Genomic DNA, 922746 nt, shown 5'->3' on the forward strand with positions numbered 1-922746 from the left:
CCCGACCCGCGCCGCAATATCGTGCGGGCGCTGCAGTTCGACCGTGCCGGCGCCCTGTGGATCGGCACGGAAAGCGGCGCACTGCGCTGGGACGCCGGCACGCCGTGGTCCGCCCGCCGGGTGCTGGCGACGCCGAACAGCCGCGTCAACAGTTTTTATATCGACCGGCAGAACACCTTGTGGGCGACGACGCTGTCGGCCGGCCTGCTCCGGTGGGACGCGCGCGCGGAACGCTTCAGCCAGTTCTCGCACAACCAGAGCGACCCGTTCTCGCTGCCCGGCGACAACCTGCGTGCCCTCGCCCAGGACCGCGGCGGCATGCTGTGGGTGGCGTCCTTCACCGACGGGATCAGCCTCGTCAACCTGAACAGCGCCGGCTTCACGCGCTACGTGCCGCACAGCGCCGACCTGACGGGCACGCCAGGCACAAATGCCGTGCTCAGCATCGCACCTGCGCCGGACGGCAAGCTCTGGCTCGGTGGCAATGCCGGCATCAGCCTGTTCGATCCGTCCGACAACAGCGTCGTGCGCCGCTATGTGTCCGACCCGGGGCAGCCGGGCAGCCTGAGCCAGAACATCGTCTACTGCCTGTACCAGGATCCGGACGGACCGCTGTGGGCCGGCACGTCCAACGGCCTGAACCGGCTGGACCGCCCCGACGGCAAGTTCACGACCGTCCACTTCGGCGACACGGCCAGCGACTACATCAATGCCATCCACCCGGGCCGCGATGGCGTGCTGTGGCTGGCTACCGGCAACAGCCTGATCCGCTACCTGCCCGCCAGGGGCACGTGGAAAATCTACCGCAACGATCCGGCCGACCCGGATACCCGCAGCGTCAACGGCACGTCGTCCGTGCTGGAAGACCGTGCCGGCCGCGTGTGGATGGGCTCGGAATGGAACGGTGGCGGCCTCGACATGCTGGACCCGGCCACGGGCAGGTTCCGCCACTTCGTCCAGCAGCCGGGCGCGGACAGCCTGGCCGACGACAACGTCACCAGCCTGCACGAGGATGCGCTGGGCCGCATCTGGGTCGGCACCGCCAAGGGCCTGCAGCAGGTCGTCGAGCACGGCGAGCGGATCGGCTTCCGCTCTTACCTGGATGCGACGCAAGGGGCCAAGGTCCTGTCGATCCGTAACGACCTGGACGACAAACTGTGGGTCAGCACGATCGCGGGCCTGTACCGGATCGACCCCGCCACGGGCAAGTCGCTGCAGTACACGGCGGCGGACGGCATGACGGACGGCTTCACGATCAATTCGTCGGCCGCGGGAACCGACGGCCTGCTGTACTTCGGCGGCGTGCACGGCATGACGGCAATCGCACCGCGCGACGTGCGCAGCCCGTCCGTGGCGCCGCAGGTGGCGATCACGGACATCAAGGTCTACAACCATTCGCTCGCCGCGCCGATACCCCATCCCGGCGTGACGCTTGATGGCGCCGTGACTTCACCGCGCGCGCTGACCCTGGCGCCGCCGGCGGCGGGCTTCTCGATCGAATTCGCCGCGCTGCACTACACGGAGCCGGGCCTGAACCGCTATGCCTACCGGCTCGAAGGCTTCGACGACGGCTGGGTCGAAACGGATGCCACCCGCCGCGCCGCGACGTACACCAACCTGGATCCGGGCCGCTATGTCTTCCGCGTCAAGGCGTCCAATCACCGCGGCGTATGGAATGAGGAACCGACGACGCTGGTCGTCACCATCACCCCGCCGTTCTGGGAGACGTGGTGGTTCCGCGCGACCGCCGGCCTGCTGGCCTGCGCGCTGCTGTGGGCCCTGTACTACTGGCGCGTGCGCCGTTTGACGCAGCTGCAGCTGGCGCTGGAGCGCGTGGTGGCGCAGCGCACGGCCGAGCTGGAACAGTCGAACCTGAAGCTGGCCGCGCTGTCGATGACGGACGGCCTGACGGGCATCACCAACCGGCGCGGGTTCGACACCCAGCTGGAAACGGAGTGGCGCCGCGCCGCCCGCACGGGCCAGCCCGTGGCACTGCTGATGCTGGACGTGGATTACTTCAAGAAGTACAACGACCGTTACGGCCACGTGGCCGGCGATGCCTGCCTGCGCACCGTGGCCACACTGCTGACGCGCCACGCACGCCGTACAACGGACCTGGCGGCCCGCTATGGCGGCGAGGAATTCGTGCTGCTGTCGGGGGCGACGGAGCGCGAGCACGCTCTGGAGACGGCGCAGGCCATCTGCACGGAACTGGCGGACCTCGCCGTCGAGCACGACGAGTCGCCGTTCGGCCACGTCACCATCAGCATCGGCGTGGCCGTGCTGGTGCCGCAGGAAGGCAGCGATGCGGACGACCTGGTACGCCGCGCCGACCGGGCCCTGTACCGCGCCAAGATCCGTGGCCGCAACCAGGCCATGCTCGCCCAGGATGAGTAACGTGGGCAGTACCATCGCTACGCCGGCAGCCGATCCGCAACCCGTGCCGCCGGCCCCGCCGGACCCTGAAGACTGCTGCCGCAGCGGCTGCGCCGTCTGCGTATTCGATCTGTATAACGAAGCGCTGGAGCGCTACGAGGCCGCGCTGGCGGCGTGGCTGGCGCGGCATCCGGAGTAAAGCCGCGCTGGCGCGATGTGGGATTCTGCGCCACCTGAATACTCCGAGGAGTTCCAGGCGGTGGCGCAGTGGGCCCTGTCAGGCCAGCGCTTCCTTCGCCGCCTCTTCCGGCGTCAGGTCGGCGCAGTACTGGTCGGTGAACCAGTCGATCTGCTCTTCGATATGATCCTGCGCTTCCCGCACGGTGGCGCCACCGGCGACCAGAAAGCCTTCCACTTCGGTACACCACTGGATGAACGCCAGCGACTCTTCATCCAGCTCTTCTTTCTTGGCCATACGATTTCCCTTCCTGTTGCAAAGCAGCCGATTTTACCGTAGCCGGGACGGGGACCTGTCCCGGCCCTTCAGCCGTCCGCTTCAAAACGTCTCCCACTGATCCGCCTGCGGGTCCGCCCGCGCCGCCGAATTGCCCAGCGAAGGCCGCGGCGCAGGCTTCGGTCCCGGGTGCACGACCCTTGGCGCCGATGTAGCCACCACGGCACCGGCGTGCCGGTTCGGGGGCGCCGGCTGGGCAGCTGCCATCATGCTCGCATCCACCCGGAACACGCTGACAATCTGCGCCAGCTGCGCGGCCTGCTGCTGCATCGCTTCGGCGGCCGCCGCCGACTGCTCTACCAGCGCGGCGTTCTGCTGCGTGGTCTGGTCCATCTGCACGACTGCACGGTTGACCTGCTCGATGCCGGCACTTTGCTCGCTGCTGGCCACCGTGATCTCGCTCATGATGTCCGTCACGCGGGTGATGCCGGCCACGATCTCCTGCATCGTGCTGCCGGCCTCGTTGACGAGACGCGAGCCTGTTTCCACCTTGTCGACAGAATCGTTGATCAGCCCCTTGATATCCTTGGCTGCCGCCGCCGAGCGCTGCGCCAGGTTGCGCACCTCGCTGGCGACAACGGCAAAGCCCCGCCCCTGCTCGCCCGCGCGCGCGGCCTCGACAGCGGCGTTCAGCGCCAGGATGTTGGTCTGGAACGCGATACCGTCAATGACGGAAATGATGTCGACGATCTTGCGGGACGCGTCGTTGATCGACGCCATCGTGCCCACCACTTCGCCCACGACGGCGCCGCCGCGCACCGCGATGCCGGACGCCGACTGCGCCATCTGGTTGGCCTGGCGCGCGTTGTCCGCGTTCTGGCGCACGGTGGACGTCAGCTCTTCCATCGACGATGCTGTCTCTTCGAGTGCACTGGCCTGCTGCTCGGTGCGGGCCGACAGATCCTGGTTGCCGGCCGCGATCTGGCGGGAGGCCGTGGCGATCGTCTCGGTGCCGGCGCGCACCTGGGCGACGAGCGACTGCAACTTGCCCGTCATGTCGCGCAGCGCCTCCATCAACTCGCCTGTTTCATCGCGCGAGCGCACGCCGATATCGCGCGTCAGGTCGCCCGACGCGACGGCCCGCGCCGCCTCCAACGCCTCACTCAGCGGGCGCGCGATCATGCGCGCCACCCACAACGCCAGCGTACTGCCCACGATCAGTGCCAGCAGCAGCAAGCCGATCGACAATGCCCGGGCTTCCCGATATTGCGCTTCCGCCGCCGCGCTGGCGCGCTCGCCGCCTTCCACGTTCATCTTGACGAGCTTTTCCAGCGCCGCGTTGGCGTCGCCCAGCACCCTGGCCGACGCGCCCGCCGCCGCGGCGCGTGCCTCCGCCTTCAGGTTCTGGCGCGACAGCCCGACCACCTTGTCGTGCTCCACCAGGAACAGCTGCCAGTTGCGGCTGAAGTCGTCGTAGATGGCCCGCTCTTCCGGGCTGGAGATCAGCTTCTCGTACGCCGCCGCAGTGATGCGCTGGCCCTCCAGCGTTTTCGCCATGCGTTCCTCGTACGTGGCCAGCGACTTCGGCACGTCCGTCAGCATGTGGGCCAGCTGCCAGCGGCGCAGTTCGCCCACGTCCGTGCGCAGCTGCATCACGGCGCGCACGCTGGGCATCCAGTTGGTGGCAAGGTTCGTGGACGCATCGTTAAGCCTGGACATCGAGCCGATGCTGGCGATGCCCATGATCAGCATCAGCAACTGCACGGCGCCGAAGGTGGCGATCAGCTTCGGCGCGATCCGCAGGTTGTGGAACCATTTCATGGCGTCTCCTTGATGACGCGGATGGCATCCGGACCCGGGACATGTGCCCCGCTGCCGGTCCGTCCGCTGCGTCGATGATCGATGGCCGGGCGCACATGCGGCGCTGCGTGTTCACAGCATGCCATCGAAGACAAAATAGCGGAGCCACCGTGCGATTGGTTCCTGTCGGTAAGCGGCAAGTGCCCGGAGAGGTCGCCTGGCGTGGCTCCACAGGCACACAAATTACGCACGGAATACATTCTATTTTAGAAATTTTAGTGTCAATTCTTGCAATTTCTTACGGCTGGGTTTACCATTTGATCCAGGCTAAACAATCGCCATCACATCATTCTGCCCGCGATCCCGGCGCAAACCTCAACGAGAAAAATACAATGACTTTTGCTGCAATCTTCAAAACCGCACTGCTGAGCGCGGCCCTGCTGGGCGCCGGTTCGGCCAACGCCACCTTCAAGACCGGCAGCATCGGCGGCGCGAGCGTGGATGACGTTACGCTGGCCGGCGACAATGCCGACAAGCTGGTGTATTCGAGCCTGAATCCGATGAGCAAGGGCTCGCTTGCCTTCAGCCTGGCGTTCTGGAACACCGGTTCGCTGTTCTGGAACAAGCTGGAGACTGTGGACGGCAAATATGTTACCGACTACAGCTCGCGCTTCGATTTCACGTTCGGCAAGGACAAGACCGGCAAGTCCGGCACCTGGTCCATCACCAACGTCAGCACGAAGTACGATGCGACGCTGGACCTGACGCTGGCCATCCACGCTTCCAACGCCAGCACCGCATTCCTGTTCGATGAAACGACGATCGGTGCCGGCGAGACGCTGAACGGCACCTGGGACATCGAATGGCTGAACAAGGGCGGCCAGGTGCCCGGCTTCTCGAACGCCGTACTGTTCGGCCGCGACCTGTGCCTGACGACAGCCATCCCGGCCGTGCCGGAACCGGCAACGCTGCCGATGCTGGCCGGCGGCCTGGCACTGGTTGCCCTGGCAGCCCGCCGCAAGTCGAAAAAATAAAAACCAAGGCAAGTAACAAGAACGAAGAATAAAGCAGCATTACCCTTCGAGCCCGCAGCGCAAGCTGCGGGCTTTTTCTTTGGTGCGCCGCCTTGTCGCGCTTTTGTTGGCGGCTATGTGAACAAGCGCACTGCCGGGTCCGGTACTTGGACGCTATGGTGAGGCTTCATATCCGGGAGCCGCCGGAGTGGGTTCGTGCATCGGGCCTTCCGGTCTCCTTTGAACACGACAAAAAAGGACATCGCCATGCAAGCTCCCGAGCGTCACCCGCTGACGATCACCGTCAACGGCCGCGAGCACACACTGGAACTGGAAGCCTGGGTCACCCTGCTCGACCTGCTGCGCGAGCGGCTGGGGCTGACCGGCACGAAGAAGGGCTGCGACCAAGGCCAGTGTGGTGCCTGCACCGTGCTGGTGGACGGCCGCCGCATCAATTCCTGCCTGACCCTGGCCGTGATGCAGGTCGGCCGCAGCGTCACCACCATCGAAGGCCTGGCCGACGGCGATAAGCTGCACCCGCTGCAGCAGGCGTTCGTCGAGCACGACGCCTTCCAGTGCGGCTACTGCACGCCGGGCCAGATCTGTTCGGCCGTGGGCCTGATCAACGAAGGCCAGGCCAAATGTTCGGCCGAGGTGCGCGAGCTGATGAGCGGGAACGTCTGCCGCTGCGGCGCCTATCCGCAGATCCTGCGCGCTGTCAGCCAGGTCGCGGGCATCGCGCCGGACAGCGAGAACGCGGAACACGCCGTGGTGACCGGGACGGTGCCGGCATGAACCCGTTCGCCTATTCCCGCCCCGCGGACATCGACGCCGCGCTGACGCAGATTGCCGCCAACGGCACCGGCGACGCAGCGCTGGCTTCCTCCGCCGGCCCCGCGCCTGGCCCTGATCTTGCGCCCGCCGTGAATCCCGCCACGCCGCTGGCGGCCAACCAGTACGAAGTGCGCTTCGTTGCAGGCGGCACCAACCTGCTCGACCTGATGAAGGAAGGCGTGATGGTGGCGCCGAAGCTCCTCGACATCAACCGCCTGCCGTACGACGCCATCGAGGAGACGCCGGATGGCGGCTTGCTGCTGGGCGCCCTGGCCCGCAACGCGGATACGGCGTACCACCCGCTGGTCAAGGAACGCTATCCGCTGCTGGCCGATGCGATCCTGGCCGGCGCGTCGCCGCAGCTGCGCAATATGGCCAGCAACGGCGGCAACCTGCTGCAGCGTACCCGCTGCTACTACTTCTACGACGTGGCCACGCCCTGCAACAAGCGCACGCCGGGCGCCGGCTGCTCCGCCATCGGCGGCGTCACGCGCCAGCATGCGATCCTCGGCACGTCCGAGCACTGCATCGCCACGCATCCTTCCGACATGTGCGTGGCGCTGGCCGCGCTGGAAGCAGTCGTGCACGTGCAGTCCGCGCGCGGCAAACGGCAGATTCCGTTTGCCGAGTTCCACCGCCTGCCGGGCGACCGTCCCGACATCGACACCACGCTGGCAGCCGATGAACTGATCACGCACATCGCGCTGCCGCCGGCACCGCAGTTCGCCGGTCACTCCGCCTACCTGAAGCTGCGCGAGCGGCTGTCGTATGCGTTCGCGCTGGCCTCCGTGGCGGCGGCGCTCGACATCGCCGACGACGGCACCATCCGCGCGGCCCGCATCGCCATCGGCGGTGTCGCCCACAAGCCGTGGCGCATCCCGCAGGTCGAAGAGATGCTGGAAGGGCAGCGCCCGTCCGACGAGGTATTCGGCCGCGTGGCCGAAGCGCTGCTGGCCGGCGCGGTGGGGCGCGGCTCCAACGACTTCAAGATTCCGCTGGCACGCAACGCGATCGTGCGCGCGTTGCACGTGGCCGCGCGCGGCACGGTAACGAACTGGAACGTCAGCATCGAAACGAACGAAGGAGATCTCCAATGACGGACCTGATCGAGGCATTGAAGGCACCGACGGCCGACCCGGGCACGGGCCAGGTGCGCACGGGTACGCCCGTATCGCGCGTGGACGGCCGCGCCAAGGTGACGGGACAGGCGAAATACGCGGCCGAAGTTCCCGCGCCGGATCTGGCGTACGGCGTCGTCGTCAGCTCGCCTGTCGCCAAGGGCCGCATCACGGCCATCCATACGGCCGATGCGCTCGCGGTGCCCGGCGTGGTGGAAGTGCTGACGCACCAGAACCGCCCCAAAGTACGCAGCTTCGACATCGCCTACAAGGACATGACGGCACCCGCGGGCGCGCCGTTCCGTCCCCTGTACGACGACAAGGTGTTCTACAGCGGCCAGCCGGTCGCGCTGGTGGTGGCCGAGACCTTCGAGGCGGCGCGCTACGCCGCCGCGCTGGTGCGCATCGACATCGAACAGGAGCCGCACGACACCAAGCTCTCCGCCAACGTCGACAAGGCGTACAAGCCGAAACCGCTGAAGGCCGGCTTCGAACCGCCGCCCGACGAAAAGGGCAATGCGGACAAGGCGTTCGCCGAGGCGCCCGTCAAGATCGACGCGGAGTTCTACAGCGGCGTGGAGCACCACAACCCGATGGAGCTGTTTGCCTCCACGGTCATCCGCGACGCGGACGGCCACCTGACGATCTACGACAAGACGCAAAGCTCGCAGAACAGCCGCTGGTACGTGTCGCACGTGTTCGGGCTGTCGAAGAGCAAGGTCACCGTGCGCAACCCGTACGTGGGCGGCGCGTTCGGCTCCGGCCTGCGCCCGCAGTACCAGCTGACGCTCGCCGTGATGGCGGCGCTTCACCTGAAGCGCTCGGTGCGCGTGCAGCTGACGCGCCAGCAGATGTTCAGCTTCGGGCATCGTCCCGAAACGCTGCAGCGCGTGAAGCTGGCGGCGGAGCGCGACGGCACGCTGCGCTCGATCTATCACCAGGCCATTGCCGAGACGTCGCCGATCGAGGATTACGTGGAGGTCGTCGTCAACTGGTCCGGCATGCTGTACGCATGCGACAACATCAAGTTCGACTACAAGCTGGTCAAACTGGACCAGTACACGCCGATCGACATGCGCGCGCCCGGCGCCGCGCACGGCGTGCATGCGCTGGAAGTGGCGATGGACGAGCTGTCGTACGCGCTGAACATGGACCCGCTGCAGCTGCGCCTGAAGAACTACGCGGAGCGCTCGCCCGTCGAGGACAAGCCCTACTCCAGCAAGGAGCTGCGCGCCTGCTACGAGCTGGGCGCGAAGCAGTTCGGCTGGGACAAGCGCCAGCTGGCACCGCGTTCGATGAAGGAAGGCACTGAGCTGGTCGGCTGGGGCATGGCGACGGGTGTCTGGGACGCGATGCAGATGTTCGCCCGCGCCAGCGCCGTCCTGCACGCGGATGGCAGGCTGGTGGTCTCGAGCGCCGCGACCGACATCGGCACGGGCACGTACACGGTCATGGCGATGATCGCCGCCGAGGCAATGGGCATGCCGCTGGAGGACGTCACGTTCCAGCTGGGCGACTCGACGCTGCCTGTGGCGCCGATCGAAGGCGGCTCGTCGCACGTGACGACGGTGGGGTCGGCTGTCGCCGGCGTCTGCGAAAAGCTGCAGAAGACGATCCTGAAGCACGCGCAGAAGCTGAAGGACTCGCCGTTCGCCAGCGCAAAGATGAAGGACGTGGAATTTGCCGGCGGCACGCTGCGCCTGAAGAAGCAGCCGGAGACAAGCCTGCCGCTGACGGCGATCCTGAACGACAGCGGCATGGTGCGGCTGGAGGAAAAGTACCTGATGCTGCCGAATATGCTCAAGCAGCGCAAGTTTCGCCGCCTGGTGCATTCGGCCGTCTTCGTGGAAGTGCGCGTGGATGAGGAGCTGGGCGTGGTACGCGTGACGCGTGTCGTGAACGCCGTCGCCGCGGGCCGCATCATGAACCTGAAAACAGCGACCAGCCAGGTCGTCGGCGGCATCGTCTGGGGCATCAGCCAGGCGCTGCACGAAGAGAGCTACACGGACCACCGGTTCGGCCGCTTCATGAACCACAATCTGTCGGAATACCACGTGCCCGTCAACGCGGACATCCATGCCATCGACGTCATCTTCGCGCAGGAGGACGACCGCATCGTCAGCCGGCTGGGTGCGAAGGGTGTGGGGGAAATCGGAATTGTCGGCGTGGCGGCGGCGATCAGCAACGCCATCTACCACGCAACGGGAAGGCGGCTGCGCAGCACGCCGATGACGCCGGACAAGGTGCTGGCGGGGTTCGACAGCGGGAAGCCTTGACGCTTTAGTGGCTTCAGGCGCCTGACGCTGTCAGGCGCCTGTTTCCGACCTTTATCTCGTCCGTATCAGATGTAGTAAATCAGCGCCGCAACACCAACGATCAAGGCGACCTTGGTGATCTTGTACACCGTCTTGTTCCATGCCTTGAAGCGGCGGCGGTATTTGCCGGCATAGAAGGAAACCCGGAACAGTTTGCTGACCAGGCCCACCTGGTCGCCCGTCTCGTTCGGCGAAGCGGCCGCCGTCATCATCGTCTTGCCAAGGAACCGGTTGATGGCCTGCGCCCAGCGGAAACGCATCGGCCGCTCGACGTCGCAGAACAGGATGATGCGGTCGCTCTCGCTGCCGTTGATCGCCCAGTGGATATACGTCTCGTCGAACATTACGCCCTGGCCGTCGCGCCAGCTGTGCTTGACGCCATCGACGTCGATAAAGCAGCGGTCGTCGTTCGGCGTGGCCAGGCCCAGGTGATAACGCAGCGAGCCGGCAAACGGATCGCGGTGGGGATTGAGTTTGCCGCCCGGCGGCAGCTCGGCGAACATCGCCGCCTTCACGGACGGGATGCCCTGCAACAGCGCATGCGTCTGCGGGCACAGCTGCGCCGCCGACGGGTGGCTGGCGTTATACCATTTCAGATAAAAGCGCTTCCAGCCGGCCTTGAAGAAGGAATTGAAGCCGGCATCGTCATTCTGCTCGGACGCCTTGATCTTCTGCAGGCGCAGCAGGTTCTCGGCCTCGGCGCGGATCACCTGCCAGTTCTGCTGCAGCGGCGCCAGTTCCGGAAAATCGCTGACAGGCAGGTAAGGCGTCGACGGCACGCGCGAAAACGCGTGCATGAAGATGTTAATTGGCGACATGAACGACGAGTGGTCGAACAGCTGGCGCCCGAACGGCAGCCGCACCCGCCCGCGGAAGTGAATGTGCAGGATGGAGAGGAAGTAAAAACCGATAATGGCCCATTTCATGGCGCGGAACCTCAGATGCTCGAAACCGGCCATTTTAGCGCAGGTTGCGGCAATTCCGCCGGCGGTGCCCCCACTGCCAACCGCCCTGGTCGGGAATAGCAAAACAGGTGCACCTGTGAGCATGCTTTAGTGGCAATATTGCAGTTGGCGCCTTGCCAATGCAGTGTTCACAGGACCGCCCATGAACTGTGTCGTCTGTCACCACACCGTCAGCCACGGATTGACCGGCTGGCATAGCCAGTGCCCCCACTGCCGCTACGAAGCGGCCACGCTGCGGGTATCGATCAACGTGCCGCAGGCGCATGCCTCGATCGACGAAGAAGCCAGGGAAGCGTCGCTCAAAGCACTGCGGCAAGCCAATTTCGCGGAAATCGTCGATCACGCCCGCACCTACGCGCCGCCCGGCGGCCGTCGCCTGCTGGACGTCGGCAGCGCCCACGGCTGGTTCCTCGAAGCCGCCGCCCCCGCATTCGACGCCATCGGCATCGAACCGGACGCCGAAGTGGGCAGCAAGGCCGCACAACGCGGCTTCCAGGTGCGCCAAGGCTATTTCCCGGACGCGCTGCGCTCGGACGAGACATTCGACGTGATCGTTTTCAACGACGTCATTGAACACATCCCCGACATCGGCAGCGCCCTGCGCGCCTGCCACGACCGCCTGAACCCGGGCGGCATCCTGATCCTGAACCTGCCCAACAGCCGCGGATTTTTCTATCGCCTGTCCAAGTTGCTGGTGCGCCTGCGCATTGCCGGCCCGTTTGAAAGGATGTGGCAAAAAAGCCTGCCCTCGCCGCATCTGCATTATTTCGACAACCAGAACCTTACGCGGCTCCTGGCTGGCCTCGGCTTCTCGCTGGTCTTCCAACGCGAACTACCGGCGCTGCGTGCGCAGGGTTTGAAGGAGCGGCTGGGTTATGTGGGCAATCCGAATCCGCTGGTCTTGTGGGGGCAGTATGTTGTGATTCGCTGTCTGATTCCGGTTCTGCGATTGTTTCCTAGCGATATTATTGTTGGGATTTATCGGCGCGAAGGGTGAGGCCGACTTGCACTGCCGCCGGTGGCTGGCTCACATTCGTTGTCATTGGTCGATCCGTCGGTGTGGTCGATCCGACGTATCGGTCACGGACAAGCCAAATATGATAGATATCTTAGATGCTGCGCTTCTTAGTTCCTGTCCCTCCCATGTGGCGTCACCGTGGCGGCTCGCATGCAATGGAACTGAGCAAGTCAGTCATGTCTTCGAATTCTTGAGCAATAAATCCAGTACGAAACCGTACGGGTCTCCACCGTTCATCCGGGCCTTGCTGATCAGTGCCGAAAGCTGCGGCGTTACTTCCACCGAAGTGCCGGTCTGGGCCAGAGAGAGTAACGTTTCTGCTGCAGCCATCACGACGTCGCGGTTCCGACTCGCCATCAACGACGTGAGAATTTCAAGGGCAGCCGAGTTGACTGTCCCATCAAGCATCTCGGCGCAGCGAATTTGCCAGGCCGTGCCTTTAGTTGCGCATACACCGCGAAGTTTGGCCCAATCCGTATCACTGAACCCGTCCATCAACTCCTCGGCATGCATGAACCCGAAGTCAGACCAACAGTCGCCTTCGCCCCAGTCGACGTCCAGATAGCTTACGTACCGATCGAGTTTGTCGCCATTCTCTGAATCGCCACGAGTTTTCTAGACACTCGCGAGCCGCTGGTGGACTTCCACCAGTTCGGTAGACAAATCCCAACCTCACATTGAGGCGCGTTCAAAGGCCTCAGGGCTGACATGCCCCAGATGGCTGTGGCGCCTGGTTCGATTGTAAAAGACTTCGATGTAGTCGAAGATGTCGGCACGGGCCAAATCTCGGGTTTTATAGATGCGTTTGCGAATCCGTTCCTTCTTCAAGCTGCTGAAGAACGATTCAGCTACCGCATTGTCCCAACAATTTCCTCGCCGGCTCATGCTTGGTTCCAGATTGTTGGCTTTGCAAAAGCGCCGCCAATCATCGCTGCCATACTGACTGCCTTGGTCTGAATGGACCATCACGGTTTGCTTCGGCTTGCGCCGCCAAACCGCCATCAGCAAAGCATCGATCGCCAGCTCGCGTGACAAGGTTGGCTTCATCGACCAGCCAACAACCTTGCGTGCAAAAAGATCGACCACCACTGCGAGATAAAGCCAGCCCTGCCATGTCCGGATATAGGTAATGTCGGTCACCCAAGCCTGATCCGGCGCGTCAACGGTAAATTCGCGGTTCAGCCGGTTCGGAGCGATGATCGAAGGCCTTCCAGCAATCCGCCTAGGAGCCTTGTACCCACGAACAGCCTTGATTTTGTTGGCCTGCATGAGCCGCGCCACTCGGTTGCGGCCGCAGGTCTCTCCGGCTTCGCGCAGATCGCCAAAAACGCGATTTGCTCCGTAGACTCCGCCGCTAGCCGAATAGGAATCTCGGATCACTTCAAGCAACCGTGCGTCTTCTCTGGCACGCTCCGACTCGGGCTGATGGAGCCACTGCTAAAAACCGGCCCTGGCTACTTTCAGAACGCGGCACATCAGCACGAGCGAGAACTCGTGCCGGTGTTCGTTCATGAACCGGTACTTTACTCGGGCTCCTTGGCAAAGTACCGTGCGGCTTTTTTTAACAGGTCTCGCTCCTCTTCCAGGCGCCGCATCTGGGAACGCAGCCGCAAGATCTCGCTTTTTGCTTCTACCAGCTCTGCACTTTGCTTCTCGTCCTTGCTCGGCATCGCTGACTTGACCCACTTGTACAGGCTATGGGCTGACACGCCCAACCGGGCGGCAACCTCCGGTACCGGGTAGCCCCGCTCGACCACCTGCCTCACGGCCTCTTCCTTAAATTGTGGCGTATAACGCTGTGTGCTCATTCATTTCTCCTATGCTCAAATCATAGGTCAGAAATGTCTACCAGAGTGGTGGAAGTCCACACCCTATTAAGCCGTTTATCCGTTTGATTTTCGCGCTACCCATATAGCCAATAGCTTTCCGCATACCAGCACCGTTCCTTGCTGCCGTCCGGCAGCCGGTCCGTCTGGCTCTCCAACCAGACGATATCGCCGGTAGGCGTGCGACCTGGTCGGCGCTTAACGCGATGTCGGGACGCAGTCCGAATTCGCGCGTAGTCCTAGTCGCTTAGCCAGTCTTCAGACCCGCGAGGATAGTCAAAGTCGAAATCACCCCATCTAGCCACGTGCTCATCCACAATGTCTTTGTCTAACGGAACTTCGCAGTAGACGCCAGATCCGCGTCTGATCTCAACTTGAAGTGCATCTATGACAATCTTGGGGTCCTCGGACGACGATATCCGCCCGCTCGCCTTACACCGATAAAACAATGAAGACATCCCACCAGCGAGGGAAGGTACAATCATCCTGATCGCGTATATTATATTACCGTTAACAATCGCTAGTCTAACGGGATGCTCATAATCTTCGGGGTAATGATCAGCAAGTATGGCCAATCCCGTTGGCAGGTCTACGATCCAACCGGAAACCTCGGTGGAATCACCGACCTTAAGACAGTCCAACTGCAGCAATTCTTTAACGTCCACGTTACTCTCCAATTACAATCGCGTTTAACCCTCGCGCCATGTGCGCATCCATAAACTCACCAAGCACCCCCGCGGCCCTTTGGACGGATCCCGAGTCATATAGTATGTTACACCATCGACCACTTTCTTCCCGTCCACGATAATAAAATGATTTCCCATGTTTAGGATAACGTTGTTCCCAGCATCAAGCGCCCTATTCAACTCGCCCGGGAAGAAAATCGCTTCGGGTTTGTTTTTTATGCCATACTTGGATATCACTTCCGAAAGTTCAATGTAATTAACTCCAGTTGTACGGACCCCATTTTCGAATGCCGCAGCCACCTCTGCAATATCGACTGTCCTACCAGTTTTATCTGTGACCACCATCGCAGCACAGGTCGGTCCACATAACGGCCCACGGCCTTGGTTCAGACTTGCTCCAGGGGGGTCGTAGGGAATTATTCGTGGACTTTCGAGGCCTCCTGCCGCGCCGTCGGCCAAGACGTCGTTTGGAGCACTGCCAGTATCGGCAGAAAGTCCGTCTGATGGCTCTGGATTATATGCTTCCGTACCGTTACCTGGCTCGTGCACTGCACCATCTTTTGGCGTAGCAGGAACTTCGCTCAGCGTAGGGTTCTCTACACTTTTTACTGTGGCGAGCGTGTCGGTTGGCTTCAAGCCACCACTCTCTGGAGTGACGTCAATGCTTTTTGGTACGCCCGGGTTATCCTTAGGTACAGTCGCGGGTGTGTAAGTAACTGGCTCTAGCTTCGGTACCGACGGAGCTGTTGCAATTTTGCTACCCACGCCGGGGATGAGCTTACCTTCAACGGCCGCCTTGCCTAGCGTCGCCAATGCGCCTTTAGTTACCTTTACACCCACTTTGGCAAGCGTGACAGCAGCCTTTGCGACGTCGCCAACTCCCGATACAAGTCCCCCAACCTGCCAGATCAGCTCAGCGACGTTCTTCCCTAATGCCTCAGCATTTGTCTCGCCGCCAACCCGCAACGCCGTTTCCACTGCGTTCAGCTTGGTCGTAAGTTCGTTCAAAAAATCGTCCGCAACTTGGCCGCGTACCTCTTCGCTTGTAACGATCGCTTTCAAGCCCTTGACGCGAGCAACAGGATCCTTGAAGAAGTCCACCATCCCCTGCAGATCCGACATTCCCGCCTCGGCCAGACCTTTGACAAAACCGCTTTTTGTCAGCGCAGTCTGGTTCATACTTACGACGCCCCACTTTCCTAATACCTTCAAATACTCAAGTGTGCCCTTTGCAGCAGTGAGTTCCTTGTTCATCTGCACAACCTGCTGCGTCGCCAACCAATTGTTATCCGTCGCAGCAACCGAAGCGGAAGTCGCCGCGCTTGCGTCAAGGTTTGTGGCTGTCGCAAGACCGGCAACCAGGCTCGCGATCAGGTTCCGTTTTGCCTCAGCATCCGCTTTCGACTCGTCCGGCGTCGGATCCGCAAACAACTGCGTTAGCAGGCTGGAGGCCGCCGCGCCGGCTGCACCACTGGTGCATTGCTGACTACTGGCGGCAGCGCCTGCACATGCCAACATCGCGTGCACGGCGGCGTGCAACGGCGTACCTTCTGTGAGTTCGCCTTTTTCGACCAGGCTGCCGAGATAGGCTGCGCCTTGTTGCTGGGCGTAGTTGACCAGTAAAGTCTGGCCAAACTGTGCTGCGGAACCAGTAACATTTCCTGATGCGGCTGCAATCAGGGCAGTCGTCACCTGGCGGTACGTTCCCTTTGGCCCCCAATCGCCAGCCAGCTCCGCTGCTTCGTTTCTCAAGCCCTCTGCTTGGTTGGCGCGCTCCTCTCTCTGCGCATCCGTCAAGCCTGGTGCCTGAGCTTCAGCTTCCAGTTGCTTCGCTTTCGCCAGCTTCTCGTCCGCTTCCTGTGCATACTCTTGCAGCAGTGCGTTAGCCTGCTGGCCAAACGCATTCGTGACAGCAAAGGCCGCTTCGATCGCCGCCTTGTCGAATATGGGCTTCAGTGCGCCGCTCGAATCCTTCTCGCTCGACACATCCCTGTTCAACCCGGCGAGCGCCTCTTCGCCAGTTTTACCAGTCAGCTCCTGCTGCTTCTGTTCGTCGGTAATGGTGATGTCAGCGCCGCTGATGCCACTAAGGGTGGTACTGGATGCGCTGTCCGATGCGGCCATCGCGATTGGCGTGTTCATGCCCGTTCCGCCAGTTTGCATCGGCTTCCAGATGCCTCCCGCCACACCGGTTGTATCAGGCTCGCTTCCTTTGCCGCCTTTGTCGCCTTTCGTGCCGTAGCCGCCGCTCAGGCCGACGCTCTGACCTTTGTAGTCGGCGTGGTTTTCGATATCGCTGACCGTCAGCGATCCCGTCGACAGCGTGTTCTTGTGCTGTTCGATCGCCTCCTGCGTGCTGGTGACCACGGCCCCCTTCAGGTCCGTGTTGCCCTTGACCGTGATCTGGAAGCCATCCGAGCCGGCGCGGATGCCGCTCTGTTCCTGGACGCTGGCGTAGTCGCTGTGCAGGCTCGAGTTGCTGAAGCTGCCGTTGACGCTTACGCCGACGCCCGCCGTGCCACCAACGCTGACGCTCTGGTTCTTGCTGTCGAACTTCGCCGTGTCCTGAAGGCTTTCGATATTCAGGTCACCGCCAACGTTCATCACCACTTTCTGGCCCGTCGCGACCGCGCCCTTGATATTGGTATCGGCGCCGCTGACGATCTCGAGCTGCTTGCCGGCGTTGACATGCGAATTGAGCTGCGTCGTTCCTTCGCCATCTTCCTTGCCACGTCCCAGGCTGGCGTTGGCGGTAAAGCCGATCGACATGCCGTTGGTACCGATGGATGCGCCGATACCTGCCGCCGCGCTCATGCTCTTGGTATCGCTGTGCTGGGCCTCACGGTCCTGTGCAGCGACAAGATTGACCTCGTTGTCTGCCTGGAGCTTGACGTTCCCCTGCGCATTGATCTCGGAGCCGACAACGTTGATGTTGCTGTCTTTGCCTCCCCCCGTCGCGCGGATCGTGATGTCGTTACCGGCGGTAAGAACGCTGCCGGTGTTGACGACATTACTGGTGGTCTGGGTGTACTGGTTCTCCGAATGGCCTGCGGTCAGACTGATGCTGACGTTCAGGCCATTTTTAGCGATATCGCTGGCCGCGTTCCTTGCCGCCAGCGCGGTGGTGGCAGCCGCAAGCGCCTGCACCCGGCCGTCCTTGGACTGAGAGCCCGCGCTGGCCATGCTCTGTGCTGTCTGGATCGCATTGATCACCGAACCGCCCAGCGAAAGCGTCAGCCCGTCCTGCACCGTCTTCTGCTCGAACTTCCCTTTCGAGTCATCCAGGCCAGGGTCGATGGTGACGCTGCGGCCGTCCAGTGTCATATCCACGCCGGCAGCGAGATCGCTGCCGCTGACTTTAATTGCTTCACCCGCCGTGATATTCAGGTTGCCAGCCAACGAACCCACTACGCTGCGCGACTGCCCGCTTTGCGTAGTCGCATCGCGCGTCTGATCCGTGGTGGTCGTTCGTGTACCGTAGCTGAAGCCGAAGCCGCCCCCGCTGAGGAAACCGCTCTCCTTGACTTCCTTATGGTGCTGCTCCGTCAGCGTGCTGGTGCCGGCGACAATATTGACAGCCTCGCCTGCATAAAGCGCTACGTCGCCATCCCCGGCTACCGCGCTTCCAATGACATTGATATCCTTGTCGGCAAGAATATCGACGTTCGCACCCGAAATGCTGCTACCGATGGATTGACTGCTGGCCACGTAGTCGGCTTCGGTTGTAGTCTTGCTCTTGAACGTACTGCTCGAACTCCGTTTGGAAGCCGTGTCGGAAACATCGTTCTCCTGTACCGCAGCGATATTGACACTGTTCGTCGCGATGAGTTTCAAGGTTCCGCCCGAGCCGATCGCGCTGCCGGTGATGTTCAGGTCCGCCTTCCCGCCCTCGCCTGCATTGATCTTCAGATCCCCAGCCGACGCCACACCTGCCCCCACCACCGTTTGGTTCTGATGCACCTGCCGGTCGTACTGCTTGCTCTTCGGGTCGTTGAACAGCGACGTCTTGACTTCGTCGGTGACGGCCGCGATGTTGATCGCTCCGCTTGCCTCCAGCAGGCCCGTCCCGGTGCCGCTGGTACCGATGGATACCTGCGTACCCGTCAAGTTCAGGTTACCGAACGCCTGCACCGTCAGGTTGCCGCCCGTGGACAGCTGGCTCACTTGGTGGTTGATCGCGCTGTCGTTCTGCGTGAAACCGCTGATCTGCGACTGGTACGTGCTGCCCGTCTGCACCGTATTGAAGGTAACGTCGCGGCCGGTCATGATGCTGGCCGAACCGGCCGTGATCTTGCCGGCCAGGTCGGAAAGGTCGCGTCCTGCGAAGATGTCCAGCTTGCCCGTCGCCGTGATCGAGGCGACGTTCGACAGCGACGTATAGCTGCCGCTGTTGGGACCGAAGTCGTACGTCTGCTTGACGACCAGCGTCTCGTTGCGGATGTCACCGCCGGCGTCCAGCTGCACGTCGCCACCGGCGATCGTGCCGCCCTGGTTGACGATGTTCCGTTCGGCCACCAGCATCGTCCGACCATTGCCGCCGTCGATGACGCCGCCGAAGTTGGCGATGCCTTCCGTGGTCTTGATGCTGACGTTCTCGCCGGTCACGAGCGCCCCACCCGGACGCAATGCCTTGCCGTCCACGTGGGCCACGTACACCTTCGGTACCAGTACCGTTTCCGTGCTGCCGTCGGGCAGCTGGACCGTCTGGCTTTCCATCCAAACGATGTCGCTGGTCAGGCGCGCGACCTGGTCGGCGCTCAGTGCGATGCCGGGACGCAGGCCGAATTCGCGCGCGGCGCTGACGGCGTTCGTCAGCAGTTCCTTGTAGACCGTGTCGTCGCTGGCGCCGTTGGCCGGCTGGCGGCCCGTCAGTTCGGACAGCTGTTCGCGCACCAGGCGCTGTTCATAGAAGCCGTCGCCCAGGCGCTTCTGTGTCACGGCGGGGTCCATTGCCAGCTGGTTCAGCAGATAGTCGCTGCTGGTCCACTGGCCCTGGTTGGCGAACTGCGGGCGCGCTTCGTACAGGTAGCTGCCGCCGGCATCGGGATTGCGGATGAACAGGCCGCCCGGCGACACCTTCATGACGTTGCCAATGGCCGCGCCGCGCACGGCGGACGCGTTCTGGCCGGCCGCGTTGCCGGCGGCCGTGCGGACGTCGCCCAATGCCGTGCGGTTGTCCGTGCTGTTCACGGCGCCCAGCAGTGCGCCTCCATTGACTTCGCCACTGCCGCCCATCGCGCCGTTCGCGGCGGCGCCGTTGACGGCGCCGCTCGACGCGGCTTGCGCGGCGGTGCCAAGCTTGCTGGCACCGCCGCTGCCGGAAATCGAGCCGCTGGCCTCAGCCCCGTTGCGCGCTGTCAGGTCGGCGGCAGCGGCGATGGCGCCGAATGCGCCGGAAACGTTGGCGTTGCTGCGCGTGCCGCTGCCGGATGCACTGCCTGGCACGCCGCCGTTCGCACCGCTGCCCGCCGACGCATGGGCGCTACGACGCGGCCGCGCTGCGGTATCGATCAACGTGCCGCAGGCGCATGCCACGATCGACGAAGAAGCCAGAGAAGCCTCGCGTAAGCACTGCGACAATCCAATTTAGCGAAAATCGTCGAGCACACCGCACCTACGCGCCGCCCGGCGGTCGTCGCCGCGTTCGACGCCATCGGCATCGAGCCGGATGCCGAAGTGGGCAGCAAGGCCGCACAACGCGGCTTCCAGGTCCGCCAGGGCTATTTCCCGGACGCTCTGCGCCCGGACGAGACATTCGACGTGATTGTTTTCAACGACGTCATTGAACACATTCCCGACATCGGCAGCGCCTTGCGCGCCTGCCACGAGCACCTGAACCCGGGCGGCATCCTGATCCTGAACCTGCCCAACAGCCGGGGATTTTTTCTACCGGCTGTCCAAGCTGCTGGTCCGGCTGCGCATCGCCGGGCCATTCGAAAGGATGTGGCAGAAAAGCCTGCCCTCGCCGCATCTGCATTACTTCGACAACGAGAACCTTACCCGGCTCCTGGCCGGCGTCGGCTTCTCGCTGGTCTTGCAGCGCGAACTGCCCGCGCTGCGCGCGCAGGGCTGAAGGAGCGGCTGGGGTATGTGGGGAATCCGAATCCGTTGGTCTTGTGGGGGCAGTATGTTGTGATTCGTAGTTTGATTCCGGTTTTGCGGTTGTTTCCTAGCGATATTATTGTTGGGATTTATCGGCGCGAGGAGTGATGCAAGCCGCGCTCCATGCTGGAGACAGGCCGATTAGCGGACGAGTTCCTGACGACAAGCCCAGGGCCAATTATCGCACTTCGATCTCAATGGGTCGTGGCAACAAAGCCGAAAGCCAAGAGTAAGCCTGCTGCCAAACTTGCGACGCCGCGAATCCAGGCCATACGACAGAATCAATGCCATCGAACCGTTAGCAATACGGGTGAAATCACAGCCACCCCAGCCAGAAATGACTACCATGTGGCGGCAATAGCTGTACGCGTGCGCTTTGGAGCCGTATCCTGACGACGCCAAGCATTCTCGCTTCCAAGCGCGTTCATCTCTTGGAAGTCGAAGCTGTTTCTTACTGCATATCCGCTACCCAGCTCACCTTAGTGTTTGTGCCGAAGCAGCCTTCCCAAATGCAAAAAATCCTCGCGTTCGCCCTCTGCTCACCGAGAGCTGGCAGGATCTTCCATATCCCGACCGCGATCGAACGAGTCCGACCATGCCATCAGCTCTCCCAAGAGGAAGACTGATTGGTAACGCGCGAGGATCGATATCGCCGAATTATCCGCTTGTCTCGCCGTCGTCATGCAAGATCGGGTAGCAGAAGTAGTCGCACGTTAATCTGAGCATTTTCATCCGTATCCACCAGGTACAGCGTCTGACATATGCACCTCGGCAAGCTAGCAGATCTCGCGCAATACCGCTTTTGCGCTGGACGGGGAAAATACGGCAAAGCGGCGGGTTCCATCTTTTTCCAGTCAAGAATGCAATAGATCAAAATTTCAAGATAGAGCACAAGTTCATCATTCGCAATGCCCGGCACGTCTTGATGCACAAGGGCTATTTCTGTCTCTTGGCGCCATTGAAAGTCGCGCAGGCAGTCAGATACTGCATTCCAGTTGCCGCCAAAATACCATGGAAACGCCAGGGCCCGATCCAGTTCGGCGAAAAGGTCGTCTACCGAGGAGACGCCGCTTTTTACAAAACCCACAAATTCACCCGGGCCATTGACTCTCGGCATTACGTCATAATACGTGAATTCTTCTATATCCACCCACGCCCCCACAAACATGTTCATGCAAGTTCGTGCAAAGTCAAAGGTATCATGCCTTATGCCTTGCTACGAACTCGTCAATTTTCTTTTTTTTGGCAACTCCATAACCAAAATCCCAACAATCGAGCCTGGTCGTTCAACTCAAGAAGAACACCCCCGGCGCCGACTAACTTGGAAACCTCAACTGTCTCCCGCAACCTTGCGCGACCGCCGGCTTACGCTAGCGTGGTCCAGCGCGCGCCGGCCAGACGCAGTGCCTTGCCGTCCATGTGGCCACGTACCCTCTGTACTTGCACCGTTGCGTACTACAGTCTGGCAGCTGGACCGTCTGGCACCGCCGTTACCATATTTTTCTGACGCGCGACTGCTTCACGCATGCAATCCACGATGCAGTTCCGATCACGCCGTATTACCCATAATTCGCTTAATCACTTTCGCTGTCAGACGCGCCTGCCTCCTCCATTACGACCCCTATTGGGTAAGCTGTTCGAACTGTCGCGACACCAAAACACTGATAAATATTCTCCTTTTCTCGCCATCATCCTGATTTTTTCCTCCACCGCCATAGGTGATATGGTCGAGTGAACGCTTCGTACCGCGGATCATAATGTAATCCACAAAGGCCCGCATCAAATTATATCCCGGCCCGGGATAGAAATATAAGACGCACCGACTTCGCCATATTATTTACACTTAACCTTAAGATCCAAATCTTTCCGTATAGTAGACATCATATATTTTATCACACAACAATATCATATCGGACCCAGCGCGCCGCTCGAGCTCGGGATGAGTTCTATGCAACTCGAACGCGGCCCCTTTAAGGCTTCCAATCTTCTCACCCTCCACCACTACTTCGCTGGCGCAGAGAATAAATCTATTATGTTGCTGTCGGAGAAGAACCCAGCCAGCATTCGATTCTAGCAATACTAGTGCTTTTTCCACCAACTCGCATAGTCGGTCAGCATCGTCAGGATGTATATGAAAGGCCACATACAACAACGATTTGCCGTCCTCGGAAGTTGGCACCGAACTGTACCAGCCTCTTCTGACGATGTGGTTCAGTAGATCTAAAAATATTGCCAACGGAAGTTCTTCATTACTATAGGCCCTGGGTGTCATTCTAAAACCCCCCTTTTTGAAGTTGTGGTATCTTTGGATTTTCAATGTCGGGAACGTACACTCGCCAAGATATACCGTCCGGATTTTTCGATCTCAACATATCGATATAATTCGCCTGGGTGATCGGGGATTTGGATACTAGGGGGTCGTAAAAATACCGGCCGTCCGTGTACACTGAGTGATAAGCAAACTGGTCCATACCAGCCTCGGTTTGTACGTTAATTGAATTTCCCATCTGCCACACATATTTCTCAGGCCAGTTAGCATTCTTACTACCAAATATGACGATCTTCCCCTCGCCATCTGCCGCCAGGCTTAAGTCTAGAGCACACTGAGTACAGTAGTGGGAATCAGGATCGAGCTCTGTATATTTAACCAATAGCTGTTCTTTGGCCCCGGCGTTGGCAGGGGGATAGGCTTAGTGCTTTCGCCTGCCAGAGCTTCACCGCCTTTTGGACTCGTTGCTAAGTGATCGGCGGCATTTTCCTGGACATTGCTTTTAGGCGGAATCACGTCAGGACGATCCGTTGTGGTAAGAGCCTCACCCGGCCTAACCTTTGGCGGTCTCAGCACCCCAACCAGCCCCCCTTCGAGTGCTGTCGGCAGCGCACTTATAAGGAGATTCTTGCCCTCCCTAAGAAGTCGTTCTTTCTCTCTGGCATTGTACACAGCCAACTCTTCAGCTGTCGGCTTATCCGGACGCAAATTATCGCCAAGAACTGTCCAAGCATAATCTCTATAGTTCTTATCGTTTCGGAATTCTGAGTAGATCGTTGGGTTTTGGAATTCCCCACCTTTCGCGACGAACATGCCTTTGGTCCCATCGGGGGTCTCGAATGTGCCGCCCTTTGAATTCACCAAAATGAACTGCTTGGCAAGGTTATATGCCCATCGTGCCTCTGAGGTTGCTGGGCCCAAGCCGTTTGCGTAAGAATCTTGGTACACCTTATCAACACTTCCTTCGCCCGCTCGGGTTAGCCAGGCCAATGCTTCAAGCTCGGTGACTGACCGGCCAAGCTCGTCGCTAAGCTTCTTAGCGAATGTCTTTCCATTCTCTGTTATCCATTTTAGTTCAGCCGGATGCAGTTGACGATTAAACCTGTCTTCATTGAATGCGGTAGACGCTCCTGCACCATTGCCTGCTACACCGCCGACGACTGCAGCGGCCCCGGCAGCAAGCACCTTCGAAATTTCTGATGCCGTTTCTCCGCTAACCCCAGCCCCTAACAGGCCGGCTCGCAGTTCGCCTTGTATCTCGTCCAAGATCGGTGCCATGGCGGCTGCGGACCCAGCACCTAATGCCCCATCAATTCCTCCGCCAAGGGCACCGATTGCCATGTGCCCCGCCACTCGATAGATGCCACCTTCCTTCCACTTGTCGGCTTCAGCATCATTCCCTTCTTTACGAAGTGTCTTTTCGCGAGCAGAAGCCAAGTCACCGAACTGCTGGGCTAACACGGGCAATGCCTTACTCGTAATCGCGGCGCCAGCCTGCACTTCCTTCAACAGCTCGTCGCCATTCCAGTCCTTGGCGAGCGCGCCGGATGTATCCTTATCGGATGTGACGGTGCGATCTAGCTCCGTCAGCGCTGGCGTGACACCGCTGGTCAGCGTGATCGCACCACCGCTGATGCCGGCCTTAGTCAGGCTATCTTGACTGCCATCGGTACTGGCGAAGCCCGCATTGTTGCCGATCCCAGTTTTGCTGGATGCCGCACCCTTGTCCGCGACGCTCTTCGCCTTGCTCTGGTCGCCCAATTTTGTTCCGATCGATCCTGACATCGTGATACCACTGGCCTTGAAGGAATCGTTATTTACCAGGTCACTAAACGTCAGGCTACCGGTATTGAGGCTGTTCTTGCCTGTATCGACCGCCTGCTGGGTGCTGCTGATCGTCCCGCCTTTGAGGTCCGTATTCCCTCCGACAGTCAACTGGAAGCCACCATTACCGGCTTTAATGCCACTCTGCTCAACAACGCTGAGGTAATCGCCCTCGGCCTTTGCCTTGCTGAAGTTCCCCCCTACAGTGCTGACCCCGTAGCAGAACGGCGGAATGCACAGACTCAGGTTCATCCCCGCACTGGTCTGCTTGCTGTCGAATGTACTTTTATCCTGCAGACTCTCGATAGCGAGATCGCCGCCTACGTTCGCTTGCACTTTGTCTGCTGAGATGACTGCGCCCTTCAGCGTCGTATCGCCGCCACTCACCACTTTCAGTTCGCCGCCTGCATTCACGTGGGTGTTGGTATAGGTGACATCTTCGCCATCTGCCTTGCCGCGGGCTTTGCTGACACCGACGTCCAAGGTAAAGCCACTCTGCTGGCCACCAAATGCAAAGCCGATGCCAATGCTCGATCCGCTCGACTTGTTGCTGCTGTGCTGGCTGGCCGTATTTCGGCCCGCTAGCAGAGCAACATCGTTGTCAGCCTTCAAAGTTATATCGCCGCCGCCGTTAATCTCGCTGCCAATAGCAGTCAGATTGCTGTTCGCACCAGCACCGGTAGCGGTGATGCTGACGTTGCCTCCAGCTGAAACGCTCGATCCTACCGAGGTCTCGAATTTTTGTTCGGTCTTGTTTTCACTCTTGTTGCTGCCAAGGCTGACACTGACCTTAATGCCGGCAGTACTGCCACTCATGATCGATTGCGCACTGTTCACTGCTTCGACGGCACCGGAAGCCGCGGCAATCGCCGCCAGGGCCTTCATGCGGCCATCTCCAGTATCTTTCGCCGAATCCACCGTGCTTTTAAGGCCCTGCAGGGCACTCACCAACGGAATGTTCACCGACCCGCCAATCGCTGTCTTGCTGAACGTGCTGTGATCCGTACTGGTACCGCTGTCCAGCGCAGCATTGATCGCCACGTCTTGTGCGGTAATGGCGATATTCCCTTTAGGAGCCAATACCTCGCTCGCTGTCTGCGTGTACTTCTCCCCCGCGCTCAACGTCACATTGCCACCCAGGCTGGCGATCTGGCTGCCGACCTGCGTGACGGAGCTGTGCGTGCCGTCCTGTGTGGTCTTGACGCTGCCGACCGCCGGCTGGAAGGTCGTGCCGATCATGCCCGACTTCTTGCTGCTGCTCGATGACGTGTCGTCGCTCGTGTTCTGCGCGCTGACGATGGACAGGTCACGCGTCGCGGCAATGCTGATGTTCTCATCCGCGACCACCGTGCTGCCCTGGATCAGCGTGTCCCGTCCACTGGTGGCCGTGACCGAGCCGCCACTGAGCATGCTGCCCACCTGCGTGACCGTGTCGCCGTCGCTGGCCTGCTTCTGCTGGCTCTTGCTGTAGCCCATGCCGCCGGCGCCGAACGAGAAGCCGCTCTTCTTTTCTTCGTGCGTGTGCTTCTCGCTGCCTTCCGACGCGACTGTCGTTACCAGCAGGTCGCGGCCCGCGTTCAGCGTCAGCGCCTCCTCCGCCGTCAAACCGCTGCCGGCGATGGCGATGTCGTTCGCTGCCTTGACCGTGACATTCTTGCCACTGACATCGCTGCCCACGACAAGGCCAGCGGCGCTGTAGTCGGTGCTCGTAGAACTGCTCTTCTTGAAGGTGCTGCTCGATTCGCGGTGGCTCGCCGTGTCGGAGACGTGGTCCTCGATCGCGCTCTTGATATTGACGTCGTTCGTCGACGACAGCGTGACCGCACCGCCGCCGGCGATCGTGCTGGCGGTCAGGTTCAGGTCCGCCTTGCCGCCCAGGCCCGCGCTCAGCGTCAGGTTCCCAGCCGACGCCACACCTGCCCCCACCACCGTCTGGTTCTGATGCACCTGCCGGTCGTACTGCTTGCTCTTCGGGTCATTGAACAGCGACGTCTTCACTTCGTCGGTGACGGCCGCGATGTTGATCGCCCCTTTGGCCTCCAGCAGGCCCGTGCCGGTGCCGCTGGTACCGATGGATACCTGCGTACCCGTCAGGTTCAGGTTGCCGAACGCCTGCACCGTCAGGTTGCCGCCCGTGGACAGCTGGCTCACCTGGTGGTTGATCGCACTGTCGTTCTGCGTGAAACCGCTGATCTGCGACTGGTACGTGCTGCCCGTCTGCACCGTACTGAAGGCGACGTCGCGGCCGGTCATGATGCTGGCCGAACCGGCCGTGATCTTGCCGGCCAGGTCGGAAAGGTCTCGTCCTGCGAAGATGTCCAGCTTGCCCGTCGCCGTGATCGAGGCGACGTTCGACAGCGACGTGTAGCTGCCGCTGTTGGGACCGAAGTCGTACGTCTGCTTGACCACCAGCGTCTCGTTGCGGATGTCACCGCCGGCGTCCAGCTGCACGTCGCCACCGGCGATCGTGCCGCCCTGGTTGACGATGTTCCGTTCGGCTACCAGCATCGTCCGACCATTGCCGCCGTCGATGACGCCGCCGAAGTTGGCGATGCCTTCCGTGGTCTTGATGCTGACGTTCTCGCCGGTCACGAGCGCGCCACCCGGACGCAATGCCTTGCCATCCACATGGGCCACGTACACCTTCGGTACCAGCACCGTTTCCGTGCTGCCGTCGGGCAGCTGGACCGTCTGGCTTTCCATCCAGACGATGTCGCTGGTCAGGCGCGCGACCTGGTCGGCGCTCAGTGCGATGCCGGGACGCAGGCCGAATTCGCGCGCGGCGCTGACGGCGTTCGTCAGCAGTTCCTTGTAGACCGTGTCGTCGCTGGCGCCGTTGGCCGGCTGGCGGCCCGTCAGTTCGGACAGCTGTTCGCGCACCAGGCGCTGTTCATAAAAGCCGTCGCCCAGGCGCTTCTGTGTCACGGCGGGGTCCATTGCCAGCTGGTTCAGCAGATAGTCGCTGCTGGTCCACTGGCCCTGGTTGGCGAACTGCGGGCGCGCTTCGTACAGGTAGCTGCCGCCGGCATCGGGATTGCGGATGAACAGGCCGCCCGGCGACACTTGCATGACGTTGCCGATGGCCGCGCCGCGCACGGCGGACGCGTTCTGGCCGGCCGCGTTGCCGGCGGCCGTGCGGACGTCGCCCAATGCGGTGCGGTTGTCGGTGCTGCCCACGATGCCCAGCAGCGCGCCTCCATTGACTTCGCCGCTGCCGTTCACCGCGCCGTTGGCGGCAGCGCCGTTGACCGTGCCGCTCGATGCGGCTTGTGCGGCGGTACCGAGCTTGCTGGCGGAGCCGCTGCCCGAGGTCGAACCGCCGACCACCGTAACGTTGCGCAAGCCGCTGGCCTCGGCCTCGTGGCGCGCGGTCAGGTCGGCCGCCGCCGCGATGGCACCGAATGCGCCGGAAAGATTGGCGTTGCTGCGCGTACCGCTGCCGGATGCACTGCCTGCCACGCCGCCGTTCGCACCGCTGCCCGCCGACGCATGGGCGCCGGCCGATGCGGCACCGGACGCGCCGCTGCCGATCACGTTGACGGACTCGCGGACGTTGCCCACCGTGCCCGCGGTCACGTCGATATTGCTGAAGCTGCGGGCAGAGATCGAGACGCCCTGGCCGCCCTGGATGGTGCCGGCGGCGGTGCCGATTTTTTCGTTGATGCTTGGCTGCTGATAGTTCACCACCGTGCCGTCGCCGGTACGCCAGGTACCGTCGAAGGTATGGGCGCGGTACAGCGTCGCGCCCGTGTTCGTGATAACTGCGCCACCATCGATTGTCAATGCGCCCCGCGCCATGATATCGCCGTAACGATTGTCGATGACGTTACTGACCGTGACGTGCATATTGCCGCCTGAGACGATCTGCGAGACAGGCCCGGACCCTGGCGCGATCTGATCTTCCACCGCAGTGTGGTGGGCCGTGCGGGACACTTCGAGCTTGCCCTCCTGTGGCGCCACCGCCCACACCTTGTCGCGCAGGATCGTGGTGCGGGGATCCGTGTAGTCGGGCTGCGTGATCAGGCGGATGCAGTTACTGCTGCAGTTGCCGTACTGGTTCGAGAAGCTGATCGAATCCTTCCAGGTGTGCACCGTACTGGCATAAACGATCGCGTTACTGGACGCACCTCCCTGGTCGGGATTGGCGACCTGGCCACGGTCGGTGTAGTAAATGACGCGTGTCCCTTCCGAAGCCGTAATCCTCTGCTGTGTGCCATAGCCCTGCGCGTAAGCGGAAGGCGCGACAAGGAATACCGAGTCGTTCGCGTGCGTACGGATGACGGCGCGGTAAATCGAGTAGCCGTCAGGCGTGACATACTGCTCCTCTTCCAGAATGTCAGCCGGATTCACAAAGTAGACTTCGTGCGGCTGGTAGTTACTGGAATTCGCGTCGAAGTTTTTTGGATTCTTACCTTGGTGGTACCAGCTCGGCAAGTGCATCTCGACCGTCTCATCCACCGTCTGCACCTTCGTCAGCTGCACATTCTCCCGAACGTTGGTCAGCGTGGTCGCCCGCAACGTCAGATCCCGCCCGGCCTCGATGGTCGACGAGTTGTTGTTCACCACAGCGGTGCTGCCGCCACCGGCGCCGCCGATGGTCAGCTCGCCGCTGCTGTACAAGGTCGCCTGCCCCGTGTTGTTCAACGTGCCCGCCACGCCCAGGTTCATTGACTTCGTCGCGCCGATCAGCGCCGCTGCACCCGTGTTGTCCAGGTTTTGCGTGGCCAGCGTGACGTCGCCGCCGACGATGCCGCTGGTGTTCCTGACGTTGGCGGCAGTGATATCGAGCTTCGTGACGCCGTTGATCTCGCCCGCATTGGTCAGGTCGCCCGCCGCCTTCAGCACGACACCCTGCCCTTCGATCGACGCGCCGGCCTGGTTGACGATCTGCTGGCCGGACAACGTGAGCGTGCCGGCCGCCTCGAAGGTGGACGTGTTGGTGATATTGCCGGTTACCGCCAGCGACAGGTCGCGGTTCGAATGGAACTGCTGCGCGCCCGCGCTTTGCACGTAGTCGCCGTCCATCGTCAGCGCCAGGTCGCGCCCGCCGAACAGTTCACCCATGCCGCCCACGGTATGCGTGGTCACCACCAGGTCGCGGTCCGTTGCGATGCGGCCGCCCTGGTTGTTCAGCTGCTGGCTGTTCAGCGCGAGGTCGGCCCCGGAGCCCGCGGCGGTGCCCAGCTGGCCGCCATTGTTGTTGACCTGCTGCGCCGTGATGATGGCGTTACCGGCGGCGACAATCTGTCCACTGTTGGTGAACGTGGCGGCGCTCTGGTCGAACGTCAGCGTACCGCCGCTGCTGATCTTGCCGCCGTTGGTCAGCTGCTGCGTGATCGCCAGGTCGAGATTGCGGTTTGCGGCAATCGTGCCGCCCGCGCCGTTCTGCAACGTCTGCGCCGAGAGCAGCAGGTTGCCCATCGTTGCGATCGAGCCAGTGCTGGCGATGCCGGCCTTGCTGACCAGTTTCGTGTCGCCCGTGCCGGCGTTGTTGATGCGGCCATTGCCATTGTCGATGGACGCCGCGTCCACCGTCAGCGTGGCGGCCGCGCCCAGCGTTTCGATGACGCCGCCGCCGTTCGTGAGCGTGCCCGTCGCATCGAGCTGCAAGCCGGATCCCGCCTGCAGCGTGCCGCCGCTGTTGTCGGCGGCACCATTGAGCGTGAGTTCCGCCTTGCCGTCCGCGACGATCGTGCCGCCCCGGTTGCTCATGCCCGGCGCGGTGACGTCGATGCCGGCGCCCGAGCCGCGAACGGTACTGATCTTGCCGCCGTCGTTATTGAACGACGCCGCGCGGAACGTGGCGTTGCCGCCTGCGGCGATCTGGCCGCTGTTACTGAACGAAGCGCCGGCCTGGTTGAAGATCAGCGTGCCCGCGCTGCTGACGGTGCCGCTGTTGACCAGTTGCTGGCGCACGTCCAGCAGCATGCTGCCACCCGCCTGGAGCTGGCCCTGGTTGCGCAAGGTCTGCGCATGCAGGTCCAGCGCGCCGTTGCCGGCGATCGTTCCGCCGTTGACGATGCTGGTGTAGCTGGTGACGTTAGTCAGCCCGGTGCCGCCGTTGACGATCCTGCCGCTGCTGTCGATCGACTGCGCGGTGACGGTCAGCGTGCCGGACGCCGATTCGATCGTGCCGCTGCCGTTGGCCAGCGCGCCGCCGGCGGACACCGTCACGTCACGCCCGCCGTGCAGGGTGCCGCCGTTGTTGCCGATGGTGCCCGCCACGTCCACGGCCAGCCTGCCGTCCGCCGCGACGGTGCCGCCGGCGTTGGCCAGGCTGTTGGCATCCAGCGTGATGGCCGCGCCGGAACTGGACACGGTGTAGAGCTGGCCGCTGTTCGTGATGGAAGCCGCAGTGATGTCCACGGCGCTGCCCGCGCCGATCCGGCCGCTGTTGGCAAACGTGGCACCGGCCTGGTTGAAGCGCAGCGTACCGCCGCTCGTGATGGTGCCGCCGCTGTTGTCCAGCTGCTGGCTGACCAGCAAGTCCAGCGCACCGCCCGCGGCGATTGCGCCGCCGGTGCCGTTACGCAGCGTCAGCGCCGTGATGTCCATGGCGCCGTTGCCGGCGATCGTGCCGCTGTTGACGATGGCGCTGGCGCTGTCGATGGTCGTCAGGCCGGTACCCGCGTTGACGATGCGGCCCGTCGTGTTGCCGATCGACTGCGCCTGCACGGCCAGCGTGCTGGCAGCGCCGACGGCTTCCAGCGCGCCGTTCGTATTGGTCAGCGCACCGCCGGCGGTGACCGTCAGGTCGCCCGGCGTCTGCACCTGGCCGCCGCTGTTGTCGAAGGCGCCCTGCGAGCTCAAAGTGGCGTCGCCGGCCGCGCCGATGGCGCCGCCACGGTTGGAGAGTGTCGATTCGCTGGCGATGGCGATGTCCGCGCCCGACTGCGTGGCGATCTGGCCGCCGTCGTTGTCGACGGTGGCGCCGTGCAGCAGGATGGTACCGCCGGCTACGATCTTGCCGCTGTTGGCAATCGTGGCCGCCGCCTGGTCCATGGTCAGTGCCGCGCCGGCGCTGATCGTGCCCGCGTTGGCCAGTTGCTGCGCGATGCGCAGGTCCATCGTATTACCGGCCGCCAGCGTACCGCCGGCCAGATTGCGCACCGTCGCCGCGTCCAGTGCGACGGCGCCGTTGCCGGCCAGCGTGCCGCTGTTCGTCACGGATGCCACGGCCGTTATCTGCGTGTCGCCCTTGCCGGCGTTGACGAGGCGTCCTGCCGTGTTGTCGATGTCGTGTGCCTGCACCGTCAACGTGCCCGCCGCGTCGGTGACCTCGATGGTGCCGCGGCTGTTATCGAGTGCTCCCGCCGCGGTGATCGTGGCCGCGCCGTCGGCGACGATGGCGCCGCCGACGTTGACGATGCCCGCGCTGTTCAACGCGATCGCGCCGCCCCGGTCCTTGACCGTCACCAGCTGGCCGCCGCTGTTGTCGAACATGCCCGTGTCCAGCGCGGCATTGCCGCCGCTGACGATCTGTCCGCTGTTGCGCACGGAAGCTGTCGCCGCCGCCACCGTCAGCGCGTCGTGGCTGCTGATGGTGCCGGCGTTGTTGATCGATTGCCTGGCCGTGACGTTCATCGCCGCGCCCGCCGCCATCGTGCCGCCGGACGCGTTGACGATGTCCGTGGCCGACATGTCGAGCTGGCCGTTACCCGCGATCAGGCCGCGGCTGGACAGTGTACCGGCCACGTTCAGCGTTGTCTGACCCGTACCCACGTTGACGATGCGCCCCGCGCCGTTATCGAGCGCGCCGGCCTGCAGCGCCAGCGTGCCGGCGGGATCGAGCGCTTCGATGACGCCGGCGTCGTTCGACACCTGTCCCGCCGCCGTCAGCGCCAGCGAACCGGTCGCCTGCAGCGTGCCTTTCGTGTTGTCGACCTTGTCGCCGCTGTCCAGGCGCACGGCGGCGTCGGACAGGATCGTGCCTGCGCGGTTGCTGACGGCGGTGGCATCGATGCCGATGCCGGCACCCGAGCCCTTCGCGGTCGCCATGCGGCCATCGTCGTTATTGAAGTCCGCGCTGTGCACGGTCAGCTCGCCGCCCGCGACAACCAGGCCGCTGTTGCGCACGGAAGCCCCGGCCGCGGCGACGTCCAGCGCCGCGCCGCTGTCTATCGTGCCGCGGTTGTCCATCGCGGTACCGATCGTGGCCGTCATGGCTCCCGCGGACGCGATCGTGCCGGCCGCTTCGTTGACCAGCGTGGCCGCATTGATTCCCAGCGTGCCGTTGCCGGCGATGAGGCCACTGTTCGACAAGGTGCCGACGGCACCGACCGTGGCGGCGCCCTGCCCCACATTGACGATACGCCCCGAACCGTTGGCGAGGTCGCCCGCCTGCACCGCCAGCGTCGCCTGCGCGCCGGCCGCTTCGATGGAGCCGGCGTCGTTCGTCAGCAGGCCGCCGGCCGCTACGGTCACGCCGGTTACCCCCTGCGCGATACCGCGGCTGTTATCCAGCAGGCCGTCCACCGCGATTGCCAGCTCCCGCTCGGCCACGATGCTGCCGTTCCGGTTGGTCAGGCTGGCGCCGCGTACCGTCACACTGGCACCGCTGTCCTTCGCGACGGCGATCTGTCCGCCGTCGTTGTCGATCGCGCCAGCGATGAGTGTCGCATCGGCGCCCGCGACGATGGTGCCGCGATTGGTCAGCGCCGTCGCGGCTTCGTCCATCGTCATTGCGGCCTTGCTGCTGATGGCCCCCGCGTTTTCCAGGCTGCCATGCACCTGCAGCGCCAGCGTATCGCCCGCCGCGATCGTGCCTGCCGCCGTGTTGACGGCCGTTTGCGCCTCCAGCGCCAGCGCGCCGTTACCGGCGATCAGGCCACTGTTCATCAGGTGCGCGGTGGCGCGAACGGCCGTGTCGCCGCCGCCTGCGTTGACAATGCGGCCGGCGTCGTTCAGCACGGCGCCGCCCTGCACCTGCAGCGTGCTGGCCGGGGTCGTCGTTTCGATATTGCCTTGCGTGTTGTCCACCATGCCGCCGGCATGCATCGTCAGCGTGCCCTGCGCCTGGATCAGCCCCAGCCTGTTGGTCAGGCTGTCGGCGACGATGAACGCGGCATTGCGGTCGGCCATGATGGCGCCGCCCTGGTTGCTGAGGTTCTGTGCGCTCAGCAGCATGTCCGCATGCGAGCCCTGCGCCGTGGCGATGCGGCCGGCGTCGTTGTCGATCAGCTTTGCCGTCATCGTCAGCGGTCCGCCGGAAACGATGACGCCGCGGTTGTGCAGCGACAGGTTGGCTTGATCGCCGTGCAGGCCCGTCGCCGCGCTGATCGTGCCGGTGTTGTTCAGCGTTTGGCTGACGGCCAGGCCCAGCGCGCTTGCCGTGCTGACGGTGCCGCTGTTGTCCATCGTGCGCGCCGCCACGTCCAGCGTACCGTTGCCCGCGATGACGCCCGTGTTGACGATATGGCCGGTCGCGCCCACCTGGGCCGCGCCCGTGCCGGCGTTGACGATGCGTCCGGCCGTGTTGTCGATGGAGCCCGCGTGCACGGCCAGCGTCCCGGTCGGGGCGATTGATTCGATCACGCCGTCGCGGTTGGTCAGTGCGCCGCCGGCGTCCATTTTCAGCGCGGTGGCCGTCTGGATCACGCCCTTGGTGTTGTCGATGTCGCCCGTGACGGTCACGTCCGCGGCACCGCTGGCCATGATGTGGCCCGCCTGGTTGCTCAGCGCATTGGCATCGAGCGTCAGCGCGCCGCCGTTCAGCGTGTCGATGGCGCCACCGTCGTTGACGACGCGGTCCAGATTCAGGCTGGCGTTGCCGCCCGCATCGATGGTGCCGGTGTTGACCAGCGTGGCGCCGGCTTCGTTGGAAGCCAGCGTGCCGGCGCTGCTGATGGCGCCGGCGTTGTCGAGCTGCTTGTGCACGCCCAGGTTCATGTGGTCGGCCGCGACGATCTCGGCGCCTTCCGCGTTGGCCAGCGTGGCCGCGTTTACCGTCAGGCTGCCGTTGGAGGCGATCACGCCGCGGTTGTCGATATGGTTGACCGCGGCCACGGTCGATTCGCCCACGGCCGTGCTGACGATCCTGCCCGCGTTGTTGCCGATGTCCTGGGCCTGCACCGCCAGGCGCGCGCCGGCCTCGATGCTGCCGGCCGTGTTGTCGAGCATTCCGCCCGTGCGCAGCGTCAGCATGCCGTCGGCCGAGATGCTGCCGCCGACGTTGCGCGTATCGCCCCGGACGTTGAAGTCGCCCGTGCCATCGGCGCGGATGGTGCCGCCGGAGTTATCCAGCCGGCCCGTCGTCATCGTCAGCCCGGCCAGCGTGTCGGTGGCCGTGGCGATGGTGCCGTCGTTGACGACGGCCGCGTTGGCGATCGTCATCTCGCCCTGCGAGACGATGCTGCCGTGGTTATTCAGCAGTGCCTTGTCCTGCTGCGTCGTGAACCTGGCACCGCTGGCGATGGCGCCATCGTTGTCCAGCTGCGTACGGACGTTCATCGTCATGTCGCCGGCGGACGTAATGCGGCCCGTTCCGGCGTTCGACAGCAACGACGCGGTAACGTCCACGCTGCCGTTACCGCCAATCAGACCGCTGTTGGTGACGGTACCCGCCGTGATGCTGGCAGCGCCCTTGCCAGCGTTGGCGATGCGGCCCGCGCTGTTGTCGATACGCGCCGCCTCCACCGTGAGCGTATCGGCGCCCGCCAGCGTCTCGATCGTGCCGACGCGGTTGTTCAACGCTCCTGCCGCCTGCAACGCCAGCCGCTGCGCGCCCTGGATCGTGCCGCCCGTGTTGTCGACGCTGCCGGAAGACGCGATGGATGCGTCGGCCGCACTCGCGATCTTGCCGCCCGCGTTGGCGAGCGTGCCGGCGGACCAGGTCAGCTGACCACCCGCCGAGACGCTGCCCTTGGTGTTGTCGAAATCGCCCGTCTGCATGCGCGCCGCGCCGCCGACGGTCCAGATGCCGGAGGCGGCGCTGGCAGCACCGCTCTTCAGCGTCAGGTCGCCCGTCACGTTGACGGTGCTGGCGTCCCCCGCGATGGTGCCGGCACGCAGGTCGAGCGCTGCCGCCACGTCCAGCGTTCCCTTGGCCTGCCGCAGCTCGCCGCCCACGTCGAGCGACGCGGCGGCGGCGCCGGTCTGGCGCAACGTGCCGCCATCGTTATCGAGTCCGTCCGTTACGTCGATGGTGAAACGGCCGGCCTGCAGCAGGCCGGTGCGGTTGGCGAACGCGCCGGTCGAGGCATCGAGCGTGCCGCCGACGAGCAGCTTGCCGGCGTCGTTGCCGAAGGTGTCGGTACGGGCCGTGAAATCGCGCCGTACCGTCAACGTGCCCTGGCCGTTGTCGAAGCTCGTTCCATTGACCGCCAGCGCTTCCAGATACGCCTTGCCGCCTCGGTTGTCCAGCGCGCCCGTGCTGACGGACACGCCGCCGCCGGCCACGATGGTGCCGGCACTGTTGTCGACCAGCTGCGCCTTCAGGATGCCGGGCTGTTGTACCGGCGGTGCCGGCACGGCCGGCGTGGCGACAGGCGCGGTTGGTGCCGGTGCCGGCGCTGGCGCCGCCGTATCGACAACGACGGCGGTATCGGTGGCCGCGACTGGCGCGACCGTGCCGCCGCCTGGCGTCACCGTGACTTCGCTGACGGTCGGCGCGACGGCCTCGCGTCCCAGTGTGCCGCCGCCATTGACGACGCGGCCCGCATCGACCGCCAGCACCGTGCTGCCGGATTGTTCGATGGTGCCCTGCGCGTTGCGCAGCGTGCCGCCGCTGGTCAGCTCGATGCGGCCGGCGGCGATGGTGCCGCCGCCGTTGTCGGCATCGCCGCGCACGGTCAGAACGGCATTGTTACCGGCCATGAGCTGCCCGCTGTTCGTCAGGCTGCCCGCCGTCAGCGCGACATCGCCCGTCGCCTGCAGCTTGCCGCTGTTGGCGACAGCGTCGGCGCCGACCTGCACACGCTGCGCGGCCAGGCTGCCGCTGTTTTCCAGACGTCCGCTGGCGGTGACGACGAGGTCCCCGGCCGGGGCGCCGATCTCGCCCGCATTGCGCACGCCGACGCCCGCTTCGGTGCCAACGAGGTAGATCTGATTGGCGTACATGCCGCCCAGGCGCGCCACGTCGATGGCGTATTGCGGCGCATCGGCGGCGCCCTGGCGTGCCTGCGTGACCTGTGCGCTGCCGCTGTCAAGCACGTCGTTGACGCCGGCAATCACGTCCAGGCGCTGTGCCCACAGGCCCGCGTTGACCTGCACGGAACGTGCTATCAGCGCCGTGTAGTCGGTCTTGCTGGCATCCAGACCGCCGCCGTCGATGGCGATCGCCCCGCGCGCCACCGTGTAGCCTTTCAGCTGGCCATCCTGGAGCACGGGCGTGCCCGTCGTCAGCGTGGCGCGGCTGACGTTGATGAAGCCGCCGCCGTCCACCGAAATACCGGCCGGGTTGGCGACGATCGTCTCGGCGCGCTGGCCGGCCACCTCGATATAGCCCTGCAGCCGGCTCGGATTGGCCGAATTGACTTCGTTCAGGATCACGCGCGCGGTGCCGTCGGTCATCCACGGGTTGGCCTGGACCCATCCGCCCAGCTGCGACTGCACGTCCGTGCGCGAGTTGTTGAGGATGACGCCCGTTTTCGGCACGTCGAACTGCGAGTAGACGTTGCGCGACACGCCGGCCGCGCTGGGCGTCTGCACGTTGACTTGCAGGACACCGTTGGCGGCGTTCAGCACCGTCGGGCGCTGGTGGCCCGGCGCGCGGCCATCGGCGACGACCTGGCCGAACGCGGTGCCCGTCAAGGCAAGGCTGCCGAACGCGGCCCCCAGCAACAGCAACAGCCGGCGCAGCGCCGGCATCGTCAATGCGGCCGGTGCGCAGGTGGCCAGCGCGCCGCTCTGTCCCTGTCCCTTGCCCTGACTGCGCGCCGTCTCCTGCACGGCCATGCACATGCCACGGGTCTTGTTGAAAACGATGCGGTAGCGAAGCTTGTTCATGTCAGTACTCGAAGTTCAGGTTGAAGCCGCTGGCCACGCCGGCGGTGCGGAAGGCCGCGGGTTTGCGGACAGGTTTGCCGGCGAAGACTTCCGCCTGGAAGCGTCCCAGCTGGCCGCGCCAGCCCAGCGCCATGCCCGTCAGACTGGTGCCCAGCAGGCGTGGCGCACTGGCGCCGGAGACGGTGCCGTGATCCAGCGCCACGTACAGTTGCTGGTTCGTGCCGGGCACGGTCCAGGTCACATCATTGCGCAGCAAGGTGCCCCGTTCGGCCGACAGGCTGGCTTCGCCGTCGAAGCCGCGCACGGTGTAGCGCCCGCCGATGGCGAAGCGGTCCTGCGGGATCAGCGCAGTGCCGTTCCACTGGCCGCGCCACGCGCCCTGGTACGTCAGGCCGGCCGGCAGGGGGACGGTGACGTTCAGGTCGACGTTGACGATGCGCGGGCGCGACGTGCCTTCGCCGTAGGGTTCCTCGGGTGCCGGCAACGTGCCGAAGGCGGACGTGCCCAGCTTGTAAGCGATGCTGCCATCGACAGTGCTCTTGCCGATGAATTCCTTGTGCGCCAGCGCCAGTGCGAAGCCGCCCATGCGGCGCCGCTGCACTTCCACTTCCGTGTCGTCGATGAAGTTCCGGCTGCGACGCTGGTAGGCGCGCAGCGACACCGTGGTCTTGCGCACCGCATCGCGATAGACGATGCGCGCCAGCTTGAGCTCCGTGTTCGTGCTGGTGCCGCGGTAGATGTAGTCCTGGTTGGCCCCTGCCACCGTCTGGTGGTAGCCGTAGTCGTTCAGCTGGAAGGTGGCCAGCCAATAGCCGTAAGGAATCGAGTAATGCAGCGCATGGCCCTTCGTGCCGTAGTCGCCGCCGGGGCTGTCGCCGGGCAGGTTGCGGTTCAGCGTCACATAGAATAGATCGTGGTGGCCCGTCGGATTGTCGACGGACACCGTCGCGCCGCCCTGGTACGTGCCGGTGGAGCGGCTGCCGCTGTCGTCCAGCGAGAGGGCGAAGCGCCATGCGCGGCCGCCCTGCCAGTCGATCGCCAGGTCGCTTTCGCCCGGTTGTTCGCCAGGGACGATCTTGATATCGGCTTCGGTGCGCGGCACGCGCTTGAAGTTTTCCAGGCCCTGCTCGATGGCGCGCAGGTCCAGCAGGTCGCCCGGCCGCAGCGGCAGCGCGTTGGCATAGCCGCCCGTGGGCTGGCCCGCCGTGAAGCGGACCGCGCGCACGCGCCCCGGCACGAGCGTCAGACGCAGCACTCCCGTCAGCAGATCCTGCGATGGCGCGAGCACGCGGGCAGTAACATAGCCGCGGGCGATCAGCGCGTTCTGGATCGCGCTCACCATTGTGTTGATGCCCGTGCTGCCCAGGCAGCGGTTCAGCGCCGGCTGCGCGGCGCCCAGCGCCCACTGGAAGCGCGCGGCTTCGTCGCCGCCCAGCGCCACGGTGCGGATGACGAAGCACGGCGATTCATTGGCAGGATACCCATCGGCCGGTGCGGCCACGGGCGCCTGCAGGCGCACGTCGGACCCGGCCTCATCCTGCTTGCGCTGGATCTCCTCGCGCTGCTGCTGGCGGCGCAACTGCTCGGCTGCCAGATCGGGGGCCGCAGGCGTCACTTGGGCCAGTGCGGACGGGACAACGACGCAGCTCACGAGGGTCAGGTGAGCGCGTTGCGAAAACGAAAACATTGCATACCTTACGGAAACACTTCAGCTGTGTAGTATAGCGAAGTGATTTCCATACGGAAACGACCGCAGTGACGTTTTACCCTTTAATTTTTAAAAAGTCGCGTTGCTGTATTTTATAGCCCACATATTCGTGATAATTGGTGAGAATTTCGCCGCAAGATATTCTCGGCGCTTATATCGATTATTTCAGATTCGTGACAAGAAACTGCTCCACACGCTTCCAGAAATCGATGCGGTTATTTTCATGCCTTAACCCGTGGCCCTCGTTGGCGTACACCACCCAATCCACCTTCCGGTTGTGTTCGCTGAGTGCGCGGCGCAGCCGTTCGGCGTGGGCGATAGGCACGCGGCGGTCCTCGCTGCCGTGCGCAATCATCAGCGGCTGCGTCAGCCGGCTTGCCAGCGCCACGGGCGAGTTCTGCCGCAGCACCTCCGCATCCTTGTCGGGGTCGCCGATCAGTGTGCGCATATCGTAGCGGGTATTGTTTTCGGAGACGTCGGCCTGTGCCGACGTGAACATCAGGTCGATATCGCTGACGCCAAACGAATCGATCCCGGCACGGAACAGTTCGGGGTTGCGAATCAGGCCCATCAGCGTCGCGTAACCGCCGTAGCTGCCACCCATGATGGCAATGCGTTTCGGATCGGCCAGCCCCTGCCGGATCGCCCACTGTGCGGTATCGGCCAGGTCGTCCTGCATCGCGCGGCCCCACTGCTGCCAGCCGGCACGGAAATGGGCGAAGCCAAAGCCGAGGCTGCCACGGAATTCCGGTTGCAGCACGACATAGCCGCGCGACGCCAGGAATTGCGCCTGGGCATCCCACTCCCACGAGCCGCCGCGTACCCATGGGCCCCCATGCACCAGCATTACCGCCGGCAGCGGCCCTTTGGTTTTACCGGGCGGCATGGTGACGTAGGTCGGAATCTTCAGGCCGTCGCGCGCGTCGATGCGGTGAAAATCGCGGATGCCCATATCCCTGTGCTGGATGTCGGGATGGGTGCTGCCCAGGCTGACGACGGCATTCGTGGCCGGCGTATAGATCAGATACTGCATGGGCTGCCGGTCCGACGACGATCTGACCAGCAGCGCCGGCGTGTTCCGGCAATCCATGCCGCAGGTGACCTGGTTGCTCATTCCCGGCACGAGCGCATCGATCTTGCCTTGCGCCTCCTTCATGGCGGGATCGAACCAGACGGTGGATCGGGCATCGGACTGGAAATGCACGCCCAGCAGCTTGCGCGCAGCGTGGTCCATCTCGGGATAGCCGCCAAAGTCGAAACCGTCCAGCACGATCAGCGGCTCTTTCGAGCGCTCGTGTCTGGCGATATCGAAGGTGTACAGCGCGGTTGTGCCCTTGTATGAAGCGGTGACGTAAAGCGTATTGCGGCTGTCGAAGAAGGCGGGGTGGAAGCGGGTCTCCTTGTAGCAGTCCGTATTGCTGATTTCCGCCCAGTCCTTGCCGTTCTTCTCCCGGTACGACAGGATGCAGCGGCCCTTGTCGCTGGAGAAGGCAATGCGGGGCGCATCGTCCGCATCGAGCAGCCACGCGCGCACTTTGCCGGGCTGCGTGCCCTGGAACAGGTCCGACAGGATGCGGGTACGGGTGTTCAGCCGGTACAGCCGTGACGATTCGGGCTGCATGTCGAGGCTATTCCATATATATTTTTCGACGATGATGTCGTCCGATCCGTCGTGCGTGGGGCCGTGGTAGGCATAGGCGGCTGTCAGCACGCGCGTCTTCAGGTGCGAGCCGGTTGTCTCCTGCCGGTGACGCCAGTTGCCGGAAATAAGGTGCTGCAGGTTGCTGCCGTCGCGGTCGGCCGCGAACTCGTCGAGATTGCCTTCGAATTCGACACGCATGTCCTTGACGGTAAACGTCAGGCGATCCTCGTTTACCCAGTGTATCCCCGTGATGGGCGCATCCTCGCCCTGCGATTGCGCGGTGACCGTCGCGTCGTCGAGGTTGCGCGTGCTGCGCACGACGATGCGCTGCTTGCGCTGCGCGTCGGTATGCAGATAGGCGACGTAATTTCCCTTGGGCGACAGCGTTGCCATGGCAACGGTCGGCTCGCCAAAAAACGCCTCGACGGGCGGTGCGGCGGCAGCGCCGACGAGAGGGGACAGGCAGATCGTCGCTGCCAGGACGGGTTTCAGGAGGAACGAGCGCATTATCGGCACCGGGAAAGTTGGACCGATGATTTTCAATCCGACAATATCGCAGTGTCAAGTTTATTGGACTGCACGTTGTAATAACGCTGATTCTCTTCAATTACCACGTAAATCCAGACCCGGTGCAGCCGATATAAAAACCGGCAGCTGCGCCGTATAATGCAGATCCATTATAAATGCGCCACTGATATTAATGACAGCCCAGTGGCCGATGGCAGCCCGGCCGGCATTGCACCGGCCGGGCTGCAGTGCCACTTACGCCACCTGCGGCAGCTTGTCGATCATTTTATCGAGCGTGATCGGATAATCGCGTATGCGCACGCCCGTGGCGTTATAAATGGCGTTGGCCACTGCCGCCGCCACGCCGCAGATACCGAGTTCACCCACGCCCTTGGCCTTCATCGGCGACGACATCGGGTCCGTCTCGTCCAGGAAGACCACTTCCTGGTGCGGAATGTCCGCATGCACGGGCACCTCGTAGCTGGCCAGGTCGTGGTTGACGAAGAAGCCGAGGCGCTTGTCGACCACCAGATCCTCCATCAACGCCGCGCCCACACCCATCGTCATCGCGCCGATCACCTGGCTGCGCGCCGATTTCGGGTTCAGGATGCGGCCGGCCGCGCAGACGGCCAGCATGCGCCGCACCCGCACTTCACCCGTGTACGCGTCCACCGCCACCTCGACGAAGTGCGAGCCGAACGTCGACTGCTGGTACTTCTTGTCCAGGTCACCGAATTCGATCATGTCCTCCGCCACCAGCTCCGCGCCCTGTGCCGCCTGGCGCAGCGGGATGGACTTGCCGCCTGCGTTGACCATGCCATCTGCGAACTGCGCCTGTGCGCCATCCACGCCCAGCTTCTGGCAGACGATGTCGCGCAGCTTCACGCACGCGGCGTACACGCCGGACGTGGCGCTGTTGCCGCCCCACTGGCCGCCCGAGCCGGCCGATTCCGGGTAGGCCGAGTCGCCCAGCTTGACCACCACTTTCTCCAGCGGCAGGCCCATCATCTCGGCCGCCGTCTGCGCGATGATCGTGTAGCTGCCGGTGCCGATATCGGTCATGTCGGTTTCGACGGTGACGACGCCGTCAGGCCCCAGCCGCACCCGGGCGGCGGACTTCGTCACGATATTGTTGCGGAACGCCGATGCCACGCCCATGCCGATCAGCCAGCGGCCCTCGCGCACCTGCGCCGGCTGCGGGTTGCGCTTGTTCCAGCCAAAGCGTTCCATCCCCTGGCGCATGCATTCGACATAGCGGCGCTGCGAGAACTTGCGCTCGCGCTTCTCCGGGTCTACCGTCGTGTCGTTGATGATGCGGAACATGACGGGGTCCATCCTGAGCTTTTCCGCCATCTCGTCGATGGCGATCTCCAGCGCCATCATCCCCGGTGCTTCGCCGGGCGCGCGCATTGCGTTCCCTTCCGGCAGATCGAGCACCGCCAGGCGCAGGGTCGTCAGGCGGTTCGCGCCCGCGTACAACAGGCGGGTCTGGTTGACGGCCGTTTCCGGTTTGCCTTCCGGCAGATCGCCCGACCAGCTCTCGTGCGCAATGGCCGTGATGCGCCCTTCGCGCGTGGCGCCGATGCGCAGACGCTGGATCGTGGCCGGGCGGTGCGTGGTGTTGTTGATCATCAGGGCGCGCTGCAGCGCCACCTTGACGGGCCGGCCCGTCGCCTTCGCGCCCAGCGCGGCCAGCACTGCCTCGGCGCGGATCCACAGCTTGCCGCCGAAGCCGCCGCCGATGTAGGGCGAGATCAGGCGCACGTTTTCCTTCGGGATATTCAACGTCTTCGCCATGTCGCTCACGCTCCAGGCGATCATCTGGTTGGACGTCCAGATCGTGACCTTGTCGCCTTCCCAGCGGGCGATGGACGCATGCGGCTCCATCATCGCGTGGGTCTGGTCCGGCGTGGTGTAGGTAGCATCGAGCTTGACGGGAGCCCTGTCAAACGCCGTGGTGAACGCGCCGACCTTCGTTTGCGGCGGATCCTCTTCCTTCTTCGGGATCTTTGCCGTGTCCTTGACGGCGGCCAGGTCGTAGGCGCCCTTCTCGCGCACGTACTTCACCTGCACCAGCTGGGCGGCGGAGCGGGCCTGTTCGAACGTCTCGGCCACGACCAGCGCGATGGCCTGGTGATAGTGCTCGATCTTCGGACCGGCCAGCAGGGCGGCCGTATTGAATTTGCCTTTGCCGAGCTTGCCGGCATTGTCCGCGGTGATGACGGCAATGACGCCGGGGGCCCGCTTCGCGGCGGCGAAGTCGATGGATTCGATGCGACCCTTGGCAATGGCGGAACCGACGACATAGCCGTACGCCGCATTGGGCGCCGCCTCGTTCTGCTCGTAGGCATAGCGCGCGGTGCCGGTGGTTTTCAGGGGGCCGTCGATACGGTCGACGGGCTTGCCGATGACCTTCAGCTGGTCGATCGGGTTGGTGGTGGCAGGCGTTGCAAATTTCATCGCTTATCCTTTCTTCGCATCCGCCAGCACGCCGTCGAGCGTACGCTGGACCAGGGGGATCTTGAACGCGTTTTCTTCCGTCGTCCTGGCGCCGGCCAGCAGCTGCCCGACAACAGCCTTGCCGCCGCGCGGCAGCTGCGACTCTGCTGCCTCGACGCGCCAGGGCTTGTGCGCCACGCCGCCAAGGGCGATGCGCCCCTTGCCGTCCGGCTGGACGATGGCCGCCACCGAAATCAGTGCGAATGCATACGAGGCACGGTCGCGCACCTTGCGGTAGAAATGCTTGCCGCCGACGGGCTTCGGCAAGGTGACGGCCGTGATCAGTTCGCCCGGCGCCAGTACGTGCTCGATATGCGGCGTGTTGCCGGGCAGGCGGTGGAAGTCGGCGATGGGGATCACGCGCGTGCCGCCATCGGGCTTGACGGTTTCGATGCTGGCATCGAGCACACGCATGGCCACGGCCATGTCGCTCGGATGGGTGGCGATGCAGGCATCGCTGGCGCCGACAATCGCGTGGCCGCGCGTGTAGCCGCCGATGGCGGAGCAGCCGCTGCCCGGGGCGCGCTTGTTACAGGCCATGTTCGTGTCGTAGAAATACGGGCAGCGGGTACGCTGCAGCAGATTGCCGGCCGTCGTGGCCTTGTTGCGCAACTGCTGCGAGGCGCCGGCCAGCAGCGCGCGCGACAGCACGCCGTAGTCGCGCCGCACCCGGGCGTCGGCCGCCAGGTCGGTGTTGCGCACCAGGGCACCGATGCGCAGGCCGCCCTCGCTTGTGGCCTCGATCCTGTCGAGACCGAGGCCGTTGACGTCCACCAGGTGCGGCGGCGTTTCGATCTCCAGCTTCATCAGGTCCAGCAGGTTGGTGCCGCCGGCAATGAAGCGCGAGCCCTCCGCCCGCATCACGGCGGCCGCCGCTTCGGCGGGCGTGCGCGCCCGTTCGTAGGTGAAGACTTTCATGCTTTGCCTCCCGCGACTTCCGTGATGGCGTCGAGAATATTCGAGTAGGCGCCGCAGCGGCAGATATTGCCGCTCATGCGTTCGCGGATCTCCGCCGCGCTCAGCAGCGGCGCCTGCGTCAGGTCGCCCGTGACATGGCTGGGGATGCCCTTGCGGATTTCGTCCAGCACGGAGACGGCCGAACAGATCTGGCCAGGCGTACAGTAGCCGCACTGGTAACCGTCATGCTTGACGAAGGCGGCCTGCATCGGATGCAGTTTATCGGGTGTGCCGAGGCCTTCGATCGTCGTCACCTGCGCGCCGTTGTGCATGACCGCGAGGCTCAGGCACGAGTTAATGCGGCGGCCATCGACGATGACGGTGCAGGCGCCGCACTGGCCCTGGTCGCAGCCCTTCTTGGTGCCGGTCAGGTGCAGGTTCTCGCGCAGCGCGTCGAGCAGCGTGGTGCGCGTGTCGACATCGAGCTCGCGCGACTGGCCGTTCACCGTTAGCGCTACCTTCGACATGACGGGCGGCGTCGGCGAGTCCACTCGGCCGGCGGCCGGCTGGGCCTGTGCGCCCGCGACGGTCGGCACGGCGGCGGCGGTGGCCGTAAGCGCGCCTGCGATCAGCAGGTCGCGCCGGGTAAGTTTGAGGTCATCCATGTATCGCATCCTATGGCTGGGTGGGGGTGGCTGGAAGCGGCGCTTGTTCAGCGCGGGACGGCAGACCTTGGGTGAGCCTGGCCGATAGTTATCTTAAATGCAAATCCGGATTCGATTAGCACGGTTGAACGGCATAGTCTTATGTCTGGGAGTCATGAATCGGCAGTGAACCGCCATAAGCCAATGCAGTGCAATCGACGCGGGGATGGGGTACGCTGCGGGCTGACCCGTCCTTCGTCCGCCATGAAACATCTATTTAATACCGTTGGCTGCATCGCCGTCGTGCTGGCCCTGTTCGGCGTCTTCCTGCCGCTGTTGCCGACAACGCCGTTCCTGCTGCTGGCCTCGGCCTGCTTCGTGCGCGGCTCGCCGCGCCTGCACAACTGGCTGCGCACGAACCGGCTGTTCGGCGGCTACCTGCGCGACTATGAGGACGGCCGCGGCATCCCGCTGCGGGCGAAAGTCGTTGTGCTGCTGCTGATGTGGGGGTCGCTGGGATGGTCCATGACGCGGGTGCCGGGGGTGGCGCTGGTCGCGATGCTGGCGGCGATCGGGGTTGGCGTGACAATCTACCTGGTGCGGTTCGTGCCGACGATGCGCAGGTAACGAAAAGCCGCCGCGCCAATGCGATAATGCCGGCCGTTCGTCAACTCATTCATGACCCGCACCGTGTTCAGGCTATCCCGATCCGCTGCGACGACGGCAAGCGCTTTTCCGTGTATTGCGGCGAGCAATGCGAAGATGGTTCGACCTCAGCGCCGAAACCGACAGGGAAGAATTAAAGCCGGCCTACCTGGGCAAGCGCGTCGTGGTCGCGGTCCGCCCCGAACGCAATGGCGAGCGCCTGCCCGGTGCCGACGCGGCGGACGTGATGATATCCGTGAAATCGATCAGGTTCGTGAAGCAGGTGACGTCGTTACTTGAATTGCCCGCCATCCTCGTCGCCCGGCAGCAACTCGGGGCTGCCATCGACACTGTCGTCCACCTGGCGGCCGCCGGGCACTGCGGCGGCAGCGTCGATCACCGCAGGTGTGCGAGCCGCCGACGCGTACAGTACCGGGGCGGAGAAGATCAGCGCGAGCAAGGTGGCGGCAAAGGCAAGGATCGGGGACATGGCGTGACCTGTTGGATGGCGTAGCTGTCATATGGGGTGCCACGTCGGCTTTGCAATGGCCGGCGCCGTGCACTTCGCCGCGGGGAATTGGCGTATATTTCTCCTCACGAGAAACAGCCAGCAAGGGAGTCGTCATGAAACCGCGTATTCGCCGCGCCGCCCTGGCGGCCGCACTGCTGCTCCCGGCCATCGGTGCCTTCGCCGGTGCGAAGGTCACTTATGTCCAGCCCGAAAAAATGACGGATGTGCCCCGCTTTCCGTCCGACCGCGAGTCGATGGAAATCACGTTCCGCGAGCACCTCGAGAAACTGTCGGAACGCCTGCCGGCGGGCCAGCAGCTGGTCGTGGAATTCCTCGATATCGACCTGGCAGGCGACGTCTTCCCGCGTGTGCCGGTGCAGGATATCCGCGTCCTGAAAGGCCGCGCCGACTGGCCGCGCATGCACCTGCGCTATCGTATCGAACAGGACGGCGCGGTGCTGCGCAGCGGCGAACGCGAACTGGCCGACCCGAATTATCTGATGCATTCGAGCCGCCACAACGGCGAGCTTTACCAGCACGAGAAGATCATGCTGGACGACTGGTTCCGCAAAGAGGTTCTGGCGGAACGTCGATAACCGGGAACGTTACGCCGGCCTGCCTCATCGTTCCGCACAGCGGAACCATTTCCCCTTCAAACGACGTGCTTTTGCAACGCCCGCCCCGCTATCGCCTCAGTTAGTCAATTGTCGTTGACGCCACCGCGCGTCCTTCCCTACAGTTTCATTATTCGCACAAGAGTTTCGCACAGAGAAACCGCGACGAGTGGCGTCCGCCACGCCGACAATAAAACTGGAGACCGCACCATGAAAAAAATCATCGCAAGCCTGCCCGTACTGTATGCCTGCATCGCCACGGCCGCCGCGCAGTCGGGTGTCACCTTGTACGGCATCGTCGATGCCGGCGTCACGCACGTCGACAGCGCCGGCCCGGTGGGCGGGCGCAGCACGATCGAGGCCGGGCAAATGCAGGTGTCACGCTTCGGCATCAAGGGCGTCGAGGACCTGGGCAACGGACTGAAAGCCCGCTTCGGCCTGGAGGGGACGCTGTTCAACGACACCGGCGTGGCCGGCGTGGCGACAGGAACGCCGTCGGCCAACAGCCTGTTCGACCGCGAAGCGACCGTCGGCCTGGCCGGTCCGTTCGGTTCGATCGACATGGGCCGCCAGAACATCCTGGGCGTGCAATCGGTCGGCCTGGCGGACCCGATGGGACTGGCGTTCGCAGCCACCAGCCCGAACGTGCTGTTCGCGGCGATGAATCACGCCGGCGTCTACGGCCCATACGGTGCCAACAACGGCGGCACCGCGCTGCGGCAAAACAACTCGGTGCGCTACGTCTCGCCATTGTTCCGCGGCGCCGGCTTCGCCCTGATGCACGGCTTCGGCGAGCAGGCCGGCGACGCGGAAAAGAGCACTTACCAGGGCGCGTCGGCATTCTTCAACCGGGGATCGTTCGGCATCGCCGGCGCCTATGCGCGCATGAAGAACGCGGCCAATACGGACGTGCTGACGTCGCACGCCTACGGCATCAAGTACACGGCGGGAACGGTCGCGCTGAAGTCCACGTGGGCGCAGAACACGCTGGCCAGCACGGGCCGCAAGATCCGTGTGTTCGGCGTCGGCGTCGACGTGCCCGTCAGCCCGGCGCTGTCGCTGAACGGCGCCTTCTACGACACGCGGCGCTCCGGCGACCTGCGCGACCGGTCGCGCCAGTACGTCTTCATCGCCCGCCACGCCCTCAGCAAGCGCAGCACCGCCTACCTGTCGCTGGCCCGCGCGACGACGGACACCGTCGTCACCGCCACGCAGATCAACCTGGCGCAGGGCTTTGTCGCCATCGGCAGCGATGCCGCCAACCGCGTCACGGTCGGCCTGATGCACCTGTATTGAATGGCGCCGGCCCGGGTCACCGCGCAGCGGTGGCCTGGGCTTCCTGCAACGTGCGCCACAGGATCTTGCCCGTGGCCGATTTCGGCAGCGCCGCGCAGAACTCGACGATGCGCGGGCTCTTGTAGGTGGCCATATTGGCGTGCGCCCAGTCGACGATTTCCTGTTCGCTGACGGTGCCGGCGTAGCCCTCCTTCAGCGCGACGACGGCCTTGACGGTCTCGCCGCGGCGCTCGTCGCGGCTGGCAACCACGCATACTTCGCGGATCGCCGGGTGCCGGTACATCAGCGCTTCCACCTCGGCCGGCCAGACCTTGTAACCGCACGCGTTGATCATCCGCTTCAGCCGGTCGACCATGAAGAAATAACCGTCGTCGTCCACCCTGCCCAGGTCGCCCGTGCGCAGGAAGCGCTGGCCGTCGATCTGCACGAACGCCTCGGCGCTGGCGTCCGGATTGTTCCAGTAGCCCTGCATGACCTGCGGGCCGTGCACGACGATCTCGCCTACCTCGCCCGGCGCCAGTTCGGCCAGCGTCACGGGATCGACGACGCGGGCGTCGACGTCGAAGATGGGGATGCCCAGGCACTGCTTCTTGGGCCGCTCGCCCGGATTGATGTGCGTGGGCGCGATGGTCTCGGACATGCCGTAGCCTTCGACATAGTCGATGCCCAGCAGGTCGTGCATCTTCTGCGCGATCGCATCGGGCATCGCGGCCCCGCCCCCGCTCATGCGCCGCACGCTGGACAGGTCGTACTCGCCTAGTCGGGGACTGGACAGCAGGTCCACCACCATCGTTGAAATCAGCTGCAGCGCATTGACGCGGTGGCGGCGGATGCAATCGGCCGCCGTATCGCGGTCCCAGCGCGCCAGCAGCACCATCGTGCCACCGATGAAGACCAGGCCGTTCATGCCGCCTTGCATGCCCGTGACGTGGAACAGCGGCAGCACCGACAGCCCCACCGTGTCCTGCTGCGTACCGAACCACTGCATGCCCGCAACCGCCGTCACCATGACGCTGCGATGCGTGTGCATGCAGCCTTTCGGGTAGCCGGTGGTGCCCGACGTGTAGGGCATGACGCACAGGTCGTCCGGCCCCGCAACGAGGGGCGGCGGTTCGCCGCCGGCTGCCAGCATGTCACGCCACATGACGACGCCGGCGCCCGCGATGTCCCGGCGCGGCGCGGCGACGAATTCCGGCACCGCCAGGTCGGTCGGCTGGCGCAGGTAATCCGAATAGGCGGCCACCAGCACGTGGCGCAGACCCAGTGGCTGCACCTGCGCGTACAGGTCCTGCGGCACGAAAACCGTCTGCGCGCCCGTGTCTTGCGCATAGTGGCGTAGTTCCTCCGTCAGGTTCATCGGGTTGACGGGAACGACGACGGCATTCGCACGCAGGATGGCGTAGTAGGCCAGCACGAACTGCGGGCTGTTCTGCATGTACAGCAGCACGCGGTCGCCCCGCGCCACGCCGCATTGCCCGCACAGGAAGCCGGCGATGCGCTCGACCTCCCGCCAGCATTCGGCATAGCTGATCGGCGTGTCGTAGAAGACGATGCAGGGTTTGTCGGGATAGCGCCGGGCCGACACCTCCAGGTTGTAGCACAGGTTCGTCTCGGGCACGGTGAGGTGGCGTGGCAGGCCCTTGGGCCAGTGGTCGAAATGGCGCTGGTTCATTTATCTCCTGCCTTTATTTCGCTGTACGAAACTGCGTTTTGGTTTGATTCAGTGTAGCAGCGGCTAAATGTGATGTAAACTGGGCTGGACATCGACGTCGGGAAGCAGCACTTCGGGAGGCTTATGGCGGCAGGCGAAGAAAACAGAACGGTGCCCGCGCGCTTCGAGCGCCTGAAACGGGGCGGCCCGTACATCGCCGGGCTGGGGGAGCTGTATGTGCTGCACGAGGGCGGCCGGATCGTCATCGCCATGCACGTGGCGCAGCGCCACACGAACATGCGCGGCATCGCGCACGGCGGCATGCTGGCAAGCCTGGCCGATACGGCGCTCGGCATCGGCCTGACCCTGGCGTGCGAGGCGCGCCATTCGTTCGTCACCGTCAGCCTCACTACCGATTTTCTCGATGCGGCGCGTCCCGGCGACTGGGTCGAGGCGCACGTGCGCATCGACCGGATCGGCGGGCGCGTGGCGTTCGCGGCCTGCGACCTGCGCACGGGCGAGAAGGCGCTGCTGCGCGCCAGCGGCGTGTTTGCCGTGATGGCGCCGTTGACGCCGGAGCAGCTGGCCGCGGGCTACTGAGGCGTCAGGACTCCAGGCGCCGCGCGATCCCGATCAGGCGCGGGCGCACCTCGTCGAGCAGGAATTCCTTCGACACGCTGGAGGACGGCCCGCCACAGTTCATCGACATCAGCTGGCTGCCGCCGATGGGCATGAAGCCCACAGCGATGCCGTTGACGTCCTTCTGCCAGTCGCCGAACGACGTGGCACAGCCATACCGTTCGCAGTCGGCGACACCGCGGGCCAGACCCTGGCGCATCGCCGTGTGCGCCGTCTCGTCCAGTTCCAGCGAACGGCCGAAGATGTCGTTGCGTTCCTGTTCGCCCGCACGCGCCAGGTAAGCCCGGCCGATGGCCGACACGGCCAGCGGCAGCCGCGAGCCCACCTGCAGCGCCAGCGCCAGCGCCGCCGTGCTGCGGCACACCTCCACGTAGATCATCGACAGGCGGTCGCGCATCGCGATCGAGACGGTGGTGCCGGAAAACTCGGCCAGCTCCTGCATCATTGGCCGCGCCAGCTGGCGGATATCGAGCCGCGCCAGCATGGCGCTGCCCAGGCCCAGGGTTGCCGTACCGAGCAGATAGCGGCCGCCTGCCTCCTGGGTCAGGTAGCCCAGCTTCGTGAGCGTGTAGGTAAAGCGCGTCACCGTCGATTTCGGCAGGCCGCAGCGCTCGGCGATCTGCTGGTTCGTCAGGCCCTTGTCGGCCGAGCGGAAGCACGACAGCACTTCCAGGCCGCGTGCCAGCGCGGTGATGTAGTAACGGTCTTCGGGACCGCGCGCGCCGTCGGCATCTGGTTCACCGGCAAGGCTCTCGTCTGCTGCATTCATGGGGACTCCTGGGGTATTCGGTAGCGCGTCTTTGCAGTGCCGGCCGGCCGTGGCACACTGGATGCGGGCGTTGTCGCCACGCCGCCCCGCGGTCCGGTTCCCGAACAAATCGTTGCCGGTCCTGCAAAAGTATCGTATTCTTTTTTCATTCCATTTTACACCCAGCCGTTTCGCAGGACAAAACGCATTTCCGAGTATTCCTTACACCGGGGAGTCAGCAGCATGCCGGAAGCACCATATCGAACGACTGTATCGAGGGACCGACCGCACGGCGCACCTGGCGCTGCCTGCCATCCGTGCCGAACGAGCGGGACACGCGACGTCGCCAGCGACGTATCCCCGGTCCGCAACGCCCAGGGAGTCATCATGCCCGACTAAGCCCGCCTCTTGCCAGCATCCAGACACGTACGACCCACTACAATAACGGAGACAGTTTTGGAGCTTTTTCTGCAGCAGGTCCTCAATGGACTGACGCTGGGAGGCGTATACAGCCTCGTGGCGCTCGGCCTCACGCTGGTGTACGGCATCCTGCACGTGCCCAACTTCGCACATGGCGCGTTCTACATGGCGGGCGCGTACTCGGCCTTCTTCCTCATCAACAAGCTGGGCCTGAATTACTGGTGGGGCATGCTGGGTGCCGCCGTCACCGTGGCGCTGATCTCCGTGCTGTCCGAACGCCTGGTGTTTCATCCGCTGCGCAAGGCGCCCTACCTGCATCACATGATCGCCTCGATCGGTATCCTGCTGTTCCTGGAGGCGGGCGCGCAGGCGCTGTGGGGCGCGGACTTCCACCGCATGGAGACGCCGTACACGCAGCTGCTGACATTGGGCTCGCTGACATTGCCGGCCCAGCGCCTCCTCATCATCGGCGCGGCATTCACGCTGGTCGTGCTGCTGCAGCTGTTCCTGACCAGGACCATCACCGGCGCCACCATCGTTGCGATGGCGCAGAACCGCGAAGGCGCCGCGCTGGTGGGCATCGACGCCACCCGTGTCGCGATGCTCACTTTCGCCATCGCCGGCGCACTGGCCGGCATGGCCGCCGTGCTGTACGCGCCCATCAATCTGGTCTACACGTCGATGGGCCATCTCGTCATCACCAAGGCCTTCGTCATCATCGTGCTGGGCGGGATGGGCAGCGTGCCCGGCGCCATCGCCGGTGGGCTGATCATCGGCTTTGCCGAGGCGTTCGGCGCGTTCTACATTTCGACCGACTACAAGGACATCATTGCCTTCGCGCTGCTGGTGCTGATCCTGTCGGTGCGGCCGCAAGGCCTGTTCGCGCGGGGAGCCCACTGATGAAGCGACTTACCTCCACCGTCGGCTGGACGTTCCTGCTGCTGCTGGCCCTGGCCTTTCCCTTCATGGCGGGCAACGACTACCACCTGACCGTGATGTCGACGGCCTATATCTACGCCATCGCCACCGTGGGCCTGAACCTGATCACGGGCTACACGGGCCAGTTCAACCTGGCACACAGCGGCTTCATGGCCGTCGGCGCCTACACGGTCGGCATCCTGACCGTGGACTATGGCATGTCGTTCTGGCTTGCCTTCGCGTTGTCCGGCTTCGTCGCCGCCGCCATCGGCGTCTTCGTCGGCCTCGTGTCGCTGCGTCTGAAAACGCACTTCTTCTCGATCTTCACGCTGTGCGTGGGCTACATCATGTTCCTGCTGATCGAGAAATGGGAAAGCCTGACGCACGGCACCGTCGGTATTGTCGGCATTCCCGCGCCCGAGCCCATCGGGCCGCTGGATTTCTCCGAGCCGCGCGCGCAGTATTACCTGGTCCTGTGCTTTCTCGTGGCCAGCCTTTGGATCATGCACCGGATCGTCCGCTCCCTGCTGGGCCGCACCTTCATGGCGATCAGGAACAGCGACGAGCTGGCGCAGGCGCTGGGCATCCACCTGATGCGCAACAAGCTGCTGTCGTTCGTGCTCTCCGTATTCTTCGCCGGCCTGGCGGGCGGCCTGTACGCGGGCTACGTGCGCTTCCTTGGTCCCGGCATCGCCGGCGTCGAGCACACGTTCGACATGACGATGTACATGCTGGTGGGCGGCATCGGCACCCTGCTCGGCCCCCTGCTGGGCGCGATCGGCGTGCCGTGGCTGACGCAGTACCTGCAGGTGCTGCAGGAGTACCGCTTCGTCGTCTTCGGCCCCGTGCTGGTGCTGCTGGTGATCTTCCTGCCGTACGGGATCGTCGGCACCTGGATGAACCGCCAGCGCAGGAAGGCCGCTGCCGCACGGACGCCCGCGCCTCCGGCAATCGCTCCCTCGAAGGAGGTGCACCATGCTTGAGATTACGTCCCTCACGAAGCGCTTCGGCGGCCTGACCGCCGTCAACGACGTCAGCGCCAGCTTCGCGCGCGGCACGATCAACGCGATCATCGGTCCGAACGGCGCCGGCAAGACCACGTTCTTCAACCTGGTCAGTGGTGCGATCCGGCCCACGTCCGGCCGCGTCCTGTTCGATGGCCGGGACGTGACGGGCATACGGGCCGACCAGGCGGCGCGGCTGGGCATGGCGCGCACGTTCCAGACGACCGCGCTGTTCGACACGGCCACGGTGCTGGACAACCTGATCGTCGGCCACCGGCTGCGCACCCGCTCGACACTGGTGGACGTGATCCTTGGCACGAAGCGGCTGCGCGACGAGGAGCGCATCTGCCGCGAGAAGGCGCGCGCCGCGCTGGACTTCGTCGGCCTGGCGCACATCGAATCGCGCCTCGCCGGCGACATCTCGCAGGAAGAGCGCAAGCGGGTGGCGTTCGCGCTGGCGTTGTCCACCGATCCCGCCTTGCTGCTGCTGGACGAGCCGGCCGGCGGTGTCAATCCCGAGGAAACCGATGGCCTGGCGCGACTGATCCGCAAGATGGCGAAAAGCGGCCTGACGGTGTGCCTGATCGAACACAAGATGGACATGATCATGAACCTGGCCGACCGCATCCTGGTGCTGAACTATGGCGAAAAGATCGCCGAAGGCACGCCGGCCGAGATCCGCGCCAACCCGGCCGTCATCGAAGCCTACCTGGGGAGCGAACATGCTTAGACTCGATGGCGTATCGCTGTCCTACGGCAGCTTCCGCGCGCTGCACAACGTCAGCATCCATGCGGACGAAGGGGAACTGGTCGTGCTGCTGGGATCGAACGGCGCCGGCAAGAGCTCGATCTTCCTCACCATGAGCGGCTTGCAGCGGGCGGCATCCGGCAGCATCCGTTTCGGCGGGCACGAACTGGTGGGGCGCAAGCCGTCGCAGATCGTGGCGGACGGCCTGGTGCACTGCCCCGAGGGCCGCAAGCTGTTCCCCGGCATGTCGGTGCTGAAGAACCTGACCCTGGGTGCTTACGTGCACCGGCGCGACAGCGGCGGCGTGGCGCGCAGCCTGGACGAGGTGTTCGGCCTGTTCCCGATCCTGCACGAAAAGAAGGACGCGCCGGCCGGCTCGCTCAGCGGCGGCCAGCAGCAGATGGTCGCCATCGGCCGCGCGCTGATGGGACGCCCGAAGGCCCTGCTGCTGGACGAGCCGTCGCTCGGCCTCGCGCCGCTCGTCGTCCGCCAGATGTTCGACATCATCGCCCGCATCAACCGGGCCGGCACCACCGTGCTGCTGGCCGAGCAGAATGCGTACGCGGCACTGAACATCGCCAGCCGCGCCTATGTGATCGAGCAGGGCCGCATCGTCATGGAGGGCGGCCGCGAAGAGCTGCTCAATAACGCGCAGGTGCGCAAGGCGTACATTGGCGCCTGACTGCGCGGCGCGGAACCATTACAACAAGGAGGAGACACCCATGAAACCACAGATCCGCATCACCGTGCTTGCCGCCGCACTGGCCCTGGCCGGCGTCGCCCACGCCCAGGAAGTCCTCAAGATCGGCTTTTCCGGTCCCCTGAGCGGCGGCGCTGCGCTATACGGCAAGAACGTCCTCAGTGGCATGCAGATGGCCGCCGCCGAAATCAACGCGAAACCGCTGGAGATCGGCGGCAAGCGCTACAAGCTGGAGATCGTCGCCCTCGACGACAAGTACAACCCCAGCGAGACGGGCATCAATGTGCAGCGCCTCGTGCAGCAGCACAAGACGGCCGCCGTGCTGGTGCCGCACTCCGGCGGCATCTTTGCCGTGCAGGCGTTCAATGAAAAGTCGAAGGTGCTGCTGCTGGCCTATACCAGTCTGCCGCAGGCGACGGAACGGGGCAACACGCTGACGGTACGCATCCCGCCGGACTTCACCGGCTACATCGCCCCGTTTACGAAAGCGATGATGACGCTGCACGGCAAGAACGTCGCGCTGGCCGCGGCCGACCATGACTACGCCAAGGCGTGGGCCGCCGCCTTCAAGCCGGCATGGGAGGCGGCCGGCGGCAAGGTCGTCGCCGAGAACCCCATGTCGTACAACAAGGCCACCGATTTCTACAGCGGCGTCAGTCGCGTGCTCCAGTCGAAGCCGGACGTGCTGTTCATCGGCGGCGCCTCCGAGCCGACGGCGCTGGTGGCGAAGCAGGCGCGCGAACTGGGCTTCAAGGGCGGCTTCATCATCATCGACCAGGCCAAGATCGACGAGATGGCAAAGGTCGTGGGCGGCCTGGGAGCGTTGGAAGGCTCGGTCGGCGTGATGCCGGTAACCGGCGACGACCGCCCCGAGCCGGCCGCTTTCACGGCGCGCTACCGCAAGCTCAACCCGGGCAAGGACCCCAGCAGCGAAATCAGCCTGAATTACTCGGCCGTCCACGCGACGGTCGCGGCAATGAAGCTGGCGGGTACCGTCACCGACGCCGTCGCGATCCGGGCGAAGATGGACCAGGCCTTCAGGACGCTGCCGCCGGCTCTCAACCCGAACGACATCGAAGGCCTGGACAGCAAGGGCGGCACGGTGGCCAACACGATCATCGGCGTTGTCGAGAAAGGCAAGATCAAGGGGCAGTTCCTGCGCGCGCTGAACGCCGGGAAGTAAAACGGGGCCTCGGGGACAGTTGCCTGTCTCCGAGGTCAACGCATCGGCCTTATCCCAGCGCGATATACCGCTGCAAATGGTGATCGCCATCCCCCAGCTGATGGTCGATCATGACGAGCCGCTTGGCATAGTGGGACAACGGCAGTTCCCACGTCATGCCGATCCCGCCATGCAGCTGGATGCATTCCTCCGCCACCAGCGTTCCCACCCGCCCGATCGTCATCTTGGCGGCAGACAGCGCCCGCTCGCGTGGCACCCGGTCGCCCTCCAGCGCGGCGGCGGCATTGATGACGCTCGAGCGGGCCTGTTCGATTTCCAGCAGCAGATCGACCATCCGGTGCTGCAGCGCCTGGAAGCTGCCGATCGGCACGTCGAACTGGCGGCGCGTGCGCAGGTACTCCAGCGTGGCCGCCCTGGCCTCCTCCATCGCGCCCAGCGCCTCGGCGCACAGGGCCAGCACGCCCCGTCCGACGGCCCGTTCCAGCGTATCGTACCCATGTCCCGCTTCGCCCAGCACGGCCTGCGCGTCCAGCCGCACGCCGTCGAACGTCACGTACGCGACGCGGCCGCCGTCCATCGTCGGCGTGCCCTGCACGGTCACCCCGGCGGCATCCGCCGGTACGATAAACAGCGAGATGCCGTGTTCGTCGTCCACGGCCCCGGCGGTACGGGCCGACACGATGAACAGCTGGGCATGGTCGCCATGCGCCACCACGGACTTTGCGCCTTCGAGTACCCAGCTGCCACCGTCGGTACGCGCCGTCGTCCTTACCCGGGCCAGCTCGTAATGCGAGTCCGGCTCGTCGTGCGCCAGCGTGACGATGGTGCCGCCTTCGACAATCGACCGCAATATCTCCTTCTGCGCATTGCTGCCGGCCAGCGCGATCGCCTCGCCGGCCAGCACCGCGCTGGCAAGGAAGGGTTCCAGCACCAGGCCGCGCCCCAGCGACTCGAACACGACGGCGATATCGTGACCGCCGCCGCCAAATCCGCCATCATCCTCGCGCAGCAGCGCGCCGATCGCCCCCAGTTCGGCGAACCTGCGCCACATCGTGGACGAATAGCCCTGCGCTGACGCCGCGATACGGTTGCGCGTCTCGAAACCGTATTCGGCGGCAATGAAGCGATCCAGGCTGTCGGCCAGCATGCGCCGTTCTTCCGTGTGCTCGAAGTTCATGTGGGTCTCCTTACAGGCCGAGGATCGCCTTGGCGACGATGTTTTTCTGGATCTCGTTGGAGCCGCCGAAGATCGACAGCTTGCGATTGTTGAAATACTGCGCCGCCGCGGCATGCGCGAAGTCCGGTCCCACACAAGCCATCTCCTCGTCGCCGTCGAGCGCCGCGGCCACGAACGGGCGGGCATGGATGCCCATCGCGCGGCGCGTCAGCGCCAGGATCTCCTGGCGGATCTGCGTGCCGCGGATCTTCAGCATCGAGCTTTCCGGTCCCGGCGCACCGCCGCCCGCGACGGCCGCGATGACGCGCAGGTTGGTCGTCTTCATGTTCTCCAGGTCGATCTCGACGCGCGCCAGCCGCGCCGCAAACAGCGAATCCTCGGCCAGCGGCCGGCCGTTGCGGGTACGCTGCGCCGCGACGCGCTTGAGGCGTTCCAGCGCGGCCACCGACAGGCCGACACCGGCGATATTGGTGCGCTCGTACGTGAGCAGATATTTGGCGCAATCCCAGCCGCGGTTCTCTTCGCCGACGAGGTTCGCGGCAGGCACGCGCACGTCCGTGAAGAACACCTCGTTGACTTCATAGCCGCCATCGAGCGTGATGATGGGCCGCACCTCGACACCGGGCGACGTCATGTCGACCAGCAGGAAGCTGATCCCCTGCTGCTTCTTCGCTTCCCGGTCCGTGCGCACCAGGCAGAAGATCATGTTGGCGTACTGGCCCAGCGTGGTCCATGTCTTCTGCCCGTTGACGATGTAGTGTTCGCCGTCCCCGTCTACCCCGCGCACGGCGGTGGTGCGCACGGCCGCCAGGTCGGAGCCCGCACCCGGTTCGGAATAGCCCTGGCACCACCAGTCGGAGCCGTCCAGGATGCGCGGCAGCCAGTAGCGCCGCTGCGCGTCGGTGCCGTAACGGATCAGCACGGGGCCCAGCATGTTGACGCCGAACGGCACGATGCGGGGCGCATTCGCCAGCGCGCACTCGTTCTCGAAGATGAAATTCTGGACCGCTGTCCATCCGGTGCCGCCGAACGCCACCGGCCAGTGGCCGGCCAGCCAGCCGCGCGCGTGCAGGATCGCGTGCCACTGCTCCATGTCGGCCTTGGCCAGGTGCCTGCCCTGCGCGACCTTGTGGGCCAGGCGGGCCGGCAGGCGCTCGGCCAGAAAACTGCGTACTTCGTCGCGGAAGTCCTGTTCCGCCGGGTTGAAGTTCAGGTCCATCGGGGCTCCAGTTTCGCTGTGCGGTTTATCGTTTCGCGTATTGATTCCAGCAGCACGATACCGCGATTTGCGTTGTCATGTAAACCACCCGCTACAATGAAGCGTCACCGCTACCGGAGCCGCTCTTGAACTGGGACTATCCACAACCGCACATTTACCGCGTCACGCCGCAGGGCGACGATATCGACGGCCTGGATCACACGAACAACGCCGTCTATGTACGCTGGTGCGAGCAGGCCGGCTGGTCGCATTCGGAAGCGCTGGGGCTCGACCTTGCCGCCTATCGCCGCCTGGACCGGGCCATGGCGATCGGCCGTGCCGAATACGACTACGTGCTGCCCACCGGGCTGGGCGAGGAACTGCTGCTGGGGACGTGGCTGTGCGGCACGGATGGCCGGCTGACGATGGAGCGGCGCTTCCAGCTGGTCCGCGCGCGCGATGGGGCGACCGTCATGCGCGGGCGCTGGCATCTCGTCTGCATCGAGATCGGCAGCGGCAAGCCGCGGCGCATGCCGCCGGAGTTTTGCGATGCCTACCTGCCGGTCGTCGTGAGCGCCGCCAATGATTCATGAGTTAAGCTCATAAGCCCATGCAACCCTGTAGGTTAGCAACCGCCAAGCGGGCGCATACAGGCGTCAGGATCTTTCTCGCAGCCTGAATGCGCCGCGTGGGCCTCTATTGATGAACGTGACTCATAAGCCCATGCAATTTCGCGCCCGTTTTACGCGCTCATTTGCCGCTACCATGCTGTCCTTGCAAAACTTCCGCTTCAACTCCAAAGGATATCCATGACCGTTAAAGCCTATGGCGCCCACGCCGCCGACAAGCCGCTCGAATCGCTCGACATCACCCGCCGCGCACCCGGACCGCACGACGTCCAGATCGACATCGCCTTTTGCGGCGTATGCCACTCCGACCTGCACACCGTGCGCGCCGAATGGGCCGGTACGCTGTTCCCGTGCGTGCCGGGCCACGAGATCGTCGGCCGCGTCGCTTCCGTCGGCGCCCACGTCACGGATTTCAAGGCTGGCGACCTGGTTGGCGTCGGCTGCATGGTCGACAGCTGCCAGCACTGCGCCGATTGCGACGACGGCCTGGAAAACTACTGCGACGGCATGGTCGGCACGTACAACGGCGCCACCGCCGACGCACCCGGGCACACGCTGGGCGGCTACTCGGAACAGATCGTCGTCCACGAACGCTTCGTGCTGCGCGTGAGCCATTCCGCCGACCAGCTGGCTGCCGTCGCGCCGCTGCTGTGCGCCGGCATCACGACCTGGTCGCCGCTGCGGCACTGGAACGCGGGCCCCGGCAAGCGTGTCGGCATCGTCGGCATCGGCGGTCTTGGCCACATGGGCATCAAGCTGGCCCGCGCCATGGGGGCGCACGTGGTGGCGTTCACGACGTCCGAATCGAAGCGCGCCGACGCGCTGGCGCTGGGCGCGCATGAAGTGATCGTCTCGCGTGACGCCGAGGCGATGGCGTCGCAGACGAAAAGCCTGGACCTGATCGTCAACACGGTGGCCGCGCCGCACGACCTGGACGCGTTCCTCAACCTGCTCAAGCGCGACGCCACGATGGTGCTGGTCGGCGCGCCCGCCACGCCGCACCCTTCGCCGCAGGTGTTCAACCTGATCACCAAGCGCCGCGCGATTGCCGGCTCGATGATCGGCGGCATTCCGGAAACCCAGGAGATGCTGGACTTCTGCGCCGAGCACAATATCGTGGCGGACATCGAGATGATCCGCGCCGACGAGATCAACGCGGCCTACGAGCGCATGTTGAAGGGCGACGTCAAGTACCGCTTCGTCATCGACAACGCCACGCTGGCAGCCTGACTCGTGCTGGTCTGCCGGTGCGTTCGCATCGGTGACCAGTCTTGCCATTTCGTCGCTGCGGGCAGCCTGGATCGGAAGGTGCTGCTGGCGGCATTGACGCTGCCGATGATCGTCTCCGGTACCATCCACCCGTCGGCTGGTGGACGTGGGTAGCGCGCACCTTGCCGCATGATGCGGAAGCGGGCGGCGGCCTGCTGGTCGCCATCACCCAGCTGGCGACCGCTTCCGGCGCGACAGTGGGTGGTTTGGCGTTCGATGGGTTGGGCTACCAGTCAACCTTTGGCGCAGCCGCCTTCACCACGCTGCCGGCGGCAGGCCACGCGAAATGAGCCGCGGCGGTAGAATCGTCGTTTCACCAGACGATTCACAGCCGATGGCACGCGAAAACATCAACGACATCCTTGTCTTCCTGGCGGTGGCGCGCGAACGCAGCTTCACGCGCGCCGCCGCCAAGCTGGGCATGACGCAGTCGGCACTGAGCCACATCATCCGCGGGCTGGAAGCGCGGCTGGGCGTGCGCCTGCTGACGCGCACGACGCGAAGCGTGTCGCCCACCGAGGCCGGCGAGCGCCTGCTGCAGAACGTGGCGCCGCGGATGGAGGAGATCGAAGCGGAAATCGCCGCCGTCAGCGATCTGGGCGACAAGCCCGCCGGCACCATCCGCATCACCGCCACCGATCACGTGATCGACAATTTCCTGTGGCCGCGGCTCGCGCCCGTGCTGCCGCAATACCCCGACATCCATCTGGAAATGAGCGCGGACTACCGCATGGTCGACATCGTGGCGGAACGCTACGATATCGGCGTACGCTGGGGCGACCAGGTCGACAAGGACATGATCGCCGTGCGCCTGACCCCGGACATGCGCACGATGATCGTCGGCTCGCCCGCCTACTTCGCGCACCGGCCCATCCCTGCCTCGGCACAGGACCTGATGAAGCACAGCTGCATCGGCCTGCGGCTGGCAACGGCCGGCAGCGTCTACGCGTGGGAGCTGCGGCATGCGGGACGCGACCTGGAACTGCGTCCGCGTGGCCAGTTCACGTTCAGCGGCACCTACCAGATGCTCAATGCGGCCCTCAGCGGTTGCGGCCTGGCCTATCTGACGGAAGACCTGGCCGCGCCGCACGTGCAGGCCGGCCGGCTGGTCAGCGTGATGGAAGACTGGTGCCCGCACTTCCCCGGTCTCCACGCGTACTACCCGAGCCGGCGGCACTCGTCGCGTGCCCTGGGCATCGTGATCGACGCCATCCGCCACAAGGCCTGAGCCGTCAGCGCCTGGCGATAAAGAAGCGCAGCATTTCCCGGCTGGCGTCGGGTCCGTCGGCATCGGTATAGGACCCGCGCCCGCTGCCACCGGACCACGCGTGACCGGCGCCATGGACGGTCCACTGTTCGGCAAGCACTTCGCCCGTTATCCTTCGATGGACGGTGCGCGTGTAGGCATGCCGGGCCGCCGCCGCCGGCGCCGAATGGACGACTTGCGCCACGCCGGTCGCCGGTGTCGGGCCGCCGGCGATGGATTGGCGGACAACGCAGTCGCTGTTGTTCAGGTGGACCGTCTTGTCCCTGTCGCCGTGGAAAACAATGATGGGAAGGCCGTTCGCCGCCAGCGATTGCGGCGGCGCCACGCAAACGCCGTTGCGCATGGCCAGCATCGCATCGTGGCCGCTGGTCGCACTGCCGTGCGCCAGGCCGGAATGGCAGCCTACGGCCGTGAACAGGTCGGGATAAGTGCGCCCCATGATGACGGCCATCGCACCACCGGCCGACAGGCCGGCAACGCCGACATGCGCGCGGTCGACCGCGTAGTTGTCGATGATTTGCTGCGTGACCCCGGCGATCAGCGCGGGCTCCCCATGACCGCGCTCGTGATGGGCCTTGTCGAACCACTGCCAGCAGCCATGCCAGTTGGCGCCGCGCGACTGTTCCGGATAGACGATCAGGCAGCCGAACTGCTCGGCCAGTTCGTTCATGGCGGTGCCGCGCGCGAAATCGTCGGCATTCTGGCGGCAGCCGTGCAGCATGACCACGAGCGGCATGGGCGTGCCGTCGTAGCTCGCAGGTACGTACAGCTTGTAGCGCAGGTTGCCGGCGCCGTTGCGATAGAGGCCGGTAGAGAACCGCCCGGTTGCGCGACGATTTGTGCGCGCTACCCGGACGGGTTGCGATGGCTGGGCTCCGCTGCCAAAGGCAAGGGCCGTCCATGCATCGATTAATGTTGTGAGCAGCATTGTTGATACCTGATTCGTCATCGGCGTCTCCGATGTTTCCATCCATTATCGCATATTGCTGCGCTGCACCATTAATTAAATAACGATCAATCGCCTTGCACTGGGGAATTTGGGCTACTTCCGGGATCGCGGGCTGCCGCAGTGGAATGCTGCGCTGCAGCGGTTCGCCGGGGCCGGGAGAGAGTTGCCATGGCCATCGCAAGGGCCGGGGTCGGACTCGCCGGGTCTGCCCCCGCGGTCCGGCAACGTCTCGCCCATTACGGTCGATAACGGTAATGGCCGGTGATGGGAAAGTCGAACAGCACGTCTTCGAGCTGCGTGCCCGCGCCGATATTGTGGATCACCAGTGGTGTACCGCCTGGCGATACCTGGTCGGCCACGATGCCGATGTGCGGCAGCCCTTGCGGCAAACGCCAGGTGACGATATCGCCGGCCCGGTAATCCGCGGCCTTCGTCGACGGCTTGACCGTCTCCCCATGTCGACCGAAGAACACCGCCAGGTTGGGCACGCGGCGGTGGTCGATATTCCGGTCGGGTCCCTTCATCCCCCAGTTGGCGGGATACGCTTTCCAGGCGGCGCGCATATCCTCGTGCACCCGCTCCTGCAAATCGACACCCAGTGCGCGGTAGGCGCGGACGACGACATCCGTGCACACACCGCGATCGAGCGGAACGTCGCCATCGGGATAGGCGATGCGCTGGTAGCTGCCGTCATAGCGGAGCGTCACGCCAATTTGCGTGCGGGCTGCCGCGACCAGCTGTTCGGCGGGGGCGGCAAACAGCTGGGGAGCGGCCAGGCTGGCGAGCAACAGGAACAAGCGAGGGGCCATCGTGAAACCGTTTGTCAAAACGGCAATGATACCCCAGCGTGGCGTCACCCGGCAAAGGCCGTCGATTCGGCACATCCCGACCGCAACTGCGCGATCGCCTGCTCCCAGCCCTGCACGCGGCCAAGAGCTTCCTCGCGTCCTGTCGCCGGCTCGAAGACGCGGTCCACGCGCCACTGCGCGGCCAGGTCGTCGGTGCCGCGGTAGACGCCCGCGGCGAGTCCCGCCAGGCTGGCAGCACCCAGCGCCGTCGTCTCGGTGACGACGGGGCGCACGACCGGAATGCCCAGCAAATCGGCCTGGAACTGCAGCAGCAACGAGTTGGCGCAGGCGCCGCCGTCCACGCGCAGTTCCGTGATCGGTGCTGCGGCGTCGCGCTGCATCGCCTGCAGCAATGCGGCGCTCTGGAACGCGATCGATTCCAGTGCTGCGCGGGCGATGTGCGCAACCGTGGTGCCACGCGACAGGCCGAACATCGCCCCCTTGGCGGACGGCACCCAGTACGGCGCGCCCAGCCCCGTGAACGACGGCACGAAGACGACGCCGCCGGCATCGGGCACCGACGCGGCCAGCGCTTCGATCTCGTTGGCCTGCTTGATGGCCTTCAGGCCGTCGCGCAGCCATTGCACGACGGCGCCGCCAATGAACACGCTGCCTTCCAGTGCGTACTGGTGCACGCCGTTCGCCTCGCACGCGGCGGTGCTGATCAGGCCATTGTTCGACGCGGCGCACTCGCTGCCCGTGTTGAGCAGCATGAAGCATCCGGTACCGTAGGTGTTCTTGGCCATGCCGGGCTGGAAGCACGCCTGGCCGAACAGGGCCGCCTGCTGGTCGCCGGCCATGCCGCCGATGCAGACTTCGCCGCCCAGCCACTGCGCGTCCGTCATGCCGAACAGGTGGCTCGACGGATGCACGTCGGGCAGCAGTGCGGCGGGAATATCGAGCCACGCCAGCAGCTCGGCATCCCAGCACCGTTCGTGGATATTCCACAGCATGGTGCGGGCCGCGTTGCTGACGTCGGTGACGTGGACACGTCCGCCCGTCAGGTTCCATGCCAGCCAGGCATCGACGGTGCCGAACGCCAGCTCGCCGCGCACGGCGCGGGCGCGGGCGCCGTCCACGTTATCGAGGATCCATTTCAGCTTGGTCGCCGAAAAATACGGGTCCAGCACGAGGCCCGTCTTGGCGCGGATCTTGTCCGCCAGGCCATCGGTGCGCAGCTTCTGGCACAGCGCCTCCGTCCTTCGGTCCTGCCAGACGATGGCGTTGAAGATGGGGCGCCCCGTTGCGCGCTCCCACACAACAGTGGTCTCGCGCTGGTTGGTGATGCCGAGCGCGGCGATGTCACCTGCTTTCAGGCCGGCCTTGGCCAGCACTTCGCGCGCCGTGGCGAGCTGGCTTTGCCACAGCTCGTCGGGGTTGTGCTCGACCCAGCCGGGTTGCGGGAAGATTTGCGTGAATTCCTGTTGGGCCGTTGCTACCACCGCGCCGTCGCGAAAGACGATGCTGCGCGAGCTCGAGGTGCCCTGGTCCAGAGCCAGTAGATAGGCCATGTCTGATCCTGCCTTCAAAATGAAACGGAACGCGCGGCGCATCCGGGAACGAATACGCCGCGCGGGGTGGAACAACGATCAGCGTACCTTGCCGGCCTGCCAGGCCTTCAGCAGCTGGTCGTAAGGGATCGTCTCGCCCTTCGGCTTCTCGTTGGCGACCTTCGCCCATGGTGCGGCGTTGTTGGTCAACATCGTGGCCGGGTCCTTCTTGTCGTTCAGCTTCGGCGCGCACTTGGCCATGCCGGCGCGTTGCAGGCGGCCGAGGATCTTGTCCATCTCGTCGGCCAGGTTGTCCATTGCGCCCTGCGGCGTCTTCTCGCCGGAGATGGCAGTCGACACGTTCTTCCACCACAGCTGCGCCAGCTTCGGATAATCCGGCACGTTGTTGCCGGTCGGCGTCCATGCCACGCGCGCCGGGCTGCGGTAGAACTCGACCAGGCCGCCCAGCTTCGGCGCCATGTCCGTCATCGCCTTCGAGCGGATGTCGGAATCGCGGATAAAGGTCAGGCCGACGATCGATTTTTTCAGCGACACGGTTTTCGACGTGACGAACTGGCCGTACAGCCACGCGCCGGCCAGGCGGTCAGGCGGAGTGCTCTTTAGGTAGGTCCACGAGCCCACATCCTGGTAGCCGTTCTGCATGCCATCCTTCCAGTACGGGCCGTGCGGGCCGGGCGCCATGCGCCACTTCGGCGTACCATCCGCATTGACAACCGGCAGGCCGGCCTTCGTCATGCTGGCCGTGAAGCCCGTGTACCAGAAGATCTGCTGGGCGATATGGCCTTGCGACGGCACGGGACCGGACTCCGAGAACGTCATGCCCAGTGCCTGGGGCGGCGCGTACTTCTTCATCCAGTCCAGGTATTTGGTCAGCGCATACACGGCGGCCGGCGAGTTGGTCGCACCGCCGCGCGCGACGGACGCGCCCACCGGCGTGCACTTGTCGGCCGCGACGCGGATGCCCCACTCATCGACCGGCAGGCCGTTCGGCAGGCCCCGGTCGGCGGCGCCGGCCATCGACAGCCACGCATCGGTGAAGCGCCAGCCCAGCGACGGATCCTTCTTGCCGTAGTCCATGTGGCCGAACACCTTGCGGCCGTCGAGTTCCTTGACGTCGTTGGTGAAGAAGCTGGCGATGTCCTCGTAGGCCGACCAGTTCTGCGGCACGCCCAGGTCGTAGCCATACTTGGCCTTGAACTTGGCCTGCAGGTCCTTGCGCGCGAACCAGTCGGCGCGGAACCAGTACAGGTTGGCGAACTGCTGGTCGGGCAGCTGATACAGCTTGCCGTCCGGCGCCGTGGTGAAGCTGGTGCCGATGAAGTCCTTCAGGTCCAGGCCTGGATTGGTGTACTCCTTGCCGGGGCCGGCCATGTAGTCGGACAGCACGACGGTCTGGCCATAGCGGTAGTGCGTGCCGATCAGGTCCGAGTCGTTGACCCAGCCGTCGTAGATCGATTTGCCGGACTGCATGGACGTCTGCAGTTTCTCGACCAGGTCGCCCTCCTGGATCACGTCGTGCACGACCTTGATGCCGGTGATCTCCTCGAACGCCTTGGCCAGCACCTTCGATTCATACACGTGCGTGTCCAGCGATTCGGACACCACGTGGATTTCCTTGATGCCTTTGGCTTTGAGCTTGTTGGCCGCGCCGATGAACCATTTCATCTCTTCCAGCTGCTGCGCGCGGCTCAGGGTACTGGGCTTGAATTCGCTGTCGATCCATTTTTCGGCCGACTTGCTGTCGGCCAGGGCGTTGCCGCTCATGGCCATCACGGCGACGGCAATGGCGCCCAGCTTGAAAACCGCTTGCTTAGTTTGAATCATGTCTTCTCCACGTTTTTGTCGTCGTCTTTTCGGAAAAACCCGGTACTACTTTTCGCTTACGCTTTCGCCATGATGATCGCCATTGCGGCAAACCCCAGCGCCGTGCCGATCCACTGGCTCAGGTCCGTGAAGCCGACCCAGGCCAGGTTGATGTAGGCAGCCGTCAGCAACCCGATGAACAGGCGGTCGCCGCGTGTCGTGCGCATCGGCAGGAAGCCCTTGCGTTCGACAGTCGGCCAGCGCAGTTCCAGCACCGTCATCCCCACCAGCATCAGTGCAATGCAGCCGAAGAAGACGGCTACCGGCATCGTCCACGCCATCCATGCAAATGACCACTCCATCGTTACACCCTCCCCATCGCGAAACCTTTGGCAATATGATTGCGCACGAACCAGATCACCAGCATGCCCGGCACCAGCGTCAGCACCCCGGCGGCGGCCAGCACGCCCCAGTCCATGCCGGCGGCCGACACGGTGCGGGTCATGATGGCGCTGATCGGCTTGGCGTCCACGGAGGTCAGCGTGCGCGCCAGCAGCAGCTCCACCCAGCTGAACATGAAGCAGAAGAAGGCGGTGACGCCCACGCCGGCCTTGATCAGCGGCAGGAAGATCTGCAGGAAGAAGCGCGGGAACGAGTAGCCGTCGATATACGCCGTTTCATCGATCTCGCGCGAGATGCCCGACATGAAGCCTTCCAGGATCCACACGGCCAGCGGCACGTTGAACAGCATGTGCGCCAGCGCCACGGCGATGTGCGTGTCCATCAGTCCCACCGTCGAATACAGCTGGAAGAACGGCAGCAGGAACACGGCTGGCGGCGTCATGCGGTTCGTCAGCAGCCAGAAGAACATGTGCTTGTCGCCCAGGAAGCGGTAGCGCGAGAAGCCGTAGGCCGCCGGCAGCGCGACCAGCAGCGAGAGCGTGGTGTTCATCGCCACGTAGATCATCGAGTTGATGTAGCCGCCGTACCAGGACGGATCCGTGAAGATCGTCTTGTAGTTGTCCCATGTGAGGTTCTGCGGCCACAGCGTGAAGACGGACAGCGTTTCCTCGTTGGTCTTGAGCGACGTATTGAGCATCCAGTACAGCGGCACCAGCGTGAACGCGACGTACAGGATCATCATCACGCCACGCGGGATGCGGTTGTTCTTCACAAAAGCTTGGCTCATCGGGGTGCTCCGCTGGATGGGGGAGCCGACCGCCACGTCTTGCAGGTCTCTAGGCATGGTCGCTCTCCGCGCTGTTGTTGCTGTTGCCGGCCTTTTGCATCCAGTTGTACAGCACGAAGCTGAACAGCAGGATGATCAGGAAGTAGATCAGCGAGAACGCCGCCGCCGGGCCCAGGTCGAACTGGCCGACCGCCTTCTGCGTCAGGTACTGGCTGAGGAACGTGGTCGAGTTACCGGGCCCGCCGCCCGTCAGCACGAACGGCTCCGTGTAGATCATGAAGCTGTCCATGAAGCGCAGCAGCACGGCGATCATCAGCACGCCGCGCATCTTGGGCAGCTGGATATGGCGGAACACGGCCCAACGGCTGGCGCCGTCGATCTGCGCTGCCTGGTAGTAGGCATCCGGGATCGAGCGCAGGCCGGCAAAGGCCAGCAGTGCCACCAGCGGCGTCCAGTGCCAGACGTCCATCAGCAGCACGGTCAGCCACGCATCCAGCGTGTGCGACGTGTAGTTGTAGTCGATGCCCAGCATCTGCAGGCCATGGCCACCCAGGCCGATGTCGGCGCGGCCGAAGATCTGCCAGATGGTGCCGACGACGTTCCACGGAATCAAGAGCGGCATCGACAGCAGCACCAGCGACAGCGACGACTTCCAGCCTTTCGACGGCATTGCCAGGGCCAGCGCGATCCCGAGCGGAATCTGCACCAGCAGCACGCACAGCGAGTAGATCAACTGGCGCGCCAGCGCGGCGTGCAGTTCCGGGTCGCGCATGATTTCACGGAACCATTCGAGGCCGACAAACACGCTTTGACCGGGGCCGAGAATATCCTGCACCGAGTAGTTCACCACCGTCATCAACGGCAGGATCGCGGAGAACGCGACGCAGACGAACACCGGCAGGATGAAGAACCAGGCCTTGTTGTTATAGGGCTTGTTCACTGCGCGATCCTTTCGTCGTTGCAGAAGAAGATGGTTTCGGGACGCGCCAGGCGCAGCCAGTGGCGGCCCGCCTGCACGGGAACCGACGTATCGAGCTTGCCTTTCAGCGGATGGCCGGCGATCGTTCCCGTCACCAGCTGGCACGTGCCCAGGTGCTGCACGTGGCGGATCTCCGCCTCCAGCGCGCCCTCGGCGCCGCTTGGCGCCAGTTCGATGAATTCGGGCCGGATACCCATCGACAGCGTGCCCTGCGCGCGCTTCAGTTGCGCCACGCGCGCCGGATCGAGCGCGAGCCTGTCGCTGCCGATGAAGATGCCGTTCGTGTCCGCCGCGTCCAGCTTGACGGGGTAGAAATTCATGCCGGGGCTGCCGATGAAGTAGCCGACAAAGGTGTGGTCGGGCCGCTCGAAGAGCGCATCGGGCGCCCCCTTCTGGACGATCTTCCCGTCCGTCATGACGACCACTTCGTCGGCAAATGTCAGCGCCTCGACCTGGTCGTGCGTCACGTAGATCAGTGTCAGCTTCAGTTGCTGGTGGATCTGCTTGAGCTGGCGGCGCAGCTGCCATTTCAGGTGCGGGTCGATGACCGTCAGCGGCTCGTCGAACAGGATCGCCGAGACGTCCTTGCGCACCAGGCCGCGGCCCAGCGAGATCTTTTGTTTCGCATCGGCCGACATGCCGCTGGCGCGCACCTTCAGCGCATCCTTCATGCCGAGGATCTCCGCCACCTCGTGCACCCGCTTGTGCACCTCCGCTTCCGGCACCTTGCGGTTACGCAGCGGGAAGGCCAGGTTGTCGTACACCGTCATCGTGTCGTACAGCACGGGGAACTGGAACACCTGCGCGATGTTGCGGCCGCGCGTAGGCGTGTCCGTCACGTCCTTGCCGTCGAAGAGCACCTGGCCGTGCGACGGCACCAGCAGGCCCGAGATGATGTTCAACAGCGTCGACTTGCCGCAGCCGGAGGGGCCCAGCAGCGCATAGGCGCCACCGTCTTCCCACACCATGTTCATCGGCTGCAGCGCGAAGTCGGATGGCTGCTGCGGGTTCTTGCCATAGGCATGACCCAGGTTACGGAATTCAATGCGTGCCATGGCTCGCCTCCCCCGGTGCGCGCAGCAAGGCGCCGTCCGCATCGAAAATGAACAGTTCCTGCGGATCGACCCAGGCCTGCACCTTCGCGTCGATCGCCACCGAATGCACGCCCGGCACCTGCGCCACCAGGCCGGCACCGCCCACGCGCAGGTGGACATAGGTTTCCGAGCCGCTCAATTCGGACAGGTCGACCGTGCAGTCCAGGCTATTCACCTGGGCCGTGCCCGGTTTGAGTGCCACGTGGTGGCAACGGATGCCGACCTTGCACGGCTGGCCCTTGGCCAGCGCCAGCGCAGGGCCGCCGATGCGCAGCACGGGACCGTCGTCGAGACGCACGGTGTGGCCGTCTTCCATGCGGCCGGGCAGCACGTTCATCGGCGGGTCGTTGAAGATGGCGGCCGAGCGGATCGAGATGGGTTTGCTGTAGGTGTCGAGCGTGGGGCCGGTCTGCAGGATGCGGCCCGCGTCCATCACGACGGTCTGGCCGCCCAGCAGCAGCGCTTCCTGCGGCTCGGTCGTGGCGTAGACAACGGTGGTGGCGCCATCGGCAAACAGCGAGGCCAGTTCGGCGCGCAGTTCTTCGCGCAGCTTGTAATCGAGATTGACGAGCGGTTCGTCCAGCAGCACCAGCGGCGCCTTTTTGACGAGCGCCCGTGCCAGCGCGCAGCGCTGCTGCTGGCCGCCGGACAATGCGCCCGGCAGGCGTTGCAGCAGATGGCTGATGTGCAGCTTCTCGGCCATCTCCGTCACGCGCTGCTTCACTTCCGCGTCGGGCCGGCGCTGCAGGCGCAGCGGCGCGGCGATATTGTCGAACACCGACATGGCCGGATAATTGACGAACTGCTGGTACACCATGGCGAGATTACGGTCGCGGACGCTCACGCCCGTGACGTCCTTGCCATCGACCAGCACACGGCCTTCGGTCGGGCGATCGAGCCCGGCGATGACACGCATCAGCGTGGTCTTGCCCGCCTGCGTGGGCCCGAGCAGGACGTTGATCGTCCCCGGGACCAGTTCCAGGTCGAGGGCGTACAGATGCGTCTCTGCCCCGACCCGCAAGCTAATATCCTTCAGCTGCAGTTTCACTGCTGTCTCCTGTTCTTGTTGCCGCTTTTTTCTTTATTTTACTGCTCAGTTGCAAGCTCAGTTGCCTGCGGATTGCCGCATGGCGTAATCCGGACTGCCGTGCTCCGGTGCCGATTGCTGCGTCATCCATTGCTGCAGCCGTTCCATGTCCGCCGGCTTGCTGTGCAGGCCGCACTTGGTGCGACGCCACAGCACGTCTTCCGCACTGCGCGCCCATTCTACCTGCATGAGGTATTGCACTTCCCGGCTATAGACACCCGGCGACAGCTCGGTGCCCAGATCGGCCAGGCTGATGGCGTCGCCCAGCATCTTTTCGGCACGGCTGCCGTAATTGCGCGCGTAGCGGTGCGCCAGCTTCGGCGGCAGCCACGGATGGCGGCCCTGGAAGCGGCGCAGGAATCCGTCAAAGTCGTAGCGCTCGATCAGCATGCCCGGGAACTGCAGGTCGCCGCCGGGCAACGGCGCTTTGGCCGTCCAGTCGGGCGCATCGCTGCCGAGGCGGCGCAGCAGCATGCCGACACCCTCCTCGGCCAGCTTGCGGTACGTGGTGATCTTGCCGCCCCAGATATTGAGGAAGGGCGGCGCATCGTCCGGGCATTCGAGCAGGTAGTCGCGCGTGATCGCCGACGCCTGGCTGGAATTGTCGTCCAGCAGAGGGCGTACGCCGGAATAGGTGCCGACCACATCCTGCGGCGAAATCTGCCGGCTGAAATAGCGGTTGGCCATCTCGCACAGGTACACCGTCTCTTCCGGGCTGATCGTCACGCGCCCCGGCTCGCCCTTGTATTCGAGGTCCGTCGTGCCGATCAGCGTGAATTCGTCCTGGTAGGGAATGGCGAAGATGATGCGCTTGTCGGGGTTCTGGAAGATGTAGGCGTAGTCATGCTCGAACAGCCGCGGCACGATAATGTGGCTGCCCTTGATCAGCCGCAGGCCATAGCTGCGCCCCGCGCTCAGCGCGGCCGCCGCGAACTGGCCCGTCCACGGACCGGCCGCATTGACGATGGCACGCGTCCGCACCTCGATGCGGCCCCGCTCGGCGCTGTCCAGGGTGGCATGCCAGCCGTCGCCGTCGCGCCGCACCGACGTGCACGGCGTGCGCGTCAGGATGGTGGCGCCGCGCTCGCTGGCGTCCAGTGCGTTGAGCACGACGAGACGGGCGTCGTCGACCCAGCCGTCCGAATAGACAAAGCCTTTATTGAAGCTGCCCTTCAACGGCGCCCCGGCCGGATGGCCGCGCAACGCGATGCCTTCAGACCCGGGCAGGAACTCGCGCCGCGCCAGATGGTCATACAGGAACAGGCCCGCTCGGATCATCCACGACGGCCGCTGCGCCGCATCGTGCGGCATGACGAAGCGCAGCGGCCACATGATGTGCGGCGCCGTGCGCAACAGCACCTCGCGCTCCTGCAGCGCCTTGCGCACCAGCTTGAATTCGTAATATTCCAGGTAGCGCAGGCCGCCGTGAATCAGCTTCGTGCTGGCCGACGACGTGTGCTGCGCCAAGTCGTGCTGCTCGCACAGAACGACGCGCAAGCCGCGGCCCACGGCATCGCGCGCAATGCCGACACCATTGATGCCGCCACCGACGATCAGCAGGTCGCAGTCGATGCGCGCTTCCGAAGCTTGCGCCATCACTGCACCGACCTGCACGCGTCGCCCGGTGTGCCGCTGGCGCGGGCCGGACGCGTGCAACTTGTGGAACTTGTGGCGCGAATATGGTCGTTTTTGTTCATATCCTGTCTCTTATCGTTTTATTTTTGCTGGCGCTTGGCGTTGGCTTTGCTAGAGCGGCTGCCGGGTTGCCTTGGCTACCTGGCTACCTGGCTACCTGGCTGCCTTGGCCGCCTTGGTTGCCTCTTGCGTCAGCTGCCGCGGTCGCCTCTCCACTGATACAAGCGGTCTCGCTGCTCGCTGCCTCGACTGCCCGGCTGCGCTGCAACCGGCGGCCTCCGGTCCGCTCGGGACTGGCTCGTTTCCCGGGATCTCCGACCCTGAGAAAGGTGCCTGTTCCCGACTTGGAGCGACCGACAGCTGCTGGCAGCTGCGCATCCCAGCTGCATTTCCCAACTTTGCGCCTCACTCGCTCGCATGCAACGCTGTATCAGAAGTTGCACCAGCGAGAGTTCATTGTACATATTTCCACATTGCGAACAACAAAATTTTTGCGTTTTGGTTCGTTTATGTTCGCTTAAGCTGGGAACTATGTTCACTTTTCCCAACATGTACCCCTTCGGTGGACTTGCGGGCCGCCTGCATTGTCGAGCACACCACGAGGTGAACTATAATGAACACGTCCGGCAGCCAGCGCGGTGCCACAGTGCCCTTCACGCTTCAGCTCACCATTCGCCGATGACACCACGCCACCGCAGACTGCTCGACCACATCCGCCAGCACGGCGACACCTCCGTAGAAGACCTGGCCCGCATCCTGGGCGTGACGACCCAGACGATCCGCCGCGACATCCGCGAACTGGAAGACGCGCGCCTGCTGGCGCGCTACCACGGCGGCGTCAGCATTCCTTCCACGGTGGAAAACATCGATTACGATCAGCGACGCGTAATGGACAGCGATGCCAAGCGCCGCATCGGCCAGCTGGCCGCGGCGCAGGTGGAAAACGGCCGCTCGCTGATCATCAATATCGGCACGACAACGGAAGAAGTGTCGAAAGCGCTGTTGCACCACCGCGGCATCCGCGTGGTAACCAACAACCTGAACGTGGCCTCGATCCTGTCCGGCTGCGACGACGCGGAAGTCATCGTTGCCGGCGGCCTGGTCCGCAAGCGCGACCGCGGCATCGTCGGCGAAGCCACCATCGACTTCATGAGGCAGTTCAAGGTCGACATCGGCATCATCGGCGTCTCCGGCATCGAAGCCGACGGCACGCTGCTCGACTACGACTACCGCGAAGTGCGCGTGACGCAGGCGATCATGGAGCAGTCACGCCAGGTCTGGCTGGTGGCCGATCACACCAAGTTCGGGCGGCATGCGCTTGTCCGGCTTGGCAGCATTGCGCAGGTGGATAAATTCTTTACGGATCTGCCGGTGCCGGCGGAGGCTGCGGAGGCTTTTGAGAAGGCTGGGGTGGAGGTGATCGTGGCTGGGGCGGAATAGAAAAGCGAATTTACAGAACACACTGCCGGGCCGCCCGACAGCGCTTACCTAATTGAAGACATTAGCGCCGGACCCGGACAGCATCAAAGAACCAGCCCTTCCAGAATATCGTCAGTTTGTTATGGCTTTTGATGAACGCGACAGTGCAGCCAAGGTCAACAACCTTCACCGGATTCGGTAGGTGCAGATTTTCCGAACTCGCGTGGGCCTGCTCGCGAAGATACAAAGTCGGCTCAACCAGCATGACGTCCAGTGTGGGAGCACCACAGTCGCGACGACCGAACGCCACCCGATCTTTGGTGATGGTAAAGATGCGCCCCACCAGGGCTCCCGCCTCACGGTCATCGAGCGCAGTTATCTCCGCAGAATCCAGTGGGACGGTAAAGCGCCACCGCCCTAATACGCTTTCGGCTTCGCTGGCCGCGTATGCAGGCGGTGCCACCCACAACGCTGGCACCGCTGCATTAATGATGGCGGCTACGATCAAAATTGCGCGTTTTAACGCGCCGCAAACTGGGGAATATCGCATGGCAGCTCCGACTCAGCTTACCGATGGGCTCTCACAGCGTCGAAGAAATAGCCGCCCCACGTCACGACCATGCGATTCCTGTTTTTCACAAAAACAGTCGCACAGCTTATATCGAAAACAGTGACCGGATTCGGAAGTTTAAGTTTGGAGTTATCGATTCCAGCCTCGCTGGCAAGATAAATATTCGGCTCAACATCTAAAGCCTCCAACTCGGTTGGCTGACACTTTTCTTTTCCGAATATGGCGCCATCCGGGCGTATCCTGATCGATTGACCGAGAAGCGCTCTTGCGGCTTTATCGTCCAGCGCTGTGATAGCGACTGAATCCAGCACCTTTACCAACCGCCATTCACCCACCAGGAAATTGGCTTCCACAGCCTGGCAAGTCGAGAAGAAGGACGCCAGTATTACTATGGCTGCGAAGATAGCCGTGGAATGGCGCTTATACGTATATTTAATTAGGGCCATGAACTTCCTCCTGTTTGCTCGACGCTGCAGCATTTGTTTTGACCGCGTGGAATGGTGCACTTTCCTCTGCACGCCGTGCAACGAGCCCGGAAGCCAGCTTTTTCTTTCCTTTGAGCCTGACATAGACAGAATCAGACATGATCTGGGCAGCGCGAGGAAAATTCTTGCCATTGAGTGCATCATAAACTGGCTGGTTTGCCACGTTGGTTGTGTTGTACGTGAAGCTTACCAGCCCGTCAAATTGATCTTGAGTCAGCGCGACACGAACCTTCAGCTTTATGCGCCGCTCGGCCTCGGCTATACGCTTCCCGTACTCAATATCCACCGATGCAGCATCGACCATTCGCGCCAACTCGTCCTCGCTGCAAATTCCTTTGTGGGCATAAAACCCGATGCCCCAAGTACAATTGCCCTTTCGCTTTCCCATGTCGTTGTAATATCTGAGCATAACCTTTTCGGTGGCGCGCATTCTGGCGCGAGCCATGCTGCTCATGGTCATGCCCGCGTTTGGCGAAGTTACCGAAGTCCGCTTTAACGATGCCATCATTCCCTCCCAGAAAGAATAACAAGCTATCACAACAGCAGCGCTAACGAATGACATTCCTCAAGAACTTGGCAGCTCGATCAGGCATTCTCACGGCACTCGGGAAAGCTAAAGGCTTGCTCGAACAGCCAAGAGCAGCCTCATCGAAACAGAGGATAAATTCAATTTGGAGAGAGCGTTTGCCCGTCCCTGGATTTCTCGACGGAACTCGAACCGGGCTGCATCTAGCCGAGTATTACCACGCGAGTGCCGAGAAACTGGGCTTGCCCAATCTGGTCTCAGTGCTGCACCTCGATTGCACGTCAGTATTCGTCAGAAGTAAGAACCGCTTGGTTCTTGCATGGAAAGGATGGTTCTTTGACGCTACGCGCATCAGGCGCTAGCAATGAACACAGCAGAAGCGTCAAGACCTGAGTCAGCGCGAGCTGGACGCGCCCATTTCGTGGGCAAAAAAACGCACTGACGATAGGAATGGTAGGCCTCCCCGGAGTCGAACCGGGCACCAACGGATTATGAGTCCGCTGGAAATCGCGTTGATTGCGATTGCAAGGCATTGACGATATCGGCTATAATCTATAAAAATCAAGTGCTTACATCGCATTTTCTAAACTTGTTGTTGACCGCCATTGATCTTCATTCTTCAAAACCCCTTACAACCACCGTTACATCCTCGCAATGGCAAAAATCAATCTCACCGCAAGCCGGCTAGCTGAGTTCAGGTGCCCGGAGGGCAAGTCCCAGGCATTCCTTTGGGACTCGACAGCGCCGGGCTTAGGCATACGTGCCACACCGCGGGGTGCCTCGGCATATATATTTCAGAGTGAATATCAGGGCCGTACGCTACGCATGACGATCGGCGGCATCACCGCTCGGAGCATTGCAGAGGCACGGGTCAAGGCCCGCGAACTTCAGGCCATGGTTGATGACGGCCGGGATCCGCGACTAGTGAAAGCCGAGATCATCGCCGCAGATACCGCGAAGCGTGAGCGAAATCGTGTAGAGGCAGTCACCGTCGCGGTGGCGTGGGCTGAGTACATCCACGCGCGGCGAGAAATGTGGGGCGATCGCCACTACCGCGACCATATCGCGAAATCAAAGGCAGGCGGAACAGCTTCTGCCCGTGGAACGCGGGGGCGTGGCGTGACGATTGAGGGACCTCTCTATGTATTCATGGCTATGCGTCTTTCGTCACTTGACGCAGCAACCATTGAAGCATGGGCTCAGCGAGAAGGGAAGGTACGGCCAACTGCCGCCAGATTAGCATGGTGACTGCTCAAAGTGTTCCTAGGATGGTGCGCCGAACATCCCCAGTATGCGGAGCTCGTATCAACTGCTAACCCGGCGAAGACCAAAAAGAGCAGAGAGGCACTCGGTAAGGCCCAAGTCAAATCCGATGTACTTCATCGGGAACAGTTAGCTGCTTGGTTTTGCGCTGTGCGGAACTTGAAGAATCCGGTTGTGGCTGCCAGCCTGCAAACCATCTTGTTGACGGGTGCTCGTCCCGGGGAGGTACTTTCGATTAAATGGGAAGACATCAATCTTCGGTGGAGAGGCCTTACCATTAAAGACAAGGTCGAAGGGAATAGAACTATCCCGCTGACGCCTTATCTTTCGCAAATTATACAAGCGCTTCCGAAGAAATCAGAATGGGTTTTTTCGGGCGCTGGTGGCCGCCCGATCTCAAGCCCTAACCATGCCCTCTCGGCCGTAGGCCAAATCGTCGGCATCGATGGGCTCACTCTCCATGGACTTAGACGCTCGTTCCGCTCCTTGACTGAATGGCTTGAGGTGCCTGCAGGTGTTGTTGCTCAAATCATGGGGCATAAGCCGAGCGCAACTGCTGAAAAACATTACACTATTCGGCCGCTCGACCTGTTAAGGGTTCATCACGAGAAAATTGAAGAGTGGATTCTTGAACAGGCAGCTCTGTCTTTTCAACCGGTGCCAGCCCTGAAATTACTCGCGTGACAGAGTGACGCCCCAGTCATTTCGGGATGTCAGTCCGTGCCTATTTAATCAGGGCGCGTTTAAAAACCGGCCAAATTTTCTAAAAATGGCCCGTTTTTCCGGCTATCGTGGTCGCGGTATGTAATCCGGCTAAAACATGATTGTTTCCTGGCTGGGATCGACGGCGTGACCCCGTGGGGTAGATTGCACAAGACGTGATGCCGTTGGATCCAAAAGTCGAAGGGTGTTAGCCGCCAATCGCACTGTGCGATTGCTTCGCATGTTTGTGCCCCAGCAATGGATCGGTTTGCCTGACGAGGAATCGAGAATACGTTCTACGACAGCGAGACCCTTAGTGCTTTGTAGTATCGACTCTCGGTCGCGAGTCGGCGCCAGACGCGACAACGCTGCGAGAGTGTCGCCCTTGCTCGAATCGAAGGAACTGACGCGCCAGATCATCGATGCGATCAACTAACACCTCGCCGAAAAATGCCTGACGATGCGTGAGCGGACTATCGCCGATGCGACATTGATTGCCGCATCGCCATAGACGAAGAACAAGGCTCCAGGCGCGATCCCGAGATGCACCAGTTCCGAGGAGGCGATGACCGGCAACTCGCCATGAACGCTCACATCGGCGTTGACGCAGCTTCTGTTACCACCCAGTCATCGGGACGGCTAGCACGTGACCGACACAACGCGGGCACACGCGCTGTTGCATGGCGACGAGAAGGTTGCACTGGGCGACGCCGGCCACCATGATGGAGGAAACGGAACTGTTGCTTTACTGACAGCAGCTCTGCAGGATAGCTGATTGACACGTCACTCCCACGACTATATGCGAACAGTCGGTCTTTTGGGATCGGAGCTATTGGGTCGTTGCCCTCAGTGGCGCCCATGCATCATGCCCATCCCAGGCCCTACGGGCGACCTGGACAGCTTCATTTCCGTCGACTAGCATTGGCACATGTGCGGCCGCGCTCGACGAAGCGGCCCCTTTCCACGGTTGACCTTGGTAAAATGCAAGCTTGGCTATGTCTGGTGTGCGAGTGTTTGTAAATATATGAAATATATAGAATTATTTGCGGGTTGTGGAGGTCTATCCCTCGGTCTCAGAGCTGCCGGCGGTCAAATGTTGTTAGCCAACGAACTGTCACCCATGGCGGCTGAAACGTTCGCGTACAATTTGTTAGGCGAGGACCTTAGCGAGAGTGTCCAGCCAAGGCTAGACACGTCCTACAGCCAAAAAACTAAGTGGCTAAGCAGCAGGTTCGCAGCGGATGACCTTAGTTCGCGCTTGCGTGAAAACCCCTACCTTTATCCTGCGGTTGGGGACGGGCATAGCGACCTGCACGAAGCCGGGTTGGACCTTGAAGGCTCATTAGTTGTCGGGAATGTACGTCAGCTTAACGCCTGGCTCAAGACCTCTCACAATAGAATGGCGCTTGAACGGCTTCGCGACGGATTCGGAAAGGGAAATATCGATCTGGTGTCTGGCGGCCCGCCCTGCCAGAGCTTCAGTATGGCTGGGATGCGTGAGTATTCGAATTCACGCAACGTATTGCCTTGGGAATTTGCGAAATTCGTACAGCTTACACGACCGAAGTTTGCCCTGCTCGAGAACGTTACTGGCATTCTGAGACCCTTTCAAGTGGCTGGAAAGCAGGTTTTTGCATGGGTGGAGGTTGCTAAGGCATTCGCGCAAATCGGCATGGATGGCGACGAGGCGGGAGTCGCGCAAGGCGGATACGTACCAGTTTGCTTGCATGTCAATGCAAAGAACGCTGGCGTGGCGCAGAACCGTACAAGATTCATCATGCTCGCGTTCCGCCGGGACGTCTATGATTGCCTAGTTCGCCAAATGGGCGAAAGGGACCGCAATCTGTTGCATTCGTCGGAAAACTTCTTCGCAAAGGTGAGGCAGGAACAGGACGTAACCAGGGAGGACCTCCCCTTGCATGACGCGGCAAAGGTTCCAACAGCATTTGACGGAACTTTCCTGGAGAGCCTAGCGAAATACCGTTCCGCTCCTTCGGTCAAAGAGGCGATCGACGACCTTCACTCTCAAGAGCTAAGCCCATCCCCCTATGTCCTACGAATTAACGATCTCCTTGGAAGAGTGGTGCAAGAACATCCTGGGACGTGCCTGGCGCGCGATCAGGTGGCTAATCACGACAAGCGAGTGCACCGTTTCGATGTCCAGGCACGCTTCCGGATCTACCAAGTGCTTAGCAAGCTGGGCAAGTTCTCGCCCCACGCCGTCGCCGTTATTAAAATGCTTCGAGGAGAGCTGGACAGCCTGGAAGACGATACTTGGGAAAAAATCGCGAGTGAGCGCTTCTACCTGACTGCCGGGGCGCCGTTTTACAAGTGCCAGTCCAAGGACGTGTTCGAGGCATTCGTGATAGCGCTTCGAACTGGCAAGCGATCGCAGCGAGCCCTCGTCGGCGACGATCCAGCGCCAGCGGCGCTATCTATACCTGACGACACGTGCCATTTCCTAGAGTCGCTGGACGGCCTTCGCACGCTAACAGTTCGGGAGATGGCAAGGATACAGTCGTTTCCCGACAACTTCGTCTTCCGGTCGAAAACAACGACGGGGGGGCACAAACGTAAGTACGAGGTGCCGCAATACACTCAGGTAGGCAATGCCGTGCCCCCACTCCTCGGCCATGCGCTCGGCGAGATTATCCAAGCGCTCCTGCGGCAGTACAGTCAGGGATATGAAGGTGCCCGGGCAACCGTGTTGAAGAAAGCTGCGTAGCCGATTAGTCGCGTCCCAACGAGACGGAGAAAAAGGATCTGCCGCTGAGAGACAACACAGCCGTGCGGTGGCGGACATAGGCACCCCCTCATTAACGCGGGAACCCTCCCGATGAGGCAGGAGCCCTAGCAGTACCCAGAGGGTGCGCAAACGAGACAAACAGTTGATAGCGTCCAACCTGCTTAGCAGGAATCCTCCCGGGTAACTCGCCCCCGATCCATGGTCTCTATCAACTATTATTGCATCATGGACAGGACGTTCTAGCTGTTTCTCCAATCAGAAGTAGCTTACAATGCTTGAGATCAATGCCGATGTCTGTATTTGTGCACTCGCCTGTATTTAAGACCAGTGGCGAGATCGCTTCCCTGCAAAGGCAACGTAAAAGTCTACAATAGCTTGGAAAGCAAATCTAACTTTGCAACCTCTAGCCCACCGTTTACCTCCGCTTATAGCGCAACATGTATCAGTCGCGTGCGATAGCCTTGCGCGGCATGCACCCCCAGCTAGCGCGGAGCTGTTCTCGACTCCGACGCTTCATCCAGTGTGGGACGCGAGAGGGCAATCTAGACCTTGCTGGCTGTCAACACAGGAAGGCTAGTCAGCATGAACCGATATCGTTTCGTTGATCTCTTCGCGGGCTGCGGTGGGCTATCGCTCGGGCTTTCACTGGCGGGACTCAAAGGACTATTCGCTGTCGAGCGAGACGCGATGGCGTTCAAGACTTTTGCTGAAAACTTCCTTAGAGAAAAAGATGGTCCGGTGCCACCCTTCGCGTGGCCCACATGGCTTGCGAAGCGCGCTTGGCCTATTGACGAGCTTCTTGAAACCCATCATGCCCACATATCCAAGCTTGCAGGACAAGTCGATGTGCTTGCAGGCGGCCCACCGTGCCAGGGCTTCAGCATGGCCGGGCGTCGCCTGGAGTCCGACCCGCGTAACCAGTTATTCGAAAAGTACATCGAGTTCGTCCACGCAGTTAAGCCCAAAGCACTTATTCTGGAGAACGTGCCTGGCATGCGCATTGCGCACTCCCCCGACGAACGGGCGTGCGATAGCGGGGGCCAGGCGGTACAGTCGTACTACGACAAGCTGAAGCTCGGGCTCGAGGCAGCGGGATACGAAGTGCTCGGGCAGATATTGGATGCATCACAATATGGCGTCCCGCAGAAGCGTTCACGACTGATCGTGCTTGGGCTAGAAAAGAAGCTAGCCAGGCGCCTGCCCGGCGGCATCAAGCGCGTATTCTCCTTGCTAGAGGAGGGGCGCTTGGCACATCTAGCGGAGATGGGCCTTCCAGCCCACAGGGCAATTTCTGCTAGCGATGCAATATCAGATTTGCGCTCCGACGGCGCCATTCGCCAACCGTGCATCGATCCGGAATCGCGGGGTCCGTTTGAGGAAATTAGATATGCTGGGCCGAAGACTGCCTACCAGCGCTTGATGCACCTCGATTGCACTGACAACGCCATGAACAGCATGCGGCTGGCGCGCCATGGCACCGAAATCCGTGAGCGATTTGCAATGATCCTGGCTGAGTGTAGGCGCGGTGTCCGCATGGACAGTGCAAGCCTCGCACGCCATGGGCTGAAAAAGCAACGAATTCATCCGATGGCTCCCAACGAACCGGCGCCGACGATAACGACGTTACCGGACGACGTACTCCACTATGCGGAACCTAGGATCCTCACTGTGCGGGAATGCGCCCGGTTGCAAGGTTTTCCCGACTGGTTCCGGTTCCGCGGAAAGTTCACGACCGGGGGCCACCTAAGAACCAAGGAATGTCCGCGTTACACGCAGGTAGGCAATGCAGTACCTCCGCCTCTCGGAAGAATGATCGGCCTCGCCATCGTGTCGGCTATTCGCGAAGCATCCACTGGGAAGGCACAATCGCCGCCAAGTTTTGCACTAATACAACAGCGTATTTCGATAGCATGACAGGAGCCAGCTGGTGGAACATGAACAGATAGGTAGCACAAGGTTTCCGGGGGAACTGATCGAATGGGCCGGTAACCATTCCGGCGGGGTCAAACGGCTATTCGACGAACTCAGCGGCCGGCCCGGCAGGGAACTTCTCCGGACTCGACTTATAACCAAGCTCGAAACATGGGCGGATGAGATCGCATCAGCGTCTTCCGGGACCCCCCGCATCCTTTTGCTAGTAGGCGGTCCAGGGAATGGAAAGACGGAGGCGGTCGAGCACACAATCAAGTACCTCGACGAGGTTTTAGGAGCCTCGGGCGCCCTCGTGGCGAGGATCGCACTGGATTTCCATCCGCCGGCGGGCCAGCCTGTCCCGCGAAGAGTACGCGTGAACTTGGACCACTTCCTTTCAAGTCGTACACTGGATCTGGACATCGTGCAGGATGCGACTGTCACCGCCAGTGGGGAAGGGAAGACTGCTCCGCAGCTCCTGCTCGATGAACTGTCCAGTATGCTCGATCCCACCTCCACATCACTATACCTTTGCTGTGTGAATAGAGGGGTGCTCGACGACGCCCTTATCCTGGCATTGGAAAGACGCCAGATCCAGGAGCAATTGCTCCTGGAAGACATAACTCGTGCCGTTGGCCTCTCCTCAGACGCGCCTTCGTGCTGGCCACTAGCGGGCCACAATGAGGTCGCCATTTGGCCGATGGACGCGGAATCCTTGCTTGTTGCACCAGCTCCAGGTGTACCATCGCCCGCTGAAGCGTTAGTCCGGCACGCCACTAACTCGGCAGATTGGCCAGCTCTGGGCGAATGCCCGGCTGGAACGTCCTGCCCGTTCTGCCAAAGCCAGACCTTGCTTGATCGGCATGAGGAGCGCACGGCCCTACTGCAAATTTTACGTTGGCATGAGCTTGGAAGCGGCAAGCGATGGAGTTTCCGGGATTTGTTCTCCCTGATGTCCTACCTTCTGGCAGGACAGTACCATGCATCCTCGAATCAACTGGCGACGCCGTGCGAGTGGGCCGCGGGATTGCGACGTCTTGACGAGGCTGGGCGCCTAGCGAAGCGACCGCATCGCGAACAACTGACTGCACTATTCTACCTTGCTACTTCGGGTTACCAGCATGCGTTATTCCACCAGTGGGATCACCTTGCTGCTGCCTCGCTGGGCCAAGACCTCAAGGATCTGGCCATCGGAGAGCTCGACCAAGGTGTCGGCAATACCTTGCGAGGTATGCAGTACTTTCTACAAGACCGAAGGAAACCTTACTTACCAGCCACGATCACGGCATCCCTAGCGGGCCTCTCCGCGTCCATGGACCCGGCGCTCGCGAGTCCCGATTTCGAGGTGCATGTTAGCGGTCGGAGCAAAGCATTCCTATGGGACATTGATTCGAGATTCAGCCGGTCACTAGCAGACGGGATCGAATTCATGCGCCGGCGGCAGGCACTGTCTTCTAACGAGCTCGAGCTCCTGAGTCGCCTTGCTACTGCCGACAAGTTCCTTTCCCTTCCAGAGGCGCGACGCAAAAGGCCGGGCACCGCAGGACGTGTCCAGAGGACGCTGCGCGATTTCGCCTGCCGTCTAGTCAGGCGCAGTATCTGCACTCGTTCAGCGGTTGTCGCGGACGCGGCAACCCTGCGCAACTTCCAGCTCGTCGTCGAGGAGGATCACGGAAAACGTATTTACGAGGTTGGCCAGCAAGTGAAGAAGCTATTGAACAATAGCCATGGATTTGAAGTCTCGCTAACCACCACGTTCGGGCAACCGCTACCACCGCGGCAAAGGCAAGCGATACTTGTGGTGCAACCGCAACCAGTTAGCCCGATTCCATCGCCCAGCGCTGGACGTCCACCAGCACCCATCCGCTTCTTGCGTGTCGGCCAGGGCCGTTCGGCCCAGCCCATCGCCCTGACCTACGACCTCTTCAAGGCAGTGGAGGAACTAGAACGCGGGTTGTCGATGGCGTCGCTACCGCGGACCGTAGTAGCGATGCTCGATGCAACCCGCGCCAAGCTGGCCGGCCCTATTGTCCGCGACAGGAATGCCTTGGAAGACGCCCGGATTACTCTTGGTGGCGACGGTGCCTATATTGGCCAGTCGTGGGATGGCTTCGTCGTATTGGAAAGGAACAGCAACGATGAGTCTTGATGACTTCCTACGAGCGCCATGGCAAAACTCCCATGAGTTGTACAAGGACTCTGCCCTAGCGATGAGCCCGGCGCCGGAATATGCTAGCTCAGAGGTACTCCTTGCTTCGCTATACCGCACCATCGGGTTCGCAAGCGCTACCGAAGGTAGCATCCCCCAGGCCGGGCGAGACCTCGACAAGAAGATCCAACAACTCAAGGAGAAGCGCTCTCCAGCGGCAGAAGGAGCTACCGCAGATGCAGGCACTTGGCATGGCATGCTTCATGGCATACTCGAAAGCCCAAAGCTAAGGAACCAGTCCACGAAACGTTTCCTCCAAGTTACTCCGCTCGTGCCTGGGACATCGCTCTTCTCTGGCTCCGCGCGCAATGCGGGAAATCCATGGCCGGCAGGAAGTCTGGTGCGACGCATGGTATCGCTGGGTTCCGAAGACGGGCACGCCGCCGATGGGCTGTGGCAAGACCTCTTCTCCGCGCTGGGCGTTGGCGACGATGATGACGTTTTTGCCCGCTGGCTGGAAGGCGAGACTGGCGCATGGGTTCCTGGCAAGCATTGGCAGCTCAACCCTATCCCGGCTGGAGAGGCAAGACTGGATGCTGATGATCTTAGAAGTGTCCAGTTCCTGCCTTCTCGGCAGCTTACAAAGGACCTACGAGCGATCATCTTAGCCAAGGATGCAATGACTCGCCGCCAATGGACGAGCCTGCTGGAAGCGGTCCTGCGGCTGGCCAGTGTTTCCCACGTAACGTGGCTATGCGACGTTCAGGCCCGGATTTGGCAGTCCCTCTCTGATGCGCTTGACTCAAAAGGGCCGATGGGGCCCGCTGAGGCACGTAGGGCTATATTTCCTGGCAGTCCCCAATACATGGCCTACGGTTCGAAGGCGCAACCGAGCCTCAAAGATGGTTTCTCGGGCTATCTTGGAGCACGGTTGGGTATCAACACGGTCCTGTGGTCTCTAGAGAAGGCAGGCGCGCCCTACGTAGGAGACATATCGTCCAGCCAGGGCGTTGCAGGGCTATGCCAGCACGTCAGGTACAACCACGATCAGTTGTCTGCACTCGGAACCAAGCGAGCCTTTTTAGACGTTCGGGAGCGCGAGGCTCGCGCGATGAACTGCAAAAAGGGAATCGGAGCAAACCTTGTCGAATTTGCACGACACGTACTAGGCCAGCGGGATACCGCCGAACCCCTCTTGCGGGGTTACGATCAAGGTTACGTACTCAAGAAAAAGAGTGCCGGCAACTCCGCCCCCTGGATAGTTTCCCTCGGCCCAGTTGCGGTACTAGCTCTGGTACATTGCGCATTAGCCGGGTTATCTGGACCGCGCTCAATCCATCGCCTAGGACAGCACCTCGCTTCGTATGGCATCGCGATTGACCGCCACGACATCGGAGGGAACGACCTCGGCCACCAGCTCCGTATGCTAGGACTTGTGCTTGACAGCCCAGATGCCGAAAGCGGCATGCTACTGCTCCCCCCATTCAAATCGAATATCAAATGAATAGACTCGTCCATGCACTCGCCAATATCGTCCGGACCAAGGTACTGGATGCTACGCAAGGCCGAACCGGCGGAAAGCTGGAGTCTCGCTTTATTTTCCACGGCCCTCCCCTGGAGCTGCTCGAGGGTGTTTTCCAGGAGCTTGCAAAGGATGGGGGAATTCATGTCGAGCGTGCAGACCACTCCGCGCCAACACTAATTCCGGTACTCCTCCAGCTACCTGCAGACAAAATGGCAGGACCAAACCCTGGGATAGGATTTTCGGGCAAGTGCGACGAGGGTCACTTGCTCGACATTCGGAACGATCCAGTCAATCCAAGCTTCTTAGCCCTGGTGCCGCCAGGGCAACACAACAACAGGTCGGTTACCTCAACCACGGACGAATTCGGGATCAGCCCCGCCTCCAACAGGGTGTACGCAGACTTCGAAGCCTGGTGGGACGACGGATTCATGCAAGATCTCTTGGACAAGGGCTTGCAGGCGGCCGGACTCGGCGACGAGCTGAGTAATGCAAGGCTATTCGCTCGTCGCGCCGCTGAAGCAGTCGACGAGATGGATGCACACAAGGGTACGCGCATGGCTGCATGGCGCCTTGTATCTCGCATCTTCTCAATCCCTGACGCGTCGGATGACCTAACGCCCAGCAGCGCACTCGCCTTAGCATGTGGTGTACCTCCGTTGAGTGGAGGCGGAATATCTAAAATTCAACTCGACATCCTAGGTAGCGTTGCCGAGGAGCTGGCCGACGGCTTCCGCACTGGGATCGAGCGGATTGCTAGTGCGGCGCCGGAGCCGGACAAAGATGCGCTCTGCGGCTTTCTCGCGCACATCCAGGCAACCTGTGATGTGCCAACGGCGTTCGAGCGGGCTACGCAGGCGTTCTACCTCCCATCTGGCGCCAGCGTGCTTGAGGCTGCACCCTCATGGTGGTCGTACCTCGACACCGATCGCTGGGCCGGACTACTGTCCGAAGGAGCCGGGGATGAAGATGCGGAGGGCGAACTTTCCATCGTGTGCAAGAACGGCATTATCCCGGCGAGCCGCGGAATACCCGCGATCGTGCATGGCGAGGTCGAGCTCTCGATTGCAATTAGCGACCTTGCTAGGACAGGACAGGTACAGGCGACGCTGCTTGGCGGTTCGTATGGAAAGCTCGGCAAGTCGGTCACGATCGATGGCGCGATGCAGGCACAAGAGGCCGATGACCCACCGAAGGGCATACACAAGTCGCCCATCACATACAAGGTACAGTCCGGCTCGCGTAGGCCCGCTACCGTGAAGGTAATTTCCTTGGCCGCGTGGACACCTGGGATCGTCGTTACCTCGAGAATGGCTACCAAGCTGTCGCCTCCGAGGAAGCCCCGCAAGGCCAGTGCTGGAAGCGATTGGGAGTCCACGTTGTCGCTGCCTGGCTCAGGCAGGTACGAGCTCCTTCTGCTGGCGTCGGAGGGTATCGAGATCGTAGAAGCTGCTTGCATCGGCGACGATGCCACAGAGGTGCTCGATGAGGCACGCACTTCCCTTCCTGTGCATACCATTCGCGACGGAGAGTATCAGGTCGAGATCGAAGCCGAGGGAAAATACCAACTCGACGTGACGTTCCGGCGGCTAGGAGTCAAATGCATCGAAACCTGCATGGTATTGATCACTTGCGAGGAAACGCGCGAGGAAGGTTGCCGTAGCGAGTTCGAACGGCTCATCAGGCAAAACCGCCAGCACCTCGATAGGCTCGATGGCAAGTCCATTGTCCAGCTCGACCGCAACGCTCGCGTATCCAGCCTGCAGTCGTGGCTGCTTGATGAACGACATATCGAAAAGTCGTTCATACCGATCGTCCTCTCCGATGACTACGCAGGCGTATGGGCACCTCCCGACTGGACAGGGGAAAATGGCCCTATCTTGTCCAACGCTCGCTTCCTACACGACCCTAGGCCCAGCGCATCTCGCTTCTGCCCACCACGAGGTTTTGTCGAGGCAAGGAAAGCAATCGCTGCAAGGATTAGGTCAAGCACTGAAGACGAGCTAGGGCTCGTGGAATCGTCACCGCTCGGTAAATGGCTTGCCGTCGACTTGGATTTCCGCGCAATCGTAGAGACATACCTCGACGCCTATGCTAGCTGGCTCGAGTCTGACCGCGATGTCGCATGCTGGGTGGATTCCATCGCCGTATGCGGGCGAGAAGCCGGCGGCAGAACGCTAGCCCGGATACCCGATGCCATCATTTTATCGCCACTACATCCGTTACGTTTTGCCTGGCACTGCCTCGCCCAGCAAGTCCTCCAAGACGCAGTGGACGGGAGTGGCGATACGCCCTGTCCGGCTGCGAGCATCCTGGATCCGGACTGTATTCCCGATATCCTGACCATGTCGTTACAGTCGCCGGGAGCATCACAAGGGATCGACCGTGCAGATTTTCTTTCGGTAGAGTGCAACTCGGATTACTGGTCTGTGCTGTGGAATGGTGCCCGCCTTGCCGCTATCCCGTCCAGGTCGCAACAGGCACCTTTCGATGGGATGTTCGGCCTGAAGGTAGGCGGGATATCAAGCGGCTTCAGCCCTGCTCAGGTCGGCCGTGCACTCGAGGACGTAAGCGACCTCCTTGCTGCCAAGTCAGTATTAAGTTTAGTTATCACGGGCGGAGGGGGCACGACCGACGCTTGTAACGAGGGATTGGCCACTTGGTGCACGCGGCGCTTCGGAAGTGACGACAAGACCGCGCCTCGGCAAGCAGTGGGGCCGAGAATGATCGACGTGTATGACACCCGGCCACCCGCGCTGCGTCCCGACCAGGCTACGATCGCAAACCTTTCTGAGGATACCGAAAACCACGTACGTTGGTTCGAGAAGCGTCCTCCAGGAACGAGACCAGACCTTGGCATCATTGCCCAGCTTGACTCAACACAGCCAGAAGCGGTCGAGGTAGGGATGCGTTCGCCACTCGGGCTGGGGGGTCTTATCCGCCACCGTATTAGGCGCCAACTCAATGGCTTCTTCCTTAGCGAATCAAGACAAGGACTTTCAATGCCTCCGTCCGGGAGCACTTTCGCCGACAAGGTCGCAAACTGCATCCTCGTGCTAGAGAATGGAAGAGATGTGTCGGTTGGCTTGCAATTTGCCCCGAATGTGCATGCGGTCTCCAGCATGGTCGAGGAGCATAACGCCGGCTTCGTCGCTGTATCGTCATCCGCCATTGACCCCGCTTGCTTCCTCGGTGGCTGGATACCAGGTACTTACTTATGGGACTTCGACCTGCCGTCGTATTCGCAGCGTGCAGGGGACACTAGTGGCTACTATCTGCTATCGCAGGTAAAGGAAGCCGACCGTGACGCGTTGGCGCGTGTACTTAAACCAGTCCTGGGCAATTCTCCGCTCGACGATACGGGACTCGGGGAAGTCCTACTCGAGGTCGCAAGACGAGGCATCCCTACCGTGCGTGGGCTTTCCGGAGACGACACTGGCGCCACCGGCGATCTGGGACTCTTCCTAGCTGCCCGGTTACTGCAGGACCAATTCCGTACGACCGGCAACTTGGATAGCCTGCTGCCTATCCTCTCGGGCACTGGTGATGATGCGTGTATTGCACTCGTTATACCTGTCGACCCTTTCAGGGGTTATCTTTCGGATCTCACTCGATCCCTAGGCAACGGGAGGAAGGACATATCGTTGTCGCGGCCGGACTTGCTCGTCGTCGGCATGCAGGTCAATGGGTGCGGTGTTCGGATTCGTCTTACCCCTATCGAAGTCAAATGCCGGCAAAGTAGCGTCCTTTCCGTGGCCGACTCCAAGGACGCCCTGGGACAAGCGAAGGTGCTGTCCTCCCTCCTGCATTCGATGCAGGTGAAAGCTTCCACCTCTGCGGTCTGGAAGCTTGCACTTCAGCACTTGTTGTTATCAATGGTTGGGTTCGGCATGCGAGTCTACAGCCAGCACCAACTCATTGCACAACAACAGCGACTCTGGGCGAGCTACCACGAGCGCATTGCCGCATCGTTACTGGAGGCGGAGCAGTCGTCTATTGAAATCGACGACAAGGGACGGCTTATCGTAGTCGATAATTCACCGGAAAGCGCTGCACGCGACAACGATGGAGATGGATTTGCCGAGACCATCGTGATCTCGACCTCAGGCGCCAGGGAAATGATTGCTGGCGACGCGCAGGAATTCTATGCCAAGGTACGTGCCAAAATCGGACATTGGGCGCTGCTCCCGAAAACGCCTGTGGATGCCGCGATCGCAGGTTCCACGGGCTCAGCCTTATCTGGGCGCACTCCCGTTCCCGAACACCCGTCTATCGCCCAGCCGGCTGCGCCGATTAGCCCCACCGACAGTTCCAGCGTCACCGACATTGCAATCATCACCGCTGTGGACGAGCCCTCCGAACCCGCGCCGGAGGCAGGGCGATCAATCAGCTCGCAATGCAGCGGCATCCTCCTATCGGTAGGGCACACTGTCGATGGCTTTGAATCAAGGCAGCTATCGTTGAACATCTCTGATACCAGGCTCAACCAGCTAAACATTGGCGTCGTCGGCGATCTCGGTACTGGCAAGACCCAGTTGGTCAAGTCTCTTATCTACCAAATCGCCAAGGCCCGTAAAGAAAACCGTGGCATCAAGCCGCGCTTTCTCATCTTCGACTACAAGCGGGATTACAGCAGCCCCGAATTCGTCGAGGCTACCGGCGCCAAGGTCGTCAAGCCTCGCCACCTCCCACTTAACCTGTTCGACACGGCCTTGATTGGCGAATCTCCCGCGCCGTGGCTCGACCGGTTCCGGTTTTTTGCCGATGTCCTCGACAAAGTCTACACCGGAATCGGGCCTGTCCAGCGGGATAAGTTAAAAGGGGCGGTGCGCAGTGCGTACGATTCGAGCACGCAAGGTAGCCAGCCGACAATCTACGATATTCATTCCAGGTACCGGGATCTGCTCGGAACTAAGTCGGACTCGCCAATGGCGATTATCGACGACCTCGTAGACATGGAGATATTCGAACGCGATCCCACGAAAACCAAGCCGTTCGACGAGTTCATGGATGGGGTCGTTGTGGTTTCGCTAGACGCAATGGGGCAGGATGATCGAAGCAAGAACTTGCTTGTGGCTATTATGCTGAATATGTTTTACGAGAACATGCTCCGGACGCCAAAGCGGGCGTTCGAGGGCACGGATCCCCAGCTCCGCGTCGTCGACTCCTACCTTCTGGTGGACGAAGCAGATAACATCATGAGGTATGAGTTTGACGTGCTGCGTAAGTTGTTGCTGCAGGGGCGTGAGTTCGGGACAGGGGTGATTCTGGCGTCGCAGTACCTTAGACATTTCAAGACAAGCACGACAGACTATCGGGAACCCCTGCTGACCTGGTTCATCCATAAAGTGCCGAACGTCGCTGCAGCGGAACTCGGCGCGTTAGGTTTCACTTCAGATCTAGGCGACCTGTCCGACAGGGTAAAAACCCTGCAAAATCACCACTGCCTTTATAAGTCTTTCGACATTGCGGGGGAAGTGATCAGGGGGGCGCCATTCTACGAAATAGTGAAGGGCAGCTAGATGTCATATTGGGTTATGCGAACGAAGCGTGGTTGATTCTCTTACTCCGGCACAGCGATCCGAACGGATGTCGCGTATCCGTGGCCATGACAGCAAACCCGAGCTTGCCCTGCGGCGTTCACTCCACCGGCTCGGATTGCGCTACAAGCTACATGTCAAGGATCTGCCTGGCAAGCCCGATCTGGTTTTTCCACGCTACAAGGTAGTTGTATTCGTCCACGGCTGCTTTTGGCATCGGCATCAGGGCTGTAAGATCGCAACGACCCCGAAGAGCAATACTCAGTTTTGGGTTGAGAAGTTCGGGAAGAACGTCGCGCGAGATTCACGCGTTACGGCCACCCTCGTAGAACTGGGTTGGCGTGTTTTTGTCGCATGGGAGTGCGATTTAGCGCCTAGCAAGCTCGAATCTACCAGCAACCGGCTAGCGGCGGCCATCCGCGAAACGGTCGGTCAACCAGAACAAGGTGTTGACGTAGATTCGGAGCATAAATTGCGCCCAATTCTGGAACACTAGAAGTCTCGACGGCTTCGTTGCAACTTGAGTGCTGGCTTGCCTGCCGCCCCGTCGCCAAAGCTTCTGGCGGGCATCACGTAGCCGAAAGACGCCTACGATGACGCGCGCATATCGTCTGATTTGCGAGAACGCTTCTCGAGTAAATCGCGCAGCCATCGTTCGAAGTCGTTCAGCATTCGGTTTCGCATTGCCTTGGCCTGCCGCCGTTCGTCGGGCGGGCTTGCCTCTAATTTCGGCCTCGATGGCAGAGCTCGGCGATCCGCCGTAGCGTCTTGGTATACAAGGCAGACGGTTGGGCAGGGGAACCAAACGGTCGGCGACGTCACATTGTCGCATAGCCAGTCGTCACGCACATAAGTCTACAGGCGTGCAAGACTAATCTTCCCGTCGTCGGGCGCCAGTATTGGAATCGGCGGGTCGTCGGCTTGCAGTTCCGGTCCTGCCAGCACATGACGACGATCGCATCGGCTAGTGGGCGAAGCAACCCGCTAGCCGCGCCAACCCAGCTCGCCAGCGGGCGCGATCGAGCTCGACGCCGCGCGGGCTTAAATTATGAAAGGGGGCACAGCGGCGGGTGATTGGCGACCTTGGCTGTCAACATGTGCGCCAGCAGACCTGCCCACGAGACTGGGCCTAGTCATCCAGCTTTTTGCCGGGACCTAGCGTCCCGTGGGTAGATGTCTCGTGGGCACGAATGTCAGCACGGATTTCGTTGCATAGCTTCATGAACTCGGCTAACAGCACTTCGTCATTGAGCAGCTCGCGGATCGACTCAAGTAGCTCGGCGTCGGTATAATCTGTAGGCATATGTACCTCGGATAGAGCGTTGCTGGTGTGACGTAAAGTCTACACCAGCCGATGCCCGCGTACTACCCTTGGAAGATGCACGTAGCCGGCAAGCGTCATCTCAGTACCGTCCAGACACCGATACCAACCCACTTCACGATAGTTCCCACTAAATTTTGGTGGGGCTACCGTGAAGAGTATCGGGGGTCAGTTCAGGCATGGAAAACAGCGGCCCACACTATACGTCGGCATTCAAGCGCAAGAGGTTGGAAGGCCTGCGATTAGAGCGTGTCCGTCTCCCAAGTGGCATTGGGATCACGGCCTGATGCCAACATGGTCTTCGAGTGACGGCTACAACTGCGGGCCGCGCTGCTCAACGAAAGAAGCTGTAATGTTGCCGGTCGCGCTCGCTCCGATCGATGCCGTGCGGCAGCCCACTGCACAAGGCACAGGCCGGATAAAGATCCGTTTAGGTGACACGGTGGTACGCATTGAACGCGCGTCAAATGCGTGCGGGCTCGGCGCCGTTGCGGAACTTGCAACGGTGAGCGGACTAGCGTCGCTACGCGCGTCCGGCTGACTGCTGGCGCACTCGACATGGGGCCCGGTTTCAACGGCCTAGCGGCGAAGGTGGAATCGGAATCATCAACTGAGGTGCTGGACCAGCGATGGCTTGTGCCGGCTGTTCCAGGCTTGAAGTGGGGGCGCTTCATTGGCCACAAGCGACCAATGAGACCGTGTTGCTGAGTCAGGCGCGGCTTTCGATGCTGCTTGAAGGGTTTGACTGGCGCCGACAGGAGCGTACCGGGAAACCCGAGGCGGGCTTGTAAGCACAGCACTCGCGTAAACTCGGCGCACGCGCACAGCTGACCACCCCCGATGAGACTGACGCGCTTAAAGCGTTGCTGTTGGCGCGCGACGAGCTGGTGGCCGCTAAAGGCGTAACTCAATACGCGCGCCGCCGAGATCGAGCATCTGAAGTTGCGGATCGCTAAGCTGCGACATACCGTCCAGACGCAAGTTCGATAACCTGATCGAAGCATTGGATTGCAGCTGGAAGACGTGCAGCCAATGAAGCGCAAGCGGCTCGCGAAATGCCTGCGTTTGGCCGGCCGCCACGCGGCAAGCCGTGCGCAAGCCGTTGCCTGAACTCCTGCCGCGCGATGAAAAGTACACCTGCCGCGGTCTGACGCTTGCCTGGCCTGTGGCGGTGGTGCAAAAGTTGGGGGAGAATCTGGCCGCGCAGCTGGAGTACGTGCCAGCGAGCTAACGCGTGCATATATGCATCCAAAGCGGGCCTGCACCTGCTCGACGCGATCGTCCAGGCGCTGGCGCCCAGCCGTCCGATCGGCAAGCGAAATCCGGCCATTGCTTACCTCCGGCCACCATCAGGACGATCACCGACGCTACTAATCCTTCAACAGCAGGTAGGGCTTCACTCCTAATGCCCTGGCAATTTTCTCGACGTTATCGAGCGACACGTTTCGAGCCCGACGTTCGACATGGGCGATGAACGTCCTGTGCAAGCCTGCCTCGAACGCCAACATCTCTTGCGACCAACCTTTCTCACCACGCAGGCGGACCATATTGCCAGCCAGCACGGCACGTACTGAAGGCTCATGGAAGGGTGTGTTCGCTAGAGATTGCATCTACACAGTGTCACAAGCTGGAGCTTTTAAGTCAGCCGTGTTTACGTCACAATCTCATCTTATTGCAACCGTCATGTACATTTGTCCTGAGAAAGAATTTCCCGTGAAAAACGTTATACAACTTACCATTTTTCTAACCTGTCTCGGCTGGGTTCCCACACTTAGTGCGGCATCGACGAAAACGGAGGCTGTCAAGGCCGTGCCAGATGAAACTGCGCTTGCCGCGACAAGGGCGCTCCGGAAGCTTGAGTCGAAGATCGAGGTTGGGGTGACGCGGACCAAATATGCCGAAGAGTTAGCTGACGTCGATTTCGCGATAACTGAATTTGAGGAAAGTGACTTCGGTAAAAAAGTTCCGAAGGCAGTGCTGGCATACAAGCTGGCGCTAGACAATCACCGCCAAGCAGCACGTGCATGGCAACTTTACATTGCGGCAGGTCCGAGATATCAGTTCATTGGGGATGGGCTTTCCAAGCTTTTGACGAAATACTGTCCTCTTCAAGAGGAAACGTTGCTGACCCTGCCGGAAAGAGCTTTAGACCCGTGTCTTGCTGACATCTGGAAACGCGCCGAAGAATTATCCGCAGAAGGCCGCTCGCTGATTGCTGAAAGCAGGCAGAAAGGAGTGAAAAGCGGTGGACGATAGCACGATCGGCAGCTATGGACGCCCCGCATATAGGTGAAGCCTCGACCGGCTTGGAGTTCAGCCCGATCTGGCTGAGCTAAACCAGTAAGCCGAAAATTCCGAAGTAATTCCTTTACGAGATTATCAGTCCTAGAGGTACATATGACAAACGCGCAGAGCGTGACAATTACTGTCGCAGATGTGGCTGCCGCACTCGGAACCACAGAAAAATCAATGCTGCGTTCCTTGGCGCTAGTGGGTTGGAATATCCTGATGAACGATGCCTCGCGCTTAGCCCATCAAGAACATTTTGGGAAAATTAAGCAGGGCCCGGCCGGGACCGCAACTAGACATGAGGGACCGAACTGGAGGCACGTTGTTCAGGCTGCCCAGCAATTGGTTCCGGACTCGATGCGGTCCGCGCCTAAACCATTGGGGACACGGCATCAGGGTTTCCTATACGTGCTTTACGATAGCAGTGCAGGTCTGTGCAAGATTGGCCGAACAAAAACAACAAAAGGACAGCGCCAGCGGGTGCAGATGTCCGCACACGGCGGGATACTCGCCAATATTGTAAATGCGGAAGTCAGCAACTGTATAGAGGCTGAATCTCAATGCCATGATTATTTTAGCGAACGACGCAAGAATGGGGAATGGTTTGAGGTATCACCTGAGGAAGTAGTCCGCTATATCCAGGATTTTTTAAATCCGATGAGTATCGATTTTGAGAGCATAGAACTTCTGGAAAGGCTTGGCATACTCCAAGCAATAGCTCCAAAAGCTTCGTTATCAGCATCCTCCCTCTTAGCGTGATTGCAGGGGTGAAGGCGTACGATAGTGCGCCTTCACTTGCGGAACGTATTTCGCCTATCAAGACGGGGACGTCAAGCAGACTCTGACATTTTCAGTACCTCGACAAGTTTCAGTACAGAGAGGGTCCAGACCTTGATGACTTTTATCTCTGCAGCTCGCATTCCGTGCCGGCGCCAGCGTTGCGCTGCCTTTGCTTTGCCTTCGGTAGTCTTCGGGCCAGTGGAACGCAGCCACGGCTTTGTGCGTTGTATCAATTCGCGTCGTGCTTGCCTCTGGTCGGGCGTCAACGTTGGGGACTTACGCATCCTCACTCCTCATCTGCTTGAGCGCTCCGAGCGTCGTCAGGAGTGATTTCTGCGTGTTAATCGCCGAACGTAACGCCACCGCCGTGACATCATTTCGCTTCGCCGCCGCCGCCGATTGGAGCAGCCGGTAGAACAAGGCCTCCAACACGACGGCCTGCCGCCCGAGCGATTCTCGAATGGCATCATCGCCTCTCGTCAGCAATTCGTTGTTGCGTTGCGTAAGCTCTTGAAGCGCAGCGGTTGCTGGCATTATCTCGTCATCGAGAATAGCTGCCAGAGCCGCAGCGGTGGCGTGTTCGACCCCGAGTGCTGCAGTTTTAATAGTTGATTCGTTCATAGTGGGTACCTTTACCACCCCCGTCCCCTCCCCCGCTGCCACCAGCGGTCTGGTAATTGCGGGGAGTGCGGGGAGTAGATGAAGAAAAATGTAGAGATAAATCAGATCCGTATTGCCCTTAGGGCCGCTTGAGATCGGGATAGCTTCTGCCAGTACCCGCATCCCCAGCAGCGGCAACACACCACGCCTTGACGCCGTTTCGATCAGTGCCAGCTAGCCGGAAGCACATGCCGTTGACCACACGGTCTCGTCGGTGCTGAAGGACTCTACCGATACCGATGGCAGTCGGCCCACCCTGCCCAAGCTGCCGCATTAGAGCCCCCAATGCCTCGCGCACCATTCCTGCAGGATCGTCGGTATCGGCACGTTCACCAGCGCCCCAAAGGTTCAATACGTCCTTCGCCCGGAATGACACTCCAGCGAATACATCGAATAGACCAGTCATGAGCATCAGGTGGGCGCTGGTTTCTGGATCATCTTCACTCGCCTCCTGCAAAATAGACCAAGCAGGGTCGCCGATCTTCCCCAGGCCGGCCTGTTCAGTAAGCCCGGTGGCGCCCAGCCACAAGATGCATTGCCGCACTAGTCGGGTCCACTCTGCGAAACCGCAGTCACCAACGCCGGCTGCGCTGGCATTAGCGTCCCAGTAGGCGCGAATAAGGGACAATACAGCGGCCGCAATCTCAATTCGCATAGCGAGCGCTTTATCGACTGGATCGAAGTTGAAGTCGCGTGTCTGGGGAGTTTCGACACCGGTATCGATCCGAACACGGATAAAGCGTCGACCCAAGTCTCGGTCAAGCGACGCATTGTTGCCTGTAGCGCAGACCATAAGGCGTGCGTCACCGCGGTACCACTGATTGCCGCCGAGGATGCGTTCGCTGAGGGCCCCGTCGCTGAGCAAACTAGCGATAACAGGGCTTTTCCAGGTTCCGACGACGTTATCGACGAGCCAAAACGTTTCGCCAGAGATTAGCATCGCCACCAGCTTCTTTACTGTCTCTGCCTCCGCACCTGCACCATCCACATAGGGCATCACGCCGCTCTTCTTGCCCGCGTAAGCACCGCAAGGGCAGCCGCACATTTTGTTTTGCCGCTGCCCTGAACTGGGGCATCAAAGAAGAATGCCGGCGCCGTGCTCAAGGCCGGCCTGCACACTGCCGTGAATATAGCCGCCAACATGGCTGCGCGATCGTTGTCGGTGGCAAAGCGGAAACCTGACCACGGTTTCCACAATGTCTTCAGCGCGTCGACCAGCTCCGCTTGACTCGGCGCTGCCGGAATTAATGGCAGCATTTCAGCGTCGAACTGCGCGAAGATACCCGTCTCGACGTTGTACCCGACGGTGGTGACAAGGGTGCCTGCGGGCGTGGCGAACGGAAGATATGCAACCGCTTTTAAGACCTTAAGCTTCATCACCCCTCCGCCATCGCGATGACCATCTCGACTACGTCATTCGGCACATCTACTGGCAGGTCTAGGCCCTTGTCATTTTTCACGTACAGGGCAGCTCGCGTACCAATCAGGTGGGCCAGGTTATGCTTGCGGAGCGGCCGCATGCGACCATCCTCCATCACGACAAGGCTCTCGCCGCGAATGAAGACATCCGGCTCCTCCGCCAAGGCCTTCAAGATCTCGTCAGCAAGCTCCGCCTTCCTTCCACGCTGCATATAAAGGCGGTGAGGCTGTCGACGTAGCCGATACGTGGTGCCTCCGCGCGCGAAACTATGCAAGGTAGGGGACGCCCCATAGAGGAAGAGCTTCCCCGTGACCTTGCCATTTGCGTAGTCGGGCTCTAGAGGATCAAGCGTCAGCGCCCCATGGAAGCGCTCCCTGTTATCCAGGATCGTACCAATCTTTACCGCCTCCCCGCCCGCCATCCGGACATCGAAGTCTCCCAGCAGCACCCCGCCCAAGGCTGCAGACAGTGATCGATCCACACGTTCCGATGCCTCTGCGATCGTCATCCCTGTGCTGCTGAGGCTTGAGATTGCAGTGTCGCGCCGCGATTCCTTCCATCGCTCGCGCGCTTCTTGAGCAGCGCCTGCCGCCTTGGCGTAGGCGGCAGATACCAAGGCCACGTACCGCGTTTCCTCGTCTGGCGTAAGGTTTTCAATTGCGGAAGTAGTATCCAGCCACGATCCGGCAGCGAGAACAATCGGCGTGCCACGTCGCTGCACCAGAGGAGGCTTGCACTCTGCGCCGCCGGCAAAGTCAAGCCGAGCTGGCTGGAACATGGCCGAGTCGATGTCGGCACGCTCTAGGCGTTGGCCGGACGAGGAAATTGCAATGTACCCATATCCGTTGAGCCACAAGCGTTTCATCAGGACTTCCCCGACGCGTTCCGTGTCGCCAGTGTCCGCGACCATTAGATACAAGCGCTGCCCGCGCAAGCCATAAACCTTTTCGTCATCGTTGAAAATATGGGAGCTACCCGAGCACCACCAGAGGACGCCTGCATTTGCAACGGCCGGGGCGATTGTCGTCAACATTTTCCACAACTCAGCCTGCGTGAGCGGCAATGTATCTGAGCGGGCGTCATAGTCGAGTACGATCACACCACGAGTTCCGTTCGGGAAGCCGAAGTCTTTCGCTGTACGCGTCAACGCCTCAGGGTGCCGAACCGCCCTAGCCTTCGCGACGATCTTCCCTTTGATGGAACCCGACAGTGGGATGCTGGATGAGATCGCTTGCGCCGTCGACACGGATCCGATCAGGACTGCAAATTGATCGATGGTGTTGAAGCTCAGCACTTCGAAAGAGGCTTCGCTCAGCTCTCCAGCCGTCTGCTTCTCCAAGCCAGACGGCCCGAGGCGATAGACCTTGCCGAGTGTACGGGGGACCGTCGCGGTGAATAAGGTAAATTTTCCAGTCATCAGAAGCTCCAATTACCGCGCAGCAGATCAAGGAGGGCCTCCTCCTTGGCCACAAAGTCATCGAAAACTTGTTGGGTGCACTGCAGCCGGAACGAGGCCAGTTGCTCTGCTGTGAGCGTTGAACCCGGAGCCAGATAGTGGTGTTCTCGGTAAATATCCACGAAGTCTTGGTCTGACATCCCACTGGCGATTTCAGCCAACATCATTGCAAGCTCATCGCGAGCGAACTCAAGCACGTCGTCAATCGACGCGGCAATCAGGATGTGTTCGGTCATCATTTCGCCTCCAAGAGGCGTTTGATATCGGCGACCACCCATGCGAGGCGTCGGTTGACGCGCACTGGACGTAGCGGCCCGCAGTCCAGGCAAGCCCACTTACGCAGTGTCTGCGCCTGCCTGCCAAGGTGGAATGCGGCAGTTGCAGTATCAACTGCATGGCGCGTTTCGGTAAGCAAAGAAGGGAAAGATTGCCGGCTATCAATCGCCGGCGGTGGAGTCGTGCAATCGGTCATTTGAGTTTACGAAGGTCGAGTGGGTTCATGCTCTTCCAAGGAAGGGCGCCAACAGGACCGTTTCTGCTCGACGGATCGCAGGTTGTTTTACCGTCAATAACGGAGGGCCACCACACCCGCAGCGTTAGCGGCAATTGCCGCCGACCGCCCTAGCCTCGACTGCTACCCCTGTGGCAACAGTCCGCACGACTACAACGGTACGAGAATTTATCTCTGGCAATTATTGTAGACTGAAATCAATACTGATGTAAACCTGCCCAGTGTGCGTGCCCATACTATGTTGCGTGCAGCTGTGTGGAAATGGTCTTACAAACACCTTACATCATGTGGAGCGCCTAAGCATGAGCCGCCGACGATGAAGCTAAGTGTATGATTTTATTGGTAGGCCTCCCCGGAGTCGAACCGGGCACCAACGGATTATGAGTCCGCTGCTCTAACCAGGCATGAGCTAGAGGCCCTGAGGTAGTGCGGATAACGTGCAGAGTAATGCGGAAGAACCACTGCACGAGTTCGTTGCCAGACTGCTACAACGAACTCGGCAGCTTAGAGCCTGGGGCGGCTCCAGTCAAGTCCCACCGGCGCTTGACTGGACCAAGGCGGATCAGTTCCCTTCCAGGAAGCTTTTCAGCTTGTCCGAACGGGACGGGTGGCGCAGCTTGCGCAGTGCCTTCGCTTCGATCTGGCGGATGCGTTCGCGGGTGACGTCGAATTGCTTGCCGACTTCCTCCAGAGTGTGGTCCGTGGACATTTCGATGCCGAAGCGCATGCGCAGCACTTTGGCTTCGCGTGGCGTCAGCGAGTCGAGAACGTCCTTCACGACGCCGCGCATCGAGGCGTGCAGCGCGGCATCCGACGGAGCCAGCGTGTTGTTGTCCTCGATGAAGTCGCCCAGATGGGAGTCGTCGTCGTCGCCGATCGGCGTTTCCATCGAGATCGGCTCCTTGGCGATCTTCATGATCTTGCGGATCTTATCTTCCGGCATCTCCATCTTGATCGCCAGGGTTGCCGGATCGGGTTCGGCACCCGTTTCCTGCAGGATCTGGCGGCTGATCCGGTTCATCTTGTTGATCGTCTCGATCATGTGGACCGGAATGCGGATCGTGCGGGCCTGGTCGGCGATCGAGCGCGTGATTGCCTGGCGAATCCACCAGGTTGCGTACGTCGAGAACTTGTAGCCGCGGCGGTACTCGAACTTGTCCACGGCCTTCATCAGGCCGATATTGCCTTCCTGGATCAGGTCGAGGAACTGCAGGCCGCGGTTCGTGTATTTCTTGGCGATCGAAATCACCAGACGCAAGTTCGCTTCCGTCATTTCGCGCTTGGCCTTGCGCGCCTTCATTTCACCGGCCGCCATCTGGCGGTTGATGTTGCGCAGGTCCGGCAGCGGCAGCACGACCCTTGCCTGCAGGTCGATCAGGCGCTGCTGCAGTTCCTTGATCGTCGGAATATTGCGGCCCAGGATGGCGCTGTAGGCGTGGTTCGCGGCCACTTCGCCGTCGACCCATTCCAGGTTCGTTTCGTTGCCCGGGAAGACCTTGATGAAGTGGGCGCGCGGCATGCCGCACTTGTTGACGGCCACGTCGAGAATCTGTTTCTCGATATGACGTACTTCATCGACTTGGCCGCGCAGCGTGTCGCACAGCTTCTCGACGACTTTCGCCGTGAAGCGGATACCCAGCAGCTCGTTCGAAATCGCGTCCTGCGCCTTGATGTACGACTTCGAATTGTAGCCTTCGCGCTCGAACGCCTTGCGCATCTTGTCGAACTGGTTCGCAATCTCGTCGAACTTCGCCAGGGCGTTGTTCTTCAGCGCTTCCAGCTGCTCGGCCGAGTAGCCGGCGGCCGCGCCCGACGGGCTTGCTTCTTCCTCTTCCGCTTCTTCCTCTTCTTCCTCTTCCTCGTCGTCTTCGTCGTCCTCGGTGGCGGGCGGCGCGGCAGCGGCGGGCTGGTCTTCGTTGTCGTCGACGAGGCCGTCGACGATTTCATCGATCTTGATCTCGTCGTTACGGATGCGGTCGGACGTGGCGATGATTTCGGCAATCGTCACCGGGCAGGCCGAGATGGCCTGGATCATGTCCTTCAGGCCGTCTTCGATGCGTTTGGCGATCTCGATTTCGCCTTCGCGCGTCAGCAGCTCGACCGAGCCCATCTCGCGCATGTACATGCGCACGGGGTCCGTCGTGCGGCCGAAGTCGGAGTCGACCGTGGACAGCGCCGCCTCGGCGGCAGCCTCGGCCTCGTCGTCGCTGGTGACAGTGGCGACGTTATCCGACAGCAGCAGCGTTTCGGCATCCGGGGCGTGCTCGTACACCGCGATGCCCATGTCGTTGAACGTGCCGATGATGCCTTCGATGGCCTCAGGATCGACGATGTTGTCGGGCAGATGGTCGTTAATCTCGGCATACGTGAGGAAGCCGCGCTCCTTGCCGAACTTGATCAGCGTTTTCAGCTTCTGGCGGCGGCGTTCGAGCTCTTCCTCGGTCGCTTCCGTGTCCGAAGAGAATGCATCCTTCAGCAGCGCCTTTTCCTTGGCCTTGCGGTCCTTGGCCTTGGCCTTGTCGACGGCTTTCAGCTCGGCGCGCTCGACCGCGTTGAGCGCGGCGACCTCGTCGTTCTCTGGCTGGAATTCCTTCGGCTTGCGACCACGCCGGCCCGGTACCTTGACGGACGGAAGCACATAGCCGGACGTGTCGATCGCGGCAAGCGTCGCGGCATCGGTGGTCTGGCTCACCGCCGGCGGTGCGGCGGCCGCGCGCGTATCCACGGCCTCCGCGCTTGTCTCGGCCTTGTCGGCCGTCTTGGCTGCTCGGGCGGTCACTTTGCTGGGCTTTGCAGCCGCTTGGGTTTCAGGTTTCTTTGCTGGCACAGGCGCTTTCGATGTCACAACGACTTGCTTACGGGATCTCGCATATCCGGCGCATGCGCGACGGTTTGTCGAGATACCCTTACGGTTAGGACGATGCCGATATCCCGCGAACGCCACCAGCTACCACCTGCTGCACTTTCAGCTTCACTTCCGGCCTGCCGCCAGGTGTCTCCATCGACGGCATTTCCCGGCCGGACCTGATACCGCTTGCAACGGCTTTTCGGGGTCCTCCACGGGTCCTTCCACGGTCTTTCCATGCTACGACACTGCTACAACGGACACTGCTACAACCACTGCTGCAATCTCTCCCACATTCACGATGCCATCGAATCAAACATGACATAGCGACCATTCGTGGCGGAAATTCTACTGTATGAAGGCGCGTGGGGGCTAGAGCGGACAAAGAGGACACGGCACGGAAGCCGCCCGGTACTCCGGAGCGTGATGCGGGCCGCCTGTCGCTGGTGTTGCGATCACGCCGCCGATGCAAGAAAACTCGCGCCGTCTCATCGATGTCCGGCCCACCCGCCGGCACAGTTTCATCCTGCCGTTCGAGAGCCTAACCTACTGAAAACAAACACAAATTCTGAATTGAAAACCTTGCCAATGTAATCAAATACTTAGCGTTTTATTATAGCACGCCACTTTTCGAATACCAGATTGGCCCGGGTGTCGCTAAGGCGTCAGCGGAAACTCTTATCCGCTTCCTGTTCGCGCAGCAGCTGGTCTTCCAGCGCCTTTAATTCGCGATATCCCGTCGTCAGCACGTCGGTCGGTTCTTTCGCCGTGATGGCGGTATTTATCGCTTCCATCACGATATTAATTTCGTCCCTGACCTGCTGCAGTTTCAGTTCGCGCACCGTGGCAGCAAGGAACAACCGTTCCGTTTCGATCTCCGGCTCTGGCGTGGCGGCGATTTCGCCGATGATCGCATCATAACCATCGCCCTGCTCTTTCAGCTGCTGCGCCAGCGCGGCAAATGTGCCGTTCGGTCCCAGCGATTGCGCCAGCTGCACCAGGTGCAGCAGGTGGTCATATTGCTCCTGGCCGAAATGGCGGCAGGCTTCCAGCGCGTCCGCGTCCATCTGCAAGGCCAGCGACGGGTGCGTCACCAGCATGCGGATCATTTTCCGCTCGAGCCCCACCGGCTCCTGCCGCTTGCTGCGGGCCGGCGCCTTGCGGCTGACGGCCACTGGCTTGCTCAGCTCGAACAGCGCTTCGATCTCGCCGGGCGTGCTCTGCGTCATCGACGCCAGGCCTCGCACGATCTGCAGCCGCAATCCGGACGGCGCCATGGCCTGCAGCATCGGCTTCGCGTCGTACTGGGCGCGGGCGCGGCCTTCCGGCTCGTCCAGGTCGTGCTCGCCTGCCGCCTCGCGCAGCAGGAATTGCGACAGCGGCATCGCCTCGCTCACCTGCTGTTCGAACCCATCGGCGCCGAACTCGCGGATGTAGCTGTCCGGGTCGTGCTCGGACGGCAGGAACAGGAACTTGATGGTCTTGTCGTCGGACACGTGCGGCAGGCACGCTTCCAGCGCCCGCCGCGCCGCCCGGCGGCCTGCCTTGTCGCCATCGAAACTGAAGATGACGGTGTCGGTTTGACGCAACAGTTTCTGCACGTGAATCGTGGTGCACGCCGTGCCCAAGGTGGCCACCGCATGCGGAAAGCCCATCTGCGCCAGCGCCACCACGTCCATATACCCTTCCGTCACCAGCACATAACCCGCATCGCGGATCGCCTGGCGTGCCTCGAACAGGCCATACAGCTCGGAACCCTTTGAAAATAAAGGCGTCTCCGGGGAATTCAAGTATTTTGGTTCGCCCTGTTCCATGATTCGCCCGCCAAAGGCGATGACCTGCCCTTTGGTGTTGCGGATGGGGAACATCACGCGCTCGCGGAAGCGGTCGTAACGCTTGATGTGGCGGCCTTCCTCGTCGACCTTGTCGATGACGAGGCCGGCTTCGACCAGCGCGACGGCGCTGTAGTCGGGAAAGACGCTGCGCAGGTTGTCCCAGCCGTCCGGCGCGTAACCGAGCGCGAAACGGGCCGCCACTTCGCCCGTCAGGCCGCGGCCCTTCAGGTAGGCAATCGCGTTCGGTGCCGAGCGCAGCTGGGTCTTGTAATACTCCATCGCCAGGTTCATCGCTTCGGACAACGCCATGCTCTGCGCCTGCATCTGCGCACGCTGGGCCGGCGGAATCTTGTCGTCCTGCTCGGGCACGACCATGCCGACACCCTGTGCCAGGTCCTTGACGGCGTCGACGAAGCCCATGCCCGAGTATTCCATCAGGAACCCGATCGACGTGCCGTGCGCGCTGCAGCCGAAGCAGTGGTAGAACTGCTTCGTCGGACTGACGGTAAAGCTGGGCGACTTCTCGTTGTGGAACGGGCACAGGCCCTGGAAGTTGGCGCCCGTCTTTTTCAGCTGCACGTAGCGGCCCACGACGTCGACGATGTCGACGCGGTTGAGCAGGTCGGAGATGAACGATTCTGGGATCACAGGATGGTTGCGTTGTTTCGGATCAGACTAAACTGCCGCGCCCGCTCGCTATTGAGGCAACGCAAGACGCGGCGATGCGGGAGGAACCTGCCTAAAAACCGTGGCGTACCGGCGGCATTATGCCGGGGCCAGCGCCTTCTTGACGAGACCGGAGACGACCGTCATGTCGGCCCGGCCTGCCAGCTTCGGCTTCAGGATAGCCATGACCTTGCCCATGTCCTGTGGACCGGCAGCGCCGGACTCGGCGACGGCGGCTTGCACTTCGGCCTGGATTTCGTCGTCCGACAGGCCGGCCGGCATGTAAGCGGCCAGCACGGCCAGCTCGGCCTTCTCGATATCGGCCAGGTCGGCACGGCCACCGGCCTCGAACTGGCTGATCGAATCCTTGCGCTGCTTGATCATCTTTTCGACGATGGCCACGGTCTGGTCGTCGTTGACTTCGATCTGCTCGTCCACTTCCTTGCGCTTGATCTCGGCCAGCAGCAGGCGGATCGTGTTCAGCTTGCCGGCTTCCTTGGCGCGCATGGCGGCTTTCATGTCATCGGTGATCTGGGCTTTCAGACTCATGGCTACCTCTAAAAAGTAAGGGACAAAACGAAAAACCCGCTGCGGCCGAACCGGAGCGGGTGAGCGCTGACGCAGCCAGGCCGGGAGGCGATGTGCGCCGTCGGCAGGCCCGTTGCGAGAGCTGGAATTAGTACAGCTTCTTCGGCAGTTGCTGGCTGCGGATGCGCTTGTAGTGACGCTTCACGGCAGCTGCCAGCTTGCGCTTGCGCTCTGCGGTTGGCTTTTCGTAGAACTCGCGCGCACGCAGTTCGGTCAGCAGACCGGTTTTTTCGATGGTGCGCTTGAAGCGGCGCATGGCGACTTCGAACGGCTCGTTTTCTTTAAGGCGAATAGTGGTCATGTAAAAATTCAAACCGTTAGAGGGTTTTTAGGAAGACAGCGATATTAGCAGCATTTGTCCAGATATACAATAGGCGCGATTGCTAAACCGGCCCGGCAGGCGGGTCCTGGGCTTACCCCGGGAAACCTCATCTGAAACTCGGGCTTTGTCTTGCCCCGCTAACATCAGGAACCGCTGCGACATGATGAAACTCTCGCAACGGGACCGGAATGATATCAGATTGCCAGCCCGGCCGCCATCCCCGATGCCCAGGCCCACTGGAAGTTGTAGCCTCCCAGCCACCCCGTCACGTCGACCGTCTCGCCGATGAAGTACAGGCCGGGCACCTTGTTGGCCATCATCGTCTGCTGCGACAGCTCCTTCGTGTCGACGCCGCCGCGCGTCACCTCGGCCTTGCGGTAGCCTTCCGAGCCGTTCGGCGTGATGGTCCAGCCGTTCAGCGCCTGGCCCAGCTTGCGCAGCTGGGCATCCGGCATGTCGGCCAGGCGGGCGTCGAGCGCGAAGCCGTGCGCCGTCAGCAGGCCCTCGGCCAGACGCGCCGGCAGCCACTGCGCCAGCGCGTTGCCCAGCTGCTTCTTGATCGTGCCCTTGCCTTCGATCAGCGTCTGAGCGACGTCCATCTCCGGCAGCAGGTTGATGATAATCGGCTCGCCCGGCTGCCAGAAACTGGAAATCTGCAGGATGGCGGGGCCGGACAGGCCGCGGTGCGTGAACAGCAGGTCCTCGCGGAAGCGGGCGCCCGTGGCCTTGCGGCCTTTCAGGGAGCCTGTCGTCACGTCCACTTCCAGCGAGATGCCGGCCAGCGGCACGAACGGCTGCCACTGGGTTTCGTCGAACGTCAGCGGCACGAGTGCCGGACGGGGTTCGACAATTGCCAGGTCGAATTGCTTTGCGATGCGATAACCGAAGTCGGTCGCGCCGATCTTCGGGATCGACAGGCCACCCGTGGCGATGACGACGTTGGCCGCTTCGATGTCGCCGCTGTCCGTTTGCAGCAGGAAGCCGGCGTCGGTCTTCTGGAACGTCTCGACCTTGGCGGGCATGCGCCAGTGGACGTCGCCGGCGGCGCATTCGGCCTTCAGCATCTCGATGATCTGCTCGGCGGAATCGTCGCAGAACAGCTGGCCGCGGTGCTTCTCGTGATACGCGATGCGGTATTTCCTGACGAGGGCAAGGAAGTCCTGCGGCGTGTAGCGCGACAGCGCACTCTTGGCGAAGTGCGGATTTTCGGACAGAAAATTGGCCGGCCCGGCATTGATATTGGTGAAATTGCAGCGCCCGCCGCCGGAGATGCGGATCTTTTCGGCCAGTTTCGACGCGTGATCGATCAGCACGACCCGCTTGCCGCGCTGCCCGGCCGCGGCCGCGCACATCATCCCGGCCGCGCCCGCACCGATCACTGCCACATCAAACTGTTTCGCCATCATCCGCCCCGGTCAAACCGGCCATTTTACGCGACCCTGCCGCGCATGGCTGCAGTCTATTTTTTTCCTGGCCCGACCATGCGCGCCGGATTCCCCGGTTACGGTATGCTCAATTGTTTTCGTAACAACAACTTACTGGAGTTATCCATGCACACCCGTACCCGTCTTGCCATCGCCATTGCCGCCGTGGGCTTTTCTGCGCTGGCCCATGCACAGATCACCGTGCCGATCCACTCCGTTGCCAGCAGCGACGGCAACCGCAACCTGGGCAGCGTGACGATCACGGAAACGCCGGGCGGCCTGCAGTTCGCGCCGGCCCTGCAGGGCCTGCCACCGGGCCAGCGCGGCTTCCACGTCCACATGAACGGCAGCTGCGCCGAAGGCCCCGTCAACGGCAAGCCGGCCCCGGCCGGCGCGGCGGGCGGCCACCTTGATCCGCACGGCACCAATGCGCACAAGGGACCGAACAACGGCGGCCATCTGGGCGACCTGCCGAGCCTGGAAGTGGACAGCAGCGGCGCGGCGCTGAAACCCGTCGTGGCGCCCCAGCTGAAGTCGCTGGCCGACGTACGCGGCCGGGCATTGATGATTCATGCCGGCGGCGACAATTACGCGGATTCGCCGGCACCGCTGGGTGGCGGCGCCGGGCGGATTGCCTGCGGGGTTATCGGCGAGGGCGTGAAGTAAGGCTACCGACGAGCCCGTTGACAACATCGGGGTCAGGCACCGATGTTGTCACGAGCTCGTCATTTGCGAGACTGCGCATGGCCGGGCCCGTGCCCACCACGGTGCCTGACACCGTGTTTGACAGTTTTTGTGCCTGACCCCGATGTTGTCACGGGCTGGGCAGTCGTCAGGCTGGATGTCGCTGGCGGATCGCGCGGGAGGTGGCGACGATGTGCTGGACCTGTTGGGCGATCGGGTCCGGTACCGGCACCGCACCGTCCAGTACTGACCTGATCCATGCCGCCGTGGCGGCGGCGCTCTTGTCTTCGGGGAGCTCGGGCAGGTGTTCTGCGATCATCTGCCGCTCGACCAGCACCGTGCGCTGGCCTGCGTGGAACCAGTCGATCTTCTGTGCCTTGGTGGCGTTGGCCACCGTCTCCCCTTCCGTGCCGCGCATCAGGAACGCGTCGCCGCGCTCGTGCGGAGCAGCCGTGGTGAAATACTCTCCCAGCGTTTCCAGGTACTCCGGGTGGGTGTACGACACCAGCCGCAGCGCAGCGCCGGCAAACGGCTGCATGATTTTCACCAGCGTGTGCGTGGAATTGCGCACGCCCAGCACGCGGCGCAGCGACAGCATATAGGCCAGCTTTGGGGCCAGCGTGTCGATGGTGATGAAGCTGACCTGGCCGGCGGCCAGTGCCGCCTCGGCCGCTTCGGTCGACGCGGCGGCATGCACGTCCAGCTCGGCAAACACCTCGGCCGTCGCCACGCGTCCCACGTCATGCGGCACGCCGTGCACGAGGACGGGCACGCCTGCGCGCGCCAGCAGCAGCGCCAGCAGCGCCGTCAGATTCGCCATCTTGCGGGCGCCGTTATAACTGGGGATCAGCACGGGGGCAAATTCGCCAGCCGGAGCCCGCAGCGGCGTGAACGACGCTTCGGCCGCTTCCAGGAAACCGGCCAGCTCGTCGACGGATTCACCCTTGATGCGCATGGCCAGCAGGATGGCGCCCAGTTCGAGGTCGGACACGCGGCCATCGAGCATGGCCTGGTACAGCGCGCGGGCGTCAATGCGGCTCATGCCGCGGGCGCCCTTCTGTCCGCGGCCGATTTCCTTGATGAACGGCGCGGCATGGAATGGAGTGGTTTCGATCGTCATGTCAAACAGCTTACATTATTTCGGCTACACTATTCGATCCCCTGAAGAAAACACACGCTAGAAGCAGACACAACCATGATTGCACCCGATCTCGAAAATATTAACGTCACCTCGTTCGCGCCGATGCCCACGCCGGCGGAACTGCACACGAAACTGCCGCTGACGGACGCCGCGTCCGCCACCGTCACGAAGGGCCGCGAGGATCTGCGCGCGATCCTGGACCGCAAGGACAAGCGCCTGTTTGTCGTTGTCGGCCCTTGCTCGATCCACGATCCTGTCGCCGGCCTCGACTATGCGCGCCGCCTGAAAGCGCTGCAGGAAGAGGTCAAGGACACGATGCTGCTGGTGATGCGCGTGTATTTCGAGAAGCCGCGCACGACAACGGGCTGGAAGGGCTATATCAACGACCCGTTCATGGACGACTCGTTCCGCGTGGACATCGGCATGGAAAAGGCGCGCCAGTTCCTGCTGGACGTCTGCGAGCTGGGCCTGCCGACGGCGACCGAGGCACTCGACCCGATCTCGCCGCAATACCTGGGCGACCTGATCGCGTGGACCGCCATCGGCGCCCGCACGACGGAATCGCAAACACACCGCGAGATGTCATCGGGCCTGTCGACGCCGGTCGGCTTCAAGAACGGCACGGACGGCGACATCAGCATCGCCATCAATGCCATCCTGTCGGCCGCCAACCCGCATGCCTTCCTTGGCATCAACGGCGAAGGCAACGTCGCCGTCGTGCGCACGCGCGGCAATGCCTATGGCCACGTGGTGCTGCGCGGCGGCGACGGCCGTCCCAACTACGATTCCGTGTCCGTGACGATCGCCGAGCAGGCGCTGGCGAAAGCCAGGCTGCCGGCCAATATCGTCGTGGATTGCTCGCATGCCAACAGCTACAAGAAGCCGGAACTGCAACCGCTGGTGATGACGGACGTGATCAACCAGCTCGTACACGGCAACAAGTCGCTGGTCGGCGTGATGATCGAGTCGAACATCGAAGCGGGTAACCAGAAGATCCCGGCCGACCTGTCGGAACTGAAATACGGCTGCTCCGTGACGGACGGCTGCATCGACTGGGACACGACGGCGCAGATGCTGCGCGCCGCGGACGCCGAGCTGCGCCGCCGTTCCTGAGGAAGTTGCCAAAAAACGGGGACAGTCCCCGTTTTGAGAAACTTTCCGCAAAACCGGAGCCTGTCACCGGTTTTTCAGGCAGCACCGCGGCGGCACCGGCCGGGACGCGCCGACGGCTTTCCTTTACAATGGCGGATTGCCCATTTACTTTGCAGCATCCCCATGATCGTTCTCGGCGTCGAATCCTCCTGTGACGAAACCGGCCTGGCCCTGTATGACACAGAGCGCGGCCTGCTCTCCCACGCCCTGTATTCGCAGGTGGCGATGCATGAGGAATACGGTGGTGTGGTGCCGGAACTGGCGTCGCGCGACCACATCCGCCGCGCCATTCCGCTGCTGGAGCAAACGCTGCAAGGCGCCGCCATCGCGCCGCAGGCCATCGATGCGATCGCCTATACGCAGGGGCCCGGCCTGGCCGGCGCTCTGCTGGTGGGCTCGTCGATCGCCTGCAGCCTGGGCCTGGCGCTGGACAAGCCGGTGCTGGGCGTGCACCACTTGGAAGGCCACCTGCTGTCGCCGCTGCTGGCATCCGATCCGCCGGAGTTCCCCTTTGTCGCCCTGCTGGTCTCCGGCGGCCACACGCAACTGATGCGGGTGGACGGCGTGGGCCAGTATGAACTGCTGGGCGAGACGGTGGACGACGCTGCCGGCGAGGCGTTCGACAAGTCGGCCAAGCTGCTGGGCCTGGGTTATCCGGGCGGCCCGGCCATTTCCCGGCTGGCCGAATTCGGCGATCCGCTGGCCTACAAGCTGCCGCGTCCGATGCTGCATTCGAAAGACCTGAATTTCAGTTTTTCCGGCCTGAAGACGGCCGTGCTGACGGTCGTGAAGAAAAGCGCCGTCAATGTGTGCGAACAGGACAAGGCCAATATCGCGCGCGGTTTTGTCGACGCCATTGTCGACGTATTGACGGCCAAATGCATCGCCGCGCTGAAGCAGACGGGCCTGAAACGCCTCGTCATCGCCGGCGGCGTGGGCGCGAACAGCCAGCTGCGCGCCGCACTGAATGCGGCGGCAGTCAAAAAGCGCTTCCGCGTGTATTACCCGGAACTGGAGTTTTGTACCGACAACGGTGCGATGATCGCGTTTGCCGGTGCCATGCGCCTGTCCATCAATCCCGCGGCGGCGCAACGCGATTATGCCTTCAATGTGCGGCCACGCTGGCCGCTGGACGAACTGAAAGTCGTCTGACCGCCCAACGGGCGATTTTAGTTGCCGTGCCTTAGCTACCCAGCAGCACCGCGGCCAGGCCGACCAGCGCCAGCAGGCCGCCGGCCGCCACCGCGCCGGTGCGCCCATGTTTTTTCTTCAAGTCCACGCCCCGTGCGGCCATGCGCTCGCTGCGCAGCGGTTTGGCCGGCGCACGTGGGTCGGTTTTCGTTTGGTTGTGAACGGACTCGTTCATGCTGGTCTCCTCGATTTGTCTATACAGAAGAATGTACCAGCAATATGCATGCCATTACCACTCGATTGGAAACTAAATTGCCGCCGAGCTAGATTAGCACGGCGCGGCGGCATTGCAGGGCCCGACGTGAGGGCGCCGAACGTCCGCACATGGCCCCGCCGTGAGATCTCCGCAGCGGACGATGCGACGGGCGCGGCCGTCAGCGAACGCCGCCATTATGGGCGCCCATGCACCGGAAGCGAGCAGGACTGCCGCCCGGCAGGACAGCCAACCCGTCTCACGCAGTCCCTGTCACACCGCTTTGCTCGCGCTGTCGTCGGTTTCCCGCAGCGGCGACGCACGCCGCCAGACGGTGCAGCGGTCCATCAGCCCGGCTCGGGCGGAAGCGCCTTGCCACACTGCTTGCAGTAGCGCGCCGTGGCTTCATGGCCACGCGTCATGCAGCGTGTGCACGAGCGCCCGGCCAGCAGCCGCACGCCACGCTGGTGCGAGATCTCGGAACTGATGATGCCCGTCGGGACGGCCAGGATGCCCCAGCCCAGCAGCATCATGAACGATGCGATGCTGCGGCCGACGTCCGTCTTCGGCACCAAGTCGCCGAAGCCTACCGTCGTCACTGTCGAAATGGCCCAGTACACAGCCGTGGGAATGCTGGTAAAGCCGTGTTGCGGCCCTTCGACGACGTACATGACGGTCCCCAGCAGGAACACGATCAGGAACACGGTGGAGAGAAACACCAGTATCTTGCGGCGGCTGGCCAGCAGCGCATCGCCCAGCATGCTGTATTCCTGGATGTACAAGGTCAGCTTCAGGATGCGGAAAATGCGCAGCAGCCGCAGGATGCGCACGTCCAGCAGCACGTGCGCGCCCGGCACGAACAGCGACACATAGCTGGGGAGGATGGCCAGCAGGTCGATCACGCCGAAGAAGCTGCGCGCATACCGCAGCGGACGGCGCACGCACAGGAGGCGCGCGATGTATTCGATCGAAAACAGGATCGTGAAGACCCACTCGGCGGCAATCAGCCAGTCCTCGTGCGTCCTGGCGATGGCCTCGATCGATGTCAGCACGGCGGCCAGGACACTGAGCAGGATCGTGGCGATCAGCGCCAGATCGAACGCACGGCCCTTGCGGGTTTCCGACTCGAAGATGACCTCGTAGAGCTCCGCGCGCCAGCCGCCGTCGGGCTTGCCCAGGCGCTGTTGCGGGTCGGTTGTCCGCACGGCATGTGCGGGCTCTGGCGGCGGTTGCATCTGGGCGGACATGCGCGTCATCTTACCCCGGCGCCCAGCAGATCGGCGCGCGGGTACCCCCACTGCGGCACGTCGGCGCAGGCTTCGCGCGCAGCGCCGGACAGGGCCAAGGCCGTGAAATTGCCGCGCGGCGTCGCGGCGTAACGCAGGTCGCTGGCCGCGTCCTCCGTTACCGCCGGCATGCGCGCAAAGCGCAGCCACGCATTAACGTGGCAGTCGCTGCGCGACAGGTTGCGCAGCATGGCCAGGTCGCCCTGCCATGGCGCGGCCAGCACGATGCCGGCCGCCGCGACGGCAGTGGCATCGCTGTCGCGGAACGCCGCCGGGCAGGCGTCGACCGGCAGCCAGCGGGGCGCAAGACTCAGCATTCCGCGCCGCAGACGGTAGCTGCCGGCCCCTTCGTTCGACTCGATGCTGACAAAGGACCAGCACAGCGGCTGCGCCGGATACCCCGTCATGGCCACGTCCAGCACCTTCGACGCGGGATCGATGGCCTGCAGCGTCGTCTCGATGCGCTGCCGCCCCGCCGAAGACGCCCCGCCCTGCACGGCGATGAAGCCGATGGAGATGATGGCGGCCAGCGCCAGCGCGCGGCGGCTGTGGCGCCGCGTCACCCGCAGCGCGGCAACGGCGGCGCCGATCAGCGCCAGCACCAGCAACGAATGCCAGCCCAGATAGCCGCGCCACGTTGCGCCCAGCACGAACAGCGCGAGGCCCGCCAGCGCCAGGAATCTCGCCGGCCGGTTCGGTATCGCCAGCGCCAGCGGCACGCCGAACGCCACCCAAAACACGGGCTCCACGATAAACACTACGTCGCCATAAAACCAGCGCGGATCGAACGGATAGAACGGGTGGATGCCGTACGAATTGAGGAAGTCCATCGACAGGTGCAGCCCGAACCCGAGCACGATGGCGGTACCGAGGCCCGCCCGCGCGGTGCGGCTCTCGCGCAGCAGCCGGCGTGCGTTCGGCCACAGCGTCCACAACAGCGCCAGCAGCAGCAACGCCTGCGGCAGCGCGTACAGCAGCGTATGCGTATGGCCGCGGTGATGCAGCAGGTAGCCGAGCGGCGCCGGCAACAGTTTGGTCAGGAACAGGTCCAGATCGGGAAAATTGCTGGCCGCGGCGCAAGCCGTCAGCAGCAGGCGATGGCGGGTACGCTGGCGCGCTTCGTCAGGTTCGGCCGGCAGCGAACGTTGCAGCAGTTCCCCGACGCCGAGGCCTACGAAGGAATGGGTAATGTTGTCCATGGCGGCATGGTAACCGAAAGACACGCCCACGCCCGCTGACAACATCGGGGTCAGGCACGAAATCTGGCACGGACCCGGCAGTGCGGCCGCGCCGACGCCCGCCCGCGGACGGCAAACGTCGGGCACACTGCCCTATGCCCAGCGCACTCAGTGACTTACTTCCACCCCATGCCAGAACGCCACGCGCCCCTTGATCGCCTTGGCCGCCTCCGACGGCGTCGGGTAGTACCAGGCCGCGTTCCTGTTGACCTTGCCGTCCACTTCCACGTCGTAATAGCTGGCGACGCCCTTCCATGGGCACATGGTCGTGTGGCTGCTGTCCTTCAGGTACTCGCGCTTGATGCGCTCGACCGGGAAGTAGATATTATGCTCGACGATTTCCACTTCGGTATCAAGCGCTTCGGCGATGACGACGCCGTTCCAGACTGCTTTGGGCATGCTGTTCTCCTTGGATTCAATCGATTCGATTACGGCCGTTTGCCTTGGCCGCGTACAGCGCCGCCTCGGCGGCGCGCAGCAGTGTGTCGGCGTCGTCGATGGCCATGTGGTCGATGGCGCCGACGCCGAAGCTGGCGGTGACGGGCACGCGCCGGGCACCGTCCATGTGGACCTGGGCTTCGATGCGGCTGCGCAGCGTTTCGGCCATCTTGCGGGCGCCGATCAGCGGGGTGTTCGGCAGCAGCAGGCACAGTTCCTCGCCGCCGTAGCGCCCCGCCACGTCGATCATCCGCACGTTTTCGCGCACCAGTTTGCCGACGGCGGCCAGCACCCGGTCGCCCGTTGCGTGGCCATGCTCGTCGTTGATGCGGCGGAAGTGGTCGAGGTCGAGCATGACGGCGGCCAGCGGGGCGCGGAAACGCCGGGCCCGCGCCACCTCGAATTTCAGCCGGTGCAGCAGCGAGCGGCGGTTGTGCAGGCCGGTCAGTTCGTCCGTCGTGGCCAGCTGTTCCAGCCGCTGTTCGGACTGACGCAGCGCCCGCTCGGCCGCACGCGCCTCGATCAGCGCCATCGCCTGGTGCGCCAGGCCCGCCAGCAGGTCGCGCTGTTCCGGCGTCAAGGTGCCGGGATGGCTGTCCATCACGCACAGCGTGCCGATGGGGTGGCCGTCCAACGTCCACAGCGGCGCGCCGGCGTAGCGGCGCACCTGCGGCGCGCCCACCGTCAGCGCCAGGCTGGCCATGCGCGCGTCCTGCGTCGTATCCGGGACTTCCGTCAGCGTGTCGCCCAGCACGGCCCAGGCGCAATACGACTGGCTGCGCGGCAGCGAGTCCAAGTCCAGCCCGACGCTTGCGCGAATCCAGGCGCGGTCGCCGTCGACCAGCGTCAGGTGCGCGTATGGCATGCCGCACAGCCGGGCCGCCAGCGCTGTCAGGAACGCGAAGTCGGGGCCGGACGCATGGTCCGGCGCACCGCTGCGGTGCAGAGCGGCGAGCCTGGCCTGCTCGTCCGCCGGCTGGGGAAAGGTGGGGAAAATCTGTTCTGCTGCCGCCATGCGCACTCCGGGTCGATACTTGCGGGCAGTGTAGCCGAAATGACCACGCGTGGTATCCCCGATAAGATGGGCAGATCGCGCTTAATTCTCCGCTTGCTCGGCGACGATCTGGCGCAGCGCCTGCTCGAACAGTTCGGGCGGCTGGCCGCCGGAGATCAGGTGGCGCTGGTTGACGATCACGGCCGGCACCGAGTTGATGCCGTGCTGCTGCCAGAAGCTCTCCAGCGTGCGCACCTCTTCGGCAAAGCGGTCGGACTCCAGCACGTCCTGGGCCGCGATCAGGTCGAGACCGACCTTCTCGGCAGCCCGCAGCAGCGTGTCGTGCGAGCTCGGGTCTTCGCCATTGGTGAAATACGCTTCGAACAGGGCGTGCTTGAGGTCCTTCTGGCGCCCCGTCTCCTCGGCCCAGTGCAGCAGGCGGTGCGCATCGAACGTGTTGTAGATGCGGCTGCGCTTGTCCATGGCGAACGTGAAGCCCACGTCCGCACCGCGCTGGCGGATCATGGCGCGCGACTGCTCCTGCTGTTCCGGCGTGCTGCCGTATTTTTCGGTGATGTGTTCCGTGATGTCCTGCCCTTCGCGCCCCATCCCGGGGTTCAGTTCGAAGGGCTGGAAGTGGAATTCGGGGGCGAGCTCGGGACCGATGCGCTCCAGTGCCGTCTCCAGCGAGCGCAGGCCGATGACGCACCACGGGCAGGAAACGTCGGAAACGAAATCGATGCGGACGGGAGTAACCATGGCGGCCTTTCAATAGTGGCGGCCGCCGGCGGCGGCCATCCTTTCATGATGAGGCCTGCCGCCGGATTTGCAAGCGCGGTTATTTTTTCTTGGCGGCGGCCGGCCTGGACTTGCTGCCGATGCGGCTTTCCTTGCCCGCCAACAGATTGCCGATGTTCTTCGCGTGGCGCCAGATCAGCAGGCCACACATGACGACCACGGCGAAGAACTGCGGCTCCACACCGAACAGTAGACCATAATAGAACGGTGCGAACAGCGACGCGATCAGCGCGGCCAGCGACGAGTAGCGGAACGCATACGCGACCACGGCCCACGTGACGAGCGTCGCGAGGCCTAGCCAGACGTTCAGCGCCAGCAGCACGCCCGCCGCCGTCGCCACGCCCTTGCCGCCGGCGAAGCGGAAGAACACGGGCCACAGGTGGCCAAGGAAGACGGCCAGCGCGACCAGCGCGATAGTGGTGTCGTCCGCGCCCAGCCGGTCGGCGAAGTGGATCGTCAGCCACACGGCCAGCCAGCCCTTGAAGGCGTCGCCGACGAGCGTCCAGATGGCGGCCTTCTTGCTGCCGCTGCGCAGCACATTGGTGGCGCCAGGGTTGCCGGAGCCGTAGGTGCGCGGATCGTCCAGGCCATAGATCTTGCTGACCACGACAGCGAACGAGATCGAGCCGATCAGATAGGCGGCAATCGTCAACAGAACAGTATTCATTTCCCCGAAATCCTATGGTGATTGTTTTTGGCCGCAGCCGGCGCCGACTATACAGTACGGCTATTCAATCGGCCAGCGCGCAGTGGACCGGTTGCGCCCCCAGAACGTCGACCAGCACGCGCGGCGCGATGCCGACCAGGAAGCCGCGCCGCCCGCCATTGATATAAATCGTTTCCAGCGCGAGGATCGACTCCTCCACGTAGACCGGCATCGCTTTTTTCGTGCCGAACGGCGACGTCCCGCCGATCATGTAGCCCGAATGGCGCTGCGCCACCTCCGGCTTGCACGGCTCGACCGACTTGCAGCCGATATTTCGCGCCAGGTTCTTCGTCGAGACCTTGCAATCGCCGTGCATCAGCACAATCAATGGTCGGGAGGCTTCGTCCTGCATCACCAGCGTCTTGACGACGTGGTGCTCGTCGACGCCCAGTGCCTGCGACGAGACGGAGGTGCCGCCATGCTCCTCGTACTCATAAGGATGCTCGGAAAATGCCACCTTCTGCTTGCGCAGCAGTGCAGTCGCCGGCGTTTCTGAAATGTGCTCTTTCTTTGCCATGCCGTGATACGCTAACCAATATGAAAAGGGACCTGCCGTGGCGGGGTCCCTCATGGGAGTTTCTAATTATGCAGCAAGAAATTCGCTTTGCCACCTTCAATGTCTGCAATCTGGCGCCACCGGGCGCGAAATTGTACGACAACCTCGCCCCTCTGAGCCTTGATGAATACGAGGCGAAAGCCCAATGGATCGCTCGCCAGCTCGATGAACTCGATGCGGACGTGATCGGCTTTCAGGAGATTTTTTCGCAGGCGGCATTGCGCGACGTGCTGGCACGCACACGCAAATACCGCGACGCCACCCACGCCGGTTTCGATCCCGATCCGCATGCCACGCGCCTGACGCCGAACGTCGCGCTGGTCTCGCGCCTGCCGCTGGCGGCGCCGGCGACGATGTATGCCAGCTTCCCTTCCGACGTGCCGTGCGACTCCGGCAGCCCGGACTCCGACCGCTTCGCCCGCGCGCCGCTGCATGCGCAGGTCGTGCTGCCGGGCGAGCAGGTTGTCGACGTCATCGTCGTCCACCTGAAGTCGCGCCGGCCCGATTACCGCAATGGCGACAACGGCGAGGACCCGCTGCAGTATGCGATGGCCAGCCTGCGCTCCCTGGTGTGGCGCGGCACGGAGGCAGTAGCGCTGCGCGTGCTGCTCTCAAAAATGATGCGCGGGACGCGCCGGCCGTGCGTGGTCCTGGGCGACTTCAACGACACGGCCGATGCCGTGACGACGACGATCGTGCTGGGCAACGGCGGCACCTACGGTGGTGGCGCCAGTGCCGAGGAGCGGCGCGGCCGGCTGTACGACAGCCACCGCATCCAGCGCAGCCAGGACCCGCTGCGCCACGTGGCCTACACCAGCATCCACGAGGGCCGCTATTCGACCATCGATCACGTCCTCGTATCGGAGGAATTCAACGGCGAGTCGGCGCGCGCCATCGGCGAGGTGGTGGACGTCAGCTATTTCAACGATCACCTGCGGCTGGCGCGCCCGGAGGCGTCCGACCACGGCCAGGTGCTGGTGCGGCTGCGCCTTTACTGAAGCGTCAGTGCAGCACGCCGCCAGGACCGCTGGCAGCGCGCCTGCGGCTGCGTAGTCCCCTCGTTCTGGCCGCAGCCCTGCCCGCGCAGGAAGCCGAGCTGCTCGGCCGTCTCGATGCCTTGCGCGATCGCCATCATCTCCATGCTGCGTGCCATCGATGATGGTGCGGATCGCCGCGGCTGTTCTCGGACACCGCGCCGCCAGGTACAGCTACGCTCTGCGTTTTTCATGCCGTGATGTCGACGTCCATGCAGAAAATCCGGCCCGGCACGCCGTCGTGCGGAACCGCCCCCTCGCGAGAAATTCACCGTATCGGGCACAGCCATTCGGACCAGACCGGCATTGCTATAATGAAAACATGAACGATCCCATCCTTTCATCCTCACGCGATGAATATGCGCGGCGCATGACGCGCGTCCTGAATTACATCGAGCAGCACCTGGATGAACCGCTGGAACTGGCCCAGCTGGCCGACGTGGCGATGCGCTGCGACCTCTGCATTCCGGTGCGCCCGCTCTGACGAGCGCGGAATAATCCCGGCGGTGGGACCTTCATCCGGCGACAGGTACCGGGTCCCACCGCTTGCGCCGTCGCTTTGTCAGCCTCCGCTGCAATTCAGGCGCGCAAAAACGCGCTTTGTCGCATCCCCGTGGCCGCCGTCCTTGTCGAATCGTACAGTGCCACCATCGCGCAGTATATTCGCCGGCAGCGGCCAACCATTCCGATAAAATCATGACCACCGACGCACTGCCCATTTCCTCCCGCCGGCGCTGGCGCAAGCCGGCCATCGCTGTCCTCGTGCTGGCCATTGCCGGCGGCGCATACCTGGCGCTGCGTCCGCACCCTGCCCCCACGCCAACGCCTGCGGCCGCGCAGCCAGCCAAACCGGTCGTCTACGAACTGGCGGCTACCGACGTCGCCGTCGTGACGGCCGGGTCGCTGGCGGTGCAGTTGCCGCTGTCCGGCTCCCTGGTGCCCGTCAGTCAGGCCACCGTCAAGTCCAAGGTGTCCGGCGTGGTGCAGGACGCCAGCCTGCGCGAAGGGATGGCCGTGGCGGCCGGACAGGTGCTGGCCCGGATCGACCAGGCCGACCTGCGCGCGCGCCTGACACAGCAGCAGGCCATGCTGGACGAAGCACAGGCGCGCCTGTCGATGGCGCAGAAGAACGAGAACAACAGCCGCGCGCTGCTGGCGCAGAAGTACATCTCGCAGACGGCCTACGACACCAACGCCAATGCCGTCGACCTGGCACGCGCCAGCGTCAAGGCGGCCTCCGCACAGCTGGAGCTGGCGCGCATCGCGCTGGCCGACAGCGTGATCCGCGCGCCCATCGACGGCATCGTCAGCAAGCGCCACGTGCAGGCCGGCGAGAAAGTCGCGCCCGACATGGCCGTCTACACGATCGTCAGCCTGGCCGAGCTGACGCTGGAAGCGCAGGTGCCGACGTCGGACATCCCGCGCATCAAGGTAGGCCAGGAGGCAGCGTTTCGCGTCGACGGTTTCGCGGGCCGCACGTTTGCCGGCAAGGTCGCCCGCGTCAACCCGACGACAGAGGCAGGGTCGCGCGCAATGCTGGTGTATATCACCGTGTCCAACGGCGACGGCGCCCTGCGCGGCGGCATGTTCGCCAAGGGCAGCATCGTCACGGAACGCACGGCCGCGTTGCCGCAGGTGCCGGTGGCGGCCGTGCACGAAGAAAATGGCCGCGCCATCGTCCACAAGGTCAGCGCCGGCAAGGTTGTGGCGCAGCCTGTCACGCTGGGACTGCGCAACGAAGATGAGGGCATGGCCGCCGTCACGGACGGCCTGGCCCATGGCGAACAGGTCATCGTCTCCAGGCTCGATGGCGTCAAGCCCGGTGCCAGCGTCAAGCTGCCGCAGGCGACCTCCATCACGACCGCGCAGGACAAGAAGCCGGCCGTCAAGCCGCCGCAGGGGTAAGCCATGTGGATCACGAAAATCAGTATCCGCCAGCCCGTCTTCGCGACGATGGTGATGATCGGCCTGATGGTGCTGGGCCTGGCCTCGTACCGCGGCCTGGGCGTGGAAAGCATGCCGAACGTGGAGATTCCGTTCGTCGCCATCGAGGTTCAGTACCCGGGCGCCTCGCCCGAGGCGGTGGAGACGGACATCACCCGCCCTCTGGAGGATATCGTCAACACCGTGCGCGGCGTGCGCACCTTGCGCGCCAACTCGTGGGAAGGCAAAGCCGGCGTCTACCTGGAGTTCGAGCTGTCCACCGACATGGACCGTGCCATGCAGGACGTGCGCGACAAGGTCGGCATCGTTCGTCCGCGCTTCCCCAAGGAGGCCAAGGACCCGTTCATCGTGCGCGAGGAAGGCGATAACGCGCAGCCCATCGTGCGGCTGACGCTGACCTCGCCCACGGTGGACATCCGCACGCTGTCCACCCTGGCCGACCAGGTCATCGTCAAGCGCCTGCAGGGCGTTCCCGGCGTGGGCCAGGTGCGCAGCTATGGCCAGGCCAAGCGCGAAATCCTCATCAGCCTGAAGCCGGCCGAGATGACGGCGCAGGGCGTGGGCGTCAACGAGGTGATGCGGGCGATCCAGGATACCAACACCAACCTCCCCGCCGGCACCATCACGCGCGAGGCGAACGACCGCATGGTGCGCGTGGAAGGCAAACTGAAACATCCGCGCGAATTCAACAAGATCATCGTTGCGCGCCGCGCCAATGGCCCCGTCTACCTGGACCAGGTAGCCGACGTTGTCGACGGCGAAGCCGAAGAGCGTTCGCTGGCACGCATCAACGGCAAGCGCGGCATCTCGCTGGAGATCACGAAGGTGCAGGACTCGAACGTGGTCGAGGTGGGTGAAGGCGTCAAGGCCGTCGTGGCCGATATGCAGAAGTCGCTGCCGGCCGGCGTGAGCCTGTCCATCGCGGACGCCGAATCGGACCGCGTGCAGAACCAGCTGAACAACGTCAAGCGCACCATCGTCGAAGGCGCGGTGCTGACGATGATCATCGTGTTCTTCTTCCTGCACTCGTGGCGCTCGACGATCATCACGGGCCTGACCTTGCCGATCTCGGTGCTGGCCAGCTTCATCGCCATGAAGGCATTCGGTTTTACCCTGAACTTCCTGACCCTGATGGCGCTGTCGCTGTGCATCGGCCTGCTGATCGACGACGCCATCGTCGTACGCGAAAACATCGTGCGCCACCTGGGCTTCGGCAAGGGCCACCGCAAGGCAGCCGAAGACGGCACCAACGAAATCGGCGTGGCCGTGATGGCGACGACGTTTGCCATCGTTGCCGTGTTCGTGCCGGTCGCGTTCATGGACGGCATCATCGGCCGCTTCTTCCTGCAGTTCGGGATTACCGTGACCGTGGCGGTGCTGGTGTCGCTGTTCGTCAGCTTCACGCTGGACCCGATGCTGTCGTCCGTCTGGCACGACCCCGTGCAGGACCGCTTCAAGTACCTGCCGTGGCTGGGCCGCCTGATGGAGAAGATCGAGCATGGCATCGACCGGGTGCACGTCTGGTACGGCAAGGTGCTGGCGCTGGCGCTGGACTGGCGCAAGACCACGCTGGCGCTGACGCTGGCCGTCTTCGTGGGCAGCCTCTTGCTGGTGCCGAAGATCGGCGGCGAGATGTTCCCGGAAACGGACCGCGGCTGGATCGACATGGAGTTCAAGGTGCCGGTGGGCTCCAGCCTGGAATACAACGCCAGCAAGGTGGAACAGGTGGAAGCCGCGCTGCGCGAATTTCCGGAAGTGGACACCGTGTTCAGCAATATCGGCGCGGACGAAGGCCGCCACATCTCCTACGTGAACGTCAAGCTGACGGACGTGCACAAGACACACCGCCGCTCGCAGCAGGCGCTGGAAAAGGCGATCCGCGCCAGGCTGGCGTCGATTCCGGGCATCACGCCGTCGGTCGGCGAGAAGCCCATCTTCATCGCCATCCTCGGCACCGACGAGGCAAAACTGGACAAGGTGGCGCACCAGCTGATGGACAAGATGCGCAACATCCGCGGCGTGGCCGACCTGGAATACAGCCAGGAAGGCGCCAACCCCGCCACGCTCATCCGCATCAACAACGAGCTGGCGAGCGACCTGGGACTGTCCACGCAGCAGATCGGCGCGGCGCTGCGGCCGTTCGTCGCAGGCGAAACGGTCAGCTACTGGCTGGCGCCGGATGGGCAGAATTACGACGTCAACGTGCAGCTGCCGAAGTCGGGCCGACAGCGCGTGGCGGATCTGGCCGACCTGTCGCTTGCATCGGGCAATGCGGGTCCGGACGGACGCCCGCTGATGGTGCCGCTGCGCCAGGTCGTCGAATTCGTGCCGTCGTTCAGCCCGCAGGTGCTGAAGCGCCAGGCGCTGATGCGGCGCGTGGCCGTGATGGCCGGCGTCGAGGGCCGCCCCGGCGGCGACGTCGACGCGGACGTGAAGAAAGCCATGGACTCGATCGAGATGCCGGCCGGCGTGCGCTTCGACGTGGGCGGCAATGCCAAGCAGATGCAGGAGACGATGACGAGTGCGATGGTCGCACTGGGCATTGCGATCGTCTTCATCTACCTCGTGCTGGCGTCGCAGTTCGGCAGCTTCCTGCAGCCGGTTGCCATCATGATGTCGCTGCCGCTGTCGCTGATCGGCGTGCTGCTGGCGCTGCTGGTGACGGGATCGACACTGAACATCTTCTCGGTCATCGGCGTCATCATGCTGATGGGGCTGGTCACGAAAAACGCGATCCTGCTGGTGGATTTCACCAATCACGGCCAGCAGGCCGGCCAGCCGCAGCGCGATGCCATCATGGCGGCCGGACAGGTGCGCCTGCGGCCGATCCTGATGACGACGCTGGCGATGATTTTCGGGATGCTGCCGATGGCGATCGGCATGGGCGAAGGCGGTGAGACGCAGGCGCCGATGGGCCGCGCCGTGATCGGCGGCGTGATCACGTCAACGCTGCTGACGCTGGTCGTGGTGCCGGTTGCTTATACGTACCTGGACAATCTGGGGAAACGGGCGAAGCGCTGGTTCGGTCATGCGCCCGATGATGCGCATGAGCAGCCGGCCAAGCCGGAGCTGGCCAACGCCGCGTAAGGCAATCGAGCTGCAACCCCAAAAGCTGCAACCAAAAAAGCTGAGGCCCAAAAACTGAACCCGGGACAGACCTGTTTTAAGATGGTCTGTCCCGGGTTTCTTATTCCTGACGCTCGGCCGCGGTATCCTCGTCGGCGCTGTCGGCATCCTCACCGGGGTCGTCGGCGTCCTGCCCGGCGCCCCCTTCAGTTCCCGCTTCTCCTTCCGGCCGGGACTTGGCCTCCTGCTTGCGCCGGGCCTTTTCCTCGGCCTTGCGTTTCTTCTCCAACTCGCGTTGTCGCTTCTCGTATGAGAAATTTGTCTTTGCCATGGCAACCTCCTTTCCCGCCATTATGCCCGTAGCGCCAGCATCGCAGAAATTTTATCCACGCGGATGATGTACCGCATGCAATTGCTTCAGCCGTTCGCGGGCCACGTGCGTGTAGATCTGCGTGGTCGAAATGTCCGCGTGGCCGAGCAAAAGCTGGACCACGCGCAGGTCCGCGCCATGGTTGAGCAAGTGCGTGGCAAACGCGTGCCGCAGCGTGTGCGGCGACAGCGGCGCCGTGATGCCGGCACGCGTGGCGTGCTTCTTGACGATCACCCAGAACATTTGCCGCGTCATTGCCGCGCCGCGCGCCGTGACAAACAAGGCGTCATCCTGCTGACCGTTGAGGATGACGCCGCGCGCCTCGCCCAGGTAGCGCTCCAGCCACGTGCGCGCCTGCGTACCGAACGGCACCAGCCGCGTCTTGCTGCCCTTGCCGGTAATGCGCAGCACGCCCTCGTTCAGGCCCAGCTCCGTCAGCTTCAACGCCACCAGTTCGGAAACACGCAGCCCGCTTGCATACATCACTTCCAGCATGGTCCGGTCGCGCACGCCGCGCGGCTCGCGTGCATCGGGCGCAGCCAGCAGCGCTTCGACCTGCGCTTCGGAGAGCGTGTGGACGAAGCGTGTCGGCTGCTTCGCCGAGGACACCTTCAGACACGGGTCCCGGGCGATGCGGTTCTGCCGCAGCGCCTGCTGGTAAAAACGTTTCAGCACGGACAGCCGGCGGTTCGAGGAGCTGGGCTTGGTGTCGTCATGACGGGCGGCGAAGTAGGCGTCGATGTCGGCGCGGCCGACCGCCAGCAGTGACGCACCGGCCTGCGTCACGTCGAGCCAGCGCGCGAAGGCACGCATGTCGCGGCGGTAGGCGTCCAGCGAGTTTTTCGACAGGCCGTCTTCCAGCCACAGGCTGTCGCAGAACGCGTCGATCAGAGCAAGGTTGTCTGCTGCCATGCGTATTCGCGCAGTCCCTCGTGCGCCAGCAGCCAGCGCTTGACGTTCAGCGTAAAGCCGTTACGGTCGTCGCTGCCGGCAAAGCCGCCCAGCCCCTGCGCCCCCGTCACCCGATGGCACGGCACCACGAGCGGAAAATGGTTGGCGCCACACGCCTGCCCCACCGCGCGGGGCATCGAGCCGACGAATTTCGCCACTTCGCCATAGGTCCGCACCTCGCCACGGGGAATCCCGCCAATGGCACTCCAGACCTTGCGCTGGAATTCGCTGCCGACCTGCGCCAGCGGCAGGTCGAAGACGAAGTCCGGATCGTCGCAATAACGCAGCACCTGCGATGCGGCCCGTTCGGCCACCGGGTCCTGGGGCGCCTTGTCGTCGAAGCTTTCCGGCAGATAGACCAGCTCGGTAAGGACGGCGCCGCCGGTGCGGATGCCGAGAGCGCCGAAGGGCGTCCTGACGATGGCGGCAAACAACTCGCTTGCCTGTTGTATTTTAGTCACGCTCACACTCCCTGCTACTGTGGCAAACATGCTACACGATCCATCAGGCAACAGCCAGCGACATGGGCAGGCAGAAAAAAACGCACCCATTGGGTGCGTGGGATCGAAAAAAAACGCACCCTCGGGTGCGTGGGATCGAAAAAAAACGCACCCTCGGGTGCGTTTTAACTCTTACCTGGCACGGTCCCGGCTGTTTGGTCCCGCTGCGGCGTGGCTTGTGGCCGCCTGCAGCAGTGATGCCAACAGCATCTTGTGAACCGCGTGTCTCCTCGCTTTATTGCGCCGTCTCCGGCAGCCTTCTTATTTACCACTCCCCACTGACCAGCATGTCCGTTGCTACCTTGGTGCATATCGTTATTCGCTGCACCAATCAGGAGCGAGGCAATCATAACTGATCCGTCCTGCTTTTTCTCCAGTTTTTTTTTAGCAACGGACTATTTGGTTCACATGTAAATGAGTGTGGTTTTTAGCGCAAAATTTGTGGTAAGCCCTTTACCCCACGCTGCCGTACACGAGGTTTGGCAGCCACAGCGAGATCGCCGGCACGTACGTCACCAGCATCAGGAAGCCCAGCATCGTCAGCAGCCACGGCATCACGGCAACGGTCAGTTCCGAAATGCCCATCTTGGTAATGCCCGACGCCACATACAGGTTCAGCCCCACCGGCGGATGGCACATGCCCACCTCCATGTTGACGACGATCAGGATGCCGAAGTGGATAGGATTGATGCCCAAGGCCACTGCGACCGGGAACAGGATCGGCGCCATGATCAGCACGATCGACGACGGCTCCATGAAGTTACCGGCGATGAGCAGCAGCACGTTTACGACCAGCAGGAACGCGATCGGGCCCAGACCCTGGTCCGTCAGCCATGCCGCCATCTGTTGCGGAATGTTTTCGCTTGTCATCAGGAACGAGAACAGGACGGCGTTTGTGATGATGTACAACAGCATCGCCGACATCGACGCGGAATCGAGCAGCACCTTGCCGACCTGCTTGATCTTCAGGTCCTTGTAGACGAAGACGGCAATGACGAATGCGTACACGGCCGCCATCGCCGCCGCTTCCGTCGGCGTAAACATGCCCGAGTAGATGCCGCCCATGACGATGAGAATCAGCAGCAGGCCCCAGGCGCTCTTGCGGAACGCGGCCAGGCGCTCGCCCCACGTGGCTTTCTTCATGCGCGGATAGTTGTGCTTCTTCGCCAGCACCCACGTCGTCAGCCCCAGCAGGAACGCCAGCATCAGGCCGGGAACGACGCCGGCCATGAACAGCGCGCCAACGGACGTGTTGGTGGTCACCGAATACATCACCATGACGATCGACGGCGGAATCAGGATGCCCAGGGCGCCCGACGTGGTAATGACACCGGCGCCGAATTTGCGGGGATAGCCCTGTTTCACCATCGCCGGCAGGATGATCGAGCCGATGGCGACGACGGTCGCCGGGCTCGAACCCGAAACGGCCGCGAACAGCGCGCACGCCATGACGCCGGCCAGCGCCAGGCCGCCGTGCCAATGGCCCACGCAGGAGGTGGCGAAGTTGATCATGCGCCGCGCCACGCCGCCGTGCGTGAGGAAGTTACCGGCCAGGATGAAGAATGGGATCGCCATGATCTCGAACTTCTCGATCCCCGTGAACAGCTTCAGTGCGACCGATTCGATCGGCACCTGCGTCATCGTGAACAGGAACGTCAGGACCGTCAGGCCCAGCGAAATGGAAATGGGCATACCGGTCAGCATGAGGACCAGCAGCAGGGCAAAAATAATCAGTGCGTTCATGCTTTGGCTCCCTGGAGTTCGTCGTCCAGGCCTTCAACGTGGGAGTGGTCGTGCTTCGGCAGGTCGCCGGTGCGGATGAAATGCACCATCACTTGCAGGAAGCGGAAGGACATCAGGTAGGAACCGAGCGGCACGGCCAGGTAGACTATCCACATCGGCACTTCCAGGTCGGCGGAAGTCTGCTCGGTGTGGCCGATTTCCCACACGAACGACGCGCCCAGCGTGCCGACGATGCCGGTAAAAGTGGCGCCGGCCAGCAGGCCGAAGATGATGAACTTGTTGCGCCATGGCGTCGACAGGCGGTTGATCACGACGTCCACGCCCACGTGGATGCCGGTGCGCACGCCGTAGGCGGCGCCGAACTTGGCCATCCACACGAACATGTAGATGCACACCTCCTGCGCCCAGCTGGTGTTGATCTGAATGAGTTCGTCCTGCAGCCAGCCGAGGGGCAGGCCGGACAGGTAGCGGTGCACGACCGCCACGAAAATGATGAAGGTGGCTGCGCCCATCAGGGTCGCAATGATCCATTCTTCCAGGTGGTCCAGGAATTTCATGGTGTTCTTTCAATAGAAACGGCTCGGGAAGCCGAAACCGGGAGGGATACTGTCTGAGTGAGACTGCGGGGCGGCAGGACGCCGCCCCGGGTACATAGCCGAAGCTATGGTTACGCGAAGTTTATTTCGCGCTTTCCTTGTTGATCGCGTTGATCAGGTCCGCGCCGATACGGCTTTCCATCTGCTTCTGGACTGGCGCCAGGGCTTTCTTCCATTCCGCCTGCTGCTGCGGGGTCAGGGCGATGAACTGGGTCTTGCCCGATTTCTTCATGGCTTCCAGCGCCATGTCGTTATCGCGCTGGGCAATGGCTTTTTCGTACGTCGTCGCTTCGCGCATCGCGCCTTCGAGCGCCGTGCGGATGTCGGACGGCAGGCCATCCCAGAACTTCTTGTTGACGATGACGGCATAGCCCAGATAGCCGTGGTTCGACAAGGTGCCGTACTTCTGCACCTCATGCATCTTTTGCGTGTACATGTTCGATGGCGGATTCTCGGTGCCGTCCACGACGCCCGTCTGCAGCGCCTGGTACACCTCGGAGAACGCCAGCACCTGCGGGTTCGCGCCCATCATGCGCATCTGCGCGTCCAGCACCTTGGAGGACTGGATGCGCATCTTCAGCCCGCGGAAGTCGGTCGGCGAGCGCAGCGGCTTGTTGGCCGACATGATCTTGAAGCCGTTGTCCCAGTAAGCCAGGCCGGTGATGCCCTTGCTTTCCAGTTTCTTCAGCAGGCCCTTGCCGATCGGGCCTTCCGTCACGTTGTACAGCGCGGTCTTGCTCGGGAAGATGTACGGCAGGTCGAAGACCTCGAACTCCTTCACGCCCAGCGGGCCGAACTTGGCCAGCGACGGCGCCAGCATCTGCACCGCGCCCAGCTGCAGCGCTTCCAGTTCTTCCTTGTCCTTGTACAGCTGGCTGTTCGGATAGACTTCGACCTTGACGCGGCCGTTGGTGGCCTTTTCCGCCAGCTGTTTGAAACGTTCCGCAGCCTGGCCTTTCGGCGTATCGAGGGCCACGACGTGGCTGAACTTGATGACGATCGGTGCCTGGGCAAAGGCGTTGGCGGTAAAGCAGGCGGTCGCGGCAAATGCGACCAGGATGGTCTTGAGCTTCATGTGTGTCCCCAAATATGAGTTGGTTTATTATCGGGTGTCGATGGCGGCAGCGGCGCGCTGCACGTCGGCCTCCTTCACCCTCGGACCTCTTGGCCCTTGTTTTGCCGTCCCATTCTGTGCAAGTGCACCGCAAGGGGCAACTGTGGAAAACCACAATATCGCAGTGTAGCAATTTCATTACCCTCAGACAATGACTAATTCCCCATCGCTGGCTGCGCGCTTGCCCTTTCCGCACACGGTCCGATGGCTGATGCCGGTCGTGCTGGTGTTGTTTTTTCTCGCCATCCTGATCTGGCTGCCATGGCAGGCGCGCCAGATGGAACGGGGCGAGCGCCAGGAACAGCTGATCGCGGACACGCTGTGGGTCGAGCAGACCATCCGCTTCCAGATGGGCCGGCACGAGGACAGCACGCGCGCCATCGGCAACGACATCCTGGCGGGCACGCCGCCCGCCCGCATCCACGAGCGCATGCTGCGCCTGCTGAAAACCGGCACGGAACTCAAACGCCTGATGTGGCTCGACCCGGAGGCGCGCATCCTTGCCGCCACCGAGGCCGCCCCGCCCCGGGTGGCTGCGCTGTCGGCCGCGTCGCGCGATGCCGCGGACCGCGCCCGGCGCAGCCGCAATCCCGTCTACGGCCAGCCGGGCGCCGAATCGCTGCAGACGGTCGGCACGCCGGGCGCGTACATGATGGATTACCACCTGCCGCTGTATCGCGGCGACACCTATGTGGGCAGCGTCGTCGCCACTTACCAGCTGTCGGCGCTGCTGGACGAGATGGTGCCGTGGTGGTTCGCCCAGGACAACCAGATCTCGCTGCTCGACCGCGACGACCGCATCCTGGCGCGCCGCGCCGCCGCAGGGCCGGGCCACGGCGTCTACACGCACAAGCGCGCGCTCGACCTGCCCGGCGTGACCGTCACGTTGATGACGGACAGCGTCAAGAGCGAACCGAAGCTGCTGCCCAACCTGCTGGTGGGCTCCGTCATCGCGCTGTCGCTGGCGCTGTTATGGAGCCTGCTGGCGCTGTGGGGACACATTTCGCGCCGGCTGGCCGCCGAGGATGCGCTGCGCCAGCAGATGGCGTTCCGTACCGCGATGGAAAACTCGCTGGTGACGGGCCTGCGCGCGCGCGACCTGGAAGGCCGCATCACCCACGTCAATCCGGCGTTCTGCCAGATGGTGGGCTATACGGAAGAAGAGCTGGTCGGCCGCTCGCCGCCGATGCCGTACTGGGCGCCGGACGTGATGCCGGAATACCAGCACCGCCTGGCCAACGTGCTGGCCGGCACGGTGACGCCGCAATTCGAGACAATCTTCCAGCGCCCCGACGGCACCCGCCTGCCCGTATTGATCTTCGAAGCGCCGCTGGTCGATAACGAAGGCCGCCACACGGGCTGGATGGGATCGATCCTGGACATCACGGACCGCAAGCGCATCGAGGAACTCAACCGGGAACACCAGGAAAAGCTGCAGGCCAGCGCGCGCCTGGCCACGATGGGCGAGATCGCCTCGATGCTGGCACACGAACTGAACCAGCCGCTGGCCGCCATCTCCAGTTACACGACAGGCGCCCTCAATCTGCTGGCGCGGGCCGATGGCGACCGCCAGCCGGTCGACGGCGGCAAGCTCAAACCCGCGCTGGAACAGGTGGGCGCGCAGGCACGCCGCGCCGGGCAGATCGTGCGCAGCGTGTTCGATTTCGTCAAGAAGCGCAAGGCCGAGCGGCGCGACGTGGCGCTGGCCGCCATGCTCGACAGCATCAGCGCGCTGATCGAACTGCAGGCCCGCCAGCACCGGGTAACGCTGAAAACGGTGCTGCCGGCCGACCTGCCGGCCGTGCACGCCGACCCGATGATGGTCGAGCAGGTACTGCTGAACCTGACGCGCAACGGCATCGAAGCGATGGCCAACGTGCCACTGGCGCGCCGCACGCTGACCGTCGAAGCCTGTTACGATGCGCCCGCGCACCAGGTCAGCGTCTGCATCGTCGACAATGGCCATGGCATCCCGCAGGACGTCGCCGAGCGGCTGTTTTCGCCGTTTTTCTCGACCAAGGCGCAAGGCATGGGCATGGGGCTGAACATCTGCCGTACCGCCATCGAGTTCCACGGCGGTACACTGACGCACCGCGACAATCCGGGAGGCGGTACCATATTCACTTTTACGCTGCCCGCCGCGGGCGCGTAGTTTTACCAACGGAGTTACCCGATGCTGCATATCGTCGATGATGAAGAAGTGGTGCGCGATTCGCTGTCGTGGCTGGCCTCGTCGCGCGCCATTCCCGCCACGACCTACGATTGCGGTGCGAAATTCCTGGCCTACGTGGAGGCGGGCCGCTTCGATCCGGCCGGCGACTGCGTGCTGCTGGACGTGCGCATGCCCGACATGAACGGCGTGGCCGTGTTCGACCAGCTGCATGCGCGCGGGCTGACGCAGCGCCTCCCCGTCATCTTCCTGACCGGCCACGGCGACGTGCCGATGGCGGTGGACACGCTCAAACGCGGCGCATTCGACTTCTTTGAAAAACCGTTCAACGACAACGACCTGATGGACCGCGTGCAGGAAGGCCTGGCGAAGTCGATGCACGCCAGCGCCAGCGCCGCCGTGCACGCACGCCTGGCCACGCTGTCCTCGCGCGAACGCGAGGTGCTGGACCTGATCCTGGCGGGGAAGATGAACAAGGTCGTCGCCGACGAACTGGGGATCAGCATGCGCACGGTGGAAGTGCATCGCGCGCACATCTTCGACAAGATGCAGGTCAAGACGGCCGTGGAGCTGGCCGGCCTGCTGAAGTAAGCGCATGGCCCTCTCGTCGAGCTTCGTCATCGACATGACGCTGCGGCGCGAGATCGTGCCGGACCCGGACGCCTACCCGTTCAACCTGCCCGCCGTGCGGCACCTGAAGGTGCTGACGTTCCACCCGGCCGTCACGTTCATCGTCGGCGAAAACGGCAGTGGCAAGTCGACGCTGCTGGAAGCGATTGCCGTGAGCCTCGGTTTCAATGCCGAAGGCGGTACCCGCAACTTTAATTTCGGCACGCGGCCTTCCCACTCCGTGCTGCATGAGTACATCCGCATCGCCAAGGGCTTCCGGCGTCCGCAGGACGGTTTCTTCCTGCGGGCCGAAAGCTTCTTCAATGTCGCCACCGAGATCGAGAACCGCGATGTCGGCGGCTCGTACGGCGGCGTCTCGCTGCACGAGCAGTCGCACGGCGAATCGTTCATGGCCCTGCTGACGCACCGCTTCCGCGCCAGGAGCCTGTATGTGCTGGACGAGCCGGAAGCGGCCCTGTCGCCGCAACGCCAATTGGCTGCGCTGGCACGCATCCACCAGCTGGTGAAGCAAGGCTGCCAGTTCATCATCGCCACGCATTCGCCCATCCTGATGGCCTACCCGGATGCGAAAATCTATACCTGCATGACCGACGGCCTGCGCCGCACCGATTACGAAGACACGGAACATTACCAGGTCACGCGGGCTTTCCTCGCCAATCCGCAGCGGATGCTGGATGTGCTGCTGGCCGAGGAGGATGAGCCTCACCGCAGCGATCCATGACGCTATCCTCCAGCTTTGCCATCGACGTGACGCTGCGGCGCGACAGCGTGCCCGATTTCGACCGCTATCCGTTCCACCTGCCAGTCGTGCGGCACCTGCAGGTGCTGACATTCCACCCGGCCGTCACGTTCATCGTCGGCGAAAACGGCAGTGGCAAATCGACGCTGCTGGAAGCCATCGCGGTGGCCCTCGGCTTCAATGCCGAAGGCGGCAGCCGCAATTTCAATTTCGGCACGCGGGCATCGCACTCCGTGCTGCACGAATACATTCAGGTCGCCAGGGGATTCCGGCGCCCGCGCGACGGCTATTTCCTGCGCGCGGAGAGTTTCTTCAACGTGGCCACCAACATCGAAGCGCTCGACGAAGAGCCGCAAGGCGGCCCACCCGTCATCAGCTACCACGGCGGGCGCTCGCTGCACGAGCAGTCGCACGGAGAATCGTTCATGGCCCTGCTCACGCACCGTTTCGGCCCCAAGGGTCTGTATGTGATGGACGAACCGGAAGCGGCGCTGTCGCCGCAGCGCCAGCTGGCCGTGCTGGCGCGCATCCACCAGCTGGTGAAACAGGGCTCGCAATTCATCATCGCCACGCATTCGCCCATCCTGATGGCCTATCCGGACGCGAAAATCTACTCCTGCACGGCCGACGGCCTGCGCCGCACCGACTACGAGGATACGGAACACTACCAGGTCATGCGCGATTTCCTGGCCAATCCGCAGCGGATGCTCGAGGTGCTGCTGGCCGACGGCAAACAGGACAGCGGCTGAAACCGCCCCCCTGTTTATGAGGCAATCTTTCCAAAACGGGGACAGTCCCAAATGCCGTTAAGTTAAGTTGTTGAAATTGTGGTGGCACGGCCCGCGCGAAAACAGGATAAGTTAACGGCATTCGGGACAGCCCCCGTTTTTTGGAAATAGTCCTGCTGTGGTTTGACCGCTTTGCCGGCGTGGCGAAAATGTGACGGCGCAATTGATTCTTTCTGAAACAATTGCGGAGATCAGGTATATTTCTTCAGGTAAATATTCTGAACGCTTTCTTTCCGACGCCCACTGCCATGTCCCTCCACCAGCTTGTCTATCTCAGCGAGTCCACCAGCAAGATGTCATCGGACGACCTGATTCCCATCCTCAACCAGGCCAAGCCGAACAACGCGGCCATCGACGTCACCGGCAGCCTGTTCTATAACGGCGGCTGGTTCCTGCAAGTGCTGGAGGGCTCCGCCGCCACATTGACGGCGCTGTATGAAAAGATCTCGAAGGATCCACGCCACAAGAACCTGCGCCTGCTCTACAACGAGCCGGCCGAGTTCCGTACGTTTACGCGCTGGAGCATGAACATGACGAACCTGGACGATCGCCAGTCGGACAAATACGAAGAGCTGGTCGAGATCATCGAGGCCGCCAAGGCAGGCCGCCGGATCCGCTCGATGTCGCCGGCGGTCGTGCTGCTGCACATGTTCCGCAACTGACCCAAACCCGGGACTGCCCCCTGTTTTCGGGCAATATTTCCTCGAAACCCGGGTCCGTCCCGGGTTTTTTTATTGCGGCCCATGCAGCGCCAGCGCCCAGCTCACATGCTCGCGCACCAGTTCGGAGGGGTGATCGGCGCGGCTGCGCAGCGCGGCCACGATTGCCGCGTCGCCACGCAAGCCGGCTGCCGCCGCGTTGCCCAGCCCGACAGCCAGGTTGCGCAGCCACCGTTCGTGGCCGATCCGTCGGATCGGGCTGCCTTCCATCCGGCGGTTGAATTCCTCTTCACTCCACGCGAACAGTTCCAGCATGCCGGCGCTCCCCAGGCCATGACGCTCGTCGAAGTCGGGCAAGGTGGCGCGCTGGGCGAACTTGTTCCAGGGGCACGCAGTCTGGCAGTCGTCGCAGCCGTAGACCCGGTTGCCGATCAGGGAACGCAGCTCCGGTGGAATGGCGCCTTTCAGTTCGATCGTCAGGTAGGAGATGCAGCGCCGCGCGTCGAGCCGGCCCGGCGCGACAATCGCCCCGGTCGGGCAGGCGGTGATGCAGGCGCTGCACTGGCCGCAGTGGGCATCGATGGGGGCGTCGACGGGCAGCGGCAGGTCGACCAGGATCTCGCCCATGAAGAACATCGAGCCGGCCGCGCGATTGAGTAGCAAGGTGTGCTTGCCGCGCCAGCCCAGTCCCGATTTTTCCGCCAGCGGCAGTTCCATCACCGGCGCCGAGTCGGTAAATACGCGGTAGCCGAATTCCCCGACGGCCGCGCGCACCTTGTCCGCCAGCTGCTGCAGGCGGGCACGCAGCACCTTGTGATAGTCGCGGCCGCGGGCGTAGACGGAAATCACCGCGGCGTTCGGATCGGCCAGACGCGCCTGTTCGCGCGCGCGCCAGTCGGCGCCGGCCGACTCGGGCAGGTAGTTCATGCGCGCGGTGATCACGCGCACGGTGCCCGGCACCAGTTCGGCGGGGCGGGCCCGTTTCATGCCGTGGCTTGCCATATAGTCCATTTCACCGTGCATGCCGGCGTCCAGCCAGGCCTGCAGGCCCGTCTCGGCGGCGGACAGGTCGACGTCAGCGATACGCACTTCGGCAAAGCCCAACGCTATCCCCCACCCCTTGATGGCGGCGGCCAGGCTTGCGAGTTCTTCTTGGGACGGGGACATCGGACGGTACAATGGCGGCAGGAACAATCCACCATTTTATGCCATGCAGTCCTTCAAAGCCCACCTTCGTGACGAATCCCACACGGCCGCCCTTGGCGTGTCGCTGGCGCGCGCCCTGCTCCCGGGCATGTCGATTCACCTGCAAGGCGATCTCGGTGCCGGCAAAACGGCGCTGACGCGCGCGCTGCTGCACGCAGCCGGCCACCAGGGCCACGTCAAGAGCCCGACCTATACCCTGGCCGAACCGTACCGGGTCACGCTGGACGGCCAGCCGGTCACGATCATCCATTACGACCTGTATCGGATGGGCAGCCCGGAAGAATTTCTCGACGCGGGCTTCCGCGAGGACTTCGACGGCCACAATATCTGCATCGTCGAATGGCCCGAAAAGGCCTTTCCCGTGCTGCCGCCGCCGGACCTGCGCGTCAATCTCACCGTGGCGGGCGAAGGACGTGATGTAGAATTGCAGGGTTCTTCCGCATTAGGTTCGTCATGCCTGCAACGCCTCCACTTCCCAGCGATCCTCTGATACCGCCTGCCCGGCCCGGCAAGTCGCGCCGCACAGTGCTGAAGGCCGGCGGCGCGCTGCTGCTGTCGGTGCTGTCGCCGCTGCCCGCGCGCGCCGCGCAGATCATGGCCGTCCGCGTCTGGCCGGCCGACGACTACACCCGCGTCACGCTGGAAAACGATACCGACCTGAAAACGTCGCACTTCATCGTCAAGGACCCGGAACGCCTGGTCGTGGACATCGAAGGGCTGGAGCTGAACCCGACGCTGAAGACGCTGGTGGCGAAGATCCAGTCGAACGACCCGTACATCAAGCAGGTGCGCGTGGGCCAGAACCGCCCGAACGTGGTACGGCTGGTGTTCGACCTGAAGGCGGAAATCCGGCCGCAGGTGTTTACGCTGGATCCCGTGGGCGAATACAAGCACAGGTTGATCTTCGATCTCTACCCCGTGCAGCAGCTCGATCCCATCGCGGCGATGATCGAAAAGGGCGAATGGTCCAGCGACGGCAAGCCCGTGGGCCAGGCCCCGGCCACGCCGGCCGAAGCACCGGCGCCCACGCTCGGCAATGCGCTGCCGCTGCCGGACAACAAGCTGCCGGCGCCGGGCGTGCCGTCGCAGGCCTTGCCCCGCCCCGACATCGCGGCCGTGCCGCCGAAGACGGACGCGCCGAAGCCGGAGCCAAAGAAACCGCAGGTCGACAAGAACGACAAGCTGGTACGCATGCTGACCGTGGCCCTCGATCCGGGCCACGGCGGCGAGGACCCGGGCGCCATTGGCGCGAAGGGCAGCCGCGAGAAGGACATCGTGCTGGCCATTGCCAAGCGCCTGAAATTCAAGATCGAGGAACACCCGAACATGCGCGTCATGCTGACGCGCGACGGCGACTTCTTCGTTCCGCTGAACAAGCGCGTGGAAAAGGCTCGCAAGGTCGATGCCGACCTGTTCGTGTCGATCCACGCGGATGCCTTCGTGTCGCCCAGCGCGCGCGGCTCCTCCGTGTTCGTGCTGTCGGAAAAAGGCGCCAGCTCGTCGGCCGCGCGCTGGCTGGCCAACAAGGAAAACCAGGCCGACCTGATCGGCGGCGCCAACACGCAGGGCCACGACCCGCAACTGGCCAGCGTGCTGTTCGACCTGTCCACCACCGCCCAGATCAACGACAGCCTGAAGGTCGGCAAGGCCGTGCTGTCGCAGATCGGCGGCATCAACAAACTGCACAACGGCGCTGTCGAACGGGCCGGCTTTGCCGTGCTGAAGGCGCCGGACATCCCGTCGATCCTGATCGAAACGGCCTTCATCTCGAACCCGGACGAGGAAGCGCGCCTGCTGGACAACGCCTACCAGGACCAGATCGCGGACGCCATCGTCAAGGGCATCCGCCAGTATTTCGCCAAGAACCCGCCGCTCGCCAAGAGCCGCCTGACCTGAGGATGACAATATGAAGATGGTGACGTTCGGCCAGTTGCCGGCCGTATGCATAACCGCGCCTGACGGTGCCGAAGCATTGATCGCGCTGTACGGCGCCCACCTGGCATCGTGGAAGACGGCCGACGGGCGCGAACGCCTGTTCATGAGCGCGCAGTCGCCCCGCGACGGCAGCGCGGCCATCCGCGGCGGCGTGCCCGTCATCTTCCCGCAGTTCTCCACGCGCGGCACGGGCCAGCGCCATGGCGTGGCGCGGCTGTCGCACTGGCGCGTGGCGGATAACGGTGACGATTGGGTCGAGCTGGCGCTGAACCAGGACGCCGTGCCACCCGCGCTGGCTGCCGGCTGGCCGCATGCCTTCGCCCTGGCCTTGCGCTTCACGTTGCGCGGCGACGCCATCGTCATGCGCTTCACGGTCGTCAATACCGGCGCCGCGCCGTTCGACTTCGCCGCCGCGCTGCACACGTACTACGCCGTAGAGGATTTCACGCAGACGGTGCTGGAAGGCCTGCCGGACGAATCGCCGCTGCGCTTCGGCCCGAAGCTGGACAACATTTACGCCGCGCCAGCGGCATTGACCCTGTCGCACCCGGGCGCCACGCTGCAGCTGCGGCAGCAGGGTTTTACGGAATGGGTAGTGTGGAATCCGGGGCTTGAAGGCGCCACGGCGTTGACGGACATGGCGGACGACGAATGGCAGCGCTTTGTCTGTATCGAGCCGGCCCTCGTCGACAAGCGGGAACTGGCCGCCGGCGCCACATGGACCGGCGTGCACACGGTTACTGCGACTCTTTGATCATCCTGCCCGAGCTGGCCTGCACCGGCCGGGCGTTCAACGGATAGAGCCGCGAGAACAGCGCCATCTGCTCGGATGACGCCTGCAGCGGCTCCTTCATCACCAGCCACAGCACGCCTTCCGTGCATGGTGGCTCGGACAGCGAACCCATATACGTGTAGTAGTCCCGCCGTTCCGGCAGAAGGTCGTTGGGATCGAACACGATCGACGGCGTGTAGGTGTCCGTCTTTTCGAGCGGCAGGTTGTTCCACACGGTCTGCACGGCCGGCTGCGGACGGCCCCGTTGCAGCATCAGCGCCAGGATGGCCACGTGGCCCTCGACGTCCTTGTGCACCAGGTGGATACCCATCTCGTAGCTCTTGCCGTTGACCCGCTCTTCGGCGGGGCGATGGAAGTGCAGCTGCTGCAGTTCGTAGGTACGGCCCGCAACCGACAGGTAATTGCCGCCGCCGAGGCGCACCTGCACGGTGTGCCCGTTGTCCTGTACGCTGAACGACGACGGGCGGTAGTCGAACGCGATCTGCTCCAGATCGACCTTGATGCCGTCGCGGATGTCGATCGGCGACTGGCGCGCACCGCCATTGCACTTGTTCCAGCTCGCGTTGATCTTGCTCCAGTTGGCCGGGCCGAATTCGCCCTCGTACGTCCAGAACGTGCCGTTGGCCGGCGGCGGTGGCGCGGCGGCGATGACCGCGGCACGCTGCGCCCGTGCCGCCGCTTCCTTCCTCGCCTTTGCGGCGGCGGCGATGCGCGCGGCCTGATTGGCGCGCATCGCGGCCAGGCGCTCGGCGATCTTGGCCGACAGCTCCGCCTCGGCCATTTCTTCCTGCTCGCGCGCGGACAGCTTCTTCGCCGGCGCATCCTTTGTCAGTTTCGACGACGGCAGTTTGGGCGCCTTGGCGTTCGAGGGCGACAGAGGGATCGGCGGCAAGGAAGAGTCCTTGACCGAAGCGGGGGGCTCGTTTGCGCTGGCAGCCCCGAGGGCGAGACTGGCAATGACGGCGATCAGCTTGCGCATGTTAATCCGGAAAGTAAAAAAGCATTACTCCGGTTAACGGATGCCGTAGGGCAAAACTTGAGGGTATCGGTGCTGCGAAAGCGCGGCGGCAAAGGCCGCCGCGCACGGGCCAGGCTCAACGGCCCATGAATTTGCGGCTGAACTTCCACAGGCCACCCAGGGCGACCGGAACGACCGCCACGGCCACGCCGAACAGCACGATGGCCGTCAGGTTGTCGCGGATGATAGGGATATTGCCGAACAGGTAACCGGCCACGCACAGCGAGATGACCCACGCCAGTGCGCCGGTGACGTTATAGAGCTGGAAGCGGCCGAACGTCATGTCCGACACGCCGGCCACGAACGGCGCGAACGTGCGCACGACGGGAACGAAGCGGGCCAGGATGATCGTCTTGCCGCCATGGCGTTCGAAGAACTCGTGGGTGCGGCGCAGCGCGTCCTTGTTGATCCAGCGGTAGTCGTGCGTAAACATCCGCTGTCCGATGGCTTCGCCGATCAGGTAATTGGTGGTGTTGCCCAGGATCGCCGCCGTCACCAGCAGGAAAATCAGCAGCCCCAGGTGCATCTGGCCGGTGGCGCAGAACGCGCCGGCGATGAACAGCAGCGTGTCGCCGGGGAAGAAGAACAGCACGACCAGGCCCGTCTCGGCAAAGATAATGGCAAACAGCACGGCGTACACGTAGACGCCATATTGATTGATCAGAATGCCCAGCGTCTTGTCGACGTGAACCAGCATGTCCAGCAGTTGAACGAAATCCATAGATATCCCAAAAGGTTGCGGCGGAATCATACACCAGGGTTATGCGGGCAACACCCCCTGCGCGGACGATATTTTGCTTACAGATTAGTCGAGGCAATAGCTTTGCCAGTTTAACCATATTCCTGTCTACAATTCTTAGCGTCCACTTAGCAAACCGATAAGGACAACCGACGCGCGCCTTTCCCCTGAGCCCGGTCACGGGCGCCGTGCTGTCCGTCCTGCCGCGCGGTGCGGGTGCCATGGGCTTTTACGACAAGCCGGCGCAGATGGTGCCCATCAAATCGGTGCGCACGGAGTCCGCCAGCTTCAAGGCCGTCGCCGAAGCCCAGCGCAACCGCGGCGGGCCGTGGACCAAGGTGGCGGCCGGAGCACGTGGATTTGTGCAATGCCGATTCCCGTGCGACAGCAGAGCCCGTGACAACATCGGGGTCAGGCACGAAAACTGTCACACACGATGTACGGGGGCGCGGCTGTAGCACATTGGCAATTCGTCGGCCCAGGCGGCTTGCCGGTGCGCCACCACGGTTATAATGGGCGGCTATGAATGCGCCACCCGCCCCCCGCCCGATCCGGGCACTTCCCGATCAGCTCATCTCCCAGATCGCCGCGGGCGAGGTGGTCGAGCGGCCGTCCGCTGTCGTCAAGGAGCTGCTGGAGAACGCGCTGGACGCGGGCGCCACGCAGATCACCGTGCGGCTGGAGGAAGGCGGCGTCAAGCGCATCTGCATCACCGATAACGGCAAGGGCATCCCGCCGGACCAGATGCCGCTGGCGCTGGCACGCCACGCCACGTCGAAAATCGCGTCGCTGGACGACCTGGAAAACGTGGGTACGCTGGGCTTTCGCGGCGAGGCGCTGGCCTCGATCGCCTCCGTGGCCGTCGTCACCCTGACGTCGCGCACCGCCGACGGCGCCCACGCCTGGGAGCTCGAGGGTTCGCACCTGGGCACCGTGCAGCCGTCGTCCGGCGCGCCCGGCACCACCGTCAACGTACAGGACCTGTACTACAACACGCCCGCGCGCCGCAAATTCCTGAAGTCCGAGCAGACGGAATTCGGCCACTGCGCCGAAGTCGTGCGCCGCATCGCGCTGGCGCGGCCGGACGTGGCGTTCACGCTGTCGCACAACGGCCGCACCGTCGATCACTGGATGGCGTCCGACATGGCCAAACGCAGCGCGCAGATTCTCGGCGAGACGTTCGCCGAAGCGCGCTTAGCCATCGACGAAGGCTCCGGCGTGCTGCGCGTGCACGGCTTCGCCGGGCTGCCGACAGCGTCGAAAGCGCGCGCCGATTGCCAGTATTTTTATGTGAACGGCCGCTTCGTGCGCGACAAGCTGCTGGTGCACGCCGTGCGCGCGGCCTACGAGGACGTGCTGCACGGCGACCGCTTCCCGTCGTACGTGCTGGCGCTGGACCTCGACCCGGCGCTGGTGGACGTCAACGTGCACCCGTCGAAAATCGAAGTGCGCTTCCGCGACAGCCGCGCCGTCCACCAGTTCGTGTTCCACGCCGTGCAGCGCGCGCTGGCGCAGACGTCGGCCACGGCGCACGGCAGCGTGCCCTCGCCGCTGCCTGCCGCCGACACGCTGACGACCGGCGGCGGCCCGCTGTGGCGCCCGCAGCAGCAGGCGTCGTTCGGCTCCATCCTGAACCCGACCTACACGCCGACGTTCTCGCCGTCGCCCTACTCCCGCCCCGGCGAAGGCGGCGTGGCGCAAAGTACCGAAAGCTATGGCGCGCTGTTTGCCGACGGCAGCAGGCGCGTGGCGGAAACCGCCGCGCCGTATCTGCCGCAGGCGACGCCGTACGTGGCCTCGTCCGCCGCGCTGGCGCACGAGGAGTTCCCGCTGGGGTTTGCGCTGGCCCAGCTGCACGGCATCTATATCCTGGCGCAGAACAGCAAGGGCCTGGTGCTGGTGGACATGCATGCGGCGCATGAACGCATCCTGTACGAGCAGCTGAAGAATGCGCTGGATGCGCAGATCTCCGGCAGCGACATGCAGGTCCAGACCCTGCTCATCCCCGTCACGTTCTATGCCGATGCGATCGAGGTGGGCACCGTCCAGGAGCATGGCGACACGTTGCGCACCCTGGGCTTCGACATCGCCGTGCTGTCGCCGACCACGCTGGCCGTGCGCGCGGTGCCCGCCCTGCTGAAGAACGCGGACGCCCAGACGCTGGCGCGCGACGTGCTGCGCGACGTACGCGAATACGGCGGCTCGCGCGTGCTGATCGAGCGCCGCAACGAGCTCTTGGGCACCCTTGCCTGCCACACGGCGGTGCGCGCCAACCGCATCCTGACGCAGCCGGAAATGAACGCCCTGCTGCGCCAGATGGAAAGCACGGAGCGCGCGGACCAGTGCAACCATGGCCGCCCCACCTGGGTGCAGGTCGAAATCAGCGCGCTCGACAAACTGTTCCTGCGCGGTCAATAAGCCGCATCCATCCATTGTCATGAATCAGAATACCCAGCGGCCGCAGGCGGTCGCCATCATGGGCCCGACCGCGTCGGGCAAGACCGCCGCCGCGCTGGCCATCGCCGCGCGCGTGCCGGCCGAAATCATCTCCGTCGATTCAGCCCTCGTCTACCGGGGCATGGACATCGGCACGGCCAAGCCGTCGCGCGAGGAACTGGCCAGCGTGCCGCACCACCTGATCGACATCCTCGACCCGCTCGACAGCTACTCGGTGGCGCAGTTCCGCACCGATACGCTGCGCCTCGTCGGCGAGATCGTCGCGCGCGGCAGGCTGCCGCTGCTGGTAGGCGGCACGATGCTGTACTTCAAAGGCCTGGCGGACGGGCTGGACGACCTGCCCGGCGCCGATCCCGCCATCCGCGCCGAACTGGAAGACGAGGCGGCGCTGCTGGGATGGCCCGCCATGCACGCGCGCCTGGCGACGCTGGACCCGGAGACAGCCGCGCGCCTGAAGCCGAACGACGCGCAGCGCATCCAGCGTGCGCTGGAGATCATCCGCCTGTCGGGCCGGCCGATGTCGGCACTGCTGGCGCAGCGCGCGCCGGAAGTGCTGCCGTTCGAACTGACGTCGTTTGCGCTGGAGCCACTTGACCGCGCCGTTCTGCACGAGCGCATCGCGCGCCGCTTCGATCTCATGCTGGAAGGCGATGCGCTGCTGGACGAAGTGGAACACCTGCGCCGGCGCGGCGACCTGCATCCGGGCCTGCCATCGATGCGCTGCGTCGGCTACCGGCAAGCGTGGGAATACCTGGACGGCCGCATCGACTACAAGACGATGCGCGAGACAGGTATCATTGCCACGCGCCAGCTGGCCAAGCGCCAGCTGACGTGGCTGCGTTCGATGCCGGAGCGGATCGTCATCGACTGCCTGGCGCCGGATGCGACGGCGCGCATCCTGGCGGGCTTGCCTTTATAGCACCCGTGTTCGTCACAACGCGGGCTTCTTGACAGAAACGACGCCACAGCCGATAATGCTTGCCGTTGCGGTGATATAGCTCAGCTGGTTAGAGCACAGCACTCATAATGCTGGGGTCGGTGGTTCAAGTCCACCTATCACCACCACCCGAATTGCAGAAGATGGCCTGTCCGGCAACGGTCCAGGCCATTATTCTTTCAGGGCGCAGCCTTGTCGAGTTGACCAGTTTTCGGTGATATAGCTCAGCTGGTTAGAGCACAGCACTCATAATGCTGGGGTCGGTGGTTCAAGTCCACCTATCACCACCAATACGGAAAAGCCGCCGATCCTTACGGGTCGGCGGTTTTTTTCATGGGCGACTATTTTTTCGCCGGGATGTGCCGGTTTATCAACGCATCGATGTCCTGGTCCGACGGGTTCGGCTTGTAGGCCGGATTGTCCACCGGCGCGCGGCGCAGCGGCTGCACCGCCCGCTTCGCGTGCAGGTCGCACAGCTTGCTGCCCAGGTTAACGCCGCCCATCTGCATCATCGATACCTGCGCATCGGACTTGACGGTTTCGCTGACAATGGCGCCGTTGCGCTTGCGGACCTGTCTCAGCGTGCCGTAGTAATTGCGCTCGCAGTCGAGCAGCTCCGTCGACTGTAGCTCATCGTAGGCGTTGCCCTGCGCGTCTCGCTCCGGTGTCTGGTAGACATAGCGGTAGGTGCCGACGATAAAGCTGCCGTCGATGCTGCTGGTGGTGTCCAGCATCGATTCAGGCTGCGCGCGGAACTTGCCCTTCTTGCTGCCGAATGCCGCGCTCAAATAGATGGTCGCGCCCGGCTCCAGCGTTTGCTCGTCCTTCACCCACTGCCCTGTAGCCGGTCCCGCCACCGCCGCCGCTGCCGCGCCGATTGCCAATACCGCCGCCGTCAGGCGCTGCAGATTTGCCCCTGTCCATTTCATCCTTGCCCTTGCCTCGTGAACTGTACAACTGTCGCGCTGCCACGCCATGTTGGCAATTTGCCATGCAGGCCAGCATTAGACCCGTTCGGCAACGGGACAGCAAGCCCGCTCGTGATGCATCCATCGAACGATTTCCGACAGCCGATAACCAGGCCGCGCATCGGCGACATCCCCTACTGTCGCGTGGACCCGCCCGCTTGCGCCATCTCGACCTCGAACATCCGCTCGAACGCCGGCAGCGCGTGCGCGGCGCATTCGACCATCCTGCGGCCGGCCGCAGCCAGCCGCGGGTCCTCGCTGCGACTGAGTTCCCGCCCCACCTTGTGCTGCGCCGGGTAGCTGTGATGCAGGGCCGCGTAGATATCGCTTACCGTCACGGCCGAAGCGTCGGGCCGCCCGCTGCCGGTGGACTTCAGCGCTTCGCCAACGATGCCGTGCAGCGCGCCGATACCGTGCTCCTGCAGCCATTCCATCAGCTGGACGGTGCGATAGGCGGTCGTGTTGTCGCGCGCGGGGCGCTCGGACAGCAGCGCGTACACCTGCGCCCGCGCCAGCCAGTTGCCCTCGGCGGCGGCGCGGTACAGGTTGCGCATCAGCTTGCGGTCGTGCCGGCTCGCGGGCAGGCCGCCCAGCCATGCGTCGACGGCGTCCAGCGAGGGCACGGGCCCCACCTCGGCGGGGTGGCGGCATTCGAATCCGGCCGGATCCTGCGCCGCCGCCATGTCCTGCCGCAGCTTGCTCATCACGCTCTGCGTGCGCTGTGCCAGCTCGTCGCCATCGATGCGTCGGGCCGGACCGAGCCAGCTCATGTCTCCATGCCGCGACGCGTGCGCCATGCGCGCATGCTCGGCGTGGCCATCGCGCGGACCGCTCCACCGCGTTGCGTCGCGCTCCTGATGGGCGGCCGCGTAAATCAGTCCGCCCGCCATCAGCAGCAGCAGGCCCAGTGTGAATTTCCCGTTCATCGATCCTCCCGTTCGCGTCCAGCAACTGTAGGGCCGGCGTCAGGGAAGAGAGTTGCGCAACAGCAATGCCAGACGGCGTTGTTGCGGAAAGGTATCACCAAACGCCAGCTGCGGTGTAGCCTCGGAGCCTGGCAGGCGGCAGTGCTTGCGCCGCGTCAGCAACGCCGGGCGCTCCCCTTCGTACACTCGGAATTTTGCGGAGGAACTATGCCCGACCTGATGGAAATCCTGACGCGGCTGATGGCCAGCCGCCGCGAAGACATTCTGAAAGCCGTGCACGGCAAGCCGGGCGCCGTGTCGGTGGCGGCGCTGCAGAACGACGAGGCGGTTGCCACGCTGGCGCGCTACAGCTACGCGCTGCTGCCCGGGGTGGTGCGGCTGGCGGTCAGGGAAGATGCGTTCCGCCGCTTCGTCATGAACAACCGCGACAAGCTGCTGGCGCAGCTGGTGCAGCCGGCCGCATCCGTCTAAGCGACCCAGCCGCCGACGACGTAGCCGGACGTCATCGCGACGACCAGCAGCGCGCCGATCGGCGTTGGCGGCGCCGGCGATGGGATATCGCAGGCGCGGCAAATCGCGCCGATGCCAAGGCCCAGCAGCGAGCCGATGACGAGTGCGCTCATTGCCCCTCCCGCCCGGGGCCGTGCCATCCAGCGCATGGCCGCCGCAATGCTGCCGGTTGCGCGCGGCGCGGCGGGCGACGAAGCGGTCCACCAGCCAGTAGCCGCTGCTCATCATGAATACCAGCAGCGCGCCCGACAGCACGGGCGGCGATGCCGCCGGGATGTTGAAGCGCCGGCACGCCAGCCCCACCACGAACGACAGCACCAGCCCCGCCAGGATCTTCACGTAGTTCATGGGCGCCTCAGAATGCAAAGCAGCTGCAGCCGAATGCGCCCCAGAAGCCGGCGAAGTCGGAAACAGGCACCGTCGACTTGCGTGCGACGTCATGCGAGTGGGCGTGCACGCCGCAGGCGCCGGCGCATTGGTGCGGCAGCGCCGACTTCGCGGCTTGCGGCGGCACCGCGCGGTAGTGGCCGGGAACCTTCGCCACCGGCGACCACTCGGGCAGCACCGGCAGGTCCGGCGGGCCCAGCTTCGTGAACTCGGCCTGGCCGAAGACAATGCGCCCGCCCACCACCGTCAGCACCGATTCGATGCGCTTGATGGCTTCTTCGTCCACCCGAAAGAAGTCCGCCGACAGCACCGCCAGGTCGGCCAGCATGCCAGCCTGGATGCGGCCCTTCTTGCCCTGCTCATTCGAGAACCATGCGCTGCCGGCCGTCCACAGCGCCAGCGCCGTCTCGCGCGGCAGCTTGTCGCCCGCGTCGTACAGGCGCAGGCCGCCCACCGTGCGGCCGGAAACGAGCCAGTACAGCGCCGTCCAAGGGTTATAGCTGGCCACGCGCGTGGCATCGGTGCCGGCACCGACCGGCACGCCGCTTTCCAGCATGCGGCGGATCGGCGGCGTGTGCTTTGCCGCGTCCGCACCGTAGCGGCCGACGAAGTATTCGCCCTGGAACGCCATGCGGTGCTGAATGGCGATACCGCCGCCCAGCGCCTTGACGCGGTCGATGTTTTTCGGGCTGATGGTTTCGGCGTGGTCGAACAGCCAGTGCAGGCCGTCGAACGGGATGTCGCGGTTGACCTTCTCGAACACATCCAGCATGCGCCCGATCGATTCGTCGTACGTGGCGTGCAGGCGGAACGGCCAGCGCTGGCTGACCAGGTGGCGCACCACCTGTTCCAGCTGCCCTTCCATTTCCGGCGGCAGGTCCGGACGCGGCTCCAGGAAGTCCTCGAAGTCGGCGGCCGAGAACACCAGCATCTCGCCGGCGCCGTTGTGGCGGTACCAGTCGTCGCCCTGGCCGGGCGTGACGATGTCCGTCCAGCGCTGGAAGTCCTGCAGCTCCTGGCCCTTGTTCTGTGTGAACAGGTTGTAGGCGATGCGGATCGTCAGCTGGTCGTCCGCCGCGAGCTGCTCGACGACGTTGTAATCCTCCGGATAGTTCTGGAAGCCGCCGCCGGCGTCGATGGCGCTGGTCAGCCCCAGGCGGTTCAGTTCGCGCATGAAGTGGCGCGTCGAGTTGATCTGGTGCTCCAGCGGCAGTTTCGGTCCTTTCGCCAGCGTGGCGTACAGGATCATGGCGTTCGGCCGCGCGATCAGCATGCCGGTCGGATTACCGCTGGCGTCGCGCACGATCTCGCCACCGGGCGGATTGGGCGTGTCCTTCGTGTAGCCGACGGCGCGCAGCGCGGCGCGATTGAGCAGCGCCCGATCGTACAGGTGCAGCACGAAGACGGGCGTATCGGGCGCCGCCGCGTTCAGGTCCTCGATCGTCGGCATGCGTCGTTCGGCAAACTGGAATTCGTTCCAGCCGCCGACCACGCGCACCCACTGCGGGCTTGGCGTACGCAGCGCTTGCTCCTTCAGCATGCGCAGCGCATCGGCCAGCGACGGCACGCCTTCCCAGCGCAGTTCGAGGTTGTAATTCAGGCCGCCGCGGATCAGGTGCAGGTGCGAGTCGTTCAGTCCGGGGATGACGGTGCGCCCGTTCAGGTCCACCACCTGCGCGTCCGGCGTGCGGTGGCGCATGACGTCGTCGGCATCGCCGACGGCCAGGAATTTGCCGTCTTCGATGGCGACGGCGGAGGCAACGGGATTGGATGTGTCGCCCGTATGGAAACGGCCGTTCAGGAAGATAAGCATGGTGTACGCAGGATGGAAACGATGCAGTCCATCATACGCGGCCGGCCTGCGGCGTCATCCCTTGTCCGGGGCCGTGCCCGCTCTGCTAAAAGGATGAAGCCCGAGGGGGTGGGGACAGGCTCCTGTCTCGGGCCGAGAGGCCAGTGACAGGAGCCTGTCCCCGACGTACGCTATTTCGTCCGTGTCAGCACCAGCGCCACAAGGCTGAGCAGCGCGGCGATCGACAGGTAGTAGCCGACGTACTGCAAGCCGTACTGGTTCGCCAGCATCGTGGCGATGTAGGGCGCCAGCGACGCGCCCAGGATGCCGGCCAGGTTGAACGTCAGCGAGGCACCCGTGTAGCGCACCTCGGCCGGGAACAGCTCGGACAGGATCGTGCCGAGCGGACCGTATGTCATGCCCATCAGCGCGAGACCCAGACACAGGAAGATCGTCACCTGGGTCGTGCTGCCGGAGCCGAACAGCGGCGCCAGGGCCAGGCCGAACAGCGCGATGGCGGCGGAAATGACGATCAGGGTGAGACGGCGCCCGTAGCGGTCGGCCAGCAGCGCGGCGACGGGAATCGTCAGGCCGAAGAACAGCACGGCAAACAGCTGCAGCACGAGGAAGTGCTGGCGCGAGAAGCCCAGCGCCGACACGCCCCAGTTCAGCGCGAACACCGTCATCAGGTAGAACAGCACGAAGGTCGCCATCGCCATCAGCGTGCCGAGGACCAGCATGCGGGTGTGGTCCCGCAGCACGGCCACGACCGGCACCTTGACGCGTTCGCCCTTGTCCAGCACCTTCTGGAAGTCGGGCGTTTCCGTGATCTTCAGGCGCACGTACAGGCCGACCAGCACCAGCACGGCGCTGGCCAGGAACGGAATGCGCCAGCCATAGCTGAAGAACTGCTCGTCCGTCTGCAGCTCGGACAGCAGCAGGAATATTCCGCCGGACAGGAAGAAGCCGATCGGCGCGCCCAGCTGCGGGAACATGCCGTACCACGCGCGTTTGCCGGGCGGTGCGTTTTCAGTGGCCAGCAGCACGGCGCCGCCCCACTCGCCGCCGAGGCCCAGGCCCTGGCCGAAGCGGCACAGCGCCAGCAGCAGCGGCGCCCATGCGCCGATCGACGCGTAGGTCGGCAGCATGCCGATGATGACCGTGGACAGCCCCATCGTCAGTAGCGCGGCCACCAGCGTGGCCTTGCGGCCGACGCGGTCGCCGAAGTGGCCGAAGACGGCCGAGCCGACGGGGCGGGCGAAGAACGCGATGGCAAACGTGGCGAGCGACTGCAGTGTGGCCGCGGCGGCGTCACCGGCAGGGAAGAACAGTTTGGGGAAGACAAGGACGGCGGCCGTCGCGTAGATATAAAAATCGAAAAATTCGATGGTGGTGCCGATCAGACTGGCGAACAACACGGTGCCGGGCTTGTTGCGCGCGGCACCGGAATGAGCTTCTTGCATGCGGACTCCGGGCTAACGTTACGGTGAAAGTGCCATCAGCCGGGTGTGGCGATCTTGGCAAACGCATCGCGGATCTCGCTGGCGTCGGCGGGGCGTACCACGCGCGCCACTTCCTTCCCGTCTTGCAGGAAGATCATGGTTGGCCACAGTTTGACACGGAAGGAGCGGCCCAGCAAGCGCCCGGGCCCGTCCTCGACCTTGAAGTGGCGGATGTCCGGATGCTCGCCGTACGCCTCCGTCAGCAGCGGTTGCGCGGCGCGGCAGTGGCCGCACCAGTTGGTACCGAATTCCAGCAGGGCCGGGCCGGTCAGGGCGTCGATCTCGGCGCGCGTGGGCGCCGCTTCCTGGTAGGTGTGTTCCATATGCGCTCCTTGTCTTCTGTTGCGTGATAGGTGAACATTATCACGCCCGCAGCAGACAAGAGCGCACAGCGAAACCTACGCCGACAGCGTGGTGTTGATCTCCTTGCCGCCCACCTTCACACGGGTCAGCTGCAGGCCCTTCACGTTGTACAGATACCAGGGCTGCTCGCCGTTGGCCGGCGTGCCGAAATCGCAGTCGCTGATCTTCACGTTCGTCACCGGCACCACCGTCGGCATCGGCTGCGGGCCGTTGTAGTCCGATGCGACCGGGCCGAGGATGACGATGGCCTGGTAGCACGACGCCAGCGTGCCCTTCTTCGTCTTCACATTGCCCACCGTGACGTTGGAGATCTGGATATTGTCGACGACGGGTGGGCGCAGCCGCACCGTATCGGCCGTCGGCGTGTAGTCGCAGTCGAACGTGACGACGGCGCCGGCCGCCGTCGCCACCGTTTTCGACGCGATCGGCGAACCCGGCAGCGACGCGTAGAACGAAGGGCTGGTCTGCACGCCGTTCGGAATCTTCACGTTGCGAACATAGAAGTTGCGCAGGTAGCCGCCGCGGTTCATGTTCGTCTTGAGGCGAATGGCCGTGTTCAGCGGATTGGTGGCCCAGTGCGTGTTCTCGAACACGAGGTTCTGCGCATAGACGTTCTGGATGCCGCCCGCCATTTCGCTGCCCAGCGTGACGGCCCCGTGACCGCTGTGCATGATGCAGTCCTGGATGACGATGTTCTGCGACGGACCGTATTGCGTATCGCGGTTCTTGCCCGCCTTGATGGCGATGCAGTCGTCGCCTGCGTCGAACGTGCAGCCTTCGATCAGCACCATGTCGCAGCTTTCCGGGTCGAAGCCGTCGCTGTTCGGGCCATGGCTCTCCGCATGTACGTTGCGGATGGCGATGTTGCGGCAATGGACCGGGTGGTGCTGCCAGAACGGCGTGTGAATCACGTGATACCCGGCCAGCAGCACGTTGGTGCAGCCGATCAGGTGCACCATCGACGGACGCAGGTAGTGACCCAGGCCGAACACGCGCTTTGCCAGCGGCACGCCCGCTTCCGACAGCGCCGGCAGGTACTGCTCGTCGGCGCGCCACTTGTCGCCCTCGCCCTGGATCAGCAGGCGCTCGGCTTCCGTCAGGTGCGGCGCCACGTCCAGCAGCGACTTCGGATTGACCGGATTGGCGATGCGCTGGTTGATCTTGCCGGGCGCGTCGCCCGGCGTATTGGCCTGCGAGACGGGATTGATCGTGCGGTTCTTGCCTTTCCACGTCCACCAGCAGTCGGTGCTGCCAGCGAACGGCACGCCGCCCTGCCCGTTCAATGTGCTGGTCCAGTCCTCGCCGGTCAGCGCGATATTGTCCTGCCCATACGCGTAGATCATCGACGCGAAGTTCAGGCAGTCGTTGCTTTGCCAGCGCGTGATGACCAGCTTGCCGTTGCTGCCGCAATCGAAATCGCCATATTTCGCGTAGTCGCGCGGGTCGTTGCTGAAGTAGACGTGCGCGCCCTTTTTCAGGTGCACGTGCACGTTCGACAGCAGCACGATCGGTCCCGCCACGTACCAGTTCCCCGCCGGGATCACGACGCGGCCGCCGCCTGCCTTGTGGCAAGCCGCGATGGCTGCCGCGATCGCGGCATAGCAATCCTTCGAGCCCGGTGCCTGGGTGTCCACCGTCGCCTGGTCGTCGTGCGACACCCAGGCCTTCACCTTCGCCAGCCGGCACGGCGCGGCGCCGAACCCGGTGATGACGAAGTCCTGGTCGCGAAATTTCAACGGCTTCGACAGCGTGTCGGCGATCTCTTTCGCCCGCGCCCATGGGTCTTCCGCGATGGCGGCGCCCGCGCCGTTCATCGCGCCGGTGGCGGCCAGGCCGCTGGCCGATACCGCCTTCATCATCGTGCGGCGTCCCTGATTGACCGTGGTTCTCATCGTGTATTCCTTATTCGTCTGCATTGTTGAATTCCGCCAGATAGATGTCCTTCGGTGCCGGGGGCCCGTCATAGCCGAGGTCCCGGACCGGATCGATGCCCGCCTTGCGCAGGTTGTTCCAGAAATCGTCAGAGGTAAACTGGGCCGGCCGGTGCGACAGCGTGCCCGCGCGGTTCCATTCCGACCAGGGCCGTTGGCGGTCGATATGCCGGCCGATGGTCGAATTCACGACGATCATCTTGCCCACCGTCTCCAGCACCGTCGGCGTAATCGTGCCTTTTGGCTTGCGGTACACACTCTCGGCGCCCAGCACGCACCGATAGCCCGGGACGTCCACCGGCGCGTACGGCGAGCAGCGCGAGTTGTGGAACCACTGGCGCGCAAGATGAAACTTGCCAGCCAGCGCGTTGGGCGAGCCGTCGCTGGTGAAGCGGACCGTGTCGAACACGAAGCCGTACTTCGTTTTCCAGTTGGTGTTGGGCGCGCCCACGTAGGACATGGTGCGGTCGCCCAGCGAACGGACTTCGCTGCGGTAGAAATAGGCCGTGGTGTCGCCGAAGATGAAGTCGACGTCGCCTTCGATGTACGAGCGGTGGAAGAAGCTGCGCGCCGTGACGCGCGTCTCGGCCGACTTCAGGTACAGCGTGTCCTGGAAGCCGATCAGGCGCACGTTCTCGAACTGCGCCTTGTCAGCGCCCTCCACCGTCAGCGCCACCGCCTGGTGATGCACCTTGTTGATCTGCGCATCGGGCGCGCTGTTGCCGCAGGCGCGTTCGCCGCACTCCTCGCGGGCATTGCCCGTCGCCTTGTTGTACGAGTTCTCGAACGTCAGGTTGCGCGCCTGGAAGCCGTGATTGCGTACCCACACCGTCATCGTGCCGCTGGTCGAGATATTGCCGCTGCGCTCGCGCACCAGCGCATGCATTTCCTGGATCGACGGATCGACACTGGCGAACTGCGCGCCGAACTGTTTGACGTAGTCGCCTGGGGCCACCGCCGCGTCCAGCCCCGCTGTGATGACGGTATCGGCCGCGCTCCTGCCTTCGCCGTACAGCGTGATCGGCCGGGACGACGCCGGGACGTATACCAATTCGCGGTAGGTACCCGGTTTCACCAGGATGTACACGCGCTGCCCGCTTGCGGCGCCGCCATCGCTGACAGCCCGGCTGACGGCGTCCTGCACGCGGTTGAACGTACGCCTGCCATCGGCGCGCGCTGCCGCGTCGACAACGTAGTCGGCCTTGAAGACGGCACCCCGCGCCAGCGGGTCGGCCAGCGGGTCCCATGGATCGACGGTCTCGCTGCCGGCGCGGCCCGTGGTTCGCAGCACGTTGGCGATCGTCACCTGGCGGCCGATCTCGGGCGGCAATTGCGGTCGCACGACGGGCGTCGCGGCGATATCGCCTTGCGAAGACGTCATCGGTGCCTGACACCCGGCCGCGAGAAGCATCAGTGCGAATGCCGGTACAGCGGCGGTCCGGCGCGCCCTCACTGCCCTTCCTCCGGGCGGAATTCCGTCGCGATGGCGGGAATGGCCGCCTTGATTTCTCGCTCGACCATGCGGGCAAAGTAGGCCGCGCCCTTGGCGCCCACGTGGGTATAGTCGAATGCGCTCTTGGCCGCGCCCTGCGGCTCCACCGTCGCGGCCGATCCTGCCGGCGCAGGCAGCGCCGCCGGCTTCGGCGCGACGGCCAGCGTGTCCGCCTCATCCGGCCCCATGGCCTGCACGGCGGCGACGCTGTCCGCATTCAGGTCCAGCAGCGGCACCTTTTTGTCCTGAGCGACGGTGCGGATCACGTTCGCCCACGGCTGCAGGTTGTTTTCCAGCTTGCCGTCCTTGAAGCTGCGTCGCGTCAGGGGCGTCACCAGCACCGGCGTGGCGCCCAGTGCCTTGACCTCGTCCACATAGCGCGCCATGTTGACGGGGAATTCCGTCTTCAGGTCCGTCGAACGGCCAGGCTTGCCCGGCTGGTCGTTGTGGCCGAACTGGATCAACACATAAGTGGCGCGGTAGGCGGCGCTGCCCTTGAGCAGGCCCTGCACCTCGTTCCAGCGGCCTTCGGCGCGGAAGCTGCCGGAGCTGCGGCCTCCCTTGGCCAGGTTGATGCACGTATCGGCGCGGATGACGCGCGCGCAGAATGCGTCGCCATAGCCGCTGGCGGTCGCCATCGTCGAATCGCCGACGAGGATGAAGCGGACCGGCTTCGTGTCTGCGGCCTGCGCGGCCGTCATGCCGGCCAGCGCGAACGCGGCGGCGGCGGCTCGACAGGTTATTGATCGATAGGTCATTGGTGTCTCCAAAAATAAGACGGCGCCCGCTGCGGTCCAATGCAGGCGGGCGCCGTTCATGACAGATGCGTCAACGCTCGATCAGAAATTATAGGTCGCGCGCAGGTTGTACGAGCGGCCGATCGGGCTGGCGGCGCTGGACAGGTAGCTGAATCCGTAGCCGCTGTGGTTCGTCACCGGCGGGTCCGTATCGAACACGTTGGTGATGCCGAAGATCAGCTGCAGGTTCTTGATGCCCTTGTAGCCCACCGTCAGGTTCCACGGCTTGTACGAATTGATGTCGCGCCAGTACTGCTGCGCCACCAGGTTCTGGTCTTCGTACGACGAGTTGTAGTTCTGCGTCGCCTGCGCCGTCCAGTCGCCTTTCGACCAGCCGAACTTCAGCGTGTGCTTCCAGCGGTAAGTGATGATCGGGAAGCTCGACGTGGTGCCGTTCGACGCGTTGCCGAAGCGGCCGATGTTCGACACCCAGGCATCGCCTTCGAACAGCTGGTTGTCGAACTTCGTCAGGTACGTGCCGTCCAGTTCCACCTTGAAGTCGCCATAGGTGCTGCTGCGCGGGAAGCGGTACGTGGCCGAGACGTCGATACCGGCCGCCTTCTGGCCGCCCAGGTTCATCGTCGTGTTGTTGATGAACGCCAGCGTGCCGTCCGGGTTACGCACGAACAGTTCCGCATAACGGGCCGGGTCCTGGAAGTAGACCTGTTCCGGCAGGTTGGCCAGCATGTCCTTCATGCGGATATTCCAGTAGTCGAGCGACAGCGTCATCGACTTCATCGGCTCCATCACGACACCGAGCGTGAAGCCGCGCGATTTCTCCGGCTTCAGGTTGGCGTTGGAACCCACCTGTTTCGGCAGCTGGACGTCGCAGACTTCGGACTCCACGTAGCCCGGCAGCGGCGTGCCGCTGCCGGCGACGGCCGGCGTCGCGCTCGGGCACAGGATCGGATCGTCCCAGCGCGAGCTGGTCTTGCCGGTCGCGCCAGGCAGGCGATAGCCGTAAGCGTCAAACAGGGTCGGCGCGCGGAAGCCGGTGTTGGCCGAGCCGCGGAACATCAGCGTCTTGGTCGGCTCCCAGCGGAAGCTGGCTTTCGGATTGAACGTGTTGCCGAAGTCGCTGAAGTAGTCGTCGCGGCCGGCGAAGTTCAAGGTCAGCTGCTTCGTCAACGGCACGTCCAGCTCGGCGTACAGCGCGTAGACGTTGCGCTGGCCTTCGCCGTGCGACGCGGTGCTGTTCAGGTACTGCACTTCGTTCTGGATCGCCAGCTTGTCGTCACGCGTCGTCGTGTGGTTCACGTCGGCACCGATGGCCAGCGCCATCGAGCCGCCGGCCAGTTCCATCAGCGGACGGCTGACGGTCAGGTCGGCGCCCGTGTACGTACTGCGCGAATCGCGGTTCTTGATGCCGTCGACGGAAATCGTCTTCAGGTAGTCACGGCCGGCCTGATCCTGAAGGCCGAATGGGTTCAACGCGCCGCTTTTCAGCCCGTCCAGCAGTCCCTGGCCGCGCACGAAGCCGCGGTCATAGTAGTTTTCGCGGTCGCTGATGCCGATCACGAGGCCGGTACGATAGTCCCACTCGCCGAACTTGCCCTCGTCGACGAACGCCAGGCGCTGGTTGACCTGCTTGTCCTTCTGCACCGCGATGCCCAGATCGGCCACCGACCACGTGACGATCAGCGGCGCGCCGTTCAGGCCCGACATGGCGGGCACGCCGCCGCTGGCACCCGGGTACCATTTCGACGACGATGGCAGCTGGGCCGTGACGCCGTTGACGGCGACCGACTGGGTCGGATTGCGCGCCGCCAGGATCTCGGACTGGCCGCGGGTGTATTCGACGGTGAACGTGTGGTCTTCGCTGAACTGCTTCGTGGCGCGGCCGTAGAAGCTCAGTTGCGAGTTCTCGTGCAGCGCGGTGCCGTATTCGGTATTGTCGATCAGGCAGGTGCTTTTCGCGCCGACGATCGAGTATGGCGCCTGGCAGCTGTCGGCGTACGGATTGCGCGCCGTCTTGTTGGCGGCCGTCGTGAAGTTGGCGGGCATGGCATAGCCGCCGCTGCCGATGGTGCGGGAACGGCCGATTTGCGCCAGGATCTCGTCCGAGCCCAGGTCCGGACGGTCCTTCGACGCCAGGCGGCTGCGCTGGTGGAAGTCGACCGTGCCGTAGACGTTCCAGCCGTCGCGGGCCAGGCTGCCTTTGCCGAAGGTCAGCGTGGCGCGCTGCTCGTCGCCGCCGCCGCTGCGCTCAGGCTCGACCCATTGGCCTGTGATCGAGCCGCCTTCGACTTCGCGCTTGGTGACGAAGTTGACGACGCCGCCGATGGCGTCGGAGCCGTAGATCGACGAGGCGCCGTCGTTCAGGATCTCCACGCGCGCCAGGGCGCTCATCGGAATCACGTCCAGGTTGGCGTAGCCCGACGAAATGGCTTCGTTGGCCAGGCGGCGGCCGTTCAGCAGCACCAGCGTGCGGTTCACGCCCAGGCCGCGCAGGTTGATGTTGGTGCCCGAGCCGGCATTGGACGGGGCCAGCGACGCCGATTGCGGCAGCGCCATCATGACGTCGGCCAGCGTGGTCAGGCCGCGCTGAGCGAATTCCTCGGCCTTGATGGTGGTGATCGGCAGGGCTTCTTCGTTGGCCAGGCGTTTGATCGACGAGCCGGTCACTTCCACTCGCTGCATCGAGGCGTCCTGCGCGGATGCCCCATTCGTCACGGCCAGCACGGCCAGTGCGATGGAGGTCAGTACCAGCCTTGGCTGACAGAGGGTTTCGCGCTTGTTCATGAGTCTCGTCTCCTTGTGTTTTTCCAAATTGAGTTATGTCGTCGTCCGTGGACGGCCGGCAGTTGGAGCACCTCGCGTACTCCGTGCCGCTGCGACGAAGACCTGACACGGGGCCAAGGTCGCACGCGGTCGATAACCGATTTGTTCGAGAAAGGAGCGCGGCAGCATGCGCGTTGAGCGCCCGTGCCGGCATACTTGACGGGGTAACCCCGGGGTGTACGCAAGGTGTCCCTGCGCATCCTGTCTCCTCGGCGCCCCTGGTTTTTTTGGTGGGGCGCCCGTACTGCTTTTTTTTATTCTGTGCTGCTAGCCGCGCGAGAACGTCCTCGTCACGCGTTCGAGGTGGGCCCGCATCGCCTTGCGGGCTGCCGCCGGATCGCGCGCCGCGATGGCCTCGAAGATGCGGCGGTGGTCCTTCAGCGTTTCCTGGCGCAGCTCCTCCGTCTGGAAATGCTCTTTCAGCTTGTGCCACAGGCGCCCGCGCTGGTCCCACAGGTATTCCAGCGCGCCCGCCATGGCGCCATTGCCTGTGGCGCGGCCGATCGCCAGGTGGAATGCGCGGTCGGCCCCTTCGTTGGTGGTCTTGTTGGCGTGGTGCGCCTCCATGTCCTCCACCGCCTTCAGGATCGCGTCGATCTGGCTGTCCGTCGCCGTGCGCGCGGCCATCGCGGCGATCTCGCCTTCGATCAGGCGCCGCGCCGACAGCACTTCGAACGGCCCCGGTCCCGCTTCAGGCAGGTTCGATGCCGGTTCCGGCACCTCGCTGACGTAGACACCCGACCCGCCCCGCACCTCGATCACGCCGCCCAGCTCCAGCGCGATCAGCGCTTCGCGCAGCGAGGCGCGGCTGACCGCCAGCTTGGTCGCCAGATCGCGCTCGGACGGCAGGCGCGCGCCGGGCCGGATGCCCTCGGCGGCGATCAGCGCCACGATGCGGTCCGCCACAACCCGGTACAGCCGCGGTTCGTGGCTGGCCTGCTCCGGCGCTGTGCTGACCTTCTTGTGCATCCTGGCGTCTCTTTCCGTTGCAGAGTATTGCTCTGCATTATTGTCATCTGGTCAGGCCATTCTAAAGCGGTCAGACCAAAATCGCAATGTGGACTAGCCAAAAATATTCGGCTCTGTCATACTGAAGTCATCAGACAACACACCGTGGCGCCCTTCTGCGTTGCAACTTCGCAACAAGAACATCACGTCGCGGCCCCTCCCAGGATTGAAGATGACAGCGAGCACTCCGCGCCGTATCCACATGCACGACAACGACAATGTGGCGATCGTCGTCAACGATGGCGGTCTGCCCGCGGGCACCGTCTTCGCCGACGGCCTGACCCTGGTCGAGGGCGTCCCGCAAGGCCACAAGGTCGCGTTGACGGACCTGGCGCTGGGCGATCCCGTGATCCGCTACAACGTGACCATCGGCCGCGCCGCGAAGGCGATCCCGAAAGGCAGCTGGGTTTCCGAACAGCTGCTGGAAATGCCCCCGCGCGCGAACTGGACAACCTGCCAATCGCCACGATCAAGCCCGAACCGCTGCCGCCGCTGGAGGGCTACACGTTCCAGGGTTACCGCAACGAGGATGGCTCGGTTGGCACCCGCAACATCCTGGCCATCACGACGACCGTGCAGTGCGTCTCGGGCGTGGTCGACTTCGCCGTCAAGCGCATCAAGGCCGAACTGCTGCCGCGTTATCCGAACGTGGACGACGTGGTGGGCCTCGAGCACACCTACGGCTGCGGCGTGGCGATCGACGCGCCCAACGCGATGGTGCCGATCCGCACGCTGCACAACATCAGCAAGAACCCGAATTTCGGCGGCCAGGCCATGGTTGTCTCGCTGGGCTGCGAAAAGCTGCAGCCCACGCGCCTGTTCCCGAAAGGCTCGATCCCGATTCGCAAGGCCGACAACACGATCGCCGACGAGGCGCCCGTGGTCTGCCTGCAGGACAACCATCACGTGGGCTTCATGTCGATGATCGATTCGATCATGCAGACGGCCGAACAGCAGCTCGAAGTGCTGAACCGCCGCCAGCGCGAGACCTGCTCCGCGGCCGACCTGGTCGTTGGCGTGCAGTGCGGCGGCAGTGACGCGTTCTCCGGCGTGACGGCCAATCCGACCGTGGGTTTTGCGACCGACCTTCTGGTGCGCGCCGGCGCCACCGTGATGTTCTCGGAAGTGACGGAAGTGCGCGACGGGATCGACCAGCTGACGTCGCGCGCCGTCAACGAGGAAGTCGCGCAGGCGATGATCCGCGAAATGGACTGGTACGACCAGTACCTCAAGCGCGGCGGCGTGGACCGCAGCGCCAACACGACGCCAGGCAACAAGAAGGGCGGTCTGTCGAACATCGTCGAGAAGGCGATGGGGTCGATCGTCAAGTCCGGCAGCAGCCCGATCTCCGGCGTGCTGTCCCCTGGCGAGAAGCTGACGACAAAGGGTTTGATCTACGCGGCCACGCCGGCATCGGACTTCATCTGCGGCACCTTGCAGCTGGCCGCCGGCATGAACCTGCACATCTTCACGACGGGCCGCGGCACGCCGTATGGCCTGGCCGAAGTCCCCGTCATCAAGGTCGCGACGCGCGACGACCTGGCGCGCCGCTGGCATGACCTGATGGATGTCAACGCGGGCCGTATCGCCACGGGCGAGGCAACGATCGAAAGCGTGGGCTGGGAGCTGTTCCGGCTGATGCTCGATGTCGCCAGCGGCAAGAAGACGTGGGCCGAGCACTGGAAGCTGCACAATGCGCTGGTGCTGTTCAATCCGGCGCCGGTGACCTGATGTACTCGCGCGGCTGAGCGGACGCCGGGGTGGATATCTGGTCAAATAATGGCTAAATCAAAAGGGACTCCAAACACATGACGACAAAAAAACCATTCAAACGCCTGCTGCTGACGGGCGCCGCCGGCGGCCTGGGCAAGGTTCTGCGCGAACGCATCAAGCCGTGGGCCGACGTGATCCGCCTGTCCGACATCGGCGACATGGGCGAAGCGCGCGAGGGCGAAGAGATTGTCCGGTGCGACCTGGCCGACAAGGCCGCCGTGCTGGCGATGATGGAAGGCGTGGACGCCGTGCTGCACTTCGGCGGCATCTCGACGGAGAACACGTTCGAGAACATCATGACGGCCAATATCCAGGGCACGTACAACATCTACGAAGCGGCGCACCGCCATGGCGTCAAGCGCATCGTGTTCGCCAGCTCGAATCACACCATCGGCTTCTATCCGCAGACGCAGGTCATCGACGCGGACGACCCGCCGCGCCCGGACAGCATGTACGGCCTGTCGAAGGTGTTCGGCGAACAGCTGGCGCGCTACTACTTCGACCGTGCCGGCATCGAAACCGTCTGCCTGCGCATCGGTTCGTCGTTCCCCGCCGTGAACAACCCGCGCATGATGTGCACGTGGCTGTCGTACGACGATCTGGTGGAAGCGCTGCGCGTGTCGCTGCTGACGCCGCGCGTGGGCCACACGATCCTGTTCGGCGCATCGAACAACAAGCGCCAGTGGTGGGACAACCGCAAGGCCGCGCACCTGGGCTTCCAGCCGAAGGACAGCTCCGAGCAGTTCCGCGCCGACGTGCCGGAAACGGGCGAGTATCCGCCCGAAGACGACGCGGCCTCCAACTACCATGGCGGCAAGTTCATCTTCGACGGGCCAATCTACTGATCGCGTGCGCGACACCAACTGATCAAACGCGTATTTCCCCGAGTCAAAACCGGTGACAGGCTCCTGTTTTCACATGGTGAAAACAGGAGCCTGTCACCGGTTTTAAAACAGGAGCCTGTCACCGGTTTTTCTTACCGGTTTTCTGTTTTTACTTCTTGAACTTGGCGCACGGGTCAGGGCGCTTCACCGCCGGCACCACCTTCATCGCATCGAACTGCCCCGGCGCCGCTTTACCCTCGACATAGCCGATCGTCTCGATCGTCAGCCTGGGACCGTAGGTCGTCAGCCAGCGCGGCACGCCGATATCCTTGCGCACGTGGCCATTGCCGGCGATGAGCACCACGTCGCGCGGCTGCTGCTCGCGGATCAGCTTTGCCATCCAGACGTCGCGCGCCATCTGCGCGTTGACCATCCCCGGCAGCATCATCGCTGGCACCATATCGCAGTGGCCCGCCTGGATTTCCCGCTCCTGCGCCTTGCGCCAGTCCGCCGAGACCGGCTCGCCCAGGCGGTATTCGGCAATGGTCTTCGCATCGAAGCTGGAAGCGATACCGTCGCGCACGACCTTCGACGCATCCGCCCGCGACAGGTTGACGGCAACGATCGGCAGCTTATGGTCCAGCGCCAGCTGAATGATGTTGTAATACTGCTGCCAGTCCCAGCCCTTGCGGTCCATGACGCGGATGACGCAGCCGGCGTCCATGCAACCGTTTTGCGCTGCATTCAGCAGGTCCTGGTCCTGGCGGTCGAACTGCTCCATCGCGATGACGGGACGCCATCCCGCCTCGACCCGCTGACGGAGCTCTTCGTAGCGTTGCACGTGGCCGGCGCGGTTGTCGTGCACCTCGCCCAGCAGCAGCACCTGCGGGTTACCCTTGGTAACGCCGGACGCTGCCGGCACCTGGCGGGGGTTCTTCTTATAGATGGCGCAACCGGCCAGCAGCGCGCCGACCAGCAGCAGCGGTAACAGTTTCGACTTCATAAAGCTTCGCCCGATGGAAAACCTCAGTCTACCGCAAGCGCCAACAACCGCCGAGATCGTGACAACATCGGGGTCAGGCACCAATGTTGTCACGGGCTGGACAGTAGCGGCTTGAACGGCCGAGCTTTTGACAACATTCGTGCCTGGCACCGGGGTTGTCAGCGGGGTGGGCCGTTCAACTGTCACCCGAGGGTGTAGTCGAAGTCATAGTAGTGCTTGCCCTGCTCCATACGGATGTTCATCGTGCCGCGCAGGCCCGTCAGTTCGTCCGTGCCGGAGTCCGGCGCCACGATGATGCGCAGCCCGGCGTGGTCGCCGCCCATGACACCCGTGTGCTGCAGCGCGAAGCTGCCGTGGCGGCCGTCCAGCGTGCCCTCGACCTTCTCGATGGCGACATAGACGGCGGACGTCGGTACCGCCCCGTGGTATGACAGGAACTCGCCGCGTCCCGTGGCCGTCAGCGCGCCCTGGTAGCGCTTGTCCAGCGTCATCCGGCCAACGCCGCTGTCGCTGTTGAGCTCCGCGACCGGCTGCGGCACCATCGCCACATCGAATTCTCCTCTGACCGTGCCCATCTGTCCTCCCGAAGTGATCAATCCCCCGCTTCCCTGGCGAGGGCGTGCAGTTTCGTGATGGTACTCCAGTTGCGCGTCGTGACGGCATCGCCCAACAGCTTGCCCATGGCGGCGGCGGCACGGCTGGACAGCACGCCGTCCGGGCACCACAGGTAGCCGGCCCAGCGGCCGACGGCAAACCCTTCCGGCTGCCACGGCTGATGGCACAGCGGCTCGAGGCGGGTGCGGTCGGCCGGGTCGGCGAGAATGGCGACAAGCAGCCGGGAGGGGTCGGTGGCCTGCTCGCGCAGGCAATTGTCCTGAACCACCTCGTCCAGCCGCCCGGCATCGAGCACGGTGACGCGCGAGCCGACGCCCAGCTTCAGCACCAGCGCCTCCTCGATGCGCCGGGCGGACAGCCCCGCATCACGGGCGGGGCTGTCGAACACCACGTTGCCGCTGTTGAGCAGCGTGCGCACACCGGAAAACCCCAGGTCGGCCAGCACCTTGCGCAGGTCCGCCATGGCGATGCGCTTGGCGCGCCCCACATTGACTCCTCTCAGCAGCGCGATCTGCCGCGTTGTGCTCATTGTCTGTCTCCTCGATTTTGCACGCAGTATGCGTCAGCCGGGCCGAGCCCGGCGCCCGGCTCACGGGGCCGGTGCCGGGTCCGCCAATGTGTCGCCCGGCGTCACGCGAGGGATGCGCAGCGCGAACGTGGCGCCCTGCCCTTCCACGCTGCTGACGGCGATCGTGCCGCCAAATTGCTTGACGATCAGGTTGTAGACGATGTTCAGGCCGAGACCCGTGCCGCCCTGACCGCGCCGCGTGGTGACGAAGGGATCGAACACCTTGTCCAGCAGATCGGCCGGGATGCCGCGGCCATTGTCGGCCACTTCCATGCCGACCCAGTCGCCTTCGGGCCGCACGCGGATGGCGATCGTGCCCTCCTGCTCTGGCGCAAAGGCGTGGTCGACGCAGTTCAGCGTCAGGTTCGTGATGACCTGCGCCAGCGCCCCGGGATAGCTGTCGAGCACCACGTTGTCGGGGCAGTCGATCGTCACGTCCAGCCGGGTTTTCTTCAGCCGCGGCTGCAGGCTCGACACGACCTCGCCGATATAGTCGCGCAGCTCGAAGCGGCGGCGCGCCTCGCTGACCTGGTCGACGGCAATCTGCTTGAAGCTGTGGATCAGGTGCGCGGCCCGGTAGGCGTTGTTCATGATCAGCCGCGCGCTTTCGCCCGCCGTGCCAATATATTTCAGGATCTCGGATTTTTTGACGGCACCGGCCGTGATGGCGTCGTGGATTTCCTCCGTCGCCTCCTTCAATACCGAGGCGCTGGTCAGCGCGATGCCAACCGGCGTGTTGATCTCGTGTGCCACGCCGGCCACGAGGGCGCCCAGCGACGCCAGGCGCTCCGCCTGCAGCAGCGACTCCTGGGCCTGGCGCAGGTCGTGCAGCGCCTGCGCCGTCTCCTGCGCGGCGCGCCGGGCCGCGTCCTCGGCTTCGCGCGTGCGCAGGATGATCGTCTTGACGCGACGCTGGATCGCGTTGAATCCGCGGATCACGTCGCCCAGTTCGTCGCGGCGCTTTTCCGGCAGCTCCTCCACCTCGTCGCTGCCGCGCGTGGCCAGTTCGAACAGACCGTCGCGCAAGCCCTTCAGCGGGTCGAATACGATGCGCAGCGACAGCGCCAGCGCCACCACGAGAATCAGATCCAGCAGCAGCGCTTCGCTGACCCGGCGGCGGATCTCGGCCGCCAGACGCGCCTCGATCTGGTCGCGGCTGAAGTTGACGACGACGCGCCCGACGATGACGGGCCGTGCCGACTGGTCCGTCTCGCGATAGGCAAGGTCGGCCACGACGGGGGTACCGGCGACGTCGGCATTGCCGTCCACGTTGGCGACTGTGCCGTCGGCATTGCGCCGTTTGCCGGCAAACAGTCCCACGGAAGTGTCGTAGACGCGGATGGCAACCAATTCGGGCGGCAACATCTCGGCCGCGACGATATTGTCGACCTTGGTCTTGTCCAGGTCCCACAGCGCGGAGGGCAGACTTGTCTGCAGCCGCGTCAGTACGCCGTCACGGAGGCGCTGGTTATTGACCTCCAGCTCCTGCGCCAGCGTGTACTGGGCGTAACTGCCGGAGATCCCCAGCACGACCGTGACGATCACGACGAACAACAAGGTCAGCCGTGCCTGGATTCCTAACATCCGCATCTCCTGAAAAGTGCCTTCAATGTATGCTAATAGATGCACATTGGCAATATATTCAAACGGCACTGTCAAGGTTCGCGGCTTCCATCCTGCGATGATGATGCTACCATCCCCGCAACAGGAGACCATCATGACGATAGTCGCACGAGTCCACGCGCTGGCGCAGGTCTCTTCGGCCAAGGTGTGTCACGATGTGTTGCAGCGGTTCCGCGTGAATTGCCTGTTCCGCACTGCCGGCACAGGCCAGGCGCGCCTGCACCGGCTCGTCCTGGGCTACCGTACCGGGCAGGAGCAGCCGCCATGACCCACGTATTGACATACGACGAGATCGTTCACGGCCTGGACGATCTGCCGGCGTTGCCTGCCGCCGTGCTGGACCTGCTGCGCAGCGTGGACGAGGACGACATCGATCTGGCCGTGCTGGCGCAGAAAGTATCGTATGACCCCGCTCTGACGGCGAAGGCGCTGCGCCTGGCGAACTCTTCGCTCTACGGCCTGCAGGTAAAGATCACCACTGTCCGGCAGGCCATCACGTACCTCGGTTTCCAGGCGACACGCAACCTGATCAAGGCTGTGGCCATCACGCGCTGTTTTGCCGGCCGCAGCTGCGCCGGCTTCAACCACGAAGCGTTCTGGCGCCACGCGATTGCCAGCGCCATCTGCGCCAAGGCGCTGGCACGTCACATGCGGTTTCATCAGGACTACGCGTTCACGGCCGGCCTGTTGCACGATATCGGCAGGCTCGTGCTGGTCAGCTGTTTCCCGCGCCATTACGAAGCGGTGCTGGCATGGCGCGCAAGCCACGACAGCGCGTTGCTGGAGGCGGAGCGGGCGGTGCTGGACATCGACCATGTCGAAGCAGGACTGGCGCTGGCCGAACACTGGCGGTTTTCCGACACGATGCGCCTTGCCATCGGCGGCCACCACACGCCGGAACAGGCCGGTGCCAGCATCCTGGCGACGATCGTGCACGTGGCGGACGCGATTGCCCACGCGCTCGACCTGGCGCAGGTGGACGACGAACTGGTGCCGCCGCTATCGGAGGCTGCGTGGTATCGACTGCGGCTCGATGACGCTGCATGTCATCGGCTGTTCCGGGAGGTGGAACTGCAGTATGAGGAGATCGCGGCGGTACTGCTGCCGTAAAAAACAGGAGGGGTCGCTCCCCTCCCTGCACTCATCAGTGGGCGTAGTTGCCGCCGGTGCCGCCTTCCGCTTTTGGTGCCTGTTGTGCAGGCTGCTGGCCTTGCTGGGCCGCTTTGTCTTCTGGCTTCGGGCGGCCTTGCGCGTCGGACAGACGATATTTGGTGCGACGGTCGCCCATCAGGTCGCGCAGGTCGCGGATGCTCATGCCGGTGACTTCATGCATGCGGATCAGCAGCGAAGCGCCAACCGGCAGGCGGTGGTGGCGGATCTTGCTGATGACAGGTGGCGCGACTTCCAGCAGGCGCGACAGTGCAGCATCGTTTTTCAGTTGCATCTTGCCGAGCAGGATGTCCAGCAGATGGTTCGGGTTGTAGCTTTCTTGGGATGCGAGAGCGTGGTGTGCCATGATTGATCCTCGTCTATGTAGTTGGTTGAATGGTGCTGCTCCGAACTTAAGGAAGACTTGGTATAACCAAATAAGTTCCAGAACGAGTTACGCCAGAACTGCTGGCGCAAGGGCCGGCGACCTCTGGGATGAAAATTGCAAATACAGCAAAATTCTATGCCCAAACAAGCCCGCTCCAGCCAAGCGATGCAAGGCGATGATTAATCGAAATCAATCTTTCGCAAAAAATCTTACAACAATGCTATTTCACCACACGCAATCCGCAAGTGGCGCACGAAAGAACTTACAGGAAATTGTTACAACACTGTCGAGGTCGCGGCACAGTGTTGTCGAGATAGCGATATCATCCGCCGGCATCGAAGAGGCCGGCACGTCGGCCGAGATGAAGCCTGCTAATAGCTGAGCAGCTAGAACGGCACGGTGCGCCGACGGGGAGGGCGAACGATTCGCAACGGCCTCGCCGGCCACGGGGCAGTTGTGCTTGGCGTTTCTCGGCGGGTGGTGATAAAATTTTAACAATTCGCGGACTGGCGCCTTCAGGCAACTTCGATTCCGTACTGCCGAAACGCAGCAGCCTTGCAGAGCTCAGCACTATCGTGCCGACAGAGGCCTGAGCCAGGCCCTGCTCATTGCTTGATGTGCCCAGGCGAATTACCAGGCGAACCATTATCCCTACGGCGGCCCAACCAGCATGTCACGATCCCTTCGCGCCATGGCATTACTCAACGGATGGTCCGCGATCCCGTACCGGCCCGGCCAGGTCGCCGACCGAAAAACGCTTCGCCAAATCAGGCGCGGAACCATTGCGCCAATAACCGTCTGGAAGTCCCCGCACAAATGAAAATCGAAAAGCTCGCGCCTGAACTGGTCTCCACTGAAAAAGAAGAGTTCATCCCGCGGAAAAAGGGCTTCTCCGCGCTGAACTGGCTGCGCTTTCTGCTGGCTGTGTATATTGTCCTGTTTCATACGCTGAAGAACTATGGGTCGCTGAATGGTACCTGGTATGAGGCCGTGCTCGGTCTGGGCAATATGGCGACGAGTGTGTTTTTCGTGCTGTCCGGCTTCCTGCTGACTTACGCCTATGTGGTACAGAAAAACGGCCGCCCGGTGGACCGGCGCAATTTCATGATCGCCCGTTTTTCCAACCTGTATCCGCTGCACATCGCAGGTCTGCTGCTGTCGCTGCTGCCGATTGCTCTTGTTATCGCGTCCAAGGGCGGCGTGTCGGTGCCGATGGAGGTGTCGGGAACGGCAAAGCGGATGCTGGGCCACGGCGAGCTGGTGGCGGGCTTGATCATGAACATCCTGCTGCTCAATGCCTGGAATCCCTTCTACATGTCGTTCAACTACCCGTCGTGGTCGTTGTCGGCGCTGGGATGCTACTACCTGCTGTTCCCGGCGCTTGCGCCCAAGATCTACCGCATGAAGAAAACGCTGCTGGCGCTGGTTGCCCTGGGCATCGTCTTTTCCATTCCCGGCCTGATTGCGGACCTGCTGGGCCTTACGGACGTCGTTACCGACGGCCTGCTGCACCGCAACCCCATCGTGCGCTTTCCGCTATTCCTGGCCGGGATGGTTCTGTGCGTGCATTTCTCGCACAGCAAGGCGCTGGGCGGGCTGCGCCAGATTGCCGTCATGGGCACCGTCGTGCTGGTCACCGTCGTTATCGGCGTCTGGATGCAGCATGAGGAAAACCGCATGCACCTGATCAAGAACGGCATGTACTTCCCTGCCGCGCTGGCAACGATCTGGCTGTGCGTCTGCATGAAGCCGACCCATAATGCGAGCATCCGCCACTGGGGCGAACGCCTCGGCGCGGCGTCCCTGCCGATCTTCCTGCTGCACGGCCCCACGTTCCAGCTGTTTCAGCCCATCGAACAGCTGGTGATGGGCGCCCTTCACAGCCCGGACTGGCGCATCTCGTCCATCATTGCCGCCGGGCGCCATGTGGAACGGTCGATTGGATTCTTCTCCGTCTATCTGGTGGGGTTGATCCTGTTGTGCATTTTTGTCCAGGAACGCCTCGTCGCGCCGCTGCAGGTGAAGATCCGCAACCGCTGGGGCACGCGCAAGCCGGCCCCGCCGGCCGCCAGCGAAACCCGCAACGGCACGAACTGATTACGTCGGCGCCTGGCGCCGATGCAGCCAGGGGCGTCGAAGTACGGTAAACTCCGTGGATGCAGAAAAAAGTATTTATCAAGACCTTCGGTTGCCAGATGAACGAGTACGACTCCGACAAGATGGCCGACCTGCTGGGCGCCACGGATGGGCTGGTGCGCACGGAGTCCCCGGAAGACGCGGATGTCATTCTCCTTAACACCTGTTCCGTGCGCGAAAAGGCACAGGAAAAGGTGTTCTCGGACCTGGGCACGTTCAAGAAACTGAAGCAGGCCAATCCCGATCTGCTGATCGGCGTGGGCGGCTGCGTTGCCTCGCAGGAAGGCGACGCCATCGTCAAGCGTGCGCCGCACGTGGACATGGTGTTCGGCCCGCAGACCTTGCACCGCCTGCCGAAGATGATCGAGCTGCGCCGCCACAGTGGCAAGCCGCAGGTGGACATCACGTTCCCCGAAATCGAAAAGTTCGATCACCTGCCACCGGCCCGGGTAGAAGGGGCATTCGCCTATGTCTCCATCATGGAAGGCTGCAGCAAATATTGCAGCTACTGCGTGGTGCCGTACACGCGCGGCGAGGAAGTGTCGCGCCGTTTCGAGGACGTGCTGACGGAAGTGGCGGGCCTGGCCGCGCAAGGCGTCAAGGAAGTCATGCTGCTGGGACAGAACGTCAACGCGTTCCGCGGCGAAATGGCCGATGGCGGCCTGGCCGACTTCGCGCTGCTGATCGAATACGTGGCCGCCGTGCCCGGCATCGAGCGCATCCGTTTCGTCACCAGCCACCCGAAGGAGTTCACGCAGCGCCTCGTCGACTGCTATGCGCGCATCCCGCAGCTGGCGGACCACCTGTACCTGCCGGCCCAGCACGGATCGGACAAGGTGCTGGGCGCGATGAAGCGCGGCTATACGGCGCTGGAATACAAGTCCATCATCCGCAAGGTCAAGGCGGTGCGGCCCCATATCACGATTGCCTCGGATTTCATTGTCGGCTTCCCCGGCGAAACCGACGACGATTTCGAAGCCATGATGAAGCTGGTGCAGGACGTCGATTTCGACAACAGCTTCAGCTTTATCTTCAGCAAGCGCCCGGGCACGCCGGCCGCCGGCCTGGCGGACGACACGCCGCATGAGGTCAAGCTGGCACGGCTGCAACGGCTGCAGGCGCTGATCGACGCCAACACACGCCGCCACAGCGAGCAGATGGTCGGCCGCACGATGCAGGTGCTGGTCGAAGGCCCGTCCAAAAACGGCGGCCGCGAGCTGACGGGCCGGGCCGGCAATACCCGGACGGTGCTGTTCGACGGTGGCGACGCGCCGGAGCGGTTCCATGGCAAGATGGTCGACATACGTATTACCGAAAGCCTGTCCTATTCCCTGCGCGGCGAACTCGTCGCCACCACCCTGGAATCGCTGAACCATTGAAAACGAAAACGCCAGTTCAACCTCATTACTTCACGCCGGAGCCGATCGACAACACGCGCCTGGCCAATCTGTGCGGTCCGCTTGACGAAAACCTGCGCCAGATCTCGGCAGCGCTCGATGTCACTATCTTCCGGCGTGGCGAGCGGTTCATCGTCAGCGGCACGAACGCCGAGCGCGCCGTCCAGATCCTGGAAAAATTCTATGCGGTGGCCGACAAGGCCGTGCCGGTCGAGGAGGTGCAGCTGGGCCTCGTCGAGCAGCGCACCAGCGCCGCTCCCGCCGACGATGGCGCCAGCGAGGAGGAGCCGCCGTTCAACGATCCGGACATCGCCAGCCCCGTGCTGAAGACGCGCCGCAGCGACCTGCGCGGCCGCACGCCGCACCAGATCCGCTACCTGCGCAATATCCTCGAACACGACATCAGTTTCGGCATCGGCCCCGCCGGTACCGGCAAGACGTATCTTGCCGTTGCCTGCGCCGTCGATGCGCTCGAGCGCGATGCCGTCAAGCGCATCATCCTGACGCGCCCCGCCGTGGAGGCGGGCGAGCGCCTGGGCTTCCTGCCGGGCGACCTGGCGCAGAAGGTCGACCCTTACCTGCGTCCGCTGTACGACGCGCTGTACGACCTGCTGGGCTTTGACCGCACGATGAAGATGTTCGAGAAGCAGGTCATCGAGATCGCACCGCTGGCCTATATGCGCGGGCGCACGCTCAATCATGCCTTTGTCATCCTGGACGAGGCGCAGAACACGACCGTCGAACAGATGAAGATGTTCCTGACGCGCATCGGCTTCGGCAGCAAGGCCGTGGTGACCGGCGACGTCACGCAGGTCGATCTCGCCAAGCACCAGAAGAGCGGCCTGATCGACGCCGTGCAGGTGCTGCGCGACGTGCGCGGCATCGCGTTCTCGCAGTTCTCCAGCGAGGACGTCGTGCGCCACCCGCTGGTGGGGCGCATCGTCGATGCCTACGACGCCGCGCACCATAGCACGGCCGACATCACCCCCTTGCTGAAACCCGTCAAAGCGCCTGCCCGTAATGTCCGAAAAAAATAAGCTGACCCTGTCGGTGCAGTATGCCGACACCCGCCTGCAGGAAAGCATCACCCGCCCGGCCATCCGCAAATGGGTCAAGGCGGCCCTGCTCGCCCCGGCCGAACTGACGATCCGTTTCGTCGACGCGGTCGAGGGCCAGAGCCTGAACCGCGAGTACCGCGGCAAGGATTACGCCACCAACGTGCTGACGTTTGCGTACAACGAAGGCGAGGAAATCGCGGAAGACGATCCTACGCGCGCCGACATCATCCTGTGCACCGACGTGCTGCAGCGCGAGGCAGCCGAGCAGAACAAGTCCGTGGAAGAACATACGGCGCACCTGATCGTGCATGGCGTCCTGCATGCGCAGGGTTACGACCACGAGGACGACGAGGAAGCGGACGAGATGGAGTCGCTGGAGACGGAAATTCTGGCCGAGCTGGGCTACGCCGATCCTTACGCGGCGGAGAAATAACGTTGGAATAAACCGGTGACAGGCTCCATTTAATAAATGGAGCCTGTCACCGGTTTTTTTTACTCCAGCTCGCGCCGCTTGCGCACCACCACCCACCCCGCCACGGCCGTGAATACGGCCACGATCCCGGCGATGATCCAGAAGCCCGCGCCGTCATTGGCCAGCGGCACGCCGCCCACGTTCATGCCTAGAAGGCCCGCAATGATATTGATGGGCAGCGCCAATACCGTGACGATCGTCAGCACGTACAGGCTGCGGTTGTTGGCTTCGTTGACGAGCGCGGCGATCTCTTCCTGCAACAGCTTGATGCGTTCCTGCAGCGACGAAATGTCGTTCAGTGCGACGGCAAACTCCTCGCTCGCCTCGCGCAGCTCCTGCCGGTCCGTATCGCGCACCCAGCCGGGTGGCCGTTGCAGCAGGCGGAACAGCGCTGCCGGTTCCGGCGCGAGGAGACGCTGCAGGCGGACGAGCACGCGGCGCAGCGCGCCCAGGTCGGCGCGCTTGAACTTCAGCTGGCCGGACAGCAGGTTGTCCTCGATGCCATCCACGCGTCCCGTGGCGTCGCGCACGATACGCGTCAGCACATCGGCCTGGTCGCGCAGCAGGTGCGTCAGCAGCGCCAGCGACGAATCCATTTCCTCGCCCTTCAGCACCGCCTGGCGCAGGCGCTCGACCGATTGCAGGGGACTGCGCCGCGCGCTGATGACGACCTGGCGCTCGACGGATAAAAACAGGCTGGAGATATCCGAAGGCTCGAACGAAAAGTCGCGCAGCACGTCGTTGACGACGGCAACGAGCGTGTCGCCGGCCCGCTCGATGCGCGTCGAGCGCGAGCCGGCGTGCAGGCAGTCGTAGAACTCGTCTTCCAGCGCCGCATGCTCGCGCAGCCATTTTTCGCTGACGGTGTTGGCCAGGTTGAAATGCAGCCAGACAAATTCGTCGGGGTGGCCGGCACGCTGACGCAGCCAGGCGGCCGCGTCGCCCGCACCGATGACCAGCGGCTGCGACGCGCGGCCGAACAGGTAACCGCACACCAGCCCGCACTGGTCCGATCCGTATGCCACCGCACTCAAACTGTTCATTGCCTGTTCCGCCTCCCAGGCGGGCAGCATACGGTCCGAATATGACAGCATGATTGCAGGCGGTGCTTTTTTGATAAAAACAGCTCGCCCCTCGCGTTTGGTGTATCCTGTATCCCTTCGAAACAATGGCTCACGCCTACTATGCAAGAGCACTCTAGTAGCGTCAGGAATGACGCTAAACCACATCGATCGCTCCTCGAGCGACTCACCGCCCTGATTTCCCCTGAACCCGAGAACCGCTCGGAGCTTCTCGAAATTCTGCACGAAGCCCATGAACGCAACCTGATCGATGCCGACGCCCTGTCGATGATCGAAGGCGTGTTCCAGGTTTCGGACCTGTCGGCGCGCGACATCATGGTCCCGCGCTCGCAGATGGACGTCATCGACATCTCCAAGCCCATCGACGAATGGATGCCGCTGGTGCTGGAAACGGCCCACTCGCGCTTCCCCGCCATCGAGGGCGAACGCGACAAGGTTGTCGGCATCCTGCTGGCAAAGGACCTGCTGCGCTACTACGCGGAAGAATCGTTCGACGTGCGCGACATGCTGCGCCCGGCGATCTTCATCCCCGAATCGAAGCGCCTGAACGTGCTGCTGCGCGACTTCCGCGCCAACCACAATCACATGGCCATCGTCGTCGATGAATACAGCGGCGTGGCCGGCCTTATCACCATCGAGGACGTGCTGGAGCAGATCGTCGGCGACATCGAGGACGAATACGACTTCGATGAGGAAGAAGACAACATCATCTCGATCAAGGAAGGCCAGCTGGGCCCGCGTTGGCGCGTGAAAGCGCTGACGGAGATCAGCCAGTTCAACGAGGAACTCGACGTCGACCTGTCCGATGAGGACGTCGACACCATCGGCGGCCTCGTGGCCAAGCACCTGGCGCGCATGCCCCACAAGGGCGACGTGTTCGACATCGACAACCTGCGCTTCGAAGTGCTGCGTGCCGATGCCCGCCAGATCCACGTGCTGACGGTCGAGAAGCTGCCACCCGCCGTCGACGAGCAGGACTGATGCGCCTGCGCCGCGCCCGCCCGGGCGAGCCGTCCGCTCCACCGCGTTCCACCCGTAGCCGCATGATCATCGCCGCCCTTGCGGGCGCGGTGAGCGTCTTCTCGTTCGCACCATTCGGCTGGTGGCCGCTGCAACTGTTCACGCTCGCCATCCTGTTCTACCAGGTCATGCGCGCGCCCACCGTCAAGGCGGGCGCACTGGTTGGCTGGGCCTTCGGCTTCGGCTGGTGCCTGGCCGGCGTACATTGGCTGACGATCGCCATCTCGCGCTTTGGCGGCCTGCCGGCCCCGCTGGCGTGGATCGCCATCGCGCTGCTGGCCGTCTACATGGGCGCCCACTGCGGCGCGGCCATGTGGCTGGCCGGCTGGCTGCGCAAGAAATGGGCGCTGCCGCTGCCCGCCGCCAATCTGCTGGTCTTCCCCGCGTTGTGGGCCGTCAGCGAATGGTCGCGCGGCTGGCTGTTCACGGGTTTCCCGTGGGCGTCGGCCGGCTATGCGCACAATGTCTCGCCGCTGGCCGGCTACGCGCCCGTGCTGGGCGTGTTCGGCATCGGCTGGCTCGTCGCCGTCACGGCGGGCGCGTTGCTGCTGCTGATGCACCGCAGCCGCTGGATGGCGCTCGGCCTGCTCTGCGCCATCTGGGCCGCCGGCTTCGGGCTGGGCTTCGTGCGCTGGACGCAGCCGGTCGGCAGCGAGCTGTCGGTCCGTCTCATCCAGGGCAATATCCCGCTGTCGAAGAAATTCGAGCAGGAGCAGTTGCCGCGTACGCTGCAGTACTACCAGGAGGCCGTGCTGGCCGAACCGGCCGACCTGATCGCCATTCCGGAGACGGGCATTCCGCTGTTCCCGCAGCACCTGCCGGCCGGTTACCTGGACCGCTACGGCAGCTTTGCCCGCAAGACCGGCAGCGCGGTGGTGCTGGGCATGCCGATGGCCGACAGCCCGACGCGCTATGCCAACAGCGTCATGGGCCTGGCGCCCACGGGCGGCAAGCCATACCGCTACGACAAGCATCACCTGGTGCCGTTCGGCGAATTCATTCCGCCGGGCTTCCGCTGGTTCACGGACCTGATGTCGATTCCGCTGGGCGACCAGACCCGCGGCATGCTGCAGCAGCCGGCCTTTTCCGTGCGCGACCAGCGCGTGCTGCCGGACATCTGCTATGAGAACAACTTCGGCGAGGAAATCGCCGCGCAGCTGGCCAACGGCTCGCATGCGACGGTGCTGCTGAACGTGTCCGAACTGGCGTGGTACGGCGAATCGGTCGCGATCCCGCAGCACCTGCAGATCTCGCAGATGCGTACCCTGGAGACGGGCCGGCCGATGCTGATGGCGACAAACTCCGGCGCCACCGCCGTCATCGACCACCGCGGCGTCGTGCAGGCCAGCCTGCCCTGGTACCAGCCGGGCGTGCTGTCGGCCAAAGTGCAGGGGATGACGGGGAACACCCCGTACATCCTGGTCCGGAATCGCCTCATCCTGGCGCTGGCTGCACTGGCGATCCTGGCAGCCTGGCTGACTTCGCGCAGGAAGACGACCGGCGCCGCGTAAACGCCCGCCGGCATCGCTCTACTAGACTGTTATAAAAACCGCTAAAATGGGCCGTTTTAGCATTCAGCTACCGATTCGCTCGCTTCGCCCCGTCACCGACCAAATACGATGCTCACATTTCAACAAATTATCCTGACCTTGCAATCCTACTGGGACAAGCAGGGTTGCGCCCTGCTCCAGCCATACGACATGGAAGTCGGCGCGGGCACCTTCCACACCGGTACGTTCCTGCGCGCGATCGGCCCGGAGCCCTGGCGCGCCGCCTACGTGCAGCCGTCGCGCCGTCCGAAGGATGGCCGCTATGGCGAGAACCCGAACCGCCTGCAGCATTACTATCAATATCAGGTCGTGCTGAAACCCGCGCCGGAAAACATCCTCGACCTGTACCTCGGTTCACTGGCCGCCCTGGGCCTGGACCTGAAGCAGAATGACGTGCGCTTCGTCGAAGACGACTGGGAAAGCCCGACCCTGGGCGCCTGGGGCCTCGGCTGGGAAGTCTGGCTGAACGGCATGGAAGTCACGCAGTTCACCTACTTCCAGCAAGTGGGCGGCCTCGATTGCAAGCCCGTGCTGGGCGAGATCACCTACGGCATCGAGCGCCTGGCCATGTACCTGCAGGGCGTCGAGAACGTGTATGACCTCGTATGGACCGAGTGGGAAGAGAACGGCACGAAGAAAACGCTGAAGTACGGCGACGTGTTCCACCAGAACGAAGTGGAGCAGTCGACGTACAACTTCGAGCACGCGAATACGGAACTGCTGTTCGCGCAGTTCTCGAACCATGAAGCGGAAGCGAAGCGCCTCGTTGAACTGCAGCTGACGCTGCCGGCCTATGAGCAGATCATGAAAGCGTCGCACAGCTTCAACATGCTGGACGCGCGCGGTGCCATCTCCGTCACGGAGCGCGCCGCCTACATCGGCCGCGTGCGCACGCTGTCGCGCCTCGTCGCCCAAGCCTACTACGATTCCCGCGAACGCCTTGGCTTCCCGATGCTGGGCAGCGCCACCGCAGAATGAATACCGCCATGACCCAGACTCTCCTGATTGAACTGCTGACCGAAGAACTGCCGCCGAAGGCCCTGTCCAAACTGGGCACCGCCTTTGCCGCCGGCATCGTGGGTGGCCTGAAATCGCGCGATTTCCTCGCCGACGACAGCGTCGCCACCACGTACGCTACCCCACGCCGCCTGGCGGTGTCGATCACCAACGTGCGCGACGTCTCGCCGGACAAGTCGATCCGCGAAAAAGTGCTGCCCGTGACGGTGGCGCTGGACAAGGAAGGCAACCCGACCGCGCCGCTGGCGAAAAAGCTGGCCGCGCTTGGCTTCCCCGACCTGCAGGTGGCCGACCTGGAACGCGCCCAGGACGGCAAGGCGGAAAGCTTCTTCTACACGTACACCGCACCGGGCTCGCCGCTGCAAACGGGCCTGCAAACGGCGCTGGAGGAATCGGTCGCCAAGCTGCCGATCCCTAAGGTGATGAGCTACCAGCGTCCCGACGGCGCCACCGTGCAGTTCGTGCGTCCCGCCCACAGCCTGATCGCGCTGTACGGCGACAAGGTGCTGCCACTGACCTTGCTGGGCCTGACGGCGGCCAACGTCACCGACGGTCACCGCTTCCTGACCGCACCTGGCCAGCGCGCCGTGACGGTGCCGCATGCCGACGCGTATGCCACCACGCTGATCGAACAGGCCAAGGTGATCCCGTCGTTCGACGCGCGCAAGGAGCAGATCCGCACGGCGCTGCTGGAAAAAGCCGGCGCCGACCAGGTCCTGATGCCCGAAGCGCTGCTGGAAGAAGTGACGTCGCTGGTCGAATGGCCCGTTGTCTACGAATGCCGTTTTGAGGAGGAATTCCTGGCCGTGCCGCAGGAATGCCTGATCCTGACGATGCAGACGAACCAGAAATACTTCGCGCTGACGGACACGGACGGCAAGCTGCGCTCGCGCTTCCTGATCGTCTCGAACATCGCCACCGACACGCCGCAGGCCATCATCGGCGGCAACGAGCGCGTGGTGCGCCCGCGCCTGTCGGATGCCAAGTTCTTCTTCGAGCAGGACAAGAAGAAGACGCTGGCATCGCGGATCGACCAGCTGCGCAACGTTGTCTACCATAACAAACTGGGCACGCAGTACGAGCGCACCGATCGCGTGATGGCGCTGGCCGGCAATATCGCCGAACGCATCGGCGCCGATCAGACGCTGGCCGAACGCGCGGCGCTGCTGGCAAAGGCCGACCTGCTGACCGACATGGTGGGTGAGTTCCCGGAACTGCAGGGCATCATGGGCACGTACTACGCGCGCCACGACAAGGAAGAGGAGGAAGTCGCGCTGGCGATTTCCGAGCACTACCAGCCGCGCTTTGCCGGCGATGCGCTGCCCACGACGGCGTCGGGCACCGTCGTCGCGCTGGCCGACAAGCTGGAAACGCTGGTCGGCATCTGGTCGATCGGCCTGCAGCCCACCGGCGACAAGGACCCGTTCGCGCTGCGCCGCCACGCCCTCGGCGTGCTGCGCATGATGATCGAGAAACGCCTTCCCGTGGCGCTCAGTAAACTGCTGGAAGATGCCGTATCGTCGTTCACGGGCCGGCCAGGCTTTGTCGACCCGCGCGCCGACGTCACCACGTTCATGATGGACCGCCTGCGCGGCATCCTGCGCGAAAAGGGCTTTACGCCGAACGAGATCGAAGCGGTCGTGGCGCAGAATCCGGACCGGCTGGACGACATCGTGCAGCGCCTGGAAGCGGTGCAGGCGTTTGCCGCGCTGCCGGAATCGAGCTCGCTGGCCGCGGCCAACAAGCGCATCACCAACATCCTGAAAAAGAACGAGGAAGCGCTGGCGCAAGCCGGCACCGTCAACCCTGCCCTGCTGCAGGACACGGCCGAGAAGAACCTGGCCGCCGCCGTCACGCGCGTGCAGCCGCAGGTCGATGCCGCGTTTGCCGCCGGCGACTTCACCGGCACCCTGAAGACGCTGGCGCAGCTGCGCGACGACGTCGACGCGTTCTTCAACGACGTGATGGTGATGGCCGAAGACATCGGGCTGCGCAATAATCGCCTGGCCCTGTTGTCTTCGTTGCACGGCATGATGAACCGCGTCGCGGACATCTCGAAACTGGCAGCGTAAAGGTCACGACCCGATGCCCCAGCCGCCGCACCCGAAGCTGATCATCCTGGACCGGGATGGCGTGATCAACCACGATTCGCCGGACTTCATCAAGTCGCCCGACGAGTGGATTCCCATCCCCGGTTCGCTGGAAGCGATCGCGCGCCTGAACCAGGCGGGGTATCGCGTGGTGGTTGCGTCGAACCAGTCCGGCATCGCGCGCCAGTTCTTCGACATCACGACCCTGAACGCGATCCATGCCAAGATGCACCGGCTGGCGCTGCAGGTCGGGGCTGAGATCGAAGCCGTGTTCTTCTGCCCGCACGCGGCGGCGGACAACTGTGACTGCCGCAAGCCCAAGCCGGGCATGTTCGCGGAGATCTCGAAGCGCTATCAAGTCAGCCTGAAAGGCGTGCCGACGGTGGGCGATTCGCTGCGCGACCTGCAGGCAGGCTTCATCAGCGGGTGCGTGCCGTTCCTCGTCATGACGGGCAAGGGCGAGAAGACGCACGTCACGGGCGGCCTGCCACCGGGGACGCTGTCGTTCCCCGACCTGGCCGCCACCGTGCAGCACATACTGAAACAATCCGCCGCGCCCACCGCAGCGGTCAACTGATATTCTGGAGAGTCGCGTTGCGTAAAGCCGTACTGTTTTTGCGTTCCCTGTTGTTTGCGGTCGTGATGGCGATTGCCACCGTGATCTGGTGCTTCGTCTGCATGCTGGCCGCGCCGCTGCCATACAACAAACGCTATTACGTCACGTCGCGCTGGAACGTGTTCATCATCTGGTGCGCGAAGGTCATCTGCGGCATCCGTTACGAGTTCAAGGGTTACGAGAATTTCCCCGATTCGCCGGCGATCGTGCTGTCGAAACACCAGTCGGCATGGGAGACGATCTTTCTGCTGGCGAACCTGCCGCGACCCCTCGTGTTCGTGTTCAAGAAGGAGATCCTGTACATCCCCTTCTTCGGCTGGGGCATCGCGCTGTTGCGGATGATCCCCATTGACCGCAAACAGGGCAAGAATGCGTTCAGAATGGTGGTGGCGCATGGCAAACGCCGCCTGAAAGACGGCCAATGGATTATCATGTTCCCTGAAGGGACACGCATCCCCGTCGGCCAGGCCGGCAAGTACAAGAGCGGCGGCACGCGCCTCGCGATCGAGACCAAAGTACCGGTCGTACCGATCGCCGTGAACTCGGGCGAGTGCTGGCCAAAGAATTCGTTTATCAAATATCCGGGCAAGATCACGGTGTCGGTCGGTAAGCCGATTCCGTCGGAAGGGCAGACGCCCGATGGCATGATGGAACAGGTGGAACAGTGGATAGAATCAGAAATGCGCGTCATTTCGCCCCACGCCTACAACGCTGGCTAGACGAACTGGCCACGAACAGGTCGGCGGCGCAGGGTGACGGCGAACAGCCAGGCGCCCCGCGGCTCGACCTGTTTGCAGGTGGCGTCACTCCGGCGGCGCCATCGTCCGCCGCTTCTTCCGTCAGTGCCGCTTCGCCTTCCGCCGTACCCTCTCCCACCGTTCCTTCGTCGTTCCCCGTTCCCGCTCCCGCCACCGTGAATCTGCTGCGCCCACCGGTGCCGCTGCGCCGTCCCGACCCCGTCGTCACGCCGGTTCCCGGCCTGGACAAGCGCCAGACGCTGGTGGGCGAATTCGTCCTCGAGTACACGCTGCGCCGCTCGACCCGCAACTCGATCGGCTTCATGATCGACGACGATGGCCTGCGCATCACGGCCCCCAGGCGCTGCACGATCGCCGACATCGAAAACGCGATCCACGCCAAGCGCAACTGGATCATGACGAAGCTGGACGAGCGCCGCCAGCGCCGCGCCGCGCGGCTGGAAAAGCCGCCAGTGGAATGGAAGGACGGCGCGAAACTGCCCTACCTGGGCGGCGAAATCACGCTGCGGCTGTACGTTGCGCCGCGCAACCGCACCGAGTTCAATCCGGCCACACAGGAACTGTCGATGGGCCTGGTGTCCGGCGCCACCGAGCAGCTGGTCAAGGAGCGCGCCAGGAACTGGTACAAGCAGCAGGCCGAGGGACTGTTCCAGCAACGCCTGGACCTGTATGCTCCGCGCGTGGGGGTGCAGTATTCGGCGTTCTCGCTGTCCTCGGCGGATACGCGTTGGGGCTCCTGTACCGTGCAGCGCGCCATTCGCCTGAACTGGAAGCTGCTGCAATTCTCGCTGCCCCTGATCGATTACGTGGTCGCGCACGAGCTGGCGCACATCCACGAAATGAACCACAGCCCCCGCTTCTGGGCCCATGTCGGGCGCGTCTACCCGCAGTACGAGGAAGCCAAACAATTGCTGCGGCGCCGTTCGCAGGAGTTGACGCCATTGTGGACGTAACCCGGGGAAGCCGAAACAAAAGGAGAATCGTTGCGAGAGAACGGTACAGTGGCATCGCGGGCGTGGACGAAGGTCTGCCCGATACCATCATCGGTGGGGAGCCTTCCGGCACTCATCAAAATGAGCGTTTAGGGTGGTACGTCTGGACACGCGACAATGCTCCCAAGTGCGGTTTCTGCGCCGTTCTCCAAGGCCACTTACCGTGGACATGGAGCCGATGTCGGTGCGGACGCTAGCTCTTCTCGCTAACCCCGGCGATATTCGCCTTGCGAAATGTCAAAGACACCCGCCGGCCGCGCTTGCCCCACTTTTCATTCAAACGTTTTCGGATTTCATGGGTCCACTCGTGGCGAGCCTCCCCCTGCATAACGATAGCGCTGCCTCTTTCCAGCACTACCGATGTCTTATTCTTACTCACGCGGTGGCTGAAGATCATCTCCCATGATTCAAGGAGGCTTATGGTCACAATCGCGCCGCGGAAGCAGGACTCACAATCGACATGCGCGGCAATGCCTTGCTTCCCGATGTACTCGTTAACAATGACTTGATCCGGCATTTCTTCCGTTAATCCAGCTGCGACCAAGCGTGTAGCCAGCGGCATCGCCCAAGCTGGTAATGGCCCAAGGTATCCGCCAGGGCTCAACTTGCGGGCTTTATAATCGTAGCGCCAACCATAATGCTGCACACGGCGGGACAAGTCGTCGAGCCACACCGCGCGATCCACGGCCTCTATCAGCTGGCGCTCCTCGTCGGCGGTAATAAATTCAGGCACGCAGAGAAGCCCGGGCACATTGGAATCCTCATGTTCGGCCAACAATGAGGCCTGTCTGGGTGCCATGATCCGTTGCGACATCGGCGCTAGCGTCTGCGGCTGGGGTGGGTCTGGCAGTTGCTTCGCGATAGAAGCATGCGATATCCAGTGCTTGAAGCCTTCCTCATCGATATCGTGATTCAGCGTCAGTGAATCCGATAAGGCTAGTGTGATCGCCCCCTTGACAACGATGCGGCGGTTGGAAATGCGTACACTGCCTTCGCCAGACCAGCTCAGGGCTCCGTCGGCGATGCGGATAACAGGATGCGCTAACGAGGGTTGTCGGGCCTGCACCAGCGCAAGCGCAGCGTCGCGTACGTGCCGATCCTTCAGGTCGCTGAGATACCAACGGCCACGGCTGTTTTGCCTGCGCTGCGCCAGAAGGGTGCCGCCTGCGCGAATACTCAGGGATGCATCTTCTGCGCTCCATACTGGATCCTCATCATCATACCAAGGCCATACCAGCGCAGGTTGAGACGACGACTGCATCCGCCAGGTCCGAAGCGCCAGCCAATACCTTCCTTCGGGCAATCCGGTAAACCTGGGTTCAAGATCACGATATCCGGTAATCAGGCCTGCCAGTGCTGCCGCAGTCATCCACACGGCTGGCTGCATTCCTGGCAGATCTGTCTTCCACGTTTCAAACCGATCGGCCGTTGGCCGCAGCAGGACTAATTGCAGCGCCATTCCGAGCGGGTCCCGATCGCCGTCGGCGATATCAATAACTTTTTGGTCGCCAAGCAACAATGCAGTGTCTTCCTCCAGTGCGGCAAATAGCTCCCGGCCTCCAAACTCGGCAGCAGCCTTACCGATGATTTCGCCAAGCAAGTCGCGGCGGTTCCACCCCTCCCTGATACGATGCACTGTGAACGTGTCGATCATCGCCCGCCATAGCGCCAGGTCCCTGGAATCGGTCTCTGTCCGGGCCCCGGCTTCTACCCAAGGTGGCTCGTTCCACCATGCGCAAGCAGCATTACTCTCGAGGATCCGTCTGCTTGCGAAAGCTCGACAGAGGGTACTCAACCAGGGTGGCGTGGACGGCACGCTCCATACGGCCATTGCCGCGGCGCCGCGCAGTGCGTTCCATACCGCAGGCGGGCGCAATGCGTTGACACCTGGATGCCGTGCCGACGTTTCGCGAAAAGCCACGTGTTTCACAATAAGCGGCTGGTCGAAATCGGCGAGGTTCGCGAAGCCTTTACTCATCGCGGCAAGCCGGGTCCTTTCCGCTTCTGTTGCAACCGAAAACTCCGCAATGGCGGTCAAAGGAATCGGCGCAGCCCAATACACGCCTTCGTCGCGCAGGCTCGCTTCTGCGAGCATGCCCGAACGCCATTCATCATCGCAGTTGATTGGTACTTCAAAGTCAGGCAGGCGTCTGGAATCAATCCACATTACGACTGGAATCCTGTCGCCACATTCCACCTTGTAAGGCTGGTTGATCCCGAGCCAGAAGCCACTTTCTTCCGTCGCCGGTACCCACCACTCATCCGCTAGCAGCTGAAGCCACCTGCGATGGTCACACACGATTGCCAGCTGAACTGCCTGGTTCTGCGATTGCCTCTCTCCGAATGCCAGCTCATCAACCAAGGGTGGTGCGTTTATGGAGTTTAGCGAGCTCGTCATCGGGTCAGCAGATTTGGAGGAGGCAGCGCGTCGATCTGTGCCTTCGACAGTGGCGTTACACCATTTACGACTGTCAGCATATGCTTGGCTCGGGCACATAGCATGTACATCTGCCGGAACTGTGCCAGCGTTCTACAGGGTAAGGCATCCTGGACACCCTGCAGAAATACGGCATCGAATTCGAGTCCAATGACGGCCTTGTCGGTCAACACCGTGATGCCTGGTTCATATGTGAGTATGGCATCCTCCTGGCCGGGTTCACTGTTGCTAGTGTATGCGTCAACTCGTCCTCCCGGCAATAGCGCCAGAAGATTTGCCCGCAAGACGTCCGTGTCATCTTTTCGTCCGACAATCACACCGATGGAGCCTGCCTGGTTTTGAAATCTGTACGCAATACGCGTCGCCAGCGCATCCCAGTCTGCGACAGCAATCAGTTCAGGAATGTCGCCACTACGCGGGCGTACGGCAATCGCGGGAATCGCATGCTCGGCGCGGTGAAAGTGCTCTGCTACACGAGCTATCTCGGGCGTATTGCGATGATTTCGCGTCAACCTGATCGGCGCTGGCAACCCTGCTGCTCGGATATCGCTCAATGACGCGTGCTCATCATTGGTCGTCTGGTTCTCGTCAGCGAAAACGGTGAGAAAGCCCCCACCGAAGGCAATCGCCCATCGAAAGAAGCCGGCAGGAAGATTTTGCCCCTCATCGACGATCAGGTGATCACAGGGGGCCTTCGCACCATCCTCGGCAAAGTCGGCGCACACGCGATCCCAATCGTACACGTAACGCCTTAGTTCGGGTATATAACCGCGGTCGAGCCGCATATACTCCGTCGAGACATACGCATTCATCGTTACACATCGTATGCCTTCGAGCTGTTGTTTCGCCAGCGCCGCGAGCATCCGATTCTTCGTTACCAGGACGACACGTTTTCCCTCATTGCTGGCCTGCCGCGCTCGCAGTACCGCGAGCGCGGTTTTGCCTGAGCCTGGAGGACCAACCACAAACATGTGCTGGTCAAACGGCTGTTCGAAGGCCGTCATCTGTTCGTCGATCAAATCGTCCAGTTTCGGTAAATTCATCATGACTTGGACTCCAGCGAAATTTCTGCGATTTCGGGCCGATAGAACAGCTCATAGCGTAACGGGGCCGGATTCTTGACACCACCGTACACGATGCCTTCCCCGCCCGCCCTGTGGCGAAACCCTGTCTTGATGAGTGCGTCGGAAAATTCCGGGAACTTCATGTTTCGAACGGGCAGGACACTATTCGTGTACAGCACGACTACCGCTCCAGGCCCAATATCAGTCAGAGTTCGGGCCAGTTGCGCAACGGTATCTACAGCTTTGAATGATTCGCTGGCCAGTAAATACGACGCAATCACAATCGTCAAACGGCCATGCTTGCGCTCATGCTGTATCTGCTCGAGTCCAGCAAGAAACTCACAGCGCGTCTCCTCGTGAAATGCATTCGATTGCTGCGCAGCACAGTACAGCTTTTTCCCGAGCGTAAGCATGGATAGCGCCCGATCGACGCCGTAATAACGGAACGAACAATCCGCACCGAGTGCAGCGGCAAATGCCAGCCCTCCGGTGAATGGTCCGCACCCGAGGTCGAGGATCGTGCAGCGGTCAAGCCTGCTTTTGTCCCCCGATTGCATCGTCGTAAATGCCTCGATCAACTCATCGAGATGACGCGGCTGGTTGTAGCGCGCATAAAGGAGAGCCCTGTCGTCCGAGCTTAGTGTGCCATGACTGGCGGCGAAATCAGCGCGCCCCCCCTCGAGCACATCCGTAAAGATCCGGTCTTTCGGCCAACCGAGGTAAGTCCCGCCGACAGAGCGGTCGTCGCGGTCAATTTCATCGACAATGTACTCGCTGTAGAGGGAGGAAAGCCAGTCCGGCCACATAAGATTTTTCCCGGTAAAAAAACCCATGGTACGTTGGGAATTTTCTTAGTGCCGAAGCCAAACATTGAGCCAGATCAATTCTGCGATAGCGAACGCTACCGTCTAATGTAGTAGGGCCACGCCGGTAGTACGCAGCCTCAATCCGCCAACGGCGGCAGCAGCGCGATGGTACGGGCGGTGGCGCCCCGGTGCAGATTGGCGAAGGCCAGCGCATGGCGGCCCATTGCCGCGCGCGCCGTGTCGTTGGCCAGCAGCTGGCCCGCCTGCATCATCAGGTCGGCCGCATCGGCCACGCGCATGGCGCCGCCGGCGGCGAGCGCGTCTTCCGTCACCTGGGCAAAGTTGAACGTGTGCTGGCCGATCAGGACGGGCTTGCCCAGCGCTGCCGCTTCGATCAGGTTCTGGCCGCCCAGCGGCTGCAGGCTGCCGCCGATGAAGGCGACGTCGCAGGCAGCATAATAGGCGAACATTTCGCCCATCGAGTCACCCAGCACAACGCTGGTGTCCGCATCCACGCCTTCGGCGAGCTGCGAGCGCCTGCGCACCGACAGTGACCGCTCACGGACCATCGACTCGACGGCATCGAAGCGCTGGGGGTGGCGCGGCACGATCAGCAGCAGCGTAGCGGGTGGCAGTGTCGCTCGGGCAGCCTTGAACGCATCAAGGATCAGTTCCTCCTCGCCCTCGCGCGTGCTGGCGCACAGCAGCACGGGCCGCTGCCGGCCAAACCATTCGCGCAGGTGCATGCCAGTGGCGACCATTGCCGGCGGCACCACCACGTCGAACTTGATGGAGCCGGTGACGGCCACGTTGGCCGCGCCGAGCGAACGCACGCGCGCGGCATCGTCTTCCGTCTGCGCGGCCACCAGCGATATCTCGGCGGCCGCGTCGCGCATCACCTTCCCCAGCTTTTGCGCCTTGCGCAGCGAGCGATCCGACAGGCGCGCATTGGCCAGCACCACCGGCACGCGCGCGCGCGCGCAGCCTGCGATCAGGTTCGGCCACACTTCCGTCTCCATCAGGATGCAAAGGCGCGGTTCGAAATGACGGATGAAGCGGCGTACCAATCCCGGCATGTCGTACGGCAGATAGGATTGCACGAGCCGGGCGCCGTGCTTCGCGAACAGGCTCTTGCCGGTGGCACGGCCCGTGGGCGTCATGTGCGTCAGCACGATGCGTCCGCGCGGATACTGTTTCAGCAGTGCGTCGACGAGCGGCTCGGCCGCACGCGTTTCGCCAACCGAGACGGCGTGCACCCAGATCGTCAGCGGCTCGTCGTTGGCGGCGCGCCGGCCGTAAATGCCCAGCCGCTCGTTCCAGTGGCGGCGATAACCCGGCTCCTTGCGGCCGCGCAGCCACAGGCGCAACAGCACCAGCGGCAGCGCCAGCCACCAGACCAGCGTGTAGACGTGGCGGATCATCGCGGCGCGAGCAGGCTCTTGGCCGCGGCGATCACCTCGGCCGCCGCAGGCGGTGCGCCCCGGTCGCCCAGATTGACGATCTTCGGCGACCAGTTGCCTTCCGTCTTCCAGCGCGGCGAATCGCAGTAGATTTCCACCACCGGCCGGCTGAAGGCGGCGGCGATGTGCGTCAGTCCCGTGTCGACGCCGACGGCCAGCGCGGCATGGCGCGCCAGCAGCACGGCATCGGCCATCGACAGTTGCGGCAGCACGCGCGCGTTCGGCAGTGCCGCCGCGAGCGTTTCGGCTTCGGCCTTTTCTTTCGGCGAGCCCCATGGCAGCAGGATGGGCATCAAGGCCAGCGCCTGACCCAGTTCGATCCAGTTGGCGGGGGCCCATTTCTTGGCGTCGCGCGCCGTGCCGTGGAAGTAGACGACGTAGGGTTCGGCCGGCATCCACGCCGGCCTGGCGGCGTCGGGCGCTACGTCGGGCAGGCCGAAGTTAGCCGGCGTATCGACCCGGTAACCCAGCGCGGCGGCAACGACCAGGCGTCCTCGCGCGACGGCATGCGTGCGCGGATCGAGCGGAATGCTTTTGGAATGGAAGATGCGCGAGATGCCTTCGTAGCCGGAACCCTCGCTGCCGTTGGCCAGACCGACCTTCTGGCCGCCGCGCACGACCCGGGCGGCGCCCATGATGACGCCAGTCTTCAGGAGGCCCTGCGTGTCGAACACGTAGTCGTATTCGACTTCGCGCAAGGTGCGGAAGAACTGCCCGATTTCGCCGCGCACCGATTTGTCCGACAGCTTCTTGCGCCAGCGCCGCAAGGCGAACGGAATGATGTTGCGCACCATGGGATTCAGGCGGACGAGGCTCACGTAGCCCTCCTCCACCACCCAGTCGATCTGCGCGTTGGGAAAGTGGCGACGGATGTCCGCCACGATCGGCATGTTATGCAGCACGTCTCCCAGCGAGGAGACGCGCACCAGCAGGATATTCATCCGAACCGCTGCAGGCGAATCAGAACGGCAGTTCAGCGTCCGGCTTGGCGGCCAGGATCACGCTGCGGAACTGGCCCTGGATGCGCTCCAGCGCTGCCGGCGTCTCCGCCTCGAAGCGCATGACGATCACGGGCGTCGTGTTGGACGAACGGGCCAGGCCGAAGCCATCCGCGTATTCCACGCGCAGGCCGTCGATGGTGATGATGCGCTCGTTGCCTGGGAACGTGGCGTCGCTGCGCAGCTTGTCCATCAGCGTGAAGTTCTCGCCTTCGTTCAGGTGCAGGTGCAGTTCCGGCGTGCTGTCGGATTGCGGCAGGGCGTTCAGCAGCGCAGACGGATCCTGCTCTTTCGTCAGGATCTCCAGCATGCGCGCGCCGGCGTAAAGGCCGTCGTCGAAGCCGTACCAGCGGTCCTTGAAGAAGATATGGCCGCTCATCTCGCCGCCCAGCGGTGCGCCCGTTTCCTTCAGCTTGGCCTTGACCAGCGAGTGACCGGTCTTGTACATCAGCGGCTTGCCGCCCGCCTTTTCGATGTACGGCGCCAGGTGGCGCGTGCACTTCACGTCGTACAGGATCTGTTCGCCCGGATTACGCGACAGCACGTCGGCCGCGAACAGCATCATCTGGCGGTCCGGATAAATGATCTGGCCGTCCTTGGTAACGAGCCCTAAGCGGTCGCCGTCGCCGTCGAAGGCCAAGCCGATCTCCGCGTCGGTCTCCGCCAGGCAGCGGATCAGGTCCTGCAGGTTTTCCGGGTGCGCCGGATCGGGGTGGTGGTTGGGGAAATTGCCGTCCACTTCGCAGAACAGTTCGATCACTTCGCAGCCCATGCCGCGATACAGGTCGCCCGCGAACGCGCCGGCCACGCCGTTGCCGCAGTCGACGGCGATCTTGATGGGACGCGAGACTTTCACGTCGCCGATGATGCGTTCCAGGTAGGCCGCACGGATGTCGTGGGTGCGATAGCTGCCCGGCTGGGAGGCAAACTTGCCTTCGTTGTCCAGGATGCTCTGGTACAGGCCCGTGATGGCGTCGCCGTAGATCGCTTCTCCGGCCAGCACCATCTTGAAGCCGTTGTAGTCAGGCGGATTGTGGCTGCCCGTAACCATGATGCCCGATTTCGAATCCAGCACGTTGGTGCCGAAATACACCATCGGCGTGGCCACGACACCCAGGTCGACGACATCGACGCCGGCGGACTGCAGGCCTTCGGCCAGCGCGGCGGCCAGCGCAGGGCCGGACAGCCGGCCGTCACGGCCGATCACGACACTCTTTTCGCCGCGGGCCACAGCGGCCAGGCCGAACGCGTGACCGATTTTGCGGGCAATGCCCGCATCCAGCGTTTTATCGATGATGCCGCGGATATCGTAAGCTTTGAAGATGGATTTGGACAGGGAGACCATAGATGTGAGTGGGTGTGCCTGGGCCACGGTCGCGGCCGGCTTTCAAGATTGGAAACATCGGTATAGTAAGTGCGATACCGATATCAGGCAACCCCTGCCCGTCCATCGTCGGCCAGGCACAAGCAACAATGGGGCCTTTCGGCCCCATTGTTGCTTGTCGCTCGATTTGTCAGATTCGCAGTTCGTCGATGGCCTTGCCGGAATCGACCCATTGCTTGACCCATTTCGGCTGGCGACCGCGGCCGGTCCATTGCTGCGTCGTATCGTCCGGATTACGGTAACGGGCGGCGACGGTGCTGCCTTTGCCACGACCGCCGGTGGCGATCAGATCTTTCAGCGGCAGACCCACGCGCTGGGCGATCGCAAATATCTGCTCGCGTGCCTTTTGCAGGTCCTGGGTTTCGCGCCTTTTCAGTTCACGGCCAATCTGCTCCTGCAGCTGGCGCAATTCGGCAGGCGACATATTCGACAGATCCATCGCATTTTCCTTTATATATATAGTACCCAGTGAAGTACCGGGCATAGTACGGGAACGAGATTCTGACCGAAATATACACCAAGTTCAAATTTTTGCTAGTTTCTTTTGTGCCGGATCATCCAGCGCGGCGCTTTAAATCGCACGATCCGCACATATAACCACACATAACTGATAATGAAGAGGCAGCAAAACAGCATCAGCACCCAGGTATAGCGCCAGAATACTGTTGCGGGAATAACCGCCATCAGCGAGAACATCCACAGATAAGGCGACGTCAGCGAATTACGGCGCATCAGCGCGCGCGCATCCTTACGGCCGACGGCCCACTGGACGACGCGGCGAAAGATCAGGCTGTGCAGATGAATACCATCCGGCATGGCAGGAGATTTACCGCGGATAAACATGCGGCGATAGACCGAAAACAGCGTTTCGAACGCCGGGTAGATCAGCAGCAGCGCAGCATACCAGGTGGACACCTGCGGATTGCGCATCACCAGCAGCAGCGCCAGCTCGCCCAGCATGAAACCGATAAAGTAGGCGCCGCCATCGCCAAGGAAAATCAGTCCGACGGGATAGTTCCAGATCAAAAAACCGGCCGTGGCGCCTGCCACCATCAAGGCGGCGACCAGCACGAACATATCGTTGACCTGCAGCGCCACATAACCCAGCGACAGCAGCATGCAGATCGTGACGACGCTGGCCAGGCCGTTAAAGCCATCGATGATGTTAATCGCGTTGGCAATACCGGCCACCGACAGCACCGTCAACGGCAACGTCAGCCAGATATACGGCAGCGGCCATGCATCGGCAACCCAGTCGATTCGGTCGATACGCGCATCCAGCAGGTAATAGCCGAGCAATGCGGCGATCATTGTAAGAATCAGGCGGCGCGCGGCGCTGACGCGGCCCGTGTAATCCTCGACAATACCGCCGATAAATGCACAGCTGGAGCAGGCAATCAGCGACAGCATCCAGGTCGTCATCGCCGGCACGCGCCAGACGGAAATACAGGCGGACAGGCCTACGGCCAGGAATATCGACAGGCCGCCAATTCGGGCCACCGTGTGGGCATGAACTTTCTGCACGCCGTGAAAATCGGCATCGAGCGCGGGGCCGTGCAGGCGCACTTCTTTGATGACCAGCAGGGTCAGCAAGGCAGACGCGACAAAGCTTACTAGGAAGGAAAACATTTATACATTAATCTTGGTGGGAAGCCTGGCGCTTTTGCCGCGTTGCAGCACTGGCATGCTCGCATGCCAACCAGTGATTGTACCGGATTAATGGGGAGAAACTGGAAAATCACCGGCGCACGGGGCGGACAACGGCCGTCCATGCCCCACCCGCGCCGCTGTGCTTATTGCATGCACTTATTGCATGCACAAACGCAGCGCCTCTTGCCAGTCGGGCACATGGCCAAAGCGCTCCAACAATCGCCGGGAAGACAGCACCGAATACTGCGGCCGTCGCGCCGGCGTTGGGTACTCGGCCGAAGCGATCGGCACAACGCGGCAGTCGATGCCGGCCTGCTCGACGATTGCCTGCGTGAACCCGAACCAGGTGGTCCGCCCCTGGCTGCTCAGGTGATAAATGCCGCCGCACTCCTGCCACCAGCCTGCATCGAAGCCAGCACTGGAGCCATGCGCCCGCGCCTGGGCTAGGATCGTCGCCGTCGTGTCGGCAACTGTGCGACTCCACGTGGGTGCGCCATGCTGGTCTGCCACGACGCGCAGCTCGTCGCGCTCCCTGGCCAGCCGCAGCATCGTCAGCAGGAAGTTCCTGCCACGCATGCCGTACACCCAGCTCGTGCGCAGGATGAGGTGCGCCGCACCGCTGGCGGCAATGGCCCGCTCGCCGGCCAGCTTGCTGGCACCATACACGTTGACGGGACCCGTGGCATCGGTCTCGGCGCGCGCGCCGGGCTCAGTGCCTGGAAAGACATAGTCGGTCGAATAATGCACGAGCACGGCGCCCAGGCGCCTGGCTTCCTCCGCCATCACGCCGGGGGCCTCGGCATTGATGCGAAACGCCAGTGCCGGCTCGCTCTCGGCCTTGTCCACGGCCGTGTAGGCGGCCGGGTTGACGATGAGTTGCGGCCGCACGTCGCGGATCACGGCGCGCACCTGATCGAGGTTCGACAGGTCCATGCGGGCCCTGTCGACGGCCACCACCTCGCCGAGGCCCTGCAGGCTGCGCTCGAGCTCATAGCCGACCTGGCCACCGCATCCCGTCAGCAGGATTTTCATGCGAATACTTCCACCTGCGTCAGGGGCAACGCCTTCTGGTCCTTGGCCGACAGCAGGGGCATGCCGTCCAGCGGCCACTCGATGCCCACTTCCGGATCGTTCCACAACAGCGCGCGCTCGTGCTCGGGCGCGTAATAGTCCGTGGTCTTGTACAGGAACTCGGCAAACTCGCTCGTTACGGCAAAGCCGTGCGCAAGGCCGGGCGGAATCCAGCACTGGCGCTTGTTCTCGGCCGAGAGCTCGACACCGAACCATTGGCCGAACGTGGCGGAGCTCTTGCGCAGGTCCACGACGACATCGTAGACGCTGCCGCTGACGACGCGCACCAGTTTGCCCTGCGCCTGCCGGATCTGGTAATGCATCCCGCGCAGCACATTGCGCGCGGAGCGCGAATGATTGTCCTGCACGAATGCGGCGTGAATGCCGGTCAGGTCGGCAAAGCGCCGGGCATTGAAGCTTTCGAAGAAGAAGCCGCGCTCGTCGCCGTACACGGTCGGCTCGATCACCAGCAAGCCCTCGATGGGCGTTGTCGTCACTTTCATTGCCGTGCCACCTTGTCTTCGAGGATGCGCAGCAGATACTGGCCGTACGCGTTCTTGCGCAGCGGCTCCGCCAGACGGCGCACCTGCGCGGCATCGATATATCCCTTGCGGTACGCAATCTCCTCCGGGCAGGCTACTTTCAGACCCTGGCGCTTTTCCAGCGTGGCGATGAACTGCGATGCGTCAAGCAGCGACTCGTGCGTGCCGGTATCGAGCCACGCCATGCCTCGCCCCATCACTTCCACGCGCAACTGGCCGCGCTCCAGGTAGGTCTGGTTGACGTCCGTGATTTCCAGCTCGCCGCGCGCCGATGGCCTGATGGACGCGGCAATGTCGCACACCTGGCTGTCGTAGAAATACAGGCCCGTTACCGCGTAGTTCGATTTCGGCACGGCGGGCTTTTCCTCGATGCTGACCGCGTTCAGGTCGCTGCCGAATTCGACGACACCGTAACGCTCCGGGTCCTGCACGTGGTAGGCGAACACGGTGGCGCCGGCCGGTTCGCTGGCGGCGTGGCGCAGCATCCGTTCCAGGTCGTTGCCGTAGTAGATATTGTCGCCCAGGATCAGCGCGGACGGCGCGTCGCCGATGAACTCGCGGCCGATGATGAATGCCTGCGCCAGCCCGTCCGGCGACGGCTGCACCGCATACGACAGCTCCACGCCCCACTGGCTGCCATCGCCGAGCAGGTCGCGAAAGCGTTCCGTGTCCTGTGGCGTCGAGATGATCAGGATCTCGCGCATCCCGGCCAGCATCAGCGTCGTCAGCGGATAGTAGATCATCGGCTTGTCGTAGATCGGCAGCAGCTGCTTGGAGACGCAGTTCGTGACCGGATACAGGCGGGTGCCGGAACCGCCCGCCAGGACGATGCCCTTGCGGCGCGGTACGGATGCGGTGTCGTTCATCGGACGTCTCCTCGGTGGACGTAGTTCGTTTCGACCCAGCGGGCATAGGCGCCGGACTGCACGTCCGCCACCCAGTCCGGATGATCCAGGTACCACTGCACTGTCTTGCGGATGCCCGTTTCGAACGTCTCGGCCGGCCGCCAGCCCAGTTCCCGTTCCAGCTTGCGCGCGTCGATCGCGTAGCGGCGGTCGTGGCCAGGACGGTCCTGCACGTAGGCGATCTGGCTGCGGTAGCTGCCGCCGTCGGCCTTCGGTTGCAGGCTGTCCAGGATGTCGCACAGCGTATGCACGACGTCCAGGTTAGTCATCTCGTTCCAGCCGCCCACGTTATAGGTTTCGCCCGGGACGCCGGCGTCCAGGACCCGGCGCGCCGCCGCGCAGTGATCCGCCACGTACAGCCAGTCGCGCACCTGCCGGCCGTCGCCATAGATCGGCAGCGGCTTGCCCGCCTGGGCGTTGGCGAGGATCAGGGGAATCAGCTTCTCCGGGAACTGGTACGGGCCGTAGTTATTGGAGCAGTTCGTCGTCAGCGTCGGCAGGCCGTAGGTGTGATGGTAGGAGCGCACCAGGTGGTCGGACGCCGCCTTCGATGCCGAGTACGGGCTGTTCGGCGCATAGGCCGTGGTTTCCGTGAACGGCGCATCGTCGGGGCCGAGCGTGCCGTACACCTCGTCGGTGGAGACGTGCAGGAAGCGGAAGGCCGCCTTGCCCGCAGCATCGAGCGCGCTCCAGTAGGCACGCGCCGCTTCCAGCAGGGCGAACGTGCCGTTGATATTGGTGGCGATGAATTCGGCCGGACCGTGGATCGACCTGTCCACGTGGCTTTCGGCGGCAAAGTGCACGATGGCGCGCGGCTGGTGCTCGCGCAGCAGGGCCAGCACGTGCTCGCCGTCGCCGATATCGCCGCGCACGAACACGTGGCGCGGATCGTCCTGCAACGCTGCCAGGTTGTTGACGTTGCCGGCGTAGGTCAGCTTGTCGAAATTGACGACGCCCTCGTCGCCTTGCGCCAGCCAGTCCAGCACGAAATTGGCGCCGATAAAACCGGCCCCGCCTGTCACGAAAATCATTTAGTATCCCAGTCTTGTAGTTGCGTTAGTAATAACCCTGATCGATCATCCCGATTGTCTGTAACGCGCTTGCCGCTTAACTGTGCTGTTTCTAGGAACTTGAATGCGGACGACGTCCCCCGGAATCTATGTCATCGGTGACTTACAAGGCTGCCATGCCGAAACGGTAACGCTGGTAGAAGGTATTTTCGCACGCGAACACGACTTGGGGCAGCCTCCGCCATCAATTCTGTTTTGCGGAGACCTGATCAACCGCGGCCCCGATTCGCTCTCGACACTGCGCTACGTACAGGCCCTGAGCCAGGGCAGCGGCGGGCGCATCGACGCGGTGCTGGGCAACCACGACCTGCACCTGCTGGCCGTTGCCAACGGCATCCGCCCCGAATCCGGTTCCGATACGCTCGATACCATCCTGGCCGCGCCGGACCGGGAAGCGTTGCTGCACTGGCTGCGCCACCGGCCCATGGCGCTCTTCGCCGGCGGCAACCTGCTGGTGCACGGCGGCGTGCTGCCGCAATGGACGGCGCAGCAGACCATGGCGCTGGCCGGCGAAGTGGAGGCGGCGCTGCGCAGCGACGGGTGGACGGGATTCCTGGCCGAGATGTACGGCAACCTGCCGGACCGCTGGGACGACGACCTGCGTGGCGCGGCGCGGCTGCGCTGCATCGTCAACGCCCTGACGCGGATGCGCTTCTGCACCGCCGATGGCGTAATGGATTTCAAGCTGAAAGAAAGTGCGACGGTCGATCCCGCCACGGGCCTGATGCCGTGGTTCGCCGTGCCGGGACGGCGCACGGCCGACGTGACCGTCGTCTTCGGCCACTGGTCGGCACTGGGCCTGCGCATCGAGCCGAACCTGGTGGCGCTGGACAGCGGCTGCGTCTGGGGCGGCCAGCTTTCCGCCGTAAGGCTGGACGACAAGTCGCTGCTGCAGGTGCAGTGCCCCGAGTTTCGCAAGGCCGCCGGTAAAGAAAACCGGTGACAGGCGCCCTTTTCTGATACTGGGGACAGGCGTTCGCCAGCGCCCTCCTCAGGCGCTGCGCGTCGCTGGCAGGTCCGGCTCGTCGTCGTCGACCGCCGGATCGACGGGCTCCTCTTCCTCCTCCGGCACCGTCTCGACAATCCCCAGCGCCTGCCGGATCGCCTCCTCCGTCGTCTCGGCCAGCTGGCGCCGGTGCGCGCCTTCCGCCTTGATCGAGCGCAGGATGGTGACGCGGGCACGGATCGGCGGGCCGCTGAGGATCGCCATCATGCTTTGTACGAACGTCATGTCACCCACGAAGTCCACAGCGGGATGCAGCTTGCGGGCGTTGTCCACGTAGCTGATGGCATACGGCTGAACTCTTGATTTCGCATCCACGGCCGCCTCGAACAGGTTGGCATGAAACGGCAGCAAGGTGCCCTGCGGCGCTGTCGTCCCTTCCGGGAAGAACGCCACGCGCTGACCGGATTTCAGCGCCTGCACCAGGCCTTCGAACGCCTTGCGCAGATCGCGCCGGTTGCCGCGGGCAATGAATACGGTGCCGGCCTGCTCGACCAGCCAGCCGGCCAGGGGCCACGCCCGGATCTCCGCCTTGGCGACGAAGCGGCATGGGTAGAGCGCATTGATGACGAAGATATCCAGCCACGAGACGTGGTTGGCCACGACCAGGGCGTGCGCTTTCGGCGCCGCGCTACCGGCCGTGATCTGCACGGTGACGTTGCAGATGGCGAGCAAGTGGCGCGACCAGCGCCGCACGTGGATTTCCCGCGCCGCACCGTCCGCCCACGGGAACACCAGTGCGCAGATCGCCAGCCCCACCAGCAGGTGCAGGATCACGCGGGCGATGCGCAGCGCCAGCAGCATGGTGTCGCCTTACGCCGCGTTGCGTTCGAAGGCCACGTGGCCGGACACGATGGTGGCGCGCACCTGCCCCGCCATTTCGTAGCCGAGGAATGGCGTGTGCTTGCCCTGGCTGGCCAGTGCCGGCGCTTCCACCAGCCAGCGCGCGGCCGGGTCGAACAGCACCACGTCCGCATTGCTGCCCACGGCCAGCGTGCCGGCATCGAGCCCGGCCACCCGTGCGGGCGCCGACGTCACGCGGGCCAGCGCCTTGAACAGCGCATCGCCGGGACCGTGGTGACCGCCCAGGTCCTCGGCCCACTTCAAGGTCAGCGACAGGAGCAGCTCCAGACCCGTGGCACCGGGCGACGCTTCGGCGAACGGCAGCAGCTTTTCGTCGTCGTCGACCGGCGTGTGGTCCGAGCAGATCGCGTCGATGGTGCCATCGGTCAGCGCGGCGCGGATCGCATCGCGGTCGCGCTGGCTGCGCAGCGGCGGCGTCAGGCGCGCGTTCGGGTCGAAGAAGTTGATGTCGGCATCCGTCAGATGAATATGATGCGCGCCGACGTCGCAGGTGACCGCCAGGCCTTCCGCCTTGGCCGCACGCACCAGCTCCAGGCCCGCGGCGGACGAGATGCGGCACAGGTGCACTTTCGCCCCGGTCGCGCGCAGCAGTTCGAAAATCGTGTGCAGCGCAATGGTTTCGGCCATCACCGGCACGCCGGACAGGCCCAGGCGCGAAGCCAGCGGGCCGCTATGCGCCACGCCGCCCTTGCCGATGTGGGCATCCTGCGGGCGCAGCCAGACGGTGTAGCCGAACGTCCTGGCGTACTGCAGCGCGCGCAGCAGCACGGTCGTGTCCTCGACCGGCACTTCGGCGTGCGAGAAGCCGATACAGCCGGCTTCCGTCAGCTCGGCCATCTCCGTCAGCGCCTTGCCCTTCAGGCCCATCGTCAGCGCGCCCAGCGGATGCACGTGCGCCCCATTCAGGCCGCGCGCCCGGTGCTTCAGCATTTCCACCAGGCCCGGCTCGTCCAGCACGGGGTCGGTGTCCGGCGGGCAGACCAGGCTCGTGACGCCGCCCTGCACGGCCGCCTGCATTTCCGATTCCAGCGTGGCCTTGTATTCGTAGCCCGGCTCGCGCAGCCGGGCCGACAGGTCGACCAGGCCCGGGGCCACCACGAGGCCCGTCGCGTCGATGGTGCGCGCGGCCGTGAAGCCCTCGGGCGCCGCGCCGACGGCGGCAACCTTGCCGTCGGCGATGTACAGGTCCTGCACGGCGTCCACGCCGTTGGCCGGGTCGATCACGCGGCCGTTCTTGATATGGATAGTTGTCACTGCGTTCGTCACTTCTTTTGTCCTTGCGCGGTTAGCCCTGCGCAGTTATCCCTGATTACCGGCCAGAATACTCATCACCGCCATGCGGACCGCGATACCGAACGTCACCTGCGACAGGATCACGGCCTGCGGGCCATCGGCCACGGCCGATTCGATCTCCACGCCGCGGTTCATCGGGCCCGGGTGCATGACGATCGCGTCCGGCGCCGCCAGGGCCAGGCGCTCCTGCGTCAGGCCATAGCTCTTGAAGTACTCCTGCGCCGACGGCAGCAGCGCGCCGCTCATGCGTTCGTTCTGCAGGCGCAGCATGATGATGACGTCGACATCCTTCAAACCCTCGTCCATGTTCGTGAACGTGCGCACGCCCAGCTGTTCCAGGCCGCCCGGCAGCAGCGTATGCGGGCCGATTGCGCGGATCTCCGGGACGCCCAGCGTCGTCAGCGCGTGAATGTCGGAACGGGCCACGCGGCTGTGCAGGATGTCGCCCACGATGGCCACGCGCAGGTTGGTGAAGTCCTTCTTGTAGTGCCGGATCGTGTACATGTCCAGCAGGCCCTGCGTCGGGTGGGCATGGCGGCCGTCGCCGGCGTTGACGACGTGGACGTGGTTCTGCCGCGTGTCGTGCAGGTGCTTGGCGATCAGGTATGGGGCGCCCGAAGACGCGTGGCGCACGACGAACATGTCGGCATGCATGGCCGACAGGTTGTCGATCGTGTCCAGCAGCGATTCGCCCTTGCTGGCCGACGATGCCTGGATATTCAGGTTGATCACGTCCGCCGACAGGCGTTTCGATGCGATCTCGAACGTGGTGCGGGTGCGCGTGGAGTTCTCGAAGAACAGGTTGAACACGCTTTTGCCGCGCATCAGCGGCACCTTCTTGACCTCGCGGTCGGACACGCTGACGAACGACGATGCCGTGTCGAGAATCTGGTTGACGATGGCCTTCGGCAGGCCTTCGGTGGTGAGCAGGTGCTGCAGCTCGCCGTGTTTGTTCAGTTGCGGATTAAGCATGATCGCGTTCGATGGTCAGTTTGAATTGTCCCGTTTCGGACTGCTGCAGGCGCAATGCCTCGCCGGGGCCCACGCGGGTGTGGGCCGCGACGAAATCGGCGGCCACCGGCAGCTGGCGCTCGCCGCGGTCGACCAGCGCGGCCAGCAGGATGCGCGCCGGGCGGCCATAGTCGAACAGTTCGTTGATGGCCGCGCGCGTGGTGCGGCCCGTGTACAGCACGTCGTCCACCAGCACGATGGTGGCGCCGGCCACGTCGAAGGCGATGTGGGTCGGCTTCACTTCGGCCGGCAGGCCTTTTTTCGCATAGTCGTCGCGGTAGAACGAAACGTCGAGCACACCTAGGCGCGCCGTCAGGCCCAGGTCGCGCGCCAGGCGCTCGGCAATCCAGGCGCCGCCGGAATGAATGCCGACGATGGCCGGCTCGTGGGCACCGGCGATGCCGGTCCTGACCTGGTCCAGCAGCGCGGCGTACAGCGCCTCGGCGTCCAGGGTTTGGGGATCAAGTTGGGGCATAGGAATCGTTATTGAGGAAAATACTGGTCGAAATACTGTTGCAGGATAATGGCGGCGGCGCGGTCGTCGATGACTTCGCCGCGCCTGGCCTGGATCACGGCGGAGGAATAGCGCTCGTCCACCAGCTCGACGGGAATATTGAAGCGGCCGTGCAGCTGGTTGGCGAAACGGCGGCAGCGCGCCGTCATGTCGTGCTCGGCGCCGTCCGGATGCAGCGGCAGCCCGACGACGAATCGCGTCGGGCCCCATTTGTCGATCAGCGCCGCGATGGCGCCAAAGCGGGTCGCATTGTCCTCGCCCCTGATGACGGCCAGCGCAGACGCCTGGCCGATCATCGTGTTCCCCATCGCTACGCCGATACGTTTGATGCCGAAGTCGAAGCCGAATACCGTTTCTGGAGCAGACACTGGATCAGGCATGGCCCGCTTCGGAAGTGAGCATCAGCGGGTCGATGCCCAGCAGTTTCATGGCGGCGACGTAACGCTCCTCGATCGGCGTCTCGAACAGGATGCCGGGGTCGGCGCCCACCGTCAGCCAGCCGTTGCGGCTGATCTCGTCTTCCAGCTGGCCCGGACTCCAGCCCGCATAGCCGATCGAGACCAGCATGCGCTGCGGACCGGCGCCGCGGGCGACCGCCTCCAGCACGTCGATGGACGTGGTAAAGGCCACTTCGCTCGTGACGGTCAGCGACGACGAATAGCGTGCCCCCGGCGTGTGCAGAACGAAGCCGCGGTCGTCCTGCACGGGGCCGCCGAACATGATGGGCTTTTTCACCATCGCATCGCGTCCGGCCGTGATTTCCAGATCGATACGCTCGAACAGCGTGTCCATCGTCATGTCCGTCGGCTTGTTGATGACGACGCCCAGCACGCCGTTCTCGTTGTGCTCGCAGACGTAGACGACCGTTCCGCCGAATACGGCATCGTGCATCGACGGCATGGCGATCAGAAAATGGTTCGCCAGATTCAGGGCAGGCGTGGTCATGGAATCGGATTGCTGCAAAGGATCGTCGCTTCGCTGTAACAGTCCGGGCACAGGTAGAGGTTTGCTGACTTTGCTTTTCTTCATACGCTGCTCTCTCTGCTGGGGCTGATTCGTAGGCAAATCTGGTCTGTAAAACGGTCGCAAACTGTCGTGCTCAGCTGTCTGCACAGCTTGTCATGCAGAAGTGGCAGAACTGTCGTGTCGGACCGCATTGTAGGGCATGTGAATTTCCATTCCAAACGGAAATTCTGATCCGACATGGCGACAGTTTACTATGAATTGCCGGAACGGCCACCGAATCCGAGTTTTGCGCTGTCCCGCAGTCGTACTGCCGTTGGCGCCCGATCGAGCTGATTGTAGGCAATAATTCTCCTTCCCTCTTTGACCTTGAGCACAGAAAATGCCCGTAAGCAATCCCTCCCCGGCAACGTTGGTCTGGTTACGCCGCGACCTGCGCTCCTTCGACCACGCCGCGCTGCATCGCGCCCTGCAGGAAGGCGGGCCGGTGTATTGCGCCTTCGTCTTCGATACCCCCATCCTGGCCGGACTGCCGCGTGAGGACCGCCGCGTGGCCTTCATCCATGCGACGCTGACGGAGCTGGCAAGCGAACTGGAAAAGTTGGGTGGCCACCTGATCGTCCGCCACGGCGATGCACGCGACGTCATCCCGGCACTGGCGGCGGAACTGGGTGCCGCGACCGTCCACGCGAACGACGACTACGATCCGCAGGCCATCGCGCGCGACCGGGCCATCGCCGCGGCGCTGGAGCAGAGCGGACGCCGGCTCTGCCTCCATAAAGACCACGTGATCCTCCACAAGGAAGAGGTGCTGTCGCAAGCGGGCAAACCGTTGACGGTGTTTACGCCATATAAGAACGCCTGGCTGAAGAAGCTCAATCTCGACCCGTCTCTGCTGGCGCCACTGCATGTCGATCCGTACGCCGCGCGTCTGGCGCCGGGACGCAGCACGCTGCCGACGCTGGCGCAGCTGGGCTTCGACGACGTGGATCTTGCCGCCATCGGCATCGAAGGGGGCATGACGGGCGGCGCGGCTGCGTTCGACGCCTTCGTGCCGAAACTGGCGCCATATGGCGTCGCGCGCGACTTCCCCGCGCAGCGGGGCACGTCGCAGCTGTCGCTGCACCTGCGTTTCGGTACTGTTTCCATTCGCCACGTGGTACGCACGATACGCGACATCGCAGCCGCCGGTCATGGCGGCGACGGCGGCGCCGTCTGGCTGGCCGAACTGATCTGGCGCGAGTTCTACCAGCAGATCCTGTACCACTTCCCCCACGTCGTCCGTTCCGCGTTCAAGCCGGTCTACGACCGCATCCAATGGGAGACCGGCGCCGAAGCCGATGCCATGTTTGCCGCCTGGTGCGAAGCCCGCACCGGCTACCCGCTGGTGGACGCGGCCATGCTGCAGCTGCACCGCACAGGCTTCATGCACAACCGGCTGCGCATGGTAACGGCCAGCTTCCTCGTCAAGGATCTCGGCATCGACTGGCGCCGCGGCGAAGCCTGGTTCGCGCTGAAGCTGAACGACTACGAACTGGCCTCGAACAACGGCGGCTGGCAGTGGGCGGCATCGTCCGGCTGCGACGCCCAGCCGTTCTTCCGCATCTTCAACCCCGTCACGCAGTCGCAGAAATTCGACGCGGAGGGCACGTTCATCAAATCCTTCCTGCCGCAGCTGGGCAAGCTGAACGCAAAAGAGATCCACGCCCCATGGCTGGCGCCAGGCAAGGCGGCCGGCTATCCGCCTCCCATCGTCCAGCACGACGTGGCGCGCCAGCGCACGCTCGAACGTTACGCGGTCGTGAAAGCATAAACCCGGGACAGACGCGGTTTGGGGGAAATATTTCCTTGAATGGGGGACTGTCCCCGTTTTTGGGAAAGATTGCCCGCGCGGTATAGTAGCGATTCCCTGACTCCGGTATAGCTTATGCCCTACCTTCCCCGTCGCCGCACGCTTGCTTACCTGGCCGCTTCCGGCTTGGGGCTGTGGGCGTCCCCTTTGTTCGCGGCATCACCCGCCGAGCGGCTCACCGCCGCGCAGTTGCGGGCCGACCTGGCGTTCGTGCGCCGGAAGCTGGGCGACACCCATCCCGACCTGGCGTTCTCGGCCGACGTGGCCGCCGTCGACGGCGCGTTCGCACGTCTCGACGCCGCCGCGCGAGACGGCCTGACCCGCGACGAAGCGTGGCTCTTCTTCAGCACAATGAACCCGATGTTCGCCGACGCCCACGTCCTGATCGGCTATCCCGACTGGCGCGGCGACGTGCGCAGTCACCTCGCTGCGGGCGGCACGCTGTTCCCCTACGAGGTCGAGCTGAATGAGGGCGATCTGGTCATCTCGGCCCTGGCCGGCGGCGCGGCCACGCCGTTGCAAGGCGCCCGCATCGTCGCCATCGACGGCGAGCCCGCCGCCGCGACCACCGCGGCATTGCTGCAGCGGATGCATGGCGACACGCCGTCCTTCCGCGCCAGCCTGCTGGCCCGGCGCTGGTGGTTTTACTTCTGGAAGCTGCGCGGCGCGCCGGCCAACTACCGGCTGGCACTGGCGCGCGATGGCCGCACGTGGACCGTCAACGCCCCCGGCAGCGCCGCATTGCCATCGCTGCTGCGTACGGAGGCATCGTTCGACGAGCAGTTCCGGCTGGCGTTCCGCGCCGACGGCAGTGCCGTGCTGACGGCGGCCTCGTTCGCCCCCGCCGAACCGGCGCGCGTGCTGGAATTGTTCCGCACCGCGTTTGCCACGCTGCGCGAGCAGGGCACGCGCGAGCTCACCATCGACGTCTCGGCCAACGGCGGTGGCGACGATGCCATCTGGCTGGAGGGCCTGATGCCGTATCTCGCCACGCAGCCCTACCGCACGGGATCGACGTACCGCAAGAAGGTGCTGGAGACGAATGCAGCGAAGGGCGAGCAGGCCGGCCAGGTGGTGCGCGGCGAGATCGCCACGTGGCATCCGCCGCAGCCGGACAACCCGCTGCGCTTCAAGGGCCGCGTGCGGGTGGCCATCGGACCGGCCACGTATTCCTCCGCCGTCCTGTTTGCCAACGTCATGCGCGACTTCGGCTTTGCCACGCTGGTCGGCACTGGCAACGCCGTGCGGCGCGCGCAGTCGGGCGGGGTGCGCGACTTCATCCTGCCGCAGTCGGGGTTGACGATCTCCGTGCCGCGCTTCGTGCTGGATCCGCCGGGCGGGGGCGGCGGCTTGCTGACGGTTTCCTAAGGCAGCCGGACGTCGGGACAGGCCGCGCGGCGGACCGTCCTGAAGGTGCCGGTCCCCGCCGCTTATCCAGCTTCTACGGCAGCAGGCCCGCAATCGCCCCCAGCAGGATCGATTCCTGGAACGGCTTCCCGAAGTAAGCGTTGACACCCAGCTGCGTCGCGTAATTGCGGTGCTTGTCCGCGCTGCGCGACGTGATCATGATGATCGGGATGCCGCGCGTGCGCTCGTCGCTGCGCACGTTACGGGTCAGGTCGAAACCGTCCATGCGCGGCATCTCGATATCGACCAGCATCAGGTCCGGCAGGCGTCGCGCCAGCTGCTCGTTGGTCTCGTAGTGCAGCTGTTCCAGCGCGTCCACGCCATCCTTTGCCAGCAACACCTTATAGCCTTCCCGCTCCAGCAGCCGCTGCGTGACCTTGCGCACTGTCAGCGAATCGTCGACGACCAGGATCGTACGGGCAGCCGCTTCGGCAGCCGGCAGCGTGGCCGGCGCCGCCACGCGCAGCTCGGGATGCTCGTCCAGGTGCTGTTGCAGCAGCAGCGGATTGAGGATCAGCACGATCTCACCGGAACCGAGCACGGTGGCACCGGCGATCCCGGGCAGCCGTGCCAGCTGCTGTCCGATATTCTTGACGACGACCTCGCGGTTGCCCAGGATCTCGTCGACCTGCAAGACCATGCGCTCGGCGCCGGAACGCAGCACCAGCACGGGTGCGGAACGCTGCGCCAGCGGCCGGGCTGCGCCGTCGCCCAGCAGCGTGGCCAGGTATTGCAGCGGCAACATGCGGCCGTGCACTTCCAGCGTGCCGCGCTCCTGGACATTGGCGCGCACCTGCAGCACCTGTTCGACCAGCACGGCCGGCACCGCGTGCGTCCTGCCGCCCGCGACCAGCAGCACGACCTGCGTCACCGCCAGTGTCAGCGGCAGGTGGATCGTGAAGCGGGTGCCCTGTCCACCGGTGCTGGCAGTGTCGACACGGCCGCCCAGCGCCTGCGCTTCCGAGCGCACGACGTCCATGCCGACACCGCGTCCGGCCAGCTCCGTCAGCGTATCTGCCGTCGAAAAGCCGGGCTGGAAGATCAGGTCCGCCACCGCCACGTCATCCACCTTGTCGGCATCGTCGGCAAGCAGTCCCAGGCTGCGGCCCTTGGCGCGGATGCGGTCCAGGTCAAGGCCGCCGCCGTCGTCGGAAAACTCCAGCACGATCTCGTTGCCCTGCTGGCTGACCTGCACCAGCAGCTCGCCGGTTTCCCCCTTGCCGGCCGCCACCCGCGCCGCGCGCGGTTCGATGCCGTGCACGATGGCGTTACGCAGCAGGTGTTCGAACGGCGCCGCCATCCGTTCCAGCACGCTGCGGTCCATCTCGACCGAACCGCCGCGGATGTCCAGGTTGACGCGCTTGTCCATCTCCTTGGCCGTCTGGCGCGCCACGCGGTACAGGCGCTCGGCGATGCTGCCGAAGGGGACCATCCGCACGCGCATCAGGTCGCGCTGCAGATCGCGCGTCATGCGCGCCTGCTGCACCAGGTCGTCGCTGGCGCTGTCCACCGAGCGCGCCAGGCTGTCGTGGAACGAGCCCACGTCGTCGACGCTTTCGGCCATCATCCGCGTCAGTTCCTGCAGCCGCGTAAAACGGTCGAATTCGAGCGGATCGAATTCGCGCTCGCCGGCGATCGACAGGCGCGACGCAATCTGCGACTCGGCCTGCACCTCCACCTCGCGCAACTGGCGGCGCAGCCGGTTCAGGTTTTCATTGAAGTCGGCCAGCGAGGTGCGCAGCACGCCCACCTCGTTCTCCAGCCGGGATCGGGCGATTGCCACCTCGCCCGCCTGGTTGACGAGCCGGTCAAGAATGTCGGCGCGCACGCGAACCAGCGGCGCGGGTGCACTGCCGCCTTCGGCCGCCGGCACCGGCTGCGCTTCCTCCACCGGCGCGGGGTGCTGCAATTGCTCGAACAGCAGCAGCGCATGGTCGTAATGCCCCAGCAGCTGTTCGAACGCGGACGGCGTCGCGCTGCCGCCGGCAGCCATCGACTCGACGTGCGTTTCGATTTCATGCGCGTGCTGGCCCAGCCGCATGGCGCCCGCCATCCGCGCGCTGCCCTTGAGCGTATGCAGTACGCGCTGCAGCGTGTTGGCGTGCGCCAGCTCGGCCGGCGCCGCCTGCCACGCGCGCAGCGCAGCGCCCACCTGCGGCAGCAGATCGGCGCCCTCCTCCAGGAACACGGGCAGCAGGTCGGCATCGAGTTCGTCGTCCACGGGTGTGGCCAGCGCATCGGATCCGGTCGGCAGCGCCAGCACTTCGACATCCGTTTCCGCGGCAGGCGGTTCCTCCGGCTGGACTGGCGCTTGCGCCGCCGCGGGCGGCAGCGGTTCCGACACTGGTTCCATCGCTGGTTCCAGGCCCTCTTCCGGTTCGACGGCGGGCGCTTCCGGCGCTGGTTCCCCAACCGCCTCCGGCTCGGCGCCAGGCGCCGCGAGCGCGCCCGAGAACAGGTTGTCGATATTGTCGGCCGGCGCCGCCGCCTGCGTCAGCGGCGGCTCGGCAAACGCATCGTCGAAGGCGGACGCGAACAGGTCGTCGATGCTTTCGTCCTGCGTGGCCAGTTGCGGGCGCAAGGGCAGCGGCGTGCCGCGTGCCGGCAGCGGCGGGGGATCGGCCAGCAGCGCGCGATACGTGTCCGCGAACAGCGCATCGAGACGTGCCGCCAGTTCGTCCACCGGGGCCGGTGGCGGCGTTGGCTCTGCCGTTGCCTGCGGCGTGGGCTGTGGCGTTGCCTCCTCGGCCAGCATGCTGTCCAGCCGCGCGGCCAGCACCTCGCCCGAGGCCGGCGTGCGAGCCAGGTCCCCGCGCAGCTTGTCCAGCGCAGCGATCAGTTCCGGCTGTTCGGCCGGCATCTCGCCCGCCGCGAAAGCCTTCACCATCTGGCGCATGCGCGCCAGCGTGAAGTCGAACAGGTCGTGCTGGGCCGGATCCGGCTGCACCACCGGCTCCTGCTGCGCCTGCAGTACCACTTCCAGCGCATACGACAGCTCGCGCAGCGCCTTGAAGCCGACCGTGGCCGAAGCTCCCGTCAGCGTGTGTACGGCCTGCAGCGTGTTGGGGTCGAGGCTGCGGCCGGGCGCATCGCGCCACGCGGCAAACTCGGCCTCCAGCCGCGCCGTCAGATCCTGCGCTTCGGCCGTGTAGATCGAGAACAGAGCGCCGGGGACGGCCAGGCGACCGACAAACACCATGTCGTTGGTCGCCCGCTCCGGCTGGCCCGCCGTCGCCGCGTCCTCCGTTGCCGCCTCGTTCATCGCCATGCTATCCGTCATCGGTTCGGACGGCACCGCTTCGTTCGTCGCCGCTTCGTCCGTGACGTATGGCGCCGATGGCGGCGGTTCGAACGCCTGCGGCACCCGCGCCGGCACGAACTGCCCGCCTTCGCGCACGCGCGCGGCCGCGTCAATCACGGCGGACGCGCTGCGCGGCGAAATCCCCTTGGCCACCAGCTCGCCGACCCAGGCATCGAGTTCGGCGGCGACCCATTCCAGCAGGCCAAACAGCGCCTCGGTGACGGGCCGCTCCTCGGCCAGCCACACGTTCATCGTCTTCTCGACCGCGCCCGCGCTGTCGGCGAACTGGTTCAGTCCCACCATCCGGCCGCTGCCTTTCAGGGTGTGGAACGAGCGGCGCAGCATCGCCAGGTTTTCCACAGTGCCCGCATCGAGGCGCGGCTGCGCCAGGGTCATGTCGATAAACGCCAGCACTTCCTGCGCTTCGCCGATGAATATTTCCAGCAGCTCCGCTTCGATGGCCGCGTCGGCCGGGCCGCCGATGCTTGACGGTGGCGCTTCGGGAACCGCCAGCGGGGCCGGAGGCGGCACCTCTTCCTCCAGCACGGGAATCGTCTCCGCGCCGACGATCTTGCGGAACGGGATGGCGCGGAACGTCCCCTGCGCCTCGTCGAACGCGAATCGCTCCCGGGCGCCGTCCGCGTTCTGCGCCAGCATGTCGACAAAGAACCCCAGCGCGCCGATATTGCGGGCGATCGCCTCGAGCGTCGCGGCATCGGCCACGCCGTCGGCGATGCGCGCGACCTCGTTGCGCACGTGGCGCGCCGCGCGCGCCGCTTCTTCCTGATCGGCCACCGCCAGCGCGCCTTCCAGTCCGTGCATCACGCTGTCCAGCGAATGCAGGTCCGCATCGCCCGCGGCGTGCAGGTCGTCCAGCACCTTCTCGACGTGGCGCAGCGCCGTCTTCATTTCCTGCGCCAGCGCGATCGCCGTGTCGTCCTGGCGCAGCCGCTGCGCCAGGCCACTCTGCCATTGCGCCGGTTCGGGCGGCACTTCGCCGGCCACCAGCGCCTGCAGCCGCGCCCCGATCGTGTCCGCATGGGCCACGAAGTCGTCCGGCAGGTGGCGGATCTGTTCCAGCCCGTGGCCGGCGAACAGCAGCGCCGTTGCCATCTCCAGTCCCAGCTCCTCGCTGCGTCCGGATGCGGCAGCCGTGTTGGCGGTCAGCGCCAGTTGCCGGATCAGGGCGCCCAGCGCGGGCACGTTCAGCTTGTCGCTGGCGGCGGAAACGAGTGCCAGCGTCTGGCCGAATTCGGCGTTCAGCGACGCCGGCGCTTCCGGTTGTTCCAGGCGCTGCCAGAGCGCGCGCGCCTGCGTCAGGGCTGCCTTGGCCCGCGCCAGCGCGTCCAGGTCGAGCTGGCCGTAGCGTTTCGTTTCATAGTCGGGCGGGACGAGACCCTCCAGGTGCCAGGCCTCGCGCACCTGTCGCGCCAGCGGCGGCAAGGTGTCCGGTGCGGCGGCAGCAACCAGGAACAGCGCGTCGCGCAGCACCGCTTCCGGGGTCTCGGGCGTGCCCTGCGCCAGGCGGCGCAATTGCAGATTGACGTGGCCGAACAGCTGCTTCGCATACAGCCCGGCGGGCACGTGGCCGGCCGCGACCAGCTCCGCGAACGACTGCAGCGCCAGCCAGAACGCATGCGCCCGCGCGTCCGGCTGCGCGGCCGCCACGTCCGCGAGCACGTCGCGCAGCGGCGCCGCATGGGCGGCTTCGCCCGACTTCAGGTACGGCAGCAGCGCCCGCTCGAAGCGCAGGCGCAGCGCGCCGAAATCGGCCGCCGTGGCGCCTTCCGGCACCGGCATCGCAGCCCAGCGGGCCAGGTCCGGGAAGAACAGGTCGGCCGGATGAATGCGCTGCGCGCCCAGCAGCGCCTGCATGTCGCGGTAGAACGGGAACAGCCGCACGGGCTGGAAGGGGGCACCGCCCAGCAGCTCTTCGAGGTATTCGATGACGGCCTGGTACAGCGCGGCGACAACCTGCACGTGTTCAAGGCTGCATTTGAGCGTGCCCGCCTTGAAGTGCTCCAGCGCCTCCTCGGCCAGCTGCGTCATCAGCACGACGCCGTCGGCATCGACCATCAGCAGTGCGCCATGGGCCTGGTGCAGGTGCGACTTGGCGTGGCGCAGTGCCGTGGCCTGATCTTCCGGTTCCAGCCCGCCCGCTTCGAACAGGGCGGTGCGGGACCGGCCCAGCGCTTCGCGGATCTCGACCATGACCCAGGACAGCGGGCCGGGATCGAACTGGTTGGACATCGAAAAATCGTGTTGGATCATGCTTGCCTCGGGCTTGTTCAAGATACGATGCGGAACCGCGACACGGAGTTTTTCAACTCCTGCGCCAGCACCGACAGCCGGTGTACCGACTGCGCCGTGTGCTGCGTGCCTTCCTTGGTCTGTTCCGTCACCTGCAGAATATGCTGGATGTTGCAGGCCACGTCGGTGGCCGACGTGGCCTGCGTGCCGGTGGCCTGGGCCATGCCCTGGATCAGCTCCGCCAGCCGGTTCGATACGTGCGAGATGTCTGCCAGGGCAGTGCCGGCCGCGTCGGACAGGCGCGCGCCCTCGACCACGCCCTGCGTGGATTTTTCCATGGCGGCGACCGCGTCGTGCGTATCGGCCTGGATGGCGCGCACCAGCGCGCCGATCTGCTTGGCCGCCTCGGCGGACCGTTCGGCCAGCCGCTGCACCTCTTCGGCCACGACGGAAAAGCCGCGCCCCGCCTCGCCGGCCGACGCGGCCTGGATGGCCGCGTTCAATGCCAGCACGTTGGTCTGTTCCGTGATGTCCGTGATCAGTTCCGTGATCTCGCCGATTTCCTGCGACGATTCGCCCAGGCGCTTGATGCGCTTCGATGTTTCCTGGATCTGCTCGCGGATTTCATGCATGCCGGCGATCGCGTCCTGCACGGCGTCGGCCCCCTGCCGCGCGGCGGCGACGGACTGGCGCGCCACGTCCGCCGACTCGCTGGCCGAACGCGACACCTCCGTGATTTCTTCCGCCATGCGCACCACGGTGGCGCTGGCGTCCCGGATCTCGCGGGCCTGCTGCTGCGATGCGTTCAGCAGTTCGCTGGAGATGCCCTGGGCGTGGGTGGACGCCTCCGTCACGTGTTCGGCCGTCACCGTCACACGCCCGACCAGGCCGCGCAATTCCTCGACCGTGTAGTTGACGGAGTCGGCGATCGCGCCCGTGATGTCTTCCGAGACGGTGGCCTGTACCGTCAGGTCGCCGTCCGCCACTTTCTGCAGCTCGTTCATCAGGCGCAGGATCGCCGCCTGGGTCTGCGCATTGGCGGCGCGGGCCTCCTCTTCATGCTGCTGTGCCAGCCGGCGCATCTCCTCCGCTTCCTGGCGACGCCGTTCCGCGCCGCGCGTGCGGCTGTATGAGTCCTGCAGAAGAACGCGGCCGATGGCGGCGCCCGTCAGCAAGCTCGCCAATCCGGCGGCCACCATGAACCAGAACGGCCAGCCCAGCGCTTCCTGCTGGCGGCGGTATGCGTCCAGCAGCGCCGTCAGGTTCCGGCGCAGGTTTTCGTTCTGCGCGAAGATCAGCCGCTCGGCGTTTTTCGCGGCCGCGAACTTGTCCAGCCGCGTCAGGATGGCATCGGTCTGCGCCTGATACGGCTCGAACTGCGCGCGCAGCGCCTGCAGGCGCTCGCGCTGCGCCGGATCGCGCGTGGCCGGCAAGCCGAGGCTCGCACTGCCGTTCAGCAGCCCCTCGAGCGTGATGCGAAAGATCGTCACGTCGCGCCCCAGCTGGAACGCCGTTTCCGACGCCAGGTTCCCGGCCGTCAGGAACTCGCCGGCGCCGCGGCTCATGCGCTGCGTCAGCATCATCAGGCGGCCCAGCGCCGCCATCTCGCGCGCCCCGGCGCCACGCTGCAACCGGGCCGCGGCGATCTCCTCCGTCAGCGCCAGCAGCCGCGGGGACGCCTCGTTCATCAGCTGCAGCGTCTTGTCGACTCCGGCCAGCGCGCCGCGCTGGCGCAGGATCGTATCGGCCGCCTTGCCGGTGGCGGCCCATTGCGCCCGCGCCCGCGAGACGGCCGCGCGCAGCTCGCCGCTGGCGGCGCTCACGTGGCTGCCCTGGTACGTGCCGCCGCCGGCCATCAGCGCCAGATCGTTGGCCAGCTCGCGCCGGCTTTCGTCGAGCTGGCGAAAAGCTTCCGCGTTGCCCTGCACCGCGTTCGGCGCCGCCTTGCCGATACGCTGCGAATGCATCAGCGCGTCGCCGGCCAGCTGCGTGCCGAGCGCGCGGGCCGCGCCGTAACGGACATTGAGCGCGACCAGGGCGGCCGACAGCGCCAGACTGACGGCCAGCGTGCTGACGAGGTAACTGAGCTGACGCGCGGGCGGCAGGTGGCCGATCAGCGGCAGGCGCAAGCCCATGCCCGTGTCGGCCGCGGCGTCGGCCGAGGCACCGCGGCGGCGCAAGGCATCGCGCAGGCGCAGCGGCGCTTCCGAGTCTCGGGACGACATTGCGCCCGCAGGCCGGGCAAACTGGGAGTCGCCGTACGTGCCGAGTTCCGGGTCCGGGCCGCTGCGCTTTTGCTGCCGATCCTGCTGCTGCCGATCCTGCTGCTGCCGGCCCGCCCGCGAGAAAATCCTGAAAGCCATTAAAACCCCTCTCACCCGTGGTGGTTGGCCGGCTACCGGCCCACGTGCAGGAAACGCGGTTCGCGTACGAGCAGGGCCAGGTCGAGGCGCTGCCAGGCTTGGCCGGCGCTGTCGGTAAAGGACTGCGCCTGCCAGCCCGGTGCCGCGCTGTCCATCGGTACCTCCGTCATGTCGGCCAGCTTGCGCAGCCCGAGCACGCGGGCGACCAGCAGCGCGCACGGCAAGCCCAGTGCGGGCGCGAACGTGACGATGCGCGCCTCCGGTCCCGGTGGCGTCGCCGCTTCGTCGCGGTAACGCGCCAGGTCGACAATGCCGGTCAGGTTGCCGCGGATATTGGCCAGGCCCAGATACCAGTCGCACGTCAGCGGAACGGTGGCAATGGCCTGGTGCGACACGATCTCGCCCACCTGCGTCAGGTCGAGCAGGTAGTGGCGTTGGCCGATCAACACCCCCAGTTCGCGCCCGACGGCCACGGCCTCGCCCTGCGCAGCCTGCATGCGTTCCAGCAGTTGCACCTGGTACTGGCGCAGGCGGCTGCGGCGTTCGCCGCCCGCCTCGCCGCCGTCGCTGTCGCTGTCGTCCGCATGGTCCGGCAGGTCCGCGCCGCCGGCCAGCGTCTCGTCCGCGTCGCCCGTCATCTAGACCAGTGCCGCGATCTTGGCCAGCAGCTCGGCCGCGTCCACGGGCTTGACGAGATAGTCCTTGGCGCCCTGGCGCAGGCCCCAGATCTTGTCGGTTTCCTGGTTCTTGCTGGAGCAGATGATGACGGGGACATCCTGCAGCGCCGGATCGCGCGCAATCGAGCGCGTTACCTGGAAGCCGTTCGCGCCGGGCATTACGACATCCATCAGGATCAGCTGGGGTTTCTCGACACGGATGCGCGTCAGCGCTTCCTCGCCGCTTTCCGCCGTCGCCACCTCGTAGCCGTTCTTTTCCAGGATATCGGTCAGGTAATAGCGCTCGGTGGGCGAATCGTCGACGATGAGTATTTTCTTGGCCATGCTTGCCTCGCTGGTCTTATTGGCCCGGGCCGGTGTGCTCGCGCACGGCGGCCAGCAGGCTGTCTTTGCTGAAGGGTTTGGTCAGATAGGCCGACGAGCCGACCATGGCGCCGCGCGCGCGGTCGAACAGGCCGTCCCGGGAGGACAGCATCAGCACCGGAACGGCATGGAATTTCGCACTCTTCTTGATCAGCGCGCAGGTCTGGTAACCGTCCAGCCGGGGCATCAGGATGTCGCAGAAGATCAGGGCCGGATGGTGGTCGTTGATCTTGGCAAGCGCGTCAAAGCCGTCTTCGGCCAGCACGACCTGGTAGCCGGCCTGGCTGAGGAAAATCTCGGCGGACCGGCGGATGGTACTGCTGTCGTCGATCACCATGATTTTCATACCTGTCGCTTGCGGCGTTGTCGTCATATCCGTCCGTCGTGACCCGATGCTCCCCCGTAAATGGCATCTGAGGCGTACGATAGCACAGGGGTGCGCCCCATGGCGGACAGGTTTTTTATACTAGCGGTATGACCAATATTCAGACCGGAAAGATAACACGTGAAAGGCGCTTGCTCTGGCAAAAGCGCGGACAGCGCAGCGGTGGCCGCCGTGCACGGCGGCCATCGGCGTCAGATCGCCACCATCTCGAAGTCGTCCTTGCGGGCGCCGCACTCGGGACACGTCCAGTTCATCGGCACGTCGTCCCAGCGCGTGCCGGGCGCGATGCCCTCGTCCGGCAAGCCTGCTTCTTCGTCGTAGATCCAGCCGCAAATAAGACACATCCAGCTTTTGAATTCCTGTGCCGCGCCACTTTCATTGTTATTGCTGCTCACGTTCTGCCACCCTCAATAAAGTAAAATGCCGAATCGGGTATCTTAATCTACTGGCCGTGCAAAACCAAACTTCTCCTCTCATACTGACCTTCGGTGTGGCCGACCCGATCGGCGCGGTGGGCGTGCATGCCGACCTCGGCGTATTCGCGGCGCTGGGCTGCCAGGGCCTGTCGGTAACGACGGCGCTGCTGATCGGCGACAGCGCCAGGGTCGAAGACCAGCAGCACGTGGAGCCGGACTGGGTTTCCGACCAGGCCAGAGTCGTGCTCGAAGACGCCCAGGTGGCCGCGTTCAAGATCGGTGCCCTGGACCATATGGAACACATCTCGTCGATCGCCGAAGTGGTGTCCGACTATCCCGACGCGCCGCTGATCCTCGATCCGTTCGGTTCGCAGCTGCCCGCGCTGGCCGAGGAGACGGACTTCGAGGAACTGCTGACGGTACTGCGCCAGCTGCTCGTGCCGCAGGCCACCCTGCTGATGCTGTCGCAGGTGGAGCTGGGCCATATCGCCGAAACGTGGCGCGACCTGGCCAACGGCGAAACGATGGCCGACGACGCCCAGCACCTGATCGACCTTGGCTGCGAATACGTGCTCGTGACGGGCACGCCGGCGGGCACCTCGCGTGCCGAATCGGGCCTGCGCGCCAACACGCTGTACGGCGACGGCGGCATCGTCCGGCACGACCGCTGGCAACACCTGGCCGGCCCGTTCATCGGCGCCGGCTGCACGCTGTCGGGGGCGATTGCGGCCTACATGGCGCAGGGGATCGACGCGCCGCGCGCCGTCCAGCTGGCGCAGCAATACACCCACAATACGCTGCTGCACGCGCGCCGCTACGGCATGGGCCGGCTGGTGCCGGCGCACTTTTACGCGCTGCACGCGCCGGCCGGAAATCTGAACCCGGCAACGGCCGCGCACCTGGCGCCACCGGCGCGCAGAAGCAGCAGCACAGATCGCACCAACAGGACCAACAGGACCAAGCAATGACGACTTCAAAGAACGACACGCTGTTCGAACGCGCCCAGAAGACCACGCCCGGCGGCGTCAACTCGCCGGTGCGCGCGTTCCGCTCCGTGGGCGGCACGCCGCGCTTCATCACTCGTGCCGAAGGCCCGTATTTCTGGGACGCCGACGGCAAACGCTATATCGATTACATCGGCTCGTGGGGACCGGCCATCGTCGGCCACGCCCATCCCGAAGTGGTGCAGGCCGTCCAGGATGCCGCCACGCGCGGCCTGTCATTCGGCGCGCCGACGGAAGCCGAAGTGCTGATGGCCGAGGAAATCTGCCGCCTGGTGCCGTCCATCGAGCAGGTACGCCTGGTCTCCTCCGGCACGGAAGCGACCATGAGCGCGTTGCGCCTGGCCCGCGGCGCCACGGGCCGCGACAAGATCGTCAAGTTCGAAGGCTGCTACCACGGCCACGCCGACTCCCTGCTGGTGAAGGCTGGCAGTGGCCTGCTCACGTTCGGCAATCCCACGTCGGCCGGCGTGCCGGAGGACTTCGTCAAGCACACGCTGGTCCTGGACTACAACGACGTGGCGCAGATCGAGGAAGCCTTCGGCAACTTCGGCAGCGAGATCGCCTGCGTCATCGTCGAGCCGGTGGCCGGCAACATGAACCTGATCAAGGCGTCGCCCGAGTTCCTGCAGGCCCTGCGCGAGCTGTGCACGCAGCACGGCGCCCTGCTGATCTTCGATGAAGTGATGTGTGGCTTCCGCGTGGGCCTGGGCGGCGCGCAGGCGCTGTACGGCATCCTGCCGGACCTGACGGCGCTGGGCAAGGTCATCGGCGGCGGGCTGCCCGTGGCGGCCTTCGGCGGCAGCGCGGAACTGATGAATCACATGGCGCCGCTGGGCGCCGTCTACCAGGCCGGCACGCTGTCGGGCAACCCGATCGCCGTTGCCGCCGGCATGACGACGCTCAAACTGATCCAGCAACCGGGCTTCTACGAGAAGCTGACGGCCAGCGCCAAGCGCCTGACCGAAGGCCTGACGGACGTGGCGTTCGAGGAAGGCATCGCCTTCTGCGCGGACTACGAGGGCGGCATGTTCGGCCTGTACTTCAGCGAGCAGCCACCGCGCAACTACGCCGAAATGATGGCCGGCGACCGCGCCCGCTTCAACACCTTCTTCCATGCGATGCTGGACGAAGGCGTGTACTTCGCGCCGGCCGCGTTCGAGGCGGGGTTCGTCTCCGCCGCGCACGACGATGCCGTCATCGACGAAACGGTCGAAGCGGCCCGCCGCGTATTCCGTGCGCTGAAGGCTGCCTGATCCTGCTCCGCAAGCCGGCTCGCTTAGAGCCGGCTTAATCCTGCCGCGCATTCCTCATTTGTAACAGCTTTGACACGTTGCTCACGTGTCGGCGCTGATACACTCCGTTCCCATATGAAACCACCCCCTGCCACTTCGCGCTGACGCGCGCCGTCCCTTCACGTCGGCGCCGTGCGCCCCTGTACCCTGTACGAGCCGACCATGAAACTGCTGCAGAAACTCACCGACAACGACACCGTCAAGGCCCTCGGCCCCGGCCTCATCACCGGCGCCGCCGACGACGACCCTTCCGGCATCGCCACCTATTCGCAGGCGGGCGCGCAGTTTGGCTTCAACATGCTTTGGACGCTCGTGCTGACGTATCCGCTGATGGTGGGCATCCAGCTCGTGTCGGCGCGCATCGGCCTGGTCACGGGTCGCGGGCTGGCCGCCAATATCCGCCGCGCCTATTCGCCGGCGCTGCTGTACTTCATCGTGTTGCTGCTGCTGGTGGCGAACATCGTCAATATCGCCGCGGACGTGGCCGCGATGGGCGAAGCCCTGCGCCTCGTGACGGGCTTCGGCTCGGCCCACCTGTATTCGCTGGCTTGCGGCTTCCTGTGCCTGACTTTGCAGGTGTTCCTGCCGTATCGCGTCTATGTGCGCTACCTGAAATGGCTGACACTGGGATTGCTGGCCTATGTCGGCACCGTGTTCGCCGTGCAGATGCCGTGGCGCGACGTGGCGGTGGCGACGCTGATGCCTCATTTCACCTGGGACCGGGCATCGGTCGGCCTGATCGTCGCCATTTTCGGCACCACCATTTCGCCTTACCTGTTCTTCTGGCAGGCGTCGCAGGAAGTCGAGGAACTGCGCGACAGCCGCACCCAGTCATTGCGCCGTGCGCCGGAAGCGGCCGCGCGGCACCTGCGCCGCATCAAGCTGGATACGTTCATCGGCATGGCGTTTTCCAACCTGGTCGCGTTCTTCATTATCCTGACGGCCGCCGCGACACTGGGCGTGCACGGCATCACGGATATTCAAAGCTCGGCCCAGGCAGCGGAGGCACTGCGCCCGATTGCCGGTGAATTCGCCTTTGTCATTTTCGCGCTGGGGATCATCGGCACGGGCATGCTGGCCATTCCCGTGCTGGCCGGCTCGGCCGCCTATGCCGTCACGGAGAGCTTTCGCTGGACCAATGGGCTGGACCTGAAGGTGCTGGAAGCGCGCGAGTTCTACGGCATCATCTCGCTGGCGACGATCGGCGGCATGGCGCTCAATTTCGCGCCCATCGATCCGATCAAGGCGCTGATCTGGTCCGCACAGATCAATGGCGTCATTGCCGTGCCGATCATGATCGTCATGATGCTGATGGCGCATAACCCGGCCGTGATGGGCCGCTTCACGCTGTCGCGGCGGCATACGTTCTTCGGCTGGCTTGGCGTGGCCGTGATGGCCGTGGCGGTGATGGCGATGTTTGCCACCAATTGAACGTCGGGGCAGGCCGCGCGGCCTGCCCCGGTATTATTTCAGCCAGCCCCGGTGGCGGAAATACAGGAAGGGTGCGATGGCGCTGGTGATCATCAGGCCGAGCGACCACGGATAGCCGTATGTCCAGTTCAGTTCCGGCAACAGCTTGAAGTTCATGCCGTAGACGCTGGCGATCAAGGTCGGCGGCAGGAATGCCACGCTGGCCACCGAGAAGATCTTGATGATCTTGTTCTGGTTGATGTTGATGAAGCCGACGGTGGCGTCCATCAGGAAGTTGATCTTATCGAACAGGAACGATGTGTGGCCGTCCAGCGATTCGATATCGCGCAGGATCTGGCGCGCTTCCTCGAACTGCTCGGAATTCAGGAGGCGCCCCCGCATCAGGAAACTGACCGCGCGGCGCGTGTCCATCATGTTGCGGCGGATGCGGCCGTTCAGGTCTTCCTCGTGGGCGATGGCGGACAGCGCATCGGCCGCGTCCTTGTCGGTGAACTCTTCCTGCAGTACGCGGCCCGACACTTCTTCCAGGTTCTGGTAGATGCCTTCGAGCGCGTCGGCGGAATACTCGGCGTCCGTCGCGTATAAATCCAGCAGGACGTCCATATAATCGGCGATCGAGCCGGGACGCGAGCGTGCGCGCATGCGCACCAGGCGGAACACGGGCAGGTCGTCCGTATGGACGGAAAACAGCATTTTCTTGGCCAGGATAAAGGCGACGGTCACGATGCGGGACGGGCCGTCGTCTTCTTCCAGCAGGAAGTCCGTGCGCAGGTGCAGGTCGCCGTTCTCCGCCTCGTAATAGCGGGCGGAGGCCTCGATGTCCTTGACTTCGTCCTCGCCCGGCAGGATCACGCCGTACATTGTCTTGACCCAGGCGCGCTCGTCGTCGTTCGGGTCCGTCAGGTCGACCCAGACCGGCGCCACTTTTTCAAGGTCTTCGCGCGTCTCGATGGGCACCTGGTTGAGCCGGCCATTTTGTAAAACGAATACGTTGATCATAGGCACACTCTCAGCCGGGTGGATCAGGCGCGCAAGGCGCAAAAATCAAAACAGCGCAAGTGTACCCGCAAGGCTGGCGTCAGACCATACCGCCCGGCTACTTTTTGTTCCTGTGGCTCAGAAAATCGCCCGCGGGGCCACGCAGCCGCCCCGGCGTTTCATGGCAGTTCGGCCGAACCCATGCGTTGCAGGATGATGCCGGTACGCCGCTTCAGATAGCTGGTGTTGCGGTGGGCATCGTAATAGCGGGGGTTGGGCAGCATGACCGCCAGTTTCGCCGCCTGCGCCGCGCCCAGTCTGGCGGCAGGGATGCGGTAGTAATAGCGCGCGGCCGCCTCGGCGCCATAAATGCCGCGGCCGAATTCCACCACGTTCAGGTAGATCTCGAAAATGCGCTGCTTGTCCATCAGCGCTTCCAGCATATATGTGATGATCAGTTCCTGGCCCTTGCGCACATAGCTGCGCGAGCCGGACAGGAACAGGTTTTTCGCCAGCTGCTGCGTGATGGTGGAGCCGCCGTGCGTGATCCTGCCCCGTTTGTCGTTGCGCTCGAACGCCTTTTCCAGCGCGTCCCAGTCGACGCCGTCATGCTCGGAAAAATTGGCATCTTCGGAGGCGATGATGGCCCGCTTCAGGTTTTTCGAGATGCGTTCGTACGGCACCCACTGCTGGCGGATGGTGGCGTTCGGATCCTTCTCGCGCATGGCCGACTGCTGCTGGCGCATGAAGGCCGTCATCGTCGGATTATGGTCGACCCACCACCAGATCTGGACGAAAAAATAGGCCTGCACGGCCAGAAAAATCGCGATCGGTAGAATAAACAGCCATTTGACCCAGGCCCAGCGGCCCGGTCGTTTTGTTGTTGTCATAGTTTTTGACGCATGGATTGCAAAACCGCCGCCGTGTCCGGACGCACGCCGCGCCAGCCCAGGAACGCTTCCGCGGCCTGTTCGACCAGCATGCCCAGGCCGTCACGCGGCACGGCGCCTTCCGCCTCGGCAAAGCGCAGGAACACGGTCGGCTCCTTGCCGTACATCATATCCAAAGCCAACGTTCCCGGGTGGAAAACCGACGGCGGGAACGGCGGCAGCGCCGCCTGCAGGCTGGCCGATGTTGCGTTAATGACGATATCGAAGTCGCCGGCGATGTCGGCAAACCCGCCCGCCGACAGGACGTCCGCGCCGCCCAGCGCGGCAAACTGCTGCACCAGCGCTTCGGCCGTGGCCACCGTGCGGTTGGCGATATGCAGCGCTTGCGGGCGGTGTTCCAGCAGCGGCAGTACCGCGCCGCGGGCGGCCCCGCCTGCCCCGAGCAGCAGCACTCTTTTGCCCGTGATCGCCACGCCGGCGTTGTGCGTGATGTCGGCCACCAGGCCGGCGCCATCCGTGTTGTCGCCCGTAATGCCGTGCTCGTCGAACAGCAGCGTGTTGACGGCACCGGCCGCCTGGGCGCGGATCGTCAGCGCCCCTGCCAGCTTGTGCGCTTCCAGTTTGAAGGGCACGGTGACGTTGGCGCCCTTGCCCCCTCGGCGATAAAGGCGCGGACGGCGTCGGCAAATCCGTCGACGGGCGCCAGGCGCTTGTCATAGACCAGCTGCTGGCCCGTCTGCGCGGCAAACGCGGCGTGGATATCGGGCGACTTGCTGTGGGCGATGGGGTTGCCGAAGACGCAGTAGCGGTCCATGGTACGTTCCTTAGTTGGCGCTGTTGAGGTCTGCCTCGAGCCGCTGTTCGCGGGTGAACTTGAAGCGCGTGATGATGACCCACAGGTCATCCTTGTCGCTCGACAGCATGTTGGGCGGGAATTTGCCGAACGGCGAAGCACGCCGGACGATGTTCATGGCGGCCTCGTCCAGCGCCGGATTGCCGGAACTGGTCTGTACCTTGATGCCGCCTTCCTTCATATATAAGGTGCCGTCCTGGAAGATGGGAATCTGCAGCACCAGCTCGCCATACAGCTTGCGGCCGTTCTTCTGCGGGAAATTCAGCGTGCCGATTTCCTCCACCTTGCGCTGGAACTGCTTGTAATACATCGCATAGCCCACCTGTTGCGTGCTGGGCGTGATATAGGTCCTGCGCGGGCGCTTGTTCTCGTCCTCGATACGCTGCGTGATTTCGGCCGCCATGCGTGCGATGGCCTTGCTGCTCTCGATCAGGTCGGCGCCGCTCGGCACGGGGTCCGGCTTCTTTTCCTCGGCGACGGGCGCGGCCCGATACGGCGTCTTTTTCACCTGCGTCATCAGTGCATCCTGCTTGGCCTGCAGCGCCTCGATGCGCTTCTGCGCGGCCTTGATGCTGTCGCCATCCTCCATCCGGCGCATGTCCGGCAGCGGCGACTTCGAGCGACCCTTGTCCGCATTGCCGCCGCCTTCCAGATTGGCCTGCGCCAGCGCGTCGGCCTTCAGCGGCTTGTTCGCGTGCTTTGCGTTGACGAGGATGACTTCCAGCGTGGGATCGGTCGGCGCGATCTTGAAATCCCTGGGCGCCGCAAAATGCACCGCAAGCATCGCCGCATGCGCCGTCAGCGAGACGGCAAGGGCAATCATCAGAAACCGGTTTTCTTGAAGAGACTTCACAGGCAGCAAGGGCAAGGCAGAATGCGCCATTCTACCCGCCAAAAACCCGGGACAGACCCGGGTTTTCAGGAAATTGTTTCCCAAATCGGAGACAGTCCCCGATTTTGGGAAACATTCCTGGCCGCTGGCCCGCGTTGACAGGCTCGCCATGCGCGAATGATAATGAGAAACATTCTCAATTGACCAAGTCTCGATTCCCTTCAGGAGGAAGCTTCGTGCTGCCAATGCCCTTCCAGCCCCGTCCGCTACTCGCGGCGATCGCTCTTGCCCTGGCCATGCCGGCCCATGCCGAGGAACCGCCGCCCGAGCAGGTGATCGTCACCGCGTCGCGCTCGAACGTCGAGCGCGACAAGGCGCCGCAGACGGTGGTCGTGATCGACAAGGAAACCATCGAACGGCAGCTGACGCTCTCCAGCAATTCCTCCGATGTGCTGAGCAACCTGCTGCCCTCCTACACCCCCAGCCGGGGCAAGATGAACGGCTCCGGCGAAACGCTGCGCGGGCGCACGCCGCTGATCCTCATCGACGGCGTGCCGCAGTCGAATCCCGTGCGCCCGACGGGCCGCGAGGCGCACACGATCGACTACGCGATGGTCGAGCGCATCGAGATCGTGCAGGGTCCGAACGCCGTCAATGGCCTGGGGGCCACGGGGGCACGATCAACATCATCACGCGTCGCCCGGCCAAGGGCTCGTTCAACCAGCATATCGACGTGCAGGCGACCGCGCCGACCACCGACGCCACGTCTGCCACGCTGGGCTACAAGACGACCTACCGTGCGGACGGCCGGCTCGACAAGCTGGACTATCTGTTCTCCGTGTCCTACGAGGACCAGGGCCTGTACGTGGACGGCGCCGGCCGCCCGGTGGGCGTGGACGTGACGCAGGGCGACCTGATGGACTCGCACAGCGACGATATCCTGACCAAGATCGGCTACCGGCCGGACGACCGCCAGAAGCTGCAGTTCTCCGTCAATCACTACCGCATCAAGTCCAAGGCGAACTATGTCGGCGTGGCGGGCAACCGCCAGCTGGCCATCCCGTCCACGTCGGTCGAAGGCACGCCGCCCGGCACGCCGGCGTGGAACGACGTGTGGACCGCCAGCGCCAGCTACAGCCACTACGACCTGGCCGGGATGGAGCTGTCCGCGATGGTGTTCGGCCAGGAGTTCGAGGGCCTGTTCGGCGCGGACAACTCGGCCACGTTCCAGGACGTGCGAATCGCGCCGCGCGGCACGCTGTACGACCAGTCGCGCTCCACCGCGTCGAAGGTCGGCAGCAAGGTGGGGCTGACGAAGGCGGACCTGCTGAACGGCCGCCTGAAACTGACCGCCGGCTTCGACACGCTGTTCGACAAGGGCAAGCAGGACATGTACGGCACCGGCCGAACGTTCGTGCCGGAGTCGAAGTATCGCAACCTGTCGCTGTTTACCCAGGGCGAATTCAAACTGCTGGACACGGTGACCTTGCATGGCGGCGTGCGGCGCGAGAACGCTGAACTCGAAGTGGATAGCTACCGCACCCTGGCCGCCTACAACAATACCTTCGTCGAAGGCGGCAAGATCAAGTTCAACGAAACGCTGGTCAATGCCGGCGTGGTGTTCACGCCGGTGCAGGACGTGACGCTGTACGCCAACTATTCGGAAGGCTTCGGCCTGCCCGATATCGGCCGCGCGCTGCGGGCCATCAATACGCCCGGCCAGAGCATCGCCAATATGCGCACGCTCGAGCCGATCCTGACGGACGGCGTGGAAGTGGGCACGCGCGTACGCAAGGGGCCATGGGAATTGGACGCCAGCTGGTACCGCTCCGACTCCGACTTCGGGGTGCGCATCGTCTCCGTCAACGGCGTCTTCATGATGGCGCGTGAAAAGACCCGGCTGGAAGGGTTCGAGGCCAGCCTGGCGCACCGCTTCAACGCGGCGCACCGCGCCAGCGTGTCGTACGCCCACACCAGGGGACGCTACGACAGCAATGGCGACGGCAGCCTGGATGCGAAGCTAGACGGCCTGAACGTGTCGCCGAACCGTGTGCTGGCATCGTGGAGCGCCAACTGGACTGGCAAGCTGTCGTCGTACCTGCAGGTGCAGCACGCGTTCAGCCAGAGCTTCGACGATCCGGCCAAGGCATTCTCCGGCTATACGCTGGCCGACGCGTCACTGAACTACAAGCTGGCAAAGGGCGAGCTGCGCCTGGGCGTGGCCAACCTGTTCGACAAGTCGACCATCACGTACTACTCGCAAAGCGCGCTGGTGGAACCGGCCCGATATTTTGCGGGACGCGGCCGCACCGTCACGCTGGGTTACGCGCTGGGGTTCTGAGCGACCAAGTCAAAACCGGTGACAGGCTCCAGATAACGTAAAACCGGTGACAGGCTCCGATTACGCAAACAGGAGCCTGTCACCGGTTTTCCAGAAGTTGGCAATCTTCCCTCGAATCAGGGGGCTGTCCCGGGTTTTGCTTCGTCAGCTCCGCCACATAAAACCGGTGACAGGCTCCATTTATTTAACCGGAGCCTGTCACCGGTTTTTTTTTCAGTTCGCTGGCGGCTGATCCGCTTCGTCCGCCAACTCCGCCACTTCCGCTTTCTCGTCGGCCGGCTGGTCCGGGTCGGGCACCAGTTCCGGCACCGTCTCGCCGGCCAGCACTTCTTCGGCTTCCTCGTCGAAGTCGACGTCGGCAGCCGGGGCCTGATCCGTCGCGACCTCCAGCAGGCGCGTTTCGATCGACAGGTCCACTTCGTCCCAGCGCAGCACGTCCAGCTTGACGGCAGCGCCGCGCGCCACCGACGGCATGCCCGGCAGGCGGATGATCAGCGGGATCTCCGTCAGGCGCAGCACTTCGTCCTTCAGCACGACGGCATCGACCTGCTTCGCGTCGTGCTGGCCCAGCCAGCGCAGGCACCAGTAGCGCTCCATGTTCGCCTGGAAGTCGGCGTAAGCCGCGTAGGCGGCGTCGAACGCGGAGACGATGGCGAACAGGTTGGCGTCCTTCTGCTTGAACGGCGCCACCAGCGGCGCCATGACGCCCTTCTCGGCCACGGCCAGGATCTGCCACTGGTTGACGAGGTCCGTGTAACGGCGCAGCGGCGACGTGCTCCACGCGTACTGGTCGACACCGAGACCCTGGTGCGGCGCCGCGTGCGTCACCATGCGCACCTGCATTTTCGCGTTCCAGCCACCCACGCCCTGCCCCTGGCTGCGGTAGATGCCCGGCACGCCATGGTCGTGCATCAGCTTGCCCCACGTGCTGTTGGCAAAGATCATCAGCTCGGCCACGATCTTGTCCAGCGGCGCGCCGCGCTTGCGGCGCGAGATCGTGACGACGTCGTCCTCGACATAGAAGTTGAAGTCGACGCGGTTGTTCTGCTCCGGCTTCAGTCCGAACGCCTCGCGCTTGACCATGCGGCCCGCTTCCAGGTGGCGCGCCCAGCCCCACAGCAGCGTCAGTTCCGCCTTGCGCGGATAGTCGCCCGCTCCGCTCTCCAGCGTTTCCTCGTTGACGACATCATCGAGCTCGTTGTGGCGCAGGTTGTTGGCGATCGGGACGAGTTCGGCGCGCGTCTCGGTCGAGACGACGGACCAGTCGGACGGATCGAGCGTTGCATACAGCGACAGCGCCGGACACGTCTTGCCCTCGGCCAGCGTGAACGCGTTGACGATCGAATCGGGCAGCATCGTGATCTTGTCGCCCGGCATATACACGGTCGACATGCGCGCGCGCGCGATCTTGTCGATGGCGTCGTCGGGCTTGATGCCCAGGCCCGGTGCGGCGATGTGGATGCCGATGCGCACCTTGCCGTCCGGCTGGTGCACCACGGAAAACGCGTCGTCGATTTCCGTCGTCGTCACGTCGTCGATGGAGAACGCCTCGACGTTGGCCACCGGCAGGCCGGCCGGCGCGGCAGGTACCGCCACGTCCGGGAAGCCGTGCCCTTTCGGGAAATTCTCGAACAGGAACTTTGCCATGTGCAGGTCCTTGGCCGAGCCGACGCCGCCGACGGCGAGCATCAGGCGCGCCGGCGTCGTGTGCAGCTCGTTGCAGGCCGCGTCCAGTGCCTTGTATTCGATGGTGTTCTTGTCCGGCTTGAAGAGCAGCTGCTGGACGATGTTGCGCATCGACGCGGGAAGCACATTGGCCTTGAGCTCGTCCACATAGCCCTGCTGGATCACGGCCTGCTGCTTTTTCTTTTCGATGCCGGCCAGCGCGGCCTTCAGCGTCTGTTCCGGCGCCGCCTTGTAGCGGCCGCGCCCTTTCTTGTGAAAATAGATGGGCGCCGAGTGCAGGGTCAGGATCAGGCCCGCCGCCTCGTGCGGCAGCGGCGGGTGGCCGAAGTATTCGGCGCCCAGGTCGGCGAAGCCGAATTCCTCTTCGCCCGCCACTTCCCACAGGAAGTCGAGATCGACATCGGCCGCCACGGCTTTCGCCTGCTCCAGCAGCACTTCCGGCGCGGGCTTTTCGTACTGCAGCAGCACGTCGCGCGACTTCACCTTGCTGCGTTTGCCGCTGGCCAGCTCCACCTGGTAGGCCTCGCCAGCCTGGGAAAGCACGGTTCCGACCTTGAAATCGCCGGATTCTTCAAAAAAGACATTCATGTTCATCTCGTATTCCATGTTCGTGGGACCAGCCGCGTGACGGACGGCAGGAAGACCTCCGTCACCAGCAGCGTGCCCTGGCGGCGCCGGTACAGGCAGCGCCGTGCATACAGCAATTGTTCTTCGGCCGCGGCCGCGCCATGTTCCTTCAGCGCCGACCGCGCACGCAGCGCCAGCGGATGCGTGTCGCGCAGCCGCGCATATTCCAGGGCGCCGCGCCGCACGCGCGGATCGCCGAACAGCGTGGTTCCCAGCGAGCGTTCGCCCAGTGCGGAGAACAGCGGCCAGTCGGTGGCGTCGGCGCTCATCGGTACGACGGTGTGGGCATAGACGACGGGCGTATTATCACACCGCAGCAGCACTTCCCTTTCCCACACCCGCCCCGGGCGATGCAGGCCGATGGCGCGCGTCTCGTCCGCGAGGCAGGTGGCGACGTGCTGGTGCAGCACCTGCACGCGGAAGGTTGCGCTGTGCTGTTTGAGTTTTGCCGTCAGCGAGCCGCCGCCCGTCAGCCAGTGGCGCAGCGCGTGCGGCGCGTTGACGGCCAGGACGTGGCCCATCCAGTTCGCCTGGCGCAGCGAGCGTTCCCTCATGCGGCGCCGTGCACGTGGCCGAACGCCAGCACCTCGTCCACGTACTGCGCAAACTCGCCGATGCCATGGTCGCTGCCGTCGATGACGTGCTGGCGCGCGCCCGCATAGTGCGCCACCATCGTGCGGTAATCCAGCACTTCGTCGCCGGTGGCAGCCAGCAGGAAGTAGCGCTCCGGCCGCGTGATGGTCGGCACGGCAAAGGCGCGCAGCTCGTCGATGTATTCGCGCCGGAATTCAAACGGCTCGTCGCTGTGATACATCGTCGTCACGCCCACGTATTTCTCCAGATCGAGGAGCGGCGTGACGGCGGGATTGAGCAGCACGGCGCGGCAGCCCAGCCGTTCGGCCATCCACGTGGCGTAGTAGCCGCCCAGCGACGAGCCGACGATGCACAGGTCGTCCGCCCGCACACCGGCCACCAGCGCGAATGCCTGCGCCATCGCCAGCCTGGGCGACGCCGGCAATTGCGGCGCGACGTACTCGTCCGCGCGGCCCAGCGCCGCCATGCGCTCGGCCAGCAGCCGCCCCTTCATCGACCGGGGCGACGAGCGGAACCCGTGTAAATAGAGGATCATGGCAGATCAGCGCGCCAGTGCGTCCAGCAGTTTCTGGTGCACGCCCCGAAGCCGCCATTGCTCATGACGACGACGTGGTCCCCGGGCCGTGCCTGTCCCACGATGGCTTTAACCATCAGGTCCAGGTCTTCGTACGCCGAGGCGGTCGCGCCCATCGGCGCCAAGGCCGACGCCAGGCTCCAGCCCAGCGACTTCTCGCTGCCGAAGCCGAACACCAGGTCCGCATCCGTCAGGCTGCCCGGCAGCGCGTCCTTCATGGCGCCCAGCTTCATCGTGTTCGAACGCGGTTCCAGCACGGCCAGGATGCGCGTGTCCGGTCCCAGCTTCTGGCGCAGGCCGCCCACGGTGGTGGCGATCGCGGTCGGGTGGTGGGCGAAATCGTCGTAGACGGTCACTCCCTTGACCACGCCACGCACTTCCATGCGCCGCTTGACGCTTTCGAACTTCGCCAGCGCCTTGGCCGCCTGGGCGATCGGCACGCCCACGTTGCGCGCGGCTGCGATAGCGGCCAGCGCGTTGTTGCGGTTATGCTTGCCCGTCAGCTTCCAGTCGACGGTCCCTTCGAACTGGCCGTTGAACAGTACGTCGAAGCTGCCGTCCGGATGTTCCTTCATCGTCCAGTTGCCGCCGGCGCCGCCGAAGGTCTCCTTCTCGCTCCAGCAGCCGCGCCGGATCACGCGCTGCAGCGACTCCTCGTCGCCATTGACGATGACGCGGCCGATGCCGGGCACGGTGCGCACCAGGTGATGGAATTGCGTTTCGATGGCGGCCAGGTCGGGGAAGATGTCCGCGTGATCGTATTCCAGGTTGTTCAGGATCGCCGTCTTCGCGTGGTAGTGCACGAACTTGCTGCGCTTGTCGAAGAAGGCCGTATCGTATTCGTCCGCCTCGATGACGAAGAATTCGGAATCGGCGCCCGGGCCGGTCAGCCGCGCCGACACGCCGAAGTTCATCGGCACGCCGCCGATCAGGAAGCCTGGCGCATAGCCCGCATCCTCCAGAATCCATGCCAGCATGGCCGACGTCGTCGTCTTGCCATGCGTCCCCGCGACCGCCAGCACCCATTTATGGCGCAGGATATGTTCGCCGATCCACTGCGGCCCCGAGACATAGGGCAGGCTGCGGTTCAGGATTTCCTCCACCAGCGCATTGCCGCGGGCGACCACGTTGCCGATCACGTACAGATCCGGGTTCAGGTTGACCTGGTCCTTGTCGAAGCCCTGGATCAGTTCGATCCCCTGGGCTTCCAGCTGGGTACTCATCGGCGGATAAACGTTGGCGTCGCAGCCCGTCACCTTGTGGCCGGCTTCCTTTGCCAGCACGGCCAGGCCACCCATGAAGGTGCCGCAAATGCCGAGTATATGGATATGCATGATGGTCGCGGTCGATATGAATAAATACAGGAACGGGATTTTACCCGACGCGCGGGCTTTTCCCGGTTCAGCGTATGATCACGGCTATGATGGCAAACCAATACGATGACATTGTGCAGCTGCGGGCCCGCATCGCCACGCTGGCGGCGCGCATGGTCGCGCAGGACGGCGCCGACTACGCCACCGCGAAACGCAAGGCCGCCTTTCAGCTGCTGGGCGAGCAGGCCAATGCAAAACGCGACCTGCTGCCTGACGACGTGCAGATCGACGAAGAGGTCCGGCAGTACCACGCGCTGTTCAACGCGGACACGCAGCCGGCGCGGCTGCGGCACCTGCGCACGGTGGCGCTGGAGGTCATGGAGCTGCTGGCCGACTTCAACCCGTTCCTGACGGGCGCGGTGCTGAACGGCACCGCAGGCGAACACGACGACATCCGCCTGCAGCTCTTTGCCGACAGCGCCAAGGAAGTGCAGATCTACCTGCTCAATAAAAACGTCGATATCGAGATCAGCGAAAGCGACCATTTCAAGGGCGCCCGCCACGATCCCGTCGAGACGGTGAGCTTCCTGTATCGGCAGGAAGGCGTGCACGTGGAACTGTATGAGCATCACGACCTGCGCGGCGCCAAAAAACAGCGCAGCGGCGACCGGCCCGCCCGGGTCGACATCGCCGAACTGCGCGCTCTATTAATATCCGATACCTCTTCTGAACAATGAATAAAAAGCATCTGTTTGCGTACGGCATCGTCGCCGTGCTGTTTGCCGCGTCCGGCTTCCTTGTCGGCGGCAAGCTGAAACCGGCGCCGGAGCCGATGACCTTCAAGCCCGCACCCGGTGGCGGCGGGGCCGCGCCTCTCGCCAGCGAGCCGGCCGGTCCGGTTGCCAACCTGTTTGCGCAAACCATGCCCGACGATCAAGGCACGCAGCAGGCGCTGGCCCAGTGGCGCGGCAAGCCGCTGCTGGTGAACTTCTGGGCCCCCTGGTGCGCCCCATGTGTACAGGAAATGCCGGAGCTGTCGCGCCTGCAGACGGACGGAAAATACAAAGACCTGCAGGTGATCGGCATCGGCATCGATACGCCAGCCAACATCGCCGAATTCAACCGGAAATTCAAGCTCGGCTTCCCGCTGCTGGTGGGCGGCACGAACGGCACAGAACTGTCGCGCACGCTTGGGAACACTCAGGGCGGCCTGCCATTTACCGTGCTGATCGGCGCCGACGGCACAGTCAAAAAAGGCTATCTGGGACGGCTCAATTTCGACAAGCTGGCGCAGGATCTGGGCACATTGTGAGCAGGTTGGCATGTTCTTTTTTCTTGCCAATGGTCGCGCTTGACGGCAAAATGCGGAACTTTCGCGGACTATGGTCAGGAACATGGCAAAACACTTGCTGCTGCTGAACGGCCCCAATCTGAATCTGCTGGGGACGCGCGAGCCACACATCTACGGTGCCACGACACTGGCCGATGTTGAACGGGCCGCACAAGAGCAGGCAAGCACGGCAGGTGCACAGCTGGTTTTCTTCCAGAGCAACCACGAAGGCGCACTGATCGACCGCATTCACGCCGCGCGTGGCGAAGGCGTGGATTACATCGTCATCAATCCGGGCGGCTATACCCATACCAGTGTCGCGCTGCGCGACGCGCTGGCCGGGGTGGCCATCCCGTTCGTGGAAGTCCATATTTCGAATATTTATCAGCGCGAAGCGTTCCGCCACCATTCCTATCTCAGTGCGATCGCAACCGGCACGATCTGCGGCCTCGGCATCGAGGGATACCGCCTTGCCATCGACTTTGCTCTAAAAAGCAGTTAATCTACGCGATCTGCACGCATTTTCACGTTCTGACCCACAAGGTCGCAACGCATACTTTTACAAAACAAGATTAAACGGAGTCTCAGATGGATCTACGCAAGCTCAAGACGTTGATTGACTTGGTTGCCGAATCGGATATTGCAGAACTCGAAGTGACCGAGGGCGAGAGCAAGGTACGCATCGTCAAGTCCTCCGCCATGCCGCAAAACCAGGTCGTCATGATGCCGTCGCACGGAGCTCCGGCCCAGTTCGCACCGGCTGCGCCGAGCGCCGCGCCGGTTGCCGCGCCCGCGGCCGCTCCGGTGGCTGCCGAGCCGACCGGCCATATCGTCAAGTCGCCAATGGTCGGCACGTTCTACCGTTCCTCCGCTCCGGGCAGTGCCCCGTTCATCGAAGTGGGCAGCACGGTCAAGGAAGGCGACACGCTGTGCATCATCGAAGCGATGAAGCTGCTCAATGAAATCGATGCCGACAAGTCCGGCACCGTCACCCAGATTCTGGTCGAGAACGGCCAGCCGGTCGAGTTCGGCCAGCCTCTGTTCGTGATCGGCTGAGACCTGGACGCGGCTGCCAGCAGCCGCACCGGTCAGCACCTCCTCATCTACAAAGAACACCCGGCTCGTCCGGGTGTTCGCAAAGATAGAACTAGCCATGTTTGAAAAAATCCTCATTGCCAACCGCGGTGAAATCGCGCTGCGTATCCAGCGCGCCTGCCGCGAGATGGGCATCAAGACGGTGGTCGTCCACTCCGAAGCGGACAAGGACGCGAAGTACGTCAAGCTGGCCGACGAATCCGTCTGCATCGGCCCCGCGCAGTCGTCGCTGAGCTATCTGAACATGCCGGCGATCATCAGCGCCGCCGAAGTCACCGACGCCGAAGCGATCCACCCGGGCTATGGCTTCCTGTCCGAGAACGCGGACTTCGCCGAACGCGTGGAGAAATCCGGCTTCGTCTTCATCGGCCCGCGCTCCGACTCGATCCGCCTGATGGGCGACAAGGTCTCGGCCAAGCAGGCGATGATCAAGGCCGGCGTGCCTTGCGTGCCCGGTTCCGACGGCGCGCTGCCGGACGATCCGAAAGCCATCGTGCAGATCGCCCGCAAGGTGGGCTACCCCGTCATCATCAAGGCGGCCGGCGGCGGCGGCGGCCGTGGCATGCGTGTCGTGCACACGGAAGCGGCGCTGCTCAATGCCGTCACGATGACGAAGACGGAAGCCGGCTCCGCCTTCGGCAACCCCGAGGTCTACATGGAGAAGTACCTGGAGAACCCACGCCACGTGGAAATCCAGATCCTCGCCGACGAACACCGCAACGCCGTCTGGCTGGGTGAACGCGACTGCTCGATGCAGCGCCGCCACCAGAAGGTCATCGAGGAAGCGCCGGCACCGGGCATCCCGCGCAAGCTGATCGAAAAGATCGGCGACCGCTGCGCCGAAGCGTGCCGCAAGATCGGCTACCGCGGCGCCGGCACGTTCGAGTTCCTGTACGAGAACGGCGAGTTCTACTTCATCGAGATGAATACCCGCGTGCAGGTCGAACACCCGGTCACGGAAATGATCACGGGGATCGACATCGTGCAGGAGCAGATCCGCATCGCCTGCGGCGAGAAGCTGCGCTTCCGCCAGCGCGACGTGATGCTGTCCGGTCACGCGATCGAATGCCGCATCAATGCCGAGGATCCGTTCAAGTTCACGCCCTCCCCTGGACGCATCACGTCGTGGCATACACCGGGCGGTCCGGGCGTGCGCGTGGACTCCCATTCGTATGCGGGTTACTATGTACCGCCGCACTACGACTCGATGATCGGCAAGCTGATTACCTATGGCGCCACGCGCGAACAGGCGATCCGCCGCATGCAGATCGCCCTGTCGGAAATGGTGGTCGAGGGCATCCAGACCAACATTCCGCTGCACCGCGAACTGATGGTCGATGCCCGCTTCATCGAAGGCGGCACCAACATTCACTATCTGGAACAACGACTGGCGGAAATGCCCAAGGCAGGTTCATGAGCTGGACTGAAATCGTCATCGAAGTCGCCCGCGACAACGCGGAGGCTCTGTCCGACGCACTGATCGAGGCGGGCGCGCTGTCCGTCTCCGTCGAGGATGCGGACGAAGGCACCGAGCAGGAAAAACCCCTGTTCGGCGAGCCGGGCATGGAGCCGAAGGAAGCGGCGTGGGAACACAGCCGCGTCGTGGCGCTGACCGATGTCGACGCCGACCAGGCAGCCATCGTGGTCGAGGCGGCAGCCGCCATCGGCCTGGCCGCCGCCCCCGCCTTCACCACCCGCAAGGTGGACGACGAGGACTGGGTGCGCCTGACGCAGTCGCAGTTCGAACCGATCCACATCGGCAGGAACATCTGGGTCGTGCCGAGCTGGCACGAAGCGCCCGATGCGAATGCGCTGATTCTGGAGCTGGACCCGGGTCTCGCCTTCGGCACGGGCAGCCATCCCACCACGAAGCTGTGCATGGAGTGGCTGGAAGCCCATCCGGCACCGCAGCAATCCGTGCTCGATTACGGCTGCGGTTCCGGCATTCTCGCCATGGTGGCCCGCAAGCTGGGCGCCACCAAGGTCGCCGGTGTCGACATCGATCCGCAGGCGATCGAATCGGCGCGCGACAACGCCGCGCGCAACAAGGTCGAGGATATCGAGTTCTTCGTGCCGGAAGACTTCGCGCAGTCGGCCCACGCGGATGCCCGCTTCGACATCGTCGTGGCCAACATCCTGTCGTCGCCGTTGAAGCTGATGGCGCCGATGCTGTCCGGCCGCGTGGCCGACGGCGGCGCGCTGGTGCTGTCCGGCGTGCTGGCCCGCCAGGCCGAGGAAGTGGCGGCGGCGTATGCGCCGTTCATCAAGCTCTCCGTCTGGGCCGAGCACGAAGGCTGGGTCGCCCTGCACGGCCGCCTGGGCAGCGCCACCGCCCTGCCGGCGCGTTAAGGTTCAGCCGACGCGCATGGCGCTCGCCACCCAATGCCCCCACTGTCATACGGTTTTCCGGGTCGCCCACGACCAGCTGAAACTGCGTGGTGGCATCGTGCGCTGCGGCGCCTGCAATGAAATCTTCGACGGCAACGCCGCGCTCGTGGAGCCGGCGCTGCCGCCGCTGCCTTTGCATTCCTCCGGTGGTTCTCCCGGTACGCCGCTGGATCTGGAGCTCGACATCGAGCCGGCGCCGGTAGCTGCGGCCAACTTCGATCCTGTCGAGCCTGCACCCGTTGCGCAGCCCGCGCTGGCAGTGCAGCGGGAGCCGGAGCCGGAGCCGGAGCCGGAGCATCTTGCCACCGATGCGCCGCCGTCCGAACCCGCGGCGCCGAACCCTGTGCCGGATAAAGCGCCCGCCGCGCCGGCGCGGCACGAGGACAGCGATTTCGACCTCCCCTCCGAGCACATCGTGGCCGTCGCGCTGGACGACGTGCACAGCTTCGACGACACGCCACCCGCACCTGAACCATTGGCCCGCGACGAGACTGCCGACATCGCCGACGACAGCGCCGTGCGCGCCGCCGACGACGCGGCAGCGGCGGACCTGCTGACGGGCGCGCCGGAAAGCGCGTCCCTGGCGGCCGGCAGCGGCGCCGTCGCCAGGGCGGACGAGGCCCACGAAGGCGACGAACCGGAATTCATCCGCCAGGCCAACCGCCGCGAGCACCTGGGCCGCAATGCGCGCGTCGTCATGCGCTGGGGCACGCCGCTGCTGGTGCTTCTGCTGCTGCTGCAGATCGGGACGACGTTCCGCAATCCGCTGGCGGCCCGCTATCCGGCACTGGCGCCGGCCCTGTCGGCGCTGTGCGCACCGTTTCTGTGCAAAGTCGAGCTGCCGATGCAGATCGACACGCTGGCGATCGAACAGGGCGAGCTGCAGACGCTGTCCGACAATACCTTCAGCTTTGCCACCGTGCTTCGGAACGGCTCGCGCACGGCGCAGGCGTGGCCGCATATCGAGCTGGTGCTGAACGACGCAGCCGACAAGCCCGTGCTGCGCCGCGTCTTCGCGCCGCGCGACTACCTGGGCAATCCGGCGGACCTGCGCCAGGGATTCCGGCCGCGCAGCGAGCAGCCCGTGAAACTGTATTTTCAACTGAACCGGCTCAAGGCATCGGGCTACCACATCGCCATCTTCTACCCCTGAGACTCATCATGAACCAGACATCCCTGATCTGTGGCTCGCTTGCCATCGACGTCATCATGCAATATGAAGGACGCTTCGGCGACACGCTGCTGGCCGACCAGCTGCACAAGGTCAACGTGTCGTTCCTCGTGCCGACCATGCGCACGGAATTCGGCGGCTGCTCCGGCAATATCGCCTATAACCTGAAGCTGCTGGGCGGCGATCCGCGCATCGTCGGCGTCATGGGCCAGGACTGCGCCGCCTACCTGGAACGCCTGCAGAAGCTGGGCATTTCGACGCAGAACATCCTGATCAAGAAGGACGCCTACAACGCGCAGTGTTTCGTCACGGCCGACTCGGACAATAACCAGATCAACGCGTTCCACCCGGGCGCGATGTCGTTCGCGCACGAGAACAATATCGAGGACGCCGGTCCGGCGCGCCTGGCGATCATCTCGCCGGACGGCCATCTGGGCATGCTCAAGCACGCCGACGACCTGGCGCGCCTGAACATTCCGTTCATCTTCGATCCGGGCCAGCAGATGCCGATGTTCACGCCCGAGCAGCTGATCGCCTTTATCGACAAGGCTACCTACGTCACCTGCAACGACTACGAGATCGAGCTGCTGGTCGACCGCACGGGCCTGTCCCTGGCCGATATCGCGAATCGCCTGGAAGCGCTGATCGTCACGCGCGGAGAGAAGGGTTCGGAGATCTACACGAAAGGTACCAGCATCGACATCCCGGCCGTGCAGGCCGACGCCGTGCTGGACCCGACGGGCTGTGGCGACGCCTACCGCGCCGGCCTGCTGTACGGCCTGACGCACGACCTGGGTTGGGAAACGACGGGCCGCCTGGCCAGCCTGCTGGGCGCGATCAAGATCGCCCACAAGGGTGCCCAGAACCACGTGCTGACGAAGGAAGAAATCGCCGACCGCTTCGAGCAGGCCTTCGGCTACAAGTACTGACAATTGCGGGTCAGGTCCGGCATCCGGACAAACGGCCCGGCCAGCGCCGGATCCGTGTCCCGATGTCGGACCTGACCCCTGTTCTTATCCTGAAAACGCCATCCCCAGCACCAGCTGCGCAATCTGCAGCAGCACCAGCGCCACCAGCAGCGACAGATCCAGATTCCCCACCAGCGGCACGACGCGCCGGATCGGCCGCAGCAGCGGCTCGTTCAGCGCCCGCACGAACGGCGCCAGCGGCGCATGCGGGTTGACCCAGCTGAAGATCGCCTCGACGACCAGCAGGATCATGAAGCCGTACAGGATCCAGCGCAGGAAGCGCAGCAGCGCCACCTTCAGCACCGTCTCCACCGGCACCCCGCCGATCAGCAGCAGCGACGACGCCAGCAGCACGATCAGAAAGGCACCCAGCAGGCTGGCCCAGTCATAACCACCCACGCCGGGCACGATGCGGCGCATGGGTTTCACCAGCCAGTCCGACAGCTGGAACGTAAACTGCGCCACCGACGATGGCGGACGTACGCGCGTCGCCTGCATCCAGAACCGCAGCAGCAGGACGCTGCCCAGCAGGACGGCGACGGTATCGACGATCAGCATCACAATACTAAGAAGCACGGGCATTCTCCAATAAGCTTGAGGCTTGCGTAAAAAAACCGCTGTGCGATTGTCTCACACAGCGGTTTTTACGCACATCAGGCCGTTTGCAAAAGACGGTGGCCAGGCGTGACCTGACGGGCCGCACGGTGCGGCACAGTCAGTGTCCAGCCAGGCAAGCGTCTCAGGCAGGACGGGTGCTGGTCGGGAACGGCCATGCGGCAGCAGGTGCCGGCACGGTCTTCGCGGCTGGCGCGGACGAAGCGGCGGCTGCCGGTGCGGCGGCTGGCTTGGCGGCCGTGCTCTTCTTGGCAGGAGCTGCCTTCTTCGCCGCTGGCGCCGGTGCGGCTGGTGCGGCGTCCGCAGCGTTGCCGGACTTGGCGGCAGGCTTGGCGTCGGTGGACGCTGCCTTCTTGGCGGCCGGTTTCGCGGCCGGTTTGGCGGCAGGCTTGGCGGCAGGCTTTGCAGCCGGCTTCGCGGCCGGCTTGGCAGCGGCCTTAGCGGCTGGCTTTGCAGCCGGCTTGGCAGCGGCTTTAGCAGCTGGCTTGGCGGCAGGCTTGGCAGCGCCTTTAGCGGCTGGCTTGGCAGCGGCTTTAGCAGCTGGCTTGGCGGCAGGCTTGGCAGCGCCTTTAGCGGCTGGCTTGGCAGCAGCTTTAGCGGCAGGCTTAGCGGCTGGCTTGGCGGCAGGCTTGGCGGCAGGCTTCGCAGCCGATTTCGCTGCCGGCTTGGCGGCCTTGGCAGCAGGCTTGGCAGCGGCTTTCTTCGCGGCTGGCTTGACGGCGGCTTTGGCAGCCGGTTTTGCAGCGGCCTTCTTGGCGGCCGGTTTAGCGGCTGGCTTCGCAGCCGCTTTCTTCGCTACCGGCTTGGCGGCGGCCGACTTCTTGGCTGCCGGCTTGGTCGCTGCCTTGGCTGCCGGCTTGGCGGCGGCTTTGGTCGCGGTCTTCTTCGCTGCCGGCTTGGCGGCGGCCTTGGTGGGGGTCTTGGCTGCGGTCTTTTTCGCTACCGGCTTGGCGGCGGTTGCGGACTTCTTCGCTGCCGGCTTGGCAGCTGCCGTCGCTTTCTTGGCCGCCGGCTTTGCAGCTGCCGTGGTCTTCTTCGCAGCAGCCGGCTTTGCAGCTGCCGTGGTCTTCTTCGCAGCAGCCGGCTTGGCGGCGGCCGTGGTCTTCTTCGCAGCACCTGCCGGTTTGGCGGCGGCGGTCTTGGCGGACGACTTGGCGGTCGTGCCCTTCTTGGCAGGAGCAGCAGCCTTGGCGGCTGGCTTTTTCACTTCGGTCTTCTTAGCGGCGGTAGCCATAATAATTCTCCTTCATCCGGGATGAAAATACGCACATGATTGAAACCCGTCCGGCCCCCACCCTCAGGCGGAGGTCCGAGCGAATTATTCATCGGCGCAAACATGTCGATGTTTGCGCTAATGAATTCGGCACCCGGCTGAACTGCTGCAGCTCCTCACGACTGCAGCACTTCAGCCATTCGACTCCACCGCCGCGCATGGCCACATGTCCATGGGTTGGCGGCTTCATCAAAAATTCTTGTTCTACGTGTCTCCCTGGGTGGGCGCGCCTTCAGCTCCAACCACAGTTTGTGGACCAGACATCGCGGCACGTCGCGTGCTCCGTTCAAAGAAAAAACCGCCCGGCCTGACTCAATTCAGGCGAGGCGGCTTACAGATCACGGCGTGCTTGGTGTGCATATCTGTGCGAACTTTTTGTCCTGTTTTTCTTTGCGGTTTGCGTCAACAACACACTCAAAAAAAGAGCGCTTGCATAACTACTCGTTTTCAAGTTCGTAAAGTACACGAAAACCTTATTGATGCGCAACGGGAACGCATGCTTTTCGCAGTCTTTTTTTGCGTCGGTGCGCGAGGTGGCGCACATTGCATCGTCAATGCCGAGCGCCGTCACGCGCCGCGCGTGGCCCCAATGCCGTGTTCGCGCCTCGCCCCGCTTCGCATAGCGCCTTTACCTAAAGGCGCTATGCGAAGCACCAGCGAACCGGTGCATGCCGGGTGCGACCGGTGCGGCGTGGCGCACCGCTGTTTGCGCGATGCAGTGCCGATTAAGCGACAGCGACGCACCAGCGCACGCAAGCGCCAGGCGCCGCGCGTTCAACGTGACGTTCACGCTCGCACTTCAAGCGCCAGGCAACGCCACGAACAGCGGGTGCTGTTCAGCGATGGCGGAGAGTGCGTTGAGCCGCGTGTAGTTCCCGGCATCGACAGTTTTCAGCATGGCCGGGATGAACTGCCACACGACCGCGAGCGTCACCTCCGCCACACCCCAGGTGTCGACGTCGTCGGACAGCGGCGCCGCTGCCAGCTGTGCCTCCAGCGCGGCAAGCGCCGCGGACAGCTGCCCCGTCACGCGCGCGACCCACGGGCCGTGACGCTTGTCCTCCGGCCGCAGCAGGTCCTCGTACACAAGCTGCACGGCCTTTTCGGATGCGGCCAGCGCCAGCCCGGTCAGCACGTACGCATGCGCGCGCGCCGCGCCATCGGCCGGCCAGGGCTGGCGCAGCGCTCCCGGCAACCCGGCGGCATAATCGATGATCAGGGTGGAGTCCATCAGCACCTGGCCGTCGTCCAGCACGAGCGTGGGTGCCTTGACGACGGGATTGATACGGGCGAATTCGTCGAAGGTGCGGAACACGGACAGCGGCGCGTGTTCGAAGCCGATGCCCATCAGCTTCAGGCAGATCGCCGTGCGGCGAACATAAGGCGAGTCGAGCATGCCGATCAGTTTCATGTTGGTCCTTTCAGGTAAATGGATGTTGGACAGCCAGTGTAGCGCGCTACACTGATGAGATCGAAAAGAAAGGAGAGACCATGGACATCGGCATCGCGGCAGCACTCGTGCGCGCGCAACTGCTGCCACGCTGGCCGGACGCGCGCGTGGCCATCATCGGCGGCTCGACCGCACGCGGCGAGACGACGCCCACTTCCGACATCGACCTGCTGCTGCTGTTCGACCACGTCGACCAGGCCTGGCGCGACACGCTCAAGGTGGAGGGCCAGACAGTCGAACTGTTCGGCCACGACGCCGCCACCTTCGACTACTTCTGCCGCGAGATCGATGGGCCAAGCGGGCGCATGCCGCTGGCGGCGATGGTCATGGATGGCGTCAGCATCCTGCCGGAACGCCCTCTGCTGCGCTGGCTGCGCCAGCATGCCGAGGCGCTGCACGCGGCCGGCCCGCCGGCGCTGACGCCAGAGACGCTGGCGCGCCGGCGTTACGCCATCACGACCCTGCTGGAGGACGTGACGGACAGCACGGCGCCGGACGAAACGCTGGCCATCGCCGCCGCCCTGTACCTGGAACTGGCCGACTTCGCGCTGCGCGCCGCCGGTGCCTGGTCGGGCGGTGGACGGCATCTGGCGCGACGGCTGCGTGCCACCTCACCCGCACTGGCAGCGACGCTGACGGACGCGATGGGGACGGTGCTGACGCAACCGGCAGCCGCAAAGCTCGCGTTCGGCCGCGCCGTGCACGAGGTGCTGGCGCCGCATGGCGGGTTGCTGCTGGAGGGATTTAGGCTGGATGCGCCGGCCGCATGGCGCAGCGCCGCGACGACTGCGCCGGCGGTCGCCTGAAAGCGCCCGTTTGCGGTCAACCGTCGGCGGCAATTTGTTAAATCGGCGTAGACTCGGCTGGCGATATGTAAGTCACGATCCTGTTTTTGCAACGAAAGGTATCCTCATATGCCACGTAAGAACCTGAATCGGAAGACGAGCTTCATTCTGCTGCTGGCCGTGACGGCCCTGCTGTCGGCCGTGATGGTGTGGAGGCGGCGACCTGACGGTGGCGCTGCCGGCCGACCGCGATGATGAAATGGGCCGCCTGATGAAGGCCATCAACGGCATCGGCGACGGCCTGACCCGGCTGGTGTCGGATGTCGGCCAGAGTACCCACACCATCCATCATGCGTCGGGCGCACCGCTCGGCAGCGGCGGCAACGTCAGCAACGTCAGCAACTTCAGCGGCATCATCGGCGAGATCACGGTGGCGGGCAAGGAGCAGTCGAGCGGCATCGAGCAGATCAACCGGGCCATCACGGCGATGGACAACACTACCCAGCAGAACGCGGCGCTGGTCGAACAGGCTGCGGCGGCGGCCCAGTCGATGCAGGATCAGGCCGCGATGCTGGAGAGCGGCATCAGCGTGTTCAAGTTGCGCGCGGGGACCGCGGTGACGGCGCAGCGGGGGCTGGTCGTGGTCTGGGCGCAATAGCGCGGCGGCGCGCAAGCGGTTCGCGTCAGGCCGCGTATCCTCTATATATAGTATGCAAGCCGGCCGCATGGCGCGCGGCCGGCGCCTCACTGCCTCACGCGGCCACGGATCTCAAACGCCTGCGTTTCGAGCGCGTCGCGCTTCATCAGCTTCTGGTGGGCCAGATAGACATCCGCAAACGCCGGTTGCGCGGCGACCTTGCCGACGTAATCGAGCAATGCGTCGATATCGCGTGCCTCGCCGCGCAGCACGAAGCTGCGATTGCCCTTGTCGGGCGCAAACTCGAGCAGCTCGATCTCCGTGCTGCCGGTGCGCTCCAGCGCCTGGAAGACGGGATACCAGCGGAACTCGCGTTCCGAGCGCAGCGTTGCCCAGCGCTTCGCCCGCTCCTTCTCTTCGCGCGACGGCGCCGGCGGCGCCGGCTTGTACAGCGCCTGGCGCAAGCGCCCGAGGGTGGCGGCCTCACGCTGCGCAGCCTGGTGGCTGGTCCACGCGTCGACGGCAAGCTGCGTGGCGGCGCCGGCCAGCAGGACGGCCACCAGCCAGGGTAACGCACCATGGCGCCGGCGTGGTGCGAGCAATCGGTTCATCGCCTCCATCAGCGGCTCCATGCGTCAGTGGCAAGGGTGCGGATGCGGGCGGCGGCAAAATGCTGCGCCACCAGCGCGGAATCAACCATGCCGGCTTGCGACTGCCATATCTGTACGGTTGCGGGTGGCGCGCCCGTGCCGCTGCGGCGCAGCAGCCGCCGCAAGGGGACGACGGGATCGCCGCCGGCCGGCTCCACCTCCAGCGCCTCAAATTTACCGCCAACGCTGCGCAGCGCGGTGAGGCGACCCGGCTCGGCAAGCAGCAGCAGGCCGACGGTGCGCCGGATGCCGGTCGGCTGGCGCCAGTACGCGGCGGCGGTGACGGGCGTCACCCGGTTCAGGCGCAGCCCATGCGCGGCCATGCGGCTGGCGGCGTCCCCCAGCCATGCCTTTGGGATGGCGACCGCCAGGCCCGGCCGGCCAAAATGCCGGAAGCCGCAATGTACCGCCCAGCCGTCGTCCACCTCCACGCCGGCACGTTCGAAGCAGGCCTGCGCATACAGCGGCAATTGTTCAGGGCTCAGCAACTGGTCCTGCCACGGTAGCGCGACGCTGCGCGCCAGCGCGTCGGACACCAGCAGCTCGACGCTCGTGCCGGCGCCGCCCGCGCGGGCACATTCCAGCGCCAGCGCATCGACCAGCGGGCCAAGCTGGTCGCCGCCTTCATCCGGCATGGCCGGCAGGAGCAGCTGCCCCCCCGCGCCTGCACCCATGCGGCGCCGGGAAACAGCCCGCCGCGCAGCCGGCTACGCCACAAACGTAACACGGTTCACCTCCTGTAATGTAGTGTGGCCTTCGCGTACCAGGTCCAGCGCGACATCGCGCAGGAAGCGCGTCCCTTGGACCCGTGCCTGCTCCTTCAGGCTGCGGATCGATGCCCGCGCGACGATCATCTCGCGGATCTCATCCGTCAAACGCAATACCTCGGCAATCGCGCGCCGGCCACGGTAGCCCGTGTTGCGGCACTGGGCGCAGCCGCGGCCCGCCTTGAAGGCAAAGTTGTGCGGGTCGTGGATGCCCGATTCGGCCAGCAGTACGGGATCGATGTCCACCGGTTCGCTGCAATGCGGGCAGTTCTGGCGCAGCAGGCGCTGCGCCACGACGCCGGTCAGCGACGACACGAAGTTATACGGGTCGACGCCCATGTGCATGAAGCGGCCGATCACGTCAAAGGTATTGTTGGCGTGCACGGACGTAAACACCATATGGCCCGTCAGTGCCGACTGCACCGCGATCTGCGCCGTTTCCGGATCGCGGATTTCGCCGACCAGGATCTTGTCCGGATCGTGCCGCAGGATCGAGCGCAAGCCGACGGCAAACGTCAGCCCCTTCTTCTCGTTGACGGGAATCTGCAGCACGCCGGGCAACTGGTACTCCACCGGGTCCTCGATCGTGATCACCTTGTCCTCGCCGTGATTGATTTCCGTTAATGCCGCGTACAGCGTCGTCGTCTTGCCGCTGCCGGTCGGACCGGTCACCAGCATCATCCCGTACGGTTCGGCCGCCAGGCGGCGCAGCAGCGTGATCGTGCGCGCATCGTAGCCGAGCGAATCGAGCGTCAGCCGCTGCACGTTGTCCATCAGTGCCTTCTTGTCCAGCACCCGCAGCACGGCGTCTTCGCCATGGATGCTGGGCATGATCGACACACGGATGTCGATATCCCGGCCTTTCGACGCCACCCGGAAGCGGCCGTCCTGCGGAATCCGTTTCTCGCCGATATCGAGTTCCGCTAGGACCTTGATGCGGGCGATCGCCTGCTCCGCCAGCGCGGGGTTGTTGACCATGGCGATCCGGTTCAGCACCCCATCGATGCGGAACTTGATCAGCAGGCCCTGGGGCAGCGATTCCAGGTGGATGTCGCTTGCCTCGAGGCGCAGCGCGTCGAACACGGTGGAATTGATCAGGCGCACGGCGGGACTGGTCTCGCCCTGGATCGAACTGAATGTCAGGTCGCCGCTGGCATCGCGCTCGGCTTCGCTGACGATCTCTTCGCCCACCGCATCCGCCACCGCGCTGAACGCCGCCTCGTGCATTTCCAGCTTCGCCAGCACGGCTTCGGGGTTGGCAAGGTAGAGCTGCGTGATGCGGCGGTCGGCCAGCCAGGCGCCCAGGCCGCTGCGCAGCGGCTGCCCCAGCACGGCCAGCAGGCTGCCGTCGGCGTCCTGGGCTACGACCAGCACGCGGCCCACCATCGCCGTGTAATCGAAACGCTCGAACAGCGGCTCGATTGCCGCCAGCCGGGCAGCGTCCATCACCGGATAGGCCAGCGCCTCGGCCACGTGGCCCAGCGCGGTGTCGGCATTGGTGCCGTGTTGCCGGGCCAGCGTTGCCAGCCAGGCCGCGGGGCCGGCGGCATCGCTGGCCTCGACTATCTGTTGCAGGGTTATATCCATCGTCGTTTCAAACAATATTGGCCAGGTCGAAGATCGGGCTATACAACATCAGCACGATGCCGCCCACCACGAGACCGATGCCCAGCATCAGGACCGGCTCGATCAGGCGGCCGGCAGTGTCGATCCAGATCGTGGTTTCCTGGTCGTAGAAATCCGCGGTGCGGCCCATCATTTCATCCAGGTTGCCGGACGATTCGCCCGCCACCAGCAGGCGCACGGCCACTTCCGTCGTCAAGCCGTTATCGCTCATGGCCACCGACAGCGGTATGCCTTCGCTGACGCTGCGGATGGCCCGATCGAGATCGCCGTGCATTGCCGCAGGCAGCGAAGCACGCGTCATGCGCATGGCCGGCAGCACGCTCAGGCCACTGGTCAGCAGCATGCTCAGGGTGCGGTACAGGCGCCCCAGCTGCAGCACCTGGATACGTTCGCCGATCCATGGCAGCGTGAGGATCCGGCGGTAAAGGGCGCCGCGGATGGCCGGATGCACGACCAGCGTAATGGCCAGGGCCAGCAGGGCGGCCATGCCGCCCCATGCCAGCAGTTCGTTATTGCGCACGAAGGCGCCCCACCACCGCACGAAACCGGCGTCGCCATTGCGCATCGTGCCGGCATCTTCGTACACGGCCGAGAAGCGCGGCAGCACGTACAGCATCAGGAACACGATCACCAGGAAGCCCACACTGAGCAGGATGGCGGGATAGGTGGCCGCCGCGGCCAGCTTGCCGCGAATCTCGTCGACCTGGCGCTGGTATTGCATGTAACGGCTGATCGATGCACGCACCGTGCCGGTCGTCTCGGACGACCGGACCATCGCCACGTACAGCGCCGGGAAGACGGAGGGCAGCGCCGCCATCGCATCCGACAGCTGGTTGCCCTGTTTCAGCTCGCGCAGCAGGACTTCATAAATGGCCCGGTTGCGCGGCCGCCGGTCATTGCGGGCAAGGACGTCGACCGCATCGACGACCGTCTGCCCGGCCTCCAGCAGCGAATGCATCTGCTGGTTGAAGACCGACAGGTTGAACGCCGTGCGCGGCCCACGTCCCGACCACGAGCCGACCGCGCGCAGGCCGATCACGCGGCCGCCGTTACTGGCGACCAGGCGCCGCGCCTCGTCTTCGGTCGCCGCTTCGACCAGCGTCTCCTCTACCGCGAGTGCCGCTGTCAACAGTTTTATCCGGAATTGCATGGGCGCCCCTCAGTTCCAGCTGGCGACATCGGCGTCTTCGCCGATGCCATTCTGCTTGCCGTCGGCACCGAACGACACGATGTCGTACTCCCGGGCGGGATCGGCGGCGGGAAACCTGTAGACATAGGCGTGGTCCCACGGGTCGGCGGGAATGCCCTTCTTCAGATAGGGCCCCTGCCAGTTCGGTTCATTCGGCGGTTGCACGAACAGCGCCACCAGCCCCGCTTCCTGCGCGGGATAGTGGCCGGTATCGATGCGGAACTGGTCCAGCCCTTTTTCGAAGGACTCGATCTGCGCCCTGGCGATCTGCGTCTTCGAGCGGCCGATCTGGCTGAAATACCGGGGTGCCACGAACGCGGCGAGGAGGCCGATGATGACGATGACGACCAGCAGCTCCAGCAGCGTAAAGCCGCGCTGGCGCACGGCCGGGATGGTGGTGTTCATGGCTTGCTTTCCGGGTTGGGACGGTACACGAATTTCCAGTCGCTGTAGTGCTGTGCGTTGTCGAACCCGGCAAGCTCCTTCGGAAATCCGGCGCGTTTCAGCGGCTTGACCTGCGAGCGCGAATACACGCCGATCAGGGCGCCGCTTTCGTCATGCACCAGCCCCCACTCGCCCTGCGGGGTCAGGGGGTCGCGATACAGCTTGCGCAACGGCCGGCTGGGCCGCACCAGGCGCTGGTCATGCAATAAATCCTTCAGTTCGTGCGGATAGCTGGTCGCGGTGCCGGGCCCGCCAACATAGTACCGGCGGATCGCCTCGCGGTAGGCCTGGCCGCGCCACAGCAGTTCCGCCTCGAGATCGCGCCGTTCGGTGTTCAGCGTGTTTTCCAGCGCACGCACCGAAACGATCGACAGCACGCCGATCAGGAACATCACGACTACATAGCTGAACCCTTGCTGGCGCCGCATTACCAGTCCTTCAGCCATGTGCCGTCCCGCCCCTTGCCGGGGGCGCCGCTGCGCACGTCCGCGACCACGCCCATGGCCGGATCGGCCGGTGGCATCGCTATCCAACTGCGCGCGCTCTGGGTGAACGGGTCGACCGGGATCTTGCGCAGATAGCGCTCCGTCACCAGCTCATCGAGCGTGTCCGGATACCGGGTCCGGTCGGCATAAAACTTGTCGATCGCGTCGCGCATGATGTACAGGTCCTCGCGCAGCACGTCTTCCTTGGCGCGGTCCAGATTGCCGAAGTAGCGTGGCGCCGCCACGGCGACCAGCAAGCCGAGGATGGCCATCGTCACCAGCAGTTCGATCAGCGTGAAGCCGCGTTGGCGCATCGTTACCACTCCCGGTACGGCACGCCGTTCATGCCTTTTTGCGCCGATGTCGAGTAGACGTCGAACACGTCGTCCCCCGCCACCGGGGCGTCCGGCGGCGACAGGTAGCTGCGCTTGCCCCAGCTGTCGATGGCCGTGACGGCCAGGTTCGTGACGAACGGATCGCGCGGCACCCGGCGCAGGAAGTACAGGCGGCGGCCGTCACTGGCTGTCGCGTCGGGCACGCCCGCCGTCAGGTCCAGCAGCGAATGGGGATAGCCCGATTCGTCGGACTTGACGACGATCTTGCCTGCATCGGCAGCACGCTTGTAGGCGTCGATCGCCTCGCGGATGTCGCGCAGGGCGGTGCGCAGCTGGTGCTCGCGCTCGCGGCGCATTGTCGTTTCGATCACCGGCACCGCGACGGTCGCGAGAATGCCGAGAATGGCCGCCGCGGCCAGCAGCTCGATCAGGCTGAAGCCGCGCGCCGGCCGCCGCGTCCTTGGCGCCGTCATGGCGTGATCGCGATCCGGTGCCAGGCCGGCAGTGCCGGGCGGGAAATGGCGGTGCTGGCGCCAATCGGCGTGGCGGCGATCAGGCTGACCTGGGCTTCCGGCGCGGCGACGCGGGCGCGCAGCGTGACCGCCAGCACGGCGCCCTCGCCTTTCGCTTCGCCGCCCTCGTTGTTGAAACCGACGGAGGCCCGCCCGCTGGCCGCGTCCACCGACTTGCTGAATGCCCCTTTGCCGCCCTGGTTGAAATAGCCCCCGTCGTCGATCGAGACGATATCGAATTCGGCCGGATTGAAGCCCAGTTGCAGCGACGCCGCGCGCAGCGCTTTCGGGCTGTCCATGTTCAGTTTCAGCGTGACCGTCTCCCCTGCCTTGACGCTGGCCGGGCCGGTCCAGGCGAATTTCGGCGCGTCCGGCCCGGCGGCCGGCGTGACGACAGCGTCCGTGCCGGCCGCCGCCGCGGGGACGGCACCAGCGCCCGGCGCGCCGCTGGCGCCCTTCGCGTCCATCGTGCGCAGTTGCAGCGGCCGGTCGCGCAGCGTGCTTTCGGTACCGGACCAGAATGCCTCCTGGGCGGGATCGCGGCGGGCGATATTGCGGATCAGGCGCGGCGTGATCGACAGCACCACTTCCGTCTTCTGCGTCGAGTCGCTCTGGCTGCCGAACAGGCGGCCCAGGATCGGGAAGTCGCCCAGCAGCGGGATGCGGTTGCCGGACGCCCGGTCTTCGTCGCTGATCAGGCCCGCCAGTACCTGGGTCTCCCCGTCCTTCAGCCGCAGCGCCGTATTCACGTTGCGGGTGCCGATCTGGTATGCCTGCGACCCGTTGTTGGTCTTGACCGACGAAACCAGCGAGCTGACCTCCAGGCCGATCTTCAGGCCGATTTCGTCGCGCACGTGGATGTCCGGCTCGACTTCCAGCTTCAGGCCCACGTCCAGGTACTGGATGTTCTCGGTGACGAAGGTATTGGTGCTGGTGGTCGTCACGACGGGCACCTTGTCACCGATCATGATCTTGGCCTTCTCGCGGTCGCGCACGCGAATGCGCGGGTTGGCCAGCAGGTTGGCGTCCCCCACCGTCTTCTGCAGGTTGATCGTGGCACTGGGCACCGTGATGCCGATCTGCGTGGAGTTCAGGTTGCGCAGGTCGCTCAGCTTCATTGCCGACGTGGACGTGCCGTTGACGGGCACGGAACTGGTGGCGCCGAGCGGCGTCACCGTCAGCTGGCTGTTCCACTGCACGCCGGCGTTGAGCAGACGTGTGCGGTTGATTTCGAGGACTTCCACCTCCAGCATCACTTCCGGCTCTTCCAGGTCCTGCAGGCGGATCAGCTTTTCCGCCAGCGAGATCGTCTCGGGCGTTTCGCGCAGCACCAGCATATTGTATTTGTCGTCGACGTAGATATCCTTCAGCTTCAGGACCGTCTTGAGCATCGTGGCGGCCTGCTTCGCCTCGATGTTGGCCGTGTAGAACGCCCGCACGACGAGGTCCTGGTACTCCTTCAGCTTGGCCGGCGTGTTCGGATAAATCAGCACGCTGCTGGCGTTGAGCACCTTCTTTTCCAGCTGGCTGGTCGACAGGATCACGTCGATGGCGTCGTCCAGCGAGGTCTGTTTCAGGAAGACGGTCGTGCGCTGGTCCGGCTTGACGTCGCGGTCGAAGATGAAATTGATGCCGGTCGTGCGCGCCAGCGCGTCGAAGACGATCTTGACGCTGGCATCGCGGAACTCCAGGTTGATGGGCTTGCGGTATGCGGCGCCCAGGCTTGGCGCGGTGACGCTTTGCTGCGTCTGCGCGGCATCCAGTTCGGCGCGCAGCGTCAGCGCTTCCGGATGCGCCGGCACGCGTTTCAGGGCGCTCGTCAGCAGTTCGGCCGCCCGTGCGACATCCCCGGATTTCATGGCCGCACGTGCGTTGCTTGCCTCCTCGTCGGCGCGCGCCATCGAGGCGACGTTATCGAGTCCGGCGCGGGCACGGGCGTTGTCCGGATCGTATTTCAGGACGGTCTGGTAAGCCTGCTGCACATCGTTGCGCTCACCGCGCGCCAGCGCCGCCGTTGCCGTCTGGAGCAGGCGGTTGGTTGCGTTCTCCCGTGCACGCAGCCAGTCGCGCCGGTATTCGATGCTTTCCGGCTTGAGCTGGCTGGCCTGCGCCAGCTCGCTGACCGCCAGCGGATAATCCTGCTGCTCCAGCGCGGCGATGCCGCTGCGATGGTGCGACTGCGCGGCACATCCCGCCAGTGCGGCAAGCACCGCGATCGTGCCGAGCCGCTTCATTGTTTTCAGTGTCATTACCTGTCCTGCGCCGGTATCGGCAATGTCTGGCGCAGCCCCGACGACAGCGTCTCGAATTCGATCTGCGCCGCGCCGATGTTCAGCACCTTGTATGTTCCTTCGACCGTTTCCCCCTGACGCGCGAGCAGCACCTGGTCGCCGCGGCTGAGATAGATCACCTGATTGCCGTCGTCGACCATCTGGCCGACGAATTGATAAGGCAGCGGCGGCGGCGGTGGTGGCGCCGTATCCGCCACCACCACCGGCTCGACGGCGCGCGCCGCCTGGACCGGAACCGGAGCCGGCGCGGCCTGCCAGCCGCGCGCCATGAATGGATCGTCGTCGCTGGCGACCCAGTCCGGGCCGTGCGGCTGTGCTGCCGCTGCCGCGCCGCTGGTCGCGACGGACGGGACTGAGCCGGCCTTGCGCGCGGTGTCGCGCTCGGCCAGGGCCGGGACGACATCCCCGGACTCCTCGGCCGTCGGATAAAAGATGGCGCCGACCGTCAGCGCCAGGGCGCACAGGATCAAGGCCCAGCGGACCCGCGCGTCAACCATGCGGTTTCCTGAAGAAGCCGGAGAACGTCAGCTCGCACGCCAGCGCCGTCATGGCGGGGTTCTCGCGGCCGCAGCGGACCGCGTCCAGCGCCACATTCGGCATCTCGCTGGCCAGCGCGGCCACGGCCTTGCGCAGCTGCGGATAGCCACTCTTGACGGACAGGCTGATGCGGTAGCGCAGATAAGGCTGTTCGCGCGTATCCTCGAGCGCGTAGTTGACTTCGTCGAGCGGCAACCCGGCCTGCGTGACGACGGAAGTAAACGTGTGCACGACCGCCGCGCTGTCGAAGTCCGGCAGCACAGGAATATCGGCAGCCGCGCCACTGTCGGCGGACATGGGCGCCGGCCGTTGGGTGCGGGCATGGCGCAATGCGGCGATATCGTCGCGCACCTGGTGACGTTCGCTCTCCACGCGCCATGCAACGCCCAGCATGACCGCCAGTCCCAGAGAGGAGGCCAGCACCGCAACTGCAGCCAGGGGCTGGCTGTGCCAACTGCGGAGCAGGTAGAACTGGAAGAATCGTACGGCGCGCAACTTTATGCTTTCAGAAGATGCGCCCGGCTGGTTGCGCTTGGGAGGGGATTATATTGTTAGGAGGTAATTTGGATTCTCACCAATTGTCACGGTGCAGAAAAACAACGTTGCTGCGGGCGCACTGGACGGTTTGCAGTGCTGACTGAACGCGCTGCCCACAGCGTTGTTCGCCCAGCCGCCGCTGGCTTGCCTCACCATCAGGTGTCAAGTGAGAATCTCAATTCCGATGAGGTTGCCATCCTTGGTCAAAGTCCAAAATGAATATCAGGACCATTGTATTTAATGAGATCATGCAATTTCGCCTGTTTCTGCACCGCTCCTGCTGTGCGCTGGCCTGAATGGTTCGGCAGCGTTAGATACGCAACATCTTCATCGTCTTCGCTGATCTTCAACATCATTTTCGCCATCGCAGTATGCTTCCCCTAACTTTGCTCACGGGTAGTCGCCCCAGGCCAGGAAGATCGTAACCCATCAACCACCAGCGCGCGCCCTGCTATTTGCGGCATCGTCGTGAACCATGGATCTCGAACGCCTAACATGCCATCGGCTTCCTAAGCATCAGATGCTGACAGAACAAAGACCTCAACATCTTTAAAACCAGCCGAAGCGAGTACGCCCTCCAGCTTCGCCGCCTCATGACCGTACAACTGAGCAGATATAAGCTCTATCTGACACGACGGATCACGAATCACTGTGAACTTGACGCCTTCCCCTCGCCATACGTCCATGCCGAGATAAATCTCGGTATGACGAGCGTCAAATTCGGTCTCAAGTACAACGATCAACTTGTCAGGCAGTCGCGCCAGTGAGAAAAACGCCCAGCCGGCGTCCGTCAGACACCTCGCTATTGGAGATGGCAACAAGAACGCTGCAACATAACAACAGCACTCACCCATCGATATAATGTTTGCGCGACCTAATTACAAAAATCTCTCAACAGATTCGGTTTTCCGATTCCAACCAAACCGCGTTCCCGATCATCGAACTCCCCCAAGACTTTGAACAGTAGGCTGTCACTTTTGGTTACACTCTCAATGAGAGCCATGTCATGACCGAGCTCGCCGCGCCATCCAGTTTCAACTAATTGTTCCATGGTGGACTGCCCGGAACATGAAAGGATATACGCCGATTTTTCAGCCAATAAAGCTTTCGCAACTGAAGGTAGCGAAAGTTCAGAAATACAGATTGAACCAAAAAATTTCACCCCCTCATTCGATGCAACAACGTATTCGCTCGCCTCACAGGCATGAGAAATTTCAATCCCGCGTGCTTTAAGGGCGCCCCAAAGCTTATGGTATCGGGTGATTCGCGTGTCCGGCTGCCAAGCCGGACTAGCAATTAGCACCCACATCCTATGTCGGGGCAGTTTTCTTTGTACCAGACGATAGATGAACCGCAGTACGGCCAACAATGAATCATACGGTGCCACCCCAGCCTCCAACCAAGTGGCGCCACCTAGCTCGCAGCTCCCGGGGGCACCATATGAACGAACATTTATCACATCGTTAATATCGAGAATGTTTTCTGAAAAACTGAGCTTAATGGTCATAATCGTAATGATTCTTTGCTGGGTCATTAAAATGGGAGCCACGGTTTTGAGGGTCTCCTGGACCATAATTATGCCCCCCGGCGTCATCACGTATGCGTACCGTCCGAGTTCCACCGCCAGGTGCGGGCACCTCAAATTCGTAAATTCGACCAGGTTGTGGATTGCCACGTAAATCCTCATTGGGCAAAGTCCGACTAGGTTGCTGACTTGTAGGTATTCCAGCCTCACGTTTGGCCGCATTAAAAGCACCTGCACGTCCAGCTCCTGCCGGGGTCATGTTAGGCGCGCGCGCACCTTTAGCCAGCGCACCCTCACTAGCTCGGCCTCGTGTTACCAACATCATACCCAGCCCTACATACTCCTGCCAATTTTTCCTGAAACTGGCACCCGCAGCTTCCTTCCCCTTATCGTCCCCACCAATATAATTCACGGTGTCCGTCGCGAGTTTTTTGGCCGTTACATATACACGCTGGATATCATTGATAAGAAAGGCTTCTTTTGCATCTTCCCACACAGTGTGAGAAGCCTTGCCACTTGCAGTAGTATTTGTCGAGTTACTTGCTGCCCCGGGATTTTTAGTCTGTCGTACGTTTGGATCTGCCCCGATTCCAGTCTTGACGCCAACGATATACGCGCCAGGATTAGCTTCAAGGACCTTTTCGACTTCGCGCTTCAGCCTTAAGGCACACAAAGGATCCGCCGAGCCGCTGCAGTGCGACTTGACCACGTCCACATAGTCTTTTCGAGTCGGCTCCTTGGCTGGGTCTGATGCAAATCCCGTCGGATCGGTACGGTTGGTCGGATTGTTCAGTACGTAGCTGTAACGATTGTAACTCTGGCCGTCTACAGGGTTCTCGATCAATACATCGGCCGACAGGAACCTGCCGACCAGCGGATCGTACACGCGCCCGTTCATGTGTACCAGATCGAGCTGGTCCAGCATTTCATGACCCGTATAGCCGCGCTTGTCGACCTGTCCGTCCAGCGAATCCGGCGTGGTGGCGCCGTCGACGCTGCGGCGCTTGCCCCATGCGTCGTAGGCCAACCGCTCCTTCAGCGCGCCGGTGGCATCGGTCAAGCCAACGATACTGCCCAGCCGGTCGCTGTGCGTCCACACCAGCTCGGTCGCCTGGCCTGGCTTGTCGATTTCCAGACCGAGGCCAAGCGGCCAGTATGTCTTGACCGTGGCCTGGGTGCCGGAGATTTCGGCCTCCTGCGCGCCGCCGCAGTTCGAGTATGAGCCTTAGGCGCTGCGCGAGCGCTCGACTAAGCCATATTGGGCCTTAACGACGTTCAAGTTAGTGCATGGAGCCCTTCAGTACCTCAGCGAGAGCGTCTTTGAGCAATGTTTCTTCTTTTTCCGCTTCAAAACCTACAGCCACGTCTTCCTTGATCAACCATGCAACATCAATGACGTTCTGGATAGCCGGGTCAACGCGCATATTTTTCCGGCCAGGTATCAATAAAAGACTTACCGCTTCATTAGGCAACAAATGGCCGCCTGCCATCAACAGAGCGATCAGCCATGTATGCCTCGCCGGATCAAAAAAATAGCCTGTGACGGTCTTTTTCATCAGGGCTATCAAATGGTTGACATCCCAAGTCTCCCAGAATTTCAGCATCAGCGATTCCACCTCATCAGGAAAAGACAGCCCCCTTTCATAAAAGGAAGCCGTCAAGTCCCTGACTCGGTTTTCATCGCCCCGAACGAATTTGGAATAAAATATCTCCCACAGGTAATCTAGCTCACGGCCTTCTAACATATTTGCAACCTTTCAATACCTCGTAGTGCCGCGCGGCACAGGTTCCGGCCCGAAACTCGGGGAATATTTTCATACGGGGCGTTAAACGTCTGAGTTCCCGTCCACTCATCCGGAAATTGGCGCTCCCCGCCGTATTTACCTGTATGATTTTGATGTCCGTGCAGAACTTCGTCGTTCTTGGTCACTTTATGAGTCCTGGATATCATTTCATCATCAAGCTTTTCGATAATTTGCATCGACTCAGCTCCGTCCCTCCCGAGCGACTTGCGGCGCAGGACTTTCGTAGTGATTTTCCCTAGGCCTTTCTGGATTAATTGTTTCGGGTTTCCTACCATACCAGCCATGCCGAGCCAAAAAAGTTGACGGTCGCTGGCTCCAGCGGTTTTACCTAGCTGATTGACGAGATCAAAATCGAGCCACTGCCCCATCACCTGGTCGGCGGTACCATACTTGCGGGTGCTGCTCTCTTTCCATGAACCGGTCTGCATGACAACTGAGTCGCCATTCAACGCAGTTCCGGTGTCGATACGGTCACTGAACGTACGTATCGTACTGTTAGCAGAGCTATTCGACGCCCCGGGATTTTTAGTCTGTCGTACGTTTGGATCTGCCCCAATTCCAGTCTTGACGCCAACGATATACGCGCCAGGATTAGCTTCAAGGACCTTTTCGACTTCGCGCTTCAGCCTTAAGGCACACAAAGGATCCGCCGAGCCGCTGCAGTGCGACTTGACCACGTCCACATAGTCTTTTCGAGTCGGCTCCTTGGCTGGGTCTGATGCAAATCCCGTCGGATCGGTACGGTTGGTCGGATTGTTCAGTACGTAGCTGTAACGATTGTAACTCTGGCCGTCTACAGGGTTCTCGATCAATACATCGGCCGACAGGAACCTGCCGACCAGCGGATCGTACACGCGCCCGTTCATGTGTACCAGATCGAGCTGGTCCAGCATTTCATGACCCGTATAGCCGCGCTTGTCGACCTGTCCGTCCAGCGAATCCGGCGTGGTGGCGCCGTCGACGCTGCGGCGCTTGCCCCATGCGTCGTAGGCCAACCGCTCCTTCAGCGCGCCGGTGGCATCGGTCAAGCCAACGATACTGCCCAGCCGGTCGCTGTGCGTCCACACCAGCTCGGTCGCCTGGCCTGGCTTGTCGATTTCCAGACCGAGGCCAAGCGGCCAGTATGTCTTGACCGTGACCTGGGTGCCGGAGATTTCGGCCTCCTGCGCGCCGCCGTAGTTCAACGACGTGCCGTTATCGGTCCGGTCCATGCGCGCACGCTGGTGTTCCGGTCCATAGACGAAGTTCTGGATGACCGCGCCCTTCGTCAATTGACGTGGCATGTCGAAACTCGTCCACGTTGCGGTGCGCCCTGGCGCGACAGTCTGGTTGCCGTTGGCATCGTAGCCAAAACTGCCGACACCGCCAATGCTGGAGACGGCGTGCGGCTGTGCCGTTCCCGCGGACGGATACACGTACGGCTGTGTGCCGACGTTGGTCTTCGTCAGGATGCTGCCGGCGGCATTGTAGGTAAAGGTCTGTTTTGCCTGTCCGGTCACCTGGCTGGTTTCGATCCTGTTCAGGCCATCGTATGTGAACAGCTCCTGGAACCCCTGGGATTCCCAGTACTGGCTGCGCTGCGCGACATTGGCCAGCGCATCGTACGTGTAGCTTTCCTCCAGTCGCCGGCTGCCGGCCATTGTCTGCAACAGGCCGTTCGATTGAAGGCCCGTGTACGAGTTGAAGGTTTTAGTCTGCTTCAGCCCATTGCCCAGCAATGCCACGGTGGTCCGGCCGGAGGCGTCCTGTGTGTCGACGGTCCAAAGTACCGAACCGGCCCGCTCGATGCGTTCCAGATAGCCCTTGTCGTTGTAGCGCGAGTCATAGGTCTTCTCGGCATCGCTGTTGCGGCGGTATTTCTGCTGAACCGTGCGTCCCCACGCGTCATAGCCAACGGCGCTGACATAACTGTCGGAACCGATCAGCTGGGTGGTCTGCGACGGTCGTCCGTACGCATCATAGGTATGCAGTCGACGATAATCCTTCGCCGCGACAGTGCCGGTGTGCGCCTCGGCCAGCTGTCCGACACCCTTTGGCGCGGTGTCATATACCCAGTGCGACTCCAGGTCCGTTTCATAGCGAGCGACCATACGGTCAACATTATCGAACTCGACCCGGGCTTTTTTCCCCAGCGCCCGATCTTTGGGCGACGTGGTAGCCCATGTGCGGCCCAGCGGGTCGACATCGTAATGAATCCAGCCAAGGTCCGGATCCTTCAGGTCCGTGCGCCGTCCCAGGACGTCATAGGTCACATTGATCACGTTGCCCATCGGGTCCGTCGTCGTCTGCAGGTTGCCGAATGCGTCGTAGCCGAATTTCGTTTCGACGCCTTTGGCGTCAGTTACGGAACGCAGCTGGCCGATGACGTTGTGCTTTTCGGTGCGGGTGAACCTCCGTTCGTTGGTACTGACCGTGGTCAAGCCGTTGTAAGCCGACGTGGCTTCGCGAACATTCCCGCTTTCATCGAGGGAGACAACGCTGGTCCGCCGGTCGAGAATGTCGTAGCCGTAGCGCTGCGCCAGGTACGACGTTTCGCCATCGAATCGCGGCTGAGCCTGTTCGTACAGACGGCCCAACGCATCGTAACGACGATCGACAACGATGGCCTTGCCACTGAAGCCCCAGCTGCGGCTCTGGATGACATGGCCAACGCGGTCGCTGTAGACCACTTGCGGTACAGCGATGCGATCCGCTCCATGGAAGTACTCCGTCACCTGCGCCACCGTGGCGCCGGCTGGACATGAAGCGTCGCACTTTTTCGTATAGGTACGCGTCTCGTTGCCGTCCGCACGCAATTCCCTGACAGGCTTGCCGAATCCATCGACCGCCCAGCTGGTGGTCAGCTGATTCGGCCCCGTCAGGCCGGTCTGCGCTCCGGTAGCCGGATCATATCCCTGTGTTTCAGCATGTCCTGCCGCGTTCGTCACCTTGCTGGCATAGCGGCCGTTGGCGTCATATGCCGTCGACGTTTGCCGGGTCTTGGCCTTTGCGTCATACGGATCGGTCCACGCTTCGGTACGTACGTTGACCAGGCCGAACGCGTTGGCACTGCGGTCGAATGTCGTCGTGACCTTCAACGTTGCATTGTCGGGCTCCCTGACCTCCTGCTTCATCAGACCCGTCGTGGCATCGTAGTCGTTGCTGACCGTCCGGGTAATACTGCCGGTTTCGGGATCGGTCTTTGTCACCCGGCTGAGCGTTGGCTTGCCGATGAGCCAGCTTGCGCCGTCGTTGCGGAACGTCGTGGCGCTCGAGGTGACGTACGCCGGACTGCCTGCAGCGCTGAGGCTCGTTGTCGTGCTGTTGGCCGTCAGGTTGCCCCAGCCATCCCCGTAAGTGTTCTTCGTCACCACAGTGCCGAGGTCAACGCCCAGCGGATCGATACGCCTGACGGTCGTGGTATCGACGTACGGAAGCGTGGAGGTGCTGCCGTTTGCCTGGGCAATTCCCTGAGTTTGCAGCACATGTTTACTTTCCTGCAGCAGCACGCCAGCGTTGGTCCGGATCGTCTGCTCCAGCATCGTGCCGGTATGCGGCCATTGCTGTGCATAGCGCGTCGCCGTCGTCAGGCCTTTCTGCTCGTCAATAGTTTCGATCTTCGCAAAGCCGAGGGCGCCGCGGCCGCTGACGTCGAGACCGGGGTCCTGATAACGGTACGAGACAGTGCGCGTACCCGCGACGCCGTTGTCCGTCAGCATGCGACCGACGACCTTTCCGGGAGAGCGTGCCACGCGAGCAGGATAGGCAAGGGTCGATGTGCCGCTGAGGGTCACGACATTTGCCGCAATGCCGTCAAGATATTGCACGGACGAGGTGGCACCCAGACCATTCGTCACCTGGACGATACGGTCCAGCGCCTCGTTATCCCGCGCCACATCGACAGGAGCAAACAATTCCCAACGTCCATCTTCCTGCCACACCTTGTTGACGAATTTTCCGCTGTGGTAGTACAGCAGTTGAGCGCTGCCGGTGCCAAGCAGGTCGAGGAATAAAACGCGGTCCTGCGCGAGGCTGCCGATTTCCCGCGGGTAGGTAACTCCGGCCCACGGCGTACACACCATATTGTTGTCCGCAGCGGCAGTACCGCCGGTCGTATCATCGCCAAGCAGGCGGCACACTTGCAGGTTGCCGGTTCTCGTCGCCACACCATGCACATCGAAGGTCACGGAACTGGTTAGGATCGACGGTGCTCCGTCGCCGACGAAATTGCCGACAGCCAGCACGGCCTGATAGGCACTGCCGCTGTACTTGCGCCGGACCGCGCAGTCAAGGGCGCGGCCGGTGGAGTTGCAAACCGTGAATTCCGGCGCCTTGAGCTTGCGCAGCGAACTGTCGATGCCCATATAGCCGAACGCCACCCCGTTGTAGCCCGAGGCATTGAAATCGGCGGACAACGTGCCGCCAGTAGCCGGGTAATCGAAGAGGTAAGGCCGGCATTCGAGCGAATCGGTACAGGGCGTTACTTCAGGATAGACGTAGGAACGGAAGTCTCTCGTGGCCTGACTGCCGGCAACGCCCAGGTCCGTCACGACCACCGCTGCCTGGGGATTAAGCCACGTGTATTCATTGGATACAGTGCCGTCCGTATCGACAAAGCGATAGGCGTAGGCCTGTGTCCAGCGTACGTCCGTTGGGCGACCGATTCCGGTCATGTCCACCATTTGGGTAAAACTGGCATAGTCGCGCAACGGCTGCAACATCATTTGCGCACTGTCGGCCACCGGCGGTGTCAGCACGCTCACGGGCGGATTGGTGTCCGTGATGCAGCTGCTGCCCGCGCAGAACGTGGCGGTGCCATCGAGTTTGTAGGCGGAGTAGTGACCCATTTTGCCGTCGCCATTGGCATCGACAACATAAGGCATCTCGCTGCCACGATTTTCTCCGACAGCCGGCCAGTTATTGCACACAAAAGTAATCGTGCCACCCGCTGCCGGCATGCTTCCGGCGGCGCCCAGCGGAGACAGGCAGATTTTTGTTCCGGAGCTCTGAGTTCCTACCAGCAGATCGGGGGCGCCATCGCCGTTGAAATCGCCCACGTCCAGCACTGCGAAATTCACATTCGCCCCACCGACATTGACGTTGTAGTTGTATTGGGCAAAACCGCTGCCTGTATTGTGGAAATAACGATATTGGCTGCGCAGCGTCCCCGGAGGCAGCGGATTGTTCGCGTCACGACTTCTCTGCGCGTACGAATCCAGGTCGTCAGGGACGGGCCCTGCTACACGCTTCTCCAGGACGTCGGTCAGGCCGTCGTTGCCGAAGTCACTGAACGAGAAATACTCCAGATGGTTCGCTGACGGCGGGAATATCGTATTCGCCGCAGCAGCCGGATTGTTCGTCGTCATGATGGGTCCGTTCGCCCACATGCCTTTGCTGACAAAGCCAGGCGTCTTGCCCGGATCCGGCTTGCCCCAATCAAAACGTGTCGCTGGCAGGCACTCGCTGGCCCCGGATTGCGGATTGCGCGCGCACGCGGTTACCCGATTCAGCAAGCTGCGTCCGCTGGTCGGGCTGTATTCGTAGTCGAGGGTGTACGTGCGCACCAGGGTGCCATTGGACAGGCTGCCGGTCAGATCGGTCCCGTGATAGGTCTTGATCGATACAAGGCGTTTGCGGATGTCGGCACGCGTCTCGTCCAGATAGCGCGTCCATGCATCGTTACGGATCGCGTAGGTGAATTCGACAGCCGCATGCGCCGGCTTGCCATTGCCGCCGTAACGTATTGCCGCGACAAGATGCTCGCCCGTGCTGCTGTCGAGCGTATAGCTGAAGTTGATGTAATTGCCGACGCGGTCAGTCACACTGTCCAGTGCCCACGCGCGCGCTCCTGCCTTGGGACCGATGGCAGCACCAAGCACGCCACTATTGGGTGTGCCGATGACGGGGGTCACATAGCCTGACTGGGCACCATACGTCAGGATGCGACCGTCCCGGGTCTCGACCTTGTAGCTTCTTTTGCCGCCGACCTCGACGGCCCTGATCCTGCTGAAGGTCTCGGACTCGGTCCGGAACTCAGCATTGGCCGCCCAGTAATTGGCTTCGGTCTGGGGCAGATTGACCAGTTTCAGGCGTTGGCCGTCGAGGCACAGCCTGTCGGCATTGTCATAACCGATACGGCCGTTCACGCCATCCTGGGCAATGGTCTTGCCACAACGGGTAATGGTCGACAGGCCGCCCAGCGACCAGCCAAGCCCGAGCTGGCTATTTGGTGCGTTACCGGAATAGTTCAGCGACAACTGCGGCTGCAGACCGGCCGTTCCCGGCGGCACCGTCAGCTCCATGCCGTATGTGGCAGCACCGTCGTTGGCCACGGCAAGGCTACCCGGCAGAGATCCCGCATCGGCATTGCCAAGATGAGGTGGTGCGATGGTGACCGGCTTCGGAACGCCGGATGTAGTGCCAGCCTTGACCGTCACGGAGACCGCGGCGGATTGTCCGATTTGTGCGCCGGTACCGTCATAGGCGCGCGCAATGAGCGAATATGTGCCAGCGGCCATTGGGCTCCAGTTACCCACCCAACGGCCGCCACTGTTGACTGCGGAAGCGACTTCGGCATTATTGGCGAGGAATCGCACGCTCTGCACGGTCCCGCTGACCGTAGCCGTCAACGTCTGCGCAATGCCTGTCGTCAGTTCGGCACCAGCAGTCGGTGCATTGATCGTAATCGTGCTGGCCGCGCTCACAAAGAACGGAACCACAGCGCTCTGGATGGCGGTACTGCCCTGGCGCGCCACCGCATAGACCGTGTATGGCGCGGTGCTGACGGCCAGCCCCGTCTTCTGTACCGAGTACTCGCCTGCCGCGCCGTCCGGCTGCGCGGCGATCCACTGGCCGTTGACGTAGAAGCCCACCTCGTCGAACGTGCCGCTGTAGTTCGTCAGCTTCATTTTCAGGAAGGCGGGATTCGGATAGACGTACGTCGCATTCGCCGTTGGCGTTGTGATGCCCACGCGCGTGGTGCCTGGCATCGTGCAGTTGTTGTCCACGCACGGCAGCGAGACGTTCAGCGCCTTGTTGGCCGTTTCGGCCCAGACGTACAGGCGCCGCCCAGCGTATTGCGCGATGTAGGTACTGAGGTTGACGACGAAATGGTGCGCGGTGCCCGGCGTGGCGCATTGCGACTGCACGCTGGCGTTGTCCAGTTCGGTGGCCACATTGGCGACGCCCGTCGTCAGTTCCGTGCCGCCGCTGCCCAGGCTTGGCGCGTCCAGCAGTACCTTGTAATTGAGCGGCGTGGTGCTGCCCGACTGGCATGTCCAGCCGTACAGTTCGGCCGTGCCGGCGGCATTGGTGCGCACGCCGCCGATGGTGCCCAGCAGCGCGCTGTTGGTGACGTTGACGATGACGGGACGCGATTCCGTCTGCAGGCCGGCACTGTCCGTGCTGCGCAGCTTGAAGAAATGGATGCCCGCGGCCAGGTTGACCGGCGCGCTCATCGCCAGCGATGCAGTCGAGCCCGTGACCGTCTTGACCGGTGCGGCGGCATACATGCCGGTAGCGTTGGCCTGGAACAGTTCGAGCTTGCTGACGACACCGCCGCTGCGGCTGCCATTGCCCGTCAGCGTCACCGCGGCCGTGCCCGTACCGCTCACGCGCACGTTGGTCGGCGTGCCGGTCAATGTTGCCGTCGGGCCCGCACCCGCCGTGACCGTCACGCTCAGGTTGTCGGTCTTGGCGCCGAACCAAGTGACGTCCTCGTGCACCATCTGCCACTGGAAGTTATAGGTGCCGGCCGTTTGCGGCGCCGTTACCGTGGCGGTAAAGGTACCGGTCTGGCCCGGTGCCACGCTACCGGTCAGGTAGACTCGCCCGCCCCAGACGCGGTTATCCTGCGGATTCTGCGAGCCGAGCCGGAAGGATGCGCCTTCGCTCCACGTGGTCGTACCCGTATTCACCATCGACACGCTGAACGTCACCGGCTGGCCGGCACGCAACGCGGCCGGCATGGTTTGCGAAACAAAGCCGGCCGCATCGCCGGCGGTGCTTGCGGCGACGGTGACAGTCGATACGGCGCTGGTGCCGACCTGGCCGGCATTGTCGGTCGCGCGCAGCTGCAGCGCGTGCTTGCCCGCAGCCAGTGCCAGCGCCACGTTGATCGATGTGCCGCTGGTGGTATGGATCGGCGTCGCGCCGTCCAGCACTTCGAGTTTCGTGATCGTGGCGCCGGTGCTGACCGTGCCCGTCACCTGCACATTGACGGTACTGCCGGACGAGATCACATAGGCGCTATTGTTGAGCGGCGCCGTCAGCGTTGCCGTTGGCGCCGGACCGGCCACTGTAATCGTCGAGAAGGCGCTTCGGGTCTTGCCGCGGCTGTCCGTGGCGCGCAGCTCGATCGTGTGCGACCCGACGGCCAAAGCCTTGCTCAGGCTGATGCTGGTGCTGGCGACATAGCCCAGCGATGTGCCCCCGTCGAAAAATTCCAGGCGCGCGATCGTGGCGCCGGCGGTGCCGGCGGCGCTGCCCGTCAATGCGACGGTTGCCGTGGTCGTGGTCGTGGTGAACCTGGCGCCGTTGGCCGGGCTGGTCAGGGACACCGTCGGCAATGCTTCGGTGACGGTAATCGGTGCATGCACGAAGTCGCCGAACCATGCTTGATTTTCCTGCAGCATCTGCCATTGCATGTCATACGTGCCCGGGGTCGCAGGTGCCGTGACGGTGAAATTGAACGTGTAGGACGCCCCTGGCGCTACCGCAGTGGCGACGGCAACCCTGCCTGGATGCCAGATGGTGTTGTTTGCAGGATTCTGGGAGCCCAGCGCATAGGGATCCTGGCCGCCCACGGTCCATGTGACGTTGCCGGTATTTTTCATCGTCACTGAAACGGCATAGGCCTGTCCCGCCGACATCGCTGACGGTATGCTTTGCGCCGTTACCGTAGCGCCCCTGGTGGCGGGAGCGGTAGGAGCGGCGGCCACGTTGACCACGAAATATTGCGTGCCCGCCTCACTGCCGCGCTCCGTGCGCGCGATCAGGCGCAGCGTATGGGTACCCGGCGTCAGCGCGACAGTATTTCTGATCGAGCGAACCGTGTTGACGTACCCTTCGATATTGGGATCGTAGACCACCTCATAGTCAACCGCATCCAGGAATGATTCGCCTTCGGCAACCAGTATCTGATTGACCGCATCGAACCGGTCCTGCGCGCTGGCGTTGCCCGAAAAGGTAACCCTGAAGACACCGCTTGCGTCGGCGGTGCCGCTGGTGGCACTGATGGCAGGGTTGAAGAAATTGACCTGCGCGGACGCACCGCCTGCGCCAAGGATCAGCAGCGCCAGCATGAGCCAGCGGATCATCCCGACCAATTGCTGCGCCCGTGCGCGCAAACACCCCATTACAACCGTCGACTGCTGCCTGACCATAATCCACCCTGATTACTCCGGCGTACCGGAAGTTAGCTTTTTAGAAGAGGGGAGTATTCTGAAAGGTATGCAGCAACAACATTCTCGCCAAATGTCACGACGTCAAAATATTTGAATTTTTACAACAGTTCAGATTTGCAAATATCTGCAAACTATGCTGAGGCCAAGTCGCGATAAAAAAAGCCGGCGTTCCTGATGGAAGCCGGCATTTTGCCTTACTCAGCTGCGGCGGATGTCGCGGCAGACAATCAATCCCAGTTCAACGCCCCACCAGTCTGATACTCGGTCACGCGCGTCTCGAAGAAGTTGCGCTCCTTCTTCAGGTCGATCATCTCGCTCATCCATGGGAACGGGTTTTCGTCCTGGTCGAACAGCGGCTCCAGGCCGATCTGCACGGCGCGGCGGTTGGCGATGAAGCGCAGGTAGCCCTTGAACATGGTGGCGTTCAGGCCCAGCACGCCGCGTGGCATCGTGTCTTCCGCGTAGGCGTATTCCAGCTCGACGGCTTTGAGGAACAGCGTCTTGATCTCTTCGCGGAATGCGGCGGTCCACAGCTGCGGGTTTTCCAGCTTGATCGTGTTGATCAGGTCAATGCCGAAATTGCAGTGCATCGATTCGTCGCGCAGGATGTACTGGTACTGCTCGGCGGCGCCCATCATCTTGTTCTGGCGGCCCAGCGCCAGGATCTGCGTGAAGCCGACGTAGAAGAACAGGCCTTCCATCAGGCAGGCGAAGACGATCAGGGACTTCAGCAGTTTCTGGTCGTTTTCGATCGTGCCGGTCGTGAAGGCCGGGTCGGTCAGGGTGTCGATGAACGGGATCAGGAACTGGTCCTTGTCGCGGATCGACTTGACTTCGTTGTAGGCGTTGAAGATTTCCTGCTCATCCAGGCCGAGCGACTCGACGATGTACTGGTAGGCGTGCGTGTGGATCGCTTCCTCGAACGCCTGGCGCAGCAGGTACTGGCGGCATTCCGGCGCCGTGATGTGGCGGTAGGTGCCCAGCACGATGTTGTTCGCGGCCAGCGAGTCGGCCGTCACGAAAAAGCCCAGGTTGCGCTTGACCAGGCGGCGCTCGTCTTCGGACAGGCCGTTCGGGTTCTTCCACAGCTCGATATCGCGCTGCATGTTCACTTCCTGCGGCATCCAGTGGTTGGCGCAGCCGGCCAGGTATTTGTCCCACGCCCACTTGTACTTGAACGGCACCAGCTGGTTGACGTCCGTCTTGCCGTTGATGATGCGCTTGTCGTCCGCGTTGACGCGCAGCGCGACCTGCTCGGCAGTGGATTCCTCGCCGGCGGCGCCGGCTGGCAGTGGTGGTTGGCTTGGCGCGGCGGCCGCTTCATCATCCCAGGAGAGCATTGTTATTCCTTCAGTTCTGTATTTGAATCCTCAATAGCTGTTGCCGGGGTCACCGGTCGTGGCGTTCTTGGAGTTCGATGGTTGGTCATGGCGCCACCCCGGGCGGGATGGCGACTTGTATCAGTTGGCGACTCGACGGGCGCCAATCAAGAGCTGACAGCATGGGCCGGCAGGACGGGCCGGCGGCCCATCCTGTTGCCTCAGCTTATTGGCAACTCATTGGCAGGCTTCGCATTCCTCGAAACCGGCGTCGCCAGGACGCAGGTAGCATGCGGCGCCCTCTTCCACCTGCTGCACCGTGGTCGGCGCTTCGTGGGTCGGCACGGCCGGTGCGCTGCCTGCGGCGGCGACGCCGCCCGTGGCCGGGCCGTGGGCCGAGACGGCGTTCAGCGCGCCCGTCTTCGACGTCGACTTCTCCATGTGCGACGCGGCGATCGTGCGCAGGTAGTACGTCGTCTTCAGGCCGCGCAGCCAGGCCAGCTTGTACGTCTCGTCCAGCTTCTTGCCCGAGGCGCCGGCCATGTAGATGTTCAGCGACTGGGCCTGGTCGATCCACTTCTGGCGACGCGATGCCGCTTCCACCAGCCAGGTTGGCGAGACTTCGAACGCCGTGGCGTAGATGTCGCGCAGGTCCTGCGGCACGCGGTCGATCTTGGTCAGCGAGCCGTCGAAGTATTTCAGGTCGGCGATCATGACTTCGTCCCACAGGTCGCGGGCCTTCAGGTCGCGCACCAGGTACGAGTTGATCTCGGTGAATTCGCCCGACAGGTTCGACTTCACGTACAGGTTCTGGAACGTCGGCTCGATGCAGGCCGAGACGCCGATGATGTTCGAGATCGTCGCGGTCGGGGCGATCGCCACGCAGTTCGAGTTGCGCATGCCGAACTGCTTGATGCGCTCGCGCAGCGGCGTCCAGTCCATCGACGACGACATGTCCTGCTCCAGGTAGCCGCCGCGCTCTTCCGCCAGCAGTTTCACGGAGTCCTGCGGCAGGATGCCGCGGTCCCACAGCGAACCCTTGTACGACTCGTAATGGCCGCGCTCTTCGGCCAGTTCCGTCGATGCGTAGTAGGCGTAGTAGCAGACTGCTTCCATCGACGTGTCGGCGAAGTCCACGGCGGCTTGCGACTGGTACGGCACGCGCATCATGTGCAGGCAGTCCTGGAAGCCCACTCATTTATCCCATTCCCATGCCGACCGGACGGTGGCGCATGTTGGCGTTGCGGGCCTTCTCGACGGCGTAGCGGGTTCGTTCGCCTTGGCGTATCCGCTGATGCGGCCACTGGTTCGATGCCCTATTTGTTTGGTAATATGACAAGCCCTAGGGACACGAGACACCGGAGAAGCGAATGGGTCTACCTCTAATAGTAATGGGGGATCGCACGAGCCATGGCGGCACAGTCATTTCCGCTGACATGACTTTCGACATCAATGGCAAGTGTGTCGCCCGCATCGGGGACATGACGGTCTGCCCGAAATGCAAGGGGGTGTTCCCGATCAAATCAGGCGCGGGCGATGTGATGGACGGCGAAGGCAACGGGTACGCACGTCACATGGACGAAACCGAATGCGGCGCAAAACTGATCTCCAGCCAGGTGACCACGTTTTGGGACAACAAGTCTTCTTCAGGCGCGACATCCGGCGATGGCGAGGTGCCGCTCGCTGATGCGGCATCAATTGCTTCACCCACCTCCTCGGGGGTTTGCCTGGACTGCCTGCTGAAAGCATCGGCGGCCGGCAGTGCGACGGTGATACGGGAATAGCTCATGATCGATGTGGTGGAGCGGCTGGCGCAGTTGCAGCAGGACGTGTCCTCGGCACGCCTGTACGCCCTCGTCGACGGCGTACAGCATCAGGTTCATCGAGGGGTGCGCATCGATGATGGCGCTGGCCGCTATTCGCTGTTTCACGGGACCGCAGATGCACCGCTGGCTCCTGCCGGCCCCTGGTTAATCGATGCCGACATTGCAGGACAGACGTACACCGCGGATCTCGCAGCACTGGAACGCGAGGCCGCCGCGGTAAGCTGGATCTTCGCATCGCAGGATCTGGTCGGGTTGGCGCAACTTCTACAGCTCAATCTCGATATGAAGCTGCCGGACGGGCGCTCGGCGCTTGTCCGCTTTTGGGACCCACGCGTGCTGTACTCCCTGGCCGAGGTGCTGACGTCGGAACAAAGACATGCCTTCTTTGGACACGTGCACGAATGGCACCTGCTTCATAAGGGGCGTCGAGTATGGATCGGGAGGCACCGTGATAACGCTTAGTGAAGAACAATGGTCTTTCCTGAAGAGACGCGACACAGCTAGCTTTGTCGATTCGGTGTGCGAACAGTATATAAGCACGCACAAGACGTTCGCGCCCGGGATGACGCGCGAACAAACTCTCGCCATCATGCAGGCGGCGTACGAGTTTGCCGAACGCGCTGGATTCACCTCGACACCCCATATCGTTCACCTGATGTATTTTGCGGCAGACGCACCAGGCGTTCTGGACGAACCAGCTGTCATCGCACAGCTGCGCAAGCCTGGTTCGACGCCGGAGCAACGTTTTGACGACTTGCTCGCGGTTCTTTCGGTTGAACTTAACCGCCTGGAAGAGGGAAGATAAATGGCGTCACTTGCAGGAACCTTGTTGCGCGCGGCGGCACAAAAAGCGGCTGAACGGGCTGCCGCGGCGGCCGCCGCTGGAGCAGCAGCCGGCGCGGCTGCGGAAGCGGCAAAGGAAGCTCGCAGGCGGCAGGCGGAGGCTGAGAGAGCCAGAAGTACGCCTATCGCACGCACGGAAACGCAGGCAAAAGCCAAGGAAGAGAAGTGCAAGGAATGTCCGCCGGATCGCGGGGTCGTCCAAATGCGTAAAACCAACGGCTGGTCCGAACTGGCCATCGCGTACCAAGCGCGGATCGGCGGCATGCCGATGACGAACGGAGCGATCGCCGAATGGGTTTACAACGGCGTTGCGTTCGATGGATTCGACTCGAGCCAGTGCCTGCTCAAGGAAGCAAAATCACGGTACGACCAGTTTTTCGACATGTGGGGCCGGCCGCACCTGTTTTGGGGCGACGGCGAAGCCGCGCTGATCAATGAGGCCATGCGTCAAGGTGCAGCTGCCGAGCCCCGGCCACCGACGCGCTTGCGTTGGCATTTCATGGAACCACTCAGTTACCGGCACTTTTCTCGTATCATCAGAGCAGCTTATCCCGACGTAGAGGTAGTACTCGAACCATGACTCCATCCATTCCCGCACTCGAACTCCAATTCCGCCGCCAAGCCAGCGAATTGCCGACCATTGAAGTACAGTTGGGCGAACTGTTCCAGTTTTCGCAAGCTGTTGGCCCGTACTCTCCCCTATTGCGTGAATGGTATCTGACTTCCGACAAAGGCATGAAAGAGGCGCTCTTGTATCGAGCGTTCGACGAGCGCGGCCCGACCGACGCCGCGCTTGCGGTCCTTCGTACGAGAACCAAAGGCGTGAAAGACATTCGCTCAGTCTCTGTCTGGAACGGTGCCGAAAACCAAGAGGAAGGTGCTGTTCTTTCTTCCCGCTGCAATGTTTTCGGCCGGCCTGATGCTGTCAAGTTCGGACTAACATTGCGGCCCGAAGTACTGGATTGGAAGACGCCGGTGCAGTGGATACAGGCCGCAGTGTCGATCTGGCCTGCTCAGTTTGCTTCGTTCGGGCCGTTCTGGTATTCAGAAAGAGCTGTGTTCTCTGACAGGCCAGGTGTGGGTTGGATGCTTTATTTGCCGAAAAAGCTCACGGTACAACAGGTGCCAGAGGCTCGGGCCTTGGTTCCAGTGATGAACAAGAATAGCGAACAGATCGGCACAATTATTGTCAGTGTGACGGATGCGCCATTCTCGTTAGACAATGCTGACCATATCAAAGTGGCGAATGACATCGAAATTCGATTGGCTGATCAAGACCTATTATCGCGCTTCGCCGATCTCTAGCGGAAGCCCTTAGCCCCAAAAGGCCGTTAGCTTGTTGCAGGCCGGAACGCCGGTAAGGTTCGATATCGTCTCGGTCGGGCGATCACCACGCAGTTCGAGCTGCGCATGCCGAACTGCTTGATGCGCTCGCGCAGCGGTGCCCATTCCATCGGCGACGACATGTCCTGCTCCAGGTAGCCGCCGCGCTCTTCCGCCAGCAGTTTCACGGAATCCTGCGGCAGGATGCCGCGGTCCCACATAGAACCCTTGTACGACTAGTAATGGCGGTGCTCTGCGGCCAGCTCCGTCGAGGCGCAGTAGGCGTAGTAGCAGACCGCTTCCATCGACGTGCCGGCTCACTCCACGGCGGCTTGCGACTGGTTCGGCACGCGCATCATGTGCAGGCAGTCCTGGAAGCCCATTCATATACCCCTTGTCCATGCCCACCGGGCGGTGGCTCATGCTACTTTCGGTGACTGCTCCATACAGACTCAGTCGTCAAAAACGGACGCCATTCTTCGCAGTACTGATGATTAGTTTTCTGGATCTTTTTTATTCTCCGGCTGCGGAGTTGGTTTCCGCCACGCGGCTGCGGCCCCTTTCCGCTCCGGTATGGGCTCGAGCATATTCCTAGCTTTTAGCCTCAAGAAGACGTTTTTCATAGTATTCTCACTTTTGATACCAGTAACGTCACGCGCAACTGTATTTGTGATCTCATCATGCATTTCCATGTATTTCATAACTAGCTCCTCTGGAGAGCCAAGAGATTCATGTTTGATCACTACAATTACCGATTCTTCAGTTTCTGTAATTATTGGGGGCTTTAGACGCAACGCCTCCATTGCCGCAAACGCAGTATCGAGCCCCTCCCCAACGTCCTTGTTAGGAGGGTTCGGAAATTTGTTAATCAAGCGGACGAGTGCCGGATTCCTTGCACTCTGAGCTTTCAATATGTTCCGGGGTGTAACGTGACCCGGCAATTTCCCTGGACTTTCGACCTCTACACGATTGTCAAAAATGCGGATTTGAACATCCGTCGCGATACTGTAGTCCCGATGCAGCACAGCATTTGCGATCACCTCGTGAAGCACTTCTTCTGGATACTCGACCGATTCGAGCCCTTGTTCGCCAAGCTTCTTCACCCCTTCGATGATCTTCTTCGTCTCTGCCACCGCGTTATATATCAAGTTATATACATCACCCTCGATAGTCAAGGGAATGTCCTTAAGGTACTCCCTCCCGATATCGTCTTTGGTTTGATACCGTGTAACTTTAATACTACTGCGTTTTGCCAGAAATACTGCCGGCTCATCACAGAATAACAAAACTCCCGTTACTCGCACATGATTATCTTTGACAAGGTCTTGATTTTCCAAGTAGGTCAAAGGCTCAGCAGAAGGAATAACATTTATTAAAAAATTGATGATTGAATTACTATTCTCGACCCGCCTGAGCGGCATTTCAATCCATTCATTTTCAAAAGTAATAATTCCCTTATCCAGCTTAAGGCGAGAAAGTTTTTCCTCCGTATCAATTTTTTGCTTTCCCGCATTGACTCGGACAAAAACATCCCCACCAGAAGACTTTACTATGTCCTTAACCTTCTTTACGGTAATGTGGAGTACTAATCCAGGCAAATTCCTGCTTGACAGAAATTCAAATTTTAAATGATTTCCAAATGGATGTGCTTAAAAAAGGACGTGGGCAACAGCGTTCGCCTCTTCGACATCATCAAATCCAACCCAAGTCATACTCTGACTTTGTTTGTCCTCACTAATGCCAACATAAATATCACCCCCGGCGGCGTTAGCAAACGCTGATACTGTTTCAGACAACTTGGCAGGCTTTATTTCCTTCGCCTTAAAATCGTTCCAATAACTCTCTTTTTTCGCGAGGATCGTCGCCGCCTGATCATCGCCAATCTCATAAACAGGATACATACGCCCCTCGAATGACTGTTGTTATCTCAAAGAAATACTTCGCCTTTGGATTTCGGCTGCACATTTTGCTACCTAGCATCAAAAATGCTGCTCCCGACGCACCTATAAACGCCAGCTAGATCTATCAAAAAAGAGCTGAGCGAAGACTCACTCCTCAAATTTGGTTTCGCTAATACCAATTGAAGATCCCTGTGTACTCTTCAGGTCAATCCCAGTTCAACGCCCCACCAGTCTGATACTCGGTCACGCGCGTCTCGAAGAAGTTGCGCTCCTTCTTCAGGTCAATCATCTCGCTCATCCATGGGAACGGGTTTTCGTCCTGGTCGAACAGCGGCTCCAGGCCGATCTGCACGGCGCGGCGGTTGGCGATGAAGCGCAGGTAGCCCTTGAACATGGTGGCGTTCAGGCCCAGCACGCCGCGTGGCATCGTGTCTTCCGCGTAGGCGTATTCCAGCTCGACGGCTTTGAGGAACAGCGTCTTGATCTCTTCGCGGAATGCGGCGGTCCACAGCTGCGGGTTTTCCAGCTTGATCGTGTTGATCAGGTCAATGCCGAAATTGCAGTGCATCGATTCGTCGCGCAGGATGTACTGGTACTGCTCGGCGGCGCCCATCATCTTGTTCTGGCGGCCCAGCGCCAGGATCTGCGTGAAGCCGACGTAGAAGAACAGGCCTTCCATCAGGCAGGCGAAGACGATCAGGGACTTCAGCAGTTTCTGGTCGTTTTCGATCGTGCCGGTCGTGAAGGCCGGGTCGGTCAGGGTGTCGATGAACGGGATCAGGAACTGGTCCTTGTCGCGGATCGACTTGACTTCGTTGTAGGCGTTGAAGATCTCCTGCTCATCCAGGCCGAGCGACTCGACGATGTACTGGTAGGCGTGCGTGTGGATCGCTTCCTCGAACGCCTGGCGCAGCAGGTACTGGCGGCATTCCGGCGCCGTGATGTGGCGGTAGGTGCCCAGCACGATGTTGTTGGCGGCCAGCGAGTCGGCCGTCACGAAGAACCCCAGGTTGCGCTTGACGAGGCGGCGCTCGTCTTCCGTCAGGCCGTTCGGGTTCTTCCACAGCTCGATATCGCGCTGCATGTTCACTTCCTGCGGCATCCAGTGGTTGGCGCAGCCGGCCAGGTATTTGTCCCACGCCCACTTGTACTTGAACGGCACCAGCTGGTTGACGTCCGTCTTGCCGTTGATGATGCGCTTGTCGTCCGCGTTGACGCGCAGCGCGACCTGCTCGGCAGTGGATTCCTCGCCGGCGGCGCCGGCTGGCAGTGGTGGTTGGCTTGGCGCGGCGGCCGCTTCATCATCCCAGGAGAGCATTGTTATTCCTTCAGTTCTGTATTTGAATCCTCAATAGCTGTTGCCGGGGTCACCGGTCGTGGCGTTCTTGGAGTTCGATGGTTGGTCATGGCGCCACCCCGGGCGGGATGGCGACTTGTATCAGTTGGCGACTCGACGGGCGCCAATCAAGAGCTGACAGCATGGGCCGGCAGGACGGGCCGGCGGCCCATCCTGTTGCCTCAGCTTATTGGCAACTCATTGGCAGGCTTCGCATTCCTCGAAACCGGCGTCGCCCGGACGCAGGTAGCATGCGGCGCCCTCTTCCACCTGCTGCACCGTGGTCGGCGCTTCGTGGGTCGGCACGGCCGGTGCGCTGCCTGCGGCGGCGACACCGCCCGTGGCCGGGCCGTGGGCCGAGACGGCGTTCAGCGCGCCCGTCTTCGACGTCGACTTCTCCATGTGCGACGCGGCGATCGTGCGCAGGTAGTACGTCGTCTTCAGGCCGCGCAGCCAGGCCAGCTTGTACGTCTCGTCCAGCTTCTTGCCCGACGCGCCGGCCATGTAGATGTTCAGCGACTGGGCCTGGTCGATCCATTTCTGGCGACGCGATGCAGCTTCCACCAGCCACGTCGGCGAGACTTCGAAGGCCGTCGCGTAGATGTCGCGCAGGTCTTGCGGCACGCGGTCGATCTTGGTCAGCGAGCCGTCGAAGTACTTCAGGTCGGCGATCATGACTTCATCCCACAGGTCGCGTGCCTTCAGGTCGCGCACCAGGTACGAGTTGATCTCGGTGAATTCGCCCGACAGGTTCGACTTCACGTACAGGTTCTGGAACGTCGGCTCGATGCAGGCCGAGACGCCGATGATGTTCGAGATCGTCGCGGTCGGGGCGATCGCCACGCAGTTCGAGTTGCGCATGCCGAACTGCTTGATGCGCTCGCGCAGCGGCGTCCAGTCCATCGACGACGACATGTCCTGCTCCAGGTAGCCGCCGCGCTCTTCCGCCAGCAGTTTCACGGAGTCCTGCGGCAGGATGCCGCGGTCCCACAGGGAACCCTTGTACGACGCGTAATGGCCGCGCTCTTCGGCCAGCTCCGTCGACGCATAGTAAGCGTAGTAGCAGACCGCTTCCATCGACGTATCGGCGAAGTCCACGGCGGCTTGCGACTGGTACGGCACGCGCATCATGTGCAGGCAGTCCTGGAAGCCCATGATCCCCATGCCGACCGGACGGTGGCGCATGTTGGCGTTGCGGGCCTTCTCGACGGCGTAGTAGTTGATGTCGATGACGTTGTCCAGCATGCGCATGGCCGTGCGGATCGTCTTCTGCAGCTTGACGTGATCGAGCTTGCCCTCTTTCATATGGGCCGGCAGGTTGACGGAACCCAGGTTGCAGACGGCGATTTCGTCCGGGCCCGTGTTCAGCGTGATCTCGGTGCACAGGTTCGAGCTGTGCACGACGCCCACGTGCTGCTGCGGCGAGCGGATATTGCAGGGATCCTTGAACGTGATCCATGGGTGGCCCGTCTCGAACAGCATCGACAGCATCTTGCGCCACAGGTCCAGCGCCTCGATCTTCTTGAAGACGCGGATTTCGCCACGGGCGGCTGCCGCTTCGTAGCCTGCGTAGGCTGCCTCGAAGGCCTTGCCCACTTTATCGTGCAGGTCCGGCGTTTCGGACGGCGAGAACAGCGTCCAGGTGCCCTTTTCCATCACGCGCTTCATGAACAGGTCGGGAATCCAGTTGGCCGTGTTCATGTCGTGCGTGCGGCGGCGGTCGTCGCCCGTGTTCTTGCGCAGGTCGAGGAACTCCTCGATGTCCATGTGCCACGTTTCCAGGTAGGCGCAGACGGCGCCCTTGCGCTTGCCGCCCTGGTTCACGGCCACGGCCGTGTCGTTGACCACTTTCAGGAACGGCACGACGCCCTGCGATTTGCCGTTGGTGCCCTTGATGTGGGCGCCCAGCGCGCGCACCGGCGTCCAGTCGTTGCCCAGACCGCCGGCGAACTTGGCCAGCAGCGCGTTTTCCTTGATGGCGTCGTAGATGCCTTCCAGGTCGTCCGACACCGTGGTGAGGTAGCACGACGACAGCTGCGAGCGCAGGGTGCCCGAGTTGAACAGGGTCGGCGTCGACGACATGAAGTCAAAGCTCGACAGCAGGTTGTAGAACTCGATGGCGCGCGCTTCGCGGTTCGCTTCGTTCAGCGCCAGGCCCATCGCCACACGCATGTAGAACGCCTGCGGCATTTCGATGCGCACGTCGCGCACGTGCAGGAAGTAGCGGTCGTACAGGGTCTGCAGGCCGATGTAGCCGAACTGCAGGTCGCGGTCGGCGACGATCGCTTTGGCCAGCTTGGCCAGGTCGAACTCGGCCAGCTTGGTGTCCAGCAGCTCGGCCTGGATGCCCTTGGCGATGTATTGCGGGAAGTAGTCGACATACGCCGCGGCGGCCTGCGCCTGCGGGGTTTCCTTGCCGAAGACTTCCTTGCGGATCGTGTGCAGCAGGATGCGGGCGGTAACCTGCGAGTAGGCCGGGTCCTTTTCCATCAGCGCGCGGGCGGCCAGGATGGCGGACTTGTGCAGCTCTTCGACGGGCACGCCGTCGTACAGGTTCTTGACCGTTTCGGCCAGGATGGCATCGGCATCAACGTGCTTTTCCAGGCCGGAGCAGGCGGCGGCGATCAGGTCGCGCACTTCCTGCATCACGAGCGGACGGCGCTGGCCGTTCTCAAGCACGTGCAGTTCCGGTTCGGCCACGTCAGGCGTGCCGGCGGCGGCCTTCTTGGCGCGGCGCTCTTCCATCTGCTTGGCGCGGTACAGCACGTAGGCGCGGGCCACGTCGTGTTCGCCGGAGCGCATCAGCGCCAGCTCGACCTGATCCTGTACGTCTTCGATGTGGAACGTGCCGCCGGATGGCTGGCGGCGCACCAGGGCATTCACCACGTTGTTCTTCAGCTCTTCGACCAGTTCGCGGATGCGCGCGGACTCGGCGCCATGCCCGCCTTGCACGGCGAGGAAGGCCTTCGTCATCGCGACAGCGATCTTGGTGGGTTCGAAGGCGACGACGGCGCCGTTGCGACGGATGATGCGGTAGTCGCCCAGCGCGCCCGACGTTGCCATGCCACCTGACACGGACGCTGCGGACGCCGGCACTTGCGATGCCGGATTGGTGGTGATGTCTTGGTTAGATTGCATTGTGGCTCCCCGAAAACGACGTGCAGAAAAGGGTTGGACCGCGCGGATGAAATCGCTGCGGTCCCTTGATTTGTAGAAACTTTGATCACTAGATTTAGTGAGTAGTGCAAGTTGTTGCACTAATTGTAGTGAGAGCGCCGGCCTTCTACAAGCGCTACAGCCGCAAAATAATTTGCCAGAACGTCCAAGTTTCGATTGACTTTTTGATGTGCCTCAAACGACGGGCGTTATCGTGTAAGCAAGCGCTAACATCGATTTTAACGGTTGGGTACGGCTGCTGAAACGGCAGGCAGACGCAGACCGGGACGTTGAACTTATGACAAACTTATAGGCCGGACACTACCACGCTGTGCGGCGCGGACCGGCATTATAGACGATGGCAGCCGCGGCCGTGATGGGGCCTGCCCCGCCTGCGCAGGGCATTCGCAGGCCTGCCGGATTCATTCCTTGATATTGAGTTTCTGCATCTGGTAACGCAACTGCCGAAAACTGATCCCCAGCAGCTGGGCGGCCTGGGTGCGGTTGTATTGCGTCTGCGCCAGCGCCCGCACGATGATTTCTCGCTCCACGCGCTCCAGGTATTCCGGCAGGTTGGCCGGCAGCACCGTCAGGTCGGGCAGCGGCGGCAGATCCGCCGGCAGCGGTTCGGCAGCAGGCGCAGGCGGCGAGGCAACCACGGGATCGGCGCGGACGGGGGCCTCGGCCACCTTCGCCCCCTTCAGCGCCAGGTCCTCGACGTGGATCACGCCGTCGTTGGCAAACGCCAGCGCCCGTTCCAGCACGTTTTCCAGTTCGCGCACATTGCCGGGAAAGCTGTAGCCGCGCAGCGCGTCCAGCACGCCCGGCCCCAGCGTGGCCCGGGGCCCGGTACCGGACAGGCGCGCCAGGATCGCTTCCGTCAGCACCGGCAGATCGTCCAGCCGCTCGCGCAGCGGTGGCAGTGCCAGTTCGATCACGTTCAGGCGGTAAAACAGGTCCTGCCGGAACCTGCCCTGCTCCACGCAGCGGGCCAGATCCTGGTGCGTGGCGCTGACGATGCGCACGTCGACGGGCTCCTCGGCCGTGGCGCCGATCTTGCGCACCCGCCGCTCCTGGATGGCGCGCAGCAGTTTGACCTGCATGGCCAGCGGCAGGTCCGCCACTTCGTCCAGCATCAGCGTGCCGCCGTGCGCTGCCTGGAAGAAGCCGTCGCGCTCATCCGCGGCGCCCGTGAAGGCGCCCTTGCGGTAGCCAAAGAACTCGGCCTCCATCAGCGCTTCGGGAATGGCCCCGCAGTTGACGGCAATGAACGGCCTGTCGGCGCGCGAGCCTTGCGCATGGATTTCGCGTGCGGCCAGTTCCTTGCCACTGCCCGATTCGCCCGTGATCGCGATCGGCGCCATCGAGCGGGCCAGCCGGGCAATCTGCGCTCGCAGCGCCTGCATGGCCGCCGACTGTCCCTTCAGGCGGCTGTCCACGGCGTCGCCGCGCGGTACCGGCGTCGGGCCGTTCAGCTGCAGCGCCGACAGCACGAGCTGGCGCAGCTGGTCCAGCTGCACCGGTTTGCTGACATAGTCGAACGCGCCTGCCTTCAGCGCGACCACGGCATTGTCCGCACTGCCGAACGCGGTGACGACGGCGATCGGCGTGTTCCTGCCGCTGGCGGCGATTTCCCGCACCAGCTCCAGCCCGAGCCCGTCGGGCAGGCGCATGTCCGTCAGTACGAGGCCATATTCGGCGCCGCCGCCCAGGCAGGCCCGCGCCGTGCGCAGGTCGGCCGCGCTGTCCACGTCGAGTCCCATCTTCAGCAGCGTGATCTCCAGCAGCTCGCGCAGATCGTCTTCGTCGTCGACCACCAGAACTTTCGGAGCACTCATCGGCGGACCTTTGCTGTCTATATATAGAGGCGATGCGTGGAACGGCTAGGTGCCAGCGCGGGCAAACGTGATGACGAACCGGCCGCTGGACGCAGGGCTGGCGCCGCCCGCCACGTCGAAGCGGTATTCGTAATCGAGCATCGCGTCGTTATTCAAGCATAACTCACGTGCCAGATACAGGCCCAGACCGGTGCCCCTGGAGGACGTCGTATAAAACGGCTCGAAGAGGTGAGCACGCACTTGCGGCGCAATGCCCGCGCCGTCGTCCTGCACGTGCAGCTCGGGCGGCCAGCCGGGCGCCGCGACGACAAACAGGCGGATGCTGGACGGCTTGCGGCTGGCATAGCGCACCGCGTTGCCCAGTAGGTTGAGCAGCACGCCGCGCAGGTGTACCGGGTCGAAGCGGACGGTGATGTCGGCCACGCCGGCGATATCGAGGACGGCACGGTCCAGGCCATGCAGCTCGTCGAATTCGTCCTTCAAATCCGCCACCAGCGCCCCCAGGGCCAGCGGCTCGCCGTGGCTGTGCGCCTTGCGCGACAGTTGCAGGATGTCCTCGACCATGCGGTTTACCCGCGCCACGTTGTCGCCGACGATTCTCAGCAGGCGCACGTGCACGGGCGCCGACAGGTCCTCGGCCAGCAGCGACGTGGCATGGCCGATGGCCGACAGGGGATTTCTCACCTCGTGCGCGATGCTGGCGGTGAGCCGCCCCATCGACGCCAGCTTGAGCTGCTGCGCCTGATTCTCGATGGCCGTGACGTCCTCCAGGAAGATGACGTTGCGCTCCAGGCCGGGCGCGGTCGTCTCCGCGGCGGCAAAGCGCAGTTTCAGGTGGGCGGCCAGGTCGCGCCGGCCGTTCCAGGCGGCCGTCATGTCCTGCAAGGCCGGATCGGTGTACGGCTTGATGGTGACGAACGCCGTGGCGCGGGCCGGATCGGCGCGCCAGTCGTCATAGGCCTGCGCGATCGCGTGCAGCGAGGGCAACGCGCCCAGCCGCAGGCCCAGCGCTCCCGCCACGCCCAGCATCTGCTGCGCGGCGGGATTGCCGGCGTGGATCTCGCCATCGGGACCGACCACCACGACGCCATCGCCCGCATGGGACATGACGAGCCGGTTGACGGCCTGCTGCACGCCGATCTCCAGGCCGCGCTGCACGGCGAGTTCTTCCTGCAGGATCAGGCGTGCCGCCATGCGGTTCACCAGCAGCACGACGGCGAAGAAGGCGGCGCCCAGCATGCCGGCCTGCAGCACGGCCGCGTCGCCCTCGGCATTGAGCAGGCGCCAGACGCTGTCGCCCAGCACGAACAAGGTGACGAGGGCCGCGCAGAACAGCGCCAGCACGAGGGGTGCCAGGATGGCGCAGCCGGCCAGCGGAAACAGGTAGAGGATCGCCAGGCCGCCGCGCACGCCGCCGCCGCCCACATACAGCAGCGAGATGACGGCCAGGTCGCAGGCGACCTGCGACAGCAGCTGGAACAGGAAGCGGCGGCGCCAGCGCGCGGCCACCACGGCAAACAGCACGGACAGCGCCAGGTAGCCGCCGCAGACGCGGGCGTACAGCAGGTCGCCCGAGTTGTGCAGCCCGCGAGTATCGACGCTGAGGTAGACCAGCAGGACGAGGGCGATGACGACGCGGGTGCCGTTCAGGGTCTGCAGCGAACGCCAGAAGGTGTCGCGCGACTGGGCCGAGAGGGCGAGCGGTGCGATGGACACGTGCCGCGCGCCCGCTCGCTATGGCGCGGGCGTGTGCGCCGCGCTGCAGTAATCGCGCCCGCCGGCGGGCACGTTTTCCGATGCCGGGTAATACATGCCGCAGTGGGCGCAGCACAACATCGGCTCGGCCGTCACCGCCGGCGGGCGCGCAGCCTGGCGGCGCGCCTGGGCCGCGATTTCCTCCTGCTGGCGGCGGATATTGGCGCGCAGCTTGGCGCGAACGGCGGCGACGACCAGGAACGCCAGCGCCACCCAGAACAGAATACGTGTCATGCGTAACCTCGATGCAAAACCACTTCCAGCACGAAGCGGGTACCAACATACGCCAGCAGCAGCGTGGCGAAACCGGCCAGGGTGAAACTGAGCGCCGTCTTGCCGCGCCAGCCGCGGAAGTGGCGGCCGGCCAGCAGCGCGGCAAACAGCAGCCATGACAACAGCGTGAAGACGGATTTGTGGTCCCACTTCAGCGCCTGGCCGAACAGCTCCTCGGAGAAGAAAATACCGGACAATACCGTCAGGGTCAGCAGGGTGAAACCGAAGCCGATCAGGCGGAACAGCAGCTTTTCCATTGTCAGCAGGGCGGGCAGCTGGTCCAGCGCGGCCCACAAGAGGCCCGCGCGAGCCGTGCGCGCATGCAGCCGCGACTCTTGCAATGCCATCAGCACGGCGTGGAAGGCGGCGATCGTCAGCGTGCTGTAGGCCAGCGTGGCGATGGCGATGTGCCAGCCGAACAGCGGCGAGCGGCCTTCCAGCGGAATCAACGCGCCGGGGAATATCCCCTGCAGGACGACGGCAATGGCGGCGCACGGCATCACCATGCGGCGCAGGCCGTCGAGCGGGAAGTTACGGTTTTCGATCCAGTAGGCACCCACGGAAATCCACAGAGCCGACGACAGCATGGCGGCAAACCCGAGCCGTAACGACCCGGGCACCATGACGTCGAACCACAGCGCCGCGCCATGCGCCAGCCACGCCACGGGCGTGATGCCGGCAATCAGGCGGGATTTCGCGGCAGGCAGCAAGGCGCACACGAGGTACAGCAATGCGGCTGCGATGAGAAAATTTGTCTGCATCGGCGCAGTTTACTATAGCGCTGCACATGTCGGGGGCCGGCGCCGGGTCACGGCGAAAAAACCGGAGCCTGTCACCGGTTTTTCTGAGAAACCGGTGACAGGCTCGGATTTAGTCGACCGCGGCGAGGCGCAATTCGTCGTTGTGATGGCGCTGCTGCTCCTCCATCACCAGCTGCCCCAGCTCGCGCTTCAAGGCGTTGAATTCGGCCGATGCGGGATCGCGCAGGCGCGGCAGGTCCACCAGCAGGTCGCGCTTGATCGTGCCGGGCCGGTACGTCATGACGACAATGCGGTCGGCCAGGTAGATCGCCTCCTCGATGCTGTGCGTGACGAAAATGATGGTCTTTTTCAGCTCGGACCAGATGCGCAGCAGTTCGTCCTGCAGGTTGCGGCGGGTCAGCGCATCGAGGGCGCCGAACGGCTCGTCCATCAGCATGATGGGCGAATCGAGCGCCAGCACGCGGGCAATCGCCACGCGCTGGCGCATCCCGCCCGACAGGTCCTTCGGATAGCGTGCGCGGAAGTCCGCCAGCGACAGCATCTTCAGGAGCTTGTCGACGGTGGCGCGGATCTGCGCTTTCGGCTGGCCCTTGATCTCCAGCCCGAAGGCGACGTTGTCCTCGACCGTCATCCACGGGAACAGCGCATATTCCTGGAACACCATGCCCCGCTCCGGCCCCGGGCCCGTGACGACCTGGCCGTCCGCCGTGATGGTGCCGGACGACGGCGGCGCGAAGCCGGCCACCGCGTTCAGCAAGGTCGACTTGCCGCAGCCGGAGGGGCCCAGCAGGCAGACGAACTGGCCGCGCGGGATTTCCAGGTTGATGTCCTTGAGCGCGATGACGTCGCGCCCCGGCGTGGAAAAGATCTTGTTGACGTGCTTGACGACGATGTGCGGTGCGCTCATGTCAGTTCTCCAGGCCGCGATGCCAGCGCAGCAGGTGGTTGTTCAGTTTGTTGACGCCGATATCGATGGCCAGGCCGATCACGCCGATGGTCAGCATGCCGGCGATGATCTTGTCGGACCAGAAGTACTCGCGTGCTTCCGTGATGCGGAAGCCCAGGCCATTCTGGACGGCGATCATCTCGGCGACGATGACGACGATGAACGCCGTGCCGATGCCGATCCGCACGCCCGACAGGATATACGGCACGGCAGCCGGCAGGATCACGCGCACGAACATCGTCGTGCCGGAAGCGCCCAGGTTGCGGGCCGCGCGCAGGTAGATGCCGTCCACGTGGCGCACGCCGGCCACGGTATTCATCAGCACGGGAAAGAACGCGCCCAGCGCGATCAGGAAGATCGCCGGCGGATTGCCCAGCCCGAACCACAGGATCGACAGCGGAATGTAGGCGATCGGCGGGATGGGCCGCAGCAGCTGCACCAGAGGGTTGAGCCACGCATAGACGTGACGGCTCGCGCCCATGGCAAGTCCGATGGGCAGGGCGAGCCCGGCGCCGACCACAAAGCCGACAAACACGCGGTACAGGCTCCCCAGCGAATCGTGGATCAGCTCACCGGAAAACGCCCACGCCAGCTTCGACCCGGCGGCCGGGTCGTAGGCCTGCAACGGCAGCAGGTACTCGATCCATTTCGCCACCACCGCCGCTGGCGACGGCAGCACCTGCGGGTTGACCCACTGCAGTTGCGCGGCCGTGTGCCATAACGCAATCACCAGCGCCGGGACCACCAGGCCGACACCGACTTCCCGCCAATCGATCCTTGCCATGCCGGCCCCCTTACTTCACGCCCAGGCTTTTCTTGGCCTGTTCGAGCAGATCGGTCTTGACCCAGTCCTTTGCCACGGGCGGACGGCTCATGCGGCCCACGCCCGTCTTGACCATGATGTCGGTCGTTGTCTGGATATGTTCCGGCGTGATGTCGTAGCTGTACGGCGAATTGCCGATGGCATCCTCGAAGTCGTCCTTCGTGATCTGGCCCTTGAAGATCACCTCGCGCACGTATTTTTCGGCCGTGGCCTTGTTGTCGATGAACGTCTTCGTCGCTTCCACGAAGCAGCGCATGAACTTCTCGGCGACAGGACGGCGCTCTTTATAGAACTTTTCCGTCATGACCATCGTGCGCACCGGCTCGCCGATGGGCGTGTTGTAAGGCTTCATGATCTCAATGCCGAAGCCCTTGTTGATGGCCTGCGAAGACTGGGGTTCGGATTGCATCATGGCGTCGATATTCTTGCCGAGCAGTGCCTGGTTCAGGTCCGCGTAGGCCAGGAGCACGAGGCGCACGTCCTTGCCCGGCTGGTCGGAAGCGGTCAGGCCAGCCTGCTGCAGTTCCGCCAGCAGCAGAACTTCCTGGATGCCGCCGCGCGTGACGCCCACGCGCTTGCCCTTCAGGTCCGCGATCGACTTCAGTTTCAGGTCGCTGCGGCCCACCAGCCGCGCGCCGCCCTTGGCGAAACCAGCCACCGCATAGATCGGCGCCCCGCCGGCGCGGCCGGAAATGGCGGCCTCCGACGCGGTGGTACCCACATCGAGCTCGCCGGCGATGATGGCCTGCATGACGTCCAGGCCCTTGGCAAAGATATGCTCTTCCACCTTGATGCCGCACTTTGGCGCGATCTCCTTGATATAGGAAACGGCGCCGTAGTGGGCAAACTTCAGGTTACCCAGCCTCACCACTTCCTGCGCCTGTGCGTGCATCGGCACGTGCAGCGCCAGCGTGGCCAGTGCGAGCGTTGCCGCCAGCGTCGTCGATTTCAGTCTCATCCGGTCTCTCCTCAGATAACTCGTGATCGCGCCGGCGTTACCGCCTGCCGGCCTCATGTTTGGTGCCCGGGAAATCATACCTCGGATTGCCCGGCAGTTTTACGGCCTCGCAATGCCTGTTGCGGGGCGGCTGCGCGCAGCATGTCGCGCCCCGGCCCCGAACGAGACTAGGGAGCACAATGCATTCCCGACGGAAAGTTGTCAATGAGAAATGGCAAAGAGTGGGCCGCCGCGCGTGGTGGGCGCACGGCATGCCGGGTCAACGCAACCGCTCGCGCAGCCGCGCCAGGCGCTCCGCGGAGGGCGGATGGCTGGCCAGATAAGGCGGCATGGCGCCGTGCTCCTTCTCCAGGCCCTCCAGCGTTGCGAACAGACGCTCCAGGTGTGCCAGCGGAATGCCGTTCCGATGCAGCATGGCCGCCGCGTAATCGTCCGCTTCCTGTTCGGCGTCGCGCGAGTAGCGCATGTCCAGCGCCATCGTCGGCAGGCCGGCCACCAGCGAGCCGGCATCGCCCACGACAACGGTAATGACGGCGGCCACCGCCGAACCCTGGATCAGCCGGCGCGTCATGTGCCTTTCGTGCAGGTGCCCCAGTTCGTGCGCCAGCGTGGCCAGCACGGCCTTGTCGTCCTCCAGCAGGTTCACCAGCTCGTCGGTCAGCACGATGTCGCCGGACGGCAGCGCGAACGCATTCGGGCCGATGCGGCTGCGGCGGAACACGAGCCGGTACGGCGGTGCGCCATCCTCTGGCGGCGCCAGCTGGGCGAACGCCTGCGCCAGTTCCTCCTGGCGGCTGGCGGCCAGCCGGGTGGGACTGAATACCCGGCGGTCCAGCATCTTCAGCACGCCCTCCCCCAGCTGCCGCTCGACGGACGCCGGCAGCATGCGCGCAACAAGCTTCGCCCCTGCCGGCACCACGAACAGATACCCGACCACCAGCACGATCACCAGCATGGCGAACGAGGCCAGCACGGCACGCCAGCTTTGCTGCATCCAGACCACCGTGCTGTCGCGATGGCCCGTGGCATGCAGCAGCGCCTCCATCGCACCCCGTTCGTCGGGCTCGAACACGGCTTCGTCGGCGAACGTCAGTTTGCGCGGCGCATGCGTGCTGCGTTCCGACACGCGAATGTCGTTGAGCGGCGTACACCGCTCGGCCTCCCCTTCCAGGCAGGCATGGCCGTCGCGCACGCGCAGCACGACCCGGTGCGCGCGCGACGTGACGCCGTCGTAGTAACGGCCGGCGACGGCCGTGCCGGCCGCCTCGTCGAGCGTTGCGCCGCCATCCATCACAGCGACAGGTCGAAGCCCGCCAGGTCGGCAGCACCTTCGCCAAAGGCGCCGACGGCGTCGCCCTTGTTGGCGACAACATCATCCAGGCTGCCGTTGACCAGCACAGCGGTCGATTCCAGGCGATAGCGCAGTGCGCGCACGTGGGCAAACGGAATGAACAGGCCCAGCGTGAAGACAATGCCCAGCGTGTTCGTGAGGTACAGGCCGGCCAGGCGCGACCACGTCATCGTCGACTTGAAGCGGTGCGCGCCCAGTTGCGTGTGGTTCCAGATCAGGTTCTGCAGCACCGCCATCAGCGCCCAGCTCACGCACAGCATGAAGGCATAGCCGACAACAACCAGCAGGATGACCGCGCCCGATGCGCCGGAGGCACCGCCCAGGAGGCCGGCGACGCCGCCCATTACGGCACCGGCGACGCCCAGCGCGAAGCCGCCGCCGATCATCAATCCCAGAAACACGGCATACGTCTTGTAGAACTCACCGACCGTCGCGTCGAACGAGAAGTGCGTGCCGCCGTAGCGGCTTTCCGTGTGCTGGTACCGCTTCAGGCGCTGGTGCACGAATGGCGTACCGAAGCCGAGCGTGATGACGGAAAAGACCGGCAGCACAAGGTAGTGCAGATAAGTGCTTCCCAGGCTGCCGCGGAAGCCGAAGCGGATGCCGCGATAGCTGCTGTTATGCAGCGAGAACTGCAGGCTTTTCCAGACCAGCCACGGCATCACGGCGGCGACGACCACCATCATGACGAGGCCGAGCGGCAGCGAATAGCGCAGCGCGACGTTATATCCGCCCAGCAGAACGAGCGCGGCGATGCGGCCCTTCAGGATCGCCATCGGATTGCCGTGGTACTCGAAGGTGCTGCCTGCCAGTTTGGTGTTGGCGTAAAAATACTGGTTCCGCCGCACTTTCGCCCAAGCCGAGTAGATACCAAGAGTTACGATCGACAGCAGCAGGTTGACGATCCAGATGCGGAAGTACTCGCTTCCGGTGGCCGAGAACGCAAGACGCTCCTCGGTAGCGGCCGCAGGTACGGCCTGTTCAAAAACAGCGGACATTTTCTCTCCCCAGACTAGACAAGCGAGCACCTTGCAGTCTCGCAGAATAGTTGTCAATGAGAAATCTCAAATGTTTGCCGAACCTGTGCACGAATGTGACAATTGGTGAGTTTCGCGCAGCGTTTTGGCCCTAAAATGCTCCGTTTTGACCATTCGCAAAACCAACCATGTCCTCCCGTTTCGCAATCCGGTCGTTCCGTCGAACCGCCATCGCCATGGTGCTGCCACTGCTGCTGGTCGCGTGCGGCGGCGGCTCCGAGAACGATCCCCCGGCAACGCCGACAGCGCCAACCGCGCCGGCCGTGACGCTGGACGCCACCGCAAGCGCCGGCCAGCTGTTGGCGGGCGGCGCCACGACACTGACCGCCGCCGTTTCCGACAACAGCGCCGTCTCATGGCAACTGGCGGCCGGCGCGCCGGGCAAGCTGTCGGCCACGACGGGCGCCAGCGTCACCTACACGGCGCCCGCCTCGGGCATCGCCGTGCCCACGGCCGTCAACGTCACGGCCACCGCGGCGGGCGTCGGCAAGACCGTGCAACTCGTCATCAACCCGGCGCCGGGCGGCGCGGGCCTGAGCCTGATCGCCGGCGCGCTGGGCAGCCACACGGTGGTCGACGGCAACGGAGCCACGGCCCGTTTCGATAGCATCAGTGGCATTGAGGCGGCCGCCAACGGCTCCTGGCTGGTGATCGACAACCGCGCGTTGGCGCTTCGGCACGTCAGCGCCGGGGGCAGCACAAGTACAGTGGTCAACCTGGCGGTCAGCACGGACGGCTTCGGCCAGTTCCTGGGTATTGCGCCGGCGACCGACGGCTCCATCCGGGCGGTACAGCGTTTGAGCACCGGCGCCGTGCTGCGCAGGCTCGCCCTGGACGGCACCATAACGACCATCGGCTCCCCGACACCAGAGCTGGAAGGCACGCGCAGACTGGCAAGCAGCGCCGGTAACGACCTGTTCGTACTGGCCTCGTCGGCGGCATACAGCGGCATTTATCGGGTGAGCAGCACCGGCACCGTGACTTTGCTTGCGGGTGGCACTGGCGGTGGCACACTGTCCGACGGCCAGGGCGCGGCGGCGCGCTTCAACAGCCCGACGGACATGGTCCGGCTGCCAAATGGGGACTTCTATGTCATCGACGGGCAATCCGTGCGGCACGTAACGGCCGCCGGCCGCGTCACGACGCTGGCACTGACCGACGTTGACCTGCCCGCCGACGCAACGCTGCGCAGCATCACAGCACGCGCCGACGGCACGCTGGGCCTGCTTGTGCATACGAACTCCCGCTACACCGTCTACGGCATGACAACCGGTGGCGCGTTGACGCCGCTCAGTGGCGGTTTGCGCGTCTTGCCGGCCGAATCGGGCGGCTTGCGAAAGACCGATTTCGTCACCCTGCGCGCAGGGCCGGGCAGTACATTGGTGGTAGCTAATGGCGGCGAACTGCACACGTTGCAAGCCGCGCTACTGGAACCGCTGGCAGGGTTGGAAGACGACAGCTTGCGCGACACGGACGGCCTCGGCACCGAGGCGCGCTTCGTCGACCCGAAGTTCGTCGCATCGGATCAGCGCGGCAAGATCTATGTGGCCGATCACCCGACCGGCTATGGCGACGTTCCCGGCAGCCCCACGGATCACGGCCTGTACCTGCGCCAGATCGACGCGGCCGGCCAGGTCACGACGCTGCTGACGAAGGACGACTTCGGCCGTCCGCGTGGCCTGCTGGCCGACACCGCTGGCAACGTGTACGTGCTGGAACAGGCACGCTGGCTGGGCCGGCTGGACAGGTCCGGTGGCGCAGTGTACAAGATCGCGCCGGGCGGCACGATGACGCTGATCGCCGGCCAGACGGAGGCGAACGATACCCGCCCCATCGACGGCAAGGGTACCCAGGCACGCTTTGCCCGGCCGACGTTTGCCGGCATCGCGGCGGACGGCACGCTGTACGTTTATGACGTCGACAATACGATCCGCAAGGTCGCCCAGGACGGCACCGTCACCACGGTGGCCGCACTGCCGGCCGACGTGGGCGTTGCGCCGGACGGCAAACGATACGATTACGATGGCGAGACAGTCGGACGCATCGAAGCGGACGGCAGCCGCACTGTCGTCGCGGGCCAGAAAGGCAAGGAGGGCACCCTGCTGGGCACCCTGCTGGGCGCGCTGCCAGGCGCGCTCGGCGCAACCGGTGGCCAGGCCTCGCTGCCAGGCCTGCTGACGCCGACCGGCCTGCACACGTTCGCCCTTATTTCCAACAGCGCCATCGTGAAACTGGTCCTGCCCCACTAATGTAAAATGACGGGATTCCGGCACCGGCTACCCGATGCCGCCCTCCCTTCTATTAGTACAGTACCCGACATGCTAGACAATCTGACTCAACGCCTTGCCAAGGTCGTCAAGACCATGCGTGGCGAGGCACGCCTGACCGAGGCCAATACCGCCGAGATGCTGCGCGAAGTGCGCCTGGCACTGCTGGAGGCCGACGTGGCCCTGCCGGCCGTGCGCGAATTCATCGCCAAGGTCAAGGAAAAGGCGCTGGGCGAGGAAGTGATCTCCTCGCTGTCGCCGGGCCAGGCCCTGGTGGGCGTGGTGCAGCGCGAACTGGGCGCCCTGATGGGTGCCGACCTGGGGCCGGAAGCGGCCCAGCTGAGTTTTGCCCAGCAGCCGCCGGCGATCATCCTGATGGCCGGCCTGCAGGGTGTCGGTAAGACCACCACCGTCGGCAAGCTGGCCAAGTACCTGCGCGAAGAGAAGAAGAAAAAGGTGCTGACGGTGTCGGCCGACGTGTATCGTCCCGCCGCCATCGCCCAGCTGCAGTCCGTCACGGGCCAGGCCGGTGCCGACTTCTTCCCGTCGTCGTCCACCGACAAGCCGGTCGACATCGCGCTGGCCGCGCTGGACTGGGCAAAGAAGCACTATCACGACGTGCTCATTATCGACACGGCCGGCCGCCTCGGCATCGACGAGGAGATGATGAAGGAGATCGCGGCCGTCCATGGCGCCGTCAAGCCGATCGAGACGCTGTTCGTGGTCGATGCGATGCTGGGCCAGGATGCGATCAACACGGCCAAGGCGTTCAACGACGCGCTGCCGCTGACGGGCATCGTGCTGACGAAGCTCGATGGCGATTCGCGCGGCGGCGCCGCGCTGTCCGTGCGCCACATCACGGGTAAGCCGATCAAGTTTGCCGGCGTGTCGGAAAAGCTCGATGGCCTGGAAGCGTTCGATCCGTCGCGCATGGCCAACCGTATCCTGGGCATGGGCGACATCCTGGCGCTGGTGGAAGAGGCCCGCAAGGGTGTGGATCAGAAGGCGGCCGCCGATCTGGCGGCCAAGGTCAAGTCGGGCGGCAAGTTCGACATGAACGACTTCAAGGCGCAATTGGGCCAGATGAAAAAGATGGGCGGCATGGCCAGTCTTGTCGACAAGCTGCCGGCGCAGTTCCAGCAGGCCGCGGGCGGCGCCAACATGGACCAGGCGGACAAGCAGGTGCGCCGCATGGTCGGCATCATCGATTCGATGACGCCGGCCGAACGCGCCAAGCCTGAACTGATCAAGGCCACGCGCAAGCGCCGCATCGCGGCCGGCGCCGGCGTGCAGGTGCAGGAAGTCAATCGCATGCTCAATCAGTTCGAGCAGATGCAGACGATGATGAAGAAGCTCTCCGGCGGCGGCATGATGAAGATGATGCGGTCGATGAAGGGCATGATGCCCGGCCTGCGGTAAGCCACGCCAGCGCCTTTCGGGGACAGGCACCCGTTGCGGGCGACGGCTCGCGACAGGTGCCTGTCCCCGACGTTTATCCGGCGCAGTGCGGGCGCAACCAATGGCCGTCGCCACCACGCCGACTTTGCCGCATCGCCTGATCTGACAGGCTTCCCAACCCGGAACCGCCCTCCGTAAACACGTTCCACGGCTTTTTGCGTTTGTTAGTGTTCTCTTACGTGTCGTTTCCCACAAAAAACGCGAAAAACGCTTGCATACTTGTACAATCCCCACCAATATTAGCCGTGCGATTGTATAGCGCAATTTTCCATGTGTTTGTTAAGGAGGCTCGAATATGGCAACAGCCAAGAAATCCCCGGCAGCACCAGCCAAGAAGGCCGCGACCAAAGCGGCTCCGGCAAAGAAGGCGGCCGCTCCAGCGAAAGCTGCAGCCAAGCCGGCAGCGAAAAAGGCAGCACCGGCAGCACGCAAACCCAATGCAGCATTCATGAAAGAGATGACTCCTTCGGCGGAATTGTCTTCGGTAGTAGGCGCCTCCCCGCTGCCGCGCACCGAAGTGACGAAGAAGGTCTGGGACTACATCAAGAAGCACGATCTGCAGGACGCGGCGAACCGTCGCATGATCAATGCGGACGACAAGCTGAAAGCCGTCTTCGGCGGCAAGGCCCAGGTCTCGATGTTCGAGATGACGAAGCTGATCTCCGATCACCTGAAATAAGCGGCGGCGGCATGCAGGCCGTCGACGACAGCCCCGGCGCCTTGCGACCGGGGCATTTTTTTGGGTCAGGCGTTTAGCGAGCGTCCGCGTTCACTTCCAGTTGTTCCACGCCTTCAGCACCGCATTCGGATACTCCGGCCGCCCACGACTGCCGTTATACCGGCCCAGCGCCAGGTACAGATTCCCGCCTTCCATATCGAGGTACATGCGCAGGATCGCGCAGCCGTAGCGCAGGTTCGTCTGCATGTTGAAAAGCTTGCGCCGGTCGCTGTCGCCGATGACGTTGGTCCAGAACGGCATTACCTGCATGTAGCCGCGCGCACCGACCATCGACACCGCGTATTTGCGATAGGCCGATTCGACCTGGATCAATCCCAGCACGAGGCCCGGATCAAGCCCCGCGCGGCGCGCCTCGTACCATGCCGTCTGGAGGAACTCGGTGCGATGCTGGGCGTCCGGCAGCTTGCGCCGCAGCCGCTCCGACATCGTGGCGACCCATTGATCGTAGCGTTGGCGATCGGCCGGATTGGCGAACGCGGGTTTCGGGGGGCGCGCATCGAGGATGGCATTCGACAGCGCCAGCCGGACCGAGTCGGCCAGCGCTTCTTCCTTCTGGTTGCCGGCAAAGCCGAACGGCGCGCACAGCACGCCGGTGGCAAAGGCCAACGTATGCCACCAGCGCAAGGGGCGCGCCCACCACCGGCGCCGTTCACGCCCGGACGCGCTGTGGTGGTGCGCCGCACTCACTGCTGCACTTTGCCCTTGATGAAGGAGACGATATCGGCCAGCGGTACATTGGTCGCCTCGGTGTCGCGACGGCCCTGGTATTCCAGCTGGCCTTCCTTCAGGCCGCGGTCGCCGATCACGACACGGTGCGGCACCCCGATCAGTTCCCAGTCGGCGAACATGGCGCCCGGACGCAGGCCGCGGTCGTCGACGATGACGTCGATGCCCGCTTCCTGCGCCGCCGCGTACAGCTTCTCCGTTTGCTCTTTCACCAGCTCGCTGCGATCCATTCCCATCGGGCACAGCACCAGCTCGAACGGCGCGATCGACGTCGGCCAGATGATGCCCTTGTCGTCGAAGTTCTGTTCGATGGCGGCGCCCAGGATGCGCGTCACGCCGATGCCGTAGCAGCCCATCTGCAGCGGTGCCGGCTTGCCGTTTTCATCCAGGTACGTGGCCTTCATCGATTCCGAGTACGCGGTGCCAAGCTGGAACACGTGCCCCACTTCGATGCCGCGCTCGATCGCCAGCACGCCCTTGCCGTCCGGCGAAGGATCGCCTTCGACGACGTTGCGCAGATCGGCCGTGATCGCCGGTTCGGCCATGTCGCGGCCCCAGTTGGCGCCCGTGTAGTGGAAGCCTTCTTCGTTCGCGCCCGTGACGAAGTCGGACATATTGGCCACCGTGCGGTCGGCAACGACGGTCACGGCGCCCTTGGTGCCGATCGGCCCCAGATAGCCCGGCTTGCAGCCGTAGACTTCCAGGATTTCTTCTTCCGTCGAGAAGCGGTAGGCGCCCGTCAGGCCAGGCACCTTGGCCGCCTTGATCTCGTTGAGCTCATGGTCGCCGCGCAGCAGCAGCATGAAGTACTGCTTCGCGACCTTGCCGTCGGCTTCCGTTTCCGCCGTCAGCGCGATCGTCTTGACGGTCTTCGACAGGTCGATGCCCAGCAGCTTCGCCACGTCCTCGCACTTCGATGCCTTCGGCGTCGACGTCTTCGTCAGTTCAGCCGTCGGTGCCGCGCGCGTGCCGGTCGCCAGCGCTTCGGCCGCTTCCATGTTGGCCGCGTAGTCCGAGTCCGGGCAGTACACCAGCGCGTCCTCGCCGGTGCTGGCGATGACGTGGAATTCATGCGAGCCGGTGCCGCCGATGGCGCCGTTGTCGGCCGCCACCGCGCGGAATTTCAGGCCGAAGCGCGTGAAGATCTTCGTATAGGCGTCGAACATGATCTGGTAGGACGTCTGCATGCCTTCCAGGTCGCGGTCGAACGAGTACGCATCCTTCATCGTGAACTCGCGGCCGCGCATCAGACCGAAACGGGGACGGCGCTCGTCGCGGAACTTGGTCTGGATGTGGTAAAAATTCAACGGCAGCTGGCGGTACGATTTGATCTCGCTGCGCACCACGTCGGTGATCACTTCCTCGGACGTCGGCTGGATGGCGAACTCGCGGCCATGACGGTCCTTGACGCGCATCAGCTCCGGCCCCATCTTGTCCCAGCGCCCGGTTTCCTGCCACAGCTCGGCCGGCTGTACCAGCGGCATCAGCAGCTCGATGGCACCGGCACGGTTCATCTCCTCGCGCACGATGGCTTCGACCTTGCGGATCACTTTCAGGCCCATCGGCATGTAGGTGTAGATCCCCGAGCCGAGACGCTTGATCATGCCTGCCCGCATCATCAGTTTGTGGCTGACGATTTCAGCATCGGAAGGCGCTTCTTTGAGGGTGGAAATAAAAAACCGGGAAGCACGCATAACAGTGAATTCTTTTCAAAAAGAGAGGGTTATAATCAACCTAATTTTAAAGGATTAGCTGGCTGATGCGTCCATACTTTGTACAAATGCGTTCAATTGCGGGCCTTGCCGGCCGCTTTCGTACCCCGAAAGCGCAGCCGGCGGGCAGATAATGGCAACGATCAACCGTAGCGGCCGGGCTCGTACCCGACCGTGCAGTCAGGCCGTACCGAAAGGTCCGGGGGCTGCGGCACGATCGCATGCAGGCACCGGCGCCGCGCAACGGTTTTTCGTGCGTCCCGGATGTCGGCAACAATGTAAGAGGATAGCAAGGCCGCAGAAAGTTTGAGGTGCAATATGCTCGATCGGGAAGGGTTCCGCCCCAACGTCGGCATCATCCTGCTCAACGCCCATAACGAGGTGTGGTGGGGCAAGCGGGTGCGCGAGCACTCATGGCAATTTCCGCAGGGCGGCATCAAGTACGGCGAGACGCCCGAGCAGGCGATGTATCGGGAGCTGGAAGAGGAGATCGGATTACGACCGGAGCACGTCAAGATCGTCGGGCGCACGCGCGACTGGCTGCGTTACGAGGTGCCCGATCACTTCATCAAGCGTGAAATCCGCGGCCATTACCGTGGCCAGAAGCAGATCTGGTTCCTGCTGCGGATGTGTGCGCGCGACAGCGAGGTCAATCTGCGCCTGACGGATCATCCCGAATTCGACGCGTGGCGCTGGCACGAGTACTGGGTACCGCTCGACGTGGTGATCGAATTCAAGCGCGAGGTCTACCAGCGCGCGCTGCAGGAGCTGTCGCGTTTCCTGTCATGGCCGCCGCACGGCGAACGGCGCCATTCGGCCCGTTATCTGCGTCAGCCGCATGGCCGCGGCCAGCAGGGGCAGACGTCGAAGGACGTGCCGGCCCAGGAGGTCGTCGGCTGCGACGGCACGGCGCTCGCCGGCGCCAAGCGCTGACGCAACCAGCCTGATGTCCCGAGGCGCCGGCCTGACGCTGTCAGGCCGGCGCCGTACGTCTTTTCCCCGTTCGTTCTACAATATCGGCCCAGCCGACCGCATTCATCCATGTTCACGCCCTCCTCCCACGACGTCCGCCGCTTCTTCTGCGAAGTGTTCCGCAAGAACGCGGCCAAGGAAATCCTCACGCCGCTCGAAGCGATGGCGCTCGACTGGGTGCTGGAGCATCCCGAATATGCCGACGCGCTGGCCGACGTGGACAGCGCCTTGACGCGCGACTACTCCGTCGAAGGCGGCCAGGCCAATCCGTTCCTGCATCTGTCGATGCACCTGTCGATCTCGGAACAGGTGTCGATCGACTCGCCGCGCGGCATCCGCGCTGCCTACGAGGCACTGGCGCGCAAGCTCGACTCGCCGCACGAGGCGCAGCACGAAATCATGGAATGCCTGGGGGAGATGATCTGGAAGTCGCAGCGCTCCGGCCTGCCGCCGGATGGCGAGGCGTACATCGACGCCATCAAACGCCGCGCCTCATGAAAAAACCCGGGACAGACCCGGGTTTTGAGGCAACAATTTCCAACAACGGGGACAATCCCCGATCCAAGGCAATCATCCCTCAAAACAGGGGTCTGTCCCGGGTTTTCAGCGGCGTACCGTCAGCGTGCCCGGCAGGCTGTGCAGGTAGGCGGCAATATCCTTGATATCCTGGTTCGACAGCGGCTTGACCTGTCCCGTCATGATGGCGTTGTTGCGGCCATTGGCGCCGTCGGCGCGCTTGTAGGCGACCAGCGCGTGCTCCAGGTAGTCGCGGTGCTGCCCCGCCAGTTTAGGGTAGCTGGGATCGATCGGCGTGTTGTAGTCCTTGCCGTGGCATGTGGCGCAGGCATATTTTTCCGCCAGCGCCTTGCCCGTATCGACATTGCCGCCCGCGCTGGCACCCAGCGTGACGGCCGACAGCAGCAGGGCAACGGTGAATTGTTTCATGGTCGCTCCTTATTTCTGCTGTGAGTAGAAGGCGGCGATGTCGGCGATGTCCTGGTCGGACAGGCTGACGGCGATGCCTTTCATGGACGGATGCTTGCGGTCGCCCTTCTGGTATGCCCGCAGCGCCGCCTCGATATACTTCGCATTCTGCCCGCCGATCTTCGGCACCTGGAACACCTCGGGAAGGTGGCTTTATAGCCGGGAATGCCGTGGCAGCCGATACACATTTCGATCTTGTTGCGGGCTGCCGAGGCGTTGCCGACAACGTCGGCCGCCATGGCGGCGTTCGCCGCTCCGGCAAGCACGAGAAGTGCGAAGAGTTTTTTCATGGGTGGCTAGATGAATCAAAAAAGGTAATCGGAGGGGACTCCTGGTTTGACGCGTCTCCGGTCCCCCTTGCTGCGTACACCAATACTTGACTTTCATACTACCAATCATTGATTCTAACCCAGCTATTTCGGGTCGTCCACAAAGTTGCCGGACCGTCCGAAAGCCTGCCACACACGCTTCCCCTTATACTTGGCGTTTTCTGTCACCGGGAAGTCAAGCTTATGCATGCCGACAATAAATCCAGGCGTTTCGAAGGTTCCGACAGCTATGTTGCCACCGCCGACCTGAAGCTGGCCGTCAACGCCGCACTGACGTTGCAGCGTCCCCTGCTCATCAAGGGCGAGCCCGGCACCGGCAAGACGATGCTGGCCGAGGAAGTGGCCGCCGCGCTGGATCGCCCGCTGCTGCAATGGCACATCAAGTCCACCACGAAGGCACAACAGGGCCTGTACGAATACGACGCCGTATCGCGCCTGCGCGACTCCCAGCTGGGCGACGAGCGGGTGCGCGACATCCACAACTACATCGTCAAGGGCGTGCTGTGGCAGGCCTTCACCGCGCCCGAACCGGTCGTGCTGCTGATCGACGAAATCGACAAAGCGGACATCGAATTCCCCAACGACCTGCTGCGTGAGCTGGACCGGATGGAGTTCTACGTGTACGAGACGCGCGAGATGGTCACCGCGCGCCACCGTCCGCTCGTCATCATCACCTCCAACAACGAAAAAGAGCTGCCGGACGCGTTCCTGCGCCGCTGCTTCTTCCACTACATCCAGTTCCCCGACAAGGACACGATGGAAGCCATCGTCAAGGTCCATTACCCGCACCTGAAACAGGAGCTGCTGGCGCAGGCGCTGCAGTCGTTCTATGAAGTGCGCAACGTCTCTGGCCTGAAGAAAAAACCGTCCACGTCCGAGTTCCTCGACTGGCTCAAGCTCCTGATGGCCGAGGATATCGGGCCGGAAGCGCTGCGCAGCCAGGACACCAAGGCGATCGTGCCGCCGCTGCACGGTGCGCTGCTCAAGAACGAGCAGGACGTGCACCTGTTCGAACGCCTCGTCTACATGTCGCGCACCAACCGATGATCAACCTGCTGCGCCACCACGCCGCGCGCCGCCACGGCACCGTGTGCTACACGGTCATGCACAGCATCGTGCGTGGCGAGTGGCCGGAATTGCGCGCGCGGCTCGACGACCTGCTGACCCGGGAGCGATGATGCTGATCGATTTTTTCTTTACGCTCAAAGACGCGAAAATCCCTGTCACCATCAAGGAGTTCCTGACCTTGCTGGAAGCGATGCGGCAGAACGTCATCGACCAGTCGCTGGACGATTTCTACTATCTCGCGCGCCTGACGCTGGTGAAGGACGAGGCCCACTTCGACAAGTTCGACCGCGCCTTTGCCCAATACTTCAAGGGCATCAACGGCGCGTTCGAGACGGGCAGCGCGATCCCGCTCGACTGGCTGGTCAAGCGGATGGAGCGCGAGCTGACGGACGAGCAGAAGGCCGCGCTGGAGAAATTCGGCTACGACAAGCTGATGGACCGCCTGCAGGAACTGCTGAAGGAACAGAAGGAACGCCACGAAGGCGGCAGCAAATGGATCGGCACGGGCGGCACGTCGCCGTTCGGCAATGGCGGCACCAATCCGGAAGGCGTGCGCATCGGCGGCAAGGGCGGCAACCGCACGGCCGTCAAGGTGTGGGACCAGCGCAGCTACAAGGACTACGATTCGGACCGCGAGCTGGGCACGCGCAACATCAAGGTGGCCCTGCGGCGGCTGCGCCGCTTTGCCCGCGAAGGCGCCGCCGAGGAACTGGCGCTGGACCAGACCATCCGCGCCACGGCCAACAACGCCGGCTGGCTCGATATCAAGATGCAGCCGGAGCGGCGCAACAACGTCAAGGTGCTGATGCTGTTCGACGTGGGCGGCACGATGGACGACCATATCGAGCGCACGGAAGAACTGTTCTCGGCGGCGAAGTCGGAATTCAAGAACATGGAGTTCTATTACTTCCACAACTGCGTCTACGACTATCTGTGGAAGAACAACCGCCGCCGCAACGCCGAACGCTTCCCGACCTGGGACGTGCTGCGCAAGTACAAGCCGGATACAAAACTGGTGTTTGTCGGCGATGCCACGATGAGTCCTTACGAGATCCTGCACCCGGGCGGCTCCGTCGAGTACAACAACGAGGAAGCGGGCGCCGAATGGCTGGCGCGCTTCACGCACGCGTTCCCGAAATTCGTCTGGCTCAATCCGGAACCGGAAGGCCTGTGGCAGTACCGCCAGTCGATCGCCGTCATCCGCCAGCTGATGAACAACCGCATGTTTCCGATCACGCTCGCCGGGCTGGAAGGGGCGATGCGCACGCTCTCCAAATAAGCCGCGGCCAGAACGGGTGCCCGGAACCGGAAAACGGGAGCCTGTCACCGGTTTCTTGAAAACCGGTGACAGGCTCCTGTTTTTTTACTGTCGCTATACGCGCACGCCGCCGTTCTTTACGCCCTTGTTACGGCGAAATCGCTATCGTGAAACTGTCTCCACTACCGATAGCGAACCATGCAAACACTTACCGTCATGCCGCCGTCGACGCGGCTCATGCTGATCACCGTCGATACCGACCGCGTCATCGAACTGCGCCGCCTGGTTGCGCGGGCCTGCGGCAACCGCCTGTTGTTCATGCGCATGCAGCCGATCGAGCATGCCACGCGCATGCAGGTCTGGCTGCGCGTGACGGAACCGGGCGTCCAGCGCATCGTCGATGCGGTTACGCGCAGCCTCCCTTCCGCGCAACTGGGCCGCGTGGTGGCGCCATGATCGTCACCGTCGTCAACGAAGGCGTCGGCGTCGCCAAGCCGGCATTGGCCGAACACCTCGCCGCGTTGCGCGGCCTGGCCGGGCGCAAGGTGCTGCTGATGGACGCCGATTCCCATCCGCATCCGAGCCACTGCGGCAAGGCGGCTTTGCCGATCGCGGCGCGTGCCGTGTGCGGCAAGGGCGTGCAGGCCGAACTGGAAAACCTCGGCCAGCGCTTCCAGGACATCGTTGTCGATGCCGACGGCCGCGATTCGCTGGGCAGCCGCGCCGCCCTGATCGCGGCGAAAGTGGTGGTGATCCCTGCCGACGACCTGCATGGCGACCCGGCACGCGCTGTCAGGCTGGCCGAGCGGATCGGCAATGCACTACTGTTCAATCCTGGCCTGCGCATCGTCATCGTGCCTTGCCACGGCTGGAGCGGCGGCAGCTGTCACGGCGCAGCGTGCGTCACCACGTTACTGCAACAGCGCCTGGCGGGCGCCGAGCTGGCCGGACAGCCAGGCTCGTTGTACGCCACCGTCTTCGGCAATTAGCCGCACCCCGCGGCGGCACGTGCCGTGCCGCCGCCTCGCGCATCAGAACACCTTCGACACCGTCAGCACCAGCGCATCCTTGCCCGTGAACTTGCCATTGACAGGCGAGGCGTACGCGCTCGCGCCGGCGTTGGTGGCGATCCACGCCAGCGCCACCGAAGCGACGCCAAAGTCCTTCGTCACACCCACCTTCCAGTCCGTATAGTCGGCCGCGTCGTGCTGCTTCACCTTCTGGCGACCGGCGTGCAGCGTCACGACCACGCCGCCGATCTCGCGGTTGAACGACAGATCGAGATAGCCGCTATGCCGGCTGTCGGTGAAACCGAACAGATTGGTCGCGGCATGGGAATACTTCAGCGTCCATGGCCCGGCGCCCAGCTGGCCATACAGCTCCAGGGTGTTGGCATCCGGGTGCAGGCGGTTGGAGGGGTAGACGTAGCCCAGCAGACCGGCGTCATACGAGATGGCGCTGCCGCCCAGGTTGCCGAGGGTGCCGCGTTTGCCGGCATACAGGTCCCACTCGCTGCCGCCATCGCCGCCGGCATCCCTCGTCCACCTGATCGTCGACAGCCAGGCGCCCGCGTAAAAGCCGGTACCGGCATCGACCCAGTCCGCGCCGCCCTGCAGCGCCGGCTTCAGACGGGTCTGCGAGATGCCGCGGAAACGGTAGTCGGACGTCACGGCCACGTTGTAGGTCAGCGTGGAAGCGGGCGTGGGCGTGCTCTCCTGAGCCTTGGCGCCGGCGGCGAATACGGATGCAAATGCGAAGGCAAAGGGAATGCCTGAAAACAGACGTTTCATGATGTTCTTTCAATGTGCAAGGACGAACGGGGCCTTTGCCGTCACTGGCGTGGCGGCGCAGCTGGCCGGGTGCTGCGAATAAGAGGTTGCTAGCCGGGTGCGAGCAGCAGGCGGTAACCGACTGCCGTTTCGGTCAGCAGGTGTACGGGTTGGGCCGGCTCACGTTCCAGTTTCTGGCGCAGGTGCCCCATGTAAATGCGCAGGTAGTGGCCGCTTTCGGTATGCGACGGTCCCCATACCTCGCGCAGCAGCTGGGGATTGGTGACGACGCGGCCGGCATTGTTGACCAGTACGGCCAGCACGCGGAATTCGGTCGGCGTCAGGTGGACCATCTGGCCCGCCCGCGTGACCATGCGCGCCGGCAGGTCGACGCGAACGTCGCCGAACGACACGACACCGTCGCTGTCCCCGCCTGGGACGCGCTGGCGGCGCAAGGTCGCGCGCACGCGGGCCAGCAGCTCGCCCACGCCGAACGGCTTGGTCAGGTAGTCGTCCGCGCCGGCGTCGAGCGCGCGGATCTTTTCCGCTTCGCCGACGCGGGCGGACAGCACGATGACGGGTACGCTCGACCACTTGCGCAGGTCGGAGATCAGGTCGATGCCGTCGCCGTCCGGCAGGCCCAGATCGAGGATGACGAGATCGGGCCGGCGCGTGCCCGCATCGATCAGGCCGCGCTGCATCGTCGCGGCCTCCTGCACATTCCAGCCTTCCGCTTCGAGCGCCATGCGCACGAAACGGCGGATCTGCGGCTCGTCTTCCACCAGCAGCGCGGTGGGATTCAACTTATCGTTCATGTTCACTCACTGGTTCTTCCGGCAGCGCGGGCGCCGTGCCCAGCGGCAGGGCGATGACGATGGCGGCGCCGCCTTCCGGTGCGCGGCGGGCGCCGATACTGCCGCCGTGTGCCGTGACGAGCGCGCGGCAGATCGCCAGGCCAAGGCCAATGCCGGGCTTGGCCGACTCGCGCTCGCCGCGCGCGAATTTCTCGAAAATGACTTCTTCCTGCCCGGCCGGCAGCCCGGGACCATTGTCGCTGACGATGACCTCCAGCGAGTCGGCATCCACCTGTGCCGAGACGGTGATGGTGCTGCCGGGCGGCGTGTACTTGGCCGCGTTCTCCAGCAGATTGCACAGCACGCGTTCGATCAGTACCGCATCGTAGCGTACCAGCGGCAGATCGGCCGGCAGCCGGGTCGCCACGCGATGCTGCGCCAGCAGGGTGCGGCTGATGCGCAACGCACTGCCAACCACCTCCTCCACTGCCTGCCACTGCAGGTTCAGTTGCACGGCGCCGCTCTCTATCCGGGCCATGTCCAGCAGATTGGCGACCAGGGTTGCCATCCGCACCGTCTCCTGCTGCAGGGCGTGCGCCATCTCCAGCTGGTTCTCCGCCAGCGGCGGCTTCGACAGCGCCAGCGACTCGGCCAGGCCGACGAGCGACGTCAAGGGTGTGCGCAGGTCGTGCGACAGCGCCGCCAGCAGCGAATTGCGCAGCCGCTCCGACTCCATCTGCACCAGCGCGCCCTGGGCCACGTCGATGTAATGCACCCGTTCCAGCGCGATCGCGGCCAGTGCGGCAAACGTGTCGAGCTGGCGGCGCTGCTCGGGAATGAGCAGCCAGCGCCGGTCGCGCGGCGCCAGCACCATGACGCCGCGCGTGCGCATCGGCGCGATCAGCGGCAGGTAGAACAACGGTGACGACGGCAGCGTCCCCGTATTGATGCCGGCCGCTTCCGCATGATCGAACGCCCACTGGGCAATGGCGGCATCGGGCACCGGGGCGGCCGGATCGGCGTCCTCCGGCTCGACCAGGCGGCCGTCCGCATCCGGCAGCAACAGCGTGACGCGGGCGCGGAACGCCTGCGCCAGTGTGCGCCGCGTGATCTCCAGCACCTGCCCGGCCTGCAGCACGCCGGTCAGTTCGCGCGCATATTCGTACAGCTCGCGCGAGCGCGCCTCGCGATTGGATGCCACGCGGGCCTGGAACCGCAGCCCGGCCGTCAGGTGACTGGTGATGAGACCCACCACCAGCATGACGGCGAACGTGATCACATACTGGAAATCGCTGACCGCTAGCGAAAACGTGGGCGGCACGAACAGGAAGTCGAAGGCGGCCACGCCGACAAAGCTGCACAGCACGGCCGGCCCGCGCCCCAGCTGGAACGCCACCAGCAACACGGCCAGCAGGAACAGCATGGCGATATTGGTGATATCGAGCGCCTGCGCCAGCGGCACGCCAGCCGCCGCCACCAGCGCGGCCGCAGCCACGGCCAGCGCGTAACGCGCCCAGTCGCGGGGCGCGGCCTCGCTGGCGGTTGTCTCGGGCCGCGCCGCCACGCCGGCGGCGCCGCCGATTTCGATCAGGTCCACCGCCGGCGCGCGCACGGCGATGCGGCGCAGGTAAGCCCGGCGCCATGGCCAGACCCCGCTTGCGCGCCCCAGCACGATTTTCGAGATATTCTGGCCCAGGGCATAATCGGCGATCGCCGTGCCGATATCGTCGGCCGCCAGCACCGCTGTCGTCGCGCCCAGGTCTTGCGCCAGCTTCAGGGTCTGCAGGATACGTTCGCGCCGTGCGTCCGGCATGCGCCGCAGCGCCGGCGTCTCGACATACACGGCATGCCACTGCGCATTGAGCTGGCCGGCCAGCCGGGCGGCACTGCGCACCACGTGTTCCCCGCCCGGCTGCGGACCGACGCAGGCCAGCAGCGCGACGCCCGTCTTCCACATCGGGCTGATCGATTGCTCCACGCGGTAAGCCTGCACATCGCCCTGCACCCGGTCGGCCGTGCGGCGCAGCGCCAGTTCGCGCAGGGCAATCAGGTTCCCCTTGCGGAAAAAGTTGGCCGCCGCGCGCTCGGCCTGCGGTCCCTGGTACACCTTGCCGCCCTTCAGGCGTGCCAGCAGTTCGTCCGCCGGCAGGTCCACCAGCACCACCTCGTCGGCGTGGTCGAACACCGTGTCGGGCAGGGTTTCGGCCACGCGGATGCCCGTAATGCCGCCCACCACGTCGTTCAGGCTTTCCAGATGCTGCACGTTGACCGTGGTGAAGACGTCGATACCGGCATCGAGCAGTTCCTCGACATCCTGCCAGCGCTTCGGATGGCGTGCGCCCGGTGCGTTCGAGTGGGCCAGCTCGTCGACCAGGATCAGCGCGGGGCGCAGCGCCAGCGCGCCATCGAGGTCGAACTCGGGCAGCGTCTTGCCGCGCCATGCCACCTCTCTCAACGGCAGCACGTCCAGCGTGTCGAGCAGTGCCGCCGTGTCGGCGCGGCCATGCGTTTCGACGATACCGACCAGCGGCCGCACGCCTTCGGCCTGCAGCTTGCGGGCGGCCGCCAGCATCGCGAACGTCTTGCCGACACCGGCCGATGCACCGAAGTAGATGCGCAGGCGGCCGCGCGCGGCCTTCCTTTCCCGCGCCTGGAACTGCGCCAGCAGCGTATCGGGATCGGGACGTTGGGGTTCGTCTGAAAGCATGGTTCGCCAGTGTAGCCGATGCGGCGCTTATTGCTCGTCCAGCGCCAGGTTCAGCGCCAGCACATTGACTTTCGGCTCGCCCAGGAAGCCCAGCGTAGGCCGCTCGGCAAGACGCTCGATGACCGCCTGCACGCTTGCAGCGTCGATGCCGCGCGCGCGCGCCACCCGCGCCACCTGATACCGGGCAGCCGCCAGGCTCATGTCCGGATCGAGGCCGCTGGCCGATGCCGTCACCAGGTCGACCGGCACCGGCATCGTATTCGTCGGATCGGCCGCGCGCAGAGCCGCGACGCGCGCCCTGGCCGCATCGAGCAGCGCGGGATTGAGCGGTCCCTGGTTCGACCCGGACGAGCCGTTCCCGTTGGCCGCCATTGGCGCCGTGGCCGACGGACGGCCCCAGAAATAGCGTGGCGCCGTGAACGACTGGCCAATGAGGCGCGAGCCGACGACCTTGCCGTGGCTTGTGACCAGGCTGCCGTCCGCCTCGGCCGGAAAGGCCAGGCTGGCGATGGCCGTGACGCCGGCCGGGTAGATCGCGCCGCACAGGACGGTCAGCACGCCGAAGACGACGACAGCGGGACGGAGATGGGAAATCATGTTGGATCCTTTCAGGCGAAGCGGAGGGCGACAAGGCACATGTCGATCAGTTTGATGCCGGCAAACGGCAGCAGCAGGCCGCCCAGGCCGTACACCAGCAGGTTGCGGCGCAACAGCGCACTGGCGCCGATGGCCCGGTAGCGCACGCCTTTCAGTGCCAGCGGAATCAGGAACACGATGATCAGCGCATTGAAGATGACGGCCGACATGATGGCCGAATCCGGACTGGCGAGGTGCATCACGTCCAGGCTTTTCAGCTGCGGATACGTGCCCACGAACGCGGCCGGGATGATGGCGAAATACTTGGCGACGTCGTTGGCGATCGAGAACGTCGTCAGCGAGCCGCGCGTCATCAGCATCTGCTTGCCGATTTCGACGATTTCCAGCAGCTTGGTCGGATTCGAATCCAGGTCGACCATATTGCCTGCCTCCTTGGCCGCCTGGGTGCCACTGTTCATCGCCACGGCGACGTCGGCCTGGGCCAGCGCGGGCGCGTCGTTGGTGCCGTCGCCCGTCATCGCCACCAGCCGGCCTTCGCCCTGGTAGCTGCGGATCAGCCTGAGCTTGTCCTCCGGCGTGGCTTCGGCGAGAAAATCGTCCACGCCGGCCTCGGCGGCGATGGCGGAAGCCGTGAGCTTGTTGTCGCCGGTGATCATGACGGTCTTGATGCCCATCCTGCGCAGCTCGGCGAAGCGCTCCTTGATGCCCGTCTTGACGATATCCTTCAGTTCGACGACGCCCATGACCTTGCCTTCGTCGACGACCACCAGCGGAGTGCTGCCGCGCCGGGCGACGTCGTCCACGCTACGGGCCACGTCGGCCGGATAGCGGTAGCCCAGGTCCTCGACATAGCGGCAGATGGTGTCCGCAGCGCCCTTGCGGATGCGGCGCGCGCCGATGTCCGCGCCGCTCATCCGGGTTTGCGCCGTGAATTCGACAAACGCGATGTCCTCGACCGCGGTGCTGCTTTCGTGCAGATCGAAGCGCTGGCGCGCCAGCACGACGATACTGCGCCCTTCCGGCGTCTCGTCCGCCAGCGACGCCAGCCGGGCCGCCTGCGCCAGCTTTTCCTCGCTGACGCCGGGCGCCGGCAGGAACGTCGCAGCCTGGCGGTTACCGTGCGTGATCGTGCCGGTCTTGTCGAGCAGCAGGACGTCGACGTCGCCCGCCGCCTCGACGGCGCGGCCGGACGTGGCAATGACGTTCGCGCCCATCATGCGGCTCATGCCGGCCACGCCGATGGCCGACAGCAGGCCGCCGATCGTCGTCGGGATCAGGCACACCAGCAGCGCGATCAGCACCGCGACCGTCACCGGCTGGCCGCTGCCGGCCGCCTGGACGGAAAACAGCGAAAACGGTAGCAGCGTCACGGTAACGACCAAAAATACGATGGTCAGCGCCACCAGCAGGATCGTCAGCGCGATCTCGTTGGGCGTCTTCTTGCGGCTGGCGCCTTCGACCATGGCGATCATGCGGTCGATGAACGCTTCGCCCGGATTGACGGTGATGCGCACCACCAGCCAGTCCGACAGCACGCGGGTGCCGCCGGTGACGGCCGAGAAGTCGCCGCCGGACTCACGGATCACGGGCGCGGATTCGCCCGTGATCGCGCTTTCATCCACGGAGGCCACCCCTTCGACGACTTCACCGTCGGCGGGCACCACATCGCCCGCTTCGACCAGCACGGTCATGCCCTTGCGCAGGTCCGTCGCCGGCACGGGCAGCCAGGTGGTGCCGTGGCGCGGCGTCGCCAGCTTCTTGGCCGTCACCTGGGTCTTGAGTGCGCGCAGCGATTCGGCCTGCGCCTTGCTGCGCCCTTCCGCCAGCGCTTCCGCGAAGTTCGCGAACAACACGGTAAACCACAGCCAGATCGTGATGGCGGCAACGAAGCCGCTGCCCGTCTGCAGCGCCAGCAGCGTCGTGACGATGCTGCCGACATAGACGACAAACATGACGGGGCTGCGCAGCTGCACGCGCGGGTCCAGCTTGCGCACGGCGCCCAGCAGCGCAGGGCCGATCAGCTGGCCGTCGAAAAGTGTCAGCGAGTTGCGTGACATGGTGATCCTCTTATCTGTCAGTGAAAAGTTGCACGTGCTCGATGACGGGGCCCAGGGCCAGCGCCGGCACGTAGTTCAGGACGCCGACCAGCACCACGACGCCGATCAGCAGCACGACGAACAGCGGTCCATGGGTCGGCATCGTGCCGCCGCTGGCGGGCAGCCGCTGTTTGCGCGCCAGCGAACCGGCAATCGCCAGCACCGGCACGATGACGGCGAAGCGGCCAAACCACATCGCGATCGCCAGCATGACGTTGTAGAACGGCGTGTTGGCGGACAGGCCGGCGAACGCACTGCCGTTGTTGTTGGCCGCCGACGTGAAGGCATACAGCACCTCGGAGAAGCCGTGCGCGCCCGGGTTGGCGATGCCGGCGACGCCGGCCGGCGCCGTCACGGCAATCGCCGTTCCCGTCAGTACCAGCACGGGTGTGGCCAGGATCGCCAGCGACATCATCTTCATTTCGTAGGCCTGGATCTTCTTGCCCAGGTATTCCGGCGTACGGCCGATCATCAGGCCGGCAATGAACACGGCCAGCATCGCAAACACCAGCATGCCGTACAGGCCCGTGCCGACGCCGCCGAAAATGACTTCGCCGAACTGCATCAGCAGCAGCGGCATGGCTCCACCCAGCGGCATCAGCGAATCGTGCATCGCGTTGACGGCGCCGCAGGAGGCCGCGGTCGTGACAGCGGCAAACAGGCTCGATGCGGCGATGCCGAAGCGGGTTTCCTTGCCTTCCATATTGCCGCCGGACTGCAGCGCGCCGGCCGCCTGATCGACGCCAAGCGCGCTCAGCCCGGGGTGGGCCTGCTGCTCGGCGCCGACCAGGAACAAGGTGGCAAGCACGAACACGATCGTCATCGCGGACAGCACGGCCCAGCCCTGCCGGCTGTCGCCGACCATCCGGCCAAACGCGAAGCACAGTGCCGTCGGAATCAGGAAGATCGCGATCATCTGGGCGAAGTTCGACAGCGCCGTCGGGTTCTCGTAAGGGTGGGCGGAATTGGCGTTGAAGAAGCCGCCGCCGTTGGTGCCCAGCAGCTTGATGGCTTCCTGCGAAGCGACGGGCCCCATCGGCAGCGTTTGCGTGCGGGCGGTGCGCTGCTCCATGACCGGCTCGCCGGTGCTGTCCTGCAGCGGGTTGCCGTCGGCGCCCGCCTTGGGTACCGAGTAGGCCACCGGGTCAACCAGCGCCACGTCTTTATAGCCGGCGAAGTTCTGGATCACCCCCTGGCCGACCAGGAAGACGGCAAACAGCAGCGACAGCGGCAGCAGCACATACAGCGTGGAGCGCGTCACGTCCACCCAGAAATTACCGATCGATTTGCCCGAGCGCGCGGCGAACCCGCGGATCAGCGCAAACACGACGGCCATGCCGGTCGCCGCCGAGAAGAAGTTCTGGCCCGCCAGCGCGACCATCTGGGTCAGGTAGCTCATCGTCTGCTCGCCGGCGTAGCCCTGCCAGTTGGTATTGGCGACAAAGCTGACGGCCGTGTTGAAAGACGAATCCGGACTGACGGCGGCCAGTCCCTGCGGATTGAGCGGCAGTACGCCCTGCAGGCGCTGGACTCCGTAGACGAACAGCGTTCCCAGGGTATTGAACAGCACCAGCGCGATGGCATACGAGCGCCAGCCGGTATCCTTGCCCGTGTCCACGCCGGCCACGCGGTACAGCGCCCGTTCGGCGCGGTGCAGCCATGCCAGGCCGCGGATGGGCGCTGCGCCCTCTCCTACCATGGCCACCAACGCGCCCAGCGGCCAGGCCAGCACCAGCAGCGCGAGCAGAAACACGGTCAGCAGCGGCAGCAACGACAGCGATGCCTGGGCGGTCATAAGTCCTCCGCCTTCAGCAATGCAAACAGCAGATACACCAGCAGCGCCGCGGCGACCAGCGCGCCGGCCAGGTAAACGGGCAGATGAGCGCCGCTCATGGCCGGCCCTCCAGCTTGCCGCAGCCGGCGGCGAGGCCAAGCACCAGCGCCGCGAAGGCGCCGATCAAGGCGATATAGGCGATATCCAGCAGGATGTCCATCGGGTTCCTTTCCAGGTCTGTTTCGATCCTGGCAGGTTATCGACGAGCCCCTAAAAACGGGGTAAAGAGTTGAAGCGCTGCTGTAAACAAGGTATAAAAACGAAAAAGACTGGATGTTTGTACAGTATTTGGCGACAATAGCAGGCTTGCCCTGCAGTGCCAGCGTCGCATTTTCGGCAGCGAGGTGGCGCCGGGATTCCTTCCCGGTCCGCAGTTGCGGATAGAATGCGCAGGCATCCGGCCACGAGGCCCCCATTCAAGAATTGCAATATTTATAGTATGGCCACTAAAAAACCTGTTTCCGATTACAGCGAATCATCGATCCGCGTCCTGAAAGGACTGGAGCCCGTCAAGCAGCGCCCGGGCATGTACACCCGCACGGAAAACCCGCTGCACATCATCCAGGAAGTGATCGACAACGCCTCGGACGAGGCGTTGGGCGGCCATTGCAAGAACATCGTCGTCACGCAGAATGCGGACGGCAGCATCACGGTCGAAGACGACGGCCGCGGCATTCCCGTCGGCCTGCACCCGGAAGAAAACGTGCCGACGGTGGAAATCGTCTTCACCCGGCTGCACGCGGGCGGCAAGTTCGACAAGGGCTCGGGCGGCGCGTATGCGTTCTCCGGCGGCCTGCACGGCGTGGGCGTTTCCGTCACCAACGCGCTGTCGAAGCGCCTGGAAATCTCCGTCTGGCGCAAGGACGACAAGGGCAACGGCTTCCACGCCCTCGCCTTCGAGAACGGCGACCTGGTCGAACCCCTGACCTCAACGCCAGCGCCGAAGGACGGCAAGAAGTCCGGCACGCGCGTGACCGCCTGGCCGGCCGCGAAGTATTTCGATTCGCCGCTGATCTCGCAGGTCGAGCTGCAACGCCTGCTGCGTTCCAAGGCGGTGCTGCTGCCGGGCGTCACCGTTACGCTGAAGAATGAAAAAACCGGCGACTCGCAGACATGGCAATACAACGACGGCCTGCGCGGCTACCTGACGGAAGCGCTGGCGCAGACGGGCAATGGCGAAACGGTCGTGCCGCTGTTCGAAGGCGAGCAGTTCGCCGGCCCGGACGCGGAAGGCTTTGCCGAAGGCGAAGGCGCGTCGTGGGTGGTGGCGTGGACGGAGGAAGGCGCGATCATCCGCGAATCCTACGTCAACCTGATCCCCACCCCGAACGGCGGCACGCACGAATCGGGCCTGCGCGAAGGCCTGTTCGGCGCGATGAAGAATTTCGTCGAGCTGCACTCGCTGCTGCCGAAAGGCGTCAAGCTGTTACCCGAGGACGTGTTTGCGCGCGCCTCCTTCGTGCTCTCGGCCAAGGTGCTCGATCCGCAGTTCCAGGGCCAGATCAAGGAGCGCCTGAACTCGCGCGACGCCGTGCGTCTGGTCGCCACGTACTCGAAGCCGGCGCTGGAGCTGTGGCTGAACCAGCACATCGACTGGGGCAAGAAGCTGGCCGAACTCGTCATCAAGCAGGCGCAGTCGCGCCTGCGCTCGGCCCAGAAGGTCGAGAAGAAGAAATCGTCCGGCGTTGCCGTCCTGCCGGGCAAGCTGACGGACTGCGAATCGTCCGACGTATCGCGCACGGAAATCTTCCTCGTCGAGGGCGATTCGGCGGGCGGCTCGGCCAAGATGGGCCGCGACAAGGAATTCCAGGCCATCCTGCCGCTGCGCGGCAAGGTGCTCAATTCGTGGGAGACGGACCGCGACCGCCTGTTCGCCAACAACGAAATCCACGATATCGCCGTGGCCATTGGCGTCGATCCGCACAGCGCGACCGATACCCCGGACCTGTCGGGCCTGCGTTACGGGAAAATCTGCATCCTGTCCGACGCGGACGTGGACGGCTCGCACATCCAGGTGCTGCTGCTGACGCTGTTCTTCCGCCATTTCCCGGCGCTGATCCAGAACGGCAACATCTGCATCGCCCGTCCGCCGCTGTACCGCGTCGATGCGCCGGCGCGCGGCAAGAAGCCGATCCAGAAGCTGTACGCGCTGGACGACGGCGAACTGACCGCCATCGAGGACAAGCTGCGCAAGGACGGCCTGAAGGACGGCAGCTGGTCGATCTCCCGCTTCAAGGGCCTGGGCGAGATGAACGCCGAGCAGCTGTGGGAAACGACGATGAACCCGGACACGCGCCGCCTGCTGCCCGTGGCGCTGGGCGACTTCCAGCACACGGAAGCGGCCGCCCGCTTCAATATGCTGATGGGCAAAGGCGAAGCCGCCGCCCGCCGTGCATGGATCGAAGAACACGGCAACGAAGTCGAAGCGGACATTTAACGGAACACGTACTCACATGACTCAACAAGCAAATCTCTTTGACGAGCCGCAGCCGAATAACAGCAGCGGCGGCAATGGCGGCGACGGCGTCGAAACGCTGACCCTGTCCACGTTTGCCGAACGCGCCTACCTCGATTACGCCATCTCCGTCGTGAAAGGCCGCGCCCTGCCCGACGTGTGCGACGGCCAGAAGCCCGTGCAGCGGCGCATCCTGTACTCGATGAACGAGCTGGGACTGAACGCGGCGGCGAAGCCGCGCAAGTCGGCCACCGTCGTCGGCGACGTGCTGGGTAAATTGCACCCGCACGGCGACCAGTCGGTGTACGACGCGCTGGTGCGCATGGCGCAGGACTTCTCGCTGCGCTACCCGCTGATCGACGGCCAGGGCAACTTCGGCTCGCGCGATGGCGACGGCGCCGCGGCGATGCGTTACACGGAAGCGCGCCTGACGCCGATCGCCCGCCTGCTGCTGGACGAAATCGGCCAGGGCACGGTGGACTTCATTCCGAACTACGACGGCTCGACGGAAGAACCGGCGCTGCTGCCGGCGCGCCTGCCGATGGTGCTGCTCAACGGCGCATCCGGTATCGCTGTCGGTCTCGCCACCGAGATCCCGTCGCACAACCTGCGCGAGGTGGCCGATGCGGCCGTGGCGCTGATCCGCAACCCGAAGCTGACGCATGCGGAGCTGATGGCCATCGTACCCGGCCCCGACTATCCGGGCGGCGGCCAGCTGATCACCCCCGCGGCGCAGGTGGCGGACATGTACGCGTCCGGCCGCGGCAGCATGAAGGTGCGCGCGCGCTGGAAGATCGAGGAACTCGCGCGTGGCCAGTGGCAGGCCGTCGTGTACGAACTGCCGCCAGGCACCTCGTCGCAGAAAGTGCTGGAAGAGATCGAAGAGCTGACCAACCCGAAGGTCAAGCTGGGCAAGAAGGCGCTGTCGCCGGACCAGCTGGCACTGAAGGCCATGGTGCTGGGCGCGCTCGACACGATCCGCGACGAATCGGGCCGCAACGCGCCCGTGCGCCTCGTGTTCGAGCCGAAGTCGAAGAACCAGGACCAGAACGAATTCATGCTGATGCTGCTAGCGCACACGTCGCTGGAAACCTCGGCGCCGATGAACCTCGTCATGATCGGCGGCGATGGCCGGCCGCGCCAGAAGGGCCTGTACGACATCCTGTCCGAGTGGATCACGTTCCGCTTCGCCACGGTCACGCGCCGCACGCAGTTCCGCCTGAGTAAAGTCGATGACCGCATCCATATCCTGGAAGGGCGCGAGACGATCCTGCTTAACATCGACGAGGTCATTCACATCATCCGCAATTCGGATGAGCCGAAGGCCGCACTGATCGCCCGCTTCAACCTGTCGGACCGGCAGGCCGAGGACATCCTGGAAATCCGCCTGCGCCAGCTGGCACGCCTGGAAGCGATCAAGATCCAGCAGGAGCTGGCCGAACTGCGCAAGGAAAAACAGGGTTTGCAGGACCTGCTGGACAACCCGTCGTCGATGAAGCGCCTGATCATCCGTGAAATCGAAGCGGATGCGAAGACGTTCGGCGACGCGCGCCGCACGGTCATCGAGGAAGCGCAGCGCGCCGTGGTCGAACAGAAGATCGTCGACGAACCCGTGACCGTCATCATTTCGCAAAAGGGCTGGGTACGCGCCCGTACCGGCATCGGCCACGACCGCGCCCAGTTCACGTTCAAGGCCGGCGATGCGCTGCACGATGCGATCGAATGCCGCACCGTCGATACGCTGCTGGGGTTCGGCGACAACGGCAAGGTGTATTCCGTGCCGGTGGCCGCGTTACCCAACGCGCGCGGCGACGGCGTGCCGATCACGACGCTCCTTGACCTGTCGGGCGGCGCACGTCTGCTGCACTACTTTGCCGGGCCGGCTGCCACGCAGCTGCTGCTGGCATCCGACGCGGGCTTCGGCTTCATCGCCAAGGCGGGCGACATGGTCAGCCGCCTGAAGGGCGGCAAGTCGTTCATCACTCTGGACGATGGCGCGAAGCCGCTGGCGCCGACAATCGTCGCACCGGATGCCAGCGCGATTGCCGTCATTTCCGAAAAGGCCCGCCTGCTGGTGTTCGGCATGGACGAAATGAAGGTGCTGACCAACGGCGGCCGCGGTGTCACGCTCATCGAACTGGAGCCGAAGGAAAAGCTGGTGGCCGCGCACGCGATCACGCAGAAAGGCGTCACGGTGCAAGGTATCGGCAATGCGCAGAAGGCGAAGGAAGAGCGCATGGGACCTGGCCTGCTGCAGGAGCACTTCGGCAAGCGCGCCCGCAAGGGCAAGGCGATGCCGACGCGGATCAAGCCGACCGGGTTGGTGCCGAACAGCTGATACGGGTGAGTATCTGAGGAGGAGCACTGTGTGGCGCGACGCGCCACACAGTACTTTTTTTATGCCGCGCGCAGCGTCCGCCGTGGCGTCATCCGCGCCAGGTAGCGCTGCGCGGCGGCGCGTCCGGCCTGATAGCGGGCGCGGATGCCGGCTTCCGAAAAATCGTGGTCGCCGCCCTCCGCGGCCGGTCCGCTGGCGATCACGTGCAGGTTTTTCAGCGCACGCCGGCGCATCAGCCATTCGAATGCGGGCGTGCCTTCCACCGGCGTCCCTGCCGTGACCGATTCCAGCTTGTCGAGCATGGCCAGGAAGCCGTCCAGCCCCGCACTGCCGCCGTACTCGGTCCAGAAGCGGTTCTGGTATTGCAGCGCCAAGGCGCGCGTCTGCACTTCGCGCAGGTTGGCCGGCGACGACTGGCCGTCCGTCGGGAACAGGTCGACAACGAAAATCGGCAACGAGTCGATCTCGTCAGGCTCCAGCAGGTTCAGGAGCGCGTCGATGGGCGTGTTGCTGAACAGGCCGCCGTCCCAATAATCGGTGCCGTCAATGCGGGTGGCAGGGAAGCCCGGCGGCAGGCTGCCGCTGGCGACAATGTGCGATGGCGTCAGTTGCGCGCGCACGGACTTGTGATGGCCGCCATCCGGATGCGCGCCTTCCCCGGTGTGGTTCGAGAAGGTCGTCAGGCCGCCCGTGTACAGGCTGGTCGCCGTCACGCCGATGCGGATGTGCTGCGGATCGTTCAGCTGGCCGAAGTCCAGGTGCGATGCCAGGGTCTGCAGCATCGGGCCGGTCGTGCAGTAGCTGTTCCAGTTCCGCATATTCCACACGTCCAAGCGTGACTGCCAGAAGTTCGGATTGCCCAGCAGGGAAAGGTCGCTCTGCTTGTTGGCCGGCAGCCAAGGCAGGGTGGGCAGCGTGATCGCCTCCCATATGCCGTTCAGGCTGGCGGTGATATCGCCCCCTTTCGCACCGGCGATCGACGCCGCATTGATGGCGCCGATCGACACGCCCGTCACCGCGGTCGGATGCCAGCCATCCTCCAGCAATGCCGCCACCGCACCGAATTCAAACGCCCCCAACGCACCGCCGCCTTGCAGAATCAACCCCATCGACTTTTTCATTGCCGCTCCATCACAGTAAAGGAAGCGTTAGATTGCTCGATGGCATTTCCTCGATATTGACTTGTATCAACTGCCAGTTGGCGACGCGCACCTCCCTCTTGCACAGGGCAGATGGGTGTCGCCAAAAACAACAAAAGCCGCCGCCCGCGCATGGCGGGACGGCGGCTTTCAGTCAGCGCGGCAGGTTAGTGCTTGGCTGCTTCTTTCTTCACATCGGCGTTGGCCTTGGCGACAGCTTCGTCGGTCTTGGCGGCGGCCAGTGCTTTTTCCTTGTCGGCTTCAGCCAGCTCTTTCGAGACCTTGGCGTTTGCCTTGGCATTTTCCTTGGCGGCTTTCGCTTCGGCGCCCGCAACTTTCTTGTCGGCCTTGGCTTGCGCTTTCAGCTTGTCTTCCGGATCGGCGTCTGCCACCTTCTCGTTGGCTTTGACGTATTCCTTGTCGGCCTTGTGAGCAGCCTTGGCTTTCTTCTGGTCAGCCTTGTGCTGGGCCTTCGCTACGTCCTCGTTGACGTCCTGAACTTTCTTGGCTTCCTTGTTCTGGGCCTTGGCGATATCTTTTTGTGCGTCAGCCTGTGCCTCGGCGACGTTCTGGTTCACTGGCGCGGTGTTGGTCTGCGCGTGAGCAGCAGTAGCGATAACACCGGCGATCAGGGTTGCGAGCAGTTTATTCATGATTTGGCACCTTTCAATGTGGTTTGCGTTGTTTTCTTCTTGTCACGTGATCAGAATAAACTTTCCAGGCGCCATCAACCGTGCGCTACCGTACATTGAAACATTTTGTTGCCTTTCTTACTTTAATTGCTTCGCGGACGCGAATACAGGTCGATGGTCTGGCCGATCGCTTCAGCGCAGACGGCGCAGAACGCTTCGCTGCGGTCGAACATCAGACACTGCTGCTGCGAACGGTAACAACCCGTCGCTTCATAGTTGGCGCCTTCGAACGCCCCAATGGCCTTGCCATGCGGCGCCTTCGAGAACAGCGCATTGGTCCATGCCAGGTCGTCGCGGAACAGCCGGTTCATTTCGCTCTCGGGGCGGTTGTCCTTGCGCAGCTGCGCGCGTACCTTCTGATACTCGCGCGAGTGCGCCTCGTACTCGGCCTTCGGCCATGGCGTCGGCAACGGCGTACCGGGGGTCACGTGGCGCCGCCATTTGATGTTGGCCGGGTCGCGCAGCGCCGTCACGTTCGGCTCCCACGGCTCCATGCGCTCGCCGCTCGACTGGTATGCCACCGGCGACGTGTAATACTCGTCCGCCAGGCCGGCGAAGTGATGGCCGAATTCATGCACGAACAGGTAATTGGCCCAGTCGTTGTTGGCCGCTGCAGTGCTGAACTGGCCGTAGATGCCGCCGCCGCCGTAGGTATCGTTGTTGACCAGGATCTCGATGAACTCGTAGGGCGCGTGCTGGGCGATGTCGCGCAGCGCGCGGTTATCCGTCGTCAGCACGTAACGCTCGCTGCCGAAGATGTCGTAGCGCGTGTTCAGCGCGGACGCGTGGTGCGTACCTGTCGACGGCCGGCTTACGCCCGACTCCTGCGTCGGCACCGCCAGCGCCCAGACATTGAAGTCCGCCGCACGCTCGCGAAATGGCGAAACGGTGAACAGATAGTCGGCCAGACGTTTGGCCGACTGCTCGAATTTCTTCATCTCGGCGCGCGTGTAGCCATCGCCCAGGATCAGCAGATCGACCTTCTGCGGCGACGGCCCGGCAACGCGGATCGGGATGGGCCGCGCCGGCGCCGGCGGCTGCTTGCGCACGACGTCCAGCGCATCGGTGTCGATATCGGCGCTCCAGACGATGGAAAAGGCGTTGCGCTCGTCGCGTTTCAGGATGCGTACCTTGACGGGGCGGTCCGGCTTCGGAAACCGCACCGACTCGCCGAACGCACGGCTGGCCTTTGCCGCCTCCTCCGTGCTGCGCCATTCGCCGAAGATCGTCGAAAACCCGCGCGAATACAGCAGCTGTCCCGTCTTCGCATCCACCACCTCGACCCGGTTGATGCCGCGGTCCGTGTCGTCGATGGTGCGGTCCATCGCGCCCGGCCACGGCAACGGCTCGATGACGACCCGTTCCAGCGCGTAGGTTTCGGCCAGCGCATTGCCGCTGTGCAGATAATCGACCCGCACGGTGGCCGGCTGCGCGGCGCCGGCGGAAGCGGCAATGGCTGCCAGGAAGGCAGTGGCCAGACTACGGATAAAACGCATGGTGTCTCCTGGATGTCACGCTAGGGCGCGGATGGCGGCTATTGTATGCCGCTGTCCCGCCCACGGTACAGCAGCGGCTTGCCGGGGACGCAGAAGCACGATACCCTTTCATTACGCCCATTCAAACCACGCGCCGTGCCCTACGCCCATCCCAACGACCCCGAACAACTGCGCACCTGGCTGCTGGGTGCGGCCCGCAAGGATGCACAGGCGTTCCAGGCTCTGTACCTGGCCACGTCGCCAAGGCTGTTCGGCTTCGCGCTGCGCATCCTGCCCCGGCATGAGCTGGCCGAAGAAGCGTTGCAGGATGCCTTTGTCGCGATCTGGCATGCCGCCGGCCGTTATGAGGCCAGCGGGGCAGCACCGATGTCGTGGATGACGACGGTCGTGCGCGACAAGGCGTTCGACATCCTGCGCCGGCTCGATGCCAGGCCCGACGTCGACGTCGCGCAGTTCGAAGCCGACATCCTGAACGGCCTGGAGGACAAGGCACTGGACCCGGCGCTGGCAGCGCGCACCAGCGGTGAAGCCCGGACGCTGGCGTTCTGTCTGGCGACGCTGGAAAAGACCCAGCGCCAGGCAATCGCGCTGGCCTACTTTCACGACATATCCCATGCAGAGGTGGCGCGCCAGCTGGCGCTCCCTATCGGCACCACCCGGACCTGGATCCGGCGCGGCCTGGCGACTTTGAAAACGTGCCTGGCGCGGGAGGCGGCGTGAGCATGCGCGCCGCCATACGCAGCAACCCGGAACTGCGCGACCGGCTGGCTGCCGAGTACGTCCTGGGCACGCTGAAAGGCGGGGCGCGGCGGCGCTTCGAAAGCTGGCTGCATGACGATGCGGCCTTGCGCCGGCTCGTCCAGGAATGGCGCGCCCGCCTGGAACCGCTGGCGGAACTGAGCCCGCCGCGGGCGCCGCGGGCCAGCGTATGGCGCGACATCGAAGCACGCCTGCACCTGGCACCGTCGCCGAAGCGCTGGCAGCTGTGGCACCGCGACCCGCTGCAATGGTGGCGCACGCTGGGCCTGACCGGCACGGCGGCCACCGCGGCGCTGGCCATCGTGCTGGCGATGCAGCGGCCGGCGCAGCAGGTCGACACGGTAGCGGCGCTGATGAACGAGCGCGCGCAGGCCGCGCTGCTCGCTACGGCGGATCACCGCAACGGCGTGATCGCCGTAAGGCTGCTGGGCGACACCCTGGTCCCGGACGAGCGCACCTTGCAGCTGTGGGCCATCACGCAGCAGGGTACACCCCGCTCGCTGGGCATCCTGGACGACAGGGGCAGCGCCCAGCTGCCCGTCAATGACCGGGCCCTCGGCAGCGATGTTGCGCTGCTGGCCGTCAGCGTCGAGCCCAAGGGAGGCTCGCCCAATCCCAACGTGCCCACCGGCCCGGTGCTGTACCGCGGCGGCTGGGTGCGGCTGCAGTAACGCACCGCGCCACGTCAGCGGTACTTGTACAGTGGCCGCGGAATATCGATGGGGCGGATATCCAGACGGATGTTCAGCACGGAATACGCTTCGGCGATGCCGGAGATGTAGCCCACGCTTTCCGGCGTCTTCGAGAAGCGGAACTCGAACCCCACCTCCGGTGTCGTGCTGCGCGGATTGCCGCTGGCGACACCGATGGCCTCCTCCTGGTCGCTGTCGATCAGCCGTTCCATCAGCTGGACGACCGCATAGTTGCCAAGGATGTCGTTGCTGTAGACGGGGCCGCGCAGCGCCGTACGGCCCGCTTCGATCCGGCCTCCCGCCTTGTCCGGCGCCGGCGTGAAGCTTTGCGTGATGATGTTGAAGCGGTCGCCCCGGTCCAGGTAGCTGATGCGCACGTTGCTGACATTGAAGTCCGGCCTGGACTTGTCCCATACCGCCTGCGACGTGTCGATCAGGAGGCCACCGCTGTAGCCGATGACCTCGACCTCGCGCTGGGCGTTGATGACCAGCGCGCTGTCTTCGTCGATGCCCAGTCCCAGCTTGTAGTTCTTGGTCAGCATGGCTGGAATCATGCGCGCGAAGCGGCCTCGTACCAGCAGGTGCTGGTCGACGAACACGTCGTCGCCGATGAAGCCGAGACCGGGCGCGATCTCCTGGCCGTCCGTGATCCCGTTGCGCAGCATCGGCAGGATGGCGCGCGGGTTGTGGAACATGGTGCTGCTCATGATGGCGGCGCCGGCGCTGGTCCCGGCCACGACACCGCCGCGCCGGTACAGGTCCCAGACCGCTTCCAGCGCCGCCGTGCGGGTGCCGTCCTCGCGCACCAGCGCCTTGGTGATGCGGCTCTGGTCGCCGCCGGCGAAATACACGCCGCCGGATTTGCGGATCTTTTCCGCCAGCGCCGCGTCGTCGGCCGCCTTGCGGTAGTCGCTGCCGGCCAGGCGTACGGCGACGGGCACGGCAAAGGCGTCCGCGCCGTATTTCTTCAGATAGCCGATGATGATCTCGGCAGCCCGCTCCGGCGTGCCGGACGCGGCCGGAAAGACCGCGATACGGGCGCCCTTGCCGCCGGCGAGGTTGACGATTTTCTGCCAGACGTCCGCGTTATCGCCGCGCAGGCCGCCGCCGATGATGACGAGCGAGCCTTTCGCGGCAGGCAGCGGCTTCTCGGCGGCAGGTGCCTCCGTCGGCGGCTTCAGGATGTCGGGTTCCTGGGCCAAGGCAGGCCCTTGTCCCAACAGCACAATTCCAGCGAGGATGCCAACCTGGATTGTTGCGAGTGCATGCCTGCCCGCATGTACCGGCGACCGCCACGATCTGAACGACACCTTCTCCATGCATCCTCCTAGTCTTGTAACGCGCCGCGGCGTCCGAACGCCCCGGCAGGACCGAAGCGCCCGTTATCTGCGGTCAGGGAACCTGCGACCTTCCGCGAGGGAGGCAAAGTTCGCCATCCGGCGCCCGTTCAACAGTACGAGTGTGGACGACGTGCCGATGCCGCGCAGGTTGGCGCTGTTCCGACACGCTGGTCGCCGTCGACATTGATGCCTTGATCGGTTGTACGCCGGTCGGGCCATTGTCTGTTCCGCCCCTGACGACGCGACAGGTACGACGGCCGCCATGCCAGAAATGACAGTGTTTTCACTTTACGCACGTCCGTCTGAAAACTCAACCAGGGCGCGCGTGCTTATCCCGCAACGCCCCGGCATGGGGCCGAAAAGATGGCAGGCAGCTACGCTGCACCGCTGCCATGCGGTGTTATTCTGCCATGGTGCGGTAGAGATCGGGGAGGTAGCGCTCCATCAGCGCGTCGGCGAACGGCGTCGGTGCGAAGCCGTAGCGCGCGTACAGGTCCGATGCCGTCGTCGTCGTCAGCATGAAGCGGCGCACCGTCTGCAAGCCGGGATGCGCCATCACCGCATCCATCAGGCGCGTGCTGTGGCCCTGGCCGCGATGGGCCGGCAGCACGAAGACATCGAGCAGGTAGGCAAACGTGGAGTAGTCGGTAATGACGCGCGCGAAGGCCACCTGGGCGCCACCGGCATCGTACACGCCGAAGCACAGCGAACCGTCGATCGCGCGCTGCAGCACGCCGCGCGGCATGCCCTGCGCCCACGTCGATTCCTCGCCGAGGAAGCAGTGGATCATGCCGACATCGAGCCGGTCCCTGTCGGTATCGACTTCGAATGGGCCAGTCATCGCGAATACTCCTGTGCCGAGTCCTGCATGATCGCTTTCGTCAACAAAAATACAACAATAGCATCGTGACAGGCCGCAGGCCAGCAAAAGGCCGCCGGGCGGCAAACGTTGTTTATAATCGGTAAATTACTGGAACCTGCCCATCATGACTGAACAACTCTCGAAAAAAGGCGAGGCCTGGTCGGCCCGCTTCTCCGAACCCGTCTCCGATCTCGTCAAGCGTTACACCGCCTCCGTCTTCTTCGACAACCGCATGGCCAAGGCCGACATCGAAGGCTCGCTGGCGCACGCCGAGATGCTGGCGGCGCAGGGCATCATTCCCGCCGCCGACCTGGACGCCATCCGCGCCGGCATGGCGCAGATCGCGCAGGAGATCGAGTCCGGCAAGTTCGAATGGCTGCTGGACCTGGAAGACGTCCACCTGAATATCGAAAAACGCCTGACCGAGCTGGCCGGCGACGCGGGCAAGCGCCTGCACACGGGCCGCTCCCGTAACGACCAGGTGGCCACCGACATCCGCCTGTACGTGCGCTCGGCCATCGACGACATTACCGCCCTCCTCACGCAGCTGCGCAGCGCGCTGGTCGACCTGGCGGAAAAGCATGCGGACACGATCCTGCCGGGCTTCACGCACATGCAGGTGGCGCAGCCGATCACGTTCGGCCACCACATGCTGGCGTACGTCGAGATGTTCGGCCGCGATGCCGAGCGCATGGCCGACTGCCGCAAGCGCGTCAACCGCCTGCCGCTGGGCGCCGCCGCACTGGCCGGCACCACGTTCCCGATCGACCGCGAGCGCGTGGCGCGCACGCTGGGTTTCGATGACGTCTGCCACAACTCGCTGGACGCCGTCTCGGACCGCGACTTCGCCATCGAGTTCACGGCCGCCGCCTCGCTGATCATGACGCACGTGTCGCGCATGTCGGAAGAGCTGGTGATCTGGATGAGCCCACGAGTGGGCTTCATCGACATCGCCGACCGCTTCTGCACGGGCTCGTCCATCATGCCGCAGAAGAAAAACCCGGACGTGCCGGAACTGGCACGGGGCAAGACGGGCCGCGTCTACGGCCACCTGATGGGCCTCCTGACCTTGATGAAGGGCCAGCCGCTGGCGTACAACAAGGACAACCAGGAAGACAAGGAGCCGCTGTTCGACACCGTCGACACGGTTGTCGACACGCTACGCATCTTCGCCGATATGGCCGGCGGCATTACCGTCAAGCCCGAAGCGATGCGCGCCGCCGCGCTGCAGGGTTATGCAACGGCCACCGACCTGGCCGACTACCTGGTCAAGAAGGGACTGCCGTTCCGCGACGCGCACGAAGCGGTAGCGCATGCCGTGCGCACCTGCGTCGATGCCGGTTGCGACCTGGCCGACCTGTCTTTGGTCCAGCTGCAGAAATTCTCGCCGCTGATCGGCGACGACGTGTTTGCCGTCCTCACGCTGGAAGGGTCGGTGGCCGCGCGCGATCACGTCGGCGGCACGGCGCCGAACCAGGTGCGCGCCGCCATTGCCCGGGTCAGGAGCCAGCTCGCCATGTAAGCGCCCTCCCCTTACCGTCACGCCGCATCACACAACACCGCAATACGGACGCCAACGCAGCGTCCGAACACAAGCGAGGAGACAACGATGTTCATGGCAGTTTCGCGGGCAATCGACAAACTGAACGATTCAATCGCGGCGGCAGTGTCCTGGGCACTGCTGCTGGCGGTGCTGATCTGCGCAGGCAATGCGCTGGTCCGCTATTCGCTCAACATGAGTTCCAACGCCTGGCTGGAAATCCAGTGGTACCTGTTTGCCGCTGTATTCATGCTGGCTTCCCCCCACACGTTGCGGCGCGACGAACACGTGCGCATCGACGTCGTTACCGGCCGCTTCACGAAACGCACGCAGGTATGGCTCGACCTGTTCGGCTACCTGTTCTTCCTGATGCCGGTCTGCCTCGTGATCCTGTATTACGGCATCCCGTTCGGCCTGCTGTCGGTGCGAAGCGCCGAGATGTCCAGCAATGCCGGCGGCCTGATCGTCTGGCCCGCCAAGATCCTCGTCCCCATCGGTTTCGCGCTGATGATACTGCAAGGTATATCCGAGATCATCAAGCGCATCGCCTACCTGCGCGGCCGGCTCGACGCCAGCGCCTTCAGCAAGCATGCGACCACGCCCGCGGAAGAAATCGCGGCGATCAAAGCAGCCAACCAGATCAACTGAGCCGGGGACAGCCACCATAATGGAAGCCTTCATCATCGCCAACATGGCGCCCATCATGTTCGGGGCGCTCGTCATCTTCCTGCTGTCCGGCTTTCCCGTCGCCTTCGCACTGGCGGCGAACGGGCTGCTGTTCGGCCTCGTCGGCATCGAACTGGGCCTCCTGAAGCCCGAGCTGCTGCAGGCCCTGCCAAACCGCATCTTCGGCATCATGGCCAACGACACGCTGCTGGCCATTCCGTTCTTTACCTTCATGGGGCTGATCCTGGAGCGCTCGGGCATGGCCGAGGACCTGCTCGACACGATCGGCCAGCTGTTCGGACCGATCCGCGGCGGCGTAGCGTACGCCGTCATTTTTGTCGGCGCGCTGCTGGCGGCGACCACCGGCGTCGTCGCCGCCTCCGTCATTTCGATGGGCCTGATCTCGCTGCCCGTCATGCTGCGCTATGGCTACGACAAGCGCCTCGCGTCGGGCGTCATCGCCGCTTCCGGCACGCTGGCGCAGATCATTCCGCCCTCGCTGGTGCTGATCGTGATGGCCGACCAGCTGGGCCGCTCGGTCGGTGACATGTACAAGGCCGCTTTCGTACCGGGCCTGCTGCTCACCGCCATGTATGCCGGCTACGTGCTGGCCGTGTCGATCTTCAAGCCGCACCATGCGCCGGCGCTGCCGGAACATGCACGCAACCTGAAGGAGCCCAATGGCGACACGGGCGTGCGTTCGCTGCTGGTATTGGTGGTCGCGGCCGTGGCGGCCTCGTACGGCTTCGCTCACTATTACGAGGCAACCCACCCAGCTGCGCATGCCGACGAAGTGGGCATCTTTTCGGCCGCGTTGGGCATCGTCGGCGCTTTCGTTTTCGCCGCCGCCAACCGCTACCTGAAACTGGGCCTGTTGTCGAAAATGGCCGAGAAGGTGGTGTTCGTGCTGATTCCGCCGCTGGCGCTGATCTTCCTCGTGCTGGGGACGATCTTCATCGGCCTGGCCACGCCGACGGAAGGCGGCGGCATGGGCGCCCTCGGCGCCATCCTGCTGGCCATGATGAACCGCCGGCTGAACTGGGGCCTGCTGTCGCAGGCGATGATGTCGACGACGCGGCTGTCGTGCTTCGTCATCTTCATCCTGATCGGCTCCACCGTGTTCGCGCTGGTCTTCCGTGGCGTCAACGGCGACCTGTGGGTCGAACACCTGCTATCAAGCCTGCCAGGTGGCGCGACGGGCTTCCTTATCGTCGTCAACATCCTGTTCTTCGGGCTGGCGTTCTTCCTCGACTTCTTCGAGCTGGCCTTCATCCTCGTGCCGCTGGTGGGGCCGGTAGCGGAAAAGCTGGGGATCGACCTGATCTGGTTCGGCGTGCTGCTGGGCGTGAACATGCAGACGTCGTTCATGCACCCGCCGTTCGGCTTCGCGCTGTTCTACCTGCGCTCCGTAGCGCCGAAGGAAGTGAAAACCGCGGACATCTACTGGGGCGCGATCCCGTTCGTCTGCATCCAGGTGATCATGGTGGCGCTCATCATCGCCTTCCCCAACCTGGTATCGGTCAGCGCGAAAACGGACATGACGGAGCAGATCGAACTGCAGATCGACGCGCCGGCCGATTACGGCTCGCCAGCCGAGGGTGCGCAGGACGAGACGAAAGACGGCGAGGCGCCGCAGCTGAACTTCTCGACCGACGAGGAAGAGAAGAAGAAATAGCCGATGACTAACCCTACACAAGAAAGCGGGCCGCAGGACTGGGTCGCGCTATTGCACGACAAGGCCACCCGGTACGATGCAGTTTTGATGACGATCACGGCACAAGGACAGCAGCAGTATCTGGGCACCGTAGAAAGGGTCTACTCGCGGCGTTTCGAAGGGCCTGAAGCCTACGCGTCCGGCACCCTTCGCTTTGTCGGCGCCCCCGGAACCTGGGGTAACCAAACGCTGGCGGATGGCGAACGTGCCCTGGTTTTCGTCCGCTGGCTGCCACACTCCGGTCGTTATTACCAGGACCATTGGCACGGCCATTTCACGATCGTAGAGGTAAATGGAGTGGCGTGCGCGGTGGCGAACTGGCACTTGCTGCGATCGACGGAGCGGACATGGGGGCCGGAATGGCTGCGCAATGCCGCGTTCCTGCCGGACGAGAACAAGCCCTGGCAAGTTGCCATACCTTTCGCCCTGCTTGAACGCCACCTGATCGAAGAACTTGACCGCCCCGGCGTCCGGTAGCAGCCGGCCGCCGGGGAAGATTTGCCCAGGCCGCCGTCAGGGAATGCGGTCAGTGCGTGACCAGCTTGGACAGCACCGCGAACGCGGCCCCCGTCTGGTCCTTGTCGAGGATCAGTGTCAGCTCGGTGTGTGTGGAGATCAGGTTGATGAGGTTGACCTTGTCCCACGCCAGCTTCTTCAGGATCGCGTGATAGATACCGGGTGTGCGGTGCGATTCGGCCGTCAGCTGCAACGTGACGGCGTTCAGGTTTTCCAGCCGCGCCAGCAGGCGTTCGCCGGAGAACACTTCCTCGACCAGCGGGATCAGCAGGCGGCTGCAGATCACCATGATCTCGTTGACACCGCGCGTCACGGTCAGGAACAGGTCGCTGCGGCGTCCTGCCTGGGCCAGCAGCTGGCGGTGGCATTCGTCGGTGCATTCGGACTGGCGGTACGTCAGTTCGACGAGGTCCGTGCGCGCCGTCAGCTGGCCGGTCTTCTGCGCCAGCACGATATCGCTGGCGCCCTGCTCCGGCAGGCGCTCGGACACGCGTCGCAGCGCCATCACCACGGCAGCCTGGCCGACGGGTTTCCATAAATCGTTCTCCAGCTGCGGCTGCAATTGCCGCGCCAGTTCCGACAGGTTGATCAGACCTCGCCGTAATCCCTCGCTGAGGAACGGCGAATCCATGACGATACGTTCTACTTTGGTAGCTATGGACTGCATGGCAGCTTGCCCGCAAGGGCATCCTTTCTGGGTGGACAGGTAATGCGCCGCTCCGCCGCGGGCAGCGGAGAACTGGCGTCCGAATTGCAAATACACGCCGGACGCAAGCGCCGGACGCGAAAAGGATGCTGCCTATGTAGGTGGCGCGGTGGCGCCCGGTCGATGAAGGGCGAAGTGAATACGAGCGAGAAGGCCTGATACCTTGGTCATGATTGCGTCCCTGAAGTTTGCCTCAGCGCGTGATGGGATCCGAAAACCTGCTGGCACGGCGCGCCGCAAGCGGATGCGGCGGCGGCAACGGGTTTCGCATCCGTTCCCCTTTCCCAGCTGCGCTGTATTTGTAAGCCCGTCGGGCATACGTGGCCGTTCGGTGCCACTGTAGTGTACGGCGCGGGATTCAAATATTGCAACCATCACACAACGTAACTGTTGCATGCGCGCCGAAAATCGAAAATGGAAACGATTACGTTGCGGCGAGCCGACAGCCGACAGCCAACCGCACGCCACAAAACACGTCGAAACGATAGTTGCGCCGTCGCCCCTGTGGTGGATGATGTCCCATTCTTAACAAAATTCGGTAACACGACTCATTTTGTGAGTTTTTTGACACGGCGAAGACGGACGGAATACTGTGCCGCTGACCCGGAGTCCGCCGCGGTCCTGCCCCCCTCCCCATTACCGATTTTTGGAGAAAAGATGAACCTTCGCTTGAGCATCATCGCTGCGGCTATCGCCGCACTCCCCGCTCTGCATGCCGACGCCCAGACCCGTGGTGTTCTGCCCGAGAGCCTGATGGCCGCCCCGGTCGAGCCCATGAACGCCACCGCCAAAGCCAACCTGGAGAACCGCATGGCCGCACGTCGCGCCGCCGCAGGCCTGGACGACGAGCATGGCTACAAGATCACCGTGCAGCACCCGGGTGAAGCCGGCACGCGCATCACGCGCGCCCAGCACACGTTCAAGGGCCTGCGCATCTTCGGCTCCGACTCCGTCATCGTCAGCGATGACAGCGGTGAGATCCTCAGCGAATCCGCGTCGAACCGCCGCCAGGGCCTCTCCAGCTCGCGCGCCGCCGTGGCCGCCGGCCAGGGCATGCCGGACGTGACGGCCGCCGTCACGCCGGAAGAAGTCATCAACAGCGTCGTCAAGCGCGTGGCACCGGTCGGCGTGCACCGCTGGAAGCCGGAAGCGGAACTGCTGATCTACCCTGTCATGAAGACGGTGCGCACGGCCGCTGCCGCCAACAAGGCGGAATTCGCACTGAACGCGCTGGACCTGGAAGACGTGGTCGACCGCTATGAACTGGCCTATCTGGTCAAGACGCGCATGGCCAACGGCAGCAAGCTGGTGTACCGCGACAGCATCGTCAACGCCAAGACGGGCGCCGTGATCGCCGAATGGGATGCGCTGCAGACCGTCATCGGCCAGGGCAAGAGCCAGTACAACGGCACGGTGCCGATCAACACGACGCTGTCGGGCAGCACCTACCAGATGCTGGACACGAGCCGCGGCACGGGCGGCAAATACGGCGGCATGGCCATCACCAACGCCAACCACAGCTCGGCCAACGCGCCGAACCCAGGCAGCATCTATACCAACAGCACGAACACCTGGGGTGACGGCCAGCAGTACATCCCCGGCGGCAGCACCACCAACGCCAACGGCCAGACCGCCGCGGTCAACGCGCTGTGGGGCCTGATGAACACGTACGACACGATGAAGAACGTGGTCGGCTGGCGCAGCCTGGACGGCAACAACACGGCAACCTACATCGCCGTCCACGTCGACAACAACTACGACAACGCCTTCTTCGACCCAAGCTGCAAGTGCATGTACATCGGCGACGGCAGCAGCTTCAAGAACCTGGGTTCGATCGACGTGATCGGCCACGAAATGGGCCACGGCGTCACCGATGCCACGTCCAACCTGGTCTACTCCGGCGAATCGGGTGGCCTGAACGAATCGAACTCGGACATCCAGGGCGAAGCTACCGAAGCCTATGCCCGCGCAGGCGGCACCGGCACGACGATTCCTTCGACCGGCAATGATTGGGTGATGGGCGCGGAAATCAGCAAGACCGGCACGCCGCTGCGCTACATGTACAAGCCAAGCAAGGACGGCTCGAGCCCGAACGCGTGGAGCAGCACGATCAAGAACATCGACGTGCACTACAGCAGCGGTCCGAACAACCGCATGTTCTACTTCCTGGCCAACGGCTCGAGCGCCACGACCACCAGCGACTACTACAGCCAGTACCTGACCCAGAGCCCGAAGAACATGACGGGGATCGGCACGGACAAGGCGTTCCGCATCTGGTTCAAGGCCAACACCACCAAGTTCACGTCGTCGACCAACTACGCCGACGCTCGCAACAAGGTGCTGCAGGCGGCCGAGGAACTTTACGGCGTGGGCTCGAAGGAAGCGACGGCCGTCAAGCGTGCCTATGCGGCGATCAACGTCGGTACCGACGTGCCTGAATCGGGCGGCGGCACGGGTGTCTCGATCGCCACGCAGCCCGCTTCGATCACCGTGGCACCTGGTGCCACCGCGAGCTTCAGTGTAAGCGCGAGCGGCGGCACCTCGCCATACAGCTACAAGTGGTTCAAGAACGGCACGCAGGTCAGCGGCGCCACGGCAGCAACCTACTCGTTCACCGCCCAGTCCACGGACAACGGCGCCGTGATCAAGGCCACCGTGACCGATTCGTCGTCCACGCCCGTCACCGTCACCTCCGGCAATGCAACCTTGACCGTCAGCAGCACCGGCGGCGGCAGCGCGGAGCGCGTCACCAACGGCGGCTTCGAGTCGGGCACCACCGGCTGGTCCGGCACCACTGGCGCGATCGGCTCGTTCTCGGGCCAGACGGCATACGAAGGCACCCGCTTCGCCTACCTGGGCGGCAACGGTGCGACGGCAACCGAAACGCTGACGCAGTCGGTCACCATCCCGTCGACGGCAACGGCGGCGGATCTGTCGTTCGCCCTGCATATCGACACGGCCGAATCGGGCACCACCGTGTACGACAAGCTGGTTGTCACTGCCAAGGGCAGCTCGGGAACGACCACGACGCTGGCAACGTACTCGAACGCCAACGCGGCCGCGGGTTACCAGGTTCGTAATTTCAGCCTGCTGGGCTTCAAGGGCCAGACCGTGACGCTGTCGTTCGCGATGACGGAAGACACATCGGCACAGACGTCGTTCGTGATCGACAAGGTCAGCCTCGTCACCAGGTGATCGACTCGTAGCGCCAGGCGCAGGCAGGTGCCGTTCCCGGCCCTGCCTGCGCTTTGGCCTGTTATGATTTCCGCTTCACATATGGAGCGGAGCAGCAATGAGCACGATCGGAATCGGCGGCAAATCGGTGGACGAAGCATTGGCAGCACTGTCGGACATGACAGCGGGCGCCGTCCCGATCGCGCGCGACGAGCACCTGGCCCGCATCGAGCGCGCGCAAGCCTTCATGCGCCGACAGGGCATTGCCGCGATCTACCTGAACGCCGGCGCCAACCTGCTTTATTTCACCGGCACGAAATGGCATGCCAGCGAACGCATGGTCGGCGCCATCCTGCCGGCCACGGGCGCGCTGGAATATATCGCCCCCGCCTTCGAGCGCGACACACTGATCGACTTCATGCTGGTCGAGGGCCAGGTCAACTGCTGGGAAGAACACGAAAGCCCCTACGCGCTGTTCATCGACGTGCTCGCGCGCATGGGCATTGCGGCCAACGCGGACCTGCCGCCGCGCATCGGCATCTGCGAAAGCGCCGCCTTCTTCATCTACGACGGCATCCGGCCGCTGGCTGCCGGTTACCGGCTGGAGAACGCCCGCGCCGTGACGGCGCACTGCCGCACCCGCAAGTCCGCCGCGGAGATCGCGTTGATGCAACGCGCGATGGACATGACCCTGGCGGTGCACGTGGCAACCGCCAGCATCCTGCGCGAAGGCATCACGACAGTCGAGGTGGAGGAATTCATCGCCCGCGCGCACAGAAAGGTTGGCGCGCCTGGCTCGTACTTCTGCATCGTGCTGTTCGGGGCCGCCACCGCGTTCCCCCACGGCGTCAGCTACGTCCAGACATTGAAAGCCGGCGACACGGTGCTGATCGACACGGGCTGCAAGCTGCACAACTACATCTCCGACATCACGCGCACCTATGTCTACGGCGAGCCGAGTGAACGCCAGCGCTTCGTCTGGAACGCGGAGAAGGCAGCGCAGCAGGCAGCGTTCGAAGCCGCGCAGCTGGGCGTGCCATGCGAGGAAGTGGACGCCGCCGCGCGTCGCTCGCTCGTCTCGAGCGGCTTCGGTCCGGGCTACAAGCTGCCCGGCCTGCCGCACCGCACGGGCCACGGCATCGGCCTGGATATCCACGAATGGCCGTACCTGGTGGGCGGCGACACGACGCCGCTGGACGTGGGCATGTGCTTCTCGAACGAACCGATGATCTGCGTGCCGGGCGAATTCGGCATCCGCCATGAAGACCATTTTTATATGACGGCGAAAGGACCGGCGTGGTTCACCCAGCCGGCGCGGTCAATCGACGATCCGTTCGGGCTGGCGGCGTAAAAAGAGGCCAGACACCCGTCCCGGGCCGCTCGGCCCGGGACGGGTGTCTGGCCCCGGCGTTCGCCTGCCCGATTACTTCGCGGGCTTGCCGATATAGCTCAGTTCCGCGATTTCCTTCAGCGCTTCTTCCTGGCCGACCAGCTCCGGCTTGACGCGGCCGACCATCAGGCCCATCGACACGGACGTACGCACGTACTTGGTCTCGCCTTTGTCCAGCACGAACGACAGGTTGTTCGTCGCTTCGGTGCTCGTTCCCGCTTCATGGCTGCCAGCCGACGTGTCGGCATAGATGTAGCCGCCCGGTTTGGACTCGCCGACGACGGCGCCGTCCAGCTTGATGTCCGGTTGGACGGCGGCGCCAACCATGCTGTTGACGCGGTAGAAGTAGACGCGGCCCTGGTCGGCGGCCAGCTTCGGCGTGTTCGCCTGCTGTTCGTCAAATTTCGGACCGGTGGCAGCGCAACCCGTCAGCGCGCCAGCAGGGCGATGGCGCCCAGTTTCAGAATGCTTTTCATTTGTTATCCCTGGTTTTGTAAGTGGAGTGACAGCGGCGTGCGCAACGGCGAAAAACCGCGTTCGGCCGGCAGGTAGAAGCCCACCAGTTGGTCCCTGTCGAGGACCAGCCATGCCTCATGAATATGCGCGCCCTCGACGGTAAAGACATCACCGACCGGGCGATATACCGTACCCTGAGCAATGGTGCCCGCCAGCGCCCAGCGGCTACCTGCGTTGATGGGCCGCGCGTAGCCGGAATCGAACGTCACGACAGCGCTGCGCGCCAGCACGACAGGTGTCGTGGCCGCGGCGGACGGGCTCAAAGACACCGGCGTGTGACGGACAGCGCCAGTGCAACCGCCAAGGAGCAGCGTCGCGGCAATGAAGAGAGCAGGCATTTTCATGATGCCCGAATGCTACTCTTTTTGAAGCAGTGAAATCTATCGAATTATCACTTTGGAGGCCGGACTCTAGCGTTCGGCGGCGCAACGGGCGGCGAACATCGGCTTCTCGGGCCCGGGACGGGCACCTCGCGAGGTGCCCGTCCCAGCTCCTCAGGTCCGCTTCGACACGAGAGTCAGGATGTCATAGCTGGCCACCAGCTCGTCGTTCTGGTTCGTCACCTGCACGTCCCACGCGACGACGCCCTGGCCGATGCCTTTGTCGTCCTTGCGGTTGCGGTCCACCTTGCGCTTGCACGTCAGGCGGGCGCGGATCGTGTCGCCGATGGCGACGGGGGTGATGAAGCGCAGGTTGTCCAGGCCGTAGTTGGCCAGCACGGGGCCCGGCGCCGGCGAGACGAAGAGGCCGGCAGCGGCCGACAGCACGAAGTAGCCGTGCGCGATGCGCTTGCCGAACTGCGTATCCTTTGCCGCGATCTCGTCGAAATGCATATAGAAATAGTCGCCCGAGACGCCGCCGAAGTTGACGATGTCCGCTTCGCTGACCGTGCGGCGGTGCGTCAGCAGCGAGTCGCCCACCTGCAGGTCCTCGAAGTGCTTGCGGAACGGGTGCACGTCGCTTTCACGCACCGCGCCGCCGCGTACGTACTCGCCCGTGATCGCCGACAGCATCGTCGGCGATCCCTGCACGGCGGCGCGCTGCAGGAAGTGCTTCACGGCGCGGATGCCGCCCAGTTCCTCGCCGCCGCCGGCGCGCCCCGGGCCGCCGTGCTTCAGTTGCGGCAGCGGCGAGCCGTGGCCGGTCGAATCGACGGACGCCTCGCGCTCCAGCACCAGCACGCGGCCGTGGTGGGCCGCGGCCATCGGCACCGCATAGGCGGCCGTGGCCGGGTCCTTCGTCACCAGCGTGGACACAAGGCTGCCCTTGCCGCGGGCCGCCAGCGCCAGCGCTTCGTCGATGCCGTCATACGTCATCAGGGTGCTGACAGGACCGAACGCTTCCACGTCGTGCACGGCATCGTTGTCCATCGCGTTGCGGCACATGACCAATGTCGGCGAGAAGAAGGCACCGTCGTGGACACCGTCGCCGACCAGTCTCAGTTCATCCGGACGGCCGTACAGCAGCTCGTTCCCCGCCAGCAGCCGCTCGACCTGCGCCGCCACGTCGCGCTGCTGGTCTTTTGACGCCAGCGCGCCCATGCGCACGCCGTCGACCGACGGGTCGCCCACGGTGACCTTCGCCAGACGGTCGCGCAGGCGCTCCGCGACGGCGTCGGCCTGCTGCCGCGGCACGATGATACGGCGGATTGCCGTACATTTCTGGCCCGCCTTGCCCGTCATCTCCCGCGCCACTTCCTTGACGAACAGGTCGAACTCCGGATCGCTTGGGGTCACGTCCGGGGCCAGGATCGCGCAGTTCAGCGAGTCCGCCTCCGCCGTGAACGGCACCGAGTTGGCAATCAGGTGACGGTTGCTGCGCAGCTTCGCCGCCGTGTCGGCCGAGCCGGTGAACGTCACGGCATCGAAACCGGTCAGGCGATCCAGCAGGTCGCCCGTGCTGCCGATCACGAGTTGTAATGCTCCCGCCGGCAGCAGGTTCGACTCGTGCACCATGCGCACGAGCGCCTCCGTCAGGTAGCTCGTTGCCGTGGCGGGCTTGCCGATGCACGGCATCGCGGCCAGGAAGCTGGGCGCGAATTTTTCCAGCAGGCCCCAGATGGGGAAGTTGAACGCGTTGATGTGCACCGCGATGCCGCCCTTCGGCACGAGGATGTGGGTGCCGGCGAAGCCGCCCCGCTTGCCCAGCGCGATGGCCGGCCCTTCGTGCAGCACGTTGGATGACGGCAGCTCGCGGCTGCCCATGCTGGCATAGGCGAACAGGGTGCCGATGCCGCCTTCCACGTCCACCCAGCTGTCCGGACGCGTGGCGCCGGTCAGGTGCGAGATGTGGTACAGCTCTTCCTTGCGCTCCATCAGGTACAGCGCCAGCGCCTTCAGCGTTGCCGCGCGCCCCTGGAAGTCCAGCTTCATCAGCCCCGGCACGCCGGTCCTGCGGCCATAGTCGACCGCTTCGGCGAAGTCGATGGCTTCGGCGTGGGTGTGATAGATCAGCTGGTTGTGCAGAGCGCTGTGCAGCGGCGTGTGCGCTTCCTTGCCGTGCCAGCGGCCGGCGATGTAGCTTTGCAGGGTGGTGGTCATTTGGGTCTCCGATTGCTTGTACGTCGGGGACAGGCACCCGCCTCAGGGTCGAAGACCCCGAGGCAGGTGTCCGTCCCCATTATCTTTTTACCTGGTGCAGCGGCAGCGAGCTTTCCCACTGCATGCGCTGGCGGCCCGGCTCGGGCGCCGCCAGCGCCTCGACTTCGCGCATCGTCTCCAGCGAGCGCACCGCCAGTTCATGGTACTGGCCGGTGCCAACGTTCTTCCACGCCAGTTCCGCATCCGTCACCTCGCGCACGATGCGCGCGGGGGTGCCGATCACCATGCTGCGCGGCGGGATCTCCATGCCCGCCTTGACGAAGCACATGGCCGCCACGATGCTCTCGGCACCGACGGCGGCGTTGTCCATCACGACGGCATTCATGCCCACCAGTGCATTGCGGCCGATGCGGCAGCCGTGCAGCACGGCACCGTGGCCGATGTGGCCGTCCACTTCGACGACCGTGTCCGCGCCCGGAAAACCGTGCATCACGCACGTGTCCTGCAGGTTGCAGCCCTCTTCCAGCACCAGCCGGCCGAAGTCGCCGCGCAGCGAGGCCAGCGGGCCGACGTAGCAGCGCGGGCCGACGATCACGTCGCCGATCAGCACCGCGCTCGGGTGTACGTACGCACTCGGATGGACGACGGGCCGGATGCCGTTGATCTCGTAGACCTTGACCATGTCCTCAGACCCGCTCGATCACGAGGGCGATGCCCTGCCCCACGCCGATGCACATCGTGCAGAGCGCATAGCGCCCGCCCGTGCGCTCCAGCTGGTTGACGGCGGCCGTGACGAGCCGTGCGCCGGAGGCACCCAGCGGGTGGCCCAGGGCGATGGCGCCACCGTTCGGATTGACGTGCGGCGCGTCGTCCGGCAGTCCCAGGTCGCGCGTGACGGCCAGGCCCTGCGCGGCAAAGGCTTCATTCAGTTCGATGACGTCCATCTGGTCTATCGTCAGGCCCAGCTGCGCCAGCAGCTTTTTCGACGCGGGCGCGGGAGCGAAGCCCATGATGCGCGGCTCGATGCCCGCCGTGGCCATGCCCAGCACTTTGGCGCGCGGTCTCAGGCCATACTGCTCGACGGCCTTGCTTGACGCCAGCAGCACGGCGCAGGCGCCGTCGTTGACGCCGGACGCGTTCCCGGCCGTGACGGTGCCGTCGGCCTTGACGACGCCCTTCAGCTTTGCCAGCTGTTCGATCGATGTGTCGGGACGGGGATGCTCGTCGGTGTCGAATACCTTCGACTCGCCCTTTTTCGAGTGCAGCGTGACAGGCACGATCTCCGCCTTGAACAGCCCCGCCTCGTGCGCGGCGGCCCAGCGCTGCTGGCTGCGCAGCGCGAACGCATCCTGGTCAGCGCGGTTCACATTGAACTGCTGCGCCACGTTTTCCGCCGTCTCCGGCATGGAATCGATGCCGTACTGCTCCTTCATGCGCGGATTGACGAAGCGCCAGCCGATCGTCGTGTCCTCGATCTTCGCGGTGCGCGAGAACGCCGTATCGGCCTTGCCCATGACGAACGGCGCGCGCGTCATGCTTTCCACGCCGCCGGCAATCATCAGGTGGGCTTCCCCGGCCTTGATGGCACGGGCGGCCGTGCCAATGGTGTCCAGGCTGGAGCCGCACAGGCGGTTGATCGTATTGGCCGGCACGGCAGGCGGCAGTCCCGCCAGCAGCGCGGCCATGCGGCCCACGTTGCGGTTGTCCTCGCCCGCCTGGTTGGCGCAGCCGACCAGCACGTCGTCGACCTGCGACCAGTCGACGCCGGGGTTACGCTCGATCAGCGCAGCAATGGGCAGCGCGGCCAGGTCGTCCGCGCGGACGCCCGCCAGGGCGCCGCCATAGCGGCCGAAAGGGGTACGGATGGCGTCGCAAATATAGGCTTCGTTCATGGTTTGTATTCTCCGTGCTCAGTTTCTCGGTCGCTTGTCCAGCACGCGCCTGGCCTTGCCGGTCTGCGTGCGTTCGATGCTGTCGGCGGCCAGCAGGCGTACCTTCGTGGTGACGCCGACATAGGTCTTGATGTGATGTTCCAGTTCCCGCGCCAGGCTGTCGACGGCGTTGTCCGTCAGCGTGCCCGTGATTTCGGGGCGCAGCTCGCCGACGACATCGAGCTTGTCGAGATGGCCGTCGCGCGTCACGATCAGCTGGTACTGCGGCGCCAGCTGGGGCATTTTCAGGATCAGTTCCTCGATCTGCGTGGGGAATACGTTGACGCCGCGGATGATCAGCATGTCGTCCGAGCGGCCAGTGATCTTGTCCATGCGGCGCATCGCGCGCGACGTGGGCGGCAGCAGGCGGGTCAGATCCTTGGTGCGGTAGCGGATGACGGGCATCGCCTCCTTCGTCAGCGACGTGAAGACCAGCTCACCCTCCGAGCCGTCCGGCAGCACCTCGCCCGTTTCCGGGTCGATGATCTCGGGATAAAAATGGTCTTCCCAGATGACGGGGCCGTCCTTGCTCTCGATGCACTCGCTGGCGACGCCGGGGCCGATCACTTCCGACAGGCCGTAGATGTCGACCGCGTCGATGCCGGCGCGCTGCTCGATCTCGCCGCGCATCGCGCCCGTCCACGGCTCCGCGCCGAAGATGCCGACCTTCAGCGACGACTCGGCCGCGTCCAGCCCCTGGCGCCGGAACTCTTCGATGATGTTGAGCATGTACGACGGCGTGACCATGATGATCGAGGGCCTGAAGTCCTGGATCAATTGCACCTGCTTTTCAGTCTGGCCGCCGGACATCGGCACGACGGTGCAGCCCAGCCGCTCGGCGCCATAGTGCGCCCCCAGACCGCCAGTGAAGAGGCCATAGCCGTACGAGATGTGCACCATGTCGCTGGCGCGGCCGCCGGCGGCGCGGATCGAGCGCGCCACCATGTCGGCCCACATGTCGATATCGTTTTTCGTGTAGCCGACCACTGTCGCCTTGCCGGTGGTGCCGCTCGACGCGTGGATGCGCACCACCTGCTCGCGCGGCACGGCGAACAGGCCGAACGGGTAGTTGTCGCGCAGCGTCTTCTTGTCCGAGAACGGGAATTTGGCAAGGTCGGACAGCGTTTTCAGGTCGTCCGGATGGACGCCCTTTGCATCGAACGCGGCGCGGTAGTGCGCGACGTTGTCGTAGGCGTGCCGCAGCGACTTGCGCAACCGCTGCAGTTGCAGCGCCTGCAGTTCGTCGCGGCTGGCGCGTTCGATCGGTTCCAGATCCGCTGGCGCGGGTTGGCGTTGCACCATGGGTGCCTCCTCCTGGTCTTTACTTCAAGCCTGGACAGGGACCACTTCGCCGCCGATCCGGTGCGACTTGCCCCGGAAAGTGGCGACGATGCGGCCATCCTGATTGATGACGTTGACGTCATAGATGCCGGTCTTGCCGGCGAGCGCCCGCTCGACCGCTTCGGCGGTGAGCAGGTCGTTCTGGCGTCCGGGCGCCAGATAATCGATGGTGCAGCCGGCACCCACGGTCACGAGGTTATGGCTGTTGCAGGCGAACGCGAACGCGCTGTCCGCCAGCGTGAAAATAAAGCCGCCGTGGCAGGTGCCGTGGCCGTTGAGCATATCGGGCCGGATGCGCATCGACATGCGCGCGTAGCCGGGGCGGATCTCGTCCAGCGTCATCCCGAGTCCCTGGCTGGCCGTGTCGCGGGCGAACATCGCGGCACCCGCCGCCTGCGCCAGCGTATCAGGTGTCGTCATCGCGGCATCACGCATGGATGTTCTTTCCTGCCGCCTGGCGGCGGCGCAACAGCGGCGACACGCGGTAACGGTCTTCGCCATAGCTGGCAGCCAGGTTTTCCAGCACCGTGACGACGTGGCCGACGCCGACCGCATCGGCCCACGCCAGCGGTCCGCGCGGATAGTTCACGCCCTTCTGCATGGCGGTATCGGCCGCGGCGGCGCTGCACACGCCCTGGTACACGGCATCGGCCGCCTCGTTGGCCAGCATGGCGACAGTGCGCATGACCACCAGGCCCGGCACGTCGTCCAGCCGCGTGACGGCAAAGCCGGCTGCCTGGAACAGCGCGACGGCGCTGTTGAAGGCGGCCAGGCTGCACTGGTCGGCGGCGGCAACGGCGATGCGCGTGGCCGTAGCGGCGTCGAAGACCAGGTCGAACACCACCGTGTCGTCGTGCCGGTTGGCGCGGGCGCGTTCCGTTGCCGTGCGCCCGTCCGTCAGGTAGATGGCGGCACCATTGCAGTGGAACGCCGGCGCTTCGTGCTGGTGGCCTTCGGCCGAATGGCGTTGGTGGACGTCGATCCCGTGCGCACGGAGGCGCCCCAGCATCGCCGCCGTCTGGCGGCCGTCCGCACCTGCTTCCAGGCTGTGGCCGACGAATTCGGGACGCGCCAGCGCCGATTCCGTGCGCACCGGCTGCGGCGCGGCATTGGCGCCGTACGGATACAGGCCCCGCCCCGATTTGCGGCCCAGGTAGCCGGCATTGACCAGCTCCTGCTGCAGCACCGATGGCGCAAAGCGCGGATCGCCGTAGTAGGCGTCGAACACGGAGCGGGTCACGGAATAATTGACGTCGTGCCCGATCAGGTCCATCAGCTCGAATGGACCCATGCGAAAGCCCCCCGCCTCGCGCAGCACGGCATCGATGGTCGGGGCATCGGCTGCCTGTTCCTGCAGCAGGCGCCAGCCTTCGGCATAGAACGGCCGCGCCACGCGGTTGACGATGAAGCCGGGCGTGGATTTCGCGTGCACGGGGCTCTTGCCCCAGCTGGCCGCCGTGTCGTAGACCGCCTGCGCGACCGCCGCATCGGTAGCCACGCCGGAAATGACTTCGACCAGCTGCATCAAAGGCACCGGGTTAAAGAAGTGCATGCCGACCAGGCGGCCCGGCCGGCGCAGCTTGGCGCCGATGGCCGTGATCGAAATCGACGACGTGTTCGAGGCCAGGATCGCATCCTCCGCGACAATGCCTTCCAATTCCGCGAACAGACCACGTTTCACGTCCAGGTCCTCGACGATGGCTTCCACCACGAGGGCCGCATCGGCCACGTCGGCCAGCGACGACACGCCGTGCAGCCGGGCGCGGGCGGCGTCGGCCTCCGCGTGCGTCATCCTGCCCTTGTCCGCCAGCCTGCTGTAGATGGTGCCGATGCCGGCCAGCGCGATGGTAATGGCGTCCGGACGGGTGTCGTACACCTTGACGGTGTGCCCGGCGGCGGCCGCGACCTGCGCGATGCCGGCGCCCATGGCGCCGCTGCCGATGACGGCGATGACGCTGCCCGGTTCCAGTTTGACGGTCATCATTCCCCTTGAAGTGCGGCGTGCGCTTGGCGATGAAGGCATCGACGCCTTCGCGGTAATCGTGGCTGTTGCCCAGCTCGCGCATCATCTCCGCTTCCAGCTTCAGTTGCTCGGGCAGGCTGTTGGCATAGCTCTGGTGGATGGCGTGCTTGGTGAAGGCGAGGCCTTTCGTTGGCGCGCAGGCGAAGTGCTCGGCCAGCGCCAGCGCTTCCGTCATCAGGGTTTCGTCCGGCAGCGCCTTCCAGATCAGGCCCCACTGCTCGGCGCGGTCCGCCGTCAGCTTCTCGCCCAGCATGGCAAGACCCATCGCGCGGGCGTGGCCGATCAGCCGTGGCAGGTGCCACGTGCCGCCCGTATCCGGGATCAGGCCCAGCTTGCAGAACGCTTCGATGAACGACGCCGACTTCGCGGCCAGCACGATGTCGCACGCCAGCGCGAGGTTCGCCCCGGCGCCGGCCGCCACGCCGTTGACGGCGCAGATGACGGGCATCGGCAATGCCTTGATGGCCAGGACCAGTGGCGCGTAGAATTTTTCGACGGAGTCGCCCAGGTCGACGCCCTTGGCGCCTGGCTCCACGGCGCGGTCGGACAGGTCCTGCCCCGCGCAGAAGCCGCGGCCGGCGCCGGTCAGCACCAGCACGCGCACGGATTTGTCGGCGCGGATACGCTCGAACGCGTCGCGCACTTCCAGGTGCATCGCCTGCGTGAAGCTGTTCAGTTTATCCGGGCGGTTCAGCGTCAGTTGGGCGATGCCGCCTTTGATGGTGAACAGGATGTTATCGTAGGTTTTTTGTTCGTTCACGGTGTCTCCTCCGTTTGATCTTTATTCCGCCTGGTCGAAGTCGATGACGACCTTGTCCGTGGCCGGGAAGCTCTGGCAGCTCAGCACGAAGCCGCGCGCGATCTCGTAGTCTTCCAGCGCATAGTTCACGTCCATATCGACCTTGCCGTCGACAACCTTGCAGCGGCACGTCGAGCATACGCCACCCTTGCATGAGTAACGCATTTCCAGGCCGGCGCGCAGGCCCGCGTCCAGAATGGATTCCTTGTCCTTCTCCATCGTGAACGTGGCGGCGTTGCCGTCCTGGATCACCGTCACTTCCGTCAGGTGCTGGGCCGCCTGGGCGTCGAGCGCGCGCGCCTTGTGCTGGTGCTTCGGAATGGATGCGGCAAACAGCTCGACCTTGATGTTCGATTTCGGCATGCCCGCTTCCTGCAGCGCTTCCGAGACGCCATGCATCATGTCCTCCGGGCCGCAGATGAATGCCGTGTCGTAGTCGGCGATGTCGATCCAGTGCTGCAGGAACTGCTGCGTCTTTTCCTTCGTGATGCGGCCGTTGAACAGGTCGATGTCCTGCTGTTCGCGGCTCATCACGTAGACGATGTTCAGGCGCTCCAGATACGTGTCCTTCAGCTCCATCAGTTCGTTCTTGAAGATGACGGACGACGAGGCACGGTTGCCGTAAAAGAGCGTGAAGCGGCTCTGCGGCTCCGTCAGCAAAGTCGTCTTGACGATCGACAGGATCGGCGTGATACCGCTGCCGGCCGCGAACGCGAGATAGTTTTTCGCTTGCGAGGCGTCCAGCGGCACGTTGAAGTGCCCCATCGGCGGCATCACGTCGACGACGTGACCCGCTTTCAGGTTCTCGTTGGCCCACGTGGAGAACGCACCGCCCTGTGTGCGCTTGATGGCCACGCGCAGGCAGCCGTCCTGCACCGCCGAGCAGATCGAGTACGAGCGGCGCAAGTCTTCGTCACCGACCAGCGCGCGCAGGGTCAGGTGCTGGCCCTGCTGGAAGCGGAAGCTGTCCTGCAGCTCGGGCGGCACGGCAAACGTGACGGCAATGCAGTCGCGGGTTTCGTTATGCACCTTCGCTACGGGCAGCGGATGGAATTTGCTCATGATGTCAGTGGCACTTGAAGTAATCGAACGGCTCGCGGCAATCGCGGCATTTGTACAGGGCCTTGCATGGCGTGGAGCCGAACTGGCTGGTCAGCTCCGTATGCGTCGAGCCGCAGTACGGGCAGGCCACGACAGGCGGCGGCGCGGCGCGGCGGGATACCGCTGCGGCCAGGCCGCCCCGCAGGCCCGAGATGTCGATCACCTGCTGGGCGGGCGGCGCGATGCCATAGCCTTTCAGCCTGGCCTTGCCGGCGTCGCTCATCCAGTCCGTCGTCCATGCCGGCGACAGCTGCGTGACGATGGTGACGTTGCCCACGCCGTGCTCGCGCAATGCGGCGCGCACCGCCTCGTCGATGACCTGCATCGCCGGACAGCCGGAATACGTCGGCGTGATCGTCACGCTGACGGCTTCCCCTTCGATCCGCACGGCGCGCACGATGCCCAGGTCGACGACGGAGATGACGGGGATTTCCGGGTCCGGCACGTCGGCCAGCCAGGTCCAGACCTGCTCTTCCGTCAGCCGGGTGGCGACAGCGGGGGACATGTCACCACTCCGCGCCGGGATAGGCGCGCTGCAGGAACTGCATCTCGGCCAGCAGGTAGCCCAGGTGTTCGCTGTGGCGTCCCTGCTTGCCGCCTTTCTGCATCCAGGCGTCCGCGGGCGGCATCGTCAACGTCGCCTCTGCGAAGATGTCGGCCACGTGATCGAGCCATTGCTGGCGCAGTTCGGCGGCGGGCGGGGCGATGCCGGCGGCGACCATGGCTTCGTCCACGGCGTCGTAGTTGAAGACTTCGCCCGTGTACATCCACAGCTCGTCCGCCGCCGTCTGCGTGTAGCGGTGGCTGGTTTCCGTGCCGTCGCCCAGGCGGACGATCAGGTCGCCGCTGCGGCGCAGGTGGTACGTCACTTCCTTCAGCGATTTTTCCGCGATCCCGGCGATGCGGGTGTCGGCGGACTTCGTCAGCGCACCGATCAGGAAGTAGTGCCACGTATCGAAGTAAAACTGGCGCATCAGGGTGTGCGCGTAATTCCCGTTCGGCTGTTCGACCAGCAGCACATTGCGAAAATCGTGCGCGTCGCGCCGGTAGGCCAGCGCGTCTTCGTCGCGGCCCTGCCCTTCCAGCTCGCCGGCATACGTCAGCCACATGCGGGCTTGCCCCAGCAGGTCGAGCGCGACGTTCGTCAGCGCCATGTCTTCTTCGAGGGCCGGGCCCTTGCCGCACAACTCGGACAGGCGCTGGCTCAAGACAAGGGCGTTGTCGCCCAGGCGCAGCAGGTAATTAACCTTGGTGTCCATGCTCAGTTGTCCGCGTTACAGGTTCTTCACTTCTTCCGGCATCGGGAAGAAGGTGGGGTGGCGATAGACCTTGCTGTTCGCGGGTTCGAACAGCGCGCCCTTGTCGGACGGGCTGGAGGCGACGATGTCCGCCGCGCGGGCGACCCAGATCGAGACGCCTTCGTTGCGGCGCGTGTAGACATCGCGTGCGTTATTGATCGCCATCTCCGCATCCGGCGCGTGCAGGCTGCCCACGTGCTTGTGGGCCAGACCGTGCTGGCTGCGGATGAACACTTCCCACAGTGGCCATTCCTTGCTCATCATCGTCTCCTCAGGCCGCGGCCTTGTTCTGTGCTTTTTTCTCTGCATGGGCGACCAGCGCGTCGCGGAACCATTCGCCATCCTCGTACGCCTTGACGCGGGTGCGCAGGCGCTCGCGGTTGCACGGGCCATTGCCCTTCAGGACCTCGTGGAATTCGGTCCAGTCGATGTCGCCAAATTCGTAGTGTCCCGTTTCGGCATTCCACTTCAGGTCCGGGTCGGGAATCGTCAGGCCCAGGTACTCGGCCTGCGGGACGGTCTGGTCGACCATGCGCTGGCGCAGCTCGTCGTTGGAGAACAGCTTGATGCGCCATTTGGTCGACTGCGCGCTGTTGACCGATTCCGCATCCGACGGGCCGAACATCATCAGGGAAGGCCACCACCAGCGGTTCAGCGCATCCTGCGCCATCGCCTTCTGTTCAAGCGTGCCCTTCGCCAGCGACATCATGATGTCGTAGCCCTGGCGCGCATGGAACGACTCTTCCTTGCAGACGCGGATCATCGCGCGCGAGTACGGGCCGTAGGAGCAGCGGCACAGCGGGATCTGGTTGATGATGGCGGAGCCGTCCACTAACCAGCCGATGGCGCCCATGTCGGCCCACGACAGGGTCGGGTAATTGAAGATGCTGGAGTATTTGGCCTTGCCGGAATGAAGCGCGGCCAGCAGCTCGTCGCGCGAGACGCCCAACGTTTCGGCCGCGCTGTACAGGTACAGGCCGTGGCCCGCTTCGTCCTGGATTTTCGCCAGCAGGATGGACTTGCGCTTCAATGTCGGCGCGCGCGTGACCCAGTTCCCCTCTGGCAGCTGGCCGACGATTTCCGAGTGCGCGTGCTGCGAGATCTGGCGGATCAGCGTCTTGCGGTACGCCTCCGGCATCCAGTCCTTCGCTTCGATCTTGACGCCGGCGTCGATGCGGGCCTGGAAGGCCTGCTCGTCCGCACTCATGTCGTCCAGCGTCCGGATGTTCTTCACCCCGGTTTCCACCATTTGTGCATACATGACGTTGTCTCCTCCACGTTCGACACATCATACGATACGCAATAAGGTTTGACTACGCATTTTTTGTGTCATATTGAATATCCGTATCTTGTTGGCTGAGCTTACAATAGCTGTCATGCGTATTCCCACCACCATCGATGACTGGATCGACCAGTCGCTGACCCTCGACCCGCCCCGCTCCAAGTCCCTGTTGATGACGATCTTCGGCGACGCCGTCGTCCCGCATGGCGGCCTGGCATGGCTGGGCAGCCTGATCGAACTGGCCGCGCCGTTCGGCATCAACGACCGGTTGGTGCGCACGTCGGTCTTCCGGCTGGCGCAGGAGGGCTGGCTGGGCGCCCAGCGCGACGGGCGCCGCAGCAATTACACGATCACGCCGGAGTCCATGCTGCGCTTTACGCGCGCGTTCCGGCGCGTGTATGCCGCGCCCAATGTGCACTGGGATGGCAGCTGGACGTTTTTGCTGGGGACGAACGGGCTGACCGCGACGGAGCGGGCAGCGCTGCGCAAGGAGTTGCTGTGGGAAGGTTATGCGGTCGTCGCGCAGGGGATCGCGGGGCACCCGGCCGGCGACGCGGCCGCGATCGACGATTTACTGGGACGCCTCGCGTTGCGGGGCAAGGTGTATGTGGTGCAGGCGGCGCAACTGCCCGGCGTGCAGGGCAAGCCGCTGGCGGACCTGGTGGCGGAAGGGTGGGACTTGTCGGTCGTGATTGCAGGGTACGAGCACTTTGTCGAGCGCTTCCTGCCGCTGCGCGAGCTGCTGCAAGGCCAGCTGACGGCCGAACAGGCGTTCATCGTCCGCACGCTGGTGCTGCACGCCTACCGGCGCGTGCAACTGCACGATCCGCAGTTGCCCGTCGAGCTGCTGCCCAGGCCATGGCCGGGCGCCGCCGCGTTCGAGCTGGCAAGGGAGCTGTACCGCGCGACTTGCGTCGCCGCCGAAGAGCATATCATTGCCGCACTACGGCGCGAAGATCCGGCCGCACCCGAGGCGCAGGCGGCGTTCTACGACCGCTTCGGCGGCATGCGCTGACAAGCAACCGCCGCGCCGGTGACAACATCGGGGTCAGGCACGAATGTTGTCACGGACTCTGCCGTAGCAGGGCTTACCGCTGAGGTCGTGACAGTTTTTGTGCCTGACCCCGTTGTTGTCACGGGCTGGGCTGGGGGCTTATTTTCGGCCGGCGGTGATGAGGTAGTTCTGCATCGTGGCTTCCGCCACCGATGCCCACTGGTTCTGGTCGTGGCGGAACTTCTTCCACGGCTCGTAGATCTTGCGGAATTTCGCGTTCTTCGCCGCTTCCTCTTCCATGACCAGACTCGACTGCTTGTACGCAGCGTCCATGACGTCCCGGCTGAAGTTGCGCAGCCTGGCGCCGTTCTTCATCAGTCGCGCGAGCGCGCCAGGGTTCCTGGTGTCGTATTCGGCCTGCATGACGACGTGGCACTCGTAGCTGGCCGCTTCGAGCGCCGCCTGATACTGCTTCGGCAGCTTTTCCCATTCCTTGATGTTGACGTAGAAGGACAGCTGCGGCCCCGCTTCCCACCAGCCGGGCGAGTAGTAGAACGGGGCGACGCGGGCCAGGCCCAGCTTTTCGTCGTCGTACGGGCCGACCCATTCGGCCGCGTCGATCGTGCCCTTCTCCAGCGCGGCGTAGACGTCGCCGGCGGGGATCTGCTGCGGCACGACGCCCATGCGCTCCATCACGCGGCCCGCGAAACCGGCCACGCGCATCTTGAGGCCCTTCAGGTCGGCGACGGACTTGATCTCCTTGCGGTACCAGCCACCCATCTGCGTGCCAGTGTTCCCGCCCATGAAGTTGACGATGCCGTAGCCCCGGTAGAACTCGCGCAGCAGCTCGCGCCCGCCGCCCTGGTCGAACCACGCGGTCTGCTGGCGCGACGTCAGCCCGAACGGCACGGCGCAGTCGAACGCGAACGTGGGATCTTTGCCGAAGTAGTAGTAGGCCGGCGTGTGGCCGATTTCAACGGTACCCGCCTGCACGGCATCCATCACCTGCAAGCCCGGCACGATGTCGCCGGCGGCGAACTGGCGGATAACGAACTTGCCGCCGGTGAGCTGGGCGACGCGCTTGACGAAGTTCTCGGCCGAGCCGGAAATCGTGTCGAGCGTTTTCGGAAAGCTGGAGGCGAGGCGCCAGTTGACGGTGGGCTGGACCTGCGCGAAGGCCGGTGCGGCAATGGTGCCGGCGCCTGCGGCGACGGCGGTATTCTTCAGAAAGGAACGACGTTGCATAAGTCTCCTGCTGGTTTTTGGTGGTGCGCCGGATGGGACGCTCGGGACGCCCTGCGGATGAGGCGTCGGTGCAGTCCATTCTAGCGGGATTATCGGAACGGCCACAGCCCCCTGTGCGACCGGCAGGCAAAGCCGGTATCATGGCGCCTTCGCGCCACGGCGCTCCGAAAATCAGTCAGGACACACAATGTCTATCAAGATCAGCAGCCAGTTCGATGCTGGCGCCATCGACGTCGTCAGCGTTACCAGCGCCGGCGATATCGACGTCAATATCCGCAAGGACTCCCACGCCGACATCATCCAGTGGTTCTACTTCCGCGTCCAGGGCGCGCAGGCCACCGAACTGACGATCCGCTTCCTCAACGCCGGCAAGGCCGCCTACGCGGACGGCTGGCAGGACTACCAGGCCGTGGCCAGCTACGACCGCGACACGTGGTTCCGCGTGCCGACGAGCTTCGACGGCGACGTGATGACGATCGAGCACACGCCCGAATACGACAGCGTCTACTACGCCTACTTCGAGCCGTATTCGTGGGAACGCCACCTGTCGCTGCTGGACAGCGCGCAGCTGTCGCCGCTGGCACAGCTGGTCGACCTGGGCAGCACGGTTGAAGGCCGCGACATGAACATGCTGATCGTCGGCGACGAGGATGCACCGAAGAAGGTCTGGGTCATCGCCCGCCAGCACCCCGGCGAAACGATGGCGGAGTGGTTTGTCGAAGGCATGCTGGAAGCGCTGCTGGACCCGGCCGATCCGTTCGCCAGCCAGTGCCTGAAGGAGGCCGTGTTCTATGTCGTGCCGAACATGAACCCGGACGGCTCGGTGCGCGGCAACCTGCGCACGAACGCCGCCGGCGCGAACCTGAACCGCGAGTGGAATACGCCGACGATGGAACGCTCGCCGGAAGTTTTCCTCGTCAAGCAGAAGATGCTGGAGACGGGCTGCGACCTGTTCCTCGACATCCATGGCGACGAGGGCCTGCCGTACGTCTTCGTGGCGGGCAGCGACTCGCTGGAGAACTTCACGCCGGAGCAGAAGGCCGAGCAGGAACGCTTCATCGAGGATTTCAAGATCGCCAGCCCGGACTTCCAGAGCGAATTCGGCTACCCGGACGCGCCATACACGCCGGAAGTGCTGACGATGGGCTCCCCGCACGCGACGCACGCCTTCGGTTGCCTGTCGCTGACCCTGGAGATGCCATTCAAGGACAACGCCAACGATCCCGATCCGGTCAACGGCTGGAACGGCGCGCGCTCGATGAAGCTGGGCGCCGCCATTCTGCAGCCCGTGCTGCGGGCGCTGCGCCGCTGAAGAACTGGGACAGGCACCCGACGGCGGTACCAGTCCCCCGCTACTCGCGCAACAGGTGCTGGAACGCCTGCGGCATCCACGGCCGGGCCGCCAGCAGGAACGTCACGGCGTGGCGTTCGTCGTACGGCAGCCGCGCGTCGTCCTGGTGCTGGCGCGAGAATTCGTCCGCCACCTGGCGCAGCCGCTCCAGCAGCGCCCGGGACGACGCCGGCGACAGCATCACGTTCACGAGCCGCAGCAGCTCGCCCGGCCCGTCGAAATGGGCGTCCAGATAGTCGCCATACGCCTCCTTGCGGAACCAGTTCTGGATCGGGCCATCCGGTATCCAGCCGAAGGTGCGTGTCACCAGCAGCTTGACGCGGTTGTTCGGCTTCAGGACAAGAAAACCGATGCGGTCCAGGCGCAGCAGGCACTGCACCGCTTCCGCCTCGCTGAGGCGGTATGCCGCCACCAGCCGCTCGACCGGCACTTCGTTCAGCGCCGCCACCGCGACCAGCAGCAGCTTCGTGTCGCCGATCAGTTCCTCCTCCTGCGCGTAGGTCAACTGCGTAATCAGCTGCGGCGCGTCTGCCGCGGCATGGGCCAGCTCCGCGAAATCCATCCCCAGCACGACCAGCACCTGCTCAAGCCGCTCCAGGGTAAAACTGCGCTGGGCGAACAGACGCTTGACGCTGGCTTCGGACATGCCGATCTGCTGCGCGAGCGCGGCATACGTGACGCCCCGCCGCTTCAATTGGCGTTTCAGTGCGTCGATTAGGAGCGTTGTGCCGGACATCATACTCATCCATAAAAAGTAGCGGAAAATGATACCACGCAGTTTCCGTGCAGATACTTGGTACGGGGCTATTGCCGTCGCCGGGTGTTGCGGCGATGATGCGTCACCGATAACTCTCCTGGACTCATCATGAAACGCCTCCTGATCGCCACCTGCCTGACCATCGCCTGCGCCGCCGCGCCCATCGCCGGCGCCCGCGACGCTTCCGCGCCATCGCAGGCCGTCAGCGAAGTCACCGGCTCCGTGGTTGGCGGCTCGATCATCGCCGTTGCCGTCGGCGGCAGCCTGGTCGTGGCCAGCGTGGCCGCCGTGGGCGAAGGCATCGAAGTGGTGTTGAAGAACGTGGCCAAGGGCAGCACGGCCACCGTGCGCCTGTCCGGCAAGGCGGCGCAGCAGTTGTCGCTGGCGGTCGGCACCGTCGTGGAGGTCGTCGCCACCGCTACGGGGCACGTGTTGATGGCGTCTGGCAAGGCCATCGCGTTCATTCCCAACGAAACAGGCAAGGCTTTGATCCGCAGCAGCAAATCGTCATGAACCGACACTAGCGTCCTGCAAGTTGATTGCAGGCATCATCAGGATCGGCGATGATCGCGGCTCTTCATTCTGGAGCATCCGCATGAAACGACTGTTTGGCGCCGCCCTCCTGGCGGCATCGCTGGCTTCCTCCCCCGTTCACGCCGAGCCCTCGGGCGCGTCGTATGGGCTCAGCTACCTGTCCGGCTTTGTTGTGCTGGGATCGATCGCGATGGTGGGCGGCGGTGGCAGCGTGATCGTCGAATCCGTCAAGACCGTGGGCGAAGGCATCGAAGTCGTGCTGAAAAATGTGGCCGATGCCAGCACCGCCACCGTGCGGCTGTCCGGCAAGGGTGCCAGCAAGCTGGCGATCGGCGCCAGCACGGCGCTGGACGTTGTCGCCACCTCCACGGGCCACATGCTGGTCGCTTCCGGTAAGGTCCTTGCTTTCATTCCGAATGAGCTGGGCAAGGCGCTGCTGCACCACTCCGAGGTGGGTGCATGAAACGCCTGCTGCTTACCTGCCTGACTGCCTGCCTGACGCTGGCCGCGCCCGCGTGGGCCGGCCGCACCTGCGAAGAGCGGCCCATGGCCGTGGCGGACACCGTCAAGTCGATGGACCTGGCGCAGCGTACCTTCCAGGCGCTCGATGCGACGGGCGCGCAAGTCGTGCTGCTGTCGCGAGTGGGCCAGGACCTGTCGAAATACGGCCTGAAGTTCTCGCACATGGGTATCGTCGTGCGCGACCATCCGGAAGGCCGCTGGACCGTCGTGCATGAGCTGAACGAGTGCGACACGGCGGCATCGCAGCTGTACAACGAAGGCCTGGGCAATTTCTTCCTGGGCGACCTGTTCCGCTACGAGGCCGAGGTGCTGGTGCCAAGCGCGGAAACGCAGGCGCGCCTGGCGCAGCTGGTCCTCACGCGCACCGCGCGCCGGCTGCACGAGCCGAAGTACAACATGCTGTCGTACGCGTTTTCCACGCGATACCAGAATTCGAACCAGTGGGTGCTGGAGACGTATGCCGCCGCCGCCGCGCCCGCGGGCGAAGTGGAAACACGCGCCGAAGCGCAGGCGTGGCTGAAGAAGGCGGGCTTCGCGCCCGTGACGATCCGTGTGCCGTCGATCACGCGCCTGGGTGGGCGCATGTTCCGCGCCAACGTCGCCTTCGACGATCATCCGTTCGACCGCCGCATGGCGGGCAGGATCGATACGGTCACGACGGTTTCGATCGTCAACTTCGTGCGTGCAACGGATACCCAAGCCAGGGTACAGTACGTCGACTGATCCTTGATCCCGATCAATCCGGGCGGGCTCATCGTTGTAAAGATGAGGGATCACAAGACCACCTGGAGACGATGATGCGCACTTACGCCTGCGGCCTGGCCGCCCTTGTCCTGCTGGCGGGCTGCTCAACGCCGTACCGCCCGCCGCAGTTCCTCGAGCCGGGCGCCAGCTTTCCCGGCCTGATCGATTTCGTTGCGGAAGCGGACAAAAAATCCGGCAAGCAGGAGGCCGACGTACTGCTGGTGCACGGCATGTGCACCCATGATGCGACGTGGGCGACGGAGACCGTGAACACCCTGGCCGCGCAACTGGCCGCCAACGTCCTCCCCTCGGCGTCGCGCTCGGGCGGCAGCGGCATCATCACCATCCCCGACATCATCCACACGCCCAGAGGCAAGTTGCTCGTCAAGTCGCTGATCTGGTCGCCGCTGACGACGCCCATCAAGCAGCAGCTGTGTTACGACCAGACGGACAAGTCGCCAATCTGCCTGGGAATGCCGGCGTTTCCTGGCAAGCGCGCCAGCCTCAATGCCAAAGCCAAGGATGGCCTGCTCGACGACTGCCTCCCCGATGCGCTGATCTACCAGGGCGACGCCCGCTTCGAGATTCAGAGGCGCATGCGCGAGGCGATCATGAACGCAACCGAAAACGCGGATCCCAACACGCCGCTGATCGTCATCTCCGAAAGTCTCGGCAGCAAGATCCTGTTCGATACGCTGGCAGGAATGATCGAGGACAAGGACCAGCGCGCCGCGCAGGCGGCGCGGCGGGATCTGGAACGCATGGCTTACCTGATCATGGCGGCCAACCAGATCCCCCTGCTGCAGACGGCCCAGCAGATACCGGCGCCAGGCGACCGGCAGACCATGCAGGCCCCACCGCCGGACAGCTTGCAACTGCTGCTGAAAAAGCGCGAGGACTTCTCGAAGGACCGCCGCGGGCCCGCCATCGATGCACTGACGCTGATCGCCTTTACCGATCCGAACGATCTGTTGTCCTATACGCTGCCACCCGAGCGCTATCCTGGCGCGATCGTGCACAACGTGCTGGTATCGAACGACCGTACGTACTTGGGCTTGTTCGAGAACCCGGTGAAGGCGCACCTCGACTACCTGTCCAATCCGGATGTGGGAAGCCTGATCAGCTGCGGACAGCCACGCAGCGCACTGTGTAAATAGAAACCGCGCAGAAACCGCGGTGGAACGTCGGGACAGGCCGCGGCCTGTCCCTGGCCAACATCAACGGCCCGCGCGCCCCGCCGCGATCAGGTAGTTCTGCATCGTGGCCTCGGCCACGGAAGCCCACTGGTTCTGGTCCTGGCGGAACCGCTTCCATGGCTCGTAGATCTTCTTGAACTTGGCGTTCCTGGCCGCTTCCTCTTCCATCACGGTCGTCGACATCCTGTAGCACGCGTCCATCACGTCCTTCGGATAGTTGCGCAGCTTGACGCCGTTCTTCAGCAGGCGCGCCAGCGCCGTCGGGTTCTTGACGTCGTACTCGGCCTGCATGCCGACGTGGGCTTCGTACGTCGCCACTTCCAGCGCCGCCTGGTATTCCTTCGGCAGTTTCTCCCAGTCCTTCAGGTTGACGTAGAACGAGAACGACGCCGACGCTTCCCACCAGCCCGGCGCATAGTAGAACGGCGCGACCTTGAAGAAGCCCAGCTTCTCGTCGTCGTACGGGCCGACCCACTCTGCCGCGTCGATCGTGCCCTTCTCCAGCGCCGGATAGATATCGCCGCCGGCCAGCTGCTGCGGCACGACGCCCAGGCGCTCCAGCACCCGGCCCGCGAAACCGGCCACGCGCATCTTGGTGCCTTTCAGGTCGGCGACCGACTTGATCTCCTTGCGGAACCAGCCGCCCATCTGCGTGCCCGAGTTCCCGCCCAGGAAATTGAGGATGTTGTAGTCCTTGAAGAACGCGCGCGTCAGTTCGCGCCCGCCGCCCTGGTCGTACCAGGCCGTGTGCTGGCGCGACGTCAGGCCGAACGGCACGGCGCAGTCGAACGAGAACGTGGCATCCTTGCCGAAGTAGTAATAGGACGCGCTGTGGCCGCATTCGACGGTGCCCGCCTGCACGGCATCCATGACCTGCAGGCCGGGGACGATCTCGCCCGCAGCGAAGGAGCGGATCGTGAATTTGCCGCCGGTGAGCTGGGCAATGCGCCGGGTGAAGATGTCGGAGGCACCGAAGATGGTGTCGAGCGACTTGGGGAAGCTGGAGGCGAGGCGCCAGGTGATGGCGGGTTGCGCCTGCGCCAGTGCGGGGGCGGCGATGAGGCCGGCGCCCGCGCCGGCGGCGGCCTTGGCGATAAAGGAACGGCGTTCCATACGGGTTGTCTCCTGTGTTTTTTATTTACGTTCGGAAAACGTTACTACTCAACACAGTGTAGGGAAACGCCACCGGCGTGGCAATCGATTGTTGGGAAAGGTCAGTTCCCCGCAACGACCATTTTTTCCAGCAGGATCGAACCGGTCTGCTTGGTGCCGCGCACCAGCACGTCGTTGCCGATGGCCACGATCTGCGCCAGCATCTCCTTCATGTTGCCGGCGATGGTGATCTCTTCGACCGGGTACTGGATGATGCCGTTCTCGACCCAGTAGCCGGAGGCGCCGCGCGAGTAGTCGCCCGTCACGTAATTGGTGCCTTGCCCCATCAGCTCCGTCACCAGCAGGCCCGTGCCCATTTTTTTCAGCATGCCGGCGAAGTCGTCGGCCGCTTCCGTGCGATTCGACGTCAGCGACAGGTTGTGCGATCCGCCCGCATTGCCCGTCGTCTGCATGCCCAGCTTGCGCGCCGAGTAGGTGGACAGGAAGTAGCCTTGCAGGATGCCGTCCTTGACGACGTCGCGGTACTGCGTGCGCACGCCTTCTTCATCGAACGGGGCCGAACCGATGGCGCCGGGCACGTGCGGGTCTTCCGTCACCTGGATGTGGTCCGGGAACACGGCCTTGCCCAGGCTGTCGAGCAGGAACGTGGACTTGCGGTACAGCGCGCCGCCCGACGTGGCCTGCACGAAAGCGCCCAGCAGGCCGGCGGCCAGCGGCGCTTCGAACAGCACGGGGCACGTGCGCGTGTTCATCTGGCGCGCGTTCAGGCGGGCCAGTGCGCGTTCGGCGGCGTAGCGGCCGACTGCTTCCGGCGTCGCCAGCTTTTTCGGATCGCGCACGGAGCTGTACCAGTCGTCGCGCTGCATCTTCGCGCCCTTGCCGGCGATCGGCGTGGCGGAAATCGTATGGCGCGAATACGGATAGCCGCCCATGAAGCCGCGCGAATTGGCCGCCACGAAGTGCGATTGCTGCACGTGCACGCCGGCGCCTTCGCTGTTGGTGATGCGCGGATCGACGGCAAACGAGGCAGCCTCGGCGCGCTGCGCCAGCACGACAGCTTCTTCCGCCGTGATCTCCCACGGGTAGAACAGCTCCAGGTCGCGCGGGTTCTTTTCCAGCAATTCTTCTTCGGCCAGGCCGGCGCAGTCGTCGTCCGCCGTGAAGCGGGCGATGTTGTAGGCCGCTTCCACAGTGGCGCGCAGCGAGGCCGCCGAAAAGTCGGACGTGGACGCGTTGCCGCGCTTCTTGCCGACAAATACCGTGACGCCCAGCCCCTTGTCCTTGTTCTGCTCGATCGTTTCGATCTTGCTCTTGCGAACCGACACCGACAACCCGCTACCTTCGCTGATCTCGACGGCGGCATCGGTGCCGCCCTGCTCGCGTGCATAGCCCAGAACGTCCTGGGCAAGCTGCTTCAACTGGTCCTGGCTGTGGGTGAAATGGGATTCGCTCATAGGGTGTTTTGGTGGGCTAAGCGTTAAAACAGTTATGATAGCAGCCGTTTACCGTTTTTACAGGCGCGCTTTCGCGGCGCACCTTCCTACCTTTCCCTATCATGCCAAATCCAAACCGTGGCTCCGTCGGCTTCCAGTCTTCCGAGTTCGAAGAGAAATACGACCGCCCATCCAAAACCGAACTGAAACGCCAATCCGACGCATTGCAGGACCTGGGCCATGAACTGGTCGACCAGCCGCGCGACCGTGTCAAGCGGGTGCCGATGCCGGAGGACGTCCGGGATGCGATTCTGGAGTGCCAGAGCATCAAGAACCATGAAGGCCGCCGCCGTGCGCTGCAGTTCGTCGGCAAGAAAATGCGCTCCCTGACGGAAGAGGAAGTGGCCATCATCCAGCGCACCATCGAAGGCTGGAAAGGCGCCTCGAAGGCCGATACGGCCGCGCTGCACGCGCTGGAGCGCCGCCGCGAAAAACTGCTGGTGGACGAGAAGGCGCTGACCACCCTGCTGGGCGAGCACCCGGAACTGGACGCGCAGCACCTGCGCACGCTGATCCGCAATGCCCGCAAGGAGCAGGCCGAGAACAAGCCGCCGAAAGCCTACCGCGAGATCTTCCAGATCCTGAAGGATCTCGACGCCAAGGGCCGCGCCGCGGCGAAGGCCGCCGGTGAAGCAGCCGACGACGACGACGAGGATGGCAGCGATGACGACCGCGACGAATAACACGGATCTCGTCATCGGCCTGGTGTCGATTTCCGACCGTGCCAGCGGCGGCGTCTACCAGGACCAGGGCATTCCGGCACTGGAAGACTGGCTGAACAGCGCCATCACGACGAGCTTTCGCGTCGAGACGCGCCTCATCCCGGATGACCGCGCCACCATCGAAGCGACGCTGATCGAGCTTGTGGACACGGTCGGCTGCCAGCTTGTGCTGACGACGGGCGGCACCGGTCCGGCGCGCCGCGACGTGACGCCCGAAGCGACGCTGGCAGTCGGTACGAAAGAGATGCCGGGCTTCGGCGAACAGATGCGCCAGATCAGCCTGCGCTTCGTGCCGACGGCAATCCTGTCGCGCCAGGTGGCGGTGATCCGCGAGACTGCCGACAGCGCCGCGCTGATCCTGAACCTGCCCGGCCAGCCGAAGTCGATCAAGGAAACGCTGGAAGGATTGAAAGATGCGGATGGCAAGCAGGTCGTGGCCGGCATCTTCGCGGCTATTCCCTACTGCATCGACCTGATCGGCGGCCCGTATATCGAAACCGACGCGGCCGTGTGCCAGGCGTTCCGGCCGAAGTCGGCCATCCGCCCTGCCCCCGCGCCTCTCAAACTGTAAGGAACCCATGAGCGACGTGCTGCAAAACATCGAGGTCTGCACCTCCGACAATCCGCAAATTTCCGTGATCGTGCTGCACGGGCTGGGCGCCGACGGCAACGACTTCGTTCCGGTCGTCAATGAACTGGACCTGGCGGGCCTGCCGGGCATCCGCTTCATCTTCCCCCACGCGAACACCATGCCCGTGTCGATCAACGGCGGCTACGTCATGCGCGCGTGGTACGACATCGTCCATACCGACCTGGGCCGACAGGAAGACGAAAAGGGCCTGCGCGCTTCGCAGCTGCAGGTGGAGGCGCTGATTGCAAGGGAAAAGGCACGCGGCATTCCGGCGCACCGCATCGTGCTGGCCGGCTTCTCGCAGGGTTGCGCGATGACGTTGCAGACGGGGCTGCGCCATCCCGAAAAGCTGGGGGGGCTGCTGTGCCTGTCGGGCTACGTGCCGCTGGCCGACAAGATCGCCGCCGAGCGCACGGAAGTATCGAAGCAGACACCGATCTTCCTCGTGCACGGACGGATGGACCCGGTGATTCCCGTGCAGCGCGCCATCGCGTCGCGCGACCTGCTGGTGCAACTGGGCTACAACGTCGAGTGGCACGAGTACCCGATGCAGCATTCGCTGTGCCAGGAGGAGATCGTCCACATGAGCGCCTGGCTGAAGAAGGTCCTGCAGTAAAGGCTGCGCAGTGTAAGCCGTGCTTCGCGATGTGTTAGGTTCGCAACGCGGCCGCGCATCGGTTGTCACAACTCACAAGAATGCGCCGCGTGCGGCCAAAGCGCGCGGGCGGGCGTGCTATATTGGCGCGATCATGAAAAAGTTTTATGGGAGTTCCTATGGAAGTTCGACTGAATGTAGATGACGATTTCTTGCGTAACATTCAGGACACCATCGGTGGTCCCGTCAAGGCAACGGACGTATTGCGTGACGCGTTGACCCTCCTGAACTGGGCTGTCGCCGAGGCAGCCAACGGCCGCGTGGTCCTCAGCGCCACCAATACGGGCGAGAACCTGCACCGGCTGGTGATGCCGACATTGAGCAAGATCGAAGTGCGGGCCAGGCAGTCCATCGAAGCCTGAGTTTCATCCCGCCGCGGCAGTGCTTTTGGCCGCACGGGCTGTCCCGCATAGGGCAGTCTATTCAGGCAGCGGCGCCGCCGTTGAAGGCGGAGCGCTCTGCTGCGTTGCATTCAGCACCATCGCCAGCAACGTGTAGTAGCCGTTCAATCCCATCAGATCCGTCACGCCATGCTCGCCGAACTGGCGCAGCGCGGCTGCATACGTCGCATCCGCGACACGCTTGTCTCTTTGCAGCTCCACGCAGAAATCGTAGACGGCCTGTTCGTCCGCCGCCAGGCCCGTCGGCGGCTGTCGCCTGGCGATGGCATCGATGACGTTCGGGGCAATGCCCTCCTGCGCCGCGATCGGCGCGTGGATGGCCCACTCCACCTGCTGGTCCCAGTGCCGCGCCGTGACGAGGATCGCCAGCTCCGACAGGCGCGTGCCGATGGCGCTGCGATAGCGCAGGTACTCGCCCATCTGCTGGGCGGCCAGCATCAGCTCTGGACTTCTCAGTAATGGAATAAACGGCCCGTACAGCGCACCGCGCGGGCCGTCGATGACGGCCTGGGCCACGGCTTGTTGCGCGGGCGTCAGCGCGTCGAAGGGAATGGGAGGGAGGCGATCTGGCATGCGGGAAATATTCGCATACAGCAAGGTAAAAATCAAAGTGCATGCACAGGCTGCGGGCTACTGTCTTGATTCACCCCACCCCGAACGCGAGGAGACCATGACACAGCTCATCCACCGAAACCTGCGCATCACGCCGCCTTCGGCCGTCTGCGCCTTCGGCATGTACGTGCGCGACAGCGACGGCAACACCTATCTCGATGCCAGCGGTGGCGCGGCGGTTTCGTCGCTCGGTCACAGCCATCCCGACGTGCTGGCCGCGATGCAGGCCCAGTTGGCGACCACAGCGTATGCCCACTCGGCCTTTTTCACCACCGACGTGGCCGAGGAGCTGGCGACATGCCTGGCGCAGAATGCGCCGGGCGACCTCAATAACGTCTACCTTGTCTCCGGCGGCTCGGAAGCCATCGAGACGTCGCTGAAGCTGGCGCGCCAGTATTTCGTCGAGAACGGCGAGCCGGAACGCCGCGTCTTCATCGCGCGCCGCCAGAGTTATCACGGCAACACGCTGGGCGCCCTGGCGCTGGGCGGCAACGAATGGCGCCGCAAGCCGTTCGCGCCGCTGCTGATGGACGTGGCGCGCGTGTCGCCCTGCTACGACTACCGCGAACGGCCCGCGTCGCAGGACGTGCAGGACTACACCGCCGGCCTGCTTGTCGAACTGGAGCACAGGATTCTCGACCTGGGGCCGCAGAACGTCATCGGCTTCTGCGCCGAGCCCGTCGTGGGCGCCACGCTGGGGGCCGTGGCCGCCACGCCGGGCTACTTCAAGGGCGTGCGCGCGCTGTGCGACAAGTACGGCATCCTGTTCATTGCCGATGAAGTCATGTGCGGCATGGGCCGCACCGGCACCTTGTATGCCATCGAGCAGGAAGGCGTCGTACCGGACATCGTGGCGCTGGGCAAAGGCCTGGCGGCGGGCTACCAGCCGGTGGGCGCCGTGCTGGCGCGCGATCACATCGTCGAACGGCTGCGCGCCGGCAGCGGCGTGTTCCAGCACGGGCACACGTACAACGCCCATCCGGTGGCGGCTGCGGCGGCGCTGGCGGTGCAGAAAGTGATCCGGCGCGACGCATTGCTCAGCGCCGTGACGATGCGCGGCACGGCATTGCGGCGCATGCTGCGCGACGCCTTCGGCAATCACCCGAACGTGGGCGACATCCGCGGGCGCGGACTGTTCGTGGGGCTCGAGCTGGTGCAGGAGCGCGAGACGAAACGTCCGTTCGACCCGGACCTGAAGCTGCACGCGGCCGTCAAGACGGCGGCAATGGCGTGCGGGCTGATGGTATATCCGATGGGTGGCACAGCCGACGGCCGCCGGGGCGACCACATCCTGCTGGCCCCGCCATTCATCGCGACGGAAGCCGACCTGGGGCAGATCGTGGCGCGGCTGTCGGATGCGCTGGCCAGGGCGCTGGAGGCGATCCGGCCGAGGTCCTGAAACAACCGGAGCCTGTCACCGGTTTTCTCGTCTTGAGAAAAACCGGTGACAGGCTCCGATTAGAACCGGTGACAGGCGCCGAAGCAGTCGGGCTGTCAGTACTGCTGGAATCCGATAACTTCCTGCTGCTGTTCACCCAGTCCGGCAATGCCCAGGCGCATAAAGTCGCCTTTCTTGAGGAAGCGCTTGGGCGTGCGGCCCATGCCGACACCTGGCGGTGTGCCCGTGGCGATGATGTCGCCCGGTTCCAGCGTCATGAACTGCGACAGGTAGCTGACCAGCTGCGGCACCTTGAAGATCATCGTGCCCGTGTTCCCGGTCTGCATGCGCTTGCCGTTTACTTCCAGGTACAGATCGAGGTCGCCCACGTCCCATACTTCATCGCGCGTGACGAGCCATGGGCCGACGGGGCCAAACGTGTCGCAGCCTTTGCCCTTGTCCCACTGCGGTCCCCGCTCCAGCTGGTACTCGCGTTCGGAGACGTCGTTGACCACGCAGTAGCCTGCGATGTAGTTCTCCGCTTCGGCCTCGCTGACGTAGCGCGCGCGCGTGCCGATGACGACACCCAGCTCCACTTCCCAGTCCGTCTTCTTCGAACCCTTGGGCAGCATGACATCGTCGTCCGGCCCGGACAGGCTCGTGATCGCCTTCATGAACACGATCGGCTCGGAAGGAATCGGCAGGCCCGATTCGGCCGCGTGGTCGGCGTAATTCAGGCCGATGCCAATGAATTTGCCGACGCCGGCAACGGGCACGCCGAAGCGCGGATTGCCGCGCACCAGCGGCAGCGATTCGGGCGCGATCTTCGCCAGCTTGCGCATGGCCTTGTCCGACAGGTTCGCACCGCCGATATCGCCGATCACACCGGACAGGTCGCGCAGCTTGCCTTCTTCATCGATCAGGCCAGGCTTCTCCTTGCCGACACGGCCATAACGAACCAGTTTCATTCTCTCTCCCACGCGTACTGCAGCTGTCAAAACGCAGATTCTACAGTGTTCCGCGGGCCGACCCTGCGACGGCGCCACGCGAACCACGCAAGGCCAGGCAATTGCAGCAGCACCAGCGCGCCAAACGCGGCGCTGTAGGCAACCGGGGGATAGCGGTTCGCGCTATCGGGCTGCCACAGGCCCACCACCTGGCCGAAGCCGGCCTGCACGAGGAAAGCGCCGGCGAAGATCAACAGGTTCAGGCACGTCGACGCGCGCCCCGTCAGCGCGGGCGGCATGGCCTGCGCGACGATCGTGTACTCGATGCCGGTGATGGTGCCTACCAGCGTGAAGGCCACCGCCAGCTGCGCGATCCCGGGCTGCCAGTTCAGGGCGATGGCGCATTGCACGGCGATGAACAACGCGACGCCGACACCGGCCACGGTGATCGCGTCGTACCCGCGTTTGGCCGCCCATTCCGTGACCATGCCGACGGAGATGGCGCCGAAGATGACGGCCGCCATGCCCAGGTACAGCAGCCAGGCCACGCTCTGCTCCGGGTAGCGGCCGACGTCCGTCAGCCAGCGGCCGATCCACAGGCCCTGGACGCCGAAGAAGACGGTGTGCGGAATCAGCACCAGGCCTGCCGTTTCGCGGAACGCGGGATGGCGGTAGACGTCGACCAGCACGCGCCGGTCGAAGCGTTTGGGCGGCGCGGCCGGCGGCGTAGGCGCCAGCAGCAGGATCAACGCCCCCACCACAACGCAGCCCAGCGCCAGCAGGATGAACATCCAGCGCCAGTCGGCGTACTGCAGGAACAGCCGCACGGGCAGCGTGGCCGATGCCGCGCCCAGCCCGCCGGCGGCAATCAGGTAGCCCTGCACCGACGGCAGCCGCGCGGGCGATATCCACGTCGACACGGCCTTGACGGCCGCCATGAAGCAGCCCGCCAGGCCCAGTCCCATCAGCGTGCGCGCTGCCAGCATCTGGGCGAACGTGCCGCTGCCGGCGAAGGCCAGCGTGCCAAGCGCCGCCACCAGCAGCATCGCGCACTGCACGCGGCGCGGGCCATACCGATCCAGCACCAGGCCGACGGGCAGCTGGGCCAACGCGAACGCGAGGAAGTAGGCGCTGGTCAGGAGCCCCAGTTCGGCCGGCGACAGGCCGGCCGCCGCCATCAGCTGCGGCGCCAGGATGGCATTCACCGTGCGCAGCAGGCATGACAGGTAATGTCCCAGCGCATAAGGAATGAAGACGAGGCACAGCACGGCCGCACCGGGCAGCTGGCCCGGCACGTGCTGGCGCCCCCGCCATACGGCCCGTGCCAGCCCGGATGCGGCGCGCTCCGACACCGGCAACGGGTAAGCGGTCCCGTCCTGCGGTTGTGCGCCGCTCATGGGTCACGCCACGTTGCTGTGGCTCGCGCAACCTTCGCGCGCCGAAGCGATCCGAATCACCTTGCGTTCCACTGGCCCGTGCTCCACGTGCTCCGGCATGCCTCCTTCGGTCTCGAAGAAGAACTTGTCCTTGCCGAACGCAGGCTTCAGGTGATCCAGCCACGTCGCTTCCGGATCGAACTTGGCGAAGAACGGCTTGCGCACCCAGTCGGGATTGCGGGCCTGCAGGAACTGCAGCGCGAATACCTTCTCGCCGGCGATGGTGACGACGCCGTCGATGACGACCTTGCCGGGGAAAGCGCTCATCGACGGACCGCGCACCGTGCGTGCCAGGCCCGAGACCATCTGGTATGCCTGCTGGAAGATCTCGTGCGCACGTGCCAGCGGCAGCTGGAAATACTCGCGCGGACCGGTGTCCCGTTCGACGAACATGTAGTACGGGATCGCGCCCAGTCGCACGCCGGTGCGCCACAACTCGGCCCAGGTGTGCGGGTCCTCGTTGATGTGGCGGATCAGCGGCCCCTGCATGCGCAATGTAGCGCCCGTGCCGACGATACGCTTGACTGCCTTCTGGGCGATCTCCTGGCGCAGCTCAACGGCGTGGTTGTAATGGCCCATGATGGCCATGTTCTTGCCGGCGGCAACGACCTTCTCGAACAGGCGCAGCAGGTCGTCGGCATCGCGGTCGGTGACGAAACGCTGTGGCCAATACGCGACGGACTTGGTGCCGATGCGAATATTCTGGATGTGCTCCAAGTCCGGGCCCAGCAGCGGTTCGATGAATTCGGCCAGCGAGCGCGTGTTCATGATCATCGGGTCGCCGCCGGTGATCAGCACGTCCGTCACTTCCTTGTGGTTTTTCAGATACGACACCAGTTCGCTCGTCTCCTTCGCGTCGAACTTCATGTCGTCCATGCCCACGAACTGCGGCCAGCGGAAGCAGAACGTGCAGTACGCATGGCAGGTCTGGCCGGAGCTGGGGAAGAACAGCACCGTTTCATTGTATTTATGCTGCAGGCCGCGCAGCGGCGCATCGTTCACGCGCGGCACGTTGTGCGTCATCTGGCCCGCGGGGTGAGGGTTCATGCGCATGCGGATCTTATGCACGTAGGCGGCGATCGCCGCATCGTCCTGCTTGACCATGACGAGGTCGCGCAAGGTGCGGTATTCCTCGATCGGCAGCATGTCGCGGTGAGGGAACGTCAGGCGGTAGATCGGATCGTCCGGTACGTTGCTCCAGTCGATCAGGTGCTCCATCACGTACTCGTTGGTGCGGAACGGCATCACATGCGAAACCACCTGCACGGCCTCCTGCTGGTCCGGCGGCAACCATTGCCAGTGGCGCGCCTGGCGAATGCTCTGGCGTGTGAAGGGCTTGAATTTTTGCGGGACTAAATCTGCGGACATTACGTTCTCCTGTCTGGACGGGGGCTGAGACCGACATGCTAGGCATCCTGGCCTGTCGTCGCGTTGCTTCAAGTCAATATCCACACGGAAACCAGCCGCTTTTGCGTTTGCTCAATTGCCTGATGGCACCGCCAGCGTAAATTACTCCTGGGAACGCGATGCCGTCCCTCCCCATATCATTCTCAAGGACTTTTCATGAAACAGATGCTGATCGGCAGCCTCGCCTGCCTGGCGATGGCAAGCGCCTTCGCCGCCACCGAACCCACGGAAAAAGACGCCATCGCCATGGCCGAACGGGGCGCCGCCTTCATCAAGGCCCACAGCAAGGAAGAGCTGATGAAAAAGCTGGCGGCCAAGGACCCGGCGTTCGTCCAGGGCGAGCTGTACGTCGACATGCGCGACCTCAAGACGGGCATCGTGCTGGCCCACCCGATCAACCCGTCCATCGTCGGCAAGGACCTGACGGACGTACCGGACCCCAGCGGCAAGAAATACCGCCGCGAGATCATCGACCTGGCGGCGAAAAGCGGCAAGGGCTGGGTCGACTACATGTACAAGAATCCCGTCAGCGGCAAGATCGAGCCGAAGACGACGTACATCCTGCGCGTCGGCGACGTCGTGCTGGAAGCGGGCATCTATAAAAAGTAAATCCCGGCCGCCCCGGTACGTTTGCCGGCGCGGCATCCGCAGTTCCTTCTTGCAGTTTCTCTCTTGATGTGGCGGGAGTCGTCATGCTGAACAAATTACGAATCGGTCCCAAACTGCTGCTGGCGCCAGGCGTCGTCCTGGTCCTGCTGGTGGCCATTACGGCCTGCGCCTGGTACGGCATGGTGCGCCAGAACGCCTCGATGGAAAATCTCGTGCAGGTGCGCGCGGCGCGCCTGAAAGCGGTGGCGGAAGTGGCCGGCGATGCCCGCTTCGTCCATGCCAATATCTATCAGCTGCTCGCATGGGTCAACGGCAGCTTCGCCAAGGCCCGGCTCGACGCACTGACCAACCAGATCAATGACCGGCACAAGGCCATCGACGGAAATCTGCGCAAGCTGGCGCAGGTGTCGGGACCGGACGAGCGCAAGCTGGCCGATGCGTCGATTGCCATCCTCGCCACCTACCGCAAGGCAGTGCTGGAGACGATCGAGATGGCGCAGATGGACCAGGCCATAGCGGCCAACTCGATGCAGAAAGCCGAAGCGCAGTTCGTGCTGCTGGACGAAGCGCTGACCCGCTTGTCCGGCCTGGAAAAATCGCTGAGCGAAGCGGCCTACGCGGGCGCGGGCGCCGAATTCGGCCAGCTGCGCATGACGATGACGGGCCTGTGCCTGCTCTCGATCGCCCTGTCGCTGCTGGTGTCGATGCGCGTGCGTGCCGTGCTGCTGCGTGACATCCGGGCGATAGCCGACGTCGTGCGCAGCCTGGCCGACGGCCGCCTGACGAGCGGCAGAGCCAATGCGGGCAAGGACGAAATCGCCGAGACGTCGCGCGTGCTGGACCAGAGCATCGTCAACCTGGGCCAGACGCTGCGCACGATCCGCGGCGCCGTGCAGTCGATCGACACAGCGTCGCATGAAATCGCCAGCGGCAATCTGGACCTGTCGAGCCGCACCGAGCGCCAGGCGGGCTCGCTGCAGGAGACGGCCAGTGCGATGGAAAACCTGACGACAGCCGTGCGCCAGAACGCCGAGAATGCCCGCGAGGCCTGCCGGCTGGCGGCAACGGCAACGACGATGGCGGAAAAAGGCGGCCACGCCGTCTCACAGGCGGTAACGACGATGGAATCGATCCGCGCCAGTTCGCGTAAGATCGTGGAGATCATCGGCGTCATCGACAGCATCTCGTTCCAGACCAATATCCTGGCTTTGAACGCGGCCGTGGAAGCGGCGCGCGCGGGCGAGCAGGGGCGAGGCTTTGCCGTCGTCGCCTCCGAAGTACGCACGCTGGCGCAACGGTCCGCCGCCGCGGCAAGGGAGATCAAGGAGCTGATCGCCGCCTCCGTCGCCACCATCGACAACGGCGCCGCCTCCGTCAGCCTGGCCGGCAGCAGCATGGGCGACATTGTCGGCTCCGTGCAGCAGGTCAATCACATCATCGGGCGCATCAGCACTGCCAGCGCGGAACAGGCGCAAGGCATCTCGGAAGTCAACGTGGCCGTCGGCCAGATCGATGACGTGACGCAGCAGAACGCCGCGCTGGTGGAACAGGCAGCAGCCGCGGCGGAGAGCCTGCAGGAGCAGGCGGTCAATCTGTCGCGGGCGGTGGCGGTGTTCGAGTTCGATGCGGTGGAGGCGGCGGCGCCGGTGTGCGTCGCAGCCGACGAGGACGAGGAAGACTACGAATATGCGGACGAAGACGAAGACGACGGCATCGTTGCAGTGGAGCGGCGCAGCGCGGGAAGCGCGATGCGCGGGCTGCTGGCGGCGGAACCGGATCGGGCCGCGCAGCGCCGGCGCGCCTGATCACGCCGGCTTCGTCACCTTGAACGGCTTGCTAAGGTGCGGCGAGCCGCGCAACCCGAATCGCCACGGCACGTCCATCGCTTTCGTGATGCCGATGCGCGGTCCGGCAACGATGTCGACGTCCCCTTCGCGCGCCACCAGCTCGAACGGCGGCGCCGCCAGCGACATGGCGTTGTGCTCGCGCGTGATGGCAAGCGCCTGGCACAGCCGTCCCGGCCCGGAGCCCAGCAGCGTGGCCGCCTCCAGGCCGCGGCGCGCGCGCATGACGTCCAGACCAACGAGCGGTTCGATGGCGCGGATCAGGACCCCGGCCCCATGTCCCGCTTCGCGGCAGACGAAGTTCAGGCACCAGTGAATGCCATAGGAACGGTAGACATAGGTATGCGCGGGCGGGCCGAACATCGACGCGTTGCGCGCGGTTGGTCCGGAAAAGGCGTGCGACGCCGGGTCTTCACGGTCGTACGCTTCCGTTTCGACGATGCGCCCGCCGACGCCATCGACCAGCACGGTAACGCCGATCAGCAGACGGGCTACCTCGTCGGATGGTGCTTCGAAATCAATTCCTGCCAGCAGAGTAGACATGCAAGAATTGTAGCGTGGCATGGCGAGTTGCCGCGCCCGCATGGCGGACATCCTTGCCACGTTGACAAAGAGCGCTGTCGTTTCGCCATCAAAAGGAGGCAGTTGGGCAGAAATAGACACACAATCGGAAGATTTTTCCGTCAGCGCTACTCTTGCCGTAGCGAAACAGGTGATAATGACAGCCGTAGAACCCTCGCCGTTCTTGCCTCGCAGTGATCATCCAATGTTTATGCCCAAAGCCGCCGTCCAAGCCGCCGTCGAAGTCGCCGCCCAGGACTCCTCCGTTGAGGATGCCCTGCTGCGCTCCATCCGCATTCCGCCGCGTCCCAGTCTGCTGGTCGACCTGCAGCGCGAACTGGCGGAAGGCGACCCGTCGCCGCGCCGCATCGCCCGCATCATCGGCAACGACGTCGGCATGTCGGGGGCGCTGCTCAAGCTGGCCAACTCGCCGTTCTTCGGCGCGGCGCGCAAAGCGAAATCGGTCGAACAGGCAATCAATTTCCTGGGCCTGAACCAGTGCGCGGCGCTGATGACCGGGCTGCTGGCACGCCAGGCGATCGACGGCAGCGACGGCGCGCTGAACCAGTTCTGGGATACGTCGGCGCGGCGCGCGCAGGCACTGGTCTTCATTTCGCGCCGGCTGCGCATCGCCCCGCCGGACATCTCGCACACGTTCGGCCTGTTCTGCGACATCGGCGTGCCGCTGCTGCTGGACCGCTTCGACGACTACGCCGAAACGCTGAGCATCGCCGCGCAGGACGCCGGGCGCGGCTTCACCGCCATCGAGGACGCCCGCCACGCCACCAACCACGCGGCCATCGGCTGCCTGCTGGCACGCAACTGGGGCCTCTCGCCCGACGTGTCGTGGGCCATCCTGCATCACCACGATTACCCGGTACTGGACGACGAGTCGACCGACGACGCGATCCGCTCGCTCGTCGCCGCTTCCGTGCTGGCAGAACGGGGCATCCAGCGCTACCGCGGCAACGGCGCTTCGCTCGAGTGGGAAAGAGGCGGCGAGCCCGCCTGCCGCCACCTGGGTCTGGAAGACGACGAAGTGGAAGACCTGCTGGACGAACTGCACGAGACCTTCCACACCGATCACTAAGGGATTGCCGGTCATGCGATCGGTTAGAATCGGCGCCAATCCCACTTCGCGCCGGTTCCGCCATGCCCAAGAATAAACGCCCCGTCCCCCGCAAGTCCGCCACGCCCCCGAGGAAAAAGAAGACGTCCTGGCCGCCGCGCTGTGCGCGCTCGCGCTCGAACTCGCCGAACAGGAAGAAGCCGATACGCTCGGCGAGGAACTTGCCGGCAAGGAGCTGGAGTTCAAACGCCTGGTGCGGCGCTACCTGAACGGCAGCAAGGACGACATCCTGTACGAAGCCATCGACCTGGCCAGCCATGAGGACGTGGGCGCCTGGCAGCTGCTGCGCAATGCCGTCGAGGAAGCCGCCGCCAGCGTGCCGCTGCGCCGCGAAGGCGCGCCGCCGCAGGAGATCGACGCGTTTGCGATTCCCGTCTTCGTGCACAGCCAGGGCGGCCTGGTCGAAGCCGAGGGCTTCCAGGACGACGAAGCCTACGACGCGCTGCTGGCCAGCCTGCGCACGGGCAAGCTGGAAAGCGACAAGGCGAAGATCGTCATCGTCCGCCACGCCTACGATGCCGGCGAGGTCGCGCGCATCACGTACAGCCAGCTGCACACGATGGCCAAGGAAGCGGCGGCCGCGCTGACGGAAAAGAAGATGACGGAAGCGCCCACGCTGCAGCGCAGTATCGCCGGCTGGACCGGCCCCACATTCGGGCCGGACGACGAAGCGGTCGAACTGCGCTTCATCGTCGGCTTTGCATTGAAGCGCGCCGACGATCCGTTCTACGCCGTGCCGGAAGACGAGGAAGCGGCCGATGCGTATTTCGCCGAGCGCCTTGCCCGCTACCGCCAGTGGACGGAAGACGCGGCGGCGCTGGTCGCGCGCTGCCTGGCGCCGCGCGAGCGCGAACTGCAGCTGAACTTCCTGTATCAGGACCTGTTCTTCGGCGCCCGCCAGCAGGGCATGGCCGAGCAGGCGATGCTGGCGCTGATGGCGACGCTGGGCGAGGCGCTTGCCGCGCATGGCGGTGCCGCGTCGGCCATCGTCGCGCCGGCGGACGTGGACGGCGAGATGGTCCTGCGCGTGCAGCTGATGGACGGAGTCAAGGTGCTGGCCAAGGGCGACCGTCCGTTCGAACTGGGCAGCGACCTGGAAATCGAAGTGGACGACGTGCGCGACGCGCTGGCCACGCTGGGCATCACTGACGTGGCGGTGGCCGAGCGGTTCGATCCTTACGGCCGCGCCATCGATCCACGCCCGCTGGCATAACGGTTCGCGGCCACGACGTGCCGGCCGCCCGCCGAACGGCGGCCGGGTTTTCTTTCAATCTCGGCTACACTGGCGGGCCGTGTGTATACCGATTGAAGGAAATCATGCCCCGTCACCTTTCTCTCCTTGCCCTGTCGCTGGCGCTCGCGTTTGGCTCCGTCCATGCCGCCGGCACCGCCGCGCATGCGACCGGCGTCGCCACGTCGGAAGCGGATGGCGCCAAGGAGACCAGGCGCGATCTGCGCGAGCATTACACGAAGTATGAATACCGCATTCCCATGCGCGACGGCACGCGCCTGTTCACCGTGGTCTACGTCCCCAAGGATACAAGCAAGAGTTATCCGTTCCTGATGCAGCGTACGCCGTACAGCGCCGGCGTGGAAGGCGAGGACGACCAGCTCCATTACGGCGTCGACTTCATGCCCGAAAAGATCGGTCCGTCGCGCGAGTTCGAGGACAGCGGCTATATCTTTGTCGAGCAGGACGTGCGCGGACGCTTCATGTCCGAAGGGAAGTGGCAGGAAATGACGCCACATGGGAAGACACAGCGCGTGGCCGGCGAAGGCAACGAGAGCCAGGACATGCACGACACGGTCGAATGGCTGCTCAAGCACGTGCCGAACAATAACGGCAAGGTGGGCATCCACGGCATCAGCTACCCCGGCTTCTACACGTCGGCCAGCATCATCGATTCCCATCCGGCCATCAAGGCCGCTTCGCCGCAGGCGCCGGTGACGGACCTGTACATGGGCGACGATTCCTATCACGGCGGCGCGTTCATGCTGGCGGCGAACTTCGATTTCTATTCCGCGTTCACGGAAGAGCCGAACCCGACGCCGCTGCCGAAGACGTGGTCACACTTCGACTACGGCGTGGCCGACGGCTACGATTACTTCCTGCAGCGCCTGACCTTGTCGAACATCCTGTCCAGCCTGACGGAGAAGCAGCGCGTGCTGCTGCAGCCGACCATCGAGCACACAACCTATGACGAGTTCTGGAAGAGCCGCAATATCGCGCCGCACCTGAAGAACGTCAAGGCGGCGGTGCTGACGGTGGGCGGCTGGTTCGATGCGGAGGATGCGCAAGGCCCGTTCACGACGTACGCCGCCATCAAGCGCAACAATCCCGGCACGTTCAGCGGTCTGGTGGTGGGACCGTGGGTGCACGGCGGCTGGGCGCGCAGCGACGGCAAGGCGCTGGGCCACGTGCAGTTCGACATGAAAACGGGCGAATACTTCCGCAAGCAGATCCAGTTCCCGTTCTTCGAACAGCATCTGAAAGGCATCAAGCCGCAGAAGGCCATCGCCGAAGTCACGGCGTTCGAAACCGGCAGTAACGTATGGCGCCAATACACGGCGTGGCCGCCGCAGCAGGCCAAGGCCCGCGTGCTGTACTTCGGCGCCAACGGCGGCCTCGGCTGGCAGAAGCCGACCACGCAGCCGGCCACCGACACGGGCTACGACGAGTACGTCAGCGATCCGAAAAAGCCGGTGCCGTACATCGGCTATCCGGCGACCGGCGTGCCGAAGGAATACATGGTATCGGACCAGCGCTTCGCGTCGACCCGGCCGGACGTGCTGGTGTATCAGTCCGAGCCGCTGGAAGAAGACGTGACGATCGCCGGCCCGGTGCGACCGAAGCTGTTCGTCTCGACGACGGGCACGGATGCCGACTGGGTGGTCAAGCTGATCGACGTCTATCCGAACGAATACCCGAGCAGCGGCAAGCGCGCGCGCGGCAACGACGTGCCGGCGCCGACGCTGACGATGGCGGGCTACCAGCAGCTGGTGCGCGGCAATCCGCTGCGCGGCAAGTTCCGCAACAGCTTCGAGAAGCCGGAGCCGTTCGTGCCGAACCAGGTGGAAGCGGTCAGCTACCACCTGGGTGACGTCAACCATACGTTCCGGCGCGGCCATCGCATCATGGTGCAGGTGCAGAGCACGTGGTTCCCGCTGGTGGACCTGAACCCGCAGACGTTTACCGATATTCCGAAAGCCGGGCCGGAGGACTTCCAGAAGGCGACGCAACGTGTGTATCACACGCCGGCGACGCCGTCGGGACTGGAAGTGCTGGTCCTGCCGGCGCGTTAAGAGCGGCAGGCGAGCGCGCCTGAACGCATTTTGACAAGCCGCGGCAGCGGGAGGATACTTGGCCGGAAGGAGATGCGCCATGAAGTATCCATCCTTGCCGCGGCTGTTTTGCCAGCTGCTCGTTCTGTTCTCCGTCATCGTGCTGGCCGGCTGCGCCAGCACCCGGGACGTCCCTGCCCCGCCCGCGGCGCTGTTTGCCGACACCCTGTTCCCGCCCTCAACCGTCCAGCTGACGGAAGACCAGATCTTCGCCGTGACGCCTGCCATGCGGGCGTACACCGAGGCGGTCACGCAGGAGCGGCGTGGCAAGGAGATCCGCCGCGCGCTGTTCGATGCGCTGTACCGGCGCGACCAGCTGCAGCTGGAATACGATTCGGCCATTACGCGCACGGCGTCGGAAGCGTTCGCGGCGCGCCAGGGCAATTGCCTGTCGCTCGTCATCATGACGGCCGCGCTGGCCCAGGCGCTGAATATCCCTGTCGTGTTCCAGAGCGTGCCGACGGAGGACAGCTGGAGCCGCAGCGGCGAGATCTACTTCAACAGCGGCCACGTCAACCTCAAGCTGGGCCGCATCATGCGCGAGGCGGCCGGCGGCTACGATCGCGAGAACTACACCGTCATCGACTTCCTGCCGCCGCCCGACGGCCGGCAGAAGGAAGGCTATCCCATCGGCCGCAAGACCGTCGTGGCGATGTTCATGAACAACCGTGCCGCCGAGGCGCTGGCGCGCGACAACTTCACGGATGCTTACTGGTGGGCGCGCAACGCCGTGCTGGCCGATCCGAACCTGCTGTACGCATACAACACGCTGGCCGTCGTGTATCGCCGCCATGGCGACCTGGCACAGGCCGAGCTGACGTTGCGCTATGCCTTGGCCCGCGATCCGAGGAGCGCGATGGCGCTGTCCAACCTGGCGCAGGTGGTCGAACGGCAAGGCCGCATGGACGAGGCGCGCGAACTGAAGGCGAAGCTGGCGCGGCTGCAGCCGGAGCAGCCGTTCCGCTACTTCAACCTGGGCCGCGAGGCGATGCAGGCAGGTGACTACCGCCGCGCCCGCGAGCTGTTCCAGCGCGAACTGCGGCGCGATCCCACGTACCACGAATTCCACTTCTGGCTGGCCGCGGCCGACTACCAGCTGGGCGACCTGGACGGGGCCGCCAGGCACCTGCGCATGGCCCTGAATGCCAGCACGACGCGGCAGGATCACGAGCTGTACGCTGCCAAGCTGGACCGGCTGCGCGCGAGTGGCGCCGAAGCGCGCAGGCCCTGAACACCCGGGACAGCCCCCTGTTTTGCGTAAAGGTGCAACGGTTATGTTGCCCAGCTAACTGTCCGACAACTTTTCATACAAAAATCACAATACACACGGGGACGTGCCGCCGGGTTTGGGAGTAGACTCTAAGCATGAGTACATCCCGAAAAGTGGCGGCAGCCGTCGGCGTGGCGGGCTTCCTTTGGGCCGGCATGGTATCCATGATCGCGGCCAGCCAGCGCAAGCTCCTGTTCAATCCGACGCTGATCCGCGAGGTCCAGAGCCCCCGCAGCGCGGGCCATCGCACGCGTGCCGTGGTGCTGCGTGCCAGCGATGGCACCCGCCTGGCGGGCTGGCTGATGACGCCGCACGGACCCGGTCCGCACCCGGCCGTCGTCTACTTCGGCGGGCGCTCCGAAGAGGTGTCGTGGGTCGTGCGCGATGCGGGCACACTGTTTCCGGGCATGACGGTACTGGCGATGAACTATCGGGGCTATGGCGATTCGCGCGGCGTGCCGGGCGAAGAGCATATGGTCGAGGATGGCTGCATGCTGTTCGACTGGCTGTGCAGCCGTCAGAACGTCGATGCCAGGCGGGTGGCCGTGGTGGGCCGCAGCCTGGGCTCGGGCGTGGCAGTGCAGGTGGCCAAGGAGCGGCCCGCCCACTCCGTCGTGCTGATCACGCCGTACGATTCGATCCTGGCGCTGGCGCAGCGCAAGTTCCGCGTGGTGCCTGTCAGCTTCGTACTGCGGCACCGTTTCGAGTCCGTCAAATACGCGTCACTGCTGCGCGCGCCAACTTACGTGTTGCGGGCGGCCAGCGACGATGTCGTGCCGCACTCCCATACCGACCAGCTGGTGGCGCAGATGACGCGCATCCACCAGGACGAAATCGTTCCCGACTCGGATCACATGAATATCCCATACCTGCCGGCGACGCAGCAGAAGATCGCACGCTTCCTGACGACGCAGTTTGCCGTTACACAGCCGCTGGCGGCAACGGCGCCTTCGGCGGCATAAGGTCGTTAACGACGAAAAGCCGCAACGCGGAAATCCGCGGCGGCTTTTTGCGCTCCCGTGATGAATGCAGCGAACGGGTACTGCGATGGACTCTCGGCTGCGGCCGCGATCAGCGACGGCGGGCCTGGTGAGTGGGCGCTGGGCCTCGGTGTTCGATATGACGGAAAACGATGCGACCCTTGTTCAGGTCGTAGGGCGACAGTTCCAGCGTGACACGATCACCCGCAAGAATACGGATGTGGTTTTTCTTCATTTTGCCCGATGTATATGCTACGAGTTTGTGGCCATTATCGAGGTCGACGCGGAAACGCATCTCGGGCAGGATTTCGGTAACGAGGCCGTTCATTTCAATCAGTTCTTCTTTAGCCATAATTCCTTTCGTGAGTGGCACGGAGCCATTGCCGGACGCCGTCTGGTGCCGGATGCTGCGTCATACCGATATGGGGGTAAATTCGTGAAAAAAAAGCCCGCTTGCTGCGGGCTTCGTTTCAATGTAATGCCAATGCTTGAATCGCTGCTCCAGCCCATGCTATCTGCGTGGTGCGGATGCTTCGGACGCCCATGCTATCTGCATGGTGCCTCCAACGTGTAATTCGACCAATGTCTGGTATGACAACCTTCCGGGCTAAACTCGCATCGCGGCTTTACACACGCCTGCCTTGCGTTACCAGGAGGGGCCGACGGAATCAACTCCATCGACAGAACAAAGTATAGCACAACTGTTTGTGCGGCGCACAAATACCGTACGGCGTGTTGTTATCCCGGGAAATCGATAAACCGCAGCGGTACCGCGTCCGTCAGCCAGACGCCGTTATCGGCGCGGTAGAACACGTGCCCTTGGGCCGTCATCTGCACGGCGCGGATCGACAGCACGACCGGCACACCATAGCGCGTGCCGACGCTGACGGCCGTCGCCCGCGCCTCGGACAGGTGGACGTGCTGGCGCGATTGCGCCTTCAGCCCTTCTTTGCGGATTGCCGTGACGAAGCGGCTGGCCGTGCCATGGTAGAGAATCTCCGGCGGCTGGGCCGGTGCCAGTTCCAGGTCGACGGACTTGAGCGAGTGCCCCTGGCTGGCGCGGATGGAGCAGCCGTCTTCACTGAAGGCAAAGCGCTGCTTCTCGTTGCTGGTCACTACCTCGCGCAGCTCTTCCAGCGTGAAGCGCTTACCGTGCGCGTGTGCTCTCTCCAGCAGCGTGGCGACGTCGGCCCAGCCGTTCTTGTCGAGCGTCAGGCCGATGGTGTCCGGCGCATGTCGCAGGATCAGGGAGAGGAATTTACTGATGCTTACTTTTTTGTCGGTCATCAGGCATTCTAGCGTAGCCGAATTCACAGGAGACCCGATGCCGCTGCCCGCCCTGATCATCATCGACATGCAACAAGGCATGGCCGACCCGGCCGCCGGAGAGCGCAACAATCCGCAGGCCGAGGACAATATTGGCCGCCTGCTGGACGCCTGGCGCAACGCGGAGGCGCCAATTGTCCACGTGCGCCACATCTCGCGCACGCCGGGTTCGCCATTCTGGCCAGGACAACAGGGCGTCGAGTTTCAGCCCCGCTTCCTACCGGCACCGCATGCGCACGTCGTGGAGAAGAACGTGCCCGACAGTTTCATCAATACGGGACTGGAACGGTGGCTGCACGTGCGCGGCATCAACCGGCTGGTCGTCACAGGTGTCAGCACCAACAACTCGGTCGAATCGACCGCGCGCACAGCCGGCAACCTCGGCTTTACGACGCAAGTGGTCGCCGACGCGACATTTGCTTTCGCCCGGGACGACTATGCCGGCAACCCTCGCAGCGCCGACGAGGTGCACTGGATGGCACTGGCCAACCTGGACGGGGAATACGCGCAGGTAGTGGATACCGCAGCGGTGCTGACGCAGATGGACGTCTGAATCCCGATCAGGCAGAGCCTGTCGCCGCGATGGCCTTGGCCGGCGTATAATAAGACACCCACATCAACCATGCGCATGGGATGCCAACATGAATGCACCACTGCCCTCCCCCGCAGAGAAGCCGCGTGCTAAGAAAGCCACCAACATCACGCTGGCGATGGACGTGTATCTCGCAGCCAAGGATTTCGGCATCAATATCTCGCAGGTGTGCGAGCAAACCCTGCGCGAACAGATCCAGGCGCGCAAGGAACAGCAGTGGAATGCGCAACACGCCGATTTCCTGTCCAGCTACAACAGCGTGGTGGAAACGGAAGGCGTGGCGCTGCAGGAATGGCGCGCGTTCTGATGGCGCGCTTCGACATCTACGCCAACCCCGGCCGCAACAAGGCCAGCATTCCGTACCTGGTGGAAGTGCAGAGCAACGTCATCAGCGGGCTGAGGACGCGCATCGTCATCCCACTGCGCAGCCTGAGCGGCTTCTCGGCCGCAACGCTGCCTGCGGATCTGTTTCCCATCATCGAGGTTGACGGCAACGACTGCTTTCTCGACACACCGCAGATGGGGGCTATTCCGCTTGCCGAACTGAAGGTGCGCGCCGGCTCGGCTCTCGAGCATCGGCTGGCGATTCAGACGGCGCTAGATCGGGTGTTCGGGGCGTACTGAAGCGCGACAGTGACGAAACGTCTAATGTGGAGTTAAAACCCTACTTTATAGCTTGAAATCATGCTAACGGCCTAAGTCAGTCCCTCAATACTCCCGTCTAATTAGTCGGAGGATTCGACCGACTGGCAGAGCTGCGGGCCAGCCAACGCGTTTCGGGACCGCGTGCTCTATACCTTGGCGGCCTGACTATCGCAGAACTGCCATCAAACTGACGTACACTACACGGACGCTCCCATGGACTGCTATTAAGCTCAACATTCGACGCGCTTTTCGCAACAATATCGAAGAAAGTAAATTTTTACACGCGAAGCATATATGAGCTTGAACGAATTAATACAGGTTTGCATTGCCCATAACCTCGATGGGTACAACATCGACCTCGGAGTCAAAAGTTTCGCTGTAAACCTGTTAAAGCCGGAGATGCCTGTCATTTCGATTCAGTTGCGTAGTCTGGACGAGCTCTTGCGAATGATGAAGAAGGCTGATAGCACCCATATCTACATTGCTCGCGGCGTTTTCTATTTGAATGCGCTCTACTCGGTGACAAATAGTTTCCCCGCAGCACGCATCTACTACCTGAAAACGCAAGATCTAATGGCCGTTGCGGCTATAGGCAGCTTTTTGGAAGAACATAGTGTGAGGCTGCCGCCAGTGAACGATGCACAGCTCTCCCAATTAATAGATGACCAGTGCTACCCCGAAAGATATGCAAAATGGCACACACAATGGGAGGCGAATAGCAGAACATTCAAAGGCTTGTTAGACGGACGCATCCAAAATACCTCGGTCGAGCAAGGGATTTGGCTATCGTCCAATGGCCGGTGCATGTTCTGTGAGAGCAAGACGGACCGCATGTCTACCGCGACCATTATGGCAGAAAAGGGAGTGCTGGTTGGTTTCCAGCTCTGTGGCGAGCACGAGACTGAGGCAATGAATCATCCGACGCTATTCAACTATATCTGTTCCAAGACTGGCATTCCTGCACCATTCTTTGCTCGAGCAACGGTTGTTCTTCACGGCAAATACGCACTCACCATCACCCGCCATGCCCTGCTCAAGGATCTAGATTGCGAAAATGAGAAGGTTAGCGGAGCGACTATCACCGCTAAGCGTAAGTCCGGCTTTCGCGTTATTGTCCGCCAAGATGCATTACACGACTATGCTTATATTATCCAGGACCCACGGAGAAGACCAGTTTCAAGAATTGATTCTGCCAATCACCATCACGTCGCATATGGCCCGGACCATGTCCATCGCGATTTAAGAAAGGCGAATAAAAACAAGGTTGAGCCGAGTTTTACATACGGATTCGTTGCCGCTGACCTTAAAGCGATAAAAAAGCTAATCGAGAATGCGGAAACACAGTGGCAAAGCAAGCTTGCAGCGCAACCGTTCGGCAAGGCGTAAGACGACCAAAGTTGCTTCTTCAAGTAATCTTAAAGCTGTCCAACGTCAAGAAAAAATGCTGATTGCGAGGTCGTAGGTTATTTGGTCTACGATGCGTGCGTAACCCTTCGCCACTCCTCGATTTTATTATCAAGCGACATCCCCGCATACGCCGGCGAAGTCGACGGCAACACCACCGTCCGATAACCCGCCGCGGCAAACTGGGGAGCAAACTTTCCCGACGTCTGCCCGTTAAACCCCACAGTCTCCAATGCCGGGCACAGCCGATGCAGCCGCTCGAAATCGTTTGCCGCCGGGTTGCGGATCGCCGAATCCAGGCTGCCCTCGCGTTCGCAGGCGCCGAGCACGTCCCATAGCCCGAAGCCGTGCGCCAGCAGGCGCGGCAGCCGGTCGGCGTAAGGGAGGCTGACGAGATCCTCTCCCGTCAGCGCGGACAGGATCGGCCACAGCGCATTGCGCGGGTGGGCGTAGTACTGCTGGGCAGCAAGCGAGGCGGCGCCGGGGAAGCTGCCGAGGATCAGGACGCGGGTGTTGCTGTCGATGACGGGCGCCAGGCCCGTGAGAGGAGCGGTCATACCAGCAATTGTAGCGGCTAAGCTTCGGTGTAGAATCGGCACAAAGTGCACAGACACAGGAGACAACCAATGAGCGACCCGCGCACCATCCATTCGCTGCTCGACCAGTACAGCGACAGCCACCGCAATCCGACAAACGAGTTGATCCACTTTGTCTGCGTGCCGCTGATCATGCTGTCGCTGCTGGGATTCCTGTGGTGGCTGCATCCGCTGGTGGCCATCGCGGCCGTGGCGGCGTGCCTGGCGTACTACTGGAAGCTTTCGCGGCCGTTCTCGGCCGGGATGCTGGTGATGGCGCTTGTCATGCTTGGGATTTTAGCGGCATTGCCGCCGATGACCGTCCTGCCGTTGTGCATTGCGATGTTCGTGCTGGCCTGGATCGGCCAGTTCATCGGCCATATGATCGAGGGCAAGAAGCCGTCCTTCTTCGACGACTTGCGCTTCCTGCTGATCGGCCCGTTGTTCGTGCTGAGCTTCCTGTACCGCCGCTTCAACCTCGCCTACTGATCATCATTGCCCGCGCAGCACGACCCAGCCGACCGGTATGGCTTCTTCCGAATACAGGATTAGCGTGACCATCAGCACGGCGACATAGCCGAGCACGGAAGCGACTTTCATCTGCAGGGGTTTGCTCACGAAGCACCATTGGAAGGGTTGGTCTTTGAATAATACTTTTCTTCACGACAAAGATTAAGCTGGCTGCGTGTGGCTTGACAGCCATCAATGGGGCCGTGCAGCTCAACAACAAGCGATATCCGTGGAGTAATTTTTAGCGGCGCCGTATACTGCTTCGATGCCTTCCTCGCTGCTCTTCCTTATCGCCAGCCTCATCTGGGGTTCAACCTTCTGGGCCATCACGCTGCAACTGGGTGAGGTGCCGCCGAGCGTTTCCGTCGTCTACCGTTTTGCGCTGGCGTCCGCCGCGCTGTTCGCGTGGTGCAAGCTGCGCGGCGACAAGCTGACGCTCTCCTGGCATGCGCAGCGCTGGACGATCCTGCAAGGCTGTGCCACCTTCGGCCTCAGCTATATCTGCACGTATTCGGCCGAGCAATACCTCGTGTCGGCGCTGGTTGCCGTGCTGTTCGCGCTGATGGTGTTCTGGAATCCGCTGATCGGCCGGCTCGTGCTGGGCACGCCGCTGAACTGGCGCACGTGGGCGGCCGGGAGCGTGGCCTTGTCCGGCGTCATCCTGCTGTTCTACCAGTCGATCGGCAATGCCATCCGCGACATCCTGGCCGGCGGCGAGGGCCACTTCCTGCTGGGCCTGATTCTGGCGCTGACCGCCACATTGGCCAGCTCCTTCGGCAACGTGGTCGTGGTCAAGGTGCGCCAACAGGCCCCGAACGTATTGCTGACAATGGCCTGGGGCATGCTGTGGGGCACGCTGCTGGTGGCGCTGTGGGCGCTGGCGACGGGCGAGCGCTTCGTGGCCCCGCCGACGGCGCGCTATTGGGCCGGGCTGATCTATCTGTCGCTGTTCGGCTCCGTCATCGCCTTTGCCTGTTTCTTCACACTGATCGACCGCATCGGTTCCCACAAGGCCGTGTATATCGGCGTCGTCACGCCCGTGATCTCCGTGCTGCTGTCGATCCGGCTGGAACATTTCCGCCCCGGCGTCCTCGAATGGGCTGGCATGGTACTGTGCCTGGGCAGTGTTGCCTGGGTGCTGCGCACGCCGACGCCCGCCCGACCTGTTGTCGCCATCGATCCCGACCTGTTAAAGAAAGCCTCATGAGCCTGCATATCCGCCCCGCCCGTCCGGAAGACGTCTCGTCCATTTTCGCCATGATCCGCGAGTTGGCCGTGTTTGAAAAACTGGAACACATGGTGATCGCCAACGAAGCGATGCTGCAGGACGCGCTGTTCGGCGTGCGGCCGCCATGCGAGGCGATTGTCGGCGAAGAGCACGGCGAGGTGGTGACGTTCGCGCTGTTCTTCCATAACTTCTCCACCTTCCTGTGCAAGAAGGGCCTGTATCTGGAAGACCTGTACGTCAAGCAGAACCGTCGCGGCAAGGGCTACGGCAAGCAGATGCTGGTCGCGCTGGCGGCGCTGGCCGTCGAGCGCGGGTGCGGCCGCTTCGAGTGGTCGGTGCTGGACTGGAACGCCAACGCCATCAGCTTCTACGAGAAGATGGGCGCGGACGTGCTGCCGGACTGGCGCATCTGCCGCGTCACCGGCGACGCGCTGATGCACCTGGCCCGCGGCGCCTAAAAAAATCCCACGCACGCGGCGTGGGAGACAACCCATTGTCAAGTGGGAGGGGAGATGAATCGACGGGTTCAATATAATCGCCCGTCCCCGGCCCTGCCCCTCCCTTTACAAATGCTTACCGCGACGGGAAATTGCTTACAGATGTCGGCTGCGCACTTCAGTGACGTACCTGTTGCACCACAAACCGTCGCTCGGCCAGTTCGAACAATGCCTGCGTCAGCAGCGCGAGCACCGCGGCGGGAATGGCACCCGCCAGCATCATGTTGTTGTCGTTTAGCGCCAGCCCCGTCGTGATGCGTTCGCCGTAGCCGCCCGCACCGATAAAGGCGGCGATGGTGGCCGTACCCACGCTCATCACCGCAGCCGTCTTGACGCCCGCCAGGATCACCGGCAGCGCCAGCGGCAACTCCACGTGCCACAGCCGCTGCCAGCGGTTCAGTCCCAATGCCAGCCCCGCCTGCTGGAGCCCACGCGGCACGCCAGCCAGCCCTGTGCACGTGTTGCGCACGATGGGCAGCAAGGCGTAGACAAACAGCGCGACCAGCGCCGGCACGATGCCGATGCGGCCCAGCAGCGGAATCAGTATCGCCAGCAGCGCCAGCGACGGGATCGTCTGCAGCATGCCCGCCAGGCCCAGCACGCTTTGACGCAGTCGCGTCTGGCAGGCCGCGACAATGCCCAGCGGCACGCCAACGACGCAGGCCAGCAGCACGGACAAGGCGACCAGCAGCACGTGCTGGCCCGTCAGGCGGCCGAGGTCGGATGCGAACAATACATCGGTGAATTTTGGTGCGGCTGAACCTGTGTTCACGCGAGGGGGTAACGCGGACGCGGATGAGCCCGTGTCCATGTCGGGGACTGGGCGTCCCCGTGATGACCCCAAGGTAGACACGGGCTCGGCCGGGTGGGACATCAGCCAGTTTTTGGCGATGCCGGCAAACGGCTGGCCTTGCAGCTCGGCGGCGCCGTTCATCGCGATCATGTCGGTGGCGGAGATGCGGCCTTCCAGCTTTTGCAGCGCGGCCCAGGCCGCGGGGAAGCGTCTGGCGGCGTCCAGGCGGTACAGCAGCACCGCGTCGTAGCGGGGGAAATAATGTTTGTCGTCTTCCAGCACCGTCAGCTTGTAGCGGCCGATCTTCGCATCTGTCGAATAAATGTCGATGACGTCCACCTGGCGCTGCGCCAGCGCTTCGTAGGCAATGCCGTGGTCGAGCCCGCGCGGTTCCTGCAGCAGGCCGTAGCGCTGGCGCAGGCCGGCCCAGCCGTCGGCGCGGCCGATGAATTCATGCGACAGGCCAAAGCGCAGGCCGGGCTGCCTTGCCAGGTCGGACAGCGTGCGCACGCCCGCCGTGTCGCTCCGCACGGCCAGCGCGTAGGTGTTGTTGAAACCCAGCGGGATCGCAACGCCCAGGCCCATCGGCGCCAGCTCGCGCCGGATCTGTTCCAGTGACGCGGGCTTGTCGTGCTTCAGGACTTCCTGGTCGATCGTGCCCACATATTCCGGATAGACGTCGATGCTGCCGTTCTTCAGCGCTTCCAGCACGATGGCCGTGTTGCCCAGGCCCTGCCGGTGCTCCGTGCGCGCGTGCGGCGCCGCCGTCTGCGTCACCACTTCGGCCAGGATGTACGACTCCGTAAAGCGCTTCGAGCCGACGCGCAGCACGTCGTCCGCCAGCGCCGGCAATGCGGCCGACAGCAACGCGGCGCACAGGAGCGACGAGCCAGGCAACCGCACTATGCGGCCCGCCACACGCCACCGTTGACGACCGCAGCGCAGGGATTGAAGCCGATGGCATAGCTGAGGTCCGCCGGCCGGGCGATGCGCCACAGCGCGAAGTCCGCGCGCTTGCCGGTTTCCAGCGTGCCGATCTCGTCCGCCAGTCCCAGCGCGCGCGCGCCGTGGGCCGTGCAGCCGGCCAGCGCCTCCAGCGGCGTCAGGCGCCACAACGTGCACGCCATGTTCATGGCCAGCAGCAGGGACGTCATCGGCGACGTGCCGGGGTTGTTGTCCGTGGCGACCGCCATCGGCACGCCGGCCGCGCGCAACGCGGCAACGGGCGGCGGCGTCGTGTCGCGCAGGAAGTAATAGGCGCCCGGCAGCAGCACGGCCACGGTGCCGCCCTGCGCCATCGCGGCGATGCCTTCCTCGCTCAGGTGTTCCAGGTGGTCGGCCGACAGGCCGTCGAAGCGCGCCACCAGCTGCGCCCCCTGCTGGTCGGACAGTTGCTCGGCATGCAGCTTGACTGGCAGGCCGTGCGCACGCGCCGCGTCGAACACGCGTTCCGTCTGCTCACGGGTAAAGCCGATGCGCTCGCAAAAGGCATCGACGGCATCGACCAGCCCGTCCCCGACGAGAGCGGGGATCATGGCGCACACAGCGTCCACGTAGGCATCCGGCCGCCCCGCGTATTCGGGCGGCAGCGCATGCGCGCCCAGGAATGTCGTGACCACGCGCACGGGCATCGTCTGCCCCACCTTGCGCGCCACGCGCAGCATCTTCGCTTCGGATGCCAGGTCGAGCCCATAGCCGGACTTGATCTCCAGGGTTGTCACGCCTTCGGCCAGCAGGCTGGCGATGCGCGGCATGCTGGCCGCCAGCAGCTCCTCCTCGCCCGCGGCGCGCGTAGCGCGCACGGTGGACATGATGCCGCCGCCGGCGCGGGCGATGTCCTCATAGGTGGCGCCGTTCAGCCGCGCCTCGAATTCGTCGCTGCGGTTGCCGGCATGGACGATGTGGGTATGGCAGTCGACCAGCCCGGGCGTGAGCCAGCAGCCGCCGCCATCGCGCACCTCGCGGGCCTCACCCTGCCCTGCCGCTTCGGCAGCAGGACCGAGCCAGGCGATGCGGCCATCGCGCACGGCAATCGCGCCGTCGCGCAACTCGCCGTAGCCACCGCCCGTCATGCGGGCCAGGTGGACGTTCGTGATCAGCAGGTCCCACTGTGTCATGCGCTAGTCGTCCTCCTCGTTGGGCATGATGTCGACGATGAAGACGGTGGCGCTGGGCGCTTCCAGCGTCCACACTTCCTCGCGGTCGAGTACCACGGCATCATAGCGCACCAGCGCCATGCGCTCGCGGCTGCTGTAGACCGTCAGCGTCTCGCCTTCGGCCAGGAACAGCACCGTCAGCGCGCTGCGCCGCTCCAGGATGGAATAGTCGCGCACCACGCGCCGTTCCAGCTGGTGCGAGCAGCGCTCGCGGCGCGTCATCACATTGAAGTCCGTCGTCGGCACGCCATCGACGGTGGCCGAGACGGGGATCTCGCCGGGAAATGCGACGACCGGCTCGCGTTCGGACAACGCCACCTTGCGCTCGTTGCCCACGTCCAGCACGACGCTGCCGCCATCGACCAGGGTCAATGTGCGGTCGATGCCGGGGAAGACGGAAAACGGGCCGCTCTGCGCGATCGTCGCCAGGCTGATACGCCAGTCGAAATCGTGCAATGTGGCGCCGGGCGGGGAGGCCAGGATCTCCGTGGTGCAGCCCCCGCCGTTCTTCCATGGCGTGGGGTTCAGGCTTGCATACTGAATCAGCGTCGTCATGATCGCAACTCGCGCAGTTCGGCCAGCGTCTGTCGGAAGCGCGCGGCGATGGCCGGTTGCGCCACGTGCTTCTGGCCGCGCACGACCCACCGTCCGCCGGCCAATACGTCTTGTACCAGATTGTCGTTACCGCTGAAGATAAAGCCGTTCAGCACATCCGGCGCCGCCAGCCCGTACAGGTTCGGGTGGCTGTCGTCCAGCACCAGCACGTCCGCGCAATAGCCGACGGCCAGTGCGCCGACCGCACGGCCGGCCGCTTGCGCACCGCCTGCCAGTGCCGCCTGCCACAGGTGGTTGCCCACCCGCCGCTCGTGCGGTGCGACGGCGATATTGCGTGCCTGCCGCACAAGCCGCTGGCCGTATTCCAGCCAGCGCAATTCTTCCACAGGACTCTGCGACACATGACTGTCGCTGCCCACGCCGAACCGGCCGCCCTGCGCCAGGTAGGGCGCCAGCGGGAACAGGCCGTCGCCCAGGTTCGCTTCCGTGGTCGGGCACAGCCCCGCCACGGCACCGCTGGCCGCCAGCATGGCCGTTTCGTCATCGTCCAGGTGCGTAGCGTGGACCAGACACCAGCGCGCGTCAACCGAAAGATGATCAAACAAGTACCGCACCGGGCGGCGCCCGCTATGATCCAGGCACTGCCGCACTTCGCCAACCTGCTCGGCAATATGGATGTGCACCGGCCGCTCCCCCGGCAGCGCCGCCAGCACCGTGCGAATCTGCTCGACCGAGGCTGCCCGCAGCGAATGCGGGGCTACCCCTACCTCGACGGCGGTACTGCGCAACGGTTCCAGCGCCGTCAGGATTTTCAGCACGTCTTCCGCATCCGTGCGGAAACGGGCTTGCTCCGGTTGGAGCGGCGCGTTGCCGAATCCCGCATAACTGTAGAGCACAGGCAGCATCGTGATGCCGATGCCCGCCAGCTGCGCGGCGTCCACGACGCGCCGCGCCGTCTCGGCGATATCCGCGTATAACGCGCCATCGGGCTGACGGTGCACATAATGGAACTCGCAAACGGACGTGTAGCCATGGCGCAGGCATTCGGAAAACAGCTGGGCGGCAATCGCCCCCATCTGCTCCGGCGTGATCTGGCGGGCGAACCGGTACATCAGGTCGCGCCAGGTCCAAAAGCTGTCCGGTCCATCTCCAGCGATCTCCGTCATGCCGGACAGCGCACGCTGAAAACTGTGCGAGTGCAGGTTGACCATGCCCGGCAAGACCAGTTGCGCCACTTCGGCATCGGCCGGCGCGACCGCGTCGGGCGTCACTTCCGTCAGCAGGCCCTGGGCATCCCAGCGCAGCAGCACGTCGTTGCGCCAGCCCTGCGGCAGCAGCGCGCGGCGGCAGAACAGCGCACTCACGCGCGCGCCCAGTCGATCGCCGCCTGCAGCATCGTGCGCAGCACCGGCTGCACCTGCTCCGCCAGGTCGGGCCGGTAGCCGAACGGCGCCATCTCGTCCATATACGTGGACTGGCACATCTCGAGCTGCACGGCGTGGACGCCCGGCCCGGGGCGGCCGTAATGACGGGTGATATGGCCGCCCTTGAAGCGGCCGTTGACCGCAACGGTAAACCTGCCGTCCGCCCGCGCGGCTTCCGTCACGCGCTCCGTCAGTGCCGGATCGCAGCTGGCGCCGTTGGCCGTGCCGAAATTGAGGTCCGGCAGCTTCCCCTCGAAGAAGCGGGGAACGACGGACGCGATCGAATGCGCTTCCCACAGCACCACGCGCCCATGCCGCGCCAGCAGCCGGTCCAGCTCCGCGCGCAGGCAGTCGTGGTAGGGCTGCCAGTACAGCGCCAGGCGGCGCTGTACTTCTGCCTGGTCCGGCGCCCGGCCCTCCAGGTACAGGGGCTCGCGACCGAACGTGTCGACGGGGCACAGGCCCGTCGTGTCCTGGCCCGGATACAGGTTCGTGTTTTCCGGCGGGCGATTCAGGTCGATCACGTAGCGCGACCAGCGCGCCGCCAACGTCGATGCGCCCATCTCGCCCAGGAAACCGTACAGCTGCTCCAAGTGCCAGTCGGTATCGGCCAGCAGCCGTCCGCAGGGCGCCAGCGTGGCGGCGATATCGTCGGGAATATCGGTGCCCACGTGCGGCATCGATACCAGCAGCGGCACCTCCCCTGCGCTGAAACGGTAGTCCATGGGCGTCCTTTCGTTACGGATGCAGTGGCGTAAACAGGTTGCGGCACGTGGCGGACAGCTCGCCTTTCAACACCATCTGCTTGGCCGCCTCGATATCGGGTGCGAAGTATCGGTCGGCGTCGAAGAATGGCACCTTCTGTCGCAGCTGCGCATGCACGTGCTCCAGGTGCGGCGACGTGCGCAGGGGCCGGTGGAAGTCGACGCCCTGCGCCGCGGCCAGCAGCTCGATGCCGATGATTGCCGCCGTATTGTGCGCCATTTCGTCCAGCCGGCGCGCCGCGAACGTGGCCATGCTGACGTGGTCTTCCTGGTTCGCCGACGTGGGAATGGTGTCCACGCTGGCCGGATGCGCCAGCGACTTGTTCTCCGACGCCAGCGCCGCCGCCGTCACATGGGCGATCATGAAGCCGGAATTGACGCCCGGCTCGCGCACGAGGAACGGCGGCAGGCCGGACAAGGTCGCGTCGATCAGCAGCGCGATGCGGCGTTCGGCGATGCTGCCGATCTCCGCGATGGCCAGCGCCAGCGTGTCGGCGGCAAACGCCACCGGCTCGGCATGGAAGTTGCCGCCCGAGACGATGTTGACCTCATCGCCGTCCCGGAACAGCAGCGGGTTGTCGGTGACGGCGTTCGCCTCGATCAGCAGGGTGCGGGTGACGTTGGCGATCAGGTCCATGCAGGCGCCCATCACCTGCGGCTGGCAGCGCAGGCAGTACGGGTCCTGCACCCGCTCGTCGCCAACCAGGTGCGAGGCGCGGATCGCGCTGCCCGTCACCAGCTGACGATAGATGGCCGCCGCGGCGATCTGGCCCGGCTGGCCGCGCACTTCGTGCACGCGCGCGTCGAACGGCGAGTCGCTGCCCTTGGCCGCATCCAGCGACAGCGATCCCGTCACCATGCCCGCCTCCAGCAGCCGCTCGGCCATGAACAGGCCATGCAGCGCCAGCGCCGCCGACGCCTGCGTGCCGTTGATCAGCGCCAGGCCCTCCTTGGCCGCCAGCACGACGGGCGCAATGCCGGCCGACGTCAAAGCGTCGGCCGCCTGCATCAGTTCACCCTTGACGCGCACCTCGCCCACGCCCAGGATCGCCAGCGTCATGTGCGACAGCGGCGCCAGGTCGCCGGAAGCGCCGACGGAACCTTTCACGGGAATGGCCGGCATGATGCCGGCGTTGTACAGCGCGATCAAGGTGTCGATGACGACCGCGCGGATGCCGGAATAGCCGCGCGCCAGGCTGCCGATCTTCATCAGCATCAAGAGGCGCACGACGTGGTCGGGCATCAGGTCGCCCGTGCCGACGGAATGCGACAGGATCAGGTTGCGCTGCAGTTGTTCGAGCTTGTCGTCCGGAATGCGGGTTTTCGCCAGCAGGCCGAAGCCCGTGTTGATGCCGTATGCCGCTTCGCCCTTCTGCACGATGGCCTGCACCGCCTGCGCGGACGCGTCGATGACAGGATAGGCCTCGGCAGCCAGCGCGATCGGGCCGTGCGCCGTCCAGGCGGCGCGCAGCTCGGCCAACGTCAGCTTGCCGGGATTCAGGGTCAGGGTGTGGTTCGGTTGCGTCATCTTCATTACTCGGTTATTTGATCATTGGCAGATTCAGGCCATTGCGCTGGGCGCAGGCGACAGCGGTATCGTAACCCGCGTCGGCGTGACGCATGACACCGGAGCCGCTGTCGTTGACGAGCACGCGCGCCAGCCGTTTTGCGGCCTCCTCGGTGCCGTCGGCAACAATGACGACGCCCGAGTGCTGCGAATAGCCCATGCCCACGCCGCCGCCATGGTGCAGCGACACCCACGTGGCGCCGCCCGCGGTGTTGAGCAGCGCGTTCAGCAGCGGCCAGTCGGAGACGGCATCCGTGCCGTCCATCATGCTTTCCGTTTCGCGGTTCGGGCTGGCGACGGAACCCGTGTCGAGATGGTCTCGGCCGATGACGATCGGCGCTTTCAGTTCGCCATTTTTCACCATGTCGTTGAACGCCAGGCCGGCGATATGGCGCTCTCCCAGGCCCAGCCAGCAAATCCGCGCCGGCAGGCCCTGGAAGGCGATGCGTTCGCGTGCCATGTCCAGCCAGCGGTGCACGTTGGCGTGGTGCGGAAACAGCTCCTTGATCTTCGCATCCGTTTTATAGATGTCTTCCGGGTCGCCGGACAGCGCCACCCAGCGGAACGGTCCGCGCCCTTCGCAGAACTGCGGCCGGATGTAGGCCGGCACGAAGCCGGGGAAGTCGAATGCGTTCCTGACGCCTTCGTCGAACGCCACCTGGCGGATGTTGTTGCCATAGTCGACCACCCTGGCACCGAGCGCCTGGAAGTCCAGCATGGCCTGCACGTGGACCGCGCAGGATTTCGCGGCGGCCGCTTTCAGGACCGCATGGCGCGCCGGGTCGTGCTGCGCCGCCTTCCAGTCGGCGACGCTCCAGCCCTGCGGCAGGTAGCCGTTGATCAGGTCATGGGCGGAGGTCTGGTCGGTCACCAGGTCGGGAATCAGGCCGCCCTCCCTGGCCTTGCGCACCAGTTGCGGCAGGATGTCGGCCGCGTTGCCCAACAGGCCAATGGAGATGGCTTCGCGCTTGTCCTTGTGTTCGCGCACCAGCGCCAGCGCCTCGTCGACGTTTGCCGCCTGCTTGTCCAGGTAGCGCGTGCGCAGGCGGAAGTCGATGCTGCTTTGCTGGCATTCGATCGTCAGCGACACCGCACCGGCCATCGTTGCGGCCAGCGGCTGGGCGCCGCCCATGCCGCCCAGGCCGGCCGTCAGTACCCAGCGGCCCGACAGGTCTCCGCCGAAATGCTGGCGTCCCGCCTCGGCAAAGGTTTCATACGTGCCCTGCACGATGCCCTGCGTGCCGATATAGATCCAGCTGCCGGCCGTCATCTGACCGTACATGAACAGGCCCTTGCGGTCCAGCTCATTGAAGTGCTCCCAGTTGGCCCACTTCGGCACGAGGTTCGAGTTCGCAATGAGCACGCGCGGCGCGTCGGCATGGGTGCGGAACACGCCGACCGGCTTGCCCGACTGGATCAGCAACGTCTCTTCCTCGCCCAGTTCCTTCAGCGATGCCAGGATCTGGTCGAAGCACGCCCAGTTGCGCGCGGCGCGGCCGATGCCGCCATAGACGACGAGGTGCTGCGGATTCTCCGCCACTTCCTTGTCCAGATTATTCTGGATCATCCGGTAGGCCGCTTCCGCGCCCCATGTCTTGCAGACCTTCTCGGAGCCCCGCGGCGCGCGGATGTCGCGGCTGGCATCGAAGCGCGGATCGTCGTTGTGTTCGTGCGGCTGGCTCATGGCGGCGTCTCCTTATTCCCGGTAGTGGATGCGATAAGGATAAGTTGTCTATACAACCGAAGTCAAGAACCATTTGCCCGGATGAAGTCGACAAACGCGCGCAGCGGCGCCGGCACCAGGCGGCGCCCCGGGTAGTACAGGAACGGGCCGGAAAAGCTCTGCCACCACGGTTCCAGCACGGGCACCAGCGCGCCGCTGTCGAAGTGCGGCTGCAGCCAGTCCTTGAACAGGTAGACGATGCCCGTGCCGGCGATGGCCGAGGTGACCGCCAGGTCGGCGGCCCCGCCGAGGCGCACCAGCAGCGGCCCGCGCGGCAGGATGTTGAGCACTTCGCCATCGCGCTCGAATGTCCACTCGATCGGCGTCGTGCCGGCGAAGTGGCCGCCCAGGCACGCGTGCTTTGTCAGTTCGCCAGGGTGCCGCGGCTGGCCGTGGCGCGCGAGATACGCGGGCGACGCGGCGGCGGCAAATTGCTGCACACGGGGTCCGATAGGCACGGCGATCATGTCCTGCTCCAGCCGTTCCTCGTAGCGGATGCCGGCGTCGCAGCCGGCGGCCAGCATGTCGACAAAGGTGTCTTCCGTGATCACGTCCAGCACGATGTCGGGGTATTGCGCCAGGAACGCCGGCACGATGGGGGGCAGCACCAGGCGCGTGGCCACCATCGGCACGTTCAGGCGCAAGGTGCCGGTGGGCCGGTCGCGAAAGCCGTTCACTACGTCCAGCGCGACTTCCATTTCCCGCATGGCCGGGCCGAGACGCTCCAGCAGGCCCCGCCCCGCCTCGGTCGGGACGACGCTGCGGGTGCTGCGATTGAGCAGCCGCACGCCAAGGCGCTGCTCCAGCCGGCGCACTGCCTCGCTCAGTCCCGACGCGGACACGCTGCCGAGGCGCGCGGCATCGCGAAAGCCCCCGGCGCGGGCGACCGCGACAAAAGCCTGCAAATCTCCCAGATCGACGTTCATGCCCGTCCTTTAGCCCGTTCCACTTTGCGTTCGTGCATTCGATTGTGCGTAATTTCGTACAACCCATCCACACTTTACCGGATTGTCGCGCAGCCGGCCGGGACCTATGCTGTGCTCACACATTTACCAGGAGCACAGCATGACACCAGGCACATACCAGCTGGGCGGGCGCACCGTCAAACGCCTCGGCTACGGCGCAATGCAACTGGCGGGACCGGGCGTATTCGGTCCGCCGCGCGATCCGGCAGGCGCGCGCGCCGTGCTGCGCGCCGCCATCGCGGCGGGCGTGAACCATATCGACACGTCGGATTTCTACGGTCCCCACGTGACGAACCAGCTGATCCGCGAAGCGCTGCAGCCCTACCCAAGCGATCTCGCCATCGTCACCAAGATCGGCGCCCTGCGCGGCACGGACGGTACGTGGCTGCCGGCGTTCGGACGGGAGCAGCTGATCCAGGCGGTACACGACAATCTGCGCAACCTGGGGCTGGAAACGCTGGAAGTGGTCAATCTGCGGGCCATGTTCGACGTCCACGTTCCGGCCGAAGGCTCATTGGAGGAACCGCTGTCGGTGCTGGCCGAACTGCGCGAACAGGGCCTCGTGCGTCACATCGGCCTGAGCAACGTAACGCCTACGCAGGTGCGCGACGCGCGCCGCATGGTGCCCATCGTCTGCGTGCAGAACCAGTACAACCTGGTGCACCGCGGCGACGATGCACTGATCGACACGCTGGCGGCCGACGGCATCGCCTACGTGCCGTTTTTCCCGCTGGGCGGCTTCTCGCCGCTGGATTCGGCCACGCTGTCCGGCGTGGCGGAGAAGCTGGGCGCCACGCCGATGCAGGTGGCGATTGCGTGGCTGCTGCAGCGGGCGCCCAACATCCTCGTCATCCCCGGCACGTCGTCCGTCGCGCACCTGCACGAGAACATGGCCGCCGCGGACCTCCAATTGCCACCCGACGCGCTGGCCGCGTTGAACGGCATGGCCCGTTGAGGCGTATTCGTTGAGGCGTATTATTTCTTGTACACCTGCCGGCCGGCGACCCACGTCTCCAGCACGCCGACCTTGCCGATCTCGCCGGCCGGAATCGCAAACAGATCCCGGTCGGTGACGACGAAATCCGCCCACTTGCCCGCCTCCAGCGAGCCGATGACCTTCTCCTGGCGCGCGGCGTAGGCGGCATCGAGCGTGAAGCAGCGGAACGCTTCCTTCAAGGTCATCGCCTGCTCCTTGTGCCAGCCGGCGGCCGGCACGCCGCGCATGTCCTGGCGCGTGACGGCGGCGTGCATGCCCTCGAACGGATTGGGCGACTCGATGGGGAAGTCCGATCCGCAGGCGATGCGGTCGCCCTGCTTCAGGAACGTGCGCCACGCATAGGCGCCTTCGATCCGCTGCGGGCCGACGCGCTGTTCGGCCATGTTCTGGTCGGACGTCGCGTGCGTGGGCTGCATCGACGGGATGATGCCCAGCGTTTTGAAGCGCGGAATGTCGGCCAGTGCCACGACCTGCGCGTGCTCGATGCGGTGGCGCAGATTTTTCGCCGGGTACTTCTTCAGCAGCGTGGCATAGCTGTCGAGGATCTGCCGGTTGCCGCCATCGCCAATGGCGTGCACGTTGACCTGGTAGCCGGCCTTCATCGCCTTTTCCATCTTGCCGCGGATTTCGGCGTCCTTGTAGAACAGCAGGCCGTGCGTGTGCGGCGCATCCGTATACGGCTTGATCAGCGCAGCGCCGCGGCTGCCCAGCGCGCCGTCGGCATACAGTTTGACGGCCGACAGCGCATACACGTCGTCCGCGTAGGTGGGCAGCGGTCCGTGTGCCGCCAGCTTGTCGAAGTCCTCGCCCGTGTCGCCGATCATCGCGTAGACACGCGTCGTCAGCTTGCCCCCGTCCGCATAGGCGCGGTACAGCTTGTCCTCCGCCACGCCGATGCCGGCATCGTGCACGCTGGTCAGGCCGTTTTTACCCAGCACCGCCAGCGCGCCTTCGAGTGCGGCGCGCGCCTCCGCTTCCGTCGACGGCGGCAGCACCTTCGTCACCAGTTCCATCGCGCCGTCGACCAGGATGCCGGTCGCATTACCCTGCGCGTCGCGCTCGATCTTGCCGCCGGCCGGGTCTTTCGTCTCTTTGGTGATGCCGGCCAGCGCCAGCGCGCTGCTGTTGACCCAGACGGCATGGCCGTCGACGCGGCGCATCAGCGCCGGCCGGTCCGGCACGGCCGCATCCAACTCCTGCGCGGTGGGGAAGCGGCCCAGCTTCCAGATCTCCTGGTTCCAGCCATTGCCGACAACCCAGGCGCGCCCCGGATTGGCCTTCGCATACTGCGCCACCGTCCGCACGGCGCCGTCCAGCGACGTGGAGCTGTACAGCTCCGCCGCCGTCGCCACCTGGCCCAGGCCGAAGACGTGGCCGTGGGCGTCGATCAGGCCGGGCAGCACCGTTTTACCCTGCACGTCCACGTGACGAAAACCCGCCGCCTTCGCCGCCACATCGGCGGCGCTGCCGACGGCAACGATGCGGCCCTTGCCATCGAACGCCAGCGACTGGAAGCGTACCAGCTCCCCGGCCGCGTTCAGCGTGTAGCCGTTGGCGTTGTCGATGACGGTCTGGGCGTGGGCACCGAAGGCGATAAAGGCGCCGGCACAGGCGGCGAGAGTGCGACGTGGCATGAGACTCCTTTGAATTCGATAGCAAGATGCGGTGGCTGGAGCGCAGAGTGTAGCGAAAACGCGGCGGCTTGCGCAGGCCATCGTGCGTGACATTGCATGTAAGATATGAATTCTCCAGCGGTGCGAGTTCAGCCCCGCGGTGAGAATGCGTGAGTTTTACAGGCTGGCAGAGGCCACCGGCAGACATTCTGTCCCTGCTATATTGGAGAAAATAGTTGAGTTCATTAGAACAAGTCTGGGCATATCGGGAGAAAACCGTCTATCCGAAGTTGTTTGGCGTGCCGAGCCGGGGATCTTCCCGCTTGACGCGGAGATTTTTGCGCAAGTGTTCAATGTCCAGGACGTGGACCCGCGCTGGTTGCATCTGGGCGTGATGGAATTCGAGCCAACACCGGCAAGGCAATCGTGGTTATACGTGACCTCGGGAGCGTCCAATCCATGGGAGACCGAACCGCGGGATTACCGTCCGGACGAGCCTTCCTGGCTGGGCGTGGAGTTCGTGATCGAAGCACCCGGCAAGGCGGATTGGCCCATCTACGTATTGCGGCGATTGCTGGCGTACCAGCTTCTGGTCACTCACGGTCATTTTGGCGACTTCGAACCGGTCGGTTACGGTTTTCGGGTTCCGGCTGGCGGAAGGATCGACGGCAGCGACGATTCGCAGCTGACCTTCCTTGCCGTTGCAAGGCCGAGCCACTACGAAAGCACCATCCAGCTCGATTCAGGATTTTTCGACTTCCTGCACGTCGTGGGTATCACTGAACAGGAACGCGACTACGCAAAATCGGCCAGTACCGAAGAGTTGATTGCCAGGCTGACGATGCATGGTGCGTATCCAGTCACCGATCCAGAGCGGGCCGGCGTTATCTGATTCCTTGACTGGCATTGGCCGGCGGGGCACATCCCCGATCGACCGGTGCCCCATACACTCGACAGTAATCATGCAAAACCGGAGTACGAACCGATGAATGTCTCGCTCGGGCCGCCAATCAGGGCCAGGCACCTTGCGGCAGTCGTGCTCGCGCTGACCGCGCAACTCGGCACAACCGACGCCAGCGCCATGTCGCGCATGGGCAGTCTCGAGGTCAGGCTGCAAGGGGACACACCCTGCTTCACGATTACCAGAAAAGAGAGATGGTGGAACGGTGTTCCGATGATCCATTCGGTCGGCGTCTCGGCATACGTGCGGGGCGCCCCACCGACGCCCGTCTGGCACCTCAGGCTGTTCCCGAACGCCATCCGTCTGGACAGGGACACCTGCCTGCCCTACGGTCACTCGCCGGCGGGGCCGGATCGACCGAGGCACCCCGCCTGGTACCGTGGCAGATTTATGCGGTGGGAATCGGCGGCCGCACCGACCGGCCGAGTGACGGTACGCAGGGTTATTCCGCCGATTTCTGCCTGGTACCCGGTGAAGGAGGCGCCATGACGGTGGTGAATCTTTCCGGGGAAAGCATCCAGCGAGGGCAGACGCGGTGCCACGCCGGATCGGCACGCTCCGGCGCAGAGTAGGACGGAAATCAACCGCGCAGCGCTATTTCGTCAGTACGACAATACCAGCCTAGGGTTTCGAGGACAGCACGGCAAACATGCCTGCCAGTGTGCGCATACCCGGCAGGCTTAACAGCTTGCCCAGTTTGCCGCGCCCCTGCTGGCGATGCAGCGCAATAGCGGAAACTGGTGTTGCGATGAATGCCGATGGCATCGGCTGCCACCCGTACCGTCATCGAATCGAGCATGCATCGCAGGAACGGCAGCCATTTTTCGCGCAGGCGGATGAAGGCAAGCGGTGTATTGGTGAGTGCGTTGAACGACCGGCGGCACTGCCGGCATCGATAGCGCTGCAGCCCGTAGCAGACGCCATGGCGGTACAACGTTGTCCCGTCGCAGTAAGGGTGCTAATGGGGAGTATCAACCGGTTATTTCGCCGCGACGACAACCGGGCAATAGTATCGGGGCCTATGCTAGAGTTGCGCTCCCGCGTAACCGGCAAACGATCCGATACTCCCGATGGTACGTCCCGATTCATCCCTTCACGGCGAATGGCGCCGCGCGCAGTGGTTGGCCCTTTCCCTGGCATTTGCCGCATTGGCGCTGGCGGTCATGTGGCATCGCTGGGGCGGGACGGTCGAGGACTCGCTGGCCTATTTCAATACCGCGCGCTATCTGCGCGGCGAAGTCCCCTTCGCGGAGCTGCGCGCGCCGTTCCCCTACCGTGTAACGATCCCGGCGTTGGCGGCCTTGTGGCCCGGCGACCTGCGGAGCGGCTTCGCCACGCTGAACTGGCTGGCCACGGCCGGCACGGCCGTCACGCTGTCGTATCTCGTCTTTCGGGCCGGGGGCGAGCGGCGCCGCGTCCTGCTGGCCGGCCTGCTGGCCATCGTCTCCGTGCCGACCTACTGGTACGCACCGTATCTGCTGACCGATCCCGGCGCGATCTTCGGCCGCTCCGTGTTCGCGCTGGGCGTCGTGACGGGCCAGCCCTGGCTGGCGCTGGCCGGCGGGCTGTTCGCCACCACCGTCCGGGAAGAAAACATCCTGCTGCTGGCCTGGCTGCTGGTGTTCGGCCGGGTGGGATGGCTGCGCGGCGGCATCGTGCTCGCGCTCGCGGCCATCTGGCTGATCGTCGTGCGCTGGTATGTGTTCCCCGGCTTGCCGACTTATTTGTGGGTGCCCAATATCGGCACCGTGATCGCCGCGCTGCGCGACCAGCGCTCGCTGCTGTCGCTCGTCAGCGCCGGTGTCATCGTCATTCCGCTGGCCGTGCTGGCATGGCGGCACGTGCCCGAACGGATCCGGCCATTGAAGGGCATCCTGTTGATGATGGCCGTGCCGCCGCTGTACGCGGCGCTGTCCGTACGGATCGAGGGGCGGGCCATCTGGAGCCTGTATCCATTCCTGATTCCGATTGCCGTATTCGCGCCAGGCCTTATTCGGCGTCGTGAAAAATAACCCCCAGCGTATGCCGCCGCCCGCTCCGGACGCGGCTGACGCCATGGCGCAGGTTGACGCGACAGATCCCACGCGTGCCGTTCACGGGGCGGTGAAAGACGGGGAAGATCACGCAGTCGCCCTGCCCCAGCGGCACGACCTCCACTCTTGACTGCATGCGCGGACGCTGCTCCGTCAACACGAATTCGCCGCCGGTGAAGTCGATGCCGGGCCGCGACAGCAGGAACGCGGCCTGCAGCGGGAACACGTGCTCGCCGTATAAATCCTGGTGCAGGCAGTTGTAGTCGCCCGCCTCGTACTGCAGCAGCAGCGGCGTCGGGCGCGCCTGGCCGGCGGCGTGGCAGCGCGCCAGGAACCCGGCGTGCGACGCCGGGAACCGCACCGGCAGGTTCATCGCCTCGTACCAGCGGTTGGCAATTGCCGCCAGCGGCCCATACAGCTGCTCGCGCAGGCGCGCCACGAGCGGCGGCAGCGGATAACAAAAATACTGGTACTCGCCGCGGCCGAAGCCATGCCGGGCCATCACGACGCGGCTGCGGAAGCAATCGGGGTCGGCATACGTCCGCGCCAGCGCCGCGCAGTCGTCCGCCGCCAGCACGCCCGGCACGTGGGCGCAGCCGTCCGCGTTCAACGTTTCTTCGATGGCGTGCCAGTCGAACGTCACTTGCCGCCCTCGCGCTCCAGCAATGCCTGCTTGCGCTGGACGCCCCAGCGGTAGCCGGACAGCGAACCGTCCGTGCGCACCACGCGATGGCAGGGAATCGCCACGGCCAGCGCGTTGGCGGCGCAGGCGCCGGCCACGGCGCGCACGCTCTTCGGCGCGCCCACCATCTGTGCCAGCTCCGTATAACTGACCTTCCGGCCGGCGGGAATGGTGCGCAGCGCCTGCCACACGCGCTGCTGGAACGCCGTGCCGCGCACGTCCAGCGGCAGATCCAGGCCCAGCTCCGGCGCCTCCACCAGGCCGATGACCTTTGCCACCGTTTCTTCGTATGCCGGTTCGGCGCCGATCAGCTCCGCCTTCGGGAAGCGGTCCTGCAGCTCGCGCGCCAGCGCGTCGGGATCGTCCCCCAGCAGGATGGCGCAGATGCCGACGTCGGTGCTGGCTGTCAGGATCGCGCCGAGGGAGCACTGGGCGATGGCGAAGCGGATGGTGGCGCCCTTGCCACCGGCGCGGAACGCCGTCGGCGTCATGCCCAGCGCCCCCTGCGACGTGGCATAAAAGCGGCCGCTGGAGTTGAAGCCGGCGGCGTAGATGGCGTCCGTGACGGTCGCCTCGCGGACCAGGTTCTGCTGCACGCGGCGCTGGCGCTGCGCCGCGGCATACGCCTTCGGCGTGACACCCGTATGCGCCTTGAAGATGCGGTGCAGGTGGAACTGGCTCAAGTTGGCCGCTTCGGCCAGCGTCAGCAGATCGGGCTGCGTGTCGGCCGCCTCGATCACGCGGCAGATGCGCTCGACGAGGGCGGCATGCCGTTCGGCCAGCGGCGGCTGGTCCGGCTTGCAGCGCAGGCAGGGACGAAAGCCGGCCTGCTCCGCCGCGGTGGTGCTGGCGTGAAAACCGATATTTGCGCGCAAAGCAGGCCTAGCGCCGCACGAGGGCCGGCAGTAGACGCCGGTGGTGCGCACGCTATACCAGAACTGGCCGTCCGCAGCACTGTCGCGCCGCTGCACGGCGGTCCAGCGGGCTTCGTCGGTGGCGAAGTCGTTGCTCGTTGTGGTGGTGACGGTCATCGGGTTTCCCTCGCAGATGTTCGATGCATCCATATTATGGCGCCGCCGTGACCCGGACACTCCGCCGCTTGCTTTTGAATTCGTCCGGGCCGATGCTAGAATCGCCCCACCCCGCAGCGGAGACCAGTTTGGACGCACAGCCAGCAATAGAGAACATCGACACCAGTATCCCCGTCTTCCAGCGCATCAAGGACTTCCTGACGGCGCAGATCGCGGCCGGCCACTGGAAGGAAGGCGACGTGATCCCGTCGGAGCAGGCGCTGGTGCGGCAGTTCGGCGTGTCGCGCATGACGGTCAACCGCGCCGTGCGCGAGCTCACGGCCGAAGCCGTGCTGACCCGGCGCCAGGGCTCGGGCACCTTTGTCGCACCGCAAAAATACCAGGCCACGCTGCTGCAGATCCGCAGCATCGCCGACGAAGTGCGGTCCCGTGGCCACGTGCACCGCAGCAGCCTGCAGTTGCTGGAGCAAAGCGCCGCCAGCGAGCTGCTGGCCAAGCAGTTCGAGCTGCCGGCCGGCCTGGCACTGTTCCATTCGATCATCGTCCACTACGAGAACGGCGTGCCGATCCAGGTGGAGGACCGCTGGGTCAATCCGCAATGCGCACCGGCCTACATGGAGCAGGACTTCACCCGCGTCACCCCGAACGAATACCTGGTGGCGGCCGCGCCGCTGCAGGGCGCCAGCTACAGCCTGGAGGCGCTGGCGGCGCCGCGCGACATTGCCGACATGCTGGCGATGGACGCGCGCCAGCCCTGCCTCGTGCTGCGGCGCCAGACCCGCTCGGGCGGCAGGGTCGCATCCATCGTGACGATGTGGCATCCCGGCCACCGCTACCAGTTTGCCGGCAGCGTCAGCACCGGCAAGGAAGCATGACCCTTCACCGGGCTTCGATGCTATAGTTGACCCGACCCCAGTGGCCGGGTTACGGCCGGGTCCCAGCCCCGGTTGGCTGCCGGTTTGAAAGGGAAGCACTTGCAAGGGACGCTCTTGCCATCTCGCGGTCCGTCGTGCCGCTTCATTTCCGCCCGCCTGGCGCGCGCGGCAGGGAGTGCGCTCGCCTGTCTGTTCATGTGGGCCGCAGCCAGCCCGGTCGCATGGGCCCTGGATGCCGTCACCGTCCAGCTCAAATGGCGCCACCAGTTCCAGTTTGCCGGCTACTACGCCGCCCAGGACAAAGGGTATTACCGTGCGGCGGGCCTGGACGTCACGCTGGTGGAGGCACAGCCGGGCGAGGACCCCGTGGCCGCGGTGCTGGACGGCCGTGCCCAGTACGGCACCAGCAACAGCAGCCTGCTGCTCGCGCGGGCTGCCGGCGCGCCCGTCGTCGTGCTGGCATCGATCTTCCAGCACTCGGCGGCTGCGCTGATCGTGCGTCACGGCCCGGACGGCAAGCGCGTGCCGCTGACCCGCGCCCGCGTGATGCTGGCGCCGGGGAACGAAGAACTGCGTGCGTACCTGCTGCGCCAGGGCATCCGGGTGCAGGACATGACGCTGCTGCCGCACAGCTACCGCCTGGCTGACCTTATCGAAGGCCGGGTCGACGCGATGTCCGGCTACGTGACGGAAACCACCTACCAGCTCGAACGTGCCGCGGGCCGCTACGACGTGCTGACGCCCCGCTCGGCCGGCATCGACTTCTACGGCGATATCTTCTACACCACGGAAGCCGAACTGCGCGACCATCCCGAGCGCGCCCGGGCGATGCGTGCCGCCACCCTCGAAGGATGGCGCTATGCGATGGCCCACCCGGAGGAGATCGCGGACCTGATCCGCGCGCGCTACCCGAACCATCATTCGCGCGAACATCTGATGCACGAGGCGCGTCTGACCACGCCGCTGCTGGAACAGCCGCTGATCGAGCTGGGTTACAGCAACCCGGTGCGCTGGCAGGCCATTGCCGATACCTATGCGGCGCTGGGCATGATGCCGGCGCGCTTTCCGCTGCAGGGCTTCCTGTACGAAGCGTCACGGCCAGCCCCGCCATGGCCCTGGCTGGCCGCCGGCACGCTCACGGCGCTGCTGGCGCTTTTCGTCCTGTGGCGCCAGCGGCGCATGGTGCTGCGCCTGCGCGGCGCCGAAACGCGGGCAGGCGATGCCGAACGCATTGCCGGCTTCGCGCTGGCCGGTTCCGGCGAAGGCCTGTGGGACTGGCAGCCTCAGAAAAGCCAGCTGCGCCTGTCGCCACGCTACTGCGAGATCCTCGGCTACGAGCCGGACGAGCTGGCGCCCGCCACGCGCGAGGAATGGCTCGACTACGTCCATCCGGACGACCGCGCCCAGATGCGCCATGACATGGCCGCGATGGAAGCGCCGGAGGCGGGCCAGGCCCACATCACATGGGAATTCCGCATGCGCTGCCGGGACGGCCATTACCGCTGGGTGCTCGTACGCGGCATGGTGCTCGAACGCGACCGACAGGGCCAGCCACTGCGCATCAGCGGCACGATGGGCGATGCGGGCAAGCGCGCCGACGAGGAGCGCGAAAGGGTCGCCGCCATCATGGAAGCCATGCCCGGATCGATGCTGATCGCCGACCGTGGGGGCCGCATCCGCCAGGCCAACGGCGCCGCCGCCACGTGCTTCGGCTACAGCCACGAGGCGATGGCGGGGCTGTCGCTGGAACTGCTGGTGCCCGAGGTGATGCGCAGCACGCCGGGCCAGCCGCGCGAACTGTTCAGCCGCCCCAATCTGCCGGGCCGCGTGCTGACGGCGCGCCGCAACGACGGCAGCCATTTCCCGGCCATGGTGCACCTGGCGCCGATCCAGCTGGACGGCCAGGGGCTGTCGGTGGTTTCCGTGCGCGACATGACGCAGCGCCAGCGCACCGAACAGGCGCTGCATGCCAGCTCCGAACGCTACCGGCTGATCGTGCAGACGGCTGCCGAGGGCATCTGGATGACCGATGCGAACGACTGCACGTCGTTCGTCAACCCGACCATGGCGCGCATGCTGGGCTATGAGCCGGAAGAGATGCTGGGCCGGCCGATGCAGGAGTTCATGGACGAGGAAAGCTGCGCGCTGCTGCGCCGGCAGAACAGCCGGCGCCGGCCCGGCATGGCCGAACAGGGCGACGCGCGCTTCTACCGCAAGGACCATTCGTCGATGTGGGGACTGCTGTCGACGACGCTGATCAACGCCGACAACGGCGTCTACGCCGGCACGCTGGCGATGATCACGGACATTACGGACCGCCGCCTGGCCGAAGTCGCGCTGCGCAATTCCAGCCAGCGCATGGCCTCGGTCTTCAATGCCGTCACCAACGGCCTCGTGGTCCTCAACAGCGAAGGCGTTCTGCTCGAATGCAATGCCGCGGCCACGCGGATGCTGGGCCGCGCCGCCGCCTGCGGCTCGCGCCTGTGGCCGGGCGTGCACGAGGACGGCCGGCCGTTCGTCAACGACGAGCACCCGGTGCAGCGCGCGCTGCGCTCGGGCCAGTCCGTGCGCGACGTCGTGATGGGCGTGGCGGGCGAGGACGGCACGCTGGGCTGGCTTTCCGTCAACGCCGAACCGATGCGCGACGAACTGGGCGCCGCGACGATGGCGGTGGCCAGCCTGACCGACATCACGGACCGCAAGCGCAGCGAGGACGCCGTGCGCGAAGGCGAACAGCGGCTGCAGGAAATCATCAAGATGATGCCGATCGGCCTGTTCCTGAAAGACGCGGACGGCCGCTTGATCCAGATGAATCCCGCCTGCGAGGAGCAGTTCGGCTACACGCTGCAGGATCTGCACGACGGCGATTATTCGCACCTGCACACGCCCGAGGAGATGGCCGCGTTCCGCCAGCGCGACGAGGAGACGTTCGCGCGCGGCGAGCTGACCGACTTCGAGGAGACGATCCACAATCCACGCCTGGGTCAGCAGCGCTACCTGCGCACGTTCAAGAAGCCCGTCTACGACGAGGCGGGCAAGCCGGCCTACCTGATCGGGATGTCGATCGACATTACCGCCAGCAAGCATGCGGAACAGGCGCTGCGCGAACTGAACGAGAACCTGGAAGAGCGCGTGGCGCGGCGTACCGCGCAGCTGGAAGAGGCGCGCAAGATCGCCGAGGAAGCAAGCCTCGCCAAGGGCCAGTTCCTGGCCAACATGAGCCACGAGATCCGCACGCCGATGAATGGCGTCATCGGCATGGCCTACCTGGCGCTGAAGACGGAGCTGGATCCGCGCCAGCGCGACTACCTGGAAAAGATCCGCTTCGCCGGCGAGCACCTCCTGCGCATCATCGACGACATTCTCGACATCTCGAAGATCGAAGCGGGCAAACTGGAAATCGAACAGGTGCCGTTCGCCATGGAGCACGTGATCCGCACCTTGACGACGGTGGTGACGCCGAAAGCGACGGGCAAGGAGCTGGCGCTCGAATTCGACCTGGATCCGGCCCTGCCGCCGGTGCTTCTGGGCGACCCGCTGCGCCTGGGCCAGGTGCTGATCAACTACACCAACAACGCCATCAAGTTCAGCGAACGTGGCAGCATCAGGGTAGGCGTGCGGCGCCTGATGGGGGACGACGCCCGCTGCCTGGTGCGCTTCGAGGTGACCGACGAAGGCATCGGCCTGTCGGACGTAGAGATGGGCAAGCTGTTCCAGTCGTTCCAGCAGGCCGACGCATCAACCACGCGGGCCTACGGCGGCACGGGGCTGGGACTGGCCATCTGCAAGCAGCTGGCGCAACTGATGGGCGGCGAAGTGGGCGTTACCAGCCGCCCCGGCGAGGGCAGCACGTTCTGGTTCACGGCGCTGCTGGGCATCGGCTCGGCGGCCGGCGCGGCAGCGCAGCAGGACGCCAACGCGCCCGTCGTCCCCAGTGCCAGCATGGCCGCACTGAAGGACGCAAGGATTCTGCTGGTGGAAGATAATACGTTCAACCAGCAGATTGCATCGGAGATGCTGGAGGAGGCGGGAGCGGCCGTGTGCGTCGCCAACAACGGCGCCGAGGCGCTCGAGCTGTTGCGCCAGACCGGTTTCGACTGCGTGCTGATGGACGTGCAGATGCCGCTGATGGACGGTCTGGAAGCGACGCGGCGCATTCGCGCCGATCCCCGTCTGGCCGGACTGCACGTGCTGGCGATGACGGCCACCGCCACGAACGAGGACCGCGATCGCTGCCTGGCCGCGGGCATGGACGACTTCATCTCGAAACCGATCCAGCCGGCGCTGATGTACCAGAGCGTGGCGCGGTGGCTGCCGCCGCGCCGGCACGACGACGTGGCGCGCCTGGTGCGCCCACCGCGGCGGGCACCCCGCGCCACGCTTGCCGGCGATCCGGATATCATCGACCTTTCCGTGCTGGCACAGGTGTTGGGCTACCATCCGGACAAGATCCGCAAATTCGCGTTCAAATTCCTGCAGACGAGCGAAGCGGGCTTCTCGGAAATGGAGCAGGCCGCCGCCGCCGGGGAGATCCAGGCCGTGCGCGACCTGGGGCACCGGATGAAGGCCTCCGCGCGCACCGTGGGGGCGATGGGCCTGGGCGACCTGTGCCAGCAGCTGGAGAATCTGCCCGCGAGCGATCCGGCGGGCGAGGCCCGGGCGGCACGCGCGCTGATCGACAGGCTGTGGCCGCTCCTGGCGCAGATTACGGAACACATCATGAACAACACGACTTTTGCCGACGACAACTGATATGGATACCGCCCTCAGGATTCTGCTGCTCGACGACGATACGTTCATGCTGGAACTGCTGACGGAAATGCTCGATGGCCTGGGTTACCGCAACGTGCGCGCCGAGAGCGACGCACGGGCCGCGCTGGTCGCGTTGCCCGAGTTCGCGCCGGACTTGCTGATCTGCGACCTGTCGATGCCGGAAATGGACGGCATCGAATACCTGCGCGCCGCGGCCGAGGCGAAGTTCAAAGGCGGCGTTGTGTTGCTGTCCGGCATGGACAGCGGCATCCTGCGCGCGGCCGAAACGCTGGCAATGGCCGAGGGCCTGACAATCCTTGGCGCGTGCAGCAAACCGGTCCCCCGCACGGCGCTTGCGAAGCTGCTGGAGCAGGCTGCCCGGCAGCGTCAGAGCCTGGTCGAGACAGGCGTCAGGCCGGCGGCACACGGCGACGCAAAATAGGTTATTATTTGATCCATTCCCGCCTGATTCCCACTTGCAACGTGCATTGAATTAGCGTGCGCCGTCTCCATCTGCCCTGTATATCCTGGGGATGACGACGAGGTGCCGCTTCGCCGTACGTTGCCAGGCAACCTTAATCCATCCTCCTGACGAGGCAAAAACATGAGCGACAACATCAAACACATTACCGACGCATCGTTCGAAGCGGACGTGCTGAAGTCCGACCGTCCTGTGCTGGTCGATTTCTGGGCAGAGTGGTGCGGCCCTTGCAAGAGCATCGCCCCGATCCTGGAAGAAGTGGCCAAGGAATATGACGGCAAGCTGACGATCGCCAAGCTGGACGTGGACGCCAACCAGGCCGTGCCGGGCAAGTTCGGCATCCGCGGCATCCCGACCCTGATTCTGTTCAAGAACGGTGTCCCGGCTGCACAAAAAGTCGGCGCGATGGCAAAAGGCCAACTGACCTCTTTCATCGACAGCAATATTTGAGTAATATAGGCGGTGCTGCGCCCGCAGCGCTGCCTGCCTGGCGGGGATCGAGGCTCCAGCCCTTTCCCTTATGACAATTTAGTCCACGCAGTTCCCTCCCCTACCTTACTTTCCCGTCACGGGACACTCAAACACCTATGCATCTATCTGAATTAAAGGCCCTCCACGTTTCGGCGTTGCTGGAAATGGCTATCGGTCTGGATATCGACAATGCTGCGCGCCTGCGCAAGCAGGAACTGATGTTCGCCATCCTGAAGAAGCGCGCCAAGTCCGGCGAGCAGATCTTCGGCGACGGTGCCCTGGAAGTGCTGCCGGACGGCTTCGGCTTCCTGCGCTCGCCCGATGCCAGCTACATGGCCTCCACGGACGACATCTATATCTCTCCTTCCCAGATCCGCCGCTTCAACCTGCACACGGGCGATTCGATCGAAGGCGAAGTGCGTACGCCGAAAGACGGCGAACGTTACTTTGCGCTGGTCAAGGTAGACAAGGTCAACGGCGAATCGCCGGAAGCCTCGAAGCACCGCATCCTGTTTGAGAACCTGACGCCGCTGCACCCGAACGAGCCGCTGCGCCTGGAGCGCGAGATGAACGGCGCGGAAAACATCACCGGCCGTATCGTCGACCTGATCGCCCCGATCGGCAAGGGCCAGCGCGGCCTGCTGGTGGCGTCGCCGAAGTCCGGTAAATCCGTGATGCTGCAGCACATCGCCCACGCCATCACGGCCAACCACCCCGACGTCACGCTGATCGTGCTGCTGATCGACGAACGTCCGGAAGAGGTGACGGAAATGCAGCGCTCGGTGCGCGGCGAAGTCGTCGCCTCGACCTTCGACGAACCGGCCACCCGCCACGTGCAGGTCGCCGAGATGGTCATGGAAAAGGCCAAGCGCCTGGTCGAGATGAAGAAGGACGTCGTGATCCTGCTGGACTCGATCACCCGCCTGGCCCGCGCCTACAATACCGTCATCCCGGCCTCCGGCAAGGTGCTGACGGGTGGTGTGGACGCCAACGCGCTGCAGCGTCCGAAGCGTTTCTTCGGCGCCGCGCGTAACATCGAGGAAGGCGGCTCGCTGACGATCATCGCCACCGCCCTGATCGAAACGGGCTCGCGCATGGACGACGTCATCTACGAAGAATTCAAGGGTACCGGCAACATGGAGGTGCACCTGGAGCGCCGCCTGGCCGAGAAGCGCGTCTACCCGGCCATCAACCTGAACAAGTCGGGCACCCGCCGCGAAGAACTGCTGATCAAGCCGGACCAGCTACAGAAGATCTGGATCCTGCGCAAGCTGCTGTACTCGATGGACGAGATCGAAGCGATGGAGTTCATCCTCGACAAGATGCGCGCCACGAAGACGAACACGGAGTTCTTCGACATGATGCGCAGAGGCGGCTAAAGCCGCAAGGCGCCAGGGAGATCGGCCTTGCAAGGCCGCTCGCTTGCGCAGGCGCGGGCCAGGGCCCGCGAAAAACCGGTGACAGGCTCCTATTTCCAGCGGAAATAGGAGCCTGTCACCGGTTTTTTTCGTTCTCGCCGATGACCGCACCCGGCTTTTGCTATACGAAAGCCATGGAGTTCATCCTCGACAAGATGCGCGCCACGAAGACGAACACGGAGTTCTTCGACACGATGCGCAGAGGCGGGACAAGTCCCCACAAAAAACCGGTGCCAGGCTCCTGATTCCGCTGGAAGCAGGAGCCTGGCACCGGTTTTTTGGAGCCTGGCACCGGTTTTTTTCCTTCTCGCCGATGACCGCACCCGTTTTTTTGCTATAATCCCCGGCTGTTTTTAACCCCGGCAAGTGAGCGGCAATCGGGTCAAGAAGCTGTGCGACCGACGAAGTGCTGTTTGGCTACCAACCATTTGAGAGAAACACATGAAAGCCGATACCCATCCAGAATACCGCGAAGTTGTTTTCCACGACCTGTCGTGCGATTTCAAGTTCGTTACCCGTTCGACGATCCAGACCCGCGAAAAAATCACCCACGAAGGTAAAGAATACCCTCTGGTGAAGATCGAGGTTTCCTCGGAATCGCACCCGTTCTTCACGGGCCAGCACAAGATCGTCGACACCGCCGGTCGCGTCGAGAAGTTCCGCCAGAAGTTCGGCAAAGTCGGTTCGAAGACCGCCGTCGCCGCAGGTTAATTTCCTGTTTGCGAAAAAAAGGCAGCTGCGGCTGCCTTTTTTTATTGTTATCGCCGATACTCCTGTTTCCATCGGTAAGTCCCCCGTGAGTTATGAAGCCTGTCCGTCTCCCCGCCTCCGCCACCCTTGCCCTGCCCCGCTGGGCCCTGTTCGCCCTGGCCCTGCTGTACATCCTGCCGGGCGTAATCGGACGGGAGCCGTGGAAGAACGACGACGCGGCCAGCTTCGGCGTCATGTGGACCATGGCGCACGGCACCTGGCAGGACTGGCTTTGGCCGAACATCGCCGGCATGTCGATGCCCGAGGAAGGTCCGCTGATGTTCTGGCTGGGCGCGCTGTGCATCAAGCTGTTCGGCGGCCTGCTGGGCGACGTGCTGGCGGCACGCATTGCCACCATCGGTATCTTCCTGCTGAGTGCGCTGTCGCTGTGGTACACCACCTTCAATCTGGGCCGCCGCCCCGAAGCCCAGCCGCTCAAGCTGGCGTTCGGCGGCCAGCCCGAGCCCGACGACTTCGGCCGCACGCTGGCCGACGCCGCCCTGCTGATCTATCTCGGCTGCCTGGGCCTGCTGCAGCACAGCCATGAGACGACGGTCGAGCCGCTGCTGACGGCGCTGCTGGCGCTGACGCTGTACCGCTCGGTGCGCTACATGGAGCGCCCCTGCCTGCGCAACGCGTCCCTGATCGGCCTGGCGCTCGGCCTGATGACGCTCACCCGCGGCTGGGTGCCGCCCGCCGCCCTGCTGGTGGCACTGTTCATCTGCACGCGTTTCCTCGCCATCCCCGCCCTGCGCACGCTGTCGCACCTGCTGCTGTCGCTGGGCGTCGCGGCCGCCGTCACGCTGCCGTGGGCCGTGCCCGCCTTCCTGACGCATCCTTACGGCCAGGCCCCGCTGACGGCATGGATGGCCTGGAACGCGTCGCAGATCGGCCTGCCGAACCTGCGCGCCGTGCAGACGTTCCTGCGCGACGGCGTCTGGTTCTTCTGGCCGGCGTGGCCGTTTGCGCTGTGGGCCGCGTATGCATGGCGCCGCCAGAGCAATCTGCTGCACATCGTGGTGCCGACGACCTTCGTGACGATCGCCTCGCTGCTGCTGCTGCTGCATCCGGCACCGGACCATGCGCAGCTGCTGATGCTGATCCCGCCGCTGGCCATCATGGCCGCGTTCGGCCTGCTGACCGTGCAGCGCGGCGCCATCAACGCCATCGACTGGTTCTCCGTCATGGTACTGACCCTGGGCGCGGCCCTGCTGTGGATTTTCTGGTATGCCCAGCTGACCGGCTGGCCGCCGAAGCCGGCCCACAACGTGCTCAAGCTGATTCCCGGCTACGTGCCGGAGGCGAACTGGCTGGCCGCCATTGTCGCGGCAGGCGCCACCCTGGGCTGGTTCCTGCTGGTGCACTGGCGCGTGTCGCGCCGGCCTTCGGTGCTGTGGCGCGCTGTCGTGCTGTCCTCCGGGGGCGTGATCCTGATCTGGATCCTGCTGATGACGCTGTTCCTGCCGCACACCAACTACAGCAAGAGCTACGCCACCGTCGCGCGCCAGGCCGCGGCGGCCCTCCCGGCCGATACCGATTGCGTAATGAGCAATGCCGGTCCGCCGCAGCGCGCATCGTTCGCCTACTTCGGCAAGCTGCCGTTCAGCGGCGTCGGCCAGCGCGACTGCAAGGTGCTGTTGTGGCAGGAGGCCACCCGCTCCCCGGTGCGTGCCAAACTGCCGCCCGGCAAATGGACAGTCCTGTGGGAAGGCCGCCGCGCCAGCGACCGCAGCGAACGCTTCCGCCTGTTGCGCCGCGTCCCCTGACGACGCTGCATGTCCGCAACGCCTGTCAGACCTGACGGGTGCGGTGCCTTGCTGCCTGCAAGCCGATCCGCTATGCTAAGGTAGTTATTGCCTTGGTGAATGATTATGTGGAAAGCGGCAGCGGCCCTCGCTGTACTGGTGGTCTCGGGCGGCGCCCTGGCGGGCGGTGCGATCGGCCCCACTGCGGAAATGCGTCCCGGCCCGTCGTTCGCCCAATGGCCCGCGCTTGTCCTGACGGGCGAGAACACGCCGCCTTCCAGCATGCTGGTCAACGGGTGGCCCACCGGCTACCAGACCGACAAGATGCATGCGCTGCTGCAGCGTGCCGGCGTCCCCTACCGCATCGATATCGTGCCGTGGAAGCGGGCTTATGTCATGGCCCAGCGCGAGCCAAACACGTGCGTCTACTCGACCACCCGCACGCCCGAGCGGGAAAAGCAGTTCAAATGGATCGGTCCCATCAACAGCACGGACTGGATACTTCTTGGCCGCGCGGGCCAGCAGTACCGGCTACGCTCGCTCGACGATGCCCGTTCGCTGCGCATCGGCACCTATAACGGCGACGCCCGCGGCGAATACCTGCGCGGCCGCGGCTTCATAGTCGATGCGACCCAGAACGACATGGCAAACCAGCAAAAGCTGCTGCTCAACCGGATCGACCTGTGGGCCGTGTCCGTCCGTACCGACAGCGCTATGCTGGAACGGCTGACCCTGGGCGGCAAGATCGTCCCCGTGCTGACCTTTAACAAAGTCCAGCTCTATCTCGCCTGCAATCCCTCCGTTCCCGATGCCCTCGTCGAGCGCCTGAACGCCACGTTCGAGACGCTGCGGCGCGACGGCACGCTGAGCCGGATCGACCGCGATTACAACGACCGCGAAGACCGCTCCATGCAGAAGTAACACTTGTAAAACCGAATAGACAACTCGCAATTGCCAGAGTAAAAAGGTGTTGCAGGGCACTCTTTTTTCTTGAGGAAACTAAAGACAAAGGTTGTGGACGGCGGTATAGTCCACATATACGTTACGTTGCCGCTCGGCATTGAGGGACAAGCCCTTATCGGAACACAAGCTGCACCCCAAGCAGCGTCCATGCACAGCGACACGACTTCCCGGCAGTGCCCTGTCAACCGCACGCCGGCATCCGAGGTCTGAGCTGAAGCGCCACGCCAACGCGCCCCGGCCCATCCTGTTGTACCGACATCCGATCTAATTGCTTGTCTATTGAGTCTGCCTAATGTTCAATCTCTATAAACTTCAGCTCGCTCTCAAGAACACCTGGGTGCGTATTGCCCTCGTGGTCCTGGCAGTCGCTGCCATTGCCTTTGCCATCCTCAGCAATGAGGCGGTCCAGGACAGCAGCCCTGTCGTGCGGTCGCAGAATATTTCCGAGATCACGGCCCTGGTGGGCCAGCGCGACAAACTCGACTATCTCCTGATTGCCCGTCCGCTGTCCGACGCGCCCCGCTACATCTACAAATACAAGGATTCCGCCCAGCTGCACGTGGTGAAAGTGCCGAGCACGTCCCACCTGTCGCTGGAACGCGAAGTGCTGCTGCGTAATGGCCTGCCCTACGCCATCGCCAAGGAAGACTATCTGGCCACGCACAAGGCGGTGCTGCAGGACGACGGCGGCACGATGGCAACGATGACGGCATTCGCCCGTCGCCACGCGTTCGACATCTTCCTCGTCACGCTGCTGCTGTTTGTCCTGAAATTCGGCATTCCCGGCATGGGCATGTCCGCCTCCGTCATCACGCCGGACAAGCTGAAGGGCTCGATGGACGACCTGATCGGCATGGAAGACATCAAGCAGGAAGTGCTGCACCTGGAAGACATGATCCGCAACCGCAGCGTGTACAAGCAGCACAATATCGACAAGCCCTTCAACGTCATGCTGACCGGTCCGGCCGGTACGGGCAAGACCAAGCTGGCCGGCTACCTGGCCAAGCGCCTGGGCTACCCGCTGATCTCCGCTTCGGGTTCCGCGCTGGAATCGGGCTACATCGGCGGCGGTTCGAAATCGCTGAACGCGCTGTACCGCAAGGCCTGCGCCCGCGGCAATTGCATCATCTTCCTGGACGAGGCGCAGGCGCTGTTCATGCCGCGCGGCCGCGGCGAGAAGAAATGGGAAGACGACACGGCCAACACGCTGCTGGGCCTGCTGGACGGCGTCAAGAGCGATGAGGGCAAAGGCGTCATCTGGGTGGTCGCGTCGAACTTCGACGACAACAACTCGTCGATGGACGAAGCCATGCTGCGCCGCTTCTCCGTCAAGATCAACTTCCGTCTGCCGAACAAGACGGAACGCCAGGAACTGCTGCGCTCGTTCCTGAGCCGCAAGGAAGAAGGTCTCGTCGACTGGAACGACATGGACCTGAACCAGGTTGCCGAGATCACCAACAACCTCAGCCCGGCGCTGCTGGAAACGGTGGTGGAACGCGCCTCGATGCTGTCGATTCAGGACAAGACCGTCATCAACACGGACCTGATGTTCCGCGCCTTCGAGCGCGCCACGATCGGCCTGACGGACCGCGCCACCACGGCCGAGAAGACCCGCCAGCGCGAACGCATCGCCCTGCACGAACTGGGCCACTTCTTCATGCAGATCGATCCGTACCTGCGCGCCGGCCTGTCGCTGAACGAAGTGAAGGAAAAATCGCATCTGCTCAAGATCAGCACGGAATCCGTGTCGAAGCTGAACGCCCTGGGCTATGTGCTGTCCGCCGGTGACGACATGTCGCTGCGCACGCTGGAAGAGATGGAACGCGACGTCATGCAGCTGTACGGCGGCGTGGCTGCGGAAGAGCTGTTCTACGGTGCCCGCGGCATTTCCGTCGGCAGCCAGAACGACATCCAGAAGGCCACGTCGATGCTGGACATGATGGTCAACCGCCTGTCGATGTACTCGCGCTCGAAGCTGGATTACAGCCAGTTCAAGAACGAAACGAGCGGCGAGCACACACTGGTGCAGGTGGAAGCCAAGGCCGACGAGCTCTACAGCGAGACCTTGAAGTCGATCGGCGACTACCGCGACGTGATGGAATCGCTCAAGGACGTGCTGATGGAACGCTACGTGCTGACCAAGGACGGCGTGTTCGAACTGCTGGAACAGCACCTGGATCCGGCTCCACTGCGCCTGGCGGCATAAGCCGTCCCGGCATCAATGACCAAGGCCCGCATCCGCGGGCCTTTTCTTTTGGCGACATTCAGCGCCATGCCAGCATCGGCTTGCCGACATCGGCCTTTGCCACCCTGGCGGCCGGCAGCCGTTCGAAGTTGCCGATCGTAACCATGTCGCCGTCATTGGCGAAGCTCAGTTCGACGCCGCTGCGCGTGACAAACTTGCCGGGCGCGACGGGCTCCAGCTGGACCGGCGTGCGACGCGTCGATTGCAGCGCCAGCGTGGTCTGTCCCGCACCGTGGTTGCGCACCACCACGTAATAGCGGTTGTTCTGTTCCGTGAACTCGGCCACCTGGCCGTTGCTGAGGCGATAGCTGGATGCATAATCGTTGAACTCGTTCGAACGCAGCTCGTACTTGCCGGCGGCATGGGCAGGTGCGGGCACGGGAATGGTCGGTTGGGTTTCCTGTGCGGCGGCGGGCACGAGGCCGGCAACGACAATGCAGAATACGGCGGCCACGCCGGTAAGCTTGTTGTTCATCATTTTCTCCGTAGGGGTTTGGCAGGGTCGTTGCGGCATCTGGATAATGTGCTGCAACGGTGGACAAGGTAACAAACGGATCGCGTGACGGGGAGCGGGAAGCGACGAAGCGCAGGATTTCGAGGACAGGATGCGGGCGTCCCCGCATGAACGGCATTATGGATGGGGTATGGGCCGCACACCGGCTGGGCTGACGTCCCGACCGCTGGTCAGGCAGGCGCGCGCCGCGTAAACGCCACTGCGCCGATGCTGTCCGCTTTGCACAGCCAGAGGAGAAACCCATGACAGACCGCTTCGACCGCAGCGACAACCAGCATCGTCCCCCGATGGGCCCGACAACGGCCGCGACCTCTCAACCGCTGATCGTGACGCCCACCTTTGTCAGCCGCGTGGACGACACGCCGCGCCGCGCGCGCCCGCAGGACCCGGGCGCGTCGAAAGACCGCGCCGGGCATACCGTGCGCAACCCCGACCTGCATCCGGCGGCGCTGGCCCTGGAAAGCGATCCGAACCTCGCGTTCGAGCACTGGGACGAATACTGGCGCAAGGTGCACGGCCCGAAATTCGCCTGGGATGAACCGGGCAGCTCGTCCGCGCTGGTGCTGCGCTATGACCAGGTGCACCGGCTCGCTTCCGGCCCGTCGTCGCTGTTTGCGCCGCCATATCGCGCCATGATCGACGGGCAGGGGCGGCTTCCTGCCGATCCGGCAGCGCGGGTGCCGCCGCTGCGCCGGCCGCGCTGGGATGGCTTCGCCTACATCGCCTACGCGCAGGAAACCGATATCGAGGCCACGCTGAAGCAGCAGAAGTTCGCCGAACGCATCGTCGCCGACGAGCAGGTGGCCTTTCGCATGGTGACGCGCGAGATCACGCGCGAGTACATCCTGATCCCCAGCGAACGGCATCGGGATCCGGTCAGCCTTGTCAGGATTCACGTGCGTGCGCCCGAATGGTCGCGCGAAGCGTTCCAGCACCGGCTGCTGCACGACCATGCGCAGCTGGTGCTGGCGCAGCCGGCAACGCGCGAACTGGTGCGCCGCTATGCGCAGCTGCACAATATCGGCTCGACGCAATACGATCCAGAAGGCGGCAAGATCGATGCCGTCTCGGTGCTGTCGTTCGCGTCGCTCAACGACGTCGAGGACTATCTTGTCAGCGACGACCATCGCCTGATCGAACAGTCCGAGAACGCGCTGGCCGGGCCGGGCTCCGAGTGGTGGACGGCGGTCAACTACAGCGTCATCAACCGGCTGATGCCGGAACGCGCCACGATCCTTCCCGCGTGCGACGATTGAGTTCAGGCCGTTTGATCCGCTGCGGCCCGGGCGCGCCGCAGCAGCGGTTCGGCAACCAGCACGCCCAGCGCGCTCCAGATCAGGCCGAAGCACAGCAGCGTATTGAGCGACACGGCCTGGCGGTAAAACACCAGCGCGACGAACAGCTGCGTGGTGGGCAGCACGAACTGGAAGAATCCCATCACCGATAGCTGCAGACGCGCCGCCGCCAGGGAAAACAGCCACAACGGCAAGACGGACACGACGCCGCACAGCGCCAGCGCGACGAGTACGCCGTCCGGCAGCGCCGGCGGCAGGTGCATGGACGTCGCCGATGTGGCCAGCGACAAACCCAGCAGCACGCTCAGCACCACCGTCTCGCACAGCAGGCCGCTGAACGCATCCAGCGTGGTGAGCTTCTTCAGGCAGGCATAAGCGCCCCACGTGGCGCCGATCACCAGGTAGACCCAATGGTTCAGCTCACCGCTGCGCTGGACCATGGCCAACACAGCCGCCACGATGACGGCCAATGCACTTTTACGCACCCAGCTCATCCGGTCACCAAGCGCCACCGCCCCCACCGCGATCGCCACGAATGGGGCAATCAGGTAGCCGAGGCCGCTCTCGACAACGTGGCCGTGGATGGACGCCCAGATAAATGTGCCCCAGTTGACGACGACGAGCAGCGCAGCGATGGCATGGATGACCAGGATGCGCACGCCCAGCCGCGTCCGCAATCCGCGAAAGCGCCCCAGCATCGCCATGACGACGGCCAGCGTGCCCAGCGACAGCAGGATCCGATAGCCCAGCAATGTGGTCGGCGCAATCGCTGCCAGCATCTTCCAGAAGAGGGAGGACAAGCCAAGGAACAGGTTGGCGGCAATGCCCGCGAGGATGGCCAGCAAGTGATCGGCACGCTTGGCAGACATCGTTGTCCCGACCCTTTCCGTTGCCACGTCGCCGCTTCGCCGCGCGTGAATGGTTCATCTGCACATGCCCACGATCATCGTAGCATCGTTGCGCCTGCCCAAAACTCACCAAAACTATCGATCCCACGGCGCTGGCACGCAGCGCCGTTTTTGAAAGACGTCCCCGCTGTCGAGCTCGGGGCGACGGCGCTGCGCGCCGCCATCGAGCGCGCCGGCGTCGGCCCCGACAAGATCGACGCAGTCCTGATGGGTAACGTGGTCCAGGCCGGCAACGGCATGAATCCGGCCCGGCAGGCGGCCATCCACGCCGGGCTGCCCGTCGAGGTACCGGCCATGACGCTGAACCGTGTGTGCGGCTCGGGCGCGCAGGCCGTCGCCTCGGCGGCATTTGAAATCCTGGCAGGCGAATCGCAGGTCGTGCTGGCCGGCGGCATGGAAAACATGGACCAGGCACCGTACCTGATACCGCAAGGCCGGCACGGCGTGCGAATGGGCGATGCGCAGATCCGCGACAGCCTGTTGCGCGACGGCCTTGTCGACGCATTCTCGTCGCAGCACTCGGGCTGGCATACGGAAGACCTGGCGACGGCGCTGGACATCAGTCGCCAGGCGCAGGACCGCTGGGCCGCCCGGTCGCAGCACCGCTTCACCGCGGCGCAGGCGGCCGGCGCGTTCCGCGAGGAGATCGTCAGCGTGGACATCCCGGGCAAGCACGGCACCCGTGCTTTCGATACCGACGAAGCGAACCGGCCCGACACGACACCGGACACGCTGGGCCGCCTGAAGCCGGCGTTCCGCCCCGACGGCACCATCACGGCCGGCAATGCGCCGGGCCTGAACAGCGGCGCGGCCGCGCTGATTGTCGCGGACCGCGCCGCCGCCGAGCGCCTTGGCCTGCAACCGCTCGCCCGGCTGGTCGCCTCCGGCGTGGCGGGCGTCGAACCGTGGCAGTTCGGATTGGGTCCGGTACCCGCCGTGCGCAAGGCACTCGAGCGCGCCGGCTGGAAACTGGCCGACGTCGACCGCTACGAAATCAACGAAGCCTTCGCGGCCGTGCCACTGGCGGTGGCGCGGCGGCTATCGCTGCCGGAAGACGTCATCAACATGGAAGGCGGCGCCGTCGCCCACGGCCACCCCATCGGCGCCACCGGCGCGATCCTGACCGTTCGGCTGCTGCACGCAATGCGCCGCGGCCTGGCGCGGCGCGGCGTGGTGACGCTGTGCATCGGCGGGGGCCAGGGGATTGCGCTGGCGATCGAGAAGATCTGACGAAGCCGGCGTGTGCGATACGCGCTTCTTACACCTTCATCGGCAGAATCACCATCTGCAAGCCCTCCAGATGCAGCCGCCGCTGCACGGCCAGCGAAGCCTGGTTGTGCAGCATGCGCACGAGCCAGTTGTCGCTGGAGAAAATCAGCTTGCTGGTGAAGTAGATCGCGTGCGGGAACTCGCGGCTGATTTCCTCGCACAGGCGCGTCACTTCCTCGACGGCATCCGTGCCGAAGCCCAGATATGACGACGCGGCCATGCCGTGGCTGTGGCAGAAGTCGACGAAGTATTCCAGCGTTTCGGACGCTTCCTCGCGCATCTTGTCCATCGCGCCTTCGCCGCCGTAGGCGTGCGAGTCAACGGTGCGCGCGTTCACGAACAGGAAGTTCTTGAAATGGCCCGGAAACATGCGCTGCACCCACAAGAGCGCATGCAGGCCGCCGCCGCGGGACGTACCGACGATGAAGACGGCCGTCTGGTCGTCCGGATTCGGCTCGACGGGCTCGCGGTTCGGGCCGAAGGGCTGCGTGGCAAACACCTCGTCGACGGAGTGAATCGCCTGCTTCGTCTCGCGGTAGTGCTTGCGGATGAAGATGCACAGCGTGGCGATGGCGCCGATGATCAGCGCCGTGGCCCAGCCGCCCTGCGCGAAGCGCTCGACCAGCAGGATGACGAGAATGCCGGCGCAGATGACGAAGCCCAGCGCCGACAGCAGCAGCCGGCGCAGCCAGTGCGTGCCCTTCCTGCGGTTGCGCGCCCAATACAGGCACAGGCCGAACAGCGAAATGGCGAAGGTCAGGAACACCGAAATCGAGTACAGCACGACCAGCAACGTCACGCTGCCGCCCGTCCAGAACAGGATCGCCAGCGCGGCGATGCCCATCACGAGAATGCCGTTCTGCGTGACGAGCCGCGTGGAGAGGTAGCGGAATTTGTGCGGCACCCACGAATCGGCCGCCATGTTCGACAGCACGGACGGCCCGCCCAGGAAGCCCGTGTTGGCCGCGACGAACAGCAGTCCCGCCTCGAACGCCAGCACCACGGCCAGCATGATCTGGTTGGCGACCTCGCCGCCCGGATTGGCGTTCTCGATGATGCTGCGGAACGTGGTCGCATTCAGCGTCTCGCCGTGAATGGGCGACGCATCCCACAGCAGGTACAGAAGAATGATGCCGCCGGCGGTGACGGCCAGCGACAGCGCCATGTACAGCATCGTGATCTTACCGGTGCGCACGCGCGGCTCGGCCAGCAGGTTGACGTTGTTCGACACGGCCTCCAGCCCGGTGTATGTACCGCCGCCCTGCGAATACGCCAGCAGCAGCATCGCTGCCACGCCGCTCCAGCCGATGGAGCCGGCCAGCGTGTGCGTTTCTTCCAGCGTGCCGGGCACGAGATCGGGCAGGTAGGACGCATGCGCGGCGATGCCGTAGACGATCAGCACGAGGTGCGTCAGCACGAAGCCGACAAAGATCGGCAGCAGGATCTGGATCGCCTCCTTCAGGCCGCGCAGGTTCATGACGATCAGCATGGCGATGAAGAACGCCTCCGCCCATAATTTATAAGGCTGGAAGCCGATAGGCAGGAACGACGCCAGCGCATCGACGCCGGACGCAATGGAGATGGCAATCGTCAGCACATAATCGAGGATCAGCGCACAGCCGGAGATGAGCCCGAGGTACGGACCCACCAGCTTCGTCGCGACGCGATAGCCGCCACCGCCGGTGGGGAACAGCTCGATGACCTGGTTGTACGCGAGGGCGATGATGAAGACGGTGATCGCCGTCGCAATGGCCATGTACAGGCCCAGATGGGTATGTCCACCCAGCGCCTTGAAGGTTTCCTCCGGACCGTAAGCGGACGACGACAAGCCGTCCGCCCCCAACCCCACCCACGCCAGGAAGGCCACGAGCGCCATCGAATGGCGCGTCTCGCTGGCCATCGGATCGAGCGCCTTGCCCAGGATGATTTCGCGGATTTTCTTGTTTTTCATGCGTGCTGGCCGCTGCCGGCCCGTTACGTGCCAGCCGAGATGATACGCGATCTGCCAATCGGCTCCGTTGCCAGGCCGATAACGACCGGTGCAGGGTTGCCCCAGCTGATCAAATCAGTGATAATGCACGGCGCGTCGCCGGGATGGCGGAATAGGTAGACGCACGGGACTCAAAATCCCGCGCCGCAAGGCGTACCGGTTCGATTCCGGTTCCCGGCACCACGCACCCTGCATCACCAAAGCTCAAAACCCGCATGTTCTCAAGACATGGCGGGTTTTTTGTTGCTTCGGCCGTGCCGAAGCAAGTTGCTGAAAGCATCGCGGATGCCCTTCGGACCTATTCGGCGATGCGTCGAGTTTGCACCCGTTATGACAACCGATTCCGGTGGGGAGATAGGATGGCCGAACAGTGGCGGCGGCAATGATGTCGGCGAGCAGCTGGATCGGCACATCCCGAGCGCATCGTTAAACCCAAGCTTCAGCCGCCCCCTTTGTGTTCAGATACGACCTCAGGATGATTCGAATCCCGCTCGAGCTGTGGCAAGACGCGGCTGCCTACTTCCCCGTACGTCGACGTGGGCGGTGCCATCCAGGCGTACCATAACGCGGCATCGTAAGCGAAGCGAGTTCGCACACCGTTACCCGGCGGGGGGCAAACCCCGGGAGCCGGTGACCCCAGCTTTCCCGAGGGCTTTACAGGCCAATATCGACAACGCAGCCTGAAAACATAGGCGACGTCCGCGCTAGTCGGTCAACAGGGCCAGTAGCAAAGGAGCTAAGCCAGCTCTCAGCGCGCTGGAGTCGGATGTGTTCTGCTCGGTCCGGCCGGGAACAGCATCGCAATCAAGTAGTCAAGCTATTCCGGCGTGAGTGCATGACTCGGCCTCCACCAAAGTCGATGCGATCGATTCAATCGGCGATGGTGGCTAACCAGGTATTACGGCAGTGTGGAAGCAGTGATCAGACCTTTGCTTCCAGGCCCGGCGTTGCGGAACGCACGAGGAAAGCCTGCGTCAGTTGCGGCAGGTGGTCCAGCAGCCAGGCGGCCATCGCCTTTTCCTGCACGATGATCTGCTCGCAGGCCGCCTTCGTGGTGGCGTCGCCGGCCTGCTCTGCCGCGGCGATCAGCGCCGTGTAGCTGGCGATTTCCAGGTTCTCGAACACATAGCCGGCCATCGCGCCCTTGACCACTTCATCGCTCACCGTCATGCCGCCAACGGCCTGGCCGAATGCCATCAGCTTGCCGCCCAGGTCCTTGATAATCGAGTTGCTGACGCCCCGGCGCGCCATGGCCTCGTCGAGCAGGCCTTGCTGGCCGCGGGTTTCCTCGATGTGCTGGATGATACGGGCCTTCAGTTCGGGATAGTGCTCCAGGCGTTCGGCCTGCGCCGTCAGCATTTTTTCCGCCTGCTGTTCCATCGCGTGCGCATCACGCAGCCAGTCGTTAAGGTTTTCGTTCACATCTGTACTCATGGTTTCCTCCATTGGTGGTTGGTCGGGGGGAAACCGCATGGTAGCCGTACCCGTTTGGCTGATCTGTAAGGGCATGGCGCCGGGCCATGTAGGACCATGGCGCATCGAGTGTCCAGGGCGAACAAGGCTGGTTGAGCCCAACCTGAAGTTGGTCGGAAGTCGGGTAGCGTCAGAATTTGTTGGTAGATTTGTTGGTAGTTTTCGAAGTGATCCGAGACCCCTGCAAGAATGCGGCGCTCAACGCAAAAGATGATTCCGGTTCCCGGCACCTCGTTTGCCAGCGTCACACTGACCAACGTGCGATTTGCAAGTTGTCGTGCCACGGATACAGATGCTGTGCCATATTAGCCTGTTATCGATTTAATACCGAATCATGCTAAACTATATTTCCTTATTTACAACAAAGAATCGGCATGAAACTTTTTGCAATGACTGGGTTGGCGTTGGCTATTTTTTCCGGAACCGCATTTGCCGCAGGCGGGACTGCACAGGCCGCATTAACTGTTTATCGCTACGAACTGATCGACCTCGATCCGAACGACAATATCACGCCATCTGTAAAATTTGAATATTCCGATATATGGGCAGAGGCCACCATATCGGGGCAGAGTGATATTGAATACATAGGCGAGGGGGTCGCATCCGCGTCATTGAGCGTGGCCGATGGGAGCGGCGCGGCCACCTCCTCTGACGATACGCATAGCGCCAGCATGCGTCTCGGCAGCGAGGGGGAGATTCGTGCAATCGGCAAGAGGGATAGCGAGTTCTATCTTAGCGCTAAAACCAGGATGGTCATTTGGGGCCGGGCTACCGTCGAGCTCGATGTAGGCACCCTTGCGCCTGACCAGTACGCCAGAGCGGTTGCGTACGCCCATGTCCATTCATTTGGTTCCAATGCGACCGACGACTATGGCCTCTCCCTTTTCAGCCCTACGGATGGTGGCACTGCAAGCCTGGATCAGACATTCGCCTTGGAGATGGTCAACGAGGGCGACTACGACATGTACGCCTACCTGGAACACGGAGCCTACACTGAAGGCCATATCACCTCTCCGGTTCCCGAGCCCTCCACCTGGCTAATGCTGGGCGCTGGCCTCGCATTGACGGGCGCGATCGCTCGGCGCCGCCGCACCGCTGTAGAAAGCTGAGCAGCTCGCAATGGTCATTGTGCGTGCGCATGGTGTGACGGACAGAACGTCCAGTTACACCAACGTCCCTGACGCTCGCTGGCAGTGCTTGGCGCATGGCCTGCCTTTAACTCGTCCGCAGACAGACGGCTTCCTTGACGAGCCCACCAGCTAGAACACGCCATCCCTGGTGCCGCTTTGCGATAACGCGGCACTTCATCGGCAGCTCTCCCATCTCCGCTATGCGCAGTGTTTCGTCATATCGACGCAGTCTCATGCACAACCTGCGATCCTACGACTCCGCACTGTTAAAGCGTGCCGCATAGTCGCTCCGCCTCCCCCGACGTCGACAAGAAAAAAGCCGCAGGAACGCGGCTTTTACTTTTGAGAGCGCTGCCTCGGCCTATCAGACTGCCGCCTTACGCCGGCGTGCCACGGCCCCTGCCACCGCGAGACCGCCCAGGAGCATCGTCCAAGTCTGCGGTTCGGGCACTACTGCAACGGAAACATGGACCCAAGCGGGGGTGAAGTCGAAAAAATTACCATCTCCCGAGTAGCGTTTGCCATAGGAGCTGATGGCGTACACAGGTGATGCGATTACAAGGTCGAGAGGCTCTGCCCACAACACGTACGGTACATCGCCCGTCGGTTGCCATTCTGCATAAAGGCTGAATTCAGTCTGCATACCGACTTCCCTCAGGGTCATGCCTAACGACAACTCTCTGTTTCCGCCGTCTGCAAACCGTGCTATAGCGTATGCGTCGCCGACTCCGACAGCAGAATCCCGGTAGGTGCCCACGCTGATGTCGAAGTTATAATTGCTTTCGGTGATAAAGTCCAGGCCGGTTTCCGTATCGTAGTGGGTCACCCAGTTCAGTTTTACCGGCGCGCCTGCTGCCTGGCTGCCCCAGGCGTCCGTCAGTACCCCTTCTGACTGGATCGTCAGCGTAGCAGGGGCCGCCAGCGCGGCTGTAGAGGATAAGGCGAGTGCAAAGGCCAATGGCAAGCATTTTATGCGCATCATAATCCCTTCATAAGTTTTGGTTGTTAGTGATTGAGCGGACTATAGCGCATAGATAATAAAAATTCTTCAATTTAATGCAACTTATGCATAACGATGCTCGAGCTGACTTGCCAATGACCGACCTGTTCCCCCGCTTCGCCACCGCTATCCGCACGGCCGACCTCGCCGCCATCGACCGCCACACGCTGATACCCGCCGCGTTCCTGCTCGAGCAGGACGGACCCTATGCCGTCAACTACATCCCGTTCGAAGCCGTGAATCGCACTGCGCGGGTCGTCGTGGTCGGATTGACGCCGGGATTCATCCAATGGCGCAACGGTGTTGCGGAGGCGCAGCGCCAGTTGCTGGCCGGTGCCACGCAGGAGGACGCGCTGCTGGCAGCCAAGCGTTTTGGTGCGTTCAGCGGTCCGCTGCGTCCTAACCTGGTCGCGCTGCTCGATGCCATTGGCCTGCAAGAGTGGCTGGACGTGCCCAGCTGCGCCGTCCTGTTCGATACGCGGCCGGATCTATTGCACAGCACTTCGCTGTTGCGCCATCCCGTCAGCCGGCATGGCGTCAACTACAGCGGCACGCCGGCGCCGGTCTCCCAGCCGTTCCTGCGCCGGCAGATCGGGCAGTACTTCGCGCACGAGGCGGCGGCGCTTGGCCATGCCATCTTCGTTCCCCTCGGGCCGGCGGTGGCCGAGGGACTGCGCTGGCTCGCCGATCAGGGCGCGCTGTCGCAGGAGCAGATTTTTGACGGCTTGCCGCATCCTTCCGGTGCCAATGCCGAACGGATCGCCTATTTCCTGGGCCGCAAGGAGCGCGGGACACTGTCCTCGCGAACCGATCCCGTGCGCCTCGACCTTGCCCGCGAAGAGCTGATCCGCAAGGTCGAACTGCTGCGTAGTCAAGGCTGATGAACACTTTTCTGTATGCTGCTCTCGGATTTACCCTCGCCACCGTGGTTGCATGGGGTGGGTTGCTCGTGTGGGCATTTATATTCCTGGACCGTCACGACAGCTATTGGGATCATGCGCCCGGCGCGGCCGAGACCTTCTTTGTTTGCTGGCTGCTGTCCGGGATCGTCGCTGCGTTCATCGCGGCCTGGATGAGCCGGACCAGGCGCTCGTCTTGACCACGCGGCGCTGCCACAGCTGGTCTTCAGGTCGCTGAACAGCCCAGCCGCTTCAATCAACCGCATCCGCCTCGGGCGGGTAGCCGATACGCAAACCCTCCACATGCGCAAACGACGTCAGCACGTGCGGCCGCGTGTTGCCCCGGTTGATGATGTGTTCCACGGGGATGCCACGCACGGTCAGCGCATCCGCCACCATCGAGCGGTGGCAGCGCCACGGCACGGCTTCCGCACACATCAATGCGCAGCGGCGATCAGTGGCCCGGACGATGACTTCGTCGACGCCGGCAAGGAACTCATCGGACTGCATGTGGTCGGCATACCCCCGAAACGACTTGTTGCGCCAGCCGCTGTTGGGCGAATCCTTGCGCGCGTGGCGCAGGCCGCCCAGGGCACCGATGTATTCGTAACCGATGCCCGCATCGGCCAGCGCAGGCGGCAGCAGGTCCTGCCCGAACTGGGGATTGTGGCGCGACTTCGGTACGGTGCGGATGTCGATCAGCAGCTCGATGCGGTGCTCCGATAACAGACTGAGGAACTCCTCGATCGGCCGGTTCGAGTGGCCAATGGTGAATACGGTGGACATGACGCGTGGACGTGGTTGTCGGTGGCATTTATTCTCGCCTGGCTGTGGAAACGGTGGCGCCGCCTACTACGGTGAGAATGTACGCATTTTCGGACAAGATTTTCTGATAGCGTCTTCATTTCCATCTGGAGGACCTGTGGCCATGATCCCATGTGTGTTCCGTTACGCCCCCATCATCGCACTCGCGTGCGTCCATCCGATCGCTTCGTGTGCGACGAACGCGCCCGTGACCACCGTGACGCGGCTTGGCACGTCCATCATGGACGTCAGCTGCACGGTCGCTGCAGGTGGCAGATGTCACTATCTTTTCGTGACGTCGCTCTGCCAGGAAAAACTACTGCGCGACGGCACCAAGGAGCGGACGTGCCGCTATGACCAGGCGGTACCGCCGTTTCAGCTTCGTTCAGGCGAAAGGAAAACCGTAGGCGGTCTTCCCGCCGATTTCCTCTACACGATGAAGTTCGGTGCCGCGCCCACCATGGACGAGTGCATCCGCGCGCCGATCCCACACTAGTCGGGCGGCGGTGGGTGTTCGCCGCCCCCCTCCTCCCGATGCGCCTTCAGCAGCGTATAGCCCGTCTCCCGATCCGGCAGCACACCCGCATGCACCAGCCGCGCGACAATGCTGCCGTCCGTCCTTCCCAGCTGCACGGCGATCTGGCCGAGTGGCGTGCCCGCTTCGAACTGCCGCAGCAGCGTATCGACGTCGTCGCCCGACCACTTCTTGCCGACATTGGGCAACTCGACGCCGTTGCGCACGAACGGCGTCTTGCGTGGCCTCGCGGCGGACACCGCGGGTGGCGGCAACAAGGCATTGCGGGCGAGGAACAGCGCGCGGATGATTTCCGGTGCCGTGCAGATGTCCCCTTCGCCCAGCACTTCGCCGGTGCGCGGATCGACGCCAAGCGCCAGGTGTTCGATGATCTGCGCGGCCTGCTGTGGTGTCATGGGATCCTCCATCTTGAAACGGTCTGCCGTCCAACATAGCAGCGACTCATGCGCCTGCGACAGCAATCTGCGCAGGCGATGGTCCGGCTCAAGGCCTGTGGAAATCGGTTGAACCATTTCCTGCGGCTGCGAGAGCACGGGCTGGCAACTGCCCGACTTGTACGGGTAAAATGCCGCCACTACGTGAATGGTGCCCTTCCGCCTGTCGGCGGCGGGGTGAAACGGGAAGCCGGTGACGCGGGGGATTGCATCTCCCGCCAGTCCGGCGCAGCCCCCGCTGCTGTAGGCCTGACGACGTTGACCGAACGCCACTGTGCATTGCATGGGAAGGCAGGGTCAGGGAAGGATGACGGCAAGCCAGAAGACCGGCCAGTCACGATTGCCTGTGCAGGACCCGGGGTGCGGTCTTGTCTGTTGGCTGCCGATTTTCTTCCTTTGCCGATAGCGCATTGCGTGACCACGCGCGCCGGAGGAACACGGCCGCCTGTGCCCACATGCTCTTAACGGTTGACTCAATTGCGTACCTACCCGAACCACCTTCGCGGCACCGCCGCCATTGCACTCCTGTGCGCCTCCCATGCCTCGGCCCAGCAGGCCGAGTTTCTTCCCACCGTCACCATCCAGGGCGCTGTCACGCAGGACGGCCTGGGCCTGGCGCGCCAGACCGGCACCGCCAGCCGCCTGAACCTGGGCGCGCAGGACGTTCCCGCCAGCGTGGAGTCGCTCAGCGCCGCCACGATGCAGGCGCGCGGCGACCTGCAGGTCAAGGATGCCATCACCCGCGGCACGGGCCTGACCGATACGAGTTCGCCGGGCAACGGCATCGCCTACTCGGCGCGCGGCTTTGCCGGCAACGACGCCATCGCCATGCTGGAAAACGGCCAGCGGCTGCTGGTGGCTTCCGGCACCGCCACGTATCCGTCCGACCCGTGGGGCTATGACTATATTGAGGTGCTGCGCGGGCCCGGCTCGGTGGTGTACGGCAGCGGCAGCACGGGCGCGGCCATCAACGCGGTGCGCAAGGCGCCGCGGCCCGTCGCGTCGTTCGAGGCCATGGCCGGTATCGGCGGTGGCCGGTCAGTGCGAGCCGGTGTCGGCGGCACTGGCGCCATCGGCGACAAGGGCGCTTTCCGCATCGACGCCTATGCCGACCGGAGCGACGGCTTTGTCGATCGCGGCGAATCCCGTCACGGCAAACTGCTCACCAGCATGACGTATGCGCTGACGTCCGACATCGACCTGGACCTGCAGCTCGATCACGCCGAACAGAAGCCGCGCCGTTACTTCGGCACGCCGCTGGTGAACGGCAGGCTGGCCGGGCACCTGCGCGACGAAAACTACAACGTGGCCGATGCCGACATCGAACTCGTCGACGACAAGGCGGTCGCGCGGCTGTCCTGGCGCCTGTCTCCCGCGCTGACCGTCGGCAACGAACTCGCTTACATGAAGGCGCGCCGCCATTGGCGCGACGTGGAAACCTATGCCTACGATGCGGATGCGGACGTGGTACGGCGCAGCGACTACATCGCCATCGGCCACCGCCAGGAGCAGACCGCCAATCGCCTCGAAGTGCGCTGGAACGCCGGCGGCAACCGGCTGGTGGCCGGCTGGGAGGCGGCCACGGTCAACTTTGAACACAGCAATAATTCGCCGTACGGCGGCAGTTCCACCGTCACGCCGACCGATGTCGATCCCGGCAGGTTCGACAGCCCGGACCCGCTGCGGCCGAACTTCGCCACCGACACGACCACGCACGCGTTCTATATCGAGGATGCATACGATCTGAGCGAACGGCTGCTGCTGTTGGTAGGCGCGCGCCATGACCGCTACAAGGTCGATCGGGTCAGCCTGCAGGGTGCGCCCGGCTTTGCGGCCACGCTGCGATCGAATGCCGTGCGCATCGGCCTGACGTGGAAACTGGCGCCGCAGGCGTCGCTGTACGGGCAAGTCAGCTCGGGCAGCGATCCGCTGACGAGCCTGTTGTCGCTGAACCTGGCCAATGCCCGCTACAAGCTGACGCGGTCGCGCCAGATCGAGGGCGGCTTCAAACAATCGCTGAACAATGGCAAGGCCGAATGGACGGCGGCGCTGTACCGGATCCGCAAGGACGACATCGTCACCCGCGATCCGTCCAACCCGGCGCTGTCGATCCAGGGTGGATCGCAGTCGTCGCGCGGTGCCGAGATCAGCGCCAGCACTGCCCTGGCGCGGGCCTGGCGCCTCGATGCCAATGCGGCCTGGACCGATGCGCAATTCGATACGCTGCTCGAAAGCGGCAACGTGTCGCGCGCCGGCAACCGGCCGGCTGACGTGCCGCGTCTCTCGGCCAACCTCTGGCTCAGCTACAGGAGCGCCGACTGGCGCGCGGGGGTGGGCGCACGCCATGTGGGCGAGCGGTTTATCGACAACGGCAACACGCAGGCGCTGCCAGCCTACACGGTGTTCGACGCCACGCTGGGCTGGCAGGTCAACCGCAACACGCTCTTGCAGCTGAATCTGCGCAACCTCACTGACAAGCTGTACGCCAGCACGTCCTATGGCAGCACGCAGTACCTGCTGGGGGACCGGCGACATGCCGAACTGACCGTGCAGTGGCGTTACTAGAACGGGCTCAGCGCGCGCTGCCGTGCGCGCGCACGACGCCGGCGTTGAACGCAATCACGACGCCGGCCAACGACAATATGCCCAGCGCCACCGCGATATTGGTCTGCGCGGCGATCCAGCCGATCACCGGCGGGCCCAGCAGCAGGCCCGTATAGCCGACCGTGGCCGCCGTCGCCACGCCCACCCCCGGCGCCGTGCCGGGGATGTTGGCGGCCGCGGCGAAAATCAGCGGCACAACGTTGGCCGCGCCCAGCCCGACCAGCGCGAAGCCGACGGCGGACAAGGCGTAGTGCGTGCTTATCACGGCGATCAACAGCCCCAGCAGGATCGAGATGCCGCCGGCGATCATCAACGTCGGCGAGCCGAACTTTACCGTCAGGCGGTCGCCGGCGAAACGGCAGGCGGCCATGGCGATGGAGAAAGCGGAATAGCCCAGCGCCGCCGAGCCTGGCGTGGCACCCGTGCGTTCCGTCATCAAGAGCGCGCTCCAGTCGACCAGCGCGCCTTCGACGGCCATGCACAGCAGCGCCAGCAGGCCGAGGAACAGCGCGGGTCCACGGGGCAGCGCGAAGTGGCTTCCGCCAGTGCCGTGCGGGGGCGTGTTCAGTACGCGGCGTGCCGTCAGCAACACGGCGGCAATCGCCACGACGCTGAACGCCAGCGCGCCGCGGCCGTCGCCAAAGCCGTGCTCGACGATCAGGCCGCCGCCCGCCGCCCCGATCAGTCCTCCCAGGCTGAAGAAGGCGTGGAACGACGACATTGTCGGGGTGCCGCGCGCGATCTCCACTTCGCTGGCGTTGGCGTTCATCGAGACGTCCAGCGCGCCGTTGGCCGCACCGAACGCGAACGCGGCCACGAACAGGCCGGCCACGTGCGACGTGCCAATCAACAAGGTTGTCGTCAGCGCGAACAGGAAGGCCGCCCGCAATGTGGTGCGGCGCGTGCCCCAGTGTGCCGTCAGCCAGCCCGCGATCGGCATGGCCGCCATCGCGCCCGCGGCGATCGTCAACAGCAACATGCCCAGCACGCCGGTGTCGAGCCCTGCCCTTGCCTGCACGACCGGCACGTGCGCTGCCCACAGGCCGATGCCGGCACCGTTCAGCAGGAAGATCGTGGAGATGGCCCAGCGCGCTGGGCCGATGGCAGGTGTGGTCCTCATGGTTTCTCCGCAAAAATCAGCTCGGGGCCGCCGGCCAAGTCACGCAATGCCGCCACCTGGTCGGCAGGAACGTCCGCCTCCAGTACCAGATGGTCCAGTTCGGCGGGGGTGCCCAGGAGGAACGGCGCCGGAGCACCGAAGCGGCCGTTGACGACCACGGCGGCGCGGCGGGCGCTGACGGTCAGCATCGCGCGTTTCAGTATTGCTTCCTCACCGTCGGAGGCGCCCAGGCGCTGGCTGTCGAGACCGCACAGGCCGACGATGCACAAATCCGGCCGCAGCTGCTCGATATCGGCCAGGGTTCGGGCGCCCAGCACGGCGCCGCACTGCGCGGAGTAGGTGCCACCCAGCAGAATGACACGCGTCCGGCGGAACTCGCCCAGCGCCAGCGCGATATGGGGGCTGTTGGTGACGATCGTCGCCGCGCAGCCGTCGTCGAGCTGGCGGGCCAGCGCCAGGTTGGTCGATCCTGCGTCGATCAGTACGGTGTCGCCCGCCCGCAACAGCGCGCGAGCGGCGTGCGCCAGCAATGCCTTGCGCGGCAGATCCGTGCTTTCGCGCTGGTCGAACGCCGCCTCGCCGCCGGCACGCCGGATGGCGCCGCCATGCACGCGACGCAGTTTTCCCGCCAGGTCGAGGTCGCGCAGGTCGCGCCGGATGGTGTCCTCGGACGTCTGGAAGCGCTGCGCCAGCTCGGCTGCCAGCACCTTTCCGTCGCTATCGACCGCCGCGACGATCAGTCGCCGCCGCTCTTCCGCCAATTGCATAAGCTTGCTCCATCTTGTGTGATGGTGCAAGCATACACGAACAAACATGCAAAGAAAACGCAAAGACGGGCATCAACGATCTTTGTAGGGTGCCGCTCGTAGCGTGTCCCGGGGTGGATCGGGTGGCGGACTGAAGTCGATCTCGCAGAGCCAGGACTGCGCGTACTCAACGATTTCGCCGTTGCGGTTGCGGATGCGCTCGAAGCCCGTCAGCGTAAACCTGCCATCGCCGCACCACAGGATGCGCGGCTCCAGCAGCGTTTCGCGTATGACGGGCGAGCCGTGTTCCATCAGCCGGGCCAGCTTGACGGGGCGACGCAGGCCCTGGTCGTCCGTGTCCAGGATACGCAGTTCGCCGAACCGTGGCGCGGCGCGGTCGCCGAGGACACGGCTGGGCAGCGAGATGCCGCCCATGCGCAGTTTGACCATTTTGATTCTCATGATGCCGACCAGAAATAATACTGTATGTTTATACAGTATAGCAGCCCGGAGCGGGCTGGCGCGTTTTCTAGCGGACGCCGATTCGCCCTGGCGGCAGCGTCCCCAGGGTGCACTCGGCGCTATCGCGCGACAGGATCAAACGGCTGCCGCCCCTGTCGGAGGCCTTGCGGGCAATATAGCTGCCGGTTGGCGTGCAGCTTTCGCCGGCAAGCAGGGAGCGTGGGTTTGCGGATCGTCCGCAGCGCAGGCGGACAACGCAATTGCCACCGGCCATGGCAAGGCAGCGGTTGCACATGATGTCTCTTCCATCCCTATGGTCCTGATATCAAGCGTAGCAACGGCATTCGCGGGGGTGTGCCGGCCAAAGGCCATTGACGACAAATTCCCGACAAATGCGTGACACTTGCGAGCTCATCGCTACACGAAGTCATCGTACAACCGGGCCAGCGCTGGGTCCCTGCTGTTATAATCGGCACTTACCCATCCGCACCGAATGCTCCATGTCCGCACTGACCGCTACCGTTACACCGCCGAAAAAGCGCCACCGCAACCTTGCCCAGGGCGTGGTGGAAAGCATCGGCGCCAGCATCCGCGAAGGCGTGCTCAAGCCTGGCGAGAAGCTGCCGACGGAGTCCGTCATCATGGAGTTGCACGGCGTCAGCCGCACCGTCGTGCGCGAGGCCATTTCGCATCTGCAGGCGGCCGGGTTGGTGGAAACCCGGCACGGTATCGGCACCTTTGTGCTTGAGCCGCCGGCCCCGCCATTGCTGATTTCGGCGGATACGATCCGCACCATCGGGGACGTGCTGGCCATCCTCGAGCTGCGCATCAGCCTGGAGACGGAAGCGGCGTGGCTGGCGGCGGCGCGCCGCACCGACGTGCAGGTGCGCGAAATGGGCGAAGCGCTGCAGCGCATCATCCAGGGCGGCTCCGTCGAGGCGGACGTGCAATTCCACCTGCTGATCGCGCAGGCCACGGGCAACCGTTACTTCGTCGATATCCTGACGCATCTGGGCACGACGATCATTCCCCGCGCCCGTGTCAATTCGGCCCAGTTGGCGCATGACGATCCGGCTGTCTACCTGGAGCGCGTCAACCGCGAGCACGAAGACATCTACAACGCCATCCTGCGCCAGGACGCCGAGGGCGCCCGCACCGCGATGCGCACCCACCTCTCCAACAGCCGCGAGCGCCTGCGCAAGGCACAGGAAGAAACGGCGACATCGGCCTGACCGCAGCTGTCAGAAAGACCGGAGCCAAAAAACCGGAGCCTGTCACTAATGCCGTTCAGTTAAGACTGAACGGCATTTCTATTTTGCGGTTGTAAACGCCCCGCATCACTGTTAACCTTCGTCGCCATGTTCGACGACACCCTGCATTTCCTAGCGAATCATCTCGAGTCTCCTGATTGGGCGAGGCTGGGAGAGCATTTGCCGTATGAATGGGTCGAGCAGGCGGTGTTGAGCACGGAGGCGGCCAGTATCCGACATCGGCGTCTACCCGCTGAGCAGGTCGTGTGGCTGATGGTCGCGCTGGCTTTGTATAGGCACAAATCCATCAGCGAAGTGCTCGATGATCTTGGTTTGGCGGTACCGGATTCACAGACGCCATTCGTCAGCAAGAGTGCTGCGGCACAAGCCCGCCAACGCGTCGGACAAGCACCTTTGAAATGGCTATTCGAGCGTTCGGCCAGGCACTGGGTTGCGCAGGACAAGAAGGCCTATCTGTTCAAGGGGTTGCAGTTGTTCGCCATGGACGGAACAACCTTGCGTACGCACGACACGGTGGAAAATCGCGAGCATTTCGGGGCGCAAAGCTACGCGAGCGATACGGTCGCAAGCTATCCTCAGGTGCGAGGTGTCACCGTGACATCGCTCCCTACGCACTTGGTACACAGCGCCGTGTTTGGGCCGTACTCGACCAATGAAATGCTGTATGCAAAGCAGCTGCTTGGCACCATTCCGAATGAATCACTGACGGTTTTCGATCGAGGTTTTCTGTCAGCCGAGATCTTATGTGGCCTGACAGGCAGCGGCGCTGAACGGCACTTCATCATCCCGTCCAAATCGAATACCAAGTGGGAAGCAATCGAGGGCGAAAGCGAAGATATGCTGGTGCGCATGCGCGTCTCGCCCCAAGCCAGGGCCAAGTGCCCAGAGTTGCCCGAGTTCTGGGAAGCGCGGGCAATCACCGTCGTTGACGCCCAAGCACGCAAGCGCATCTTGCTGACGTCGCTACGCGACCGCCGTCGCTACAAGCCAAGTGATATCGCCCTCTGCTACGACAAGCGCTGGGGAATTGAGACGAGTTACCGGGAGCTCAAGCAGACCATGCTCGGCACAGCGCTGACGCTGCGCTCGAAAACCGTGGACGGGGTATATCAGGAAATCTGGGGCACTCTTATTGCTTACAACCTAATCCGGCTCGAAATCGCCAAAGCCGCACTGGCCGTCAAGTGTGAACCGACCGAGGTAAGCTTCATCCGCGCTTTTCACCTAATCCAGTTTGAACTGCACTGGGCAGGGGTCACCAGGTCGTACGGAAAACTGCCTGCATCAATGAAGCACCTACGAGAAAGGTTGGTTAGCCTCCTGAACGACGAACGGCCCGGCCGCAAATGCGACCGGGCCGTCAAGGCAACGCCGAAGCGTTACGCCGTCCGGAAGGTCAAGAAGCTACCTTAACTGAACGGCATTAGGAGCCTGTCACCGGTTTTTGAAAACCGGTGACAGGCTCCGGTTTCTGCCCGCCGACGCCGGGGCTACAAGTCGCGGGGAGGCAGAGTGTCGCATTTTGCCCTTTCCTGACAGAACATTGCAGGAAAACCGGAGCCTGTCACCGGTTTTTTCAAAACGCTTGCCCCGCCTTCGTTTAGGTTGTACGATGTCATACAACGATGGGCAGCAGCCCTCACTATCCACTTGTTAAAAAGCGAGAAGACACATGCAACCTAAAGAACTCCAAACCGTCCTGTCCCACGGCCTGCTGTCGTTCCCGGTCACCGACTTCGACGCCAACGGCGACTTCCGTGCCGATACCTATGCCAAGCGCCTGGAATGGCTGGCACCGTACGGCGCCTCGGCCCTGTTCGCCGCCGGCGGCACGGGTGAGTTCTTCTCGCTGACCCCGAACGAATACTCGGACATCATCAAGACCGCCGTCGACACCTGCCGCGGCAAGGTGCCGATCCTGGCCGGTGCCGGCGGCCCGACCCGCGCCGCCATCGCCTACGCACAGGAAGCGGAAAAGATCGGCGCGCAGGGCATCCTACTGCTGCCGCACTACCTGACCGAAGCAAGCCAGGATGGCCTGATCCGTCACGTCGAGGAAGTTTGCAAATCGGTGGACTTCGGCGTGGTCGTGTACAACCGCGGAGCGTGCCGCCTGACCGCCGACTCGCTGGAGATCCTGGCCGACCGCAACCCGAACCTGATCGGCTTCAAGGACGGCATCGGCGACATCGAACTGATGGTTTCCATCTGGCGCCGCATGGGCGACCGCTTCAGCTACCTGGGCGGCCTGCCAACCGCGGAAGTTTACGCGGCCGCGTACAAAGCTTTGGGTACGCCTGTATACTCGTCGGCGGTATTCAACTTCATGCCGAAGCTGGCCATGGACTTCTACCACGCCGTGGCGAACGACGACCGCGAAACGCAGAACCGCCTGCTGGACGAGTTTTTCCTGCCGTACCTGGCCATCCGCAACCGCAAGGCCGGTTATGCCGTGTCGATCGTCAAGGCGGGCGCGAAGATCGCAGGCTACGACGCAGGCCCGGTCCGCGCACCGCTGACCGACCTGACGGAAGAAGAATACGCGATGCTGGAAAAACTGATGCGTGCCCAGGGCCCGCAATAACAGCGTTACGCAACATGAAGTAAAACGATGCGGGCCGTGGCCCGCATTCCTCATTTCTGCTGGCCGGAATAACCGATGCGCGCCGGGTGCGCGCACTAAAGGAGAGCATATGCAAATCAAAGGTGAAATGATCATTGGCCGCGCGGCCGTGCTGGGCAAGGAAGGTACTGTCAAGGCCATCGACCCGTCGCGCAACGAGCAGATCGAGCCGGCCTTCGGCCTGGCCTCGAGCGCCGAGCTGGAAAAAGCCTGCACGCTGGCCTGGCAGGCGTTCGACCGCTACCGCGAAACGACGCCCGAGCAGCGCGCCAGGTTCCTCGAGACGATCGCCGACCGCATCATGGACCTGGGCCCAAGCCTGGTCGAACGCGCGATGCAGGAATCCGGTCTGCCGCAAGGCCGCCTGGAAGGCGAACGTGGCCGCACCTGCAACCAGCTGCGCCTGTTTGCAAAAGTCGTGCGCGACGGCCGCTACCTGTCCGCCACGCTCGATTCCGCCCTGCCCGACCGCGCGCCGGCGCCACGTCCCGACCTGCGCCTGCGCAAGATCGGCCTGGGTCCGGTCGCCGTGTTCGGCGCATCGAACTTCCCACTGGCCTTCTCCGTTGCCGGCGGCGATACCGCTTCCGCACTGGCAGCCGGCTGCCCGGTCGTCGTGAAAGCCCACTCGGCCCACCTGGGCACGTCCGAACTGGTGGCGAAAGCCGTGCAGCAGGCAGCGATCGACTGCGACATGCCCGAAGGCGTGTTCTCGATGCTGATCGGCGCCGGCCAGACCATCGGCCAGAACCTCGTCAGCCATCCGCACATCAAGGCGGTCGGCTTCACCGGCTCGCGCGCCGGCGGCATCGCGCTGATGAAGACGGCGGCCGCCCGTCCGGAACCGATTCCGGTCTACGCGGAGATGAGCAGCATCAATCCCGTGTTCCTGCTCGAAGGCGCGCTAGCCGGCGAAAAACTGCCGCAGCAGTTTGCCGACTCGCTGACGCTGGGCGCCGGCCAGTTCTGCACCAATCCTGGCCTCCTGATCGCCATCGATTCGCCGGCACTGGACAAGTTCGTGCAGAACGCCGTCACCGCGCTGCAGGCCAAGGGCGCGGCAACGATGCTGACCCCGGGCATCCACCAGGCCTACAACTCGGGCGTGGCCAAGCTGGGCGCCGTCGAAGGCGTCACGCTGCTGGCCCAGGGCCAGACGACCGACAACCCATGCAGCGCCGTCGCCGCGCTGTACAGCACGGACGCCGCCACGTTCCTCGCCAAGCCTGAGCTGGAAGACGAAATCTTCGGCCCGTGCTCGCTGCTGATCCGCTGCCACAGCGAAGCGCAGCTGATCGACGTGGCCGAACACGTGGAAGGCCAGCTGACCGCTGCCGTCCACGCGACGGGCGCGGACATCGGCATCGCGAAAAAGCTGCTGCCGACCCTGGAACGCAAGGCCGGCCGCATCCTGTTCAACGGCTTCGGCACCGGCGTGGAAGTGGCGCATGCGATGGTGCACGGCGGCCCGTTCCCGTCCACGTCGGACAGCCGTTCCACGTCGGTGGGCGCGTCGGCGATCGACCGCTTCCTGCGTCCGGTCTCGTACCAGGACGTGCCGGCAGAACTCCTGCCGGCCGCATTGGCAAGCGACAATCCGCTGGCCATCCCGCGCGTCGTGGACGGCGAACTGGTGCTGAAGTAATGACGGCTGTGTCGATCGAACGTGTCGCGGGCGTGCATTGCGCGACGGGTGAAAGCCCGGCGTGGGATGCCACCGCCCGCGCATGGTACTGGGTCGACATTCCCGCGAAGCGCATCTGGCGGCTCGATGCCGCCGGCCGCACGCGCTCGTGGGAAGCTCCCGAGATGGTTGCCTGCGTCGCTCCGCGCGCACGTGGTGGCCTGATCGGGGGCATGGAGACGGGCATGTTCGACATTGACTTGTTCGACAACGGCAGCGTGGCCGTCACCCTGCTGGGCAAACCGGCGGAGCTGGGCGCGGGCATGCGCTTCAACGACGGCCGTACGGACCGGCAGGGCCGCTTCTGGAGCGGCACAATGTTCATGGACATGAGTGCCGGGAAGGATGTGGGACGGCTGTACCGCTACGATGCCAACGGCCTGTCCGCTGCTGTCGTCGATGGCCTGTTCACGCAGAACGGTCTGTCCTGGTCGCCCGATGGCCGCACGATGTACCTGTCCGATTCGCATCCGAAGAGCCGCCTCGTGTGGGCCTTCGATTACGACGTCGCGACGGGCGTGCCATCGAACCGCCGTGTTTTTGCCGACTTGAACCAGCACGTGGGCCGTCCCGACGGCGCCGTCGTCGATGCGGACGGCTGCTACTGGAGCTGCGCCAACGATGCCGGCTGCGTGCTGCGCTTCACGCCGCAGGGCAAGCTGGATCGCAGGATCGACCTGCCGTTCGCCAAGCCGTCGATGTGCACGTTCGGCGGCGAGGACCTGAAAACGCTGATCGTCACGTCGATCGTGTCGGGCAAGCCGGAAGATGCCGAATGGGGCGGCGCCGTGGTGCTGCTGCGTCCCGGCGTGCAGGGCCTGGCCGACGCGCCCTGCGCCTTTTAGTCATAAGTTCAATAGGGACGGACGGGGTCGCCCGGACCTCATTTTTTCGGGCGATATTGCCTGAAAAATGGGAGCTGTCCCTATTTTTCAGGCAATGACCGGTGCATCAGCGTTTGGTCGAGAACCTGAAACTCGTCACCGACCGGAACACCTCGCCCGGCCGCAATACCGTGGTCGGAAACGCCGGCTGGTTCGGGCTGTCCGGCAAATGCTGCGTCTCGAACGCAAAGCCGTCGTAGCGCTGGTATGCCGTGCCGCTCGTCCCCACCTCTTTGCCGTCAAAGGCATTTGCCGTATAGAACTGTGCCGACGGTTCCGTCGTGGCGATCTCCATCCGCCTGCCACTGGCCGTGTCATCGACGACGGCGACGACCGCCAGCTTGCCGGCGGGTTTTGCAAACACCAAACTGTGGTCGAAGCCGGGCGGATCGCCCAGCAGCGGTGAAGGCGTTTTCAGGCGCGCAGCGGCGCTGGCTGGTTGGCGGAAGTCGAGGGGCGTGCCGCGTACGTCCGCCAGCTCGCCCGTCGGCACGCGGTTGTCGTCCGTGACGGCGTAGCGGTCCGCGGCGATGCGGAAGCGGTGCGTGCCGATGCCGCGGCTGCCGGCGCCGGCCAGGTTGAAGTAGGCGTGGTTGGTTGGATTCAGAACGGTGGGCGCATCCGTGACGGCTTCATATTCGATGCGGAACTCGTCGCTGCCGCGCAGCAGGCGATAGGTCACGCGCAGCGTCAGCTTGCCCGGAAATGCCTGGTCGCCGTCCGGGCTGACCAGCGTGTAGACGGCACCAAGCGACGTGCGGTCCGCGAAATCGCGGCGCTGCCAGACACGGTGCTCGTAGCCGGGCGGGCCGCCGTGGATCGTCAGGCCGCGCGCGTTGGGCTGCAGCGCCACCGTCTTGCCGTCGAGGGTATAACGGGCGCCGCCGATGCGGCCGGCGTAGCGGCCGATGATGGCGCCCCACTTGCGTGTGCTGCGCTGGTAAGCCGGGAGATCCGGCAGGTCGAGGACGACGTTGCGGCGCTGCCCGTTGCGATCGGCCACGGTGGCGGAGATCAGCGTCGCACCGTAGTCGATGAACCCCAGCGTCATGCCGCGGTCGTTGGTCAGCGTGACCTTCTCGACGGCCGCGCCGGCGGTAGTGCTGCCGTAGGGCTGTACCGCGATGCCGGTGCTGCCGGCGTGCCCCGCCGTCACCAGCAGGGTCACAGCGAGCAGGGCCCGCATCACAGGTCGGTGATTTCTTTATAGCGCGGCACCAGCGTCTTCATGACGCCCCACGCCAGCAGGTAGGCCAGCGCGCAGAAGGCGAACATGATCATGTAGCCGGTGCTGAGCTGCCCCATCGCGCCGTAGTAGTCGAACAGCCAGCCGCCCACTTTCGACACCGCCACGCCACCCAGGCCGCCGGCCATGCCGCCGATGCCGATGATCGATGCCACGCTCTTTTGCGGGAACATGTCGGACACCGTCGTGAACAGGTTGGCCGACCAGGCCTGGTGGGCCGATGCGCCGATACCGATCAGCAGCACCGGCACCCAGTAGCTGATGTAGCCGTATGGCTGCGCCAGCAGCACGACCAGCGGGAAGCACGCGATCACCAGCATCGCCTTCATGCGGCCGTCGTAGGGCGTCTCGCCCTTGTCCATGAAGTAGGCGGGGAAGTAGCCGCCGCCGATACTGCCGATCATCGTCAGGCTGTACAGCACCGCCAGCGGGATGATGATGTCGCCCGGGCCCATGCCATAGGTAGAGGCCAGGTATTTGGGGAGCCAGAACAGGAAGAACCACCAGACGCCGTCCGTCATGAATTTACCGAAGGCGAAGGCCCAGGTCTGGCGGTAGCCCAGCAAACGGAACCACGACACCTTGGCGCCGGCCGGTGCCGTCGAGGTGGACGTCGCGGCGACGTCGCTGCGGATGTAGGCCAGTTCCGCTTTCGACAGGCGCTTCTGCTTTTCCGGCGTGTCGAACAGCATGTGCCATGCGATCATCCAGACAAAACCGATGGCGCCGATGACGATGAACGCGGCCTGCCAGCCCCAGTGGATGGCGATCCACGGGACCGTCAGCGGTGCCAGGATGGCGCCGATATTGGCGCCCGAGTTGAAGATGCCGGTCGCGAACGAGCGCTCGCGTTTCGGGAAGTATTCGGCCGTCGCCTTGATGGCAGCCGGGAAGTTGCCTGCCTCGCCGACGGCCAGCACGGCGCGCGACAGCATGAAGCCGATGATCGACGCGGGCGCCGCCACCATGCCCAGCGCGCCCATCGCCGCCCCCACGGCCTGCCCCATCGGCACGGAGTAGGCGTGCATCACGGCGCCGCCGGACCAGACGGCGATTGCCCACAGGTAGGCGCGCTTGGTGCCGATGCGGTCGACGATCGGACCGGCAAACACCATCGACAGCGCATAGACGAACTGGAACGCGGCCGTGATATTGGCGTAATCCGTATTCGACCAGTTGAATTCCTTCGACAGCTGCGGCGCCAGCAGGCTCAGGACCTGCCGGTCCAGGTAGTTGACGGTGGTGGCGAAGAACAGCAGCGCACAGATCGTCCAGCGGTATTTGCCCACGGCAGTGGCACCGCGCTGCCCAGCAGGGTGCTGGCTTACAGGCTCGTTCAGCTTCATAGGATCACTTATGTTGGTTATCGTCGATCTCATCTCTCGGTCTCCGGCGAGATCAGCCGTGGCGTGGCGCCACATGGTTGTATGTCATCGTACAACCTAACAACACGTTAAGCAAGAAGTAAAACCGGGCGCAGACCCTGGACTTGAAACCCCATTCACACATCGTAACGGCCCAGACAGAGCCGGTGCCAGCCTTCATTTCCATGACGCCGCCGGAGTCGCCGGCACAACTCTGTCGCGACTGCACAACGTGTACTGCGCCCGTCCGACGCTCCCCGGATTTCACAGGAATGTCCTAATGAAATAAATTTCTGCTGGGAAAATATGATACGGTGGAGGCCGTCCAAAATTTCCCTCACTCACGTGCTGACAGACCTGTTTACGCCGCCGGCCGACCCGTCGCTGCTTCAGTTCGGGCACTACGACCCGAAGCTGGTCGTGCTGTCGCTGCTGGTGGCCACATTTGCCTCGCTGATGGGTTTGCAGATGGCAGGCCACTCGCGCGCTGCCAACAGTCCCGTATCGCGTACGGGCTCGCTGCTGGCAGGTTCGCTGGCGCTGGGCTCTGGCATCTGGGCCATGCACTTTATTGGCATGCTGGCGTTCGACCTGTGCACGCACACGACCTACGATCCTGCCGCGACGTTGCTGTCGCTGCTGCCAGGTCTGGCCGCCGCCACCGTGGCGCTGACGATCTTGCGCCGCCCGACGCTCTCCAGCGGCACACTGCTGACGGGCGGTGTGCTGGTCGGTGCCGGCATCGGTGCGATGCATTACAGCGGCATGGCCGCCATGCGCACCGGATTGGAATTGCGCTACGACCCGTGGATGTTCGCGCTGTCGATCGTCGTTGCCGTCGTGCTGGCGACGGTGGCGCTGGGGATCCGCTTCGGCCTGCGCGGGCTGCGCGGCACACTCAGTCCGCGCCGGCGGCTGGCCATCAGCGCGCTTGTGATGGGCTGCGCCATCGCCGGCATGCACTACACCGGCATGGCCGCAGCCCGGTTCGTCGGCACGCCGCCACCCGGCGCCATCGCCGGCAATACCGATTTCGTCGCGCTGGCCGTGTCAGCGATGACCGTGCTGTTCACGCTCGTCGTCATGGGCGCCAGCGGGCTGCTGCGCTATCGCGAAATGTACCGCCAATTGCACCGCAGCGAGAGCTGGATGCGCGCACTGCTGACGACGACCGTGGACGGCGTCGTCACCGTCGACCGCCACGGCATCATCCACGAGTTCAACCTGTCGGCCGAGCGCATTTTCGGCTGGTCGCGCGACAATATCGTGGGCCGGCATATCAGCATCCTGATGGCCGACACAGGCAGCTCCGAGCAGAACGGCTTCCTGTACTTCCTGAAAACGGGCGACGACGAGCTGACGCGCGCAGGCAGCGAGGTGCTGGGCCGGCGCAAGGATGGCAGCCAGGTGCCGATCCGCCGCGCCGTGGGCCATGCGCGCCTGACGGGCTCCGACCTGTTCGTGCTGTTCATCACCGACATCAGCGAACGGCGCGCCATCATGGCGGCGCTGCGCGACAGCGAACGGCAGTTTCGCTCCCTGATCGGCAATATCCCCGGCATTTCGTTCCGCTGCCATGCTGACGCGGTCTATTCGATCGAGTTCCTCAGCGACGGGGTCGAGATGGTAACGGGCTATCCCGCCGCCGATTTCGTCGGCCCCGCCCCCGTGCGCACGCTGATCGAACTGATTGCCCCGGGCGACCTGCCCGGTGTGCTGGCCGTCTGCAATGACGCGGTGGCGACGGGCACTCCCTACACCGTCGAATACCGGCTGCGGCATGCGGACGGCGGCTGGCGCTGGGTCTGGGAACACGGCGCCGTCGTCACCGGCGACGACGGCCAGCCGCGCTGGGTGGACGGCGTCATCCTCGACATGACGGAGCGGCGCCAGATGGAAGAGGACCTGCGCCAGGCCAAGGAAAAAGCCGAACAGGCTGCGGCCGCGCGGGCGTCGTTTGTCGCCAACATGAGCCATGAAATCCGCACGCCGATGAACGCCATCCTGGGCTTCACGGACGTGCTGCTCGATGGCGAACTGCAGCCGCGCCAGCGCGCTCACCTGGACACGGTGCGCAATGCCGGCCGCGCGCTGATGCGCCTCCTGAACGAAATCCTCGACACGGCCAAGCTGGAAAAAGGCGCCGTGGAACTGGAACTGAACGACTACAGCCTGCTCGCGCTGATCGACGAGCTGTCGTCCACCTATAACACTAACGCGCACAGCAAGGGACTGACGCTGAACGTCGACTTCTGCCCGCGCCTGTCGCCCTGGCTGCATGGCGACGAGCTGCGCATGCGCCAGGTGCTGACCAACCTGCTCGACAACGCCATCAAGTTCACGGCCGCCGGCAGCGTGACCGTCAGCGTGGCGGCGCAGGACGGCCAATTGCGCATCGCCGTTGCCGACACGGGCATCGGCATCGCGCCGGACCGGCTGGCGGCCATCTTCGAACCGTTCACGCAGGCCGACGCGTCGATGACGCGCCGCTTCGGCGGCACCGGTCTGGGCACGACGATCAGCAGGCAGCTGGTGGAACTGATGAAGGGAAAAATCTGGGCCGAGAGCACGCCGGGCCAGGGCACGACGTTCCACGTGGTGCTGCCATTGTGTCCGGCGCTGGAACCGGAGCGCATGCACCAGCCGCGCCAGCGCCAGCGCATCGCCTTCGAACTGCCGCCGCTGCGCGTGCTGGCCGCGGACGATGTGGCGCAGAACCTGGAGCTGCTGTCCCTCCTGATGACGAAGCGCGGCCATACGCTGACCATGGCCCACGACGGCGCCCACGCCGCCGAGCTGGCGGCACGGCACGATTTCGACGTCATCCTGATGGACGTGCATATGCCGCACCTGGATGGCCTGGCGGCCACCCGCATCATCCGCGCCCAAGCCCAGTGCAACGGCCGGCCGCGCGTGCCTGTCGTGGCGATGACGGCCAGCGTGCTGGAAGCGCACCGCAAGGCCAGCACGGACGTCGGCATGGACGGTTTCGCGTCGAAACCCGTCGACTGGTATGCGTTGTCGCACGAAATCGCCCGCGTACTGGGCCTCGAGACGGCCGGTGCCGTCACGGTGCCGAAACCGGCCGGGCCGCAGGTCCTCGACCGCAAGGGCTCGCTACTGCGCTGGGGCAGCGACAGCGCGCTGCAGCAGGCGTTGTCGCGCTTCCGGCACGAGCATGGCGCTTGCGCCGGCGTGCTGGCGGGGCTGGCCGCCCAGCAGGATTACGCGGCCCTGCAGATGCAGGCGCACCGCGTGCGCGGCGTTGCCGCCAACCTGGGCTTCGAACAGCTTGCAGCGTTGCTGGCCGAGATCGAACAGGCAGCGGCCGACGGCGGCACCGGGTCGGCATCGGCACTGGCCCCGGCTCTGGCACGACTCGGCCCGCAGCTGGGACTGGCGCTGGAAGCCGCCGGGGACTACCCTGAAATACTGGCGCAGGTGCCGGCGGGTGCTCCGGTGGCAGGATTCGATGGCGCGGCGGTCCGCAATGCTGCCGCGGCGCTGCAACGTTCGCTGGCACGCGGGGCGCTGGACGACGACGCGCTGGCGCGGCTGTCGCTGGCGCTGCAGGGTCACGTGACGCCGGCCACGATGGCATCGCTGCACATGGCGCTGGGCGACTTCGACTTCACGCTGGCCGAGACGCGGCTGAACGACATCCTCGGCACGGTCTTCAACCCGAGTACGGAATCCATTTGAGCTTATGAGTGAGCAGATCCCCCCCACCAAACCATGCCGCAACAGCCGCTGATCCTGGCCGTGGACGACGAGGCATCGAACCTGCAACTGCTGCGGCAGATCCTGCAGGACCATTACCGCCTGCTGTTCGCCAAGGACGGCGCTCGCGCGCTGGAGCTGGCGCGGCGCGAAGGCCCGGCGCTGATCCTGCTCGACGTGATGATGCCGGGGATGAGCGGTCACGAAGCCTGCCGGCAGCTGAAGGCCGATTCCGCCACCGCAGGCATCCCCGTGATTTTCGTGAGCGCGCTGTCCGACCCTGAGGACGAGGTGCAAGGCTTCGATGCCGGCGCCGTCGACTACATCACGAAACCCGTCAGCGCGCCCATCGTGCGCGCCCGCGTGCGCACGCACCTGTCACTGGTGCGGATGGAGGAGCTGAAAGAGACGCGCCTGCAGATCGTCCAGCGGCTCGGCCTGGCCGCCGAGTACAAGGACAACGAAACCGGCATGCACGTGATCCGCATGAGCCACTATGCGCGCCTGCTGGGCGTGGCCGCCGGCATGGACGAGGCGCAGGCGGACGACCTGCTGCACGCGGCGCCGATGCACGACGTGGGCAAGATCGGCATCCCCGACCGCATCCTGCAGAAGCCCGCCGCGCTGGACAAGGAAGAGTGGGCGATCATGCAGTCGCACGCGACGATCGGGGGCGACATTATCGGCGAGCACACGCAAGGCATGCTGCAACTGGCCCGCAACATCGCGCTGACGCATCACGAGAAATGGAACGGCAGCGGCTATCCGCTGGGACTGGCCGGCACGGAGATTCCGCTGGAAGGGCGCATCGTCGCCATCGCCGACGTGTTCGACGCGCTGACGTCGGCACGGCCGTACAAGGCAGCGTGGCCCGTCGAGGAAGCGGTCGGTTACCTGAAGCAGCAGCGTGGCCAGCACTTCGACCCGGCGCTGGTCGACCTGTTCCTGCAGCAGTTGCCGGCGATTTGCGCGATCAAGGAGAAGTGGGCGGAGACGTAAAACCGGTGACAGGCTCCATTTCGAAAACCGGAGCCAGGCTCCCTTTTCAACGCCTTTCACCGACGTTCAACCTGTCTAAAACCGGAGCCAGGCACCGTTTTAAAACCGGAGCCAGGCACCGTTTTCGGCGCCTGGCTTCGACGTTCAAGCTGTTCGGTTGCTCCCACCGCACCACGTCGTTGCGCTGCACTCCGGGATTTGCAGACCGTGGCGACAGCGGGAAGCCATGGCCATCGTAGCGTTACTTCATTGCTGAAGTTTTGATTTGACGCAAACTTTGCGCAATCAGCCTTGAACTTCTCAGCCGGTGAGTTTCTGGTACAGCGCTAGATAGTCGCGCGCCATCTTGTCGGCCGTAAATAATTTCCAGTAACGCTCTTCGGCGCGCCGGCCCATGTCGGCCGCCAGTGCGGGGTTTTCCCACAGCTGGACCATGGCCGCGCCAAACGCGTCGGGATCGCTGGGCGGCACCACCAGGCCCGTTTCGCCGTGGCTGTTGATGTACGTGGTGCCCGTGCCGATCTCGCTGGAGATCATCGGCTTGCCGTACATCGCGCCTTCCAGCAGCGAGATGCCGAATGCCTCCGAGCGCAGGTGCGACGGGAACGCCATCGCGTAGCACAGCGTCAGCAGCGCTACCTTGTCATCCTCGTCGACGGCGCCGACGAACTGCACGTGGGTCAGGCCAAGGCGCGCGGCGTGTTCCTTCAGCTCCTGCTCGATGGGACCGGCGCCGACGATAACGACCGGGTAGTCGAGCCGCGCCATGGCGTCCAGCAGGATGTGCAGGCCCTTGTAGTAGCGCAGCACGCCGACGAACAGGAAGAAGCGCTCGCCCGCGCGGGCGCGCCATTTTTCCAGCAGCTCCGGCTTCGGTTGCGGATAGGTCGCCTTGTCGAGGCCAAACGGAATCGTCAGCACCTTGCCGTTGTAGCGCTTGAGCACTTCAGACGAAGCAAAGTAATTCGGCGACGTGGCGACGATCGCATCGACGTCCGACAGGAAGCGGCGCTTGAGAGGCGCATAGAACTTCAGCAGCGCCTTTTGCCGCACGATGTCCGAGTGATACGTGACGACGCTGGGCTTTTTTACCCGCGCCATGAAGTGCGCCAGGTCCATGAACGGCCACGGGAAGTGGTAGTGGATCACATCCGCTTCGCGCGCCAGTTCGGCCAGTTTGCCGATGACGCCCAGCGACACGGAATTGGACGCGATCTCGAACGCCTGGGGCACGCGGTGCACGCGGTGCCCATCGATGTCGAAGCTGTCGGCCGCACCGCCACGGGTCAGCGTCAGCACCTCGTTCGTCACGCCCAGCCGGCTCGTGCCGACACACAGCTGGCGGATCACCTGCTCGACGCCGCCCCACGATTCGGGAAAATAAGTCTTGTAGAAATGGAGGACGCGCATGGCTTTCGATTACTTGAGGAGCGCGCGGTACACGGCCGCCGTCTTGCGGGCCGTTTCGCGCCAGGTCAGTTGCAATGCCCGCACCGTGCCTGCCGCCATACAGCGGCGCCGCAGCGCATCGTCGCGCGCCAGTTCCAGCATGGCGCTGCCGATGGCCGACACCGACAGCGGGTCGACGTCGACCGCGGCGCCCGCCGTCACTTCCGGCACGGACGTGGCGTTCGAAGCGATCACCGGCACGCCGGCGCCGAACGCCTCGACAACCGGGATGCCGAAGCCTTCGTACAGCGACGGGAAGACAAACACGCCGGCGCCGGCATACACGTGGCGCAGCTGGTCGAAGCTGGTCAGGTGGCTCAGCCAGACAACGTTCTCGCCGCGCTGCTGCGCGGCGCGGATCCGGTTGACGACATCGTCGCTGCGCGCGCCGGGCGCGCCGACGATGACGAGCTGGCGTTGTGCTCGGACGTTCGCCGGCAGGCCCAGATACGCTTCCAGCAGGCGGGCAAAATTCTTGCGCGGCTGGATCGTGCCGACGGTGAGGAAGTAGCCTGCCCGCAGGCCGAGGGAGCGCAGCGTCTCGGCCACCCGGGACTCTGGCGCCGGTTCCAGCCAGGCTTCATCCACCCCGTTGGGCACGACGCTGATGCGGCGCTCGTCCACGCCAAAGCACTGGACCAGTTCCGCGATGGCGAATTGGCTGACGGCGATCACGTGGTCGGCCTTGCGCGCCGCGTTCACCTGCGCCCAGTTCTTCAGGCCGCGCAAACGGGGATTGCACCATTCGGGATGGGCGATGGGCAGCGCGTCGTGCAAGGTGGCGACGACGGGGCAGTCCATCCGCACGATGCGGTAATCGGTGGCGTGAAAAACGTCCACGTCCATGTGCTGGCGCGTGCCCGGCAGGAGCAGGTCCGACACCGTCGCCAGCGCCAGGGAGCGCGGCATCGGCCGGCCAACGGACAGGCTCGCCGTGGGACCGAACGAATACGGTATCACCGCGCAGCCGGCCTGCGGCAGCTCGCGCAGCAGCGCGTGGCTGTACACGCCGATGCCATCGAGGCGGCCGCCCGTCAGGCCGGGTTCAGTCGTCGTCGTGGAAAGGCCAATGCGGAGCTGCCGCGGGGCCGACATCACGCCTCGTACATCCAGCGCAGGGTGTCCGCCAGCGGCGGCGGTTCGATGGTGCCGACGACTGCCTGCAGGCGGCGGTTGTCGCCCGTCAGGCGCTCGACTTCGTTGGCGCGCACAAAAGCGGGATTGACATGGACGTCGATGCGGTAGCCCGCGATGTCGGCCATCATGTCCAGCACTTCGCCCAGCGAATACGCCTTGCCGGAGCTGACGTTGAAGATGCGCCGCGCCGCGTCGCCGGCCGGCGCTGCGGCCAGCAGGCGGCGATAGGCGGCGGCAACCAGGCGCACGTCGGAAAAGTCGCGCCAGACGTGCAGGTTGCCCAGCTCGATACGCGCTTCCTTGCGGCGGAAATGCGAGACGATTTTGGGCAGCAGGAAGTTGTCGGCCTGACCCACGCCCGTGTAGTTGAACGGGCGGGCCAGCACGATGGGCAGCTTGTCCATCCACAGCCGCGCCATGTATTCCATCGCCAGCTTGCTGACGGCGTAATCGTTGGCGGGAGCGGCCGGCACGTCCTCGTGGATGACGGGAACATCGGTGTTGCCGTAGATGTTGGCGCTCGACGCGACCAGCACGGCGGACGGCTTTTTCGGCGTCCCCGCCAGCGCTTCCAGCAGGTTGCGCGTGCCGACGACATTGACCCGATAAATCTGCTCGACGTCGGAATGGGCGACAAAGGCGATCGCGGCCAGGTGCACGACGACATCCGGCATCACTTCCCGTACGGCGGCGGCCAGGCCGTCGCGGTCCAGCAGGTCCACGCCGATGACGCCAGGTGCGCTGGCGCTGCCCGGCGTGGCGGTGCCGAAGACTTCATAGCCGGCCAGCGCCAGCTCCTCTGCCACGTAGCGGCCCGTGAACCCGGCGATGCCGGTCACGAGCGCCCGCTTGCCCGCGCCTTCGCGCGCGCCGGACAGTAACGTCAACGGTGGCAGCACGGCGCTCATGTCAGAACGAGAAGCCGGCGGTATTGCGGCGCAGGTCGGCCTCGACCATCATCTGGCACAGCTCTTCCAGCGTCGTCTTCGGCTCCCAGCCCAGTTCCTCGCGGGCCTTGGCAGCGTCGCCGATCAGCAGATCCACTTCGGCCGGACGGTAGAATTTCGGGCTGAGGCGCACCAGCAGCGTGCCGGTTTTCGCGTCATGGCCTGTTTCCTGCTCGCCTGCGCCGCGCCATTCGATGGCGATGTCGACGGCCTTGAAGGCCATCGAGACGAAGTCGCGCACGGTCTCGGTGCGGTTCGTCGCCAGCACATAGGTATCCGGCTGGTCGGCCTGCAGGATGCGCCACATGCCTTCCACGTATTCCTTGGCAAAGCCCCAGTCGCGCTTGGCGTCCAGGTTGCCCAGCTCCAGCACGTCCAGCTTGCCCAGCTTGATCTTGGCGACGGAGTCGGTGATCTTGCGCGTGACGAACTCGCGGCCGCGCAGCGGCGACTCGTGGTTGAACAGGATGCCGGACGAGGCGAAGATGCCGTAGGACTCGCGGTAGTTGACCGTCATCCAGTGCGCATACAGCTTGGCGACGCCGTACGGGCTGCGTGGGTAGAACGGCGTGTCTTCCTTCTGCGGCACGGCCTGCACCTTGCCGAACATTTCGGAGGTGGACGCCTGGTAGAAGCGGATCTTCGGATCGACGATGCGGATCGCCTCCAGCAGATTCACGGCACCCAGGCCCGTGATCTCGCCGGTGGTGATCGGCTGCTCGAACGACACGCCGACAAAGCTCTGCGCGGCCAGGTTGTAGATCTCGCCGAACTGGCCGTTCTGCAGCAGGCGGATCGACGAGGACAGGTCCGTCAGGTCGTGTTCGACCAGTTTCAGGTTGGGGTGATTCTGGATGCCCAGTTCTTCGATACGCCAGAAATTGACGGAGCTGGTGCGGCGGAACGCGCCGGTGACTTCGTAACCTTTCTCCAGCAGCAGTTGCGCGAGGTAGGCGCCATCCTGGCCGGAGATGCCCGTGATCAGGGCGCGTTTTGAGTTTTGCATAGTGTTGGGATTCCGGAACGACTTGACCATGAAGCCCAACATTGTAACAGAGGCATGACAACCGAAAGCCCCCAGGCACGGGGGCGATTACATTAATTACAGCTTGTTACGCGTCGATTTTACGCTGACGGCGGCGGGCCGCGACGAGAACCGCGAGGCCTGCCGGCAGCAGCAGCGCGGTCGACGGTTCGGGGACTGGCGGTGGAGAAATCGTGAAGGTGGTCTGGTTGGTCCAGTTGTACCAGTTGGTCCATGACGTACCCGTGCTGGAGTTTCCGCCTTCCGACCCGAAATGGCTGCCGGACACGATGCTGCCGCTCCATGAGCTGCTGGCTTCGTCGTTTCCAAAGTGGTGGATTGAAAATTCGAGCTGGCCCGTGGTCTTGTAGCTGAAGCTGTCGATCTGGCACTTCAGGAAAGGCGCCCACGTGCGCGCGCAGCCGCCCGGGTTCATATGCGCATGCGGATCTTCCGGGAACGGCTCGAGCAAGACAAAGGATTGCACCTGCAAGTATGTCAGCTCGTCTGCCAGAAGAACGCCGTCGGCATTGGCATCTTCGCCCCTGAAGGATCCCGTCAACTGGTAATTGAACGGGGCGCCCGTCTCGGCATTGATGAATCCTGTATAGCCGAAATTCCACGTCGTCTCCGCCGCATGGACGCAAGCGGTTCCCGCCGCCAGCAAGGCGGCGCACAGCAGTTTTTTGACCATTGTGTTTTTCCTGGTGAAGTGACAAGGATTGCCGGCCTCTCCGGCCGATCAATCTTGCAATAAAGCACCACGAAGGCAATGTATGGCTGACGAATTTTCAAAATAAATCTTAGAAATCAGTGACTTGCAGATAGCAAGCCAGTGCCGTCGTCAATACGCAACGCCACGCGCCATCAGCGCCGCGGCAATCGGAATCAATGCGAAAACATGGATTTCGGCCAGCATTGTACGGCGCACCGCCGTCAGCTCGGCGGCAGGCGGCGTGAAGGCCGGATCGGCCTTGAGCGCCTTCTGCCACGCGACGATGCGCAAGGTTGGCCTGATGGACAGCAGGCCGACGACGGCAAACGCGCCGACCTTTGCCCAGAACGCGTGGTTGTGCAGGTAGAAGTCCGCCCCCCTGGCGCCGAACCAGACGCGGGAAAAGCCGACCACCAGGATGGCGACGGCCAGCGCACCGTAAGCGGCGTCGAACCGCCCGAGCAGCCGCACGGTGTGAGGCGACATGGCGGCGGGCCGCATCAGCGCCAGTCCGGCCGCCAGCACGGCCGCGATGCCGAATACGATCAGGTGGTGGACGATGGCGAGGATGAGGTCGGTCATGGTGGGCACAATGTAGCGCTGTCTGCCGGGCATGTCAAAAAGTACATGTGGCGCACTTTTGACACGCCGGCGCCAGCGCGTTCCCCGGGCAGCAGCCAGAAAACGCACTTGTCCGAAAAACCTGACGCCTACGTCTGCTTTCCGCCTGCGCCGGCGGCGAGCGCCCGGCCTGACTCAGTCGATTGCGCGGCGGGCGCGCGCGTAACGAGCCAGATGCCGGCACAGACCAGCACCAACCCCGCCAGATTCTTCCATTCAAGGATGCTCTCGCCCAGGAACAGCGCCGACAACGCAGCACCGAACACGGGAATCAGGAACGCGAACATGCTGACCGTGCCGACCGGATTGTGCTTCAGCAGCAGACTCCACAGCGTGAAGGCCACGGCCGACAGCAGCGCCAGGTAGACCAGCAGAACCGCCGGCACAGCCGTCATGGCACCTGCCGTGCCGCCAGCCGCATAGCCGCCCGCCAGCAGCGCGGCACCGCCGATGGCGAGCTGCCAGCCCGTCATGACCATCGCGTCCATCCCGCCCGACACCTGCTTGCCGTAGATCGATGCCGCCGACAGCACCAACGCGGCAATGACGATAAAGCCTTCGCCATGCAGGGTGACCGGGATGGCGGCGCCACCGGCGCCAACGTTCACCGCCACCACACCGGCGAACCCGAGCAGGCAACCGGCCGCCTTGCGCGGCGACAGGCGGTCATTGCGATAGATGAAGTGCGCCAGCAGCACGCTGAAGAAGGTCGTGGTGGCGTTCAGGATCGACGCGCGCACGCCTGTCGTGTAAGCCAGTCCGATGTAGAAGAACAGGTACTGGAGTCCGGTCTGCGCGAGGCCCAGCACGGTCAACTGGCGCAGCTGGCGCGCCGTCAGCCGCAAGGCCGGCTTGCGCATGGCGACGGCCAGCACCAGCAGCAAGGCGCCGGCCAGCAGGAAGCGCCATCCGGCGAACACCAGCTTCGAGGGCACGTCGTGCCGGGCGATCCCCAGCAGCTCATAGCCGGTCTTGATGGAAGGGTACGAGCTGCCCCACAGCAGGCAGCACAGCGTTGCCAGGATGAGGACTGTTTGCGGTCGGGCGAAAAAAGGCGGCGTGGCTTGCTGGGTCATCGGTCTGAACGGTTGCATCAAACCCGCGATGATACGAGAGTTGGCGCAGCTGCGTGCTTCGGTCGACATTTCAGGCGGCGCGATGACAGCATCAAAAAAAAGGCCGCCTCGCGGCGGCCTCCCTCTCACGGCACTCAGGTTCAACCCTTGTTCAGCCCTTGCGCTGCGCAACCACGTCGACCACGCACAGCGCCGTCATGTTGACGATGCGGCGCACGGTGGCCGACGGCGTCAGGATGTGCACCGGCGCGGCGCAGCCCAGCAGGATCGGGCCGATGGCGATGCCGTTGCCGGCTGCCGTCTTGACCAGGTTGTAGGCGATGTTGGCGGACTCGATGTTCGGTGCCACCAGCAGGTTCGCATCGCGCTCGAGGCGCGAGTTCGGCATCAGCTTCTTGCGCAGCTTCGAATCGAGTGCGGTATCGCCGTGCATCTCGCCGTCGATCTCCAGGTCCGGCGCGCGTTCCTGCACCAGCTTGAGCGTGGTGCGCATCTTCTGCGCCGATTCGCTGTTGGAGGAACCGAAGTTCGAGTGCGACAGCAGCGCCACCGATGGCGACAGGCCAAAGCGGCGCATCTCCTCGGCCGCCATCAGCGTGATCTCGGCCAGCTGTTCGGCGGTCGGATTCTCGTTGACGTGCGTATCGACCATGACCAGCTGACGCTCCGGCAGGACCAGCACGTTCATCGCCGCATACACGTTGGCGCCGGCGCGCTTGCCCAGCACCTGGTCGATGTAGTGCAGGTGCAGCTGGGTGGTGCCGAAGGTGCCGCAGATCATGCCGTCCGCATCGCCCTTCCTGATCATCATCGCGCCGATCAGGCTGTGGCGGCGGCGCATTTCCAGCTTCGCGTATTCCTCCGTCACGCCCTTGCGGTTGGTGAGTTCGTAGTACGACGTCCAGTAGTCGCGGTAGCGGTCATCGTAGTCCGGGTTGATGACGTCGAAATCGACACCCAGCTTCAGGCGCAGGCCGAACTTCTCGATGCGCTGCTCCAGCACGGCCGGACGGCCGACCAGGATCGGGCGCGCCAGGCGCTCGTCCACGACGACCTGCACGGCGCGCAGCACGCGCTCTTCTTCGCCTTCGGCGTAGACGATGCGCTTCAGTTCGGGGTGCGTGCCCTTGGCAACCGAGAACAGCGGCTTCATGAAGGTGCCGCTGCGGTAGACGAATTCCTGCAGGCTGTCGGCGTACGCTTCGAGGTTCTTGATCGGACGCGTGGCGACGCCCGAATCCTCGGCCGCCTTGGCCACGGCCGGCGCAATCTTGATCAAGAGGCGCGGATCGAACGGCATCGGGATCAGGTATTCCGGGCCGAACGACAGGTTGGTGAAGCCGTAGGTTGTCGCCACGACGTCGGACTGCTCGGCGTGCGCCAGCTCGGCGATCGCGTGTACGACGGCGATTTCCATTTCGCGCGTGATGGTGCTGGCGCCGCAATCGAGCGCGCCGCGGAAGATGTACGGGAAACAGAGCACGTTGTTGACCTGGTTCGGGTAGTCCGAACGGCCCGTGCAGATGACGGCGTCGTCGCGCACGGCCTTGACGTCTTCCGGCAGGATCTCCGGATTCGGGTTGGCCAGTGCCAGGATGATTGGACGCGGGGCCATCTGGCGCACCATGTCCTGCTTCAGCACGCCGCCGGCGGACAGGCCCAGGAAGATGTCGGCGTCGGCGATCACTTCACCCAGGGTACGGGCGGAGGTCTCGCGCGCGAAGCGTTCCTTGTCCGGGTCCATCAGCTCGGTGCGGCCCTTGTAGACGACGCCGGCCAGGTCGGTGACGAAAATATTCTCGATCGGGAAGCCCAGGTCGACGATCAGGTCCAGGCAGGCCAGCGCCGCGGCGCCCGCGCCCGACACGACCAGCTTGCATTCCTTGATGTTCTTGCCGACCAGGGAAATGCCGTTCAGGATGGCGGCACCGACGATGATGGCGGTACCATGCTGGTCGTCGTGGAAGACGGGAATCTTCATCCGCTTGCGCAGTTCGCGCTCGATGTAGAAGCACTCGGGCGCCTTGATGTCTTCCAGGTTGACGCCGCCGAACGTGGGTTCCAGCGCGGCGATGATGTCGATCAGCTTGTCCGGATCCTGCTCGTTGATTTCAATGTCGAAGACGTCGATGCCGGCAAACTTCTTGAACAGGACGCCCTTGCCTTCCATGACCGGCTTGGACGCCAGTGCACCGATATTGCCCAGGCCGAGCACGGCGGTACCGTTGGAAATTACGGCGACGAGGTTGCCGCGGGCCGTGTACTTATAGGCCGCGGCCGGGTCCACGACGATTTCTTCGCAGGGAGCGGCAACACCGGGCGAGTACGCCAATGCCAGGTCGCGCTGGTTGGTCAGTTGCTTGGTCGGGGTGACGCTGATCTTACCCGGCCGTGGGCATTCATGGTATTCCAGCGCCGCGGCACGCAGTTGCTGGCGCAGTTCCTCTTTCTTGTCAGATGACGAATCCATTGCTGTACTGCCTTCCCTAGGTGCTCTGAAAAATCCTTTGATTTTAGCAGACGCCCCGAAGCGGCAAAGTAGGTATTTTCACCAAGCCATTATGTCAATAGGTAAATTGACATTGATTCCTCTAATTCTGCGATAGTTTTGCTATCGCTTACCCGTGGCGCCTCATCCACCGCAGGCGTAATACACTTTCAGCACCGATCTTCAAGGAGGGCGCCGTGGCGAAACGATTTGTCGTGCTGGCGGCCGTGCTGCTGATTCTGGGCGCGGTCGGATATTTTTTCGGGGCGGGACAGGCACTCGCCTGCGGCGTCGCCGCGGTCGCGGTGTACGTCTACGCGATGTACAAGCGTTACAAGGGGGCGGCGCCGCCAGGGCGGTGAGCAGGATGGCGACATGCCCCGCCTGCGGTCATGTCAGGCCGTTGGCGGCCGACATCGTAAAATACCGCATGCTCTCCGAATTCGACCTGATCAAACAATACTTCGTCCGTCCGGCCGGCAGCGGCCAGCCCCGCTCCGTGCTGGGCATCGGCGACGACTGCGCCCTGCTGGCGCCCGCCCCCGGCATGCAGCTGGCCATTTCCTCCGACATGCTGGTCGAGGGCCGGCATTTCTTCGAGGGCGAGGATGCGCGCCGGCTTGGCCATAAAAGCCTTGCCGTCAACCTCTCCGACCTGGCCGCAATGGGTGCGCGGCCGGTGGCGTTCACGCTGGCGCTGGCATTGCCTGCCGCCCAACCCGACTGGCTGCAGGGCTTTTCAAGCGGCCTGTTCGCGCTGGCCGATGCGCACGGCTGTGAACTGATCGGCGGCGATACGACCCGGGGACCGCTCACTATCTGCATCACCGTATTCGGCGAAGTCGCACCGGGCAAATCGCTGCGCCGCGACGCAGCCCGGCCGGGTGACGACATCTGGGTGTCCGGTACGCTGGGCGATGCCCGGCTGGCGCTGGCCGGCTTCAGGCTGGAGCATTCGCTGGGCGCGGAGCTGCAGCACGCGGCGGCGCAGCGGATGCACCTGCCGACGCCGCGCGTGGCGCTGGGCGTGGCGCTGGCCGATGGAGGCCTGGCGCGCGCCGCCATCGATATCTCCGATGGCCTCGGGGGCGACCTGCGTCACATCCTCGACCGTTCGGGCGTGGGGGCGACACTCGATGTCGACGCGCTGCCGCCCGGCCCCGTGCTGGCGCAGCAGGCACAGTCGCTGCGGCGGGCGTTCACGGTGGCCGGCGGCGACGATTACGAGCTCTGTTTTACTGCCGATCCCGCACAGCGCGACGCCATCGCGGCCGCAGCCGCGCGGTGCGGCACGCCGGTGACACGGGTCGGGCGGATCGACGGCGACGCCGGCTTGCGCCTTGTCGATGCCAATGGCATGCCGCTCGATCTCGTACTGGCCGGCTTCGATCACTTCAAATAGCTACCGCAAGAGGCGCAGCGCGTCCAGACACTACGCCAGCGCTGTGTGGTCCTCTCCCGGCTTGCCGGCCTGCCTGCCGCTGCCGTGCATCAGCCAGTAGTGGTGGAACGCCAGCCGGATATTGTCGCGCAGCTGGATGTCGTCCCACGGTTTCGTGTAGAAACGGTAGATGGCGCCACGGTTGATCGAATCGAGCATCGCTTCCAGGCCCGTGTAGCCGGACAGGATGATGCGGATCGTGTCCGGGTACATGTCCTTCACCTTGCTGAGAAACTCCGTGCCGCTCATGATCGGCATGCGCTGGTCGCAGACGATCACCTGCACCGGATACAGCGCCAGCAGGTCGAAGCCTTCCGATGGCGACGCGGCCGTCAGGATGCGGTAGCCGTCGCGCCGGAACAGGCGGTGCAGCGACGACAGCACGTTGACGTCGTCGTCGACGATCAACAGCGTCTGCGGCGGCTCGGCCGACTGGTTCGGATCCGGCGGCAGCGCCTTGCCGGCGAGGACGAGCTGGCCGATATCCTGCGCGGACAGCGGGCGGCTGAAATAGAAGCCCTGCACCTCGTCGCAGCGGTTGCGGCGCAGGTATTCCAGCTGCGGGCGGCTCTCGACGCCTTCGGCCACCACGCGCAGTTTCAGGCTGTGCGCCATGCTGATGATGGCCAGCGCGATGGCCGCGTCGTTCGGATTGGTCGTGATGTTGCGCACGAACGCGATATCGATCTTCAGCTTGTCGATGGGGAAGCGCTGCAGGTAGGCCAGCGACGAATAGCCCGTGCCGAAATCGTCGATCGCCACCTTGATGCCCAGCGCGCGCAGCTTCGTCAGCACTTCGATCGTGCGCTCCGCGTTCGACATCAACGCCGTTTCCGTCAGCTCCAGCTCCAGCAGGTCGGGCGGCACCTTGTGCCGCGCCAGCGCCTCGCTGACGTCCTGTTCCAGGTCGCCTTCGACGAACTGGCGCGACGCCACGTTGACGGCAATGTGCATCGGCCCGATCGGGCTCTCCAGCCATTCGGCGATCTGGCGGCAGGCGGCGTCGATAATCCAGCCGCCCGCACGCACGATCAGGCCCGTTTCCTCCAGCACGCTGACGAATTCGGCCGGGTACACCATGCCGTGCCCCGGACGGTTCCAGCGCAGCAGCGCCTCGGCACCGCTGACGCGGCCCGTGTGCAGGTTGACCTTGGGCTGGTAGTGCAGTTCCAGCTCGTCCTCGTCCAGCGCGCGGCGCAGCGCCATTTCCAGGTCCAGGCGCGCCAGTACCTGTGCGTTCATCCCGGCCGTGAAGAAGCGGTAGGCGTCGCTGCCTGCATCCTTTGCCTGCGTCATGGCCGTGTTGGCGTACTTGACGAGCGTTTCCGGATCGCCCGCATCGTCCGGGTAGACAGCGATGCCGATGGACGCCGTCAGCGTGGCGCGGTGCTCGCCCAGTTCGAACGGCGAACGCAGCGCGTCGCGCACTTCGTTTGCCACCAGCACCGCGTCGTGCTGGTCGCGCGTCATCGTCAGGATCAGGCCGAATTCGTCGCCGCCCAGCCGGCCCACCGTGTCGCGGATGCGCACGCACTGCACCAGGCGGTTGGAGAACTGGCGCAGCAGGATATCGCCCATGGCAGCACCCAGCGAATCGTTGACGTTCTTAAAACGATCCAGGCCGATGAACAGCACGACGATGCGCCACTCCTTGTCGCGCGCCAGCTCGATCGCTTCCATCAGCGTGCGGTAGAACAGCGTACGGTTCGGCAGCCCCGTCAGGCTGTCGTAATGCGCCATGTGCCGCAGACGTTCCTCGGCGACGCGGCGCTCGCTGATGTCGCGTGCCACGCAGATCAGCGTGCGCTGGCGCGTCTCGACGGCGTCTTCGCCGCCGTGCTGCAACTGCCAGTACACCTCGACCGGCACGGTCGCATGGTCCTGGCGCAGCAGCTCGGTTTCCGTCAATGTCGGCGAGCGCAGGTCCGCATGGGCCAGCGCGGCTTCGGCCTGGTATTGCAGAGCCTCACGCGTGCCCAGGCCGATGCGGGCCGGCGGCAACGCCAGCAACTGCTGGCGCGCGTAGCCCAGCATGCGGCAGGCGCCGTCGTTGACGTCCACCAGCTCCATCGTCGCTGAATCGATCAGGAAGATGGCATCCGCCGTGGCGTCCATCGCGCTGCGAAAGCGCTGCAGATCGGCCGTGCGTTCGCGCACCGTCTGCTCGAGCACCGTGTTGTGGCGGCGCGCCTCGCGCTGCATCAGCCGCACTTCGATCTGGTTGCGGATGCGCGTCAGCACCTCGACCGGGTCGAACGGCTTGCTGACGAAGTCGCGCGCGCCCGCATCCAGCGCGGCCTGCTTCTTGTCCGGCTCGGCCGTCACCACCAGCACGGGCAGGTAGCCGTCCGGCTCCAGCGGACGCAGGGCATGCATGACGTCGAAACCGTCCATGCCCGGCATCTGCAGGTCCAGGATGATGATGTCGTAATTGTGCTGCCGATGCCATGGCACCACCACACTCGGATCGAGCGTGGACGTGACGTGGGTATAGCCCGTCGACTGCAGGAGATACTCCAGCAGCTGCACGTTGACGGGCTGGTCATCCACGACGAGTATGCTGGCGTTCAGGATGTCTGCCCGGCTGATCATTTATTCCCCCTTGCTGCCCGCCATCCACGGGTTGCGCACGTTCCGCCAGCCAGGTAATCGTGCTGTTGATGGCTTCGGTAAATTCTTCGATATTGATCGGCTTGATCAGATACCGGAAGAATCCTGCCGCAATTCCCCGTTCCACGTCGCGCGGCATGGCGTTCGCCGTCAGCGCGATGACGGGAATGTGCGCCGTGCGCGGATCGGCCCGCAGCAGCCGCAGCGCTTCCATGCCGCCGATGCCGGGCAGGTTGATGTCCATCAGGATCAGGTCCGGCAGGTGACTGCGCGCCAGCGCCAGTCCCAGCTGGCCGTCCGGTGCCGTCAGCAGGCGCAGCTCGGGGCGGAAGCTGATGATCTCCTGTACCAGCTTCAGGTTGGCGGGGTTGTCCTCGACATACAGCACCGTGATGTTGTCGCGCATGCGGTATGGCAGCTCCGGCAGCGGCGGCAGGCCCTCCGCCGGCGACGGCACCGGCAGCGTGGTGTTCAGGTCGATCCAGAACACGCTGCCCACGCCGGGACTGCTGGACACGCCGATGCTGCCGCCCATCAGTTCCACCAGCCGTTTGGTGACGACCAGGCCGATGCCTGTGCCCTCTTCCGCGCCGGATTCCTGGCCCAGCCGGTTGAAGGGCTGGAACAGCATGCGCACCTGCTCGGCGGTCAGCCCCATGCCCGTATCCTGGACGGACAGTCGCAGCGTGCCCGCCGTGCCGGCCGTGCAGTCGACCACGACGGCGCCGCCGTCGCGGTTGTACTTGATCGCGTTCGACAGCAGGTTCAGCAGCACCTGCTTCAGGCGTGTGCGGTCGGCCGTCACGTTGACGGTTACGCCGGCCGGGAACAGCAGGCGGGTGCCGCGCTGGCCCGCCAGCGGCGCCATCATGGTTTCGCATTCCTGCAAGATGTCGGCCAGCGCCACCGGTTCCATCGACAGCGCCACGGCGCCCGATTCGATCTTGGCCAGATCGAGGATCTCGTTGATCAGCGCCAGCAGGTGGCGGCCCGATTTGAGGATGTGGTTGGCGAATTCCTTTTTCTGCGCCAGCGTGGAGGGCAGTTTGTCCGACGTGAGGATCTGCGCGAAGCCGAGAATGGCGTTGAGCGGCGTGCGCAGTTCGTGGCTCATCGAGGACAGGAACGCCGACTTGGCCTGGTTGGCGCTTTTCGCCTCCTGCATCGCCATCGCCAGTTCGCTGTTGGCCAGCTCCAGCTGGATCGTGCGCTCGTGCACGCGCTGCTCCAGTTCGGCGTTCAGGCGCATCACCTCCTGCTGCGCGAAGGAGCGCTGTTCCGCTTCGCGGGCGATCTCCCGGTTCGAGTTCTCCAGCTCACGCTTGCGGCTCTCGATATCGGACAGCATCTTGTTGAACGATTCGGCCAGCTCGGCCACCTCGTCGTCGCCGAAGCGCTCGGCGCGGCGCGAGACGTCGCCCGTCGCCACCACTTCGCGCGCCACGTGCGCCACATTCAGGATGGGCCGCGTGATCACCTCGTTGAGCCGGCGCCCCACCAGCCACGCGCTCAGCATGGCCAGCAGCGCGGCCAGCACGCCGATCATCATGTAGTCGATGAAGCGGTCCATCATCTCGTAATCGGCGCGCAGATAGACAGTACCGATCAGCTCGCCGTTATCGTAGATGGGCTGGAACAGCAGCATCTTGCCTTCCTGGAACTGGAATCCGGGCTGGCCCGCGCTGGACGGGATGACGGGCTTCTGGTCGGGCGCGGCGTAACGGGCGAACAGCGCGCCGCGGGCGTTGTACAGCGCCCCCGCGTTGACCTTGGGGCGCAGGCGCAGCAGGCTGAGGTTTTCCTGCGCCAGGCGCTGGTCGTCGAAGGTCAGCGCCGGGGCGCACATATGGCCCAGCAGCTCGGCCTGGGTGCGCATATCGTCGCGCAGCGTCTGCTGGTAGACGTGCAGGTCATAGGCGACGACGGTGCCGATCGATACCAGCATGGCCGGCAGCATGACCATGGCGATCACGCCGAGCAGCTTGTGGCGCAGCGATTGCCGGATCATGAGCCGCCTTTCGCCCGCGCCGGGCCGAACGGGACCGTGATCGCGATGACCTGCCGGCGCCAATCCCGGAACCCTTGTGATTGCATCACGTTACCTCGCCCTCGTATGGAAGGCGCAGGCCCGCCCGGCTCCGCCTTTCCGGTTCTATTCTATCGTTCAGTTCCGCAATGGTGCGCGTGATTATGCGGACAAGACTTTTGCAACTGGCAAATATTTCGCCCCGTGCGTGGCCGTGCGCGGGGAGGGCGCGCTAGAATGGGGCCGTCAGCCAGATACAGCCAAATACAGCCAAATACAGCCAGAGGCAGGCAGGATACTGGCACCAGCCAAGGAGCGACACGTGAGCACGGACATCAATGAACTGGCCGCCCAGGTAGGGCGTGCATTGCAGGAAAAAGGATTGCTGCTGGTTACCGCCGAATCGTGCACCGGTGGCGGCGTGGCACAGGCGGTCACGGAAGTCGCCGGCTCGACGGGCTGGTTCGACTGTGGCTTCATCACCTATTCCAACGCCTCCAAGACGGAACTGCTGGAAGTGCCGGCCGCCATGGTGGCGCAGTTCGGCAGCGTCAGCGAAGAGGTGGCCGCGTCGATGGCGCAAGGCGCGCTCGGCAACAGCAACGCCCACGTGGCCGTCTCGACGACCGGCATTGCCGGCCCGACCGGCGCCGTGCCGGGCAAACCGGTCGGCACCGTCTGCTTCGGCTGGGCCAATGGCGACACCGTGCACACCGAGCGCCTCGTCTTCGGCGGCGACCGCCGCGCCGTGCGCGAGCAGACGGTCGTGCACGCGCTGCAGGGCCTGCTCCGCTTCATCGATTAAGGCTTGCGCGTCGTTCCGATCCTTGCGGGCATCGGCCTGACGGCGGCAGCCGGCGCCTGTGCCGCCGCGCCGCCCGTGACGGTGTTCGCGGCCGGCGATATCGCCGACTGCCGCTGGAGCCGGCCCGCCAGTTCCGGCGCCGCCGGCACGGCCGCGCTGATCGCCGAACGCTTGCCGGCAACGCCGGACGCCATCGTGCTGACGCTGGGCGACACCACCTATCCGGTCGGCCTGCCCGCCGAGTACCGCGATTGCTACGAGCCCACCTGGGGCGCGTTCCGCGACCGTACCCGGCCCACGCCGGGCAACCACGAATACTACAACGGCAGCCCGGCCCCCTACTTCGACTATTTCGGTGCCGCGGCGGGCGCGCGCGGGCTGGGTTACTACAGTTTCGAGGCGGGGCCATGGCACGTCGTCTCGCTCAACAGCCATCTGTCTCCCGCGGACCATGCTCGCCAGCTGGCATGGCTGCGCGAGGACCTGGCGCGGCATCCGGCCCGCTGCACGCTCGCCTACTGGCATGTGCCGCTGTATAGTTCGGGCGGACACCCGCCGGCGACCAATCTGCGCATGCAGGACGCCTGGCGGGTCCTGCTGGCCGCGGGCGCGGAACTGGTGCTGTCCGGCCACGATCACGACTACGAACGCTTCGCGCCGATGGATGCCGAGGGGCGGCCGGACGCGCGCGGCATCCGCCAGTTCGTTGTCGGCACGGGCGGCGCTTTCCTGACGCCGTTCCGGCTCGGCGCGCGCGGTGGCGAGGCGCGCCAGGCAACGGACCACGGCGTCCTGAAACTCGTGCTGCGCGACGACGGCTACGACTGGGAATTCCTGGGCGTGCCGCGATCCTGGTCCGAGTATCCCGCGCCGGACGTGAACGACCGGGGCAGCGCAACCTGCCACTGAAGCGAAGTTAGAATGACAGCGCGCACGGTGCGCGCGATCCGGAGAACAATCGATGCAAAACACGGTTCATTTCATCCTGCAGGGTAAAGGCGGCATCGGCAAGACCCTGGTGTCCACGATCCTGGCGCAGTGGCTCAAGTCGAAAGACGACGCCCCTTTGCGCTGCTACGACACCGACCAGGAAAACACCACGTTCTCGCGCTACAAGGCGCTGGACGTGAAGCACATTCCCGTCATGACGGCGGCGCGCACCATCGATCCGAAGCGCTTCGACGCGCTGATGATCGACATCCTGGAAAACGACGGCAATTGCGTCATCGACAACGGCGCCAACACGTTCTCGCCGCTATTGGCCTACCTGCTGGAAAACCACTGCTTCGCGCTGCTGGAGGACTCGGGCCGCAAGGTGTACATCCACACCATCGTTGGCGGCGGCGATACGCTGCACGACACGGCGATGGGCTTCGTTTCCACGGCGAAATCGGCCGACGTGCCACTGGTGCTGTGGGAGAACGAGCACTTCGGACCGCTGCAGTCGGCGTCCGGCAAGGCCTTCATCGAATCGCAGACCTATGCGGAACACTCGGCCCGCGTGAAGGGCCGCGTCGTGCTGGCGCAGCGCAATGCCGACACGTTCGGCGCGGACATCAAGAAGATGAACACGGCGCGCATGACGGTGGACGAAGTGAAGGCCAGCGACAAGTTCAACGTGATGGAAAAGCAGCGCATCAAGGTGGTGTTCCGGGACCTGTTCGAGCAGCTCGACAAGGTCGAGTGGAACGGCGGGTAAGGCCATGGACCAGCACAAGCTGCGCAGCCTCGTGTTCGAGAAGACCGGCGTCAAGGTGGACGTCGACGATCCCATTTTCGCGCTGGTCGCGCTCAATGAGGCGGTGCTGGCCGAAGCGGTGGAACGGCATGTGGAGCGGATCGATGCGGCTTCCGCGGCACTGGTGCGGCAGGCTGGCGCTCCGGCGTTCGAGCCTGGCGCCGCGCCGGCACCGACGCGGGCCCCCCCAAGGTCCGACACGCGCCTGCTCGCCGTTGCCCTCGGCGCCGCGGCGTTTGGCGCGCTGCTGGTACTCATCGGGCAGGCGCTGTTCTTCCGTCCCGCGCCCGTAGCTCCGGTGACCGTGCCGGCGCCCCTGACTTCGGAGCAGATCGCCGCCATCGCCACCGGCGAGAAACTGCAGCGCGCCCTGCCGAAGCTGGATGCGAAAACGCGCACTGCCGTGCTGGCGGAGATGTCGAAGCCGTAATCCATCGCGTCCTTGCATCCCGCCGCGATTGCGACTAACATTTGAATATCTATTCAATTGTTAACTAATGAGCACTCTCGACAACGAAGAATCGGTCGCCCAGCTGGCCGACCTGTTTCACCTGCTGGGCGATCCCACCCGCCTGCGCATCGTGCTGGCCTGCGTGGCCGCGCCGATCGCCGTCAGCGACATCGCCGCGTCGCTGGCGCTGAGCAGTTCGCTGGTCAGCCACCATCTGCGCCTGCTGCGGGCGGCCCGCATCGTCAAGGCCGAGCGCCAGGGCAAGCAGGTCTTTTATTCCACCGCCGATGCGCACATCAGCGACGTGCTGCACGATATGCTGGAACACATCGCCGAACCATCGGCACCGAACGAAGCGGGAGCGGAAGCATGAGCGGACATCACCACCACGGCCACGGTCACGACCATGGCCACAGCCACGGCCATCACCATCACGGCGATCCCGTCAATCACGGGCGCGCGTTTGCGATCGCCATTGCGCTCAATGCCATTTTCGTGGCCGTGGAATTCGGCTACGGCTTCATTGCCAACTCCACGGCACTGATGGCTGACGCCGGCCATAACCTCTCCGACGTGCTGGGCCTGATGCTGGCCTGGGGCGCCGCCATCCTGGCCAAGCGTACGCCGACGCGCCGCTTCACATACGGCCTGCGCAGCAGTTCAATGCTGGCGGCACTGTTCAACGGCATGCTGCTGATGGGCGCGTGCGGCGCGATCCTGTGGGAGGCGGTGCTGCAGCTGATTCATCCCGTGCCCGTGCACGGCGCGACGGTGTCCGTCGTGGCGGGCATCGGCATCGCCATCAACGGCCTGTCCGCGTGGCTGTTCATGGCGGGCAGCAAGGACGACATCAATATCCGCGGCGCCTACCTGCACCTGATGGCCGACGCGGCAATCTCGCTGGGCGTGCTGGTGTCGGGGCTGATCGTGATGTACACGGGCTGGATCCGGCTCGATCCGCTGGTCAGCATCGCCATCGTCGTGATGATCGTGCTGGGGACCTGGTCGCTGCTGAAGGAGTCGACGCGCATGATGATGGCCGCTGTGCCGGACAGCGTGGACTCAGGCAAGGTAGAGCAGTTCCTGCGCGGCCGCGCGGGCGTGACGGACGTGCACGACCTGCATATCTGGTCGATGAGCACGACGGAGACGGCGCTGACGGCTCACCTGGTCATGCCCGACGGCTATCCCGGCGATGCGGCGATGGACGACATCGCGCGCGATCTGCGCCAGGAGTTCGCCATCCATCACAGCACCCTGCAGATGGAGCGCGGCACGACGGAACATGCATGCTGCCTGAAGCAGGCCGATGACGCGCATGATGACCATGACCATGCCCATGACCACCACGGCCATGGCCACGCCCACCATCACTGATCGGCCAGTCCCGCGAACAGCGGCGTGCTGAGATAGCGTTCGCCGAAGGACGGAATCACCGTCACGATCACCTTGCCTTCGTTTTCCGGGCGCCGGGCGACCTGCACGGCGGCCCACAGCGCGGCGCCGGCCGAGATCCCTACCAGCAAACCCTCCTCGCTGGCGGCGCGGCGCGCGGTGGCGAACGCATCGTCGTTCGTCACGCAGACCACTTCATCGTAGACGTGCGTGTTCAGCACGGCCGGGACAAAGCCGGCACCGATACCCTGGATCGGGTGCGGTCCCTTGGTCCCTTTCGACAGCATCGGCGACGCTTCCGGTTCCACGGCGATGCAGCGGAACGACGGTTTGCGTTCGCGCAGGACCTCGCCCACGCCGGTAATGGTGCCGCCCGTGCCGACGCCGGCGACGAGGAGATCGATGGCGCCATCGGTATCGCGCCAGATTTCCTCGGCCGTGGTGCGCCGGTGGACTTCCGGATTGGCGGGATTGTTGAACTGCTGCGGCATCAGACAGCGCGGATCGGACGCCACCATCTCCTCGGCGCGGCGGATGGCACCGAGCATGCCTTCGCTGCCCGGTGTCAGCACCAGTTCGGCGCCGTACGCGCGCAGCAGCATGCGCCGTTCGCGGCTCATCGTGTCGGGCATGACGAGCACGCACTTGTAGCCGCGCGCGGCGCACACCATCGCCAGCGCGATGCCGGTGTTGCCGCTGGTGGGTTCGACAAAGACGGTGTCGGATTTGACGAGGCCGGCGCTTTCCGCGGCGGCGATCATTGCCAGGCCGATGCGATCCTTGACGCTGTGGGCCGGGTTGAAGAATTCCAGCTTGGCCAGGACCTGTGCGCCGCTCCCGGCGGCCAGGCGGTTGATGCGGAGCAGCGGGGTATTGCCGATCAGCTCAGTGACGTCGTTCGCGATGTTCATTCCGGTCTCCGCTTTTGATAGAGGGAGACCAGTGTACGCCGCCGCTTATTTGACGTCGAGCAGTTCGACGTCGAAGATCAGCGCCGAGTTGGCCGGAATGCCGGGCATGCTGCGCGCGCCGTAGGCCAGCTCCGGCGGGATGATCAGCGTGCGCTTGCCGCCCACCTTCATGCCCGTCACGCCCTGCTCCCAGCCCTTGATGACGCGGCCGGCACCCAGCTGGAACTCCAGCGGCTCGCCGCGCGGACGGGACGAGTCGAACTGGCGGCCATGCTGGTTTTTCGCCAGCGGCCGGTACAGCCAGCCCGTATAGTGAACCGAGACATTGCTGCCGACGATCGCTTCGCGGCCCGTGCCGACCTTGACGTCGTTGACGATCAGCTGCTCCGCGGCCGGGCCGGGCGCGGCCGAACCGGGTACGACGGGGGCCGCAGCTGCCGGTGCGGCCGCAGCCGCGTCGGCCGGCGCGGGCGGCGTCTGCGCCAGTGCGGCGGTGCTCAGGCAAACGGAAAGGGCGGCGAACAAGGCGGACAAACGGATCATGATGGTATTCTTTCTGTTCTGGTTTTGAGGCGGCATCATGATAGCAAATCATCCGGCTGAAACAACGGTTGCAGCCCCCCGAAAGCTGTTTTACGCGCTGTGGCCGAACGATGCGGAGCGCGCCGCGCTGGCCGCGCTGCAGGCCGGCGTGCAGGGGCGCCTCACGCCGCGCGCCAAGCTGCACATCACGCTGGCCTTCCTGGGCCAGCAGCCGGCGGACACGGTGCCGACACTACTGGCGATCCTCGAAGAACTCACCTTGCCGCCACTGCGGCTGGAGATCGACTGCTACGGCTACTTCGCGCGGCCGCGCATCGCCTGGGCCGGCATGACGCAGGTACCTCCACCTCTGATGGACCTGCAGGCCGACCTGGTGCGCCGGCTGGAAGCGGCCGGCATCTCCGCCGCCACGCACGGCAGCTTCAAACCCCACGTCACGCTGGCGCGCGAGTCGCGCGAGGCGCCCCCTGCCGCACCGTTTGCACCCATGGTCTGGCAGGTGGACCGGGCCGTCCTGGTGGAGTCGCTGCCGGGTGGGCAATACGTGGTGATCGGGCGCTGAGCGCCGGCGCGACGCTGCTTTGCCGCCGTGCGCTGCACCGCATTCCTTCCCGTGCCAGCATGTCTCAGCGCCGCACGCCGCGCTGCCCTCCTGCGCTCCTGCCCGGCCGACACTTCTTCCGGCGCGTCTTGCGCTGCGTCTTGCGCCGTGCCTTCCCTTGCAGGGGCGGCGCCGTGCGCAGCGTCCAGATGGCGAACACGATGGCCGCCACCACAAAGCAGCCGGCCGTCCAGCAGAACGCCTCCTCCTGCAACGCAGTGAGAATGTGGACATGCGCCCCGCCGTCTCCTTCATGGTGGTGCAGGTCGTGCAGGTCGTCAAGTTGCGCTGCATGAGCGCCGTCGGGCGCCGCCGTCGATACCGCCATGCCGCCTCCCGATAACGTTTCATGGAAAAGGTTGTTAATGATACTGCATTATCATTATAATTAGTGCAGTTTCCCGTTATGGGACCCAGACGACAACCAGGAAGGATCCGTTTCATGCACCGTTCCCTCAGCAACCGCACTCCCCTCGCGCTGGCGCTCGCGCTGGCATTCGGCACCCCGATCGCGTCCGCGCAGGCCGACAAGTCCCGCACTGCGGCCGATCCGGACAGTGTCCCGGCCGTGGTCATCTCCGCCAGCGCGCTCGGTCTTCTCAGCGACGACATGATCACGCCCGCCGCGTCGCTGTCCGGCAATGAGCTGGTGCGCCAGCGAGAATCCACGCTGGGCGAAACGCTCAATCGCCAGCCCGGCATCTCGTCGAGCCAGTTCGGCGCCGGCGCGAGCCGCCCCATCATCCGCGGCATGGACGGCCCGCGGGTACGCATCCTGTCCGATGGCGCCGAAGTGCAGGACGCGTCGACGATCAGCCCCGATCACGCCGTCGCGTTCGAACCGATGCTCGCCGAGCGCATCGAAGTGCTGCGCGGCCCGTCGGCACTGGCCTACGGCGGCGGTGCCGTCGGCGGCGTGGTGAACATCATCGACCGCAAGATCCCTACCAGCGTGCCGGTCAACCCGGTCGAAGGCGCCGTCGAGGTGCGCGGCAACACAGCCGCGCGCGAACGGTCCGCCGCGTTTGAAATGACGGGGGGCAGCGGCAACGTAGCCGTGCACGCCGAAGGCGTCAAGCGCGATGCCAACGCCTACAAGACCGGCAGCGGCTGGGACGAAGGCGGCCGCGTGCCGGGCAGCTTCAAGGATGGGGAGACGGGCAGCGTGGGCCTGTCCTGGGTCGGCGAGCGCGGCTATATTGGCGCGGCCTACACGAAGGAGCGTACCGACTACGGCATTCCCGGCCACGCCCACGAGTTCGCAAGCTGCCACCCGCACGGCTCGCACCTGCACTGCGGCGGCCATGGAGACGAGGACGAGCATGGGCACGAGGGCGAACACGGGCATGAGCACGGGGCCGAGGTCGTCCCGGCCGTCAAGCTGGACAGCGACCGCTGGGACGTGCGCGGTGAATACCGCGACCCGCTGGCCGGATTCAGCAAGCTGCGCGTGCGCGCGGCGTTCACGGATTACCGCCACGACGAACTGGAAGGCGACGAGGTGGCGACGAGCTTTCGCAACAAGGCGCACGACGTGCGCGCCGAACTGGAACACCTGCCCGTGGCGGGATGGCGCGGCGTGATCGGCGTGCAGACGACGCGGCGCGACTTCAGTGCGCAAGGCGAAGAAGCCTACGTACCGCCCACGCTGACGAAGAAACATGCTGTCTTCGTGACCGAGGAATACCGCCTCGCCGACTGGCGCTTCGAGGCGGCGGCACGCCACGAATGGCAGGACATCGACGTCGACGCGAGCGCCGGCAGTGCGGACCACAGCGAACGCGGCACGTCGCTGGCGCTGGGCGCCGTGTGGAAGTTCGCACCGCAGTATTCGCTGGGTGCGTCGTTCTCGCGCAGCCATCGCCTGCCGACCGCCGAGGAACTGTACGCACACGGCGTCCACCTGGCGACAAGCACCTACGAGATCGGCAACGAGAACCTGCGCAAGGAAACGTCGAACAATCTCGACATCACCCTGCGCAAGTTCGCCGGCCCGACGACGTTCTCCGTGAGCGCATACCGCAACCGCATCAACGACTACATCTACGCCAGCACGCTGGACAACCACGAAGGGTTCCAGCTGGTCGAGTATGCGCAGCGCGACGCGACGTTTACGGGTATCGAAGGAGAGGTGCGCCACCAAATCGCGCCGTCCGTGCAGGCCGCGCTGTTCGGCGATTACGTCCGGGCGGAACTGCGCGACGGCACGGGCAACCGCAATCTGCCGCGCATCCCGTCGGGGCGTGTCGGCGTGAAGCTGGACGCCGAATGGCGCGGCTGGCACGGCGTCGTCGAGGCGTACCGGGTGGCAAAGCAGGATGACGTGGCCGAGTTCGAGACTGCGACGGCGGGCTACAACATGCTGAATCTGGGCACGCACTACACGACGCGCGTGCTCGGCCTGCCGGCCATGTTCTACGCACGTCTCAATAACGCCACCAACGAACTGGCGTTCAGCCATACGTCGTTCATCAAGCACGCGGCCCCGCTGCCGGGACGCAACCTGACCGCCGGCCTGCGCCTCAGCTTCTAGGCGCGTGGGCGGGCACCCCGGTTTCGGGGCGCCCGCCGGCGTCAGTGGCGGTGGCCATGCCCGCGGGACTTGGCCGGTGCGGCCACGGCCGCGCCGGCGCATTCGGCACACGTGCCGTACAACGTCAGGTCGTGCCGGACGACCGTAAAGCCGGCCGGCGCCAGGTCGTGCATCGGACCGGGGCAACCTTCGACCTCGAATACCCGGTCGCACTGCGTGCAGTGGAAATGGTGGTGATGGTGATGCGCCAGGCGGGCCGCTTCGTAGCGGGCATTTTCGCCGGGCAGCGTCACGCTCTGGATCTCGCCTTCGTCCAGCAGCAGCTTCAGGTTGCGGTAGACGGTCGCGATGCCGATTTCAGGCACCGAGACCTGTACGCCCGCATGGATTTCCTGCGGGCTGAGGGGACGCGCGGCCGCTTCGAGAACAGTGCGAATGGCGGAGCGCTGGCGTGTGGATCGTTCCATGGCATGACGTGTCGGATAACGGGACATTATCCCATAAGCGGCCGCGCGGCAGCCAGTTCCCGGCCGAATCATCGACGGCCTCTGCATCGCGGGCGACCATCGCCCGTCCATCGCTGCCGGCACATGCCGCGCAGTCAACCATCATCTTCGGAGCTTCTCTTGTCTTCCTTTACCCGTTTCCCCTTGCCGCACGTGTCCGGCAAGGCCATTGCACGAGCCGCCGCCGCCCTGGCCGCCGGCGCGGACGCCATGGCCCACGCCGAAACCGGCGCCCTCGCCCTCGCCCCTGCGCCGGTCGTCGAGATCCGCGCCAGCCGGGACAACGGCGGGCCCGACCGCATGGCCGTCGGCACGGGTGCCGCTGCGCTGCCCGGCACCGTCACCACCATCACGGCGGACGAGATCGCCACGCTGCCCGTGGGCCGCGACATCTCGAACATCTTCATGCGGGTGCCCGGCGTCGTCGCCAACAACATCGACCAGGGCGATACGGGTAACGGCTTTCGCATGCGCGGCTTCGCCACGCAGGGCACGCACGGCGCCGACACGGCCATCTACATCGACGGCGTGCCGCAGAACATACCGTCGAGCCAGGGCGGCGCCGGCCACGGCCCCGCGTTCCTGGAATGGATGACGGCCGACATGATCGACACCGTCGATGTCGTCAAGGGCCCCGTCTCGGCGCTGTACGGCGACCAGAACCGGGCCGGATCCATCACGATTACCACCCGCGAAGGCGGCAGCGCCACCCCGTCCAGTGCCGCCGTCACGCTGTCGAGCTACGGCGGGCGGCGCGCGTCGCTGCTGCTGTCGGGAGAATATGGCGCGGTGCGCTCGCTGCTGGTGGCGGACCGCTTCCGCATGAACGGCTTCCGCCACGGCGCCACCAACGACCGCGCCAACCTGTTCTGGAAGCTGTCGACGACGATCGGCACCGGCGTCTACAGCCTGCGCGCCAGCTACTATCGCTCCGACTACACGGGCGCCGGCTACCTGTCGCTGCCGGCGCTGGAAGCGGGACTCGATCCCCACGCCACGCAATACGGCCTGCCCGGCTTTGGCGACGCCCAGCGCCGCAGCCTGGTGTTCAACCGCCGCGCCATCGGCGCGGCGGGCTGGTTCGCCACGGTCTACGCGGAAGACTTCGAGCGCAGCCGTGCCATCACGACCAGCACGACCCAGCACACGTTCGGCCTGGACGACCGCCGCATGTACGGGGCGCGCGCGGGCAATACCTGGACCTTTGGCGACAGCGCCATCCTGACGGCGGGACTGGAAACGCGCTCGGACCGCGGCGATGCGCTGCGCCAGCAGTACCAGCGGCTGCAGCCGACGCCGAACTACGTCAACAACCAGGACCTGGACCTGCTGGCCCATGGCGTCTTCATGCAGGGCCAGTACCGGGTGGCGCCCACGGTGAAGCTGCATGGCGGGTTGCGCTACGACCGCTTCGATTACGACATCGTCAACCGCAAGCTGCCGGCGGCATCGACAGCCTACCGGGGCAGCGCACTGACACCGAAATATGGCGCCATCTGGAGCGTGCGCCAGGGAGTGGACGTGTTTGCCAACGTCGCGCAGGGGCTGCGCTCGCCAGCGGCCGAACAGATCAGCTCAAGCGGCAGCCTGGGACCGCTCGGCGCTCCGGGCGGACGGATCAATGCCGGTATCGATCCCAGCAAGGTGCGTTCGCACGATGTCGGCATCGACGTCCGCCGCGCCGGCGGCTGGCACCTGGCTGCCGCTGTGTATCGGATCACCAACGATGACGAGATCGTCAACACGGCACCCGACGTCTTTGCGGCGTCCGGCCGGACCAGCCGCCAGGGGTTCGAGCTGGACGCACACTACGCGCCCGGTCGCACGTTCAACGCCTACCTGAGCTACGGCCGCATCCTGCGCGCCCGCCTGGACAATCCCGCACCCGGTACCGGAGCCCTGCTGTCCGTCCCGGCCAATACGTGGAAGGCGGGGATGCAGTACCGCCAGCAGGCTGGGCCGGGCCGTCTGACCGTCAACGGCGACGTGTATCTGACCTCCCGTAATCCGTACTACATGGGCACGCCCCTCGTCCGGCGCGACATGCCCACGTTCGTGCGCTACAGCGTGAAGGGGGCATATGATCTCGGCAAGCTGCAGGGCACGCTGGCCGTAACGCTGCAGCCGCACAAGTTCGCCAGCGACATCGCGTATGGCACGGCCACCGGCCTGGTGGTATCGACCGTGCCGCGCACGCAGGTGGAAGCCGGCCTGCGCTACTTCTTCTGATGACGGAGCCAACCATGACCCCTGTTCAGGTGAAGGATCGGCGGCTGGGCCGGATGACAGGCCTGGCCGATACGCTGGGCATCGCCACGTCGGCGCTGTGCCTCGTGCACTGCCTCGCCATGCCGCTGCTGCTGGCATTGCTGCCCGCCGTGGGGTGGGCGAGCGACGACCGCACGCATGCCCTGCTGGTTGGCGTCGCCCTGCTGGCGGCGCTGCTGTCGATGGGACCGGGATACGCCGCGCACCGGCGCAAGGAGGTCCTGCTGGCCGGCGGCACCGGCCTGGCATGCCTGGCGATTGCCGCGTTCGTCATCGGTCCCCGTTATGGGCACGGCTGGGAGACGGCGGCCAGCGTCGCCGGGGCGGCGCTGCTGGGGTGGGCGCACCTGCGCAACCGGATCTGCTGCCGGCGGCACTCAGCCGGCTGACGCCTCTCCGGCCGTTTCCACGGCGGCGGGCGTCTCTTCCTCCCCTGCCAGCTTGCGCAGGATATGCCCGGCGGCCACCATGCCGAACGTGGCCGTCACCACCATTGCCGAGCCGAAGCCGGCGCAGTTGATGCCGGTCAGGCCGGGCTTGCCGCCGGCTCCGGCCAGCTCGTCGCCGTCGACGGAGCACACTTCACCCGTTTCCGGGAATTTCAGCGGCTCCATCGAGAACACGGCATCCACGCCCAGCTTGTTCTTGCCGTTGGCGGGGTAGTTGAACTGGCTGCGCAGGCGCCGCCGCACTTTCTTCAGCAGCGGCTCCTGCTCCGTTTTTGCCAGGTCGCGCACTTCGATTTTCGTCGGGTCGGTCTGGCCGCCGGCACTGCCGATGACGATCAGCGGGATCTTGTTGATGCGGCAGTAATGCACCAGTGCCGTCTTGGCGCGGGCGCTGTCCATCGCGTCCAGCACGTAGTCGTAGTCGTGGCCGCCGATCATTTCGTCCAGGTTGTCCGGCGTGACGAAATCCTCGATCTCCGTCACCTGGCAATAGGGATTGATCTGGGCGATGCGCTGCGTCAGCGCCGTGATCTTGGCCATGCCGACCGTACCTGTGAGCGCCTGGATCTGGCGGTTGATATTGGACTCGGCCACGTTGTCCAGGTCGATCAGCGTCAGGCGGCCGACGGCGCTGCGCGCCAGCGCTTCGACGGCCCACGAGCCGACGCCGCCAACGCCGATGACGCAGATGTGGGCACCGCGAAAGCGCGCCAGCGCCTTTTCGCCGTAGAGCCGGGCGATGCCGCCAAAGCGACGGTCGACGTCGATGTCGTCATCAAGAGAGGGATTCAGGTCGTTCATGGGGCGTTCCACCGGACAGCATAAAGGGGATTATTCTACAATCGCTGTGTAAATCCCGACGAATGCGCACGACGCGCGCGAAGAAAGAGCCCGATGAGTGAGTCATTATTGGACGCGGTACCCGGCTTCGACCAGCCGATCGCCGTCCTGAAACACTGCCACGACAAGATCCGCAAACAGCTCAGGACGCTGCAGAACCTGCTCACCCACCTGCCCGAGCACGGTGCGGACGCCGCCGCCCAGGGTGCGGCGCAGGCCGTGCTGAAATACTTCAACACGGCCGCGCACCTGCACCATGCCGACGAAGAGCAGGATCTGCTGCCGATGCTGGAGTCGACGGCAACGGGTGCCGACCTCGAACTGATCCGTACGCTGAAGCCGCAGATCCTCCGCCAGCATCAGCAGATGGATAACGATTGGCATACACTTAATTCTCAACTGGACCGTATCGCCGCGGGCACCGCGGCAGAGCTGTCGGCCGACGACGTGGCACGCTTCGTGCAAAGCTACACGGCGCACATGGAAACGGAAGAAGCGCACGTCGCGCCGATGGCCAAGCGGCTGTTCAGCCCGGCGCAGATGGCCGTGTTCGGCGAGGCAATGCAGCGCCGGCGCGGCATTGCCCCCGCATCAGCATCGAGCTCGGCACCCGCCCAGGCACCTGAGCCGGCCGTGACGGCTGCGGCGATTGCGGGCGGCATCGCGCTGGCGGACCTGCGCATGGACTACGGCCGCGCCAGCTTGTCCGAGGACGACACGCTGGACGACGCGGTCGCGCAGTTCACGAAATGGTTCGGCGAGGCGATGAAGGCGCAGGTCAACGAGCCGAACGCGATGACGGTGGCCACCGTCGGCAGCGACGGCCGGCCTTCGGCGCGCATCGTGCTGATCAAGCAGTACGATGAACGCGGCTTCACGTGGTACACGAATTACGACAGCCAGAAGGGCCGCCAGCTGGCGGAAAATCCGCACGCGGCCCTGCTGTTCTTCTGGCCCGAGCTGGAGCGCCAGGTGCGCATCGAGGGCCGTGTCGAGCAGACTTCGGGCGAAGAGAGCGACAAATATTTCTACAGCCGCCCGGTGAAAAGCCAGCTGGCGGCCATTGCTTCGCAGCAGAGCGCGCCGATCGCCAGCCGTGCCGAGATGGAGGCGCGTTACGCAGCCGTCGAGGCGGCCAGCGGCGACCATCCGCAGCGGCCCGAGCACTGGGGCGGCTACCGCCTCGTGCCCGCGCGGATCGAGTTCTGGCAGGGCCGGCGTTCACGCTTCCACGACCGCATCGTCTACACGCGGCAGGCGGACGGCAGCTGGAGCAAGGAGCGCATCCAGCCATGAGGTGACACGGCAGGCGCTGCAGGCGAGTTTTTGAAGTGCCGACCGGAGGCTATCTTGTTCGTACAAAATCGACTCAGCGCCTGGGTGGCAGGCGTTACCGGCCAGATGACGTTGCCGTTGCGGCTGAACTGTGGAACGTCAGGCCATCGACTTTTCCGATGAGGCGCCGCGCGTGACGATCCGCGTGCCGCATGCGTCGGCCGCGCGCTACCTGCTGCGGCCGTCGCTGTCCAACCTGGGCACGGCGTACGTGGAAGGCGACATCGAAGTGCGCGGCAACGCCCGCGACATGATCGGCGTCGTCAACGCGCTGGCGAAAAGCACTCTGAAGCCGGACGGCAAGCTGGCCCGCATCGTGCGCAACATCACGCACGACCGCAAGAACGACGCCGAGGCGATCCGCTACCACTACGACGTCTCGAACGCGTTCCACCAGCAGTTCCTCGACCCGGACATGGTGTATTCGTGCGCCTACTTCGAACGTGGCGACGAAGACCTACATGTACGAGGCAGCGTCCTGACCCTTTCGCTCAGCCCTTCAGCCGTGCCGTGTGCATCTTGCGAAATTTCGTTACCTTCGGTTCCACCACAAACGCGCAGTAGCCCTGCAGCGGGTGCTGGGCAAAGTAATTCTGGTGATACTCCTCGGCCTTGAAATATGGCTGGGCCGCGGAAATCTCCGTGACGATGGGCGCGTCCCACACGTGCGCCATCTCCGCCATCACCTGGCGCGCCATGGCTTCCTGCTCGGGCGACTGGTAGTAAATGACGGAGCGGTACTGCGTGCCCACGTCGTTGCCCTGGCGGTTCAGGGTAGTCGGATCGTGGATCGTGAAGAAGATCTCCAGGATGTCGCGGTAAGTGATGACGTCCGGATCGAACTCCAGCCGCACCACTTCCGCATGGCCCGTCGTGCCCGAGCAGACCTGTTCATAGGTCGGGTTCGGCTGCGGGCCGCCCGTGTAGCCCGACTCCACCTTGTTGACGCCCTTCACTTCCAGGTACACGGCCTCCGTGCACCAGAAACATCCACCGCCCAGCACTGCAATTTCCGTTGCCATACCATCTCTCCATATTGATGTTGTTACTTTAACGCATAAGGAGAATGGGTGCAGGGAGCATGCCGGCGTTACGGACGCAGTTCGTCCAGCACGTCCGTGATGGCCCGAACCACCGCTTCCGGCCGGTCCTGCTGGATGATGTGGCCGGCGCCGGGCACGACGCGCTGACTGCCGCGACTGGACAGCGCGGCAACTTCCTTGTGCATCGCCATGTTTTCGCGTTCCGTCGCCTTGTTGAGTTCACTTTGCGGCTTGCCCGGCACGGCGAACGGGCTGACACCACGTGTCAACACCACCAGGGGCAGGTCGCCATACGAGCGCCGCGCGGCGCCCAGTTCAGCACGGCTGACGTCGAAATGCGCTTGCTCGGATGCGGCCGCGTGCCAATAGCCGGGAGAGGTCTCGACAGCCAGGCGCGCGGCGGCCAGTTCCCGTCCATAGACGGGCTGAATGCCGCCGGTGCATTGCAAGAACGCCTCGCTGCCGGGCACGAAGCCTTTCTCGGCGGCGGCAACGCATTGCGGCCAGATCGCCGCCTGGGCGGCCGTGAGCTGGGACCATCGGCCCTGCGATGCCCTGTCGAGCCGCGCCATCTCATCCTCGTGCTCGGGCTCGACAAGCACGAGGCCTCGCACCTGTTCCGGATAGCGATAGGTGTAAAGCTGCACGTTTCCGCCACCATACGAGGTGCCCACCAACACGTAAGGTGGCGCAATGCCGGCCGTTTGCAGCAATTTGTGCAGGTCGGCGACGGCGTTGCCGGACGTGCCCGGCAACGGTGACGGATCGCTGTAGCCAAGGCCGGCGCGGTCGTAGACGCAGGCGCGGGTGCGCCGCGCAATGGCGGGCTGCACGGCGTGCCAGCTCCAGCCTGCGTCGGCGGACGGGGCGTCGAACACGACGGTCGGGCTGCCCGTGCCGTTGCAGTACAGGTGCAGGCGCCGTCCGCCGATATCGACCATCTGCTGCGGATGGGAAAACGCTACCTGGTCGGCAATGGGTGAAGCAACGGCACCGCCGCACGCGACAAGGCTGAACAATACGGACAGGCAGGAACGGGACATAGGCTGAGGTCGGAGTTGTGATGTTGCCGATCGTACAGCGAAAGGACCGACAACAATCTCTCCGATTTTCACACCGCGTCGTGCTACCGCGTCCGCAGCACGCCGGCCCCGCTGCCTAAACTTTGGCATAATGGCGGAAAAACAAGGCCTCCGATGAATACCAGCTCCCCCCGCAACAATGCACAGTTCGACAGCGCGCATTTTCGCCAGGCGCTGTCGCAGTTTGCGACGGGCGTTACCGTGATCACGACACGGCTGGCCGACGGCACGTTCCGCGGCCTCACCGCCAGCTCCTTCAACTCCGTCTCGCTCGACCCGCCGCTGGTGCTGTGGAGCCTGCGTACGGCCGCGAACAGCATGCCCATCTTCAGCGGCAACTCGCACTACGTCATCAATGTATTGTCGGCCGACCAGGCCCATATGGCGCGGCTGTTTTCCAGCCGCGGGACCGATCCGTTCACGCAGGTCGAATTCGAGCTGTCGCGCACGGGCCAGCCCGTCATCAAGGACTGCTCGGCCTGGTTCGAATGCCATAACCGCAGCCGCTACCCGGAAGGCGACCACGTCATCTTCGTCGGCGAAGTCGAGCATTGCGCATTCGCCCCACGTGAACCGCTGGTGTTCCACGACGGCAAACTGGGCGGGCTGCACACGCCTATCTGAAGCGCTGCGGAAAAGCGCAAATTGGTGTCGCCATTTCAAAAGCCTGGCGCAGGTTGCCCATTTAGAATGCGAGGGAACCGAAACCACAACGAGAGAGAGACACGATGAGCCAAGCCCGCGCGCAGTTCCACTGGGACGACCCCCTGCTGCTGAACGAACAGCTGACCGACGAGGAACGCATGGTGCGCGACGCCGCTGCGGCCTACTGCCAGGACAAGCTGGCGCCACGCATCCTGGAAGCCTTCCGGCATGAGCGCATGGACACGTCGATCTTCCGTGAAATGGGCGAGCTGGGCCTGCTGGGCCCGACGATTCCCGAGCAGTATGGCGGCCCGGGCCTGAACTACGTGGCGTACGGCCTGATCGCGCGTGAAGTCGAGCGCATCGATTCCGGCTACCGTTCGATGATGAGCGTGCAATCGTCGCTGGTGATGGTGCCGATCCATGAATTCGGCACCGAGGCCCAGCGCCAGAAGTATCTGCCGAAGCTGGCGACCGGCGAATGGATCGGCTGCTTCGGCCTGACCGAACCGAACCACGGCTCCGATCCGGGCTCGATGATCACCCGCGCCAAAAAGGTGCCGGGCGGCTACGCACTGACGGGCTCGAAGATGTGGATCACCAATTCGCCCGTCGCTGACGTGTTTGTCGTCTGGGCCAAGGACGACGAAGGCGCCATCCGCGGCTTCGTGCTGGAAAAAGGCATGCAGGGCCTGTCCGCGCCCGCCATCCACGGCAAGTTCGGCCTGCGCTCGTCCGTCACCGGCGAGATCGTCATGGACAACGTGTTCTGCCCGGAAGAAAACGCCTTCCCGGACGTGCGCGGCCTGAAGGGTCCGTTCACCTGCCTGAACTCGGCCCGCTACGGCATCGCCTGGGGCGCGCTGGGCGCTGCGGAAAGCTGCTGGCACACGGCACGCCAGTACGTGCTGGACCGCAAGCAATTCGGCCGTCCGCTGGCGGCGAACCAGCTGGTGCAGAAAAAGCTGGCGGACATGCAGACGGAAATCACGCTGGGCCTGCAAGGCTGCCTGCAGCTTGGCCGCATGAAGGATGCAGGCACGGCCGCCGTCGAGATCACGTCGATGATGAAGCGTAATTCCTGCGGCAAGGCGCTGGAGGTGGCCCGTGTCGCGCGCGATATGCTGGGCGGTAACGGCATCTCCGACGAGTTCGGCATCATCCGCCACATGGTGAACCTGGAAGTGGTTAACACGTACGAAGGCACGCACGACATCCACGCGCTGATCCTCGGCCGCGCCCAGACCGGTATCCAGGCTTTCCAGTAAGAACAAGCAACCAGGGACTGGCACCCAGGGTGCCAGTCCCGACGTTCACTCCAATGCTGCGGGCACCACGCCGGCCAGCCGGCTCAGGATTTCATACACGGCCCGCGCCTGTACCGGCTTGACGAGGTGCTCGTCAAAACCCGCGTCCAGCGCCCGCGCCCGGTCCGACGGCTGCCCGTATCCGGTCACGGCCACGATGCGCGCCTGCGCCGTGCCCGGCAAGGCGCGCAGGCGCCGCACCAGTTCATAGCCATCCATGCCCGGCAGGCCGATGTCGACAAACATCAGCGCCGGCGGCTGCTGTGTGACCGCCTGCAGCGCTTCCGGTCCGCCCGCTACGACCGTCGTGGCATAGCCGGCTGTCTCCAGCAGCAGCGCCAGCGTCTGGGCGGCATCGACGTTGTCGTCCACCACCATCAGTCGCGTCTGCTTCGTGCCGGCGCTCGGATGGCGTGCCGGTGCCGGCGAGGCGGCAGCCTGCGTGCCGCGCGCACGTGGCAGGGTGATCGTGAAGCAGCTGCCCTGCCCCGCGCCGTTGCTGTGCGCATCGGCGTGGCCGCCATGCAGCTCCACCATGCTCTTGACCAGCGCCAGGCCCAGCCCCAGGCCGCCCTGGGAGCGGTCCGGCGAGCGTTCCGCCTGCGTGAACAGGTCGAACACGTGCGGCAGCAGCGCTGGCGTGATGCCTATGCCGCGGTCGGCGACGATGGCCCGCACTTCGTGCTCGTCCGCCTCGACCGTCAGGGCAACGTCGCTGCCGGACGGCGAATAGCGGGCGGCGTTGTTCAGCAGGTTCGACAGCACCTGGATCAGCCGCGTGCGGTCGCCATGCACGAGCGGTGCGTGCTCCGGCAGCCGTACCGTCAGACGGTGCTGTTTTGCATCCAGCAAGGTACCGGACTGCTCCACCGCCTCGGTGGCTACGGCATTAAAGTCGAGAAGTTCACGCCGCAGCGTTACCAACCCGCGTGTGACGCGCGACACGTCCAGCAGGTCGTCGACGAGCTTGGTCATATGGTCGACCTGGCGCGCGATCACGCCGCTGGTCTGGCGCACCTTGGCATCGTCCAGTACACCGAGACGCAGCAGCTCGGCTGCTGTCGAGATCGGCGCCAGCGGATTGCGCAGCTCGTGCGCCAGCATGGCCAGGAACTCATCCTTGCGGCGGTTGGCATCCATCAGCTCCTGCTGGGCCTGCTCGATCGGCGTCACGTCCGTATTCGTGCCGAACCACTGGACAATCGTGCCGTTCGCGTCGCGCAGCGGTGCCGCCACGATCAGGAAGCTGCGGTACTCACCGCTGGCACTGCGCAGCCGGGCCGTCGACTCGTACGGGTCGCCGTCGGGCAACGAGCGCTGCCAGCGGGCCAGCAGTGGAGCGATATCGTCCGGGTGGACGACGTTGCGCCAGCCTTCGTTCTGCGCCTCGGCCGGCGATGCGCCCGTGTATTCGAACCAGCGGTCGTTCCACCAGTGCAGCAGGCCATCAGGCGTGGCCATCCATGCCAGCTGCGGGATCGTGTTGGCCAGCTGGCGCAGCCGCAGCTCGCTTTCGCTCAGCGCACGCATGGCCAGCACGGCGTCCGTGACGTCGCTGCCCTCGACAAAGATGCCCGACACGACGCCGCGATGATCCCGGATGGGCTGGAAGATGAAGCTGACGAAGCGCTCTTCCAGCGGTGCATCCGGCTGGCGCCGCAACAGAATCGGCATCTCCCAGCCCACGTGGGCTTCGCCACTCGCGAACACTTCGTCCAGCAGCCGGACGAAGCCCTGGTCGCGCACCTCCGGCAGCACGTCCGCGACGTTGCGGCCTACCACGTCAGTCCGGCCGATCAGCTTCAGATAGGCGTCGTTGGCGATCTCGAACACGTGGCTGGGGCTGCGCAGGACTGCCAGGATACCGGGCGCTTCCTGGAACAGTTGGCGCATGCGTTCGATTTCCTCGGCGCGGTGGCGGGCGGTGAGGATGCGCTCGGTAGTTTCCGTACAAGCGCAAAACATCCCTGCCACGGCACCCGCCTCGTCGTACACCGGCGAGTAGGAGAACGTAAACCATGTCTGTTCCATGAACCCCTTGCGGTTCATCAGCAGCGGCAGGTCTTCGTGGAATGTGGCGCGGCCGTGCAGCGCTTCATTGGCGCTTGGCCACAGGTCATCCCAGATTTCCGCCCATACCTGCTGGAACGGCCGGCCCAGTGCCGTGGGATGCTTGTCGCCCAACACCTCCGCGTACGAGTCGTTGTACAGGAAAGTCAGCTGCGGCCCCCAGGCCAGGAACATCGGAAACTTCGAATTGAGCAGCAAGCCGACGACGGCACGCAGCGACGCCGGCCAGTCGCCCGGAGTGCCCAGCGGCGAAGCCGCCCAGTCATATGCGCGCATCCGCGCACCCATCTGTCCACCCTCGCTAAGGAATGCCGGTGTGGATGCGGGGGAAATGACGGGGACGGGGGCGCTCATGTCGCGAGTATAGCAAGCCGCCTCAGGGCGCACGTTTGCGTGGAGCAATTTTGCAGGCGCCAGCTGAGCTCCTTGGCAAAGGCAGCCGCCAGGACACTCAGAACCTGAACGTCAGGCCGATGTTCACCGCGACCGGGTCGAGGCGGATCGCCTGGGTCTGTCCCGTGGAATACGAGGCTACCGTTTTCAGCTTCGTCTTGATGACCCCGCCGTCGATCGACCACCGTTCATTGAGGCGCAAGCTGGCGCCGACCTGGGCGCTGATGGCCCCCTTGGCCTTCAGCGAGAACGTCGACGGCGCACCGCCCGTGTTCAGCACCGACGTCAGCTGCGCGGAGCCGCGCTCGCGTCGGAAATAGGCGTACGTGACGCCCAGCCCCACGTAGGGGCGGAACACGGCATCCTTGCCGAAGAAGCGGTACTGCGCAAACAGCGTGGGCGGCAGCACGTCCGCCGTGCCCAGCTTGCCCGTGCCCGCGATCGCGCCTGCGCCGAACAGGTCGTGGCGGTACGGCGCGCCCAGATCCAGCTCGGCGGCGATATTGTCCGTGATGAAGTAGCCGATATTGAGGATGGGTTTCGTGTCCGGTCCCACGTCGGCCCTGGTGCCGGGCAGCGCGGGCGCGCCGACATCGCCGCTTTCCACTTTCGGGTCGATCCTGTTGACGCCGACCTTGACGGTCCAGTCGCCCTTGGCCTGGGCCGATGCGCCGGCCGCCGCGCCCAGGGCGGCAGCAAGGACCAGCAGCCGTGCTGCCGTGTGCAGGGATTGATTCATCTTGTCTCCTGGTTGTGGGGCGCTTACAGCCAGCCTTTCGTGACCATCGAGCGCGACACGTAGCGCGCCAGCAGCAGGTTGTTGAACGGCGTTGGATGCACTTCGTCGGCGAACGAGTAATGGCTGACGTCGCCCGGCTTCAGGCTGGCGGCCGTGCAACCGAGCGAGCTGCCCAGCGGGTTCCCCGCCGATTTCAGGTCGCAGGCCGGTTCGCTGACATTGGTCAGGCCGTAGGGACCCGGATTGGTTGCCTGATCGTGGCTGACGGCGTACACGTCGACGATCAGCACCTTTGCTTCGCCGGCCAGCGTGGCATTGAGCTGGGCATTGAATGCCTGCACCATCTTGTCGATCAGCGCGCGCGTGGCTGCATCCTTGCCGAGTGCGGATGGCGTTGTCGCCACATCCGGCAGGTTGTTGACGACGACATAGTTGGCACCGTTGCCGACGATTTGCGTCTTCACCAGCGCGGCCAGTTCGGCACCCGCCGTAGCCAGCGCGGCCACCAGGGCCGGTCCCTGGGCGGCGGCATAGTCGGCGCCGGCCTTGGCACCTGCGGCGGCGGCATCCTGCTGCGCCTTCTCGACCATCGGACCGTAGACCGCCTGCGACGCCGCAGCCGTGTAACCGGCGCGCACGGCCGCTCCGACGGCTGCCTGCACGACCAGCGCATCGGTACTGCCGGGCTGGGCGGCCGCGTTCGCCATCGCCTGCGCGATCGCCTGCGCGGCCGTTGCAGGATTGGTGGCGCCGCCGGCCAGCTGGGTTGCCAGGCCCGTCGTGAATGCGGCCTTGCCCGCCACGGTACCCGCGGCCGTGGCGGCGGCCTGCAGGCCGCCGAGGCTGACCAGCACGTCGTTACCGCCGGCCATGACAAACACGACCTCGTCGCCCTTGAACCTGCCGCCCACGCGGGCCAGGTGATTTGCCACCTGCGTGACCACGGGCACCGTCAGGGCGCCGACGGCGCTGCCGGTGGCCTTGTGGCCGGCGCCAATCGGATTGGTGACGCGCGCCCCGCCCTGCGCATAACCGAAGCATTCCGGATGGTTCGTCACGGGCACGGCAAAGCCCAGTGCGGGATCGCCGTCCAGGCCCGTCTGCGCCGCGCACGGTGCCGGCAGCTGGAACTGCGCCGCCATCAGTTCCGTCCAGTTCTTGCCCGTCAGTTCGGGATTGACGGCCGTGTTGTTGCCGTTGATGGTGAACTTGCCGCCACCCAGGGCCTTGATCGGGCCGACGTTGTACGAGCCGACATCGGACAGGCTGTCGCCAAACGTCACCTGCGAGGCAAACTTGACGCGGTTGATCTGGGCACCGGGCTGCGGATCTCCGCTGTTGCCGCCGCAACCGGCCAGGATGGCAGCAAAGACGATGGCAAGGGCTGCTTTGGTAGGACGCATCTTGTCTCCTGTGTATTCATGTTATGCATACGAACAACCTGCTCATTCGCAATCCGACTAATATGCCAGCGATAAACGCCGCTGCACAAGGACACGTTTGCAAAAACAACAGTTGTGCGTGGATTGCAATGCAGGATGCGCTGGCACAGCGAAAGAATGCACCGGGTAAAGAATGCCGAGCTCGTGCCCACCCTGGGGGACACGAGTTCAGCTCAATCTCGGCGTGCGGAAATCAGGCAAGCAGGCGATCGATGGTGCCGTGTGCGCCGTGTGCGGCGCGGCGCAGGCGGTCGTTGATGCCCAGCCAGCTGTCGTCCTGCGGTGGCGATTCGACGAGGATGAGTTCGGCGTCCGTCCCGTCCATCGCGCGCAGGGCGGCGTAGATGCCATGGGCGTAGCCGGCCGGGTCTTCCGGCAGCGGATGCTGGGCGCTGGCGCGCGTCAACAGCGGCGAATAATGGATCAGCGCAACGCGACGGCCCTTGTCGGCCAGCGCGTTCAACACGCCCGCTACCTGGTCGCCGGACAGCAATGCGACGGGCGCCTTGGGCGCGTAGTGCGACTCCAGCGTGCCTGACGCACGTGGCGCGCTCGCATCCGGCGCGACCGGCATGGCGCCGATCACGGCAGCGATCTGCGCCGCGCCGATGTGTCCCGGGCGCAGCAGCACGGGGCCGTGGGTGTCCAGGCGCGACAGGTCCAGAATGGTCGACTCGATGCCGACCTGGCTGGAGCCGCCGTCCAGCACGGTGATGCCGGCTGATGCGTCGAATTCATCCTGTACGTGCTGCGCGGCCGTCGGGCTGACGTTGCCGAACTTGTTGGCCGACGGCGCCGCCACGCCGCCCTTGCCGCCCTTGAATGCGGACAGCAGCGCCATCGCCACGGGGTGGGACGGGCAGCGCAGGCCGACCGTGTCCTGGCCGCCGGACACCGCGTCGGGAATATGCGCGTGGCGCTTCAGGATCAGTGTCAGCGGACCGGGCCAGAAAGCGGCCACCAGCCGGCGCGCTTCATCGGGAATGGCGGACGCCCAGTAATCGAGGTCGGCACCGGGCGCCAGGTGGACGATGACGGGATGGTCGTTCGGCCGGCCCTTGGCCGCATAGATGCTGGCGACGGCCACCGGGTTTTCCGCATCCGCACCCAGCCCGTACACGGTCTCGGTCGGGAACGCGACCAGACCGCCCGCTTCCAGCTTGCGCGCCGCCTGCTCGATTGCGCTCACCTGCGTGCTCACAACGCGATCCCCAGAATGGCACAGGCCGACGCCAGCTGGCGCTGCGCGTCATCGAGCGTATGCGCGACAAACGTCACGTGGCCCATCTTGCGGCCCGGCCGTGGATCGTCCTTGCCGTACAGGTGCAGGCAGGCGCCCGGCAGCGCGGCGACCTGGTCCCAGGCTGGCTCGCGGTACGTCTCGCCATCGAACCAGACGTCGCCCAGGATGTTGAGCATGACGGCCGGGGAATGCTGACGACAATCGCCCAGCGGCAGCCGTGCCATCGCCCGCACCTGCTGCGCGAACTGGCTCGTGATGCACGCGTCCATCGTGTAATGGCCGCTGTTGTGCGGGCGCGGCGCCATTTCGTTGACGACCAGCGTGCCGTCCGTCAGCACAAAAAATTCAACGCACAGCACGCCAACGTAGCCCAGCTCGGCGACAAACGCCGTTGCCGCGGCCTGCGCCTTCTGCGCGCACTCGACTGACACGTTCGGGCCCGGCACGGTGGTCGTAAACAGGATGCCGTCACGGTGCACGTTTTCGGCAATCGGGTAGACGACGGATTTGCCGTCCACGCCGCGCGCCGTCAGCACGGAAATTTCATACGCCAGCGGCAGCATTTTCTCCAGCAGGCACGTGACCTGCCCCATCGCCTCGAACGCGGCGCGCACGTCTTCGCGGGACTGCACGCGCACTTGCCCCTTGCCGTCGTAGCCCATGCGCACCGTTTTCAGAATGCCGGGCAGCAGGTCGTCGCCGATGGCGTCGATGTCCGCCTGCGTCGCGATGATCTTGTGCGGCGCGGGCAGCACCCCGGATTTTTCCGCGCAGCCGACAAAGAACGCTTTCTCGGCGATGCGGTCCTGCGCCACCGACACGCCCGCGGCGTTGGGCGCGACAAAGATCTGCTGCGCCAGCCGTGCCAGGCTGTCCGCAGGGACGTTCTCGAATTCGGTCGTGACGGCGGCGCACTGCGCCACCAGTTCATCGAGCGCGGCGCCGTCCGTGTAGCCGGCATTGATCAGGCGCTGTGCGACCTGGCCGGCCGGGCAATCGGCGGCCGGTTCCAGCACGGCGACCTGGTAGCCCATCTCCTGGGCGGCCTGGGCGAACATGCGGCCCAGCTGGCCGCCGCCCATCACGCCCAGCCACACGGGCGGATTGGCGGCGGGCACGGCGGGGAGGAATTGCGGTTCGGCCAGCGCGGCAAAATCGATGCCGCCCTGTACTGCTGACTTCGGATCGCTCATTTAATCAACCGGCAAAATCATGGCCTTGGCGGCCGCGGTCTGTTGGGAACGGAAGGCTTCGAGCTGGTCGGCCAGCGCGTCGTCCGTGGCGGCGATGATCGCCACCGCCGTCAGCGCCGCATTGGCGGCACCGGCTTCGCCGATGGCGAACGTCGACACGGGCACGCCCTTGGGCATCTGCACGATCGACAGCAGCGAATCCTCGCCGCGCAGGTATTTCGACGGCACCGGCACGCCCAGCACGGGCACGATGGTTTTCGCCGCCACCATGCCGGGCAGGTGCGCGGCCCCGCCCGCACCGGCGATGATCGCGCGCAGCCCACGGGCACGCGCTGTTTCCGCGTACGTGAACATTTCGTCCGGCATGCGGTGCGCCGAGATCACCTGCGCTTCGAACGGCACGCCGAACTGCTTCAGGATGGCGACGGCATTCTGCATCACGTCCCAGTCGGAACTGGAACCCATGATGACGCCGACGAGCGGCTTGTTGTGATCGGCCATCTCAGACCTTCAGCTTCTCGCCCGTCAGGCGTTCGATCGCTTCGAAATACTTGGCCTGGGTCTTGTCGATGACTTCCTGCGGCAGCGTTGGCGCCGGTGGCGTCTTCTTCCACTCCGTCAGCGTTTCCAGGTAGTCGCGCACGAACTGCTTGTCGAACGACGGCGGCGACATGCCCGGCGCGTACGAATCGGCGGGCCAGAAGCGCGACGAATCGGCCGTCAGCACTTCGTCCATCAGGTGCATGACGCCGTTTTCATCGAGGCCGAATTCGAACTTCGTGTCGGCAATGATGATGCCGCGCGTGGCCGCGTATTCGGCCGCCGTCTTGTACAGCTGGATGCTCACTTCGCGCATTCTGGCGGCCAGTTCGGCGCCGATGCGGCTTTCCATGTCGGCAAAGCTGATGTTCTCGTCGTGCTCGCCCAGGTCCGCTTTTGCCGCCGGCGTGAACAGCGGTTCCGGCAGCTTTTCGGCCTGGCGCAGGCCGGCCGGCAGGTCGATGCCGCAGATCTTGCCGGTTTCCTGGTAATCCTTCCAGCCGGAGCCGATGATGTAGCCGCGCACGACGGCTTCCACCATGATCGGCTTCAGGCGCTTGGCCACGACGGCGCGGCCCTTCACCTGCTCCACTTCGTCGGCTGCCACCACGGACTCGGGCGCGATGCCGGTCAGGTGGTTCGGCACGATGTGGCCGAGCTTTTCAAACCAGAAATCGCTCATCTGGTTCAAGACCATGCCCTTGCCGGGGATCGGTTCGTTCATCACAACGTCGAAGGCCGACAGGCGGTCGGTCGTGACGATCAGGATCTTGTCGTCGCCGACAGCGTAATTGTCGCGGACTTTACCGTGGCCGAGCAGGGGCAGGGACTGGATGGAGGACTGGTGAAGGCTTTTCATGGAGGGGAAATGTCTTACGCTTAATGAAAACGAAAACCTAAAAACGAAAACCGGCGAGAGGGAAAACCCGCTCGCCGGTCGAGTGAGTCCGGGGCGGCACGCCGCCCCGTTCCAGACAGGATTTTACTTCACAATCTGGGCCAGTTCACCGGCCTTGTAACGTTCTGCCATTTTTTCCAGCGGAATCGGCTTGATCTGCGAGGCGCGGCCTTCGCAGCCGAACGCCAGGAAACGGGCCTTGACGACTTCTTCGGCCGCCAGACGGGCCGGCTTCAGGAAGTCGCGCGGATCGAACTTCGACGGGTTCTGGAACATGTACTTGCGCACCGCCGCCGTCATCGCCAGGCGGATGTCGGTGTCGATGTTGATCTTGCGCACGCCGTGACGGATGCCTTCCTGGATTTCCTCGACAGGCACGCCGTAGGTTTCCTTCATGTCGCCACCGAATTCACGGATGATGGCCAGCAGTTCCTGAGGCACCGACGACGAACCGTGCATCACCAGGTGGGTGTTGGGGATGCGCGCGTGGATTTCCTTGATGCGGTCGATCGCCAGGATGTCGCCCGTTGGCTTGCGCGTGAATTTGTAGGCGCCGTGCGAGGTGCCGATGGCGATGGCCAGCGCGTCGCACCCGGTGCGCTCGACGAAGTCGGCCGCTTGCGCCACGTCCGTCAGCAGCTGTTCGCGCGTCATCGTGCCTTCGGCGCCGTGGCCGTCTTCCTTGTCGCCCTTCATCGTTTCAAGCGAGCCCAGCACGCCGAGTTCCGCTTCGACGGTCACGCCGATGGCGTGCGAGAACTTCACCACTTCACGCGACACTTCCACGTTGTAGTCGTACGACGCGACCGACTTGCCGTCCGCCTCCAGCGAACCGTCCATCATGACGGAGGAGAAGCCGGAGCGGATCGCGGCCATGCAGACCGCCGGCGACTGGCCGTGATCCTGGTGCATGACGACAGGGATGTGCGGATACGCTTCAATGGCCGCGTCGATCAGGTGGCGCAGGAACGCTTCGCCGGCATATTTGCGGGCGCCAGCGGACGCCTGCATGATCACCGGGCTGTTGACGGCGTCGGCGGCAGCCATGATGGCCTGCACTTGTTCCAGGTTGTTGACGTTAAAAGCCGGCAAGCCATAGCCGTGTTCGGCGGCATGGTCCAGCAGCTGACGCATGGATACGAGGGACATGGTAATACTCCAATCAAATAAAAACCTGTGTGGCGGGCTGCGCAGCTCGTGGCCGGGCGCCCGCCGGAAGCTGGGTAACCGCCTTGGCGCGCCTAGCTGAACTCGCCCACCTTGACGATCTTCAGCGCGTTGGTGCCGCCGACCTGCCCCATCGGCTCGCCCCACGTGACGACGATCATGTCGCCCTTCCTGGCGATGCCATGCTCGACCAGCAGATCCTCGGTCTGCTTCAGCACTTCGCGACTGGAGCCCTGCTGCACCAGATAATGCGCGCGCACGTTGCGGTACAGCGAAGCCTTGCGCTGCGTGGTGACGCTGGGGGTCAGCGCGAAGATCGGGGTGTCGATATTGTGACGGCTCATCCACAGCGCGGTGGAACCGGATTCGGTCAGGGCAACGATCGCCTTGACGCGCAGGTGGTGGGCCGTGAACAGGGCACCGTAGGCGATCGACTGGTCGATGCGCGTGAAACGGACGTTGAGGAAATCGGCGTCCAGCTTGTTGTATTCGGATTGCTCGGCTTCCACGCAGACGGCGGCCATCATTTCCACCGTCTCGATCGGATAACGGCCGGAAGCGGTTTCGGCCGACGCCATGACGGCATCGGTGCCGTCCAGCACGGCATTGGCCACGTCGGACACTTCCGCGCGCGTGGGTACGGCATTGAAGATCATCGATTCCATCATCTGCGTGGCGGTGATGGCGATCTTGTTCGATTCGCGCGCCATGCGGATCATGCGCTTCTGCAGCGCCGGCACGGCGGCGTTGCCCACTTCGACAGCCAGGTCGCCACGGGCGACCATGATGCCGTCCGACGCGTTCAGGATTTCCTGCAGCGCCGGAATCGCTTCGGCGCGCTCGATCTTGGCGATCATCTGCGGCTTGTGGCCGTACGGTTCGCCGGCAATGTTCGCCAGTTGGCGCGCCATTTCCATGTCGGTGGCGTTTTTCGGGAACGAGATGGCCAGATAGTCAGCCTGGAAGCTCATGGCCGTCTTGATGTCTTCCATGTCCTTGGCCGTCAGTGCCGGCGCCGTCAGGCCGCCGCCCTGGCGGTTGATGCCCTTGTTGTTGGACAGCTCGCCACCGATCTTGACCGTCGTGTGGATTTCGCTGCCGGCAATGCGGTCGACGACCAGCACGATCAGGCCGTCGTTAAGCAACAGCACGTCTTTCGGCCGCAGGTCGTTCGGCAGGTTTTTATAGTCCAGGCCGACGCGTTCCTGGTTGCCCAGCTCGCCGTTCTCGCCCCACTTCGAGTCCAGGATGAACTTGTCGCCGTTGACCAGATTGATCTTGCCTTCTTCAAATTTGCCTACGCGGATCTTCGGACCCTGCATGTCGGCCATGATGGCCACTTCGCGCCCGCATTCCGCCGCTGCCTGCCGCACCAAGTTGGCGCGATCGATGTGATCCTGTGCCTTGCCGTGCGAGAAGTTCAGCCGCACCACGTCCACGCCGGCGCGGATCATTTTGGTCAGCACATTGAGGTCGGTGGAAGCGGGGCCGATGGTTGCGACGATTTTGGTGCCACGGGACATTGAAGGTTCCTTGAACGGTAGATGAAGTGAAAAAGCGCAGCGCTGTAGCTGTGGACTACGTCGCTGCGCCCTGTCGCTGCGGGTATGTTACTTGGCAGCTCGTTGGACGAGCACTTCCACCGCCGGCAAGGTTTTGCCTTCGAGGAATTCCAGGAAGGCGCCGCCGCCGGTCGAGATATAACCAATTTTATCGGTAATGGCGTATTTTGCAATCGCTGCCAGCGTGTCGCCGCCACCCGCGATCGAGAAGCCCTTCGAGTCGGCAATCGCCAGCGCCAGCGTCTTCGTGCCGTTGCCGAACTGGTCGAACTCGAACACGCCGACCGGGCCGTTCCAGACGATCGTACCGGCCCTGGCGATCTGCTCGGCCAGGTGTTGCGCCGTTTCCGGACCGATGTCCAGGATCATGTCGTCGTCGGCCACGTCCGCCACCTTCTTGACGGTTGCGGTGGTCGTTGGCGAGAACTCCTTGGCGCAGACGACATCCGTCGGGATCGGCACCTGCGCGCCACGCTTGGCCATCATGTCGATGATCGCCCGGGCTTCTTCCACCAGATCCGGCTCGGCCAGCGACTTGCCGATCTTCAGGCCGGCAGCCAGCATGAACGTATTGGCAATGCCGCCGCCGACGACCAGGTTGTCGACCTTGTCGGCCAGCGACTTCAGGATCGACAGCTTGGACGACACTTTCGAGCCAGCCACGATGGCCAGCAGCGGACGCGCCGGGGCGCCCAGCGCCTTGCCCAGTGCATCCAGTTCAGCGGCCAGCAGCGGACCGGCGGCGGCGACCGGTGCGAATTTGGCGATGCCGTGCGTGGACGCTTCGGCGCGGTGCGCGGTGCCGAACGCGTCGTTGACGTAGACGTCGCACAGCCTGGCCATCTTCTGCGCCAGCTCGTCCGTGTTCTTTTTCTCGCCCTTGTTGACGCGCACGTTTTCCAGCAGCACGACCTGACCACTCTGCAGGTTTTCCAGGCCGGTGCCGTCGGTCCAGTTCTGTTTCAGTTCGACCGGCTGGCCCAGCAGCTCGGCCAGGCGGGCCGCGACGGGCGCCAGGCTGTCTTCCGGCTTGAACTCGCCTTCCGTCGGGCGCCCCAGGTGGGACGTGACCATCACCCTGGCACCGGCTTTGACCGCTGCCTGGATGGCAGGCACGGAAGCGCGGATGCGGGTGTCTTCGGTAATGTTGCCGGCATCGTCCTGCGGCACATTGAGGTCGGCGCGGATAAAGACCCGCTTGCCTTGCAGCGCGTTTTGCGCGATCAGATCGTCGAGGCGAGTGAAGTTCAGAACAGCTTGCATGGTTTCCCAAAGGACAAGTGATAGAAAGACTGCTATTTTACCGCAAGGGCGCCCTTGCCAGCCTGTCCATTAGAACAAATGCAACAGTCTCAGCGCCGTAAAGAACAGCATGCCGAACACGATGGTTTCCAGCATATTGCGGCGCCACAGATACCAGCCCACCGAGGCGATGCCCGCCAGCAGTTTGCCGTTCAGCAGCGTCACCTGTAAGGATTCCGGCTCCAGCAGCAGGTCCGGGCCGATGATGGCGGCCAGCGCGCACGACGGCGCATAACGCAGCATTTCATTCACGCGGCGGGGGATCGTCACCCGGTGGCCCACCAGCCAGAAGCCGCTGCGGGTAATCGCCGTCGAGACGGCCAGCGCGACGATGACGATCCAGATTTCCAGGTCGCTCATGGCTGCCCTTTCGCGGCGGCGAACCTGTCGCCCAGTTCCTCGACGGCCATGGCCGTGAACATGCCGACCAGCACGGCGGCCAGCAATCCCAGTTTATAAGGCAGCCCGGCAGCCAGCACGGAGACGCCGCCGGCCACGAGCACGCCGCACAGCGCTGGCCGGCTCGCCACCATGGGCACCATCACGCACAGGATGGCCAGCGTGCCGGCAAAACCCAGCCCCCACTCCGCCGGCACGACGTTGCCGAGGAAAATACCGGCAATGGAGCCGATCTGCCACGACGCCCAGTTGGGATACAACAATCCCTTCAGGTACGACAACTTGCCTTTCGAAGGCGCGGGGTCGGGATAGCGTTGCAGGAAAAGTGCGATGGAAATGTCGCCGGACACGAAGCCCAGGTGCAGACGCTGGTACCACGGCAACATCCGGAAGTGCGGCGCGAGCAACGCGGAAAAGATGACGAAGCGCAGGTTGACGACGAGCCCGGTCGTAAAGATCACCCAGATCGGCGCGCCGGCCGCGATCAGCGGCAGCGACGCCAGCTGGGCCGAGCCGGCAAACACCAGCAACGTCATGCCGAGCGCCTGCGGCAGCGTCAGGCCGGACTTGATCATGGCGACGCCGACAACAAGGCCCCAGGCGCCGATGCCGAACAAGGTGGGAATACCGGTCCGGACGCCATCGCGCCAGGCGGCGGGGTCAGGGGTGACGACGTCGCTTGCTTTGTTCATCTGCAGTCTTGTGGTATTCGCACCACACGGCTTCGTGGCGCGCGTGGCGAAAGCCCCTCCGTTTCCTGGCGCCGGAACCGGGGGAGGCGAATTGTCGGGTGCCGGTCAGGCAAATAAGGCCGCCATTTTAGCGGCGAATGCTGGGCCCTGTCCGAATCCGTTAAAATCGTGCTTTTTGAACTCCGGAGCATCTACAAGATGAGCAACGCCACCACGCCAGTCGAACTCGAAGGTAAGGACCTGCCGGCATTCTGCCCGAACCCGGCCATGCCGCTGTGGTCGGGGCACCCCCGCGTGTTCCTGGATTTCGCCGCCAACGGTGAAGCCAAATGCCCGTACTGCGGCACCGCGTACCGCATCAAGCCAGGCTCGGCCGTTCATCACCACTGATCCGGCGAAGATCGTTCGCACGTCTTTCGCGAGGCTGAGATGAAGAAGAAACAACTGAACGGCAGCCCTGCGGAAGTCGAAGCCGCGTTCTACGACGCGCTCAACCGCGCCGACGTCGAGGCGCTGATGGCACTGTGGGCCGATGACGAGGAAATCGTCTGCGTCCACCCGGGCGGTGCCCGCCTGATCGGCCACCGCGCCATCCGGGAATCGTGGACGATGCTGCTGGAACACGGTGGCCTGCCGGGCCGCCCATCGCAACTGCACGAAACGCACAACCTGATGAGCGCCGTCCACACGGTGGTCCAGGGCTCGACGTCCTCGCAGGGTGAACCGCACCACCTGATCGCCACCAACGTCTATATGAAAACGCCGAAAGGCTGGCGCATGGTGCTGCATCACGTCTCGACCGCGCCAGGCCCGGTCCCGTCCGAAGCCCACTCGACGGTGCTGCACTGAAAAAAACCGGTGACAGGCTCCATTTTCCGAAACTGGAGCCTGTCACCGGTTTTCTGGCAACATTCTTCCCCATGAACTACACCGCGCCGCTGTGGCTGCCCAATGGCCACTTCCAGACGATCTACCCCGCCAAGTGCATCCCCAAGCCGGCCGTGGCCTTCCGCCGTGAGCGCTGGCAGACGCCGGACGGCGATTTCGTCGATGTGGATTTCGTTGACGGCCAGCCCGGTGCGCCGTTTGTCGTGCTGTTCCATGGGCTGGAAGGGTCGTCGGACAGCCATTACTGCCGTGCGCTGGGGCCGAGCTGATGGCGCGCGGCTGGTCCGGCGCGATCCCCCATTTCCGCGGCTGCTCGGGCGAGCCGAACCTGGCGCCGCGCTTTTACCACTCCGGCGACGCCCAGGAAGCGGACTGGATGCTACGCCGCCTGCGTCCGCTGGCGACAGGCAAGTTCTACGCCTGCGGCGTCTCGCTGGGCGGCAACGTGCTGCTGCGCTGGCTGGGCGAATCCCAGCACTCGGCGCAATTCGTCGATGCCGCCGTTGCCGTCTCCGCCCCGCTCGATCTCGCGCGCGGCGGCGAAGCGCTGGGCCGCGGGTTCAACCGCGTCTACCAGCGCATGTTCCTGCAGACGCTGAAACCGAAGTGCGCGGCCAAGCTGCGGCAGTTCCCCGGGCTGTTCGACCTCGATGCCATGCACGCCGCATCGGACCTTTACACCTTCGACAATATCGTCACGGCGCCGCTGCACGGCTACCGCAATGTCGAGGACTACTGGGACCGCGCCAGCGCCAGGCACGTGCTGGAGGACATCACGGTACCGACACTGGTGCTGAACGCCCGCAACGACCCGTTTCTGCCCGGCCGGTATCTGCCGCAGGCGGCGTCCTCCCACGTGGTGCTCGATTACCCGGCGGAGGGCGGCCATGTCGGCTTTGCCACGGGCCGCCCTCCCGGCAGCCTGGCCTGGCTGCCACGCCGCATGATCCATTTCCTGGAGGGAGACAACAGCATCGGCGCGCCACAAAAGGCCGCGCTGTGCGATGCTTGAACCATGGACGATATCGTAAAACAGGCAATGGCCAAATGGCCGAACGTGCCGCACTGCTACGGCTGGCTGGCGCTGGACGCACGCGGCAACTGGCGCATGCGCGACGAGCGGGCGCAGCAGATGAACGAACCGGGCGACAAGCTGACGAACGCGGCGCTGGTCGGCTTCATCAACCGCAACTACCAGCGCGACGAGCGCGGTTGCTGGTTCTTCCAGAACGGTCCGCAGCGGGTGTTTCTGAACCTGGAAAGCACACCGTTCGTGGTACGGACGGATCCGGCCCAGGGACTCGTGCTGCACACGGGGGCGTCGATGCCGCCGGTGGAAGCGGCGTACCTGACGGAAGCCGGCGAGCTGATCCTGCAGGCCGGCGACATCGTCGCGCAGCTGGACGACCGCGACTTTGCGCAGGCGCTGGCGTGGTTCGACGTGGATGGCGAGGCGCTGCTGAAATGGATCGAACGGCCGGAGGCCGAGCTGACGATGCGCCTCGCGGGCAACCAGATCAATGTCGAGCACATCGGCCGCGACGATGCGCCGGTGCGGCTGGGGTTTGTGCGGGTGCCGACGGGCGTGACCGTCGACGCCCCTACCGCCGGGGCGTAGTTCCTGCGGCGGGCGCCTGGCTCCACGGCGTCGCGCGCGGCGTGCCGAACCGGCCATCGGCACAGCGCGGCGAATTGGCCAGCATGCCCCGGCACGACGGATCGACGGGCTCCTGCTCCTCCTGCACGGTGGTTGCCTTGACGCTGCCCGTGACGGCAAATCCCGCCCCCTTGTCCTTGCCTTTCTCGCCCATCGCCTCGCGCCGCTTGGCCTGCCATTCGCGCTCGCGCGCATCGATGACGGCCTGCTCGTAGAACGACGCATCGCGCGACTTGCGGGCCAGCTCCAGCTGGTCCAGCGCCGCCTGCGTGCCGCCCAGCAGCGCATAGGATTCGGCCAGCGCGATATGCTGCAGCGCGATCTTGCCCATCTTCGAATACGCCTGCGCCAGCAGGTCCTGCAGTTCCGGTTCGCTGCGGTACATCTGCAACTGGTCGCGCAGGAAGCGCTCCGCCTGTTCGGGCTTGCCGCCCTTGATCAGCGCGTCGGCATACTGCCAGACGATGCCGCGCGACAGCGGGAACTTGGCATGCGCCGCCTCGCCTTCGCGGATGGCCTGCGCGATGATGGCCGGCTTGTCCTCCTGGTCCACCTTGATCTCTAGCGACGTGTACGCCAGCACGCTGTCCGCGATCCCTTTCGGCAGCGGCGAGCTGAACGCGCCTGCGGCAGGCGGACGGTGGATCGTGGCGGCGGCCTTGTCCAGCCACGTCTGCGCGCCGGCGTAATCGCGCCGCTTCAGCGCCAGGATCGCCATGCCGTACTGGGCCGATGCAATCTGGTGCCGGCTCGGCTGCTCCAGCTGGTTGCGCAGGAACTCTTCCGTTTCCGCCAGGCCCTTGCTGGACGTATCCTGCAACACGCGGGCACGCGCGCGGACGAGGAAGAAGTCCAGCGCGTCGACGCGCTGGCGGTACGGCTGCTCGCGGATGCGCGCCTGGATGTCGGCAATCCGCTCGGTCGTCAGCGGGTGGCTTTGAAGATAGGCCGGCACCAGGTCGCTGTAGTTGCGCGTGGCCGACTGCAACCGCTGGAAGAACGCCACCATGCCGTTGGTCTCGTAGCCGGCCGCGCCCATGATCTGGAAACCGATGCGATCCGCTTCGCGCTCGGCATCGCGCCCGAAATTGAGCTGACGCTGGATCGCGACGCCCTGCCCGCCCATCATGACGCCCATCGCCGCATCGGGATTGTTTTTCGCCGCCAGCGCCGCCAGGATCATCGCCGCCAGCGGAATCAGCGCATCCGTTTTCTGTTCGCCCAGCTGGCGCGCGATATGCCGCTGCGCCACGTGGCCGATCTCGTGCGACAGCACGGACGCCAGCTCCGACTCCGTCTGCGCCGCCAGCAGCAGCCCGGAGTGGACGCCGATGAAGCCGCCCGGCAGCGCGAACGCGTTCAGCATCGGATCGCGCACGCAGAAGAAGAAGTAATCGTAGTTCGCCTCGCCGCGCGCCCCGGGCCGCGCCGTGACCAGCGTATTGCCCAGCGCGTTCAGGTACTCGATGATGGGAGGGTCGTCGAGGTAATCATGATCGAAGCGGATGTCGCGCATGATCTCCTCGCCCAGCTTGCGCTCGGTGATGGGAGACAGCGCCTCGCGCGACGTATCGCCGAGGCTCGGCAGGTTCGGCACATGGGCCGGCGCCAGCGCGGTTTGCGCCGGCGTGACGGGGGCGGCAATCAGCAGCGCTGCTGCCAGCGCCACGAGACGGCGGGGGAATTGGGTCGCATTCACGGTGCTATGATACCTGTTCTCTACACGCTCGCCACCAGGCGGCATTACCCAAAAGAATACACGCATGTCCGACCAGCTCACCCACTTCGACACCACCGGCCAGGCTCACATGGTCGACGTCGGCGCCAAGGCCGAAACCCACCGCATCGCCGTTGCCACGGGCACGATCCGCATGAAGCCGGAAACGCTCGCCATCATTTTATCGGGAAGCGCCAAGAAGGGCGACGTCCTGGGCATCGCCCGCATCGCCGCCATCATGGGCGCCAAGCGCACCAGCGACCTCGTCCCGCTGTGCCACCCCCTCGCGCTGACGCGCGTGACCGTGGACTTCGAGACCGATGAGGCCGCGTCGGCCGTCCACTGCCGGGCGCAGGTGGAGACGTATGGCAAGACCGGGGTGGAGATGGAGGCGCTCACCGCGGTCCAGGTGGGCCTGCTGACGGTGTACGACATGTGCAAGGCCGTCGACCGGGGCATGGTCATGAGCGAGATCCGGGTGCGGGAGAAGCATGGTGGAAAAAGCGGGGACTGGTCTTCGACAAGCTGATGGTTCATGTGACGCCACCGAAGCGGAGCCATCGTGATGTCCACCTTGACGGGGAAACGTTAACCAATATCTTGTCGCCAAGGATGCAGTCAAGTCACGTTGGGCGGTTGATACGCCTTGCAAACAACCGTTACATTCCAGGCATCATTCCCGAGACTTGGTCATTGCCACAGCTATAATGATCGTTTCTCTGCAGTGGAAAGAGCAACGATGGCTAGCAGTGCGTCCGCGGGCGACAGCGCTCCCCGGGTCTATGAATTCGAACAGATGAACCTGCAGGTGGGCGGCCGGGTGCAGTTCATTACGCACCGGACCCTGAAGCCCATCCAGCACTTTTCCAGCGTGATCGGCTGGGTGCGCGATGAGTACCTGATCGTCAAGATCCCGTTCGAGAACGGCGCACCCATCGCGCTGAACGAGGGCGACAAGCTGACGTTGCGTGTGTTCTCCGGCGTGAACGTGTGTTCGTTCTCGTGCGTCGTGCAGCGCGTGTTCCAGCGTCCGCTGTATTACGCCCATGTGACGTTCCCCGACCAGATCCAGGGCACGAACCTGCGCACGGCCATGCGCGTCAAGGTCGACATTCCCGCGCAGCTCAAGGGCAGCGCGGAGATCGAGCAGCGCGTCTTTATCGTCAACCTGAGCGTGTCGGGCGCGCTGGTGGAGACCGCACAACAGCTGGCTCAGGATACGGGCGAAGTTGCGCTGAAGTTCACGCTGATCACGCAGCCCGGCAATCGCGAGGTCATGATTACGACAAAGGCCATCATCCGCAATGCCGGCACAGCCAAGGCGCCGGGACCGAACCTGCCGCCGCTGTTCTCGTACGGGCTGCAGTTTATCGACCTCGACCATGCGCACTACCTGATGCTGCAGAATCTTACCTACGAAGCGCTGATCGCGGACCGCCAGAAGATCGTCTGACGTCGTTGTTGTTGCAGCATTGCGTTTCCGATAAGCTGGCGGATTCTCCTCCAGACAAAGAACGCCTTTGACCACGCGGCCAACCATCGGCAGCCTCTGCCCTGCCGCCCTGCTCTTCCTTCCGCTGGCCGCCTCGGCCGCGCCCGACGCGGCGGCCCTGCGCGCCATTGTCGATAACACCATCCAGCCCTTGATGGCCGAGCATGATGTGCCGGGCATGGCGGTCGCCGTCACCGTCGACGGCCAGTCCGCCGTCTTCAACTACGGGCTGGCCTCGCGCGCCGGGAACAAGGCCGTGGACGAGCGCACGGTGTTTGAAGTCGGCTCCGTCAGCAAGACGTTTGCCGCCACACTGGCCGCATACGCGCAGGCCCAGGGCAAACTGGCGCTGACGGATCACCCGAGTCGCTACTGGCCGGCCCTCCAAGGCAGCGCCATCGACAAGGCCACCCTGCTGCACCTGGGCACCTACACGCCGGGCGGCTTGCCGCTGCAGTTCCCCGACGAGCTGACCGATCCGGAGCCGCTGCGCTACTACCGCGACTGGAAGCCGGCGGCACGGCCGGGCGCTGTTCGGGAGTATTCCAATCCCAGCCTGGGCCTGTTCGGCCATCTGACGGCGCGTGCGCTTGGGAATGATTATGCCGATGCCGTCGAGCGCCTGCTGTTCCCTGCGTTCGGCATGACGTCCAGCTATGTCAATCTGCCCGACAGCGTGCGGCCGAACTATGCCTGGGGCTACCGGGACGGCAAGCCCGTGCATTTCACAGGCGAACCGTTCAGCGCGGTCACGTACGGCGTCCGGACGACCGCCGCGGATCTGCTGCGCTTCGTACAGGCCAATATGATGCCGCAGCAGCTCGATCCGGCCATGCGGCGCGCGGTGGAAGCCACGCACATCGGCTACTTCCGGGTCGGCGGCATGACGCAGGGCCTCGGGTGGGAGCAGTATGCATACCCCGTCAAGTTGCAGACGCTGCTGGAGGGGAATTCCGAGAGCATAATCTGGGATCGCCATCGTGCTCGCGCTGTGACGACGCCCGCCATGTCGACCACGCCGACGTTGTTCAACAAGACGGGCTCGACGGGCGGCTTCGGTGCTTACGTGGCGTTCGTGCCGGTGCAGAAGATCGGCATCGTCATGCTGGCGAACAAGAACTATCCGATTCCGGCGCGGGTGACGGCAGGGTATGCCATTCTGGAGGCGTTGGCGGCGGGCGCCCAAGCGGCGCCGCAATAAAAAACCGGGCCGCAGCCCGGTTCTCCTTCCGCCAGGACAGCTTAGCTGCCGGTGGTCAGGTTGTTCTTCGTGATGGCGGCGATCGCGGTGGTGTTGGTTGCGTTCGTCGTGGTATTCCACGTCAACGCGGTTTCGCCAGGCGTCGGGACAAACGTGATGGTGGAGCCGTCCACACCGGTGCCGATCCCGCTGGCCAAGGTCAGGACGATCGTGCCGCCGGTAACCGTGGCGGAAGCGACTTCCTTGGTTGCCGTGAATGCCGGGATATTCGAACCTGCCGTGCCCGTGGTGCAGTTCGTCAGAACGTTACCGGCTTCCTGCGCGCAAACAGCCACGGCCGTCTTCAGCGCATCGGCGGCGGACAGCGCATTGGCGACCTTGGCCTTGATGGTGTAGTTGCTGTACTGCGGAATCGCGACGGCGGCCAGGATGCCGATAATAGCGACGACAATCATCAGTTCGATCAGCGTGAAGCCGGCCTGGGCTTGCTGCTTCAGCGTTTTCATGGATTTCATTTGCTGCTCCTTCGGTTAAAGACGAATCGGGGTGAAACACTCGGGCTACTGCGTTACATACAGCAATCCGTGTGCCAGCCAGTTTTGTCTCCTTCCGTGGTGAACAGCGCAATATTCCACCCATTTTCGCCGTCGGGCTGACGTTTTTTGTCAGGCCGATGCCCACTAATTGTCACATCAGCGTTCGCAAATCGTCACATGACGGATTTTGTCAGGCCAACCGGAACGCCATCCGCGTGCCGGACAGGTCCAGCACGTCGCCATCGGCCAGCGGCTGTGGGGCGCGACCGAGTGGCGCGCCGTTCAATAGTGCCTCGCGTTCGCCTTCGGTGTGGGTGGCCGCGTAGCCCAAGCTGCCGCGGCTGATGATGACGACCTGGATGCCGCTGCGCCCCAGGCTGGTCTGCGCTTTCGTCAGCGCCAGCCGCTTGCCGGCATTGCTGCCGTTGAGCACTTCGATGACGGCCGCTGGCAGAGCGGGGGTGGCAGGATGCGGGACGGCGGGCGACAGCGCCGCGCCGGTGAGCGGACGGATGCCGTCGGCGACGAATTCGATGCGGTATTTGGCCAGCTTGATGACGTCATTATGTTGCAGGTAATGCTTGCCGACGCGGTGGCCGTTCACGAACGTGCCGTTCGTGCTGTACAGGTCTTCGAGGAACGAGTCGTCCAGGATCGTCGTGATGACGGCGTGCTCGCCGCTGACGGTGGGGTGTTCCAGGACGATGTCGTTATGGCGGCCCCGTCCGATCGCCATGCGTTCCTTGCTGAGCTGTAGCGTCTGCTCCAGGACGCCGTCGCGCGATATCAGGATCTTCGCCAACACTGTCCTCCAAATGAAAAACGGGGGCTTGCGCCCCCGTATTATCCGATGAAACCGTGGATTACAGCATTGCCTTCAGCAGGCGTGCCATTTCCGACGGGTTCTTCGTCACGGTGATGCCGCAGGCTTCCATGATTTCCAGCTTGGCTTGTGCCGTGTCGGCGCCACCGGAGATCAGCGCGCCGGCGTGGCCCATGCGCTTGCCCGGAGGAGCGGTGACACCGGCGATGAAGCCAACGACCGGCTTCTTCATGTTGTCCTTGATCCAACGGGCGGCGTTGGCTTCGTCCGGACCGCCGATTTCGCCGATCATGATGACCGCGTCGGTATCAGGATCGTCGTTGAACATGCGCATTACGTCGATGTGCTTCAGACCGTTGATCGGGTCGCCGCCGATGCCGACTGCCGACGATTGGCCCAGGCCCAGCGCGGTCAGCTGACCGACGGCTTCGTACGTCAGCGTGCCCGAACGGGACACGACGCCGATACGGCCCTTCTTGTGGATGTGACCTGGCATGATGCCGATCTTGATCTCGTCCGGCGTGATCAGGCCTGGGCAGTTCGGGCCCAGCAGCAGGGTCTTGGAACCGGCTTTGGCCATGCGATCCTTGATTTCCATCATGTCACGCACTGGAATGCCTTCGGTGATGCAGATCGCCAGTTCCAGCTCGGCTTCGACGGCTTCCCAGATCGCGGCGGCAGCGCCTGCTGGCGGCACGTAGATCACGGACACGGTCGCACCCGTTTCCGATGCGGCTTCTTTCACGGAACCGAAGATTGGAATGCCTTCGAAGTCTTCGCCGGCTTTCTTCGGGTTCACGCCTGCCACGAAGGCTTCTTTGCCGTTTGCATAGTCGCGGCACATGCGGGTGTGGAACTGGCCGGTCTTGCCGGTGATGCCCTGGGTGATGACTTTGGTGTCTTTGTTGATCAGAATAGACATGTTGATTCCTTAATTAAGCTTGACCGGCAGCAGCGGCGACAACGCTCTTGGCTGCGTCTTCCATCGTATCGGCGGCGATGATCGGTAGGCCGGATTCGGCCAGCATCTTCTTGCCCAGGTCTTCGTTCGTGCCCTTCATGCGCACGACCAGCGGGACCTGCAGGGAGACGGCTTTCGATGCCGTGATGACGCCTTCGGCGATCACGTCGCAACGCATGATGCCGCCGAAGATGTTCACCAGGATGGCTTTCAGGCCTGGGTTCTTCAGCATGATCTTGAACGCTTCGGTCACTTTCTCGGCCGTGGCGCCACCGCCGACGTCCAGGAAGTTGGCAGGCTCGCCGCCGAACAGCTTGATGGTGTCCATCGTGGCCATGGCCAGGCCGGCGCCGTTGACCAGGCAGCCGATATTGCCGTCCAGGGAGATGTAGGCCAGGTCGAACTTCGAGGCTTCGACTTCGGCTGGATCTTCTTCGTCCAGGTCGCGGTAGGCGACGATTTCAGGGTGACGGAACAGCGCGTTGGCGTCGAAGTTGAACTTCGCGTCCAGGGCGATGACTTTACCGTCGCCGGTCAGGATCAGCGGGTTGATTTCAGCCAGCGATGCGTCGGTGTCCCAGTACGCCTTGTACAGGCCTTGCAGGTTGGCGCGCGCATCGGCGATCGACGCTTCCGGCACACCGATCTTGCGGGCGACGTCGTCGGCATCCGCGTCGGTCAGGCCCACGGCCGGATCGATGATCACGTTGTGGATCTTCTCAGGGTGGGACTCGGCCACTTCTTCAATGTCCATGCCGCCTTCGGAGGAAGCCATCAGCACGACGCGCTGCGAAACGCGGTCCGTCACCAACGAAACGTACAGTTCCTTCTTGATGTCGGCGCCTTCTTCGATCATCAGGCGACGGACCTTCTGGCCTTCAGGACCGGTCTGGTGCGTGATCAGCTGCATGCCCATGATCTGTTCCGAGTATTCCTTGACCTGCTCCAGCGACTTGGCAACCTTGACACCACCGCCTTTACCACGGCCACCGGCGTGGATCTGCGCCTTCACCACCCAGACCGGGCCGCCCAGCGTTTCGGCAGCTTTCACCGCCTCTTCCACGGTCATGCACGGAATGCCGCGCGGAACCGTCACTCCGAATTTTCGGAGGATCTCTTTGCCTTGATACTCATGGATTTTCATGCTGGCTTCCCTTCTGATACAGATTTGAATGGTTAGTGATACTAATGGTCTTGCGGAGTCGATGGTACGGCTGTTTCAGTCGTGCGCACCTGAGCTGTATTGGCGGCCTTCGCCACCCAGCGGGGGTAAAACTCGGCAACGGCCCCGCCGTCGGTGCGCAGCGCGTGGCATTTGTCGAGTTGAAAAGGTTTCTCTTTGGGCTGGGCGGCGGTGGCCGCGTCGTACGTGGGCCACACATCGTTGGCGAACGCCTGGACGGCGGCGGTCGGCAGGATCTGCGCCAGCTCCGTCAGGTGGGTGCAGCCGGCGATGCCCGCCAGTCGCGCTTTCAGCTCGTGCCGGAAGCCGCGCATCAGGTTCAGGCCGATCAGCGCCTTGTAGGCGGGACCGATGATGTCGCAATAGCCCGCGTACGGGACGGCGTCCGAGACCGCTTCGGCGTCGACGATGGTCAGTTGCCTGTCCACGGTAATGCGCAGCGACAGGTCGTGCAGCGGTTGTCCGCCAGGACGCAGGCCGGAAGCCAGCAGGGTGTCGTTCTCTTTGATGTCGGTAATATGGGCGTCAAGGTCCCACAAGCCATCCTCGCGCGCGAACGCCTGGATGTCTATGGCGCGCGTATGGCGCAGCGCACGACGTGAGACAGGATTTGACAGGGACATAAAGACCGATGCCGCTTGCGCGGCCAAATTAGTAAGCAGCCATGTACAGAAAAGTACGTTGCCGCAGCTTCTACGGACAACCACCGCACCCGCGGTGCTGCATAAAACTACAAAAGTGTAGCACACCGGACAGGCCTGCGCGAGCGATGTGATCGTACAACCTCGGCTGTGGCGCGATTCACAGGGGTGATCGGGCGTGACGCTTTTGCAACTTTGTCAGTGATAACTCGACTGGCAGTCGGATGCGCGTGCATTAGCACCCCGGGCTCACGCGGCAGGTACTCCCAAGGTAGCCCCGGCTGGAGGACAAACCGGATTCCCGTCAGGGCTGCGGAATCGTTGACGCGGCGGCCCACCTTTCGGCGATCAATGCCGGGTTGGGAGATGAGTATTTATCACTGGCCAAAGATTCTTCACGGGTGAAGTCAAATATTCCAGGACAGTGCGTTGACCCTGCTGAATTTCAGCGACGACTTGCATCCCTGCCGCTAAACGAAATACTTCACCTCCGGGACCGACCAGTTGCTGTCCGTCCAGCTGATGCGGGCCCGGTACATCCTGGCGACGGCGGCGTTGCTCACCAGCTTGTACTCCCACACCAGGCTGAGGAAATCAGCGTCCGAGCCTGGCATTGTCCATCGCTAGGATTTTCATAACAACGGGTCGCATTATCGGACTTTGATGACGATCTTTCCCTTGGTCCGGCCGGCAGCCACATACGCTAAGGCCTCCGCGGTTTCCGCAAAAGGAAATACACAATCAACGACCGGCTTTAACGCACCTGATTCGAGCAACGATGTCATCTTTTGCAGCTGGTCGCCGTCAGCGCGCATAAATAAAAACGTGTAAGTGATGCCGGACTGCCTGGCCTTGTGCCTGATGCCAAAACTTAACAGGCGTAGCACCTGCTTCAATGGCCAAGCCAACCCCCGCTTCACAGCGAACGCTGGCGTCGGTGGGCCGGAAATCGATACCAGGTGGCCACCTCGCCTGAGTATCCGTAACGACTTTTCCAGCTCGTTATTGCCTTGGCTGTTGAGCACCAGGTCGTAATCCTGCAGCACTGACTCGAAGTCCTGCTTTTTGTAATCGATGACCAGATCGGCGCCGAGGGCCTTGACCCAGGCGACGTTGCCGGTGCTAGTAGTCGTGGCAACAAATGCGCCGAGATGTTTTGCCAACTGGATCGCAATCGCGCCCACGCCCCCGGAACCGGCCTGGATGAAGACTCTTTGCCCCTTTTGCAACTTGGCAACTTCGACGAGAACCTGCCAGGCTGTCAGGGCAACGAGTGGCACAGAAGCGGCCTCTTCCATCGTCAGGTTCGCTGGTTTATGTGCCAACGAGCTTTCCTTGATGGCGATTTTTTCTGCGAACGTGCCAATCCGCAAATCCTCCGGCCGCGCATAGACGGCGTCGCCCGGCTTGAAGCGCTGAACGCGCGAGCCGACCCTGATTACCTTGCCGGCGACGTCGTGGCCCAGTATCGCCGGCATGCGGTACGGCAGGATGAGCTTGAATTCGCCGCGTCTGATCTTGAGGTCGAGAACATTGACTGCAGCTGCGTGAATCTCGACCAGGACACCATCGTCCTGCAGTGCTGGCTCCGGCATATCGGCGATCCGGCCGATTTCCTTTTTACCATAGCGTTCAATGATGAAAGCTTTCATTTTTCCCGCTCTGCGATTGATGTCGCTGGAGCGTGAAACGCCGTGCGGTCGTAAGGAGCTATCACCTTCGGAGGTTGCAGAAATGCGGTCAAGCCCTGGAACCACATGACTTCCTGGAAGTCACCGGTGATCGACAACTCAGCAGTGCTTAGTCCGCGCAGGAAAGCCGCCTGGCTGTGCTTGGCCGACAGGATCTTGTATCCGGCCGGGGCATCCCTGAAACTCAGGGTGAACGCCGGGTTTTCCGCCAGTCCTGCCGCAGACGAGATGCTGCCTTGATGGATGATATAGGTGCGCCCCGACCCGGAAGCGGTACGGATCTGGAAAACCAGGTGTTTGCCACGAACGTATTGGGCACAAGCGGGATTGTTCTTGACCTGTCGCTTCAGCAACTGGGCGAACGCCCACAAGAGCACTTTGAATTTAATCATGGCAATGGCCTCACTCGCTCAGAAATTGCACAGCATGCTGCATGAACCGCGCCGGGTACTGGAACTGCGCGGCGTGGCCAGCGTCCGGGTAAATGAATAACTGCGCGTTGGGCAAGTTCCGGACCATATAGAAGGAGTTTACCGTCGGGATCATTACATCATGCACGCCGTTGAGGATGAAGACTGGCTGCCGGATACCGCGCAGGTAGGCAAACGGGTCGTCTTCCGACAGCCTCGACAGGTAGAACATATTTGCCTCGATCTGAGCCTTGGTGACCTCCTGCGACGAAGCCGGGTCCTGGTCGATGCGCTGGTGGCGACGCTGCCAGAATGCCCGCGCTGCCTGCTCGGCTTGCGCCGACCGGCCGAAGAACAGGTACAGGAAATCCTCGAAAGCAGGTACCGGGCGCGGTGCGGCAATCAGCACCGGCGGCGCCATTTCCGGATCGCCACCGCGCGGGCCTGTGCCCAGCAGCATCAGCTTGCGCACCAGTTCGGGATGGCGCCAGGTCAGGTCCAGCGCTTGGAAACCACCCAGCGAAAAACCGAGCAGGTCGATTTGCGCCAGGCCCAGCACACGCACAAAGGCCGCAGCGTCATCAGCCATGTGCTCGATGCGGGTGCGCGGTGTGCCGCTGGATGAAGCAACGCCGCGGCCATTGTAAAGAATGACTTCGCGCCCCTCGGCCAAGCCATCCGTCAGGAGCGGGTCCCAGTGATCCATGCCGCCGCGAAAATGCTGCAAGAGCAAAATAGGCGGCTGCGAGGAATTGCTGTCGCCCCAGCGGCGATAGGCGACTTGCGTTCCGTCGACCTGTGCGAAACGAGTGGGCGTAGTGAGATGGGTGTCAGTCATATGGTTATTCAACCCTGGCGCAGATAGCGTTCGGCCGCGTGCACCTGTTTCAGATCTGACAGCAGTCCTTGACGCGCGCCCTCAAGGGCATCCCAGCGTTCGGCCACATGCAGTGCCGGGATCGTGACCGTTTCACGGCGGTCGAAGCCGGCCAGTGCGGCATCGACCAGTTCACCGACCTCCATCATGTCGGGCATCGTGCTGACGTCTATCCCGGCGCGTGCCCAGATCTCGGTGCGCGTCGCCGCTGGCAGTACAGCCTGCACGTAGACGCCATGGGGAGAGAGCTCCAAGTGCAGGCTCTGTGACAGAAAGAGTACAAAAGCCTTGGTGGCGCCGTATATCGCCATGCCGAATTCAGGCAGGAAGCCAACCACGGACCCGATATTGACGATCGCGCCGGTGCCGGATTGTACGAACCGCGGCGTGACCGCCGCCGCCAGGCGTGTTAGCGCCGTGATATTGAGCGTGACCAGGCCGTCTATTGCGCTCGCATTCTGCTGCGCGAAGCCGCCCGACTGGGACAGCCCGGCGTTGTTGACCAGGATACCGATGCGGTCATCGTCGCGCAAACGGGTTTCGATGGCAATCAGGTCGGCGGGATGTGTCAGGTCGGCTGGCAGCACATCGACGGTCACGCCATTGTCGGCACGCAAGCGCGCCGCCAGGGTCTCGAGGCGCGCCCGATCACGGGCGACCAGCACCAGGTTGTGGCCGCGGCGCGCGAAACGCTCTGCATACGTAGCGCCAATACCGCTGGAAGCGCCGGTGATAAGGACGGTTGGAAGTAGTGTCATGATAAGAGTCTCAGCCGGAAATGGCAGGGTAGTCGATGTAGCCCGCTGCACCGCCGCCGTACAAGGTAGCGGGATCAAGGGGTGCCAGTGGAGCGCCGTCCTGCAGGCGCTCAACCAGGTCGGGATTGCTGATGAATGCGCGACCGAAGGCAACCAGGTCTGCCTTGCCTTCAGTTAAATGGGCGGTAGCAAGATCCAGGTCATAGCCATTGTTGGCCAGGTAGGTCTGCTTGAAACGGCTGCGCAGCGCGTCATAGTTGAAGGGGGCTACATCGCGTGGGCCACCAGTCGCGCCCTCGACCACGTGCAGGTAAACAATGCCCAGCGCGCTAAGCTGCTCGACAATGTATTCGTACTGCTGCTGCGGCGCGCTGCCCGAGATCGCGTTTGCTGGCGAGACAGGCGAGATACGCACGCCGGTACGTTCCGGGCCGATTTCCTTAGCCACCGCGGCGGTAACTTCCAGCAGCAGGCGCGCACGGTTCTCGATCGAGCCACCGTAAGCGTCAACGCGCTGGTTGGCCCCGTCCTTGATGAACTGTTCCAGCAGATAACCATTGGCGCCGTGGATTTCAACACCATCGAAGCCCGCTGCAATGGCGTTGGCCGCCGCCTGGCGGAAGTCGTTCACGATACCAGGCAGTTCACCAAGGTCGAGCGCGCGTGGCGTCGACACGTCGGCAAATTCATTGTTGACGAAGGTCTTGGTTTCAGCGCGAATGGCAGAAGGCGCCACCGGCGCAGCGCCGTCCGGTTGGAGGTCAACGTGCGAGATGCGGCCCACGTGCCACAGCTGAACGAAGATACGGCCGCCTTTGGCGTGTACCGCGTCGGTGACCTTGCGCCATTCGGCAATCTGCTCTGGCGTATAAAGGCCCGGCGTATCCTGGTAGCCCTGCGCCTGCACCGACACTTGGGTGGCTTCAGTGATGATCAGACCTGCCGAAGCACGCTGGGCGTAATAGGTCGGGGCAAATACACTCGGGACCAAGCCGGCACCGGCTCGGTTGCGGGTCAACGGTGCCATGACGATGCGATTGGCAAGCGTCAGCTTGCCCAAGACGTAAGGTGCGAACAGCGAAGGACTGGTCATATGAGTTCCTGTTTGTGGATGATTGGCGATAATGATGACGATCATCATCATTGATGTCAAGGTTTTGATTATGGACGACATCAATGTATAGTGGCGATTCATGCGGTCACCACTCACGGCGAGAGAAAAATGAAAGTCACCAAGGCACAGGCACAAGCCAATCGGACGCACATTGTCGAAACGGCTTCCTCGTTGTTCAGGGAGCACGGGTTCGATGGGGTGGGCGTAGCTGATCTGATGGCCGCTGCGGGCTTTACCCACGGTGGCTTCTACAAACATTTTGGCTCGAAGGTCGATTTGATGGCCGAATCGGCGGCCTGCGGCACTTCACAGACAGCAGCGCTCCTCGCTGATGCCGATATTGCTGAAGTTGTGAGGCTGTATCTATCGCGCGAGCACCGCGATGCGCGAGCAGCCGGGTGCACGATGGCTGCGTTGGGCGGAGACGCGGCACGTCAGCCAACTGTCGTTCGGGCAACATTCGCGGAAGGAATCGAGCGACTGTCAGCGGCACTGCGTGCTGCGGATACCTCGATGAGTGGTATGAATGCAGAGCAGGCGCGGGCGCGTTCTCTTGTCATCCTGGCACAAATGGTAGGCGCCATCGTCATGTCGCGCGCTTGTCCGGACGATTCGTCCCTGGCCGATGAGATTCTCGCAAGTTGCAGGAACGAGATATGTTCGTCGCTGACCGAGAATGTTAATCAGAATCGGACCTGATCGGTTATTGCGAGGTTGCCAGGTCAGAATTGAACTTTTGCTGCGTCTGAGAAACTGGCTTGAACGTCCGCCTTTGGGCCAGGCCCATCCAGGACTTGATCGACCCGAAGGGATGCTCGACCGAGCAACGCCGGATTCGCATGGCGTCCGGATTTTGTTCAAGACGCTCCTGCGTGTCGTCAAGCACGTCCTGGTGTTCCCAGCGCGTCACTCGGCGCTCCTGGCTCGCCGTGTACTTATCCTTGAGCGGGCAACCTTTACAGTTCGAGCGCCAGTGGCGATGAAGCGTCAAGCGTTTTTAACGCCGGTAAATCGCCAGATCAGGGATTGACCAGCCGGGAGCGGTACTCGTTCACTTCCCGATCGTAGAAAAAATCGGCTTTGTCGAATCGCCCGTCGGCCTTGGCATTGGACGTCTTCGGCGCTGGCACTACTGCGGTGATGCCAGCTTGGCTGCATGCCGGGACTTTCGCGCCTTTGAAGTAGCCGCGATCAGCGATCGCAGCCAGCGTGGTGGTCCCGATTGGCCGTTCAAACCTATCTGAACCGATTCAATCAGGCAGGCTGACGTTTTTGGATTGCGCTTCCGTTGCAATCCTGGATTCGAGCAGCGCTCACGCCCGCTGTCGCAGCATACAAAACGTCGGCGCCGTCGATGGCAGCGGGGCCAAGCAAGCAGGTTGCGCGTAATTGCGCGGCTTTATTGCCGCCAGCCACAACAGGAATGCCGTCCAGCGCCAGCAGCTGTACCTTGAACTCACCGGCAGAACAATGCCCTGCGTTCCCCGCTGCTGCTACCCGACAACAGCATCAATAGGCGCGATCCTGTCCAGGCCCTTCCTGGCAACTGAGGCGGACTCCGTCAATACCCGTCATCTTCCGGGTCATACCCCTTCATGGCGGCACGCACGGCCTTTTGCGAAAAGCCACGCTGGAGCAGAAAGCGCATCTGCTTGGCGCGCCCTTCCGCGTCTTCGGCCACTTCACCGAACTTGCGGCGCCAGACTTCGCAACAGCGCGCCACTTCGTCTTCCACCAGCCCCGCCTTCAGTTCCTGCAACGCTTCACCCTGGATGCCGTGGCTTTGCAGCTCGGCCAGGATGCGGCTGTTGCCGTAGCGGGCCGAGCGGCGGTGCACCAGCGACTCGGAGAAGCGCTCCTGCGACAACCATTTGTTCTTTTCCAGCCAGTCCAGCAGCGCTTCGACGTCCTCGCCCTCTTCCGCGTGACGGGATAGCTTGCGCGACAGCTCCAGGCGGCTGTGCTCGCGTGTGGACAGCAGGCGCAGGGCTCGGGCTTTCAGGCTGGGGGGCGGGGCTCGCATCGTCGGTCGGATCGGGTCGGAAGGTGGACTATAGCAATCCGTGGAGGTTGTTGGAAGTGCGGGCGGTGGTGGCTGCCGTTTTGGTGGCGATGGCGGATAGGGCAGCTTCTTGTGGAGCGACCTTGTTTGCGTGTGTAAAAAACCGGGGTCAGTCCCCCTGCGGGGACAAACCCCTGCCACGCTGGCGTTCTTTCGACATCGGACAAAAACGTCGGGATGCTGGCGCGCTTCGGACTGCTCGCTGAACGTGGAGGCCAGGCACCTTTTTTCGGGATCCTGGCCACCGGAAAAGCTCGGTCCACCGCTCGACTGTCCCAGCAGCGCCGAAAAAGGTCGGTCCACCGCGCGGCCTGTCCACATAAAACAAACGCCACCGCCGCGGAGCGGTCGGTGGCGTTCGGGTCAGGCCGTAACGGCAAACTGCGCGGCAGCCTGCGGTGCGTTTAGTCGACGGCCTTCAGCTTCGGTGCCGGCGCATCGCCGTCGCCGGTCGATGGCGGCAGTTCACGCACGCCCAGCGAGGCGCGGACCTTGTTTTCGATCTCGCGGGCCAGTGCCGGACGCTCTTTCAGGAACGTACGGGCATTGTCCTTGCCCTGGCCGATGCGCTCGCCGCCGTAGCTGTACCACGAGCCTGACTTCTCGACGATCTTCGCTTCCACGCCCAGGTCGATGATCTCGCCTTCGCGGGACGTGCCTTCTCCATACAGGATGTCGAAGTGCGCTTCCTTGAACGGCGGGGCGATCTTGTTCTTGACGACCTTGACCTTCGTTTCGTTACCGATCACTTCGTCGCCGGACTTGATGGAGCCGGTACGGCGGATGTCCAGGCGCACGGAAGCGTAGAACTTCAGCGCGTTACCGCCCGTCGTCGTTTCAGGGCTACCGAACATCACGCCGATCTTCATACGGATCTGGTTGATGAAGATGACCAGCGTGTTGGTGCGGTTGATCGTGCCGGTCAGCTTGCGCAGCGCCTGGGACATCAGGCGGGCCTGCAGGCCTGGCAGCGAGTCGCCCATGTCGCCTTCGATCTCGGCGCGGGGCGTCAGGGCCGCCACGGAGTCGATGACGATCATGTCCACGGAGCCCGAACGCACCAGAGCGTCGCAGATCTCCAGTGCCTGTTCGCCCGTGTCCGGCTGCGAAATCAGCAGCTCGTGCAGGTTGACGCCCAGCTTCTGGGCATAGGTGACGTCCAGCGCGTGTTCCGCGTCGATGAACGCGCAGGTGCCGCCGATTTTCTGCATCTCGGCGATGGTCTGCAAGGTCAGCGTCGTTTTACCCGACGATTCAGGACCGTAGATCTCGACCACGCGGCCGCGCGGCAAGCCGCCGACGCCCAGGGCGATGTCCAGACCCAGCGAGCCGGTGGACACGGTCTGCACTTCTTCCAGCGGAGCACTGGCATCCATGCGCATCACGGAGCCCTTGCCGAACTGCTTTTCAATCTGTGCCAGCGCTGCGGCAAGCGCTTTGGCCTTTTCCCCTGCAGGTACTGCCGCTTTCTTGTCGTCCATGATCTTCCTTCGCTTGATCTCTAAATCGTTTAATCGCTTCGTTCAACCGATACTGTATATGCATCCAGTGGTTTTTGCAAGCGCCGTTTGCGCTGCCGTGCGCACGAGTGCGCTGTCCGCAGATCTGCCGCAAAAGCCCGGCGCATTGAGTAAAATGAAAGCTACCCTTGTGCGGATCACCATGCGTATTCTACTAGCCGAAGATGACAGTGTCCTGGCGGACGGATTGACGCGCTCCCTGCGCCAGTCCGGTTACGCCATCGACTGCGTAAAAAACGGGCAGGAGGCGGACACTGCCCTGTCCACGCAGGAATTCGACCTGCTCATCCTCGACCTGGGCCTGCCGAAACTGTCCGGGCTGGAGGTGCTGCGCCGCCTGCGCGCCCGCGCCTCGCTGTTGCCGGTACTGATCCTGACGGCGGCCGATTCCGTCGAGCAGCGCGTGAACGGCCTGGACCTGGGCGCCGACGACTACATGGCCAAGCCGTTCGCGCTGTCCGAGCTGGAAGCGCGGGTGCGGGCGCTGACGCGGCGCGGCCAGGGCGGCGGCTCCACCGTGGTAAAACACGGGCCGCTGACGTACGACCAGGTGGGCCGCAGCGCCTATATCAACGAGCAGATGCTGGACCTGTCCGCGCGCGAACTGGGCCTGCTGGAAGTCCTGCTGGCCCGCACCGGGCGCCTCGTCTCGAAGGAGCAGCTGGTCGATCACCTGTGCGAGTGGGGCGAGGAAGTGAGCAACAACGCCATCGAAGTCTACGTGCACCGTTTGCGCAAGAAGATCGAGGCGGGCGGCATTCGCATCGCCACCGTGCGCGGGCTCGGCTACTGCCTGGAAAAATACGCCAGCCCTGCCCCTGCCGAGGCGAAGTGAGCGCCGAGGCGGACCAGGGCTGGAGCACGGCGCCGGAAGAGGAAGGCGACATCCAGCATTCGCTGTTCGGCGAAATCCTCGACTGGATGCTGGCGCCGCTGCTGCTGCTGTGGCCGATGAGCATCGCCATTACGTACCTCGTCGCCAAATCGATTGCCAACCAGCCGTTCGACCATGCGCTGGAGGATTCCGTGACCGTGCTGGCGCAGCAGGTGCGCGAAGTGAACGGCAAGCTGGTGCAGCGCCTGCCCGGTTCCGCGCGCGACATCCTGCGGGCCGATGACGTCGACAGCATCTATTTCCAGATCATGGGGCCGCAGGGCAGTTATATCGACGGCGACCGCGACCTGCCGCGTCCGGAACCGGAGCCGGACGACGACACCACACCCGCCGGTACCGTGCGCTTTCGCAGCGATAACCTGCACGGCACGCCCATCCGCGTGGCGTATGCCTACGTTAACCTGGAAGAAGACAACGCACGCCCGGCGCGCCTGGCGCTGGTGCAGGTGGCCGAAACGCTGGAAAAGCGCGCCAAGCTGGCCAACGAGATCATCAAGGGGGTGATCCTGCCGCAGTTCATCATCCTGCCCGTCGTGCTGGCCCTGGTCTGGTTCGCCCTGTCACGGGGATTGCTGCCGCTGGCCGAACTGCAGGAGCGCATCCGCGCGCGCCGGTCCGACGACCTCTCCCCCATCGCGCCCAACCAGGTGCCGGAGGAAATCACGCCGCTGGTGCGTTCGCTCAACGAGATGCTGGCACGGCTGTCGCAATCGATCGACGTGCAGAAGCGCTTCATCGCCGACGCGGCGCATCAGATGAAGACCCCGCTGGCCGGCATGCGCATGCAGTCGGAGCTGGCGCTGCGCCAGACCGACCACAATGAAATCCACCGCTCGCTGGAGCAGCTGGCGAAAAGTTCGGAAGCGGCCACGCGTCTGGTGAACCAGCTGCTGGCGCTGGCGCGGGCGGAAAACCGGCCGCAGGCCGGCACGCCGCAGGCGCCGCTCGATCTGGCCGAAGTGGCACGCAACGTCGTGCGCGAATGGGTGCCGGCGTCGTTCAGCCACCGCATCGACCTGGGTTTCGAAGGGCCGGACCAACAGGTCGACATCGCGGGCGATGCCGTCATGCTGCGCGAACTGCTGTCCAACCTGATCGACAACGCGCTGCGCTACACGCCTGTGGATGGCAGCGTCACCGTGCGCGTGCGCGCCGCCGCCGATGCCGCGATCCTGGAAGTGGAGGACACCGGTCCCGGCATCCCGCCCGCCGAACGGGTGCACGTGTTCGAACGTTTCTATCGCATCCTGGGCAGCAATGCCGAAGGCAGCGGCCTGGGTCTGGCCATTGTGCGCGAGATCGCGCAGCAGCACGGCGCCGAAATCGACATCTTCAGCAACCCGCGCGCCACGCAGCCGAAATATCCCGGCAGCCTGTTTCGCCTGACCTTCCCACCGCACGTGCCGCCCGCCGACGAGGAGACCCCGCACTTTGGATGACCGCACCCATTGGGATAAAACACGGCGCCTGACAGCCATCCTGCTGCTGGCCTGGCTGCTGACGGGCTTTGGCGCCGTCTTCTTTGCGCGCGAGCTGACAGGATTGACCATCTTGGGCTGGCCGCTGTCGTTCTATCTCGCCGCCCAGGGCGCATCGCTGCTCTACCTTGCCCTGATCGGCATATACGCATGGCGCATGCGCCGGCTCGATCGCCAGTTGCGGGAGCGCGCGTGACGAAGCCGGCGCAACGAACCTTCTTCCAGCGCCTGACGCGCTATTACGCCTTCTTCACGCTGGGCTTCGCCGCCTTCCTCGTCTCGCTTGCCGTGCTGGAAAAGGAAGGCATGCCGCGCGTGTGGATCGGCTACATGTTCATGTTCGCCACCATCGTGCTGTACGCGTCGATCGGGCTGGTGAGCCGCACGTCGAACGTTTCCGAATACTACGTGGCGGGCCGGCGGGTGCCGGCGCTGTACAACGGCATGGCGACGGCGGCCGACTGGATCTCGGCGGCGAGCTTCATCAGCCTGGCCGGCAGCCTGTACCTGCACGGCTTCGACGGCCTGGCCTACGTGATGGGCTGGACGGGCGGCTACTGCCTCGTGGCGCTGCTGATCGCACCCTACCTGCGCAAGTTCGGCCAGTACACGATCCCCGACTTCCTGGCCGCGCGCTATGGCGGCGCGCAGGGCGGCCGGGCCGTGCGCCTGTTCGCCGTCACGGCCACCATCGTGGTCTCGTTTACGTATGTGGTGGCGCAGATCTATGCCGTCGGCCTGATCGCTTCGCGCTTCACGGGCGTCGATTTCTCCGTCGGCATTTTCCTCGGCCTGGCCAGCATCCTGGTCTGCTCGTTCCTGGGCGGCATGCGCGCGATCACGTGGACGCAGGTGGCGCAGTACATCATCATCCTGGCCGCATTCCTGATTCCGGCGATGTGGCTGTCGGCCAAGCACAGCGACAACCCGATTCCGCAGGTCGCCTACGGCAAGCTGCTGCCCCAGCTGAGCGCACGCGAAGCGGCGCTGATGAACGACGACAAGGAGGCGCAGGTGCGCGCCATCTTCTGCACGCGTGCTGACGACTACCAGCGGCGCCTGGACGGCCTGCCGTATTCATGGGAGACGGGACGGGCCTCGCTGCAGCATTACCTGGACAACGTACGGCTGCGCAACGCCTCGCTGCTGGAGATCCGCAACGCCGAACGGGCGCTGATCGCGTATCCGAAAAACGCCGACGACGCCGTCGCCATCTGGACCGCGCTGCGCGACGAGAACGTCGCCCGCTCGCGCCGCATCACGCCGCACGCGGCGCCCTTCCCCGGTGCCACCGCCGAGGAGTCCGACATCAAGCGCAACAACTTTCTTGCGCTGGCATTGTGCATGATGCTGGGCACGGCCGCGCTGCCGCATATCCTGATGCGCTCCTACACCACGCCGTCGGTGGACCAGGCCCGCGTCTCCGTGTTCTGGACGCTGTTCTTCATCCTGCTGATCTACCTGACGATTCCTGCGCTGGCCGTGCTGGTGAAATACGACGTCTACACGGCCCTGGTCGGCAGCGACTTCGCCCACCTGCCCACGTGGGTCTCGTACTGGGCCAACGTGGACCGGGCCAATCCCCTCATCAGCATTGCCGACGTCAATGGCGACGGCATCGTGCAGCTGGCCGAAATCGCCATCGACGGCGACGTGCTCGTGCTGGCCACGCCGGAGATCGCCGGCCTGCCGTACGTGATCTCGGGCCTGGTCGCGGCCGGCGGCCTGGCGGCGGCACTGTCCACGGCGGACGGCCTGCTGCTGGCGATCTCCAACGCGCTGTCGCACGACGTGTACTACAAGATCGTCGATCCGAAAGCATCGACGCAAAAGCGCGTGACGATCTCGAAACTGATCCTGCTGGGCGTGGCCTTCGTGGCGGCGTATTCGGCATCGACAAAGCCCGGCGACATCCTGTCGCTGGTGGGCGCCGCCTTTTCGCTGGCCGCATCGACACTGTTCCCGGCCCTCGTCGTGGGCGTGTTCTGGCGCCGCGCCAATGGCTATGGCGCATTGGCCGGCATGGCGACGGGCTTCCTGGTCTGCCAGTTCTACATGCTGCACACCAATCCCGTCCTGGGCGGCAGCGCGGCCGACCAGTGGTTCCATATCGCGCCGATCTCCGCCGCCGTATTCGGCGTGCCGGCCGGGCTGCTGGCACTGATCGTCGTCAGCCTGCTGACGCCACCGCCGGACGCGCGCAGCGTGGCGCTGGTCGACTACGTGCGGCGGCCGGAGTAGCCGCTCAGCCGCTCAGCCGCTCAACCGCCCGGCGCGACCGTCGTGCGCCGCGCGCAGCGGGTGGCAAAGGCCGTGCGCACCGCTTCGTCGGCGATCTTCGCCACTTCCGCCTCCGCGCAGGTGGCGTCGCTGAGCGTCATCTGGTCGGCCTGCAGTTGCGGATCGACCTTGCTGTTACACCCGGCCAGGGCGAAAGCGATGACGGCAAGAAGGAGTGTTGGACTGGTTTTCATGACGTTCCTCACTGGGGAAATTGGACGATGCGGCCGAGTGTACCGGAACCGGGCGCCGTGGCAAATGCGCGCACTGTGACAATCCGAGAGAAATGCCGTGGTGTCCATGTGATAAGTTCGTCGCCTTTTCACTTTCGCGACAATCATGCGTCTCGCTTCCCTCCTGCGCGCCGGCCTGCTGTGCGCCATCGTCTCCGTGCCTGCCCGTGCGACACCACCTGCGCCGGTCGATGCCTTTTTCGCCAACCCATCGTTCACGGGCGGCCTGCTGTCGCCCAGCGGGCGTTACCTGGCTGCGAAAATCGTCGGCAAGACGGGCCGCGACTCGTTGGGCGTGATTGACCTGAACGACCGTTCGGCACGCATGGTCGCGGCGTTCGACGACGCGGACATCGGCCACGTCCAATGGGTCAACGAGGACCGCCTGCTGTTCGATTCGACCGACCGGCAGATCGCCTCGGGTGCCGCGCGCTTCGCGCCGGGCCTATACACGGCCCGGCGTGACGGCTCGCAGTTCCGCCAGCTGGCCGATCGGCGCGGGCGCTTTGTGCGCAACGGCTACGACAAGGTGCTGCTGCCGTGGCACACCTATATGATGGACCAGGCAGGCAAGCAGGAGTCGGACGAAGTCTATGTGCGCAACGTCAGTTTCAGAGCGGGACGTCCCCAGTCCGTCGACCTGCTGCGCCTGAACGTGGTCACCGGCCGCACCGCCACCGTCGCGCTGCCGGTCGACGCGATCGACTGGATGCTGGACAACGACGGTGAACCGCGCCTGGCGAAGTCCCTCGACAAGGACATGCTGTCGATCTGGCTGCGCGACCGCGACACGGGAAAATGGCGCGTGCTGGCCTCCTTCAAGGCATACGTCCCCGACGCGCGCGCCTTCACGCCGCTGCGCTTCGGCCCGGACGGCACGCTGTATGCCAAGGCGAACCAGAACAGCGACCACGCGGCGGTCCATACGGTAGACCTGGCGACGGGCGCCCTCAGCGCCCAGCCGATCCTGCGCGTGGACGGCTTCGACTTCACGGGAAGCTTCGTCGTCGACGCCACGCGGTTGCTGGGCATCCGCTACCTGGGCGACGCCGAAGGCACCGCATGGTTCGACCCGGAGATGAAGGCGATCCAGGCCGATATCGATGCGCAGCTGCCCGGCACCGTCAACCTGATCGGCGTGCCGCGTCGCCCCGCGACGCCCAACCTGCTGGTGACGGCGTTTTCCGACATGCAGCCCAGGGTGTACTTCATCTATAACACCGCCACCCGAAAACTTTCCGTGGCCGGTTTCGCGCACGAAAAGCTCGATGCCAGCGCGATGGGGCACCAATACTTCGTCAAGTACAAGGCCCGCGACGGCCTGGAGATTCCCGCCATGCTGACGCTGCCGCCCGGTGTGCCTGTCACCCGTGCAGGCGAGCCGCCCGCCAACCTGCCGCTGGTGGTGCTGGTGCACGGCGGCCCGTACGTACGGGGCACGCGTTGGGAATGGGACCCGGAAACGCAGTTCCTCGCCTCGCGCGGCTATGCGGTGCTGGAGCCCGAATTCCGCGGCAGTACCGGCTTTGGCCGGCGCCATTTCACGGCAGGCCTGAAGCAGTGGGGCCTGGCCATGCAGGACGATATCGCCGACGGCACGCGCTGGGCAATCGCGCAGGGGGTTGCCGACCCGCAGCGCATCTGCATCGCCGGCGCCAGCTACGGCGGCTATGCCACGCTGATGGGGCTCGTGCGCGACCCGGACCTGTACCGGTGCGGCATCAATTGGGTGGGTGTTACCGATATCAACCTCATGTACACCGGCCACTGGCTCTACGCATCCGATGTGCCGGAAGAATTCAAGCGCTATGGCATGCCCGAGCTGATCGGCGATCCCGTCAAGGATGCCGACCAGCTGAAGGCGACGTCGCCGCTGCAGCAGGCCGCACGTATCCGCCAGCCGCTGCTGCTGGCCTACGGCACCGCCGACGAGCGCGTGCCGATGATCCACGGGACCAAGTTCCGCGATGCCGTCCGCGCCGTCAACAAGGCCGTCGAATGGATCGAGTACGAGGACGAAGGGCACGGCTGGTCGCTGCCGCGCAACCGCATCGACTTCTGGACGCGCGTCGAACGCTTCCTCGACCGGAACATCGGCGCGGGGCGGGCGGGCAACGCAGGCGTTCACGCGGCGGCAAAACAGGAGTAACCTCGCACTGCGGCTGACGCGGCACTTTTCGAGGAGACTTGCATGGGCTCAGGCAGGATTCTGGTGGCACAGGGAGGCGGTCCAACCGCCGTCATCAACCAGTCGCTGGTCGGTGTCACGCTGGAGGCGCGGCGCTTCCGCGAAGTCACCCGCGTCTACGGCGCGCTGCACGGCGTGCGCGGCATCGTCGACGAGGAGTTCGTCGACCTCACGCAGGAGACCAGCCATAACCTCGAGCTGGTGGCGTCGACGCCGTCGTCCGCGCTGGGCTCCACCCGCGACAAGCCGGACGAAAAATACTGCGCCGAGATCTTCAGCGTGCTGCGCGCGCACGAGATCGGACATTTTTTCTACATCGGCGGCAACGACTCGTCCGACACGGTGCGCATCGTCAGCGAGCAGGCCCGCGCGGCCGGCTATCCGCTGCGCGCCATCCACATCCCGAAGACGATCGACAATGACCTGGTCGGCAGCGACCACACGCCCGGCTTCCCGTCCGCGGCCCGCTTCGTCGCCCAGGCATTCGCGGGGGCGAACCTCGACAACGCGGCGCTGCCCGGCGTGTATGTCGGTGTCGTCATGGGCCGCCACGCGGGGTTCCTCACGGCGGCCGCGGCGCTGGGCAAGAAGTTCCCCGACGACGGACCGCACCTGATCTACGTGCCAGAACGGGTGTTCGACCTGGATCGCTTCCTGGCCGACGTGAAGGCGATGTACGAACGCCACGGCCGCTGCGTCATCGCCGTCTCCGAAGGCATTCACGACGCCAGCGGCGCGCCCATTGCGACGTTGCTGGCAAAGGAAGTGGAGAAAGACGCGCACGGCAACGTGCAGTTGTCCGGCACGGGCGCGCTGGCCGACCTGCTGTGCGACGCGATCCGGGACAAACTGGGCATCAAGCGGGTGCGCGGCGACACGTTCGGTTACCTGCAGCGCTCGTTCATCGGCTGCGTGTCGGACGTGGACCAGCGCGAGGCGCGCGAGGTGGGAGAAAAGGCCGTGCAGTACGCGCTGTGGGGCGATCGCGACGGCTCCGTTGCCATCCGCCGCACGGGCTTCTATTCGGCCGACTACGCGCTGCTGCCGCTGGCGGACGTCGCCGGCAAGACGCGCACGATGGAAGACGAATTCATCGCCGCCGGCGGCACCGATGTCACGGACGCGTTCAGGATGTACCTGCGCCCGCTGCTGGGGTCGGGCATGCCGGATGCGTTCCGGCTGCGCTGCGCGCCGGTGGCGAAGATCCTGAAACGGTGAGGTCCAGCCGACAGGCTGCTGATGCGCAAGCAGTAATGGTGTCGTATCCGCTGTACCTGGTTGTGTTGATTGGCACTGGTGACGCCAGCGCATTGGAACCGGCTGGCCGGCTGCCGCACTCATAGCTAGTGGCGTGGCATGCTTCCGCAAAAGAGACCATGCCGAACATTATCCAATCACAGATCGGAACATACGATGATACGAGCGAGCTCTTCTCCAACGAGCCAAGGGATCGATGCAACTGCAGCACTGCAAGGCAGAGAAGCGGTGTCGGCGTCGCCCGGCCCGATTCCGCCACCACCGCCTCCTCCTCCAAAACCTCCTTCAGGCAGATCGCAGATGTCGTCTTTGCAGGCCAATCTTGTCCGTCAGGCGAAATCCGCGCAGCCAGGGGGGCCATCCGCTCCGGGTACGGTGAAGAAGTCTTGGGCAATCAGTACCACCCCGGCCATCCACAAACACCAGGGCGGGGAATATAAAACGCTGACGTCATTTGCCTTGACCCTGAAAGACAAGGGGATCTCTCATTATTCCAACAACATCGACGACAAGGCGGGATTTGTCGAGGCCTGGAAGGCGAAGGCCAGCAACACTCTACGGATGAATACGGAACAGGTGGAGAGTATTGACGAAGCAAAACTTGCTGAAGTCGTCAAAACACTCACCAACATTGACAACGAATGGGATGGTTATAAAGTATCGACTCAGCCACAAACCTTCCGGGGAGACGGACTGAGCATCGGCGAAAGTTATCCGTGGCTCCAGAACATCATCAAAGGTGCCAAAGGAGACGAAGTTACCAAGATCGATGTCAACGTTACCGAGACTTCACCGACCATCATGTCGACCAGCGGGGACAAGGACTGCAACTACGCAAAGAACGCAAAAATCCTGTGGAAATTTTCGCTCCCGGAAGGACAACACCGGGGGATATCGGAGCCAATCTACGCGAGTGAAAACGAAGTTACGTTTCCCATTTATAACAAGATGAATGTCAAAAGCGTGACCGTAATTCCGGAAGGCAAGTCATTCGATTCCGAAACGAACGGCACCGGGTTTGGTGATGCCCACCGTTATGTCATCGAGGCCGAAATGCTCCCCAAGCCTGGCGTTCGCGCCGGGTCGGCTGGCGCTGGTTAAACAGACAAAGCCCACACCGTACGTGCATTCTTGCTGGCGTGGCCACCGTCGCGACGTTCCTGTTTCGCCGGCCCCGGAGCCGCACCCAGTCGTCATCGACCTTCCTTGTCGGGTGCAGGACCGCCGCTCGGGCAGCGTGACTGGGCAGGATACGCAGATACGTATCGCGCCTTTTCTGGCGCCGCCTATTGCGCCGGGTCTTCCAGCTCCGCAGGCACGGTGTAGCGGGAATGCTTCGTATCGAACTTCAGTGTCCACTTGCGCGAGGCGACCGGCTTGCCATCGAGCGTGCCGCCCAGCGTCACGGTGATCGGCACGGGGGTCGCATCGGTCGCCTTGCCCGTGCGGTAGGACCAGCGCTGCCGTTCGCACCGGGGCGCGCCGGTCGGTTCGACACCGCGGCGCTCCGCTTCGGGCAGCTCCAGCCATTCGTCGTACGCCTGTTTCGCCTCGTCGCACGGCATGCCGGGGTCCTGGTCGGCGGCGGCCATGAACTGACCCAGCTTTGCCATCCCGTTCTCGCGGGGCGCCCACACGACGTTATGCGTCAGGGCACGTTGCATGGTGGGCTCCATGCCATCGGCAACCCTGACGAACCAGCCCCACGAATTCTTGCTGAGCGCCTCGAAACGCACGTCCTCGCGTTTGATCGCGGCACCATACCCGGCGATGGCGGGCTGACTGATTTCCACCAGCGTGCCGTCGCGCGGGCGGGTCGGGCGGATGTGGAACACGCCATACACGGAAGCGCGGTCGTCGTCGATCCAGCCTTCGCCGCTGGCAAGGAAGTACAGTTCGTCGCCGTCCGCACCGCGCATTTTCTTCTGCTGCACCACGCGCATCACATAGGCGCGGTTGTCTTCGTCGACGTACAGCCAGCCCTTGCGGGTTGCCGAGTATTTGCCGTACTTTTCCGCCATCGTTTTTTCGATGACGGCCGCTGCGTCGATCGTCAGGTACTCCGGCACCGCAGTGGCCTTCTTGTGCTGGTAGTACGCCACGCCGGACAGCACCAGCGCGATCAGGCCGCATGCCGCCAGCGCGTACAGCAGCGCGCTGAGCCAGCGGCTGCGCCGCTTCGCTTGCGGCACCGGCGCAGCAGCTTGCGGTTGTTTCGGGTCTTCCATGTGATCCTCTGACAGTCATGCACCCGCTTTTGAGCCGGGAAATTGTCAGATTTTACATTAGCGGTCCGGCACCGAAAAGCTGGCCTGGATGGCAATGGACGTAAAAAAGCCCGGCTTCGGCCGGGCTTTCGTCACGACAGCGCCGCTCCGGTCAGACGACGATCGTCTGATGCTCGCCATCCTTGCGCGCACGGATCGTGCCGATGCGCGAGACGGTTTCGCCGGCGGCCGTCAGCTGGGCCATCGCCGCATCCGCGTTTTCAGCAGAGACGATGACGGTCATGCCGATGCCGCAGTTGAAGACGCGGTGCATTTCCGCGTCCGCCACGCCACCGTGCTGCTGCAGCCACTGGAACAGCGGCGGCATCGTCCACGAGGAACCATCCAGCTCGGCCGTCAGGTGCTCCTGCAGCACGCGCGGGATGTTCTCCACCAGGCCGCCGCCCGTGATGTGCACCAGGCCCTTCACTTCCATCGATTCCATCAGCGCCAGCAGCGGCTTGACGTAGATGCGGGTCGGCTGCATCAGCACGTCGGCCAGCTTGCGGCCATGGAAGTCCGCTTCCAGGTCCGGCTTGGCCACTTCGATGATCTTGCGCACCAGCGAATAGCCGTTCGAGTGCGCGCCCGACGAGGCCAGGCCCAGCACGACGTCGCCCGGGGCGATCTTCGTGCCGTCGATCAGCTTCGATTTTTCCACCGCGCCGACGGCGAAGCCGGCCAGGTCGTATTCGCCGGCCGGGTACATGCTCGGCATCTCCGCCGTCTCGCCGCCGATCAGCGCGCAGCCGGCCTGCTCGCAGCCCTGTGCGATACCCTTGATGACGTCCGTGGCGATGGCCACGTCCAGTTTGCCGCAGGCGAAATAGTCGAGGAAGAACAGCGGCTCGGCGCCCTGCACCAGGATGTCGTTGACGCTCATGGCCACCAGGTCGATGCCGACCGTGTCATGACGGTTCAGCTCGAAAGCCAGCTTCAGCTTCGTACCCACGCCGTCCGTGCCCGACACCAGCACCGGTTCCTTGTACTTCTTGCTGATCTCGAACAACGCGCCGAAGCCGCCGATGCCACCCATGACACCTTCGCGCAGGGTACGCTTGGCAAACGGCTTGATCGCTTCGACTAAGGCATCGCCCGCGTCGATATCGACGCCGGCGTCACGGTAGGACAGGGATACATTGGAAGGTTGGCTCATGGTGTATTTCGCAGCGGAGGCGGTAAAATAGAAGGCGGAAGCCGCAATTCGTTCTCGATTCGTTCTTTTTGGGATCAAATCGCGGCAAGTCCGCTATTTTATCAAAATGGCCCGTCCCATCTCCTAAAAAAATCCACTGGCCACCCCTTCATGCCCCTACCGCCCAGCCACTCGCCGCGCCACCACGTGTCGGCAGCTTCTATAATGCTGGTGTGATGAGCGAAAAAGTTATAAAAATGATCAGGCAACCGGGGCAACAGCGATGAAACAGCTGGTGCTGGACCTGGGCGCCGAGCCCGTGCTGACCCTCGAATCGTTCGAGGTGGGCCGCAATGCCGAGGTGGCGGCGCTGATGCGCCAGTTCGCCGAGCGCAGCTCGCGCGAGCATTTCGCTTACCTGTGGGGCGAGATCGGCGCCGGCAAGACGCACCTGCTCAAAGCCCTGGCCGCGACCGAGCGGGCCCGCTACATCTCGCCGTTTTCGATCGAATCGGAGTTCGTCTATTCGCCCGACGTCGACCTGTACCTGCTGGACGACTGCGAAAAGCTTTCGCCCGTGGCGCAGATCGACGCGTTCGCCCTGTTCAATGAAATCCGCGCGAACGGCGCTTTCATGGTCTGCAGCGGCGCCGTTGCGCCGGCCGTGCTGCCGGTGCGGGAAGACCTGCGCACGCGCATGGGCTGGGGCCTGATCTACCAGCTGCACGGCCTGTCGGACGCCGAAAAGGTGGCCGCGCTGTCGCAGGCGGCGGCCAGCCGTGGGCTGACGCTGTCGCCCGGCGTGTTACCCTATTTGCTGTCGCACTTCCGGCGTGACATGCGCTCGCTGTCCTCGATGCTGGACTCGCTGGACCAATATTCCCTTGAAACCCAACGCCCGATTACCCTGCCGCTGCTGCGCGAGTGGCTGCAGGCCGAGGCAAAAGACTGAACTGAGAGACTGCATGAACCTGGCCCTGTTCGACCTCGATCACACGCTGCTGCCCATCGATTCAGATTACGAATGGGGCCAGTTCCTGTGCCGCGTGGGCGCCGTCGATGCCACGGAGTTCGCGCGCCGCAACGACGCCTTTTTTGCCCAGTACCAGGCGGCCACGCTGGACCCGGTCGAGTACCTCGAATTCGCACTGGGCACCCTGGCAAAATTGGACCCGGTGCGCCTGGCCGAACTGCAGCAGCAGTTCATGCGCGAGGTGATCGGGCCCAACATCCGCCCGGCCGCGCGCGCGCTGCTGCAGAAGCACCTGGACGCCGGCGATCTGGTCGCCATCGTCACGGCGACGAACCATTTCGTCACCGCCCCGATCGCGCAGGCGTTCGGCGTCGAGCACCTGATCGCCGCGATGCCGGAAATCGTCGACGGACGCATCACGGGCCGGCTGCACGGCACGCCCACGCAGGGCCACGGCAAGATCGTCCACACCAAGGCGTGGCTGGAGGGGATGGGCAAGACGCTCGACCACTTCGCCGCCGTCTATTTCTACAGCGATTCGCACAACGACCTGCCGTTGATGTCGATCGTCACCCACCCCGTAGCGACCAACCCCAATGCCGCGCTGACGACTCACGCGACTGCGCAAGGCTGGCCTTTACTCCATCTATTCAATGATTAAGAAATTCATCCGCAAGATCCTGGGCGTCAAGGAAGCCCGCAACACCGGCGAGCCTGAAGTACTGGGACCGGAGCAGCACGGCATCGACCCTAAAATGGTGTCGGCCAACGCCGTCCGCGTCACCTCCACCCTGCAGGAAGCGGGCTTCGAGGCATTCGTCGTCGGCGGCGCCGTGCGCGACCTGCTGCTGGGCGTCAAACCGAAGGACTTCGACGTGGCGACCAACGCCACGCCCGAGCAGGTCAAGCGCCTGTTCCGGCGCGCCTTCATCATCGGCCGGCGCTTCCAGATCGTGCACGTGATGTTCGGCCAGGACCTGCTGGAAGTGACGACGTTCCGCGGCACCGCCACGGCCGCGGCACCGAAGGACGAACATGGCCGCGTCCTGCGCGACAACACCTTCGGCACCCAGGCGGAGGATGCCGAGCGGCGCGACTTCACCATCAACGCGATGTACTACAACCCTGCCACCCAGCAGGTGCTGGACTACCACGGCGGCATGAAGGACATCCGCGCCCGCACGCTGCGCATCATCGGCCAGCCGGAAGCGCGCTTCCGCGAAGACCCGGTGCGCATGCTGCGCGTGGTGCGCTTCGCGGCCAAGCTCAAATTCGATATCGAACCATCGACGGCCGCGCCGATTCCGGTGATGGCGCCGCTGATCGACAACGTGCCGGCCGCGCGCGTGTTCGATGAAATGCTCAAGCTCCTGATGAGCGGCCACGCGCTGGCCTGCCTGCAGCAGTTGCGCAAGGAAGGCTTGCATCACGGTCTGCTGCCGCTGCTGGACGTGGTGCTGGAGCAGCCGCTAGGCTTCAAGTTCGTCACGCTGGCGCTGGACTCGACGGATCGCCGCATCGCCGCCGGCAAGACGGTCTCGCCCGGCTTCCTGTTTGCCTCGCTGCTGTGGCACCAGGTGCTGGAAAAATGGAACGCCTACCAGGCCGCCGGCGAATCGCCGATTCCCGCGCTGCATGTGGCTGCCGACGAGGTGCTCGACTCGCAGACGGAGAAACTGGCACTGCAGCGCAAGATCGGTTCGGACATGCGCGACATCTGGGCGATGCAGCCACGCTTCGAGCGCCGCAACGGCAAGAACCCGTACAAGCTGCTGGAGCACGTGCGCTTCCGCGCCGGCTACGACTTCCTGCTGCTGCGCTGCGCTTCCGGCGAGATCGACCAGGAACTGGGCGACTGGTGGACAGCCTTTTATGAAGCCGACGAAGCCACGCGCGCCGACCTGGTGTCGTCCGCTGCCGGCACGGGCGCCAAACGCAAGCGCCCGGCCCGCCGTGGCCAGCGCCACAAGGACGACCTGGAAGCGGGCGCTGGCCATGATGAGCAGGACGGCCCGGACGTTCATGCCCAGGTCGACGCAGCCGACGATGAGGGTGAGGAAGCGGACAGCTTCAATGCCGATAGCGCGGCCGCTGCGGCACCGCGCAAGCGCCGCCGTGGCCCGCGCCGCCGCAAACCCGGTGGCGAAGGCGGCGGCCCGCCGCCCGACGATGTGCCGTTCAACACGGGCCATTGATGCGCAGTGCGGTGGCCTACATCGGCATCGGTGCCAACCTGGGCGACGCCCGCGCCAACGTGCTCGATGCCGTGGCCCGGATGCGCCGCCTGCCCGCCACGACCGTGACGGGCGTTTCATCGCTGTACCGCACCGCCCCGATCGACTCTTCCGGCGACGACTACATCAACGCCGTCGCGCGCATCGAGACGGCGCTCGATGCCGAGGCGCTGCTGCGGGCGCTGCACGACATCGAGCAGCAGCACGGCCGCGAACGGCCGTACCGCAATGCCCCGCGCACGCTGGACCTCGACGTGCTGCTGTACGGCGACGCACAGATCGCCAGCCCCACGCTGACGGTGCCGCATCCGCGCCTGACGCAACGGGCGTTCGTGCTGGTACCGCTACTGGAACTGGCGCCATCGATCGTCATCCCCGGCCTCGGTCCCGCCGCCGCATTCGCGGCCGGCGTGGCGGACCAGGCCATCGCCATCCTGCACTGACACATGCAACTTCCCGTCATCGTCCAGACCGCCGGCCTGCTGACCCTGTCCAACGTCTTCATGACGGTCGCGTGGTACGGCCACCTGAAAAACCTGTCTGGCAAGCCCTGGTGGATCGCCGCACTGATCAGCTGGGGCATTGCCCTGTTCGAGTACCTGCTGCAGGTGCCGGCCAACCGCATCGGCCACACGCAATACAGCCTCGCGCAGCTCAAAATCATGCAGGAAGCGATCACGCTGACGGTGTTCGTGCCGTTTGCGATGATCTACATGAACCAGCCGTTCAAGACCGACTACATCTGGGCCGCCTTGTGCCTGGTGGGGGCGGTGTACTTCATCTTCCGCAGCTGACCCGGCGCCGTCATCCGGCGGCAGCAGCCTGCTCCATCCCGACCGAGTCCTGGCGGAAGACCGACGCCGCAAACGCCGTCGCGCAGTTCCTCGCATGGCGCGCATTGATATCGAGTGCGCTGGTAAAGAAGAACGTGCCCGTGGTCAGCTCACCCATCGCATGCAGCCGCGTCTTGCCGGGGAAGCGGCCGATTACTTCGTAGTTGTGCCGGTCCACGGCGATGCCACCCAGCGGGTGCTCGACGGCCATGCCCCGTTGCAGCAGGTTGGCCAGCAGGGTCGATTCAAGCCGTTTCGTCGCGCGGGGTGAACCCGTTGCGTTGATCAGGTAGTCGTACCCCAGCGCGGCCTGGCTGCTCGTGCGGATGACAGGCTTGCCGTCGCCATCCGCCTCGATGGCAAACTCGCCCGCATGGAAACTCAGCTGCCCGGATTTCAGATAACGCAGGATCCTGGCCGCATTTTCCGTTGGAATCGACACGCGATAGCTCATGAACGCGCTGAAGTAATCGGACAGGAACAGTCCCTTGTCGCTGTCGCGCAGCGCCATCCACAGCTGATCGATGACGGCATTGGTCGAGTACAGTACCGCCTGCCAGGGGCGGGGTGAGCGGGCCAGTTCGATTTCCTGCTCCAGATACGCGGCCAGATCCTTCGGCGGCGCGGGCGGCAGGGGCATGTCGCGCGGCAGGTCGCCTTGGGTGGCGTGGGCGATTTCCTGCCGCACCAGGTCCACGATATCGGTCAGGCGCAACCTGCCCTTCTGGCGCACCAGCGCTTCCAGGTGGCCTTGTTCCAGGAACTTCGGCACGATGCGGCCCTGGGTGCCGCGCACGCACGGAAAATAGCCGCTGCGCGAGTGGATGGCGATCGGGCCGCGATGGCCCGACTCGACCAGCCCGATGACGGCATCGATGCAACTGAGGCGGGCGCCGACGATGCCGACATTGGCGTCCGGCGCGATCCTGTGCGGCAGCTCCGCGACCGGATATGGGCTCGGCAGGATGCGGCCCACCTCACCGGCAAACGCCGCCGGCTTCGCGGGCAGCGTGCCGCAGCACAGGAAGACGTGGTCCGACGTCAGGGTCAGGCTGCAGTTGGTCCGCGCCACGCAGCTGTTGCCGACCATGGCGATGTCGTTCACCTCCGCGTCGACCTGGATAATGCGCACATTGACCGTGAGCGCATGCTTGACCATCCACGCCATCTTCGCCTGCAAATACATGCCGAACAGGGGACGCGGCGCATAGCTGTCGGGGTGCAGGTCGAAGGCGGGGAAGTTACGCCACCAGGCCCACTCGTTCTCCCGCAGCCAGTTGTAGAAGTCGCCCGGCCGGTCGTGGAACGGCGTGATGAATCCCGTTTTCGTGTTGAGCAGATTCGACGACACGTCGCGTGCGTAAGCCGCGCCGGGGCCGAACACGCCGCGCTTCTCGACCAGGTAGACCGTGGTCTCGGGCTGCTGCCCGGACGGCACGGAGGCGATGTAGTTGTACAGGAATGCGAGCGCCGTAGCGCCGCCGCCCACGATAGTGATGACCATGATAGTGCTCCCGAATGCCTAATTGGATTGAATCGCTGCGAAGCCGGCCATCGGCCGCAGCTTCGCAGCGACGTGGAAATCGCAGTCCACGACGTTGCGAATGGCGGCAACGTCGATGCCGGGCGCAAGCTCGGTCAGTTCAAGCCCGCGCGCGCCCAGCCGGAAAACAGCCCGTTCCGTCACGTACAGGACTTCCTTGCCGTTGGCCGCCGCCTGCCGGCCGCTGAAGGTGAGCTGCGCGACGTGCGCGTGGAATTTGCGGGTGCGCCCTTCCCGCACGATGCGGAGCCGCCCGCCGGCGATCTCGACCTGCAGACCGTCGGCCGTCAACGTGCCGCAAAAGACGATGTGCCTGGCCGACTGCGAGATATTGATAAAGCCGCCCGAGCCGACGATGCGGCCATTGAATTTGCTGACGTTGACGTTGCCCGCCGCATCCACCTGCGCGAAGCCGAGGAAGGCCAGATCGATGCCACCGCCGTCATAGAAGTCGAACAGCGCGGACTGCTCGATCACCGCGCGCGGATGGCGCACGGCCCCGAACGACAGCCCTTCGTCCGGTACGCCGCCGATCAGGCCCGATTCGACCGTCAGCGTGAAGTCAATCAGGCCCAGCTCTCGCGCCTGCGCACCGATCAGCGCCGGGATGCCGATCCCCAGGTTCACATTGGCGCCGGGGTGATTCGCCAGCTCCAGCGCGGCGCGATGGACGACGATGCGTTTGGCGAGCGGGAAATGCTTGCCCGATTCCCTCCCGCGCGCCGCGGCCTTGCCGGTATACGCGGGATCGAAAAACGTGCCGTAGGTTTGCGGGTGGCGGTTTTCCGGCGCCAGCACCACGTAGTCGACGAGAAACCCGGGGATTTTCACGTCGCGGTAATCGGCCACGGGACCGTCGAGCAGGCGCTTGACCTGCACGATGACGATACCGCCGCAGTTGTGCGCCGCCTGCGCCTGCGCCAGCGCATCCATATGGGACGTCTCCTCGGAGAAGATGATGTTCCCGTCCGGATCGCAGGCGGTGCCGCGCAGCAGTGCGCAGTCGACGCGCGGGGCCGGATAGAACAGCTGGCTGCGGCCCTTGAAGCGCAGCTTTTCCACCAGCGGCTGCGAACTCCGGCTGTCGATCACGCCGCCCTCCAGCGCGGGATCGACAAACGTATCGAGCCCCACGTGCGTCAGCAGGCCCGGCTCGCCGGATGCGATGACGCCGAACAGCTTGCTGATGACGCCTTGCGGCCAGTTGTGCGCTTCGATCGCGCCGTCCCGTGCCATGCCGGCGAGCGCCGGGCACAATCCCCAGAAGCCGCCGATCGCCCGTGCGACGAGACCGGGCAGGGCCAGGGAGTCGACGCCCTGCCCCGCCTTGTCGCCGGGGCCTGCGCCGAACAGCAGGGACAGGTTGCGCGGTCGGCCGGTCTCCTGGAAGCGTTCCCGCAGCGCTGCGGTCAGCGTGTCGGGATGGCCGCAGCTGCCGAAACCGCCCGGGACGACGGTCCAGTGATCGCGAACAAGCTGCGCTGCCGCAGATGCCGAAATGATTTTCATGGTGCCCGTCCGCGGTCACGTGAGCTGCTTGACCGGCACGTCGCGCATGGCCAGGATCGTGCAGCCGTGGTTCGAGCGCATCTCGTGGGTGGTACCGGGCGCGCGCACGATCAGCGAGCCGGGCGCAAAGGTGACGTCGTTTTCGATGTAGTCGCCCTGGAGTACGAACACCATCTCGTAGCCCATATGCAGGTGGCGCGGTGTGAAGGCGCCCGGGAGATAGCGGATCAGCGCCGCATCGGAGCCGGCCGGGTCGTCCTTTGTGTTGTCGAACAGCGGATGAATCAGTACCCGTTTGCGCAAGCCGGGCTGGTATTCATGGAACTCGATGTCGGGCAGCGCAACCGCCCCGACCGCCATTTTCAGGACCTTGTCAGATGCTTCCGGTGTAGTCATGTCGTTCCCTGGTTTGGTGATGGTAAGGTGGACGAACTCGCCTTCGCCCGGGGCACAGCCGTAGTAAAGACACAACTGATGATCTGTATAGTACCGAACGTTTGTTTGGTAAACTGGGTCGATGTTTCGGAGATTTGTATCGTTCGGTCAGGCACTCGTCTCGTTGACGCCGCATCCGCCGGCCGGTAATCTAGCCAAACATTCAGTATGTCTGGAATCCATCATGCGCAGAGTCATCGAAAAATTCGATCTGGTCGATATCGCGGCAAAGCTGTTCCGCATGAAGGGCTATTCGGCAACCAGCATCGACGATATCGCCAGGGCGTGCGGGCTGACCAAGGGCAGCCTGTATCACCATTTCTCCGGCAAGGAAGAGCTGGCTGTTGCCGCGCTGGAGCAGGTGCACCAGTTCTACCGCGACAGCATTTTCACCATCGTTCGCGACGCGGAAGATCCGTCGGTGAAGGAACTGGAGACGTTCAATCTTGCCGTGGAAAAATTCTTTACCGAGCATCCGCACGGCTGCCTGTTGGCCAACCTGAGCCTGGAAATCGGCGGTTCGTACGAACAGTTCAGCCCGAAAATAAGGCGCTTCTTCGAGGAATGGCAGGACTGCTACATGATCGTGTTCTCGCGCTACTTCCCCGCGGACGAAGCGCGCCATCGTGCCGCGGACGCGGTCGCCATCGTGCAAGGCTGCATCCTGATGAACCGCATCTGGCACGACGTGGCCCCGTTGCGACGCCAGCATGCCGCCATGCTGGAACGCTGCGCCACCGCCACCCTCAGCTGAAAGATTGTTCGCCCTGCGGCGCGGTTTTGTGCCAAGATACATACCGAACGTTTGGTTTAATGCACTGTCTCCTGCCTTCACGTGAAAGGAAAAATCATGTACGCGTTCCTGAATAAACTGCGCGGCGACCGGGCCGACCTTCCGCCGAAACCAAGCGGCCGCAACGTGCTGCTGGCATGGCTCGGCGGCTTTCTTGCCATCGCCGCCGTGGCGGCGCTGACGGACGTGATGTCTGCCGTCCTGGTGCTGGGCTCGTTCGGTGCGTCGTGCGTGCTGGTGTTCGGCTACCCGGACGTGCCGTTCTCGCAGCCGCGCAATGTCATTGCCGGCCACCTGTTCAGCTCCGCCATCGGCCTGGCGTTCCTGCACGTGTTCGGGCCGTCGTGGTGGGCCGTTGCGCTGGCAGTCGGTACCGCGATTGCCGTCATGATGGTCACGCGCACCGTGCATCCGCCGGCCGGATCGAACCCGGTGATCGTCTTCCTGTCGCAGCCCGGCTGGAGCTTCCTGCTGTTCCCCACGCTGATCGGCGCGCTGGTGATCGTCGGCGTCGCCCTGGCGTACAACAATGCGACGCGCAGCGCGCGGTATCCGAAATACTGGTGACGGCGGCGCCGGGCCTTCAATTTCGGCACGGTCGTGCTGCGGGGTTTAGAATACGCGCCGTAAGCACACTATTGAAGGACCCTCATGTCTGGTTATTTGCAAGGAAAAGAGATGGCAGCGCCGGGCGCCGCTACGCCAGGGGCCGTCGCGCCGGCACCGGCCAAGCCAGTGGCCAGCAAGGCGGTAACGATCCCGTCGCTGCGCGCGCTGCACGCCGCCGGCGAAAAGATCGCCATGCTGACGTGCTACGACGCCAGCTTCGCGTCGCTGATGGACCGCAACGGTGTCGAGATCCTGCTGATCGGCGATTCGCTCGGCATGGTCTGCAACGGCCACACGTCCACGCTGCCCGTCACGGTGCAGGAGGTGGCGTACCACACGGCCGCCGTCGCGCGCGGTGCCAGGTCGGCGATGATCATGGCCGACCTGCCCTTCGGCAGCTACGGCACGCCCGAGCAGGCTCTGGCCAGCTGCGTGACCTTGATGCAGGCCGGCGCGCACATCGTCAAGATCGAAGGCGCCGGCTGGCTGGCCGAGACGGTGCGCTTCCTTGTCGAACGGGGCGTGCCAGTCTGCGCGCACATCGGGCTGACGCCGCAGTTCGTCCACCAGCTGGGCGGCTACAAGGTGCAGGGCAAGACGCTGGAAAGTGCCGAAGCGCTCAAAGGCGATGCGTTGAAACTGCAAGCCGCCGGCGCGTCGATCGTGCTGCTGGAAGCAGTGCCGTCGAGCGTCGGCAAGGACGTCACCGAGGCGCTGTCGATTCCGACGATCGGCATTGGCGCGGGCCCCGACTGCTCCGGCCAGGTGCTCGTCATGCACGATCTGCTGGGCGTTTTCCCCGGCCGCAAGGCGCGCTTCGTGCGCAACTTCATGGATGGCCAGACCAGCATCGACGCGGCGATTGCCGCCTACGTTGCCGCCGTCAAGGATGGCAGCTTCCCGGCGCTGGAGCACTGCTTCTGACCCATGCGCGGGACGTCGCAGCCCCGCGCTTCATGGCGTGAAGACGATGCGCGCTGCTATACGCCGTCCACGCTTGCTCCACATCCCGCAGCGGCGCGGCCCGCGCATCGATACACGTGCCGCGCACGATTTGGCCACCAGCGCCGGCAGCGCCGCGGGCTGACCTTCAACCCGCCGCTGCCCCTTGGGGGAACCGCTGACGGACGGCGCCAACAACACCTGGCTCGATCCCGAAATGGCGCGGCCTGACAAGCGCCACGTTGGACATTGGCGCCTGGTCGAATACACCGGTGCGGAATTACGTGGACGGCTATGACCAGGCGACCAGACCGGCGAGCGCTTCAAGCCGGTCGGTACGGATGCCACGGTGGCGTGGAAGGTCGCTCCGGCGGCCACCGTCAGCTTCATCGTGCACAACCTGACGGATAAGCGGCCATCGTGGAATTCGTCGCAGGCGTTTTCGATTTCATGCAGAGCGATCTGCGCGGGCGGACCGCAGCCGTGAAGATCGTCCCCCCCTTCTAGGTCGGCTGCGAAAAAGGGAACCAATGTTTCCCGCATTTTTGATTTAGACTGATCGTTCCATCAACATCGCCTGCATGGCTGCGACAGACGGGCCGGCCATGCAGGTGCAACGCACCCATCCGATGAATTCGACGACTTTCGCAGTTCTACTGGTCGCTATCCTGGCGCTCGCTGTCGTGGTGGCTGCCGCCGCGCAGAAAGCGAAAACTGCTCCCGGGAGCTATCGGGCGCGCAAACTGATGAGTGAAAATGAACTCGAGTTCTTCGGCAGGCTGACGAAAGCCGTGCCGGAGTATTTTATTTTTCCGCAGGTCGCCATGGCGGCGATCCTGCAAGCAAAAAGTACGGATCGAAAAATTGCGCACCGGGATTTTTTGCGCATCGCTCAGCAGCGCGTCGACTACCTCGTGTGCAAGGCGGACGGTACCTTCGTTGCGGTTGTCGAGCTCGATGACAAGACCCACCAGGCAGCCAGGGACAAGGTTCGCGACGAGCGCCTGCAGCAGGCAGGAATCCGCACCTTGCGCTTCGAGTCGCGCAACAAGCCCGCTGTCGACGTGCTGCGCTCCGCCTTGATCTCCCCAGCGCCTGCCGATGCCATGGTGGCTCACGCTGCTGGCGTAAAAAACGCGATGGACACTGCCGCGCCTCCATCGCGCAGGCAATGAAAGCAGCCATAAGCTCTCTCCGGTGGTATACCTCCGACGTCAGATCTGGATCCAGGTCGTCTTCAACTCGGTGTACTTGTCGAACGCATGCAGCGATTTATCGCGCCCGTTCCCGGACTGCTTGTAGCCACCGAACGGCACGGTGATGTCGTCGTTGTCGTACTGGTTCACGTGCACCGTGCCGGCACGCAGCGCGCGTGACGTCTGGATGGCTTTCGTCAGGTCGGCCGTCCACACGGCCGCATGCAGGCCGTACGGCGACGCGTTGGCCTGTCTGACCGCCTCCTTCACGTCCGTAAAACTCAATACCGACAGCACGGGGCCGAAGATCTCCTCTCGGGCGATCGCCATGTCGGCGGTGACGTTATCGAAGATCGTCGGGGCGACGTAGTAGCCGCCCGTGTCGAGGCGTACCCGTTCGCCGCCCGTGACGAGTTTCGCGCCGGCGGCCTTGCCCTGCTCGATATAGCCTATTACCGTTTTCAGCTGGATGTCGTCGACGATGGCGCCCATCACCGTCTTGTCGTCCAGCGGGTCGCCCGGCGCGTAGGCCGGCACCAGCGCCAGCGCCTTTTCAATGAAGCGTGCACGGATCGACTCCTCGACAAACAGGCGCGATGGCGCGTTGCAGCTTTCGCCCTGGTTGAAGAAGATCGAGCCGATCGACGCTGCCACCGCCGCATCCAGGTCCGGGCAGTCGGCACAGAGGATGTTGGCCGATTTGCCGCCCAGCTCCGTCCAGGCCCGCTTCAGGTTCGACTGCCCCGCCATCTGCATGATCTGCTTGCCCACGCGGGTGGAGCCGGTAAACGCGATGCAGTCCACGTCCATGTGCAGCGCCAGCGCGCTGCCCGCCTCGTTGCCGAAGCCCGGCAGCACATTGAACACGCCTGGCGGAATACCCGCCTGCAGCGCCAGTTCGGCCATCCGCAGCGCCGTCAGCGGCGACTTCTCCGACGGTTTCAGGATCACGCTGTTGCCCGCCGCGAGGGCCGGCGCGATCTTCCACGACGCCATCAGCATCGGGTAATTCCACGGCACGATGGCACCGACGACGCCGACCGGCTCGCGCGTGATCAGCGCCAGGCTGTTGGCAGGTGTCGGGGCGATCTCGCCATATACCTTGTCGATCGCTTCGCCGTACCAGCGGATGCAGTTGGCGGCGCCGGCCACGTCCACGGCCTGGCTGTACTTGATCGGCTTGCCCATGTCCAGCGTTTCGAGCAGCGCCAGTTCGGCTGCATTCTGCTGCATCAGGTCCGCGAACTTGAGCAGGATGCGCTTGCGTTTCGCGGGCGCGAAACTGGCCCAGCGGCCGTCGTCGAATGCCGCGCGCGCGGCGCTGACTGCAATGTCGACATCGGCGCCATCGCAGCGCGCCACGGCGCCAAGCAGGCGGCCGTCGATGGGGGAGTGATTGTCGAACTGCCGCTCGCTGCGCGCGGCGACGCGTTCGCCATTGATGAATGCACGGCCATCGATCTGCAGGTCGCGTGCACGTTCTTGCCATGTTGAGGATGTCATCCGTTGTCTCCTTGTCGTTTGAACCGATTCTACTGCGGCCAGGCCCGCAATGCGATTTAGACATTAGCTATCGGTGTGATAGCTACAATAAATTTCAACAATTACCGCCGAGTCGATAGCATAAGCATTCCTTAAACATTAAAGTCGATAGAGAATGTATATGAGCAATCTTCTTGCTTTCCGTCCAGGCCGCACCGTGTTGTGCAGCCTGGTCGTACTGTCGGGTCTCGCGGCATTCGCGACGGGCGCGCATGCCCAGACGCTGACAAAAGACAACGGCGCCCCCGTCGGCGACAACCAGAACAGCCAGACGGCCGGTCCAAACGGCCCGACCCTGCTGCAGGACGTCCACCTGGTGCAGAAGCTGCAACGCTTCGACCGCGAGCGCATTCCCGAGCGCGTCGTCCACGCCACCGGCACCGGTGCCCACGGCACGTTTACGGCGACCGACGACCTGTCCGACCTGTCGAAAGCCAGGCTGTTTGCGCGCGACACCGTCACGCCCGTGTTCGTGCGCTTCTCGACCGTGATCCCGGGCCGCTCGGGCGCGGAGACGACGCGCGACCCGCGCGGCTTTGCCGTCAAGTTCTACACACAAGAAGGCAATTTCGACATGGTCGGCAACAACCTGCCGATCTTCTTCATCCGCGACGCGATCAAGTTCCCGGACATGATCCACGCGCTGAAACCGGACCCGGTGACAAACGTGCAGGAGCCGGAACGCGTGTTCGACTTCTTCTCGCACATCCCCGAAGCGACGCACATGCTGACCCGCGTCTACTCGAACCTGGGCACGCCCGCCAGCTACCGCGAGATGAACGGCAGCAGCGTGCACGCGCTCAAACTGGTCAACGCCAAGGGCGAATACGTGTACGGCAAGTTCGCCTGGAAGTCGCGCCAGGGCGAGCGCAACCTGCGTCCGCAGGACATCGCCGTCGTGCAGGGCAGGAGCACCAGCCACGCCACCGTCGATCTGTATGAATCGATCAAGGCCGGCAAATTCCCCGCATGGGACCTGACGGTGCAGATCATCAAGCCGCAGGACCTGGACAAGTTCGACTTCGACCCGCTCGACGCGACCAAGGTCTGGACGGGCGTCCCCGAACGCAAGGTCGGCACGCTGGTGCTGAACAAGGTGCCGGACAACTTCTTCGAATCGACCGAGCAGGTCGCCATGGCACCGGGTAACCTCGTGCCGGGCATCGAAGCGTCGGAAGACCGCATGCTGCAGGGCCGCCTGTTCTCGTATATCGACACGCAGCACCACCGCCTCGGCGCGAACTTCCAGTCGCTGCCGATCAACCGGCCGCTGGTCCCCGTCGTCAACAACAATATCGACGGCGCCGCCAACACGTCCGGCCGCAAGGGCAACGTGAACTACGAACCGAGCCGCCTGGCCCAGGTGAAGGAAGATCCGAACGCCCGCAGCAGCAACCTGCCACTGACCGGCACCACGCAGCAGCAGCGCATCGCCAAGACGCTGAACTTCCAGCAGGCCGGCGAGTTCTATCGCGCGCTGTCGAAGCAGGACCGGGATGACCTGATCGTGAACCTGTCCGGCGACCTGAAACGGGTGAAGAACCAGGACAGCCTGTACACGATGCTGTCGCATTTCTACAAGGCCGATGCCGACTACGGCAAGCGCCTGGTAAAAGCCGTCGGCGCGGATGCCGGCAAGGTCGCCACGCTGGCGGCCGGCCTGAAGGAATAATTTCCACGGCCGGGCTTGTGTCCCACCGCGGTGCCTGACACCGCGGTGACACGGACTGAGCCATCGCGGCTTGTATTTATACTACAATCCCCCGACAACCCCGCTGCTGCGGGGATTTTTCGCAGTGACTCGACGGGAGCTGGGGATGATCGATCTGGATCGGCGTAGTGTGGTTCTGGCGGGCGGCAGCGCGGTGGCGGCGGCGGCCCTGGGTGTTCCGGTGCGGGCCCAGACGCCCGTGCGCAAGGTGGGATATGCGATCGTCGGCCTGGGCGGCTATGGGCTCGGCGTTATCATCCCGCAATTCAAGAATTGTCAGCACAGCCGGCTGGTGGCCCTCGTCAGCGGCGACGCGGCCAAGGCCAGACGCGTGGCGGCCGAATATGGCGTCCCCGATCGCAGCCTGTACAACTACCAGAACTACGACAGCATCCGCGACAACCCGGACATCGACGTCGTCTACGTCTGCCTTCCCGTTGCCATGCACGCCGAGTACACGATCCGCGCCGCCAAGGCGGGCAAGCACGTGCTGTGCGAGAAGCCGATGGCCGTCTCCGCCGCCGAATGCGAGTCGATGATCGCCGCCTGCAAGCAGGCGGGCAAGAAGCTGATGATCGGCTACCGCTGCCATTTCGAGGAAAACAACCTGGAAGCGATCCGCTGCGCACGGGCCGGCGACATCGGCAAGCTGCGCTACTTCCGCTCCGAACATGGCTTTGTGGCCGGCAACCCGAACTCCTGGCGCCTGAAGAAGGCGATGTCCGGCGGCGGCTCTCTGATGGACATCGGCATCTACGCGCTGCAGGCAGCCCGCTACATGACGGGCGAAGAGCCCATCTCCGTCTACGCCACCGAGCGCACCGACCGTAACGACCCGCGCTTCCGTGAAGTGGAGGACATGATCGAATTCGAGCTGGAATTCCCCTCCGGCGTGCTGGCCTCCTGCATGTCCATGTACAGCGCCAACCAGAACCACATCCTTCTCATGGGCGAAAAGGGCCGCATCGAACTGGAACCCGGCACCAGCTATGCAGGCAACCGGCTGTGGGTCGGCAAGGGCCGCGAGAACGAAGTCAGGCCGCCACCCGGCCCGGGCGCCACGCAATGGGCTGGCCAGCTCGACCATATGGCGCAGTGCGTGCTGACGGGCCGCGAACCCATCGTGCCGGGCGAGGAAGGACTGCGCGACCTGCGCATCATCGAGGCGATCTACCAGTCGGCCCGCGAGCGCCGGCGCGTTGTGCTGCGCACCTGAGGGCCAGCGGCGGCGGCGATTCCCTCAATACAACAACTGATGAGGGACACTAGCGAAGATGGTCCCGCCGCCCTCTTCTGCCTTTATAATCGCGCATTTTCCGCCCGATTTTTCATCTTCAAGCCGCCCATACATGAACACCACTCTGATCATCTTCGTCGCGCTCTACCTTCTGGGGACGCTGGGTCTCGGCATGTGGGCGGGACGCCGGATCAAGAATACGGCCGATTTCGCGGTGGCTGGCCGCAGCCTGCCGCTGATCATGGTCATCACGACAACCTTCGCCACGTGGTTCGGCGCCGAAACCGTCATGGGCGTCCCTGCCAGATTCGTCCAGGGCGGCCTGAACGCCGTCATCGAAGACCCGTTCGGCGCCGGCACGTGCCTGATCCTCGTCGGCCTGTTCTTCGCCACCAAGCTGTATAAACTGAACCTGCTGACGATCGGCGACTACTATCGCCAGCGCTACGGCAGGGGCATCGAAGTGTTCTGCTCCGTGACGATCATCCTCAGCTACCTGGGCTAGGTGGCCGCGCAGATCACGGCGCTGGGCCTGGTATTCTCCGTGCTCACCAACGGCGCGATGTCGCCCGCCACGGGCATGGTCATCGGCACGCTGGCGGTGCTGATCTATGTCGTCGTCGGCGGTTTCCTCGCGGTCGCCGTCACCGACTTCGTCCAGATGATCGTGCTGGTTGTCGGCATGACGGTCATCGCGTTCTTCGCGGCCGACCTGGCCGGCGGCGCGGACGAGGTGCTGGCGATGGCGCAGCATGCCGACCTGTGGCGCGTACTGCCCGAGCCCACCTTCACCGACATCGTCTTCTTCTTCGCCGCCGCCATCACGATGATGTTCGGCAGTATCCCGCAGCAGGACGTGTTCCAGCGCGTGATGTCGGCCAAGGATGCACCCACGGCGCGCACCGGCGCCGTGATCGGCGGCGCCAGCTACATCCTGTTCGGCTTCGTGCCGATGTTCATCGTGGCCGCCGCCGTCGTCGTGATGGGCGACCAGGCGATGGACATCGCCAAGAACGACTACCAGCGCCTGCTCCCCACCTTCGTCATGACGAAGATGCCGCTGGTGATGCAGATCCTGTTCTTCGGCGCGCTGCTGTCGGCCATCAAGAGTACGTCGTCGGCCACGTTGCTGGCGCCGTCCACCAGCTTTGTCGAGAACATCCTGAAGAATCTGCGCCCCGGCATGACCGACCGCCAGCAACTGTTCGCCATGCGCGTGACGATCGTCGTCTTCGCCGCGCTGGTGCTGACCTACGCGATCGCCATGCAGGGCACGTCGATCTACGAGCTGGTGTCGAGCGCCTATCAGGTCACGCTGGTCGGCGCATTCGTGCCGCTGGTGATGGGGCTGTACTGGAAGCGCGCCACGACGCAGGGGGCGATCCTGTCGATCGGTGCCGGCATCTTTGTCTGGATCCTGTTCTTCCCGCAGATTTCCAGCCTGGGCGCCATGTTCCCGGGCCAGCTGGCCGGCTTGCTGGCCGCGTTTGCGGGCATGTTCATCGGTTCTCTGGGGCCGCAGGTACTGAAGAACCGGCAGGATGCGGCAGCGCATCTGCACGGCGCGAACGCCTGATGGCACACGGCTGAAACGCCGACGCGGCCGTCATCTCATCCAGCCGCGCCGTTCCAGGTCTTCCAGCGTGCGATCCAGGCACAGGCGGATCAAGCCGATCAGCTCGTCGATCTGCGGCCGCGTCATGATCAAGGGCGGCGCGATGATCATCCTGTCGCCCACCGCGCGCATGATGACGCCATTGTCGAACATGTGTGCGCGGCAGATCATGCCGACGCCCAGGCCCGGATCGAACTTCACCTGGTAGTGCACGTTACCGGCCTTGCGCCGCACGAGATTGAGGCCCGCGACAAAGCCGCAGCTCTCGGCTGTGCCGACCAGCGGATGGGCCGCCAGGCTGGCGAAGCGCGCCTTCAGGTACGGCGCCGTGTCATGCGCCACCTGCTCCAGCAGTTTTTCCTCTTCGATGATGCGGATGTTTTCCAGCGCGGCCGCGCAGGCTACCGGGTGGCCGGAATATGTAAAGCCGTGATTGAAGTCGCCGCCGGCGACAATCACCCCGGCCACCTTGTCGCTGACCAGCACCCCGCCCAGCGGCACATAGCCCGACGTGACCCCCTTGGCGAACGTGATCAGGTCGGGCCGGATGCCGAACTGCTCGGAAGCGAACCATTTACCAAGCCGGCCAAAGCCGGTGATGACTTCGTCCGCGATCAGCAGGATGTCGTATTTGTCGCAGATGCGGCGCACTTCCGGCCAGTACGTGACAGGCGGGATGATGACGCCGCCGGCGCCCTGGATCGGTTCGCCGATGAAGGCGGCCACCTTGTCCGGCCCCAGTTCCCTGATGCGCTCTTCCAGCCACGATGCCGCATGCACGCCGAATTCCTCGGGCGTCATGCCGACACCGTGTTCGGCATAACTGGGCTGGTTGATGTGGACGATGCCCGGAATCGGCAGCCCGCCCTGCACGTGCATGCCGCTCATGCCGCCCAGCGATGCCCCGGCCATCGTGCTGCCGTGATAGGCGTTGTGGCGGCTGATGATGACGGTGCGCTCGGGCTGGCCCAGCAGGTCCCAGTAGCGGCGCACCATGCGTACATTCGTGTCGTTCGCTTCCGAGCCGGAACCCGTATAAAACACGTGACGAAAACCGGCAGGCGCGATGCGCGCCAGCTTGGCGGCCAGCTCGACGGCCGGGATCGTCGTGGTATTGAAGAAGCTGTTATAAAAGGGCAGCGTCTCCATCTGCCGGGCCACCGCCTGCGTGATGCTGGTGCGCCCGTAGCCGACATTGACGCACCACAGGCCCGACATCGCGTCCAGCACCTTGCGCCCTTCCGAGTCCCACAGGTAGATGCCGTCGCCACGCACCATCACGCGCACACCCTTCTCGGCCAGCGCCTTGTGATCCGTGAACGGATGCAGGAAGTGGGCGGCGTCGAGGCGTTGCAGTACCTGCGTGTCCGGCAGCACGGGCACGATGGGAGTCGTTGTCATGATGCGCTCCTGATGGTCGACCGGCGCGCTGGCAGCCGGTATTCGACACCAGTGTACTCCGAGCGCGCCGGCCGGGAAAGCTGTTCAGGGCATCAGACGTGCAGCAGCAGGTGCTCGCGCTCCCACGGACTGATGACGGTCATGAACTCCTGGTGCTCCAGGTCCTTGATGGCCGCGTAGACGTCGATGAAGCGCTCGCCCAGCACTTCGCGCAGCTTGTCCTCGCCGCGCAGGCGCTGCAGCGCTTCGGGCAGGCCTTGCGGCAGCTCGTATTCCATCTCGTAGGCGCTGCCCGTCGTGATGGCGGTCGGTTCCAGCGCGTCCATCATGCCGAGGTAGCCGCAGGCCAGCGTGACGGCCAGCGCCAGGTACGGATTGGCGTCCGAGCCGATGATGCGGTTCTCCACGCGACGGTCCTGCACGCCCGATTCCGGCACGCGGAAGCCAACGGTGCGGTTGTCCATGCCCCACTGGATATTGATCGGCGCCGCCGTGTGGCGCACCAGCCGGCGATACGAGTTGACGTAAGGGGCAATGATCGCCAGCGCCGACGGCATATAGCGCTGCAGGCCGCCGATGTAGTTCTTGAACAGCGCCGACGGCGAGCCGTCCTGGTTGCTGAAGATGTTCCAGCCCGTTTCCGCGTCCACGACGCTCTGGTGCACGTGCATCGCCGAGCCGGGTTCGCCGGCCATCGGCTTGGCCATGAAGGTCGCGTACATCTGGTGTTTCAGGGCCGCCTCGCGCAGCGTGCGTTTGAAGAAGAACACCTTGTCGGCAAGGCCCAGCGGCTCGCCGTGCAGGAAGTTGATCTCCATCTGGCCGGCCCCGATTTCATGGATCAGCGTGTCCACGTCCAGGCCCATCAGGTCGCAGTAATCGTAGATATCCTCGAACAGCGGATCGAACTCGTTGACGGCGTCGATGCTGTAGACCTGGCGCGACGTCTCGGCGCGGCCGCTGCGGCCGACCGGAGCGCGCAATGGCAGGTCCGGGTCGGAGATCTTCGCCGTCAGGTAGAACTCCAGTTCCGGTGCGACGACGGGCTTCCAGCCCTTGTCCGCATACAGTTTCAGCACGCGCCGCAGCACGGAACGGGGCGCGAAATCGACCAGGCGGCCGTCGGCGAAATAGCAGTCGTGGATGACCTGCGCGGTGGGGTCGGTGGCCCACGGCACCATCGTGATGGTGGTGGGATCGGCTTTCAGGATCATGTCCCGGTCGGTGACAGAGATCGCGCGGTCGTATGCCGGGTCGTCGACAGGGGAATTGCCCGTGACGGTCATGCCCAGCACGGCTTCCGGAATGCGCATGCCCCGGTCTTCCGTGAATTTCGCCCGCGGCAGGATCTTGCCGCGGGCGACCCCCGTCAGGTCCGGCACCAGGCATTCGATTTCGGTGACCCGTTTTTCATTGAGCCACTCGTCCATGTCGGTATAGGTGAAATTCTCGCGTATAGCCATCTCTTGCTCCAAAAAGTCATTGATCGCGGCCCTGGCCGCGTACCCGTGCACTGACTTCGCAAGAACAGCTAGGGGATACTGCCGGCCCGGTATCTAAAGGGTTTCATCCGCCCCGCTCCTGGCGCTTCGCCTGGTAGTCGCGGCAGGCGTTGCCGAAAGCGAGGAACATCTTCATCGAGTCGGGGTTTTCCGTGATGCGCCACTCGGGGTGCCATTGCACCGCCAGCGTGAAGCCCGGCGCGGCGGCAACCGTGTAGGCTTCCACCAGCCCGTCGTGCGCCACCGCTTCCACGGTGAGGCCGGGGGCCAGCACGTCGACACCCTGCCCGTGCAGGGAGTTGACGGTGATCTCATCAAGGTTGCCCAGCATTTGCGAGAACTTCCCGCCGGGGGTCAGCCGGATCGGATGGGCGGGACCATACTGCACTTCCAGCGAATCGTCCTCGCGGTCGCGGTGGTCCATCATGCCCGGCACTTCCTGCACCGCCTGGTGCAGCGTGCCGCCCAGTGCCACGTTGATCTCCTGGAAGCCACGGCAAATCCCCAGCAGCGGAATGCCGCGCTTGACGGCCGCGCGGATCAGCGGCAGCACCGTCGCATCCCGCGCCGCATCGAGCGGCAGGGCGGGATTGCGGATGGGCTGTCCGTACAGGTCCGAGTGCACGTTGGAGGCCGAACCGGTCAGCATGATGCCGTCCGCCACCGCCAGCACCGCTTCCATGTCGGTCAGCTCGGCCAGCGCGGGCAGGATCAACGGCATGCAACGGGCCCCGAGGGTCACCGCGTTGACATACTTGTTTTGCGCCGCGTGATTGGGGAAATGGCCAATCTGCCGCGTGCAGGCAGGAACGAGGACGACAGGACGGCGCATGTTTTCAGCTCAGCTCCAGATGAGGTCCCGACCCCGGCGCCTGTGCGAAAAGACGCCGCGGTCGCTGGCGACCGATGACTTAATTTATCACAAATTCAATTTTGCTATCATTGCGCAGATACACAACCGAATCGCCCGTTTTGACGTTCATTGCCTGCCGCGCGCCATGAAAAACCTCCCATGGCGCGATTTTTCCGCCCTCGTCATCAGCATCGGCATCGTCGGCCTTGGCCTGGGCGCCACCATCCCGCTGACCGCCGTGACACTGGACGTGCGCGGCGCCGGCACGCAGGTCATCGGCCTCGTCACCGCCGCCAGCGCGCTGGGCATCCTTGGCGTGGCGCCGTTCGTCACCGGCTGGGTGGCCCGCTTCGGCCCGCGCCACACGATGATGGGTGCCGTCTGGGCCGCCGCCGCCGTCACGGCGGCCATGCAGGCCGCGACCGATGTCTGGCTGTGGTGCGCGCTACGGCTGGTCTTCGGGGCGGCGATGGGCGTGCTGTTCACGATCGGCGAAGCGTGGGTCAACCGCATCGCGCCCGACCAGTCGAGAGGTCGCGTGGTGGCGCTCTACACGACAAGCTTTACCTTGTTCCAGCTGGCGGGGCCCGCGCTGGTCGCACTGCTGAACGGCCGGCTGGCGTGGCCCTTCGCGGCCTGCGGGCTGCTGTTCATCGCCGCCCTGCCCGGCCTGATGCTGCTGAACGGAACCCGGCTGCCGGCGGAAAAGGAAGCGCACGCGCGCTGGCAGGACGTGCTGCCGAAGATGCCGATGATCGCGCTGGGGGCGGCGTTTTTCGCACTGTTCGACACCCTGATCCTGGCGCTGCTGCCCGTGTATGCGATGCGCCAGGGGATCGTGACGGAACTGGCGCTGATCTCGGCCACCGTCGTCCTCGCGGGCGACACGGCGCTGCAGTTCGCAATGGGCGCGCTGGCCGACCGCTACGGACGCTTCCGCGTGCATGTCGGCTGCGGCATCGCCGTCTGCCTGCTGCTGCCGCTGCTGCCACTGGCGGCCGGCATCCCATGGTTGTGGTGGACGCTGCTGCTGGCGCTGGGCGCCGCCGCGGGGGCGATCTACATGCTGGCACTGGTCGCCTGCGGCGAGCGGTTCAGCGGCGCCGCGCTGACCAGCGCTTCGGCCGTCGTCAACGCGTCATGGGGCATCGCCAGCGCGGCCGGGCCGCTGGCGACGGGGGCGCTGATGCACGGTGTCGGCATTCATGCGCTGCCCGCGGTGCTGTTTGGCGCCTGCGCGCTGTTTCTGATCAGTGCATGGTGGGAACGGCGTGGCAGATTGATTGAAGGCGGGGGAGGAACCTAATGGCCCGGGCCGGACACTCATGACCACTCGACCCCGAGTGAAGTCATTCAACCTTTCAGGAGATCCACCATGCCGCTTCCTCTGTTACCCGTACTGTCGTCGGCCCTCAGCCTTGCCAAACCCATCGCCGACGTGGCGCCGATGATCAAGGACTTCGTGTCTAAGGACAAAAACGAAGGTCAGGAAAGCATCTGACATCAGTGCCCGGCACCTTCCGGCGGAAGGTGCCTTTCCCCGCTCATTCCGGGTGAAACACCCCGCCCGGCAGCACGATGGTTGCCTGGAAGCCGCCGTCCGGCGCATTGGCCAGCAGCAGCTGGCCACCGTGCGCCTGCACGATGCCGCGGGCGATGGAAAGCCCCAGACCCATGCCGCTGCTGTTACGGCTGCGGCCGTGCTGCAGGCGCACGTACGGCTGGCCCAGGCCGGCCAGCGCTTCTTCCGGCACGCCGGGGCCATGGTCGCGCACCACGATCTCGATATTGCCGCCTTGTTCGCACACGGAGAGTTCGACCTTTTTGCCGTAATACAGCGCGTTGTTCAGCAGGTTACCGATCGCACGCTTGAGCGCCAGCGGCCGGGCCGTCACCGTCAGGCCGGACGCCTTGAACGACACTTCGTGGCCGGCCAGCTGCGCATCGCGCACCATGCGGCCCAGCAGCGCGTCCAGCCGCACTTCCGTCGCGTTTTCGTGAATGTCGCTGTCCTTCACCGTCTGCAGCGCGCCCTTGACCATCATGTCCAGTTCATCGAGGTCGTCGTGGAATTCGCTGCGCATGTCGTCGTCGTCCAGCAGTTCGGCGCGCAGCTTGAGGCGCATGATGGGCGTACGCAGGTCGTGCGAGATGGAGACGAACAGGCGCTCGCGGTCTTCCATGTAGCGCTGGATGCGCTTGCGCATGTCCTCGAACGCGCGGGCCGTGGTGACGAATTCGCGGCTGCCTGTCTCCGGCAGGGCGGGCGGGTTTTCGCCCTTGCCGAAAGCCGTCGCCGCATCCGACAGCGCGGCCAGCGGCCGCGTGATCCAGCGCACGACAAGAATGGACACCAGCAGCACGGCCGCCAGCGACATCGCCTGCAGCAGCAGGCGGTCGCGCGTCAGCGGGTTGCCCGTCTCGAGGAAATAAGGATTCGGCATCAGCGTGGCGAGATACAGCCAGTGGCCGGGATCGAGTTCGGCCTGGATCAGCAATACCGGAGCGGGCTTGGTCAGCAGGATGTGCTGGGTCCAGCTGTCCGGCAGGTCGGCCAAGGTGCCGCCGTCATTGTCGGCCGCCAGCCGGTCCGGCCATGCGAAGGCGACGCGCAGGTTCGGCGTGTTGGGCAGGTCTTCCTTCAGCGTCGCCCATAACTGCTTCAAGGCCGCGTCAGTCAGCTCCTGCCCCGCCAGCGAGCGCACCGGCACGGGCGCGCGGTTGATATTGACCAGGAAGCGCGTGCCGCCCATCTCGCGGAACTGCTGGATGATCAGCGGCCGGTAGTTCGGCGGCAGGCTCAGAAAAAAGCGCACCGCGCTGGAGGCACTGTGCGCCACGTGCTGCGCGGCGGTGCCCACTTCGCTGCGCGCCTCGGCGCGGCGCTGGGCGGCCCAGATGAAGTTCCCGACCAGCTGTGTGAGCAGCACGCCGATCACCATCACCAGTGTCAGCCTGCCCTGCAGCGACGACGGCACGATATGCCCATGCAGCGGCAGCCGCGGCGTCCTGTCAGGCATGGGACGACGTCACGTCGGCCGAGAACACGTAGCCGACGCCACGTACGGTCTTGATCAGCTTCGGGCTGCCGCCGCCGTCGTTCAGGCGCAGCCGCAGGCGGCTGATCTGCACGTCGAGGAAGCGGTCCATCGGTCCCGCATCGCGCCCGCGCGTGCCTTCCGACAGCACGCCGCGGTCCAGGATGTCGCCCGCGTGCTCGACGAAGTATTTCAGCAGCTGGAAGTCCAGCCCTGTCAGCGGCACCGGTTCGCCGTCCGGCGCCGTGACCGTGCGCGCCACCGTATCGAGCACGAAGCCCTCGAAGCGGTAATAGCGCGGCGCGGCCGGCGCTTCCATGCCGGTGCGGCGGTGGATGGCCTTGATGCGCGCCAGCAGTTCGCGTGGGCTGTAGGGCTTGGAGATGTAGTCGTCCGCGCCCAGCTCCAGACCCACCACGCGGTCGGTCTCGTCCGAGCTGGCCGTCAGCATGATGATGGGGACATTGGAGCGCTGCCGCACGGTGCGGCACAGCGCGAAGCCGTCCGTATCGGGCAGCATCACGTCGAGAATCACCATCGACAATTCGTCGACGCAGCGCGTGAATTCGGCCAGGAACGTGGCGCCGTCGTGCGCCAGGTCCACTTCGTACTGGTTCTTTTCCAGGTACGTCTTCAGCAAGGCCCGGGTTTTCTGGTCGTCGTCGACTATGAGGATCCTGCGCATGTGCTGCTTAACTCACTTATCTGGTCTTGGTGGAGGTGCGGGCGATGGCCGCCAGCCGGCGCTGCGTATCGGCCGCTGTCACGCTGTCGTCAAGGAAGTAGCGGTGCACCTCGGCGACGATCGCATCGCGCACCGTTTCGTCGGTGGACATGCGGTGGACGAGGCTGAGAACCTGCGCCTCGGCACCGCTGTTGAAGAGCTTCCACGAAGCGCGCGCACAGGCGTCCATCTTCATATGGCCGGCGTTGCGCAGCACCGGGATCGAGCCCTTGATCGCATTGTAGTCGACCTGCAGCGACGGCGTCAGCACCAGCGCCGCCAGTTTTTCCTGGGCCGCGCGCAGCTCGGGGTGGGTGCCCAGCATGCTGAGCGTGTCGACGTTGAACAGGTGATAGCGCTCCGTGCCCGGCGCCGCCGCACAGCCGAAGTCACGCTCGACCGCCATGCCCTGCGTGACCAGCTCGCCCTTGGCCCAGTCGCCCATCACCATCATCGCGGCGCGGTTCCCGACCAGCTCGCGCACGCTGTCGTCCCATTTGCGCTCGCGAATCGGGCTGCCCATCCAGCGCTTGATGGCGCGCAGCCGCCCCAGCGCACGAGCCAGGCGCGGGTCCGCGTAGGCGGCCGCATCGCGCTGGCGAAACAGGTTGCGGTACAGGTCCGCGCCCTCGGCCAGCACGATCGTCTCGAACAGCGTGGCCACCTGCCACGGTTCGCTGCTCTGGGCCAGCGGCACGATGCCGGCCTGCTGCAGCCTGGCCGCGACGCGCTCGAACTCCGGCCACGTGGCCGGAACCGGCAGGTTAAGGCGCTGCAGCAGCTTGCGGTTGTAGAACAGCGTATTGATGCGGTGGACGCCCAGCGGCGCCGCGTAGACATGGCCGTCGTATTCGATGGTGCTGGCAACGGCCGGCAGCAGCAGCTTGTTCCAGTTGCCGGCGATTGCGACGGCGTCCAGTTCCTGCAGCAGGTTCAGCTGCGCCCAGTCGCGGATCACGATGCCGTTCAGCTGCGCCACCTCCGGCGCGTCCTTGGCCAGCATGCGGCTGCGCAGGACGATGCCGGCGCCGACGCCCGAGCCGCTGGGCACCACGCCGTCGTGCCAGCCGACGTCCTGCTCGCCCAGGCGCTGTGCGATCAGGTCCACGGCCTTGCGCTCGCTGGCGGACTTCCACCAGTGCAGGACCTGCAGCGATTGGGTGCCCGCGGTGGCGGTGGCGCAGGCGGCAAGGCAGACGGCCGCCAGAGCCTTGCGCAAGGTGTTGTGATTGAACTGCTTCATCCCGGTCCGGGCCATCTGCTGGGACAGCGTTTGTTGTAATGACGGCACACTCGCCGAGTGTGGACTATACCCCAGTAATTTCTCTGGAACATGGTAATACTCTGGCACATTTTGCAACAAAACGTGTGGATTTGTTGCGAAATGTTGCAGGCGGCCCGGCACTGTTCCCCCTATGTGTAAGTTTTTGTGTCGGCGTCTGGCTGTCGCGTTCCATAAATGTCATGAAAATCATCAACTTGCATTTGAAATGTGGTTTTGATGCCACTGCTGGAATCCCTCTTTCTCCGATGCTACTGTGCGCTCGATACAACGATATCAATTACTAAACATACTAAACAGCGGAGACAGCATGATCAGAAAGTTCGCCCTTAAACCTATTGGCGCGTCCCTGGCACTCGCATTGGCTTGCGGTTCGGCCGCCGCTGCCGAACGCGATATCGAAGGCTTCCACGGCTACCTGCGCGCCGGCGTCGGCAACAGCAACCACGGCGGCAACCAGAGCTGCTACGGCCTTGGCGGTGTCTCGATGACCTACCGCCTCGGCAACGAATGCGACAGCTTCACGGAACTTGGCTATACCAAGGAAGTGGCGAAGGCCGAGAACGGCGTCAGCTTCGTGGCAACCGTCTGGGCCACCGCCTACAAGAACAGCTCCGACTTCGGCGACGCCGACCTGGAACTGACCAAGGCCTACGTGGAAGCACGCGGCCTGCCGTTCCTGAAAGGCGGCACCGCGTGGGCCGGCAAGCGCCACTACCTGCGCCCGGATATCCACATCCTGGATTTGCAGTACATTAACCTGAACGGCACCGGCGCCGGTATCGACCGTTATCCGCTGGGACCGGGCAAGATCAGCTACGCGTTCTTCAAGGACAATGACTTCAACAGCACCGACCCCGTCACGGGCCAGGTGATCGACTCGCTGGCCGCCTCGCGCCAGAACATCCTGTACGAAGACCTGCCCGTCAATCCGGGCGGGACGCTGGACTTCGCCGCGACGTTCATCACCGCCGAAGGCACCGACCGCACCACGCACAACGGCTGGCAGCTGTCGATGTTCCACCACCAGAAGAATGTCCTGGGCGGCAACAACAAGTTCGGCGTGCAGTACGGCGTCGGCCCTGGTACCGGCATCGGCGTCTGCTGCTCGCGCATGGGTTCCTCGGGCAGCACGCTGCTGGGATCGGACTACACCCGCGTGCGCGTGTTCGACGAGCTGTATCTGCAGCCGACGCGCGACTTCGGCGTGTCGCTGGTTGCCCTGTACCACCGCGACAAGAACGACGCCACCGGCTCGACCACGTGGACGACGATCGGCGGCCGCCCACAATACGCCTTCACCGACAACTTCAAGCTGCAGGCCGAACTGGGCGTGAGCCAGGTGAAGTCCGACGCCACCCCGGGCACGGCGCGCCTGACCAAGCTGACGATCGCGCCGACGATCGCGCTGGCCCGCGATTTCTGGTCGCGCCCCGAGCTGCGCCTGTTCGCCACCTACGGCAAATGGAACGACGCCGCAACTCCGATGGTGAACGCCTTCAACAACTCCGGGCCCGTATACGGCAAGGACACGGACGGTTTCTCGTACGGCGTCCAGCTGGAAGCCTGGTGGTAAAACAATAACGCGCACAAGGAGACAAGCATGAAACTGAAAACGAGCGTAAAGGCAGTCCTGGCGCTGGCGACCCTGATGGGCGCCGCCGCGCAGGCGGCGCCGCAGGTGGAAGTGCTGCACTACTGGACCTCCGGTGGTGAAGCGAAATCCGTCGCCGAGCTGAAAAAGATCATGGAGTCGAAGGGCGTGGCGTGGAAGGACTTCGCCGTGGCCGGCGGCGCCGGCGAGAATGCCGCCACCGCGCTGAAGGCGCGCGTAATGGCCGGCAGCCCGCCGACGGCGGCCCAGATCAAGGGTCCGTCGATCCAGGAATGGGGCCAGGAAGGCGTGCTGGCCAATATCGACCAGGCAGCTACGGAAGGCAAGTGGGAATCCACCCTGCCGCCGGTCGTGACGAACGTCATGAAATACAAGGGCCACTACGTGGCGGTACCCGTCAACGTGCACCGCGTGAACTGGCTGTGGGTGAATCCGGCAGTGCTGGCCAAGGCCGGCGCCAAGGCACCGACCAATTTCGCCGAGTTCTTCGACGCGGCTGACAAGATCAAGAAGGCCGGCCTGGTGGCGCTGGCCCACGGCGGCCAGCCGTGGCAGGATGCCACGCTGTTCGAATCGGTCGTGCTGGGCACGGGCGGCGCCGACTTCTACAAGAAGGCGCTGGTGCAGCTGGACCAGGCTACCCTGACCAGCCCGACGATGATCAAGTCCTTCGAGACCCTGGCGCGCATCAAGACCTATATCGACAAGGACGCGGCAGGGCGTGACTGGAACCTGGCCACGGCCATGGTCATCAACGGCAAGGCCGGCATGCAGTTCATGGGCGATTGGGCCAAGGGCGAGTTCACTGCCGCCGGCAAGGTGCCGGGCAAGGACTTCCTGTGCGTGGCCGCACCCGGCACAGACAAGGCGTACACGTTCAACATCGACTCGCTCGCCATGTTCAAGGTGAAGAACCCCGAGCAGCAGAAGGCCCAGCTGGTGCTGGCCAATGCCGTGATGAGCCCCGGCTTCCAGGAGGTGTTCAACCTGAACAAGGGTTCGATCCCGGTGCGAGCGGGCGCTGCCCGCGACAAGTTCGACAGCTGCGCGCAGAAGTCGATGGATGACATGGCCGCCACCAGCAAGGCCGGCGCGCTGCTGCCATCGATGGCACATGGCATGGCGATCAACACCGCCAAGGCCGGCGCGATCCAGGACGTGATTGCGCGCTTCATGAACAGCAACATGACGCCGCAGGCCGCGGCGCAGGCACTGGCCAAGGCCGCGAAGACTTCCTAAGCCGCTGTCGTCTTTCGTGCCGTCGAACCCGGGTTGCGCCATGTGCGCCGCCCGGGTTTGCGCACGCTCGCGTACACCGGGCAGTCCCCGTCCCGTGTTTTCGCTTCTGGAGAATCCCTCATGTCCGTTACACCGCTTACCTCCGGCACAAGGCCCGCCGCCGCCGGCAGGCGCCCTGCTGCCAATGACAGCACCGGCCTGCCGCCGCTGAAATCGGGCAGCCGTTTTGGCGCACTGGCCGATGCCTGGCTGCCGCGCCTCGTGCTGTCTCCGACCATCGTCGCATCGCTGGTCTTCGTCTATGGCTTCATCGCCCTCACCGCCTACCTGTCGCTGACCGAGTCGCGCATGATGCCGAACTTCGAGTATTCCGGCTTCGGTCAGTACGAACGGCTGTTCGACATCGAGCGCTGGTGGGTCTCCGCCGCCAATCTCGGCATCTTCGGCGGCCTGTTCATCCTGTTCTGTCTTGCCATTGGCCTGTCGATGGCGATCCTGCTGGACCAGCGCATCCGCCACGAAGGCGCGCTGCGCGCGATCTACCTGTACCCGATGGCGCTGTCGTTCATCGTCACCGGCGCTGCCTGGAAATGGATTCTCAATCCGGGTCTCGGCCTGGAAAAGATGATGCACGACTGGGGCTTTACGAACTTCACGTTCGACTGGCTGGTCGATTCTGACATGTCGATCTACACCGTCGTCATCGCCGGCGTGTGGCAATCGTCCGGGTTCGTCATGGCACTGTTCCTCGCCGGCCTGCGCAGCGTGGACGACAGCATCATCAAGGCCGCCATGGTCGATGGCGCCAGCCTGCCGACGATCTACTGGCGCATCGTCATCCCGTCGCTGCGCCCGGTCTTCTTCAGCGTGCTGCTGGTGCTGTCGCACATCGCCATCAAGAGCTTTGACCTGGTGATGGCGCTGACCGCCGGCGGTCCCGGGACGTCGTCCGACGTTCCCGCCATCTTCATGTATCAGTTCTCGTTCACCCGCGGGCAACTGGGCCTGGGCGCGGCGTCGGCCATGATGATGCTCGCCACCGTGCTGGCCGTGCTGGTGCCGCTGATGTACCTGGAAACGAAAGGAGCGCGCCATGGCCGCTGATCTGAACCACGCGGGCGGGCGTATGTCGTCGATTGCGCCAGGCCGCATCGTCATCTACACGCTGCTGGTGCTGGTGGCGCTGTATTACCTGGCGCCGCTGTACGTCATGCTGACGACTTCCGTGAAAACGCTGGACCAGATCCGCGAGGGCAACCTGCTGGACTTCCCGCTGGCGCCCTCCACGGCCGCCTGGGCCAAGGCCTGGTCCGGTGCCTGCACCGGCGTAAGCTGCGAGGGACTGGCGCCCTACTTCTGGAACTCGGTCAAGATGGTGATTCCGGCCGTGCTGATCTCCAGCCTGATCGGATCGGTGAACGGCTATGTGCTGGCCCACTGGCGCTTCCCGGGCCACAACGTCGTCTTCACGGCGCTGATGGTGGGCTGCTTCATCCCGTTCCAGGTGGTCATCCTGCCGATGGCGCGCCTGCTTGGCATGGCCGACCTGGCCAATACGACGACGGGGCTTGTGCTCGTGCACATCATCTACGGCATCGCGTTCACGACACTGTTCTTCCGCAATTACTACGTGACGGTGCCCGATGAACTGGTCAACGCGGCCCGCATCGACGGCGCCGGCTTCTTCACGATCTACCGCCGCATCATCTTCCCGCTGTCGCTGCCCATCTTCATGGTCTGCTTCATCTGGCAGTTCACGCAGATCTGGAACGACTTCCTGTTCGGCGTGGTGTTCGGCGGCGCCGAGGCCCAGCCGGTGACGGTTGCGCTGAACAACCTGGTGAACACGTCGACCGGCGTGACCGAATACAACGTGAACATGGCGGCAGCCATCATCGCGGCCCTGCCGACGCTGGTGATCTACCTCATCGCAGGCAAATATTTCGTGCGCGGGCTGACGGCCGGCGCAGTCAAAGGCTGACAGGAGACCTCATATGGCAAGTTTATCGATTCGTAATGTGCGCAAGGTCTATCCGAACGGCGCCGAAATCCTGAAAGGCATCGACCTAGAGATCGAGGATGGCCAGTTCCTGATCCTCGTCGGCGGCTCCGGCTGCGGCAAGTCCACGCTGTTGAACATGATCGCCGGCCTGGAGACCGTCACGGAAGGCGAGATCTGCATTGGCGAACGCGTCGTCAACAACGTGCCGCCGAAAGAGCGAGACATCGCCATGGTATTCCAGTCGTACGCGCTGTACCCGACCATGACGGTGCGCGAGAACATCTCGTTTGGCCTCGGCATCCGCAAGGTGCCGAAGGCCGAGCAGGAGCAGATCGTCAACCGCGTGGCCGAAACGCTGCAGATGACGCACCTGCTGGACCGCAAGCCGGCCATGCTGTCCGGCGGCCAGCGCCAGCGCGTGGCCATGGGCCGCGCCATCGCGCGCGACCCGTCGCTGTTCCTGTTCGACGAGCCGCTGTCGAACCTGGACGCCAAGCTGCGCGTGGAGATGCGCGCGGAGATCAAGCTGCTGCACCAGCGCCTGGGCGCGACCATCGTCTACGTCACGCACGACCAGATCGAAGCGATGACACTGGGCGACCGCATTGCCGTCATGCGCGACGGCGTGGTGCAGCAGTTCGGCAGCCCGCAGGAGATCTACGACAACCCGACCAACCTGTACGTGGCCGGCTTCATCGGCTCGCCGTCGATGAATTTCCTGCGCGGGAAGCTGGTCGCCGACAACGGGCTGTCGTTCGTGCTGGAACACCACGGCGCGACAACGCTGCTGCCGGTGCCGACGCCCTCCACGGCGCTGCGCGGGTGGCTGGGCAAGGAAGTCATCCTCGGCATCCGGCCGGAACACGTGACGGACGCGGACAGCGCCCGCCGCGCCACCGCGACGGCGGATTACCACCCGACCGAGGTCGATTGCCGGGTGGAGATCACGGAACCGACGGGACCGGACACGCTGGTATTCAGCTGGTTCAATGGCACCCGCATGACCTGCCGCACGCACCCGCGCGCCAACGCGGTGCCGGGCGGCGACGTGCGGCTGGCGTTCGATCTGTCCAAGGCGGTGTTCTTCGATCCCGCCACGGAGCTGCGGATCGGCTGATACGGGTAACACGTCGGGGCAGGCACCAGTCTTCTAGCGTTCCGCGCGAAGAGTGGTGCCTGCCCCGGTTTTCTATTGTGCTTCGGCCGCCTCCGCCCGCACCAGCGCGATCAGCTGCCGGATCTCCGGTACGCACGAGCCGCAGTTGCCGCCGGCCTTGACGCATGCCGTCACCTGCGCGGACGTTGCCAGGTCCCCCTCGCGGATCGCGTTGCAGATCGTATTTTTCCCGACACCGAAGCACGAGCACACGGTTGCCCCGGCATCGGCACCCTGGCGCAGCGGTCGCCCGGCCAACACCCCGGCACGGTCGGCATCGGAGACCGTTTCGTTGGCGAACAGTCCCGCCAGCCACGTACGTTCCGGCAGGTCGGGGCGCGGCGAGACAAACACGCACTGCGCGATGCGGTCGTCGACAAGGTGCACGGCGCGGTAGACGCCGGCGCTGCGGTCGCTGTATTCCAACCAATCGGCATCGTCATCCGTCACACCCAGCAGCTCGCGCGCCCAGGCCCCGAAATCGGCGATGCGGTTGCGGCCGGCCAGTTCGTAGCGGCTGAAACCTGCGCCTTGCGCTTTCGTCCAATACGCCACCCCGTCCAGATCCAACCTACTGCGGCTCAGCACGAAGCCGTGCCACTGCACGGGGAAGCGGTCCACCATCACAGGCGTGTGCTTGAATTCAGGCTCGCCGGAAACCGGGTCGACGACAGGATTGACCAGTGCGCCCACACGCGCGTCCGATGCCGTCTGGCCGTTCCAGTGGATCGGGATGAACACGCTGCCGCGGGCGATGCCGCCGCCGTGGCGTACCCGCGCCACCATGCTGCCCCAGCTCGATCCGATGCGCGCCAGTTCACCTTCGCGCACGCCGCACAGCAGCGCGTCCTGCGGGTGCAGGTCGACAAACGGCTCCGGTGTATGCTCGGCCAGCTTCGGCGCGCGCCCGGTGCGCGTCATCGTGTGCCACTGGTCGCGCATGCGCCCCGTGTTCAGTATCAGCGGGAACTCGCCGTCCGCCTTGTTCGCAGGCAGGCGCGGTGGCGTCGCGACGAACCGCGCGCGGCCATCCGGATGGGCAAAGCGGCCATCGGCGAACAGCGTCTTGCCGACGGGCCAGCGCACCGGCTCCAACGCGTCATACGCAGCGCGGTCCAGCCCTGCCAGAATGCCGATATCGAACATGCGTGGCACTTCGTCCGGCGTATTGCGCCAGGCGGACAGGCGCGCATGTTCGTCGAAGATTTCATGGACGCTGTCGTAGCCGAAGCCGTCGTAGCCGAGACGCCGTGCGAACTGCGCCAGAATGCGCCAGTCCGCACGTGCCTCCCCCGGCGCCGGCAGGAACGTGCGCTGGCGCGAGATGCGGCGCTCCGAGTTCGTCACGGTGCCGTCCTTCTCGCCCCACGCCAGCGCGGGCAGCAGCACATGCGCCAGCGCATTCGTGTCCGTGTCCTGCACCACGTCGGAAACCACCACGAGTTGGCACTTGCGCAGCGCGCGGCGCACCTGCTCCGCATCCGGCAGGCTGACGGCCGGATTGGTCGCAATGATCCACACGGCCTTGACCTTGCCGGCCTCGATGGCCTGGAACAGATCGACGGCTTTCAGGCCCGGTTTCTCGGCAATCGTTGGCGACTGCCAGAACTCGCGTACGGCGGCGCGGTGTGACGGGTTGTCCAGGTCCAGGTGCGCGGCCAGCATGTTGGCCAGCCCGCCCACTTCGCGTCCCCCATCGCATTGGGCTGTCCCGTGATCGAGAACGGTCCGGCGCCCGGCTTGCCGAGCCGGCCGCCGATCAGGTGGCAGTTGATGATGGCGTTGACCTTGTCGGTACCGCTGCTCGACTGGTTGACGCCCATCGAGAAGCCCGTCACCACGTTCGCATTGGCCGCAAACGCTTCGTAGAACGCCAGCACGTCCGCCACATTCAGGCGGCATGCGGCCGCCACCTCGTCGGGTGCGATCGCCGCCGCTTGCAGCGCTGCCTCATACCCGTTCGTGTGCGCCGCAATGAACGCCGGATCGACGGCGCCGCGGTCATGCAGATACGTAAGCAGGCCGTTGAACAGCCACACGTCCGTGCCGGGCTTGACGGGCAGGTGCAGGTCGGCCAGCTCGCACGTGGCCGTGCGGCGCGGATCGATGACGACGACCTTGAGGTCCGGCCGTGCTTCTTTTGCCTTGCCGATGCGTTGGAACAGGATCGGATGGCACCATGCCAGGTTGGAGCCGACCAGCACGATCATGTCAGCCAGCTCAAGGTCGTCGTAGGAGACGGGCACGATGTCTTCGCCGAACGCGCGCTTGTGCCCCGCCACGGCGGACGACATGCACAGCCGCGAATTGGTGTCGATATTGGCGCTGCCGACATAGCCCTTCATCAGCTTGTTGGCGACGTAATAATCCTCCGTCAGCAGCTGGCCGGACACGTAGAACGCCACCGCATCCGGCCCGTGCTCGGCCACGATGCTGCGCCATTGATCGGCCACCTTGTCCAGCGCCGCATCCCAGTCCACCTGCTTCAGCACCCCATCCTCACGTACGTGCGGATGCAGCAGGCGGCCGTCCAGTCCCAGGGTTTCGCCCAGCGCGGAGCCTTTGACGCACAGCCGCCCTGCGTTCGATGGATGCGCCGCATCGCCCGCAATGGCAGCCTGCTGGACGCCCTGGGGCGTGGCGCGCACACCGCAGCCGACGCCGCAATAGGGGCAAGTGGTTCGAACGGAGAGGTGTTCCTGGGACAGGTTCATGATGGCTGCTTTCAGGCTGCCTGCTGCACGGGACCGAACAGCAGATGGTGACGCAGCGCGGAGATATCCGCGCCCGTCTGGATCAGTTCAAAGTACCAGGGGCCGTCGCGTACGTCGCCATACAGCACGGCGCCCGTGAGGCGGCCACCATCGAGTACGAGACGCTTGTAGACGCCGCGGCGCGCGTCGCGCAGCACGAGGTCCTCGCTGCCTTCGCCGCCGATGAAATCGCCGACGGAGTAGACGTCGATGCCGGTGACTTTCAGCCGCGTGGGTGCGGCCTGCTGCACGTAGCGGCGATGCCCAGTGCCGGCCAGGTGGGCGGCGCAGACCCTGGCCTGCTCCCAGATCGGGGCAACGAGGCCGAACGTGGCGCGGCGGTGCTGCACGCATTCGCCGACGGCGTAGACGCGCGGGTCGTACGTCTGCAGCGTGTCGTCCACCACGATGGCGCGTTCGCAGTGCAGGCCCGCTTCCTGCGCCAGCGCGATATTGGGCCGCACGCCGGCCGTCATCACGACGAGGTCCGCGGCGATCTCGCTGCCGTCCTTGAAGCGGATGCCGGTGACGCGGTCAGTGCCGGCGATTTTGCTGCCCACAATCTCGCTGGTCTGCGCGTCGAGCAGGAAGCGCATGCCGCGCTTTTCCAGCGCCGCCTGCAGCAGCTTCGCGGCCGGCTTGTCGAGCTGCTGGTTCATCAGCGCATCCGTCACGTGCACCACGGTGACGTCCATCCCCTGCCGCATCAGGCCATTGGCAGCCTCAAGGCCCAGCAGGCCGCCGCCGATGACGACGGCATGCCGATGGTCGCGCGCGGCAGCCAGCATGCCCTCGACATCGCCGATGTCGCGGAACGCCAGCACGCCGGGCAGCTGGTGGCCCGGCACGGGAATGATGAACGGTTTCGAGCCCGTCGCCAGCAGCAGGCGGTCGTAGCGTACCTCCATGCCGGACCGCGCGCGCACGATGCGACGCCGCCGGTCGATGTGCACCACCGGGTCGCCCGCGTGCAGGGCAATGCCGCGCTGCGCGTACCACTCGCGCGTGTTGAGCATGATGTCGTCGACTGTCTTCTCCCCAGCCAGCACGGGCGAGAGCAGGATGCGGTTGTAGTTGCCGTGCGGCTCGGCGCCGAACACGGTGATGTCGTACAGGTCGGGCGCCAGCGCCAGCAGCTCTTCCACCGTGCGCATGCCGGCCATGCCGTTGCCGACGACGACCAGGGCCGGCTTCATGCGCCGACCCAGACCTTGCCGTCGTCGATCCGCGCGGGCCACGTCGGTACCGAGTTTTCCGGCACTTCCAGGCATTCGCCCGTCTGCAGGTCGAAGTGGTGCTTGTACAGCGGCGACGCGACGACGATGCGTTCGCCCAGGTTGCCCACCAGGCCGCGCGACAGCACAGCCGCGTTGGCGTTCGGATCGAAGTTCCCGATGGCGAACACGCGCGGTCCGGCGCCTGCATTTTGCCCATCACTCAAGCGGAACACAGCGACCTGCTCGCCGTTCAGCAGCGCGGCAACGCCGGTGTTCGGCACAATGTCTTCGACGCCGCACACGGCGGTCCAGCTGGCAGCGATGTTTTCACGTTTCATGGCGGTTCTCCTCAGGCGACTTTGATGGGGATGCGTTTGCGTTCTTCCACGGTGGCCGGACGGATCTGGCCCCGTTCTTCCATGAAGACGACGTTGGCGTCTTGCGCGTCGCTGTTGACGAAAGTGCGGAAACGCTTGCGCGTCTCGGGATTGCTGATGGCTTCCTTCCACTCGCACGCATACGTGTCGACGACGCGCTGCATGTCCGCTTCCAGCTCGGCGTTCACGCCCAGCTTGTCCTCGATGACAACCTGCTTCAGGTAATCCAGGCCGCCCTCCAGGTTCTCGCGCCACGTGCTGGTGCGCTGCAGCCTGTCGGCCGTACGGCTGTAGAACATCAGGAACCGGTCGATGTAGCGGATCAGCGTTGCCTTGTCCAGGTCCACGGCCAGCAGCTCCGCATGGCGCGGCTTCATGCCGCCATTGCCACAAACGTACAGGTTCCAGCCCTTTTCGGTGGCGATGATGCCGACGTCCTTGCCCTGCGCTTCGGCGCACTCGCGGGTGCAGCCGGAGACGCCGAACTTGATCTTGTGCGGCGTGCGCAGGCCCTTGTAGCGGTTTTCCAGTTCGATGGCCAGGCCCACGCTGTCGTCGACGCCGTAGCGGCACCAGGTCGAGCCCACGCAGGACTTCACCGTACGCAGCGACTTGCCATACGCGTGCCCCGTTTCAAATCCGGCATCGATCAGCTCTTCCCAGATTGCCGGCAGCTGGTCTACCCGGGCACCGAACAGGTCGACCCGCTGGCCGCCCGTGATCTTGGTGTACAGGCCATACTTTTTTGCCACCTGTCCCACGGCGATCAGGCCGTCCGGCGTCACTTCGCCGCCCGGCATGCGCGGCACGACGGAATACGTGCCGTCCTTCTGGATATTGCCGAGGAAGTAGTCGTTCGAATCCTGCAGCCCGGCGTGTTCCTTCTTCAGCACGAAGTCGTTCCAGCAGGTGGCGAAGATGTTGGCGACCAGCGGCTTGCAGATGTCGCAACCGAGGCCCTTGCCGTGGCGGACCAGCAGGTCGTCGAACGATTTGATCTGCCCCACGCGCACGAGGTGGAACAGCTCCTGGCGCGAGTGCGCGAAGTGTTCGCAAACATGGTTGTTGACATCCATGCCCAGCTTTTTCATCTCCGCCTTCATGATCTGCGTAACGAGCGGCACGCAGCCGCCGCAGGCCGTGCCGGCGCCGGTGCACTTCTTCAGAGCGCCGATCGACGTGGCGCCCCCGCCCACCGCTTCGCACAGCTTGCCCTTCGAGACATCGTTGCAGGAGCAGATCTGGGCGCCGGCCGGCAGCGCATCGACGCCGAGGCCGGCCTTCGCCTTGCCGTCCGCCTGCGGCAGGATCAGGAACTCGGGCGACTCGGGCAGTTCCATCTTGTTCAGCATCATCTGCAGCAGCGTGCCGTATTCGGACGCATCGCCCACCATTACGCCGCCCAGCAGGTACTTGCCGCAGCTGGAAACGACCAGCTTCTTGTAAATCTGTTTGCGCTCGTCGGTAAACTGGTAGCTGCGCGCGCCCTCTTCCTTCGCGTGCGGATCGCCGATGCTGGCTACGTCAACGCCCATCAGCTTGAGCTTCGTGCTCATGTCCGCGCCGGTGAATTCCGCCGTCTGACCCAGCATATGTCTGGCCGCCACGCGGGCCATGTCGTAACCCGGCGCGACGAGGCCGAATACCTGGCCGTTCCACAGCGCGCACTCGCCGATGGCGTAAATGTCCGGGTCGGACGTCAGGCATTGATTATCGATGGCGATGCCGCCGCGCGGACCGACGGTCAGACCAGCTTCGCGGGCCAGCTGATCGCGCGGGCGGATGCCGGCCGAGAAGACGATCATGTCCACGTCCAGGTGGCTGCCGTCCGCGAACTCCATGCGGTGCGCGCCCTGTTCGCCGTCGACGATCTGCAGCGTGTTCTTGCCTGTGTGGACGGTCACGCCCAGCTCTTCGATCCTGGCGCGCAGGACGCGTCCGCCGCCGTCGTCGACCTGCACGGCCATCAGGCGCGGCGAGAATTCGACGACGTGCGTTTCCAGGTTCATGTCGCGCAGCGCCTTGGCGCACTCGAGGCCGAGCAAGCCGCCGCCGATGACGACACCGGTCTTGACCCGTTTGCCCGCCTCCAGCATCGCTTCCAGGTCCTCGATGGTGCGGTAGACGAAGCAGTCCTTGCGGTCCTTGCCCGGCAGCGGCGGCACGAACGGATACGAGCCCGTTGCCATCACCAGCTTGTCGTAAGGGAGGACTTCCCCGGTGCTGGCGGTGACGGTCTTGCTGGCCAGGTCGATTGCGGTGGCGCGCGCGTTCAGTTTCATCACCATGTCATCCCGGTGGAAGAAACCTGGCTTCACCAGCGACAGCTCGTCCGCGCTTTTCCCGGCGAAGAACTCCGACAGGTGCACGCGGTCGTACGCGGGACGCGGCTCCTCGCACAGGATGGTGACCTGCGCACTGGCGTTCTGCTCCGCCAGGCATTCAAGGAATTTGTGGCCCACCATTCCATGGCCGATGACGACGATCTTCATGCTATGACTCCTTAAGCGGCGGCACGGGCCAGCGCGTGTTCTGCATTGGTGGAAGCGGAAAAGCGCAGCGCGATGGCGCACAGCGCGGAGGCGGTGACGAGCACGCCCAGGATCACCAGCGTCTGCTGCGTGCTGCCCACGCCTTTCATCAGGAAGCCGGCGGCCACCGCGCCCACGTTGCCGCCCGCGCCGATGATGCCAGTGACGCCGCCCAGCGCGCGCTTGTCGATGAACGGCACCAGCGCATACGTTGCGCCGCAGGCCATGTGCACGCACAGGCCGAAGCTCAGCATGGCGACGATGGCCATCGTGACGTTGTCGGCGTGAGCGAACCAGATCAGGCCCGCGCCTTCGCCCAGCATCAGGATGAACAGCAGTGTGACGCGGCCATTGAGGCTGCTGCGCAGCGCCATCTTGTCCGAAACGATGCCGCCCAGGGCGCGGGCAAACAGCGCCAGCAGACCGAAGCTGCCGGCCGCCATGCCGGCCTGTTTCAGCGACAGGTCGAACGTATCGACGTAATACACAGCGGCTACGTTATGGATGAACAGCTCGACGCCGAAGCATGCACCGTAGGTGACGAACAGCAGCCAGACGCGGTAATTCGCGGCGGCCAGCTTGAAACTGTCCCAGCCGCCCTTCTTGCCGCCTTCGATCTCGATGCCGGCAGCGCGCAGCTCGGCGTAGTTCCCTTGCGGGCAGTCCTGCGTGAAGCGCCAGTACATCAGGCCGACGACGACCATCAGCACGCCCGGCACGATCAACGCGAAGCGCCAGCCGAACGCTTCGTCCACGCCCAGCATGACAACGGCCGCCAGGATCAGCGGCATCAGTGCCTGCGTGACGCCGCCCCCGGCGTTGCCCCAGCCGGCGGTGGCCGCGTTGGCGGTGCCCACGACGCGCGGCGCGAACATGACGGAAGTGTGGTACTGCGTGATGACGAAGCTGGCACCGATCGCGCCGATCAGCGTACGGAAGAACAGGAAGCTCTCGTAGCTCTGCGCGGCGGCCACGCCGAACACGGGGATGGCGCCAAGCAGCAGCAGGCCCGTATGCGCCTTGCGCGGACCGTAGCGGTCGCACATCGGGCCGACGATCATTCGGACGGCGATCGTGATCGCGACGGCGGCGATATTGATGTTGGCGATCTGCTCGACGGTGAGGCCGAACTGCCCTTTGATGATCGGCATCAGCGGCGCGCAGGCGAACCACGCGAAGAAGCAGACGAAGAACGCCATCCACGCCATGTGGAAGGCGCGCATCTGCGGCGTATCGAACGAGAAGAGTTTGATGCTTTGCGCTTTGCTGGTCATCGTCATGGACATGTCCGCACCCCGTTTTGTAGTGATCAAGCTCGAAAAAAAAGGCGCCCGCGCAGGACCGCCCGCAAAATCGGGCAGTACCGCACGGACGCCGTTGTCCTGTGCCGTCCCGTCGTTGGGCCGGCTGTGCAATGTGGGGAGGGATCGCCATTGACCCCTCGTGTGTTCCAGCTCTAGCTTTGCAAGAGACGTGCCAGCTGGTCTTCAGGGGGAAAGCGCCGGATGCGCGATCGTAAAGCGGGGGATGGCGGGGCGCGGTGCCTGTTCGCGGTGCAGCGCCGCCCAGGAATGGTGCAATGCAGCGTCAACGCTGCCGGATAGCGAACGAGGCGACGTAACCCTCGGGATCGGCGCCGTTCCACACGCCGCCGCCGATGAACGTCGAGCTGCGCGTACTCTCGGCGGGGACTGCCACGCCGGCCAGTTCGGCCGCCTCGCGGTACAGCTGCGCCCGCGTGATCGCGCGCGCCGTCGCCTCGTAGTCCGGGTGGGATTTCAGCAGCCCCCAGCGGCGGAACTGCGTCATGAACCAGATGCCGTCGGACAGGTACGGGTAGTTCGCCGCGCCATCCTGGTGGAAGCACAGCGGGCGAGCGTCCTGCCATTGCCGGCCCATGCCGTTGTCGTAATGGCCCAGGATACGCGGCAGGATCGCAGCCCTTTCAGTGCCGACGTAGCAGCCGGACGACACGATCTCGGCCATCGCCCGGCGGTTGGCGACGCTGACGTCGATCCAGCGGCTGGCCGCCAGCACGGCGGCAACGAGCGCCCGGCACGTATTCGGATGAGCGTCGACAAACGCGGCAGACGCGCCCAGCACCTTCTCCGGATGGTCGGGCCAGATCTGCTGGCTGGTGGCGGCAGTAACGCCCACCCCATCCATCACGGCGCGGTGTCCCCACGGTTCGCCGGCACAGAAGCCGTCCATATGGCCTTCGGCCAGGTTGTAGACCATCTGCGTGGGCGGCACGGTGATGGCACGCGCGTTGCGCAGCGGATCGATGCCGTGCGCGGCCAGCCAGTAGTACAGCCACATGGCGTGCGTCCCGGTCGGAAAGGTCTGCGCGAAGACGTACTGGCGCCGTTCGCTCTTCATCAGCGCCGCCAGTGACGGCCCGTCCACGGCGCCCAGCTCCGCCAGGCGTCTCGACAAGGTGATGGCCTGGCCGTTGCGGTTCAGGTTCATCAGCACGGCCATGTCGTGGCGCTGCGCGCCGATCCCCAGCTGCGTGCCGTAGACCATGCCGAGCAGCGCATGCGCCGCGTCGAGTTCGCCCGTCACGAGCTTGTCGCGCACACCGGCCCATGACGTCTCCCGGCTGAGCACGATGCGGATGCCGTACTGTTCGTCGAAGCCCAGCACGGACGCCATTACGACGGACGCACAATCGGTCAGCGGATTGAATCCGATCCGGACAGCCTGTTTTTCAATTTGCATGGCGTCCCCTCGGGGACGCACCAGTGTTGTGCATCATCCCAGCAAATCCTCCACATCCAATATCCGCTGCGCGACCTCGGCCAGCTTCAGGTTCTTGTTCATCGCCAGCGTGCGCAGGCGCTGGTAGGCCTGGTCCTCGCTCATGCCGTGACGCGACATCAACAGGCCCTTGGCTCGGTCGATGACCTTGCGCTCGGCCAGCTTGTGCTTCGTGTCGCGCAGCTCGTGCAGCAGCTTCTCTTCCTTGCGAAAGCGCGCCAGTGCGACGTTCAATACGGGCTTGATGCGTTCCGGCTTCAGTCCCGCCACAATATACGCAGAGACGCCCGCTTCCAGCGCAGCTTCCATGGAAGACGTCTTGTCGTCTTCGGTAAACATGACAATGGGGCGGCGCTCGTCGCGCGTGGCGACGACGATATGCTCGAGCACGTCGCGCGCATCCGATTCGGCGTCGACGATGATCATGTCGGGTAGCAAGCGGGCGATCTGCTCGGGCAGGCGGATATCGGCGGGCAGCGATGCGACCAGCTCGTAGCCGGCCTCGATCAACCCGGCCTGCAGCGCGCCGGCGCGCTGCGAGGCATCGCTTTCGTGCGGAGGGTGGACCAGGACGATACGAAGATTGCGGCTCATGCTTCATGGCAGAGCAAAAACCGGGCCAACCCTGGCGACGAAACCAGGCTGTCCCTGGTTTTCCGGCTTTCAGGCAGAGCGCTGCATGCCCCAGCGCCGCACGGTGCCCCGTTCCAGTGCGGCAAACAGCAGGTTTTCCACCGCCAGGCCGATCAGGATGACGGCGGCGAGGCCGGCGAACACCTTGTCGGTGTAGAGCTCATTGCGGTTCTGGAAGATGTACCAGCCCAGCCCTCCCTGGCCGGACGAGGCGCCGAACACCAGTTCTGCGGCAATCAGCGTGCGCCACGCAAAGGCCCAACCGATCTTCAGGCCGGACAGGATGGCCGGCAATGCCGCCGGCACCAGTATCTGCACGACGAACGGCAGGCCGCGTAACCCGTAATTGCGACCGGCCATGCGCAGCGTCTCGGGCACGGCCTGGAAGCCGGCATACGTACCCAAAGCGAGAGGCCACAGCACGGCGTGGACGATGACGAAGACGAGGCTCGGATTGCCGAGGCCCAGCCACAGCATCGCCAGCGGCAGCAGCGCAATGGCCGGCAAGGGATTGAACATGGCGACCAGCGTTTCCAGCAGGTCGCGGCCGAAGCGCGTCGACACGGCCAGCGCCGTCAGGACGAATGCGCTGACAATGCCGGCAACGTAGCCCTGCGCCAGCACCACCAGCGACACGCGCACCTTCGCCAGCAGCTCGCCACTGACGATACCGTCGCCAAAGGCCCGTGCCGTCTGCAGGAACGTGGGCAGCAATAAATCGTTGTTCTGCCAGCGCGCGACCAGTTCCCATAACAGCGCAAGCGCCAGCAGCAGCCCCGTCTTGCGCACGCCGCCCCGGTTCCACAGGCGCGTGATGACCGGCAGCGGACGTTCCAGTTCCGCGGTCGCCACCGGCGCCAGGTCGATCAGGTACTCCTGCCGGATGGGTGGGTCATACGCGCTCACAGGGCGATCCTTTCGTCGGTCGGTACGGCCGCGGCTTCATCGAACAACAGGCCGTGGATGCGCTGGGCGGCGGCCTGGAACTCGGCGCTGCCGCCGCTGGCCAGGTCGAATTGATGGCTGTTCAGCTCCGCCCTGACGCGGCCGGGGTGGGGCGACAGCAGCAGGATACGGTTGCCGACCACCAGCGCTTCCTCGATCGAATGCGTGACGAACAGCAGCGTAAAGCGGGTTTCGTCCCACAGTTTCGTCAGCTCTTCCTGCATCGTGCGGCGGGTCAGCGCGTCCAGCGCGGCAAAGGGCTCGTCCATCAGCAGCACGCGCGGCTGCATCGCCAGCGCGCGGGCAATGGCGACCCGCTGCTTCATGCCGCCGGACAGCGTGTGCGGATACGCGTGCGCAAAGCGCGCCAGGCCGACACGGTCGATCCAGTGCAGCGCGCGCTCGCGCGCTTCCGCGCGGCCCAGCGTGCGCGCCGCCAAGAGCGGGAACATGACGTTCTGCAGTACCGTCTTCCACGGCGGCAGCTGGTCGAATTCCTGGAACACGGCCATGCGTTCCGGCCCCGGCTGCGTGACGACACGGCCATCGAGTTCGAACGTGCCGGAGGCGGGCGCCAGGAAGCCGCCAGCCGCCTTCAGCAGCGACGACTTGCCGCAGCCGGATGGTCCCAGCAGCACGAAGCGGTCGCCGTCAAACACGTCGAAACTGACGTCCTGGGTGGCGCGCACGGAACGGCTGCCGCTGCGGTATTCCAGCGTGACGTCGCGGGCGCGCAGCAGCGGCTCGGGCCGGCCGACCACCTGCAGCGGCGCCATCTCAGCTGCCCTCCTTGACGAGCGGGTCATCGAAGAAGTAATCGCGCCACGCGGCTGGACGGTTCTTCACCGCCCCCACCTTGTGCATGAACTGCGCCAGGCCCAGCGTGTTCTGCGGGGCGATGCGGAACTGCACGTCGGGATTTTTGAAGATCTTCACCAGCAGGGCGCGATCGACCCTGGCCTTGTTGACCTTCAGGTAGACGTCCGCTGCGGCCTCGGGATTCCTGGCCGCGAAGTCCGCCGCTTCGGCCAGCGCCTGCACGAAGGCGCGATACGTCTTCGGATTCTCGCTGCGGTATTTTTCGGTGGCGTACAGCACCGTCGACGACGATGGCCCGCCCTGCACGTCGTACGACTTCAGCACGACGTGCGCGTTGGGATTCTGCGCCAGCTCCTGTTCCTGGAACGGCGGCGTGGCGAAGTGGCCGGTGATCTCGGTGCCGCCGGCAATGATTGCGCTGGCCGCATCGGGGTGCGGCAAGGTCTGCGTGATCTTGTCGAGCCGGGCGAACTCCTTGTCGCCCCATTGCTTCGCCACGGCCATTTGCAGGATGCGCGCCTGCACCGAGACGCCGACGGCGGGCAGGCCGATGCGGTCCTTCTCCGTGAAATCGGCGATCGTTTTGACCTTCGGGTTATTGCTGACGAGGTAGTACGGAAAGCTGCCCAGTGCGGCGACGCCGCGCACGTTCTGGCGGCCTTTGGTGCGGTCCCACAGGGTGACGAGCGGGCCGACGCCGGCACCGGCGATGTCGATGGCGCCCGACAGCAGCGCGTCGTTGATGGCGGCGCCGCCGGAAAGCTGCGTCCATTCCACCTGGATGTCCACGCCGGCCTGCTTGCCGTATTTTTCAATCAGCTTCCGCTCCTGCGCGATATTGAGCAGCAGGTACGTGACGCCATATTGCTGGCTGATGCGGATGCGGCCCTCGGCGTGCGCGCTCGTGGCAAGGAAAAACGCGGCGGCGGCAATGGTAAGTCGTTTCATCGTGGTCTCTTGCATCAGTAAGGGACGTCGCCCTCGATCGTGGTTCGGTACAGTTTCCGGCGCTGGTCGGCGGGACAGCCGGCCGCCAGGTGCATCAGGGAGCGGTTATCCCAGAACACCATGTCGTGCGGTTGCCAGCGGTGGCGGTAGATGTGCTGCGGCCTGACGCTGTGCGCGAACAGCTCGGCCAGCAGCGCGTCGCTTTCGTCCTGCGGTAGCCCGAGGATGCGGGTGGTGAAATGCTCGCTGACGAACAGCGCCGGCCGCCCCGTTTCAGGATGCGTGCGCACGACGGGGTGGACGACAGGCGGCACCTCGTCGATCTGCGCCTGCGTCAGGTTGGGTCGCCAGGGGCTGCGCTTCTGCAGCTCGGCATACTGTTTCAGGTAGCTGTGCTCGGCCTTTTTGCCGCGGATGGCGTCGCGCAGCGCGGCCGGAAGCGTATCGTAGGCCAGGTGCATATTAGCGAACAGCGTATCGCCCCCCTCGGCCGGCAGCTCCTGCGCGTGCAGCATCGAGCCGAGGCTGGGCTTCTCCTTGTACGACAGGTCGGAATGCCAGAAGTGGCCGGCGTCGCCCAGCCCGATCGGTCGGCCGTTTTCGACGATGTTGGAGACGACCAGCACTTCCGGGGTTCCCGCCAGCTGGAAGTTGCGCAGCACATGGATCTGCAGCGGGCCAAACAGCCGGGAAAAATCCACCTGTTGTCGCGGGGTGATGCGCTGGTCGCGGAAAACCAGCACATGGTGCTCCAGGTGCGCGGCGTGGATGCGCTGCAGGGTCGTGCAGTCCAGCGGCTCGTCGAGATCGAGGCCTATGACTTCGGCGCCAACCGGGCCATCGAACGGACGTACTTCGAGAGGATAGCCACTGACGACTGTACTTAATACCGCATTCATATACACGCTCCAGCTGACGGGATTTCAGTATGTGCCGGGCGCCTTGGGATGAAAACGAATGCTTTTTGCTATTAATATGCGGTTTTCAAACTTCAGGAGACCCCGTGGCACCTGCCCCGAAACCGCTGCACTGGCTGCTGCTTGCCGCCTGTCTCGCCGTATTGATCTGGTCCGGCATCGCGCCCTATGACCGCGCGACATGGTGGATGGAAGTGGCGCCCGCGCTGATTGCCCTGCCCGTGCTGATGCTGACGTACCGGCGCTTCCCGCTGACCGACCTGCTGTACACGCTGATCGCGCTGCATGCGATCGTGCTGATGGTGGGCGGCGCTTACACGTATGCGCGCGTGCCGTTCGGCTTCGACCTGCAGGGGTGGCTGCACCTGCAGCGCAATCCGTACGACCGCATCGGCCACTTCATGCAGGGCTTCGTGCCGGCGCTAGTCGCGCGCGAGATCCTGCTGCGCGGCAGCCACGTGACGGGCCGGCGCATGCTGGGCTTCCTGTGCGTCTGCGTGGTGATGGCGATCAGCGCGTGGTATGAGCTGATCGAGTGGGGCGCGGCCGTCGCGCTGGGACAAGGCGCCGACGAGTTCCTGGGAACGCAGGGCGACTCCTGGGATACGCAGTCGGATATGCTGATGGCGCTGATCGGCGGTACGGCGGCCATCCTGCTGCTGGCGCGCTGGCAGGACCGCCAGATCGCAAAGCTGCCGCACTAGGGATTACTCCGGCGTCTCGCCGTCCGCCAGGCGCTGCGCCAGCTTCAGCGCCGCGACAATCGCGGCCACCGCTTCGTGCCGCGCCTCGGCGCTTGGCACGCGCAGCGCATAGGACGGGTGGTAGGTAACGACGACCCAGCGCCCTTCATGCCGGAACGGTTTGCCGATATGGTCCTTCATCGTCACGCTGCCCGACTGCAGGATCGATTTCAGCGCCGTGCTGCCCAGGGCTACGAGGACTTCGGGCTTGACGGTTTCCAGCTCCGTCTCCAGCCAGTAGTGGCACGCCATCACTTCCTTCTGTGCCGGCGTCTTGTGCAGGCGGCGCTTGCCGCGCGGCTCCCACTTGAAGTGTTTGACCGCATTCGTAATGTAGATCTTCCTGCGGTCCATAGCCGCTTCGTCCATGGCCTTGTCCAGCAACGCGCCGGCCGGGCCGACGAACGGCTTGCCGGCCAGGTCCTCCTGGTCGCCCGGCTGCTCGCCCACCAGCATGATCTTCGCGTGATGCACGCCCTGCCCGGCCACGGCCTGCGTGGCGTTCTGCCACAGGTCGCAGCGGCGGCAGTCGTCCAGCGAGCTGGGTTGCTGACGCTCCGGCGCCGCCTTTTCCGGGGCGATGGGAATGGTCGTGCCGGTGCGCTTGCCGACCGTATCGAGCTGGCCCACCTTGCGCGCGCCCGCGGCAGCCTGCGACACCATGTGCGGCACGACGGCCGCCTCGGGCAAATTCTTCCAGAAGCGCGAGCGGATGTGACCGTGCATGGTCCCCGCGTTCAGCCGGGCCGGGTTGAAGATGGAGCGGTAGTACGTCAGCCACAGCGCTTCGCCGCTGTCCTCGACATCCGCCGCGCTGCGCATCAGCGGGCCAGTCGCATGCAGCGTGCTGCCATCCCACGCCACCGTGGCATCGGGCGTGCCGATCATCCAGCTGATCTTGCCCATGCGCCTGGCGAAGTGCTGGGCGACCTGCGGCAGCACGTCATGCGCCGGTTCGAACCACGCGACGAAGCGCGGGTCGCCTGCTTCGGGCGGCCGTTCGCGAAAGCGCAGGTAGGCATGCATGTCGTGTTCTTCGTGCCGCACGGCCTTGACCATGTGCTGCAGGCGGGCGCCGTCTTCGTCTGCCATCGACAGGATCTCCTGTTGTCCCAGTTGCCAGCGCCACAGCACCTTGTACAGGAAGCCCCAGCGGTCCGGGGCACGGTAACAGGCGGCGCCTTGCAGCATCTCCATCAACGCGCGCGGAATACGCGGCGGCGGCGCTGGCGGCTGGTCCAGCAGATCGGCCGGCAGTGCCGGGACCAGGCCCGTGTTGGCCGCGCTGAGCAGGTCGCCACCCGCGTGCTGCGTGCCGGACCATTGTACGGATTCAGGGGGGATCCGGCGCACGATCAGGTCGCGCGCGGCGGTGCGGAAGTCGCCGAACGATTCGACAGGGATGGGGTGGCCGGCGATTGCCAGCGCGACGGCGTCGACGGGCGCCGCGGTCTCGTCGGCGTCGCCCGGCTCGCCGTCGATGCTCATGCGGCCTGCAGCTCCGGCCATAAGGGCATCTGCTGTTGCTGCACATCGGCCATTGACCGGCGCAGCGCATCGGACGGCGTGGTATCGCGCGCGGGACGATAGTCGGCCGTGACGATGAAGGGCGCGATCTTCTTCATGCTGCATTTGAGGCGGGCGAGGTCGGCATAGCGCACCTGGCGCATGCGCCGCAGCTCGACGATGCGCTTGGCATTGCGCAGCCCGATGCCGGGGATGCGCGCGATCATGGCCGGCTCCGCGCGATTGAGGTCCATCGGGAAGTGTTCGCGGTTGGCCAGCGCCCACGCCAGTTTCGGGTCGATGTCCAGCGCCAGGTTGCCGGACGTCGGCAGCAGCTCGTTGACCTGGAAACCATAGCTGCGCAGCAGGAAGTCGGCCTGGTACAGGCGGTGCTCGCGCAGCATCGGCGGCGGTGCCAGTGGCACCGATTTCGGACTTTGCGGGATGGGGCTGAACGCCGAGTAGTAGACGCGCTTCAGTTTATAGCTGCCGTACAGCGTTTCGGCCGTCGTCAGGATGCGCTGGTCGTCGCTGGCATCGGCGCCGACGATCATCTGCGTGCTCTGTCCCGCCGGCGCGAACTTCGGCGCCTTCGGTTCCGCTTCCTTCTCGTCCAGCTTCAGGCGGATATTGCCCATGGCGAGCTTGATCGTGTGGACGTTTTTCTCGGGCGCCAGGCGCTGCACGCTGTCCTGCGTGGGCAGTTCGATATTCACGGACAGGCGGTCGGCATAGCGGCCGGCCGCGTCGATCAGCGCCGGATCGGCGTCCGGAATCGTCTTCAGGTGGATGTAGCCGCGGAACTGGTGCACCTCGCGCAGCTCGCGCGCGATCGCCACCAGCTGCTCCATCGTGTAGTCGGCCGACTGGATGATGCCGGAACTGAGGAACAGGCCGTCGATGTAATTGCGCAGGTAGAAATCGACCGTCAGCTTGACGACTTCGTCGACGGTAAAGCGGGCGCGGGGAACGTTCGAGGTACGCCGGTTGACGCAATACTGGCAGTCGTAGATGCAGAAATTCGTCAGCAGGATCTTCAGCAGCGAGACGCAGCGGCCATCGGGCGTATAGCTGTGGCAGATGCCCATGCCGTTGGTCGCGCCAATGCCATCCTTGCCTTCCGACGAGCGCTTGGGCGCCCCACTGCTGGCGCACGACGCGTCGTATTTGGCCGCGTCGGCGAGGATTTCCAGTTTGTCGATCAGTTCCATGGCGGCGCCTTGACTGTATAGGCATACAGTATACCTGAGTTGTGGGTCAGGTTTGCGTCACACGAGTGATGTGCCGGTGCAAAGCCGGGTCACTGGAGAAAATTCCAAAAATCGGGCACAGTCCCCGATTTTTGGAAATATTGTCCGGCAGAGACGGTTCGTTACTCCGCAGCAGCCGCATTGTAGGCCGCCAGCCGGTTTGCCAGCCGTGGCGCCAGTTCCTCGTGGCTGCTGACGCGCATGCCCAGATCGTGGAGGAGGCCGTCCTTCAGGCCGTACACCCAGCCATGCACGCTGAGAGGCTGGCCGCGGTCCCACGCGTCGCGCACAATGGTGGTGGAGCAGACGTTGACGACCTGTTCGACCACGTTCAGCTCGCACAGCTTCTCGCTGCGCTTCTGCTCGTCCAGCACGGTGCCCAGATAGCGTTCGTGCTTCTGGCTGACGTCCTGCACGTGGCGCAGCCAGTTGTCGACGAGCCCGACGCGGGCGCCGGTCAGCGCGGCATGCACGCCCTTGCAGCCATAGTGTCCGACGATGATGACGTGTTTCACCTTCAGCACCTCGATGGCAAACTGCAGCACGGAGAGGCAGTTCAGGTCGGAGTGCACGACGACGTTGGCGATATTGCGATGGACGAACACGTCGCCGGGCAGTAGGCCCAGCAGTTCATTTGCGGGAACGCGGCTGTCGGAGCAGCCGATCCACAGATACTCGGGCGATGCCTGATTGGCCAGTCGCTGAAAAAACTCCGGATCGCGCTCGACCATCGAATCGGCCCAGCGGCGGTTATTGTTCAGCAGATTTTGCAGGTCGGACGGGCTATCGATTTGGTCGCTCATAATATTCCTCTCAGACATGACAAAGCCGCCAATCGCCTCACGGCAAAGGGCGGCCGATGGGAAGCAGGCGGTAGTTTACCCGATGCTGGTGACAGGCCCCTGTTCCCGGACGCTTTTCCCGGAAATAGGAGCCTGTCACCGGTTTTCCTGGCTCCCCGGGAACTACTTACTCAAAAAAGTCTTTGACCTTATCCATCCACGACTTCGACTGCGGGCTGTGCTTCGAGCCGCCTTCGTTGGTCGCGCGGTCGAACTCGCGCAGCAGTTCCTTCTGCTTTTCCGTCAGCTTGACCGGCGTTTCGACGGCCACGTGGCAGAACAGGTCGCCCGGGTAGCCGGAGCGCACGCCCTTGATGCCCTTGCCCTTCAGACGGAACGTCTTGCCGGACTGCGTGCCTTCAGGAACGGTGAACGACACCTTGCCGGACAGCGTCGGCACTTCGATTTCGCCGCCCAATGCCGCCTTGGCAAACGAGATCGGCATCTCGCAGTGCAGGTCGTCGCCTTCGCGCTGGAATACCGGGTGCGGCTTGATGTGGATCTCCACATACAGGTCGCCCGGCGGCCCGCCGTTGGTTCCGGGTTCGCCGTTGCCGGACGAGCGGATGCGCATGCCGTTGTCGATACCGACGGGGATCTTCACTTCCAGCGTCTTGTTGCGCTTGATGCGGCCCTGGCCGGAGCAGGACGGGCATGGTTCCGGAATGATCTTGCCGGTGCCGTGGCACTTCGGGCACGTCTGCTGGATGCTGAAGAAGCCCTGCTGCATGCGCACCTGGCCGTGTCCGCCGCAGGTCGAGCACGTGACGGGCGACGTGCCCGGCTTGGCGCCGGAGCCGTGGCAGGTATCGCACTTGTCCCAGGACGGCACGCGGATCGTCGTGTCGAAGCCGTGCGCGGCCTGCTCCAGCGTGATCTCCAGGTTGTAGCGCAGGTCGGCGCCGCGGTAGACCTGGGGTCCGCCGCCGCGACGGCCGCCGCCACCACCGAAGATATCGCCAAAGATGTCGCCAAACGCGTCGCCGAAGCCGCCCGCGCCGCCGAAGCCACCGCCGCCGCCCATGTTCGGATCGACGCCGGCGTGGCCGTAACGGTCATACGCTTCGCGTTTTTCCGGATTGGACAGCATCTCGTAGGCTTCCTTCGCCTCCTTGAACTTTTCTTCCGCTTCCTTGTTATCCGGATTGCGGTCCGGATGGTATTTCATCGCCAGCTTGCGATAGGCCTTCTTGATCTCGTCGTCCGAGGCATTCTTTGCCAGACCGAGAATCTCGTAAAAATCACGCTTTGCCATAGGGAGGCACCTTGCTTACAGAACTGATACCGATTATGCGAAAAAGCCGAGCGGGCCCCGTGGGTACGGCAGCTCCGCTCGGCGGGTCAGGACATCAGCCGACCGAAGTTGGCTGACTCAGGCTTACTTGTTGTCCTTGACTTCCTTGAAGTCGGCGTCGACCACGTCGTCCTGCTGCGCACGCGCATCGGCGCCAGGCTGCTGCTGGCTACCGGCCGCGCCGGCATCGGCACCACCGCCTGCTGCCTGCTGCGCCTGCATGTCGGCGTACATCTTCTCGCCCAGCTTCTGCGCCGCTTCCGTCAGGGTGGCGATCTTGGCGTCGATCGTGGCCTTGTCGCCCGACTTGATCGAGCCTTCCAGATCCGTGATCGCCGCTTCGATCTTCTCTTTCTCGCCGGCGTCCAGCTTGTCGCCGTATTCGGTCAGGGACTTGCGGGTCGAGTGCACCAGCGCGTCGGCCTGGTTGCGCGACTCGGCCAGTTCCTTGACCTTCTTGTCTTCGTCGGCATTCAGTTCGGCGTCCTTCACCATCTTCTGGATTTCCTCTTCCGACAGGCCGGAGTTGGCTTTGATGGTGATCTTGTTTTCCTTGCCGGTGGCCTTGTCCTTCGCGCCCACGTGCAGGATGCCGTTGGCGTCGATGTCGAAGGTCACTTCGATCTGTGGCGTACCGCGTGCTGCCGGCGGGATGCCTTCCAGGTTGAATTCGCCCAGCGCCTTGTTGCCGGCGGCGATTTCACGCTCGCCCTGGTAGACCTTGATGGTCACGGCAGGCTGGTTGTCGTCGGCGGTCGAGAACACTTGCGAGAACTTGGTCGGGATCGTCGTGTTCTTGTGGATCATCTTCGTCATCACGCCGCCCAGCGTTTCGATACCCAGCGACAGCGGGGTCACGTCCAGCAGCAGCAGGTCCTTGCGGTCGCCCGACAGCACGGCGCCCTGGATGGCGGCACCGACAGCGACGGCTTCGTCAGGGTTCACGTCCTTGCGTGGATCCTTGCCGAAGAATTCCTTCACTTTTTCCTGCACCTTCGGCATACGGGTCATGCCGCCGACCAGGATGATGTCGTCGATATCGGAGACCTTGACGCCGGCGTCCTTGATGGCGGTGCGGCATGGCTCGATCGTGGCGGAGATCAGTTCTTCCACCAGCGATTCCAGCTTGGCGCGGGTCATTTTGAGGTTCAGGTGGACCGGCGCGCCGTTCGCCATGGCGATGTACGGCTCGTTGATCTCGGTCTGCTGCGACGACGACAGTTCGATCTTCGCGCGCTCGGCCGAAGCCTTGATGCGCTGCAGGGCAATCGGATCCTTCTTCAGGTCCAGGCCATTGATCTTCTTGAATTCGTCGATGATGTAGTCGATCACGCGCTGGTCGAAGTCTTCGCCGCCCAGGAACGTGTCGCCGTTGGTCGACAGCACTTCGAACTGCTTCTCGCCATCCACGTCGGCGATTTCGATGATCGAGATGTCGAACGTGCCGCCACCCAGGTCATACACGGCGATCTTGCGGTCGCCCTTGTCGGTCTTGTCCAGGCCGAATGCCAGCGCAGCGGCGGTCGGCTCGTTGATGATGCGCTTGACGTCCAGGCCGGCGATACGGCCGGCGTCCTTCGTTGCCTGACGCTGCGAGTCGTTGAAGTAAGCAGGCACCGTGATGACGGCTTCCGTCACTTCTTCGCCCAGGTAGTCCTCGGCGGTCTTTTTCATCTTGCGCAGCACTTCCGCAGAAATCTGCGGTGGCGCCAGTTTCTTGTCGCGCACGCCGATCCATGCGTCGCCGTTGTCGGCCTTGGTGATTTCGTAAGGCATCAGGGAGATGTCCTTCTGGACTTCCTTCTCCTGGAACTTACGGCCGATCAGGCGCTTCACCGCGAACAGCGTGTTGCGTGGATTGGTGACGGCCTGGCGTTTCGCCGGCGCGCCGACGAGAATCTCGCCATCTTCCTGGTAAGCGATGATGGACGGCGTGGTCCGCGCGCCTTCCGCGTTCTCGATGACCTTCGGCTGGCCATTTTCCATGATGGCGACGCAGGAGTTGGTGGTGCCCAGGTCAATACCGATCATTTTGCCCATGATTTGTTCTTCCTTAACTTGTGTAGTTTCTGATGTTTGTTATATGCGGAAAATCGTGTTTCTTTTCAAGGGGTTCCAACCCCCGACGATTTATTTTGGCTGGGCAGCCGTCACGATCGCCGGACGCAGCAGGCGGTCGGCAATCATGTAACCCTTCTGCAGCACGGCAACAACGGTATTGGCTTCCTGCTCGGCCGGCACCATGGCCACGGCCTGGTGCTTGTTCGGGTCCAGCTTGTCGCCGGCGGCCGGCACGACTTCCAGCAGACGGTTGCGCTCGAACGCGGCGGTCAGCTGCTTCAGGGTCATCTCGACGCCTTCGCGCAGCGATTCGATCGTGGGCACTTCCACCTTCAACGCCATTTCCAGGCTGTCTTTCACCGGCACCATGGCCTCGGCGAAGCTCTCGACGGCGAATTTGTGCGCCTTGGCCACGTCTTCCTGTGCCCGGCGGCGGATATTGTCGCCTTCAGCCTTGGCACGCAGAAACGCCTCATGCATCTCCGCCAGTTTCGCTTCGGTGGCGGCGAGCTGCTCTTCCAGGCTCGGGGCGGCCTGGGCGGCTGGCTCGGCGGGAGTCGAAGGCTGGGCGGATGCCAGTTCCTCATCGGGATTAGGGCTGGCCTGATTTTCCTGATCTTGCATCTATAGACTCCTACAATCTGTTGTTAGACATTGCCGGAGAGCGCCATTTCGCTGCCGCTTCCTCCGTTGCACTGGCCGCATATGGGCCTATCCCCTACCTTTTCAAGGGTTATTGTGCGCCCTTGTCTACCCGGTAGCGCACATTGTGCGCAGGTTGGCAGGCCTTTCATGGGCGCGCGACAACCTGGGGTGAATGCCCGCAACTGAATATTTTAACAGGCTGGCACTCCTCCCCGGCAAGTGCTAACAACACTTGCCAGTGACAACTATGCAACAGCTGGGAGAGGTTACTGAAGCGCGCCTTTGGCCAGCGCCGCTTCCCTGCCCTGGTCGGCATCGAGCTGACGCTGCGCGCGCTGGGCGGGCGTCATCATTGTCGGCCAGCCGATCATGTGCTGTTCGGCGATCTCGGCCAGGGCCGAAATCCAGTGGGGGCCTTCGTTCAGGCAGGGGATGTACTGGAATTCCTTGCCACCGTTACTGAGGAAGTCGTGGCGCACCTCCATGGCGATTTCCTCCAGCGTTTCCAGGCAGTCGCTGGTGAAGCCGGGGCAGATCACGTCCAGGCGGCGCACGCCATCGCGCGCCAGCTGCGCCACGGTCGGCGCCGTGTAGGGCTGCAGCCATTCGGCCTTGCCGAAACGGGACTGGAACGTGACGAGGTAGTCCTCGGGTTTCAGCTTCAGCCGGGCCGCCAGCAGGCGCGCCGTCTTGTGGCACTCGCAGTGGTACGGGTCGCCCAGCATCAGCGTGCGCTTGGGCACGCCGTGAAAACTCATGATGAGCTTCTCGCCGCGGCCGTGCGTGTCCCAGTGCGCCAGGATGTTCTGGCGCAGCGCCTCGATATAGCCGTCGTGGTCATGGTAATTCTTCACCAGACGCAGTTCGGGAACGTTGCGGATCTTCTTGTAGTGCGCGAACACGGCATCCCAGATCGAACCGGTGGTCGTGCCGGAATACTGCGGGTAGGCGGGAACGATGGCGATGCGGTCGCACCCGTCCTCCTTCAGGCGCGCCAGGACGTCGGGCAACGACGGCGAGCCGTAGCGCATCGCCATCGCCACGATGACGTCGCCGTGGCCGCGCTCGTTCAGCGCCTCGTGCAGCAGCATGGCCTGGTTGCTGGTGTGCACGCGCAGCGGCGAGCCGTCGCGCGTCCAGATCGACGCGTATTTCTTGGCCGATGCGCCGGAGCGGAACGGCAGGATGATCCCATGCAGGATGAACCACCAGATCGCCCGCGGAATCTCGACGACGCGCGGGTCGGACAGGAACTGTTTCAGATAACGCCGCACGGCGCCACGGGTGGGGGCGTCCGGCGTGCCCAGATTGACGAGCACGACGGCGCTGCGGCTGACCGTGCCGTGCTGGTGGGGAGGTTCTTTGGCGAAAGGCATGGCTGTTGTTGTGATGGGCGAGGGAAATACAGAAAGCCATTATATGCGGCCCTCATCCGGACCGCTGCCCTGCTTACCGCTGGAATAATCCGGCCGTTGTATTATATTGTTGGCAACAACAGCAATATATTTTCCAGACAGGGTAATCAACATGACGGGTGTCCATTATTCCCGGCTGGCGGTCGTGACGCGGGTTGCAGCGGCGACGGCCCTGGCCGCCATCGCGCTGCAGGCCAGCGCGCAGAATGCCGTGCTGACGCAGGACGGCCATACGTTTTCCTACCAGGAGCGCATCGAAACGGCGGTGGGCGACCTGCACGGCGAAGTCGTCGGCACGATCCACATCACGCGCGAGGATGGGCAGGTCCTCGTGTACGAAGAAGACACCGCGCTGCGGCCCGGCTGCGGCGACGAGCCGGCCGTCGAATATCTCGGTGGCGATTTCGTGGCGCTGTGCGGTCACCTGGGCGGGCGGCATTACACGAAAACCGTGTTCCGGCTGGCGCCCGAACCCACGCCGCTGGCCCAGCTCGACTTTTTCGATACGCCCGCCCCCATCGGCCTGGACCGCAAGGGCGTCCTGCGCACTCGCGTACTGCGCCGCGACGTGTTCCGCGGCGTCACGGGACCGGTGTATTTCCCGTACGTCCACACGTTGGACGGCGCCGCCGCGCAACCCGTCTTTGCCCCGGATTTCAGCGCCAGCGCGCGGCCGATCTATCTGGATTACTACGAGACGCTGCGCCGCGAAGAACAGCCGGCGGAACATTACCGCGAGATGGCAGCCGCGCTGGTGGCGGCCGGCGACGTGCGCTTTGCGTGCCGGGAGCTGGGCGAGCTGAAGCGGGCATTGCCGGCGTCGGTCGACTTGCGGCAGTGGTTGCGGACATTGCCACAGGGTGGCTATCCGGTGTTTGACGTTCGACGTTGCAAGGACATCTGAGCTGCCGGGAACCGGCACCATTGCAGGATTGGTGCCGGTCGCAATTGCCTACAGCGCCAGCAACTCCCGCGCATGCTTGCGCGTGGTGGCGGTGATCTCCAGCCCGCCCAGCATCCGCGCCACTTCTTCCACGCGGGCCTTGGCGTCCAGCACTTCGATGCGCGACGCGGTCTTGCCGTTTTCCAGCGTGCTTTTCGCCACCTGGAAGTGGCTGTTGCCCTGGCTGGCCACCTGCGGCAAGTGCGTGACGCACAGCACCTGCCGCTCCTGCCCCAGGCGCTTCAGCAGCCGCCCCACCACCTCGGCGACGCCGCCGCCGATGCCGCTGTCGACTTCGTCGAAGATCAGCGTCGGTACGGTTGTCGCGTGCGACGTGATGACGGAGATCGCCAGCGAAATGCGCGCCAGTTCGCCGCCCGACGCCACCTTGGCAAGTGGCCGCGGCACGACGCCGGCGTGGCCGGCCACCATGAACTCGACCTGCTCCAGCCCTTTCGCGGACGGCTCGGCCGGGTGCAGCGCCACCTCGAAGCGCCCGCCCGTCATGTTCAGGTCCTGCATCGCCTGCGTCACCGCGTCGCTCAGCGAGCGGGCCGCCGCGGCGCGCGTGGCAGACAGCTGTCCGGCCACGGCCATGTATTCGGCCTTGAGCTTGCCTTCCTGCTTGCGCAGCCCTTCCATATCCGTCGCGTCCGCCAGCTGCGCCAGTTGCGCGGCCAGGCGCGCGTGCTCGGCCGGCAGTTCGTCCGCATCGACGCGGAACTTGCGCGCCGCCGAGTGCAGCGCTTCCATCCGCGCATCGACCTGGCGCAGCCGGTCCGGGTCCAGTTCCACCCGGTCCAGGTACGTGTTCAGCGCATACACCGATTCCTGCAACTGGATGCGCGCCGACTCGATCAGGTCGACGACGGGCTGCAGCTCCGCATCCACCGACACCAGCTTGGTCAGCTTCTGGTTCAGCGACGCCAGTTGCGACACGATCGGCTGCTCGTCCGATTCCGAGATCACGGACAGCGCCTCCTGTGCGCCTTCCAGCAGGCTGGCCGCATGCGACAGCCGGCTGTGCTCGTTGCCGATCTCGCTCCACTCGCCCGGTTTCGCGGCCAGCTTGTCCAGCTCGCCCACCTGCCATTCCAGGCGCTCGCGCTCCAGCAGCACGTTGGCCGCGTTGGTCTCGAATTCCTCCAGCTGCTTCGCCACCGCGCGCCATGCCTTGTACGCCAGCGCCACGTCGCGCACGTTGGCGCCGGCCTGGTTGTCCAGCAACTCGCGCTGCGCATCCGTCTTCAGCAGCGACTGGTGCGCGTGCTGGCCGTGGATGTCCACCAGCAGGTCGCCCAGCTCGCGCAGCTGCGCGGCCGTGGCGGCGATACCGTTGATGTAGGCCTTCGAGCGCCCCGCGTTGTCGATCACGCGGCGCAGCAGCGCGCCGCCGTCCTCCGACGTGAACTCGTGCGCATCGAGCCAGGCTTGCGCCCCCGCCGTCACGGCGAAGTCGGCCGTGATGTCGGCCCTGGGCGCGCCTTCCCGCACGACGGATGCGTCGCCGCGGCCGCCCAGCGCCAGGGTCAGCGCGTCGATCAGGATCGACTTGCCGGCCCCCGTTTCGCCCGTAAACACCGTGAAGCCGGCGGTAAATTCCAGTTCAATTACATCGACAATGACGAAGTCGCGGATGGACAGTGTACGAAGCATAGGTTCCAGATTGATCAGATTTTCCCGTCGCTGGACGGGTACTCGTTCCAGTGCAGCTTGTTGCGCAGCGTGTTGTAGTAGCTCCAGCCTTCAGGGTGCAGGAAGGTGATCGTGTGCGGCGAGCGGCGGATGTGGATGCGGTCCTGCGGCTGCAGGCTGGCGAACGTCTGCATGTCGAAGTTCACCGTGATGTCGCGCCCGCGCATGATCTCGATGACGATCTCGCTCGAATCGGGCAGCACGATCGGCCGGTTCGACAGCGCGTGCGGCGCGATCGGCACCAGCACGATGCCCCCCAGCGTGGGATGCAGCAGCGGTCCGCCCGCCGACAGCGCATACGCCGTCGACCCCGTCGGCGTCGAGACGATCAGGCCGTCCGAACGCTGGTTGTACATGAAATGCTCGTCCACATCCACGCGCAGTTCCGCCATCCCCGCTCCCGCCCCGCGCGAGACGACGACGTCGTTGACGGCCAGCCCGATATGGATCGGCTTGCCGTCGCGCAGCACCCGCCCTTCCAGCAAGGTGCGGCGCTCCGCCTTGTGCTCCCCCGCCAGGATCTTGCTCAGCACGGGCAGCATGCCTTCCAGCGGAATATCCGTCATGAAGCCCAGCCGGCCCTGGTTGATACCGATCAGCGGCACCTCGAACGGTGCCAGCTGGCGGGCGATCCCCAGCATCGTGCCATCGCCGCCCATGACGATGGCAACGTCGGCCTTCTCGCCGATGCCTTGCGGGCTCATCGACGGAATCTCCGGCATGTTCAGGTGCGCGGCCGTTTCCGTTTCAAACACCACGCTGTAGCCGCCCTCCTGCAGGAAGCCGAGCACATGGCGCACGGAATCCTCGATGCCGGCCGTGTTGGGACGGACAACCAGCGCGATCGTGTTGTAAATGGGTGGCACAGCGGCAGGCGTGGCGGACATAAATACTCAGCAGTTCATATAGGAGCGGCAAAACCGGAAGGCAAACCGGCAGCCATCCCCGGGTGGCGACACGCCGAAGAGTAAACCATTCCCCGTTCTTCTGCCATTGCCGCCGTTGCCGAACCGTTGCCAAACCATTGCCGAACCGTTGCCCAACCGTTGCACCACCGTCCTCCGGCACGGCACGACGATAAAATACTGTATATTTGACCAGTATAAGTGCAGCGCGACAGAACCGCAAGCGCCGTCCTGCCACATTGCATCAGGCCCGCGTTTTACGCGGCTTGCGCACGCTGCACACCGTATCGAACCACGACTGCATGCCCACCAGCGGTTGCGGGTTAATCGGCAGCAACGCGTTGATGTTGACCCCGTTACCGCGGCCGCCGCGGCGTTCGTCCCACCAGACCAGCGCGTCGAGGTCATCGACTGCCGGCGCCGGCCCGAACGCCTGCGCCGCGCCCGGCCCAATGCCGCGCGCCGCCACGTCGGCGCGCCGGCCGCTGACGCCCTGCGCGGCGCGCCCGCCGCTGACCCAGCCGAGCGAATTGGAAACGGCCAGGACACGCGGGTGGATCGCATCCGTCACGAACACCTTCACTGTCGCCGTGCCGATTTTCCCGCCCGTGCCGCGCCATGCCTGGCCGTCCGCGACGGGGCGATACGTCGTCAGTTCGACGGTGTCGCCCGTGCGCACGCCCAGCCGCCGCGCCACGCTCGTGTGCATCCACATCGGGTTGTCGTGCACGATCTCGCTCAGGTATTTCTGCGACGCCGTGCGGCCCTGCGTGTGCACGTTCCACTTGAACGTCGTCAGGATGAACCGGTCGGCGCCCAGGCCCTCGTGCGACGGGATGGCGTGATAGGACGGCATGCCGTCGTCAAGCAGCCCCAGCTTCGCCGCCACCGCGCGCACCTCGGGCGCGAGGATCTCGAAGCGGCGCGACGGCGTGGCAAAACCGCGCACCGCCTTGCCATCGACGACCAGCCCCGCCGGCTTGCCGTCCGCCTTGCGCACGATGCCGGCTTCGACATGCGTGTCTTCCAGCTGCTTCGCCGTCAGCGGCTTGCGGTACGCCTCGTAAGGCTTCGGCTGACTGGTATCGACGTATACGCCGTAGTGCTTCATGTACTCGAAACCGTCGGCGAAACGCCGGCCGTCCGGGCCCGCTGTCGGCAGCTTCGCGCACTGCGCACGCACGAACGCTTCATGGTTCCCGAACTGGAAGTAGCGCGCCTGTGCGGGGCCGAGCCGGCGGCCGATCTCGAACAGGCTGTCGGCAAAGCTGACCGCCTCTCCCGGCGGCGCCACGACCGGCTGGCGCAACGTCACGTAATGCTGCAGTTCCAGGTTGTTGCGGATGTCCAGGCCCCAGCGCTCCAGGTACGTGGCATCGGGCAGGATCATGTCGGCGTAATGCGCCATTTCGGAATAGACGATATCCGAGCAGACGTGGAAGGGAATCAGCTTCTCGTCGCGCAGCACCTCGACCGTCGTGCTGCGCCCTTCCGGCCACGTCATCGGCGCGGCCAGCGTGTAGCTGATGTAGACGTCCACCTTCGCCCGTCCCTCGCGCAGGAAGTCGTACACCACCTGGCCTACCTTCATCTTCTGCCAGCGGTTCGCCAGCGGCCACTCGGGCGGGTCTTCCAGGTCGGTGCGGATCTTCACGGGCGGCGGCGCCGGCTGCGGCTGAGGATAGCGCGACGCGGACAGCTTTTCCTCCAGTCCGTAACAGTAGCCGCCGGGCCGGGCGATCGAGCCCACCAGCGCATTGAGCATGACGACGGCACGCTCGGCGTTGAAGCCGTTGTAGTGCGCTCCGGTGCCGCGATTGGTGAACGCGACGGCGGCGGGCCGCTGCCCGGCGAACTCCAGCGCCAGCCGCTCGATATCGTCGGCCATGATGCCCGACAGTTTCGACGCCCACCCCGGCGTGCACGGCGCCAGCCATGTGCGGATCGCATCGAGACCGGGCTGCACGAAATTGTCCACGAACTCGGCGTCGAAGACATTCTCGCGCACGATCACGTGAGCCATCGCCAGCGCCAGCGCGCCCTCGGTGCCGGGGAACGGCTGATGCCACTCGTCGCTGCGCCCCGCCGTATTGGACATGCGCACGTCGAACGTCACCAGCTTGGCGCCGTGGTCGAAGCGCGCCTTGACGACCCGATTGACGAGGTGCAGGCCGCCCTGGTGCGCTTCGTAGAAGTTGGCCCCGAAGTTGAGGAAGTAGCGGCAGCGTTCCGCGTCGATCGATTCCCAGTCCGTCTCGCCCAGCGACACGTAATTGGCCGCGCGCTTGTTCGACGAGCACAGGGCGCGGTGATTCAGCTGCACCGGCGAGCCGATGGCGCCGAGGAAGCGGTTGATCTCGGCGTCGATACGCGAACGACCCTGGTGCAGCGCCACGCGCTCCGGATGGCCGGCGTCGATGCTGGCGCGGATGCGGCGTGCGATCTCGTCGTAGGCTTCGTCCCAGCCGATGCGCTGCCATGTTCCTTCGCCGCGGGCACCCACGCGCTTCAATGGATACAGCAGGCGCTCCGGATAGTCGTTGATGGTCGGGCCGCTCTGGCCCTTGGCGCACGTCATGAACGAGTTGGCCATGTTCGGATCGCGCGGGTTGCCGCGGATCTTGATGACCTTGTTGTCCTGCACGAACGCCTCGATGCCGCAGACCGTCGAGCAGTTCAGGCAGACGGTCGTCACGCGTTTTGCCGTGCCGTAGTCGTTGCGCACCTTGCGCTGCGTGCCGTCGACCAGCGGCCGGTACGTCAGCGCCTGCGCCGGCGCCAGTTCGATCAGTTCCCCCAGCCCGAGGCCGGCCAGCGCGGCGATGCCGCGCGCGATAAAGGTACGGCGCTCCATCAGCGTTCCTCCGCCCAGCGGTCGATCTCGTACGAGAACGGGTCGTGGTTGCGCCCCTTCGGGATCTTGCGTTCGGCCGCGCGCGGCACCACGCCGCCCAAGCCGCGGTACTGCACCACGGGCTTCGTCTGCTCTTCCGGCTTGAGGACGGACAGGCTGCCACGGTGGCGCGCGTTGAACACGCTGACGGCGCTGGCCGGGTCGTTCAGGTCGCCGAACGCGAACACGTCGGCCGGGCAGGATTCGACGCAGGCCGGCGCCATGCCCGCGTCGAGCCGGTGCGAACAGAAATCGCATTTGTCGGCGATCTGCGCCACCGGATCGATGTGCAGCGCGCCGTACGGGCACGCCTTGATGCAGTCGCGGCTGCGGTCGCAGTCCGCTTCGACGATGCGCACAATGCCGTCAATACCGCGCTCGATGGCCTCGTTCGGGCAAGCCTTCAGGCACGGCGCATCCTCGCACTGCATGCACAGGGTGGGCAGGAAGGTGCGCTTCATCATCGGCCGCGCCGTGACGGGGTTGGCCGACTGGTAGTCGTGGTAGTACACCTTGGTACGGAAGTGGCCCAGCGAGACGCTGTTCTCCACCTTGCAGGCAACGGAACAGGCGTGACAGCCGATGCAGCGCTCCAGGTCGAGCGCCATGCCCCAGCGCGGGGCGGTCGTAGCGGGATTCAAGATAATGGTTCTTCAGTGTGAATCAGTGGGTGAATGCGACGCCCAGGCCCAGCGCGACGACGACGGCGACCGTCAAGGACAGGCCATGCAGGCCCACCAGCAGCAACCAGCGCCACGCCGTCCCCCAGCCGCTCTTGCGATAGACCCGCCGCATGGACCAGGGCAGGTAGACCAGCAGCCAGCAGAACAGGACGAATTTCAGGAAGCCCTCGGGCATCACGAGGAAGGCGCCGAACAGCACGAACGCAAAGGCATTCGTGTGCAGCGCGAACAGCACGTGCTCGCCGTAGCGGCGGCCCGTGCCCAGGTACAGCAGTTTCAGGTACAGGGCGAACAGCGGCATCAGGCAGAACATCGCGTAGGGCGCATAGCGGAAGAAGCTGGCCCGCAGGATCTCGCTCTTCTGTTGCATGCTCAGGCGGTCAAAGCGATCGATCGACTCGCGCAGCCCCGGCGCCAGCTTTTCCAGCGGCGTCGGCAAGGTCGTGTGGCGCGGCATGTCGGCCGGCAGGTCGTCCGCGTCGCCGATCACCAGCGCGCCCGGCTTCGCGGCCTGCGTTGCGGCAGGCTTGCCGTGGGCATCGTCCCCGGTACTGAACTGCACGACATCGGTGCCGGATAGTTTCATCAGCGCGAAAAACAGGATCGACAGGGACAGGTACAGCCGCAGCGGCTCGACATAACGGCGCCGCCGGCCGGCCAGATACTCGTTGGTCAGCGCGCCGGGACGGAACAGCAGCAGCGCGAGGGTGCGCCACAGGCGTCCCTCCAGCGCCACGTAATGGCCGACGAATTCATGGACGAACTCGCCCAGGCTCGGCATGTGCAGCCGCGTCTCCTGGCCGCAGGCAGCGCAGTAATGGCCGTTCACGGCGGTGCCGCAGTTGCGGCAGCTGGCGGGCACGTCATGGCGTCCGGCCGCTTCGATCGTCGCTGGTTTCAATTCCGGATCCCCTGGTGAAAACGACATGCTACGCATTCCATGCAATAAATGCACCATGACAAGACGGGAAACCAACAGTCCAAGCGCGCGACCGACCCCGTTAATCGTCGATATGATGTGATTCAGTTAAGTTTTTATGGAAGGACACCATCATGACCACTACCAACGACACCTCGCCCAACGAGAAGGACCGCCAGATCAATACCGATGTCGAAGTCGGCGCGACCGGCGGCAAACGGCTGCCGCACGAGCGCGACGAATCGACCGAAGGCGTCCAGCACCAGGGCGGGCGCACTCGCATCGAACAGGCCGCGCGCGATATCGATGCCGGTCTCGTCGATACCGACCTGCGCGAACAGCGCGGCGTGCAAAAGGCGCCACCGGGCAACGGCGACGCCCAAGCCAACCCCCTGCCCACCATCAAGCGCGACTGAACAACGCTGCTGAACCTACGAGAGAGCGTCCATGAATCGCATGATTGCCTGCAGCCTGCTGCTTGCCAGCGGTGCCGCGCTTGCCCAGAATGGCCAGTACCCGGTCGGCTACGGCCCCAACCCGAAGCTTCCGGAACCCGAGAAAAGCCTGATCCCCACGGTCAATGTCGCCCCCGTGGACGTGTGGAAAGGCAATGCGAAGCCCGCCGCCCCGGCCGGCTTTACCGTCACCGCGTATGCACGCGACCTGGCGCACCCGCGCTGGCTCTACGTGCTGCCCAATGGCGACGTGCTGGTGGCCGAGACCAACGCGCCGCCGAAGCCGGAGGACAGCAAGGGCATCAAGGGCAAGATCATGCAGATGCAGATGAAGAAGGCGGGCGCCGTCACGCCGTCCGCCAACCGCATCACGCTGCTGCGCGACGTGGATGCCAACGGCGCCGCGAAAACCCGCTCCGTCTTCCTGAAAAACCTGAATTCGCCGTTCGGCATGACCCTGGTCGGCAAGGATTTTTACGTCGCCAATTCGGACGCCGTCATGCGCTTCCCCTATGAGGAAGGCAAGACCGCCATCACGGCGGCGGGCGCCAAGGTCATGAGCCTGCCGGCCGGGCCGCTGAATCACCACTGGACCAAGAACATCGTCGCCAGTCCGGACGGCAAGTTCCTTTACATGACGGTCGGCTCGAACAGCAATGTCGCGGAAAACGGCATCGACAAGGAGGAAGGCCGCGCCGCGATCTGGGAACTGGAACGCGCCACCGGCAAATCGCGCCTGTTTGCCACGGGCCTGCGCAATCCGAACGGCATGGCGTGGGAGCCGAAGACGAAAGCACTGTGGACGGTCGTCAACGAGCGCGACGAACTGGGCAACGATCTCGTGCCCGACTACATGACGTCGGTCAAGGACGGCGGCTTCTACGGCTGGCCGTACAGCTGGTACGGCCCGAACGTGGACGCGCGCGTCAAGGAACCCCGCCCGGACCTCGTTGCCAAGGCCATCGTGCCCGACTACGCCCTGGGCGCCCATACTGCCTCGCTCGGCCTGACGTTCTATGAAGGCAGCGCTTTCCCCGCCAGCTACCACGGCGGCGCCTTCATCGGCATGCACGGCTCGTGGAACCGCAAGCCGCACAGCGGCTACAAGGTCGTCTTCGTCCCGTTCGCGGACGGCAAGCCGGCCGGCCCGCCGCAGGATTTCCTGACGGGCTTCCTCACCAGGGATGAAAAGGCGGCCGGGCGGCCCGTCGGCGTGGCCGTTGCCAGGGATGGCGCGCTGCTGGTGGCCGACGATGTGGGCAACGTCATCTGGCGGGTGGCCCCGGCGAAATAAGCGTCGCAGCACGCAGTAAGCAATACCCCACGGTCGCGCAAGCGACCGTTTTCGTCCATGTTCCTCGCTTTTTTGCCAAAGAGGAATTCCAATGACACGCATGGTCCTGGCAGCCACTCTGCTGGCCAGCGGGTGCTGCGTCGCTATGGAAGTGTTGGCGCGCCGGGGTCATCCGGTCAGATCGGCACAATCCAGGCGGATCAAGCTGGCAGGGACCAGGCCGGCCTTGCGTCACCGAATAGCGCACGTTCCAGGGCGCAACGGCCACTGACCGAACGCTGTCCGGCATTGGTTGCCAGGATGGGAACAATAGCAGTTGAGCGAAGGCGAGAACACGATCCCGGGCGTCTAAGGCTGAGCCGTGCTATCATGTTGTCTTTTTAGCATGTTTGCCGTATGAAAGTACCTGCCGTTCTCCTGTTGACCGCCACGCTGGCGCTTTCCGGCTGCGCCCGCAATGACAGCGCTGCGACGGATGCGCCCGTCGTTTCCCCCGCCGCGGCCCGTGCCGCCGAGCTGGCGGCCAGCAAGGATCCGTACGCGCCGCTGATGCGGGCGGTGTTTGGCGACGACTATCTGCCGGCCAGGGGCCACGCCGTGGAAGGCATCGGCGACCCCGACACGTTCCAGAAAGCGTATGCGCCGATCTACACGGGCGCCACGTCCACCCGGCTGCCATCGGGCGAGACGGTGCTGGTCGTCACCAGCATGGCGACGGACGAGAACGGCGACGAGAATCCCGCCCTGCCCGATCCTGGCCGGCTCAGCATCTACGTGCTGCGCCAGCAGGGCGGCCAGTGGAACCTGGTGCGCCGGCACGACGACGTGGCGCAGCTGGGCCGCGTCGGCTTCGTCGGGGACTTGCGCTGGGTGATGCCCGGGCAGGGCCGCCCGGTGCTGGCCGTCGAGCACCACGAAAGCGGACAAGGATATCGGGGCACGTGGCTGTCGCTGTTCGATCCGTCGAAAGAGAAAATCGTCGACCTGACCGGCAGCGGCATCATGACGGAGTCCGACAGCACGGGCGCCTGCCCCGCGGCCACCCACTGCTGGAGCGCCAGGGCAACCTGGCGTTTCGAACCGGCCGCAAACGCCGCTGCGTACGACGATCTCGTGCTGACCATCACGGGCGACGAGGACGACGTCGCCGACGATAAAGCCGGTGAGCCATCGGAAGATTCCGACCCCGTGCCCGCGCCGGCGAAGAAGCACTCGCTGGCCGGCACGGCCCGCTACGTGTTCCAGGACGGCAGTTACCGCCTGCGCGATGGCGCGAATACCTTGCCGTCCTTCTGAACTTTTCACTTTCCTACCCTATGAAGACTCTTGCCGCGCCGCTGGTGGCGCTGATCCTTGTTTCCGCCTGCTCGCGCAGGGAACCGCCGGCGCCGCCCGCAGCCGCGCCTGCCCCACAAGCCCCCGTTGCCGCCAAGCCGGCACCCGCCCCTGCCGTCGAAGACCGCTATGCGCCGCTGATGCGTGCCGTGTTCGGCAGTCAGTACCGCAGCGACAAAGGCGATGCGCTGGCGCCGATGCCCGATGCGCACGACCCGGGCACGCGCTCGCCGCTGGTGCTGTCCGGCGTCCAATCGACACAGCTGCCGTCCGGCGAGACGGTGCTGGTCGTCGCGGGCGAACAGGTCGATGAGAACGGCAATGCCGACTCGTCGCATGGCTCGCCGGGCTACCTCAGCCTGTATCTGCTGCGGCAGGAAAACGACCGGTGGGTCGTGCTGCGCAAGCATGAAAATATCGCCGAGCTGGGTTCCCATGGCAAGGTCGGCAGGCTCAGCTGGGTGGAGCTGGGTCCCGGCAAGACCGGCCTCGTGGCCGAACACGGCATGACGGGCCAAGGCACGACTGTCATGCAGCTTGCGCTGTTCGACCCGGCGGCCGGGAAGGTGGCCGACCTGACCGGCGATGGTATTGTCTACCACTACGACGACGAAGGCGGCTGCACCGAAATGCGCGAGCGCTGCGCGAGCAGCGATGCCAAGTGGCGGCTCGATGCCGCCTCGCCGGCCCAACCCTATTTCGATCTTGTGCTCGACATCGAGAGTACAGAACGGGTGGCAAAACCGGGCGCGATGGAAGCCGGACCGAAGGACGGCGCCGACGACATCGAGCGCGACGAGCGGACAACCCGAACCACCGCCCGCTACGGCTTCGTCGACAGTAAATACCGGCTGCGCGAGGGAAGCAATCCGATGGACTCCGAATAGGACCGCCGGCACGCTCTCAGCGGGAGCGGGCGAAAACGCATACAATCGCACCTTCCGGAACCTGCGTCAACGCCGGTTCCCTTCAGCCTCAACCGCCAAAAGAGAGATTTCAGCATGCGCATCCTGCATACGATGCTGCGGGTCGGCGACCTGCAGCGCTCCATCGACTTCTACACCAAAGTGCTCGGCATGAAACTGCTGCGCACCAGCGACAACCCGGAATACCAGTACACGCTGGCGTTCGTCGGCTACGGCAACAACCCGGACCATGCCGAACTGGAGCTGACGTACAACTACGGCACCGACAAGTACGAGCTGGGCACAGCCTACGGCCACATCGCCATCTCGACCGAAGACATCGTGGCAGCCTGCGACGCGGCCCGCGCCAACGGCGGCAACGTCACCCGCGAGCCGGGCCCCGTCAAGGGCGGCACGACGGTCATCGCCTTCATTACCGATCCGGACGGCTACAAGGTCGAACTGATCGAGCGCTCGTTCGACGGCGCCGGCGGCGGCCTGAACAGCTAAAAAAGAAAAACCGGTGACAGGCACCGGTTTTTTTTCGCGTGCGTCCCCGGCCAATCAGCCGTTGGTCAGCAACGCATTCACTGGCGCCAGATCCGCTTCCTTCAGCGTGCCGGCAGCGGCCTTCAGGCGCAGGCCGTTCATGATCGTGTCGTAGCGGGCCTTGGCCAGGTCGCGCTGGGTCGAGTACAGCTGGCGCTGCGCGTTCAGCACGTCGATATTGATGCGCACGCCCACCTGGTAGCCTAGCTTGTTCGATTCCAGCGCCGACTTGCTCGACACTTCCGCCGCTTCCAGCGCGCGCACCTGCGCCAGGCCGCTGTTGACACCGAGGTAGGCCTGGCGGGCGTTCTGGGCGGCACTGCGCTTCGTTGCCTCCAGGTCATTGCGGGCCTTTTCTTCCAGCGCGATGGTTTCGCGTACGCGGCTGGTGATCTGGAACCCGCTGAAGATCGGCACTGTCCACTGCACGCCGATGGCATTGTTCTTCGTGACGCCATACGCCGTCTGGCTCTGGCGCTGCGATTGCGCCACCAGGTCCACCGTCGGCATGTGGCCGGCGCGGTTGCGTTCGATTTCACGCTTGGCGATTTCCACCGCCAGCTGCTGCACGGCGACGCCGTAGTTCTGCTGCTCGGCCGACGAGATCCACGGCTCGATGGTGGCCGGCTGCGGTGGCGCGATCGTCACGCCCGTGCGCAACGTCGCCAGCGACGCCGGTGCCGTGCCGATAATCTGCTGCAGCGCCGTGCGGCGCACTTCGAGATCGTTGATCGCGGCGAATTCCTGCGCCACAACGAGGTCGTACGCCGCCTGCGCTTCGTGCGTGTCCGTGATGGTCTGCGTGCCCACTTCGAAATTGCGCTTGGCCGATGCCAGCTGCTCCGTCGTGGCGGACTTCTGCGCCTGGATCGAGGCCAGGTTGTCCTGCGCCGTCAGCACGTCGAAGTAGGCCTGCGCCACGCGCACGATCAGGTCCTGCTGGGCCTGCGCGAACTGCGCTTCGGCCTGCGCCTGCGCCAGCTTGCTCTGCTGGTACTGCTGCCAGTTGGCCCAGCGGAACAGCGGCTGGGACAGCTGCAGCGTGTACACGTTCTGGCTGTTGTCCGTATCGCGGCGGGTGATGAAGGTGGGCTGGCCGTCGACGACCGTGGTGGCGCCTTCGTTGACCGGCGTCATGTCGCCATTGTTCTTCATGTGGGTGCCGGACAGCGACACCTGCGGCAGCAGCAGCGAGCGCCCCTGGGCGATCCGTTCCTGGCCTGCCGTCAGCGAATTGCGGGCGCTGGCGTACGTGGCGTCGTTCGCGAGTGCTTGCTGGTAGACTTGGATAAGATCGGCCGCCTGTGCCGCATTTGCGTAAAGCGTGAATGCGCTGGCGAGCAGCACGGCGATAAGGGGTCTCTGCATTGCATTCTCCGTTGGACTCGTAAAAATTCTTGTGTTTATAGCTTGAAACGGTGCACCGCCGCGGGCCGCGTTGCCGCGCACCCGTACTGCCCCTGCCATGCATGGGGACGTTGTTTCCTCAACGGGACCGGCAGCCCGAGCGCCGGCCCAGTGACTGCTGGGACTAATATTTCGGCATGGCCGGATCGACCTGCAGCGCCCACGCGTGGATGCCGCCAGTCAGGTTGCTCACCTTGGCAAACCCGTGCCGTTCCAGGAACGCCGCCACCTGCAGGCTGCGCGCGCCGTGATGGCAGATGCAGACGATCTCCGCGTCTTCATCCAGGTCGTCGATGCGGGCCGGAATGGTCTGCATCGGCATCAGCGCTGCTCCTTCGATATGACAGGTCTCGTATTCCCACGGTTCGCGCACGTCGAGCAGGGTCGGCCGCGGACGGTCGCCGTCGGCCAGCCATGCAGCGAGGTCGGGAGCGGTCAGGTGCTGCATGGCTGCCTCCTGCTTCAGAACGTGAAGTGCGACGGCGTGACAGCCGACAGCAGCGGTTTGACGTCCGTTTCAAACAGCTTCTTCGTGTCGTAGCCGTTGTCGCCCGTGCGCGTGATCAGATGCGCGGACATGACCGGCGACTCGCCGATGATGGCCAGGATGCGCCCGCCCGTCTTGACCTGTTGCAGCACGCCTTCCGGCAGCACCGGCAGCGCGCCCGTGAAGACGATGACGTCGAACGGCGCGCCATTGGTCCAGCCCTGGGCGCCATTGCCCAGGGCCACCGTGACGTTCGATACGCCGTTGGCAGCCAGGTTCTTTTCGGCCAGCGCCTTCAACGCCGGATCGATCTCGACAGCGGTGACCTGGCGGGCACGGTGCGCCAGCAAGGCGGCAACGTAGCCCGTACCGGCGCCCACCAGCAGCACGGTTTCATGTTTCTTGACTTGCACATCCTGCACGATGCGCGCTTCCAGCTTCGGTGTCAGCATCGCATTGCCGCCCGGCAGCGGGATCTCGGTGTCGACGAATGCCAGGTTCTTGCAGGCTTCCGGTACAAAATTCTCGCGCTTGACGACCATCAACAGATCGAGGATGTCGGTGTCCAGCACATCCCATGGGCGGATCTGCTGTTCGATCATATTGAAGCGGGCTTGTTCGATATTCATCTTGATGACTCGGTGAAGGAATAAGAATCCGTCATTTTATCGTTGAACTGGTCAGGACGGCATATTAACGACAACAACGGCACTCGGCGGGAAATTGCGACAGTCTGCAGATTATGGGGGCTGAAGCTGCGAAAATTGCGACCCAGGCATTCACGGTGCGCGGATGCCGCGCTCGACCAGGCCGAGGAATGCGTCCATGAATGCTGCCGGGTCGATGGCCTGTGTATCGCAAGGGAAGAAGCTGTGCGACCACAGCATCAGCATCAGCACGGGCGCCGTCAGCACGCGCGTCATGACGTCCGGATCGACGGGCGCGAATTCGCCGTTGGCGACACCGCGGCGCACGATCGATGCGATCAGGCCGTTACCCCGTTCGATGACTTCGTCATTATAGAAGGCGGCGATTTCGGGAAAATTACCGGCCTCGGCCATGACAAGCTTGGCCAGCCCGGCGGCGCGCGTCAGGCCGACTTCGCGCCACCACTTGTCCAGCATGCCGCGCAGCAGCTCGTTGCAACTGGCGCCGGACGCGGCGGCCACGTCGCTTTCGGCCTCGCCGATGACCTCGACGATGTTCTCGCGCACGACCGCCTTGAACAGCTCCTGCTTGTTCTCAAAATACAGATATAGGGTACCCTTGGAGACGCCGGCGCGGCGCGCCACGTCTTCGAGACGCGTGGCGGCATAGCCCCGGTCGACGAACAGGTCAAGCGCGGCGGCCAGCAGTTCCTGCGGGCGGGCGTCCTTGCGACGCTCCCAGCGCGGCTTCGAGTCGGATTGCATAGGGAAGAGTAGATGCGGCAGTAACTTACCAATTGGTCAGTTAATCATAGCGTCGCCCTTGTCGGCCCGTCAAGGCGACGGATCGCGGCGTTGTGTGAAACGGGCACTACAGTGGAGAACGCCGATACGGCACAATCGGGCTATCGGAACCATGGGAGACCGGAGTGCCGCGCAACAACCCCTTGCAACGCCTGAAACGCATCCGTCGCATCGCCACGTGCCTGCTGGCGGGCATGGCCGTCGTGTTCGTTGTCGCCCGGCTGCTGCAGGCACGTCACCCGTGGCTGGGCTTCGTTGCCGCGTTTGCGGAAGCGGCCATGGTGGGCGGTCTGGCGGACTGGTTTGCCGTGACGGCGCTGTTCCGCCACCCGCTGGGGCTGCCGATTCCCCATACGGCCATCATTCCGCGCAACAAGGACCGCATCGGCGCCAATATCGCCGAATTTCTTGAACATAATTTCATCACCCATGAGGTCTTGCAGAACGAGTTGCGCGACGTCGATTTCGCCGGCGTCAGCGCGCGCTGGCTGGCCGAGGACGCCAACAGCCGCGCCGTGGCGGAACGTCTCGTCGGCACCATCCCCGCCGTCGTGAATATGATCGACGACCGCGACGCGGCCGAATTCTTCCGCGGCGCGCTTGGTTCGTCGTTGAAGGACGTGCGGCTGGCGCCCATGCTGGGCCAGGTCCTGAACGTGCTGGTCGCCGGGCGCCAGCACGTGCGCCTGCTGCAGCGGGTGCTGGGCCTGGTTGCCAAGGCGCTGGAAGAAAACCGCGGCTACATCCGCCAGAAGGTGCACGACCACAGCCCCAGCTGGATACCGAAAATGGTGGATGAAAAGTTCTACGAGCGGCTCATGAACGGCATCCAGAGCATCCTGGATGACATGGCCGACGAAAACGGCGAATGGCGCGCCCGCTTCCATCGGTCGATCGAAGACCTGATCCACGAGCTGGAAACGTCGCCCGAGTACGAGGAAAAGCTGCGCGCGCTGCTTGCAAGGGGCCTGCATCATCCGCTGTTCCGGGAATACGTCGGCACGGTCTGGTCCGACGTGCGGGCGCGGCTGCTGACGGCGGGCACCTCGCCCGACTCGCGCCTGCTGGCCCGGGCGCAGGCGGCATTGCAGGTCTTCGCGGCGGCGCTGCAGCAAAATCCCGCGATCCGCGCCAAGCTCAACGACTGGATGCGCGGCTTCGCCATCGAAGCGGTCGTCGAGCGGCGCAGCCTGATCGTGTCCGTCGTCCAGCGCGTCATCGACAAATGGGATGCCGAGACGATTTCGCAGAAACTGGAACTGCAGGTCGGCAGCGATCTGCAGTTCATCCGCATCAACGGCACGCTCGTTGGCGGCGTGGTGGGCCTGTTGCTGTATTGCGTGTCGCTGGCACTGGCCAGTGGGCAATGAGGCCGGGGCGGCGTAAAATACGCACCCCCCACCCGATCGAACGCCACATGAACTGCCGCGACCACTGCGGTGCCTGCTGCACCGCGCCTTCCATCACCAGCCCGATTCCCGGTATGCCGAACGGCAAGCCGGCCGGCGTGCGCTGCATCCAGCTGGCCGACGACAACCGCTGCCGCATTTTCGGCAAGCCCGAGCGCCCCGCGTTCTGCGGCGGCCTGCAGCCGTCGGAAGAGATGTGCGGCACAACGCGCGAGTACGCGATGCTCTGGCTGGACGATCTCGAACGCGCTACCCGGCCTTAGAACACCGGGGACGAAAAAATCACCGAAATCAGCCTGCCCAGGCCATCTTCTGCACCGAAATATGCGGATGGCTCTCCAACGGCTCCCACTCCGGCAGGAACGCGAAGCCCTGCCGCTGGTACAGCGTTGCCGCGCTGACGTTCTCCGGCGCGACATCGAGCACGATGCGGCGGTGGCCGCGCGCCAGCGCCCGCTCCTTGATCGCGGCGATCAGTTGCCCGGCCACGCCCCGGCCGCGATATTCCGGATGCACCCACATGGCGATCAGGTTGTACTCGTTCTTCCCGTTGATCACGCCGGCGACGATGCCGACGGCCTGCCCACCGTCGAACGCCAGCAGGTATTCGGCCTTGTCCGAGCCGGCGGCGCGCGTCTGCCATTGCTCGTCGGTGTACTGCGCGGCGGAGGCGTATGTGACGCCGAAAGCGGTCGGCGCGTCGCGCAGCGCGGCGAGGCGGACAGCCTTGAGGGTTTGCCAGTCGTCCGGCGTGGTGGGGCGGATGATCATCGGGTCATTTTTGTCTGTCAAAACACCATGGTCTCATCGGCATGTCATTTGTGCAAACCCGCGCTATGATTTCCGTTGTTCCCACTCGACGGAGGCGGTGCTATGAGCAAAAGATGGACGGCGGCATGCCTGATCTTCACGACGACAGGCGCCCTGGCCGATGACGCCACGGATGCAAAAGCCTATCAAAGATCGCGCGCGGCAGTAGCCGACCTGACGCGGATCGTCGCCCCCGGGGGCATCCAGGCGTCGTACAAGACGGCCATCGGCGGCATCGACCAGTGGCTGTTCGTGCGCGGGCAGGACAAGGCCAATCCGATCATCCTGTTCGTACACGGCGGTCCGGCATCCCCCGTGATACCGACGGCCTGGCAGTTCCAGCGCCCCATCGAGGAATACTTCACGGTGGCGAACTGGGACCAGCGCGGCGCCGGCCTGACGTTTCGCGACAACCCGCAGGAGAAGGTGGCCGATACGCTGAAGGTGGCGCGCTATGTGGACGACACCATCGAAGTGGCCGAGCACCTGCGCAAGAAATACGGCAAGGCCAAGGTGATCCTGATGGCGCACAGCTGGGGCACCGTGCCGGCGCTGGGCGCGGCTTTGAGGCGGCCGGACCTGTTCTACGGCTATGTCGGTATCGGCCAGGTGATCAGCACGCGCGAGAATGAACGCATCGGCTTCGACTACGCGCTGGCCCAGGCGAAGGCGCACCACAACCAGGAGGCGCTCAGGGACCTGCAGTCGATCGCGCCCTATCCAGGCGACCAGCCCATCACCCGCGAGCGCATCATTACAGCACGCAAATGGCCGCAATACTATGGTGGCCTGTCCGCCTTCCGCAGCGAATCGACATACTTCTTCAGCGGACCGCGCCTGTCGCCCGACTACAGCCCGGACGATGTGAAAAACATCGACCAGGGCAGCCTGTTCACGCTCGGCCGGCTGCTGCCGGAATTCGTCACGGTCGACTACAGCCGGGTCGGCACGTTCCCCATCCCCGTCATCATGTTTTTTGGCCGGCACGATTACACCACGCCGACGGCGCCGACCGAGGCATGGCTGCGGCAAGTGAAGGCGCCGTACAAGCAGGCCGTCTGGTTCGAGCGCTCGGCGCACATGGCGCCGTGGGAGGAACCTGGCAAGACGCTCGTCAGCCTGCTGCGCTACGTGCGTCCGCTGGCCGACGGCAAGATGCCCGACTAGGTCGTGCCCCGCTTAAGTCGTGCCCCGCTCGACGATGGTAAAGCCGACATCGCGGATCGGCTGCTCCACCGCGCGGCCGTCGGCGCGCTGCATGATGTAACGGGCGGCCGTGTCGCCGATCAGGGTGCCGTCCACGCGCACCGTCGTCAGCGGGGGCTGCAGGTCGCGCGACAGGGCAAGGTCGCCCATGCCGACAATCGCCAGTTGCGACGGCACGGCGATGCCCAGCGCCTGCGCCTCGACCAGCACGCCCAGCGCCACCATGTCGGAGCTGCAGAAGATGGCGTCGATGCCGGGCGCCCGGTCCAGCAGGACACGCAGCCCTTCACGCCCGCTGGCGGCCGTGCTGGGCGCCGGCACCACGTGCTGGGCCAGCGCGCCCGAGCCGGCGATGCCCAGCGACGCGGCCGCCGCACCGAAGGCCGCGTGGCGGCGGACGGCGCGCTCGTCGTCCGCCGTGATCGAGGCCACGTGGCGGCGGCCGCGCCGCTGCAGGAAGTGCGCGACGGCGGCGCCCAGCTGCTCGTGCGAGAAACCGACCAGCATGTCGACGGGGTTCGGCGTCAGGTCCCACGTCTCGACGACGGGAATGCCGCTGGCCACCAGCCGGCGCCGCGCCAGGGTCGAATGCATGATGCCCGTCAGGATCACGCCATCGGGCCGGCGCGCGATGATCGCTTCGAGCAGTGCATCCTCGCGCGAGCCAGCGTAGCCGGCCTGGCCCAGCATCATCTGGTAGCCGCTGGCCGCCAGCGTGTCCGTCAGCGCCTGCACGGTTTCGAGGAATACGGAACCCGTGATGGTCGGGACCACGGCCGCCACCAGCCGGGTGCGGCGCGACGCCAGGCCGCCGGCCAGCAGGTTCGGCACGTAGCCCGTGCGTTCGACGGCCTCGCGCACGCGCAGCAGGATTTCGTCCGATACCGCTTCAGGCGTGTTCAGCGCGCGCGAGGCGGTGATGGGGGCGACGTTGGCCAGCCGTGCCACGTCGCGCAACGTCAGGCTTGTCCCCTTGCTGCGCCGGCGTTTCGGCGCCACGGCCACCTTGTCGATATCGTGTTCCGCCATCAGCGCTCCTGCAGCCGCAGCGTGCTTTCGAGGCGGATGTCGTCCGACGCGCTGCCCACCATCAGCAGGAAGTCGCCCGGTTCGGCGGTCCATTTCAGCCGGCTGTCGAAGAACGCCAGCGTCTCGCGGTCGATGGAAAACGACACGCGCTGCCGCTCGCCCGGTCGCAGAACGACCTTGCGGAAGCCTTTCAGCTCCTTCACCGGCCGGACGACGGACGCCACCACGTCGCGGATGTACAGCTGTGCGATCTCCGTGCCGGCCACCTTGCCGGTGTTGGCGATGTCGAACGACAGCGTGGCCCGCTCGCCGTTCGCCAGAGTAGGCTTGTCGAGTGTGAGGCCGGAATAAGTAAAGGTGGTGTAGCTCAGGCCATGGCCGAATGCGTAGCGTGGCGTATTCGGTGCGTCGATGTAGGCGGAGCGGTAGACGATGTCCTTCTCGTTCAGCACCGGCCGCCCCGTCGCATATTGCGCATACGGCAGCGGTATCTGGCCGACGTTGCGGGGGAAGCCGATCGGCAGTTTGGCGGACGGGTTGTAGTCGCCGAACAGCACACTGGCGACCGCGTTGCCGCCTTCGGAACCGGGGAACCAGGCGTACAGGATCGCATCCGCCTTGTCCGCAATCTCGCTGAAGATCAGCGGACGGCCCGCCAGCAGCACGACGACGACCGGCTTGCCGGTGGCCTTCAGCGCCGCGAACAGTTCGTTCTGCCGGCCGGGCAGGCCGAGATCGGTGCGCGACTTCGCCTCGCCGCTCATGTCCCATGTCTCGCCCACCGTCAGCACGATGACGTCCGCGCTGGCCGCGGCAGCCACCGCCTTGGCAAAACCATCCTTTGACGCGCAGCCGGGCTTGCAGGCAGCGGCATGGATTACTTGCGCCCCCCTGGCGCGGGCGCGGATGCCGTCGAGGATCGTCACGACGTCGCCACGCACGTCGTTGACGACCCAGCCGCCTTCGAGATCGCGCTTCGAGTCGGCCAGCGGGCCGATGACGGCGATACGGCGCGCACCCGCCGCCAGCGGCAGCGTGTTGTTCTCGTTCTTCAGCAGGACGATGGATTTCTGCGCCACGTCGCGGGCAACGGCGCGGTGGCTCGCATCGGCCAGCACGGCCTGCTCCCGCTGCGGATCGGAGAAGCGGTAGGGCTCGTCGAACAGCCCCAGCTCGAATTTCTTTGCCAGGATGCGGCGCACGGCATCGTCGATATGGGCAGCACTGACCCTGCCGGCCTTGACGGCGTCTTCGAGGTGGTTGACGTACGCCTCGCCCTCCATGTCCATGTCGCTGCCGGCGCCCATCGCCTTCACGGCGGCATCGGGCAGGTCGCTGGCATAGCCGTGCGCCACCATCTCCTTGACAGACGCCCAATCGCTGACGACGAAGCCGCTGAACTTCCATTCGCCTTTGAGGATATCGCGCTGCAGGAAGCTGCTGCCCGTGGCCGGGATGCCGTTCAGCGTATTGAAGGCGTTCATGAATGTGGCGACGCCGGCGTCCAGCGCGGCCTTGAATGGCGGCAGATAGACTTCGTAGAGCTGCTGCGGGCTGAGATCGACGGCGTTGTAATCGCGGCCGGCAACGGCGGCGCCATAAGCGGCAAAGTGCTTGGCCGTGGCCATTACGCGGTCGGTGCCGCCCAGCTTCGCTCCCTGGAACCCGCTCACGCGGGCCCGGGCGATCTGCGACCCGAGATACGGGTCCTCACCGGCGCCTTCCATCACGCGGCCCCAGCGCGGATCGCGCGCCACGTCGACCATCGGCGCGAACGTCCAGTGGATGCCGGCGGCGGAAGCCTCGCGCGCGGCGATGCGCGCCGAGGCTTCGATCGCCTCCATGTCCCACGATGCGGCCTCGCCCAGCGGCACCGGGAAGACGGTTTTATAGCCGTGGATGACGTCCAGGCCGAACAGCAGCGGAATCTTCAGCCGCGACTGCAGCGCCAGCCCCTGCATCTCGCGCGTGTCCGCCGCGCCCTTGACGTTGAGCAGCGAGCCGACCTTGCCGGCACGGATATCGGCCAGCTGGCTGGCGCGCGACGCGGCCTGGGGCCCGGTCGCCTCGCGGCCTGTCAGCTGATTGAGCTGGCCGATCTTTTCCTGCAGGGTCATGCGCGCCAGCAGCGCCTCGACCTTCTGTTGCACATCCTGCGTCTGTGCCAGCGCGGACAGGGGCAACGCCAGCAGGCACAGTGCAGCGCTCCGTCGTAGTGTCATCCTGCGTCTCCCGTTTGGTTGTATTGTTCTTGCGCCTCGCGTCGCGGCACGCCGCCACGTTGGTGCGTTGGTAACGCTACCAAGTTTAAAAAAATATTAAGTTCAGTCCGGTGTAATGTCAAAGCAAAAATCTGCAGCCTGGTAGTTCCGACAGCGAAAAAAATTGTGTTGCCGGGCATGCTGCCATGCAGCAGATTAGTTGTAATTCCTATATCATCACGTGCGGTCCGGGGTATGCCTGAGCTGGCGGGTCGCCTGCCTGCTCGTGGTAAGCTTCGTGCCCACGCCGGGCCCCGTGCCATTCCACCCACCTCACACCCGACATAACAATGGATATCGTTCTCGCTCTGAAGGCCCTGATCATGGGCCTGGTCGAAGGTTTTACCGAATTTCTGCCCATCTCTTCCACCGGCCACCTGATCCTGGCCGGCAGCCTGCTGGAGTTCACGGGCGAGAAAGTCAAAGTATTTGAAATCGCGATCCAGGCGGGCGCGATGCTGGCGGTGATCTGGGAATACCGCGCGCGCATCGCCAATGTGGTGAGCGGGCTGGGCAGCGATCCGAAGGCGCAGCGATTCGCTCTGAACGTCGTGGTCGGCTTCCTGCCCGCGGCAATCCTGGGGCTGCTGTTCAACAAGGTGATCACCGCCGTGCTGTTCAAGCCCGTGCCGGTGGCCACGGCGTTCATCGTTGGCGGCCTGATCATTCTTTGGGTGGAACGGCGCGCCCGCAACAATCCCGTCGCCGTGCGCATCCAATCGGTGGACGACATGACCTTGATGGACGCGCTGAAAGTGGGCTGCGCCCAGGCGTTCGCGCTGATTCCAGGTACCAGCCGCTCCGGCGCCACGATCATCGGCGGCATGATGCTGGGTCTGTCGCGCAAGGCGGCCACGGAGTTCTCCTTCTTCCTGGCCATTCCGACACTGCTGGGTGCCACGTTCTATTCGCTGTTCAAGCAGCGCGAGCTGCTGTCCGCTGCCGACCTGCCGATGTTCGGCGTGGGGACGCTCTCCGCGTTCGTTTCCGCGTTCCTGTGCGTGCGCTGGCTGTTGCGCTATATCAGTTCGCATGACTTCACGATCTTTGCGTGGTACCGTATCGTGTTCGGCATCGTCGTCATCGCAACCGCCCACTTCGGTCTCGTGAATTGGGCAGAGTAAGAAATTAAGTCAGTTATGGATCATCTGGATATCAGTCAGCGCGCGCTGCACCTGCTTGAAACGGTTTTTGGCTACCCGGCCTTCCGCGGCCAGCAGGCTGAAATCGTCGAGCAGGTCGCCAACGGCGGCGATGCGCTCGTGCTGATGCCCACCGGCGGCGGCAAGTCGCTGTGCTACCAGATCCCGGCGCTGCTGCGCGATGGTGTCGGCGTTGTCGTTTCGCCACTGATCGCGCTGATGCAGGACCAGGTCGACGCGCTGGAGGAAGTGGGCGTGCGCGCCGCCTTCCTGAACTCCACGCAGACGTGGGAGGAAGCGTCCCGCATCGAACGCATGGTGCGCACCGGGCAGCTCGATCTGCTGTACGTCGCGCCGGAGCGGCTGATGACGCAGCGCTGCTTCGACCTGCTGCAGGATTCGAAGATCGCCCTGTTCGCCATCGACGAGGCGCACTGCGTCTCCCAATGGGGTCACGACTTCCGCCCGGAGTACATCAAGCTCTCCGTGCTGCACGAGCAGTTCCCGAACGTGCCGCGCATCGCGCTGACGGCCACGGCCGATCCGCAGACGCGCGCCGAGATCGCGCACCGGCTGGACCTGACGAATGCGGCGCAATTCGTCTCGTCGTTCGACCGCCCGAATATCCGCTACCAGATCGTCGAGAAGACCACCGGGCGCAAGCAGCTGCTGGATTTCATCACGGCCGAACACCCCGGCGACGCCGGCATCGTCTACTGCCTGTCGCGCAAGAAGGTGGAGGAGACGGCCGAATTCCTCAACGAGAACGGCATCCGCGCCCTGCCCTATCATGCCGGCATGGAGCACGCCAAGCGTGCCGCCAACCAGTCGCGCTTCCTGCGCGAGGAAAGCCTCGTGATGGTGGCAACGATCGCGTTCGGCATGGGCATCGACAAGCCGGACGTGCGCTTTGTCGCCCACCTGGATCTGCCGAAAAGTATCGAGGGCTACTACCAGGAGACGGGCCGCGCGGGCCGCGACGGCCTGCCCGCCAGCGCCTGGATGTCGTACGGCCTGCAGGACGTGGTGCTGCAACGCCGGATGATCGACGAATCCGAGGCGGACGAAAACTTCAAACGCGTGCTGGGCATGAAGCTCGACGCGATGCTGGGCCTGTGCGAGACGCTGTCGTGCCGGCGCGTGCGCCTGCTGGATTATTTCGGCGAAGCGTCCGGCCCGTGCGGCAACTGCGATACGTGCCTGCTGCCGCCCGTGTCGTTCGACGGTACGGTGCCCGTGCAGAAGCTGCTGTCGGCGATCTACCGCGTCGACCAGCGCTTCGCGGCCACGCACGTGATCGAGGTGCTGCGCGGCGTGGAGACGGAGCGCATCAAGACCTGGCGCCACGACACGCTGTCCGTGTTCGGCGTGGGCGCCGATCGCAGCGAGCAGGAATGGCGCGCCATCCTGCGCCAGGTGATCGCGCTGGGCCTCGTTACCGTCGACCATGACCAGTACAGCTCACTGAAGCTGACGGATGCGGCGCGCCCCGTGCTGAAGGGCGGCCAGAAGGTGCAGCTGCGCCAGTACCAGAAACCGTCGAAGCCGAAGCGCACGTCGGCCCCGAAAGGCTATGCCGAGACGTTCCTGGAGCCGGAAGAACAGGCCATCTTCGAGCGCCTGCGCGCCTGGCGCATGGGCATGGCGCGCGAACACAACGTGGCGGCCTTCGTCATCTTCCCCGATGCGACCCTGCGCGACATCGCCAAGGTCAAGCCCACGTCGCTGGGCGAGCTGCGCGGCGTGTCCGGCGTGGGCGAGAAGAAGCTTGCCTCTTACGGCGGCGATATCGTCGGCATCATTTCGGAAATGGTCTAGGGAGGCGGCCTCAGGCCGCCACGATGCGCCGGTACTGCCCCGGCGGCACGCCCACGGCGGCACGGAAACGGTGGCTGAAGTGGGACAGGTCGGCATACCCGCACAAGTCCGCCACCTGCTGCAGCGGCAGCAGACCCGCCTTCAAAAGTACCCTGGCCCGGTCGATGCGCCGCGCGGCTATCCAGGCCGATGGCGGCATGCCGAACGACACCCTGAACATGCGCGCCAGGTGAAACTCCGACAGGTTCGCCAGCCCTGCCAGCAGCCCCAATGTCAGCGGTTCGTGCAGGTGTGCTTCAATATGATCGGCCAGCCTGCGACGCAGGTGCGGCGCCAGCCCGCCCCTGACACGCTGGCCCGGCCTCAGCGCAACCTGTCCGTGCAGCAGGTTTGACAGCGCCTCGTGGGCAATCTCGTTGGCGCGCAGCAGGTTATCCGCGCCCTGCCACGGCACCTCCAGCAGCGCTTCGCACAGCCGCGCCAGCGGAGGATCGTCGAAGTACGTCCGGTCCTGCAGCATCAATTCGCGCGGCTCGCGGTCCAGCTCCACCACGGCGCGGCGCGTAAAGTGCTCCGGCATGAAGTACAGGTGCACGAGGCGCAGCGGATCGCGCACGTACCAGCGCGACTCGTGCCAGTCCGGCAGCGAACATAAACGTCCGGGACCGCCGAAGTGGCCCGGCGCGTCCTTGCGCTCGATGCGGTAGCCGCCGTGCAGGTAGCACGACAGGGTATGGTGACCCGGTTCGCGGTAGACCGTCTCGGCGAGGTCGGTATTGCGCTGCCAGACGGCCGCCGCCAGGCCGTCGCCCAGCCACGTAAACCGTTCCAGCGTCGCATCCGTGCCGCACATCGTGCGGAACACGGCGTGGCCGAGTGCATCGCGGGGCGCTGCCTGCAACGCGGCACGGGCGGCGGGCGCCATGCGCAGACCGGCGGGGAGATCGAGTGGAAACGTCATGGGAAAAAGTCTAGCACTTCCATCCCGTCGCGGCCGCAAGCCGCCGCAAAATGCGCAAGATCGGACAAGCGGCGCCGCGGCGCTTGCCGCAACATGGGCTTCAACCCACCACCTGCACTGCGCCATGAACCTGTTCCTGTACCTGCTCACCGTCCTGATCTGGGGCACCACGTGGATCGCCATCAAGCTGCAGCTGGGCGTCGTGCCGGCGCCCGTCTCGATCGCCTACCGCTTCTGGATCGCCGCCGCCGTGCTGCTGGCCTGCCTGGCGCTGGCGCGCAAGACCGTCTGGCCACCGCGCGCCGCGTGGGGCTACCTGCTGGCGCAGGGCGTCGCCCTGTTCTGCTGCAATTTCCTGTGCTTTTACTATGCCAGCGCGCACGTGCCCAGCGGCCTGGTGGCCGTCGTGTTTTCCACGGCGCCCATCTGGAATGCGCTGAACGGCCGGCTGTTCCTGGGGCGGCCCGTGCGCCCGGCCGTGGTCGGCGGCGCCCTGCTGGGCCTGGCCGGCATTGCGCTGCTGTTCCTGCCGCAGATGCAGGGACATTGGGACGACCGCGGCATGCTGGCCGGCCTGGCGCTGGCCGTGCTGGGCACGCTGTGCTTCTCGGCGGGGAATCTGCTGTCCGCACGCATGCAGGCACTGGGCCTGACGCCGATGCTGACCAATACGTGGGCCATGTTCATCGGCGCGGCGATCCTGACGGTTCTCGCGCTGACGCTGGGCATGCCGTTCACGTTCGAGACGGACGCGCGCTACGTCGGCTCGCTGCTGTACCTGGCGATTCCCGGCTCGGTGATCGCGTTCACGGCATATCTGCTGCTGGTGGGGAGGCTGGGGTCGGACCGCGCCGCCTACTGCACGGTGCTGTTTCCCGTCGTGGCGCTGACGGTATCGGCGGTCTTCGAGGACTATCGCTGGGGCGCGCCGGCGTTTATCGGCCTGGCGCTCGTCGTCTGCGGCAATCTGCTGGCGTTCATGCCGGCGCGCAGAACGCCGGCGGCCATTCCGCCGCCAGTGCGCATCTGACCAGCTGCCGCAGTAAAAAAATACCGGGACAGTCCCGGCATTTTCCGACGCTTACTTCTTCGTGAAGACCAGGTCCCAGACACCATGGCCCAGCTTCAGGCCGCGGTTCTCGAACTTCGTCAGCGGCCGGTATGCCGGCTGCGGTGCGTAGCCTTCGGCCGTGTTCTGCAGTCCCTCCTCGGCCGACAGCACTTCCAGCATCTGCACGGCGTAGTCTTCCCAGTCCGTCGCCAGGTGCAGGTAGCCGCCCGGCGCCAGCTTCTCGACCAGCAGCTTGACGAACGGCGCCTGGATCAGGCGGCGCTTGTTGTGGCGCGCCTTGTGCCACGGGTCCGGAAAGAACACGTGCACGCCCGCCAGCGAACCGGCGCCGATCATATTGTTCAGCACCTCCACCGCGTCGTGCTGGATGACGCGCAGGTTCGTCAGCCCTTCCTCGCCGATCAGTTTCAGCAGGCTGCCCACGCCGGGCGTGTGCACCTCGACGCCGATGAAATCCTTCTCCGGCATGTTCCTGGCGATGTGCGCCGTGGTCTGGCCCATGCCGAAGCCGATCTCCAGGATCACGGGCGCCTTGCGGCCGAACGTGCCTTCCAGGTCGAGCGGCGCCTTGGCATACTCGATCATGTAACGCGGCCCCAGTTCGTTCAGCGCACGTTCCTGTGCAGTGGAGAGGCGGCCGGCACGCGTGACGAAGCTGCGGATGCGGTGGTCTAGGGGGTCGTACAGCATGGACCGCGCGGGGCCCTTCGGTGGCGTGTCGGATGACATGGAATCTGCTGAAAAAAGTGGCGAAAAACGGACGATTATAACACCGGCGATAGCCACAATGCGACCGTCCGTCTGCTACACTTGCCAATCCCCAACCCGCAAAAAAAAACGTCATGAAGGATGCATGGCCCTCCTACGTGCAGGCTGTTCAGGCCCTGCCCTCCGTGCCCGACATCCTCAGCGTGATGGCGGAGATGACGGGGCTGCGCTTCGTCTGCGTGGCGCACGTGACGGAACGCAGCTGGACCACCTGCGCGGTGCTCGACCAGCTCGGCTTCGGCCTGCAGCCCGGCGACGAACTCGACGTCGGCACGACCCTGTGCCGCAGCGTGCGCGCGGCCGATGCGACGATCGTCATCGACCACGTCGCGGAGGACGACCTGTTCCGCGACCATCCCACGCCGCGCCTGCACGGCTTCGAGAGCTATGTGTCGATTCCCGTCTACAGCCACGGCAAATTCTTCGGCACCCTGTGCGGGCTCGATCCGCGCCCGCTGCCCCTGTCCGAATCGAAGACGCTCAAGTCCCTGCAGCTGTTCGCCCAGCTGATCTCGAAGCAGCTGGAGGCGGAACGCCGCTACGAAGACCGCGGCAGCGAACTGTCGGACGAAAAGGCGACGGCCACGCTGCGCGAGCAGTTCATCGCCGTGCTGGGGCACGATATCCGCACGCCGCTGTCGTCGATCCTGCACGGTGCGGAAATCCTGATGCAGCAGAGTGCTGACGAAGGCACGCTGATGATCGCGCGCACGATGCAGCGCAGCGGCCAGCGCATCGCCCGCATGATCGACGATGTGCTGGACTTCACGCGCGGCCGCCTCGGCGGCGGCATCGGCCTCGATGCCGGTCCCGTGGCGGACCTGGACGATGCGCTGCGCCAGGTCGTGGCCGAATGCCGGAACGAACACCCGGGCCAGACAATCGATGCCGCCATCGACGTGCCGGGCATCGTCTGGTGCAATCGCGACCGGGTGGCACAGGTGCTGGCCAACCTGCTGACGAACGCGCTACGTTACGGCCGCAAGGATACGCCGATCGGCGTCACGGCGGCGCTGACGGACTGCGCGTTCACGCTGACGGTCACCAACGAAGGCGAGACGATCGCGCCGGAAAAGCTGGACAAGCTGTTCCAGCCCTACTGGCGCGACGACGCCGGCCAGCCTCGCCGCGGCCTCGGCCTGGGCCTGTACATCGCCAGCGAGATCGCCAGGGCCCACGACGGCTGCCTGGAGGTGGTGTCGGCGGATGACCGGACCGCCTTTACGTTCTCGATCCCCGGCCGGCCTGCGATAATGGCGCCCCTCTCATCGACTCCGTAAAGCGTCCCGCATGGCTGAAGCACTGAATCTGGCAATCATCGTCGTCGCGCTGCTGGCGCTGTTTTTCCTGCTCAAGGGCCGGCCGAAGACGCGCCCGCTGCCCGAGCGCCCCGGCGCGGGTTCGTACACGCCCGTGCCGGCGGGAGAACCCGTGCTGCACTGGGCCGATGGCGGCGGCCAGTTCGATGTGGAAGTGCTGGGGGAATCGCGCTACCGCGACACCATCCGCGCACTGGCCGGCGACCATGGCGACGCCAGGGCCGATGCGCGCCACAAAGCCTTGCTGCTGCCGGACGACGCCAATCCGTACGAGGACAAGGCGGTGGCCGTCTTTGTCGCCGGCGAGATGGTAGGCTACCTGGCGCCGAAAGATGCGCTGGCACTGCGCCAGCGCCTGACCCGGCAGGACATCCCGGGCGCGCTGACGTCGTGCGACGCGGCCGTGCGCGGCGGCGCCGTGTGGGAAGGCAAGCGGCTCGCCTACGCCGTCTGGCTCGACCTCGACCTGCGCAACTGAAGCACTGAAAGACCCTGCACGCGTCAGGGACATTCGGAGACGTAAATGATTCTCATTTATAGTATCAGGCTTTCGATTTCCCAGGAATATCATGCTGTTTCGCACCAGGAAGCACTGGCTGGCACTGAGCCTGTGCTCCGCCACCCCGTTTGTCCACGCCCTTGACGAAGCGGACGCCCCGCTGCCGCAAGTGACCGTCGCCGGCGAACGCACAACGACCGGCGGCTACAACCCGCAGAACACCCGCAGTGCGACCCGCACGGATACGCCCATCCGCGAAGTGCCGCAGTCGGTCCGCGTGATCGGCACGCAGCAGATCGACGACATTGGTGCGCTGCGCCTGGCCGATACCGTCGATTACGTGAGCGGCATCGCGCGCCTCAACGACTTCGGCGGCACCTGGGACAATTTCGCCATCCGCGGTTTCTCCAGCACGGACATGGGTTTCCTCGTCAACGGCTTCCCCGGCTCGCGCGGCTACAATCCGCCGCGCGACACGGCCACCGTGGAGCGTTTCGAGTTCCTGAAAGGCCCGGCCTCCGCCATCTATGGCAGCAGCGAGCCGGGTGGTACGATCAATGTCGTCACGAAAAAGCCGAAGTTTACGGCGCGGAACGTGGCTGAAGTGGGGATCGGCAGTCGCGGCCTGCGCCGTGCCACGTTCGACAGCACGGGTGCCCTCGGCAGCAGCGTGGCTTACCGTCTCAACGCGATGGTGGAGGAAGGCGACAGCCGCAGCAATCTGCTCGGCAACAACCGCAGCCTGATCGCTCCCGCGCTGACGTGGCTGATCGACAGCCGGACGACGCTGAACTACGAAGCGGAATTCCTGCGCGCCGACACGCCGCTGGACCGCGGCCTGATCAACGTGCGCGGCAAGCTTGGCACGCTGCCGCGCGACCGCGTGCTCAACGAGCCTGGCGACGACAACATGACCCTGACCAGCGATACGCACCAGGCCACGCTGGAACACGCGCTGTCGGACAACTGGCAGGCGAAATTTGGCGCCAGCTACAAGGAAAGCACGTTCGACGGCAACTACACGGAAGCGACGTCGCTGGCGGCGGACAACCGCACGCTGAACCGCCAGGCGACGTGGCGCCAGCTGCCTTCGCGCGACGTCTCCGTGCAGGCCGAGCTGGTGGGTAAATTCAGCACGGGCGCCATCGGCCATACGCTGCTCGTCGGCGCGGAAGCGTCGCGCCTGTGGATGAACACCGAGATCCTGCGCTCGGGCAACGTGCCGCTCGATATCTACAACCCCGTCTACGGCGCGCCCGTGCCGGCGCTGACGAATCGCACCTCCAGTTCGGACGAACGCCAGCGCGTGAAGGCCGTGTTCGTGCAGGACCAACTGAGCCTGTCGCCGCAGTGGAAACTGCTGGGCGGCCTACGCCGGGACGAGTACAGCCAGGATGTGGAGAACCGCGTCGCGAAAACAAACACGTCAAAGCAGCAGAGCGCCGTGTCGCCGCGCGCCGGCATCACGTACCTGCCGAACGACTGGAGCTCGCTGTACATCTCGGCCGGCAAATCGTTCCGCGGCAACAGCGGGACGGACATCGCGGGGCGCCCGTTCGATCCGCAGCGCTCCACCGCGTACGAGGCCGGCTGGAAGCTGCAGACGGCGGACGAACGCCTGGGCGCCAACTTCGCCATCTACGACATCGCCAAGACCAATGTGCTGACGGCCAGCGACGTGCCGGGCTACTCCGTCGCGGCAGGAAAAATCAAGAGCACGGGGTTCGAGGCGGATGTGTACGGGCAGATCGACCGGCAATGGCGCATCAGCGGCAACCTGTCGTGGGATGACGCCCGCGTCACGCAGGACCGGACGCTGCCGGCCGGTACGCGGCTGACCAACGTGCCGAAATGGAGCGCCGGTCTGCTGGCCATGCGCGAGGCAACCTTTGCCAACGGCGCCCGCTACGGCATCGGCGCCGGCGTCAACTACGTGGGGAACCGCGCCGGCAATACGGCGGACACGTACTCGCTGCCCGCGTACACGACGGCCAAGCTGGTGAGCTGGTGGCAGGTGACGAAGGCCGCGCGCGTATCGATTGACGTGCACAACCTGTTCGACCGCGAATACTACACGTCGTCCTGGGGCAATCTGTATGTGACGCCGGGGGCGAAGCGCAGCGTGGTGGCGCGCCTGAAGATGGACCTGTAAGGTTGCCGCAGTTGACGCAGCTCGACTTCTCAGACGGCAAATCGATGGCACTGCGCGAGCGACTCGCGCAGTTTCAGGTCGCGCCGGGCGCTAGTGCGCCGTCTGCGGCGGTACCGCTTCCGCCGGCGCGGTGCGCAGGCGGTCTTCCAGGTTGCCGCTGTCGATCAGCTCGCGCGCCAGGGCGCGCGCTTCGATCTCGGCGGCATGCTCGCGTTTGAAACACGCTGGCGTTTCGATCACCACAGGCGGTTCGAACGTGCGACCGGAATAGCGGTGCGATTTAATGAGAATTTGCCCCCGGTATTTACCGAGCGGCTCTTCCGCCACATCCACGCTATAGACGTACCCTTTTACCCAGATATCTTCAGTCATGCCCACTGCATCAAAAAGCGAAAACGCGCATGCTGCCAACGCGAATGCCGTCGCGCGCGGTTGTTGCCGGCCGTAGCCTTGTCCGCGGGTGGTCGCGCATGCGCTGGCGACCCCGCGGATGGTGCCATCATACTATCAATGTACCTGATGAGTACGTACTAAAACACTGCGTTTTCAGTGCGGCTTGCCCAGATGCTGGCGCACGGCGCTGGCACTCGTCCCCGCCACCTTGACGGCTTCGCGCAGCTCGTCTTCCGACAGGCCCAGCTCCTTCGTCCAGTAACGCAGCTCCCACGGTTCGTTCACGTTGATGCGGCTGCGGTCCTGCGCGCCGCGATCTTGCAGATTGTCAGACATGGTTTTCTCCCGATACACGACACACGTCGTTGTAATGAGAATGTCGCAACGGCAGTTGCCGGTCAGTTAGTTGACGCACGTTTGACAACAGTTGCTGTCAATCTTGTAGTGGGCAGGAAGGCACCGTCGAACGAACCGTGATGCGCAATAACAAAAGGCGCCAGCATTGGCGCCTGTTCACGACGCCCTGCCCGAGGCAATCGTTGCCTCGAAACAGGGGCCTGTCCCGGGTTTCAGAACTTCGCGCGCACGCCGAACACGAAGTTGCGGCCCGGCAGCGGCGAGATATCCTTCAGCACGGAGGTCGATACGCGGATGTCCTCGTTCAGCAGGTTTTTCGCCAGTACGAAATATGTCAGGTCCGTATTGCCCACCTTCTGCGTGTACGACACGTTCGCATTCAGCTGGTTATAGCCCGGCGTCTCCGTGCTTTCGAACGACGCAAGGCGGTCCTGGCCACGCGCGTGCACCAGCGACAGGCCGGCGCGCAACGCATCCATGCGGTAGCCGACGGAGGCGCCGATGCGGTCGGCCGGCTGCAGCGGCAGGCTGCCGCCGGCGTCGAGCTTGCCGCGCGACGTGTCCGCAAACAGGCGACCCGACCAGCCCGCCCCCGTCTCGTTGATCGTCAGCTCCGCCTCGGCGCCGCGCACGGTGGCGTCGCCCTGCTGGAAGATGCGCTCGCGCAGCTCGTCACCCGGGTTGCCTTCCTCGTCCAGCAATGTCCCCGTGATATTGCCGTAGATGAAGTCGGTAAACTTGTTGCGGTAGACGTTGGCCTTCCAGCGCACCAGGCCCGTGTTCTTCTGCACCGACAATTCCACGTTGCGCGACGTCTCCTTGCGGAAGTCCTGGTTGCCAACGTCGAATGTGACGGTGGCGTCGTGCGGACCGAAGGAATACAGCTCCTCCGTGGCCGGCGCGCGCTCCGCATACGACACGGTCAGGCCGGCGCCGTACCCCGGCATGAACGGCCACATCGCGCCGACGGAACCGGACTTCAGGTCGAACGAGCGCTCCTTTCCGGCGACCGGCTCGCGCTTGACGGCGTCGAACCGCACGCCGGCGGACAGGCGCACGGGGCCCAGGTCCTTTTCCTCGACGAGAAAGCCGGCGGTGGACGTGGAGCGCGTCGTCGGCACGGTGTCTGGCCCGCCTTCGGCGCTGAGCGCGGCAAAGTGCGTGTTTTCCGTCTGCATGCCGAACGTGCCGTGCCAGCCGGCGACCGGGGCGTGCGTCAGCTCCCAGCGCGTTTCCGTCGAACGGTTGCTGAAGCGCACCTCGGGCGCGCCGTCGTCACCCAGCTCGGCGTGCTTGTAGTCCGTGTGGCCAGCCTTGAACTTGAAGGTCTCGATGCCGGAGAACGGCGCCTTGACGAGGCCTTCGACGTCGTAGCGCGTTTGCTCCAGGTCGATGCGCGAGCCTTCGTCGCTGGGGATGCCGTACAGGTTCGTCAGGTGCGACACCGAGGCGCCGACATAGCCCCAGCTCTCGACGTACGAGGCACCGATGCCGGCATTGCGCTCGCGCGTATCCGAATGCGGCAGACGGCCGGATGCGGACTCGGGATCGTTCAGCACGCGTGTTTCCGGGATCTTGTAGTCATCGGCATTGCGCGCATTGCCGTCCACGTGCACGGCGATCTTGCCGAACGCCGCATCGACGGTGCCGGAGGCGTTCTTGCCCGTGTCGACGGTGCTGTAACGCGCCTCGACCTGGCCCGTGGGTTTGGCTTCCAGCGCCGTGGGAATGCGCTCGTTGACGACGTTCACCAGCCCGCCGATGGCACCCGAGCCGTACAGCAGCGCGGCGGGCCCGCGCAGGATTTCGATCTGGTGCGCCACGGCGCCTTCAGCCGCGACGGCATGGTCGTTCGACAGCCCGGACACGTCCGACACGGACATGCCGTTCTCCAGCATTTTCACGCGCGGCCCTTCCATGCCGCGGATGATGGGCCGCGACGCACCGGCGCCAAAGGCCGACGCGGACACGCCGAGTTCCTGCGACAGCGTCTCGCCCAGCGAGCTGCCGGCCTTGTCGCGCAGCTCGTCGCCCTGCAGCACCTTGGCCGGCGTGAGGATCTGGTCGCCCTCGGCGGTGCGGAACGGATTGGCGGTCACGACGACCTTCGGGACAACCGTGTCCTCGGGAGCATCAGGCGCGGCGAAAACGACAGGAGACAGGGCGGACAGGATGGCGCTGGCGATCAGCGTGCGTTGCATATTCATGTAAAACCTCAGGCAATAGGAATGACGAGCTGCCGCCGCGCTCAATGCGCGCGGCGGTCACAAAGTTGCAGAACTTGGAGCAGGTCAGGCCAGAGGAGGCGCGCGCGACTGGAAGACGCAGACGGTACGCAGGCACGCGGCCGGCGTATCGGCCGCGGCGAGGAGAAGGTATTCGGGAGCGACAGCGCCAAAGCTGTACGAAGGCACACCCAGCGCATGCGCGAGCTGGTCGCCAGAGACGCACAGGCCGCACAGGTGATCGGCAGCAAGCGCCCGCTTCGTCTCGTCGCTGTTGCGTTCGTCCGCCTGCAACAGCGCCGCCAACCGCTGCGCTGCCGGCACGTGCGTATAGACGTGCGACAACGCCAGCTGCTGGGAAACCAGCAACAGCAGCGATAACAGCAGTTGAACGATGATGCGAGAAGACATGCGGTGCTGCCGGCGATCGTTAAGATGCCACGCCAATCGCAATGCGTGGGGTCGGAAACTGGAGCGGGTGAAGGGAATCGAACCCTCGTCTTAAGCTTGGGAAGCTCCTGCTCTACCATTGAGCTACACCCGCGTACGGCGCATTCTACGCGGGTTTGTACATCGTTGACAACGGTCGGGTTGGACACGGTGCCCGTTCACCCGAAGCCACCGCCTTTGACAGCGTCCCGAGCAACCCAGCCATTGCATACGAAGCCGCCGTAGTCGCAGATCGTATCAGCTGCCAGAGCGCTTCCCGTCGATCACCCGTGCTGGCGGCGCCGTCCGCTGATACTGAGTGCGACTGCCGATACGAGGAAATAAAATGCCCCGAAACCGGCATACCCCACCACTGTCGTGATCGGCGGCACAGCCGGGCCGCGTGCCTGGAGAATAAAGAACGTCCCTGCCAGCGCTGACTGCGCGCCGCTCAGGACCATCGCCCACTGTGCGCCGGCTTTCCAGCGCCGCAACGCCGTACCCAACTGAAGCAGCCCCGACAGAATGGCCCATACGCCAAACACACCCAGCACCCGATTCATGTCAGGCAGGGTCATGATCAGCGCCAGCACGACAGCGATGCTGACGATGACGTTGAGCAGCTGGGTCCGGCTGGCCGCCAGTTCGCCGCTGCGTCGGCTGTCGGCAAAATTCGCCAACGCATCCCACGCTGGATAGCAGACGAGAAGGACTGCCGCAGCGCTGGCGGAACGTGGCGCAAGGGCCAGCATGGCAGCTACCCACGCGAACGAAACCGTGGCGCGCATAAAGTAATACCGTTTCAGCCAGTTGTCCTGGCGTGTGAGTGGTGCGGGAGCGGGTACGTGGTCCATGAATAATCCATTCAAAGTTAAAGATGTTAAAGACTTCCTACTAGTTGGTAGGCAACTGGCCGCAGTAAATCGGCGATTACGGCGCGATATATTGTCAAGAGCGTACCGATCAGGCCCGATAGCGCGCCAGTTGACTGCCTGCGATCGCAGCGAATACGGACACATCGCCATAAGCTCGCGCCGACAGCATTGCTCCGTGAACGGTTGCCATGAAGACCTCCGCCTCGGCTTGCGCGTCATTAGACAACCGGATGGTGCCTTGTTGCGCACCATCCCGCAGCACCGATGCCATCCAGCCCGACAGGAAGTGGAAATAGGCTCGCACTTCGACCGCGACCTCTTGCGGAAGGATCGGCAATTCCCCGGCCAGCAATGCACAAACGCAGAATGGCGCACTGAGGTCTTCAATGCAGCTTTCCCAGTGCTTTACGTAGGCGCGCAGTTGTTCCAGCGCATCCGGAACGGCGCGCTGCAGATTCTCCAGCCCACTCTGCGTGGCTTCACGATGCTGGATAACCAGCGCCGTCACCAAGTCCACCTTATTGGGAAAGTGATGATGAATGCTGGCTTTGCGAATGCCGACGACTTCAGCAATATCGGCGTAGCTGAAGCCGTTGTAGCCACCCGCAACGATCAAGGCCCGTGCGCAGGAAAGGATTTTTTCAGATGTGCCGGTAGTCATGGGGCGTAGCCTACCTTCTAGTAGGAAAGCCGTCAAGCGATATCCATTGGTGAATCGGATTCACCACTGATGTGCATGCGGCCGCCTTTTTCCAGCCCTGTGCTGCCCGTATTCTGCTTTCTCATCGTCAACCACCATCGAGAGCCATCATGAACCTGGACCTGAACAACAAGACCGCGCTGGTGAGCGCTTCGACGTCCGGCATCGGCTATGCCATCGCCGACCGCCTTCTGCAGGAAGGCGCAACCGTCATCGTCAACGGCCGCTCGGAGGCGACCGTGGCGAAAGCCGTCGCGGCGCTGGCCGACAAACACGGCGCGCAGCGCGTGCTGCCGCTGGTCGGGGACCTGAGTGTCGCGGGCTCGGAAACGGTGGCGGCGGCGCGCTACCCCGCCATCGACATCCTCGTCAACAATATGGGCACGTATGCGCTCAGCGATTTTTTCAGCACGACCGACGCGGACTGGCAGCGCATGTTCGACACCAACGTCTGGAGCGGCGTGCGCCTGGCACGCACGTACATGAAGGGGATGCTGGAGCGCGGCACGGGTCGCGTGGTCTTCATTTCCAGCGAAGTGGCGCTGGCGCCGATGGCGGCCATGGCCCATTACAGCGCCAGCAAGGCCACGCAGCTGTCGATCTCGCGCAGTCTGGCCGAGCTGACCAAAGGCACGGCCGTCACCGTGAATGCCGTGCTGCCCGGCCCGACGGAAACGGACAGCCTGAAGTCGTTCATCGAGTCCGTCAATCCGGGACTGCCGTATGCGGACGCCGAGCGCAAGTTCATGGACGAGAACCGGCCGTCGTCGCTGATCTACCGCCTGGCCAAACCGGCCGAAGTCGCCAACGTCGTTGCGTTTCTGGCCAGCGAGCGGGCCGCCGTCATCAATGGCGCTTCCATCCGCGCCGAAGGCGGCACGGTCCAGACGATCGCCTGACGCGGCTATACTCCTCGTTTTTCGGAGGGCGCTTGGACAATCGCAGCGGCGACATGCAGGTATTCGTGAAAGTCGTGGAGACGGGCAGCTTCTCCGCGACGGCGCAGCTGCTGCACATGTCGCCTTCGGCCGTCAGCAAGCTGGTGTCACGCACGGAGAAGCGGCTGGGCGTGCAGCTGTTCAAGCGCTCCACGCGCAGCATGGCGCTGACGACCGAAGGCCGCGCGTTTTATGATAGCTGCGTGCGCATCCTGCAGGACATCGACGAGGCGGAGTTGAGCGTCGCGCAGGGCTTCGCACAGGTGCGCGGCCTGCTGCGGGTAAACGTCTCGCTGCCACTGGGCCAGCACTATCTGCTGCCGCTGCTGCCCGAGTTCCAAGGGCTGTACCCCGACGTGACGGTCGATATCTCGCTCAGCGATGCGAAGGTGGAACTGCAGCGCGACGAGGTGGATGTGGCGATCCGGATGGGACGCCTCAACGACCTGTCCTACCGCGCCCGTCACCTGGGACGCAGTCGCAAGGTGATCGTCGCGGCACCCGACTATCTGGCACGGCATGGCACTCCCCGCGAGCCGTCCGACCTGGTGCGCCATCGCTGCCTGGCGTTCAACTTCCGCCGTGCGACGGACGAATGGCCGTTCCTGGTCGACGGCAAGCTCGTTCACCTCGCGGTACAAGGCGGCATGCTGACCAATAACGGCGAAACGCTGCGCCAACTGGCGCTCGACGGCCTGGGCATCGGCCGGCTCGGCATGTTCCACGTCTACGACGATATCCGCCGCGGCGCGCTGGTGGAACTGCTGCCCCACTTTAACCCGAGCGACGTCGAGGAAATCACCATCATCTTCCTGAACCAGAAGCACGTGCCGCCGCGGGTGCGGGCCTTCATCGACTTCGTGGTCGAGCGCCTGGCGCCGCTGCTGGCGATCAATGGCGGCCCGCCGCCGTGATCGCCCGCGATCAGTCAGGCCTCTCCACCGTATAACCCTTCGCCTGCAAATCCGCCAGATATCCCTTCGGGTCCAGCAGCTTGCTTAACGGGACCATGGCAACGGTGGACCTGTTGGTGGCCAGCGCCTTCTCCGCCGCCGCCAGCCATTTGGTGCGCATCCGTTCCGGCACGGTACCCAAGCCGGCCTGCTCGCGCAGCACGGCGTTGCTGACAAATGCGGCCGTGCAGGCGCTTTCGTGCTCGGGATAATCAAGCTTGCGGATCACATCGATATCGCCCTTGGCCCACGCGTTGGCACGGACGCGGATCGCCTCCATATCCGTCTCCAGCCGCGCGATCGCGGTGTTGAAACAGGCCGCGTCGTCCATTGGCGCTTTCTTGAATTCACGGATGGCCTTGAGGGGGCTGTCCACGTCCATGTCCACCGTCGTCGACGTGATCTTCAGCTTGTTCTTTTCCGCCAGCCTGACGATCTCCTTGCGGATCTCCTGGCCATGGGACAGGCCGTTGTGGGCCATCGCCTTGTCGAACAGCTCCTCTGCCGCGAACACGGGCCGCTTGCGCTCATAGCTCTCGTCATCCTTCAGGTATTTCTTGCGCAGCGCGAGCCAGCGCTCGTGGACGCCGGCAGGCACCTGGTCTCGCAACATAGCGCCGTTCGGGCTCTTGTCCACGCCAAGCATAAACGGCAGCAGCAGCGCCGAGCGCAGGTAGCCGAACTCCAGCGACGCGCCGGGTTCCTTCAGCAACTCCTGCGATTGCGCGATGACGGTTTCGACCTGCTGCGAACGCCATTCCATGTTCTTCGGCAGCGGCCGGTACGTCCCGAATACCCACAGCACATGATCGTCCTTCGACACCTTCCACAAGCCAGGGCCCGGGCGCTGGCCGACCACGAGTATCTTCTCGGGTTCGACCTGCTCCACCGGCACGGACGACACTTCGGTTTGCGCCCAGGCTGACGCCATGGACAGGGAAAGCGACAGACAGACTGCAGCAACGGGACGAATGGACATCGAGCGACTCCTCAGGTTTCTGGTGAACGTGCAAGGGCGCTTTCAACATTTGCTTAGTGAAAGCAAGAAACATCCTATTGCAAAGTTGCCAAGCTGCCTAGCAGTTCTTCGTGCCGTGGCAAAATGAGTGAAAACGATACGAGGAGACTCCATGACCGCCATCCGCGCGCTCGCCCTGCTGGCTGCCGCCATCGCACTGCCGGCGGCTGCGCAGGACTACCAGCGTCAAGCCATCGACGGCAACCTGCCCGTATTCGCGCCCGCGCTGAAAGCGAAGCTGACCTTCCCGCTGGCCTGGACGCCGCAGGTCAAGGATCTGCCGGCATGGCGTGCGGCCGGCCGCGCGAAGCTGTGGGAGGCGACCCTGCAGGCCCGCGACGGCACGCCGTTCGCGCCGCAGCTCATCGCCGAGCAGGACCGCGGCAGCTACGTGGCGCGCCAGGTCGTCTTCAACCTGACGGTGCAAAGCCGCGTGCGTGCGCTGCTGCTGGTGCCGAAGGCGCTGGGACCGCACCCGGCCGCGCTGATGCTGCACGATCACGGCGGCCGCTTCGACATCGGCAAGGAAAAGATGATCGAACCGTGGGGCGACGAGGCGCGCCTCGCCGCATCGCGCACCTGGGCGGACAAATATTTTTCGGGACGCTACCCCGGCGACGAGCTGGCGCGGCGCGGCTATGTCGTACTGGTGACGGACGCGCTGGGCTGGGGCGACCGCGGGCCCATGACGGGCGACGCGCAACAGGCGCTGGCGGCGAACTTCTTCAACCTGGGCAGCTCACTGGCCGGCAATATGGCGCTGGAGGACATGCGTGCTGCCGCCTTCCTCGCCTCGCTGCCGGAAGTCGACAAGCGTCACGTGGCCGCCCTGGGCTTTTCGATGGGCGCACTGCGTGCCTGGCAGGTGGCGGCGCTGTCCGATGCCATCACGGCCGTCGTCGCCGTCAACTGGATGGCGACGACGCAGGGCCTGATGGTCCCGGGGAACAACCAGCTGCGCGGCTCGTCGGCCTTCCAGATGCTGCATCCGGGGCTGCTGCGCCACCTTGACTTCCCGGATGTGGCCAGCCTGGCTGCGCCGAAGCCGGCGTTGTTTTTCGCCGGCGCGGCCGACATGCTGTTCCCGCTCCCCTCCGTGCAGGAGGCATACGCGAAGATGGCCCACGTCTGGGGCGCGTGGCACGCCGCCGACAAGTTCGAAACGCGCATCCTGCCGGGCGGTCACGCATTCCCGCGCGAGGCGCAGGAAACGGCGTACGACTGGCTCGATCGCCAGTTCGGCAATCCGCGCTAGACCTGCGCGGCCGGCAGCGCCGCGCGGATGGCGGCGATGTTGGCGGGATAAGCGAGGTGCAGCCGATCCAGCGCCTGGTTGAACTGCTGGCGCCGCAGCGGCGCGATGTTCAGCAGCGGCAGGGTCTTGTAGACGATATTGAGCAGCCAGCGGTAGGCGCAGAAGTCCTGGCTGAACTGATACGCGCTGCCGTCCGCGTTGTAGAAAAACTCCTTGTGGAAGTCCGACACGGATGAACGCTGCGCCGTCTGCTGGCGGGCGAATGGCGAGCGGGCGTGAATCACGTCGCGCCCCGCCAACGCCAGGAACGCCGCAAAGCGCTCCATCATGAACTGCGCGGTGCGGCCCAGTGCCGTCTGGCCCGTCACCGCGTCCGGCAGCTCCGCCAGCCAGCCAACATACTCGTCCAGCATGGCCGCGTAGTCGGTGTCGAAGCGGGCGTCGACCTGCACGCGCTGGTGCGGCGGCAGCGCGTGGCGCCAGAATACGAAATTGGAGTGGAACGACAGGAAGCCGTCGTATTCGGGCCGGGCCGGGTCGTCCGACGGCACGGGCGGGTAGACGCACGCAAGCAGCACCATCATCTGGGCCACGAACCGGTCGTGCCGCTCCGCGTCCAGCCAGCGGTCGATCACCAGCTCGCGCAGCCGTGTTTCCGTATCGAAGACGGATTGCCACTGGCTCGTGGATTCATACTTCGCCGCCAGCCGCGCCGCGTCCGTCGGGTGAACCGACAGCGTGTCGTTGGGCGCGACGATGTCCGGATCGATTCCCGCCGCCTCGATATCGTTCAACCGTGCCTGCAAGGCGCGGTAACGTACCGGATCGACCGCCGTGGACGGATGCATCGCGAGAAATTCGCTCACCAGGGCCTGTGCCTCGTCCAGCCAGCCCGAGGGCAGATTGGCTGCGCCGGTATCGAACGTCAGCAAGTAATGGGGGCCGTGTTGCCAGCCGCGGGACAGCGTCCAGCGCAAATAGCCCTGGCGCGCCAATGTCGCCTGCAGCGGCGCCGCCACCAGCCGGTAGAACGGCGCGCTGTTGTCGGCGCAGTTGACGCGCAGTTGCAGAAAGCTCATGCGGGTATCCCTTCATTGTGCAGCGCCAGCGCGAACAGGCGGATCGTATTCTCGCGAAACGGCACGATGCCGGCGCGGTTGAACGACATGTGCAGCAGCGCATGCAGGATGCCCGGCACCCCGGCGATGCCGGCATCGGCCAGCGCACCACTGATGCGTGCCAGACGGTTGCGGTACTGCGCCAGCGTCGCCGGATAGTAGGCCCCCGTCGCGTGACGCGCCCCGGCCGCCAGCAGTCCGGGCCAGGCCCGTGCCAGCGCAGTGCCGGCGCGGACCTGGAGCGCACCGTCCAGGTCCGCACGATCGGCGATGCCGTGGCAGTCGCGCAGGTAGCGTTCGAACAGGCCCGCCTGCGCCAGCACCTCGTACTGCACCAGGCAGCAGCCGAACAGGATTTTCTCCATCTCCGCAGGCGTATGCCGCCGCAACAGCGCCAGCGTGGCATTGCTGTCGTCGACAAAGAAGCGCTCGCACAACGCCAGACCGGTCAGTCCGCCGTAGCGCGCCACTTCCGGCGCATAGGCGATGTAACGCAGCTCGCCGTTGCCGTGCCAGTAGCGCTCGGGCTCCGTGTGCAGTTGCGATGCGAACTGTTGGTAATAGCTGTCCGGCTCCAGCGCCGAGTGGAAGGGGTTGCGGTCCAGGTAGTCGCGCACGTGCGCGGCCAGCACCGGCGCCGCGGCGGCGTCGCGGAAGCGGATGCGCACGTGCGGACCGCCCAGCCAGTAGCGGATGAAGAACGACTCCGCCAGCAAATCCGGCGGCGCCGATGCCAGGCAGTCGCACAGGAAGCCGTCCAGCCGGGCGAAATCGTGGATAAAGACATGCAGCGACGTCCACGCCGGCGGCGCCGTCATGTGCGCAGTGCGGCGCCCGGCCGCAACGCCAGCGCGACGACGATCCCGCGCAGCACCGATGCCAGCGCGACAAGCGCCGCGATGGCGAATGCCAGCAGGATCGCCCATCCCCAGCCGTGCGCCTGGTCGACGAAACCGGCCAGGTAATGGCGCACGACCAGCAGCGCCGGCGGAATGCCGACCGCCGCGCTGATCGCGACCAGCACCAGCGTCTCGCGGCCCAGCAGGCGCACGATGTCGCCCCGGCCCGCGCCGTACAGCCGGTGCAGCACGATCTCGCGGGTGCGCCGTTGCACGCTGTATGACGACAGCACGTAGACACCCATGGCGGCGATGACGATGGCCAGCAGGGCCGCCGCCGCCAGCAGCTTCACGCTGCGCACATCGTCGGCGTAATGGGCTGCCAGCAGCGTCTCCTGGCGCGTCATCTTCAGGGCCCGGTCAGGCAGGTACTGGCGCCATGCCGTCTCCACCGCCGCTTCCATCGCCGTCGCGCCGCCCTGGAAGCTGACCGTCAGCACGGGTGCGCGACGCGTAAGCCGGAATGCCACCGGCGACGGTTCCTCGCGCAGGCTCTGGAAGCGGATATCCGGCACGACGCCGACAATCGGGTAGCTCTTGCCGTCGCCATCCACGGTGCGGTCGATCGCCTCCTGGGGTGTGGCGAAACCCAGCGCGCGCACGGCCGACGCGGTCAACACCAGCCCCGCAGCCTTGAAGTCCGTATCGCGCCGTTCGTCGTAGATGCGCCCCGCCAGCGGCTGCGCGCCATACACGCTCAGAAACGTGGGCGAGATGCCTTTCCATTCGATCGTGATGGGCGCGGCGCCGTCACGTTTGAGGGCGCCCTTCTGCACGATATCCTTGCGGCCCACCGCTTCCAGGCTCTGGCCGACACCCGTCACGCCGGGCAGGTTGCGCACCGCCTCGATAAACGAACGCACGCGGGCATCGGGTTCCGTGAAGGGCGCGCCCGCGTCGATCACCAGCTTGGCCCGCGCATCGAAGCCGGGGCTGGCGCCCAGTACGTGGTAGGTCTGCCATGCGACGCTGAGGGTGATGCTGGCCAGCGCCATCGCGCTGCCCAGTTGCAGCACTGTCAGCGCGCGCCGCACGCGCAGGCCGCCGCGCGATTCCTGGTCGTTCCGTCCCGCCAGCGCCACGGCCGCCTTGACGCGCAGGGCCACCCACGCCGGGTGCAGGCCGGCCAGGATGCCGGTCACCAGGCCGAGCGCCAGGAACAGCGCGACCACGGCTGCGCTGAGGATGCCGTCGATGGGGCGGTTCATCAGATCGCCGAACAGCGGCATCAGGCGCCACGCGCACAGCAGGCCGAGCGCCGTTGCCGCCAGCGCGATCAGCACCGACTCGGCCAGGAACTGCGTCACCACCTGGCCGGCGCGGGCGCCCAGCACCTTGTTGATGGCGATCTCGCGCTGCCGCCGCAGCGTGCGCACGGTTGCCAGGTTGACGTAGTTGATTGCCGCCAGCAGCAGGATCAGGAACGCCAGCGCCGCCACGGCAGCCAGCACGGGACGGTCGCCATGCAGCAGCGCGCCCTTGCCCAGGTCCGGGTCCAGGTAGGCATCGCGCAGGCGCACCAGCGCCACATCCATCAGGGCCTTGTCGCCCAGCTGCGCAAGGAAGCCGGGATCGAGCTGGCTATGCAGCGGCGACGTATCCGAGGCGCGCTGCAGCGCGGCCGTCAGCGTGGCCGGATCGGCACCGGCGTGCAGCTTCACGTAGACGCGCCCGAACAGGCGGCCCCAGTTCTGCGTCGCATCATCCCGGTCGGGGCCCGCCCACAACGTGGAGCCCGTGCCGGCCAGCGTTTCAAACGGGATCGTCGTCGCGCCGGCGGGGTCGGCCACCAGCGCACCCACCGTGTAGCGCTCGTTCGCCGCAGTGACCAGCTGCCCCACCACCCCGCTGTCACGCCCGAACAGCTTCCGGGCTCCCGTGACCGTCAGCACGATACTGTCCGGCCGGCGCAGTGCCGCGGCGGCATCGCCGGCGAGCACGCGGATGCCCATCATCGTGACGAACGCGGGATCGACCAGGGTGACCTGGGCGGCGACCGCGTGATCGTTGACGACCAGCGCGGCCGGCACCTGGGCGTACATCGTCACGTCGGCAGGCAGGCGGTCGTGCAGCACCGTCGTGCGCAGCGCCTGCGTTCCCTGCTCCGACCAGTCTTCCGGCACGCCCGGGAAATGGAAGCGCGTCTTGACGAGATACACCCGGTCGGGGTCGGGATGGCTGTTGTCGTAGCTGAACGAGTACATCACATAGCCCAGCAGCAGGAAACAGGCGGCAAAGCCCGTTGCGAGGCCGGCAATGGCGCTGCCGGACCACAGCCAGTCTTTGGCGAGCAGGCGCCAGCCTACGCGGAAATCGGAGAGCTGCATGATGTGCCCCTTGAACGAGATTGGCGGCTATTGCGCCGCCGCCGGCGCCAGCGAGATCTGGCCTGCGCCCAGTTCCGTGCGCAGCGCCACCCCTTCGGGCTTGAGCTGCGCGTCCAGCTGCGCGCCGAACAGCCAGTTGCGCTTCACGCCGGGCAGGCCGAAGATATCGCCGGCCCGCACCCGTGCATGGATCGATGCCAGCTGCGCCATCGTCGACCCGGCAAAGTCGATCTGACCGGCCGCCATGTTGACGGTCAGCGCGCTGCTCCACGTGGGATTGAGACGCAGCTCGCCGTACGGGTCGCCCTGGCACTGCGGCGCGCTCGACTGGATTTCAATCGTTCCGCCGGCCTTCTGCACCGCCGTCAATGTCGGCGTGCAGCTGCCGGGGACTTCCAGCGCGGTCACCTGGAAGGTCTCCACGGTGTCGTCCATGCGGATGACGAAATGGCCGCGACCCAGTTCGAACGTAACGGCCAGGGCGCTGCCCGGCAGGGCCGCCGCGGAGATCAGGCCGACCAGCGCGGCGGCGGGTGTGACGTATTTCATATCGTTCCTTTTGAGATGATTCAACGGACGGAGATGCCGCCATAACTGACGCGGATGGCCATCGTGCAGCAGCCGCTGTCGCGCTGCGCGCTGGCCTCGGCGCCCACCAGCCACTTGCGCACCTTGGTCCAGGGCAGATCGGGACGGCTGCCGCTGATGCCGCCCACGCGGGTCGAGAAGCGCATGTCGCGGTAGTTTTCCAGCCCCGTGCCGCTCAGCGAGACGCCGCCGGCCGTCAGCTCCAGTTCGAACGACGTCAGCGCCGACATCCGCAGCGTAAAGATCGTGCCTTCGTAGTCGCCGGTACCATGGCAGCTCTTGGTATGCCGCGCCGTCGTGACGTTCTCCTCATGGGTGATGGCCACTTCCGGCTGGCATTTGCCCTGCGGGCGGTAGCTCAGTTCGAACGGCGCATCCATCGGCCCGTCCACCAGTTCCAGTTCCACGCCACCGGCATCGATGCGGATGGTCTGTGGCGCCGCCTGCACCGCCGCGCTGCCCGCCAGAGCGGAAAATATCAGCCACTTCTTCATTGCTCACTCCCCATGTTGGCCGGACCACCCGGCCCGTATTCAAAAACGACTTTGCCGTGGCGGCCCGATGCCAGCCACGTACGCTGTACGAAATCGGCCAGTCCGTCGGGACCGGTGACGGTATCGAGCGGGATCGGCAGCCTCCCGGCACAGTGGTCGGCCAGCGCTTCGGCGAGGTCGCCCGTCGTGCCGAGGTTATTGCCGATCAGGCTGATGTTCTTGCGCACGATGAGGCTGAACACCTCGGCCAGCGGCAGCCCCTGGTCTATAAAACCGTCCGGCGCTTCCTCGCTGAACTGCTGGTAGACGCCGCACGTGATATAGCTGCCGTCGCGGCGCAGGTGGCGCACCAGCTTGCGCAAGTAGATATCCATGAACGGATCGACCACCGCGTCGAACTTCTCGATGCCTTGCGCGGCCAGGTACGCCTGCAGCAACGGATCGGCGGCCTCGCTGCGCGTCAGCACGCAGCAATCCCGGACGCCCAGCGCCCGCAGTTGCGGCACGGCCGCAGCGGACGTCGTCAGCGCATGCACCGTGTGCCCGCGCGCCACCAGTGCCCCGATGACGAACAGCGACGTGTTCGACGTTGCCGCTGTCACGGCGATGTGCGCGCCACGCGCCGGGCGCAGCCTGCGCACCATCGAATACGCCGTCTGCGCGCCCACGCCGAAGGCCGCCGCCTGGGCAAACGACATCTCCGCCGGAAAGCGCATCAGTTTTGCGCGCGGCAGCACCTGCAGCTCCTGCGATGCGCGCTGCGTCGACAAGCCGGGATGCGCCAGCGTGGCATCCACCGCGCCATCGCCGAACACGCGGTCCCCCGGCCGCAGGTCCTCGACAGCGCTGCCCACCTTGAGCACCGTGCCGGCGAACTCCGATCCAAGGACGAGATACCCTCCTTCGGCGCGACGCGCCGCCTGCAGCAGGCGGCCCTTCTCGCGGTAGTTGCACGAGAACGCATGGACCCGTACCAGCACATCGCCGGCATGCGCCGGGCCGGCCTCGTCGAATGCCGTGTCGGGCCGTTCCACCAGCGCGAAGTGGACCGCGCTGCCGTGCAGCGGCGTGCTGTACGCCTCGAGCGCGCGCACGTGATGCGCCGTCGCAGCGCCCATCGCCACCAGGGCCCGCATCACAGCGCTCCCGACGCGGCCAGCTTGCCGTCCGTGCCCTGCGCTTTCAGCTCCGCGGCCTGCTCGGCATTCCATTCGCGCGCCAGCTGCTTCTCTTTGCGCAGGTAGTACAGGTAGAAGCCGACGAAGATCGCCACGTGGGAGACGGATTCGGCGTAGGCGGCCAGCGTCAGGCTGCCGCCGAAGGCCATGCGGATCACGATGACGGGCACCAGATTGCACAGGTACATGGACCAGATGGTCAGCAGCAGCGTGCCGCGGGTGTCGCCCAGCCCGATGATGGCGAACAGGAAGGGGAACGATGCCATCAGCACGGCCCAGGGAATCGACGTGATGCGCACATAGCTGATCGCGCGTGCCGCGATGTCCGGATCGCTGACGAAGAAGTGAATGAAATAGGGTGCCAGCAGGATGAACGGAATCATCGGCAGCGCGGCCAGGATGAACGTGCGGCTGGCCATCCAGCGCACGCCGGTGCCGATATTGGCGAGTTTGCGGCCGCCCGCGTTCTGCGCCGTGAACGGGATGATGGTGCCGATGGCCCCCATCAGCACGGTCTGGAAGAAGCCCGTCACATACTGCGTCACCGTGACCGCCTCCAGCGTGCCCGGTTCGTAGAACGAGAACAGCAGGTACAGCAGGTAGAACGAAAGGCTGAGCGAGAACGAATTGAGCGTCTCCGCGCCACCCAGCTTGACCAGTTCGGCCCAGCGTGTAAACAGCTTGCGCGGTACGAAGTCGATCCCCAGGCGGAACGGGAACACCTTGCGCTGTACCATGTCGTGCCGCAGTACCAGCAGGCCCGCGACGCGCGCAGCGATCAGTGCCGCCGCGGCGGCCTGCAACGGCTCCACGCCCAGTTGTGCGCCGAAGTGGATGAAGGTCGGGCACAGGAGCACGCTGGTGCCGAACGTGACGATCTTGAACCGGCGGATGACCCACACGGCGCCGGCCATGCGCGCCAGCAGGCCGACATACAGGTGGACGATGACGAACAGGTAGCCGAACCAGTAGACATTCAGGTACGACAGCACCTGCTGCTTGACGAGCGGATCGACGCCGAACGCGGAGATCAGGTACTGCGTGCAAAAGCGCCCGGTCACGGCGATGACCAGCGCGATCAGCACGGTCACGCCAAAGCCGAAGTTGAGCAGGTAGTTCGACAGCGGGAAGTCCTTCTTGCCGAACGCCTGGTTGGCGTAGACGTAAATGGCCGACAGCAGGCCGCTGAACAGCGCCTCCAGCAGCGATACGGACGCCACCGCGATGCGGAACGTGGCGGGCAACTGCTGCAGGTCCGTCAATGTCAGCAGCCATCCCAGCGCGATGAACATGCCGATGTAGTCTAGGATCGAGAACAGCATCATCGGCACTGAGAAGCGGAACAGTGATTTGCGGACGTCGTCCGCGGTGAAGTCGATGTTCGTCATGGCATATCCGTCGGTTGGTCGGTCGATTCGAAAATAACTTCGTGCGCGTAGCGTTGACCCTCGTGCGTGGCCCGGTCGTCGTGCGCGCCCGGCAGCATCTCCTCGACCGACAGCAGGGCGAATTCGGTGTTGAAGATGCGGCCGATCATGCGCGTCATGATCGGCGCGCTGAAGTCCACGAACAGCGGCTTCTTGGCGTTGCTGACGTCGCGCTCCAGCACCTTGCCGGCGTGATGGCGGCGCAGGAACGCACGCTGCGGCATGCCGTGGTTGCGCCGCCACGCGTCGAGGCGGCTGAACCAGGCGAAGGCGTCCTCACCGGCAGCGCGCACGGGCAGCTGGTCTTTCGGCACCCACCACTGTTCGCGCGACAGGACGATATCCCGGTAGCGCACGCGGGGAATGCGGACGACTTCGCGCGGCGCCGCGTCGCTGACGATCTTGTGCACGCCGAAGCGGAACGCGAAGTAGCGCGGCGCGTCGGCCATGCCCAGGTTCAGCAGCATCTCGAGGATCTTCGGATACAGCTCCTTGGTAAACAGACCGCTCTGGCGCAGCGCCAGCACTTCGCCCGTGCCACGATGCAGCAGATGCGGATACGGCGCGTTGGCCGGCCACGTCAGCGCCAGGTCCGCCAGCGCCAGGTCGCCCGGCTGCGGCGCCGTCGGCGTATCGAGCCAGATGCGCCGGCCGCAGATGCGCGGACGCAGCGCCGTGTTGAAACCAAAACTGTCGTAGAAGTCGCACGTCCGTTCCAGCGCCGGCGCATAGCTGCTGCGGCAGGCGTCCAGCACGGCGGAATCGTCGGTGAAGGTGAAGAAGCGCGAGAAGCAGCGCAGGTAGCCGCTGTCGATGTTATTCAGGACGAACGTGTCGCCGCACAGGTGGCCGTACGCGGCGAACGCGCGGCCGGCCGGCTGCGGGGCGGCCACCGCATCCAGCACGATTTCCGCCTCGCCGCGGCGTTCCCAGATCTGCTGGTACAGGCGCAGTATCGGCAGCACGGCGCGACCCGGCGCGGATGGCGCGGCCGCCATGCAGCGCTGCATCGTTTCGAAGAACTCAAAGATGCCCACCGTCGCGCCGGCGGGCATGGCCGCCCGCAGTGCGGCCAGTTGCGCGTCGCCGAAGCCGCTGTGGAAGTTCACGCCAAGGTAATGCGTGACGAATTCGCCGACCTGCCGCGCGTAACCCTGCAACTCGGCGCGATCGAGCGGCGCCAGGTCGGGCAGCCCGCTGTCGTGATACACCAGGCCGGCCGTCTTCACCAGCGGGCAATCCAGCAGCGCGCCCAGTTGCGCCATGGCGGCGTGGACGCGTGCCAGCGCCGCCAGCAGTGCCGGCCCGGGCACGTCGTCCAGGGCCGCAAACGCCGCGGTCATGTCATCGAGAGCCTCGAGCACTGGACGCGCAGCGGCATCGTCGCCGGCCACGCGCCGGACGATGCCGCGGAATTGCTGCAGCAGGTCGCCGCCTTCGTCGTCCAGCCCGGGCGACGCCTGCAGCATGCCCGAAGTCAGCCACTTCTCCAGCAGTGCCGCCGGATCGGCGCCGGCGGGCAGCCGTTGCGCCAGCACGGGCCAGGGCAACCAGCCCTGCGCATCGGCGCCATCGGTAAACATGCCCACCGATCTGACCCGCGCGGTCATGAAGGTGGTGCGGTAAGCGTAGTATGCCGGCTGGTCCGCGAACAGATAGGTGTACTGGCCATCGGCGCGCGTGCTGCGGTTGCCCGTGACGCGGAAGCGGAAGTGGTCGCGATGACGCAGCACGAACCGGTCGTACAGCTTGAAGAAGCCGGCCCGGTCCAGCGTGTAGCGGCTGCGCATGGCGCGTCCGCCCAGCAGCGAAGCACGGCCCGTCGCGGCAAGCGGCGCGAAGCCCACGGACGTAAACGACGAGAACGGACTGACCTTGGTGACGGCGCGCGTCAGGTAGCGGTAGATCGTCTCCTCGTCGTTCAGCTTCTTCTTGTCCGCGATTTCGGGCGCGGCGCTATAGGCGCGCGCCGTGTCGTAGAGCTGCGCCCGCGTCATCGCCATACCGTGCAGGAATACGGGCAGTGCCGCCAGCGCCTGCGCGGCAGCGCGGGCCGATGCCAGCTGCTCGCCAAACAGCCCGGCCAACGTCGCCTCCCGGGCCAGGACGGTGCGTGTATGCGCCAGCCACCATGCCAGTTGCGGGTCCTGTGCCAGCAGGCCGGCGTAACGCCCGACGATTTCCGCCAGCGGCCGCTCGTTGAAAATCGCCCGGCGTGCATCGATGTACTGGCGGTAGTCGGTAGCGGCCCCCGCAGCCAGCAGGTGCAGCCGGTCGCAGGCGGACTCGCGCCACTGAGCCAGCAGTTTCCGGTCGCGTGCGAGAGCGGCCGCGGCGACTTCGACCGCGGACGATCCGGTCAATGCGTCAAGTGCGTCCAGCGGCAGGTTATTGGCCCGCACCACGGCATAGGGCACCATCATCGCAGTACTCCCCACGCCTCGCGGCAACGGTTGCGCGCCACGAGCAGACCGTAATAGGCGCGCTGGCCGTCGGCAGGCGTCTGCAGCAGCGCGTCCATCCCGAGCTGGTCGTAGCTGCGGAACGGCCGGCCGACGAGGCCATGTCCGCTCAGGTGCCGGATCAGCTGCTGGTTCAGGTAACCGAGTGCCATGTTCATCTCCACGAATTGGGCATCGCCGCAGTGGTAGGCCAGTTCGTCCACGCACAGGAACACCATGGCGGGAACGGTTCTGAAATTGAAGTTGTCGTAGTTGTAGAAGCGCTGGCACTCGTCGATGGGATCGCGCCCGTCGACACATTCGAGTGTGGCATCGACGCAGCGGTAGACGCCCGCCGCCACGCCCTCGCCGGCGCGCAGGCATAGCCGCGCTTCGATGCGTGGCGCCGTGGGCATCGCCGCCGTGAGCGCGACCTGCGCCGCGTCGATCGCCGCCAGCAGGTCGGCCAGGCGCGTGCTGTCGAGGATGCACGGCGCGGGATAGAAGCCGCGCTGGAAACGGCCGCTGCTGCGTTCACGCGCGTAGTGCCGGTGCTGCGCGAGTGCTTGCGTCCAGTCCCCCGGTTCGCCCTGGTCGGCGACGTCGAGGCGGATCGATTGCGCACTCACGGCCGGCGCGATGCGCAACCCCGCATGACGCCCCAGCGCCACCAGCTCCGACAGGAAATGGCCCGCCTCCAGCGCGAACAGCGACTTGCGGAACAGGTTGTACAGGGCGGCGTAAACCGTGAAGTCGTTGCGGATCTCCAGAGCGAGCGTTCCTTCGCCAGGCCCACCGTCGGCGTGCAGGCGCAGCGCGCGCATGTCGACCTGCCAGCGCCCGGCCGCGTCGTGCAGAACGAAGCGCAGCGGATAGTAAGCCCGCGGGGACGGATAACTCGCGTGCACGCCATAGCCGGCGCACGGCGTGACGGTGGCCGGCTGGTGCACCTGCAGCAGTACCGCCAGCAGCCGCTCGCGCGCACTGCCAGTGGGCGCGGCCCCCGTGAGCAGGGCGCGGAACAACGGCGTCAGGTCGCGCAACTCGCCCGCGGCGCCGGGGCGGCCGATCTGGTGCTGCCGCTCGAACGCATCGAGCGGCCTGGGACCGGCGCACGCGTCGGCCGGCGCCAGGTAGCGGAAGCTGAATTCGTCGATCGCGCAGCGACCCGGTTCGATGGTCGTCATGTCAGCCCAATGGATGCAGCAGCGGTTCGGTCAGGTCGGCGAGGGCGTTCACCCACGCACAGGCCAGCGCCGCCCGCGCCAGGCGACCTGCCGGGAGGCACAGCGGCTTGTCGCCAAATGTCAGCGGCAGCGTGCCCGGAATGAAGACGCGTGCGCCGTGCAGGCCGAGGGACGGCAGGCCAGGCGGCGTGATATCCGCCACAACCAGTTCGTAGCCCGCGCCGGCGGCACGTGCACCAAGCATCTGCCACGCCGCGGCGGGCCCTTGCGATGCTGTCGTGGCGCTCCCCGCGTGGGTGGCAACAAAGTCCTGCCATGCCAGCGTTTCGGGTGCCGCGGTGAGGAAATCGAAGTGGTGACGCTGTCCATCCTGGCCGTAGTACAGCGCCTGCGCGCTGTCGCGCAGGTGCGCCACGCTGCCGCCCGCATGCTGACGGCGGTGGCGGCCCAGATTGCGCTCGGACACGCCGACCAGCGAGTGGGCCTCTCCCAGCGCGGCGACGATCGCTTCGCACGGATCGGGATGGCAGGCCGCGGTGACGAAAGCGGCCAGCCTGCCTTCTTCCCTCCCCAGCAGCAGCACCAGCACAGAGGGGATCGCGAACTCCGTCGTGATGTCGAAACAGCGCACGTCGTAGCCCGCCAGTTGCAGTAGCGCGTACAGCTGCCGTGCCGGCGCATGATCGACGGTGGCGGCGACGAAGCGCGGTGGCGTGGAGCGGCTGTACCAGGCCAGCAGCAACGCATCGCGTTCGATCAGTTCCAGCGCCCCGAACAGCGCCGCCTCGTCGGCGGTGCTGCCCAATGCGCAGCCATTGCTGTTCTGGCCATGACTGAACAGGTGCCCGGGCTGCAGCAGGTAATTGATCATCTGCAGCGGTACCAGGCGTTGCGCCTTCGCGTGCACGAGCCGGCACGGCAGCCAGTGCAGCGCCCGGTCCTCGGCAAAGCCCGGGAAGAGCCGTGGCGACTGCTGCCGCGGCACATCGGCGATCTGGTCGGGACGCAATGCGGCCTCGCCCAGTTCCGCATACGTGGCCAGGCGCGCCGCCCGCGGCACGTTGCGGCCCGCCCAGCGTTCGCAGAATTCCAGGATGGCGCCGCGCATGCGCTGGCGGTCCGTGCTGCCACGGCCGATGCCCAGCAAGCCGGTGCCCGGATCGTAGCAGTGATAACTGTCGCCGCCGGGACTGGGCTGCAGCGTCAGGCCCAGCACCGAGGCGTTGCCGAACACGCGCACGGCGCCATCCAGATCGGCCGTGCCGGTCCGGCAATCGCGCCGCCCATCCGCTGTGGCAGGCGCCGCGGCGCCGGCCCGCGGTCCCGGGTAATAGCGCTTGCTGAACGCGCCCTCGAGATAGAGGAACACACAATCGCGCTCGGGCGGCTGCGTGGCGAGGCGCGCCAGCAGTGTTGTCAGCTGCACCTGCAGCATGGCACTCCAGCGCCATCTGCGCTGGAACAGCGGAAACGCGCTGAATTCGCCAGCGAATGCCAGCAGGTGGGCGCGATGGTCGTCCCCCGCCCCGGTGACCGGCAGCAGCGCCAGCGTCGTGGCGGTGGCGATCACCGCAACCGTGGCCGCCGGCGCCGCCGTGCCATCGCTATCGACGCTGGCATCGGCGGGCACACTGCGCACGAAGTCCATCAGCGACGCGATATCGTTCACGCGGCCTCCGGCGCCGGCACCTGCAGCGGGTGGTCCGCCAGGATGACATCGCGAACGCCGCCGTCGGCCGACCACAAGGCGCCATACAGCGCCAGCAGGCCCGCTTCGCGCTGTCCCGGCTCCGGCTGACCTTCGTGCGGCAGATAAATCGCGACGTCCCCTGCGGACATCACTGTGCACCGTGCCCACGCGGACGTTGCCAGTTCCGTGTCGGCCCACTGCACGCGCCGGCCGTAGGCGGTATTGATGCAGAAGCTCAGGTATTGCTCACGCGCCGTCAGCGCGGGTGCGGTGCCCTGTGGCGGGGGCGCCGCCCGCAATGGGGCGATGGCCTGTTCGGCGATGTCGAGCCGCGCCAGGTAGGCGCCGATTGCCGCACGCTCGGCTGGCGCCGTATTGCAGAACCAGTGCCGCTGTGCGTCGACCAGTTGCAGCAGTGCGCCGGCCATGCACTCGGCGTGCGTCATTCCCGCGCCCACCAGGGTCACGGGAGCGCTTCGCCCAGGCAGCTGTGCCTGCAGGGTGTACAGCTTGATATAGCAGCCCTCCTGCGTCCGCTCGACCGGGGAGCACAACGGCGACAGCGGCGTGCGCACCAGTTCCGCGACGCGCGCACCCACCGCGATCGCATCCTCCACCCCGGCCCAGCCGGCGGCGAACGGCAGCAGCGGATACAGCCCGGCACTGCCCATCGGCACGTCCGCATCGAGGCCGAAATGCAGATAACGGCGCGGCGCCAGGGCGCGCACGCCGCACAGGTCGTCGAAGCAGATCGCCGCGGCGGTCGCACCAGCACACAGGCTGTCGCAAGGCGATACCGGCGCGCCGCTTGGGCGGGTGGGCAGCAGGGCCACGTCCGCACCGTGCAGCACGCACAGCTGTCCGTTGCTGACAAAGGCAGCCAGGTGGCGCGCGTCGGGCAGCGCGGCAACCAGCGCCTCGAACGGGCATGCCGCATCCGCGCCGCATTGCAGGACGAGGGTGTGGTCGGGCGTAGCCGCCGTGACGATGTCCAGCGCGGCATCGGGCCAGCGCGCCAGCTCGCCGAAGGCGTCGCGCAGTTCGTGCGCCTGCCATTCGTCGCCCAGCTGCAGAACGCTCAGCCGGCGCACCCCGAGGCACGCCAATGTCTTGATCGCGCCGATCAGCGCATAGTCGCCCGCCACCAGCAGGATACGCGCGTCGAGAAAGCGGCCAAACGCGGCGGCACTGTCATCGACATACGAACGCAGATACAGCAGAGCGTCGTGAACCGGCTGCAGCCGGGCTTCTGCCAGCATTGAGCCGATACGGAAAGCTGCATGTTTTGACAGTAGGAATTCGAGAAACTTTAATATATACGCGCGATGCGCAGTCGGAATATATTCCATCGCATCGCACAATGGCAGCGTGCCATCGATCAGGTCGCAGAAGCGATATAGATGTTCGATGCAATCATGCTGCAAGCGCACAATATAATGTTGGCCCGCATATTGGATATAAATACGGTCTTCCGCGTTCCGTAGAAATATGTCTGGTCGAAGCGAATAAACATCTTCCGGCCGCAAAGAAATTTGTGGCATGTCCCGCTCCGTCTTATTCGGTAATGAACAATCCCGCAACGGGCTGCTCCCGGGTGAACGGGAGCAGCTCTCGCGTTCCGGTGCTCAGCATCTGGCGCCTAGGATGCGGCACCGGGAAGCGCACACCTGAATCAGCAGGCCGCGACCAGCGAGCTGTCCTGCTTGCTGCAGGTGGAGCCCGCGCAGATGGTGGACGATGCGCCCATTTCTTCCATGGCGGTTGCTTCGTTCGTTTCCAGGATTTCGAAGTCGAAGTCCACAGCGGTGTCAACGTTTTGCATGTAAATCTCCTAGTGGGATTACGGTTAAGCACTGTTCAGTGCAAGGAAATCGTAACGTACAACGTTTTATGCAACAAGCGAATATCCAAAGATTTTGTTCGTGATAACTTTTTGCAACAACAATCTCAATCAAAAAATAATGCGGACGGTCTGGTAATTTTTGGTGCTAGCATAATCCGCGAGAAAGAAGGCCTGGCGCGGACGCGACTTTATTCAGATTGACGTCATTCGCAGGTTTTTTTCAGGCAGTAAATAAACCCTTTACGACGACTGTCATCGGGAGTTTTCATGCAACTCAGCAGACGATATTGGCTGGCGCTGGCGGGGGGATCGTCGGTGTCGGGGTCCTGATGAACGTGTCGAGCGCGCCCGCCGGAACGGCCAGCCCGTACCGAACGCTGGCCGCAGCCGCCCCGCCGCCCGGCCGCATCGAAGTGGTGGAATTCTTCTGGTACAGCTGCCCGCATTGCTACGAGTTCGAGCCGGCACTGCGCGGCTGGGTGGCGCGCCATGGCGACGAGATCGTGTTCCGCCGCGTCCCTGTCGGGATGCATCCACGCCAGCTGCCGCAGCAGCGCATGTTCTACGTGATGGAAGCGCTGGGCATGGACCAACGGGCCGACCGCGAGTTGCTGCACCAGATCCACGACGCCAGGCGCCCGCTCGATACGGAAACGGCCCTGGCCGGATTCGCCGCCGATGCGGGCGTCGCAGGCGACCGCTTCCATGCCGCGTGGCGCTCGGCCGCCGTGCAGCAGAAGGTCGACGCGGCCACGCGCCTGCACACGGCGCTCAACGTCACCAGCGTGCCGACGGTGGTCATCGGCGGCCGCTACGTCACGTCGCCGGCCATGCTGGGGGCGACGTTGCCGATGTGGGGCCAGACGCCGGCCATGCGGCACGAAGCAACCCTGGCGACGATGGACACGCTGCTGCGCCAGGCGCGGCAGGACAGCACGACTCGATAACGGGAGAGGCGATGAACGCACCGCGCGAATCGATCAACATCACGGGCGCCGGCATGGACACCCTGCGCACTCGGCCGCGACGGCGCTGGCGACCCTGGGCGCTTGCCGCCGGCACCTGCGCCGTGCTGGCCGCGCTGGGGTGGGGCCTGGCGCCACGGGGCCTGCGGGTGCCCGCGGAGGACGCACGCATCGCGACCGTGCAGCGCGGCGTGTTCACGGACGATGTCGTGGTGCGGGCAAACGCCGAAGCGCTCAACCAGGTCCTGCTTGACGCGGTGGAAAGCGGGCGCGTCGAAGAAGTGTACGTTCGTGATGGCGCGCAGGTGCGCACGGGCGACCTGCTGTTTCGGCTGTCGAACCCGCAGCGCCGCATGGAACTGCTGCAGCGCGAATCGGAACAGGCGCAGCAACTCTCCAATCTCGCCAACCTGCAGGTGACGTTCCAGGTCGCGCGCAATGGCCACACGGATCGCATTGCCGACCTGCGCTTCGATGTCGCCCAGGCCGAGAAGCTGTACAACCGCAATCGCGAACTGGCCGGAAAAGGCTTCATCTCTGCGGTCGCGCTGGACGAATCGGCCGACCGGCTGGCGCAGGCCCGCCACAAGCTGGAAACGGAGCAGCATGGCGGCGACCGCGAATTCGCCGTGCGCGAGCAGGCCATGAACACGATGGTGGGCGCCACGCGCCGGCTGGAATCGGGCATGCAGCTGGCGCACGCCACGCTCGACGGCCTGGCGATGCGGGCACCGGCCGCCGGCCGCCTGAGCGACTTCACGCTGCAGGTCGGCGAAGCGGTGCGGGCCGACCAGCGCGTGGGCCGTATCGACGATGCCAGCTTCAAGCTGATGGCGCAGATCGACGAGTACTACCTCAATCGCGTGGCGCCGGGTGCGCGCGGCGTGGCGACGCTGGATGGCCAGGAGTATCCGGTGCAGGTCAGCCGGGTCTACCGCCAGGTGAAGGAGCGGCGCTTCAGCGCCGAACTGCTGTTCGCGCAACAGCCCCGGAGCCTGCAGCCCGGCATGAGCGTCGATGTGCGCCTGACGCTGGGTGAAGCGAAACCGGCGCTGGTGCTGCCGAACGGCCCTTACCTGAACGACAGCGGCGGCGCCTGGGTCTACGCGGTGTCCGCCGACGGCGCCGATGCGACCCGCCGGCCGGTGCGCACGGGCCGGCGCAATGCGGGGCAGGTCGAAGTGCTGGACGGACTGGTGCCTGGCGAGCGCGTCATCATCTCCGGCTACGCGCAGTATGGACAGGCGGAACGCCTGCGGCTGCAACACTGAACGATTCATTCATCCTGGAGCGCACATGATCAAACTGTCCCGCCTGAACAAAGTCTACGCGACCGACGACGTGCTGACGACCGCGCTGAGCGACATCGACCTGACGATCGAGCAAGGCGATTTCGTCGCCGTCACCGGCCCTTCCGGCTGCGGCAAGTCCACTCTTCTGAGCCTGCTCGGTTTCCTCGACGTGCCCGATTCGGGCGAGTACTGGTTCAACGGGCGCAACGTGGCCGGCCTGCCGGAGACGCAGCTGAACACCCTGCGGCGCGGCGGCGTGGGCTTCATCTTCCAGAACTTCAACCTGATCGATGAGCTGAGCGCGTACGAAAACATCGAGCTGGCATTGAAGTATTCGGGCAAGCCGGCGCACGAGCGGCGCGCGCGCATCGAAGCGGTGCTGGACAAGCTGGGCGTTCTGCACCGGCGCAACCACCGTCCCTCGCAGCTGTCGGGCGGACAGCAGCAGCGCGTGGCGATCGCACGCGCACTCGTGGCGGAGCCGGCACTGCTGCTGGCGGACGAGCCGACGGGTAACCTGGACTCGGCCCATGGCGCGGAAGTGATGGCGATCCTGGCGCGCATCAACGAGGAAGGGACGACCATCGTCATGGTGACGCACTCGCCGGAACATGCGGCCCGGGCGCGGCGCATCGTGCGGTTGCACGACGGCCGCGTGCAGGAGGATCAGGTGGACAGCCCGCTCCCCAGCGGCACCAGCGACGCGCTGCCCATCCGGGCCGTGGCCGCAGCAAGGTAGCGGGCCGCAGCCGCTTCGCCGTTCTGCTGCGCCAGCGCGAACCAGTGGCGCGCCTGCGCCATGTCGGCGTCGATGCCCTGGCCTGCCAGGTACATCAGGCCCAGATTGAGCTGGGCGCGGGCATGGCCCTGCTGCGCCGCCTTGCGGTACCAGATAAACGCCTGGCCGAAATCGCGCGCCACGCCCTGGCCATTGTCGTAGCGTAGCGCCAGCGTGAATTGCGCCAGCGTATGGCCCAGTTCCGCCGCCTTGCGGTACCAGTCATTGGCCAGCGCCACGTCCGGTGCCGGGCCGTCTTCACGGTCGTGCAGCAGGCCGAGGTTGTATTGGGCCGGCGCGTAGTCCTGTTCGGCCGCGCGGCCATACCAGCCCATGGCGGCGTGCAGGTCCTGCGCCACACCGCGGCCCGTTTCAAAGCGCAGCGCCAGTTCGAACTGGGCCCGCAGGTGACCCTGTTCGGCCGCCTTGATATACCAGCCGATCGCCGCTACTTCGTCCCGCGCCACGCCGTTGCCGCTGTCGCACAGCAGCCCCAGATGATATTGCGCGGACGGGAAGCCCTGCTGCGCCGCCTTGTCGTACCAGTGCGCCGCGCTGGCAGCGTCCTGCAGCACGCCCTGGCCGTGTTCGTACCGCAGACCGACGTTGTTCTGCGCGGCGGCGTGACCTTGCTGCGCCGCGCGCAGATACCAGTCGAGTGCCTGGCGCTCGTCGCGGGGCACGCCGTGGCCGTTGTCGAAAATGAGACCAAGATTGAATTGCGAGCTGACGTGGCCCTGTTCCGCCGCCGCGCGGTACCAGCGAATGGCCTGCATGCTGTCCTGCGCCACGCCGTCGCCCTTGTCGTAGCGCAGCGCCAGGTTGAACTGCGCCGGCGCGTAGCCCTGTTCCGCCGCGGCTTCGAGCCAGCCGATCGCCTCGCCGCTCTCGGCGCGCAGTGCCAGGTTGAACTGGGCGCGCGCATAGCCCTGCCGCGCCGCCTTGCGGTACCAGAGAATCGCTTGCGCCAGGTCCTGCGGCACGCCCTTCCCGGTGTCGTACATCATGCCCAGGTTGTTCTGCGCGCCCGCATCGCCCTGCTCGGCGGCCTTGCTGAACCAATGGCGCGCCAGCTCCGTGTCATGCGCCACGCCATGGCCCTTGGCGTACAGCCAGCCCAGGTTGTACTGCGCGGCGGCGTAGCCCTGCTCGGCCGCCAGCCGGTACCACTGCGCCGCCTCGGCGAAATCGGCGTCGACGCCCTGCCCCTTCTGATACATCACGCCCAGGTTGTACTGAGCGTGCGCCAGCCCCGCGTTGGCGGCCTGCCGGTACCACGCCAGCGCCAGCTCGTAGCTTTGCGGTGCGCCGTCGCCGTTGAAATGCATGAAGCCCAGGCTGTGCTGGGCCTGTGCCACGCCCTGCTCGGCCAGTGCCTTGAGGCGCAGATAATCAGGCGAAACGTCTGCGGGCGAGACCGCTGCCGGTGAAACGGTTCCCGTCATGCCTGGATGGCGAGCAGCGGTGACGGTTCGTCCGGCGCGCACGTCTGCCCCTGCGTCTGCAGCACGCGGATGAACGACGTCAACGCCATCGGCCGATGGTACAGGTACCCCTGCATCGTCGTGCAGCCGTTCGCTTCCAGGTAGCGCGCCTGCACCGCCGTCTCGACGCCTTCCGCGACCAGGTGCAGGCCGAGCCCGCGGGCAATCGAGATGATCGCCAGGATCACGGGGTAATGGCCGTTCTCGTCATGGATCTCCTTGACGAAGCTCTGGTCGATCTTGATCGTGTGGATCGGGAAGCGGTGCAGGTAAGCCAGCGACGAGTAACCCGTGCCGAAATCGTCGATGGCGACGGAGACGCCCAGCTGGCACAGCTTGTTCAGCTGTTCGATCGCGTAATGGGGATTGCGGATGCAGATGTTTTCCGTGATCTCCACTTCGATCTGCGCGGGCGAGATGCCGTAGCGCGTCAGCTCGCCACGCATCTTTTCGAAGAAGTCGCCCCGGTCCAGGTACTGCGGCGACAGGTTCAGCGACAGGCGGATATTGTCGCCACCCGCCTCGTTCCACTTCCGCAGGTCGCGGCACAGCGCGCCAAGCATCCAGTCCGAGATCGGCAGCATCAGGCCGTTCTCTTCGGCGAAGGGCAGGAACTCGCCGGCCGACAGCAGGCCGCGCTGCGGATGGTTCCAGCGCATCAGGCCTTCGGCGCCGATGATGCGGCCCGTGACATTGTCGATCTGCGGCTGGTAGTACATCTCCAGCTCGTCCTTCTCCAGCGCACGGCGCAGCGCCTGTTCCAGCGCGATCTTCTGGTGCGACACATCCAGCATCGAGTCGTGATAGAAGCTGTGGCCGTTCTTGCCCAGCGCCTTGACCTGGTACATGGCGATGTCCGCGTGGCGCAGCAGCTCGTCGATCGTCTCGCCGTCCTTCGGGTAGACGGCAATGCCGATCGACGCCGAGATATGCACGACGTGGCCATCGAGGTCGAATGGCTTTTGCAGGCATTCGAGGAATTTCTCGGCCACGCCTTTCGCGTCCGCGCGGTCGCGCAGCTCCGGCAGCACGATGGTGAATTCGTCGCCCCCCTGGCGTGCCAGCGTGTCGCCCTTGCGCAGGCATTCCTTCAGCCGCAACGCCGCCTGCTGCAGCAGCTCGTCGCCCTTGACGTGGCCCAGCGTGTCGTTGACCAGCTTGAAGCGGTCCAGGTCGACGAACATCACGGCCAGCTCCGTCTGTTTGCGCTTGGCCTGGATGACCGCGAGGCCCAGGCGGTCCTTGAACAGCATACGGTTCGGCAGGTCCGTCAGGATGTCGTGGTAGGCCTGGTAGGAGATCAGTTCCTCGGCGCGCTTGCGGTCCGTGATGTCGCGCGCCACGCCGTAGATGCCCGGCACGGCCGGCTTGCGGCCACCCTCCTCGTCCAGCGCGTGCATGCCGATCGCGTTCAGCGAGATCGCCGTCAGCGTGTTGCTGAACGTGCGCTCCGCGCTGCCGTTGCCGGTATTGCACTTCAGGCGCAGCTCCACATTGCGCGACGCACGCTCGTCCAGCCGGCGGCCCGAGAAGACATACCTGGCGCGCTCCAGGTCTTCCTCATGCACGACGATCGAGTAGTGCCTGCCGATCAGCTCCTCGCGCGTGTAGCCCAGCAGCTGGTAGGCGCGGTCATTGATGAATGTGAAGAGGCCTTCGTGGTTCAGCGTATAGATGATGTCCGGCGAGCTGTCGACCAGGTAGCGGTACATGCGCTCGGAATTTTCCAGGCGCTGCGTGATGCACTGGTTGTCCACGGCGAGCCGGCGCTTCTGCAGCGCGTTCTCCACCGTCTTGAGCAGTTCTTCGCGGCTGTAAGGCTTGCGCAGGTAGTCGTAGGCGCCGCGCTTCAGTGCGCCAATGGCCGCCTCGATGCCGACGTCTCCGCTCATGACGATCACGTCGCAGTCGATGCCGCGTGCGTTGATATAGTCCATGATCTCGTGCCCGCTCATGTCCGGCAGGCGCAGGTCCAGCAGTACGAGGTCGAACTGCATGCGGTTCAGTTCATCCACCGCTTCCTTGCCGCAGGTGGCGGTGACGAGATGATAGTCGCGGTCGCGCAGCAGCTCGTACAGCGACGACAGCAGCCGTGGCTCGTCGTCCACCAGCAGCAGGCGTGGCAGGAAGCCGCACGCGGCGGGGGCGTCGTTACCTGGGATTTGCTCGTTCATCTTGGCCTTACACAGAGTCCATCAAACGCGCGGGCATGCCGGCGGGTGCCGGTTCCTTGAGCGCAGGCAGGAGAATTTCAAAGCTGGTGCCGTTCCTGCCGCTGCGGCAGGTGATCAGCCCATCCAGTTTCTTGACGAGGCCGTGAACGATCGACAGCCCCAGTCCATGATGCTTGCCTTCCTTGCGGCTTGGCACGGCGCCGAACAGGTTCGCCAGCACTTCCGGTGCCAGGCCGGGGCCGGAGTCGGCCACCACCAGTTCCACGTACAGCCGGCGCTCGCGGTTGACGTGGCCCCGGTTGGCGATCTCGATGCGGCCACCGTGCGGCATCGCCTCGACCGAATTCTTGACCAGGTTGACGAGGATCTGCTTGAGCATGTCCGCATCGCCTTCCACTTCGTTCGGCTCGTCCAGCATGCGCACCATTACCTGCACGGAGGCCGGGATGAAATCGGTCGCGCGGAACAGGCGCAGCACGTCGTCCACCACGCGTGCGATGTTGGTCACGCGGCCCGTGTCCGTCGGCTGCAGGTCCGCCAGGCTGCCGATCAGCTGACCCACCCGGTCGATTTCCTCGTTCAGGATCGACATCTCGGACACCACCGGCTCGCGCCGCGCCAGCTTCGCATCCAGCACGGACAGGTAGTTCTTGATGATCGAGAGCGGGTTGTTCACTTCGTGCACCACGCGACGCGATGCCTCGCGGTACTCGTCCGCCACGTGGGCCAGCTGGCGGCGCGCCTGACCGCGTTCGGCCAGCGCCGTCTCCAGCGCACTGGCGGCCTGGTTGCCGAACGCCTGCAGGAAGCGCTCGCGTTTGTGCAGCAGCGGCAGCTGCCACGCGGCGACGCCGCCGATCAGCACGCCGAGGCAGCGCCCGCCCGTGACCAGCGGCAGGCAAACGATGGACTCGGTGCCGAGAATGCGGAACAGCTGCTCTTCGGCGATGCCCAGCGGCTGCACGCCGTGCGTGGCCAGCGTCACGCGCCGCTCGACGGCGGCGCCGGCCACGATGCTGCTCTTGTTCAGGGGGATTGCCAGCGCGGCAAGACGCTGCTGGTGTTCGCCGGTGGCCGTGCCGACCAGTGCCTGCCCGGTGGGATTCTCCAGCAGGATGATGGCGGTAGCGAAATCGAACAGCACGCGTGCCGAGCGCGTCATCGCCTCCAGCATGCTGCTTTCGCCCTGCTGGCGCGCGATGGCCTGGCCCATCTCGGACACCAGCATCATGTTGCGCACTTCTTCCTGCAAACGCTGCTGCACGGGATCGACGGGCAGCGCCGCCGGCGGCGGGACCACGTCGTCCGCGCCGGTCAGGTCGATGCCCAGGTAGTCGGCCGACTGGCGCACCTGGCGCGCCGCCGACTGCATGATCTTGTCCAGCGCCTCGTCGGCGATGCCGCACAGGGCCGCGGCGCCGGCGACGAGGTCAGGCTGGTCGGGGTGATGAATCAGCAGGTGCGCCAGTCGCACGATGCGGATCAGCGGATGCGCCGACTCCAGCCGGGCGGCCGGTTCGTGGTGATACAGCACGCTGTCGGCGAGGAAGGAATCCAGGTGCCACCGTTCGATCAGCCACGCGCCTGCCTCGGTATGCGTGATCTGCAAGGTGCGCTGCTCGACGGCGCACAGGTTTTCGTCGTCACGCGCCATGAAGTTGGTGGCGTATTCGCGCGGCGCCGTTGCCAGCAGCGCCAGCCGCCCCACGTTGTGCAGCAACCCGGCCAGATACGCTTCCTCGACCTGGGCATACTCCATCAGCCGCGCCGTCTCGCGGGCCACGACGGCCGCGCCCAGCGCATGCTTCCAGAACGCGCGCAGGTCGCTGCCGCCCGAGTGCGGGAAGCTGCTGAACGTCTGGTAGACGGATTCGCTGATGACCAGCGTCTTGATCATGTCCGTCCCCAGCGCCAGCAGCGCCCCCTCCAGCCCCACGCTGCGCTGGTGGCGCTGGTAGGCCGAACTGTTGGCAACCGCCAGGATCTTGCCCGTCATGCCCGCGTCCTGCGCAATCAGCGAGGCCAGCTCGGGAATGCCGGCGTCGTCGGTCTGCAGCAGCTCGATCAGCTTGATCAGGATCTGCGGCATGGCCGGCAGCCTGGCAATCATCAAGCGATTGCGGATGTCGTGGTCTGGTTGCATCGTTTCACTGGCGCCAGTGGACGTCTTCGGGAACAGGCGGCCCGGCCGTGTCACGGCTTGCCACCCGGTGAATGCTAGTGCGCTGCAAATAAGTGTTGCTATTTTATTTACAGAAAGCAACTAAACATTCATAGTAGCATAAATATACCTGCCCTTGACGAGAAGCAAATTCAGCGGGCGAAAAATGTCGCCGTGATGCCCACTACTGTTGTTTGGCAGCGTCGAGGGCCATCCGCTGGCGGTAGCCACGCGCCACCAGCCAGAGCATCAGCGCCGAGGACGTGAACAGCAGTTGCCCGGCGGCCAGCCACAGCACGGAGTCCGCCAGCGCCGGTGCCACGACGCCGGCGACGATCGCGCCCATCAGCGTCGTCTCGAACGACTGGCACGAGGCGACGGTGCCGCGGATATGCGGGAACAAGTCCAGCGCCAGCAGCGTGGCGGCGGGCGCCACGACCGACATGCCGAAGGTGTAGAAGAACATCGGCACAACGCTCCACGGCACCGAAGGCGGCATGAACAAGTGATACAGCACGTTGCAGCCGGCGGGCGTGAGCAGGAAGCAGAAACCGATGCCGATCTGGCGCGAGAACGTCATCCGGCCGGCGATGCGGTTGGCAGCCAGCGCGCCCGTGAAAATCCCGGCGACCGACGGAATGAACAACCACCCGAACTGGTCGGGCCCCAGGTGCAGCTGGTTGGGCAGCATCACGGGCGCTGCCGTGATGTAGACGAACAGGCCGGCGAAGTTCAGCGCGACGATGCCCGACTTCAGGTGAAACAGCGGCGAGCCGAGAATTTCGCGGTAGTTACGGGCAAGGAAGCGCGGGTTGAACGGCTGCCGCTTCTCAACCGGCAGCGTCTCCGGCAGGCGCCGCCAGCAGACGATGAAGAGGCCAATGGCAAAGGCGAACAGCGTCAGGAAGATCGCGCGCCAGTCGGTGTATTTGACGATGAAGCCGCCCATGATGGGGGCTACGGCCGGCGCGATGGCAAAGATCATCGTCACCAGCGACAGCAGCCGGGCCGCCTCGGCATCGTGGTACAGGTCGCGGATGATGGCGCGGCCGACCACGACGCCGGCGCCGGCCGATATCCCCTGCAGCACGCGGAAGAACCACAGGTAATGGACGCTGTGGGCGGCCGCGCAGCCGACGGTGCCGATGGCGAACAGCACCAGCGACACGAGGATGACGTTACGGCGCCCGAACGCATCGGACAGCGCGCCGTGCCACAGCACCATCGCCGCGAAAGCCAGCATGTAGGCCGTCAGGCTTTGCTGCACTTCGATGGCGGAAGCGCCCAGGGATGCCTGGATGTTGGGGAATGCCGGCAGGTAGGCGTCGATGCAAAAAGGCCCCAGCATCGACAGCGCCGCGAGCACGACTGCCAGGCCATTGCGCCCCAGCGGCCGCATATGCCCCTTGGGCGGAGCGACGGGGGGAACGGGATCCGGGGGATGTCGGCGGCGGTGTCGGGCAGCATGCGGTCTTCTGATCGGTGAGGGTGATGCGGCTGGGGACAGCTAATGTCCCCGACTTTCTGGGTTGCCCAGTTTACCGGACTTCGGGCAACGGCGCCGGCCACTCCTGGGCCGGCGGCGATCAGCCTTCCGCCGGGCCCTCTTTCGGCATGGCCTCTTCGCGGCGGTTAAAGCCGGCGACCATGTCGAAGCGGAACAGGCGGCATTCGAGCGCACCGTTGAAGAACGGGGTCTTGCGCGATTCCTTCAGGCGCAGCATCTTCGGCAGCCCCAGGTCGGCCGTGAACAGGTAAGCCGTCCAGCCGGCAAAGCGCTGCTTGAGCGTCTTGCTGAAATCGGCGTAGAACGATTTGGCCAGGTCGTCTTCCGGCAGGGTACTGTCGCCGCGCACGCCGATCCGCTCGCCGTACGGCGGGTTGGTCAGCAGGATGCCCGGCTGCGCCGTCGGCGCCTGCACCTGCTGCGCCTCGATCTGCTTCAACGGCACGTCGAACAGGATACCGGCGCTTTTCAGGTTGTGGCGCGTCATTGCCACCATGTCGCCCGAGATGTCGGAACCGAAGATCGTCGGCTCGGTCGGCAGCGGATTGGCCTTGATGGCCGACTTCATGTCCTGCCATGGGGCAGGATCGAAGTCATGGAATTTTTCAAATGCGAAGCGGCGGCGCGCGCCCGGCGGCACGCCCTGCAGCATCTGCGCGGCCTCGCACAGGATGGTGCCGGAACCGCACATCGGGTCGAACAGCGGCATGCCCGGCTTCCAGCCCGACACGCGCAGCAGGCCGGCGGCCAGGTTTTCGCGCAACGGCGCATCGCCCGTCTCGGTACGCCAGCCGCGCTTGAACAGCGCTTCGCCGGACGTGTCCAGGTAGACGATGAACTGGCGCTGGTCGAGGAAGCCGGCGATGCGCATGTCCGGCTCGCGCGTGTCGACGGACGGACGCTTGCCGTACATGTCGCGGAAACGGTCGCAGACGGCGTCCTTGATCTTCAGCGTCGTAAACTCGATGCTCTTCAAAGGCGACTTGATCGCCGTGACATCGACGCGGATCGTGTGATCGACGCCGAACCACTCTTCCCACGGCTGCGCGAGCACGAGGTCGTAGATATCGTTTTCGTTCTGGTAGTGGCACACGCCCATGCGCATCAGCACCCGCGATGCGATGCGCGAATGCAGGTTGATGCGGTAGGCGTCATACAGATCGCCCGAACAGTGCACGCCGCCGGGCACCTGGTTGTGCACCTTCAGCGTGGGGCTGGCGGTGGTTTGTGCGATCTCGAGCAGCTCTTCAGCAAGAGCGGCTTCCATGCCGCGCGGGCATGGGCAAAAATAGGAAGTCATGGGGGTACCCTTTATCCGTTGTGAAAAATGTTTCCAAAATCGAGGACAGTCCCCGATTTTGGCAATATTGCCTCAAAACAGGGGACTGTCCCGGGTTTTAGCGGCTGATCGCCCGCTCGAAGAAGTCCAGGCGGTCCTGGCCCCAGAAGCTTTCGCCTTCGTACACGTACCACGGCGAGCCGAACACGCTGCCGGCCATGCCTTCATCCGTGTTGCGGTCGTACTCGGCCTGCACGCTGGCCGTTTGCGCCGCTTTCAGCAGCTGCGCGCCATCGAGGCCGCAGCCGTTAGCGATCGCGACCAGGGTCGCTTCGTCGCCGATGTTTTTATCGTCCGCCCACAGCGCGTGCATGATGGCGTGGGACAGCGCCAGCGCCGTGTCGACGCCGTTGCCCAGCCGCGCCGCGACGATCAGTTTCGCTGCCGCGTCGGGCGAGACGGGGAAGAACGTTGGCTGCACCTTCAACGGCACGCCAAGAAAGTCCGACCAGCGCGCCAGCTCCGTCAGCCGGTAGGCCTGGCGCTGCGGTGCGCGCTTGGCCAGCGGCAGTCCGCCCGATGCCGGGAACACCTTGGAGAGATCGAGCGGGCGCAGGTCGATGGCCACGCCATGCCGGCGGCACATGGCGACAAAGCGCTCGTGGCCCAGGTAGGCCCACGGCGAATGGGGCGCGAAATAATACTGGCAGCTTTTCATGACGACACTCCGTCAGAATGGTTTGACGACGACCAGGATGACGATGACCAGCAGCAGCAGCACCGGCACCTCGTTGAACCAGCGGTAGAACACGTGGCCGCGCTGATTGACGCCGCGCTCGAACTTCTTCAGCAGCGAACCGCACGCGTGGTGATAACCCAGCACCAGCACGACGAACAGCAGCTTCGCATGCAGCCAGCCCGGCAGCTTCATGCCTTCCGGGCCGCTGTACTGCATCCACGCCAGGATCAGGCCGAACACGATGGCCGGCACCGCCAGCAAGGTCATGAAGCGGTACAGCTTCCTCGCCATCAGCAGCAGCCGCTCGGACGTCGGTCCCTGCGCTTCCTGCGCCAGATTGACGAACAGACGCGGAAGGTAGAACAGGCCGGCAAACCACGACGTGACGAAGACGATGTGCAGCGCTTTGATCCAGAGCATGGGAGGTCCTTTGGTGATTACGAGCGGATTTCGCCGTGTCCGAACACGACGTACTTCAGTGACGTCAGGCCTTCCAGGCCCACCGGGCCGCGCGCGTGCAGCTTGTCGTTCGAGATGCCGATCTCCGCGCCCAGGCCGTATTCGAAACCGTCGGCAAAGCGCGTCGACGCGTTGACCATGACGGAGGCGGAATCCACCTCGCGCAGGAAGCGCATCGCGGCACTGTAGTCTTCCGTGACGATGGCTTCCGTGTGTTTCGACGACCAGGTGTTGATGTGATCCATCGCCGCGTCGATGCCGTCGACGATTTTCACAGCCAGGATCGGCGCCAGGTATTCCGTCGACCAGTCTTCCTCCGTCGCATGCGCCAGGTGCGGATAGCCGGCAGCGGACAGGATCGCGTGCGCCTCGGCATCTGCGCGCAGCTCGACCGATTCCGTCAGATAGCGCTGCGCCAGTTGCGGCAGGATCGTGGGCGCAATGGAGCGCTCGACCAGCAGCGTTTCCATTGTGTTGCACGTGCCGTAGCGGTGGCATTTGGCGTTGAAGCCGATGTCCAGCGCCTTTTGCAGGTCGGCCCTGGCATCGATGTAGACGTGGCAGATGCCGTCCAGGTGCTTGATCATCGGCACCGTCGCTTCCTCCATCAAGCGGGCGATCAGGCCCTTGCCGCCGCGCGGGACGATGACGTCCACGTATTGCGGCATCGTGATCAGGGCGCCCACGGCGGCGCGGTCGGTTGTATCGACCACCTGCACGCCGTCGGCCGGCAGCCCGGCGCCTTCCAGGCTCGCCTTGACGATCTGCGCCAGCGCGCGGTTGCAGTGGATGGCTTCGGAGCCGCCGCGCAGGATCGTCGCGTTGCCGCTCTTGATGCACAGGCCGGCCGCATCCACCGTCACGTTCGGACGCGCTTCGTAGATGATGCCGATGACGCCCAGCGGCACGCGCATCTGGCCGACCTGGATGCCGGTCGGGCGCACCTTCAGGTTCGAGATCTCGCCGACAGGATCGGGCAGCGCAACGATCTGGCGCAAACCTTCGACCATCGTGGCGATGGCCTTGTCGGACAGCGCCAGGCGGTCCAGCATGGCGGGCGCCAGGCCATTGGCACGGGCGGTATCGAGGTCCTGCGCATTGGCCGCGCGCAGCGCCGGCGCTTCCCGCTCGATCGCATCGGCGATCAGCGACAATGCCCGGTTGCGCGTAGCGGTGTCGGCACGCGCCATCGCGCGCGAGGCGGCGCGGGCGCGCCGGCCCAGCTGTTCCATGTACTCGGTAATCTCGGTGCTCATCCCGGTTCTCATCCTTATCCCCTTGCGACCTTCAGCGCCAGTTGCAGCATGGCGTCCCACTGGTCGCCGGCGAACGACTTGCCGCGCAACCCCTTGACCATCTTGTCCACCTGGGCGGCCTGCTGCAGCGCCCATTCCAGCGTGGCCTGGGACAGCCGGCGCAGCGCCGGCTCCATCATGCGCTCGCGCGGTCCCCAGATGCGGTATTCCTTCAGCAGCGCGCCCAACGGCCGGCCCTGTGCCATTCCCGCCTTCAGCTTGAGCAGGGTGCGGATCTCTTCCGACACGGCCCACAGCACCAGCGGCAGCGCTTCGCCCTCGCCCTTCAACCCTTCCAGCATGCGCACGAGGCGGGCCGGATCGCCTGCCAGCATCGCTTCCGAGAGCTTGAACACGTCGTAGCGCGCCACGTTCAGCACCGCGTCGTGCACCTGCTCGTACGTCAGCTTGCCCGGTTCGTGCAGCAGGCCCAGTTTCTGGATTTCCTGGTGCGCCGCCAGCAGGTTGCCTTCGACGCGGTCGGCAATGAAATCCAGGCTTTGCCGGTCCGCGCTCTGGTTCTGCAATGCCAGGCGCATGGAAATCCAGTTCGGCAGCTGGGCGCGTTCCACTGTCGGGATTTCGATGTAGACGGCGCTCTGCTGCAGCGCCGTCACCCACGCCGCCTTGGCCGTCTGCCAGTCCAGCTTGGGCAAGGTGATCAGCGTGAGGTTGTCGGGGCTGAGGTCTTTTACGTAAGCCTGCAATGCCGCGCCGCCGTCCTTGCCCGGCTTGCCCGTCGGGATGCGCAGCTCGATCAGCTTCTTGTCGCCGAACAGGGACATCGCCTGGTTCGCCGCCAGCAGTTCGCCCCATTTGAAGCTGCGCTCGACCGTCAGCACGTCGCGCTCGGAATACCCTTGCGCCCGTGCCGCGCGGCGGATCTTGTCCGCCGCTTCCAGCGCGAGCAGGTGTTCGTCGCTGGTGATCACGTACAGCGGCGCCAGGGGTTTGGCCAGATGGCCATCCAGCGCGTCGGAGCGCAGTTGCATGCCCGCCCTTACTGGTTCTTCGACGTGCCTGGCACGACGACAGGTTGCGTGGCCTGTTCGGCCGGCGCCGACGACGGCATGACCGGCACGGCGGTGCCGGCCGGCGTCGCATCCACCGGCGCGGTACCGGGCATCGTCAGCACGCTGCCGCTGTGCGTGGCCGGCGGTGGCACGGTACCGGGCTTGATCGCGGCCATGCGTCGCATCATCTGCTGCACGAGGTCGCCCTGCATGTCGCGGTACAGCATGGCCTCTTCCTGCTCTTTTGCCAGCAGCTGCGTTTCATTGAACGTGATCGGGCGCGTCAAGGTGATCTGCGTGGGCGCCAGCAGCTCGGCGCCGTTGCGGTCCCGGACGCGGAACACGATGTTGTAGCTCAGCAGGTATTCGCTGACGCGGCCGGCGCTGTTCAGCGACAGGATCGTCTTCGTGCGCGTTCTTTCCGGATCGGTGATCACCTCGATGACGCCATCGGCCGCCTTGGCGTCGTTGACAATGACCGTGTTGCCGTTGACCCGGATATTGCGTTTCAGGTCGATCGCCAGCGGCGACGACTCCGGCAGGCCGACGTACATCGTGCGGAACGGCAGCGTGTAGTTGCCGCCCGAGCCGCGCAGGTGGAAGCCGCAGGCCGTCACGCTGCCGGCCAGAGCGGCCAGCAGCACTGCATTACGGGTCAGCCTTGTCAGAGTCTGTGCCATGGTTACACCACGATGTTAATCAGCTTGCCCGGCACGACGATGATCTTCTTCGGCGTCCCTTCGATGAACTTCTGCACGCTCTCCTCGGCCAGCGCGGCCGCTTCGATGGCCGCCTTGTCCAGGCCTTTCGCGACCTTGACGGAGCCGCGCAGCTTGCCGTTCACCTGGATCATCATCTCGATTTCCGACTGCTCCAGCGCGGCCGGATCGACTTGCGGCCAGGCCGTGTCGAGGATGTCCTTGTGCGCGGTGGCGTAGCCCAGCTCCGTCCACAGCGCATGCGTGATGTGCGGCGCGACAGGGTTCAAGAGGCGCAGGAAGATCGAGAAGCCTTCGGCGATGACGCTTGATGATTCGGCGCTGTCGTCCAGCTTGGCCGACTCCAGCGTATTGAGCATCTTCATGCAGGCCGAAACGACCGTGTTGTACTGGATGCGCTTCAGGTCATAGTCGGCCTGCTGCAGCACCTTGTGCAGTTCGCGGCGCAGCGTTTTACCCGCGTCCGTCGTGGCGCTGGCCGTGATGGCGGCGCCTGCGGCGGCAATGCGGTCCTTCTGCGCATAGCCATATGCCCAGACGCGGCGCAGGAAGCGGTTGGCGCCTTCGACGCCGCTGCCGGACCATTCCAGCGTCTGTTCAGGTGGCGAGGCGAACATCGTGAACAGGCGGGCCGTGTCGGCGCCGTACTGCTCGATCTGCGCCTGCGGGTCGATGCCGTTGTTCTTCGACTTCGACATTTTTTCCGTGCCGCCGATCTGCACCGGCTGGCCGTCGGATTTCAGCAGCGCCGAGACCGGGCGGCCCTTGTCGTCCGTCGTCAGTTCCACGTCCGCCGGATTGAGCCACGTCTTCTTGCCGTTGGCTTCCTCGCGGTAGTACGTTTCGTTCAGCACCATGCCCTGCGTCAGCAGGTTGACGAACGGCTCGTCGAATTTCACGAGACCCAGGTCGCGCATGACCTTCGTCCAGAAGCGCGCGTACAGCAGGTGCAGCACGGCGTGTTCGATGCCGCCGATGTACTGGTCCATCGGCATCCAGTAGTCGTTGCGGCTGTCCACCATCGCGTCGTTGGAACCCGGCGACGTATAGCGCATGTAATACCACGACGAATCGACGAACGTGTCCATCGTGTCCGTCTCGCGGCGCGCCGGCTTGCCGCATTGCGGGCAGTCGCAGGCCAGGAAGGCTTCATGCTTGTTCAGCGGGTTGCCCGTGCCGTCCGGGACACAGTCTTCCGGCAGCACGACCGGCAGGTCTTTTTCAGGCACGGGCACGGCGCCGCAGTCGGCACAGTTGATCATCGGGATCGGCGTGCCCCAGTAGCGCTGGCGCGAGATGCCCCAGTCGCGCAGGCGGAACGTGACCTTCTTCTCGCCCAGGCCCAGCGTGGCCAGGTCGGCGGCGACCGCGTCGACGGCTTCCTTGTAGCGCAGGCCGTCGTACTTGCCGGAGTTGATGACGACGGAGACTTCCTTGTCGCCGTACCACTCCTGCCAGGCGTCCAGCGAGTAGTCACGGCCTTCGGCCGAGATGACTTGCTTGATCGGCAGGTTGTACTTCCTGGCGAACGCGAAATCGCGCTCGTCGTGCGCCGGCACGCCCATCACGGCACCGTCGCCGTAGGTGATCAGCACGTAGTTGCCGACCCAGACTTCGACCTGCTCATTGGTCAGCGGATGGGTGACGAACAGGCCCGTGGGCATGCCCTTCTTTTCCATCGTGGCCATGTCGGCCTCGATGACGGAGCCCATCTTGCACTCGGCGATGAACGCCTGCAGTTCGGGGTTGTCTTTGGCGGCATGCGTCGCCAGCGGGTGCTCGGCCGCGACGGCGCAGAACGTCACGCCCATGATGGTGTCGGGACGCGTCGTGAAGACGTACATGCGGCCATCGCCGATCGGCTGGCCGTCATCGCCCTTGATCTGGTGCGGGAAGGCGAAGCGCACGCCGGTCGATTTGCCGATCCAGTTCGACTGCATGATGCGCACGCGCTCGGGCCAGCCCGGCAGCTTGTTGTCGACGTGTTCCAGCAGCTCTTCGGCGTAATCGGTAATGCGCGCGTAGTACATCGGGATCTCGCGCTTCTCGATCAGTGCGCCCGAACGCCAGCCGCGGCCATCGACGACCTGCTCGTTGGCCAGCACGGTCTGGTCGACCGGGTCCCAGTTCACCGTGCCCGTCTTCTTGTAGATGATGCCCTTCTCGAGCATCTTGAGGAACATCCACTGGTTCCACTTGTAGTATTCGGGCTTGCAGGCCGTCATTTCACGCGACCAGTCGATGGCCAGGCCCATCATCTCCATCTGCGCACGCATATGGGCGATGTTCGAATAGGTCCATTGCGCCGGCGGGACATTGTTCGCCATCGCCGCGTTTTCGGCCGGCATGCCGAACGCATCCCAGCCCATCGGCATCAGCACGTTGTAGCCGTTCATGCGCAGGTAGCGGTACATCACATCGTTGATCGTATAGTTGCGCACGTGGCCCATGTGCAGCTTGCCGGACGGGTAAGGCAGCATCGAGCACGCGTAATACTTCCCTTTCGGGAAACGCGGGTCGTTTTCGACGGCTTTATAGGCGTCGATCGCCTTCCAGTGGGATTGGGCAGCTTTTTCGACGTCGGCGGGACTATATTTGTCTTGCATGATGGATGCACAATAGTGAATATGAACCGAACATTATACTGGTTAGTTGGCGTGCCACCCGCGCGCGGCGGCACGCCATGACGATGACGCGCTATGCGGAATTTCCGCCCTGCCCGGCCCTGCGGCCATATGTCGCGTGCCTGTGGGCAGCGCAAACGGCCGGCGCGGCGCCGCACCGCGTATTGCCGGACAATTGCGTCGACATCCTGTGGCAGGACAGCGGCCATGCCGCCTTCGCCGTCGGCATGATGAGCGCGCCGATCTGGGTGCCGTCCGACCGCCCCGTCCGCACGGTGGCGGTGCGCTTTCGTCCCGGTGCCGGCGCCATCTTCCTGGGTATTCCGCTGCACCCGCTGACGGATACGCGCGCCGGCCTGGCCGACCTGTGGGGCCGCGATGAGGCGGACCGGCTGCGCGATGCACTGTGGGAGCCGCGGATGACCACCGCGTCCCGTTTGCGGCTGATCGAGGCGGCACTGCTGCGCCGTCTGGCCGATGTCACGTTGCGCCCGACGGCGGCCACGCGCGCCGTCGCCATCATCGAGGCGGCGCGGGGCGTTATCCGCGTGGAAGACGTCGCGGCCGTCCTGGACGTCTCGCGCCAGCACCTGGCCCTGCAGTTCCGCCAGCAAGTCGGGCTGACACCGAAACTTTTTGCCCGCATCTGCCGCTTCCGCCATGCCAGCGCGACGCTGCGCGCCGACGCGGACTGCGACGTGGCCGCCGTGGCGCTCGACTGCGGCTATTTCGACCAGGCGCACCTGATCCGCGACTTCCACGACTTTGCCGGCACCACGCCGGACGCCTGGCGGCGCTGATCTTCCAATTTTCCAATCCGTTTTATTGCCGCCATGGCAGGATGCTGCCATCGACAACCGTGGAGAACATCATGATCAAAGGTTTGCGCACCGCCATCTATCCCACCCCCGACCTTGCCGCCGGAAAAGCCTGGTACACGCAGGTATTCGGCGTGGAGCCCTACTTCGACCAGCCCTCTTATGTCGGGTTCAATATCGGCGGCTTTGAACTGGGGCTGCTGCCCGACGGCGTGCCGGGCAAGGACGGCGCGCAGGTGTACTGGGGCGTAGACGATATCGAAGCGGACGTCGCACGCATCGTCGCGCTCGGAGCGAGCGTTCACTCCGCTATTCAGGACGTGGGCGAGGGCATCCGTACCGCCGAGCTGGCCGATCCCTTCGGCAATGTGCTGGGGCTGATCCAGAATCCGCTGTTCGATCCCTCCGCAGTGCGTTGAAAAACCCGGTGCCAGGCTCCGGTTTGTCCGAAATCGGAGCCTGGCACCGGTTCGTCGCGCTTGGAGCGAGGGTTCACTCCGCCTTTCTGGACGTGGGCGAGGGCATCCGTACCGCCGAGCTGGCCGATCCGTTCGGAAACGTGCTGGGCTTGATCCAGAATCCGCTGTTCGATCCCTCCGCAGTGCGTTGAGAAAAACTGGTGCCAGGCTCCGGTTCTTCCGAAATCGGAGCCTGGCACCGGTTTGGACGTTCATGGTAATATACGGTTTGTATATGAACCGTATAAAGGAAACACCATGGGCATCGTCAAGATTTCCGACCAGATGCATGAGAACCTGCGCATCGCCAGTGGCGCGCTGAGCCGCTCGATCAATTCCCAGGCCGAGCACTGGCTGCGCATCGGCCTGCTGGCCGAGACCAATCCCGACCTGAACTACAGCGAACTGTGCCAGCTGCTGCTGCGCGGCGACACGGGAGGGGGGCCGCTGCGCCTGACGCCGCTGGACCGGGAGCTGCAGAATGCGTAAGAAAAAAGAAAACGACATCCTGATCAAGTCGCCGGAGCAGGTCGCCATGTCGCGCATCGCCGGCGGCCTGGCCGCCGACGTGCTGACGATGATCGCGCCCTACATCAAGCCGGGCGTGACGACGGAATACCTCGACCAGCTGTGCCACGACTACATCATCAAGGAGCTGAAGGTCATCCCGGCCAACGTCGGGTATGCCGGCTTCACCAAGACCGTTTGCGCGTCCGTCAACGAGGTCGTCTGCCACGGCATTCCGTCGCCGAAAAAAGTGCTGAAGGACGGCGACATCGTCAACATCGACGTGGCCGTCATCAAGGACGGCTGGTTCGGCGACACGAGCCGGATGTACTACGTGGGCAACGTCAGCAAGGCCGCGCGCAAGCTGTGCGAAGTCACGTATGACGCCATGTGGGCCGGTATCCGCGCCGTCAAGCCGGGCGCCACCCTGGGCGACGTCGGCCACGCGATCCAGACGGTCGCCGAAAACGCTGGTTACTCGGTCGTGCGCGACTACTGCGGCCACGGCATCGGCATGGTGTATCACGAGGACTTGCAGGTGCTGCATTACGGCCGGCCAGGCATGGGCATGGTGCTGCAGCCCGGGATGATCTTCACGATCGAGCCGATGATCAACGCCGGCAAGCACCAGACGCGCGCGCTGCCCGATGGCTGGACTGTGGTGACCGCGGACCGCTCGCTGTCGGCGCAGTGGGAGCACATGGTGACCGTGACCGAGACCGGGTTCGATGTGCTGACCTTGGCGCCTGGCGAAAAGATCTGACCGTCACGTCCGGAGGCCGCCAGCAGATGCCGGCGGCCTCCTGTACAACGTCAGCGCAGTACCAGCTGCAGCGCCGGCTTTTCGCCGTAGTCTTCGTAGCGTTCGTTGATGCCGCCGACGCAGTATTCGATTTCCGCCAGCAGCTCCGGCGCCGCAGCACGCAGCGCGTGGGCATTGTCGATGACGATCTGCAGCAGCTCGTTTGGCTTCAGGCGGATGTTCGTCATGCCTTCGTCGTCGCGCAGGTACGACAATGCGTCGATCCACGAATCCATCGTGTCGCCGTAGTAGTCGGGCAGGCCGAACGCCGCGCGGCTGGCTGCGTGGAAGGATGCTTCGTCGCGGATCGCCGCGCCGTCCAGGGTGACACTGGCCATTATTTCGGTTCCTTCGGGTCGGTGACGAAGACCAGCTTCGTCAGGCCCTGCCCCTGTGCGGCCGCCATGAACTGGGCCACCGCTTCATAGCGGGTGGCGCGGTCGGCGCGCAGTTGCAGTTCGGGTTGGGGGTTGCGCGCTGCGGCGCCTTGCAGGCGCGCGGCCAGTTCGTCCGCTTGCAGCGCCTCGTTGTCCCAGTAGACGGTACCTGCGGCATCGATCGACACGGTGACGGTCGCCGCGCCCTGGGCGGTCGCCGCCGCTTTTGCCTTCGGCAGATCCAGGCTGACGGCATTGGTAAACATCGGTGCCGACAGAATGAAGATCACCAGCAGCACCAGCATCACGTCCACCATCGGCGTGACGTTGATGTCGGCCATTGCGTCCTTCTGGCGGTGATGGTTGAACGCGCCGAATGCCATGGTGGGCCTCAGGTTTTCGTCAGGTAGGCGTGCAGGTCGTGCGCGAACGCGTCGAGCTCGGAGATCGTCAGCCGGTTGACGCGGTTGAAACCGTTATAGGCCAGCACCGCGGGAATGGCGACCGTCAGGCCGACGCCCGTCATGATCAGCGCTTCGCCCACCGGGCCGGCGATGCGGTCGATCTGCACGGGGCCGGACGACGACACGGCCGCCAGCGCATGGTAGATGCCCCAGACGGTGCCGAGCAGGCCGACGAAGGGGGCGGTGGAGGCAATCGATGCCAGCAAGGTCAGGCCGCTTTCGAGGCGCACGGTAGAACGGTGGATCGCATCGCGCAGCAGCCGCGTCATCTGTTCGGACGGGCCGACGGCGCTGCCCAGCGAAGCCTGGCCGGGTGCGACGCGCACCGTGCCCTGGCTGGCCAGCGCGAGATAGATGCCTTCCGGGTCGCCGGCGGCGACGGCGGCGACGCCGTCCTGCAACGTCGGCGCATCCCAGAAGCGGCGCACGACGGGCGCGCTGCGGCGCACGCGCCATGCCATCCAGCCTTTCGAGAGGATGAAGAACCAGCTTGTCAGCGACATCGCCAGCAGCAGCCAGGCCACGGCGTGACTGATCGCGTCACCCCGCTCCCAGTACGTGGCGAAGCTGAAGTGCTCCATCAGCCGTTCAGCGCCAGCACATCGAACATGTCGAACAGGCCGGTCTGTTTTTCGGCCAGGAAGCGCGCGGCGCGCAGCGAGCCTTGCGCGTAACCGGCGCGGCTGCTGGACTTGTGGCTGATTTCGATGCGCTCGCCCGTTCCGGCAAACAGCACGGTGTGATCGCCAATGATGTCGCCGCCGCGCACGGTGGCGAAACCGATCGTCGACGGATCGCGTTCGCCCGTCACGCCTTCACGGCCGTAGACGGCGCATTCCTTCAGGTCGCGGCCCAGCGCGTCGGCGATCACTTCGCCCATTTTCAGCGCCGTGCCGGACGGCGCATCGACCTTGTGGCGGTGGTGCGCTTCGATGATCTCGATGTCGTAGCCGGTGGACAGGCTTTTCGCCGCCAGTTCCAGCAGCTTGAGCGTGACGTTGACGCCCACGCTCATGTTCGGGGCGAAGACGATCGCGGTCTTTTCCGCCGCCGCCGCGATGGCCGCCTTGCCGGCTTCATCGAAACCGGTCGTGCCGATCACCAGCTTGACGCCATGTTCCGCGCAATATTCCAGGTGCTTCAGCGTGCCTTCGGGACGCGTGAAATCGATCAGCACGTCGGCGCCCTGCAATCCTTCGGCCAGATCGTCCGTAACGATCACCCCGGCCGGCTTGCCCAGGAACGCGGCCGCGTCCTGGCCCAGGCCGTCGCTGCCCGCGATGCCCAGTGCGCCGGACAGGCGCAGGTCATCCGAATTCTGCACCGCTTCGACCAGCATGCGGCCCATGCGGCCGCCGGCGCCGGCAACGGCGATATTGAGCTTGCTCATTCTTGTCCTCAGTTCTGCTTGACGTTGACTTCGACCGGATTGCGGTTGCCCGATTCCTGGCCGCCCGGCAACGGCGCGCGCGCAGCCGCCGGCTGGTTTTCGCTGTCGCGCTTCTGGTCTTTCTGGAATTTGCGGATCGGCCCGGCGATGCGGGCAATGTACTCCTGCTCGGTCGGCAGGTCGCCGCCTTCGAAGCGCTCGACCTTGCCTTCCTTGTCGAAGTAGACGACAACGGTGCTGGTGGTCAGCTCGCCGCTGCCGCGGGCCAGGCGGAACGGGTAGTCCCAGCGGTCGGCATGGAAGATATCGTTCAGCAACGGCGTACCGAGAACGAAGCGGACCTGGTCACGCGTCATGCCCGTCTTCAGCTGGGCCAGCATTTCTTTCGACACGAAGTTACCCTGCTGGATATCCGGACGGTAAGGCGAGAAGAACCACATGAACTTCTGCATTTTCGTGACCTGGACGGTCTGTGCGCCCTGTTTCGCATCGACCTGCACTTCCGGTTCGCGCGCGGCGCGGCCCCCTTCCAGCGGTCCCAGCACGGTGCGGCTGGCGCAGCCGCCCAGCGCCAACGCCACGCCTGCCGCGGCCACGAAGAACGGGACGCGACGTTTCAAACTGTGCAACATGGAGGGCGACGTGGATCGCGTTACTGCCGGGGTGAAGCGCATAGATGACCTCAATTCAGATTGAGCAGAAGTGCCAAAACGCTATATCATAAAGCACTCCAGCCAAAACCGACTACCAAACATGAGTAACAGCCCCACCGACCTGAAGGCCAGCGGCCTGAAGGCCACCCTGCCACGCCTGAAAATTCTGGACATTTTCCAGAACAGCGCAGTGCGCCACCTGACGGCCGAAGATGTCTACAAGATTCTGCTGGCCGACAATATGGACGTTGGCCTGGCCACCGTCTACCGCGTGCTGACGCAGTTCGAGCAGGCCGGCCTGCTGAACCGCAATCACTTCGAAAGCGGCAAGGCGATCTTCGAACTGAACCAGGGTTCCCACCACGATCACCTGGTCTGCATGGACTGCGGCCGCGTGGAGGAATTCGTCGACGATGAAATCGAACAGCGCCAGCACCGCATCGCGCAGGAACGCGGCTTCAAGATCGCCGAGCATGCGCTGGCGATCTACGGCACCTGCACCAAAACGGATTGCCCGCACCGGCATTGAGCCGGCGGCAGCAAAGCAAAACGGCCCACATGGGCCGTTTTTTATTTCCTCACAACAGGGGTCTATCCCGGGTTTTCAGTTGTGGCTCAGGGCGTTCGACAGCAGCCGCGAGGTGATGTCGACAATCGGGATCACGCGCTCATACGCCATGCGCGTGGGGCCGATGACGCCCAGCGTGCCGACGATGCGCCCATTCGACGTGTACGGTGCCGTCACGACGCTCATTTCGTCCATCGGCACCAGGGTCGATTCGCCGCCGATGAAGATCTGCACGCCCGACGCTTTCGACGACACGTCCAGCAGCTGCATCAGGCCCGTCTTCTGCTCGAACATGTCGAACATCTGCCGCAGCGACGACATGTTCGACGACAGGTCGCTGACCGACAGTAAATTTCGTTCGCCGGAAATCACCATGTCGTCCGAGCTGTCGGCCATGGCCTCGCTGCCCGCTTCCACGGCTGCCTGCATCAGGCGCCCCATGTCGTCGCGCAGCTGGCGCAGTTCGCCCTGCATGCGTGTGCGCACTTCGTCGAACGCCAGGCCGCCGTAGTGCTGGTTGATGAAATTGGCAGATTGCTGCAATTGCGATGGCGTGTAATCGACGTCCGTCAGCAGCAGGCGGTTCTGCACGTCGCCACCGGGGGCGACAATGACGAGCAGGATGCGCTTCTCGCCCAGGCGTAAAAACTCGATCTGCTGGAACACGGATTCGTGGCGGGGACTCAATACGACGCCGGCGAACTGCGACAGCGACGACAGCATCTGCGCTGCATTGGCGATCAGCTTATGTGGCGGCTGGGCCTGCGGGCGCAGCGTCGATTCGACGGCGCTTTCGTCGATCGGCTGCACCGTCAGCAGGGTGTCGACAAAAATACGGTAGCCGCGCGGCGTCGGCACGCGGCCGGCGGACGTATGGGGGCTGGCGACATAGCCGAGCTCTTCCAGGTCGGCCATGATGTTGCGGATGGTGGCCGGGGACAAGTCAAGGCCGGAGATCTTCGACAGTGCGCGCGATCCGACGGGTTGTCCGTCCGCAATATAGCGCTCTACCAGGGCTTTGAGCAGGGTTTGGGCACGGTTATCGAGTTGCATAATTCAATCTTCAGGCGTACACGGTATTATGCACGGCTGGCGACGGCACAGGGAATTCAATCGGATAACTGTTGTTCCAGCCACGCAATCAACTCTTCAAAACTGCTGCAAATCGCATCGGGCGCAATGCCCAGCTCGACGTGGGCGTTACTACCCGTCCGGTTCATCCACACGGCCCGCAATCCCGCTTTCTGCGCGCCCTCGACATCGAGGCGCAGGTCGTCGCCCACGTAGACGGCATGGCGCGGCGCCACGCCCAGCGCATCGCAGGCGGCCAGGAAGATCGCCGGGTCCGGCTTGGCCTTGCCGAAATGACTGGCGGCCAGCGCCACCTTGAAATGGTGGGCGATACCGATGACTTCAAGGTCCGCATTGCCGTTCGTGACGGCGCCCAGGGTGAGTCGGTCGGCCAGGTGCAGCAGACCGGGCAGCACGTCGTCATACGGCTTGACCGCGTTGCGGGCAGCAAAGAAATGCTGCATGGCGCCGTCGATATGCGCCAGGTCTTCGCCCGCATGCGCGAACGCGGCCTCCAGCGCCGCCCGGCGCAGCTTGCCAAGGTCCAGATGATAATGCGGTTCGGCTGCCAGCAGCGCCATCCGGCGCGCGCGCAGCTCCTCGATTGAAAAGGCCTGTGCAACCTTCGGTGCGTGCGTGGCCAGCCAGGCGTGCAGCGTGGTTTCCGCCTCGGCGATCACGGGGGCGATGGGCCACAGCGTATCGTCGAGGTCGAACAGGATGGCGCGGGGTCGTTCGGTAACGTTCATGATGCCATTGTCGCATGGTTGGAACAGTGCGCGACGCACCGCCCGGCCGGGGCGCACGCGCAGGTAGAATTGACCAACTTTTAATCCTGAGGAGCCCGCCATGCCCGCCATCCGACGTTTCGCCCTGCTGGGTTTGCCTGCCGCGCTGCTGGCAGGTTGCGCGACGGCGCCGTCTGGCGACGCCATCCTGTCCGCCTACGTCGTGCTGGGCGAACAGGGCAGCGCGACGGCGCGGGTGTTGACGGCGGCGGCGGCGTGCCCGACGCTCAACGTGGACGGCCGCGCGCTGCCGATGACGGTGCGCGCACCGGCCGCGACGATCCCGCAGCGGCCGACCGCGTCCAGTCCGGCGGATTCGAAACCGTCGGCGTTCCCCGTGCTGACGTGCGAGCTGCCGTTGCCGGCAGGAATCCGCAGCGCGCAGCTGGCCGGTCGAACGTTGCCGGTGCCGGTAGCCCAGCCGAGCCGCATCGTCGTCATCGGCGACACCGGCTGCCGCATGAAAAAGGCCGACAATGCTTATCAGGCCTGCAACGATCCGCAAGCCGCACCATTCGGCACCGTGGCCGCATCGGCTGCGGCGTGGCGGCCGGACCTCGTCGTGCACGTGGGCGACTACCATTATCGCGAGAACGCCTGCCCGGAAGGAAACGCCGGCTGCGCGGGCAGCCCATGGGGCTATGGCTGGGACACGTGGCGCGAAGATTTCTTCCGCCCGGCCGCGCCGTTGCTGGCGGCAGCGCCCTGGGTGGCCGTGCGCGGCAATCATGAATCGTGCGTGCGCGGTGGCCAGGGATGGTGGCGCTTCCTCGATCCCCGTCCCCTGCTGCCGGGGCGCGACTGCAATGCCGCCGCCAACGACACCGTGGGCGACTACAGCGATCCGTATGCCGTGCCGCTGTCGCGGGACACCCAGCTGCTGGTCGTGGACACGGCGGCGACCACATGGAAAGGCCTGAAACCGGGCGACACGGGATATGACCGCTACCGCGACGCCTATGCGAAGGTCGCCACGCTGGCGGCCCGCACGCCCTACAATCTGCTGACAAACCACCACCCCATCCTCGGCTTCGGCGCGGACCTGGACAAGAACGGCCAGCGCTACCTGCAGCTGGGCGACAAGGGCCTGCAGGACAGCTTCGGCTCCGTCAACGCCTTGCTGCTGCCGCCGAACGTGCAGGCGCTGCTGGCCGGGCACGCCCACCTGTGGGAGCAAGTCAGTTTTTCCAGCCCCCATCCCACGCAATTTGTCACCGGCTTTTCCGGCACGGCCGAAGACACCGTGCCGTTGCCGACCGACACGTCGGACGTCCACCCGGCGCCGGGCGCCGTCATTAATGCCTTCAGCTCCTGGGTCGGCGGGTTCGGCTTCATGACGATGGAGCGCGAAAGCGGCGGCGTCTGGCGTATCGAGGTGCACGACCGCACGGGCGCGGTGAAGAACGGCTGCCGGTTGATCGAGCGCCAGTCGGTGTGCGACACGGCCAGAATAGACTGAGCCCCGAGGTCCGGCGCCGCTTGCCGACCCATGCCGTTACAAGGATTTGTCGAGCCTGTCGTTATTAAATGCACTAAAATAAGCGCCGACTCATGCTCCGCGCCGCGGCACAGCATTTATGGCTAATCGATTTTTGGAGAGATTTTTTATGAAGAGTATGTATGTGCGCGCGAGCGTCAGCGCACTGTGCGCCGCATTGCTGGCCGGCTGCGGCGGCGGCGACGATGGCAGCCTGGTGCTGCAGGTAACGATCAACTCGCTGACCAAGCAGGGCCTCGTGCTGACCAGCGGTTCGCAGGAGTTGCCGGTCAGCCCGACCGGCGCGGGCACGATGTACGCCACGTTCCCCAACCTGATCGAGGAAGACAGCACGATCGACGTCAAGATCAAGACGCAGCCGACGGCCGCCGAGTGCAGGATCGATCCCAAAACTGTCGGCCTGAAGGCCAATTACTACACGGCCCGCCAGGTCGTCATCAACTGCACCACGAACAGTTACACGCTGGGCGGCACGATTGTCGGCCTGACGGGCGAAGGCCTGATCCTGAACAACGGCGACCAGCAGGTCAAGCCTGCCGCCGGCAGCGTCGAGTTCAAGTTTGCCAACAATGTGGCCGATGGCGCCAACTACGGCGTGACCGTGCTGTACCAGCCGGCCGGCCAGGTTTGCACCGTCGCCAACAACGCCGGCACGATGCCGTCCGGCCCTGTGACCAATATCGCCGTCACTTGCACCAAGGCCTGAACGCGCCACACCGCTACCGGCGCGCCCACGCGGCGCGCTTCTTTTTGGAGAATGCAATGAAAGCAATGTATCTGGCCCCGATCGCGCTGGCCCTGGCGCTGGCGGGTTGCGGCGGCAAGGAATCGTATGCCGTCGGCGGCTCCGTCACCGGCCTGAAGTTCAGCGGCATGGAGCTCACCAACGGTTCGGACAAGGTCGCGGTCCAGCCTGCGGCTGACGGCAGCGCCGTCAGGTTCACGTTCCCGAAATCGATCGATTACGGCGACGAGTACGAAATCGTCATCAAGAACCCGGCGCACCAGACCTGCGGCCCTGCCATCTCGGGCGGGCTGAAAGGTTCGGCCGGCTACACGGAGACGATCGACGTCGCTCTGGTCTGTTCGGTCAATACCCACAAGCTGATCGGCACGGTCACGGGCCTGAACGTGGCCGGCTTGGTCATCATCAACGGCAACGGATCGGAATACACGATCGAGAAAGACGCGACGAGCTTCACCTACACGGACGCGATCCCGTCGCAATCGTCGTACGGCCTGGTGGTCCTGAAGCAGCCGGCCGGCAAGTCCTGCACGATCGCCAACGGCACCGGCGTCATGGAGGATGACGATGTCAAAAACATTGCGATCACCTGCGTTCCGGCCTGATATTCACAAGTGGAATGATGGGCATTCGTAAAATAAAGTGGATCAATATGTGGCGACGCATCATAATCCATCCCGTCTCCTCCACTTCTTTCTAAGAATTGGATTTAGCCGGCTCTCTGAGCCGGCTTTTTTTTGCCTGTTTTTCTGGCGAAGCGGCTGGTGTCGGGACTTGGCACCGTACTACGGTGCCAAGTCGGAATACATCACGCGGCGGCGGGCGCCTCCAGGCTGTTCGCCAGCCGGACGTACGCTTCCACCGGGACTGTCTCCGGCCGCGTGCCCGGATCGATGCCGGCGTCGGCGATCTGCTGTTCCGTGAACATGCCGGCCAGGCAGTTGCGGATTACCTTGCGGCGCTGCGAGAACGCCTTCTGCACCACCGCTTCCAGCGTGGCCTTGTCGCACGCCAATGGCTCGGCGATGGGGATCATGCGCACGATGGCCGAATCGACCTTGGGCGGCGGGTCGAACGCCTCGGGCGGCACGATGAACATCAGCGCCATGCGGTAGCGCCATTGCAGCATGACGGACAGGCGCCCATAGGCCTTCGTGCCCGGCTCGGCCACCATGCGCTCCACCACTTCCTTTTGCAGCATGAAATGCTGGTCTTCGACCAGGTGCGTAAACTCGGTGAAGTGGAACAGCAGCGGGCTGGAGATGTTGTAAGGCAGGTTGCCGACGATGCGCAGCTTGCGCCCTTCCGGTACGGGGATGGAAGCGAAGTCGAACTTCAGCGCGTCGCCCGAGTGGATCGTCAGCTTCTCGCGCGGGAAGCGCTTTTCCAGCCGCGTCACCAGGTCGCGGTCCAGCTCGACCACGTGCATGTGGTTCAGGGACTTGAGCAGCAGCGCCGTCATCGCCGCCAGGCCGGGGCCGATTTCGACCATCGTGTCGTCCGGCGCGGGCGCGATGGCCTCGATGATGTCGCCCAGGACGCGGTCGTCCTGCAAAAAGTTCTGGCCGAAGCGCTTGCGGGCTATGTGTTTCATCTGTCTTCTATTTCAGTGTGTGGGCGGAACCGCCCGGAGAGCGTGTTCAGGCGCGGCTGGCGCGCACCATGGACAGCGCGGCGTCGATCGCCTGCTCCATGCTGCCGCAATCGGCCTGCCCGAGGCCCTGCGCCGCGAGATCGAGCGCCGTGCCGTGATCGACGGAGGTGCGGATCAGCGGCAGGCCCAGGGTGATGTTGACGCCGCGGCCGAACGTGGCGAATTTCAGCACGGGCAGGCCCTGGTCGTGGTACATCGCCAGCACGCAATCGGCGTCCTGCAGGTACTTCGGCTGGAACAGCGTATCGGCCGGGTATGGCCCGCGCGCATCGATGCCGCGCGTGCGCGCCGCCTCCAGGGCCGGGATGATCGTGTCGATTTCTTCCCGGCCCAGGTAGCCGTTCTCGCCCGCGTGCGGGTTCAGGCCCGTGACGAGGATGCGCGGCGCGGCGATGCCGAATTTCGTGCGCAGGTCGGCGTGAACGATGTCCAGCGTGCGGGCCAGGCTTGCGCCCGTCAGCGCACCGGCCACGTCCTTTAATGGCAGGTGCGTCGTCGCCAGGGCAACGCGCAACTGCGGCACACCGGGTACGCCGACGGGCGCGCCGGCCAGCATCATGACCACTTGCGGGGTGCCTGTACGCTCGGCGAAATATTCCGTATGGCCGGAGAACGGCACGCCGGCGTCGTTGATGGTGCTCTTTTGCAGCGGCGCCGTGACGACGGCGGCGAACCAGCCTGCCTTGACGCCTTCGATGGCGGCATCCAGCGTGGCCAGCACGGCGCGGCCGTTTTCCTTGTCCAAGGTGCCGGGCACCACGTGCGCGGCCAGCGGGACGTCGATGGCGCACAGGCGCTCGGCGCCGAAATGCGGCACGCCGCTATGGCGCACGGCCTGCAGCGACAGAGCGCTGATGCGGATAGCCGGATCGATGGCGTGCGCCGTCATCGCCAGGAACGCCGCGTCGCCCAGCAGCACGCAGTTGACCTGCTCGCGCAGGGCCCAGGCGGCGCGGATCGAGATTTCCGGGCCGATGCCGGCCGGCTCACCTGTGGTGATGCAGATCGTCGGCCGCGCCGTCGCCATGGGGATTACTTCGCTTCCTTCAGGTCGTCCGCGCGGAACTCGACATAGGCGCGGTCGCGCACTTCGCGCTGGAAGTCTTCCGCCGCCTCGACCATCTTGCGTTCACGCAGCGCCATGCGCGCCTCGTTGCGCTTCTTGTCCTTCGACTCGTCTTCCGACTTGCGCTCGACGACCTGGATCAGGTGGTAGCCGAAGCTCGTCTCGACGGGGCCGCTGACCTCGCCCGGTTTCAGGTTGTTCATGGCCTGCTCGAACTCGGGCAGCGCGTCGCCCGGCACCAGCCAGCCCAGGTCGCCCCCCTTCTTGCCAGACTCGTCGTTCGAGTACAGGCGCGCCAGCTCTTCGAACGTGGAAGCCTTGTTGTCCAGGCGTTCCTTCAGTTCGGCCAGGCGGCGCTTTGCATCGGCCGCGCTCAGGGTCGGCGTCACTTTCAGCAGGATATGGCGGGCGTGCGTCTGCTGCACGGCCGCTTCGGCCTGCGCCTGCGCCACGCTGCGTTTTTCCGCCAGCTTCAGGATGTGGAAGCCGCCCACGCTCTTGATGATCGGCGTGACCTGCCCCGGCTGGAGCTTGACCAGCGCTTCCGCGAACACGGGCGGAATGCGGTCGGTCTGGCGCCAGCCGACGACGCCGCCCTGCAGCGCGTCCGACGCGTCCGAATACGTGGCCGCCATCTTGGCGAAGTCGGCGCCCGTGCGCAGCTGGCGCATCACTTCCTCGGCGCGCTTCTGGCGCTGGGCGATCACGTCGGGCGATGCGTTTTCGGGAATCCGCACGAGGATCTGCGAGATGTTCACTTCGAACTGCTCGGCCGCCGCCGCTTCCTGGGCCGCCAGGAAGCTGTCCACTTCCGCCTCCGAGACCTGGATCTTCTGGTCGACTTCATGCTCGCGCAGGCGCGTCATGATGATTTCGTTGCGGATGTCTTCGCGGAAGGCGGCGTACGAGCCGCCCTGCTTTTCCAGCTGGTCGCGCAGCTGCTGCACCGTCATTTTCTGTTCCGCGGCCACGCGCACCATGGCGCGGTCCAGCATCGTGTCGTCCACGCGCACGCCCATCTCGCGGGCCATTTGCAACTGCGCACGCTGCACGATCATGTGCTCCACGATCTGGCGTTGCAGATCGGCCGGCGAAGGCATCTGCGCGTTCTGCGCCTTCATGCGCTGCATGATCGTGTCGATTTCCTGGGCCAGCTCGCGCCGGGTGATCACTTCGTCATTGACGACGACGGCGATCGAATCGATCTCGGTATTCCTGGACTGGCCCGGCGGCGTGAAGCCCTTCGGCGCGGCGGCAGCAGGTGCGGCTGCGGGCGCGGTGGCCTTCGTCTGGGCCGAGGCCACGCCACCGGCAGCCATGGCGCACAGCAGGAGTGCCGCGAGTGTGATCGGGTGCTTACTGGACTTACGCATATCGGAAACGCTCATGGAGTCGGTGAAAACGAGAAGAATAACAGGTATGAGGCCGACTGCCGCAATCAGCGGCGGGGGACCTCGTTGATGCGCTGGTAGCCGGGGATGCTGTTCTTCATCACTTCCAGCGGATTGCCGATGCCAAGCTTGGACAGCCCGGTCAGTTCCAGCTGGAAGAAGAACTGCGTGGACGCCTTGTTCGCCGTCGTCACGAAGCGCTGCGCGCCTGCACGGAACACCCAGCAGTCGCAGTTGTACTCGACGCCGATCAAGCTTTCCAGGATGCGGTGATCCTGCATCGAGTAGCTCAGGCGGCCCACGCCGAACCACTTCTGCGTCAGCGGCCACTGGCCGGAGAAGTCGACGTTCTTGAAGTTACCGCGCAGGAAGCGATAGCCCGCGTTGACGACCTTTTTCGGGCCCGGCTGGTACTGCAGATTCAGGTTCGAGCTGATCACCCGCTTGTCGTCCGGGTTGTACTGCACGGCGCTGTCGATGCCCCACGTTTCCGAGATCCGGCCGGCCGCGGCCAGCAGCAGATCGGAGCGGCTGCCCGCCGCCGCGCTCCCGGAACCGTCCAGCGTGACGCGCGGTTCGCGGAAGTAGAAGCGCTGGCCCAGCGCCAGGCGCAGGCGCTCGGCGCCCGACTCTTCCAGGAAGCGCGACACGACGGCAGCCGTGACCTGGTTGGCGTCGCTGATGCGGTCCGAGCCGACGAAGCGGTTCTCGCTGAAGATCTGCGAGAAGTTGAACGTGGCATCGGCCGTATCGAAGTTGGGGATATTCGTCTGGTCGCGGTACGGCGTGTAGACGTAGAACAGGCGCGGCTCCAGCGTCTGCGTCAGCGCGCGGCCGAACAGCTTCGTCGAGCGCTCGAATTCCAGGCCCGAATCGAGCGAGAACGTCGGGATCGCGCGCGTCTCGGAGCGGCCCTTGTCCAGCTGGCCCGTGCCGGTGTTCTTCCAGTCGTCCAGCTGGTAGGCGCTGGCATTGAGCATCAGCTTGGGCGTGACGAACCAGCTCGGGCTGATGATCGGGTAGCTCACCTGCGGCACGACCACCATGCGGTTGCCGTTGATCAGCGTGGGGTGATCGAAGCGTGTCACTTCGCTGTCCACCTGCCAGTCGAAGCCGGCGATGTCGTAGCGGGCCGCGTGGAAGTTAATGGCCGGCAGGCGGTTGTACGGGTGCGGCGTCGGCGTCGTCGTGTCCGGATCCTGCAGCACCTGGTACTTCTGCACGCGGGCCGTCAGGCTCCAGTACTCGCCCGCGTAATCGGTACGCAGTTCGCGCAGCAGCTGGCGCTCCGCGCTGCCCGCGACCGTTTTGGAGAAGTCGTTCGGGTAGTTGTCGTCCGATGCGGCGCGCACGTTCCAGCCAAACGACCAGTCCTTGGCCAGTGCCTGCGTGTGATTCGAATTGACCTGCCAGCGGTCGAAGCCCGCTTCCTTGTCGTGCGGCAGATACTCGATCAGCGTACGGCCTTCGTACGTGCCCGCATCCGTCTCGCCCATGTAGCGGCCCACGGCGCCCAGTTGCAGGCCGCGGCGCGAGATATAGCGGGGGTACAGCGTCAGGTCGCGGTTCGGCGCGATATTGAAGTAGTACGGCAGCAGCAGTTCGGCCGACCCGCGCGAGCTGAAGCCCGGTACCGCGGGCAGCCAGCCGGAGCGCCGCTCGCCGGACAGCGAGAACGACAGCGCCGGCGTGCCGATCAGCGGCACGTCCTTGAAGTAGACGACGGTGCCGCGCGCGGTGCCGGTTTCGCGGCCCATGTCCAGGTTCAGCGTGTTCGAACGCAGGTACCAGTCCGGGTTCGGCCCTTCGCAGGTGCTGTAGGTGCCGTTGACCACGACCGCCTCGTCCTGGCTCAGGAAGTTGATGCGCTGCGCCGTGCCCTGGGCGTTGTTCAGCTCCAGCTTGTAGGTCGGCTGCAGCATGTAGCCGACGCCCGTTTCCGTATTGATCTTGAATTCGTCGGCCGTGTAGTAGTCGCCGAAGCGCCAGACGCGGATATTGTTCTTTGCCTCGATCTCGGACTCGACCTGCCGGTAGCAGGCCGAATCGGCGGTGACACGCATCTTGTCGCGCACGATCTCCACGTCGCGCTCGAGCACCAGTTCACGTTCGGGCCGCCCGGTGATCTCCTCCGCGCGCATGGTGACGGGCGCGTCGGGATCTTCCGCGCGCGGCGTGCCATTGCCCCCGGCCGGTGCGGTCTGGGCATGGGCGGGCGCCGCCGAAGCGGCAACCAGGGCAGTCAGGGCAAACGCCCAACGTTGCTTGGATGGGGGGCCAGAAACCAGCTCATGAAAGGAACGATACGCGATGCACCATGACAGGCGATTTTTTGATTTGAATCCCTTATTATATGGGAATCTTCACCAATGCCCGGATTCGTCAGGCTGTTTTTCATGTCTTTATTGTCTAAAGTACCACCAACATTCGCCGCCGCCGGGGAGCCCGCAGCTGCCGGCGCGACCGACTCGCGCCTCGTCCAGCTGAAAGCCTGGCTGCAGGACCTGAACCTCGTGCAAGCCGATTCGTGCCGGCCGGCGTCCGTGGATGCCAGCTTCCGGCGCTACTTCCGTGTCGACGTGCTGCCCGCTGCGCAAGGCGCGCATGGCGCCACGCTGGTGGTGATGGATGCGCCGCCGGAGCGCGAAAACACGGCGGCCTTCGTCACGGTGGACGGGTTGCTGACGGAGGCCGGCGTGTCCGTGCCCGTCATCGTGGCGCAGGACCTGGCGCAAGGCTTCCTGCTGCTGTCCGACCTGGGCACGACGACCTATCTGCAGGCGCTCAATCACGACAACGCCGCCACCCTGTACGCCGAAGCGCTGTCCGCGCTCGTGAAGATCCAGCAGCACAGCCAGCCGGGCGTGCTGCCCGAGTTCGACCGTGCCTTCATGCTGCGCGAGCTGGGCATCTTCACCGAGTGGTACGTCGGCAAGCACCTGAACACGACGCTGACCCCCAGGCAGGAAGCTGACCTGAACAAGGTGTTCGAGACGATCGTGGCGAACTGCCTGGCGCAGCCGCAGGTGTACATGCACCGCGACTACCACTCGCGCAACCTGATGTGGATGGATGAGAACAATCCCGGCATCCTCGATTTCCAGGACGCCGTATACGGCCCGATCACCTACGACGCCGCCTCGCTGCTGCGCGATGCGTATGTGTCCTGGGACGAGGAACTGGTGCTGGACTGGGTGATCCGCTACTGGCAGCATGCACGCGCGGCCGGCCTGCCCGTCAACAAGGACTTCGACGCGTTCTACAAGGACTTCGAATACATGGCGCTGCAGCGCCACCTGAAGATCCTGGGCATCTTCTGCCGCCTGAACTACCGCGACGGCAAGGCCATGTACCTGGGCGACCTGCCGACGGTGATGGAATACGTGCGCCGCACGGCCGACCGTTACCGCGACCTGAAGCCGCTCGTCAAGCTGCTCGACGTGCTGGAACAGCGCCAGCCCGACGTCCGCTACACCTTCTGAGAGACGCCATGAAAGCCATGATCTTCGCCGCCGGCCGCGGCGAACGTATGCGTCCCCTGACGGACACCTGCCCCAAGCCGCTGCTGAAAGTACGCGGCCGTCCGCTGATCGAATGGCACGTGCTGAACCTCGTGCGGGCCGGCATGAAGGACATCGTCATCAACCACGCCCACCTGGGCCACATGATCGAGGAGTATCTGGGCGACGGCAGCCGCTTCGGCGCCAGCATCCGCTACTCTGCCGAGAAGGAAGCGCTGGAAACGGCCGGCGGCATCGCCAATGCGCGCCACCTGCTGGGCGAAGAGCCGTTCTTCGCCGTCTCGGGCGACATCTACTGCCCGCACTTCGACTTCGCCCAGGCGAAGGACGTCCTGCACGACAAGGACATGTGGGGCAACGCCTACGAGATCGAGAAGCGCGACGCCGCCTGGATCTGGCTCGTGAAGAATCCGTCATTCCACCCGAAGGGCGATTTCGCGCTGAACCTGTACACGGTGTCGAATACGGGCGAACCGAAGTGGACGTTCGCCAACCTGGGCGTCTACCGCATGTCGATGTTCGACGGTATCGCGCCAGGCCAGCACGCGGGCCTGGGCCAACTGCTGCGCGAGTACGCCGAGCGCGGCCTGATCGGCGGCGAAGTGTACGAAGGCGACTGGGACAACATCGGCACGCCGCAGCAACTGGAACAGCTCAACGGAGGCCGACTTTCATGACTGGCCGGCCCGACTTCGTGCAGCGCCGTGCGCACCTGGTAGCGCAGATGGAGCCGGGCAGCGTGGCCGTGCTGGCCACCAGCCCTGAAGTGGCGCGTAACGCGGACAGCGATTACCCCTACCGCCACGACAGCACGTTCTACTACCTGACCGGCTTTACGGAGCCGGAAGCGGTGCTGGTCCTGGTGGCACCGCGCGACGCGCAACCGGGCCGCGCCATCCTGTTCTGCCGCGAGAAGAATCCTGCGCGCGAAATCTGGGACGGCCTGCGCCACGGCCCGGAAGCGGCGCGCACGCTGTTCCGCTTCGACGCCGCCTGGCCCATCGATGCGCTGGACGATCAGATGGCGGTACTGCTGGCCGACGTGCCGGCGGTGTACTGCAAGCTGGCGCGCGACGAGCGCCTTGACGCGCAGCTGCGCCGCTGGCTCGACAGCGTGCGCCGCCAGGGCCGCAGCGGCATCCGGCCGCCGCCTGCATTGCGCGACGTGACGCCGCTGGTGGACGAGATGCGCGTCGTCAAGGACGCGGCGGAGCAGGCGATCATGCTGCGCGCCGGCGAGATCTCCGGCGCTGCCCACGTGCGTGCCATGCGCGCCGCGCGCCCCGACGTGTTCGAATACGCGCTGGAGGCGGAGCTGCTGTACGAATTCCGCCGCAATGGCGCCCAGTTTCCCGCCTACACGCCCATCGTCGCCTCGGGCCCGAACAGCTGCATCCTGCACTACAACAGCAACGACCGGCAGGTGCGCGACGGCGAACTGGTACTGATCGACGCCGGCTGCGAGCTCGATGGCTACGCCGCCGACATCACGCGCACGTGGCCCGTCAACGGCCGCTTCAGCGCTCCGCAGCGCGCGCTGTATGAACTGGTGCTGGCGGCGCAGCAGGCCGCGCTCGATGCGGTCCGTCCCGGCCAGACGTTTCACGCCGTCCACGACGCGGCCGTGCGCGTGCTGGCGCAAGGCATGCTCGATAACGGTCTCCTGAGCCGAGACAAGCATGGCCCGCTTGACGACGTGATCGCCAATAAGGCGTACATGCCGTTCTACATGCACGGCACCAGCCACTGGCTGGGCATGGACGTGCACGACGTGGGCGCCTATCGCCTGGGCGGCGCGGACGATTTGGCCGGCAAGGAAAAACCATCCCGCCCCTTGCGGGAAGGGATGGTGCTGACGATCGAGCCGGGCATCTACGTCCGTCCCGCCGAAGGTGTGCCGGAGCAGTTCTGGAACATCGGCATCCGCATCGAGGATGACGTCGTCGTCGCCATCGGCGGCCACACCCTGCTGACGGGATCGGCGCCCAAAACGGTCCATGACATCGAAGCGCTGATGGCGGAGCGGCCATGACGCCCGATTACGATATCGCCATCTGCGGCGCCGGTCCCGCCGGCATGGCGCTGGCCGCCTTGCTCGTGCGCCGCGGCGTCACGCCGGCACGCATTGTCCTGATCGACGCCAAGTCGCTGGACGCCGCGAGCGCCGATCCGCGCTCGCTGGCGCTGTCGTGGGGCAGCCGCCAGATCCTGGAAGGGATCGGCGCCTGGCCGGTGCCCGCCACCGACATCCATGAAATCCACGTCTCGCGCAAAGGCCAGTTCGGCCGCAGCATGATCACGCGCGACGAGCACCGCGTGCCGGCGCTGGGTTACGTGACGCGCTACGGCGATATCGTCACGGTGCTGGGCGCCGTGTGCGCGCGGCTGGGCGTGGCGACCCTCCGCCCGGCCCGCGTGACGGCCATCGCTGAGACGACCGATGACGTACGCCTGACGCTGGCCGACGGCACCGGGGTGACCGTGGTCACCGCCGCGATTGTCGTGCAGGCCGAGGGCGGCCTGTTCGGCGAGCAGGCCGACAAGAGCACAAAGCGCGACTACGGTCAGACGGCGATCATCGCCCAGGTCACGACCGCCGCGCCCATCGCACACCGCGCCTACGAACGCTTTACGGGAGAAGGCCCACTGGCGCTGCTGCCGCAGGACGACGGATATTCTCTGGTCTGGTGCGTGCGCCCGGACACGGCGCAAACGCTGCTGGCCATGGGCGACGACGCGTTCCTGCGCAAGCTGGGCGACACGTTCGGCGACCGGCTGGGCCGCTTCACGGGTGCGACGCGCCGTCTGGCCTTCCCGCTGGGACTGAACGCGGGCATGGCGGGCAGCGCTCGCACCGCCGCCATCGGCAACGCGGCGCAGACGCTGCATCCCGTCGCCGGCCAGGGCCTGAACCTGGGCCTGCGCGATGCGACGGTGCTGGCACGCCTGCTGGCGCAAGGGGCCACGCCGGAAATGCTGTCGCATTACGCCGACCTGCGCCGGCAGGACCGCGACCTGACGGTGCGCCTGACGGACACGATGGCGCGCGTGTTCGCCAACGACTCGCCCGTGCAGGCGCTGCTGGGCGTCTCGCTGGCCGCCATCGACATCTTTACCCCGGCGCGCAGCGTGCTCGCGGAGCTGATGATGTACGGCCGGCGCTGACGCATTCGCCATGCCATACCAGACCGTTCTCACCATCGGCACGTCGGGCCGCGGCACGCGCGACATCACGGCTGCCGTCAACGAGGCCGTCGCGCAGTCCGGCATTCCCTGCGGGCTGGCGCACGTGTTCGTGCAGCACACGAGCTGCTCGCTGACGATCACGGAAAACGCCGACCCCGATGTGCGGCGCGACCTGGAGACCATCGCGGCACGCCTGGCGCCCGATGGCGATCCCGCCTACCGCCACGATACCGAAGGCCCGGACGACATGGCCGCGCACGCGCGATCCGTGCTCACCGATACCGGCTTGACGGTGCCGGTCGGCGATGGCCGGCTGCTGCTGGGCACCTGGCAGGGCATCTTCCTGTGGGAGCATCGCACCGCGCCGCAGCGGCGGTCGGTGGTCGTGACCGTGCTGGGCTGAGGCCGGTGGTGCCGGGGCCTGCGCGTTACGGCATCACCAGACCGGCTGCGGCTGGCCGAACGCGGGGTCGCTGACGCTGTCGGCGCCCGTCTCGATGCGGCCGGCAAAGCGCCAGGCCGATTCGCCTTCCTTGATACCCACGTCGTACCACGGCCCCGTGACGGGCAGGCGCAGCGTCGCATCCGGGTCGAGCCGGTGCGTGGCGGGGCGATTGTCCGCATACGCGAGCGCCGTCACGATGACTTCCTTCGCTTGCGTGGACGGGTTGTGCAAAGCCAGCATCAGCCGCTGGCCTTCCTGCGCCGCGCTCACGCCAAGCGATTCCGCGTCCGCGCGGCCGCGCACGTGGCGGTGAAAACCGTTCGGCCCCAGCACCCACAGGTCGAACAGGCCGTCGGCCGGCGCCACGGTCCAGCGCTCGTGCACCGTCTTCGACGCTTCGACGGTGTAGCGGCGCGGTGGCCGCTCGATCTGGCGACGGTCGTAGACGTGGAACACGGCACCGGCGCCGCCGCTGTTGATGAAGGTCAGGGCGATGCCCGTCGCATCCACCTGCGCCTGTACCTCCAGCCGGTACGGCAGCGCGCGTGACGGCCGCGTGCCTGCTTCCTGGCGCGGCACCGACTGGCGCCCTTCCGCCGGCACCTCGATGGGCGGCGTGGCGCGCTGGCGCAGTCGTACTTCGTCTGCCCAGGCGATGTCGTGCACCGGCACCGCGGGCTTGCGTGCATCCGGCGCGGCGAAGTCGAAGCAGCTGGTCAGATCGCCGCAGACGGTGCGCCGCCATGGCGCGATATTCGGCTCAGCCACGCCGAAGCGGCGCTCGAGGAACCGCAGGATCGACGTATGGTCGAACACCTGCGAATTGACCCAGCCGCCCTTGCTCCACGGGGACATGACGGTCATCGGCACGCGCGGCCCCAGCCCGTACAGGCGGCCGTCGGTATGGCACTCCGCGGTGAAGTCCACCGTCGAGCGGCCGGCGCGGCTGCCGTCGGGCAGCAGGGCCGGCGCCGCGGGCGGCGGCATATGGTCGAAGAAGGCGTCGTTCTCGTCGTACATCTGCAGCAGCACGGTGCCGGCCCAGACGTCCGGATCGGCCAGCAATGCCTCCAGCACCTGCAGCGTGTAGGCGCCGCCCTGCACGGGCGTGGAGGGGCCGGGGTGTTCGCTGTACAGCTGCGGCGGAATCACCCAGCTGACCTGCGGCAGCTTGCCTGCCACGACGTCGTTGCGCAGGCCGTCCAGCGTCGCGTTCCACAGCGTCGAGGTGAGCGCCTTGTCCGCGAGCGAGTTCGGACGCGTGGCGAACGCCTCACGGTAGCGCCGGAACACTTCCAGCAGGTTGCAGCCGAAATTGTCCTCCATGTCCTGGTAGACCTTCCAGCTGACACCGGCCGCTTCCAGGCGCTCGGCATAGGTCATCCAGTCGAAGCCCTGCTCAGGCGGACCCAGGCCTTCCATCCGGTTGTCGATCAGTGGGCCGCCACCGCGGCCGGACGGGTTGTTCGTCCCTGTCAGCATGAATAGCCGGTTGGGATTGGTCCCGCCCTGCAGCGAGCAGTGGTAGGCGTCGCACAGCGTAAACGCCTCGGCCAGCGCGAACTGGATGGGCAGCTCGGCGCGGGTGTAGTACGCCATCGATGCATCCGTTTTCGACTTCGGCCACGACGCCATGCGGCCTTCGTCCCACGCCGCCTGCGCATCCGGCCACGTGTGCGGCAGGCTCATTTGGGGCTGCGCGTTGCCCACCGACTGGTCCAGCCGGTACGGCATGACGATGCGGCTGCCGTTGTGCTGCTCCCAGATCGCGCGGCCGTTCGGCAATGGAATGGTGAGCCGGTCGCCGAAGCCGCGCACGCCTGCCAGCGTGCCGTAGTAGTGGTCGAACGAGCGGTTCTCCTGCATCAGGATGACGACGTGGCGCACGTCCGCGATCGTGCCAGTGCCGCGGCGCGCCGGCACGGCCAGCGCTTCGCGCAACAGCGGCGGCATCGCGCCCAGCACAGTCGCGGCCATCGTGCCGCCCAGGAAGCGGCGTCGGGATGCTTGCGTCATGCCGCGCTCCCCGGTGGAATGGCGCCGCGGTGGGCCAGCTTCGCCGCGGCCGCCGTGTTGGCCAGACTCGCCGCCTGCGCCGCAGGTTCGCCGCGCAGCAGCACGGCCAGATACGTGCCGTTCCAGCAGTCGCCGGCTCCCGTCGTATCGATTACCGTGGCCGGTACGGCCGGCACGATGCTGCGCTCGCCGCCCTGCCAGACGTGACAACCCTCTTCTCCCAGCTTGACGACGACGTGCGCAGCCAGGGTGTGCACCGGTCCGGGCAGGATATCGGCATCGGCCGGCAGGCTGGGTAGCAGGATGTCGACGTACGGCAGGAGCTCGGCGCAGGCTTCACGGGCCGCGTCGATGGAGGACCACAGGTTGGGACGGAAATTCGGATCGTAGGCCACGGTGACGCCGTGTTCGCGCGCGATGCGCGCAGCCGAGAGCGTGGCGGCGCGGGCGCCGGGCGAGATGGCTTGCGTGATCCCGGACAGCAGCAGGCAGCGGCTGGATGCGATGAGGCCGGCATCCACCTCGGCGGTCATGCAAGATGCGGCGCTGCCGGCGCGGCGGTACGTGAAGGAGCGTTCGCCCTGGGCGTCGACGGAGATGAAATACACGCCGTTTTCGCCGGGGACGAGCGGCGCCTGGCTGGTGTCGATGCCTTCGTCGCGCCAGGCGGACAGCAGGCCGGCGCCGAACGGATCGTCGCCCACGCGCGTGACGAACGCCGTGCGGCAGCCCTGCCGCGCCGCCGCGACCAGCGCGTTCAGCACGTCGCCGCCATAACCCTTGCGAAATTGCGTGGCTTCGGCCAGCGGCGCGGTCGAATGGAATTCGACCATGCACTCGCCGATGCCGACGAGGTCGAAGCGCGCCGCTTCAGCCCTCTCCGATTGCAAACCTGCCGATACACTCACTGCCGTCCCTCCCGGTGAACTGAACGGGAAGGACATTAGCATGTTTTTGTTACAAGAAGGCCGGGGACTGGTGCAGTCCCCGCCGTTTATTGCCGGTGCAGATTGGCGTAACGCACGCCGAAGTACAGAATGAACGCGTAGCAGACCGCCGGCACGAAGAACGACACCTGCACGCCACTGCTATCGGCCAGCGCGCCCTGCGCGAACGGCACCAGCGCGCCGCCGACGATCGCCATGCACAGCAGGCCGGAAGCCTGGCCGGTCTGGCGTCCCAGGCCGTGCAGCGCCATGCTGAAGATGGTCGGGAACATGATCGAATTGCACAGGCCGACGGCCAGGATCGCCCACATTGCCACCTGGCCTTGCGCGAAGATCGCCACCATGATCAGCGCAATGCTGCAGGCCGCATTGAACGCCAGCGCCTTGCCCGGGCTGACCGTGCGCATGACGGCGAAGCCGATAAAGCGGCCGACCATCGCGCCGCCCCAGTACAGGCTGACGTAATGCGCCGCCTGGGCCGGTGCCATGCCGGCGATTTGCGGTTCGCCCATGTAGTTGATGAGGAAGCTGCCGATGCTGACTTCGCCGCCCACGTAGAGGAAGATGCCGATCGTGCCCAGCACCAGGTGTTTGTGGGCGAACAGATCGCTGAATTTTCCGGTCGGGGCGCCATCCTCGGCGTCCACGAGCTTGGGCAGGCGTGCCAGGGCGAACAGCACGGCCAGCAACAGCAGGGCGCCGGCCAGCACGAGGTAAGGACCCTGCACGGCCGCCGCCTCCTTGGCGTGGTACGCCAACTGCTCGGCCACCGGCAGTTTCGCCAGCTGGTCGGCGCCCAGCACGCTGCCCGACAGGATCAGCATGCCGCCCAGCGCCGGCGCCACCGTCGTGCCCAGCGAATTGAACGCCTGCGTCAGCGTCAGGCGGCTCGACGCCGTGCGCGGATCGCCCAGCACCGTCACGTAGGGATTGGCCGCGACCTGCAGCACCGTGATGCCGCTGGCGAGGATGAAGAACGCGAACAGGAACAGCCCGTAACCGGATTCGGCGGCGGGATAGAACAGCGCGCAGCCCACGGCGGCCACGACGAGACCCGTGACGGCACCGCGTTGGTAGCCGATGCGCCGGATCAGCATCCCGGCCGGCAGCGAAACGATCAGGTAGGCGCCGAAAAAGCAGAACTGCACCAGCATCGCCTGCACATAGCTGAGCGTATAAATCCCCTTCAGGTGGGGAATCAGGACGTCGTTCAGTGACGTCAGCAGACCCCACATGAAGAACAGGATCGTGACGATGACCAGCGGCGCCGTGTTGCCGCGACCGTTGTGCGCCGCGTCTGGCGCCACGGTGGCGGACCGTGAGGTATTTTCCATAACTTCGTACTTTCTTTAGTGTGCGCACTCCAGCGCGCCCGGATCGGCCGCGGCGCCGCCCACCACCTGGATATTGGCAAACGCCGCCACGAGACCGGCCTGCGCCGTCACGCGGAATGGGTTGTCGACCTTCGTCAGGTCCACTCCCTTGTAACATGAAAGGGGTATTTTAACCGTCTGCCGCCCTTTTCCCGCGACGCGTTTGAATTCGGCCGAAACGTCCACGCTGGCCGTACCGATGCTGACCTGGACCGTGCCCTGGGGAGCGGCGCCGACGATGGTGTCGAACGTCAACGCTCCCTGCCGGGTTGCCCACGCCGGCAATGCGCGCGGCCGGTCGGCCTTCGCTTCGATGAAGCCCGGCCCCGACCATGTCACCTTCTTGCCGTCCTGCTGGGTATTGACCTGTGCCGTTTCCACCGCCAGCGTCGGCAGCCGATACGTGGCGTTCAGGTCGGCACCCAGCGCCACCCGCTCGCCGCCGCTCTGGGCGTACAGCGGAAACGTGGCGCGGTCGGACTGGTTAAAGATGGGGAACGCGTTGGTCGTGCCGCAGCCTGCCGTGCCCGTGTCCTCGGCCAGCCGGCCCACCTTGCGCCGGTCGCCATACGCCAGGCCGTAGCCGTAGGCGAACAATGGCGCATAGTCCTTGTCGCCCACGTTGAGCGGCGTCTGGCAGACGCTCTTCGGCCAGGAGAACGACAGCTTGCCGGTAAACGGGGCAGCCGTTTTGCCGTCCGCGCCGCGCAGCAGGACGTCGGCCACGCCCTTGCCTTCGGAGCCGGGCAGCCACGCGGCGACGAAGCTGTCCGACAGATTCAACAGGTCGTTCACATACAACGGCCGGCCCGAGACGAACACCGTCACCACCGGCTTGCCCTGACCGGCCACCGTCTTCAGTACGGCCAGGTCTTCCGGATACCGTGCGCTGTGCCGCAGGTTGGCGGCCGGGCCGATATCGCCGTCGCCTTCCGCATATGGGCCCTCGCCGATGACGGCGACGACGGCATCGAAGTCGCGCACATCGACGCCCTTCCCATCGGGGCTGTAGGCGACCTTGCCCCCGGCGGCCGCGCGGATGCCGGCCAGGATCGTATCGCCGTTGGGGAAGTCGCTGTTCCGGTTGTCCGTGCCCTGCCACGTCAGGGTCCAGCCGCCGGCCTGGTTGGCCATGCTGTCCGCGCTCTTGCCGACGACGAGAATGCGCTTGTCGCGCGCCAGCGGCAGAGTGCCGCCATCGTTCTTGAGCAGCACCAGCGATGCCTGCACCAGCTTGCGCGCCAGCTCGCGCGCCTGCAACGCCTCGACCTTGCCGGCGTGGACGGAGCCAGACGGCTTTTGCAGGTCCGCTCGCAGCTTGACGCGCAGGATGCGGGTGACCGCATCGTCGATGCGCGCCATCGGGATGCGCCCGTCCTTCACCTGTGCCACCGTGTTGGCGATGAAGCGCTTCCAGTCGTCCGGCACCATGACCATGTCGATGCCCGCGTTGATCGCCTGCGGACAGCTGTCGTTGCCGCAGCCGGGCACCTCGGCGATACCGTTCCAGTCGGTGACGACGAAACCGTCGAAGCCCATCTTCTCCTTCAGCACCCCCGTCAGCAGCTCGCCGTTGCCATGCAGTTTGCCGTAGTCCTTGCCTGCGGCATCGTCACGCCAGCTGTTGTAAGAGGCCATGACGGTCTGCGCGCCCGCCTGCAGCGCCGGGTAGTAGCCGGCGCCGTGAATGTTGATCATGTCCTGCCGGCCGGATCGGTTGACGCCGCGGTCCTTGCCCTGGTCGGTGCCGCCGTCGCCGAGGTAATGCTTGGCGGTGGCGACGACGTTGGCGTCGTCGCGCAAATCGCCCTGCAGCCCTTCGACGTAGACGCCGGCATACTGCGCGACGATGCGCGGATCTTCCGAGAAGCTTTCGTAGGTGCGGCCCCAGCGATCGTCGCGTACGACCGCCAGCGTGGGCGCGAACACCCAGTTGATCCCCGTTGCGCGCACGGCCTTGCCGACCGCCTGCGCCATCGCCTTGATGCGCTGCGGATCGCGGGCGGCACCCAGTCCGATGTTGTGCGGGAACAGCGTGGCGCCAAACACGTTGCTGTTGCCATGCATGGCGTCGATGCCCCAGATGACGGGCACTTTTACTTTCATGTCGGTGCTCATCGACGCGTCGTAATAGGCGTCCGCCAGCGCCAGCCAGTCGGCCGGTGCCGCGTACTTGTTCCCCTTCGGCCAGCTGCCGCCGCCGTTCAGCACGGAGCCCAGGTAATACCGGCGCACATCCTCCGGCGTGGCCGTCTTGATCTCGGCCTGCGTCATCTGCCCCACCTTCTGCTCCAGCGTCATGCCGGCCACGATGGCGCGGACGCGCGCTTCCAGTCGCGCGTCCGGCGCCACGGCGCTTTTCACTTGCGGCCAGTCGGCCAGGGGCGCGCTGTGGGCAGTCACGGCCAGCAGCGGCGCGGCGGCCAGCGCCAGCAGATATCGGCTTACACGTCGGGTCATGCTGTCTCCTTGTTTCTGATTGTCGTATTCAGGCGTCGCCATGCAGGAACGCGCGGTACCAGTGTCCGCTGTCCTTCAGCAGCCTTTGCTGCGTGGCGAAATCCACGTGCGTCAGGCCGAACCGGCGCGTGTAGCCTTCCGCCCACTCGAAGTTGTCGAGCAGGCTCCAGGCGAAGTAGCCGCGCACCGGTATACCTTCGGCCAGTGCGTCCCGCAGCGCGGCCAGATGGCGCACGAGATAGGCGGTGCGCGGTGCGTCGTGCACGGCACCGTCGCTGACCGCGTCGTCGTAGCACGAGCCGTTTTCCGTGATATGGATGGCGGACACGCCGTAGTCGCCGTGCAGGCGGCGCAGCAGCTCGGTGAGCCCTTGCGGCGCGACTTCCCAGCCGAACGCGGTGCGCTCGACGTCCGGCGGCGCGACAATTTCCACCTGCAGCGGAGGGCGACCCGGCGCATGGGCGATCGTTTCCGGAAAATAGTAGTTCAGGCCCATGAAGTCGGTCGGCACGGCGATCGTCGCCATGTCCCCGGCTTCGATGCGCGGCGCCAGCTCGCCCAGCAGCGCCAGCACGTCCGCCGGATAGCCGCGCCCGCCAAGCGGATCGAGGAACCAGCGGTTGCGCAGGCCGTCATGGCGCCGCGCGGCGGTGGCGTCTTCGACGCTGTCGGTGGCCGTGCGGACGGGATGCAGGCTAAGAGCGATGCCCACCTGCGCATCGGCGGCATTGGCGCGCACGACCGGCACGGCCAGTCCGTGCGACAGCAGCACGTGATGGCAGACCTGCAGCGCCGTGCCGAAGTCGCGGATGCCTGGCGCGTGCATGCCGTCCCAGTGACCGTGCATCGACGTGCACCATGGCTCGTTGTGCGTGATCCAGTGGTTCACCCGGTCGCCCAGCCGGCGCGTGACGGCGTCGACATACGCCGTGTAGGCGTACACGGTGTCGCGCGCGGCCCAGCCGCCGCGATCCTGCAATGCCTGCGGCAGATCCCAGTGGTACAGCGTGGCCCACGGTTGCAGGCCGCGTTCCAGCATGCCGTCGACCAGGCGTTCATAAAAGTCCAGCCCCTGTTCGTTGGGCGTGCCGGCCTCCGTCCAGATGCGCGGCCAGGCGATCGAAAAGCGGTAGGCATTCGTGCCCAGGTCGCGTGCCAGGTCGAGGTCCTGCGGCCAGCGCCGGTAGTGATCGCACGCGACCTCGCCGCTGCGGCCGTCGCGAATCGCCCCGGGCCGGGTGCAGAAGCGGTCCCAGATCGATTCGACGCGGCCGCCCGCATGGATGGCGCCTTCAATCTGATACGACGACGTGGAGGTGCCCCAGCGGAACCCGGCCGGGAAATCGGCGCGGCAAATGGCGGTGTTGCGGTTATCGGATGTCATGGATATCCCTCGGCTTGTCGGTGGTCAGCCAGTGCAGCAGCGGTTGATGGAATTCGTAGGGTTGGGTACCGAAGGAGCGGAACAGCGCCTCGATGTCGGCCAGCGGCGCGGTGGCAAAGTCCAGCTTCGGTACCTTCGCACCGGTCGCATTGGTGACGAAGCCCCATTTGCCTGGGCCATGGCCGCCATCGCGGCTGACGACCTTCCACGACCACGCGGTCGCGGCCCAGCCATATCTGGCGTACGTGTCGAACGATGCCCTGGCCACCTGCCCGCCCAGCTCCTGCCCCATCAGCGCCCACGGCTGGATCTCGCCGAGGAAGAACGCCGTGTCCAGCCGGCGCAGGCGCGCATCCCACTCGCAGACGCCGCCCTTGCCGTCGGCCCCGCAGGTCAGCCACTCGCGGTGGACCGCCAGGTTCGGCGAGCCCCAGCCAAAATGGCCGGGATACGGATGCATCTCGAACGCGACGTTTTTCATCCCCTTGTCGGCCGGCTTGCCGTAGGCGTCGATACCCTTGCTGTGGCCGGGCAGGATGATGACGTGATTCGTGTCCACGGCGCGAATGGCCGTGTACAGCCGGCCCACGACCGCGGCCATGTTGTCCGGCGTCGTCCCCACGGTTCATTGAGCACGCTGTAGCCGGCCACGGTGCCGTTGTCCCGATAGCGGGTGGCGATCTGCTGCCACAGCCACTCGGTGCGCGACTGGAACTCGGGCGTGCTCCAGTACCGGTTCTTCCCGGCGCAGCCGCTGTGATGTTCCCAGCCCTGGCTGCCGACAGCGCCATGCAGGTCGAGGATCACGTACATGCCGCGCGCTTCGGCCTGCGCGATCGCGTCGTCCAGGTAGCGCCAGGCATCGGCGCGCAACTGGCGCGGGCGCCGCTCGTCTTCGACGACGCTGTAGATGAACGGCAGCCGTACCACATTCAGGCCGTAACGCCGCATGCCGTCCCAGTCGCGCGTGGTGATCCAGTTGTCGCGGAACAGACGCATCAGCCGTTCGCGTTCGGCGTGGCCGAAGCGCCTGTCGAACGTCGCCTCCAGCGTGCATTGATCGTCCTCGTCGCCGCCCTGCTCCATCATCCAGAATTCGTTGATCAGCCAGTTGCCCAGGTTGGCGCCGCGCAGCACCACTGGACGGCCCGCCGGATCGAGCCACTTCGTCCCTTCGGTATGCAGCATCGGCAGCGCCGCCCCGGTCGCACTGGCCGTTACGGCCGCGCAGCCCGACAGCAGCAGCGAGGCCAGAAGTCGTTTCATCATCGCGTCTCCTCCGCTTCTCGTGTATGGAAAGCTTTCCAGTTCGGGGTTGAAAAAAACACGCCTGCAGGCGTGCCGGTGATCGTCAGGTGCGGCGCGTACGGTCGGACGGCTTGCGGCCAGCCGACGTGCCGGCTCCGGGCTTGCCGGCCACTGTCGCCGGCGCCGGTCCCAGCGAGGCGCGCTGCGTGATGCTGACGGGGTAAGTCCGTGCAACGGGCCGCTCGCCGCCGTAGCACCGGTTCAGCAGTGCGTTCAGGCCCGCCAGCGTCACGTCGCGCCACGGGATATGCACGGAGGTCAGCCGCGGCGCCGCGAATTGCGCGCTGGGCGTGTCGTCATACCCCAGCACGGAAACATCGCGCGGCACGGCGATGCCCGCTTCCTGGAAGTGCGACAGCGCGCCGATCGCCATCTCGTCGTTGGCGCAGAACAGCGCCGTGAACGGGTAACCGGCGGCCAGCAGCTCGCGCGCGCACGCCCAGCCGCCTTCGGGCGAGAAGTCGCTTTCGGCAATCCACATGCCGTCGGTCGGCACACCCTCGCGCTGCAGCTGCGCCATGAAGCCTTCGATCCGCTCGACGTTGTCCGGCGCCGTGGACGGCCCGGCGATGACGGCGATCCGGTGGTGCCCCTGCGCCAGCAGCGCCTGCGCGGCCAGCATGCCGCCCTGCCGATGGTCGACGACGAAGCACTGGTCGGCGGCCCCGCCGAACGCCTGGTTGACGACAACGATGTTCGAGCCGCGCGTGCCGAAGGCTTCGATATCGCCGTCTTCCAGCATATTGCTCATCGAGATGATGCCGTCGCAGCCGCGCTGGACCAGGAACTCGATGCCTTCGACGGCCTGCCGGCGCGCGTCGCCCTGGCCTGCGCCGAATGCCACCACCATGTGCAGGCCGTTGGCGCGCAGCTCCGTGTCGATCAGCTGCAGGATCGGCGTGTAGAACGTGCCCTTCAGGACGGGGATATAGACGCCGATCATCTTCGAATAGCCGGACAGCAGCGCACGCGCGGCATGCGACGGCCGGAAGTCCAGCTCCTCGATGGCCTTGCGCACTTTCGCCAGCGTGGTCGGGGAGACCGCGCCCTTGCCACTGACCACGCGCGATGCCGTACCCAGTCCCACGCCCGCCAACCGGGCTACGTCTTTGATGGTTGCCACTGCCTGTTGTCCTGTCTGTGATGAATGCGGGAAGCATACTGCATGCTACGTCCGCTGCGCTGTTCGCCTTTCCAGGCGCGACCCACGGACGCCATCCTCAGCCACTGGCGCAATCGCGCTCATGCAACCGGAGACACGGCATGGAAACGTTCCCACTTTCAGTGAACTATACAGGAATCGGGACTGGCTTACGACCGATTTTTGTGGCGGAGGTGGCCAAGCTGAACATCGAGGCAGGCACCACACCAGGGTGCCACGGCGTTGCACAGCGGATCACGTCTCTGCTCGCATGAGCTCGCGTGGGCCGGCGAGATCGAACATCGACGCGATCCGGGAAATGGCCGGGCGACCCTACGCCGCCCGGCCGCTCACGTCCGTCAGACCGCCTTGACCATTTCCTCGATAATCTTCTTCGCGTCGCCAAACACCATCATCGTCCGGTCCATATAGAACAGCTCGTTGTCCAGGCCGGCATAGCCCGATGCCATCGAGCGCTTGTTGACGATCACGGTTTTCGCCTTGTACGCCTCCAGGATCGGCATGCCGGCAATCGGCGATTTCGGGTCTTTCGCCGCCGGGTTGACGACGTCGTTGGCGCCCAGGATCAGTGCCACGTCCGCCTGGGCAAACTCGCCGTTGACGTCCTCCATCTCGAACACCTGGTCGTACGGCACCTCCGCCTCGGCCAGCAGCACGTTCATATGCCCCGGCATGCGTCCGGCCACCGGGTGGATCGCATATTTGACCGTCACGCCGTGTTCCGTCAGCTTCTCGACCAGTTCCTTCAACGCGTGCTGCGCGCGCGCGACCGCGAGGCCGTAGCCGGGCACGATGATGACGGTTTCCGCATTGCTCATCAGGAAAGCGGCATCGTCGGCCGAGCCGGATCTGACGGGGCGCTGCGGCGCCGCGGCGCCCGTGCTCGCCGCCGCCGCGTCGCCGCCGAAGCCGCCCAGGATGACGTTGAAGAACGAGCGGTTCATCGCCTTGCACATGATGTACGACAGGATCGCGCCGGACGAGCCGACCAGGGAGCCGGCGATGATCAGCATCGAATTATTCAGCGAGAAGCCAATGCCCGCCGCGGCCCAGCCGGAATAACTGTTCAGCATCGAGACGACCACCGGCATGTCCGCGCCGCCGATCGGAATGATGATCAGAACGCCCAGCACGAACGCGATCGCCGTCATCACGACAAAGGGCGTCCATGCCGGTGCGACGCCGTCGGCCAGCACGAACGCCAGGCCCAGGCCGAGCATGAGCACGGCCAGCACGAGGTTCAGCATGTGCTGGCCCTTGAACACGACGGGCGCGCCCTGGAACAGCCGGAACTTGTATTTGCCGGCCAGCTTGCCGAACGCGATCACGGAGCCGCTGAACGTGATGGCGCCGACAAACGTGCCGATGAACAGTTCGATGCGGTTCCCGACCGGCAGCGCCTCGCCGACGGCGGCGATATTGAACGCATGCGGCTCCGAGACGGCGGCAACGGCAATGCAGACGGCGGCCAGGCCGATCAGCGAGTGCATCGCCGCGACCAGTTCCGGCATCTTCGTCATCTCGACCGTCCTGGCGAGATATGCGCCAATGGCGCCGCCGATCACGACGCCCAGCGCGACGAGACCGAGGCCCATGCCCATTCCCGCCGCTTCCGATTTGAGCTTGAGGATCAGCGCGAGCGTCGTGACGAACGCGATCGCCATTCCCGTCATGCCGAATGCGTTGCCCTTGCGGGCCGTGGCGGGCGACGACAATCCCTTCAGCGCCTGGATAAAGCACACGGAGGCGACGAGATACAGCATCGTCACCACGTTCATGGAGATGAAGGCCATTATCTGCCTCCTTCTTTTTTATCTTTTTTACGGAACATCTCCAGCATGCGCTGGGTGACAAGGAAGCCGCCGAACACATTGACGGCGGCCAGCGCAACGGCGACGGTACCTGCGACCTGGCCGATGAGCCCTTCCGTCAGGCCGGCGGCCAGCATGGCGCCGACGATGATGATGGCGGAGACGGCGTTGGTGACGGCCATCAGCGGCGTATGCAGCGCCGGCGTGACGTTCCAGACCACGTGGTAGCCCACGTAGATCGCCAGCACGAAGATGATCAGGTTGATGATGGTGTGGCTGACTTCCATTTTTTTGTCTCCTTATTTTCTCAGCACGTCGCCGGCATGGCTGACAAGGGTCGCCCGGATGATCTCGTCCTCGCGGTCGATCGTCAGCTTGTCCTCCTTGTCGAGGATGAGTTTGAGGAAGTCGAGCACATTGCGCGCATACAGCGCCGACGCGTCGGCCGCCACGTGGCAGGCCAGGTTAGGTTCGCCAACGATATGCACGCCGTGTCTGACGACGGTTTTATTCAGCTCGGACAGCGGGCAGTTGCCGCCCTGCTCGACGGCCAGGTCGACGATGACGGAGCCGGGCTTCATCGCCTTGACCGTTTCTTCCCCGATCAGCACGGGCGCGGGGCGGCCGGGGATCAGCGCGGTGGTGATGACGATGTCCGCCAGTTTGGCCCGTTCGTGGACCAGTTCGGCCTGGCGGCGCATCCAGTCGGCCGGCATCGGCCGGGCGTAGCCGCCCACACCCTGCGCGATCTCCCGTTCCTCGTCGGTCAGGAACGGCACGTCGATGAATCTGGCGCCCAGCGATTCGACCTGCTCCTTCACGGGTGGCCGCACATCGGACGCCTCGATGACGGCGCCCAGGCGCTTGGCCGTGGCGATGGCCTGCAGGCCGGCGACGCCGACACCCATGATCAATACGCGCGCCGCCTTGACGGTGCCGGCGGCCGTCATCAGCATCGGCATGAAGCGCTGATACGTGTTGGCGGCCACCATGACGGCCTTGTAGCCGGCGATATTGGCCTGGGACGACAGCACGTCCATCGACTGGGCGCGCGTGATGCGCGGCACCGCTTCGAGCGCAAAGGCGGACAGGCCGCTGGCGGCCATGGCCGCCGTGTTGTCCGCATCGAACGGGTTGAGCATGCCGATCAGGACGGCGCCCTGGCGCATCTGCGTGCGCTCGTCGGCATCTGGCGCGCGCACCTTCAGCACGATCTCGGCGCCCAGCGCCTCCACCGCGCCGACGATGGACGCGCCGGCGACCACGAACGCGTCGTCCGGGATCGACGCCTGCGCGCCGGCGCCGGCCTGGACGACTACCTGATGCTTTGCTGCGAGCTTTTTGACTGTCTCGGGCGTTGCCGCCACCCGGGTCTCCCCCGGCCGCGTTTCGGCCGGAATCCCTATTCTCATGAGTGCCTCCAGATTTGCGAAAAAACTGGTGGAACCCGCAGACGCACAAGCCCATGGCAGCGGCCATGGTACTGCCGCTCATTGCGGTGGTGCGGCGCTCCCTGACTCAATCTAACACGGATTTATCCGGTGTTAATGTTTTTGGTATTGCAACTTTTAGCAGGTTTCCACTAGTACGGGGAGTGCGACCCGGGCTGTCACCGACCCGTCACATGTTGAAACGCGGAACAGGCTAAAATACCGGCTCTCTCAAGGATGACTACATGCCGCGTACCTGGAAACCCAATGTGACCGTTGCCGCCGTGATCGAGCGGGATGGCAAGTTTCTGCTGATTGAAGAAGAAACCAGCGACGGCATCCGCCTGAACCAGCCTGCGGGCCACCTCGATCCCCACGAATCGCTGGAGGAAGCCGTGATCCGCGAAACGCTGGAGGAAACGGCGCACGAATTCACGCCCACCGCGCTGGTGGGGATGTACATGTCGCGCTACCGGTCGGCCCGCACGGGCGAGCTGGTGACGTATCTGCGCTTTGCGTTTTGCGGCGTCGTGGGCCAGGAACTGGACCGCCCGCTGGACGAGGGCATCCTGCGCACAATGTGGCTTACACGCGACGAAATTGCCGCGTGCCGCGAGCGTCACCGCAGTCCGCTGCTGCTGACCTGCGTCGATGAATACCTGGCGGGCAAGCGCGCGCCCTTGGCCCTGCTGCACACCCACTCTTCCGTCTACGAAGAGCTTTGAGTACTGACTGGAATAAGCAATGAGCAAGAAAAAAGTCGTGATCGGCATGTCCGGCGGCGTGGACTCCTCGGTCGCGGCATGGCTGCTGAAGGAACAGGGCTATGAAGTCATCGGCCTGTTCATGAAGAACTGGGAAGACGACGACGATTCCGAATACTGCTCCACGCGCCAGGACTGGATCGACGCGGCCAGCGTGGCCGACGTGATCGGCGTGGACATCGAGGCCGTCAACTTCTCCGCCGAATACAAGGACCGCGTGTTCGCGGAATTCCTGCGCGAATACCAGGCAGGCCGCACGCCCAACCCGGACGTGCTGTGCAACGCCGAGATCAAGTTCAAGGCATTCCTCGACCATGCGATGCACCTGGGCGCCGACCTGATCGCCACGGGCCATTACGCGCGCGTGCGCCAGAACGAAAGCAATGGCCGCTTCGAACTGCTCAAGGCGCTGGACCATACCAAGGACCAGAGCTACTTCCTGCACCGCCTGAACCAGGCGCAGTTGTCGAAAACCCTGTTCCCGCTGGGCGAGATCCCGAAAACGGAAGTGCGCCGCATTGCCGAAGAGCTGAAGCTGCCGAATGCGGCCAAGAAGGATTCGACCGGCATCTGCTTCATCGGCGAGCGCCCGTTCCGCGAATTCCTGAACCGCTACCTGTCCTATAAACCGGGGCCGATGAAGACGCCGGACGGCAAGGTCGTGGGCGAGCACGTGGGCCTGTCGTTCTACACCCTCGGCCAGCGCAAGGGCATCGGCATCGGCGGCGTCAAGACGTACCAGAACGCCGACGGCAGCAGCGACGCATGGTACGTGGCGCGCAAGGACGTGGCGAACAATACGCTGTGGGTGGTGCAGGGCCACGATCATCCGTGGCTGCTGTCGTCGACGCTGGCGGCCGACCAGGCCAGCTGGATCGCCGGTGTGCCGCCGGATGCCGCCCGCATCGCCGCCAAGACGCGCTATCGCCAGGCCGACGTCGTGTGCGACGTGACGCCGCAGGGCGACGGCAGTTTCAACCTCGGGTTCGTCGACGCGCAGTGGGCCGTCACGCCGGGCCAGTCGGCCGTGCTGTACGACGGCGACGTCTGCCTCGGCGGCGGCATTATCGCCGGTTCAGGCTTGGTCGCCGGCTGACGGTGCCGCGGGCGGCTGCGCCGCCTGCGCTTCGGCCAGCGCTTTTCGCTGCCGGTTGACCATCGCGATCACGGTATTGCGGATGGTTTTCAGGACCGTGTCGGCATTGAACGGCTTGACGATAAAACCGTTGATGCCCATCGCGTGGGCCCGCTGCACGGTGTCCGCGTCGAATTCGCTGGAGACCATGAACATCAGCGATTTCGGATAATTACGCCGCATCTCCTCCGCGCCCTTGATGTCCGCCTCGATCGCGTCGCGGGCGATGCAGATGATCTGCGGGTGGTGCTTGATCAGCAGGACGGTACCGCTGGCGCACGTATGCGCCTGGCCGACCACGTCGTAGCTGCCGTCCTGCAGCACCGTTTGGAGGAGGCCGCGCGCCACCGCGCTGCTGTCGATAATCACTGCCTTGAGCATTGTTCAGTTCCTGTTGTGTGCGAGTTCAGCTCCGGGTTCAGCTCCGGGTTCAGCTCTTGTCCCATACAAGCATATTCCAGCTGACACCGACACGCACATCCGTTTTCAGTTGCACCAGCTGACGGGAAAGATACAACATATCCCGCTCCTTGCGCAGCGCCTCGCCCACCGTATCCTTCAGGATGCCGGCACCGGCCATGATGCCGTCCAGCGTACCGTAGGTGCGCAGCAGGCGCGCCGCCGTCTTCAGTCCCACTTTCGACACGCCCGGCACACTGTCGGTCGCATCGCCCATCAGCGCCAGCAGGTCCGGCAGCTGCGCCGGCGGCACGCCCCATTTGTTCTCCACCCACGCCGCATCGTGCCACTCGCTGCGGAAGTGGTCCCACACGCGGGCGCCGTCGGCGATCAGGCAATGCAGGTCCTTGTCGGTACTGGCCACCACCGCCTCGCCGCGGTTTTCACTCAGCCAGCGCGTGACGACGGTGCCGATCACGTCGTCCGCCTCCACCTCCGCCAGCGACACGGGCCGCAGGCCGAACTTCTCCAATGTCGCGTAAAACCCCGGCAGCGCGGCGCGCAATGGCGACGGCATCGGCGCGCGCGACTCGCGGTACCCACCGTACAGCGCATGGCGCCACGTAGTGCCACCGAAGTCGAACGCGGGCAGCACGTGCGTGGGCTCGTGGCCGTTGATCAGCGTGCGGAACGAGTTCAGCGCGTGACGCAGCGCGATCTCCGCCTTCAGGTCGGAATCGGGTTCCGGGCTGGCCTCGTACACGCGGCGTACGATGTTCAGGCCGTCGATGGCAAGCAGTCTACCCATGGGAAACGATGGTGCGGGTGGTTCGGTGGCCGCCATTTTACCGCAGCGGCCGTGGCCACCTTATTTCACTGTAGCAATTTCAACGCAGCAATTCATACGGGCCGCCCTGCGCCAGCGCGCGTTGATATGCCGGGCGTGCGTGGATACGGTCGAGGAAGGACTTCAGTTTCGGGAAGCGCTCGTCGAGCCCGCCCCGCGCTGCCGCCGCTTCCAGCGGGAAGCTCATCTGGATATCGGCCGCCGAAAACGTGTCGCCGGCAAACCACGATCGCTCGCGCAGCTCCCCTTCCAGGTAAGCCAGGTGCTGGTTGATCTGTGGCTGGATATAGCTGCCCTTGACCTTTTGCGCGATGCCGCGGGCGATGGGCTTGACGAAAAACGGCGCAGGACCGCTCTCGACGCGGTCGAAAATCAGTTTCATCAGCAGCGGGGCCATCATCGAGCCCTCGGCGTAATGCAGGAAATAGGTCAGTCGCCGTTTTTCCGGCGTGCCCCGTTCGGGCTGCAATGCGCCGCGCCCTTCCCGCCCATCGTACTTGTCCAGAAGGTATTCGATGATCGCACCCGACTCGGCCACCTTGCATTCGCCGTCCACGATCACGGGCGATTTGCCCAGCGGATGCACCCCTTTCAGCTCCGGCGGCGCCAGCATCGTTTTCGCATCGCGCTGGTAGCGCACCACTTCATAAGGCAGCCCCAGCTCTTCCAGCAGCCACAGCACGCGCTGCGAACGGGAATTGTTCAGGTGATGGACGACGATCATGCACGTTCCTTCCGGTATCAGAGAGACGCAAGCTTAACATTTTCAGCGCCGTGTCCGACATCATGACTGCCCATGAGCGAATGCGAATGATAACAATTCTTATTTACTTCAATGGACGACGTTGCTATGATCGCCTTCTTTACACAAATTTACATTTGAAGAGAGCAAGAATGGCACATATCAAGAGCCGCAGGCTGGCCCCGACCCGACTCCAGATGAGCACTGTGCTGGCAACGCTGATGCTGCCGGTGGTGGCGCAGGCCGGAGACGGCGCTCCTGCGGCCGATGAGGCGGCAGCAGCACGGCCGATCGAAGTCGTGGTCGGCGGCAGCAAGGTCAACGAATTCAAGGCCGACCGGGCCGGCTCGCTCAAATACACGGAAAAGCTGGTCGATACGCCGCAGACGCTGACCGTCATCAAGCGTGAGCTGATCGAGCAGCAAGGCGCGCAGACGCTGACGGAAGCGCTGCGCAACACGCCGGGGGTGGGTGCATTCTTCCTGGGCGAGAACGGCAACACGAATACCGGCGACGCCATCTTCATGCGCGGCTTCGATTCGTCAGGCAGCATCTATGTGGACGGTGTGCGCGACATCGGCTCGATCTCGCGCGACGTCTTCAACGTCGAACAGATCGACGTGCTGAAAGGCCCGGCCGGTACCGACAGCGGCCGCGGCTCGCCGACGGGCTCCATCAACATGAACTCCAAGCAGGCGCAGATGCAGGATGGGCTCTCGACCAGCGTCAAGGCCGGCAGCGGCAAGCAGAAACGCGCCACCGCCGACATCAATCGCGTGCTGAACGCGGAGAGCGGCACGGCGTTCCGCCTGAACGTGATGGCGCAGGACAGCGGCAACGCGGCGCGCGACGTGGTGGAGAACAAGCGCTGGGGCGTGGCGCCGACGCTGGCCTTCGGCCTGAACGGCCCGACCCGCCTGCACCTGTCGTACCTGCACGTCAAACAGAACAATATCCCCGACGGCGGCGTGCCGACGATCGGCCTGCCCGGCTATACCAGCCCGGACAGCACCAACAAGGACCCGGCCAAGCGCCGCCCGTACCTGACCAATGCGCCGATGGTCGACCCGCAAGGCTTCTATGGCGTGCTGACGGACCACGACGACGTGACGGCCGACATGGCAACCGTGCGCATCGAACACGACTTCTCGCCCACGCTGAAGCTGCAGAACACGGCCCGCTATGGCAAGACGAAGCAGGATTACCTGCTGACGGCGTTCATGGGTTCGGCCGCCAACCTCGTGACCGAACCGCCGCTGGCGAATCCCGCCGATCCGGACACGTGGCGGATGAAGCGTACCAATCGCACCGTCAAGGACCAGGAAAACACCGTCATGACGAACCAGACAGTGCTGACGAGCGAATTCGCCACGGGCGAACTGCGTCACACGATGGTCGCCGGCCTGGAATTCATCAGCGAGAAGCAGACCAGCGTCGGCTACGTTGGCCTGGGCACGCTGACGGAAACGTCCCTGTACCACCCGAATCCTGCGGTCCTGCCGTCGGATCTGCGCCCCGTGCGCAGTGGCGTGGGCAGCCGTGGTACCACCGACACGCAGGCCCTGTACGTGTTCGACACCGTCAAGATCGGCGAACGCTGGATGGTGCATGGCGGCGTGCGCGCCGACCACTACAACACGGACTTCTTTGGCACGACGCTGTCGACGGCCACGGCGCAGCCGCAACTGCCGGTGGGCACCGTCATGCCGACGACGTTGAAGGCCAACGACACGCTGGTCAACGGCAAGCTGTCGGTGCTGTACAAGCCGACGCCGGACAGCAGCGTTTACGCCACCGTCGCCACGTCGCAGCAGCCGCCGGGTGGCTCGAACTTCAGCCTGTCCGCCTCGGCCAACAGCGCGTCGAACCCGAACTACGATCCGCAGAAGACGACGACGAAGGAAATCGGCACCAAGTGGGAGTTCTTCAAGCAGAAGCTGGCGCTGAACGCGGCGATCTACGACACCACCGTGCGCAACGAGATCGAACAGGATACGACCGATACGAGCGTCTACTATCAGACCGGCAAGAAGAGCGTCAAAGGCATCGAGATCAGCGTCACGGGCGAGCTGGCGCGCAACTGGCTGGTCAGCGCGGGTTATACGCACATGAAGACGGAAGTCGAAAGCGGCAAGGTCATCACGGCTTCCGGCGTCAACCAGCTGTCGTACACGCCGAAAGACGCGTTCACCAGCTGGACGTCGTACACGCTGCCGTTCGGCCTGAAGATTGGCGGCGGCGCACGCTACCAGGGCAAGCTGATGCGCGGCACCGACGGCGCCGTCGGCACGCCGGCCTACGCCGAGAGCTACTGGGTCGCCGATGCGATGGCCGAATATGCGATCAACAAGAACATCGACCTGCGCCTGAACGTCTACAACCTGACGGACAAGGAATACGTCGCGGCAATCAACAAGAGCGGCTACCGCTACACGCCAGGCCAGCCCCGTTCGGCCAGCGTGACGGCAACCTTCCGCTTCTGACGCCTTTGTAAGAACCTCCCGAGACGCAAGTCTCCTTCAGTTTGCGCCACCGCTTGCGGTGGCGTTTTTTTGGCCTCGTTGGCGCTATCATCGCTTCATGAAGACGAGAACCCGTTACCGCCTGGCGCTGTATGGTGCCGAGCTGCTGCTCATCGCCGCGCTGGCCGGCGCGCTCGCCGCCTGGCCTCAGGCAGAGCCGCTCTCGCTGTCGATCGGCGCGCTGCTGCTGCACCTGACGACCAGCATCGGCATGTGGCCCTTCGAGTTCCGGTATTCAGCGATTCCCCCGTCGGATCATGTGTTCGGCGTGCGCCTGACGCACCTGTTCACGGCACTGATCGCGCTGGGATTCCTGGCGATGTTATCGTGGATCGTCGCGCCATCGCAGAAGGCGTGGGTGACAGGACTGGTGCTGATCGCACTGGCGGTGGAGGGATTGGTCTTGCATGCGGCCGGCCGGGCGGCGTAAGTCGCCGCTTACATCGCGCGGCGACAGGCCATTTGGACAAGACACGTGCCGCAGCTGGCTTGCGACTTGAACAGCTTCGCCAGTCTGTCCTGGTTGAAGCCGCGCCTGGACAGACGATACGGGGTAGGTGTCGATATCAGCTGCCCGCGCCTGCAGCAATCAGCCCACGAATCACCTCATCCGCCCCATCCGGCAGCGGATGCGCGAACCCTGACGCCACGACGCGCTTTTCCGGCTCCTGACCGGCCATCCATTGCACCAGCCCGCACACCAGGACACTTTCAGGCGCCTGCTGCGCCGCAGCTCGAAGTGCCGCCATTACTGGCCAGTGCAGCCGGACAAAGGAATGCAGCAAACGCGGATCACGCGCCCGCTCCAGCAATCGCGCGACCGTATCGAACGGCACAAATGCCCCATGCCGGGTAACGGCCGCGAATGCGATCCGGCGCACCGTCGCATCGCTATCCCCCAGCGCCGCCAGTGCGATGGCATCCTTGTCCTCCGGCGCGGCGCGCAACAGTGCCGCCAAGGCCACACCACGTACCGTCGCGTATGGGCTCATGGCCGACTGGCGGAACAACGTTGCATCTTCCTGTCCGGACAGAGCGGCCAACGCCACGATGGCGATGCGCTGTTGCGAAACGTTCGGCTGCCCCTCGGCGAGCAGCGTTCGATAGAACTGACACCGGTCGAAACCCTGTGGTGCCAGATAGGCGCCCGCAACGGCACGGGGCTGCATTGTTGGATCGAGCAATGCGCCCAGCGCCAGCTGGTCCTTCGCGGCATCGCGCCCCCCGGCCAGTGCGACGCGCAGCGCCTCCGCCCGGACCAACGGATACGCTGAACGCAACGCCAATGCATGGAGCTCCTGCCGTGGCCCCGACGGCAATGTCGCGCACAGCTCCATGGCGCGGCCCGCCAGGACATTATCGGTGCGGCCCTGCAGGATCCCACGAATCAACGCCGCTGTATCGAAGTCCGGTTGTTGTATCAGCAGCTCGAAACAAGCACGCCGGACGTGGGCATCGGCATGCGCGACGCCAGACATGACTGCGCCCGAATTCGCCTTCATCAATGCCGCGCCGAAGACGCCAATCCAGTCGCTGTGGTCCGTCCGGCTCTTGTGCAACAGCCCCTGGATGGCGGGAAGAATCGTTAGAAGTCGCGGTACCGTATCGGGCTCCACGAGCGATAGCAGCGAAGACCGGGCTACCGTGCGCACCTCCGGCACCAGTCGTTCAAACGCTCCGCGATACCGGCCAGGTTTTCCCGGCTGCCGATTTCGATACACCGTTCGATCGCCGCCTGCCGCACATAGCCGCAATAGTCACGCAACGCGACGGTCAACGCTCTGGCGTCTGTCGTGAGACGGATTTTGAAGAGGTATCTGTCCAGATACTCGACGCCGGACATCTCGTCAGGCGTTCTGACGGCGGGAGAAGACGCGGGCACGATCGGTGAAACTTGCGCTTTCGCAGAACCGCGCAGGCGCAAGCGGCGCAGCCAGTCCAGGAAGTTCATGCAGTCGGATCTGGCGCCGAGAGCCTTACCGCTGCACGTGCAGGTGGATCACCCGCCGCGTCACCCCGGTATCCTTCGGCGCATCGGGCGCGGCCGGCGTATCGCACGAGCCGCAGCTGCCGCAGCCGTCGCCGCAGCTGGCCTGGGTCCTGAACAGTTTCGCCATCTTTTCCTGATTGAAGCCGCGCCGCGACAGCGCATGAACGATCTGCCGGCGCCACGCGGCCGGCAGGTACTTCGTGCAGGCGTGGAAGGCGCAGGCTGCGACGATCAGTGCGACGATCAGTTCTTGCCACATGACGGCTCCTTATGCGCCCAGCGCGCGGGCGGTATGGTACGTGATGAACGAGGCAGCGTAGGCCAGCGCGAACATGTAGCCGGCCATGTAGAACGCGTAGCGCGCATGGCCGGTTTCGCGGCGCACGACGGACAGCGTGGAAAGGCACTGCGGCGCGAACACGTACCAGGCCAGCAGCGACAGTGCCGTTGCCAGCGACCAGGACGACGCCAGCACAGGCGTCAGCGAGGTGGCCAGGTCGTCGCCCTTCTGCGACAGCGCGTAGACGGTACCAAGAGCACCGACCGCCACTTCGCGTGCGGCCATACCGGGCACCAGGGCGATGCAGATCTCCCAGCCAAAGCCGATCGGCGCGAAAATCACCTCCAGCGCGCGACCGAGCATGCCGGCGATGCTGTAGTAGATCGGCGGATGCGTGGCGCCGGCCGGCGCGCCGGGGAAGCTGGACAGGGCCCACAGCAGCACCATCAACGTCAGGATGACGGTACCGACACGCATCAGGAAAATCTTCGCGCGCTCCCACAGGCCGATGGCCAGGTTGTGCAGGTTCGGCCAGTGGTAGCTTGGCAGTTCCATCATCAGGGCCTGCTTGACCTTCGAACCGGCGCTGCGCTTCATGAACCACGCCACGCCCATCGCCGACACGATGCCGGCAAAGTACAGGCAGAACAGGATCAGGCCCTGCAGGCTGACGGCGCCCCACACTTCGCGCTCGGGAATGAAGGCGGCGATCACCAGCGCGTAGACGGGCAGGCGCGCCGAGCACGTCATCAGCGGCGCGATCATGATCGTGACGAGGCGGTCGCGCGGATTCTGGATCGTGCGCGCGGCCATGACGCCGGGGATGGCACAGGCAAAGCTGGACAGCAGCGGAATGAACGCACGGCCGGACAGGCCGACACCGCCCATCAGCCGGTCCAGCAGGAACGCGGCCCGCGGCAGGTAGCCGCAATCCTCGAGGATCAGGATGAAGAAGAACAGGATCAGGATCTGCGGCAGGAATACCAGCACGCTGCCGACGCCGCCGATGATCCCTTCCACCAGCAGGCTGCGCAAGACGCCGTCGGCCATGTGCTCCGACAGCAGCGCACCAATATGCTCGACGCCGCCGGAGATCATGTCCATCGGCACCGCGGCCCACGTGAACACGGCCTGGAAGATCAGGAACATCAGCACGGCCAGGATGATCGGACCGGCGACCGGATGCAGCACGACGTTGTCGATTTTTTCCGAGCGGTCGTCGGTGTTGTGGACGTTTTTTGCCACGACGGACAGGATGCGGCGCACTTCGCGCTGCGTGTCCTCGACCGAGACGGCATCGATCGCCGCCAGCGGCTGCGGCTTGACGGGCACCACGGGCCACATCTCGTCCAGCGCGCGCAGCAGCGCCTTCTCGCCGCCCGACTGCACGGCAACCGTCTCGACGACCGTCATGCCCAGTTCGCGCGCCAGCTTCTCGGCGTCGACCTCGATGCCGCGCTTCTTGGCCACGTCGACCATGTTCAGGCACAGGATCATCGGCAGGCCCAGGCGCTGGATTTCCAGCACGAGGCGCAGGTTCAGGCGCAGGTTGGTGGCGTTTACGACACAGACGACGACGTCGGGCGAGCCGTCGTTGGCGCGCAGGCCGCCGACAACGTCGCGCGTGATCGCTTCATCGGGGGTGTGCGCGGTCAGGCTGTACGCGCCCGGCAGATCCAGTACGCGGTACGGGTGCCCGGCCGGTGACATGAAGTGGCCTTCCTTGCGCTCGATTGTCACGCCGGCATAGTTGGCGACCTTCTGGCGCGATCCTGTCAGACGATTGAACAGCGCCGTCTTGCCGCAGTTGGGATTGCCCAGCAGCGCGATCATCGGCGCATGCGAAATCGCCTGCGTCACTTTTTCCGTTACACCCATTGTATGAATTCCGTTATTCCGGCTGGACCGCCACGAGGGCCGCTTCGTAGCGGCGCAGGGCAAAGGTGGCGTTGCCGACCTTGATCGCGAGCGGCTCCCCGCCCGGCATGCCGCGCTTGAGCATGCGGATTTTCTCGCCCGGCACGAAGCCCAGCTCCATCAGCCGGCGGGCCAGATCCGCGCCTTCGCCACTGTCGCCCATGGTCGGCGCGACGTGTACCACCGTACCGCTCTTCCCGGCCGCCAGCGTGTCGAGATTGATCAGGGATGGGGCAAGGGTCATGGCAGTTCTCTGAGGAAAATCAATCTGGTCATTATAAAGGCAAATGCGAATGGTTTGTATTTGCAGGAGACGCTTGCATTGTACGCCTTGTTGGGGCAGAATAGGAAACGTAATGATAATGATTCTCATTAAGAAAACGTCAAGTTTGACAGATTTGCCAGTCGAGCTGCCGGCCCGGATCAACCCGGCGGATCGTTTTCAAGCAATGAGATCGCTACTATTTTGAAGGTATCGTCATGATCGTCTGCGTCTGCAACAACATCTCCGACCGTGAAATCCGCCAGGCCATCGATCTGGGGATCAACTCGATGGACGAGCTGCGCGAAGCGCTGGGCGTCTCCACCGTTTGCGGCAATTGCCTGTCGTATGCCGTGGACGTGCTGGACGAGCATCTGGCATCGAAGGCAAACGCGCCAATCAACGAAACCGTGTTGAAGCGCCAGACGATGACGAACTGAACAACAAAGAGCCGGTGACAGACACCGGTTCAAAAATCCCGAACAAGAAATTCAGTCGCCGAAGTCCGCACCATAGACCTTCGGGGTCTGCCCCCGCTTGGAAAACCGGTGCCTGTCACCGGTTTTTTACGTGTCCGCCCACATCCGCAGCAGGTTGTGATAGTGCCCCGTGAGGCCGACGGTGGCTTCGTTGTCGCCGAATTCTCCGCGCAGTTTCTGGATGTTCTGGTCCAGCTCGAACAGCATCGTGCGCTGCCAGTCGTCGCGCACCATGCTTTGGGTCCACAGGAAGGACGCGACCCGCTCGCCGCCCGTCACGGAGTTCACGCGGTGGACGCTGGACGACGGATACACAATCGCATCGCCCGCCGGCAGCTTGACCTCATGGGCGCCGTAGGCATCCATTACCACCAGCTCGCCCCCTTCATATTCGTCCGGTTCGCTGAGGAACACCGTCGTCGACACATCCGCGCGCAGTGTCTGGCCGCCGTTGGCGGACGTGCGGATGGCGCCGTCGATATGCAGGCCGTAATGCTCGCCACCGGCGTAGCTGTTGAAGTACGGCGGCAGGATGCGCAGCGGCAGCGCCGCAGCGAAGAACAGCGGGTTGGCCGTCAGTGCCCGGGCGACGATGCTGCCCAGCTCCTGGGCCAGCGGCGATCCTTCGGCCAGCTGGCGGTTGCGCTTGACCTGCGCGCCCTGCGCGCCGACGCTGGCGCGGCCGTCGATCCAGTCGCTTGAAGTCATCCGCGCGCGCATGTGGCGAACCTGGTCTGGCGTCAACACGCCGGGAATGTGCAGCATCATGTGGCTAACCTGCCTGAAGAAGGACACAAATGATAATGGTATTCATTCGTAGTATCAATCGACAGTGCGTCCCTTCTGTTCGTGGGGATGACGTGGCAGAATGGCGGGACTTACCACCACAACGAACAAAGGCAAACCCATGAAGGGCGACAATGACGTCATCCGTCTGCTGAATGCACAGCTCACGAACGAACTGACCGCGATCAACCAATACTTCCTGCACGCGCGCATGTACCGCCACTGGGGTTTTGAAAAACTGGCGAAGAAGGAATACGAGGAATCGATCGGCGAGATGAAGCACGCCGACAAGCTGATCGATCGCATCCTGATGCTGGACGGCCTGCCGAACCTGCAGGCGCTGCACAAGCTGCTGATCGGCGAGAACACGCAGGAAATGCTCGAAGCGGACCTGAAACTGGAACGCGGCGCGCACGTGACGGTCAAGGAAGGCATCGCCCAGTCCGAGAAAGTCGGCGACTACGTCTCGCGCGACCTGCTGCTGGAAATCCTGGAAGATACCGAGGAACACATCGACTTCCTGGAAACGCAGCTCGACCTGATCGGCAAGGTCGGCATCCAGAACTACCTGCAAACGCAGATGGCGCCTGCCAGCGAATAACCGGCGCTGCCATCCACAGCAACGATGTTCATGACGGGTCCGCCGCTGCGGGCCCGTCTGCTCAGCCCGTCATAGCCAGCCCGTCATAGTCAGCCCGTGACCCCGGGCGCGCTGAACAATTCATCGGTCGTCCCCGACCGCATCCACTCTTCCATCCACTGCCCATAGCAGGACAGATCCTGCGGCGCCGCGCCCGCATACGCGCATGTCGACGCGGCAAACGCATTGGCCCGCGCCAGCGTCTGCTCCATCGTCCAGCCCCGCAGCCGTCCCAGCAGGAAGACGGCGTTGAACGCGTCGCCCGCCCCGACCGAATCGACAAACGCGCCCGCCATCGTCGCGCCGTGATCGGCAACGTGAGCGCCGTCCGCCGACAGGTACAGGGCACCACGCGAGCCCATCGTCACGACCAGCGCCGACAGCGAGAAGTTGTGCATCATCGCGCGACATTCCGTGTCCACGGAGATGCATTCCATGTTGACCGTGTCGGGGCATGTGTGGCAGTACCACTTGAACAGCTGCTGCAGTTCCTCTTCGTTGACCTTGACGATATCGGCCTGCTGCAGCGAGTCGAATACGATGGTTTCGTCGACGAAGCCGGCGCGCAGATTGAGATCCAGGAAGCGCACCGCCTGGGTCTGCTCCAGCAGGGCGTGCAGCGCCGCGCGCGAGCGGGGATCGCGCTGGGCCAGCGTGCCGAAACAGAAAATGGCAGGTTGCGTCGCCTCGCTGGCGGCCAGTGCCGCGGCGCTGTCGATATGGTCGTAAGCCTGGTCGGGGACGATGGTGAAGCAGTGGCTGCCGTCCGCCCCCACTTCCACGTGAACGCTGCCGGTGGCCTCGCCCGGTCCCGTCTGCAGCCCCGACGCTTGCAGGCCGAAGCGGGCGAATTCGTCGCGGATCAGCTGGCCATTGGCATCATCGCCGATCCGGGTGATCATCGTGACCGGCAGGCCGAACCCGGCCAGGTGACGCGCCAGGTTGAACGGTGCCCCGCCCACGACCTTGCGCGTGCTGAAGTCGTCCACCAATGCCTCGCCGAATACCGTTACTGCTTGCTCCATGGCCGCCCCGTTCGATGGTTTGTCCGAAACAGTGTACCCGAACCCGTTCACGCCTCCGGCACGGTAGCCAATACTGGTGACAGGCTCCGTTTTATGCTTGCGGAATCGTATCGCGGAACGACGGCCGCTCCATCAGCTTGTCGAGCAGGCGGCCCAGGTTGGGGTGGTCGCCGCGCCAGTCGATCTCGGGGAAGCGGAACGTCAGCCAGCCCAGGGCGCAGCCGACGGCAACGTCCGCCAGCGAATAATGATTGCCCGCGCACCAGGATGAATCGCCCAGCCGCGCCGACATCGTCTCCAGCCCGCGCGCCACCTTGATCAGCTGGCGTTCGCAGACGGCATCGCTCTGCAATTCCGGCGGACGCTGGGTGCGCTCCATGCGCACGACGACCGCCGCGTCGATGACGCCGTCCGCCAGCGCTTCCCAGTTCTTGATGTCCGCCCGCTCGCGCCCGTTCGGCGGCAGCAGCTTGCAGACGGGAGTGAGCGTGTCGAGATATTCGACGATCACGCGCGAGTCGTACATCACGTAACCGTCCTCCATCACCAGGCATGGCACCTTGCCGAGCGGATTGAGTTCGTGGATGGTGGTTTCCGGCACCCACACGTTCTCCAGCGCGATCTGGTAATCGAGCTTCTTTTCCGCGAGCACGACACGCACCTTGCGCACATAGGGACTGGCAAGCGAACCGATAAGTTTCATAAGAAGCCGGAGTGAGGGACTGGAATCCAGTATAGCACCGGCTGCGGGCGCCCAGAGCGGGTTGTGGCAGGCTTGGCGATGGCCTGCACCCTGCTACGTTTGACGCTTGCGCGCGATGGTAAAATCTGTCTTTTTCCTGCCTTCCTTCCCCATTATGACGACTCCCTACTCCACGTTGTCCGCCCTGTCCCCGCTGGACGGCCGCTACGCCGCCAAGACCGACAAGCTGCGCCCGATCCTGTCCGAAGCCGGCTTCATGCACCATCGAGTAAAAGTCGAGATCGCCTGGCTGCAGGCGCTGTCGCAAGCGGGCTTTGCCGAGATCAAGCCGTTCTCGGCCGAAGCGACCGCGCTGCTCGACAAGCTGGCATCGGACTTCACGGAGGCCGATGCCGCTCGCATCAAGGAAATCGAAGCGGTCACCAATCACGACGTCAAGGCGGTCGAATACTGGCTGAAGGAAAAAGTGCAGGGGGTGCCGGAACTGGTCGCCGCGTCCGAGTTCATCCACTTCGCCTGCACCTCCGAGGACATCAACAACACGTCGCATGGCATGATGCTCAAGGCCGCGCGTGACGGCGTCATGCTGCCGGCGCTGCAGGGCGTAATCGCAAGACTGACCGACATCGCCCACACCAATGCCGAGCTGCCGATGCTGTCGCGCACGCACGGCCAGACGGCCAGCCCGACGACCCTCGGCAAGGAATTCGCCAACGTCGTCGCGCGCCTGCAACGGGCCGCCGAGCGCATCGCCAACGTGGCAATCCTGGGCAAGATGAATGGCGCTGTCGGCAACTACAACGCGCACCTGTCCGCCTACCCGTCGGTCGACTGGCCGGCGTTCTCGAAGAACGTCATCGAAGAACGCCTGGGCCTGGTGTTCAATCCCTACACGATCCAGATCGAGCCGCACGACTACATGGCCGAACTGTTCGACGCGTTTGCGCGCGTCAACACGATCCTGCTGGACCTGAACCGCGACATCTGGACCTACGTTTCGCTGGGCTACTTCAAGCAGAAACTGAAGGCGGGCGAAATCGGTTCCTCGACGATGCCGCACAAGGTCAACCCGATCGACTTCGAAAACTCGGAAGGCAACCTGGGCCTGGCCAACGCCGTGCTGAAGCACCTGTCGGAAAAGCTGCCCGTCTCGCGCATGCAGCGCGACCTGACCGATTCGACCGTGCTGCGCAATATCGGCGTGGGCTTCGGCTACACGCTGCTCGCCTACGACAGCTGCCTGCGCGGCCTGAACAAGCTGGAAGTGAACCCGGCCCGCCTGGCCGCCGACCTGGACGCGAGCTGGGAAGTGCTGGCAGAGCCGGTGCAGACGGTCATGCGCCGCTACGGCATCGAGAACCCGTACGAGCAGCTGAAGGAACTGACGCGCGGCAAGGGCATCACGAAGGAAGCGCTGCAGGAATTCATCGGCAAGCTGGCGATCCCGCAAGAAGCCAAGGACCTGCTGCTGGCGATGACGCCGGCAAACTACGTCGGCATCGCGGCCCAGCTGGCCAAGGCCATTTAAGCCGGCTCTAACTTCCGTCCCCTGTTACGGCAGCGCCATATCCTTTATGGTATGGGCTGCCGTCGTGCTTTCCGGCCTGCGCCGGCGCCCGCTACGGTTCTTTGCTATATTTATCGGTCGAAACGAACCGAAGGACCAGGATGCCGCTCGCTACCCCCATCACCCGTTACACGAAGACGGCCATGCTGCTGCACTGGCTGATCGCCATCCTGATCGTCGGCGCCTTCACGATGGGACTCGTGATGACCGACATCCCCGGCTTCACGCCGACCAAGCTGAAATACTACTCGTGGCACAAGTGGGCCGGCGTGACCGTGCTGGCACTGGCCGCGCTGCGCCTGCTGTGGCGTCGCGCCAACCGTCCGCCCGCGCATCCGGCCGCCATGGCCGCATGGCAGGTCCGCGCTGCGGACGTCACGCACGTCGCGCTGTACGTGCTGATGTTTGCCGTGCCGCTGTCGGGCTACCTGTACACGACCGCGGCCGGCATCCCCGTCGTCTACTTCGGCCTGTTCCCCATTCCCGCCGCCTTCGGCGCCGACCCGGCACTGAAAGCGCTGCTGAAACCCGTGCACTATTGGCTTAATATGGTGCTGGCCGCCATCGTGCTGCTGCACGTCGCCGCCGCGCTGAAGCACCACTTTGTCGACCGCGACGATGTCCTGAAACGCATGCTTCCCTAGTTGTCCATTTCATCATCCCAACGGAGTCCTATGAAAATCACCCAACGTATCCTGCTCGCTTCCCTGCTGGGCGTCTCCCTGGCCGCCGGCGCGGTCGTGCTCAAGACCGACCCTGCCAAGACCAGCGTCTCGGCGGTGTTCAAGCAGATGAACGTGCCGGTCGAATCGAAGTTTACGAAGCACCGCGTGGTCATCGACTACAACGCGGCCGCGATCGACAGCTCGAAGGCAACGGTGGAAGTGGACACGGCCAGCCTGGACATGGGCGACCCGGAGTACAACAAGGAAGTGGCGAAGAAGGAGTGGTTCAATTCCGCGCAGTACCCGAAGGCCACGTTCGTCTCTTCGTCGATCAGGAGCGCCGGCGCGGGCAAGCTGACGGTTGCCGGCAAGCTGACGATCAAGGGCAAGGCGACCGACGTCGCATTCCCCGTCACCGTGAAAACGGAAGGCGGCAAGCAGGTCTTCGACGGTGCCCTGCCCATCAAGCGCCTGGCCTTCAATATCGGCGAAGGCGAATGGAAGGATACCGGCATGGTGGCCGACGAAGTCACCATCAAGTTCCATGTCGTTACCCAATAATCATCCCCCCGGAGACATGATGAAATCCACGCTGATCATTGCCCTGCTCGCCATCGCCGGTGCCGCCAATGCGACCACCTACAACATCGATCCGAGCCACACCTACCCCAGCTTCGAAGCCGACCACAAAGGCATGTCGCTGTGGCGCGGCAAATTCAACAAGTCCAGCGGCACCGTGACGATGGACCGCGCCGCGAAGACCGGCAGCATGGAGATCGTCATCGACACGGCGTCGGTCGACTTCGGCCACGACAAGATGAACTCGCACGCGCGTGCCGAAGACATCTTCAACGTCGAGAAATTCCCCACCGCCGTCTACAAGGGTAAATCGTTCCGCTTCGAGGGCGACAAGCTCGTTGCCGTGGATGGCGAACTGACGATGCTGGGCGTGACGAAACCGCTGCAGCTGAAAGTGAACCGTTTCAAATGCGCCCAGGATGCGCGGCTGAAACGCGAAGTCTGCGGCGCCGACGCCAGCGCCGAGTTCAAGCGCTCGGATTTCGGCCTGAACTTCGGCCTGCCCACTTTCTCGCCCGAGGTGAAGCTGGCGATCCAGGTAGAGGCGATTGCCGCCGACGGTCCCGCTGCCAACTAAGTTCCAATAGACGTCCCGACAGGCACTTTGTGGTCCTCGACCGGAAAGTGCCTGCCACCCTCCCCTCCTTCGTCAACTTTTGTTGACGCCATCGACACCGTCAACTAAGATTGACGCATGTTCGATCTCAAGACCCTCCCCCGCGCCGACGATCCGGCCGAAGCCCTGGCCGCCGTGGTGGCGCTGCGTCTGGCCGCCGACAAGCTCGAACGCAAGGCGGTCGCGCAGGCCCTGGCGCAAGGCTGGTCGTGGGCCCAGGTTGCCGACGCGCTGGGCGTATCGAAGCAGGCCGCGCACAAGCGCCTGGCACCATTGATCCAACCGTAAAGGAGCTCCCATGCTGCAGCGAATCCGGCAACGTCTGACCGATATGCGTACCATCAGGACCCTGTGCGAGGGCGCGGAAAAGCATGCCCTGGCCGGCGGCGAGCGCGAACCCGGCCCGGAGCATTTCATGCTGGCCGCGTTGGACCTGCGCGACGGCCTGGCACGAAAAGTGTTCGAGTGCCTGGGCGTCGACCCCGCCGGCGTGCATGCTGCGATCGCGGCGCAGCATGGTGCGGCGCTGGCAGGCGTTGGTGCCGATGCGGCATTGCTTGAGGACGATGCGCCGCTGTCAAGGGCCTCCGGTCCGTATCAAGCCAAAGGCTCCATGCAGGCGGTGATGCAGCAACTGGCCGCCTGGCCGCGCGCCAGCGCCGCCGAGCCATTGACCGGGGCGCATGTGCTGGCCGTGGTCGCAGCGGGGCGGAGCGGGACGGCGGTTCGAACGTTGCGGATACTCGGGCTGGAGGGGGCACAGGTGGTGGCTGCCGCGAAGGCCGCAATCGCGGCAGGCTGACCTGGCCGCGCGATCAACAGAAAAAATGCCCGCATGCCGGGATGACGATCGTGTTGGAGGGCGATAGTTTCGCAGTTCAATCTCAACGATGCGGTGCCGAAGGGTGCAAGTTTCTCTCTTCAAGCCGTGAGGCAGCTGGCTCGCCTGACCCCGTCATGCTTTCCGGTATTCAACGGTCTTGTGGCACGGCCGCGAGCAGGCGCAGCAGCATTGAGACATCGACCGGTTTGGTCAGGTGGTGGTCGAATCCTGCTGCGATCGCGCGTTCCCGGTCTGACTGTTGCCCATAGCCCGTCAGCGCGATCAGCGTCGCGTGGGCGGTTTGCGGCAGTGCACGAACCTGCTGCGCCAGCTCGTAGCCGCTGATATCGGGAAGGCCAATGTCGAGCAGGAGTACGTCCGGCGCACCCTGGGCCGCCAGCGTCAGAGCGGTGCGTCCTTCGTACGCGACACGTGGCTGATAGCCGACGGTACCGAGAAACATCGACAACGTGTCGGCCGCATCGGCATTGTCGTCGACGATGAGTATGTCAAGGGCACCGCTCCCGGCGGTATCGCCTTGCCGCGGCTCTGGGGGCGCCGGTGCGGCGACATGTGCCCGGGGCAGCCTGATGGTAAATTCGCTGCCCGCGCCCGGTCCTGCGCTTGCCGCGCTGACGCTGCCGCCGTGGCGCTCGACCAGGCTCTTGACCAGTGCCAGACCGACCCCGAGGCCCCCCTGCGCGCGATCGGGTGAGCGTTCGCCCTGGACGAACAAGTCGAAGACATGAGGAATCAGTGCGGCATCGATGCCGATCCCGTTGTCGCGCACGACGACCTGCACCATGCTTGCATCCTGCGTCAGGTCAAGCGCGATAACGCCCTCCGGCGGCGTGTACCTGGCGGCGTTGTTGAGCAGATTGGTAATAATCTGGACCAGTCGGGTGCTGTCTCCGCGCACCGGCGCCGCTTGCTTCGGCAGCGTGAGGGAAAGACGGTGGCCTCGCGCGTCGATCAAGGGCCGGGCCTGTTCGACCGCGTCCCGCACGATCGCCCCCATGTCCTGCAGCTCCTGCGCCAACGTCACCAGACCGCCGGTGACGCGTGAGACGTCGAGCAGATCGTCAAGCAGGCTGGTCATATGTCCAACCTGGCGTTCGATTACCGCACAGGTCTGCTTCAGGCGTTCAGGCGTTGTCTGGCCGAGCTGCAGGATCCTGGCCGCCATGCTGATCGGCGCGAGCGGATTGCGCAGTTCGTGCGCCAGCATCGCCAGGAACTCATCCTTGCGACGGTCGGCATTGCGCAGTTTGGCCTCGGCCTCGCGCCGCGATACCAGTTCGATCTCCACGCGCTGATAGGCCGCCTGCAGCTCGCGTCGGCTGACGTCAAGGGCAGTATTGAGTTCGCTGGCGCGCCGGTGGCTGTCGCGCGCGGCAGCTGCAAGGCCGGCAGCGGCCAGTTCGGCCCGTTCGCCCGCAAGCTTGGCGCCCAATAGCGGGAGCAATGCGGTAATGGCAGCTCGCGCTGGCGCTGCAGGGCGCGTGCCGAGGAATACGACAATGGTATTGCCTGCGCAATCGCATTGGCCCCAGACGGAAATGTCCCCCTCGTTCCCGGGCAAGGGGAGGAACGACTCCGCGCTGCCGGCATCGGCGCATTGGCGCAGGAAGTCCTGCCAGCGCTTGCCCGCGCGCAAAGTCTGAGGAAGCCCCGGAGCGGGCAGGAATATCCCGATCTCCGCGTCCCTGCCGAATACCATAACCTGCTCCGCGCCTGCGTAGCGGGCCAGTTTATGGGTCGCGCCGAGCCTGTCATCGGGCTTCTGCAGGTCGATGAAGATGGAAACAAGCTCAAATGGGATCATCGACGATCAGAGCGGGATGGCGCAAACGATGGCAGTACAATTGTGAAAGCCGCTGAATTGACCGGCGCTCCGCGCAATCTGTCCATACGTATTGCAGCCGGCGAAATTCTCGGAACCAAGCGCCTGCGCCACGGTTTCCAGTTCATTGCCGAATTCACGCCCCAGACGCAACCGGGTTGCGGCGCAGTCGAACAGCAGCGAGCCTGCGTGCTCGGCCCCCTCCAACCCTTCCAGCGCTGCCTCCGATGCCTGGCGCGCGGCTTCGCATGCCGACGCCACGTCCGCCACCATAATGTGCACCGTCGCCCCGACCGGCACCTCGGCGGCACAGGCAATCGAGCCGTCGTCGTTGAGGGTCAGCGGCACGCGCAGCTTGTAGCCGTCTCCCGTTTCAATGCCAATCACGTTATGCAGGAAAAACGGAAGCGGGTCGGCACGATCGAAGCTCTGACCGGTAGCTAGGGCGTGCTCTTCAAAGACTTCTACCGCAGGCGCGGCGTTCAGGCTGACCAGCCGGGTACCTTGCGCTTCGGTAACACGCAGCGCCGGGCCGTTCGGCTTCCAGCCGTGGCGCACGCCAAGCCCGATGGGCTTCTTTGACAGCATTTCCAGCACGACGATCGCATCGGTTTGCGCTTCGGTGCCGATGAACACATGCGTCTTATGAAATTTTGCATCATCTGCCGCCCCCCCACCGAACAGCTGGTACGTGCCGCCGGTCAGCACCATCATCTCGTGAATAATCTCGTCAACATAACCGGCTAGCGCATCGGTCAGCACCAGAGCGCTGCGGTAAGGGAAGTCAGGATGCTCGCTGCCGCTAAATACCGGCATTACCTGCTTGAGGGCGCTGCTCGTACCGTTGCGAAGGCCGGTGCCGATTGCTGCGCGAAACAGGATATCGTCGGCACGGATCGCCATCACGGATACCGAAGCATTCCCGGTGGCACAACCGGAAAACTCGCCCGCCGAAGAGCAGCCCACCAGCAAGCGGGGCTTGCAGGCGCTGTCGAGCGCGCAAAGCAGCGGTTGATAATCAAATTCGGGCGAAGCGAAAACGATCAGTACGTCCGGATGATCACCGTTCAGTTTGTCAATGAGCGATTCGGCGAGGGCGCGGCCTGCTGCTTCGGGCACAGACAGGGATGTGTGGCTCACTGCCACGATGGTATTTGCCATTGGGTAACCTATCAAACGGATTGATGCCGGTCGGCATCTTGCAGGAGGTTGCAAAATAGCACAATCACATCCGTCCGTCTTGCACCATAGTACATTCCAGTTCATTGTACAAATCAGTGTCATGCGGCAATAATCGCGATCGGGAACGCCAATCGATACCTGGTGTTCAGGAGCGCCCGGACTGTGCTGTTGCGCCGGCATGATGTCGGGCAACTACTGCGCGGTGTAGCCCCCGTCGGCCGCATAGAAGCCGCCGGTACAGAACGACGCCCGGTCCGACAGCAGGAACGCGGCCAGCTCCGCGATTTCCTCGCGCGTGGCCAGCCGCTTCATCGGATGCGCATCCGCGATTGCATCGAGCGCCTCCCGCGGCATTTCAAGCATGCGCGGCGTGGCGACGTAACCCGGACCGATGGCATTGACGCGCACGTGCTTGTCCGCGTACTCCAGCGCCACGGCACGCGTCAGTCCCAGCACGCCGTGCTTTGCGGTCGTGTAGGCAGCGATGCCGGCCACGCCCACAATGCCATTGGCCGACGACAGGTTGACGATCGCTCCGCCACCGGCTGCGACAATGGCCGGCAGCTCCGCCTTCAGGCTGAGGAACATGCCGGTCAGGTCAGTGCCGATCACGGTGTTCCAGTCGTCAAGCGTCAGCGCTTCCAGCGGCGTGTCGTGCGGCCCCGTCAGACCGGCGTTGTTCACGGCCAGGTGCAGCGCGCCAAACGCGTCGACGGTGCGCTGCACGGCGTCGTGCATGGCCGTTTCGTCGCGCACGTCCGCCTCGACCGCCAGCGCGCGCCCGCCTTCCCGGTCGAGCTCGAGGCGCAACCGCTCCAATGCCTGGCCGTCATGCCCGACCAGGGCCACCGCCGCGCCACCCGCGTAGAGCCGCCGCGCCACCTGTTCGCCGATCCCTGTTGCCGCGCCCGTCACGAGGGCAATCCGGTTCACGAAGTCCATGCCAGTCTCCTATAGAAAAAAGACAATGGGACAGGCCGCCGTGGCCTGTGCCGGCATTATTGCGTGAAACAGGCGCGGCCGTACGGCTGGCCGCGACAAAAAAAGAGCCCGCAATGCGGGCTCTCGGCAGATCAAGACGATGCGGCTGGCTTATTTGCCGTCGCGATCCCAGTCGCCTGGCAGTGCGCGTTCAACCTTGTCCCAGGCAGAGCGCGAAGCGTGCTTGGCTTCTTCCCACGTCAGGCGCGAGCTGCCCTTCGTGCGTTCCCAATCGTTGCGCAGCGACGACTCGTTGGTATCCCAGTTGCCGCGGTAGTTGGCACGGCTGTTGTAACCCAGCGAGTAGGCTGGATCGTAGTCGTCGTACTGATAAGCAGGGTTGTAATACGACTCGTTGCGGAAGTTGTTTTCCCAGTAGACTTTCTCGTCCGCCGGGTTGACCAGGCCGCCGACGCCCTTGCCGGCCATGCCGCCGGCCAGCGCGCCGATCGCGCCGCCCGCCGCCATGCCGATCGGGCCGCCCGCGGCACCCATGGCCATGCCGGCCATCGCGCCGCCGCCGGCGCCAACGCCCGTCGCCATGTGGTGGTCGGACAGGTCGTCACCGCTCTTCGGGTTGACCACCTCGGCCGCACCCTTGCCGGCCAGGCCGCCGGCGATGCCGCCGACCACCGCACCGGCCGCCATGCCCACCGGACCGCCCGGCGTGCCCGCTGCCATGCCCGCCATCGCACCGCCGGCAGCGCCGACACCCGTGCCGATCACGTGCTGGCCGGCGCTGTCCTTCCAGCTCGATTCGATGTGTGCTGCGTCCTCGTCGGAACGGGCGTTCACGCCCATCACGATACCGCCGGACTTCAGGCCTTCTTCATAATGCTTGACACGCTCTTCCGGGATACCCGCACCGATCAGCGCGCCCAGCAGGCCGCCCGTCACGCCACCGGCGCCCGCGCCGGCCAGTGCCGCGGCCAGCGGACCGGCCACGACAATGCCCAGGCCCGGCAGGACCAGCGTCGTGCCCACGGCGGCAACGGCGGCCAGCGCGGCGCCGATCGCGCCACCTACGCCAGCACCAATCCCCGCGCCTTCGGCAGCCTTGCTGCCCAGTTCAGTTTCGACGCCGTCGCTGCCGAAGTGGCGTTTGCGGGTATCGTCGGACATCAGAACGTTGATGTCATCCTTGCCGTAACCGCGCGAGGTTACGTGTTCATAAGCGCGTTCCGCGCTGGCGCGGTCGTTGAACAGGCCCGTAACCAGGCGGGAATTTTTCGTCTCGTTATTCATGGTGTTCCTTTCGTGGTTGGCTGAAGTGCACCATCAAGATACCTCCCGCCGCCATCTCCTTCTGTTCGTTTCCGCACCTACTGCAGCTCTTCCACAGCAGAATTATTTACCATTGGAATCAAGTACATAGCTGACATATTGCAAGCCAAACCGAACTTGCGCGGTGCGTTCGCTGGCGCACGGACCAGCCCCGCCGCAACGCCTAAACTTTTTCTCACGGCAGGGCAAAGTGCCCGGTCTTCTTAGTTAAACGACATAAGGGGAATGAGCATGAACTTTATTATCTGGATCGTGATCGGCGGCATTATTGGCTGGCTTGCCAGCCTGGTGATGAAAACGGACGCACAACAGGGTATGTTCCTGAACGTGATCGTCGGTATCGTCGGCGCACTGCTGGGCGGCTGGTTGCTCTCGCCTCTGTTCGGCACGGGCACCATCAACAGCGATGACTTCAGCCCGATGTCGTTGCTGGTATCGTTCCTTGGCGCCGTTATCCTGCTGGCCATCGTGAATCTGGTCTTCCGCGGACGAGCGCGCTAAGAAAAACAAGCCTTACCCCAGCCATACACAAAAGCCAGCGCTTCGGCGTTGGCTTTTTCACGTCTGCCCATGGTGCAGTGCGTCATCCGGCAGCCGAATTTCCTTCTGTTTCCCGCCCTTATTTTGAGATTGACGAACTGGCACGCCGTGCGGATACTTCGGCGCGCCACTCCACTCATTCAAAGATAAGCATGAAAAAATCACTTCTCGCGCTTGCCGTCCTGTCCGCCACGTCCGTCCATGCGGATGAAGGCATGTGGATGCCGCAGCAACTGCCGCAGATCGCCAAGCAGCTCAAGGCTGCCGGCCTGAAGCTCGACCCCGCCAGCCTGACCAAACTGACCGAATTCCCTGCCGGCGCTATCGTCAGCCTGGGCGGCTGCTCGGCCTCGTTCGTGTCGCCGCAGGGTCTTGTGGTCACCAATCACCACTGCGTCTACGACAGCGTGGCGCAGAACTCCACCCCGCAACGCGACCTGCTGGCCAATGGCTTCGTGGCCCACTCGCTGGCCGAGGAACTGCCGGCCGCGCCCGGCTCGCGCATCTTCGTCACGAAAGAGGTGCTGAACGTCACGGACAAGGTTGTAACGCCCGAAGTGGCCAGCCTGTCCGGCAAGGCGCGCAGCGACGCGATCGAGAAGAACCAGAAGGCGCTTGTGGCGGCCTGCGAGAAGGATCCCGGCCATCGCTGCACCGTGCCCTCGTTCTACGGCGGCCTGGAGTTCTACCAGATCAAGCAGCTGGAAATTCGCGACGTGCGCCTTGTACACGCGCCGCCATCGGGCGTGGGTAAATTCGGCGGCGATACCGACAACTGGATGTGGCCGCGCCACACGGGCGACTACGGCTTCTACCGGGCCTATGTCAGCAAGGATGGCAAGGCCGCCGACTACAGCCGCGACAACGTGCCGTACGTTCCGCAGCACTTCCTGAAGCTGGCGAAGGAAGGCGTCAAGGAAGGCGACTTCGTCATGGCCATGGGCTACCCGGGCCGCACCAACCGCCACCGCCTGCCGTCCGAAGTGCAGTTCACGTTCGACTGGGCCTACCCGGCATTCGTCAAGGCATCCGGCGAAACGCTGGCAATCATCGACCGCGAAACGAAGGACAACAAGGACGTGGCGCTGAAGTACGCCGGCCAGGTCGCCAGCATCAATAACTACTACAAGAACCGCCAGGGCATGCTCGATTCCTATGCCGGCAGCGACTTCCTGGCCCGCAAGACGGCGCAGCACGAAGAGCTCAAGGCCTGGGTCAACGCCGACGCGAAACGCCGCGCCGAATACGCGGCCGACATCGGCAAGGTCGAGCACCTGATCGCCGAGCGCGACGCCGCCGTCAAGCGCAACTTCAATTTCGGCTATGCGCAACCGAAGCTGCTGTCGACGGCCCATATGCTGTACCGCCTGGCCGTCGAATCGCAGAAGCCGGACGCGGAGCGCAAGGCCGGCTACCAGACGCGCGACCTGCCGCGTATCAAGGCACGCGTGGCCGCGCTGGTGCGCACGTACGACGCCAAGGTCGACAAGGCGATCGCCATGCACCACCTGAAGAACTATCTGGCGCAGCCGGCGGCCGAGCAGAAAGCCGCCTTTAACACGGCGCTGGGGATCAAGCCGGGCATGAGCGATGCCGACTTGTCGGCTGCGCTGGACAAGCTGTACGCCGGCACCAAGCTGGGGAACGACGCCGAGCGCAGCGCGTGGCTGGACAAGAAACCGGCCGACTTCCAGGCCAGCGGCGACAGTTTCATCAAGGCCGCCGTCTCCACGTTCGACGCCGACATGAAGGAGGAAGCGCAAGAAGAGGAACTGGCCGGCAAGCTGCAGCAGGCGTACGGCAGCTACATGAAAGCGAAGATCGCGTTCATGAAGAGCCGCGGCCAGGCCGTCTACCCGGACGCCAACAGCACCTTGCGCGTCACCTACGGCAATATCGCGGGCCGTCCGACAGGCGCCGACGGCACCACGTGGACCGCGTTCACCACCGTCAACGGCGTTGCCGCCAAAGCGACGGGCAAAGGCGAATTCAATGCGCCGCAAGCGCAGCTGGCCGCCATCAAGGCAAAAGACTTCGGCAAGTTCGTCGATCCGAAACTGAAGACGGTCCCCGTCAACTTCCTGGCCACGCTGGACATCACCGGCGGCAACTCCGGTTCGGCCGCGCTGAACGCCAAGGGCGAGCTGGTTGGCCTGGCCTTCGACGGCACGCTCGATTCGATCATCTCGGACTGGGACTTCAACAAGGCCAACACGCGCGACATCCAGGTCGATCTGCGCTACATCCTGTGGAACATGAAGCACGTCGACAAGGCCGACAACCTGCTCAAGGAAATGGGCGCGCAATAAGTTCTCCCGCTTTTGCATGCAGCCACGCCCTCGGGCGTGGTTTTTTTTGGTGAGGCCGGGTTCTTTTACACGGCCGCTGCGATTGCTTCGCGCGGCCACCGGTGCGCCGGGTCGCGGTGGACGCGTTCGTGCCACAACATCGACATCTCGTAGCCCGGCACTTCGAGCGGTGGCGCCACGGTACGCAGCGTGCTGCCCCGCAGCCGATCGGGCAGCATCGCGACCAGGTCCGTGGTTCCGAGCACCGCGCGCACGAACAGGAAATGCGGTACCGACAGCGCCACGCGGCGCGCCAGGCCGACGCCCGCCAGCGCGTCGGCCGTCACGGCATGAAAGCCGCCGCCGTCGGGCGAGACGATCACATGCTCCAGTGCGCAGAAGCGCGCCATGGTCGGGCGGCGGCGCAGGTGCGGATGACCTGCGCCGCCGGCCAGCACGTAGCATTCCGTGAACAGCGTGCGCCGCCGCAGTCCCGGCGGCGCGCCGTCCGTCGTGTGGAAGGCCAGGTCGATGTCGCCCTGCCCCATCTGGCGCGCCAGCCGCGTGGGATTGAGTTCGACAGCTGCCAGCCGGGTGCCGGGCGCCTGGGTCCGTGGCGCGGCAGCTCGGGCAGCAGCGCCGTCGGGGTTTCGCCTATGGCATCGGCGAGCATTCGGATGCCGCTGGGGTGACCGCTACGGCGAAGGCACATTGGCCGGCAAGCGCGCCATGCTGGTCGTGACCACGGGCGGCTGGGAATCCCACCACAGCGCACGGGGCATCAACTGGCCGCTGGACGATCTGCTGTTCCCCATCCACCACGGGATCCTGCACGATCCCGGCTTCGACGTGCTGCCGCCGCTCGTTGTCTACCGGAGCAGCCGCATGGACGACATGCGCTACAGCGATATCTGCGGGGAGCTGGGCCGGCGGCTCGATACGCTGGCGACAACACCGCCAATCCCGTACCGCCAGCAGAACCGGGGCGATTACAACATCCCGGCGCTTGCGTTGAAAGAGGACGTGGCACCAGGGATGACGGGATTTGCCGCACACGTGGCAGCTGATGTGTAACGCCCCACCCAAAGGCCATTTCTGCGATTCAGGGGCGTGTTGACGCACTTCTGATATATGCCACTGGAAATAATGCAAGGCTTCAGGGCGGTCGTGGAGCAGAGCGTGTACGATTATTCATGGCACATCGAGGTGTATCGGACGTCCGCAGGCGACGAAAGCGGCGCGTTGGCTGCATGGCCGGGCGCCCTGCGCGGGGCGCGATGCGGACGTGCTCTGCGCCTTTTCGCGTCCTGATGTACATTGCCTTTTCCACATCTCCCACACTGAAAGGCAATCCATATGACCAAGAAGATCGCTGTCCTCGTCGGCAGCCTGCGCAAGGAATCGCTGACCCGCAAATATGCACAGGCCATCGCGGCCGTGTTGCCGCCATCGCTGCAGTGCGAGTTCGTGGAGCTGGGCGACCTGCCGCTGTACAACCAGGACCTGGACGATGCCGGCACGCCCCCAGCCGCGTGGACGGCGTTTCGCGACGCGCTGCGCAGTGCCGACGCCGTGCTGTTCGTCACACCGGAATACAACCGCTCGATCCCCGGCGCGCTGAAAAATGCCATCGACGTGGGTTCGCGGCCATGGGGACACAGCATCTGGGACAGGAAGCCGTCCGCCGTCGTCTCGCAGTCGCCCGGTGCCATCGGCGGCTTCGGCGCCAACCATCACGTGCGGCAGACGATGGTCGCGTTGAATTCGCCGGTGATGGCGGGGCCGGAAATGTATATCGGCGGCTCCGCCGGCTTCCTGGCGGAAGACGGCACCGTCAACAACGAGCAGACCAGGACGCTGCTGACGACGTTCGGCGCGGCCTTTGAACAGTGGGTGGAGGCCAACGCCCGCCAGGGCTGAAGCCTGACGGCCGCGGCCTGCCTGTTCAGGCCTTGGCCAGCTCCGCGTCGATGGCGGCCAGCAGTCGCGGGTCGTCGGCCGTCACGTCCGGGGCGAAGCGCGCGGCCACGGTGCCGTCCCGGCCGATCACGAATTTCTCGAAGTTCCACAGCACGTCGTCCGGCTTCGCCGCCTGAATGCCGTATTGCGTCAGCTTCTCGCGAAACGGCCCGTCGCCTTCCGCTACCGGCCGCGCGGCTGTCAGCGCCGTGTACAACGGATGCTGGTCCGCGCCCACCACGGAAATCTTGGAGAACAGCGGGAACGTCACGCCGTAGTTCAGCGAGCAGAACGAGCTGATTTCCGCATCCGTTCCCGGCTCCTGCTCTTTGAAATTATTGGCGGGGAAGCCCAGCACTTCCAGGCCTTGCGCGCGCCGTTCCTGATACAGCTTTTCAAGCCCTTCGTACTGCGGCGTCAGGCCGCATTTCGATGCCACGTTCACGACCAGCAGCACCTTGCCGCGGTGGCCTGCCAGCGTGTCGGCGCTGCCGTCGATGCGTTGCAGCGGAATGTCGAGGATGGAATTGCTCATGCGAAGTCCTTTGCGGTGAATGGTCAATCGTTCATGTTAGCGCGCTTTGCCGCCGCATGCAGGACCGATGCGCAGCGCCTGCCCGCGCTGCAGCGTCGCAGCCGTCCCGTCGTCGGCAAGCGTCATCAGCAGGGGACCGTCCGCATCGCGCAGCAGCGCCAGTCGGGCGCCCGGATAGTGGCGCGGGATCGTTCCGATGTCGGGCGCGTCCAGTATCGCGCTGTGGACGAGGATGCGGCACGACGGACTGAAATCGAGCAGCAGCGCCGCCTGGCGCCCGTGCGGATCGGGCAGCGCCGTGACGTGCAGGCGGGTGCGGCCCTTGCGGACCGCCAGCCGGTCCCAGATCTGCAGGGGCCGGCCCTGCCCCGTGATCGCGTGCCAGGCGAGCGGTTGCGTCAGCAGCACCAGATCGGCCGGCACGTCCGAGCCGGGTGCCGGATCGACGAGCAGTGTCAGCCCGTATACGTGGATGAACGCCGTCGTATCGTCGAAAAAGCCGATCGTGGATTGCAGCGGCCGCGCCGGGCCGGCGGGAATCGCCACGTGCGCCGGCCCGGCCGCGTGGCATAGCAGCGGCAACAGCAGGGTTGCAATCGTCCAGCATCTCATCGCCGCTCCCGGTGGTTGGCCAGCAGCCGTGATAGCACGGGCCGGCCCGCGGCGCCATGCGCTGGCGCAAACCCTAGCGGCGCGGCGTGAAGCGGTACGTTTCGCCGTGCTTCAGGTAACTCACCTTGTCGGCCAGCCCCGCTTCCTCGACGGCCTGCTGGAAGTCGGACAAGGGCGACTTGAACACGGTGTAGTCGTTGTAGTGAATCGGGATGGCCCGCTGCGGCGCGATCAGCCGCAGCATCCGTACGCCCTCCTTCGCATCCATCGTCACCGTGACGAGGCCGAGGATGCGGGTGCCGCCCAGGTGCAGCAGGGCCAGGTCGATGCCGGGGTAGCGCCGGGGGATCTCGTCGATATCGTCGTAGACCATCGTATCGCCGCTGACGTAGATGCGGTATTTACCGGCACCGTCGAAATCGAGCATCGTACCCATCACGGATGGCAGCAGCGCGGCCGCCGCCAGCGGACCATGCCGGCCGGGCATCGACGTCAGGCGCAGCGACGCCGCCCCCTTTGCCACCTGCAGCGCTTCCCACGTCTCCAGCCCGTACACCTTCCTGAAGCCCATCTCGCGCAGCTTGCCACTGGCCGATCCCGTCGTGACGATGGGAATATTGCGGTCCAGCTTTTCGCGCACCATCTTGTCGAAGTGGTCGTCGTGCAGATGCGACAGCAAGACCAGGTCGACCGGCGGCAGCGCCTCGAACTCGATGGCGGGATTCGTCAGCCGCTCCGACGTCAGGCCATAGCCCAGGTGCACGTGATCGCCCTTGTGCAGGAAGTTCGGGTCCGTCAGGATCGTCAGGCCCTGGTAGCGGATCAATACGGTGGCCGTACCGATGAACTGCACGGAACTCTCCGCCGCCGGTGCCTCGGCGGCAGGCAGTGCCAGGGCATAACGGGGCGCGGCAACTTGCTGCGCCATAGCAAAATTGCCGACCAGAAGCGCCAGCAGGATCAGGATGCGTTTCATCGGTCCTCCCTGATGTGAATGCACCAGATATAGCATGTTGCTGTCCCGTCCGGCGCCTGGAAAGTGCCGCGGCTTGATCGGGCAGGCGTGACCGTCGAAGGCACGGTCATGGTGCGCACTGCACGCGACGCGACGATCCCGACTATCCGGGGGCAAATGGACGTCGCGCACAGGCGCGGGTAAAAGCACGAGGATGGGGCCGATGGCGGCGGATTGCGGCGCGGCCTTGCCTTTGGCGTAGAGGCGGTCCGCAGGCCGCTCATCGTGCTTTCACCCATGCTTGAGCACGGCTGTGGCGTGTAGCTCATCCGTCACGACACGGCCCCTCGACGCCTGCGCAGCGACCCACGCCCCGACTGCAGGTGTGCGGTTTCAGCTGGTGATGAGCTGATGGTCTTTGGCCCACTCGCGCAGCGCGTTGTTCATGCGCGTTTGCCAGCCGTCGCCGGTGCCCTTGAAGGCTTCCAGCAGATCACGGTCATAGCGAATCGTAGCAGCCTCCTTCGTGCCACTGCCAGCGGGCCGGCCACGGCCGCGCTTGGGCTTCACATTCGCCCACTCGGCGTCAGTGTAGGGGGACGAATCTGGATCCGACATTGCTGCCTGGGTGATGGCGGCGTCTTCCTCTGCAGTGGGGAAAACCGTCCCCGGTTTAAGTTTCGGCATATCGTTTTACCTCTCTCAAGTTCGCTTTGCGCAGGCTGATAATGCAGCGCACTTCTTCACGGTCCACATATACGACATAGTGCAGGCGGTCGCCGATATACGCGATGGCGCACATGCGCGCTTTGCCGTAGTTGTGGCGCTCATCGGGCCAAGTCAGCGCGGAGTCCCATTCGATCGAAGCTGGCCGCCAGAGAAACGCCGTGCTTCTCCACGTTGGCGGTGCATTTGATGGTGTCGAATGCGATGTCCATATGAATAAGTGTAGCTACAAAAAACCGTACGATCAACATTTTTTTGTGGCTACGAAAATTGATAAGCCAACGGCGGATCGCGCTATCCGCCATCACAGAAGTTCGGCGGCGGCGTTTCGTGATCGGTTTGTCCATCACGTCCCCTTCCAAATCGCACGAGTACCCGTCGAAGTCGTTCAGGATGTGCGTCATGGTGCTAGCGCGGTTGTCGTCCGTGCGCTCCACGGTGATCAGGAAATAGTCCGCCACGGCTGGGCATTGGCGTCGATGTGTGAGGCAGGCGGCAGCACGTTTCCGCCCGGTTTCGCCGGAGGCCGTAAGATGCTCCAGTGCTACAATCGCTCTCGGCCGCATACCCGGCGGGCCGTCTTCCACCTTGCACCTGAGATCCAGACCATGCACCCAGAAATGCTCACGCCCTACGAACAGGGCAACCAGAACCAGACCACGCTGTGGACCGATTGCATCGCCTTTTACGAGACACTGGCGCGGCGCTTTCCCGGCGTATTGCAGTTCGAGCAGGCCGGGGTATCGGACGGCGGCATCCCGCTGCACGTGGGCATCGTCAGCGCGGACGGCGTATTCGACCGGGAGCAGATCAAGCGCGCCGGCCGCACCGTCTTCTTCAACAATAATGGCATCCATCCGGGCGAACCGGAGGGGATCGACGCCTGCATGGCCATCGTGCGCGACCTGTGCTTCGACAAGGCGCAGCTGGCGGCGCTGGGCGACACCGTGCTGCTGTTCGTCCCGGTGTACAACGTGGACGGTTGCCTGAACCGCGCCAACACGTCGCGTCCGAACCAGATTGGTCCCGAGCTGTTCGGCTTTCGCGGCAACAGCCGCCACCTGGACCTGAACCGCGACTTCGTCAAATGCGACACGCTCAACGCGCGCTTCTTCAACCAGCTGATCACGGCCTGGGACCCGGACGTGATGGTCGACACGCACACGTCCAACGGCGCCGACTACACGTACACGATGACGCTGATTCACACGCAGGCCGACAAACTGGGCAGCCCTCTGGGGCCGTTCCTGCGACGGGCGATGCTGCCGCATATCTTCAGCGAGATGGCGGCGCGCGGCTGGCCCACCTGCCCGTACGTCAATCCCGTCAAGGAAACGCCGGATGACGGTATCGCCGAATTCCTCGAGGTGCCGCGCTTCTCGACGGGCTTCACGGCGCTGCACAACATCATCGGCTTCATGCCCGAGACGCACATGCTCAAGCCGTACCAGGACCGCTACGAGTCGATGCGCACGCTGATCGACGTGACACGCGAGTTCACCGTCCGGCACGGGGCGCAGATCCGCGCCCTGCGCGCTCAGGCCAAGGCCGAGCAGCGCGAACGGAAAGAATGGCCGGTAACGTGGAAAATGGACGAAGCCAATCCGACGACGTTCCGCTTCCACGGCTACGAGGCGCGCCGCCACGCCAGCATCTTGGGGAACTACACGCGACTGTCGTACGACCGCAGCAAGCCGTTTGAAAAGGACATCCCGTACTTCAGCAATTTCGTGGCCGACACCGTGGTGACGGTACCGAAGGCGTACGTCGTGCCGCAGGCCTGGCGCGAGGTCGTCGAACGGCTGCAGTGGAACGGCGTCACGATGACGCGCATCGAGGCGCCGGCGACCGTCACGGCGCAGTACTATCACATCGGCGAACTGTCCACCCGCGCGACCGCGTACGAAGGCCACATGTTCCACGACGACGTGCAGGTCGAGAAGCGCACCGGCACGTTCACGCTGGCCGCCGGCGACTGGTATGTGCCGCTGGACCAGGACAACGCCCGCTACGCCGTCGAAACGCTGGAGCCGCAGGGCCACGACAGCTTTTTCCGCTGGGGCTTCTTCAACTCCGTGCTGGAAAAGAAGGAAGCCATTTCGGACTACGTGTTCGAGGACACCGCGGTGGAGCTGCTGCGCGAGGAACCGGAGCTGAAGGCGAAATTCGACGCATGGAAGGCGGCCAATCCGGACAAGCTGTCCGACCAGGACGCGGTGCTGCACTTTATCCTGCACAATTGCGCGCGCCACGCGGAGCCCGAGTGGCGCCGTTATCCGGTGCTGGCGATCGCGTGAGATGGCTGCGCCAAATAACGTTTCGCATCAGCCGATGCACTACGCCTTAAATCCGCGCACCTTCTTCTACAGTCACTACTTCCACCTCGGGCTGCGCTTCGGCGCCGGCCTGATCGGCATCATCTGGCTGACGCTGGCGGTATCAAGCATGCCGACGGCGCTGTCCGTGGGCATCGGTGCACTCTGCACGGCGCTGATGGACCTTCCCAGCCCGCTGCGCCACAAGTTCAACGAGATGCTGGCGTCGGTGCTGTTGTGCAGTATCGTGACCCTGGTCGTCAGCCTGTGCGCGCCCTATTTCTGGCTGCTGATCGTCGTGCTGGTGTCGCTCAGCTTCTTTGCCAGCATGATGGTCGTCTACGGCAAGAAGTCGATGCCGCTGCAACTGGCGACGCTGTTCATCATGACGATGTCGATGGAACACCGCTTGACGCCGGCGCAGGCGCTGACGCACGCCGGGCTGTTCATGCTGGGCGGTCTGGCCTACCTGGCCTACGCGATGGGGGTATCGTACCTGCTGCGCCACCGCATCAAGCAGCAGGTGCTGGCCGAGGCGCTGTTCGAGCTGGCCGCGTACATCGACATCAAGGCCGACTTCTACGACACGCGCTACAACCTGACGGAACAGTTCAACAAGCTGGTACGCCACCAGGCATTGCTGGCCGACCGGCAGCAGGCCTCGCGTGACCTGATCCTGCGCGCGCACCAGAACCGCAAGGATGCCATCGTGGTTCAGGTGCACGTCTGCATGCTCGACCTGTATGAGCTGATCCTGTCCACGCACACGGACTATGCGCAGCTGCGCGTGCACCTGGTCGACACGCCGGCCCTGAAATCGCTGCACGATCTGGCGTTCAAGGCGGCCCGCGACATCGAGTCGGTGGCGTACGCCGTCACGCGCAAGCGCGTGTCGTATGCGTCGATCAGCTATGCGCCCGAGCTGGAAGCCATCGAGGCGGAACTGGCGCGCCTGCAACGGGAGATCGATGCCGGCAGGCCGCAGCAGGAGGCGCTGGCGGTGCTGCGCGCACAGCGCAACAAGGTGCGTGCCATCATCAACATGATCGGCGAGCTGCACGTGGCCAGCCAGAAAGCCTACGACAGCACGCCGTTCTGGAGCGATGCGGACATGCAGCCGTTCCTGTCGCAGCAGAAGTACGAGCTGCAGGTGATGCTGTCGCACCTGCGCATGGATTCGCCCATCTTCCGCTTCTCGCTGCGCGTGGCGATGGCCATTGCCGTGGGTCTTGCCATCGGCACGTTGCTGCCGTACGCGGCGCACAGCTACTGGATCATTCTTACCATCGTCATCATCCTGCGGCCCAGCTTCTCGATGACGAAGCAGCGCCGCGGCGATCGCATCGTCGGCACCGTGATCGGCTGCGTCATCACGGCCATCATCCTGAAGTGGTTCGACTACCCGGCCGTGACGTTGACGGTGCTGATCGTGGCGACGGTGGCGACGCCGACCTTCGTCTACCTGCGCTACCGCTACACGGCCATCGCCGTCTCCATCATGATCCTGCTGCAGATGCATCTGGCGGCCGGCGGCGGGCACAACGTCATCACCGAGCGGCTGATCGACACCTTCATCGGCGCGGCCGTCGCCACCGTGTTCAGCTTCGTGCTGGCCAGCTGGGAGTACCAGACATTGCCCAAGCTGATCCAGCAGGTGCTGGCGGCGAACATGCGCTACATGGAAGCGAGTTTCGATCTGCTGCAGGGGAAATGCCGCAACGATTTCCCCTACCGCATCCAGCGCAAGGGGCTGATGGACAGCCTGGCCGGCCTGTCGGCGGCGCTGGTGCGGATGCTGGACGAACCGGCCAGCAAGCAGCGCGCGGTGGAAGACATCAACCTGTTCATCGTGCAGAACTACCTGCTGGTGGCGCACGTGGCGGCACTGCGCGCGATCCTGCGCCGGCACGTCAAGGACATTCCGGCGCGCGAGGTCAATGCGATGCTGGAGACCAGCCATGCCCAGGTCGGCCGCACGCTGACGACGGCGCTGGCGCGGCATGGCGTGACGGTCACCCTGCCGGAAACGGCGACGACGGAACCTGTCATCCCGGACGCGGGCTCGGTGGCATGGCCCGGCTGGCCCGTGGTGCAGCGCCGCATCCGCCTGCTGCAGGCCGATGCGGAGAAAATCATCGTGCACAGCGAAGCGATCGAACGTAACGTGGTGCAGGGATGAACGGAAAAATGGCGCCCCGCGACCTGCTGGCGGCACTGGCCGTCGTCGTCATCTGGGGCACCAATTTCGTCGCGATGAAGTACGGCCTGCGGCATCTGACGCCCTTCCAGCTGGGCGCGGGCCGTTACGTCTTTGCCGTGCTGCCGCTGGTGTTGCTCGTGCGCCCGCCGGTGCTGCAGGCACGCTGGATGCTGCTGTATGGGCTGTTCCAGGGCGTCGGCCAGTTCGGCTTCGTGTTCCTGTCGCTGAAAGTCGGGATGTCCGCGTCGCTTGCCTCCGTGCTGCTGCAGACGCAGGTCTTCTTCACCGCCTTGTGCGGCTTCCTGCTGCTGGGCGAGCGGCCCAGCCGGCAACTGCTGGCCGGGCTGTTCCTGGCGGCGCTGGGCCTGGCGTGTTTCGGCATGAATTACGTGGGCGCGGCGGCACTGGGCACGGAGACGACGGCGGCCGGCTTCGCGCTGTGCGTGGCCGGCGCGGCCATGTGGGCAGCGTCGAACATCGTCGTGCGCCATGCGCAGCGGCTTTCCCCCGGCTTCGATCCGCTGGCTTTTCTCGTCTGGAGCAGCCTGACGCCGATCCTGCCGTTCGTCGTCCTGTCGCTGCTGTTCGATGGGCCGGCCGCGCGCTGGCAGTGGCAGGATGCGCCGCTCGTCACCTGGTGCGCCGTGGCCTACCTGGGCTGGATGGCCACCGTGGTCGGCTACGGCCTGTGGACGTCGCTGCTGAAGCGCTACCCCGCCAACCGGGTGGCGCCGTTCAGCCTGGGCGTGCCCGTGGTCGGCATCACGTCCGGCATGCTGGTGCTGGACGAATCCATCACGCCCTGGCAGTGGTCGGGCATCGCCCTGATCGTGCTGGCACTGGGCTGCGTGATGTTTGGCGGGCGACTTTTCAGTCGGCGTTGACGGCGTCGTATTCCAGGCGCGCCAGCGCCACCCTTGCCGCGGCCAGGTCCCACGCGGCACATCCGACCGTCTTGAACAGCACCGGTTCGTCATCCGCCGACGCGTTGTGGCCCATCGCGGCGGCAATCGCATGCACGTGGCTCCAGTCGGCCCCGGCGCGTATCAGGTCGCCCGCTTCATGCGCCGCGCCATGGCGGTCGTCGACGTACAGGCGGCTGGCGCGCACCGTTTCCTCGCCGATCTCCGCGGCATCCGGGTGAAATACCCCCGTCGCGATAATCAGCCGGCCCGCCTGCGCCGGCTGGGTGTAGATGGGCTGGCGGCTGGTGGTACAAGTGATGACGACGTCCACATCCGGCTCCGGACGCGCCAGCAGCGCCGGGCGGGCATCCATGCCGTCCAGCGAGGCGCAGAAGCGCACCGCCGCCTCCGCGGTGCGGCCGGCCACGCCCAGCAGGGCCTGCGGATACAGCGCCGCCAATGCCTGCGCGTGGTGCAGTGCCTGCGTTCCCGTTCCCGCCAGCAGCACGTGGCGCGGCGGGCGGCCCAGCAGGGTCGAGATGCCCAGCATCGATAACGCGGCCGTGCGGCGCGCCGTCACGGTGGCGCCGTCCAGCACGAGCCGCAGCGCGCCGGTGGCGCCATCGACCACGCTGAGCTGGCCGGCAATGGTCGGCAGGCCGCGCGCGGGATTGTCCGGCACCACGGCAATGAGCTTGTGGATGGCGCAATCGGGCGCCGTGGCCAGCATCGACAGCAGCGCCCCGCCCCCCTGGAGCGGTTCGACCTGGCGCGCGGGACAGCGAATATGGCCGTCCGCCAGCTCCACCACGGCGGTGCGCAACGCGTCGACCAGGTCGGGCCACGGCAGCAGCCGGGCAGTGGCATCGCGGTCGGTCATGGCATCTCCCCAGGATGTTATCTCGCTGCTATCATAATCGGATTCCCGTTCCGAACCCTGCACCGATGTCCAGCGTGTCCGATCCGAACAGTTGCCAGGCCTGCGGCGCCTGCTGCGCGCACTACCGCGTCTCCTTCTACTGGGGCGAAAGCGATGCGCATCCCGGCGGCACCGTGCCGCAGCACCTGACCATTCCCATCACCCCCTACCGCATCGCCATGCGCGGCACCGAGCGCGCGCCATCGCGCTGCGTGGCGCTGGCTGGCAAGGTAGGAAGCGACGTCGGCTGCACGATCTATCCACAACGCTCGAGCACGTGCCGCGAGTTCATGGCCTATACACCGGAGTGCGACAAGGCGCGCGGCGCGTATGGGCTGGCGCCGTTGGAAACGGCAAGCCCGGTTGCATTCTGATCCGCCCTTCTTATATCGTTTGCTTATGGACGGTTATAGGTTTTTCCCATAGGAAATTTTCTCGCCTGATCGAGAAATGCCGAATGTGAATGGAACACATCACAAATCAAAAGTTTCCTTATGACTGGCCGCGACCTATACTGCATTGCATCAAAGGTCAAAACAAATGTCCCGGGCTTCCGGGTTTTAAAGGAGAGTCAGTCATGTCCACCGCTATCATCACCACCCAGGCCACGGGCGGCTATCTCGACAACGTGGGCCGCGCCGCCCTCAACTTCCTGCGTGCCCTTGTCGCCGCCGCGCCGGCCACCGCCGCCACGTCGCACGGCAGCGCCTCGCAAGCGAGCATGCTGCGCGACCGCGCGGGCCTGCTGCGTTTTGCCCAGCAGTTCGAAGAATCGCAACCGAACCAGGCTGCCGAGCTGCGCAACCTCGCCGGCCGCGACTGACCCGCGCACTGCCGCGACCATGAAAAAAGCCGGCATTTGCCGGCTTTTTGTTTTACTGAGGGGTGGTTGCCCACGCTACAGGTAACGGTTGAACCACTCCACCGTGCGCCGACGCAGGTCCTGCTGGTGCGCCGGCTTGCGGATGCCGTGGCCTTCGTCTTCGTAGATGACAAGGGTTGTAGGCACGTTCAGCGCCTTCAGCGCATGCCAGAATTCCATCGACTGCGCCGCCGGCGTTTCGACGTCGCGCTCACCCACATAGATCAACGTGGGCGTCTTCGCCACTTTCACCGATTCGATCGGCGACAGGTGGCGGTAGATCGCCGGATCATCGTACATCGTGGCGCCGAAGAACGGCACCATCCACTGGTCGATGCCGTTCTGGCCGTAGTAACTGATCCAGTTGGCGATGCCCGCGCCGGCTACCGCCGCCTTGAAGCGCTGGCTGTGCGTGACGCCCCACATCGTCATGAAACCGCCATACGAGTGGCCCATCAGGCCGAGCCGCGCCGTGTCCACCGGCGCCACCAGCGCTGCCGCATCGATGCCCGTGAGGATGTCGCGCAGGTCGCCGCCGCCGAAGTCACGGCGGTTGGCGCGCGTAAAGGCCGATCCCTGGCCGAAGCTGCCGCGTGGGTTGGGCATGAAGACGTAGTAGCCGGCGTTGACCAGTTCTCGCACCGTCGGATTGCCCGCGTCGCCGGCGGCGATATAGCGGGGCGTAACGGCGGACGCCGGGCCGCCATGCACCTGCACGATCATCGGATACTTCTTGCCCGGCACCGGCTGCAACGGCCCGACCAGCCAGCCCTGCACGTTGAAGCCTTCATTGGTCCAGCTGACGTTCTGCACCGCCACCTGGGCGGCCAGCCTGTCGTTGTCGTGCGTGATGGCGTCGAGCTGGGGCATCCGCCCCGCCACGATGCGCGGTGCGCGCGTGAAATCCTCGACGGCGCCGGCGGCGATCGACCCGTCCGCGCTGAACGACAGCCGCCCGTCCGAGCCGGAGCCGGTGACGGCGGCCGACCACAGTTTAACGGCCGCGCCGGTGTGCGCATCGACGCTCAACGCCGTCAGCTGGTCGCCCATCAGCGCTGTCGCCACGATGCCGCCACGCTTCCACGCCAGGCCGTTGAACGAGCCCTTGAAGCCGGGCGTGATGTTCTTCGGTTCGCCGCCGGCCAGCGGCACTGTGTAGACGTCGCCGCCGATGGAGCCGAAGTCGCTCATCAACCCGCCGATGTAGGCGACCGTGGCGCCGTCCGGCGATACGCGCGGCATGTTCAGTTGCGTTGCCGGCGTGGCGATCACGCGCAGTGCGCCCGTCGCCGCGTCGACGTGGGCCAGCTTCGCTACCCACCAGTTGTTGTCGCCATTGCCCTTCGCGCCCGTGGCAACAAAGCCTTTGCCGTCGGGCGTCCAGTCATATTCGTAGATAAAGGTGTCGTGCGGCGACAGCAGCTTCAAGGTGCCGCCGCTTGCCGGCACGGTGGCGATGCGCTGCGCATCCTCGCGCGTGCCGATCTCGCCGACCAGGCGTGCGCCCGCCGCCGTGGCGCCGGTCTCCTTGGTCGCGCCGACGGTGGCCAGCAGCCCCAGCACGGTGCCGTCCGGCGACCAGCGTGCCGAATTGGCGACGCCCTTGACGGTTGCCAGCGTGCGCGTCCTGCCGTTGGCAGCGACATACAGCATTGCGCTGCCCCGCTCACTGCCGACAAAGGCGACGCTGCGCCCGTCCGGCGACCAGCTGGGGCGATCGTAGCCACAATGCCCGCACGGGTCGTATTCGTTGAGCACCTTGCCGGTGCGGACATCGCGCACGACAACGACAGGATGCGCCTTCTTGCCCGGCACATTGGCGTCCAGGCTTTCCAGTGCGGCGACGCGGGTGCCGTCCCCGTTCAGGGCGACATATTTATAGTCGCGTTGCGCCATCTGGGCGTGGGCGGACGCGCCGGCCAGCACGGCCGCGGCCAGGAAAGCCGCGCCGGCTATCGCATGGATTCGCATCCTAGGCCCTGTTCAGACGGGAGTTGCGCATGCCATAGGCGAAGTACGTCAGGATCGATGCCGCCATCCAGATCGTGAAGATCACGCGTGTCGTATGCGACAAATCCTTCATGATGTACAGGCAGGCCAGGATCGACAGGCCGGGAATGAAATAGGGGCCGAATGGCACGCGGAAGCCGCCCTTCGTGTATGTGCCCATCGAACGCTCCTTGCGCCGCATGGCCGGCACGGCGATCGAGACGACAATGAATGCCGTCAGCGTGCCCATGCTGACCATGTCCCACAGGAAGGTGGCGTCGACAAAGCCGGCGACGAGACCGACGACGAGGCAGACGATCAAGGTATTGCTGACGGGGGAAGCCGTGCGGGCGTCCACCTTATGGAACACCTTCGAAATCAGGCCGTCGCGGGAAATCGCATACAGGATCCGGGTCTGGCCGTAGATGGTCACCAGCGTCACGGAAAACACGGAGATGACGGCACCGGCCGACAGCACCAGCGCGGGCCACGCCTTGCCGGTCACGTTCTGCAGGATGACGGACAGGCCGGCTTCCTGGTGCTCGAACATGTGCGCGGGCTGCGCGCCGACGGCGGCCACGGCGACGAGCAGGTAGAACACGGTGACAATGATCAGTGCGGCGAGGATGCCCAGCGGGACGTTGCGCTTCGGGTTACGCACTTCCTCGCCCGCGGTTGCCACGGTATCGAGGCCGATAAACGAGAAGAACACGGTACCGGCGGCAGCCGTCACGCCCGTCATCCCGGCCAGGCCGGCCGCGCTCTCCGGTTTGAAGAACGGGTGGAAGTTGTTGATGTCGAAGCCCTGCAGCGCGATGACGACGAAGAAGATCAGGATCGCCAGCTTCACCAGGACCATGACCGCATTCATCGTGGCCGACTCCTTGGTGCCGCGGATCAGCATGACGAAGCACAGGCAGACGAGAATGATCGGCGGCAGGTTCATATGGCCGAAATTGAACACGACGCCTTCCTGCGTCGAGACGATCATCGGCGTTCGCAACGCCGTCGGTATCTGCCAGCCGAAGGCGTTTGTCAGGAAGTTGTTCAGGTAATCGGACCAGCCGATCGCCGTCGCGCTGGCAGCAAGCCCATATTCGAGCAGCAGGCAGGCGGCCATGATAAAGGCAAGGAATTCGCCAACGGTCGCATACGCGAACGAATACGAGGAGCCGGAGGCGGGAATGCGGAACGACAGTTCGGCATAGCACAGCGCCGTCAGGCCGGCCGTCATCGCGGCCATCAGGAACGACAGGATGACGGCGGGACCGGCCTTCGGCACGGCTTCGACCATCGTGAAGAAAATGCCGGTGCCGATCGTGGCACCCACGCCGATCATCGTCAGGGGGAACAGGCCGATCGACCGGGCCAGGCCGCCGGGATGCGAGGGGTGATCTTGTTCGGCGGCGGTATCGACAGGCTTGGTACGGGTCAGTTTCTGGACCAGCGTTTGGCTCACAGGCATTCCTTTTCGGGTAGTTCGGCTGCTGCGGCCTTCGCAGTGCCGCATCTCTGACGCAATTCTGGGGTAAAAAACCTGACGATTATAGGGCCAGAACCCGTCACTTCCCTACGGTTGTTTGTATAGAAAAGACAAGTGGTGAGGAAGTTTTTGCAACCACGGGTTGCGGCGTGCATTCAGCGCGCGACGTTGGCGGCCAGCTCCGCGACGCTGCGGAACATCAGCCTGGGCGCCAGCGCCTGCAGCACCTCGGGCCTGTTGTAGCCCCAGCAGACGGCGCCGAAGTCGAGGCCCTCGGCGTGGGCGGCCGCGATGTCGCGCACTTCGTCGCCCACGCACAACACCCGCGCGTGCGGCACGCCGCTGACCTGCACCACCCGACGCAGCCGGCGGCGCTTGCCGAACAGCGCGGCGCCGCATTCGACGTGCGAGAACAGGCGCGCATCGTCGCCCAGCACCGCCCGCACGTTCGCTTCGGAGTTGGAAGAAACGATCGCCAGCCGCACGCCCCGCAGCGCGAGGTCGTGCAGCACTTCGCGCATGCCGTCGAACAGGCCGATTCGGGCGATGTGCTGCGCCATCAGGGCGCGGAACTGCAGCGCCACCGGCACCAGCTTCCAGCGTGGCAGGTCGAGATGCCGCAACAGCTGCGGCAGGTCGAACGCTCGCAGCATGTCGATGTCGTCGCGGTCGAGGCGACGGAAATTGTGGGTGTCCGCCAGGATGTCGAAGACGTCGAGGAAGAACGGAAAGCTGTCGGCCAGCGTGCCGTCGAAATCGAAAATCCACAGGTCGTAGTCGGGCGCGGCGACACGCCCAGGCGGACGAACATCGTTCATGGCGTCAGCGCTGACCCAGCCGCGTGCTGCCGAACAGCGCCTTGAACTGGTGCGGCTGCGAGCGCCAGTATTGCGGCGGCGCGTCCACCTGCGCGCCCAGCTTCGCCGCCGCGTGCCACGGCCAGCGCGGGTCGTACAGGATGCCGCGCGCCAGCGCCACCATGTCCGCCTGACCCTGCAGGATGATGGCTTCGGCGTGTTCCGGTTCGGTGATGAGGCCCACGCCGATCGTCGGCAATCCCGTCGCCGCCTTGATCTGCGCGGCGAACTGGATCTGATAGCCCGGACCGACCGGAATCATCTGCAATGGCGACAAGCCGCCGCTGGAGACGTGCATGAAATCCGTGCCGCGCGCTTTCAGTTCGTTGGCGAAGGCAATGCTCTGTTCGACGTCCCAGCCGCCATCCACCCAGTCGCTGGCGGAGATGCGCACGCCCACCGCCACCGTTGCCGGCACGGCCGCGCGCACGGCGTCGAACACCTCGAGCGGGAAGCGCATGCGGTTTTCCAGCGAGCCGCCATAGCGGTCGGTGCGCTGGTTCGACAGCGGCGACAGGAACTGGTGCAGCAGGTAGCCGTGCGCCGCGTGCAGTTCGATGCCTTCGATGCCCAGCGCATGGACGCGGCGGGCGGCGGCAACGAAATCGTCCTTCACCTTGCGCAGGCCGGCGTCGTCCAGCGCCAGCGGCACCGTTTCGCCAGCGGCATGGGGCACGGCCGATGGTGCAACCGTCTGCCAGCCGACGTCGCCCGGCGCGATATTGGCGCCGCCTTCCCACGGCACGGCCGACGAGGCCTTGCGGCCCGCGTGGCCCAGCTGCACTGCCAGCCTGATCGGCGAATGCCGGCGGATGGCATCGATGACCGGCGCCAGCGCGGCCTGGTGGCCGTCCGACCACAGGCCCAGGTCCGCAGGCGAGATGCGCGCCTCCGGGGAGACCGCCGTGGCCTCGACGATCAGCAGTGCCGCGCCGGACAGCGCCAGACTGCCCAGGTGGATCATGTGCCATTCGGTCGCGAGCCCCTCCACGGCGGAGTACTGGCACATCGGTGCGATGGCGATACGGTTTTTCAGTTCAAGCGGGCCCAACGCGTAGGGCGAAAACAACTGGCTCATGGTTCCTCCTGGTTCGATAGTCGAGAGTTTAGCGAGGATTGGCTCGCCACACCTGTCCAGTACCGGCAGTCATGTTACAAGTGCTTACTTTTGATACAGCCAAACGGTAGCTTGCGATATATCAATTCGCTAATCTTGTACCAACCCAATCGCAACACGCCGACAGGAGAGTTTATGACGATGTACCAGAAGATCCCGACCACCTCGACCCGTATTCATCCGCTGATGGCCGGGGCCGCGCTGGCCGTCATCGTGCTCAGCGTGGTGGCAACGGCGGCAATCGTGCGCTGGCTGCCGGACGGGAGTCACGCCGACGCCCAGGAGCCGCTGGGCGATGCCGACGCGCTGCCGATCGGGTACGCAACAGTTTCGTCGCCTGGCCCGGCCACGGCCGCGCGGGCGTCGTCTGTCTCGGCCGTGCCGGCCGGGCGCCAGGCACGCCTGTAATAGTTGCCGCGCCCATGAGAAAGCCGCCCGTGGGCGGCTTTTGTTTTCGTCACCTGCCGAGGAGACTGGGGGCCAGCCGGCCAGCGGCACCGCCGGGCTGTTGCCGCTATTCAGTCCGCCCGCGTCACCATCAGCCCGGCGCGCAAACCGATCCGCACATCCGGATTCGGGAATACGACCAGCTCCTCGTCATGCTGCACGGTGTAGACGGTATCGCCATCGCGGGCGATCTCGTCGCCGCGTCTGAGTGACGTGAAGTTCTGCGTGTCCTTGCCGAACGCCATCGTGAACCCGTCGGACAGCTTGATGATGTTGCGTGCGACCTTGTACACGCGCGGCATGGCGACGTCCGCCGGCGCGGGTTCGCCACGCAGCAGCCGGTCCAGCGCGCGCGACGCCTGGGCGAATTGCGTCAGGTCGTTCTGCCCCAGCGTGCCGATGCGGCCCAGTTCCACCGTCGTGCCGGCGGCGCCGTGATGCTCGGCGCTGTAGAAACTGTACGTCCCGACCGATTCCGGGTTCATGACGATGGCGCCGATGCCCGCCTCGCCCATCCAGGAAACGAGTGCGCGCTTGGCACCCGGTTCGATCAGGTCGGCGACGATGGCGAAGGTCGGGTAGACCGACGGCCGGATTGCCGTATGCAGGTCGAGGTGCCAGCGCTGCGGTCCCGCGTCGGCGAAGAATGCCACCGTTGCGGCGATCATCACGTCGGCCCGCGCCGCTTCCGCGGTACCGGCCAGCGCGCCCCGTTCGACGCGGAACATGCGGTTCAGGTCCGCGTCGATAAAGCGCTTGCCCGCGCGGATCGCACCGATATTGCCGACGCAGACCATCAGGTCCACCGCCAGCTTGTCCGGTTCGCGCGCCAGCGCATCGAGCAGATAGGCCGTCAGTTCGATCGGTCCCGTTTCGTCGCCGTGCACGCCCACCGACAGCACGACCGCCGGCCGCACGCTGCCGGGCCGGCGGATCGTCAGGATCCCGTCCGCCGGTTCGGCCACCGTGAAGCCGGCGTCACCGAAGCTCCTGGCGACGGCGGAGAAATCGGCCTGCGCCAGCGCCCGCACGGGCGCCGGCAGCGTTGCATCCATCGCCGTCATCTCAGGCAGCCCTGGCCTGCGTGCCGTTGGCCGCTTCCGACAACGTCCACACGTCGAGCATCGCCTGTTCCAGGTCGGTCGGCGCCGTGAACGCCGGCAGCCGCAACGCGCTGACCACCGATTCGACAGCCCGCTCGCTGCCGCCCTGCGCCAGCACCTGCGACAGCAGGCGTTGCTGCGCGCGGCCCAGCGCCTGCTGCGCGTAGCTGCGCAGCTGCTCCTGCGAGCGGCTCACTGCCGGCAGTTTCAGGCCATGCTCCAGCATGTCGATACCGGCGCGGCTGCGCAGCGCCATGCCGACATGGATGAAGCCTGGCAGGTCCATGCCGGCCGGGCGCCGCACCGACAACGCCGCGAACAGGAACGCCGCCACGTTTTCGATGGCATCGACCGTTTTCCATGCCTGTACGAACTCGGTACGCAGGGCCGGCTGGCCTTCGGCTTCCCACTTCGCGTCGCTCGGCATCAGCTTCGACAGCATTGCGGGCTCGCTGAACACGCGTTTCAGTTCGGCCATGCCAGCGGCATCGTGCAACTGCACCTTCGGTACCGACAGCACGCCTTCCATCGCCGCGCGCAGCATGCCGCGGGTGCGCGCATCGACCTTCATCGATACGTCGCGCGGCACGTTCAGCGCATCCGCGTCGAGCGTGTCGAACACCGGCGCCAGGTTCAGCGCGGACCATGCCTGACCCCACGCCAGGATCACGTCCGTCTCCGGCACGCCATGATCGGCCGCCAGGCGGCGCAGCATCAGCGGGCCGCAACGGTTGACCACTTCATTGGCCAGCACCGTCGCCAGGATCGCGTTGGCCAGCGGGTGCGCCAGCGCCGGGCGCGTGGCCACCAGCAGATCCGGGAAGTACGGCTTCAGCACCGCCTCGGCCCAGCTTTCCTCCGTCAGCGGCAGCACCGACAAGGTGCGCTTGTAGCGGTTCTTGACGTTGGCGATGACGACGGCCAGTTCCGGCGTCGTCAGGCCGCGGTTGTCGACCTTGCGGCGCGCCAGTTCGGCCACCGTCGGCAACTGTTCCAGTTCGCGTGACAACGCCCCCTCTTCTTCCAGGCTGGCGATCAGCGCGGCATAGCCGTCCTGCACCCAGCCTTCGGTCTGGGCCTGGTGCTCGCGCACCAGCAGGCGCGTCTGCTGCGTGTTGTCGCGCAGGACCAGGCGTTCGATATCGCCCGTCATGTCGTTCAGCACGCGGTTGCGTTCTTCTTCCGTCAGCTGGCCGGCGTTCACTTCCACGTCCAGCCAGATCTTAGCGTTCACTTCGTGGTCGGAGCAGTCCACGCCGGCCGAGTTGTCGATCGCATCGGTGAAGATGCGCCCACCCGTCAGGGCGAACTCGATGCGCCCGGCCTGCGTGGCGCCCAGGTTGCCGCCCTCGGCGACGACCTTGCAGCGCAGCTCATTGCCGTTCACGCGGATATGGTCGTTGGCGCGGTCCTTCACTTGCGCATGCGTTTCGGTGGACGCCTTGATGTAGGTGCCGATACCGCCGTTGTAGAACAGATCAACTGGCGCCAGCAGGATGCGGTGCATCAGCTCTTCCGGGCTCAATGCCGTCTCGGCGATGTCCAGCGCCGCGCGGATTTCCGGCGACAGCTCGATGGTGCGGGCCGAACGGGGGAACACGCCGCCGCCCTGCGAGATCAGCGCTTTGTTGTAGTCCTCCCACGACGAGCGTGGCAGCGCGAACATGCGCTGGCGTTCGGCGAACGATGCGGCGGTGTCCGGATTCGGGTCGAGGAAGATGTGACGGTGATCGAACGCCGCCAGCAGCTTGATCTGCCTGGAGAGCAGCACGCCATTGCCGAACACGTCGCCCGACATGTCGCCCACGCCGACGACGGTGAACGGCGTCGTGTTCATGTCGTGGCCCATTTCGTAGAAGTGGCGCTTGACCGCTTCGAATGCGCCCTTCGCCGTGATGCCCAGCTTCTTGTGGTCGTAGCCGTTCGAGCCGCCCGAGGCGAACGCGTCGCCCAGCCAGAAGCCGCGCTTGACGGCGATGCTGTTGGCGATGTCGGAGAACGTCGCCGTGCCCTTGTCGGCGGCAACCACCAGGTACGGGTCGTCGTTGTCGTAACGGACCGTGTCGGCGGGCGGCACGATCTTGCCCAGCACACGGTTGTCCGTCACTTCCAGCAGGCTGGAGATGAACAGGCGGTAAACCGCTTCGCCTTCGGCCGCCACGACCTCACGCGGCGCGCCGGTGGGCATCTGCTTGCAGACGAAGCCGCCTTTGGCGCCGGCCGGCACGATGACGGCATTCTTCACCATCTGCGCCTTGACGAGGCCCAGCACCTCGGTGCGGTAGTCTTCCATCCGGTCGGACCAGCGCAGGCCGCCGCGGGCAACCGGACCGCCGCGCAGGTGCACGCCTTCGAAGCGGCGCGAGAACACGTAGATTTCGCGGTATGGACGCGGCTCCGGCACCAGCGCCAGGTTGCTCGTGTCGATCTTGAAGATGATCTTGTCACCTTGGCCGGCCTGGAAGTAGCTGGTGCGCACCGTCGCCAGCATCAGGTCGATCAGCGCGGCCAGGATCACTTCGGTGTCGGCGTGGTTGACGGCGGCCAGGCGGCCCTTCAGGCCCGTCAGCGCGTCGCGCGCCGACTCGTGCTGGCCGTCGTCCAGCTTCGGATCGAAGCGCTGCTCGAACGCGTCGACGATCTGTTTCACCATGGACGGCTGGCGGCGCAGGCTTTCGGCGATGTAGCGCACGGAGAACTGCGTGCCGGTCTGGCGCCAGTAGCTCATGTACGCGCGTACCAGCTGGATCTGGTGCTTGTGCAGGCCGCCCTCGACGACGAGACCATTCAGGCGGCCATCCTCGACTTCGTCGTTGAACAGGGCGCTGAACAGGTCTTCGGCCACGTGGGCCACGCCATCCCTGGCCAGCTTCTCGGCACTGGCCGAGTCCACCGTCAGGCTCGTCACGTAATGGCGTTTGCCGTCGCCGGTGCGGATCGAATGCGAGCGTTCGCGGTCGATCAGCACGCCGGCGTTGTGCAGCGCCGGCATGATCGACGACAGCGTCGGTACCTTGTCGACCGAATAGATCCGGATCGTCGTCAGCGGGTCCGCCTCGGTCGCCAGTTCCAGGCGCACCTTGACGCGGCCGTCATGGCCGTTGCGAAGAATCGTATCGATATCGTGGAAGGCCACGGCGGGCGACGTGCCGGCCACGTAATCGACGGGCAGCGTGGCGCACAGGCGGCGCATGTCGTTGCGCAGCGGTTCGTCCGGCACCGCGTCGGCCAGTTCGGAGAAGCTGTTGTGCCAGCCGTCCAGGATCGACAGCAGCGGACGCTGGATGTCGCTTTCCAGGTCGAGCGGATTGCGCGCCGCGTGGGCGATCAGGTACAGGCGGGCCAGCGGGCCGTCGGCCACCAGCGTCTGCGAACTGACGTGCGTGGCGCCCGAGCTTTCCTGCAGCGCGCGCGACAGCGCATTGGCCACGCTGGCGCTGTAACGCTCGCGCGGCAGATAGATCAGCACGTTCAGGTGGCGCGCATACACGTCGCGACGCGCGAACACCTTGGTGCGCGGCTGTTTGTACAGCGAGACGACGGAACCGCACACTTCGACCAGCCATTGCGGGTCCGCCTCCAGCGCCTCGGTGCGCGGCAGCGATTCCAGGATCTCGATGAATTTCTCGGCGCGGAAGCCTTCCTGGCGCAGATTGGCGATCTTCAGCACTTGCGCGATGCGGCCGCGCGCGAACGGCAGGCGCGCCAGTGGCGTCAGCATCGCCGCGCGGGTAAACAGGCCGATGAAGCAGTGCTCGCCCAGCAGGTTGCCGTTGGCGTCGGTGGCACGCACGCCGATGAAGTCGAGCTGCTGGTCGCGGTGCAGCGTGCCGCCCACGTCGGCCTTGACGATGGACAGGATGTGCGCGCGCTTGGCCAGCGTTTCCAGGTCGCCCGGGATATTGGCCAGGCAGGTACCGTAGACCGGGTGGCCGGTATCGCGCAGCACGCCGATGCGGCTCGGAATATCGCGCTCCAGCTCGTTCACGCCCGGCTTGACGTGGTAATAGGCATAGCCATGCACTTCGAAACCTTCGTCGCGCGCCCATTGCAGGAAGGCGGCCGCTTCGGCGCCCTCTTCGCCATGGACGGCGGCAGCCGTGGCGACGGCGGTGAAGCGGTCCTTCATGGCAGCCAGGTCGCGTTTCACGACGGCGGCGTCGCGCGCCACCATTTCGATGCTGGCCACCAGTTGCTGCAGCGGCGCCGCGTCCAGCTCTTCCGACAGCAGGCACAGAACGTACGATTCGAGCTTGCTGCCGCTTTCGCCAACGGCGGTGACGATGCCGCCGACATCGCGCGTGACCGGCAGCACGGCATTGAGGACGCCATTGGCGACGACTTTCTGCTTGCGCAGCGCCATGACGATGGAGTCGACCAGGTACGGCATGTCGTCGTTCAGGATCAGCAGCGCGGTGGCCATGCCGCCGTGACCGTCGGCGTAACGCAGGGTAGCGATCTGCGGGCCGGGCGCGGTGCGCCGCGCGGCCTGCGTGAAGCCTTCCACAAGCACCGGCGCGAGACTGTCGGGCGACGTATCCGCCAGGTCTTCATCGTCCAGGGACTTGAGCCAGGCGGCGATCAGCGCGCGCGCCTGGCCCCCCTCCTGGCTACCTTCGGCCGGCTTGCCGGCATTGACGAGATCCAGCGTCTCTTTACGCAGGTCTTGTGGCATTTTGGTCATTGTGCTTCTCCAGATAGTTGTTGTCTCGCGCGGGCCGTGGCTTGTGGCGGGCGCCTGCGATCATGCCGACATGGCCGATGGGGCCGAGGATCGCTCAGCCCCATCTTGGGTCACTTGATAGGATTGCAAACTACAAAACTACAGATCATACAGCCCCGGCATGCCGAGAATGCGCGCCAGTTCGTCCAGTGCGGTGTGCACTTCAACGGCCAGCGCCGGGTCGGCCAGGTCCTGCGGTTCAAGCTTGTCGCGGTAGTGCCTCTCGACCCACGCCACTAGCGTGTGGTACAGCGCTTCCGTCATGATCACGCCCTGGTGCATGGCGCGCGCTTCCTCGTCCGTCAGTGCCACGCGAAGGCGCAGGCAGGCAGGCCCGCCGCCGTTGCGCATGCTCTGGCGCAGGTCGAAGTGGATCAGTTCATCGACCGGCCCGCCGCTGGCCACCAGACCTTCGAGGTAGCGCCCCACGGCCGCATTTTCCTGGCACTCCTGCGGAATCACCAGCGCCATGCGCCCATCCGGTTTGGACAGCAGCTGGCTGTTGAACAGGTAGCTGTGGACCGCGTCCTGCACCGACACCATGCCCGTCTCGACGCGGATGGCGTGAAGTTCCGCATCCACGCCGGCCATTGCCTGGCGCAGCCCGAACAGCGCGCCCTGCTCGTCCGCGAAAGCCTGTTCGTGGTAGAACAACACGTTGGCGTTGCCGACGGCAATGACGTCGTTGTGGAACACGCCCTGGTCGATGACCTCGGGGTTCTGCTGGATGTAGACGGTGCGCGCCTCGGCCAGGCCGTGCAGGCGCGCGACCGCTTGCGACGCTTCCAGCGTCTGGCGTGCCGGGTAGCGCTTCGGCGCCGGCGCGTTCGGGTCGAATTCGACGCGGCCATAAACGAACATCTCGACCGCATCAAGGCCGTGCTGCGCGCACAGGCGCGTGTGATTGGCTGCACCTTCGTCGCCAAACGCCGGCGTGGATGGCAGCGTGTCGTGCACGGCGAAGTGTTTTTCGTCCGCGAAGATGGCTTTCAGTGCGCGCGAAGTCTGCACGTGTTCCAGCGCCCGATGCAGCTTGTTGTTCAGGTTTGCCGGCGTGAAGTGCACCCGGCCATCCGAGGTGTCGCGCGACGGGCTGACAGTGGCCGCGTTGGCCGTCCACATCGGCGAAGCGGAATACGCGCACGCCAGGATCACCGGCGATTCCTTGAAGGCGCGCGCCAGCACATCCGCATCGCTGCCCGTAAAACCCAGGCTGCGCAGCAGGCGGAAGTTGGGGCGGTCCTGCGGCGGCAGCACGGCTTGCGCGAAGCCGCGGGCGGCAAGCGCGCGCATCTTGGCCAGGCCCTGCAATGCGGCCTGCTTCGGATTCGATGCGCTCTTGACGTTGCTGAACGAGGCCACGTTCCCGAACGACAGCCCGGCGTAGTTGTGCGACGGCCCGACCAGGCCGTCGAAGTTGAATTCGCGTGCAGTGTTCATTGTCTTCAGAAAGTCAGGCCGGGCGACAGCTTGGCCGGCATTTCAAGGGCGCTGTTCTCGATCGAAGCGACCGGGTAGGCGCAGTAGTCCGCCGCGTAGTATGCGCTGGGGCGGTGGTTGCCGGACTTGCCGACGCCGCCGAACGGCGCCGAGCTGGCGGCACCGGTCGTGGGACGGTTCCAGTTGACGATGCCGGCGCGCGCACGCAGCTGGAATTTCTTCCACAGCGTCTCGTCGTTCGACAGCAGTCCAGCCGCAAGGCCGAACTCCGTGCTGTTGGCGATGCGTACAGCCTGGTCGAAGTCAATCGTGCGGTAGATCTGCAGCAGGGGGCCGAACCATTCCTCGTCCGGGATGCCCTGCGCATTTGTCACGTCGACGATGCCGGCCGAAACGAAGCCCGTACCCGGCTGCAGCTGCTTCATTTCCAGCAGCAGCTTGCCGCCCTTGGCGACGAGGTCCTGCTGCGCCTGCACCAGCCGCTCGGCCACGGCGCTTGATACGACAGGGCCCATGAACGGCTGTGGCTCCGCATGCGATTCGCCAACCTGGATCTTCGACGCAACGTCCACCAGGCGCCGGACGAATGCGTCGCCCTGCGCGCCCTCCTGCACGACGAGGCGGCGCGCGCAGGTGCAGCGCTGGCCGGCGGAGATGAAGGCCGACTGGATGGCCATGAACACGGCCGCGTCGATGTCCTTGACGTCCCAGACCACGAGCGGGTTGTTGCCGCCCATTTCCAGCGCCAGCAATTTACCCGGCTGACCGCCGAACTGACGGTGCAGCGCGGCGCCGGTCTGGCTGCTGCCGGTGAACAGCACGCCGTCGATGTCCTGGTTCTGGCCCAGCGCGACGCCCGTTTCGCGGCCGCCGTTGACGAGGTTGATGACGCCGGCCGGCGCACCCGCCTGCTCCCACAGCTGCACCGTCTTGATGGCCGTGCGCGGCGCGTATTCGCTCGGCTTGAAGACCACCGTATTCCCGGCGATCAGCGCCGGCACGATATGGCCGTTCGGCAGGTGGCCGGGGAAGTTGTACGGACCGAACACGCCGAATACCCCATGCGGCCGATGACGCAGCACGGCTTCGCCGTCCGGCACCTTGTTGTGCACTTCGCCCGTTCGCGTGTTGTACGACTGAACGGAGATGTCCACCTTGTTGGCCATCGTCGTCACTTCGGTGCGGGCTTCCCACATCGGCTTGCCCACTTCCTCGGCGATCAATGCCGCAAGCTGCTCGTTGTTTTCCTTCAGCAGGTCGCGGAATTTCGTGACGATGGCGATGCGCTCTTCCAGTGGGCGCAGCGCCCACGCCTCGAACGCGGCGCGCGCGGCGGCGCAGGCTTCGGCCACGTCGGCTGTCGTCGCTTCGCGGCTGGCCCACGTCTGCTCCCCCGTTGCCGGGTTGACGGTGACCAGCTCGATGCCGCTGCCGGCTTTCCACCGGCCGTTGATGAAATTGCTCAGGGCTTGTTCAGACATTGTGCTTCCTCACATTGAGTGGCAGCGTGCGCACGGTGTCACCGGCGTGGCAGCGCAGCAGTTGTTGGTCCGTTGTCGACAAGTCGATCGCGCCATTGACGGGCGTGGCCTGCGTGACGATCATGCGGAAGTCTTTCAGGATCGTGTTCGACACCAGCGTCGGCTCCGCATGCGCCGGCGCGCACGCGTGGGTCATGTCGGTATCGAGCGCCACCACCACCAGGTCGCTGTCGCGGATGGCGCGCAGTTCCGACACGCGCGCCTGCAGTACGGGACCGGCGTCGAAGATGTCGACGTAACCCTCGTAATGCATGCCTTCCTGTTCCAGCAGGCGGCGCGCCGGGGCCGTCGACTTGTGCACCTGGCCGACCACGTCCTGCGCTTCTTGCGGCAGGTAGTCGATGTAAAGCGGCTGGCGCGGCATCAGTTCGGCGATAAAGGATTTCTTGCCCAGTGCCGTCAGGTCGTCCACGTGGTGGAAATCCATCTTGAAGAAGTGGCGCCCGAGACCCTCGTAGAACGGCGAGGTGCCATCCTCGGCCTGGTAGCCGCGCATCTCGGCAATGATCTTCTGCGTAAACAGGTGGGGGAACTGGGCGATGAACAGGAAGCGGCTTTTCGACAGCAGCTTGCCGTTGTGGCCCTGCCGGTAATCCGGATGCAGGAACAGCGAGCACAGTTCCGAGGCGCCGGTCAGGTCGTTCGACAGGTACAGCGTGTCCATCTTGGTAAACACGTTCAGTTCGCGGCTGGAGTGCACCAGCGTACCGATACGGTAGTTATAGAACGGCTCCGTCAGGCCAACCGCGGCCTTGATGGCGCAGACGCCGGCGATGCGGCCGTTGCTGAGGTCTTCCATGACGAACATGTAGTCGCGCTCTTCCGGCGGGATGGTCTCGGCAAACGACGCGCAGGCAATGGCGAGGCGCTCGCCCAGCATCTTCATGTCCGGCTTGAGCGTGGTCATGCCGGTGCCGACCTGCGTGGCCATGCTGTACAGGGCGTCCAGGTCGTTCTCGTTGATGGCGCGGACAACTAGCATAGGGGTTCCCAAGGTGATATCAGATGCGCACGCACGTCACGCTGTCGCCATCGGCAACGCGCAGGATGTCCTGCACTTCCGGCGTCAACGCGACGGCCTCGCAGCCTTCGAGCTCCGGGCAGGCGAGCGTCACGGCGCGGAACGCGGGCGCGGCGCTGTTGGCGATGGCGTAATTGACAGTGGCGCCTTCGGGTTGCTGGCCGTCGGCCGTGCGTACGCGCAGTGTCTGCGAACTGGTGAACGTGCGCAGCGCATGCTTGTGCGCCTGCAGGATCGGGCCGCCGTCGAAGATGTCGATGTACTCGTCGGCCTCGAACCCTTCGGCCGTCAGCAGATTGAACGCCAGCTCGCCGGATGGATGGATCTGCCCCATCGCCGCCTGCGCATCGCCCGGCAGCAGCGGCACATAGACCGGGTAGTGCGGCATCAGTTCGACGATCAGCGTGCGGTTGCGGGCGCCACCGATGACGCGTTCGGCGTCCAGAAAATCCATCTTGAAGAACTTGCGGCCCAGGGCATCCCAGAACGGCGAGCCGCCCTTTTCGTCCGTCACGCCTGCCAGCGGCACGAAGAAGCGGTCGCCGAAGCGCTGCGGCTGCTGCACGGCGAACAGCAGGCGGGAACGCGACAATAGCGCCGCTTCCGGACGGCTCTGCAGGGCCTCGTCGATGTAGAACGACGACAGCTGCGAGTAGGCCGTCAGCTCCGAGCACAGTGTCAGCGCATGCACGTTGTGGCAGATGTTCAGGTCGCGCGAGACCTGCTGGATCACGTCGTTACGGAACGAAAAATAGGTGCCGTTCGATCCCGCAGTGGCGAAGATGGCGGCCGTGCCGACGATCCTGCGTTCGGCCGGCGACTCCAGCACGAACAGGTACGATTCCTCGCTGGGAATGTCGACCTGCGCAGCAAACGATGCGATCGACCGTTCCACGGCCTGCTCGATCTTGTCGCGCGTCTTCGGCAACGTGTGCACGCCCGGCATGGTGACCGCGGCAAGCGTCTCGAGGGCTGCAATATCCCCGGCTTCTACCGGACGGACGACGTACATATTGACTCCTCAATTGAAAGGACGCCCGTGGACGCCGTAGCACCCACGGGTTTGCGCCGCGCCTCCGCAGCCGGGAGACGTCGGCATCGCCTCGGCTTACTTCGCGGCCAGCAGGGTGTCCAGACCCTTGCGCAGCAGGCCGACGGCTTCGTCGATCTGCGCATCCGTCACGATCAGCGCCGGCGCCAGGCGCAGCACGTCGGGACCGGCGATCAGCACCATCAGGCCTTCCGCTTCGGCGGCGCGCTGGATGTCCTTCGAGCGGCCCTTGAACTCTTCCGACACGACCATGCCCAGCAGCAGGCCGGCGCCGCGCACGGCGGTAAACACCTGCGGGTAGTCGCGGATGACGCCTTCCAGCTTGTCGATCAGGTACAGGCTTGCTTCCTTGACGCGGGCCAGGAAGGCCGGCTGGTTGATCGTCTCCAGCACGGTCAGCGCGACGGTGGCGGCCAGCGGGTTGCCGCCGTACGTGGTGCCGTGGGTGCCGACGGACAGCGTCTGCGCCAGCGCTTCGGTCGTCAGCATCGCCGCGACCGGGTAGCCATTGCCCAGTGCCTTGGCCGACGTGAGGATGTCCGGCGTGACGCCGTAGCCCATGTAGGCGAACAGCGAGCCGGTACGGCCCATGCCGCACTGGACTTCGTCGAAGATCAGCAGCGCGCCGGTCTTGTCGCACAGGTCGCGCAGCGCCTGCAGGAACTCCGGATTGCCCGGCATGACGCCGCCCTCGCCCTGCACCGGCTCCACCACCACGGCGCAGACGTCGTCGCCGATGGCGGCACGCGCCGCTTCGATGTCGTTGTACGGGATGTGGTCAATTGCCGGCGGCAGCGGCTCGAAGCCTTCCGTGTACTTCGACTGGCCACCAACGGACACCGTGAACAGCGTACGGCCGTGGAAGGAATTGAAGCACGAGATGATGCGCGATTTGTGCGCGCCGAATTTGGTGTGGGCGTATTTGCGCGCCAGCTTGAACGCCGCTTCGTTGGCTTCCGCGCCCGAGTTGCAGAAGAACGCGCGGTCGGCGAACGTCGCTTCCGTCAGGGCCAGGCCCAGACGCAGCACGGGCTCGTTGGTGTAGCCATTGCCCAGGTGCCACAGCGTGTTGGCCTGGCGCGTCAGCGCCTCGACGACAACGGGATTGCAGTGGCCCAGCGCCGCGACGGCGATGCCGGAGGTGAAGTCCAGGTAACGCTTGCCGCTCTGGTCCCACAGTTCCAGGCCCGCTGCACGCACTGGTACCATCGCTGCGGGTGCGTACGTCGGCACGAGCACTTCGTCAAAAGTCTGCCGGGTGACAGGGCGGGTGGTAACAGTCGTATCAAGCTTGGCGTTCATGGCAATCCCCATCGAGTTAAGAGGTACGGCCGCAGCGGAGCCGCTGCGGGTGTACAACATTGTAAAAGCGGGGATGCTAAAACTCTTTTGAATCTGCGACAAGGTTTTTCAGATTCGACCATAAGGAAGAAAAACCGCATAAAACCGGTGACAGGCTCCTGTTTCCCCGGGAAACAGGAGCCTGTCACCGGTTTTATGGTACCGGGCTTATGCTGCGGCGAGTTTGCGCTGTCGTTCTTCGCGCGGGGTGTTGCCGAACAGCGTGCCGAAGGCGGTGGAGAAATGCGAGCCGCTGGAGAAGCCGCACATCAGGCCCACCTGCACGATCGAGTGGTTGGTTTCCAGCAGCAGCTGGCGGGCGCGCTGCAGCCGCAGCTCCAGGTAGTACCGCGACGGCAGGCTGCCCAGGTACTGCTTGAACAGGCGCTCCAGCTGGCGCCGCGACAGGCCGACGAGGTTGGCGATGTCGTCCGTCGACAGCGGTTCCTCGATATTGGCTTCCATTAACGTGACCGCTTCCGACAGCTTCGGCTGCAGCGCGCCAAAACGGGCCTGCAGGGCCACGCGCTGGCGCTCGTCATGGCTGCGCACCCGTTCGATGCACAGCGTTTCCTTGACGGCCGCCTGGGTGGCAGCGCCGAACAGGCTGTCGATCAAGGTCAGCGCGAAGTCGATGCTGGCGGCGCCGCCGCAGCAGCTCAGGTGACGGCCGTCGATTTCAAACAGGTGCGGGGTCAGGATGGCGCGCTCGGTGATCTCTTCCGTGTCCGCGTACAGGGCCCAAGGCAGCGCGATGCGGATGCCGCCCATGACGCCCGCGTCGGCCAGCCACAGCACGGCCGCGCCGACGCCGCCCCAATAGCCGGCGGCACGGCAGCGCCCGATAACGGCGCGCAGCGGCGCATCAAGCGGGCGCGGCAGGTGTTCGTCGGCCACCAGCAGCGCGATGTGCCAGTCCTCGTCGCTCTCGCCGATGGCTTGCGCCAAGGTACGCACGTGCAGCTCGAAGCCGTGACCGACCAGACGCTGCGCCACACGCAGCGGTTGTACAAGGCCGGCCCATGACAGGCTGTCGGCTTCGCCCGCGTTCACGAGCAGCATGCGCAGCGGCTGCCCGCGCGCCAGGCGCGTCAGGTCAGCGAACGACATCGCCGGAGGACATCAATATTGGTACGGGCATCAATGTGAGCAAATGCTGCGGCACGGAGGCAAAAGGTGCATCTATGATACCCGGAGTTTCACACGCGCAGAATCGGTGCCATTCCGCCGGCGCTATAATTCTCCATCAGCGGGCGGCGCTGTGCCGCCCGACGCCATCCCAATGTCCGACAACCATACAGAACAATACAGACCATGCTGAAAACCACTCTGCTCGACGGCGTCACGCCGGCCAAATTCGACCAACAAATCACCGGAAACCTGCTGCTGGAAACGACTTCCGTCGATGAGGTGCGCCGTGAAAAACTGCTGATCGGCGTACGCAACGAAGAAGGCGGCATTTACCGCCTGATCGGTGCAACCAAGCACAACAGCTTTACCAATGCCGTCGAGGAACTGGAAGACCTGGAACTGGTCGACGAACTGAGCGACGTGGAAGGCACCCAGGAAGGCTGCGACGCTATTTTCCGCCAGGAATAACTTAATTGCGGGCATTTCCGCAACGGGATCGCCCGGATTCCACATAAATCTCCATCGAATAATTCCGCATGGCAATATTGTAGGTATAATTTTTCGATGGACAGACTCGCCACCTTTAAAACCATCGCAGCTCAGGCGAGCTGCGGTGAACTTACGTTCCCCGCCAATGTCGAGGCCTCCGTCAGGCTGCAACAGGCGCTGATGGACCCCGACTGTCATGCGGACGTCGCCACGCGCCTGATTCAGGCCGATCCGCTGCTGGCCGCGCGCACCGTCGCCATTGCCAACTCCGTCGCCTACAACCGCTCCGGCACCGAAATCTCCGGCGTCCGCTCGGCCGTGCAGCGCCTCGGCGTGCGCACCCTGCAGTCGCTCGTGGCCGCGGTGATCGTGCGCCAGATCGGCAGCCGGGCGACCGACCCGGTGGTGCGAGAGCACATGCAGCGCCTTTGGGAACATACCGCGCACACGGCGGCGCTGGCACAGGTCATCGCACGTCGCGTCACCCACGTCGATCCCGATACCGCGCTGTTTGCCGGTATCGTGCATGAAGTGGGCGGTTTTTATCTGTTGTCGCGCGCCGAGGACTATCCCGGCATCCTCGATGGCGAGCCGGAAGAGTGGACGGACCACGGCGAGATCGAGATCGGCCGCGGCGTGCTGGCCAAGCTGGTGGTGCCGGAATCCGTGATGGCGGCCGTCGAATCGATGTGGGGCGGCATGCGCGCGCTGCCGCCGGAAGACCTGGGCGACACGCTGCTGCTGGCGGACGACCTGGCACCTGTCCCCTCCCCCCTGCATACGCGCCCCGGCACGATTACGCCAGCGGCCGCACGCACGATCGATTTCGCCATCGGCGACGGCACCTTCGATGCCATCCTGCGCGAATCGGCAGATGAAGTCGAATCGCTGTATGCGGTGCTGATGCTGTAATGGTTGGTCCAGCTCGCGTCCCGCCACGGTGCCTGACACCGTTGTGGGACGCGAGCTGAAACGCGGGCTGGGATCAAGCGCGGCCGTCGCTCTGCCATTTCGGCGATAATTGGTTTTTTTGCACGCCGAACCGATGAACCGATTCCACCACGCCCTGCGCCGGCTGACGGCCGCCCTGTTGCTGGCCGCCGGCCCCACGCTGGCGTTCGCACAAGGCGGCACCATCGCGCTCGAAGGCGCGCCCTATGTGCTCGAAGGCACGGAAGTGCGCAGCATCCGAGCCGCGAATCTGCAGCGCGATTACCAGATCTATGTCAGCCTGCCGCCTTCGTATGCGAAATCGGGCCGCAGCTATCCCGTTGTCTTCGTGACCGACGCGCCCTACGCGTTTCCGGTCACGCGCGCCATCGGCTACCGCGCCGGGCGTGGGGGACGCAGTATCGAGGAGTTCATCCTGGTGGGCCTGTCGTATGCGCGCGGCGACACCGCCGAATACAGCCGCCGGCGCGACTACACGCCCACGCCTTCGGGCGACACGACACTCGTGTCGGACATGCCGGGCCGCGAACCGAAGTTCGGCGAGGCCGCCGGCTACCGCCGCTTCCTGGCCGACGAAGTATTCCCGTTCGTGGCGAAGCACTACCGCGCCGACATGGGCCGCAAGACCTTCATCGGCCATTCCTACGGCTCGCTGCTGGGCCTCGACGCGTTGCTGAACGAACCGGAGATGTTCGAAAACTATGTGCTGGGCAGCCCTTCGCTGTGGTTCAACAAGCGCGTCATGTTCGAGCGCGAGAAGGCTTATGCCGCCACGCACAAGGAACTGAAGGCCAATGTGTTCTTTGCCGTCGGCAGCTATGAGGCCGTACGCCACGGCCCGCGCTTCAACAAGGACGAGGACATGGTGCGCGACCTGCGCAATTTCACGGCCGTACTGAAGTCGCGCAACTACCCCGGCCTGAGCATCACGAGCGTCGTCGTGCCGGACGAGGATCACCTGACGATTGCCCCCGCCGTCATCACGCGCGGCTTGCGCTGGGCGCTGCCCGGCAGCGACCGGCCACGATGACGGTTTCGTCATCCAACTGACGCCGGCGCCGGTGCACAATACGGCCAGGAGGAATCATGCGCATACTGGTCGTGGAAGACGAGCCGAAGACGGGTAATCACCTGTTGCAAGGCCTGCAGGAAGCGGGCTTCGACGCGGCCCTGGCCCGCACCGGCCCTGAAGGGCTGCGCCTGGCCCTGGCGGAAGAGTACGACCTGGTCGTGCTGGACGTGATGCTGCCGGCGATGGACGGCTGGACGGTGCTGCGCAGCCTGCGCGAACGCAAGGACACGCCGGTGCTGTTCCTCACGGCCCGTGACGATATCCCCGACCGCGTGCGCGGCCTGGAACTGGGCGCCGACGATTACCTCGTCAAGCCGTTCGCCTTTGCCGAACTGCTGGCCCGCATCCGTACGCTGCTGCGGCGCGGGCCCGTGCGCGAGGAAGCGACGATCCGCATTGCCGACGCCGAGATCGACGTACTGCGCCACAAGGTGACGCGCAACGGCCAGCGCATCGACCTGACGCCCAAGGAATTCGCACTGCTGCACCTGCTGGCGCGCCGGCGCGGCGAGGTGCTGTCGCGCCGCCTGATTGCCGCCCAGGTGTGGGACATGAACTTCGATTCGGACACCAACGTCGTCGACGTGGCGATCCGCCGCCTGCGCGCCAAGCTGGACGATCCGTGGCCCGTAAAACTGGTGCACACGGTGCGCGGCATCGGCTACACGGTGGACGACAAGACGTAATGCGGCGCCTGTCCATCGCCCTGCGCCTGGCGCTGCTGTTTTCCGCCATCGCCGCCGCCGTGTTTCTGGCCGTGGGCGCCTACCTGTACCAAACCTTGCAGCGGCAGATGTCCGACCGGGACGATACGGAGCTGCTCAACAAGGTGGTGCTGATCCGCCACTTACTCGCCAGCCAGCCGATGCCGCTGGCGATGCCGGAGGAACTGCGCATGGTGCTGGAAAACGTGTTCGGCCAGGACGGCATGCAGCTGGCCCTGACGGATACGGACGGCCGCACCGTCGTCCGCACGACCGGCCCGGCCGGCATGGCACCGCCCGGCTGGCCGGCTGTCCCATTGACGCGCGAGCCGGCGCGGGCCGACGTACACGACTGGATGTTGCCGACGGGCCCGGGACGCGCCATCGCCGCCCTGGGCAACGCCGGTACCGGCAGGGCGCCCGTACGCATCACGATCGTGCGCCAGCGCTCCCACCGGCTGGCGATCCTGAAACAATATACGTCGGACCTGGCCGCCGGTCTCGCGGTCGGCACGCTGGTGGCGACGGGGCTGGCGTTCGCGGTGGTGCGGCGCGGCATGCGCCCTCTGCATGACGTGATCGGCAAGGCCAACGAGATCAGCACGCAGCGCCTGGCCAGCCGCCTCTCCGTGCAGGACGTGCCGGCCGAACTGCGCGAACTGGGCGTTGCCTTCAACGCCATGCTGGACAGGCTGGAGGAAGGCGTGCAGCGCCTGTCCGGCTTTGCCGCCGATCTGGCGCACGACCTGCGCACACCGCTGAACACCTTGATGATGCAGACGCAGGTGGCGCTGGCGTACCCCCGCGGCAGCGCCGAATACGAAGCGCTGCTGGCTTCCAATCTGGAGGAATACGAGCGCCTGGCCCGGATGATCGAGAACACGCTGTTCCTGGCCCGTGCCGACCACGCGCAACTGGCACTGCGCCCAACGTCGCTCGACGCCGCACGCGAGCTGGCCCATATCGCCGACTACTTCGACATGCTGGCCGAGGAAGGCGGGATCGCCCTGCGGGTGGACGCGCAGGGCACTGTCGCCGCCGATCCCATCCTGCTGCGGCGCGCCGTCAACAACCTGGTGGCCAATGCGGTGCGGCATACGCCGCGCGGCGGCAACGTGACGCTGTGGGCGCGCGAGGATGCGGACGGCACCCGCATCGAGGTACGCAACACGGGCAGCGCCATCGCGCCGGAGCACCTGGCGCAAGTCTTCGACCGTTACTACCGGGCCGACCCGGCGCGCGCCGAGGGCGGCACGTCTGCCGGTTTGGGACTGGCGATCGTGCGCGCCATCATGCAGCTGCACGGCGGCAACGCGACAGCAGCGAGCGACGGTGGCCACACCGTCTTCACGCTGCGCTTTCCGCCGGCAGCGCGCCCAGCGCCAGCAGGCGCCGACGGCGATAGTGATTGAACAGCCCGTCCGGGCCTTCGTCGCGCCAGGGGATATCCGGACCGGGACGGGATTCGCCCCGTGTGTCAGGGCCGGCTTCGTCGTTCGCGGCCGGCGGCACGGTTGTCGATTCGTCCATCTGTCTCTCCACAAATCTGCGGACAAAAAAAATGCCCGCTCGAGAGCGGGCCAAGTCCAAAACTAGGGATGTCCTGAAAGAGACGAGTCCATAGTAAGGCTCGGGCTTGCCGCGCTCTGTGCGCCAATTCACATAAACCCACAATCGCTATTACCACGGCCACGGCGCATCCGTGCGTTGCCAGGCATCGAGCGTCTGGACTCGGGCGCGCCATGCGTTGATGTTCGGATACAGTGCCAGCGGTACATGGGCTCGTTCGACATACATCAGCGATGCGGCGATGGCATAGTCGGCCAGCGTGACCTCGTGTCCCACCATCCACTCGCGGCGGGCCAGATGCGCTTCCAGCACGGCGGCGAAGGGTTCCAGCAGGCGTGTCGCGCGGTCCAGCTCGGCCGGAACGGCATCGGCGCCGATGGCCATCTTCTTCCACACGTGCTCCCACGTGAACGTACTGACTGCGGGCCCAAAGTGCTGGACGGTCCAGAACAGCCAGCGGTTCACGTCGGCCCGGTCCCGCACATTCTGCGGATACAGCGTCTGGTCCGGTGTGCGGTCGGCCAGGTACGGCATGATCGCGCACGATTCCCACAGCACGAAGCCGCCGTCTTCCAGCACGGGGATCTTGCTGTTCGGGTTGATCTCGACCAGACGACGGCGGTCTTCCGGGCTCAACAGGTCGATCTCGGTCAATTCGAGATCGACGTTCAGGTGCGTGGCCGCCAGCATCACACGCCGGGCGCTGGACGAATTGGGGTGGTAGTACAGGCGCATTCGGATTTCCCTTGTTCCGGCATCGCTGCCGCTTGTTATCGATGCGTCAATCGTAACGGGAGCAACTGTCAGTTTCTGTCAGGAGTCGTCCTGGATGCCGTGCTCCGCGCGCCAGTGGCTGATCAGCTGGTGGCGCGGCGTGGGATAACGTTCGGGGATGGTGGCGGCGGCGCGGATGCGGTCGATACGGAAGTGCCGCTGCGCGGTGCGCAGTTCGCACCACGCCGCCAGCAGCCGGCGCCCTTCGAAGAACGCCAGGGCAAACGGCCAGACGATACGTTCCGTGGCGTGGCCCGCCTCGTCGCTGTAGCTGATGCGCAGCTTGTGCTGGTGGCGGATCGCTTCGCGCGCCGGCTGCACGAACGCGTCGTACGACGGTTGCGGCGCGCCGATCGGCACCCACAGGCTGGTTTCCGCCATATGGTCGCGCAGGTCTTTTGGCGCCGCCATGGCGATCTTCGCCAACGCGGCCGTGGCGGCCTTTGCCAGCGCCGGGTCGCCCTGCCGGCGCACCCAGCGTGCGCCCAGCACGAGCGCTTCCATCTCGTCGGCGCCGAACATCAGTGGTGGCAGGAAGCAGCCCGCCTTCATCAGGTAGCCCACGCCGGCCGAACCGTCGATGGGGGCGCCCAGTTCGGCCAGCGTCTGGATGTCGCGGTAGATCGTCCGTTCCGACACGCCCAGCTGGTCCGCCAGCGCGGCTGCCGTGACGGGACGGCGGTTGGCACGCAAGGCGTCCATCAGCTGAAACAGGCGGCCGGCTCGGCTCATCGTCTCTCCGTGGTTTTTATTGTCCCAAGCCAGTCAGCTTAGCATGCCTACCTGCCGTCGGGCTGATAGCCGGGCCATGTGATTTCCAGTTCGTAGCCGATCGAACGGGCCAGGCCGTCCAGATCGGGGAACAGGGTTGCATGCGTGATGTTCATGCGGTACAGCGACAGCATGGCCTCGGCGCGGATGGTCGGCGGCAGCACGAACTTGCGCATCAGCGCGGGACCGGACGCATACTGGCCGATGATCTCGTCGAGCGGCTTGTCCAGCACGCCCGGCACGACAAACGTGCCGGACTGCGCGACGAGGCGCCGGTCCATGGCTTCCGGCTCGCCGACCCAGATGATCTCCTTGGTATTGGGCGCGAAGTGGCGCTCGAAATTGCCGGAGATGCGCGGATCGATCGCCTCGCGGCGCAGCGCCGGGTCGTTGCGTGGCGCCGCGCGCCACAACGTGGGCGTGTCCAGCGCGAACACGGCGGCGCTGCGACTGGTGCGGTACAGCGCAAAGAACGCGGCCACGAACGGCGACTTGGTAAAGTCGAGCATGCGCGTGGGCGCGCCGTGGTGCTGCATCAGCGCCAGGCAGCGCAGGTCGTCAGCCAGTACGCTGGCATCGGGCAGGTAGATGTGGGCCTTGCGGCGGAAAATGCGCAGCGCCCGCTCCTCGCGCTGGCGCCACGACTGCCGGTCCGGCACGAAGTGCTGCAGGTAGCGCGACAATGAACTCATCAGCTGCCAGTCGGCATCGGGCAGGCCGCGAAAGGCCCAGCCGTCGCAAGCCGACGTCAGCGTGACGAATTCATCCCAGCTGTTGATATGCACGATCTCCATGGCGACTCCGCTTTGCGAACAGATAAATATGCTCCCACAGCGTTGCGCAAGGCGTCAAATGAACATCATTCACGGCCAGGCCGTACCCGAGCGATTGACAGTCCCGGCGATTCATGGCGAAATCCAGCCCTGATAACAATAACGACAACGATAAACACGATGAGCCGAAGCACTTCCACCAAAAGCCGCGCCAGCGGCCGTGTCACCCTGAGCGACGTGGCGCGGCTTGCCGGCGTCGCGCCCATGACGGCGTCGCGCGCCATCAACCAGCCGGAGCTCGTGTCGGCCATCCTGCGCCAACGGGTCGAACAGGCCGTGCAGGAATTGGGATATGTCCCCAACCGCGCCGCGCGGGCACTGGCGTCGGCGCAATCGAACGTGATCGTCGTGCTGGTGCCGTCGCTGTCGAACACCGTGTTCACGGCGGTGCTGCAGGGGATTCAGGACGTACTCGATGCCGACAACTATCAGGTCCTGATCGGCAATACGCGCTACTCGGACGCGGAAGAAGAGAAGCTCCTGAATATCTACATGCAATCGAACCCGGACGGCATCCTGCTTTCCGGCCTGTCGCATAGCGCGCGCGTGCAGCAGATGCTGGCGACGTCGAAGGTGCCCGTCGTGTCGATGATGGACCTGTCGGACGATCCCGCCCAGTTGTGCGTGGGCTTCTCGCAGTTCGACGCCGGCCAGACGATGACGCGCTACCTGATCGACAAGGGCAAGCGCCGCATCGGCTTCATCGGCGCCCAGCTGGACGAACGTACATTGAAACGCTGCGAAGGCTACCGCAAGGCGATGCTGGACGCGGGCCTGGCCGATCCGCGCCTGGAGCTCATGGTGCCCGACCCGTCGACCATCGCGCTGGGCGCGGAGCTGCTGGGACGCATGCTGGCCAAGGTGCCCGATTGCGATGCCATCTTCTGCTGCAACGACGACCTCGCGCACGGCGCCATCTACCAGTGCCAGCGCCGCGGCATCGCCGTGCCGGAACGGCTGGCGATCTGCGGCTTCAACGACCTGCCCGCGTCGGCGTGGATGAAGCCTTCGCTGACCACCGTCGGCACGCCGCGCTACCGCATCGGCTACGAGGCAGCCACGATGCTGCGCGCCGCCATCCGCGGCGAGGCGCCTGCACAGGCGCATGTGGACCTGGGTTTCACGCTGATGGCGCGCGAGAGCGCTTGAGTTTGGGGACTGGCTCGCTGGCGGCGGACGTCCGTCGCCGACGTGGCTAGTCGATGCCTGGACGCACCCGAAGCACGACGCAACACCCACCAAACAACTTGAACATTACCGCAGCTTCCATTAGACTGGGCCACAATGTTAGCGCTATCAGAGGTGGGGATGAACGAAGCAACGAAGGGAGACGATGCGCAGCCGCGCTGGGTGGTCATGGGCGTCAGCGGATGCGGCAAGAGCTCCGTCGGCATTACCCTGGCCGAGGCGCTGGGCGTGCGGTTTGTCGAAGGCGACCAGTACCACTCGCCGGAAAACGTCGCCAAGATGGCCGCCGGCACGCCACTGACGGATGGCGACCGCGTGCAGTGGCTGGCCAGCCTGCAGGCCGAGATCCGCGCGTCCGTCGACGGCGGCGTCGGTGTCGTCGTGTCGTGTTCGGCGTTGAAGCGGCGCTACCGCGACCTGCTGCGCGCCGGCGCGCCGAACCTGCGCTTTGCTCATCTGGTCGGCAGCAAGGATTTGATCGCCGCGCGCATGGCAACGCGCACGGGGCACTACATGCCGCTGTCGCTGCTGGACAGCCAGCTGGCAGCGCTGGAGCCGCTGGCGGACGACGAGGCGGGAGTGCGGCTCGATATCCGCGAGGCGGTGCCGGCGCTGGTGGAGCAGATACTGGGCGGTAACTAGCCGAATCAATAAACCGGAGCCTGTCACCGGTTTTTACCAAAACCGGTGACAGGCTCCGGTTTATTGACGGGGAACGGCTGCCTCTGGTTAAACGTCGGGGACAGGCACTTCGGGCACCGCTCGAAAGGCCCTGTCTCCAGCGACATCTACGGGACGCTGACCTCCAGCCGATAGCTTCGTCCTGCCTCGATCGCCGTGACGCGCGGCTCGGCCAGCAGCGCGCCATCGCAGTGCACTTCCACACTTTGCCCACCCGTCCGGCGGATCGTCACGTCGAACGTGGCGCCGCGGAACTGGCGCACCACGCGCATGCCGGGCCAGTCGCGCGGCAGTTGCGGCGCGATGCGCAGCCCCGCTTCGTCGCCGGCCAGGCCGCAAAGGCCTTCCACGACGCAGCGGTAGACCCACGACACCGTGCCCGTATTGAACAACTGGCTGGACCGCCCTGCCGTGCGCGGGTACTCGCGCCATGCGCCGCGGTAGTAATTCGGGATAAAGATGGGCAGCTGGCCGCGCTGCAGGTAGTCATCCTCGTCCGGTCCGGGAATCATCTGCCGCAGCAGGTGCCACGCGCGCTCGCTTTCCGCGACCGTATACAGGCTGTAGATGTAGAACGCGGCGGCGTGGTTGTAGACGGCGCCGTTTTCAGCGGCGCCGGGATGCTTCTGCGTGACGCGGCCCACGTCGTCGCGCATTTTCGAATACGGCGGCGCGAACATCTGCACGCCGAACGGCGTATGCAGCTGCTGTTCGATCTCCGCCAGCATTGAGATCCGCTGCACGTCGCTGGCCGCGCCGGACAGGATCGACCACGCCTGCGGATTGAGCCAGAGGCGTCCCTCCCGGTCTTCCTTGACACCGAAGACGACGCCGTCGTCCGTGATGCCGCGGGCGAACCAGCGGCCATCCCACAGGTAGTGATTCGCTGCGTCGTTCAGTTCGCGCGCGCCGCCGCGATAGCGCGTCTCGTCCTCCGTATCGCCAAGCTGCGCGCACATGTCGGCCCACAGATTGAGCGCATAGGCCGCGGCCACCGTCAGCCAGCCCGACACGCCCTTGCCCTTGTAGCCCACCATGTTCATCGGGTCGCACCAGTCGCCCTGGGCGATGAACGACAGGCCGCGCAGATCCCGTTCCTTGAGCAGCCAGTCCATCGCGCGGCCGATGCGCTGCGCTACGGTCAGGCTGGACCCATCGCCTGCCGTGACGCTTTCGCGCAGCAGCGCCCAGTCGGCCGTTTCGTCCAGATACGCCTTCAGGCAGACGGGCAGCCAGACGCAATGGTCCGTGTGCGGCACCTGGTTGATGTACTTCAGTTCCGCGCCCTCGGCCAGCAGGATCCCGTCCGGCATCGCACCCGTCTCCTCCTGCTGCGACAGCGCGTGCAGGAACGCGGCGCGCGCCGTGGCAGGGCGCACGAACGTCATGCCCATATTGTCCTGCAGGTAGTTGCGCGTCTGCGGGTCTGTCGTCAGCCGGTTGACGTCGCCGTGATAGTAGACCTGGCGCGGCAGCCAGTGGTTGACGAAATTGTTCAGCGCTTCATCGGGCGTGTCGATGGTGACGCAGCCGGCGCCCTGTGCCACGTAGTCCGCATAGTCGGCGCGGGTGCGCGCAAACGCTTCCTCGCTCAGGTACTTCGCACGCATCGCCGCGATTTCGCCGTCGTCCAGCGCGGGGCCGAACAGGAAGCGGTAGTCCTCGCTGGCGCCGTCGGCCAGCGCGACGCGGTACTGCACGGTGGCGGCCGGCGTCTCGTAGCGGGCGTCGCCGCCGGCCAGCGTTTCGGCCTGCAGGGCCGATGGCGCGTGCAGGCCGCCCTCTCCCTCGAATGCCTCCTGCGCCGCTTCCCATGCGTCGGGCGCGCGCTCGCACAGGAAGTAGGTCTTGTCCTTGAAGTCCTTCTGCTTGAAGTAGTCGGCCACCTTCTGGTACGGCGCCACGCTGCTGGCGACGATGCCGCCCAGGTCCGCGCGGAATTCGGCGGACTGGTTCATCCACGACATGTAGCCGATCGGGAAGTACGGATAGACGCTGAGCCGCCGCGCCCGGCCCGACACGTTCGTCACGCGCAGCGACCACAGTTCGACGACGTCGTCCACCGACAGGCTCATGACCAGCTCGACGCGGATGCCCTGGTGTTCCACGGTCCACGCCAGGTCGCTCTTCCCGGCCGAGAAGACAAAGCGGTCCGCGCAGGCCCGCACGGGTTCGTACGGCGCGGAAAACACGTCGCCCGTGTCCTCGTCCTTCACGTAGACGAAGCGGCCCGGATGGTGCGCATAGTAGCCCTGCTCCGGCTGCATGAACGTCTTCGCTTCCAGGTTTGGCGCATGCGCATACTTGGCCGGTTCGGGCTGCATGAACTGGGCGACGGCATAGCCGCGGCACGTCACCTGGATCATCATGCGGCGGTTCCACAGGAAGCCCGCCGCGCGCGGCATCGCCGTGGGCGACAGCAGTTCATAACGGTTGCCTCCTTCGGCGGGGCGTAATAGTTGTGACACTCGAAACGCTTGCGACGACATGAATTCTCCGGGTCAGACTTGGGGTGAAAGCGAGGCCTTGCGCGCGACCAGATCGGCCTGGATCGCCTGCAGGCGCGGGCCGTCCAGCTTGTAGCAGCACATTACGCCAACGGCCAGCAGCGCGAAGGCGGCCGGGATCAGCGACATCAGCCAGACGATGCCGGCCTGCGACCCCGTGTTCTGGGCGGCGTTCGGCACATAGCCCAGCGCCGTGAACAGCGCGCCGATGACGGCGACGGCAACGGCGGTGCCAAGCTTTTGCGAGAACGTGGCCGCCGCGAACGTCATCGCCGTGGCGCGCCGTCCCGTGCGCCATTCCGTGTAGTCGGCCGTGTCGGCATACATCGAGAACGCCAGCGGCGACTTCGGTCCCAGCACCAGGCCCAGCGCCGCCTGAAGGACGAACATCAGGCCGACCTGGTCGGGCGGGATGGCAAAGAAGGCGGCGGACAGCAGCGCCGTCAGCGACATCAGCACGATCATCAGCTTCTTCTTGTCGATGAAGCGCGTCATCAGCGGCGTGGCTGCGGCGCCCGCAGCAGCGGCCATCATGTAGGTCGGAACGAAGCTGGCCATCAGCTCCGGGCGGCCCACGTAGTATTTGAAGTAGTACGCGGCCGTCGTCGTGCGCAAGGTGATCGTCACCATGATGATCAGCGCCAGGAAGAACAGCACCAGCCACGGGCCGTTGCGGGTCAGGTCGCGTATGTCCTGCATCACGTTTGACTTCTGCCCGGGCGGCGGCAGGATGCGCTCACGCGTGTTGGCAAACGCGATGGCGAACATCAGCGACGCGGCAATCGCCCACACCAGCATCGTCAGCTGCCAGCCCAGCTTTTCGTCATCGCCGCCCAGCCACTTCACCAGCGCGGGCGTGGCCGCCGTCACCAGCGTGCTGCCGGCAAAGGCGCAGATGAAGCGCAGGCCGTTGATCGTCGACCGCTCCTGCGGGTCCGCCGACATGACGCCGGACAGCGCGTTGTACGGGATATTGATCGCGGTGTAGCACACCATCATCAGGAGATACGAGCCGTAGGCCCAGGCCAGCTTGCCGTCGTGGTCCAGGTCCGGCGTCGTATAAGTCAGCACGGCGGCGGCGCCCAGCGGCAGCGCGCCCCAGACCAGGTAGGGCCGGAACTTGCCGAAGCGCGTGGTGGTGCGGTCGGCCAGCGCGCCGATCATCGGGTCGGTAAAGGCGTTGATGAGCTTGATGGCGAACATCATCGACGCGGCGGCGGCGGCGGAGATGCCAAAGATGTCGGTGTAGAAGAACAGCAGGAACGTGGCGATATTGGTCCAGTAAAAATTGAACCCCATATCGGCCACGCCGTAACTGATTCTCTCGCGCCAGGACAATGCGTGCGGATCTGCCATCGGAACCTTTACCAACCGAAGCTGAAAAAAAACCTGCACGGACGGGCGTCAGAACCCATCCGCGCAGTAAAAACGAATTGGCCAAGTGTAGCCAACCCGCCCATCGGACCAGTCGGACGGCCGCGCCGCGTGCTCGTGCGCGGGCGCGTCGTCAATATGCTTTATGAGTGCGCACCCGCGCGGCAGTTCGCGTCGCACGCGACGGCACGTTTGCCGACTGCGGGGACGGGGCGGGTATGGTGGTTGTCTCCTCCATGATGTTCGGTGGGCGCCAGCTCGTCTTCGCGAGGGATGTTAGCGCTATCAAGTGTAATAACAGCTTGCCGGGAAGTCAACCAGTTCGTAAGGGAGATATCGGGGGCAGGCGACGTACAAAAAAAATGCCGCCCAAAGGCGGCATCGGTGAAGCGGCAGGAGGTCAGACCACCGCGCCATCCGTTTCGTCTTTTTCCTTGACCGGCTTGATCAGGTCTTCACGCTTTACGCCCAGCCACATGGCGATCGCGGCGGCCACAAACACGGACGAGTAGATACTGAACAGGATGCCGATCACCAGCGCCAGCGCGAAATAATGCAGTGCCGGGCCACCCAGGAACAGCATCGCCAGTACCGACATTTCAGTCGAGGCATGGGTGATGATGGTGCGCGAAATCGTGCTGGTGATGGCGTTGTCGATCACTTCGTGCACGCTCATCTTGCGCTGCTTGCGGAAGTTCTCGCGGATCCGGTCGAAGATCACGACCGACTCGTTGACCGAGTAACCGAGTACCGCAAGGATCGCGGCAAGAACCGTCAGCGAAAACTCCCACTGGAAGTATGCAAAGAAGCCCATGATAATGACCACGTCATGCAGGTTCGCAATGATCGCCGCGACGGCAAACTTCCACTCGAAGCGCACCGCCAGGTAGATCATGACGCCGATGATCACCATGACCAGCGCGTTCAGGCCGTTTTGCGTCAGCTCTTCGCCGACCTGCGGGCCGACAAACTCGACCCGCTGCAGCGAGACCAATTCCTTGCCGGCTGCGTTGACGCACGCGGTGCGCGCGATACGCTCGCCTTGCGCGGTGACCTCCTCGAAGTGACGTGGCGTGCCTTGGTCCGACCGGCACAGTGCGTCGAAAGCCCGGGACGACGTCGTATCGGAATTGGAGCCCGGCATGATGGGCAGGCGAATCATCACATCGCTGGCGGTGCCGAAGCTCGATACCTCAGGGTGCTCGAAACCGGCAGCCGACAGCGACTGTCTCATCCGTTCCAGCTCTGCCGCCTGCGGGTACTTCACTTCCAGCACGGTGCCACCCTTGAACTCGATCGACAGGTGCAGCCCGCGGTCGAACAGGAAGAACACGGCGGCGACGAACGTCAACACAGACACCACGTTGAAGATCAACGCGTGGCGCATGAACGGGATGTCTTTATGAATGCGGAAAAATTCCATGAAATCCTCTGGCTGTGATGCGTTACTTGGCCTGACCAGGTACCCAGACGGTACCGATCGACAGCGATTGCAGTTTCTTCTTGCGGCCGTACCACAGGTTGACCACGCCGCGCGAAACGAAGACGGCGGAGAACATCGACGTCAGGATGCCAAGGCAGTGAACAACGGCAAAGCCGCGGATAGGGCCCGAACCGAAGATCAACAGGGCGAGACCGACAATGAGCGTCGTCACGTTCGAGTCGAGAATCGTGGCCCATGCACGCTCGAAGCCGGCGGCAATGGCTGCCTGCGGGGACGCGCCTGCGCGCAGCTCTTCCCGCACACGTTCGTTGATCAGCACGTTGGCATCAATGGCCATGCCAAGTGCCAGCGCAATTGCAGCGATACCCGGCATGGTCAGCGTTGCTTGCATTACCGACAGGATGGCCACGAGCAGCAGCACGTTGACCGCTAACGCGACGACGGAAAAGACACCGAACAACATGTAGTAGACGATCATGAAGACGGCGATCGCAGCGAAACCATACAGTGTCGCATTGAACCCCTTCGCGATATTCTCTGCGCCCAGCTGCGGGCCGACCAGGCGTTCCTCGATCACGGTCATCGGCGCATACAACGCGCCCGAGCGCAGCAGCAGTGCCAGCTCGGTCGAGTTCTCGATATTGCCCATGCCGGTGATCCGGAAGCGGCTGCCCAGTTCACTCTGGATCGTCGCAACCGACAGCACTTCCGGCTTGCCCTTCTCGAACAGCACGATGGCCATGCGCTTGCCCACGTTTTCGCGGGTGGCTTCGCGCATCTTGCGGCCGCCGTCGCCATTCAGGTCGATCGATACGGCCGGCTGCTGGTTCTCGTCAAAACTGGCGGTGGCGGACGAAATGTAGTCGCCCGACAGGATCACGTCCTTCGACAGCACGACCGGCACGCCTTTGCCGACGGTGAACAGCTCGGAGTTGAACGGAATCGCGGCCGACATCTCGGTACCCGGCGTAACCGTTTCGTCCACCATGCGCACTTCCAGCGTGGCGGTGCGGCCGATGATGGACTTGGCGCGGGCGACGTCCTGCACGCCCGGCAGCTGCACGACGATACGGTCGGCGCCCTGCTGCTGGATGATCGGTTCAGTCACGCCCAGTTCGTTGACGCGCTTGCCCAGCGTGGCGATGTTCTGCTTGACGCCATTGTCCAGCGTCTCTTTCAGTGCTGCCGGCTTCATCGACGCCGTCAGCGTCAGGTCGGAGGCGCTGCCGCCATCGACCAGCGCCAGTTCCGTCATCTCGGCCAGCACCTTGCGGGCAGCCTGGCGGGTGGCATCGTCGCGGAATTTGACGACGATGGCGTCGCCTTCGCGCTCGATGCCGGCGTGGCGCACGTTCTTGTCGCGCAGCTGGCTGCGGATCGCTGCCTGGAAGCCCTGGATGCGCTTGTTCAGCGCGGCCTTGGTATCGACCTGCATCAGGAAGTGCACGCCGCCGCGCAGGTCCAGGCCCAGGTACATCGGCAGCGCGCGGATCTTCTGCATCCATGCCGGCGTGTTGGCCAGCAGGTTGTTCGTGACGATATACGTCGGGTCGTTCGGGTCCGTGTTCAGGCCGCGCTCGAGCGCCAGCTTCGCCTTGAACTGCGTGTCGGTATCGCCGAAGCGGGCGCGCACGGAGTGGCTGCTGCCTTCATCGAGCGTGACGTCCATGGCGGGCAGGTTCTGCGCCTTGAGCAGTTCGGTCACCTGGTTGGCCACGGCACCGGTCACCTTGACGGTGGATTTGCCGCTGGTGATCTGCAGGGCCGGCGATTCGCCGAAGTAGTTCGGCGCCGTGTACAGTGCACCCAGCAGCACGACCACGGCAATGACGATGTATTTCCAGACAGGATAACGGTTCATATTCTTCAGCGTTCTAGTGAACTGGCGTCGCTGCGCAACAGCGCGCAGGCGGTACGCAAACGGGCGGCCAGGCCGCCCGCACGTCTCTTACAGACCCTTCAGCGTGCCCTTCGGCAGCAGCGTCGTGATCGCGGACTTCTGCACGACGATTTCCGTGCCCGTCGAGACTTCGACGGTGACATAGATATCGGTGACCTTCGAGACCTTGCCGAGGATGCCGCCGGCTGTGACGACTTCGTCGCCCCGTGCCAGTGCGTCCATCATGGCCTTCTGTTCCTTGGCGCGCTTCTGCTGGGGACGGATCATCAGGAAGTACATGACCACGAACATCAGGATCAGCGGGACGAAGGTCGTCAGGTTGCCCATCAGCGAGGCGTCGGCGGCGCCGGCAGTTTGAGCATAAGCGTTGGAAATGAACACGGGTGACTCCAATATAGTTAAAAAATGCAGCGCTGTATTCTAGCACCGGCCAAAGGCCATCAGATTGGGTAGATGGCAGAAATTGCAAGGACGACACAACGCCCGAAACCCGGGACAGACCCCTGTTTTGAAGAAAGTTTCCGTAAAACCCGGGTCTGTCCCGGGTTTTACGTTTTCAGACGCCGCGGGCGCGGTCGGCGTGGAATTGCTTCACCCAGTCAGGGAAGCGGTCTTCGTCCAGCGCCTCGCGCATCTGGCGCATGATATCGAGGTAGTAGTGCAGGTTGTGGATCGTGTTCAGGCGCGCGCCGAGGATCTCCTGTGCGCGGTGCAGGTGGTGCAGGTAGGCGCGGCTGAAGTTGCGGCAGGCGTAGCACGAGCACGTGGCGTCGAGCGGTTCCTTGTCGTCCTTGTAGCGCGCGTTCTTGATCTTGATGTCGCCGAAGCGCGTGAAGATCCAGCCGTTGCGGGCGTTCCGGGTCGGCATGACGCAGTCGAACATGTCCACGCCGTTCGAGACGCCGGCCACCAGGTCTTCCGGCGTACCCACGCCCATCAGGTAGTGCGGCTTGTTGGGCGGCAGGCGCGGACCCACGTGCTCCAGCATGCGCATCATGTCCTCCTTCGGCTCGCCCACCGACAGGCCGCCGATGGCCAGGCCCGGGAAGTCGATCTTCTCCAGTCCTTCCAGCGACTCGTCGCGCAGCGACTCGAACATGCCGCCCTGGACGATGCCGAACAGCGCGTTCGGATTCTCGCCCGCCTTGAATTCGTCCATCGAGCGCTGGGCCCAGCGCAGCGACATGCGCATCGACTTGGCCGCTTCGTCCACGGTGGCGGGGCGGCCGTTGATTTCGTACGGCGTGCACTCGTCGAACTGCATGACGATGTCCGAGTTCAGCACGCGCTGGATCTGCATCGAGATCTCGGGCGACAGGAACAGCTTGTCGCCATTGATCGGCGAATTGAAGTGCACGCCCTCTTCCGTGATCTTGCGCATCTCGCCCAGGGAAAACACCTGGAAGCCGCCGGAATCGGTCAGGATGGGTTTATCCCAGCCCATGAAGCCGTGCAGGCCGCCGAATTTCGACATGACGTCGTTCCCCGGGCGCAGCCACAGGTGAAACGTATTGCCCAGGATGATCTGGGCGCCGATTTCCTTCAGCTCCAGCGGCGACATCGCCTTGACGGAACCATAGGTCCCAACCGGCATGAAAATCGGCGTCTCCACCGTGCCGTGGTTCAGTTTCAACGTGCCGCGGCGGGCCTTGGTCAGACCGGTGGTGTCGGTCTTGTGCAGTGTAAATTCCAGCATGGGTGTATTGAATGTTCCTGATGGGTCAAGCTTTGTTGGGTGTCGTCAGCAGCATGGCATCGCCATAGCTGAAGAAGCGGTATTCGTTGGCGATGGCGTGCGCATAGGCGGCACGGATTTCGTCGTAGCCGGCAAAGGCCGACACCAGCATCAGGAGCGTCGACTTGGGCAGGTGGAAGTTGGTGATCAGGCGCGTGACGGTCTTGAACAGGTAGCCCGGCGTGATGAACAGCGCCGTGTCGGCACTGCCGGCCACCAGCTCGCCCGACTGCGACGCCGATTCCAGCGCGCGCAGGCTCGTCGTGCCGACGGCAATGACGTCGCGCCCGGCCGCACGCGCAGCCCTGGCCGCATCGACGGTCTCCTGGGGCATCGTGTACCACTCCGTGTGCATCTTGTGTTCGGCCAGGTTCTCCGTGCGCACGGGCTGGAACGTGCCGGCGCCCACGTGCAGGGTGACGTAGGCGAAGTTGACGCCCTTGTCCTTGAGCTTTTGCAGCAGCGCTTCGTCGAAGTGCAGGCCGGCCGTGGGCGCGGCCACTGCGCCGGGCACCTTGTTGAAGACGGTCTGGTAGCGCGTCTCGTCGAATTCGCCGGGCGCGTGTTCGATATACGGCGGCAGCGGCAGGCGGCCGTATTGCTCGATCAGGTCGAACACGTCGGCCTCGAACTTCAATGTGAAGAACTCGCCGGCGCGCTCGCCGACGGTGACGTCGAACGCTTCGGCCAGTCGGATCTTGACGCCGGGGCCAGGCGACTTCGATGCGCGCACCTGCGCCAGCACCGTGCGGGTGTCCAGCACACGCTCGACCAGCACCTCGACCTTGCCGCCGCTGTCCTTGACGCCGAAGAAGCGCGCCTTCAAAACACGGGTGTCGTTCATGACGAGCAGGTCGCCCGGCTGCAGCAGTTCCAGGATATCGGTGAACTGGCGGTCGACCAGGCGCGCGCCGTCCACGTGCAGCAGGCGCGAGGCACTGCGGTCCGGCAGAGGAAATTGAGCAATTCGCTCGGGCGGCAAGTTAAAATCGAAGTCGGATAACGAATACATGTCGTGATAGCAGGCGGGGCATCTGAAAACCAAAGGGCAACCCTCTATTTTACGCTACTGCCCAAAAATCGCGCAAAAATGGCTGAAACGAAGCAAAGCAAGCCCGCAGTGAAGAAACCCGCGGCAACGGCCGAAAGCAAACTGGCACGGCTCGGCCTGCGGTCCGACATGGACCTGGTGCTGCACCTGCCGATGCGCTACGAAGACGAAACGGAAGTGATCGCGATCCGCGAAGCCAGCCTGCGCGGCGGCTACACGTCGCAGGTCGAAGGCATCGTCACGTCCAACGAGATCACCTATAAACCGCGGCGCCAGCTGATCGTTTATATCGCCGACGAGACGGGCAACCTGCAGCTGCGCTTCATGAATTTCTACGGCAGCCAGGTAAAACAGCTGGCCGAGGGCACGCGCGTGCGGGCGCGCGGCGAACTGAAACACGGTTTCTTCGGCGCCGAGATGGTCCACCCCACGTACAAGGTGATCAACGAAGGCGCGCCGCTGCCGACGTCGCTCACGCCCGTCTACCACTCCGGCGAAGGGCTGTCGCAGACGATTCTGCGGCGCGCCATCGCCGAGGCGATGAAGCGGGTCGACTGGACCGATACCCTGCCGGCCGAGCTGCGCGAGCGCCTGCACCTGCAGCCGTTCGAGGCGTCGATCCGGCTGCTGCACTATCCGCCCCAGCAGATCGACGAACACGCGCTGGAAGACCGCAGCCATCCCGCCTGGACGCGCATGAAGTTCGACGAGCTGCTGGCCCAGCAACTGTCGCTGAAACGCGCGCAGCAGTCACGCCGCCTGAAAGGCGCGGCGCCGCTGACGGCCATCGGTTCGCTGTCCACGGCGTTCCAGGCGCAATTGCCGTTCCAGCTGACAGCCGCGCAAGCGCGGGTGCTGACGGAAATCCGCGTTGACCTGCGCCAGCCGTATCCGATGCAGCGGCTGCTGCAGGGCGACGTCGGCAGCGGCAAGACGGTCGTGGCGGCACTGGCCGCGGCGCAGGCCATCGACAGCGGCTTCCAGGCCGCGCTGATGGCGCCCACGGAAATCCTGGCGGAACAGCACTTCCGCAAGATCGCCGCGTGGATGGAGCCGCTCGGTGTGGAAGTGGCGTGGCTGACGGGCAGCCTGAAAAAGAAGGACAAGCAGGCGGCCGTGGAACGGGTCGAGTCGGGCGCGGCGCGCCTCGTCATCGGCACGCATGCGCTGATCCAGGACACGGTGCAGTTCGACCGCCTGGGCCTCGTCATCGTCGACGAGCAGCACCGCTTCGGCGTCGGCCAGCGCCTCACCCTGCGCAACAAGGGTGCCGAAGGCTTGGTGCCGCACCAGCTGATGATGTCGGCCACGCCGATTCCGCGCACGCTGGCGATGACGTACTACGCCGACCTGGAAGTCTCCGTCATCGACGAGCTGCCGCCAGGCCGCACGCCGATCGTCACGCGCGTCATCGACCAGAACCGGCGCGACGAGGTCATCGAGCGTGTCCACGCGGCGGCACTCGAAGGCCGCCAGGCCTATTGGGTGTGTCCACTGATCGAGGAGTCGGAAGCGCTGCAACTGCAGACGGCAACGGAGACGTACGAAACGCTGGCCGCCGCGCTGCCCGATTTGCGGGTGGGCCTCGTGCACGGACGCCTGAAGCCGGCGGAGAAGCAGGCCATCATGGACGCGTTCACGGCCGCCGAGGTGCACGTGCTGGTGGCCACCACTGTCATCGAAGTGGGCGTGGACGTGCCCAATGCGTCGCTGATGGTGATCGAGCATGCGGAGCGCTTCGGTTTGTCGCAATTGCACCAGTTGCGCGGGCGCGTGGGCCGGGGTTCTGCGGCCAGCGTCTGCCTGCTGCTGTACCAAAGCCCGCTGGGGCCAATCGCCAAGCAGCGCCTGATGACGATGCGCGAAACAACGGACGGCTTCGAGATCGCCCGCCGCGACCTGGAGATCCGCGGCCCCGGCGAGTTCCTCGGCGCGCGCCAGTCCGGCCAGGCGATGCTGCGCTTTGCCGACCTGGAAACGGATGCCTGGCTGGTCGACAAGGCAAGGGATGTCGCCCACGCACTGCTGCATGACGAACTGCCCGGCAGCGCCGCCATCGTGGCGGCGCATCTGGAGCGCTGGCTGGGCGGGCGCGAGGAATTCCTGAAGGTGTGAAGCTTGATGCGACAAATGTCGCATGCAGGTATTGCGATCATGCGACAAGTGTCGTACGATTACGGCAACCGTCACAAGGAGGCCGCATGTCCATTCCGTCCGTCACCGAACTCACGCTGCTGAAAAGCCTGTGGAAGCAGCAGCCGCTGGCCGCCCGCGAACTGCACGACCTGGTGGAGCCCGAGTTGCGCTGGTCCTACTCCTCCACGCGCAAGACACTTGACCGCATGCTCGAGAAGGGCATGGTTGCAGTGCAGGTCGTGCATGGCGTGAACGTCTACAGCGCCACGCTGGACAAGGTCGAGACACTGGCTGCGTTCGCGCACGACTTCGGCCGCCGTGTCATGGAGATGGACGCGCCGCTGCCTGTCAATATGTTCACGGGTTCGAAGCTCGTCAATGACTCCGAACTGGCAGAGCTGGAGCAGCTGCTGCACGACTGGCCTGCCGACAAGGAGTGACCGTGAACAGCATTCCTCTCGTGTTTCTGCAGGCGAGCGTCAGTGCGCTGGTCACCTCCACCGTTGCGTGGGCCGCACTGCGCCTCGCACAGCGGCGCTGGCCGTCGCTGGCTGCACGACGTACACCATGGCTGCTGGCACTGCTGGCCGGTGCGATCACGCTGGTGCTGGTCATGCTGCCCGTCACGCCACGCTACAGCGTCCTGCCAGCGGCCATGACGGCGGCCGGCGCGGCTGCGCCCGCGGCAGCGTCGCAGCCGGCCGATGTCGGCAACGGCAGCGACGACCTGGAAGACGGCACCATCCTGCCGCTGTTTGGCTGGCTCTGGCTGACGTGCTATCTGGCAGGCGCCACCTGGAACGGGGTCCGTTGGCTGCGGGCGCACCGCGCCGTGCATCGCCTGCTGCACGCGGCGGAACGGCTGGACGATGGCGCATTGTCCACACACGCCGCGCTGGCCGGACAGGCTTTCCTGCCGCCCGTGCTGGAGGTCGATGCGCCGATCGCACCGATGCTGACAGGTCTGCGCCGCCCCGCGCTGCTGTTGCCTCGTCAGCTGCGCGAGTTCGCAGTGGAGCAGCAGCGCCTTATCGTCGCCCATGAACTGGCACACCTGCAGCGAGGCGACCACCTGTCGCAGCATGCCGGCGTGCTGCTGCAGACACTGTTGTGGTTCATTCCGGCCGCGCACGCATTGCGCGAGCGGCTTCAATGGGCCCAGGAACTGGGCTGCGATCGCGCCGTGCTGTCCGATCAGCCGGCCAGCGTACGGCGCAGCTATGCGCAGGCCCTGCTGGCCCAGCTGAACGCACGGAACCTGGCAGCGCCGCTGACGGCGCTGCAGTTCGGCGCCCGTGGCCGGCACAAGACGGCGATGGCCGACCGCATTCATCTGATCCGCGATGCCGTACCCGCGGCGCCCGCACCGTGGGCCGGCGCCGTCGCCATCCTCCTGCTGCCGGCATTGTGCGGTGCCAGCGTGCTGCTGCAACCGCGCCCGGCATGGCGCGATGACGCCGCGGTGCCGGCCGCGCCCTCCGCCAGCGTCGCTGCCAAGACGCCCCGCGGCCACTGGCAGGCCCCGCTGGCGCAGGTACGCGTCACGAGTGCCTTCGGTTCCACCAACCGCCCCAGCGGCAAGCCGCACGCCGGCATCGACCTGGGAGCCAGGCGCGGCACTGTCGTCATGGCGCCTGCCGACGGCCGCGTGGTCGTCTCCACCGACAACTACGAAGCCGGCTGGCGCTATGGCAAGGTGATCGTCATCGAGCACGGTAACGGCCTGCGCACGTTATACGCCCACCTCGACAGCCGCAATGTCGGCGTGGGTGACAGCGTCCGCGCGGGCCAGGAAATCGCGCTGTCCGGCGCCAGCGGCAAGGTGACGGGCCCGCACCTGCATTTCGAGGTGCAGCGCGGCGGCGCCCAGATCGATCCGGCGGACATGCTGGGCACTGCCCTGCTTCGCGCACCCGTCGCGCCACACTGATTCCGCGCCGCCCAAGGCGGCATTCCCCCTGTTCTGTCTGTCCACCGCTTCCGGGCGGTGCGGCCTGACTCACCCATCGAAAAGGACATGATGCGCTTAATGGCTCAGGGCAAATGTTGCCTCGTACTGGTCGCCGCATGCACGACGGCCCTCGCCGCACCGGCAACGGTCGAAATCAAGGGCGCCCGTTATGACCAGCGCCGCGACGACACGGCCAGCACCGTCGTGCTGGGCCGCACCCAGCTGGCATCGGATGGCGACCGTACGCTGGCCGAAGCGCTGCAGCGACTTCCCGGCATCACTGTCGACGTGACGGGTAAAGGCGCCGAGGTGCGCATGCGCGGTCTGGGCAACGGCTACACGCAGATTCTGCTAGACGGGGTGGCTGCCCCGGCGGGCTTTTCCATCGACACGCTGGCGCCGGAACTGGTGGAACGGGTCGAGATCGTGCGCACGGCGTCGGCCGAGCTGGGAACGCAGTCCATCGCCGGCACGGTCAACATCGTGCTGCGCAAATCGGTGGCCAAAGCCGCCGGCGAATATGCCGCCGGCACCGAACGGGTGGCCGGCCAGGATGCACCGCGCGTCAGCGCGCAGTGGTCCGGCAAGGCCGGCGCCCTGGCATGGCTGGCTGGATTGAACGCCACGCGCACCGTGCTGCACGAACCGCAACGGCAGCGCGAGCGGACAAACGCGGGCACCCGCACGACAACGTTCGATTTCCTGAACGTCGCCGACAGCGTGACGCTGGCACCGCGGCTGGTATGGAAGCCGACGGAGGCGGACAGCGTCACGTGGCAAGGCTTTGCCGGCACGACGCATCGGCGCATCACCGGTACCGGGCAGGCACAAGGACTGCCCGGCGAGTTCGCGCGCCAGGACAGCCAGTTCCGCGCGCGTGCACCGCTGTTGCGCAGCGACCTTACCTGGCTGCACCGGACTGCGGTCGGTGCTGCGCTGGAGCTGATGGCGGGCATCAGCTCCAGCCCGCGCGTCACCGACTACGATTTTCAGGGCCGTACCGACGCCGATGCGACGCCGACGTCGCGGCATGTGCAAGCCGACATCGGCGACGACGTGCTGCTGTCGAAAGGCCGCTACGGTGCCCCGGTCGACGGCTCTCACACGACCGTGACGGGCTGGGACATCAGCCGCGGCAAACGCTCGCAAACGCGCATCGAACAGGAGCATGGGCCCGACGGTTCACTCAACTTCACGCTGGACCAGCGCTATCGCGCCCGCATCGATCGCACCGCCATGTATCTTCAGGATGACTGGAGCAACGGTCCCTGGTCGCTGTCGGCCGGGTTGCGGCATGAGACGCTGACGACGACGATCGGTGCCACGCGCCAGCGCAGCCGGCTGTGGAGCCCGGTGCTGCAGGGAGCGTGGAAAATGACGCCCGCCACCTCGCTGCGCGCCGGGTTAAGCCGCACGTACCGGCCGCCAACGATGGTCGACCTGATCCCGCGCCGCTATACGGCCGACAACAACAACAGCGCGACCAACCCCGACACGGAGGGTAATCCCGGCTTGCGCCCGGAAACGGCGTGGGGAGTCGATGCGGGCGTTGACCGCTATCTGGGCGGCGGTGGACTGCTGGGTGCCAGCATCTACATCCGCCATATCGACGACGTCATCTTGCAGCAGCTGTTCCAGGATGGGCCCCGCTGGATTTCCCGGCCATTCAACGGGGGCCGGGCCACCATGCAGGGCATCAGCCTGGAAGCAAAACTGGCGGTCACCCCAGCGCTGACAATGCGCGGCAACGTGACGCGCAACTGGTCGCGCGCGGCCGCCGTACCCGGGCCCGCCAACCGACTGGAGCGCCAATTGCCCGTCAGCGGGTCGCTGAGCGTGGATTACCGCGCCGGTACCGTGACACTGGGCACGAACTTCGGTTACCAGGGCAGTGCCTTCGTCCGCACGTCAACGGCGCGGACATCGGTCACGGCACCGCTGCGAAAGCTGGACGCGCATGCGACATGGCAGATGGATGCGCGGCGGCGACTGCGCGTCGAGGCCGTGAACATGCTTCATCGTGACAGCCTGGCAGCGCAGCGGTACGATGCGGGCGCCGACGACTGGCGCGATAGCGCGACAACGACACGCACGCACAGGGCCCTGCGGGTCACGCTCGAAATCCGGCAGTGAACCATACTGTCCACACTACTTGCCAGGAAAATCAATGATCGGCTCACAACGCAATCCCCACATCGACGTCCTGCGCGGCGCCGCCATCGCCATCGTGCTGGTGCTGCATTTCGCCCTGGCCTACGGCCTGAAGGACAGTCCGCTGGGCACCCTGTTCGGGCCTGCCTTCGTCAATGCAGTCGCCCTGAACGGCAACTTCGGCGTGACGGTGTTTTTCGTCATTTCCGGCTACCTGATCACGGACAATTCGCTACGGAGGTGGGGCAGCCTGGCACGGATCGACGCCCGCGCCTTTTACCTCGCGCGAGCGCGCCGCATTCTGCCGCCGTTGCTGCTGGCGCTGGGAATCATCACAGTGCTGGGCAGCGTCGGCGTGCCGTACTTCGACAATGCCGACGGCGACCGGCTGCTGCCGGCGTCGTTTTTCGTGCCGGCAGTGGGATCGGTGCTGACCTTCTGGCACAACGTGCTGATGCAGTCTGCCGGATATTTCAACTACTGCCTGAACATTTACTGGTCGCTGTCGGTGGAGGAGATGTTTTATCTGCTGCTGCCGCTGGCCGGGCTGCTGCTGCGCCGCACGTGGCCGATCGTGCTGCTGTGCGTGGCCGCCATCGTCATCGGTCCGGTGTATCGGGCCCACCACGCGGACAACGAGCTGTTTTACATGTACGGCTACCTGGCCTGCTTCGATGCCATCGCGCTGGGCTGCCTGACGGCGCTGCTGGCCGAGCGGCGCGCGGCACCGCTGCCATATGCACGTCCGCTGCGCTGGCTGGCCGGCGCGCTGCTGGTGGCGGTGTACCTGCGTGGTATCGGTGGTCATGAAGTGTTTGGCTTTACCTGGATCGCGCTAAGCGCGGCCGTCATCCTGCTGACAGCGCACGGGCAGGTAAACGGCGGGGTGGCGGGCAGTCGTACTCTGGCGCCGCTGCGCTGGATGGGACGCCTCAGCTACGAGCTGTACCTCTTCCACATCATCGTGCTGGCCCTGCTGCGCAACCTGTTCGATCAGCCGGATGTCGGCTATGCCACCCGGCTGCCGCTGCTTGTCCTGTTCATCGCACTCAGTGCGCTGCTGGCATATGGCGTGCAGCGCGCGCTGCAGTCGCTCAGAAACAGAGATAAATCCGGTTTGCCAAGTCCAGCATGAAGGCCGGCCGCAGGTAGGCGGCAAAGCACAGCGCCAGCACGGCCGCCCCGACGACCCAGGCCACCATGCGCTTCAGCCGCGGCGCCATGTCACGCCGCCTTCAGCGCGGTGCGCACCAGCGGCCGTTCGTCCACCGGCAGATTGGCGAGGGCTGCCAGCAGGCCAAGGCCGATGGATATGCCCCACACCATGTCGTAACTGCCGTTCGCATCGAACAGGTAGCCGCCCAGCCAGACGCCCAGGAAGCTGCCCACCTGATGCGACAGGAATACGACGCCGGCCAGCATCGACATGTGCGACAGCCCGAACACGCCGGCGATGATGCCGTTCGTCAGCGGCACCGTCGACAACCACAGCACGCCCATCGCGGCGGCAAAGCAGTAGACGGAGAATGGCGACAGGGGCGCGAACAGGAACAGCGCGATCACGGCGGAGCGGGCGAAGTAGATGGCCGACAGCAGGTAGCGCTTGGGCATGCGGCCGCCCAGCTGCCCCGCCAGGTATGAACCAAAGATGTTGAACAGGCCAATCAGCGCCAGCGCCGTGCCGGCCACGTGGGGATCGAGCACGCCCTTGTCCTTCAGGTAGGCCGGCAGGTGCACGCCGATGAACACGAGCTGGAAGCCGCAGACGAAGTAGCCGGCGACGAGCAGCAGGAACGAGCGGTTGCCGACCGCCTCGCCCATCGCCTCGCGGATGCTCTGGTGATGGCCTTCGGCCTTCTTGTGCGCCGGTTCGCGCAGGCGGAACGACATCGGCACCATCAGGAACACGACCAGCGCGGCCAGGAGATAAAGCGCGTTTTGCCAGCCGACGGAGCCGATCAGGGACTGCTCGACGGGCATCAGCATGAACTGGCCGAACGAGCTGGCCGCGCCGGAGATACCGAACGCCCACGAGCGCCGCTCCGGCGGCGCCGCACGGCCGATGATGCCGCTGACGGCGCCGAACGCCGTGCAGGCCAGCGCCAGGCCGATCAGCACACCGGAACCCAGCACGAACAATGTCGGCTGCGCGACGACGGCCATCCAGATCAGGCCCGCCATGTAGGCAAACGCGCCGACCAGCACCACGCGCATCGTGCCGTAGCGGTCGGCCACCATGCCGGCAAAGGGACCGAATACGCCCCACATCAGGTTCTGCAGCGCCATCGCCAGCGAATAGGTTTCGCGGCTCCAGCCGTTCGATTGCGAGATCGGCTGCATCCACATGCCGAAGCCGTGACGGACACCCATCGCCAAGGTCAGGATGACGCCCGTGGCGATCAGGACGGTTTTGAGGTCGGGGGCGCGCTGGCTGGTGAACATGGAAAAGTTGCTCCGGTCGGGGGTTCTAGTCTACCGGAAAAAAAGCCGACATATTGATTGCCCTCTTGGCAATTTCGGTAATAAAACGCATACAAATAATAAAAATTTACAAATTAAAACTTTAGGGGTGTACATGAAAATTATTACTCTTGGCCTGGCGGCGATGCTGGCCTTTTCGGCGGCGCAGGTGCAGGCAGCAGGGCCGGTCACGTTCACCATCACGGCGGAATCGGGCGCAGGCGCACTTACCCCAACCTATTCAAATACTAATTCCTTGTTCAGCGGTAGCGAGAAGCTCAATGTGCAGACCGTCCTGCGCGATGAGTCGTACATCAGCGGCAGTTACCGCTACGTCTATCACTACGCCGATTCGACGTACGATCAGCAAGGCGGCTACCAGGACTCGACCCACTGGTCAGTCTACAAGGCAGACGTCGCGCAGGCACCGGACTATATCTATTTCAAGGCAAGTGCAGAAATCAGTCCAGACGCCGATCAGACCGTTCCGATGACGGTCAAGTTGTACTCCACCGCCGGGGGCACTTACTCCAGCGTTACCGATCCGCGCTTCCCCAATGTGAATCTGTTGCCCGCCTCCGCTACCGTTGCGGTTGCCAACAGCCACAATGCGGCCGACCTGACGACCGCGCCTTATAGCTACACCTGGTTCAACGCGGATGGCACGTTTGACGTTTCGAACTTTGCGGATATAGTCGTGCCGGCAGGGGGCACTGCCGACATGGCTGTCCTGTTCTATCTTCCGGCCCAGCTGCACGCCACGTCGTATTCCTTCGACTTGACCGGTCCTCTCTACAATGAAGGCCTGCACCACTTTTCCGAAACCAATTATCTGGGCTATGAAATCCTGCCCGTCCCGGAACCCTCGACCTGGGCCATGCTGCTGGCCGGCGTCGGCATCGTGGGTGTAGCCCGCCGCCGCAAGACCGCCGCGTAAGCGCAAGCGGTAAAACAAAGGGGACAGCCAGCTGTCCCCTTTTTCATTTACGCGGCCCGGTCGGCGTCATACACGACGCCGATCTGCTTCCTCATCTCGTCCAGCACGCCCATCAGCGCCAGCGTTTCATCCAGCGGCATCACGGGGCTCTCCAGCAATCCCTCGCGCAGGCAGCGATTCACCTCGATGATCTCGTGCGCGTAGCCGTTGCCGATGCGTGGCTTGTTGACCGTGCGGCGGCTGCCGTCGTTCAGTTCCACCGTCAAGTCTTCGGTATTGTGAAAGCGGTTGTGCATCCGGATGAACCCCTCGCTGCCGCAAATCGTGCATTCGACCGGCGTACGCGCCAGCAGGCTGCTGCTGCACGACGACAGGCCGCCGTTTTCATGCGTCAGTACGAAGCAGGCCTGCACGTCCACGCCGGTCGGGCCGATCTGGCCGCTGGCTTTCACCGACTGCACGGGGCCCAGGAAGTAGGCCGCGATCGACAGCGGATAGATGCCCAGGTCCAGCAGCGAGCCGCCGCCCAGCGCCGGATTGAACAGGCGGTGTTCGGGGCCGGCGTCGGAATAGAAGCCCAGGTCCGCCTGGATCGTGGCGACCGTGCCGATTTCGCCGCTGGCAATGATGCGCTTCGCTTCCAGCATCGACGGGTGGAAGCGCGTCCACATCGCCTCCATCGCAAACAGTTTTTTGGCACGCGCCAGCGCGACGATTTCCTCGGCCTCGCGGCGGTTCACCGTAAATGCCTTTTCGACGAGGATGGCCTTGCCCGCGTTCAGGCACATCAGCGCGTTCTCGTGGTGCATCGGGTGCGGCGTGGCGATGTAGATGGCGTCCACGTCCGGGTCGTCCGCCAGGGCCTGATAGCTGCCGTGGCTTTTCGTCAACTCGTGCGAACCGTACTCCGTCGCAAACGCGGTAGCGCTATCAACGCTGCGCGATGCCACAGCCGCGAGCACGGCGTCCGGCGTGTCCTTCAACGCCGTGGCAAAAGCCTTGGCGATCCTGCCCGTGCCGAGGATGCCCCAGCGGATGGTCCGTACCTGCGTGGTGCCTTGTGCTGTCATGCTTTCTCCCTGGTTGACGCATTCCGTTTCGGACGGAATACGGTGGTGTCGTCATAAAACGCGTCGTCCTGCGCCTGCCACCAGCCGGGGATTCCCAGCACGGGCAAGGGCGTGAAGCCGGCGTTGCTCAAGCCTTCCTGTTGCAACCGATGTGCCACCTGCGTGTCGATCCACGCGTGGCGCTCCGCTACGGAGAGCGTGAAATACGCCGGCGGTGCCGTGACGATGCGCGTGTGTGCCGTGATGGCCTTGTACGGCGCGACCAGCTTTTCCATCAGCGCGTGGCCGAACAGCCAGACCTCGGCGACAGTGCCGAACATCGGGGCCAGCTCGACGAACGCCGTGCGCCATTGATGATTGCGCAGCGCGTCCACCAGCGCCGCGCCCTCTTCCCCCTCGCACACGATCAGCAACGCTGCGTTCTCGTCGAAGATCGTGGCCGCATCGCGCGCCGGGCCGCGCGACTTGCCGATGCCGTCGCGCGCGATCTGGGCCGCCTGCAGCGCGTTCAGTTCACGCTTGATCGACGGGAACGTCAGCCAGACCAGCCCATTGAAAAAGTCATGCAGATTGTCGCGCGTGGGCACGCCGCCGGTGGCGCCGATGAATTCCTCGTAGGCCGTCCCTTCCGGCAGCGTCGCCTGCGGTACGAAATGCAGCGGCAGGCCGCAATGATTGACCAGCCCCAGCGCCGCCGCATGGGCATTGAATGCAGGGATCACGTCGGCACCATGCCGGGCAGCCAACGCCGCAGCGGCGCGTACCGACGCATACCAGGGCTGCGGCCAGTCGATTCCGTCAAACACTTGGCACTTACACCATTTTCCAGTTGATGGTTTCGCCCGCGTTCAGCGGCACCAGCTCCTGCTCGCCGAACGGCAGCGTTTGCGGCAGCGTCCACTGCTCGCGCTTCAACGTGATCGTGCCGGCGTTCGGCGCCAGGCCGTAGAACGTCGGGCCGTTCAGGCTGGCGAAGGCTTCCAGCTTGTCCAGCGCGCCGGCACGTTCGAACGCTTCGGCATACAGCTCCATCGCGTGCAGCGCCGTGTAGCAGCCGGCGCAGCCGCAGGCCGCTTCCTTGGCGCCCTGCGCGTGCGGCGCCGAGTCGGTGCCGAGGAAGAAGCGCTCGTCCCCGCTGGTGGCCGCCGTCACGAGCGCCAGGCGATGTTCTTCGCGCTTGAGCACCGGCAGGCAGTAGTAATGCGGACGGATGCCGCCCTTGAAAATCTCGTTGCGGTTGTACAGCAGGTGGTGCGCCGTGATCGTGGCGCCAATCGGACCTTCCGCTTCGGCCACGTACTGGGCCGCGTCCTTGGTGGTGATGTGTTCGAAGACGATGTTCAGCGCCGGGAAGTTCTTGCGCAGCGGGCGCATGATGCGCTCGATGAAGACGGCTTCGCGGTCGAACAGGTCGACGTCCGGATCGGTCACTTCGCCGTGCACGAGGAATGGCAGGCCCACTTCCTGCATCGTTTCCAGCACCGGGTAGCAGTTGATCAGGTCCGTCACGCCGGCGTCGGAATTGGTCGTGGCGCCAGCCGGGTACAGCTTCACCGCATGGATGAAGTCCGACTCCGCGGCGCGGCGGATCTCGTCGGACGTCGTGTTATTGGTCAGATACAGCGTCATCAAAGGCTCGAACGCCAGATCGGACGGCAGCGCGGCCAGGATGCGGTCGCGGTACGCGGCGGCCTGCGCCACCGTCGTGACGGGCGGCTTCAGGTTCGGCATGACGATGGCGCGGCCGAACTGGCGCGCGCTGTGCGGCAGCACGGCCGCCATCGTGGCGCCATCGCGCAGGTGCAGGTGCCAGTCGTCCGGACGGACGATGGTGATGGACGATGGGGTGGAAAATTGGGCGTCGGACGTGGTCATGGCAGCTCTCGGAAAACGGATGCGACATTTTACCCTCAGCGCCCCTCCTCCCCGGCGCAGCCCAGCGCAATCTCAGCGCAAAATACGCGCCAAAAACTCGCCGGCCCGGCCGGAGCGGGGCGCGCCGAAGAATTCATCCTTGCTGCAATCGTCCAGGATGCGGCCGGCATCCATGAACACGACGCGGTTCGCCACCCGCCGCGCGAAGCCCATCTCGTGGGTCACGACCATCATCGTCATGCCGTCCTGGGCCAGGCCCGTCATCACATCCAGCACTTCGTTGATCGTTTCCGGGTCGAGCGCGGACGTGGGCTCGTCGAACAGCATGGCGATCGGGTCCATCGCCAGCGCCCGCGCAATGGCCACGCGCTGCTGCTGGCCGCCGGACAGCTGGTGCGGGTGCTTGTCCTGCTGCGCCAAGAGGCCGACGCGGTCCAGGTAGTGCAGCCCGCGTGCCTCGGCCTCGTCGCGCGATCGCTTCAGCACTTTGACCTGCGCCAGCGCCAGGTTGGCGCGCACGGACAGATGCGGGAACAGCTCGAAATTCTGGAAGACCATGCCGATGCGGGCGCGCAGCGCCGTCAGGTCGGTACCGGGCGCGCCGACGGACGTGCCGTCCACAACGATCTCGCCCCGCTGAAATGATTCCAGGCCGTTGACGGTCTTGATCAGCGTCGACTTGCCGGAGCCGGACGGACCGCAGATCACCATTACGTCGCCCTTGTCGACCCGGGTAGTGCAGTCGGCGAGAACCTGGAATGTGCCGTACCACTTGCTGACGTCGTTCAGTTCGATCATTAATGTCGGATGCGGGTGGATGGCTGTGGACGCCTGCCCACAGTCGCTTGACAGTGCCCTGAGCCACAAGGATACTGCGGGACTTATTTATTAAATTGCCTTATCTTTTAGCAACGATCCGAACGAGAGCGTGCGAAGATACCAGCAAAAAAACCTCGGAAAACCGCTGGCGGCGGCCTTCCGGCCTGGCCAGCATCGCTGCACGGAAGTACAGCACGGACGGACAACGATGCGCGCAGGCCGGAGTCATGGCTTGCAGCAGGTTGGCGAGGTTTTTTAGCATTTTAGCGGCAAACCCGGCCACGCCGCCCACCCGGCAGCGCGCGCCCTACCAGGGAGATTACTATGGACGACCAGAACCATGGACATTAAGAACCACACGGACCACGCCGTCGATGCGGCGCCGGAGAAGAAAAGCCGCCTGACCACCTATATCCTCGTGGCGCTGGCGCTCGGCATCCTGGCGGGCTACCTGCTCAACATGTCGATGGAAACACCGGCAAAGTATTCCGACACGATGTCGCTGATCACGACACTGTTCCTCCGCCTGATCAAGATGATCATCGCACCGCTGGTGTTCTCCACGCTGGTCGTCGGTATCGCCCGCATGGGCGACGCGGGCGAGGTGGGCCGCATCGGCCTTAAAACGCTGGGCTGGTTCTTCATCGCATCGGTGATGTCCCTGGCGCTGGGCCTCGTGCTCGTCAACATCTTCCGCCCAGGCGACGCCCTGACCGGCACGCTGGCGGCGACTGGCCCGGCCGCGAACCTCGCCACCAGCAGCCTGACGTTGAAAGACTTCATCACGCACCTGGTCCCGTCGTCGATCGTGGATGGCATGGCGAAAAACGAGATCCTGCAGATCGTCGTGTTCTCGCTGTTCTTCGGCCTGGCCGCTGCCGCCGTCGGCAAGAAAGCCGATCCGCTGATCGAATCGATCGACGGCATCGCCCACATCATGCTGAAAGTAACGCATTATGTGATGCAGTTCGCGCCCGTGGCCGTGTTTGCAGCCGTCTCCGGCATCATCGCCAAGGAAGGTCTGGGCGTGCTGAAGACCTACGGCGTGTTCATGGCGGAGTTCTACCTGGGCATCGCTATCCTGTGGGGGCTGCTGATCGCTGCCGGCTTCATTTTCCTGGGCAAGCGCATCTTCGATCTGCTGACGGAAGTGCGCGGCCCGACGCTGCTGGCCTTCTCCACCGCGTCGTCCGAAGCGGCGTTCCCGAAAACGCTGGAAGGCCTGGAACGCTTCGGCGTGCGTAACCGCATTGCGGCGTTCGTGCTGCCGATCGGCTATTCGTTCAACCTCGATGGCTCGATGATGTATTGCACGTTCGCCGCCGTCTTCATCGCGCAAGCTTACGGTATCGAGCTCTCGCTTGGTACCCAGATGACGATGATGGCCGTGCTGATGCTCACATCGAAAGGCATGGCCGGCGTGCCGCGCGCCTCCCTGGTGGTCATTGCCGCCACGCTGTCGCAGTTCAATATCCCCGAGGCAGGCCTGGTGCTGCTGCTTAGCATCGACCACTTCCTCGACATGGCCCGCTCGGCCACCAACGTGATCGGCAACAGCATCGCCACCGCCGTCGTGGCGAAATGGGAAGGCGAGCTGACGACACCGACGAAGAAGGACCTGGCAACAGCGCCGCTGCCCTGAGCGGGCGCGCTGCAGCAACAACAAAGCCGGGCTGCATGCCCGGCTTTTTTCTGGCGCGTTGCGGACGGGCGTTCATGCGCCACGGAGCAAGCGCCGATGGTCGCCCAACCGCGACCACTCCGCCAGCCATGCCCCCGGCATCATCAGCAACAAGCCGCACGCGAGCATCACCACCAGCATCGGCTCCGGAACGGGCGGCAATGGCGCCGCCAGTACGACCGGATGGGATTCGGTCAGGCCGGTTTCATCGTCAGGCAGATCGAGGGATGGCAGGGTGTCCGCCACCGGCTGGGCCGGCACGGCCAGAGTCCCGGTCGGATAGTCTCCCAGCCAGATCGCCGCGGCTGCCGGCACGCTGGCCGACAGCAGCAGCCCGGCAAGACAACAGAGCAGCAAGGATTTCACGACAACCTCCGGCAGATACCGTGCGACGCGCGGTCTGCTCGATTCCACGCAATTTACAAGCCAGCGAGGAAAGTCTTCAAGAATCAACCGCTTGCTGCGCAGCCAGCGAGTGTACCGGCGAGGTTGTAAAACATACCGACACTTACGCCAGCGCCTCCGCCGGCAGCTCCTCGTCGCCACGGGCCTGTTGGCGCTCCCACATCTGGGCATACATGCCGCCTGTGGCCAGCAACGCCTGGTGGGTGCCCCGTTCGACAATGCGGCCGTGGTCCATGACGAGGATCTGGTGGGCATCGGCGATCGTGGAGAGGCGGTGCGCAATCACCATCGTCGTGCGGTTCTTTGCGATGTCCTTCAATTGCGCCTGGATCGCCTGCTCCGACTTCGAGTCGAGCGCCGATGTCGCTTCGTCGAAGATCAGGATGGCGGGGTTTTTCAGCAGCGTACGGGCGATGGCCACGCGCTGCTTCTCGCCGCCCGACAGCTTCAGCCCCCGCTCGCCCACCATGGACGCATAGCCGTCCGGCAGGCTCTCGATGAATTCATGGATCGACGCCGCCCTGGCCGCCGCCACGATCTCTTCCTGCGTGGCGCCCGGCTTGCCGTAGCCGATGTTGTAGGCGATGGTGTCGTTGAACAGGACCGTATCCTGCGGGACGATGCCGATCGCGTGGCGCAGCGAGTCCTGCGTTACGGCGCGCAGGTCCTGGCCGTCGATCGTGATGGCGCCCTTGTCCACTTCGTAGAAGCGGTACAGCAGGCGTGACAGGGTCGACTTGCCCGAGCCGCTGTGACCCACCACGGCCGTCGTCGTCCCGGCGGGAATAGTAAAGTCGACGTCGAACAGGATCTGGCGCTTCGATTCGTAGCTGAAGTCGACGTGGTTGAACCTCACCAGCGCGCCCTGCGTCTGCAGCGGGCGGGCATCGGGCGCATCGGCGATCTCGCGGTTCTGGTCCAGCAGCGCGAACAGGCGCTCCATATCGGCCAGGCTTTGCTTGATCTCGCGGTAGATCACGCCGAGGAAGTTCAGCGGGATATACAGCTGGATCATGAACGAGTTGACCAGCACCAGGTCGCCCAGGGTCATCTTGCCGTCGATGACGCCCTGCGTGGCTCGCCACAGGATCAGCGTGACGGCCGTGGCGATGATGGCCGACTGGCCCGTGTTCAGCAGCGACAGCGACGTCTGCGACTTCACGGCCGCCGTCTCGTAATGCTTCAGCCCTTCGTCGTAACGGCGCGCCTCGTATTCCTCGTTGCCGAAATACTTGACCGTCTCGTAGTTCAGCAGCGAGTCGATCGCCTTGGTATTGGCCTTCGAATCGAGGTCGTTCATCGTGCGGCGGAAGTGCGTGCGCCAGTTCGTCACCAGCACCGTAAATGTGATGTACAGCACCAGCGCACCGCACGTGATGACGGAGAACCAGATGTCGTAGTGCGTCACCAGGTAGCCAAGCACCAGCGTGATCTCGACGAGCGTCGGCAGGATATTGAACAGCGTGTACGAGATGAGCGAACCGACGCCACGCGTGCCCCGCTCGATATCGCGCGTCATGCCACCGGTCTGCCGGTTCAGGTGGAAGCGCAGCGACAGCGCGTGCAGGTGGCGGAAAACCTTCAGAGCAATGGTGCGCACGGCGCGCTGCGTCACGCGGGCAAACAGGAACTCGCGCAGTTCCGTGAAGACGGTAGTCGACAGCCGCAAGGCGCCATAGGCCACCAGCAATCCAAGAGGAAGCATCAGCAGCGCCTGCGGGTCGCCCGGCTTGATCGTCAGCGCGTCCACCAAGTGTTTCAGGACGACGGGAACGCCGACATTGGCCAGTTTGGCGCCCACCAGTGCCGCCAGCGCGGCGCCCACGCGCCATTTGTAGACCCACAGGTAGGGCAACAGTGTTTTCAGGGTAGCAAAATCACCGCGGCTGTTGGCGGATGGCGTGGCAGGGATGTCGGGATGGGCTGAACGGCGCATGGCTGGCTGTGGGCTGGCGGCGTGCCTTCAGGCTGGCCGGCGCGCCGTGGTTTACAATTTGGCCCATTGTAGCCCCAGAAGAGATTTCATGATGACCACGCCCCAAGCCACCTCCGTTCCACCGCAGCACAACGGCCTGCCTGTCGGCAAAATGCCCGAGCTGCGTGTGATGCCCGCCCCCGCCGACGCGAACGTGTACGGCGACGTGTTCGGCGGCTGGATCATGGCCCAGGTCGACATCGCCGGCTCGCTGCCGGCCACCAGGCGCGCCAACGGCCGTGTCGCCACGATTGCCGTCAACTCGTTTGTCTTCAAAAACCCCGTGTTTGTCGGCGACCTGCTGTCGTTCTACGCCGATATCGTCAAGGTCGGCAATACCTCGATCACCGTCAACGTGGAGGTCTATGCGGAGCGCAACCGCCTCCAGGCCGACATCGTCAAGGTGACCGAAGCCACCCTTACCTACGTGGCCACGGGCCCGGACCGCAAGCCGCGTCCCGTGCCGCCGATCGAATCGCTGCTGCACAAATAGGCATGGATGACGGCCGCCGGCTGTTGCTGCTGACGGGCACCCGTGTCGCGGGTCTGGCGGCATTGGCCGCCGCCGTGCCGACGATCTTCGCGGCGCCCCGCAACAGCCCCTATCCGTTCACCCTCGGCGTCGCTTCCGGTGCGCCGCTGCCCGACTCGATTGTCCTGTGGACGCGCATCCTGTACGACCCGCTCGATGCCGGCACCACGCCGCCCGTCGCCATGACCGTGCGCTGGGAGGTGGCGGAAGACGAAGCGTTCCGGCGCATCGCCGCGCAGGGCAGCGCCAACGCCCTGCCCGCGCTGGCCCACAGCGTGCATGTGGACGTGCGCGGCCTGCGGCCGGGCCGCTGGTACTGGTACCGTTTTATCCTGGGTGACGCTGTCAGCCCGACGGGGCGCACGCGCACGGCGCCAGCACCCGGCAGCATGCCGGACACGCTGAAGCTGGCCGTCGCCTCCTGCCAGCACTGGGAATTCGGCGCGTATGCGGCGCACCGCCATATCGCGAAAGCCGCGCCGGATCTCGTCGCCTTTTTGGGCGACTACATCTACGAATGGGGCGCATACAGTACAACGCACCCGGAGCGCGCCGTCCGGCGTGACGAAAGTTTTACGCTGGCGCAGTACCGGGCCCGCTACGCCCACTATAAAACCGACCGCGACCTGCAGGCGGCGCACCTGGCTGCACCCTGGATCATGACGTGGGACGACCACGAGGTGGCGAACGACTATGGCGCCCTGCGCGACGAGCTGCTGTCGCCCGACTTCGCCGCGCGCCGCGCCGCCGCCTACCAGGCTTACTGCGAGCACCAGCCGATCCGTTTCGATGCGCGCAGTTTCGCCACGGTGCGTATGCATGGCCGCTACGACTGGGGCAGGCTGGCGCGCTTCCACGTGCTGGACAACCGCCAGTACCGCTCGCCGCAAGCGTGCCCGCGGCCGGGCCGCGGCGGCTCCAGCTCCGTCTACCGCAATGCCTGCGCGATGCTGGCGGACGACCAGCGGACCATGCTGGGCACCGAACAGGAACGCTGGTTGAAAGACGGCCTGCGCACGTCGCCGGCGCGCTGGAATATCCTGGCGCAGCAGACACTGATGGCGCAGTCGTCGCAGGTGGAGATCCGCCGCGTCAGCGACGGCCGCTTCTGGACCGATGGCTGGGACGGTTACCCGGCCGCGCGCCAACGGCTGCTCGATGCGCTCGCGTCGAGCCGCGCCGCCAATCCGGTCGTGCTGTCGGGCGACGTGCACACGTTTTATGCGGCCGAACTGCGGCGCGATCCCACGCAGCCGGGACGGCCCCGCAATCCCGTCGTGGCGACCGAATTCTGCGGCACGTCGATCACGTCGAACTCGCGTCCGCAACAGCGCACCGCGCAATACGTCGCCATGAACCCGCACATCAAGTATGGCCGCAGCGACCGGCGCGGTTATATGCTGATGGAACTGACGCCGGCGCGCACCACCGTGCTGTTCCAGGGGCTGGACAATGTGCGCGATCCGGCCAGCGGCGTGTCGACGCTGGCACGGTTCGCGCTGGAAGCCGGGGCGCCGCGCGTCATCCGGGACATCTGAACGGCGTTTACGGCACGATGACGACCTTGCCCGTCACCTTGCGCGCCGCCATGTCGTTCAGCGCCTGCGCCGTCTGCTCCAGCCGATAGCGTGCCGATACGTGGGGCCGTACTTTACCTTCGGCCATCCACCCCATCAGCTGGCGCATCGCCTTGGCGTTGGCGGCCGGTTCACGCTTGGCGAACTCGCCCCAGAACACGCCGACCACCGACGCGCCCTTCAGCAGCATCAGGTTGAACGGCAGTTTTGGAATCTCGCCATTGGCAAAGCCGATCACGAGATAGCGGCCGCGCCAGCCGATCGAGCGGAACGCGGGCTCCGCATACTCGCCGCCGACCGGGTCGTAGATGACGTCCGGCCCCTTGCCGTCGGTCGCCGCCTTGATCGCTTCGCGCAGGTCTTGCTTGCTGTAGTCGATCGTCACGTCGGCACCGTGCTCGCGGCAGACCGCCAGCTTTTCGTCGCTCGATGCCGCCGCGATGACGCGTGCGCCCAGCGCCTTGCCGATCTCGATGGCGGCCAGGCCGACACCGCCGGCCGCGCCCAGCACCAGCATCGTCTCACCCGGCTGCAAGGCTGCACGGTCGACAACGGCGTGGTGCGACGTGCCGTACGTCAGCGTGACGGCAGCCGCCGTATCGAAATCCATCCCCGGCGGCATCGGCATGATGGCCTGCTGCGGCACCACGACCTGCTGGGCAAACGCGCCGCTGGCCGTGAACGCAATCACGCGGTCGCCCGGCTTCACCGCCGTGACGCCGTCGCCGACTGCGCTGACGACGCCGGACAGTTCACTGCCCGGCGTGAACGGCAGCTCGGGCTTGAACTGGTACTTGCCCTGGATGATCAGCACATCCGGAAAATTGACGCCGGCCGCCTTGACGTCGATCGCGACCTGGCCGGGGCCGGGTGTCACGTCCGGCAGCTCTTCCACGACCAGGGTTTCGGGCAGGCCCCATGCCTTGCATACGACAGCTTTCATCTTGTCTCCTTATTCTCTGTTGTCAGAACCCGCAGGTCAGAACCACTCGTCCTGCATATCCAGCGCGGTGGTGTCGAGGTCAGCCAGCAGCGCCAGCCGCGGCGCCACCGTCGGCAGCTCCCAGCGGTAAAAATACCGGCACGCCTGCAGTTTGCCGCGATAGAAGTTGCGCTCGTCGTCCGTGCCCGCATTCGCCAATGCCGCCGTGGCCACCAGCGCCTGCTCCAGCCACATCCACGCGATCACGGTATGGCCCACGGCTTCCAGATACGCGCTGGCGTTGGCAAGCGTCTTGTTCATGTCGCCGGCGGCGTACAGCACCTGCGTCACCTCCAGGATGCGCGTCCAGACCTGGCTCAGTTGTTCCGCGTAGGCTTGCAGCTCCGTGCCGGCCGCCTTGTCCACGGTGCGCAGCACTTCCTCGCCCATGGCGCGCAACAGCGCCCCACCCTGGATCGTGACCTTACGGCCCAGCAGGTCGAGGCCATGAATGCCGTGCGTGCCTTCGTGGATGGCATTCAGGCGGTTGTCCCGATAGAACTGCTCGACGTTGTATTCGCGCGTATAACCGTAGCCGCCATGGACCTGGATGGCGAGGCTGTTCGCCTCCAGGCACCACTGCGCCGGCCACGACTTCGTGATCGGCGTCAGGAAATCGAGCAGCATGCCGGCCCGCTCGCGCGCCGCCTCGTCCGGCGCGGTACGCTGCTCGTCGACGAGGCGAGCCGAATACAGCACCAGCGCCAGCGCGCCTTCCGTGTACGCCTTCTGCGCCAGCAGCATGCGCCGCACATCCGTGTGCTCGACGATCGGCAACTGCGGCTGCGCCGGGTCCTTCTGCGCCGGATGGCGGCCCTGCAGGCGGGTGCGCGCATAGTCGAGGGCATGCAGGTAGCCCGTCACGCCGAGCACCGTCGCACCCATGCCGACGCCGATGCGGGCCTCGTTCATCATGTGGAACATGTTCGCCAGCCCCATATGCTGCTGGCCGACGAGGTAGCCGATGGCGCCCGCGCGCCCGTCGGGCAGGTATTTGCCTTCGCCGAAGTTGAGCAGGCAGTTGGTCGTGCCGCGGTTGCCCATCTTGTGGTTCAGGCCCGCCAGCACGACGTCGTTGCGCGCGCCCGGCCTGCCGTCGGCGTCCAGCACGAACTTCGGCACGATGAACAGCGAAATCCCCTTCACACCGGGGATCGCCCGCCCTTCTGCATCCGGAATTTTCGCCAGCACCAGGTGGACGATGTTACCGGCCAGTTCATGCTCGCCGCCGGATATCCACATCTTGTTGCCGAACAGGCGGTACTGCCGTTCGCCATCCGGCCCTGCGACGGGATCCGGCACGGCACGCGTCGTGATGTCCGACAGGCTCGATCCCGCCTGCGGCTCGGACAGGCACATCGTGCCGAAGAATTCGCCGGCCAGCATCGGCTTGACGAAGCGTTCGACCTGGCGCGGCGTGGCCGTCTTCAGCAGCGTGTTCGCATTCCCCAACGTGAGCAGCAGGTAAGCCGACGTCGCCACGTTCGCCGCCATGCACCATGCCGACACGGCTTTCTCGACGGCGCATGGCAACTGCATGCCGCCGTATTCGTAATCCTGCGCCGCGGCCAGCAGACCCGCTTCGCAGTACGCGTCCAGCGCCGCCTGCACTTCCGGGATGAGCACCACCTTGCCGTCGACGACATGTGGCTCGTTCTGGTCGTTCTTTTTATTGTGGGTTGCAAACAGGTCGGTGGCGATGCGTTGGGCCGTGTCGAGCGCCGCATCGAACGTTTCGCGAGAGTGGTCGGCAAAGCGGGGCCGCGCCGTCAGGCTCGTCACATCGAGCCATTCGTACAGCAGGAACGCCAGGTCGCGGCGGGACAGGATCGTCGATGGCATCAGGCTTCCTTCGGTGCGGCGCGGGCGCCAGGAAAGGATTTACGGGTCAGGTGCAGCATCTTCTTCAGGTACGTGCGCACCGGCAGATAACACTTCATCAGATAGGTCTTGCGGTCGTCCGCATGGGGCAGCACGAGGAACTGGTTACTCTGCACGGCATTGAAAATGCTGTCGGCCACGCCGGACGCCGTGATGCGGCCCTTGCGCAGCAGCCGCTGCACGGCGGCCGCCGCTTTCGGGTCGGTGGTGCGCAGCGACTCGGCCAGATTGGTCTGGAAGAACGAAGGACACACCACCGACACGCCGACATTGTCGTTCGCCAGCTCAAGGTACAGGGTCTCGGAAAACGCCACGACCGCCGCCTTGCTGGCGTTATAGCTGCCCATGCCGGGCGGGTGCACCAGTCCCGCCATCGACGCGATGTTGACGATGTGGCCGCGGCGCTGTGCCCGCAGCAGCGGCGCGAACGCCTGGCAGCCGCGCACGACGCCCAGCAGATTGATGTTCAGGATCCACTGCCACTGCTCGATGGGCTCCGCGTTGACCACGCCTGCCGTGGCGACGCCGGCGTTGTTGACGACGATGTCCACGCCGCCCCACTCCACGACCAGGCGCTGCGCGGCCGCGTGCAGATCGTCGCTCTGCGTCACGTCGCAGTGCAGGTACAGTGCCGTGCCGCCGGCCTGGCCGATCTCCGCCGCGACAGCGGTACCGCGTTCGTCGTGCAGGTCGGCAATGCAGACGCGGGCACCCGCGCGCGCCCAGCGCAGGGCGATTTCGCGGCCCAGGCCCGAAGCGCCGCCGGTGATGAAAATCCTGTCGCTCATGCCGTCTCTCTCCTTGTTGTGCCGTAGCCCAGCCGCTTCAGCTCCAGTTTCGCAATCAGCGTCTTGTGGACTTCGTCCGGCCCGTCCGCCAGCCGGATCGAACGCGCCTGGATGAAGAAGGCGGACAGCGGGGTGTCGTCCGACAGTCCGGCGCCGCCGTGGATCTGGATCGCCATGTCGCACACCTGCTGCAGCACGTTCGGTGCCACGACCTTGATGAGGGAAATCTCCTTCATCGCTTTCGCCGCCCCCACGGTATCGATTTTCCACGCCGCGTGCAATGTCAGCAGGCGCGCCTGGTCGATGGCGATGCGCGCTTCGGCCAGCCGCTCGGCATTCCCGCCCAGCTCCATCAGCGGCTTGCCGAACGCAATGCGCTGCATGCCGCGATGGACCATCAGCTCCAGCGCCGCCTCGGCCGCGCCGATGCAGCGCATGGCGTGGTGGATGCGGCCCGGCCCCAGGCGCCCCTGCGCGATCTCGAAGCCGCGACCGGGACCGGCGACGACGGCCGACAGCGGCAGCCGGACGTTCTCGAAGGCGATCTCGCCGTGGCCGTGCGGTTCGTCGTAAAAGCCGAATACAGGCAGCATACGCTCGATCGTGACACCCGGGGTGTCTACCGGCACCAGCACCATCGAATGCTGCTCGTGGCGCCCCCTGGCCGCGTCGGGCGTGTGCGCCATGACGACGAGGATCTTCGTATGCGGGTCGCCGATGCCGCTGGACCACCACTTGCGTCCATTCAGCACGATCTCGTCGCCATCGACGACGGCGGTAGCGCGCATATTGGTCGCATCGGACGACGCCACGTCCGGCTCCGTCATGCAGAAGGCCGAGCGGATTTCGCCCGCCAGCAGCGGCGCCAGCCAGCGCGCCTTCTGCTCCGCGGAGCCGTATTTGAACAGCAGTTCCATATTGCCGCTGTCGGGCGCATTGCAGTTGAAGACGGTGGGCGCCAGCAGGCTGCGGCCCGATTCCTCGGCAATGGGTGCGTACTCCAGCACCGACAAGCCGGCGCCCGCCTCGGCATCGGGCAGGAACATATTCCACAGGCCCTGGGCGCGCGCCTTGCGCTTGAGTTCATCGAGCGTTGCCGGCACCTGCCAGCGCGTCCAGTCGGCGCCATGGTTGGCTTGCCGGATGCCGGCCCAGAACGCGGGCTCCACGGGCGCGATCTCGTCGCGCATGAATGCCCGGACGCGGGCCAGGTAATCGGCCGCCCGGGCGCTGGGTTCGAAGTCCATTTTCCGCTCCTCGCTCTGCTGTTGTCGCAACCGAGTCTAGTGCAGTTGCCCATTAAATCAAATTGACGTATTTTTATGGAGGTCATCAATCCCATTTATGGGCGCAGCGAAAGGAAGTGCATGCGTTTCGACGTCAACCTGCTGAAAGTGCTGGAATCGATCTACGCCAACGGCGGCATCACGGGCGCGGCCAACGCGCTGCACCTGACGCAGCCGGCGATCACGCATTCGCTGAACCGCCTGCGCCAGATGTTCGACGATCCGCTGTTCGTCCGGCAGGGCAACCGCATGGTGCCGACGTTCAAGACGCGCACCCTGATGCCCAGGATCCAGTTCCACCTGAGCGGCCTGCGCGCGGCGGTGGAAGCGGCGGGCGAATTCGATCCGGCCCAGGTGGACGCGGTGTTCACGGTGGGGTTTCGGGACGTGCTGGAGTCGAGCATGCTGCCCACGCTGGTGCGCCACATCACGGCGCAGGCGCCGAAAGTAAAGCTGATCAGCCGGCGCGTGCCGCGCGAGGACGTCGACCGCCAGCTGGTATCCGGCGCCATCGACCTCGTCATCGACCGCAGCACGCATACGGACAGCCGCATCAACAGCGCGTTCCTGGCGCACGAAACCATGGTGGTGGTGCTGCGGGCGGATCACCCGCTGGCCGCGGGGACACTGCGCACGCGCGAGTTCCTGGCGGCGAAGCATGTGTCGGTGGTGTCGCACGGCGGCCCGGACCCGCTCGACCAGCTGCTGCTGGAAGGCGGCAAGGCGCGCGATATCGGCATGGTCTGCCAACATTACTTTTCGGCCTGCCAGGTGGTGGCAGGCAGCGACTGGCTGCTGGTCGCGCCCGCAGGCTACGCCAATGCGATGGCGGCACTGCTGCCGATCGCCGTGCGGCCGCTGCCGATACGGTTAAAACCGCTGCGGATCGAGATGTACTGGCACGCGGCGCTGGACGAGGATCCCGGCCAGCGCTGGTTACGGGGGCTGATCGCGGAAGCGTACCGCGAGGGATGACGTCGGATTTTAAGCGGCGCGCTTCTCATCGCGCAGCTGGCGCCGCAGGATCTTGCCGACGTTCGTCTTCGGCAGCTCGTCGCGGAACTCGATGTACTTCGGCTTCTTGTACGCCGTCAGCTCGTGCTTGCAGAAGTCCAGCACCTGCTCGGCCGTCAGGTTCGGATCCTTGCGCACGATGAACAGTTTTACGGCTTCGCCGGAGTTCTTATCCGGCACGCCGATGCAGGCGCATTCCAGCACGCCCGGATGGGCGGCGACGACGCCTTCCACTTCGTTCGGATAGACGTTGAAGCCGGAGACGATGATCATGTCCTTCTTGCGGTCGACGATGCGGGTGTAGCCCCGTTCGTCCATGATGCCCACGTCGCCCGTCTTGAAGTAGCCATCGGGCGTCATCGATTTCGCCGTCTCGTCCGGGCGCTGCCAGTAGCCGGCCATCACCTGCGGGCCGCGGATAGCGATCTCGCCGGCCACGCCCAGCGGGACTTCGTTGCCGTCGTCGTCGAGGATACACACGTCGGTCGACGGGATCGGCAGGCCGATCGTGCCGGTGAATTCCTTGATGTCGATGCGGTTGGCGGTGGCCACCGGCGACGTTTCCGACATGCCGTAGCCTTCGATGATCGGCGTGCCCGTCACTTTCAGCCAGCGGTCCGCCACGGCCTGCTGCACGGCCATGCCGCCGCCGTTACACAGCTTGTAGCTGGAGAAATCGAGCTTGTGGAAGTCCGGATTGTTCAGGAGCGCGTTGTACAGCGTGTTCACGGCCGGGAACACGGTGACCTTGTACTTGGCCAGTTCCTTCACAAAACCGGGGATGTCGCGCGGGTTCGGGATCAGCACGTTCAGGCCGCCCGTGCGCATGCTCATGAAGGCGCTGATCGTCAGCGAATAGATGTGGTACAGCGGCAGCGCGCAGACGAACACCAGTTGCTCCGCCTGCGGCTTCATCTGCAGCCATGCTTCGTTCTGCAGCACGTTGGCGACGACATTGCGGTGCAGGAGCATCGCCCCCTTCGACACGCCCGTCGTGCCGCCTGTGTACTGCAGGAAGGCGATGTCGTCGTGGCCCGTCTTGACCGGCGAGAGCGTCATCCGGCTGCCTTCGGCCAGCACCTGCTTGAACGAGACGGCATTCGGCAGCGAATAGGCCGGCACCATCTTCTTCACGTGGCGCACGACGAGGTTGACGACACTCCCCTTGATCCCGCCCAGCAGGTCGCCCATCGTGGCGACGACGACGTGCTTGACGGGGGTGTTCGGCAGCACTTCCTGCACCGTGGTGGCGAAGTTTTCCAGCACGACGATCGCTTCCGAGCCAGAGTCCTTCAGCTGGTGTTCCAGTTCGCGCGGCGTGTACAGGGGATTGACGTTGACGACCGTGTAGCCGGCGCGCAGGATGCCCGCCATCGCCACCGGATACTGCAGCACGTTCGGCAGCATGATCGCCACGCGCGCGCCCGGCTTGAGGCCCTTGCTCTGCAGCCAGGCACCGAACTTCTGCGACATCTGGTCCACCTGCCCATAGGTCAGGAACTTGTCCATGCACACGCAGGCGTTCTTGTCCGCGTACTTCCGGAACGAATCCTCCAGCAGGTGCGTCACCGAGCGGTACTGCGTGCTGTCGATTTCAGCCGGTACGCCCTCGGGGTAGGATTTCAACCAGATTTTTTCCATTCGATGCCTCTTCTTTCATGTATCTGCGGCAGCTTCAATAAAAAGCCGCCTGACCGGCAGGCGGCTTGGCCTGCGGTCAGGTATTTTATGCTGCCTTCTTGGCGCCGGCGATCGTCTCGTCGCGCAGCGCCCGACGCAGGATCTTGCCGACATTGGTTTTCGGGAGTTCGTCGCGGAACTCGATATATTTCGGCTTCTTGTAACCTGTCAGGTTTTCCTTGCAATAAGCCATCAGCGTCTCGACCGTCAGATCCGGGTCGCGCCGCACGACAAACAGTTTGACGGCCTCGCCCGAATGTTCGTCCGGTACGCCGATACAGGCGCATTCCAGTACGCCCGGGTGGGCCGCCGCCACCGCTTCCACCTCGTTCGGATACACGTTGAAACCGGAAACGAGGATCATGTCCTTCTTGCGGTCGACGATTTTGACATATCCCCGCTCGTCCATGATCCCCACGTCGCCCGATTTGAAGTAACCGTCGGGTGTCATGACCTTTGCCGTTTCGTCCGGCCGGTTCCAGTAGCCCTTCATGACCTGCGGCCCGCGGATGCCGATCTCGCCGGGCTGACCCAGCGGCACTTCCTTGCCGTCGTCGTCCAGGATGGCGATTTCCGTCGACGGCACCGGCAGGCCAATGGTGCCGGAGAACGCCGTGCTGTCGGCCCGGTTGCACGTCGCCACCGGCGACGTCTCGGACAGGCCATAGCCTTCGATGATCGCGACGCCCGTCGCGGCCAGCCATTTGTCGTTGACGGCCTGCTGCACGGCCATGCCGCCGCCGTTGGCGATTTTCAGGCCGGAAAAGTCCAGGTGTCGGAAATCGGGATGGCTGACGAGTGCGTTGTACAGCGTGTTCACGGCCGGCAGCATATTGAACTTGTATTTCGACAGTTCGCGGATCAGGCCGGGGATGTCGCGCGGGTTGGGAATCAGGATATTGAGCGCGCCCACGCGCATGCCCCACATGGCGCACGCCGTCAGCGCGAAGATGTGATACAGCGGCAGCGCGCAGACGATCGAGATCTCGTCGCTGACGGGCTCCTTCTTCAACCCCGGCTGCGACCACGCTTCGGATTGCAGCACGTTGGCGATGATGTTCCGGTGCGTCAGCGTGGCGCCCTTGGCCACGCCGGTAGTGCCGCCCGTGTATTGCAAAAAGGCGATGTCGTCCTGCCCCAGCTCGACAGGTGTCAGCTTCATGGCGGACGCGTGGTTCAGCGCGGCACGGAAGCGCACGGCGTTGGGCAGCGAATAGGCCGGCACCATCTTCTTGACGTTGCGCACGACGAAGTTGACGATCGCGCCCTTCAGACCACCCAGCATCTCGCCCATGCTGGCCACGATGATGTGCTTGACGGCCGTGCGCGCCAGTACCTGCTCGAGCGTGTGGCCGAAGTTTTCCAGGATGACGATGGCCTCGGCGCCGGAATCGGTCAGCTGGTGCTCCAGCTCGCGCGGCGTGTACAGGGGATTGACGTTGACGACGGTGTAGCCGGCACGCAGCACGGCGGCGATCGCAATCGGATACTGCAGCACGTTCGGCATCATCAGCGCCACGCGCGCGCCCGGTTTCATGCCGCGGCTTTGCAGCCAGGCGCCCAGGCGCTTCGAGTAGGCATCCAGTTCTCCGTACGTGAGGAATTTGTCCATGCAGACAAACGCCTTGCGCGCGGCGTACTTCTGGAACGACTCTTCCAGAAGATGTGCCAGCGAGCGGTATTGAGAAAGATCGATGTCGGCAGGAACGCCGGGCGGGTAAGACTTCAACCAGATTTTATCCATGCTGTGCCTCTTGTCTCGATATTATCGTTGGGAGGTCGTCCGCCCTGCGCGCGCTCGGTCCGGCCGGTACCGCATGGCCGATCCAGGCACCTGCCGTGGCATTGCGAGCCTGTCCTTATTGTAGGCGCCGGCAGCACAGCACCGGCGTGAATTTGCCTGTCAGCGGCAGCGTCCAGAAAAAAGAACGCTCGTACTATCTGCCAGCTAAGATGCTATCGGCACGCCGTCGGCGATGCAAGCGCTTTTTATGTAAGGACCGGGCCGTTCGAGCCGGTTCGCATCGCGCGGTGCAGCAATCAGCGCCCGCCAACCGTGTCGGGCTGCTTCTCGGCCAGCACGGTTGGCGTCGGCTGTGCCATCTGCTCACCGAGCTGGACAAGACGCTCATGGCGTTCGACGGAAGGCAGATTGCTCATGCGCTGCACCGCAGCATAGAAATGTGGGAAGTCTTTTTCCTTTGCCAGCAAGGCGCGGAAGCCTGGCAACAGGTCGTTATAGGTCGCAACGGCTGCCAGATGGGCGTTGGTCAGCTTTTCCGAGAAGAAGCGGTCATAGCCGGCGTAGCCGCCCCAGTTCGCTTTCAGGACTTTGTACTCGTCGTGCAGGGCCGTAAAGATGCGCGCCTTTTCCTCGCGTTTCTTCTTCACGCTCAGCTTGCTGGCATACAGGTCGGACAGCATCTGCCGGTGCTTGACGAGCAGCGCCAGGAAATCCTTGCGACGACCGCTGTAGCGCAGATAGGCTTCGCGCATTGCCTCGTTGCCATACAGCTCCAGCCAGCGCTCGACACCGGCCTCTTCAACGGACGTGGCGAACGCCTCATTGAAGCGCGAGTCGCCGGCAATGTAGACGACCTGATGCGCCAGCTCGTGGAACACCATGCGCGCCAGTTCGGCATCGGAATAATTGATAAAGGTAGACAGCAGCGGATCGCTGAACCAGCCCAGTGTCGAGTACGCGGGCACGCCGCCCACCTGCACGTCGTCGCCTTCGACGCGCAGCTCCTCGGCATAGGCCATCGCGTCTTCCTTGTTGTAGTAGCCGCGGTAGGCCACGCAACCGGCAATGGGGAAGCACCACTGGATGGGACGCAGCGACAGCTCTGGCGTCGCAACGACATTCCACAATACGAAGGGACGGTTCAGGGCTGCGTAATTTTTATAGCTGGCGTTATCGGGTAAGCCCAGTTCCTTGACGGCGAAACGGCGGATAAACAGCGCCTTCTCCAGGCGCGCGCGCAGCTTGGGATCGGTGGCCGGATCGCCCAGCCAGTCGTCGACGGAACGCGACTCGGACCACAGCGAATACTGGCCCTGCGCCGCCTGGAAGTAATACTTGAACTGCGCGCAACCTGCCAGCATTGCCGCGCAAGAAAGCCCCGCCACGAGGTATCGGGCACGTGTATTCAAAAAGGCAAACTTGCGCATACATCGGACTCACAGGGCTTTCTCCACCTGAACGAGTGTATCGTAAAATGTCGGCGCACGGCCCATGTCGGTCAGTCGCTGGCTCGTCACTTCATTGGCATTCTTGCCATCCCGCGCCAGTTTCTTCCACCAGATCGACAGGCCCACGACCAGCCCTCTGCGGGCCTTTTCGGTGACCCGGGCCTTGCACACGAACGAGCCACGATCGTTGAAGATACGCACCATTTCGCCGTGGTTGATACCACGTGTTGCCGCATCGTCAGGGTGAATATCGAGCTGCGGTTCGCCCTCCGTGGCGCGCAGGCTTTGTACATTGACAAAAGTCGAGTTCAAGAAGTTGCGCGCTGGCGGAGATATCATCGCAAGCGGGTATTTTGCTGCGAGATCGGGGGTACTTGCTGCAGATTCGTAGTTTTCAATGTAGGCGGGAAGGGGGTCCAGACCGTCCGCTTCCATGCTCGCCGAAAAGAATTCACATTTTCCCGAAGGTGTGGGGAAATTGCCGCAGGCAAATGGTGCTTCGGGCATGTTCAGCTTCTGCCACCCTTTCCGGCGTAGCGCCTCCCAGTCGAAATGCATGGCACGAACGTCATCGGTGCGGAACGCCTTTGCTGCCAGTTCGTCGTCGGTCTCCACAAAGCATGGATCGTCAAAGCCCATGCGTTGGGCCAGCAGGCGGAAGATCTCCGTGTTCGGTTTCGCTTCGCCCAGCGGCGCGATGGCCGGGTTGTTTGCCATCATGTACAGGTGGCCATAGGCCAGGTGCGCATCCGTGTGTTCCAGCTGCGTGGTGGCCGGCAGCACGATATCGGCGTAATCCACGCTATCCGTCTGGAACTGCTCCAGCACCACTGTAAACAGATCATCGCGGGCAAAGCCGGCCGCCACTTTGGACGAGTCCGGCGCAATCGCCAGCGGGTTGGCGTTGTAGACGATGACGGCCTCGACTTTCGGTCCGAATGCAGCCGACGCCGGGCGCAATAAATCGTCGCCGATCGTCGTCATGTTGATCGTGCGCGGCAGCTTTTTCAGCAGATCGGGCCGTTGCAGGGCGGCGCGGTTGGCGGGGAAGGAGCCGGACGTCGACAGCTGGATGCCCCCGGCCGCGTGGCGCCACGCGCCCACCAGCGCCGGCAGGCAGGCGATGTTGCGCACGGCCATGCCGCCACCGCGCACGCGCTGCACGCCGTAGTTGACGCGGATCGCGGCCGGTTCGCCTGCCTTCGCCGTCTGGCCGTACAGACGCGCCAGTTCCAGCACCTCGTCGACGGTAATGCCGCAGACCTCGGCGGTACGCTGGGGTGTCCACTCGGCCGCCCGTTCCTTCAGCTGCGCATAGCCCAAGGTGTACTGGTCGACGTAGTCCTGGTCGATCAGGTTTTCCGCGATCAGCACGTGCATCATGCCCAGTGCCAGCGCCGCGTCCGTCCCGGGCAGCAGCGCGATGTGCATATGGCATTTCTCGGCCGTCAGCGAACGGTAGGGATCAATGGCGATCAACCGGGCACCGCGCCGCTTGGCTTCCTGCACGCGCATCCAGAAGTGCAGGTTCGACGCGATCGGATTGCCGCCCCAGATGACGATCAGCTTCGCGTTCTGGAACTGCTCCATGTCCGTGCCGATGGAGGCGCCGATCGTATACTTGTACCCGGTGGCGCCGGCCATCGCGCAGATGGTGCGGTCCAGCAGCGACGCGCCGACGCGGTTGAAGAAGCGGGACGACATCGACTCGCCTTGCAGCAGGCCCATCGTACCGCAGTAGCTGTACGGCAGGATGGCTTCGGGACGCTCTTCGGCCAGTGGCTTCAGGCGCGCGGCAATCGTGTCCAGCGCCTCGTCCCAGCTGATGCGCTCGAATTTTCCTTCGCCCTTGGCGCCCACGCGGCGCAGCGGATACAGCAGGCGGTCGGGAGAATACGTGCGTTCGGCATAGCGCGACACTTTCGTGCACAGCACACCGGCCGTGGTGGGATGGTCGGGATCGCCCTTGATCTCGGTGGCGATGCCGTTCTCGACGGTGACAAGGATGGCGCAGGTATCGGGGCAGTCGTGCGGGCAGGCGGCACGAACTTGTGTGGTGGTCATGGAATGAGGACAGATGTTGCGGGCAAGCCTCTATCGTAAACCATTCGGCGCAACATGGCTGCGATGGCTACGGCTGGCCTCCCCCGCCCTCAAGGGCTACAATGAAGCCACCGCTGCTGGCGACATGCCTTGACCCGAGGCGCATGAGAAAACTGGAGAGCCAGATGAAACTCGTCGAACCCATTATTGCGTTCCAATCCGAGCTGCAGCAGATCCGGCGCGATCTGCATGCCCATCCTGAACTATGCTACGAGGAAGTACGGACGTCCGACGCCGTCGCGGCCAGACTGACCGAGTGGGGCATCCCCGTCGTGCGTGGTCTGGGCCTGACAGGCGTTGTCGGCATCATCAAGAACGGCAGCTCGAACCGTGCCATCGGCCTGCGCGCCGACATGGACGCGCTGCCCATGCAGGAAGTGAACACTTTCGCGCACGCCTCGCGCCATCCCGGCAAGATGCACGCCTGCGGGCATGACGGCCACACGGCCATGCTGCTGGGTGCGGCGTATCACCTGGCGCGCCAGCGCGATTTCGACGGCACTGTCTACCTGATCTTCCAGCCCGCCGAGGAAGGCGGCGCCGGCGCCCGCCGCATGATCGAAGATGGCCTGTTCGACCGTTTCCCGATGGACGCGATCTATGGCATGCACAACTGGCCCGGCTACGCGGCCGGCACGATGAACGTCTGTACGGGCCCGATGATGGCGTCGTCCAACGAATTCCACGTGACCGTGCGCGGCAAAGGCGCCCATGCGGCGCAGCCGCACAACGGCATCGATCCCGTCATGATTGCCGTGCAGATCGCGCAGGCGTGGCAGACAATCATTACCCGCAACAAGAGCCCGCTCGATACGGCCGTGCTGTCGATCACGCAGATCCATGCGGGCAGTGCCACCAACGTCATTCCCGACACGGCCGAACTGGTCGGCACGGTGCGCACGTTCACGACCCCGGTCCTCGACCTGATCGAGCGGCGCATGGGGCAGCTGGCCGAAGGCATCGCGGCCGGGTTTGACGCGGAAGTGGACTTCACGTTCAAGCGCAACTATCCACCGCTCGTCAATCACGCGACGGAAACGGCCTTTGCCGTGGACGTGATGAAGGAAGTCGTGGGCATGGACCGCGTCAATGCCAATGTCGAGCCGACGATGGGCGCCGAGGACTTCGCCTTCTTCTTGCAGGAAAAGCCGGGCTGCTACATCTTCATCGGCAACGGCGAAGGCGAGCACCGCGATGGTGGCCACGGCCTCGGCCCCTGCGTGCTGCACAACGGCAGCTACGACTTCAACGACAACCTGCTGCCCGTTGGCGCCAGCTTCTGGGTGCGGCTGGTGGAACGGGCACTGCCGCTGCGCTGATCAGTTGGGCAACCGGTCGGGCGCGTCGCCCACGCGCAGGCCGGGATTCAGGCGCTCCAACGCCAGCAGCGCGGCCGCATGGTCGGCTTGCGGATACACATCGCGGATCGACTCGTAGCGCTCCGTCACCAGGCTGGTGACGGGCAGCGCCACCCCGGCTGCCGCCGCCGCGGCGAGGATGTTGTACATGTCCTTCAGTTGCGTCGTCACCTGGCCGCCAGGCATGAAGTTTCGCTCCAGCATGCGCTGACCGTGCACTTCTAGGATACGGCTTTCGGCAAAGCCACCGCGGATCGCGGCACGCACGGCGGCAGGGTCGGCCCCGGCCGCCTGTGCCAGCAACAACGCCTCCGCCACGATATTGATCGTGCCGCCGACGATCAACTGGTTACACAGCTTGGCCACCTGGCCCGCGCCGGCAGGGCCGACGTGGGTCAATCGTCCCATCGCCGCCAGCACCGGACGGGCCTGTTCGACGTCCGCCTCCTCTCCCCGGCCATGATCGCCAAGGTACCCGCCTGGGCGCCGCCGACGCCGCCCGACACGGGTGCGTCGACGAACCGGCAACCGGCCGCCTGCAGCCTGGTATTGAAATCCTGCGCTTCACCCTGGCGCGTCGAGCTCATGTCGATCCACAGCGCGCCAGGGCGCAGTGCCGGCAATGCGCTGCCGATCACTTCTCCGACCACCGGCCCGGATTCCAGCATGGAGATGACGATATCGGCGTCGCGCACGGCATCGGCCAGCAGCGGGACCGGCACGGCGCCGCTGTCGGCCAGGGCCTCGGCCTTGTTGACGGTACGGTTCCATGCGTGGATGGCCAGGCCAGCCGCGCGCAGCCGGCGGACCATCGGGTTACCCATCAGCCCTATACCGAGAAAAGCGATTTTCGAAAACAATGGCACTCTTTGCACTCCATGGATCGTTGATTGTCACGATTCTAACAACTACGGCACGGGCGGAAGGAATGTACGAGAATGGGTACAATATCAGGATTGCCTTATCGCCACGGACAAGGCACCACTATTTTGAGAGAACCAAATGAAAAAAATCATTGCGGCGGTGATCGCCTTGATGGCCGCACAGGCGGCATTTGCTGCCGACGGCAAGCTGGTCGATACGACGTATGGCGAATTCGGCTCGGCATCGAAAGTGCGCATGGCACGCCTGGGCGCCACCCAGGACTGGAAACCCAGCTGGAGCTGGTTCGAGTCCAACGGCACCCACCTGACAGGTTACTGGGACGCCAGCATCGGCTACTGGCAACTGCGCCAGTACAAGAACGTGCCGGGCGATAAGTCGCACATCGTCGACATCGGCTTCACGCCCGTGTTCCGCTTCGAGAACACCAACAAGCTGGGCCTGTACGCCGAGATCGGCATCGGCGCACACCTGCTGTCCCACCACTACGACAACAACGACGACGGCCTGTCGACCGCCTTCCAGTTCGGTGACCATATCGGTATCGGCTACGTCTTCAACAAGAACTGGGAAGTGGCCCTCAAGATGCAACACTTCTCGAACGCGAGCATCAAGAAGCCGAACAGCGGCGTCGATTATGGCGTCATCAAGCTGGCTTATCGCTTCTGATCTGATTCGCTTTACCCGCATTGCAGCCCGCCCTCTGGCGGGCTTTTTATTGGTTCTACGCGGAATACGGGGAAAGACGGGCTTGACGATCTAAGCAGGAGGTGGCGGCGGAGGTTTGAAGTTGGTAGATTGATAGTCGCCAAACAAGTCAATCTTTCAAACCACCGCCATGCTCAATGCTATGTCGTCTCTCCCGTTTTGGGAAGGCCATATTGTTCGTTCCGTCGAAGACCTTGAGGACGGGGCCCTGCTGATCATTCTCGATACGTGCCCTGCAAGCGAGCCCCAGTGCGGGGCATGTCGGCGGCCCTGCTCGCTGGTCCATGAGCGGCGCAGACGCAAGGTGCGCGACCGCGACTGCCTGGACAGACGGGTATGGCTTGATTTGCCGATCCGGCGGCTGGACTGCCATCACTGCAATGCCCGCGTCACTGAGCATATCTCGTGGCTTGACCGGCGCGCACGCATCACACATCGTGTTCGCGTGTGGGTTGAGGCCTTGGCGCAGCTACTGCCCATAGCGCATGTGGCTCGGCTGACGGGACTGCACTGGCATACCATCAAGGACATTGATCATCAGCGGCTGCAGCGCTTGCATGGCGACTTCTCGGCGAACGATGTTCGGCGCCTGGTCATGGACGAATTCGCCTTGCACAAGGGCCATCGCTATGCCACCGTCGCACTCGATGCCGAACGCATGAAAGTGCTATGGGTCGGGGAAGGCAACAGCCGGGAAGCAATACGGCCGTTCTTCGAGAAGCTAGGGCCCGAAGGCTGCCAGCGGATTGAAGCCGTCGCGATGGATATGAATAGCGCTATGGATCTCGAGGTGCGGGCGCAATGCCCGAATGCCGAGGTGGTCTACGACTTGTTTCATGTTGTGACGCTTTGGCCGGGAAGTCGTTGATCGAGTCCGGGTCGATCAGGCCAATACGCTGCGGGCAGAGCCTAAGGCCCGACAGGTCATCAAACGCAGTCGCTGGCTTTTGCTGCGTAACCGTGACAACCTCAAAAGTGAACAGGCGATCAAGCTCGAAGAACTGCTTGCTGCCAATAAGCCATTGTCAACGGTCTATCTGCTGAAGACCGAGCTGAAGGAAATCTGGTACGCGCCAACAGTCAGGGAAGGTGCCCGCCGCTGGAAATCCTGGCTGAGGCTTGCCCTGGACAGCCAGATCGCCCCCTTGATCCAATTTGCCAAACGCCTGGCTAAATACCGACGGGGCATCCTCGCTTCAGCCATCTACCCGATGAGTTCATCTACCCTCGAAGGCGTCAACAACCGCATCAAAGTGATCAAGCGTATGGCCTATGGGTTCCGCGACTCCGCGTACTTCTTCCTGAAAATCAAGGACGCGTTCCCCGGTAAAGTGCGATGAACCTTTTTATTGGTGTCGCAACTCCACTGTTCTGCCGCTGAAAAGGGTCTGTCGGCTGCGCTGCACGCCAGCGCGACGGGTGGTGGCCGAGGCGATGGGGCCCGGGAACAGCACAACGTCACCGAGCGGTCGTACCGAAGATGGTGCGCCAAGTCAGCGGCATGCTGGGAATATGAAGCGGAAATGAAAGAAGCCCACCAGACCACTGGTGGGCTTTTTTCGGTATAACAGCCGGACGATAACCTACTTTCACACTGGTTGCAGCAGCGACGTCCGCCAGTGGCGGGCGGAGCAATCGGCGCAAAGTGCGACGTCGGGCAGTGCCCGGCGGAGCGGCGGTTCGGGACGGTGCGCCAAGTCGGCGGCGTGCTGGGAATATGAAGCGGAAATGAAAAAAGCCCACCAGATCACTGGTGGGCTTTTTCCGGTATAACAGCCTGACGATAACCTACTTTCACACTGGTTGCAGCACTATCATCGGCGCAAAGTCGTTTCACGGTCCTGTTCGGGATGGGAAGGGGTGGGACCGACTTGCTATGGTCATCAGGCATGACTTGTACACGCTGTCGTTCCCTGTTGGGCAACGGCGGCGCTTAATCTGGAAGAAGTAAAGTTGGGGTAATACTCGTTAAAGCTCACACAGGGTAAATGCTTGCCACAACCGTCAAGGTTATAGGGACAAGCCGTACGGGCAATTAGTATCAGTTAGCTTAATGCATTACTGCACTTCCACACCTGACCTATCAACGTCCTGGTCTCGAACGACCCTTCAAAGAGCTCAAGGCTCTGGGAAATCTCATCTTAAGGCAAGTTTCCCGCTTAGATGCTTTCAGCGGTTATCTCTTCCGAACTTAGCTACCCGGCAATGCCACTGGCGTGACAACCGGTACACCAGAGGTTCGTCCACTCCGGTCCTCTCGTACTAGGAGCAGCCCCCTTCAAATTTCCAACGCCCACGGCAGATAGGGACCAAACTGTCTCACGACGTTTTAAACCCAGCTCACGTACCACTTTAAATGGCGAACAGCCATACCCTTGGGACCGGCTACAGCCCCAGGATGTGATGAGCCGACATCGAGGTGCCAAACTCCCCCGTCGATATGAACTCTTGGGAGGAATCAGCCTGTTATCCCCAGAGTACCTTTTATCCGTTGAGCGATGGCCCTTCCATACAGAACCACCGGATCACTATGTCCTACTTTCGTACCTGCTCGACTTGTCGGTCTCGCAGTTAAGCACGCTTATGCCATTGCACTATTAGCACGATGTCCGACCGTACCTAGCGTACCTTCGAACTCCTCCGTTACACTTTAGGAGGAGACCGCCCCAGTCAAACTGCCTACCATGCACTGTCCCCGATCCGGATCACGGACCAAGGTTAGAACCTCAAACAAACCAGGGTGGTATTTCAAGGTTGGCTCCACGAGAACTGGCGTCCCCGCTTCAAAGCCTCCCACCTATCCTACACAGATTGGTTCAAAGTCCAATGCAAAGCTACAGTAAAGGTTCATGGGGTCTTTCCGTCTAGCCGCGGGTAGATTGCATCATCACAAACACTTCAACTTCGCTGAGTCTCGGGAGGAGACAGTGTGGCCATCGTTACGCCATTCGTGCAGGTCGGAACTTACCCGACAAGGAATTTCGCTACCTTAGGACCGTTATAGTTACGGCCGCCGTTTACTGGGACTTCAATCAAGAGCTTGCACCCCATCATTTAATCTTCCAGCACCGGGCAGGCGTCACACCCTATACGTCCACTTTCGTGTTTGCAGAGTGCTGTGTTTTTATTAAACAGTCGCAGCCACCAGTTTATTGCAACCCTTTCGCCCTATCACAGTAAAGTGACCAAGCTACCGGGGCGTACCTTTTCCCGAAGTTACGGTACCAATTTGCCGAGTTCCTTCTCCCGAGTTCTCTCAAGCGCCTTAGAATACTCATCTCGCCCACCTGTGTCGGTTTGCGGTACGGTCTCGTATGACTGAAGCTTAGAGGCTTTTCTTGGAACCACTTCCGATTGCTTCAGAACCTAAGTTCCTCGTCCCAGTCCCTTGAATTATGTACCCGGATTTGCCTAAGTACCTTCTATGAACCAGAAACTGACTATTCCAACAGTCAGACAACCTTCCGCGATCCGTCCCCCCATCGCATCATACGACGGTGCAGGAATATTAACCTGCTTCCCATCAGCTACGCATCTCTGCCTCGCCTTAGGGGCCGACTCACCCTGCTCCGATGAACGTTGAACAGGAAACCTTGGGCTTACGGCGTGCGGGCTTTTCACCCGCATTATCGCTACTCATGTCAGCATTCGCACTTCTGATACCTCCAGCATCCTTTACAAGACACCTTCGCAGGCTTACAGAACGCTCTCCTACCATATCGATCCCGTGATAAATCACAGGAAAAATATCCGCAGCTTCGGTGACTGGCTTAGCCCCGTTACATCTTCCGCGCAGGACGACTCGATCAGTGAGCTATTACGCTTTCTTTAAATGATGGCTGCTTCTAAGCCAACATCCTGACTGTTTTAGCCTTCCCACTTCGTTTTCCACTTAGCCAATCTTTGGGACCTTAGCTGGCGGTCTGGGTTGTTTCCCTCTTGACACCGGACGTTAGCACCCGATGTCTGTCTCCCAAGCTCGCACTCATCGGTATTCGGAGTTTGCAATGGTTTGGTAAGTCGCGATGACCCCCTAGCCATAACAGTGCTCTACCCCGATGGTGATACTTGAGGCACTACCTAAATAGTTTTCGGAGAGAACCAGCTATTTCCAAGTTTGTTTAGCCTTTCACCCCTACCCACAGCTCATCCCCTAATTTTTCAACATTAGTGGGTTCGGTCCTCCAGTGCGTGTTACCGCACCTTCAACCTGGCCATGGGTAGATCACTTGGTTTCGGGTCTACACCCAGCAACTAGCGCCCTGTTCGGACTCGATTTCTCTGCGGCTCCCCTATTCGGTTAACCTCGCTACTGAATGTAAGTCGCTGACCCATTATACAAAAGGTACGCCGTCACGGAACAAGTCCGCTCCGACTGTTTGTATGCACACGGTTTCAGGATCTATTTCACTCCCCTCCCGGGGTTCTTTTCGCCTTTCCCTCACGGTACTGGTTCACTATCGGTCGATTACGAGTATTTAGCCTTGGAGGATGGTCCCCCCATCTTCAGACAGGATTTCTCGTGTCCCGCCCTACTTGTCGCATACTTAGTACCACCGGTCTGATTTCGCGTACGGGGCTATCACCCACTATGGCGCCTATTTCCAGAGGCTTCCACTATCAGTCCGACTATCATATGCAGGCTCATCCCATTTCGCTCGCCACTACTTTGGGAATCTCGGTTGATTTATTTTCCTGCAGCTACTTAGATGTTTCAGTTCGCCGCGTTCGCCTCACACACCTATGTATTCAGTGAGTGATACCCTAAAAGGGTGGGTTTCCCCATTCGGAAATCTACGGATCAAAGCTCGTTTGTCAGCTCCCCGTAGCTTATCGCAGACTACTACGTCCTTCATCGCCTGTAATCGCCAAGGCATCCACCATGTGCACTTATTCACTTGTCCCTATAACCTTGACGGCTATCGGTTCAAGCATTTACTACTGTGTTTTTGATGAGCTTTATTACTACCCTGAACGCATGATGTCTCATGCATTCAATAAAACTTTACTTCTTCCAGATTGTTAAAGAACGAAACAGCAGTAGTCTCTTAAAGACTAAACGTAAAAGCGAACAAGTCACGCTTACGTTTAAGCTTTTGGTGGAGGATGACGGGATCGAACCGACGACCCCCTGCTTGCAAAGCAGGTGCTCTCCCAGCTGAGCTAATCCCCCAGGGATTTTCTTGCGCGATACGTGGTGGGTCTGGTTGGGCTCGAACCAACGACCCCCGCGTTATCAACACGGTGCTCTAACCAGCTGAGCTACAGACCCGCAGTGTTGATGCCTTGTATCTTGCGGTGCTACTGTTTCTTCTTCATCCAACAGTCGATAAGTGTGAGCGTTTGATGCACGATCTTGCGATCCGTGCCGACTCTAGAAAGGAGGTGATCCAGCCGCACCTTCCGATACGGCTACCTTGTTACGACTTCACCCCAGTCACGAATCCTACCGTGGTAAGCGCCCTCCTTACGGTTAAGCTACCTACTTCTGGTAAAACCCGCTCCCATGGTGTGACGGGCGGTGTGTACAAGACCCGGGAACGTATTCACCGCGACATGCTGATCCGCGATTACTAGCGATTCCAACTTCATGCAGTCGAGTTGCAGACTACAATCCGGACTACGATACACTTTCTGGGATTAGCTCCCCCTCGCGGGTTGGCGGCCCTCTGTATGTACCATTGTATGACGTGTGAAGCCCTACCCATAAGGGCCATGAGGACTTGACGTCATCCCCACCTTCCTCCGGTTTGTCACCGGCAGTCTCATTAGAGTGCTCTTTCGTAGCAACTAATGACAAGGGTTGCGCTCGTTGCGGGACTTAACCCAACATCTCACGACACGAGCTGACGACAGCCATGCAGCACCTGTGTTACGGTTCTCTTTCGAGCACACCTCGATCTCTCGTGGCTTCCGTACATGTCAAGGGTAGGTAAGGTTTTTCGCGTTGCATCGAATTAATCCACATCATCCACCGCTTGTGCGGGTCCCCGTCAATTCCTTTGAGTTTTAATCTTGCGACCGTACTCCCCAGGCGGTCTACTTCACGCGTTAGCTGCGTTACCAAGTCAATTAAGACCCGACAACTAGTAGACATCGTTTAGGGCGTGGACTACCAGGGTATCTAATCCTGTTTGCTCCCCACGCTTTCGTGCATGAGCGTCAGTCTTGACCCAGGGGGCTGCCTTCGCCATCGGTGTTCCTCCACATCTCTACGCATTTCACTGCTACACGTGGAATTCTACCCCCTCTGCCAAACTCTAGCCTTGCAGTCTCCATTGCCATTCCCAGGTTAAGCCCGGGGATTTCACAACAGACTTACAAAACCGCCTGCGCACGCTTTACGCCCAGTAATTCCGATTAACGCTTGCACCCTACGTATTACCGCGGCTGCTGGCACGTAGTTAGCCGGTGCTTATTCTTCAGGTACCGTCATTAGATGCAGATATTAGCCGCACCCGTTTCTTCCCTGACAAAAGAGCTTTACAACCCGAAGGCCTTCTTCACTCACGCGGCATTGCTGGATCAGGCTTGCGCCCATTGTCCAAAATTCCCCACTGCTGCCTCCCGTAGGAGTCTGGACCGTGTCTCAGTTCCAGTGTGGCTGGTCGTCCTCTCAGACCAGCTACTGATCGATGCCTTGGTAGGCCTTTACCCTACCAACTAGCTAATCAGATATCGGCCGCTCCAGGAGCACAAGGCCTTGCGGTCCCCTGCTTTCATCCTTGGATCGTATGCGGTATTAGCGTAACTTTCGCTACGTTATCCCCCACTCTTGGGTACGTTCCGATATATTACTCACCCGTTCGCCACTCGTCAGCGGAGCAAGCTCCCTGTTACCGTTCGACTTGCATGTGTAAAGCATGCCGCCAGCGTTCAATCTGAGCCAGGATCAAACTCTTCAGTTTAATCTCTGTTGTTCCGATACTGCTATCGGAGGTCATCTACTCAAGAATACTGACGATTCCTTCTTTCGAAGGTCACGTTTATTTCTTGTGCAGACGTTTGTTGCTATATTTTGAGCATCAGGACCGAAGTCCTGGGCACGTCACATCAAACGCCCACACTTATCGACTGTTGATTGTTAAAGAATTCTTCGCTTTTCAGCGGCGCTGCGGATCGGTAGACCCGGCGACAAATCGTTGTGTTTGTCAGCAGCAGAGAGATGAGATTATGCGATGTTTCATGCAGCTCGTCAACCCCTTCAATGTCAGCGCCAGAGGCACTTTCATCACTGTCGCTTCGTTTCGTTTTCACTACTACGCTGCGGCAGGGACAGAACTATAGCAAAGACCCTGTCAGCCTGCAAGCCCCTCACGGGAAAACAAACGATTTTACCAAGGTCAGCTCGCCGGCCGCCCGCATCGGTACGCGGAAGATCTGCTGCTTTTCCCGTGGCGTATTCTCGTTGGTGATGATCGCCACTTGCGCGACCGTCAATATGGACTGATTTTCACCACTGCCGAAGTAATTCACATAGACGTGGTAGTTGCCCTTGGGCGGGTTCGCGCTGGAAAAGATTTCCGGGCCATAGCCGGTGGTCACGTCCACATCGAGAGCGCCGCCGTTTTTCATCACGCGGTTGCCATACCAGGCATGGCCGCCGTCCGGCGATATCACGTGCAGATCGATGTCGGTACCCGGGCTGTCCCAGGACAGCACGACCCGCAACCGCGACTGTGTCTTGCCTTCATAAGTATCGACGAACTGGGTGCGCGCACGGGCCCGGCCATCCGGCGAGCGCACTTCGACGCTATTGGCGCCGCTGCCGAAACCATACGGGCGGGCATAACGTCCGTTCTCGTCCACTTCCAGCGGCATGGCGACACCGTTGACCACGAGCTTCGCAGGCTTGCCCTTCGGGGCGTTGGCGATGCGGCCGCGAATCTGCGCCGTTTCGCTCTGACCTTCCTGCATATTGACGGAACTCGCAGGGTAATTGACCTCTTGCGAGTACTGCTCCTGGGCGCCGGCGGAATTACGCCAACCGCCCCGGGGCGATTCGATCGTCACCTGGGCCTGCGCCGTCAGCGTGAAGGTGAAGGTGAAGGCCAGCAGCAGGCCGAGAGGAGTAAGCTTCATGGGACTCTTCAGAATTTAAACGTTTTCACGAGCGTCAGCTCGCCGATACTGCGCAGGGGCACGACGAACTCCTCGCGCCGCTCCTTTGCCGTGTTCTCGTTGAAGACGAGCGTAATGCGGGTCGTGATGATGGGACGCTGGCGCGTGCTTTCGTCGAAATGATAGCCATCGCTGCCGAAATTGCCCCAGTAGTTGATCCAGACCTGGTACAGGCCACGCATCGGCGCCGTCATGACGAAATTCTCCGGGCCAGGTCCATCGACCGTATCGACATCGAGCCCGCCACCGTTGGTCAGCACAGGATGGCCGAAAAACGCATGCTGGCCATCCGGCGTGACGACGTGCAGGTCCACTTCCGCCTGGTTGTCGTCCCACGCGCCGATCACGCGAATGACGGCCTGCGGCCGGCCCGTGTTGACCTCATAGAACTGCACGCGCTTGATGGACTTGCCGTCCGGCGCGCGCACCTCCACGCTGTTGGATCCGGCACCGAAAGAGTACGCGCGCGCATAACGGCCACTGTCGTCCGTGTACAGCGGTGTCGGATTGCCGTTGACGACCAGCTGGTGGAACGGCCGTTTCTTCGCCATCTGGCGCAGGTGTCCCTGGATCATGCGCCGACTCTTTTGCGTGCCGCGATCGATCAGCGCGTAGGGATAATTGACCGCCAGCTCGTCCGAACGGTCGGTCAGCGCGGCGCGGTTCCATCCGCCCTGCGGGGTGGCGACGCTGGCATCCTGCGCATACGCGGGCAAGGCGGCCAGCGCCAGCAGGGCCGCGCAGGGAAAGTGGCGACGTGTCATAGGGTCTCCAGGTTCATGTCGACGAGTCGGCGGGCCAACTGCTCCACGTACTCTTCATCCTGGCCACGCGGGTGCTGGCGCAAGCCGATGTGCAGGTACTCATGCGCCAGCGTGATCCGGTCTTCGCGGGTGGACAGCGGCCGCATATAAATCCTGTTGCGCGACTGTTCCGAGTACGGCATGCCGGTCGACAGCGCGCAGATCACGGGCATCATCGCCGGTGCCTCATAACCACCCTGCGTGATCAGCAGCCGCCGCCAGCGCGGCAATGCGCGCGCCAGCCAGGCTTCATTGGCGGCAAGCCGTTCGCAACGCGCGCCGCTGTTGCCCGCCACGGCCACCGCGCCGCCCGGGTAGGCCAGGGCCAGCAGTTCGTCGAACCGCTTGCCCTGACGCGCCAGCGTAACAGCCTGCGCCCATGCCAGCGTACCCGGCGACGACTTCGTGCTGTGATAACGCACAGTGACGCCATCGACGATCAGCTGATCGGTCCAGCGCGCGATCGCCAGCGCCTCGGCCGATGCGGGGTTCGGACTGACGCGCTGCGCCGCACTGCTGTCGGCGATCTGCTGGCAGCCGGCCACGAGCCGCGCGTTCTGCTGCAGATAGCTGCGTGCCGCGACAGCCAGCGCCTTGGCCGCCTCGGCGTCGCGCGCACTGCCTTCGCGGTCGACCACGCGCGCCACGTATTCGTTGACGCCGAAGCGGCCGCGCACTTGCGGGCGGCCATCGCTGCCTCGCTCCACCGTCAGTTCGCCCGCGCTGCGCAGCGCGAGCGTGTTGTCATTGTCGAAGCGGACAACAAAACGTCCGTTCAACGCGCCTGTTGCGCTGACGCCGTTCGCATCGCGCACGCTGCGCACGGGATAGCGGGCGAAGAAATCGACCATCACGCAGCCGCTGTCCTCGGGCTGTGCGGGCGGCAGCGCCGCTGCCAGCTGCGGCGCCCACTGGCGCAGGATGCCGCTGCTGGCGCCCTGCCCCGCGAACCAGACCGGCGTACCATCGGCCAGCCAGCCGGCCGCGCCGCCCAGCCGCCGGGCAACCGGCGCGCGCTGCGGCGCCTCGTGCCACGAAAATGTTTTTACCCGCAGCTGGCTGCCGAACCAGCGTACGGTATCCGCACCGCGACCGTCGAGCACCACGCGCAACAGCGCGCTTTCCGCTTCGGCGCGGCTGGTCGCCGGCACGCTGCCCAGCGCCTGCAGCAGGTTATCGAGGCGGACGAGGCGCCCCGGCTGCATCCGCGACGGATCCGCCAGCCAGGCGAATTCCCCGGCCGGTGCCTGTGCCAGGCGGTCCGTCCAGTAATTGCGCCACGTAGCCGCCGGGATCTTCAGCCGTCGCGGCTCGAAGAACGGCCCGCACGACTGCGCCAGCGCGGCGTCGCGCGCGATTGTCTGACCGGGTTCGCAGCAGTACACCTCTTCCGGATCGCGCCCGCCGCAGCGGTAGTCCGGCATCGGCGTACGAGTATCGACCGCGTAGATATAAACGAACAACTTCCACAGGCTGCCCAGCGGCACCGGGCGACTGGCATCGAACGGCCGCGGTGCTGCGCCGCCCTGGTGCAATTGCGTGACGGTCGTGACGCCGTCCTTGCGCCAGGCCACATCGAGCGACGCGGCCGGCGCGGGAACGGCCGCCGCCAGCAGGGGCAGCGCCAGCACGGCTGGTGCGATGCCGCGGCGTGTCATCACTCCACCTTCACCGTGCGCAGCGACTTGCCGCCGCCTTCGACGGCCTTCTGGTCCGGCTGATACATGCGGTAGAAGCGCGTCGGTGGCAGCACGAAGCTGCCCTTCTGCGCAAAGCGCAGCAGGTGGCGTACCACCACTTCGCCATCGACCGCATCGACCGGGACGGCATAGCCGTCGCGACGTTCGACATGGCGGGCGCGCTCCAGCGGCGATGCGGTCTCGCCGGCCATCGACATGCCCCACGTCGTCGGCTCCACGTTGGCGCCGGGCGGCAGGGCCACTTCGACGATGCCGTAACGAAGCTGCGCGCCGGCGGCCGGCTTCAGGCGGATCTCGTCCAGATACAGCTCGTCGCTGCGCAACGCCTCGCCCGATTTGACGAGTTCCGTCGTATAGCCCTTGCTGCCCGCGACCATGCGCAGGATGCGGCGTTCCACCGTCACCGGCAGCGTGGTGTTTTCCGCGGCACGGCTTTCATACTGCACGATCGCCGTCGTACCGGCCGGCGCGGCGGCCGCCATTTTCAACGCGGCTGGCAGCGCTTTCGCGTCCGTCCAGCGCCACACGGCCTGGCCGCTGCCGCTTTCCGTCTTGTGCCATGGGCCATCCAGCGCCACGGCCGGCGCCTTGCCGAATGCCGCGCCGCCCAGCTTTTTCTGTACCCACAACAGCGTCAGCGCCCGGTCGAACGTGGGCACCTCGGCCTTGACGGATGCCAGCACCGCTTCCGCCTGCGCCGGCGGCACTTCGCCGGCCAGCATCAGCAGCGCCTGCGCGACGGGAGCCGGGTTGGCGCGCAGCGTGTTCCATGCCGCCGCGACCTGCTCCTGCAACGCCGGGGGCAACGCCACGCCGTTCTGCGCCGCGACGACCGCCAGCAGGCCCAGACCCATCGCCTGGGCGGCCGGATCTTCCGAGGTTCCCAGCAGCAGGCTGGCCGTCGCCACCGGCTGACGGGGCTTGCCCGCCAGCGCCGCGGCAGCGCTTTCCTGCACCAGACCCTCGACCAGGGTTTTGGTGGAGAGTCCCATCTGCTGCGCCATCCACAGTGTCAGTGCGCGGCGCGACAGGGTATCTTTCAGGCCCGTCTCGGCGTACACCGCCAGCAGGTTATCCCAGTGTTCCGGCGGCAGATCGATCTGCAGTGCGCGCGCCGCATGCCAGTCGGCATAGTAGGCGTACGCCGTCATCAGGGCATCGCCCTTCGTCGCGTTGCCCCACCAGCCGAAGGTCGCCTTCGGACCGGCCATCGAGACCAGGCGCAGACGGCTCGACTGCAAGCGCGCCATCAGGCGCTCGCGCAGTCCGGCCGCATCCGGGCCGAGGCTCTGCGTGGCCAGCGTCAGCGGAATCAGACGGCTGGCCGTCTGTTCGACGCCACCGTACGGGTAATCGATCAGGTCGTCCGCGATGCGCGAGAACTGGCTTGCGGCTCCCTGCACGAACGACACACGGATATTGCGCGCGTCCGCCGGCAGTTGCAGCGCCGTCTCGGCGCCGGCCAACGCCAGCGTTTGCGAACGCGGGCTGCTCCACGCGGCCGGCATCACCTGCAGCGACGTGTCGACGACATCGACCAGGCGGCCGTTCTGTTTGACTTCCAGGCGCAGCGCGCCTGCGGCGACCGTCAACGGGAACGAGACATAGTTGACACCGGGGTTGGCATCGATCTTTTCCGTTTTCGTCACACCGCCCGGCACCGTCAGCGTGACTTCCAGCGCCTGCTTCGTGCCGCCCTGGTTGAACACGGCCACCGACGTGCGCGGCGCGTCGCCCGCGCGCATCCAGTTCGGCGCCGTCCATTTGGCATAAAACGCCTTGTCGGAACGCAGATACCCGGTGCGCTGGCCGACGCGGCCCTGCGCATCCATCGCCCGGCCCGTGATGCGCCAGCGCGTCAGCGCATCGGGCATCGTGAACGTGACGCGGGCACGCCCGCTGGCATCGGTCTTCAGCGACGGCGCCCAGAACGCGGTGTCGACGTTGTCGCGGCGCGGCCGTTCCAGCACCTTGACGCCGCGCTCGTTGTAGTTGTGACGCGCCGGCACGCCGCTGGTGCGGCCCTGCGCCATGTCATAGCTGATGAACGACAGGCTGGCTGTCGTGCGCACGTTGTTGCGGCGCGGGTGATAGAAGAAGTCGCCGATATCCGGCGCGATCTCCGGCTGCAGCACATAGATCATCTCGTCGACGACGCCCAACGCCACCAGCGTGGATACCGGCTTGCCTTCCAGCGTGGCGACAACATCCAGCGTGACTTTTTCGCCCGGCTGGTAGACATCCTTGTCGGCCTTGAACTGCAGTGCGATGCGCGGCTCGACAATCTGCAGGCCGGCGTTTTCAAACACGAATTCGCCGTTGCGGGTGTAGGCGACGGAGAACGTGATGTTCGGGCCGTGCTCTTCCCGCACCGGAATGCGCATGCGCCACTGGTTCGGCGCCACGCGAGTGGCCTTGAACCAGGATGCGCCACCCTTCAGCAGGCCATACTGCTCCACCTTGTCCCGCTCCAGCGTGATCAGCGCCTCGTCGGCCGGCTGCGAGAACGTGATCAGCGCTTCTGCCGTCTCGCCGGCGCGGTAGCGCGGCTTGTCCAGCACGATCTCGATGCTGCCCGGCGTCGTCTTGACGCCCGCGCCCGTGACCCAGTGACTGGCCGCGGCGACCAGGTTGCCGCGTTCGTCGCGCAGGCTGAGTTGATAGGAGCCGGACGTGGGGAACGTGACGTCCCAGCCGTTTGCCGAAGGATTGAATGCGCCCGATGTTTTGGTCTGCTGTTCAAGCTGCACCATTTCCCAGCGCACGGGGCGGGCGGCGCCCTTGCCGTCGGCGACAAGGTTGAAGTGCACCGGCTGGCCCGGGTCGGAGAATGGGCGCGGCGCCTTCAGCTGGTAGCTGCTGGCCGAACGGGCGATCAGCAACTCACGCGTGGTCTTGACGCGGTACGCGGCGCCGTCGGTCGCCAGTACGGCCAGAATATAGCGCGACGGCTCGGCCGCCGGCGGCAGCGTGAAGTCGGCATTGCCCTTGCTGTCCGTTGTCAATTCCACGGTCTTCAGGTCGACGGGGAACAGGCCGCCGTAACGCAGCTCACCTTCGACCATCGTGTTCTGCTGGCTGCGCAGCGACAACGTCAGGGAGGCATCCTTGACCGGCTTGCCGTCCGCATAGCGCAGCGCGATCGTGCCCTTGACGTTTTCGCCCGTCTTGAACTCGGGCTGCGCCGGCTGCACGGTGATCTCGAAGTGCGGTTTGATGTATTCGGCCACGCGGAACGCGGCGCCATACATATCGCCCTGGTAGCTGAAGCGCAGCTCGTAGCCGCCGGCACTGGCCCCCTCGGGCAGGCGGAAGCGCGTCTCGGTGCCGTTCTCCGGCGACAGCTGCAATGTCTGCGTCATCAACGGCGTGCCGTTCGGGTCGAACACGGTCACGCCGACGGGCGCCTGGGCGGCCGCCTGCGATACCCGCGCGGACTTGAAGTCGCGCGCCAGGAATTTCACGTTGACTTCGTCGCCCGGACGGTACAGCGGCCGGTCGGTGACGGCGTAGATCTTGGTGTTATAGATCTCGCTGTCGTAATAAAAATTCTCGGATACGGAGACGCCGCCGCTGCGGTCTTCCGCCAGCACGTACGTGTGTTCCGGGCTGCCGCGCTCCAGCGTGGCGACGCCGTCGGCGCCCGTGGCACCCGACTGCAGCACGCCGGTGCCGTCGGTCCAGACGACGTTCGTGCCTGCCACGGCGGCGCCGCTGTCGCGGCGAGCCGTCCAAACCAGCATCTGCGCGGACGAGACCTTGGTGACGGCGATCGTGTCGGAGACGAAGACCAGCGTGGTGGCGCGGTGCTCGCCGATGATCGCTTCGACCAGGTACAGGCCCGGCTTGCGTTTGCCGATCGGGATCATCACGTTACCGGCGCTGGTGGTGATGAATTCGCTGCTCGATCCGTCCAGCTGCACGCCTTTCGGCGGCGTGACCGGCCTGGCCTTCCAGATCGGGTAGCGGAAGCTGTCCACCATGTCGAAGCCCTTCAGGGGCTTGTATTGCGGGTGGTTCGCGAACACCGTCGGGCGGCGGATCGCCGGGCTGGTGGCGAGGCCAGGCTGCTCGCCCGTCACCGCGCGGCGCGCTTCAGGCGAGAACAGCTTGCGCCAGGCCAGGCGCGACTGCTTCCACCAGCTGTCCCACAGGTAGCGCAGCGTGTTCGCCAGCCCTTCACCCTGGTAGTTGCCGGCCACCTGCACGCGGTGCAGATTGCGCTGCGTCTTCAGGAATTCAAGCGGCTCGGGCACGCGGTAGACCACGACGTCCACACCGCCGTACGCTTCCAGGTTCGACCTGCCCCAATCGCGGCCCGGCACTTCCAGCCGCACCCGCGCTTCGTCAGTGCTGCCGAAGCCCGTATCGGCCAGCAGGAAGAAAGGCTCGCCCTTGAATTGACTGTAGTTGCTTGCTTCCTGCGCCCGCGCGGTCCCCGACAGCGCCAGCACCGTCGCCAGCCCCGCCATCAGGCACAGCTTCAGGACAGAAATGAAAGCCGGAATACGCCGGCGAAGTTGGGGTTGTTGACCGCTGGTTGCCACCGCGTGTCCTTCCAGGTCATGAGTTGATCAATATCGACGGTCCGCAGACCGTTGTCTTCGGGTGTGACGGTGCCCGTGTGGTACGCGATGCGCGCCCCCATCCACACCATCAAATGCTGCTCATCGCCCTGGTCGAAAAACAGCAGGTCGCCCGGAAGCGCCTGGCTGATTTCGCGCGCGATGAAGCGGCTGTTGTTCTGTACCAGCGCCAGCGCGGTCACGAAATGACCAACGGTGCCGTCCGACTGCACCCAGCGGTTGCGCAGGGCCGCCTGGACGGGCGTCAGGTTCAGTTCCGGGGGCAGGCGCCGGTCACTGGCGATGCCGTTCGCCCGTAGCCATTTCGCGTCGTGCGGTGCCAGGGCCTCGTTGACGGCAAAGCGCACCAGGCCCGCGCAGTCGCGGTGGTGCCAGCGCGGCGTCGGGCCCTGCTCGATCTGCGCGCTGATAATGCGCAGCATCCAGGCCTGGAAGGCACGGGTCTGCGCCTGCGACAGGCGCACCTGGTCCGTGACGGGGCCACGCAAGGCCAGCGCAGAAGGCGCCGCACACGCGGCCGCGCCCGCAGCCAGCGCGCGCAGCACACGGCGCCGGGGGGTCAGTTGCCAATCGTTTGCCATTCCAGCGGCTCCCACGCCACGCCGGAGCGTGGCAGCTGCTTGAGCACCATGCGGTACGGCGGGTATTTTTTCAGTGCGTTCAGGCGCGGCACCAGGTGCGCGTCCGCCGCGCCGCGCAGGACCGGCTCCTGCCTGGCTGGCAGCGTGCTGAACGCTTCTTTCTGTATGAGCTGGGCCAGCGAGGCGGGTGCGATGACGCCGACGGTGCGCGCCGCATCCGGCATCCGGTCGCTTGCTGCCGCGCCCTGCTTGCGCCTGACGGCCAGGACCTGGTCAACCAGCTTCGGATCGGCCGAGAACACGACGATGTCTCCCGATACCGCCAGGGTTGGCGCCGCGTTGCCGACGGCGGTGCCGATCGGCTGCTGCCAGCGCATCGCGCCACCTTGTGTTGCCGGCTTGACGGCCTTGGCGTTGCCGCCCACGGCCGCCCCGAACAGACTGCCGAACAGCGCATCGGACGCGCCGGAACGCGTCGCGACAAAGACGGGCGTATGCAGGCGCGAATGGCCGTACCAGCAGGCGGCGGCCGGCCCATGCATCTGCGTGGCCAGCGGCGTCAGCACCTCACTGGCGTTGCCGCTCAATGCTTTCAGGACGGGCTCCATCGCGGCCCAGTCCACCGGCACCGTGAAGCAGGCGCTCGGGTTGTGCGGCAAAACGGGCCACAGCGCACTGCTGTCGTAACCGCCCTTGCCCAGCTTCGTGCCGTCGACCAGCGCCTGCGAGCGCCATGCCCCCTTGCTGAAGTCGAAGCGCAGCGCCTGCAGACCGCTGAAGAACGGCTGGTAGCCGAACGACAGGTAGTCCGCCTTGACGGCGACGGTATGGCCGTCGACGGCTTTTTCCGGCAGCAGGAACTGGCGGTGGAACGCGTGCTGTTTCGCTGCGTCCTTGCCCAGCAGGCCAACGACCGTGTCGGCCGCCTTGCTGTCGACCTCATTGCCATCGGCGCCGCGATACAGCATGCCGGGATGGGACAGGATCACGAGACGCTGGGCGTGCGCCGCCACCAGCAAGGTGCGCTTGCTGCCGTAGTCGAGTGCGAAGACGGAGACTTCGTCGCCATCGACCTTGAGGGTGCCGGCCACGCGCATCTGGCTGTCCTTCAGCGCCACCTTGCCCGCTTCTTCCAGCACACGGGTCAGGCCGTTGCGCGAGACGGCGATGGCGAAGTGCTGCAGCGAGCCATCCGCATCGCGCCAGACGGCGACATCGGCCGGCTCGTCGAGCACCATGCGAATCAGCTGGTCGCCCCAGTTCAGTTCATGCTCGTAGGCGATGCGGCGCAGACTGCCCTTCAGGCCCAGGCGGTCTTCGTTCTGCTCATAATAAAAGAGGAAGTCCTCGCGCAGCACGTCGCGCGCCAGAGGAATGGCCAGCAGGTCGCGCGGCAGCGTGGAAAGGCTTTTGGTGACGATCAGCGCATCGGGCGCCGACAGGTCCAGGTTCAGTCCCTGTCCGGCGCCATGCCAGTGGCCCCAACCGAAAGTGCGGTAGCCGACCACCGCGGCAGCGACGATGGCAAATCCGGCTGCGGCCTTGCCCAGCGTTTTCTTGTTCATGGAGAGCCTGACTGATTACTGATCGTTTAGACAATTAGCAAGTTTATCACGAATTAATTGCCTAATGGAACCGAAAAATGCAGTCAAAGCTCTTCAGGTTGTTGAGTCAAATCACGCTGTGGCGCGAGAACGCCAGCACTGCGCATCAGCGCTGCGCGGGGACGAACTCCTGCATCACTGCCTTGCGCAGCAATGCCGGTGGCACGAGACCCTGGGCCAGCACGAAATCGTTGAATGCCTGGCGGTTGAACTTCTGGCGCAGCGCCACTTCGGCAGCCTGGCGCGTTTCCATCAGCCGCTGATAGCCGTAGAAATAGGACGTCGCCTGGCCCGGCGAGCGGAAGATATAGCGCTGCATCTCCTGCGTTGCCATGCCTTCGGACAGTCCCACCTCGTCCATCAGGAAGCTCTTCACCCCTTCCGGCGTAATCTCGCCCAGGTTCACCATCGGATCGAGGAAAGCGCGCGCCGCCCGTTGCAGGCGGGCCTGCAGTGCGAACAGCTGGCCGTCGAGTGGTTCGTACGGCTGCATCTCCGCTTCCGCATACAGCGCCCAGCCCTCGACGTTGACGCTGTTGAAGGCGAAGACGGCACGCGCGGTCGATACACCTGCCTCCAGCATTTTCGCGAACTGCAGCTCGTGGCCCGGGCGCGCTTCGTGCGCGGTCAGCGTCCAACTGGCCGCCTGGTGCGTGAAATCGTCGAACACGAGCGACTTGCCGGAAGCGTCCGGCGGCATACCCGTCGTCAGAACGAACTCGCCGTATTCGCCCGTGTTGCCGATCAGGCGAGGAGGATTCATGTGCGGCGCCGGCTGCCGTGCATTCTCGGCCGGCGTGGCCAGGCGGATCACGGCTTTACGGGACGGCAGCGAGACGATGCCCTGCTGGCGCACCGCCGCCTCGATCTGGCCCAGGCGCTCGGCATACAGCGGCATCACCTGGTCCGCCGGGATCTGCTGCTTTTTCAGCTCCTTCATCACCGCGCGGTAGTCCGGGTTCGGGAGTTTGCGTTCGCGCGCGATCAGGCCCGCCGTGATGTTCATCTGGTTGCGGATCTCCGCGAACGATGTCAGCGCCTTGGCGACCAGCTCCTGCGGCGCGATATCGACGCCGAATTGATGCAGGTTGTCCGCGTACAGCTCCGCCGGCAGGCGATGATCGGCGCGGGCTTTCGGCAACACCTGGGCGCGCACCTGCGCGTCATACGCCGTCAACTGCTTCTCCAGTGCCGCGTAAGCCGGCTCCCAGCCTTTGACGTCGCTCTTCGCCAGCAGGTCCTTCATCCCCTTGAGCAGCGTGGGACCGTCGTTCAGCGCCTGTTCCACTTCTCCCTTGTAAGGGCCCAGCAGATTCCTGTTCGCCTTCAGGCGCTCCTGCAGCCGTTCGTTCGCCAGCTCGGTGATGGGGCGATATCCCTTTGTCAGGCCGGCGTACTTTTCCAGCCGCGCGACGATCAACTGTTGACGCTCCTTGGGAATGCGCGGATCGAGTGTCGCGCGCACCACGCCGAACAGCAGCTGGCCCACGTCCACGTACGGCATCAGATATTTGCGCTTGAGCGCGGCCGAGCGTAGCTGATCCTGTCCCGCCTTGATGAGAATCTCCAGATCCTGGCGCACTTTCGGATCCGTTTCGCTTTTCAGCCGCTGCTGCAATTGGGCGATCACCGCGCGGACATCCTTGTTGGTGGCATCGAACAGGTCGCGCGACATATCGGTGATCTGCTCATCGAAACCATCGACGCCCAGTTCAGTCGCGCTCTCCGGAGAATACTTGGCGACGACGTTCAACAGCAGTTTGGCGTTCCCGTTACTTTTCGTGACCCACGCCTGCTCGGCCGCCAGCGCAGGCATGGCCAGCACCGCAAAACCCAGGCCACCGATCAGACTGCGCAGTTTCCAGTTCGTATTCGACATCGCGTTCCTTGTTCGTTGAAGTATTGTCGCCGCGGCTGGGCGGTGGATTATCTTAGCATTATTGCCGGGCTGTTAATTCCGTTGCCATTCATATTTACTCGACATTAATTGTTCGTTACTATTTCAAATTGGTAACCAGGGAACGCGACACGTGAAACTGATCAGGAAGACGGGTCTGCTGCGCAGGCAAAAAGACGGCGCGGTACACTGCGAAATCGAATTATGCGAATCCACCCCGGGCCGTTACCTCGTCAATGTGCGCCAGGGCCGCATCGCCGCCGACTGGCGTGAATCGGCGCTGACCGCGCAACCCGTCGACCTGGATGCTGCCACCAGGCTGTTCGAACGTGCCGTTGCCGAACGCATCGCCCAGGGCTTTGCCGATCCCGCTGCCGCGCCGCCAGCAGCGCCTGCCGCGCCCGTCGCGCCAGTGGGCGCGCTGACGGAAGCCGACCGCGCAGTGTTGCGCCGGCTGGAGCGCGGCAGCTGGCAGCTGCTCGATCAAGCGCAGCGCAACCGCACGATCTGGCGCATCGGTGAACGGCGGCTGCGCGCGGCGGTACCCACCCTGGTCGAGCAGATCGAACGGGGCGATGCGATGCAGGACTACTGCATCGCCTGGGCCATCGGCCGCTGCGGCGACGCCGGTGCTGCCATCGCCATGCGCGAACTGCACATGCGCAGTGCCACGGACGCCGTGCGCCGCGTTGCCCTGCTGGCGTGGCTGCTGCTGGCCTCTCGGGACGAACGCATGCGCCATGCGCAGGCGCTGACCGATGCATGGCCCGACGCACTGCGCTCGGCCTTTACGCGGCGCGACATGGCTGCGCTGCCAGCCCTTTTCGATACCGACAGCGTCTTGCTGGAACAGCTCGATCAGGTCGCGCTGTGCGATCCGTTCGCACGCGAGTTGCTGCTTGCGCTACTGCGGCAGGTGCCGCTGGAAGCCGGGCCGTTTCGCGCCGTGCGCCATCTGTACAAGGCCGCCGAGCTGCGTGCGGATGGCGAGGTATTTGCGCTCCTGCAGCGGCGCTTTGAAACGACACCGCACCAACCGGACCGATACCTGTGGTCGCAAGGCCGCTACGTCGGGCATGCGCAGAGCGCGGCACTGCCGGAAACCACCGCGGCGTACAGCGTGCGCACGCGCCACTACCTGCTGCGGCGCGGCTGGCGCACCTTGCGGCGTCTCGGCGAGCAGGACGACCCGACGTTCATCCCGATGGCGCTGGCCCAGCTGGAGCAGCTCGACGATCGCGCGGCGAGTCAGCCAAGCCGCCGTGGCGGCCGAACGTATGACCGCTATGCGCACTGGCCAATGTTCAATCATCTGCTGCGCAATCATGCGGGGCTGCGCAGCAGCCGCTCCGGCCTGGCGTGGTACGGCTCGGACGAGCCACGCCAGGAAGAACTGCGCACGGAAGCATTCCGGGAAATCTGGGACCGGCATCCCGAGGCCTTGCTGACCCTGATGCGGCGCAGCCGCTGCGCAGGCGTGCATGATTTTGCCGCGCGCGCCCTGGCCGACAATCATGCGTTCTGCGCCAGCCTCGCCATCGGCGTGCTGCGCGACCTGCTGCGCAGCCCATACGAGGCGACGGCACGTTTTGCGTTCACGGTGGCGCGGGCACGCTTCGAGCCGACCGGCCCGGACGCGGACTGGCTGATGCTGCTGGTGCTGGCCGCGCTGCCGCAGGCACGCGAATACGCGATGGAATGGATCGGCCGCGATCCGGCCCGTTACGCCGCCGACGCGGCGCTGGTCACGACGATCCTGTGCGCGCCCGACGGCGCGGTGCGGCGCCATGGCTGGATCCTGTGCCAGGCGGCACAGCGGCTGCCCGGCATGCCGGAAGCAATCGTGCTGCGTTTGTTCGACTGGCTGGAGCATTGCGGCGACGTCGATGCGGCAGAAACCACGGTGCCCGCCATCGCGGCGGACCTGGTCCAGGCAATCGATCTGCCGCTGCGCAGCGCTGCCGCGCGGGCGCCGTACGAACCGCTGTTGCGCCTCGCCGGCCACCCGCTGGCCGCGGTACGCCTGCTGGCCGGCCGCTGGCTGCTGCTGCACAAGATGCCGGTGTCCGGCTTGCCGGGGATGACACTAACCGTGCTGCTGCGCGATCCCGATGTCGACGTGCGCGCCGTGGCGGTCCGCCTGTTTGCGGCGCTGCCCGATCATGTGCTGACGCAGCAGCTCGACCTCGTCGCCAGCTTTGCCACCAGTCCGGACACGCTCGTGCGTGGAGCGATCGACGCTGTCGTGGCGCGCCTCGCCGGCGACAGTGACTGCCGCGATGCGTTGCTGCCCGCGCTGATGGACAGCCTGTTCCGCAGCGAGACGGCGGAAGGCGTGCATGACGACGTGCTGCGCTGGCTCACCGGTCCGCTGGGCGCGGCGGCACAGTTCTCCGACCCGGATCTGCTGCGCCGGCTGCTGGCTGCGCGCGGCAACGGTGCGCAACGCCTGGGCGCATTACTGATCGGGCGCTTCGACGCGCGCCAGTTCGACGTTGCCGACTGGGCCGCGTTTGGCCGCAACCAGAACGCCATCGTACGGCGCTGGGCCTACGATGCGTTCACGGCGCACCCCGACATGGCAAGGGGCGCGATGGAAGCGGCCCTGCGACTGTTCGACAGCAAGTTCGACGACACCCGGGAATTCGCCACCGGCTACTTCGGCACCGTCTGCACGCGCGACGACTGGACGCCGCTGCTGCTGGTGAACCTGTGCGACCACGCCGACCCTGCCGCGCAGCGCTTTGGCCGCGCCATGATCACGACGTACTTCGACGTGGCGGACGTGACGGAGTTCATGCTCAAGCTGAGCCAGCACCCGTCGGCGAACATGCAGTTGTTCGTCAGCGGCTGGCTGGAAAGCGCCTGCGGAGGCGATGCCGACAAGCTGCGTCGCCTGGAGCCGTACTTCCTTGCCGTGCTGTCGCAGGTCAACCGCGGCCGCGTCGTGAAGAGCCGCGTGCAGCATTTCCTGCGCGAGCAGGCCATGCTGTCGCAGGAAATCGCCGCCGTGGTCTCGCATCTGTTCGCACGCCAGGTCGTGACCGTCGCCATCACCGACAAGGCGCAATACATCGAAGGCCTGCGCGCGATCCATCAGCGTTACCCGGCGCTGCCGCCCGTGATGACGATTCGTCCACCCGCTCTGCGCGCCGGCAGCATGGAGGAAGCGCGATGAGATTCAACTACCGCTATTACGGCACCACCACGGTCGACAACAGCGCGTCGGCCACAGACATGCGCTTCGTTCCGGATGCGCTGCGCCCGCCTACGCACTTCGTTGCCGACGTCAACAAGCGCCTGCCGTTTCGTGAGGCCATGTCGGCACTGCACGACGTGGTGGTAGCCGACAGCCGCTATCAGGCGCCCGACAAGAGTGCCTATAAAGCCTGGCTGGCGCAGAACGAGGAAGCGCTGCTGGCCGAGTTCCAGGCCCGCTCGGCCGACCTGCGCGCGCGCCAGACGCCGCTGAAGGAGGAATTGAAGGAGATCCGCGCGCGCAAGGATGCCGTGCTGAAGCCATTCTATGCGGCGCAGCGCAAATACTTCGATTACCTGTACCAGAACAACCGCGATCTGTGGTTCGTGCTCGATCCGGTCATCACCGTCCACCCGGACCGCGTTTTCTTCGAATGCTTCAGCCGCGACGAATCGAGCTATGCGTCGCTGAGCTGCAGCCACAATGTGTTCGACCGCATCGGCGACTTTGCGTGCGGAACGACCAATATCGACTATTCGGAAGCGCTGTACGAACAGTTCCTGAAGATCCGCGACTACAAAAGCACGCGGCTGGCCATCGACCCGGGCGGCTTCCAGGTGCGCACGGCGGACGACCCGACGTTCATCGAGCAGAAGATCGACGTGCCGGAAACGTGGGTGCGCGGCTTCCTGCAGGTAAGCAGCGCAATGACCCTGCCGGCGCACAGCTTCGATCTGCATCCGATTGACGTGCACAACTTCTGCCTGCAACTGCGCCGCCGCAAGGAGCGCGCCAGTCCCCGCTCGCTGCGCTTCGTGCTGAAGCCCGGCGAGCCGGTACGGGCGATATTCGAACCGTGGAACGACGAAGTCGTCTGCCGGCGCTCGATCTACCAGGGCAATGCGGAGGAGGAGATCCGCATCTGGGGCCGGCGCCGCCTGCTGCTGTTGGAACGCCTGATCCCTGTGGCGCACAGCTTCACCGTGCACCTGATGGGCAGCGGCATGCCCAGCTTCTGGATCGCCAACCTGCCGGACATGCAGCTGACGCTCGGCCTGTCCGGCTGGACCGCGAACGACTGGTCGCGTGCCGGTCAGTTCGACCTGCTGGCGCCCCGCGGCGAAATCGACAACGACAGCAAGGCACGCGTGTTTGCCGCGCTGACGCGGCGCTGGCTGGCCAGTGCCGACCAGCTGGCAGCCGATACCGGGTTGTCGCGTCTCGTCGTCGAGCGGGCGCTGACGCTGTACACGCAGGCGGGCCGCGTTATCTACGACCTGACGCAGCGCGTCTACCGTCTGCGCGAGCTGACACGCGAGCCGCTGCCGTTCGACGACCTGCGCTTTGCCAGCGCGCTGGAAAGCGAAGCGTGGACGCTGGTCGCGCTGCATGCGATCACGCTGCAGCGCTGCGAAGCGCAAGCCGACGGCGGCTTGCGGCTGGCGGGACAGGCAAAGAGCGGACGCAAACAGTACGACGTCAGCCTGCGCCTCGATGCGGACCTGCGCATCGCGGACGGCACCTGTCAATGCAACCATTTCACCCAGAACCGCCTGCGCCAGGGCCCGTGCGCCCACATGCTGGCCCTGCGCCTCGCGCAAGGCCACGCCGGCGAGCAAGGCAAAGCCGCATGATCGAACCTTCTCACATGAACTCTCAAGACGCGCTTGAAGCGCCGGCGCCCGCGCTGCTATACTCGACAGCGCAAGCATGGCGGGACGGCTCTTGCAACCCGGACGGCGGATCGCCGTCCTCGTATTCAGCCCTCCCCATGCGTCACTGGCCCGCTCTTCACTGTGCCAGACCAGCACTGGTAGCGCGAGTCGGTGTGAATTCCCTGAATTACATCAGCGCTACCAGTGCGGCCTGGCGTCGAGTTGAGCGGTCCAGTCCTGCCGGCCCTTCGATGACGGTCCCGTCATGCTTGTTCTCCGCGTTCGCGCCCCGCTCCGGGAGCGCGCGATGAACGCAAAATCCCCTGCTTCCATGTCACGTCAGGACTTGTACGAGCGCCTGCGCACGTCGTCGCGCGAAGAGGTCACACTGGCCGAAATGCAGCGCCTGGGCTTCTGGCCCGCCAATGCCGCTGGCCGGCCCGATGTCGAAGAGCTGATCCGGCGCGAAGCGGAACTGAGCTCCGCGCTGCGCGAACTTGGCAGTGAATTGCGCGCGGTGGAAGATCCGGCGGTGGCGTTAAGGGCAATGCGCAAGGAGCGCATGGCGAAAGCCAAGGCGCGGCGCGAGACCAGGCAGCGCCGCGCACGCGAGCGATTCGAGCGCGCCAGCGCGTGGCACCAGCGGCACGCCAGCGAAATCCTGTACCTGGGCGAGGGTGTCTCGGCCGGCCTGAACGACACGCACAGTGACGGCGACCGACTGGCCAGAGCTGCCCTGCCGCCCTTGAACGACGCGCGCGAACTGGCCCAGGCAATGGGGCTGACGCTGCAGGAGTTGCGCTTCCTCGCATTCGACCGGCGCGTCTCGCGCATCAGCCATTATCGTCGCTTCGCCATGCCGAAGAAGACGGGCGGCGAACGCATCATCTCGGCACCGATGCCGCGCCTGAAACGCAGCCAGTACTGGGTGCTGGACAATGTGCTGGCGCGCGCGCCCGTTCACCCTGCGGCGCACGGCTTCCTTGCCGGACGCTCGATCGTCAGCAATGCGGCGCCGCACGCGGGCCGCGCGGTGGTCGTCAACGTCGACCTGAAAGACTTCTTCCCGTCGATCGACATGCGGCGCGTGGCCGGCGTGTTCGGCCAGCTGGGCTACAGCAAGCAGGTGGCCACGACGCTGGCGCTGCTGTGCACGGAATCGGCGACGGAGGAAGTCAGCGTGGATGGCGAGACGTTCCACGTCGCGTACGGCCCGCGCGTGCTGCCGCAGGGTGCGCCCACCAGTCCTGCACTGACCAATATCCTGTGCCGCCGCCTCGATGCGCGGCTGCAGGGCGCCGCGGCGAAACTGGGATTTGCCTATACGCGCTATGCCGACGACCTGACATTCTCCGGTACCGGGGAGAGCCGGAAACTGGCCGGTAAGCTGCTGTGGCGCGTGCGCCAGATCGTCATCGACGAAGGCTTTACGCCACATCCGGACAAGCAGCACGTGATGCGAGATTCGCAGCGGCAGAGCGTGACGGGCATCGTCGTCAACGAGAAGCCGACGATCGACCGGCCCACGCTGCGCCGCTTCCGCGCCACGCTGTTCCAGGTCGAGAAGGACGGCCCGGACGGCAAGGCCTGGAACGGCAATACCAATGTGCTGGCCGCGCTGGAAGGGTATGCGCAGTTCGTGCGGATGGTGGACCCGGCAAAGGGCGGACCACTGCTGCAGCGGGTACGCGCGGCGCGCGAGCGGTGGTCCACACCGGCAGGGACTCCCGCGGCTACCCACAGCACCGGCGATTTCCGCGCACTGTCGGCGCAGGGCAAGGCACCGTGGCCCGGATTCTGGCAGGCCGGTCCCGCACCGGCGCCCGTAGTGGAGAAGACGCAGGTACAGGTTACGCTGGCGAAGAAAGCGGTGCAGCAGGAGCAGAAAGAACGGGTTGCGGCGCTGGCGGATGCTCAGCCCGATACCATGCTGGAAGCGCCACCACAGGCGCTCCTGCCATGGCGGGCGTTGTTGCCGCAGTTCGTCACCGCGTTCCTGTTGGCGCTCACGTATCGCACGCCGTTGCCGCTGGCGGGCATGTTGCTGCTGGCCCGGAAATCGCGTCGCGACGGACGCCTGGGGTGGGGCCGCTTCCTCGGCGTGATGGTGGCGGTGGTGGTATTGCATGGGCTGCTGCGCCGGTGGAACTAGCAGTCGAAAATCAGGTGGCGCCCACTCCAACAAGAATGGACGGCACATTCTGGATGTAGTCCGACCCGCATTCGGCACGGACGCCTTCCAGCCCTGGCGCGACAAGGAGTGGCGGGGATGGATCTCGATGTAATCGCCGCCGCATTCGCGCCAGAGCGGGAAAGGTGGCGGCCACTCCGACCAGGATCGGCGGGACATCGGATGTAGTCCCGCCTGCATTCGGAGCGCCCGCCACGGGTCTGACGCGACAAGGGTTGGCAGCGATTTTTCGGTGTAATCGCTGCCTTATTCGCGTCGGCCCCCCAAAGCGGTCAATGTGCGGCGATATCGATCGAGTCAATCACGCCCACCCAGTGCGCGGCATCGAGCTCCCCCCCGCGAACTGCGCGACGATGTCGAACACGCTGTCAGAGAAGCCGCCGATGTTGAGGATATCCTCGCGTTCAACTGCATGGCTGGTGGCGTTCTACGTGCAGCGGGCGGAGCAGTCGCCACAAAGTGCGCCGTTGGGCAGTGCCCGGCGGAGCGACCGTTCGGGACGGAGCGCCAAGTCGGCGGCGTGCTGGGAAATGCACCCCAATGCGAAAAACTCCCGCCAGACCACTGGACGGGGGCTTTTCTATATAACAGCCGGACGATAACCTACTTTCCACTGGTTGCAGCAGTATCCATCGGCGCAAAGTGCGACGTCGGGCAGTGCCCGGCGGAGCGACGGTTCGGTACGGTGCGCCGAGTCGGCGGCGTGCTGGGAATATGAAGCGGAAATAAAAAAAAGCCCACCAGATCACTGGTGGGCTTTTCCCGGTATAACAGCCTGACGATAACCTACTTTCACACTGGTTGCAGCAGCGACGTCCGCCAGTGGCGGGCGGAGCAATCGGCGCAAAGTGCGACGTCGGGCAGTGCCCGGCGGAGCGCCGGTTCGGGACGGGCGCCAAGTCGGCGGCGTGCTGGGAATATGAAGCGGAAATGAAAAAAGCCCACCAGATCACTGGTGGGCTTTTCTCGGTATAACAGCCTGACGATAACCTACTTTCACAGTGTTGCAGCACTATCATCGGCGCAAAGTACGACGTCGGGCAGTGCCCGGCGGAGCGGCGGTTCGGGACGGTGCGCCAAGTCGGCGGCGTGCTGGGTGAATCGCTACGACTATTGTAGACACTTCTGAGCCATAATATCGGGCAAAAGGAGATCGTATGAGCGGCAAGCGGTACACAGAGGAATTCAAGATTGCAGCAGTTAAGCAGGTAGCCCAGCGTGGGCACCCAGCGAGTGAGGTGGCGGAGCGGCTCGGAGTAAGCATCCATAGCCTGTACGCCTGGACGAAGCGCTATGGCGTGCCCGAGGCGGAGCGAAAGGCTGTCGATGCTCAGTCTGACGAGATGCGGCGCCTGAAGGCCGAGCTCAAATGCGTCACGGAGGAGCGTGACATATTGAAAAAGGCCGCGGTGTACTTTGCCAAGATGTCCGGGTAAGGTACACCTTAATTGCTCAGTTACAGGACCAATTCCCGGTGCGCCGGCTGTGCAAAGTGCTCGAAGTGCATCCGAGTGGCTTTTATGCATGGCGTCTGAATCCTGAAAGTAAGCGTGCCAAGGAAGACAAGCGTCTGCTCGTCCCTATCAAGGAATCGTGGCTTGAAAGCGGCAGCGTGTACGGCTACCGCAAGGTCAGCGACGATCTGCGCGAGCTTGGCGAGCAGTGCGGCATTAACCGCGTCTATCGGCTGATGCGCTCGGCTGGGATTGGCTCGCAGACAGGCTATGCCAAGCGCAAGTACAAACGCGGCGGCGCACCATCGCTGGTGGCACCAAATCACTTGCAGCGCCAATTTGATGTAGCAGAACCGAATTGCATCTGGGTGACGGACATAACATACATCCGCACGCATGAGGGTTGGCTGTATTTGGCCGTAGTGCTTGATCTGTTCTCGCGTCATGTGGTCGGCTGGTCGATGAGTTCCCGAATCGATCGCGAGCTGGCGATGAACGCGCTATTGATGGCTGTCTGGCGTCGGCAGCCCAAGAATTCGGTGATGGTGCATTCCGATCAGGGCAGTCAGTTCAGCAGCTACGACTGGCGCGACTTCCTGACCGAGCACAACCTGCAGCAGAGCATGAGCCGACGCGGAAACTGCCACGATAACGCCGTGGCCGAGAGCTTCTTCCAACTTCTGAAACGGGAGCGAATCAGGCGCAAGACCTACGGCACTCGGGAAGAAGCAAAGCAGGATGTCTTCGATTACATCGAGATGTTTTACAATCCAAAGCGCCGGCACAGCTTCAGCAATGACTTGTCGCCGGTCGAGTATGAAAAGCAGTATTTCAAGCGGCTCGCGAGTGTCTAGAAAACTCGTGGCGATTCAGGGAATATGAAGCGGAAATGAAAAAAGCCCACCAGATCACTGGTGGGCTTTTCTCGGTATAACAGCCTGACGATAACCTACTTTCACACTGGTTGCAGCACTATCATCGGCGCAAAGTCGTTTCACGGTCCTGTTCGGGATGGGAAGGGGTGGGACCGACTTGCTATGGTCATCAGGCATGACTTGTACAGAACACAGCTCTCGACAGAGCAGCTGTGTTCTTGAATCTGGAAGAAGTAAAGTTGGGGTAATACTCGTTAAAGCTCACACAGGGTAAATGCTTGCCACAACCGTCAAGGTTATAGGGACAAGCCGTACGGGCAATTAGTATCAGTTAGCTTAATGCATTACTGCACTTCCACACCTGACCTATCAACGTCCTGGTCTCGAACGACCCTTCAAAGAGCTCAAGGCTCTGGGAAATCTCATCTTAAGGCAAGTTTCCCGCTTAGATGCTTTCAGCGGTTATCTCTTCCGAACTTAGCTACCCGGCAATGCCACTGGCGTGACAACCGGTACACCAGAGGTTCGTCCACTCCGGTCCTCTCGTACTAGGAGCAGCCCCCTTCAAATTTCCAACGCCCACGGCAGATAGGGACCAAACTGTCTCACGACGTTTTAAACCCAGCTCACGTACCACTTTAAATGGCGAACAGCCATACCCTTGGGACCGGCTACAGCCCCAGGATGTGATGAGCCGACATCGAGGTGCCAAACTCCCCCGTCGATATGAACTCTTGGGAGGAATCAGCCTGTTATCCCCAGAGTACCTTTTATCCGTTGAGCGATGGCCCTTCCATACAGAACCACCGGATCACTATGTCCTACTTTCGTACCTGCTCGACTTGTCGGTCTCGCAGTTAAGCACGCTTATGCCATTGCACTATTAGCACGATGTCCGACCGTACCTAGCGTACCTTCGAACTCCTCCGTTACACTTTAGGAGGAGACCGCCCCAGTCAAACTGCCTACCATGCACTGTCCCCGATCCGGATTACGGACCAAGGTTAGAACCTCAAACAAACCAGGGTGGTATTTCAAGGTTGGCTCCACGAGAACTGGCGTCCCCGCTTCAAAGCCTCCCACCTATCCTACACAGATTGGTTCAAAGTCCAATGCAAAGCTACAGTAAAGGTTCATGGGGTCTTTCCGTCTAGCCGCGGGTAGATTGCATCATCACAAACACTTCAACTTCGCTGAGTCTCGGGAGGAGACAGTGTGGCCATCGTTACGCCATTCGTGCAGGTCGGAACTTACCCGACAAGGAATTTCGCTACCTTAGGACCGTTATAGTTACGGCCGCCGTTTACTGGGACTTCAATCAAGAGCTTGCACCCCATCATTTAATCTTCCAGCACCGGGCAGGCGTCACACCCTATACGTCCACTTTCGTGTTTGCAGAGTGCTGTGTTTTTATTAAACAGTCGCAGCCACCAGTTTATTGCAACCCTTTCGCCCTATCACAGTAAAGTGACCAAGCTACCGGGGCGTACCTTTTCCCGAAGTTACGGTACCAATTTGCCGAGTTCCTTCTCCCGAGTTCTCTCAAGCGCCTTAGAATACTCATCTCGCCCACCTGTGTCGGTTTGCGGTACGGTCTCGTATGACTGAAGCTTAGAGGCTTTTCTTGGAACCACTTCCGATTGCTTCAGAACCTAAGTTCCTCGTCCCAGTCCCTTGGATTACGTACCCGGATTTGCCTAAGTACCTCCTATGAACCAGAAACTGACTACTCCAACAGTCAGACAACCTTCCGCGATCCGTCCCCCATCGCATCATACGACGGTGCAGGAATATTAACCTGCTTCCCATCAGCTACGCATCTCTGCCTCGCCTTAGGGGCCGACTCACCCTGCTCCGATGAACGTTGAACAGGAAACCTTGGGCTTACGGCGTGCGGGCTTTTCACCCGCATTATCGCTACTCATGTCAGCATTCGCACTTCTGATACCTCCAGCATCCTTTACAAGACACCTTCGCAGGCTTACAGAACGCTCTCCTACCATATCCTTACGGATATCCGCAGCTTCGGTGACTGGCTTAGCCCCGTTACATCTTCCGCGCAGGACGACTCGATCAGTGAGCTATTACGCTTTCTTTAAATGATGGCTGCTTCTAAGCCAACATCCTGACTGTTTTAGCCTTCCCACTTCGTTTTCCACTTAGCCAATCTTTGGGACCTTAGCTGGCGGTCTGGGTTGTTTCCCTCTTGACACCGGACGTTAGCACCCGATGTCTGTCTCCCAAGCTCGCACTCATCGGTATTCGGAGTTTGCAATGGTTTGGTAAGTCGCGATGACCCCCTAGCCATAACAGTGCTCTACCCCCGATGGTGATACTTGAGGCACTACCTAAATAGTTTTCGGAGAGAACCAGCTATTTCCAAGTTTGTTTAGCCTTTCACCCCTACCCACAGCTCATCCCCTAATTTTTCAACATTAGTGGGTTCGGTCCTCCAGTGCGTGTTACCGCACCTTCAACCTGGCCATGGGTAGATCACTTGGTTTCGGGTCTACACCCAGCAACTAGCGCCCTGTTCGGACTCGATTTCTCTGCGGCTCCCCTATATGGTTAACCTCGCTACTGAATGTAAGTCGCTGACCCATTATACAAAAGGTACGCCGTCACGGAACAAGTCCGCTCCGACTGTTTGTATGCACACGGTTTCAGGATCTATTTCACTCCCCTCCCGGGGTTCTTTTCGCCTTTCCCTCACGGTACTGGTTCACTATCGGTCGATTACGAGTATTTAGCCTTGGAGGATGGTCCCCCCATCTTCAGACAGGATTTCTCGTGTCCCGCCCTACTTGTCGCATACTTAGTTCCACACATCGCATTTCATGTAAGGGGCTATCACCCTCTATGGCCGAAGTTTCCAATTCGTTCCATTATGCGTCATGCTAAATCATGCAGGCTCTTCCCATTTCGCTCGCCACTACTTTGGGAATCTCGGTTGATTTATTTTCCTGCAGCTACTTAGATGTTTCAGTTCGCCGCGTTCGCCTCACACACCTATGTATTCAGTGAGTGATACCCTAAAAGGGTGGGTTTCCCCATTCGGAAATCTACGGATCAAAGCTCGTTTGTCAGCTCCCCGTAGCTTATCGCAGACTACTACGTCCTTCATCGCCTGTAATCGCCAAGGCATCCACCATGTGCACTTATTCACTTGTCCCTATAACCTTGACGGCTATCGGTTCAAGCATTTACTACTGTGTTTTTGATGAGCTTTATTACTACCCTGAACGCATGATGTCTCATGCATTCAATAAAACTTTACTTCTTCCAGATTGTTAAAGAACGAAACAGCAGTAGTCTCTAAAAGACTAAACGTAAAAGCGAACAAGTCACGCTTACGTTTAAGCTTTTGGTGGAGGATGACGGGATCGAACCGACGACCCCCTGCTTGCAAAGCAGGTGCTCTCCCAGCTGAGCTAATCCCCCATAAATTCTTCACAAAAAAGTGAAAACCTACTTTTTTGTGGGGCCAGGTAAAAATGCCTGGCAGAGCCAGATCATTTTTACAGCTCAACTACTACGCAACGGCATTGATATGGTGGGTCTGGTTGGGCTCGAACCAACGACCCCCGCGTTATCAACACGGTGCTCTAACCAGCTGAGCTACAGACCCGCATTGTTACCACAGCGGTGCTACTGTTTCTTCTTCATCCAACAGTCGATAAGTGTGAGCGTTTGATGCACGATCTTGCGATCCGTGCCGACTCTAGAAAGGAGGTGATCCAGCCGCACCTTCCGATACGGCTACCTTGTTACGACTTCACCCCAGTCACGAATCCTACCGTGGTAAGCGCCCTCCTTGCGGTTAAGCTACCTACTTCTGGTAAAACCCGCTCCCATGGTGTGACGGGCGGTGTGTACAAGACCCGGGAACGTATTCACCGCGACATGCTGATCCGCGATTACTAGCGATTCCAACTTCATGCAGTCGAGTTGCAGACTACAATCCGGACTACGATACACTTTCTGGGATTAGCTCCCCCTCGCGGGTTGGCGGCCCTCTGTATGTACCATTGTATGACGTGTGAAGCCCTACCCATAAGGGCCATGAGGACTTGACGTCATCCCCACCTTCCTCCGGTTTGTCACCGGCAGTCTCATTAGAGTGCTCTTTCGTAGCAACTAATGACAAGGGTTGCGCTCGTTGCGGGACTTAACCCAACATCTCACGACACGAGCTGACGACAGCCATGCAGCACCTGTGTTACGGTTCTCTTTCGAGCACACCTCGATCTCTCGTGGCTTCCGTACATGTCAAGGGTAGGTAAGGTTTTTCGCGTTGCATCGAATTAATCCACATCATCCACCGCTTGTGCGGGTCCCCGTCAATTCCTTTGAGTTTTAATCTTGCGACCGTACTCCCCAGGCGGTCTACTTCACGCGTTAGCTGCGTTACCAAGTCAATTAAGACCCGACAACTAGTAGACATCGTTTAGGGCGTGGACTACCAGGGTATCTAATCCTGTTTGCTCCCCACGCTTTCGTGCATGAGCGTCAGTCTTGACCCAGGGGGCTGCCTTCGCCATCGGTGTTCCTCCACATCTCTACGCATTTCACTGCTACACGTGGAATTCTACCCCCCTCTGCCAAACTCTAGCCTTGCAGTCTCCATTGCCATTCCCAGGTTAAGCCCGGGGATTTCACAACAGACTTACAAAACCGCCTGCGCACGCTTTACGCCCAGTAATTCCGATTAACGCTTGCACCCTACGTATTACCGCGGCTGCTGGCACGTAGTTAGCCGGTGCTTATTCTTCAGGTACCGTCATTAGATGCAGATATTAGCCACACCCGTTTCTTCCCTGACAAAAGAGCTTTACAACCCGAAGGCCTTCTTCACTCACGCGGCATTGCTGGATCAGGCTTGCGCCCATTGTCCAAAATTCCCCACTGCTGCCTCCCGTAGGAGTCTGGACCGTGTCTCAGTTCCAGTGTGGCTGGTCGTCCTCTCAGACCAGCTACTGATCGATGCCTTGGTAGGCCTTTACCCTACCAACTAGCTAATCAGATATCGGCCGCTCCAGGAGCACAAGGCCTTGCGGTCCCCTGCTTTCATCCTTGGATCGTATGCGGTATTAGCGTAACTTTCGCTACGTTATCCCCCACTCTTGGGTACGTTCCGATATATTACTCACCCGTTCGCCACTCGTCAGCGGAGCAAGCTCCCTGTTACCGTTCGACTTGCATGTGTAAAGCATGCCGCCAGCGTTCAATCTGAGCCAGGATCAAACTCTTCAGTTTAATCTCTGTTTAACATCCATAAATGGACGTAGTCTTGAATTCCTCCCACTGGGAGAAATTCACTCTCAAGAATCTGACGTTCCTCTTGCGAGGTCACGTTAAATTTCTTGCGAGCGTTTGATGCTATATTTTGAGTATCGGGACCGAAGTCCCGGGCACACTCACATCAAACGCCCACACTTATCGACTGTTGATTGTTAAAGAATTCTGCCCGGAGGCGCTTGCTGCGATCCTTTCGGAACCCGACAAATCGTTGTGTTTGTCAGCAGCAGAGAGATGAGATTATGCGGTGTTTCGTGCAGCTCGTCAACTCTCTTTTTTCTTCGTTCAGCGCCGCTCAAGGCACTTTGTTCAGCCCCGCACTGCGGGCCTCACACTGTCGCATCGTTTCGTTTTCACATCTGCGTTGCGGCAGGGACAGAATCATAGCAAAGCTCTGCGCTCTCCGCAACCACTATTTCTGGGGCAGCGTCGTACGCCGGTAGTTCCGGTCGGCGCGGATTTCATTCTCGCTGAACGGCAGGCGCAGCAGCTCTTTCGATGTGTACAGCGGCAGCTGGTCGCCATAATGCGCCGACAGCGGATCCGTCGACTGGCCATACACTAGCACCCCATGTGCGACCGGCCCCGCATCGTCAAACGTGACCAGCTGGACATAGCTAGTCCCCCAGACTACGTGCTCATATCCCTGAGGTGTCAGAGGAAAGCTCATGTGCAATGCGTTGTACACCCCATCGATATCGCCGATGCCGCCGTGCAGCGCCGTGCGGATACCGGCGCGGTAGTCGACCTGATAGTCGCGCAGCGGTGCGTCGAGCGGTATGCCCATGGCCGTCAGCTCTATTGCGGTTTCCTGCAACTGTGCCAGCAGCGGCGGCAACACGTCCGGCGCCACCCCGCGCGGCGTATGGACCGGATCGGCGGCATCGAACGGCACGGCCCATATGGGTGGCAGCTTGACGGCTTTCAGCCAGAATTGCCAAAACAGCAGCGCGCCCCTGCTGTCCAGCTCAACCTTGCGGTCCCAGGCGGCCAGGACGCCGCACGCCGCACGCAGCGTGACGTCGACAGTACCCGCGCAACCCGCCAACAGGTCAGGGAGGACCAGTTCCGCCGCGTGGACCCGATTGGAAAACACCAGATCGCGCAGGTCGGCCAGCTCCAGGGCACTCCGTTGTGCCAGCAGCGCGTCAAGCTGGACGAACCCCAGGCGCGTGCGCAGATGTTGTGGCGTATGCGTAGGGCCGTACATGGGCGAGTACCGGGACTGCCCCGGACCGGTCAACAACTGACGGCTGTTGGTCAGCCAGTAGCCGTCGTTTGAATTCGACACGTAATCGCGGCGCAGCAGCCACGGGGCACTCTCCGCACCAAAGATGCCTGGCGGCGCACGGCGATCGGCACCCCAGTGGCAGGCACTGCGCGAGCCGTCGAACAGCAGCGGCAGGCCAAACAGCCGGCAGCCGGACAAGAATGTTTCGGTTGCCATATGCGGCACGACGCTGCTGTCGATGTACAGCGCATTGCCATATCGGTCGGTGGCCACCGTATTCACCCACGGCAGGCCCATGATACGGGCCAGCGCCGCCCGCAGCGACCGTACGCTGTCGGCACGGCCCATGGCCAGCCATTGGTCCACAAGCCTTGTATTGTTGCGGTTCGGGTCCCCAGCACGACGAAATCGCCACTGTCGATCGGCAGCCCAGGCGCGTCCATCAATATGCCCAACCTGGTGTAATAGAAGGTCTTGCGACGCGCGCGCTGCGAGCCGTCCGCCTGGCGCAGCTGGACTTCGACGACGCGCTCCGTCATCCTCTCGGGCGCGCCGTCGACGAGATAGGTAAGGCCCGCCGCATCGCGCTTGTCGCGCCGTAGCCGGAACGTGGTGAAGTGCGCGGCTTTCGTTACCGTATGGGTCCACGCGATATCCTTGTTAAAGCCGATAAGCACCGTCGGCAGGCCGCCCAGGCTGACGCCCATCACGTCGTAGACACCGGGCACTGTCAGATGGACCTGATAGAAGCGGTCCGTGCTGAACCAGGGATAGTGTGGATTGGCGAGCAGCATCCCCTTGCCATTGACGGTCACGTCGCCACCCAGCGCGACGCCGTTGCTGCCCAGCCCCATCGCCGGCCACTGCGGCGCAGGCACCGCTGCTGCGAGACGCACGCCGCCTTGCGCATCGCGTGCCGCGGCCAGGATCTGGTGCGGGAAGACCTGGCCCGATGCATGGATTGCTTTCTCCGCGATGAGGAGATATATGTCGTCAATGCCGATCGGCTTCACCCATGGTGCGCCGCGACAGGCGGCAGGCAATGCGTGGCCGTGCTCGCGCAGATACTGGTTGTAGCCGGCAACGTAGCCATGCAGCAGCGCCCTCGCGTCCGGACTGGCGGCAGCATAGCCGGCACGCAGCTGCTGCACGTCGAGGTAGGCCTTGAAGAAAAAATCGCTGTCTTCATTGCGCAGGTCGAACGTATGCTGGTTCAGGTAATCGATGGCAACGCTGTATTCGCCATTTTTGCCGATGGTCGGACCGGCATCGCCGCCAAAGTAGCGCGATCGCTCGCCGCGCACGGTCAGCAAGGTATCGGCCAGCATGCAGACATTGTCTTCGGCATACGCGTACGCAAGGCCGAAGCCGATGCCGCCAAAATCGTCAGCCCGGACGTGGACGACGCCATGCGACGTGCGCACCAGCTCGGCACCGCGCCCCGAACGCGGTGCGATGCCGCCGTCCCCGCAGCCCGCCAGCAAGGCGCCGCAAACAAGCGCAATCAATATGTGCCACATGGCCCGCTCCCGATGAATCAACGATCATCATCGCAAGCAGCTGCCTGGCGGCGTTTGACGGTCCGCAAAGGTGCGGCCGAGGTATCGGAATCGACCGCCCCGCGTGGCGGCGCACGCAACGGTGCAACGAATGCGCGGGACGTCGGGGCGGCCTTATTGCCATTACTTGCTCACTACTTGTCCGTCAGGACCATCCGTGTGTAGTTGCGGTCGGTGCGGATCTGCGCCTCCGTGAACGGCAGCGTCACAAGCGTCTTCTGCGTGAACAGCGACAGCTGGTCCGCGTAGTACGGCGACTGCGGGTCGACCGACTGGCCATACGTCAGCAAGCCTTTCGCCACCGGTCCCGCGTGATCGAAGCCGACCAGCTGGACATAGCTCGTGCCCCACGCCACGTCGCGGTAGCCGGAGGACGTCAGATCGCTCGCCATCGTGACTACGTTGAAGACGCCATCCTCGTCGCCCTGGCCGCCATGCAGGCCAATACGCCGGCCGTTGCGGGTCTGCGTCTGGTAGTCGCCCAGCCGGCCGTAGAGCGGCACACCCAACGACTGCAGCTTGTCTGTCGCGCCGCGCAACGCGTCCAGCAGCGCAGGCATGGCCGTTGCCGAGACACCGCGGGGCGTGTTGACCGGGTCGGCGGGGTTGAACGGTACCGACCACAGTCCCGGCAGCACGCGCGCCATGTTCCAGAACTCGCGGAACAGCACGGCGCCGCGGCTGTCGGCATTGGCCTTGCGATCCCACGCGCTGAGCACCGTGCAGGGCGCGAGCAGGCGCAGGTCGTGCGATTTGAAGCATGCCTTCAGCAGCTCAGGCAGAACCAGTTCCGCCGCATAGACGCGGTTGCGGAACAACAAGCCTGACAAGTCCTCCGCACGCAGGAAGCGGCCGTCGCCCAGCGCCGACTCGATCTGCAGCAGCCCGATACGCGTACGAAGCGATTGCGCCGTGCCGGGCTGGCCGTACAGCGGCGAGTAGCCGTATGGAGCAGGCCCCATCAGCGGCGACCTGGCATTGGCGAGCCAGTAGTTGTCGTTTGAATTTGCCACATAATCCTTGCGGACCAATACCGGCGTATTGGCCGCGCCGAACAGCCCCTTGGGCGTATCGGCGTCCTGGCCCCATTCGCATTCGCTGCGCGAGCCGTCGAGACCGACAAGGGCCGGTACCAGCATGCAGTTGGACGCGAAGCGCTCCGGGGCCACGTGCGGCACCGCGCTGGCATCAAGATACATGGCGTTGCCGTCGCTGTCTGCGGCGATGGTATTCACCCAAGGCAGACCCGTGATGGCATTCGCGCTGCGCCGCAGTGCCTCGACGCTGTCAGCCTTGCCGATAGCCAGCCACTGTTCGGCCAGACGCGTGTTGAGGCGATTGGCATCGCCCAGGACGAAGGCGCTGTAGCGCGTCCAGTCCACGCCGGATTGCGGCATGACGATCACGGCGCCGTGCTTGCTGAAGTAGAAGGCGCGCTGCTTCTTGGCGATGGAGCCGTCGGCCTGCAGGACATCGACGCTGACGCGCCGCTCGGTCATCTTGACGGGCGCACCGTCATAGACGTACGTCGTCCCGGTCGGATCGGACGGATCGAGCGTGAGCACGAACGTGGTGAAGTGGTAGGCCGCCGTGACGGTATGCGTCCACGCTACATCCTTGTTGAAGCCGATGGAGACCATCGGCAGGCCACCCAGGCTGACGCCCATTGCATCGTACTTGCCGGGAATGGTCAGGTGCAGTTGATAGAAGCGGTCGGTGCTGGTCCACGGATAGTGCGGATTGCCCAGCAGCAGGCCGCGCCCGTTCGCGGTTGCCTCGCTGCCGAACGCGATCGCATTGCTGCCCACCCCGGCCTTCATGCCGGTCGGCAGGGGCTGTGTGGCCTCGGGCATGGTGTCGCCAAGTGCCGGCAGCGGCGCGGACGGGTCGCGCGATGCCGCAAGAATGGCGCTGGCGAACGCTTCGCCGGAGGCGTGCAGCGATTTCTCGGCAATGAGCAGGTACACGTCGTCGATGCCGATCGGCTTTACCCATGCCGCGCCACGGCAGGCCTTCGGCAGGCGCGCCTGGTGATCGCTCAGAAAACGATTGTAGCCGTCGGCATAACCGGCCAGGAGCTCGCGCACGTCGGCCGAGCCGGCGGCATAGCCGGCGCGCAGCTGCTCAAGGTCCAGATAGCCCTTGAAGAAGAAATCGCTGTCCACGTTGCGCAGCTTGTAGAACGTGTCCATTGCCGCGCCGTACTCGCCGTTTTTCGGCTGCGTGGCGGGAGCCTCGCCGCCAAAGTAGCGCGAACGCTCGCCACGCACCGTCAGCAGCGTGTCGGCCAGCATGCAGACGTTGTCCTGCGCGTAGGCATACGCCGTGCCATAGCCAAGGCTACGGTAATCGTTGGCTTTGACGTGCACGATGCCGTAGGTAGTGCGCGCGACTTCGCTGCGCACACCGGCGGCCGCATCCGCTTGCGCCGTTAGTGCCATCATCCCGAGAGCAACTGCAATATGCATCCTCATCCTTACCTCCGTTTTAGTTATAAAAACGATATCAGCAGGCGAGAATACAGCGGCTTGCATGGGTGTGCTCAGTGCAGCGAAAAAGAAATATTCTCTACAACAGTGAGGATTGGAGAGCGATCTGAGGCGTAAAATCTGGTAGGAAAATGAAGGCGAGCGGATATCGGTGGTTCGGTTTGCCCGCCTTTTAGTTTCCGATCGGGAGCAATACAGGCTCTGGGGCAAAGTAGCGACGGCAGGTGCCTCAGCAGGAATGCTCAGGAGTTCCCGCCGGCCGTCGAGCTTTGCGGCAGCTGGCAGGAGCCGCTGTCTGTCACCTGTTTTATTGGGCCCAATGCGAAAAACCCCCGCCAGATCACTGGACGGGGTTTGTCTATATAACAGCCGGACGATAACCTACTTTCCACTGGTTGCAGCACTATCATCGGCGCAAAGTGCGACGTCGGGCAGTGCTCGGCGGAGCGACGGTTCGGGACGGTGCGCCAAGTCGGCGGCGTGATGGGAATATGGAGCGGAAATGAAAAAAGCCCACCAGATCACTGGTGGGCTTTTTCCGGTATAACAGCCTGACGATAACCTACTTTCACACTGGTTGCAGCAGCGACGTCCGCCAGTGGCGGGCGGAGCAATCGGCGCAAAGTGCGACGTCGGGCAGTGCCCGGCGGAGCGACGGTTCGGGACGGTGCGCCAAGTCGGCGGCGTGCTGGGAATATGAAGCGGAAATGAAAAAAGCCCACCAGATCACTGGTGGGCTTTTTCCGGTATAACAGCCTGACGATAACCTACTTTCACACTGGTTGCAGCAGCGACGTCCGCCAGTGGCGGGCGGAGCAATCGGCGCAAAGTGAGACGTCGGGCAGTGCCCGGCGGAGCGACGGTTCGGGACGGTGCGCCAAGTCGGCGACGTGCTGGGATATGAAGCGGAAATGAAAAAAGCCCACCAGATCACTGGTAGGCTTTTTCCGGTATAACAGCCTGACGATAACCTACTTTCACACTGGTTGCAGCACTATCATCGGCGCAAAGTCGTTTCACGGTCCTGTTCGGGATGGGAAGGGGTGGGACCGACTTGCTATGGTCATCAGGCATGACTTGTACAGAACACAGCTCTCGGCAGAGCAGCTGTGTTCTTGAATCTGGAAGAAGTAAAGTTGGGGTAATACTCGTTAAAGCTCACACAGGGTAAATGCTTGCCACAACCGTCAAGGTTATAGGGACAAGCCGTACGGGCAATTAGTATCAGTTAGCTTAATGCATTACTGCACTTCCACACCTGACCTATCAACGTCCTGGTCTCGAACGACCCTTCAAAGAGCTCAAGGCTCTGGGAAATCTCATCTTAAGGCAAGTTTCCCGCTTAGATGCTTTCAGCGGTTATCTCTTCCGAACTTAGCTACCCGGCAATGCCACTGGCGTGACAACCGGTACACCAGAGGTTCGTCCACTCCGGTCCTCTCGTACTAGGAGCAGCCCCCTTCAAATTTCCAACGCCCACGGCAGATAGGGACCAAACTGTCTCACGACGTTTTAAACCCAGCTCACGTACCACTTTAAATGGCGAACAGCCATACCCTTGGGACCGGCTACAGCCCCAGGATGTGATGAGCCGACATCGAGGTGCCAAACTCCCCCGTCGATATGAACTCTTGGGAGGAATCAGCCTGTTATCCCCAGAGTACCTTTTATCCGTTGAGCGATGGCCCTTCCATACAGAACCACCGGATCACTATGTCCTACTTTCGTACCTGCTCGACTTGTCGGTCTCGCAGTTAAGCACGCTTATGCCATTGCACTATTAGCACGATGTCCGACCGTACCTAGCGTACCTTCGAACTCCTCCGTTACACTTTAGGAGGAGACCGCCCCAGTCAAACTGCCTACCATGCACTGTCCCCGATCCGGATCACGGACCAAGGTTAGAACCTCAAACAAACCAGGGTGGTATTTCAAGGTTGGCTCCACGAGAACTGGCGTCCCCGCTTCAAAGCCTCCCACCTATCCTACACAGATTGGTTCAAAGTCCAATGCAAAGCTACAGTAAAGGTTCATGGGGTCTTTCCGTCTAGCCGCGGGTAGATTGCATCATCACAAACACTTCAACTTCGCTGAGTCTCGGGAGGAGACAGTGTGGCCATCGTTACGCCATTCGTGCAGGTCGGAACTTACCCGACAAGGAATTTCGCTACCTTAGGACCGTTATAGTTACGGCCGCCGTTTACTGGGACTTCAATCAAGAGCTTGCACCCCATCATTTAATCTTCCAGCACCGGGCAGGCGTCACACCCTATACGTCCACTTTCGTGTTTGCAGAGTGCTGTGTTTTTATTAAACAGTCGCAGCCACCAGTTTATTGCAACCCGTTCACCCTTCCACAGTAAAGTGGTCAAGCTACAAGGGCGTACCTTTTCCCGAAGTTACGGTACCAATTTGCCGAGTTCCTTCTCCCGAGTTCTCTCAAGCGCCTTAGAATACTCATCTCGCCCACCTGTGTCGGTTTGCGGTACGGTCTCGTATGACTGAAGCTTAGAGGCTTTTCTTGGAACCACTTCCGATTGCTTCAGAACCTAAGTTCCTCGTCCCAGTCCCTTGAATTACGTGCCCGGATTTGCCTAAGCACCTTCTATGAACCAGAAACTGACTATTCCAACAGTCAGACAACCTTCCGCGATCCGTCCCCCCATCGCATCATACGACGGTGCAGGAATATTAACCTGCTTCCCATCAGCTACGCATCTCTGCCTCGCCTTAGGGGCCGACTCACCCTGCTCCGATGAACGTTGAACAGGAAACCTTGGGCTTACGGCGTGCGGGCTTTTCACCCGCATTATCGCTACTCATGTCAGCATTCGCACTTCTGATACCTCCAGCATCCTTTACAAGACACCTTCGCAGGCTTACAGAACGCTCTCCTACCATATGCTTACGCATATCCGCAGCTTCGGTGACTGGCTTAGCCCCGTTACATCTTCCGCGCAGGACGACTCGATCAGTGAGCTATTACGCTTTCTTTAAATGATGGCTGCTTCTAAGCCAACATCCTGACTGTTTTAGCCTTCCCACTTCGTTTTCCACTTAGCCAATCTTTGGGACCTTAGCTGGCGGTCTGGGTTGTTTCCCTCTTGACACCGGACGTTAGCACCCGATGTCTGTCTCCCAAGCTCGCACTCATCGGTATTCGGAGTTTGCAATGGTTTGGTAAGTCGCGATGACCCCCTAGCCATAACAGTGCTCTACCCCCGATGGTGATACTTGAGGCACTACCTAAATAGTTTTCGGAGAGAACCAGCTATTTCCAAGTTTGTTTAGCCTTTCACCCCTACCCACAGCTCATCCCCTAATTTTTCAACATTAGTGGGTTCGGTCCTCCAGTGCGTGTTACCGCACCTTCAACCTGGCCATGGGTAGATCACTTGGTTTCGGGTCTACACCCAGCAACTAGCGCCCTGTTCGGACTCGATTTCTCTGCGGCTCCCCTATATGGTTAACCTCGCTACTGAATGTAAGTCGCTGACCCATTATACAAAAGGTACGCCGTCACGGAACAAGTCCGCTCCGACTGTTTGTATGCACACGGTTTCAGGATCTATTTCACTCCCCTCCCGGGGTTCTTTTCGCCTTTCCCTCACGGTACTGGTTCACTATCGGTCGATTACGAGTATTTAGCCTTGGAGGATGGTCCCCCCATCTTCAGACAGGATTTCTCGTGTCCCGCCCTACTTGTCGCATACTTAGTACCACCGGTCTGATTTCGCGTACGGGGCTATCACCCACTATGGCGCCTATTTCCAGAGGCTTCCACTATCAGTCCGACTATCATATGCAGGCTCATCCCATTTCGCTCGCCACTACTTTGGGAATCTCGGTTGATTTATTTTCCTGCAGCTACTTAGATGTTTCAGTTCGCCGCGTTCGCCTCACACACCTATGTATTCAGTGAGTGATACCCTAAAAGGGTGGGTTTCCCCATTCGGAAATCTACGGATCAAAGCTCGTTTGTCAGCTCCCCGTAGCTTATCGCAGACTACTACGTCCTTCATCGCCTGTAATCGCCAAGGCATCCACCATGTGCACTTATTCACTTGTCCCTATAACCTTGACGGCTATCGGTTCAAGCATTTACTACTGTGTTTTTGATGAGCTTTATTACTACCCTGAACACATGATGTCTCATGCATTCAATAAAACTTTACTTCTTCCAGATTGTTAAAGAACGAAACAGCAGTAGTCTCTAAAAGACTAAACGTAAAAGCGAACAAGTCACGCTTACGTTTAAGCTTTTGGTGGAGGATGACGGGATCGAACCGACGACCCCCTGCTTGCAAAGCAGGTGCTCTCCCAGCTGAGCTAATCCCCCATAAATTCTTCACAAAAAAGTGAAAACCTACTTTTTTGTGGGGCCAGATAAAAATGCCTGGCAGAGCCAGATCATTTTTACAGCTCAACTACTACGCAACGGCATTGATATGGTGGGTCTGGTTGGGCTCGAACCAACGACCCCCGCGTTATCAACACGGTGCTCTAACCAGCTGAGCTACAGACCCGCATTGTTACCACAGCGGTGCTACTGTTTCTTCTTCATCCAACAGTCGATAAGTGTGAGCGTTTGATGCACGATCTTGCGATCCGTGCCGACTCTAGAAAGGAGGTGATCCAGCCGCACCTTCCGATACGGCTACCTTGTTACGACTTCACCCCAGTCACGAATCCTACCGTGGTAAGCGCCCTCCTTGCGGTTAAGCTACCTACTTCTGGTAAAACCCGCTCCCATGGTGTGACGGGCGGTGTGTACAAGACCCGGGAACGTATTCACCGCGACATGCTGATCCGCGATTACTAGCGATTCCAACTTCATGCAGTCGAGTTGCAGACTACAATCCGGACTACGATACACTTTCTGGGATTAGCTCCCCCTCGCGGGTTGGCGGCCCTCTGTATGTACCATTGTATGACGTGTGAAGCCCTACCCATAAGGGCCATGAGGACTTGACGTCATCCCCACCTTCCTCCGGTTTGTCACCGGCAGTCTCATTAGAGTGCTCTTTCGTAGCAACTAATGACAAGGGTTGCGCTCGTTGCGGGACTTAACCCAACATCTCACGACACGAGCTGACGACAGCCATGCAGCACCTGTGTTACGGTTCTCTTTCGAGCACACCTCGATCTCTCGTGGCTTCCGTACATGTCAAGGGTAGGTAAGGTTTTTCGCGTTGCATCGAATTAATCCACATCATCCACCGCTTGTGCGGGTCCCCGTCAATTCCTTTGAGTTTTAATCTTGCGACCGTACTCCCCAGGCGGTCTACTTCACGCGTTAGCTGCGTTACCAAGTCAATTAAGACCCGACAACTAGTAGACATCGTTTAGGGCGTGGACTACCAGGGTATCTAATCCTGTTTGCTCCCCACGCTTTCGTGCATGAGCGTCAGTCTTGACCCAGGGGGCTGCCTTCGCCATCGGTGTTCCTCCACATCTCTACGCATTTCACTGCTACACGTGGAATTCTACCCCCTCTGCCAAACTCTAGCCTTGCAGTCTCCATTGCCATTCCCAGGTTAAGCCCGGGGATTTCACAACAGACTTACAAAACCGCCTGCGCACGCTTTACGCCCAGTAATTCCGATTAACGCTTGCACCCTACGTATTACCGCGGCTGCTGGCACGTAGTTAGCCGGTGCTTATTCTTCAGGTACCGTCATTAGATGCAGATATTAGCCACACCCGTTTCTTCCCTGACAAAAGAGCTTTACAACCCGAAGGCCTTCTTCACTCACGCGGCATTGCTGGATCAGGCTTGCGCCCATTGTCCAAAATTCCCCACTGCTGCCTCCCGTAGGAGTCTGGACCGTGTCTCAGTTCCAGTGTGGCTGGTCGTCCTCTCAGACCAGCTACTGATCGATGCCTTGGTAGGCCTTTACCCTACCAACTAGCTAATCAGATATCGGCCGCTCCAGGAGCACAAGGCCTTGCGGTCCCCTGCTTTCATCCTTGGATCGTATGCGGTATTAGCGTAACTTTCGCTACGTTATCCCCCACTCTTGGGTACGTTCCGATATATTACTCACCCGTTCGCCACTCGTCAGCGGAGCAAGCTCCCTGTTACCGTTCGACTTGCATGTGTAAAGCATGCCGCCAGCGTTCAATCTGAGCCAGGATCAAACTCTTCAGTTTAATCTCTGTTTAACATCCATAAATGGACGTAGTCTTGAATTCCTCCCACTGGGAGAAATTCACTCTCAAGAATCTGACGTTCCTCTTGCGAGGTCACGTTAAATTTCTTGCGAGCGTTTGATGCTATATTTTGAGTATCGGGACCGAAGTCCCGGGCACACTCACATCAAACGCCCACACTTATCGACTGTTGATTGTTAAAGAATTCTGCCCGGAGGCGCTTGCTGCGATCCTTTCGGAACCCGACAAATCGTTGTGTTTGTCAGCAACAGAGAGATGAGATTATGCGGTGTTTCGTGCAGCTCGTCAACCCCTCGGAATGTTTCGTTTTGTAGCAAACTCGCTGGAAACATCCCCTGCCGCATCGCTTCGTTTTCACGTCTGCGTTGCGACAGGGACAGAATCATAGCGAAACGCCAGCCGCCGCGCAAGGGGTAAAATGCGTGATCCGCGATATACCCTCAAGCGCTACGCCATGACGATCCTGCTCTCCACCCTGAACGCCCGCTACACCCACGCCTCGCTGGGCTTACGTTATCTGTCAGCCAATATGGGCGAGCTGCGCGAGCAGACGCGCATCCAGGAATTCGTCATCGGTGCGAAGACAACGGAGCTGGTGGAACGCATCCTGGCGACGCAGCCGAAGATCGTCGGCTTCGGTGTCTATATATGGAACGTCGAAGAAACGACCAAACTCGTCGCGATGCTGAAAAGGGTGGCGCCCCACGTCGTCGTCGTCCTGGGCGGGCCGGAGATTTCGCACGAGACGAACGAACAGGCCATCGTGCAGCTGGCCGACTACGTCGTCACCGGCTGGGGCGACGTCACCTTCCCCAAGCTGTGCGGCGAAATCCTGCACGGCCCCAAGCCGCTGATGAAGGTCCATGCGGGCGTGCAGCCACCGATGGCCGACATCGCCCTGCCCTACTCTTTATATAGCAACGAGGACATCGCGCACCGCACGCTCTACGTCGAAGCCTCGCGCGGCTGCCCGTTCAAGTGCGAATTCTGCCTGTCCGCGCTGGACAAGACGGCGTGGCCATTCAATATCGACGCCTTCCTCGCGGAGATGGAGGCGCTGTATGCGCGCGGCGCCCGTCTCTTCAAATTCGTCGACCGCACGTTCAACCTGAACATCAAGACCAGCCTCAAAATCATGCAGTTCTTCCTGGATAAGCTGGCCGCCAATCCCGACGATCCTGTATACGCCCACTTCGAGCTGGTGCCCGACCACCTGCCCGACGCGCTCAAGGAAGGCATCGCCCGGTTCCCGCCGGGAGCGCTGCAGTTCGAGATCGGCATCCAGAGTTTCAATCCCGTCGTGCAGGCGAACATCAGCCGCAAGCAGGATAACGGCAAGGCGGCCGACAATATCCGCTGGCTGTGCGAGCACTCGCACGTGCACATGCACGTCGATCTCATTGCCGGCCTGCCTGGGGAGACGGTGGAGAGCTTTGCCGAGGGCTTCGACAAGCTGTGGGCCCTTGGCCCGCACGAAATCCAGTTCGGCATCCTGAAACGCCTGCGCGGCACGCCGATCATCCGCCACACGCAGGAATTCGGTCTGGTGTTCGATCCGCACCCGCCGTACACCATCCTGGCCAACCGCGACATCGACTTCCCGACGATGCAGCGGCTGGTGCGCTTCGCCCGCTATTGGGACCTGGTTGCCAACTCGGGCCGCTTCAACCATACGATCCACGTGCTGCTGGGCGCACGCCCGTTCGACGGCTTTATGGCATTCTCCGACTGGCTGTATGCAAACACGGATGCCACCCACCGCATCGCGCTCGACCGGCTGGCTGCGCTGGTCGGCCGCTGGCTGCAACACCAGGGCATGGGCGCCGGCGACGCGGCGCAATTGCTTGCCCGGGACGGCCATGGCGTGAAGCAGAAAGTCGGTACTACGGCGGCACCGCAGCGGCAAGCGCGCCACCTGGCCGCCTAGCCAACGGTGTGTCGGCGCTGTCCGACACACCGTTGAGCCTGGGCGTATGGCGAACGAAACGAATCTCACTTACACTGGCGACATGCCCATTGCACAAGAGCCAAGCTTAACTTTCCAACCCGGCGGAGCGTCGGGAACCACGGTGACCGCCGACGGGACATGGCAAGTTCACGCACTGGCTCACCGCAAGATCATGAAGGGGTTGTCGGCCCGGCTCGACCAGGCGCAGCGCGGCGGCGACGCCCACTGGGACCTGTCAGCCATCGACAGCATGGATCACATCGGTGCCCAGCTGTTCTGGCAGGCGTGGGGGTATAAACGGCCCGCCTCCCTGAGCCTGGCGCCCGGCCAGGAGGAGTTCTTCAAGCGGCTCGAAGCCACCGGCAAACTGGAACTGCCGCGCCCAAGAGTGCAGCACATGGGCTGGATCACGACGCTGGGTGGCGGCATCCTGCATTTCTTCGAGCACCTGCAGGGCTTCGTGCGACTCATCGGCCAGGTCACGCAGGACCTGTGGCGCTTCGTCAAGAGCCCGCTACGCGGCCCGTGGAAGGAAATCTCGGCCAATATCTTCCATGCCGGCTTCCAGGCCCTGGGGATCACGGCGCTGGTCGGCTTCCTGATCGGCGTCGTGCTGTCGTACCTGTCCGCGCAGCAGCTGCGCAACTTCGGTGGCGACATCTATCTCGTCAACCTGCTGGGCATGAGCATCATCCGCGAACTGGGGCCGCTGCTGGCGGCGATCCTGGTGGCGGGCCGCTCCGGATCGTCGATCACGGCGCAGCTGGGGGTCATGCGCGTGACCGAGGAACTCGATGCGATGCTGGTAATGGGAATTTCGCACGGCTTCCGGCTCGTGCTGCCGAAGGTCGTGGCCCTGGCGATCTCGATGCCGCTGCTCGTCATCTGGACCGATACGATGGCACTGATCGGCGGCATGGCCGCGGCCAAGATGGAACTGAATCTGTCGGCGCGTTACTTCATCCAGAAGCTGCCGGATGCGGTGCCGCTGGCAAACTACATGATCGGCCTCGGTAAAGGCGCCGTGTTCGGCATGCTGATCGCGCTGGTGTCGTGCCACTTTGGCCTGCGCATCCAGCCGAATACGGAAAGCCTGGGGCGCGGCACCACGACCTCCGTCGTCACCGCCATCACGGTCGTCATCCTGGCGGACGCCGTGTTTGCCATCGTGTTCAACGGCGTGGGGTTCTGATGAGCGATGTGACAAACAATACGCTCGAGCCCGGCGACGAAGACCGCAGCTGCTCGGAAGTGCCGAGCGAACTGACGCTCGATGGCAGCGTGCCCGTGGTGGAAATTTGCGGCCTGCAGACGAAGTTCGGCCGCACGGTGATCCACAACGACCTCGATCTGACGATTGAACAGGGCGAGATCCTGTCCATCGTGGGGGGCTCCGGCACGGGCAAGACGGTGCTGCTGCGCCAGATGCTGGGGCTGGAAAAGCCCAGCAAGGGCTGCGTGCGGATCTTTGGCGAAGACATCACGCAGGCCAAGGCGGAACAGCTGCAACTGCTGCGCAACCACTGGGGCATGCTGTTCCAGGAAGGCGCGCTGTATTCGGCGCTGACGGTGTTCGAGAACATCGCCCAGCCGATGCGCGAGCTGCGCGTGCTGCCCAACGACCTGGTGCGCGATGCCGTGCTGCTGAAAATGAACATGGTCGGGCTGGGGCCCGAACATGCGAACAAGATGCCATCCGACCTGTCCGGCGGGATGGTCAAGCGGGTCGCACTGGCGCGCGCCCTGGCGCTGGAGCCGAAGCTGCTGTTCCTGGACGAGCCCACGGCGGGCCTCGATCCGGACCGCTCGGAGAGCTTCGTTTCGCTGATCAAATCCCTGCACCGCGAACTGGGGCTGACGGTGGTGATGGTCACGCACGACCTGGACTCGCTGTTCGCGCTGTCCACCCGTATCGCCGTGCTGGCGGAAAAGCACGTGATCGCGGTAGGGCCGACGAAGGACGTGATCCGCGTCGAGCATCCGTTTATCAAGGAGTTCTTCCTGGGCGACCGCGGCAAGCGGGCCCTCGAAGCGCTCGATTAAGGAGTATGCATGGAAAACCGCTCACACGCTTTCATGACGGGTATCTTCACGCTGACGTTGCTGGTCGCGGCCGTCCTGTTCGGCATCTGGTTCAACCGCGACCGCGTCGAATATGCGCCGTACCTGCTGGCCACCAGCCTGTCCGTGCCGGGCCTGAACCCGCAGGCGGCGGTGCGCTACCGCGGCCTGGAGGTCGGCAAGGTCGACACGATCGATTTCGATCCGAATAACGCCGGCCAGATCCTCGTCCACCTGAGCATCGATCCGGCCACGCCGATCACGAAGACGACGTTCGCCACGCTCGGCTACCAGGGCGTGACCGGCATCGCATATATCCAGCTGGACGACGCATCGGTGGGCTCGCCCCGTCTCGCCACCAATGCCGACCATCCGAGCCGCATCCCGCTGCGCCCTGGCCTTTTCGACCAGCTGGAAAAGCGCGGCCAGGCGATCCTGTCGCAGGCCGAGGACGTGACGCAAAAGCTCAACGACCTGCTCAGCCCCGAGAACCAGAAAACCATGCTGGGCGCCTTTTCCGACGTCAGCGCGGCCGCGCAGGAATATCGTGCGTTGCCGCAGCGCCTGGGTCCGACGATCGACAAGCTGCCGGCGCTGGCGAACAAGGCGGAAAGCGCCTTCAAATCGGTGGACCTGCTGGCGCAGGACGTGACGCGGCTGTCGCAAAGCCTGCAAGGTCCGGATGGCGCCATCACCCGCATCTCCGGTGCGGTGGACCGCACCGCGACTTCCGTCGAATCGGTCGTCACCAGCGCGGAACTCGACACGCTGCCGAGCATCACGGCGCTGACGGACGAAACCCGCTCGTCGATGCGCGCCGTGCGCCGCACGATGAACACCCTGAACGACCGCCCGCAAAGCATCCTGTTCGGCGCCCCGAATCCCACGCCGGGCCCGGGTGAACCCGGCTTTGCGGCGCCGACCCAATAAGGAACAGCGATGACCCAACTCTCTTCCCCGCGCCTGGCCGCCATCCTCGCCTGTGCGGCCATCCTGGCCGGTTGCGCCAGCAGCAAAGGCCCGGGCCAGACCAGCTACGACTTCGGTCCGCTCGGCGCGCCCGCATCAAGCCAAGCCACGCCGGCCGCCAGCACCTTCCCGGCCCTCGTGGTGGCCGACGTGACCGGCCCGGCCATGTTGGATAACCAGCGCATGTTCTACCGGCTGATGTATGCCGACGCCCAGCAATCGCGGCCCTATGCCTATAACCAGTGGAGCGCCACGCCGCTGCAGCTGCTGTCGCAGCGCTTCAAGGCGCGCATCGCCCAGGGAGGCGTGAAGGTGCTGTCGACCACCGATGCCAGCGGCGGCGTGCCGCTGCTGCGGCTGGAGGCGGACGAGTTCTCGCAGAACTTCGATGGCGTGGCCCGGAGCAGCGCGACGCTCGTGCTGCGCGCCTCCGTGTTCCGCTCGCATCAGCTGGTGGACCAGCGTACCTTTACCCGTACCTTGCCGGCACCCAGCGCCGATGCACCGGGCGGCGCACGGGCACTGGCAGGGGCGTCGGACGCCGTCGCGGCCGACATCCTGGCCTGGCTGGCCACGCTGCCGGCCCGGTAAGCCATGGCCGTCGACGGCGCAGAGGATCAACAACCGGCGCCCGGTGCGTCGGAGCCGGTGCGCGCGCACCGCGGCTCGCCCGTCGCGCGGGCGACCTTGCTGGCTTACCTGCTGCTGATCGTCTATGCCAGCTGGTTCCCCTTTTCGGGCTGGCACAACCAGGGCCTGTCGCCGCTGATCTTCCTCGAGCATACGGCGATGCCGCGCTACTGGACCATGTTCGACGCGGTCATCAACGTGGTCGGCTACATCCCGTTCGGCATGCTGGTGGCGTGGGCGCTGCACCCGCGCATTCGCGGCATCTGGGCTTTCCTGCTGACCGTGCTGGCGGGGATGCTGGTGTCGGGCACGATGGAGGCCGTGCAGACCTACCTGCCCAGCCGCGTATCGTCTAACCTGGACTTTTATACCAACAGCGCCGGCTGCGCCCTCGGTGGCCTGATCGGCGTGCTGACGGCCAGGAAGCTGCTCGACACGAGCCACCTGTACCGCCTGCGCCAGCGCTGGTTCGCGCTGCACGCCAGCCAGGGCCTCGTGCTGGTGGCCCTGTGGCCGCTGGCGCAGATCTATCCGTCGTCGTTCCTGTTCGGGCAGGGCCAGGTGCTGCCCATCGCGTCGGAATGGCTGAGCGCATGGCTGGAGGCGGACATCGACCTGCTGTCCTACCTGCGGCCCGAGCCCGATCTGACCGTGGAGCAGTACTGGCTGTCCGAGACGATCGTCACGGCCTGCAGCATGGTGGCCGCGACCCTGACCTTCATGTGCCTGATGCGCCGGCCCGCCCCGCGCGCACTGCTGGCGGCCGGGCTGCTGGCCGGTGCCGTGATGGCCAAGACGCTCGCATCGGCACTGCTGTTCGCGCCGGAAAACGCGCTGGTCTGGATCACCCCCGGCGCGCAGGGAGGCTTCCTGATCGGCGGGATCATGATCGCCGGCCTGGCGTTCGCGCCGCAGGTGGCGCAGCGCCGGCTGGCGGTGGTGGCGCTGATCCTGTACATCGTGGTGGTCAACAGCACCCCCGTCAATCCCTATTTCAGTGCGACGATGCAGACCTGGGTACAGGGCAAATTCCTGAACTTCAACGGCGCGGCGCAGTTCCTCTCGCTGCTGTGGCCCTTCTGCGCGCTGTGGTTCCTGTGGCTGCCGTCCCATAAACTGAATCGCACCTGAGGGTATCATTACGCCTGCGCCTCGCGCGCCGGTCCCTACAATTTACGAGGCAAGCATGAGCGACACTCCCTATTTCAAGCATCACGTGTTCTTCTGCATGAACACCCGTGATGACGGCCGCGAAAGCTGCGGTCCCCGCGGTGCCGAGCAGGCGCAGAAACACGCGAAGAAGCGCTGCAAGCAGCTCAATATCAATGGCGCCGGCAACGTCCGCATCAACCAGGCGGGCTGCCTGGACCGCTGCGAACATGGTCCCGTCCTGGTCGTGTACCCGGAGGGCACGTGGTACACCTATGTCGACACGAGCGATATCGACGAGATCATCGACAGCCATCTCGTGGGCGGCACTCCGGTAGAAAGACTGAAGATCAAGTGATGAACAAGAACACCAAGCATTTCACGATGCAGGGCCACGCGGGCTCCATGGAAGGCCTGATCGACATGCCGCTGGACGGCAGGAAGCCGCGCGGCATCGCCCTCGTGGCCCACCCGCACCCGCTGTACGGCGGGACGATGGAGAACAAGGTCACGCAGACGCTGGCGCGCGCTTTCGTCGCGCTGGACTATGTGGTCGCGCGGATCAACTTCCGCGGTGTCGGCCAGTCCGAAGGCACGCATGACCGCGGCCACGGCGAGACGGACGACATGGAGCTGCTGTACCGCCACATGGTGGAGCAGCATCCCGACCTGCCCGTCGCGCTGGCCGGCTTCTCGTTCGGCACCTACGTGCAGTCGCAGCTGGCGCAGCGCCTGGCGGCGCAAGGCACGCCGGTAGAGCGCCTCGCCCTTGTCGGCAGCGCCGCCGGCAAATGGCAGATGGCCGACATCCCGCCCGACACGATCCTGATCCACGGCGAAAACGACGACACCATCCCCGTGCAGGCCGTGTTCGACTGGGCCCGGCCACAGGACGTGCCGGTGGTCGTGATCCCCGGCGCGGACCACTTCTTCCACCGCAAGCTGGGGCACATCAAGAACTGGGTGATCGCCCTGTGGCTGGGAAAACAGCTGCAAAAGGACGACCCCGAGGACGGTTGAACCCCTATAATGTCCCGGCCGCGCGGCGCCACAGCCGCGTGGCTCGCCCTGTTTTGCACCTGTTTGCACCTGTTTGCACCCATTTTTACGGTTCCAGATCAATGAAAAAACTGCTCGCGGCGCTGGTCTCCAGCGTCCTGATACTCTCTTCCGCCGCCGCCCAGACCGTCCCCGCGCCAACCATCGCCGCCAAATCGTGGCTGCTGCTCGATGCCACCAGCGGTCAGGTGATCGCCGCGCAGGACCCGAACATGCGTGTCGAACCGGCATCGCTGACCAAGATCATGACGGCATACCTGACCTTCATGGCGCTGCGCGACAAGAAGCTGACGCTGGACCAGATGGTCAACGTCTCCACCCGCGCCTGGAAGGTCGATTCGTCCAGCTCGAAGATGTTCATCGACCCGGCCGTCCCCGTCTCCATCAACGACCTGCTGCATGGCCTGATGATCCAGTCGGGCAACGACGCCGCCGTGGCACTGGCCGAAGCGGTCGCCGGCGACGAAGGCACGTTCGTCACCTTGATGAACCGCGAGGCACAGCGCCTGGGCATGACGAGTTCGAAGTTCGCCAATCCGCACGGCCTGCCGAGCCCGGACAACTACACGACGGCACGCGACCTGTCGGTGCTGGCCAAACATGTGATCCAGGAGTTCCCGCAGTTCTACAAGATCGACTCGGTCAAGAGCTTCACGTACAACAAGATCACGCAGCAGAACCGCAACCGCCTGCTGTGGCTCGACCCGACCGTGGACGGCATGAAAACGGGCCACACGGAATCGGCCGGCTACTGCATGGTCGCTTCGGCGCACCGCCCCAGCGGCAATATCGACCGCCGCCTGATTTCCGTTGTGATGGGCACGAACTCCGATGCGACCCGTACCGCCGAGAGCCAGAAGCTGCTGAACTGGGGCTTCCAGAACTTCGATACCGTCAGGCTGTATGCCAAGGGCCAGGCCGTCGACACGCCGCAGGTGTGGAAGGGCGCGAAGAACACCGTCAAGATCGGCTTCCGCCAGGACGTGATGGTGACCGTGCCGAAGGGCGTGGCCGGCAAGATGAAGCCTGTGCTGGAACGCAAGGACCCGCTGGTCGCACCGCTGGGCGAAGGCACCAATGTCGGCAAGCTGAAGATGGTTGTCGACGGCAAGCCGATGCTGGAGCTGCCGGTCGTGGCGCTGGAAACGGTCGAGCAGGCATCGATCTTCGGCCGCGCCTGGGATGCGATGCGGTTGTGGATGAAGTAATGCAGGGATAGACCAGGAAACCGGCTCGCGAGCCGGTTTTTTTATGGGTCAGGGCCGGTGGATTATCTCCACCACTGCTGGTCCGCTTGCGGAGAGGTGACCGACATTGCCGCGCCGATCACCGGCGTGGCCAGTTGCTGGCCGTGCTGTGCGGCCAGCGCGGCGATGCGCTCGAATGGTTCGTGCCAGGGGTGCAGCGCCAGGTCGAAGGTGCCGTTGTGGATCGGCATCAGCACCTTGCCGCGCAGGTCGATGTGGGCCTGCATCGTCTGTTCCGGCTGCATGTGCACGTCCGGCCATTGCGGGTCGTAGGCGCCCGTCTCCACCATCGTCAGGTCGAACGGTCCGTACTTGTCGCCGATCGCCTTGAAGCCGCGGAAGTAGCCCGAGTCGCCACTGAAAAAGACGTTGGCCCCGCTGCTGCGGATCACCCATGAACACCACAAGGTGCTGTTGCCGTCGCCCAGACCGCGCCCGGAAAAGTGCTGGGCGGGCGTGCAGACCAGCTCAATGCCGCCCAGCGTCACGCCGCGCCACCAGTCCAGCTGGCGCACTTTCTCGCGCGGTACGCCCCATTCGACCAGCCGGTCGCCCACACCCAGCGGCGTGACGAAATACGCCGTCTTGTGCGCCAGTGCGAGCACGGCGGCATAATCGAGGTGGTCGTAATGGTCGTGCGACAGGATGACGCCGGCGATCGGCGGCAGCTCGTCGACCGTCAGCGGCGGCGCATGGAAGCGCGCCGGGCCGAGCCAGCTGAACGGCGAGGCGCGCTCCGAAAAGACGGGGTCCGTCAGCCAGTAGCGGCCGTCCAGTTTCAGCAGGACGGTCGAGTGTCCCAAGCGAAATACCGTGTTGTCCGGGGCGGCTTCCAGCCCGGCGCGGCTCAATGCCTGCACGGGGATCGGCGTGGACGGCACGCTGTCGGCCGGCTTCTGCGTGAGGACCTTCCACAGGATGCCCAGGGTCTTGCGCAGGCCGCCCCGCTGCATGCGGGCCGGATTGCGGAAACGGCCGTTCTGGATCTGGGGCGATGCGTGGGCGGCGGTCGTTGTCATGATGGCCTGTCGTGGTCGTGTGTTGGGAGTGGCACCAAATTGAAACCGGAGCCTGTCACCGGTTTCAGTAAGTTACACTACACAGTGTAGTTTCATACTTAGGAAAAGTAAACCAGGCGGTGTAAAATAATCGCATGTCCGCCCCCTCTCCCCAGCGCCTGACCGACCGCAAGCGCGCCGCCATCGTCCAGGCGGCGATTGCCGAATTCCGTGTCAGCGGCTTCGAAGCCACCAGCATGGACCGTATCGCGGCCACGGCCGGCGTCTCCAAGCGCACCGTCTACAATCACTTTCCCAGCAAGGACGATCTGTTCGCGCAGATCCTGCAGGAATTGTGGACGTGCAGCGCGACGGTGGACGCGATCGCTTACCGCCCCGGCACCCCGCTGCGCGCGCAGCTGATTACCCTGCTGACGCACAAGATGGCGCTGCTGCGCGATCCGTATTTCCTCGACCTTGCACGCGTGGCGATCGCCGAAGCGATCCATACGCCGGAGCGGGCGCACAGCATGGTGGCGAAACTGAGCGAGAAGGAAGAAGGCGGCGCCGCCTTCCTGCGCGCGGCGCAGGCGGACGGCAAACTGAAACCGGGCGATCCTGCGCTGATGTCCCAGCTGCTGCAAGGGCAACTGAAAACCTTCGCGTTCTGGCCGCAGGTAGCGATGGGCCAGCCGGCGCTGGAGGAAGCCCAGCAGACGACTGTCGTCACGACGGCCGTCGACATGTTCCTCGCTTACTGGGGTACCGGTCAGCCCGTGTAGGCGTCGTAGTCGAAGCCGTCGCCGATGACGCCGATCAGCAGTGCCTTGTTCTCGGCGCTTTCGCTGAAAGCGGCCATCACCTCGGCCTTGTCCGCCCCCTTGTTCAGCGAGTCGGTCCAGTAGGCGAATCCGCCCTGCTCGGGCGCGCGGTGCAGGATGTTCTGGTACAGGCGCGTGACGAATGCCACGTTGTCCGGATTGCTGCTGCCGTACAACGCGGCGAACTCGGCGCCCTGCATGAAGCCGGCGGCCACGTCGCGCAGGCTGGTTCCGCTGTCCAGCACATTGATCCAGTAACCAAGGCCGCCGGCGTCCGGCGTGCGGTCGAAAGCGGCCTGGTAGAGCCGGTAGGCAGAGCCGGCCACCCCGTCGATATCGAGCGCCACCACCTTGTCGGTGAAGATCACGCGCTCGACGTCGACCAGCCGGTCGATGCCGTCCCAGTCGGTCGTGTCGGTGACGGTGGCGGTACGGCCGTTGCGGACGATGTCGTAGTCGCTGCGGTCGCCTGCATAGATAACGGTGTCGAAACCGGCGCCGCCATCGATGACGTCGTCGCCGCCGCCGCCGCTGAGGAGGTCGTCGCCGGCCAGGCCCGTCAGCACATCATCGCCCCAGCCTCCGATCAGCACGTCCGTACGCACGCCGCCCGTCAGCACGTTGTCGCCGTCGTCGCCTTCGAGCCATACCCCGCCGGCCGAATTGACGCCCATCTCGCCGCGCAGGCCGTCGACGCCGTACAGGTAGTGCAGCGCCGCCAGGTCATAGGGGCTGTATTCCGTATGCATATACCCGTCGGACGTGTACGACATCAGCGTGTAGCTCGTGTCGTCGACATCGTCGGACAGCACGATATCGCCACTGAACGGGTGCTTCAGGCCCAGCATGTGGCCCATTTCGTGCAGCAGCGTCTGGTAGCCGTAGCCGCCGGGCGTCAGGTCGGTGTTCGGGGTGCCGAACACATCGTCCAGATAGATGATCGCTTTTGCGCTGTACGACGTGATCGTATAGTCGTACGGATTGTAGCGGTATGACGACTCCCAGCGGCACTCGGCCGCCACGTCCGGGTCGACGATGGTGGCGTTGACAAAGCTGATCTGCGCACTGCTCGGGCTGAACGATTCGACGAACTCGATGCCAGTCACTTCGGTCAGGTAATCTAGTGCCTCACGGGTGTAGTGCTTCTGGTTCGCCGTGAAGGCGCGGATGTTGCCGCTGACGTCGTCATTGTCCGTGATCGAGGCATTGAAGGTGCTGAACGAATAGTAAATCGTGTTGTCCGGATTACCGGTCAGGTAGTTCCAGTTCGGTCCCTCGTCGAGCAGAGCGTCAATATTGATCAGGCCGGTCAGGGGGATGGAGGTGATATCGGTAACGGTGGCCACGGCAGTGTATAGTTCAGCGAGAAAGCACCATTATTTCCACATGGAAACTAAAGGTCAATCAATTTCTGGTGGAAACTGCCGCATAGACTGGCGGTAAGTGGGTATTCACCTCGTCCCAGCGGTCGCCGCCGTTGCTCGACAGCCACAGTCCACCCGTCGTGGATGCCATCAGCAACGTCGTGCCATCGTCGTTGACGGCCAGCGCGTGGCGATAGACCAGATCGTAACAATGCTTTTGCGGCAAGCCGTCACGCAGCGTGTCGAACGTGGCGCCGCCGTCGCGCGTGCGGTTCACGGCAAAGGCAGCGGCAACCGGCACGCGCTGCTGATCGGCCACCGCCGGGACAAACCACGCCGTACGCCCGTCGCGCGGATGGACCGCCACGGCAAAGCCGAAGGAGGACAACGGCGCCGTCACTTCTTCCCACGTTCCCGCGTTGTCGGTGGAGACCCAGATGCCGCTGTGATGCTGGCACCACAGCACGTCCGGCTGGCCGGCGCAGCGCACCACCCGGTGCGGGTCCTGCCCGGCACCATCCTCCGCCAGCTCCGGCGGCATGTAGCGGGCCTGCATGCCTTTCGTGCGCAACTGCCAGGTGGCGCCGCCATCGCCCGTCAGCCAAACGCCGCCGCAGGAAATCGCGACGAGCACGTGGTTGCTGTCGCGCGGATCGACGCAGATGCTGTGGATGCCCGGCACGTCATAGCCGCCACCGAACCATTGCGCGCGGCCGTCGACGTTCCACAGGCCTTCCACGAGTTGCCAGCTGGCGCCCCGGTCGGCGGAGCGGAACAATCCCCCGGGCAGCGTGCCTGCCCACAGCACGCCCGGCTGGTCCGGCCCGGCCGCCGCCAGGGTCCAGATCTGCTTGAGGGTCCAGTCGGTCTTGTCGTCGCTGTCCTCCGGCTTGGGCGGGTAGACGGGAACGGCCACTTCCGTCCACGCATCGCTGCCCGCATCGCGCCGGTGCAGCTTGGCGCCGAAGTGGCCCAGGTTCAGCGCCGCGTACGTGCTGCCGTCGCGGGCGTCGTGCAGCACGGCCGAGACGGGGTCGCCGGGAAAATGCGGGGTCCCGAGCTCCCAGCCGGCGGCATCCTGCGTCAGTTCGAACAGGCCCTTGCGGGTTGCGAGCAATGCGTGGTCTGCCATGTCAGCCTCCTGAAAGTGCCTGCAAGATGTGGATGGTGGAGTCGGGCCGGAGCGGGTCGTCGAGCCGGATGCGCTCGCGTGTGCGCCGGCCGTCGATGAAGATGACGACGTTTTCGCGCAGCCGGCCCTGGTCGTCGAGGACGTAACCGGCCAGGCGCGCGTTGGTGGACAGGATGCCGTCGAGGGCGGCGCGCAGCGTGGCCGCATCCGTCGCCATCTGCGGGACGGGCAGGAAGCGCGCCAGCTGTTGCGTGAAGACGATCTGCGCCATGTCGGGGACCCTCCAGTCTGCCGATTCTAGCGCGGTTACGGCCGCCTTTGGCCTAGAATGAAGGCACGTGCATCACCGGAGCCACACATGTCGATCACCCGGCAGGAACTCGAATTACTGATGCAGGAAGTGGAGCAGGAGGACCCGATCGACTTTGCCGATCTGCCGTTCGACGAGCACGCGCTGCGGGGCATCGTGGCCAGCCATCTGTGCGAGATGGCCGATGCGATGGAATCGTTCAGCGAAGAGGACCGCCGCCTGACGCTGCTGGCCGTCTCCGCCAAACTGGTGCTGGAAAACCTCGTGCTGCACGTCCAGCTGCTGCGGCGCCACGGCCTGCCGCTCAACGAGCAGACCGAGGCGCTGCTGTCACGCCTGCGCAGCGGCGATGCCCCGGGCTGACCGGATACCCGCGGCGCGCGCCGTGCCGTTGACGCGGTTGACCAGGTTCGCAAGTCACCCTGGCGGTTCCATACGCCGCGCCGCGGGTATCGTCAGGACGATGTCCTCCTGCGCCACGGCCACGCAGGGCAGCACGTCGTGCGCCAGCTTCTCGTCCAGCGACAGGCCGGGCCACTCGACCAGATAGCGCACCTTGCCGCCATCGCTGGCGCAATAACAGGTGCGGCAGGTGCCGTTGCGGCACGAGCTGGGCAGACGGATGCCGGCCCGTTCGGCGGCGCGCAGCAAGGTTTCGCCTTCCGCCGCCTCGAACTGCCAGCCTTGCGGCAGGATCGTTACGCGCAATGCCTCCGCCTCCTTACGCGCGCCCGGCGGGAACGGTGAGATTACGGGCCAGGCGCAGTACGAAGCGCAGCCGGTTGCGGTCCCACGGCGTGAAGCGCGGCAGCTGGAACGGATCGGGCGCGCCGCGGCTGGCACCCCATGCCGTCGATACCGCGCCCTCGAAGCCCAGGTCGCGCGCCATCGTCACGTGCTGCGGCAGGTAGTCTTCGCCCGGCTTGCCGTTCGGGTAGGCGAACAGGGCCACTTTTTCGCCAAGGAGGTCTTCCAGCGCCAGCTTGCCCTGGGCGATTTCCTCGCGTGCCTGCGCATCCGGCAGCCGCGCGAGGATCGGATGATTGACGGTATGCGCGCCGATGTCCATGCCGGCCGCGCGCAACGACCGCACCTGCGCGGTCGTCATCATCAGGTTGTCCGGCAGTGCGCAATCGGCCAGCGCCGCCAGGCGCTCGACCTTCTCGAGACGCTCGGCTGCCGGCAGGTATTTGAGCTGGCCGATCAGGGCCGGTATGGCATGCTGGCGCTCGGCAACGGTCCGCAGCGGGTGAACGCCCAGGCCCAGCGTGGACGCATCGAGCACGTTGTCCGGCGTGCGTCGCACCAGTTCGATGACGCTGTCGTTCCACATGCGGCCGCCGTTCAGGAAGCCGCTGGCAACAAAAAAGGTGGCGGGCAGGCGGTGCTCGCGCAGCACGGGCAGCGCCACTTCGGCGTTGTCCGCATAGCCGTCGTCGAACGTGATGGCGGCGGCGCGCGGGGGCAGGCTGCCGCGCTTGGCCATGGCCACGGCCTGCGCCAGCGGCAGCACGTTGAAGCGCGACTTTAGCAGCGCCATCTGGTCGGAAAACTCCTGGCGATCGACTTCGCCTGGAAACAGCTCGTCCTTCACCGGCAGCACGCGGTGATAGATCAGGATCGACAGCCCGCGCTTGCCGCCCGGTGAGCACAGCGACAGCAGGCTCCTTTCCAGCAGCGCCGAGCCGGCGCCCGCGTCAGCGTAGCGGTTCATGCTGCATTTCCTCGATCTCCCTGTTCGATTCGGCCACGGCGGCACGCTGCTGCGCGTCGGCCACGGGCGCCTTCTCGCGCTCGACGATCAGCCGGACCGCCACCATGCCCGCCATCAGATAATACGGCACGTCGAAGTATGCCAGGCTGAGAAAGGCGCCGCCCACCATGAATCCCAGCAGGCTGACCTGCAGCATCTTCGCCAGGTCCGACGCCCATGCGAGGTCCTTGCGCAGCGCCGTATGGCGGATGATCCATGTGCCCGTGCGCCACGTGAGGCAGCCCAGCACAAGGTAGATCGCCAGGCCCGCCCATCCGTGTTCGCCCAGTACCTGGAAGTAGATGCTGTGCGCCGCGTGGATATCGTGCGGCACGGGCGCGTATTTTTCAAACACGTCGGCCTCGTAGATGATGAAGCCCCCGCCCAGCGGCCGGTCGTTTGCCAGGTTGTAGGCCATGTGCCACGCGTTGATGCGGCCCATGGCCGACGCATCCTGCTCGTATTCGTTGATGGTGTCGATGCGCGAATGCCACTGCTCGGGCATGAACAACAGGGCGAACGGCACGCAGCACAGGATGATGACGCCGAACGACAGCTTGTTCTTCCCCTTCAGCCAGAGGAACAGCAGCATGGCGGACATCGCGATGGCGGCGCCGCGTGAGTACGATCCCAGCGAGGCCAGTGCGCACAGCAGCATCGACGCCGCCATCGCACGCCGGCCCCACTTGTTGGCGATCAGGCCATACAGGTAGTACATCAGCGGAATCGTCATCACCAGCGCCAGCGCGATTTCGTTGTTCCCGTCGATGAACGTGCCGACCGGCCCCCAGACGCGGTACTGGCCGCCGCTGCGAATGGTAAAGATGCCGCCCTTGGTGCCGTAGTAGCCGATGGAAACGACGATGGTCCAGATCATCCACTCGATATGGATGCGCTTGCGCAGCAGCATGAGCACGATCAGGGTCATGCCGGTGATCTTGATGACCTTGACGAGCTGCGTCCACACCTCTTCCGGATGCATGGCGAAGACCGACGTGACGCACATCCAGCAGATGAACAGGATGAACGTGGCCGTTACCGGCGTCAGGGGCAGGCGGTAATGCCGCCGGCTGTTGGTGATCATCGCGGCGGCAGTGACGACGGCGATGATCGCGGCAAACGGAAAGTCGCGGGCGAAGCCCCAGCCCTGCGTATGCGGGTTCATGACGCTGATCCAGATCCACATCACCATGCCCAACGATGGCCGCTTGAAGATGTACGGCAGCGACGCGAACACCAGCAGCGTGACGATCACGTCCCTCATGCGACGGCTCTCCCGGCGGCCACCTTGCTGACCACGTAGCGGAACTTGCCGGATTTCTCCGGACCGATGGCACCGACCTGCTCGACCTGGACGGCCACTGCGCTGCCCAGGCGGGCCCTGAAGCCCCTCTCGATATGCCCGCGCAGCGCCGCGTCCAGCGGCGCCTCCAGTACCACCTGCACGTGCGTCAGGTCGACGCTTTCCTGTGTGATCTTGAACGCCTTCACCTGCGGCAGGTCGCGCAGGATGTAGACCAGCGCCAGGCCGTGCATGACGGTGCCGTCCTGCGCCACCATGAAGTCCGTGGTGCGGCCCTGGATTTCCTGCAGCAGCGGCAGGCCGCGGCCGCAGGTGCAGCCCTGCGTGCCCAGCACGCCGATATCGCCGGTGCGGTAGCGGATGAACGGGAAGTCCCCCGTGGCGAGGTGCGTTACGACGATCTCGCCCGACTGGCCGCGCGGCACGGGTTGTCCTTGCGGGTCGATGATCTCGACAATGATGTCCTCGGCCGTGATGTGCATGCCGCCCTCGGGACACTGGTGCGCGATGAAGCCGGCGTCGCGGCCGCCGTAGCCGTTCGCCACGGGGCAGCCGAACGTGGCGGAGATCTGCGCGCGCTGCTCGTCGTACAGGCGCTCGGACGTCACGAACGCCACGCGGATGCCCAGATCGTCCATGCGTTGGCCCTGCGCCTGCGCATGCCGCGCGATGTGCGACAGCGCGGACGGGTAGCCGAACAGCATGCGCGGACGGTGCGCGCGGATGCGGGCGATAAAGCTGTCCAGCTTCGCGGCGGACATCTCGAAGGCCGGCAGCAGGTGCGTGCGCAGCAGCCGGTCGCGCAATGCCCGCACGCGGTCCTGCGTGCCCAGTTCGATGGGCGAACCCCAGACGACGATCTCGGGGTCGCCGATATCGACGTTCCACCAGCGCGTGGCGCGCCACTTTGCCGCCACGTCGTGGCTGACGCGCTCCCTGCCGATATGGAAAATCAGCGGCTCGCCACTCGATCCGCCCGTGTTGAAGCGCGCCAGGCCGACTGCGTCGTCGGCCTTCAGCCGGTCCGTATTGGCGCGGATGATGGCCTTGTCCATCAGCGGCAGCCGGGCCAGGTCGGCCAGCGAGCGGACATCGCTGCGGGGATCGAAACCGACCTGGCGGAACAGGTCGCGGAAGTACGGCACCCGGGCCGCGGCCCGCTCCAGCAACGCGCGCAGGCGCCGCAGCTGCAGCTCGCGCAGCCGCTCTTCCGGCCAATACTGCGATGCCTCCAGCCCCTTGCGTACGGCCACGCTGCTGTGCTGCTTGACTCTTTCGTGCAGCGGGAACAGCAGGTTCGTCACCAGCGCCGTGTAGGGCGCCGGGCGGTAGCGCGCAGTTGTCGAAACGGCCTTCATGGCTGGCTCACCGGCGTGACGGCACGGCCGGCCAGCACCGCTTCGTACACGGCCAGCAGGCAGGGACGCACGCTGGCCCAGGTATATTGCTGTACCTGGCGCAGGCCCGCTTCGCGCAGCGACGCGGCCAGGCTGGGCTCCACGGCGAGACGCCGCACGGCATCGGCCATCGCCCGTGGCGCGCCCGGGGGCACCAGCAGCGCCGTGCGGCCATGTTCGACCAGGTACGGCACGCCGCCGACGTCCGTGCTGACGACGGGCACGCCGCACGCCAGCGATTCCAGCACGGAGTTGGGCATGTTGTCGACCAGGCTGCAGTTGAGCACCACGTCCGCCTCGCGGTACAGCGCGGCCATGCCGGCATTGTCGACGCGGCCCGTGAAGGCGACCGCGTGGCCCAGCCCCAGTTCGGCCACCAGCTCCTCCAGCTCCGCCCGCAGCGGGCCGGAACCGGCGATGACGAGCGTGGCGGCCGGATCGTGCGCGTGCACCAGCGCCAGTGCGCGCACGGCCGTCGCGTTGTCGTAGATCGGCTCCAGGTTGCGCGCCACCAGCAGGCGCAGTCCCGTGCGGCCCGGCTTTGGCGGCGCCACCGAAAACCGCTCCAGATTGACGATATTGGGCACCACCTGCGCCGCGAAACCGAACCTGCCGAACACCTGTTGCAGGAACCCGGATGGCACGATCACGGCATCGGCCCGCGCAAGGCTGGGTCGTACCCATCCCTGCGCGCGCCGCAGGAAGGTTTCCGCTTCGCCGCCCCGGTAGTTGATGACGACGGGCGTGCCGCGCAGGCGCGCGATCCAGATGGCGGGCGCTGCGAACAGATGCCACGACCAGCCGGAGTTGGCCATCACGTGGAACACCTGCACGCGGCCCGCCGTGCGCCACAAGCCCGTCAGATAGGGCAGCAGGCGCACCGCGGCGCGTATGCCCCTGATGCGGCCGGCCCATGCCGGGCGATATGGCGCGTTGACCTGCACCGTCTCCACCTCGATGCCTTCTCCCCGCAGCAGCGCGGCCAGTTGCAATGTCTGGTTGGCCATGCCGCCCGACGGCGGCGGCAGCGGGCCGACCAGGCCCACGCGCAAGGGCGGCGTCACGGCGTCTCTCATGGCTGCTCCACCGCTGCCGACGCCGCCCTATCCATGCCCGGCACCAGATTGCCGTACACCTTGCGGTAACGGCTGACGCTGGCCGCCCAGCTGCGCTGTTCCTCGACAAAACGCCGGCCCTGTTCGCGCAGCAGCGGCCAGCGCTCCGGTGACGCCAGCAGTGCGAGCACCTTGCGCGCCAGCGCCGCCGCGTCGCCGGCGGCAAACAGCACGCCGGTCCGGCCGTCCTCGATCAGTTCGCGGTGCCCGCCCACGTCGGACGCCGCCAGCAGACGGCCCTGCGCCATCGCTTCCAGCGGTTTCAATGGCGTCACCAGATCCGTCAGGCGCATCTTCAGGCGCGGGTAGCACAGCACGTCGATCAGGTTGTAGTACCGCGGTACGTCGCCGTGCGGCACGCGCCCCGTAAAAATCACCTGCTCCGTCACACCAAGGGCCTCGGCCTGCTGGCGCAGCGCCGCATCCTGCGGGCCGCCGCCGACCAGCAGCAGGCGGATGTCCGGCTGGTGCGCCAGCATCGCAGGCAACGCGTCGAGCAGCACGTTCAGTCCTTCGTACGCATAAAACGAGCCGATAAAGCCCAGCACCGTCTTGCCCTCGAGCCCCAACTGCCGCGCCAGTGCCGCATCGCGCGTGCCGCCCACCTGAAAATCGCCGATGTCGACCGCGTTCGGGATGACGTCGACCTTGCGCGCCGGGATGCCGCGGCCGAGAATCTCGGCGCGCAGCCCTTCGCAGATCGTCGTGGCCGCGTCCACGCGCCGCAGCGCCCACGTTTCCAGCGCCCGCGTCAGGCGATAGCGCACGCCCCATTCGCGGCTGGTGCCATGATCCACCGCGGCGTCTTCCCAGAACGCGCGGATCTCGTAGACGACCGGGATGCCCAGCTTGCGCCCTACCCGCAGCGCCGCCACCGCGTTGAGCGCCGGCGAGTGTGCATGCAGGATATCCGGTTTGATCTCGCTGGCTACCTGCAGCAACCGCTCGGCCAGGCGGTCGATGACGGCCAGCTGGTTCAGCACCGGCAGCCGCGCCAGCCTGCCCCTGGCAGGCGCCGTGCGGTGAAAGCGCAACCCGTCGGCGGTGTCGATGCCATCGTGGCCGTCCCCCTGCTTCGAGCCGGTGATGTGGTGCGTTTCCCAGCCCAGCGCGCGCTGCTGCTGCAGGATCGAGCGGGTGCGGAAGGTGTAGCCGCTGTGCAGCGGGATCGAGTGGTCCAGCACGTGCAGGATGCGCAGTGGCCGGGCCGCGCTGGCGAGAAAGTCGGAAGTACCCATCACAGCTCTTTTCTGAGGAAGGCTTCGAACATCAGCAGCGTCCAGATCGGCGCGCTGTAGTCGCGCCGGCCGGACTGGTGCTGCTCCACCATCTCGGCCAGGAAGGCACCGTTGAACATGCCCGTCGCCGCCAGATTCGGCCCCAGCAGCGAACTGCGCACGCGCTCGCGCAGCGGCCCGCGGAACCATGCCGCCAGCGGCACGGCAAAGCCCTGCTTGCGCCGGTACAGGATGTCGTGCGGCAGGTGCCTCTCCATGCTTTTCTTGAAGATGTACTTGCCTTCGCTGCCCTTCAGTTTCATGTCCGGCGGCAGGCCGGAAATCCACTCGACCAGCCGATGGTCCAGCAGCGGCACGCGCACTTCGAGCGCATGCGCCATGCTGGCGCGGTCCACCTTCGTCAGGATGTCGCCCGGCAGGTACGTCTTCATGTCGAGGTATTGAATCATCGACAGCGGTTCGTCGGTAGGCGCGCCGGCCGCATGGCCGCGCATCACGTCGATGGCGCGATAGCCCTGCAGGCCGGCGCGGAAGCTGTCGGAAAATAGCTGCGCGCGCATCGCATCGGTCATGATCGAGACGCCGTGAAAGTAACCCTCCACCAGGTCGCGCGACAGCGCCTCGAACGTCGTCTTGGCACGAAACACGCGGGGCGCCCAGTCGGCCTTCGGATAGTATTTGCCCAGGGTGCCGAACAGCGGCTTGCGCAGGCCGGACGGGATGCGTCCGCGCACGCTTTCCTCCGCCATCGCATAACGGTAGCGGCGGTAGCCGGCCAGGTTTTCGTCGCCGCCGTCGCCGGAGAGCGCCACCGTCACGCGCCGGCGCGCCAGCTGGCAGACGCGGTACGTGGGAATCGCCGAGCTGTCCGCATACGGCTCGTCGTACAGGTCGGACAAGGTGTCGAGCAGCGCGAAGTCGTCCGTATCGACGGTCTCGACATGGTGATCCGTGCGGTACTGCTGCGCCACCTGCGCCGCGTAGGCCGATTCGTCGTATGCCTTGTCGCGAAACGCGATGGAGCACGTATTGACGGCACCCTTCGTCAATCCGGCCATCATCGCGACGACGGCGCTGGAGTCGACGCCGCCGGACAGGAAGGCGCCCAGCGGCACCTCGGCCACCAGCTGGCTGCGCACCGAATCGCGCAGCCGTTCCACCAGCTCGCCCTGGGCATCGCCTTCGGTCATGGCGTGATGCAGCTTGAACGGGATATCCCAATAGCGGCGCGGCTGCGCCAGGGGCTCGCCAACCTGCTGCACCAGGCGGAAGCCGGGCGACAGTTTATAGGCGCCCCGGTAGATCGTCTTCGGTTCGGGAATGTAGCCGTACGCGAAATAATCCTCCACGGCGCAGGGGTCGATCGCGCGCGGCAGGCCGGGCAGCGAGCGCAGCGCCTTCAGTTCGGAACCGAATGCGAACAGGCCATCCGGCAGCATCGTATAAAACAGCGGCTTCACCCCCATATGGTCGCGCGCCAGGAACATCAGCCTGCGGTTGCGGTCCCACAACCCGAACGCGAACATGCCGCGAAAGCGCTCCACGCACGCTTCGCCCCACTCTTCCCACGCGTGCACGATCACTTCCGTGTCGCTGTGCGTGCGGAACGTGTGGCCCAGCGCCTTCAGCTCGGCCGTCAATTCACGGTAGTTGTAGATCTCGCCGTTGTAGCAGACCATGACGCTGCCGTCCTCGTTGCCGAGTGGCTGCTGGCCCAGCGTGATGTCGATGACGGACAGGCGGCGGTGGCCGAAGCCAACGCCGGGCTCGCGGTAGATGTCCCCCTCGTCCGGCCCCCGGTGGTGCTGCGTGTCGTTCATGCGGCGCAGCAGCGCCTCGTCGATCTCGCGCCGGCCGCGGGTATCCAGTAGTCCGACTATTCCACACATGATGGCAGTGCCCCTTTTGTCTTGATCTTGCGTTCGCACAGGGCGTCATACATTTCCTGGTACGCCGCTACCATTGCGGTCATGCTGTAGTGACGCAGCACGCGCTCGCGCCCCGCCGCGCCGTGCCGCCGCGCCAGCTCCGGCGCCAGCACGTACTGCTCCAGCGCGGCCGCCATCGCCGCCGGGCTTGACGCCGGCACCAGCAATCCCGTGCTGGCGTCGGCGATGACCTCGGGGATGCCGCCCACGCGCGTGCCGACAACCGGCAGCCCGCTGGCCATCGCTTCAAGGGCGGAGCCGGGTGTGCCTTCGGCGATCGACGACATGGCGAAAATGTCGAAGCCGCGCAGCAGGTCCGCCACGTCGGTGCGCGCGCCCGGCAGCCAGACGGCATCCTGCAGGCCCTCCGCCGCCACCTTGTCGCGCAGCGTTTGCCGCAGCGGGCCGTCGCCGACGATCGCCAGCCGCAGGCGGCCGGCATGGTCGGGAATGCGCGCGCGCAGCAGGGCGAACGCATCGATCAGCGTGGCGTGGTCCTTCACGGCCTGCAGGCGTCCTACCGTGCCGATGACAATCGTGTCGCGCGGCGCGACCGGCCCGGCCGGCGGATGAAAACGTTCCGCATCGATGCCGTTGGCCAGCATGCGGCTTTTATACGCGGGCACGCCGATGACGTTGCGGTTCCACGCTTCCATCGCTGCCGAGTTGGCGTAGCAGCAGTGGTAGAACGGCACCATCAGGCGACGCAGCAGGTTGTGCTTGCGGTTGGTGCCGTCGGGATCGTCCGCATCGCGGCCGTGTGCGCCATTCACGCGCACCGGCACCCCGGCCGCCAGCGCCACTGGCGCGTATTCGATGGCGGACAGGTTATACGAGTGCAGCACGGCCGGCTGCAGCTGCCGCAACAGCTGCCACAGCGCGACGTGCGTCCGCAGCGACAGGCCTGGCTGCTTGTGCAGCGCGTGGAGGGCGACATCGGACCGCGTAATTTTCTTCGCGAATGCCGGATCGAATCCGGTCAGGCAGACGATGGCGTGGCGGTAGCGATCGGGCGGCATGCGGTTGATGCGTTCGACCATCAGCGATTCCAGCCCGCCGAAGTCGAGCCGGTAGATCAGGTGGACGATGAGGGGAATTTCGTGCATGGTCTCACTGCCTGCGGTTGGCGGCCAGCGCGGCGTCGAGCGCGGCCAGTTCGGAACGCAGGAACGTGCGCAGTGCCGGCCGGGCCGTGGCGGGGTCCTCGTCGTAGGGTGCGAAAACCATGATGGCCGCGCCGTCGCCGCTGCCGGTCAGGAATTTCTGCCGTACCTGCAGCAGCTTGCCGGCGTAGTCCCCGGGTGTCGTGGCGCCACCGATCCAGTACCACTGCCAGACGACAAAGCGCGCCTCGGTGCCGCCGACGGTGGTTTCACGCACCCGCAGGACCTTGTCGCCGACGGTTTCGTCGCGCAGCGCGGACCCGGTTTCGTGCCAGGCGGTGCGCGGTTCCGTCAGGCGGTTGGTGGAGCTGATCAGCCGTTCGGGCCGGCCGTCGCGGTAGTAGCGCACGGCCAGGCCGACGCTCGTGCCATCCACCTGATAAAACTCCTGCAACGTGGCGCTGGCGGGCGCAAACGCCGGCGCCCAGAGGGTAAACGGCAGGGCGCTGCGGTCGGACGCCTGGTAAGCCGCCAGGTCGGCCGGCGGCGGCGACGCATTGCCGCGTTCCAGGTGGCGGCCGTATGCCGGCCAGACGCCCACGCAGACGACGACGCCAAGCGCGGCCAGCATCAGGATCGCGGGGGCGGCCGAGCCGGCGGCCCCACGCACCGCCGGCGCCGGTGCAGCGCCTTCCTCGCGCCAGAAACTGCCGATCCAGAACAGCAGCAGCATGACCAGCCCGAAAAACGCCCAGCCATAAATCAGGTGATCGACGCCGACGGCCAGCGTCATATTGCTGGTGTGGCCGATCATGACGATCATGTAGGCGCGCACGCCGTTGGCGACGATCGGCAGCAGCAATGCGACCAGCGCGAACAGCACGCGCCGCCGTGTGCTGCGGTAGGTGAGATAGGCGTACAGGCAACCCAGCGTGAACGACGAGATCAGGTAGCGCAGCCCGCTGCATGCCTCTACGACCGACCAGTCGCCGGATGGAATGCTGAAGTTGTTCCCTTCGCGCAGGACCGGGATGCCGGTGGCGCGCAGCGCATCGACGGTGAACGCGGCGGTCAGTTCGATCAGGGGATCGATCAGTCCTTCGCCCACCGGCACGCCGAACAGGATGAAGGCGAGGGGGAACGTGATCGCGCGGGCGATGGCAACGCCCGCCACGGCCAGCACCGTCAGCGGTATCGTCAGCGCGAATGCGTACTGCCGCACGATGTAAACGTCGCCCAGCAAGCCAAGGGTCCAGCCCGTGCCGCACAGCGCCAGCGCCGCCAACGCTGGCCAGCAAGGCCGCACCGGCAGCTGCGCCAGCACCGCGCGGCGCTGCCAGATCAGCCACGCACTGATCGGCAGGATGACGTAGCCATGCGCGAACGTGCCGGAACGCTGCCAGATCGCGGCGATGGACGCGGCCGTGCCGAAATACGCCACGAACGGCACCAGCACGGCGCCGAGCACGATCAGCCAGTGCGCCAGGCCGGCCCTGGCGGCGCGTGGCTTCTGCGATGACGGCGGCAGCGGCTCCGGTACCGCGCTGCGCAGGCCGGCGATCGTGCTGGCGACGGTATTCATGCCTGCTTCCGCTGCGCCATGGGGAGCGCCGTGTCCGCCACCGCGGGTCGAACCGCCGGTGCTTCCAGCAACGAGTCCAGCGCGGCCAGCCGGGCATCCCAGCCGTAAGCGCATTGCACCAGACGGCGCGCGGCGGCGCCGACGGTGCCCGGCGCGGCCAGCTCCGTGGATACGGCTGAGGCAAGGGACGGCGCATCGTGCGCGACGACGACATCGCGGCCCGGCACGGCATCGATGCCCTCCAGCGCCTGCGGCGTCAGCACGACCGTTTTCGCCATCGACATCGCTTCGAGCACCTTGTTCTGGATGCCGCGCGCTACGCGCAGCGGCGCCACCGACAGCGCGGCATGCGCCACGTAGGGCCGCACGTCCGGCACGGTGCCGGTGACGGTCACGCCGGGCAGCGCGGCCAGCGCCTGCACCTCGGGAGACGGGCGCGCGCCAACGATGACGAAACGCGCATGCGGCGCACGCGCCAGCACCGCCGGCAGCACGTCGCGGGCAAACCACTGCACGGCATCCATGTTGGGCCAATAATCCATCGCACCACAGAACACGATGGCCCGCTCGCCGCTCGCATAGGGGTCGGCGTGCACGTCGTCCGGCGAAAAATATGCGGTGTCGACGCCGTTGCTGTACCAGCCGATACGGCCCGCGCTTTCCGGCGCCAGCGTGGCGAACAGCTGCGCTTCCGGTGACGAGACGAACAACGCGGCGTCGCTGGCGGCGGCCACCTTGCGCTCGTAGGCAAGCAGCCGCCGTGCTTCCAGGCCGAACACGGTGCTGGCCGGCCATGCGCGCTGCCGTGCATACTGGCGCCATTTTTCCGAGTCCACGTCGCACAGGTCGACGATGCGGCGTGCGCCGTCATACTGCTGCACGTACTGCGCCATCGGCGACGAGAACACGACGATGCGTTCGATGCGCCACGCCGCCATCGTGGCGCGCACCCAGTGATGCATACCCTGGTCGTTGTAATAGTCGAGCGACATCGGCCGGCCGGCGGGCAGCGCCAGCAGGCTGCGCACGCGCGCAGCCCGAGGACGCAGTGGCGCGAAGTGGCTGGAGGCGCACAGCGTGCGGACTTGATCGACGTGGCGCCAGTCGTCCGGGTCGTCGACAAAGGTGGCGAGATGCACGCGGTAACGCGCCGCCAGGTGGCGCAGCAGATGCCACGAGCGGATCTTGTCGCCCTTGTTCGGCGGGTACGGCATGCGGTGCACGAGGAGCAGCAGGTCGTCCACGGCTTACCCCAGGTCCTTGACGATATGGGGGCCGAGCGCATTGGCCAGCGCCAGCGGCAGCTTGCGCCACAGGCGGATGAACAACTGGTACTTCGGGTTGAGCGGATTCACGTCGGGAATCGACGTTGCCGTGACGAGCCGGTATTCGTACGGCAGCGGCTGGGCCGTGAAGCCCCAGTTCTTCTTGAAATCGAAGGCGCCGGTGCCGCGCTTGCTGCGGCCGAAATCGAAGATGCGGCAACCGCGCGCGCTGGCGGCCTGCATCAGGTTCCAGTACATGAAGTCATTGCCGGCCACGTCGCGCGCCAGCGGCATGCCGCCGCCGTAGTACGGCAGCACTTCGTCGCGGAAGAAAAAGCTCAGCACCCCCGCCACCAGTTCGCCGTCGCGCACGATCACGCGCACTTCGCAGTCGTCGCCAAACTCCTCCTTCAGCAGCGCGAAGTATTTTTTGGAGAACACCGGCGTTCCCAGGCGATGCACGCTGCTGGCGTACGCCGTGAAGAAGCGCTCCACATTGTCGTCCACTTCCCCCGTCAGGCCGCACTTGATGCCCTTGCGGACCATGGCGCGCTGCTTGCGCGGAATGGCATTCAGGTTTTCCTCGTCCACCGCGCCGATGGCCTTGCGGAACGTGACGTACAGCTCCTTGCCCTGCCATGCCGCGTCGTCCGGATGGGCCGCCGTGACGTTGCGGTATTCCAGGTGGCCCACGTCCAGGGTGGCGGCCAGGTCGATGGCCGCCATGTCGAGCTCCTGGCGCGCCGCATCGGTCAGCGCGGCCACGCCGCCATAGACGCAGAACGGCAGCGCGATCAACGCATGGCCGAACAGCCGGCTCTTGATCTGTGCCAGCGGCAGCACGCCCTGGATCTCGCCATCCTGCTCGGCCAGGTAAAACCAGGTGCGGTGGCCAAACGCCGCTTCGATCACCCGCTGCCAGCCGGCGCGGTGAAAGAACGTGGCCTGCGGGCATGCCTGCACGAACGCATCCCAGCGGGCGCGGTCGGCGGCATCGTCGTGCAGCAGCCGGACGGTGAGGGGACCAGCCGCCGGCGCCTGGGCGCGCCGCATTGCCGACTCGATGATGGCGCTCATGGCCGCCCCAGGAAAATGCGGTCCATCCGGTCCCACGCGAAGTCGCGCGTCAGCGCACGGATGCGCCGTTCCATGCGGTCCAGGTTGACGTAGTGGCGGAAGCGGCTTTTCAGGCTCACACCGGCGGGACGGGGCTGGCCCGGGTCCAGCTCCCACGGGTGAAAATAGAAAATCGTCGGCTGGCCGTCCTCGCGGTTGACCCGCCGCATCAGCGTGCGCGAGAGCGCGTACGGCAGCAGGCGAAAATAGCCGCCCCCGCCAGCCGGCAGGTTGCGCCGCAGCAGCCGTACCGTTGTAATCGGCACTTCCAGCAGGCCGTCCGTCCCGTGCGGATAGAACGCAAAGCGGGGCGCGTCCGGCATGCCGTAGTGATCGTGGGCGATCGGGTAGATGCTGGAACTGTAGCGGTAGCCCGCCTCGTGCAGCGCCGCCAGCGCCCACAGGTTGGCCGGGCCAATGGAGAAACTGGGCGCGCGATAGCCCTGCACCCGCTGGCTGCCGATATCCTCCAGCAGCGCCTTGCTGCGCACGATATCGTCCGTGAAGTCGGCGCGTGACTGGTCGGAGGCGCGCAGGTGGCTGTAGCCGTGGCTCGCCAGCTCGTGCCCGGCGGCGACGATTTTGCGCACCATCGCCGGATAGCGCTCGGCGATCCAGCCCAGCGTGAAGAACGTGGCCAGCGCCTTGCCCTCTTCCAGGATGACGAGGATGCGTTCCACGTTCGCCTCCACCCGGCATTCGCGCGCGGGCCAGCTGGCGCGGTCGATGTGCGGCGCGAACGCCGAGACCTGGAAATAATCCTCCACGTCGATCGTCATCGCGTTGCGGATCGTCTGCCTGGCGAGGTGCGGCACGGGTCCGTTCATCATTGCCTCCTTATTCGCGCCCGCGCAGCCAGTCGCGCACGATGACGGCGATGCGTTCGGCGGCGCGGCCGTCCCAGTAGTGCGGCACGCGCCCGGCCTTGCCGCCGCCCGCCATGATCGCGTCGTACGCGGCCAGGATGATGGCCGGGTCGCTGCCGGCAATCGTGTTGGTCCCTTCATCCACCGTGATCGGGCGCTCCGTGTTGTGGCGCAGCGTGATGCAGGGCGTGCCCAGCGCCGTCGTCTCTTCCTGGATGCCGCCCGAATCGGTCAGCACCACGCGCGCTTGCTTCATCAGGCCCAGCATCTCCAGGTAGCCCATCGGCGGCAGCAGCAGGATGCCCGGCCGGTCCAGCAGGTGGGACAGGCCGAAGCGCTCGATGGTGGCATGCGTGCGCGGGTGGACCGGGAAGAACACGGGCGTGCGCTGGCCGATCCGCGCCGCCGTTTCCAGCAGCCGTTGCAGGACGGCGGCATCGTCCACGTTGGACGGCCGATGCAGCGTCAGCACCGCGTAGCCATTGTCGGTAAAGCCGGCGCGGCCCGCGTCCGCAGCAATGCGCGCGGCGGGAATGGCACGCGGCAGGTTCAGGCGCAGCGTATCGATCATGACGTTGCCGACGAAGTGGATGCAACGCTCGTCGATGCCTTCCCTGAGCAGGTTGGCGCGGCCGCTTTCCTCGGTAGTGAACAGCAGGCTGGATAACTGGTCCGTCAGGACACGGTTGATCTCTTCCGGCATGGCGCGATCAAAACTGCGCAGGCCCGCCTCGACATGAATCACGGGGACGCCTTTTTTCGCCGCCACCAGCGCGCAGGCGATGGTGGAATTGACGTCGCCGACCACCAGCACGGCGGCCGGTGCCACCTCGTCCAGTGCCGGTTCGAACCGGCGCATCACTTCGGCCGTCTGCTGCGCGTGGCTGCCGCTGCCCACTTCCAGGTTGATGTCCGGGTCGGGAATGCCCAGCGCCTGGAAATACTGGTGGTTCATCGCCACGTCGTAATGCTGGCCCGTGTGGACCAGTAGCGGCGCGAGCGCCGGCCCGTGCGACGACAGCGCGGCCATGATGGGCGCCATTTTCATGAAGTTGGGGCGCGCGCCGACCACGCAGAGGATGCGATGCGGCTTGTCGTTTTGCTGGCTCATGGCGATTCGCTATCGATGGCGTGGTTGGGGGCGCGCACGATCTTTTTCAGGATCGACAGGACGGAACCCATCGATTTTTCCAGCCGCAGCATGCGCTCGTCCATCAGCGCGGGATACTGGTTGGCGAACACCGCGTGCTCGGCGTCCGGCCCGACAAACGGCACACCCGCGGGCGCCGCGTCGCCGGACGGCTGGAATTCCTGGTCGATATCGCGGATGACGGTGTCGATATCGGCCTCGGTAAACGCATGCATCTCTTCCAGGAAGCCCATCAGCAGCAGGCGGTCGCACAGATGGTTGGTTTTCCTTGGTATCCCTCCCGTGAAGCCGTAGATCGACGCGTGTGCGCCGGCGCTGAACGCCGGATCGCCCTTCCAGCCGACGGTCAGCAGACGATGTTCGATATAGGCCTGCGTTTCCAGCGCATCCATGGGACCCAGGTGGTAGGTGGCGATGACACGCTGGCGCAACTGCTGCATGCCGGCGCTGTGCAAGGTGGCGCGGAACTCGGGTTGACCCAGCAGAAAGGTCTGCAACAACGATTTTTCGTCGGTCTGAAAGTTCGACAACATCCGCAATTCTTCCACCACGCGGGGTGTCAGGTTTTGCGCTTCATCAACGATCAGCAGGGCCCGCTTGCCTTGTTTATCGCAGCTGCGCAGGAAATTCTCCAGCCGGGTGAGCAAGGCGGTCTTGCTGGCCGCGTCCTCGTACGGCAGACCGAACCCGGCCACGACACCGCGCAGGATATCGTCGGCATTCAGGTGCGTATTGACGAGGTGCGCCGCCACGATCTGCCCGGATTCGATCCTGCGCAGCAGGTGCCGCACCAGCGTGGTCTTGCCCGCCCCCACGTCGCCCGTGATGACGATAAAACCCTCGCCCTGCGCCAGGCCGTATTCGAGATACGACATGGCCCGCTTGTGGCCCCTGCTGCCGAAATAGAAATGCGGATCGGGGCGCAGGCGGAAGGGCTTGTCGGAAAGGCCGTAATAACTTTCGTACATCGCGTGACCCTCAAAGCTGGAAGGTTAGTTGGGCCGAAACGGAATTTTCCGTGTACGGCGTCGCGCTCAGCCCGGCGTTGCCGTTGGTCCGGCGTGCGCTCACCGTGCCGTGCGTACTGCGGCCGAACTGGTGACTGGCGCTGACCGACATCGTCCGGCTGCGCGAGCGCAGGTCCAGCGACAGCGACTCGGCACGCATGAACGTGCTGCTCAGCGACACCTGCGTGCGCCCGCTGACCTGGTAGTTCAGCGATGCGCTGCCGCCGCCCTGGCTGACGTTGTCGTTCAGGCTGAAGTTGTTCGAGCCCAGCAGCGGGCTGTCCGCCGTGCCCTGCGTGAGCGCCTCGCGGCGGGTGCGGTAGACGCTCAGCACGGCCGTGCTGCGGGAAGCGCGCAGCGCCACCGACGCGTTCAGCTGCTTTTGCAGCACGTAACGGTTGCTGAAGTAATTGACGCTGTTCGGCAGCGATGGCGGCAAGCCCGTCGCGGCCATGTACGCCGCCACGACCAGCGCGCGCTGCAGCGGGTCCGGATAGTTCGCCATGAACATCTGGTTCAGCAGCGCGGCCGTGTCGACCGTGCTGGGCAGCAGGAACTGCGCGCGGGTCGACGTCACGTCGTCGCCATAACTGACGTTCCAGACGGTGCGCCGGCTGCGGTGCGTCAGGCGGAACGAATAACTGTCGCCGTAGTAGCGGCGCCCCAGCGTGCCTTCGATGGTGGTACGGCCGGACGGCGTCCACGACAGGCCGGTGGACCAGCTCGCGCCTTCCGTCTTGTCGCTGAGCGCGTCGTACGTGTAGCGGTCGTAGCCGCCGCTCAGGGTCCAGCGCAGCTGGCGCGTCACCGACCAGCCGAGATTGGCATTGACGGCCCGGCTGTGCGTCTGCGGCAGCGCGGCGGTGTCGACGTTCTGGCTGCTGGCCGTCAGGCCCCACGTCACCTTCTGGAAGCGGGCACCGCTGGACAGGCTGAGCAGCAAAGCGTCGCCTTCGCTGCTGCCCAGGCCGATATTGCCGCCATCGACGGCATCGCGGGTGTAGCTCGCCTGTGCGGTGGCAAAGGCGCCGAACTGGTGCATCAGGACGGGGTTGACGCGCCAGCTGCGCACTTCCTGCCGGTTTGTCGTCGTATAGTCGTTCTGCGTCTGCGGGCCGAAGGCGGACACGGGCTGCAGGCTGATGTGGTAATCCGCGTCGACGAACAATGTGTCGGGCACGGCCTTCGCGTGCAGGGCCGCGCTCAGCTGCTGCGTCACCCGGTCGGTGCCGCTGGGCCGCTCGCCGGAATAGTTCAATGCATTGACACGGTAGTCCAGCGCGGCTTCCAGCCGCGGTGTGCGGTTCGTCACGCGCAGCCCGGGCGACAGTTCCGTCACCCATTGCGAGCCGGACTTCCGGCTGGTGAGGCTGGCATTGTCCGTCCAGGTCTCGCGCACCGCGACGCTGGGCGCGATGACCCAATCGGCCCGTGCCGAGGGTGCGGCCAACAGCGTTGCCAGCGCCGACACCAACAGGCGCACCGACGGCTGCCTAGCCGTAGTGATAGTCATACGTCTCGGCCCCGAGCAACTCGCGCGACTTGTTGTAGATGAGGTTGACGTTGCTGCAGCCTTCCAGCTGGCTCAAGGCTTCCAGGACGGCGTGTTGCGTCGTGCGTTCCGATTCCACCACCATGGCGATCTGGCCCATGTGGCTGGCCAGCACGCGCGCTTCGCTGGTCAGCAGCAGCGGCGGCGAATCGAAGATGACGATGCGGTCGGGATACCGGCTGGCGATCTCCTGCACGAGCACGCGCATCGACTGGCTGGCCAGGATTTCCGTGGCGTTGGCGTTGCTCGTGCCTGCTGGCAGGATGGACAGCGTATCGACGTTGGTGCGCAGCAGCACGTCCGCCATCTCGTGCTCGGCATGCAGCACGTCCAGCAGGCCGCGCTGGGCCGAAACGCCCAGCGTGCGCAGGATCGACGGCCGCGCCACGTCCGCATCGACCAGCAGGACGGTGTGGTCCAGCTCCATGGCAATGCTCATCGCCAGGTTGATCGCACAGAACGTCTTGCCTTCACCCGGCAGTGAACTGGTCACCATGATCAGGTTGCCGGGATTGTCGCCGGCCTTGCGCGGCGCAAAGGCCCGCTTGATCAGCGGGCGCTTGATGATGCGGAACTCCTCGACCATGGGCGTGCGTCCGCCGGCCGACGTGACGAGGCCCCGGCGCGACATGCCGGCCAGGTCCAGCTCGATGTGGTGGGCGGGGTGCCGGCGCGCACGCGGTTCGTCGCTGCCGCCGTGCGGGGCGTCGACCAGTCTCGCCATCGGGGCGGCCGCGTGGGCCGGCTGGGCCACGACGGCGGGCTCCACGACAGTGGGCTCGACAGTGGGTGCGGTGGCACGCTCGGCCACCGCAATGGCCGCCGCCTCGTCGAGCGCGGCCGCATCGATGAAGGGATCGCGCTGGGCAATGCGGCTGGCTGCTTTTTCGATAATGCTCACGACACGCTCCTGGGTGGATGGGCCATCACGCCGAACGGAACAGGGTCAGCGCCAGGATGCCGCCATACGCGCTGGCCAGGGACAGGATCGCCATGCCGAAACCGATCAGCCGACGCCGGCGCTTGACCTTCTGGGTATCCGTCCAGTTCATGCTGATCGCGCCCAGCACGGGAATACCGGTGATGTCGCGCAGGCTGCGCTGGCTGAGGAAGGTGGGGCGTACTTGGCTCATCAGCAAAGCGGCGCCGAGCCCGGCCACGAGCGCAACCAGCAGAACGATCGAATACAGGCGCAGGCGGTTGGGGCCGACAGGCGTGCGCGAAGCCGTGGGCGGATCGACGACACGAAAACTCATCATGTCGGTGGCCGTGCTCAGGTCGCCCGACAGCTTGGCCGACTCGCGCCGCTGCACCAGCTTCTCGTAGTTTTCCTTGTTGATGGCGTAATCGCGGTTCAGCTGGGTCAGCTGCGCCTCGATCTCCGGCGCCATATTGCTGTGCGAGCGCATCTGCGCCAGGCGGTTGGTGTACTCGGTCACGCGCGCCTGCAGCGAGGCAAGCTTGGCTTCCTCGACGGACAGCGCCACGTTCATCTGCTGGAGCATCGGGCTGAAATTGGCGCCAGGGTCGCCCACGCGCATCTGTTTTGCCTCGTCCTTCTTGCGCGCCTGCAGGAGGCCCAACAGGCGCACGTTCGAGACGATGTCCGGATGCTGTTCCGTGTACTGCAGGCGCAGCGTGTCGAGCTGCTTCTCGATCGCGGCGATGCGCTCGTCCAGCTCCGGATTGGCCGACTCGGCCACGACGGCGCCGCCGACCGGCGCCATCTCGTCGCCCGTTATCTGGCGGCGGATGGCATTGCGGGCCTGCTCCGCTTCCAGCAGCTCCAGCTTGGCCTGGCTCAGCTTGTCCGCCAGCTCGGCGTAGCCGCCTGCATAGTCCATGCCCTGGCGCGGCAGCATGCCCATATTGCGAATCTTGAATTCCTTCAGCGCGTTCTCGCCAACGGCCAGGCGTTCCTCGTACATCCTGATCTGCTCGTCGATGAACTGGATCGCCTTCTCGGAATCGAGCTTCTTGCCACCGAAGCTGCCCTCGACAAAGATCGTCAGCAGCGACTGCACCACTTCGCGGCCCGTCTTCGGGTTCGAGCTGGTGTAGGAGATCGTGTAGATGTCGTCGCGTTCGGTGCCGCCCATTTTGATTTGGGTCATCAGCTTGTCGACCATCTCTTCCTGTTCGCGCGGCGTGGCCGCCTTGATGTCCAGGTCCACCATGCGCATGACGCGTTCGACGTTGGGCCGGCTGATCAGGGTGCGCCGCATGAACATGACCTGCTGCTCCACATTGGGCATCGTCGTCATGCTGGCCATCAGGGGTTTCAGGATGCTTTGCGTATCGACATAGACGCGTGCCGTGGCCTGGTATTCGTCGGGCATCGAATGGACATAACCCCAGCCGCCCAGCGCCACCAGCCAGCTGATCCCGATGGCATACCAACGGTAATTACCAATTGCCTTGAGAAAATTAAGCAGTACCGCAACGAGCTCAGCCATTTCATCCACTCACGAAAGAAAAACCAAGCCGCGGTAGCGCGCGCAGCCCAAAAGTTATTGCTTAAATTACATCAATTTCGTTATAATACCGTAGAAATCGTTGCCGCTTTATATTAATTTGTCACTGCGGCATCGGCGCGACAGCGTTAATATTGGCGAAGTCATCGGCAAAATAAACGGTGCATTTTTCGATGGCGGTGTTATTCTGGCTGGTTGCCCGGGCTCACCAGACGAAAGGGCTACATGAGTGCTCTCGACCGTTTGCTGGCGCGCTGCGCCATGTTGTGCACCGTCCTGTCATCGGCGCAGCCGGCCCAGGCGGATGCGCTGACCGACATCCTCCCCACCGTCAAGCCCGCCGTGGTGGGTATCGGCACGATGCTGCCGACGCGGGCGCCGCCCGTCGTCTTCATGGCCACCGGCTTTGTCGTCGGCGACGGCCTCAGCGTCATCAGCAATGCCCATGCCGTGGTGCCGCCGCTGTCGTCCCAGCACGAGGCGCTGGGCATCGTGACCGGCGCCGGCAGCCAGTTGCAGTTCCGCCCCGCTACCATCGCCGCGCTCGACCGCGAACACGATCTGGTCCACCTGCGCCTGACCGGCACGCCACTGCCGGCCCTGCGGCTGGAGGGCGAGCCCCCCAAGGAAGGCAGCGCGCTGGCCTTTACCGGATTCCCGCTCGGGATCATGCTGGGCATGGTGCCGGCCACCCATCGGGCGACACTGGCGGCCATCAGTCCCAGCGTGCTGCCGGCGGTCAATTCGCGCGGCCTGGCTGCCCGCGCCCTCAGCCAGCTGCAGAAGCCGGGCTTCACGATCTTCCAGCTGGACGGCACGGCGTACCCCGGCAACAGCGGCAGTCCGCTGTTCGATCCCGCCACGGGCGCCGTCGTCGGCGTCATCAATATGACGGTGCTGAAAGGCACCCGCGAAGGCGCCATCGCCAACCCGAGCGGTATCAGCTACGCGATTCCCGCGCGGCATGTCGCGGAACTGTTACGCCAGAGCCCTGGCGGAAAATAAAGCGGCCCCGTCATGGTTCCCGGCGCCATCTCGTGATATACAATCGAAAATATCAAAAAGAAAACATTCAGCGCGGCGGCATGGCGTTGAACCTGGCGTCCAAACAGGAGAACCTGATGACGAACCTGCTTTCCCGGCCCCGCTGGTGGATGAAGTACGCCCTGGCCGTGGCCATCGCGCTGCCGTTGCTGACAGGCTGTTCAACGCCGAAACCGGCGCCCGATCCGGGTCCGCCGCCTAGCACCGACTACCTGATCGGCGCCGGCGACAACGTCATGATCACCGTCTGGCGCAATCCCGAAGTGTCCACTTCCGTGCCGGTGCGCCCGGACGGCAAGATCACGGCCCCGCTGGTCGAGGATCTGGAAGCGAGCGGCAAGACCTCCACCCAGCTGGCCCGCGATATCGAAAAGGCGCTCAGCAAATATATCCAGCAGCCGGTGGTGACGGTCATCGTCACGGGCTTCGTCAGCACTTATGGCGAACAGATCCGCGTTATCGGCCAGGCGGCCCGACCGCAGGCTTTGCCATACCGCCGCGATATGTCGCTGATGGACGTGCTGATTGCCGTCGGTGGTGTAACGGAATTTGCCGCAGGGAATAAGGCAACGGTCATCCGCAAGGTCGACGGCAAGCAACAGCAATTCAATGTGCGACTGAATGACCTGATCAAGGAGGGCGATATCTCGGCGAATGTTCCGATGCGGCCAGGCGACGTTCTGGTGATCCCCGAGAGTTTCTTCTGAGTTTGTCGAAAAACTTTACAGTTTATTGATGAATATTAAATACCGGTGCGTCTTTTTACGTCGGGTTTGCGATAAGTCATTGATTCGACAATAGCGCGCACCGCATTGCTGCCGCTGGTATATAGATTGCTTGTCGAGTGTCCTGCCAGTTAGGCAATTACCGAGGACTGAACTGTGGTCACCCCAATCCCGCCCGACCCTACTGCCGAACCGGCGCCGATGCCGCCCGCACCGCTCAGCCAGCAAGGCCTGTCGCGCCGGCGCTTCACGCGAGCCGGCGCGGTCGCGTCGGGGGTGCTGCTGACCTTGCACGGCCAGCCGGGCATGGCGGCCGAGGTGTGCACCACGGCATCGGGTTCGCTGTCGGGGGGCCTGCAGAGTTTCCGGGGCGCGAAGCCGGTCTGTTCCGGCCGCTCCCCGGGCTACTGGAAAAACAGCAGCTGGCCCGGCGGCTGCGACAAGAGCATGCCCTTCTCGCGCGTGTTCGCCTGCGATGCCCGCAACTACAAGTCCTACGGCAGCGTGTCGCTGAGCGCCATCCTGGTACCGAAGTCCTTCGACAAATTCGGCATCGGCCGCCACCTCGTCGCGTGCTGGCTCAACGTCAAGGGCGGGCTGTCCACCTTCCAGACGGAACGGCAGCTGCAGGCGATCTGGAACGAATACCAGGCCAGCGGCTTTTACACCCCCACAGCGGGCGTGCGCTGGGACGGGGGGCGCATCGCCGAGTACCTGCAGAGCACGTTTGACTGATGAAAGGTTGGCGGATCGTTGCGGGGCAGAGGCTGCGTCATCGCTGCTGGGACAGCACGGCCGTGCTGTACAACGATCTGTCCGGTGCCACCCACCAGCTATCCGAGCCGGCGCTGGCCCTGCTGCTGGACCTGCGCGACGGCCTGATCGCCGATGCGGAGCTGGCCGACCCGGCCCTGGCCGAGCTGCTGGACAATCTGCGTCACCTGGACCTGATCGAGGCGGCATGACGCAGCTGGCCTCCCTCAGCCCGGCGCAGCTGCGCGCAGCGCTGGCCGGCCCGGGCCTGACTCTCCGCACGGGCCGCTTCGCCACACGCCTGCACACCGGCATCGCCAGCGTGGCCGACAGCCTCCATCTGCTGTACGCGGACTATCCTTTGCTGGACGACACCGCCTTTGCCGATTTTCATCTGCAGCTGACCCGGCCGCTGACGCCGCGCCGCTGGATCAAGCCGCAGGTGACCTTGCTGTACGACGGCCGCTCGCTGTTTCGCCCACTGCCGCTGGATCAGGCGTTTCCCATGTTCGAGTGGGGGCTGAACTGGTGTATATCGAGCCGCGCCAACCGGTACCTGATCGTGCATGCCGCCGTGGTGGAAAAAAACGGCCGGGCCGCGATCCTTCCCGCCCCGCCCGGTTCCGGCAAAAGCACGTTGTGCGCGGCGCTGGTCGGCCGCGGCGGCTGGCGCCTGCTGTCCGACGAGCTGACATTGCTCCGTCTCGACGACGGCATGCTGGTGCCGCTGCCGCGCCCCATCAGCCTGAAGAACGGCTCCATCGACGTCATCCGCGCGTACGTGCCGGACGCAACGCTGAGTCGGCCCGTCACGGACACCACCAAGGGCACGGTCGCGCACATGAAGGCGCCGCGCGCCAGCGTTGCCCGCGCGGCGGACACGGCGCTTCCCGGCTGGGTGGTCTTTCCCCGCTACGAGGCCGGCGCGCCGCTGACGGCGCAGCCGCAGGCGCGGGCCGACACGTTCATGGAACTGGCCGCCAACTGTTTCAATTACAGCCTGCTGGCCGCGGAAGGCTTCGATGCGTTGGCGGCCGTGGTCGACGCGGCACCGGGATGGCGCCTGACGTACGGCGTGCTGGACGAAGCGCTGGCGTTTTTCGACAGCCTGGCGGGCGCATGAAGGCCACGCCCCTGCTGCTGCAGGCGCTGCGCCGCCCCGCCATGATCGTCACACTGGACGATGCCGCATGGGACCTGCTGCTGCGCCAGGCGGGCGCCGCCAACCTGATGGCGACGCTCGGTCACCTGCTGGACGAACACGGCCTGTTCTCGCGCGTGCCGCCACGCCCGCGCGAACACCTCGACTGGGCCGGCATGCTGGCGCGGCGCCACCGTCAGGCCGTGCGCTGGGAAGTGAAACTGATCCGCCAGGCGCTGCGCGGGCTGGGCATGCCTGTGCTGCTGCTGAAAGGCGCCGCGTACAGCGTCACGGGATTGCCGCCGGGCCAGGGCCGGCTGTTTTCCGATATCGATATCCTCGTGCCGGAAGTGCGCCTGGCCGAGGCGGAAGCGGCCTTGATGATGGCCGGCTGGGCCGGCACCCACCACGATGCCTACGACCAGCGCTATTACCGCGAGTGGATGCACGAGCTGCCGCCGATGCAGCACCTGCGGCGTGAATCGATGATCGACGTGCACCACGCCATCCTGCCGAAGACGGCGTCGTCGCGCCCCGATTCCGCGCTGCTGCGAGCGGCATCGCTGCCCGTCGCCGGCGAGCCCGACGTGCGGGTGCTGGCCCCGGCGGACATGCTGCTGCACAGCGCCGTGCACCTGTTCAGCGATGGCGAATACCGCAATGGCTTGCGCGACCTGGTCGACATCGACCGCCTGCTGGGCCACTTCGGTGGCGACGCACGGTTCTGGGCGCAACTGGTGCCGCGCGCCCGGCAGCTGGAGCTGACGCGGCCGCTGTTCTACGCACTGCGCTACAGCGCGATGTTGCTGGACACGCCTATCCCGGCGGCCGTGACGGACGAGCTGGCGGATGCGGCGCCGCCGCCCGCGCTGCTGGGGTTCATGGACGCGCTGTTCCGCCGTGCACTGCTGCCCGAGCACCGCAGTTGCGCGGACTGGCTGAGCCCGACAGCGCGGTTCCTGCTGTACGTGCGCGGCAACTGGCTGCGCATGCCGCCGCGGCTGCTGGCCCGACACCTGTTTCATAAGGCGACCTTGTCGTTACGCAAACCGCGGCAGGAAGCCGCCTGAAGCGGCGCCAACCGCCCACTACAATGGCAGAGCGGGCAGTCGCCCGCAACGAGAAGTGAAGGAGGCGGTCATGGCGCGCGTCACCCGAAATGCATTGCAGTTACTCGGCCTGCTGGCCGGCTTGCTGTGCTGCGGCGCGGCGACCGCCCAGTCGCTCGTACCAGTCCTTGCCGCCGCCGCGCGCCACGAGCACGGCGAGGGCGTGCCCCGCGACGAGACGCTGGCCGCCAACCTGTACTGTTATGCGGCCCGGCTGGGCGATGCCAACGCGCAATACGCACTGGGCTGGATGATCGCCAACGGCCGCGGTTTAGCGCGCGACGACGGCATGGCGTGGCGGCTGTTCGCGCTGGCCGCCGGGCAACAGCACGCGCAGGCAGCCACGCTGATGGCATCCATGCCGGCCCACTCCGATGCCGCGCTGCCAGCCTGCATGCAGCCGCCACCCGCGCCTGTCGTGGCGGCCGCTGCGCCGGTGCCGGATGCGGTGGCCCTGCCGTCCTACCCCGCTTCCACCGCCCCCGTACAACGGCTGGTCGAACGACTGGCGCCCGCCTACGACATCGATCCCGCGCTGGCGCTGGCCGTCATCGCCGTCGAGTCGGGCTTCCGCGCCAACGCCGTGTCGCCACGCAACGCGCAAGGGCTCATGCAGCTGATTCCGGCAACCGCGCGCCGCTTCGGTGTCGTCAATCCGTTCGATCCGGAAGCGAACATCCGCGGCGGCCTGGCGTACCTGCGCTGGCTGGTGGGTCAATTCAACGGCGACGTGCGTCTGGTGGCGGCAGCATACAACGCCGGCGAGAACGCCGTGCGGCGCCACGGCGGCGTACCGCCCTTCCGCGAGACACGCAATTACGTGCAACGCATCGTTAGCTTGTACAGCTCGCCTATTCACGATTACCATCGGAAGGTCACCCGTCAAAGCCTCCCCCATGAATGATGCGATCAGCTCGGCAATGGCCGAATGGCGCGCCGTCCCCGGCGTTGCCGAGGTTCTCGACGGCAGTGCCGCGATGGCCGCTTACGGCGGCGATGCCAGCGGCGTGCAGCGCCGCATCGCCGCAGCGCTGCGCATCGACAACGGTGCCGCGCTGCCGGAGGTGCTGCGCATTGCTGGACGGCACGGACGCCACGTCTACCCGATCAGCACCGGCCGTAACTGGGGCTACGGCAGCGCGCTTCCCGTACGCGACGATGGCGTCATCCTCGACCTGTCCGGCATGCGCCGCTTCTCGTTCGATGCCGAACTGGGCGTCGTCACGCTCGAACCCGGTGTGACGCAAGGCATGCTGGCGCAGTTTCTCGACGCCGGCAATCATCCATTCATGGTGCCGGTGACGGGGGCCGGTCCCTCCGCCAGCCTGCTCGGCAATGCGCTCGAGCGTGGCTACGGCATCACGCCGCACACGGACCACTTCGGCGCCGTCACCGACCTGGAAGCGGTGCTGGCCGACGGCACCGTGTACCGCACGGCGCTGCGCGAAGCGGGCAACGAGGAGCTGGCGCGCCTGTTCAAGTGGAACCTGGGGATGTACTCCGTCGGCATGTTCACGCAAAGCGGCCTCGGCATCGTCACCCGCATGGCGATCGTGCTGGCGCGGCGGCCCGAGGCCGTCAAGGTCTGCCTGTTCAACCTGCGCGAGGACGCGTTGCTGGAGCCGGCCATCGAACGCATCCGCCATGTGCTGGGTCTGCTTCCAGGCACCGTGGGTGGCATCAACCTGATGAACCGGCACCGCGTGCTAGCCATGACGGCGCCGTATCCCACCGCCGAGGCGGGCAGCGGAACGATCCCACTGGACGTCGTCGAACGTCTCGGCCGGCAATACCAGATCGCGCCCTGGACGGGATTCGGCACGCTGTACGGCAGCGCCCGCGTCGTGGCGGCGGCGCAAAAGGAGATCCGCGCTGCGCTGCGTGGCGTGGCGAGCCGGCTGCTGTTCCTCAGCCCTGCCAATGCGCAACTGCTGGCGCGCGTGGCCGGCCTCCTGCCGGGCACTATGGGGCATGCTGTGTCGCGCACCGTCCAGACGGTGGCGCAGGGGCTGGAACTGGTGGGCGGACGGCCCAACGAAACGGCACTGCCGCTGGCCTACTGGCGCAATCGGACCGGGCAGCCCGCCACCGACCGCAACCCGACGCGCGACCGCTGCGGCCTGCGCTGGTATGCGCCGCTGGTGCCGATGCGTGGTGCCGATGCACGCCGCTACGTCGATATGGTCACGCGCGTAACGCGCGAGCACAGCCTGGAGCCGCTGCTGACATTCACGTCGATCAGCGACCGGCTGTTCGACAGCACCGTCCCGCTGCTGTTCGACCAGGACGAACCGGGCGCGGCCGAGCGCACCCGTGCCTGCTACGACGCCCTTGTCGACGCCGGCCACGCGCTGGGCGTCTTCCCCTACCGCGTGGCGGTCGACTCGATGGCCCGGCTGAACGAACGCATGCCACAGGCAGCCGCCTTCAATGCTCGCGTGCGCGCGGCCCTGGACCCGGACGGCATCATCTCGCCGGGCCGCTACTGACGAGAAGCACTGTCGGAGAACTTTACAGTGTGTCCGGTCGAACGGGCGCAAAACCGTCGGATTCACTTACAACCTGAGCCAAATCAGGGACTTATCAAACATCGGAACACCTTGGCATGTGCTTTGCTTATGACTATGCGTGGTGGAACAGTCCGCCCCTGTCAAAGCAGGAAATCACATCAAGGAGTAGCGACAATGAATATGTTCAAAAAAGTTTTGCTGGGCGCGGCAGTGGCGATCTCGACCATGGGCTCGGCCATGGCCATTCCCACCACCGTCGGCGGTGTGACGTGGGACCCGGACTATCCGATCGACTTCTCGTCGTCGTCCGTGCAGATCCAGCAGTTTATCCAGCCGGACGGCTCGCTGCGCGGCTTCGGCTTCGTGTCGACCATGAACGGCTACGGCCAGTCGCAGTTCTGCCCGGGCTGCGAACTGACCTTCAAGTTCAGCGGCTATACGCCGATCGTTACCAACGGCAACACGACGACGTACGCCGGCGGGATCGTGCAGATCTTCCGCAACGACGGCCCATCGACCATCAATCCGAACGACCCGACGACGATGAACGACGCCAACACAGGCCTCGGCGAACTCTGGCTGAGCCTGGTGGGCCATGAGCTCAACGGCGCCACGCTGCTGGGTACGATCAACGCCGTCGAGCCGCCGAACCTGAGCGGCCTGGGTCAGCTGGACGTCGTGGGCGGCCTGGCAGCGGCCAACTTCAACACCGACCAGCAGGTCGACGGTTCGGACCTGTCGTTCAGCACCAGCTTCACCCAGCCGTTCCCTGGCGAGGGCATCAGCCACGTGGCCGGCACGGGCAACTTCTTCGGCCAGTCGATCGCCATCCCCGTTCCGGAGCCGACTTCGCTGGCATTGATCGGCCTGGGCCTGCTGGGCCTGGCGCAGGTGCGTCGCCGCAAGCTGTAACACTGCCGCGCCGGCGGCTGCCGGCGGAAAACCAACAGGCCCGGACATCCCGGGCCTTTTTCACAACAGGGTCAGGCCGGACGTTTGAACACGAGCTGAGCCTTCGAACCCGTTTGTCCCAATGTCGGACATGACCCCGTGGTGGAGCTGGCAATGCGTCGGAGACAGGCACCGACGGGTGCCTGTCTCCGACGCCGCACGTCAGGTCAGCCGATCGACAGCAGCCGGTCGGCAATCCCGCGCTCTTCACGGGGCGAGAAGAAATACGGGTACAGCGACCGATCCCCCTCGACCTGCTTGCTGCGTCCCCCGAGCTTGTTGATTTGCTCGTTTACGTAGTCCATGCTGACGTACAGCAGATACGCTGGGGCGTCCACACGCGGATTATTGCGCACCTCACAGACCTGCGTAAAGCCCAGCATGCTCTGGTAATAGCGCCGGTGCCGCGGGTTCACTTCGATGAACACGTCCGTGCACTTGTGCAGATAATGTCCGTAAATAAACAGGACATGGAACAGCGATGCCAACGCCATTTTCGATTTCACATGCGGCGCAAAGGCGAGCTTGGTGATCTCGCAAACCTTGGCGCCACGCGCGCGGAACGCTTCGATATGGTCGTGGAATACTTCATCCGCGAGAATTCCCATGGATGAGTCGATTCCCAACGTCACGGTACCGATGACTTCTCCCTTGTCGGAAGCGGCCAGCGTGATACGGTTGGGATTGTTGTCGACGCGGTGCGTTCCCGCATAGCCGCGCCATGCATACATCTTATTGATGAGCATGCTTACGGAAGCACGCCCAGCTTCGGTATCGGCAACGCGGATACCGAAATCGGTCTGATTGATTGTCACGTGCGTTATGTTGGCAGAGTTATCCTCTTCGACAGCGCAAACCAACGGCTCGGTGGATTCCTCCCCAAGCGGTTCGTCGCCGTCGACCCTCGGAAGCTCTGAGGCCATAGCACACTCCCCTGCCGACATCGTGGATACGGCGTACCGGCTGACCACCGGTCATCAGGACGCCGTTCTACTCGTCAACAAAATAATTATGGTGAAACGCTATTTTTATGTGGAAACATCGGTCACAGCTGATTCAGCAGTGCCTTGACTTGCTCGGCTTCGCGGAAGCCGGAGCCCTGCGCCAGGGCTTCTTGCAACACCTTGCGCGCGCCGGCCTTGTCGCCGGATTTATATAAACCAACACCAAGATGGTACCGCACTTGAGGCTGTTTGGGGGCGGCGGACGCCGCTTTTCTGAGCAGCGCGATGGCCCGGTCGTACTTGCCCTGCTCGACCAGCAGCCAGCCGACGGTATCGAGCACGTCCGGATTTTCGCCGTTGAGGGCAAGCGCCTGCTCGGCGGTCGGCAACGCGCGCGCGTCGCGCATCTGCTGATACACCCAGGCCAGGTTGTTGAGGACGACCACATTATCCGGCGTGCTGCGTGCCAGCCCTTCCAGCAGCTTCGCCGCCTCGGGATAGCGCCGCGCTGCCATATGCCCGTCGGCAAAATACATGGTGGCGACCGGCTCGCCCGGATACGTGCGCAGGAATGCCGCCACGCGCCGGTCGGCCTCCGGCGCCATGCCGGCATCGTGCATGGCCTTGGCCAGCTTGATGGTGTTGGCAGCTGAACCGTCGATGGCCAGGGCGCGCTCGTACGGGACCAGCGCCGCTTTCGGATTGCCCTGCTGCAGCAGCATATCGCCTTCCAGCGTATGCCCGATGGGCGAAGCAGTGAACTGCTTCTGCACCTGGCGCAGGATCGCCGTTGCCTGCGCGAAATCCTTCTCGCTGGCGGCCAGCTCGGCCTTGGCCACGTACGCCTGGATATTGTCCGGCTCCAGCGTCACGGCCTTGCTCAGGCTGGCCGCTGCCGCCGTCGGGTTCTTCATCATCAGCTGGGCCACGGCCAGGCGGATCTGCGGCATTGCCGCCCCTGGTGCCGCGCTGGCCATGCGGTTGAACGATTCAAGCGCGGCCGGACCGTCCTTGTTCGCCAGTTGCGCCTGGCCGAGCGCATCGAGCACGCCCACGTTGCCGGGATGGCTGATACGGTAGCGGCGCAGCAACGTTTGCGCCTTTTGCGGCATGTCCAGCGCCAGGTATTGCTGGCCCAGCAGCAGGGCCGTTTCGACGTCGCCGCTGTCGGCATTGATGGCCTTCTCCAGCCATGCAACGCCTTCCTGGCGCCGGCCCTGGGCGATCTCCAGCTGGGCCAGTGCCGTCATCGCCGCTGCGTTGTCCGGCTGCTTTGCCAGCAGCGCCACGTAACGCTGGCGCGCCTGCGCCGCCTTTTTCTCCTGCTGGTCCAGTCGCGCCAGCCCGGCAATGGCGGGCAGGTGGGCCGGCTCGATCGCGAGCGCCTGGTCGAACGCGGCACGCGCCTTGATCCGGTCCTTGCGCTCCAGATGGATATTGCCCTTCATCACTTGCACGGCCGCATTGGCGGGCTGCGCCTTCTCCAGCACCGTGACGGTTGCCAGGGCCTTGTCGTACTGGCCTGCGTCGGCCAGCGCGCCGATCAGCGATTCCCCCGCCTCCAGCGACACAGGGTCGAGATCGACGGCCTTCTGCAACGCGGCCAGCCCGCCGGCGCGGTCGCCCTGTCCCAGCTTGACCATGCCCAGGGTGCGGTACGGCGGCGCCGCTTCCGGCGCCAGCCGGATTGCCTCGTTCAGGTAAGTCGCCGCCTTGCCCAATTCCTTGGTGACAATGGCGGCCTCGCCGGCCAGGTGCAGCACGGCGGGATCCTTGCCCTCTTTCAACGCGGGGGCCAGCACGGTGAGCGCATCGCGGCCGCGGCCGCTTTTAAGCAACGTGCTGACCAGCATCTTGCGCGCATAGCCGCTGGCGGGATTCCATTCGACGTATTTGCGCAGATAGTCTTCCGCCTGGCCGAGCTGGCCCAGCTTGAGCGCCACGGCACCGGCCAGCAGCTGGCTCGGCTTGTCGTCGGGCGCCGCCTGCAGCACCTTCAGCAGATTGGTCTGGGCATCCTTCAGCTTGCCAAGCGAGTAGTCGAGCAGCGCCTGGTGGTAGGCGACCAGAAAACTGTTTGGCGTGGTCTTGCGGGCCGCGTTGATATCGGCCTGGGCGATGTCGTACTTGCCGGCGGCGATATTGAGCGCGGCCTGTTCCAGGTGCGCCGTGCGGTGGTCCGGCTTGATCTTCAAAATTTGCCGATAGGCCGCCAGCGCCTCCGCGGACTTGTTCTGCACCCGCAGCAGGTCGCCTTTCAGCTGCCACGCGCCCACGTGGTCGGGATGGGCTTTCAGCGCGCCCTCGACGAGCCTGCCCGCCGTTGTCCAGTCCTGCTGCGACGCCTTCCAGCGCGCCAAGCCGACCAGCGCGTCGCCATGGCCGGGCTGCTTTTCCGTAGCGGCAGTAAATGCCTGTTCCGCCTCATCGCCCTTGCCAAGGCCGACGTAGACGCTGCCCCGCAGCGCCAGCACATCCGCGGAAGGCGCCAGCTTGCCCAGGGCGTCGAGGGCATCCTGGTACTTGCCCTGGTATGCCAGCGCGCGCGCCAGTACGGGCGCGATCTGTTCGGCCGGATAGTTTAATGCCAGTGCACGCTGCGCTTCCTTTTCCGCGGACAGCGGATCGCCCGTTTCCAGCGCTATCTTTGCCAGCATGGCGCGCGCCTCGGCGTTGTCGGGGCTGATGTTCAGGGCATTCTTGAGCTGGATGACAGCCGCCTTGTTGTCGCCTTTCTGTTCGTAGCGTTTCGCTTCCTCGATCAATGTGGCCGGCGACTCGGATTTGCAGGCGCCCAGCACGGCGGCCAGCATCAGAGCGCCCGCAACAGCCGCGCTCACCTTGGGAAATTGCGTGGACATGATTGACTCGTTGAAAAATCGACAATGTCGATAGTGACACGGGCGCCGTCGCCAATCAATAGCCGGGCCCGCCAATCATGGGGTATTTACGACAGCCTCCGGGGCCCATTTACAGCGTCACGTTGCGCTGCCTGAACCACTGCTCCAGCATCATCAGCACCCACACCATCGTGCCGTGATAGCCCGCGTGTTCGGCCAAATGCTGGCCGACCAGCTGCTCGATAAAATCGCCGCGCACGATGCCGCGCTTGCGCAAGTCCATCAAGCTGTCGCTGGCCAGTTGCTGCAACGGCTTGTGCTGCTGCAACCAGACGCCGAACGGCAGCCCGAAGCCGTGCTTCTGTTTCGTGATGATGGCGTCCGGCAGGAAGCCCGTCAGCGCCTTCTTGAAGAACCAGCGCAGCTGCGTGCCGTTCAGCTTCTGCTGCGGCGTCAGTCCGGCCGAGAACGCGACCATGGCATCGTCCAGGAACGGGAACGCCACCTCCACGCCGGCCAGCTCGCACGCCTTCATGACCTTGGGCAGGTCGTTGTCGGCCAGGGTGATTTTCAGGTCCAGCGCCAGCATCCGGTTGATCAGGCTTTTCGCTTCGCTTTGTCCGTACGTGCGCGCCAGCGCCGCCAGCGGCTGGCCGATATCGGCGCCGGCCAGGAAGTCGTCCGTGAATACCTGCTGCGGACCATAGCGGCTCAGCAGGTTGTACGTCTCCAGCCGGGCCGGCATGCCCACGGACGCCTGCTCGATATAGCTGCGCGCCTTGCGCAGCAGGCGCACCCGTTCGCCGCCGGGGAAATTGAACACGGCCGGCTCCAGCAGCGCCTTGCGCAGCAGCCGGGGCACGCGGTCGTACAGCGCGAACACGTGCTGCCTGGCATAGCGCTCGTTACCGCCGAACAGTTCGTCGCCGCCGTCGCCGCCCAGCATGCGCGTGATGCCATCGGCGCGGGCCATGCGGGCGCAGTAAAATGCCGGCACGGCCGACGCGTTGCCGAACGGCTGGTCGCAGATGGCGGCCACCTGGGGAATCGCGGCGGCCACGTCGTCGGGCGTCACATAGTACTCATGGTGGCGCGTGCCGAAATGGCGCGACGCGATGCGCGCGTATTCCATCTCGTCGTAACCCTGCGCTTCGAAGCCGATGGAATACGTGTCGGCGCCATTGCCGCTCACGTCGCACAGGATGCCGGCGATGGTCGAGCTGTCCGTGCCGCCGCTCAGAAAAGCGCCGATGCGCCCGTGCGCAGTGGCGTTGCGCACGGCGCTTTTGAGCTGGTCCATGAACTCTTCACGCAGGTCGTCGAACGAGCGCGCGCCGTTTTCCTGGAATGCCATGCGCCAGTAACGGCGCGTCTCGACGCGGCCCTGCCGGTAATGCAGCAGCTCCCCCGGCAGCAGGCGCTGCTGGCCGCGGTAGATGGTGCCGGGCGACGGCACCATGTGGAAATACACGTAGTTGTACAGGCCCTGCGCATCGATGGCGGCCCGCGCCAGCGGATGCACGCGCAGCGCATCGGCGGACGACGCGAACAGCAGCGCTTCGCCCGCCAGCTGCCACGTCAACGGCTGCACACCCATGCGGTCGATCGCCAGCACCGCCTCGCCGGCCCGTTCGTCGACGATGCACAGCGTGAACGGGCCGGCCAGCGCATCGCAGACGTGCTCCGGTCCGTGCCGCCACTGCTGCGCCAGCGCGGCGGCCAGGCCGTGCGCCGCCGCCACTTCGGCCAGCGCCGGCTCGCGCGCCACGGGATGCCCCCACAGCGCGACCAGCAACCCGTCCGCCACGTACAGGTGCCGGGCCGCATCGCCCGCGGCCACCGCGACGGCGGCGCGGGCGCCATTGACCGCTTCGATGGCAGCACCGTCGAAGCGCGCCAGCGGCGCCGCCATCCGGTCGATCAGGTCCTGCTCGGCCGCACCGTGGCCGATCCACCCACACAGTCCGCTCATACGGCCCCCAAGGGAATAACGGTCAGATTAGACGAGAACTTCCACGGCAGCGGGCTGGCTGAGAAATGCGCCGGGACTGGCCGTCATGCCGTACGCGCCCGACTGCAGCACGGCCACCAGGTCGCCCGGCTGTGCATGCGCCAGCTCCATGCCGTCCGCCAGCAAGTCCAGCGGTGTGCACAGCGGCCCGACCACGGACACTTTTTCGCGCGCGTCGCCCTGCACGCGGTTGCCGATGACGACCGGGTAATTCTTGCGGATCACCTGGCCGAAGTTGCCGGACGCGGACAGGTGATGATGCAGGCCGCCATCGGCAATCAGGTAGACCTGGCCGCGCGACTCCTTGCGATCGACGATGCGGCAGACGTACACGCCCGCCTCGCCGACCAGGTAGCGCCCCAGTTCGATGACGATGCGCGCGCCCTGCAATGGCGGGCGTGCCGTCTCGAGCAGCGCGGCCAGATTACTGCCCACCTGCGCCAGGTCGAGCCGCTCCTCGCCGGGGAAATACGGAATGCCGAAGCCGCCGCCGATATTGACGACGCGGGGCGGGCGCGGGGCGCTTTGCGCCAGCCGGATCGCCAGCGCCAGCGTTTTCTCGTGCGCCTCCTGCAATGCCGCCACCTTCAGGTTTTGCGAACCGCTGAAGATGTGAAAGCCGTAAAAGTCCAGGCTCAGCGCGCCAATCCGGTCCAGCATGGCGGGCACCCGTTCCGCATCGACGCCGAACTGTCTTGGTCCGCCGCCCATCTTCATGCCGGACGATTTCAGCTCGAAATCCGGGTTGACGCGCACGTTGACGCGCGGCGTGACGCCCAGCCGCGCGCCGATGGCGGCGGCGCGTTCCATCTCGCCTTCCGACTCGAGGTTGAGGACGATCCCGGCGGCGATTGCCATCGACAGGTCGGCGTCGCTCTTGCCCGGTCCCGCAAAGCTGATGTGCAGCGGGTCCATCGGCGTGTCCAGCGCCACGCGCAGTTCGCCGCCCGAGGCGACGTCGATGCCGTCCACCAGCGTCGCCATATGCTGCACCACGGCCGGCATTGGATTGGCCTTCATCGCGTAGTGCAGGTGCACGTCGGGCGGCAGGTGCTGGCGCAGTTCGGCTACGCGAGCCGTCATCGCCGCCCGGTCGTAGGCATAGAACGGCGTCTGGCCGACACGCTGGGCCAGCCGTGTGAGGGGAATGCCGCCGACCTGCAGGCAATCGTCGACGACGGCGAACTGGATCAAGGGCGCGTGCTGCGGGCGCGCGGCGGTCATGGTGCCTCCGTAAAGGCGTTCTCGTACTGGCTGGACAGCAGCTTGCGGTCGATCTTGCCGTTCGGGTTGCGCGGCAGCGGCGCCGTGCTGATGACGACCTTCTGCGGCAGCATATATGCCGGCAGGTGCGGCTTGCAGGCGGCCAGGAGATCGGACGCCATCAGCGCGGCGCCGTCGCGCGGATACGCGATCACCACGATGGCCTGGCCCAGTGTCGGGTGCGCGATGCCCAGCGCCGCCGCTTCGGCCACGTGCTCGCGCGCGTACACGACTTCTTCCACCTCCGTCGGGCTGACGCGGTAGCCCGACGTCTTGATCATCTCGTCGCTGCGGCTGATGAAGTACAGGAAGCCTTCTTCGTCCTTGCGCACCGTGTCGCCCGACCACACCGCCAGTTCCGTCAGCGGCAGCCCATAGTGACGTGGCGCGATGGGCTTGAAGCGCTCGGCCGTCTTGGCGGGATCGTTCCAGTAACCCAGTGAAACCAGGGCGCCGCGGTGCACCAGCTCACCCGGCTCGCCCGGCGCGCATTCGGTACCGTCCGGGCGCAGCACCATCACCTCCGCATTCGGGATCGCCTTGCCCATCGAATCGGGGCGGCGGTCCAGTTCTTCCGGCGGCAGGAAGGTGGAGCGGAACGCTTCGGTCAGGCCGTACATCAGGAACGGCCGCGCCGCGGGCAGTGCGCGGCGCAGCGCGTCGAGGGTCGGACGCTGCATCGCGCCGCCCGAGTTGGTCAGATAGCGCAGGGTGCAGTCCGCCGGCCAGTTCAGCTGCGCCAGCTGGATCCACAGCGGCGGCACGGCCGCCAGTCCCGTGATGCGTTCGGCCATGACGGCATTGAGCACGTCGCGCGGCAGCAGGTGGTTGATCAATACCGCCGTGGCGCCCACGTGGAACGCCGTCGTCAGCTGCGACAGGCCGTAATCGAAGCTGAGCGGCAGCACGGCCAGAATACGGTCCTGGGGTGTGTTGTCCAGGTAACCCGCCACGCTCACGGCACCGGCCACCATGTTCCGGTGCGACAGCACGACGCCTTTCGGCTTGCCCGTGCTGCCCGAGGTGTACAGGATGGCGGCCATGTCGCCGTCGATGGCGCGGTGCGCGGGTGTGTCGGTGACGGCGACGGTGGACAGCGTGTCGTCCCAGGCCAGCAGTTCGACGCCCTGCAGCGCCGGCAGCTCTTCCGAGACGCCCGTCACCAGCACGGTGCGCAGATCGCGGCAGCCCGCCAGGACCGGCAGCAGCAGCTTCAGGCGGTCGATGGACGTGACCAGCACCCGCACGTTGCAGTCGGCCAGGATATAGCCCACCTGCTCGGGTTTCAGCAGCGGATTGACGGGCACGAACACACCGCCGGCCGCGGCGGCGCCGAACATGGCGCCCACGTTTTCCACGTTCTTTTCAAGGTAGACGGCCACGCGCTCGCCCCGTTCCAGCCCGTGGGCCAGCAGCGCCGCTGCCGCGCACTTGACCAGCCGCGCCAGGTGGGCGTAGGTCAGGCGGCGCTGGCCATAGACCAGCGCTTCGGCATCGGGCGTGCGCTGCGCGGAACGAAAGATGAAGTCATGAATGAGATCGGACATGGAAGTTCCAGTAGCGTGGCAACGCGGGGGCCAAAGACCTTTACATTTTACAACTTATCGAATGGCGACTTCTGGTCATTTTGGCATGCTTTACGGTCCAAAAACAACAGCCGCCGAGGCTGTTGTTTCCTTTCTTGATACGGGCCGAAAAAGGCAGGCTGTTGCTGGCCGCAAAGGCCGCACGCGGGTTATACTCGGCGAAATCGTTGTTGAAAGCGCAATCCCGGCAGCGTATGCGCCGGCTGTGGAACCTCTGGAGTAAATATGGATTTGCAAGAAGAAGTAAAAACCATCGTGATCGACGTGCTCAGCCTCGGCCCTGCCGGCGCCGCCCTGACGGAACAGTCCGCCCTGCTGGGCAGCATTCCGGAGCTCGATTCGATGGCCGTGGTCCAGCTGATCGGCGCACTGGAAGAGCAGTTCGGCTTCGCCATCGACGATGACGAAATCAGTGCCGCCACCTTCGCCACGCTGGGCAGCCTCACCGACTTTGTCCGTCTCAAACAGACCGCATGAAACCCGGGGCAGCCGCGCAGCCGCCGCAACCGTTCTTCCTGGACGGCGGTGCCGATGCCCGCTTCTGCCTCTACTATCCTCCTGCTTCTTTCCCTGATGCGCCGGCCTGCCGCGGCGCCATCGTCTACCTGCACCCGTTCGCCGAAGAGATGAACAAGAGCCGCCGCATGGCCTCCCTGCAGGCCGCGGCGCTGGCCGCCGATGGCTATGCCGTCCTGCGCATCGACCTGCATGGCTGCGGCGACAGCGCCGGCGACTTCGGCGACGCCACCTGGGACAGCTGGCTGGCCGACGTGGATCGCGCCAGCCGCTGGCTGCGCGACCGTCTTGGCGCCACATTGAGCGAGGCTCCCGCGATCTGGGGCCTGCGCCTGGGCGCATTGCTGGCGCTCGATCATGCCCGCAGGGCGGCCGAGGCGCCAGCGTTCCTGCTGCTGTGGCAACCCGTCACCAGCGGCGCCGTCTTTCTGACGCAGTTCCTGCGCCTTGCCGTTGCCAGCCAGATGCTGACGGCCGACGGTGGCGCGGGCGGCGGTACCGCCGCGCTGCGCACGCAACTGGCTGAAGGCTACGCGCTGGAGATCGCCGGCTACCTCCTCAACCCCGCGCTGGCGGCGGCCATCGACGCCCACGATGCGGGCGCCATGCCGCCGCCCTGCCCGGTGCATTGGCTGGAAGTGGTACCCGAGGCCGGACGGCCGTTGCCGTCCGCCGCGGCCCGCATCGTCGGACGCTGGCAGGATGCCGGCATCCTCGTGGACGCGCGTGCGGTGCCCGGGCCGCAGTTCTGGGCGACGCAGGAAATCGCCACGTGTCCCGCCTTGCTCGACCAGACCCGTCACGTCTTGCAGCCCCTCCATCATGCAGCCGGATGAACTGGCCCTGTCCTTTCCCTGCGCGGGCGACTGGCTGACGGGCATCCTCAGCCCCGCCGGCGATGCGCCACAGCGCGGCGTGCTGATCGCCGTCGGCGGACCACAGTACCGGGCCGGCAGCCATCGCCAGTTTGCCCTGCTGGCCCGCAGCCTGGCCACTCGCGGCATCCCCGCACTGCGCTTCGATTACCGCGGCATGGGCGACAGCACCGGCGAGCAGCGCGACTTCACCGACGTCGATGCCGACCTGCGCGCCGCCATCGACGCGTTCTGCGCCCGCGTGCCCAGCCTGCGCGAGGTCGTCATCTGGGGCCTGTGCGACGCCGCTTCGGCCGCGCTGTTCTATGCGGGGCAGGACGAGCGCGTCAAGGGACTGGTGCTGCTGAACCCCTGGGCACGGACGGAAGCGGGACTTGCCGGCACCACGTTGCGCCACTACTACCGCGCGCGGCTGCTGCAGCCGGACCTGTGGAGAAAACTCGTCAGCGGCCGCTTCGACTGGCGCGCGGCGGCTGGCGGATTTTTCAGGCTGGCCGGCAAGGCGCTGCGCCGTCCCGCCTCGGCACCGGCCGAGAGCCCTGGCCTGCATGAGCGCATGCTGCGCGGCATGCGCGCGTTTGGCGGCAACGTGCTGCTGATCGACAGCGGCAACGACCTGACGGCCAGGGAATTTCTCGACATGGCAGGGGCGTCGCCGGCATGGCGCCGCCTGCTGGCCGCGCCGCAGGTGCAGCGCCGCACGCTCGCCGAGGCCGACCACACGTTCTCGCGCCGCGCCTGGCGCGACCAGGTCGCCGACTGGACCGCCGACTGGGTGCGCGCATGGTGAAGCGCGTGCTGATGATCGCTTTCCACTTTCCGCCGCTGCACGGCAGCAGCGGCATCCAGCGCACGCTCAAGTTTTCGCAATATCTGCCCGCGCTGGGCTGGCAGCCGCTGGTGCTGACGGCGCACCCGCGCGCCTACGAACGCCAGGGCGCCGACCAGTTGCGGGAGATCCCTCGCAAGCGGTGGTGCACCGCGCCTTCGCCCTCGACACGTCGCGCCACCTGGCCCTGGGCGGCCGCTACCCGCGCTGGCTGGCGCTGCCGGACCGCTGGGTATCGTGGGTCTTCGGCGCCGTGCCGGCCGGCCAGAAACTGATCCGCCGCCATCGTCCGGAGGCGATCTGGTCGACGTACCCGATCGCCAGCGCGCACCTGATCGGCCTGGTGCTGGCGAAGCTGACAGGCCTGCCGTGGATCGCCGACATGCGCGATCCGATGACGGACGTCGACTATCCCGTCAATCCGCTGACGCGCCGGGTCTATCGCTGGATCGAGGACCGCGCCGTGCGGCACAGTTGCGCCGTCGTCTGCACCACCGCCGGCGCCGTGCGCAACTACCAGCAACGCTACCCAGACGTGCCGCCCGAGCGCTTCCTCCTGGTGGAGAACGGCTATGATGAGGAGAATTTCAACGGCGCGCCTAACCCGCCGCCGCGCGATCCGGCCGCGCCGTTTACCCTGGTCCACAGCGGCATCGTCTATCCGTCCGAACGCGACCCGGTAGAGCTGTTCGCGGCGCTCGCCGCGCTGCAGGCAGCCGGACAGCTGCGTCCCGGCGAGCTGCGCGTGGTACTGCGCGCCACCGCGCACGACGAGTACCTGGCAGGCCTGATCGCCCGACACGGCATCGGGGCCTTCGTCACGCTGGCGCCCCATATTCCGTACCGCGAAGCGCTGGCCGAGATGCTGGGCGCGGACGGGCTGCTGGTACTGCAGGCGGCCAACTGCAATCACCAGATCCCCGCTAAACTGTACGAATACCTGCGCGCCGGGCGGCCCGTGCTGGCGCTGACCGATCCGGTCGGCGACACGGCCGGCGCCCTGTTGCAGGCGGGGATCGATACGATCGCACCACTGGACCGGCGCGACCTGATCGCCCAGGCGCTGCTGCGTTTCATCGGGCAAGTGCGCGCCGGCACCGCCCCCGTGGCGACGCCGTCCGCGGTGGCGGGCGCGTCACGCCGCGCACGGGCGGCACAGCTGGCGCGGCTGCTGGACCAGTTGGCCGCCCGGGGCGTCACCAATCCCGTGCCCAATCAAGCGGAGGAAATATGACGTCGCAACGGATGCAATTGATTGCCGGGCAGTGCAAGGCGCTGCTGGTTCTGTCCATGCTGGGCGCAAGCGGGCTGGCTGCGGCCGCCCCCTATTGCGGCGACCTGAAAAACGGCTACGGCCCGTTCGATTTCCGCAGCACGCCGCAGTCGAAGCTGGGTGTGGTGGAGGACTTTCACTTCACGGAAGACGTGCAGACGTTGCGGCGCGGCGCCACGGGACACATCGGCGGCGACCTCGATTATCTGCTGCGCGCCGTGCCGAACCACCCGCGCGGCCTGCTCACCATGATGAAACTGTCGCAGAAGCTGCGCAGTCCGCAACCGCCCGGCGCCCACTTTCCCACGGAATGCTATTTCGAACGGGCCGTGCGCTTCCAGCCGGACGACGGCGCCGCCTGGGCGCTGTATGCCCAGTACCTGTATGGCGAGGGCAAGGACAAGCGCGCTCTGGAAATGCTGGAGCGCGCCGCCACGCTGGCGCCGGACGATGCCGCCATCAGCTACAACCTGGGTCTCGTGTACGCGAAGGCAAAGCGGTACGACGCCGCGCTGCCGCTGGCGCAGAAGGCGTACAGTGCCGGCTTTCCCCTGCCCGGGCTGAAGAAGATCCTGTCCGAGGCCGGCAAATGGACTGAAGCGCCGCAATGATCGCCACGCTGGGCGCCCGCGCCGGTGCTTGCGCGGCCTTGCTGCTGCTGGCGGGGGCGCTGTCGGTGTATCCGCTGGCGGCCAATCCGGCTACCGGCCCGTGGCTGTTCGGCGCTCTCGCGGCGTATGCCGTGCTGCTGTGGTATCGGCCGACGGCCTGGCTGCTCGTCGTGCCGGCGCTGCTGCCCGTGCTGGATTTTGCGCCATGGACCGGCTGGTTCTATCTCGTCGAACTCGATCTCGTGCTGCTGACCACCTGCGCCGTCGGCTACTGGCGCCTGGCCGCAGTGCCGGTGCCGGTCCGGCTGCCGCCGCTGACGGCGCTGGCGCTGCTGCTGACGGTACTGTGCCTGACGGTGGCGGCGTGGCGCGGCATCACGCCCTTCGCACCGCTCGATGCCAATGCCTTCAGCAACTACATCAGTCCGTGGAATGCGCTGCGCATCCTGAAGGGGTTCATCTGGCCGATCGCCCTGCTGCCGCTGCTGCGCCGCAGTGCCGGCGCACAGCTGGAAAACCTGCCGCGGCTGCTGGTGCCAGGCATGCTGCTCGGCCTTGTCGGTGCGGGCCTGGCCGTGGCCTGGGAACGTACGCAGTTCCCTGGCCTGCTCAATTTTTCCAGCGACTATCGCCCCACGGCGCCTTTCTCGGCGATGCACACGGGTGGCGCCGCGCTGGACGCCTATCTGGCGATGGCGCTGCCGTTCGTTGCCATGTGGCTGACCAGCGGCGTCGGCGGCGTCCGGCTGGCCCTCGGCATGGGCTGCCTGCTGCTGGGAACCTTTGCCGGACTGACGCTGTTCTCGCGCGATATCTATCTGGCGTACGTCAGCTCGGCCGCCGTACTGGCATTGATCCTCGCTTACCGCGAACTGCGCGGCGCACGGCTGCGCGCGCGCACGCTCTTCTGCGGGCTCGGATTGCTGGTGCTCCTGGGCGTTTGCCTGACGCAGGTGTTTGCCGCCAGCGGCTACCGCGGCTTGCTGGCCGCATTGGGCACGCTGTCGCTTGCCGTGCTGGCCGGCGGCGCCGCACCGCGGGTGCGGGCACCGCTGCTGGGCGTCGCCGTCGGGCTGGCGCTGGTGCTGGCGGCCGTTGCCTTGTCCGTGCTGGCGCCGGACGCCGCATCGAACCAATGGAAAGGCGCGTACGTCAGCTATGCGCTGGCCTTCGTGACCGGCGCGGCCGGCGCCGCGCTGCTGCTGCGCCAGCGCCACGCCGGCGTGGGCGTGGTCCTGCTGCTGGCCGCCCTGCCGGCGCTGATGCTGGCGACGTTGCTGGTTGCCTGGCACCATGCCGGCCCGACCGCCCTGGCCAGTGCCGCCGTCGCGCTGGCGGCCGCCGCGCTGCTGGCGGCGCACCGCTGGCTGCCGCGGCCCATGTGGCACCTCGACCAGCGTGCGCTGATGCTGGCCTTCTGCGCGCTGATCGTGCTGGCCACCGTCATCCCCGTCACCGGCAGTTATTACACCGAGGTGCGCTTCGCCACGGTGGCGCGCGACCTGCGCGTGCGGCTGCAGCACTGGTCCGAGGCGCTGGAAATGATGGACCGCGATACCGACACGCAGCTGTCCGGCATGGGTCTCGGTAAATATCCGGCTACCTACCTGTGGCGCAATACGCACGGCGAAATGCCCGGCACCTTCAGCTATGTGCGCGAAGGCACGAATACGTACCTGCGCCTTGGCGCGGCGCAGTACAGCGCCGGCTACGGCGATGCACTGCGATTCCTGCAGCAGGTGGACGTCCGTCCCGGCGCGCGTTATACGGTGGCGGCGGACCTGCGCCGCAGTGGCGACGAGGTCATGCCCCGCATCGCCCTGTGCGAGCGCTGGCTGCTCTATCCGCGCAGCTGCCAGCACGTGCGACTGCAGCTGAAAAAGGGCGAGCGGGGCTGGCAGCATTACGAGGGCACCGTTGCGGCGCCCTTCGAGCCGCACTGGCTGGCCGGTTACGCGCCAGTGCGGCTGCAGATCGCCAGCGAGTCGGCGGGTGGCGCGCTGGAAGTCGACAACGTCAGCGTGCGCGATGTCGCGAGCGGACGCGAGCTGCTGGCCAACGGCTCGTTCAGCGCCGCCAACGATTACTGGTTCTTCAGCAGCGACCGCAATCACATGCCGTGGCATGTCAAGAACTTCATGCTCAATGCCGTGTTCGAGATGGGATGGCTGGGCGCCGCCGCGCTGGGGTTCCTGATTCTGTCGGTCGCGGCGCGGTTGTTGCGCGAGGCGCTGGCGGGCAGCGACATGAGCGCCGTGTTCCTGGCGTCGCTGACAGGGGCGATGATGGTGGGGCTGTTCGACAGCATCACCGACGTGCCGCGCCTGACGTTGCTGCTGTTGTTGCTGGCGCTGGCCGGTGCACTGGTGCCGGCACCGCAGCAGGCGGGGCGCCGGCCCCGGTCCACCAGCCGTCAGGCGGCGGATGCCCTGATGTCGTGACGTTCAAGCAGGTCGTACAGCGTTGGCCGACTCACGCCCAGCAGCTCGGATGCCTTGACGATATTGCCATCCACCTCGGCCAGCGCGGCCACGACGGCCTGGTATTCGGCCTTCTCGCGCACTTCGCGCAAGTTGAACGGGCGCGGCGCCGACTGGTCGATGTCCGTGTCCAGGTCCAGGTCCTCGGCCGTGATGACGGTGCCGCTGGCCATGATGACGGCGCGCTTGACGCAGTTTTCCATCTCGCGCACATTGCCCGGCCACTTGTGGTGCGCGATCTGCGCCAGCGCGTCCGCGCCGAACGTCAGCGCCGGCCGTCCTTCCTGGCGGCAGATGCGGTTCTTGAAATGCTGGGCCAGCAGCACGGCGTCGCCGCTGCGCTCGCGCAGCGGCGGGATCGTCAGTACGATTTCCGACAGCCGGTAGTACAGGTCCTCGCGGAACCGGCCCGTACCGGCCAGCGTCTTCAGGTTCTGGTGCGTGGCGCAGATGATGCGCACGTCCACGGCAATTTCCTCATGCCCGCCGACCCGCTCGATGACGCGCTCTTGCAGGAAGCGCAGCAGCTTGGCCTGCAATGCCATCGGCAGGTCGCCCACCTCGTCGAGAAAGAACGTGCCGCCATGCGCCAGCTCCACCTTGCCCTTGGTCTGCTTGACCGCGCCCGTAAACGCGCCCTTCTCGTAGCCGAACAATTCGCTTTCCAGCAGCGTTTCGGGAATGGCCGCGCAATTGATCGCCATGAAGCGCTCTTTCGAACGAGGGCTCAGCTGGTGCAGCGCCCGCGCGATCAGCTCCTTGCCGGTGCCGCTCTCGCCCAGCACCATCACGGTGGCCGAACTGGGCGCCACCTTCTCCACGTTGCGGCACACCTTCAGCATGGCCGGGTCGCGCGTGACGATGCCCGCCAGTGGCGAATCGGCCTGGCTTTGCTGCAGCCGGCGGTGCTCCTGCTGCAGGCCGTACAGCACGAATGCGCGCTGGATGACAAGGCTCAGGAGCTCCGGTTCGCATGGCTTCTGGTGAAAATCGTAGGCGCCCATCGCCACCGCGTTGACGGCGTGGCTGCGGTCCTGGTTGCCCGTCAGGACGATGACCTTGGTGTCGGGTGCCAGCGCCAGGATCTGCCGCAGCGTGGCGAGGCCTTCGGTGGCACCATCCGGATCGGGCGGCAGGCCCAGGTCCATCGTCACGACGGCCGGCTCATGCCGGCGCAACTGCGCCAGCGCCGCCTCGCGGTCGCCGGCCACCGCCACGTCATACGCGTCCAGGCTCCAGCGCAGCTGTTTCTGCAGGCCCGGATCGTCTTCGATGATCAGGAGTTTCGGTTTGGTTTGCGTCACAACAGTCCTTTCAGGCGGCTTGCTCGATGGCGTGCGCGCGCCAGCGCGGCAACGTCACGTGGAACGTGGTGCCGCGCAGCGGTGTGCTGTGCACACGCAGGCTGCCGCCCAGTTCCTGGATATATTCGCGGCTTTCAAAGGCGCCCACGCCCATGCCAGCCGACTTGGTGGAATCGAACGGCTTGAACAGCCGCTCGCGGATGAATTCCTCGCTCATGCCGTGGCCCGTGTCGCTGACCTCCACGGTCACGCATTCGCCATCCGCTGCGAGCCGTACGATAACGTTGCCCTCTTTCGGCGTGGCCTCGATGGCATTCTGGATCAGGTGCCCCAGCACCCGTTCGAGCCGTTCCGGATCGGCCAGCACCATCGCGTCGGACCGCACGATCTCCAGCACGGGCCGCGGCTCGAACGCCGCCTTCAGCGCGGCGGCCTGTTTCAGGATCTGTTCAACCGACAGCGCGCGCGCCTGGCCCTGCGTGGCGCCGCGGCTGAGCTTTTGCAGCATCAGCTTCATCTTCTGCACCGAGTACACCATGGTCTCCTGCATGTCGCGCTGGAATGCCGGATTGTCGCGGTGCTTTTCCGCATTGGCCGTCAACAGCGACAGTTGCGCCACCAGGTTTTTCAGGTCGTGCACGACAAACGTCGACAGACGGTTGAACGAATCGAACTGGCGCGCCAGCATCAGCGCACTGTCGGCTTCCTGCTGCGCCAGATAACTGGCCGCCTGCGTGCCCGCAATCTTCAACAGGTCCAGCACTTCCCAGTTCAGCGCCACGTGGCTGCGCGGGCGCTGCAGCACGACAAAGCCGAACAGCCGCCCGTGCAGCATCAGCGGCACCGCCAGCCACGCGCGCGGCATCGCCACCAGCCAGGCGGGCAGCGTCGGCGCGTCCGCGTCGTCCTCCGTCACTTCGACAACCCAGCCTTTGCTTTCCATGAACGTGCAGAAGGGCGACGCGGCCGGTTCGATGGCGGTGGCGGGCGGCAGCTCCCAGTGCGCGCCCGGCTCGAAGCGCTGCGCATCCGGCCCGTCACGCCGCAGCCACAGGGCGCCGCCGGGGCTTTCGACCAATGCCGCCAGCGCCTGAATGCTGCGCACGCCCAGCCCCGGTCCCTGCTGCGACAGCGTGCGTGTGAAGCTGAGCCACTCGTCGCGGTAGTCGTAGCTGTAGCGGAAGAAGTGCTTGCTGATGAAGACGCGCAGCCAGGCGCGGAAACTGCCCGAGAACAGCACACTGACCAGCAGCACGGAAGCGCCGAACAGGAACGCCAGCTGCATCAGCGAGCCCCACTCGCCGCCGACAAAGCGCAGGTAGTAGGCAGCGGAACTCATCGCCAGCAGGTACACGGCGGCGCCCACCAGCGTGGCCGAATGGAACAGGATGCGGCGCGACACGGCGATCTGGTTCGACCAGGTGGCGTTGCGCGCCAGGGATACGGCGATCAGAGGCATCGTCAGCGCGTTGACGATGCCGCGCGCGCCCCACAGCTCCACGTTCATCTCGCGGAACAGCAGCATGTCGCTGTACATGTAGAAATCGTAGGCGAAGATGCCGCCGATGCCGAGGCAGGCGAACTTGATGGCCCAGCGCTCCTCGGCGGCGCGGTTGCGGTACAGCTGCTCGATCAGCAGGATGCCCAGCACGGGCAGGGTCACGCGGCCGATCGTGACGAGGTAGAACGTCAACATCGATGGCAGCAGCCGACCGGCCACCACAGCCGTCACGACCACGGCATACGCGACGGCCACGCACAGCGCGAGGCGGCTGCGCCGCCCTTCCCGCCTGGCACGCAGGTGCCCGAGCAACGCCAGCAGCACGGCCGACCACGCCCCCTGGCGCAGCAGCTCGACGACTTCGGCCAGCATCACGGACTGGCCGCCGCGCGCCAGCCATATCATCGTCACGCTCCACAGCACCATGGCGCCGCTGGCCAGTGCAATGGCGCGGGCGTGGGCGCGGCCGCGCCAGCCCGTCAGCAGGAGCAGGCACAATATTGCAAACGCCAGCGCAGCGCTGGCGTAACTGAAGATGGCGGTACCGACCGGCATCAGCGCCTCGCCACGAGACGGGTACTCACCGCCCGCCCCGGAACACGACCACCTTGAACGTGTCGATCAGCACCAGCACGTCGAGAAACAGACTGTTGTTCTTCACGTAGTACAGGTCGTACTGCAGCTTCTGCACTGCGTCCTCGACGGAGTCGCCGTAACCGTAGCGCACCTGCGCCCAGCCCGTGATGCCCGGCTTGATGCTGTGCCGTACGTTGTAATACGGCACCCGCTGCGTCAGCTGGTCGACAAAGTACGGCCGCTCGGGGCGCGGCCCCACGAAGCTCATCTCGCCTTTCAGCACATTGAGAATCTGCGGCAGCTCGTCGATGCGCAGCTTGCGGATGATGTTGCCGACGCGGGTGATGCGCGGATCGTTGCGGGCCGCCCACTGCGGCGTGCCGCCCTGCTCCGCGTTGGTGTACATGCTGCGGAACTTCAGCACGCGAAACACACGGCCGTCCTTGCCAACCCGCTCCTGCGAATAAAACACCGGCGCGCGGTCCTCGACAAAGATGGCCAGCGCCGTCAGCAGCATGACAGGCAGCGAAACGATCAGAAGCCCCAGGCTGGCGATGACGTCGACGCCGCGCTTGATGAAGCTGCGCACGAAGCCCTGGTCGAAGCCGCCGCCGAATACCAGCCAGCTGGGCTGGACCGAAGCCACGCGGATCTGGCACGTCTCGCGTTCGAAGAACGTGGCGGCATCGGTAACCTTGATGCCATACAGTTTGCAGTCGAGCAGCTCCTGAATGGGGAAGGCCCCTCCGCGCCGGTTTTCCACCGAGACGACGATTTCGCTGACGCGGTTGCGGTGCACCAGCTGTATCAGCGAGCGGCCATCCTCGCACGGCAGCAGCGTCTCTTCCGGCACCGCGACCTGTTCGGACGGTACGCGTACATAGCCGGCCACGTGGTACTTGCGGTAGTTACTCGGCCGCAGCGCCAGTTCGCCGCACTCCTTTGCCAGCGCGCCGCAGCCGATGAAGAGGATGCGCGATTCCAGGAACCGCGTCTCGGAGGTCTTGAGCAGCATGGCGCGCGTCAGCACGATGCCCGTGCCGGAGATCACGAACACGAGGAACAGGATGCCGCGGCCGAAGTACAAGTCGGGCGCGATATAGAACACCAGCGTCAGGATACAGAAGCCCATCACGAACGACGGCATCAGCTGCAGGAAGAATGGCGTACGCAGGCCGCCCTTGAAATCGATCTGGTACATGCCGAGGGCGCTCATGCTGAACACGATGGCGGCGGCGAACACGCACGCCGACATGAAGAAGTGATCCATCTGCGGCAATGCGAAATCGTCGCCGTCGTAGAAGCGCAGGCCCACGCCCGCGTAGAACGAACCGATCAGGATCAGCACTTCCAGGAACAACAGGCTGAACACTACCTTCGAGATGTAGTGATTGGATATTCTTAACATTTCTACCCCCAGGCACATCATTGTGTGCTCGTGACTGCGGCGTCCCCACGCCGCGTTCACTGCAGCGCTTTTTATTCGATGTTGGACAGGTGCTGCACGTACCACTTCATGGCCTGCGCGAGGCCCGCGTCGATGCGGTGCGTCGGCGCATACCCCAACAGTTCCCGCGCCCGGGTGATATCGGCCTGCGAATGGCGCACGTCGCCGGCCCTGAAATCGTTGTACCGCGGTGCGCTGTCGCGCAGGTGGCCGAACCGGCCCTGCAACAGTGCCCGCATCTTTTCGTAAAGCTCGTTCAGGCTGGTGCGCTCGCCCGCCGCCACGTTGTAGACGCGGTTGACTGCCTCGGGCGCGTCGGCCAGCGCGGCCAGCAGATTGGCCTGCACCACGTTGTCGATGTAGCAGAAATCGCGGCTTGTCTCGCCGTCGCCATTGATGATGACGGCGCGGCCGGCAATCATCGCCGCCACCCACTGGGGTATCACGGCGGCATAGGCGCCGTCCGGGTCCTGGCGCGGGCCGAACACGTTGAAGTAACGCAGCCCGATCGATGCCACGCCATAGCTGCGTGCGAACACGTCGGCATACAGTTCGTTGGCATACTTGGTGACCGCGTACGGCGACAGCGGCCGGCCGATCTGGTCCTCCACCTTCGGCAAACCCGGATGGTCGCCATAGGTGGAACTGGAGGCGGCATACACGAAGCGCTGCACACCCGCGTCGCGCGCCGCCACCAGCATGTTGAGAAAGCCGGTGACATTGGTGGCATGAGTGCTGAGCGGGTCTTCGATCGAGCGCGTGACGGAGCCCAGCGCCGCCTCGTGCAGCACGATGTCGACGCCCTCGCATGCGGCGCGGCAGACGGCAACGTCGCAGATGTCCCCTTCCACGAAACGGAAGTTCGTCCAGCCGTTGCCGGCCGCCGCGCGGACCTGGTCCAGGTTGTGCCGGTAGCCCGTGGCAAAGTTGTCCAGGCCCGTGACGCGCTGGCCCAGCGCCAGCAGCGCCTCCACCATGTTGGAGCCGATAAACCCTGCCGCCCCCGTGACCAGCCAGCAATACTGGCGGCCGCGCAGGTGCGCCCGAACTTCCTCAAACGTGCTCACGGCTTGCATGCCTCCCGATTGTCCCGCCGAACTGTCGCAATGCTGTGCGCGGCGCGCGCTACAGGCGCCAGACGGAAAAGCCGGCTTCCGTCAAACCGGACAGGTTGAACTGCGACTTGACGTCGATGAAGCAGCCGCCCTGGTTCAGTTTTTCCATCAGATCGGTCAGCGACAGCGCCAGCAGCTCCTTGTGCGACACGGCTGCCACGACGGCATCGGCCTGCGGCAGGCGCTCCCACGGCTCCAGCGTGATGCCGTATTCGTGCATCGCGTCAGTGCTTTCGGCGACCGGGTCGTGCACGTGCACGTCCAGGCCGTAAGAACGCAGCTCCGCCACCATTTCCGCCACTTTCGAATTGCGCAGGTCCGGGCAGTTTTCCTTGAAGGTCAGGCCCAGCACGTTCACCTTGGCGCCCTTGATGTGGGAGCCCGAGGCGATCAGCTGCTTCACCGTTTTCTCGGCCACGAACTTGGCCATGCCATCGTTGATGCGGCGCCCGGCCAGGATTACCTGCGGGTGATAGCCGATCATTTCGGCCTTGTGGGTCAGGTAGTAGGGATCGACGCCGATGCAGTGACCGCCAACGAGCCCGGGGCGGAACGGCAGGAAGTTCCACTTCGTGCCCGCCGCCTGCAGCACTTCCAGCGTGTCGATGCCGATCTTGTCGAAGATGATCGCCAGCTCGTTCATCAGGGCAATATTCAGGTCGCGCTGGGTGTTTTCGATGACCTTGGCCGCTTCGGCCACCTTCACGCTGGAGGCACGATAGACACCGGCCGTGACGATCGATTCATACAGACCGGCAATGGCGTCGAGCGTCGGCGCATCGTCGCCGGACACGACTTTTAATATGGTAGTCAAAGTGTGCTGTTTATCGCCCGGATTAATACGTTCTGGCGAGAAACCAATATGGAAGTCGTCCTTCCATTTCATTCCTGAATGTTTTTCCAATAGAGGAACACAGATTTCCTCCGTGGCACCCGGGTAGACGGTCGATTCATAGACGACGATCGCCCCGCGTTTCATATGTTTGCCAACGCTGGTGGAAGCACCGATCAGCGGGCCGAAATCGGGATTATGGGCGGAGTCGACAGGGGTCGGCACCGCCACGACAACGAAGTCCGCCTGGGCCAGCGCGGCGGGGTCGGTGGTAACCGACAGGCCCGTCGCGGCGCGCAGATCGGCCGACGACACTTCCCCTGTGGGATCGATAAACCTTTGATAATTCTCAATTTTCGCTGCCGACAGGTCAAACCCGATAGTCGGCCGCTGCTTTCCGAACTCTACTGCCAAAGGCAGGCCGACATAGCCGAGCCCGACCACCGCTACGATCGCGTCATCTTTCATTTGAGTTCCCCAGTACCAACAAAAAGCGAAATTGCTTTTTATAGTGACCGTAAGCCCATCCGTATTATCTGGTTTCGGCTTGGCGCAAACGACACGTATATTTTCTTATGGGACAGCTGGCTAACCTGTAAACTACAAACATCAGTCTTTCCGCGCAGTTAGCGTGCGATTTCGCAACAGCATTGCAAAATTGTTACGTTCGATTCTACTACCGGGATAATACGCTGTCACAATATTTGTCGAAAAATCACCGTCGACGGCCCAGTTCGCAACAATGTATAAATTGTCTCCAATTGTAGTTTTCATTTTCTGCGTAGAAATACTTTCGTTCGATGCCCGAACGTTGCCGGCGGCCCCTGCGGCCAGTCAAGGAGAGTGACGTGTTAACTGTGCTGATGGCGACCCGCAACGGCGCCAGGACGCTGCCCAGGGTACTTGAGGGCTACTGCGCGCTGCTGGCACCGCCGGGCGGCTATCGCCTGATCGTGGTCGACAACGGCAGCACCGACGCCACCCGCTCGATAGTCGAGTCATTCGCGGACCGGCTGCCGCTGACCTACCTGCTGGAACCGCGCCCCGGCAAGAATGTGGCGCTCAACACCGCGCTTGGCGTCGCCCTGCAGGCACCGCACAGCGACCTGCTGGTGTTTACCGATGACGATGCGACGCCCGTGCCGCACTGGCTGACGACGCTGGCGCAAACCGCCGCCGCGCGGCCCGACTACGCGCTGTTCGGCGGCGCCATCGTGCCCGACTGGGAAGCGCCGCCGGCGGACTGGGTCACCCGCCTGGTGCCGCTGGGCCTCACGTTCGGCATCACGTCGCCCGACCTGCCCGAAGGCCCCATCTTCGCGGGGCTGATCTGGGGTGCCAACATGGCCGTGCGCCGGCGCGTGTTCGACACGGGCTACCGCTTCGACGAGACGGTCGGCCCGAACGGCGGCGCCTATGCGATGGGCAGCGAGACCCAGCTCACGCGCATGCTGGCCGACCATGGCGAGAAGGCTTGGTTCTGTCCCGGCGCGCTGGTGGCGCACTTCATCCGCGCGCACCAGCTGACGGAAACGTCCGTCGTGCAGCGCGCCTGGCGCTTCGGACGCGGCAAGTTCCGCCAGGACCGGCGCGGTCCATTTCCCTACCTGTTCGGCGTGCCGCGCTGGATGTTCTCGCGCTATGCCGTCGAGATGCTGCGCTGGGTGCGCGCCACGCTGCGGCGCGATGCCGATGCCCGCTTCCTCAGCCGCTGGGAGATGGCCTACCTGCGCGGCTACCTGCACGAGGCCTGGCGCGGCGGACCGGGACCGGCCACGCGGCGCGTGCTGATTACCAGCTTCTCCGGCGCGCTGGGCGGCATGGAACTGCGCATGGCGCAGGAAGCCCGCATCCTGAACGCGGCGGGCTGTCCCGCCACGCTGGCGCCTTCCGACTTTCCCGGCGGCGCCCCGTGGCGACAGGCGCTGCGCCAGGAAGGGCTGGACGCCAAACCCCTCGACCTGCCGCCGCTGTTCGAACAGTGGCGATGGCGTCACCTGAACCGCTGGCGCGCCAGCCTGACGGGCACGGCGCGGATGCGTCGTCATGCGCCCGATCTCGTGCACGTGGCATTCTGCTGGACGACGTACGGCCTGTCGGCGCTGTACGTCGCGCAACGCTGCAAGCTGCCGACCATCATCAGCGTGCACAATGCCTTCCCCCAGCACCAGCTCAGCGCCTGGCACCTACCGATCGCGCGCCAGGCGTTCAGCAGCGTCAAGGGCGTGTATGCCGTGTCGGCATCGGCCCTGCAGCATTTCCTGGCGATCTACCGCGACCTGATTCCCGCCGACGCGCGCCTGGCCGTCATTCCGAATTCGGTCGACACGGAGCGTTTCCGGCCGTCCGCCGCGCGCCGGGCGACGGCGCGTTCCGGCTGGGGCATCCCGGCCAGTGGCCTGGTGCTGGGCTGCGTCGCCAGGCTGGCGGAGCAGAAGCAGCCGGCGGCACTGGTCGCCCTGTTTGCTGCCTTGCAGGCGCAGCTGCCGCAGCTGTATCTCGTCCTGATCGGCACCGGCCCGCTGGAACAGGATCTGCGCGCGGACGTGCGCCGCCGCGGCCTCGAACACCGCGTCATCCTTGCCGGCTTTCAGGAGCGCGTGGAAGAACTGATCCCCGGCCTGGACCTGCATATCCTGATGAGCCGTAACGAGGGCTTCGGCATCGCGACGATCGAAGCGATGGCGTGCGGCGTGCCGGCCGTCGGCACGGACGTACCCGGCACGGCCGACGTGCTGGCCGGCGCGCCCGGCGGGCTGCTGATTCCCGCTGACGACGAGCCGCAGGCCGTCGCCGCCGTCGCCGCCCTGCTGCGCGACCCGGAACGCCGCGCCGCCATGGGCCAGGCGGGCCGCGCGGACGTCATCGAGCGCTTCGGCGAAGCGCGCGTGGCGGAACTGGTGCGCGCGTTTTACCGCGGCATCGTCTGAAGGGGCTGAGGGGGCGCCAGCGCGGCCGTATCGAACGTCAGCCGCGGCGCTGCCTGCCGTGACAGGTGCAGGAACGGCGCCTGCGTCAGGCAGCTCAGCTGCCAGCGCCCGGCGCACAGGAACAGCGCGCCGCCCATGCGCACGGTGCCCAGCCGCGCATGGGCATGGCGCGACGCCACGTTGAACGACGAGATCCGGCTGCACGTCCAGCGCACACCGCGCTCGCGCAGCAGCGTATTGGCTTCCTCCCACAGGCGCAGGTACGTGGGCCCCATGCGGTATGCAGGCGCGACGTACACGTCGAAGTCCCACACGGAAGCGGGCGACGCGAGCCGGTAATCGGCGCGCACCTCGTCTTCGCGGTAGCCGTCGTGCAGCAGCCACAGAAAGCCGGCCAGGTCGCCGCCCTTCCACGCCTGTAACGTCAGCGCGCCCTGCGCGAAGCGGTCGGCCACCACGCGGGCCGGCCGTGGGTAGTCGGGCGGCACGCCGGCAATGTCTGTTGCCAGCCGCACGTCGATGGCCTTGCCGCGGCCCCGGGCCAGCGGCGCGACGGCCACGGGCTGCGCGACGAACTCGTACTTGTAGAGCCGGATGCCGAGCCGGCGCAAGGCCATGCCGGCGAAGTAGCAGGCGGCATCCCACGCGCCCAGCTGGGCGACGTTCTGCCCGACCCGTTGCCGCAGCAGTGCCAGCATCAGGCGAACGTGCGCAGCAGCCAGCGCAGCGTCTGCAGGCGGAAATCGAACGTCAGGGCCTCGGCCAGGTTGGCACGCTGCTCCAGCCGCGTGATGCGGGGCCGCGACGCCATGCGCACGAAGAAGCGCGCCAGCATGCTGCGATAGCGCCGGTTTTCCGCCTTGTCGAACAGGTGGTACTGGCGGAAGTAGTTCTCCTTGTGGAAGGCCAGCGTCTCGCGCGTCAGCAGTTCGCTGTCGGTGGTCAAGGCGTCGTCATGATGGCGGTACAGCGCGACCGTGCGATCGAGGTAGCCGATCCGCGCCGACTCGGCAAAGCGGTACCACAGCGAGATGTCGTCGACGATGCGGAAGCGGATATCGAAGCGCTTGTCCGCGAACACGGCGCGACGGCAGACGATCGTCTGCGTACTCATCCCCGTGTGCACGCCGGCCATGCAGCCCCAGAAATTGCGGCAGCGGTACAGCCCCGCCTCGACCGGCACCAGATAGTCGCGCGCCTTCTCCGCAAAGCCCTTCTGCGCCAGGTAGCCGGACTGCTGCGACAGGGCCGTGCCGAACGGCTGGAAGTCGGCGAACAGGATGTCCAGGTCGGGATGGCGGCGCAGCACGTCCGTGGCCAGCGCCAGCTTGTCCGGCTGGAGGATGTCGTCCTGGTCGCAGAACGAGATGAATTCACCCGTCGCCATCGCCAGCCCGACGTTTTTGGGCAGCGCCGGACCGCCCGAATTGATGGCCGTCGACACGACACGCACCCGCGCATCGCGCGCGGCGTACGACTCGAGGATCGCCAGCGAGTTGTCGCGCGACGAATCGTTGACGACGATGAGTTCCAGGTCGGCGCACGTCTGCGCCAGGATGCTGTCGAGCGCATCGGCGAGATAGGTGGCGCCGTTATAGACCGGCATGATGATGGAGTGAAGTGGCATGATGGATTCCTAGCGACGTGCGGGCTTGGGCGCCAGCCGTTGCGACAGCTGGCGCGTCACCGTAATCAGTTCGGCTTTCAGTTCATGGTTCAACATCAGGATGCCGGCGCACCAGCCCAGCATGGCGACGCCGCCGGCAAGCGCCAGGAACATCAGCGGCGGCGCGTGCTGCAGCCCTGGCACGAACGACAGCAACAGCGGCGGCAGCGCCGCGCAGACGGTCACGCCGCCGCTGCGGCCCAGGGTGGCCAATAACTCGGCCAGGCGCAACCCTGTCAGCGCCGCCAGGCCCCGATAGATCAGCAGCGAGCGCACGAGGCTTGTCGCGGCAATGCTCCAGGCGATGGCCTCCAGGCCGAACGGCGCGGCGATGCCGATGCCGATTACCCGCAGCGGCACGCTGACGGCTTCGAGCCGGGCGCGCAGGCGCACGTGCCCCATCGCCACGAACAGGTCGCGCCCGGGGCCGAACAGGCAAAACAGGGCGGTGGACAGGCACATGATGCGCACCAGCGGCGCCGACGCGTCCCACTGGTCGCCATACAGCAGGCGGATCAGCTGGAACGGCACCACGGCCAGCACGGCGTAGAACGGCCAGGACAGGCCGGCCAGGCATGCCACCATGTGCAGGTAGACGCGTTTCATGTCGCGGCCATCGCGCGAGTGCGCCGAGAAGAGCGGCAGGATCACGGGCGTCACCGCCTTCGTGACCAGCATATTGAAAATGTTCAGCACCGCCTGCGCCTTGCCGAACAGGCCCACCGCTTCCACGCCCAGCACTTTACCGATGATCATGTCGGGCGCGGCAACGCCCACTTCATCGAGCACGTTCGAGCCGGTGGCATACATGCCGAACGAGAGCAGCTCGCGCACGCCGCGCCAGCCGGGCAGCCAGGGCATCTCCGGCGGGCGAAACAGCAGGCTGACCGCCACCGTTGCCACGCTGCCCGCCACGGCGGCCCACGCGAGGCTGAGGTAACCGAAGCCCAGCTTCACCAGCGTCACGCAGACGACCAGGTTGGCCAGCGCGTTGGCGACATTGATCCAGTAGATGGCACCGAAGCGCATCTGCCGGCGCAGCACGGGCAACGTAATCGAACCGAAGGGAATCAAGAGGCAGTTCAGCGCCAGGATGCGCAACACCTGGCCGACACCCGGTTCGTCATAAAAGGCGGCGATGGGCGCGCTGCCCAGCGCCAGCAGCGCAGCCATGACCCATGCGATCGCCCACGTCAGCGTGTAGGCCGCGCGGATACGTTCGGCCGTCAGCTCCCGTTCCTGGATCAGGTATTGGCCGATGCCGAAATCGCGGATCAGCTGCGTGACCCCGACCACCACGGCGCCGATGGAAAAGATGCCGACCTGCGCGGGCGTCAGGAGGCGCGCCATGATCATGCTGCTGACGACGCCGATCACGAGCACCGTGTATTTCTCGGCAAAGGAAATCAGCAGGGACAGTTTGGTCGCGTTCACATCGGTCTTTCACCGGCACCGGTCTTGCACCACTGCGTGGCACCACCGGGGCACCACCGCGGCACCATGGCGGGCACGATGGCGGGCACCGGACAAGCGTTCCAGTATAGCCGCGTGCCTGTCGCCGATCGCGGGACTTGGCAATGTTTGATCTGCCTCACGCGGCGATGGCGGCCGCGCTGACGGCGGGACGCAACAACACGGCGCAGCCCTTCTCGCATGGCCGCGTGGTCGCTGCCAGGTCCGTGAACTCGGCCACCCAGCGCTGCACGGCCTCCTGCTCGTCGGGCCGCGCGGCATCGTCCAGGAACAGCGCGCCGCCGGGCGCCAGGCGTGGCAGCAGCACCGGACCGGCGGGGTAGCGGGCCAGCCGTCCGACCGCTTGCGGCGGGCCGTCGATCACCAGCATGTCGATGGCCGGCAGCGCGGGCAGCACGGCGGCGCGGTACCACTGATAGTTGGCGTTGCCGAAGGCGATGGGTTCGAGCGGCGCGTCCAGCACCACGGCCCAGTCGGCGAGGCCGTGCCGTGCCAGCAGGTCGCGGGTCTGCTGCGCGTAAAGGGGGTCGTGTTCCAGGCTGTACACCTTGCCGCGGCCATTCAGTTGCAGCGTGCGGGCCAGCACGACGGTCGACGTGCCGCTGCTGCACTCGACCACCGTGGCGGGCCGCGCTTCGCGCGCGTGTCGTGCCAGTTCGATCAGGAAGTCGGGCGAGGCGGCCCAGCCGCGCGTGGGCGGCAGGCTTTTGTCGAGCTGCAGTTCCACGTACAAGGCGTGCAGCGCTTCGAGCTGGCGAAAGTGCTGGCCGGCGTCGCGCCGCACTTCGTCGCGCAGTTCATACAGCAGCAAATGGGCGGCACGCACCTTGTGCAGGGACCACGCGGCAAGCAGCAGAATGGTTAGCAGCAGCGCCACCGACAGCACAGTCAGGACAGTCATCGATCGATCCCCCACAAGCGGTCAATCCAGAATAACATACTTGTTGTAAAGATAACCCTGTGTTGCTAAGATGACTCACTTTTCAGCATCAGGCCGGAGCGAGGATGACCCAGGCGCCACTGCGCGTTGCCATGCTGTCGTACCCGATGCTGTTCCAGCGTACGGGCGGCCTGCAGGTGCAGATCCATGAAACCATCGCGGCGCTGCGCACCCTCGGCGTCGATGCCCGGCTGGCCGCGCCGGAGCGCGAGTCGCTGGGCGACTACGACATCGTCCACGTGTTCGGCGCCATCAACGGCAACCACCGCATCGTCGAAACGGGCCGCAGCCTGGGACGCGGGGTCGTGCTGTCGCCATTGATCCGGCCGTCGTGGACCGCCTTCACCGGCCGGCGCGAACGCTGGCTGGACCGCCTCGTCGGCAGGCTGACGGGCTGGCACCTTCAGACGACCTACGGCCAGATCGCCGCAGGCCTGCAGGGTGCGCACCGGCTGGTGGCACTGGGAGAGACGGAGCGGCGTTCGATCGTCGACGCCTTCGCCATCCCGGCCGCGCGCGTGGCCGTCATCGAGAACGGCGTCACGCAGCGCTTTTTCGACGCCACACCCGACGCGTTTCAGGCGCGCTTCGGCATCACGGGACCGTTCGTGCTCAACGTGGCCGCCGTCAATCCGCACAAGAACCAGCTGGCGCTCGCGCGAGCCTTGCAGGGCAGCGGCACGCCGCTGGTGCTGATCGGGGAATGCCTGAGCGAGCACCGCGCCTACCTCGACGAAGTCAGCGCCGCGACGGACGTGCGCTACCTGGGCCGCCTGCCCTACGACGATCCCTGTTTGCCCTCCGCGTACGCGGCGGCCACCGTGTTTGCACTACCCAGTGAAAGTGAAGTGATGCCCTTGTCCGTAATGGAAGCGCTGGCGGCCGGCACCCCGGCCGTGATGACGAACGCCCACTCGATGGCGCTGCCCGATGCCGGCGCTGTCGTGCAGGAACACGCGCCGCACGACGTGGCGCGCCTGCGCGGGCTGCTGACAGCCGCGCTGGCGCAACCGGCACCGGCGGACGGGTGCCGGCGCGCCGTGGCGCACCTGCGCTGGAGCATCGTGGCCGAACAGCTGATGGCCGTATATGAAGAGGTGCTTGCCGAATCGGGCGTGACACGGCGCGCGGTGGCTGTCGCGTGAGCATGCTGACGCCGACCCTGATCGTGCTGGCCGCGCTGCTGGCGCTGGCCGTGGTGTCGCTGTGGTTCCCGCCGCTGCCGGCGGGCGCGCGACGCGTTCCCGCCTGGACCATCGCACTTGGCGCCGTCGGCGTCGTCGCGCTGATTGCCGGCGCCGTCACGCCCGTCGGCATCGCCGTCGTGCTGCTGCTGATCGCCCTGTGCGCGGCACGCGAACGCAGCACGTCACCGTGGCTACGCGTTCCGGCGATGGCCGCCATTGCGTTCATCGCGCTGGCGCTGGCCCTGCACAAAATACCCGGCTTTTATAATCCGTTGATCGCGCGCGACGTGGCCGATGGCGCGGCGCCGATCACGCAGTACATCAACCTGGACAAGGCGATCGCCGGCATCGTCCTGATCGCGTTTTACGGCCTGCCGGCCCGCACCCGAGCCGACTGGCGCGCCGTCGGACGCGCCTGGCCCATCGTCGTGGCGACGCCGGTACTCGTGCTGGGTCTCGCGCTGCTGACCGGGGTGGTGGAATGGGCGCCGAAGCTGCCGTCATCGACGGGCACGTTCCTGGCTTCGAACCTGTTGATCACTTGCGTGGCCGAGGAAGCGTTTTTCCGCGCGCTGGTGCAACGCGGCTTGCAGAACAGTTTGTCCGGTAAGCGTTACGGCGTGGCGGTGGCGATCGGCGTTACGTCCATCGTGTTCGGCATCGCCCACCTGGGCGGGGGCGTGCCGATGATCCTGCTGGCGACCCTGGCCGGCATCGGTTACGGCCTGGCCCTGTGGCGCAGCGGCCGCATCGAAGCGGCCATCCTGACGCATTTTGTTGTCAATGCGTTGCGGTTTTTACTGGTGGCGGGGCCGGTGGTGGTGCGGGCAACTTAGTTCCAGCCACCCGCATTGGTCCGATAGTCCGCTTTCGGTGGCTGCGCGACCACAGCTTGTTGAGTGAGAACGACCTTGGCGCGGCCCTGCGCGGCAGCCACCAAGGTGCGGACGGCCATATTCAAAAAGAAATTCATGTGCAATACCTCCATAACGATGTTAACGTTATAGAGGCCATTCAAAGGAATATCCAATTCCGAGTTGCAATGGCAGTTATAAGCTTTGTGAATGCTAATCGAGCTGCCTCTCTAGCCAACCGCGTATCCCGGCCACTGCACGGAACTCACTGACGGAGCGGCAGGCAATATGCGGGTGGCGCATTTGCAACATGCGCGACAACGCGGCGCCCGGGCCCAGTTCGAGTGCCACGGTGGCCCCTGCCTCGGCGCAGGCGTCCATGCATTCCTGCCAGCGGATGGTTTCGGCAATCTGGCGTGACAGCCGATCGACGGCATGCGCGCCATCGTGCACCGGTTCGGCCGAGATGCCAGACAACACGGGAAACGCGGGCGGCAGCCAGCGCTGGCGGTGCAGCAGCGCCGCGAACGGCGCCACGGCGCCTTGGAGCAACGGCGTGTGCGACGCGACTTCGACGGGCAGCACGGTCACTCGTCCGCCCGCCTGGACCGCTGCTGCCGCCAGCGCATCGCGCCCGCTGGCCGGGCCGCCCGCCACCAGCGTGTCCTCTCCCGTCACGATGGCCCGGTAAAAACCGAAGCGGTCCAGCAGCTCATCGACGCTGCCAACCGGCATGCCCGAGAACGCCACCATCGCTTGCGGCGCCCCGGCGACAAGGCACGCATCCATCATCCGCGCCCGTTCGACCGCCAGCCGGATCGTGTCAAGCGGATCCAGCGCCCTCGCGACACCGTAAGCCGACAGCTCGCCGATGCTGTAGCCTGCCACCAGCACGGGCTGCGCGGGCAACTCGCCTAGTGCGGTCCACATGGCCAGCGTGGCAGCGACAATCGACGGCTGCGCCACGCGATTGCTGAACCCCGGCGCTTCGCGCAATGGTGCCGCCAGCAGGGGATCGTCAAACCACGCGTCCAGCAGGCGGCTCCCCGCCGGATCGGTACGTGCCATGTCGAACATGCCCGCATGCTGGCCGCCCTGACCCGGGCACAGCACGACCAGACGACCCGTCATCTCAACCCTCCGCGCATGCTGCCTGCAGCAGGCAGACGGCACCCAGCAGGTCGGCCGCGCCGCCGGGCGACAGCCGCGCCGCAACGAACGTGCGGTGACAGATCAATGCCCGCGTTTCCCAGTCCGGCGCCGCCGTGCCGCCGCGCGCGATAAAGGCGCGGGCGGCACGGCGCACGGTCAGCGCGCCTTCGACGCCGCCACGGTGATAGACATTGGTGTCGCTGACGTGCGCCATCAGCGCAAACAGCGCATCGACGCGCGCGCGCCGTGCGTCGCGGCCGGCGGCCAGCGCACGATGCAGCGCCGGCAAGCCGACGTCGAACACGGACGGGAAGCCGCGTGCCCCTTCCTCGCGCGCGCCGCTGGCGGCATAGCGCAGCAATGCGACGGCGCCGTGCGATGGCGTGGCGATATCGCCGCTGTGCGCGCCCAGCGCGGCGCCCCAGCAACGCAACAAGGTGGCGTGGATCGCGGCGGGTGTCGGCGCCGTACCGTCAGCGCGGCAGCGGCCGATGGCCGCGCACAGCATGCCGAGACAGAAGATCGCGCCGCGGTGCGTATTGACGCCCCCCGTTGCGTGCAGCATGCGTGCTTCGGCTTCGATGCCGAGTTCCTTGAGGACGTGAAACGGTGCATCGTGCACGCCGGCCTGTACGATGCGCAGAAAATAGCGGCGCAGCGCGAACAGGCTGCGCACGAAAGTGGCCGCCGTCATGTCGTCATGGCTGCCGTTGTCGACAAACGACACCAGGCCCGGTTTCGGGTACAGCGCCAGTTCCGCATACAGGCTGCGCACCGCCAGGCGCGCAATGCGCTGGCAGAACGCCCGCGACGATTCTGTGTTCCACGATGCCGGCGGCTCGAGGCGCAATGACGTGCTCAGTCCAGCCATGCATCCTCCTCCAGCGTCGCCAGCAGCTCGTCGGGTTTCACCAGACCCACCCGTTCCAGGCTCTTGGCCAGCACGCGCGTGCCTGGCGCGCCGTCGAACGCGGCGCGCAGTTCCTTCCATGCTACCGCGCGGCCATCGGGGAACACGACCTCGCCATCGAGCGGCAGCAGCGCTCCGTGCCGCGCCAGCAGATCCAGTCCCGTCATCAGCTGCGCGCGGTTCAGGGGACGCAGCAGCAGATCGATATCGGACGTTGGCATCAGGTAGCTTTGCCCCGTCAGGGCCTGCAGCGCCAGCGAGCCATACACTGCCAGGCCGAGTCCCGCCTCCGCGGCCTGCCGCTCCAGCGCCGCCAGCGCGTCACGCCATGGCGCCGGCGCCGCGTCGAGCGCGCCGACCAGGGGTAATGCGCGGGTGCGCCGGCCGATATCGGCCAGCTCCGCACGACAGCCGACACGCACCTTGCCGTCCGCACCCGGCGGCAGCGCAAAGCCGATGGCAACTTCGCCCGGCGCCAGGTCGATCTCGGCCCGCCGCACGACGGCCGGCCAGCCGGCATCGCGCCACGCGTCGAGCCGATCGAGCGCGCCGGGCGGCACCGTCGCACGCACGCGCTGCCAGCCGCGGCTCGTCAACCAGACGAGATCATGTCGGGCGAACATGGCCGCCCGTCCGCACCGCCTGGGCGACGGGCTGCGCCAGCAGGCGTCCGCCGCGTTCCTGGCCCAGCGCCATGCGCACGTCGTCCGTGCCGCATTCGGCCAACGCCCGTGCCAGTGCGTTTGCCAGGTCATCCTGCCAGATGCCGTGCAGGCCACCCATGCGCAAGTAGTTTTCCGGACCGGGCGCGAAGACGGGATTGTCGCGCGCCAGCTCCGTCAGCCGTTCTTCCGGCACCTTCGTGATGCGCGCCATCGCCGGCAGGCCCATGACGCGGATGGTCGCCGCAGGCAGCGCATAACAGGCGCTGGCAATCAGGCCGCTCGTGATAAAGCCGCCGGACAGCGCCTGGTCGTACACCAGGCCGATCACCGTGTGCCCCTTGCGCCGCGCCAGGTCGACGCATTTGCCCAGATGCGCCATATAGCTGTTGATGCCCAACATCTCGTCGCGGTGGCGCAGCCGCTGGCCCTGCGTATCGACCAGGATCAGGATCGGCCGGCCGGGATGCTCCTGTACCGTGTTCAGGATCGCCTGCGCCTGCGCCAGCGCGATCTCGATGCCGATGGGGACGTGCTCCGTGGTGCCGATGATGGCAACCGTCCTGCCGTCCACCTGCGCCGTGCCGGACAAAAAATTGTCGCGTTCGAGAATATCGTGACCGCCCGGGAACAGCTGCGTTGCCAATGTCTGCCAGCTCATCGTTGACCTCCTGCGCGATACGGCGCCGCCAGTTGCAGGAAGGCGTCGGCATCGAGCATCGGCACACTGGCCGGGTCGGGCACGCCAAGTTTGCGCCACACGTCCATCGGCTCCACCAGCCCTTCGGTATCGGCCAGGCGCCGCGTCAGCATGGCCTGTTCGGCCAGCAGGTCTTCCAATGTCAGGCCGGCGTTGCCGATGCCGCCGATGGCTTCCAGCGCCGCGGCGCGGAACGCCGCCGTGTCGTCCGCCACCAGCATCTGGCAGTCGCCCATCAGGTAGCGGTGCTTGCCGCCCGTGGTGCGCCAGACCAGCGCACGGTCGCGCGAGTCGAATTCCTCGACACCGCTGGCCGTCTCGATCACCTCGGGCCCGGACATCGCCAGCCGCCCTTCCTCCGACATGATGACGACGTTGGCGCAGCGCGCCGAAATGCCCATGCCGCCAAAGCAGCCGTTCGATCCACCCACGACCGCGACGACCGGAATGCCCGCCGCACGCGCATCGAGCATGGCGCGCATGACTTCCGAGACGGCGATCAGGCCCGCGTTGGCTTCGTGCAGGCGCACGCCGCCCGATTCCAGCAGCAGCAATACCGCATGCGCCTTTTCGTCAATGGCCCTGCGCAGCATGCCGACCAGCTTGGCGCCGTGCACCTCGCCGACGGCGCCGCCCATGAAGCCGCCCTCCTGCGCCGCGCCGAAGACGACGTGGCCACCCAGCAGCCCGCGTCCGACGACGACACCGTCGTCAAACGACACGGGCGCATCAAGCTGCGCCAGGTGCGGGCTGGCAATGCGTTCGGACGGCGGCAGGAATTCTTCAAACGAGCCGGGATCGAAGATGGCCGGTATGCGCTGGCGCGCGGTCAATTCGAGATAGCTGCTCATGGCGTGCCTCCTGTCAGCGTTTCGACCGCCTGGTCCAGGCGCAGGCTGACGACGGCGGGTGTAGCGCCCATGTCGTTGATGCTGATGCGCGCGTCGGCCAGTTGCCAGCGTGCGTGGAAGTCGGCCATCACGGCCTGCCACGTGGCGCCGAAGCCGACGGCGGCGGTGCGCACGTCGATCTCGCAGGCGCCCCCCAACGGCGCCGCTTCGATCAATACTTCAAGGTTGCCCGAGCCAACGACACCGACCAGCTGCGGCTGTCCTGCCAGCGGCCGCGTGCCTTGCTCGAACCTGTAATGTAGTGTTTCCATCGTGATGTCCTTACCAGTTCCTGAAGCGTTTCGGCGGCTCGTACAGGTCACCCGATGCGCGCACCAGGCCTTTCATGTTCTTGGCAGCCAGCAGGTCGCGCGTGGCCAGGCGTTTGTCGATGCCGAGATCCTCCGGGCGACGGATGATGCCACGGTCGCGCAGGTTTTCCACCATGCGCTTATCGCGCCCCATGCCGACCGGCGTGTACCCGGCCACGCCGCGGATGGCCTGTTCGCGCTCCTCGTCGCTGCGGCACAGCAGCAGGTTGGCGATGCCCTCTTCCGTCAGGATATGCGTGACGTCGTCGCCGTAGATCATCACCGGCGGGATCGCCATGCCGGCCTGCTCGGCCAGCTGCCACGCGTCGAGCCGCTCGACAAACGCAGGCGCCATGTGCTCACGGAACGTCTCGACAATCTGCACGACGAGCTTCTGCCCGCGCGGGATGGTGTTGCGGCCAGCGCGCGCCTGCTCGCCTGCCTTCAGCCAGGCGGCGCTGGGGTGCCGCCGCCCGCGGGCGTCCGCCCCCATGTTCGGCGCACCGCCGAAGCCGGAAATGCGGCCCAGCGTCGCCGTCGAGGAGTTGCCCTGCAAATCGATCTGCAAGGTGGAACCGATAAACATGTCGCAGGCGTAGTGACCGGCCGCCTGCGAGAAAGCGCGGTTGCTGCGCATCGAGCCATCCGGCCCGGTAAAGAACACGTCGGGCCGCGCGCGGATATAGTTTTCCATTCCCAGCTCGGAGCCGAACGAATGGACCGATTCGACGAAGCCCGCTTCGATGGCCGGAATCAGCGCCGGGTGCGGGTTCAGTGCCCAGTGCCGCGCGATCTTGCCCTTCAGGCCGAGGTCCGCCGCATAGGTCGGCAGCAGCAGTTCGATGGCGGCCGTGTCGAAGCCGATGCCGTGATTGAGGCGCTGGACTTCATATTCGGCGTAGATGCCCTTGATGGCCATCATCGCCATCAGCACCTGGATTTCCGAGATCAGCGCCGGGTCGCGCGTAAACAGCGGCTCGATGTAGTACGGCGTGGGCGACTGCACCACATATTCGACCCAGCCGGACGGAATGTCCACGCGCGGCAGTTTATCCACGATCCGGTTGACCTGCGCAATGACGATGCCGCTCTTGAACGCGGTGGCTTCGACAATGGCGGGCGTGTCTTCCGTGTTCGGGCCCGTGTACAGGTTGCCCTCGCGGTCCGCCATCTCGGCGGCCACCAGCGCCACGCGCGGCGTCAGGTCGACAAAGTAGCGCGCGAACAGCTCCAGGTACGTGTGGATGGCGCCGATATTGAGCTTGCCCGACTGCGCCAGCTTCGCCAGCCGGCCCGCCTGGGGCCCCGAGAACGAGAAGTCCAGCCGTGCACCGATGCCCTTCTCGAACACGTCCAGGTGCTCGGGCAGCGACAGCACGGACAGCAGCATGTGCAGACCGTTGATGCGCGCCGGGTCGAGGCGGGTCAGCGCCTTGCCGAGAAAGTCCGCCTGCTTCTGGTTGTTCCCTTCCAGGCAGACGCGGTCGCCCGGTTCCAGCACCTGGTGCAGGAGTTCGACGACGTGCGACGCCGCGACGACCTTGCCATCCAGCGCGTCGCCCAGGGCGGCGCGGGCGCGGGCCAGGCGCGCGTTGCGATTGTCTTGCTGGGTGCTCCAGCGGCCTTCAGGGTGATTCATCCGGTTTCCTTTACAGTACAACAAACAGCAGCCACAAGACGACCGGCGCGACCAGGGTCACGATACCGCCATAGATCATCAGCTGGCGCAGGAACACGTCGCGGTCGACGTGCTGGGCGCTCGCCAGCACCAGCGCGCCGTTGGTCGAGAACGGGCTGACGTCGACAATCGTGGACGCCACGGCCATGGCCGCGATAAAGCCGATCGGCTCGACGCCGCCACCTGTTTGCAGGAACGGCACGGCCAGCGGAATCAGGGAGCCCAGCACCGCGGTGGACGACGCAAAGGCCGACACGATGGCGCCGACAAACAGCAGCAGCAGCGCGACGATCAGCGGCGACGTCATGCTGGCAACGCTGTCGCCCACCCACGTGATGGTACCCATCTTCTGCATGACACCCACATACGTGCTGACGCCGACAATGAGCATGATCTCCGGCCACGACACCTGGCCGATGGCGCGCTTCTGCACCTGCGGCGACAGGATCGAGATCAACAGGCCGATCGAGATGGCGACGAAGCCGATATCGAGCTTGTACAGCAACGTCAGCACGGCCAGCGCGATCAGGCCGACGACGGTGACGATCTGGTGAATCGTCGGTCCCTCGTCGGCGGGCGTATGCGTCAGCTTGCCGGCGCTGCCACCGACGGCGCCCACGGCCTCGCTGGAACGCTGACGCAGCAGGCGTTCCTCGCTGGCCGCTTCGCTTTCGGCATCGCCGTAAATCTGTGGACCCTGCGCGGCCACGGCCACCGGTGCGCCAAACGGGGTCGCAGGCATTACCGGCATCGCCTTCGGCGCGCTCTGGCGCATCAGCTTCGCGCCGCCGAACACGAAGAACAGCACGAGCGACACGGCCACGTTGACCCCCAGGCTGGCGAACGCCGTCGTCAGTTCGGAAATCGGCAGCCCCGCCTCCTTGACCACCTTGTTGGTGATGCCGCCATAGATGCTGATGGGCGAAAAGCCGCCGCCCTGCGCGCCGTGAATCACCATCAGCCCCATCATCAGGGGATTGATCCCGTACTTGGCCGCGAAGCCCAGCGCGATGGGCGCGATGATGGCGACGGCGGCCGGGCTCACGGCGCCGACGGACGTCAGCAGCGCCGTCACGGCAAACATCACCCAGGGAATCGCTGCAATGCGCCCGCCCACAGCCCGCACCGCAAGTCGGACAAGCCAGTCGATGGTCCCATTGTTCTGGGCCTGCGCGAACAGGAACGTGATGCCGACCAGCGTTAAAAACAGTTCGGCCGGAAAGCCGGCCATGATGCCTTTGGCCTGCATGCCGGCGACCACGGTGCCGACGAGGAAAGCGCCGACAAAAGCGATAACGCCCATATTGATGGGCAGCGCGGTGGCGACAACGAACATCAACGCCAGCACGCAGATTGCGATCAGGTGAGAGGACACACGGTACTCCTTGAACGTGCAATGCCGGCTTCCCACCGGCACCGCGGGTATTACGTCTCCATGCATCCCCGATGCAGCCGACAGCCCGGGCATGCTCGTTTTGACCATTTTCTTATGGTAGTGATGACGTAAAGGTAACGTGGATTGCCATGGGAATCAATTACGGCAGCGTGACATCGTTTACTGTCAGCGGAACGGTATGGATAAACGTCAGCTGTGCTTGAGCATCCGGCACACGGCAGCCAACGCCAGCAGATTCGGATCGCGCTCGCGCACGCGCAGGAACGACAGCCCGATCGTCTGGCGCATCCGGTAATCCTGTTTGAGGGGAATAAGCCGCACCTTGTCGCCAAACGCATCGCGCACGCGGCCCGGCAGCAGCGTGTAGCCGATACCCGCAGCGACAAGGTTCATCAGCGAAAAGATGTCGCCCACGCGGGTGACGAGCGTCGGCGCGAAACCGGCAATGCGGAAGGCCTCCTGGAAGCCGCTGAAGGTAACGAAGCCGTCACGCAGGCAAACGAATTTCTCGCCAGCGCAGTCGCGCAGGTCGACTTCCGTCATGTGCTCATAGGGCGATCCGGCAGGGGCGGCAAAGAACACGTCGTCCTCGAACAGAGAAATCGATTCGACGTCGGGATCGGGATCCGGCACGGCCATCAACGCCGCATCGACGGCATTCTGTTTCAGTTTGTGCAGCAGCTCCGCGTTCGACCCGAGCACCAGCTCCGTCTCCAGTTCCGGCTTGCGCAATTTGATGCCGATGATGACATTCGGAATGGTGCCGGTCGTCAGCGAATACAGCGAACCGATTTTAAGATGGTCGGCCGAATAGCCGGCAGCGGAGCGCGTTGCGGCAATGCCGTCGGCCATCAGGCGGATCACATCGCGGCTCACCTCGGCCAGCACCTGCGCCGCCTCGTTGGGAATCAGGTTGCGGCCCTGCAGGCTGAACAGCTGGCAGCTCATCGCATCCTCCAGCGAATGCAGCGCCCGGTGCACACTGACGGCGCTGATGTCGAGCATGCGCGCGGCTGCGTTCAGGTTGCCGCCTTCCATATAGGCCAGGAGGATTTCCAGTTTGCGGAAGGTGATGTCGTCGCTGATCCGGCTGTGCATGGGGGCTCGTTCGGTACGTGGATTGAACGATGATACCCGCTCGCTGGCAGTAATTGCTCTACCGGGCGGATCGCTTCACACCGCCGGCGTCTGAAAAGGCGGAGTAAAGCGGTGGCCCAGATATCGTTGCAGCAGCGGATAAATCTCCGCCGATTTTGAGATCGCGATGGCGGAAAACACCTGTTGAATGGTGGCGCCATCATGCGTGCGTACCGTCATTTGATAAAACGGGTGCTTGCGCATGCCGAAATACTCGATTCGCCAGCTGCGGATATCGGCGATCGTAACGGTGAACAGGTGCTTCGGAATATCGCCGAACCACGTGAGGCTGCCGCCTTCGATGCGCATCAGCGGCGTAGCGCGTTCGTATCTGACGACATTCCACGTACCTTTTGCCAGCACCAGCATGAAGACGAAAACCCCGTCGCGATCCCGTAATCGCCGCGGCTGACAGCCCACCGCACGCCCGGCAGCCCGAGCAACAACGGAAACAGGAACAGCCATGGCGCGTTGCCGTCGCGGCGGATTTCATGGTGCGCGTCGGCGGCAGTGTTGCCGTGCAGCTCGTCGTGGTTCATATACCGATGCGTGATGGAAGGGTCCCGAGAATGTCACAATGCTAACGCGAGAGCAAGCGCCATGCGGGACTAGCAAATGGTCTGGAGAAGTAACGGGAATTCTGTGTATGTCCAGGCAGCGGATGACGCATCTGAACAGGAGAAGACAACAGGAAAAATGGTGCGGCTGGCTGGGATCGAACCAGCGACCCTTGGCTTCGGAGGCCAATACTCTATCCACTGAGCTACAGCCGCACGGAGAGACCCGAAGGATACCGGCTTTCCTGCCGCACGTCTATTACAAAGCACAACTTTTCGTGCAGGGCCTCGGAAACGGTCAATTTTTCCTGTGTGCAGCAGGCCGAAACGCCCGTCAATAGGACGTCTTGCCTATGCTTCAATTACGTTCCAACATGTATAGTTTGAGTCTATAATCAGTTGCTTTTCGGCGAGTAGTCAGCCATCCCTGATGTCATAAGATTAACACTGGCCACCGGCCCAGCAACTTGTACTAAGGAAAACATGAGCGACGCACATCACGAACATCAATCCGCCATCCGCACGCCGAAACAGCTGATCGTCGCGGTCATCGGCTTCTTCCTCGTCGTTACCCTCGGCATTATCCTGCTGGTCCAATACGTCACGCAGCAACGCCTGCCCGGCGCCGGTTCGACCGCGCAGTCGCCCGAGGCCATTGCGTCGCGGCTGAAGCCCGTGGCGGACGAGGGCTTTACGCTCAAGGATGCGAACGCGCCGAAAGTGCTGCAGACGGGTGAAGCCATTTATACGTCGACGTGCCAGGCCTGTCACGGTGCCGGCGTGGCGGGGGCGCCGAAGACGGGTGATGCGGGTGCCTGGGGCACGCGTATCGCGCAGGGCTATGACACCATCGTCAAGCATGCCATCGAGGGCATTCGTGCGATGCCGGCCAAGGGCGGCAATCCGGAACTGGACGATGTGGAAGTGGCGCGCGCCGTGGTGTTCATGGCCAATCAGTCGGGCGCGAAGTTCAAGGAGCCGGAAGTGCCTGCGGCACCGGCCGCGGCACCTGCCGGCGAGGCGGCTGCTCCGGCTGCGGCGCCTGCCGCTGCTGCTCCTGCTGCGGAGCCGGCCAAGGGTTAATCTACGCTGGATGCAAATGAAACCGCTCTGTTGGGCGGTTTTTTTACGTCCGTGGCTTGCCCGCTTGTGCAACTGGGTGAGACTTCACGTCGGGCGCGGGCATTAATGCTGAGTTAAGGCAAGAAGGTCAGCGAGCCGCAGGCGTCATCTTGGACCCGAGACCAAGAACTGGGGTCAGGAGGGAGTGATGACATGCATGTCATCACCGCTGCGCAGGCACGGAGCTATTGCTCCCGAATTCCCTGCTCCGCCCCGCCGGGTCTGCCCCCCAGCCCTCCGCCGTTGGGTTTGTTTCATGTCGGCGGCCCGCTGCTGTTATGCCTTCACATTGCGGCATTGGTGCCAGTCCCAAAAACGAAAAAGGCCGCCCGGAGGCGGCCTTCGTTCACACGTAATCGATTACCAGATGATCACGCGCTCTTTCGGCGGCAGGTACATCTTGTCGCCGTTCTTGACCTTGAAGGCTTCGTAGAAGCCCGGCTGGTTGCGCATCGTGCCGTTGGCGCGGAACTGGCCTGGCGAGTGCGGGTCGGTCTTGATCTGCTGGATCAGTGCCGGCTCGCGCATCTTCATGCGCCACACCTGCGACCAGCCCATGTAGAAACGCTGGTCGCCCGTCAGGCCGTCGATCACCGGCGCCTTCTTGCCCTTCAGCGACAGCTTGTAGGCTTTATAAGCCACGGCCAGGCCGGAGTTGTCGCCGATGTTCTCGCCCAGGGTCAGCTCGCCGTTGACGTTGTAGCCTGGCAGCGGTGCATACGCGCTGTACTGCGCCACCAGCTGGCCCGTCTTGGCCTTGAAGTTCTTGTGGTCGGCCGCGCTCCACCAGTCGCGCAGGTTGCCGTCGCCATCATATTGCGCGCCCTGGTCGTCGAAGCCGTGGCTGATCTCGTGGCCGATCACGCCGCCGATGGCGCCGTAATTGACCGCGTCATCGGCCTTCGGATCGAAGAACGGCGGCTGCAGGATCGAAGCCGGGAAGACGATCTCGTTCATCTCCGGGTTGTAGTAGGCGTTGACGGTCTGGGGCGTCATCAGCCACTCGTCGCGGTCGATCGGTTTAC

The 922746-nt window shown here is 64.4% G+C and carries 776 protein-coding genes, 12 tRNA genes, 9 rRNA genes, 22 pseudogenes and 1 riboswitch (2 of these 820 cut by a window edge); of the genes and pseudogenes, 327 read left to right on the top strand and 492 right to left on the bottom strand.

Going from position 1 to position 922746, the window contains the following annotated elements; translation table 11 throughout:
• A protein-coding gene (locus E1742_RS11285; protein ID WP_134384962.1) for a ligand-binding sensor domain-containing diguanylate cyclase crosses the window boundary here: on the top strand, positions 1-2397 show its 3' portion. It extends 699 nt beyond the left edge of the window; only the last 2397 of its 3096 coding nucleotides appear in the window; its start codon lies off the left edge, out of view; its stop codon occupies positions 2395-2397.
• 1 nt (position 2398) lies between these two features.
• Positions 2399-2575, top strand: coding sequence for an oxidoreductase-like domain-containing protein (locus E1742_RS11290; protein WP_307721918.1), 177 nt, complete (start codon positions 2399-2401; stop codon positions 2573-2575).
• Positions 2576-2653: 78 nt separating this feature from the next.
• Here the strand turns inward: E1742_RS11290 and E1742_RS11295 are convergent, their stop codons facing one another.
• Both E1742_RS11295 and E1742_RS11300 read right to left on the bottom strand, forming a co-directional pair.
• The gene (locus tag E1742_RS11295) at positions 2654-2851 is read right to left on the bottom strand and encodes a hypothetical protein (RefSeq protein ID WP_134384964.1); all 198 of its coding nucleotides are present in this window, start codon (positions 2849-2851) and stop codon (positions 2654-2656) included.
• 81 nt (positions 2852-2932) lie between these two features.
• Positions 2933-4651 (bottom strand): methyl-accepting chemotaxis protein, encoded by a 1719-nt coding sequence (locus E1742_RS11300; protein WP_134384965.1) that lies wholly within the window; start codon positions 4649-4651, stop codon positions 2933-2935.
• Positions 4652-5022: 371 nt separating this feature from the next.
• On the opposite strand from E1742_RS11300, the gene E1742_RS11305 reads away from it, so the two are divergent.
• The 4 genes from E1742_RS11305 (at position 5023) to E1742_RS11320 (ending at position 9871) form a co-directional block, all read left to right on the top strand.
• Positions 5023-5664 (top strand): PEP-CTERM sorting domain-containing protein, encoded by a 642-nt coding sequence (locus E1742_RS11305; RefSeq protein WP_166793463.1) that lies wholly within the window; start codon positions 5023-5025, stop codon positions 5662-5664.
• Positions 5665-5910: 246 nt separating this feature from the next.
• The gene (locus E1742_RS11310; protein ID WP_134384967.1) at positions 5911-6438 is read left to right on the top strand and encodes a (2Fe-2S)-binding protein; all 528 of its coding nucleotides are present in this window, start codon (positions 5911-5913) and stop codon (positions 6436-6438) included.
• A complete protein-coding gene (locus E1742_RS11315) occupies positions 6435-7574 on the top strand; it encodes an FAD binding domain-containing protein (RefSeq protein WP_134384968.1) in 1140 nt (379 codons plus the stop codon). Before E1742_RS11310 ends, E1742_RS11315 begins: the two co-directional genes overlap by 4 nt.
• Complete coding sequence (locus E1742_RS11320; protein ID WP_134384969.1) at positions 7571-9871, top strand: xanthine dehydrogenase family protein molybdopterin-binding subunit; 2301 nt, start codon at positions 7571-7573, stop codon at positions 9869-9871. The genes E1742_RS11315 and E1742_RS11320 overlap by 4 nt, the downstream gene beginning before the upstream one ends.
• Before the next feature lie 65 nt (positions 9872-9936).
• Here E1742_RS11320 and lpxO read toward each other — a convergent pair whose 3' ends face one another.
• A complete protein-coding gene (lpxO, locus tag E1742_RS11325; protein WP_134384970.1) occupies positions 9937-10836 on the bottom strand; it encodes a lipid A hydroxylase LpxO in 900 nt (299 codons plus the stop codon).
• A 181-nt stretch (positions 10837-11017) separates the two neighbouring features.
• On the opposite strand from lpxO, the gene E1742_RS11330 reads away from it, so the two are divergent.
• Entirely contained in the window at positions 11018-11872 is an 855-nt protein-coding gene (locus E1742_RS11330) for a class I SAM-dependent methyltransferase (RefSeq protein WP_134384971.1), read from the top strand.
• Positions 11873-12067: 195 nt separating this feature from the next.
• On the opposite strand, the gene E1742_RS11335 is transcribed toward E1742_RS11330, so the two are convergent.
• The 3 genes and pseudogenes from E1742_RS11335 to E1742_RS11350 all read right to left on the bottom strand — a co-directional run bounded on the left by E1742_RS11335 (position 12068) and on the right by E1742_RS11350 (position 19919).
• A complete protein-coding gene (locus E1742_RS11335; protein ID WP_134384972.1) occupies positions 12068-12406 on the bottom strand; it encodes a hypothetical protein in 339 nt (112 codons plus the stop codon).
• 159 nt (positions 12407-12565) lie between these two features.
• Positions 12566-13701: pseudogene (locus E1742_RS11340) on the bottom strand (IS3 family transposase).
• 707 nt (positions 13702-14408) lie between these two features.
• Complete coding sequence (locus E1742_RS11350) at positions 14409-19919, bottom strand: hemagglutinin repeat-containing protein (RefSeq protein WP_134384974.1); 5511 nt, start codon at positions 19917-19919, stop codon at positions 14409-14411.
• Positions 19920-20081: 162 nt separating this feature from the next.
• Here E1742_RS11350 and E1742_RS11355 point away from each other — a divergent pair, with 162 nt between their 5' ends.
• Entirely contained in the window at positions 20082-20615 is a 534-nt protein-coding gene (locus tag E1742_RS11355) for a class I SAM-dependent methyltransferase (protein ID WP_229466725.1), read from the top strand.
• Positions 20616-21186: 571 nt separating this feature from the next.
• Here E1742_RS11355 and E1742_RS11360 read toward each other — a convergent pair.
• The 7 genes from E1742_RS11360 to paoA all read right to left on the bottom strand — a co-directional run bounded on the left by E1742_RS11360 (position 21187) and on the right by paoA (position 45463).
• Positions 21187-21681: a barstar family protein gene (locus E1742_RS11360; RefSeq protein WP_206076748.1), complete on the bottom strand. Its 495-nt coding sequence runs from the start codon at positions 21679-21681 to the stop codon at positions 21187-21189.
• Positions 21682-23100: 1419 nt separating this feature from the next.
• Positions 23101-37545, bottom strand: a complete 14445-nt coding sequence (locus E1742_RS11365) for a hemagglutinin repeat-containing protein (RefSeq protein WP_134384975.1) — start codon at positions 37543-37545, stop codon at positions 23101-23103.
• Between the two features lies 1 nt (position 37546).
• Complete coding sequence (locus tag E1742_RS11370; protein WP_307721919.1) at positions 37547-39196, bottom strand: ShlB/FhaC/HecB family hemolysin secretion/activation protein; 1650 nt, start codon at positions 39194-39196, stop codon at positions 37547-37549.
• Positions 39197-39413: 217 nt separating this feature from the next.
• Positions 39414-41402 (bottom strand): alpha/beta hydrolase family protein, encoded by a 1989-nt coding sequence (locus E1742_RS11375; RefSeq protein ID WP_134384977.1) that lies wholly within the window; start codon positions 41400-41402, stop codon positions 39414-39416.
• A gap of 255 nt (positions 41403-41657) precedes the next feature.
• On the bottom strand, positions 41658-43862 hold the full coding sequence (gene paoC / locus E1742_RS11380; protein ID WP_134384978.1) for an aldehyde oxidoreductase molybdenum-binding subunit PaoC: 2205 nt from the start codon (positions 43860-43862) through the stop codon (positions 41658-41660).
• A 3-nt stretch (positions 43863-43865) separates the two neighbouring features.
• Positions 43866-44819: an FAD binding domain-containing protein gene (locus E1742_RS11385; protein ID WP_134384979.1), complete on the bottom strand. Its 954-nt coding sequence runs from the start codon at positions 44817-44819 to the stop codon at positions 43866-43868.
• On the bottom strand, positions 44816-45463 hold the full coding sequence (paoA, locus tag E1742_RS11390) for an aldehyde dehydrogenase iron-sulfur subunit PaoA (RefSeq protein WP_371860217.1): 648 nt from the start codon (positions 45461-45463) through the stop codon (positions 44816-44818). Before paoA ends, E1742_RS11385 begins: the two co-directional genes overlap by 4 nt.
• A 243-nt stretch (positions 45464-45706) precedes the next feature.
• On the opposite strand from paoA, the gene E1742_RS11395 reads away from it, so the two are divergent.
• Entirely contained in the window at positions 45707-46069 is a 363-nt protein-coding gene (locus E1742_RS11395; protein ID WP_134384981.1) for a YbaN family protein, read from the top strand.
• Between the two features lie 310 nt (positions 46070-46379).
• Here E1742_RS11395 and E1742_RS11400 read toward each other — a convergent pair whose 3' ends face one another.
• On the bottom strand, positions 46380-46577 hold the full coding sequence (locus E1742_RS11400) for a hypothetical protein (RefSeq protein ID WP_134384982.1): 198 nt from the start codon (positions 46575-46577) through the stop codon (positions 46380-46382).
• Between the two features lie 134 nt (positions 46578-46711).
• Between E1742_RS11400 and E1742_RS11405 the strand changes: the two genes are divergently transcribed.
• A complete protein-coding gene (locus E1742_RS11405) occupies positions 46712-47194 on the top strand; it encodes a DUF3016 domain-containing protein (protein WP_134384983.1) in 483 nt (160 codons plus the stop codon).
• Positions 47195-47422: 228 nt separating this feature from the next.
• Complete coding sequence (locus E1742_RS11410; protein ID WP_134384984.1) at positions 47423-48508, top strand: porin; 1086 nt, start codon at positions 47423-47425, stop codon at positions 48506-48508.
• Between the two features lie 16 nt (positions 48509-48524).
• Here E1742_RS11410 and E1742_RS11415 read toward each other — a convergent pair whose 3' ends face one another.
• A complete protein-coding gene (locus tag E1742_RS11415) occupies positions 48525-50180 on the bottom strand; it encodes a long-chain fatty acid--CoA ligase (protein ID WP_134384985.1) in 1656 nt (551 codons plus the stop codon).
• Between the two features lie 123 nt (positions 50181-50303).
• On the opposite strand from E1742_RS11415, the gene E1742_RS11420 reads away from it, so the two are divergent.
• Positions 50304-50759, top strand: a complete 456-nt coding sequence (locus E1742_RS11420; protein ID WP_134384986.1) for a PaaI family thioesterase — start codon at positions 50304-50306, stop codon at positions 50757-50759.
• Between the two features lie 4 nt (positions 50760-50763).
• On the opposite strand, the gene E1742_RS11425 is transcribed toward E1742_RS11420, so the two are convergent.
• Positions 50764-51567: an IclR family transcriptional regulator gene (locus E1742_RS11425; protein WP_134384987.1), complete on the bottom strand. Its 804-nt coding sequence runs from the start codon at positions 51565-51567 to the stop codon at positions 50764-50766.
• Between the two features lie 435 nt (positions 51568-52002).
• Between E1742_RS11425 and E1742_RS11430 the strand changes: the two genes are divergently transcribed.
• Genes E1742_RS11430 through E1742_RS11450 form a run of 5 tightly spaced genes read left to right on the top strand, consistent with a single transcriptional unit; the run spans position 52003 to position 56519 of the window.
• A complete protein-coding gene (locus tag E1742_RS11430; protein ID WP_134384988.1) occupies positions 52003-52866 on the top strand; it encodes a branched-chain amino acid ABC transporter permease in 864 nt (287 codons plus the stop codon).
• Positions 52866-53867, top strand: a complete 1002-nt coding sequence (locus E1742_RS11435) for a branched-chain amino acid ABC transporter permease (protein WP_134384989.1) — start codon at positions 52866-52868, stop codon at positions 53865-53867. Before E1742_RS11430 ends, E1742_RS11435 begins: the two co-directional genes overlap by 1 nt.
• Positions 53860-54618, top strand: a complete 759-nt coding sequence (locus tag E1742_RS11440; RefSeq protein WP_134384990.1) for an ABC transporter ATP-binding protein — start codon at positions 53860-53862, stop codon at positions 54616-54618. Before E1742_RS11435 ends, E1742_RS11440 begins: the two co-directional genes overlap by 8 nt.
• Positions 54611-55318 (top strand): ABC transporter ATP-binding protein, encoded by a 708-nt coding sequence (locus E1742_RS11445; protein WP_134384991.1) that lies wholly within the window; start codon positions 54611-54613, stop codon positions 55316-55318. The genes E1742_RS11440 and E1742_RS11445 overlap by 8 nt, the downstream gene beginning before the upstream one ends.
• Positions 55319-55358: 40 nt before the next feature.
• Positions 55359-56519 carry an ABC transporter substrate-binding protein gene (locus tag E1742_RS11450; protein WP_134384992.1) on the top strand — a complete coding sequence of 387 codons (1161 nt, stop codon included), beginning with the start codon at positions 55359-55361 and terminating at the stop codon, positions 56517-56519.
• A 49-nt stretch (positions 56520-56568) separates the two neighbouring features.
• On the opposite strand, the gene E1742_RS11455 is transcribed toward E1742_RS11450, so the two are convergent.
• Both E1742_RS11455 and E1742_RS11460 read right to left on the bottom strand, forming a co-directional pair.
• Complete coding sequence (locus E1742_RS11455) at positions 56569-57696, bottom strand: acyl-CoA dehydrogenase family protein (protein WP_134384993.1); 1128 nt, start codon at positions 57694-57696, stop codon at positions 56569-56571.
• 10 nt (positions 57697-57706) lie between these two features.
• Positions 57707-58915 (bottom strand): acyl-CoA dehydrogenase family protein, encoded by a 1209-nt coding sequence (locus E1742_RS11460; RefSeq protein WP_134384994.1) that lies wholly within the window; start codon positions 58913-58915, stop codon positions 57707-57709.
• 125 nt (positions 58916-59040) lie between these two features.
• Between E1742_RS11460 and E1742_RS11465 the strand changes: the two genes are divergently transcribed.
• From E1742_RS11465 to E1742_RS11480, 4 genes and pseudogenes are all read left to right on the top strand, one after another.
• Positions 59041-59487, top strand: coding sequence for an acyl-CoA thioesterase (locus E1742_RS11465; protein ID WP_134384995.1), 447 nt, complete (start codon positions 59041-59043; stop codon positions 59485-59487).
• A 216-nt stretch (positions 59488-59703) separates the two neighbouring features.
• Entirely contained in the window at positions 59704-60753 is a 1050-nt protein-coding gene (locus tag E1742_RS11470; protein WP_134384996.1) for an NAD(P)-dependent alcohol dehydrogenase, read from the top strand.
• A 128-nt stretch (positions 60754-60881) separates the two neighbouring features.
• Positions 60882-61082 (top strand): annotated as a pseudogene (locus E1742_RS11475) (MFS transporter); the annotation flags it as partial.
• A 44-nt stretch (positions 61083-61126) separates the two neighbouring features.
• On the top strand, positions 61127-62020 hold the full coding sequence (locus E1742_RS11480; RefSeq protein ID WP_134384997.1) for a LysR family transcriptional regulator: 894 nt from the start codon (positions 61127-61129) through the stop codon (positions 62018-62020).
• 4 nt (positions 62021-62024) lie between these two features.
• Here the strand turns inward: E1742_RS11480 and E1742_RS11485 are convergent, their stop codons facing one another.
• From E1742_RS11485 to glpD, 10 genes are all read right to left on the bottom strand, one after another.
• Positions 62025-63029, bottom strand: coding sequence for an extracellular catalytic domain type 1 short-chain-length polyhydroxyalkanoate depolymerase (locus E1742_RS11485; protein WP_307721920.1), 1005 nt, complete (start codon positions 63027-63029; stop codon positions 62025-62027).
• 215 nt (positions 63030-63244) lie between these two features.
• Positions 63245-63817 (bottom strand): DUF1287 domain-containing protein, encoded by a 573-nt coding sequence (locus E1742_RS11490; RefSeq protein WP_134384998.1) that lies wholly within the window; start codon positions 63815-63817, stop codon positions 63245-63247.
• 44 nt (positions 63818-63861) lie between these two features.
• Positions 63862-65367 carry a glycerol kinase GlpK gene (gene glpK, locus E1742_RS11495; protein WP_134384999.1) on the bottom strand — a complete coding sequence of 502 codons (1506 nt, stop codon included), beginning with the start codon at positions 65365-65367 and terminating at the stop codon, positions 63862-63864.
• 78 nt (positions 65368-65445) lie between these two features.
• Complete coding sequence (locus tag E1742_RS11500) at positions 65446-67137, bottom strand: ABC transporter substrate-binding protein (protein ID WP_371860231.1); 1692 nt, start codon at positions 67135-67137, stop codon at positions 65446-65448.
• A 110-nt stretch (positions 67138-67247) separates the two neighbouring features.
• Positions 67248-67532, bottom strand: a complete 285-nt coding sequence (locus E1742_RS11505; protein ID WP_134385001.1) for a DUF2160 domain-containing protein — start codon at positions 67530-67532, stop codon at positions 67248-67250.
• A 2-nt stretch (positions 67533-67534) separates the two neighbouring features.
• On the bottom strand, positions 67535-68359 hold the full coding sequence (locus E1742_RS11510; RefSeq protein WP_134385002.1) for a carbohydrate ABC transporter permease: 825 nt from the start codon (positions 68357-68359) through the stop codon (positions 67535-67537).
• A gap of 49 nt (positions 68360-68408) precedes the next feature.
• Entirely contained in the window at positions 68409-69299 is an 891-nt protein-coding gene (locus E1742_RS11515) for a carbohydrate ABC transporter permease (RefSeq protein WP_134385003.1), read from the bottom strand.
• Positions 69296-70393 (bottom strand): ABC transporter ATP-binding protein, encoded by a 1098-nt coding sequence (locus E1742_RS11520; protein ID WP_134385004.1) that lies wholly within the window; start codon positions 70391-70393, stop codon positions 69296-69298. The genes E1742_RS11515 and E1742_RS11520 overlap by 4 nt, the downstream gene beginning before the upstream one ends.
• Positions 70380-71480 carry an ABC transporter ATP-binding protein gene (locus E1742_RS11525; RefSeq protein ID WP_134385005.1) on the bottom strand — a complete coding sequence of 367 codons (1101 nt, stop codon included), beginning with the start codon at positions 71478-71480 and terminating at the stop codon, positions 70380-70382. The genes E1742_RS11520 and E1742_RS11525 overlap by 14 nt, the downstream gene beginning before the upstream one ends.
• A gap of 57 nt (positions 71481-71537) precedes the next feature.
• Positions 71538-73115 (bottom strand): glycerol-3-phosphate dehydrogenase, encoded by a 1578-nt coding sequence (glpD, locus tag E1742_RS11530; protein WP_134385006.1) that lies wholly within the window; start codon positions 73113-73115, stop codon positions 71538-71540.
• Between the two features lie 717 nt (positions 73116-73832).
• Between glpD and E1742_RS11535 the strand changes: the two genes are divergently transcribed.
• On the top strand, positions 73833-74594 hold the full coding sequence (locus E1742_RS11535; protein WP_134385007.1) for a DeoR/GlpR family DNA-binding transcription regulator: 762 nt from the start codon (positions 73833-73835) through the stop codon (positions 74592-74594).
• A gap of 61 nt (positions 74595-74655) precedes the next feature.
• Here the strand turns inward: E1742_RS11535 and E1742_RS11540 are convergent, their stop codons facing one another.
• From E1742_RS11540 to E1742_RS11550, 3 genes are read right to left on the bottom strand one after another with little or no spacing between them, the layout of a single operon-like run.
• Positions 74656-75123 (bottom strand): hypothetical protein, encoded by a 468-nt coding sequence (locus E1742_RS11540; RefSeq protein WP_134385008.1) that lies wholly within the window; start codon positions 75121-75123, stop codon positions 74656-74658.
• Positions 75124-75140: 17 nt separating this feature from the next.
• Positions 75141-75590: a hypothetical protein gene (locus E1742_RS11545; protein ID WP_134385009.1), complete on the bottom strand. Its 450-nt coding sequence runs from the start codon at positions 75588-75590 to the stop codon at positions 75141-75143.
• A complete protein-coding gene (locus tag E1742_RS11550) occupies positions 75577-76137 on the bottom strand; it encodes a glycoside hydrolase family protein (RefSeq protein ID WP_229466730.1) in 561 nt (186 codons plus the stop codon). The genes E1742_RS11545 and E1742_RS11550 overlap by 14 nt, the downstream gene beginning before the upstream one ends.
• Before the next feature lie 672 nt (positions 76138-76809).
• Here E1742_RS11550 and E1742_RS27230 point away from each other — a divergent pair.
• The 10 genes and pseudogenes from E1742_RS27230 (at position 76810) to tnpB (ending at position 94100) form a co-directional block, all read left to right on the top strand.
• Positions 76810-77403 carry an Arm DNA-binding domain-containing protein gene (locus E1742_RS27230; RefSeq protein ID WP_307721921.1) on the top strand — a complete coding sequence of 198 codons (594 nt, stop codon included), beginning with the start codon at positions 76810-76812 and terminating at the stop codon, positions 77401-77403.
• A 189-nt stretch (positions 77404-77592) separates the two neighbouring features.
• Positions 77593-78102 (top strand): tyrosine-type recombinase/integrase, encoded by a 510-nt coding sequence (locus E1742_RS27235; protein ID WP_307721922.1) that lies wholly within the window; start codon positions 77593-77595, stop codon positions 78100-78102.
• A 123-nt stretch (positions 78103-78225) separates the two neighbouring features.
• A pseudogene (locus E1742_RS26735) lies at positions 78226-78838 on the top strand (transposase); the annotation flags it as partial.
• Positions 78839-79144: 306 nt separating this feature from the next.
• Positions 79145-80845 (top strand): DNA cytosine methyltransferase, encoded by a 1701-nt coding sequence (locus tag E1742_RS11560; RefSeq protein WP_134385010.1) that lies wholly within the window; start codon positions 79145-79147, stop codon positions 80843-80845.
• Between the two features lie 603 nt (positions 80846-81448).
• Positions 81449-82780, top strand: coding sequence for a DNA cytosine methyltransferase (locus tag E1742_RS11565; RefSeq protein WP_134385011.1), 1332 nt, complete (start codon positions 81449-81451; stop codon positions 82778-82780).
• 373 nt (positions 82781-83153) lie between these two features.
• Positions 83154-84926, top strand: coding sequence for a hypothetical protein (locus tag E1742_RS11570; RefSeq protein WP_229466733.1), 1773 nt, complete (start codon positions 83154-83156; stop codon positions 84924-84926).
• Between the two features lie 409 nt (positions 84927-85335).
• Positions 85336-86430 (top strand): hypothetical protein, encoded by a 1095-nt coding sequence (locus tag E1742_RS11575; RefSeq protein ID WP_229466734.1) that lies wholly within the window; start codon positions 85336-85338, stop codon positions 86428-86430.
• Entirely contained in the window at positions 86427-91970 is a 5544-nt protein-coding gene (locus tag E1742_RS11580; RefSeq protein ID WP_134385014.1) for an ATP-binding protein, read from the top strand. Before E1742_RS11575 ends, E1742_RS11580 begins: the two co-directional genes overlap by 4 nt.
• 28 nt (positions 91971-91998) lie before the next feature.
• Positions 91999-92484 carry a very short patch repair endonuclease gene (locus E1742_RS11585; RefSeq protein WP_134385015.1) on the top strand — a complete coding sequence of 162 codons (486 nt, stop codon included), beginning with the start codon at positions 91999-92001 and terminating at the stop codon, positions 92482-92484.
• Between the two features lie 1454 nt (positions 92485-93938).
• Positions 93939-94100, top strand: a complete 162-nt coding sequence (gene tnpB, locus E1742_RS27365; protein ID WP_134385016.1) for an IS66 family insertion sequence element accessory protein TnpB — start codon at positions 93939-93941, stop codon at positions 94098-94100.
• A gap of 579 nt (positions 94101-94679) precedes the next feature.
• Here the strand turns inward: tnpB and E1742_RS11595 are convergent.
• Positions 94680-94856 carry a helix-turn-helix domain-containing protein gene (locus tag E1742_RS11595; protein ID WP_229466735.1) on the bottom strand — a complete coding sequence of 59 codons (177 nt, stop codon included), beginning with the start codon at positions 94854-94856 and terminating at the stop codon, positions 94680-94682.
• On the opposite strand from E1742_RS11595, the gene E1742_RS11600 reads away from it, so the two are divergent.
• Both E1742_RS11600 and E1742_RS11605 read left to right on the top strand, forming a co-directional pair.
• The gene (locus tag E1742_RS11600; RefSeq protein WP_229466901.1) at positions 94780-95565 is read left to right on the top strand and encodes a hypothetical protein; all 786 of its coding nucleotides are present in this window, start codon (positions 94780-94782) and stop codon (positions 95563-95565) included. The two genes, E1742_RS11595 and E1742_RS11600, sit on opposite strands and share 77 nt — an antisense overlap.
• Before the next feature lie 141 nt (positions 95566-95706).
• The gene (locus E1742_RS11605) at positions 95707-96357 is read left to right on the top strand and encodes a GIY-YIG nuclease family protein (protein WP_134385019.1); all 651 of its coding nucleotides are present in this window, start codon (positions 95707-95709) and stop codon (positions 96355-96357) included.
• A gap of 297 nt (positions 96358-96654) precedes the next feature.
• Here E1742_RS11605 and E1742_RS11610 read toward each other — a convergent pair whose 3' ends face one another.
• The 11 genes from E1742_RS11610 to E1742_RS11665 all read right to left on the bottom strand — a co-directional run bounded on the left by E1742_RS11610 (position 96655) and on the right by E1742_RS11665 (position 108084).
• On the bottom strand, positions 96655-96999 hold the full coding sequence (locus E1742_RS11610; RefSeq protein WP_134385020.1) for a hypothetical protein: 345 nt from the start codon (positions 96997-96999) through the stop codon (positions 96655-96657).
• Between the two features lie 118 nt (positions 97000-97117).
• Positions 97118-98035, bottom strand: a complete 918-nt coding sequence (locus tag E1742_RS11615; protein ID WP_134385021.1) for a hypothetical protein — start codon at positions 98033-98035, stop codon at positions 97118-97120.
• Entirely contained in the window at positions 98035-98415 is a 381-nt protein-coding gene (locus tag E1742_RS11620) for a hypothetical protein (RefSeq protein WP_134385022.1), read from the bottom strand. Before E1742_RS11620 ends, E1742_RS11615 begins: the two co-directional genes overlap by 1 nt.
• Positions 98415-99875, bottom strand: a complete 1461-nt coding sequence (locus tag E1742_RS11625; RefSeq protein WP_134385023.1) for a hypothetical protein — start codon at positions 99873-99875, stop codon at positions 98415-98417. The genes E1742_RS11620 and E1742_RS11625 overlap by 1 nt, the downstream gene beginning before the upstream one ends.
• Positions 99875-100153 (bottom strand): hypothetical protein, encoded by a 279-nt coding sequence (locus E1742_RS11630; RefSeq protein ID WP_134385024.1) that lies wholly within the window; start codon positions 100151-100153, stop codon positions 99875-99877. The genes E1742_RS11625 and E1742_RS11630 overlap by 1 nt, the downstream gene beginning before the upstream one ends.
• A gap of 612 nt (positions 100154-100765) precedes the next feature.
• A tRNA-Ile gene (locus tag E1742_RS11640) sits at positions 100766-100844 on the bottom strand.
• Between the two features lie 143 nt (positions 100845-100987).
• Positions 100988-103252 (bottom strand): RNA polymerase sigma factor RpoD, encoded by a 2265-nt coding sequence (gene rpoD / locus E1742_RS11645; RefSeq protein WP_134385026.1) that lies wholly within the window; start codon positions 103250-103252, stop codon positions 100988-100990.
• A 683-nt stretch (positions 103253-103935) separates the two neighbouring features.
• On the bottom strand, positions 103936-105753 hold the full coding sequence (gene dnaG / locus E1742_RS11650) for a DNA primase (RefSeq protein WP_134385027.1): 1818 nt from the start codon (positions 105751-105753) through the stop codon (positions 103936-103938).
• 117 nt (positions 105754-105870) lie between these two features.
• On the bottom strand, positions 105871-106320 hold the full coding sequence (locus E1742_RS11655; RefSeq protein WP_134385028.1) for a GatB/YqeY domain-containing protein: 450 nt from the start codon (positions 106318-106320) through the stop codon (positions 105871-105873).
• Between the two features lie 127 nt (positions 106321-106447).
• Positions 106448-106660 carry a 30S ribosomal protein S21 gene (gene rpsU / locus E1742_RS11660; RefSeq protein ID WP_005665410.1) on the bottom strand — a complete coding sequence of 71 codons (213 nt, stop codon included), beginning with the start codon at positions 106658-106660 and terminating at the stop codon, positions 106448-106450.
• 215 nt (positions 106661-106875) lie between these two features.
• Entirely contained in the window at positions 106876-108084 is a 1209-nt protein-coding gene (locus E1742_RS11665; protein ID WP_134385029.1) for a BaiN/RdsA family NAD(P)/FAD-dependent oxidoreductase, read from the bottom strand.
• 147 nt (positions 108085-108231) lie between these two features.
• Here E1742_RS11665 and sodC point away from each other — a divergent pair, with 147 nt between their 5' ends.
• Positions 108232-108771, top strand: coding sequence for a superoxide dismutase family protein (gene sodC / locus E1742_RS11670; protein ID WP_134385030.1), 540 nt, complete (start codon positions 108232-108234; stop codon positions 108769-108771).
• 166 nt (positions 108772-108937) lie between these two features.
• On the opposite strand, the gene ybiB is transcribed toward sodC, so the two are convergent.
• Complete coding sequence (gene ybiB, locus E1742_RS11675) at positions 108938-109909, bottom strand: DNA-binding protein YbiB (protein ID WP_134385031.1); 972 nt, start codon at positions 109907-109909, stop codon at positions 108938-108940.
• Between the two features lie 75 nt (positions 109910-109984).
• Between ybiB and E1742_RS11680 the strand changes: the two genes are divergently transcribed.
• Both E1742_RS11680 and tsaD read left to right on the top strand, forming a co-directional pair.
• Entirely contained in the window at positions 109985-111043 is a 1059-nt protein-coding gene (locus tag E1742_RS11680) for a 3-deoxy-7-phosphoheptulonate synthase (protein ID WP_134385032.1), read from the top strand.
• 162 nt (positions 111044-111205) lie between these two features.
• Positions 111206-112234, top strand: a complete 1029-nt coding sequence (tsaD, locus tag E1742_RS11685; RefSeq protein WP_134385033.1) for a tRNA (adenosine(37)-N6)-threonylcarbamoyltransferase complex transferase subunit TsaD — start codon at positions 111206-111208, stop codon at positions 112232-112234.
• Positions 112235-112265: 31 nt separating this feature from the next.
• On the opposite strand, the gene E1742_RS11690 is transcribed toward tsaD, so the two are convergent.
• From E1742_RS11690 to ybaK, 8 genes are all read right to left on the bottom strand, one after another.
• Complete coding sequence (locus E1742_RS11690; protein WP_134385034.1) at positions 112266-112448, bottom strand: hypothetical protein; 183 nt, start codon at positions 112446-112448, stop codon at positions 112266-112268.
• A 365-nt stretch (positions 112449-112813) separates the two neighbouring features.
• The gene (locus E1742_RS11695) at positions 112814-113671 is read right to left on the bottom strand and encodes an ion transporter (RefSeq protein WP_229466737.1); all 858 of its coding nucleotides are present in this window, start codon (positions 113669-113671) and stop codon (positions 112814-112816) included.
• Between the two features lie 47 nt (positions 113672-113718).
• On the bottom strand, positions 113719-114951 hold the full coding sequence (locus E1742_RS11700) for a metal-dependent hydrolase (protein ID WP_134385035.1): 1233 nt from the start codon (positions 114949-114951) through the stop codon (positions 113719-113721).
• A gap of 147 nt (positions 114952-115098) precedes the next feature.
• Positions 115099-115389: a DUF427 domain-containing protein gene (locus E1742_RS11705; RefSeq protein ID WP_134385036.1), complete on the bottom strand. Its 291-nt coding sequence runs from the start codon at positions 115387-115389 to the stop codon at positions 115099-115101.
• A gap of 16 nt (positions 115390-115405) precedes the next feature.
• Complete coding sequence (locus E1742_RS11710) at positions 115406-116443, bottom strand: GGDEF domain-containing protein (protein WP_134385037.1); 1038 nt, start codon at positions 116441-116443, stop codon at positions 115406-115408.
• 81 nt (positions 116444-116524) lie between these two features.
• A complete protein-coding gene (locus E1742_RS11715) occupies positions 116525-117181 on the bottom strand; it encodes a DsbA family oxidoreductase (RefSeq protein ID WP_134385038.1) in 657 nt (218 codons plus the stop codon).
• A gap of 79 nt (positions 117182-117260) precedes the next feature.
• The gene (gene plsY, locus E1742_RS11720; protein WP_134385039.1) at positions 117261-117887 is read right to left on the bottom strand and encodes a glycerol-3-phosphate 1-O-acyltransferase PlsY; all 627 of its coding nucleotides are present in this window, start codon (positions 117885-117887) and stop codon (positions 117261-117263) included.
• A 64-nt stretch (positions 117888-117951) separates the two neighbouring features.
• Positions 117952-118443 carry a Cys-tRNA(Pro) deacylase gene (gene ybaK / locus E1742_RS11725; RefSeq protein ID WP_134385040.1) on the bottom strand — a complete coding sequence of 164 codons (492 nt, stop codon included), beginning with the start codon at positions 118441-118443 and terminating at the stop codon, positions 117952-117954.
• Positions 118444-118511: 68 nt separating this feature from the next.
• Here ybaK and E1742_RS11730 point away from each other — a divergent pair, with 68 nt between their 5' ends.
• Positions 118512-119480, top strand: coding sequence for an endonuclease/exonuclease/phosphatase family protein (locus E1742_RS11730; RefSeq protein WP_134385041.1), 969 nt, complete (start codon positions 118512-118514; stop codon positions 119478-119480).
• On the opposite strand, the gene E1742_RS26145 is transcribed toward E1742_RS11730, so the two are convergent.
• Positions 119474-119635: a hypothetical protein gene (locus tag E1742_RS26145; protein WP_166793465.1), complete on the bottom strand. Its 162-nt coding sequence runs from the start codon at positions 119633-119635 to the stop codon at positions 119474-119476. The genes E1742_RS11730 and E1742_RS26145 overlap by 7 nt on opposite strands.
• 203 nt (positions 119636-119838) lie before the next feature.
• On the opposite strand from E1742_RS26145, the gene E1742_RS11735 reads away from it, so the two are divergent.
• The 3 genes from E1742_RS11735 (at position 119839) to E1742_RS11745 (ending at position 124547) form a co-directional block, all read left to right on the top strand.
• Positions 119839-120000, top strand: a complete 162-nt coding sequence (locus tag E1742_RS11735; protein WP_229466738.1) for a hypothetical protein — start codon at positions 119839-119841, stop codon at positions 119998-120000.
• A gap of 212 nt (positions 120001-120212) precedes the next feature.
• Positions 120213-121421: an efflux RND transporter periplasmic adaptor subunit gene (locus E1742_RS11740; RefSeq protein WP_134385042.1), complete on the top strand. Its 1209-nt coding sequence runs from the start codon at positions 120213-120215 to the stop codon at positions 121419-121421.
• Positions 121422-121424: 3 nt separating this feature from the next.
• Positions 121425-124547, top strand: coding sequence for an efflux RND transporter permease subunit (locus E1742_RS11745; protein WP_134385043.1), 3123 nt, complete (start codon positions 121425-121427; stop codon positions 124545-124547).
• A 100-nt stretch (positions 124548-124647) separates the two neighbouring features.
• Here E1742_RS11745 and E1742_RS11750 read toward each other — a convergent pair whose 3' ends face one another.
• The 6 genes from E1742_RS11750 to E1742_RS11775 all read right to left on the bottom strand — a co-directional run bounded on the left by E1742_RS11750 (position 124648) and on the right by E1742_RS11775 (position 129761).
• Entirely contained in the window at positions 124648-124857 is a 210-nt protein-coding gene (locus tag E1742_RS11750) for a hypothetical protein (RefSeq protein ID WP_134385044.1), read from the bottom strand.
• Positions 124858-124908: 51 nt separating this feature from the next.
• Positions 124909-125808: a site-specific tyrosine recombinase XerD gene (gene xerD / locus E1742_RS11755; protein WP_134385045.1), complete on the bottom strand. Its 900-nt coding sequence runs from the start codon at positions 125806-125808 to the stop codon at positions 124909-124911.
• Positions 125784-126308, bottom strand: a complete 525-nt coding sequence (locus E1742_RS11760) for a methylated-DNA--[protein]-cysteine S-methyltransferase (RefSeq protein ID WP_229466739.1) — start codon at positions 126306-126308, stop codon at positions 125784-125786. The genes xerD and E1742_RS11760 overlap by 25 nt, the downstream gene beginning before the upstream one ends.
• A gap of 492 nt (positions 126309-126800) precedes the next feature.
• Positions 126801-128090, bottom strand: coding sequence for a TRAP transporter large permease (locus E1742_RS11765; protein WP_134385047.1), 1290 nt, complete (start codon positions 128088-128090; stop codon positions 126801-126803).
• Positions 128087-128647 (bottom strand): TRAP transporter small permease, encoded by a 561-nt coding sequence (locus E1742_RS11770; protein ID WP_134385048.1) that lies wholly within the window; start codon positions 128645-128647, stop codon positions 128087-128089. Before E1742_RS11770 ends, E1742_RS11765 begins: the two co-directional genes overlap by 4 nt.
• Before the next feature lie 121 nt (positions 128648-128768).
• Positions 128769-129761: a TRAP transporter substrate-binding protein gene (locus E1742_RS11775; RefSeq protein WP_134385049.1), complete on the bottom strand. Its 993-nt coding sequence runs from the start codon at positions 129759-129761 to the stop codon at positions 128769-128771.
• A gap of 190 nt (positions 129762-129951) precedes the next feature.
• Between E1742_RS11775 and E1742_RS11780 the strand changes: the two genes are divergently transcribed.
• The 5 genes from E1742_RS11780 (at position 129952) to E1742_RS11800 (ending at position 134789) form a co-directional block, all read left to right on the top strand.
• Positions 129952-131952 (top strand): two-component system sensor histidine kinase NtrB, encoded by a 2001-nt coding sequence (locus tag E1742_RS11780; protein ID WP_134385050.1) that lies wholly within the window; start codon positions 129952-129954, stop codon positions 131950-131952.
• 21 nt (positions 131953-131973) lie between these two features.
• Positions 131974-132561 carry a response regulator transcription factor gene (locus tag E1742_RS11785; protein ID WP_134385051.1) on the top strand — a complete coding sequence of 196 codons (588 nt, stop codon included), beginning with the start codon at positions 131974-131976 and terminating at the stop codon, positions 132559-132561.
• Between the two features lie 4 nt (positions 132562-132565).
• On the top strand, positions 132566-133321 hold the full coding sequence (locus E1742_RS11790) for an AAA family ATPase (RefSeq protein ID WP_134385052.1): 756 nt from the start codon (positions 132566-132568) through the stop codon (positions 133319-133321).
• The gene (locus E1742_RS11795; protein WP_134385053.1) at positions 133318-134088 is read left to right on the top strand and encodes an AAA family ATPase; all 771 of its coding nucleotides are present in this window, start codon (positions 133318-133320) and stop codon (positions 134086-134088) included. The genes E1742_RS11790 and E1742_RS11795 overlap by 4 nt, the downstream gene beginning before the upstream one ends.
• 287 nt (positions 134089-134375) lie before the next feature.
• Positions 134376-134789, top strand: coding sequence for a BLUF domain-containing protein (locus E1742_RS11800; RefSeq protein ID WP_134385054.1), 414 nt, complete (start codon positions 134376-134378; stop codon positions 134787-134789).
• Between the two features lie 69 nt (positions 134790-134858).
• Here E1742_RS11800 and queG read toward each other — a convergent pair whose 3' ends face one another.
• Entirely contained in the window at positions 134859-135953 is a 1095-nt protein-coding gene (queG, locus tag E1742_RS11805; RefSeq protein WP_134385055.1) for a tRNA epoxyqueuosine(34) reductase QueG, read from the bottom strand.
• Positions 135954-135996: 43 nt separating this feature from the next.
• Between queG and tsaE the strand changes: the two genes are divergently transcribed.
• The 3 genes from tsaE to E1742_RS11820 are packed head-to-tail and all read left to right on the top strand — an operon-like array spanning position 135997 to position 138681.
• Positions 135997-136482, top strand: a complete 486-nt coding sequence (gene tsaE / locus E1742_RS11810; RefSeq protein ID WP_134385056.1) for a tRNA (adenosine(37)-N6)-threonylcarbamoyltransferase complex ATPase subunit type 1 TsaE — start codon at positions 135997-135999, stop codon at positions 136480-136482.
• Positions 136446-137888 carry an N-acetylmuramoyl-L-alanine amidase gene (locus E1742_RS11815; RefSeq protein ID WP_134385057.1) on the top strand — a complete coding sequence of 481 codons (1443 nt, stop codon included), beginning with the start codon at positions 136446-136448 and terminating at the stop codon, positions 137886-137888. The genes tsaE and E1742_RS11815 overlap by 37 nt, the downstream gene beginning before the upstream one ends.
• Positions 137889-137898: 10 nt before the next feature.
• Positions 137899-138681, top strand: a complete 783-nt coding sequence (locus tag E1742_RS11820; protein ID WP_134385058.1) for a D-hexose-6-phosphate mutarotase — start codon at positions 137899-137901, stop codon at positions 138679-138681.
• On the opposite strand, the gene E1742_RS11825 is transcribed toward E1742_RS11820, so the two are convergent.
• On the bottom strand, positions 138665-139699 hold the full coding sequence (locus E1742_RS11825) for a carbonic anhydrase (RefSeq protein ID WP_134385059.1): 1035 nt from the start codon (positions 139697-139699) through the stop codon (positions 138665-138667). The genes E1742_RS11820 and E1742_RS11825 overlap by 17 nt on opposite strands.
• Before the next feature lie 115 nt (positions 139700-139814).
• A complete protein-coding gene (locus E1742_RS11830) occupies positions 139815-140459 on the bottom strand; it encodes a VTT domain-containing protein (RefSeq protein WP_134385060.1) in 645 nt (214 codons plus the stop codon).
• Between the two features lie 540 nt (positions 140460-140999).
• On the opposite strand from E1742_RS11830, the gene mutL reads away from it, so the two are divergent.
• The 4 genes from mutL to E1742_RS11855 all read left to right on the top strand — a co-directional run bounded on the left by mutL (position 141000) and on the right by E1742_RS11855 (position 144161).
• Positions 141000-142895 (top strand): DNA mismatch repair endonuclease MutL, encoded by a 1896-nt coding sequence (gene mutL, locus E1742_RS11840; protein ID WP_134385061.1) that lies wholly within the window; start codon positions 141000-141002, stop codon positions 142893-142895.
• A 19-nt stretch (positions 142896-142914) separates the two neighbouring features.
• Positions 142915-143853 carry a tRNA (adenosine(37)-N6)-dimethylallyltransferase MiaA gene (gene miaA, locus E1742_RS11845; protein WP_134385062.1) on the top strand — a complete coding sequence of 313 codons (939 nt, stop codon included), beginning with the start codon at positions 142915-142917 and terminating at the stop codon, positions 143851-143853.
• A 69-nt stretch (positions 143854-143922) separates the two neighbouring features.
• Positions 143923-143999: transfer RNA gene (locus tag E1742_RS11850), tRNA-Met, on the top strand.
• An 85-nt stretch (positions 144000-144084) separates the two neighbouring features.
• Positions 144085-144161 (top strand) — tRNA-Met (locus E1742_RS11855).
• Between the two features lie 51 nt (positions 144162-144212).
• Here the strand turns inward: E1742_RS11855 and E1742_RS11860 are convergent.
• Together E1742_RS11860 and E1742_RS11865 are read right to left on the bottom strand one after the other, a co-directional pair.
• On the bottom strand, positions 144213-144800 hold the full coding sequence (locus E1742_RS11860) for a hypothetical protein (RefSeq protein WP_134385063.1): 588 nt from the start codon (positions 144798-144800) through the stop codon (positions 144213-144215).
• Positions 144801-144973: 173 nt separating this feature from the next.
• Positions 144974-145765 carry a hypothetical protein gene (locus E1742_RS11865; protein WP_134385064.1) on the bottom strand — a complete coding sequence of 264 codons (792 nt, stop codon included), beginning with the start codon at positions 145763-145765 and terminating at the stop codon, positions 144974-144976.
• 207 nt (positions 145766-145972) lie between these two features.
• Between E1742_RS11865 and E1742_RS11870 the strand changes: the two genes are divergently transcribed.
• On the top strand, positions 145973-146236 hold the full coding sequence (locus E1742_RS11870; RefSeq protein WP_134385065.1) for a hypothetical protein: 264 nt from the start codon (positions 145973-145975) through the stop codon (positions 146234-146236).
• Here E1742_RS11870 and E1742_RS11875 read toward each other — a convergent pair.
• From E1742_RS11875 to E1742_RS11920, 9 genes are all read right to left on the bottom strand, one after another.
• Positions 146233-146388, bottom strand: coding sequence for a DUF1427 family protein (locus E1742_RS11875; protein ID WP_134385066.1), 156 nt, complete (start codon positions 146386-146388; stop codon positions 146233-146235). The genes E1742_RS11870 and E1742_RS11875 overlap by 4 nt on opposite strands.
• A 242-nt stretch (positions 146389-146630) precedes the next feature.
• Positions 146631-148475 carry an amidohydrolase gene (locus E1742_RS11885; protein ID WP_134385067.1) on the bottom strand — a complete coding sequence of 615 codons (1845 nt, stop codon included), beginning with the start codon at positions 148473-148475 and terminating at the stop codon, positions 146631-146633.
• 170 nt (positions 148476-148645) lie between these two features.
• Positions 148646-149917: an MFS transporter gene (locus tag E1742_RS11890; RefSeq protein WP_134385068.1), complete on the bottom strand. Its 1272-nt coding sequence runs from the start codon at positions 149915-149917 to the stop codon at positions 148646-148648.
• Between the two features lie 35 nt (positions 149918-149952).
• Positions 149953-150279, bottom strand: a complete 327-nt coding sequence (locus E1742_RS11895) for a thioredoxin family protein (RefSeq protein ID WP_134385069.1) — start codon at positions 150277-150279, stop codon at positions 149953-149955.
• Positions 150280-150354: 75 nt separating this feature from the next.
• The gene (locus E1742_RS11900; protein WP_229466740.1) at positions 150355-152211 is read right to left on the bottom strand and encodes a glycoside hydrolase family 28 protein; all 1857 of its coding nucleotides are present in this window, start codon (positions 152209-152211) and stop codon (positions 150355-150357) included.
• Positions 152212-152221: 10 nt separating this feature from the next.
• Positions 152222-153631 (bottom strand): pectinesterase family protein, encoded by a 1410-nt coding sequence (locus E1742_RS11905; RefSeq protein ID WP_229466742.1) that lies wholly within the window; start codon positions 153629-153631, stop codon positions 152222-152224.
• 68 nt (positions 153632-153699) lie between these two features.
• On the bottom strand, positions 153700-154500 hold the full coding sequence (locus E1742_RS11910; RefSeq protein WP_134385071.1) for a rhamnogalacturonan acetylesterase: 801 nt from the start codon (positions 154498-154500) through the stop codon (positions 153700-153702).
• An 81-nt stretch (positions 154501-154581) separates the two neighbouring features.
• Positions 154582-157281 (bottom strand): TonB-dependent receptor, encoded by a 2700-nt coding sequence (locus E1742_RS11915; protein ID WP_134385072.1) that lies wholly within the window; start codon positions 157279-157281, stop codon positions 154582-154584.
• A gap of 306 nt (positions 157282-157587) precedes the next feature.
• On the bottom strand, positions 157588-158289 hold the full coding sequence (locus E1742_RS11920; RefSeq protein WP_134385073.1) for a FadR/GntR family transcriptional regulator: 702 nt from the start codon (positions 158287-158289) through the stop codon (positions 157588-157590).
• Between the two features lie 211 nt (positions 158290-158500).
• Between E1742_RS11920 and garD the strand changes: the two are divergent.
• Both garD and E1742_RS11930 read left to right on the top strand, forming a co-directional pair.
• Positions 158501-160059, top strand: a pseudogene (gene garD / locus E1742_RS11925) (galactarate dehydratase).
• 77 nt (positions 160060-160136) lie between these two features.
• The gene (locus E1742_RS11930) at positions 160137-160946 is read left to right on the top strand and encodes an NAD-dependent epimerase/dehydratase family protein (RefSeq protein ID WP_134385074.1); all 810 of its coding nucleotides are present in this window, start codon (positions 160137-160139) and stop codon (positions 160944-160946) included.
• Positions 160947-161094: 148 nt separating this feature from the next.
• Here E1742_RS11930 and E1742_RS11935 read toward each other — a convergent pair whose 3' ends face one another.
• From E1742_RS11935 to E1742_RS11950, 4 genes are all read right to left on the bottom strand, one after another.
• Positions 161095-161928: a ChaN family lipoprotein gene (locus E1742_RS11935; protein WP_134385075.1), complete on the bottom strand. Its 834-nt coding sequence runs from the start codon at positions 161926-161928 to the stop codon at positions 161095-161097.
• Positions 161929-162110: 182 nt separating this feature from the next.
• Complete coding sequence (locus tag E1742_RS11940; protein ID WP_134385076.1) at positions 162111-162503, bottom strand: DUF3224 domain-containing protein; 393 nt, start codon at positions 162501-162503, stop codon at positions 162111-162113.
• Between the two features lie 17 nt (positions 162504-162520).
• Complete coding sequence (locus tag E1742_RS11945) at positions 162521-163072, bottom strand: DUF1697 domain-containing protein (protein WP_134385077.1); 552 nt, start codon at positions 163070-163072, stop codon at positions 162521-162523.
• 60 nt (positions 163073-163132) lie between these two features.
• Complete coding sequence (locus tag E1742_RS11950; protein WP_134385078.1) at positions 163133-164695, bottom strand: sensor histidine kinase; 1563 nt, start codon at positions 164693-164695, stop codon at positions 163133-163135.
• Positions 164696-164828: 133 nt separating this feature from the next.
• Here E1742_RS11950 and E1742_RS26150 point away from each other — a divergent pair, with 133 nt between their 5' ends.
• Positions 164829-165002 (top strand): hypothetical protein, encoded by a 174-nt coding sequence (locus E1742_RS26150; protein ID WP_166793466.1) that lies wholly within the window; start codon positions 164829-164831, stop codon positions 165000-165002.
• The gene (locus E1742_RS11955) at positions 164999-165844 is read left to right on the top strand and encodes an HDOD domain-containing protein (protein ID WP_134385079.1); all 846 of its coding nucleotides are present in this window, start codon (positions 164999-165001) and stop codon (positions 165842-165844) included. The genes E1742_RS26150 and E1742_RS11955 overlap by 4 nt, the downstream gene beginning before the upstream one ends.
• A gap of 34 nt (positions 165845-165878) precedes the next feature.
• Here E1742_RS11955 and E1742_RS11960 read toward each other — a convergent pair whose 3' ends face one another.
• On the bottom strand, positions 165879-166250 hold the full coding sequence (locus E1742_RS11960) for a hypothetical protein (RefSeq protein WP_134385080.1): 372 nt from the start codon (positions 166248-166250) through the stop codon (positions 165879-165881).
• 636 nt (positions 166251-166886) lie between these two features.
• Here E1742_RS11960 and E1742_RS11965 point away from each other — a divergent pair.
• Genes E1742_RS11965 through ybeY form a run of 4 tightly spaced genes read left to right on the top strand, consistent with a single transcriptional unit; the run spans position 166887 to position 171295 of the window.
• The gene (locus E1742_RS11965; RefSeq protein WP_134385081.1) at positions 166887-168368 is read left to right on the top strand and encodes an acyltransferase family protein; all 1482 of its coding nucleotides are present in this window, start codon (positions 166887-166889) and stop codon (positions 168366-168368) included.
• 59 nt (positions 168369-168427) lie between these two features.
• A complete protein-coding gene (gene miaB, locus E1742_RS11970; protein WP_134385082.1) occupies positions 168428-169786 on the top strand; it encodes a tRNA (N6-isopentenyl adenosine(37)-C2)-methylthiotransferase MiaB in 1359 nt (452 codons plus the stop codon).
• Positions 169783-170841: a PhoH family protein gene (locus E1742_RS11975; protein ID WP_134385083.1), complete on the top strand. Its 1059-nt coding sequence runs from the start codon at positions 169783-169785 to the stop codon at positions 170839-170841. The genes miaB and E1742_RS11975 overlap by 4 nt, the downstream gene beginning before the upstream one ends.
• Complete coding sequence (gene ybeY / locus E1742_RS11980) at positions 170825-171295, top strand: rRNA maturation RNase YbeY (RefSeq protein WP_134385084.1); 471 nt, start codon at positions 170825-170827, stop codon at positions 171293-171295. The genes E1742_RS11975 and ybeY overlap by 17 nt, the downstream gene beginning before the upstream one ends.
• Before the next feature lie 59 nt (positions 171296-171354).
• Here the strand turns inward: ybeY and E1742_RS11985 are convergent, their stop codons facing one another.
• Positions 171355-172377, bottom strand: coding sequence for a transporter (locus E1742_RS11985; RefSeq protein WP_134385085.1), 1023 nt, complete (start codon positions 172375-172377; stop codon positions 171355-171357).
• A gap of 141 nt (positions 172378-172518) precedes the next feature.
• Between E1742_RS11985 and E1742_RS11990 the strand changes: the two genes are divergently transcribed.
• The 7 genes from E1742_RS11990 to E1742_RS26750 all read left to right on the top strand — a co-directional run bounded on the left by E1742_RS11990 (position 172519) and on the right by E1742_RS26750 (position 180420).
• Positions 172519-173397 (top strand): CorC family transporter, encoded by an 879-nt coding sequence (locus tag E1742_RS11990; RefSeq protein WP_134385086.1) that lies wholly within the window; start codon positions 172519-172521, stop codon positions 173395-173397.
• Positions 173397-174947 carry an apolipoprotein N-acyltransferase gene (gene lnt, locus E1742_RS11995; RefSeq protein WP_134385087.1) on the top strand — a complete coding sequence of 517 codons (1551 nt, stop codon included), beginning with the start codon at positions 173397-173399 and terminating at the stop codon, positions 174945-174947. The genes E1742_RS11990 and lnt overlap by 1 nt, the downstream gene beginning before the upstream one ends.
• Positions 174948-175055: 108 nt before the next feature.
• Entirely contained in the window at positions 175056-175964 is a 909-nt protein-coding gene (glyQ, locus tag E1742_RS12000) for a glycine--tRNA ligase subunit alpha (RefSeq protein WP_134385088.1), read from the top strand.
• Between the two features lie 8 nt (positions 175965-175972).
• On the top strand, positions 175973-178075 hold the full coding sequence (gene glyS, locus E1742_RS12005; RefSeq protein ID WP_134385089.1) for a glycine--tRNA ligase subunit beta: 2103 nt from the start codon (positions 175973-175975) through the stop codon (positions 178073-178075).
• A gap of 13 nt (positions 178076-178088) precedes the next feature.
• Positions 178089-178670: a D-glycero-beta-D-manno-heptose 1,7-bisphosphate 7-phosphatase gene (gene gmhB, locus E1742_RS12010; protein WP_134385090.1), complete on the top strand. Its 582-nt coding sequence runs from the start codon at positions 178089-178091 to the stop codon at positions 178668-178670.
• Between the two features lie 17 nt (positions 178671-178687).
• Positions 178688-179428: a lysophospholipid acyltransferase family protein gene (locus E1742_RS12015; RefSeq protein WP_134385091.1), complete on the top strand. Its 741-nt coding sequence runs from the start codon at positions 178688-178690 to the stop codon at positions 179426-179428.
• Complete coding sequence (locus tag E1742_RS26750; protein WP_229466744.1) at positions 179374-180420, top strand: M48 family metallopeptidase; 1047 nt, start codon at positions 179374-179376, stop codon at positions 180418-180420. The genes E1742_RS12015 and E1742_RS26750 overlap by 55 nt, the downstream gene beginning before the upstream one ends.
• A gap of 232 nt (positions 180421-180652) precedes the next feature.
• Here the strand turns inward: E1742_RS26750 and E1742_RS12025 are convergent, their stop codons facing one another.
• From E1742_RS12025 to rfbB, 12 genes are all read right to left on the bottom strand, one after another.
• Positions 180653-182626, bottom strand: coding sequence for an alpha-ketoglutarate-dependent dioxygenase AlkB (locus tag E1742_RS12025; protein ID WP_166793467.1), 1974 nt, complete (start codon positions 182624-182626; stop codon positions 180653-180655).
• 227 nt (positions 182627-182853) lie between these two features.
• Positions 182854-183942: an ATP-binding protein gene (locus tag E1742_RS12030; RefSeq protein WP_134385093.1), complete on the bottom strand. Its 1089-nt coding sequence runs from the start codon at positions 183940-183942 to the stop codon at positions 182854-182856.
• Positions 183939-184793 carry a small ribosomal subunit Rsm22 family protein gene (locus E1742_RS12035; RefSeq protein WP_134385094.1) on the bottom strand — a complete coding sequence of 285 codons (855 nt, stop codon included), beginning with the start codon at positions 184791-184793 and terminating at the stop codon, positions 183939-183941. The genes E1742_RS12030 and E1742_RS12035 overlap by 4 nt, the downstream gene beginning before the upstream one ends.
• 110 nt (positions 184794-184903) lie before the next feature.
• Positions 184904-186184 carry a lipid IV(A) 3-deoxy-D-manno-octulosonic acid transferase gene (gene waaA, locus E1742_RS12040; protein ID WP_134388140.1) on the bottom strand — a complete coding sequence of 427 codons (1281 nt, stop codon included), beginning with the start codon at positions 186182-186184 and terminating at the stop codon, positions 184904-184906.
• Positions 186184-187167, bottom strand: coding sequence for a lipopolysaccharide heptosyltransferase I (waaC, locus tag E1742_RS12045; protein WP_134385095.1), 984 nt, complete (start codon positions 187165-187167; stop codon positions 186184-186186). Before waaC ends, waaA begins: the two co-directional genes overlap by 1 nt.
• Positions 187168-187186: 19 nt before the next feature.
• On the bottom strand, positions 187187-188569 hold the full coding sequence (locus E1742_RS12050; RefSeq protein ID WP_134385096.1) for a phosphomannomutase/phosphoglucomutase: 1383 nt from the start codon (positions 188567-188569) through the stop codon (positions 187187-187189).
• A gap of 169 nt (positions 188570-188738) precedes the next feature.
• On the bottom strand, positions 188739-189047 hold the full coding sequence (locus E1742_RS12055) for an H-NS histone family protein (RefSeq protein WP_134385097.1): 309 nt from the start codon (positions 189045-189047) through the stop codon (positions 188739-188741).
• Between the two features lie 95 nt (positions 189048-189142).
• On the bottom strand, positions 189143-190237 hold the full coding sequence (locus tag E1742_RS12060) for an MraY family glycosyltransferase (protein WP_134385098.1): 1095 nt from the start codon (positions 190235-190237) through the stop codon (positions 189143-189145).
• Between the two features lie 177 nt (positions 190238-190414).
• Positions 190415-191290, bottom strand: a complete 876-nt coding sequence (rfbD, locus tag E1742_RS12065; protein WP_134385099.1) for a dTDP-4-dehydrorhamnose reductase — start codon at positions 191288-191290, stop codon at positions 190415-190417.
• A complete protein-coding gene (gene rfbC / locus E1742_RS12070; protein WP_134385100.1) occupies positions 191287-191832 on the bottom strand; it encodes a dTDP-4-dehydrorhamnose 3,5-epimerase in 546 nt (181 codons plus the stop codon). Before rfbC ends, rfbD begins: the two co-directional genes overlap by 4 nt.
• Positions 191829-192737: a glucose-1-phosphate thymidylyltransferase RfbA gene (gene rfbA, locus E1742_RS12075; RefSeq protein WP_134385101.1), complete on the bottom strand. Its 909-nt coding sequence runs from the start codon at positions 192735-192737 to the stop codon at positions 191829-191831. Before rfbA ends, rfbC begins: the two co-directional genes overlap by 4 nt.
• Positions 192734-193807 (bottom strand): dTDP-glucose 4,6-dehydratase, encoded by a 1074-nt coding sequence (gene rfbB, locus E1742_RS12080; RefSeq protein ID WP_134385102.1) that lies wholly within the window; start codon positions 193805-193807, stop codon positions 192734-192736. Before rfbB ends, rfbA begins: the two co-directional genes overlap by 4 nt.
• 103 nt (positions 193808-193910) lie before the next feature.
• On the opposite strand from rfbB, the gene E1742_RS12085 reads away from it, so the two are divergent.
• Positions 193911-194789, top strand: coding sequence for a symmetrical bis(5'-nucleosyl)-tetraphosphatase (locus E1742_RS12085; protein WP_134385103.1), 879 nt, complete (start codon positions 193911-193913; stop codon positions 194787-194789).
• A gap of 48 nt (positions 194790-194837) precedes the next feature.
• On the opposite strand, the gene E1742_RS12090 is transcribed toward E1742_RS12085, so the two are convergent.
• Genes E1742_RS12090 through E1742_RS12115 form a run of 6 tightly spaced genes read right to left on the bottom strand, consistent with a single transcriptional unit; the run spans position 194838 to position 199560 of the window.
• The gene (locus tag E1742_RS12090; RefSeq protein WP_134385104.1) at positions 194838-195653 is read right to left on the bottom strand and encodes a lysophospholipid acyltransferase family protein; all 816 of its coding nucleotides are present in this window, start codon (positions 195651-195653) and stop codon (positions 194838-194840) included.
• Between the two features lie 9 nt (positions 195654-195662).
• Positions 195663-196967, bottom strand: a complete 1305-nt coding sequence (locus E1742_RS12095; RefSeq protein WP_134385105.1) for a dihydroorotase — start codon at positions 196965-196967, stop codon at positions 195663-195665.
• A 45-nt stretch (positions 196968-197012) separates the two neighbouring features.
• Positions 197013-197978: an aspartate carbamoyltransferase catalytic subunit gene (locus E1742_RS12100; RefSeq protein WP_134385106.1), complete on the bottom strand. Its 966-nt coding sequence runs from the start codon at positions 197976-197978 to the stop codon at positions 197013-197015.
• Positions 197971-198492: a bifunctional pyr operon transcriptional regulator/uracil phosphoribosyltransferase PyrR gene (pyrR, locus tag E1742_RS12105; RefSeq protein ID WP_134385107.1), complete on the bottom strand. Its 522-nt coding sequence runs from the start codon at positions 198490-198492 to the stop codon at positions 197971-197973. Before pyrR ends, E1742_RS12100 begins: the two co-directional genes overlap by 8 nt.
• Positions 198493-198500: 8 nt before the next feature.
• Complete coding sequence (gene ruvX, locus E1742_RS12110; RefSeq protein WP_134385108.1) at positions 198501-198911, bottom strand: Holliday junction resolvase RuvX; 411 nt, start codon at positions 198909-198911, stop codon at positions 198501-198503.
• Complete coding sequence (locus tag E1742_RS12115) at positions 198904-199560, bottom strand: YqgE/AlgH family protein (RefSeq protein WP_134385110.1); 657 nt, start codon at positions 199558-199560, stop codon at positions 198904-198906. The genes ruvX and E1742_RS12115 overlap by 8 nt, the downstream gene beginning before the upstream one ends.
• Before the next feature lie 316 nt (positions 199561-199876).
• Between E1742_RS12115 and E1742_RS12120 the strand changes: the two genes are divergently transcribed.
• Together E1742_RS12120 and E1742_RS12125 are read left to right on the top strand one after the other, a co-directional pair.
• Positions 199877-201307, top strand: coding sequence for a cryptochrome/photolyase family protein (locus E1742_RS12120; protein ID WP_134385112.1), 1431 nt, complete (start codon positions 199877-199879; stop codon positions 201305-201307).
• Between the two features lie 114 nt (positions 201308-201421).
• On the top strand, positions 201422-202714 hold the full coding sequence (locus tag E1742_RS12125; RefSeq protein WP_134385114.1) for a S41 family peptidase: 1293 nt from the start codon (positions 201422-201424) through the stop codon (positions 202712-202714).
• A 73-nt stretch (positions 202715-202787) separates the two neighbouring features.
• Here the strand turns inward: E1742_RS12125 and E1742_RS12130 are convergent, their stop codons facing one another.
• From E1742_RS12130 to E1742_RS12155, 6 genes are all read right to left on the bottom strand, one after another.
• Positions 202788-208325, bottom strand: coding sequence for a hybrid sensor histidine kinase/response regulator (locus E1742_RS12130; RefSeq protein ID WP_229466748.1), 5538 nt, complete (start codon positions 208323-208325; stop codon positions 202788-202790).
• 17 nt (positions 208326-208342) lie between these two features.
• Positions 208343-210529: a methyl-accepting chemotaxis protein gene (locus tag E1742_RS12135; protein ID WP_134388142.1), complete on the bottom strand. Its 2187-nt coding sequence runs from the start codon at positions 210527-210529 to the stop codon at positions 208343-208345.
• A gap of 170 nt (positions 210530-210699) precedes the next feature.
• Complete coding sequence (locus tag E1742_RS12140) at positions 210700-211305, bottom strand: chemotaxis protein CheW (protein WP_134385115.1); 606 nt, start codon at positions 211303-211305, stop codon at positions 210700-210702.
• A complete protein-coding gene (locus E1742_RS12145; RefSeq protein WP_134385117.1) occupies positions 211306-211668 on the bottom strand; it encodes a response regulator transcription factor in 363 nt (120 codons plus the stop codon).
• A gap of 16 nt (positions 211669-211684) precedes the next feature.
• Positions 211685-212080, bottom strand: a complete 396-nt coding sequence (locus E1742_RS12150) for a response regulator (protein WP_134385119.1) — start codon at positions 212078-212080, stop codon at positions 211685-211687.
• Between the two features lie 203 nt (positions 212081-212283).
• Positions 212284-212436, bottom strand: coding sequence for a rubredoxin (locus tag E1742_RS12155; protein ID WP_134385121.1), 153 nt, complete (start codon positions 212434-212436; stop codon positions 212284-212286).
• Between the two features lie 107 nt (positions 212437-212543).
• Between E1742_RS12155 and thiD the strand changes: the two genes are divergently transcribed.
• The 3 genes from thiD to E1742_RS12170 all read left to right on the top strand — a co-directional run bounded on the left by thiD (position 212544) and on the right by E1742_RS12170 (position 216235).
• A complete protein-coding gene (gene thiD / locus E1742_RS12160; protein ID WP_134385123.1) occupies positions 212544-213476 on the top strand; it encodes a bifunctional hydroxymethylpyrimidine kinase/phosphomethylpyrimidine kinase in 933 nt (310 codons plus the stop codon).
• On the top strand, positions 213473-214765 hold the full coding sequence (gene hemL, locus E1742_RS12165) for a glutamate-1-semialdehyde 2,1-aminomutase (RefSeq protein ID WP_134385125.1): 1293 nt from the start codon (positions 213473-213475) through the stop codon (positions 214763-214765). The genes thiD and hemL overlap by 4 nt, the downstream gene beginning before the upstream one ends.
• A 201-nt stretch (positions 214766-214966) precedes the next feature.
• On the top strand, positions 214967-216235 hold the full coding sequence (locus E1742_RS12170; protein WP_134385127.1) for an Nramp family divalent metal transporter: 1269 nt from the start codon (positions 214967-214969) through the stop codon (positions 216233-216235).
• A gap of 33 nt (positions 216236-216268) precedes the next feature.
• On the opposite strand, the gene corA is transcribed toward E1742_RS12170, so the two are convergent.
• The 4 genes and pseudogenes from corA to E1742_RS12190 all read right to left on the bottom strand — a co-directional run bounded on the left by corA (position 216269) and on the right by E1742_RS12190 (position 219779).
• The gene (corA, locus tag E1742_RS12175; RefSeq protein WP_134385129.1) at positions 216269-217234 is read right to left on the bottom strand and encodes a magnesium/cobalt transporter CorA; all 966 of its coding nucleotides are present in this window, start codon (positions 217232-217234) and stop codon (positions 216269-216271) included.
• Positions 217235-217392: 158 nt separating this feature from the next.
• Positions 217393-218103: a monofunctional biosynthetic peptidoglycan transglycosylase gene (gene mtgA, locus E1742_RS12180; protein ID WP_134385131.1), complete on the bottom strand. Its 711-nt coding sequence runs from the start codon at positions 218101-218103 to the stop codon at positions 217393-217395.
• A pseudogene (aroE, locus tag E1742_RS12185) lies at positions 218100-218917 on the bottom strand (shikimate dehydrogenase). Before aroE ends, mtgA begins: the two are co-directional and overlap by 4 nt.
• A gap of 10 nt (positions 218918-218927) precedes the next feature.
• Positions 218928-219779: an energy transducer TonB family protein gene (locus E1742_RS12190; RefSeq protein WP_134385133.1), complete on the bottom strand. Its 852-nt coding sequence runs from the start codon at positions 219777-219779 to the stop codon at positions 218928-218930.
• A 254-nt stretch (positions 219780-220033) separates the two neighbouring features.
• Here E1742_RS12190 and E1742_RS26755 point away from each other — a divergent pair, with 254 nt between their 5' ends.
• Positions 220034-220690, top strand: a complete 657-nt coding sequence (locus E1742_RS26755; protein ID WP_229466824.1) for a TonB-dependent receptor plug domain-containing protein — start codon at positions 220034-220036, stop codon at positions 220688-220690.
• 14 nt (positions 220691-220704) lie between these two features.
• Complete coding sequence (locus E1742_RS12195) at positions 220705-222129, top strand: TonB-dependent receptor (RefSeq protein ID WP_229466826.1); 1425 nt, start codon at positions 220705-220707, stop codon at positions 222127-222129.
• A gap of 213 nt (positions 222130-222342) precedes the next feature.
• Here the strand turns inward: E1742_RS12195 and E1742_RS12200 are convergent, their stop codons facing one another.
• The 4 genes and pseudogenes from E1742_RS12200 to mpl form a co-directional block, all read right to left on the bottom strand.
• Positions 222343-224403, bottom strand: a complete 2061-nt coding sequence (locus tag E1742_RS12200) for an RNB domain-containing ribonuclease (protein WP_134385135.1) — start codon at positions 224401-224403, stop codon at positions 222343-222345.
• 2 nt (positions 224404-224405) lie between these two features.
• A complete protein-coding gene (locus E1742_RS12205; protein ID WP_134385137.1) occupies positions 224406-224996 on the bottom strand; it encodes a chorismate--pyruvate lyase family protein in 591 nt (196 codons plus the stop codon).
• Positions 224993-225571: a YqiA/YcfP family alpha/beta fold hydrolase gene (locus E1742_RS12210; protein ID WP_134385139.1), complete on the bottom strand. Its 579-nt coding sequence runs from the start codon at positions 225569-225571 to the stop codon at positions 224993-224995. Before E1742_RS12210 ends, E1742_RS12205 begins: the two co-directional genes overlap by 4 nt.
• A gap of 6 nt (positions 225572-225577) precedes the next feature.
• Positions 225578-226908 (bottom strand): annotated as a pseudogene (gene mpl / locus E1742_RS12215) (UDP-N-acetylmuramate:L-alanyl-gamma-D-glutamyl-meso-diaminopimelate ligase).
• 122 nt (positions 226909-227030) lie between these two features.
• On the opposite strand from mpl, the gene E1742_RS12220 reads away from it, so the two are divergent.
• The 8 genes from E1742_RS12220 to E1742_RS12255 all read left to right on the top strand — a co-directional run bounded on the left by E1742_RS12220 (position 227031) and on the right by E1742_RS12255 (position 233836).
• On the top strand, positions 227031-227660 hold the full coding sequence (locus tag E1742_RS12220; RefSeq protein WP_134385140.1) for a hypothetical protein: 630 nt from the start codon (positions 227031-227033) through the stop codon (positions 227658-227660).
• Positions 227657-228235, top strand: a complete 579-nt coding sequence (locus E1742_RS12225) for a TlpA family protein disulfide reductase (protein ID WP_134385142.1) — start codon at positions 227657-227659, stop codon at positions 228233-228235. Before E1742_RS12220 ends, E1742_RS12225 begins: the two co-directional genes overlap by 4 nt.
• Positions 228236-228317: 82 nt before the next feature.
• A complete protein-coding gene (gene aroQ, locus E1742_RS12230; protein WP_134385144.1) occupies positions 228318-228755 on the top strand; it encodes a type II 3-dehydroquinate dehydratase in 438 nt (145 codons plus the stop codon).
• 86 nt (positions 228756-228841) lie between these two features.
• Positions 228842-229309, top strand: coding sequence for an acetyl-CoA carboxylase biotin carboxyl carrier protein (gene accB, locus E1742_RS12235; protein ID WP_134385146.1), 468 nt, complete (start codon positions 228842-228844; stop codon positions 229307-229309).
• A 97-nt stretch (positions 229310-229406) separates the two neighbouring features.
• Positions 229407-230765, top strand: coding sequence for an acetyl-CoA carboxylase biotin carboxylase subunit (gene accC, locus E1742_RS12240; RefSeq protein ID WP_134385148.1), 1359 nt, complete (start codon positions 229407-229409; stop codon positions 230763-230765).
• Positions 230762-231697 (top strand): 50S ribosomal protein L11 methyltransferase, encoded by a 936-nt coding sequence (gene prmA, locus E1742_RS12245; protein ID WP_134385150.1) that lies wholly within the window; start codon positions 230762-230764, stop codon positions 231695-231697. Before accC ends, prmA begins: the two co-directional genes overlap by 4 nt.
• A gap of 16 nt (positions 231698-231713) precedes the next feature.
• On the top strand, positions 231714-232889 hold the full coding sequence (locus E1742_RS12250; RefSeq protein WP_166793468.1) for a DUF3426 domain-containing protein: 1176 nt from the start codon (positions 231714-231716) through the stop codon (positions 232887-232889).
• 8 nt (positions 232890-232897) lie between these two features.
• On the top strand, positions 232898-233836 hold the full coding sequence (locus tag E1742_RS12255; RefSeq protein WP_134385154.1) for a carbohydrate kinase family protein: 939 nt from the start codon (positions 232898-232900) through the stop codon (positions 233834-233836).
• An 84-nt stretch (positions 233837-233920) separates the two neighbouring features.
• Here E1742_RS12255 and E1742_RS12260 read toward each other — a convergent pair whose 3' ends face one another.
• The 3 genes from E1742_RS12260 to E1742_RS12270 form a co-directional block, all read right to left on the bottom strand.
• A complete protein-coding gene (locus E1742_RS12260) occupies positions 233921-234457 on the bottom strand; it encodes a YggT family protein (RefSeq protein WP_134385156.1) in 537 nt (178 codons plus the stop codon).
• A 157-nt stretch (positions 234458-234614) separates the two neighbouring features.
• Positions 234615-235724 carry a transcriptional regulator gene (locus E1742_RS12265; RefSeq protein ID WP_134385158.1) on the bottom strand — a complete coding sequence of 370 codons (1110 nt, stop codon included), beginning with the start codon at positions 235722-235724 and terminating at the stop codon, positions 234615-234617.
• A gap of 838 nt (positions 235725-236562) precedes the next feature.
• Positions 236563-237174 carry a glutathione S-transferase gene (locus E1742_RS12270; protein WP_134385160.1) on the bottom strand — a complete coding sequence of 204 codons (612 nt, stop codon included), beginning with the start codon at positions 237172-237174 and terminating at the stop codon, positions 236563-236565.
• An 80-nt stretch (positions 237175-237254) separates the two neighbouring features.
• On the opposite strand from E1742_RS12270, the gene E1742_RS12275 reads away from it, so the two are divergent.
• Complete coding sequence (locus tag E1742_RS12275) at positions 237255-238019, top strand: nucleotidyltransferase domain-containing protein (protein WP_134385161.1); 765 nt, start codon at positions 237255-237257, stop codon at positions 238017-238019.
• 208 nt (positions 238020-238227) lie between these two features.
• Positions 238228-238656 carry a hypothetical protein gene (locus E1742_RS27370; protein ID WP_189568362.1) on the top strand — a complete coding sequence of 143 codons (429 nt, stop codon included), beginning with the start codon at positions 238228-238230 and terminating at the stop codon, positions 238654-238656.
• 86 nt (positions 238657-238742) lie between these two features.
• Here the strand turns inward: E1742_RS27370 and E1742_RS12285 are convergent, their stop codons facing one another.
• The 18 genes and pseudogenes from E1742_RS12285 to E1742_RS12375 all read right to left on the bottom strand — a co-directional run.
• Positions 238743-239246, bottom strand: a complete 504-nt coding sequence (locus E1742_RS12285; RefSeq protein WP_134385163.1) for a hypothetical protein — start codon at positions 239244-239246, stop codon at positions 238743-238745.
• An 8-nt stretch (positions 239247-239254) separates the two neighbouring features.
• On the bottom strand, positions 239255-239959 hold the full coding sequence (locus tag E1742_RS12290) for a hypothetical protein (protein ID WP_134385165.1): 705 nt from the start codon (positions 239957-239959) through the stop codon (positions 239255-239257).
• A gap of 33 nt (positions 239960-239992) precedes the next feature.
• Entirely contained in the window at positions 239993-241639 is a 1647-nt protein-coding gene (locus tag E1742_RS12295) for a GspE/PulE family protein (protein ID WP_134385167.1), read from the bottom strand.
• A gap of 7 nt (positions 241640-241646) precedes the next feature.
• Positions 241647-242807: a type II secretion system F family protein gene (locus tag E1742_RS12300; RefSeq protein ID WP_166793469.1), complete on the bottom strand. Its 1161-nt coding sequence runs from the start codon at positions 242805-242807 to the stop codon at positions 241647-241649.
• Positions 242808-242837: 30 nt separating this feature from the next.
• A complete protein-coding gene (gene gspG / locus E1742_RS12305) occupies positions 242838-243272 on the bottom strand; it encodes a type II secretion system major pseudopilin GspG (RefSeq protein ID WP_134385171.1) in 435 nt (144 codons plus the stop codon).
• The gene (locus tag E1742_RS12310; RefSeq protein WP_166793470.1) at positions 243269-243757 is read right to left on the bottom strand and encodes a type II secretion system protein; all 489 of its coding nucleotides are present in this window, start codon (positions 243755-243757) and stop codon (positions 243269-243271) included. The genes gspG and E1742_RS12310 overlap by 4 nt, the downstream gene beginning before the upstream one ends.
• Positions 243739-244119, bottom strand: a complete 381-nt coding sequence (locus E1742_RS12315; RefSeq protein WP_206076749.1) for a type II secretion system protein — start codon at positions 244117-244119, stop codon at positions 243739-243741. The genes E1742_RS12310 and E1742_RS12315 overlap by 19 nt, the downstream gene beginning before the upstream one ends.
• Entirely contained in the window at positions 244113-244604 is a 492-nt protein-coding gene (locus tag E1742_RS12320; RefSeq protein WP_134385177.1) for a prepilin-type N-terminal cleavage/methylation domain-containing protein, read from the bottom strand. Before E1742_RS12320 ends, E1742_RS12315 begins: the two co-directional genes overlap by 7 nt.
• Positions 244601-246892, bottom strand: coding sequence for a secretin GspD/PilQ domain-containing protein (locus tag E1742_RS12325; protein WP_134385187.1), 2292 nt, complete (start codon positions 246890-246892; stop codon positions 244601-244603). The genes E1742_RS12320 and E1742_RS12325 overlap by 4 nt, the downstream gene beginning before the upstream one ends.
• A complete protein-coding gene (locus E1742_RS12330) occupies positions 246892-247431 on the bottom strand; it encodes a hypothetical protein (RefSeq protein WP_134385189.1) in 540 nt (179 codons plus the stop codon). Before E1742_RS12330 ends, E1742_RS12325 begins: the two co-directional genes overlap by 1 nt.
• Positions 247424-247894 (bottom strand): GspMb/PilO family protein, encoded by a 471-nt coding sequence (locus E1742_RS12335; protein ID WP_134385191.1) that lies wholly within the window; start codon positions 247892-247894, stop codon positions 247424-247426. The genes E1742_RS12330 and E1742_RS12335 overlap by 8 nt, the downstream gene beginning before the upstream one ends.
• A gap of 317 nt (positions 247895-248211) precedes the next feature.
• Positions 248212-248373 carry a DUF2283 domain-containing protein gene (locus E1742_RS12340; RefSeq protein WP_134385193.1) on the bottom strand — a complete coding sequence of 54 codons (162 nt, stop codon included), beginning with the start codon at positions 248371-248373 and terminating at the stop codon, positions 248212-248214.
• Between the two features lie 509 nt (positions 248374-248882).
• Positions 248883-249515, bottom strand: a complete 633-nt coding sequence (locus E1742_RS12345) for a hypothetical protein (RefSeq protein ID WP_134385195.1) — start codon at positions 249513-249515, stop codon at positions 248883-248885.
• On the bottom strand, positions 249505-250593 hold the full coding sequence (locus E1742_RS26765) for an RHS repeat-associated core domain-containing protein (protein ID WP_229466752.1): 1089 nt from the start codon (positions 250591-250593) through the stop codon (positions 249505-249507). The genes E1742_RS12345 and E1742_RS26765 overlap by 11 nt, the downstream gene beginning before the upstream one ends.
• A gap of 220 nt (positions 250594-250813) precedes the next feature.
• Complete coding sequence (locus E1742_RS12360) at positions 250814-251278, bottom strand: hypothetical protein (RefSeq protein WP_134385197.1); 465 nt, start codon at positions 251276-251278, stop codon at positions 250814-250816.
• Positions 251272-260634 (bottom strand): NBR1-Ig-like domain-containing protein, encoded by a 9363-nt coding sequence (locus E1742_RS12365; RefSeq protein WP_166793471.1) that lies wholly within the window; start codon positions 260632-260634, stop codon positions 251272-251274. Before E1742_RS12365 ends, E1742_RS12360 begins: the two co-directional genes overlap by 7 nt.
• 314 nt (positions 260635-260948) lie before the next feature.
• Entirely contained in the window at positions 260949-262061 is a 1113-nt protein-coding gene (locus E1742_RS12370; protein ID WP_134385200.1) for a ribonucleotide-diphosphate reductase subunit beta, read from the bottom strand.
• Positions 262062-262277: 216 nt separating this feature from the next.
• Positions 262278-263304, bottom strand: a pseudogene (locus E1742_RS12375) (ribonucleotide reductase barrel domain-containing protein); the annotation flags it as partial.
• A 127-nt stretch (positions 263305-263431) separates the two neighbouring features.
• On the opposite strand from E1742_RS12375, the gene E1742_RS12380 reads away from it, so the two are divergent.
• From E1742_RS12380 to E1742_RS12400, 5 genes are all read left to right on the top strand, one after another.
• On the top strand, positions 263432-263824 hold the full coding sequence (locus tag E1742_RS12380; RefSeq protein WP_307721926.1) for a PAAR domain-containing protein: 393 nt from the start codon (positions 263432-263434) through the stop codon (positions 263822-263824).
• A 3-nt stretch (positions 263825-263827) separates the two neighbouring features.
• The gene (locus tag E1742_RS12385) at positions 263828-264328 is read left to right on the top strand and encodes a DUF4123 domain-containing protein (RefSeq protein WP_189569368.1); all 501 of its coding nucleotides are present in this window, start codon (positions 263828-263830) and stop codon (positions 264326-264328) included.
• 100 nt (positions 264329-264428) lie between these two features.
• Positions 264429-264671, top strand: coding sequence for a hypothetical protein (locus E1742_RS12390; RefSeq protein ID WP_229466754.1), 243 nt, complete (start codon positions 264429-264431; stop codon positions 264669-264671).
• Complete coding sequence (locus E1742_RS12395) at positions 264672-265289, top strand: restriction endonuclease fold toxin 5 domain-containing protein (RefSeq protein WP_134385206.1); 618 nt, start codon at positions 264672-264674, stop codon at positions 265287-265289.
• Positions 265286-266014 carry an immunity 52 family protein gene (locus E1742_RS12400; RefSeq protein ID WP_134385208.1) on the top strand — a complete coding sequence of 243 codons (729 nt, stop codon included), beginning with the start codon at positions 265286-265288 and terminating at the stop codon, positions 266012-266014. The genes E1742_RS12395 and E1742_RS12400 overlap by 4 nt, the downstream gene beginning before the upstream one ends.
• A 36-nt stretch (positions 266015-266050) precedes the next feature.
• On the opposite strand, the pseudogene E1742_RS12405 reads toward E1742_RS12400, so the two are convergent.
• The 14 genes and pseudogenes from E1742_RS12405 to E1742_RS12465 all read right to left on the bottom strand — a co-directional run.
• A pseudogene (locus tag E1742_RS12405) lies at positions 266051-266461 on the bottom strand (ribonucleotide reductase barrel domain-containing protein); the annotation flags it as partial.
• A 65-nt stretch (positions 266462-266526) separates the two neighbouring features.
• Entirely contained in the window at positions 266527-267630 is a 1104-nt protein-coding gene (locus E1742_RS12410) for an ATP-binding protein (RefSeq protein ID WP_206076750.1), read from the bottom strand.
• Between the two features lie 51 nt (positions 267631-267681).
• Positions 267682-267933: an AlbA family DNA-binding domain-containing protein gene (locus tag E1742_RS26405; RefSeq protein WP_206076751.1), complete on the bottom strand. Its 252-nt coding sequence runs from the start codon at positions 267931-267933 to the stop codon at positions 267682-267684.
• Between the two features lie 205 nt (positions 267934-268138).
• Positions 268139-269251: a ribonucleotide-diphosphate reductase subunit beta gene (locus E1742_RS12415; protein ID WP_134385209.1), complete on the bottom strand. Its 1113-nt coding sequence runs from the start codon at positions 269249-269251 to the stop codon at positions 268139-268141.
• Positions 269252-269467: 216 nt separating this feature from the next.
• Positions 269468-272407 (bottom strand): ribonucleoside-diphosphate reductase subunit alpha, encoded by a 2940-nt coding sequence (locus E1742_RS12420; RefSeq protein ID WP_134385211.1) that lies wholly within the window; start codon positions 272405-272407, stop codon positions 269468-269470.
• A gap of 440 nt (positions 272408-272847) precedes the next feature.
• Positions 272848-274263 carry a sigma-54-dependent transcriptional regulator gene (locus E1742_RS12425; protein WP_134385213.1) on the bottom strand — a complete coding sequence of 472 codons (1416 nt, stop codon included), beginning with the start codon at positions 274261-274263 and terminating at the stop codon, positions 272848-272850.
• A gap of 45 nt (positions 274264-274308) precedes the next feature.
• On the bottom strand, positions 274309-275979 hold the full coding sequence (locus tag E1742_RS12430; protein ID WP_229466756.1) for a sensor histidine kinase: 1671 nt from the start codon (positions 275977-275979) through the stop codon (positions 274309-274311).
• Positions 275980-275997: 18 nt separating this feature from the next.
• A complete protein-coding gene (locus E1742_RS12435; RefSeq protein WP_134385215.1) occupies positions 275998-276252 on the bottom strand; it encodes a PP0621 family protein in 255 nt (84 codons plus the stop codon).
• On the bottom strand, positions 276249-277052 hold the full coding sequence (locus tag E1742_RS12440) for a cytochrome C assembly family protein (RefSeq protein WP_134385217.1): 804 nt from the start codon (positions 277050-277052) through the stop codon (positions 276249-276251). Before E1742_RS12440 ends, E1742_RS12435 begins: the two co-directional genes overlap by 4 nt.
• Positions 277053-277161: 109 nt before the next feature.
• Complete coding sequence (locus tag E1742_RS12445) at positions 277162-277959, bottom strand: ABC transporter ATP-binding protein (protein WP_134385219.1); 798 nt, start codon at positions 277957-277959, stop codon at positions 277162-277164.
• A 1-nt stretch (position 277960) separates the two neighbouring features.
• Positions 277961-278782, bottom strand: a complete 822-nt coding sequence (locus tag E1742_RS12450; protein ID WP_134385221.1) for an ABC transporter permease — start codon at positions 278780-278782, stop codon at positions 277961-277963.
• Positions 278783-278792: 10 nt separating this feature from the next.
• Entirely contained in the window at positions 278793-279779 is a 987-nt protein-coding gene (locus tag E1742_RS12455; RefSeq protein ID WP_134385223.1) for an ABC transporter substrate-binding protein, read from the bottom strand.
• 259 nt (positions 279780-280038) lie between these two features.
• On the bottom strand, positions 280039-281070 hold the full coding sequence (locus E1742_RS12460; RefSeq protein ID WP_134385225.1) for a M48 family metallopeptidase: 1032 nt from the start codon (positions 281068-281070) through the stop codon (positions 280039-280041).
• On the bottom strand, positions 281070-282128 hold the full coding sequence (locus tag E1742_RS12465; RefSeq protein WP_134385227.1) for a YjgN family protein: 1059 nt from the start codon (positions 282126-282128) through the stop codon (positions 281070-281072). Before E1742_RS12465 ends, E1742_RS12460 begins: the two co-directional genes overlap by 1 nt.
• Before the next feature lie 167 nt (positions 282129-282295).
• On the opposite strand from E1742_RS12465, the gene E1742_RS12470 reads away from it, so the two are divergent.
• The 3 genes from E1742_RS12470 (at position 282296) to E1742_RS12480 (ending at position 286571) form a co-directional block, all read left to right on the top strand.
• Entirely contained in the window at positions 282296-284416 is a 2121-nt protein-coding gene (locus E1742_RS12470) for an NHL repeat-containing protein (RefSeq protein ID WP_134385228.1), read from the top strand.
• A gap of 69 nt (positions 284417-284485) precedes the next feature.
• Positions 284486-285853, top strand: a complete 1368-nt coding sequence (ffh, locus tag E1742_RS12475) for a signal recognition particle protein (RefSeq protein WP_134385230.1) — start codon at positions 284486-284488, stop codon at positions 285851-285853.
• Between the two features lie 334 nt (positions 285854-286187).
• Positions 286188-286571: an SWIB/MDM2 domain-containing protein gene (locus E1742_RS12480; protein ID WP_134385232.1), complete on the top strand. Its 384-nt coding sequence runs from the start codon at positions 286188-286190 to the stop codon at positions 286569-286571.
• A 90-nt stretch (positions 286572-286661) separates the two neighbouring features.
• Here the strand turns inward: E1742_RS12480 and E1742_RS12485 are convergent, their stop codons facing one another.
• Positions 286662-287255, bottom strand: coding sequence for a lytic transglycosylase domain-containing protein (locus E1742_RS12485; protein ID WP_134385234.1), 594 nt, complete (start codon positions 287253-287255; stop codon positions 286662-286664).
• Positions 287256-287314: 59 nt separating this feature from the next.
• Positions 287315-289051, bottom strand: coding sequence for a proline--tRNA ligase (locus tag E1742_RS12490; protein WP_134385236.1), 1737 nt, complete (start codon positions 289049-289051; stop codon positions 287315-287317).
• Between the two features lie 336 nt (positions 289052-289387).
• Between E1742_RS12490 and E1742_RS12495 the strand changes: the two genes are divergently transcribed.
• Both E1742_RS12495 and E1742_RS12500 read left to right on the top strand, forming a co-directional pair.
• The gene (locus E1742_RS12495) at positions 289388-290002 is read left to right on the top strand and encodes an RNA pyrophosphohydrolase (RefSeq protein ID WP_134385238.1); all 615 of its coding nucleotides are present in this window, start codon (positions 289388-289390) and stop codon (positions 290000-290002) included.
• 108 nt (positions 290003-290110) lie between these two features.
• Positions 290111-290539, top strand: a complete 429-nt coding sequence (locus E1742_RS12500) for a DUF1841 family protein (RefSeq protein ID WP_134385240.1) — start codon at positions 290111-290113, stop codon at positions 290537-290539.
• Between the two features lie 105 nt (positions 290540-290644).
• On the opposite strand, the gene E1742_RS12505 is transcribed toward E1742_RS12500, so the two are convergent.
• Together E1742_RS12505 and E1742_RS12510 are read right to left on the bottom strand one after the other, a co-directional pair.
• Positions 290645-290986, bottom strand: a complete 342-nt coding sequence (locus tag E1742_RS12505) for a c-type cytochrome (protein WP_134385242.1) — start codon at positions 290984-290986, stop codon at positions 290645-290647.
• Positions 290987-290995: 9 nt separating this feature from the next.
• Positions 290996-291315: pseudogene (locus tag E1742_RS12510) on the bottom strand (c-type cytochrome).
• A gap of 222 nt (positions 291316-291537) precedes the next feature.
• Here E1742_RS12510 and E1742_RS12515 point away from each other — a divergent pair.
• The 5 genes from E1742_RS12515 (at position 291538) to E1742_RS12530 (ending at position 294669) form a co-directional block, all read left to right on the top strand.
• Complete coding sequence (locus E1742_RS12515; RefSeq protein WP_134385244.1) at positions 291538-292401, top strand: AAA family ATPase; 864 nt, start codon at positions 291538-291540, stop codon at positions 292399-292401.
• Positions 292398-292532: a hypothetical protein gene (locus E1742_RS27055; RefSeq protein WP_259772445.1), complete on the top strand. Its 135-nt coding sequence runs from the start codon at positions 292398-292400 to the stop codon at positions 292530-292532. The genes E1742_RS12515 and E1742_RS27055 overlap by 4 nt, the downstream gene beginning before the upstream one ends.
• Entirely contained in the window at positions 292532-293701 is a 1170-nt protein-coding gene (locus E1742_RS12520) for a vWA domain-containing protein (protein ID WP_134385246.1), read from the top strand. Before E1742_RS27055 ends, E1742_RS12520 begins: the two co-directional genes overlap by 1 nt.
• 177 nt (positions 293702-293878) lie before the next feature.
• Positions 293879-294136, top strand: coding sequence for a hypothetical protein (locus tag E1742_RS12525; RefSeq protein ID WP_229466758.1), 258 nt, complete (start codon positions 293879-293881; stop codon positions 294134-294136).
• Complete coding sequence (locus tag E1742_RS12530) at positions 294133-294669, top strand: P-loop NTPase family protein (protein WP_134385248.1); 537 nt, start codon at positions 294133-294135, stop codon at positions 294667-294669. The genes E1742_RS12525 and E1742_RS12530 overlap by 4 nt, the downstream gene beginning before the upstream one ends.
• 42 nt (positions 294670-294711) lie before the next feature.
• Here E1742_RS12530 and E1742_RS12535 read toward each other — a convergent pair whose 3' ends face one another.
• From E1742_RS12535 to E1742_RS12565, 7 genes are all read right to left on the bottom strand, one after another.
• Positions 294712-295470 carry a TorF family putative porin gene (locus E1742_RS12535; protein ID WP_134385250.1) on the bottom strand — a complete coding sequence of 253 codons (759 nt, stop codon included), beginning with the start codon at positions 295468-295470 and terminating at the stop codon, positions 294712-294714.
• A gap of 89 nt (positions 295471-295559) precedes the next feature.
• Positions 295560-296264 (bottom strand): two-component system response regulator KdpE, encoded by a 705-nt coding sequence (kdpE, locus tag E1742_RS12540; RefSeq protein ID WP_134385252.1) that lies wholly within the window; start codon positions 296262-296264, stop codon positions 295560-295562.
• On the bottom strand, positions 296254-298950 hold the full coding sequence (locus tag E1742_RS12545) for a DUF4118 domain-containing protein (RefSeq protein WP_134385254.1): 2697 nt from the start codon (positions 298948-298950) through the stop codon (positions 296254-296256). Before E1742_RS12545 ends, kdpE begins: the two co-directional genes overlap by 11 nt.
• Positions 298951-298977: 27 nt before the next feature.
• A complete protein-coding gene (gene kdpC / locus E1742_RS12550; RefSeq protein WP_134385256.1) occupies positions 298978-299547 on the bottom strand; it encodes a potassium-transporting ATPase subunit KdpC in 570 nt (189 codons plus the stop codon).
• Positions 299548-299558: 11 nt separating this feature from the next.
• The gene (kdpB, locus tag E1742_RS12555; protein WP_134385258.1) at positions 299559-301604 is read right to left on the bottom strand and encodes a potassium-transporting ATPase subunit KdpB; all 2046 of its coding nucleotides are present in this window, start codon (positions 301602-301604) and stop codon (positions 299559-299561) included.
• Positions 301605-301614: 10 nt separating this feature from the next.
• Complete coding sequence (gene kdpA / locus E1742_RS12560) at positions 301615-303438, bottom strand: potassium-transporting ATPase subunit KdpA (RefSeq protein ID WP_134385260.1); 1824 nt, start codon at positions 303436-303438, stop codon at positions 301615-301617.
• Complete coding sequence (locus tag E1742_RS12565; protein ID WP_134385262.1) at positions 303435-303536, bottom strand: potassium-transporting ATPase subunit F; 102 nt, start codon at positions 303534-303536, stop codon at positions 303435-303437. The genes kdpA and E1742_RS12565 overlap by 4 nt, the downstream gene beginning before the upstream one ends.
• A gap of 380 nt (positions 303537-303916) precedes the next feature.
• Between E1742_RS12565 and E1742_RS12570 the strand changes: the two genes are divergently transcribed.
• Positions 303917-305914, top strand: coding sequence for a DNA topoisomerase IV subunit B (locus E1742_RS12570; protein WP_134385264.1), 1998 nt, complete (start codon positions 303917-303919; stop codon positions 305912-305914).
• Positions 305915-305930: 16 nt separating this feature from the next.
• Positions 305931-308270, top strand: coding sequence for a DNA topoisomerase IV subunit A (gene parC, locus E1742_RS12575; protein ID WP_134385266.1), 2340 nt, complete (start codon positions 305931-305933; stop codon positions 308268-308270).
• A gap of 59 nt (positions 308271-308329) precedes the next feature.
• Here the strand turns inward: parC and E1742_RS12580 are convergent, their stop codons facing one another.
• The 3 genes from E1742_RS12580 to E1742_RS12590 form a co-directional block, all read right to left on the bottom strand.
• The gene (locus tag E1742_RS12580; protein WP_134385268.1) at positions 308330-309391 is read right to left on the bottom strand and encodes a patatin-like phospholipase family protein; all 1062 of its coding nucleotides are present in this window, start codon (positions 309389-309391) and stop codon (positions 308330-308332) included.
• Between the two features lie 185 nt (positions 309392-309576).
• Positions 309577-310062 carry a hypothetical protein gene (locus E1742_RS12585; RefSeq protein ID WP_134385270.1) on the bottom strand — a complete coding sequence of 162 codons (486 nt, stop codon included), beginning with the start codon at positions 310060-310062 and terminating at the stop codon, positions 309577-309579.
• Between the two features lie 122 nt (positions 310063-310184).
• Positions 310185-311597 (bottom strand): IgA Peptidase M64, encoded by a 1413-nt coding sequence (locus E1742_RS12590; RefSeq protein ID WP_134385272.1) that lies wholly within the window; start codon positions 311595-311597, stop codon positions 310185-310187.
• A 135-nt stretch (positions 311598-311732) separates the two neighbouring features.
• Here E1742_RS12590 and E1742_RS12595 point away from each other — a divergent pair, with 135 nt between their 5' ends.
• On the top strand, positions 311733-312317 hold the full coding sequence (locus tag E1742_RS12595; RefSeq protein ID WP_134385274.1) for a sigma-70 family RNA polymerase sigma factor: 585 nt from the start codon (positions 311733-311735) through the stop codon (positions 312315-312317).
• 2 nt (positions 312318-312319) lie between these two features.
• Positions 312320-313027, top strand: a complete 708-nt coding sequence (locus tag E1742_RS12600; RefSeq protein ID WP_134385276.1) for an anti-sigma factor — start codon at positions 312320-312322, stop codon at positions 313025-313027.
• A gap of 14 nt (positions 313028-313041) precedes the next feature.
• Here E1742_RS12600 and E1742_RS12605 read toward each other — a convergent pair whose 3' ends face one another.
• Together E1742_RS12605 and E1742_RS12610 are read right to left on the bottom strand one after the other, a co-directional pair.
• Positions 313042-314250, bottom strand: a complete 1209-nt coding sequence (locus E1742_RS12605; RefSeq protein WP_371860218.1) for a cyanophycinase — start codon at positions 314248-314250, stop codon at positions 313042-313044.
• Positions 314251-314788: 538 nt separating this feature from the next.
• Complete coding sequence (locus tag E1742_RS12610) at positions 314789-315229, bottom strand: GNAT family N-acetyltransferase (RefSeq protein WP_134385279.1); 441 nt, start codon at positions 315227-315229, stop codon at positions 314789-314791.
• Positions 315230-315374: 145 nt separating this feature from the next.
• Here E1742_RS12610 and argH point away from each other — a divergent pair, with 145 nt between their 5' ends.
• The 4 genes from argH (at position 315375) to E1742_RS12630 (ending at position 319647) form a co-directional block, all read left to right on the top strand.
• The gene (gene argH / locus E1742_RS12615) at positions 315375-316772 is read left to right on the top strand and encodes an argininosuccinate lyase (protein ID WP_134385281.1); all 1398 of its coding nucleotides are present in this window, start codon (positions 315375-315377) and stop codon (positions 316770-316772) included.
• A 93-nt stretch (positions 316773-316865) separates the two neighbouring features.
• Positions 316866-317438, top strand: a complete 573-nt coding sequence (locus E1742_RS12620) for a TRAP transporter small permease subunit (protein ID WP_134388148.1) — start codon at positions 316866-316868, stop codon at positions 317436-317438.
• 19 nt (positions 317439-317457) lie between these two features.
• Positions 317458-319131, top strand: coding sequence for a TRAP transporter large permease (locus E1742_RS12625; RefSeq protein WP_134385283.1), 1674 nt, complete (start codon positions 317458-317460; stop codon positions 319129-319131).
• A gap of 3 nt (positions 319132-319134) precedes the next feature.
• Positions 319135-319647, top strand: coding sequence for a hypothetical protein (locus tag E1742_RS12630; RefSeq protein WP_134385285.1), 513 nt, complete (start codon positions 319135-319137; stop codon positions 319645-319647).
• 49 nt (positions 319648-319696) lie between these two features.
• Here E1742_RS12630 and E1742_RS12635 read toward each other — a convergent pair whose 3' ends face one another.
• Positions 319697-320353, bottom strand: coding sequence for a hypothetical protein (locus tag E1742_RS12635; protein WP_134385287.1), 657 nt, complete (start codon positions 320351-320353; stop codon positions 319697-319699).
• Positions 320354-321049: 696 nt separating this feature from the next.
• Here E1742_RS12635 and E1742_RS12640 point away from each other — a divergent pair.
• Positions 321050-323587: a M4 family metallopeptidase gene (locus tag E1742_RS12640; RefSeq protein WP_134385289.1), complete on the top strand. Its 2538-nt coding sequence runs from the start codon at positions 321050-321052 to the stop codon at positions 323585-323587.
• Positions 323588-323693: 106 nt separating this feature from the next.
• Positions 323694-324917, top strand: coding sequence for a M24 family metallopeptidase (locus E1742_RS12645; protein ID WP_276528550.1), 1224 nt, complete (start codon positions 323694-323696; stop codon positions 324915-324917).
• A 72-nt stretch (positions 324918-324989) separates the two neighbouring features.
• Here E1742_RS12645 and E1742_RS12650 read toward each other — a convergent pair whose 3' ends face one another.
• From E1742_RS12650 to paaA, 14 genes and pseudogenes are all read right to left on the bottom strand, one after another.
• Positions 324990-325544: a DUF2846 domain-containing protein gene (locus E1742_RS12650; protein WP_134385291.1), complete on the bottom strand. Its 555-nt coding sequence runs from the start codon at positions 325542-325544 to the stop codon at positions 324990-324992.
• Positions 325436-325816 carry a hypothetical protein gene (locus tag E1742_RS26160; RefSeq protein WP_166793472.1) on the bottom strand — a complete coding sequence of 127 codons (381 nt, stop codon included), beginning with the start codon at positions 325814-325816 and terminating at the stop codon, positions 325436-325438. Before E1742_RS26160 ends, E1742_RS12650 begins: the two co-directional genes overlap by 109 nt.
• A 150-nt stretch (positions 325817-325966) precedes the next feature.
• Positions 325967-328012, bottom strand: a complete 2046-nt coding sequence (gene paaZ, locus E1742_RS12655) for a phenylacetic acid degradation bifunctional protein PaaZ (protein ID WP_134385292.1) — start codon at positions 328010-328012, stop codon at positions 325967-325969.
• Between the two features lie 79 nt (positions 328013-328091).
• The gene (locus E1742_RS12660; RefSeq protein WP_134385293.1) at positions 328092-328694 is read right to left on the bottom strand and encodes a phenylacetic acid degradation protein PaaY; all 603 of its coding nucleotides are present in this window, start codon (positions 328692-328694) and stop codon (positions 328092-328094) included.
• 4 nt (positions 328695-328698) lie between these two features.
• On the bottom strand, positions 328699-329904 hold the full coding sequence (gene pcaF / locus E1742_RS12665; RefSeq protein ID WP_134385294.1) for a 3-oxoadipyl-CoA thiolase: 1206 nt from the start codon (positions 329902-329904) through the stop codon (positions 328699-328701).
• An 18-nt stretch (positions 329905-329922) separates the two neighbouring features.
• Positions 329923-331245: a phenylacetate--CoA ligase PaaK gene (paaK, locus tag E1742_RS12670; protein ID WP_134385295.1), complete on the bottom strand. Its 1323-nt coding sequence runs from the start codon at positions 331243-331245 to the stop codon at positions 329923-329925.
• A gap of 24 nt (positions 331246-331269) precedes the next feature.
• Positions 331270-331719 (bottom strand): hydroxyphenylacetyl-CoA thioesterase PaaI, encoded by a 450-nt coding sequence (gene paaI, locus E1742_RS12675; protein WP_134385296.1) that lies wholly within the window; start codon positions 331717-331719, stop codon positions 331270-331272.
• Positions 331712-333268, bottom strand: coding sequence for a 3-hydroxyacyl-CoA dehydrogenase PaaH (gene paaH, locus E1742_RS12680; RefSeq protein ID WP_229466760.1), 1557 nt, complete (start codon positions 333266-333268; stop codon positions 331712-331714). The genes paaI and paaH overlap by 8 nt, the downstream gene beginning before the upstream one ends.
• Before the next feature lies 1 nt (position 333269).
• Positions 333270-334067 (bottom strand): annotated as a pseudogene (gene paaG, locus E1742_RS12685) (2-(1,2-epoxy-1,2-dihydrophenyl)acetyl-CoA isomerase PaaG); the annotation flags it as partial.
• Between the two features lie 21 nt (positions 334068-334088).
• Positions 334089-335168, bottom strand: a complete 1080-nt coding sequence (gene paaE, locus E1742_RS12690) for a 1,2-phenylacetyl-CoA epoxidase subunit PaaE (RefSeq protein ID WP_134385298.1) — start codon at positions 335166-335168, stop codon at positions 334089-334091.
• Positions 335169-335172: 4 nt separating this feature from the next.
• Entirely contained in the window at positions 335173-335712 is a 540-nt protein-coding gene (gene paaD / locus E1742_RS12695) for a 1,2-phenylacetyl-CoA epoxidase subunit PaaD (protein WP_134385299.1), read from the bottom strand.
• Between the two features lies 1 nt (position 335713).
• Positions 335714-336466, bottom strand: coding sequence for a 1,2-phenylacetyl-CoA epoxidase subunit PaaC (paaC, locus tag E1742_RS12700; RefSeq protein ID WP_134385300.1), 753 nt, complete (start codon positions 336464-336466; stop codon positions 335714-335716).
• Between the two features lie 15 nt (positions 336467-336481).
• On the bottom strand, positions 336482-336766 hold the full coding sequence (paaB, locus tag E1742_RS12705) for a 1,2-phenylacetyl-CoA epoxidase subunit PaaB (protein ID WP_134385301.1): 285 nt from the start codon (positions 336764-336766) through the stop codon (positions 336482-336484).
• A 10-nt stretch (positions 336767-336776) separates the two neighbouring features.
• Entirely contained in the window at positions 336777-337766 is a 990-nt protein-coding gene (paaA, locus tag E1742_RS12710) for a 1,2-phenylacetyl-CoA epoxidase subunit PaaA (RefSeq protein ID WP_134385302.1), read from the bottom strand.
• A 115-nt stretch (positions 337767-337881) separates the two neighbouring features.
• On the opposite strand from paaA, the gene E1742_RS12715 reads away from it, so the two are divergent.
• On the top strand, positions 337882-338802 hold the full coding sequence (locus E1742_RS12715; RefSeq protein ID WP_134385303.1) for a PaaX family transcriptional regulator: 921 nt from the start codon (positions 337882-337884) through the stop codon (positions 338800-338802).
• A gap of 138 nt (positions 338803-338940) precedes the next feature.
• On the opposite strand, the gene E1742_RS12720 is transcribed toward E1742_RS12715, so the two are convergent.
• Positions 338941-340026, bottom strand: coding sequence for a TRAP transporter substrate-binding protein (locus E1742_RS12720; protein ID WP_134385304.1), 1086 nt, complete (start codon positions 340024-340026; stop codon positions 338941-338943).
• 187 nt (positions 340027-340213) lie between these two features.
• Here E1742_RS12720 and E1742_RS12725 point away from each other — a divergent pair, with 187 nt between their 5' ends.
• Positions 340214-341338 carry a M14 family metallopeptidase gene (locus tag E1742_RS12725; RefSeq protein WP_134385305.1) on the top strand — a complete coding sequence of 375 codons (1125 nt, stop codon included), beginning with the start codon at positions 340214-340216 and terminating at the stop codon, positions 341336-341338.
• Positions 341339-341378: 40 nt separating this feature from the next.
• On the opposite strand, the gene E1742_RS12730 is transcribed toward E1742_RS12725, so the two are convergent.
• On the bottom strand, positions 341379-342116 hold the full coding sequence (locus E1742_RS12730; protein ID WP_229466762.1) for a helix-turn-helix domain-containing protein: 738 nt from the start codon (positions 342114-342116) through the stop codon (positions 341379-341381).
• A 126-nt stretch (positions 342117-342242) separates the two neighbouring features.
• Between E1742_RS12730 and E1742_RS12735 the strand changes: the two genes are divergently transcribed.
• The 4 genes from E1742_RS12735 (at position 342243) to E1742_RS12750 (ending at position 345091) form a co-directional block, all read left to right on the top strand.
• Positions 342243-342647: a hypothetical protein gene (locus E1742_RS12735; protein ID WP_134385306.1), complete on the top strand. Its 405-nt coding sequence runs from the start codon at positions 342243-342245 to the stop codon at positions 342645-342647.
• An 82-nt stretch (positions 342648-342729) separates the two neighbouring features.
• Positions 342730-343131 carry a hypothetical protein gene (locus E1742_RS12740; RefSeq protein WP_134385307.1) on the top strand — a complete coding sequence of 134 codons (402 nt, stop codon included), beginning with the start codon at positions 342730-342732 and terminating at the stop codon, positions 343129-343131.
• On the top strand, positions 343128-343913 hold the full coding sequence (locus E1742_RS12745; protein WP_134385308.1) for a DUF2145 domain-containing protein: 786 nt from the start codon (positions 343128-343130) through the stop codon (positions 343911-343913). Before E1742_RS12740 ends, E1742_RS12745 begins: the two co-directional genes overlap by 4 nt.
• Before the next feature lie 71 nt (positions 343914-343984).
• Positions 343985-345091, top strand: a complete 1107-nt coding sequence (locus tag E1742_RS12750; RefSeq protein WP_134385309.1) for a hypothetical protein — start codon at positions 343985-343987, stop codon at positions 345089-345091.
• Positions 345092-345151: 60 nt separating this feature from the next.
• Here E1742_RS12750 and E1742_RS12755 read toward each other — a convergent pair whose 3' ends face one another.
• Entirely contained in the window at positions 345152-346243 is a 1092-nt protein-coding gene (locus E1742_RS12755) for a TRAP transporter substrate-binding protein (protein ID WP_134385310.1), read from the bottom strand.
• A 101-nt stretch (positions 346244-346344) separates the two neighbouring features.
• Positions 346345-347697, bottom strand: coding sequence for a metalloprotease PmbA (gene pmbA, locus E1742_RS12760; RefSeq protein ID WP_134385311.1), 1353 nt, complete (start codon positions 347695-347697; stop codon positions 346345-346347).
• Between the two features lie 101 nt (positions 347698-347798).
• Between pmbA and yjgA the strand changes: the two genes are divergently transcribed.
• From yjgA to E1742_RS12780, 4 genes are all read left to right on the top strand, one after another.
• Positions 347799-348419 (top strand): ribosome biogenesis factor YjgA, encoded by a 621-nt coding sequence (yjgA, locus tag E1742_RS12765; protein ID WP_134385312.1) that lies wholly within the window; start codon positions 347799-347801, stop codon positions 348417-348419.
• Positions 348400-349029 (top strand): molybdopterin adenylyltransferase, encoded by a 630-nt coding sequence (mog, locus tag E1742_RS12770; RefSeq protein ID WP_134385313.1) that lies wholly within the window; start codon positions 348400-348402, stop codon positions 349027-349029. Before yjgA ends, mog begins: the two co-directional genes overlap by 20 nt.
• 7 nt (positions 349030-349036) lie before the next feature.
• Positions 349037-349705, top strand: coding sequence for an alpha/beta hydrolase (locus E1742_RS12775; protein WP_134385314.1), 669 nt, complete (start codon positions 349037-349039; stop codon positions 349703-349705).
• A 191-nt stretch (positions 349706-349896) separates the two neighbouring features.
• A complete protein-coding gene (locus tag E1742_RS12780; protein WP_134385315.1) occupies positions 349897-350106 on the top strand; it encodes a hypothetical protein in 210 nt (69 codons plus the stop codon).
• A 57-nt stretch (positions 350107-350163) separates the two neighbouring features.
• On the opposite strand, the gene E1742_RS12785 is transcribed toward E1742_RS12780, so the two are convergent.
• Positions 350164-350718: a carboxymuconolactone decarboxylase family protein gene (locus tag E1742_RS12785; protein WP_134385316.1), complete on the bottom strand. Its 555-nt coding sequence runs from the start codon at positions 350716-350718 to the stop codon at positions 350164-350166.
• Positions 350719-350815: 97 nt separating this feature from the next.
• On the opposite strand from E1742_RS12785, the gene E1742_RS12790 reads away from it, so the two are divergent.
• On the top strand, positions 350816-352156 hold the full coding sequence (locus E1742_RS12790; RefSeq protein ID WP_134385317.1) for an aspartate aminotransferase family protein: 1341 nt from the start codon (positions 350816-350818) through the stop codon (positions 352154-352156).
• 95 nt (positions 352157-352251) lie between these two features.
• Here E1742_RS12790 and E1742_RS12795 read toward each other — a convergent pair whose 3' ends face one another.
• From E1742_RS12795 to E1742_RS12805, 3 genes are read right to left on the bottom strand one after another with little or no spacing between them, the layout of a single operon-like run.
• Entirely contained in the window at positions 352252-353103 is an 852-nt protein-coding gene (locus E1742_RS12795) for a fumarylacetoacetate hydrolase family protein (protein ID WP_134385318.1), read from the bottom strand.
• Between the two features lie 26 nt (positions 353104-353129).
• Entirely contained in the window at positions 353130-354479 is a 1350-nt protein-coding gene (locus tag E1742_RS12800) for an MFS transporter (RefSeq protein WP_166793473.1), read from the bottom strand.
• A 3-nt stretch (positions 354480-354482) separates the two neighbouring features.
• A complete protein-coding gene (locus E1742_RS12805; RefSeq protein ID WP_134385319.1) occupies positions 354483-355886 on the bottom strand; it encodes a KamA family radical SAM protein in 1404 nt (467 codons plus the stop codon).
• A 195-nt stretch (positions 355887-356081) separates the two neighbouring features.
• Between E1742_RS12805 and E1742_RS12810 the strand changes: the two genes are divergently transcribed.
• Both E1742_RS12810 and E1742_RS12815 read left to right on the top strand, forming a co-directional pair.
• Positions 356082-356534, top strand: a complete 453-nt coding sequence (locus tag E1742_RS12810) for a cache domain-containing protein (protein WP_134385320.1) — start codon at positions 356082-356084, stop codon at positions 356532-356534.
• A gap of 83 nt (positions 356535-356617) precedes the next feature.
• The gene (locus tag E1742_RS12815) at positions 356618-358339 is read left to right on the top strand and encodes a methyl-accepting chemotaxis protein (protein WP_134385321.1); all 1722 of its coding nucleotides are present in this window, start codon (positions 356618-356620) and stop codon (positions 358337-358339) included.
• Here E1742_RS12815 and E1742_RS12820 read toward each other — a convergent pair whose 3' ends face one another.
• A complete protein-coding gene (locus tag E1742_RS12820; protein WP_134385322.1) occupies positions 358340-358921 on the bottom strand; it encodes a DNA-3-methyladenine glycosylase in 582 nt (193 codons plus the stop codon).
• Between the two features lie 229 nt (positions 358922-359150).
• Between E1742_RS12820 and E1742_RS12825 the strand changes: the two genes are divergently transcribed.
• The 5 genes from E1742_RS12825 to E1742_RS12845 all read left to right on the top strand — a co-directional run bounded on the left by E1742_RS12825 (position 359151) and on the right by E1742_RS12845 (position 365642).
• On the top strand, positions 359151-360029 hold the full coding sequence (locus E1742_RS12825; RefSeq protein ID WP_134388151.1) for an HDOD domain-containing protein: 879 nt from the start codon (positions 359151-359153) through the stop codon (positions 360027-360029).
• A 232-nt stretch (positions 360030-360261) separates the two neighbouring features.
• Positions 360262-361281, top strand: a complete 1020-nt coding sequence (locus E1742_RS12830; RefSeq protein ID WP_229465919.1) for a hypothetical protein — start codon at positions 360262-360264, stop codon at positions 361279-361281.
• 104 nt (positions 361282-361385) lie between these two features.
• Positions 361386-363371 carry a CocE/NonD family hydrolase gene (locus E1742_RS12835; protein WP_134385323.1) on the top strand — a complete coding sequence of 662 codons (1986 nt, stop codon included), beginning with the start codon at positions 361386-361388 and terminating at the stop codon, positions 363369-363371.
• Between the two features lie 79 nt (positions 363372-363450).
• The gene (locus tag E1742_RS12840) at positions 363451-364641 is read left to right on the top strand and encodes a tetratricopeptide repeat protein (protein WP_134385324.1); all 1191 of its coding nucleotides are present in this window, start codon (positions 363451-363453) and stop codon (positions 364639-364641) included.
• Positions 364642-364775: 134 nt separating this feature from the next.
• Positions 364776-365642: an alpha/beta hydrolase gene (locus E1742_RS12845; RefSeq protein WP_134385325.1), complete on the top strand. Its 867-nt coding sequence runs from the start codon at positions 364776-364778 to the stop codon at positions 365640-365642.
• Between the two features lie 109 nt (positions 365643-365751).
• On the opposite strand, the gene infA is transcribed toward E1742_RS12845, so the two are convergent.
• Positions 365752-366012, bottom strand: coding sequence for a translation initiation factor IF-1 (gene infA, locus E1742_RS12850; RefSeq protein WP_134385326.1), 261 nt, complete (start codon positions 366010-366012; stop codon positions 365752-365754).
• A 386-nt stretch (positions 366013-366398) separates the two neighbouring features.
• Positions 366399-366947: an RNA 2'-phosphotransferase gene (locus E1742_RS12855; protein WP_134385327.1), complete on the bottom strand. Its 549-nt coding sequence runs from the start codon at positions 366945-366947 to the stop codon at positions 366399-366401.
• Positions 366948-366984: 37 nt separating this feature from the next.
• On the opposite strand from E1742_RS12855, the gene E1742_RS12860 reads away from it, so the two are divergent.
• From E1742_RS12860 to E1742_RS12875, 4 genes are all read left to right on the top strand, one after another.
• Positions 366985-367539, top strand: a complete 555-nt coding sequence (locus E1742_RS12860; RefSeq protein WP_134385328.1) for a cysteine hydrolase family protein — start codon at positions 366985-366987, stop codon at positions 367537-367539.
• Between the two features lie 88 nt (positions 367540-367627).
• The gene (locus E1742_RS12865) at positions 367628-367885 is read left to right on the top strand and encodes a type II toxin-antitoxin system CcdA family antitoxin (RefSeq protein ID WP_134385329.1); all 258 of its coding nucleotides are present in this window, start codon (positions 367628-367630) and stop codon (positions 367883-367885) included.
• Complete coding sequence (locus E1742_RS12870; protein ID WP_134385330.1) at positions 367870-368202, top strand: CcdB family protein; 333 nt, start codon at positions 367870-367872, stop codon at positions 368200-368202. The genes E1742_RS12865 and E1742_RS12870 overlap by 16 nt, the downstream gene beginning before the upstream one ends.
• A gap of 315 nt (positions 368203-368517) precedes the next feature.
• The gene (locus tag E1742_RS12875) at positions 368518-369609 is read left to right on the top strand and encodes a DUF6516 family protein (protein ID WP_134385331.1); all 1092 of its coding nucleotides are present in this window, start codon (positions 368518-368520) and stop codon (positions 369607-369609) included.
• An 86-nt stretch (positions 369610-369695) separates the two neighbouring features.
• On the opposite strand, the gene E1742_RS12880 is transcribed toward E1742_RS12875, so the two are convergent.
• Positions 369696-370184 carry a DNA-deoxyinosine glycosylase gene (locus E1742_RS12880; protein WP_134385332.1) on the bottom strand — a complete coding sequence of 163 codons (489 nt, stop codon included), beginning with the start codon at positions 370182-370184 and terminating at the stop codon, positions 369696-369698.
• Positions 370185-370253: 69 nt separating this feature from the next.
• Between E1742_RS12880 and E1742_RS12885 the strand changes: the two genes are divergently transcribed.
• The gene (locus tag E1742_RS12885; RefSeq protein ID WP_134385333.1) at positions 370254-370691 is read left to right on the top strand and encodes an Mpo1 family 2-hydroxy fatty acid dioxygenase; all 438 of its coding nucleotides are present in this window, start codon (positions 370254-370256) and stop codon (positions 370689-370691) included.
• Between the two features lie 3 nt (positions 370692-370694).
• Here the strand turns inward: E1742_RS12885 and E1742_RS27060 are convergent, their stop codons facing one another.
• Positions 370695-370820, bottom strand: a complete 126-nt coding sequence (locus E1742_RS27060; protein ID WP_259772399.1) for a hypothetical protein — start codon at positions 370818-370820, stop codon at positions 370695-370697.
• Positions 370821-370977: 157 nt separating this feature from the next.
• On the opposite strand from E1742_RS27060, the gene E1742_RS12890 reads away from it, so the two are divergent.
• Both E1742_RS12890 and E1742_RS12895 read left to right on the top strand, forming a co-directional pair.
• Positions 370978-371919 (top strand): DMT family transporter, encoded by a 942-nt coding sequence (locus tag E1742_RS12890; RefSeq protein WP_134385334.1) that lies wholly within the window; start codon positions 370978-370980, stop codon positions 371917-371919.
• Positions 371916-372398 carry a GNAT family N-acetyltransferase gene (locus E1742_RS12895; RefSeq protein WP_134385335.1) on the top strand — a complete coding sequence of 161 codons (483 nt, stop codon included), beginning with the start codon at positions 371916-371918 and terminating at the stop codon, positions 372396-372398. Before E1742_RS12890 ends, E1742_RS12895 begins: the two co-directional genes overlap by 4 nt.
• Before the next feature lie 157 nt (positions 372399-372555).
• Here E1742_RS12895 and E1742_RS12900 read toward each other — a convergent pair whose 3' ends face one another.
• From E1742_RS12900 to E1742_RS12935, 8 genes are all read right to left on the bottom strand, one after another.
• A complete protein-coding gene (locus E1742_RS12900) occupies positions 372556-374109 on the bottom strand; it encodes an ABC transporter permease/substrate-binding protein (protein WP_134388152.1) in 1554 nt (517 codons plus the stop codon).
• A gap of 23 nt (positions 374110-374132) precedes the next feature.
• Entirely contained in the window at positions 374133-375347 is a 1215-nt protein-coding gene (gene hutI / locus E1742_RS12905) for an imidazolonepropionase (RefSeq protein ID WP_134385336.1), read from the bottom strand.
• A 3-nt stretch (positions 375348-375350) separates the two neighbouring features.
• A complete protein-coding gene (locus E1742_RS12910; protein ID WP_134385337.1) occupies positions 375351-375941 on the bottom strand; it encodes a HutD/Ves family protein in 591 nt (196 codons plus the stop codon).
• Positions 375938-377305, bottom strand: a complete 1368-nt coding sequence (locus E1742_RS12915; protein WP_134385338.1) for a formimidoylglutamate deiminase — start codon at positions 377303-377305, stop codon at positions 375938-375940. The genes E1742_RS12910 and E1742_RS12915 overlap by 4 nt, the downstream gene beginning before the upstream one ends.
• Positions 377302-378090: an N-formylglutamate deformylase gene (gene hutG, locus E1742_RS12920; RefSeq protein ID WP_134385339.1), complete on the bottom strand. Its 789-nt coding sequence runs from the start codon at positions 378088-378090 to the stop codon at positions 377302-377304. The genes E1742_RS12915 and hutG overlap by 4 nt, the downstream gene beginning before the upstream one ends.
• A gap of 13 nt (positions 378091-378103) precedes the next feature.
• Positions 378104-379657 (bottom strand): histidine ammonia-lyase, encoded by a 1554-nt coding sequence (gene hutH, locus E1742_RS12925; protein WP_134385340.1) that lies wholly within the window; start codon positions 379655-379657, stop codon positions 378104-378106.
• A gap of 13 nt (positions 379658-379670) precedes the next feature.
• Positions 379671-381380 carry a urocanate hydratase gene (gene hutU, locus E1742_RS12930; RefSeq protein WP_134385341.1) on the bottom strand — a complete coding sequence of 570 codons (1710 nt, stop codon included), beginning with the start codon at positions 381378-381380 and terminating at the stop codon, positions 379671-379673.
• 62 nt (positions 381381-381442) lie between these two features.
• Positions 381443-382345 (bottom strand): LysR family transcriptional regulator, encoded by a 903-nt coding sequence (locus tag E1742_RS12935; protein WP_134385342.1) that lies wholly within the window; start codon positions 382343-382345, stop codon positions 381443-381445.
• A 139-nt stretch (positions 382346-382484) separates the two neighbouring features.
• On the opposite strand from E1742_RS12935, the gene E1742_RS12940 reads away from it, so the two are divergent.
• A complete protein-coding gene (locus E1742_RS12940) occupies positions 382485-383339 on the top strand; it encodes an aldo/keto reductase family oxidoreductase (protein WP_134385343.1) in 855 nt (284 codons plus the stop codon).
• A 20-nt stretch (positions 383340-383359) separates the two neighbouring features.
• Here E1742_RS12940 and E1742_RS12945 read toward each other — a convergent pair whose 3' ends face one another.
• The gene (locus tag E1742_RS12945; protein ID WP_134385344.1) at positions 383360-385015 is read right to left on the bottom strand and encodes an amidohydrolase; all 1656 of its coding nucleotides are present in this window, start codon (positions 385013-385015) and stop codon (positions 383360-383362) included.
• Positions 385016-385160: 145 nt separating this feature from the next.
• Here E1742_RS12945 and E1742_RS12950 point away from each other — a divergent pair, with 145 nt between their 5' ends.
• Entirely contained in the window at positions 385161-385886 is a 726-nt protein-coding gene (locus tag E1742_RS12950; RefSeq protein ID WP_134385345.1) for a suppressor of fused domain protein, read from the top strand.
• 649 nt (positions 385887-386535) lie between these two features.
• Here E1742_RS12950 and E1742_RS27375 read toward each other — a convergent pair.
• Positions 386536-386898: pseudogene (locus tag E1742_RS27375) on the bottom strand (IS1/IS1595 family N-terminal zinc-binding domain-containing protein); the annotation flags it as partial.
• 178 nt (positions 386899-387076) lie between these two features.
• On the opposite strand from E1742_RS27375, the gene E1742_RS12960 reads away from it, so the two are divergent.
• Entirely contained in the window at positions 387077-387967 is an 891-nt protein-coding gene (locus tag E1742_RS12960) for a hypothetical protein (protein ID WP_134385347.1), read from the top strand.
• Here E1742_RS12960 and E1742_RS12965 read toward each other — a convergent pair.
• Both E1742_RS12965 and ada read right to left on the bottom strand, forming a co-directional pair.
• The gene (locus E1742_RS12965) at positions 387945-388631 is read right to left on the bottom strand and encodes a 2OG-Fe(II) oxygenase (protein WP_371860147.1); all 687 of its coding nucleotides are present in this window, start codon (positions 388629-388631) and stop codon (positions 387945-387947) included. The two genes, E1742_RS12960 and E1742_RS12965, sit on opposite strands and share 23 nt — an antisense overlap.
• Positions 388628-389701 (bottom strand): bifunctional DNA-binding transcriptional regulator/O6-methylguanine-DNA methyltransferase Ada, encoded by a 1074-nt coding sequence (gene ada / locus E1742_RS12970; protein WP_134385348.1) that lies wholly within the window; start codon positions 389699-389701, stop codon positions 388628-388630. The genes E1742_RS12965 and ada overlap by 4 nt, the downstream gene beginning before the upstream one ends.
• A 128-nt stretch (positions 389702-389829) precedes the next feature.
• Between ada and hutC the strand changes: the two genes are divergently transcribed.
• The 9 genes from hutC (at position 389830) to E1742_RS13015 (ending at position 403362) form a co-directional block, all read left to right on the top strand.
• Positions 389830-390576 (top strand): histidine utilization transcriptional repressor HutC, encoded by a 747-nt coding sequence (hutC, locus tag E1742_RS12975; RefSeq protein ID WP_371860148.1) that lies wholly within the window; start codon positions 389830-389832, stop codon positions 390574-390576.
• Positions 390577-390690: 114 nt separating this feature from the next.
• Complete coding sequence (locus E1742_RS12980; RefSeq protein WP_134385350.1) at positions 390691-395328, top strand: PAS domain S-box protein; 4638 nt, start codon at positions 390691-390693, stop codon at positions 395326-395328.
• A gap of 1 nt (position 395329) precedes the next feature.
• Positions 395330-395770: a response regulator gene (locus tag E1742_RS12985; protein ID WP_134385351.1), complete on the top strand. Its 441-nt coding sequence runs from the start codon at positions 395330-395332 to the stop codon at positions 395768-395770.
• A gap of 162 nt (positions 395771-395932) precedes the next feature.
• Positions 395933-396259: a thioredoxin TrxA gene (gene trxA / locus E1742_RS12990; protein WP_134385352.1), complete on the top strand. Its 327-nt coding sequence runs from the start codon at positions 395933-395935 to the stop codon at positions 396257-396259.
• Positions 396260-396396: 137 nt separating this feature from the next.
• Positions 396397-397659: a transcription termination factor Rho gene (rho, locus tag E1742_RS12995; protein WP_134385353.1), complete on the top strand. Its 1263-nt coding sequence runs from the start codon at positions 396397-396399 to the stop codon at positions 397657-397659.
• 480 nt (positions 397660-398139) lie between these two features.
• On the top strand, positions 398140-398409 hold the full coding sequence (locus E1742_RS13000; RefSeq protein ID WP_107140474.1) for a type B 50S ribosomal protein L31: 270 nt from the start codon (positions 398140-398142) through the stop codon (positions 398407-398409).
• 92 nt (positions 398410-398501) lie between these two features.
• Entirely contained in the window at positions 398502-400214 is a 1713-nt protein-coding gene (locus E1742_RS13005; protein WP_134385354.1) for an ArnT family glycosyltransferase, read from the top strand.
• A gap of 105 nt (positions 400215-400319) precedes the next feature.
• Entirely contained in the window at positions 400320-401114 is a 795-nt protein-coding gene (locus tag E1742_RS13010) for a substrate-binding periplasmic protein (RefSeq protein ID WP_134385355.1), read from the top strand.
• Positions 401115-401448: 334 nt separating this feature from the next.
• Positions 401449-403362, top strand: coding sequence for an AAA family ATPase (locus E1742_RS13015; RefSeq protein ID WP_134385356.1), 1914 nt, complete (start codon positions 401449-401451; stop codon positions 403360-403362).
• Positions 403363-403420: 58 nt separating this feature from the next.
• Here E1742_RS13015 and E1742_RS13020 read toward each other — a convergent pair whose 3' ends face one another.
• On the bottom strand, positions 403421-403879 hold the full coding sequence (locus tag E1742_RS13020) for a hypothetical protein (RefSeq protein WP_206076678.1): 459 nt from the start codon (positions 403877-403879) through the stop codon (positions 403421-403423).
• 278 nt (positions 403880-404157) lie between these two features.
• Between E1742_RS13020 and E1742_RS13025 the strand changes: the two genes are divergently transcribed.
• Complete coding sequence (locus tag E1742_RS13025; RefSeq protein ID WP_134385358.1) at positions 404158-405171, top strand: EthD domain-containing protein; 1014 nt, start codon at positions 404158-404160, stop codon at positions 405169-405171.
• Between the two features lie 2 nt (positions 405172-405173).
• On the opposite strand, the gene E1742_RS13030 is transcribed toward E1742_RS13025, so the two are convergent.
• Positions 405174-406079 carry an EamA family transporter gene (locus E1742_RS13030; RefSeq protein ID WP_134385359.1) on the bottom strand — a complete coding sequence of 302 codons (906 nt, stop codon included), beginning with the start codon at positions 406077-406079 and terminating at the stop codon, positions 405174-405176.
• Positions 406080-406229: 150 nt separating this feature from the next.
• On the opposite strand from E1742_RS13030, the gene E1742_RS13035 reads away from it, so the two are divergent.
• On the top strand, positions 406230-407348 hold the full coding sequence (locus E1742_RS13035; RefSeq protein WP_229465924.1) for a thiolase family protein: 1119 nt from the start codon (positions 406230-406232) through the stop codon (positions 407346-407348).
• Positions 407349-407376: 28 nt separating this feature from the next.
• Here E1742_RS13035 and E1742_RS13040 read toward each other — a convergent pair whose 3' ends face one another.
• The gene (locus tag E1742_RS13040) at positions 407377-409338 is read right to left on the bottom strand and encodes an APC family permease (RefSeq protein WP_134385360.1); all 1962 of its coding nucleotides are present in this window, start codon (positions 409336-409338) and stop codon (positions 407377-407379) included.
• Positions 409339-409475: 137 nt separating this feature from the next.
• Between E1742_RS13040 and E1742_RS13045 the strand changes: the two genes are divergently transcribed.
• Positions 409476-409560 (top strand) — tRNA-Leu (locus tag E1742_RS13045).
• A gap of 738 nt (positions 409561-410298) precedes the next feature.
• Here E1742_RS13045 and E1742_RS13050 read toward each other — a convergent pair.
• Complete coding sequence (locus E1742_RS13050; protein WP_134385361.1) at positions 410299-410811, bottom strand: ferritin-like domain-containing protein; 513 nt, start codon at positions 410809-410811, stop codon at positions 410299-410301.
• Between the two features lie 413 nt (positions 410812-411224).
• On the opposite strand from E1742_RS13050, the gene E1742_RS26775 reads away from it, so the two are divergent.
• The gene (locus tag E1742_RS26775) at positions 411225-411959 is read left to right on the top strand and encodes a PEP-CTERM sorting domain-containing protein (RefSeq protein WP_189569315.1); all 735 of its coding nucleotides are present in this window, start codon (positions 411225-411227) and stop codon (positions 411957-411959) included.
• A 385-nt stretch (positions 411960-412344) separates the two neighbouring features.
• Here the strand turns inward: E1742_RS26775 and E1742_RS26410 are convergent, their stop codons facing one another.
• Entirely contained in the window at positions 412345-412962 is a 618-nt protein-coding gene (locus tag E1742_RS26410) for a PEPxxWA-CTERM sorting domain-containing protein (protein ID WP_206076679.1), read from the bottom strand.
• A gap of 113 nt (positions 412963-413075) precedes the next feature.
• On the opposite strand from E1742_RS26410, the gene E1742_RS13065 reads away from it, so the two are divergent.
• Positions 413076-413861 carry a hypothetical protein gene (locus tag E1742_RS13065; RefSeq protein WP_134385362.1) on the top strand — a complete coding sequence of 262 codons (786 nt, stop codon included), beginning with the start codon at positions 413076-413078 and terminating at the stop codon, positions 413859-413861.
• On the top strand, positions 413861-414079 hold the full coding sequence (locus E1742_RS13070; RefSeq protein WP_134385363.1) for a hypothetical protein: 219 nt from the start codon (positions 413861-413863) through the stop codon (positions 414077-414079). Before E1742_RS13065 ends, E1742_RS13070 begins: the two co-directional genes overlap by 1 nt.
• A gap of 52 nt (positions 414080-414131) precedes the next feature.
• On the opposite strand, the gene E1742_RS13075 is transcribed toward E1742_RS13070, so the two are convergent.
• Positions 414132-414665, bottom strand: a complete 534-nt coding sequence (locus E1742_RS13075; RefSeq protein WP_134385364.1) for a DUF488 domain-containing protein — start codon at positions 414663-414665, stop codon at positions 414132-414134.
• Between the two features lie 226 nt (positions 414666-414891).
• Between E1742_RS13075 and E1742_RS13080 the strand changes: the two genes are divergently transcribed.
• A complete protein-coding gene (locus tag E1742_RS13080) occupies positions 414892-415179 on the top strand; it encodes a hypothetical protein (protein WP_134385365.1) in 288 nt (95 codons plus the stop codon).
• On the opposite strand, the gene E1742_RS13085 is transcribed toward E1742_RS13080, so the two are convergent.
• Complete coding sequence (locus E1742_RS13085; RefSeq protein ID WP_134385366.1) at positions 415176-415613, bottom strand: hypothetical protein; 438 nt, start codon at positions 415611-415613, stop codon at positions 415176-415178. The genes E1742_RS13080 and E1742_RS13085 overlap by 4 nt on opposite strands.
• Positions 415614-415784: 171 nt before the next feature.
• Positions 415785-416001, top strand: a riboswitch (cobalamin riboswitch).
• A gap of 128 nt (positions 416002-416129) precedes the next feature.
• On the opposite strand from E1742_RS13085, the gene E1742_RS13090 reads away from it, so the two are divergent.
• Positions 416130-418217 (top strand): TonB-dependent receptor, encoded by a 2088-nt coding sequence (locus E1742_RS13090; RefSeq protein ID WP_134385367.1) that lies wholly within the window; start codon positions 416130-416132, stop codon positions 418215-418217.
• A 7-nt stretch (positions 418218-418224) separates the two neighbouring features.
• Here E1742_RS13090 and E1742_RS13095 read toward each other — a convergent pair whose 3' ends face one another.
• The 3 genes from E1742_RS13095 to E1742_RS13105 form a co-directional block, all read right to left on the bottom strand.
• Positions 418225-419376 (bottom strand): MFS transporter, encoded by a 1152-nt coding sequence (locus E1742_RS13095; protein ID WP_134385368.1) that lies wholly within the window; start codon positions 419374-419376, stop codon positions 418225-418227.
• Complete coding sequence (locus E1742_RS13100) at positions 419373-420143, bottom strand: DeoR/GlpR family DNA-binding transcription regulator (protein ID WP_166793475.1); 771 nt, start codon at positions 420141-420143, stop codon at positions 419373-419375. The genes E1742_RS13095 and E1742_RS13100 overlap by 4 nt, the downstream gene beginning before the upstream one ends.
• Before the next feature lie 72 nt (positions 420144-420215).
• The gene (locus E1742_RS13105) at positions 420216-420584 is read right to left on the bottom strand and encodes a hypothetical protein (RefSeq protein WP_134385370.1); all 369 of its coding nucleotides are present in this window, start codon (positions 420582-420584) and stop codon (positions 420216-420218) included.
• A gap of 500 nt (positions 420585-421084) precedes the next feature.
• Here E1742_RS13105 and E1742_RS13110 point away from each other — a divergent pair, with 500 nt between their 5' ends.
• The 5 genes from E1742_RS13110 (at position 421085) to E1742_RS13130 (ending at position 427007) form a co-directional block, all read left to right on the top strand.
• Positions 421085-421816: a FadR/GntR family transcriptional regulator gene (locus tag E1742_RS13110; RefSeq protein WP_134385371.1), complete on the top strand. Its 732-nt coding sequence runs from the start codon at positions 421085-421087 to the stop codon at positions 421814-421816.
• Between the two features lie 126 nt (positions 421817-421942).
• Positions 421943-423268, top strand: coding sequence for an IS4 family transposase (locus E1742_RS13115; RefSeq protein WP_134383509.1), 1326 nt, complete (start codon positions 421943-421945; stop codon positions 423266-423268).
• Positions 423269-423527: 259 nt separating this feature from the next.
• Complete coding sequence (kdgD, locus tag E1742_RS13120; protein WP_134385372.1) at positions 423528-424439, top strand: 5-dehydro-4-deoxyglucarate dehydratase; 912 nt, start codon at positions 423528-423530, stop codon at positions 424437-424439.
• Between the two features lie 109 nt (positions 424440-424548).
• Positions 424549-426123 (top strand): aldehyde dehydrogenase (NADP(+)), encoded by a 1575-nt coding sequence (locus tag E1742_RS13125; RefSeq protein WP_134385373.1) that lies wholly within the window; start codon positions 424549-424551, stop codon positions 426121-426123.
• Positions 426123-427007, top strand: coding sequence for an SMP-30/gluconolactonase/LRE family protein (locus E1742_RS13130; protein WP_189569094.1), 885 nt, complete (start codon positions 426123-426125; stop codon positions 427005-427007). The genes E1742_RS13125 and E1742_RS13130 overlap by 1 nt, the downstream gene beginning before the upstream one ends.
• Positions 427008-427113: 106 nt before the next feature.
• Here E1742_RS13130 and E1742_RS13135 read toward each other — a convergent pair whose 3' ends face one another.
• Together E1742_RS13135 and E1742_RS13140 are read right to left on the bottom strand one after the other, a co-directional pair.
• Positions 427114-428232, bottom strand: coding sequence for an aldose epimerase family protein (locus tag E1742_RS13135; RefSeq protein WP_134385374.1), 1119 nt, complete (start codon positions 428230-428232; stop codon positions 427114-427116).
• A complete protein-coding gene (locus E1742_RS13140; protein WP_134385375.1) occupies positions 428232-429638 on the bottom strand; it encodes an MFS transporter in 1407 nt (468 codons plus the stop codon). The genes E1742_RS13135 and E1742_RS13140 overlap by 1 nt, the downstream gene beginning before the upstream one ends.
• A gap of 363 nt (positions 429639-430001) precedes the next feature.
• Between E1742_RS13140 and E1742_RS13145 the strand changes: the two genes are divergently transcribed.
• Together E1742_RS13145 and E1742_RS13150 are read left to right on the top strand one after the other, a co-directional pair.
• Entirely contained in the window at positions 430002-433358 is a 3357-nt protein-coding gene (locus E1742_RS13145; protein ID WP_307721875.1) for an MHYT domain-containing protein, read from the top strand.
• Between the two features lie 33 nt (positions 433359-433391).
• Entirely contained in the window at positions 433392-434375 is a 984-nt protein-coding gene (locus tag E1742_RS13150; protein ID WP_134385377.1) for a response regulator, read from the top strand.
• Positions 434376-434675: 300 nt separating this feature from the next.
• Here the strand turns inward: E1742_RS13150 and E1742_RS13155 are convergent, their stop codons facing one another.
• The 8 genes from E1742_RS13155 to E1742_RS13190 all read right to left on the bottom strand — a co-directional run bounded on the left by E1742_RS13155 (position 434676) and on the right by E1742_RS13190 (position 443814).
• Positions 434676-435785 carry a glycosyltransferase family 4 protein gene (locus E1742_RS13155; RefSeq protein ID WP_134385378.1) on the bottom strand — a complete coding sequence of 370 codons (1110 nt, stop codon included), beginning with the start codon at positions 435783-435785 and terminating at the stop codon, positions 434676-434678.
• Between the two features lie 9 nt (positions 435786-435794).
• A complete protein-coding gene (locus E1742_RS13160; RefSeq protein WP_134385379.1) occupies positions 435795-436919 on the bottom strand; it encodes a glycosyltransferase family 4 protein in 1125 nt (374 codons plus the stop codon).
• Complete coding sequence (locus E1742_RS13165; RefSeq protein ID WP_134385380.1) at positions 436919-437869, bottom strand: NAD-dependent epimerase/dehydratase family protein; 951 nt, start codon at positions 437867-437869, stop codon at positions 436919-436921. The genes E1742_RS13160 and E1742_RS13165 overlap by 1 nt, the downstream gene beginning before the upstream one ends.
• Position 437870: 1 nt before the next feature.
• Positions 437871-438914, bottom strand: a complete 1044-nt coding sequence (gene gmd, locus E1742_RS13170) for a GDP-mannose 4,6-dehydratase (protein ID WP_134385381.1) — start codon at positions 438912-438914, stop codon at positions 437871-437873.
• A gap of 106 nt (positions 438915-439020) precedes the next feature.
• The gene (locus tag E1742_RS13175) at positions 439021-439626 is read right to left on the bottom strand and encodes a PEP-CTERM sorting domain-containing protein (protein WP_134385382.1); all 606 of its coding nucleotides are present in this window, start codon (positions 439624-439626) and stop codon (positions 439021-439023) included.
• Between the two features lie 150 nt (positions 439627-439776).
• On the bottom strand, positions 439777-440229 hold the full coding sequence (locus E1742_RS13180) for a DUF2214 family protein (RefSeq protein WP_134385383.1): 453 nt from the start codon (positions 440227-440229) through the stop codon (positions 439777-439779).
• Positions 440230-440357: 128 nt separating this feature from the next.
• Positions 440358-441344 carry a DMT family transporter gene (locus tag E1742_RS13185; protein ID WP_189569091.1) on the bottom strand — a complete coding sequence of 329 codons (987 nt, stop codon included), beginning with the start codon at positions 441342-441344 and terminating at the stop codon, positions 440358-440360.
• A gap of 151 nt (positions 441345-441495) precedes the next feature.
• Positions 441496-443814 (bottom strand): NADP-dependent malic enzyme, encoded by a 2319-nt coding sequence (locus E1742_RS13190; RefSeq protein ID WP_134385385.1) that lies wholly within the window; start codon positions 443812-443814, stop codon positions 441496-441498.
• A gap of 215 nt (positions 443815-444029) precedes the next feature.
• Here E1742_RS13190 and E1742_RS26165 point away from each other — a divergent pair, with 215 nt between their 5' ends.
• Both E1742_RS26165 and thiL read left to right on the top strand, forming a co-directional pair.
• Positions 444030-444194, top strand: a complete 165-nt coding sequence (locus E1742_RS26165) for a hypothetical protein (RefSeq protein WP_166793477.1) — start codon at positions 444030-444032, stop codon at positions 444192-444194.
• A 68-nt stretch (positions 444195-444262) separates the two neighbouring features.
• Entirely contained in the window at positions 444263-445234 is a 972-nt protein-coding gene (gene thiL / locus E1742_RS13195) for a thiamine-phosphate kinase (protein ID WP_134385386.1), read from the top strand.
• A gap of 30 nt (positions 445235-445264) precedes the next feature.
• On the opposite strand, the gene E1742_RS13200 is transcribed toward thiL, so the two are convergent.
• Both E1742_RS13200 and E1742_RS13205 read right to left on the bottom strand, forming a co-directional pair.
• Positions 445265-447865: an EAL domain-containing protein gene (locus E1742_RS13200; RefSeq protein ID WP_134385387.1), complete on the bottom strand. Its 2601-nt coding sequence runs from the start codon at positions 447863-447865 to the stop codon at positions 445265-445267.
• Positions 447816-449891, bottom strand: coding sequence for a sensor histidine kinase, YfiR-like protein-associated (locus E1742_RS13205; RefSeq protein WP_134385388.1), 2076 nt, complete (start codon positions 449889-449891; stop codon positions 447816-447818). Before E1742_RS13205 ends, E1742_RS13200 begins: the two co-directional genes overlap by 50 nt.
• Before the next feature lie 340 nt (positions 449892-450231).
• Here E1742_RS13205 and E1742_RS13210 point away from each other — a divergent pair, with 340 nt between their 5' ends.
• The 6 genes from E1742_RS13210 (at position 450232) to E1742_RS13235 (ending at position 454280) form a co-directional block, all read left to right on the top strand.
• Complete coding sequence (locus tag E1742_RS13210; RefSeq protein WP_134385389.1) at positions 450232-450714, top strand: CinA family protein; 483 nt, start codon at positions 450232-450234, stop codon at positions 450712-450714.
• A 3-nt stretch (positions 450715-450717) separates the two neighbouring features.
• On the top strand, positions 450718-451623 hold the full coding sequence (locus E1742_RS13215) for a metallophosphoesterase family protein (protein WP_134385390.1): 906 nt from the start codon (positions 450718-450720) through the stop codon (positions 451621-451623).
• Positions 451624-451675: 52 nt separating this feature from the next.
• Positions 451676-452413, top strand: a complete 738-nt coding sequence (locus E1742_RS13220; protein WP_134385391.1) for a P-loop NTPase family protein — start codon at positions 451676-451678, stop codon at positions 452411-452413.
• A gap of 4 nt (positions 452414-452417) precedes the next feature.
• Positions 452418-452882: a hypothetical protein gene (locus E1742_RS13225; RefSeq protein ID WP_134385392.1), complete on the top strand. Its 465-nt coding sequence runs from the start codon at positions 452418-452420 to the stop codon at positions 452880-452882.
• 67 nt (positions 452883-452949) lie between these two features.
• A complete protein-coding gene (locus E1742_RS13230) occupies positions 452950-453276 on the top strand; it encodes an ArsR/SmtB family transcription factor (RefSeq protein ID WP_134385393.1) in 327 nt (108 codons plus the stop codon).
• Positions 453273-454280 carry a cation diffusion facilitator family transporter gene (locus E1742_RS13235; protein ID WP_134385394.1) on the top strand — a complete coding sequence of 336 codons (1008 nt, stop codon included), beginning with the start codon at positions 453273-453275 and terminating at the stop codon, positions 454278-454280. The genes E1742_RS13230 and E1742_RS13235 overlap by 4 nt, the downstream gene beginning before the upstream one ends.
• Here the strand turns inward: E1742_RS13235 and cysK are convergent.
• Positions 454274-455209, bottom strand: coding sequence for a cysteine synthase A (gene cysK, locus E1742_RS13240; RefSeq protein WP_134385395.1), 936 nt, complete (start codon positions 455207-455209; stop codon positions 454274-454276). The genes E1742_RS13235 and cysK overlap by 7 nt on opposite strands.
• Before the next feature lie 45 nt (positions 455210-455254).
• On the bottom strand, positions 455255-455752 hold the full coding sequence (locus E1742_RS13245; protein ID WP_134385396.1) for an FKBP-type peptidyl-prolyl cis-trans isomerase: 498 nt from the start codon (positions 455750-455752) through the stop codon (positions 455255-455257).
• Positions 455753-455789: 37 nt separating this feature from the next.
• Between E1742_RS13245 and thpR the strand changes: the two genes are divergently transcribed.
• Positions 455790-456314, top strand: a complete 525-nt coding sequence (thpR, locus tag E1742_RS13250; protein ID WP_134385397.1) for an RNA 2',3'-cyclic phosphodiesterase — start codon at positions 455790-455792, stop codon at positions 456312-456314.
• 64 nt (positions 456315-456378) lie between these two features.
• Here the strand turns inward: thpR and E1742_RS13255 are convergent, their stop codons facing one another.
• Positions 456379-456681 (bottom strand): hypothetical protein, encoded by a 303-nt coding sequence (locus tag E1742_RS13255; RefSeq protein WP_134385398.1) that lies wholly within the window; start codon positions 456679-456681, stop codon positions 456379-456381.
• A 114-nt stretch (positions 456682-456795) separates the two neighbouring features.
• Here E1742_RS13255 and E1742_RS13260 point away from each other — a divergent pair, with 114 nt between their 5' ends.
• Positions 456796-458886 (top strand): TonB-dependent receptor domain-containing protein, encoded by a 2091-nt coding sequence (locus E1742_RS13260; RefSeq protein WP_134385399.1) that lies wholly within the window; start codon positions 456796-456798, stop codon positions 458884-458886.
• 41 nt (positions 458887-458927) lie between these two features.
• Here E1742_RS13260 and E1742_RS13265 read toward each other — a convergent pair whose 3' ends face one another.
• Entirely contained in the window at positions 458928-459353 is a 426-nt protein-coding gene (locus E1742_RS13265) for a Fur family transcriptional regulator (RefSeq protein WP_134385400.1), read from the bottom strand.
• 159 nt (positions 459354-459512) lie between these two features.
• Between E1742_RS13265 and E1742_RS13270 the strand changes: the two genes are divergently transcribed.
• Both E1742_RS13270 and E1742_RS13275 read left to right on the top strand, forming a co-directional pair.
• Positions 459513-461621 (top strand): TonB-dependent receptor, encoded by a 2109-nt coding sequence (locus tag E1742_RS13270; protein WP_229465925.1) that lies wholly within the window; start codon positions 459513-459515, stop codon positions 461619-461621.
• 14 nt (positions 461622-461635) lie between these two features.
• The gene (locus tag E1742_RS13275; protein WP_166793478.1) at positions 461636-462049 is read left to right on the top strand and encodes a MerC domain-containing protein; all 414 of its coding nucleotides are present in this window, start codon (positions 461636-461638) and stop codon (positions 462047-462049) included.
• Here E1742_RS13275 and tcdA read toward each other — a convergent pair.
• Positions 462038-462910, bottom strand: coding sequence for a tRNA cyclic N6-threonylcarbamoyladenosine(37) synthase TcdA (gene tcdA, locus E1742_RS13280; protein WP_134385402.1), 873 nt, complete (start codon positions 462908-462910; stop codon positions 462038-462040). The genes E1742_RS13275 and tcdA overlap by 12 nt on opposite strands.
• Positions 462911-463003: 93 nt before the next feature.
• Between tcdA and pdxH the strand changes: the two genes are divergently transcribed.
• Together pdxH and E1742_RS27470 are read left to right on the top strand one after the other, a co-directional pair.
• The gene (gene pdxH, locus E1742_RS13285) at positions 463004-464245 is read left to right on the top strand and encodes a pyridoxamine 5'-phosphate oxidase (protein WP_134385403.1); all 1242 of its coding nucleotides are present in this window, start codon (positions 463004-463006) and stop codon (positions 464243-464245) included.
• A 184-nt stretch (positions 464246-464429) separates the two neighbouring features.
• A pseudogene (locus tag E1742_RS27470) lies at positions 464430-464687 on the top strand (SAM-dependent methyltransferase); the annotation flags it as partial.
• An 88-nt stretch (positions 464688-464775) separates the two neighbouring features.
• Here the strand turns inward: E1742_RS27470 and msrA are convergent.
• Together msrA and E1742_RS13300 are read right to left on the bottom strand one after the other, a co-directional pair.
• Positions 464776-465306, bottom strand: a complete 531-nt coding sequence (gene msrA, locus E1742_RS13295; protein ID WP_134385404.1) for a peptide-methionine (S)-S-oxide reductase MsrA — start codon at positions 465304-465306, stop codon at positions 464776-464778.
• Between the two features lie 68 nt (positions 465307-465374).
• On the bottom strand, positions 465375-466370 hold the full coding sequence (locus tag E1742_RS13300) for an alpha/beta fold hydrolase (RefSeq protein ID WP_166793479.1): 996 nt from the start codon (positions 466368-466370) through the stop codon (positions 465375-465377).
• A gap of 153 nt (positions 466371-466523) precedes the next feature.
• Here E1742_RS13300 and E1742_RS13305 point away from each other — a divergent pair, with 153 nt between their 5' ends.
• Positions 466524-467033: a flavin reductase family protein gene (locus E1742_RS13305; protein ID WP_134385406.1), complete on the top strand. Its 510-nt coding sequence runs from the start codon at positions 466524-466526 to the stop codon at positions 467031-467033.
• 104 nt (positions 467034-467137) lie between these two features.
• Complete coding sequence (locus tag E1742_RS13310) at positions 467138-468322, top strand: acyl-CoA dehydrogenase (protein WP_134385407.1); 1185 nt, start codon at positions 467138-467140, stop codon at positions 468320-468322.
• A 45-nt stretch (positions 468323-468367) separates the two neighbouring features.
• On the opposite strand, the gene E1742_RS13315 is transcribed toward E1742_RS13310, so the two are convergent.
• The 12 genes from E1742_RS13315 to E1742_RS13370 form a co-directional block, all read right to left on the bottom strand.
• Positions 468368-470707: a hybrid sensor histidine kinase/response regulator gene (locus E1742_RS13315; RefSeq protein ID WP_166793480.1), complete on the bottom strand. Its 2340-nt coding sequence runs from the start codon at positions 470705-470707 to the stop codon at positions 468368-468370.
• Between the two features lie 175 nt (positions 470708-470882).
• Positions 470883-471563, bottom strand: coding sequence for an OmpW/AlkL family protein (locus tag E1742_RS13320; RefSeq protein WP_134385409.1), 681 nt, complete (start codon positions 471561-471563; stop codon positions 470883-470885).
• A 23-nt stretch (positions 471564-471586) separates the two neighbouring features.
• On the bottom strand, positions 471587-472966 hold the full coding sequence (locus E1742_RS13325; protein ID WP_134385410.1) for an SGNH/GDSL hydrolase family protein: 1380 nt from the start codon (positions 472964-472966) through the stop codon (positions 471587-471589).
• Positions 472967-473198: 232 nt separating this feature from the next.
• Entirely contained in the window at positions 473199-474206 is a 1008-nt protein-coding gene (locus E1742_RS13330) for an L-threonylcarbamoyladenylate synthase (protein ID WP_134385411.1), read from the bottom strand.
• The gene (locus E1742_RS13335) at positions 474203-475441 is read right to left on the bottom strand and encodes a 5-(carboxyamino)imidazole ribonucleotide synthase (RefSeq protein WP_134385412.1); all 1239 of its coding nucleotides are present in this window, start codon (positions 475439-475441) and stop codon (positions 474203-474205) included. The genes E1742_RS13330 and E1742_RS13335 overlap by 4 nt, the downstream gene beginning before the upstream one ends.
• Positions 475442-475942: a 5-(carboxyamino)imidazole ribonucleotide mutase gene (gene purE / locus E1742_RS13340; protein ID WP_134385413.1), complete on the bottom strand. Its 501-nt coding sequence runs from the start codon at positions 475940-475942 to the stop codon at positions 475442-475444.
• 1 nt (position 475943) lies between these two features.
• Positions 475944-476840, bottom strand: a complete 897-nt coding sequence (locus E1742_RS13345; protein WP_134385414.1) for a phosphoribosylaminoimidazolesuccinocarboxamide synthase — start codon at positions 476838-476840, stop codon at positions 475944-475946.
• A 123-nt stretch (positions 476841-476963) separates the two neighbouring features.
• Positions 476964-478028, bottom strand: coding sequence for a class II fructose-bisphosphate aldolase (gene fba / locus E1742_RS13350; RefSeq protein ID WP_134385415.1), 1065 nt, complete (start codon positions 478026-478028; stop codon positions 476964-476966).
• Between the two features lie 92 nt (positions 478029-478120).
• Complete coding sequence (gene pyk / locus E1742_RS13355; protein WP_134385416.1) at positions 478121-479569, bottom strand: pyruvate kinase; 1449 nt, start codon at positions 479567-479569, stop codon at positions 478121-478123.
• Between the two features lie 87 nt (positions 479570-479656).
• On the bottom strand, positions 479657-480871 hold the full coding sequence (locus E1742_RS13360; RefSeq protein ID WP_134385417.1) for a phosphoglycerate kinase: 1215 nt from the start codon (positions 480869-480871) through the stop codon (positions 479657-479659).
• A gap of 69 nt (positions 480872-480940) precedes the next feature.
• Positions 480941-481270, bottom strand: a complete 330-nt coding sequence (locus E1742_RS13365; RefSeq protein ID WP_134385418.1) for an AzlD domain-containing protein — start codon at positions 481268-481270, stop codon at positions 480941-480943.
• Positions 481267-482001, bottom strand: a complete 735-nt coding sequence (locus E1742_RS13370; RefSeq protein ID WP_134385419.1) for an AzlC family ABC transporter permease — start codon at positions 481999-482001, stop codon at positions 481267-481269. The genes E1742_RS13365 and E1742_RS13370 overlap by 4 nt, the downstream gene beginning before the upstream one ends.
• Positions 482002-482199: 198 nt before the next feature.
• Between E1742_RS13370 and E1742_RS13375 the strand changes: the two genes are divergently transcribed.
• From E1742_RS13375 to E1742_RS13390, 4 genes and pseudogenes are all read left to right on the top strand, one after another.
• On the top strand, positions 482200-482391 hold the full coding sequence (locus E1742_RS13375) for a zinc-finger domain-containing protein (RefSeq protein WP_134385420.1): 192 nt from the start codon (positions 482200-482202) through the stop codon (positions 482389-482391).
• 39 nt (positions 482392-482430) lie between these two features.
• Positions 482431-482850: a YybH family protein gene (locus tag E1742_RS13380; RefSeq protein WP_134385421.1), complete on the top strand. Its 420-nt coding sequence runs from the start codon at positions 482431-482433 to the stop codon at positions 482848-482850.
• A 71-nt stretch (positions 482851-482921) separates the two neighbouring features.
• Positions 482922-483901: pseudogene (locus E1742_RS13385) on the top strand (YheT family hydrolase).
• Positions 483902-483904: 3 nt separating this feature from the next.
• Positions 483905-484507 (top strand): DUF2946 family protein, encoded by a 603-nt coding sequence (locus E1742_RS13390; RefSeq protein WP_134385422.1) that lies wholly within the window; start codon positions 483905-483907, stop codon positions 484505-484507.
• Here E1742_RS13390 and E1742_RS13395 read toward each other — a convergent pair.
• Positions 484491-486290, bottom strand: coding sequence for a beta-barrel assembly-enhancing protease (locus tag E1742_RS13395; protein ID WP_134388159.1), 1800 nt, complete (start codon positions 486288-486290; stop codon positions 484491-484493). The genes E1742_RS13390 and E1742_RS13395 overlap by 17 nt on opposite strands.
• Positions 486291-486309: 19 nt before the next feature.
• Here E1742_RS13395 and moaC point away from each other — a divergent pair, with 19 nt between their 5' ends.
• The 3 genes from moaC (at position 486310) to ampC (ending at position 488956) form a co-directional block, all read left to right on the top strand.
• Entirely contained in the window at positions 486310-486792 is a 483-nt protein-coding gene (moaC, locus tag E1742_RS13400; RefSeq protein ID WP_134385423.1) for a cyclic pyranopterin monophosphate synthase MoaC, read from the top strand.
• A 210-nt stretch (positions 486793-487002) separates the two neighbouring features.
• The gene (locus E1742_RS13405; RefSeq protein WP_134385424.1) at positions 487003-487716 is read left to right on the top strand and encodes a flagellar brake protein; all 714 of its coding nucleotides are present in this window, start codon (positions 487003-487005) and stop codon (positions 487714-487716) included.
• Between the two features lie 67 nt (positions 487717-487783).
• Positions 487784-488956: a class C beta-lactamase gene (ampC, locus tag E1742_RS13410; RefSeq protein WP_134385425.1), complete on the top strand. Its 1173-nt coding sequence runs from the start codon at positions 487784-487786 to the stop codon at positions 488954-488956.
• Between the two features lie 41 nt (positions 488957-488997).
• On the opposite strand, the gene E1742_RS13415 is transcribed toward ampC, so the two are convergent.
• The 11 genes from E1742_RS13415 to E1742_RS13470 form a co-directional block, all read right to left on the bottom strand.
• Positions 488998-489471 carry a pilin gene (locus E1742_RS13415; RefSeq protein ID WP_276528538.1) on the bottom strand — a complete coding sequence of 158 codons (474 nt, stop codon included), beginning with the start codon at positions 489469-489471 and terminating at the stop codon, positions 488998-489000.
• A 211-nt stretch (positions 489472-489682) separates the two neighbouring features.
• Complete coding sequence (locus E1742_RS13420) at positions 489683-490294, bottom strand: FHA domain-containing protein (RefSeq protein ID WP_134385426.1); 612 nt, start codon at positions 490292-490294, stop codon at positions 489683-489685.
• A 61-nt stretch (positions 490295-490355) separates the two neighbouring features.
• A complete protein-coding gene (sucD, locus tag E1742_RS13425; protein ID WP_134385427.1) occupies positions 490356-491237 on the bottom strand; it encodes a succinate--CoA ligase subunit alpha in 882 nt (293 codons plus the stop codon).
• A 13-nt stretch (positions 491238-491250) separates the two neighbouring features.
• On the bottom strand, positions 491251-492420 hold the full coding sequence (gene sucC / locus E1742_RS13430) for an ADP-forming succinate--CoA ligase subunit beta (RefSeq protein WP_134385428.1): 1170 nt from the start codon (positions 492418-492420) through the stop codon (positions 491251-491253).
• A gap of 41 nt (positions 492421-492461) precedes the next feature.
• Positions 492462-493082 (bottom strand): DUF2889 domain-containing protein, encoded by a 621-nt coding sequence (locus E1742_RS13435; RefSeq protein ID WP_134385429.1) that lies wholly within the window; start codon positions 493080-493082, stop codon positions 492462-492464.
• A 488-nt stretch (positions 493083-493570) separates the two neighbouring features.
• Positions 493571-493714: a hypothetical protein gene (locus tag E1742_RS26175; protein ID WP_166793481.1), complete on the bottom strand. Its 144-nt coding sequence runs from the start codon at positions 493712-493714 to the stop codon at positions 493571-493573.
• 36 nt (positions 493715-493750) lie between these two features.
• The gene (locus tag E1742_RS13450; RefSeq protein WP_134385432.1) at positions 493751-494752 is read right to left on the bottom strand and encodes an NADP-dependent oxidoreductase; all 1002 of its coding nucleotides are present in this window, start codon (positions 494750-494752) and stop codon (positions 493751-493753) included.
• Positions 494749-495183, bottom strand: a complete 435-nt coding sequence (locus tag E1742_RS13455) for a helicase (protein WP_134385433.1) — start codon at positions 495181-495183, stop codon at positions 494749-494751. Before E1742_RS13455 ends, E1742_RS13450 begins: the two co-directional genes overlap by 4 nt.
• Positions 495184-495193: 10 nt before the next feature.
• Positions 495194-496039, bottom strand: a complete 846-nt coding sequence (locus E1742_RS13460) for an alpha/beta fold hydrolase (protein WP_134385434.1) — start codon at positions 496037-496039, stop codon at positions 495194-495196.
• 8 nt (positions 496040-496047) lie between these two features.
• Positions 496048-496836, bottom strand: coding sequence for an SDR family NAD(P)-dependent oxidoreductase (locus E1742_RS13465; RefSeq protein WP_134385435.1), 789 nt, complete (start codon positions 496834-496836; stop codon positions 496048-496050).
• 10 nt (positions 496837-496846) lie between these two features.
• Positions 496847-497929: an alkene reductase gene (locus tag E1742_RS13470; RefSeq protein WP_134388161.1), complete on the bottom strand. Its 1083-nt coding sequence runs from the start codon at positions 497927-497929 to the stop codon at positions 496847-496849.
• A 129-nt stretch (positions 497930-498058) separates the two neighbouring features.
• Between E1742_RS13470 and E1742_RS13475 the strand changes: the two genes are divergently transcribed.
• Complete coding sequence (locus tag E1742_RS13475; RefSeq protein ID WP_134385436.1) at positions 498059-498649, top strand: TetR/AcrR family transcriptional regulator; 591 nt, start codon at positions 498059-498061, stop codon at positions 498647-498649.
• A gap of 82 nt (positions 498650-498731) precedes the next feature.
• Here the strand turns inward: E1742_RS13475 and E1742_RS26780 are convergent.
• From E1742_RS26780 to recA, 3 genes and pseudogenes are all read right to left on the bottom strand, one after another.
• Positions 498732-499158: pseudogene (locus E1742_RS26780) on the bottom strand (IS5/IS1182 family transposase); the annotation flags it as partial.
• Positions 499159-499511: 353 nt separating this feature from the next.
• Positions 499512-499973 (bottom strand): recombination regulator RecX, encoded by a 462-nt coding sequence (gene recX / locus E1742_RS13485; RefSeq protein ID WP_134385438.1) that lies wholly within the window; start codon positions 499971-499973, stop codon positions 499512-499514.
• A 443-nt stretch (positions 499974-500416) separates the two neighbouring features.
• Positions 500417-501493 carry a recombinase RecA gene (gene recA, locus E1742_RS13490; RefSeq protein WP_134385439.1) on the bottom strand — a complete coding sequence of 359 codons (1077 nt, stop codon included), beginning with the start codon at positions 501491-501493 and terminating at the stop codon, positions 500417-500419.
• A gap of 181 nt (positions 501494-501674) precedes the next feature.
• Between recA and E1742_RS13495 the strand changes: the two genes are divergently transcribed.
• Genes E1742_RS13495 through E1742_RS13510 form a run of 4 tightly spaced genes read left to right on the top strand, consistent with a single transcriptional unit; the run spans position 501675 to position 506146 of the window.
• A complete protein-coding gene (locus E1742_RS13495) occupies positions 501675-502367 on the top strand; it encodes a response regulator (RefSeq protein WP_134385440.1) in 693 nt (230 codons plus the stop codon).
• Positions 502364-503866 (top strand): sensor histidine kinase, encoded by a 1503-nt coding sequence (locus E1742_RS13500; protein WP_229465953.1) that lies wholly within the window; start codon positions 502364-502366, stop codon positions 503864-503866. Before E1742_RS13495 ends, E1742_RS13500 begins: the two co-directional genes overlap by 4 nt.
• On the top strand, positions 503859-504101 hold the full coding sequence (locus tag E1742_RS13505) for a DUF4212 domain-containing protein (protein WP_134385441.1): 243 nt from the start codon (positions 503859-503861) through the stop codon (positions 504099-504101). The genes E1742_RS13500 and E1742_RS13505 overlap by 8 nt, the downstream gene beginning before the upstream one ends.
• Entirely contained in the window at positions 504098-506146 is a 2049-nt protein-coding gene (locus tag E1742_RS13510; protein ID WP_229465954.1) for a sodium:solute symporter family protein, read from the top strand. The genes E1742_RS13505 and E1742_RS13510 overlap by 4 nt, the downstream gene beginning before the upstream one ends.
• A 20-nt stretch (positions 506147-506166) precedes the next feature.
• Here the strand turns inward: E1742_RS13510 and trbK are convergent, their stop codons facing one another.
• Positions 506167-506379 (bottom strand): entry exclusion lipoprotein TrbK, encoded by a 213-nt coding sequence (gene trbK / locus E1742_RS26180; protein WP_166793482.1) that lies wholly within the window; start codon positions 506377-506379, stop codon positions 506167-506169.
• Between the two features lie 145 nt (positions 506380-506524).
• On the opposite strand from trbK, the gene E1742_RS13520 reads away from it, so the two are divergent.
• The 3 genes from E1742_RS13520 (at position 506525) to E1742_RS13530 (ending at position 510964) form a co-directional block, all read left to right on the top strand.
• Positions 506525-508567, top strand: a complete 2043-nt coding sequence (locus E1742_RS13520) for an alpha/beta hydrolase family protein (RefSeq protein WP_229465955.1) — start codon at positions 506525-506527, stop codon at positions 508565-508567.
• A 42-nt stretch (positions 508568-508609) separates the two neighbouring features.
• On the top strand, positions 508610-509824 hold the full coding sequence (locus E1742_RS13525) for a 6-phosphofructokinase (protein ID WP_134385444.1): 1215 nt from the start codon (positions 508610-508612) through the stop codon (positions 509822-509824).
• Between the two features lie 195 nt (positions 509825-510019).
• The gene (locus E1742_RS13530) at positions 510020-510964 is read left to right on the top strand and encodes an ADP-ribosyltransferase family protein (protein WP_134385445.1); all 945 of its coding nucleotides are present in this window, start codon (positions 510020-510022) and stop codon (positions 510962-510964) included.
• A 185-nt stretch (positions 510965-511149) separates the two neighbouring features.
• Here the strand turns inward: E1742_RS13530 and E1742_RS13535 are convergent, their stop codons facing one another.
• On the bottom strand, positions 511150-512091 hold the full coding sequence (locus E1742_RS13535) for a hypothetical protein (protein WP_134385446.1): 942 nt from the start codon (positions 512089-512091) through the stop codon (positions 511150-511152).
• Positions 512092-512242: 151 nt separating this feature from the next.
• On the bottom strand, positions 512243-513286 hold the full coding sequence (purM, locus tag E1742_RS13540) for a phosphoribosylformylglycinamidine cyclo-ligase (RefSeq protein ID WP_134385447.1): 1044 nt from the start codon (positions 513284-513286) through the stop codon (positions 512243-512245).
• Between the two features lie 262 nt (positions 513287-513548).
• Between purM and hda the strand changes: the two genes are divergently transcribed.
• From hda to E1742_RS13565, 5 genes are read left to right on the top strand one after another with little or no spacing between them, the layout of a single operon-like run.
• A complete protein-coding gene (gene hda / locus E1742_RS13545) occupies positions 513549-514217 on the top strand; it encodes a DnaA regulatory inactivator Hda (protein WP_134385448.1) in 669 nt (222 codons plus the stop codon).
• Between the two features lie 13 nt (positions 514218-514230).
• Entirely contained in the window at positions 514231-514899 is a 669-nt protein-coding gene (locus E1742_RS13550) for a histidinol-phosphatase (protein ID WP_134385449.1), read from the top strand.
• Positions 514892-516433 carry a polynucleotide adenylyltransferase PcnB gene (gene pcnB, locus E1742_RS13555; RefSeq protein WP_134385450.1) on the top strand — a complete coding sequence of 514 codons (1542 nt, stop codon included), beginning with the start codon at positions 514892-514894 and terminating at the stop codon, positions 516431-516433. Before E1742_RS13550 ends, pcnB begins: the two co-directional genes overlap by 8 nt.
• Positions 516433-516915 (top strand): 2-amino-4-hydroxy-6-hydroxymethyldihydropteridine diphosphokinase, encoded by a 483-nt coding sequence (gene folK, locus E1742_RS13560; protein WP_134385451.1) that lies wholly within the window; start codon positions 516433-516435, stop codon positions 516913-516915. Before pcnB ends, folK begins: the two co-directional genes overlap by 1 nt.
• A 3-nt stretch (positions 516916-516918) precedes the next feature.
• Complete coding sequence (locus E1742_RS13565; RefSeq protein ID WP_134385452.1) at positions 516919-517266, top strand: DMT family protein; 348 nt, start codon at positions 516919-516921, stop codon at positions 517264-517266.
• Between the two features lie 10 nt (positions 517267-517276).
• On the opposite strand, the gene E1742_RS13570 is transcribed toward E1742_RS13565, so the two are convergent.
• Genes E1742_RS13570 through E1742_RS13580 form a run of 3 tightly spaced genes read right to left on the bottom strand, consistent with a single transcriptional unit; the run spans position 517277 to position 520753 of the window.
• A complete protein-coding gene (locus E1742_RS13570) occupies positions 517277-518809 on the bottom strand; it encodes an FAD/NAD(P)-binding protein (RefSeq protein WP_134385453.1) in 1533 nt (510 codons plus the stop codon).
• An 18-nt stretch (positions 518810-518827) separates the two neighbouring features.
• On the bottom strand, positions 518828-520357 hold the full coding sequence (locus E1742_RS13575) for an acyl CoA:acetate/3-ketoacid CoA transferase (protein ID WP_134385454.1): 1530 nt from the start codon (positions 520355-520357) through the stop codon (positions 518828-518830).
• A gap of 15 nt (positions 520358-520372) precedes the next feature.
• Positions 520373-520753, bottom strand: coding sequence for a cupin domain-containing protein (locus E1742_RS13580; RefSeq protein WP_134385455.1), 381 nt, complete (start codon positions 520751-520753; stop codon positions 520373-520375).
• A gap of 223 nt (positions 520754-520976) precedes the next feature.
• On the opposite strand from E1742_RS13580, the gene E1742_RS13585 reads away from it, so the two are divergent.
• The 4 genes from E1742_RS13585 to E1742_RS13600 all read left to right on the top strand — a co-directional run bounded on the left by E1742_RS13585 (position 520977) and on the right by E1742_RS13600 (position 524311).
• Positions 520977-521546, top strand: coding sequence for a TetR/AcrR family transcriptional regulator (locus tag E1742_RS13585; protein ID WP_166793483.1), 570 nt, complete (start codon positions 520977-520979; stop codon positions 521544-521546).
• 96 nt (positions 521547-521642) lie between these two features.
• On the top strand, positions 521643-522152 hold the full coding sequence (locus tag E1742_RS13590; RefSeq protein ID WP_134385457.1) for an HPP family protein: 510 nt from the start codon (positions 521643-521645) through the stop codon (positions 522150-522152).
• A gap of 111 nt (positions 522153-522263) precedes the next feature.
• The gene (panB, locus tag E1742_RS13595) at positions 522264-523118 is read left to right on the top strand and encodes a 3-methyl-2-oxobutanoate hydroxymethyltransferase (protein WP_134385458.1); all 855 of its coding nucleotides are present in this window, start codon (positions 522264-522266) and stop codon (positions 523116-523118) included.
• Between the two features lie 623 nt (positions 523119-523741).
• Positions 523742-524311 carry a DUF2726 domain-containing protein gene (locus E1742_RS13600; RefSeq protein WP_166793484.1) on the top strand — a complete coding sequence of 190 codons (570 nt, stop codon included), beginning with the start codon at positions 523742-523744 and terminating at the stop codon, positions 524309-524311.
• A gap of 39 nt (positions 524312-524350) precedes the next feature.
• Here E1742_RS13600 and E1742_RS13605 read toward each other — a convergent pair whose 3' ends face one another.
• Positions 524351-525835, bottom strand: a complete 1485-nt coding sequence (locus E1742_RS13605) for an aldehyde dehydrogenase (RefSeq protein ID WP_134385460.1) — start codon at positions 525833-525835, stop codon at positions 524351-524353.
• 160 nt (positions 525836-525995) lie between these two features.
• Between E1742_RS13605 and E1742_RS13610 the strand changes: the two genes are divergently transcribed.
• The 3 genes and pseudogenes from E1742_RS13610 to E1742_RS13620 all read left to right on the top strand — a co-directional run bounded on the left by E1742_RS13610 (position 525996) and on the right by E1742_RS13620 (position 530398).
• Positions 525996-527546 (top strand): catalase, encoded by a 1551-nt coding sequence (locus E1742_RS13610; protein ID WP_166793485.1) that lies wholly within the window; start codon positions 525996-525998, stop codon positions 527544-527546.
• Between the two features lie 145 nt (positions 527547-527691).
• The gene (locus E1742_RS13615; protein ID WP_134385462.1) at positions 527692-528801 is read left to right on the top strand and encodes a Gfo/Idh/MocA family protein; all 1110 of its coding nucleotides are present in this window, start codon (positions 527692-527694) and stop codon (positions 528799-528801) included.
• Positions 528802-528934: 133 nt separating this feature from the next.
• Positions 528935-530398: pseudogene (locus E1742_RS13620) on the top strand (high affinity choline transporter 1).
• Positions 530399-530428: 30 nt separating this feature from the next.
• Here the strand turns inward: E1742_RS13620 and E1742_RS13625 are convergent.
• The 3 genes from E1742_RS13625 to E1742_RS13635 form a co-directional block, all read right to left on the bottom strand.
• On the bottom strand, positions 530429-531838 hold the full coding sequence (locus tag E1742_RS13625) for an aspartate aminotransferase family protein (RefSeq protein WP_134385463.1): 1410 nt from the start codon (positions 531836-531838) through the stop codon (positions 530429-530431).
• 92 nt (positions 531839-531930) lie between these two features.
• Positions 531931-533301: a glutamine synthetase family protein gene (locus E1742_RS13630; protein ID WP_134385464.1), complete on the bottom strand. Its 1371-nt coding sequence runs from the start codon at positions 533299-533301 to the stop codon at positions 531931-531933.
• Positions 533302-533404: 103 nt separating this feature from the next.
• Positions 533405-534172 carry a gamma-glutamyl-gamma-aminobutyrate hydrolase family protein gene (locus E1742_RS13635; protein ID WP_134385465.1) on the bottom strand — a complete coding sequence of 256 codons (768 nt, stop codon included), beginning with the start codon at positions 534170-534172 and terminating at the stop codon, positions 533405-533407.
• A gap of 166 nt (positions 534173-534338) precedes the next feature.
• Between E1742_RS13635 and E1742_RS13640 the strand changes: the two genes are divergently transcribed.
• Positions 534339-535499 carry an MFS transporter gene (locus E1742_RS13640; RefSeq protein ID WP_134385466.1) on the top strand — a complete coding sequence of 387 codons (1161 nt, stop codon included), beginning with the start codon at positions 534339-534341 and terminating at the stop codon, positions 535497-535499.
• A 69-nt stretch (positions 535500-535568) separates the two neighbouring features.
• Positions 535569-535694: a hypothetical protein gene (locus E1742_RS27065; protein WP_259772401.1), complete on the top strand. Its 126-nt coding sequence runs from the start codon at positions 535569-535571 to the stop codon at positions 535692-535694.
• Between the two features lie 43 nt (positions 535695-535737).
• On the opposite strand, the gene E1742_RS13645 is transcribed toward E1742_RS27065, so the two are convergent.
• From E1742_RS13645 to E1742_RS13655, 3 genes are read right to left on the bottom strand one after another with little or no spacing between them, the layout of a single operon-like run.
• Complete coding sequence (locus E1742_RS13645; protein ID WP_134385467.1) at positions 535738-537213, bottom strand: ATP-binding protein; 1476 nt, start codon at positions 537211-537213, stop codon at positions 535738-535740.
• Positions 537206-537916: a response regulator gene (locus E1742_RS13650; RefSeq protein WP_134385468.1), complete on the bottom strand. Its 711-nt coding sequence runs from the start codon at positions 537914-537916 to the stop codon at positions 537206-537208. Before E1742_RS13650 ends, E1742_RS13645 begins: the two co-directional genes overlap by 8 nt.
• Positions 537917-537932: 16 nt before the next feature.
• On the bottom strand, positions 537933-539198 hold the full coding sequence (locus E1742_RS13655) for an ABC transporter substrate-binding protein (RefSeq protein ID WP_134385469.1): 1266 nt from the start codon (positions 539196-539198) through the stop codon (positions 537933-537935).
• 349 nt (positions 539199-539547) lie between these two features.
• Here E1742_RS13655 and E1742_RS13660 point away from each other — a divergent pair, with 349 nt between their 5' ends.
• The 5 genes from E1742_RS13660 (at position 539548) to E1742_RS13680 (ending at position 545210) form a co-directional block, all read left to right on the top strand.
• The gene (locus E1742_RS13660) at positions 539548-540813 is read left to right on the top strand and encodes a maltoporin (RefSeq protein ID WP_134385470.1); all 1266 of its coding nucleotides are present in this window, start codon (positions 539548-539550) and stop codon (positions 540811-540813) included.
• A gap of 27 nt (positions 540814-540840) precedes the next feature.
• Complete coding sequence (locus E1742_RS13665; RefSeq protein ID WP_134385471.1) at positions 540841-542091, top strand: ABC transporter substrate-binding protein; 1251 nt, start codon at positions 540841-540843, stop codon at positions 542089-542091.
• A 120-nt stretch (positions 542092-542211) separates the two neighbouring features.
• Entirely contained in the window at positions 542212-543195 is a 984-nt protein-coding gene (locus E1742_RS13670) for a carbohydrate ABC transporter permease (protein WP_134385472.1), read from the top strand.
• Entirely contained in the window at positions 543185-544072 is an 888-nt protein-coding gene (locus tag E1742_RS13675) for a carbohydrate ABC transporter permease (RefSeq protein ID WP_134385473.1), read from the top strand. Before E1742_RS13670 ends, E1742_RS13675 begins: the two co-directional genes overlap by 11 nt.
• A gap of 13 nt (positions 544073-544085) precedes the next feature.
• The gene (locus E1742_RS13680) at positions 544086-545210 is read left to right on the top strand and encodes an ABC transporter ATP-binding protein (protein WP_134385474.1); all 1125 of its coding nucleotides are present in this window, start codon (positions 544086-544088) and stop codon (positions 545208-545210) included.
• A gap of 72 nt (positions 545211-545282) precedes the next feature.
• On the opposite strand, the pseudogene E1742_RS27070 reads toward E1742_RS13680, so the two are convergent.
• The 11 genes and pseudogenes from E1742_RS27070 to E1742_RS13735 all read right to left on the bottom strand — a co-directional run bounded on the left by E1742_RS27070 (position 545283) and on the right by E1742_RS13735 (position 559131).
• Positions 545283-547963 (bottom strand): annotated as a pseudogene (locus E1742_RS27070) (molybdopterin-dependent oxidoreductase).
• Between the two features lie 11 nt (positions 547964-547974).
• A complete protein-coding gene (locus E1742_RS13690; protein ID WP_166793486.1) occupies positions 547975-549198 on the bottom strand; it encodes an NAD(P)/FAD-dependent oxidoreductase in 1224 nt (407 codons plus the stop codon).
• Positions 549195-549557 (bottom strand): nitrite reductase small subunit NirD, encoded by a 363-nt coding sequence (nirD, locus tag E1742_RS13695; RefSeq protein WP_134385476.1) that lies wholly within the window; start codon positions 549555-549557, stop codon positions 549195-549197. The genes E1742_RS13690 and nirD overlap by 4 nt, the downstream gene beginning before the upstream one ends.
• A gap of 11 nt (positions 549558-549568) precedes the next feature.
• On the bottom strand, positions 549569-552088 hold the full coding sequence (gene nirB, locus E1742_RS13700) for a nitrite reductase large subunit NirB (RefSeq protein ID WP_134385477.1): 2520 nt from the start codon (positions 552086-552088) through the stop codon (positions 549569-549571).
• 11 nt (positions 552089-552099) lie between these two features.
• Complete coding sequence (locus tag E1742_RS13705; protein WP_134388164.1) at positions 552100-553401, bottom strand: MFS transporter; 1302 nt, start codon at positions 553399-553401, stop codon at positions 552100-552102.
• A gap of 313 nt (positions 553402-553714) precedes the next feature.
• Positions 553715-554848 carry a CmpA/NrtA family ABC transporter substrate-binding protein gene (locus E1742_RS13710; protein WP_134385478.1) on the bottom strand — a complete coding sequence of 378 codons (1134 nt, stop codon included), beginning with the start codon at positions 554846-554848 and terminating at the stop codon, positions 553715-553717.
• Positions 554849-554881: 33 nt separating this feature from the next.
• Positions 554882-555481 (bottom strand): ANTAR domain-containing response regulator, encoded by a 600-nt coding sequence (locus E1742_RS13715; protein ID WP_134385479.1) that lies wholly within the window; start codon positions 555479-555481, stop codon positions 554882-554884.
• 69 nt (positions 555482-555550) lie between these two features.
• On the bottom strand, positions 555551-556426 hold the full coding sequence (locus tag E1742_RS13720; RefSeq protein ID WP_134385480.1) for an ABC transporter permease: 876 nt from the start codon (positions 556424-556426) through the stop codon (positions 555551-555553).
• Positions 556423-557271, bottom strand: coding sequence for an ABC transporter ATP-binding protein (locus tag E1742_RS13725; protein ID WP_371860150.1), 849 nt, complete (start codon positions 557269-557271; stop codon positions 556423-556425). Before E1742_RS13725 ends, E1742_RS13720 begins: the two co-directional genes overlap by 4 nt.
• Positions 557243-558232, bottom strand: coding sequence for an ABC transporter substrate-binding protein (locus E1742_RS13730; RefSeq protein ID WP_134385482.1), 990 nt, complete (start codon positions 558230-558232; stop codon positions 557243-557245). The genes E1742_RS13725 and E1742_RS13730 overlap by 29 nt, the downstream gene beginning before the upstream one ends.
• Positions 558233-558246: 14 nt before the next feature.
• Complete coding sequence (locus tag E1742_RS13735; protein WP_134385483.1) at positions 558247-559131, bottom strand: TauD/TfdA dioxygenase family protein; 885 nt, start codon at positions 559129-559131, stop codon at positions 558247-558249.
• Positions 559132-559235: 104 nt separating this feature from the next.
• On the opposite strand from E1742_RS13735, the gene E1742_RS13740 reads away from it, so the two are divergent.
• Positions 559236-559853, top strand: coding sequence for a DUF2238 domain-containing protein (locus tag E1742_RS13740; RefSeq protein WP_229465956.1), 618 nt, complete (start codon positions 559236-559238; stop codon positions 559851-559853).
• Between the two features lie 3 nt (positions 559854-559856).
• On the opposite strand, the gene E1742_RS13745 is transcribed toward E1742_RS13740, so the two are convergent.
• From E1742_RS13745 to hemH, 7 genes and pseudogenes are all read right to left on the bottom strand, one after another.
• The gene (locus tag E1742_RS13745) at positions 559857-561380 is read right to left on the bottom strand and encodes a UdgX family uracil-DNA binding protein (protein ID WP_134385485.1); all 1524 of its coding nucleotides are present in this window, start codon (positions 561378-561380) and stop codon (positions 559857-559859) included.
• Entirely contained in the window at positions 561377-562609 is a 1233-nt protein-coding gene (locus tag E1742_RS13750) for a putative DNA modification/repair radical SAM protein (RefSeq protein WP_134385486.1), read from the bottom strand. Before E1742_RS13750 ends, E1742_RS13745 begins: the two co-directional genes overlap by 4 nt.
• A gap of 161 nt (positions 562610-562770) precedes the next feature.
• On the bottom strand, positions 562771-563451 hold the full coding sequence (can, locus tag E1742_RS13755; RefSeq protein WP_134385487.1) for a carbonate dehydratase: 681 nt from the start codon (positions 563449-563451) through the stop codon (positions 562771-562773).
• Positions 563452-563617: 166 nt separating this feature from the next.
• Complete coding sequence (dnaJ, locus tag E1742_RS13760) at positions 563618-564745, bottom strand: molecular chaperone DnaJ (protein ID WP_134385488.1); 1128 nt, start codon at positions 564743-564745, stop codon at positions 563618-563620.
• A 123-nt stretch (positions 564746-564868) separates the two neighbouring features.
• Positions 564869-566842 (bottom strand): annotated as a pseudogene (gene dnaK, locus E1742_RS13765) (molecular chaperone DnaK); the annotation flags it as partial.
• A 72-nt stretch (positions 566843-566914) separates the two neighbouring features.
• Positions 566915-567469 carry a nucleotide exchange factor GrpE gene (grpE, locus tag E1742_RS13770; protein ID WP_134385490.1) on the bottom strand — a complete coding sequence of 185 codons (555 nt, stop codon included), beginning with the start codon at positions 567467-567469 and terminating at the stop codon, positions 566915-566917.
• Between the two features lie 287 nt (positions 567470-567756).
• Positions 567757-568866 (bottom strand): ferrochelatase, encoded by a 1110-nt coding sequence (gene hemH, locus E1742_RS13775; RefSeq protein ID WP_134385491.1) that lies wholly within the window; start codon positions 568864-568866, stop codon positions 567757-567759.
• A gap of 151 nt (positions 568867-569017) precedes the next feature.
• On the opposite strand from hemH, the gene E1742_RS13780 reads away from it, so the two are divergent.
• Positions 569018-569809: a hypothetical protein gene (locus tag E1742_RS13780; RefSeq protein ID WP_134385492.1), complete on the top strand. Its 792-nt coding sequence runs from the start codon at positions 569018-569020 to the stop codon at positions 569807-569809.
• Positions 569810-569857: 48 nt separating this feature from the next.
• Here E1742_RS13780 and recN read toward each other — a convergent pair whose 3' ends face one another.
• The 5 genes from recN to E1742_RS13805 all read right to left on the bottom strand — a co-directional run bounded on the left by recN (position 569858) and on the right by E1742_RS13805 (position 576925).
• On the bottom strand, positions 569858-571504 hold the full coding sequence (gene recN, locus E1742_RS13785) for a DNA repair protein RecN (RefSeq protein ID WP_134385493.1): 1647 nt from the start codon (positions 571502-571504) through the stop codon (positions 569858-569860).
• 14 nt (positions 571505-571518) lie between these two features.
• Positions 571519-572430 carry an NAD kinase gene (locus E1742_RS13790; protein WP_134385494.1) on the bottom strand — a complete coding sequence of 304 codons (912 nt, stop codon included), beginning with the start codon at positions 572428-572430 and terminating at the stop codon, positions 571519-571521.
• Positions 572431-572692: 262 nt separating this feature from the next.
• Entirely contained in the window at positions 572693-575302 is a 2610-nt protein-coding gene (locus tag E1742_RS13795) for a molybdopterin-containing oxidoreductase family protein (protein WP_166793487.1), read from the bottom strand.
• A complete protein-coding gene (locus E1742_RS13800; RefSeq protein ID WP_134385496.1) occupies positions 575302-575982 on the bottom strand; it encodes a 4Fe-4S dicluster domain-containing protein in 681 nt (226 codons plus the stop codon). Before E1742_RS13800 ends, E1742_RS13795 begins: the two co-directional genes overlap by 1 nt.
• Positions 575983-576004: 22 nt before the next feature.
• On the bottom strand, positions 576005-576925 hold the full coding sequence (locus E1742_RS13805) for a DUF3667 domain-containing protein (protein ID WP_229465957.1): 921 nt from the start codon (positions 576923-576925) through the stop codon (positions 576005-576007).
• Positions 576926-577077: 152 nt separating this feature from the next.
• Between E1742_RS13805 and E1742_RS13810 the strand changes: the two genes are divergently transcribed.
• From E1742_RS13810 to gloA, 5 genes are all read left to right on the top strand, one after another.
• Positions 577078-577359, top strand: coding sequence for a hypothetical protein (locus tag E1742_RS13810; RefSeq protein WP_134385498.1), 282 nt, complete (start codon positions 577078-577080; stop codon positions 577357-577359).
• Positions 577360-577390: 31 nt separating this feature from the next.
• The gene (locus E1742_RS13815) at positions 577391-578692 is read left to right on the top strand and encodes a PQQ-dependent sugar dehydrogenase (protein WP_371860151.1); all 1302 of its coding nucleotides are present in this window, start codon (positions 577391-577393) and stop codon (positions 578690-578692) included.
• Between the two features lie 396 nt (positions 578693-579088).
• Positions 579089-579988: a hypothetical protein gene (locus E1742_RS13820; RefSeq protein ID WP_134385499.1), complete on the top strand. Its 900-nt coding sequence runs from the start codon at positions 579089-579091 to the stop codon at positions 579986-579988.
• 20 nt (positions 579989-580008) lie between these two features.
• Positions 580009-580914 carry a hypothetical protein gene (locus E1742_RS13825; protein WP_134385500.1) on the top strand — a complete coding sequence of 302 codons (906 nt, stop codon included), beginning with the start codon at positions 580009-580011 and terminating at the stop codon, positions 580912-580914.
• A 114-nt stretch (positions 580915-581028) separates the two neighbouring features.
• The gene (gene gloA / locus E1742_RS13830; RefSeq protein ID WP_134385501.1) at positions 581029-581442 is read left to right on the top strand and encodes a lactoylglutathione lyase; all 414 of its coding nucleotides are present in this window, start codon (positions 581029-581031) and stop codon (positions 581440-581442) included.
• A gap of 54 nt (positions 581443-581496) precedes the next feature.
• On the opposite strand, the gene E1742_RS13835 is transcribed toward gloA, so the two are convergent.
• From E1742_RS13835 to E1742_RS13850, 4 genes are all read right to left on the bottom strand, one after another.
• On the bottom strand, positions 581497-582849 hold the full coding sequence (locus tag E1742_RS13835) for a TolC family outer membrane protein (protein WP_134385502.1): 1353 nt from the start codon (positions 582847-582849) through the stop codon (positions 581497-581499).
• Between the two features lie 163 nt (positions 582850-583012).
• Positions 583013-583336, bottom strand: a complete 324-nt coding sequence (locus E1742_RS13840; RefSeq protein ID WP_134385503.1) for a rhodanese-like domain-containing protein — start codon at positions 583334-583336, stop codon at positions 583013-583015.
• Positions 583337-583350: 14 nt separating this feature from the next.
• Positions 583351-584004 (bottom strand): protein-L-isoaspartate O-methyltransferase family protein, encoded by a 654-nt coding sequence (locus E1742_RS13845; RefSeq protein WP_134385504.1) that lies wholly within the window; start codon positions 584002-584004, stop codon positions 583351-583353.
• Positions 584005-584154: 150 nt separating this feature from the next.
• Positions 584155-584787 (bottom strand): TetR/AcrR family transcriptional regulator, encoded by a 633-nt coding sequence (locus tag E1742_RS13850; protein ID WP_134385505.1) that lies wholly within the window; start codon positions 584785-584787, stop codon positions 584155-584157.
• 164 nt (positions 584788-584951) lie between these two features.
• Between E1742_RS13850 and E1742_RS13855 the strand changes: the two genes are divergently transcribed.
• Together E1742_RS13855 and E1742_RS13860 are read left to right on the top strand one after the other, a co-directional pair.
• Positions 584952-586196, top strand: coding sequence for a DUF445 domain-containing protein (locus tag E1742_RS13855; RefSeq protein ID WP_229465959.1), 1245 nt, complete (start codon positions 584952-584954; stop codon positions 586194-586196).
• Positions 586197-586243: 47 nt separating this feature from the next.
• Complete coding sequence (locus E1742_RS13860; protein WP_134385506.1) at positions 586244-586498, top strand: YkgJ family cysteine cluster protein; 255 nt, start codon at positions 586244-586246, stop codon at positions 586496-586498.
• A 28-nt stretch (positions 586499-586526) separates the two neighbouring features.
• On the opposite strand, the gene E1742_RS13865 is transcribed toward E1742_RS13860, so the two are convergent.
• Positions 586527-587027, bottom strand: coding sequence for a GNAT family N-acetyltransferase (locus E1742_RS13865; protein ID WP_229465961.1), 501 nt, complete (start codon positions 587025-587027; stop codon positions 586527-586529).
• A gap of 81 nt (positions 587028-587108) precedes the next feature.
• On the opposite strand from E1742_RS13865, the gene E1742_RS13870 reads away from it, so the two are divergent.
• Positions 587109-588212, top strand: a complete 1104-nt coding sequence (locus E1742_RS13870) for an alpha/beta fold hydrolase (RefSeq protein ID WP_134385507.1) — start codon at positions 587109-587111, stop codon at positions 588210-588212.
• 12 nt (positions 588213-588224) lie between these two features.
• Here the strand turns inward: E1742_RS13870 and E1742_RS13875 are convergent, their stop codons facing one another.
• Both E1742_RS13875 and E1742_RS13880 read right to left on the bottom strand, forming a co-directional pair.
• Positions 588225-589280 (bottom strand): LacI family DNA-binding transcriptional regulator, encoded by a 1056-nt coding sequence (locus tag E1742_RS13875; RefSeq protein WP_134385508.1) that lies wholly within the window; start codon positions 589278-589280, stop codon positions 588225-588227.
• Positions 589280-591502, bottom strand: coding sequence for a glycoside hydrolase family 3 N-terminal domain-containing protein (locus tag E1742_RS13880; protein WP_134385509.1), 2223 nt, complete (start codon positions 591500-591502; stop codon positions 589280-589282). Before E1742_RS13880 ends, E1742_RS13875 begins: the two co-directional genes overlap by 1 nt.
• A gap of 329 nt (positions 591503-591831) precedes the next feature.
• On the opposite strand from E1742_RS13880, the gene E1742_RS13885 reads away from it, so the two are divergent.
• Together E1742_RS13885 and recQ are read left to right on the top strand one after the other, a co-directional pair.
• A complete protein-coding gene (locus tag E1742_RS13885) occupies positions 591832-592665 on the top strand; it encodes an undecaprenyl-diphosphate phosphatase (protein ID WP_134385510.1) in 834 nt (277 codons plus the stop codon).
• 15 nt (positions 592666-592680) lie between these two features.
• Positions 592681-594501 carry a DNA helicase RecQ gene (gene recQ / locus E1742_RS13890; protein ID WP_134385511.1) on the top strand — a complete coding sequence of 607 codons (1821 nt, stop codon included), beginning with the start codon at positions 592681-592683 and terminating at the stop codon, positions 594499-594501.
• Between the two features lie 10 nt (positions 594502-594511).
• Here recQ and E1742_RS13895 read toward each other — a convergent pair whose 3' ends face one another.
• Positions 594512-595462, bottom strand: a complete 951-nt coding sequence (locus tag E1742_RS13895; protein WP_134385512.1) for a helix-turn-helix transcriptional regulator — start codon at positions 595460-595462, stop codon at positions 594512-594514.
• 124 nt (positions 595463-595586) lie between these two features.
• Between E1742_RS13895 and E1742_RS13900 the strand changes: the two genes are divergently transcribed.
• On the top strand, positions 595587-596492 hold the full coding sequence (locus E1742_RS13900; RefSeq protein WP_134385513.1) for a DMT family transporter: 906 nt from the start codon (positions 595587-595589) through the stop codon (positions 596490-596492).
• 51 nt (positions 596493-596543) lie between these two features.
• On the opposite strand, the gene trmB is transcribed toward E1742_RS13900, so the two are convergent.
• The gene (gene trmB, locus E1742_RS13905; RefSeq protein ID WP_134388168.1) at positions 596544-597224 is read right to left on the bottom strand and encodes a tRNA (guanosine(46)-N7)-methyltransferase TrmB; all 681 of its coding nucleotides are present in this window, start codon (positions 597222-597224) and stop codon (positions 596544-596546) included.
• Positions 597225-597376: 152 nt separating this feature from the next.
• Here trmB and E1742_RS13910 point away from each other — a divergent pair, with 152 nt between their 5' ends.
• The 3 genes from E1742_RS13910 to E1742_RS13920 all read left to right on the top strand — a co-directional run bounded on the left by E1742_RS13910 (position 597377) and on the right by E1742_RS13920 (position 601272).
• Positions 597377-598582, top strand: coding sequence for a GAF domain-containing sensor histidine kinase (locus E1742_RS13910; RefSeq protein ID WP_134385514.1), 1206 nt, complete (start codon positions 597377-597379; stop codon positions 598580-598582).
• A 10-nt stretch (positions 598583-598592) separates the two neighbouring features.
• Entirely contained in the window at positions 598593-599099 is a 507-nt protein-coding gene (locus E1742_RS13915; protein ID WP_134385515.1) for a hypothetical protein, read from the top strand.
• Between the two features lie 91 nt (positions 599100-599190).
• Entirely contained in the window at positions 599191-601272 is a 2082-nt protein-coding gene (locus E1742_RS13920; protein WP_134385516.1) for a TonB-dependent siderophore receptor, read from the top strand.
• Positions 601273-601362: 90 nt separating this feature from the next.
• On the opposite strand, the gene E1742_RS13925 is transcribed toward E1742_RS13920, so the two are convergent.
• The 7 genes from E1742_RS13925 to E1742_RS13955 all read right to left on the bottom strand — a co-directional run bounded on the left by E1742_RS13925 (position 601363) and on the right by E1742_RS13955 (position 606212).
• Positions 601363-601644 (bottom strand): hypothetical protein, encoded by a 282-nt coding sequence (locus E1742_RS13925; RefSeq protein ID WP_134385517.1) that lies wholly within the window; start codon positions 601642-601644, stop codon positions 601363-601365.
• Between the two features lie 174 nt (positions 601645-601818).
• Complete coding sequence (locus E1742_RS13930) at positions 601819-602001, bottom strand: DUF3606 domain-containing protein (protein ID WP_134385518.1); 183 nt, start codon at positions 601999-602001, stop codon at positions 601819-601821.
• Between the two features lie 233 nt (positions 602002-602234).
• Positions 602235-604229, bottom strand: a complete 1995-nt coding sequence (locus E1742_RS13935; protein WP_134385519.1) for a TonB-dependent receptor — start codon at positions 604227-604229, stop codon at positions 602235-602237.
• A gap of 84 nt (positions 604230-604313) precedes the next feature.
• On the bottom strand, positions 604314-604658 hold the full coding sequence (locus E1742_RS26185) for a hypothetical protein (RefSeq protein ID WP_166793488.1): 345 nt from the start codon (positions 604656-604658) through the stop codon (positions 604314-604316).
• Positions 604659-604717: 59 nt separating this feature from the next.
• Positions 604718-604791: transfer RNA gene (locus E1742_RS13945), tRNA-Gly, on the bottom strand.
• A gap of 169 nt (positions 604792-604960) precedes the next feature.
• Positions 604961-605530: a DUF308 domain-containing protein gene (locus E1742_RS13950; protein WP_134385520.1), complete on the bottom strand. Its 570-nt coding sequence runs from the start codon at positions 605528-605530 to the stop codon at positions 604961-604963.
• A 109-nt stretch (positions 605531-605639) separates the two neighbouring features.
• Positions 605640-606212, bottom strand: a complete 573-nt coding sequence (locus E1742_RS13955) for a TetR/AcrR family transcriptional regulator (protein ID WP_134385521.1) — start codon at positions 606210-606212, stop codon at positions 605640-605642.
• Positions 606213-606361: 149 nt separating this feature from the next.
• Here E1742_RS13955 and E1742_RS13960 point away from each other — a divergent pair, with 149 nt between their 5' ends.
• Positions 606362-607150 (top strand): SDR family NAD(P)-dependent oxidoreductase, encoded by a 789-nt coding sequence (locus tag E1742_RS13960; RefSeq protein ID WP_134385522.1) that lies wholly within the window; start codon positions 606362-606364, stop codon positions 607148-607150.
• Between the two features lie 32 nt (positions 607151-607182).
• Positions 607183-608103, top strand: a complete 921-nt coding sequence (locus tag E1742_RS13965; protein ID WP_134385523.1) for a LysR family transcriptional regulator — start codon at positions 607183-607185, stop codon at positions 608101-608103.
• A gap of 10 nt (positions 608104-608113) precedes the next feature.
• Here the strand turns inward: E1742_RS13965 and E1742_RS13970 are convergent, their stop codons facing one another.
• Positions 608114-609121, bottom strand: a complete 1008-nt coding sequence (locus tag E1742_RS13970) for a TraB/GumN family protein (protein WP_134385524.1) — start codon at positions 609119-609121, stop codon at positions 608114-608116.
• A gap of 151 nt (positions 609122-609272) precedes the next feature.
• Between E1742_RS13970 and E1742_RS13975 the strand changes: the two genes are divergently transcribed.
• The gene (locus E1742_RS13975; protein WP_134385525.1) at positions 609273-610415 is read left to right on the top strand and encodes a dienelactone hydrolase family protein; all 1143 of its coding nucleotides are present in this window, start codon (positions 609273-609275) and stop codon (positions 610413-610415) included.
• Here the strand turns inward: E1742_RS13975 and E1742_RS13980 are convergent.
• The 12 genes from E1742_RS13980 to E1742_RS26190 form a co-directional block, all read right to left on the bottom strand.
• Entirely contained in the window at positions 610412-611494 is a 1083-nt protein-coding gene (locus E1742_RS13980; protein WP_134385526.1) for a hypothetical protein, read from the bottom strand. The genes E1742_RS13975 and E1742_RS13980 overlap by 4 nt on opposite strands.
• Entirely contained in the window at positions 611491-612351 is an 861-nt protein-coding gene (locus E1742_RS13985) for a thiopeptide-type bacteriocin biosynthesis protein (protein ID WP_166793489.1), read from the bottom strand. The genes E1742_RS13980 and E1742_RS13985 overlap by 4 nt, the downstream gene beginning before the upstream one ends.
• The gene (locus tag E1742_RS13990; protein ID WP_134385528.1) at positions 612348-614759 is read right to left on the bottom strand and encodes an ABC transporter permease; all 2412 of its coding nucleotides are present in this window, start codon (positions 614757-614759) and stop codon (positions 612348-612350) included. The genes E1742_RS13985 and E1742_RS13990 overlap by 4 nt, the downstream gene beginning before the upstream one ends.
• A 27-nt stretch (positions 614760-614786) precedes the next feature.
• A complete protein-coding gene (locus tag E1742_RS13995) occupies positions 614787-615308 on the bottom strand; it encodes a hypothetical protein (protein ID WP_134385529.1) in 522 nt (173 codons plus the stop codon).
• Positions 615309-615328: 20 nt separating this feature from the next.
• Complete coding sequence (locus E1742_RS14000; protein WP_134385530.1) at positions 615329-615841, bottom strand: hypothetical protein; 513 nt, start codon at positions 615839-615841, stop codon at positions 615329-615331.
• The gene (locus tag E1742_RS14005) at positions 615838-616977 is read right to left on the bottom strand and encodes a quinone oxidoreductase family protein (protein WP_166793490.1); all 1140 of its coding nucleotides are present in this window, start codon (positions 616975-616977) and stop codon (positions 615838-615840) included. Before E1742_RS14005 ends, E1742_RS14000 begins: the two co-directional genes overlap by 4 nt.
• Positions 616977-618407, bottom strand: a complete 1431-nt coding sequence (locus E1742_RS14010) for an MATE family efflux transporter (protein WP_134385532.1) — start codon at positions 618405-618407, stop codon at positions 616977-616979. Before E1742_RS14010 ends, E1742_RS14005 begins: the two co-directional genes overlap by 1 nt.
• Positions 618404-620869 (bottom strand): lantibiotic dehydratase, encoded by a 2466-nt coding sequence (locus tag E1742_RS14015; protein WP_134385533.1) that lies wholly within the window; start codon positions 620867-620869, stop codon positions 618404-618406. The genes E1742_RS14010 and E1742_RS14015 overlap by 4 nt, the downstream gene beginning before the upstream one ends.
• Positions 620866-622074, bottom strand: coding sequence for a hypothetical protein (locus E1742_RS14020; protein ID WP_134385534.1), 1209 nt, complete (start codon positions 622072-622074; stop codon positions 620866-620868). The genes E1742_RS14015 and E1742_RS14020 overlap by 4 nt, the downstream gene beginning before the upstream one ends.
• Position 622075: 1 nt before the next feature.
• Positions 622076-623743 (bottom strand): YcaO-like family protein, encoded by a 1668-nt coding sequence (locus E1742_RS14025; RefSeq protein ID WP_134385535.1) that lies wholly within the window; start codon positions 623741-623743, stop codon positions 622076-622078.
• The gene (locus E1742_RS14030) at positions 623740-625023 is read right to left on the bottom strand and encodes a hypothetical protein (protein WP_134385536.1); all 1284 of its coding nucleotides are present in this window, start codon (positions 625021-625023) and stop codon (positions 623740-623742) included. Before E1742_RS14030 ends, E1742_RS14025 begins: the two co-directional genes overlap by 4 nt.
• A 413-nt stretch (positions 625024-625436) precedes the next feature.
• A complete protein-coding gene (locus E1742_RS26190) occupies positions 625437-625586 on the bottom strand; it encodes a thiopeptide-type bacteriocin (protein ID WP_166793491.1) in 150 nt (49 codons plus the stop codon).
• 350 nt (positions 625587-625936) lie between these two features.
• Between E1742_RS26190 and E1742_RS14035 the strand changes: the two genes are divergently transcribed.
• Genes E1742_RS14035 through E1742_RS14045 form a run of 3 tightly spaced genes read left to right on the top strand, consistent with a single transcriptional unit; the run spans position 625937 to position 628603 of the window.
• On the top strand, positions 625937-626554 hold the full coding sequence (locus tag E1742_RS14035; protein ID WP_134385537.1) for a thiol:disulfide interchange protein DsbA/DsbL: 618 nt from the start codon (positions 625937-625939) through the stop codon (positions 626552-626554).
• 11 nt (positions 626555-626565) lie between these two features.
• Positions 626566-627843: an efflux RND transporter periplasmic adaptor subunit gene (locus E1742_RS14040; RefSeq protein WP_229465964.1), complete on the top strand. Its 1278-nt coding sequence runs from the start codon at positions 626566-626568 to the stop codon at positions 627841-627843.
• Positions 627844-627868: 25 nt separating this feature from the next.
• The gene (locus E1742_RS14045; RefSeq protein ID WP_134385538.1) at positions 627869-628603 is read left to right on the top strand and encodes an ABC transporter ATP-binding protein; all 735 of its coding nucleotides are present in this window, start codon (positions 627869-627871) and stop codon (positions 628601-628603) included.
• On the opposite strand, the gene E1742_RS14050 is transcribed toward E1742_RS14045, so the two are convergent.
• From E1742_RS14050 to leuS, 11 genes are all read right to left on the bottom strand, one after another.
• Positions 628531-630087: a tetratricopeptide repeat protein gene (locus E1742_RS14050; protein ID WP_134385539.1), complete on the bottom strand. Its 1557-nt coding sequence runs from the start codon at positions 630085-630087 to the stop codon at positions 628531-628533. The two genes, E1742_RS14045 and E1742_RS14050, sit on opposite strands and share 73 nt — an antisense overlap.
• Positions 630084-632300: an EAL domain-containing response regulator gene (locus E1742_RS14055; protein WP_134385540.1), complete on the bottom strand. Its 2217-nt coding sequence runs from the start codon at positions 632298-632300 to the stop codon at positions 630084-630086. Before E1742_RS14055 ends, E1742_RS14050 begins: the two co-directional genes overlap by 4 nt.
• A 7-nt stretch (positions 632301-632307) precedes the next feature.
• Positions 632308-634443 carry an HDOD domain-containing protein gene (locus E1742_RS14060; RefSeq protein ID WP_229465966.1) on the bottom strand — a complete coding sequence of 712 codons (2136 nt, stop codon included), beginning with the start codon at positions 634441-634443 and terminating at the stop codon, positions 632308-632310.
• Between the two features lie 202 nt (positions 634444-634645).
• Positions 634646-635860, bottom strand: a complete 1215-nt coding sequence (locus E1742_RS14065; protein ID WP_134385541.1) for a multidrug effflux MFS transporter — start codon at positions 635858-635860, stop codon at positions 634646-634648.
• A 187-nt stretch (positions 635861-636047) separates the two neighbouring features.
• The gene (locus E1742_RS14070; protein ID WP_371860152.1) at positions 636048-637268 is read right to left on the bottom strand and encodes a THUMP domain-containing class I SAM-dependent RNA methyltransferase; all 1221 of its coding nucleotides are present in this window, start codon (positions 637266-637268) and stop codon (positions 636048-636050) included.
• A gap of 97 nt (positions 637269-637365) precedes the next feature.
• Positions 637366-637965 carry a 2-hydroxychromene-2-carboxylate isomerase gene (locus E1742_RS14075; RefSeq protein WP_134385542.1) on the bottom strand — a complete coding sequence of 200 codons (600 nt, stop codon included), beginning with the start codon at positions 637963-637965 and terminating at the stop codon, positions 637366-637368.
• 12 nt (positions 637966-637977) lie between these two features.
• Positions 637978-638406, bottom strand: coding sequence for a CopD family protein (locus tag E1742_RS14080; protein WP_134385543.1), 429 nt, complete (start codon positions 638404-638406; stop codon positions 637978-637980).
• 17 nt (positions 638407-638423) lie between these two features.
• Complete coding sequence (locus E1742_RS14085) at positions 638424-639701, bottom strand: glutamate-5-semialdehyde dehydrogenase (protein ID WP_229465968.1); 1278 nt, start codon at positions 639699-639701, stop codon at positions 638424-638426.
• 14 nt (positions 639702-639715) lie between these two features.
• The gene (holA, locus tag E1742_RS14090; RefSeq protein WP_134385544.1) at positions 639716-640732 is read right to left on the bottom strand and encodes a DNA polymerase III subunit delta; all 1017 of its coding nucleotides are present in this window, start codon (positions 640730-640732) and stop codon (positions 639716-639718) included.
• Positions 640733-640740: 8 nt separating this feature from the next.
• Complete coding sequence (locus tag E1742_RS14095; protein WP_134385545.1) at positions 640741-641433, bottom strand: LPS-assembly lipoprotein LptE; 693 nt, start codon at positions 641431-641433, stop codon at positions 640741-640743.
• Positions 641434-641435: 2 nt separating this feature from the next.
• Positions 641436-644078, bottom strand: a complete 2643-nt coding sequence (gene leuS / locus E1742_RS14100; RefSeq protein WP_134385546.1) for a leucine--tRNA ligase — start codon at positions 644076-644078, stop codon at positions 641436-641438.
• A gap of 77 nt (positions 644079-644155) precedes the next feature.
• Here leuS and E1742_RS14105 point away from each other — a divergent pair, with 77 nt between their 5' ends.
• The 5 genes from E1742_RS14105 to map all read left to right on the top strand — a co-directional run bounded on the left by E1742_RS14105 (position 644156) and on the right by map (position 646642).
• Positions 644156-644896, top strand: coding sequence for an AraC family transcriptional regulator (locus E1742_RS14105; protein WP_229465970.1), 741 nt, complete (start codon positions 644156-644158; stop codon positions 644894-644896).
• Between the two features lie 71 nt (positions 644897-644967).
• Positions 644968-645333 carry a VOC family protein gene (locus E1742_RS14110; protein ID WP_134385547.1) on the top strand — a complete coding sequence of 122 codons (366 nt, stop codon included), beginning with the start codon at positions 644968-644970 and terminating at the stop codon, positions 645331-645333.
• A complete protein-coding gene (locus E1742_RS14115; protein WP_134385548.1) occupies positions 645330-645524 on the top strand; it encodes a VOC family protein in 195 nt (64 codons plus the stop codon). The genes E1742_RS14110 and E1742_RS14115 overlap by 4 nt, the downstream gene beginning before the upstream one ends.
• Positions 645525-645630: 106 nt before the next feature.
• Positions 645631-645861, top strand: coding sequence for a ParD-like family protein (locus tag E1742_RS14120; protein ID WP_134385549.1), 231 nt, complete (start codon positions 645631-645633; stop codon positions 645859-645861).
• Positions 645854-646642: a type I methionyl aminopeptidase gene (map, locus tag E1742_RS14125; RefSeq protein ID WP_134385550.1), complete on the top strand. Its 789-nt coding sequence runs from the start codon at positions 645854-645856 to the stop codon at positions 646640-646642. The genes E1742_RS14120 and map overlap by 8 nt, the downstream gene beginning before the upstream one ends.
• Positions 646643-646692: 50 nt before the next feature.
• Here the strand turns inward: map and E1742_RS14130 are convergent, their stop codons facing one another.
• From E1742_RS14130 to E1742_RS14150, 5 genes are read right to left on the bottom strand one after another with little or no spacing between them, the layout of a single operon-like run.
• On the bottom strand, positions 646693-647019 hold the full coding sequence (locus tag E1742_RS14130) for a barstar family protein (RefSeq protein ID WP_134385551.1): 327 nt from the start codon (positions 647017-647019) through the stop codon (positions 646693-646695).
• The gene (locus E1742_RS14135; protein WP_134385552.1) at positions 647019-647441 is read right to left on the bottom strand and encodes an ExbD/TolR family protein; all 423 of its coding nucleotides are present in this window, start codon (positions 647439-647441) and stop codon (positions 647019-647021) included. Before E1742_RS14135 ends, E1742_RS14130 begins: the two co-directional genes overlap by 1 nt.
• Positions 647442-647449: 8 nt before the next feature.
• Positions 647450-648103 (bottom strand): MotA/TolQ/ExbB proton channel family protein, encoded by a 654-nt coding sequence (locus E1742_RS14140; RefSeq protein WP_134385553.1) that lies wholly within the window; start codon positions 648101-648103, stop codon positions 647450-647452.
• Positions 648103-648912 carry a 4-hydroxy-tetrahydrodipicolinate reductase gene (gene dapB, locus E1742_RS14145; RefSeq protein ID WP_134385554.1) on the bottom strand — a complete coding sequence of 270 codons (810 nt, stop codon included), beginning with the start codon at positions 648910-648912 and terminating at the stop codon, positions 648103-648105. Before dapB ends, E1742_RS14140 begins: the two co-directional genes overlap by 1 nt.
• Positions 648913-648920: 8 nt before the next feature.
• Positions 648921-649544, bottom strand: coding sequence for an outer membrane protein assembly factor BamE (locus E1742_RS14150; RefSeq protein ID WP_189569070.1), 624 nt, complete (start codon positions 649542-649544; stop codon positions 648921-648923).
• Positions 649545-649665: 121 nt separating this feature from the next.
• On the opposite strand from E1742_RS14150, the gene fur reads away from it, so the two are divergent.
• Positions 649666-650094 carry a ferric iron uptake transcriptional regulator gene (fur, locus tag E1742_RS14155; protein WP_134385556.1) on the top strand — a complete coding sequence of 143 codons (429 nt, stop codon included), beginning with the start codon at positions 649666-649668 and terminating at the stop codon, positions 650092-650094.
• Between the two features lie 75 nt (positions 650095-650169).
• On the opposite strand, the gene hrcA is transcribed toward fur, so the two are convergent.
• Positions 650170-651186, bottom strand: coding sequence for a heat-inducible transcriptional repressor HrcA (gene hrcA / locus E1742_RS14160; protein WP_134385557.1), 1017 nt, complete (start codon positions 651184-651186; stop codon positions 650170-650172).
• A 56-nt stretch (positions 651187-651242) separates the two neighbouring features.
• Entirely contained in the window at positions 651243-651953 is a 711-nt protein-coding gene (locus E1742_RS14165) for an HAD family hydrolase (protein ID WP_134385558.1), read from the bottom strand.
• Between the two features lie 100 nt (positions 651954-652053).
• Here E1742_RS14165 and E1742_RS14170 point away from each other — a divergent pair, with 100 nt between their 5' ends.
• From E1742_RS14170 to E1742_RS14180, 3 genes are all read left to right on the top strand, one after another.
• On the top strand, positions 652054-653451 hold the full coding sequence (locus tag E1742_RS14170; RefSeq protein WP_134385559.1) for a metallophosphoesterase family protein: 1398 nt from the start codon (positions 652054-652056) through the stop codon (positions 653449-653451).
• A gap of 148 nt (positions 653452-653599) precedes the next feature.
• Positions 653600-654196 carry a hypothetical protein gene (locus E1742_RS14175; RefSeq protein ID WP_134385560.1) on the top strand — a complete coding sequence of 199 codons (597 nt, stop codon included), beginning with the start codon at positions 653600-653602 and terminating at the stop codon, positions 654194-654196.
• A 56-nt stretch (positions 654197-654252) separates the two neighbouring features.
• A complete protein-coding gene (locus tag E1742_RS14180; RefSeq protein WP_134385561.1) occupies positions 654253-654840 on the top strand; it encodes a hypothetical protein in 588 nt (195 codons plus the stop codon).
• A 203-nt stretch (positions 654841-655043) separates the two neighbouring features.
• On the opposite strand, the gene rsmA is transcribed toward E1742_RS14180, so the two are convergent.
• The 5 genes from rsmA to E1742_RS26195 all read right to left on the bottom strand — a co-directional run bounded on the left by rsmA (position 655044) and on the right by E1742_RS26195 (position 660744).
• On the bottom strand, positions 655044-655829 hold the full coding sequence (rsmA, locus tag E1742_RS14185; protein WP_134385562.1) for a 16S rRNA (adenine(1518)-N(6)/adenine(1519)-N(6))-dimethyltransferase RsmA: 786 nt from the start codon (positions 655827-655829) through the stop codon (positions 655044-655046).
• A gap of 46 nt (positions 655830-655875) precedes the next feature.
• Positions 655876-656916, bottom strand: coding sequence for a 4-hydroxythreonine-4-phosphate dehydrogenase PdxA (gene pdxA, locus E1742_RS14190; RefSeq protein ID WP_134385563.1), 1041 nt, complete (start codon positions 656914-656916; stop codon positions 655876-655878).
• A gap of 5 nt (positions 656917-656921) precedes the next feature.
• Positions 656922-658328 carry a peptidylprolyl isomerase gene (locus E1742_RS14195; RefSeq protein WP_134385564.1) on the bottom strand — a complete coding sequence of 469 codons (1407 nt, stop codon included), beginning with the start codon at positions 658326-658328 and terminating at the stop codon, positions 656922-656924.
• Positions 658329-658393: 65 nt separating this feature from the next.
• On the bottom strand, positions 658394-660487 hold the full coding sequence (locus tag E1742_RS14200; protein ID WP_229465972.1) for an LPS-assembly protein LptD: 2094 nt from the start codon (positions 660485-660487) through the stop codon (positions 658394-658396).
• Between the two features lie 101 nt (positions 660488-660588).
• Positions 660589-660744 (bottom strand): hypothetical protein, encoded by a 156-nt coding sequence (locus E1742_RS26195; protein WP_166793493.1) that lies wholly within the window; start codon positions 660742-660744, stop codon positions 660589-660591.
• Here E1742_RS26195 and E1742_RS14205 point away from each other — a divergent pair.
• From E1742_RS14205 to E1742_RS14225, 5 genes are read left to right on the top strand one after another with little or no spacing between them, the layout of a single operon-like run.
• Complete coding sequence (locus tag E1742_RS14205; RefSeq protein ID WP_134385566.1) at positions 660743-661828, top strand: aminoglycoside phosphotransferase family protein; 1086 nt, start codon at positions 660743-660745, stop codon at positions 661826-661828. The two genes, E1742_RS26195 and E1742_RS14205, sit on opposite strands and share 2 nt — an antisense overlap.
• 8 nt (positions 661829-661836) lie before the next feature.
• Complete coding sequence (murU, locus tag E1742_RS14210; protein ID WP_134385567.1) at positions 661837-662544, top strand: N-acetylmuramate alpha-1-phosphate uridylyltransferase MurU; 708 nt, start codon at positions 661837-661839, stop codon at positions 662542-662544.
• The gene (pepP, locus tag E1742_RS14215) at positions 662541-663899 is read left to right on the top strand and encodes a Xaa-Pro aminopeptidase (protein ID WP_134385568.1); all 1359 of its coding nucleotides are present in this window, start codon (positions 662541-662543) and stop codon (positions 663897-663899) included. Before murU ends, pepP begins: the two co-directional genes overlap by 4 nt.
• Entirely contained in the window at positions 663896-665032 is a 1137-nt protein-coding gene (locus E1742_RS14220; RefSeq protein WP_134385569.1) for an FAD-dependent monooxygenase, read from the top strand. The genes pepP and E1742_RS14220 overlap by 4 nt, the downstream gene beginning before the upstream one ends.
• Positions 665033-665042: 10 nt before the next feature.
• Positions 665043-665456, top strand: a complete 414-nt coding sequence (locus E1742_RS14225; RefSeq protein ID WP_134385570.1) for a secondary thiamine-phosphate synthase enzyme YjbQ — start codon at positions 665043-665045, stop codon at positions 665454-665456.
• A 33-nt stretch (positions 665457-665489) separates the two neighbouring features.
• Here the strand turns inward: E1742_RS14225 and E1742_RS14230 are convergent, their stop codons facing one another.
• The 10 genes and pseudogenes from E1742_RS14230 to E1742_RS14275 form a co-directional block, all read right to left on the bottom strand.
• Complete coding sequence (locus E1742_RS14230) at positions 665490-667514, bottom strand: phosphocholine-specific phospholipase C (protein ID WP_134385571.1); 2025 nt, start codon at positions 667512-667514, stop codon at positions 665490-665492.
• Positions 667511-668422 (bottom strand): sugar kinase, encoded by a 912-nt coding sequence (locus E1742_RS14235; protein ID WP_229465974.1) that lies wholly within the window; start codon positions 668420-668422, stop codon positions 667511-667513. Before E1742_RS14235 ends, E1742_RS14230 begins: the two co-directional genes overlap by 4 nt.
• 86 nt (positions 668423-668508) lie before the next feature.
• Entirely contained in the window at positions 668509-669795 is a 1287-nt protein-coding gene (gene fucP / locus E1742_RS14240) for an L-fucose:H+ symporter permease (RefSeq protein ID WP_134385572.1), read from the bottom strand.
• A gap of 15 nt (positions 669796-669810) precedes the next feature.
• Positions 669811-672294 (bottom strand): glycoside hydrolase family 3 protein, encoded by a 2484-nt coding sequence (locus E1742_RS14245; protein WP_134385573.1) that lies wholly within the window; start codon positions 672292-672294, stop codon positions 669811-669813.
• A gap of 28 nt (positions 672295-672322) precedes the next feature.
• Positions 672323-673678, bottom strand: coding sequence for a GH1 family beta-glucosidase (locus E1742_RS14250; RefSeq protein ID WP_134385574.1), 1356 nt, complete (start codon positions 673676-673678; stop codon positions 672323-672325).
• Positions 673665-674947: pseudogene (locus E1742_RS27380) on the bottom strand (glycoside hydrolase family 5 protein). Before E1742_RS27380 ends, E1742_RS14250 begins: the two are co-directional and overlap by 14 nt.
• Positions 674948-675029: 82 nt before the next feature.
• Complete coding sequence (locus E1742_RS14260; protein ID WP_134385575.1) at positions 675030-676109, bottom strand: LacI family DNA-binding transcriptional regulator; 1080 nt, start codon at positions 676107-676109, stop codon at positions 675030-675032.
• Between the two features lie 377 nt (positions 676110-676486).
• A complete protein-coding gene (locus tag E1742_RS14265) occupies positions 676487-677941 on the bottom strand; it encodes an NAD(P)(+) transhydrogenase (Re/Si-specific) subunit beta (protein WP_134385576.1) in 1455 nt (484 codons plus the stop codon).
• Positions 677941-678246, bottom strand: a complete 306-nt coding sequence (locus tag E1742_RS14270) for a proton-translocating transhydrogenase family protein (RefSeq protein WP_134385577.1) — start codon at positions 678244-678246, stop codon at positions 677941-677943. The genes E1742_RS14265 and E1742_RS14270 overlap by 1 nt, the downstream gene beginning before the upstream one ends.
• 12 nt (positions 678247-678258) lie before the next feature.
• Positions 678259-679371 (bottom strand): Re/Si-specific NAD(P)(+) transhydrogenase subunit alpha, encoded by a 1113-nt coding sequence (locus tag E1742_RS14275; protein ID WP_134385578.1) that lies wholly within the window; start codon positions 679369-679371, stop codon positions 678259-678261.
• Between the two features lie 263 nt (positions 679372-679634).
• On the opposite strand from E1742_RS14275, the gene E1742_RS14280 reads away from it, so the two are divergent.
• Positions 679635-680114: an NUDIX hydrolase gene (locus E1742_RS14280; protein ID WP_134385579.1), complete on the top strand. Its 480-nt coding sequence runs from the start codon at positions 679635-679637 to the stop codon at positions 680112-680114.
• A 19-nt stretch (positions 680115-680133) separates the two neighbouring features.
• Complete coding sequence (gene mnmA, locus E1742_RS14285; RefSeq protein WP_134385580.1) at positions 680134-681249, top strand: tRNA 2-thiouridine(34) synthase MnmA; 1116 nt, start codon at positions 680134-680136, stop codon at positions 681247-681249.
• Here the strand turns inward: mnmA and E1742_RS14290 are convergent.
• The 3 genes from E1742_RS14290 to E1742_RS14300 form a co-directional block, all read right to left on the bottom strand.
• Positions 681229-681669, bottom strand: a complete 441-nt coding sequence (locus E1742_RS14290; protein WP_134385581.1) for a response regulator — start codon at positions 681667-681669, stop codon at positions 681229-681231. The genes mnmA and E1742_RS14290 overlap by 21 nt on opposite strands.
• Positions 681670-681718: 49 nt before the next feature.
• Positions 681719-682495, bottom strand: coding sequence for a 5'-3' exonuclease (locus E1742_RS14295; protein ID WP_134385582.1), 777 nt, complete (start codon positions 682493-682495; stop codon positions 681719-681721).
• Between the two features lie 79 nt (positions 682496-682574).
• Complete coding sequence (locus E1742_RS14300) at positions 682575-683258, bottom strand: glutathione S-transferase (protein WP_134385583.1); 684 nt, start codon at positions 683256-683258, stop codon at positions 682575-682577.
• Between the two features lie 170 nt (positions 683259-683428).
• Between E1742_RS14300 and E1742_RS14305 the strand changes: the two genes are divergently transcribed.
• Complete coding sequence (locus E1742_RS14305) at positions 683429-685759, top strand: catecholate siderophore receptor Fiu (protein ID WP_134385584.1); 2331 nt, start codon at positions 683429-683431, stop codon at positions 685757-685759.
• 97 nt (positions 685760-685856) lie between these two features.
• Positions 685857-686228 carry a hypothetical protein gene (locus E1742_RS14310; protein ID WP_134385585.1) on the top strand — a complete coding sequence of 124 codons (372 nt, stop codon included), beginning with the start codon at positions 685857-685859 and terminating at the stop codon, positions 686226-686228.
• 136 nt (positions 686229-686364) lie between these two features.
• Here E1742_RS14310 and E1742_RS14315 read toward each other — a convergent pair whose 3' ends face one another.
• Genes E1742_RS14315 through E1742_RS14335 form a run of 5 tightly spaced genes read right to left on the bottom strand, consistent with a single transcriptional unit; the run spans position 686365 to position 690229 of the window.
• Positions 686365-687450: a hypothetical protein gene (locus E1742_RS14315; protein WP_134385586.1), complete on the bottom strand. Its 1086-nt coding sequence runs from the start codon at positions 687448-687450 to the stop codon at positions 686365-686367.
• Positions 687438-687749: a hypothetical protein gene (locus tag E1742_RS14320; RefSeq protein WP_134385587.1), complete on the bottom strand. Its 312-nt coding sequence runs from the start codon at positions 687747-687749 to the stop codon at positions 687438-687440. The genes E1742_RS14315 and E1742_RS14320 overlap by 13 nt, the downstream gene beginning before the upstream one ends.
• A gap of 25 nt (positions 687750-687774) precedes the next feature.
• The gene (locus E1742_RS14325) at positions 687775-688047 is read right to left on the bottom strand and encodes a DUF6587 family protein (protein ID WP_229465980.1); all 273 of its coding nucleotides are present in this window, start codon (positions 688045-688047) and stop codon (positions 687775-687777) included.
• A 9-nt stretch (positions 688048-688056) separates the two neighbouring features.
• On the bottom strand, positions 688057-689946 hold the full coding sequence (feoB, locus tag E1742_RS14330; protein WP_134385588.1) for a ferrous iron transporter B: 1890 nt from the start codon (positions 689944-689946) through the stop codon (positions 688057-688059).
• A gap of 13 nt (positions 689947-689959) precedes the next feature.
• Positions 689960-690229: a FeoA family protein gene (locus tag E1742_RS14335; RefSeq protein ID WP_134385589.1), complete on the bottom strand. Its 270-nt coding sequence runs from the start codon at positions 690227-690229 to the stop codon at positions 689960-689962.
• A gap of 236 nt (positions 690230-690465) precedes the next feature.
• Here E1742_RS14335 and E1742_RS14340 point away from each other — a divergent pair, with 236 nt between their 5' ends.
• The gene (locus E1742_RS14340) at positions 690466-690687 is read left to right on the top strand and encodes a (2Fe-2S)-binding protein (RefSeq protein ID WP_134385590.1); all 222 of its coding nucleotides are present in this window, start codon (positions 690466-690468) and stop codon (positions 690685-690687) included.
• A 126-nt stretch (positions 690688-690813) separates the two neighbouring features.
• Here the strand turns inward: E1742_RS14340 and E1742_RS14345 are convergent, their stop codons facing one another.
• Positions 690814-691494, bottom strand: coding sequence for a Fe2+-dependent dioxygenase (locus E1742_RS14345; protein ID WP_134385591.1), 681 nt, complete (start codon positions 691492-691494; stop codon positions 690814-690816).
• Between the two features lie 139 nt (positions 691495-691633).
• Between E1742_RS14345 and bfr the strand changes: the two genes are divergently transcribed.
• Positions 691634-692113 (top strand): bacterioferritin, encoded by a 480-nt coding sequence (bfr, locus tag E1742_RS14350; RefSeq protein WP_134385592.1) that lies wholly within the window; start codon positions 691634-691636, stop codon positions 692111-692113.
• Between the two features lie 89 nt (positions 692114-692202).
• Here the strand turns inward: bfr and E1742_RS14355 are convergent, their stop codons facing one another.
• Entirely contained in the window at positions 692203-693177 is a 975-nt protein-coding gene (locus E1742_RS14355; protein ID WP_134385593.1) for a carbohydrate kinase family protein, read from the bottom strand.
• A 91-nt stretch (positions 693178-693268) separates the two neighbouring features.
• Positions 693269-693880: a glutathione S-transferase family protein gene (locus E1742_RS14360; protein WP_134385594.1), complete on the bottom strand. Its 612-nt coding sequence runs from the start codon at positions 693878-693880 to the stop codon at positions 693269-693271.
• 154 nt (positions 693881-694034) lie between these two features.
• On the opposite strand from E1742_RS14360, the gene purB reads away from it, so the two are divergent.
• From purB to E1742_RS14390, 6 genes are all read left to right on the top strand, one after another.
• Positions 694035-695408 (top strand): adenylosuccinate lyase, encoded by a 1374-nt coding sequence (gene purB, locus E1742_RS14365; RefSeq protein ID WP_189569064.1) that lies wholly within the window; start codon positions 694035-694037, stop codon positions 695406-695408.
• Between the two features lie 158 nt (positions 695409-695566).
• Positions 695567-696091 (top strand): cytochrome b, encoded by a 525-nt coding sequence (locus tag E1742_RS14370; RefSeq protein WP_134388176.1) that lies wholly within the window; start codon positions 695567-695569, stop codon positions 696089-696091.
• A gap of 30 nt (positions 696092-696121) precedes the next feature.
• Positions 696122-696673 carry a YceI family protein gene (locus E1742_RS14375; RefSeq protein WP_134385595.1) on the top strand — a complete coding sequence of 184 codons (552 nt, stop codon included), beginning with the start codon at positions 696122-696124 and terminating at the stop codon, positions 696671-696673.
• A gap of 19 nt (positions 696674-696692) precedes the next feature.
• Positions 696693-697268, top strand: coding sequence for a YceI family protein (locus tag E1742_RS14380; RefSeq protein ID WP_134385596.1), 576 nt, complete (start codon positions 696693-696695; stop codon positions 697266-697268).
• Between the two features lie 117 nt (positions 697269-697385).
• A complete protein-coding gene (locus E1742_RS14385; protein ID WP_134385597.1) occupies positions 697386-697595 on the top strand; it encodes a helix-turn-helix domain-containing protein in 210 nt (69 codons plus the stop codon).
• A 10-nt stretch (positions 697596-697605) separates the two neighbouring features.
• A complete protein-coding gene (locus tag E1742_RS14390; RefSeq protein WP_134385598.1) occupies positions 697606-698109 on the top strand; it encodes a Clp protease N-terminal domain-containing protein in 504 nt (167 codons plus the stop codon).
• Between the two features lie 169 nt (positions 698110-698278).
• Here E1742_RS14390 and E1742_RS14395 read toward each other — a convergent pair whose 3' ends face one another.
• The 4 genes from E1742_RS14395 to E1742_RS14410 all read right to left on the bottom strand — a co-directional run bounded on the left by E1742_RS14395 (position 698279) and on the right by E1742_RS14410 (position 703381).
• Positions 698279-699955 (bottom strand): hybrid sensor histidine kinase/response regulator, encoded by a 1677-nt coding sequence (locus tag E1742_RS14395; RefSeq protein WP_134385599.1) that lies wholly within the window; start codon positions 699953-699955, stop codon positions 698279-698281.
• A 6-nt stretch (positions 699956-699961) separates the two neighbouring features.
• The gene (locus E1742_RS14400; RefSeq protein WP_134385600.1) at positions 699962-701134 is read right to left on the bottom strand and encodes an FIST signal transduction protein; all 1173 of its coding nucleotides are present in this window, start codon (positions 701132-701134) and stop codon (positions 699962-699964) included.
• Between the two features lie 213 nt (positions 701135-701347).
• Positions 701348-702097, bottom strand: coding sequence for an SDR family NAD(P)-dependent oxidoreductase (locus E1742_RS14405; protein ID WP_134385601.1), 750 nt, complete (start codon positions 702095-702097; stop codon positions 701348-701350).
• Between the two features lie 150 nt (positions 702098-702247).
• On the bottom strand, positions 702248-703381 hold the full coding sequence (locus tag E1742_RS14410) for a hypothetical protein (protein WP_134385602.1): 1134 nt from the start codon (positions 703379-703381) through the stop codon (positions 702248-702250).
• Positions 703382-703651: 270 nt separating this feature from the next.
• Here E1742_RS14410 and E1742_RS14415 point away from each other — a divergent pair, with 270 nt between their 5' ends.
• Together E1742_RS14415 and E1742_RS14420 are read left to right on the top strand one after the other, a co-directional pair.
• Positions 703652-703921: a GlsB/YeaQ/YmgE family stress response membrane protein gene (locus tag E1742_RS14415; RefSeq protein ID WP_134385603.1), complete on the top strand. Its 270-nt coding sequence runs from the start codon at positions 703652-703654 to the stop codon at positions 703919-703921.
• Positions 703922-704112: 191 nt separating this feature from the next.
• A complete protein-coding gene (locus tag E1742_RS14420) occupies positions 704113-706269 on the top strand; it encodes a S46 family peptidase (RefSeq protein ID WP_134385604.1) in 2157 nt (718 codons plus the stop codon).
• Positions 706270-706334: 65 nt separating this feature from the next.
• On the opposite strand, the pseudogene E1742_RS14425 reads toward E1742_RS14420, so the two are convergent.
• Positions 706335-706924, bottom strand: a pseudogene (locus E1742_RS14425) (LysR substrate-binding domain-containing protein); the annotation flags it as partial.
• Between E1742_RS14425 and E1742_RS14430 the strand changes: the two are divergent.
• Together E1742_RS14430 and E1742_RS14435 are read left to right on the top strand one after the other, a co-directional pair.
• Positions 706895-707322 (top strand): annotated as a pseudogene (locus tag E1742_RS14430) (NAD(P)H-dependent oxidoreductase); the annotation flags it as partial. The pseudogenes E1742_RS14425 and E1742_RS14430 sit on opposite strands and share 30 nt — an antisense overlap.
• A 282-nt stretch (positions 707323-707604) precedes the next feature.
• Positions 707605-708168, top strand: a complete 564-nt coding sequence (locus tag E1742_RS14435; protein ID WP_134385607.1) for an NADPH-dependent FMN reductase — start codon at positions 707605-707607, stop codon at positions 708166-708168.
• Positions 708169-708193: 25 nt separating this feature from the next.
• Here the strand turns inward: E1742_RS14435 and E1742_RS14440 are convergent, their stop codons facing one another.
• The 6 genes from E1742_RS14440 to E1742_RS27255 all read right to left on the bottom strand — a co-directional run bounded on the left by E1742_RS14440 (position 708194) and on the right by E1742_RS27255 (position 711496).
• Positions 708194-708742, bottom strand: a complete 549-nt coding sequence (locus E1742_RS14440; RefSeq protein WP_134385608.1) for a glutathione peroxidase — start codon at positions 708740-708742, stop codon at positions 708194-708196.
• Between the two features lie 36 nt (positions 708743-708778).
• On the bottom strand, positions 708779-709354 hold the full coding sequence (locus E1742_RS14445; protein ID WP_134385609.1) for a hypothetical protein: 576 nt from the start codon (positions 709352-709354) through the stop codon (positions 708779-708781).
• Between the two features lie 73 nt (positions 709355-709427).
• Positions 709428-710330, bottom strand: a complete 903-nt coding sequence (locus E1742_RS14450) for an MBL fold metallo-hydrolase (RefSeq protein ID WP_206076680.1) — start codon at positions 710328-710330, stop codon at positions 709428-709430.
• A 372-nt stretch (positions 710331-710702) separates the two neighbouring features.
• Positions 710703-710996: a BrnA antitoxin family protein gene (locus tag E1742_RS14455; protein WP_134385610.1), complete on the bottom strand. Its 294-nt coding sequence runs from the start codon at positions 710994-710996 to the stop codon at positions 710703-710705.
• A complete protein-coding gene (locus E1742_RS27250) occupies positions 710983-711111 on the bottom strand; it encodes a BrnT family toxin (protein WP_307721876.1) in 129 nt (42 codons plus the stop codon). The genes E1742_RS14455 and E1742_RS27250 overlap by 14 nt, the downstream gene beginning before the upstream one ends.
• 25 nt (positions 711112-711136) lie before the next feature.
• Entirely contained in the window at positions 711137-711496 is a 360-nt protein-coding gene (locus tag E1742_RS27255) for a hypothetical protein (RefSeq protein ID WP_307721877.1), read from the bottom strand.
• Between the two features lie 147 nt (positions 711497-711643).
• On the opposite strand from E1742_RS27255, the gene E1742_RS14465 reads away from it, so the two are divergent.
• The 3 genes from E1742_RS14465 to E1742_RS14475 are packed head-to-tail and all read left to right on the top strand — an operon-like array spanning position 711644 to position 716434.
• Positions 711644-713332, top strand: a complete 1689-nt coding sequence (locus E1742_RS14465) for a M14 family zinc carboxypeptidase (RefSeq protein WP_134385611.1) — start codon at positions 711644-711646, stop codon at positions 713330-713332.
• A gap of 34 nt (positions 713333-713366) precedes the next feature.
• Positions 713367-715529, top strand: a complete 2163-nt coding sequence (locus tag E1742_RS14470; protein ID WP_134385612.1) for an FUSC family protein — start codon at positions 713367-713369, stop codon at positions 715527-715529.
• Positions 715526-716434: an EamA family transporter gene (locus tag E1742_RS14475; protein WP_229465982.1), complete on the top strand. Its 909-nt coding sequence runs from the start codon at positions 715526-715528 to the stop codon at positions 716432-716434. Before E1742_RS14470 ends, E1742_RS14475 begins: the two co-directional genes overlap by 4 nt.
• Here the strand turns inward: E1742_RS14475 and lhpI are convergent.
• Complete coding sequence (gene lhpI / locus E1742_RS14480) at positions 716421-717335, bottom strand: bifunctional Delta(1)-pyrroline-2-carboxylate/Delta(1)-piperideine-2-carboxylate reductase (protein WP_134385613.1); 915 nt, start codon at positions 717333-717335, stop codon at positions 716421-716423. The genes E1742_RS14475 and lhpI overlap by 14 nt on opposite strands.
• A gap of 74 nt (positions 717336-717409) precedes the next feature.
• Here lhpI and E1742_RS14485 point away from each other — a divergent pair, with 74 nt between their 5' ends.
• Together E1742_RS14485 and E1742_RS14490 are read left to right on the top strand one after the other, a co-directional pair.
• Complete coding sequence (locus E1742_RS14485; protein WP_206076681.1) at positions 717410-717748, top strand: YkgJ family cysteine cluster protein; 339 nt, start codon at positions 717410-717412, stop codon at positions 717746-717748.
• A 203-nt stretch (positions 717749-717951) separates the two neighbouring features.
• Complete coding sequence (locus tag E1742_RS14490) at positions 717952-718197, top strand: hypothetical protein (protein ID WP_134385615.1); 246 nt, start codon at positions 717952-717954, stop codon at positions 718195-718197.
• A gap of 75 nt (positions 718198-718272) precedes the next feature.
• Here E1742_RS14490 and E1742_RS14495 read toward each other — a convergent pair whose 3' ends face one another.
• From E1742_RS14495 to E1742_RS14510, 4 genes are all read right to left on the bottom strand, one after another.
• Positions 718273-720207, bottom strand: a complete 1935-nt coding sequence (locus E1742_RS14495) for a S9 family peptidase (protein WP_134385616.1) — start codon at positions 720205-720207, stop codon at positions 718273-718275.
• A 1-nt stretch (position 720208) separates the two neighbouring features.
• Positions 720209-721684 carry an APC family permease gene (locus tag E1742_RS14500; RefSeq protein WP_134385617.1) on the bottom strand — a complete coding sequence of 492 codons (1476 nt, stop codon included), beginning with the start codon at positions 721682-721684 and terminating at the stop codon, positions 720209-720211.
• Between the two features lie 179 nt (positions 721685-721863).
• Positions 721864-722526, bottom strand: a complete 663-nt coding sequence (locus E1742_RS14505; RefSeq protein WP_134385618.1) for an HAD-IA family hydrolase — start codon at positions 722524-722526, stop codon at positions 721864-721866.
• A gap of 4 nt (positions 722527-722530) precedes the next feature.
• Positions 722531-723643 (bottom strand): NADH:flavin oxidoreductase/NADH oxidase, encoded by a 1113-nt coding sequence (locus tag E1742_RS14510; RefSeq protein WP_134385619.1) that lies wholly within the window; start codon positions 723641-723643, stop codon positions 722531-722533.
• A 174-nt stretch (positions 723644-723817) separates the two neighbouring features.
• Here E1742_RS14510 and E1742_RS14515 point away from each other — a divergent pair, with 174 nt between their 5' ends.
• Positions 723818-724090, top strand: coding sequence for a hypothetical protein (locus E1742_RS14515; protein WP_134385620.1), 273 nt, complete (start codon positions 723818-723820; stop codon positions 724088-724090).
• Positions 724091-724200: 110 nt separating this feature from the next.
• Here E1742_RS14515 and E1742_RS14520 read toward each other — a convergent pair whose 3' ends face one another.
• The 8 genes from E1742_RS14520 to E1742_RS14555 all read right to left on the bottom strand — a co-directional run bounded on the left by E1742_RS14520 (position 724201) and on the right by E1742_RS14555 (position 737459).
• Positions 724201-725184, bottom strand: coding sequence for a succinylglutamate desuccinylase (locus tag E1742_RS14520; RefSeq protein ID WP_371860155.1), 984 nt, complete (start codon positions 725182-725184; stop codon positions 724201-724203).
• A 10-nt stretch (positions 725185-725194) separates the two neighbouring features.
• Complete coding sequence (locus E1742_RS14525; RefSeq protein WP_134385622.1) at positions 725195-729916, bottom strand: NAD-glutamate dehydrogenase domain-containing protein; 4722 nt, start codon at positions 729914-729916, stop codon at positions 725195-725197.
• Between the two features lie 138 nt (positions 729917-730054).
• Entirely contained in the window at positions 730055-731395 is a 1341-nt protein-coding gene (gene astB / locus E1742_RS14530) for an N-succinylarginine dihydrolase (RefSeq protein WP_134385623.1), read from the bottom strand.
• Positions 731396-731400: 5 nt separating this feature from the next.
• A complete protein-coding gene (gene astD, locus E1742_RS14535) occupies positions 731401-732876 on the bottom strand; it encodes a succinylglutamate-semialdehyde dehydrogenase (RefSeq protein WP_134385624.1) in 1476 nt (491 codons plus the stop codon).
• The gene (gene astA, locus E1742_RS14540; protein WP_134385625.1) at positions 732869-733918 is read right to left on the bottom strand and encodes an arginine N-succinyltransferase; all 1050 of its coding nucleotides are present in this window, start codon (positions 733916-733918) and stop codon (positions 732869-732871) included. The genes astD and astA overlap by 8 nt, the downstream gene beginning before the upstream one ends.
• A gap of 19 nt (positions 733919-733937) precedes the next feature.
• Positions 733938-734969, bottom strand: a complete 1032-nt coding sequence (locus E1742_RS14545; protein WP_134385626.1) for an arginine N-succinyltransferase — start codon at positions 734967-734969, stop codon at positions 733938-733940.
• A 96-nt stretch (positions 734970-735065) separates the two neighbouring features.
• The gene (locus E1742_RS14550; protein ID WP_134385627.1) at positions 735066-736310 is read right to left on the bottom strand and encodes an acetylornithine/succinyldiaminopimelate transaminase; all 1245 of its coding nucleotides are present in this window, start codon (positions 736308-736310) and stop codon (positions 735066-735068) included.
• A gap of 207 nt (positions 736311-736517) precedes the next feature.
• Positions 736518-737459: a GlxA family transcriptional regulator gene (locus E1742_RS14555; protein WP_134385628.1), complete on the bottom strand. Its 942-nt coding sequence runs from the start codon at positions 737457-737459 to the stop codon at positions 736518-736520.
• Between the two features lie 204 nt (positions 737460-737663).
• Between E1742_RS14555 and E1742_RS14560 the strand changes: the two genes are divergently transcribed.
• The 5 genes from E1742_RS14560 to E1742_RS14580 all read left to right on the top strand — a co-directional run bounded on the left by E1742_RS14560 (position 737664) and on the right by E1742_RS14580 (position 742108).
• Positions 737664-737948, top strand: a complete 285-nt coding sequence (locus E1742_RS14560; protein WP_307721878.1) for a hypothetical protein — start codon at positions 737664-737666, stop codon at positions 737946-737948.
• A 96-nt stretch (positions 737949-738044) separates the two neighbouring features.
• Complete coding sequence (locus E1742_RS14565) at positions 738045-738881, top strand: HDOD domain-containing protein (protein WP_134385629.1); 837 nt, start codon at positions 738045-738047, stop codon at positions 738879-738881.
• A gap of 133 nt (positions 738882-739014) precedes the next feature.
• Positions 739015-739950, top strand: coding sequence for an alpha/beta hydrolase (locus E1742_RS14570; protein WP_134385630.1), 936 nt, complete (start codon positions 739015-739017; stop codon positions 739948-739950).
• Between the two features lie 56 nt (positions 739951-740006).
• A complete protein-coding gene (locus E1742_RS14575) occupies positions 740007-740678 on the top strand; it encodes a heavy metal response regulator transcription factor (protein ID WP_134385631.1) in 672 nt (223 codons plus the stop codon).
• Positions 740678-742108 carry a heavy metal sensor histidine kinase gene (locus tag E1742_RS14580; RefSeq protein ID WP_134385632.1) on the top strand — a complete coding sequence of 477 codons (1431 nt, stop codon included), beginning with the start codon at positions 740678-740680 and terminating at the stop codon, positions 742106-742108. The genes E1742_RS14575 and E1742_RS14580 overlap by 1 nt, the downstream gene beginning before the upstream one ends.
• Here E1742_RS14580 and E1742_RS14585 read toward each other — a convergent pair.
• The 4 genes from E1742_RS14585 to E1742_RS14600 all read right to left on the bottom strand — a co-directional run bounded on the left by E1742_RS14585 (position 742044) and on the right by E1742_RS14600 (position 744604).
• Positions 742044-742226 (bottom strand): hypothetical protein, encoded by a 183-nt coding sequence (locus E1742_RS14585; protein WP_134385633.1) that lies wholly within the window; start codon positions 742224-742226, stop codon positions 742044-742046. The genes E1742_RS14580 and E1742_RS14585 overlap by 65 nt on opposite strands.
• 150 nt (positions 742227-742376) lie before the next feature.
• Positions 742377-743000: a glutathione S-transferase family protein gene (locus E1742_RS14590; RefSeq protein ID WP_134385634.1), complete on the bottom strand. Its 624-nt coding sequence runs from the start codon at positions 742998-743000 to the stop codon at positions 742377-742379.
• A gap of 78 nt (positions 743001-743078) precedes the next feature.
• Entirely contained in the window at positions 743079-743771 is a 693-nt protein-coding gene (locus E1742_RS14595) for a helix-turn-helix transcriptional regulator (protein WP_134385635.1), read from the bottom strand.
• 47 nt (positions 743772-743818) lie between these two features.
• Positions 743819-744604: an FRG domain-containing protein gene (locus E1742_RS14600; protein ID WP_134385636.1), complete on the bottom strand. Its 786-nt coding sequence runs from the start codon at positions 744602-744604 to the stop codon at positions 743819-743821.
• A 159-nt stretch (positions 744605-744763) separates the two neighbouring features.
• Here E1742_RS14600 and gntR point away from each other — a divergent pair, with 159 nt between their 5' ends.
• Together gntR and E1742_RS14610 are read left to right on the top strand one after the other, a co-directional pair.
• Positions 744764-745792, top strand: coding sequence for an HTH-type transcriptional regulator GntR (gene gntR / locus E1742_RS14605; protein ID WP_134385637.1), 1029 nt, complete (start codon positions 744764-744766; stop codon positions 745790-745792).
• Positions 745793-745951: 159 nt separating this feature from the next.
• A complete protein-coding gene (locus E1742_RS14610; protein WP_229465984.1) occupies positions 745952-746473 on the top strand; it encodes a gluconokinase in 522 nt (173 codons plus the stop codon).
• Positions 746474-746619: 146 nt separating this feature from the next.
• Here the strand turns inward: E1742_RS14610 and E1742_RS14615 are convergent, their stop codons facing one another.
• The 7 genes from E1742_RS14615 to queA form a co-directional block, all read right to left on the bottom strand.
• Entirely contained in the window at positions 746620-748980 is a 2361-nt protein-coding gene (locus tag E1742_RS14615) for a GH36-type glycosyl hydrolase domain-containing protein (RefSeq protein ID WP_229465985.1), read from the bottom strand.
• Positions 748981-749013: 33 nt separating this feature from the next.
• Positions 749014-750375: an MFS transporter gene (locus E1742_RS14620; RefSeq protein ID WP_134385639.1), complete on the bottom strand. Its 1362-nt coding sequence runs from the start codon at positions 750373-750375 to the stop codon at positions 749014-749016.
• A 418-nt stretch (positions 750376-750793) separates the two neighbouring features.
• Entirely contained in the window at positions 750794-751816 is a 1023-nt protein-coding gene (gene secF, locus E1742_RS14625; RefSeq protein ID WP_134385640.1) for a protein translocase subunit SecF, read from the bottom strand.
• A 22-nt stretch (positions 751817-751838) separates the two neighbouring features.
• Positions 751839-753698 carry a protein translocase subunit SecD gene (secD, locus tag E1742_RS14630; protein ID WP_134385641.1) on the bottom strand — a complete coding sequence of 620 codons (1860 nt, stop codon included), beginning with the start codon at positions 753696-753698 and terminating at the stop codon, positions 751839-751841.
• Positions 753699-753785: 87 nt separating this feature from the next.
• The gene (yajC, locus tag E1742_RS14635; RefSeq protein ID WP_134385642.1) at positions 753786-754118 is read right to left on the bottom strand and encodes a preprotein translocase subunit YajC; all 333 of its coding nucleotides are present in this window, start codon (positions 754116-754118) and stop codon (positions 753786-753788) included.
• A 175-nt stretch (positions 754119-754293) separates the two neighbouring features.
• A complete protein-coding gene (gene tgt / locus E1742_RS14640) occupies positions 754294-755433 on the bottom strand; it encodes a tRNA guanosine(34) transglycosylase Tgt (RefSeq protein ID WP_134385643.1) in 1140 nt (379 codons plus the stop codon).
• A gap of 25 nt (positions 755434-755458) precedes the next feature.
• Positions 755459-756484, bottom strand: coding sequence for a tRNA preQ1(34) S-adenosylmethionine ribosyltransferase-isomerase QueA (gene queA / locus E1742_RS14645; protein WP_134385644.1), 1026 nt, complete (start codon positions 756482-756484; stop codon positions 755459-755461).
• Positions 756485-756562: 78 nt separating this feature from the next.
• Here queA and recG point away from each other — a divergent pair, with 78 nt between their 5' ends.
• The 5 genes from recG (at position 756563) to E1742_RS14670 (ending at position 763896) form a co-directional block, all read left to right on the top strand.
• Complete coding sequence (gene recG, locus E1742_RS14650) at positions 756563-758638, top strand: ATP-dependent DNA helicase RecG (protein WP_134385645.1); 2076 nt, start codon at positions 756563-756565, stop codon at positions 758636-758638.
• Between the two features lie 86 nt (positions 758639-758724).
• The gene (locus E1742_RS14655) at positions 758725-759099 is read left to right on the top strand and encodes a BlaI/MecI/CopY family transcriptional regulator (protein WP_134385646.1); all 375 of its coding nucleotides are present in this window, start codon (positions 758725-758727) and stop codon (positions 759097-759099) included.
• A gap of 2 nt (positions 759100-759101) precedes the next feature.
• Positions 759102-760589 carry a M23/M56 family metallopeptidase gene (locus E1742_RS14660; RefSeq protein ID WP_134385647.1) on the top strand — a complete coding sequence of 496 codons (1488 nt, stop codon included), beginning with the start codon at positions 759102-759104 and terminating at the stop codon, positions 760587-760589.
• Positions 760590-760676: 87 nt separating this feature from the next.
• Positions 760677-762743 (top strand): TonB-dependent receptor plug domain-containing protein, encoded by a 2067-nt coding sequence (locus E1742_RS14665; protein WP_134385648.1) that lies wholly within the window; start codon positions 760677-760679, stop codon positions 762741-762743.
• A 34-nt stretch (positions 762744-762777) separates the two neighbouring features.
• Complete coding sequence (locus E1742_RS14670; protein WP_134385649.1) at positions 762778-763896, top strand: acyltransferase family protein; 1119 nt, start codon at positions 762778-762780, stop codon at positions 763894-763896.
• On the opposite strand, the gene E1742_RS27075 is transcribed toward E1742_RS14670, so the two are convergent.
• Both E1742_RS27075 and E1742_RS14675 read right to left on the bottom strand, forming a co-directional pair.
• Complete coding sequence (locus E1742_RS27075; RefSeq protein WP_259772455.1) at positions 763856-763984, bottom strand: hypothetical protein; 129 nt, start codon at positions 763982-763984, stop codon at positions 763856-763858. The two genes, E1742_RS14670 and E1742_RS27075, sit on opposite strands and share 41 nt — an antisense overlap.
• Position 763985: 1 nt before the next feature.
• Positions 763986-765203 (bottom strand): MFS transporter, encoded by a 1218-nt coding sequence (locus E1742_RS14675; protein WP_134385650.1) that lies wholly within the window; start codon positions 765201-765203, stop codon positions 763986-763988.
• 133 nt (positions 765204-765336) lie between these two features.
• Between E1742_RS14675 and E1742_RS26810 the strand changes: the two genes are divergently transcribed.
• On the top strand, positions 765337-766158 hold the full coding sequence (locus E1742_RS26810) for a PEPxxWA-CTERM sorting domain-containing protein (RefSeq protein ID WP_134385651.1): 822 nt from the start codon (positions 765337-765339) through the stop codon (positions 766156-766158).
• Between the two features lie 47 nt (positions 766159-766205).
• Here the strand turns inward: E1742_RS26810 and E1742_RS14685 are convergent, their stop codons facing one another.
• From E1742_RS14685 to E1742_RS14700, 4 genes are all read right to left on the bottom strand, one after another.
• Complete coding sequence (locus E1742_RS14685; RefSeq protein WP_134385652.1) at positions 766206-767228, bottom strand: Gfo/Idh/MocA family protein; 1023 nt, start codon at positions 767226-767228, stop codon at positions 766206-766208.
• Positions 767225-768034 carry a DUF3025 domain-containing protein gene (locus tag E1742_RS14690; RefSeq protein ID WP_134385653.1) on the bottom strand — a complete coding sequence of 270 codons (810 nt, stop codon included), beginning with the start codon at positions 768032-768034 and terminating at the stop codon, positions 767225-767227. The genes E1742_RS14685 and E1742_RS14690 overlap by 4 nt, the downstream gene beginning before the upstream one ends.
• Positions 768035-768041: 7 nt before the next feature.
• Entirely contained in the window at positions 768042-769103 is a 1062-nt protein-coding gene (pyrC, locus tag E1742_RS14695; RefSeq protein WP_134385654.1) for a dihydroorotase, read from the bottom strand.
• 72 nt (positions 769104-769175) lie between these two features.
• Positions 769176-769901 (bottom strand): amino acid ABC transporter ATP-binding protein, encoded by a 726-nt coding sequence (locus tag E1742_RS14700; protein ID WP_134385655.1) that lies wholly within the window; start codon positions 769899-769901, stop codon positions 769176-769178.
• 361 nt (positions 769902-770262) lie between these two features.
• Here E1742_RS14700 and E1742_RS14705 point away from each other — a divergent pair, with 361 nt between their 5' ends.
• On the top strand, positions 770263-771564 hold the full coding sequence (locus tag E1742_RS14705) for a dicarboxylate/amino acid:cation symporter (RefSeq protein ID WP_134385656.1): 1302 nt from the start codon (positions 770263-770265) through the stop codon (positions 771562-771564).
• Positions 771565-771636: 72 nt separating this feature from the next.
• On the opposite strand, the gene E1742_RS14710 is transcribed toward E1742_RS14705, so the two are convergent.
• Positions 771637-771969, bottom strand: coding sequence for a hypothetical protein (locus E1742_RS14710; RefSeq protein ID WP_134385657.1), 333 nt, complete (start codon positions 771967-771969; stop codon positions 771637-771639).
• A 142-nt stretch (positions 771970-772111) separates the two neighbouring features.
• Positions 772112-773944 carry an ABCB family ABC transporter ATP-binding protein/permease gene (locus E1742_RS14715; protein ID WP_134385658.1) on the bottom strand — a complete coding sequence of 611 codons (1833 nt, stop codon included), beginning with the start codon at positions 773942-773944 and terminating at the stop codon, positions 772112-772114.
• 91 nt (positions 773945-774035) lie between these two features.
• On the opposite strand from E1742_RS14715, the gene E1742_RS14720 reads away from it, so the two are divergent.
• Complete coding sequence (locus tag E1742_RS14720; RefSeq protein WP_134388181.1) at positions 774036-774476, top strand: acyl-CoA thioesterase; 441 nt, start codon at positions 774036-774038, stop codon at positions 774474-774476.
• Positions 774477-774478: 2 nt separating this feature from the next.
• Positions 774479-776053, top strand: a complete 1575-nt coding sequence (locus E1742_RS14725; RefSeq protein ID WP_134385659.1) for an alkaline phosphatase D family protein — start codon at positions 774479-774481, stop codon at positions 776051-776053.
• A 7-nt stretch (positions 776054-776060) separates the two neighbouring features.
• On the opposite strand, the gene E1742_RS14730 is transcribed toward E1742_RS14725, so the two are convergent.
• Genes E1742_RS14730 through E1742_RS14745 form a run of 4 tightly spaced genes read right to left on the bottom strand, consistent with a single transcriptional unit; the run spans position 776061 to position 780990 of the window.
• A complete protein-coding gene (locus E1742_RS14730) occupies positions 776061-777035 on the bottom strand; it encodes an NADPH:quinone oxidoreductase family protein (protein ID WP_134385660.1) in 975 nt (324 codons plus the stop codon).
• Between the two features lie 36 nt (positions 777036-777071).
• A complete protein-coding gene (locus E1742_RS14735) occupies positions 777072-778916 on the bottom strand; it encodes an acyl-CoA dehydrogenase (RefSeq protein WP_134385661.1) in 1845 nt (614 codons plus the stop codon).
• On the bottom strand, positions 778916-779743 hold the full coding sequence (locus E1742_RS14740) for an SDR family oxidoreductase (RefSeq protein WP_134385662.1): 828 nt from the start codon (positions 779741-779743) through the stop codon (positions 778916-778918). Before E1742_RS14740 ends, E1742_RS14735 begins: the two co-directional genes overlap by 1 nt.
• Positions 779740-780990, bottom strand: coding sequence for an acyl-CoA dehydrogenase family protein (locus tag E1742_RS14745; RefSeq protein WP_134385663.1), 1251 nt, complete (start codon positions 780988-780990; stop codon positions 779740-779742). Before E1742_RS14745 ends, E1742_RS14740 begins: the two co-directional genes overlap by 4 nt.
• Positions 780991-781110: 120 nt before the next feature.
• Between E1742_RS14745 and E1742_RS14750 the strand changes: the two genes are divergently transcribed.
• Positions 781111-782004, top strand: coding sequence for a LysR family transcriptional regulator (locus tag E1742_RS14750; RefSeq protein ID WP_134385664.1), 894 nt, complete (start codon positions 781111-781113; stop codon positions 782002-782004).
• Positions 782005-782013: 9 nt separating this feature from the next.
• On the opposite strand, the gene E1742_RS14755 is transcribed toward E1742_RS14750, so the two are convergent.
• The 4 genes from E1742_RS14755 to E1742_RS14770 form a co-directional block, all read right to left on the bottom strand.
• Positions 782014-783684 (bottom strand): long-chain fatty acid--CoA ligase, encoded by a 1671-nt coding sequence (locus E1742_RS14755; RefSeq protein ID WP_134385665.1) that lies wholly within the window; start codon positions 783682-783684, stop codon positions 782014-782016.
• 85 nt (positions 783685-783769) lie between these two features.
• Positions 783770-785467, bottom strand: coding sequence for a long-chain fatty acid--CoA ligase (locus E1742_RS14760; protein WP_134385666.1), 1698 nt, complete (start codon positions 785465-785467; stop codon positions 783770-783772).
• Positions 785468-785763: 296 nt separating this feature from the next.
• Positions 785764-786828, bottom strand: coding sequence for an aminopeptidase (locus E1742_RS14765; protein ID WP_134385667.1), 1065 nt, complete (start codon positions 786826-786828; stop codon positions 785764-785766).
• A 75-nt stretch (positions 786829-786903) separates the two neighbouring features.
• Positions 786904-788979: a molybdopterin-containing oxidoreductase family protein gene (locus E1742_RS14770; protein WP_134385668.1), complete on the bottom strand. Its 2076-nt coding sequence runs from the start codon at positions 788977-788979 to the stop codon at positions 786904-786906.
• Positions 788980-789143: 164 nt separating this feature from the next.
• Between E1742_RS14770 and E1742_RS14775 the strand changes: the two genes are divergently transcribed.
• Positions 789144-790337, top strand: coding sequence for a M20 aminoacylase family protein (locus E1742_RS14775; RefSeq protein ID WP_134385669.1), 1194 nt, complete (start codon positions 789144-789146; stop codon positions 790335-790337).
• Here E1742_RS14775 and E1742_RS14780 read toward each other — a convergent pair.
• Positions 790338-791188 (bottom strand): annotated as a pseudogene (locus E1742_RS14780) (NAD(P)-dependent oxidoreductase).
• Positions 791189-791378: 190 nt separating this feature from the next.
• On the opposite strand from E1742_RS14780, the gene E1742_RS14785 reads away from it, so the two are divergent.
• The gene (locus tag E1742_RS14785; RefSeq protein WP_134385670.1) at positions 791379-791927 is read left to right on the top strand and encodes an acyloxyacyl hydrolase; all 549 of its coding nucleotides are present in this window, start codon (positions 791379-791381) and stop codon (positions 791925-791927) included.
• Between the two features lie 181 nt (positions 791928-792108).
• A pseudogene (locus tag E1742_RS14790) lies at positions 792109-793306 on the top strand (ISL3 family transposase).
• A gap of 435 nt (positions 793307-793741) precedes the next feature.
• Here the strand turns inward: E1742_RS14790 and rrf (E1742_RS14795) are convergent.
• The 12 genes from rrf (E1742_RS14795) to E1742_RS14850 all read right to left on the bottom strand — a co-directional run bounded on the left by rrf (E1742_RS14795) (position 793742) and on the right by E1742_RS14850 (position 811240).
• Positions 793742-793854 (bottom strand): 5S ribosomal RNA (gene rrf, locus E1742_RS14795).
• A gap of 126 nt (positions 793855-793980) precedes the next feature.
• Positions 793981-796870: ribosomal RNA gene (locus E1742_RS14800) — 23S ribosomal RNA — on the bottom strand.
• Positions 796871-797063: 193 nt separating this feature from the next.
• Positions 797064-797139 (bottom strand) — tRNA-Ala (locus E1742_RS14805).
• A 22-nt stretch (positions 797140-797161) separates the two neighbouring features.
• Positions 797162-797238: transfer RNA gene (locus E1742_RS14810), tRNA-Ile, on the bottom strand.
• A 106-nt stretch (positions 797239-797344) separates the two neighbouring features.
• Positions 797345-798874 (bottom strand): 16S ribosomal RNA (locus E1742_RS14815).
• Together the 16S, 23S and 5S rRNA genes with 2 tRNA genes alongside form the textbook arrangement of a ribosomal RNA operon.
• 406 nt (positions 798875-799280) lie before the next feature.
• Complete coding sequence (locus tag E1742_RS14820; protein WP_134385671.1) at positions 799281-800048, bottom strand: YfaP family protein; 768 nt, start codon at positions 800046-800048, stop codon at positions 799281-799283.
• An 8-nt stretch (positions 800049-800056) separates the two neighbouring features.
• Positions 800057-800851: a YfaP family protein gene (locus E1742_RS14825; RefSeq protein WP_134385672.1), complete on the bottom strand. Its 795-nt coding sequence runs from the start codon at positions 800849-800851 to the stop codon at positions 800057-800059.
• Positions 800848-802548: a DUF2300 domain-containing protein gene (locus E1742_RS14830; protein WP_134385673.1), complete on the bottom strand. Its 1701-nt coding sequence runs from the start codon at positions 802546-802548 to the stop codon at positions 800848-800850. Before E1742_RS14830 ends, E1742_RS14825 begins: the two co-directional genes overlap by 4 nt.
• Complete coding sequence (locus E1742_RS14835; protein ID WP_134385674.1) at positions 802548-807062, bottom strand: alpha-2-macroglobulin family protein; 4515 nt, start codon at positions 807060-807062, stop codon at positions 802548-802550. Before E1742_RS14835 ends, E1742_RS14830 begins: the two co-directional genes overlap by 1 nt.
• An 11-nt stretch (positions 807063-807073) precedes the next feature.
• Positions 807074-807757 carry a DUF1175 domain-containing protein gene (locus E1742_RS14840; RefSeq protein WP_134385675.1) on the bottom strand — a complete coding sequence of 228 codons (684 nt, stop codon included), beginning with the start codon at positions 807755-807757 and terminating at the stop codon, positions 807074-807076.
• Positions 807736-809322: a DUF2138 family protein gene (locus E1742_RS14845; protein ID WP_134385676.1), complete on the bottom strand. Its 1587-nt coding sequence runs from the start codon at positions 809320-809322 to the stop codon at positions 807736-807738. The genes E1742_RS14840 and E1742_RS14845 overlap by 22 nt, the downstream gene beginning before the upstream one ends.
• Before the next feature lie 145 nt (positions 809323-809467).
• Positions 809468-811240, bottom strand: coding sequence for a DUF885 domain-containing protein (locus E1742_RS14850; RefSeq protein ID WP_134385677.1), 1773 nt, complete (start codon positions 811238-811240; stop codon positions 809468-809470).
• A gap of 151 nt (positions 811241-811391) precedes the next feature.
• Here E1742_RS14850 and E1742_RS14855 point away from each other — a divergent pair, with 151 nt between their 5' ends.
• The 4 genes from E1742_RS14855 (at position 811392) to E1742_RS14870 (ending at position 820611) form a co-directional block, all read left to right on the top strand.
• On the top strand, positions 811392-814436 hold the full coding sequence (locus E1742_RS14855) for a hypothetical protein (RefSeq protein WP_134385678.1): 3045 nt from the start codon (positions 811392-811394) through the stop codon (positions 814434-814436).
• Positions 814433-816091 carry an SWIM zinc finger family protein gene (locus E1742_RS14860; RefSeq protein WP_134385679.1) on the top strand — a complete coding sequence of 553 codons (1659 nt, stop codon included), beginning with the start codon at positions 814433-814435 and terminating at the stop codon, positions 816089-816091. The genes E1742_RS14855 and E1742_RS14860 overlap by 4 nt, the downstream gene beginning before the upstream one ends.
• Before the next feature lie 328 nt (positions 816092-816419).
• Positions 816420-818264 (top strand): reverse transcriptase family protein, encoded by a 1845-nt coding sequence (locus tag E1742_RS14865; RefSeq protein ID WP_134385680.1) that lies wholly within the window; start codon positions 816420-816422, stop codon positions 818262-818264.
• A 1196-nt stretch (positions 818265-819460) separates the two neighbouring features.
• Positions 819461-820611, top strand: a protein-coding gene (locus tag E1742_RS14870) for an IS3 family transposase (RefSeq protein ID WP_134385682.1) whose coding sequence is annotated in 2 segments (ribosomal slippage) — positions 819461-819701 and positions 819701-820611 — 1152 coding nt in all. Because the reading frame shifts where the segments join, the coding sequence is not laid out codon by codon here.
• Between the two features lie 82 nt (positions 820612-820693).
• Here E1742_RS14870 and rrf (E1742_RS14875) read toward each other — a convergent pair.
• The 13 genes from rrf (E1742_RS14875) to E1742_RS14935 all read right to left on the bottom strand — a co-directional run bounded on the left by rrf (E1742_RS14875) (position 820694) and on the right by E1742_RS14935 (position 837362).
• Positions 820694-820806 (bottom strand): 5S ribosomal RNA (rrf, locus tag E1742_RS14875).
• A 126-nt stretch (positions 820807-820932) separates the two neighbouring features.
• Positions 820933-823804 (bottom strand): 23S ribosomal RNA (locus E1742_RS14880).
• Between the two features lie 193 nt (positions 823805-823997).
• A tRNA-Ala gene (locus tag E1742_RS14885) sits at positions 823998-824073 on the bottom strand.
• Between the two features lie 110 nt (positions 824074-824183).
• Positions 824184-824260, bottom strand: a tRNA-Ile gene (locus E1742_RS14890).
• Positions 824261-824357: 97 nt separating this feature from the next.
• A 16S ribosomal RNA gene (locus tag E1742_RS14895) occupies positions 824358-825888 on the bottom strand.
• A gap of 454 nt (positions 825889-826342) precedes the next feature.
• Positions 826343-827527, bottom strand: coding sequence for a penicillin acylase family protein (locus E1742_RS27385; RefSeq protein ID WP_371860156.1), 1185 nt, complete (start codon positions 827525-827527; stop codon positions 826343-826345).
• Positions 827440-828681: a penicillin acylase family protein gene (locus E1742_RS27390; protein ID WP_371860157.1), complete on the bottom strand. Its 1242-nt coding sequence runs from the start codon at positions 828679-828681 to the stop codon at positions 827440-827442. Before E1742_RS27390 ends, E1742_RS27385 begins: the two co-directional genes overlap by 88 nt.
• Before the next feature lie 173 nt (positions 828682-828854).
• Positions 828855-831164, bottom strand: a complete 2310-nt coding sequence (locus tag E1742_RS14910; protein ID WP_166793494.1) for a penicillin acylase family protein — start codon at positions 831162-831164, stop codon at positions 828855-828857.
• Between the two features lie 1003 nt (positions 831165-832167).
• Positions 832168-832280: ribosomal RNA gene (gene rrf, locus E1742_RS14915) — 5S ribosomal RNA — on the bottom strand.
• A gap of 126 nt (positions 832281-832406) precedes the next feature.
• Positions 832407-835279: ribosomal RNA gene (locus tag E1742_RS14920) — 23S ribosomal RNA — on the bottom strand.
• Positions 835280-835472: 193 nt separating this feature from the next.
• Positions 835473-835548 (bottom strand) — tRNA-Ala (locus tag E1742_RS14925).
• 110 nt (positions 835549-835658) lie between these two features.
• Positions 835659-835735 (bottom strand) — tRNA-Ile (locus tag E1742_RS14930).
• Positions 835736-835832: 97 nt separating this feature from the next.
• A 16S ribosomal RNA gene (locus E1742_RS14935) occupies positions 835833-837362 on the bottom strand.
• Between the two features lie 475 nt (positions 837363-837837).
• On the opposite strand from E1742_RS14935, the gene E1742_RS14940 reads away from it, so the two are divergent.
• From E1742_RS14940 to E1742_RS14980, 9 genes are all read left to right on the top strand, one after another.
• The gene (locus E1742_RS14940) at positions 837838-839310 is read left to right on the top strand and encodes a B12-binding domain-containing radical SAM protein (protein WP_134388182.1); all 1473 of its coding nucleotides are present in this window, start codon (positions 837838-837840) and stop codon (positions 839308-839310) included.
• Between the two features lie 82 nt (positions 839311-839392).
• Positions 839393-840523 (top strand): MlaE family ABC transporter permease, encoded by a 1131-nt coding sequence (locus E1742_RS14945; RefSeq protein ID WP_134385690.1) that lies wholly within the window; start codon positions 839393-839395, stop codon positions 840521-840523.
• Entirely contained in the window at positions 840523-841374 is an 852-nt protein-coding gene (locus E1742_RS14950) for an ABC transporter ATP-binding protein (RefSeq protein ID WP_134385692.1), read from the top strand. The genes E1742_RS14945 and E1742_RS14950 overlap by 1 nt, the downstream gene beginning before the upstream one ends.
• Positions 841375-841383: 9 nt before the next feature.
• Complete coding sequence (locus E1742_RS14955; RefSeq protein WP_134385694.1) at positions 841384-842322, top strand: MlaD family protein; 939 nt, start codon at positions 841384-841386, stop codon at positions 842320-842322.
• A 9-nt stretch (positions 842323-842331) separates the two neighbouring features.
• Positions 842332-842952 (top strand): ABC-type transport auxiliary lipoprotein family protein, encoded by a 621-nt coding sequence (locus E1742_RS14960; protein ID WP_134385696.1) that lies wholly within the window; start codon positions 842332-842334, stop codon positions 842950-842952.
• 3 nt (positions 842953-842955) lie between these two features.
• Positions 842956-844122 (top strand): VanZ family protein, encoded by a 1167-nt coding sequence (locus tag E1742_RS14965; protein ID WP_134385698.1) that lies wholly within the window; start codon positions 842956-842958, stop codon positions 844120-844122.
• Positions 844123-844162: 40 nt separating this feature from the next.
• Positions 844163-844498 carry a (2Fe-2S) ferredoxin domain-containing protein gene (locus tag E1742_RS14970; protein ID WP_259772452.1) on the top strand — a complete coding sequence of 112 codons (336 nt, stop codon included), beginning with the start codon at positions 844163-844165 and terminating at the stop codon, positions 844496-844498.
• Positions 844498-845160: an alpha/beta hydrolase gene (locus E1742_RS14975; protein ID WP_134385702.1), complete on the top strand. Its 663-nt coding sequence runs from the start codon at positions 844498-844500 to the stop codon at positions 845158-845160. Before E1742_RS14970 ends, E1742_RS14975 begins: the two co-directional genes overlap by 1 nt.
• 101 nt (positions 845161-845261) lie before the next feature.
• Entirely contained in the window at positions 845262-846407 is a 1146-nt protein-coding gene (locus E1742_RS14980) for a D-alanyl-D-alanine carboxypeptidase family protein (RefSeq protein WP_134385704.1), read from the top strand.
• A gap of 62 nt (positions 846408-846469) precedes the next feature.
• On the opposite strand, the gene E1742_RS14985 is transcribed toward E1742_RS14980, so the two are convergent.
• Positions 846470-847465 (bottom strand): MBL fold metallo-hydrolase, encoded by a 996-nt coding sequence (locus E1742_RS14985; RefSeq protein WP_134385706.1) that lies wholly within the window; start codon positions 847463-847465, stop codon positions 846470-846472.
• A 134-nt stretch (positions 847466-847599) separates the two neighbouring features.
• Here E1742_RS14985 and E1742_RS14990 point away from each other — a divergent pair, with 134 nt between their 5' ends.
• Entirely contained in the window at positions 847600-848226 is a 627-nt protein-coding gene (locus tag E1742_RS14990) for a TetR/AcrR family transcriptional regulator (protein WP_134385708.1), read from the top strand.
• Here the strand turns inward: E1742_RS14990 and E1742_RS14995 are convergent.
• The 3 genes from E1742_RS14995 to E1742_RS15005 are packed head-to-tail and all read right to left on the bottom strand — an operon-like array spanning position 848214 to position 851032.
• A complete protein-coding gene (locus tag E1742_RS14995; RefSeq protein ID WP_134385710.1) occupies positions 848214-849611 on the bottom strand; it encodes a DUF4214 domain-containing protein in 1398 nt (465 codons plus the stop codon). The genes E1742_RS14990 and E1742_RS14995 overlap by 13 nt on opposite strands.
• Positions 849612-849669: 58 nt before the next feature.
• Entirely contained in the window at positions 849670-850761 is a 1092-nt protein-coding gene (locus E1742_RS15000) for a WD40/YVTN/BNR-like repeat-containing protein (protein WP_134385712.1), read from the bottom strand.
• 1 nt (position 850762) lies between these two features.
• Positions 850763-851032, bottom strand: coding sequence for a MoaD/ThiS family protein (locus tag E1742_RS15005; protein WP_134385714.1), 270 nt, complete (start codon positions 851030-851032; stop codon positions 850763-850765).
• Positions 851033-851119: 87 nt separating this feature from the next.
• On the opposite strand from E1742_RS15005, the gene E1742_RS15010 reads away from it, so the two are divergent.
• Positions 851120-851434 (top strand): hypothetical protein, encoded by a 315-nt coding sequence (locus E1742_RS15010; protein ID WP_134385716.1) that lies wholly within the window; start codon positions 851120-851122, stop codon positions 851432-851434.
• A gap of 54 nt (positions 851435-851488) precedes the next feature.
• Here the strand turns inward: E1742_RS15010 and E1742_RS15015 are convergent, their stop codons facing one another.
• Genes E1742_RS15015 through E1742_RS15095 form a run of 17 tightly spaced genes read right to left on the bottom strand, consistent with a single transcriptional unit; the run spans position 851489 to position 871902 of the window.
• The gene (locus E1742_RS15015; protein ID WP_134385718.1) at positions 851489-851779 is read right to left on the bottom strand and encodes a 2Fe-2S iron-sulfur cluster-binding protein; all 291 of its coding nucleotides are present in this window, start codon (positions 851777-851779) and stop codon (positions 851489-851491) included.
• A 13-nt stretch (positions 851780-851792) separates the two neighbouring features.
• Complete coding sequence (locus E1742_RS15020; RefSeq protein WP_206076682.1) at positions 851793-852785, bottom strand: polysaccharide deacetylase family protein; 993 nt, start codon at positions 852783-852785, stop codon at positions 851793-851795.
• Positions 852769-854088, bottom strand: coding sequence for a putative O-glycosylation ligase, exosortase A system-associated (locus E1742_RS15025; protein ID WP_134385719.1), 1320 nt, complete (start codon positions 854086-854088; stop codon positions 852769-852771). The genes E1742_RS15020 and E1742_RS15025 overlap by 17 nt, the downstream gene beginning before the upstream one ends.
• The gene (locus E1742_RS15030) at positions 854085-855485 is read right to left on the bottom strand and encodes a phenylacetate--CoA ligase family protein (RefSeq protein ID WP_134385721.1); all 1401 of its coding nucleotides are present in this window, start codon (positions 855483-855485) and stop codon (positions 854085-854087) included. The genes E1742_RS15025 and E1742_RS15030 overlap by 4 nt, the downstream gene beginning before the upstream one ends.
• The gene (locus E1742_RS15035; protein WP_134385723.1) at positions 855482-856600 is read right to left on the bottom strand and encodes a glycosyltransferase family 4 protein; all 1119 of its coding nucleotides are present in this window, start codon (positions 856598-856600) and stop codon (positions 855482-855484) included. Before E1742_RS15035 ends, E1742_RS15030 begins: the two co-directional genes overlap by 4 nt.
• Positions 856597-857838 (bottom strand): TIGR04063 family PEP-CTERM/XrtA system glycosyltransferase, encoded by a 1242-nt coding sequence (locus E1742_RS15040; protein WP_134388184.1) that lies wholly within the window; start codon positions 857836-857838, stop codon positions 856597-856599. The genes E1742_RS15035 and E1742_RS15040 overlap by 4 nt, the downstream gene beginning before the upstream one ends.
• 38 nt (positions 857839-857876) lie before the next feature.
• On the bottom strand, positions 857877-859766 hold the full coding sequence (locus E1742_RS15045; protein WP_134385725.1) for an XrtA/PEP-CTERM system amidotransferase: 1890 nt from the start codon (positions 859764-859766) through the stop codon (positions 857877-857879).
• Complete coding sequence (locus E1742_RS15050) at positions 859754-860911, bottom strand: TIGR03088 family PEP-CTERM/XrtA system glycosyltransferase (RefSeq protein WP_134385727.1); 1158 nt, start codon at positions 860909-860911, stop codon at positions 859754-859756. Before E1742_RS15050 ends, E1742_RS15045 begins: the two co-directional genes overlap by 13 nt.
• 4 nt (positions 860912-860915) lie before the next feature.
• Complete coding sequence (gene xrtA, locus E1742_RS15055) at positions 860916-862490, bottom strand: exosortase A (RefSeq protein WP_134385729.1); 1575 nt, start codon at positions 862488-862490, stop codon at positions 860916-860918.
• The gene (locus E1742_RS15060) at positions 862487-863734 is read right to left on the bottom strand and encodes a TIGR03087 family PEP-CTERM/XrtA system glycosyltransferase (RefSeq protein WP_134385731.1); all 1248 of its coding nucleotides are present in this window, start codon (positions 863732-863734) and stop codon (positions 862487-862489) included. Before E1742_RS15060 ends, xrtA begins: the two co-directional genes overlap by 4 nt.
• Before the next feature lie 3 nt (positions 863735-863737).
• The gene (locus tag E1742_RS15065; RefSeq protein WP_134385733.1) at positions 863738-864832 is read right to left on the bottom strand and encodes a FemAB family XrtA/PEP-CTERM system-associated protein; all 1095 of its coding nucleotides are present in this window, start codon (positions 864830-864832) and stop codon (positions 863738-863740) included.
• Positions 864829-865701: an XrtA system polysaccharide deacetylase gene (locus E1742_RS15070; protein WP_229465988.1), complete on the bottom strand. Its 873-nt coding sequence runs from the start codon at positions 865699-865701 to the stop codon at positions 864829-864831. The genes E1742_RS15065 and E1742_RS15070 overlap by 4 nt, the downstream gene beginning before the upstream one ends.
• Before the next feature lie 7 nt (positions 865702-865708).
• Positions 865709-866848 carry a non-hydrolyzing UDP-N-acetylglucosamine 2-epimerase gene (gene wecB / locus E1742_RS15075; RefSeq protein WP_134385735.1) on the bottom strand — a complete coding sequence of 380 codons (1140 nt, stop codon included), beginning with the start codon at positions 866846-866848 and terminating at the stop codon, positions 865709-865711.
• Positions 866845-867855: an XrtA/PEP-CTERM system-associated ATPase gene (locus tag E1742_RS15080; RefSeq protein ID WP_134385737.1), complete on the bottom strand. Its 1011-nt coding sequence runs from the start codon at positions 867853-867855 to the stop codon at positions 866845-866847. The genes wecB and E1742_RS15080 overlap by 4 nt, the downstream gene beginning before the upstream one ends.
• A gap of 10 nt (positions 867856-867865) precedes the next feature.
• Entirely contained in the window at positions 867866-869407 is a 1542-nt protein-coding gene (locus tag E1742_RS15085; RefSeq protein ID WP_134385738.1) for a TIGR03016 family PEP-CTERM system-associated outer membrane protein, read from the bottom strand.
• Complete coding sequence (locus tag E1742_RS15090) at positions 869388-870347, bottom strand: XrtA-associated tyrosine autokinase (RefSeq protein WP_229465990.1); 960 nt, start codon at positions 870345-870347, stop codon at positions 869388-869390. Before E1742_RS15090 ends, E1742_RS15085 begins: the two co-directional genes overlap by 20 nt.
• A gap of 25 nt (positions 870348-870372) precedes the next feature.
• A complete protein-coding gene (locus E1742_RS15095; RefSeq protein ID WP_134385740.1) occupies positions 870373-871902 on the bottom strand; it encodes an XrtA system polysaccharide chain length determinant in 1530 nt (509 codons plus the stop codon).
• A gap of 243 nt (positions 871903-872145) precedes the next feature.
• On the opposite strand from E1742_RS15095, the gene E1742_RS15100 reads away from it, so the two are divergent.
• From E1742_RS15100 to E1742_RS15140, 9 genes are all read left to right on the top strand, one after another.
• Positions 872146-872925: a S1 family peptidase gene (locus E1742_RS15100; protein WP_229465992.1), complete on the top strand. Its 780-nt coding sequence runs from the start codon at positions 872146-872148 to the stop codon at positions 872923-872925.
• Positions 872926-873074: 149 nt separating this feature from the next.
• A complete protein-coding gene (locus E1742_RS15105) occupies positions 873075-873671 on the top strand; it encodes an XrtA/PEP-CTERM system exopolysaccharide export protein (RefSeq protein ID WP_134388188.1) in 597 nt (198 codons plus the stop codon).
• A gap of 174 nt (positions 873672-873845) precedes the next feature.
• Positions 873846-874424, top strand: a complete 579-nt coding sequence (locus E1742_RS15110) for a hypothetical protein (protein ID WP_134385741.1) — start codon at positions 873846-873848, stop codon at positions 874422-874424.
• Complete coding sequence (locus E1742_RS15115; protein ID WP_134385743.1) at positions 874424-874654, top strand: hypothetical protein; 231 nt, start codon at positions 874424-874426, stop codon at positions 874652-874654. The genes E1742_RS15110 and E1742_RS15115 overlap by 1 nt, the downstream gene beginning before the upstream one ends.
• On the top strand, positions 874651-875565 hold the full coding sequence (locus tag E1742_RS15120) for an HprK-related kinase A (RefSeq protein ID WP_134385745.1): 915 nt from the start codon (positions 874651-874653) through the stop codon (positions 875563-875565). Before E1742_RS15115 ends, E1742_RS15120 begins: the two co-directional genes overlap by 4 nt.
• A complete protein-coding gene (locus E1742_RS15125) occupies positions 875562-876653 on the top strand; it encodes a nucleotidyltransferase domain-containing protein (RefSeq protein WP_134385747.1) in 1092 nt (363 codons plus the stop codon). Before E1742_RS15120 ends, E1742_RS15125 begins: the two co-directional genes overlap by 4 nt.
• Positions 876654-876723: 70 nt before the next feature.
• Positions 876724-877596, top strand: coding sequence for a lytic transglycosylase domain-containing protein (locus E1742_RS15130; protein ID WP_134385749.1), 873 nt, complete (start codon positions 876724-876726; stop codon positions 877594-877596).
• Positions 877589-879181 carry an FAD-binding oxidoreductase gene (locus E1742_RS15135; protein WP_134385751.1) on the top strand — a complete coding sequence of 531 codons (1593 nt, stop codon included), beginning with the start codon at positions 877589-877591 and terminating at the stop codon, positions 879179-879181. The genes E1742_RS15130 and E1742_RS15135 overlap by 8 nt, the downstream gene beginning before the upstream one ends.
• A 195-nt stretch (positions 879182-879376) precedes the next feature.
• Entirely contained in the window at positions 879377-880114 is a 738-nt protein-coding gene (locus E1742_RS15140) for a PEP-CTERM sorting domain-containing protein (RefSeq protein WP_189569323.1), read from the top strand.
• Positions 880115-880320: 206 nt separating this feature from the next.
• On the opposite strand, the gene E1742_RS15145 is transcribed toward E1742_RS15140, so the two are convergent.
• The 5 genes from E1742_RS15145 to E1742_RS15165 all read right to left on the bottom strand — a co-directional run bounded on the left by E1742_RS15145 (position 880321) and on the right by E1742_RS15165 (position 888758).
• Positions 880321-881076: an N-acyl amino acid synthase FeeM domain-containing protein gene (locus E1742_RS15145; RefSeq protein ID WP_229465994.1), complete on the bottom strand. Its 756-nt coding sequence runs from the start codon at positions 881074-881076 to the stop codon at positions 880321-880323.
• A gap of 122 nt (positions 881077-881198) precedes the next feature.
• Entirely contained in the window at positions 881199-883958 is a 2760-nt protein-coding gene (gene prsT / locus E1742_RS15150) for an XrtA/PEP-CTERM system TPR-repeat protein PrsT (protein WP_134385755.1), read from the bottom strand.
• Between the two features lie 109 nt (positions 883959-884067).
• A complete protein-coding gene (locus E1742_RS15155) occupies positions 884068-885909 on the bottom strand; it encodes an asparagine synthetase B family protein (RefSeq protein WP_134385756.1) in 1842 nt (613 codons plus the stop codon).
• Between the two features lie 27 nt (positions 885910-885936).
• A complete protein-coding gene (locus E1742_RS15160; protein ID WP_134385758.1) occupies positions 885937-887172 on the bottom strand; it encodes a pyridoxal-dependent decarboxylase, exosortase A system-associated in 1236 nt (411 codons plus the stop codon).
• Complete coding sequence (locus E1742_RS15165; RefSeq protein ID WP_134385760.1) at positions 887169-888758, bottom strand: acyl-CoA ligase (AMP-forming), exosortase A system-associated; 1590 nt, start codon at positions 888756-888758, stop codon at positions 887169-887171. The genes E1742_RS15160 and E1742_RS15165 overlap by 4 nt, the downstream gene beginning before the upstream one ends.
• Between E1742_RS15165 and E1742_RS15170 the strand changes: the two genes are divergently transcribed.
• The 7 genes from E1742_RS15170 to E1742_RS15200 all read left to right on the top strand — a co-directional run bounded on the left by E1742_RS15170 (position 888757) and on the right by E1742_RS15200 (position 895342).
• A complete protein-coding gene (locus E1742_RS15170; RefSeq protein WP_134385762.1) occupies positions 888757-889020 on the top strand; it encodes a hypothetical protein in 264 nt (87 codons plus the stop codon). The two genes, E1742_RS15165 and E1742_RS15170, sit on opposite strands and share 2 nt — an antisense overlap.
• Positions 889021-889022: 2 nt before the next feature.
• Positions 889023-889274 carry an acyl carrier protein gene (locus E1742_RS15175; protein ID WP_134385764.1) on the top strand — a complete coding sequence of 84 codons (252 nt, stop codon included), beginning with the start codon at positions 889023-889025 and terminating at the stop codon, positions 889272-889274.
• Complete coding sequence (locus E1742_RS15180) at positions 889271-890149, top strand: hydrolase 2, exosortase A system-associated (RefSeq protein ID WP_134385766.1); 879 nt, start codon at positions 889271-889273, stop codon at positions 890147-890149. Before E1742_RS15175 ends, E1742_RS15180 begins: the two co-directional genes overlap by 4 nt.
• Positions 890136-890978 carry a hydrolase 1, exosortase A system-associated gene (locus E1742_RS15185; RefSeq protein ID WP_134385768.1) on the top strand — a complete coding sequence of 281 codons (843 nt, stop codon included), beginning with the start codon at positions 890136-890138 and terminating at the stop codon, positions 890976-890978. The genes E1742_RS15180 and E1742_RS15185 overlap by 14 nt, the downstream gene beginning before the upstream one ends.
• 184 nt (positions 890979-891162) lie before the next feature.
• Positions 891163-892251, top strand: a complete 1089-nt coding sequence (locus E1742_RS15190; RefSeq protein ID WP_307721879.1) for a glycosyltransferase — start codon at positions 891163-891165, stop codon at positions 892249-892251.
• On the top strand, positions 892248-892901 hold the full coding sequence (locus E1742_RS15195) for a tetratricopeptide repeat protein (protein WP_134385770.1): 654 nt from the start codon (positions 892248-892250) through the stop codon (positions 892899-892901). Before E1742_RS15190 ends, E1742_RS15195 begins: the two co-directional genes overlap by 4 nt.
• The gene (locus E1742_RS15200; protein ID WP_134385772.1) at positions 892898-895342 is read left to right on the top strand and encodes a hypothetical protein; all 2445 of its coding nucleotides are present in this window, start codon (positions 892898-892900) and stop codon (positions 895340-895342) included. The genes E1742_RS15195 and E1742_RS15200 overlap by 4 nt, the downstream gene beginning before the upstream one ends.
• Here the strand turns inward: E1742_RS15200 and prsR are convergent.
• The 5 genes from prsR to E1742_RS15225 all read right to left on the bottom strand — a co-directional run bounded on the left by prsR (position 895315) and on the right by E1742_RS15225 (position 902624).
• On the bottom strand, positions 895315-896685 hold the full coding sequence (gene prsR / locus E1742_RS15205; protein ID WP_134385774.1) for a PEP-CTERM-box response regulator transcription factor: 1371 nt from the start codon (positions 896683-896685) through the stop codon (positions 895315-895317). The two genes, E1742_RS15200 and prsR, sit on opposite strands and share 28 nt — an antisense overlap.
• 10 nt (positions 896686-896695) lie before the next feature.
• On the bottom strand, positions 896696-898741 hold the full coding sequence (prsK, locus tag E1742_RS15210; protein WP_134385775.1) for an XrtA/PEP-CTERM system histidine kinase PrsK: 2046 nt from the start codon (positions 898739-898741) through the stop codon (positions 896696-896698).
• 25 nt (positions 898742-898766) lie between these two features.
• Complete coding sequence (locus E1742_RS15215) at positions 898767-900170, bottom strand: TIGR03013 family XrtA/PEP-CTERM system glycosyltransferase (RefSeq protein ID WP_134385776.1); 1404 nt, start codon at positions 900168-900170, stop codon at positions 898767-898769.
• 71 nt (positions 900171-900241) lie between these two features.
• Positions 900242-901285, bottom strand: a complete 1044-nt coding sequence (locus tag E1742_RS15220) for an SDR family oxidoreductase (RefSeq protein WP_134385778.1) — start codon at positions 901283-901285, stop codon at positions 900242-900244.
• A gap of 49 nt (positions 901286-901334) precedes the next feature.
• Positions 901335-902624: a nucleotide sugar dehydrogenase gene (locus E1742_RS15225; protein WP_134385780.1), complete on the bottom strand. Its 1290-nt coding sequence runs from the start codon at positions 902622-902624 to the stop codon at positions 901335-901337.
• 380 nt (positions 902625-903004) lie between these two features.
• On the opposite strand from E1742_RS15225, the gene E1742_RS15230 reads away from it, so the two are divergent.
• Complete coding sequence (locus E1742_RS15230; RefSeq protein WP_229465996.1) at positions 903005-905086, top strand: glycosyltransferase; 2082 nt, start codon at positions 903005-903007, stop codon at positions 905084-905086.
• On the opposite strand, the gene E1742_RS15235 is transcribed toward E1742_RS15230, so the two are convergent.
• The 4 genes from E1742_RS15235 to E1742_RS15250 all read right to left on the bottom strand — a co-directional run bounded on the left by E1742_RS15235 (position 905068) and on the right by E1742_RS15250 (position 909126).
• Entirely contained in the window at positions 905068-905784 is a 717-nt protein-coding gene (locus E1742_RS15235; RefSeq protein ID WP_166793496.1) for a GNAT family N-acetyltransferase, read from the bottom strand. The two genes, E1742_RS15230 and E1742_RS15235, sit on opposite strands and share 19 nt — an antisense overlap.
• Complete coding sequence (locus E1742_RS15240) at positions 905784-906713, bottom strand: glycosyltransferase family 2 protein (RefSeq protein ID WP_134385782.1); 930 nt, start codon at positions 906711-906713, stop codon at positions 905784-905786. The genes E1742_RS15235 and E1742_RS15240 overlap by 1 nt, the downstream gene beginning before the upstream one ends.
• Before the next feature lie 9 nt (positions 906714-906722).
• Positions 906723-908186: a lipopolysaccharide biosynthesis protein gene (locus E1742_RS15245; RefSeq protein WP_134385783.1), complete on the bottom strand. Its 1464-nt coding sequence runs from the start codon at positions 908184-908186 to the stop codon at positions 906723-906725.
• Positions 908187-908343: 157 nt separating this feature from the next.
• Positions 908344-909126: a class I SAM-dependent methyltransferase gene (locus E1742_RS15250; protein WP_229465997.1), complete on the bottom strand. Its 783-nt coding sequence runs from the start codon at positions 909124-909126 to the stop codon at positions 908344-908346.
• A 104-nt stretch (positions 909127-909230) separates the two neighbouring features.
• On the opposite strand from E1742_RS15250, the gene E1742_RS15255 reads away from it, so the two are divergent.
• Together E1742_RS15255 and E1742_RS15260 are read left to right on the top strand one after the other, a co-directional pair.
• Positions 909231-910310 carry a glycosyltransferase family 4 protein gene (locus tag E1742_RS15255; protein WP_206076684.1) on the top strand — a complete coding sequence of 360 codons (1080 nt, stop codon included), beginning with the start codon at positions 909231-909233 and terminating at the stop codon, positions 910308-910310.
• Between the two features lie 2 nt (positions 910311-910312).
• Positions 910313-911188 carry a CPBP family intramembrane glutamic endopeptidase gene (locus E1742_RS15260; protein ID WP_134385785.1) on the top strand — a complete coding sequence of 292 codons (876 nt, stop codon included), beginning with the start codon at positions 910313-910315 and terminating at the stop codon, positions 911186-911188.
• On the opposite strand, the gene E1742_RS15265 is transcribed toward E1742_RS15260, so the two are convergent.
• The 12 genes from E1742_RS15265 to E1742_RS15320 form a co-directional block, all read right to left on the bottom strand.
• Positions 911185-911370 carry a hypothetical protein gene (locus E1742_RS15265; protein WP_134385787.1) on the bottom strand — a complete coding sequence of 62 codons (186 nt, stop codon included), beginning with the start codon at positions 911368-911370 and terminating at the stop codon, positions 911185-911187. The two genes, E1742_RS15260 and E1742_RS15265, sit on opposite strands and share 4 nt — an antisense overlap.
• Before the next feature lie 49 nt (positions 911371-911419).
• The gene (locus E1742_RS15270) at positions 911420-912337 is read right to left on the bottom strand and encodes an ACP S-malonyltransferase (protein WP_134385789.1); all 918 of its coding nucleotides are present in this window, start codon (positions 912335-912337) and stop codon (positions 911420-911422) included.
• A 1-nt stretch (position 912338) separates the two neighbouring features.
• Positions 912339-913229, bottom strand: coding sequence for a triphosphoribosyl-dephospho-CoA synthase MdcB (gene mdcB / locus E1742_RS15275; RefSeq protein WP_134385790.1), 891 nt, complete (start codon positions 913227-913229; stop codon positions 912339-912341).
• Positions 913217-913891, bottom strand: a complete 675-nt coding sequence (gene mdcG / locus E1742_RS15280) for a malonate decarboxylase holo-[acyl-carrier-protein] synthase (protein WP_134385792.1) — start codon at positions 913889-913891, stop codon at positions 913217-913219. The genes mdcB and mdcG overlap by 13 nt, the downstream gene beginning before the upstream one ends.
• Positions 913875-914591, bottom strand: a complete 717-nt coding sequence (locus tag E1742_RS15285; RefSeq protein WP_134385794.1) for a biotin-independent malonate decarboxylase subunit gamma — start codon at positions 914589-914591, stop codon at positions 913875-913877. Before E1742_RS15285 ends, mdcG begins: the two co-directional genes overlap by 17 nt.
• Positions 914588-915481 (bottom strand): biotin-independent malonate decarboxylase subunit beta, encoded by an 894-nt coding sequence (locus E1742_RS15290; protein WP_134385796.1) that lies wholly within the window; start codon positions 915479-915481, stop codon positions 914588-914590. The genes E1742_RS15285 and E1742_RS15290 overlap by 4 nt, the downstream gene beginning before the upstream one ends.
• A complete protein-coding gene (mdcC, locus tag E1742_RS15295) occupies positions 915478-915792 on the bottom strand; it encodes a malonate decarboxylase acyl carrier protein (protein WP_134385798.1) in 315 nt (104 codons plus the stop codon). The genes E1742_RS15290 and mdcC overlap by 4 nt, the downstream gene beginning before the upstream one ends.
• A 10-nt stretch (positions 915793-915802) precedes the next feature.
• The gene (gene mdcA / locus E1742_RS15300; RefSeq protein WP_134385800.1) at positions 915803-917470 is read right to left on the bottom strand and encodes a malonate decarboxylase subunit alpha; all 1668 of its coding nucleotides are present in this window, start codon (positions 917468-917470) and stop codon (positions 915803-915805) included.
• Between the two features lie 10 nt (positions 917471-917480).
• Positions 917481-918884, bottom strand: a complete 1404-nt coding sequence (locus E1742_RS15305) for an SLC13 family permease (protein ID WP_134385802.1) — start codon at positions 918882-918884, stop codon at positions 917481-917483.
• 210 nt (positions 918885-919094) lie between these two features.
• On the bottom strand, positions 919095-920003 hold the full coding sequence (locus E1742_RS15310; RefSeq protein ID WP_134385804.1) for a LysR family transcriptional regulator: 909 nt from the start codon (positions 920001-920003) through the stop codon (positions 919095-919097).
• A 75-nt stretch (positions 920004-920078) separates the two neighbouring features.
• Complete coding sequence (locus E1742_RS15315) at positions 920079-920507, bottom strand: hypothetical protein (RefSeq protein ID WP_134385806.1); 429 nt, start codon at positions 920505-920507, stop codon at positions 920079-920081.
• Positions 920508-920739: 232 nt separating this feature from the next.
• Positions 920740-920815: transfer RNA gene (locus E1742_RS15320), tRNA-Arg, on the bottom strand.
• Between the two features lie 267 nt (positions 920816-921082).
• Here E1742_RS15320 and E1742_RS15325 point away from each other — a divergent pair.
• On the top strand, positions 921083-921682 hold the full coding sequence (locus E1742_RS15325; protein ID WP_134385808.1) for a c-type cytochrome: 600 nt from the start codon (positions 921083-921085) through the stop codon (positions 921680-921682).
• 399 nt (positions 921683-922081) lie between these two features.
• On the opposite strand, the gene E1742_RS15330 is transcribed toward E1742_RS15325, so the two are convergent.
• On the bottom strand, positions 922082-922746 hold the final stretch of the coding sequence (locus tag E1742_RS15330; RefSeq protein ID WP_134385810.1) for a M13 family metallopeptidase. Its footprint extends 1393 nt past the window's final position; 665 of the gene's 2058 nt are visible here — the last part of the coding sequence; the start codon falls outside the window, past its right edge — the gene reads right to left on this strand; its stop codon occupies positions 922082-922084.

This window comes from Pseudoduganella plicata, from assembly GCF_004421005.1.
Lineage (GTDB): Bacteria > Pseudomonadota > Gammaproteobacteria > Burkholderiales > Burkholderiaceae_D > Rugamonas > Rugamonas plicata.

Excerpts from the sequence above, each read along its gene's own strand:
- E1742_RS11295 (WP_134384964.1), bottom strand. The coding sequence starts at position 2,851 with ATGGCCAAGAAAGAAGAGCTGGATGAAGAGTCGCTGGCGTTCATCCAG.
- E1742_RS11300 (WP_134384965.1), bottom strand. The coding sequence starts at position 4,651 with ATGAAATGGTTCCACAACCTGCGGATCGCGCCGAAGCTGATCGCCACC.
- E1742_RS11305 (WP_166793463.1), top strand. The coding sequence starts at position 5,023 with ATGACTTTTGCTGCAATCTTCAAAACCGCACTGCTGAGCGCGGCCCTG.
- E1742_RS11310 (WP_134384967.1), top strand. The coding sequence starts at position 5,911 with ATGCAAGCTCCCGAGCGTCACCCGCTGACGATCACCGTCAACGGCCGC.
- E1742_RS11315 (WP_134384968.1), top strand. The coding sequence starts at position 6,435 with ATGAACCCGTTCGCCTATTCCCGCCCCGCGGACATCGACGCCGCGCTG.
- E1742_RS11320 (WP_134384969.1), top strand. The coding sequence starts at position 7,571 with ATGACGGACCTGATCGAGGCATTGAAGGCACCGACGGCCGACCCGGGC.
- lpxO (WP_134384970.1), bottom strand. The coding sequence starts at position 10,836 with ATGAAATGGGCCATTATCGGTTTTTACTTCCTCTCCATCCTGCACATT.
- E1742_RS11330 (WP_134384971.1), top strand. The coding sequence starts at position 11,018 with ATGAACTGTGTCGTCTGTCACCACACCGTCAGCCACGGATTGACCGGC.
- E1742_RS11335 (WP_134384972.1), bottom strand. The coding sequence starts at position 12,406 with ATGCATGCCGAGGAGTTGATGGACGGGTTCAGTGATACGGATTGGGCC.
- E1742_RS11360 (WP_206076748.1), bottom strand. The coding sequence starts at position 21,681 with ATGAACATGTTTGTGGGGGCGTGGGTGGATATAGAAGAATTCACGTAT.
- E1742_RS11365 (WP_134384975.1), bottom strand. The coding sequence starts at position 37,545 with ATGAACAAGCTTCGCTACCGCATCGTTTTCAACAAGACCCGTGGCATG.
- E1742_RS11375 (WP_134384977.1), bottom strand. The coding sequence starts at position 41,402 with ATGCGCTCGTTCCTCCTGAAACCCGTCCTGGCAGCGACGATCTGCCTG.
- paoC (WP_134384978.1), bottom strand. The coding sequence starts at position 43,862 with ATGAAATTTGCAACGCCTGCCACCACCAACCCGATCGACCAGCTGAAG.
- E1742_RS11385 (WP_134384979.1), bottom strand. The coding sequence starts at position 44,819 with ATGAAAGTCTTCACCTACGAACGGGCGCGCACGCCCGCCGAAGCGGCG.
- paoA (WP_371860217.1), bottom strand. The coding sequence starts at position 45,463 with ATGGATGACCTCAAACTTACCCGGCGCGACCTGCTGATCGCAGGCGCG.
- E1742_RS11395 (WP_134384981.1), top strand. The coding sequence starts at position 45,707 with ATGAAACATCTATTTAATACCGTTGGCTGCATCGCCGTCGTGCTGGCC.
- E1742_RS11400 (WP_134384982.1), bottom strand. The coding sequence starts at position 46,577 with ATGTCCCCGATCCTTGCCTTTGCCGCCACCTTGCTCGCGCTGATCTTC.
- E1742_RS11405 (WP_134384983.1), top strand. The coding sequence starts at position 46,712 with ATGAAACCGCGTATTCGCCGCGCCGCCCTGGCGGCCGCACTGCTGCTC.
- E1742_RS11410 (WP_134384984.1), top strand. The coding sequence starts at position 47,423 with ATGAAAAAAATCATCGCAAGCCTGCCCGTACTGTATGCCTGCATCGCC.
- E1742_RS11415 (WP_134384985.1), bottom strand. The coding sequence starts at position 50,180 with ATGAACCAGCGCCATTTCGACCACTGGCCCAAGGGCCTGCCACGCCAC.
- E1742_RS11420 (WP_134384986.1), top strand. The coding sequence starts at position 50,304 with ATGGCGGCAGGCGAAGAAAACAGAACGGTGCCCGCGCGCTTCGAGCGC.
- E1742_RS11425 (WP_134384987.1), bottom strand. The coding sequence starts at position 51,567 with ATGAATGCAGCAGACGAGAGCCTTGCCGGTGAACCAGATGCCGACGGC.
- E1742_RS11435 (WP_134384989.1), top strand. The coding sequence starts at position 52,866 with ATGAAGCGACTTACCTCCACCGTCGGCTGGACGTTCCTGCTGCTGCTG.
- E1742_RS11440 (WP_134384990.1), top strand. The coding sequence starts at position 53,860 with ATGCTTGAGATTACGTCCCTCACGAAGCGCTTCGGCGGCCTGACCGCC.
- E1742_RS11445 (WP_134384991.1), top strand. The coding sequence starts at position 54,611 with ATGCTTAGACTCGATGGCGTATCGCTGTCCTACGGCAGCTTCCGCGCG.
- E1742_RS11450 (WP_134384992.1), top strand. The coding sequence starts at position 55,359 with ATGAAACCACAGATCCGCATCACCGTGCTTGCCGCCGCACTGGCCCTG.
- E1742_RS11455 (WP_134384993.1), bottom strand. The coding sequence starts at position 57,696 with ATGAACTTCGAGCACACGGAAGAACGGCGCATGCTGGCCGACAGCCTG.
- E1742_RS11460 (WP_134384994.1), bottom strand. The coding sequence starts at position 58,915 with ATGGACCTGAACTTCAACCCGGCGGAACAGGACTTCCGCGACGAAGTA.
- E1742_RS11470 (WP_134384996.1), top strand. The coding sequence starts at position 59,704 with ATGACCGTTAAAGCCTATGGCGCCCACGCCGCCGACAAGCCGCTCGAA.
- E1742_RS11480 (WP_134384997.1), top strand. The coding sequence starts at position 61,127 with ATGGCACGCGAAAACATCAACGACATCCTTGTCTTCCTGGCGGTGGCG.
- E1742_RS11485 (WP_307721920.1), bottom strand. The coding sequence starts at position 63,029 with ATGGAAACATCGGAGACGCCGATGACGAATCAGGTATCAACAATGCTG.
- E1742_RS11490 (WP_134384998.1), bottom strand. The coding sequence starts at position 63,817 with ATGGCCCCTCGCTTGTTCCTGTTGCTCGCCAGCCTGGCCGCTCCCCAG.
- glpK (WP_134384999.1), bottom strand. The coding sequence starts at position 65,367 with ATGGCCTATCTACTGGCTCTGGACCAGGGCACCTCGAGCTCGCGCAGC.
- E1742_RS11500 (WP_371860231.1), bottom strand. The coding sequence starts at position 67,137 with ATGGCCATGAGCGGCAACGCCCTGGCCGACAGCAAGTCGGCCGAAAAA.
- E1742_RS11505 (WP_134385001.1), bottom strand. The coding sequence starts at position 67,532 with ATGGAGTGGTCATTTGCATGGATGGCGTGGACGATGCCGGTAGCCGTC.
- E1742_RS11510 (WP_134385002.1), bottom strand. The coding sequence starts at position 68,359 with ATGAGCCAAGCTTTTGTGAAGAACAACCGCATCCCGCGTGGCGTGATG.
- E1742_RS11520 (WP_134385004.1), bottom strand. The coding sequence starts at position 70,393 with ATGGCACGCATTGAATTCCGTAACCTGGGTCATGCCTATGGCAAGAAC.
- glpD (WP_134385006.1), bottom strand. The coding sequence starts at position 73,115 with ATGGCGCAAGCTTCGGAAGCGCGCATCGACTGCGACCTGCTGATCGTC.
- E1742_RS11535 (WP_134385007.1), top strand. The coding sequence starts at position 73,833 with ATGACACCACGCCACCGCAGACTGCTCGACCACATCCGCCAGCACGGC.
- E1742_RS11540 (WP_134385008.1), bottom strand. The coding sequence starts at position 75,123 with ATGCGATATTCCCCAGTTTGCGGCGCGTTAAAACGCGCAATTTTGATC.
- E1742_RS11545 (WP_134385009.1), bottom strand. The coding sequence starts at position 75,590 with ATGGCCCTAATTAAATATACGTATAAGCGCCATTCCACGGCTATCTTC.
- E1742_RS11550 (WP_229466730.1), bottom strand. The coding sequence starts at position 76,137 with ATGATGGCATCGTTAAAGCGGACTTCGGTAACTTCGCCAAACGCGGGC.
- E1742_RS27230 (WP_307721921.1), top strand. The coding sequence starts at position 76,810 with ATGGCAAAAATCAATCTCACCGCAAGCCGGCTAGCTGAGTTCAGGTGC.
- E1742_RS11560 (WP_134385010.1), top strand. The coding sequence starts at position 79,145 with ATGAAATATATAGAATTATTTGCGGGTTGTGGAGGTCTATCCCTCGGT.
- E1742_RS11565 (WP_134385011.1), top strand. The coding sequence starts at position 81,449 with ATGAACCGATATCGTTTCGTTGATCTCTTCGCGGGCTGCGGTGGGCTA.
- E1742_RS11575 (WP_229466734.1), top strand. The coding sequence starts at position 85,336 with ATGGTATCGCTGGGTTCCGAAGACGGGCACGCCGCCGATGGGCTGTGG.
- E1742_RS11580 (WP_134385014.1), top strand. The coding sequence starts at position 86,427 with ATGAATAGACTCGTCCATGCACTCGCCAATATCGTCCGGACCAAGGTA.
- tnpB (WP_134385016.1), top strand. The coding sequence starts at position 93,939 with ATGGCTTGTGCCGGCTGTTCCAGGCTTGAAGTGGGGGCGCTTCATTGG.
- E1742_RS11600 (WP_229466901.1), top strand. The coding sequence starts at position 94,780 with ATGAACGTCCTGTGCAAGCCTGCCTCGAACGCCAACATCTCTTGCGAC.
- E1742_RS11595 (WP_229466735.1), bottom strand. The coding sequence starts at position 94,856 with ATGGTCCGCCTGCGTGGTGAGAAAGGTTGGTCGCAAGAGATGTTGGCG.
- E1742_RS11605 (WP_134385019.1), top strand. The coding sequence starts at position 95,707 with ATGACAAACGCGCAGAGCGTGACAATTACTGTCGCAGATGTGGCTGCC.
- E1742_RS11610 (WP_134385020.1), bottom strand. The coding sequence starts at position 96,999 with ATGAACGAATCAACTATTAAAACTGCAGCACTCGGGGTCGAACACGCC.
- E1742_RS11615 (WP_134385021.1), bottom strand. The coding sequence starts at position 98,035 with ATGCCCTATGTGGATGGTGCAGGTGCGGAGGCAGAGACAGTAAAGAAG.
- E1742_RS11620 (WP_134385022.1), bottom strand. The coding sequence starts at position 98,415 with ATGAAGCTTAAGGTCTTAAAAGCGGTTGCATATCTTCCGTTCGCCACG.
- E1742_RS11625 (WP_134385023.1), bottom strand. The coding sequence starts at position 99,875 with ATGACTGGAAAATTTACCTTATTCACCGCGACGGTCCCCCGTACACTC.
- E1742_RS11630 (WP_134385024.1), bottom strand. The coding sequence starts at position 100,153 with ATGATGACCGAACACATCCTGATTGCCGCGTCGATTGACGACGTGCTT.
- E1742_RS11655 (WP_134385028.1), bottom strand. The coding sequence starts at position 106,320 with ATGAGTCTGAAAGCCCAGATCACCGATGACATGAAAGCCGCCATGCGC.
- rpsU (WP_005665410.1), bottom strand. The coding sequence starts at position 106,660 with ATGACCACTATTCGCCTTAAAGAAAACGAGCCGTTCGAAGTCGCCATG.
- E1742_RS11665 (WP_134385029.1), bottom strand. The coding sequence starts at position 108,084 with ATGGCGAAACAGTTTGATGTGGCAGTGATCGGTGCGGGCGCGGCCGGG.
- sodC (WP_134385030.1), top strand. The coding sequence starts at position 108,232 with ATGCACACCCGTACCCGTCTTGCCATCGCCATTGCCGCCGTGGGCTTT.
- ybiB (WP_134385031.1), bottom strand. The coding sequence starts at position 109,909 with ATGACGATCGAAACCACTCCATTCCATGCCGCGCCGTTCATCAAGGAA.
- E1742_RS11680 (WP_134385032.1), top strand. The coding sequence starts at position 109,985 with ATGATTGCACCCGATCTCGAAAATATTAACGTCACCTCGTTCGCGCCG.
- tsaD (WP_134385033.1), top strand. The coding sequence starts at position 111,206 with ATGATCGTTCTCGGCGTCGAATCCTCCTGTGACGAAACCGGCCTGGCC.
- E1742_RS11690 (WP_134385034.1), bottom strand. The coding sequence starts at position 112,448 with ATGAACGAGTCCGTTCACAACCAAACGAAAACCGACCCACGTGCGCCG.
- E1742_RS11700 (WP_134385035.1), bottom strand. The coding sequence starts at position 114,951 with ATGGACAACATTACCCATTCCTTCGTAGGCCTCGGCGTCGGGGAACTG.
- E1742_RS11705 (WP_134385036.1), bottom strand. The coding sequence starts at position 115,389 with ATGCCCAAAGCAGTCTGGAACGGCGTCGTCATCGCCGAAGCGCTTGAT.
- E1742_RS11710 (WP_134385037.1), bottom strand. The coding sequence starts at position 116,443 with ATGGCGGCAGCAGAACAGATTTTCCCCACCTTTCCCCAGCCGGCGGAC.
- E1742_RS11715 (WP_134385038.1), bottom strand. The coding sequence starts at position 117,181 with ATGGTTACTCCCGTCCGCATCGATTTCGTTTCCGACGTTTCCTGCCCG.
- plsY (WP_134385039.1), bottom strand. The coding sequence starts at position 117,887 with ATGAATACTGTTCTGTTGACGATTGCCGCCTATCTGATCGGCTCGATC.
- ybaK (WP_134385040.1), bottom strand. The coding sequence starts at position 118,443 with ATGGCAAAGAAAGAGCACATTTCAGAAACGCCGGCGACTGCACTGCTG.
- E1742_RS11730 (WP_134385041.1), top strand. The coding sequence starts at position 118,512 with ATGCAGCAAGAAATTCGCTTTGCCACCTTCAATGTCTGCAATCTGGCG.
- E1742_RS26145 (WP_166793465.1), bottom strand. The coding sequence starts at position 119,635 with ATGGCACGCAGCATGGAGATGATGGCGATCGCGCAAGGCATCGAGACG.
- E1742_RS11735 (WP_229466738.1), top strand. The coding sequence starts at position 119,839 with ATGAACGATCCCATCCTTTCATCCTCACGCGATGAATATGCGCGGCGC.
- E1742_RS11740 (WP_134385042.1), top strand. The coding sequence starts at position 120,213 with ATGACCACCGACGCACTGCCCATTTCCTCCCGCCGGCGCTGGCGCAAG.
- E1742_RS11745 (WP_134385043.1), top strand. The coding sequence starts at position 121,425 with ATGTGGATCACGAAAATCAGTATCCGCCAGCCCGTCTTCGCGACGATG.
- E1742_RS11750 (WP_134385044.1), bottom strand. The coding sequence starts at position 124,857 with ATGGCAAAGACAAATTTCTCATACGAGAAGCGACAACGCGAGTTGGAG.
- xerD (WP_134385045.1), bottom strand. The coding sequence starts at position 125,808 with ATGGCAGCAGACAACCTTGCTCTGATCGACGCGTTCTGCGACAGCCTG.
- E1742_RS11765 (WP_134385047.1), bottom strand. The coding sequence starts at position 128,090 with ATGAACGCACTGATTATTTTTGCCCTGCTGCTGGTCCTCATGCTGACC.
- E1742_RS11770 (WP_134385048.1), bottom strand. The coding sequence starts at position 128,647 with ATGAAATTCCTGGACCACCTGGAAGAATGGATCATTGCGACCCTGATG.
- E1742_RS11775 (WP_134385049.1), bottom strand. The coding sequence starts at position 129,761 with ATGAAGCTCAAGACCATCCTGGTCGCATTTGCCGCGACCGCCTGCTTT.
- E1742_RS11780 (WP_134385050.1), top strand. The coding sequence starts at position 129,952 with ATGACTAATTCCCCATCGCTGGCTGCGCGCTTGCCCTTTCCGCACACG.
- E1742_RS11785 (WP_134385051.1), top strand. The coding sequence starts at position 131,974 with ATGCTGCATATCGTCGATGATGAAGAAGTGGTGCGCGATTCGCTGTCG.
- E1742_RS11790 (WP_134385052.1), top strand. The coding sequence starts at position 132,566 with ATGGCCCTCTCGTCGAGCTTCGTCATCGACATGACGCTGCGGCGCGAG.
- E1742_RS11795 (WP_134385053.1), top strand. The coding sequence starts at position 133,318 with ATGACGCTATCCTCCAGCTTTGCCATCGACGTGACGCTGCGGCGCGAC.
- E1742_RS11800 (WP_134385054.1), top strand. The coding sequence starts at position 134,376 with ATGTCCCTCCACCAGCTTGTCTATCTCAGCGAGTCCACCAGCAAGATG.
- queG (WP_134385055.1), bottom strand. The coding sequence starts at position 135,953 with ATGTCCCCGTCCCAAGAAGAACTCGCAAGCCTGGCCGCCGCCATCAAG.
- tsaE (WP_134385056.1), top strand. The coding sequence starts at position 135,997 with ATGCAGTCCTTCAAAGCCCACCTTCGTGACGAATCCCACACGGCCGCC.
- E1742_RS11815 (WP_134385057.1), top strand. The coding sequence starts at position 136,446 with ATGCCTGCAACGCCTCCACTTCCCAGCGATCCTCTGATACCGCCTGCC.
- E1742_RS11820 (WP_134385058.1), top strand. The coding sequence starts at position 137,899 with ATGAAGATGGTGACGTTCGGCCAGTTGCCGGCCGTATGCATAACCGCG.
- E1742_RS11825 (WP_134385059.1), bottom strand. The coding sequence starts at position 139,699 with ATGCGCAAGCTGATCGCCGTCATTGCCAGTCTCGCCCTCGGGGCTGCC.
- E1742_RS11830 (WP_134385060.1), bottom strand. The coding sequence starts at position 140,459 with ATGGATTTCGTTCAACTGCTGGACATGCTGGTTCACGTCGACAAGACG.
- mutL (WP_134385061.1), top strand. The coding sequence starts at position 141,000 with ATGAATGCGCCACCCGCCCCCCGCCCGATCCGGGCACTTCCCGATCAG.
- miaA (WP_134385062.1), top strand. The coding sequence starts at position 142,915 with ATGAATCAGAATACCCAGCGGCCGCAGGCGGTCGCCATCATGGGCCCG.
- E1742_RS11860 (WP_134385063.1), bottom strand. The coding sequence starts at position 144,800 with ATGAAATGGACAGGGGCAAATCTGCAGCGCCTGACGGCGGCGGTATTG.
- E1742_RS11865 (WP_134385064.1), bottom strand. The coding sequence starts at position 145,765 with ATGAACGGGAAATTCACACTGGGCCTGCTGCTGCTGATGGCGGGCGGA.
- E1742_RS11870 (WP_134385065.1), top strand. The coding sequence starts at position 145,973 with ATGCCCGACCTGATGGAAATCCTGACGCGGCTGATGGCCAGCCGCCGC.
- E1742_RS11875 (WP_134385066.1), bottom strand. The coding sequence starts at position 146,388 with ATGAGCGCACTCGTCATCGGCTCGCTGCTGGGCCTTGGCATCGGCGCG.
- E1742_RS11885 (WP_134385067.1), bottom strand. The coding sequence starts at position 148,475 with ATGCTTATCTTCCTGAACGGCCGTTTCCATACGGGCGACACATCCAAT.
- E1742_RS11890 (WP_134385068.1), bottom strand. The coding sequence starts at position 149,917 with ATGCAAGAAGCTCATTCCGGTGCCGCGCGCAACAAGCCCGGCACCGTG.
- E1742_RS11895 (WP_134385069.1), bottom strand. The coding sequence starts at position 150,279 with ATGGAACACACCTACCAGGAAGCGGCGCCCACGCGCGCCGAGATCGAC.
- E1742_RS11900 (WP_229466740.1), bottom strand. The coding sequence starts at position 152,211 with ATGAGAACCACGGTCAATCAGGGACGCCGCACGATGATGAAGGCGGTA.
- E1742_RS11905 (WP_229466742.1), bottom strand. The coding sequence starts at position 153,631 with ATGACGTCTTCGCAAGGCGATATCGCCGCGACGCCCGTCGTGCGACCG.
- E1742_RS11910 (WP_134385071.1), bottom strand. The coding sequence starts at position 154,500 with ATGACCTATCGATCAATAACCTGTCGAGCCGCCGCCGCCGCGTTCGCG.
- E1742_RS11915 (WP_134385072.1), bottom strand. The coding sequence starts at position 157,281 with ATGAACAAGCGCGAAACCCTCTGTCAGCCAAGGCTGGTACTGACCTCC.
- E1742_RS11920 (WP_134385073.1), bottom strand. The coding sequence starts at position 158,289 with ATGCACAAGAAGGTCAGCACAGCGCCGGAGCAGGCCAGCCACGAACCG.
- E1742_RS11930 (WP_134385074.1), top strand. The coding sequence starts at position 160,137 with ATGACGACAAAAAAACCATTCAAACGCCTGCTGCTGACGGGCGCCGCC.
- E1742_RS11935 (WP_134385075.1), bottom strand. The coding sequence starts at position 161,928 with ATGAAGTCGAAACTGTTACCGCTGCTGCTGGTCGGCGCGCTGCTGGCC.
- E1742_RS11940 (WP_134385076.1), bottom strand. The coding sequence starts at position 162,503 with ATGGGCACGGTCAGAGGAGAATTCGATGTGGCGATGGTGCCGCAGCCG.
- E1742_RS11945 (WP_134385077.1), bottom strand. The coding sequence starts at position 163,072 with ATGAGCACAACGCGGCAGATCGCGCTGCTGAGAGGAGTCAATGTGGGG.
- E1742_RS11950 (WP_134385078.1), bottom strand. The coding sequence starts at position 164,695 with ATGTTAGGAATCCAGGCACGGCTGACCTTGTTGTTCGTCGTGATCGTC.
- E1742_RS26150 (WP_166793466.1), top strand. The coding sequence starts at position 164,829 with ATGACGATAGTCGCACGAGTCCACGCGCTGGCGCAGGTCTCTTCGGCC.
- E1742_RS11955 (WP_134385079.1), top strand. The coding sequence starts at position 164,999 with ATGACCCACGTATTGACATACGACGAGATCGTTCACGGCCTGGACGAT.
- E1742_RS11960 (WP_134385080.1), bottom strand. The coding sequence starts at position 166,250 with ATGGCACACCACGCTCTCGCATCCCAAGAAAGCTACAACCCGAACCAT.
- E1742_RS11965 (WP_134385081.1), top strand. The coding sequence starts at position 166,887 with ATGTGCCCAGGCGAATTACCAGGCGAACCATTATCCCTACGGCGGCCC.
- miaB (WP_134385082.1), top strand. The coding sequence starts at position 168,428 with ATGCAGAAAAAAGTATTTATCAAGACCTTCGGTTGCCAGATGAACGAG.
- ybeY (WP_134385084.1), top strand. The coding sequence starts at position 170,825 with ATGTCCGAAAAAAATAAGCTGACCCTGTCGGTGCAGTATGCCGACACC.
- E1742_RS11985 (WP_134385085.1), bottom strand. The coding sequence starts at position 172,377 with ATGAACAGTTTGAGTGCGGTGGCATACGGATCGGACCAGTGCGGGCTG.
- E1742_RS11990 (WP_134385086.1), top strand. The coding sequence starts at position 172,519 with ATGCAAGAGCACTCTAGTAGCGTCAGGAATGACGCTAAACCACATCGA.
- lnt (WP_134385087.1), top strand. The coding sequence starts at position 173,397 with ATGCGCCTGCGCCGCGCCCGCCCGGGCGAGCCGTCCGCTCCACCGCGT.
- glyQ (WP_134385088.1), top strand. The coding sequence starts at position 175,056 with ATGCTCACATTTCAACAAATTATCCTGACCTTGCAATCCTACTGGGAC.
- glyS (WP_134385089.1), top strand. The coding sequence starts at position 175,973 with ATGACCCAGACTCTCCTGATTGAACTGCTGACCGAAGAACTGCCGCCG.
- gmhB (WP_134385090.1), top strand. The coding sequence starts at position 178,089 with ATGCCCCAGCCGCCGCACCCGAAGCTGATCATCCTGGACCGGGATGGC.
- E1742_RS12025 (WP_166793467.1), bottom strand. The coding sequence starts at position 182,626 with ATGTGGATTGATTCCAGACGCCTGCCTGACTTTGAAGTACCAATCAAC.
- E1742_RS12030 (WP_134385093.1), bottom strand. The coding sequence starts at position 183,942 with ATGATGAATTTACCGAAACTGGACGATTTGATCGACGAACAGATGACG.
- E1742_RS12035 (WP_134385094.1), bottom strand. The coding sequence starts at position 184,793 with ATGGGTTTTTTTACCGGGAAAAATCTTATGTGGCCGGACTGGCTTTCC.
- waaC (WP_134385095.1), bottom strand. The coding sequence starts at position 187,167 with ATGAATATCCTGCTGGTGCGCGTCTCCTCGCTGGGAGACGTGCTGCAT.
- E1742_RS12050 (WP_134385096.1), bottom strand. The coding sequence starts at position 188,569 with ATGGTCTCCCTGTCCAAATCCATCTTCAAAGCTTACGATATCCGCGGC.
- E1742_RS12055 (WP_134385097.1), bottom strand. The coding sequence starts at position 189,047 with ATGGATCTGTCGAATATGTCGCCTGCCGAATTGCGCCAGCTGCAGGAG.
- E1742_RS12060 (WP_134385098.1), bottom strand. The coding sequence starts at position 190,237 with ATGTTTTCCTTCCTAGTAAGCTTTGTCGCGTCTGCCTTGCTGACCCTG.
- rfbD (WP_134385099.1), bottom strand. The coding sequence starts at position 191,290 with ATGAAAATCCTGCTGACGGGATGCGGTGGCCAGGTCGGCTATGAGCTC.
- rfbC (WP_134385100.1), bottom strand. The coding sequence starts at position 191,832 with ATGAAAGTGACGACAACGCCCATCGAGGGCTTGCTGGTGATCGAGCCG.
- rfbA (WP_134385101.1), bottom strand. The coding sequence starts at position 192,737 with ATGAACGACACCGCATCCGTACCGCGCCGCAAGGGCATCGTCCTGGCG.
- rfbB (WP_134385102.1), bottom strand. The coding sequence starts at position 193,807 with ATGATTTTCGTGACAGGCGGGGCCGGTTTTATCGGCGCCAATTTCGTG.
- E1742_RS12085 (WP_134385103.1), top strand. The coding sequence starts at position 193,911 with ATGCGGACGACGTCCCCCGGAATCTATGTCATCGGTGACTTACAAGGC.
- E1742_RS12090 (WP_134385104.1), bottom strand. The coding sequence starts at position 195,653 with ATGCTGCTGGCGCTGCGCATCGCCCGCGTGATCCTGCACCTGCTGGTG.
- E1742_RS12100 (WP_134385106.1), bottom strand. The coding sequence starts at position 197,978 with ATGCTTAATCCGCAACTGAACAAACACGGCGAGCTGCAGCACCTGCTC.
- pyrR (WP_134385107.1), bottom strand. The coding sequence starts at position 198,492 with ATGCCCCAACTTGATCCCCAAACCCTGGACGCCGAGGCGCTGTACGCC.
- ruvX (WP_134385108.1), bottom strand. The coding sequence starts at position 198,911 with ATGCCTGATCCAGTGTCTGCTCCAGAAACGGTATTCGGCTTCGACTTC.
- E1742_RS12115 (WP_134385110.1), bottom strand. The coding sequence starts at position 199,560 with ATGAAGAAAAGCAAAGTCAGCAAACCTCTACCTGTGCCCGGACTGTTA.
- E1742_RS12120 (WP_134385112.1), top strand. The coding sequence starts at position 199,877 with ATGCCCGTAAGCAATCCCTCCCCGGCAACGTTGGTCTGGTTACGCCGC.
- E1742_RS12125 (WP_134385114.1), top strand. The coding sequence starts at position 201,422 with ATGCCCTACCTTCCCCGTCGCCGCACGCTTGCTTACCTGGCCGCTTCC.
- E1742_RS12130 (WP_229466748.1), bottom strand. The coding sequence starts at position 208,325 with ATGATCCAACACGATTTTTCGATGTCCAACCAGTTCGATCCCGGCCCG.
- E1742_RS12135 (WP_134388142.1), bottom strand. The coding sequence starts at position 210,529 with ATGTCGTCCCGAGACTCGGAAGCGCCGCTGCGCCTGCGCGATGCCTTG.
- E1742_RS12140 (WP_134385115.1), bottom strand. The coding sequence starts at position 211,305 with ATGACGGGCGACGCGGACGAGACGCTGGCCGGCGGCGCGGACCTGCCG.
- E1742_RS12145 (WP_134385117.1), bottom strand. The coding sequence starts at position 211,668 with ATGGCCAAGAAAATACTCATCGTCGACGATTCGCCCACCGAGCGCTAT.
- E1742_RS12150 (WP_134385119.1), bottom strand. The coding sequence starts at position 212,080 with ATGACGACAACGCCGCAAGCGACAGGTATGAAAATCATGGTGATCGAC.
- E1742_RS12155 (WP_134385121.1), bottom strand. The coding sequence starts at position 212,436 with ATGTGTCTTATTTGCGGCTGGATCTACGACGAAGAAGCAGGCTTGCCG.
- hemL (WP_134385125.1), top strand. The coding sequence starts at position 213,473 with ATGACGACTTCAAAGAACGACACGCTGTTCGAACGCGCCCAGAAGACC.
- E1742_RS12170 (WP_134385127.1), top strand. The coding sequence starts at position 214,967 with ATGAAACTGCTGCAGAAACTCACCGACAACGACACCGTCAAGGCCCTC.
- corA (WP_134385129.1), bottom strand. The coding sequence starts at position 217,234 with ATGATCAACGTATTCGTTTTACAAAATGGCCGGCTCAACCAGGTGCCC.
- mtgA (WP_134385131.1), bottom strand. The coding sequence starts at position 218,103 with ATGACAACAACAAAACGACCGGGCCGCTGGGCCTGGGTCAAATGGCTG.
- E1742_RS12190 (WP_134385133.1), bottom strand. The coding sequence starts at position 219,779 with ATGATTGCCCTTGCCGTCTCGCTGACGGCGCATGCGGCGATGCTTGCG.
- E1742_RS26755 (WP_229466824.1), top strand. The coding sequence starts at position 220,034 with ATGCCCTTCCAGCCCCGTCCGCTACTCGCGGCGATCGCTCTTGCCCTG.
- E1742_RS12195 (WP_229466826.1), top strand. The coding sequence starts at position 220,705 with ATGGACTCGCACAGCGACGATATCCTGACCAAGATCGGCTACCGGCCG.
- E1742_RS12200 (WP_134385135.1), bottom strand. The coding sequence starts at position 224,403 with ATGAATGTCTTTTTTGAAGAATCCGGCGATTTCAAGGTCGGAACCGTG.
- E1742_RS12205 (WP_134385137.1), bottom strand. The coding sequence starts at position 224,996 with ATGAGGGAACGCTCGCTGCGCCAGGCGAACTGGATGGGCCACGTCCTG.
- E1742_RS12210 (WP_134385139.1), bottom strand. The coding sequence starts at position 225,571 with ATGATCCTCTATTTACACGGGTTCCGCTCGTCGCCCCGGTCGATGAAG.
- E1742_RS12220 (WP_134385140.1), top strand. The coding sequence starts at position 227,031 with ATGATGGCAAACCAATACGATGACATTGTGCAGCTGCGGGCCCGCATC.
- E1742_RS12225 (WP_134385142.1), top strand. The coding sequence starts at position 227,657 with ATGAATAAAAAGCATCTGTTTGCGTACGGCATCGTCGCCGTGCTGTTT.
- aroQ (WP_134385144.1), top strand. The coding sequence starts at position 228,318 with ATGGCAAAACACTTGCTGCTGCTGAACGGCCCCAATCTGAATCTGCTG.
- accB (WP_134385146.1), top strand. The coding sequence starts at position 228,842 with ATGGATCTACGCAAGCTCAAGACGTTGATTGACTTGGTTGCCGAATCG.
- accC (WP_134385148.1), top strand. The coding sequence starts at position 229,407 with ATGTTTGAAAAAATCCTCATTGCCAACCGCGGTGAAATCGCGCTGCGT.
- prmA (WP_134385150.1), top strand. The coding sequence starts at position 230,762 with ATGAGCTGGACTGAAATCGTCATCGAAGTCGCCCGCGACAACGCGGAG.
- E1742_RS12250 (WP_166793468.1), top strand. The coding sequence starts at position 231,714 with ATGGCGCTCGCCACCCAATGCCCCCACTGTCATACGGTTTTCCGGGTC.
- E1742_RS12255 (WP_134385154.1), top strand. The coding sequence starts at position 232,898 with ATGAACCAGACATCCCTGATCTGTGGCTCGCTTGCCATCGACGTCATC.
- E1742_RS12260 (WP_134385156.1), bottom strand. The coding sequence starts at position 234,457 with ATGCCCGTGCTTCTTAGTATTGTGATGCTGATCGTCGATACCGTCGCC.
- E1742_RS12265 (WP_134385158.1), bottom strand. The coding sequence starts at position 235,724 with ATGGCTACCGCCGCTAAGAAGACCGAAGTGAAAAAGCCAGCCGCCAAG.
- E1742_RS12270 (WP_134385160.1), bottom strand. The coding sequence starts at position 237,174 with ATGAAACTGATCGGCATGCTCGACTCGCCTTATGTTCGCCGCACGGCG.
- E1742_RS12275 (WP_134385161.1), top strand. The coding sequence starts at position 237,255 with ATGGACATCGGCATCGCGGCAGCACTCGTGCGCGCGCAACTGCTGCCA.
- E1742_RS12285 (WP_134385163.1), bottom strand. The coding sequence starts at position 239,246 with ATGAACCGATTGCTCGCACCACGCCGGCGCCATGGTGCGTTACCCTGG.
- E1742_RS12290 (WP_134385165.1), bottom strand. The coding sequence starts at position 239,959 with ATGGGTGCAGGCGCGGGGGGGCAGCTGCTCCTGCCGGCCATGCCGGAT.
- E1742_RS12295 (WP_134385167.1), bottom strand. The coding sequence starts at position 241,639 with ATGGATATAACCCTGCAACAGATAGTCGAGGCCAGCGATGCCGCCGGC.
- gspG (WP_134385171.1), bottom strand. The coding sequence starts at position 243,272 with ATGAACACCACCATCCCGGCCGTGCGCCAGCGCGGCTTTACGCTGCTG.
- E1742_RS12310 (WP_166793470.1), bottom strand. The coding sequence starts at position 243,757 with ATGGCTGAAGGACTGGTAATGCGGCGCCAGCAAGGGTTCAGCTATGTA.
- E1742_RS12320 (WP_134385177.1), bottom strand. The coding sequence starts at position 244,604 with ATGACGGCGCCAAGGACGCGGCGGCCGGCGCGCGGCTTCAGCCTGATC.
- E1742_RS12325 (WP_134385187.1), bottom strand. The coding sequence starts at position 246,892 with ATGACACTGAAAACAATGAAGCGGCTCGGCACGATCGCGGTGCTTGCC.
- E1742_RS12330 (WP_134385189.1), bottom strand. The coding sequence starts at position 247,431 with ATGGTTGACGCGCGGGTCCGCTGGGCCTTGATCCTGTGCGCCCTGGCG.
- E1742_RS12340 (WP_134385193.1), bottom strand. The coding sequence starts at position 248,373 with ATGGCGAAAATGATGTTGAAGATCAGCGAAGACGATGAAGATGTTGCG.
- E1742_RS12345 (WP_134385195.1), bottom strand. The coding sequence starts at position 249,515 with ATGACCATTAAGCTCAGTTTTTCAGAAAACATTCTCGATATTAACGAT.
- E1742_RS12360 (WP_134385197.1), bottom strand. The coding sequence starts at position 251,278 with ATGTTAGAAGGCCGTGAGCTAGATTACCTGTGGGAGATATTTTATTCC.
- E1742_RS12365 (WP_166793471.1), bottom strand. The coding sequence starts at position 260,634 with ATGATCCGCTGGCTCATGCTGGCGCTGCTGATCCTTGGCGCAGGCGGT.
- E1742_RS12370 (WP_134385200.1), bottom strand. The coding sequence starts at position 262,061 with ATGCTCTCCTGGGATGATGAAGCGGCCGCCGCGCCAAGCCAACCACCA.
- E1742_RS12380 (WP_307721926.1), top strand. The coding sequence starts at position 263,432 with ATGGGGGATCGCACGAGCCATGGCGGCACAGTCATTTCCGCTGACATG.
- E1742_RS12385 (WP_189569368.1), top strand. The coding sequence starts at position 263,828 with ATGATCGATGTGGTGGAGCGGCTGGCGCAGTTGCAGCAGGACGTGTCC.
- E1742_RS12390 (WP_229466754.1), top strand. The coding sequence starts at position 264,429 with ATGACGCGCGAACAAACTCTCGCCATCATGCAGGCGGCGTACGAGTTT.
- E1742_RS12395 (WP_134385206.1), top strand. The coding sequence starts at position 264,672 with ATGGCGTCACTTGCAGGAACCTTGTTGCGCGCGGCGGCACAAAAAGCG.
- E1742_RS12400 (WP_134385208.1), top strand. The coding sequence starts at position 265,286 with ATGACTCCATCCATTCCCGCACTCGAACTCCAATTCCGCCGCCAAGCC.
- E1742_RS26405 (WP_206076751.1), bottom strand. The coding sequence starts at position 267,933 with ATGTATCCTGTTTATGAGATTGGCGATGATCAGGCGGCGACGATCCTC.
- E1742_RS12415 (WP_134385209.1), bottom strand. The coding sequence starts at position 269,251 with ATGCTCTCCTGGGATGATGAAGCGGCCGCCGCGCCAAGCCAACCACCA.
- E1742_RS12420 (WP_134385211.1), bottom strand. The coding sequence starts at position 272,407 with ATGCAATCTAACCAAGACATCACCACCAATCCGGCATCGCAAGTGCCG.
- E1742_RS12425 (WP_134385213.1), bottom strand. The coding sequence starts at position 274,263 with ATGAGTGCTCCGAAAGTTCTGGTGGTCGACGACGAAGACGATCTGCGC.
- E1742_RS12435 (WP_134385215.1), bottom strand. The coding sequence starts at position 276,252 with ATGACACGTATTCTGTTCTGGGTGGCGCTGGCGTTCCTGGTCGTCGCC.
- E1742_RS12440 (WP_134385217.1), bottom strand. The coding sequence starts at position 277,052 with ATGCAGACAAATTTTCTCATCGCAGCCGCATTGCTGTACCTCGTGTGC.
- E1742_RS12445 (WP_134385219.1), bottom strand. The coding sequence starts at position 277,959 with ATGAGCGCACCGCACATCGTCGTCAAGCACGTCAACAAGATCTTTTCC.
- E1742_RS12450 (WP_134385221.1), bottom strand. The coding sequence starts at position 278,782 with ATGGCAAGGATCGATTGGCGGGAAGTCGGTGTCGGCCTGGTGGTCCCG.
- E1742_RS12455 (WP_134385223.1), bottom strand. The coding sequence starts at position 279,779 with ATGAGACTGAAATCGACGACGCTGGCGGCAACGCTCGCACTGGCCACG.
- E1742_RS12460 (WP_134385225.1), bottom strand. The coding sequence starts at position 281,070 with ATGGATGGCGGCGCAACGCTCGACGAGGCGGCCGGCACGGCCGTCGCC.
- E1742_RS12465 (WP_134385227.1), bottom strand. The coding sequence starts at position 282,128 with ATGTCCGCTGTTTTTGAACAGGCCGTACCTGCGGCCGCTACCGAGGAG.
- E1742_RS12470 (WP_134385228.1), top strand. The coding sequence starts at position 282,296 with ATGTCCTCCCGTTTCGCAATCCGGTCGTTCCGTCGAACCGCCATCGCC.
- ffh (WP_134385230.1), top strand. The coding sequence starts at position 284,486 with ATGCTAGACAATCTGACTCAACGCCTTGCCAAGGTCGTCAAGACCATG.
- E1742_RS12480 (WP_134385232.1), top strand. The coding sequence starts at position 286,188 with ATGGCAACAGCCAAGAAATCCCCGGCAGCACCAGCCAAGAAGGCCGCG.
- E1742_RS12490 (WP_134385236.1), bottom strand. The coding sequence starts at position 289,051 with ATGCGTGCTTCCCGGTTTTTTATTTCCACCCTCAAAGAAGCGCCTTCC.
- E1742_RS12495 (WP_134385238.1), top strand. The coding sequence starts at position 289,388 with ATGCTCGATCGGGAAGGGTTCCGCCCCAACGTCGGCATCATCCTGCTC.
- E1742_RS12500 (WP_134385240.1), top strand. The coding sequence starts at position 290,111 with ATGTTCACGCCCTCCTCCCACGACGTCCGCCGCTTCTTCTGCGAAGTG.
- E1742_RS12505 (WP_134385242.1), bottom strand. The coding sequence starts at position 290,986 with ATGAAACAATTCACCGTTGCCCTGCTGCTGTCGGCCGTCACGCTGGGT.
- E1742_RS12515 (WP_134385244.1), top strand. The coding sequence starts at position 291,538 with ATGCATGCCGACAATAAATCCAGGCGTTTCGAAGGTTCCGACAGCTAT.
- E1742_RS27055 (WP_259772445.1), top strand. The coding sequence starts at position 292,398 with ATGATCAACCTGCTGCGCCACCACGCCGCGCGCCGCCACGGCACCGTG.
- E1742_RS12520 (WP_134385246.1), top strand. The coding sequence starts at position 292,532 with ATGCTGATCGATTTTTTCTTTACGCTCAAAGACGCGAAAATCCCTGTC.
- E1742_RS12525 (WP_229466758.1), top strand. The coding sequence starts at position 293,879 with ATGCAAACACTTACCGTCATGCCGCCGTCGACGCGGCTCATGCTGATC.
- E1742_RS12530 (WP_134385248.1), top strand. The coding sequence starts at position 294,133 with ATGATCGTCACCGTCGTCAACGAAGGCGTCGGCGTCGCCAAGCCGGCA.
- E1742_RS12535 (WP_134385250.1), bottom strand. The coding sequence starts at position 295,470 with ATGAAACGTCTGTTTTCAGGCATTCCCTTTGCCTTCGCATTTGCATCC.
- kdpE (WP_134385252.1), bottom strand. The coding sequence starts at position 296,264 with ATGAACGATAAGTTGAATCCCACCGCGCTGCTGGTGGAAGACGAGCCG.
- E1742_RS12545 (WP_134385254.1), bottom strand. The coding sequence starts at position 298,950 with ATGCTTTCAGACGAACCCCAACGTCCCGATCCCGATACGCTGCTGGCG.
- kdpC (WP_134385256.1), bottom strand. The coding sequence starts at position 299,547 with ATGATTTCCCATCTCCGTCCCGCTGTCGTCGTCTTCGGCGTGCTGACC.
- kdpB (WP_134385258.1), bottom strand. The coding sequence starts at position 301,604 with ATGTCACGCAACTCGCTGACACTTTTCGACGGCCAGCTGATCGGCCCT.
- kdpA (WP_134385260.1), bottom strand. The coding sequence starts at position 303,438 with ATGACCGCCCAGGCATCGCTGTCGTTGCTGCCGCTGCTGACCGTGTTT.
- E1742_RS12565 (WP_134385262.1), bottom strand. The coding sequence starts at position 303,536 with ATGAGCGGCGCTCATCTGCCCGTTTACCTGGCCGGCGCGCTGGTCGCC.
- E1742_RS12570 (WP_134385264.1), top strand. The coding sequence starts at position 303,917 with ATGGCCACTAAAAAACCTGTTTCCGATTACAGCGAATCATCGATCCGC.
- parC (WP_134385266.1), top strand. The coding sequence starts at position 305,931 with ATGACTCAACAAGCAAATCTCTTTGACGAGCCGCAGCCGAATAACAGC.
- E1742_RS12580 (WP_134385268.1), bottom strand. The coding sequence starts at position 309,391 with ATGAAAAAGTCGATGGGGTTGATTCTGCAAGGCGGCGGTGCGTTGGGG.
- E1742_RS12585 (WP_134385270.1), bottom strand. The coding sequence starts at position 310,062 with ATGAATAAACTGCTCGCAACCCTGATCGCCGGTGTTATCGCTACTGCT.
- E1742_RS12590 (WP_134385272.1), bottom strand. The coding sequence starts at position 311,597 with ATGCGTTTTATCCGTAGTCTGGCCACTGCCTTCCTGGCAGCCATTGCC.
- E1742_RS12600 (WP_134385276.1), top strand. The coding sequence starts at position 312,320 with ATGCGCGCCGCCATACGCAGCAACCCGGAACTGCGCGACCGGCTGGCT.
- E1742_RS12610 (WP_134385279.1), bottom strand. The coding sequence starts at position 315,229 with ATGACTGGCCCATTCGAAGTCGATACCGACAGGGACCGGCTCGATGTC.
- argH (WP_134385281.1), top strand. The coding sequence starts at position 315,375 with ATGACTGAACAACTCTCGAAAAAAGGCGAGGCCTGGTCGGCCCGCTTC.
- E1742_RS12620 (WP_134388148.1), top strand. The coding sequence starts at position 316,866 with ATGGCAGTTTCGCGGGCAATCGACAAACTGAACGATTCAATCGCGGCG.
- E1742_RS12625 (WP_134385283.1), top strand. The coding sequence starts at position 317,458 with ATGGAAGCCTTCATCATCGCCAACATGGCGCCCATCATGTTCGGGGCG.
- E1742_RS12630 (WP_134385285.1), top strand. The coding sequence starts at position 319,135 with ATGACTAACCCTACACAAGAAAGCGGGCCGCAGGACTGGGTCGCGCTA.
- E1742_RS12635 (WP_134385287.1), bottom strand. The coding sequence starts at position 320,353 with ATGCAGTCCATAGCTACCAAAGTAGAACGTATCGTCATGGATTCGCCG.
- E1742_RS12640 (WP_134385289.1), top strand. The coding sequence starts at position 321,050 with ATGAACCTTCGCTTGAGCATCATCGCTGCGGCTATCGCCGCACTCCCC.
- E1742_RS12650 (WP_134385291.1), bottom strand. The coding sequence starts at position 325,544 with ATGGCTGGTCCTCGACAGGGACCAACTGGTGGGCTTCTACCTGCCGGC.
- E1742_RS26160 (WP_166793472.1), bottom strand. The coding sequence starts at position 325,816 with ATGAAAATGCCTGCTCTCTTCATTGCCGCGACGCTGCTCCTTGGCGGT.
- paaZ (WP_134385292.1), bottom strand. The coding sequence starts at position 328,012 with ATGACCACCACCCTGCAAAGCTACATCGCCGGCCGCTGGCACGGCAAG.
- E1742_RS12660 (WP_134385293.1), bottom strand. The coding sequence starts at position 328,694 with ATGGTCAAGGTCTACGAGATCAACGGCATCCGGCCCGTCGTCCATCCG.
- pcaF (WP_134385294.1), bottom strand. The coding sequence starts at position 329,904 with ATGAACGAAGCCTATATTTGCGACGCCATCCGTACCCCTTTCGGCCGC.
- paaK (WP_134385295.1), bottom strand. The coding sequence starts at position 331,245 with ATGGTGCAACGCCAACCCGCGCCAGCGGATCTGGAACCGATCGAACGC.
- paaI (WP_134385296.1), bottom strand. The coding sequence starts at position 331,719 with ATGCGTGATGCCGCGATGACGACACCTGATACGCTGGCGCAGGCGGCG.
- paaH (WP_229466760.1), bottom strand. The coding sequence starts at position 333,268 with ATGATGACCGTCAAACTGGAACCGGGCAGCGTCATCGCCGTCATCGGC.
- paaE (WP_134385298.1), bottom strand. The coding sequence starts at position 335,168 with ATGAGCAAATTCCATCCGCTGCCCGTAGCGAAGGTGCATAACGAAACC.
- paaD (WP_134385299.1), bottom strand. The coding sequence starts at position 335,712 with ATGTCCCCCGCTGTCGCCACCCGGCTGACGGAAGAGCAGGTCTGGACC.
- paaC (WP_134385300.1), bottom strand. The coding sequence starts at position 336,466 with ATGGACACCAAGGTTAATTACCTGCTGCGCCTGGGCGACAACGCCCTT.
- paaB (WP_134385301.1), bottom strand. The coding sequence starts at position 336,766 with ATGAGCAAGGAATGGCCACTGTGGGAAGTGTTCATCCGCAGCCAGCAC.
- paaA (WP_134385302.1), bottom strand. The coding sequence starts at position 337,766 with ATGTATGCACAAATGGTGGAAACCGGGGTGAAGAACATCCGGACGCTG.
- E1742_RS12715 (WP_134385303.1), top strand. The coding sequence starts at position 337,882 with ATGCGTATTCCCACCACCATCGATGACTGGATCGACCAGTCGCTGACC.
- E1742_RS12720 (WP_134385304.1), bottom strand. The coding sequence starts at position 340,026 with ATGCAACGTCGTTCCTTTCTGAAGAATACCGCCGTCGCCGCAGGCGCC.
- E1742_RS12725 (WP_134385305.1), top strand. The coding sequence starts at position 340,214 with ATGTCTATCAAGATCAGCAGCCAGTTCGATGCTGGCGCCATCGACGTC.
- E1742_RS12730 (WP_229466762.1), bottom strand. The coding sequence starts at position 342,116 with ATGATGTCCGGCACAACGCTCCTAATCGACGCACTGAAACGCCAATTG.
- E1742_RS12735 (WP_134385306.1), top strand. The coding sequence starts at position 342,243 with ATGAAACGCCTCCTGATCGCCACCTGCCTGACCATCGCCTGCGCCGCC.
- E1742_RS12740 (WP_134385307.1), top strand. The coding sequence starts at position 342,730 with ATGAAACGACTGTTTGGCGCCGCCCTCCTGGCGGCATCGCTGGCTTCC.
- E1742_RS12745 (WP_134385308.1), top strand. The coding sequence starts at position 343,128 with ATGAAACGCCTGCTGCTTACCTGCCTGACTGCCTGCCTGACGCTGGCC.
- E1742_RS12750 (WP_134385309.1), top strand. The coding sequence starts at position 343,985 with ATGATGCGCACTTACGCCTGCGGCCTGGCCGCCCTTGTCCTGCTGGCG.
- E1742_RS12755 (WP_134385310.1), bottom strand. The coding sequence starts at position 346,243 with ATGGAACGCCGTTCCTTTATCGCCAAGGCCGCCGCCGGCGCGGGCGCC.
- pmbA (WP_134385311.1), bottom strand. The coding sequence starts at position 347,697 with ATGAGCGAATCCCATTTCACCCACAGCCAGGACCAGTTGAAGCAGCTT.
- yjgA (WP_134385312.1), top strand. The coding sequence starts at position 347,799 with ATGCCAAATCCAAACCGTGGCTCCGTCGGCTTCCAGTCTTCCGAGTTC.
- mog (WP_134385313.1), top strand. The coding sequence starts at position 348,400 with ATGACGACCGCGACGAATAACACGGATCTCGTCATCGGCCTGGTGTCG.
- E1742_RS12775 (WP_134385314.1), top strand. The coding sequence starts at position 349,037 with ATGAGCGACGTGCTGCAAAACATCGAGGTCTGCACCTCCGACAATCCG.
- E1742_RS12785 (WP_134385316.1), bottom strand. The coding sequence starts at position 350,718 with ATGCCAGATCGCCTCCCTCCCATTCCCTTCGACGCGCTGACGCCCGCG.
- E1742_RS12790 (WP_134385317.1), top strand. The coding sequence starts at position 350,816 with ATGACACAGCTCATCCACCGAAACCTGCGCATCACGCCGCCTTCGGCC.
- E1742_RS12795 (WP_134385318.1), bottom strand. The coding sequence starts at position 353,103 with ATGAAACTGGTTCGTTATGGCCGTGTCGGCAAGGAGAAGCCTGGCCTG.
- E1742_RS12800 (WP_166793473.1), bottom strand. The coding sequence starts at position 354,479 with ATGAGCGGCGCACAACCGCAGGACGGGACCGCTTACCCGTTGCCGGTG.
- E1742_RS12805 (WP_134385319.1), bottom strand. The coding sequence starts at position 355,886 with ATGTCCGCAGATTTAGTCCCGCAAAAATTCAAGCCCTTCACACGCCAG.
- E1742_RS12810 (WP_134385320.1), top strand. The coding sequence starts at position 356,082 with ATGAAACAGATGCTGATCGGCAGCCTCGCCTGCCTGGCGATGGCAAGC.
- E1742_RS12815 (WP_134385321.1), top strand. The coding sequence starts at position 356,618 with ATGCTGAACAAATTACGAATCGGTCCCAAACTGCTGCTGGCGCCAGGC.
- E1742_RS12820 (WP_134385322.1), bottom strand. The coding sequence starts at position 358,921 with ATGTCTACTCTGCTGGCAGGAATTGATTTCGAAGCACCATCCGACGAG.
- E1742_RS12825 (WP_134388151.1), top strand. The coding sequence starts at position 359,151 with ATGCCCAAAGCCGCCGTCCAAGCCGCCGTCGAAGTCGCCGCCCAGGAC.
- E1742_RS12835 (WP_134385323.1), top strand. The coding sequence starts at position 361,386 with ATGCCCCGTCACCTTTCTCTCCTTGCCCTGTCGCTGGCGCTCGCGTTT.
- E1742_RS12840 (WP_134385324.1), top strand. The coding sequence starts at position 363,451 with ATGAAGTATCCATCCTTGCCGCGGCTGTTTTGCCAGCTGCTCGTTCTG.
- E1742_RS12845 (WP_134385325.1), top strand. The coding sequence starts at position 364,776 with ATGAGTACATCCCGAAAAGTGGCGGCAGCCGTCGGCGTGGCGGGCTTC.
- infA (WP_134385326.1), bottom strand. The coding sequence starts at position 366,012 with ATGGCTAAAGAAGAACTGATTGAAATGAACGGCCTCGTTACCGAAATC.
- E1742_RS12855 (WP_134385327.1), bottom strand. The coding sequence starts at position 366,947 with ATGACCGACAAAAAAGTAAGCATCAGTAAATTCCTCTCCCTGATCCTG.
- E1742_RS12860 (WP_134385328.1), top strand. The coding sequence starts at position 366,985 with ATGCCGCTGCCCGCCCTGATCATCATCGACATGCAACAAGGCATGGCC.
- E1742_RS12865 (WP_134385329.1), top strand. The coding sequence starts at position 367,628 with ATGAATGCACCACTGCCCTCCCCCGCAGAGAAGCCGCGTGCTAAGAAA.
- E1742_RS12870 (WP_134385330.1), top strand. The coding sequence starts at position 367,870 with ATGGCGCGCGTTCTGATGGCGCGCTTCGACATCTACGCCAACCCCGGC.
- E1742_RS12875 (WP_134385331.1), top strand. The coding sequence starts at position 368,518 with ATGAGCTTGAACGAATTAATACAGGTTTGCATTGCCCATAACCTCGAT.
- E1742_RS12880 (WP_134385332.1), bottom strand. The coding sequence starts at position 370,184 with ATGACCGCTCCTCTCACGGGCCTGGCGCCCGTCATCGACAGCAACACC.
- E1742_RS12885 (WP_134385333.1), top strand. The coding sequence starts at position 370,254 with ATGAGCGACCCGCGCACCATCCATTCGCTGCTCGACCAGTACAGCGAC.
- E1742_RS12890 (WP_134385334.1), top strand. The coding sequence starts at position 370,978 with ATGCCTTCCTCGCTGCTCTTCCTTATCGCCAGCCTCATCTGGGGTTCA.
- E1742_RS12895 (WP_134385335.1), top strand. The coding sequence starts at position 371,916 with ATGAGCCTGCATATCCGCCCCGCCCGTCCGGAAGACGTCTCGTCCATT.
- hutI (WP_134385336.1), bottom strand. The coding sequence starts at position 375,347 with ATGACACAGTGGGACCTGCTGATCACGAACGTCCACCTGGCCCGCATG.
- E1742_RS12910 (WP_134385337.1), bottom strand. The coding sequence starts at position 375,941 with ATGACGACGCTGATTCAGTATGCAAGCCTGAACCCCACGCCATGGAAG.
- hutG (WP_134385339.1), bottom strand. The coding sequence starts at position 378,090 with ATGGACTACCGTTTCAGCGCAGGGGAGGTGCCGCTGCTGGTATCGATG.
- hutH (WP_134385340.1), bottom strand. The coding sequence starts at position 379,657 with ATGACGCAACCGAACCACACCCTGACCCTGAATCCCGGCAAGCTGACG.
- hutU (WP_134385341.1), bottom strand. The coding sequence starts at position 381,380 with ATGAGCCAGCCGCACGAACACAACGACGATCCGCGCTTCGATGCCAGC.
- E1742_RS12935 (WP_134385342.1), bottom strand. The coding sequence starts at position 382,345 with ATGAACGTCGATCTGGGAGATTTGCAGGCTTTTGTCGCGGTCGCCCGC.
- E1742_RS12940 (WP_134385343.1), top strand. The coding sequence starts at position 382,485 with ATGACACCAGGCACATACCAGCTGGGCGGGCGCACCGTCAAACGCCTC.
- E1742_RS12945 (WP_134385344.1), bottom strand. The coding sequence starts at position 385,015 with ATGCCACGTCGCACTCTCGCCGCCTGTGCCGGCGCCTTTATCGCCTTC.
- E1742_RS12950 (WP_134385345.1), top strand. The coding sequence starts at position 385,161 with ATGCGTGAGTTTTACAGGCTGGCAGAGGCCACCGGCAGACATTCTGTC.
- ada (WP_134385348.1), bottom strand. The coding sequence starts at position 389,701 with ATGACCGTCACCACCACAACGAGCAACGACTTCGCCACCGACGAAGCC.
- E1742_RS12985 (WP_134385351.1), top strand. The coding sequence starts at position 395,330 with ATGGATACCGCCCTCAGGATTCTGCTGCTCGACGACGATACGTTCATG.
- trxA (WP_134385352.1), top strand. The coding sequence starts at position 395,933 with ATGAGCGACAACATCAAACACATTACCGACGCATCGTTCGAAGCGGAC.
- rho (WP_134385353.1), top strand. The coding sequence starts at position 396,397 with ATGCATCTATCTGAATTAAAGGCCCTCCACGTTTCGGCGTTGCTGGAA.
- E1742_RS13000 (WP_107140474.1), top strand. The coding sequence starts at position 398,140 with ATGAAAGCCGATACCCATCCAGAATACCGCGAAGTTGTTTTCCACGAC.
- E1742_RS13005 (WP_134385354.1), top strand. The coding sequence starts at position 398,502 with ATGAAGCCTGTCCGTCTCCCCGCCTCCGCCACCCTTGCCCTGCCCCGC.
- E1742_RS13010 (WP_134385355.1), top strand. The coding sequence starts at position 400,320 with ATGTGGAAAGCGGCAGCGGCCCTCGCTGTACTGGTGGTCTCGGGCGGC.
- E1742_RS13015 (WP_134385356.1), top strand. The coding sequence starts at position 401,449 with ATGTTCAATCTCTATAAACTTCAGCTCGCTCTCAAGAACACCTGGGTG.
- E1742_RS13020 (WP_206076678.1), bottom strand. The coding sequence starts at position 403,879 with ATGATGAACAACAAGCTTACCGGCGTGGCCGCCGTATTCTGCATTGTC.
- E1742_RS13025 (WP_134385358.1), top strand. The coding sequence starts at position 404,158 with ATGACAGACCGCTTCGACCGCAGCGACAACCAGCATCGTCCCCCGATG.
- E1742_RS13030 (WP_134385359.1), bottom strand. The coding sequence starts at position 406,079 with ATGTCTGCCAAGCGTGCCGATCACTTGCTGGCCATCCTCGCGGGCATT.
- E1742_RS13040 (WP_134385360.1), bottom strand. The coding sequence starts at position 409,338 with ATGAAAAACAAGAAAATCCGCGAAATCATCCTGGGCAAGGCGCTCGAT.
- E1742_RS13050 (WP_134385361.1), bottom strand. The coding sequence starts at position 410,811 with ATGAGTACAGATGTGAACGAAAACCTTAACGACTGGCTGCGTGATGCG.
- E1742_RS26775 (WP_189569315.1), top strand. The coding sequence starts at position 411,225 with ATGAAACTTTTTGCAATGACTGGGTTGGCGTTGGCTATTTTTTCCGGA.
- E1742_RS26410 (WP_206076679.1), bottom strand. The coding sequence starts at position 412,962 with ATGATGCGCATAAAATGCTTGCCATTGGCCTTTGCACTCGCCTTATCC.
- E1742_RS13065 (WP_134385362.1), top strand. The coding sequence starts at position 413,076 with ATGACCGACCTGTTCCCCCGCTTCGCCACCGCTATCCGCACGGCCGAC.
- E1742_RS13070 (WP_134385363.1), top strand. The coding sequence starts at position 413,861 with ATGAACACTTTTCTGTATGCTGCTCTCGGATTTACCCTCGCCACCGTG.
- E1742_RS13075 (WP_134385364.1), bottom strand. The coding sequence starts at position 414,665 with ATGTCCACCGTATTCACCATTGGCCACTCGAACCGGCCGATCGAGGAG.
- E1742_RS13085 (WP_134385366.1), bottom strand. The coding sequence starts at position 415,613 with ATGACACCACAGCAGGCCGCGCAGATCATCGAACACCTGGCGCTTGGC.
- E1742_RS13095 (WP_134385368.1), bottom strand. The coding sequence starts at position 419,376 with ATGAGGACCACACCTGCCATCGGCCCAGCGCGCTGGGCCATCTCCACG.
- E1742_RS13100 (WP_166793475.1), bottom strand. The coding sequence starts at position 420,143 with ATGCAATTGGCGGAAGAGCGGCGGCGACTGATCGTCGCGGCGGTCGAT.
- E1742_RS13105 (WP_134385370.1), bottom strand. The coding sequence starts at position 420,584 with ATGAGAATCAAAATGGTCAAACTGCGCATGGGCGGCATCTCGCTGCCC.
- E1742_RS13110 (WP_134385371.1), top strand. The coding sequence starts at position 421,085 with ATGTCCGCACTGACCGCTACCGTTACACCGCCGAAAAAGCGCCACCGC.
- E1742_RS13115 (WP_134383509.1), top strand. The coding sequence starts at position 421,943 with ATGTTCGACGACACCCTGCATTTCCTAGCGAATCATCTCGAGTCTCCT.
- kdgD (WP_134385372.1), top strand. The coding sequence starts at position 423,528 with ATGCAACCTAAAGAACTCCAAACCGTCCTGTCCCACGGCCTGCTGTCG.
- E1742_RS13125 (WP_134385373.1), top strand. The coding sequence starts at position 424,549 with ATGCAAATCAAAGGTGAAATGATCATTGGCCGCGCGGCCGTGCTGGGC.
- E1742_RS13130 (WP_189569094.1), top strand. The coding sequence starts at position 426,123 with ATGACGGCTGTGTCGATCGAACGTGTCGCGGGCGTGCATTGCGCGACG.
- E1742_RS13135 (WP_134385374.1), bottom strand. The coding sequence starts at position 428,232 with ATGCGGGCCCTGCTCGCTGTGACCCTGCTGGTGACGGCGGGGCACGCC.
- E1742_RS13140 (WP_134385375.1), bottom strand. The coding sequence starts at position 429,638 with ATGAAGCTGAACGAGCCTGTAAGCCAGCACCCTGCTGGGCAGCGCGGT.
- E1742_RS13150 (WP_134385377.1), top strand. The coding sequence starts at position 433,392 with ATGCCGCAACAGCCGCTGATCCTGGCCGTGGACGACGAGGCATCGAAC.
- E1742_RS13155 (WP_134385378.1), bottom strand. The coding sequence starts at position 435,785 with ATGCGCGTCCTCCATTTCTACAAGACTTATTTTCCCGAATCGTGGGGC.
- E1742_RS13160 (WP_134385379.1), bottom strand. The coding sequence starts at position 436,919 with ATGTCGGCCCCGCGGCAGCTCCGCATTGGCCTTTCCACGACGACGACT.
- E1742_RS13165 (WP_134385380.1), bottom strand. The coding sequence starts at position 437,869 with ATGAGCGCCGTGCTGCCACCGTTGACGTTACTGTCCGGCGCGCGCGAA.
- gmd (WP_134385381.1), bottom strand. The coding sequence starts at position 438,914 with ATGCAAAACTCAAAACGCGCCCTGATCACGGGCATCTCCGGCCAGGAT.
- E1742_RS13175 (WP_134385382.1), bottom strand. The coding sequence starts at position 439,626 with ATGGTCAAAAAACTGCTGTGCGCCGCCTTGCTGGCGGCGGGAACCGCT.
- E1742_RS13180 (WP_134385383.1), bottom strand. The coding sequence starts at position 440,229 with ATGACCGACCTCATCCTCGCCATCGTCCACCACCTGATCGTATTCGGC.
- E1742_RS13185 (WP_189569091.1), bottom strand. The coding sequence starts at position 441,344 with ATGACCCAGCAAGCCACGCCGCCTTTTTTCGCCCGACCGCAAACAGTC.
- E1742_RS13190 (WP_134385385.1), bottom strand. The coding sequence starts at position 443,814 with ATGGATTCGTCATCTGACAAGAAAGAGGAACTGCGCCAGCAACTGCGT.
- thiL (WP_134385386.1), top strand. The coding sequence starts at position 444,263 with ATGCTCTCCGAATTCGACCTGATCAAACAATACTTCGTCCGTCCGGCC.
- E1742_RS13200 (WP_134385387.1), bottom strand. The coding sequence starts at position 447,865 with ATGATCAGCCGGGCAGACATCCTGAACGCCAGCATACTCGTCGTGGAT.
- E1742_RS13205 (WP_134385388.1), bottom strand. The coding sequence starts at position 449,891 with ATGATCCGGCAATCGCTGCGCCACAAGCTGCTCGGCGTGATCGCCATG.
- E1742_RS13220 (WP_134385391.1), top strand. The coding sequence starts at position 451,676 with ATGCAAAACACGGTTCATTTCATCCTGCAGGGTAAAGGCGGCATCGGC.
- E1742_RS13225 (WP_134385392.1), top strand. The coding sequence starts at position 452,418 with ATGGACCAGCACAAGCTGCGCAGCCTCGTGTTCGAGAAGACCGGCGTC.
- E1742_RS13230 (WP_134385393.1), top strand. The coding sequence starts at position 452,950 with ATGAGCACTCTCGACAACGAAGAATCGGTCGCCCAGCTGGCCGACCTG.
- E1742_RS13235 (WP_134385394.1), top strand. The coding sequence starts at position 453,273 with ATGAGCGGACATCACCACCACGGCCACGGTCACGACCATGGCCACAGC.
- cysK (WP_134385395.1), bottom strand. The coding sequence starts at position 455,209 with ATGAACATCGCGAACGACGTCACTGAGCTGATCGGCAATACCCCGCTG.
- E1742_RS13245 (WP_134385396.1), bottom strand. The coding sequence starts at position 455,752 with ATGATCCGTTTGTCCGCCTTGTTCGCCGCCCTTTCCGTTTGCCTGAGC.
- thpR (WP_134385397.1), top strand. The coding sequence starts at position 455,790 with ATGATAGCAAATCATCCGGCTGAAACAACGGTTGCAGCCCCCCGAAAG.
- E1742_RS13255 (WP_134385398.1), bottom strand. The coding sequence starts at position 456,681 with ATGGCGGTATCGACGGCGGCGCCCGACGGCGCTCATGCAGCGCAACTT.
- E1742_RS13260 (WP_134385399.1), top strand. The coding sequence starts at position 456,796 with ATGCACCGTTCCCTCAGCAACCGCACTCCCCTCGCGCTGGCGCTCGCG.
- E1742_RS13265 (WP_134385400.1), bottom strand. The coding sequence starts at position 459,353 with ATGGAACGATCCACACGCCAGCGCTCCGCCATTCGCACTGTTCTCGAA.
- E1742_RS13275 (WP_166793478.1), top strand. The coding sequence starts at position 461,636 with ATGACCCCTGTTCAGGTGAAGGATCGGCGGCTGGGCCGGATGACAGGC.
- tcdA (WP_134385402.1), bottom strand. The coding sequence starts at position 462,910 with ATGAACGACCTGAATCCCTCTCTTGATGACGACATCGACGTCGACCGT.
- pdxH (WP_134385403.1), top strand. The coding sequence starts at position 463,004 with ATGAGTGAGTCATTATTGGACGCGGTACCCGGCTTCGACCAGCCGATC.
- msrA (WP_134385404.1), bottom strand. The coding sequence starts at position 465,306 with ATGGCAACGGAAATTGCAGTGCTGGGCGGTGGATGTTTCTGGTGCACG.
- E1742_RS13300 (WP_166793479.1), bottom strand. The coding sequence starts at position 466,370 with ATGTCCCGTTCCTGCCTGTCCGTATTGTTCAGCCTTGTCGCGTGCGGC.
- E1742_RS13305 (WP_134385406.1), top strand. The coding sequence starts at position 466,524 with ATGAATACCAGCTCCCCCCGCAACAATGCACAGTTCGACAGCGCGCAT.
- E1742_RS13310 (WP_134385407.1), top strand. The coding sequence starts at position 467,138 with ATGAGCCAAGCCCGCGCGCAGTTCCACTGGGACGACCCCCTGCTGCTG.
- E1742_RS13315 (WP_166793480.1), bottom strand. The coding sequence starts at position 470,707 with ATGCGCGCATATGACTGGGCGGCTTCGCCGCTGGGCACTCCGGGCGAC.
- E1742_RS13320 (WP_134385409.1), bottom strand. The coding sequence starts at position 471,563 with ATGAATCAATCCCTGCACACGGCAGCACGGCTGCTGGTCCTTGCTGCC.
- E1742_RS13325 (WP_134385410.1), bottom strand. The coding sequence starts at position 472,966 with ATGCGTCCTACCAAAGCAGCCCTTGCCATCGTCTTTGCTGCCATCCTG.
- E1742_RS13335 (WP_134385412.1), bottom strand. The coding sequence starts at position 475,441 with ATGAGCGATCCGAAGTCAGCAGTACAGGGCGGCATCGATTTTGCCGCG.
- purE (WP_134385413.1), bottom strand. The coding sequence starts at position 475,942 with ATGGCCGATCACAACAAGCCGCTCGTCGGCGTCATCATGGGTTCCAGT.
- E1742_RS13345 (WP_134385414.1), bottom strand. The coding sequence starts at position 476,840 with ATGAAAAGCCTTCACCAGTCCTCCATCCAGTCCCTGCCCCTGCTCGGC.
- fba (WP_134385415.1), bottom strand. The coding sequence starts at position 478,028 with ATGTCCCTCGTATCCATGCGTCAGCTGCTGGACCATGCCGCCGAACAC.
- pyk (WP_134385416.1), bottom strand. The coding sequence starts at position 479,569 with ATGTCCCGTGGCACCAAAATCGTCGCAACCATCGGCCCCGCTTCCACC.
- E1742_RS13360 (WP_134385417.1), bottom strand. The coding sequence starts at position 480,871 with ATGCAAGCTGTTCTGAACTTCACTCGCCTCGACGATCTGATCGCGCAA.
- E1742_RS13365 (WP_134385418.1), bottom strand. The coding sequence starts at position 481,270 with ATGAGCGACCTGGAAATCTGGATCGTCATCGTCGCGCTGGCCGTCTCG.
- E1742_RS13370 (WP_134385419.1), bottom strand. The coding sequence starts at position 482,001 with ATGAACAAAGCAAGCGACGTCGTCACCCCTGACCCCGCCGCCTGGCGC.
- E1742_RS13375 (WP_134385420.1), top strand. The coding sequence starts at position 482,200 with ATGAGCAACGCCACCACGCCAGTCGAACTCGAAGGTAAGGACCTGCCG.
- E1742_RS13380 (WP_134385421.1), top strand. The coding sequence starts at position 482,431 with ATGAAGAAGAAACAACTGAACGGCAGCCCTGCGGAAGTCGAAGCCGCG.
- E1742_RS13390 (WP_134385422.1), top strand. The coding sequence starts at position 483,905 with ATGGACGATATCGTAAAACAGGCAATGGCCAAATGGCCGAACGTGCCG.
- E1742_RS13395 (WP_134388159.1), bottom strand. The coding sequence starts at position 486,290 with ATGCCGCCTGGTGGCGAGCGTGTAGAGAACAGGTATCATAGCACCGTG.
- moaC (WP_134385423.1), top strand. The coding sequence starts at position 486,310 with ATGTCCGACCAGCTCACCCACTTCGACACCACCGGCCAGGCTCACATG.
- E1742_RS13405 (WP_134385424.1), top strand. The coding sequence starts at position 487,003 with ATGGCTAGCAGTGCGTCCGCGGGCGACAGCGCTCCCCGGGTCTATGAA.
- E1742_RS13415 (WP_276528538.1), bottom strand. The coding sequence starts at position 489,471 with ATGAAATCCATGAAAACGCTGAAGCAGCAAGCCCAGGCCGGCTTCACG.
- sucD (WP_134385427.1), bottom strand. The coding sequence starts at position 491,237 with ATGTCTATTCTGATCAACAAAGACACCAAAGTCATCACCCAGGGCATC.
- sucC (WP_134385428.1), bottom strand. The coding sequence starts at position 492,420 with ATGAAAATCCATGAGTATCAAGGCAAAGAGATCCTCCGAAAATTCGGA.
- E1742_RS13435 (WP_134385429.1), bottom strand. The coding sequence starts at position 493,082 with ATGTCCCTGTCAAATCCTGTCTCACGTCGTGCGCTGCGCCATACGCGC.
- E1742_RS26175 (WP_166793481.1), bottom strand. The coding sequence starts at position 493,714 with ATGCCAGGCTCGGACGCTGATTTCCTCAGCCTGGTGTGGGAGTACAAG.
- E1742_RS13450 (WP_134385432.1), bottom strand. The coding sequence starts at position 494,752 with ATGAAAGCTTTCATCATTGAACGCTATGGTAAAAAGGAAATCGGCCGG.
- E1742_RS13455 (WP_134385433.1), bottom strand. The coding sequence starts at position 495,183 with ATGATTAAATTCAAAGTGCTCTTGTGGGCGTTCGCCCAGTTGCTGAAG.
- E1742_RS13460 (WP_134385434.1), bottom strand. The coding sequence starts at position 496,039 with ATGACTGACACCCATCTCACTACGCCCACTCGTTTCGCACAGGTCGAC.
- E1742_RS13465 (WP_134385435.1), bottom strand. The coding sequence starts at position 496,836 with ATGACACTACTTCCAACCGTCCTTATCACCGGCGCTTCCAGCGGTATT.
- E1742_RS13470 (WP_134388161.1), bottom strand. The coding sequence starts at position 497,929 with ATGACCAGTCCTTCGCTGTTCGCACCTTACGTCTTGGGCAAGCTGACG.
- E1742_RS13475 (WP_134385436.1), top strand. The coding sequence starts at position 498,059 with ATGAAAGTCACCAAGGCACAGGCACAAGCCAATCGGACGCACATTGTC.
- recX (WP_134385438.1), bottom strand. The coding sequence starts at position 499,973 with ATGCGAGCCCCGCCCCCCAGCCTGAAAGCCCGAGCCCTGCGCCTGCTG.
- recA (WP_134385439.1), bottom strand. The coding sequence starts at position 501,493 with ATGGACGACAAGAAAGCGGCAGTACCTGCAGGGGAAAAGGCCAAAGCG.
- E1742_RS13495 (WP_134385440.1), top strand. The coding sequence starts at position 501,675 with ATGCGTATTCTACTAGCCGAAGATGACAGTGTCCTGGCGGACGGATTG.
- trbK (WP_166793482.1), bottom strand. The coding sequence starts at position 506,379 with ATGAAAACCAGTCCAACACTCCTTCTTGCCGTCATCGCTTTCGCCCTG.
- E1742_RS13520 (WP_229465955.1), top strand. The coding sequence starts at position 506,525 with ATGCGTCTCGCTTCCCTCCTGCGCGCCGGCCTGCTGTGCGCCATCGTC.
- E1742_RS13525 (WP_134385444.1), top strand. The coding sequence starts at position 508,610 with ATGGGCTCAGGCAGGATTCTGGTGGCACAGGGAGGCGGTCCAACCGCC.
- E1742_RS13530 (WP_134385445.1), top strand. The coding sequence starts at position 510,020 with ATGATACGAGCGAGCTCTTCTCCAACGAGCCAAGGGATCGATGCAACT.
- E1742_RS13535 (WP_134385446.1), bottom strand. The coding sequence starts at position 512,091 with ATGGAAGACCCGAAACAACCGCAAGCTGCTGCGCCGGTGCCGCAAGCG.
- purM (WP_134385447.1), bottom strand. The coding sequence starts at position 513,286 with ATGAGCCAACCTTCCAATGTATCCCTGTCCTACCGTGACGCCGGCGTC.
- hda (WP_134385448.1), top strand. The coding sequence starts at position 513,549 with ATGAAACAGCTGGTGCTGGACCTGGGCGCCGAGCCCGTGCTGACCCTC.
- E1742_RS13550 (WP_134385449.1), top strand. The coding sequence starts at position 514,231 with ATGAACCTGGCCCTGTTCGACCTCGATCACACGCTGCTGCCCATCGAT.
- pcnB (WP_134385450.1), top strand. The coding sequence starts at position 514,892 with ATGATTAAGAAATTCATCCGCAAGATCCTGGGCGTCAAGGAAGCCCGC.
- folK (WP_134385451.1), top strand. The coding sequence starts at position 516,433 with ATGCGCAGTGCGGTGGCCTACATCGGCATCGGTGCCAACCTGGGCGAC.
- E1742_RS13565 (WP_134385452.1), top strand. The coding sequence starts at position 516,919 with ATGCAACTTCCCGTCATCGTCCAGACCGCCGGCCTGCTGACCCTGTCC.
- E1742_RS13570 (WP_134385453.1), bottom strand. The coding sequence starts at position 518,809 with ATGGTCATCACTATCGTGGGCGGCGGCGCTACGGCGCTCGCATTCCTG.
- E1742_RS13575 (WP_134385454.1), bottom strand. The coding sequence starts at position 520,357 with ATGAAAATCATTTCGGCATCTGCGGCAGCGCAGCTTGTTCGCGATCAC.
- E1742_RS13580 (WP_134385455.1), bottom strand. The coding sequence starts at position 520,753 with ATGACTACACCGGAAGCATCTGACAAGGTCCTGAAAATGGCGGTCGGG.
- E1742_RS13585 (WP_166793483.1), top strand. The coding sequence starts at position 520,977 with ATGCGCAGAGTCATCGAAAAATTCGATCTGGTCGATATCGCGGCAAAG.
- E1742_RS13590 (WP_134385457.1), top strand. The coding sequence starts at position 521,643 with ATGTACGCGTTCCTGAATAAACTGCGCGGCGACCGGGCCGACCTTCCG.
- panB (WP_134385458.1), top strand. The coding sequence starts at position 522,264 with ATGGCAGCGCCGGGCGCCGCTACGCCAGGGGCCGTCGCGCCGGCACCG.
- E1742_RS13600 (WP_166793484.1), top strand. The coding sequence starts at position 523,742 with ATGCAGGTGCAACGCACCCATCCGATGAATTCGACGACTTTCGCAGTT.
- E1742_RS13605 (WP_134385460.1), bottom strand. The coding sequence starts at position 525,835 with ATGACATCCTCAACATGGCAAGAACGTGCACGCGACCTGCAGATCGAT.
- E1742_RS13610 (WP_166793485.1), top strand. The coding sequence starts at position 525,996 with ATGAGCAATCTTCTTGCTTTCCGTCCAGGCCGCACCGTGTTGTGCAGC.
- E1742_RS13615 (WP_134385462.1), top strand. The coding sequence starts at position 527,692 with ATGATCGATCTGGATCGGCGTAGTGTGGTTCTGGCGGGCGGCAGCGCG.
- E1742_RS13625 (WP_134385463.1), bottom strand. The coding sequence starts at position 531,838 with ATGACAACGACTCCCATCGTGCCCGTGCTGCCGGACACGCAGGTACTG.
- E1742_RS13630 (WP_134385464.1), bottom strand. The coding sequence starts at position 533,301 with ATGGCTATACGCGAGAATTTCACCTATACCGACATGGACGAGTGGCTC.
- E1742_RS13635 (WP_134385465.1), bottom strand. The coding sequence starts at position 534,172 with ATGCGCCGTCCTGTCGTCCTCGTTCCTGCCTGCACGCGGCAGATTGGC.
- E1742_RS13640 (WP_134385466.1), top strand. The coding sequence starts at position 534,339 with ATGAAAAACCTCCCATGGCGCGATTTTTCCGCCCTCGTCATCAGCATC.
- E1742_RS27065 (WP_259772401.1), top strand. The coding sequence starts at position 535,569 with ATGCCGCTTCCTCTGTTACCCGTACTGTCGTCGGCCCTCAGCCTTGCC.
- E1742_RS13645 (WP_134385467.1), bottom strand. The coding sequence starts at position 537,213 with ATGCCTGACAGGACGCCGCGGCTGCCGCTGCATGGGCATATCGTGCCG.
- E1742_RS13650 (WP_134385468.1), bottom strand. The coding sequence starts at position 537,916 with ATGCGCAGGATCCTCATAGTCGACGACGACCAGAAAACCCGGGCCTTG.
- E1742_RS13655 (WP_134385469.1), bottom strand. The coding sequence starts at position 539,198 with ATGAAGCAGTTCAATCACAACACCTTGCGCAAGGCTCTGGCGGCCGTC.
- E1742_RS13660 (WP_134385470.1), top strand. The coding sequence starts at position 539,548 with ATGATCAGAAAGTTCGCCCTTAAACCTATTGGCGCGTCCCTGGCACTC.
- E1742_RS13665 (WP_134385471.1), top strand. The coding sequence starts at position 540,841 with ATGAAACTGAAAACGAGCGTAAAGGCAGTCCTGGCGCTGGCGACCCTG.
- E1742_RS13670 (WP_134385472.1), top strand. The coding sequence starts at position 542,212 with ATGTCCGTTACACCGCTTACCTCCGGCACAAGGCCCGCCGCCGCCGGC.
- E1742_RS13675 (WP_134385473.1), top strand. The coding sequence starts at position 543,185 with ATGGCCGCTGATCTGAACCACGCGGGCGGGCGTATGTCGTCGATTGCG.
- E1742_RS13680 (WP_134385474.1), top strand. The coding sequence starts at position 544,086 with ATGGCAAGTTTATCGATTCGTAATGTGCGCAAGGTCTATCCGAACGGC.
- E1742_RS13690 (WP_166793486.1), bottom strand. The coding sequence starts at position 549,198 with ATGAAGCCGGCCCTGGTCGTCGTCGGCAACGGCATGGCCGGCATGCGC.
- nirD (WP_134385476.1), bottom strand. The coding sequence starts at position 549,557 with ATGAAACGTGAAAACATCGCTGCCAGCTGGACCGCCGTGTGCGGCGTC.
- nirB (WP_134385477.1), bottom strand. The coding sequence starts at position 552,088 with ATGAAGATCGTCGTCATCGGCCATGGAATGGTGGGCCACAAATTCCTT.
- E1742_RS13705 (WP_134388164.1), bottom strand. The coding sequence starts at position 553,401 with ATGACCAGCAAAGCGCAAAGCATCAAACTCTTCTCGTTCGATACGCCG.
- E1742_RS13710 (WP_134385478.1), bottom strand. The coding sequence starts at position 554,848 with ATGCAAATTGAAAAACAGGCTGTCCGGATCGGATTCAATCCGCTGACC.
- E1742_RS13715 (WP_134385479.1), bottom strand. The coding sequence starts at position 555,481 with ATGAGCCGCAATCTTCGTATCGTCCTGGTCCACCCTCCGCACGAAAGC.
- E1742_RS13725 (WP_371860150.1), bottom strand. The coding sequence starts at position 557,271 with ATGACCCGCTCGTCAAGGAGGGCAGCTGAGATGGCGCCGCTGCAGGTG.
- E1742_RS13730 (WP_134385482.1), bottom strand. The coding sequence starts at position 558,232 with ATGAAACGACTTACCATTGCCGCCGCCGCGTTTTTCCTTGCCACGAGC.
- E1742_RS13735 (WP_134385483.1), bottom strand. The coding sequence starts at position 559,131 with ATGAATGCGGTATTAAGTACAGTCGTCAGTGGCTATCCTCTCGAAGTA.
- E1742_RS13745 (WP_134385485.1), bottom strand. The coding sequence starts at position 561,380 with ATGAGCATCGACGGCGAGCCGGGCGACGCCGACGAGACCGCGGCGCCC.
- E1742_RS13750 (WP_134385486.1), bottom strand. The coding sequence starts at position 562,609 with ATGGAACTGATCGACAAACTGGAAATCCTCGCCGACGCGGCCAAATAC.
- can (WP_134385487.1), bottom strand. The coding sequence starts at position 563,451 with ATGAGCGACCAAATCGATAGCCCGTCCGACCTGCAAAATCTGCTGAAC.
- dnaJ (WP_134385488.1), bottom strand. The coding sequence starts at position 564,745 with ATGGCAAAGCGTGATTTTTACGAGATTCTCGGTCTGGCAAAGAATGCC.
- grpE (WP_134385490.1), bottom strand. The coding sequence starts at position 567,469 with ATGCAAGATCAGGAAAATCAGGCCAGCCCTAATCCCGATGAGGAACTG.
- hemH (WP_134385491.1), bottom strand. The coding sequence starts at position 568,866 with ATGCCTTTCGCCAAAGAACCTCCCCACCAGCACGGCACGGTCAGCCGC.
- E1742_RS13780 (WP_134385492.1), top strand. The coding sequence starts at position 569,018 with ATGACGGGTGTCCATTATTCCCGGCTGGCGGTCGTGACGCGGGTTGCA.
- recN (WP_134385493.1), bottom strand. The coding sequence starts at position 571,504 with ATGCTTCGTACACTGTCCATCCGCGACTTCGTCATTGTCGATGTAATT.
- E1742_RS13790 (WP_134385494.1), bottom strand. The coding sequence starts at position 572,430 with ATGTCCGCCACGCCTGCCGCTGTGCCACCCATTTACAACACGATCGCG.
- E1742_RS13795 (WP_166793487.1), bottom strand. The coding sequence starts at position 575,302 with ATGGAGCGCCGTACCTTTATCGCGCGCGGCATCGCCGCGCTGGCCGGC.
- E1742_RS13810 (WP_134385498.1), top strand. The coding sequence starts at position 577,078 with ATGACCACTACCAACGACACCTCGCCCAACGAGAAGGACCGCCAGATC.
- E1742_RS13815 (WP_371860151.1), top strand. The coding sequence starts at position 577,391 with ATGAATCGCATGATTGCCTGCAGCCTGCTGCTTGCCAGCGGTGCCGCG.
- E1742_RS13820 (WP_134385499.1), top strand. The coding sequence starts at position 579,089 with ATGAAAGTACCTGCCGTTCTCCTGTTGACCGCCACGCTGGCGCTTTCC.
- E1742_RS13825 (WP_134385500.1), top strand. The coding sequence starts at position 580,009 with ATGAAGACTCTTGCCGCGCCGCTGGTGGCGCTGATCCTTGTTTCCGCC.
- gloA (WP_134385501.1), top strand. The coding sequence starts at position 581,029 with ATGCGCATCCTGCATACGATGCTGCGGGTCGGCGACCTGCAGCGCTCC.
- E1742_RS13835 (WP_134385502.1), bottom strand. The coding sequence starts at position 582,849 with ATGCAGAGACCCCTTATCGCCGTGCTGCTCGCCAGCGCATTCACGCTT.
- E1742_RS13840 (WP_134385503.1), bottom strand. The coding sequence starts at position 583,336 with ATGCAGCACCTGACCGCTCCCGACCTCGCTGCATGGCTGGCCGACGGC.
- E1742_RS13845 (WP_134385504.1), bottom strand. The coding sequence starts at position 584,004 with ATGAATATCGAACAAGCCCGCTTCAATATGATCGAACAGCAGATCCGC.
- E1742_RS13850 (WP_134385505.1), bottom strand. The coding sequence starts at position 584,787 with ATGCAATCCGACTCGAAGCCGCGCTGGGAGCGTCGCAAGGACGCCCGC.
- E1742_RS13860 (WP_134385506.1), top strand. The coding sequence starts at position 586,244 with ATGAACTGCCGCGACCACTGCGGTGCCTGCTGCACCGCGCCTTCCATC.
- E1742_RS13870 (WP_134385507.1), top strand. The coding sequence starts at position 587,109 with ATGAGCAAAAGATGGACGGCGGCATGCCTGATCTTCACGACGACAGGC.
- E1742_RS13875 (WP_134385508.1), bottom strand. The coding sequence starts at position 589,280 with ATGGCGGAACACGATATCGACAAGGTGGCCGTGGCGCCGAAACGCCGG.
- E1742_RS13880 (WP_134385509.1), bottom strand. The coding sequence starts at position 591,502 with ATGACACTACGACGGAGCGCTGCACTGTGCCTGCTGGCGTTGCCCCTG.
- E1742_RS13885 (WP_134385510.1), top strand. The coding sequence starts at position 591,832 with ATGGATATCGTTCTCGCTCTGAAGGCCCTGATCATGGGCCTGGTCGAA.
- recQ (WP_134385511.1), top strand. The coding sequence starts at position 592,681 with ATGGATCATCTGGATATCAGTCAGCGCGCGCTGCACCTGCTTGAAACG.
- E1742_RS13895 (WP_134385512.1), bottom strand. The coding sequence starts at position 595,462 with ATGACGTTTCCACTCGATCTCCCCGCCGGTCTGCGCATGGCGCCCGCC.
- E1742_RS13900 (WP_134385513.1), top strand. The coding sequence starts at position 595,587 with ATGAACCTGTTCCTGTACCTGCTCACCGTCCTGATCTGGGGCACCACG.
- trmB (WP_134388168.1), bottom strand. The coding sequence starts at position 597,224 with ATGCTGTACGACCCCCTAGACCACCGCATCCGCAGCTTCGTCACGCGT.
- E1742_RS13910 (WP_134385514.1), top strand. The coding sequence starts at position 597,377 with ATGAAGGATGCATGGCCCTCCTACGTGCAGGCTGTTCAGGCCCTGCCC.
- E1742_RS13915 (WP_134385515.1), top strand. The coding sequence starts at position 598,593 with ATGGCTGAAGCACTGAATCTGGCAATCATCGTCGTCGCGCTGCTGGCG.
- E1742_RS13920 (WP_134385516.1), top strand. The coding sequence starts at position 599,191 with ATGCTGTTTCGCACCAGGAAGCACTGGCTGGCACTGAGCCTGTGCTCC.
- E1742_RS13925 (WP_134385517.1), bottom strand. The coding sequence starts at position 601,644 with ATGACTGAAGATATCTGGGTAAAAGGGTACGTCTATAGCGTGGATGTG.
- E1742_RS13930 (WP_134385518.1), bottom strand. The coding sequence starts at position 602,001 with ATGTCTGACAATCTGCAAGATCGCGGCGCGCAGGACCGCAGCCGCATC.
- E1742_RS13935 (WP_134385519.1), bottom strand. The coding sequence starts at position 604,229 with ATGAATATGCAACGCACGCTGATCGCCAGCGCCATCCTGTCCGCCCTG.
- E1742_RS26185 (WP_166793488.1), bottom strand. The coding sequence starts at position 604,658 with ATGTCTTCTCGCATCATCGTTCAACTGCTGTTATCGCTGCTGTTGCTG.
- E1742_RS13950 (WP_134385520.1), bottom strand. The coding sequence starts at position 605,530 with ATGGACCACGTACCCGCTCCCGCACCACTCACACGCCAGGACAACTGG.
- E1742_RS13955 (WP_134385521.1), bottom strand. The coding sequence starts at position 606,212 with ATGACTACCGGCACATCTGAAAAAATCCTTTCCTGCGCACGGGCCTTG.
- E1742_RS13960 (WP_134385522.1), top strand. The coding sequence starts at position 606,362 with ATGAACCTGGACCTGAACAACAAGACCGCGCTGGTGAGCGCTTCGACG.
- E1742_RS13970 (WP_134385524.1), bottom strand. The coding sequence starts at position 609,121 with ATGTCCATTCGTCCCGTTGCTGCAGTCTGTCTGTCGCTTTCCCTGTCC.
- E1742_RS13975 (WP_134385525.1), top strand. The coding sequence starts at position 609,273 with ATGACCGCCATCCGCGCGCTCGCCCTGCTGGCTGCCGCCATCGCACTG.
- E1742_RS13980 (WP_134385526.1), bottom strand. The coding sequence starts at position 611,494 with ATGAGCTTTCTGCAACTGCGCGTCAACTGCGCCGACAACAGCGCGCCG.
- E1742_RS13985 (WP_166793489.1), bottom strand. The coding sequence starts at position 612,351 with ATGACGGCGCCGCCGGCGTGGACGTCGCTGCATGTCTTTATCCACGAT.
- E1742_RS13990 (WP_134385528.1), bottom strand. The coding sequence starts at position 614,759 with ATGCAGCTCTCCGATTTCCGCGTAGGCTGGCGCCTGCTCGCCAAAGAC.
- E1742_RS13995 (WP_134385529.1), bottom strand. The coding sequence starts at position 615,308 with ATGAAATACGTCACACCCGCCGCCGCGCTGGTCGGCCTGATCTCCGCG.
- E1742_RS14000 (WP_134385530.1), bottom strand. The coding sequence starts at position 615,841 with ATGAAGAAGTGGCTGATATTTTCCGCTCTGGCGGGCAGCGCGGCGGTG.
- E1742_RS14005 (WP_166793490.1), bottom strand. The coding sequence starts at position 616,977 with ATGCGGGCCCTGGTGGCGATGGGCGCTGCGACGGCGCATCACGTGCGC.
- E1742_RS14010 (WP_134385532.1), bottom strand. The coding sequence starts at position 618,407 with ATGACGAACATCGACTTCACCGCGGACGACGTCCGCAAATCACTGTTC.
- E1742_RS14015 (WP_134385533.1), bottom strand. The coding sequence starts at position 620,869 with ATGATGGTGCCCTATGCCGTGGTGCGGGCCAATAACCTGCCGCTGGAC.
- E1742_RS14020 (WP_134385534.1), bottom strand. The coding sequence starts at position 622,074 with ATGACGACCATCGAACCGGGTCGCTGCGCGATCGACGAATTCAGCTTC.
- E1742_RS14030 (WP_134385536.1), bottom strand. The coding sequence starts at position 625,023 with ATGCTGGCAGAAGCCCGGCTGCAGCCGGTTCACGACGCTCTGCTGTAT.
- E1742_RS26190 (WP_166793491.1), bottom strand. The coding sequence starts at position 625,586 with ATGCAAAACGTTGACACCGCTGTGGACTTCGACTTCGAAATCCTGGAA.
- E1742_RS14035 (WP_134385537.1), top strand. The coding sequence starts at position 625,937 with ATGAACGTGTCGAGCGCGCCCGCCGGAACGGCCAGCCCGTACCGAACG.
- E1742_RS14040 (WP_229465964.1), top strand. The coding sequence starts at position 626,566 with ATGAACGCACCGCGCGAATCGATCAACATCACGGGCGCCGGCATGGAC.
- E1742_RS14045 (WP_134385538.1), top strand. The coding sequence starts at position 627,869 with ATGATCAAACTGTCCCGCCTGAACAAAGTCTACGCGACCGACGACGTG.
- E1742_RS14050 (WP_134385539.1), bottom strand. The coding sequence starts at position 630,087 with ATGACGGGAACCGTTTCACCGGCAGCGGTCTCGCCCGCAGACGTTTCG.
- E1742_RS14055 (WP_134385540.1), bottom strand. The coding sequence starts at position 632,300 with ATGAACGAGCAAATCCCAGGTAACGACGCCCCCGCCGCGTGCGGCTTC.
- E1742_RS14060 (WP_229465966.1), bottom strand. The coding sequence starts at position 634,443 with ATGCAACCAGACCACGACATCCGCAATCGCTTGATGATTGCCAGGCTG.
- E1742_RS14065 (WP_134385541.1), bottom strand. The coding sequence starts at position 635,860 with ATGCGGCCGCTGGGGCGCAATGGCCTGGCAGTCGTGCTCGCGGCGCTG.
- E1742_RS14070 (WP_371860152.1), bottom strand. The coding sequence starts at position 637,268 with ATGACTTCCTATTTTTGCCCATGCCCGCGCGGCATGGAAGCCGCTCTT.
- E1742_RS14075 (WP_134385542.1), bottom strand. The coding sequence starts at position 637,965 with ATGAAAAGCTGCCAGTATTATTTCGCGCCCCATTCGCCGTGGGCCTAC.
- E1742_RS14080 (WP_134385543.1), bottom strand. The coding sequence starts at position 638,406 with ATGCTCTGGATCAAAGCGCTGCACATCGTCTTCGTCACGTCGTGGTTT.
- E1742_RS14085 (WP_229465968.1), bottom strand. The coding sequence starts at position 639,701 with ATGAGCACCGAGATTACCGAGTACATGGAACAGCTGGGCCGGCGCGCC.
- holA (WP_134385544.1), bottom strand. The coding sequence starts at position 640,732 with ATGCAACTGCGCTCCGACGCGCTGGATGGCCATCTGGCCAAACCCCTG.
- E1742_RS14095 (WP_134385545.1), bottom strand. The coding sequence starts at position 641,433 with ATGGCACAGACTCTGACAAGGCTGACCCGTAATGCAGTGCTGCTGGCC.
- leuS (WP_134385546.1), bottom strand. The coding sequence starts at position 644,078 with ATGCAAGACAAATATAGTCCCGCCGACGTCGAAAAAGCTGCCCAATCC.
- E1742_RS14105 (WP_229465970.1), top strand. The coding sequence starts at position 644,156 with ATGACGATGACGCGCTATGCGGAATTTCCGCCCTGCCCGGCCCTGCGG.
- E1742_RS14110 (WP_134385547.1), top strand. The coding sequence starts at position 644,968 with ATGATCAAAGGTTTGCGCACCGCCATCTATCCCACCCCCGACCTTGCC.
- E1742_RS14120 (WP_134385549.1), top strand. The coding sequence starts at position 645,631 with ATGGGCATCGTCAAGATTTCCGACCAGATGCATGAGAACCTGCGCATC.
- map (WP_134385550.1), top strand. The coding sequence starts at position 645,854 with ATGCGTAAGAAAAAAGAAAACGACATCCTGATCAAGTCGCCGGAGCAG.
- E1742_RS14130 (WP_134385551.1), bottom strand. The coding sequence starts at position 647,019 with ATGGCCAGTGTCACCCTGGACGGCGCGGCGATCCGCGACGAAGCATCC.
- E1742_RS14135 (WP_134385552.1), bottom strand. The coding sequence starts at position 647,441 with ATGGCATTCGGCGCGTTCAACCATCACCGCCAGAAGGACGCAATGGCC.
- E1742_RS14140 (WP_134385553.1), bottom strand. The coding sequence starts at position 648,103 with ATGGAGCACTTCAGCTTCGCCACGTACTGGGAGCGGGGTGACGCGATC.
- dapB (WP_134385554.1), bottom strand. The coding sequence starts at position 648,912 with ATGAGCAAGCTCAATATCGCCGTTGCCGGCGCCGGCGGCCGCATGGGC.
- E1742_RS14150 (WP_189569070.1), bottom strand. The coding sequence starts at position 649,544 with ATGTTGCACAGTTTGAAACGTCGCGTCCCGTTCTTCGTGGCCGCGGCA.
- fur (WP_134385556.1), top strand. The coding sequence starts at position 649,666 with ATGAGTAACAGCCCCACCGACCTGAAGGCCAGCGGCCTGAAGGCCACC.
- hrcA (WP_134385557.1), bottom strand. The coding sequence starts at position 651,186 with ATGCAACTCGATAACCGTGCCCAAACCCTGCTCAAAGCCCTGGTAGAG.
- E1742_RS14165 (WP_134385558.1), bottom strand. The coding sequence starts at position 651,953 with ATGAACGTTACCGAACGACCCCGCGCCATCCTGTTCGACCTCGACGAT.
- E1742_RS14170 (WP_134385559.1), top strand. The coding sequence starts at position 652,054 with ATGCCCGCCATCCGACGTTTCGCCCTGCTGGGTTTGCCTGCCGCGCTG.
- E1742_RS14175 (WP_134385560.1), top strand. The coding sequence starts at position 653,600 with ATGAAGAGTATGTATGTGCGCGCGAGCGTCAGCGCACTGTGCGCCGCA.
- E1742_RS14180 (WP_134385561.1), top strand. The coding sequence starts at position 654,253 with ATGAAAGCAATGTATCTGGCCCCGATCGCGCTGGCCCTGGCGCTGGCG.
- rsmA (WP_134385562.1), bottom strand. The coding sequence starts at position 655,829 with ATGAAACACATAGCCCGCAAGCGCTTCGGCCAGAACTTTTTGCAGGAC.
- pdxA (WP_134385563.1), bottom strand. The coding sequence starts at position 656,916 with ATGGCGACGGCGCGGCCGACGATCTGCATCACCACAGGTGAGCCGGCC.
- E1742_RS14195 (WP_134385564.1), bottom strand. The coding sequence starts at position 658,328 with ATGCGTAAGTCCAGTAAGCACCCGATCACACTCGCGGCACTCCTGCTG.
- E1742_RS14200 (WP_229465972.1), bottom strand. The coding sequence starts at position 660,487 with ATGCGCGCGGAGGAGATCACCGGGCGGCCCGAACGTGAACTGGTGCTC.
- E1742_RS14205 (WP_134385566.1), top strand. The coding sequence starts at position 660,743 with ATGTCTTTATTGTCTAAAGTACCACCAACATTCGCCGCCGCCGGGGAG.
- E1742_RS26195 (WP_166793493.1), bottom strand. The coding sequence starts at position 660,744 with ATGAAAAACAGCCTGACGAATCCGGGCATTGGTGAAGATTCCCATATA.
- murU (WP_134385567.1), top strand. The coding sequence starts at position 661,837 with ATGAAAGCCATGATCTTCGCCGCCGGCCGCGGCGAACGTATGCGTCCC.
- pepP (WP_134385568.1), top strand. The coding sequence starts at position 662,541 with ATGACTGGCCGGCCCGACTTCGTGCAGCGCCGTGCGCACCTGGTAGCG.
- E1742_RS14220 (WP_134385569.1), top strand. The coding sequence starts at position 663,896 with ATGACGCCCGATTACGATATCGCCATCTGCGGCGCCGGTCCCGCCGGC.
- E1742_RS14225 (WP_134385570.1), top strand. The coding sequence starts at position 665,043 with ATGCCATACCAGACCGTTCTCACCATCGGCACGTCGGGCCGCGGCACG.
- E1742_RS14230 (WP_134385571.1), bottom strand. The coding sequence starts at position 667,514 with ATGACGCAAGCATCCCGACGCCGCTTCCTGGGCGGCACGATGGCCGCG.
- fucP (WP_134385572.1), bottom strand. The coding sequence starts at position 669,795 with ATGGAAAATACCTCACGGTCCGCCACCGTGGCGCCAGACGCGGCGCAC.
- E1742_RS14245 (WP_134385573.1), bottom strand. The coding sequence starts at position 672,294 with ATGACCCGACGTGTAAGCCGATATCTGCTGGCGCTGGCCGCCGCGCCG.
- E1742_RS14250 (WP_134385574.1), bottom strand. The coding sequence starts at position 673,678 with ATGACATCCGATAACCGCAACACCGCCATTTGCCGCGCCGATTTCCCG.
- E1742_RS14265 (WP_134385576.1), bottom strand. The coding sequence starts at position 677,941 with ATGGCCTTCATCTCCATGAACGTGGTGACGATGCTGTATCTCGTCGCC.
- E1742_RS14270 (WP_134385577.1), bottom strand. The coding sequence starts at position 678,246 with ATGGAAGTCAGCCACACCATCATCAACCTGATCATCTTCGTGCTGGCG.
- E1742_RS14275 (WP_134385578.1), bottom strand. The coding sequence starts at position 679,371 with ATGAGAATAGGGATTCCGGCCGAAACGCGGCCGGGGGAGACCCGGGTG.
- E1742_RS14280 (WP_134385579.1), top strand. The coding sequence starts at position 679,635 with ATGCCGCGTACCTGGAAACCCAATGTGACCGTTGCCGCCGTGATCGAG.
- mnmA (WP_134385580.1), top strand. The coding sequence starts at position 680,134 with ATGAGCAAGAAAAAAGTCGTGATCGGCATGTCCGGCGGCGTGGACTCC.
- E1742_RS14290 (WP_134385581.1), bottom strand. The coding sequence starts at position 681,669 with ATGCTCAAGGCAGTGATTATCGACAGCAGCGCGGTGGCGCGCGGCCTC.
- E1742_RS14295 (WP_134385582.1), bottom strand. The coding sequence starts at position 682,495 with ATGGGTAGACTGCTTGCCATCGACGGCCTGAACATCGTACGCCGCGTG.
- E1742_RS14300 (WP_134385583.1), bottom strand. The coding sequence starts at position 683,258 with ATGATCGTCGTCCATCACCTGAACAATTCCCGTTCGCAGCGCGTGCTG.
- E1742_RS14305 (WP_134385584.1), top strand. The coding sequence starts at position 683,429 with ATGGCACATATCAAGAGCCGCAGGCTGGCCCCGACCCGACTCCAGATG.
- E1742_RS14310 (WP_134385585.1), top strand. The coding sequence starts at position 685,857 with ATGAAGACGAGAACCCGTTACCGCCTGGCGCTGTATGGTGCCGAGCTG.
- E1742_RS14320 (WP_134385587.1), bottom strand. The coding sequence starts at position 687,749 with ATGAACTTCCTGGACTGGCTGCGCCGCTTGCGCCTGCGCGGTTCTGCG.
- E1742_RS14325 (WP_229465980.1), bottom strand. The coding sequence starts at position 688,047 with ATGTGGCAAGAACTGATCGTCGCACTGATCGTCGCAGCCTGCGCCTTC.
- feoB (WP_134385588.1), bottom strand. The coding sequence starts at position 689,946 with ATGGGTGTAACGGAAAAAGTGACGCAGGCGATTTCGCATGCGCCGATG.
- E1742_RS14335 (WP_134385589.1), bottom strand. The coding sequence starts at position 690,229 with ATGACCCTTGCCCCATCCCTGATCAATCTCGACACGCTGGCGGCCGGG.
- E1742_RS14340 (WP_134385590.1), top strand. The coding sequence starts at position 690,466 with ATGATCGTCTGCGTCTGCAACAACATCTCCGACCGTGAAATCCGCCAG.
- E1742_RS14345 (WP_134385591.1), bottom strand. The coding sequence starts at position 691,494 with ATGATGCTGCACATTCCCGGCGTGTTGACGCCAGACCAGGTTCGCCAC.
- bfr (WP_134385592.1), top strand. The coding sequence starts at position 691,634 with ATGAAGGGCGACAATGACGTCATCCGTCTGCTGAATGCACAGCTCACG.
- E1742_RS14355 (WP_134385593.1), bottom strand. The coding sequence starts at position 693,177 with ATGGAGCAAGCAGTAACGGTATTCGGCGAGGCATTGGTGGACGACTTC.
- E1742_RS14360 (WP_134385594.1), bottom strand. The coding sequence starts at position 693,880 with ATGAAACTTATCGGTTCGCTTGCCAGTCCCTATGTGCGCAAGGTGCGT.
- purB (WP_189569064.1), top strand. The coding sequence starts at position 694,035 with ATGACGACTCCCTACTCCACGTTGTCCGCCCTGTCCCCGCTGGACGGC.
- E1742_RS14375 (WP_134385595.1), top strand. The coding sequence starts at position 696,122 with ATGAAAATCACCCAACGTATCCTGCTCGCTTCCCTGCTGGGCGTCTCC.
- E1742_RS14380 (WP_134385596.1), top strand. The coding sequence starts at position 696,693 with ATGAAATCCACGCTGATCATTGCCCTGCTCGCCATCGCCGGTGCCGCC.
- E1742_RS14385 (WP_134385597.1), top strand. The coding sequence starts at position 697,386 with ATGTTCGATCTCAAGACCCTCCCCCGCGCCGACGATCCGGCCGAAGCC.
- E1742_RS14390 (WP_134385598.1), top strand. The coding sequence starts at position 697,606 with ATGCTGCAGCGAATCCGGCAACGTCTGACCGATATGCGTACCATCAGG.
- E1742_RS14395 (WP_134385599.1), bottom strand. The coding sequence starts at position 699,955 with ATGATCCCATTTGAGCTTGTTTCCATCTTCATCGACCTGCAGAAGCCC.
- E1742_RS14400 (WP_134385600.1), bottom strand. The coding sequence starts at position 701,134 with ATGGCAAATACCATCGTGGCAGTGAGCCACACATCCCTGTCTGTGCCC.
- E1742_RS14405 (WP_134385601.1), bottom strand. The coding sequence starts at position 702,097 with ATGGACTTCGTGAACCGGATTGCCCTCGTGACGGGCGCGGCAACAGGG.
- E1742_RS14410 (WP_134385602.1), bottom strand. The coding sequence starts at position 703,381 with ATGAATAACGAGACGAAAAATTCCCGCCTGGTTACGGGCCTGTTCAAC.
- E1742_RS14415 (WP_134385603.1), top strand. The coding sequence starts at position 703,652 with ATGAACTTTATTATCTGGATCGTGATCGGCGGCATTATTGGCTGGCTT.
- E1742_RS14420 (WP_134385604.1), top strand. The coding sequence starts at position 704,113 with ATGAAAAAATCACTTCTCGCGCTTGCCGTCCTGTCCGCCACGTCCGTC.
- E1742_RS14435 (WP_134385607.1), top strand. The coding sequence starts at position 707,605 with ATGACCAAGAAGATCGCTGTCCTCGTCGGCAGCCTGCGCAAGGAATCG.
- E1742_RS14440 (WP_134385608.1), bottom strand. The coding sequence starts at position 708,742 with ATGAGCAATTCCATCCTCGACATTCCGCTGCAACGCATCGACGGCAGC.
- E1742_RS14445 (WP_134385609.1), bottom strand. The coding sequence starts at position 709,354 with ATGAGATGCTGGACGATTGCAACCCTGCTGTTGCCGCTGCTATGCCAC.
- E1742_RS14450 (WP_206076680.1), bottom strand. The coding sequence starts at position 710,330 with ATGAAACGCATCCTGATCCTGCTGGCGCTTCTGGTCGGCAATTTTGCT.
- E1742_RS14455 (WP_134385610.1), bottom strand. The coding sequence starts at position 710,996 with ATGCCGAAACTTAAACCGGGGACGGTTTTCCCCACTGCAGAGGAAGAC.
- E1742_RS27250 (WP_307721876.1), bottom strand. The coding sequence starts at position 711,111 with ATGTGCGCCATCGCGTATATCGGCGACCGCCTGCACTATGTCGTATAT.
- E1742_RS14465 (WP_134385611.1), top strand. The coding sequence starts at position 711,644 with ATGCACCCAGAAATGCTCACGCCCTACGAACAGGGCAACCAGAACCAG.
- E1742_RS14470 (WP_134385612.1), top strand. The coding sequence starts at position 713,367 with ATGCACTACGCCTTAAATCCGCGCACCTTCTTCTACAGTCACTACTTC.
- E1742_RS14475 (WP_229465982.1), top strand. The coding sequence starts at position 715,526 with ATGAACGGAAAAATGGCGCCCCGCGACCTGCTGGCGGCACTGGCCGTC.
- lhpI (WP_134385613.1), bottom strand. The coding sequence starts at position 717,335 with ATGACCGACCGCGATGCCACTGCCCGGCTGCTGCCGTGGCCCGACCTG.
- E1742_RS14490 (WP_134385615.1), top strand. The coding sequence starts at position 717,952 with ATGTCCACCGCTATCATCACCACCCAGGCCACGGGCGGCTATCTCGAC.
- E1742_RS14495 (WP_134385616.1), bottom strand. The coding sequence starts at position 720,207 with ATGCGAATCCATGCGATAGCCGGCGCGGCTTTCCTGGCCGCGGCCGTG.
- E1742_RS14505 (WP_134385618.1), bottom strand. The coding sequence starts at position 722,526 with ATGAACGATGTTCGTCCGCCTGGGCGTGTCGCCGCGCCCGACTACGAC.
- E1742_RS14510 (WP_134385619.1), bottom strand. The coding sequence starts at position 723,643 with ATGAGCCAGTTGTTTTCGCCCTACGCGTTGGGCCCGCTTGAACTGAAA.
- E1742_RS14515 (WP_134385620.1), top strand. The coding sequence starts at position 723,818 with ATGACGATGTACCAGAAGATCCCGACCACCTCGACCCGTATTCATCCG.
- E1742_RS14520 (WP_371860155.1), bottom strand. The coding sequence starts at position 725,184 with ATGGATGCAACGCTGCCGGCGCCCGTGCGGGCGCTGGCGCAGGCCGAT.
- E1742_RS14525 (WP_134385622.1), bottom strand. The coding sequence starts at position 729,916 with ATGACCAAAATGCCACAAGACCTGCGTAAAGAGACGCTGGATCTCGTC.
- astB (WP_134385623.1), bottom strand. The coding sequence starts at position 731,395 with ATGAACACTGCACGCGAATTCAACTTCGACGGCCTGGTCGGGCCGTCG.
- astD (WP_134385624.1), bottom strand. The coding sequence starts at position 732,876 with ATGTCTGAACAAGCCCTGAGCAATTTCATCAACGGCCGGTGGAAAGCC.
- astA (WP_134385625.1), bottom strand. The coding sequence starts at position 733,918 with ATGCTAGTTGTCCGCGCCATCAACGAGAACGACCTGGACGCCCTGTAC.
- E1742_RS14545 (WP_134385626.1), bottom strand. The coding sequence starts at position 734,969 with ATGTACGTCGTCCGTCCGGTAGAAGCCGGGGATATTGCAGCCCTCGAG.
- E1742_RS14550 (WP_134385627.1), bottom strand. The coding sequence starts at position 736,310 with ATGAACGCCAAGCTTGATACGACTGTTACCACCCGCCCTGTCACCCGG.
- E1742_RS14555 (WP_134385628.1), bottom strand. The coding sequence starts at position 737,459 with ATGTCGTTCGCTGACCTGACGCGCCTGGCGCGCGGGCAGCCGCTGCGC.
- E1742_RS14560 (WP_307721878.1), top strand. The coding sequence starts at position 737,664 with ATGCTGAAAACCACTCTGCTCGACGGCGTCACGCCGGCCAAATTCGAC.
- E1742_RS14565 (WP_134385629.1), top strand. The coding sequence starts at position 738,045 with ATGGACAGACTCGCCACCTTTAAAACCATCGCAGCTCAGGCGAGCTGC.
- E1742_RS14570 (WP_134385630.1), top strand. The coding sequence starts at position 739,015 with ATGAACCGATTCCACCACGCCCTGCGCCGGCTGACGGCCGCCCTGTTG.
- E1742_RS14575 (WP_134385631.1), top strand. The coding sequence starts at position 740,007 with ATGCGCATACTGGTCGTGGAAGACGAGCCGAAGACGGGTAATCACCTG.
- E1742_RS14580 (WP_134385632.1), top strand. The coding sequence starts at position 740,678 with ATGCGGCGCCTGTCCATCGCCCTGCGCCTGGCGCTGCTGTTTTCCGCC.
- E1742_RS14585 (WP_134385633.1), bottom strand. The coding sequence starts at position 742,226 with ATGGACGAATCGACAACCGTGCCGCCGGCCGCGAACGACGAAGCCGGC.
- E1742_RS14590 (WP_134385634.1), bottom strand. The coding sequence starts at position 743,000 with ATGCGCCTGTACTACCACCCCAATTCGTCCAGCGCCCGGCGTGTGATG.
- E1742_RS14595 (WP_134385635.1), bottom strand. The coding sequence starts at position 743,771 with ATGAGCCGAGCCGGCCGCCTGTTTCAGCTGATGGACGCCTTGCGTGCC.
- E1742_RS14600 (WP_134385636.1), bottom strand. The coding sequence starts at position 744,604 with ATGGAGATCGTGCATATCAACAGCTGGGATGAATTCGTCACGCTGACG.
- gntR (WP_134385637.1), top strand. The coding sequence starts at position 744,764 with ATGAGCCGAAGCACTTCCACCAAAAGCCGCGCCAGCGGCCGTGTCACC.
- E1742_RS14610 (WP_229465984.1), top strand. The coding sequence starts at position 745,952 with ATGAACGAAGCAACGAAGGGAGACGATGCGCAGCCGCGCTGGGTGGTC.
- E1742_RS14620 (WP_134385639.1), bottom strand. The coding sequence starts at position 750,375 with ATGGCAGATCCGCACGCATTGTCCTGGCGCGAGAGAATCAGTTACGGC.
- secF (WP_134385640.1), bottom strand. The coding sequence starts at position 751,816 with ATGGAATTTTTCCGCATTCATAAAGACATCCCGTTCATGCGCCACGCG.
- secD (WP_134385641.1), bottom strand. The coding sequence starts at position 753,698 with ATGAACCGTTATCCTGTCTGGAAATACATCGTCATTGCCGTGGTCGTG.
- tgt (WP_134385643.1), bottom strand. The coding sequence starts at position 755,433 with ATGCTGGAATTTACACTGCACAAGACCGACACCACCGGTCTGACCAAG.
- queA (WP_134385644.1), bottom strand. The coding sequence starts at position 756,484 with ATGTATTCGTTATCCGACTTCGATTTTAACTTGCCGCCCGAGCGAATT.
- recG (WP_134385645.1), top strand. The coding sequence starts at position 756,563 with ATGGCTGAAACGAAGCAAAGCAAGCCCGCAGTGAAGAAACCCGCGGCA.
- E1742_RS14655 (WP_134385646.1), top strand. The coding sequence starts at position 758,725 with ATGTCCATTCCGTCCGTCACCGAACTCACGCTGCTGAAAAGCCTGTGG.
- E1742_RS14665 (WP_134385648.1), top strand. The coding sequence starts at position 760,677 with ATGATGCGCTTAATGGCTCAGGGCAAATGTTGCCTCGTACTGGTCGCC.
- E1742_RS14670 (WP_134385649.1), top strand. The coding sequence starts at position 762,778 with ATGATCGGCTCACAACGCAATCCCCACATCGACGTCCTGCGCGGCGCC.
- E1742_RS27075 (WP_259772455.1), bottom strand. The coding sequence starts at position 763,984 with ATGGCGCCGCGGCTGAAGCGCATGGTGGCCTGGGTCGTCGGGGCGGCC.
- E1742_RS14675 (WP_134385650.1), bottom strand. The coding sequence starts at position 765,203 with ATGTTCACCAGCCAGCGCGCCCCCGACCTCAAAACCGTCCTGATCGCC.
- E1742_RS26810 (WP_134385651.1), top strand. The coding sequence starts at position 765,337 with ATGAAAATTATTACTCTTGGCCTGGCGGCGATGCTGGCCTTTTCGGCG.
- E1742_RS14685 (WP_134385652.1), bottom strand. The coding sequence starts at position 767,228 with ATGACAGCACAAGGCACCACGCAGGTACGGACCATCCGCTGGGGCATC.
- pyrC (WP_134385654.1), bottom strand. The coding sequence starts at position 769,103 with ATGACCACGTCCGACGCCCAATTTTCCACCCCATCGTCCATCACCATC.
- E1742_RS14700 (WP_134385655.1), bottom strand. The coding sequence starts at position 769,901 with ATGATCGAACTGAACGACGTCAGCAAGTGGTACGGCACATTCCAGGTT.
- E1742_RS14705 (WP_134385656.1), top strand. The coding sequence starts at position 770,263 with ATGGACATTAAGAACCACACGGACCACGCCGTCGATGCGGCGCCGGAG.
- E1742_RS14715 (WP_134385658.1), bottom strand. The coding sequence starts at position 773,944 with ATGCGCCGTTCAGCCCATCCCGACATCCCTGCCACGCCATCCGCCAAC.
- E1742_RS14720 (WP_134388181.1), top strand. The coding sequence starts at position 774,036 with ATGACCACGCCCCAAGCCACCTCCGTTCCACCGCAGCACAACGGCCTG.
- E1742_RS14725 (WP_134385659.1), top strand. The coding sequence starts at position 774,479 with ATGGATGACGGCCGCCGGCTGTTGCTGCTGACGGGCACCCGTGTCGCG.
- E1742_RS14730 (WP_134385660.1), bottom strand. The coding sequence starts at position 777,035 with ATGAAAGCTGTCGTATGCAAGGCATGGGGCCTGCCCGAAACCCTGGTC.
- E1742_RS14735 (WP_134385661.1), bottom strand. The coding sequence starts at position 778,916 with ATGCCATCGACGATCCTGTCCCGCCGCGACCTGGCGTTCCTGCTGTAC.
- E1742_RS14740 (WP_134385662.1), bottom strand. The coding sequence starts at position 779,743 with ATGAGCGACAGGATTTTCATCACCGGCGGCGCTTCGGGCCTGGGCCGC.
- E1742_RS14745 (WP_134385663.1), bottom strand. The coding sequence starts at position 780,990 with ATGGACTTCGAACCCAGCGCCCGGGCGGCCGATTACCTGGCCCGCGTC.
- E1742_RS14750 (WP_134385664.1), top strand. The coding sequence starts at position 781,111 with ATGCGTTTCGACGTCAACCTGCTGAAAGTGCTGGAATCGATCTACGCC.
- E1742_RS14755 (WP_134385665.1), bottom strand. The coding sequence starts at position 783,684 with ATGGAAAAAATCTGGTTGAAATCCTACCCCGAGGGCGTACCGGCTGAA.
- E1742_RS14760 (WP_134385666.1), bottom strand. The coding sequence starts at position 785,467 with ATGGATAAAATCTGGTTGAAGTCTTACCCGCCCGGCGTTCCTGCCGAC.
- E1742_RS14765 (WP_134385667.1), bottom strand. The coding sequence starts at position 786,828 with ATGCTGGCAGGTTGCGCGCAGTTCAAGTATTACTTCCAGGCGGCGCAG.
- E1742_RS14770 (WP_134385668.1), bottom strand. The coding sequence starts at position 788,979 with ATGACCACCACACAAGTTCGTGCCGCCTGCCCGCACGACTGCCCCGAT.
- E1742_RS14775 (WP_134385669.1), top strand. The coding sequence starts at position 789,144 with ATGAAACTCGTCGAACCCATTATTGCGTTCCAATCCGAGCTGCAGCAG.
- E1742_RS14785 (WP_134385670.1), top strand. The coding sequence starts at position 791,379 with ATGAAAAAAATCATTGCGGCGGTGATCGCCTTGATGGCCGCACAGGCG.
- E1742_RS14820 (WP_134385671.1), bottom strand. The coding sequence starts at position 800,048 with ATGAAGCTTACTCCTCTCGGCCTGCTGCTGGCCTTCACCTTCACCTTC.
- E1742_RS14825 (WP_134385672.1), bottom strand. The coding sequence starts at position 800,851 with ATGACACGTCGCCACTTTCCCTGCGCGGCCCTGCTGGCGCTGGCCGCC.
- E1742_RS14830 (WP_134385673.1), bottom strand. The coding sequence starts at position 802,548 with ATGACACGCCGCGGCATCGCACCAGCCGTGCTGGCGCTGCCCCTGCTG.
- E1742_RS14835 (WP_134385674.1), bottom strand. The coding sequence starts at position 807,062 with ATGGCGGGGCTGGCGACGGTGCTGGCGCTGTCGGGGACCGCGCGGGCG.
- E1742_RS14840 (WP_134385675.1), bottom strand. The coding sequence starts at position 807,757 with ATGGCAAACGATTGGCAACTGACCCCCCGGCGCCGTGTGCTGCGCGCG.
- E1742_RS14845 (WP_134385676.1), bottom strand. The coding sequence starts at position 809,322 with ATGAACAAGAAAACGCTGGGCAAGGCCGCAGCCGGATTTGCCATCGTC.
- E1742_RS14850 (WP_134385677.1), bottom strand. The coding sequence starts at position 811,240 with ATGTCGAATACGAACTGGAAACTGCGCAGTCTGATCGGTGGCCTGGGT.
- E1742_RS14860 (WP_134385679.1), top strand. The coding sequence starts at position 814,433 with ATGAGATTCAACTACCGCTATTACGGCACCACCACGGTCGACAACAGC.
- E1742_RS14865 (WP_134385680.1), top strand. The coding sequence starts at position 816,420 with ATGAACGCAAAATCCCCTGCTTCCATGTCACGTCAGGACTTGTACGAG.
- E1742_RS27390 (WP_371860157.1), bottom strand. The coding sequence starts at position 828,681 with ATGTGGCACATATTGATTGCGCTTGTTTGCGGCGCCTTGCTGGCGGGC.
- E1742_RS14910 (WP_166793494.1), bottom strand. The coding sequence starts at position 831,164 with ATGATGGCACTAACGGCGCAAGCGGATGCGGCCGCCGGTGTGCGCAGC.
- E1742_RS14940 (WP_134388182.1), top strand. The coding sequence starts at position 837,838 with ATGACGATCCTGCTCTCCACCCTGAACGCCCGCTACACCCACGCCTCG.
- E1742_RS14945 (WP_134385690.1), top strand. The coding sequence starts at position 839,393 with ATGCCCATTGCACAAGAGCCAAGCTTAACTTTCCAACCCGGCGGAGCG.
- E1742_RS14950 (WP_134385692.1), top strand. The coding sequence starts at position 840,523 with ATGAGCGATGTGACAAACAATACGCTCGAGCCCGGCGACGAAGACCGC.
- E1742_RS14955 (WP_134385694.1), top strand. The coding sequence starts at position 841,384 with ATGGAAAACCGCTCACACGCTTTCATGACGGGTATCTTCACGCTGACG.
- E1742_RS14960 (WP_134385696.1), top strand. The coding sequence starts at position 842,332 with ATGACCCAACTCTCTTCCCCGCGCCTGGCCGCCATCCTCGCCTGTGCG.
- E1742_RS14965 (WP_134385698.1), top strand. The coding sequence starts at position 842,956 with ATGGCCGTCGACGGCGCAGAGGATCAACAACCGGCGCCCGGTGCGTCG.
- E1742_RS14975 (WP_134385702.1), top strand. The coding sequence starts at position 844,498 with ATGAACAAGAACACCAAGCATTTCACGATGCAGGGCCACGCGGGCTCC.
- E1742_RS14980 (WP_134385704.1), top strand. The coding sequence starts at position 845,262 with ATGAAAAAACTGCTCGCGGCGCTGGTCTCCAGCGTCCTGATACTCTCT.
- E1742_RS14985 (WP_134385706.1), bottom strand. The coding sequence starts at position 847,465 with ATGACAACGACCGCCGCCCACGCATCGCCCCAGATCCAGAACGGCCGT.
- E1742_RS14990 (WP_134385708.1), top strand. The coding sequence starts at position 847,600 with ATGTCCGCCCCCTCTCCCCAGCGCCTGACCGACCGCAAGCGCGCCGCC.
- E1742_RS15000 (WP_134385712.1), bottom strand. The coding sequence starts at position 850,761 with ATGGCAGACCACGCATTGCTCGCAACCCGCAAGGGCCTGTTCGAACTG.
- E1742_RS15005 (WP_134385714.1), bottom strand. The coding sequence starts at position 851,032 with ATGGCGCAGATCGTCTTCACGCAACAGCTGGCGCGCTTCCTGCCCGTC.
- E1742_RS15010 (WP_134385716.1), top strand. The coding sequence starts at position 851,120 with ATGTCGATCACCCGGCAGGAACTCGAATTACTGATGCAGGAAGTGGAG.
- E1742_RS15020 (WP_206076682.1), bottom strand. The coding sequence starts at position 852,785 with ATGAACCGCTACGCTGACGCGGGCGCCGGCTCGGCGCTGCTGGAAAGG.
- E1742_RS15025 (WP_134385719.1), bottom strand. The coding sequence starts at position 854,088 with ATGAGGGACGTGATCGTCACGCTGCTGGTGTTCGCGTCGCTGCCGTAC.
- E1742_RS15030 (WP_134385721.1), bottom strand. The coding sequence starts at position 855,485 with ATGAAGGCCGTTTCGACAACTGCGCGCTACCGCCCGGCGCCCTACACG.
- E1742_RS15035 (WP_134385723.1), bottom strand. The coding sequence starts at position 856,600 with ATGAGAGACGCCGTGACGCCGCCCTTGCGCGTGGGCCTGGTCGGCCCG.
- E1742_RS15045 (WP_134385725.1), bottom strand. The coding sequence starts at position 859,766 with ATGTGTGGAATAGTCGGACTACTGGATACCCGCGGCCGGCGCGAGATC.
- E1742_RS15050 (WP_134385727.1), bottom strand. The coding sequence starts at position 860,911 with ATGCACGAAATTCCCCTCATCGTCCACCTGATCTACCGGCTCGACTTC.
- xrtA (WP_134385729.1), bottom strand. The coding sequence starts at position 862,490 with ATGAATACCGTCGCCAGCACGATCGCCGGCCTGCGCAGCGCGGTACCG.
- E1742_RS15065 (WP_134385733.1), bottom strand. The coding sequence starts at position 864,832 with ATGAGCGCCATCATCGAGTCGGCAATGCGGCGCGCCCAGGCGCCGGCG.
- E1742_RS15070 (WP_229465988.1), bottom strand. The coding sequence starts at position 865,701 with ATGATGAACGGACCCGTGCCGCACCTCGCCAGGCAGACGATCCGCAAC.
- wecB (WP_134385735.1), bottom strand. The coding sequence starts at position 866,848 with ATGAGCCAGCAAAACGACAAGCCGCATCGCATCCTCTGCGTGGTCGGC.
- E1742_RS15080 (WP_134385737.1), bottom strand. The coding sequence starts at position 867,855 with ATGTACGAAAGTTATTACGGCCTTTCCGACAAGCCCTTCCGCCTGCGC.
- E1742_RS15085 (WP_134385738.1), bottom strand. The coding sequence starts at position 869,407 with ATGACTATCACTACGGCTAGGCAGCCGTCGGTGCGCCTGTTGGTGTCG.
- E1742_RS15095 (WP_134385740.1), bottom strand. The coding sequence starts at position 871,902 with ATGGCTGAGCTCGTTGCGGTACTGCTTAATTTTCTCAAGGCAATTGGT.
- E1742_RS15100 (WP_229465992.1), top strand. The coding sequence starts at position 872,146 with ATGAGTGCTCTCGACCGTTTGCTGGCGCGCTGCGCCATGTTGTGCACC.
- E1742_RS15105 (WP_134388188.1), top strand. The coding sequence starts at position 873,075 with ATGAAGTACGCCCTGGCCGTGGCCATCGCGCTGCCGTTGCTGACAGGC.
- E1742_RS15115 (WP_134385743.1), top strand. The coding sequence starts at position 874,424 with ATGAAAGGTTGGCGGATCGTTGCGGGGCAGAGGCTGCGTCATCGCTGC.
- E1742_RS15120 (WP_134385745.1), top strand. The coding sequence starts at position 874,651 with ATGACGCAGCTGGCCTCCCTCAGCCCGGCGCAGCTGCGCGCAGCGCTG.
- E1742_RS15125 (WP_134385747.1), top strand. The coding sequence starts at position 875,562 with ATGAAGGCCACGCCCCTGCTGCTGCAGGCGCTGCGCCGCCCCGCCATG.
- E1742_RS15130 (WP_134385749.1), top strand. The coding sequence starts at position 876,724 with ATGGCGCGCGTCACCCGAAATGCATTGCAGTTACTCGGCCTGCTGGCC.
- E1742_RS15135 (WP_134385751.1), top strand. The coding sequence starts at position 877,589 with ATGAATGATGCGATCAGCTCGGCAATGGCCGAATGGCGCGCCGTCCCC.
- E1742_RS15140 (WP_189569323.1), top strand. The coding sequence starts at position 879,377 with ATGAATATGTTCAAAAAAGTTTTGCTGGGCGCGGCAGTGGCGATCTCG.
- E1742_RS15145 (WP_229465994.1), bottom strand. The coding sequence starts at position 881,076 with ATGGCCTCAGAGCTTCCGAGGGTCGACGGCGACGAACCGCTTGGGGAG.
- prsT (WP_134385755.1), bottom strand. The coding sequence starts at position 883,958 with ATGTCCACGCAATTTCCCAAGGTGAGCGCGGCTGTTGCGGGCGCTCTG.
- E1742_RS15155 (WP_134385756.1), bottom strand. The coding sequence starts at position 885,909 with ATGAGCGGACTGTGTGGGTGGATCGGCCACGGTGCGGCCGAGCAGGAC.
- E1742_RS15160 (WP_134385758.1), bottom strand. The coding sequence starts at position 887,172 with ATGACCGCCGCGCGCCCGCAGCACGCGCCCTTGATCCAGTTCGCCGTC.
- E1742_RS15170 (WP_134385762.1), top strand. The coding sequence starts at position 888,757 with ATGGAAGTTCCAGTAGCGTGGCAACGCGGGGGCCAAAGACCTTTACAT.
- E1742_RS15165 (WP_134385760.1), bottom strand. The coding sequence starts at position 888,758 with ATGTCCGATCTCATTCATGACTTCATCTTTCGTTCCGCGCAGCGCACG.
- E1742_RS15175 (WP_134385764.1), top strand. The coding sequence starts at position 889,023 with ATGGATTTGCAAGAAGAAGTAAAAACCATCGTGATCGACGTGCTCAGC.
- E1742_RS15180 (WP_134385766.1), top strand. The coding sequence starts at position 889,271 with ATGAAACCCGGGGCAGCCGCGCAGCCGCCGCAACCGTTCTTCCTGGAC.
- E1742_RS15185 (WP_134385768.1), top strand. The coding sequence starts at position 890,136 with ATGCAGCCGGATGAACTGGCCCTGTCCTTTCCCTGCGCGGGCGACTGG.
- E1742_RS15195 (WP_134385770.1), top strand. The coding sequence starts at position 892,248 with ATGACGTCGCAACGGATGCAATTGATTGCCGGGCAGTGCAAGGCGCTG.
- E1742_RS15200 (WP_134385772.1), top strand. The coding sequence starts at position 892,898 with ATGATCGCCACGCTGGGCGCCCGCGCCGGTGCTTGCGCGGCCTTGCTG.
- prsK (WP_134385775.1), bottom strand. The coding sequence starts at position 898,741 with ATGCCGGTCGGTACCGCCATCTTCAGTTACGCCAGCGCTGCGCTGGCG.
- E1742_RS15215 (WP_134385776.1), bottom strand. The coding sequence starts at position 900,170 with ATGTTAAGAATATCCAATCACTACATCTCGAAGGTAGTGTTCAGCCTG.
- E1742_RS15220 (WP_134385778.1), bottom strand. The coding sequence starts at position 901,285 with ATGCAAGCCGTGAGCACGTTTGAGGAAGTTCGGGCGCACCTGCGCGGC.
- E1742_RS15225 (WP_134385780.1), bottom strand. The coding sequence starts at position 902,624 with ATGAAAGATGACGCGATCGTAGCGGTGGTCGGGCTCGGCTATGTCGGC.
- E1742_RS15235 (WP_166793496.1), bottom strand. The coding sequence starts at position 905,784 with ATGCTGGCACTGCTGCGGCAACGGGTCGGGCAGAACGTCGCCCAGCTG.
- E1742_RS15240 (WP_134385782.1), bottom strand. The coding sequence starts at position 906,713 with ATGCCACTTCACTCCATCATCATGCCGGTCTATAACGGCGCCACCTAT.
- E1742_RS15250 (WP_229465997.1), bottom strand. The coding sequence starts at position 909,126 with ATGACTGTCCTGACTGTGCTGTCGGTGGCGCTGCTGCTAACCATTCTG.
- E1742_RS15255 (WP_206076684.1), top strand. The coding sequence starts at position 909,231 with ATGACCCAGGCGCCACTGCGCGTTGCCATGCTGTCGTACCCGATGCTG.
- E1742_RS15260 (WP_134385785.1), top strand. The coding sequence starts at position 910,313 with ATGCTGACGCCGACCCTGATCGTGCTGGCCGCGCTGCTGGCGCTGGCC.
- E1742_RS15270 (WP_134385789.1), bottom strand. The coding sequence starts at position 912,337 with ATGACGGGTCGTCTGGTCGTGCTGTGCCCGGGTCAGGGCGGCCAGCAT.
- mdcB (WP_134385790.1), bottom strand. The coding sequence starts at position 913,229 with ATGGCTGGACTGAGCACGTCATTGCGCCTCGAGCCGCCGGCATCGTGG.
- mdcG (WP_134385792.1), bottom strand. The coding sequence starts at position 913,891 with ATGTTCGCCCGACATGATCTCGTCTGGTTGACGAGCCGCGGCTGGCAG.
- E1742_RS15285 (WP_134385794.1), bottom strand. The coding sequence starts at position 914,591 with ATGAGCTGGCAGACATTGGCAACGCAGCTGTTCCCGGGCGGTCACGAT.
- E1742_RS15290 (WP_134385796.1), bottom strand. The coding sequence starts at position 915,481 with ATGAGCAGCTATCTCGAATTGACCGCGCGCCAGCGCATACCGGCCATC.
- mdcC (WP_134385798.1), bottom strand. The coding sequence starts at position 915,792 with ATGGAAACACTACATTACAGGTTCGAGCAAGGCACGCGGCCGCTGGCA.
- mdcA (WP_134385800.1), bottom strand. The coding sequence starts at position 917,470 with ATGAATCACCCTGAAGGCCGCTGGAGCACCCAGCAAGACAATCGCAAC.
- E1742_RS15310 (WP_134385804.1), bottom strand. The coding sequence starts at position 920,003 with ATGCACAGCCGGATCAGCGACGACATCACCTTCCGCAAACTGGAAATC.
- E1742_RS15315 (WP_134385806.1), bottom strand. The coding sequence starts at position 920,507 with ATGGCTGTTCCTGTTTCCGTTGTTGCTCGGGCTGCCGGGCGTGCGGTG.
- E1742_RS15325 (WP_134385808.1), top strand. The coding sequence starts at position 921,083 with ATGAGCGACGCACATCACGAACATCAATCCGCCATCCGCACGCCGAAA.